A 922,746-nucleotide genomic window follows, 5' to 3' on the forward strand; every position below is an offset into this window, starting at 1 on the left:
ATTGCGAATCTGTACGCCGCCGGTCAGCACCAGGCTTTGGTTCGCCAGCACGCGATTAAGCAGATCTTTAGAGTCCACGTAGCCGATGATGTGGTCGATATCTTCGTTACAGACCAGGAATTTGGAGTGCGGGTGTTCCGCCACCTTGTTCTTCAGGCTCTGCTCGTCTTCGTGCAGATCGAACCAGATGATGTTTTCACGCGAGGTCATAGACGACGGAACGGTACGCGACTCCAGCTCGAAAACGTTCTCAATCAGCTCATGTTCCTGCTTACGCAGTACCCCGGCCAGCGCGCCGGCTTCTACCACGGCGTAAATGTCGTCGGAAGTAATATCGTCTTTACGCACCATCGGTATTTTGAACAGGCGGAAGATGTTGTTAGCCATGCCGTTGAACAGCCACACCAGCGGGCGGAAGACCAGCAGGCAGAAGCGCATCGGGTTGATGATACGCAAAGCAACGGCTTCTGGCGCAATCATACCGATGCGTTTCGGGGTCAGGTCAGCGAACAGAATGAACAGGCTGGTGACCAGGGTAAAGGAGATGATAAAGCTCAATTGCTCTGAAAGCTCAGCTGACATGTACTGGCTCAGCAGGCTGTGAAACGCCGGCGAGAATGCCGCATCACCGACGATACCACCAAGAATGGCGACGGCGTTGAGGCCGATCTGTACGACGGTAAAGAATGTGCCCGGGTTTTCCTGCATTTTGAGAACGCGTTGGGCGTTCACGTTGCCGTCATCGGCCAGCAGTTTGAGTTTGATCTTACGTGAAGCTGCCAGCGAGATCTCCGATATCGAAAAAAACGCACTGACAGCGATCAGACAAAGAATAACTAAAATACTATTTAACATAGTTTATCCAGCCGTTGAGGCCAGATCCTCGGAAGGGAAGTTGATAACTCTATAGTGGAATACATAAAAAACCGGTCCGAAGGCTCTGGACCGGCTATAACACAGGGTAGTATAGCGTAAGCGACTGTAAAGCCGCCAGAGCGTTAATTATTCACCTCAGTGATAAACGCTATTATGCCTGTGGGGGCAGACAGACGCCAATGCCTCCGATACCGCAGTAGCCGTACGGATTTTTGTGCAGGTACTGCTGATGATCGTCCTCGGCGTAGTAAAACGGCTTCGCCGGAGCAATTTCCGTGGTAATTGCGCGGGTGTCGTTGGCGTCGCGCATTGCGGCCTGGAAACGTGCCAGACTGGCCTTCGCCGCCTCATCCTGTTCTGGAGTCAGCGGATAGATGGCGGAGCGATACTGGGTGCCATGGTCATTGCCCTGCTGCATACCCTGGGCCGGATCGTGGTTCTCCCAGAAAACCTGCAGCAGCTGCGCGTAGCTGATGACCTGCGGATCGTACACAATGCGTACGGCTTCGGCATGGCCGGTGTCACCGGTACAGACTTCACGGTAGGTCGGGTTCGGCGTATAGCCGCCGGTATAGCCCGCCGCGGTGCTGTAGACGCCAGGCAACTGCCAGAACAGACGCTCAACGCCCCAGAAACAGCCCATCGCGAACAGGGCAACTTCCATCCCGTCCGGGACATTGGTCATGGAGTGGCCATTGACAGCGTGGAGTGTTGCCACTGGCATAGGGGTGTTGCGTCCTGGCAGCGCATCCGCCTGGGCGACAAGATGCGTTTTATCAAATAGACTCACGGTTGGCCTCTCAAAACATAAGTCGTGGTTAAGGTTGTAACGAAGCGTGTCTTTTTACACAATAAACATGCCCGATACGTCTAGATTTAAACATAAGAATTATTTGGTTTAGCGTTTCTTTTTCAACCCTAAGTTGTTGGGGTTTTATTAAGCCGTGGAACGGCGCTTTCGTTTCCTTCGGGGGGAAACAAGGATATTCAGGAGAAAACGTGCTACAAATCCGCCAGTTATGTATCACCAGCCTTTTGCTGGTCAGCGGGGTCGCTAGCGCCGCGAGCGTGCGTTTGCAGGTTGAGGGGTTATCCGGAGAGCTGGAAAAAAACGTCCGAGCTCAACTTTCTACGATCCAGAGCGACGAAGTGACGCCGGATCGCCGCTTTCGTGCGCGCGTCGATGATGCGATTCGCGAAGGGTTGAAGGCCCTGGGATACTACGAACCGACAATCGTTTTCGACCTCCGTCCGCCGCCGAAAAAAGGCCGGCAGGTGCTGATTGCCAAAGTCACGCCAGGTGAACCGGTACGTATTGGCGGCACGGAAGTCATCCTGCGAGGCGGTGCGCGCACCGACCGTGACTATCTGGATTTGTTAAAAAAGCGCCCGGCTATCGGCACCGTCCTGGATCATGGCGATTATGACAGCTTCAAGAGCTCGCTCACCCACGTTGCGCTGCGTAAGGGCTACTTTGACAGCGAATTCATCAAAAGCCAACTTGGGGTTTCTCTCGAGCGTCATCAGGCCTTCTGGGATATCGACTACAACAGCGGCGAGCGCTACCGCTTTGGTCCGGTCACTTTTGAAGGCTCGCAAATTCGCGATGAATATCTGCAAAACCTGGTACCGTTCAAGCAGGGCGACTACTACACCTCGCAGGATCTCGCCGAACTTAACCGCCGCCTGGCGGCAACCGGCTGGTTCAGCTCCGTCGTAGTGGCGCCGCAGTTTGAAAAGTCCCGCCAGACCAAAGTTCTGCCTTTGCAGGGCGTGGTCTCCCCGCGTAAAGAGAATACCGTGGAAACCGGGGTCGGCTACTCAACCGATGTCGGGCCGCGCGTCAAAGGGACGTGGAAAAAGCCGTGGATGAACTCCTACGGGCATAGCCTGACTTCCAGCCTCAGCCTCTCCGCCCCTGAACAGCAGCTTGATTTCAGCTATAAGGTGCCGCTGTTAAAAAGCCCGCTGGAGCAATACTACCTGATGCAGGGCGGTTTTAAGCGTACGGACCTCAATGATACGAAAGCCGACTCAACGACCCTTGCGGTATCACGTTTTTGGGAAATGTCGAGCGGCTGGCAGCGCGCGCTGAATCTGCGCTGGAGCCTTGACCACTTTACCCAGGCCAACGTCACTAACACCACGATGCTTATCTATCCCGGGGTGTCGGTAAACCGTACCCGCTCCCGGGGGGGGCTGATGCCGAGCTGGGGCGACTCCCAGCGCTATTCGCTGGACTACTCCAACACCATGTGGGGCTCGGATATTAACTTCATCGTCGCCCAGGCGCAGGATGTATGGATCCGCACGCTCTACGACCGCCATCGCTTTGTGGTGCGCGGCAACCTCGGCTGGATTGAAGCCGATGACTTCAACAAAGTCCCGCCGGATCTGCGTTTCTTCGCCGGTGGCGACCGCAGTATTCGCGGCTATAAATACAAATCGATCTCACCGAAGGATGACGATGGCAAACTGATGGGGGCCTCAAAGCTGGCGACAGGTTCGCTGGAGTATCAGTACAACGTCAGCGGTAAATGGTGGGGCGCAGTCTTCGTCGACAGCGGTGAAGCGGTGAGCGACATCCGCAAAAGCGATTTTAAAACCGGCGCCGGCGTCGGCGTGCGCTGGCAGTCGCCGGTTGGCCCGATCAAGCTGGATATTGCCGCGCCGGTCGGCGATAAAGACGAACACGGTTTACAGTTTTACATCGGTCTGGGGCCTGAATTATGAGTTTATGGAAGAAGATAAGCCTCGGGGTACTGATCTTTTTGGTTCTGCTACTGGGGACGGTCGCGTTCCTGGTCGGCACGACCAGCGGCCTGCATCTGGTACTGAAGGCGGCGGACCGCTGGGTCCCGGGTCTGGAAATCGGCAAGGTGACCGGCGGCTGGCGTGACCTGACGCTGCAAAACGTGCGCTTTGCCCAGCCGGGCGTCGCGGTTACGGCCGGTCAGTTCCATCTGGCGGTCAAGCTACAGTGCCTGTGGGATAGCAGCCTGTGCGTGAACGATATTTCGCTGCGCGATATCTACGTGGCGATCGACACCAGTAAGATGCCGCCTTCTGCGCCGGTAGAAGAAGAGGACACGGGGCCGCTGAATCTTTCGACGCCGTACCCTGTTACGCTGAGCCGCATCGCGCTGCAAAACGTGAACGTCAAAATTGATAATACCGCCGTTTCGGTGCGGGACTTCTCCACCGGCCTGAACTGGCAGGAGAAGAATCTGACCCTGACGCCAACCTCGCTGCAGGGGCTGCTTATCGCGTTGCCGAAAGTGGCGAAAGTGGCGCAGGAGCAGGTGGTTGAACCGAAGATAGACCATCCGAAGCCGGAAGAAAAACCGCTCGGCGAGACGATGAAAGCGTTGTTCTCCCAGCCGGTGCTGCCGGAGATGACCGACGTTCATCTGCCGTTAAACCTGAATATCCAGTCGTTCCGCGGCGAGCAGCTGCGCGTCACTGGCGATACCGACATGACCGTCTACAGCATGCTGCTGAAAGTCAGCAGCATCGACGGGCACATGAAGCTGGATACGCTGGATATCGATTCCGATCAGGGCAAGATCAATGCCGCAGGCACCGCGCAACTGCAGGATAACTGGCCGGTAGACATCACCCTCAACAGTACGCTGAACATCGATCCGCTGAAAGGCGAAAAGGTGAAGCTGACCGTCGGCGGCGAAATGCGTAAAAAGCTGCAGATCGGCGTGGATTTAGCCGGTTCCGTGGCGATGACGCTGCGTGCCGATGCCCAGCTGGCGGAAGCCGGACTGCCGCTGAATATGGAACTGAAGAGTAAACAGCTGTACTGGCCGTTCAGCGGCGAAAAACAGTTCCAGGCCGACGATGTACTGCTGAAATTTAATGGCAAGATGACCGACTACACCATGGCGTTCAGTACCGCGGTGAAGGGGCAATCGCTGCCGCCGGCGAAAATCACCCTCAATGCTAAAGGGAACGAACGGCAGGTGAACCTCGATAAGCTGACCGTTGCGGCGCTGGAGGGGAAAACCGAACTGAAAGCGCTGCTGGACTGGCAGCAGGCTATCAGCTGGCGCGGCGAGCTAACGCTCGACGGCATCAACACCGCCAAAGAGGTACCGGACTGGCCGTCGAAGCTAAACGGGATGATTAAAACTCAGGGTAGCCTGTACGGCGGGAGCTGGCAGATGTCGGTACCGGAGCTGAAAATCACCGGTAATGTTAAGCAGAACAAGGTCGATGTCAGCGGCTCACTGCAGGGTAACAGCTACATGCAGTGGAAAATCCCCGGTCTGCACCTGGCGTTGGGTAAGAACAGCGCCGAGGTGAAGGGAGAACTGGGGGTTAAAGACCTGAACCTGGACGCCACCATCGATGCCCCCAATCTGGACAATGCGTTGCCGGGGCTGGGCGGCACGGCGAAAGGGCTGTTGAAGGTGCGTGGCACCGTTGATGCGCCGCAGCTGCTGGCGGATATCACCGCGCGTGCGCTGCGCTGGCAGGAGCTGACCGTCGCTCAGGTCAACGTCAAGGGTGACGTGAAGTCCAGCGACCAGATCGGCGGCAATCTTGATGTGCGCGTCGACCGAATCAGCCAGCCGGGCGTCAATATCAGCCTGGTGCAGCTGAATGCCAAAGGGAACGAGAAGCAACACGATCTGCAGCTGAAAGTGCAGGGCGATCCGGTTTCCGGACAGCTGTCGCTGGCGGGGAGCTTCGATCGTAAAGAGGAGCGCTGGAAAGGGACGCTGAGCAATACCCGCTTCCAGACGCCGGTAGGGCCGGTTTCCCTGACGCGCAACATTGCGCTGGATTACCGTAATCGCGAACAAAAAATCAGTATCGGGCCACACTGCTGGACTAACCCGAACGCCGAGCTGTGCGTGCCGCAGATCATTGATGCCGGCGCCAGCGGACGGGCAGTGGTGAATCTGAACCGCTTTGATCTGGCGATGCTGAAGCCGTTTATGCCGGAGGCGACCCAGGCCAGCGGCGTATTCAGCGGCAATGCGGATGTCAGCTGGGACACCACCAAAGAGGGGCTGCCGCAGGGTAAAGTGACGCTGAACGGTCGCAATGTCAAAGTCACCCAGATGGTCAACGATGCGCCGCTGCCGGTGGCCTTCGATACGTTGAATCTGACGGCGGAGCTGCATAACAACCGTGCGCAGCTCGGTTGGCTGATTCGCCTGACCAACAACGGTCAGCTGGACGGGCAGGTGCAGATTACCGACCCGCAGGGGCGCCGCAACCTCGGCGGTAATGTGAATATCAACAACTTCTCGCTGGCGATGATTAACCCGATCTTCGCCCGCGGCGAGAAGGCGGAAGGGAAGCTCAATGCGAACCTGCGCCTCGGCGGCGATCTGCAAAGCCCGCAGCTGTTTGGCCAGATGCAGTTGGGCGGTATCGATATTGACGGTAACTTTATGCCGTTCGATATGCAGCCGAGCCAGCTGGTGATGAACTTCAACGGCACCCGCTCAACGCTGCAGGGCACCGTGAATACCAAACAGGGCCAAATCAGTCTGAGCGGTAACGCCGACTGGACCCAGATTGACAACTGGCGCGCGCAGGTGGCGGCCAAAGGCAGCCGGGTTCGTATTACCGTGCCGCCGATGGTAAGGCTGGATGTTTCGCCGGATGTGGTCTTTACCGCTACCCCGAGCTTGTTTAGCCTTGATGGCAGCGTTGACGTTCCGTGGGCGCGTATCGTCGTCAACGATGTGCCGGAAAGTGCCGTTGGGGTCTCGTCTGACGAAGTGATGCTGGATAAAAATCTGCAGCCGATTAAGCAGCAGAGCGCCGGTATTCCCATCAACAGCAACCTGACGATTCACGTTGGTAACAACGTTCGTCTGAGCGCCTTCGGTCTGAAAGCGCGTCTGACCGGCGATTTGAAAGTGGCTCAGGATAAACAGGGGCTGGGACTGAACGGGCAGATTAATATCCCGGAAGGTCGCTTCCATGCCTACGGTCAGGACCTGATCGTACGTAAAGGCGAGCTGCTGTTCTCCGGTCCGCCGGATCAGCCGTTGTTGAATATCGAAGCAATTCGCAACCCGGATGCGACAGAAGACGACGTGATCGCTGGCGTTCGCGTCACCGGCTCGGCCGATCAGCCGAAAGCGGAGATTTTCTCTGACCCGGTCATGTCGCAGCAAGAAGCGCTTTCTTACCTGCTGCGAGGGCAGGGTTTAAGCAGCGGACAGAGCGATAGTGCCGCAATGACGTCAATGCTTATTGGTATGGGGGTTGCACAAAGTGGTCAGGTTGTGGGTAAAATCGGCGAGACGTTTGGCGTAAGCAATCTGGCGCTGGATACCGAGGGAGTGGGCGACTCCTCCCAGGTGGTGGTCAGCGGCTATGTACTGCCAGGTCTGCAGGTAAAATATGGGGTAGGGATCTTTGATTCCCTGGCGACGTTGACGTTACGCTATCGCCTGATGCCTAAGCTATATATGGAAGCGGTGTCTGGCGTAGACCAGGCTCTCGATTTGCTCTATCAGTTTGAGTTTTAGCAATGCGAATATTTGTTTACGGCAGTTTACGACGCAAACAAGGCAACAGCCACTGGATGACCAACGCTCAGTGGCTGGGCGATCATAGTGTCAACGATTATCAGCTGTACAGCCTGGGCCACTATCCAGGCGCGGTGCCTGGCGAAGGCACAGTACATGGTGAAGTGTATCGTATTGACGCATCAACGCTGGCCGAACTGGACGCGCTGCGCACCAAGGGCGGTGAGTACGCACGTCACCTGATCCAGACGCCTTATGGCAGCGCATGGATGTATGTCTATCAGCGCCCCGTAGAGGGCTTTACGCTGATAGAGAACGGCAACTGGTTAGACAGAGACCAGTATTAACCACGGCAACGCCACCTTCGGGTGGCGTTGTTTTTTTATGTCTGCCATTCACCCGGCACAGGTCAATGGCAGACATAAAAAACCTTTGATCGGACGACCGGCGGTCAGGTCTGCGGCACTGGCAGCGTTTGTCCCCTGGTGGCGCGTTGCTGACCGGGGCTACGGCGGGTGCGGTATTTGGTTTTGCCGCCCGGAGCGATGCCTTTGAGCATTTGTAGCCCGGGTAAGGCGTGAGCCGCCACCCGGGAAATAGCTCTGCGCCAGAAACAAAAACACCGCCCTGAGGCGGTGTTTTCGACAATCTGAGTGCGGCGGAATTACTTCTTAGCGCGCTCGAAGGAAGCAATGATTTCAGCTTTAGCCGCTTCAGCATTGTCCCAACCGTCAACTTTCACCCATTTGCCTTTTTCCAGGTCTTTGTAGTGCTCGAAGAAGTGGGTGATCTGTGCTTTCAGCAGTTCCGGCAGGTCGTTCACATCTTTGATGTGATCGTACTCTTTGCTCAGCTTGGTGTGCGGTACGGCAACCAGTTTCGCATCTTCACCGGATTCGTCGGTCATCTTCAGTACGCCAACCGGACGGCAGCGGATCACAGAGCCTGGCTCCAGCGGGTACGGCGTCGGGACCAGTACGTCAACCGGGTCGCCGTCCAGAGACAGGGTGTGGTTGATATAGCCGTAGTTGCACGGATAGAACATCGCAGTGGACATGAAGCGATCAACGAACAGCGCGCCGCTCTCTTTGTCGACTTCGTATTTGATTGGGTCTGCGTTAGCCGGGATCTCGATCACGACGTAGATGTCTTCCGGCAGATCTTTACCCGCAGGTACGTTGAGTAAGCTCATGTCTGTTTCCTTTAAAATGTATGGCAAACAAGTGCCTGGTATTATAGCCAACTCACATCGAATGTCTTGGCTTCTTTTTATTTTGCCCACCGGTAATCAGTCTGAATTTCCCCCTGAAAAACAACCTGAAAATCCATAAACATAGCCGCATCCTGAATAAAACAATGTAACCGTTTACATTGCATCTGTTTGATTTCTCAACGTGCGTAAAATATCACCTTATACGTCGGCAGATGCGAGCTGCGGGAAGCCTTATCCGCTCTCAGCTGGATTAAATCACGGTAATTAACATTTAATTTACTTTTTCGAAGTGTGATGTAACGCATTCAGTTACATCACGAGTTGTCTATAGTTTGTCCGCAGATGACGATTTAACCCAAAGTAACCCGATGAGGACCTTTTTATGTGGAAGCGCTTACTTCTTGTCACAGCAGTTTCCGCAGCTATGTCGTCTATGGCAATGGCTGCCCCTCTGACCGTAGGATTTTCGCAGGTCGGATCTGAATCCGGCTGGCGTGCGGCCGAAACCAACGTTGCGAAGGAGGAGGCCGCCAAACGCGGAATCACTCTGAAGATTGCCGACGGCCAGCAAAAACAGGAAAACCAGATTAAAGCCGTCCGCTCCTTTATCGCCCAGGGCGTCGACGCCATCTTTATCGCGCCGGTGGTGGCGACCGGCTGGGAACCGGTGTTGAAAGAGGCCAAAGAGGCCAAAATTCCGGTATTCCTGCTCGACCGCTCGATTGATGTCAAAGACAAAGATCTCTACATGACTACCGTTACCGCCAATAACGTTCTTGAAGGTCAGCTGATTGGTGACTGGCTGGTGAAAACGGTCGACGGCAAGCCGTGTAACGTGGTTGAGCTGCAGGGCACCGTTGGCGCCAGCGTGGCTATCGATCGTAAGAAAGGGTTTGCCGACGTTATCGCGAAAACGCCAAACATCAAAATTATCCGCTCTCAGTCCGGCGACTTTACCCGCAGCAAAGGCAAAGAGGTGATGGAGAGCTTTATTAAAGCGGAAAATAACGGCAAGAACATCTGCATGGTTTTTGCCCATAACGATGACATGGTTATTGGTGCTATCCAGGCCATTAAAGAAGCCGGGCTGAAACCGGGTAAAGATATCCTCACCGGCTCAATTGACGGCGTGCCGGATATTTATAAAGCGATGATGGCAGGGGAAGCGAACGCCAGCGTCGAGCTGACGCCGAATATGGCCGGCCCCGCATTTGATGCGCTGGAGAAATATAAAAAGGACGGCACGCTGCCAGAGAAGTTGACCATCACCAAATCGACGCTTTATCTCCCGGATACGGCGAAAGAAGAGCTCGAGAAGAAGAAAAACATGGGCTACTGAGGACGTCGGGAGAAGCAATAACCAGGCGATGTGGCGCATCGCCTGAATGGCTCCCCGGCCAGTGCTGGCGGTCCATCGATCCACTCCTGTCGGTCGCCCGGTCAGCGTTGTGATCGGGAACCGTCTTTCATCCCCTGAAGGTGAGACTGAATATGAACGCCGAGGTAAGCCAGGAAATCCTTCGCACGGAAGGGCTTAGCAAGTTTTTCCCCGGCGTCAAAGCGCTGGATAACGTCAATTTTAGTCTGCGGCGCGGTGAAATCATGGCGCTGCTGGGCGAAAACGGGGCGGGTAAATCCACATTGATTAAAGCCCTCACCGGCGTGTACCACGCCGATCGCGGGGCGATCTGGCTGGAGGGGCAGGAAATATCGCCGAAGAATACCGCTCATGCCCAGCAACTGGGTATCGGCACGGTTTACCAGGAGGTTAACCTGCTGCCGAACATGTCGGTGGCGGATAATCTGTTTCTCGGGCGTGAACCCCGTCGTTTTGGCCTGCTGCGGCGCAAAGAGATGGAACAGCGCGCCACCGCGCTGATGGCCTCCTACGGTTTTTCCCTCGACGTCCGCGAACCGCTGAACCGCTTTTCGGTGGCGATGCAGCAGATCGTCGCGATTTGTCGGGCCATTGACCTGTCGGCCAGAGTGCTGATCCTCGATGAACCGACCGCCAGTCTGGACACTCAGGAAGTGGAGATGCTCTTCACTCTGATGCGCCAGCTGCGCGATGATGGCGTCAGTCTGATTTTCGTCACCCACTTCCTCGATCAGGTGTATGCCGTCAGCGACCGGATTACCGTTCTGCGCAACGGCGGTTTTGTTGGCTGCCGGGAAACCCGCGAATTGCCGCAGATCGAGCTGGTGAAGATGATGCTTGGCCGTGAGCTTGAGCACAATGCTCTGCATCGCGCGGGTCGTACTTTACTGAGCGACAAACCGGTCGCCGCCTTTGAGGGCTTTGGCAAGAAAGGGGTTATTGCGCCGTTTGACCTCCAGGTTCGTCCCGGCGAGATCGTCGGCCTGGCGGGGCTGCTCGGCTCGGGGCGCACGGAAACCGCCGAGGTCATTTTCGGCATCAAACCGGCAGACAGCGGCACCGCGTGGATCAAAGGTAAAGCGCAGGGGCTGCGTTCGCCGCACCAGGCGTCAAGCCTGGGCATCGGCTTCTGTCCTGAGGATCGTAAAACCGACGGGATTATCGCCGCGGCATCGGTGCGGGAAAATATCGTCCTGGCACTGCAGGCCCAGCGTGGCTGGCTGCGGCCGATTCCGCGACGCGAGCAAAATGACATTGCCGATCGCTTTATCCGCCAGCTCGGTATTCGCACCCCCAGCGCCGAACAGCCGATCGAATTTCTCTCCGGCGGCAATCAGCAGAAGGTGCTGCTTTCTCGTTGGCTGCTGACCAAACCGCAGTTCCTGATCCTCGATGAACCGACGCGCGGGATCGATGTTGGCGCCCATGCGGAGATCATCCGTCTGATTGAAACTCTTTGCGCCGATGGTCTGGCGCTGCTGGTGATCTCCTCGGAGCTGGAAGAGCTGGTGGGCTATGCCGATCGGGTGATTATCATGCGCGATCGTAAGCAGGTCGCGGAGATCCCGCTAGCCGAGCTTTCTGTCCCGGCGATCATGAACGCTATTGCGGCATAAGGAGTAACCCATGATGCCTCGATCAGTTCCCCAAACCGGCCAGCCAAAGCGGCGCTTCAGCTGGCCAAAAGGTATGCCGCAAATTATCGCCCTGATCCTCGTGCTGGTGGTGGATAGCTTCGTGGCGCCGCACTTCTTTCAGATTGTGTTACAGGACGGGCGTCTGTTCGGCAGTCCGATTGATATTCTCAACCGCGCGGCGCCGGTGGCGCTGCTGGCGATAGGCATGACGCTGGTGATTGCCACCGGCGGAATCGATCTGTCGGTTGGCGCGGTGATGGCGATTGCCGGCGCGACAGCGGCCTCGATGACCGTTGCCGGACACAGTCTGCCAGTGGTGCTGTTGGCCTCCCTGGCGGCGGGGGCGCTGGCGGGCTTATGGAACGGTATTCTGGTCGCGATCCTGAAGATCCAGCCTTTTGTGGCCACGCTGATTCTGATGGTAGCCGGACGCGGCGTCGCGCAGCTGATTACCTCCGGACAGATCGTGACCTTCGATTCACCGCACCTGGCCTGGCTCGGGAGCGGTTCGCTGCTGCTACTGCCGACGCCGGTGCTGATCGCGGCCGCGACGTTGCTGCTGTTTTGGCTGTTCACCCGTAAAACGGCGCTGGGGATGTTTATCGAAGCGGTGGGGATCAACATTCGGGCAGCGAAAAACGCCGGAGTGAATACCCGGATTGTGGTGATGCTGGCCTACGTGCTGAGCGGTATCTGTGCGGCGATTGCCGGGATCATCGTGGCGGCAGACATTCGCGGTGCCGATGCCAATAACGCCGGGCTGTGGCTGGAGCTGGATGCCATCCTGGCGGTGGTGATCGGCGGTGGATCGCTGATGGGCGGGCGCTTTAACCTGCTACTGTCGGTGGTCGGGGCCCTGATTATCCAGGGAATGAATACCGGGATCCTGCTGTCGGGCTTCCCGCCGGAGATGAATCAGGTGGTGAAGGCGGTGGTGGTTCTGTGCGTATTGATCGTCCAGTCGCCGCGCTTTATTGGCTTACTGAAAGGGGTACGCGGCCATGATAAAACGTAATTTACCGTTGATGATCACCCTGGCCGTCTTTGTGCTGGGCTATCTGTACTGCCTGACCCAGTTTCCCGGCTTTGCTTCGACGCGGGTTATCTGCAACATTCTGACTGACAACGCCTTTCTTGGCATCATTGCCGTCGGGATGACCTTCGTGATCCTCTCCGGCGGGATCGATCTTTCGGTCGGGTCGGTTATCGCCTTCACCGGCGTGTTTCTGGCGAAGGCGATAGGGGCCTGGGGCATTGAGCCGCTGCTGGCGTTCCCGCTGGTGCTGGCGATGGGCTGCGCGTTTGGCGCGCTGATGGGCTGGCTAATTGATGCGCTGAAAATCCCGGCGTTTATTATTACCCTCGCCGGGATGTTTTTTCTGCGTGGCGTCAGCTATCTGGTGTCCGAAGAGTCGATTCCTATCGATCATCCGCTGTATGACACCCTCTCCGGACTGGCGTGGACGATTCCCGGCGGCGGGCGTCTGAGCGCAATGGGGCTGCTGATGCTGCTGGTGGTGGTGGCGGGTATCTTGATGGCCCATCGCACCCGCTTTGGCAACCAGGTGTACGCCATCGGCGGCAGCGCGGTTTCGGCGAACCTGATGGGCATTTCGACCCGCAGTACGACCATTCGAATTTATATGCTCTCCACCGGGCTGGCGACGCTGGCGGGGATCGTGTTTTCTGTCTATACCCAGGCCGGGTATGCCCTCGCCGGCGTTGGCGTGGAGCTGGATGCGATTGCATCGGTGGTGATTGGCGGCACGCTGTTGAGCGGCGGCGTCGGGACGGTGCTGGGAACGCTGTTCGGGGTGGCGATTCAGGGGCTGATTCAGACCTACATTAACTTCGACGGCACCCTGAGCTCATGGTGGACAAAAATTGCCATCGGGATTTTGCTGTTTGTTTTTATCGCGTTGCAGCGAGGTCTGACGGTGTTGTGGGAAAACCGGCAGAACTCCCCGGTTACCCGGGTGAGCGGAGCGGCGCATCGTTAGCGGAAAATTCCCCTCCCGGGCGGGAGGGGAAGGGAAGCGTTATGCGTCCGGGAACTCTTTAATGAAGTTCTCGACGTCTTCAACCATATGGTTGTTGCCGACGAAGAAAGAACGACGCTGGTGCAGGCTGGTTGGGATGATATCGAGAATACGCTCTTTACCATCGCTGGCTTTACCGCCCGCCTGTTCCGCGAGGAACGCCATCGGGTTGCATTCGTACAGCAGGCGCAGCTTACCGTCCGGGTGGCTGGCGGTGCTCGGATACAGATAGATGCCGCCTTTCAGCAGGTTGCGGTGAAAATCCGCCACCAGCGAGCCGATATAGCGCGAGGTGTATGGGCGCTGGGTTGCGGTATCTTCTTCCTGGCAGAACTTGATGTACTTCTTCACCCCCATCGGGAACTTGATGTAGTTACCTTCGTTAATGGAGTAGGTGTTGCCTTTCTCCGGGAAGCGCATGCGCTCCTGAGAGAGGCAGAAAACGCCAAGAGAAGGATCGTAGGTGAAGGCATGTACGCCGCAGCCGGTTGTATAGACCAGCATGGTGGAAGAGCCGTAAACCACATAGCCTGCCGCGACTTGCTTGCTGCCCGGCTGCAGGAAATCTTCAACGGTGACCGGTGTTCCAACCGGAGTTATGCGACGGTAGATGGAGAAGATAGTCCCGACGGAGACGTTAACGTCGATGTTAGAGGAGCCATCCAGAGGGTCCATGAGCACCACGTACTTCGCGTGTTCACAGCCTTCAAAGACGACGATCTCATCTTCTTCTTCGGAGGCAATCCCTGCCACGATATCGCGCGCTCGCAGTGCAGCTTTCAATTTTTCATTGGCGAACAGGTCGAGTTTTTGCTGTACCTCACCCTGGACGTTTTCAGCACCGCTGGCACCCAGGATATCGACCAGACCGGCCTTGTTGATATCGCGGTGGATGATCTTGGCGCCTAACTTTATCGCCGACAACAAAGCAGTAAGCTCGCCGGTTGCGTGGGAGAACTCGTGTTGCTTTTCGACAATAAATTCACCTAACGTTTTCATAACCCGTTCCCTGCATGTTTATGTGAAGTAAAACGAACGCAACAATCTTAACAAAGAATAAAAAAAATACGCACAGGTGAATCGCGCCAGCAAAAAACGGATTCGCCTGAAATGCATTTCTATGATGCCGTACATATGGGTAAAATGTGCCCCAGATTAAAAAGGGAAACGACGAATGCGCATTCATATTTTAGGTATCTGTGGCACGTTTATGGGAGGACTGGCGATGCTGGCTCGTTCTCTCGGTCATGAGGTAACGGGGTCGGATGCTAACGTCTATCCGCCAATGAGTACCCTGCTGGAAAACCAGGGCATCGATTTAATTCAAGGCTATGATGCCAGCCAGCTGGAACCCCGGCCGGACCTGGTTATCATCGGTAATGCGATGACTCGCGGCAATCCGTGCGTCGAAGCGGTACTGGAAAATAACATTCCGTATATGTCCGGCCCGCAGTGGCTGCATGATTTCGTCCTGCGCGATCGCTGGGTTCTGGCGGTTGCCGGTACCCACGGGAAAACCACCACCGCGGGAATGGCGACATGGATCCTTGAAGCCTGCGGCTATAAGCCAGGCTTTGTGATCGGCGGCGTACCGGGTAACTTCGAGGTTTCCGCTCGCCTGGGCGACAGCCCGTTCTTCGTTATCGAAGCCGATGAGTACGACTGTGCCTTCTTCGATAAACGTTCCAAATTTGTCCACTACTGCCCGCGTACGCTGATCCTCAATAACCTTGAGTTCGATCATGCGGATATCTTTGACGACCTGAAAGCGATTCAGAAACAGTTCCATCATCTGGTACGTATTGTGCCGGGCAAAGGCAAAATTATCCTGCCGGAAAATGACATCAATCTGAAACAGACGATGGCGATGGGCTGCTGGAGCGAGCAGGAGCTGGTGGGTGAGCAGGGCCACTGGCAGGCGAAGAAGCTGAACGCCGATGCCTCGCAGTGGGAAGTCTGGCTGGACGGCGAGAAAGCCGGGGAAGTGAAATGGGATCTGGTCGGCGAACACAACATGCATAACGGCCTGATGGCGATTGCCGCGGCGCGTCATGTTGGCGTGCTGCCAGCCGATGCCGCCAACGCGCTGGGTGGTTTTATCAACGCCCGCCGCCGCCTTGAGCTGCGCGGCGAAGCCAACGGCGTGACCGTGTATGACGATTTCGCCCATCATCCGACGGCTATCCTGGCGACGCTGCAGGCGCTGCGCGGGAAAGTCGGCGGAACCGCGCGGATCCTCGCGGTACTGGAACCGCGCTCCAACACCATGAAAATGGGGGTGTGCAAAGACGATCTGGCGCCGTCCCTGGGCCGTGCCGACGAAGTGTTCCTGCTGCAGCCGCAGCACATTCCGTGGCAGGTTGCTGAAGTGGCGGACGCCTGCGTGCAGCCTGCGCACTGGAGCGCCGATGTCGATGTCCTGGCCGATATGGTGGTCAAAACCGCACACCCGGGCGATCATATCCTGGTGATGAGCAACGGCGGCTTTGGCGGTATTCACCAGAAGCTGCTCGATAAGTTGGCCAGCAAAGCCGCCGCAGCGGAATAACTGCGCGGCCTGTTCCGTTCTGCCCTCCGCACGAGGGCAGATCTCCTTTTGTGACTCTGGATTTGTCATGCTCACAGCGAAAAAAATCACCGCTATCGACTCGGTTTATTTTTCTGCCGTGGATGCGCTCTACGTCAAAGCGTTTCCGTGGCATGAACAGCGAGAACTGGGGGCAAAGCAGCAGGCGCTGCGCGATCCGCACTATGCGCTGGAAGCGTGGTTTGACGGGGACCTCTTTATTGGCCTGAGCGGTTGCTGGCAGTTTACCGGCTACAGCTATATTGAACATCTGGCGATCGACGATACGCTGCGCTCTCGCGGCTATGGTAAACGCCTGCTGGCCGGGATCCTTGAACGCGCGCCGTTGACCATTCTGGAAATCGATCCGTTAACCAGCGACATTGCCCATAAGCGGCTGCGTTTTTATGAAACGATGGGCTTTCGCGCCAGTTCATGGCCGCATACTCATCCTACCTATCATGCCGGCATCGCCGATCATGAATTGCTGGTGCTGGGCTACCCCCAGGCGGTTGATGAAGCGCAGTATCGGCGTTTTGCTGAGGATTTACGTCAGGTGGTGATGGCTCAGGCAGGTTGCCCGGGTCCGACGCGTTGGCCGCAACCCGGGGCAGGCTTAAGGCGCTAAATTACTCCTTCGCGATAGGCGTTTCGTCCTCTGTCACTTTAGTATCACCCTGAATTGCGGCAATTTTCTTCTCAACGTCGGCAACCTGTTCGCTGCTGTGCAGCAGTGTATAGGTCAGGTCAAACTGCGTGCTGGCTCCTGGCTGAAGCTGTTTCACGCGTTTCTGTTCGCGCTCAATGGTGACCGGATAGGCGTAGCTGGTGCCCGGCTCAATACCGGTGACATAGCCCTGTTTTTCCGTATCGGTATTTTTCCACAGCGTCAGCACCGGTAGCTGGCGGGTATCGAACTGGATGGATGCTCCTTTATCTCCCGCCTTGTTGACCACTGCGGCCAGGGTCTGGTGGTTGTCATCCGCCAGCGGTTGAATATTGAATACCATCTCGTCGAAACCTTTGGTCGGGCCGGCGTAGGTTTGCCAGGTTTTCAAACCCGCTTTGGCATAGTCGTTGAACGGACTGATGCTGGATATCGGCGCCAGGAAGCGGGCGCCCTCTTCGAGGATCGGTTTGCCAAAGTTGCTGTGATAGATAATTTGATAGTCATGCGGGTAATCCGCATGGTTGGTTAAGACATCATGCAGGCTGAAGCTGTTGCTACCGGGGACATAGCGCAACTCGGTCATGGTCTGCAAATCGGCTTTTTTGAAGGTGCTCTCTTTCACCAGCCCGCGAATACGGATCTCATACGGGGCGGTATCCGCCACTTCGACTTCCACCTGCGATGCCGGCGTATTCCCGGCTTTACCGTGCAGAGTATACATTTGCCCGTCAGCAGTGACCGGGTGGCCGGTCCACTCATAGCCGCAGCGCACCATCATCTCATTGAAACCTTCCAGCCAGCCCAGTCCATTTCGGCTTTCGAGGTTGATAAAGGCCGGGTTGACGATCTCTTTCACCGGTGAATCCCAGCCCATTCGCGTGCCGAAACCTTCGATTTTCAGCAGGTTCATGCCGCGGGTCGGGCTGAGGGCGATAGTCAGGCCATCTTTACTGCGGATAACGAGAATTTTACTGCCTTCTTGTTTGCCGCCGTGGAGGACTTTTTGCTCAATGCTGAAATCGCGATCTTTTATCTTCAGCTGATCGCTCGTTATCTGCCAGTTTCCTTTTTCAGTGCCGCTTTCAGCGCTTGTCAGCACCCATGTTTTCGCCGCTACCTGACCGGAAATAAGCATGGAAATGGCCGTCAAAATCAGAGTTTTTTTCATTTTTTATCCCTTTTGCTGAATCGATTGTGTTTCCGATGAAGGGAATCTAATTGCAAGTGGCTGATGAAAACGTGAAGTGCCTCACCTGGTGAGTAAATGCGCATTTTTAAACTTTTAAATGCGAGAAAGATCGCTTTTTATAAGCAACAGACAATTAATTAGACTTTAAATATGTGAAATTAAACACTATTAGCTTTAACGATTCAGCTTTTGGCTGGTAAAGACCGACCGACCGACCGACCGACTGACCGACTGACCGACTGACCGGCAGAGCAGAGCAGGGCAGAGCAAAGCAGGACGGGAATCGGCAATAAAGGTGGGGAGTGCGTAGAGAGCGGATATTCCCGGCGAGGCTATCGCTTGCCGGGCTACAGGTACAGCGTTATCCGGTAGCCCGGACAGGCGCAAAGCGCCGCCTCCGGGAAAATCTGGCGGGTAAACGCGGAGTTAGCTTTCGCCTTCAGCCAGTTCACGCAGATACTGGAAGATCAGGCGCGCGGATTTCGGCGGCTTGTTGCCTTCTTTCTCTTTTTTGGCGTTACGGATAAGCGAACGCAGCTGCTGACGATCGGCGTCAGGCCACAGGTTTAACACTTCCGGTACCGCATCATCGCCTTCTTCAATCAGACGATCGCGAATCATTTCCAGCTTATGAAACAGCGCAACCTGCTGGTTGTGACGGTTCTTCAGCTTGTCTAACGCCTGGCGAATCGGATCGACATCGCGGCTGCGCAGCATTTTACCAATCAGCTGCATCTGGCGGCGGCGACCTTCTTTCTTGATACGCTGGGCGAGTTCAATGGCGTCGCGCAGGTCGCTATCGAGCGGGATTTTATCCAGCGCGTTTTTTCCCAGCTCAACCATTTCGGCGCCAAGACGCTTCAGTTCTTCCGCGTCACGTTTAATTTCACTTTTACTGACCCAGATAATTTCATCGTCTTCATCTTCAACGTCATCACCGGGCACGTCGTCGAGCCAGTCATCGGGCTGCTTAGTCATCTCAGGCTCCTTAAAAAAAGAGGCTAATGTTACCAGTTAAGGCGCGCACTGAAAAACGGTTCTCTGTTAGACTTCACTTAACACCTTCCTACATTATGGCATTAGCGATGAAAGTCATCTCTCAAGTTGCACAACAGCGCAAGACGCTGGAAGAGGCCGTGACCACGGCGCTGGAACTGGCGGCAGGCAAATCAGACGGTGCGGAAGTCTCCGTCAGCAAAACCACTGGCATCAGCGTCAGCACCCGCTACGGCGAGGTGGAGAACGTAGAATTTAATAGCGATGGTGCGTTAGGCATCACCGTTTATCATCAGAACCGCAAGGGAAGCGCCTCTTCAACCGATCTGAGTCCGCAGGCGATTGCCCGCACGGTGCAGGCGGCGCTGGATATTGCCCGCTATACCTCCCCGGATCCGTTTGCCGGCGTGGCGGATAAAGAGCTGCTGGCCTTTGACGCCCCGGATCTTGACCTGTTCCATCCGGCGGAAGTGACCCCGGATCAGGCAATCGAACTGGCCGCCCGCGCGGAACAGGTCGCCCTGCAGGCGGATAAACGCATTACCAATACCGAAGGCGGCAGCTTCAATAGCCACTACGGCATTAAAGTGTTCGGCAACAGCCACGGCATGTTGCAGAGCTACTGCTCAACCCGCCATTCGCTCTCCAGCTGCGTTATCGCGGAAGAGAACGGCGATATGGAGCGCGATTACGCTTACACCATTGGCCGTGCGCTCGAGGATTTGCATACCCCGGAGTGGGTCGGTGACGAATGTGCCCGCCGCACCCTGTCGCGCCTGGCGCCGCGTAAACTCTCGACGATGAAAGCGCCGGTTATCTTTGCCAACGAAGTCGCCACCGGGCTGTTTGGTCACCTGGTCGGCGCTATCGCCGGCGGCGCGGTCTATCGCAAATCGACTTTCCTGCTCGACTCCCTCGGCCAGCAGATTTTGCCGGAGTGGCTGACGATTGAAGAGCATCCGCATCTGCTGAAAGGGCTGGCCTCGACGCCGTTCGACAGCGAAGGCGTGCGCACAGAACGTCGTGACATTATTAAAGACGGCGTGCTGACGCAGTGGCTGCTGACCAACTACTCGGCGCGCAAGCTGGGGATGAAGAGCACCGGGCACGCGGGCGGCATCCATAACTGGCGGATTAATGGCCGCGGTCTGAGTTTTGAAAAGTTGCTTAAAGAGATGGGCACCGGACTTGTCGTCACCGAATTGATGGGGCAGGGTGTCAGTGGCGTGACCGGCGATTATTCGCGCGGCGCTTCTGGCTTCTGGGTTGAGAATGGTGAAATTCAGTATCCGGTAAGCGAAATTACCATCGCAGGCAATTTGAAAGATATGTGGCGTAATATCGTGACCGTGGGTGACGATATCGAAACGCGCAGCAATATTCAGTGCGGTTCCGTGCTGTTGCCTGAGATGAAAATCGCCGGACAGTAATAGCGGATTATCCCCACTATTCAAGATGCAGTTTGCAGAATAACCTGTACAGAAGGGCGCTCCCTGCGGCGCCCGTTTGCTTAAATAATAAAAAAGGATGTGAGCAATGCGTAAAAAACTGTTAGCAATGCTGGCCGTCTCCGCCCTTACGATGGGGTCTGTTTCGGCGTTCGCCGCTGAACTGGGCGAAGATATGGACACTATCGCGCAAAACCTGCAGGTGGTGCAGAAGACCTCCGATGCGGGCGAACTGAAAGCGGCATTGACCAAGATGCGCGGTGCCGCCGTGGATGCGCAGAAAGCTACCCCGCAGAAGCTGGAAGGCAAAGCGGCGGACAGTGCGGAAATGAAAGACTATCGTCACGGTCTGGATATTCTGATTGGTCAGATTGACGGTGCGCTGAAGCTGGCGGAGGAAGGTAAAGTGAAAGAGGCGCAGGCTGCCGCTGAAGGGTTCAAAACAACCCGTAATACCTACCATCAGAAATACCGTTAAGCCCCGTTTCAGGAGGTATCAGCCGATGCCTCCTGCTCGTTTCCTGTCATAAAACCCCGTCGACATCACACTTTTCCTTTTTTCTTCTACGGTTATTCGACCTCTTCTTCCCGCTGGAACCACGATTGACCTGTGATGCACATCACGTAATTTCGCCGAAAATGCCACTTTCACGGCAATTATGTGCATTGGATCACGCAGCCCGTCCGCCTTTCCACTTCGAAGTGGAAAACAACTCGCTACAAACTCCTTTCCCCCGGCGCTAGTTTTATCCCCAGAGACATCAACGGGGTAACACAAGTGAATAACGGAGCGGTAATAAACGACGTAGGGGAACAGGCAAAGCAAACGGAGCAGCTGGCTGAGAAGATGCTGCCACGGGTTTATGCACTGTTAAGCCGTCGCAATATCATCCCCAACGCCGTCCAGGAGCAGATGCTGACTTCCCACGTGCGGGCAATGGCCCACCGGTCGATTAGCGGCGAGCCGCTGCCGGAAGTGGATGCCAGCCTGTTTGAAGAAATTTCAGAAGATTCAATGATGCTTGCCCGCGAAGTGGTCGCGGAATTCGGCAACCTGCCAGAAGAAGAGTCCTGGCTGCTGTCCGTCCACTTCGAAGTAGCAAAAGACAACCTGTAAGGAGTAACAAATGGAACAGATTACCGTAGTGATTGGCGACCGCCTGGGTAAAGGGCAAAAAGTGGCCGCTGGCGCGGAAAAAGCCGGTGCTCGTGCTGTTGTTGTACCGGGTGTTGCCGCTGATATGAAGCTGGGCGACATGATGAAAGCAGAAAACGCCACCTTCGGCATCTCCTTCTGCGGCAGCGGCGGCGCAGGCGCCATCACTGCGCAGAACAAGCACGGCTACAAGGCTAAATATGGCATGCGCTCCGTTGACGAAGGCGTGACCGCTATCAACGAAGGCTACAACGTTCTGGGTTTCGGCTTTATGGATAAAGAAGAGCTGGGCGAGCGCCTGGTGGAAGCCTGGAAAAAGAAATACGGCGCGTGAGCATGAAAGAGCAATTCACCACGACGGTGAGCGTGAAGGGGAAAGGCGAAAGCAAAACACGGGCCTTCTCCGACGCCCTGAACCATGTACAGGCCGCGGTGATGAAAACTTCACCGCATATCTTACTGCGTATTGAGCCACAGGATGTGAAGGTTGTTCGTGCGCATGAAGCGACGCGCAAAGAAGCGTTTCTGTTCTTCTTTTTGCGTCGTGAACGACGGACCTACAGCGTGGAGCTGGATGTCACCGTCAACGTGACCGCTATCAATGTCGATAAAGTGGATTTCGTCACGCAAACCTGAATTTCATCATAGGGTTAAACTATGTTCCTGATAATTTTAATAAAATCGCTCATTATCGGCGGCCTGGTCGGCGTCGGAGTGGGCGCCGGAGCGGCACGCATGTTTCATGCGCCTACCACCCAGGGGATGGGGGCGTTTCGTACTCTGGGCGAGCTGAATTCCTGCGAAGGCGATCCGGCTTCCCACTTCTCCTTTGGTCTGGGCTTCTTCTTTAACGCCTGGGCCTCTTCCGTTGCAGCAGGTTCATTCACCCAGGATGTCGATCACCGCATTATCCCGAACTGGGGCGCCGCGGCATTGATGTTGAAAAACCGTAACGTCGGCGAAACGCTGCACGATCCGAAGAAGATGGCGATTGCCTGCGGCATCATCGGCATGCTGGTGGTCTCCTTCTTAAACCTGACCGCCTCTTCCGTACCGGAAGCGCTGCAGGTCACCGCGGTGAAGGTGCTGGTCCCGGCGGCTAACCTGCTGGTTAACACCGTGATGCCGGTAATCTTCTGGCTGGCGGCCATCGACGCCGGTAAAAAATCGGGCTTTTGGGCCACTATTTTCGGCGGCGCGGCGCAGCTGATTATGGGTAACGCCGTGCCGGGTCTGGTACTGGGCATTCTGATCGGTAAGGGCGTTGAAGAGAGCGGCTGGAACCGCGTCACCAAAGTGATGATGTCCGCCATTATTGCGCTGTTTGTCCTGAGCGCCTTCTTCCGCGGCTTTGATATCAAGACGCTGGAATCCTTCCATCTGACCGTGCCGAACTGGCTGGATCTGATCCACAACTCGCTCAGCGGCAAATAACAGGAGCCTCGAAATGGAACAGAATAAAGGTTTTTGGTATGCCGACTGGTCGTTTCCGATCTTTGTTGGTCTGCTCTCCTCCGGTGTTTTCGCCGGGACCCATATGTACTACCTCTACGGCATCGGCGCGTTTAACGAAGTGGCCTTCGTGGCCATGCTGAAAGCGGGCATTGATACCGGGGCTTATGGCGCGGTGGCCGCGTTCGGCGCCAGCTTCCTCTTCGCCCGTATTATCGAAGGCTCGCTGGTGGGGATCCTCGATATCGGCGGCGCGATTCAGACCGGTATCGGCCTTGGCGTGCCGGCGCTGCTGCTCGGGGCCGGTTTTGTCTTCCCGGTGGCGAACTTTGCCGCTTCGCTGGCGACCGGCCTCGCGCTGGGGCTGGCGGTGGGTTACATCATCATTCTGGCGCGTAAGTTCACCATCAATCAGAGCGACTCCACCTACGGCGCCGACGTGATGATGGGGGCCGGTAACGCCTCCGGCCGCTTCCTCGGGCCGTTGATTATCCTCAGCGCCATGACCGCCTCGATTCCTATCGGTATCGGTTCTCTGGTTGGAGCACTGCTGTTTTACATCTGGCAGAAGCCGATCACCGGCGGCGCCATTCTCGGCGCGATGATTCTGGGATCCCTTTTCCCGATTGCTATTGGTTAAGTCCTGCGGGCGCTCAGGCGCCCGCTTTACCAGGAGAGACCCATGTTTGATTTACTCCTGCGCGGTGCGCGCCTCGTCGACGATACCCTGACCGATATCGCCATCCAGGACGGCAAAATTGCCGCGCTGGGCGAGATTAGCGCGTCAGCGCGTAAAACAGTGACGCTGGACGGGCGTTATTACGTGAGCGCCGGCTGGATTGATTCCCACGTTCACTGCTACCCGAAGTCACCGATTTATCATGACCAGCCGGACAGCATCGGTATCGCCACCGGCGTCACTACCGTGATTGATGCCGGCAGCACCGGTGCGGACGACATCGATGATTTTTATCAGCTAACCCGCGCAGCGGCCACCGACGTTTATGCGCTGCTCAATATCTCCCGCGTCGGGCTGATCGCCCAGAACGAACTGGCCAACATGGCCAACATTGACGCGGATGCGGTGAAGCAGGCGGTCACACGCCACCCGGATTTTATCGTCGGCCTGAAGGCGCGCATGAGCAGCAGCGTGGTTGGCGAGAACGGGATTACGCCGCTGGAGCGGGCGAAGACCATTCAGCAGGAAAACGGCGATCTGCCGCTGATGGTGCATATCGGCAATAATCCGCCGAACCTCGATGAAATCGCCGAACGGCTCAGCGCAGGCGACATCATTACCCACTGCTATAACGGCAAACCGAATCGCATTCTGACGCCGGAAGGCGAGCTGCGCGCCTCGATTACCCGCGCGCTACAGCGTGGCGTGCGCCTTGATGTTGGCCACGGTACCGCCAGCTTCAGCTTCGAAGTGGCGCGACGGGCCATCGCGCTGGGCATTCTGCCGCACAGCATCAGTTCCGATATTTACTGCCGCAACCGCATCGACGGGCCGGTTCGCTCGCTGGCGCTGGTGATGTCAAAGTTCCTCGCCATCGGCATGACGCTGCCGCAGGTCATTGACTGTGTCACCGTGAATGCCGCCCTGGGGCTGCGCCTGAAGAGCAAAGGGCAGCTGACCGTGGGCTATGATGCCGATTTAACGCTGTTTACCGTGCAGCATGCGCCGACGTTACTGGTCGACGCGGAAAAAGAGAGCCTGCAGGCTGACAATATTCTGGTGCCGCTTGCCGCGATTCGCGCGGGCAAGGGCTATCTGACCGAACAAGGGAGCGCGGAAAATGCCTTCGATTTTTGAAAAATACCACCTCAAGCAAGTCATCAATACCTCCGGCCGCATGACGGCGTTAGGGGTCTCCACTCCACGTCCGGAAGTGGTGGAGGCGGTGATGAGCGGCATGAATCACTACTTCGAAATCAAAGACCTGGTGAATAAAACCGGCGAATACATTGCGCAGCTGCTGGACGTGGAAGGGGCGACCGTCGTCTCCTGCGCCTCGGCGGGGATCGCCCAGTCGGTGGCGGCGGTGCTGGTAAAAGACAGCAGCTGGCTGCTGGAAAACCTGCACGTTACGCCGATTGAAAACAATGAGATCGTGCTGCCGAAAGGCCACAACGTTAACTTTGGCGCGCCGGTGGGCTCGATGGTCGCGCTGGGCGGTGGCAAGCTGGTGGAAGCGGGCTATGCCAACGAATGTTCCGCTGACCAGCTGGCAGCGGCGATCACTCCGCGTACGGCGGCGATTCTGTATATCAAATCCCACCACTGCGTGCAGAAAAGCATGCTCAGCGTCGAGCAGGCGGTGGTGGTGGCGCGTAAACATAACCTGCCGCTGATCGTCGATGCGGCGGCGGAAGAAGACCTGCAATGCTACTACCGTGCCGGTGCTGACCTGGTGATTTACAGCGGTGCGAAAGCGATTGAAGGGCCAACCAGCGGTCTGGTGGTGGGGAAAACTCAGTACGTTGAGTGGGTGAAACGCCAGTCGGCGGGGATTGGCCGGGCGATGAAGGTGGGTAAAGAGGGGATCCTCGGTCTGACCTGCGCGATTGAACACTATCTGCTGGCGCGTAAAGAGAGCGGCGATGAGATGGTCGCTAAAATGACGCCGTTCATTAACCAGCTCAATACCCTCAACGGCGTTACCGCCCGGGTGGTCTGGGACAGCGCCGGCCGCGACATCGCCCGTGCGGAAATCAAATTTGATGAAACCGTCACCGGTATCGCCACCGGCGAACTGGTCGACGCGCTGAAACAGGGCGAATACGCCATCTACTTCCGCGGCTACAAGGCCAACGAAGGCATTATTGAAGCCGATGTTCGCAGCGTGAACGCGCAACAGCTGGAGATTGTCTCTCGTCGCATCGCCGAGGTTCTGAACAAGGAGAAAAACGCATGAAACTGACCCCTAATTTTTACCGTGACCGCGTCTGCCTGAACGTCCTGGCGGGCAGCAAAGACAACGCCCGCGAAATCTATGAGGCGGCGGAAGGTCACGTCCTGGTTGGCGTGCTCTCCAAAAACTATCCGGACGTGGCGAGCGCGGTGGCGGATATGCGTGAATATGCTCAGCTCATCGATAACGCGCTCTCGGTAGGGCTGGGCGCGGGCGATCCGAATCAGTCGGCGATGGTCAGCGAAATCTCGCGTCAGGTACAGCCGCAGCACGTTAATCAGGTGTTCACCGGCGTCGGCGCCAGCCGTGCGCTGCTTGGGCAGAACCAGACCGTGGTCAACGGTCTGGTGTCGCCGACCGGCACGCCGGGGATGGTTAAGATCTCGACCGGCCCGCTGAGCAGCGGCGCAGCGGACGGAATTGTGCCGCTGGAAACCGCCATTGCCCTGCTGAAGGACATGGGCGGCAGTTCAATCAAATACTTCCCGATGGGCGGCCTGAAACACCGCGATGAGTTCGTTGCGGTGGCGCAGGCCTGCGCCCGCCATGATTTCTGGCTGGAGCCGACCGGCGGCATCGATCTGGACAACTACAGCGAAATCCTGCAGATCGCGCTGGACGCGGGGGTCAGCAAAATTATTCCGCACATTTATAGCTCGATTATTGATAAAGCCAGCGGCAATACCCGCCCGGCGGACGTTCGCCAGCTGCTGGAGATGACCAAAGCGCTCGTCAAATAGGTTTGCTGTCCCCGCCGCACGCGTTGCTCTGCGAGAGACGCGTGCGGAACCCCCCATCGAACCATCAAGGAGTCACTATGCCCACCGCTCGTCACCTGCTTGCTGCTTCACTTTCTCTGCTGGCCGCTACCGCCTGCGCGCAAACGCATTATGCCTGGGTCGGAACCTACAACCCGAATGGCGAAGGTCTCTACCGGTTTACCGTCGACGCTAAAACCGGCGCGCTGCGCGATAAGGCCCTGGTCAGCTCGTTGCCGAACGTGGCCCAACTCACCGTGTCGCGGGACGGTAAAACTCTGTATGCCGCCAGCGAAGTCGAAAAGGGGGTGGTGCAGGCGTGGCGGATTGAAGCCAACGGTGAGCTGACCGATCTCAATCAGGTCTCTTCTCTGGGGGCCGGGCCGGTCTATCTGTCGCTGACGCCGGACGGTCGTCATCTGCTAGTGGCGAACTATGTCAGCGGAACGGTGGCAGTGCTGCCGATCAAAGACGATGGCAGCCTCGGCGAGGCGGTCGATAGCCATCAGGATCAGGGCCCTGCCGGCGCAGAGCGGCCGGCCGCGGCGGTCGAGGGGAGCTTTGCCATCAGCGATCATAACGGCCCTCATGCCCATATGATCGCCGCCGATCCGAGCGGGAAATATGTTTATTCTACCGATCTGGGGCTGGATCGGATCTATCAGTACCGGATCGACAATAGCAGCGGCAAGCTCACGCCGAACGATCCGCCGTTTATCGCCGCCTCTTCTGCCGGCGCCGGGCCGCGTCATTTTGTCTTTACGCCGAAAGGGGACGGCCTGTGGCTGATTAATGAAGAATCCTCGACGCTGACGTTCTATCATATTGATAAGAAAAGCGGGCTGCTGCGCGAAGGCAAAACGGTTTCCGCACTGCCGAAGGGCTACAAAGGCACCAGCTTTGCCGCCGGACTGGTCCTCAGCGCCGATGGTAAACAGCTGTATGTCGCCAATCGCCTGCATAACAGCATCGCGCATTTTAGCGTGCTGGCCGACGGCAGCCTGAGCCATCAGGAGGATATCTGGACCCGCGGCGACTACCCGCGGACGTTGACGCTGGATAATCAGGGGCAGTGGCTGTACGTCATGAACCAGCGTAGCGATAATATCACCCGTTTTAGCGTGGCGCCGCAGAGCGGCAAGCTGACTTTTGCCCCGGACTACACTCCGGTAGGCAGTCCATCACAGATGGTGATATCCGCTCAACCTTGAGCCGTAAGATGAAGGAACTGACATGCGATTTCCCAACCACCGTTTAGCGCAACTGTTTACTTTGCTGCAAAACGAAACGCTGCCGCAGGATGAGCTGGCGCAGCGGCTGTCGGTTTCTACTCGTACCGTGCGCGCCGACATTACCGCGCTTAACGCGTTGTTAGTGGAGTATGGCGCGCAATTCATGCTCACTCGCGGCAGCGGCTATCAGCTGAAAATCGACGACCCGGCGCGCTACCAGACCCTGCAAGAGCATGCGCCGAAGCCGCAGCAGATCCCGCGTACGGCGGCGGATCGCATCAACTTTCTGCTGGTGCGCTTTTTGACCTCCGCGTTCTCCATCAAACTCGAAGATCTGGCGGACGAGTGGTTTGTCAGCCGGGCGACGTTACAAAGCGATATGGCCGAGGTCCGCGAGCGCTTTCAGCGCTATCAACTGACTCTCGAGACTCGCCCACGGCACGGTATGAGGCTGTTTGGCAGCGAAGTATCGATTCGCGCCTGCCTGACCGATCTGTTATGGCAACAGGCGCAGCAGGGGGGAATAAACCCGCTGATCGATGAGCAAGCGCTGAATACGGATGTGCAGGAACAGCTTGCGGACGTGCTGCAGGAGATCCTGACCCGGCACCACGTGCGCCTCACCGATGAAGGCGAGCGCTTTATCCGACTGTACAGCGCAGTGACGGTGCGTCGCGTCAGCCAGGGCTATCCGCTGGCGGAATTCAGCGCGGAGGATGTCGCGCAAAACGTGCGTGATGCCGCGCGGGATCTGGCAGCCGTACTGCAGCAGCTGGCGGGAAAGGCCCTCTCTCCGGCAGAAGAAGCGTGGCTGTGCGTCCATCTTGCCGCCCGTCAGGTTCAGGACGTCGATCCGGGCACCATCAGCGCCGACGATGGCGAAGCGCTGGTAAACTACATCCTGCGCTACATCAACAGCCAGTATAATTACAACCTGCTGGACGACGCTCAGCTACATGCCGATCTGCTGACCCACGTTAAGACCATGATCACCCGGGTTCGCTACCAGATCATGATCCCCAATCCTCTGCTCGATAATATTAAGCAGCACTACCCGATGGCGTGGGACATGACTCTCGCGGCGGTGACCAGCTGGGGGAAATACACGCCCTATGCCATCAGTGAAAACGAGATTGGTTTCCTGGTATTGCATATTGGCGTCGGACTGGAACGTCATTACAACATTGGCTATCAGCGGCAGCCGCGGGTGTTATTGGTATGCGATACCAGTAATGCGATGGTGCGGATGATCGAAGCCATTTTGCAGCGTAAATATCCGCAGTTAGAAATCGCCGCCACCCTGTCGCAGCGGGAGTATGAGCAGCTGGCGGCGGTCGCGGAAGATTTTGTTATCTCGACCGTGCGGATTGGTGAAAAAGATAAGCCGGTGGTGACCATTGCGCCATTCCCGACCGATTATCAGCTGGATCAAATCGGCAAGCTGGTGCTGGTGGACAGGACCCGTCCGTGGGTGCTGAATAAATATTTCGATGCGGCCCATTTCCAGGTGATCGATACGCCTGTCGATCGGCAGACGCTGTTTGCCGGGCTGTGCCAGCAGCTGCAGCAGGAAGGGTTTGTCGATGCCGGGTTCCATGACTCGGTTGTCGAACGCGAGGCCATCGTCAGCACGATGCTGGGCGACGGGATTGCGCTGCCTCACGCCCTTGGTCTGCTGGCGCAAAAAACCGTGGTCTATACCGTCATTGCGCCGAACGGTATCGCCTGGGGCGATGAAACTGCCCATATCATCTTCCTGCTGGCGATCAGCAAAAGCGAGTATGAAGAGGCGATGGCGATCTACGATATTTTTGTCACTTTCCTGCGCGAGCGAGCGATGACCCGGCTTGCCGAGACGCGCAGTTTCGATGAGTTCAAAGCGGTGGCGGTGGAGTGCGTCAGCCGTTTTTGAGCGTCACTATCTTAAGCGGTGGACGACCTGATTGCTACTGCCGCGCCAGATCAGCGCCGGATCTTTTAAATCCTCGACAAACTTGCCGTCGACCAGCACGTTAATCAGATCAACCACTTCCCGCTGTGCGTCGTTCAGCTCGTCGAGCTTATAACCGGTCCAGACCCAGATATCCTTGCCGGGACATTCGGCGAGGATGCGGCGCACCAGGGCGAGGATCTCCGGCACGTTCTGCGGATGCAGGGGATCGCCGCCGGAAAGGGAGATCCCCTGGCGTATGATCCGCGTGTCGTTGAGGTCGGCGATGATACGATCGGCCATCCCGGTGGTGAATGGCAACCCGGAGTTGAGCCGCCAGGTGCTCTTGTTATAACAGCCGGGGCATTCGTGGACGCAGCCTGAGACGAACAGGGTGCAGCGGGTGCCGGGGCCGTTGACGATGTCTACCGGATAGTATTGATGGTAATTCATTTTCGCTTCTCAATTGACGCCATTACTGCATTGGCTGCGCTCGCTTACCCGGGTCACTTACTGATGTAAGCTCCCCGGGATTCGCTTGCTTGCCGCCTTGTCCTGGCGCCAATTGCTGTGCGAAAAGCGTCGCATTGCCGGGCAATAATACTGTCGAAATTAACCGATTTGCCCGTTACCCAAATGCTTAACGCGGCGTTTAACCTCTTCCTGCTTGCCGGCGTTGAACGGACGAGCGTCCGGGCTGCCGAGATAGCCGCAGACCCGTCGGGTGACCGACACCCGGGCGGCATCGTGGTTGCCACATTTCGGGCAGGTAAAGCCTTTACTGGTACATTCGAACTCGCCGGTAAAGCCGCACTCATAGCACTCATCGATCGGCGTGTTGGTACCGTAATAGGGGACATGCTGGTAGCTGTAATCCCAGACATCTTCCAGCGCTTTCAGGTTGTGCTGGATATTCGGGTATTCGCCGTAGCAAATGAAGCCCCCGTTAGCCAGCGGCGGGTACGGCGCTTCGAAGTCGATTTTGTCGTACGGGTTAACCTTTTTCTCGACATCGAGGTGGAAGCTGTTGGTGTAGTAGCCCTTATCGGTCACGCCCTCAATGACGCCAAATTCGGCGGTATCAAGACGGCAGAAGCGATCGCAGAGGTTTTCGCTCGGCGTGCTGTACAGGCTGAAGCCGTAGCCGGTCTCTTCTTTCCAGCGGTCGACGGCGTCACGCAGACGTCGGACGATGGCGATGCCTTTTTCACGCAGCGCGTCGCTATCGTACATATGCTGATTACCCGACAGCGCGTTGATGGTTTCGTGGATGCCGATATAGCCCAGCGAAATGGAGGCGCGACCGTTTTTAAAGATCTCTGATACATCGTCGTCGGCCTTCAGGCGTACGCCGCAGGCGCCTTCCATGTACAATATCGGTGCCACGCGCGCTTTCACCCCTTCGAGGCGAGCAATACGCGTCATCAGCGCTTTGTAAGCCAGCTCCAGACGGTTATCCAGCAGCTTCCAGAACGTCGCTTCATCCCCTTTCGCTTCCAGCGCAATGCGCGGCAGGTTCAGGCTGATCACGCCGATATTGTTGCGGCCGTCGTGGATCTGCTCGCCATTTTCTTCATAGACGCCGAGGAAGCTGCGGCAGCCCATTGGCGTTTTAAACGAACCGGTGACTTTCACCACCTGATCGTAGTTGAGAATGTCCGGGTACATACGCTTGCTCGCGCACTCCAGCGCCAGCTGCTTGATGTCGTAGTTCGCGTCGCCGAACCTGTGGTTCAGGCCGTCGCGAATGGCGAACACCAGTTTCGGGAATACCGCAGTTTTGCGGTTTTTGCCCAGCCCGGCGATGCGGTTACGCAGGATAGACTGCTGAATCAGACGGGATTCCCAGCTGGTGCCGAGACCAAAGCCAAAGGTAACGAACGGCGTCTGCCCGTTGGCGGTATGCAGCGTATTGACTTCGTATTCCAGCGACTGGAAGGCGTCGTAGCACTCTTTCTCGGTGCGCGAGCGGGCATAGCCTTCCGCATCAGGGATCTGCCACTCTTCGGCGATTTTACGGTGCTTTTTGAAGCTTTCGGTGACGAACGGCGCCAGCACTTCATCGATGCGGTTAATGGTGGTGCCGCCATAAATGTGGCTGGCGACCTGGGCGATAATCTGCGCCGTTACCGCCGTGGCGGTGGAGATCGATTTTGGTGGTTCAATCTCCGCGTTGCCCATTTTAAACCCGTGCGTCAGCATACCTTTCAGATCGATCAGCATGCAGTTGAACATCGGGAAGAACGGCGAATAGTCGAGATCGTGGTAGTGAATCTCACCGCGCTCGTGGGCAAGCACCACATCGCGCGGCAGCAGGTGCTGACGGGCGTAATGTTTGGCGACGATACCGGCCAGCAGGTCGCGCTGGGTCGGGATGACTTTACTGTCTTTGTTGGCATTTTCGTTAAGCAGGGACGAGTTGGTTTGTTCAACCAGACCGCGAATTTCCTGGTTCAGGCGGCCGCGTTTTTCACGCTCGATATCGCGGTCGTGGCGATATTCGATATAGGCCCGGGCCAGCTGTTTCCACGGCCCTGACATCAGCTGGTTCTCAACGGCAGTCTGAATCTCGTTGATATCAACCTGGCTACGGCCCTGCATTTGCTGGCTAACGACTTCTGCGACGGTGGCGCAATAGTCTGCGTCATCGACTCCCGCTGCTTTAGCTGCACGCAGAATTGCTTCTTTAATGCGCTCAGATTTGAACGGCACTTTACAGCCATCACGTTTCATCACATGCGGTGTCATGATCACTCCATACTTTATAAAACAGGTTATCCACAGAGGCGGAAGTATCGCCGGCGTCGCGGGGGCTTTACCTGCCGCCGTTTTGCGTCGGTTCCGGCCCTTTTTATCCACATCCCACCACCGCCACAGAACGATGGGATGTGCTGACATAATAGACGATTAATACAAGATGTAGGGCCGGGATGCATTCTAAGTTCTATATGTAGTGATTTGCATCAAAGATGTTTGCGATTTTATTGACGCAGAACAAAGTAAAAAGACGAGAGTACGGATGGTGGGCGCTGGCAGTTATGTAAATTTATCTGACTATAAAATAAGCAAAAATTGGCCTGAAGGGGGAAGTATTCAGGCCGGAAATGCCATGCGTCAGGCCATCAGGGGGTCATGGCGCAGATCGACGCGCAGCAGCAGGGCATAGCGTGCCAGCTGCGGGCTATGGGCTCGCCTAAGTTTGCGAACCCGTAGCCCGGTATAGGCAGCGTTCCAGGGGTTACGCCTGCAGCCACCAGACTGCTTCAAACGGCCGCAGGGTTATGGCGGCAGGGCGATTTGCCGCTTCCGCGTAATTGCTCATCAATACCTGCCAGTCGCCGTCCACCTCCTCCGGCTGCCAGCTCTGGAACTCGCGGCTCAGGTTCGCCGCGACGATCAGCGTTTTCCCCTGCCACTGGCGGCGATAACACCACAGCGACGGATGCTCAGGCAGCAGGTCCAGGTAATCGCCCCAGGTCAGAACCGGCGTGGTTTTACGCAGCGCAATCAGCCGCTGGTAGGTGTAAAAGACCGAATCCGCATCCGCCAGCGCCGCCTCGACGTTAATCGTCCGATAGTTATCGCACAGCGCAATCCACGGTTCACCGGCGGTAAATCCGCCCTGGTCGCGAGCGTCCCACTGCATCGGCGTGCGGCTGTTGTCGCGCGATTTACTCGCCAGAATCGCCAGCAGCTCATCGGGCGCCTGCCCCTGCACCGAGCGCTCAATAAACATGTTGTGACTCTCGACGTCGCGATAATCGCCGATCTGCGAGAAGTGCGGATTGGTCATGCCAATCTCTTCGCCCTGATAAATATAGGGAGTGCCCTGCATGCCGTGCAGGACCATCGCCAGCATTTTCGCCGCCGGTACCCGGTATTCCCCTTCATCGCCAAAACGCGACACGATGCGCGGCTGATCGTGGTTACACCAGAACAGCGCATTCCACGCCCGGTTGTGCATGCCCTGCTGCCAGTGGCTGAACAGTGCTTTCAGCGCCACGTAGTCCGGGCGCGCAAGGGTCCATTTTTCGCCGCCGGGATAGTCCACCTTCAGATGGTGGAAGTTAAAGGTCATCGACAGCTCGCGGCCGTCCTGGGCGGCATATTGCTGGCAATGTTCCAGCGAGGTGGAGGACATCTCGCCGACCGTCATCAGGTTGCGCGGCGTAAAGATATCGCGGCTCATCTCCTGCAGGAACTCGTGGACCCGCGGACCGTCGGTATAAAAACGGCGGCCATCGCCCTGGGTATCCGACGGGAAGGTTTGATCTTTCGAAATCAGGTTGACCACATCGAGGCGCAGGCCGTCGACGCCGCGGTTGGCCCAGAACTCGCACACCTTTTTGAGTTCCGCACGGACCGCCGGGTTTTCCCAGTTGAGATCCGCCTGCTCTGCGGCGAACAGATGCAGGTAGTACTGTCCGCTCTCCGCGTGCCACTGCCAGGCGTTGCCGCCAAACTTCGAACGCCAGTTATTGGGCGGCGTTGTCGGTTCGCCATCGCGCCAGATATAAAACTGGCGGTACGGGCTCGCTTTATTCAACGACTCGCGGAACCAGGCGTGGGCGGTAGAGGTATGGTTGAAAACCATATCCAGCACGATACGGATCCCGCGGGCTTTCGCCTGAGCGACCAGTTCGTCGAAATCATCCAGCGTGCCGTAAGTGGGGTCGATGGCGGTATAGTTCGCGACATCGTAGCCGTTATCGACCTGCGGAGAGACGTAGAAAGGCGTCAGCCAGATGGCGTCCACGCCAAGTTTTTGCAGATAGTCGAGGCGCGAGGTGACCCCACGCAGATCGCCGGTACCGCTGCCGGTCGTGTCCTGGAAACTCTTCGGATAAATTTGATAAATAACGCCGTTTTGCCACCAGTGGGGGAGGGTATTCATATCGCTTTCCTGCTACAACGAAGGGGCGCCAGCGCGCCCCGGAAGAAAAAATCAGACAATCTGTAATGTGCCCTGACGGAACTTACGCTGATAAACGACGGTGGTGAGCACAATCGGCACCACTACCGCGATGACCATTGCTAAACCGTACACCTGCCAGTAAGTCGGTTGAATGGAGAGGATGCCCGGCAGCCCACCGACGCCGATCCCGTTCGCCATGACGCCATTCAGGCCGCACAGCAAGCCGGCAAGACCCGAGCCGATCATCGCGCAGAGCATCGGGAAGCGGTATTTCAGGTTGATCCCGTACATCGCCGGTTCGGTTACCCCGAGGTAGGCCGAGATAGCGGCCGGCACCGAGATCTCACGTTCGTTCTGTTTGCGGCTGGCGATAATAATCCCGACCACTGCCGAAGCCTGAGCGATGTTGGACAGCGCAATCAGCGGCCATACCGGTGTACCGCCCATGCTTTGAATCATCTGCATATCGATAGCCAGCGTGGTCTGATGGACCCCGGTAATGACCAATGGAGCGTAGAGGAAGCCGAACAGCGCGGCGCCAATCGGCGCGAAGCTACCGGTCATCAGGTGGCGCACGGCAAAGGCGACGCCATCGCCGATCATGCGGCCAAACGGACCGATAAAGGCGTGGGCGAGGAACACCGCCAGAATCAGGGAGCAGACCGGCACCACCACCAGATAGAGGTAGTCAGGCACGATGCGTTTCAGGCGTGTTTCGATAAAGCCGAGCGCCAGACCCGCCAGCAGCGCCGGGATGACCTGCGCCTGGTAGCCGACCTTCGCAATCGTAAACAGGCCGAAGTTCCATACTTCCGGCACCTGCTGGCCCAGCATATAAGCGTTCATTAGCTGTGGAGAGACCAGCGTGACGCCGAGCACGATGCCGAGGATCGGCGTGCCGCCCATTTTCTTCACCGCTGACCAGCAGATACCCACCGGCAGGTAGAAGAAGATGGCTTCGCCAATCAGCCACAGGAAGTCATAAATGGTTTTCAGCGACGGGTGCATTTGCGCCAGCGTTTGCCCGTTGCTCATCGGCAGATCGCCGATCACGTTACGGAAACCGAGGATCAGACCGCCGCTGATCAGCGCCGGCAGCAGCGGGAAGAAGATCTCGGCAAAATGCGAGATCAGCTGCTCGTGCCACTTCATATTTTGCCGCGCCGCCTGCTTGGCCTGTTCCTTATCGGCAGACGCTTTGCCTGTGGTCGCCAGCAGGGCTTTGTAGTAATCGCCGACTTCTGTGCCGATCACTACCTGGAACTGCCCGGCGTTGGTAAAGCAGCCTTTCACCATGCGAAGCTGCTCAATTTCTTTTGGTTTGGCGATGGCCGGATTGTTCAGCACAAAGCGTAGACGGGTAATACAGTGACTGACGGTCGCAATGTTATCGCGCCCGCCGACCAGTTCGATTAATTTATCGATGTCCTGCTGATTTACTTTGCTCATTATGAGGCCTCAAAACAGAGGGAAGAGATTGCGTAATGACCTGAGACGAATCCTAACCGCTCCGTTCAACTTTCAAAATGGGAACGTTCCCGAAACGCAGCAACGATCACATAAATCCAACAAACGAGCTTAAATCAGCGCGGCGGGAATGACGATTTGACGTGGTTCTGCCTGGCCGCCGATCTGGGCGATCAGCTGTTGGGCCGCCTGGCGACCGGCCTCGGCGTAACCGGGATTCACGGTCAGGATTTCCGGATGGAGGAACTTCATCAGCGGCGTACTGCCGACGCTGGCGACCTGCAGATGTCCAATACGTTGCTCTTGCAAATACTTGCTGGCGCCGAGGGCGAGGGTATCGGTCGCGCACAGCAGCGCGCTGGTATCGGGGGTCAGCACGCTGGCGACATTTTCATAGCCCTGTTTCATGGCCAGTCCCGGCAGGGCGGCAGACGGGGTCAACTGGTGCTGCTCGCAAAAATTGAGGTAGGCCTGATGGCGGCGCTGCCCGGTGGTGACGTCGCTATGCGGTACCCCGAGGAAGCTGATATGCCGATGGCCGCCATCGTACAGACGCTGCATCAGCATGTTCACCGCGCCGTTGTCGTCGTAGCAGACGGAGGCGAATCCCGGCGCGTCGCGGGCCAGCAGCACCATCGATTCCCGCCACGGCGTCAGCATCTCTTCGGTAATGCCGGTAAAGCCGAACAGCACCACGCCGTCGATATTGCGGCGGGCGAGGATCCCAAGGTGCTCGCCGACCAGCGCGGGAGAGAACTGGCTTTCCATCATAATCGGATCGTAACCCTGCTCGTAAAAGGCGGGCAGCATCGTCTGTACGGCAAGGTTTTCCGACAGCGAGTCAAGACGGGTGACGATAATCGCGACCACTTTATCGCTTTGGCCCCGCATCGCCCGCGCTGAGCGGGAGGGCGAGAAGCCGTGCTGCTGCATCACCGCCTCGACCCGTTCACGGGTGCGCTCATTGACGCCGCTTTCATTATTAAGCACGCGGGATACCGTCGATTTCCCGACGCCGCTTAAGCGCGCGATATCTTTGATGGTCAGCCGGTTTTGCATGCAGAGGTCTCGTCGTGGTCCGATAAAAGTGAGCCTAATGCTACTCAACCAAACCGCAATGAGCAAAGTCTGGTTTACGTCTTGTTTAGTTACGCGGGGTTATCATTAAGACAGTGGCTATAAATTGCCTGTTGTTCGCGGTACTCTCGCGCCGCTTTTACTCACTTACCGGAGATTATATGGACCCCGATCCCACTCCTCATCCTCGATGGAGTTATATCCTTTTCCGGTAAGCCTGCTTAGCACTGCTTTACCGGAAGCGTAAAGCAGTGACGTCCTTGATGTCCCTGCCATAAAAAAATAATACCGGACAGGTAAGGTTGTATCGTGCCTGTCTGTTTTGCCGCGTTCTTTTGTAAGAGCGTGGAGGGACTGTTTATGCTGAAAAATATCACCCGGCAGCTGTTTGCACAGCTCAGCCGCCATTTGCCGCGCCGACTGGTTCAGCGCGATCCGTTACCTGATGCCCGCAATCTGGCCACCGCGCCGATTCCGGATTCGCTGGGTAAGCACTGCCTGAACGTGGCGGCGATGGACGAAAATGAAATCTGGCGCGCCTTCGAAAGCCACCCGGAAGGGCTTAACGATGCCGAGGTGGCGCAGAAAATTGCCCGCCACGGCGATAACCAAATTCCGGCGCAAAAACCGGCGCCGTGGTGGGTGCACCTCTGGACCTGCTACCGCAACCCGTTCAACCTGCTGCTGACCGTGCTGGGTATCGTCTCGTATGCGACGGAAGACCTGTTTGCTGCCGGCGTGATTGCGCTGATGGTGGGGATCTCCACGCTGCTCAATTTCATTCAGGAAGCCCGCTCGACCAAAGCGGCGGATGCGCTGAAGGCGATGGTCAGCAACACCGCGACGGTGCTGCGGGTGGTCAACGAACAGGGCGAAAGCCGCTGGTGCGAACTGCCGATTGACCGTCTGGTGCCGGGCGATATCGTGAAGCTGTCGGCCGGGGATATGATCCCGGCGGACCTGCGTATTCTTCAGGCGCGGGATCTGTTCGTGGCCCAGGCATCGCTGACCGGTGAATCGCTGCCGGTGGAAAAAGTGGCCCGCAGCCGCGACCCGCAGCAGAGCAACCCGCTTGAGTGCGATACCCTGTGCTTTATGGGCACCAACGTGGTGAGCGGGTCGGCGCAGGCGATGGTCTTCGCCACCGGCGGCAACACCTGGTTTGGTCAGTTGGCCGGGCGGGTTAGCGAGCAGGAGAGCGAACCCAATGCTTTCCAGAAAGGTATCAGCCGCGTCAGCATGCTGTTGATCCGCTTTATGCTGGTGATGGCGCCGGTGGTGCTGCTGATTAACGGCTACACCAAAGGCGACTGGTGGGAAGCGGCGCTGTTTGCCCTTTCGGTGGCGGTAGGCCTGACGCCGGAGATGTTGCCGATGATTGTCACCTCGACCCTGGCGCGCGGGGCGGTGAAGCTGTCGAAACAGAAAGTCATTGTGAAGCACCTCGACGCGATTCAGAACTTTGGCGCGATGGACATCCTGTGCACGGATAAAACCGGCACCCTGACTCAGGATAAAATCGTGCTGGAAAACCATACTGATATTTCCGGTAAGGTCAGCGAGCGGGTTCTGCATTGCGCATGGCTGAACAGCCACTATCAGACCGGGTTGAAAAACCTGCTCGATAAGGCGGTGCTGGAAGGCGTGGATCTGGATGCGGCGCGCCAGCTTTCTGAACGCTGGCAGAAAGTCGATGAAATTCCGTTCGACTTTGAACGTCGCCGTATGTCGGTGGTGGTGAGTGAACAGGATGGCGTGCATCAGCTGATCTGCAAAGGCGCGCTACAGGAGATCCTGAACGTCTCGACTCAGGTGCGGCATAACGGTGAAATCGTGCCGCTGGACGACACCATGCTGCGCCGTATCAAACGCGTCACCGATACCCTGAATCGCCAGGGGCTGCGCGTGGTGGCGGTGGCGACCAAATATCTGCCCGCCCGCGAAGGCGACTATCAGCGCATTGACGAGTCCGATCTGATCCTTGAAGGCTACATCGCCTTCCTCGACCCGCCGAAAGAGACCACCGCCCCGGCGCTGAAAGCGCTGAAGGCCAGCGGGATTACCGTCAAAATTCTCACCGGCGATAGCGAGCTGGTGGCGGCGAAAGTGTGCCATGAAGTGGGTCTGGACGCCGGCGAGGTCGTCACCGGTAGCCAGATTGAAGGCATGAGCGATGACGAGCTGGCGGCGCTGGCCAAACGCACGACCCTGTTTGCCCGTCTTGCGCCGTTACATAAAGAGCGTATCGTCACGCTGCTTAAACGCGAAGGCCATGTGGTCGGCTTTATGGGCGACGGCATCAACGATGCGCCGGCGCTGCGCGCGGCGGATATCGGTATCTCCGTGGATGGCGCGGTGGATATTGCGCGTGAAGCGGCGGATATTATTCTGCTGGAAAAAAGCCTGATGGTGCTGGAAGAGGGGGTGATCGAAGGACGCCGTACTTTCGCCAACATGCTGAAGTACATCAAAATGACCGCCAGTTCGAACTTTGGTAACGTCTTCAGCGTGCTGGTGGCGAGCGCCTTTCTGCCGTTCCTGCCGATGCTGCCGTTGCACTTGCTGATCCAGAACCTGCTGTACGATGTATCCCAGGTGGCGATCCCGTTTGATAACGTCGACGACGAGCAGATTCAAAAACCGCAGCGCTGGAACCCCTCGGAACTGGGGCGCTTTATGGTCTTCTTTGGCCCGATAAGCTCGATTTTCGATATCCTGACCTTCTGCCTGATGTGGTGGGTGTTCCAGGCCAATGTGCCGGAAGCCCAGACGCTGTTCCAGTCGGGCTGGTTTATTGAAGGGCTGCTGTCGCAAACGCTGATTGTGCATATGATCCGTACGCGACGCATTCCGTTTGTTCAGAGCTGCGCCGCGTGGCCGCTGTTTGCCATGACGCTGGTGGTGATGCTGGTTGGTATCGCGCTGCCGTTCTCGCCGCTGGCAGGCTATCTGCAGCTGCAGGCCCTGCCGCTGAGCTACTTCCCGTGGCTGATTGCTATTCTGGCAGGCTACATGACGCTGACGCAGATGGTAAAAGGCTTCTACAGCCGTCGCTACGGCTGGCAATAACCCCTCTTTGTGCCGACCGTTCTCCCTCAAGGGAGGACGGTCTTTTTGGCATTTCTCTTAAATCTCAGAAAGTTGTGAACCCCGTCATCCCCTTTGCTTGACGCTCTTTTGCGCGCATGTTAACCCAATGTTTTGCTTTTTTTGGCCCGTCATCACAAGGAAAACTCATGCTTAACTCTGTGCGTTATGGCCTGCTGACCAGCGGATTATTATTTGGCGCGATGGCACATGCCGCTCCGGTCGGCGATCTGCCGCTGATGCCGTGGCCGGCTCACGTCGAACGCCCGCAGTCGCCGGGCGCGTTGGTGTTGAATCATCAGCTGACGCTGAACGTGACCGGCGACGTGCCCGGCGACGCCGTAGGCCGCTGGCGCGAGCGCATTGCCCGCCAGACCGGCTGGACGCTACAACCGCAAATGGCGCCGGTTAACACGCCGACAATTCACGTGGTGGTGGCCAAAAAAGTGCCGGCGATTCCTCGCCCTGACAGTGATGAAAGCTACCAGCTGAAGGTGACCGCCGAGGGCGTTACCCTCAAGGCGAATACCCGGTTTGGCGCGCTGCGCGGGATGGAAACGCTGCTCCAGCTGATGCACAACGGCACTGAAAATACGGCGATTCCTTACGTCACGATTGATGATGCGCCGCGCTTCCCGTGGCGCGGGCTGCTGCTGGATTCCGCTCGCCACTTCATACCGCTGGAGGCTATTAAACGCCAGATTGACGGTATGGCGGCGGCTAAACTGAACGTTTTCCACTGGCATCTGACCGACGACCAGGGCTGGCGCTTCGCTTCCACGCGGTATCCGAAACTGCAACAGAAGGCCAGCGACGGGCTGTTTTATACTCAGGCGCAGATGAAAGAGGTGGTGCGCTACGCGGCGGACCGTGGCATTCGCGTGGTGCCGGAAATCGATATGCCCGGCCACGCGTCCGCGATTGCGGTGGCCTACCCGGAGCTGATGAGCGCTCCGGGGCCCTACGACATGGAGCGTCATTGGGGCGTACTGAAACCCGTGCTCGATCCCAGCAAAGAGACCACCTACGCCTTTGCCGAGGCGATGATCGGCGAGCTGGCGGCTATTTTCCCGGACCCGTATCTGCATATCGGCGGCGATGAGGTTGACGACAGTCAGTGGAAAGCGAATCCGACTATCCAGGCGTTTATGCGCGAGAAGGGGCTGGCCGATAGCCACGCGCTGCAGGCGTACTTCAACCGCAGGCTGGAGGCGATCCTCGAAAAATACCATCGGCAGATGGTGGGCTGGGATGAAATTTATCACCCGGACCTGCCGAAAAGCATTCTGATTCAGTCCTGGCAGGGGCAGGATGCGCTGGGCGAGGTGGCAAAACAGGGCTATCGCGGGATCCTCTCCACCGGTTTCTATCTCGACCAGCCGCAGTACACCGCCTATCACTATCGCAATGAAATTGTGCCTCATGGGCTGAACGGCGTGGATACGATAAGTGATAACGACAGCGCGCAGAGCTGGAGCTTCTCGATGCCGCGGCTGAAGGGCAGCGCGGTTGAGGGGAGCTTTACACTGGTTAAAGGCGAGGGCGGCTGGCGCGGTTTTATTGATTTCAAAGGCAAATCTCGTCGTGCGGTGCAGGATATTGAATGGGGCGACGACGATCGGCTGACCTTTCGGGTCGACACCTGGATGGGGGAAACCCGACCGGTGCTGAGCGTGAACGACGATAAGCTGGGCGGCTATTTCCTGCTGGGCAACACCCGCTATCCGGTCAGCGGGAAAAAGCTGGAAGCGGTGCCCCAGGGCACGCCGCCGGTGGTCCCGGATACGGACCAGCAGAAAAACCTGCTCGGCGGTGAGGCGGCGCTGTGGGCGGAAAACGTGGCGGCGCCGGTGCTGGATATTAAACTCTGGCCGCGGGCCTTTGCGGTGGCGGAGCGGCTGTGGTCGGCGCAGGATGTCAACGACAGCGATAACATGTATCAGCGGCTCCAGGCGATGGACAGCTGGTCTACGGTGTCCGTTGGCCTGCAGCAACATACCCAGCAGCTGGTGCAGTTCACGCGCTTAGCCAACGGCAGCAGCACCCTGCCGCTGCAAATTCTCGCTCAGGCGCTGGAGCCGGCGCACTACTACACCCGCCAGCATCTGAAATTTCAGGCTAATCATTATCATCTGTTTGAGCCGCTGAACCGTCTGGCCGATGCGCTACCGGCGGAAAGCGCCACCGTGCGCAGCCTCGATCGTTGGGCGGCGCGCTTGATCAGCGATGCTGAAGACAGCGAAAGCGCGGATGCGCTGCGCCATATTTTTACCCTCTGGCAAAATAATATCGCCGATGCGCAGGCGCTGACGGAAAACAGCTATCAGCTGGCGGCGATAAAGCCGGTGGTGGCGCAGGTGGATAAGCTGGCGACGCTGGGGATACGGTTGACCGATCTGGTGGCGCGTCAGGGAACGCTGGATGATAAAGAGTATGCGTCGGTTCAGGCGCAGCTCGACGAGGCGGCGAAAACCCAGGATGAGCTGGTGATTGCGGCGGTGTATCCGCTGGAGAAACTGTTGCGGGCGACGAAGGTCGAGTAGTGAAACTCCCTCACCCGGCGCAGCGATAAAGGCGCATGGGTGAGGGGATGCGAGGCTTAGCGACGAATCGCGATCGCTTCGATCTCGATTTTCACATCTTTCGGCAGGCGAGCCACTTCCACACAGGAACGTGCCGGGAAGGTCGCATTATGCTCGCTGAAAAACGCTTCATAAGCGGCATTCACGGTGGCGAAGTCGTTGAGATCTTTAACGAATACGGTGGTTTTAACAATGTCGCCGACTTTCAGGCCTGCGGCTTCAACGATAGCTTTGACGTTGTCCAGAGACTGACGCGCCTGCGCGGCGACATCTTCCGGCACGCTACCGGTTTTCGGATCGACGGGGATCTGGCCGGAAGTGATGATCATGCTGCCCAGATCAACACCCTGAACATACGGGCCGATTGCTGCTGGTGCATTTTCCGTCGCGATAGTTTTAGACATGAGTTCTCCTGAATAACAGCATTATTAAATAGTGACGCAAAATCCTTCGAGTTGCATCGACGCGGCACGGGGCGAACCGCCCGCACGGCCGACAAAGAAGCAGCTTGAAGGATAGCGCGTAGGGAACCCGGCCATTATAGGGAGCCGGGTTGCCAATACCAACCTCAATTAGTTGGCCAGAACCACATAATGCGAAAACTCTTTTTCACAATATTTGCACTTCAACGCGATATCGTTTTCCCGCTTTTTCACTGCAAAGCTGGAGGAAACCGGCTCAGCGTGGCTGATACAGTTGCTGTTCGGGCAGACCAGCACGCTGTTAATCCGATCCGGCAGATTCGGGCGTGACTTACCGACCACTTCATAATCATCGATGCGGTTGACCGTGGCATGCGGGGCATACAGCGCCAGCTGGTTCACCTGCTCGTCGGTGAGGAAGGTATTCTCAATTTTTACCAGGTCCTTGCGGCCCATTTCACCTGACGGCAGGTTCAGGCCGATGGTGATACGCTGATCCGTTTCGGTCAGTTTGAACAACGTCAGCAGTTTAAAGCCCACCTGCGCAGGGATGTGGTCGATAACGGTGCCACGTTTAATGGCTTCTACCTGCAGTTTATTATCGTGTGTCATGGTCGTTTCCCCTTACAGAGCCAGCTCGCTATTCAGTACCAGTGCCAGTAACGCCTGGCGTGCGAAGATGCCGTTGCCGGCCTGCTGGAAGTACCAGGCGTGCGGCGTTTTATCGACATCGGTGGTGATTTCATCAATGCGCGGCAGCGGGTGCAGCACTTTCATATTGTGACGGGCGCCTTCGAGGTCGGCGGCGCGCAGGACAAACTGCGCCTTCACGTTGGCGTATTCCGACGGGTCAAGACGCTCTTTCTGGACGCGGGTCATGTACAGAATATCCAGCTCTCCCATCACTTCATCAATGGCGCTGTGCACGCTCCAGGCAATCCCTTTCTCATCCAGCATATCGAGGATGTACTGCGGCATCGCCAGCGCATCCGGGGCGATAAAGTAGAAGCGGTTGCCGTTAAATTTCGCCAGCGCCTGGGTCAGCGAATGGACGGTGCGGCCATATTTGAGGTCACCGACCATCGCGACGTTGAGGTTTTCCAGACGGCCCTGAGTTTCCTGGATGGTGAAGAGATCCAGCAGGGTCTGCGTCGGGTGCTGGTTAGCGCCATCGCCGGCGTTGAGGACCGGAATACCGCCGGAAAACTCGGTCGCCAGACGCGAAGCCCCTTCCTGCGGGTGACGCATCACGATGGCGTCGACGTAGGTGCTGATGACCGAAATGGTGTCGGCCAGGGTTTCGCCTTTTTTGCCCAGCGAGGTGTTGCTGCTGTCGGAGAAGCCCACCACGCTGGCGCCGAGGCGGTGCATCGAGGTTTCAAACGACAGACGGGTACGGGTGGAGGCTTCAAAGAAACAGCTGGCGATAACCTTATGCTTCAGCAGTTCCGGCTGTGGGTTCGCTTTCAGTTTTGCAGCGGTCGCCAGGACCAGTTCGAGGTCTTCTCGGCTGAGATCGTTTATGGAAATGATATGTTTTTGATATAGCGGGTTAGCCATGTTTATCTCCTGACGCCTGGGCAAAAAAAAAGCCCCTTAAATAAGGGGCTTCGAGAATTCATTGAGCAACGGAAAGAAAAACGCTACGCCAGCGCCTGTGTTCAGACGCGGTAAGACAGAATGTCGTACGCAGTAGACCATGCTTCCTCCCGGCAAATCGACCGGCATTATACGCAGCTCAAATTTCGGATCAAGCGATTAGTACACAAACAAGAAAACGATTGCTTCGATAAGGCTGCGCCAGCGCAAAAAACCGTAAAAAAGAGGTGGTATGGCAGTGTGAAGGGGCGTATAAAAACAAAAATGAAAAGCTGTTTTATCTTTGAGAGGTTCTATGATCGTTGGTCACATTCACCATCTGCAGGCCTGGCTGCCGGACGCGTTGCGTCAGGCGATTGAGCACGTTAAAGCCCACGTGAGCGAAGAGACGCCGCCCGGCAAATACGATATTGACGGTAGCAACGTGTTTTATATGATTTCGGAAGATACGACCGAACCTCTTGCCGCCCGCCGCGCGGAATACCATGCGCGCTATCTGGATATCCAGATTGTGCTGCGCGGCCAGGAGGCCATGACCTTCAGCACCCGCCCTGCCGCTGGCACCCCGGACATCGACTGGCTGGCGGAGAGAGATATTGCGTTTCTGTCGGCCGGCGAACAGGAGCAAACCGTCATTCTGAACGAGGGCGATTTTGTGGTCTTTTACCCGGGAGAAGTGCATAAGCCGCTGTGTGCCGTAGGCGAACCGGCCAAAGTGCGTAAGGCGGTAGTGAAGATCCTGATGGCGTAAAAAATCCCCGGGTGGCGCGACGCTTACCGGGGCTACGGGGAGGTAGCCCGGATAAGTCTGGTTGCCCGGATAAGCGTCGCGCAATCCGGGAACATCCCGCGAGAGAACGACTATTTACTCAGCGTCGCCACCATCACCGCTTTGATGGTGTGCATCCGGTTTTCCGCCTGATCGAAGACGATGCTTGCCGGCGACTCAAAGACCTCGTCAGTCACTTCCATGCCGCCATGCAGGCCGTATTCCGCCGCCATCTGTTGACCAAGGGTCGTTTGATCGTCATGGAACGCGGGCAGACAGTGCAGAAATTTCACCTGCGGATTACCGGTCAGCGCCATCATGTCGCTATTCACCTGATAAGCGCGCAGTAACGCAATGCGCTCCGCCCATTTCTCTTTGGCTTCGCCCATCGAGACCCACACGTCGGTGTAGATAAAGTCGGCCCCTTTCACACCCGCCGCGATATCTTCGGTCAGCGTGATGTTGCCGCCGTTTTTCTGCGCCAGCGCCCGGCATTCCGCCACCAGATTCTCTTCGGGCCAGCAGGCCTTCGGAGCCACCAGGCGCAGATCCAGGCCGGTCAAGGCCGCGGCTTCGAGCATGGAGTTGCCCATGTTGTTGCGGGCGTCGCCTGCATACACCAGGGTCATTTCGTTAAAGGCTTTCCCCGGCAGATGCTCCTGCATGGTCAAGAGATCCGCCAGCAGCTGGGTAGGATGAAACTCGTTGGTCAGGCCGTTCCATACCGGAACACCGGCATATTCGGCAAGGGTTTCGACCACTTCCTGACCATGGCCGCGGTACTGAATACCGTCATACATCCGGCCCAGCACGCGGGCGGTATCTTTAATGGATTCTTTATGGCCGATCTGGCTGCCGCTTGGCCCGAGATAAGTGACGCGGGCACCCTGATCAAATGCGGCAACTTCGAAAGAGCATCGTGTCCGGGTAGAGTCTTTTTCGAAGATGAGCGCGATGCTTTTTCCAGCCAGATGCTGGATTTCAATACCGTTTTTTTTATCGGTTTTTAGTCTGGCCGCCAGCTTCAGCAGGGCGGTGATTTCCGCAGGGGTAAAATCGAGTAACTTTAAAAAATGCTTCTGGTAAAACGCGGACATGATTCCCTCACATGGCTTAAGCCCCTTATTGAATTAAAATTCAATTTATATGTATGAATATTCATTTGCAACCCCGTGACACAAATCTTTCGCACAAAGGTGGAGGCAATCACGGCGGTATGTGACAATAGAAGTATCTGCCGCACATTATGAGGAACGAGCCATGGCAAACCCGGAACTACTGGAAGAACAGCGTGAAGAAACGCGTCTGATTATCGAAGAGCTGCTCGAAGACGGCAGCGATCCGGACGCGCTGTACACCATTGAACACCATCTCTCTGCCGACGACTTTGAAACGCTGGAGAAAGTGGCTGTCGAGGCCTTCAAGCTGGGTTACGAAGTGACCGAGCCGGAAGAGCTGGAAGTGGAAGAAGGCGAAGTGGTTATCTGCTGTGACATCCTGAGCGAAAGCGCCCTGAAGGTGGAGCTGATTGATGCCCAGGTTGAGCAACTGATGACGCTGGCGGAAAAATTCGGCGTCGAATATGACGGTTGGGGCACTTACTATGAAGACCCGAACGGTGAAGAGGGCGATGAAGAAGATGACGACGATCTCGTCGATGAAGACGATGACGGCGTTCGCCACTAAGTAAATCTGCACGTCATCCTTCAGGCCGCGTCTTTGCTGGCTACGCACAGGAACCCCGGCGACATCGTTCTCTATGTTGTCGGGGTTTTCGTCTCGTTATACCCTGAACAATAATTGTGTCTGTTTGGATGCGATAACGGCCGGCAGCCGTTACCGTATAGCAAGGAACCTCAATGGACTACCCGCAAATACTCGCCCCCGTACGTCACTTCCTGCACTGCCCAACGCCACAGGCGTGGATCGATGAAGCCCGTAAGCCGGAAAATCTCCCGCTGCTGCTGACTGATCATATGGTCTGCGAGCTAAAAGCGGCGCAAAACGCGCTGCTGCTGGTGCGTAAATATGTTGCTGATAAACAAGGGGCCGACGAGCTGCTGGCCTGCCTGAAGCCGTATGAGGACTTTACCTACCGCTGGGGGCCCGAGCCGGATTTCATCGCGCTGCATAAACGAATTAATAAAAGCGCCATGCCGCAAACCGACGATCCCTGGAGCCGTCAGCTGGTGGACAGCATGGTACTGCTGATTAAAGAAGAGCTGCACCATTTCTGGCAGGTGCGGGAAATGATGCAGGCCCACGACATCCCGTACGTCAAAATCACCGCCAGTAATTATGCCCGCGGGTTGCGCAGAGAGGTGCGCTCCCACGAACCGGTGATGCTGATCGATAAGCTGATTTGCGGCGCCTACATTGAAGCGCGCTCCTGCGAGCGCTTTGCCGCGCTGGCGCCGTGGCTGAATGACGATCTGCAAAAGTTCTATCTGTCGCTGCTGCGCTCCGAAGCGCGGCACTATCAGGACTATCTGGATTTGGCGCAGCAGATTGCCGAAGAGGATATCAGCGAACGTATTCACCAGCTTGGCGAGGCGGAGGCGGCGCTGATTAACGCCCCGGAGGCCGAATTCCGTTTCCACAGCGGCGTGCCGATGGTCGCGGCGTAAAGAGCCTTTCCCCGGAGGCGATGCGTTCCGCGCCTGTCCGGGCTACCAAACCGCCGGGTAACCTGAGGGGGAGAGCCGTCGCCCCGGTAACTATCGCGCGTCCGGGGAACCGCGGCTGACGGCGACGAGCCGTTACAGCGTTTTCAGCATCCGCACTTCGCAATCGACATGACCGGTGCAGCCAAGCGGCCCGTCGATATGTTCGAAGCCCAGGCGCTCATACAGCCCGACGGCTTCTTTCAGGAAGGCGGTGGTTTCCAGATAGCAGCGTTTGAAACCCTGCTCGCGGGCATAATCTAACGCCAGCAGCGCCAGCTTTTTCGCCAGCCCCTGGCCACGGGCAGAGGTCATAAAATACATTTTCTGTAATTCGCAGATATCCGGTTCGCTATGCGCCAGCGGGGCAATGCCGCCGCCGCCGACCACCTGACCCTCCTGTTCAACCACCCAATAGGCGGAGCCCGGCTGGCTGTAGAGCTCAAAAAGCTCATCGAGGTTAGGGTCGGCGACCGTATAGCCTTTATCGGCCGTCAGGCCGTATTCCGCAGAAACCTGGCGGATAACGTTGGCGATAGCTGCATTATCTTCAGCGGTGATGCGGCGCAGCGACGCCGTAATGGTCGCGCTCGTATTCATACGATGACTCATAGCAAAAAATGACGGATGGTGTTGTTAATAACATCGCGAGCGGGGGAAGCGCAAGCGGGTATCGCGGATAAAAACGCCCCTTGCCTGAGCCGGCAAGGGGCGGGAGGATTACAGCGCGGCGATGACCGCCTGCTGTTCGATCAGTTTGCTTTTCGCTTCGGCATAACCGTCCAGCTTCTCACGCTCTTTGGCGATCACCGCTTCCGGTGCGCGAGCGACAAAGCCTTCGTTGGCCAGTTTGCTTTCGATGCGGCTGATTTCACCGTCGATCTTCGCCACTTCTTTCGCCAGACGCGCCAGCTCATCTTCTTTGTTGATGAGACCCGCCATCGGGATCAGCAGCTCGGCGCCGTCGATGATTTTGGTGACGGAAACCGGACCTTTGTCATCGGCTGGCAGTACGGTAATGCTTTCCAGACGCGCCATGGACTGCAGGAAGCTCTGGTTGTCGGTCACGCGACGCTGAGCGTCAGCGCTGCAACCGCGCAGCAGCAGTTCGAGCGGTTTGCCCGGGGCGATGTTCATTTCCGCACGGATATTACGTACCGCGACGATCGCCTGCTTCAGCCATTCGGTATCGGCCAGCGCCGCTTCATCAACCTGCGCCGCATCGTAAGCCGGGAACGGCTGCAGCATGATGGTGTCCGCATCGATACCGACGATGGTTTTCACCCGCTGCCAGATGGTTTCAGTGATGAACGGAATGATCGGGTGCGCCAGACGCAGCAGACCTTCCAGCACGGTCACCAGGGTATGGCGCGTGCCGCGCAGCTCAGCTTCAGAGCCGCCGGTCATCACCGGTTTGGTCAGCTCCAGATACCAGTCGCAGAACTGGTTCCAGGTGAACTCATACAGGATGCCCGCGGCGATGTCGAAGCGGAAGTTATCCAGCGCTTCACGGTACGCTTTCACGGTCTGGTTGAATTCGGCAAGGATCCAACGGTCCGCCAGCGACAGCACTTTCTCGCCGCCGTTGAAGCCGCAGTCCTGACCTTCGGTATTCATCAGCACGAAGCGGCTGGCGTTCCACAGCTTGTTACAGAAGTTACGGTAACCTTCCAGACGCTTCATATCCCAGTTGATGTCGCGGCCGGTGGAGGCCAGCGCCGCCAGGGTGAAGCGCATGGCGTCGGTGCCGTGCGGCTCAATACCGTTCGGGAACTGTTTCTCGGTGCGTTTGGCGATTTTCTCCGCCAGCTGCGGCTGCATCATGTTGCCGGTGCGTTTCTCCAGCAGCTCTGGCAGGGAGATGCCGTCAACCATATCCAGCGGGTCAATGACGTTGCCCTTGGATTTGGACATCTTCTGCCCTTCGTCGTCACGAATCAGACCGGTCATGTAGACGGTATGGAACGGTACCTGCGGCTTGCCGTTTTCATCTTTGATGAAGTGCATGGTCATCATGATCATGCGGGCAATCCAGAAGAAGATGATGTCGAAACCGGAGACCATCACGCTGGTTGGGTGGAACTGACGCAGCGCGTCGGTGTTTTCCGGCCAGCCGAGGGTGGAGAAGGTCCACAGCGCGGAGGAGAACCAGGTATCCAGAACGTCTTCGTCCTGACGCAGCGCAACGTCGGCGGAGAGGTGATTCTCCTGACGCACTTCGTCTTCGGTACGGCCAACGTAAACGTTGCCTTCGTTGTCATACCACGCCGGGATACGGTGACCCCACCACAGCTGACGGGAGATACACCAGTCCTGAATATCGCGCATCCAGGAGAAGTACATGTTTTCGTACTGCTTCGGCACGAACTGAATGTCGCCGTTTTCAACCGCTTCTACGGCAGGCTTCGCCAGCACGTCGGCACGCACGTACCACTGGTCGGTCAGCATCGGCTCGATCACCACGCCGCCACGGTCGCCGTACGGCACGGTCAGATCGTGAGGTTTAATCTCTTCGAGCAGGCCGAGCGCATCGATAGCCGCCACAACGGCTTTACGTGCAGCGAAACGCTCCAGATTCTGGAATTCAGCCGGGATCTCTGCGGAGTAAACTGCGGACTCTTCGCCTTTGGTGTCGTACACCTGCGCGCTTTCGCGGATGTCGCCGTCAAAGGTCAGGATATTGATCATCGGCAGGGCGTGACGTTTCCCGACTTCATAGTCGTTAAAGTCGTGCGCCGGGGTGATTTTCACGCAGCCGGTGCCTTTTTCCATGTCGGCGTGTTCGTCGCCGACGATCGGAATGCGGCGGTCAACCAGCGGCAGAATCACGAATTTGCCGATCAGGTCTTTGTAACGCGGGTCTTCCGGGTTAACGGCCACGCCGGTGTCGCCCAGCAGGGTTTCCGGACGGGTGGTCGCGACAACCAGGTAATCTTTCCCGTCGGCGGTTTTCGCGCCGTCGGCCAGCGGGTAGCGGATGTGCCACATGGAGCCTTTAGACTCGCGGTTTTCCACCTCCAGATCGGAGATAGCGGTACGCAGTTTCGGGTCCCAGTTAACCAGGCGCTTGCCGCGGTAAATCAGGTCTTCTTTGTACAGACGAACAAAGACTTCTTTTACGGCATTGGAGAGGCCTTCATCCATGGTGAAGCGCTCGCGCTCCCAGTCCACGGAGTTGCCCAGGCGACGCATCTGACGGGTAATGGTACCGCCGGATTCCGCTTTCCACTGCCAGATTTTATCGATAAAGGCATCGCGACCGTAGTCGTGGCGAGTTTTCCCTTCTTCTGCGGCAATCTTACGCTCAACCACCATCTGGGTCGCGATACCCGCGTGGTCGGTACCGGCCTGCCACAGAGTATTTTTACCCTGCATGCGCTGGTAGCGAATCATGGTATCCATGATGGTTTGCTGGAAGGCATGACCCATATGCAAACTGCCGGTGACGTTCGGCGGCGGGATCATGATGCAGAAGCTCTCCTGGCTTTCATCACCATTCGGTTTGAAATAGCCCTGCTTTTCCCAATGCTCGTAGAGCGGCTGTTCGATATCTTGTGGGTTGTATGTCTTTTCCATTATTTCCAGGTTGCCGTATTCAGGTTGAAACCAGCCATGCGGTACGCTTTGTAGCGTTCGCGCGCCAGTTGTTTCAGAGAATCTTCGTAAGGGACAAAGTCTATCACTTCTGTGAAAGCGGTGGCAAAATCTGCAAAGTTTAGCCGCAGACTGATCAGAATATCCCGCGGGCTGCTGTTGCGCTTTTGCGGCCAGGCGATCTCCACCGGCGCTCCGCCTCTGGGACCTTCTCCCGCCAGATTATGCGGGACAAAGCTTTCCGGAGGGCGGGCCCACAGCGCTTCATCCAGACGGATGGCCTGCTGTTCGTCTTCACAGGCGATAAGCACGCGTTTGCCGCTACGCCAACGTTCTGCGGCAATGTCACACACCAGTTGTTCAACGGCGCTTAAACCGTCTTGTTGTGTGTCGTTGTCCAGAAGGTAGAACGTTGCGTTTTTCATATATGGGGCTTCTTGTGGTGACTTTAAATGCTTAAGCCGGGCGGCGCTGCGCTGACCCGGCCTACAAACGGCATCTTTGCGTAGGCCCGGCAAGCGTAGCGCCGCCGGGCATCAGACGGCAATTACTCTTCGCCGGTAAACCCGGCGCGATTGAGCAGGAACTGCGACAGCAGGGCGACCGGACGGCCGGTGGCGCCTTTCGCTTTCCCGGAACGCCAGGCGGTGCCGGCGATATCCAGGTGTGCCCAGTTGTACTTACGGGCAAAGCGCGACAGGAAGCAGCCGGCGGTGATCGCGCCGCCAGGACGCCCGCCGATGTTGGCCATATCCGCGAAGTTTGACTCCAGCTGATCCTGGAATTCGTCGCCCAGCGGTAAGCGCCATGCGCGGTCGCCCGCCAGTTCGGATGCGCCGATCAGCTCGTGAGCCAGCGGATTGTGGTTAGACATCAGGCCGGTGATGTGATGGCCCAGGGCAATCACGCAGGCGCCGGTCAGCGTGGCGACGTCAATCACCGCTTCCGGTTCGAAACGCTCAACATAGGTCAGCACATCGCACAGCACCAGACGGCCTTCGGCGTCGGTATTCAGCACTTCAACGGTTTGACCGGACATGGTGGTCAGGACGTCGCCCGGACGATAGGCGCGGCCGCCAGGCATGTTTTCACAGCCGGCGAGGACGCCGATCACGTTCAGCGGCAGCTGCAGTTCAGCAACCATGCGCATCACGCCGTAGACCGCCGCCGCGCCGCACATGTCGTACTTCATCTCGTCCATGCCTTCGGCAGGCTTGATGGAGATGCCGCCGGAGTCAAAGGTCAGCCCTTTGCCGACCAGAACGATCGGGCGCGCGTCTTCCGCCGGGTTGCCTTTGTATTCAATCACCGACATCAGCGACTCATTCTGCGAACCGTTGCCAACCGCCAGGTAAGAGTTCATACCCAGCTCTTTCATCTGCTGTTCGCCGATGACGCGGGTGATCACATTCTTACTGTAGGTATCGGCCAGCTGACGGGCCTGAGAGGCCAGATAGGCGGCGTTACAGATGTTGGGCGGCATATTGCCGAGATCTTTCGCCGCTTTGATACCGGCGGCAATGGCCAGTCCGTGCTGGATGGCGCGTTCGCCGCTGGTCAGCTCGCGACGGGTCGGGACGTTGAAGACCATTTTACGCAGCGGGCGACGCGGCTCGCTTTTGTTGGTTTTCAACTGATCGAAGCTGTACAGCGTCTCTTTGGCGGTCTCAACGGCCTGGCGAACTTTCCAGTAGTTGTTACGGCCTTTCACGTGCAGTTCGGTCAGGAAGCAGACGGCTTCCATTGAACCGGTATCATTCAAAGTATTAATGGTTTTCTGAATGACCTGCTTGTACTGACGCTCGTCCAGCTCACGCTCTTTGCCACAGCCAATCAGCAGAATACGTTCTGACAGAATGTTGGGCACATGGTGCAGCAGCAGCGTCTGGCCAGGCTTACCTTCCAGTTCACCGCGACGCAGCAGCGCGCTGATATAGCCGTCACTGATTTTATCGAGTTGTTCGGCAATCGGGGAGAGGCGACGCGGTTCAAAGACGCCGACTACGATACAGGCACTCCGCTGTTTCTCCGGGCTACCGCTTTTTACACTGAACTCCATGCACTACGCTCCTGAATCTTAAAGACAACGACGGTGGCTACGGATAGAATTGCAAGCTTTCGTAACTCATGTCCGCTGTTGCGGTGACTTCGTGTTAATCTTAACGTTATTACGGCTTTGGTTCGTCAGAAAAAAACCTGATACGCGGAACCAGTGAGTCATTTAATCTTAGCGATGATTTCGAAGACCAAAGAGAATAAATGACGTTTAAGCCATGAAACAAGCAATTTTCCTGCAATAAGACGGGTTTTTACGGGCGTATTTATAGTGATAATCATAAGATATCTGGTTCGTGAGACGCTGAAAAGCCAGTTGGCGATCCTGTTCATCCTGTTACTGATTTTCTTTTGCCAGAAACTGGTCAGGATCCTTGGCGCCGCGGTGGATGGCGATATCCCGACAAATCTGGTGCTCTCGCTGTTAGGGCTGGGCGTACCGGAAATGGCGCAGCTCATTCTGCCCCTGAGTTTATTCCTCGGGCTGCTGATGACGCTGGGCAAACTGTATACCGAAAGTGAAATCACGGTGATGCATGCCTGCGGCCTGAGTAAGGCCGTACTGGTGAAAGCGGCGATGATCCTCGCGCTGTTTACCGGCGCGGTGGCGGCGGTCAACGTGATGTGGGCCGGCCCCTGGTCGTCCCGCCATCAGGACGAAGTGCTGGCGGAAGCGAAAGCCAACCCCGGGATGGCGGCGCTGGCCCAGGGACAGTTTCAGCAGGCCAGCGACGGCAGCGCCGTGCTGTTTATTGAAAACGTCAACGGCAAGCGCTTCCATGATGTCTTCCTGGCGCAGCTGAAGCCGAAAGGTAACGCGCGACCTTCCGTCGTGGTGGCCGATTCCGGCGAACTGACGCAGAAGAAAGACGGTTCGCAGGTGGTGACCATGAATCAGGGTACCCGCTTTGAAGGTACGGCGATGCTACGCGATTTCCGCATCACCGATTTTAAAAATTACCAGGCCATTATTGGCCATCAGGCGGTGGCCTCGGACCCTGACGACACCGAACAGATGGGCATGCGCACGCTGTGGCGCACCGATACTGACCGCGCGCGCGCCGAGCTGCACTGGCGCTTCACGCTGGTGGCGACGGTGTTCATTATGGCGTTGATGGTGGTTCCGCTGAGCGTGGTGAACCCGCGTCAGGGCCGCGTGCTGTCGATGCTGCCGGCGATGCTGCTGTATCTGGTCTTCTTCCTGCTGCAAACCTCGATTAAGTCAAACGGCGGTAAAGGTAAAATCGACCCGATGATCTGGATGTGGGGGATTAACCTGCTCTATTTCGCGCTGGCCGTGCTGCTGAACCTGTGGGATACGGTGCCGATGCGCCGCTTCCGTGCCCGTTTTAACAAAGGAGCGGTGTGATGCAGGCGTTTGGCGTACTCGACCGTTATATCGGTAGGACGATTTTCAACACCATCATGATGACGCTGTTCATGCTGGTTTCGCTCTCAGGCATTATCAAGTTTGTCGACCAGTTGAAAAAAGCCGGCCAGGGCAGCTACGACGCGCTCGGTGCCGGGCTCTATACCCTCCTCAGCGTGCCAAAAGATGTGCAGATTTTCTTCCCGATGGCGGCGCTGCTTGGCGCCCTGCTTGGCCTGGGGATGCTGGCGCAGCGCAGCGAACTGGTGGTGATGCAGGCCTCCGGCTTCACCCGCTTACAGGTGGCGCTGGCGGTGATGAAAACCGCGATTCCGCTGGTGCTGCTGACCATGGCGATCGGTGAATGGGTGGCGCCGCAGGGCGAGCAGATGGCGCGTAATTATCGCGCCCAGCAGATGTACGGCGGTTCGCTGCTGTCGACCCAGCAGGGGCTGTGGGCGAAAGACGGCCATAACTTCGTTTATATCGAACGGGTGAAAGGCAACGATGAGCTGGGCGGCGTGAGTATTTACGCGTTTAACGACCAGCGCCGTTTGCAGACCGTGCGCTACGCCGCTTCGGCAAAATTTGATAACGAGACGAAAGTCTGGCGCCTGTCGCAGGTCGATGAGTCTGACCTGACCGATCCGAAACAGATCACCGGCTCGCAGATGGTCAGCGGCACCTGGAAAACCAGGCTGACGCCCGACAAGCTGGGCGTGGTGGCGCTGGACCCGGATGCGTTGTCGATCAGCGGCCTGCATAACTACGTGACCTATCTGAAATCCAGCGGACAGGACCCGGGACGCTACCAGCTCAACATGTGGAGCAAAATCTTCCAGCCGCTGTCGGTGGCGGTGATGATGCTGATGGCGCTGTCGTTTATCTTCGGCCCGCTGCGCAGCGTGGCGATGGGGGTAAGGGTGGTCACCGGGATCAGCTTTGGCTTTATCTTCTACGTGCTGGACCAGATTTTTGGCCCACTGACGCTGGTCTACGGCATCCCGCCGATTATCGGCGCGCTGCTGCCAAGCGCCAGCTTCTTCCTGATAAGCCTCTGGCTGATGATGAAAAGAAACTAGCCGCCGCGTCCCCCTCCCGCCTGCCGGGAGGGGGATGAGACTACCGTTTTCGCCCGCCGAGTAAACTCCCCAGCATGCCCCTGACTATCTGATTGGTCACCTGCCGAACCGCGCTTTTAGCGGCCGTTTGTACCAGACCATCATGTTTGCCGCCGCGTGGACCGGTGGTGCCGAACAAAATATCTTTCAGCCCGCCCAGCAGACCGTCGTCAGCGCTGCCCGTCTGGCCTTTTGCCGGCGGAGCCGCCTGTTGTTCTGGGGTTGCCTGTACCCCTTTTTGCAACATTTCAAATGCGGACTCGCGATCGACCTCTTCTTCATACTTGCCGTACAGCGCGGAGTGGTTAATCAGGCCATTACGCTCGTCGTCCGTCACCGGTCCCATGCGTGAGCAGGGGGCGATCACCATCGCGCGCTCGACCACCGACGGGCTGCCTTTTTCATCGAGGAAGGAGATCAGCGCTTCGCCGGTACCCAGCTCCTGGATAGCCTGTTCGGTGCTGAAAGCCGGGTTGGCGCGCATGGTCTGGGCCGCGGTTTTCACCGCTTTTTGATCTTTCGGCGTAAAGGCGCGCAGGGCGTGCTGAACCCGGTTGCCCAACTGGCCGAGAACCGCATCGGGTATATCCGACGGGTTCTGCGAGACGAAGTAAACCCCCACGGCTTTGGAGCGAATCAGGCGGATAACCTGCTCGATTTTATCCAGCAGCACCTGAGGCGCATCGTTAAACAGCAGATGCGCTTCATCGAAGAAAAAGACCAGCTTCGGCTTTTCCCGATCTCCGGCTTCCGGCAGGCGCTCGTAGAGCTCCGAGAGCATCCACAGCAGGCTGGCGGCGTAGAGTTTCGGCATCTGATACAGTTTTTCGGCGCTGAGGATATTAATCACCCCTTTGCCGTTCTCGTCGAGGCGCATCCAGTCCTCGATGTCGAGCATCGGCTCGCCGAAAAAGTGCTCCGCCCCTTGCTGCTCCAGGGTCAACAGGCCGCGCTGGATAGCGCCGACCGAGGCGCTGCTGATGTTGCCATACTGGTTTTGAAAAGCTTTGGCGTTGTCACCGATATACTGAGTGATGGCGCGCAGATCTTTAAAGTCGAGTAGCAGCAGGCCGCGATCGTCGGCGATGCGGAAGATAATATTCAGTACGCCGGACTGGACCTCGTTGAGATTCAATAATCGCGCCAGCAGCAGCGGCCCGAGATCGGACACCGTCGCCCGGACCGGGTGGCCTTTCTCGCCGAAAATATCCCACACCACCACCGGGTTAGCGTGGGGCTGCCAGTCGGTGACGCCGATTTTTTCCAGCCGCGCCTGCAGTTTCTCCGAGCTTTGGCCCGCTGCGGCAATCCCGGTCAGATCGCCTTTTACATCGGCCATAAACACCGGTACGCCGATTTCGGAAAAGGACTCCGCCAGTTTTTGCAGGGTGACGGTTTTACCGGTGCCGGTCGCACCGGTAATCAGGCCGTGGCGGTTGGCCATTCCCGGTAGCAAATGCAGCTGTTTTTCCCGCGTGCGGGCAATCAGCAGGGGTGCGCTCATGATCGATTCCTCCATTTATCCTGCGTCGATTATAGGCAAACTGGCCGCAAACCGACGTGAGAAATCGCTGCATTCGCCTGGCGTGGCGTTGATTTCTCTCAGGCGCAATGGCGTTGAATGAGCGCGATGCTCCGTTCCGTCTCGCGGCGGATATCCTCTTCGCTCCAGGATGCCAGCTCCGGCGCAAACGGTTCGAACGCATACACCCCCTGATAACCCCGGGCTTCGAGGTGTTTGATTTGCTCACAGGTATGCAGCCGATCTTTTTCCGTCAGCATGATACGTTCGTCGTCGGTCAGGTTTTCCCGTGGACGTGCATCTTCCACGCCGGAGAGGTGCACCAGACCGATGTCAGCGATATCCACCTGGCTAAACTCGGCATCCGCCTGCGGATAGAGATGGTGGTGGAAGGTATCAATCAGTAGCTTAAACGGGACTTTCGCATCGCGGATGAGCGTCTGCGTCTGCGCGGCAGAGCGCAGTGAGCTCTGCGGGAAACCCAGCGGTTCAACCAGGCCCCGCACGCCGTAAAACGAGAACAGCGGCGACAGATCGCGCAGCGCGCTCAGCGTTTCGCTGGCCGGTACTTCGCTGCCATCGTTGAGCGGACACAGGACCAGCGATTTAGCGCCAATGGCTCTGGCCTCCTGCAACAACGATTCGGCCAGGCCGCGAACCTGCTCCGTGCGGCGGTTAAATGGGTACACCGCATTGATGGTCAAAATCTCAATATGGTAGCGGTCGGCCAGCTCGCGCACCTGCTGATGGCTGAGATCGTCGGTCACTTTGCCTGCGGGCAAATCATTACGCAACTCGACCTTATTCAGCCCAAGACTGTTCACCAGACGGAAAAAGGCCTCGATACTCAGCGATGGGGCGATCTTGCGATTAAGACAGAAACGTTGCAGTGCGATAGCCATGTGGCTCTCCTGAATGACGATAGGTTGGGTTTATTCGATCGACTGTAAGTCAAAACATTTATTTCATAATTAGCAATGACTGAAATGGTGGATCTTTGAGCTGCTTCGCAAATAATCGTACTTTACCGCTCTAAGTTACATCGGGTACAGATGGCGTCGCAGCTGAATCTTATCGCAGGCGCTTTCTTGACGAAACTCGAGCGCCGGGGCCGGGAAATGCGACGGTCATCACCAAAATAGAATTTCATTCTACATCAACATTGAAATATAAGTTTCATTTTACTACGGTTATAGCACAGCAAAATCGGAAAGGGGCCGCAGCGTTGGCCTTCCCACATCATGAGGCGAGAAGATGACGATCACAGGAAACTTTATTGGCGGGAAAACCGTCACCAGCAGCAGCAATGAAACGATGCCGGTGTACGACCCGGCGACGGGCAAGGTGGTGCGCGAAGTCACTTTGTCGACCGCTCAGGAAGTCTCTGATGCCATTCAGGTTGCCCGTGATGCCTTTGAAAGCTGGTCGCGCACCACGCCGCTACGCCGCGCCCGCGTGCTGTTCAACTTTAAAATGCTGCTTGAGCAACATGCTGAGGAGCTGGCGGGAATCATCGTTAGCGAGCACGGTAAGGTCTGGTCAGATGCACTGGGTGAACTGACCCGTGGTCTGGAAGTGGTTGAATTTGCTTGCGGTATTCCGCATCTGATTAAAGGTGAATACTCATCTGACGTCGGCACCGGCGTGGACAGCTATTCGCTGATGCAGCCGCTGGGTGTGGTGGCGGGGATTACGCCGTTTAACTTCCCGGCGATGGTTCCGATGTGGATGTTCCCGCTGGCGCTGGCCTGCGGCAACAGCTTCATCCTCAAGCCGCCGGCGCTGGCCCCGACGGCCGCGGTACGCCTGGCTGAACTGCTGAAGGAAGCAGGCCTGCCGGATGGCGTCTTTAACGTTGTGCACTGCAGCAACGATGATGCCGAGCAGCTGTATACCGATCCGCGTATTGCGGCGGTCAGCTTCGTCGGCTCCTCCGGCGTTGCCGAATATATCTACAAAACCGCCAGCGCCCACGGCAAACGCGTGCAGGCCTTTGGCGCGGCGAAAAACCATGCGATTGTGATGCCGGACGCGGATCTGGATGCGACGGTAAATGCGATTATGGGCGGTGCGTTTGGTTCTGCGGGCGAGCGCTGCATGGCGTTGCCGGTCGTGGTCGCGGTGGGTGATGAAACGGCGGATAAGCTGATTGCGCGTCTGAAGCCGCTGGTGGAAGCGCTGAAAGTCGGGCCGGGATGCATGCGCGGCAAAGAAGAGAACGAAATGGGCCCGGTGGTTTCCGATACCCATCAGAAGAAAGTGCTGGGCTATATCGATAAAGGCGCCAGCGAAGGGGCGAAACTGGTCGTCGACGGGCGTAAGCTGCGCGTGTCAGGCTATGATGACGGGTACTATGTCGGCGGTACGCTGTTCGACCACGTGACGCCGGATATGACCATCTGGCGGGAAGAGATTTTTGGACCGGTACTGGGCATTGTCCGCGTGGCGGACTATCACAGCGCGCTGGAGCTGGTGAACAGCCACGAATTTGGCAACGGCAGCGCCGTCTTCACCAGCAATGGACACACTGCCCGTGAATTCGTGCATGATGTCCAGGCCGGAATGGTCGGGGTGAACGTGCCGGTTCCGGTACCAATGGCCTTCCACAGCTTCGGCGGCTGGAAACGCTCGGTATTTGGCGCCCTCAACGTCCATGGACCTGACGGCGTGCGCTTCTACACCCGGATGAAAACCGCCACCGTGCGTTGGCCGGAAGGGCAGCAAACCGTATCTGAATTCAGCATGCCGACATTAGGTTAATCGGCGAAGGAGAACGCCATGTCGTTACTGGCTAAATCACGAAAAGAGGGGCAGATCCAGCACATCACGCCGCAAAGCGCCGGCTGGCGCTATATCGGTTTTGATGTGTGGATGCTGAAAAAAGGGCAGAGCATTACGCTGGAAAGCGGCGAGCGCGAGCTGTGTCTGGTGCTGGTTGCCGGGCTGGCGTCGGTCAAAACGACGAAGGCCGACTTCCCCGGGCTGGGACAGCGAATGTCGCCGTTTGAACGTACGCCGCCGTGGGCGGTGTATGTCCCGACGCAGGACAAGGTGGAGGTGACGGCGGATTCTGACCTTGAACTGGCGGTGTGCAGCGCGCCAGGTAAAGGTACGCTGCCGGCGCGGGTGATTCGTCCGCAGGATGTGGGCGTTGAACATCGTGGCAAAGGGCGTAATCAGCGTCTGGTGCACAATATCCTGCCGGATAATGCGCAGGCCGACTGTCTGCTGGTGGTGGAGGTGTATACCGACGAAGGCGCCACCAGCTCCTGGCCGTCGCATAAACACGATACCGCGCAGCCGGGTAAAGAGACCCAGCTGGAAGAGACCTACTATCACCGTTTCGATCCGCCGCAGGGCTTCGCACTCCAGCGGGTATATACCGATGACCGCAGCCTGGATGCCTGCATGGCGCCTTACAACCACGATGTGGTGATGGTGCCGCGCGGCTATCACCCGGTCGCGGCGATTGCCGGGTATGACAGCTATTATCTGAACGTGATGGCCGGGCCGGAGCGCAAGTGGTTGTTTACCTGGGAAGAGGACCACGCGTGGATCAACAGTCCTGACTATCCTCGTCACGACTGACGGATCGTAAGCGTTAAAAGGGCCGCTAAGTTTTTGCTTAGCGGCCCTTTTTGTCTGCACCTGTTCCCCGGTGGTTGCCCGCAAGTATTCCCCGGTGGCGCTGCGCTGACCGGGGCTACGGGGGGATGGTCGCCCGGATAAGGCGCTGGCGCGGCAATCCGGGAGGTTTCCTGAAGGTCGGAGATATTCCCCCGGTGGCGCTGCGCTGACCGGGGCTACAGGGGCTGGTCGCCCGGATAAGGCGCTGGTACGGCAATCCGGGAGGTTTCCTGAAGGCCGGAGATATTCCCCCGGTGGCGCTGCGCTGACCGGGGCTACAGGGGGGGATGGTTGCCCGGGTAAGGCGCTGGCGCGGAATCCGGGAGGTTTCCTGATGGCCGGAGATATTCCCCCGGTGGCGCTGCGCTGACCGGGGCTACGGGGGGATGGTCGCCCGGATAAGGCGCTGGCGCGGCAATCCGGGAGGTTTCCTGAAGGCCGGAGATATACCCCCGGTGGCGCTGCGCTGACCGGGGCTACGGGGGATGGTTGCCCGGATAAGGCGCTGGCGCGGAATCCGGGAGAGGGGGCAGGGTCAGGCGAGGTTCTGCTGGGTTTGCGGTTCTTTGCTGCTGTTTAGCGCCAGTGACACGGCCAGCGTCTGAGCCAGGCACAGAGAGGCCACCTGGGAGCGGAAACCGTCAACCTGCGCTTCACGTACCACAAAGCAGACATCGCTGAAGGCCGCGAGCGGGCTGACCTGGCTGTCGGTAATCGCAATCTGTCGCGCCTTGCGCTGGGCGCCAAGTTCAACCAGCTCGACAACTTCACGCGCGTAGGGCGAGAAGCTTACGGCGACCACCACATCTTTCGGTCCCACCAGGCTCAGCTGCTCGGTGAACATTCCGCCGAGGCCATCGATCAGAAACGCTTTACGGTCAAGATGACGCAGCGCATAGGTCAAATAGGAGGCGACGCTAAACGAGCGGCGCAGGCCAATCACATAGATATTCTCCGCCTCCGCCAGCAGGGCGACCGCGCGCTCGAGATCATCGCCAGAGGTCTGCATCGCCAGCTGCTGCAGCGCCTGGGTATTCACCATGGTGAACATATTGAGAATTTCAGTCGGCGTTTCCGGCGGCGACGTTTCATCGTTGGTGGTCTGGCGGAACAGGCGCGCGCGTTCGGTATAGTTGGCGGTCTCTTCCATCAGATGCTGTCTGAACATCTGCTTCATTTCGTTAAAGCCGCTAAAGCCGAACGCATTAGCGAAACGGATCAACGTCGATGGCGGGACATCCGCCTGCTGGGCGATGGAGGCGACGGTATCGAAAGCGACGCTATTACTGTTATCCAGAATATAGCGTGCCACCTGTTTTAAGCGTTTGCTTAATGTATCGTAGCGACGCCGGATTTCATCCTGCAGGATGGTCAGTTGGGTCGGATTATTGGCCATAGATTGCGCTCTGAGAAAATGAAAGGAATATAACTTCCAGTGTACCAAATGAAGCGAATTTTTCATTTTTTGCGATGAAATACGCGATTCATTTCACGAAGAAACAGAAAAAAACCCGCACCGGGAGGCGCGGGCGAGTTTTATCGCGGTTAACCGCGGGCTTCACGCCAGTAGTCGATGAGCGTCAGGTAGTTGCGTTTCACCTCGCCAATCAGCGCCTCATCGCTCAGTTCGCCCGCCATCCAGCGCCGTGAAGGCTGGCCAAAAATGGTACGTCCGACGGCGAAGCCTTTGATGATCGGGTGGCCGGCGGCCTCGGCAAACCCGGCGCGCAGCCGATCTGACGGCGCATCGAGGCCAAGGAGCAGGATCCCGCGACACCAGGGATCTTCGCGCGCGATCAGACCCGCGATCTTTTCCCAGCTGGCGCTGGAGAGCGGCGGCAGCTTCCACCAGTCCGGCTGAATGCCGAGCTGGTAAAAATGTTCCAGCATCGTGTGGTAGTGACGCTCGTCTTTATCCGGGCCATTTTCCGGCTGGATCACTTCCAGCAGCAGCTCGTGTCCGGACTTGTTGCAGGCCTGCCAGACTTCCAGCAGCAGCGCATCCTGCTCAGCCCGCAGCGGTGCCGGATCTGCCGGATGATAGAAGACCAGGCATTTCACCACATGCTCCAGCGGCCAGTCGATCAGCTGGGAACCAATGTTGCCGTGTTCCAGACGCAGCGGGCGCGAACCCGGCAGCTCGATAGGGCGACCAATCCACCAGCCTTTACCGGTAATGGCATTCAGCGAGCTCTGACCGTAGGTGCCGTCGGCGAGAATCCCGCTGCGCTGTTCCAGCCCCGCCTCTTTGGCGGCCGCTTCGGCGGCTGCCAGCAGCAGCAGCTTGAGCCGGGGAATAGAGGCCGGATCGCATCCGGTTTCATGGGCCAGATCCGCCAACTGTTTACGATGATCAAAAGCGAAAATGCACAGCTCCGGCCACTGCTGACGGCGGCTGGTGACGCGGTGTAAATGGTTTAATCGCGCATCGATATCCGGACGTGGCACGGATTGCGCCCGCAGCAGATAATCATCCAGCTCGACTTTGGTCGGCATCGCCGGCGCGCAGCCGTGGCGCGAGACCACCAGCGCGCCGCAGGCGTTGGCGTAGCGACACGCCTGCTCCCAGCCTTCATCATTCAGCCAGCCGCGCAGCAGACCGGACATAAAGGCATCGCCCGCGCCCAGCACGTTGAGTACCTCAACCCGTACGCCCTGCTGGAGCGGAATGCTGTCCCAGCTATCGGGAATGTCGCCTTCCAGCACCACGCAGCCCATCGGGCCCCGTTTGCAGACCAGCGTCGCTTTGGTCGCATGGCGGACATTTTTCAGCGCGGTCAGCGTATCGGTACTGCCGCCGGCAATATGGAACTCCTCTTCTGTACCGACCACTAAATCGAACAGATGTAGCACTTCCTGAAGCTGACTGGTGACCGGACCGGATTCGATGAAACGCGTTTCACCGTCACCCAGCGAGGTCAATCCCCACAGCACCGGACGGTAATCGATATCCAGCGCGGTGCGCAGGCCGTGACGGCGGGCGTACTCCAGCGCTTTCAGTACCGCCGCGCGGGTGTTGGGATGAGAGAGGTGCGTGCCCGTTACCGCCAGCGCACGGGAAGAGGCGATGTACTCCTCGTTAATATCCTCAGGCACCAGCGCCATATCGGCACAATTATCACGGTAAAAAATGAGCGGGAAGGTCTCCTGATCTTTAATGCCCAGCATCACCAGCGCGGTGAGACGCTGTTTATCCGTGATCAGGTATTCGGTATCGACCCCGACCCGGCCGAGCGTTTCGCGTAGAAAACGGCCATTGTGCTCATCGCCGACGCGCGCCAGCATGGCTGATTTTAATCCCTGAATGGCGGTACCAAAGGCTACGTTGCCGGAAGAGCCGCCCAGATATTTAGAGAAACTGGCAACATCTTCTAGCCTTGCACCAATCTGCTGGGCATAGAGGTCGACAGCCACCCGGCCAATACAGATGACGTCGAGCCGCTTTACTGCTGCATTCATAGCTAGGTTTTCCTTTTACATATCTGCTGTACGGAAGGGTCGGAATGCCGACAAGGACTCCACACACAGCCTGAGGGTGAACGGATATCCCTAGTTTGAGAAATAAATATTTCATTTGCAAATGAGATCGAAATTAAAAAACCAAAAGTGTGAGGGATCTACCACTCTGCCGCGCCAGGCCCCATTCTGCAAAGGATCGAAGGCGCGGATGACGCCTGCTGTGACAGGGTTCGGTAAGAGAGTGCTTTATGCATGATTTTTAAAGGGATATTTAAGCGGCGGCGCGCCTTGAGCGGCCGAAGGCGGTGTGGCCGGCGTGGGTGAAACGGGTGAAACAGAGAGAGAGTTTGATCCCTCTCGCAAAATGAAATATTTTTTCTGTATTTCTATTTAATGAAAAAAATGTTTGCCTATAATCCAAAAGTATTCCAGTGGACGTTAACGATTTCCCGCGGCTGTGACAAGCGTGTAGTACGGGGAAAACGCGCTAACCCACACACAAATACTGAACAATAAGGATTGTGCAAGATGGGCAAACTGAGACTGACAATGGCACAGGCGCTGGTGAAGTTCCTTGATAACCAGTTTCTCGACGTGGATGGCGAAGAGCATAAATTCGTAAAAGGTATTTTCGCCATCTTTGGCCACGGCAACGTGCTGGGGCTGGGCCAGGCGCTGGAACAAGACAGCGGCGAAATGCGGGTCTTCCAGGGGCGTAACGAACAAGGTATGGCGCACGCCGCCACCGGTTTCGCCCGCCAGTCTCTGCGCCGCCAGATCATTGCCTGCACTTCTTCCGTCGGACCGGGGGCGGCCAATATGATTACCGCCGCCGCGACGGCCACCGCCAACCGTATTCCTCTGCTGCTGCTGCCCGGCGATGTGTTTGCTAGCCGTCAGCCGGATCCGGTGCTGCAGCAGGTTGAGCAAAGTTATGACCTCAGCATCAGCACCAACGACGCCTTCCGGGCCGTCAGCAAATACTGGGATCGCATTACGCGCCCGGAACAGCTGATGAGCGCCTGCATTAACGCGATGCGCGTCCTGACCGATCCGGCGGAAACCGGCGCCGTCACTCTCTGTCTGCCGCAGGATGTGCAGGGCGAAGCCTGGGATTACCCGGAGTCGTTCTTTGTTCGCCGCGTGCATCGTCTCGATCGCCGTCCGGCCAGCGCCGCCCAGCTGGCGGATGCGGTGGCGGCCATTAAGGCCAGCCGTAAACCGCTGATTATTTGCGGCGGCGGGGTGAAATATGCCGGTGCCGGGGAGGCCCTGTCCCGCTTCGCGGAACGCTACAGCATTCCGTTCGCAGAAACTCAGGCCGGGAAAGGGACGGTGGTCTCCTCCCATCCGCTGAACGTCGGCGGCGTCGGCGAAACCGGCTGCCTGGCCGCCAACCTGTTGGCGAAAGAAGCCGATTTGGTTATCGGTATCGGCACCCGCTTTAGCGATTTCACCACCTCATCAAAATGGTTGTTCCAGCACCCCGGCGTGCGCTTTCTGAATGTCAACGTCAGCAACTTCGATGCCTGGAAACTTGACGGTATTCCGCTGCTGGCCGATGCCCGCGAAGCCCTGACGTCACTGGACAGCGCGCTGGCCAGCGAAGGCTGGCAGGCGAACTGGGGCGCGCAGATTGACAGCGTCCAGAGCCGCCAGCTGAAAGAGACCCAGCGCGTCTATCAGGCCGTCTGGCAGGAAGAGGCTTTTGTCCCGGAAGTCGATGATGCTCTCGATCGCGAGTCGGTATATCGGGAATTTCGCCAGATCACCGACTCCACGCTGACCCAGAGCAGCGTGCTGGGGGTACTCAATGAAACGCTTGCGGCGGATGCGGTAATTGTGGCGGCAGCGGGCAGCTTGCCCGGGGATCTGCAGCGCGTCTGGCGCAACCGGGCCCCCAACACCTATCACGTAGAGTACGGCTACTCCTGCATGGGCTATGAAGTGAATGCCGCGCTGGGGGTGAAGCTGGCGCAGCCGCAAACCGAAGTCTATTCCCTGGTCGGAGACGGCTCTTTCATGATGCTGCACTCTGAGCTGGTGACCTCGTTGCAGGAGCGGGCGAAGATCAACGTGGTACTGCTCGACAATATGGCCAACGGCTGCATCAACAACCTGCAGATTGGCCACGGTATGGGCAGCTTCGGCACCGAGTTTCGCTATCGCTCAGCGGAGAACGGGCAGCTGCAGGGCGGCCTGGTGCCGGTCGATTTCGCCACTATTGCGGCGGGCTACGGTTGCAAAACCTGGCGTGTCACCACCCTGAATGAACTGCGTCAGGCGCTGGATGCCGCGCGTCGCGAGACGATCAGCACGCTGATTGATATTAAAGTGCTGCCGAAGACCATGGTGCATTCCTACGGCAGCTGGTGGAACGTCGGCGTCGCCCAAACGGCCTTGTCAGAACGTATTCGCAAAGTTGCTGAAATGATTAATGAAAAACGCGCCGAAGCGCGGGATTACTAGAACAGAACGCTCACCTTGAACCCTACAGAATCACGGAGAAAACCACTATGTCACTCAAATTAGGTGTCATCGGCGCTGGCGCCATCGGGAAAGAACATATCCGTCGTTGTACCCAGGTCTTACAGGGAGCCACCGTGGTGGCGGTGTCGGATATCAATGCGGAGAGCGCACGTGCGGCGGTAGCGCTGCCGGGCGTGCAGGCGGAAATCTACACCGACGGCCACGATGTTATCCAGTCCAGCGATGTCGACGCTATCCTTGTCACCTCGTGGGATCCGACGCACGAAGAGTATACCCTCGCGGCGATCGCCGCCGGCAAACCGGTGTTCTGCGAGAAGCCGCTGGCGATGAGCGCAGAAGGCTGCCGCCGCATAGTCGATGCGGAAATGAAAGCGGGCCGCCGCCTGGTGCAGGTGGGCTTTATGCGCCCTTACGATGAAGGCTACCTGGCGCTGAAAAAAGTCATTGATGATGGTGATATCGGCGCGCCGCTGATGCTGCGCTGCGCCCACCGTAACCAGTCGGTCGGTGAGAACTACACCACCGATATGGCGATCACCAACACCCTGATCCACGAGCTGGACGTGCTGCGCTGGCTGCTCAACGATGACTACTGTTCGGTACAGGTGCGCTTCCCGCGCTCTACTTCCCATACCCACGCGCGTCTGAAAGACCCACAGATCGTGTCGTTTGAAACCAAAAAAGGCACGTTGATCGACGTGGAAGTCTTCGTCAACTGCCAGTACGGCTACGACATCCAGTGCGAAGTGGTGGGCGAAACCGGTATTGCCCGCCTGCCTGAGCCGTCAGCAGTACAGATGCGCAAAGCCGCTAACCTGTCGACCGCCATCCTGACCGACTGGAAGGATCGCTTTATCAAAGCCTACGACGTGGAGCTGCAGGCCTTCATCAATGATGTTCAGGCAGGTCAGCTGCAGGGCCCATCGGCATGGGACGGCTATGCGGCATCCGTGGCTGCTGACGCCTGTATTAAAGCTCAGGGAACCAGCGAGCCGGTTGAGGTGACGCTGCCTGAGTGCCCGGCATTCTACAAACGCTAATCCGCCTCTCGCTTACGGAACTTCTTTGAACAGGTAACGACGATGAAAATTGCTTTCGACGTTGATGTGATTCGCGATCTCGGGATTACCCGGATGGTCCACCAGGTTGCGGAATGGGGTTACAAGTACATTGAGCAATCGCCCCATCCGCAGATTAACCCGTTCTACAAACATCCGCGCGCCGGTCGGGAAGTGATTGCCGAGTACAAACAGGCGCTGCGTGAGACCGGCGTGGAGATCTCCTCGTTTATCTGCGTTTACCGCTGGTCCGGCCCGGATGAACTGCGCCGTCAGGCGGCGGTAAAAAACTGGAAACGGCTGATCGAAGTGGCGGTAGAAATGGGTGTGCAGGTGATCAACACCGAGTTTTCCGGCGATCCGAATCAGCCGGAAATATGCGAAGAGATGTTCTATCGCTCGATGGATGAGCTGCTGCCCATTTTCGAGCGCGAAGGTATTCGCGTGGAGATTCAGGCGCATCCGTGGGACTTCTGCGAAGAGAACAACGAAACCGTCGATATCGTGAAGTCGTTCCGTAGCGAGAATGTGAAGTACGTATACAGCGTTCCGCACACTTTCTTTTATGACAAAGGGAAAGGTGAGGTCGAGAAAATGCTGCGCTATGCGGGAAGCGATCTCTCCCATGTGCTGATCGCCGATACCCGCAACCATACCAAGCACTGCCGCTATATCGTTAATCCGCCGGGCGTGGATGCCGCGGTCCACCAGCATGTGGGCGTTGGCGAGGGGGATGTGGATTTCGACGCGCTGTTCCGCACCCTGCGCGAAATGAAATTTGCCGAGCAGACCTTCAAGGTCGGCGGCGCGCCGATTGTGGCCGCCTCGCTATTTGGCTACCCGGAAAAAATGAAATACCAGGCAGTGGAAACCCGTGAACTCATCGAACGTGAATTGCTGCGTCGCTAAAGCGCGGCAACAGGAGCATTTTTATGAACAAAGATAATGTAAAACTGGCGATCGCCCCTATTGGCTGGACCAACGATGATATGCCTGAACTGGGCAGCGAAAATACCTTTCAGCAGATTGTCAGCGAAATGGCGCTGGCGGGGTTTAGCGGCAGCGAAGTGGGCAGCAAATACCCGCGCGATCCGGCGGTGCTGAAGCCGATGCTGGATATTCGCGGCATTCAGATCTGCAATGCCTGGTTCAGCACCTTTTTTGCCAACGGGCAGCGGGAAAAGACCATTGACGAGTTTGTGAATCACATGAATTTCCTGCACGCGATGGGGGCGAGAGTGATTGGCTGCTCCGAGCAAAGCGGCAGCATTCAGGGGCTGGAAAAACCGATTCTCGGCGAGGCAAAACCCTGCTTCAGCGAGGAAGAGTGGCAGCGCGTCGCCGAAGGCTACAACACGCTGGGGCGCCTGGCCGCTGAGAAGGGCATGCAGGTGTGTCTGCACCACCATATGGGGACCGGTATTCAGACCAGCGAAGAGATCGACAAATTTATGTCGCTGGTCGATGACAAAGTCTTTCTGCTGTACGACACCGGACACGCCTGGTATTCCGAAGGGGGCGAAGCGCCGATGCTGGCGATCCTCAAGAAATACCTGCCGCGTATCAACCACGTGCACCTGAAAGATGTCCGTCCTCCGGTGATTGAGCAGGTTCGTCGCGAAGGGCTGTCATTCCTTGATGGCGTGAAGAAAGGCACCTTCACCGTGCCTGGCGATGGCGTGATCGACTTCCGTCCGGTGTTCAAACTGCTGGACGACCATGGTTACAAAGGCTGGATGGTGGTTGAAGCCGAACAGGATCCGGCGCTGGCTAACCCCTTCGAATACGCCCTCAAAGCGCGTAAATACATTCGTGAAACGGCAGGAATCTAATCGTTGATCCACTTTCAGGCCACACAGCGCTGTGGCCTGTTTTTTTGCCCCATCAGCCAGCAATTTCTCAAGGCGTACAACGAAAAATTACCTCGTTGAGGCCCGGGACTCTGTGCATTCAGATAACAGCGAATGTTCTCTCAAACAAGACAGGATTGGTCAGCCAGGCTGTACCGTCTGCCTGTCGCGCTATTTAGCTGCAGGCTCGGCAATGCGATGTCTGACATCGGTGCTGGTCGGCTAATTCGCAAGGACTCTATGGATCTTCACCAGGCAACAGGTGATATCGGGATATCCCCGTGGTGCAACACGCAACCACCCATGGTGATGGAGGATTATCTCTACGTAAATATATAAACCCGCTGAAAGTGGCTACACAGGCGTCCTGATTTTGTTATTCACGACCGAAGCTGCAAATTCACGCTCTTTTTTCTTCCAGACTGAACATAATATTGTGTTTTTTCACTTTATACTGCAGCGCTCCACGTGAAATTCCCAGCATCCTTGCGGCTTTAGCCACGCACCCATGAGCTTCTTTTAAAGCCTCGATTAAGATCTGGTATTCATACTGCTCAAGTTTATCCGTCAATGTCCCTTCTTCGACGGTAAGGTTTTCACGATAGGTTTCGACCAGAGAAGCGCTTTGCGAGGATGCTTCGGCAGAAAAATGTGTAATGACATCGGTTTCATGATTAAAGAAAAGCTCAGTCAACGGACCCGGCGTTTTTTGAAGTAAGAGACTCCTCACAATGACGTTTTCCAGCATCCTGACGTTACCCGGCCAGTCGTAATCAAGTAGCTGCTTTTCAACCGATGCAAGGAAAGGATAAACATCCTTGTTGCTATTCGCCTGGTGTTTGGCCATAAAATGACGAGCCAGAGGAATAATTTCATCTTTCCTCTCTCTGAGGGGAGGGATAACCACCATACCAATTTCTAACCTGTAGAACAGATCGTCACGTAATCTCTTCTGTCTGATCATATCGAAAGGAGATTCATTCATTGCCGCGATAATGCGGATATCTGCTTTTAGTTCTTTACTACCTCCTACTTTCCAGAATGTCTTCTCCTGTAAAAAACGGAGTATTTTCCCCTGCACATCGACCGGCAACGCATTCAGCTCATCAAGAAACAGCGTGCCTCCATGAGCAAGCTCAAGATAGCCGCGAGTATTTTCTGCGCCAGTGAATCCCCCCTTCACCGTGCCAAAGAGAGTGCTCTCAATGAGCGTGACCGGCAATGCGCCGCAGTTCAGCGCTATAAAGGGTTTATGACGACGGGGGCTGTGATTGTGAACGAAATTCGCCAGTAACTCCTTCCCGGTTCCTGTTTCGCCAATCACCATAACCGGCACATGACTCGCCGCCAGTCGTGCTGCACGATCGAGAACCTGCTGCATCGCTTCTGAATCATGAATAATTTCGGGTTGCTCCCCCGCGTCCCGACTAAATAATTTTTCATTGAGCACAGACAAATGACGCTGCAACTTCCGAAAACGGGAAAGATCCTGGCCTGACTCGATGACACCCATTATCTTCCCGGAGGAGTTGAAGAGTGGCACCGTTGTATGCTGATAATCAATCAGTTTACCGCTGGGAGTATAATAACTTTTCTGGTGATTAATTGATTCCTCACCATATTGCAGCGCCCTGAGCATTTCATTGTCATCAGCATGAATGGAAGGAAAAGCCCTAAGCATGTGTCTGCCGAGAACATCCTTACGCTGACACTCATCCAGATCGGCATTTTCCTGGTTGTAATAAACATGTTCCCCTGCCACATTCAGGACCGAAAAAGGCTGGCCAAGGACATCAAAAAAACGCTCAAAAACTTTTATTGCCGCCTGTAATTCGTGATCAATATCAACTTTCACTTTTTTTCCTCCCGACTGATTAAAATCTGGCGCCCTGCTTAAATTTAAGCGAAGTGATGATTTTTGGCTATGGGTATTTTTTGCTAAATATGCATAAATTCAATAAGTTAAAAATGTAAAATAACTGGCATATGTATTGCTTTATTAACCTCAGCAGGATGAATGATAAACGACAACGCGTTAATAGCTACCCGATATGTACCGGGAAATTAATAAACCGTCAAATATAACAGGAAGCCTCTTATGGACTCACAAAGTAATAAGGGAAGAATGGGAATAACACAAATTTCATTATTTTGTATGTGTGCGGTTATTGTCCTTGAAACGCTTACTGCTTCGGCAGCAATAGGCCCCAGCGGTCTTTTCTGGTGGGGGATAACTTTAATATTTTTCATTGTCCCTTACTCATTGATCACTTCAGAGCTGGGTACGGCTTATCCTGCGGAAGGCGGTATATATGACTGGATCCGCAGGGCTTTTGGTGCACGTATGTCAACCAGAGCCGTTTATTTATACTGGTTGGCCGGTGGCCTTTGGATGCCGGCAGGGTATATTCTCTTCGCCGGTATGTTTGCTCGTGTTTTTATGCCGGAATTGTCCCTGATGTGGCAGGTGGCAATAGTTCTGGTGATGAGCTGGCTCACGATCGCTTTCATTAATTTTAAAACCAGCGTGGGTATCTGGCTGACAGTCTCCGGGGCAATTTTTAAAATTACCGTGATAATGATCCTTGGTATCGCCGGGTTTTATCATCTGTTTGTGCATGGGCCTGCCAACGAATTTTCGCTTCAGACGATGCTCCCTTCAGCATCTTCAGGTATCGGGTTCCTGGCCGTCATTGTTTATAACCTTGTCGGATTAGAGCTGGTTGCCTGTATGGGTAAAGAGCTTCGCAATCCTGTGAGAGATATGCCCCGGGCCATTCTTTTAGCTTCTCTGGCCATTGCTTTCCTTTACGTGTTCGGCTCCATGGGGATTCTGATGGCCATTCCCCTGGAAAATCTCAATCTTGTTTCCGGTATAGTCGATGCCCTTGGTCCGTTGCTTGGGGAAGGCAGTCCACTCATTATTCTGGTCTGTGTCTTTTTTATGCTTTCGATTGTTGGTAACCAGGTGACGTGGGCTATGGCGCCCAGTCGTGCTGCAGCCGAAGCCGCGAGAGAAGGTGAACTACCCGCTTTTATTGGTCGTTGGCACCCCAGGAACAATACACCTTACTGGGCTAATCGTATTTTGGGAATCGTTTCGACAGTTATAACTTTAGTTTACGCCTGGTTTGCCCAAGGGGATAATGCAAACATGTTCTGGTCAATTTTCTCTTTTTCCAGTGCCTGTATTATTATCAGCTACCTTTTATTTTTCGCCTCATTTATTAAGCTACGCATTTGTGATACATCCACGCCTAGACCATTTAAAGTACCGGGGGGATTGCCAGTTGCCATCGGCTGCTCGCTGTTGTGCATGGTGTTTATTTTTATGTGCGCCATGCTATTTATTTTCCCGGATTTACCCAAAGGCATTATTGAGTGGCACCATAGTGGCCCAATCCTGTCGGGAGTCATTATTGTCCTGGCTGTGGGGGACATTATTATTCGGCGCGCTGAAAAGTCCCATGAAAAACTAACGCAAGCCGTAAATTAATGTTTTGAGGATAGTAATAAATTAACCAGAGAATAAGTCCTTAACGTAAATAATCCTGATAAAGGAGTATGGTCTATGAAAAAGAGCGATGAGAACTGCAATATGTCTGGCTCGGGAGAGCGAAACAATCAATCATTCATTTTGATCCAGGAGGGAGCAGCATGTTCGAAGTAACCGAGGTGTCTATTGCCGAGCTGCGAAAAGCGCTTGAGTCAGGTCAAACCACAGCGGTCGAGCTGGTTAAGGCTTATCTTGCCCGAATAGATGCCTACAATGGCCCCGAGACGCAGACTAAATTGAATGCTGTGGTTGTACGTAACCCTGATGCGCTCGCGGAAGCAGAGGCCTCGGACGCGCGTCGTGCCCGTGGCGAACCCTTGGGTCCACTGGATGGCATACCTTATACCGCTAAGGACAGCTATTTAGTTAAGGGCCTTACCGCCGCTGCCGGTAGCCCGGCCTTTAAGGATTTAATTGCCCAGTACGATGCGTTTGCCGTCGAGCGCTTACGCACCGCAGGTGCCATCTGCCTGGGTAAAACCAACATGCCGCCAATGGCTAATGGCGGTATGCAGCGAGGTCACTACGGGCGCGCTGAAAGTCCGTATAACGCCGATTATCTTACCGCACCGTTCGCCTCCGGTTCTTCTAATGGTGCCGGTACGGGTACAGCGGCGAGTTTCTCCGCATTTGGCCTGGCTGAAGAAACCTGGTCGAGCGGCCGAGGCCCTGCTTCTAATAATGGTCTGTGTGCTTATACGCCGTCACGCGGCGTGATTTCTGTTCGCGGTAACTGGCCGTTGACGCCAACAATGGATGTGGTGGTACCTTACGCCCGTACGATGGTCGACCTGCTTGAAGTTCTGGATGTTGTTGTTGCCGACGATCCAATAACTCGTGGCGACCTGTGGCGGCTGCAGCCCTGGGTGAAAATACCCAAATCTTCGGAGGTTCGGCCTGCTTCCTACCTGGAGCTCAACGTCAAACCCGATACGCTTAAAGGCAAACGCTTCGGCGTGCCGCGGATGTTTATTAATAAAGATGAGTTGGCCGGTACGGGTGAAAATCCCGGTATTGGTGGGCCAACCGGTCAACGCATTCATACGCGCGCTTCGGTGATAGACCTTTGGGAAGCCGCGCGAAAAACACTGGAAGAGGCTGGCGCAGACGTTGTGGAAGTGGATTTCCCGCTGGTATCAAACTGCGAAGGTGACCGTCCCGGTGCGCCAACCGTATTTAATCGTGGGATCGTCTCGCCAGAGTTCCTCAATGATGAGCTCTGGGAACTGTCTGGCTGGGCTTTTGACGAATTCCTGCGCGCCAACGGTGACCCTGAACTTAACAAACTGGCGGATGCCAACGGTCCCCTTATATTCCCGCACGATCTGGGCACGCTCCCGAACCGCGAAGGCGATCTCGCGGCGGGCATGGAGGAGTATGTCAATATGGCCAAACGTGGCCTCAAAGCGTACAACCAAATCGCAAGCGTACCGGATGGTCTGCGCGGTCTGGAGAAAACGCGTAAGTTGGATCTGGAAGAGTGGATGGACGAGCTCAGACTTGATGCCGTACTGTTCCCGACCGTGGCTGACGTCGGACCGGCGGATGCGCATATCAACCCTGCTTCGGCCGATATCGCCTGGAGCAATGGCGTCTGGGTCGCTAACGGTAACCTCGCCATTCGTCACCTGGGTGTCCCGACCGTTACCGTCCCCATGGGGGTGATGGCCGATATAGGTATGCCTGTAGGTCTCACCTTCGCCGGTCGGGCTTATGACGACAATAATCTGCTCCGCTTTGGGTCGGCTTTTGAAGCAACCGGTAGTCAACGTCTGGTACCGCCGCGCACACCTCCTCTGCGTTAATCAGGCTGGGCTGCCGGATTTGTGGACTGTCTCTTGAGCAGAGGATCCGCTCAAGAGACAGGTGTAAGGGAAAGGTCGTGACGCCACGTCCGCACTTTATTGCTGGCGATAGGGAAATACGTGAGACAGATTTTAAATCCGTATTAACCATTTATGCATATTTATTCCGGGCGGCGGGGCAAACCCCTTGCCCGGGCTATGGTACGGCGCTGGTCAGTAGCCCCGGTAAGCGCAGCGCCAGCGGGGAGGTTCCCGGGCGGCGGGGTAAACCCCTTGCCCGGGCTACGGTACGGCGCTGGTCAGTAGCCCCGGTAAGCGCAGCGCCAGTGGGGAGGTTCCCGGGCGGCGGGGCAAACCCCTTGCCCGGGCGACGATACGGCGCTGGTCAGTAGCCCCGGTAAGCGCAGCGCCAGCGGGGAGGTTCCCGGGCGGTGGGGTAAACCCCTTGCCCGGGCTACGGTGCGGCACTGGTCAGTAGCCCCGGTAAGCGCAGCGCCACCGGGGAGCACGTTCCCGGGCGGTGGGGTAAACCCCTTGCCCGGGCGACGGTACGGCGCTGGTCAGTAGCCCCGGTAAGCGCAGCGCCAGCGGGGAGGTTCCCGGGCGGCGGGGCAAACCCCTTGCCCGGGCGACGGTACGGCGCCGGTCAGTAGTCCGGTAAGCGCAGCGCCAGCGGAGAGGTTCCCGGGCGGCGGGGTAGACCCCTTGCCCGGGCTACGGTGCGGCGCTGGTCAGTAGCCCCGGTAAGCGCAGCGCTAGCGGGGGAGCACGTTCCCGGGTGGCGGGGTAAACCCTTTGCCCGGGCGACGGTGCGGCGCTGGTCAGTAGCCCCGGTAAGCATAGCGCCACCGGGGAGAGGCGCCGGAGCGACAAGGGAGCTTACTTCACCTCAGCAAGGGCGGTTTTGTCGACGTAGGGCTTCATCAGCGCGTCGGCCTCTTTCTGCGCCGTCTGCACCGCCGCTTCCGGCGTCACTTTGGCGTCGTTAACCACCGCCGCCAGCTGGTTCTCCATCGCTTTACGCACGGCGACGGTCTCCCAGGTGGAGTACCACGGATGGGCGTACTTCAGCTGCTCCAGAGCAATTGCCGCGCGCGGATCCTGCTGCAGATAGGCCTTCATCTCCGGCGTATCGTAGGCGGCTTTGCGCGGCGAGAAGTAGCCAGTGAAGCGGCTCCATGCGCCGTTGACCTGCGGACTCACCAGATACGTCAGGAACTGATAGGCCACTTTCTTCTGCGCGTCGTTGATACCTTTAAAGCTCACCAGGCTGGCGCCGCCGATCGGTACCGCGCGCTGCTCTTTCGCCGGCAGCATCGCCACTCCGAGCTCAAAATCTTTGCTGTTCTCGCGCATAAAGCCCAACGCGCCGGTGCTGAGCATCGCCATCCCCACCTTACCGGAGAAGAAGCTGGCGCTGATCTGCTTCGAGTTGAGGACGCCGGAGGGCATCACTTTGTCTTTGTAGATCAGATCCTGCCAGAAGCGCAGCGCCCCGATGGTGGTCGGCGCGTTGTAGTAGACCTCGCCGGGATAGTCTTCGTTAAAGTATTTTCCGCCGTTGGCGCGTACCAGCGCCGAGAAGATCCAGCCGCCGTAGTCGTCGTTGGTCGACGGCAGCATGATCCCCCACTGACCTTTGCTCTCGTCGGTCAGCTTTTTGGCATCCGCCAGCAGTTCGGCCCAGGTCTGCGGCGGCTGTGTGATCCCGGCCTGCTCGAACATCGTTTTGTTGTAGTAGAGGATCGGCGTCGAGTTATGGAACGGGATCGCGTAAGTGGTGCCCATCACCTGGGCGTTCTTGTGCATCGCCGGCCAGAACTCGTTGACCAGGAACTCCCCCGCTTTTTGATCGCCATAGCGGAACAGCTCGTCCATCGGCAGGATCTCATCCTTTAGCGCCAGGTCGGTGGTGAAGTTGGCGGACATGATCACCAATGCCGGCGGCTGCCCGGCCTTCTGCGCCGATTCGGCTTTGATCTTGGTGGTGTCGTAGTTGCCGGTGAAGATCCCGCGCACTTCGACATCCTGCTGCGAATCGTTAAAGGCTTTGATGACGCGGGTCATCTCCATGGTCAGCTTGCCGTCTACCGGCGCCGGAAACATGAAATCGATCTTCTCTTTCGCCAGCGCCGTGCCGCAGAGGGCAAGCGAAAGCCCGACGGCTGTCAGGGTTTTAAGCATGGTCAATCTCCTGGAGTAAATTGTGCTGTTGCTCAGCATGAAAAAGATGAATATCCCCGGGCGAAAAGCCGAGGGTCAGCGTGTCGCCTTTCTCCGGCACCGCGCCGCGATGGCGGCGGCTAAAGCGCAGGGTGCCGATGGGGGTGCTGACGTGGAGCAGGTAATCGGCTCCCATCAGTTCTCGTTGCAGCATGGTGGCAGAGAGGCGCATGTGGCCCTCCTCCACGCGATCGCTGATATGTTCCGGACGAATGCCGAACCAGACCCGGGGCTCGTCGCGATAGCGCGACGGCAGCGGATGGCGCAGGTCGCCGAGCCGTACCTCGCCGTCGGCGCAGGGCAGCGACAGCAGGTTCATCGCCGGCGAGCCGATAAACCCGGCGACGAACAGGTTGGCCGGATGGGCGTAGAGGTACTCCGGCCGCCCGACCTGCTGGACGTGGCCGCCGTTCATCACCACGATGCGGTCGGCCATCGACATCGCCTCGGTCTGGTCATGGGTGACGTAGACGGTGCTGGTTTTCAGCTGCTGGTGAAGATCCATAATGCTGTCGCGCACTTCGCTGCGCAGGCGCGCGTCGAGGTTGGAGAGCGGCTCGTCCATCAGGAACAGCCGCGGGTTGCGCACGATGGCGCGGGCCATCGCCACCCGCTGGCGCTGGCCGCCGGAGAGCTTCGCCGGCTTGCGGTCCAGCAGCGTTTCCAGCTGCAGCATCTGCGCCACTTTATCGACCCGCGGCTGCCAGCTGGCCTTATCTTCTTTGCGCACCTTCATGCCGAAGGTGATGTTGTCCTGTACCGACAGGTGCGGGAACAGGGCGTAGTTCTGGAAGATCATCGCGAAGTTGCGCTCGCGCGGCGACAGGGCGGTGATGTTCTGGTCGTGCAGCCAGATTTCCCCCTCGCTCACCGGCTCCAGCCCGGCGAGCAGGCGCAGCAGGGTGCTTTTGCCGCAGCCGGAGGGGCCGACCAGCACCACAAACTCGCCTTCGTGAATATCGAGGGAGAGGGCGTCGAGGGCCGGTTTACCGTCAAAACGCTTACTGATGTTTTGCAAACTAAGCATGAGGATTAGCGCTCTTCCGTTGGGCAACTGATGTTTTCGTCATACAGCCACGGCCCGGCGTGGTGGCTCAGCGCGTGCTGGTAGCTGACCCACTGCTCGCCGACCTGGCGGTGCATCAGGCATGACGCCGGTGACAGGTCGTAGTACGGGCGGCGGTCCTCGTGGAAATAGGGCACCTGATGGACGGTGCCCGGCACGGTGGAGATGATCGCCTGGCGATACTGGGTCAGGGTCAGGCTGTGGTTATGGCCGCAGAAGATGCGCGTCAGGGAAGGGAAGCGCTCCACCAGCGCCAGCAGGCGATGGCCGTTTTCGCAGGCGATGGGATCCATCTGGGCGTTGCCCAGCGCCAGCGGCGGGTGGTGCATAAACACCGTCGCCGGCTTGTCGCCGCCGTCGAACAGCTGGGCCTCCAGCCATTTAATGGTTTCGTCCGTCAGCCAGCCGCTGGAGGTGCCGGCGCGGCTGGAGTCGATAAACAGCAGGCGGGTGGCGAAGTCGTCCACCGCGTAATGCATGTTCTGCGGGTCGCTGCCGAGCTGCGGGCACAGCGGGTGCAGGTATTCGAGAAACAGTTCTTTATCGTCGTGGTTGCCGGGGATCAGATACAGCGGATAGTTCAGGCTGCCGAGGATCTGGCGGGCAACTTCGTACTCCTGCGGGCGGCCGCAGTTGACGATATCGCCGCTGACCACCACCGCGTCCGGGCGCTCCGTCAGGGCGTTGAGCTGGGAGACCACGTCGGCGTTGGCGGCGTTGACGTCGATAAAGCCGTACAGCTTCTGCCCGTGGCTGCGGAAATGGGTATCGGAAATCTGGGCTAACAGCATAGATAACTCCTTATTTGATCCCGGAGAAGCCGAAGCTTCGCAGGAACTGTTTCTGGAAAAGGATGAACGCCAGCATCAGCGGCAGGCAGACCATCAGCGTCCCGGCGCCGATGGTGCCCCACTGGCCGCCGGATTCGGCGCCCATAGCGAAGGAGACCAGCCCCACGGTCAGCACCTGCTTATCGGGATCGTTGAGCATCATCAGCGGCCACAGATACTCGTTCCAGTGGTAGGTAATGCTGACGGTGGCGAAGGCCAGCACCGACGGCCAGGACATCGGCAGCAGCACGCGGAACAGCACCTGCCACCAGCGGCAGCCCTCCATCAGGGCGGCTTCTTCCAGCTCTTTGGGGATGGCGAGGAACGCCTGGCGCATCAGGAACACGCCGAACGCCGAGGTGAAGTAGGGCATCATCACCCCGGTGAGGGTGTTGAGCAGGCCGAAGGTCTTCAGGGTCAGCATGTTCGGCACCATCATCACCACCGGCATGATCATCAGCTGGACGAGGAACAGCAGGAACAGGGTCTGCTTGCCGCGGAACTGGTGGCAGGCGAAGACATAGCCGGCGGTGGTGATGGTCAACAGCTGCACGAAGAAGGTGCCGAAGGTGAAGATCAGGGTATTGGCGTACAGGCTTAGCCAGTCGGCGCTGGCCCAGGCGTCGCGGAAGTTATCCAGCGTCAGCGGCAGGCGCGGCAGCAGCGAGGCCATATCCTCGCCGAAGGTGGTGGCGCTGAAGGCGGTGGCCAGCATCCAGATAAACGGGCTGACCCACAGCAGGGCCAGGCAGCACATCAGCACGCTGAGGGTGAACGGCTGCGAGCGACGCAGGCGCAGCCACAGCGGGGATGAGGCGACCGGCGAACGAACAACCAGCGGCGAGGCTTCAGCGCTCATAGTGGGCTCCTTTCTCCAGCAGTTTGAGGTTAAGCAGCGAGAAGGCGAACAGCCCGCCCAGGGTCAGGAAGGTGGCGGCGGAGGCTTTGCCGAGGTCGTGGGTATCCCACGCCAGATTCTGGATGTAGTAGAGCAGCACGGTGGTGGCGTTGTCCGGCCCGCCGCGGGTCATCACCGCCACGTGGTCAATCTGGGTGATGGAGTAGATCAGCGCGGTGGTGATGACGAAGCTCAGGGTCGGGCGCAGCAGCGGCAGGGTGACCTTAAAGAACACCTGGCTGCGGGTGGCGCCTTCCATGATCGCCGCTTCGCGCGTTGAGGCCGGGATGCTCTGCAAGCCGGCGAGGAAGAACAGCATGTAGTAGCCGGCGAACTTCCATACGCCGATCAACGCCAGCGCCAGCAGGGCGCTGTTGCTGCGCCCCAGCCAGTTGTTGTTCATTGGTCCGAACAGCTTCGCCAGATAGTGGTCGAGCAGGCCGAGGCCGGGCATAAAGATAAACAGCCACAGCGCGGCGGCGCTGACCATCGGGATAATCATCGGGAAGAAGAAGGCGGTGCGCAGCCAGCGGTTAACACGGTGGTTTTCGCTCAGTGCCACCGCCAGCAGCAGGGCCAGCGTTACGCCGGGGACCACGGTCAGCAGGATATAGAGCAGGTTGTTGAGCAGCGACTGCCAGAAGACGTTATCGGCGAACAGACGGACGAAGTTATCCAGCCCGACGAACGGCGCGCCGTCGCTGGCCATGCGGGTGTCGAACAGGCTGTCGTACACCGAGCGGCCCAGCGGGAACCAGGTAAACAGCAGTAAAAACAGCAGGGAAGGCGACAGTATCAGCCAGGGGAGCCAGGTTTTTCTCATGGTGGCAGACGTCTCGTTCAGGCGTTTATGGAAGCCCGGATTGTGGGAACGAATGACTGCAAGGGGATGGCGGGGAGATGACCGTTTAATGAACCTTCAGCGGACGTCGGCCGAGGGAACAGGCCGGGCAGACGCGCCGCCCGGCGGAGAAGGGGGGGTTAGAAGTCGGCTTTCAGCACCACGCGATAGCGGGCTTTACCCTCGCGCACGTGTTTTAGCGCTTCGTTGATCTGCGACATCGGGAACAGCTCGGTGGTGGGGGCCACTTTGCTGCGCCCGGCAAACTTCATCAGCTTACGCAGCTCGGACGGATTGCCGGTGGCCGAACCGGAGATGCTGCGGTCGCCGCCAATCAGGGTAAAGGCGGGGACCTGCAGCGGCTTCATCACCGCACCGACGGTATGGAAGTTGCCGCCGTAGGCCAACGCTTCGAAGTACGGCTGCCATTCGAGATCTACCGCCACGGTGTTAATGATCAGGTCAAACTGACCAGCCAGCGCTTTTAAAGCTTCAGGATCGCGGCTGTTGACCACCCGATCGGCGCCCATCGCCAGCACTTCCTGCTCTTTCGCCGGGTTGGAGCTGAAGGCGGTGACTTCGGCACCCATGGCGCGCAGCAGTTTAATGGCGATATGGCCGAGGCCGCCGATACCAATGACGCCCACGCGGCTGGTGGCGGTGACGTGGTGCATCAGCAGCGGTTTAAAGACGGTGATCCCGCCGCACAGCATCGGGCCGGCGGATTCGATATCGATACTCTCCGGCAGGGGGATCACCCACTGCCAGTCGGCGCGCAGCTTGTCGGCGAAGCCGCCGCGGTTGATGATGGTTGGCACCGAGCCTTCGAGGCAGTTGATTTGGTTGCCGCTGATGCAGGCATCGCAGTGCCCGCAGCTGCGCGCCGTCCAGCCGATGCCCACCTTCTGGCCAACCTTCAGCCCTTTATCCTGCGCCGCGCTGCCCAGCGCCGCCACGCGGCCAATCACCTCATGGCCGGCAACCAGCGGATAGCTCGACATGCCCCATTCGTTGTCGATCATCGACAGGTCGGAGTGGCAGATGCCGCAGTATTCAACCTGCACTTCGACATCTTGCGGCAGGAGTTCGCCTGCGTCGTACTCCCACAGCGACAGATCGGCGCCCGCTTCTTTGGCGGCGTAGCTTTTAATTGTGCTCATCACGATTTCCTTGGTTTGGCGTAGATAAACAGAAAGTGTAGAGCATGGGGCGGAGCGACGCTTGGCAGAAGGAGGCAGGTAGACGGGGTAATCGAAGAGGGAAGGGGAAGGAGAGGTCGAGCGGGGGGAAACTTGTCGGGCAGGAGAGAAGGAAAATGTGACGTGAGACGGTCCTGAGCAGGCCGGGCGCTGTTTTTTTCGACACTTAGCGTGGCGGAGACACGCTGCTGCTTGCATGGCGGCTATCGACAGGTATAATCCACAACGTTTCCGTATCCCTTCAGTGCCGAAGTGGCGAAATCGGTAGACGCAGTTGATTCAAAATCAACCGTAGAAATACGTGCCGGTTCGAGTCCGGCCTTCGGCACCATCGGAACATCAATAGACGTCAACGGACGTCTTTTTTTGTGCCTGAAATCCAGTATCCGCAAGGCTTTCCTCGCTTTTTCACTCAACCTAAGTCAACCTGATTCAATCTACATCAACTTACTGATGCGGGTACAACTGCGGGTATATCCCGGTTCGATAATGTTTGTACCCATACAGAACCCTTGAAAGGATACTCATCATGGCTCTGAGTGATGTGAAGGTTCGTTCGGCAAAGCCGGAAGCAAAAGCCTATAAACTGACTGATGGTGATGGCATGGTTTTGCTGGTTCACCCTAACGGTTCCAAATATTGGCGTCTTCGTTATCGCTTCGGCGGCAAAGAGAAGATGCTGGCGCTGGGGAAATATCCCGAAGTCTCGCTGGCGGATGCCCGGGCACGCAGGGACGAAGCCCGTAAGCTGTTAGCTAATGGTGTCGATCCCATTAAGAACAAGAAAGCAGTTAAAGTAGAGCAGGAACAAGAGGCGATAACGTTTGAAGTGGTTGCCAGAGACTGGCATGCCAGCAACCAGAAATGGTCGGCATCGCATAGCGCTCGTGTATTGAAAAGCCTGGAAGATAATCTCTTCGCTGCTATCGGTAAGCGGAACATTGCTGAGTTGAAGACACGGGATCTTCTTGTACCCATCAAAGCGGTGGAATCTTCCGGACGACTCGAAGTTGCGGCTCGTTTACAGCAGCGTACTACCGCGATTATGCGCTTTGCTGTGCAGAGCGGCTTAATCGACTACAACCCCGCTCAAGAGATTGCCGGTGCGGTTGCTACGGCGAAAAGACAGCATCGCGCTGCACTAGAGCTTAATCGCATTCCTGAACTACTTCATCGCATTGATCACTACTCTGGCAGACCGTTAACTAGGTTGGCAGTGGAACTCACTTTACTGGTCTTCATTCGTTCGAGTGAACTGCGCTTTGCTCGCTGGCCAGAAGTCGATTTTGAAACGGCCATGTGGACGATTCCGGGCGAGCGTGAGCCACTGGAAGGAGTTAAGCATTCTCAGCGTGGTTCGAAGATGCGGACTCCACATCTTGTTCCCTTGTCGCGGCAGGCTCTAGCCATTCTGGAAAAGATCAAAAAAATGAGTGGGAATCGAGAGCTGATCTTCGTTGGCGATCACGATCCGCGTAAACCCATGAGTGAGAACACGGTGAACAAGGCTCTGCGAGTAATGGGCTATGACACGAAAACGGAAGTGTGCGGGCATGGTTTCAGGACGATGGCTTGTAGCTCATTGATTGAATCTGGTTTGTGGTCGAGAGATGCAGTGGAGCGTCAGATGAGTCACCAGGAACGTAACTCTGTGCGTGCGGCCTACATTCACAAGGCAGAGCATCTGGGGGAGAGGAGGCTGATGTTGCAATGGTGGGCTGATTATCTGGATGCGAATAGGATGAAGGGTGTTAGCCCGTTTGATTTTGCAAAATTGACAATGGACTAACATGCAGTAGTAGCTATGCGCATAGTACTTGGAATTCGATTGACTTACGTTATAGGAACTATGAAGCGACTATTATTTTGTGAGTTCTGTCAATGTTCCGATTGATTGCGATGATATAGGGTGGGATTGGGTCAATGTGGTGGTGAATGGAGGGATGGATCTAGCGTTAATGTAGAACAGGATATTGGGAGAAGCCTCGGGGGGGATTCAAAGATAATTTAGTGGTATACATGGTCAATGGATTGATATGTATATTAATATGTTTTTTTATACAGGGTGGTGAGACATATCTTAGCTCTCATTGCGGTAGCGTGGGTGATAATAATTTGGCAAGCAATTAATTTTTTTCAAAGTTATTTCTTGCTTGTTACAAATTTGATGGTTTTGATAAAAATAAATTTACTATTGATAACAATAGTAAAATCCTATCAGAAAATATTAAGAGGCATTATGGATAAGTTTCATAAAGTAGATCTGGCATTTGATTTTTTGGTTAGTAAAGAAAATAACCAAGAGTTATTTACAATTCAAGAATTAGCAGGTGCTACAGGATGGACAATACCAACTTGTAAAACTTACCCTGTAAAAAAATGGAATAGATACGTCTCCCGAGATGGAGAACATTACACCTCATCAGGTATCAAATATTTAAGTAAAGAGGACTTTAGAAATATTCATAGCCAAAAAAATGTTGAAACAGTGAAAAGTGAACGCAGTCTTAATCTAAAAAAGGCTAGAGAATTTGCGCTACTTGCTGTTGCAACCTATAATAATCCATTCACTGAATTTAAAACTCATGGATTTATTGTTAATATTACTATTGCTTTTACTGCTCTATTTCACGCTATTTATGCAAAGAAAGGTGTAAAATATTCCTATTTAAATGAAGATGGCACCACAAAAATTATTGATGGTGAAGAAAAAGCTTGGGAATTAAAAACATGTTGTGAAAATTATTGGCCGGGAGAATCTAAGCCGGAGAAAATAAATATTCAATTTTTGATTGGATTAAGAAATATAATTGAACACAGAGGATTACCCGAAATTGATACTTTAACATTTGGAGAGTGTCAGGCGGCCATTAACAACTTCGAGGATATTCTTGAAAAGGAGTTTGGTGATGATCATGCACTGATGGTAAATTTATCTCTTGCCATGCAACTTACAAGAATGTCACAGCAAGCCCAAGTTGATGCTCTAAAAAGATTACAATCAAAAAATTTTGGCGTTGTGAAAAAATTCATTGATGACTTTAAAAAAGATCTTTCGGATGAGATCATTGAAAGCCAACAATTCAGGCTCAGAGCACTATTGGTTCCTCTTGTCGGAAAAAAAAGCATCAAATTCAGATATAGCCATAGAATTTATCAATGTCAGTAACCTTTCTGAAGAGGAGTTAGAGAAATTAGATTCAGGTATAGCTTTCATAAAAGGTGTAGAGAATCAATTCAAACTTAAACCTAGTAAAGTAGTCGAAATGGTTCATAAAAAACATAAAGACTTCAATCTGAGTACTCATGCTAAATTCTGGAAATTTTATGACGTGAGACCGAACGGTATAGATAAGAGCTTTAAAGGTCAATATTGTGGGTATGTGGAGGGATTCGATGGATATTTATATAATCAGGAGTGGGTTAAAAAAATACTATCAACCTATGCTGATAATGAAGAATTCCAACGTGTTAAGAGAAGCTAGGTATCTTAATTAATATTTGAGATGATAGCCAGTGGTGATTATAATAAGCTTCTAAATAATTACCTCTTACTAAGATTGTTTTTGTCTAGGCATGATTATCCTAAAGTGATTTTTTATTAGTATTGGTTTATTTTCTCGAGTGACTAGCGCATTAATAGAGTGAAGCAGATATCCATAAAAAACCGATTGTAAGATAATAATTAAGTTGCATTGGTTTTATGGAATGCAATCTGATTGAAGTTTGGTTATAGCGTTTTTTAGGAATTACCCGCTGGTATGGTTGGTATGTGGTAAAGGAATAATTATAATATCCGCAGTAGCTTGATTGTTAATCAAGCTACTGCGGATAGACGTCGATTATGCTAGCCTTCGTAGATAATTTCTTTACCACCCAACTGGATTGTTTCCTGTAGTAGATTTCCGTTAGGGCTATAGAAAATTATCACAACTAGCTATCCTTAGAGGCTTCAACCATGAGGTCACCAACGGAACTTGCCACTATATAACGAGCCGGATTCTCATTAAGTCCTGTACTTTCCATAGCAAGAGCCTGGAAATGAGCCTTGCCACATAGGATCTTAGCACTTTCCTTATCACGCAAGTCGTCCGCAAAGAGGCTGCTTTTGGTTTCTACCACAAAATAGAGACGCTGCTCATTATCTTCCTCGACAAGTACAGCCCAATCTGGGTTATAACTACCTAGTGGAGTAGGAACTTTAAACCAGCCAGGCAATTTGGCATAAAGTTTAATTGCATCATTCTTCTCCAGCGCATCAGCAAAGTCCCGTTCTGTAGTTGAGTCGTAGACTACATGTTCATAAATCGACTTGTGAGTGTCCATTAACATATTCTGGAGATAACCAGTAAGTTCCTCTTTTTCGAATAGTTCCTGTGCGTAAACATGCTGTTCACCTAACATCCGATATTTAATGCCGTCCACTAAGGCTAGTCGTTTACAACGATTGATTATTTCAGCTGCTAATTCGATAAATTGCTGTGGATTACGCTTGAAGTCATCCAGACGCCCGCTTCCAGTCAAAATATTGATGATCGTACGACGGGTCAGCTGAGTACGATCCTGTAACTCCGTTAAAATATCTGGTAGTTCAAGATCTGCTTCATCTAATACAACCGTCGAGGCCCCTGCTTTCTCCGTAGCTTGAACTCCAGCCTTACCAATAGCAATATCAGCCTTTCGCCATTGCAAACGCGCTTTGGCGATGGCAGGCGCTTTTTGCAAGGCATTAATACAGTCGGTTATCAGCTTAGCGTTATCAAATTGTACACGATAGGTGGTTTTATACTTGATGCGATCCCACAGCGCTTTAAACTCATCGCTAAGATAGATAGCTTTACCATCCGCTCCTTTACGTAGAGGTACTGGTTCACGATCATCGGCATTTTTGATCTCAAGACGACCTGACACTTTGCGCAACACTTCTGCAATTTGTCCTCTTTGTGCTTCAAACTCGGCTGGTAAGGCTAAAGAACCTTCCTTTAGAGCTTGTTTCAAGGAGTCCTGAACTTTTCCTTTTGCATCAATATGTCCCGCCGCTTTCAGGTATTCCCATAACACTTTAGATTGCTCAAGCCCCATAGGGGAAGTTTGTCCATTAGGCGTAACAACAGCTATAAGAGCAAATTGGTGTTTCTCGACAATACCGAAACGTATGCCTGTTTCCGCCTCAATTTCTTTCTGAAGGTTTTCAGCAAACTGTTCATAGTTTTCGGTAGCTATAACAGTTAGAGTATTAACCTCAAAACCACGTACACGCTCCCCGTTCTGATTAACGCATAAACGTAGTCCACGACCAATAGTTTGACGACGTTCGCGCTCACTTTGGATGTCACGCAACGTGCAAATCTGAAAAACGTTTGGATTATCCCAGCCCTCTTTAAGAGCTGAGTGGGAAAAGATAAATTTAAGCGGTGTATCAAAGGAAAGTAGCTTTTCCTTTTCCTTCATGATCAGATTATATGCTCGCTCAGCATTCTCTCTATTGCCCGCATTGTTCTCTGCCGTATCGGTCCAGCGGCCTTTCTTATCTCGTGAAAAATAGCCGTTATGAACTTCTTCTGCGGTAGAATTCAAATCAATTTCGGAGAACAAACTCTGATAAGCAGGCAATTTGGCAGCACGGCGATATTCTTCTTCGAAAATTCGCGCATAATCGCCTTTTACTGGATTGCCGTCCGCATCATACTGGCGGTACTTTTCTACAGCATCGACAAAGAACAGACTCAATACTTTAATGCCTAACGGACGTAACCGTTTTTCCTTATCTAAATGTTCGCGAATTGTGCGTCGTATCATCTCGCGCTGCACAGCTAACGCATCTACATCACCATATGCTTGCCCTGGCTTCAAAAATATCTCACCGCTGGGATAGCGCAGCTCCATAAATTCTTCACCCTTTGCAGTATTGATTTCGCCGACACGAAAATCCGCATAAATTGGGCGCTTGGTGAGCTGTTCAAGATCGTCACCATCAGATACGGTATGTTCTTGCCTCCTCACACCACTGGCGGTATTGATGTCCAGCTCAATTCTGGCACTAATAGTTCCTCGTTTATTAGCAACTGAGATCAGGCGTACAAATGCTTTATTATGCGCATCTTCCACGGTTGCTGAGGCCACCTCAATCTGTTTGACCAGTTTGCGTTCATAGGCATCCACCGCATCAAGACGAAATACCATATGGTGTTTATTCACATGGGTGGCAGAGTAACGCAACGTACACAGTGGGTTCATGGCATCCAGAGCTTCTTTACCACGTCCTTCAAGACCCCCATCCACGCTTTGGGGCTCGTCAACAATGACAATAGGTCGAGTAGCCTTAATCAGATCAATTGGCTTTTCGCCACCTGTTTTTTCGTTCTCTTTGTAGAGATTATTAACATCTTTTTTGTTAATAGCCCCCACCGTGACCACCATGATCTGAACATTTGAACTGGTGGCAAAATTACGTACCGGACCAGGCTTACTGGAGTCATACAGAAAGTAATCAAAAGGAACACCTGCGTAGAGTCCTTTTATATGTTCTTCTGTCATTTGCAGAGTCTTATAGACTCCTTCCTTAATTGCCACCGAAGGGACTACTATTACGAACTTACTAAAACCGTATCGCTTGTTTAGCTCGAATATTGTACGCAGGTAAACGTAAGTCTTACCCGTCCCCGTCTCCATCTCAACCGTAAAGTCTCCGGAGGTTAATGTTTCTGATGGTGGCAATCCTTCACGAAATTGGACATCAACCAAATTCTGGCGTAGTTCATCGTCAAGTAGAGTCAGACGATTACCAACACCAAGATCAGATTCGGCCATTCCTAACGTTAACTGCTCAGGCTGTGTCACGCTAAACTGGTCTGAACTCAGCGACGGAGCTTTCATCGTCACAGTAAACTCTGTGCGGCAAACTTCTTGACCACGAAATAGATCGCATACAGACTCAATTGCCTGCATCTGATAGTCAAGATTAGGTTCAAAATGAAGTTTCATATTTTACCCTCACAAACTACGCACATTCTGGATGCCATGCTGTTCCAGGATAGCTGCGAGGTTAGTTTTCGCCACATCGTTGGTAAAAGCACCATCGCGGAATACACAGGTAGTATCACCAGCGGTTGTTAACTCCTTGCGCCAATCAACAATTCCTAGAGCAAGAGGTTCTATAAGATCGCTATTGATTTGCTCAGCTAGGCAGGCTATCAACACCCCACCTCCGATAGAGTACACCTCACGTTCAGCGATAATACGCTTCTCAATCGGCACACAAAGATCAAGGCCTAGTTTGAGTAATAACTCATAAAGGATATCAGCTTCACTGCGTCCTTCAATGAGATGATCTTCGAAATCAAGTAATGTGGCCTCAAGATTTTCTGGTTTGGGATTCCATGCTCGGATATTTGAGTGAGCAAGCTTGAATACACGAAAACCAACATCACCTTGCCATTCTGGATTATCTGCTTTGATCTTGGTCGCAGAACGCCGCAGGCGCTCTTTTGTTATATCAGAGATATATCGAAAAGAGTTATCCACCAATGGTTCCGGCAGCTGAATTAAAATAAAACGAACAGGATTTCCAGAGACACTCCTTGAATAGGATGCGTGTCCTGTTGTTCCACTGCCCGCAAAAAAATCAAGTATAAGGTCATTTGACGAATCACAGCATAAATCAATAATTCGCTGAAGCAATCTCACAGGCTTTGGAGAGTCGAAAACTTGGTTGCCATCAAATAAAGCCTTTAACTCTGTTGTTGCTTCCTGTGTATGGCCAACATCTTCGTAATCCCATACAGAACGAGGTACTACGTTGTCCATTTCTGAAAGAAAAAGCTTAACTCTCGGAAATGCAGCCAAACCATCAGCTCCCCAATAGAGTCTATTATCTTTCTGCTGAAGCGCCGTCACCTCTGGACCATACTTCCAAACAGCCGTCTCTTTAGGCCAAACATCTTCTCCGGTATTCGGATTTCGAATCGGGTAAAAAAGGTTAGGGCGTTCATCTTTAGATTTATTGCATGTATATGTCGCGGAATTCCATGGGCCACGAGGATCATTGTCCGGATTCTTATAGTTAGACAATTGTTGAGCATTTCTTGGTAACTTCTTGGGCCGCCAAACATCCTTATTTTTTGCATAGATGACGATTAGATCATGATCCGAACTAAACCACTTAGCATCATTTGCTGGTGACACACGTTTACGCCAAACTGCTGATAAAACAGCATTTTCCTCACCAAAAATCTCATTCATAATAAGAATAAGATTCTTCGCTTCATTCTCATCAATACTTATAAAAATAGCGCCATCTTCCCTGAGTAGATTTCTGGCAAGTTTTAACCTTGGATACATCATGTTCAACCATTCGGTATGAAACCTCCCACTTGATTCAGTATTGCTACTAATCTTCTGACCGCTTTCTACCTGCCCAGTTAATTCTAGATAATTATTAATATTGTCCTGGAAGTTATCCGGGTACACAAAATCCTTACCCGTGTTATAAGGCGGGTCGATATAAATTAATTTTACCTTACCGGAATAGCTTTTTTGCATGAGTTTCAGAACCTCGAGGTTATCACCTTCGATCATTAGGTTCTTAGTAGTATCCCAATCAACACTCTCTTCAGGGCATGGTAGTAAAGTGCCTGTACTTGGTGTCAGCGCCAATTGCCGGGCACGGCGTTTACCATGCCAGTTGAGACCATATTTCTCATCTGCATCTGTAACATTTTTGTCGCCCACTAATGCTCTAAGCACATCCACATTTACTGATACACCGTTAACCCCCTCGGTAATCAGCTCAGGGAACAAATTCTTCAGTTGTTCAATATTGTCAGCCACCAAATCAGTAGACTGAGCCTCTGGATCATTAATATCGATATTTTTCATAGACATAGAGTAATTCTCAGATAATTTTGTAATTTTAGGCTCAAGCATCCTCTGGCCTTCCCATCTGACGGTCAAAGGATTGACGAATCAATCCCATGACATAGGGAAGCTGCTCTAAACTGGATAATCCAATTTCCACATCGCCATTCCCCCACCGACCAAGGTTTGTAACGTCGGTACAGATCCCTTTTGGATCATCAATCTCGCTGAATGGCATATTTAGTGACAAGCGCAAGCGTTTAGCCTGAGGAACAACATCGACAAAGTTGGTCTCTGCTTTGTAGGCAATGTAGAGTTTGAGATATTCTTCGTGGATGCATGGATCCAACTCCAGAACTGCCTTGCGCAGGGCATCAAACAGCGTTCTCAGTGCCCCACTATTAAGATATGGGTGATCGTCTATACTGTAATGCGCGCCTGCATCGGTTATTGTTGGGCGATAAGCATCAAGTACACCACTCTTCAGGACTGGCGATCCCCAAACTTTTGTTGCTATTTTGGCCAGCTGCTCAGCTCGGGCTGTAATGGCATTTTCGTCCCACTTATCAATGTCACCGAGTCCTTCATTGATATTAAGAGCGCTGTATTTGAAACCAATTTTTTTGCCGTCGCTATTAATTACTTGATCACGTTTGTAAGCGAACGAAGCATCACTGTACTCACTGTTATAACCAGTCAAAGTGAGATTGCCCAAGGTGTGTAACCAAGTTTGCTGGATCTCTTGCCAGTTTGGACCAAGTTCTGCTCGCCATTCCGCTGACAGCTCTACATTTTGGGGTAAGATGTGCTCAATCGTGTAATCCTCTAGTACGATCCGCTCTTTTCGTCCGTGGTTTTCCAGGCGGCGCAACCAGTAATTTCGACTACGAAAATTATACAAGTCTCGTTGTTTAATCTCACGTTCGAACTCTTCATTCCCTGGGAAACGACGATACGATGGCAACAGTAAGAAAGCGGCCTGGACACTCTCAAGGTAGCGGTCCTTCTTCAATGTACGGCTCAGACCAGCAAAGGTTTTGTTGAGCGAGTTAGTGGGGATAGCACAGATCGCTCGGCGGAACACATAGCTTTCGACCAGACGGACAATGCTTACTAATTCATCAGCCCCCAGCCTTTCCATTTTATAATCGTGGTAAACATCCAGTAAAAATGGATAGGCTACATCGACCTTAAGCTCACGAAGATCATGAAAAGCTTGTTTTATCAGTGGATTTTTTTCTGCACCAAGCGCCATAGCACAGTAGTAATTTGCAAAGGCATGAATATCGGCAACCAGTACTGTAATATCAACCTGGCTGGAACGAGCAAAAGATTTGAAAGCGGTGTAAACATCTCGCACATTCGGGATATCACCTGTTTTCGCGGTGAGATAATGACGCATGAAGGGGTCAAAATGCGTCACGTAGGCCGCTTGGCCGAACGCCTTTTCCATTGGCCGCCAGTAGCTCTGATAGAGCTCAGCTTGAAGCTTCGGTTCTAAACTCATCAGAATATAGTTACGAATCAGGTCTGCCTGGCTTAGCTCAAGTCCGGTGGAATTCATGCTTTCGAAGATCAGCTGGGGGTTGTCTTGTGTACGATCCAGTGAGACTTCAACGATCAGAAGCTTAGCAAGTCCTTGACATATTACTTCCAACTCATCCTGATGCTTCTCTATCAACCCTTGAAAAAGCATGTAATTCTGCTCAATACGTGAACTTATTTCCAATGGCATCGGGGTAGATTTGAGAATGGCCAGCAGGGTATCTTTGTCGGTCTCTGACAATATGAGTTTATAGTGACGCTCGCCTTCTTCATCCGGATTAAGCAGATAGTAGTTGCGTAGCTTGCGCGCAGAAAAACTGTCGAGTAATTCAGAGAGTTGATTAGTTTCAAAATGCTTAGCTAAGGCTGCGATTAGCAAGGTACAGGTTGTAAGCCGTTGCTGCCCATCGATAACAAGTAGTGCCTCTTGAGTAGTCACGGTGGACAGGCCGCGCTCCACATAAACAATAGAGCCAATAAAATGGCCATTTATCCCATTATCACGCCCAGAGCGCATTAAATCCGCCCAGAGCTGTTGGCACTGGGCCTCCGTCCATGAATAATTACGTTGGTAGATAGGAATGACAAACTGTGGAGACTTGCGTAAAAATTTAAGCAAATTAGTTTCTGAGGCTTTCACTTCTTTTTCCTTAGAGATTAAGCACGATCCGTTGACGCTCTGCCAGCAGTGCTTGCAATTGGAGATTCAGCTCAACCTGGCGCGCCATTTGTTTTTCTTTTAGCGCCAATCCACGTAAACGGTTAATCTCGATTTCAAGCCTTTCGTAATCGTTCAATGCCTGCCGGCGCGCCTCAGCCTGCTCTTGTGTGGGTACAATACGATAGATCCCTGTCAAACGCGCAGCCAACAGTGTTTGTACGCAATCGAGCCACCCCTGGTAAAGACTATAGAGTGTGGCCTGAGGTTGGCGCGAGATTGACAAAGATTGCAAAAAAGCATGCCCTACTTCCGGAGATGTCAGACAGGCAGTCTCTGGAGCTTCAACCATGGTATGAAAAAATGAGGCATATACCAAGCCACCATCAAGTACTACTTTACCAAACTCGTTCTGAGCCCATCGTTTGTGGGCCAAAAATAGAGTCTGAATTTGACCTTCAACCAGTTGTAATAAAACAGGATAGGGAACAGCACGATGTAGCAGCTCAGCCAAACGGACACGGTTTGCTGGTTTCAAGACACCTCGTAAAGTCACAGATAAAATCGTAATCTCAAGATACTCACGCTTCGTATCCCGATAGTCTGGCACCCCTATTGTATTGGGCTTAAGTGCCGCCAACCACTGGATTTCAGCAATGTTATCAGTGATCAAACGCTTATCAGCTGCCGTAGCCGCAATATTTTCCAGCAATATTTTCTTGGGGACGCGTTGACCCACCTGACAGCTGTCAGGAAGCTCCAATGCCTGGATAACGGTTTGCGCGTCAAGACATGTCATATTGATCCACTCTCTGGCAAGATGACCATAAATGCTATCACTTCAAAATCATTACTCCCAGCAAACTCCCCCTTGATGGCGTGAGTTCCACCTGGAGTGAAAAGACTGGCAACAGCACGTTCTTCATTTTTACCCGCTATTGATGCAACCGCTGCGGTAAGAAGTTTTTGTGCGTGACTCATGTCTTCACCATATCTGGTTTTTTTATCAAAACTGGCACACGCTGTATCGTCGGGAACTTCACGCCCAAGCGCCAGACGTTTCAGGCTATCGAGGATGCGTTTAGCCTGTGAGTAAGGCAATAACACCGCACCATCATCTCCGATGTGAACCAAGTAGTGTGGTGCAAGAGGGTAATCTGAAGATGCTTGTTCAACGAGTGCTTTATGCCCTTTCTTCTCACAAGCCTGCAGACAAAAAATCATACCTGGTGGTATTTCCGGATCCAGGCTAGTGGTAACTGCGTATACACCTAGTGGTTGAGCCTCAAGCTTGTCAGGATAAGTCTTTAAATACTTTGCCAAATCAATACGGAAGTCGTTGAGTGTAAGATCAGTGATCGATACCCCAGTAGAAAGATCCTCCAAATCGATCACGGTATCCTGCAATTTGAGCAGTTGTTTACGTCGATACTCAAGATCATTCATAGAGTTACCGGATTGCTGCTCGATCAAATTCTCTTCACCTGTCGCAGAAATATCAAGCAGAACCATACGACCACTAACCCGCTGCTCCAGATTTATGTATTCCTCTAACTCCATGTTAGGCCAGAAGTTTACAAGCTGAATGCATTGATTTGGTGAGCCAATACGGTCAATACGGCCAAAACGCTGAATTATGCGGACCGGATTCCAGTGGATGTCATAGTTGATCAGCCAATCACAGTCCTGAAGGTTTTGTCCCTCAGAAATACAGTCTGTTGCTATAAGTAGATCAACTTCACCTTCAGCAGTAAGCTCCTCCGGACGCTCTTTAGCTCTTGGAGCAAACGCGGACAACACATCATTCATGCTCTTACGCAAGCCAGGCAAGGTGGTCTGTATACCTGAGCTACCAGTTACCAGTGCAGCATCAATCCCCAACTGCCCTTTCGCCCATTGGGCAAGCTGCTCATAAAGATAGTTTGCGGTGTCAGAGAACGCTGTAAATACAATGATTTTTCGATTACCGCTATTGATGGGATGTTGACATTTGTCTTCAATCATCTTGCGAAGAGCAGCCAGTTTAGCATCACGATCAACATCAACTTGTTTAGCAGCCGACAACAATGTAGCTAAACGATTACGATCCTCGATCAGATCTTGTCTCCAGCGAATCAGGTCTACATCACCAAGTAGTACTTTGACTTTCCGACCAACCAGAAGAGCTTCAAAAGCAGGATCATCAATATCAACATCAGTGATGTCTATTTCTTCAAGCTCTCCGGTATGCAATTCAATGCGAGCCAAAGTTGATTCCACATCCCTAAGTTGCCTTTGCACTGTCAGGGCGAATGACTTCACAGAACTTTCCATACGCTTTAGTACATTCACACGCAGTAAGTTGATTAAACTTTCTTCACGGTCTACCTGGCGAAAAAAACTTTCTCCGCCGCGAATCTGGGTGCTGTACTTTGCATCATATGCTGCTTGCTTGTGTGGCAAAACATAACGAAGCGGTGCATAACTAGCCAACGTAAGCCGACGGATTTCCAGATTAATGTCACGAATAGCACGGAACTCACCTGCAAGATCAACGTCCGCCTTAATATTTATTGGGGGTAAGCGCTCAGGAAAACGACCAGTCTCACTAATGCCGTAGTATTTCTCCACATGTCGTCGAGATCGCGCGATAGTTAAATGATCTAGCAATGTGAAATAATCAAAGCCTAACATTTCAATCAATTTGGACGGTGTTTTTTCAAGCTCATCCATTGTCAACCAACGGTTGAATTGAGCTTGAGCTTTGCGAGTAGTTGTCTCAATACTGGTTATGCCATGCTCCAACAAAGCGGTATCATCTCCTTCGGTCACAAAGGCAATCTGATTGCGCAAGTCTGAAAGACGATTATTAACCGGCGTAGCTGACAACATGAGAACTCGAGTCTTGACTCCTTCCTGAATGATTCTGCGCATCAAGCGGTTATATCGAGACTCCCTACCTTTATGGGTAATTTTATTGCGGAAATTGTGAGACTCATCAATCACCACTAAATCGTAGTTACCCCAGTTGATGTGAGACAAGTCGATATCACCAGAACTCCCTCTGTCGCGTGACAGATCTGTATGATTCAGAACATCATAGTTAAAGCGATCAGCTGCAAGAATGTTACGCTTGTCGTTAGTTTGGTATAAAGTCCAGTTGTCACGTAGCCGCTTTGGCGCTAACACTAAAACACGATCATTACGTAATTCGTGATATTTGATAATTGCCAGCGCTTCAAACGTTTTACCTAGACCAACACTATCCGCGATGATGCACCCACCAAAACGATTAAGTTTATCAATCGCCCCGACTACTCCATCACGCTGGAATTTGAAAAGTTTTTTCCATACCACTGTGTTTCGGATACCAGTTGCGGATTTAACGATCCGCTCCTCATCCATTTCCCCCTCACTATCACGAAATAGGCTGTGCAATATGAGCGAGTAAACAGTAGATGGATCACGGTGTTCACCTATGGACTTCAAAGCTGCAATCATTGCATCGCGATCATTATCATCAGATGCTGAAATACTATTTCCATCTCTATTTAAACTCAGCCATTGCATATCGAACCATTGGGATAATATAGCGGCTTCACTAGGTGATTCTGAAGCCTGAATTAAGCTCAGCGGGTTACCAGGCGTTAATCCAAGACCAGAGGTGCTAAATGCGAACGACCCCAAAACGACTTGCTCGGGCGTAGCATCAGGTTTGCGTATAACAACAGTACCTTGTGGCACCGGCCCAAGCGCCCGACGAAGCTCCACTTTTTCGCTTATCCATTTAGCACATTGGTTAGCTAACCATCGTGTCTGTAAGCAATTTCGCGCACTACGGTCACCTTCATCTCCTAGGTAGTCGAGTAGGTTTTCTGCTGAGGGTAAGATCAATTGAACCTGATCAATCACAGACAACTCTTCACGCATTTCAGCAAAAGCATATAAAGAGAAAGATGGGGTCACACACCCCAGTTGGTTACCAGATTTGAAATGAGGTCGAATCAAGTCAATAACACGATCTTTACCGGAGTTATGGATTAACTTCATAGCTACTCTCGCTCAATTGCCTATAGACACTTCGGCATGTAGTTCTACCCAAATAATGCTACAGAGTACCATCTTGTCTAGAGAACGTTAGTAAAAACAGAGAGTTTTGCATAAGGACATCAACTTTTACCTACAGCCAATCAACACCTAGTTTTTCGTCTTGAATCAATATGACTTTGCGAGCATGATCGCAATAACATCAGCCAGTTACCCGGTTCATTCCTATGATATCTCTCGAAGCGCTGCAATCGGCCATCTCCAACGTCTCTGTATGGCGTCAGGGTGACGTATGCGCGCCGCATAAGCCGTTGCTGCTGTTGTATATATTGTCGCAGTACAAAGCAGGCCACCCACGCCTGTTTAACTACGGCCTGGAGATCCACGAACCGCTCACTCGCCTGCTCAAAGAGTTTGGCCCCAAGCGACGCACTGACTATCCCAATATGCCCTTCTGGCGGCTCAGAACTGACGGCTTCTGGGAGATCGCCAACGCGGAAGGTTGTAAACCCCGTAGAGGCAACACCCAGCCGACAAAGAAAGAGCTGATTGATAACCAGGTAGCGGGCGGCTTTGATGAAGCGGCTTACCAGCAGTTGCTGGCGCATCCGGAGATGATCGACCAACTGGCCCAGCAGATCCTGATAGATCGCTTCCCCGAGAGTATTCAGCGGATCCTTGCCAACCAACTGGGTCTGGATTTTATCGATCGTTCGAAGAACCGCGATCCGCGCTTCAGAGATATCGTCCTCCGGGCTTACCACTCGCGATGTGCTTTCTGCGGTTACGACCTACGGCTGGATGGTGCGCTAGTTGGTATTGAAGCAGCCCATATCCACTGGAAAACCTATGGCGGGCCATGTGTAGTGAACAACGGTCTGGCACTGTGCTCACTGCACCACGATGCTTTTGATATGGGCGCGTTCGGGCTGGATGAAAACCTGACGATCCGTATCTCCGGCGGAGTCAGCCGTAGCCCTGTGGTGGACAACCTGTTCTGGCAACGAAACGGCCAGCCGTTGCATCTTCCTCATGACAAATCACTATGGCCTACCGAACAATACGTTGGCTGGCATCGTAAGCAGATCTTCAAAGCCTGAAAAGCATCACAATCCATAATGCTGTATTAGACCAAATCTTGATCAAGAAACACAACCAGGTGATAGAGCGATCCGGGCCATCTGAATATCAGCCACGCTCCCGAAGGATATCTGCATATCCCGCTAAATTTCACCATTTGCCACCGCCAGGCTCATACCCCAACATAAAATAAGATTATTTTAAATAAAATCATGTTTTTAATATGGATTGTCTACTAAGCAACCTGTACCTTAATCCACATATCACAGAAGGATATTGGGTGGTTTATGGCCTTACATGGAAAGTTTTTAATCAACGATGCGCATTACTCTCCGTTATCGTTTCCTGGGGTAGGAACATTTTTAGCGTTCTCTGGTGATGGTATTTATCGCAATCGGGGAGCTTGTGGCATGAAGCCAACAGTAGGCCCGGTTCCGGCAGGTAAATACTGGATTGTTGATCGTCCTGAAGGTGGACTCCGATCGCAAGTTAATGCAGGTGTTCGGGATCTTTACAACCATGTAGTGAATGGTGCGACGTTCAGGCATAACGAATGGTTTGCTCTGTGGCGGGATGATGGGGGAATCGACGATTACACATGGATTGAGGGGGTTAAACGAGGTAACTTCCGTTTGCATCCTGGCGCGCTATCAGAAGGTTGTATTACTCTGCCACATGATTCAGATTTTGCCATGTTGCGCAATGCATTACTGAGAACACAGCGGGTAGATGTTCCTTGTATGAGTAAACTCAAGGCATACGGCACAATTGAGGTGATCGCCAATGGCAAAACATGCCCTTAGCTTGTTCCTTAAGATAGTGCTGTTTTTAGTGGTCATGCTGCTTGTCGCTAAGGTGATTACTTACGACGGTTTAGTCAGTTCGATCGTCGGTCTTTTCGATTTCCACAGCGCCAGTCTTTTTACTCGTTTCATTCTGGGTGAACCCGATCTAGAAGTGTGGGAATCGTTACATTTTTATTTCGCTATTCTGATCAATATCCTGATCAGTGTTCCTGTCATGAGCGCGATGATCACCGCTTACAACGGCATGACGCGCAAAGTTAATTCAGCCAACCTCTTTGGTGACTGGATTTTATCCACCCTGCGACGTCTTGTTAAGGTATTCGCGTTCACGTTCCTGTTCTGGGCACTGTTCCGCTTCCTGCCTTACTCGTCTGTTTTTACTGACGGAGAAACATATCCGGCTTTCATTATTGCGACTGCCGTGGCTTTCAATCTGCTGCTAACGACGGCTTGCTATTGGTTCATCATGAATAACATCACCACCAAAAGGAGTTTGTAAAATGCCTGTTCCGGCTTACATGTGGCTTAAAGACGATGGCGGCGCAGATATTAAGGGATCTGTAGACGTCCAGGATCGTGAAGGGAGTATCGAAATTATTGGTTTTAGTCATGGTTTGAACATTCCGGTGGACAGTGCTAATGGCAAGATTACTGGCAAGCGATCGCACTCTCCGATGATGCTTGAAAAGGAGTTTGATAGTTCCAGTCCGTATCTATATAAAGCTGTCTCTACGGGTCAGACGCTGAAGAGCGCGGAGATTCGCTGGTATCGTATTAACTACGCAGGGCAGGAAGAGTGCTATTTTATTATGACCCTTGAGGGCGTGAAGATTACAGGTGTGAATCCCGGAATGCCAAACGCTAAAATGGCGGGTAACGCGCAGATCAATCACATGGAATCTATTGCTCTTATGTACGATAAAATTACATGGCGCTATGTCGATGGCAATGTGCAATATACCGATGACTGGAACGTGAGAACATAGTCCGATAGATCAAGGGGACATGACTATTTCTGCCTCTCAACGTACCATCTGAACAATAACCGCTCCTGACGCATCAGGAGCGATATTTATTAGCTTCGTACGCGTTTCCCCGCAATCACCCCAATAAACTCCCGGATCTGTTTCTGCTTCCTTGCCGACAGCTTCTCAACCCGACGCATCGCTTCTTCCAGTTCCGGTTCCGGCTCTACTGCCGTCAGCACGATACAGCCTGCCATTACCCGTACTTCCACCTTTGTACCCGTCGCGAACCCCGCGGCTTCCAGCCACTGACCCTTCATCGTTAACGCCGGAATACGACTATAATCCGGAAAACGGCTCACATAGCTCACGGTTAACTGACGCTTATTTTTTGGCGACACTTCTGCAACACATGAATCTGCAATACAATCGACTTCAGTCATAATTGCTATTCCCAACAAATAGTGATTGTGATGAGCGGTGCGGGTGTGTTGGCGCACATCCGCATCGCGCTAAATAACACCTGTAAATCTAACCAGTGAAAAAGACAAAGTCCAGCTGATAATAAAACATAATCGGCACCTTCTGACTTATATTAAGAACTGAAGAGGGATATTTAATCTTGATGTTTATGGCATATAAATCGAATGGATGAATGAATTTGTTTTCTTATAAGCCATTAAATGACTTAACGTCGAATAGTATTACCAACCATCAGAAACACGGTTATTGCATCCGGAAAATAAACTCACCAGCTTTAATACTGACGCTCATTCGCACAGCAGGACATCCTGCCATCGGCTAACGCCGGTAACCGGATCTATAAAGTAACAAGGGGAGGGGAACATCCTTGTTCCCGGAGCCCTTAAACCAGCAGCTCCGCCTTGCCGCTCATCAGGCTTTTATGCGCCGTCTCGCAAATCCGGCTGGCCTGTAGCCCGTCGTCTGCGCTGGCGGCATAGGGGGTATCGGTCTTCACCGCTTTAATAAAGTCATTAATTGGGTCAATACCAAACCCGCTGGCGACGCCGTCGCGGTAGGTAATGAAGTAGCTGTTCGGAGTCTTAACCGTTTGCTGGCCGAAGATCTCCAGCCCGCGGTTTTGTGAATCCGAGCGGATCCAGGCGTTATCGCACAGCACCGCCATGCGCCCGTCGTTGTCTTTCGGGAACGCGGCGGGCAGGACCCAGCTGTTTTCAATGACCCACGAACTTCCGTCCTCCATCAGCAGGGTGCTCTGCACGCTGTCCCAGGTGTCCAGCCCTTTGCTCGCCAGCAGGCGTTTCTGTCCGACCGCGTAAACCGATTTCACCTCCTGCCCGCTGATATAGCGCACCATGTCGAAGCAGTGCGAGCCGAGGAACCACACCGGCGAACTGTGCGCCGACCAGGCCAGCCATTCGCTGGGAACGGCGATCACATCATCCATATTGATATAGCCGCGCAGGATCCTGCCGCTTTCCGCCTTCTGCACCACCATGCGCACGCGGATCGCCGCCGGGTCCCAGCGCTTGTGAAAATCGACGCCGACGATTACCCCATGCTCCCTGGCGGCGGCAATAATCGCCTCGCAGTCGGCCACCGAGGTCGCCAGCGGTTTTTCAATCAACACATGCTTACCGTGGGTAATGGCCTGCAGAGCCGGTTCCTTATGGAAAGGATCGGACGTCGCCACGGAAATGACATCCACCTGCTGTTCATCCAGCAGGGCGGGCAGGCTGTCGTACCCGGCGATGCCCAGTTCATCCGCTGCGGCATGGCAACGCTCCGTGTTGTTGTCGCAGACCGCGACCAGCTCCACGTCCGGGTTATGCAGATAGGCGTTGATATGGTGCTTGCCATAGATCCCCGCGCCGACAACGGCCACTTTTAACTTGTTCATCATGACGTTCCTTATATGTCGGTTAAAACAGTCCCAGAGAGAAGGCCCAGCCAATCATCACCGCCAGCGGGCCGGTCAACTGGCGGGAAAGCAGGAAGGCCGGTACGCCGCTGGCGATGGTCTCCGGTTTGGCCTCCTGCATCGAGAGGCCGACGGGCACGAAGTCGCAGCCCACCTGCACGTTAATGGCGAACAGAGCGGGCAGGGCGAAAGCCGGCGAGATATTCCCCAGCCCAATTTGGGTGCCAATCATCACCCCCACCACCTGGGTAATCGCCGCGCCGGGCCCGAGAATCGGCGACAGAAAGGGGATGCCGCAGATCACCGACAGCAGCAGCAGTCCCCACAGCGAGTTCGCCATCGGCGTCAGGGCATGAGCGATCACGTTGCCCAACGACGTGGCCTGGACGATGGCGATCAGCACGGAGACAAAGGCCATAAACGGGATCACTGTTCGTACCGACACATCCACCGCCTCGCGGCTGGCGGCAAACAGCAGGGCGATGACGTGGCCGGTCTTATTGCCCAGCCTTTCCACCGCCATAATCAGCTGATTGCCGAAGGTGGCGGGCGGCGGCATCTGCGCGACCGGCGGGGCAGGCTCCACCACAATCGCCTGCGGCTCATCCGGCATCGCGTCCGCCGCCACGCGGGTGATCTGCCCTTCATGTACGTCCGAAACGTAGTTGCTGGCGTTAATAAACTGCGCCAGCGGTCCGGCCTGGCCGGTGGGCATCACGTTAATCGTCTTGATGCCTTTTTTCGGATACAGCCCGCAGCGTAGCGAACCGCCGCAGTTGATCACCACGCACAGCGTCTCTTCATCCGGCGGAACGGCCTGAAAGCCGTTGATCACCTCCGATTGCGTGAGTTCGCCCAGCCGACGGGCGACGGGATGGATCTCCCGCCCGGTTAGCGACACCACCTTCAGGCCACTGTCGATCGGCAGCCTCAGCCCGGTACCGAATCCTTCGGCGCCGGGAGCTACGTTGATCAGGTTCATTGCGCACTCTCCTTAACGATCACATCGCCTTGCAACACCGCAAGCGCAGGGACCTTGCCGGCAAGATGTACCGTGCCCTGATGACGAGGCGCGCTGGCGCTATCGAACACCAGCGTCAGGTGCCCGAGCTCCAGCAGCGCCTGCAGGGCGTGGCTGCCAACGGCGGTGATGCGGTAGTCCTCGCCTCCGAGCGTGAACCGATCGCCCGCCCGTAGCCGGGCATACTCGTGCTGAAAAACGGGCCGCAGGGCCAGGGTGTAATCCAGGCAGTCCGCCGGGCCGTCGGCGAGAAAGGTAATCAGCAGGTTATCCGCCAGGCCGTCCGCCACATGGGGGCCGACGCGTTCGATATGGGCCTGATAGATCATGCCGCACCTCCCGTCGCCTTATGGCGCAGGCGCAGGAACAGATATTCGGTGATCATGCCGCGCAGCAGGCCAATGATGATGGCGGCGGCGATATAGCGCAGCGCCAGTTCGGTCACCGGCAGGCCGAGGGTTTTGATCCCGGCGGCGACGCCCAACCAGATGAACAGCTCCGAGGGCACCACGTGGGGGAACAGGCTGGTCAGCGGGTGGGCGGTGGTGCCCAGCGCGTCTTCATACCCGGGTTTGCTCTTTTCCGGCAGCAGCTTGCCGAGCGTCAGCGCGCCGGGGCTGCTCATAAAGAACCAGCCGAGGATCGGCAGCAGGCCATAGGTCAGGATCCGCGAGCGACCAAACAGCGTCGCTACCCGTTCCATGCGCCGCTGGCCGACCAGCTTCATCAGAAAGTTGATGGCGAGCAGCAGGCAAATCAGCATCGGAATGATCCCGCTCATCATGTCGAGAAAGACCTTCCCGGCGAGCTGGAAAATATTGATAAAGCTTTCAGCAAGGGTAACCAGAAACATGGCGACCTCCTTGCGTAGGGCGGGTTGGCAGTGCGACAGCGGTGGTGATTTTCATAAGTAAAGTTCCCTGTGTTGGTTAAGGTTACAAACGAAATTCATTGTTTTTAGCGGGCTTATATTTGTCGCCTTCTGGAAACTGAAGGCGGTGGTCCGGGCTATGCCCCTGAGTCACGAAGCGGCCAGAATCCCAAGGTTCTCCCTGAGTAAATTAGCTAGCGGTTATTTCTCTTCGTCCATGGGCGCTGAGCTATCGTGATGCGTTCTGATTGCTCTTGAATAATTGATTATCCCGTTTTGGGATATTTATGGAAGCGAACGATATTCGATTTTGGGATATAGATCGAGAAAAATGACATGTCTTCTATTTATTCTGATGAATATCAATTGGTTATAAAAATATTACGCGCGGCAAGAAAGGAGAAGGGGTTAACTCAGGTAAAGCTGGCCCAGGCGCTGGGGCGCCCACAGTCATTTGTTGCCAAAATGGAGAGTGGTGAGAGGAGATTAGATGTCGTGGAATTCGCGCATATTGCTGCCTTGCTATCTATTGATCCGGTAAATGTATTAAATATGATTATATCAAAATACAAATAATAAGGTCTTAATCGCTTTTTTAGGCTTGAATTCATGCGGGCTACGAGGAATCTGCAAGCTCTCGCATTAGCTCATACGAAAGGGCGTCCATGCCCCCGATTTTATATTATCCTGCAAACTGGCAGCGGTACTTGATGTACCGGAAGTCTACTTCTACGCGGTAGATGACGATTTGGCGGAGTGCTGATGGATACAGTCGAAGAACTAAATGGAACATACTTCTATGCGGGAAAATTGAATCTTACCGCCGCTGAACTGTTTTTTTATGGTGTTTATTTTCAACACGGCTGATCAATTCGGCATTAAAGACATTGCCGCAGTCTGTGCACTGTATGCAGGTATAAACGATCAGACAACGCGCACTAAACCCGGTACAGCGATTCAAGGGACTTCACGCCTTTCGAAAGGGATTAGAAAAGCATTCGGGAAACGGTTCTTTCCGTTCGGTATTAAACTTCCTACATGGATCGGTGGTTATACGCCGTGGACGGTAAAACGCAGAATGGTCCGAAGTATCGGAGCGTGGGTAGGTCGAACTATCCCCTTAGTTGGCGAGGTCGTTCTTTTGGTTGATGTTTCACAAATTACCTACAATTCGATCAGAGAATATAACACCATAGCGAGAGGCAACGATAAGTTATGGTAGACCCTATTGAACAACGAGTAATTGAAATGATCACTATTCGTGGTGGTTGTTACATACTCAGGAAAAAGAAATATGACACGTACACGCCAGAATCAAGCATTCATTTTGATGTGCAGCTTGATCAGGATGATGTTGAAGAGTTAGTCGAAGAGTTTGAAACGGAATTTGGCGTTGATATGTCTACTTTCCATCTTGAGGCCTACTACCCCGAAGTTAAGTTTTCATGGAGTCTGTTCAAGAAACCTGATCCTGTAGATGTTCCTGATCTCACGATTGATATGTTTATTCAATCGGCTAAGGCCAGGAAATGGTTGTTCGACTAATGGTGAGGAGCTTAATAAATGGCTGTACCTGTTCACCTAATTTTAAAAGATGATGGCGGATCGCAGATCGTGGGGTCGTGTGATGTTCACGGAAGGGATGGCAGCATAGAACTACGAAGTTTACAGCACGGCGTAATTATCCCTACAGATCCCCTCACTGGTAAAGTCACTGGTTCCCGTCAACACTGTTCTTTTAACTTTACTAAAGAGATTGACAGTTCATCGCCGTATCTGTTTAAGGCTGTTGCTACAGGCCAGACGCTGAAAAGTGCTGAATTTAATTTCTACAGAATTAACTACAGTGGACCAGAGGAAATCTACTACATCATCACGTTAGAAAATGTGAGAGTGGTTCACTATAGCCCTGTTATGCACGACACGAGATCGGTAACGGGGACTGGTCACATGGAAGATATTTCCCTGAGTTATGAGAAAATCACGCACCTTTATAAAGACGGTAACATTCTTCACTCTGATTCGTGGAACGAGAAGTATGGCTGTCATTAACGATGCCGGACAAGAGGTGGAATACTGTACTATACGGATGTCGCTCTATGGCCTGATTATCATCAGGTCTGCAGTCTAAAAGAGAACCCCTTGTGCTGGACAAGAGAAACCGGGCCGTCGGCGTTTTATCCGTTCAGCGTACGGAATGACAGAGTGTGGATGCGTGGAATAGAGCGGCGAACAACCTTATAAATCACCTGACAGTAAAATAACAGCAACAGAAACCTACGTTATCGTTAAGATAACGTAGGCTCGTTATAATTTAATTAAACCGTGATTCGCTCGCCTGCCAGCTATACGTACCATCGGCCATTAACGCATCGCCCAGCTCCTGATAATGGAAATCATAAAACTCTGCGCTGGCGTCATAACCTGAGTAGTCTACAGCCGCAAGGCCCACGAACGCTCCGGTAAAGAACCCGCCATAGCTTTGCAACACGTAATCATCGGAAAGGATAGCTGCATCTAATTTAACGGGGATTTCAGTGAAGTTGACCCCATCAAAACTGTATTCATAGCTATACGTTTGTTTGCGAACTTTGGTACGGAACCAGACGAACTCGGTCCCTTCGGGGATCTTGATGGCATCATCTTTCAAACAGGATGTGTATTTCCCGCGGTTATTTTCACCGATCTCAATGACTGAGCCATTAATCTCATTCCAGGTGATGAACACAAAGCTCCAGTGGCGATCGTTGTAGTAATTCGTTAATCCTGCCATCTGTTGATAATTGACCGGATTAAATTTCACTTTAACCTGGGCATCAAAATAGAAGGCCTGCCAGCGTCGGGCAATCAGCGACAGGTTATGCGTATTCGCTAATGAACCTTGCCCGATTAACGTCAGCTTGCCATCGCCGGTGGTCCCCATTTTTTCTGTGAACGGAACGCGCAGCGTATTCCAGTTAGGATCGAGCGTTGCTGTTTTAAACGCATCGTACTGACTATGGTCTTTGGCACTTTCGGTGTAAATGGCATCGGTGGGTCCTTCGACAAAGGTTTTCCCGCCGTGGCCCCCTTCGATACGCGGCCAGCCGTCGGCATCCCAATACACTTTCTGGATCGCGGTTTCTCTGCCCAGAGTTGACCAGCCACGTGGATCATAGGCCGACTCACCTGGACGATTCCACGGACGGGCGCAGAGCGAGGCATAATACCATTCACCTTTGGGGGTGGAGACCAAAGCGCCATGCCCCTGCTTCTGGATGTAGCTGTCCGGGGTATCGACGTTCGTTAAGAACACTTCCCCTGGCTCGGTTTCAAAGCTGTTGGCCTCTAAGGTTCTGGAGCGTGCAACAACCTCCTGGTGGGTAAAGACGGTCCCCCCCTGCGCGGCGAAAAGATAATAATAGCCGTTCAGTTTGTAGAGGTGTGGCCCCTCGACCAGTGCAACGGCGGTGCCCCGATAAATAGTCCGCGCGGTTGCCGGTTTTAATTTCAGTGTCTTCGTATCAAGCTCAGTTAACGTGATGCCATCGAAGGGGTGATGGTACTCTCGATGGTCCCAGGTTTGCTGCACGATATATTTACGCCCGTCATCATCATGGAAAAGCGAGGCATCAAAACCGACGCCATTCAGTTTGATGGGATCTGTCCACGGACCCCGGATATCGGTCGCGGTGGTCAGATAGTTGGTCATGTCTTTGAAGGCGCCTTCGGTGATTTTCACGTCGGTATAGACTAACCAGAATTTGCCATCGGCATACGAGAGCGCCGGCGCCCAAATCCCACCTGATGAAGGGTTGCCTTTCATATCTAAAAGGGCGGTGGTAGACAAGGGACTGGGGAGCAGATTCCAGTGTTGCAGGTCCTTTGACTCATGTAAACGAACGCCAGGGAACCACTCAAATGTCGAGTTGGCGATATAGTAGGTGTCCCCTACACGGATAATACTGGGGTCCGCATTAAATCCGGGTAATACAGGGTTTTGAATAAGTGACATATCATTCTACCTTTTTAAAATATCCAAATTTATATTTCTGAATTCTTATTAATTTTTTAACTATACCCGGATCTCATCCAGCTGACGGTTGATCTCGGTGACATTTTTATCTGAGATAGGATAGAGCTGAATAATAATCATCGAAATAGCGGCTAACACGATGGGCATCCACACCGCGGTCATAATGATTCCGTCGATAGCATTGGCACTTTGTTGCGCGCCGGTTTCGCTAAAGCCATAGGCGGCCAGTAACCAAAGTGGAATCGCGCCGCCAATCGTGAAACCAATCTTGAAGAACAGTCCCATAATCGCGTTAATGATGGCGGCATTGCGTTTGCCTGATTTTAATTCGCCATAGGCAATCACTTCCGGAACAAGCGCCCACATGAAGCCGGTCGCCGAGGTTAAGCCCCATTGTTTAATGAAGGTTGCGACGTAAGCAAGCCACAGGGCATCGTGCATGCCTTCGCGTGACCACACGTAGGTCAGTAATTCACCCACAATAAACATGCCAAGGAAAAGATGGAAGAAGCCTTTTTTACCGAAGATTTTCTTCAGCCTGGACCAGAAGATAGGGAAGATGATGCCGGGAATTGAGGCGACAAGACCAATCGCTCCCATCCATTCAGAATGACCGACAACAAACTGATTGAAAAAGCCATTGACCGTGTTCATGAAGAACATGAAGGTAAAGGCTAACATGAAAAAGAATCCGAGAATGACCAGCGGCCGGTTATTTTTAAGTTCAAGGAATAAATCTGTCGCTTTTACGTTAGCCGTCTGTTCTGCCGTCGCGACCACACGTTCTTTGGTGAATTTATAGCAGAAGAAAAGTGCCGCTGCGCCAATTAACATATAGATTGAGTAAACGCCAAACCACGCATAGTTAGCTGACGGGTCGGTATAGTTACCCATATTCAGCTGAAGGCCAAAAAAACCCGTATCCTTGAGACTGCGATCTTTTGGTGAGGCCATCTGTACGAACATCGGGAACAAGGTATAAACAAGCAGGTTGGCGCTGTTTGCCAGCATCATGCGGGTACTGGTCAGTTTATCAATTGATTCAGGGTCTCTCGTCAATGATGCATTAAGCGAACCATAAGGAATATTCACCAATGAATAAACTAAATCCAGTGCCAGATAAATGATAAACGCAAAAGGAACCGAACCTCTTATTCCGGGAATAGGCGCAAAAAGCAACGCGGAAAGAATCACGAGGGGAATACCGGCTCTTAAAAGCCAGGGGCGATATTTCCCGGCGCTTGAACTTCTTTTGTCAACATAGGTGCCGACCATCGGATCCCAGAAAACATTAACGATGCGCACAAACAGAAATATAAACCCCGCCGTTGCGGTGCTGATGGTATTTACCGTCAACATGTGAAGAGCAAGAAAACCGCCTATCGTCCCAAAAACAAGGTTTTGTGCAAAATCACCCATCCCATAACCAATGCGTTCCCCACGAGTTAATTTGTGATATTCATCATGCCGACTTTGCATTATGTTCTTGCTCATTCTAATCAAGTCTCCGGTCTCTTTTGTGAATGTGAAACACTTTCTGACACAGATGGCCTCAGGGAATCCATTACGATTTTACATTAATTAATTATGTTTTTTTACTTCTGTGATCATCGAAACTCAGGCTCTCTCCAGAGCGCGTACCCAGCGTGCTGACGAGTCGCTGACAAGCAATATCTGCGGCAGGAAAATGTCCCCGAAAACACCTGGTTTTTTATTTTAGTGATTGCCATCCGAATCCCTCACGAAGTAAAGGGGGGGTATGGATATCAGTGTATTTAATATGTCGCGTTATTATTTGCGAGATGGTTCACATTTGCGCATTTTCTTAATTGCCGAATGAAATAACGTAATTGAGCCGCCTGCCAGGAAAATACAGGATAGGTCAAAATTATTTATTTTTCGCATTCCTGAATGACGGAGTTCATTATGCCAGTTTATTTCGACCAACTTGACCGCGTCCATTTTGCCGGTCCCAAAACAACAAATCCGCTGGCTTTTCGCCACTACAACCCGGATGAAATCGTGCTGGGAAAAAGAATGGCAGAACACCTGCGCTTTGCCGCCTGCTACTGGCACAACTTCTGCTGGAATGGCGCCGATATGTTTGGCAGCGGTTCTTTTGAACGACCCTGGCAACAGGCAGGCGATGCGCTTAGCCAGGCAAAATATAAAGCTGACGTCGCTTTTGAATTCTTCCATAAGCTCAATGTGCCGTATTACTGCTTCCACGATGTGGACGTCTCGCCAGAAGGCGCATCGTTGAAAGAGTATCTGAATAACTTCGCCAGAATGACCGAAGTGCTGGCGCAAAAACAGCAGGAAAGCGGGGTGAAATTGCTGTGGGGGACTGCTAACTGTTTTACCAACCCGCGCTACGCCGCCGGGGCGGCAACCAACCCCGATCCGGACGTCTTTGCCTGGGCGGCAGCCCAGGTCGTTGCCGCCATGAATGCCACCCACCAGTTGGGCGGCGAAAACTATGTGCTATGGGGCGGTCGCGAAGGTTACGAATCTCTGCTGAATACGGATTTGCGCCAGGAGCGTGAGCAAATTGGCCGCTTCCTGCAGATGGTGGTTGAGCACAAATACAAAACGGGTTTCCGTGGCACCCTGCTTATCGAACCTAAACCGCAGGAACCCACTAAGCATCAATATGATTACGATGTCGCGACGGTCTATGGCTTCCTCAAGCAATTTGGCCTGGAAAAAGAGATCAAGGTGAACATTGAGGCTAACCACGCCACGCTTGCCGGGCACTCTTTCCACCATGAAATCGCCAGCGCCATTGCTCTGGATATTTTCGGCTCTGTTGACGCCAACCGCGGTGACGCCCAGCTTGGCTGGGATACGGATCAGTTCCCGAACAGCGTAGAAGAAAACACGCTGGTCATGTACGAGATCCTTAAAGCCGGCGGCTTTACCACCGGTGGCCTGAACTTTGATGCCAAAGTCCGTCGTCAAAGCACCGACAAATATGACCTGTTCCATGGTCACATTGGCGCCATGGATGTGATGGCGCTGGCACTCAAAAAGGCCGCTCGCATGATTGAAGACGGTCAGCTGGAGCAACGCGTTGCAAAACGCTATGCCGGCTGGAGTCGTGAAGTGGGTCAGCAAATTCTGCAGGGGCAAATGTCGCTGGCGCAAACCGCCCGGTATGCCGAACAGCATAACCTTAATCCTCAGCATCAAAGCGGACATCAGGAATTACTCGAAAACCTGGTCAATGCCTATCTCTTCGAATGAATCCTGCTTGCATGCCCCCGCGGGGGCATTGATTACCGGTGTCATTCATCGTGACTGAAATTTATTTCGGCGCATTCGCGGTGAACCCGATGCGGTACTGATATATAGACGACTCCTGCGGACTGATAAATACGCTTTCTGCAACCCCGAAGAGCAGAAGAGACAGGGAATCAGCGGGCCACAGAAATAACGAGCAATTAAGTTAAAGAGAACCATCGATGAAACGGGCCTTTGGCGAAAACATCTGCCGGGGCAACACCTGTTGTGCACGACAAACCGAGAAGGAGAGCCAAAGACCGCTGTCATCGCAATCATCAACAATGCTGGTCGATGAATTATTCGAAGACATTATTCATCTGCACCGGTGCACATCAGCAAATATCACTCATGGAGACATTATCACCAGAATAGCGTAAAGCCTCTGCGACCGTAAAAATAACAATGATATTGTTCTTATGATAGCGACATATTCTGTCACCCAGAATGGGATTGTTATTATCTGAATACAATTAAACTATATTGAGATAGACATGAACATGATAAAAAAACTTCCATTAACTATGGCGGTTATCGCCGCGCTTTGCCCTTTTTCCTCTGTTATGGCCCAAGAATTTACTCAGGAACAAATTGACGCCATTGTGGCGAAAGCCGTCGATAAGGCGCTGGCGGACCGCCAGGCGAAAATGGACGCCGCCGCTGCAAAGAAGGTGGATCTGGAGACCAATCCGCAAACTGCCGCACAGTCGCCGGATATGGCGATTCCATTCGGTCTGAAGTTTAGCGGCTACGCCCGCTACGGCGCCCATTTCCAGACCGGCGATCAGAAATATATCGGTGTGGATGGGTCCTATAACGGTGCCTCGGCGATTGGTCGCCTGGGCAACGAAGGTAACGGCGGCGAATTCCAGATTACCAAAGCCTTTAAGAGCAGCCAGGGGGCAATCTGGGATATCAACGTGATGTTTGACCACTGGAGCGACGAAGTTAACCTGAAAAAAGCCTACGTTGGCGTCACCAATGTGCTGGCATCCAACCCCGGGGCCTACCTCTGGGCAGGACGTGACTTCCACCAACGTCCACAGCAGGGCATCAACGACTACTTCTGGATGAACCACGATGGCCAGGGCGCCGGGGTGAAAAACTTCGATATCGGCGGCGTGCAGTTCGATGTCGCGGCAGTTTCGCAGGTAGAGTCCTGTAGTCCGGAAGTCATGGCCGACGAGTCTAACCCATCGCGCATCACCTGTACCGGCGGCTCCGGCACCGGCGACGACGGCCACTATGCCCTGACCACCAAAACCCACAACATTAAGGCCGGGCCCATCGATGTCGAGGTCTATGCCAACTACGGTTTTGACTCCAAAGCGGTGGACAACGACGCGCAGATTGATGCCTGGCAGGGTGGCCTGCTGTTGAGCCACACCAACAGCGACGACAGCGGCGTAAACAAAGTTATCCTGCGCTATTCCGATAACGCCGATAACAGCGTTTACAACAAAACGGACGGGTTGACCACCGTCTACGCCAGCTTCGAGGGCAACTATAAGTTCACCCGGCAGGCGCAGGTCGAATACCTGTTGGCCTTCCATGACTATGACAACAGTAAGGACAACACTGACAACCGCAAGAACTACGGCGCCATCGTTCGTCCGATGTACTTCTGGAACGATGTGCACTCCACCTGGCTGGAAGCGGGCTACCAGCGCGTTGACTACGATCGGGGCGGGGATAACCACGGCTGGAAGCTGACGTTGTCGCAGAACATCGCGATTGGTATGGGGCCGGAGTTCCGTCCGATGCTGCGCTTCTACGTGACCGGCGGTCAGGTCGACAACCAACGCACGGCGAAAGTGAACGGCACCAGCGACGAACAGCTGGATTCCCTGAACGTGGGCGGCATGTTTGAGGCGTGGTTCTGATGTCACGGTAAGACGATATCCCTCTCGTGACCATGTTATCCACCAGAACTCTTAGCTTGTGATGAACGGCATCCCTGTCGGTTGGTCATCAGGCTGAGAGGATCTGGTGTGATAATGTGTCGAACATGCCCGAATGGCGGTATAGCCCGTTTCAGCTATACCGCCAGCTTTACTTCAGCGGGCGATTAATGCAAACACGCCCCAGCCAAAGTATTCCCGGGTCCAGGTGACGTGGCGTTTGGGGGCTATCGTCAGTTCGGTTCGAACCTCCGGGGCAAAGTCATCGTCAGGGTTTTCCTCCAGCCAGCGGCGCATAGTGAGCCACTTCGCGGCTTCGTAGCGATCCCAGCCTTCCTGGTCCGCCAGCACCATTTCCACCACGTCATAGCCGAGTTGGTCGAAACAGGCGACAAGGTCGGGAAGGGGAAGGAAATCGGCCACGGAGGAGACCCCGCAGGCCTGGGCTATCTCTTCCGTCGCGGGAATCTGACGCCAGTACGGTTCGCCAATAAGCATGATCCCGCCCGGTTTCAGACTCTGCGCCAGTAGTCCGACTGTCCCGGCAAACCCACCGGCAATCCATGTCGCGCCGACGCAGGCGGCCACATCGTATTTCTCTTCTGCAACATACCCTGCGGCATCGTTATGAATAAAATGAACCTTACTGCTGACGCCGAGCTCTTCCGCGCGCCGCCAGGCCTGCGCGGTGAACAGCGGGCTCATATCGATGCCAGTGCCGGTAATGCCATGATCGCGCGCCCAGGTGCAGAGCATCTCACCCGAGCCGCTGCCGAGATCGAGAATGTGGGTGTCCGGCTTCATGCGTAACACGCGACCCAGGGTGGCGTACTTTTCCGGGGTGAACGGATTATGGATGCGATGTTCACTTTCGCTAATTGTAAAAATACGTGGGATATCCATGAGTTAATACCTTTTATTGACTTGGGCAGGAGAGCGGGAGATGGCCTTCGGGGCCTCCGGCGCGAAATAAGGCTTGTCGCTGGCATCGCTCTCGTCGGTGATATGAAAAGTGAAGTGGTCTGTGGTCATCGCTCTCTCCTTAGCGGTTATCGGTCTGGGCGCGAACGTTGTTCAGCCCGGTGGTATTAATACGATAGGGTTGACCGTTGACGGATTTGATCAGCTTTTTGGTTTTGAGTTTTTTGAAAACGGCGAGCGTGCAGTCGGCGAGCAGAAGCCCTTCGCGGCTGTAGCATTCCACGGAAGTCACGCGGCCAGATGCATCGCGGACGTGCGCAATACGTCCACCTTTGGCGAGAACGTGTAAGGTACGTTGTTCCTGACGGGATAAATTCATGCTGGAAAACCTGTTTAATCATCATGTGCAAAACGTGCAAACACACAGCGGTGTCCGCATTCGATTTCGGCGCATTGATAATCAGTCCGGCCTGAAAAGGTCGGGGAGCTGATTATCGGATGATGACATTCTCCAGCATCAAAGCCTCGGGTTGAGTAGATAGGTATTTACGGGGTGAATGATAACACCTGTTTTTTATCAGGGAATAGCCCGGGTTAAAAAGTGTGATCCGGATAAACTCGCCTGACGCTCAGCGCTGATACCAGCCGGCTACCACTTCCGCCAGATCGTCTTCGACCGTATAGAAATAACAGGCCGGGATCTTCAGCACTTCTGCCAGCCGACAGGCCAGCGCGAAGTCGGGAGTGTGGATGCCGCGTTCATACTGGTTCATCCGCGCACTCGCCGTCGCCTCATCAATACCCGCGAGGATACCCAGTTTTTGTTGAGAAAGTCCCGTTCTGAGGCGTGCTTCTTTTAAACGGTGCGGCAGCATGATGATCCTGAAAGACTGGAAACAGAATCACGATTCTGGGAGCTGTTAGTTGAAAATGTACTAAGTATTACTTAGTGTGTTGGTGGTAATATGAACGGCTTCACTAACGCAAAGGAATGAATGAGATGAACAGAACTGATATGCATCCGGCTGATATCATTGCGCAATTAAAAAAGCGTAACCTGTCTCTGGCGGCGGTGTCACGCCAGGCGGGACTGAGCTCGTCAACGTTAGCCAACACGCTGTCTCGCCCCTGGCCTAAAGGGGAGTTTTTGATCGCGCAGGCGCTGGGTATCGACCCTGCGGAAATATGGCCGAGTCGCTACTTCGATCGGCAGGGCAATCCGATCGACAGGATGAAACGGATTCGTGTAAAGGGTGAATAATCCACGTGGGACGGCAGGAGCGGATGCCCATCCGCAGGGCAGTAGATCCGACTACCGGCTGGCGTTAATCACCGGCGGTATAGCGTGACCGTGGGGGAAGGGCGCGTCCTGGTTTCCGCAGCCATTTAAACCCGCCTCACGCCCATCTGTTCAGCAGGTTTTTACCCGTGTTTAGCCTGTCCGGCCTGCCCGCAGAGCCGGTTCATTTTCTCAGTTGTTCCTGTTTTCTCTCATGACATTGATGCCTGCGGCACAGGCATGACCCTTGATCGAAAAATACGAAAACGAATCCGTGAAATATCAGGCGTATTGCTATTGTGCGAAGCTGAGATGGCGATTGATGTTACCGGCTACTTTTAACAGACATATGGCCATCCGGGTGTTTAAGCGGTTAAAATAAAAAAACATAAACCTTGCTATAATAATTTCTCTATGTCTTAATAACGTCATCGGTTTGGAACACAGACCTTATGAAAGCAGTTTTAGTAAAGCAGTCCTCAGTTCAAGAGCTATCCACAGATACCCTTCTTCATGAGCCTCCTCCTAAGTGCCAAATAAGTAACTCTAAATACAGGCCATCATCGCCGCTCTTAGTGGCTCATTAATTAAGGAAGTATCTATGTCTAATAAAATGACTGGTTTAGTAAAATGGTTTAACGCAGATAAAGGTTTTGGCTTTATCACTCCGAACGACGGCAGCAAAGATGTATTCGTACATTTCTCTGCAATCCAGAGTGACAACTTCAAGACCCTTGATGAAGGCCAGCAGGTTTCTTTCACCATTGAAAATGGCGCGAAAGGCCCGGCAGCCGGCAACGTCACTCCGCTGTAAGCCGCGCTCATTATCAGCGACGTTTACAATAGCGATGAAGGCGATAGCCTGAGCAGATAAGCTCTGCTGATAATAAATGAACCCGCCCTGTGCGGGTTTTTTGTTGCATGCAGTTTGCCGAATTAACCTCCCTTCTTCGCTCAAAACGGGCGGCTCACCCCGTAAAAATAAAATAAGATGCAGATGCAAAATACCTGAAAAAATAAACGGCGCCGCTGCGCCGTCATGATGATATTGGTTAATCGCGCGTTTGTACCCAGAATGCGTGAATCAGGCCGGGGATATAACCCAGCAATGTCAGGACAATATTCAGAATAAATGCCCAGCCAAATCCTTTACCCAGTAATACGCCAAGTGGCGGCAAAATAATCGTTAAAACAATTCTCCAGAATCCCATACCTACTCCCTATAAAATCAACGTAGAAACCGGTGACGTTATCTTTAAGCATAGTAATTTTAACTGAGACTGCCAGTTTGCCTGCCGTGCTGACTTTGCGCACAGATCATCGATTATCCGCTTTCTGCCCATTTTCCTGATCAGGTCAACGATCGCCTGGGATACCTTCGCTAGTATCATTTCGGCTGACCAGGAAAACAAATAAGGAGAACTATCGTCATGTTTAATCTGACCCGGCTAATGAAAAAAACGATCTTGACCGGCGCCATGCTGATGGCGTCCACCTCATTGTGGGCGGCTGAGCACTGGATTGATGTCCGCACCGCAGACCAGTTCCAGGATACGCATGTTGAAGGGGCGGTGAATATTCCCCTGAAACAGCTGGATGCGCGCATCGGCGAAGTGGCAAAAGATAAGAATGACACGCTGCACCTGTACTGCAATACGGGGAACCAGTCCGGCAAAGCAGAAAAAATGCTGCAAGGCATGGGCTATAACAATGCCGTCAACGAAGGCGGGCTGAAGGATGTCGAGAAAACGCAGAAAATGGTGAAGTAATCCGCTTGCTCCAGCGCGAGAAGGTGCCTTAAATCCCTCTTTTTGCCCTGCTCCGGCTTCACCTGCGCGGCTCACGCGTCTGTCGTCGTCGAATGATAAAATCAGGAGCATGTCTGGCGGAGAATCCGCGGCGATGGATCGGCTGACCTTGATCGGGTCAGCCGGGCAGGGCTACCGCGCGGCAGCAGGCGTGATGCCGCTGCCGGCGGTATCTGTCAGTTCAGTACCGAGGTGGGTTCGCCCGCCTTTACTCGCTCGGGCGGGGTGTCACCCCAGAGCGTGTCGTAGCGATAACCCGTCAGGTCTTCAACCACATGGCGCGCTTCAGGCGTGACGTCCTGTTTAAGACCGTTCGCCTTCAGGCGCTCAATCTCATCGACAAAAATCTTGTGCGTACGTTTGTTCAGATGGAAGGTCAGCGCCTGCCACAGGGCAATCAGCAGCAGCACGGCGGTGCCGGCAAACAGCAGTGTCGCGATGGTATTAATCGCTTCCTGAGGCTGAGTCAGGCTCCCTTTCACGAAGCCGCCGCTTTGCAACAGCAGGCCCACGGCAAAGGTGGCGATTGCGACCGTCGTTTTACGCGAGAACGTCATCACCGCGGCAAACAGGCCTTCACGACGCTGGCGGGTAATCATTTCGTCAATATCGGGAATAAACGGGAAGACGTTCCACGGCGTAAATTCCAGCACGCAGCGGCCGACCTGATAGATACCTGCGATGATCACCAGCAGCATGACCTTGTTGTCGGTCGGGAACTGATACACCAGGAAGAAGCCGCCGAGGCACAGCAGCATCAGGCTATAGGCGAAGACATAGAGGCGAGAGGGACCATACTTAATGATCGCCACGCCCGCCGCCAGCGTAACCGGGAGCCCGACGATACTCATCGACAGCAGCGTGCCCGCCAGTGAGGATGAGACGTTCAGGCAGTAGACGCAGAAAAAGACGAACACGGTGTTGTAGACGTCCTTCGCCGTGAAGGAAAAGAGATAAATCGCCAGGTGCTTACGGAACGCCCGCACCTTCAGGGTGGAGGCATACTCCTTAAACAGGTTGCCAAAGGCGACAAGCTTCTCGGCCGCCGTGGTCGACTTGCGCTCTTTTTCCATTTCCGCCAGCATTTCCGGCGTCAGCTCGCGTTCCCAGGTCACTTTCCACGAGATAAAGACGCAGACCATAAACATCACGGCAAACACCACGCCGTTAACCAGATAGGCATCCGCATTGTTTTCACCCAGCGCGCCAATCAGCAGGCCGGGGATAAAGGTGGCGAGAAAGGTCCCGGATGCCGACAGGAACATACGGCATGTGGACAGTTTGGTCCGGCTATTAAAATCTTTGGTCATCTCGGAGGGCAGCGTTTCCCACGGGATAAGCACCATAGCGGCAATGATCTCAAAGGCCAGATACACCGCGAGATAGAACCAGTAGTTCATGCCGTTTAGCCACAGCAGGGTGTAAACCAGCATGAGCGGAGCGCCGATCAGCAGGAAAAACCGCCGCCGGCCAAATTTCTTACCCAAATAGTTTTTATAAAAATGGTCCGTGAAGCTGCCCATAAACAGGCTGACGATGGCATCCACGATACGCGCGATCGCAACAATCGACGCCGCTTCAATCGGCGACAGGCCGACAAAGGTGGTATAGAAGAAAAGCAGCCATGCGCCAATGACGGTAAATGCGCCGCCACCCATAATATCCGTCAGACCGTAGCCGATACTGACGGGGATGGTCACTTTTCTGTTCTTACGAGTCATGGTTTATCCCTGTATCTGACGGGTCAAAAACGAAAATAACGACGGGCGTTGTCCACGCAAATACCGCGGATCATGGCGTCGAGGATGGCGCGATCTTCCGGCACTTCACCTTTCTCTACCCAACCGCCAACCAGGTCACAAAGGATCCGGCGGAAATAATCATGTCGGGTGTAGGAGACGAAGCTGCGGGAATCGGTCAGCATGCCGATAAAGTTGGCCAACAGCCCCTGATCGGCCAGCGTATTGAGCTGGTTAACCATGCCGCGTCGGGTATCGTTAAACCACCATCCGGAGCCGAACTGCAGCGGTGATTTCATGCCATCCTCGCCGCTCTGGAAGTTGGCGAGGGTCGAGGCGACCACGTCGTTATAGCTGGCATTGAGGTTATAAAGAATGGTTTTCGGTAGACCGTCATTTTCCACCATGGCGTTAAGCAACGCGTTCAGGCTCTGCGCAAGGTGAGTTTGATCGCCAATAGAGTCAAAGCCGCAGTTGATGCCGACCTTGTTGAACATGGTCGCGTTATTGTTGCGAATAGCGCCAAAGTGAATCTGCATTGCCCAGTCGCGCTGCTTGTACATTTTGGCCAGCGCGACAAAAATCATACTTTCCCATGCCTGAAGCGCGTGCTCATCCAGCGTCTCTCCTGCCAGCCGACGCTGAAACAGCGCGGCCTGCCCGACTTCATCAAGCGGGCAAAAACGGATCGCCAGCGGACCGTGGTCCGATACGCGACAGCCCGTGCTGTGGAAAAAATCAATACGCGCTTCGAGAGCGGCCAGGAAACTATCCAGCGAGGTGATCGCCCGCTGGGTTTTCTGCGCCAGTCGGGAGACAAACGTCAGGAAGCGCTCGGGGCAGGTGTCGAACAGCTCATCAGGACGAAATGTGGGCAAAACGCGTGGGGAAAAGTCGCTTTTTGCTGCCAGCAGCCGATGGTATTCCAGATCGTCGAGCGGCCCGTCGGTCGTGCACAGCGCTTCCACGTTTGAACGGCGGATAAGCGCCTGCGGTAAAAAGTCGTCGTGGCGTAATTGCGTATTACACTGCGCCATAATATCGCGCCAGTTTTTGCTATTAAGCGTTTCGTCGATCGCAAAATAATGTTTCAGCTCAAGGTGGGTCCAGTGATAAAGAGGATTGCCAAAACTGGCTTCGACAGTTTGCGCCCAGGCTTCAAATTTTTCTTCGGCGGAAGCATTACCGGTAATTCTTTGTTCCGATATTCCATTAGCCCGCATTGCCCGCCATTTGTAATGATCGCCTTCCAGCCACAGCTGAGTAATATCCGTGAACGGTTTATTCTCCCAAATGGCTCTGGCATCAAGATGACAGTGGTAATCAATAATCGGTAACGCTTTTGCTATCTCAGAGTACAGCCGCTGACCTGGCGCGTTGTTTATCATAAAACTATTGTTTATCAGTGACATAAAAACTCCGTACACGATGTCGCTTTTACTACGCATCCCCAGTGTTAAGCCGGGGCCGGTGTATGACGAGAACATAATGGCGTTGAGGGTAAGCTTCCTTTTCATTGATTGTCTACTACCATACAAGATGTAATGGTAAAATTGTGACTTAACGCATGTATTTCGTCAGCGATATTCAGAGGCTGAAATAAAAGCCGGGAACAATTTAATGGTTAAAAATAAAGTCGTGTTATAGATGATGATAAATTTAAACTGAATTTGTTATTTTTTTACAAGATAAAAACAATTAACCGCAGCCAGGATAATGAAGATCGCGCTCAGCCCGCGACTCTTTTTTATCGCCTCGTCACTCTTTTTTAACGAGGTGGTTGATCAAACGATAATTACTGCATATGCTATCCAATACTAGTATGGTACATCTCGTAAAATGCATAGCAGCAACGATTAAGGCGGATAAAAAATGCAGATGACAATGCGCTGGTTTGGGCCACAGGAAGACAAAATCCCACTGGAATATATCCGGCAGGTGCCGGGTGTAGAAGGTGTTGTCGGGGCACTGTATGACGTTGCTCCCGGAGAAGTCTGGCCAGTCGAAAAAATTAAAGCTCTGGTTGACCAGGTCCATGCCGCGGGCCTGACAATGGAAGTGATTGAAAGCGTTAACATTCACGATGACATCAAAATAGGCACCCCGGCACGCGATCGCTACATTGAAAACTATAAACAGACGATCCGTAATCTGGCGGGCTTTGGCGTCAAGGTCATCTGTTATAACTTCATGCCGGTCTTCGACTGGATGAAGACCGACATGAACTACGTCCTGCCGGACGGTTCGCTGACGATGGCCTTCGAAAAAAGCGGCATCGATAAGAGTCTGGAAGAGGTCGTTAAAGAGGTTCTCGATAACGCCAACGGTTTTGCGTTACCGGGATGGGAGCCCGAGCGGCTGGCTAAAGTGCAGGAGCTGTTCGCTCGCTATCGCGGAGTCGATGATACTAAGCTGCGGGAAAATCTGTTTTATTTCCTCAGAGAAATTATCCCGGTGTGCGAGGAAGTGGGGGTGAAAATGGCGATTCACCCGGACGATCCGCCGTACTCTATTTTTGGCCTCCCGCGGGTGGTGAAAAATCGGGATGACCTGGCGAAGATTTGCGATGCCGTGGATTCACCGGCGAATGGCATCACGCTGTGCACCGGGTCGATTGCGGAAGATCCGGATAATAACGTCTATGAAATTCTTGCCGAATTCACGCGTCGTAAGCGGATCCATTTTGCCCACGTACGCAACATTAAGCTGATTAAAGATAAAGATTTCTACGAATCCGCTCATCCGTCGCAGTATGGCTCGCTGGATATGTATCGCGTCATGCAGGCCCTCCATGATAATGGCTTTGACGGCTATATCCGCCCGGATCACGGCCGGTTTATCTGGGGCGAAACCGGGCGTCCCGGATACGGTCTTTACGATCGCGCGCTGGGGGTAACCTATCTGCTGGGGCTGTGGGAGGCGCTGGAGAAGAAATCGCAATAAATCTGTTTGCCGGAGGCCTCAGCAGGCCCCCGGCAGCGTGTTTTGTGCCGTCGTCAAAACGGGCGTGTTGACCCCGGGGCGGCGCAGACATCGGTGTGAAATCGTTTCATCCGTTATTGCTGCGCGCCAAAGTGCTGTATCAGAAAATCAATTACGCTGCGCAGCTTGGCTGATGGGCGGGTATCCTGTTGATAAATAAGATACATCGGCGTTGGCTTATAGGACCACTCGGGTAGCACCGGCACCAGGCGTCCCTCGGCGATATCTTCCTTCAGCAGCGATTCCGGTTGCAGCACGATGCCGCAGCCGTTCAGTGCGGCAATCCTCAGCGCATGGCCCTGGTTAGACATAAACCGACCTTTCACTACCGCTTTAACGATCTCGCCATTGGGCCCCATCAGTTCCCAGCGATCCTGATGTATCCAGTAGGACATCCCCAGACAGCTAAAGTGACTCAGCTGATCCGGATGCGTCGGCGTCCCGTGCTGACGGAGGTAGTCGGGAGAGGCGGCAAGGATCCGTCGGTAGGCGTGCAGCGGCCGGGCAACGATATCCGTCTGGTGAATCTCACCAATATGAATACCTAACTCCGCATTCCCGCTACTCAAGTTTGGCGTTTGGTTATCCAGCGTCAGCATGACGTTGACCTCCGGGTTTTGCGCCATGTAGACGCTCAACGCCGGGACCAGTATCTGACAGCCGAAGCTGACCGGCGCCACCATATGGACCAGCCCTTTGGCTGTCGATTGCAGCTCCGTGGCGCTATTTTCGGCGAGAGAAAATTCTGCCAGCACTCGGCGACAGCGCTCATAGTAGAGCTGTCCGACCTCGGTTAACTGTTGGCGACGCGTGGTGCGGTGCAGCAAACGTGCGCCAAGCCGTTGCTCAATCGCCCGGATCTGTTTGGCCACCATCGTGGCCGATACGTCGCTGACATCGGCCGCTGAAGCAAAGCTGCCGCACTCGACAACCCTGACAAACATCTCCATTCCGGCAAGTTTATCCATGATTAACAACCTGTAGGTTCTGATTCACTCAACCTGACACCCATTTATTCGTCCTCACCTTTCGGCAAAGATTCACTCATCGACCCCAGACGGGGTCTCAAGCGGAGAGAAAAATATGCCTGTTTTACGTTTAGAATTACAGCCGGGCCGCACGCCTGAACAAAAGCGCGATTTTGCCCGTGAAGCGACCCGGGTCGCGGTTGAAACGCTGAAATGCAAACCGGAGAGCGTGGATGTGGTCATTGTCGAAATACCCAAAACGCACTGGGCTAAAGGAGGCGTATTGCCCACGGAATAGTGAGCGGGCCGCGCTTCTCGTCGCCAGCGCAGATTCACCGCGCCGCAGACCGTGGGGCGGTTATCGCCAGCCCCTTGCCGCCGCTCTTTTGAGCATGGCGCGCACCACCAGGCGGTGGAACGGGGCAATCAACGTGATATAAAGTTTCCCGGTTCGGTTATGGCAGCGCACCACGGAAGCCAGCACCACCTCTTTTTGATTGGTCGGCGTCTCGCGACGCTGACGATGCACCACGGCAATCCTGAAATCGAGATGGCTGTCATTGGCGCCGACGATCAGCTCGTTGGCCTCGACCGCGAGTACCGGGAAAAAATCGATATGCGGAGTGCCCTCTGCGACCAGTTTTGCGCGCATCTGAGCGGAGGACTGGATCCCGAAGGGCCTGACCATAAGATCCCGACAGGCCAGCAGCCATTTGAACCAGCGCGGCGGCCTCGCCAGTACCTGATGAGCCAGAGTATTGATATCAGCAGGCGCATCAGGAGGCAGGGTGATGGCGAAAGCATCCGCAAGCTCGGGGGAAGGGAAGAGGTTCACGATCCGGCTTTCATCGGGTAACGGCACGGTACGAATGGTTTGCAAGGCAATCCCTCGGCAGTCGGTGGGCAGAGTGGCGGGGCGCAGGCTACCACAGGAGGAGCCTGACGCGCCGTTGTTCTATTGTTTCACGAAAAGATACGCGATAACGGGTTCCCGGCAGTTTACCGACGTACGGCTATTTTACGAGCGCTGAGCGTGCTGTTTCGCCTGATTGCCGGTATCACCGCGTGCCGCGGCGAGATATCAGAACAGAGCAAACCGATACTCGATGATGACCTCGGAAGAGAGGGAGTTGGCCCGGATATAGCGTCCATCGTTCAGCACCGGCGTTTTTCCGTTCATGCGATAGGACCATCCTGGCCCGAACATCGCCCAGACGGTCAGGTTTTTTAGCTGCGGATGCGTTGGCACCCAGCGGCTAAAAGCGTTGATTTCGCCCGTGCGCACGTGGTTGCCCTTGTAGTTAAACTGCGCAATGTTGCCCGCCAGGCCTATCGCCAGCTCTGGCGTCAGGTTGTAGTCTGAAATATTCGCCAGCACCAGCTCCCCGTCACGCAGGTAGTCGCTGCCGGCGTAGGCCATCGAAATAAAGGTACCGCGTGAGTTTTTGCTCATATGCCGGGGGAAAAAGCCGATTTCGTGGGCTTTTTCGGCATCGGTATAGCCCAGTCCCCACCTGGTGCTCCAGTTGTCCGCCTGCCATTTGACATCAATCGCATAATGTCGGGCATCGCTGTCGAAATCGCGTTTATTGGCCGGCATCGCTTTATATTCATCCAGAGCGTGAGTGGCATAAATCTGCGTACCAATATTCAGCTGCTTCAGCGGTTTGAGTTGCGTGAACAGCACATGGCGGCGCAGGTAGTTATCGCTTTCACCATAGCCGTACTGTAAATTCAGCCGTTCGCTCTGCCACAGTAGATCGCCGCTGGCGATATGGTTGAGATACCGTCCGGTGTTGGTCTGGAAGCGTTTCTTATCCGGCGAGTTACGGTCCATCGAACTGTCGACATAGGCGCCGCGCAGGGTCACGTCACCGTAGTTGACGCCGCCGCTCCAGCCGAGATAGGTGGTGGGCGACAGCCGGGTAGAGGTGGAGATCACGCCAGTGTTTTTCATCATCTGCCAGCCCCAGCGGGCGTTCAGATTGAGATCGGCGAGTTGATATTTCAGCTTCATGTTGCGCTGACCAAACTTGGAAAAACCCTCGGCATTGCTCTTTTTATTACCGCTCCCGTTATTATAGAGCACGCCGCGCGAGTTAAAATAATCGCTGGCGCCCAGCTTGATAGCACCGTAATAAGTTGCATCGACGCCAATAATATCGGCGAAATAACCTGACTGGTAATCCACGGCAACACCCTGGCCCCAGGCGTTGTGCACTTTCTTGGGTTCTGTCTCCTCTACCTTAAGATATTTCCAGTAGTTTTTAAGCGATAGCGTCATATGTGACTGGCTAAAAAAAGGATCGGCAAATACCGTATCAATCATATCTGCTTGCGCAACGTCATTCGCTGACCAGACGTAGGCAGGAAGCGTCAGCAGCAGCATAGTAATAATATTGTTTTTCATTCTAAACCCCGAGGCGATATGCTGCGAGCCAGCCGGGGCTGGCGTCAGCAGTTATCTGCAATAATATAATTAAGCGATCAGTTATTGTTATTGAGGGCCTGCTTGCCGGCTTCGACATATTTCATTGTGCCGATTTCTGGAACCGAATATGTACCATTTTTATAGACAATTTTCACCACCGCGGCGTTGGCCAGCGGTTTATTTTTCGCCGTGTCGGCGGTGAGGTCGGAAATCATAATTTGCATCGCCGTGCCGGACGAAATGGCGAGGATATTTTTGTCGCCATGGGCCTCGGCATTTTCAACGAGGGTATGCACGCTGCCTGAGTACGGCTCTTCACCTGCTGATAATTTTCCGCCATGCCCAGCGGGTCGGCTGCGGCCAGTGCGTTCTGGCTTTCAGCCACCGGCAGAGCGCCTGCCTTCATTTTGCTGAACAGCGCGGCGCTGTCTTTTAACCCCAGCTGTTTGGCGCCAGCCGCGGCCATATCCTTGTTGAAGCCGCCTTCAAAGCTGCCAAAAAAGGCTTCGCGTAGGCCTGGCAGCTCGATCGGGTGATAATGGGCGATCCCGGCCTGCTTCAGAATCACCTCCAGGGTTTCCCGCTGTCGCCCGGCATCGCTGGAATAAAAGCGGTCGAACTTCACCCCTTTTAAACCTTCGCCGAGATAACGGGCGACGCGGATACCGTCTTCAGTCAGCGGAGAATCGGCCCATCCCTGCACGCGGTCGAAGGTATTTAATAGCGTTTTCCCGTGTCGGGCAAAATAGATATTAATGCTGCCATCGTCTTTCATTTCCGCTGCTGAACAGGTTGCGGCGCTGGCGAACATGATGATTGCGGTTAGCCATTTATTCATATTGTTCTCCTGTTTATTATGTGAAAGCCAAAAAAAAACCTACGTCAGTGACTCGGGATGGGCATATTTTATGATGCCGCCGGAGTATCTGACGTAGGTTTTGCCTGTGTTGGAAACAGTAACAATCCACTACCGTCGACCTTATCATGTTAGCGGTGGAAAAACAGGCGGAATTTGTTTTTATATTAATAAATGTGATCGTTCGCATGCCCTGTGGATTGTTACCAATAACATTTCAATCTCCGGAATATCGTTGAAAAGTGACATGGTAAATTCGTAAGAATCAGATGTTAATATTCAGGTTAAATATCATTTCGCAGCCTTTATTTTTAGCATAAATAGTCTGGCGTTATTGATCGTAGTCACATAATAAACCTGCTGCCTCTGGATTATCCTGTCGATACGGGGTATTTTCCCCTTGTCCTGGGATTGTAACGGAATAACGGCAAAACCTAAGAGAGCTGGCGCAAGTCAATTTGCGTGCAGCTCTCTTAGGTTTTTTTTTGCGCCAGACAAATATCTTGATACTGACTAAGGAGTTATCGTGAAAATCAACATCCTCGCCGCTGCGCTGCTCACCATACTGACCGCCTCGACTCAGGCGGCGGAAAAACCGCTCAGAATCCTGCTGGTTAACGACGATGGCTGCCAGTCGGTTGGCACCACGTCGTTGCAGGAAAAGCTGGCCGCCAAAGGGTATGACGTGTGGATGGTGGCGCCCGACACCAACCAGAGCGGCATCGGCTCAGCGATAACCTTCAAACCGGGTAAAACGTTCGATGTTAAGAAAGTGGCTGACAAGCGCTACTGCTTCCCGGGCACGCCGGCGGATGCCGTGGATTTTGGCCTGTGGGGTCTGATGAAAGAGGCGGCGCCGGACCTGGTCATTTCTGGGGTGAATGATGGTCCCAATACCGGCATGGCGCAGGTGAATTCGGGGACCGTCAGCGCTGCGGCCCGCGCGCTGCGCTACGGTTTCCCGGCGATCGCCGCCAGCATCGGCTATCGCTTCACGGAACAGGAGATGAAAAACAAATGGCCGAGCACGCATAAATACTGGCCTGATTCGGTGGATTACGTCGTGACCGTGGTGGATAAGCTGAACGCCACCCGCGAGCCGGGGACCGCCTTATTACCCAAAGGGTCGGGGCTGAGTATCAACTACCCGCCGCTGCCGGCAACGGAGATTAAAGGCGTCCATTACATCGACAATGAGCAGTTTCCTGTTCCGCAGATTAGCTATGAGCTGCAGGCCGACGGCACGGCGAAGCAGGGCATGAATCCGGCATCGCTGACGCCAACGACGGCGGACACCGACAGCGGCTGGTTGAATAAGGGCTATATCACCTACACCCTGTTTGACGGTTCGTGGAATGCGCCGCAGTTCCAGGCGCAGTATGAAAAACGGCTGGGCCGCTAATCGCGCGGTGAACAAGCGAAAGGAGCGACAATCGCCCCTTTCGCTGAGGTGGATCAGGATGCCACTTTCCGCGTCTGCCGGTGCCGGTACAGCCACATCAGCTTATACGCTGCCGGGATGATAAACAGCGACAGCAGCGGGGCGGTGATCATCCCGCCGATCATCGGGGCAGCGATGCGGCTCATCACCTCCGATCCCGCGCCGGTGCCCCATAAGATGGGCAGCAGGCCGGCGATAATCACCGCCACGGTCATCGCCTTTGGCCGCACGCGCAGCACCGCCCCCTGGTACAGCGCCTCGTCGAGCTTTTCGACGCTAAAGGTCTGCGGATTTTCCAGCGACGGGTGAGCTTCAATCGCATGACGCAGGTACATCAGCATCACCACGCCAAACTCCGCCGCCACCCCGGCCAGCGCAATAAACCCGGTGCCGGTGGCAACCGACAGATGGAACCCCATCCCGTACAGGAACCAGATACCGCCAACGAGGGCGAACGGTACGCTGGTAATGATCAGCAGTGCCTCGCCAAAGCGGCGGAACGCCAGGTAGAGCAGGACGAAGATGATCATCAGCGTCATCGGCACCATCAGCTTCAGCTTCTGATTGGCGCGTTCGAGCAACTCAAACTGTCCGGAGTACGAGACGCTGATCCCCGGTTTCATCTGCACCTGTTCGGCGATGGTTTTTTGCAGGTCGTGAACCACGGAGACCATGTCGCGATCGCGGGCGTCGATGTAGATCCAACTGGCCGGGCGGGCATTCTCGGTTTTCAGCATCGAAGGACCGGTCACCACCTTCACTTCGGCGACGTCGCCGAGGGTGATTTGCTGTTTCATCGGGGTCAGGACTGGCAGCTGGCGCAGGGCTTCCGGGCTGTCGCGATAGCTTTGCGGGTAGCGGATGTTGATCGGATAGCGCTCGACGCCTTCTACCGTTTCGCCCACCATGGCGCCGCCGATGGCCGACGACACAAACAGCTGAACGTCGCCTACGGTCATGCCATAGCGGGCCGCTTTTTCGCGGTTGATAGCGATATTAAGATAGCGCCCGCCCACCAGGCGTTCTGCCAGCGCCGAGGTGACGCCCGGTACGGTTCGGGCGACCACTTCGATCCGTTCTGCGACCTCGTCGATATCGGAGAGTACCGTGCCGGAAACCTTAATGCCGATCGGGCTTTTGATCCCGGTGGAGAGCATATCGATGCGGTTACGAATCGGCGGTACCCACAGATTGGCCAGTCCCGGCAGGCGCACGGTCTTATCCAGCTCCTCGATAATTTTCTCCATGGTCATCCCCGCCCGCCACTGCGCCTGCGGCTTGAGCTGAATGGTGGTTTCGACCATTTCCAGCGGCGCGGAGTCGGTGGCGGTTTCTGCCTTACCGGTCTTGCCAAACACGCGGGCCACTTCCGGCACGGTCATGATCAGCTTATCGGTCTTTTGCAGCATATCCGCCGCCTGCGCAGCTGAGATCCCCGGCAGCGTCGAGGGCATATACAGCAGATCGCCTTCGTTGATCTGCGGTAAGAACTCGCCGCCGACCCGACTAAGCGGCCAGATAATCGTCAGGATCGACAGCAGAGCGACCAGCAGGGTGGTTTTCGGCCAGTGCAGAACCTTCAGCAACAGCGGATGGTAAATGCGGATCAAAAAGCGGTTGAGCGGATTACTGGTTTCCGCCGGGATCTTGCCGCGGATCCAGAAGCCCATCAGGATCGGGATCACCACGATCGCCAGCAGCGCCGCGCCCGCCATCGACCAGGTTTTGGTAAAGGCGAGTGGGCCAAACAGCTTCCCCTCTTGCCCTTCGAGGGTAAAAATCGGGATAAACGACAGGGTGATAATCAGCAGGCTGATAAACAGCGCCGGGCCGACCTCCACCGAGGCATCGGTGATAATTTTCCAGCGCGTGTCGTTGGCCAGTTTCTGCCCCGGGTGGTGGTGCTCCCACTCTTCCAGCCGCTTATGGGCGTTTTCGATCATCACGATGGCGGCGTCAACCATCGCCCCTACGGCAATGGCGATACCGCCCAGCGACATGATATTGGCGTTCAGCCCCTGAAAATGCATGACGATAAAGGCGATACAGAGCCCAAGCGGCAGCGAGATAATCGCCACCAGAGCGGAGCGGATGTGCCACAGGAACAGCGCGCAGACCAGCGCCACGACGATAAACTCCTCCAGCAACTTATAGCTGAGGTTGTCGATCGCCCGGTCGATCAGCTGGCTGCGATCGTAGGTCGTCACGATTTCCACCCCTTCCGGCAGACTGCTTTTCAGGGTCTCGAGCTTGTGTTTAACGGCGGAAATCACTTCGCGGGCGTTTTTGCCGGATCGCAGGATCACCACGCCGCCGGCCACTTCGCCTTGGCCGTTCAGTTCGGCGATACCGCGGCGCATTTCCGGACCTGTTTGCACCCGCGCCACATCGCGTAGAAAGACCGGCACGCCGTTGTCGCCGGTTTTCAACACGATATTATTGAAGTCATCCAGCGTCTGCAGGTAGCCGCTGGCGCGCACCATATACTCAGCTTCCGACAGCTCGACGGACGAACCGCCCGCCTCCTGGTTGGAGGCGTCCAGCGCGGATTTCACCGCCGACAGGCTGATGCCATACTGGGTCAGTTTCTGCGGGTCGACAACAATCTGATACTCTTTGACCACGCCGCCGACCGATGCCACTTCCGAGACATTGGGGATGGTTTTCAGCTCGTATTTTAAAAACCAGTCCTGCAGCGAGCGCAGTTCGGCGAGATCGTGTTTACCGCTGCGATCGACCAGCGCATATTCGAAGATCCAGCCCACGCCGGTTGCATCCGGTCCCATTTCGGCGCTGACGCCTGCCGGCAGTTTACCCTGCACCTGGTTGAGATATTCCAGTACCCGGGAGCGCGCCCAGTAGGGGTCGGTACCATCCTCAAAAATGACGTACACATAGGAGTCGCCAAACTGCGAGAAGCCGCGTACCGTTTTGGCTCCCGGTACCGACAGCATGGTGGTGGTCAGCGGCCAGGTGACCTGATTTTCGACGATTTGCGGCGCCTGCCCCGGATAGCTGGTTTTAACGATAACCTGCACATCCGAGAGATCCGGCAGCGCATCGACCGGCGTATGGACTATCGTCCACGCGCCCCAGAGGCTGAGAAACAGCGCGCCCATCATCACCAGAAAGCGGTTGGCCACCGAGCGACGGATTATCCATTCAATCATTTGCCATCTCCTTAGTGGGCGTGCGCCGCGGGTGTCGGCAGCGCGGCAGGCGTCTGCGCGCGCATCCTGTCCAGAGCGCCGGAAATATTGGCTTCCGAATCGATCAGGAACAGGCCGCTGGAGACCACCTTTTCGCCTTCGCTGAGGCCGGCGCTGACCGCCGTGAGGCCGCCGGATTGCTGGAACACGTCGATACGTTTCGGGATAAAACGCCCGTCGTTGTCAACCGTGATCACCCGCTGCTCCGTGCCGGTATCGATCAGGGCTTTTGAGGGGATCAATAGCATCGGCTGGCTTTGGGTGTTCAGCCGGAGCCAGGCGTTCATTCCCGGTTTGAGCATCTCATCGGGGTTATCCACCTGCAGGCGTAGCTGTAGCGTGCGGGTCGTGGCATCTGCGCTGGGCAAAATCGTCCATTTGCTGATGGTAAAGGTTTTCCCCGGCCAGGCCGGAACGGAAATCGTAAACTGCGAGCTCTCTTTAAGCAGCCAGGCAATAGATTCCGGCACCGCGGCGCTTATCCACACCGGATCCATTCCCTGAATTTTCGCCACCACGTTATCTTTGGTGATGTTCATCCCGCTGCGTAAATCAAAGGCGGTAATGACGCCATCGATCGGCGCTTTGAGGGTGAAGCGGGTCTGAATTTTGCGCGTCGCTTTTAAGCGGCGAATATCCTCTTCCGGCATGCCGGCGAGGCGCAGACGCTCGAGGATCCCCTCCACCTGGGTGGCGGTTCCGCCGGTATCCCGCAGCAGCAGATATTCGCTCTGGGCTTCGACCCAGTCCGGAATGGTCAGATCGACCAGCGGCGTGCCCTGGCGAATTTTATCGCCGACGGTCAGGGGATAGACCTTCTCGATAAATCCCGCCGAGCGCGCCTGCACAATCACAAACTGGTATTCGTTAAAACTGACGCTCGCCGGCAGCAGCTGCTCGAAATGCAGCGGGCCACGGCGAACGGGTTCGGTTTTCAGCCCCAGATTTTGGGTCTGCGTGGGATCGATACGCACGCCGGGTGTGGAAGGGGTGGCTCCCCCTTCGTCGGCATACTTTGCCACCAGGTCCATATCCATAAACGGGGATTTTCCCGGTTTATCAAAGCGCGTATTAGGGTACATCGGGTCATACCAGAACAGCACTTTACGGGCCTCTTTTGTATCGGTCGCTGCCGCGCTGTTCGCGGCGGTTGGGGGTGAGAACCAGGCGTACAGGCTTGCGGAGATCATGCCGCCAATAAGCATACTGCCGATAATCAGCGCGCTGTTTTTGAGGGTTAACGAGGCCATATTTGTGTCCATTCCGGTGTTATTGGGAAACTATCTCCGTGGGCGTTACTGTGCGAGATGGATATCCTGTAATAAGGACAGATTGCCCTGCTGAATAAAGGTAAAGGCCACTTTGCTGCCGGCTTTAATGTCGTTGAGCGGCGTTTGCGGGGTAAAGGTGAAACGCATGGTCATCGGCGGCCAGTTCACCGCCGGAATCGCATCATGGGCGATGGTGACCTTTTTGCTTTCCATATCAATGGATTTAACCTCACCGGTGGCACTGATAGCCGGCGTTTGTTGCGCGGCGGGCGCGGGGTTCATCATTTCGCCATGCTGATGTTCGCTGGCCTGCGCGCCGAACATCACCGTAGAAAGAAGGCCGAAAATGAGGGTTTTAGTAAGGTGATTCATCATGCATGCTCCTGAAAGTAAATGAGGATTTATTCCACCCAGCCGCCACCGAGGGCGGTGAATAGCTTGATTTCGTTGACCTGACGGGCGTAGTTGAGGTCCAGCAGGGTTTGTTGCGTGGTGAACAGCGAACGCTCGGCATCCAGCACTTCGATATAGCTCACCGCGCCGTGCTGATAGAGCGCTCTGGCACGCTGCTGGGTCGTCTGCAGCGAAGCGAGGTAGCGTTGCTGAGCGCTGATTTGGTCAGCCAGGCTCTGGCGCAGGGCCAGCGCATCGGCGACCTCTTTGAAGGCGGCCTGAATTTTTTGCTCATAATTCACCACCGACTGCTGCTGGCGGATTTCTGCTAAATCGAGGTTGGCCTGATTGCGCCCGGCATTAAAAATCGGCAGTTCGATTTTGGGGACGAAATTCCACATCCCGCTGGCGGGGTTAAACAAGCGGGACAAATCCGCGCTGCTGCCGGACAGCGAGCTGGTTAAGGTTATCGACGGGAAAAAGGCCGCGCGCGCGGCGCCGATATTGGCGTTCGCGGCTCGTAAACCGTACTCGGCTTCTAAAATATCCGGGCGCTGCAGCAGGATCTGTGAGGAGAGCGCCGGCGGCAAGGCGACACCGTTGATATCAAGGAGGCTGCTGGCCGCGTCATCAGGCAGATGCTGGTAGCTGCCCAGCAGCAGCTGCAGGGCGTTGTTGGCCTGCGCCAGTTCGCCTTCACGTTTGGCAATATCGGCACGGGTACTTTCGATCACCCCGCGGGCCTGCTCCAGCGCCAGGACATTGGTGCTGCCGGTCAGCAGCTGTTTCTCGACAAAGGCGTAGGAACGCTGGTAGTTCTGCAATGTCTCCTTCGCCACCTGCAGCTGAGCCCAGGCCAGGCGCTGGTTGAAATAGCTCTGTGAGACGTTCGAGATTAATAAGATATGGACCGCCCGGCGGGCTTCCTCGCTGGCGAAATAGTTTTGCCTGTCCGCCTCGCTTAAGTTTTTCAGACGGCCGAAGAAATCGAGATCAAAGCTGAGGTTTAGCCCGGCCTGATAGTCGCTGGCGGTGGTGGTGTCACCTTTGAGTTTGCCGCTCCAGGTGGTGCTGGCTGCGCTATCAAGCTGCGGGTAGCGATCGGCGTCAGTGACGCCATATTGCGCTCTTGCCTCCTGAACTTTGAGCGTCGCCATGCGCAAATCCCGGTTGTTCAGCAGCGCTTCGCCAATCAGTGATTTCACCTGTGGGTCAACGAAAAACGTCCGCCAGCCGCTCTCCTGATAATTTGCCGGCATCGTGACCAGCTTGTTATGGCTGAGTGAGAACTGCTGCGGCACCGGCGAGGCCGGCTGCTGGTACTCCGGTGCTAAAGAGAGGCAGCCGGTCAGAACAAAAGTCATGCTGAGCATGATGAGCTTTAATTTACGCATAGGGCAGGACGTTTTCGGCGACGAATGAATGACGGGTACTGTACAAAACGGCCTCTGTTCGATGCGTGACAGGCAAATGACAAAGCTGTCATTTTCCTGAGAATTCATTGCTATCCGGTTTGGCTCCACTAAAATTGGAAACCCGCACAAAAGGCGCGTGAAGGAGCATGTCATGAAGATTTTGATCGTCGAAGATGAGAAAAAAACCGGGGAGTACCTGACTAAAGGGCTGACGGAGTCCGGTTTTGTCGTTGATCTGGCCGATAACGGTCTGAACGGCTATCACCTGGCGATGACCGGCGATTATGACCTGCTGATTCTCGATATCATGCTGCCTGATGTGAACGGCTGGGATATTGTCAGAATGCTGCGCGCCGCCAATAAAGGTGTGCCCGTTCTGCTGCTGACGGCTCTGGGCAGCGTTGAACATCGGGTAAAGGGGCTGGAGCTGGGCGCGGACGACTATCTGGTGAAGCCCTTTGCCTTTGCCGAGCTGCTGGCGCGAGTCAGAACTTTGCTGCGCCGCGGCGCATCGACCATGGTTGAAAGCCAGTTTCAGGCGGCGGATCTGTTCGTCGACCTGGTGAGCCGTAAAGTGACCCGCGGCGGAACGCGTATCACCCTGACCAGCAAAGAGTTCACGCTGCTGGAATTCTTTCTGCGCCACCAGGGAGAAGTGCTGCCCCGCTCGCTGATTGCGTCCCAGGTCTGGGATATGAACTTTGATAGCGATACCAATGCCATCGACGTGGCGGTCAAACGGCTGCGGGCCAAAATCGATAATGACTTTGAACCGAAGCTTATCCAGACCGTGCGTGGCGTGGGCTATATGCTTGAGGTACCGGATGTTGAGTAAGTGGTTTCCGCGGCCCTTTTCGCTGGCTTCGCGGCTGACTTTCTTTATCAGCCTGGCCACTATCGTGGCGTTCTTTGCCTTTACCTGGATAATGATCCATTCGGTGAAAGCGCACTTTGAGGAGCGCGATGTTCACGACTTAAAGCAACTCGCGACAACGCTTGAAACGGTGCTAAACCACGGCGACTATCCGCAGGCCCAGCGCCTGGACATCGTTAAAAACGTCATTGATGGCTACGCCAACGTCTTTATCTGTCTCGATGATGCCAATGGACAGACGCTTTTCCAGTCGCCGAATGGCCCGGATCTGAGCCAGATCATGAGCACCCCCGGGCTGGTGGCCCGCCTGCAGGACGGGAGAGTGATCTCTTGGAGCGACCCGCATCCGCGGACGATGACGCATGATAACCATCAGATGCAAAGCAGCGCCTGGCGGCTGATTATGCTGCCGCTCGGCAAATCGGCGGAGGGCAAACCGGCTTATTACCTGCTGATGGCGTTATCGATTGATTTCCATCTGCACTATATTAACCAACTGAAGGCGAAGCTGATTTCGGCAGCGTCGGTGATCAGCATTGTTATCATCTTTATTGTGCTGTTCGTGGTTTATCAAGGCCACAAACCGATCCGCCAGGTCAGCCGGCAGATTCAAAACATCACGTCCAAAGATCTCGACGTACGGTTAAATCCCGGGAGTGTTCCGGTGGAGCTGGAACGGCTGGTGATTTCGTTTAACCATATGTTGGAACGTATTGAAGATGTCTTCACCCGCCAGTCCAACTTTTCTGCCGATATTGCCCATGAGATCCGCACGCCGATTACCAACCTGGTGACGCAAACGGAAATCGCCCTCAGTCAGACTCGCAGCCAGAAAGAGCTGGAAGATGTGCTGTACTCCAGTCTGGAGGAGTTTTCGCGGATGTCGCGGATGGTGAGCGACATGCTGTTTCTGGCGCAGGCGGACAATAATCAGCTGATCCCCGAGCAGAAAACCCTGAACCTGGCCGATGAGGTCAACAAAGTGTTCGACTTCTTTGAAGCCTGGGCGGAGGAGAAAGAGGTAACGCTGCGTTTTACGGGAAATGGATGCTGGGTGAACGGCGACCCGCTGATGCTGCGGCGGGCAATCAGCAACCTGTTGTCGAACGCAATCCGTTACACGCCGGGGCAGCAGGCGGTGACGATTCAGGTCAGTGAAACCGCCGGGCAGGCGAAGCTGGTGGTGGAAAATCCGGGGACACCGATTGCGCCTGAGCACTTACCTCGGCTGTTCGACCGTTTTTATCGCGTCGATCCTTCCCGCCAGCGTAAAGGTGAGGGAAGCGGCATCGGCCTCGCGATCGTGAAGTCTATTGTCGCCGCGCATCACGGCAGCGTGGTGGTGGAGTCCGATAGTCGCTCAACGCGCTTTATCCTGACCTTGCCAAAACAGATGCCGTAAACGGCGAAAGCCTGGCAAAACCAGGCTTTCGGATAGACCCGTGCGGGGCAGCGGGATTACTCTTCGAAGTACCAGTAGCCCTGATTGATCAGGCGGACGAGTTCCGCCACAAATGCCGGATTCTGTAGCGCATCGCCCAGCTCGTCCTGACCCACGGTGGTGTACCGGCACAGAGCGTCCAGCGCATTCGCATCGGTTGTTTCCAGTTGCTCGCTGTTGACAAAGAAGCTGTCGCCGATATGCAGAACCCGTAGTCCGCTCAGGCGGCATAGCGTTTCACCCCCCGTCAGCGCATCCACAACGTCTTCTTCAGTATACGGCGGTTCGGCCGGGGCAATGTCCAGCTCATGGCGCGGGGTGGTCGCAAAGCGGCCGAACCACTGCTTAAAGTCTTCCGGCTGGTTAATCATGTCGATCATCATCGACCGCAAACGCTCGAGCTCATACTCTTCCACGCGGCCGGGATGCTCACGACAGGTGAGGTCCGGATCGCTGTAGTGCTCGCCGCCGAGATCGTTTTCCAGCGCGTAATCGGCAAAGCTGCTGATGAGATCGCGACCATTAGGGCCACGGAAGCCGACGGAGTAGTTCAGCGCGGTTTCGTGGGTAACGCCATCGTGCGGGAATCCAGGCGGGATATAGAGGATATCGCCAGGCGCCAGATCTTCATCAATGATTGGCGGGAAAGGATCGACATGCAGAAGCGCCGGGTGCGGACAGAACTGGCGCATTGGCAGCTTGTCGCCCACGCGCCAGCGACGGCTGCCCATTCCCTGAATAATAAAGACGTCATACTGGTCGATATGCGGGCCAACGCCGCCGCCGGGGACGGAGAAGGAGATCATCAGATCGTCAAGGCGCCAGTCCGGCAGAACGCGGAAGGGACGTACCAACTCGGCAGCCGGCATATGCCAGTGGTTTACCGCCTGTGCCAGCAGAGACCAGCCGCTCTCGCCCAGACCGTCAAAATGTTCAAACGGCCCGTTGCTGGCCTGCCAACGATCGTTAACCAGGCTCACCAGGCGACTGTCGACTTCAGGTTCCATGGCCAGACCGGCCAGCTCATCCGGCGTAATCGGATCGACGAAGTCCGGGAAAGCATTCTTTAATACCACCGGCTGCTTTTGCCAGTACTTCTCTAAAAACTCGGGCCAGTTGATGTTCAGTTGATAAGCCATAGATTCACACCAGTCATGTAGAAACGGGCCTGATTATAGAAAGGAGTTAGCCAGCGGCGCTTTGTCATGAGTCAATACAGCCGCTTAATTCGCCATCTACGACGGCGCAGGGTGAGAAAATTAAAGAAAGAGAGAAGGGAAAATGGCGATGACGAATATCGCGCGCGCTTTTTTATGCCGCAGGAGATTTGGCCCTGTTGCCGCTGTAAGCCGCGTGGTTACTGGGTTTATCCGTTTCACGGCAACGGGGGAGAATGCGGGAAAGTTCAAATAATGAGCGTTTGATAAGTTTTTTGTATTTTAAGGCTTGCCATGCAAACAAAACTCCCTATAATGCGCTCCCACTGACACGGCAAATGTGAACGAGTTCACAGATTAAGCCGGGTCGGCAGAGAAAAAATTCTGAAATTCAGGGTTGACTCTGAAAGAGGAAAACGTATTATACGGGACCTCGCGACAGAGCGCTCAGCGCCGTCGCACTGCTCTTTAACAATTTATCAGACAATCTGTGTGGGCACTCAAAGTGACATGGATTCTTAACGTCCTCGGACGAAAAATGAATACCAAGTCTCTGAGTGAACACGTAATTCATTACGAAGTTTAATTCACGAGCATCAAACTTAAATTGAAGAGTTTGATCATGGCTCAGATTGAACGCTGGCGGCAGGCCTAACACATGCAAGTCGAGCGGTAGCACAGAGAGCTTGCTCTCGGGTGACGAGCGGCGGACGGGTGAGTAATGTCTGGGAAACTGCCTGATGGAGGGGGATAACTACTGGAAACGGTAGCTAATACCGCATAACGTCGCAAGACCAAAGTGGGGGACCTTCGGGCCTCATGCCATCAGATGTGCCCAGATGGGATTAGCTAGTAGGTGGGGTAATGGCTCACCTAGGCGACGATCCCTAGCTGGTCTGAGAGGATGACCAGCCACACTGGAACTGAGACACGGTCCAGACTCCTACGGGAGGCAGCAGTGGGGAATATTGCACAATGGGCGCAAGCCTGATGCAGCCATGCCGCGTGTATGAAGAAGGCCTTCGGGTTGTAAAGTACTTTCAGCGAGGAGGAAGGCGTTAAGGTTAATAACCTTGGCGATTGACGTTACTCGCAGAAGAAGCACCGGCTAACTCCGTGCCAGCAGCCGCGGTAATACGGAGGGTGCAAGCGTTAATCGGAATTACTGGGCGTAAAGCGCACGCAGGCGGTTTGTTAAGTCAGATGTGAAATCCCCGGGCTCAACCTGGGAACTGCATTTGAAACTGGCAAGCTTGAGTCTTGTAGAGGGGGGTAGAATTCCAGGTGTAGCGGTGAAATGCGTAGAGATCTGGAGGAATACCGGTGGCGAAGGCGGCCCCCTGGACAAAGACTGACGCTCAGGTGCGAAAGCGTGGGGAGCAAACAGGATTAGATACCCTGGTAGTCCACGCTGTAAACGATGTCGACTTGGAGGTTGTTCCCTTGAGGAGTGGCTTCCGGAGCTAACGCGTTAAGTCGACCGCCTGGGGAGTACGGCCGCAAGGTTAAAACTCAAATGAATTGACGGGGGCCCGCACAAGCGGTGGAGCATGTGGTTTAATTCGATGCAACGCGAAGAACCTTACCTACTCTTGACATCCAGAGAACTTAGCAGAGATGCTTTGGTGCCTTCGGGAACTCTGAGACAGGTGCTGCATGGCTGTCGTCAGCTCGTGTTGTGAAATGTTGGGTTAAGTCCCGCAACGAGCGCAACCCTTATCCTTTGTTGCCAGCGATTCGGTCGGGAACTCAAAGGAGACTGCCAGTGATAAACTGGAGGAAGGTGGGGATGACGTCAAGTCATCATGGCCCTTACGAGTAGGGCTACACACGTGCTACAATGGCATATACAAAGAGAAGCGACCTCGCGAGAGCAAGCGGACCTCATAAAGTATGTCGTAGTCCGGATTGGAGTCTGCAACTCGACTCCATGAAGTCGGAATCGCTAGTAATCGTAGATCAGAATGCTACGGTGAATACGTTCCCGGGCCTTGTACACACCGCCCGTCACACCATGGGAGTGGGTTGCAAAAGAAGTAGGTAGCTTAACCTTCGGGAGGGCGCTTACCACTTTGTGATTCATGACTGGGGTGAAGTCGTAACAAGGTAACCGTAGGGGAACCTGCGGTTGGATCACCTCCTTACCTGAAAGAACCTGCCTTTGTAGTGTCCACACAGATTGTCTGATGAAAAGTAAATAGCAAGGCGTCTTGCGATTGAGACTTCAGTGTCCCCTTCGTCTAGAGGCCCAGGACACCGCCCTTTCACGGCGGTAACAGGGGTTCGAATCCCCTAGGGGACGCCACTTGCTGGTTCGTGAGTGAAAGTCACCGGCCTTAATATCTCAAAACTGATTCTCAGGAATCACGTTTGAGATATTTGCTCTTTAAAAATCTGGATCAAGCTGAAAATTGAAACGACGCACTGTTTCCTTTCTCCGTAATAAGAGAGGAAAAGCGGTGTGTTCGAGTCTCTCAAATTTTCGCAACGCGGACTGTTTTACGAAACAGTTTCGGGTTGTGAGGTTAAGCGACTAAGCGTACACGGTGGATGCCCTGGCAGTCAGAGGCGATGAAGGACGTGCTAATCTGCGATAAGCGTCGGTAAGGTGATATGAACCGTTATAACCGGCGATTTCCGAATGGGGAAACCCAGTGTGTTTCGACACACTATCGTTAAGTGAATACATAGCTTAACGAAGCGAACCGGGGGAACTGAAACATCTAAGTACCCCGAGGAAAAGAAATCAACCGAGATTCCCCCAGTAGCGGCGAGCGAACGGGGAGGAGCCCAGAGTCTGAATCAGCGCGTGTGTTAGTGGAACGGTCTGGAAAGTCCGGCGGTACAGGGTGATAGCCCCGTACACTAAAATGCACACGTTGTGAACTCGAAGAGTAGGGCGGGACACGTGGTATCCTGTCTGAATATGGGGGGACCATCCTCCAAGGCTAAATACTCCTGACTGACCGATAGTGAACCAGTACCGTGAGGGAAAGGCGAAAAGAACCCCGGCGAGGGGAGTGAAAAAGAACCTGAAATCGTGTACGTACAAGCAGTGGGAGCCTCTTTATGGGGTGACTGCGTACCTTTTGTATAATGGGTCAGCGACTTATATTCTGTAGCAAGGTTAACCGTATAGGGGAGCCGCAGGGAAACCGAGTCTTAACTGGGCGTTAAGTTGCAGGGTATAGACCCGAAACCCGGTGATCTAGCCATGGGCAGGTTGAAGGTTGGGTAACACTAACTGGAGGACCGAACCGACTAATGTTGAAAAATTAGCGGATGACTTGTGGCTGGGGGTGAAAGGCCAATCAAACCGGGAGATAGCTGGTTCTCCCCGAAAGCTATTTAGGTAGCGCCTCGTGAACTCATCTTCGGGGGTAGAGCACTGTTTCGGCTAGGGGGTCATCCCGACTTACCAACCCGATGCAAACTACGAATACCGAAGAATGTTATCACGGGAGACACACGGCGGGTGCTAACGTCCGTCGTGAAGAGGGAAACAACCCAGACCGCCAGCTAAGGTCCCAAAGTCATGGTTAAGTGGGAAACGATGTGGGAAGGCACAGACAGCCAGGATGTTGGCTTAGAAGCAGCCATCATTTAAAGAAAGCGTAATAGCTCACTGGTCGAGTCGGCCTGCGCGGAAGATGTAACGGGGCTAAACCATGCACCGAAGCTGCGGCAGCGACACTATGTGTTGTTGGGTAGGGGAGCGTTCTGTAAGCCGTTGAAGGTGGCCTGTGAGGGTTGCTGGAGGTATCAGAAGTGCGAATGCTGACATAAGTAACGATAAAGCGGGTGAAAAGCCCGCTCGCCGGAAGACCAAGGGTTCCTGTCCAACGTTAATCGGGGCAGGGTGAGTCGACCCCTAAGGCGAGGCCGAAAGGCGTAGTCGATGGGAAACAGGTTAATATTCCTGTACTCGGTGTTACTGCGAAGGGGGGACGGAGAAGGCTATGTTAGCCGGGCGACGGTTGTCCCGGTTTAAGCATGTAGGCGGGAAGTTTAGGTAAATCCGGACTTCTTTTAACGCTGAGGTGTGATGACGAGGCACTACGGTGCTGAAGTAACAAATGCCCTGCTTCCAGGAAAAGCCTCTAAGCATCAGGTAACAACGAATCGTACCCCAAACCGACACAGGTGGTCAGGTAGAGAATACCAAGGCGCTTGAGAGAACTCGGGTGAAGGAACTAGGCAAAATGGTGCCGTAACTTCGGGAGAAGGCACGCTGATGGTAGGTGAAGTGACTTGCTCATGGAGCTGAAATCAGTCGAAGATACCAGCTGGCTGCAACTGTTTATTAAAAACACAGCACTGTGCAAACACGAAAGTGGACGTATACGGTGTGACGCCTGCCCGGTGCCGGAAGGTTAATTGATGGGGTTATCCGTAAGGAGAAGCTCTTGATCGAAGCCCCGGTAAACGGCGGCCGTAACTATAACGGTCCTAAGGTAGCGAAATTCCTTGTCGGGTAAGTTCCGACCTGCACGAATGGCGTAATGATGGCCAGGCTGTCTCCACCCGAGACTCAGTGAAATTGAACTCGCTGTGAAGATGCAGTGTACCCGCGGCAAGACGGAAAGACCCCGTGAACCTTTACTATAGCTTGACACTGAACATTGAGCCTTGATGTGTAGGATAGGTGGGAGGCTTTGAAGTGTGGACGCCAGTCTGCATGGAGCCAACCTTGAAATACCACCCTTTAATGTTTGATGTTCTAACGTAGACCCGTGATCCGGGTTGCGGACAGTGTCTGGTGGGTAGTTTGACTGGGGCGGTCTCCTCCCAAAGAGTAACGGAGGAGCACGAAGGTTAGCTAATCCTGGTCGGACATCAGGAGGTTAGTGCAATGGCATAAGCTAGCTTGACTGCGAGCGTGACGGCGCGAGCAGGTGCGAAAGCAGGTCATAGTGATCCGGTGGTTCTGAATGGAAGGGCCATCGCTCAACGGATAAAAGGTACTCCGGGGATAACAGGCTGATACCGCCCAAGAGTTCATATCGACGGCGGTGTTTGGCACCTCGATGTCGGCTCATCACATCCTGGGGCTGAAGTAGGTCCCAAGGGTATGGCTGTTCGCCATTTAAAGTGGTACGCGAGCTGGGTTTAGAACGTCGTGAGACAGTTCGGTCCCTATCTGCCGTGGGCGCTGGAGAATTGAGGGGGGCTGCTCCTAGTACGAGAGGACCGGAGTGGACGCATCACTGGTGTTCGGGTTGTCATGCCAATGGCATTGCCCGGTAGCTAAATGCGGAAAAGATAAGTGCTGAAAGCATCTAAGCACGAAACTTGCCCCGAGATGAGTTCTCCCTGACTCCTTGAGAGTCCTGAAGGAACGTTGAAGACGACGACGTTGATAGGTCGGGTGTGTAAGCGTAGCGATACGTTGAGCTAACCGATACTAATGAACCGTGAGGCTTAACCTTACAACGCCGAAGCTGTTTTGGCGAAGAGAGAAGATTTTCAGCCTGATACAGATTAATCACTGCGCAGGAATGCGGGGTGATAACAGAATTTGCCTGGCGGCGATAGCGCGGTGGTCCCACCTGACCCCATGCCGAACTCAGAAGTGAAACGCCGTAGCGCCGATGGTAGTGTGGGGTCTCCCCATGTGAGAGTAGGGAACTGCCAGGCATTAAATAAAAGCGAAAGGCTCAGTCGAAAGACTGGGCCTTTTGTTTTATCTGTTGTTTGTCGGGAAACGCTCACCGGGAGCAGGACAACATCGCCGGCAACGCTGTTGAACCGCCGGAGGCCGGCCCCGGAGGGAGGAGCATCAGGATGATACGACGACTCATGCACCGCGGCCAGCCATCAGTTCAGTAAGAAGCCCGTCCTCACCGACGGGCTTTTTGCGTTTTTGGCGGTTGTCGGTACATATCGCTTTTCATATCTCGCGGTGCTGAATATATCCCGCTTCTTTTTATGACACTTTATTTATTAATAGAAAATATTATTTTCTGCGCTTATTAATGACGTAAAAACACAGAATAAAAAATCCAGATTTATATTTAAAAATATTTATTTGACTGATATTTTTTATTTTAATCATTATTTATCAGCATGTTAAAATAGTTGGTTTATATTTAACGACACGTGCTGTTGTAACTGGACTTTCGCAGGGAAATGTTTTAGTGTCATTAACAGTTTGTTAACTCGATCGAGTTCGTGTCACTGTAATATCGATATAATGTAGCGCGTACGATCTGTATTAATGCTATCCCGATGTCGCTGAGATACCCCTCCCCCCACGCAGTCTAATGGGTGTGGCATCAATGTTATCGAGCGGCACGATGAGAATATAAATGAAGATCCTTTTAAAATGGTCGCCTTTGCGCCGGTTCATCCGTTACCTGCAGGAACGCTTCACCTTTTTGGTTCTGTTGTGCTGGCCGGCGATTATCTGGGTTGCTTGCCGGGTGTGCGTCTGGGCCGTTGACAGCGTCATGCTGCTGATGGGGAAACCGGTAAGCGAATCCTTTACCGTCTACCTGCAGCCGCTGATGACGTTCAGCGCGTTAGTGCGTATTTCGCTGAGCTGGGTGGTTCTGCTGTTTATTCTGTTCAGCATGGCGATGGGCTTTACCTGGCTGCTACGTCGCGTGATCAACCGCAAGCACTAACTGGGTCCTTATCGCCGGTGGCCGCCACCTGACGGACGGCCACCGCGCGCCACTCACGCCATCGTACCAATCGTTTTACGAAAACGTAGCAGTGCGATAGTGAAGAACACGCCGCCGATGGCCATCAGGGTTAAAAACTGCGGCCAGACGATGGCAAAGTCAGCCCCCCGATACAGAATCGCCTGCGCCAGGCTGACAAAATGCGTGGTCGGCATGGTTAACATAATATCCTGCACCGCCTGCGGCATGCTTTCCCGCGGGGTCGAGCCGCCAGACAGCATCTGCAGCGGCAGCAGCACCAGAATCATCAGCAGCCCCAGCTGCGGCATCGAGCGAGCTATTGTTCCCATAAAGATACCGATGGACGTGGTGGCAAACAGGCTCAGGGCCACGCCCAGCATAAACAGCGGGATGGAACCTTCAATCGGCACCTGCAGCACTCCCTGGACCATGAGCAGCAGCGACAGCCCGGAAACCACCAGCACCACCAGCCCCATCGACCAGATTTTTGCCAGCATAATTTCGAATGGCGTTACCGGCATGACCAGCAGGTGTTCGATCGTACCGTGCTCGCGCTCGCGGATCAGCGCTGAGCCGGTCAACACGATGGCCAGCAGGGTGATGTTATTGATGATGGCCATGACCGCGCCAAAACGCTCCTGTTCGAGATTGGGGTTAAAGCGCATGCGCACCGCCAGCTCGACCGGTAGGGTATCGTTACCCCGATAGCGAGCTACGAAGCTGTTCACCTCCCCGCTAATAATATTCTGGATATAGCCATTGCCGGTAAACGCCTGGCTCATACGCGTGGCGTCGACGTTCACCTGAATTTCCGGCTGCCGTCCGGCGAGCACATCACGCTGAAAGTTGGGCGGGATATTAATGGCAAAGGTATAGTTCCCGGCATCCAGCCCGGCATCCATCTCATCTTCATTAATCAGCTCAGGCGGTAAAAACCACGGCCGATAAAAGCCGTTGATAATTCGCGAAGAGAGCTGCGATTTATCCATATCGGCAATCGCGACAGGCGCCAAATGCAGCGACCCCGGCATCACGGTCGCTGAGGAATAGACCGATACGGTAAAGGCGAACAGGATTAAGGTCAGCATCGCCTTATCGCCGAGCAGACTGCGCAGCTCCTTGATGCCGAGATGATAGATATTGCGTAATCCGCGCATCATCCCTCCTGTTTTTTCAGTAGCCACACGATGAGGCCGAGCACCAGCGGGATAGCTATCAGCAGCGGTATAAAGGACGCCCACAGATCGGTCAGATTCAGGGCTTTTGAAAATGTGCCGCGGGCAATGGTCAGGAAGTGGCTGGTCGGGTAAATCTGCCCAATCCAGCGACCTGGCCCCTCCAGCGAAGCGACCGGGTCAATCATCCCGGAAAACTGCGTGGCCGGTATCAGCGTAATAATGGCGGTGCCAAAGATGGCCGCAATCTGGCTTTTCATAAAGGTCGAGATCAGCAGCCCCAACCCGGTAGCGATGGTGACATACAGCAGCGCCGCCAGCGTCAGGGTCAGAAAACTCCCCTTATGCGCCACGCCAAACACCAGGACCGACAGCGCGCACAGCAGGAAGAAGTTAAACATGCCCAGCGCGATATACGGCAGCTGCTTGCCCAGAAGAAACTCGCTGCGGGTCGTCGGCGTGACGTACAGATTGATGATTGAACCCAGCTCTTTTTCACGTACCACGCTCAGCGCGCTGAGCATCGCCGGGATCATCATCAACAGCAGCGGGATCACCGCCGGAACAATGGCCGGTAGGCTTTTCACGTCCGGGTTATAGCGATAGCGCGTCTCGATGGATATCAGCGAGGTATCGCGACCGGGCGTCGCCTGCCGTCCGGCCATCTCCTGCAGCCAGGCCAGATGCATCGCCTGGACGTAGCCGCGCACTGTCTCAGCCCGGTTAGGCATAGCGCCGTCCACCCAGACGCCAATTTTTACCGGCGTGCCGCGGGCAATATCACGGCCGAAATCAGGCGGAATTTCAATGGCGACGGCCAGTTCGCCGTTGCGCATCCGTCTGTCCAGTTGGTCATAGCTCTGCAGCGGCGGTTGCTCAATGAAGTAGCGCGAACCGGCGATATTCTGCGACCAGCCCTGACTGCTGAAGGTCTGGTCGCGATCGAGGACCGCGAAGCGCAGATCTTCCACGTCCATGCTAATGCCGTATCCCATGATGAACATCAGAATCACGGTACCCAGCAGCGCCAGGGTCGAACGTACCGGATCGCGCCGCAGCTCCAGCGCTTCACGTCGGCTGTAGCTAAACAGTCGCCGCAGGCTGAACGCCTGGCGTGGGGCCGTCGTTCCGGCGGGAGCGCTAACCGGCGGGGCGGGCGGTATTTGTTCGACGGGCCGCTGGGCATCCTGCAGCCAGGCGATAAACGCCTCTTCAAGGTTTGCCGCCCCGCGCTGCGCAACCAGCGCCTGCGGCGTATCGCTGGCCAGTACCTTCCCGGCGTGCATCAGCGAAATGCGATCGCAGCGCTCGGCTTCATTCATAAAGTGGGTCGAGATAAAAATCGTCACTCGATCCTGGCGGGCGAGATCGACCATCAGCTGCCAGAACATATCCCTGGCGACCGGATCGACGCCGGAAGTCGGTTCATCCAGGATCAGCATTTCCGGACGATGGATCACCGCCACGGCCAGCGAAAGGCGCTGGCGAATACCTAACGGCAGAGAGGCGGGCAGCGCATCTTCGACCTCCGTTAACATAAAACGCTGGCTCATTTCCGCCACCCGAGTGGGGATGTCGGCATCCGGAATGTGAAATAAACGGGCGTGCAGTTCGAGGTTCTGCCTGACGGTCAGTTCGCTGTAGAGGGAGAAAGCCTGCGACATATAGCCGACGCGGCGCCGGGTTTCGATATCCCTGGGATTGACCGGCTGACCAAATAGCCAGGCTTCGCCTTCGCTGGCGGGCAGCAGGCCGGTCAGCATTTTCATGGTGGTTGATTTACCGCAACCGTTCGAACCGAGGAAACCAAAAATCTCGCCGCGCGCGATGCGGAAGTTCACATGGTCGACCGCCACGAAGTTACCGAAGCGCATGGTCAGGCCACGGGCTTCAATCGCGATGTCATTTTCCTGAGCGTTACGCGGCGCAATGATCACCTCTTTATGCGCCTTGCGCTGGGCTTCCGGCAGCAGGGCGATAAACGCCTGCTCCAGGGTCTGACTGCGGGTTTGCGCTTTAAGTTCTGCGGCACTACCGGTCGCCAGTACTTCCCCCGCGTTCATCGCTACCAGCCAGTCGAAGCGTTCCGCCTCTTCCATATAGGCCGTGGCGACCAGTACGCTCATCTCCGGCTGGCGTTGGCGGATGCTGTCAATCAGCGCCCAGAACTGGGCGCGAGAAAGTGGGTCAACGCCGGTCGTGGGTTCATCAAGGATCAACAGCTGCGGGTCATGGATCAGCGCGCAGCACAGGCCGAGCTTCTGCTTCATCCCGCCGGATAATTTCCCGGCAGGGCGATCGCGGAAAGGATCCAGTCCGGTGCTGCGCAGGAGTTCATCGATGCGGTTCTCGCGTTCGGCTTTGTCATGACCAAACAGGCGGGCAAAGAAATCAACGTTTTCATACACCGACAGGGTGTGATAGAGGTTTTTACCCAGCCCCTGCGGCATCCAGGCGATTTTGGGGCAAACATCCCGGCGGTGACGCGCATCGCGCATATCGCCGCCGAGCACCATCACGTTACCTTGCGCAATGACCCGCGCGCCGGAAATCAGCGACAGTAAGCTGGATTTGCCGACGCCGTCAGGGCCGATCAGGCCGACCATCTGACGAGCGGGGATGCTTAGCGTGATATCCCGCAGCGCGACGGTGGTGCCAAAGCGCTGGCCGACGTGTTCCAGCAGGGCGACCGGTGGGTGAGTATCCTGCTCAACGCCTCTCATTGCGGTAACCTCACCGTGAGCGTATCGGGCCACGCCCGCTGGCTATCCAGGCGGACATACGCCATGCCGGGCAGACCGGTTTTCACATACTCAAGATGCTGCTCCAGCAGCTCCGGCGGGATGCGGGCCTTCACGCGGAACATCAGCTTCAGGCGTTCATCGCTGGTTTCTACCGTCTTTGGCGTAAACTGCGCGACGCTGGCGACAAAGCTGATATGGGCAGGCACCACCAGGCCCGGCGCCGCGTCCAGCACGATGCGCGCTTCGCTGCCCAGCGCCAGCAGGCCTGCCTGCTCGGTAGGCAGGAAGAAGGTCATATAGACATCGGAGAGGTCGACCATATTCAGCACCCGGCCGCCGGCGGCCAGGACCTCGCCCGGTTCGGCGACGCGATACTGAATGCGGCCGTCGCGCGGCGCTTTGAGTTCGCTATCGTCAATATCGGCGAGGATGCGCCGTTCGGTTGCCTGAGCGGCATCAACGCGGGTCTGGGCCTGAATAATGCTGGTACGGGCGGCTTCAATTGCCGCTTTTGCCGCTGAGACCTGGGCTCTGGCGGATTCGAGCGCTGCCCGGGCGCTTTCCGCTGCCGCCTGATCATCGTCAAGCTGCTGGGCTGACACCGCGCCGCGCTGTGACAGCGCGCTGGAGCGCACGTGGCGTTTGGCGGTGGAGTTTAGCTCCGCCTGCCGCTGTTTCACCACCGCTTCCGTGGCGCGCATTTCGCTTTGGCGCTGATCCAGCAGCGCTTTGGCGGCGGCGACCGCGCTTTCCGCCTCTTTAATCTGGGCGGCCGCTTCGAGGCGCTGTTCGTTCAGCACCCGAATATCCATCCGCGCCAGCACCTCGCCCTTGTGCACAAACTGCCCCTCTTTGACCAGAATGGCGTCGATGCGTCCGGCGGTTTTGGTGGCGATATCCACCTCGGTGGCTTCTATTCTGCCGTTGCTGCCGGCAAAGCCCTGCGGAAGTCCCGGCGGACGCAATGCCCACCATATCAGGGCGGCGATAACCGCCAGCAGGCCGATAAGGCACCAGGCCCAGTGCTGTTTGATTTTGTCCATACGCTACTCGCTCTGTTCCATATTGCTGAGTGATGCGCGTTTCTTCTCTCCGTCGCACGGAGCGTTATCCCTTTGAAAGACAGAGGTGGGGAGGGGCAAGGCCGACCGGCGCGCACGTCCAGCTGCGCGACTACCCGGTGAAATAGATGTGCTATGAATGTGGTCATCATCAGCAATCCTGGCCTTAAATGAAACACGCATAAATATAGCTACTGTCTATGGGATACTAGCATTTACCGCGAGTATGTCCATACGATTAAAATGGGTTATTGCTGTCGCAGCGCCAATCGCCGCAAACGGTTGGACAGGCGAGCGGGAAGCCCGGTTGCTGAATTTTTAATCTGGTTGACCAGGGCGAACTGTTGTATGATTTGCGGCCTTGAAAATAGACTTATGTCGGCGAGTGCTTTATTTAATGAGCGATGAAAGCAAGAAATATATCTCAGTTATTTTTAAGGAGTGGTTGCCGTTGTATGACGGCCTGAAGCCGGAAGTGAAGGCGATTCTTAAAAATATTGCCGCTGAGCAGTCTGAGGCGCTGGCCGCTCGTTTTTATGACTTCATTTTTCAGGATCCCGATATCGCCCGCCACCTGACTTACGATCTGGTTCAGGAACGTCTTAGCCGTTCGCTGGCCGTGTGGGTCAACGACATTTTGACCAGCGAGAAAGAACAGCTGCAGGCGCTGGCAGAAAGGCAATACCATATTGGCAGTATTCATGCGCGCATCGGCATCCCCGCCGAGGCCGTACTGCGCGGCGCGCGCCAGCTCAAGGCCGGGCTGATTGAATATGTGCGGGATAACGATAAGATTGATCACCAGACCGGTCTTGCGACCATCCACTACGCGGTAATGGCGATTAATATGGCGATCGAGATGATGTGCCATGCCTACACCTTATCGCACTATCGGGCGACGAAAAATGAAGAAGCCTTTCGTCTGTATAGCCTGATGGATAATGTGCCAATGGAATATGGCAAACAGCAGGTTTCGCTCTCCGGCTGGGAAAATAGCGCGATTTTTAATATTGTCAGTGAAAATAAGAGCGATATTAACGGGACGTTATTATCTGAATCTGAGTTTGGCCTGTGGTTCCGTCATAAATGCGTGCGCTATTTTAACAAGAACGCGCAGATGGAAGAGATCGCCGACTTGATTACGCAGGTAGACAATTTAATCGCCGGCTGGAAATCCTCAGACAGCAGCGCAGAATATAAAAATACGCAAACTTTGCTCCAGAGCATCCACATCCATTGCCAGAAAATCAGCAGCCAGCTCGGGGTTATCTTCAGCAGTCTGTCGCAGATGCAGAACGGCAAAGACACTCTGACCAGCCTGCTAAACCGCCGTTATCTGCCGGTCGTCCTCAAGCATGAGGTCACGCTCGCTATGGAACATGAACTGCCGATGACGGTGGCGATTGTGGATATTGACCATTTTAAAGAGATTAATGATAACTGGGGCCATATGGTGGGCGACCGGGCAATCAAGCACGTTGCCGACCTGCTCAGCAATAACATCCGCTCCAGCGATTATATCTTTCGCTACGGCGGCGAAGAGTTTCTGCTGGTGCTGGTGGAAACCGGCGCGGCCGAGGCTTTTGCGCTCCTTGAGCGCTTACGTAAAAGCATTAGCCAGCTCCCGTTTAACGTCGGCGGCGAGACCAATATCGCGATTACCACCAGTGCGGGCTTTGCCGTGCATACCGGCCATCCGGATTATAACCGGCTGCTGCGCAACGCTGACAGCGCGCTGTACGTGGCCAAGCGCAGCGGGCGCGACTGCGTGAAGATGCACCAGGGTGAGCAGGACCCGCAGCATTAAGGCGTCGCGCCCCGGCGCTCAGAACAGAACCGGCAATCCTAATCCGCGCATCACCTCATGCAACGTTTGCTGCGTGAGACGATGCGCCCGCTCACTACCCTGACGCAGCAACTCCAGCAACATTCCTTTATCCGCAATATACGTTGCCCGGCGTTGGCGAATGGGCGCCAGCAGCGTCTGCAGACACTCCTCCAGCGCGTTTTTGCACTGTCGGTCACCCAGTCCGCCGCGTTGATAATGCGCCTTCATTTCAGCGACGAAGGCAGGGTCGGGATGGAAAGCATCGAGGTACGTAAAGACAACATTGCCTTCGATTTGGCCAGGATCGCTGACCCGCAGATGGGTCGGGTCGGTATACATTGCGCCGACCGCACGACGAATCTGCTCTTCGCTGGCCGAGAGCGTGAGCGTATTGCCCAGCGACTTTGACATCTTGGCGCCGCCGTCAATGCCGGGCAGACGGCTGACATCGCTGAGCAACGCCCGGCAGTGCTGCAGTACCGGCGTCGTGGTCAGGCTATTCATTTTATGGACGATCTCATTGGTCTGTTCGATCATCGGCAGCTGATCGTCGCCGACCGGCACCAGACCGGCCTTAAACGCGGTGATATCGGCCGCCTGGCTGATGGGGTAGGCCAGAAAACCGACCGGTAGTGAACGGGAGAATCCCTTCTGGGCGATTTCACTTTTGACCGTCGGGTTACGCTCGACGCGGGCGACGGTGACGATATTCATATACAGCGCGCTCAGCTCCGCCAGGGCGGGAAGCGCCGATTGCAGGCAAATCGTGGTCTTGTGCGGGTCGATACCTACCGCCAGATAATCGGCCATCACCTCAAAGATATTGCTGCTGATTTTCTGTGGGTCGCTGCCGTTATCGGTTAATCCCTGCAGATCGGCGATGAGGATAAACTGTTGATGATCGTGCTGAAGCTGCACGCGCTGACGTAGCGATCCCACGTAGTGGCCGAGATGCAGCTGGCCGGTGGGGCGATCGCCGGTAAGAATGGTCGGGTTGGTGTTCATCAGAGACTCCTTACGATGCTATTAAGCCGAAAGACGTCGCTGAGAAACGATAAAGCCGCCTTCCGGCGGCTTTAAAAATGGAAAAGTGAATCGTGCCGCCTGTTATGCAGGCAGCCACCAACGATATGGGCGGGCAATGACGACGATTCTGTTCATCAGACTATCCTGCCACGAAACGCGGCGGCAGTGAAAGCGGTTTTTTTTATTGCGGCAATAACGGTTTACAGAGTGCGGTTTTGCGCCCTCATGGAACTCAATGAAGGCGCAGGCGGGACTTACATGCTGGAGAAGACGTTCATGATGATGCCGCCGGAAATAATCAGCACCATGGCGAGGATCGCCGGCAGATCCGGTTTTTGTTTGTAGAGGATCATCGAGCAGATGGTGACGCCGACGATACCAAAGCCGCACCATAGCGAGTAGGCGACGCCCACCGGAATCGTGCTCATCGCGCGAGTGAGGGCGAAGTAGCACAGGCCGTAGGCGCAGACCACCAGTACCGATGGCGCCAGTTTGCTAAAGCCGTTGGTCTTTTTGATCATCGAGGTACCGGTGATTTCGGAGCCGATAGACAGCGCCAACCATAAAAATCCGAGATTAAACATATGCGATTCCTTTTGCGTTAGTTGGCGACTTTTTTGTCCAGAGATGAGGGTGAAGCAACCGGTTTAGCTGGCGTATCTTCGCTCTCTTCGCTACCCATTTTGGAAAACAGATTCATGATAACGATGCCGCTGGCGATAACGGCCATGCCGATAATCGCCGCGGTGTCCGGATGCTGACCGTAAAATGCCATCCCCAGCGTCGACACCACCAGAATTCCGGTACCGGACCAGGTGGCGTATGCCAGACCAACGGGAATATCTTTCACCGCGCGGGAAAGGGAGTAGTAGCAGGTGCAGTACAGCAGCACCAGCAGCCCGAGCAGCAGCATTTTGGTGCTCCCTTCGCTGCTACCGAACATTTTCAGGGTGGAAGTGGCCGAGGTTTCCGAAAGGATAACCAACAGCATCCATAGCCAACATTTTGTTTTTGAAGACATAATAAACTCCGGATCTATTTATTAAGGTAGGGTTCTTTTTTTCTGTTTTTCAAAAAATCGATAGCGGCATCGGTTAACTGCGCTTCGGGGGCGCAGGCCAGCGCCGGATTATTCACGATGTCTGTGACAGTGAGATAACGCCGCGTGCCGGCGGTGGGTACCTGAGCGAGCGCCTCTGTTCCTGCCGCCAGCTTCGCCAGTAGCTCATTCATGGTGCACAGCGTGACACCGCATGCCGTCAGCCTCGTCAACGTGGACTGCATATGTTCGGCGTAGGGCGTAGCGCTGTCTGCTCCGCGCAGCTGGTTTAACTCGCTGGCCGGATCGCAGTGATAGCGCAGCGCCAGTACCGGCAGGCCGGCAAGCAGAGCTGCATGCAACCGCCTGGCTTGTGGGTTTTGCAAGGTGCCGTTCACCAGATCGGCCGCCAGCGGATAGTCGAGAAACGGCACCACCACGGCCCGCCAGCTTGCCGACGGCAGCGCTTCCTGCCAGGTATCGCCCGGCAGCGTTTCACCGACCGCCTGCCATTGCGCGGCATCCGGCACTCCTTCGTCCAGCGCCAGCTGCAGACGCTGTCCGCATCCCGCCAGACGGCTGCGGATGGCCTGGCGATAGCCCGCGGCCGGGCCAACCATCACCAGTACCGGCGGCCGCAGGCGCTGAATAATGCGTTCCACCAGGTATTCCATCTGTTCGTCGGTCATGGCTGGCCTCCGTTAAGCGATGAGCGTGACCTGCGCGCCGTTTTTCAGTCCGGCGGCATTGGCTTCTTCGGTATCAATATGAAATTCCAGCGCGAAGTCCTCGCGCACCCGCACCACCACTTCGTCGAAGGTCAACTGGCGTTCGCCGTTGCTGCGAACGCTCACCTTCTGGCCATTGGCGACGTTCAACTGCCGCGCATCCTGCGGCGACATATGGATATGCCGCCAGGCGCAGATCACCTGAGAACGCAATTCGACGTGGCCTGCCGGGCCGATCAGCAGCGCGTTACCCGCGTTCTCCAGCTGGCCAGATTCGCGAACCGGCGCTTTGATGCCGAGGGTAAAGCAGTCGGCGCGGGAGATTTCCAGCTGAGTCACCGGGCGGGTTGGCCCGAGGACGCGAACCTGAGCGAGCGAGCCCTTCGGGCCGACGACGGTAACGCACTCCTGGGCGGCAAACTGCCCCGGCTGGCGCAGGGGTTTAAACGGCGTCAGCGCATAACCCTGGCCAAACAGCGCCTCGACATCCTGCTGAGACAGATGAACATGGCGGTTAGAGATACCGACCGGGATATCGGGCGCGGAGCGCGTCAGCCGGGCGGTGATTTTTTCATGTAGCAGGGTGTCGATCATGCCTTCTTCCCTTTCTTCATCGCGGCATTTTTATCTTCCGGCTCCCCCGGTGCTGGCGGGGAAGGCGGCGTCTGCGGCGCGACTTTTTCCATCGGTAGCGGTACTGCGTTTTTCTCGTCCACGTTTTTCATGTCAGCGTGGTCCGCGGGCGGTTTTGCCTCCGGGCGACCTTTCAGATGACTCAGCGCCGCCACCACGCTGGGTTCCGGACGGGCGATGACCAGCGACTTGACGTGCTGCGCAGCGCCCGCCACCTCAACGCCGCGCTCAATAGCGGTGTGGATGGCGCTGATCTCGCCTTCGAAGCAGACGCTGACCAGCCCCGATCCGATTTTGCGATAGCCAATGCAGGTCACGCCTGCGGCTTTACAAGCGGCGTCTACGGCCTGAATGGCGGTGACCAGCCCTCGCGTTTCAATTACGCCTAAACTTTTCATTGTCGGCTCCTGTTAATGGCGGACTAAGCGAATATCAAAATCAAACTGCGTGAAGAACGTCTCCAGCTGGTTCAGCTCTTCGGACGAATAAGACGGGTCCTGGGTAATGGGGTAGGGCATATCCAGGCGCTCGTATTTTTTGCGGCCCAGCTGGTGGTACGGCAGCATGTCGATACGGCGGATATTTCCGCGCTTCGCCAGTTTCTGCACATAATCAATAGCCCCGGTAATGGCATCGAATGAGTCGTTATATCCGCGAACCAACGGCATGCGAATAATCACGTTAGCGCCGGAGTCCACCAGCCATTCCAGATTGCGGCGAATACCTTCATTGCCGATGCCAAATAACGCTTTATGGTGTTCGCTGTTGATTTGCTTAATATCGAATAAGAAGGTGTCGGTTACCGGCGCCAGCTTTTGATAATTGGCCAGCGGGGTCGTACCCTGGGTTTCGATGGCGGTATTGAGCATCATCTTTTTGCATTCGCTGAACAGCGCCACGGCAAAATCGGTTTGCAGGCTCATTTCGCCGCCGCCGATGGTCACGCCGCCGCCGGAAGCGATGTAGAAGTCATAATCTTGCATGATGATGTCCATCAGCTCGCTGACGGTGACATCTTTACCCATAATATCCAGCGCGTTCTGGGTGCAAATCTCTTCGCATTTGCGGCAGCCAATACAGTCTTTATTACGGTCGACAAAATGCTTCATCTCGCCGTTTTCTTCTGCCCGGTAGTGAATGCCGGCCGGGCAGACATTGACGCAGTCGCCGCAGTTAATGCATTTGTCGTGCGAGAACATGACCTGGAACTGGCTATTCAGCCCCTCCGGGTTAGCGCACCATGGGCAGCGTATATTGCAGCCTTTGAAAAAAACCAGTGTGCGAATTCCATCGCCGTCGTAGATCGAATATTTCTGAATATTGAATATTCGCCCGGTTAATTCTTGTTTTGCGCTCACAGCTACCTCCAGTAAAACGATCGGGACATCCGTGTCCAAAAACGTCCGTGTCCTTATCAGAACTTCTCAATCACCGTACGGCTGATAATTTCGTCCTGTACCTCTTTGCACAGCTCAACGAAGTAGGCGCTGTAGCCGGCGACGCGGACGATCAGGTCGCGATATTTTTCGGGTTCCTGCTGGGCTTTTTTCAGCACTTCGTTATCGACATAGCTGAACTGCATCTGGCCGTTGCCGAGAATCGACGCCGTGCGTAGCAGGGTAATCAGGCCGTGACGACCTTCCGGAGTATCCAGCAGCCCCTGGAGGAACTTGAAGTTATGCACCATGCCGATGTTCATGGTCTCCACGTTCATCTTGCTGACTGACTTGATGATGGCGGTTGGACCCTGCTTATCCGCCCCCTGCGTCGGACTGATGCCGTCGGAAAGCGGCATCCATGCCAGGCGGCCGTTCGGCGTGGCGTTGGTCAGCTCGCCAATCGGCGTGTTGTTGGAGATAGAGAGGGTGCCGTGGCTCAGCGTGGAGTAGAGCATTTTGTACTTGCGGCACTCGCGCTCGGTCCACTCGGTAATATCCAGTGCGTACTGGTCAACGTAGTTATCGTCGTTACCGTATTTCGGCGCGTTCAGGCAGTCGCGGCGCAGGGCTTCAAAGCCTTCGAAATTCGCCAGCATCGCATCGCGCATCTGTTCGAGGGTGTATTTCTTATCTTCGAATACCAGCTTACGAATCGCCGCCATCGAATCGACGTAGGTCGCCAGACCGGAGAAGATCAGCCCCGGGCCGTGGTTGATCATCGCGCCGCCGGCGGCGACGTCTTTGCCGCTCTCCATGCAGCCTTCCACCAGCAGCGACATCAGCGGTTTCGGCGCCACGTCGCGGTGCACGCGCTGGCTGATCACTGTGCCAATGGCCGACAGACGGACGATATGGGCAATCTGCTGTTTCACCGCCGCGTCAAAGGCTTCGAAGGTGCGCAGTTCGCGCAGGTCGCCGGTATCCAGCCCCTGATAGCTATCAAACAGCACCATCCGGCCGCGGTTTAAGACGAACTCGATAGCGATAGGCCATTGGGTGTAACCGGTAGAGGTCCACTGATAGATACGGCCGGATTTCTGCGGTTCGACGCAGCCCATCAGGCAGTAGTCGCGCGCGTCTTCGAAATCGAAGCCTTTACGCAGCATCATTTTGATATGGGAGTCATCGAAGTGGCAGGCCGGGAAACCCATCCCCGCCTTGACGACGTCGACGATTTTTTCCATATATTTCTGCGGTGACTGGTTGTGGATACGGCAGGCCAGCGACGGCTGGTAAACCTTCACAAAGCGCACGGCGTCCATAATCAGGTAAGTCAGGTCGTTACAGGCATCGCCGCCGGAGCGCTTCTGTCCGCCAACGGTCAGGTTGATAAACGGCTGATAACCGGCGAAGTATTTCGCCCCCAGCTCGCTCGACATCCACATCAGCTCGGCGCATTTGATGATAAACGCCTGCAGCAGCTCCAGCGCAGCTTCGTGAGTCAGGCGGCCTTCGCGGATATCGGCTTCAAACATCGGGTAGCAGTACTGGTCTACGCGGCCCAGCGACAGCCCGGTCTGGTTCTCTTCAATTTCAAACAGCGACTCCACGGTCCAGATACTTTGCAGCGCTTCCTGCAGGGTCTTCGGCGGGTTCGCCGGGACGTTCTGGTTCACTTCGGCAATGGTCAACAGCTCGGCGCGGCGCTGGGCGTTTTGCTCAATAGCGGCCAGCTCACGGGCGCGCGCGGCGATGCGGTGAGCGTAGTTGATCACCCCTTCGCAGGTTTCAATCGCCGCCTTGTAGTAGTAGATGCGGTCGATATCTTCCGGGTTTTCCATGCTCAGGCTGGCAAGATGCGCCTCAGCGTCGGCTTTAATGCCGTTCATCCCTTTGGTGAACAGCAGCACGTCATAGCCCGGGCAGGTATCGCCGCCGCCGTTGATCTGATGGTAGGAGAGGTCGCTGACGAAGGTTTCGCCGCTGAACGCCCACACGCCCGCTTCGCGGTACTGGGCTTCACAGATCTCATCCAGCGAGCGACCTTCCCAGAACGGTACGATCTCTTCGCGGATGGTTTTCTTATCTGCTTCGCTGATCTCAAACGGATCCTGCGGACGGGTGCTCATGGTATCGAGCTCGTCGCGCACCCAGCGCCAGGCGATATCCGGCGAGAAGGCCCCCGCGCGCGGCTTGCCGCACGGATGGCCGACGATCAGCTCATCGTCCTGAATCAGAATCGGCGCGGTTTCGCAGGCGTGACGGAAAGCTTTGGCGCGCAGCAGAATGGTCGGCATACCCGGATTCGCTTTCACCACCTCGGTAAAGGCCAGCGCGCGGTAAATAGAGACGCTCGGGCGCACCGTCAGGTAGTGGTTACGCAGGCGCTGCATGCGCGGGGTCAGCCCTTCTGCTGTTGTGGTTTCGCTACAGGCGGCAAATGGCGCGGCGGAAACTTTTTGTACGCCGTGGAACAGGCGTACCGGCAGATTGAGCGCGCTCAGATTGCGTTGTGCGCAGAGGAACAGCGCGGACAGTTCGTTGATGATCGTGCTGGGGTCATCGAGGCTGGCGCCGTGGCGCAGGGCGTCGAACATCGGGTAGCCGTCGATGGCGCAGGCGGCGCGGACTTCGCTCAGCTGTGCCAGCTTGAACCACAGGCACTCAACGATTTCATAGGCCCGTTGCGGCGTCAGGGTGCCGTTGGCGATGTCGCGCTGATACCACGGCAGCAGCGCCTTATCGGCACCTTCCGGGTTCACCGCATAGCTGCCGTTGTCCAGCTGCAGCGCCAGCTGAAACAGATAAAATGCCTGGCAGGCCTCTTTGAAGTTACGTGCCGGGTGGGCCGGAACGTGATGCAGAATCGCCGCGCTCTCCAGCAGTTCGGCCTGGCGATACGGGTTGCTTTCCGCCGCCGCGAGCGTTTCGGCGCTGGTGGCCAGATTCTGCGCCAGGGCGAGGAGGGCGTCGCAGGCATAAATGGCGGCGCGGCAGCCGTTGACTTCATCCATACCGCTGCGGCTGACGGCGCTACCCAGGCTGCGGGTTTTCTCTTCCAGCTGGTGTTTAATCGCCAGCACGCCTTTTTCAATAATCAGCCGGTAATCCGGGGAGTCCAGGTCGCTGCTGAGATTCAGGAAACGGAATGCCGACGGACGCTGCGCGGCGCTTTCATCGTGAAAAATTGCCCCGTGCGGTTTGCGGGTCTGGTCGCCGACAATGAGCTCATCGGGGCTGATGCACAGCGGCAGCTGGCGCATCAACTCATAGAAACGACGCGCCGGCTTGACGGCGGCAGGAATGCCCGCGATATCGCCATCAAGGGCGTTCAACGTGGCGGCATGTTCGGTGCACAGGGTGCTTTTTTGTGAGAGTAAACGTTCAGCCAGCACGTGGACGCGCGGCGTTAAGCTGTAGTGTGCCATGTAGTATTCTCCAGATGTTCTGTTCCGCGGCTGATAGCAACCCTGCGGTGAGTACTGTGTCTGTGTTTCTGCCGGGGGGCGGCTGACGCCTGACCCGGCCTGACATTCGGCCCCTTGTCGGCCCGCGCAAGCGCAGCGCCGCCGGGCAATTACCGGCTGCCGCTCCAGGCCCGGCGATAAAGCTCGATCAACGCGTTGGCGTCCGGCGTGCGTGGATTGGTCGGTGTACAGCTGTCGCGTAGCGCCTGGCCAACCATCTCCGTCAGGCGTTGCTCAAACTCAGCACTGGCAATGCCGGTGTCACTAATGCCGGTCGGCATCGTCATCTCGTCTTTTAATGTCTGAATAGCGACCAGTAAGCTGGCGACGCCCTGGCGGGTATTGGCCGCAGGCAGATCCAGCAGATGGGCTAAGCGCGCATATTTGCGCGCGGCGTCGGTCGCGCACTGCCCGTGATAATCGGCGTTCCAGGCCGCTACCTCAGCCATTAACAGCGCGTTCGCACGGCCATGGGGGACGCGAAAAACGCCGCCCAGCGCATGGGCCAGACTGTGGGTAATGCCCAGCGAGGCGTTGGTAAACGCCATGCCCGCCATGCAGGAGGCGTTGTGCATCTTTTCGCGAGCCAGCAGGTTGTCGCCGCTGCGCCAGCAGGTGGGCAGATAGCGGAAAACCTGCTGCACCACTTTTTCAGCCAGCGCATCGGAAAAGTCGCTGGCGGCGCGGGAGACGTAGGCCTCCAGCGCGTGGCACAGAACGTCCATTCCGGTATCGGCGGTGATCGCCGGCGGGACCGAAGCCACCAGCGCCGGGTCGAGAATGGCGATATCCGGCAGCAGCGTCGGATCCACCAGCACCAGTTTTTCGGCATCGGCCTTGACGACCGAAAAGGCGGTCACTTCGGAACCGGTACCGCTGGTGGTCGGGATCGCCACGAAGCAGGGACGCTGGCGTCCGGCCTGCGGACGGGTCTGCGCCAGGGCGAAAATAACCGCTTTGGCCGCGTCAATGACCGACCCGCCGCCCAACGCCACCACCAGATCCGGATAGCTGGCATCCATCAACTTCATCCCGCGGACGATAGTGGCGATATCCGGATCCGCTACCACGTCATCCCAGACCTGGAAGGTGATGCCGCGCTGGCGCCAGGGGCCCGTCACGCGTTCGGCGAGACCAAATTTGACCATTGCCTTGTCGGTCACCAGCAGGACGTTGCGGGCGGGGAGCTCGTCCAGAACCACTAGCGCGTCCTGGCCAAAGCGGATCCGGGGTTTCAGCAAAAATTCACTCATTGGGTTATTCACTCCTTAAGCGTCCCGAAACACGTTCTCGACAATGGCAACCACCGACATGGCTTTGTAACGCTCGGCGTTGAGCGCGAAATACTCTTCAGCCAGAACGATGTCGTGCATGCCGGCGCCGACGCTATCGACGGCGACCCAGGTCTGGTCCTTCATGGGCTGCTGGTCATCGTCCAGTTTGACGATCAGCAGCAGGTTACTGCCGCGTAGCTCAGCGCATTTCTGCGTGGCGACGACATGTCCGACTACCTTTGCGAGAATCATTGTTTTTATCGCCTTATTTCAATGCGTTACTGGCCTAAGCGCTCAAGCACCTGGCGGATGATGCGTTCCACGTTCTGCTCGTTGATCTCGCCTTCCGCTTCGACGGCGGCGGCGACAGCAAAACGGTTATCTGCCCCTGCGCTGCCGGGGGGCGCGACGGGGGTCGCGGCGCCAGGAGAGGTGAAGCGCACGTCGTCGAGAATGCTGCGTTGCGGGTTAGCTGCCGGCGTGACGATGGTCGGCTGCGGTTCAGGGCGGCTGCCCGGGGCGCGCAGTTCATCGATGGAACGTACGCCGTAGCCGACCCGGCGGATGTTGAGCAGGTTCATCGGGCCGACGTTATCGGAGCTGGAACCGCCGCCAACGGCGCCGCAGCCGAGCGTCAGCGCCGGCGTGATATTGGTGGTTGCACCGATGCCCCCTAACGCCGCCGGGGTGTTAATCAAAATGCGGTTAACCGGTTTTTCGAGGCAGAACTGACGAATCACATCCTGATTGCGGGTATGGATTACCAGCGTATGGCCGAGGCCTTCGTTGGTCAGCAGTTCCATCACCCGGTGGCAGGCCGCTTTCCAGTCCTCTTCCACATACAGGCCGAGAACTGGACACAGTTTTTCGCGAGAGTAAGGGTTCTGGTGAGAGACGGTGGTCTGCTCGGCGATCAGCACTTTAGTGCTGGCCGGAACGCTGAAGCCAGCAAGCTGGCTGAGATACAGCGCAGTTTTACCCACCACTTTCGGGTTGATGGTGCCGTTCGGGCGCAGAAGCAGAGCCGCCATTTTGGCCGCTTCACCTTCATTCATGAAGTAGGCGCCCTGGGCTTCCAGCTCGCGGTGTACTTCGTCGTAAATGCAGCGTTCAACGATGATCGACTGCTCGGAGGCGCAGATCACGCCATTATCGAAGGTTTTGCTGGTGATAATATCTTTCACCGCGTGATGAATATCGGCGCTGCGCTCGATAAAGGCCGGTCCGTTTCCCGGGCCGCCGCTGATGGTCGGGGTGCCAGAAGCATAGGCCGCGCGCACCATGCCTTCGCCGCCGGTGGCCAGAATCAGCGAGACGTCTTTACTGTGCATCAGTTCTGAAGTGGCTTCGAGGGTCAGCTGGCTAATGGCATCAACGCTGCCTGCCGGCGCGCCTGCGGCTTCGGCGGCGCGCTTGACGATCTCAATCGCCTTCCAGCTACACTGACGCGCGCCCGGATGCGGGGAGAAGATAATCGCGTTGCCGGCTTTCAGGGCAATCAGCGTTTTGTAGATCACGGTAGAGGTTGGGTTTGTTGACGGGACCAGCGCACAAATCACGCCCAGCGGCACGCCCACGTCCATCACTTTTTTTAGCGGATCGTCATGAATGATGCCGACGGTCTTCATATCTTTGATGGCGTCGTAAACGCGCAGCGAAGCGAAACGGTTCTTCAGCACTTTATCCTGCCAGTTGCCAAATCCGGTCTCTTCCGCAGCCATTTTCGCCAGCGCTTCGGCGTGGTGCGCGGCTTCCTGGGCCACGTTTTTCACGATGGCGTCGATTTGTTGCTGCGAAAAGGTGGCCAGAATCGCCTGAGCCTTTTTGGCGCTGCGCACCAGTTCCCGCGCGTTCTGGCGGGACTGCAAATCGTTATCCAGTTCAATCATGAGTCTATCCTTCATCAGACTAAAAGAGTGGAGACGGGGCACGCCCTGTCAGGTCATGCTTTATGCTGCGACGCGATTTTTTCGATATCGTTATGCGGACGCGCAATGACGCGAGAGGTGACCACTTCACCGATGCGTTTTGCCGCCTCCACACCGGAATCAACGGCCGCATTGACCGCACCGACGTCGCCTTTTACCATCGCGGTGACCAGCCCGGAGCCGACGTTTTCATAGCCAATCAGCTCGACGTTGGCGGCTTTACACATCGCATCGGCGGCTTCAATACAGGCCACCAGACCTTTGGTTTCGATCAGACCAAGCGCTTCTTTCATCATGTTGTCTCCCGTTATTCCGTCACTTTGTAATGTGCGACGATCTTGTTGATGTCGTTATGCGGACGGGCGATAACCAGCGAGGTCACCACTTCCCCAATGCGCTGTGCCGATTCCACACCGGAATCCACCGCCGCTTTCACCGCGCCGACGTCACCTTTCACCATCGCGGTGACCAGCCCGGAACCGACGTTTTCATAGCCGATCAGCTCGACGTTGGCGGCTTTACACATCGCATCCGCCGCTTCGATACAAGCCACCAGACCTTTGGTTTCAATCAGACCTAATGCATCACCCATTTGCGTTCTCCTGGCCTTAAGCCTTGTGTTTAATGACGATTTTGTTGATGTCGTTATGCGGACGTGCAATCACCAGCGAGGTCACCACTTCTCCGATGCGTTGCGCCGATTCCACGCCGGAATCCACCGCCGCTTTTACCGCGCCGACATCGCCCTTCACCATGACGGTGACCAGGCCGGAGCCGATGTTTTCATAGCTAATCAGCTCGACGTTGGCGGATTTGCACATGGCATCCGCTGCTTCAATGCAGGCCACCAGGCCTTTGGTTTCAATAAGCCCCAATGCATCACCCATTGTGATCTCCTCCAGAACAGGTTTTGTGATTCGGGAAAACCGTCCGCGTAACGGCGTCAACACGCGGCAGCGGCGTTCGACGTCCACTATAGGGAAACGCAGAGGGAGTGAAATTTAAATCCGTGAAAGTTTTATTTTTAGATTTTTAATCTGTGATTTAGCCTTTTATAGCCGCTGATTTATCTGTTTGTGCTGATCGAGCGTGCGGGATTTGGCGTTGTCACGGGCGGTTTTTAGCGCGTTGAGACGCGCCGCGGGGAATGTTAATGGGGTGCTAATTTATTGCGGACGCGGGGTAATATTACCCTCCATTAAGTGTGGGTATGGTCATGTTTTTTACCGCCAGATAAATGCAAAAAGTGCGGTTTCGCGGCGAGGCAATACCGGGAAAGCAGGGGAGTGGGATTAATCGAACTGACTGCCGGATTTCAGGGTGCAGACATAGAGTGGAGAGTTGATGGAGCTCAGCAGAATTGCTTTCTCGTTGAGCTTCTGGGCGTTGAGAAACAGGCCATCATGGCTGTCGGACATTTCACGCATAAAGTAGGCAAAGATCACGTCCGGCGACTCATCGATTGACGAGGCGCTGGATTCCCACTTGCTGATGCGGTAGTGGCGTTCGGTAGATGAGATGCGTTGGCTGGTCCAGTTAAACTTGACGTAGCGCTGCAGATAGAGCCAGCCGGCCGCGGAGTCGGTATAGCCCTCGACGACCATCGAGCCCTTGCCGTTGGCGGTAAAATTAAAATGAATATTGCCGTTGACGTTCTCTTTCTCCATGTTCTCAAAACGCATGATGGCTTTGGTTGAGCAGCTCATCACCCCGTCTTTTTCAACGGGCAGCAGTTTCCAGGCGCTGACCCCGGTCGCGACGATAAATACCAGCGTAGAGAGGGCGAAAAAGGGGCGAGGAGCGAGTCTCATTGCGGCTTCCAGGAGTAGTAGAAATAGTTATCGCAGTAGCTGAACGGGTTGTCTTCATGCATGGCGCAGTGGGCGAGGAACACCCGGCCCAGCCCGTTGGTTTCCAGCCGGTCGCCATAAAAGAAGACCAGACGCTCGCCGGGTTTGCACTCGAGCTTCAGCCGCTGGCGTACCTCATCAAAATTCTTACCGTAGGCGCTGGCGGAGACCGAACGCAGCATCTCGTCACTGGCCAGCAGCTCGCACTGGCTGTGGGTCATCTGCGTCAGGGTGATGGGACGGGATTCACTGCCGCCGACGAAAGCAAACGCCAGCAACAGTAGCGCGATGGCCAGCAGACTGGCGCTGGCCATATACCAGCAGGTGCCCCGGGCATGCCGTGAGAGGGCGGGCGCTTCCTCGGCGCGGGCGAGGGGGGGCTCGCACTCCTGCACCGGCGCGACTTCTGCCGCGGGCGCGGGAGGTGCCTCCGGTATGTCGTCAATGATGGCGATGGTTAATTCGGGGTTGAGCTGCAGCATACCGCGCGACACCGTGACGATGATGTTCTCGATGTCGTAATGACGGAAGGTTTTGCGCAGCATGCTCAGATACTGGTTGAGGTTGCTATTGGATGATGTTAATCCGTTGTCATCCCAGACTTTTTTCAGTACCTCATCGCGGCTGATAACATCGGTATGGCGCAGGAAATAGTAGAGCAGCGCGCTGGCAGTGATAGACAGCTGGCTGTCCGGTTCGCTGCTTCCCGGTAGGGTGAGTGTGCCGTCCGTTGCATCATAAATGAGACGGGCATTGATGTTGTAGCGCATCGCGGCCTCAATCTAAGAGCCTACATGAGGCTATTTTATTTGTCAGTCTGGCCCAGGGAGCGTCTACATATTTCACGTATGCCCGGGTGCCCAGACGGCCTGCAACCATCCATAACGCCTGACGGGGCAGGCTTTTCCGGCATCACGCCGGAAGCGTCATCCGCGTCAGATCGTGCACCAGCGATCGGCGGTGGTCGGCGCCCATGGTGCGTCCTTCCGTCAGTTCCGACAGCCAGATACCGTCCGCCGCATAGCGCACCAGGGTGCCGGTATGGCTATTATCCAGCGCATCGCCCTGCGCCAGATGCCCCAGCATCCAGTCTCGCCAGCATTTTCTCAGCACCGGCTCATCCGGCATCGCCAGGGACAACACCATCAGCTGCCGGCTTTCGTCGGTATCCGTCAGGTCAGAGAGATAGTGCAGGTAGGCGCGGGTAAAACGGCCATAAGAGACATTATCGGCCGCCATCAACCCCGAGATGGCCTCTTCCATAATGGCCAGCAGACGGGCGAACAGCGCAAAAATGAGCGCCTGCTTGTTGGGGAAATGATGCAGCAACCCGCCTTTACTGACGCCTGCTTCACGGGCGACGGCATTCAGCGAGAGCGACGCGATGCCATCCCGGCCGGCAATCATTGCCGCCGACTCCAGCAGCTGCTGATGCCGGCGGGCAGGATCTTTTTTTCGGTGCTGGGCTTCCATATTCATGGCCCGAATCATACCGACCAGACGGTATGATTATTTTTGATAGCGATCAAGATGCGGGGCGGTGTCGCGCCGTGGATTGTCGTTATTGCGCGGGGGGTCACAATTCGTCATATGAATTCCGGTGATATCTGCGGTATCTCAGCAATCACCGGGAAGACATGACTTTGTCGTCTGATGCAGCGCAAATCCGCATTCGCCAGGCGCCAGCTCCGGGCGCAGCGTCAGGGAGGGGATCAGATAGTCGCCGTGGTTTTGCCGGCGGAACGGGATGGGGGGCGTTTCCGCCAGCGTATCCAGCCGCTGCCCCAGCTCGCGGCACTGCCGGGCAAAGCGCTGCTCGTCCGTTTTCTCCGTGCGATAGAACACCAGCGGCGGCAACACCGAAAAACCGGGGTAGAACAGCATTCCGTGCTGGATGGGGAACAGGATGTCGTCGATGGGGCCGTTGATACCGCGCGGGGCGTAATGCTCCGCCCAGCCGCCGGTGGTGACGATCAGCATCGCCCGTTTGCCCGCCAGCGTCCCTTCACCATAGCGGTCGCCCCAGTGGCGGTCGCTGTGCTCGCCGACGCCATAGGCAAAACCATAGGCGTAAACCCGGTCGATCCAGCCTTTCATAATGGCGGGCATCGAGAACCACCACAGCGGAAACTGAAAAATCACCGTATCCGCCCACAGCAGTTTCTCTTGCTCCGCAACGATATCTGCGCTTTGGGTTCCTTGTTCAAAAGCCTGCTTTGAATCGAGCGTCGAGCGCCAGAACTCGCCAACCGGCGGGGCACTGCTGTCGTCAGCATCAAAGCCCGCTTTCCAGCGCATGGCGTAGAGATCGGAGACCTGCACCTCGTGCCCGGCCTGCTGCAGATGTTGCACGGCAAAATCTTTTAAACCGCCATTCAGCGAGCGCGGTTCCGGATGGGCGTAAATCAGCAGTACTTTCATGGTAATCACCTCTGAGCGATGGAGAGCTGCAGAGTAAGCAAGCTGACACTATAGTAGAAATTAATTGCTTAAATCTCAGGTATAGCCGTGATTAATTTACATCGTTTGGATCTCAACCTGCTGCGCACCCTCGACGTGTTGCTGAGTGAGAATAACGTCACGCGGGCGGCGCAGCGGCTCAACCTGTCGCAGCCGTCGGTGAGCATTCAGCTGGCGCGCCTGCGGGAAATTTTTGCCGACCCGCTGCTGCTGCCCGGGCCGCGCGGGATGCTGCCGACCGCCCGCGCTGATGAACTGCGCGGACCGTTGCGCGATGCGCTCGCCGCACTCGAGCTGGCGGTGGCGCCTGCCAGCCATTTTGATCCGGCGACGGCGGCGCAAACCTGGCGCGTCGCGGCGACAGATTATATGGCCTCGGCGATTTTACTTCCGGCGCTGCACACGCTGCGTCGGGCCTCCCCAGGCAGCCGCCTGGCGGTCTTTGAGCTGCAGCCCTCGCGGCTGGTGTCGCAGGCAGAGCGTGACGAAGTGGATCTGTTTTTCCATACCCGTGACGGCGCGCCGGCGGAGCTGCATCAGCGAGTCTTGTTCAGTGAACGCTATGTGCTGGCGGGCAGAGTCGGGCATCCAGCGCTGCAATCGGCGCTCAGCCTGGCGCAGTTCTGCCAGCTGGAACAGGTGATTGTTTCGCCGGACGGCGGCGGTTTTCATGCCGCGACCGATATCGCGCTGGCTAATATTGGCCTGGCGCGACGGGTTGTCCTTTCGGTGCCACATTTCCTGTTTATGCTGGAGACGCTGCGCAACAGCGAGCTGGTGGCGGTGGTTCCGGAGCGTCTGGCGCGTGGGGTAAGTGGTCTGATGGTCGTCGAGCCGCCGCTGGCGGTGGCCGGGTTTGATATGCTGATGCTGTGGCACGAGCGCTGGCATCGCGACCCGGCCCATCAATGGCTGCGTCAGCAAATCGTGATGTCATTAGAGGATAAGTCATGTTAAGCGGATTGAATCACCTGACCCTGGCGGTCAGCCGCCTGGCGCCGAGCGTGGCGTTTTATCACCAGCTGCTGGGGATGACGCTGCATGCCCGCTGGGACGGCGGAGCCTATCTTGCCTGCGGCGATCTGTGGCTGTGCCTGTCCCTCGATCCGCAGCGGCGCATCACTCCGCCGGAGGAGAGCGATTATACCCACTACGCCTTTAGCATTGCCGAAGCTGACTTCTCCGGGTTTGCCGCCCGTCTGGAAGTGGCCGGGGTGACGATGTGGAAGGTGAACCGCAGCGAAGGGGCGTCTTATTACTTCCTCGATCCCGATGGCCACAAGCTGGAGCTGCACGTCGGCAGCCTCGCTCAGCGCCTGGCCGCCTGCCGCGAGCAGCCGTATAAAGGGATGGTTTTTTATGGCGAGGAGCCGCAGGCGAGCCGGAACCCGTAGCCCGGCTGAGCGCTGCGCCACCGCCTGAATCGCCCTGCGGTTGCTCCCCGGAGGCGGCGCCTGACGCGCCTTGTCCGGGCTACTGGCTCCATCGGCTGCAAACCCGTAGCCCCGGTAAGCGTAGCGCCACCGGGGGAAAAATCTTTACAAACTCTACTCTGAAAATGTGAGGTTTTTTCCAACACTGTCAGTATAATCTTCAGACAATTGTATATACTTTTTTGTATATACAATCAGGATGAATGTTATGCCAATGGAGTTTGAATGGGATGCAAACAAGGCAACAAGCAATCTAAAAAACATGGGATTCGCTTCGAGGAGGCGGTGTTAGTCTTTGACGACCCGCAACATCTTTCCCGACATGATCGCTATGAAAATGGTGAGTATCGCTGGCAAACCATCGGGCTCGTTCATGGAGTTATTGTTGTTCTTGTGGCGCATTCGGTCCGTTTTGAAAGTGGAACGGAGGTCATTCGTATTATCAGCGCCCGGAAGGCGGACAAGAAAGAGAGGAATCGTTATGAACATGGTTAAACATAAACGCGATAACCCGACAGCGCTTACCGCTCAGTGTGAAGACGAACTCAACGCGCTGGCGAAAAAATCAGATGATGACATTGATTACAGCGACATCCCCTCTTCGGACGATGAGCCGTGGTCAGAGGCGGTTCGCGGTAAATTTTATCGGCCGCTGAAAACGCAGGCCTCAGTGCGCATTGATGCCGATGTGATGAAGTGGCTTAAGCGCCCGGGAAAAGGCTATCAAACGCGGCTGAATGCGATTTTAAGAGAAGCCATGCTGCGCGAGCAGAATAAGAAATCGTAGCTATTCCCGGCGTTCGGCGTGCAATAGAGATTGCCCCACTGGGGGCGCTTGCCGCGTATTGTTGGGGCGACGAGTCAGCAGGCGACCGGGAACCCGTAGCCCCGGTAAGCAAAGCGCCACCGGGGGGCAAGCCAGTTCGCGACGGTGAAAAACTCACTCCATCGCCACCTTCACCGCATCTCCCAGCTTCACCATCACCTCCCGGTGCTTCTCGATCGGCGGCAGGGCGCAGTTGATCCTGACGCAATTGCGGTATTTCCCGGACGCCGAGAACAGCGAACCCGGCGCGACCTGGATTTTCAGGCGGCACAGCTGCTTTGCGACGCAGACCATATCGACGTGCTCGGGGAGCTCAACCCACAGCATATAGCCGCCCTTCGGTCGGGTGACGCAGATCCCGCAGGGGAAGTATTCCCGCAGCCAGCAGGTGTAGATCTCCATATTCCGCTGATAAATCTGCCGCATCCGCCGCACGTGGCGATGGTAGTGGCCTTCGCGGATAAAGTTACAGGCGGCCAGCTGGGTTGAAGGAACGTTGGTCCCGCTGGCGGCGTATTTCATCTGTAGCAGACGATCGTAGTAGCGGCCGGGCGCGATCCAACCGATACGCAGGCCTGGAGCGATAGTTTTGGTAAACGAGCTACACAGCATTACCCGGCCGTCGATATCCCACGAGTGAATGGTGCGCGGACGCGGGTAGTCGGTGGCCAGTTCGCCGTAAATATCATCTTCGAAAATGACGATATCGTGCCGCTGGGCGAGGGTCAGCACCGCGCGTTTGCGGGCGTCCGGCATGATAAAACCCTGCGGATTATTACAGTTAGGCACGAGGATAACGCCTTTGATCGGCCACTGCTCCAGCGCCAGCTCCAGCGCTTCAATACTGATCCCGCTGTCCGGATCGGTCGGGATCTCAATGGCTTTGATCCCCAGACCGCGCAGCAGCTGCATGGTGCCGTAATAGGTCGGCGACTCCACCGCGACGATGTCGCCAGGCTGGCACACCGACAGCAGGGCCAGCGACAGCGCGCTGTGACAACCGCTGGTGATCACCAGATCGTTGGCGGTGACGACGGAACCGCCGTCCAGCATCAGGCGGGCGATCTGCTCCCTCAGTTCTCGGCGCCCGGCCAGCTCGTCGTAGTTCAGCACCTCGTTGAGGTTATGCTGAATCACCCGGCTAAGCTCACGCCACAGCGGTTTCAGGCTCGGCTGAGTGACGTCCGGTGAGCCGCCGCCGAAGGGGATGATGGTTTTGTCGTTACGGGCGTCGAGCATGGTCAGCACCTGATCCCACTGGGTGATCTCCACCGGGCGCTGAACCGGGCGCGACATCGGCGGTACCGGCGGCTGGGCTTTACGCGGGGCGACAAAATAGCCGGAACGCGGCTGCGGGGTGATCAGCCGCTGCTGTTCCAGCGTCTGGTAGGCCTGCTGCACGGTACTGATGCTGACACCGTGCTCCTGACTCAGGCTGCGTACCGACGGCAGTTTTTCGCCGTCGCGATACAGCCCTTGCTCAATACGTTCTGCCAGCAGACTGGCCAGATGTTGGTAACGCGTCATGCTGTATCCCTTATTGCCGCCATACAGATAGATAAACCAGTACAGATGGATGAAAAAAAAGCCACGCAGATACCGTTTTAGCCAATCTGTATGTTAAAGAAAAGTATTTTGTGCATCTGTATTGTTGGGCTTCAGATCCGCGAAGATAAAGCCTCTGGCAAGGCGAGGAGGTAGAGGATGGAATTTCACGAGAACCGGGCAAAACAGCCGTTTATCGGCTTCGTATTACTGGGCCGCATGATAAGAAAATGGTGGTTACGGCAGCAAACGCGACGGGTTTTGCAGCGAATGAGCGATGAACAGCTCAAGGATGTCGGGCTGAGGCGAGATCAGCTCAATTAAAAAATGCGTTTTTTCCCGGATGATGGCGTAAACGCGCTATCCGGGCGACCAGTCCATAGCCCCGGTAAGCGCCGCGCGGCCGGGGTTTTCCCGGGGGGCGGTGCTGCACAGCTGTCCGGGCGACAAAACCGCACGATGCCATAGCCCCGGAAAGCGATAGCGCGAGCGGGGAAATGTCCGCCAGGATTATTACATTCACAATATTTATCAATTAATGCTTCTGCGCCCACTGTTTCTTGATACTTACCCTGATAAGTATTATTTTCTTCTCAGCTAACTGAGGAAAGAAACATGACCGAAGACGAACTGTTCGCCCGCCGCCCGATGGGGATGCGGATGGCGATGGTGGTCCGCCAGTGGCGCGCGACCATCGACTCTGCTATCACCAATACCGGCCTGACCCAGTCAAGCTGGACGGTGCTGATGCAGCTGCATCAGCTGGGGGACAACGTGTCGGTCAGCGAGCTGGCGGAGGTGCAGGGTATTGAACTGCCGCCGCTGATGCGCACCCTCACGCAGCTGGAAAATCAGGGCTATCTGGTGCGTTCAACATCGCCATATGACAAACGCATACGCCTGCTGACGCTGACGGCGGAAGGCCGGTCGATACTGGAAGATCTGAACCGTGTGATTGAGACCTATCAATCCCGCGTCACCCGGACCATTCCTGCGGCGGATCTCGCCACCTTCAGCGCTACCTTAAATCACATCGCCTGCAATTTGCGGACAATCCGCGAAGAAGATAACAAGATCTAAAAAACTATGATGACCCCTGAACAAAAATTTGCCCGCTGGGTAAGGGTAAGTATTGTCGCGTTCCTGACGATATTCGCCTGGTTTATCGTTGCCGATATCTGGATCCCGCTGACGCCGGACTCGACCGTCATGCGGGTCGTGACGCCCGTTTCACCGCGCGTCTCCGGCTATGTGTCGCAGGTCTATGTGCACAACAATAGCCAGGTGAAGAAAGGAGACCTGCTCTATGAGCTGGATCCGACGCCGTTTATCAACAAAGTCCAGGCCGCGCAGATAGCCTATGAACAAGCGAAGCTGAGCAATCAGCAGCTTGATGCCCAGCTTGCCGCCGCGCGCGCCAACCTGCGCACCGCACAGTTCACCGCCCGCAACGATAAAGTGACTCTGGATCGCTATCAGCGCCTGAGCACCATGCAGAACGTTTCGCAATCGGATCTCGATAAGGTGCGCACCACCTGGCAGACCAGCGAACAGTCGGTCAGCGCGCTGAATGCCAGTATCCAGAATCTGCTGATACAGCGCGGGGAGCGCGACGATAACCGTAACGTGACGCTGCAAAAATACCGCAACGCGCTGGAAGAGGCGCAGCTCAACCTTGGCTGGAGCAAAGTCTACGCCGAAACGGACGGGATGGTGAGCAACCTGCAGCTCAATCCGGGTCTGTATGCCACTGCCGCCACGCCGCTGCTGGCGCTGGTCAGCAACCATACCGATATTGTCGCTGATTTTCGTGAGAAGAGCCTGCGCCACACCGGGGTGAATACCGATGCCGCGGTGGTCTTCGATGCCCTGCCGGGGAAAGTCTTTCCGGCGCACGTGACCAGCAGCGACGCCGGGATTTTAGCCGGCCAGGAAGAGGTTAACGGCCAGCTATCGCAGCCGGAGCAGTCTACCCGCTGGGTGCGCGATGCCCAGCGGATGCGGATCCACGTCGCTCTTGATGAACCGCTGGACAAACCGCTGCCGACCGGCGCCCGTGCCACGGTTCAGCTCTATAACAGCGAGGGTCCGTTTGCCCGCACCTTTGCCGGCCTGCAGATCCATCTGGTGAGCCTGCTGCACTATGTCTATTAATACGCTGGCTCGCGTTTTTACCCCGCACGGTAATATCGTTTACACGGCGAATGACTTTCGTCAGACGCTGCGGATCGCCTTTGCCGGGATGATAGCGCTGAGTATCTCGACCTTCTACGATGTGCAGTACGGCGTCTTCTTTGTGGTCTATCCGCTGATGCTGCTGTCGCTGGTGCCGGTTTTTAATCGTCATGTCGCCAGGCAGTTTATCTTCAGTGCGGCGGTAAACTGCGTTGAAATGGTGCTGATCGTCGGCTATCTGTCGCAATGGCCGATTGTGATGACGCTGGTGGTTTTTGGCCTCTACGTGATGCGTTTTCGCTTCATGAGCCAGGGGCCGCTGTTTCTGCTGGGGTCGATGGGGGTGGTCTGTCAGAGCACGATGCTCAACTTTATGAGCTATCCCACCAGCAACTGGCACACGCTGCTGTTCTCTAATATGGAAGCCTGTGTGATGGCGGTGGCGCTCAGCGCGTTAATGAATTACCTGATTCCGGACGTCGAACCGCGTAAGCCGCCGCCGCGAATCGAGAAAGACGCCGCCAGGGTGCGCCATGAATCGCTGCTCTCCGGCACCGTCGCCACCCTGATTTTCGTGGTCTTCCAGATCTGCGATCTCAGTGACTCTCTTTCGGCGCTGATGGCGGGGATCCTGATCCTGTTCCCGATGCACTATCGCGGCGCGGTGATAAGCTCGGTGTGGCGTGTCGCGGGGGTGGTGTTGTCCTGCCTGTATATTCTGGTGGTGCAGCTGCTTATCTACGATTTCAGCAACCATATGGTATTGATGATGCCGCTGATTGGCCTGGGTCTGGCCTTTAGCGCCCGCCTGCACGTGATGGAAAAGGTTGGCGCCGGGGTGGGCTTCGCCAGCATCACCACCATCGGGATCATGTTCGGCCAGAACCTGCACCCGGACCAGGATCTGATCTTCAGCGATCTGTACCGTATTACCTCGGTGACCGCCTCGCTTATCGTTACGCTGACGCTGGTTTTCCTTGTGCACCGGATTCTGAACTGCTTTGCGCCGACGCGGTTCGTCATCACGGAATAGCTTCAGGCCGCCAACGCGCTCTGCTGGCGATCGGGGGATTGATAGGGATCCCATGGGCGATCGCTATGGCCACTGCGCGCGCGTTATGCCGGGTGGCGGCTGGCGCCTTACCCGGCCTGCAAACAAGACCGGGGCTGGGCGGTCCGCGATCGGCTGTAGGCCCGCGCAAGCGAAGCGCCGCCAGGCGATGATTGACGCCCTGGCAGGGATAGCCCTTATGCCTGCTGCGGAAAGTTAGCCAGCAGCTGGTAATCATCCCCGGCAACGCGAAATATGGCTTCCGTTTGGCCGGGGATAACCCACTTCTGTTCTTCTCCCGGCAGACAGTGCAGATAAATGCACAGCCCGCAGCCGCCGCGCAGCTGACGTGGAATGTCCTTGACCTGAAAGGGTAATCCCGCCGCCTGCAGGGCTTTGCGCATCCGTACCACCCCTACCGTCGAATGAAATAAAAACAGATATGCCGTCATCCTCGCCGCCTCAAGCGTTGGCCGATCAGCGCCGCGCCGATGGCGCCGGCAAACTGGGCGTCCGGGTGCCTGTGCACCGCCAGGCCGAGGTGACGCTCCAGCATCGCGGCGAACGTCGCGCAGTGGCTGACGCCGCCGGTAAACAGCAATGGCCCCTGCGCGGATAAGCGGCCGATAAAGTTCGCGCTGCGCCGGGCCATAGCGTTGATCACCCCGGCCAGAATCGCCTCCGGCGCGACCCCGGCTGAACGCAGGCTGATCACTTCCGATTCGGCGAATACCGTGCACATGCTGGTGATGGCGTGCGCTTCAACGCCTTCGGTAATGGCGTCCAGCTGCTCGACGCTGGCGCCGAGGGTTCGCGAAATCACCTCCAGAAAGCGACCGGTGCCGGCCGCGCATTTGTCATTCATCAGAAAGTCGCTGAGGTTGCCCTGCGCATCCAGCTGGATGACTTTGCTGTCCTGGCCGCCGATATCAATCACCGTGCGGGTTTCCGGCGCCAGCAGACGTGCGCCGAGCCCGTGACAGGAAATCTCCGTCACCTGTTTATCGGCAAAATCGACCAGTTGGCGACCATAGCCGGTGAGGGTTAAAAAGGGCGTTTCCGCGAGGCCTGCGCGCAGCGTCTCCCAGGCGTCATTGATGGCGTCGGCGGGGCGAAAGGGGGTCGGGCAGAGGAAACGGCGTGCAATGACGCCGTCTGCCAGCAGGATACCTTTTGTCGCGGTGGAGCCGGAGTCAATGCCTACCGTGTAGATCACGCGCGCTCCTTACAACATTTCGATAAATGCGGCGACGCGGGTACTGAGCTGGCCGAGGTCTGCCGTCGAATAGTCGGTTTCAATCGCGATATAGGGGATGTCGTGTCGCTGACGTACGTGGCGCTTAATCGCCAGCGATTCAACGGCATAGGTATGGCAGGCCTGCAGGATGACGTCGACCACGCCATCGGCCTGATACTCCTCGACCATCTGGCTTAGCAGCTGCAGGCGCCGATCGTTGGGCGAAATGCAGGAGCAGCCAATAGCGAGATATTTATCGGTTAAGGCGTCGTAGACGTCGCCGTCTTCCGCCACACAGTGCTCGGTAGCTTTCGCGCCGGTGCAGTTCTCATAACCCACTACCCAGCCGCCGTTGTCTTCGATGGCGCGGACCACTTTTTCCGCCGCACCGCCGATTGGGCAGCCGGTGATCAGAATACGCGGGCGGGCCTCCAGTCGTTGACCTTCGCGCCATTGCTGATGGATACGTTCTGCCATCGCGTTGAGTTCATCAATCAGCGCAGTTTTGTCGAAGCGGAAGGTCGCGCCGTAAACCACTTTCAGAATGTCGCCGCCGCTGAGCGCCGGTGGATTTAACTGCCCGAGGCGATAGAAATTGGCCAGCGCCCGGCGTTCGCGATTTTTCAACACGATGGCTTCGCGCAGCGCCGCCTCGCTGATTGGCGTAGCGAAACGCGTTTCAATCACCTGCTGCAGGCGCTTGATCTCCGCTTTCCACAGCGCCCGGGAGGCGGCGTCGCTGGCGCTGTTCGGTAGCTGCATCACGTGTACCGCCTTGAACTCGGCCATGTATTCGTACATCTTTTTTTTGCCATCGCAGGTGGTTTCGCCGACCACCAGGTCAGAGAAGTAAAAGTAGGGGCATTTATCGGTTTTGCCGAAGCCATAGCTGCTTTTAATCAGCGGGCAGAGGTTGCGCGGCAGGTCTTTCTCCGCCTCTTCAATGGTCTCATCGGAGGTGGAACACAGCGAGACGACGACAGCGCCCGCCGCCATGGCTATCTCCTGTGGCATAAAGGTACAGTAGGTGCCGACTAGCGGCACATTCTGTTCTTTAAGGTCCATGACGGTGAGAAAACCCTGCTGACGAGCTTCCGAGAATTGGTCGAAGATGGCGGGTAGATCGGTGATGAGCGACATGATTTTCCTTCCCCGTACACGGGAGATGATGAAAGAGTCGCCATTATAGCCCTGTTATTTATGTGTGTTTGTTGATCTTCCACGCATCCCGCGGCGTTAGTAGACCTTCTTCAAATCCATCTCTTCCTGAATGCGCTCGCTGTAAGCCACGTGGGTGCGGATCGCCTCCTCAATCCCGGCGTTATAGAACATAGGGCCGAGCTCTTTCGCGATAAAATCGACAAAGAACTCGGCGTCAAACTGCTCCAGTTCAAGGTCAAAATTCTGTTCGCAGTATGCGCATAGCTTTTCGCGAAGCAGATCGCGTTCGCCGGGAGTCAGGGTAATGTCAGCCATTTTTGCTCCTTAAATGGGCTCTGAATGCATCAAAAGGCAGAGGAGATAAGGTTAGCTGGGGATCCAGCTATCCCACGCGGGCACCGGGCCGAGTTCTGCCACCAGGAAATCGATAAACGATCGTACTTTAGGATTGCTGTATTTGCTGGGGAAATAGAGCGCATACAGCGCGTGCGTCTCGCAGGCGATCGTCCCATCGAGGATCAGCGGCGTGATCTCCTCTTTCTGAATATGATCGCCGATTAGATAGGTCGGCAGGTAGGCAACGCCCTGATCTTCCAGCACCGATTTTAACAGCACCAGGCTGCTGTTGGCCTGGATAGGCATGTGCAGCTTAAGCTGATGCGGGCGATCGTGCTCGTCGGTCACCTTCAGCACCGGCGTCAAGCCGGGATAAACCAGGCAATCATGATTCACCAGATCGCTGCGCCGCACCGGCATCCCTTTTTTAGCCAGATAGCCGGGTGACGCACAATAAGCCCAGCGAATCGAAACCAGTTTGCGCATGGCGTAGTTTTGCGGCGGTGCGGTGGAGATACGCAGAGCGATATCGAAGTCGGTTTCATTGAGGTTGACGAAATTATCGTTCAAATCAATATACAGATTCACATCCGGGTACTGCTGACGATATTTATCCACCAGGTTGACCAACCGGGAGTAGCCAAAGGCAATGGAGCAGGTAATTCGTAATTCACCCTGCGGATTATGATAATAGCCGGAAGTGGTATTTAACGTATCATCAAACTCTTTTAGTAACTTATTGGCGCGATTAAATAGATATTGCCCGGCGTCGGTCAAGGTAATACTGCGGGTGGTACGCTTAATTAATGTCGTGCCCAGCGTATCTTCCATTGCCGAGAGGCTTTTACTGACCGCAGAAGGCGAGACGTTAAGCTGTGCGGCGGCCTCGGATAATCCTCCGCAGTCGACAATTTTGATAAAAAACTCCAGATGCTTGAGTGAAATTGGCGTGCTCATTTTTTCCTTAAATTCACAAGTGATTTGCAAAAACGGTACGAATGAGCCGTTACATTCGTATCTGAAACATGCAACTATTGAATCACAGGAAACAACTTGCTGGCAAAATGAAAAAATAACAACTTAAGTGAGTTGCATCACAAAATAAAAGGAGGCACCGCAGAAAGTCATTAAATTGTGAATTTAATCTCATTTAATATAATTTTAATTAAAAGGTACCGGTTATGTGGTCACGACTCGAACCCTACAAATCCTCTATTATTTTATTAATTGCCCTGGTGATCGGCGGCCTGACAGGTATTTACGCCCCAGGACTGGCGGTTAAATTACAGCCGATAGGTCAGATATTCCTTAACCTGCTATTTATGATTATTGTCCCGCTGGTGGGCATCAGCGTGATGTCATCGATCGCCAGTATGACCGACCTGAAAAGGCTGGGACGCATTATGGCGATTATCTTCATTGTTTCGATTGCGATGGCCTTTATTCCCGCGGCCGGCATCGTCGCGCTCGCCTTATGGTACAACCCGGCGCAGGGGGTCACCATCGATCTGTCACAGTCGGTGCAGGCGGGCAGCGGGCAGATGGATTTTGTCAGCATGATCACCACCAGCGATTTTATCGGGCTGTTCTCGAAGTCCAATATTCTGGCGCTGATCGTGATGGCGATTATTGCCGGTGTGGCCATCGGGCAATCGGAACAGGCGGGTAAACGCATAGCCTCACTGCTGGAAGATGCCAATACCGTCATCATGAAGATCGTCTCGATCATTATGAAAGTCGCGCCGATAGGTCTGGGCTGCTATTTCGCCGCGACGATGGCCAGCCAGGACTCGGGGCTGCTGTTGACCTTTGCCCGGGCAATCGGCCTGTTTATGGTTGCCACGCTGGCCTATTTTATCTTCGGTTCGATTCTCTATTCATATATCGGCGGCGGCATGCCGGCGGTGAAAGCATTCTGGCGCAATGCGGTTGAACCGTCGGCGACCGCGCTCGGGACCTGCTCCTCATTAGGGACGCTGCCCGTCACCCTACGCGCCGGTAAAGCGATGGGCATTAACCCGGAAATCGTCGATGTCTCTATTCCGCTGCTGGTTAACCTGAATAAGGGCGGTGTGGCCATGATCGCCGCGCTGAAGATCGTCTTTATCTATTCGGTGCTGGGGATGGAGTTCACCAGCGAAACCTTCTTTCTGACCATGCTGATCGCCGTGCTCTCCGCCATTATCGTTGGCGGCGTACCGGGTGGCGCATTCCTCGGTGAAATTTTTATCGTCACCACGCTGGGGCTGCCGATGGAGGCGATCCCGATGCTGGTGGTACTGGGCACCATCACCGATGCCCCGGCTACCCTGATCAACGTGATTCATGATTTGAACGCCGCGCAGATTGTGGAACGCTTCGCCGGAAAAAAGCCGGCACCGGCTGAACTGAAATCCACGGCTGCCGCCGTATAAGCTTTCGCACGGATATAAGGATATTACAGGAGACGTTATGAAGAATTCACTCAAGCTCGACACGCAGTTAATTATCGCCGGACGCGATAAACGCTACACCCAGGGGGCGGTAAACCCGGTTATCCAGCGCGCTTCTTCGCTGGTCTTTGAGACGGTGAAAGATAAAAAATTTGCTACCGCCAATCGCGCCAACGGCGAGCTGTTCTACGGCCGTCGCGGGACCTACACTCATTTCGCGTTTCAGAAAGCGATGAGTGAACTGGAAGGTGGCGCGGGCTGCGCGCTCTATCCGTGCGGGGCAGCTGCGGTGACCAATGCGATTCTGGCGTTCGTGCAAAGCGGCGACCATATCCTGATGACCGGCGCGGCCTATGAGCCAACGCAGGACTTCTGCAATAAGATCCTCAGCAAATTCAACGTTGAAACCACCTATTACGATCCGCTGATCGGCGCCGGGATTGCCGGGTTGATCCGCCCGGAGACCAAAGTGGTCTTTCTGGAGTCCCCCAGCTCAATCACCATGGAAGTCCAGGATGTACCGGGAATGGTCAACGCGATCCGCGCGGTAAATCCGCAGATCGTTATCATGATCGACAACACCTGGGCGGCGGGCGTGCTGTTTAAGGCGTTGGACTACGGCGTGGATATCTCGATTCAGGCAGGCACCAAGTACACCATTGGCCATTCCGACGCCATGCTGGGTACGGCGGTCTCCAACGCCCGCTGCTGGGATCGTCTGCGCGAAAACTCCTATCTGATGGGGCAGACGCTGGATGCGGATACCGCCTATAACGGCAGCCGCGGGCTGCGCACGTTGGCGGTACGCCTCAGACAGCATCAAGAGAGCAGTATCCACATTGCTCGCTGGCTGTCGGCGAGGCCGGAAGTGGCGCGGGTGAATCATCCGGCTTTAGCAGAGTGTCCGGGCCATGAATATTTCCAGCGGGATTTCACCGGCAGCTCGGGCCTGTTCTCCTTCGTACTGAAAAAGCGCCTGACGGATGAGCAAATGTCGATGTTCCTCGACAACTTCTCGCTGTTCCATATGGCCTACTCGTGGGGCGGGTTCGAGTCGTTGATTCTGGCTAACCAGCCGGAAGAGCTGAACAGTATTCGTCCAGCTGGCGAGGTGGATTTCAGCGGGACGCTGGTCAGGGTACATATCGGGCTGGAGGATGTCGGCGATTTGATTGCCGATCTGGAGGCCGGGTTTACCCGCATCGGCTAAACACCGGGCCCCGCCAGCGTGCGGGGCCCTGTTTTGCGCTCGCTTAATGCACAAACAGCGCCGGGATCTGCGAGAATAACCACAGTACGAGGCCGATAGAGCCGCCGACCAGGGTGCCGTTGATGCGGATAAACTGCAGGTCTTTACCGATATTGAGTTCAATTTGCCGCGACATATCCCGCGCATCCCAGCTTTTGACCGTATCGCTGATATGACGAGTCAGGAAGGCGGCAAACTCTGGCGCCACTCGATGGGCCGCCTGCTCCAGGTGTTCGTTTAGCGACTCGCGCAGCGCGTCATCGTGGAGCAACGTTTCGCCAAACCACTGCCCGGCATCGGCAATCCGCTGTTGAATCCGCGAGTCGTCGCGGGTGACATCGTTTTTGATCCACGCCCGCAGGTCGGCCCATACCTCGCTGAGGTAGCGGTTAAAGGCCTCATCATTTTTCAGGTAGGCCTTGATGCCCTCCGCTTTTTCCGCCAGCAGCGGATCGGTTTTCAGGTTATCGATCAGTTTTAAGGTGGCGCGATCGAACGCCTGGCGGATCTGATGGCTGCGATCCTGGGTGACTTCGTCGAGCAGCGTATTCACCGCGTCGGTCACCATGTCGGCGCTGTGTTCGCCCAGCCATTCGGTGGGCAGAATTTTGGCCTTCAGTGGATGCTCGGTCTCCAGCCAGTGGACAATGCCACGGGCAATAAACGCGCGCGAGCTGTCGCGCTGCAGCAATGCAATGAGCTGGGTAATGAGCGAGTCCAGCAGCTTCTGATGGCGATTGTTGCGGGTTAATCCCTCCAGCATCATGGCGCTGGTCTGCGTCAGATCGACCTTATCAATCGCCTTATGTACCGCCCGGCGCAGCAGGCGCTGAATACGGGCGTCATCGGTCAGCTCCAGAAAACCGCTCATCACCTGCAGCAGATGGTGGCCCACCCGGCGGGCATTTTCCGGCTGGCTGAACCAGTTGCCGAGCATCAGGGCAGGTTCATAGCGACGGATGAGCGCCACCAGCGAGGGCGTATCGAGAAATTTTTCCTGCACAAAATAGCCAAGATTATCGGCGATCCTGTCCTTATTGCGGGGAATAATCGCCGTATGTCGGGAGATAAACGGCAGCGGGATACGACGAAACAGTGCCACCACCGCGAACCAGTCGGCCAGCGCTCCGACCATCGCCGCTTCGGAGATAGCCTTGAGCGCGCTGACCCACGGCGTCGGCGGCAGTAGCAGCGTGGTGATAAAAATGGCGACCGCAATCAGCAGTAGCGACAGCGCCAGCAGTTTGGCGCGTTTCAGTTCAGCAATTTTTTCCATAGGCTTAAGCATATAGCCTGACGGCGGACTCGTGCAAAAACTGCCACACAATCCAACAGCCAAAAGCCATCAGTACGCCGCCCGCCGCCCGCTCAACGCGCCAGACTACGGCGGAAAGGCGACGCTGCACCGCCGGGAGGGCGATCATCGTCACCAGCAAGATATCCCACAGCAGCACGATACTGGTCATCCAGACTCCGCTGACGACCTGCTGCACCAGCGTGACGTCCGGGCCCAACAACGAGGTCATCAGCGCCAGATAAAACAGGGCGTTTTTAGGATTGAGCAGTGAAGAACCCAGCCCCAGAAGAAGCTGTTTTACCAGCGACGGGCGTGAAGCCGAGGCGCTGTTGTGGACATCCAGCGTCGTCGGGCGGCTTCTCAGCAGCAGGCTGCCAATCCACAGCAAATATGCGGCGCCCAACAGCTCGACGACGGTAAACAGCAGCGGCGTCTGACGCAGTATCCCCCAGCCGATAATCGCCAGCACAATGTACAGCCCGTTTCCGGCGGCGATACCGACGCACAGGCCGACGCTGCCGCGCAGGCGATAGCGGATGGCGTAGCCCATCAGTAAAAAGAAATCTGGCCCCGGGCTAAGCAGGGCAACGAAGTGGGAGAGCGCCAGCGCGGGAAACGCGGGCGGGAAAAACGACGTCAACATGTCCATAGCGACCTCACAAAGAACCTGAGATCAGCCTATGGCAAGCGGGGCGCTAATTATTGTCTGATATTGATCGGCCTAGCGCGTACTGGCGCGGCGTAGCGGCGGTGTAGCTGACAAAGGTTTTGTGGAAATGGCTCTGGTCGGCAAATCCGGCCTGGTAGCCGACGTCGGCGATTTCATCTCCGGCGCGCAGGCGCGTTTTGGCAAATTCGATGCGTGCCATATTCATAAAGCTGGCGGGCGTCAGGCCAGTGTCCTGCTTAAAGGTGCGAATCAGCGTCTCTTTGCGCAGGGCGAACTCGTGGGCCAGCGCATCAAGGGTGGGCGGTTCCTGTAAATCGGCCGCCAGGCGACGGAAGAGCTGCGAACTGGTAGCGCGCAGCGGTAGTGGCGGGGCGGGGCATAGCGGGAGCGCCCGCAGCAGTTGTGCAACCTGTTCGGGGAGCGCTGCCGTTTTCTGCTGCTCCATTAGCACCACAATCTGCTGATATTGTGCGAAAAGCTCAGGATCGCGGATCACGGGATGCGGCGCGTGCACCTGCGCCTGACTCGGGAAAAGCGGCAGCCGTTGCCGGCACCACGTCATGTCGAGGTACAGCATATGGTAGCTGCGCGGCCGGCCATCGCGCGGGTTACAGCTGTGCGGCGCTTGAGCGGGGATAATGATCAGATCGCCGGGACGCAGCAGATATTCCCGGCCGTTGCACAAACAGCACGTTTCCCCTTCGATAATCGCCCCTACAGAGAGCTGCGGATGGCGGTGCCGTTTATAGGACTGGCGACTTTGCCGGGTGCTGCGCAGTTCCAGCCAGGGCAGCTGTTCGTCGCGCCAGAAGGTTTGCAGGATATCGCGCGTATGGCTCACGAAAGACTCCTTAGCGAAGGGGATAGGGGGTTTATAGCACGCCCGTCCGGGTCTGTCTGCGGGCGCGACGCTCGCGTCATCGGCGGCGATATCTCTCCAGAATCCTCCGTATATACCTAACTTTACCCGCGCGATTAGCCATCTCTACTACCCTTAATACCCTGAGTAGTTTTTATGACTACATAAATAGCGATAACAAGGAGACATACGATATGGCTTATCAGACGGTGAATCCTGCAAATAATCAGCTTATTAAACAGTACGCTGCGCACAGCGATGCGGACGTCGAAGCGGCGCTGCAGAAGGCGGATGCGCTCTACCATTCCGCCTGGTCGAAGGGGGATATCGACCGGCGCCTACCCGTTCTGCACAGGCTGGCGGATCTGATCGACAGCCGGGTTGACGAGCTGGCGAAAATCGCCAGCCAGGAGATGGGGAAATTGATTGCGCAAAGCCGCGGTGAGGTGAAGCTCTGTGCGCAAATCGCCCGCTACTATGCCGATAATGCGAAATCGTTTCTGGCTCCGGTGAAATATCCCTCCGACATCGGCGAGGCCTGGGTTGAACACCATCCTGTCGGCGTGCTGATGGCCGTGGAACCCTGGAACTTTCCTTACTACCAGCTGATGCGGGTACTGGCGCCAAACCTGGCGGCGGGGAACCCGGTTATCGCCAAACATGCGAGTATCGTTCCGCATTGTGCAGAGACCTTCGCCCATCTGGTGCGTGAGGCGGGAGCGCCCGAAGGGGCGTGGACCAACCTCTTTATCTCCCAGGAGCAGGTGGCGAAAATCATCGCCGACGATCGCGTCCAGGGGGCAGCGCTGACCGGTTCGGAAAAAGCCGGCAGCGTGGTGGCGTCCCAGGCGGCAAAATACATCAAAAAGGCGACCCTCGAACTGGGCGGCAATGATGTGTTTGTGGTACTGGATGATGCCAGTCTGGAGAAGGCGGTGAAGACTGGCGTACAGGCGCGACTCAACAACGCCGGCCAGGTGTGCACCGCGGCGAAACGTTTTATCCTGCACGAAAACATTGCCGACCAGTTCTTGAGCCAGTTCACTGAAGCCTTCCGCCAGGTGAAAATCGGCGATCCGCTGGACGAGAGTACGACGCTGGGCCCGCTCTCCTCGAAAGATGCGCTGCAAGCGCTGACCAGACAGGTGGATGAGGCGGTGAAAAACGGTGCCAGAGTGCATCTGGGCGGTAAACCGGCGCCGCGGGAAGGCAGCTTTTTCGAGCCAACCATTCTGACCGGCATTACCCGTGATAACCCGGCGTACTTTGAAGAGTTTTTCGGCCCGGTGGCGCAAATCTACGTGGTGAAGGACGACGACGAGGCGGTGAAGCTGGCGAACGATTCGCACTATGGTCTGGGGGGCGCCGTGTTCAGCCAGGATATCGAACGGGCGAAACGGATGGCGTCGCGGATCGAAACCGGGATGGTCTATATCAACTGGTTAACCGATACCGCGCCGGAGCTGCCGTTCGGCGGCGTGAAGCGCTCTGGCTTTGGCCGTGAGCTGTCCGATCTGGGGATTAAAGAGTTTGTGAATCAGAAGCTGGTGGTGATTCGCCGGTAATCGAACGTTGTGAGCCGTGAATAAAAAAACCTGCCGGATGGCAGGTTTTTTTACGCTTACCGGCGGGTCAGAAGGTGACCCCACCGCCAATATAGGCACCATCAATCAGGGTGTGGTTCGGACGACCGTCTTTGCCGTCAACGCTGACATGGCGGTAACCCACTTTCAGCGTCACCGGGGTAATGGGCGTCCAGCTCACGCCGCCGTTGGCTTCAACGTAGTTTTTCACGCTGTTATTCAGGCCTTCCGGCGCGGCATAACCTTCGCCGAAGACGTGGATGCTGTCGGTCAGCGCAACGTTAACGCCGCCGCCGATGGGGAACGCCACGCCGTTATCGCCTTTTTTCGGCCCAAGGTAGATGGCTTTCGCGCCGGCATTGAGCATCACCGGGCCAACTTCCAGGTTATAACCTGCGCCAACGCCGCCGGTCTGGGTACCGTCATCGGTATTTTTCAGCCAGTTGCTTTCGGCATAAAGGCCGGAGGAGGATTTACCCAGTTCCATATTAAGGTTGGTAAAGTTTTTACCCTGCTCGACGGTAAAGCCCATCGCCATTGCGGAGCCAGAAACCGCGGTTAGCGCAGAAAGGATAAGGATATTGAGCTTTTTCATAGTAGATGCCTCGTCGTAAAACTAATCTGCGGATACCCTATCAAACGATTTTTACAACTGCAAATATGACTATTTTCGATTTTTTATTCTGGGTTTGTTATTGAAATACATCTGCAGATGTTGTGAATTAGTTTCTTTGTCGCGGCGTCAATCATTAACGTTTTATCGTTTAGGGTCAGTTTAGCTGTTTGGCTAAACCTGAATTGAACAAACGGGGAAAATGAGTTGCAGAGAAAATAGTCTACCTCTGTGATTATTCTTGAAAGTATTTCAATTGTTACCAATAAAAATTTTAATTTACATTTTTGCTGATGAATTGAGCGGGCGGTCGTTCATATTCAACGCGGTATTGCTGAGTCGGGGGAAGATTATGCTCACCCCGTTTTCGATCAGCGTATTACCGTGTGATACGCAGAAAAGCGGAGCGACAGTTCTGTAATGTTTAATGAATTTAACTGATTTTTTTTGAATTAAAATAAAATCGTTGAGAACGAATATATCTTCTGGTGGGCATTTCTTGTCAATATAGCCTTCCGACGACCTTTTGCGGAATCCATAATGGCCAGGAGCGGCTATGTACTACAGAAATGAAGTCATCCGTTATTTGCAATCCAATAACATTCTCGCATTGAAACTTGATCATGCGCTGGCGGGCGTTGAAAACGCGGTGGCAGATCAGATTGCATTGACCGGTGCTGGCGCAAAACGCGCGTTGTATTACGCATCCTGCTTTACTGATGAATATCAGGAGGTTTGTCAGCGGCAAAAAAATGAAGATGGACGATTTACTCTCGCGGTCATTCACCTTTTTCAACATGACGATGTTGTTTATGAAATGTTCAAAGTATATTTTGAAGAAATATTTAAATATAAAACGTCCGATCAACTAGAGCATATCAAAAAAATGCTGATGGCGGTCAATATACACATTGCGGCGAGTTCTCTGACCGGTTATGGTTTCATATTAGCGGTCACCTCCTCAGTTACGGTCGGTATGAACCTAAACCTTGATATGCGAGTCTTAGCGGGACGTGCGACGGGGATGGCGATTACACTCTCTGGCATATATGGGATTGTCCAGAAGGCAGCAGATAGCGCTCATCGACTCCAGTTTACCTGGCCGGCCTATTACTCTGTACTCTACGCTCAGGGACTGGAGATGATGTATTTTCTGATAGAACCATTGTTTGAGCGAGTTGGGGCGCTTAAGGCACAATGGGCATCGGACAGTGACATTGCAGAAATTATTACCAGGATGATTCAATAATTGTGATGAATATTATTAAAAGGATTTTCTGTAGGATATTTAGGTCCTTGGTTTCGCTCCATGGGCCTGGATTGCTGACTTTGTTATTCGCAATGGCATTTATTTATTTTTTCCCCTCTGGTCCCCTCTGGCCTGTGGGGGTGTTCGCTATATTCATAATATATATATTTGCACGTTATGTGAAATGGTAAACGCCAGAGAAAACGGTTTATTACATTTGCTTATAAGGAAGTTATATATGTCTACTCCCGCACACCTGTGGCTTGAGGATGAAAACGGTTCGCCGATTGTTGGCGGCTGTTTAATGCCCCTGCGTGCAGGTTCTATCGAATTAAAATCATTCTCGCACGGCATCACCATTCCCGTTGATCCGCACTGGGGTAAACTTACCGGTACGCGCGTTCATCGTCCGATCGCCATAGTGAAAGAGTTCGACCAGACGACACCCGTTCTGTATCGCGCGGTGTGCGAAGGTCGTACCCTGAAAAAAGCGACGATCAGGATGTACCGTATTATGGAATCAGGCCTTGAAGCCGAGTATTTCAATATCGTCCTCGACAACGTCAAAATCACCACGATTGCACCGTACCTGTCACCCACCGGTCTGAGCAGCACGCACCTTGAAACACTCGAATTGCGTTATGAGGCCATCGTCTGGAAGCACACCGAAGGGAACATTATTTATCGTGATACCTGGAATGAATTCTGTACCGCCTGATGCCTTCATGCTGACCTCCTCCCTCCGGGAGAGGGAGAAGTCCGAACCGTTACTTGCGCAATCCGGCAAACGCCGCGCGAATCTCCTCTTCCGGCAAATTAATGCCGATAAACACCAGCGTGCTGTGGGGCGTTTCATCGCCCCACGGGCGATCCCAGTCGGCGCTGTATAAGCGCTGGACGCCCTGGAACAGCAGGCGATTTGGCTCGCCGTCAATCCATAACATCCCTTTGTAGCGCATCAACTGCTCGGCGAAAGAGAGCAGCAGGTTTTCCATCACCCGCGACACTTCACTGATATCGACCGGGTAATCCAGTTCGACCACGATAGACGCGACGTCGTTTTGCTTATCGGCGATAAAGTGAAAGCGCGGCGCGCTGTTCACCACCTTCTCTTCCAGCATAAAGCCGCTGGTATTAAACAGCTGGCTCAGGTCGATATCACCGTGGATCACGGTATAAACCGGCGCCCGGGCGTTAATCCTCGCCAGCCGTTCGCGCAGCCTGTCGCTGTCGCCCGCCACGTCCGTTTTTGTCAGCAGAATCCGATCGGCGTAGCCCACCTGCGACTGGGCGATGGTGAACTGGTTCATCTGCTGATCGGCATGGACCGCATCCACCAGCGCAATCACCCCGTCAAGCAGATAGCGTTCGCAGAGAACTTCATGAGAGAAGAAGGTCTGAATAATCGGGCCGGGGTCGGCCATGCCGGTGCACTCAATCACCAGCCGGTCAAAATCAATGTCGCCGCGATCGCGGCTGTCGAGCAGGTCGAGCAGTGCGTCTTCCAGCTCGTTGGAGCGGGTACAACAGATGCAGCCGTTGGTCAGGGTTTTGATCTGCGTGGCGCGGTCGCCAATCAGCTGATCGTCAACGGCAACTTCGCCAAATTCGTTTTCGATCACGGCGATTTTAAAGCCGTGCTGTTCGTTAAGAATATGGCGCAGCAGGGTGGTTTTACCCGCGCCAAGAAAACCGGTCAACAGGGTGACTGCAATCGGTGCCATGTTTGCCTCCATTAACAGCAGCGTACGCCGCCTTTGCCGTCGCCGCCGTAGCGGGCCTGCTGGCGTTCGCGGAAGAATTCGTTATAGGTCATGTAAGGCTTATCCGGGTGGTTGGCTTTCATATGTTCGACATAGTTGTCGTAGTCCGGAATGCCTATCAGCATTTTGGCTGCCTGACCCAGGTATTTTTTTGCTTCGCCTAAGTTACCAAACATAACTCATCCTGATAAGAAAAAGCCCGGTGGCGCTACGCAGACCGGGCCTACAGAACCTTGTAGGGCGGGTCAGCGTAGCGCCACCCGCCGTTTTTTTAATGATGTGACGAGGTTTTCACGCCGCCTTCCGGAACGGGCACGTACGGGGTCTCTTTGTCGGTGCGGACTTTGTTGTTACGCACGTTGAGCCACGTTTTGATGCCGTAGAAGATGATGCTGTATACCACCACCAGGAACAGAATACTCAGACCGGCGTTAGTGTAGTTGTTCACCACGATATGGTTCATGTTAGCAATCTGCTGCGCGGTCAGTTCGCCGCCGGAAGCAATCTTCTCTTTATACTGCTGAGCCATGAAGAAGAAGCCTTCCATCTGCGGGTTGGTGCTGAACAGTTTCAGACCCAGCGCCCAGGTGGTGCACAGCAGCAGCCATGCGGCCGGGATCACGGTAACCCAGATGTATTTGGTACGCTGCATTTTGACCAGTACCACGGTACCCAGCACCAGCGCCACGGCGGCCAGCATCTGGTTAGAGATACCGAACAGCGGCCACAGGCTCTTCACGCCGCCCAGCGGGTCGACCACGCCCTGATACAGCAGGTAGCCCCACAGCCCGACGCAGCCCGCGGTGCCGATAATGCCCGCCACCAGCGAGTCGGTTTTCTTGAGAAACGGCACGAAGTTGCCCAGCAGATCCTGCAGCATAAAGCGGCCTGCGCGGGTACCGGCATCCAGCGCGGTAAGGATAAACAGCGCTTCAAACAGAATACCGAAGTGGTACCAGAAGCCCATATCCGCCATCGGCATGATTTTGTGGAACACATGAGCGATACCCACGGCCAGAGTCGGCGCGCCGCCCGCGCGGTTCAGTACCGACGGCTCGCCGATATCTTTCGCCGTTTGCAGGATTTGCTCAGGTGAAATCACAAAGCCCCAGGAGCTGACGGTCGCCGCTGCGTGAGCGGTCACATCCTTCAGCTGTGCGGCAATCAACGCGGCGTTTTCACCGCCCATTTCGTGCAGGTTCGGCATGGTGATGCCCAGGCCTGCCGGCGGGGTGTTCATCGCGAAGTAGAGGCCCGGCTCAATGATCGACGCCGCAACCAGCGCCATCACCGCCACGAAGGACTCCATCAGCATCGCGCCGTAGCCGATAAAGCGGGCGTCGGTTTCATTAGCCAGCAGCTTCGGCGTGGTGCCGGAGGCGATCAGCGCATGGAAGCCAGACACTGCGCCGCAGGCGATAGTGATAAACAGGAACGGGAACAGCGCACCTTTCCACAGCGGACCGGTACCATCGATGTATTGGGTGACCGCCGGCATTTTCAGATCCGGGTTGAGGATCACGATGCCCAGCGCCAGGCCAACGATAACGCCGATTTTCAGGAAGGTCGCGAGGTAATCACGCGGCGCCAGAATCAGCCACACCGGCAGCAGCGCGGAGATAAACGCGTAGCCGATCAGGGTAAAGGTGATGGTGGTGTCTTTAAAGGTCAGCGCCGGGCCCCAGTACGGGTCGTGGGCAATGATGCCGCCGAAGTAAATGGACGCCACCAGCAGGACGATACCAATCACCGACACTTCACCCACGCGACCCGGGCGCAGGAAGCGCATATAGATCCCCATAAACAGGGCGATCGGAACGGTCGAGCAGACGGTAAAGACGCCCCACGGGCTTTCTGCCAGCGCTTTTACCACGATCAGCGCCAGCACCGCGAGGATGATGATCATAATCAGGAAGCAGCCGAACAGCGCAATGGAACCCGGAACCGGCCCCATCTCTTGCTTGATCATCTCACCCAGCGAGGCGCCGTTACGGCGCGAGGAGATAAACAGCACCATAAAGTCCTGTACCGCCCCGGCCAGCACCACCCCCGCCAACAGCCACAGGGTACCCGGCAGGTAGCCCATCTGCGCGGCGAGAACCGGGCCCACCAGAGGACCGGCGCCGGCGATAGCGGCAAAGTGGTGGCCGAACAGCACGTAGCGGTTGGTCGGGACGTAGTTCAGACCATCGTTGTTAATGACCGCCGGCGTAGAACGCGTAGGATCGAGCTTCATCACCTTTTGCGCGATATACAGGCTGTAATAACGGTAGGCGACGAGGTAGACGGAAACTGACGCCACCACGATCCACAGCGCACTGACGTGCTCACCGCGGCGCAGAGCGACGACTGAGAGGCAAAATGCCCCGATGATTCCAAGAATCACCCAGGGTATGTGCTTGAATAACTTTTTAGTATCCATAGTAAAACCTGGCGTTAATAAGATGAATAATGGGCCGAAGCCGTCTGGGTTTAAGTTAGGGGTTGAGGAGGTATTGGTTAGCTATGCTGGGGACGATCTTGCCAGAACTCCGCGCGCGTAAAGTTGGGTAAATCTGTGAGTGGTTCTATGTGGGGTTAAGCGGTTACCAGGCGGGATAAGCGGTTGGCCAGGAAATGAGCAGCGGGTAAACATGTGATTGAGATCACAAGATTTTTTCCACCTCTTTTTCCTCCCCGTAGGGGAGAGGAAAAAGAGAGGAGGACAGAGAAAGGGGGACAGAAAAGAGAATGTCAGAAGCGAAGGTAGCAGAACGTTATACCGCAACCTCCATTTCCATCATCACCGGATGGAAACGGCGCTTAAAGTAAATCAGCCCATGGCCTTCCTGGCTCAGGGTGATGTTCTTGATCTCGACCAGATAGACCAGGTGGCTACCGATGGTCTGCACCTGGCTTATCTCCCCTTCAAGGCTGGCCAGCGCCCCTTGCAGAACCGGCTGTCCCAGCGCTCCTTTTTGCCAGCAGGAGAGGCTAAAGCGTTCTTCCATGGCCATCCCGGTCATGCCGGCGAAATGGCGAGCCATCACTTCCTGCTCATGGTTCAGTACGTTAACGCACAGTTTGCCGTTCCCCTGGAATACCGGGTTCATCGCGCTGTTGGCATTGATGCACACCATCACCGACGGCGGCGTATCGGTTACCGAGCACACGGCTGTGGCGGTGATGCCGCAGCGGCCGGCGTCGCCCTCGGTGGTAATGACGTTGACCGCCGCCGACAGGCTGGACATGGCATCGCGAAAACGCAGACGTTGTTCATCTAATTGCATTGTGACCTCCCGCTGCCGAATTACTTCAGCAGCTTATCCAACATATTGATATCAGAGTTGTTGTGCAGGTGCGGCACCGTCCAGCCGTTCTGGTCGTACTCGGACAGGCAGCGGTCGACCATCGCCATCATTTTGTCCATGTTGCCGGAGCTTTGCGCCTGACGCAGACACTGCAGGCGGATTTCGTCCTGACTTCCGGAATAGTTGATTTCATACAGCTCGTGGCGGCCGCCGAATTCACTGCCGATCGCGTCCCACATCAGCTTGAGGATCTTGATACGTTCAACGTGGTCCATGCCGTTGGAGCCGCGAACGTATTTAGCCAGATACTGGTCGATCTGCGGGTTGTTCAAATCGCGTGCGCTGGATGGCAGATAGATCAGACCGCTGGTCACGTTACGTTCGATAATATTTTTGATCCTGGCGTAGGCCATCGGCGCCATGACGCGGTAGGTCTGCAGCGCGGCGTGATCCGGCAGCCAGGCGCCATTCACCCACGGCGTCGCTTCGGAGCACATGGAGTCGCTCAGCGCCCAGAACATATTGCGCCAGGCGACCACTTCGCCGAGATCGGCCTGTACGCCGCGGAACTCCATGGTGCCGGTACATTCCAGCGAGCGTTTGAGCAGGGCGGTGATAAAGTCGAGCTTGACCGCCAGGCGTACGCAGGCCTGCAGCGGATACATACGCGCAAAGCCGCCTTCCATCGTCCAGCGACGGCAGCGATCGAAATCGCGATAGATCAGCACGTTTTCCCACGGAATCAGCACCTTATCCATCACCAGGATCGCATCGTTTTCATCAAAGCGGCTGGAGAGTGGGTAGTCGTACGGCGATCCGGTGACCCCGGCAACCATCTCATAGGAGGCGCGGGAGATCAGTTTGACCCCTTCGGCATCCATTGGCGCGACGAACATCAGGGCGAAGTCCGGGTTTTCCCCCATCACCTGCGCAGAACCAAAACCGATCATGTTGTAGTGGGTCAGCGCCGAGTTGGTGGCGACCACTTTCGCGCCGCTGACGATGATCCCGGCATCGGTCTCTTTTTCCAGCTTGATGTAGACGTCTTTCACTTCATCGGCCGGTTTATGACGGTCAATCGGCGGGTTGACGATCGCGTGGTTAAAGTACAGGCCGGTTTCCTGAATGCGGGTGTACCAGTTGCGGGCGTTCTGTTCGAACTGGCCGTAGAAGGCCGGGTTCGCGCCCAGCGCGCAGCCGAAGGCGGCTTTGTAATCCGGTGTGCGGCCCATCCAGCCGTAGCTCAGGCGCGACCACTCGGCGATCGCATCGCGCTGCTGGCGCAGGTCATCGGCGCTTTTCGCCACGCGGAAGAATTTATGGGTATAGCCGCCGCTGCCGGTATCGGTGTTCCAGCACAGGGAGTCCTGCATTTCTGGTTTATGCAGCGCATCGTACAGCTGGCCGACGGAGGCGGCGGCGTTGCGGAAGGCCGGGTGCGTGGTGACGTCTTTGACGCGCTCGCCGTAGATGTAAATCTCGCGGCCATCCTGCAGGCTCTTCAGGTACTCTTCACCGGTTAACGGGCGTTTCGCGTCTGCGCGGAAATCTTCAGGTTTCATAGGGGCCTCTTCAGTATTTATCGGAATATCCCGTCCCTGCTTCGGGCTGCCTGTCTGGCGGCTGCCTGCGAATGAGTTCGGGTATAAATGTTAAATTTATGTTTTGTTTTTGTTGTTCAATTGAAGCGGTTATTGCGCCGTTCGTGAAGGGACGTTTGCGACAACGGCAGGTACTTTTCAGGGGGAGTGCGGTTCTGTGATCGAGAGGGTGTTTTCGCTGTAGAAGCCAGCCTTTTTCCCGGCGGTGCTACGCTGGTCGGGTGACGTTACGGGCGGTTTTTTGGGCCTACCCGCCCTACGGATCGTAGCCCGCCAGCGGGGAATTAAGACACCGGTACTTTTTGCGCACGGTAGCTGCTGGGCGAGCAGCCGACCTGGCGACTAAAAAAACGAGCGAAATAGGCGGGGTCTTTAAACCCCAGTTGCCAGGCTATCTCATTGACCGCGCTGTCGGAAAACAGCAGCAGCCGTTTGGCCTCGCGCAGCTGGCGATCGAAGATCAGCCGCTTCGGCGGTCGGTTGGCAAAGCGGCGGCAGATATCGGTCAGCCGTGATTCGGTAACGTGCAGCTCGTTGGCATACTCCGGTACCGCCCAGTGCTGGTGGTAGTGGCTGTCGATCATCTGGTTAAAGCGCTGAAACAGCTTCAGCTCGCCGCGCATCCCGCTGGCGGCATGGTCGTCGAGCCTGGCGTTACGCAACAGCAGCGTGAACACCGCCTGCGCCAGCAGCGCCAGGGTATGTTCGCGCCCCGGCAACTGGGCGGTCGATTCGCGTTTAATCAGCTGCCAGTAGTGCGCCAGCGCCGTCAGTTCATCGGGTTTATCCGCCAGCGACAGACACATACCCGGCAGCCCGAACGCTTCCCGCGTGCCGGGATAGAGGACCTCCAGCAGCGGCCAGATCAGATCTTCGCGCACGGTCAGCACGTGCCCGTCGCTGTCGGACTCGGTGATAAAAGCGTGCGGCACCGACGGCGGCGTCAGGACAAACAGCGGCGCCTGCACCGAGTAGCGGTGATCGTCGAGCTGCAGTTCAATCTGCCCGGTATCGAGAAAGTGCATCTGAAAGTACTGGTCGTGTCGATGCGCCTGCATGTCGCGGCCAAAAAAGGCCGCCATGCGAGCAAACGACTGATAGTGCACATCCTCGGTCCCCAGACTCTCATCGTAATCTTTGTTGATATCGATATTGGCGATTGAGGGCTGACACATGGGCACTCCTTAATGACTTTTCTGTGCGGCGAGTCCTGCCTCGGTGGCAGCGTCTTCCCGCGCACTCATCGGAATCCGGGTCAGTACCAACGCGCCGACGATCAGCAGTCCGGCGACAAACCACAGTCCGGAGCTAAAGCTGCCGGTGGCATCACGCAGAATACCGATCAGCAGCGGGCTGACGGCGGATCCGATGTTGCCGATAGCGTTGATGACCGCCAGCGCCACCGCCCGCGATTGCAGGCTGATCACCCGATCCGGGGTAGTCCAGAAAATCGCCATCGCGGTAAAAGAACCCACGGAGGCCATAATGATGCCGATCAGCTGGATCAGACCGTGGTGGGTGGCAGAGGCCAGCAACCATCCGGCAGCGGCGAACAGATAGGGCAGGATGGTATGCATCTTGCGCTCTTTACGCCGGTCGGATCGCCGGCTCCACCAGATCATCCCGAAAATCGTACAGAACTGCGGAATTGCCGCCAGCATGCCGATCACAATGTTGCTACTACCGGTATTGAAGCTTTGCAGGATCTGCGGAGTCCAGATATTGATAGCGCTCAGGGTATTGGTCAGACAGAAGTAGGCGAGCGTGTACATCAGCACCGCCGGCGTCAGCACTTCCCGCAGGGTAGAGCGTGCGGAAGTTGGGATAACGCTGGCGCTTTCGCGCTCGCGTTCAATCATCGTTTTCAGCGCCTGCTTCTCCTCCTTATCCAGCCAGCTGGCCTGATCCGGGGTATCGTTGAGGAAGAACCAGGTCACCACGCCGAGCACCACCGACGGCAGCCCCTCCAGCAGGAACAGCCACTGCCAGCCCTTCAGATTCCACAGGCCATCAAGCGCCAGAATATAGCCGGAGAGGATAGAGCCAAGCATCATGGTCACCGGCATCGCTATCATAAACAGGGCGTTGGCGCGGGCGCGGTGAAAGGCCGGGAACCACCAGGTCAGATAGACCAGGATCCCTGGCAAGAAGCCGGCTTCAGCGATACCGACCAGCATGCGCAGGATATACAGCGTATGCGGGTTGGTGGCAAACATCGTACAGGTTGACGCGATCCCCCACACCACCATGATCCCGGCGATCCAGCGGCGGGCGCCGACCTTCGCCAGCATGATATTGCTGGGGATCCCGCACATCACGTAGGTGACGTAAAACAGCGTCGCGGCCAGACCAAACATGGTGGAGGTCAGACCGAGATCTTTGCCCATCGTCAGCCCGGCGAAGCCGATATTAATGCGGTCCAGAAATGAGAAAACAAAAAGCACGAACAGGAAGGTGATAAGGCGGCGGAACAGCTTTTTGATCACCCGGTTTTCTACTTCAACGACTTTATTTTCATTATGTTGCAGGGTAGAGGTCGTCATGATGCGCTCCACATTATCCGTTCAGTAGACAGATTTATTGTTATCAGTTGTGGTGGTGATTGCGTCGGTAAACCGTGCTGCCAGCGCTTCTGCGCTGCGGGCCAGCAGGGTGGTGTCGACGCCGACGGCGACGAACAGCGCCCCCAGCTCGAGGTAGCGTTTCGCTAGCTGTTCATTGGCCATCAGAATGCCCGGGGCTTTACCCGCCTCGCGAATCAGGACGATGGCGCTTTCAATGGCCGCCTGCACCTCAGGATGCTGCGGATTACCGCCGAAGCCCATGTCCGCGCTCAGATCCGCCGGGCCGATAAACACACCGTCGACGCCTTCTACCGCGAGAATCTGCGGCAGATTTTTCAACGCCTCGCGGGTTTCAATCTGTACCAGCACGCACATGGCATCGTTGGCCTGATGGATATAGTCCGGAATGCGGTTCCAGCGGGAAGCACGCGCCAGGGCGCTGCCGACGCCGCGAATACCGGCCGGCGGATAGCGGGTGGCTTTCACCGCCAGCCGCGCTTCATCGGCGTTTTGTACCATCGGCACCAGCAGCGTCTGTGCGCCGATGTCCAGCAATTGCTTGATCTGCACCGGGTCATTCCACGACGGGCGAACCACCGGTTGGCTGGAGTAGGGGGCGATCGCCTGCAGTTGGGTCAGCACCGTTTGTACATTATTCGGCGCGTGTTCGCCGTCGATCAGCAGCCAGTCAAACCCGGCGCCGGCTAACAGTTCGGCGCTGTAGCTGCTGCACAGCCCCAGCCACAGGCCGATTTGTGGCCGCCCGGCCTGCAGCGCCTCTTTAAACGTGTTATTCATCATCTTCCCCTTACACAAAGCGGCAGCTGATTGCGCCCATGTTGCCGTAATCGACGTGGAAGGTGTCACCCTTGCGCGCCGGTACCGGGCGGGTAAACGAGCCGCCGAGGATGATCTGCCCGGCTTCCAGCTGGACATCGTATGGCGCCAGCTTATTCGCCAGCCAGGCGACGCCGTTTGCCGGATGGTTCAGCACCCCGGCGGCAACGCCGGTCTCTTCGATCACCCCGTTGCGATACAGCAGAGCGGAGATCCAACGCAGATCCAGCTCGTCGGGCTTAATCGGACGCCCGCCGAGAATCACCCCGGCGTTGGCGGCGTTATCGGAGATGGTGTCGAAGACTTTGCGCGGGCGCTGGGTCTGCGGATCGATGTTGTGGCAGCGGGCGTCGATCAGCTCCAGCGCCGGGATCACATAGTCGGTGGCGTTATAGACGTCGAACAGGGTGCAGTTCGGGCCACGCAGCGGTTTCGCCAGCACGAAAGCCAGCTCGACTTCAATCCGCGGCACGATAAAACGATCGGTTGGAATGTCGCTACCATCGTGAAAAAACATATCATCGAGCAGCGCGCCGTAGTCCGGCTCGCTAATTTGCGAACTGGCCTGCATCGCTTTTGAGGTCAGGCCGATCTTATGGCCTTTCAGCACCCGCCCTTCGGCGATCTTCATCTCGACCCACTCGCGCTGGACGGCGTAGGCGTCCTCAATGGTGATCGACGGATAATCCAGCGAGATCGCGCGGATCTGCTCACGTTGTTTTTCGGCCTGATTCAGTCGCTGGGCGATCAGGCTGCGGGTTTGTTTATCGAGCATAGTGGCTTCCTGTTACCTCGTTCGGTGTCGCGGTGTCTCGGTGTCACGGCGCCGGGTGGCGCTGCGCTGACCCGGCCTACGGTTGGTGCATTGTTCTGGCCGGCGGCGCTGCGCTGACCCGGCCTACGGTTGGTGCGTTGTTCTGGCCGGCGGCGCTAAGCTAACCTGGCCTACGGCTCGGCATCAGTTAGCCTTTTGTAGGCCCGGTAAGCGCAGCGCCACCGGGCGAAAAGGCGCGCTATTTGAACAAGGCGTGGACGTTGTTCTGTTTGTAGTTCAGCGTCGGGTGCAGTTCTTCAATCTCAAATGACAGCGCCAGATAGCGGCTCTCCATCAGAGCGGCGAAGTGACTTTTAATCAGCCCGAACAGCATTTCGCCGACCTCTTCACGGCTCTCCATACTGCGCCCGCTGCCGATTTTCAGCGTCATATGCACAAAGGCGTAATCCTGCCTGCCGTCGGCCATCTGCCAGGTGTCCAGCCAGATGGCGCGGCTGCGGATGCCACCAATCGGGAAGATGCCGGTGGCGGCCAACGCCTGATTAACCTGGGCGAACAGGCCGGGTAAATCAGCCTGCTCACGGATGTTGTCGGTACATTCAGCGATAAAATGCGGCATAGTGGCTCCTTACGCCTGGGCCGGAAGCGGGAACACGGCGTTCACCTGGCCGGTGCCGGAACTGGCGAACAGGTCGGTAATAAACTCCACCTTGCCGTCATATTTGTCCCAGCCGAGCACGCCGAGCAGCATCACCGTGTCGTGCATATTGCCCTCGCCGTAGCAGTAGTCGGCGTATTCCGGCAGCATGGTGCAGAACTCTTTAAACTTGCCTTCACGCCACAGCTTCACCACGCGCTCATCCATCTGATGGTCAAACTCGCGGGTGTAGCTGTTCATTCCCTCTTCGGCGCGCTGGTCGTCGATAAAGCGGTGCGACAGTGAGCCGCTGGCGAACACCGCCACGGTACCGTCATATTTTTCAATCGCCTTGACGATGGCTTCGCCCAGCTTGCGGCTGTCGGCAAAATCGTGAACGGTGCAGAACGCGGAAATCGACACCACTTTGAAATGCTTATCGCTGTTCATGTAGCGCATCGGCACCAGAGTGCCGTACTCCAGCTTCAGGCTGGGAATGTTGTGCGCTTTCGCCCGCACGCCCAGTTTGACCGCTTCGTCGGCAATCAGCTGACCCAGCTCCGGGTTGCCGTCGTAGTCGTAGGTCATGTCGCGGATAAAGTGCGGCAGTTCGTTGCTGGTATAGACGCCTTTGAAATGGTCGGCGCAGTTAATGTGGTAGGCGCTGTTGACCAGCCAGTGGGTATCGAAAACGATAATGGTATCGACGCCCATTTCACGGCAGCGCTTGCCAATTTCTTTATGGCCGTCGATGGCAGCCTGACGGCAACCATGATTTTTCCCCGGTAGTTCAGAGAGATACATTGATGGCACGTGAGTGATTTTGGCGGCTAACGCTAATTTGCCCATGCGGTGTTCTCCTTACATAACCTGAATAGTGTGAGCCGCAGCCAGCCTGGGCGCGGCTCGACGGATGACGGTTATACGCCCCATTTCGGGATCGGGTGGTCACCCATGGAAATACAGACGTTTTTCATTTCGGCGAACACTTCAAAGCTGTACTCGCCGCCTTCACGGCCGGTGCCGGAGGCTTTCACGCCGCCAAACGGCTGACGCAGGTCGCGGACGTTCTGGGTATTGACGAACACCATGCCGGCTTCGATGCCGCGCGCCAGACGCAGCACTTTGCTGATGTCCTGGGTCCAGATGTAGGACGCCAGGCCATATTCGATGTCGTTCGCCAGGCGCAGCCCTTCCGCTTCGTCTTTAAACGGCAGCAGGCAGGCTACCGGGCCAAAAATCTCCTCTTGCGCGACGCGCATCCGGTTATCCACGTCTGCCAGCACCGTCGGACGCAGGAAGTTGCCGCCTTGCAGATGCGCGGGCAGATCGGACGGCTTGTCCGGGCCGCCGGCCAGCAGGGTGGCGCCTTCTTCGATCCCGAGGCGAATATAGCCGGAGACTTTTTCCCAGTGCTGCTTGCTGATCAGCGCCCCGACCTGGGTATTCGGATCGGTCGGATCGCCCACGCGCAGGCGGTTGGCGCGTTCTGCAAAGCGTTTAACGAATTCCGGGTAAATGCTCTGCTGAATGAAGATGCGCGACCCGGCGGTGCAGCGTTCGCCGTTGATTGAGAAGATGGTGAACAGGGCGGCATCCAGCGCGCGCTCGATATCGGCATCTTCAAAAATCAGCACCGGGGATTTGCCGCCCAGCTCCATGGAATATTTCTTCAGACCGGCATTTTTCATGATGTTGCGCCCGGTGGCGGTACCGCCGGTAAACGACACCGCGCGGACGTCGTGATGACGCACCAGCGCATCGCCGGCGCTGGCGCCGTAGCCCTGCACCACGTTGAGTACGCCGGCCGGAATACCGGCTTCCAGCGCCAGTTCGCCCAGACGATCGGCGGTCAGCGGCGACAGCTCTGACATTTTCAGCACCGCGGTGTTGCCCAGCGCCAGACACGGCGCGACCTTCCAGGTGGCGGTCATAAACGGCACGTTCCACGGCGAGACCAGCGCACACACGCCGACCGGCTGCACGAGGGTGTAGTTGAGCATCTTGTCGTCAACCGGATAGGTCTTGCCGTTCATCTGCTGGCACACTTCGGCGAAAAACTCGAAGTTGTGCGAAGCGCGTGGGATCAGCACATTTTTGGTCTGATGGATCGGCAGGCCGGTATCGGCGGTCTCCATTGCCGCGATCTCCGGGACGTCGCGATCGATCAGATCGCCCAGCCGGCGCATCAGGCGCGCGCGCTCTTTCATCGGTAGGTTGGCCCATTTCGGGAACGCTTCTTTCGCGGCGGCAACGGCCTGATTCACTTCGGCTTCACCGCCGGAGGCGACTTCCGCCAGCACTTCGCCGGTGGCCGGGTTGGTGGTGTGGAAATACTCTGCGCCCGCGACGTTTTTGCCGTTGATCCAATGGTTAATTTTTTTCATGACAGCTTCTCCTCATACGCTTGCTGGCTGATGATGCGGTTGACCAGGCGGCCGACGCCTTCGACTTCGACGATCACTTCGTCACCCGGCACCACATCGGACAGCCCTTTCGGCGTGCCGGTGGCGATCATGTCGCCCGGTTGCAGGGTCATAAATTCGCTTAGGTAAGCGATCAGGAACGGAACGCTGAAGATCAGATCGGCCGTCGTACCCTGCTGGCGCAGCTCGCCGTTGACCCAGGTGCGCAGAGTCAGATTATGCGGATCCGGGATCGCCTCTTTCGCGACGATCCACGGCCCGATGGGCGTCAGCGTGTCGCGGCTTTTCACCCGCAGGTTCGGGCGGTAGTAGTTTTCCAGATAGTCGCGAATGGCGTAGTCATTGCAGACGGTGTAGCCGGCGACATAGTCCATGGCATCGGCTTCGGCGACGCGGCGCGCGGTTTTGCCTATCACCACCACCAGTTCGGCTTCGTAATGCATGTACTCCACGTTGTCCGGGCGTACCGACTCTTGTTGATGACCGATAAAGGTGTTCGGCGCTTTGATAAACACCAGCGGCTCCTCCGGCGGCTTAAACTCCAGCTCGCTGGCGTGGTCGGCATAGTTCAGACCCAGCGCGAACAGCGTTCCGTCGGCGGGAGGCAGCCAGCGAAAGTCGCCTGCTTTAAGCAGGGTGCCATCGGCGAGGCGAAGCTGGTCGCGTTCATCGATCTGTGCGTCGTAGCGGGTACCTTGCCATTCAATACGTGCCTGTTTCATGCCAGCTCTCCTTCTGCAACAACCGGGTTTTCCAGCGCCGGGAAACCTTCGGCGAGGATCCGCACGCGATCGCCGGGCTGCAGCGTGACGCGGGCGTGAGGGGTACCGATCAGGATGGCATCGCCGGGATTCAGGGTGGCAAACTCGCTCAGCGCGCTTAACAGTTCGGCGGCATTGCGCTGCAGATCGCCGGTGTTCCAGCTGTCGGCCTCGCGGCCGTTGATTTCAGTGATGATGGTCAGATTGTCCACGCTATGCACCGGGGCGAGGGTGCCGATGGGGCAGAAGCCATCGCGACATTTGGCCTTAATCGCCGGGCGGTAGAAGCTCTCTTCCGGCAGGCTGATGTCATTGGCCAGCGCATAGCCGGCGATAAAAGAGGCCGCGTCGGCGGCGGAAACCTTACGCGCGGTTTTGCCGACAATCAGCGCGACGGTGGCGCCGCTCTGCACGGTTTCACCCTGCGGATAGGGAATGGCCTCGTTCGCACCGATGACGGTATTGCGCGGTTTGATAAACCAGACCGCGGTCTTCGGCGGGGTTTTGTAAGGGGCCTGTTGGAACGCGTCGCGCCAGGCGTCAAGCTGGCTGCGATGGTTAAGCGCAACGGCGAAGATGGTACCTTTCATTCACCACTCCTCTGGTACTGATGTCGGATGCTAAGGGATATTCATTAATATGTTAATGATCATCTTTTATTCCTTGTGGCGGGGTTTGGCAAACAGAAGTGAATGTTTTGTGATCTGATTAACAATAAATTTACAGTGTAATTATTTATGTGTTATTAATCAGTTAGTTGTCGTTTTTTATTGTCTCGACTGGTACTTTTCAGGTGCAGAAACCGGTTGCGTCATGGCAGGATAGGCGCTAATTATTAACTTATTAATAAACTTAAGAGTGCGATGTCGAGGGTATGTGATGCATGATTCGTTAACCATTGCGTTGTTGCAGGCGCGGGAAGCGGCAATGGGCCATTTCCGACCGATCGTTAAACGCCATAATCTCACCGAGCAGCAGTGGCGTATTGTGCGCATCCTTGCGGAAAATCCGTCGATGGACTTTCACGATCTGGCGTTCCGCGCCTGCATCCTGCGCCCCAGCCTGACCGGTATTCTGACCCGTATGGAGCGTGACGGTCTGGTGCTGCGTCTCAAGCCGGTCAACGATCAGCGCAAGTTGTATATTTCGCTGACGCCGGCGGGCTACACGCTGTATGAAAGCGCGCAGGCGCAGGTGGAAGAGGCCTATCGCCTGATTGAAGCCCAGTTCACCAGTGAAAAGATGCAGCAGCTGACTGCGCTGCTGGAAGAGTTTATTGCGCTCGGCAACCGTCAGGGGGCCGGGCACAGTGATGAGGAAGAGTAGCTCAGCGCATTGTTCGGGTATCGGCCAGCGCGATAAGGGTTTCGGCTCTGGCGGGAGAGAGCGGCTCGCGCGGCTGCGCTAGCGGCCAGCCGTACAGCCAGCGGGCGGTGGTCGCGCAGGTTTTTCCCTGACAGGCGCCCATTCCGCAGCGGCGGGTCAGTTTTGCCTGGTGCCAGCTATCGGCATCGGCAACGTCGCCGCAGCGCACATCTTCGCAGCGGCACAGCAGGCTATCCGGCGTGGCGGCGTTTTTCAGGCTCTCTGGCAGGGTGAATGTGCGGTTGACCGCATGAGCAAATGCCTGCCAGCGCCCGCGACGGGCAAAGAGGGCCTGGGCGCAAGCCTCGGCGTCAGCTGCCGCAAAGCCGGCAATTTCACCTTCTGCCAGCGCCAGTTCGCTGCCGCCAAAACCGGTGCATTCGCCCGCGGCGTAGATGTTCGCGACGCTGGTCTGCTGCCAGCGATTCACCGCTATTGCCTCATCAGCCAGCGCGCAGCCGAAGAGCAGCGCGGTTTCAATATTGGCTACCAGGCCGTAACCGATAGCCAGCCGCTGGCAGGCGATTGTCCGTTCAATGCCGCGGGCATCGCGCAGCGTAATGGCTTCGAGCTGCGTCTCGCCGTGGGCGCGAATCACCTGGCTACTGCTCAGATAGCGTCGCGGGGCGAGGGTAGCCAGCTGGCGAAGTTTTTCCGGCCAGCGCCACAGGCTGCTGCCAAAACGCAGTAATGCGCTGAGCGGGGCCTGCTCAACAATCTGTCGTACTTCACCTCCGCTTTTTTTCACCGTCGCGGCCACCGCCAGCAGCAGCGGACCGCTGCCGGCAATCACCACTTTTTGCCCCCGGAGCGTCAGACCGTGTTTGATTTGCGCCTGTAACCCGCCGGCGCCGGTGACGCCGGGCAGCGTCCAGCCGGGGAAAGGCAGCGAGAGTTCCCGTGCGCCGCAGCAGAGGATCAGCTTTTGCCATTCGACAAGCCCGCTGTCGTCGGCGGTTTCGAACAGGACGCTATGCGCCGAGGGGCGGGCGATAAGCCGGGCACCGTTCAGCGAGGTGATGTTTTTCTCCGCAGCAACGGCTTCCCGGTAGCGGCGCGCCAGGGCAGGGAGCTGCACCTGCGGACCCTCGCGCCAGATCTGCCCGCCGGGGCGCGGATTATCGTCGAGGATAACGACCTGCTTACCGCAGGACGCGGCCGCCAGTGCGGCGGCGAGACCCGCCGGGCCGCAGCCGAGAATCAGAATGTCACAGCGCAGGGTTTGCATGGCAGCTCCTTTCAATCGTCATTCCGGGCTGGCACAGCGTCTGGCAGGCCAGCACCCGCCGTCCGTTGACGGTCACCCGGCACTCCTGGCAAATGCCCATGCCGCAAAAAGGGGCGCGGGGCTGTCCGCCGACGGCCACGCGTGTGGTGGGATTCGTCGTCAACGACAGCGCTGCCGCGACGCTGATTCCCACCGGAACGTCGCATGTTTCACCTTCAATCATCACCGGGATAGTCTGGCTCATGCGATAGCCTCTTTTTTCAGCAGGCGGGCCGGTAGCCACGCGTCGGGGGCTAACGGACAGCGCTCGCCCAATAACTGGGCGACGAGTAGCTCTGCGCTGGCGGGGGCGGTGGTGACGCCGAGCCCTTCATGACCCAGCGCCAGCCACAGGCCGGGACGCGACGGGTGGGGACCTATCAGGGGATTTCCGTCCTCTGACGCGGCGCGAAAACCGCTCCAGCAGCGGATAATATTCAGCCCGGCCAGGGCGGGCAGGAAGTGCCGGGCGCGGTCGAGCATCTGCGCCAGCAGCGGCAAATCCAGCTGGCGTTCTGAGTTATCAAACTGCCGCGAAGAGCCGATCAGCAGCTGTCCGGTGGGGCGCGGCTGGACGTTAAACGCCACCGAGGTGCCGCCGCCGTGGGCGCTGGCACCGTAGCCCAGTTCGACCAGCTGATGATGGAGTAACGGGCCGTAGCGGTCGCTGATCGCCAGCTGGCCTTTCTTTGCCCGCAGCCAGTTTTCCCCCAGCAGCCCATTGGCGCCGAGGCCGCAGGCGACAACGATAGCCGGCGCCCGCAGCTGTTTTCCGCAGGTCAACGTCACCGCCGGCTCGGCGATTTCCATGGCGCCTTCGGTGAGGCAGGTCAGGTTGTCTCCCGCGTCGGCGATAAACCAGCGCGCAACTTCAGGGGCGTAGACGATACCATCGCCGGGAACCCACAGTCCGCCCTGTAATCCTGCCCGCAGCAGCGGTTCTCGCTGCGTCAGCTGTGAAGGGGTCTGCATCTCGCTGGAGACCTGATATGCGGCCATCCGCCGCTGTTTTTCCCGGGCGATCTCCAGCTCCTGGGAGGTTTCCGCCAGCCACAGAGTGCCGCAGCCGCGCCAGGCGCAGCGCTCGGGCATTTGCGGCGTGAGGGTGCGCCAGCGTGCCAGTGACCAGGCGGAGAGAGCCAGTTCGGCGGGATCGTCATCCATACACACCAGATGCCCCATTCCGGCTGCGGTGGCGCCCGGCTGGCGATCGTCGAGCAGAATCACTTTTTGCCCGCGTTTCGCCAGCTGCCACGCGCAGGCGGCACCGACGATCCCGGCGCCGATCACGATGACGTCGCCGTGGTTCACGGCACGATCCCCCAGCAGAAGGGATCGTCCGGGTTGAGGATCAGCCGGGTATCGCCGCACACCCAGGCTGCGCCGCGGATCGTCGGAATGATACCGGCGTCGCTGCGCGTATAGCTGGCGGTAAACTGGCTGCCGATAATACTGGCCTGCTGCCAGAGTTCGCCGGGCAGCAGCTTGCCATCTTCGGCCAGACAGGCCAGTTTGGCGCTGGTTCCGGTGCCGCACGGCGAACGATCCCAGGCTTTCCCCGGGCACAGTACGAAGCTGCGGCTGTCGGCATCGGCATCATCGGCAAAGAGTTCGATATGGTCGATTTCGCCACCGTCATCGCCGCGGATCCCGGCGGCTTCCAGCCCTTCACGTACGGCCCACGCATACTCGGTGAGCTGCGGAATTTGGGCGGGTTCGAGGGTGAAAGGGTGATCGTTGATGAGGAAAAACCAGTTGCCGCCCCAGGCAATATCACCGCTGACGGTACCCACCGCGGTGTTGACGCTGAGCTGCTTTTTGCCGCGCCGGGCAGGAACATTTTCCACCGAGACGCTGCCGTCTTCATGTAGCGTCGCGCTGACGTTACCCACCGGCGTTTCAATCAGGTGGATGCCCGGCTTGATGCGACCAAGCCATGCCAGCGAGGCGATAAGCCCGATGGTGCCATGCCCGCACATGTTCAGAAAGCCGGCGTTGTTGAAGAAAATCACTCCGGCGGTTGCCTGCGGTGAGACCGGTTTGCACAGCAGCGCCCCCACCAGCACATCGTTGCCGCGCGGCTCCAGGATAACCGCCTGGCGCCAGCGATCGAATTCGCGGGCGAAGCGTTGGCGGCGCTCCGCCATGCTGCCGTTCCCGAGATCCGGAAAACCGTCCACGATCAGGCGGGTCGGTTCACCGCCGGTATGAGAATCAATGGCTCTGAGTTCAATGGGGTGACGTGGCACAGTCATGGCTATCTCCGGAGGTTAACGATTTGTTTCATCATGCTGGCGCAACAGACCGCCTCCGGCTTGAACGCTTTCATCAGAGAAAATGACGAAATCGGCACAGTAAACGGCAGCGCCTGTTTATGGATGGCATAGTTATTTCTTATTAATCATTTGCTTATTGCTGTGGTAAACCGAAGGTCGCGATCGCGCCAGCGGCGTACTCAGGGGAAAATATAAACCGGAGTCAGGATCGCAAAACGCGGTATTGCTGCTTGATGTGTTACCAGAAGGTGAATAAATATCCTCCCGTCACCCGCCATGAGGAAGCCTTATGTTCTGCGTTACTGCTGCTACTTCGGAGCACGCTCCGGTTGAGGATACGGATCTGGCCGTGGATGAGCTGAGCCAGATTTGCGAAGGGCTGGCGCGCCAGCGTCCGGAAAACATGCCGTCGTTGCTCAATGCGCTGGCGCTTATCGCGCCGCTGCTGAACGCGATTCCCAATGTGGTCTTTTTTATCAAAGATGCCCAGGCGCGCTACCTGCTGGCGAACCTGACGCTGGCCCGTCGCTGCGGCTTTAAAAGCGTCTCCTCGCTGTTAGGCAAAACCTCGGCCGACGTCTTTCCATCGGCGTTGGGGCAGGGCTATACCGAACAGGATTTGCGGGTGTTGAGAGAGGGGGTGACCCTGCGCGACCAGCTCGAAATGCACCTCTATAACGGACGTGAGCGCGGCTGGTGTCTGACGCAAAAGCTGGCGCTGCGCGATGTTCACGGCCAGGTGATCGGCATGGCGGGGATCTCGCACGATCTTCAGGAGGCGCATGCCCGACACCCGGCGTGGCAGCGGCTGGCGATCGTCGACGATCATATTCGTCGCCACTACCATCGACCGATCACCATGGAAGAGCTGACCGGGTTGAGCGGCATGTCCGTGGCGCAGATCGAACGCTATTGCAAACGGATCTTTCACCTCACGCCGCGGCAAATGATCCATAAGGTCCGCCTCGAAAAAGCCACCGAGCTGCTGGCGGGAGAGACGCCGATTACCGATATTGCGCTGCAGTGCGGCTATACCGATCACAGCGCCTTCAGCCGTCAGTTTAAAGCGATGACCGGCTCTACGCCGCGTGATTTTCGCCTGACGCTGGCGGGATAATCGCCGGCTCACACTTTTGTGCGACTGTGCTAATTTCGTCATCGTATTGGAAGAAAACCGACAAGCCGCCGGGTCCATGAAACGTCAATCTGTCAGTGAAAATTCACCATTCATTCACTTTGACTTAACAAAATGACGACAAGGAACCGAGCATGAGCAAAAAAGCGATTCACTGGAGCGGCGTATTTCCGGCAGTCAGCACGCAGTTTCGTCATGATTACTCCCTCGATTTAGACGCCACCCATGCGGTGATGAAAAACCTGGTCAGAGACGGTGTCTCCGGGCTGGTGGTGTGCGGCAGCGTCGGGGAAAATACCTCGCTGACAACCGAGGAAAAACTGCAGATTATTGAAGTGGCAAAGGATGCGGCGGGCGGCAAAATTCCGGTGATCGCCGGGGTCGCCGAGTTCACTACCGCGTTCGCGCAGAAGATGGCGAAAGAGGCCGAGCGCGTTGGCGTCGACGGGATTATGGTGATGCCGGCGCTGGTCTACTCCTCGAAGCCGCACGAAACCGCCGCTCACTTCCGCAGCGTGGCCACCGCCACCGACCTGCCGATTATGGTTTATAACAACCCGCCGATTTACAAGAACGACGTCACGCCAGATATCCTCGCCACCCTGACCGATTGCGACAATATCGTCTGCTTCAAAGACTCATCCGGGGACACCCGTCGTTTCGTCGATCTGCGTAACACCGTCGGCGACCGCTTCGTGCTGTTCGCCGGGCTGGATGACGTGGTGGTGGAGAGCATCGCCGTGGGAGCGGAAGGGTGGATTTCCGGAATGTCGAATGCTTTCCCGCGTGAGGGCGAAACCCTGTTCCGTCTTGCTGCACAGAAACGTTATGACGAAGCCATGGCGCTGTATCGCTGGTTTATGCCGCTGCTGCACCTGGATGCGCGCCCGGATCTGGTGCAGTGCATCAAGCTGTGCGAAGAGCTGCTGGGACGCGGCAGCGCCGTCACCCGTCCGCCGCGCCTGGCGCTGGAAGGGGAGACCCGTCAACAGGTGGTGAACATCGTGGAACAGGCGCTGGCGACGCGTCCTGTGCTGCCGGACGTGGGCCTGTGAGGCGGGGAGCGACGATGAGCGAAACAGAAATGACGGCGGGTCGGCAGTTTATCGCCGGGCGTCGCGTCGCCAGCGGCGAAGCCACGCTCCTCAGCCTGAAGGCTGCGGATGGCGATGCCACCGGCTACCGTTTTTATCCGGCCTCCCGGGAGGAGGCCGCACTGGCGGCGCAGGCGGCGGCGCAGGCTTTTGCCGCCTATTGCGAAACCTCGCCAGAGACGCGCGCGCGCTTTCTGGAGACCATTGCCGATGAACTGGACCGGCTGGGCGAGACCTTTTTTGCCATTGCCCATGCTGAGACCGCACTGCCGCTGGCGCGTTTACAGGGCGAACGGGCGCGCACCAGCGGTCAGCTGCGAATGTTTGCTGGTTTGCTGCGGCGCGGCGATGTTCTGGGGGCGCGCATTGATACGGCGCTGCCGACGCGTCAACCCTTACCGCGAGCGGATCTGCGCCAGTACCAGGTGGCGCTTGGCCCGGTTGCGGTATTCGGCGCCAGCAACTTTCCGCTGGCCTTCTCTACCGCCGGCGGCGATACCGCCTCGGCGCTGGCGGCCGGTTGCCCGGTGGTGGTTAAGGCTCATCCCGGGCATATGGCAACCGCAGAGCAGACGGCGCTGGCCATCGTGCGGGCGGTGGAGAAATGCGCCTTGCCCGGCGGGGTGTTCAACATGATTTTTGGTACCGATATCGGTGCCGAACTGGTGCGTCATCCGGCGATTCAGGCGGTGGGATTCACCGGCTCGCTGACGGGAGGAAAAGCGCTACTCCAGCTGGCGCAGCAGCGCCCGCAGCCAATCCCGCTGTTTGCGGAAATGTCGGCGATTAATCCGCTGATTATTCTGCCCCAGGCGCTCGCCGCGCGTGCGGCGTCGCTGGCCAAAGATCTGGTGGCGTCGTTTACCCTTGGCGGCGGGCAATTTTGTACCCGCCCGGGGCTGATTCTGGCGCTCAAGGGCGAAGGGCTGGCGCGCTTTAAAGCCGCGTTATGTGAACAGGTTCAGGCCGCGCCCGCTCAGGTTCTGCTCAACGCGCCGACCCTGCACCACTATCGCGCCGGTGTCGAGACGCTCGACGCCTGTCCGGGTGTGCAGCGGCTGGCCAGCGGTGAAGCGGCCGGCGGCCGGCGGGCGCAGGCGTTGTTGTACCTGGCGACGGCGGAGGCGTTCATGGCACCGGATAGCGTGCTGCAAACCGAGGTGTTTGGCCCGCTGTCGGTGCTGGTGGAAGTGGCGGACGAGGCGCAGATGATGGCGCTGGTGAGTACGCTGCAGGGGCAGTTGACGGCGACGCTGCATGCCGATGCGGACGATCGTCCCCTGGCGACGCGTCTGCTGCCGCTGCTCAGCGATAAAGCCGGGCGGGTGCTGTTTAACGGCTATCCCACCGGCGTGGAAGTGTGCGATGCGATGGTGCACGGCGGCCCCTGGCCGGCCACCACCGACGCGCGCGGCACATCGGTAGGGACCCGGGCGATCGAACGTTTTCTGCGGCCGGTTTGCCTGCAGAACGCCCCTGCCGCGTTGCTGCCGCCGGCCTTGCAGGATGCTAACCCTTTGAACCTGCTGCGCCTGGTGAACGGCCAGTGGACCCGGGAAGCGATTTCCCCCTCATGTTGACGGAAGGGCATCACGATGACTATTCACACTACGCATAACAGTCAAACCCGCGTTGCTGAGTCGGGTAAGTTTAAAAAGCAGTTGACCTTAACCGATCTGACGTTTATTGGCCTGGGGGCGATTTTCGGTTCCGGCTGGCTCTTTGCCGCCAGCCACGTCGCGTCGATTGCCGGGCCCGCCGGGATCGCCTCGTGGGTGATCGGCGGCTTTGCGGTTTTGCTGCTGGGTATCGTTTACTGCGAACTGGGGGCGGCGCTGCCGCGCGCCGGGGGGATTATTCGTTATCCGGTCTTTTCGCACGGTGAGCTGATGGGGTATCTGCTGGGTTTTATTACGCTGATTGCCTTCTCAAGCCTCATTTCTATCGAAATTGTCGCCGCCCGTCAGTATGCCGCCGCCTGGTTCCCGGCGTTGACCCAGCCGGGATCCAGCTCGCCGACCCTGCTGGGCTGGGTGGTGCAGTTCCTGCTGCTGTGCTTTTTCTTTGCTCTTAACTACTACAGCGTCAAAACCTTTGCCCGCTCGAATAACTTTATCAGCGTGCTCAAGTTCCTGGTGCCGCTGCTGGTGGTGATTACCCTGTTCACCTTCTTTAAGCCGGAAAACCTGCATACTCAGGGGATTGCGCCGTTCGGTATGTCCGGAGTAGAAGCGGCGATCAGCGCCGGCGGGATTATCTTTGCCTATCTGGGCCTGACGCCGATTATTTCCGTCGCCAGCGAGGTTCAGCATCCGCAGCGTACGATTCCGGTGGCGCTGATTCTGTCGGTGGTGCTGTCGACCATTATCTACGTGCTGCTGCAGCTGGCGTTTCTCGGCAGTATTCCGACGGAAATGTTAAGCGGCGGCTGGGCGGAAGTGAGTAAACAGTTCTCGCTGCCGTATCGCGATATCGCTATCACCCTCGGTATGGGCTGGCTGGCCTTTATGGTGATTAGCGATGCGATCATCTCCCCGAGCGGTACCGGCAATATTTACATGAACGCGACGCCGCGCGTTATCTACGGCTGGGCGAAAGCCGGAACCTTCTTTAAAGCCTTTACCCACATTGATAAAGAGTCCGGCATTCCGCGTCCGGCGCTGTGGTTGACCTTCGGTCTGTCCATCTTCTGGACGCTGCCGTTCCCCTCCTGGGAGCAGCTGATCAGCGTGGTCTCTGCCGCGCTGGTGTTGAGCTATGCGATCGCGCCGGTGACCGCCGCAGGGCTGCGCCGTAACGCGCCGGATCTGCCGCGTCCCTTCCGCGTGCGGGCGTTCGCGATTATTGGGCCGGTGTCGTTCATGATCTCCGCGCTGATCGTGTACTGGTCCGGCTGGACCACGCTCTCCTGGCTGCTGGGGCTGCAAATCGTCATGTTTGTGGTCTACATCCTGTGCAAAGGTAAAGTGCCGGTACATACCGTCAGCCTGGCGCAACAGGTGAAATCCTCGCTGTGGCTGATCGTCTTCTATGCGCTGATCATGCTTTTTTCCTGGCTGGGCAGTTTTGGTGGTACTAATGAGATACCTCACCCCTGGGATACGGTGCTGGTCGCGGTGATGTCGCTGGCAATTTATTACTGGGGCGCGCGCAGCTGTCTCCCCCAGGCTAATTTTAGCGGAGACGAAGAAGAGTAGAGGAGAAGGTCATGGAAACGGTAACCCTGTCGTTACCCGAAGCTTATGCGCTGGCGATGCGGGCGCTGAGCGCTAATGGATTCAACGAGGATCACGCGGCGGCGGTAGCGCGCAACGTCACCGGTGGGGAGCGCGATGGCTGCGCTTCCCACGGCCTGTGGCGGCTGTTGGGAATCGTTGACACCCTGCGTAAAGGTAAGGTCTCCCCGGATGCCGGGCCGCAGATTGACGACCGGGCGCCGGGGATTGTTCGCGTCGATGCTGGTGGCGCGTTTTCGCTGCTGGCGTTTGAGCGGGCGTTGCCGCTGCTGGTGGAGAAGGCGCGCCGCAGCGGTATCGCCGCGCTGGCCATCAACCGCTGCGTGCATTTTTCGGCGCTGTTTGCCGATATTGAACCGTTAACGGATGCCGGCCTGGTCGGACTGGCCTGTACGCCGGGCCATGCATGGGTGGCGCCTGCGGGCGGCAGCCTGCCGCTGTTTGGCACCAATCCCGTCGCCTTTGGCTGGCCGCGGGGAGATAAGCCGCCGTTTATTTTTGATATGGCCACCAGCGTGGCGGCGCGCGGCGAGATTCAGTTGCATCAACGTGCCGGGAAAGCGTTGCCGGAAGGATGGGGGATTGATAGCCAGGGTCAGCCGACCACGGACGCCGGAGAGGTGCTGGCCGGGGCGATGCTGACCTTTGGCGGCTACAAAGGCTCAGCGCTGGCGGCGATGGTCGAGCTGCTTGCCGGGCCGCTGATTGGCGATATGACCAGCGCGGAATCGCTGGCGTGGGACGGTGGCGCGGGCGGGCTACCCTATGGCGGAGAGCTGATTCTGGCGCTGGATCCGCAGCGGTTCCTCGGCGCGGAGGCTGATGCGCATCTGGCTCGCGCGGAGACGCTGTTTAACAGCATGCAGGCGCAAGGGGCGAGACTCCCGGGCGAACGGCGCTATCTCTGCCGTCAGGAGAGTGAACGCCAGGGCGTCACCATTAGCCGTTCGTTATTTGATGAGATTTCCGCGTTGAGCGAGTAGTTGAGCCGCCTGCGGATTTGTCGCGGCCCGGGCAACGGGAGGGCGGTGGTTTCCCCGGTGGCGCGATGCCTGGCGACGGGAAAATGGGTTTTCTGGCAGCCAGATAAGGCGTCAGCCGCTATCCGGGAACGTCATCAGAACAAGGTGTCCAGCTCCTCGGGCAGGGGGCTCGTCAGCCACCGGCCGCAGGGGGGGCCCTTGTCGAAGGTCAGACACGGATGGCGGTGCCAAACACCACCATGCCGCCGATTTGCATATCGCAGCCCTGACCGGAAACGGCTTACAGCGTCAGGCGCATGGCGCAGCGCGTTTCCGGCGGCAGACCGTGTTCCGTTTCCAGCTCCCTTTTCGCCGCCAGTCCCGCCGGCAGCCTTAGCTCGCTCAGCATTGAAAATCCCAGACGCGTGTAAAACGGCGCGTTCCACGGCACGTCGCGGAAGGTGGTGAGCGTGACCGCCGGATATGCCGCCTGCCGGGCGGTCTTAATGACCTGCTCCAGCATCATGCGGCCAATGCCTCGTCCCTGCCACGCCTGATGAACGGCGATCTCGACGATAAACAGCGCATCATCCAGCGGTTCGCTCAGCAGGAAGCCTATCGGTTGTTCATCGGCCACGGCCAGCAGGCTATGGTCAGTTTCAAGGAACAGCCGGTGGCGCTCGGGGCTTATTACTTCGCTTTCCGCCAGCCAGGCTAGCGCCGGGATCTGGCGAAAAGACTGGGCCGCCGAGCGCTCAATTGCGGGCAGGAGAGGTATGTCGCGCTCTTGAGTCAGGCGTAACGTCGCGGCGGCAGTTATAGTGTTAGTTTTCATCACCTCAGCATAGCAGCCTCCGGGAGAAATGTATGGAGCTTACCGCCGTTTCCGCTACCCAGTTCAGCGTTGCGCAACTCACGACGATCCTCAGCGACTGTTTTGAAGATTACCTGGTGCCGGTTTCGCTGCCGCTGGCGGTGTTCGTTCAGCGCTTCAGCTCTGAGGGGCTGAGCCTGCTTGATTCCTGCGTCTGGCTGGATGGCGAGACGCCGGCGGCAATCGCCATCGTGGCCCGGCGCGGCGATGAGGCGAGGCTGGCGGCCTTTGCGGTGCGTCCGGCCTGGCGTGGAAAAGGCATGGGCCGTCGGCTGATGACACCGCTCATGACCTCGCTACGCGAGCAGGGCGTGCGGCGGATGTGGCTGGAGGTGATCCGCGAAAACTATGCGGCGGTGGCGCTGTACCAGTCGTTAGGCTTTGTTGTACATCATGGGCTATGCGGATTTGTCAGTACCCGGGCAGAGGATGCCGCGGCAGCGGTGCTGGAAGAGGGCGATGTGCTCCCTCTGCTGCGCAGAGCCGGAGCGGAGATCAATGGTCGTCTGCCGTGGCTGATGGACCCGTTTACCTTCGCTACGCTGCCATGCCGGACGCTCACTCTGAATCAGCAGGCTTTTGCGGTGCTGGCAACCTTAACCTCCACGCCGCAGCTACAGTTTTTGTGGGTTGAGCCCTCCGTTCGCGGCCGCGGACTGGCGCATGAGATGCTGAGGGCGTTGGCCCGGCAGTTCCCCGGCCTGAGTACTTCGGTGATCATTCCCGAATCATTTACGCCGCTGTTTAGCGCGGCGGGGTATGCGACCCTGGCGCTAAAGCAGTATGAGATGTGCGTGGAGTTCAGCGGGTAACCGCCTGCCGAATGCTAGCGAATGCGCCCCGGTTCAGGTCATGAGCCGGGGCGGCAGAGTTAACCGTCGCTTTTTACCACTTTAAGATCCACCATGCCGATTCCCAGCTGACGCGGCGCGTGGCCAAGGATATTCCCTTCGTTGGTGGACTGCGGATCCGGCGGGACGATAATCAACGTATCGCTGCGCGACGGGTTGTCGAAATGTAGCGTGGTGGTGGAGACCTCGTTGGCCAGGGTGAGGATCTGTTCGCTGTTGCCCACGCGGACCGGGATCGGTTTATTGGCGTTCGGCCCGTAGGCTTTGGCGGTAATCACCAGATCGAATTTTTCCGGTAGCGGTTCTTTATATTCAATCTTCACTTCGCTGCCGAGCTGGGCGTTGGACCAGCGGCCCCACGATTCCGGGCGGGAAATTCCGCTGAACTGCCTGACCTCTTCCGGCGCGCCGGCAACGTTAAAGACAAAGCTGTCGGCTTTGTAACGAATATCGTTATCGACGATCTTCAGGGTATCGACGTTGCCTTTGTAGCGCTCCATATCGATAACGGTATCTTTAAACGCCGTTTTTCCCTGCCACCGGGGCTTATCAACATGCTGCACCTTCTGTTCGCCGCCGAGCTGGCCCTGGGAAACGCACCAGTCGGTGGAGAGTGCCAGTTCAGAGGACCACAGCTGGCCCATTTTGTAGCAGCGATCGATCCACACGAAGTTATCCCGTGGGGCAAAATCGGCCAGCTGGAAGCGCAGCGGGGCGGAATATTCGCTCTCCGGCAGCGGCTCAACGCGTTTATCGGATACCCGCAGCAGCAGGGGGAGGCGGAAATGGCTGCCGGAGAATGAGACGGTGTTCTTTTGGCTGTCGATGGTGAAGTCTTTCATCTCTTTCGGGAAGTTCCACAGGCGGATGATATCCGGTTTCCATGCCAGCACTTTCTCTTTCATATTCATGAAAATACCGGACAGCGATTGCCCGGACAGGCTGCTGCGGCCCAGACCGATAAAGTTATCGCCGCCAAGGATGTCCAGCACCGTGGCGCCGTTGTCCATGGTATTGCGCTTCACGGCCAGCGTCTCCTGCTGCGGCTGGTCGCCGCGCAGAACAAAGAACAGGTTGCTGCGATCCTGTTTGTTGAGATAGTCCCAGGCGGTGTTTTTCATCGCCAGATGATCGGAAGAGACCACGATGACCGTATTTTTGAAATACGGGGAGGCTTTGATTTTCTCAATCAACGCCGCGATATGCTCCTGACTACAGGTGACCGCGCTAAAGGAGAGGTTCTTTTTCCCGCCGATATCATAGCTTTTACGCTGGCAGGTGCGGGAGATAAAGCCGTCCGGATGGTGGGTGTCGACCGTCAGCGCAAAGAGCGAGAAGCGTTTACCGGATTGAGAAAGCTCTTCGAATTTTTTCCAGGTTTCATCCAGAACGGTGTCATCATAGAAGCCCCAGTCATTGCGGTAAGCGGGGTCGGCAACCGTGCTTTTCAGCTCTTCAGCGCCGTACAGGTAGTCAAAACCGTGGGATTTCAGGAACACATCTTTGCCGGCGAAACGCAGGTTGGCGCCCTGCACGAAATAGTTTTCATAGCCGGAGTTTTTCAGAATGTCGCCGAGGCAGATATTCTGCGGGAAGAAGCTGGAGACCGAGGCGGAGGCGTTGCCTTCAAACGGCGCAAACAGCGGAATGCCGCACTGGGAAGCCACCATGCCGGCGATGGTGTAATCGGTACCCGGAAGCTGGGTGGTGTTGCTGAAATCGAGTCCTTCGTTTTTTAGTTTGCCGAGTTCGGGCGTCAGGTCGGGAAAGGCGTCGTTATCAAAATAGGTGCGTTCGAGGCTTTCCCCGTAGATATAGACCAGGTTCAGCTTCGGGTTCGGAATGCTCTTCGCCGGCTCTTTGTAATAGGCGATAAAATCGGGATCGCCGTCGCGGGACTGCGATTTGACCAGTTCGCTGATTTGACGAAACGCCGGGCTGGCATCCACGGAGGCCAGCGCCAGCACCAGCGCCAGCAGGCTGTAGCCGAAGTGATGAGGATGATGGCGGCGACGGCGCAACACCCATCCCAGCGCGCTGAATACGGTCACCAGCGCCGCCACCAGCCCGACGCCGGGAAGAATATATTTACTGACGCCGGCCCCGGTCAGGCTGTTGGTCAACGTATAGAGGACCGCGTCGTTAATACCGTCCCCGGTGAAGTAGTCGCTGGCATAGAGGGTAATATTAAGAACCACAAACAGCCCCAGCACCGTTAACGTGGCGGCAAACCACCAGGTGTTACGACCGGCTTTTAAGGCATAAATCACCACCGAGGTGAGGAACAAGGCGATGGATAACAACTCTGACACAATTCATCCTCATTAGCGCCAGTTGACCGCTGGCAGGATAGACTATTTTCCACGCTACACTGTAATTGCAGTGCCATATGGCTGCAATTGTAGAGTCATGAAACTGTGCAGTAGTTCAGAATTGGTTTAGAAATGGTCATTTTTGATCGGGGTCACATCCCTCAACCACGGGATTGTGTGCTGAAGAATGACGAAAATCATGGCTGCGGCCGCGTTAACAGCGCTAAGGCAGTAAACGCGGCGTCAGTGAAAAAAATCAGGAGAGGAAGTTAACGCCCTGTTTTAAGACCAGATCGCAGGCTTTGGTTTTTACTTTCTCCGCCAGCGGGCTGCTGCCGAGCGTGTTGAGGTTCAGCTGCTGACCGCTATTATTGCTCAGAAGCCCCTGCAACCCTTCCAGATAGCTGGTGTCCTCTTTCTGTTTTTCCGGCGTGCTGAGGCCGAGTTTATCCAGAACCTGATTTTTGACGTTTTCCGTGTTGGTGACCGAGGCCAGTTTTTGTTTGGCACAGTAGGACATAATCCCGGCGGCATTGTTCATGCTGCTGGCGGTCAGGGACTGATTGCCGCCGTTCAGCAGGCTGGTCAGCGAGGACATCGACAGGGCGCCGCTTTCCTGAGAGCCGCTCTGGCTGCTAAGCTGGCTGGCGGCGCTGGAGAGGGAGTCCTGCCAGGAAGCCGCGTGGGCGCCGGCGGTAAAAAATACGCCGGCAATCAAGGTCGTGCGGAATAAGAGTTTTGCAGATTTCATCAGTGTACTCATCATGGTTACTTAAGCATTTCTGCAGTATAACCCCGGCAGGGTTCGGAAATATCTCAATACTCTTTGCCGGTGACCCGATGACGATAGCTGTCCCAGTTGAAGATGACCCACAGGCTGTTGCCAAGACGCATACGATCCATGACGCGCTCGCCGAGCAGCTTGTTCATCTCGTCCATGTTGCTGTTGGTCAGCATCCCGGTCGGGCGCTTTGAGGAGGATCGGCGATCGACGATCTGGTTGATGATCACTTTTTCGTAGCGCGACTCCGTCTGCATCCCGATCTCATCGATCACCAGCAGATCGACCTTGCTCAGATCGTTAAGGAGCTGTTCTTCGCTGGTTTCCCGATTGCCAAACGTCTCTTTCATCGCCGACATAATATCAGCGACGGTGATGATCAATACCGATTTCCCGCGTAGCAGCAACTCGTTGCAAATGGCGGCAGCCAGATGGTTTTTGCCGGTGCCGGGTTTGCCGGAAAAGATGAAACTGGCGATGTTGCCATCAAACTCTTCAACGTACTGGCGTGCCCTGGACAGCGCGTTCATCTGGCCTTCGCACTCGACCCGGTAGTTTTCAAACGAACAGTTCTGGTGCAGCGGACGGATGCCGGAGCGGTTAAACGTCCGCTGCATTTTCATGGCGCGGTTTTCGCGCTCCAGCGCTTCAGAACGCAGTTTGCCCTGCTCTTTTTGCCAGGCCAGCAGCTCTTCGCCGGTTTTAAACGCCGGTTCGACATGGGCTGGCATCATTTTTTGCAGACGCTTCATCAGGTCGCCAACGTTTTTCATGCTCATCCTCTGAAACCTCGTGGAATATGGCTATCCGGTTCGCTGACCGTATTCACATCGCGCCGCGGCTGGCCGCCGTTGCTGGCCCGGCCGATCTGTACGCTGCGCGCCAGCTTTTGCTGCCATTGCACATGATGAAAGACTTTGCCTTCCGCCTGCCAGTAGGCGACAAACGCCGCCAGCTCTTCCGGCGTCACCGGTTGGCTGAGGGCGATGCCCCAGAGCGCGGCCATGCGCTGGAAATCCGCGTCCGGCTGCCAGTCGGCATACATGGCGAATTTCCCCACGGGGATAGCGGTTGGCGCTGCGCTGGGTTCGTCGAAAAACTGCGTATCGAGCGCAACATCGCTGCCGGGGCGAGCCAGTTTTGCTTCCAGTTCCAACAGTTGCGCCAGGCGTTCCGGCGTGAGCGCGTAAAACGCTGGGGCATTGTTGGCAAAAACGGCAACCGCGCCGCTGGCCGATTTTGCGAGAACGGCCGCGTGGTCCTGAATAAAATCATCCAGGCCGCTAAAATCGGTGGTTAATATTCGCGAAGACATAACACTATCTCAATTCTGAACAACAATAGAGAGGGGTCATCGCCCCCGGATACCTGTCGTCTTTCAGGCGCTTTATTGCTGACTACGGGCGTTAATCCGACCCGCTGGCTTCAGGCAGCGTATCGGGATCGCCTCTGCTGTCGCAGTAAAGCAAACTGAAATCCATTGGCTATAGTAGCACAGCGTCGGGCCAAATCCCTGCTATACCCGTGGGCGCTTACGGTACAGCCAGAGACCCGGAATGGAAAGACCGATAGAGAGGGCGCCAACGATGGAGGAGGCCTTGAGGAAATTACTCAGCAGCATGATCATCATCTCTTCCGAGTAGCCAAAATGGCTGATTTTCACCGCCGAGATCATTGCCGTATAGGCGGAAATTCCGGGGAACATCGGGATCACGGCCGCGACGGTGAAAATTTTGGGATGCGCCAGGTACCAGCGGGACCATTGAATGCCGATGCTGCCAACCAGCAGAGCGGCGAGGAACGTTGCCCACTCAATATTGAACCCTGCGGTCATCATCACCATGCGCGAACCGTGGCCGATTGCTCCCAGCAGCGCACACCAGCGCAGCGCGCGCTGCGGTACGTTAAACACCATAGCAAACCCGGCGGCCGGAATGGCCGACAGCGCCATATCCTGAAGCAGCGTGAACAGATACGAAATTATGCCCATCCGCGTAGCCCCCACATGGTCATTGCCATCACCACGCCAATACAGGTGGCCAGCGTCAGCAGGCTGGCCAGCGCCCAGCGCGCCAGGCCGGTATTGATATGCCCTTTAAACATATCCGCAACGGCGTTAATCAGAGGGAAGCCGGGCACCAGCAGCAGCACGCTGGCGGCCATCGCCACCGTTGACGTGTTGGTAAAGGCGGGAAGGCGCAGCATCAACCCGGAGATGGTGGTGGCGACAAAGGCGGTGATACAGAAGTTTATCTGCGGATGCATCGAGCGATGGGTCAGGAGCTGGCGAATATACATGGCGATAGTGCTGGCGCAGAAGGTGACCAGCGCACCGTCCCAGCCGCCGTTGTTGAGCTTGCAGAAACAGGCGCAGGAGAGTCCCACCATCAGAACCACCAGCCAGCGCGGATAGCGCAGCGGCTTAATCTGCGTAAAGCGCTTCTCCACATCTTTATAATCCAGCAGCTTATGCTCGGCCATAATCACAATATGCTGCACTTCCGTCACTACGTGCATATTGATGCCGCGATCGACGTTTTTACGCGTAGAGGTCAGGCACTCGCCGTCTTTAATCGTCGTGAGCACAATTGCATTCGAGGAGATGGCGCTTTCAACGCTGTCCATACCGAGCGCCCGCCCCAGACGAGTCGAGAGCTCCTCAACCAGCGCGCTCTCTGCGCCATGCTGTAACAAGAAAAGTCCACACTGAATACATAGTCGCGTAATTGTGCGCTGAACTGCCCGATCTGCTTGCATAAGTACCCGCTGTCCGTCACATCCGATGCCGTCATGTCTGTTGATACTTTAACCTGAACTCGCGCTTTCTCTGAGGGGGAGCGGATCAAACAATGCGCAAAAAGTCTCCGCAGGCGGCCGAAATAGAATTTGAACTCCGCCACACTTCTTTAAAACTGTTGAAAAGTGCATTTTTTGCACGGATTTTTGCCTTCTTTTTCTCGCCCGGGTTATCAAAAATGCAGGAGGGAACTTTTATTAAACAAAAAACAAACAAATAATTAACCGCTGAGAGTGAGACAATCCTATGAAAACACAGGTCGCGATTATCGGGGCTGGCCCCTCCGGGCTGCTACTGGGGCAACTGTTGCATCGTGCCGGGATCGAAACCGTTATTCTCGAGCGGCAAACGCCGGAATATGTGCTGGGGCGTATCCGGGCGGGGATTCTGGAAAGCGGCACCGTCGGTCTACTGCGAGAGGCCGGAGTATCGCAGCGCATGGATGCAGAGGGGCTGGTGCATCATGGGGTTGAGTTTTTATTTGAGGGGCAGCGGGTACCGGTTGCGCTGACGGAGCTGACCGGTGGAAAAAGCGTGATGGTATACGGCCAGACCGAAGTGACCCGGGATTTAATGGCGGCTCGGGCTGACTGCGGCGCACCGATCATTTATGGCGTCAGCGAGGTGATGATTCAGGATGCGAAGAGCGATCGGCCGTCAGTCTCCTTCGTCAGCGGCGGGGAAATCTGCCGCCTGGAGTGTGATTTTATCGCCGGTTGCGATGGTTTTCACGGTGTCTCGCGACAAAGCATCCCGCGTGAGATTCTTAAAGAGTATGAAAGCGTCTGGCCGTTTGGCTGGCTGGGTCTGTTGTCAGACACGCCGCCGGTTAACCCGGAGCTGATTTATGCTCACCATGAACGGGGATTTGTTTTATGTAGTCAGCGCTCACTAACAAGAAGCCGCTACTATTTGCAGGTGCCGCTGAGCGACAAGGTTGACGCATGGTCGGACCAACGTTTCTGGGACGAGCTGAAGCGCCGCCTGCCGGATGAGCTGTCTGGCAAGTTAGTGACTGGTCACTCACTTGAGAAAAGTATTGCGCCGCTGCGCAGCTACGTGGTGGAGCCGATGCAGTACGGGCGGCTGTTCCTGGTGGGCGATGCGGCGCATATCGTGCCGCCGACCGGAGCAAAAGGGCTGAATCTGGCCGCTTCCGATGTGAACTATTTGTGGCGCATTCTGCGGGAGTATTATCACCGCGGCCGCACCGATCTGCTGGCGAGCTATTCTCGTTTTGCTCTTGATCGGGTGTGGAAAGGGGAGCGGTTCAGCTGGTTCATGACTCGCCTGCTGCATGATTTTCCGCAGCAAAGCGAGTTCGATAAAAAAATGCAGGCGGCAGACCGTCGCTATTACCTCGGATCGCGCGCCGGGTTGACCACCATAGCAGAAAACTATGTGGGTTTGCCCATGGAGCGAGTGGCGTAGGGAATCAACAGCTGGAGTTGTCATGCAGGACACCAATACCGTTCCCGTTTTTAAATTGTATGGCGAAGAGCGCGACTGGCCCACGCCCGATCTCCTGCACTGCGAGTCGATTGTGCAGCGCAGCAGCCTGTATGAGTGGCATATCCGCATGCATCAGCATGCGGAGATGGTGCAGTTGCTCTATTTACATAAAGGCAGGGCGGAGATCGAAATTGAAGGGACAACTACCGTGATGACCGAATCCTGTATTCAGGTGGTACCGGCGTTGTGCATTCATGGGTTTCGTTTTTCACCCGGCACTCAGGGTTATGTTCTGTCGCTGGCGCTGCCGCTGCTCAGCCATTTTGAACGCCAGTTTGGCCGTCAGCTTGATGTTCTCGCTCAGCCGCAGTGCGTGCCCGTAAAGCACTCCCGCGGGCATATCCGCGCGCTGTTTACGGCACTACGGGAAGAGTATTGCGAAGAGCTGGACGCCCGGGAAATGATGCTGCACTCGCTCTTAGGCGCGCTGCTGGTTTGGCTGAACCGGCAGTGCCTCCCGACGTCGGTCGCCGAAGGGAAAGCGGAACGAAAGCGCAGCGTCATGCGTCATTTCTCTCGCCTTATTGAAAGCCATTACCGGGAACATCTGCCGCTGGCAGAATATGCCCGCCAGGTTGGGCTGTCGGCGACGCACCTCAATTATTTGTGCCGTGAATTTCATGGCTGCAGTGCTCTGGGTGTTTTGCACCAAAGACTGATGCTGGAGGCGCGGCGTAATTTGCAATATACCACGATGACTGTGACTCAACTTTCTGATTACTTAGGGTTTTCAGATGCAACTTATTTTTCCCGTTTTTTTCGTCGCTATAGCGGCGTGTCGCCAAAAACATTCAGGAATGAAATTAAATAAACTCTGATGTGATAGGTTTGCGTAATTCTTTCTAAAGTCTGCTTTCATTTTTTCTAATTTATTGTTGCTCTTTATGTATGCTAATGTCGTTTATTGCGAAGGCCAGCAATGCAATTCCCCACTCTAACATTTGGTACAGAGCGTAGGGCCGAAACGTTCGCCAGGGGTGACACAGATTCACCTGGCAAAATAATATTATGGTTGCCAGGGGGCCATCTGTTTTATGCCAGACGTGAATCTTCTACAGAAAACGGAGGATTTATGTTACCAGGACATGATCAGTACGGCATCATCATCAGCAAACTTCCGGTTATGCAGTCCGGTTTAAAAACAATCACCAGTGAATGTCTCCCCGACTATATATTCAGCCGCTGCCGTTCGCCGGAGGAACTCACGCTAACCGAACTGGGTCGAACCCGGCTGGTCATTGTCGACCTGTCCGGCGATCCCGGACAGCCTCAGGAAGTTTGTGAATATTATTGTTTTTTAATGGCTCAGTATAAAGATATTCACTGGGTTTATATTATCGGGCGCGCCAGCGATCGCGAGGCTCAGATATTTTTAGCTCGCGATAACAGTACATTAGTTTCCGACACGGCGCCGGTGGCACGTTTAGGTGCAGCGATATGCACGGGAGGAGCGAGGCGCCCGGAGGAGTCGTCTGCCTCCAGTGCTAAAGCGACTTTTCTCAATACGCAAACCGATACGGTGTCGATGAGCCCGGAGATGGTAAGCACTTTGACTTTATCCGAGCGCAAGGTTTTACGGCTGCTGGCAAAGGGCTGGGAAATTAATCAAATAGCCTTCTTATTGAAAAAAAGTAATAAAACGATTAGCGCGCAAAAGAATAGCGCCATGCGCCGTTTATCCTTGAATGGCAATGCGCAGATGTATGCCTGGATTAATAGCGAACAAGGGATGAAAGAGTTAAATATATCCTCAGAATATGGAGAGTCGCAGGAATGGAGAAGCGTAACGAAGCGCAACGCATTGCTGTCATCGAACAGTGCGTGATGACCGAGACGGCGCTTCGTTTTATCTTAAACGATCGTTATAACGAAAATAGTGGCGTTCATTTTTTCAAAGATATTCAGTCATTGACGCAAACGATGAATATCAGGCATGTCACTGCGATTATTTTTTCACTTTCCGGTCATCGTCAACTGCGACTGGAAAGTTTACTTTTTTTTCAGGAGGCTGCTTATACCCATCCGAATATTCTGCGAATTATTCTGGCGAATAGCGGAGAAGAGCGTGACTTAATTACTCAACTGGTGCCATTTCACCTGCACGGCGTGTTAAATAAATCCTGCGGTCGTGAAACGTTGCAGGAGCAGCTATTTCAGCTACTTGAGCAGCAACTCGCCCCTCTTAACGAACCAGCCAGCCGCAAGGCGCTATACGGTCATCGCCTCAGTTCAATCGAGCAAACAATCCTTCGCTATATCGCCTGCGGCCATTCATTGTCAGAGATAGCGGTTCAGCTGGACCGGAATATCAAAACCATTCATGCCCACAAATACAATGCGATGGCCAGGCTGGGCATCAGCTCAGCTCTCGGTCTGCTGAGCGCAGCCGATATTCTGATCCATCTCCCGCCGCCGTGCGGCGGAGATGCTGCGGAGGCAGGGATAGCGTAGCTGTGCTTCAGGGATTCTACTGGCAAACATCAATCCAGGTGGCTTCGGTCAACTGCGCCATTCTGTCCGGTGAAATGCGTACTGCGCTATGGATAGCGCCTGCGGCCGGTAAGACTTCCGGGTACTGTTTTAGCGAAATATCGCAGTAGATCGCCAGCGGATTTTCCAGCCCGAAAGGGCACACGCCGCCCACCGGATGCCCGGTCAATATCACCACCTCGTCACTGCTGAGCATGCGCGCTTTCGCGCCAAATGCGTCCTTCAGTTTTTTATTATCCAGCCGGGCGTTGCCGCTGGCGACGACAAGGATGACCTGTTCTTTCACTTTTAATGAAAGGGTCTTGGCGATTTGCCCAGGTTCGACATGATGCGCGGCGGCTGCCTGGGCAACGGTGGCCGTACTTTGATTCAGTTCGATGATGTCGATATCGGGGGCATGTTCGGCAAAAAACTGCCGCACGGACTGCAGGCTCATTGGGATCTCCTGATTAATGACCGATTTAATCTGTCACAAGCCCGGGGGAGTGTAAATATTGTTGATTGAGAATCAGGAATTATTCCAATTTCTGGATCTTCTTCACAATCACCGTAACCGGTTACTGTAACCGGTTGCTGTTCTGCTCGCTCAGATGAATACTGGATGGGTAACTTCCCTGTATCACATATAACAAAGAGCCGTGTATGAATCGTGCTGACTTGAACAGTATAGAGAATGGAATGGCCGGCGTGGTTGTCCGTTCACAGAACAACTTTCATCACAACGGCAGAATAATCGTTGTTGGGCCAGTATCTAAAGCCTGTCAGGAGGGCTGCTATGTCTGCTAACCATGCTGCGTTTAATCTGATATTTCGCTTTGTAGAAAATTATATAAGCCCTGTCGCCGGGCGAATCTCGTCGCAGCGCCACGTGATGGCTATCCGTGACGGTTTTATCTCGGCGATGCCGTTTATGATTGTCGGGTCATTCCTGCTGGTCTTTGCCTACCCGCCGTTTTCGCCAGATACGACCTGGGGGTTTGCGCGCGCCTGGCTGGATTTGGCGAAAGAGTTTGAAGGGCGGATTCTGACGCCGTTCGATATGACGATGGGCATTATGTCTATCTACATTTGTGCCGCGATCTCTTATAACCTCGGCAAGCACTATGAGAAGACCAATCAGCTCGATCCCTTTATGTGCAGCATGTTGTCCATTATGGCTTTTCTGCTGGTGGCAGCGCCAAAAACGAACGGCACCCTGCCGGTCGACAGCCTCGGCGGCACGGGGATTTTTACGGCGATTCTGGTGGCCGTGTACTGCGTTGAAATGATGCGTTTCCTGAAGGCGCACAATATCGGTATTCGCCTGCCGGATCAGGTGCCGCCGATGATCAAAAACTCCTTTGATCTGCTCATTCCGGTACTGGTGGTGGTGCTGACGCTCTATCCGCTCAGCCTGTTTATTCAGCACCATTTTGACATGCTTATTCCGCAGGCCATCATGGCCATCTTTAAACCCCTGGTATCCGCAGCGGACTCGCTGCCGGCGATTTTACTGGCGGTGCTGATCGGCCATTTGCTGTGGTTCGCCGGGATCCACGGCGCGGCGATTGTCTCTGGCATGCTGCAAATGTTCTGGCTGACTAACCTCGGGATGAACCAGCAGGCGCTGGCTCAGGGCGCGCCGCTGCCGCATATCTTTATGGAGGCGTTCTGGACCTTCTTTATTGTTATCGGGGGGTCTGGCGCCACAATGGGACTGGTCTTCTGCTACCTGCGCAGTCGGTCGGCGCATTTGCGTTCAATCGGTCGACTGAGCGTCGTGCCAAGCCTGTTTAATATTAATGAGCCGGTTATTTTCGGCACCCCTATCGTCATGAACCCGGTCTTCTTTATTCCGTTCCTGCTGGCGCCGATGGTTAACGCCATATTGGCCTGGGCGGCGATGAAGCTGGATCTGATTGGGCGAGTGATTTCAGTTGTACCGTGGACGGCTCCGGCGCCAATTGGCGGCGCGTGGGCATTGGGCTGGGATTTCCGGGCGGCAATACTGGTGGTTATTCTGGCCTGCGTCTCGGCGATTATCTACTTCCCGTTCTTTAAGGTATATGAGAAACAGCTGCTGGCGCAGGAGGCTGAAGAAGCTCAGCGCATGGAAGAAGAGAGCCAACAGACAGCATAAGATAACCGGCGGGCGGTCCGCATGCCGCCCGCCGTGAATGGCATTATTTCAGCGTGCAGTCCCCGCACTGATGAACGTCTGGCAGACGATTACGTTGACAGCAGGTGCGGCGCACCAGCAATCCTTCGCGTAAAATCACCGTTCGCCACAGCGGATTGTCCTGGCCATCGGCAAACTGCTTTTCAAAGAAGCAGTGTTGACGCAGGGCTGTAACCTGCTCGTCACCCAGCAGCGCTTTCATTTCCCCCAGATACCAGTTGATCAGATAGCCGGTATTGCTCCAGATAAGCTTGCCATTGATATCTCCGGTTGCTTCCAGCGCCTGTACCACCGGCAGCAGGGCGTTGGTCACCAGCGTTTCCATACGCGTTTGCGGCGAATGGCTTCTGGCGGAGGAGTCTGCCTTGACATCGATCCAGAAGCAGGCCGCGCGGCCCGTTTCGTGAAATTCAACGCGAAAACGCTCCGGCGCGACGCTGATAGCGGTCTCTTCACTGAGCAGCGCCAGCATCAGCGGCGGCACCAGCAGGCCGATGTACCATTGCGCCCAAAGTGAGAGCAGCGGCTTTTGTTCACGCGGCATCGTCGGCTGGTTGCGATAGATATGATCGGACCAGGTGGCCAGCAGAGAGCTGAGTACCGTGGGCGCAGACCATTCAGCGAGCGTCAATGCGCATGGCGGGGCCTCTTCATCCAGGCGAAGAAAATCCAGCAGATGAGGACGAAGGGTGGTGATTTTTTCCCGAATCGCATTCGCCAACGCATCTTTGGCCGGCAGCAGCGGAGCCTGCCAGATGATGTCGATGTCATTGCGGAATGAAGCAGAACGGTAAACCATCAAATCGCCAGATATGAATCTAAATGAGAATGATTAGTGATACTAGTTAGTTGTCCGGGCGATGGCAAGATATTTGTCTGCGCCGCGTGCGCTGTACCATGCGGCGGCGGGGCGGGATCAGCTGGCGAGAATAATGTTGCGGCCCTGGCCTTTGGCTTCGTAGAGCGCCGTATCGGCTCTTTTCAGGGCGCCATCGATATCGGAATCCATGAGAGGCGTCATGCCAATACTGATGGTGACATTGGTGGCGACGCTTTCATTAAACATATGAGGAATTTTCAAATCGTAGACCTGCTGGCGGATACGCTCTGCGGCCAGAGAAGCCGCTTCCGTGGTGCTGTTTGTTAACAGCACCATAAACTCTTCACCACCAAAGCGCGCGACAATATCACGCGATCGTACGGCATTGCGAATCGCGGCGGAGACCTGAATCAATGCCTGATCGCCCATCATATGGCCATAGTGGTCGTTGTAGGCTTTAAAGTGGTCAATATCCAGCAGCAGTACATGATGGTCACTGTCACTCACCGCCAGAAGGGTATCCAGGCGATTCTGCAGGCCGCGCCGGTTATATAAGCCGGTGAGAGGGTCCAGCATACTCAGATCGTTCAGGGTGTTGCGTTCCTGCAGTAATTTATCCATCAGCCCCTGGGTAAAGGCATCGCTGCGTTTTTGAATGATGTTTTGCAACGTAATGCCGGCAATGGGGAGCGTGAGACAATACAACATACGTAACCACTGTTCACCTTCGGCAAGGAACAGACAGGCGATAAATGTGGGTAAAGAGTGCAGGGTAAAGGCAGTGATATTATTGGGGAATGCAATAGCGCCAATAAACAATATGCTTAATAGCGCAATGACCAGAAAGTTAAAATGAGGCGCTGGCAGTAACAATGCTTTTTCCGTTATATGCGAGGCCCACAGCACACCAAATATCAGAGAAATAAAAGGAATATTTATTTTGCGCTGTGAAAACTTCCAGTGCCATAGCGCCAGGGCGGCGCTGAGAATAACGATCAGGACGCAGGGAAGGGTAAAGCTGACAGGGGTATACAGCGGACTGACTAGCGAGAAAACCGCAGAAATAAAAGTCAGCAGCAAAAAGAGCCGTAAGGAATATTGATATTTTTTGTCATAATGTTTTTGCCAGGATTGTGCAGTCATATTGGGCGTGTCGTTATTAGTCATTAAATTTCAAAATGATGGCTGCCAAAAATGAACGATAAAAAGCACTGCACACAGTGCGGTTTTTGCGAAATAATCAAATATTTTAATACATTAGTACGGCGCGTTTAATTTATCACCTTCACCGATCTATGTCATCAGGCCGAACGTAAAGAACGAAATATCCTGACAGGCAAAACATGACAAATGATAAAGGCTATCATATGATATTGGTTATCATTATCGATTGGAAAGGTGAGAACATGTTGCAGCGAGCTTTGGGCAGTGGATGGGCAGTGCTGTTGCCTGGGATACTGGTTGCTGCACTGGGAGGGGCTGGTCTGTCGGTAGATGCCTGGCGTGGGCTGGTTACGGTCGGGCTATTGATGACGGCATTGATGATCTGGCACCGGCGCTTACGGCATTTCGTACTGTTACCGTCATGCGTGGCGTTAATCAGTGGAATCATGCTGATGGCGTTGAATTTGAAACTGATGGGGTAATACAGAGAAGGGTAAGAATATTGGTGCGAGGGGGGGGACTTGAACCCCCACGTCCGTAAGGACACTAACACCTGAAGCTAGCGCGTCTACCAATTCCGCCACCTTCGCACAGTATTCTTAATTTTTGATATCGCCTCGTTGGTGCGAGGGGGGGGACTTGAACCCCCACGTCCGTAAGAACACTAACACCTGAAGCTAGCGCGTCTACCAATTCCGCCACCTTCGCACAGTGCGAGCGATATCTGCGTGGTTTATGGTGCGAGGGGGGGGACTTGAACCCCCACGTCCGTAAGGACACTAACACCTGAAGCTAGCGCGTCTACCAATTCCGCCACCTTCGCATACCATCGACACTATGAAAGTATCGTTACCACGGAGGCGCATTCTAGTGGTTTTCAGCTATTCGTCAATAGTTAATTGTGTGGCCTGGATTGATTGTTGCAAAAATGGTCGAATTTGCGGAGGGAGAACCGGCGGCGGGGTTGCCCTGCCGCCGGAGAAGACAAAAAATTATTTTTTCGCCTGACGGGTCATGACGGTACGGTAAACCTTAAAGCGACCGGTTTGGGCAATCACTTCATGGAAGCCGAAGACTTCATCCAGCACATCCGGATACGGCAGGAAGGCGTTGGCGACAATACGCAGCTCCCCGCCGCTGTTCAGATGACGGACCGCGCCGCGAATCAGCGTTTGCGCAGCTTCCTGGCTGGTCTGCAGGCCATCATGGAACGGTGGGTTGGAGATAATCATGTCGAAGCGACCGTTCACTTCGGAGAACACATTGCTGGCGAACACGTCACCTTCAATGCCGTTGGCGGCGAGCGTTGCGCGGCTCGCTTCGACCGCTGGCGCGCTGACGTCGCAGAGCGTCAGGCGGACCTTCGGCGAGTGGCTGGCCAGTACGGTCGCCAGCACGCCTGCGCCGCAGCCAACATCGAGCACTTTACCTTTGGTGTGCGGCGTCAGCGTTGAGAGCAGCAGCTGGCTGCCAATGTCCAGTCCGTCACGGCTGAATACGCCTGGCAGCGTTTTAATGGTCAGATTTTCCAGCGCGTATTCGCCCCAGTACTGCTGCGGATCGAACGTCGGCTGTTTTTCCAGACGCCCGTGATACAGCCCGCAGCGACGTGCGCTGTCCACTTTCGTCAGGGGGACATATTCGGCCAGCATCTGTTCGGCGCTGCGAACGCCGCTGCGGTTTTCACCGACGACGAAAACGTCAATCCCGACCGGCAGCAACGACAGCAGGTTCATCAATTGAAACTGCGCTTCCGGTTTGTTCTTTGGCCAGTAGTAAATCAGCGTATCGCAATCGGCAACGTCGCTGGCTTCGGCTACCAGACTAAAACGTACGTTTTCGCCCATCTGGCCGTTCAGGGCTTGCCAGTGGTGAAACTGTTGGGTGTGGGCGCGGCTGGCCGCGGTGTCCAGACGTGCGGGCAGGTCATCCTGCAGGTCACCGGCAAACAGAACGCGTGCGGGTTCGAAATCATCACTGTGGCGCAGCAAGACTTCACTTGCCGGGGTAAAAGCAGACATGAAACACTCCTTCATTAAGACTGGCGCCGATTATACACGTTATCCAGAATGCTGCCTCTTTGTTGGCGCTGCTGGGGCCGCCTGCGCGCGGATAACGCGATACACCTCATCTCTGACCGAGCGACAGGCACGTCGTACGTAGTTTGTTGGCGCAGATAAGCGGGATTTGCTATATTGCGCGCTTAATTAACAGGAGTGTTTCGCTATGACTTCCCGACGAGAGTGGCAATTACAGCAGCTGGGTATCACCCGGTGGTCGCTGCGTCGCCCCGGGGTGTTACAGGGTGAAATCGCTATCTCGCTTCCTGGGCATATTCGTTTGGTGATGGTGGCGGAAAACCCGCCGTCGCTGACTGAACCGCTCGCCAGAGATATTCTGTGTGCTCTGGCGCTGTCGCCGGATCAGGTACTGCAGCTCACGCCGGATCGCGTGGCTATGTTGCCGCAGGATAGCCGCTGCAACAGCTGGCGGCTGGGTACTGACGCACCGTTACCGTTGGCGGGCGCGCAGCTTTCGACGCCCGCTTTTGATGAACTCCAGACCAGCGCGCCTGCCCGTATGGCACTCTGGCAACAAATCTGCGCTCATGAACACGATTTCTACCCTCAACACGGCTGATTTGCCCCGTGCATGGCAAATAGAACAACGCGCCCACGCTTTTCCGTGGAGCGAACAAACCTTTGCCAGTAATCAGGGCGAGCGTTATCTGAACCTTCAACTGACGGTTGATGGCGAGATGGCGGCCTTTGCGATTACGCAAATTATCCTCGATGAAGCGACGCTGTTTAACATCGCCGTCGACCCGGCTTTTCAGCGGCGCGGCCTTGGGCGAGCGCTGCTGGAGCAGGTGATTGATGAGGTTGAGAAACGCGGGGTCGTGACGCTGTGGCTGGAAGTGCGTGCGTCGAACGTAGCCGCTCTCGCACTGTACGAGAGCTTAGGTTTTAACGAGGCAACCATTCGTCGTGACTATTATCCCACGGCCGACGGGCGTGAGGATGCGATCATAATGGCGTTGCCAGTCAGTATGTAACAGCCTGTTCGCCAGGCTTTTTTAAGGGTAGGTCTGACGCTGCGATGCTCAGATCTGCTGTAACAAGACGCCTGTAGGGCGGGCAATGACAGGGTGATACGATGAAGTGGGACTGGATTTTCTTTGATGCCGACGAAACGCTGTTTACGTTTGATTCTTTTACCGGTCTGCAGCGAATGTTTCTCGACTATAGCGTGACCTTTAGCGCTGAAGATTTTCAGGACTATCAGGCCGTGAATAAACCACTGTGGGTGGATTATCAGAACGGTACGATCACTTCGCTGCAGCTGCAACATCAGCGTTTTAATAGCTGGGCGGAGCGCCTCAGCGTGCCGCCGGGCGAACTCAACGACGCCTTTATGAATGCGATGGCCGAGATCTGCTCGCCGCTGCCGGGGGCGATATCGCTGCTGAATGCCCTGCAGGGGAAGGTAAAAATGGGGATCATCACCAACGGGTTTACCTCGCTGCAGCAGATCCGTCTGGAACGCACCGGCTTACGCGATCACTTTGATTTATTGATTATTTCTGAAGAGGTCGGCGTGGCGAAGCCGGACGCGCGCATTTTCGAATACGCGCTGGCGCAGGCGGGTCATCCCGATCGTTCCCGCGTACTGATGGTCGGCGATACGGCAGAGTCCGATATCCGCGGCGGGGTGAATGCCGGCCTTGCCACCTGCTGGCTGAACGCTCATCAGCGTGAACTGCCTGCCGATCTTCACCCCGACTGGACGGTGACCTCTTTAAGCGACCTGGAGCAGCTCCTGTGTAAACACTGATTGCCTCCCCCCTATTGATGGGTAAAATAGCCGCAATTTTTCGTATTCCACATGCGTGGCCGGTTGCCGCGTTTACTAAGAAGAATCAATTATGACGTTGTCTCCTTATCTGCAAGAGGTGGCTAAACGCCGCACTTTTGCCATTATCTCTCACCCGGATGCCGGTAAAACGACCATCACCGAGAAGGTATTACTGTTCGGACAGGCGATTCAAACCGCCGGTACCGTGAAAGGCCGTGGTTCGAGCCAGCATGCAAAATCAGACTGGATGGAGATGGAAAAGCAGCGTGGTATCTCCATTACCACGTCGGTGATGCAGTTCCCGTATCACAACAGCCTGGTTAACCTGCTGGATACCCCGGGCCACGAAGACTTCTCCGAAGATACCTACCGTACCCTGACGGCGGTGGACTGCTGTCTGATGGTCATCGATGCGGCAAAAGGCGTTGAAGATCGTACCCGTAAGCTGATGGAAGTGACCCGGCTGCGCGATACGCCGATCCTGACGTTCATGAACAAACTCGACCGTGATATCCGCGATCCGATGGAGCTGCTGGATGAAGTGGAGAACGAGCTGCGTATTGCCTGCGCGCCGATCACCTGGCCGATTGGCTGCGGTAAGCTGTTTAAGGGCGTGTACCATCTCTACAAAGATGAGACCTATCTCTATCAGACCGGTAAGGGCCACACGATTCAGGAAGTGCGGATCGTAAAAGGGTTGAATAACCCGGATCTCGATCTGGCCGTCGGCGAAGATCTGGCGCAGCAGCTGCGTGATGAGCTGGAGCTGGTACAGGGCGCTTCAAACGAGTTTGATAAAGATCTGTTCCTCGCCGGTGAAATCACCCCGGTCTTCTTTGGTACGGCCTTAGGTAACTTCGGCGTGGATCATATGCTGGATGGCCTGGTTGAGTGGGCGCCGGCGCCGATGCCGCGCAAAACCGATACCCGTGAAGTGACGGCGGAAGAAGAGAAATTTACCGGTTTCGTCTTTAAAATTCAGGCCAACATGGATCCGAAACACCGTGACCGCGTGGCCTTTATGCGCGTGGTGTCCGGTAAGTATGAGAAGGGCATGAAGCTGCGTCAGGTCCGTACGGGCAAAGACGTGGTGATTTCCGATGCGCTGACCTTTATGGCCGGCGACCGTTCTCATGTGGAAGAGGCGTGGCCGGGCGATATTATCGGTCTGCACAACCACGGCACGATTCAGATCGGTGATACCTTCACCCAGGGCGAGATGATGAAGTTCACCGGTATCCCGAACTTCGCACCGGAGCTGTTCCGTCGTATTCGCCTGAAGGATCCGCTGAAGCAGAAGCAGCTGCTCAAAGGGCTGGTACAGCTTTCTGAAGAGGGCGCGGTACAGGTCTTCCGTCCGATCGCCAATAACGATCTTATTGTCGGCGCGGTCGGGGTGCTGCAGTTTGATGTGGTCGTGGCTCGTCTGAAGAGTGAATACAACGTGGAAGCGATCTACGAATCGGTGAACGTGGCGACCGCACGTTGGGTGGAATCCACCGACGTGAAAAAATTTGAGGAATTTAAGCGTAAAAACGAAATTCAGCTGGCCCTCGATGGCGGTGATAATCTGACATATATCGCGCCAACGATGGTTAACCTGAACCTGACGCAGGAACGCTATCCTGACGTTCTGTTCCGTAAAACTCGCGAGCACTAATCCCTTCCGGAGCGCGGCTCTCACCGCGCTCCACGCTATTTTGTTGTTGTTTCCTGCGTTATAGAAAGTTCTTAAAGATCCCGTCAGCGTGACTTTTTGTGCATATTTTCCGTCTCTTTCATGACCTTCTACTATATTTAATAAGTAATTTTTAAGATTCTGGCTTAATAAGCTACTTATTTTGCTTTAGCGATATAGAAATAACGAGGACAGAGAGATGACAAGACTAAAGGATGCCGGGACGTTGCTGGCTCTCTTCTTAGGCTCAGCCATGATAAGCGCCTCGGCATATGCAGAAAATCCGCCGGCGAACAGCGCACAATCGGTTGCCTCCAGCGCCGGTCAGGCCGTCGACAGCTCGCTGAACAAAGTTGGCGATTTTATGGATGACAGCACTATCACCGCCAGGGTGAAAGCGGCGCTGATTGACGATAAAAATATTCGCAGCAGCGATATCTCTGTGAAAACCGAGAATAAAGTGGTGACGCTGAGCGGCTCGGTTGACAGTGCGGAGCAAAAAGATCTGGCGGTGAACGCCGCGAAAACGGTCAAAGGCGTGACCACCGTGCATGACCAGTTGAACGTGGTCGCAGAGAAGTCTGCTAGCCTGAAGGGGTACGCAGGCGATACGGCCATTACCAGTCAAGTCAAAGCCAAACTGTTGGCGGATGACATTGTACCGTCGCGAAAGGTCACGGTTGAAACCCGTGCCGGGACCGTACATTTATCCGGAACCGTTGATTCTCGTCAGCAGGCGGATCGCGCGGCAGACATTGCCAAAGCCGTTTCGGGTGTAAAAAACGTAGAAAATAATCTTAGCGTTAAATAAACCCATTCATTTAATAACGTTATTTCTCGTTAACTATTCAACTCTTTGAATTGCGCGTTGAATGACATGCGGGAGGTAAACAAATGAATCCTCTGGCGCTTATTCAGGTCATTTTATCGAGGAACACGGGCATCGCCCGAGCACCAGCAATTCGACGTATGACGAGTTAAGAAAAAGAGCATGACAGGGTTGATTTATGCGCGGCCTGAGCGCGCAGAAAAGCGACCGTTATCCACTATGGTAAGGAGCACATTATGTTTCGATGGGGCATTATTTTTCTGGTCATTGCACTGATTGCCGCCGCGTTAGGATTTGGTAGCCTGGCGGGTACGGCTGCCTGGGCTGCAAAAATCGTCTTTGTCGTCGGTATTATTCTGTTCCTGGTTAGCCTGTTTACCGGGCGCCGGCGCCCATAGAAAGCGGTCTTTCCCTGCCGCGCAGGACGCGAAAGGCGTTTTAATGACATAGCGTTTTACATAAAGCCAGTCCTCAGGACTGGCTTTCGTGGTTTCAGGGGGGTAATAATTGCAGGACGGCGCGGCGGTGGACGCCAGGATTTCAGATCCCTTGCGGGCGGTGAACGTCGCCCGACGGGCCGGGAGCGCTGGGGGGAGACCCTGCCGGATTATTTTGGGCTGGTACAATAAAACATAACAGGAAAGCAGGGTGGGACATCGAATTCCCGTAACGCTTGGCAATATTGCGCCGCTGTCGGTCAAACCATTTCTTCCGGGCAAGCTTGGCCTGGTGTGCGAGGGTGGCGGTCAGCGAGGTATCTTTACCGCCGGGGTACTGGATGAGTTCATGCGCGCGGGATTCAACCCCTTTGACATTATGCTGGGGACATCCGCCGGGGCGCAGAACCTGTCGGCCTACATGTGCAACCAGCAGGGCTACGCCCGCAAGGTCATCACCCGTTACACCACGGCCCGGCAATTTTTCGATCCTATGCGTTTTGTCCGCGGCGGCAATCTTATCGACCTTGACTGGCTGGTGGAGACCACGGCGCAAAAAATGCCGCTGGCGATGAGCTATGCGGAAGAGCAGTTCGCTCTGGGGAAAGAGCTGTGGATGTGCGCCTGCCGGGGCGATGATTATACGCCAGACTATTTTGCCCCCACGCAGACCACGTGGCTCGATTTGATCCGCGCTTCCAGCGCGATCCCCGGCTTTTATCGCAGCGGCGTCATGCTGGATGGCATCAGCTATCTGGATGGCGGCGTCAGCGATGCGATTCCCGTACAGGAGGCGGCCCGACGCGGGGCGCAAACCATCGTGGTTATCCGTACGGTGCCTTCACAGATGTTCTATACCCCGCAGTGGTTTAAGCGAATGGAGCGTTGGCTGGGGGAAAGCAGCCTGCAGCCGTTTGTGAACCTGGTCCAGCATCACGAGGCCACCTATCGCACTACCCAACAGTTTATTGAGAAGCCGCCGGGTAAGCTGCGCATCCTGGAAATTTATCCGCAGAAACCGCTTAAAAGTATGGCGCTGGGAAGCCGTCTACCGGCGCTGCTGGAAGACTACAAGACCGGGCGGCAGTGCGGGCGTTATTTCCTGGCGACGGTCGGCAAACTGCTGGCAGACCGTCCACCGCTGGTGCGTCATTTGCCGCGAGTCACGCAGCCGGCCTCGGTTGTGGTGCCGGCGGCTTCCGTCGCCAACGATTCCCATCCGGCCACTTTCGTTACCGCCCCGCAGGCTAATGATGCCAGCTTTGATAACGAGGATCTGGCATGACGTGGACGTTTATCGATACGCATTGTCATTTTGATTTCCCGCCCTTCGCCGGCCATGCGGCCGAGAGTCTTGCCCGGGCGGCGCAAGCCGGGGTGACGCAGATAATTGTCCCGGCCATTGAAGCGGAAAATTTCCCCCGCGTATTAGCGCTGGCGGAGCAGCATGAAGCGATTTATGCCGCCGTAGGACTGCATCCCATTGCGATCGAACGGCATGATGAGCGCAGTCTTGAGCGGTTGGAAGAGTGCCTGCGCCAACGCCACCGAAAGGTGGTCGCCGTGGGGGAGACGGGGCTCGATCTGTATCGTGAAGATCCGCAGTTTGAGCGCCAGAAGAGCATGCTGGAAGCGCAGCTGCGGCTGGCGAAGCGGTACGATCTGCCGGTGATTCTCCACTCCCGCCGTACTCACGATACGCTGGCGATGCTGCTGAAAAAACATGCCTTGCCGAGAACCGGCGTGGTACATGGTTTCGCGGGAAGCCTGCAGCAAGCGGAACGTTTTGTTCAGTCAGGTTATAAAATTGGCGTCGGCGGGACCATAACCTACCCACGTGCCAGTAAAACGCGTGATGTGATGGCGCGTCTGCCGCTATCGGCACTGCTGCTGGAGACGGATGCGCCGGATATGCCGCTCAATGGTTTTCAGGGGCAGCCAAATCGACCCGAGCAGGTGGCCCGCGTCTTTGCCTCGTTATGTGAACTGCGGCAGGAACCTGCGGATGTCATTGCGAATGCGTTGTTAGACAATACGAAAGCGTTGTTCTGTAACCTGTGACGTAGGCGTAGCGCACTGTCAGTGATGACGCTCGTGAGTCCGCCGCGGCTAAGAGGTTGCGGCATCATCGCCGGCAATGGCGTACTGCCTCGCTGCCCGGATCCCCTCCCTTTCACACTCCCTGTAAATGTTATAATTCCATCATCGTCTGTTTTCAGTAACCTGCTTATTTTTCAATGATTATTGCCTGTTTTTCAATTTTTAGCACAATATGCATTCGCTTTTGTCGAGGTGGCTTGTGGTTTTATGTTATTATATTAACATTCCCTTGTGTCTGAGGATTTTGATTATGCTTAAAGTAAACCTGGCGTCTTTCAGCGTAATACCGCAGCCATAAAGGTGATCACTGTCACATTGCAGTAATGCAAATTCTCTATGAGTTTTCATTAACTGTGATGAATGTCGAAGTGTAACGGCGAGGTGATGTTACAATAGTAACAGACTCGCAAGGTGAACAAACTATTGAACCGGCAATAAGCCGTCGGAGTGTAAAATGACTGATTTATCTGCAAGCAGCCTGCGCGCGTTGAAACTGATGGACCTGACCACGCTGAATGACGATGACACCAATGAAAAGGTGATCGCTCTGTGCCATCAGGCAAAAACGCCGGTAGGGAACACAGCGGCTATCTGCATCTATCCGCGCTTTATCCCGATCGCGCGTAAAACGCTGAACGCGCAAGGCACCCCGGATATCCGTATCGCCACGGTCACAAACTTCCCGCATGGTAACGATGATATCGATATCGCGCTGGCGGAAACCCGTGCGGCCATCGCTTACGGCGCGGACGAAGTTGACGTGGTATTCCCGTACCGCGCGCTGATCGCGGGTAACGAGCAGGTTGGATTCGATCTGGTGAAGGCCTGTAAAGAGGCTTGCACGGCGGCCAACGTGCTGTTGAAAGTGATCATCGAAACCGGTGAGCTGAAAGAAGAAGCGTTAATTCGCAAAGCCTCTGAAATTTCTATTAAAGCCGGGGCGGATTTCATCAAAACCTCGACCGGTAAAGTTCCGGTAAACGCGACGCCGGAAAGCGCACGTATCATGCTGGAAGTGATCCGCGATATGGGTGTACAGAAAACCGTTGGCTTTAAGCCTGCGGGCGGCGTCCGCAGCGCTGAAGATGCGCAGCAGTTCCTGGCGATTGCCGATGAACTGTTTGGTGCCGACTGGGCGGATTCTCGCCACTATCGTTTCGGCGCCTCCAGCCTGCTGGCAAGCCTGCTGAAAGCGCTGGGTCACGGCGACGGTAAGAGCGCCAGCAGCTACTAAGGCGTAACGGCGACAAAACCGTAGCCCGGAGGAGGCGCAGCTGCGCCGACCCCGGGAGATTCCCGGCGTCGCGACGCTCGGCCGGGCTACAGGATCTTAGCGCGGGCGCAGACAACGCCGCCCGCCGAATTTGACCTTATTCCTCAGGGGGTTACCTTGTTTCTCGCACAAGAAATTATTCGTAAAAAACGTGATGGCCATGCGCTGAGCGATGACGAAATTCGCTTTTTCATCAACGGGATCCGCGATAACACCGTTTCTGAAGGGCAGATCGCGGCGCTGGCGATGACCATCTTTTTCCACGATATGTCTATGCCAGAACGCGTCTCGTTAACCATGGCAATGCGGGATTCAGGAACCGTTCTGGACTGGAAAAGCCTCAATCTGAATGGCCCGATTGTCGATAAACACTCCACCGGCGGCGTGGGCGATGTGACTTCGCTGATGCTTGGTCCGATGGTCGCCGCCTGCGGCGGCTATGTGCCGATGATCTCCGGGCGCGGCCTCGGTCATACCGGCGGCACCCTCGACAAACTGGAAGCCATTCCAGGTTTCGATATTTTCCCGGATGACGCCCGTTTCCGCGGCATTATTAAAGATGTTGGCGTCGCCATCATTGGGCAGACCAGTTCGCTGGCCCCTGCCGACAAACGTTTCTATGCCACCCGCGATATTACCGCGACGGTGGATTCCATCCCGCTCATCACCGCCTCGATTCTGGCGAAAAAACTGGCGGAAGGCCTGGATGCGCTGGTGATGGACGTCAAAGTAGGCAGCGGCGCCTTTATGCCGACCTACGAACTCTCCGCAGCGCTTGCCGAAGCGATCGTTGGCGTTTCCAACGGTGCCGGCGTGCGTACTACCGCGCTGCTGACCGATATGAACCAGGTGCTGGCATCCAGCGCCGGTAATGCCGTCGAAGTCCGTGAAGCGGTTCGCTTCCTGACCGGCGAATACCGCAATCCGCGTCTGTTTGATGTGACCATGGCGCTGTGCGTGGAAATGCTGATTTCCGGCAAGCTGGCCCAGGATGACGCCGACGCGCGGGCGAAACTGCAGGCGGTGCTGGACAACGGTAAAGCGGCGGAAGTCTTTGGCCGGATGGTTGCCGCGCAAAAAGGGCCGACTGATTTCGTCGAGAACTACGATAACTATCTGCCTACCGCCATGCTGAGCAAAGCGGTCTACGCTGATGGTGAAGGGTTTGTCGCTGAAATGGACACCCGTGCGCTGGGTATGGCGGTGGTGTCGATGGGCGGCGGTCGTCGCCAGGCGTCCGATCCGATTGACTATAGCGTCGGCTTTACCGACATGGCGCGCCTGGGTGACAGCGTTGACGGGCAGCGTCCGCTCGCGGTTATCCATGCCAAAGATGAAGCCAGCTGGCAGGATGCGGCGAAAGCCGTCAAAGCGGCAATTAAACTGGACGATAAGGCGCCGAAAGAAACCCCGACGGTCTATCGCCGAATCACCGAATAACGGTATACTGATCTGATCGCTTTTTTGCAGCGCAAAAGGTACGGAGAATAATATGAAACGTGCATTTATTATGGTGCTGGACTCTTTCGGCATCGGTGCGACTGAAGATGCCGCTCGCTTTGGCGACGTCGGCTCAGACACGATGGGCCACATTGCTGAAGCCTGCGCTAAGGGCGAGGCTGACCATGGCCGTAAAGGCCCACTCAATTTGCCTAATCTGACCCGTCTGGGGCTGGTCAAAGCTCACGAGGGCTCGACCGGTAAGATTGCTGCCGGGATGGACGCCAGTGCGGACGTCATTGGCGCATACGCCTGGGCACATGAGCTCTCTTCCGGTAAAGATACGCCGTCCGGCCACTGGGAAATCGCCGGTGTACCGGTTCTGTTCGAATGGGGCTACTTCAGTGACCATCAGAACAGCTTCCCGCAGGAGCTGCTGGATAAACTGGTTAAACGTGCAAACCTGCCGGGCTACCTCGGTAACTGTCACTCTTCCGGGACGGTGATTCTGGATGAGCTTGGCGAAGAACATATGAAAACCGGCAAGCCGATTTTCTATACCTCCGCTGACTCCGTGTTCCAGATTGCCTGCCACGAAGAGACCTTTGGTCTGGATAAACTCTACGAGCTGTGCGAAATCGCCCGTGAGGAGCTGACTGAAGGTGGCTACAACATTGGCCGCGTTATCGCGCGTCCGTTCGTGGGTGATAAACCGGGCCACTTCCAGCGTACCGGCAACCGTCACGATCTGGCCGTTGAACCGCCTGCGCCGACCGTGTTGCAAAAGCTGGTTGACGAGAAAGGCGGCCACGTGGTTTCCGTTGGGAAAATCGCCGACATCTATGCCAACTGCGGGATCACCAAAAAAGTGAAAGCGACCGGCCTGGATGCGCTGTTTGACGCGACCATCAAAGAGATGAAAGAAGCGGGTGATAAGACCATCGTCTTCACTAACTTCGTGGACTTCGACTCTTCCTGGGGGCATCGTCGCGATATCGCCGGTTATGCTGCGGGTCTGGAACTGTTCGACCGCCGTCTGCCGGAGCTGATGGAGCTGGTGGGTGAAGATGACATTCTGATCCTGACCGCTGACCACGGCTGTGACCCGAGCTGGCAGGGTACTGATCATACGCGTGAGCATATCCCGGTACTGGTCTACGGCCCGAAAGTTAAACCGGGCTCGTTGGGCCACCGTGAAACCTTCGCGGATATCGGCCAGACCCTGGCGAAATACTTTGGTACGTCCGACATGGAATATGGCAAGGCCATGTTCTAAGGTCATTGCCCGGTGGCGCTATGCTGACCGGGCCTGTGGTTTTGTAGGCCGGGTAAGGCGCCGCCGCCGCCCGGCAAAAACAACAATATAAAAGGAACTGAAGATGGCAACTCCTCATATTAATGCAGAAATGGGTGATTTCGCTGACGTCGTGTTGATGCCGGGCGACCCGCTGCGCGCGAAGCACATCGCGGAAACTTTCCTTGAAGACGTGCGCGAAGTGAACAACGTGCGCGGCATGCTGGGCTTCACCGGTACCTATAAAGGCCGCAAGATCTCCGTCATGGGCCACGGCATGGGGATCCCGTCCTGCTCCATCTACACCAAAGAGCTGATCACCGATTTCGGCGTGAAGAAGATTATTCGCGTGGGCTCCTGCGGCGCGGTACGTGCTGATGTCAAACTGCGTGATGTAGTGATTGGCATGGGCGCGTGCACCGACTCCAAAGTTAACCGTCTGCGCTTTAAAGATCATGATTTCGCCGCTATCGCTGACTTCGGCATGGTGCGTAACGCGGTTGATGCTGCAAAAGCGCTGGGCGTTGATGCCCGTGTCGGCAACATCTTCTCCGCAGACCTGTTCTATACCCCGGATCCGTCCATGTTCGATGTGATGGAAAAATACGGCATCCTGGGCGTGGAAATGGAAGCCGCCGGTATCTACGGCGTAGCGGCGGAGTTCGGGGCGAAAGCGCTGACTATCTGCACCGTTTCCGATCATATTCGTACGCATGAGCAAACGACCGCGGCCGAGCGTCAGACGACGTTCAACGATATGATCAAAATCGCGCTGGAATCCGTTCTGCTGGGCGATAAAGAGTAAAGGTTGTATTGCCCGGTGGCGCTGCGCTTACCGGGTCAATCAAACCGTGCGAAATCTGTCGGCCGGATAGGGCGTAAACGCTAGTCTCGCGCTGAGCGGTCAATCAAACCGTGCGGGATCTGTCGGCCGGATAGGGCGTAACCGCTAGTCTCGCGCTGAGCGGTCAATCAAACCGTGCGAAATCTGTAGGCCGGATAGGGCGTAGCCGCCATCCGGCTTTTTTATCAGCGCACCGCGCCGGCAATCCATGCCGACAGCTCCCGCAGCTCTTTCTCCTGCTCCGGGAAATCCACTAATAATGCTTCACACGCCTGCTGCAGCACGTCAGCACGATACGGGCAGCCCTGCAATCGCGTAGCCAGCGTTTCCAGCGGTGCCGGATTCAGGCTATCGGTAAAGACCTGCGCACGGGTGATATGGCCTTTCTCAACGTCAAAGTGCAGCTCAACCCCACCCCAGACGAAGCGCTCATCCAGCAGGTGCGAGAAGGCCGGCGCTTGGCCAAAATTCCATGCCCAGCTGCTCTGGCGGGCGAAGGTTTCGGCAAAGTTCGGCAGATCCGGCGTCTTATCGGGCGAAATCACTTCCGCGGCGACGCGCTCGCCGTAGTAGGCGAAAAAGGCCTCTTCAATCGCCGAGCAGACCTGCTGGTGCGTAATACCCGGCAGCAGCTCAACCAGATTGGCTACGCGGCCGCGTACCGAAGTGATACCTTTCGCCTGTAGCTTCTTTTTATCCGGGTTGAGATAGTTTGCCAGACGACTTAAATCGGCATTCAACAGCAGCGTTCCGTGGTGAAAACCGCGGTCAAGGGTTTCGCGGTAGGCCGAACCGGAGATTTTACGATCGCCTTCGGCAGTTTTGACCACCAGGTCATTGCGCCCGGATGCTTCAGCCGTGACGCCCAGCGCCTCCAGCGCAGCCAGTACAATCCGGGTGGAGACGGTTTTATCGTACTCGGGTTTACCTGCCATGAAGGTAAAGCAGGTGTTGCCGAGATCGTGGAATACCGCGCCGCCGCCGCTGCTGCGGCGGGCCAGGCGGACGTTATCCTCTTCCATCCGGCGGGTGTTGCACTCTTTCCACGGGTTTTGCGCCCGCCCAATGACCACCGTGTCGGCATTGCGCCACAGGAACAGCACGCGCTGGGTGGCGGGCATCTGGCGGAAAATACACTCTTCAACCGCGAGGTTGAACCAGGGATCCGTAGAATCTGAGAGCAGCAGGCGTAGCGTCGACATCAGCGATTTCCTTATTCTGATTCATCTTTGTCTTCGTCCTGCACCGGCTTATTGGCGGTGAGCAGGAAGGGCGATTGCTGCCAGCGGGTGCGCTTGCCCTGCAGCAGCGTGCGGGTCAGCACCACGCCGATAGCCAGTGACAGCAGCAGCATCAGACGTAAAATATTGGTGGTATTATCCACCTGTTTCGCCTCGGTGGCTAACGTATGGGTATCCAGCGTCAGGCGCAGGTAGCCCAGCGGCCCGTTTTTACCCTGAATCGGCTCTACGATCTGCTGATTGAAGTAACCGCCCGCTTTTTTGCCGTCCAGCGCCAGCCTGTCGCGCACGTTGACCCCTTCGCCCGAGCGAGCGACCAGATCGCCCTGGTCATCATAGACTCCGGCATCGAGGACCCGGCTCTGGCGGGTCAGCAGCTCCAGCAGCTCACCGATTCGTTTTTCATCAGGGGTCTCGCTGCGCATCATTGGCGCCAGATTCAGCGTAACCTGCTGCGCAAGGGTGCGAGCCAGTTCTTCTAACTGTGGATTACGTTGCTTTTGGCTGTTCTGGCTGAACCACGACGCTCCCTGCATCAGGGCAACGAGAAGCGCGAGGCAGATAAGAACAATGACGGCGCGATGCAGTCGGAATTTCAGTTTTGCGCGTACCATATTCCACCTTTAATATTTACAGCTTAATGTTGCCAGAAGCGCTGGTTACAAGGTAGCCTCATGCGTTATTTTCCTGGCCTGAATAAAGAAATGTGGAGCCGTAATGCCAAACAGTTTGACCTGGTGCGATCTGCCCGAAGATGTTTCCCTGTGGCCTGGATTACCGCTTTCGCTGAGCGGTGATGAGGTCATGCCGCTGGATTATCATGCCGGACGCAGCGGCTGGCTGCTCTACGGGCGCGGCCTTGATAAACGCCGGCTGACGGCCTGGCAGCGTGAGCTGGGAGCGGCGCTGGTTATCGTTGCCTCCTGGGTTGTCGAAGATTATCAGGTTATTCGTCTGGCGGGCTCTCTGACGCTGCGGGCAACCCGGCTGGCGCACGAAGCGGGGCTGGATGTCGCCCCGCTGGGGAAAATCCCGCATCTGCGCACGCCTGGGCTGCTGGTGATGGATATGGACTCCACGGCGATTCAAATCGAGTGCATTGACGAAATCGCCAAACTGGCCGGAACCGGCGAAATGGTGTCGGAAGTGACCGAACGGGCGATGCGCGGTGAGCTGGACTTCACCGCCAGCCTGCGTCAGCGGGTGGCGACGTTGAAAGATGCCGATGCCAATATTCTGCTGCAGGTACGTGAATCGCTACCGCTGATGCCGGGGCTGGCGCAGCTGGTGCTGAAGCTGGAGACGCTGGGCTGGAAAGTCGCGATTGCCTCCGGCGGATTCACCTTCTTCGCCGAATACCTGCGCGACAAGCTGCATCTTGACGCCGTGGTCGCTAATGAGCTGGAGATTATGGACGGCAAGCTGACCGGAAACGTCATTGGCGATATTGTCGATGCCAAATATAAAGCCGCCACGCTGCGAAAACTGGCGGAAAAATATGCAATCCCGCCGGCGCAGACCGTGGCGATCGGCGATGGCGCCAACGATCTTCCGATGATCAAAGCGGCGGGGCTGGGGATCGCGTATCATGCTAAGCCAAAAGTGAATGAGCAGGCGGAAGTGACGATCCGTCACGCTGACCTGATGGGAGTCTTCTGTATTCTCTCAGGCAGCATGAATCAAAAGTAAGAGGTAACACGTGGCGAAAGCTCCAAAACGCGCATTTGTCTGTAATGAATGTGGTGCGGATTACCCGCGCTGGCAGGGGCAGTGCAGCGCCTGTCATGCCTGGAATACCATCACCGAGGTGCGTATTGCCGCTTCGCCGCAGGTGGCGAGAAACGAGCGTCTGACGGGCTACGCCGGGAATGCCGGCGCGTCGAAGGTGCAAAAGCTGTCGGAGATCAGCCTTGAGGCGCTACCACGTTTCTCCACCGGTTTTAAAGAGTTTGACCGCGTGCTCGGCGGTGGCGTGGTGCCGGGCAGCGCCATTCTGATTGGCGGCAGTCCGGGGGCGGGTAAATCGACGCTGCTGCTGCAGACGCTGTGCCGCCTGTCGGAAAACATGAAAACGCTGTACGTCACCGGGGAAGAGTCGTTGCAGCAGGTGGCGATGCGCGCTCATCGCCTGGGGCTGCCGACCGCTAATCTCAACATGCTCTCCGAGACCAGCATTGAACAAATCTGCCAGATAGCCGATGACGAAAAGCCGCAGCTGATGGTTATCGACTCGATCCAGGTGATGCATATGGCTGACATTCAGTCGTCGCCTGGCAGCGTCGCCCAGGTACGCGAAACGGCGGCTTATCTGACCCGTTTTGCGAAAACGCGCGATGTCGCGATCATCATGGTCGGTCATGTGACCAAAGATGGCTCGCTGGCCGGGCCAAAGGTGCTGGAGCACTGTATTGACTGCTCGGTGCTGCTGGATGGCGATGCCGATTCTCGCTTTCGTACCCTGCGCAGCCATAAAAACCGCTTTGGCGCGGTGAATGAGCTGGGGGTGTTCGCGATGACCGAGCAGGGGCTGCGTGAAATCAGTAACCCTTCGGCGATTTTTCTCAGCCGCGGCGATGAAGTGACTTCCGGCAGCTCGGTGATGGTGGTCTGGGAAGGCACCCGTCCTCTGCTGGTGGAGATTCAGGCGCTGGTCGATCATTCAATGATGTCTAACCCGCGTCGCGTCGCGGTAGGGCTGGAGCAGAATCGCCTGGCGATTTTGCTGGCGGTACTGCACCGTCACGGCGGCCTGCAGATGGCCGATCAGGACGTTTTTGTTAACGTCGTCGGCGGGGTGAAGGTAGCGGAAACCAGCGCCGACCTGGCGCTGCTGCTGGCGATGGTTTCCAGTCTGCGCGATCGTCCGCTGCCGCACGATCTGGTGGTGTTTGGTGAAGTGGGGCTGTCCGGCGAAATCCGTCCGGTGCCCAGCGGCCAGGAGCGCATCTCCGAGGCGGCGAAACATGGTTTTCGTCGCGCCATCGTCCCGGCAGCCAACGTGCCGAAAAAAGCACCAGAAGGGATGCAAATCTTTGGTGTGAAAAAGCTTTCAGACGCGCTAAGCGTGTTTGACGACTTATAATTAAATACCCGCCGCCTGTTCGGCGGCAGAGGGCTGGCCGCGTGGGGCCGTATGAATGGCTGAGTTGCTTCCGTTCATCGGGCTTCGCCCGCCTGCTTCCCGTAACCAACAGGGTATTTCTTCAGTTTTGCTAAAGCAGGAGGCTCTTGTGTCATCTTTCGACTATCTCAAAACCGCGATTAAGCAAAAGGGCTGTACGCTGCAACAGGTCGCGGAAGCCAGCGGAATGACCAAAGGCTATTTGAGCCAGCTGCTGAATGCCAAAATCAAAAGCCCAAGCGCGCAGAAGCTGGAAGCCCTGCACCGTTTTCTTGGCCTGGAATTCCCGCGTCGGCAAAAGAGCGTCGGCGTGGTATTTGGTAAGTTCTATCCGCTGCACACCGGACATATCTATCTGATTCAGCGCGCCTGTAGCCAGGTGGATGAGCTGCATATCATCATGGGTTACGACGATACGCGCGATCGTCAGCTGTTTGAAGACAGCGCGATGTCGCAACAGCCGACGGTATCCGATCGTCTGCGCTGGCTGCTGCAAACCTTCAAATATCAGAAAAATATCCGTATTCATGCGTTTAATGAAGAGGGGATGGAACCTTATCCCCACGGCTGGGACGTCTGGAGCCGCGGGATCCGCGCATTTATGAGCGATAAAGGGATCCAGCCGAACTGGATCTACACCTCGGAAGAGGCGGATGCGCAGCAATATCTGCAGCATCTGGCGATCGAAACCGTGCTGATCGATCCGAAACGAACCTTTATGAGCATCAGCGGCGGACAGATCCGTGAAAACCCGTTCCGCTACTGGGAGTACATCCCGACGGAAGTGAAACCGTTCTTCGTGCGTACGGTGGCGATTCTTGGCGGCGAATCGAGCGGGAAATCGACGCTGGTCAATAAGCTCGCGAATATCTTTAACACCACCAGCGCCTGGGAGTATGGTCGCGATTACGTCTTCTCGCACCTCGGCGGCGATGAGATGGCGCTACAGTATTCCGACTATGACAAAATTGCGCTTGGCCACGCGCAGTATATTGATTTTGCGGTTAAATATGCCAATAAGGTGGCGTTTATCGACACCGATTTCGTCAGCACCCAGGCCTTTTGCCTGAAGTATGAAGGGCGTGAACATCCCTTCGTGCAGGCGCTGATCGATGAGTACCGTTTTGATCTGGTGATTCTGCTGGAGAACAATACCCCGTGGGTGGCCGATGGTTTACGTAGCCTCGGCAGTTCGGTGGATCGCAAGGAGTTCCAGACGCTGCTGGTGTCGCTGCTCAAAGAAAATGAGATCGACTTTGTGCATGTGAAAGAGTCGGATTACGACACGCGCTTTCTGCGCTGCGTTGATCTGGTCAAGCAGCTGATGGGGGAGCCGGGCTAACCACCGCCAGAGGAGTTCTGGCGCGCGCTGAGCATAAAAAAACGGGTGGCCTGGGCCACCCGTTTTTATTACTTCGCAATACGCTTGTACTTGATACGCTTTGGCTCCAGCGCATCGGCGCCGAGGGTGCGTTTCTTGTACTCTTCGTACTCGGTGAAGTTACCTTCGAAGAATTCGACTTTACCTTCATCCTGGTAATCCAGAATGTGGGTCGCGATACGGTCGAGGAACCAACGGTCATGCGAGATAACCATCGCACATCCCGGGAACTCCAGCAGGGCGTTTTCTAACGCGCGCAGGGTTTCGATATCCAGGTCGTTGGTCGGTTCATCGAGCAGCAGCACGTTACCGCCAACCTGCAGCAGCTTAGCGAGGTGCAGACGACCGCGCTCACCGCCGGAAAGTTCGCCCACGCGTTTACCCTGGTCGACGCCTTTAAAGTTAAAGCGACCGACGTAGGCGCGGCTAGGCATTTCGGTGTTGCCGATCTTCATGATATCCAGCCCGCCGGAGACTTCTTCCCAGACGGTTTTGCTGTTATCCATCGCGTCGCGGAACTGATCGACGGAAGCCAGCTTCACGGTTTCACCCAGGGTGATAGAACCGGCATCAGGCTGTTCCTGACCGGACATCATGCGGAACAGGGTCGATTTACCGGCGCCGTTAGGCCCGATAATCCCGACGATTGCCCCTTTCGGTACCGAGAAGGTCAGATCGTCAATCAGCACGCGGTCGCCGTAAGACTTACGCAGGTTGCTGACTTCAACCACTTTATCCCCCAGACGGGCTCCAGGCGGAATAAACAGTTCGTTGGTTTCGTTACGCTTCTGGTATTCAACGTTGTTAAGCTCTTCAAAGCGCGCCAGACGGGCTTTGCCCTTAGACTGACGGCCTTTCGCGCCCTGGCGTACCCACTCCAGCTCTTTCTCGATGGATTTGCGGCGCGCCGCTTCCTGAGAGGCTTCCTGCGCCAGACGCTGATCTTTCTGCTCCAGCCAGGAGGAGTAGTTGCCTTCCCACGGAATCCCTTCGCCGCGGTCCAGTTCGAGGATCCAGCCGGCCACGTTATCGAGGAAGTAACGGTCGTGGGTAATCGCCACGACGGTCCCTTCGAAGTCGTGCAGGAAACGTTCCAGCCAGGCCACGGATTCAGCATCCAGGTGGTTGGTCGGTTCGTCGAGCAGCAGCATGTCTGGTTTTTCCAGCAGCAGGCGGCACAGCGCTACGCGGCGGCGTTCACCACCGGACAGGTTGGCGATTTTCGCATCCCAGTCCGGCAGACGCAGGGCATCGGCCGCACGTTCCAGCTGCACGTTCAGGTTATGGCCGTCGTGAGCCTGAATGATCTCTTCAAACTTGCCCTGCTGCGCCGCGAGTTTATCGAAGTCGGCGTCTGGCTCAGCGTATTTGGCATACACCTCATCCAGGCCTTTCAGCGCGTTAACCACTTCGGCTACCGCTTCTTCTACCGACTCACGTACGGTCTGCTCCGGGTTCAGCTGCGGTTCCTGCGGCAGATAGCCAATTTTCAGGCCAGGCTGCGGGCGGGCTTCGCCTTCGATGTCGGTATCGATGCCGGCCATAATACGTAACAGGGTAGATTTACCGGCACCGTTCAGACCGAGAACGCCGATCTTCGCGCCAGGGAAGAAGCTCAGGGAGATATTTTTCAAAATATGACGTTTCGGCGGAACCACTTTGCCGACACGATGCATGGTATAAACGAATTGAGCCACGGTGGACTTCGCCTCTTTTATTTTGATGAATAGTTTTCAAAGGCGAAGTGTAGCCTTTTTCACGCGTTAAGCCCAGAGAGGCGATGGGATTCACAGAAGAGTAAAAAAATGTCCAGGACGTGGCACGTTTGGCGTTGTCTGGTTAGCATATCTATAGCGACACTGGGACATTTAAAAAGCGGCATGATGCTGCTCTGATGTAGTGAGATGTACTTTTAACAGAGGAAGAGCTTGTGGAAAAAGCCAAAACGATGGCATGGCGTCTTCTGGCGGCCAGCGTGAGTCTGCTGACGCTCAGCCAGTTGGCACATGCGGATTCACTGGATGAACAGCGCAGCCGCTACGCTCAAATTAAGCAGGCATGGGATAGCCGGCAGATGTCCGTTGTCGAACAGCTTATGCCTACGCTGACCACCTATCCGCTGTACCCCTATCTTCAATACCGGCAGATCACCGACGATCTGATGAACCAGCCGACGCTGGTGGTGAAAAACTTCATTGAAGCGAACCCGACGCTGCCGCCGGCGCGCACCCTGAAATCGCGCTTTGTTAACGAGCTGGCGCGGCGTACCGACTGGAGCGGACTGCTGGCGTTTAGCCCGGAAAAACCCGCCAGCACCGAAGCGCAATGTAATTACTACTATGCGAAGCTGAGCGTGGGCCAGGCGCAGGAAGCCTGGGACGGCGCGAAAACGCTGTGGCTGAGCGGTAAAAGCCAGCCTAATGCCTGCGATGCGCTGTTTAGCGCCTGGCGTTCTTCCGGCAAGCAGGATCCGTTGGCATATCTTGAGCGTATCCGCCTGGCGATGAAGGCGGGTAACACCGGCCTGGTCAGCGTGCTGGCGCAGCAGATGCCGCCTGAATACCAGACGATTTCGTCAGCGGTGGTGGCGCTGGCAAACGATCCGAATACCGTGATGACCTTCGCCCGCACCACCGGGGCGACGGACTTCACCCGCCAGATGGCGGCGGTGGCCTTCGCCAGCGTGGCGCGCCAGGATGTCGAAAACGCCCGGCTGATGATTCCGTCATTGGTGCAGGCACAGAAGCTGAATGAAGATCAAACCCAGGAGCTGCGGGATATCGTTGCCTGGCGCCTGATGGGCAACGATGTGACCGAAGAGCAGGCCGTCTGGCGCGATGACGCTATTATGCGCTCGCAATCCACTGCGCTAGTAGAGCGCCGGGTGCGAATGGCGCTGGGCGCCGGGGACCGCCACGGGTTGAATACCTGGCTGGCGCGCCTGCCGATGGAAGCGAAAGAGAAAGATGAGTGGCGCTATTGGCAGGCGGATCTGCTGCTGGAGCGCGGGCGTGACGACGAAGCAAAAGCGATTCTCCGTTCGTTGATGCAGCAGCGCGGGTTCTACCCGATGATTGCCGCTCAGCGTCTGGGAGAGGATTTCACCTTCCGGATCGATAAAGCGCCAGAGAATCTCGATCCTGCGCTGACCTCCGGGCCGGAAATGGCCCGGGTACGCGAGTTGATGTACTGGAATATGGACAACACCGCCCGCAGCGAATGGGCAAATCTGGTGACCAGCCGGACGAAAGATCAGCAGGCGCAGCTGGCGCGCTATGCATTCAACCAGCACTGGTGGGATCTCAGCGTTCAGGCGACTATCGCCGGGAAGCTGTGGGACCAGCTGGAAGAACGCTTCCCGCTGGCCTACAACGATCTCTTCGCGCGCTATATCAGCGGCAAAGCTATCCCGCAGAGCTATGCGATGGCGATTGCTCGCCAGGAGAGCGCGTGGAACCCGAAAGTCCGCTCTCCGGTTGGCGCCAGCGGCCTGATGCAAATCATGCCGGGTACGGCGACCCATACGGTGAGTATGTTCAGTATCCCTGGCTACAGCAGCCCGTCGCAGCTGCTGGATCCCGCGACCAATATCAATATCGGCACCAGCTATCTGCAGTATGTTTACCAGCAGTTTGGCAATAACCGCATCTATGCTTCCGCGGCCTACAACGCCGGTCCGGGGCGGGTTCGGACCTGGCAGGGCAATAGCGCCGGGCGAATCGATGCGGTGGCATTTATCGAGAGTATCCCGTTCTCGGAAACGCGGGGTTATGTGAAGAACGTGCTCTCCTACGATGCCTATTACCGTTACTTTATGGGGCAGAAAGCCCCCATGCTGAGCGATGCAGAGTGGCAGCAGCGTTACTGATACTCAGCGGATTGCGCGGGACAAAACGGGCTGAACGCCGCGCTGTGACGCGAAACCCATAGAGTATTGACCGGAGTATGTTATGCTTTGTACTCGTTAATGAGTACATTCGACAGGCGGCCTTGGTCGCCTGTCTCAACATGGCGGCGTAACATGACCCAACAATCCCCTTATTCAGCGGCTGTAGCCGAACAGCGTCATCAGGAATGGCTTCGCTTTGTGGCGTTACTCCAGCAGGCGTACGCCGACGATCTGCATCTGCCATTGCTGCAATTAATGCTGACGCCCGACGAGCGCGAGGCGCTGGGCACGCGCGTACGGATCATTGAAGAGTTGCTGCGTGGCGAGATGAGCCAGCGCGAGCTCAAAAGCGAGCTCGGCGCCGGGATTGCCACCATTACCCGTGGTTCTAACAGTCTGAAATCCGCGCCACCCGAGCTGCGACAGTGGCTGGAGCAGGCGCTGCTTAACGGTAAATAAGGTTATGGAACGGGCTTAATGCCAGTACTACCGCCTGGTGGTAGACGCTGCTGCGCGTGAGCTTCCCGGCGGTAAAGACGCCGATAGCCCCTTCTTTACGGCCAATTTCATCGATGCCGGTATGCTGTGACATCACCGGCCCTAGCGCTTCCCCGGCACGCACTTTTTCCAGAATCACCGCCGGCAGCGGCAGCGTCGCCGAGCGCGCTTCGCCGCGCTGATGATGATCCTCAATCACTACCCAGCTAAAAGTGCTGCCTTCGTCGATCCCAGCTTCAATGGCGACCCAGAAGTCGGCATTTGGCTGCACGGCGCGCGCATTGGCGACCCTGTTTCGTGCGCCAGCACGCGTTTCCTCGTTACCAAACGGCTGTTCCGGCACGCCACTCTCGACGGAGACGGACTCAATGTGGCAGGATCCTTCGCCGAAGATCTCGTTAAAAGCCTGTAGAATTGCCTGAATTTTGGCGGGATTAGTGGTAGCTGAGACAACATGGTGCATAATCAAACAACTCAGAATAAATTTACGTCATCGCAGTATACTCCAAATCGTTTTCGTTGCAGCGCGCGACGCCGGCAACCGAAATTGTGAAGAGCACAGAACGGAAAAATAGCATGTTACAGGTACACCTTGTTCGCCATGGCGAAACGCAGTGGAACGCCGAGCGGCGCATTCAGGGCCAGTCAGACAGCCCGTTAACCCCTCACGGCGAGCGCCAGGCCTGGCAGGTCGGCGAACGTGCCAGAACGCTGGGCATTACGCATATCATTGCCAGCGATTTGGGGCGCACGCGCCGGACGGCAGAGATTATCGCGGAAGCCTGCGGTTGCGATGTCATCCTTGATTCACGGCTGCGTGAGCTGGATATGGGGGTTCTTGAAAAACGTCATATCGACTCGCTGAGCGAGGAAGAAGAAGAGTGGCGTCGCCGGTTGGTTGATGGGACCCCGGACGGCCGTATCCCACAGGGGGAGTCGATGCTGGAGCTGAGCGAGCGTATGCACGCGGCACTGGCGTCCTGCCTGGAACTGCCTGCCGGAAGCCGGCCGCTGCTGGTGAGCCACGGTATTGCGCTGGGCTGTCTGGTCAGTACGATTCTGGGGCTGCCGGCACACGCGGAACGCCGCCTGCGTCTGCGTAACTGCTCAATTTCTCGCGTTGATTATCAGAAGAGTCTGTGGCTGGCATCGGGCTGGGTCGTGGAAACCGCGGGGGATGTGTCGCATCTTGACGCCCCCGCGATGGATGAACTACAGCGTTAACGACGAATCGGGATCAGGTATTCGCAACGCAGCTGAATCGGCGTTTCTTGATCCCGGCTTTCATCCTCAGGGAAGAAGCGTTCGATATCCAGACCTTTGCGGCGGGTAAGGTTCAGCATTGGCATGCAGGTGCCGTACACCGTCAGGATAAACTCCTGCAGTCCGCTTCCTAACCCTTCATAAGTGAACATCACATACTCGCCGCCTTCCAGAATGATCGGATGGGAGTTGTGCAGGTGGCCGTTGGCCATCTCCGGCGTCAGCGCAGTGGTGTAGAAGACCTCTTGCTCGTCATCTTTCTCGAGACTAGGACGCGGTTCGTGCAGACCGTACAGCGTGGGCGGAATCGACGGTGAATTGCCGAGGAAATCACGCCAGAACTGAACGCGCATCTGGTTACGGAAGTCGGAGATTTCCTCCAGCTTGCAGGTGTAGCTCTGAGTGATGCCAATCAGCTGGGTATTGCTCAGGGTGACGAACTCATGCTGCGGCATCGTGAATTCACCCAGGCGCAGCGGGGGACGCATCCCGTAAGAGCTCCAGTCAGGAGAGCGGCGGTACAGCGCCGGCGTTAACGAAAACTGCTTTTTAAACGCGCGGGTGAAGGTCTGCTGCGAGTCAAAACGATACTGTAGCGCAATGTCGAGAATCGGGCGGGCGGTCAGGCGCAGGGCGACCGCTGATTTTGATAAACGGCGAGCGCGAATATAGGCACCGATGGCTTGGCCGGTCACGTCTTTAAACATTCTTTGCAAATGCCACTTGGAATAACCGGCCTTGGCTGCCACATTATCTAGTGAGAGCGGTTGATCCAGGTGACCTTCCAGCCAGCTAAGGAGATCGCGAATAATCCCTGCTTGATCCATAAAATGTCCTCATCCTTAAACTCAGGTGCCTGCTACTAAGTAAGGTAGCGGATAATAGCATTTTTTGATGTTTTAGCATTCAGTGTTTTTTTTGCTTATAAATGCGATTTGTCAGCAGGTTTTTTAGCTGTTTTGGTAACGCTGTGATCTATAAACCTTTTCCGCTGAGTCTATAATCATCGCTCAGCAAAATTTTAAGAAAATGGTAACAATATGAAATACAAGAGGTTAGTTGCGGGGCTGCTTTTACTGGCGGGATGTCAGGTGGCACAGGCGGAACAAATTGGCTCCGTAGATACCGTATTCAAATTCTTTGGTCCTGATCATAAAATCGTCGTTGAGGCCTTCGACGATCCGGATGTGCAGAACGTGACGTGCTATATCAGCCGGGCGAAAACCGGCGGGATTAAGGGCGGTCTGGGTCTGGCGGAAGATACGTCAGATGCGGCGATTTCTTGCCAGCAGGTAGGGCCGATCGAACTGAACGATAAAATCAAAAACGGTAAGTCGCAGGGCGACGTGGTTTTCCAGAAACGTACTTCGCTGGTGTTTAAAAAGCTGCAGGTGGTCCGTTTTTACGATAGCAAACGTAATGCGCTGATCTACCTGAGCTATTCGGATAAAGTCGTTGACGGTTCACCGAAGAATGCGCTCAGCGCCGTGCCTATCATGCCGTGGAATAAATAACGCGGCGCATCGTAGCATCCGATTCGCACATAAAAAAAACGGCGCATTAAGCGCCGTTTTTACGTTGCGGGAGCAGGAAAACGAATGTTATTCCTGCAGGTCGCCGCAGAAGCGATAACCTTCGCCGTGAATCGTGGCGATGATTTCCGGAGTATCCGGAGTAGACTCGAAATGCTTACGAATGCGACGGATGGTCACGTCAACGGTACGGTCGTGCGGCTTAAGCTCACGGCCGGTCATTTTCTTCAGCAGTTCAGCACGTGACTGGATCTTGCCCGGGTTTTCGCAGAAGTGCAGCATCGCGCGGAATTCACTGCGCGGCAGCTTGTACTGCTCACCATTCGGGCTGACCAGCGAACGGCTATTGATATCCAGTTCCCAGCCGTTGAACTTGTAGCTTTCTACGCTGCGACGCTCTTCGCTCACGGTACCCAGATTCATGGTACGGGAGAGGAGGTTACGTGCGCGAATGGTCAGTTCACGAGGGTTGAACGGTTTAGTGATATAGTCATCAGCGCCGATTTCGAGGCCCAGAATCTTATCAACTTCGTTATCGCGGCCGGTCAGGAACATCAGCGCGACGTCAGCCTGTTCACGCAGTTCACGCGCTAACAGGAGACCATTTTTACCTGGCAGGTTGATATCCATAATCACCAGGTTGATATCATTTTCAGACAGGATCTGATGCATTTCCGCGCCATCGGTCGCTTCGAACACATCATAACCTTCTGCTTCGAAAATACTTTTTAACGTGTTGCGTGTTACCAACTCGTCTTCAACGATAAGAATGTGCGGGGTCTGCATGTTTGCTACCTAAATTGCCAACTAAATCGAAACAGGAAGTACCAAAGTCCCTGACCTGCCTGGTACATGTCGCAAATTAACATGCCCGGCGTAACATGACTAAAGTACGTAATTGCGTTCTTGATGCACTTTCCATCAACGTCAACAACATCATTAGCTTGGTCGTGGGTACTTTCCCTCTGGACCCGACGGTGTCAAAAACGGCTGTCATCCTAACCATTTTAACAGCAATATAACAGGCTAAGAGAGGCTGAACACCCCATAAAACTACGCTTCGTTGACATATATCAAATTCAATTGTAGCACGTTAACAGTCTTGTGAAATCATTGCATTGAAATGCTATTTATAGTCACAAATCTTACACTGCTCAAATGGTTGCGCTGGTAAATTGATAAACATGTTGAATCCAATGAACGTTCAGCGCGGTTGCGACAAATATCATTGGCAAACATATGGATAAATGCGTTCTGTTAACATACTCCGTCCCGTGGTTCGTTGGAAACAGTTTAGGCTTTTTTATGGGTAATAACGCGCAATTTTAGTGATTTTTGTTGCAAATTTGTAAATTTTCGCCGCGTAAAATGGGGATAATTTTCATTTTCGCCGCGTGAGAGAGTAGAAGAGAGCCAGCATGCACGTATCTATTGTATTAGTCGCCCCGGCCAGGGCAGAAAACGTTGGCGCGGCGGCACGCGCGATGAAAACGATGGGTTTTCGCGACCTGCGTATCGTTGACAGCGATGCCCACCTTCAGCCTGCGGCGCGTTGGGTTGCGCATGGTTCCGGAGATATTCTCGATAACATAAGCACTTATCCAACGCTGGAACAGGCGCTGCATGACGTTGACTTTACCGTGGCGACCACGGCCCGTAGCCGGGCGCGTTTCCATTACTACGCCACGCCGCAGCAGCTGCTGCCGCTGATGGCGGAGAAAGCCGGGTGGATGAACCATGCGGCGCTGGTCTTTGGTCGGGAAGATTCCGGACTTACTAACGAAGAGCTGGCTCTTGCCGATGTGCTGACAGGCGTGCCGATGGTGGCCGACTATCCTTCGCTTAACTTAGGGCAGTCGGTGATGGTCTATTGCTATCAATTGAGTACCCTGGTTCAGCAGGCGTCGGCCGTTTCTGCCAGCGTCGATGAAAATCAGTTGCAGGCATTGCGTCTGCGGGCGCTCGATTTATTGACCCGACTGGGCGTGGCTGAAGACCTCAAACTGACCGACTGGCTCCAACAGCGAATTGGGCTTTTAGAGCAGCGAGACACGGCAATGTTGCACCGATTACTGCATGACATTGAAAAAAACCTGCCAGAGTAAAGTTCTGATATAAGTTTTAAGTATGGTTATATCTGCCAGCATCAAGCGCGGTGTATCGCAAATTCAGGTGAATTGTCAGGTCATTGTGGCGCATTGACCCGCTGCAGTGAAACGGGTGAAATGTAAAAATTCGTTGACTTAAACCGGCAGATACTTTAACCAATATAGGCACAGGACACAGACAGATAAAAATTACAGAGTACACAACATCCATGAAACGCATCAGCATGATGACAACCATTATCACCATCACCATTACCACAGGTAACGGTGCGGGCTGACGCGTACAGGAAACACAGAAAAAAGCCCGCACCTGAACAGTGCGGGCTTTTTTTTCGACAAAAAATCTAGGGGTAACAACCATGCGCGTGTTGAAGTTCGGCGGTACATCAGTGGCAAATGCAGAACGTTTTCTGCGGGTTGCCGATATTCTGGAGAGCAATGCCAGGCAGGGGCAGGTAGCAACCGTCCTGTCTGCCCCGGCGAAAATTACCAACCATCTGGTCGCAATGATTGAAAAAACCATCGGCGGCCAGGACGCGCTCACCAATATCTCCGACGCTGAACGCATTTTTGCTGAACTGCTGCAGGGCCTCGCCGACGCGCAACCGGGGTTCCCGCTGGCACAGCTGAAAGCCTTTGTCGCGCAAGAGTTTGCCCAGATTAAACACGTGTTGCACGGTATCAGCCTGCTTGGTCAGTGCCCCGATAGCGTCAACGCCGCGCTGATTTGCCGCGGCGAGAAGCTGTCTATCGCCGTGATGGCGGGGCTGCTGGAAGCACGCGGTCACAAAGTTAGCGTGATTAACCCCGTCGAAAAACTGCTGGCCGTTGGCCATTACCTCGAATCCACTGTCGATATCGCTGAATCGACCCGCCGCATTACCGCCAGCCATATTCCATCCGACCATATGGTGCTGATGGCCGGGTTTACCGCCGGTAACGAAAAAGGGGAACTGGTGGTGCTGGGACGCAATGGCTCAGACTACTCTGCTGCCGTGCTGGCCGCCTGCCTGCGCGCCGACTGTTGTGAAATCTGGACCGACGTCGATGGGGTATATACCTGCGACCCGCGTCAGGTTCCCGATGCGCGTCTGCTGAAGTCGATGTCATATCAGGAAGCGATGGAGCTATCCTACTTCGGGGCGAAAGTTCTGCATCCGCGCACCATTGCTCCTATCGCTCAGTTCCAGATTCCCTGCCTGATCAAGAATACCGGTAATCCGCAGGCGCCAGGTACGCTGATCGGCGCCAGCCTTGATGAAGACGGTCTGCCGGTCAAAGGCATCTCCAACCTCAATAATATGGCGATGTTCAACGTCTCCGGCCCGGGGATGAAAGGCATGGTCGGTATGGCCGCTCGCGTGTTTGCCACCATGTCCCGCGCCGGAATTTCGGTTGTGCTGATTACCCAGTCGTCATCGGAATACAGCATCAGTTTCTGCGTACCGCAGAGCGACTGCGCGCGCGCAAAACGGGTAATGGAAGATGAGTTCTATCTGGAGCTGAAAGAGGGCCAGCTGGAGCCGCTATCGATCATGGATCGTCTGGCGATTATCTCCGTGGTGGGCGACGGTATGCGCACGCTGCGCGGCATCTCGGCGAAGTTCTTCGCCGCGCTGGCCCGCGCTAATATCAATATCGTGGCGATTGCCCAGGGCTCTTCTGAGCGTTCTATCTCCGTGGTGGTCAGCAATGATGATGCGACCACCGGGGTGCGCGTGACCCATCAGATGCTGTTCAACACCGATCAGGTCATTGAGGTCTTTGTTATCGGCGTCGGCGGTGTCGGCGGCGCGCTGATTGAACAGATCAAGCGTCAGCAGGGCTGGCTGAAGAACAAACATATCGACCTGCGCGTCTGCGGCGTGGCGAATTCACAGGCCCTGCTGACTAACGTGCACGGGTTGAATCTCGAGAACTGGCGCGCGGAACTGGCCGAAGCGAAAGAGTCGTTGAACCTGGGCCGTCTGATTCGCCTGGTCAAGGAGTACCATCTGCTGAACCCGGTTATCGTCGACTGTACCTCCAGCCAGGCGGTCGCCGATCAGTACGCCGATTTCCTGCGCGAAGGTTTCCACGTGGTGACGCCGAACAAAAAGGCCAATACCTCTTCGCTGGATTACTACCATCAGCTGCGCCATGCCGCCAGCAGTTCGCGACGTAAATTCCTCTACGACACCAACGTTGGCGCCGGTCTGCCGGTAATTGAAAATCTGCAAAACCTGCTGAACGCCGGCGATGAGCTGCTGCACTTCTCCGGTATTCTTTCCGGCTCCCTGTCGTTTATTTTCGGTAAGCTGGATGAGGGAATGAATCTCTCTGAGGCAACAACGCTGGCGCGCGAGATGGGCTATACCGAACCGGATCCGCGAGACGACCTTTCAGGCGTCGATGTTGCGCGCAAGCTGCTGATTCTGGCCCGTGAAACCGGCCGTGAGCTGGAGCTGTCTGACATTGTCGTCGAACCGGTACTGCCTGCACAATTTGATGCCAGCGGCGACGTTGAGAGCTTTATGGCGCGCTTGCCTTCGCTGGATAACGAGTTTGCCTCCCGGGTTGCCCAGGCACGTGATGAAGGTAAAGTCTTGCGTTACGTCGGTAACATCGAAGAGGATGGGACCTGTCGCGTGAAAATTGCCGCCGTTGACGGTAACGACCCGCTGTACAAAGTGAAAAATGGTGAAAACGCCCTGGCCTTTTACAGCCATTATTATCAGCCGCTGCCGCTGGTGCTGCGCGGCTATGGTGCAGGTAACGACGTCACGGCGGCCGGTGTGTTTGCTGACCTGTTGCGCACCCTGTCATGGAAGTTAGGAGTTTAAGATGGTCAAAGTATATGCCCCGGCTTCCAGTGCCAATATGAGCGTCGGGTTTGATGTGCTGGGCGCGGCGGTAACGCCGGTCGATGGCACCCTGCTGGGGGACAACGTTTCGGTCGAGGCGGCGGACAGCTTCAGCCTGCAAAACGTTGGCCGCTTTGCCAGCAAGCTGCCCTCCGTGCCGCAGGAGAACATTGTTTACCAGTGCTGGGAGCGTTTCTGCCAGGAGATCGGCAAAAAAGTTCCGGTGTCGATGGTGCTGGAAAAAAATATGCCGATTGGTTCCGGGCTCGGTTCCAGCGCCTGCTCTGTCGTCGCCGCGCTGGTGGCGATGAATGAATTCTGCGGTAAGCCGCTGAATGAGATGCGTATGCTGGCGCTGATGGGGGAGATGGAAGGGCGTATTTCCGGCAGTATCCACTATGACAACGTTGCGCCCTGCTACCTGGGCGGCATGCAGCTGATGATTGAAGAGAATGGCATCATCAGCCAGCAGGTTCCGGGTTTCGACGAATGGCTGTGGGTACTGGCTTATCCGGGAATTAAAGTTTCGACGGCGGAAGCGCGTGCCATCCTCCCGGCGCAGTATCGCCGCCAGGACTGTATCGCTCACGGTCGTCATCTGGCGGGCTTTATTCATGCCTGCTACACCCGCCAGCCGCAGCTGGCAGCGAAATTGATGAAAGATGTGATTGCCGAACCGTATCGCACCAAACTGCTGCCGGGCTTCAGCGAAGCGCATCAGGCGGCGATGGAGATCGGTGCGCAGGCGTGCGGCATCTCAGGCTCTGGCCCGACGCTGTTTGCGCTGTGCGATAAGCCGGAAACCGCGCAGCGCGTTGCGGACTGGCTGGGCACGCATTATCTGCAGAATCAGGAAGGCTTCGTTCATATTTGCCGGCTGGATACGGCGGGCGCACGAGTAGTGGGATAACCAATGAAACTCTATAATTTAAAAGATCATAACGAACAGGTCAGCTTTGCGCAGGCCGTGACGCAGGGGCTTGGCAAGCAACAGGGGCTGTTCTTTCCGCACGACCTGCCGGAATTTAGCCTGACTGAAATTGACGATATGCTGGAGATGGATTTGGCCTCCCGTAGCGCCAGAATTCTGTCGGCCTTTATTGGCGACGAGATCCCGCAGGAGATCCTCAAAGAGCGCATCGCTGCCGCTTTCACCTTCCCGGCTCCGGTCAGCAAGGTGCAGGATGATATCGGCTGTCTGGAGCTGTTCCACGGCCCGACGCTGGCGTTTAAGGATTTCGGCGGGCGCTTTATGGCGCAGATGCTGACTCATATCGCCGGCGACAAACCGGTGACGATTCTGACCGCCACCTCCGGGGATACCGGCGCGGCAGTGGCGCATGCGTTTTACGGCCTGCCGAATGTCAAAGTCGTTATTCTGTATCCGCGCGGCAAGATCAGCCCGCTGCAGGAAAAACTGTTCTGCACCCTGGGTGGCAACATTGAAACCGTGGCGATTGATGGCGACTTCGATGCCTGTCAGGCGCTGGTAAAACAGGCTTTTGACGATGAAGAACTGAAGGTCGCTCTGGGCCTGAACTCGGCGAATTCCATCAATATCAGCCGTCTGCTGGCGCAGATTTGCTATTACTTCGAAGCGGTCGCGCAGCTGCCGCAGGAAGCCCGCAACCAGCTGGTCATTTCCGTGCCGAGCGGGAACTTTGGCGATCTGACCGCCGGTCTGCTGGCGAAGTCTTTAGGTCTGCCGATTAAGCGCTTTATTGCCGCCACCAACGCCAATGATACCGTGCCGCGCTTCCTGCAGGACGGCAACTGGGCGCCGAAAGCGACCCAGGCGACGCTGTCTAACGCGATGGATGTCAGTCAGCCGAACAACTGGTCGCGCGTGGAAGAGCTGTTCCGTCGCAAAGTCTGGCGTCTGAACGAGCTGGGCTATGCAGCCGTGGACGATGAAACCACCAAACAGGCGATGCGCGAGCTGAAAGCCATTGGCTACACCTCAGAGCCGCACGCGGCCATCGCCTGGCGCGCGCTGCGCGACCAGCTGCAGCCGGGCGAATACGGTCTGTTCCTCGGTACCGCGCACCCGGCGAAGTTCAAGGAGAGCGTCGAGGAGATCCTTCAGCAGACGCTGCCGCTGCCGAAAGAGCTGGCCGATCGCGCTGACCTGCCGCTGCTGTCGCATAATCTGCCGGCGGATTTTGCCGCGCTGCGCCAGCTGATGATAGGCAAAGCATAACGGGACTTTTATCGCCGTATGATGTTCTCAGGCCGGGCCTCAACGCCCGGCTTTTTTATCGGCGAAAAAGGAGGAATTATGCAGAAAAAAGGCAGGGAAAATGGATGAATTACCAATAAATGCCGGGAGGCAAAGATTAGGATTGCGGAGAATAACCCGCGGTGTTGCTCAGGGGTAATCTTTGGTTATCGCCCCCGTGCGGGGACTGTTAATGAAGGGGAAACCTATGTCAACGCTGAAGTCTGTGATCCTTGCGCTTTCGATGTCGCTGGTGGCTCCTGCGGTGGTCCACGCATCGGAAATAACGCTGGTGCCGGCAGTCAAACTGCAAATTGGCGATCGCGACAATTACGGTAACTACTGGGACGGCGGTCATTGGCGCGACCACGAATGGTGGGGCCGTCATTACGACTGGCGCGATAACCACTGGCGCGCACATGATGAACATCGCCATGATCATCATGATGACCACGATCGTGGCCGCGGCCCGGATCGTGACTGGCGCCATCACTAAATCTTCCGTCCCGGTCGCCGCGAGGGCGGCCGGGAAGGGGATTAGCGTTCGTGACGTTTAAAGACCATCTCATCTTTCTTAGCGGAGGCTTCGGCGTCGAAGAAATAGCCTTCGCTGTTGAAACGGGTTAGCTGCTCAGGCTGGGTTAAACGGTTTTCAATGATATAGCGGCTCATTAACCCGCGCGCCTTTTTGGCATAGAAACTGATCACTTTAAACTGACCGTTTTTCTCATCGAGGAACACGGGCTTAATGATTCTACCCTGCAACTGTTTTGTCTTCACCGACCGGAAGTATTCGTCAGAAGCCAGGTTAATCACGATATCGTCGCCCTGGGCTTTCAGCGCCTGATTGAGTTTATCGGTAATCACTTCGCCCCAGAACTGGTAGAGATCTTTGCCTCTGCTATTTTCCAGCTTAATTCCCATTTCCAGGCGATAGGGCTGCATCAGATCCAGCGGGCGCAGCACGCCGTAGAGGCCGGAAAGCATACGCAAATGCCGTTGAGCAAAATCGAAATCGTCTTCGCTGAGGCTTTCCGCCTGCAGTCCGGTATAAACATCGCCTTTAAAAGCCAGAATCGCCTGGCGCGCGTTTTGCGGCGTGAAGTCCGGGTGCCAGTCATGAAAGCGGGTCGCATTCAGATCCGCCAGCTTATCGCTGATGCTCATCAGTTTGCCGATCTGCGGCGCCGATAGCCGGCGCGCGACGCCGATGAGCTCCTGGGAATATTCCAGCAGCTCAGGCTGGGTGTAGCGTGCTGTGGCCAGCGGGCTTTGGTAGTCGAGTGTTTTGGCAGGTGAAATAAGAATCAGCATATCCGGTCCTTGCAGGGGATTTTCCGTGACTTTAACAAAAAAACACCGCGGTGGGATCGATAGCTGCGATTGCCGCGCTATTCACGCGGCAGCTCATCCCAGGCACCTGGCGCCAGCTGCTGGTTAATTTCCGGGTAGCGCGTGGCGTCAAAGGTCGGCCGCACGCCCAGCCGTCGCTGGTTGAGATAATCACTGGCCAGGATCCGTACCGTAGGCGACAGCAGTAAAATAGCGGTCAGGTTAGTGATGGCCATCAGCGCCATGATGGTATCCGCCAGTTGCCAGACAACCGGCAAACCGACCAGCGCGCCGGTGATGACCATGACCAGGGTGAGGATCCGCAGCGCCCAGATATGACGAGGGCTGTTAATACGTAGAAATATCAGGTTATTTTCAGCATAGATGTAGTTTGCGACGATAGAACTGAAGGCAAAGAGCAGCACGACGATTGCCACGAATCCCGCCCCCCAGCCGCCGACCAGTGATGTCATGGCATGCTGGATACTCTGGATACCATTCACGGCATCTTCCGCCTCGTCCAGCGGCGCCAGCATGATGATGACGGCGCTGGCGGTGCAGATAACTATCGTATCGATGAGGACGCCAATCATTTGCACGATCCCCTGCGCAGCCGGATGCGGAGGCCAGGAAGCCGCTGCCGCCGCGGCGTTAGGCGTTGACCCCATCCCCGCTTCGTTCGAGAACATACCGCGCTGAAAGCCACTGGTGAGCGCCTGGCTGATGGTATAGCCCACTGCGCCGGCGGCGGCCTCCTGCCAGCCGAACGCACTGCGGAAAATGGACTCGAAAATGGCCGGCAGCGCCGTAATGTGCCAGAGGCCAATCAGCAGGCTGGTGGTCACCCAAAGCAGAGCCATCAGCGGCACAATCCACTGCAATAGCTTCGCCACGCCCCGCAAACCCCGTACGATAACCAGCAGGATCACCAGTGCCAGTACGCAGCCGGTAACGATAGCAGGAAGGTCAAAGGCATAGGTCATCGCATTCGCGATGGAGTTGGCCTGCACGGTGTTAAAAATAACCCCATAGGCCAGCAGGAGCAGGATAGAAAACACGATGCCCATCCAGCGCATTCCTAAACCCCGTGACATATACCAGGCCGGGCCGCCGCGAAATTGCCCGTGGGCATCGCGTTCTTTGTAGAGCTGGGCAAGAGAACATTCGGCAAAGCTGCTGGCCATGCCGAGCAGCGCAGAAACCCACATCCAGAAGACGGCGCCGGGTCCGCCGGCGGAGATAGCCAGCGCGACACCGACCAGGTTGCCGCTGCCCACGCGCGCTGCGAGGCTGGTGCACAGGGCCTGGAAAGAGGTTAACCCGCCGGGCTGAGGCTGGAGGCTTTTCTTTAGACTTTTCCCAAACTGGCGGACATAACGAAACTGAATGAATTTTGTTCGCCAGGTAAACCAGATGCCGGCGCCCAGTAACAGATAAATCATTACCGAGCCCCAGAGTATTTCATTGATAAAAGAGAAAAAATCAGGCATTAACCATCCTCTTGTCCATGCCGGAACGCTAGTGTAAGCGTTACCAATTCAAGTGACAATCCCTTAGCTTTCAGAGAATTAATTCATCCAGTTTATCACACTCTGCGCTCTTGCATGGTCCGCAGTTGCGCTGAACATGCAGCGTGTTATCATCTTGGCAGACCGGTTACATCCCCTTAACTGCTGTTTAAGAGAAACACTATCATGACGGATAAATTGACTTCTCTGCGTCAGTACACCACTGTCGTAGCTGATACCGGAGATATTGCGGCAATGAAGCTGTATCAGCCTCAGGATGCCACGACTAACCCTTCTTTGATTCTCGGTGCGGCTCAGATTCCTGAGTACCGTAAGCTGATTGATGACGCTGTCGAGTGGGCCCGCGGCCAGAGCAGCGATCGCGCTCAGCAGATTATCGATGCTTCCGATAAGCTGGCGGTGAACATTGGTCTCGAAATTCTTAAGCTGATTCCAGGCCGTATTTCGACCGAAGTTGACGCGCGCCTCTCCTATGACACCCAGGCATCTATCGCGAAAGCGAAGCGCATCATCAAACTGTACAACGATGCGGGCATCGGCAACGATCGCATTCTGATTAAACTGGCTTCGACCTGGCAGGGTATTTGCGCCGCCGAGCAGCTGGAAAAAGAAGGCATCAACTGTAACCTGACTCTGCTGTTCTCCTTCGCTCAGGCTCGCGCTTGTGCTGAGGCGGGTGTATTCCTGATCTCTCCGTTCGTTGGCCGTATTCTCGACTGGTACAAAGCGAACACCGATAAGAAAGAGTACGCGCCGGCTGAAGATCCGGGCGTCGTTTCCGTCAGTGAGATTTACGAGTACTACAAGCAGCACGGTTATGAAACTGTCGTAATGGGCGCAAGCTTCCGTAACGTCGGTGAAATCCTTGAGCTGGCTGGCTGCGATCGCCTGACTATCGCTCCGGCTCTGTTGAAAGAGCTGGCGGAAAGCGAAGGGGCTATCGAACGTAAACTGGCGTTCAGCGGCGAAGTGAAAGCACGTCCGGAACGCATCACCGAAGCCCAGTTCCTGTGGCAGCACAACCAGGATCCGATGGCGGTGGACAAGCTGGCGGAAGGTATCCGTAAGTTTGCTATCGACCAGGAAAAACTGGAAAAAATGATCGGCGACCTGCTGTAATCATTTGGGCGTGGCCGGGCTCCCGGTCACGCTACTTCTCCTGAACTCTGTCTGTATTTCCTTCCAGCGTGTATCATTCCGTCTAATTGTACAGTTTGAACGGAATAACGATGAATACCTTACGAATCGGCTTAGTTTCCATCTCCGATCGCGCCTCCAGCGGCGTCTATCAGGATAAAGGCATCCCGGCACTTGAAGAGTGGCTGGCGCGTGCGCTGACGACCCCCTTTGAGCTCGAGACCCGTCTGATCCCTGACGAACAGGTGATTATCGAACAAACGCTGTGTGAGCTGGTTGACGAGATGGCTTGCCATCTGGTGTTGACTACCGGCGGGACCGGTCCTGCCCGACGCGACGTGACGCCGGATGCCACCCTGGCCGTAGCTGACCGCGTTATGCCGGGGTTTGGTGAGCAAATGCGCCAGGTTAGCCTACACTTCGTTCCGACGGCTATCCTTTCTCGTCAGGTTGGCGTTATCCGCAAGCAGGCGCTGATTTTGAATCTGCCGGGCCAGCCGAAAGCCATTCAGGAAACCCTTGAAGGCGTTAAAGATGCGGACGGCAAGGTTCTGGTGCACGGGATCTTCGCAAGTGTACCTTATTGTGTACAGCTGCTGGAGGGGCCGTATGTGGAGACGAACGCGGAAGTTGTAGCGGCTTTTCGCCCAAAAAGCGCGAGACGCGAAACTTTATCCTGAATTTGATGCTTTCCTGACATAACCTGCATTGTCGGTGGTGTGCCGTTTTATTTACGATATAGTGTTTTTTACTTTACACATTCCGTGATGACACCTACACACCTCTGGATGAATTGCTCGTTATGTCACAACATACTCGACCTCTGAATCGACAAGATTATAAAACCCTGACGCTGGCCGCCCTTGGCGGCGCGCTGGAGTTTTATGATTTCATTATCTTTGTCTTCTTCGCCGCCGTCGTTGGCGAACTGTTCTTCCCGGCGGACATCCCGGAATGGCTGCGCCAGGTGCAGACCTTCGGCATCTTTGCCGCGGGCTACCTGGCGCGTCCACTGGGCGGCATTATCATGGCCCACTTCGGCGATCTGGTCGGGCGCAAGAAGATGTTCACCCTGAGCATTCTGCTGATGGCATTGCCGACGCTGGCGATTGGTCTGCTGCCGACCTACGCGTCGATAGGCATTGCCGCGCCGCTGCTGCTGTTGCTGATGCGCATTCTGCAGGGGGCGGCTATCGGAGGGGAGGTCCCCGGCGCCTGGGTTTTTGTCGCCGAACACGTGCCGGAAAAGCGCATTGGTATCGCCTGCGGCACCCTCACTGCCGGCCTGACGGTTGGCATTCTGCTGGGATCGGTGGTCGCGACGCTGATTAATACCAGCCTGACGCCACAGGGGATTCACGACGGCGGTTGGCGTATTCCCTTCCTGTTAGGCGGCGTATTTGGTCTGGTGGCCATGTATCTGCGTCGTTGGCTGCAGGAGACGCCGATATTTCTCGAAATGCAGCAGCGTAAGGCGTTAGCGCAGGAGCTGCCGGTCAAATCGGTGGTGCTGAAACACCAGAAAGCGGTGGTGGTCTCCATGCTGCTGACCTGGCTGTTATCCGCCGGCGTGGTGGTGGTGATCCTCATGTCACCGGTCTGGCTACAAAAGCACTACGGTTTTGCCCCGGCAACCACCCTGCAGGCCAACAGTATTGCCACCATTATGCTCTGCATCGGTTGTCTGCTGGCAGGGCTGGCGGCGGATCGTTTTGGCGCCAGTCGCACCTTCATCGTCGGCAGTTTGCTCCTGGCGGTCTCCAGCTGGGCGTTCTATCACCTTTCCGGCAGCAGTCCCGAGCAGCTGTTCCTGCTGTATGGCACGGTGGGATTGTGCGTTGGGGTTGTGGGCGCCGTGCCTTACGTCATGGTGCACGCTTTCCCGGCGGAGGTTCGCTTTACCGGCATTTCCTTCTCATATAACGTCTCTTACGCCATTTTTGGCGGCCTGACGCCGATTGCCGTGACCATGCTGATGGGGGTTTCGCCGATGGCACCTGCATGGTACGTGCTGGCACTTTCGCTGATGGGGCTGGGATTAGGGATCTGGCTGCGCCAGGGGATGGACCGTGAAGTGGCTGCCGCAGGAGGGGAGTTGCAGCGCCTGCCTTAACGTTCCGCGAGCAATACCCTCGCCCGTCGGGACGAGGGTATCTTTTATCAATGAGGTGCGCCGATCGGCAGTACGGTGCGACCAAACTGTTCGTTCAGTACTTCACCCATCGCCAGATAAATAGCGCTACCGCCGCAGACTAAACCAATCCAGCCCGCGATTTTTACCAGACCTTCATTATCTGCCAGGTGGCCGATTGCCAGCAGCGCAAACAGAACGGTCAGGCTGAGGAAAACGAATTGCAGCATTCGTGCGGCTTTCAGAGTACCGAAGAACATAAACAACGTGAAGACTCCCCACAGACCGAGGTACATGCCCAGGAAGTGCGCATCAGGCGCTTCTGCCAGGCCCATTTTCGGCATGAGAAGAATAGCGACCAACGTCAGCCAGAAGGCGCCGTAGGACGTAAAAGCAGTTAAACCAAAGGTATTACCTTTTTTAAATTCCAGCAGGCCTGCGAAAATCTGCGCAATACCGCCGTAAAAAATGCCCATCGCCAGGATAGCTACATCAAACGCGAACAGGCCGCTATTTGCCAGATTAAGCAGAATAGTGGTCATGCCGAAGCCCATAAGGCCCAGCGGTGCCGGATTAGCCAACTTAGTGTTGCCCATAATTCCTCAGAATAATGATTAGAAAGGGAAGCATTACCCCGCCACTCGGGGGCGGGGCGCGGCATCATAATGAGGCGCAGGGTAACTGTCTATGATCTGGCGGGGTATTTTTCGCCAATTTACGCTGGCGCGGATAAATGGCGATCGTTCGCTATCGGCAGGCGGGGACGGGGCGCCCGGCGGGACGCGGGTTATCGATAAAAGCCGCTTTTTTACCGGTTTATTCAGTCTGCCTTCTTTATTCCTCTCTTTACCCGGCAAGAAAGTGAAAAATTTTTTTGCTTGCCCCCTTGAGGAAGCGGTGGGCGACCCCATCTTGTAGTCAACCGCAGTGAATGAACCTGAAAAAAATGATGTCTGGGCAGTTGAAACCATAGGTTTCGCCCTTATTACAGGTTTACAACCACATGTTGATCGAATTTTTAGTGGAGACGTTTAGATGGGTAAAATTATTGGTATCGACCTGGGTACTACCAACTCTTGTGTAGCGATTATGGATGGCACTACTGCACGTGTGCTGGAGAACGCCGAAGGCGATCGCACCACGCCTTCTATCATTGCTTATACCCAGGATGGTGAAACTCTGGTTGGTCAGCCGGCTAAACGTCAGGCAGTGACAAACCCGCAAAACACCCTGTTTGCGATTAAACGCCTGATTGGTCGCCGCTTCCAGGACGAAGAAGTTCAGCGTGACGTATCCATCATGCCGTACAAAATCATCGGCGCCGACAACGGCGACGCATGGCTTGATGTGAAAGGTCAGAAAATGGCACCGCCGCAGATTTCTGCTGAAGTGCTGAAAAAAATGAAGAAAACGGCTGAAGATTACCTGGGTGAGCCGGTAACTGAAGCGGTTATCACCGTACCTGCATACTTCAACGATGCTCAGCGTCAGGCAACGAAAGATGCCGGCCGTATCGCAGGTCTGGAAGTCAAACGTATCATCAACGAACCAACCGCCGCTGCACTGGCTTACGGTCTGGATAAAGAAGTCGGCAACCGTACTATCGCGGTTTACGACCTCGGTGGTGGTACCTTCGATATCTCTATTATCGAAATCGACGAAGTTGACGGCGAAAAAACCTTCGAAGTTCTGGCAACCAACGGTGATACCCACCTGGGTGGTGAAGACTTCGACAGCCGTATGATCAACTACCTCGTTGATGAGTTTAAGAAAGATCAGGGCATTGACCTGCGTAACGATCCGCTGGCCATGCAGCGCCTGAAAGAAGCGGCTGAAAAAGCGAAAATCGAGCTTTCTTCCGCTCAGCAGACCGACGTGAACCTGCCGTACATCACTGCAGATGCCACCGGTCCGAAACACATGAACATCAAAGTGACGCGTGCGAAACTGGAAAGCCTGGTTGAAGACCTGGTTAACCGTTCTATCGAGCCGCTGAAAGTTGCTCTGCAGGACGCTGGTCTCTCCGTGTCTGACATCCAGGACGTTATCCTGGTCGGTGGTCAGACTCGTATGCCGATGGTGCAGAAGAAAGTGGCTGAGTTCTTTGGTAAAGAGCCGCGTAAAGACGTTAACCCGGATGAAGCTGTGGCGATCGGCGCTGCGGTTCAGGGTGGTGTACTGACCGGTGAAGTTAAAGACGTTCTGCTGCTGGACGTTACCCCGCTGTCGCTGGGTATCGAAACCATGGGCGGCGTGATGACTGCGCTGATCAACAAAAACACCACTATCCCGACCAAGCATAGCCAGGTGTTCTCTACTGCAGAAGACAACCAGTCTGCGGTAACCATCCACGTGATTCAGGGTGAGCGTAAACGCGCCTCCGATAACAAATCACTGGGTCAATTCAACCTGGATGGGATTAACCCGGCACCGCGCGGTATGCCGCAGATCGAAGTCACCTTCGACATCGATGCTGATGGTATCCTGCACGTGTCCGCGAAAGACAAAAACAGCGGTAAAGAGCAGAAAATCACCATTAAAGCCTCTTCTGGTCTGAACGAAGAAGAGATCGCCAAAATGGTTCGTGATGCGGAAGCGAACGCTGAATCTGACCGTAAGTTCGAAGAGCTGGTTCAGACCCGTAACCAGGGCGACCATCTGCTGCACAGCACGCGTAAGCAGGTTGAAGAAGCGGGCGACAAACTGCCGGCTGACGACAAAACTGCCATCGAGTCTGCGCTGACCGCGCTGGAAACTTCGCTGAAAGGTGAAGACAAAGCGGACATCGAAGCGAAAATGCAGGCGCTGGCTCAGGCTTCCCAGAAGCTGATGGAAATTGCTCAGCAGCAACACGCTCAGCAGCAGGCTGGCGGTGCTGAAGCTTCTGAAAGCAACGCGAAAGACGACGATGTCGTTGACGCCGAGTTTGAAGAAGTGAAAGACAAAAAATAATCGCCCTTTGAACGGGTAAAACACTGGCACGGGCGAAGAGGTTTCCTCTCCGCCCGTGCACGCATGTTAAGGGGCTGAAAAACACCAATGGCAAAGCAAGATTATTACGAGATTTTGGGCGTTTCCAAAACAGCGGAAGAGCGTGAAATCAAAAAGGCTTACAAGCGCCTGGCCATGAAATATCACCCGGACCGTAACCAGGGTGATAAAGAAGCCGAAGCGAAGTTTAAAGAAATTAAAGAAGCGTATGAAATCCTGACTGATGACCAGAAGCGTGCGGCCTACGATCAGTACGGCCACGCCGCCTTTGAACAAGGTGGCATGGGCGGCGGCGGCGGTGGTTTTGGCGGCGGTGCAGATTTCAGCGATATCTTTGGCGACGTGTTTGGCGATATCTTTGGCGGCGGTCGTGGCCGTCAGCGTGCGGCGCGTGGCGCTGACCTGCGCTACAACATGGAGCTGACGCTGGAAGAAGCCGTTCGCGGCGTGACTAAAGAGATTCGCATCCCGACGCTGGAAGAGTGTGACGTCTGCCACGGCAGCGGCGCGAAAGCCGGTAGCAAACCGCAAACCTGTCCAACCTGTCACGGTGCCGGTCAGGTGCAGATGCGTCAGGGCTTCTTCGCCGTTCAGCAAACCTGTCCGCATTGTCAGGGACGCGGTACGCTGATTAAAGATCCGTGCAACAAATGCCACGGTCACGGCCGGGTCGAGAAGACCAAAACCCTGTCGGTCAAAATCCCGGCGGGTGTGGATACCGGCGATCGTATTCGTCTTTCAGGCGAAGGCGAAGCGGGTGAGCACGGCGCTCCGGCGGGCGATCTGTACGTTCAGGTCCAGGTTAAGCAGCACGCTATCTTTGAGCGTGAAGGCAATAACCTGTACTGCGAAGTGCCGATCAACTTCACCATGGCTGCCCTCGGCGGCGAGATTGAAGTCCCGACGCTGGATGGCCGCGTCAATCTGAAAGTGCCTGGCGAAACGCAGACCGGTAAGCTCTTCCGCATGCGTGGCAAAGGGGTGAAATCCGTACGCGGTGGCGCGCAGGGCGATCTGCTGTGCCGCGTGGTGGTTGAAACGCCGGTAGGGCTGAATGAAAAACAGAAACAGCTGCTGAAGGATCTTCAGGAAAGTTTTGGCGGCCCAACGGGTGAAAAAAACAGCCCGCGCTCCAAAAGTTTCTTTGATGGCGTGAAGAAATTCTTCGACGACCTGACGCGCTAATCTACTGCGATTCTGAAAAGCCACTTTATTGTTAAAGTGGCTTTTTTGTTTCCAGCCCGCTATCTGTTAATGATGGCTGAATCCCTCCGGTCAGAGTCGCGCTTTGCCGTTTGCTTTATATCGTAAAAATCGAGCTATAACGCAATAATAATCTTATTTTTTCGAAGTGTTATGGCGACTAGAATAGTTTCATCGATGAATTAGCCTTATAGAGAGAGTAAAAGTGAAACATCTGCAGCGTTTTTTCAGTAGCGATGCTTCAGGGGGCGTTATCCTCATTTTCGCGGCCGCGTTGGCTATGCTGTTGGCTAATACTGGCGCAACCAGCGGTATTTACCACTCCTTTCTGGAAACACCCGTTCAGCTGCGTGTGGGCGCGTTGGAAATCAATAAGAACATGCTGCTGTGGATTAACGATGCGCTCATGGCCGTCTTCTTCTTGCTGATTGGCCTGGAAGTGAAGCGTGAGATGATTCAGGGGGCGCTGGCCAGCCGCCGTCAGGCCGTTTTCCCGGTCGTGGCGGCCTTAGGTGGGATGATTGTCCCGGCGCTGATCTACCTGGCGTTTAATGCTCAGGATCCGATTACCCGCGAGGGCTGGGCGATTCCGGCGGCGACCGATATCGCTTTTGCGCTGGGAGTGCTGGCGCTGTTGGGCAGTCGCGTACCGCCGGCGTTGAAAATCTTCCTGATGGCGCTGGCGATTATCGACGACCTGGGCGCCATTATCATCATTGCCCTGTTTTATACCAGCGACCTTTCCGTCCTGTCGCTGGGCGTGGCGGCAGGGGCGATTGCCGTGCTGGTCGCGCTCAATCTTTGCGGCGTCCGACGCACCGGTATCTATATCCTGGTCGGCGCGGTGCTATGGACTGCGGTCCTGAAGTCCGGGGTTCATGCGACGTTAGCCGGGGTGATCGTTGGCTTTATGATCCCGCTGAAGGAGCAGGGCGGTAAATCACCGGCTAAGCAGCTTGAGCATGTCCTGCATCCGTGGGTGGCTTACCTGATTCTGCCGCTTTTCGCCTTCGCTAACGCAGGCGTCTCGCTGCAAGGCGTAACGATTGAAGGACTGACGTCACTGCTGCCGCTGGGGATTATTGCCGGGCTGTTTATCGGCAAACCGCTGGGTATCAGCCTGTTCTGCTGGCTGGCGTTAAAACTGAAATGGGCATCGCTGCCGGAAGGGACGACCTGCAAGCAGATAGTGGCGGTCGGTATTCTGTGCGGGATTGGCTTCACGATGTCGATTTTCATCGCCAGTCTGGCCTTCAGCAGCGTTAATCCTGGCTTAATCAACTGGGCCAAGCTAGGCATCCTGATTGGATCAGTTCTGTCGGCCGTGACCGGGTATATGATACTACGCAGGCGTATTGCGGATACCACGACGGCTTAACATTCGATGGGGAGCCTGCAAGGGCTCCCCTGGCATTATCAGGGAGAGAAACATGTCGCATATTAATTACAACCACCTGTATTACTTCTGGCACGTTTACAAAGAAGGTTCTGTTGTCGGCGCCGCGGAGGCTTTGTTCCTGACGCCGCAGACCATTACCGGGCAAATCAAAGCGCTTGAAGAGCGTTTGCAGGGAAAATTGTTTAAACGCAAAGGGCGGGGGCTGGAGCCGAGTGAACTGGGCGAGCTGGTGTTCCGCTATGCAGACCGCATGTTCACGCTGAGTCAGGAGATGCTCGATATTGTGAACTACCGCAAAGAGTCTAACCTGCTGTTCGATGTCGGTGTTGCCGATGCTTTGTCGAAAAGGCTGGTGAGCGGGGTGCTGGATGCGGCGGTAGTGGATAATGAACAGATTCATCTGCGTTGCTTTGAGTCGACCCACGAAATGCTGCTTGAGCAGCTCAGCCAGCACAAGCTCGATATGATCATCTCAGACTGCCCCATCGATTCCACCCAGCAGGAAGGGCTGTTCTCTGTGCGTATCGGCGAGTGCAGCGTGAGCTTCTGGTGTATGAACCCGCCGCCGGAAAAACCGTTCCCCGCCTGTCTGGAGGAGCGTCGTCTGCTGATCCCCGGCCGGCGCTCGATGCTGGGACGCAAGCTTCTGAACTGGTTCAACTCGCAGGGGCTGAAGGTCGAGATTCTTGGTGAGTTTGATGATGCGGCGCTGATGAAGGCGTTCGGTGCGGCGCATAATGCGATTTTTGTCGCGCCGACGCTTTACGCGCATGACTTCTATCAGGATGAGACGATTATTGAGATCGGACGGATGGAGAATGTGATGGAGGAGTATCACGCCATTTTTGCCGAAAGAATGATTCAGCATCCGGCGGTGCAACGGATTTGCAATCGCGACTATTCGTCACTCTTCACGACGCCGCAGGCGTAACTGACAGGCATAAAAAAACCCGCTTTCGCGGGTTTTTTTACAAAGCGATAACAAGCAGGCGATTAAGCCAGTTTGTTGATCTGAGCGGTCAGGTTTGCTTTATGACGCGCAGCTTTGTTTTTGTGGATCAGACCTTTAGCAGCCTGACGGTCCACGATCGGTTGCATTTCGTTAAATGCTTTCAGTGCAGTAGCTTTGTCGCCAGCTTCGATAGCTGCGTATACTTTCTTGATGAAAGTACGCATCATAGAGCGACGGCTAGCGTTGTGCTTGCGGGCCTTTTCAGACTGAACGGCGCGCTTCTTAGCTGATTTGATATTAGCCAAGGTCCAACTCCCAAATGTGTTCTATATGGACAATTCAAAGGCCGAGGAATATGCCCGTTTAGCCTTCTTTTGTCAATGGATTTGTGCAAATAAGCGCCGCTTAAAACAACGACGCTTTATTACGTAGTGATGGCGCAAGATTCTACCAGCTTGTTGCTGGCGAATACAGCCTTTCCACCATAAAAATCGCTGGGCCCGGGTAGTTTTTGCCGCATTCCCGCGCTGAGTTGATGAATTCCCGGGATCTTTCGGTTAAGAGGTGCAATCGCTGGTTAACGTCGTCAGTTGTACAAGGTATACTCGGACGATTTTCACTGTTTTGAGCCAGACATGAAGCTGATACGCGGCATACATAATCTCAGTCAGGCACCGCACGGGTGCGTGCTGACCATTGGTAATTTTGACGGTGTACATCGCGGGCACCAGGCGCTGCTGCAGCGTTTGCGCGCCGAGGGCCGCCAGCGTGGTTTACCGGTGGTGGTGATGATTTTCGAACCACAGCCGCTGGAGCTGTTTGCCGCCGATAAGGCGCCAGCCCGTTTAACGCGTCTGCGGGAAAAGCTGAGCTATCTGGCTGAAAGCGGCGTCGACTATGTGCTGTGCGTGCGCTTTGACCGCCGCTTCGCCGCCCTGACCGCCCAGGATTTTATCAGCGAACTGCTGGTGCGCCGTTTAGGCGTGCAGTTCCTTGCTGTGGGTGATGATTTCCGCTTTGGCGCTGGTCGCCAGGGGGATTTCTTGTTATTACAGAAAGCCGGGGCGGAATACGGTTTTGACGTAACCAGCACCCAAACTTTCTGCGAGGGCGGTGTACGTATCAGCAGCACGGCGGTGCGCCAGGCGCTAGCGGATGACGACCTTGTGCAGGCGGAAAACCTGCTGGGCCATCCCTTTACGATCTCCGGACGCGTGGTCCACGGCGATGAGCTGGGGCGCACTATTGGTTTTCCGACGGCGAACTTACCGCTACGTCGTCAGGTTTCCCCGGTAAAAGGGGTCTATGCGGTGGAAGTGACAGGACTGGGCGACAAACCGCTGGTGGGCGTCGCCAACATTGGCACCCGTCCAACGGTTGCTGGCGTTCGCCAGCAGCTGGAAGTGCATTTGCTGGACGTTGTAATGGACCTTTATGGTCGCCATATAGATGTAATACTGCGTAAAAAAATACGTAACGAGCAGCGATTTGCGTCGCTTGATGAGCTGAAAGCGCAAATTGCACGTGATGAGTTAACGGCCCGCGAGTTCTTTGGGCTGGCCAGGCAGGCATAAGCCTGTTGGTGTTTATCAAACCGAAATACGGAACCGAGAATCTGATGAGTGACTATAAATCCACCCTGAATTTGCCGGAAACAGGGTTCCCGATGCGTGGCGATCTCGCCAAGCGCGAACCGGGAATGCTGGCGCGTTGGACCGATGATGACCTGTACGGCATCATCCGTGCAGCGAAAAAAGGCAAAAAAACCTTCATTCTGCATGATGGCCCTCCTTATGCGAATGGCAGCATTCATATTGGTCACTCGGTTAACAAGATTCTGAAAGACATTATCGTTAAGTCCAAAGGACTGACGGGCTATGACTCGCCTTACGTTCCAGGTTGGGACTGCCACGGTCTGCCGATCGAGCTGAAAGTGGAGCAGGAATATGGCAAGCCGGGTGAGAAATTCACCGCTGCTGAATTCCGCGCCAAGTGCCGCGAATATGCCGCTGAGCAGATCGACGGCCAGCGTAAAGACTTTATCCGCCTGGGCGTACTGGGCGACTGGTCGCGTCCGTACCTGACCATGGACTTCAAAACCGAAGCCAACATTATCCGTGCGCTGGGTAAAATCATCGGTAACGGCCACCTGCACAAAGGCGCGAAGCCGGTGCACTGGTGTGTCGACTGCCGTTCTGCGCTGGCTGAAGCGGAAGTCGAGTATTACGACAAAACGTCTCCTTCTATCGACGTAGCGTTCCACGCGGTAGACAAAGCCGCTGTGCTGGCGAAATTCGGCGTTGCCGATGTCACCGGCCCGGTATCACTGGTCATCTGGACCACCACCCCGTGGACCCTGCCAGCCAACCGCGCCATCTCCCTGTCGCCGGAATTCGACTATGCGTTGGTGCAGGTCGCAGGCCAGGCGCTGATCCTGGCGAAAGATCTGGTTGAAAGCGTGATGAAACGCGCGGGTATTGCGGATTACACCATCCTGGCGGCGGTGAAAGGTGATGAACTGGAACTGATGCGCTTTAAGCATCCGTTCCTCGACTTCGACGTACCGGCCATCCTCGGCGATCACGTCACTCTGGATGCGGGTACCGGTGCGGTCCATACCGCCGGCGGCCACGGTCCGGACGACTACACCATCAGCCAGAAATACGGCCTGGAAATTGCCAACCCGGTCGGCCCGGACGGTTCCTACCTGCCAGGGACCTATCCGGCGCTGGACGGTATTAACGTCTTTAAAGCCAACGACATCATCGTCGAAATGCTGCGCGAAAGCGGTGCGCTGCTGCACGTTGAGAAAATGCAGCACAGCTATCCGTGCTGCTGGCGTCACAAGTCGCCGATCATCTTCCGTGCGACCCCGCAGTGGTTCGTCAGCATGGATCAGAAAGGTCTGCGCGCGCAGTCGCTGAAAGAGATCAAAGGCGTGCAGTGGATCCCGGACTGGGGCCAGGCGCGTATCGAATCCATGGTCGCTAACCGTCCTGACTGGTGTATCTCCCGTCAGCGTACCTGGGGCGTGCCGATGTCTCTGTTTGTGCACAAAGAGACGCAGGAACTGCACCCGAATACCCTGGAACTGATGGAAGAAGTGGCGAAGCGCGTTGAAGTTGACGGCATTCAGGCGTGGTGGGATCTCGATTCCCGCGACATCCTGGGCGCTGACGCGGACAACTACGAGAAAGTGCCGGATACCCTGGACGTGTGGTTCGATTCCGGATCTACCCACTCCTCCGTTGTTGACGTACGCCCTGAATTCTCCGGTCACGCCGCCGATATGTACCTGGAAGGTTCTGACCAGCATCGCGGCTGGTTCATGTCCTCGCTGATGATCTCCACGGCGATGAAGGGCAAAGCGCCGTACCGCCAGGTGCTGACGCACGGTTTCACCGTAGATGGTCAGGGACGTAAAATGTCCAAATCCATCGGTAACACCGTCTCTCCGCAGGATGTGATGAATAAACTGGGCGCGGATATCCTGCGTCTGTGGGTCGCGTCTACCGATTACACCGGCGAAATGGCGGTCTCTGACGAGATCCTTAAACGTGCTGCCGACAGCTATCGTCGTATCCGTAACACCGCACGCTTCCTGCTGGCGAACCTTAACGGTTTCGATCCGGTCAAAGATATGGTGAAACCGGAAGAGATGGTGGTGCTCGATCGGTGGGCGGTAGGCTGCGCGCAAGCGGCGCAGGAAGATATCCTGAAGGCCTACGAATCGTATGATTTCCACGAAGTGGTGCAGCGCCTGATGCGCTTCTGCTCCATCGAAATGGGCTCGTTCTATCTCGACATCATCAAAGATCGCCAGTACACCGCGAAAGCGGACAGCGTGGCGCGTCGCAGCTGCCAGACCGCGCTGTTCCATATTGTGGAAGCGCTGGTTCGCTGGATGGCGCCGATCATGTCCTTCACCGCAGACGAAATCTGGGGCTACCTGCCGGGTTCCCGCGAGAAATACGTCTTCACCGGTGAGTGGTATGAAGGTCTGTTCGGCCTGGCCGATGACGAAGCGATGAACGACGACTTCTGGGACGACCTGCTGCAGGTACGTGGCGAAGTCAACAAGGTCATCGAGCAGGCGCGTGCCGACAAGCTGGTGGGCGGTTCTCTGGAAGCGGCGGTCACGCTGTATGCCGATGCCGATCTGGCCGCGAAGCTGAACGCGCTGGGCAGCGAATTACGATTTGTCCTGTTGACCTCCGGGGCGACGGTTGCCGATTATGCACAGGCGCCGGCGGATGCCTGGCAGAGTGAACTGCTGAAAGGTCTGAAAGTCGTGCTGAGTAAAGCCGAAGGCGAGAAATGCCCACGCTGCTGGCACTATACCAGCGATGTCGGCAAGGTGGCGGAACACGCGGAAATCTGCGGTCGCTGTGTCAGCAACGTCGCCGGTGACGGCGAAAAACGTAAGTTTGCCTGATGAGTAAATCTGTCTGTTCAACGGGGCTACGCTGGCTTTGGGTCGTTGTAGCCGTGCTGATTATTGACCTGGGCAGTAAATTCCTGATCCTCCAGAACTTTGCTCTGGGGGATACGGTATCGCTGTTCCCGTCGCTTAATCTGCATTATGCGCGTAACTATGGCGCGGCTTTTAGTTTCCTTGCCGATAGCGGCGGCTGGCAGCGCTGGTTCTTTGCCGGCATTGCCATCGGTATCTGCGTGATTCTGGCGGTATTGATGTATCGCTCAAAAGCCACGCAAAAGCTGAACAACATTGCCTACGCGCTGATTATTGGCGGCGCGCTGGGGAATTTGTTTGATCGGCTATGGCATGGTTTTGTCGTCGATATGATTGATTTCTACGTCGGGGACTGGCATTTCGCTACCTTCAACCTCGCCGATACCGCAATTTGTATCGGCGCGGCGCTGATTGTGCTGGAAGGCTTCCTGCCAAAACCTTCGGCGAAAGAGCCGGTGTAAATGTAAATGTCGGGTGGCGCTGCGCTTACCCGGCCTACAGAATTTGTGCCCTTCCGTAGGCCCGGTAAGCGTAGCGTCACCGGGCAAACAGGCGGGCCAAAACAAGCGAGCAATTTGCATGTCTAAATCCGTACAGAGCAACAGCGCGATCCTCGTTCACTTCACGCTGAAACTGGATGATGGCTCAACGGCTGAATCCACCCGCAATAACGGCAAACCTGCCCTGTTTCGCCTTGGCGACACCTCTCTGTCTGAAGGTCTTGAACAACAGCTTCTGGGTCTGAAAGAGGGTGAGAAAAAGGTATTTTCGCTGGAGCCCGATGCCGCGTTTGGCGTGCCAAGCCCGGATCTTATCCAGTATTTTTCCCGTCGTGAATTTATCGATGCGGGAGAGCCGGAAATTGGCGCGATTATGCTCTTTACCGCAATGGATGGCAGCGAAATGCCCGGCGTGATTCGTGAAGTGAACGGCGATTCGATCACCGTGGATTTCAACCACCCGCTGGCCGGGCGCACCGTCCATTTTGATATTGAAGTGCTGGAAATCGATCCGGCGCTGGAGGAGTGAAATGCAGATCCTGTTGGCTAACCCGCGCGGCTTCTGCGCCGGCGTTGACCGCGCTATCAGCATTGTCGAAAACGCGCTGACGCTCTACGGCGCGCCGATCTATGTGCGTCATGAAGTGGTGCATAACCGCTATGTGGTCGATAGCCTGCGCAAGCGCGGAGCCATTTTTATCGAACAGATTAGCGAAGTGCCTGATGGCGCGATCCTGATTTTCTCCGCGCACGGCGTGTCTCAGGCGGTGCGTAATGAAGCGAAAAACCGCGATCTGACGGTCTTTGACGCGACCTGTCCGCTGGTGACCAAAGTGCATATGGAAGTTGCCCGCGCCAGTCGTCGTGGCGAAGAGTCGATCCTGATTGGCCATGCCGGTCACCCGGAAGTCGAAGGGACGATGGGCCAGTACAGCAACCCGGAAGGGGGAATGTATCTGGTAGAATCGCCCGATGACGTCTGGAAGCTGGAGGTGAAAAACGACGCCCGGCTGTCGTTTATGACGCAGACCACCCTCTCGGTAGATGACACTTCGGATGTGATCGACGCGCTGCGCGAACGCTTCCCAAAAATCGTCGGGCCGCGCAAAGACGATATCTGTTACGCAACCACCAACCGTCAGGAAGCGGTGCGTGCGCTGGCGGAACAGGCCGATGTCGTGCTGGTGGTGGGGTCGAAAAACTCCTCTAACTCCAACCGTCTGGCGGAGCTCGCTCAGCGGATGGGGAAAGCAGCCTATCTGATTGACGACGCGACGGATATTCAGGAAGCGTGGGTCAAAGAGGCCGCGTGCGTTGGCGTGACCGCAGGCGCATCGGCCCCGGATATTCTGGTGCAGAACGTGATTGCGCGTCTGCAGGCGCTGGGCGGTGGAGAAGCCGTCCCGCTGGAAGGGCGTGAAGAGAATATCGTTTTCGAAGTACCGAAAGAGCTGCGGGTTGATGTCCGTGAAGTAGACTAAGTTCTTTCGCCAGCGAATGTGAGAAGATGCCAGACTTAACGTCTGGCATTTTTTTTGGGAGAAACGATGCGCTTACCGATCATTCTTGATACCGATCCCGGCATTGACGACGCGGCGGCGATCGCCGCTGCGCTGTTTGCCCCCGAGCTCGATCTGCAGCTGATGACGACGGTGGCGGGGAACGTGTCGGTGGAAAAAACCACCCGTAATGCCCTGCAGCTACTGCATTTCTGGCAGGCGAAGGTTCCGCTGGCTCAAGGGGCGTCGATGCCGCTTTTGCGCCCGCTGCGCGATGCGGCCTCCGTGCACGGTGAGTCCGGTATGGAAGGGTATGATTTTGTCGAGCATGACTGCCAGCCATTGCCGAAACCGGCCTTTCAGGCCATTCGCGACGCGCTGATGCATGCTCAGGAGCCCATTACGCTGGTGGCGATTGGTCCGTTGACCAATATTGCGCTGCTCCTGACGCAGTATCCGGAATGTCGCTTTAATATTCGCCGGCTGGTGATCATGGGCGGTTCTGCCGGGCGCGGTAACTTCACGCCCAATGCGGAGTTCAATATTGCTATCGACCCGGAAGCCGCGGCCAGCGTATTTCGCAGCGGTCTGGAGATCGTGATGTGCGGTCTCGACGTGACGAACCGGGCGATGCTGACGCCGGAGTACCTCGCCACGCTGCCCGCGCTGAACAACACCGGAAAGATGCTCCACGCGCTGTTCAGCCATTATCGCAGCGGCAGCATGAGCAGCGGGCTACGTATGCATGACCTGTGCGCCATTGCCTGGCTGGTGCGCCCCGAGCTGTTTACCCTACAACCGTGCTTTGTGGCGGTGGAAACGCAGGGGACCTGGACATCCGGTACCACCGTCGTCGATATCGAAGGGCGGCTCGGGCAGCCGGCGAACGCTCGCGTTGCGCTGGAGCTGGATGTGGGCGGTTTTCAGCGCTGGGTGGCGGAAGTGTTGGCCCTGGCGCCGTAAGCGGCCTGGCGACCGTCAATTTTCTCGCTCAGATAATCAATCATGGCCCGCATTCTGGCGGGCATATGTTTATTGCCCGACCACAGCAGCCACAGCTGTCCGCTATAGCTACTGATAAACTCCCATTCTGCCAGAACCTGCACGATATCGCCCCGGGCCAGCGCGTCGCGAGCGGTAAACAGCGGCAGGCTGCCGATACCTAAATGCTGCTTCACCGCATCAAGGCGTACGGCAGTATGGTTGGCGGCGTAGCGTCCGTGAGTCTGGATAGTTAATGAGATGGTCACTCCCTCCTTCCCAGTACTATGCTGAGGACAGGCTTTCATTCGGAGAACCATCATGGAAAACATTGCGCTTATTGGTATCGATCTGGGTAAGAACTCTTTCCATATTCATTGTCAGGATCATCGTGGGAAGGCCGTTTACCGTAAAAAATTCACCCGACCAAAGCTAATCGAATTTCTGGCGACATGCCCGGCAACAACCATCGCGATGGAAGCCTGTGGCGGTTCTCACTTTATGGCACGCAAGCTGGCAGAGTTAGGGCATTTTCCAAAGCTGATATCACCGCAATTTGTCCGCCCATTCGTTAAAAGCAACAAAAATGACTTCGTTGATGCTGAAGCTATCTGTGAAGCAGCATCACGTCCATCTATGCGTTTCGTGCAGCCCAGAACCGAATCTCAGCAGGCAATGCGAGCTCTGCATCGTGTCCGTGAATCCCTGGTTCAGGATAAGGTGAAAACAACTAATCAGATGCATGCTTTTCTGCTGGAATTTGGTATCAGCGTTCCGCGAGGTGCTGCCGTTATTAGTCGACTGAGTACCCTTCTTGAGGACAGTAGTTTGCCTCTTTATCTCAGCCAGTTACTGCTGAAATTACAACAGCATTATCACTATCTTGTTGAGCAGATTAAAGATCTGGAATCTCAGTTGAAACGAAAGTTGGACGAAGATGAGGTTGGACAGCGCTTGCTGAGTATTCCCTGCGTTGGAACGCTGACTGCCAGTACTATTTCAACTGAGATTGGCGACGGGAAGCAGTACGCCAGCAGCCGTGACTTTGCGGCGGCAACAGGGCTGGTACCCCGACAGTACAGCACGGGAGGTCGGACGACATTGTTAGGGATTAGCAAGCGGGGCAACAAAAAGATCCGAACTTTGTTGGTTCAGTGTGCCAGGGTATTCATACAAAAACTGGAACACCAGTCTGGCAAGTTGGCCGACTGGGTCAGGGAGTTGTTGTGTCGGAAAAGCAACTTTGTCGTCACCTGTGCTCTGGCAAACAAGCTGGCCAGAATAGCCTGGGCACTGACGGCGCGACAGCAAACTTACGAAGCATAAAGGCAGAAATACACCAGTTTAAACAATCATTCATCTGGTTTTGCGAATACTGATATTGATGATACTAACGGCCCACCGGCCTGTTGAGGAACCTGTAAAACGGAAAGGCTCATTGAAGCCGTATATTTTCTGGAGGTTCATCAGGCGCGGAACTCATCGAGGCGCGGGAATAAAATCCCATTCAGACGCCGGATAGATTCAAGCAAGCCAACTTGTCGTCAAAATCGGTGTTGCAAAAACGGGAGTGACCATAGATTCCGTTTTACCCGCCCGTCGGAATTTCCAGCGTGAGTCGGCCGGCGTTTCGCCGAGGCTGATGCAGCTGTGGGCGCGCAGCTCTGCCGGCGTTTGCGGCGTGCCGTGCTGCAGCAAATAGTCCGCTGTGGCGCAGATCACGTGGGTCACCGGCATCAGCGGCTTGCCGTGTAGCCCGGGAGAGGGGCTGTGGGTAATACGCAGCGCCAGATCAATACCATCATCAATCAGATCCAGATAGCGGTCCTCAAGCCGCAGACAGACGTCCACGCCGGGGTAGCGGGTGAGAAATTCCGTCATCAACGGGTGAATCACAAAACGCCCGACGGCTTTTGGCACGCTGAGGGTCAGTTTTCCCTGCGCCACCTCCTGCGTACTGCTGGCGGAGTCCATCGCCAGGCGCGCCGATTCCAGCATCTCCTGCGCGTGCGCATACACCGTTTTTCCGGCATCGCTCAGGCGTAATTTACGCGTGCTGCGGTGCAGCAGCTTACAGCCCAGTTCGTGTTCCAGTCGCGAGACGCTGCGACTGACCGCCGAAGGCGTTGCCCCGGAAAGGCGGGCGACGGCAGAAAAACTGCCCTGGTCGACAATTTGCACGAACAGGGCAAGGTCGGGGAGTAAATTGAGATTCATTTGTGCCCATAAAGCAAAAGTGCATTGATGGATGACGGGATTATCGTCATGCGTAATATCAATATACTGTCCTGACAGAGAAGAGGACAACCCCATGACTGAACGTCTTTATTACACCAGCGATGCGACCGAAGGCCGCGCGCGGGTACTGAGCTGCCTGGCCGAAGCCGACGGCCGCTATGCCATTGAGCTGGACCAGACCCTGTTTCACCCGCAGGGCGGCGGGCAACCGGCCGACCGCGGCTGGATTGACGGTATTGCCGTTGAAGGCGTGGTGGCGCGAGGCGACAGCGTCATGCACATTGTCGCACAACCGCTGCCGCCTGGAGAGGTGACGATTCGGGTGGATGACGCTGCCCGGCGTCTGCATTCGCGGCTGCACTCTGCGGGACATCTGATCGGCCTGGCGGGCGAAGGCGCCGGCTGGCATCCCATCAAAGCGCACCACTGGCCTGGAGAAGGGCGGATAACTTTCACCGCCACCGCGCCCGCCATCGTGCCGGAGGCCAGCGCGCTTCTGGCGACGATCGCGGGCTGGCAAGCGGAAAATCTGCCGCGGCATCTGGCTTATGAGGATGGGCTGCGGCAGGTCAAGTTTGGTCCATTACCGGCCTATCCCTGCGGCGGAACGCATGTTGCCAGCCTGTCTGAGCTGGGTGTGGTGACGATCACCCAGGTGAAAATCAAAAAAGGCCAGCTGATCGTAAGTTATACGCTGGAGTGAGCGGCGACGCTGCCGAACTTTTGTGTGATATCAGTTACAAAGTCGCCCGGCCCCTCTGAGGTTAATCGATTAATCTGCTAATCTGATCCTGTTGTTCTCCTCGGGCCGGAGACAAATATGAATCCTTCCTTTATTCAGCCACCGCAGGTGGTCTGGGCCAGCGGCGCACTTGCCGATGGCCCGTTGTTACGTAAATCAACGCGCATTGCGGATCTTGCGCGGGTATTCGCCGATGAGCGCGCGCGTCAGGGAATGGTGGGCGAGCTGGTCGTTTATGATGTGGAAATGCTTGATACCTCTTCAGCGGAAGGGGCGCTGTATACCGGCGTCACCCATCTTTATCCCGGGAAGGTGGGCAACGAGTATTTTATGACCCGCGGGCATTTCCATGCCCGTCGTGAACAAGGCGAAGTCTACTTTGGTCTGCGCGGGAGTGGTTTACTGCTGCTGCAAGATGAGCAAGGACAAGCGCGCTTTGAGCAGGTTTTTGCCGGGTCAGTACATATTATTCCGGGGTTTACCGCGCACCGGTTGATTAATACCGGTGGCGATACGCTTTCCGCGCTGGCGGTCTGGCCCGGCGTGGCGGGACACGATTACGCTGCGCTGGCAAACGGCTTTGCGCTGCGGGTCTTTGAAGAGAATCGGACTCTCCAGGTCAAGGCGGTGCAGAATGGCGAAATCTGACGGTTGTTACGGGCTGGATATGGCGATTCATCAGCGGCCTCTGGGTTTTAGCTACGGCAATGATGTCACCGGACCGATGCCGGAAATCCGTCGTCTCGATCAGATTCGCGCTTCGCTGCGCGATCCCCACTGTGAAGGGCCGGAGGAGGTGTATGCCATCGCCATGGATGTGGCGCGGATGCAGGATCGTGAAGAGCTGAAAAAACGGATGCTGCTGTTTGGCGTGGTGACCTATGCCGCCGGGCGACTGGGGGAAGAACCGATTCGCAGTCAGGGACATGTCCATCGCATCAGCCAGCACAGCGGCTGGTCGCCGCCGGAGCTGTATGAAATCTGGCAGGGGAAAGCCATCATCTACATGCAAGAGTACGTGGAGGACGACCCCGGACGCTGCTTTGCGGTCATCGCCGGGCCGGGAGAAAAGGTACTGGTACCGCCCGGCTGGGGGCATGCCACCATTTCGGCGAGCCAGGATGAACCCTTAACTTTTGGCGCATGGTGCGATCGCGAGTACGGTTTTGAATATGATGCCGTGCGCGCCCGAAAAGGGCTGGCCTGGTATCCGCTGCTGCAGGATGAACAGATTATCTGGTTGCATAATTCGCACTATATTCCCGGGCGGTTGCAGGCTATTACCCCCCGGCAGTATACGGAGTTTGGCATTACCTCCGCGCCAGTTTATCAGCAGTTTATTGACGATCCTGCCCGCTTCCAGTTTATCTCCCGTCCGGATAAGACGGCGGAACTATGGCGGAATTTCCATCCATAGCACAACCGGGGCATAGCCCCGGTTTTTTTGACGTTGGGCGGATCTTCACGCGATCCGCTGCGTTCGCCCCGCTCTGCGCGACGCGAGCGGGACGTTTTCACAACACCATCCGATATCAGCCGGCAAACAGACCGCTCACCACGCCGAGTGCGGCCAGTACCAGCAGCAGCACCATCGCTTTTACCGGTGAAACCCCGCGTTTGGCCATCAAATACCACGTCCCCAGCACCACCACCAGCGGCAGCAGCTGCGGGAAGATGCCATCCAGCATCTGCTGAACGTGAATATTGACCCCGTCTTTGGTGACGAATTCCAGCCCGGTTGCGAGTTTAACGTAGCTTGCCGCAACGCCGCCCATGACGAAAACACCCAGTAGCGACAAGGCTTCACGCAGGCGAGTAGACTGACTGCTGACCAGCATCTCTACCGATCCGGAACCCATTTTGTAGCCTTTGAGAAACAGAAACCACGAGCCGGGAATAATGATGCCCAGCCAGGCGACGGTATAGAACAGCGGCCCGAGAATGCTGCCGCCGGCCGCCAGCGCCATACCGATACTCAGCAAAATCGGGATAAGCATGCCGGGGATCATTGAATCACCGATCCCGGCGATCGGCCCCATCAGGCCGACTTTCAGGGTATTGATCGTTTCACCATCGATCGGTTCGCCGTTGGCTTTTTTCTCCTCCAGCCCCAGCGCCATACCATTGACGATCGCGCCGATCTGCGGCTCGGTGTTATAGAACGATGCGTGACGGCGCAGCATTTCGGTGCGCTGGGCGGCATCGGGATAGAGTTTTTTCGCCACCGGCAGCATGCTCAGGCAAAAGCCGAAGGATTCCAGGCGTTCAAAGCTCATTGAGGACAGGTTGTGCATCATCCACGCGCGCCAGCAGCGGCGCAGGTCTTTGCGGGTCAGGGTACGTTCTTCCATCAGAATTCATCCTCATCATCGACGACCGGTTTTGCGCCAGTGCTCTGCTGCGGCTCCGGTTTGTAGTTGTAATGGATTAGCGCCAGCAGCGAGCCCACGATCACCAGCGCGACCATATTGAGCTTTAAAAAGACGATGCAGACGAAACCGACGAGAAAATAGATCAGCATGGTGTAGTTTTTGATGATCTGTTTGAGCAGGATAGCGATCCCCACCGCAGGCAGAATGCCGCCCAGCACATTCATCGTCGACAGAATGATTTTGGGCAAACTGTCCATAAAACTACTGATGTACTGCGCACCGAAATAGACGGCGATAAAAGTCGGTACGAAGCGTAAAACGAAGTTCGTGGCCTGGGGCCAGATGGCGCTGTTGAGATAAATTCCGCGTTCGTCGCCACGATCCAGCGCAACATCGGCCCGATGGTTCCAGAAAGAGTTCAGCACCATCATGGCGTTAAACAGAATGGTCCCGGCGATACCGATGGTGGCCGCCAGCGCTACCGCCACTTCCGGCCCTTTTCCTGACAGGATCCCGAGGGCGATGGCCGGGTAAGCGACAAAGTTAAGGTCGGCCGGCATCGACCCACCCGGTGTCACCATGGCGATATAGACGGCCTGGACCGCCACGCCGATCATAATGCCGGTTTTCACATCGCCGAGAATAAGCCCGACCAGCATGCCGGAAACCAGCGGCCGGGTGATCAGATACCAGCCGCCGGTCAGCCCTAAAAGCCAGGGGCTACTGAGGGCGCCCAGATAGCAAAGAAAGCCTATCAATGTCGCTTCGATAATCATCATCCGCTCCTTATTTCAGCTTCTGCCGGGCGTCCTGCCAGCTGTAACAGCCGGCATCCGGGACCAGGCGGAACTCAACAAAATGTCCGTGCTGCACCAGCCAGTCAAAGGCGGCTATCTCCTCCGCGTTGACCGATTGATTCGGGCCAATGGTTCGGGTATCGGCGCGGGCGCTCATTGGACCAACGTTAATTTTGCCGTTGGCATTTTTCAGGCTGATACCGGCTTCTTCGATGCGCTGGAGCGTAACGGGGGATTTGCCAATCACGAAGTAACGCTTATCGCTGGCGATCACTTTGGGCAATTTTTCGATAGCTGTCGCGGTATCGAACAGCCAGACTTTGGTGTCCTGGACCGCGCCTTTCATCACTGATGAGAGCAGCGGATCGGCCGCGACGGCGTCGTCAATGGCGACGATACCATCGCAGGGCAGCTCTTTGGCCCAGCGTGTCACGAGCTGCCCATGAATAACGCGGTCGTCGATACGTACAAAAGAGATACTCATAGCGGTTTCCTTTAAAAATCATCGGACTGAACGGATATCGTCGGGGCAGCCATGACCAGTGTCGGTACGGTTAACGCCAGCAGCTGTGCGGCAGCATCGTGCACATCCGTTAAATGGTGAACCTCGTCGCTTTGCAGCAGCATCGGGAAATTGACCCCCGCCACGACGGCGACCGGGGGGATCGTCTGAGTGGAAAACGCGTGCTGGCAGGCGATGTTCCACGGCGTACCGCTTTGCATATCGCACAGCACCAGCACGCCATCGGCGTTTTGTCCGGCGCTGGCCAGCGTGCGGGCGAAATCCTGTCTGAAGCCTTCAATGCCAGCCTGCTCGTCGAGCGTCACGGCGAAAACATGTGGTAATTCGCCGTAAACCATGCGGCCGCTTGCAAGCAGGGCGTTCGCCAGCGGGCCGTGGGTGGCAACTATTACGTTGATCATGCGCTTATCCTCTTACCCAGGCTTTAATGGTGGCGAGCGGCTGTCCTGTGCCTTTGCCCGACGGTGAAATACGATACTCGCCCACTGCGGCGGGAATAATAAAGGTCTCGGCATAGTGGACGACGAAAGGCGCGAAGGCGCCGCTCGGGCTGTCAACGATGGCCTCATCACCTTCGACCAGGTTGAGAACGTTCACCCCGCCCTGAGTATGATGAGTCACCGGCGCGGTGAACCAGTGGCGGCGGGTTTCGATAAATTCACGCTCGTGCATCCCGGTCCGTTCTTCACGCCAGCCTTCGCCTTCGGCCACGGGTTCGACCTGGTTTACCAGGTTGTCGGCAACCCAGCGGGTGTCACGCTGCCAGTCGATAACCTGCTCCCCGTGCTCCAGATGGACGGGGCGCGGCAGGCCATCTAAACCTAAACGTCCCCAGTCCCACAGCTTGAAGGTAAAAATGTACGGCGTGGCGCTGATTTCGAGGACCATCGTGCCGCTGCCCGAGCAGTGAACCGTGCCGGCAGGGATCAGGAAGTGATCGTGCTTACGGGCCGGGATCTGGTTAACAAAGCGGGCATCGTCGAAGGTTTTTTCCCCGCGGGCCGCGGCCTTGAGATCGTCCAGCATCGCCTGCGGTTCGGTTCCGGTTTTGGTTCCCAGATAGACCACCGCGTGTGGTTCCGCTTCGAGAATGTAATAACTTTCATCCTGGGTGTAGTGCATACCAAACTGCTGCTGGATGTACTCGGTGACGGGATGAACCTGGAAGCTCAGGTTCTGGCCGCCGATGGTGTCGAGAAAATCAAAGCGGATGGGAAATTCAGCGCCAAACCGGGCGTGAACCTTCTCGCCAAGCAGCGCGCGAGGATGAAGTAAAACCAGGTTTTGTGAGGGGATCTCGATCCGCACCTGACCAAAGCGCAGAAACAGGCTGTTTTCCTCGGGCACGCAATCAAAACACCATGCGTAATTGGGCGCGGCGGGATCGAGATCGAATTGCTGTTTCATCCACTGGCCGCCCCAGATGCCGGGATCGAAGAACGGGGCGACGCGGAACGGACGGGTGGTGGTTTGCTGGAGGGCGGCGCGCAGCGCTTCGCCGCTGACCAGCGTCGGCGCCTCTTTTTGCGTGGTATCGAGCAGATAGTCGGCGCGTTTGAGCAGCGGCGTTTTGTGGCGATCGAAGACGCGCCATTCGATAAAAAAGGCGCGCTTATAGCGACGGAGGATGTCCTCGTCCTGGTTGTCCGCCCCCCAGTTCCCGAGGCCGTCATGGCGCATGCGCTGCTGAATTTCCCAGCGCGGCATATCGGCATAGACCAGCACATCGCCCGGATGAACGAGCGCGGCGCCGGGACCATAAATAACGATGAGGCCTTCGGTCACGGCATCGACCTGCTGGCGCAACTGATGTAACTTGTCGGCGTTAAAAAACTCTTCCAGATGATGACAGGAGAGGACCCCAAAAACACGGTCGTCGGTCAGGTTACGCGCCAGCAAATCGTGGAGCGCCTGTTCATCGCGGCGGGCGGATTCGACGTTCAGCACCCGCGTAGCGTTCAGCGACGGCAGCAGTCGCTGCTCCAGTTCGTCAAGCCGGACGCCGGGATAGCAGTCCACAACCAGCACGGTTCTGGAGGCGGCTGAAGCCCTGAGGCGAAGCGTCGCAGAGAGGGATTCCCAGCCCTGCCAGGCCTGGTCGTCATAACCCTGAACCGTCACTTCAGGGAATTTATCATAGGTCGTTTGCATTATCTGTCTCCGTATTGGCTAAATAAAGATTAATCGATTAACCTTATTTTGATAGTGTGGTTAACGCGATTAACCCGCCATAATGCGCAAGTAAAGCGACAAAATGGGCGTTATTGTGAGTCCTGTCACAAGGAAAAATGTAATTTTTAGGTTATTCGATTAACCTTCGGTAAACGAACGGGAGAGATCATGACAACAGTGACGCTGGCACAGGTGGCTGAACGGGCAGGAGTATCTACGGCCACCGTTTCGATGGTATTGCGTAACCGCGGGCGGATTTCGCAAGCTACGCGCGAACGAGTGCTGAAGGCGCTGGATGAAACTGGCTATGTCTACAATCAGACCGCCGCCAATCTGCGTAATCGCAGCAGCAACCAGGTTGGACTGCTGCTGCATGACATCACCAACCCGTTTTACGGTGAGATGACGGCAGGCTTAAGCCATGAAATGGAGCGGCATGATTTGCTGTTATTCCTGGCAAACAGCGAAGAGTCAGGCGAGCGGCAGCAAAAGTTTGTCGACTCGCTGATGCGCAATAGCGCCTGCGGCATGGTGCTGTGCGCGGCGCGGGAAACGCCGGCCTCATTTTTTGATGCGCTGAAAAGACGCAATATTCCCGCCATTATGGTGGTGCGCCCACTCAGCGATCCGGATTTTGATTTTGTCGGTACCGATAACTTTCTCGGCACGCAGATGGCCACGGCGCACTTGCTGAAAATGGGCCACCGACAGATTGCCTTTATCGGCGGCAGCCTGAGTTCTGGTACTCGGGCACAGCGTATTGGCGGATTCACCAGTACGCTCCTCGAGAGCGGGCTCTCGCCGCGGCCGGAGTGGATCGTCACGGCCCAGGCCAGCCAGATCGACGGCGCGAAAGTGGCCGAAGCGCTGCTGACCCGTTATCCGCAAATCACGGCCGCAGTTTGTTACCAGGACATTGTCGCGCTGGGCGTGATGCAGGCGCTGCGTAAAACCGGGCGTGAGCCGGGCCGTGATTTTGCGCTGGTGGGATTTGACGATATTACCGAAGCCGCGCTGGTTCAGCCGGCGTTGACGACCGTTTCGGTGGCGGCGAAGGAGATTGGCCGCAAAGCTGGCGAACTGCTGTATAGCCGCATTCAGGGCAATGATGAACCGCCGAAACGCATTATTTTGCCGCCGGCGCTGGTGGTCCGCGAATCCTGTGGTTTTCGGCACAGGGTTAACGCTCCGGGCGAGTGAGAAACGACGCCGGCGTATAGTTTTTACTGATATCGAACGCCGTTTGTCATAAATTTCTAATTATCGGTGTTTTACAGTAGCGGCTCATCGACGGGCTGGTTAATCTGGAAACAATTTACGTTAAGTTAACAAAAGAGAATAGCTATGCATGATGCACAAATCCGCGTGGCCATCGCAGGCGCGGGCGGCCGGATGGGACGCCAGTTAATTCAGGCCGTACAGCAGATGGACGGCGTGGCGCTGGGCGCGGCGCTGGAGCGCGAAGGTTCTTCCCTCCTTGGCAGCGATGCCGGTGAGCTGGCCGGTGCCGGTAAAGCCGGTGTCACGGTGCAAAGCAGTCTTGCGGCGGTCAAAGATGATTTTGATGTGCTAATCGATTTCACCCGCCCGGAAGGGACGTTAAACCACCTTGCTTTCTGTCGCGAACACGGCAAAGGGATGGTGATTGGTACCACCGGTTTTGATGAGGCCGGGAAACAGGCCATTCGCGATGCGGCGCAGGAGATTGCGATCGTTTTCGCGGCCAACTTCAGCGTTGGCGTCAACGTCCTGTTAAAGCTGCTGGAAAAAGCGGCGAAGGTGATGGGCGACTACACCGATATCGAAATTATTGAAGCGCACCACCGTCACAAAGTGGACGCACCGTCAGGCACCGCGCTGGCGATGGGCGAGGCGATTGCCGGCGCACTGAACAAAGATCTGAAGGATTGCGCGGTCTACAGCCGTGAAGGCCATACCGGCGAACGCGTCCCGGGGACCATTGGCTTTGCCACCGTGCGCGCCGGAGATATCGTCGGCGAGCATACCGCCATGTTTGCCGATATTGGTGAGCGTATTGAAATCAGCCACAAGGCATCCAGCCGGATGACTTTTGCTAATGGTGCCGTTCGTTCTGCATTGTGGTTAAAAGATAAGAAATCAGGCCTTTTCGACATGCGTGATGTGCTTGATCTCAATACTTTATAAGTTTTATTACCCATAGTGATGTGGTTATTGCATTCAATATGTAATTGATTGCAAAGGGCAATATTTTATTGCCCTTTTTATTTTTCATCATTTCATCAATTAAAATTGATGAAATAGCTATAATATTAAATTATCCCTCCATTTTTTGTTGTGTTATTGTAAATTTTGACCATCTGGTCTACTTTTTTGTTCCTGCGCGCGCTGTTTTGCAATCTTCCTGGTCCGCAAGCGTTTTCTCTGCATAGTTTGTTGATCTTTTTGCCTGCTAACGCAGTGCTGAGAGGTCAGTGACGTAAAAAGAGATAAAAAATATCGGCTTTAAGTTGACTTTTACCCGACATCTCTCCAGAATGCCGCCGTTTGCCAGAAATCCATAGGTAAGCAAATTTGCATTGATTCATGTCATGCACATGCATTAATATGCAAATAAAGTGAGTGAATATTCTCTGGAGGGTGTTTTGATTAAGTCAGCGCTATTGGTTCTGGAAGACGGAACCCAGTTTCACGGTCGGGCCATCGGGGCAACGGGCACGGCGGTTGGGGAAGTCGTTTTCAATACTTCAATGACCGGTTATCAAGAAATCCTCACTGATCCTTCCTATTCCCGCCAAATTGTCACTCTTACTTATCCCCATATTGGTAATGTCGGCACCAACGACAGCGATGAAGAATCTTCTCAGGTACATGCGCAGGGTCTGGTCATTCGCGACCTGCCGCTGATTGCCAGCAACTTCCGCAATACCGAAGACCTCTCTTCTTACCTCAAGCGCCATAACATCGTGGCGATTGCCGATATCGATACCCGTAAGCTGACGCGTTTGCTGCGTGAAAAAGGCGCACAGAACGGCTGCATCATCGTGGGTGATAACCTGGATGCGCAGCTGGCGCTGGAAAAAGCCAAAGCGTTCCCTGGCCTGAACGGCATGGACCTGGCGAAAGAAGTCACCACTTCAGAAACCTACAGCTGGACGCAAGGCAGCTGGACGCTGGCGGGCGACCTGCCGGAAGCGAAGGCGGAAAGCGAGCTGCCGTTCCACGTTGTGGCCTACGATTTTGGCGCTAAACGCAACATTCTGCGCATGCTGGTTGACCGCGGCTGCCGCCTGACGGTGGTGCCGGCGAAAACCTCCGCCGAAGAGGTGCTGAAGATGAATCCGGACGGTATCTTCCTGTCCAACGGCCCTGGCGACCCGGCGCCGTGCGATTACGCCATTACCGCGATTGAGAAATTCCTCGAGACCGATATTCCGGTATTCGGCATCTGCCTCGGCCATCAGCTGCTGGCGCTGGCGAGCGGTGCGAAGACCGTTAAGATGAAGTTCGGCCACCACGGCGGCAACCACCCGGTTAAAGATATCGATAATAATGTGGTGATGATTACCGCCCAGAACCACGGTTTTGCGGTCGACGAAGCCTCCATGCCGGCTAACCTGCGCGTGACCCACAAGTCGCTGTTCGACGGGACGCTGCAGGGCATCCACCGCACTGACAAACCGGCGTTTAGCTTCCAGGGCCACCCGGAAGCGAGCCCAGGCCCGCACGATGCCGCGCCGTTGTTCGACCATTTTATTGCATTAATTGAGCAGTACCGCCAGTCCGCGAAATAATCAGGAGAAAAGAGCCATGCCAAAACGTACAGACATAAAAAGCATCCTGATTCTTGGCGCTGGCCCGATCGTTATCGGCCAGGCTTGCGAATTTGACTACTCTGGCGCTCAGGCCTGTAAGGCCCTGCGCGAAGAAGGTTACCGTGTCATTCTGGTGAACTCCAACCCGGCCACCATCATGACCGACCCGGAAATGGCCGATGCGACCTATATTGAGCCGATTCACTGGGAAGTCGTGCGCAAAATTATCGAAAAAGAGCGTCCGGATGCGGTACTGCCGACCATGGGCGGTCAGACGGCGCTGAACTGCGCGCTGGAGCTGGAACGTCAGGGCGTGCTGGCCGAATTCGGCGTCACCATGATCGGCGCTACCGCTGACGCGATTGATAAAGCGGAAGACCGCCGTCGCTTCGATGTGGCAATGAAGAAAATCGGTCTGGATACCGCGCGTTCCGGCATTGCGCACACCATGGAAGAAGCGCTGGCGGTGGCCGCAGACGTGGGCTACCCATGCATCATCCGTCCGTCTTTCACCATGGGCGGCACCGGCGGCGGTATCGCTTACAACCGTGAAGAGTTCGAAGAAATTTGTGCCCGCGGGCTGGACCTCTCTCCGACCAACGAACTGCTGATTGATGAATCGCTGATCGGCTGGAAAGAGTACGAAATGGAAGTGGTGCGTGATAAGAACGATAACTGCATCATCGTCTGCTCGATCGAAAACTTCGACGCCATGGGGATCCACACAGGCGATTCCATTACCGTCGCGCCGGCGCAAACCCTGACCGATAAAGAATACCAGGTGATGCGTAATGCATCGATGGCGGTGCTGCGTGAAATTGGCGTGGAAACCGGGGGCTCTAACGTTCAGTTCTCCGTAAACCCGAAAGACGGCCGTCTGATTGTTATCGAAATGAACCCGCGCGTATCACGCTCCTCCGCGCTGGCATCGAAAGCGACCGGTTTTCCGATTGCCAAAGTGGCGGCCAAGCTGGCGGTCGGCTACACCCTCGATGAGCTGATGAACGACATCACCGGTGGCCGTACGCCGGCCTCGTTCGAACCGTCCATCGACTATGTCGTGACCAAGATTCCCCGCTTCAACTTCGAAAAATTCGTTGGCGCTAACGACCGTCTGACTACTCAGATGAAATCCGTGGGCGAAGTGATGGCGATTGGCCGCACCCAGCAGGAATCCCTGCAGAAAGCGCTGCGCGGCCTGGAAGTAGGGGCTACCGGTTTCGACCCGAAAGTCAGTCTCGACGACCCGGAAGCGCTGACCAAAATTCGCCGTGAGCTGAAAGATGCCGGCGCCGAGCGTATCTGGTACATCGCCGATGCGTTCCGCGCGGGGCTGTCCGTGGACGGCGTCTTCAACCTGACCAACATCGACCGCTGGTTCCTGGTACAAATTGAAGAGCTGGTCCGTCTGGAAGAGAAAGTGGCTGACCTTGGCATCACCGGTCTGACGCCTGACTTCCTGCGCCAGCTGAAGCGCAAAGGCTTTGCCGACGCGCGTCTGGCCAAACTGGCGGGCGTTCGTGAAGGCGAAATCCGCAAGCTGCGCGACCAGTACAACCTGCACCCGGTCTACAAGCGTGTGGATACCTGCGCGGCGGAATTCGCCACCGATACCGCCTATATGTACTCCACCTATGAAGACGAGTGTGAAGCGAACCCGTCCGTTGACCGCGATAAAATCATGGTCCTCGGCGGCGGCCCGAACCGTATCGGCCAGGGTATCGAATTTGACTACTGCTGCGTACATGCTTCGCTGGCGCTGCGCGAAGACGGTTACGAGACCATTATGGTTAACTGTAACCCGGAAACCGTCTCTACCGACTACGACACCTCCGACCGTCTGTACTTTGAGCCGGTGACGCTGGAAGACGTGCTGGAAATCGTCCGCATCGAGAAGCCGAAGGGCGTTATCGTCCAGTATGGCGGCCAGACGCCGCTGAAACTGGCGCGTGCGCTGGAAGCGGCTGGCGTACCGGTTATCGGTACCAGCCCGGATGCGATTGACCGTGCCGAAGACCGTGAACGTTTCCAGCAGGCGGTTGACCGTCTGAAGCTGAAACAGCCGGCGAACGCGACCGTAACGACCATTGAGATGGCCGTTGAGAAGGCGAAAGAGATTGGCTACCCGCTGGTGGTGCGCCCGTCCTACGTCCTGGGCGGGCGGGCGATGGAAATCGTCTACGACGAAGCCGACCTGAAGCGCTACTTCCAGACCGCGGTCAGCGTCTCGAACGACGCACCGGTTCTGCTGGATCGCTTCCTTGACGATGCGGTCGAGGTCGACGTTGATGCTATCTGCGACGGCGAAATGGTGCTGATTGGTGGCATCATGGAGCACATCGAACAGGCGGGCGTGCACTCCGGCGACTCCGCATGTTCTCTGCCGGCCTACACCCTGAGCAAGGAAATTCAGGATGTGATGCGTGAGCAGGTACAGAAGCTGGCCTTTGAACTGCAGGTCCGTGGCCTGATGAACGTCCAGTTCGCGGTGAAAAACAACGAAGTGTACCTGATTGAAGTGAACCCGCGTGCGGCGCGTACCGTCCCGTTCGTCTCGAAAGCCACCGGCGTCCCGCTGGCCAAAGTCGCGGCGCGCGTGATGGCTGGCCAGACTCTGGCACAGCAGGGCGTAACCAAAGAAATTATCCCGCCGTACTACTCGGTGAAAGAAGTGGTGCTGCCGTTCAACAAATTCCCTGGCGTTGACCCGCTGTTAGGGCCAGAAATGCGCTCTACCGGGGAAGTGATGGGCGTGGGCCGTACTTTTGCCGAAGCGTTCGCTAAAGCGCAGCTCGGCAGCAGCTCCACGATGAAAAAACAGGGGCGCGCGCTGCTCTCCGTTCGCGAAGGCGACAAAGAGCGTGTTGTTGACCTGGCGGCGAAACTGCTGAAGTTCGGCTTCGAACTGGATGCGACTCACGGTACCGCGATTGTGCTGGGTGAGGCGGGGATCAACCCACGTCTGGTGAACAAGGTGCATGAAGGTCGTCCGCACATTCAGGACCGTATCAAGAATGGCGAATACACCTACATCATCAACACCACCGAAGGTCGTCAGGCGATTGAAGACTCCAAGCTGATTCGCCGCAGCGCCCTGCAGTACAAAGTGCATTACGACACTACCCTGAACGGCGGTTTCGCCACGGCGATGGCGCTCAACGCTAACGCCATCGAGAAAGTGACCTCGGTTCAGGAAATGCACGCGCAAATTAAAAAGTAAGCCGCCTCGTTAATACCGGGTCGCGGAACAACAAGGGCTGACGAGAAATCGTCGGCCTTTTTTTATCCGCGCCATCTTCGGAGAGTTCTGCTTTTCACTGCCCGTCTGGTGAGGCTAACTATAGTTAGCATCATAACGATATCAATTGACGGAAAGACAGGAGGATACAATGCGGAACAAAATTCTGATGGCATCCGCGCTGGCGGCGACGGCAATGGTGTTTGTGGCGGGCTGTTCATCGAACCAGTCGCTGAAAACGACCGACGGTAAAACGATCGTCACTGATGGTAAGCCGCAGGTGGATGATGACACCGGTATGGTGTCATACAAAAATGCGGAAACCGGCCGGACTGAACAGATCAATCGCGATCAGGTGAAGTCGATGGACGAACTGGATAACTAAGGGTTATCCGGGGCCCCGCGAAGGATCTCGTGGGGCTGAGTACGGCGGGACAGCTACAGCAGAGCGTTATCTATCTTAACGATAATTTTGCGCAGCGGCGCGCCGGCATCCATCGCGCCCATCGGACGGTGCAGTTCGCCCGGAAACAAAATGGCCAGCTCTTCCGGGTACAGATGAATCAGTGTTTCGCTGCTGATTGCCTCACAAAAGCCAATATCGTGGGCCTCCTTGAACGGCCCGTCCGGCGCGATCGGCAGACCTTTGTTACCGGCACCGATTATCTCAACGCCCGCCAGGACAATATGAATATCAATATACTGACGATGAAATTCCGGGCGCTGCTCCGACAGCGGGCGCGTCTGGCCTTCGACCACGGTGAAAAACAGATTGTCTCCATCGACGGTATATTTTCCCGGCGGTAGGGAGTGCGGATCCTGCTGGGCGACGGCCTGTAAAGCTTTGCGGATCACCGGCGGATAGAACGCGTTTTTTGCGCCAGCGTTGAGGGTATCGATAATCATGCCGGGACTCCCTGTAGTGGGTGAGGGTCAAGTAAGGTGATGGATTGCGCGACGATAGTCGCCACGTCGGGGGCGATATCAACGGCGATGATATCGCGCTCGCTGGCGTCCGGCGTTTCCAGGGCGGCAAACTGGCTGCGCAGCAGCGCTTCCGGCATAAAGTGGCCTTTACGCTGCTGCATCCGCTGCAGAATGCACTCATAGTCGCCGGTCAGCCACAGAAAACGCAGGTTGTCGCTGCCTTCACGCAGACGGTCGCGATAGCGTTTTTTCAGCGCCGAGCAGACCAGCACGCCGGATTCATTCTTTTGCTCCAGGCTGAAAATCACGTCGGCAATCCGCTCCAGCCAGGGCAGGCGATCGTCATCATCAAGCGGCTGGCTGGCGGCCATTTTGACAATATTCTGCCGTGGATGCAGATCGTCGCCATCGATGAACTTCGCGCCAAGCGCCTGGGCCAGCGCCTGCCCGACGGTGGTTTTGCCGGTGCCTGAGACGCCCATCAAAATAATGCATTGCCCTGCCATAATGCGCTCCTTAATCAGACGGCAACCAGCATGCCGCCGTCGACAAACAACAGATGACCATTGACGAAATCGGATGCTCTGGAGGAGAGGAACACCGCCGCACCGACCAGCTCTTGCGGATCGCCCCAGCGGTTGGCAGGCGTGCGTTTACACAACCAGTCGGTAAAGGCGCGATCGTCCACCAGTGCCTGGGTCATGGCGGTTTTAAAGTAGCCCGGTGCGATACCGTTGACCTGAATGTTATAGCGCGCCAGCTCGACGCACATGCCGCGGGTCAGCATTTTGACCGCCCCTTTGGCGGCGGCATAAGGCGTAATGGTGTCGCGTCCCAGCTCGCTCTGCATGGAACAGATATTGACGATTTTTCCGCGCTGACGGCTGACCATGCGTTTAGCCACGGCCTGCGAAACCAGAAATACCGCGGTCTGGTTAACGGAAATAACATCATTCCACTCCTGGACCGGAAATTCGGTAAACGGATGGCGTCGCTGAATACCCGCATTATTGAATAACACATCAATAGCGCCGGTTTCTTCTTCGATTTTAGCAATCGCATTTTCGACCGCATCGGCATCGGTCACATTAAATACGGCCGAATGGGCAATCGCACCTTCATCACGTAATTTCATCACCGCATCATCTGCCCGGGACGCTGAAATATCGTTGATAATAATTTCTGCGCCATATTGTGCAAGGCCTTGCGCCATGACAAAACCAATGCCTTGTCCTGCGCCAGTAATTAAAATACGTTTGCCTTGTAAGCTGAAAAGATCTTTCATCTTGATATCCTGATTAACGGCTGAATATAAATGATGCTGGGCGTTTTAATTCCTGACTGGCAAAAAACAAACCGCAACAACCTGTGCTCTATATCACGGATTTTCGCCGCTTAAATCTGTGATGGAGATCACTCAAAATAGTGTTACGAAAAGGGGTTACGTTAAACGTGAAGCCGCGTGGAAATTACCGCTGCTCAAGGGGTTAACGGGGGAAGGGTTCGATTCTCTTTTTCTTCAGCGGCAGGCATAATGGCCTGATGCAGTGGATGTATTTGACGGGTCGATAGATGAAAGCACAACGCATTACGCTCAATGATATTGCAGCGCTGGCTGGCGTAACCAAAATGACCGTCAGCCGCTATTTACGTACGCCGGATAAAGTAAAACCGGAGACGGCGGAGCGTATCGCCAGCGTGATTGCGGAAATTGGTTACGAGCCCGATCCCGACAATCCGGCGATGACCAGCGTCGCCGTCCCGCGCATCGGCGTGCTGATTCCCTCTTTTCATAATCAAATCTTCGCCGACCTGCTGGCTGGCATCGAGTCGGTGACCGCGGCTCATGGCTATCAGACGCTGGTGGTCAATTACGATTACGACCGCCAGCGTGAAGAGGAGCAGATTGCCGCCGTACTGGCCTTTCATGTCAAAGGCTTGCTGCTGACTGAGTCGCTCCATACGCTGCGGGCGGACAAATACCTCAATGCGGCGAAAATCCCGATCGCGGAGGTGATGGGACTGGCGGAGAACCCGGGGCGAATCAATGTCGGGTTTGACAACTTCAAAGCCGGTTTTGACATGACCACGATGCTGCTGGCGAGCGGCAAGCGGCACATTATCTATTTTGGGTCGATGTCCGATGTCCGCGATGAGCAGCGCTACGCCGGCTATTGTCAGGCGATGGAGAATGCCGGACTGCCGACGGGGCGCATTGCCCCCAATAAGGTGTCGTCGGTGTCGATTGGCACCGGCATGATGAATCTGGCGCGGCAGATGTACGCCGCTATGGACGGGATTCTCTGCACTAATGATGACCTGGCGGTGGGCGTGTTACAGGAGTGCCTTGCATCGGGTATCGCGGTGCCGCAGGAGCTGGCGATCGCCGGTTTTCATGGTCTGGAGATTGGCCAGATCGTCACCCCGCGGCTGGCAAGCGTTCTGACTCCACGCTATGAAATGGGTAAGGTGGCCACTGAGATTTTAATTAAGAAAATCAAAGGACTGCCAACCATAGAGAAAGTCGATCTGCACTATCGCCTGTCGATGGGCGAAACCATTTAATCCTGCCTGAACGGCGGCGCAGCCCTGTTAGCAGAACGTTAACGCTTCGTCGCTTGTCCCCGCGTAAAACCGGGTTTTTGTCTTAGCGATCACGGACACCGTAACAGCAATTTTTAACACGATTCAGCGTGATGCAGATCGCAAAACGTTCGGCTAAAAAACCGTTTGATAGTGGCTACTGTCGTAATGAACCGTCAAACAGGTGATCTGATGAAGAGTACTATTACCCGCGCCATCCTCTTAGTGGCCCCCGTTATTGATGCCTTGCAGGAACAGCTGGCGGCCGACTTCCCGCTGCTGCGTCTGTACGAACAGGAGGATCCCATCGGTTTTCTGCGTGAGCAGGGAGAGAATATTGCAGCCGTTGTCACCCGAGGGGATATCGGAGTGCAGAACAGCGTCCTCGAACTGCTGCCGCACGTGGGTCTGATTGCCATTTTCGGTGTGGGCACCGATGCGGTGGATTTAGAGTATGTTTGCTCCCGGCAGATTCAGGTTTCCATCACTTCCGGCGTGCTGACTAACGACGTGGCGGACCTGGCAATGGGGCTGCTGCTGGCCGGTTCCCGCAATCTGTGTCAGGGCGATCGTTTCGTACGAGAAGGCCGCTGGGAGAAGGGGTGCATGCCGCTGGCCACCCAGGTGAGCGGTAAACGTATCGGCCTGCTGGGGATGGGCAATATTGGTCAGGCGATTGCCCGCCGCGCCCGCGGTTTCGATATGCAGGTGCTTTACCATGATCGTAAACCGGTTCCGGGGCTGGATTACCAGTGGTGCGCCGATCTGCATACCCTGGCCCATGAGAGTGATTTTCTGGTGCTTGCCGCCTCCGGCGGTGAAGCAAACCGCGGGCTGATCGATTTTTCAGTCTTCAACGTCATGCCGAAACATGCGTGGCTGATTAATATCGCTCGCGGTTCGCTGGTGGATGAAAAGGCGTTGATTCAGGCGTTACAAAACGGTGTTATCGCCGGCGCTGCCCTCGACGTTTTTGAAGATGAGCCTCATGTCCCGGCAGCATTGATCGCGCTGGATAATGTGGTGTTGCAACCGCACGTGGCCAGCGCCACCCATGAAACCCGACAGAAAATGAGCGAAGTGGTTTTTGCAAACGTCACCGCTTATTTCTCCGGTAACGTATTGCCGAATGCCATTAATTAATGTTCATCTCTTATTTCTGTGCCCGGCTCTAATTTAATGACAACAATAACCTCTGCATAGAGAGTACGAAATATGAATGATAAAATTCCCAGCACCCGCTGGCTGCGTATTATCACGCCGGTGTTGATTGCCTGTATTATTTCGTTTATGGATCGGGTGAATATTAGTTTTGCTTTGCCCGGTGGCATGGAAGCTGATTTAGGTATTACCAGTCAAATGGCCGGTGTGGCCAGCGGAATATTTTTTATTGGTTATTTATTTCTGCAAATACCCGGCGGGCGTATTGCGGTAAATGGCAGCGGTAAACGCTTTATTGCGTGGTCGCTGATGGCCTGGGCGGTGGTGTCGATTGCCACCGGTTTTGTGACCCATGAATATCAATTGCTGGTGCTGCGCTTTATTCTCGGCGTATCCGAAGGCGGGATGCTACCGGTGGTGCTGACGATGGTCAGCAACTGGTTCCCGGAAAAAGAGCTGGGGCGGGCCAATGCCTTCGTCATGATGTTTGCTCCGCTGGGCGGCATGCTGACCGCACCGGTCTCCGGGGCGATTATTGCCGCGCTCGACTGGCGCTGGCTGTTTATTATCGAAGGCCTGCTGTCCGTAGTGGTGCTGGCGGTGTGGTGGTTTATGATCAGCGACCGTCCGGAAGAGGCGCGCTGGCTGCCGGAGGCAGAGCGCCACTATCTGGTTACCACGCTGGCCGCAGAGCGGGCGGCAAAGCTGGCGGAAGATGCGGTCAGCAACGCACCGGTCAAAGATGTTTTCCGCAATAGCGGGCTGATGAAACTGGTTATCCTTAACTTCTTTTATCAGACCGGCGATTACGGTTACACCCTGTGGCTGCCGACTATTCTGAAGGGCCTGACCGGCGGCAGTATGGCCAGCGTCGGCTTCCTGGCGGTGCTGCCGTTTGTGGCCACGCTGGCGGGCATTTATGTGATTTCGCTGTTCAGCGATCGCAGCGGCAAACGTCGCCTGTGGGTACGCTTCTCGCTCTACAGCTTCGCTGCGGCGCTGGTGGCCTCGGTGGTACTGCGTGAGCACGTTGTGGCGGCCTATATTGCGCTGGTGATTTGCGGTTTCTTCCTTAAGTCGGCGACCAGCCCGTTCTGGTCGATGCCGGGGCGTATCGCGGCCGCGGAAGTCGCCGGTAGCGCACGGGGTGTGATTAACGGCCTGGGCAATCTCGGCGGCTTCTGCGGTCCTTATCTGGTTGGGGTGATGATCTATCTGTATGGCCAGAACGTGGCGGTCTGCGCGCTGGCAGGATCGCTCATCATCGCCGGGACCATGACCTTCCTGCTGCCGAAACGCTGCGATCTTGAGATCGGCGAGCCCGCTGCCGTCGTCAGCAAGCAGCCGCGAAATGCCTGAAGGGTATTGAGATAAAAGCAGGTTGTGATTGTAAGCACTTCGATTAACTGACTACACTCTTGCTGATTACAACGAGAGTTAACGCAGGCTAATCAATGATTCTGATAATTTATGCCCATCCCTATCCGCATCACTCGCATGCGAATAAGCGGATGCTTGAGCAGGCAAGGACGCTGGATGGCGTAGAAATACGCTCCCTCTATCAACTTTACCCCGATTTTAATATCGACGTCGCCGCCGAACAGGCGGCGCTGGCGCGAGCCGAGCTGATTATCTGGCAGCATCCGATGCAGTGGTACAGTGTGCCGCCGCTAATGAAACTGTGGATGGATAAAGTGTTGTCGCACGGCTGGGCCTACGGGCATAACGGCATCGCCCTGCGCGGTAAATCGCTGTTGTGGGCGGTGACCACCGGCGGCGGCGAGAGCCACTTTGATATCGGCGCATTTCCCGGGTTTGATGTGCTTTCCCAACCGCTCCAGGCGACTGGTCTGTACTGTGGAATGAAGTGGCTGCCACCTTTCGCCATGCACTGCACGTTTATCTGCGACGATGAAACCCTTCAGGCGCAGGCGCGCCGCTATCGACAACGCCTGATCGAATGGCAGGAGACGCATCATGGATAGCCATACGCTGATACAGGCGCTGATTTATCTGGGATCCGCCGCGCTGATTGTGCCGATCGCCGTGCGCCTTGGTTTGGGGTCGGTGCTCGGCTATCTGATTGCCGGCTGTATTATCGGGCCGTGGGGGCTGAGGCTGGTGACCGACGCCGAGGCGATTTTGCACTTTGCCGAAATCGGCGTGGTCCTGATGCTGTTTGTGATTGGTCTGGAACTCGACCCGCAGCGCCTGTGGAAGCTGCGCGCGTCGGTGTTTGGCGGCGGCGCCTTGCAGATGGTGGTGTGCGGCGCGCTGATTGGCCTGTTCTGCATGTTGCTGGGGATGCGCTGGCAGGTGGCGGAGCTAATCGGCATGACGCTGGCGCTGTCGTCGACGGCGATCGCCATGCAGGCGATGAACGAACGTAATCTGACGGTCTCACAGCTGGGGCGGAGCGCATTTGCCGTCCTGCTATTTCAGGATATCGCGGCGATCCCGCTGGTGGCGATGATCCCGCTGCTGGCCGCCAGCGGTGGCTCCACGACGCTGGCGGCATTTGCCCTGTCCGCGCTTAAGGTGGCTGGCGCGCTGGTCCTGGTGGTGGCGCTCGGCCGCTATGTGACCCGTCCGGTACTGCGCTTCGTGGCCCGTTCCGGTCTGCGCGAAGTGTTCAGCGCCGTAGCCCTGTTCCTGGTCTTCGGCTTTGGCCTGTTGCTGGAGGAGGTTGGACTGTCGATGGCGATGGGGGCCTTCCTCGCCGGCGTGTTGCTGGCGAGCTCGGAATATCGCCACGCGCTGGAAAGCGACATCGAGCCGTTTAAGGGGCTGCTGCTGGGGCTGTTCTTCATTGGCGTCGGGATGTCGATTGATTTCGGTACCCTGATGAGCCATCCGCTGCGCATTCTGGTTTTACTGGTCGGCTTCCTGATCATTAAAGGCGCGATGCTGTGGCTGATTGCGAAGCCGCTCGGGGTGCCGCGCGCCCAGCGCCGCTGGTTTGCGGTTCTGCTGGGGCAGGGGAGTGAGTTTGCCTTTGTGGTCTTCGGCGCGGCGCAGATGGCCGACGTACTGGATAGCGACTGGGCGAAAGCGTTGACGCTGGCGGTGGCGCTGTCAATGGCGGCAACGCCGATCCTGCTGGTGCTGTTGACCCGCCTGGAGAAATCATCCGGCGGCCAGGAACGCGAAGCGGATGAGATTGATGAAGAGCAGCCGCGGGTGATTATCGCCGGCTTCGGCCGTTACGGGCAGATCGCCGGTCGTGTGCTGCTCTCCGGCGGGGTGAAGATGGTGATCCTCGATCACGATCCTGACCACGTGGATACGCTGCGTAAATTTGATATGAAAGTGTTTTACGGCGATGCCACGCGCGTGGATATGCTGGAGTCTGCGGGGGCGGCAAAAGCCGAGGTGCTGATCAATGCGATTGACGATCCGCAGGTCAGTCTGCAGCTGGTTGAGCTGGCAAAAGAGCATTTCCCGCATCTGCAGATTATCTCCCGCGCCCGCGATGTGGATCACTATATCCAGCTGCGTCAGGCCGGCGTGGAGGCCCCGGAGCGTGAAACCTTCGAGGCGGCGCTGAAATCCGGGCGAACGGCGCTGGAGGCTCTGGGCCTCGGCGCTTATGAAGCGCGCGAGCGCGCCGACCTGTTTCGTCGCTTCAACCAGAAAATGGTGGAGGAGATGGTGGCGATGGCGGCGATGGCGGAAAACGACGCGGCTTCCCGCCTGGCGGTCTTTAAACGCACCAGCGACATGCTGACCACCATTATTAACGAGGATCGCAATCATCTGTCGTTGGTTCAGCGGCATGGCTGGCAGGGAACGGAAGAGGGGAGACACACCGGAGATATTGCCGATGAACCGGAGAGTAAACCTTCTGCCTGAGTCGTGAGGCTGCCGTTACGTTTTGTTTACAGTTAACATTTTGTTTTCAATTTAGATCCTCAGCAGGCGGCTCACGTAGCTTACGTGGGCCCGCCTGCAAATCCGAAAATTTTCTTATTCTTTACTCTCCGCGCAGTCGACGAAGTATTACGCTTTACGTATAGTGGCGGCAATTTTTTGCATTCGGGAAATTTTCAATGATCAGTCTGATTGCGGCGTTAGCGGTAGATCGCGTCATTGGTATGGAAAACGCCATGCCATGGGACCTGCCTGCCGATCTCGCCTGGTTTAAACGTAATACCTTAAACAAGCCGGTGGTGATGGGGCGTCTGACCTGGGAGTCTATTGGTCGCCCGCTGCCGGGGCGTAAGAATATCGTTATCAGCAGCCAGCCGGGCACCGACGATCGCGTGCAGTGGGTGAAGTCGGTTGATGAAGCGATCGCCGCCTGCGGCGACGTTGAAGAGATAATGGTGATCGGCGGCGGTCGTGTCTATGAGCAGTTCCTGCCGAAGGCCCGGAAGCTTTATCTGACGCACATTGATGCCGAAGTGGAAGGGGATACCCATTTCCCGGACTACGATCCGGACCAGTGGGAGTCGGTATTCAGCGAATTTCACGATGCCGATGCGCAGAACTCGCATAGCTACTGCTTCGAGATTCTCGAACGTCGCTGATGGCATTCCGGGCAGCGCGTAGCGTTGGCCGGGGCAACATGATGATATCCCGGATAGCGCTTACCGTTATCCGGGATTTTTTTCAGGAGGCGACCGCCTCGCCTTCGTCAGGCTCTTTCTGCCGGTTTGAGGGCTGAGTAAAGTACTGCTTGTCTTCCCAGCGCAGGCAGGTGAGATCCCCGCCCCAGCAGCAGCCGGTATCGAGGGCGTATATCCCCTCCGGCGTACCGCGGCCTTCCAGCGAAGCCCAATGACCAAACACAATGCTGTACTCGTTGCTCACCGGGCCGGGAATGGCAAACCACGGTTTTAACGGCGCAGGGGCGTTTTCCGGCGCTTCTTTGGCATACATATCCAGCTGCCCGTTCGGGAAACAGTAGCGCATACGGGTGAAGGCATTGGAGATAAAGCGCAGGCGGGCGAGACCGCTCAGCTCAGGGCTCCAGTTATTCGGCATATCGCCATACATCGCGTCGAGGAAGAACGGATAGGAGTCGCTGGCAAGCACGGCTTCAACATCGCGCGCGCACTGTTTTGCCGTTTCCAGATCCCATTGTGGCGTGATACCCGCATGGGCCATCACCAGCTTTTTCTCTTCATCAATCTGCATCAGCGGCTGACGGCGCAGCCAGTTGAGCAGCTCGTCGGCATCCGGGGCTTCGAGCAGCGATTTCAGGCGATCTTTGGGTTTGTTGCGGCTGATGCCGGCGAAGACGGCCAGCAGGTGCAGATCGTGATTGCCGAGGACAAGACGCACATTATCGCCAAGAGATTTAACGTAGCGCAAAACCTCCAGCGAACCCGGGCCGCGTGCGACTAAATCGCCCGTGAGCCACAGCGTATCGTTCCCTGGGGTAAACTCCACCTGCTTTAATAATGCGAGCAGTTCATCGTAGCAACCGTGAACGTCGCCAATAAGGTATGTAGACATTGTTTTAGTGAATGAGCGTTGGTACTGCGAGACGGAAAACAGGGATATCGATCGAGAACGGCGCGCCGTTCACATCGATCATTTCATAATGTCCCTGCATGGTGCCCAGCGGCGTTTCAATGACGGCTCCGCTGGTATACTGGAATTCACCGCCTGCGGGAATATGCGGCTGTTCGCCGACAACCCCTTCACCCTGCACTTCAGTCTCACGACCGTGGCCGTTGGTGATAAGCCAGTAGCGGCCAAGAAGCTGAACCTGAGTCCGCCCCAGATTGCGAATCGTGACGGTATAAGCGAAAACGTAGCGCTCTTCTTCCGGGGAAGACTGCGATTCGATATAGACGCTTTGCACCTGCACGCAAACTCGAGGCGAATTAATCATGGTTAGCTCTCCTTGGTGGGCGAGTTGTCAGATAGCCAGTTAGCCAGCTGACAGTATTGCGCCACGGAAATATTCTCTGCACGTTTTGCCGGGTCGATGCCCAGCTCGGTCAGTACCTCAACGCTGAACAGGTTGCCGAGGCTGTTACGAATCGTTTTACGACGCTGGTTGAAGGCCTCGGTAGTGATTCGGCTCAGCACGCGAACCTCTTTCACCGGGTGCGGCAGCGTGCGGTAAGGCACCAGACGCACAACGGCGGAATCCACTTTAGGCGGCGGCGTAAAGGCGCCCGGCGGCACTTCGAGTACCGGGATAATCTGGCAGTAATACTGCGCCATAACGCTCAGTCGACCATACGCCTTGCTGTTCGGTCCGGCAACCAGGCGATTGACGACCTCTTTTTGCAGCATAAAGTGCATGTCGGCGATGGCATCAGTATAGCTGAACAGATGGAACATCAGCGGCGTCGAGATGTTGTACGGCAGGTTGCCGAACACGCGCAGCGGCTGACCCATAGTCTGCGACAGCTCGCCGAAGTTCATGGTCATGGCATCTTGCTGATAAATGGTCAGCTTCGGCCCGAGGAACGGATGCGTCTGCAGACGAGCGGCCAGATCGCGATCCAGCTCGATAACGGTAAGTGCGTCCAGGCGTTCACCGACCGGCTCGGTCAGCGCCGCCAGGCCCGGACCGATCTCGACAATTGCCTGCCCTTTCTGGGGGTTAATGGCCGAGACAATGCTGTCGATCACGAACTGATCGTTGAGGAAGTTTTGCCCGAAGCGTTTACGGGCTAAGTGGCCCTGATGGACTCGATTATTCATTGCGTATTAACAATCATTTTGATGGCGAGATTAAGCGCCGTGATAAAACTGCCGACATCCGCTTTTCCCTGGCCCGCCAGTTCAAGCGCGGTACCGTGGTCAACAGAGGTGCGAATAAAAGGTAAACCGAGCGTAATGTTCACGCCACGGCCAAAGCCCTGGTATTTTAGCACGGGAAGGCCCTGATCGTGGTACATCGCGAGTACCGCATCGGCATTGTCGAGATATTTGGGCTGGAAAAGGGTATCTGCCGGCAGCGGGCCGCTCAGATTCATCCCCCGGGCGCGCATCTCTTCCAGCACGGGAATAATCGTATCGATCTCTTCCGTCCCCATATGTCCACCTTCGCCGGCGTGGGGGTTCAGACCGCAGACCAGCACGTGCGGCCGGGCGATACCGAATTTATGGCGCAGATCGTGGTCCAGAATCGTTATCACTTCACGGAGCAAATCCGGGGTGATCGCATCGCTGATCGCTTTCAGCGGCAGATGAGTGGTTGCCAGGGCGACGCGCAGTTCTTCCGTCGCCAGCATCATGACCACTTTGCTGGCGTGGGCGCGCTCTTCAAAGAACTCGGTATGGCCGGTAAAAGCGATCCCCGCGTCGTTGATATTGCCCTTATGGACCGGCCCGGTAATCAACGCCGCAAATTCGCCGCTCAGGCAGCCGTCGCAGGCGCGAGCCAACGTCTCAACCACATAGCTTCCGTTGCGCACGTTCAGCACGCCGGGTTCGACGGGGGCGTTCAGCGCGACCGGGAGGAGCGTCAGAGTGCCAGCGCGTTGTGCCGCTGCGGGAAGAGAAGGATCGTAGGGCAGGAGAGATAAAGGAAGACCGAGCTGTTGAGCTCGGTCGGATAACAGGGCGCCGTCGGCGCAAATCACCAGCTCTACCGGCCAGTCGCGCTGCGCAAGCTGTACGACAAGGTCGGGGCCGATACCGGCGGGTTCGCCGGGAGTGATAACAACTCGATTCATACACTTCATCCTTCAGGACGTCTTTCTGTTGGCAACGCCGTCGGGTCCGCTCACATCGTGAGTTATCCGGGCTCGACGGCTTGCCGCCTCAATACACCCTGAGTGCCGTTGTGTATGAGGCCGTGATATTAGTTGCTCAGAATTTTGACGTAAGCGCTGGCGCGTTGTTCCTGCATCCAGGTTGCCGCTTCTTCAGAGAACTTACGGTTCATCAGCATCCGGTACGCGCGGTCTTTCTGCGCGGCGTCGGTTCTGTCTACCTGACGGCTGTCCATCAGTTGAATCAGGTGCCAGCCGAAGGAGGAGTGAACCGGCGCGCTGGTCTGGCCTTTGTTCAGACGCATCAGCGCATCGCGGAACGCCGGATCGAAGATATCAGGCGTTGCCCAGCCTAAATCACCGCCCTGGTTTGCGGAACCCGGATCTTCAGAGAACTCTTTTGCTGCTTTAGCGAAGGTGGTTTTTCCGCTCTTAATATCCGCGGCGATCTGCTCCAGCTTAGCCCGCGCCTGATCGTCATTCATGATCGGCGACGGCTTCAACAAAATGTGACGCGCGTGAACTTCGGTGACGGAGATGTTCTTGCTGCCGCCGCGCATATCGTTCACTTTCAGGATATGGAAGCCGACGCCAGAGCGAATCGGGCCGACAATATCACCTTTCTTCGCGGTGCTCAGCGCCTGGGCGAAGATCCCCGGCAGTTCCTGAATACGACCCCAGCCCATCTGGCCGCCTTTCAGCGCCTGCTGGTCGGCAGAGTAGGTGATAGCCAGTTTGCCGAAGTCAGCGCCGCTGCGCGCCTGCTCAACGATCGCGTTAGCCTGTTCCTGCGCTTTCGCTACGTCGTCAGAGGTCGGGTTTTCTGTCAGCGGAATCAGGATGTGGCTAAGATTCAGCTCGGTGCTGGCATCGTTCTGATCGCCAATCTGTTTTGCCAGAGATTCGACTTCCTGCGGCAGCACGGTAATGCGACGACGGACTTCGTTGTTGCGCACTTCCGCAATCAGCATCTCTTTACGAATCTGGTTACGGTAGGTGTTGTAGTTGAGACCGTCATAGGCCAGACGGCTGCGCATCTGATCCATGGTCATGTTGTTCTGTTTCGCGATGTTGGCAATCGCCTGATCGACCTGATCGTCAGTGATTTTCATGCCCATCTTCTGGCCCATCTGCAGAACGATCTGGTCCATGATCAGTCTTTCGAGGATCTGATGACGTAAGGTCGCGTCATCCGGCAGCTGTTGACCGGCCTGGCCAGCATTGAGCTTAACCGATTGCAATAAGCCATCGACGTCGCTTTCAAGAACAACGCCATTATTGACGACAGCCGCTACTTTATCGACAACCTGTGGGGCAGCGAAACTGGTATTCGCGATCATGGCGATACCGAGAAGCAGCGTTTTCCAGTTCTTCATACTTTTTCCATTTCAATTAACCGCAAATGCGGATTACGTTTTAAACCAGCCACATCACAGGGAGTTCTGGTACGGTAAAATGTTCGAACGCAGCATCTGCTGAGTGCCGAGACCGTAGTTGGAGCTCAGGCCACGTAGCTCAATGTTGATGCCAAAGGTATTATCGTATTTGCTCTCGCCGTTGCCGTTACTATCCCAGCCGTTGATCTTGCGTTCATAGCCGAGACGAATCGCGTAGCAGCAGGAGTTATACTGGACCCCTAACATCTGGTCGGCGCTCTTTCTGGTATTGGTGTCAAAGTAGTATGCACCGACCACCGACCAGCGATCGACAACCGGCCAGCTGGCGGTCATGCCCACCTGAGAAATACCATTTTTGTACTGCTCAGCGGTGGAGTACGACGGCAGCGTGGCCTGAATGTATTCCGGGCTGGCATAACGATAGTTAAGCTGTATTAAACGGTTTTCATCGCGACGGTATTCCACGGTGCCGTTACCGGTAGCGACGTTATCCAGACGCGTATCGTACTGAATTCCCCCGCGTAAACCCCAGTTATCAGCGATGCGCCAGTAAGTATCGCCGGCCCATACCAGTGAACCCGTTGTGTCGTTGTTCTCCCAGTTGATGTTGTCATCACCGGTCCGGGACTCGGTGAAATAATAGATTTGACCAACGGAAATATTAAAACGTTCAACGGCGGCGGAATCATATACGCGCGAGGTCACGCCGGTAGTGAGCTGGTTCGCGGAAGCAATACGGTCCAGGCCGCTGTAGGTACGGTCGCGGAACAGGCCGCTGTAGTCTGACTGCAGCAGCGTGGAGTCATAGGAACCGATTTGGCTCTGATCGCGATACGGGATATACAGATACTGCATGCGCGGCTCCAGGGTTTGGGTGAACCCCTCCTGCAGATCGCGCTCGAAGACCATTTTACCGTCGACTTTAAACTGCGGCATGACGCGGTTAACAGACTCTTTTAAGTCCGCATTATTGGTGGAATTGTAATTGTCGAGGTTGCTTTGCTGGTAGTGGGTCGCCAGCAGTTTGGCTTCGGTATTAATACTGCCCCAGCCGTTAGACAGCGGCAGGTTGATGGTCGGCTCGAAGTGAACACGCGTGGCTTCCGGCATGTTGCCGTTGGTGTTGACGAAGTGCACCGCCTGACCATAGAGATGGGTATCGAACGGACCGACATCGTTCTGGTAATAGTTTACGTCCAGCTGCGGTTGAGCGGCGTAGGAGTTGCTCGACTCACGGTTGAAGACCTGGAACTGTTTCGTTGACACGGTGGCGTCGAAGTTCTGGTTGACGTAGCCCGCGCTGAATTTCTGCGTGGCGTAGCCGTCGGTACTGGAGCCGTATTTCGAGCTGAAATCGTTAAAGTAGTCCGGATCGCTGACTTTGGTGTAGTCGGCGTTAAGACGCCATACCTGGTCAATGACACCCGAATGATTCCAGTAGAACAACCAGCGGCGGCTGTTGCTGTCGCTGGAGTGATCGTCCTGGTAGACTTTATCGGACGGCAGGTAGTCAAATTCGAACAGACCCGCGCCCGCTTTGGTCAGATAGCGGAATTCGTTTTCCCACATCACGCCGCCACGCTTGCTCATGTAGTGCGGCGTCAGGGTGGCGTCGAAGTTTGGCGCGATATTCCAGTAGTACGGCAGTGAAAACTCTACGCCATTTTTGGTGCTGTATTTGGCGTTAGGAATCAGGAAGCCTGAACGACGTTTGTCGCCCACCGGCAGCTGCAGGTAGGGGCTATAAAAAACAGGGACCGAACCGAGTTTGAAACGGGCGTTCCAGATTTCTGCGACCTGCTCTTCGCGGTCGTGGATGACTTCGCTACCAACCACGCTCCAGGTGTCAGAACCCGGCAGACAGGAGGTAAAGCTGCCGTTTTCCAGAATGGTATAGCGATTTTCGCCGCGCTGTTTCATCAGGTCGGCGGTACCGCGGCCCTGGCGACCAACCATCTGGTAATCGCCCTGCCAGATATTCGTATCTTTGGTGTTCAGGTTTGACCAGCCTTTCGGGCCTTTCAGGATAACCTGATTATCGTCATAGTGAACGTTGCCGAGCGCGTCAACCGTGCGAACGGGTTGCGGCTGGCCAGCAGCCTGCTGCTGATGAAGCTGGACTTCATCCGCCTGGAGACGGCTATTACCCTGGTTAATATCAACATTACCGGTAAATACGGCATTATCAGGATAATTGCCCTTCGCATGATCGGCGTTGATCGTCACCGGCAGCTCGTTAGTTTGACCTTCAACGAGGGGACGATTATAGCTTGGTACGCCAAGCATACATTGCGTGGCGAGATCGGCGGCGAGGCCTTGTTGGCTATACAAGGCGCTGGCGATCATGGTGGCCAGGAGGCTGGGAATACGTTTTTTCATACGTTGTATTTGTTGTTCCGTCATCTTGTGGCAGCGGCTTGCAAACGGTCAGAGCCTAACGTACTCATCTTCATCGCGCTAGTGTTAATCCTGCCGGTTTGAATCCCGAGCGTTAGGCACCGTGTAGAATGACGAGTATGATAAAGCAAAATATAGGCTATGTCCCACAATTGACCTAAGCGTCAGCGCTTTGTAACGTGCGGTCATATATAGCTTAACTGGCGGCGTAAAGATTGGGGAGTCTATGCAGTATTTGGGAAAAATAATTGGGGTTGCGGTCGCGCTGATGATGGGCGCAGGCTTTTGGGGACTGGTGCTGGGCCTGCTGGTCGGCCATATATTTGACCGGGCGCGAAGCCGCCGTATCAATGTGTTTGCCAATCAGCAGGAGCGGCAGGCGCTGTTTTTCTCCACCACCTTTGAGGTGATGGGCCATTTAACCAAATCCAAAGGTCGCGTTACCGAAGCCGATATTCATGTCGCCAGCATCCTGATGGATCGCATGAATTTGCATGGCGAGTCGCGTACGGCGGCACAGCAGGCCTTTCGCGTGGGGAAATCCGATGATTATCCGCTGCGTGAAAAAATGCGCCAGCTGCGCAGCGTCTGTTTCGGGCGCTTCGATTTGATTCGGATGTTTCTGGAAATTCAGCTGCAGACGGCCTTCGCCGATGGCGAATTACATCCTAATGAACGTGAAGTTCTGTTTGTGATTGCCGATGAGCTGGGGATTTCCCGCGCGCAGTTCGAGCAGTTCCTGCGAATGATGCAGGGCGGCGCTCAGTTTGGCGGCGGTTCTCAGCAAGGCTCTTACGGCCAGGGCGGTGGAAATGCCGGCTGGCAGCAGGCGCAGCGCGGACCCACGCTGGAAGATGCATGCAACGTGCTGGGGGTGAAGCCTACCGATGATGCCGCGACGGTGAAGCGCGCCTATCGCAAGCTGATGAGTGAGCACCATCCGGATAAGCTGGTGGCAAAAGGGTTGCCGCCGGAAATGATGGAGATGGCGAAGCAGAAAGCACAGGATATTCAGAAGGCCTGGGAGCTGATCAAAGAGCAGCGCGGGTTCTGAGCCGCAGGCCTCTCCCTGGCGGGAGAGGCCTCATGATGCGCGCTGAGCGCGTCGGTACATCCGTCGCGGGTGACCAATCTTTCCGTACAACATCTCGACTTCGAGATAACCGATTTCCACACAGTGTTCCAGGTAACGGCGGGCGGTGGTTTTACTTAACCCGGCATCGTTTACCACCTCATCCACGGAAAAACTGTGCTCTTCCCGGCCGTTGAACAGATTCTGCACCAGCGCCAGCGTCTTCTCCTCGATCCCTTTACTGCCGCTATCGGCGCGATAGTTCTTCGCCTGCAGCTGGTACAGCGAATCAACGTTTTGTTGATCGACGATTTTCCATTCTCGCTGCTGATCGTAAAACTGCACAAAACGCTCCAGCGACTGGCTCAGGCGCTTCCAGGAGACGGGTTTAAGAATGTAGTCGAAGGCGCCGTTGCGAATCGCCTGGCTACAGGTTTCCATATCGCTGGCGGCGGTAATAAAAATCACCGAACAGTTGGCCTCTGCCAGAATCGGGTCGGTCATCAATGTGACCCCTTTACCGTCAGGTAAATAGTTATCGAGCAGTATCAGCTGCGGCGGTTGGCTATTTAGCATCTGCCGCGCCTGGGAGAGGGAGGCGGCCATGCCTGTCAGCCGCATACGCGGATGCTTCTGAATCAGCTCGGCATGCAGCCTCGCCAGTTCGCTTTCATCTTCGATGATCAACACATCGACCAGATCATGATGCATAGTTCGCCTCGTGTCGGGAATGAACAGGGCCGTCGGCGGGGATAAACAGGGTAAAGATCGCGCCGCGCGGTGAGTTATCGGCGACCTCAATGGTGCCGCCAGCCTGTGTCACATAATGTTCAATAAGATACAGGCCGATACCGTGATCGCCACGGGTTTTGGTGGTAATGCCGCGTTCAAAGATATGATCGCGGATAGCCGGGTCAATGCCGATGCCGCGGTCGGCAACTTCAATCATCAGCTCGCGGGCATTCAGTTGAATCAGCACTTCCACCGGTTCGTGCGGCAGCTCGGCGCGCTGGGTGGCTTCAATCGCGTTATCCAGCAGGTTGCCGATAATCGAAATCAGCTCCGATTCAATTAATGAAGGCAGCGGCCGGTCGAGCTGACAGGCGGGGTCAAAGCTGAGCGCCACCCCTTTTTCACGGGCGCGGGCCGCCTTACCCAGCAGCAGGCCGCAGAGCGTTGGCGAGCTGAAACGGGAAGAGATAAAGTCCAGCAGCTCCTGCGCGTGTTCTGACTGCGCCTGAATATAGCGAATCGCTTCGTCATAGTGACCCATATGCAGCAGGCCGGAGAGGGTGGTCATTCGGTTCAGCTGTTCATGGCGCATGATGCGCAGGTTATCAACATAGCGTTTAACCTGGCTTAGCTGGGCGCTGAGGGAGTTGATTTCATCACGATCGCGGAAAGTAATCACCCAGCCCTGCAGCGACTCCTCCAGCATGATACGCACCCGGCTGGCGAGTACGGTCAGCTGGTTGAAGCGACACAGCTCATCGTGAGTGTCGTTTTCCAGCATTTCACCGCTGGCGAAAAAGGGCTGCGGGGCGATGACGCTATCGATCGATTGACCGCGCAGCAGACGCGCGGGCTGGCTCAGTCCCAGCAGGCTGCGCGCGGCGTGGTTGATCACCTCGATACGCCGGTGGCGATCGATAACGATAACCCCCTCATAGATTGATTCCATCATCGCCTTTTGTTGACGCACCAGCAGGCCGATTTCTCGCGGTTCCAGCGAAAAAATCTGTTTTTTAATGCTGCGGGTAAAATACCAGGAAAAAATAAACAGCGCGATCAGCAGCAGCACGGCGGCGATGAAGATATTAATGACCTTTGTCAGCGTGATGCTATCGAGATAACTGGTCAGGTAGCCCACGGAGACGATGCCCACAACCCGGCCGGAGGGGTCGAAGATCGGCGCCTTGCTGCGCAGCGACACCCCGAGCCCTCCTTTACGGATAGTGGTGATACTTTTCCCTTCCAGCACCGCCTGGTTATCACCGCCCACCAGCCGGGTACCGACCCACTCCGGGTGGACGGAATGAAACAGATGTACGCCCTGCGCATTGCCAATGACAATAAAGCTCGCGTCGCTGCGGGCGGCGATTTTTTGCATAAATGACGTTAGCGACTGCGGGTCTTCCTCGATAACCTGCTGGCGTAAATCCGGCATCAGCGCGATCTCTTCAGCCTGTATTTTGGCGCGGGTACTCATTTCCTGATACAGCTGATGGCTGGCATCAATGTAGTAATAGACGCCCAGCAGCGCGAATAATACGGAGAAAAAGGCGACCAGCGAAATAAACAGCTTAAATTGAAAGGAAACCTTCATAAGTCGTGTGCAACGTCTCTACGGCGCCGGAACTGTCACATTGTCCTGGTGCCGACATGGGTTAGGCGGGAACGTGGTGAGCGTTACCGCAGGCGATGAGAAACCAGAATCATCTACTGACGATGATTTATCAAGACGCCACGGCAAGCCGCCCATTCCGCCAGATCGCCCGGCGGACGAGCAAGCCGGCGGTCACTCAATCCGCCGGAGCCCGCTGTGGTCAGTGGTGGCGAGGCGTTGCCGATCCGCTCTTTGTCCGATTCCGCACGGGCCTGGCGATAAAAACCATAAAAACCACGCTAATAAATCAGAGAGATATCACGCCCTGGAATAGAAACCATAAAAACCATAATGACCATTAAAACTTCATTTCTAATTCGTCACGCCTCACATTAAGTCTGCATCAGGCCCCCTAATCTCAAAAATGAATAATAACGAAAGGGCCAAACCTATGAGCACCACTGACAATGCATTCTCTGCGACCCTCGATCCCATCGACACCCCGAAAGCCACCTTGAAACAACGCTGGTGGCACGTGATGGATAATATGAAAGTCGGGATTATCCCGCTGCCTTTGTTCCTGCTGGCCGGTGGATTGATCGCCCTCGACTGTCTGGGCGGAAAGTTGCCGAGCGATATCGTGGTCATGGTCGCGACGCTGGCCTTTTTCGGTTTTGCCTGCGGTGAGTTTGGCAAGCGTCTGCCGATCCTCGGTAAACTGGGCGCGGCCGCGATCTGCGCCACCTTCATCCCTTCCGCGCTGGTACATTACGGTCTGCTGCCGGACGTGGTGGTGGAATCCACGACCAAATTCTACAAATCGACCAATATTCTTTATCTCTATATCTGCTGCATTATCGTCGGCAGCATTATGAGCATGAACCGCACGACCCTGATTCAGGGCTTTCTGCGTATCTTCTTCCCGATGCTGTGCGGTGAAATCGTTGGCATGCTGGTGGGCATCGGCGTCGGTACGGCTCTGGGGATGGAGCCGTTTCAGGTGTTCTTCTTTATCGTGCTGCCGATTATGGCCGGTGGCGTAGGAGAGGGGGCGATTCCATTGTCAATCGGCTATGCCGCCCTGATGCATATGGATCAGGGCGTGGCATTAGGCCGCGTGTTACCGATGGTGATGCTGGGCAGCCTGACGGCAATAGTGATTGCCGGTTGCCTGAACCAACTGGGCAAGCGCTTCCCGCACCTGACCGGTGAAGGCCAGCTGATGCCGAACCGCAGCAATGAAACGCATCGTGCAGACGACGTTGAGACATCCGGCGGCAAGGCCGACGTGACGACGCTGGCATCCGGCGCTCTTCTGGCGGTGCTGCTGTATATGCTGGGAATGCTGGGACAGAAAATGACCGGTTTACCGGCGCCGGTGGGTATGCTGTTTCTGGCGGTACTGCTCAAGCTGGTTAACGGCGTCTCGCCGCGCCTGCAGGAAGGGTCGCAGATGGTCTACAAATTCTTCCGCACCGCGGTGACCTACCCGATTCTGTTTGCCGTGGGCGTCGCCATTACGCCGTGGCAGGAGCTGGTGAACGCCTTTACGATAACGAATCTGCTGGTGATCGTCAGTACCGTCTCCGCGTTGGTGGCGACCGGGTTCCTGGTGGGTAAAAAGATTGGTATGCACCCGATTGATGTGGCGATTGTCTCCTGCTGCCAGAGTGGTCAGGGAGGCACCGGCGATGTGGCAATTCTGACCTCCGGCAACCGCATGAGCCTGATGCCGTTCGCCCAAATCGCCACCCGTATCGGCGGCGCGATTAATGTTTCATTGGGTCTGCTGTTCCTCAGTCATTTCCTTGCATGATTTAGCTCTGCGCTAACAGGAAAATCTGCAATTTTCCTCCACAGGACGAAGAAAATTTCTTTGTCCTGTGTCCTAAATTCTGTTCGTTTAGCGATACAATCAGCAGCGTAATCCGCTATCGCGACGGCGGCTTTGCCGCCGTCATTTTATCAAGTGAAGGAGAGGAATTAATGTCTGTGGATACTCCCGCCCGTGCGGGCGCCAGCGTAGAAACCGAGCTGGCGACGAAAGCGCAGCGTGCAGCCCGCCAGGCCGAGTGGCTCGGCCATTATCAACAACCGGTTATTGCGCTGACGCTGGTGACGCCGGGCGTGGTAAAAGACAGCATCCGCTATCGCAATATGATGGGCGTGGCGCTGCAGGCCTGCGACCAGCTGCTGTGGAAACGCCGCTGGAAAACGCTGGACCGTCAGGTGCTGTGGTTGCCAACCGGGCCGGAGGCGCTGTGGTGCGTTGAGCATCCTGCCAGCGAAGTCAATGCGCTATGCACGGAGCTGCTGCAGACGCATCCGCTTGGCCGCTTATGGAATATCGAGGTGATTTGTCCGCAACAAGGGCGCCAGGTACAGGATGAAGGCACTCGTCGTTGCCTGCTGTGCGATGACGCCGCTCAGACCTGTGAGAGCCTGCATCGCCATGATGCCGAAGAGGTTGTCGCTCGCGTTGAGCAGATGATCGATGGGTGGTTTGCCCGCGATTAACGGATGAAATCGTGAATATGTCGCCCGGATAAGCCGCTAAGGCATCATCCGGGGCCATATCCCGGTCGCACGCGGCTTCCAGGGCTTACGGGTTAGGCTGCGCCGGGAATACCGGCATTCAGAAATCGACGGGCGCGCGAAAGGTCATCGCGTTGCCGAAGGCCGGATGGGTAATGGTCAGCGTTTCGGCGTGCAGCAGCAGCCGCGGCGCCATCGCCAGCGCCTCTGGCGTCGCATAAAAGCGATCGCCAAGAATCGGATGGCCCAGCGCCAGCATATGCACGCGCAGCTGATGAGAACGACCGGTAATCGGCTTCAGGCGCACGCGGGCGCTGTTATCGTCCGCATACTCCAGCACGTGATACTCAGTTTGTGCCGCTTTGCCGGTTTCGTAACACACCTTCTGCTTTGGCCGGTTCGGCCAGTCGCAGATGAGCGGTAAATCCACCAGCCCTTCCGCTTTTTCCGGATGTCCCCACACGCGGGCGACGTACTGCTTCTTCGGCTCACGCTCGCGAAACTGACGCTTCAGCTCGCGTTCCGCCGCTTTGGTCAGTGCCACCACAATCACGCCGCTGGTGGCCATGTCGAGGCGGTGCACCGACTCGGCCTGCGGGAAGTCGCGCTGAACGCGCGTCATCACGCTGTCTTTATGCTCCTCCAGTCTCCCCGGGACGGACAACAAGCCGCTCGGCTTGTTGACCACCATGATGTGCTCATCCTGATAGAGGATAACCAGCCAGGGATCCTGTGGCGGATTGTAGTTTTCCATCGCCATATTCGCGTTCCGTTACTGGTGGGTGACCACGATTAAGCGCAGCGCATCGAGACGCCAGCCCGCCTGCGCCAGCGCGTCCATCACCTGCTGACGGTTGCTCTCAATCGCAGCAAGTTCATCGTCGCGGATGTTTGGGTTAACCGCTTTTAATGCTTCCAGACGAGAAAGTTCCGCCGACAGCTTGTCGTTGGCTTCATCGCGGGCCGCGTCGATCAGCGCCTGCGCGGCTTTGGCAACCTGCGCCTCGCCGAGCTGGAGGATCGCATGCACGTCCTGCTGCACGGCGTTGACCAGTTTGCTGCCGGTATGGCGGTTGACGGCGCTCAGCTGGCGGTTGAAGCTTTCAAACTCCACCTGACCGGCGAGGTTATTGCCGTTTTTATCCAGTAACATGCGCACCGGCGTCGCCGGCAGGAAGCGGTTAAGCTGCAGCTGCTTCGGCGCCTGAGCTTCCACCACGTAAATCAGCTCCAGCAGCAGTGTACCGACCGGCAGCGCTTTGTTCTTCAGCAGTGAGATAGTGCTGCTGCCGGTATCGCCGGAAAGGATCAGGTCCAGACCGTTGATAATCAGCGGGTGCTCCCAGGTGACGAACTGCGCATCTTCGCGGGACAGCGCGACATCACGTTCAAAGGTGATGGTGCAGCCGTCTTCCGGCAGACCCGGGAAGTCCGGAACCAGCATATGGTCGGATGGCGTCAGCACGATCAGGTTTTCGCCGCGATCGTCCTGGTTGATGCCGACAATATCAAACAGGTTCATGGCAAAGGCGATCAGGTTGGTATCGTCATCCTGCTCTTCAATGCTTTCGGCCAGCTTCTGCGCCTGTTCGCCGCCGTTGGAGTGAATCTCCAGCAGGCGATCGCGCCCCTGTTCCAGCTGCGCTTTCAGCGCATCGTGCTGCTGGCGGCAGGCTTTGATCAGCTCATCGAAGCCTTCGCTGGTTTCCGGTGCGGCAAGATAATTAATCAGTTCGTTGTGCACGCTGTCGTACACGGTGCGACCGGTCGGGCAGGTATGTTCAAACGCATCAAGCCCTTCGTGGTACCAGCGAACCAGTACGGACTGCGCGGTTCTTTCCAGATACGGAACGTGGATCTGAATATCGTGCGCCTGACCGATACGGTCGAGACGGCCAATACGCTGCTCCAGCAGATCCGGGTTGAACGGCAGATCGAACATCACCAGGTTGCTGGCAAACTGGAAGTTACGGCCTTCGGAGCCAATTTCAGAACACAGCAGCACCTGGGCGCCGGTATCTTCTTCGGCGAACCATGCGGCGGCACGGTCGCGCTCAATGATGGACATACCTTCATGGAAGACCGCTGCGCGGATCCCTTCGCGCTCGCGCAGAACCTGCTCCAGCTGAAGGGCGGTGGCCGCTTTCGCACAGATCACCAGCACTTTCTGCGAGCGGTGGCTGGTGAGATAGCCCATCAGCCACTCAACGCGCGGGTCGAAGTTCCACCATGTACCGGTATCACCTTCAAATTCTTGATAAATCTGCTCCGGGTAGAGCATGTCGCGCGCGCGCTCTTCCGCGGTTTTACGCGCCCCCATAATGCCGGAGACTTTAATCGCCGTCTGATACTGGGTGGGCAGCGGCAGACGAATAGTGTGCAGCTCGCGTTTCGGGAAGCCTTTGACGCCGTTACGGGTATTACGGAACAGTACGCGGCTGGTGCCGTGGCGATCCATCAGCATCGAGACCAGCTCCTGGCGAGCGGCCTGGGCGTCGTCGCGATCGCTGTTAGCGGCCTGCAGCAGCGGTTCGATATCCTGCTCGCCGATCAGATCGCCGAGGGTGTTCAGCTCGGTATCGCTCAGCTTGTTGCCAGCCAGCAGCAGGGCGACGGCATCGGCCACCGGGCGGTAATTCTGTTGTTCTTCAACGAACTGCTCGAAATCGTGGAAGCGGTTGGGATCCAGCAGGCGCAGACGGGCGAAGTGGCTTTCCATACCCAGCTGTTCCGGCGTAGCGGTCAGCAGCAGCACGCCCGGCACACGTTCGGCCAGCTGCTCGATTGCCTGATATTCGCGGCTCGGCGCCTCTTCGCTCCACACCAGGTGGTGCGCTTCATCGACGATCATCAGGTCCCATTCGGCATCGCACAGGTGCTCAAGACGCTGCTTGCTGCGGCGCACGAAATCCAGCGAGCAGATCACCAGCTGTTCGGTCTCGAACGGGTTATAGGCATCGTGCTGGGCTTCGGCATAACGCTCATCGTCAAACAGCGAGAAACGCAGGTTGAAGCGGCGCAGCATCTCGACCAGCCACTGATGCTGCAGGGTTTCCGGGACGATGATCAGCACGCGTTCGGCGGCGCCGGCAAGCAGCTGCTGATGCAGAATCATCCCGGCTTCGATGGTTTTACCCAGACCGACTTCATCGGCCAGCAGGACGCGCGGCGCGTGGCGACGGCCGACATCATGGGCGATATGCAGCTGGTGGGGAATCAGGCTGGTGCGCTGTCCGCGCAGGCCGCTCCACGGCATCCGATACTGCTCGCTCTGGTATTTGCGGGCGCGGTAGCGCAGCGCAAAACGGTCCATCCTGTCGATCTGACCGGCGAACAGGCGGTCCTGCGGTTTGCTGAACACCAGTTTGCTGTCGAGCAGCACTTCGCGCAGCGTGACGTTGGGTTCTTCGGTATCGAGACGGGTACCGGTGTAGGCCAGCAGGCCGTTTTCTTCATTAACTTCGTCAACCTGGAGCTGCCAGCCTTCATGGCTGGTGATGGTATCACCCGGGTTAAACATCACGCGGGTGATCGGGGAATCATTGCGCGCGTACAGACGGTTTTCGCCGATGGCGGGGAAAAGCAAGGTCACCATGCGCGCATCCAGCGCAACTACCGTCCCTAATCCCAGTTCGCTCTCTGTGTCGCTAATCCAGCGTTGACCAAGTGTAAAAGGCATATATGTTCAGCTCTTGTGTTCTTAAATTGCAGGCAATAGTTAATCTTCTCCAGGCAAGCCAGAGAGAGATCAAGATTGGGTCCAGGAATGGAAAGGGCGCTATATTACTGGATGGCAGCGCGTTCGTCACGTCCTCGTCGCCCTTCAATTTGCAGATATGGTGGCTGGAAATTGAAATGGCGAGGAAATCAAAATAGCCCCAGTTGCCCTGTTACTATTGTAGCAAAATCATCGTCGACAAAGGGAAGTATTCCTTCCGCGACCGGCTGAAGTTGCTTTGACAAATAGTGCTCATAATCGAGCGGCGACAGCTGATAATCCACCGGCTCCGGGCCGCTGGTGGTCCAGACATACTGGATGCTGCCGCGCTGCTGGTACTGCTGCGGCCTGCCCAACCTGACGTTTTGCTCATCGGCCAGCCGTGCGGCACGGACATGCGGCGGCACGTTGCGCTGGTATTCGGCCAGCGGGCGGCGCAGGCGCTTACGGTAGATCAAACGATCGTCGAGCTCACCGCTCATCAGCTTAGCAATGGTTTCCAGAATATAGTCGCGATAGGGCTGGTGGCGGAAAATGCGCAGATACAGCTCCTGCTGGAACTGCTGGGCCAGCGGCGTCCAGTCGGTGCGCACCGTCTCCAGTCCTTTGAAGACCATTCGCTGCGCCTCTCCCTCCTGAATCATTCCGGCGTAGCGTTTCTTACTGCCGGTATCGGCGCCGCGAATGGTCGGCATTAAAAAGCGGCTGAAGTGGGTTTCAAACTCCAGCTCGAGAGTGCTGGTGAGCTGGTCTTTACTCAGCTCAGCGGCCCACCAGTCGTTGACGAAAGCGACCAGCGAGCGGCCGATTTGCGTCGCCTCTTCTTCGCGATGAGGACGTTTAAGCCAGACGAAGGTGGAGTCGGTATCGCCGTAGATAACGTCATAGCCCTGCGACTCAATCAGCGCTTTGGTCTGGCGCATAATCGCATGCCCGCGCATGGTGATAGAAGAGGCCAGACGGGGATCGAAAAAACGACAGGCGCTGGTGCCGAGCACGCCATAGAAGGCGTTCATAATGATCTTCAGCGCCTGAGAAAGGGGTTTATTCTGGTGCCGTTTGGCATCATCGCGGCCGTGCCAGATTTGCCCGACAATCCCCGGCAGACAATGGCTCTGCCGCGAGAAACGGGCGCCGAGAAAACCCTCGGTGCTGTGCGCATTGTCCGGCTGCGCCATCCCTTCGATAAGCCCGACCGGGTCGATCAAAAAGGTGCGGATAATCGAAGGGTAGAGGCTTTTATAATCCAGAACCAGCACCGAATCATAGAGACCGGGGCGCGAGTCCATGACGTAACCGCCGGGACTGGCCTGCGGCGGCACTTCGCCCAGGTTAGGGGCGACGTAACCCAACCGGTGCATACGTGGAAAATAGAGATGGCTGAAGGCGGCAACGGAACCACCGTGGCGGTCGGCGGGCAGGCCGTTGACCGTGGCCCGCTCGAGCAGAAACGGCATGATCTCCGTTTTATGGAAGATACGCGTGACCAGCTCGCAGTCCTGCAGATTATAGGTCGCCAGCGCCGGTTTATCTTCGTTGAAGCGGCGGTCGATTTCGTCCATCCGATCCCAGGGATTATCTATCGCTTTCCCCTCGCCGAGCAGCTCACGCGCTACCGCCTCAAGGGAAAAAGAGGAGAAGTTCCAGAAGGCCGATTTCAATGCTTCGATACCGTCAATAATCAGCCGGCCGTTGGCCTGGGCAAAGAAGACGCCCTGCTTAAAGCCGTGTTCGCGCCACTCCAGTTCCGTATTCCCACGGCCGAGCATCAGCGGAATGCGATAGCGTTCGGCATGCTTTTGCAGGACCCGCAGGTCGAACTGGATAACGTTCCAGCCGATCAGGACATCCGGGTCGTGTTCGGCAAACCAGGCGTTGAGTTTTTCCAGCAGCTGCGGGCGGCTGGAGACGTACTCCAGCTGGAAATCGACGGCGGGAGAGGTCGCCGGTTCCGGCCCGAGCATGTAGACCACCCGTTGCCCGCAGCCTTCCAGCCCGATACAGTACAGCTCGCCGTGGCGGCTGGTTTCAATATCCAGCGACACCCACTTCAGCGGCGGCCGGTAGTGCGGGTTGGGCTTCATGCGGGCGTTGACCAACTGCGCCCCGCGCGCGTCGCCTTCGACCCAAACCGGAGCGGTAATAAAGCGCTCCATCAGGTAGCGTTCCGGCGGGCGGATATCGGCTTCATAGACGGTGATGCCGTTTTCACGCAGCTTCTTTTCCAGACGCATCAGCTGACGATGCGCGCGGCAATAGAGGCCAAAAACCGGCTGACGGTGGAAGTCTTTTAAGCTGAGCGGGGCAAGGCGTTGGCCGTTTTCGCCCTGTAGCAGGCGTTCTGCCTGGGCGCGTTGCGCCTCGGGAATAAACGCCACCGACTCCTGCGGCGGGAGGGTGATCTGAAGCGGGCCGTCGTCTGTCGCCAGCCAGAAGGACAGTTCGGTGCCCTGCGGGGTATCCCGCCAGTGACGGGTCAGTAAGAAACCTTCTCGTGGCTGGGTCACGCCGTGCTCTCATCAAATAAACCAGGCCTGATTATAGCCTGGTTCAACTGATAATGCTGGGGTTTTATACAGGTATGGCGCAACCGGGGAAATCCCGGATGGCGGCGCGGGACGCCTTATCCGGGCTACGGGGTAGAATGAGGTTACCCCGGTAAGCGCAGCGCGACCGGCGAGGCGAGGCTTACTGGCCGTAGTAGGCTTTGGCCCCGTGTTTGCGCAGGTAGTGCTTGTCCAGCAGCGTTTGCTGCATCGCGGGCAGCTGCGGCGCCAGCTGGCGGCAGAAAATCCCCATATAGGCGATCTCTTCCAGCACGATAGCGTTATGTACCGCATCTTCGGCGTTTTTCCCCCAGGCGAAGGGGCCGTGCGAATGCACCAGCACGCCGGGCATCTGCGCCGGATCAATGCCCTGTTCGCGGAACGTTTCGACGATGACGCGCCCGGTTTCCCACTCATATTCGCCGTTGATTTCCTCATCGGTCATCAGGCGGGTGCAGGGCACCGGGCCATAGAAATAATCGGCATGGGTGGTACCGGTCGCCGGAATCGCTTGCCCGGCCTGCGCCCAGATGGTGGCGTGGCGCGAATGGGTATGGACAATCCCGCCCAATGACGGGAAGGCCTGGTAGAGCAGGCGATGGGTCGGTGTATCTGAAGAGGGTTTCTTTTTCCCTTCGACCACCTCGCCGCTTTCGAGACTCACCACCACCATATCGTCGGCGCCCATTGCGCTGTAGTCGACGCCCGATGGCTTAATCACCAGCACGCCGCGCTCGCGATCGACGGCGCTAACGTTGCCCCAGGTGAGGGTGACGAGATTGTGTTTCGGCAGGGCCAGGTTAGCGTCAAGCACCTGCTGCTTTAAGGCTTCGAGCATTGCGTTCTCCTTGCCGATGGCGCTTCCCTGACCCGGCCTACCAAACCGCAGTTTGTAGGCCCGGCAAACGAAGTGCCGCCGGGCAATTGGCTGCCGTGGTTAACGTTTTGCAGCGTAATAAACTTCGTTCCAGCGCAGCGCGTCTTTAAAGGACGGCAGACGGGTTTCGTTATCGATTACCGCCAGTTCGATATCCTGTAGCTCGGCAAACTGGCGCATATCATCGAGCGTCAGCGCGTGGCTAAAGACGGTGTGATGCGCGCCACCGGCGATGATCCAGGCTTCAGACGCGGTGCGCAGATCCGGCTGGGCTTTCCACAGCGCGTTGGCAACCGGCAGCTTCGGCAGATCGTGCGGCGTCGGTACCGTTTCCACGGTGTTAACCAGCAGGCGGAAACGATCGCCAAGATCGATCAGGCTGGCGACGAGGGCCGGGCCGGTCTGCGTATTGAAGATCAGGCGCGCCGGATCGGCTTTACCGCCGATGCCCAGCGGCTGAACGTCGAGGATCGGTTTGTCTGCCGTGGCGATAGTCGGGCACACTTCCAGCATATGCGAGCCCAGCACCAGATCGTTGCCGTTATCGAAGTGGTAGGTGTAGTCCTCCATAAAGGAGGTGCCGCCCTGCAGACCGGTTGACATCACCTTCATGATGCGAAGCAGGGCGGCGGTTTTCCAGTCGCCTTCGCCGGCAAAGCCATAGCCCTGCTGCATCAGACGCTGTACGGCGAGGCCCGGGAGCTGCTTCAGGCCGTGCAAATCTTCAAAGGTGGTGGTGAAAGCATGGAAACCGCCCTGTTCAAGGAAGCGTTTCATCCCCAGCTCAATGCGCGCGGCATCGAGCACATTCTGCCGCTTATCACCGTGGATTTGCGCCGCCGGGGTCAGGCGATAGCTGCTTTCATACTCATCAACCAGCGCGCTGATCTCCCCCTCGCTGATGCTGTTGACCACCTGAACCAGATCGCCCACCGCCCAGGTATTGACCGAAAAACCGAATTTGATCTGGGCGGCAACTTTATCGCCATCGGTGACCGCGACTTCACGCATGTTGTCGCCGAAGCGGCAGACTTTCAGATGACGGGTATCCTGCTTAGAAACCGCCTGGCGCATCCAGGAGCCGATGCGCTGATGGGCGCTCTGGTCCTGCCAGTGGCCGGTGACTACGCTGTGCTGCTGGCGCATGCGCGCGCCGATGAAGCCGAACTCGCGGCCGCCGTGCGCGGTCTGGTTCAGGTTCATAAAGTCCATATCGATACTGTCCCACGGCAGCGACGCGTTGTATTGCGTGTGGAACTGTAGCAGCGGCTTATTGAGGATAGTCAGGCCGTTAATCCACATTTTGGCCGGAGAGAAGGTATGCAGCCACACCATCATGCCGGCACATTTATCATCATAGTTAGCGTCGCGGCAGATATGGGTAATCTCATCCGGCGTGGTGCCCAGCGGCTTTAACACCAGCTTGCACGGCAGCTTTGCTTCCGCATTCAGGCTGTTCACCACATGCTCGGCATGCTTCGTGACCTGACGCAGCGTTTCCGGGCCATACAAATGCTGGCTGCCAATCACGAACCATACTTCGTAGTTATCAAAAATCGTCATTTTGGTGTCCTTAATGGGTGAGAGCTGCCTGAGAAAGCGGGGCTTTGTCCGCCTTCGCAGCCGAAGGGAGATACTGTTGCTCGGCGCTGACCGACCACTGCTGGTAGCGCTGATAAAGTTGTTCAAAGCGTTGAGCCTGGGCAGGACGCGGCTGCAGGGTGCTTTCGACCTCGCTTGCCATGCTGTGCTGGGCGGTCGGGATATCCTGGTGTACGCCTGCGGCGACGGCAGCGAAGATAGCCGCGCCGAGCGCGCAGCACTGATCGGAGGCGACGATTTGCAGCGGCCGGTTCAGCACGTCACAGCAGGCCTGCATAATGACCGGGTTTTTCCGCGCAATACCGCCCAGCGCCATCACGTTGTTAACCGGGATACCCTGTTCGGTGAAGCACTCCATAATGGCGCGTGCGCCGAAGGCGGTGGCCGCCACCAGACCGCCAAAGAGCGCCGGCGCATCGGTGGCGAGATTCAGATCGGTAATGACCCCTTTCAGGCGCTGGTTGGCATTGGGGGTGCGACGGCCGTTAAACCAGTCCAGAACCACCGGCAGATGTTCCAGCGACGGGTTTTTGGCCCAGGCCTCGGTCAGCGATGGCAGCAGCTGTTTTTGCTGGGCAGCAATCTGTGTTTTCAGCTCCGGATGCTGCTGTGCCAGCTGTTCCAGCGGCCAGCCGAGAATACGGCCAAACCAGGCGTAGATATCGCCAAAGGCGGATTGTCCGGCCTCCATACCAATAAAGTCAGGGACGACGCTGCCATCGACCTGGCCGCAGATCCCCTTGACCGTGCGATTGCCCACGCTCTGTTTATCGGCGATCAGAATGTCGCAGGTGGAGGTGCCGATGACTTTGACCAGGGCGTTAGGCTGCGCGCCGGCGCCGACTGCGCCCATATGGCAGTCGAAGGCGCCGCCGGACAGAATGACGGTTTCCGGCAGGCCCAGGCGCTGCGCCCATTCGGCGCAGAGGGTGCCGACCGGTACATCGGCGGTCCAGGTGTCGCTAAACAGCGGCCAGCTCAGGTGCCGGTTGATAATCGGATCGAGTTCATCGAAGAAGCTGGCCGGCGGCAGTCCGCCCCAGCTTTCGTGCCACAGTGATTTGTGGCCGGCGCTGCAGCGGCCGCGACGAATACCCTGCGGGCGGGTGGTGCCGGAAAGCAGGGCGGGAATCCAGTCGCACAGCTCAATCCACGAAGCGGCTGCCTCGGCGACGGCGCTGTCCTGACGGGTGACGTGGAGTATTTTGGCCCAGAACCACTCGCTGGAGTAGATGCCGCCAATGTAGCGGGAGTAGTCCTCTTTACCCGGCTGATGGCACAGGCGAGTAATGGCTTCCGCCTCTTCGACCGCCGTGTGGTCCTTCCACAGCACGAACATGGCGTTGGGGTTATCGGCAAACTCTTCGCGCAGCGCCAGCACGTTGCCGTCGGCATCGATCGGCGCCGGCGTTGAGCCGGTGCTATCGACGCCGATACCCACGACCCCGGCACGCTGTTCGGCGCTTAACAATGCCAACACACTTTTCAGCGCGGCTTCCATCGATTCAATGTAGTCGCGCGGATGGTGGCGAAACCGGTTATTCGGGCCATCGCAAAACAGCCCCTCCTGCCAGCGCGGATACCACTCTACGCTGGTGGCCAGCTCCTCGCCGGTGGCGCATTCCACTGCCAGTGCGCGTACGGAATCACTACCAAAATCGAGGCCAATCGCAATTGCCATGCTGTTACTCCATGCAGAAAACCATTCATGGTGAAACAGTAGATATTCACGCCAAAAACCGTCAGGCCGTATTCGCTAATCTTATGGACTATTTTGCTATTGCATCGCAAAGTGTGACGCCGTGCAAATATTCAATGTGGACTTTTCTGCCGTATTTATAGACACTTCTGTTATGCGATAAAAGTGCTTTCATTGTGCGCTATCATCGATTTTTGCTGTGACGAGGCGGGTTTTGATCGAAATTTCAACCGCCGTCCCAGTACGGCAACCCGCGTTAGCAGTACAATGTTGAATATGGACAATTGGTTTCCATAATATATCCAGGAGAGCTGAGCCTATGGCTGAAACACAAAACGATCCGCTGCTGCCGGGCTACTCGTTTAATGCCCATCTGGTGACGGGGCTGACGCCGATTGATGCCGATGGCTATCTGGATTTCTTTATTGACCGTCCGCTCGGGATGAAGGGATATATTCTGAACCTGACGGTGCGCGGTGAAGGGGTGATTAACAATCACGATGAGCAGTTTATCTGCCGGCCGGGGGATATTTTGCTTTTTCCGCCGGGAGAAATTCATCACTATGGCCGCCATCCAGATGCCCGTGAATGGTATCACCAGTGGGTCTACTTCCGGCCGCGCGCCTACTGGCATGAATGGCTGAACTGGCCGACGATATTCGCCCAGACCGGCTTTTTCCGTCCTGATGAGCAGTGGCAGGCGCGTTTTTGCGAGCTGTTTGGCCAGATCGTTGAGGCGGGTCAGGGGGCCGGACGCTATTCAGAGCTGCTGGCGATCAATTTGCTCGAGCAGCTGCTGTTACGGCGCATGGAGGCGATTAATGAGTCTCTGCATCCGCCGCTGGACAATCGCGTGCGCGATGCCTGCCAGTACATCAGCGATCACCTCGCGGATAGCCATTTCGATATCGCCAGCGTCGCCCAGCATGTCTGCCTGTCGCCTTCGCGCCTGTCTCATCTGTTCCGCCAGCAGCTGGGGATCAGCGTGCTGGGGTGGCGGGAAGATCAGCGCATCAGCCAGGCGAAGCTGCTGCTCAGCACCACGCGTATGCCCATCGCCACGGTAGGGCGCAACGTCGGGTTTGAAGACCAGCTCTACTTTTCGCGGGTGTTTAAGAAATGCACCGGGGCCAGCCCCAGTGAATTCCGTGCCGGGTGTGAATAAAACGTAAAGAAAATGAAATGTTGCGCCGGATAATTGTCACAACCAGTAAACTATCCAGACAATTGATGACTTGACGAAGGCGCGACGGCTCCGGAGAATCCGTGCTTCGTTTTGATACCGGGCACATTATGCAAGCATTGCTGGAACATTTTATCACCCAGTCTACGGTCTATTCCCTGATAGCCGTGATGCTGGTCGCCTTCCTTGAATCACTGGCGCTGGTGGGGCTGATATTACCGGGAACGGTGATGATGGCCGGGCTGGGGGCGCTGATTGGCAGCGGAGACGTCAATTTCTGGCAGGCGTGGCTGGCGGGGATTATCGGGTGTTTACTCGGCGACTGGATCTCTTTCTGGCTCGGCTGGCGGTTTAAAAAACCGCTCCATCGCTGGTCTTTTATGAAGAAAAACAAGGCGCTGTTGGATAAAACGGAACATGCGTTGCATCAGCACAGCATGATCACGATTCTTATCGGCCGCTTTGTTGGCCCGACGCGGCCGCTGGTGCCGATGGTCGCCGGCATGCTCGATCTCCCGCTGGCGAAGTTTATTCTGCCCAATATTATTGGTTGCCTGCTGTGGCCGCCGCTGTACTTCTTGCCGGGTATTCTGGCCGGCGCGGCGATTGATATTCCCACCAATGAGCACAGCGGCAGCTTCAAGTGGCTGCTGTTGGCTGCCGCGCTGCTGGTTTGGCTGGCGGGCTGGCTGTGCTGGCGCTTGTGGCGCAGCGCGAAAATGCGCGATCGCCTGACGCGGCTCTTACCTCGCTCGCGTCTGCTGTGGCTGACGCCGGTGACGGTGGTTCTCGCCGGCGCAGCGCTAACCCTGGTGATTCGCCATCCTCTGATGCCTGTCTATCTCGATATTCTGCACAAGGTTATCGCGCGCTAATACCTAACAGGTGAGAGGCGCTGCTGTTGCCGCTGAGCAACGTTTCGGTCGCGCCGTCCCAGGCTATCCGCCCGTCGGCCACCACCAGCGAGCGCGGCGCGATGCGGGCGGCATCTTCCACGCTATGTGACACCATCAGCAGCGTCAGATGCTGACGCTGACAGACATCGCTCACCAGCGTCAGCATCTCCTGGCGCAGTGCGGGGTCGAGTGCAGAAAAAGGCTCGTCCAGCAGCAGGACCGGCTGTTCCCGGACCAGACAGCGCGCCAGCGCCACGCGTTGGCGCTGTCCGCCGGAGAGCTCGCCCGGTAATCTGTCCAGCAGTGAATCGATGCTCATTTGTCCGGCTATCGTCTGCAGGCTGGCGGTCTGCGCCGGGTTAAGCTTCAGCCCCGGATGCATCCCGAGAGCGATATTCTGGCGGACGGTAAGATGATGAAAGAGATTGTTTTCCTGAAACAGCATCGATACCGGACGCCGGGCCGGCGGCGTAGTGGTATGAGGCTGGTCGTTAATCAGAATCGTGCCGCTCACCGGGGGGAGAAAGCCGGCGATCAGATTGAGCAGCGTGCTTTTGCCCGCGCCGCTGGGGCCGAGCACGGCGAGGCGTTCACCCTGCTGGACGGAGAGCGTGAAGCGCATCGGCAGATGCTGGTAAAGCCAGGTCACATCATTCAGTTTTAACATCACGTCCCGGAAGTCTCTCAATCACGGTAAAGAGTAAAAAGCACAGCAGTAGCAGCAGCAGGGCAGTGACGGCGCCATCCTGGCTACGATAAGAGCCAATTTGCTGGTACAGATAGAACGGCAGCGTACGGAATTGTTCGTTACCGAACAGCGCCACGGCGCCGAAATCGCCGATGGACAGGACGCAGGCAAACGCCAGCGCCTGGGCCAGCGGACGCTTTAATGCGCGCAGCTCGATAACCCTCAAGCGGGTAAAACCGCTCATGCCCAGAGAGTGACAGAGCATACCGTAGCGGACGGCAATATCGCGCATCGGGTTTTCCAGCACCTTCAGGGCATAGGGGATAGCCATCAGCGCATTGGTGAAGATCACAATCCCGTCGGCGGAAGCCGGCAGTCCAATACTGTTATTGAGCAATAAAAAGAAGCCGGTCGCCAGCACGATTCCCGGCATTGCAAGGATCAGCATACCGCTGAGTTCCAGCGTCTGGCCCGCCAGCGGTCGCTTACGAAGACGCAATTCACGGCTGCTCCACAGCAGCATCATCGTTAACATGACGCTGAGCAGACCGGCGGAAACCGCGATGCGTAACGAAGTGCAGAATGCCTGCCACAACGCGGGCTGCGCCAGGACGCTGAGCAGGTTGTTATTCAGACCGTCGACCACGACCGCCAGCAGCGGGGGCAGCAGTAACAGTAGCGTGAGAACGATCAGCGCGGTATCGCTCAGGCGACTGTGCAGGCGATCGTCCGGATCGCGCCAGCCGTGAACTTGCGTGGTGCCGATAGCAACGGCCTTGCTCAGGCGCTGGGCGAGAAGCACCAGCCCAAGACAGCAGACCATCTGGATCAGCGCCAGCATCGCCGCACGGGCCGGGTCATAATCAAAGTTCAGCGCCTGGTAGATTGCCAGCTCAATCGTTGTGGCCCGTGGGCCGCCGCCGAGCGACAGCACGGTGGCAAAGCTGGCGAAGCAGAGCATAAAGATCAGTGCCGCGACCGGGGGAATTTGCCGCCGTAGCCAGGGCCACTCCACCAGACGGAAAAAGTGGTAGCCGCGCATGCCCAGCTGGGCGGCGATCTGGCGCTGCTCTCCGGGGATATTCTCCAGCGCCTGCAGCAGCAGCCGGGTTGCCATCGGCATATTGAAAAAAACGTGCGCCAGCAGGATGCCTTGCAGTCCATACGGCGAGAAATCCCACTGCCAGCCGACGGCGTTAAACAGTGTCGCCAGCCAGCCCTGACGGCCATAGACGCTGAGAATACCAAAGACGGCCACCAGTACCGGCAGAATCAGCGTCATGGCGCACAGGCGCAGCAGCAGCGTACGCCCCGGGAAGCGACGACGATAGAGAGCGCGGGCGAGAAAAATCGCCGGTACGACGGAGAAGAGCGCGGAGAGAAACGCCTGCCAGAAAGAGAAACGGATAACGTGCCACAGATAGCTGTCGCTGAAAATCGAACGCCACGACGCCTCCGGCGCACTGCCCCAGAGCGCGAGGAATGCGGCCAGTGCGACGGCGACCAGCAGCGCAGCGGCCGTCAGACCCGGCGCCAGCCAGCCGATATTTAGCGGCTGACGGCGCGTTGCCATGCATTAATCCAGTTTTGACGTTCTGCGGCGACCTGCTGCGGGGTATATTCCAGCGTGGTTTGCGGTTTCGGTAAGGTCTCAAAGCCCGCGGGTAGCGCAACCTGGGTGACCGGATACATCCAGTTGCCGGTCGGGATGGCATTCTGGAACGCCGGAGACACCATAAACTTGAGGAATTTCTCCGCCAGCTCCGGTTGTTTGCTGGCGGCGGTGCGCGCGGCGACTTCAACCTGCAGATAGTGGCCTTCGGCGAAACTGGCGGCCGCGTACTGGTCTTTTTTCTCTTCAATGATGTGGTAGGCCGGCGATGTGGTGTAGCTAAGAACCAGGTCGCTTTCCCCTTTAAGGAACAGACCGTAGGCCTCGCTCCAGCCTTTGGTGACGGTGACGGTTTTCGCCGCCAGTTTTTGCCAGGCTTCCGGCGACTGCTCGCCATACACTTTTTGCATCCACAGCAGCAGCCCCAGACCCGGGGTGCTGGTGCGGGGATCTTCGTAGATCACGCGCCATTTTTGATCGCTTTCCACCAGCTCTTTCAGGCTTTTCGGCGGGTTTTTCAGCTTGTTTTTGTCGTAGACAAAGGCGAAATAGCCGTAATCAAACGGCACAAAAGTGTCGTTATCCCAGCCGCCCGGGACCGTGACCGCGCTGGCCGGTACCTGGCTTTTGGCGAACAATTTGCTCTGCGTAGCCGCTTCCAGCAGGTTGTTATCCAGGCCGAGTACCACATCGGCTTTGCTATTCTTACCTTCCATCCGCAGACGATTAAGCAACGAAACGCCATCTTCCAGCGCCACGAACTTCAGTTCACAGTTGCAGTCGGCTTCAAAGGCTTTTTTCACTACCGGTCCAGGGCCCCAGTCTGCCGAAAAGGAGTCATAGGTGTAGACGGTGAGTACAGGTTTAGCAAACGCGGGAACGGCGACCAGCGCCAGCAGCGGGAGTAATTTTTTCAACACTTTGCACCTCATAAACAAGGGGGGGCAAAGGATTTTGAGTAGGCCTCAAATCCCTTCGCCGGCGTTATCCGGATCAGGTTCGACGGGTATTTTCTCAGCCTATACACTTCATTCTTCGCGCTGCCTCTGCGTTAGCATCGCGTGTTCACCCCAGTCACATAGTTTTCTATGCTGCTGGAGATTCACTTGCTTGCCGTCTTGATGCAACCCGAATGAGATTATGTACGTATATCAGCACCCCGTTGAGAACGGCGATAGTGTAATGATTTTGTGAACTGACGGAAAGCGCTTCAGCGCCTGCCGGGAGGGCTATCAGGGATCCGGCGGCGCAAACCATGCGGATTTGAAATCAAACCAGCCGAGCGTATTCATTCTTACGCCACGCATACTGCGCTGCCCCTGGATCATCAGCCAGTGGTGGATCAGCGGCACGATGGTTTGATTGGCCAGCAGCTGCTGGCTCCAGGTCGCCGGGTTGAGCTCGCCCGCGTGCCAGCGACGGGCATCCTGCTCCCAGTCGACAGGAATACAATGTCGTATCAGCGGGACCTCATACAGTAAGGCAAACAGAGAAAAATCAATCGGTAGGGTAAAGTTGGCGCTGTTTAACCAGATATCGCTGACCACCTCGCCACGGTGCCACTCTTCGTATTCCAGCTCCTGAATCTCCAGCGTGACCTGATGCTCCGCCAGCAGTGTTGCCATGATCCCGCCCATCACGCGGTGTTCGACGTGATCCCGATAGTAGGTGAGGGTGACAGACTCCAGCCCCGGCGGTTTTTCACAGGCATGACTGCGAGCGTGGTGCCAGCGGGGCAGCAGACCATAGGCCGGGAACCAGTTGCCCTGGTACTGTTCACCGGCGTGATACAGCAGATTGGCGGGCTGTAGCAGATAGCTGAGCCACTGGCGAACCGCGAGATTGCTGCCGAGGGGAGTGCGGGCATCAAACAGCAAATAGTAGCACCCTTCCTCCAGCCGGCTCTCAACCGCTTTCTCACTTTGCGTGGTCCCCTGTAGCGTCAGGCCGCCGTTGGGCTCTTCGCTAATCTCTGGCAGGACCCAGACGTTAACTTCATCAATTAACGCCCGGTAACCGAAATAATCGTCAAAAGCATGGATCTTCAGCTGGTTTTGATTGTTGCGCACCACCGCATAAGGCCCGGTACCTACCGGCATTGCCGAGAAATTCTCCATCGACTGCCATTCACGCGGCAAGACGACGGCCGACACCTGGCCGAGCAGCCACGGTAGCCAGCGATCGGGTTGCGTCAGATGTATATCCAGCGTCCAGGCGGTGGGGGAGGCAATACGTTCAATATGTGAGTAGAGCGGCAGATTGTTGCTGCGCTGCAACGAAGCAATGACATCCTCCATCTCCAGCTCTCTCCCGTGGTGAAAATGAATGCCGGGGCGGAGAAAAAAACGCCAGTGGGTGGGCGTAAGCTGCTGCCAGTGGTGCGCAATATCGGCTTCCAGTTCCCCGTTTTCCTCATTTACCCGCGTCAGGGCGCTAAAGATCTGCCTGGCGATATGGTTTTCCGAGCGGCGCAGCGCGCTGCCGGGGAGCAGGTTTTTCATCGGCCGGTAGTAGAGAACGCGCAGAATATGCCGCCCCTGTCGGAAGCTGCGGCCCAGATGCGAGACCAGCATCTGACGAACCGCGGCCTTATCGCCCACCAGCTGGACCAGCTGATCGATACGATCCTGTTCCAGCAGATCCTCGGCCCGCTGCTGCTGCAGCGCCAGGCCGGTATACAGGAAAGCCAGCTTTGAACGCTTGCCGCGCCCGGCTTCCGCTTCCCAGGTTAACCAGCCGCGTTCTTCCATCATATTCAACAGCGTACGCATATGGCGGCGCGAGCAGCAGAGCATCTCCGCCAGTTCGTTAAGGGTTGTCTCCTGCGATTTACCTTCGCAGCACTGCCATAAGCGGATGAACTGTTGTTGCAGACGAGCAGAAGACATAAAAGGGGAACTCCTGATGAAAACTCAGCAATTTATTAATCCCTATATTAGGCCAATAATGCATTCCGATGAAGCGAGGAGGTGAATATGATGAGGTCTACCGCGAAACAGTTCTACCAACGCTACTTTTCTGCGACGCAGGACGCGTCATGGCTGGCCCGCCTGATGGCAGGGAGACAGCAGAAGATTCTTGGCGAGCTGATGCAGTGGGGAGTTACGTCACAGACCTCTGATCATTGACTTGCCTACATCATGTGTGACTGAGTATTGGTGTGTACTTATCCTCTTTCAGACCCAGGCCAGTTGACTGAGCCATAACGTTTCGGTCGCCAGCCTGTCACTTGAAATAGATAGAGTATAAAATCACCCGCCAGCAGATGACTTCTGCTGGCTTTTTTCGTTTTCTTCGCGTGCTTTAAGGACATGACATGCTCTGGTTGATGACGATGGGACGGCGGCTTAACGGTGTATACGCGGCGTTTATGCTGGTCGCTTTTATGATGGGTATTGCGGGCGCGCTGCAGGCGCCAACCCTCAGCTTGTTCCTCAGCCGCGAGGTGGGCGCACAGCCTTTCTGGGTCGGCCTGTTTTATACCGTGAACGCGATCGCCGGTATTCTGGTGAGTCTGGCGCTGGCGAAACGTTCCGATAGCCGGGGGGATCGTCGGCGGTTGATCATGTTCTGCTGTCTGATGGCGGTGGGCAACGCGCTGCTGTTTGCGTTTAACCGTCACTACTTAACATTGATCACCTGCGGGGTGATGCTGGCGTCGATTGCCAATGCCGCGATGCCTCAATTGTTCGCCCTGGCGCGGGAATATGCCGATAGTTCGGCGCGGGAAGTGGTGATGTTCAGCTCGGTCATGCGTGCCCAGCTGTCGCTGGCGTGGGTGATCGGGCCGCCGCTGGCCTTCATGCTGGCGCTGAACTATGGCTTTACCACCATGTTCGCGATTGCGGCCGGTATTTTCGTGATTAGCCTGGCGTTAATTGCCGTTAAGCTGCCGTCGGTTGCCCGGGTGGAACAGCCCACGGAAGCGGCGGGCGTCGTAGTGCAGGCCGGCGGCTGGCAAGATAAAAACGTGCGTATGCTGTTTATCGCGTCGACGCTGATGTGGACCTGCAACACCATGTATATCATCGATATGCCGTTGTGGATCAGTAGCGATCTTGGCTTGCCGGATAGTCTGGCCGGGATCCTGATGGGGACGGCGGCCGGGCTGGAGATCCCGGCGATGATCCTGGCGGGGTATTACGTCAAGCGCTGGGGTAAACGTAAAATGATGGTCGCTGCGGTGGCTGCCGGCGTGCTGTTTTATCTTGGTCTGATCGTGTTTCACGATCGTAGCGCGCTGCTGGCGCTGCAGCTGTTTAACGCCATTTTTATCGGTATTGTCGCCGGGATTGGCATGCTGTGGTTCCAGGATCTGATGCCGGGGCGGGCCGGGGCGGCCACGACGCTGTTTACCAACAGTATTTCCACCGGGGTGATTCTCGCCGGCGTGCTGCAGGGAGCGTTGTCGCAAAACTACGGCCACGCCAGCGTGTACTGGGTCATTGCCGCCATCTCGCTGCTGACGCTGTTTTTGACCAGCAAAGTCAAAGATATTTAGCCAGACGCCGCACCGCAGACTGCTGTGATGCGGCGTGCTTTCAGGACAGAATATTCATCATTTCCCGCAGCTGACGCACGGCAATTTGTCCGGGCGCCGACGCCTGGCCCACGCTGCCAAACGTCATCGCTGAGCCGAACAGGCGCCCGGTGACCCGGCTGACGCCGCCCAGTTTGCCCATCGACATCGTGATTAACGGGCGAGTGGCGTACTGCTCTTTCATGACCAGCGTGGCGGACAGTAATGTCAGCACGTCTTGTGGCGACTGAGGCATGACCGCTATTTTCGGCAGATCGGCGCCCAGCTCCTGCATGCGGCGTAGCCGGGCGATGATCTCTTCCTGCGGCGGTGTTTTTTGGAAATCATGATTGCTCATAATCACTTTCACCCCGGCGGTATGAGCTTCGGCGATCAACGCCCGGATCGGCGCTTCATCATTGAAGAGCTCAATATCAATGATGTCCACCAGCCCGCTGGCGACGGCCAGGCGATTGAGGGCGAAGTACGCGTCATCGCCGAGCTCCGTTGCACCCCCCTCTTTGTGGCTACGGAACGTGAACAGCAGCGGTATATCGGCGAGCAGCCGGCGAATCTCCGTCAGCGCCAGCAGGACCTGCTGCTGGTCATGGACGCGGATAAAGTGGTCGACGCGCCATTCGATAAGATCGGCCCCGGCCTCCGCCAGCGTAAGGGCATGGGCTTTCAGCTCATCGAGCGTCTGGCCGATGAGCGGCACGCAGATTAACGTAGCGCCTTCCTGAAAGGTGATATTTTTAATGGTGACAGCTGTCGTCATGTGAGGGTCCATCGGTCAGGGCCGGGCGGGCGTATTTCGGGTCATCATCCGCGCGAAAAAAGCTAAAAAAATGCCCGGTCACAGGACCGGGCTCGGGTATCAACGGCGTGGTTAGTTCATAAAGGCCGGCAGTTTGTTTTCGTAGGCTGAAATCGCCTCTTCGTGCTGCAGCGTCAGGCCGATGCTATCAAGTCCGTTGAGCATACAGTGGCGGCGGAAGGCATCAATTTTAAAGCTGTAGGTTTTGTCACCCGCTTTCACCAATTCGGATTCCAGATCCACTTCGAACGTCATACCGGGGTTCGCCTGGACCAGCTTGAACATCTCGTCGACCTGTTCATCGCTCAGCGTCACCGGCAGCAGCTGGTTGTTAAAGCTGTTACCGTAAAAGATATCGGCGAAGCTGGGGGCGATAACCACTTTAAAACCGTAATCGGTTAATGCCCACGGCGCATGCTCACGGGAGGAGCCGCAGCCGAAGTTTTCCCGCGCCAGCAGGATCGATGCGCCTTTATACTCCGGGAAGTTCAGGACGAATTCCGGGTTGGGCTGTTGTCCCCGATCGTCAAGAAAACGCCAGTCGTTGAACAGATGCGCGCCAAAACCGGTGCGCGTCACTTTCTGCAGGAACTGCTTAGGAATGATCGCATCGGTATCGACGTTTGCGGCATCCAGCGGAACCACCAGGCCCGTATGTTGGGTGAATTTCTCTGCCATGATGGTCTCCTTATTTGATGTCGCGGATATCGGCGAAATGGCCGGTCACGGCTGCCGCTGCGGCCATAGCCGGGCTGACTAAGTGGGTACGTCCGCCGCGGCCCTGACGGCCTTCAAAGTTACGGTTGCTGGTTGATGCGCAGCGCTCGCCGGGATTCAGGCGATCGTTGTTCATGGCCAGGCACATGGAGCAGCCCGGCAGGCGCCATTCAAAACCGGCTTCGATAAAGATCTTATCCAGGCCTTCGGCTTCCGCCTGAGCTTTCACCGGGCCAGAACCCGGAACCACTAATGCCTGTACGCCCGGCGCGACCTTACGGCCTTTAGCGACTTCGGCCGCGGCACGCAAATCTTCAATACGCGAGTTGGTACAGGAGCCGATGAACACTTTATCGATCGCTACGTCGGTTAACGGGATACCCGGCTTCAGGCCCATATAGGCCAGCGCTTTTTCCGCGCTCGCCCGCTCGACCGGATCGGCGAAAGAGGCCGGGTCGGGAATCATCTCGGTGACGGAGATGACCTGGCCGGGGTTGGTGCCCCAGGTAACCTGCGGGGCAATCTCTTCAGCCTGCAGGGTCACGACGGTATCAAAGGTGGCGTCAGCGTCGGTTTTCAGGGTTTTCCAGTATTCAACGGCAGCGTCGAAGTCCTGGCCTTTTGGCGCATGCAAACGGCCCTTCACATAGTTAAACGTGGTTTCATCCGGCGCGACCAGACCGGCTTTCGCACCCATTTCGATGGCCATATTGCACAGCGTCATACGACCTTCCATGCTCAGATCGCGAATGGCTTCACCGCAGAACTCCACCACGTGGCCGGTGCCGCCGGCGCTACCGGTTTTGCCAATGATGGCCAGCACGATATCTTTGGCGGTGATGCCCGGCGCCGCTTTGCCATTAACTTCAATCTTCATGGTTTTGGCACGGCCCTGCTTCAGGGTCTGAGTCGCCAGGACGTGCTCAACTTCGGAGGTGCCGATACCGAAAGCCAGCGCGCCAAACGCGCCGTGAGTGGCGGTGTGGGAATCGCCGCAGACGATGGTCATCCCCGGCAGGGTGACGCCCTGTTCCGGCCCCATCACGTGGACGATACCCTGGTACGGGTGGTTCAGATCGTACAGCTCAACGCCGAACTCTTTGCAGTTTTTGATCAGCTCCTGCATCTGAATGCGCGCCATTTCACCGGACGCGTTGATATCTTTCGTCTGAGTGGAAACGTTATGGTCCATGGTAGCGAAGGTTTTCCCCGGCTGACGAACCTGACGGTTGTGCGCGCGCAGGCCGTCAAAGGCCTGTGGCGAGGTCACTTCATGCACCAGATGACGATCGATATACAGCAGCGGGGTTTCGTTTTGCGCCTCATAAACGACATGCGCATCAAACAACTTTTCGTATAAGGTCTTCGCCATGATTACACCCCTTCAGCGACATAGCGGGCAATGATATCGCCCATTTCATCGGTACTGACCGCTGCCGTTCCCCGCGCTAAATCGCCGGTACGCACGCCTTCTTCTAATGCACGGTTGATCGCATTTTCAATCGCGGTTGCCGCGTTATCGGCATCCAGGCTGTAGCGCAGCAGCAGCGCCAGAGAGAGGATCTGCGCGATAGGGTTAGCGATATTTTTACCAGCGATATCCGGGGCTGAGCCACCTGCCGGTTCATACAGACCAAAACCTTGTTCATTGAGGCTGGCCGACGGCAGCATACCCATTGAACCCGTGATCATGGCGCATTCGTCAGACAGGATGTCGCCGAACAGGTTGGAGCACAGCAGAACGTCGAACTGGGACGGGTCTTTAATCAGCTGCATGGTGGCGTTGTCGATGTACATATGCGCCAGCTCAACGTCCGGGTATTCTTTGGCGACTTCGCTGACTACTTCGCGCCACAGAATGGATGACTGCAGAACGTTCGCTTTATCGATAGAAGTCACTTTATTACGACGTTTGCGCGCGGACTGAAACGCGATATGCGCGATGCGCTCGATTTCAAAGCGATGATAGACCTCGGTATCAAACGCTTTTTCGTGTTGACCGCTGCCTTCGCGGCCTTTCGGCTGGCCGAAGTAGATGCCGCCGGTTAATTCGCGGACGCACAGAATGTCGAAGCCGTTTGCCGCGATATCCGCGCGCAGCGGGCAAAACTCTTCCAGCCCCTGGTACAGCTTCGCCGGACGCAGGTTGCTGAACAGTTTGAAATGTTTACGCAACGGCAGCAGCGCGCCGCGCTCCGGCTGACCGGCCGGCGGCAGATGTTCCCATTTCGGGCCGCCTACGGAGCCGAACAGAATCGCATCGGCCTGCTCACAGCCTTCTACGGTTGCCTGCGGCAGCGGGGTGCCCTGACGGTCGATAGCGATGCCGCCGACGTCATACTGACTGGTGGTAATGCGCATATCAAAACGGTGACGAACGGCTTCCAGTACTTTCATCGCCTGGTTCATGACTTCCGGGCCAATGCCATCACCTGGCAAAACAGCAATATGGTAATTCTTCGACATTACACGGTTTCCTTCTTGTTCTCGTTATTTTGAGCTTTGCGTTGCAATTCTTTTTCGACTTCTGCTGCGCGCCAGATATTGTTCAGCACGTGAACCATGGCTTTCGCGGAGGATTCAACGATATCCGTCGCCAGACCAACGCCGTGGAAGCGACGACCGTTGTAGGTCACGACGATATCTACCTGACCCAGCGCGTCTTTGCCCTGACCTTTGGCGTTCAGGTCATATTTGACCAGCTCAACGTCATAGCCGGTGATACGGTTGATTGCCTGATAAATAGCGTCGACCGGACCGTTGCCGTTAGCGGCTTCCGCTTTGGTCTCTTCACCGCAGACCAGTTTTACCGAGGCCGTGGCGATATCGCTGGAGCCTGACTGCACGCTGAAGTAATCCAGGCGGAAATGCTCCGGCTCTTCCTGCTGTTTGTTGATGAACGCCAGCGCTTCCAGATCGTAATCAAAGACCTGGCCTTTTTTGTCTGCCAGCTTCAGGAATGCGTCGTAGAGGTGATCCATGTTGTAGTCGGTATCTTTGTAGCCCATCTCTTCCATACGGTGTTTCACTGCCGCACGGCCGGAGCGGGAAGTCAGGTTCAGCTGCACCTGATTCAGACCGATGGATTCCGGGGTCATGATTTCGTAGTTTTCGCGGTTCTTCAGCACGCCGTCCTGGTGGATACCGGAGGAGTGGGCGAAGGCGCCGGTGCCGACGATGGCTTTGTTCGCCGGGATCGGCATGTTGCAAATCTGGCTGACCGTCTGGCTGGTACGCCAGATTTCATTGTGATTAATGCCGGTGCGGACATTCATAATGTCTTTGCGCACCTTGATGGCCATAATCACTTCTTCCAGCGAACAGTTGCCCGCGCGCTCACCGATGCCGTTCATGGCGCCTTCGACCTGACGCGCGCCGGCGTGGACTGCAGCGATGGCGTTGCCGACGGCCAGACCTAAGTCGTCATGGGTGTGCACGGAGATGATGGCTTTGTCGATATTAGGGACGCGATCGTACAGGCCGGTAATGATGTTAGAGAACTCGAACGGCATGGTGTAGCCGACGGTGTCCGGGATATTAATCGTCGTGGCGCCGGCGTTGATGGCGGCTTCTACCACGCGCGCCAGATCGGCGATCGGCGTACGGCCCGCATCTTCACAGGAGAATTCGACGTCGTCGGTATAATTTCGTGCGCGTTTAATCATATAGATTGCGCGCTCGATGACCTCATCCAGGGTGCTACGCAGCTTGGTGGCGATGTGCATCGGCGAGGTGGCGATAAAAGTGTGAATGCGGAACGCTTCAGCGACTTTTAAGGATTCTGCCGCCACATCAATGTCTTTCTCGACGCAGCGGGCCAGGGCGCAGACGCGGCTGTTTTTGATGGTACGCGCGATGGTTTGTACGGACTCGAAGTCGCCAGGAGATGAGACCGGGAAGCCGACTTCCATCACATCAACGCCCATCCGCTCCAGGGCCATCGCAATCTGCAGCTTCTCTTTCACGCTCAGGCTGGCCTGTAACGCTTGCTCCCCGTCACGTAAGGTCGTATCGAAAATAATGACTTGCTGGCTCATGGTTTAGATCCTTAATCGGTGTCCTGGGCGCCTTGCTGACGAGCATAAAAAAACCCGCGCAATGGCGCGGGTTTTATAGTCTTGCTGGAAGATGACTTAACGCTGAACGTCGCCCAACAGCCTACCGCGCATAGTGGATGCGTTTAGTAGTAGTAGGCCGGTGAAACGAGTGGTGCGAATCATTGCGTCATGCTCCAGATGAAATCGATATGCTTTTAGAGTTACTGGATACGCGTTTTGATGTCAACCCCTGATAAAGAAAAACACCTGTTTTCTGTCGGGAGGTATTAGCTAATTGTGCTGGCGATCGCGCATTTTTGCCGACGATAGTATCAGGAGGTGAAGTTGTCAGGAATGAAAGTAAACGGGCCACCGCGATTCTGTTTCATCCGGGAGGGGAAAAACGTGAATAAGTGGGAGTGTATATCGAAATGAAGTCGCCAGATTTATTGATTTTATGAACATTTTGTCTTGAGAGCATGTGAATCATCAATGATAACAGAGTATTCATTTAAAACAGACGGCGAAATAATGTGTTAATCATACTTAAATTAAAGTTAATTGCGGTGGGTGTTGTTTGTTTTTGCTAATTATGAGTACACTTTACATTATCAAGTAACGGATAGGGTTTAAGTGAGTTAGGAATTTTCCCGATAATTTAGCGGATCTGGCTTCACTTATAATTTTGATAAATTCCTAAAATGCGCGCCTGCTCTTTTGTAAATGACATATGTATGGTAAATGATATTTCCTCTATTGATTGCCGCATTTTTAAAAGGGAATTAAACGTGATGGTGGAGCTGGATATGATAATTGAAAACTCTGAGAGGACACTCCCCTCCGGTGAGGAGGTCACCAAACCTCAGCTTAGAACGGTCGATCTTAATCTGCTTACCGTTTTTGATGCGGTAATGCAGGAACAAAATATTACGCGGGCGGCGCATTCGCTGGGGATGTCTCAGCCCGCGGTGAGCAATGCCGTAGCACGATTGAAAGTGATGTTTAACGATGAGCTGTTCGTGCGTTATGGGCGGGGGATCCAGCCGACGGCGCGTGCATTTCAGCTATTTGGCTCAATACGCCAGGCGCTGCAGCTGGTGCAAAATGAGTTACCGGGGTCCGATTTTGAACCGATAAGCAGCGAGCGCATTTTTAATCTATGCATTTGTAGCCCGTTAGATAACTATCTTACTTCGGTTATATTTAACAAAGTTAACGAAGTTGCACCGAATATTCATTTAATTTTTAAAGCATCACTTAATCAAAACACCGAACATCAATTACGCTATCAGGAAATAGAGTTTGTGGTTGGCTATGAGGAGTTTCGCCGCCCCGAGTTTGCCTGTGTGCCGTTGTTTAAAGATGAAATGATATTAGTCGCCAGCTGTAAACACCCGCGTATTTCCGGACCGGTAACGGAAGCAGATATTTATCGCGAAGAACATGCGGTTGTGGCTTTGGATCGCTATGCTTCGTTTAGCCTGCCCTGGTACAGCTCTGTCAATAAGCAGACGCAAATTGCGTATCAAGGGAATGCGATGGTCAGCGTACTTAATGTGGTATCACAAACCCATATGGTAGCCATTGCCCCGCGCTGGCTGGCGAGTGAGTATGCAGAAAAGCTGAACCTGCAATTATTGCCACTATCGCTAAAAGTGAATAACCGTACCTGTTTTCTTTCCTGGCATGAGGCTGCCGGAAGAGATAAAGGTCATCAGTGGATGCAAGATCTGCTGGTGCGAATTTGCCAGCGCTAAATATAGCTGTGCCTGAGCGGGAGCGGTCGCTCTCGCTTTATGTGATCAAAACCACAAAATATAGAATTTTATCCTGTTTGCCGCTCTCCGCCTGCGCGTGCAGCAAGTGAAAAATGGATGAATTTCTGTCATCAGACAATTTGTCCGAGTAATTTCAGCGCTCGCATCTTATTTATGAAGCTTTCAACCACGTTTCATATCAAATTCTTATCTTTTATTCTTTTGGTGGCTCACATACGCCTGAGGTCGCTAATTGCCTGCCCGTTGGCGAGCAGTTATGGTAAGAGCACGCAGTCCATTCACCTCAATGGCCAGGAGCCGATTCCTGGCATTGTGCGAACGCGCGGAAATTGAATTCTGCTGTCGTTAGAAACAATAAGCCTGGAGGCAAACCATGGAGATGTTGTCAGGAGCCGAGATGGTCGTCCAATCGCTTGTCGATCAGGGCGTCAAGCAAGTATTCGGTTACCCCGGAGGCGCGGTCCTCGATATCTATGATGCATTACATACCCTGGGGGGTATCGACCATATTCTGGTGCGCCACGAGCAGGCGGCGGTGCATATGGCGGACGGCCTTGCCCGAGCGACCGGGGAAGTAGGGGTTGTGCTGGTGACTTCGGGTCCGGGCGCGACCAATGCCATTACCGGTATTGCAACGGCATACATGGATTCTGTTCCGCTGGTAATTCTCTCCGGGCAGGTCGCGACTTCCCTGATTGGTTATGACGCCTTCCAGGAGTGCGATATGGTCGGCATCTCCCGGCCGGTGGTGAAACACAGTTTTCTGGTCAAGCAGACGGAAGATATTCCCGGCGTGCTGAAAAAAGCGTTCTGGCTGGCTGCCAGCGGGCGTCCGGGTCCGGTGGTTGTTGATTTACCAAAAGATATCCTTAATCCGGCGAACAAGTTGCCGTACGCGTGGCCGGATACCGTCAGCATGCGTTCTTACAATCCGACGACCAGTGGTCATAAAGGGCAAATTAAACGCGCTCTGCAGACGCTGGTAGCGGCAAAACATCCGGTGGTCTACGTCGGCGGCGGGGCGATTAACGCTGGATGTGAAGAACAGCTGCGCACCCTGGTAGAAAAACTGAATCTGCCGGTTGCGTCATCGCTGATGGGGCTCGGTGCGTTTCCGGCCACCCATTCCCAGGCGTTAGGTATGCTGGGGATGCATGGGACGTATGAAGCCAACATGACGATGCATCACTCCGATGTCATCTTTGCCGTCGGCGTGCGTTTTGACGATCGCACAACCAACAATCTGGCGAAGTACTGCCCGAATGCGACGGTGCTGCATATCGATATCGATCCGACCTCTATTTCGAAAACGGTGCCGGCGGATGTGCCGATCGTCGGCGATGCGCGTCAGGTACTGGATCAAATGCTTGAACTGCTGGAGCAGGAAGAAGCGCAGCAGCCGCTGGATGAGATCCGCGACTGGTGGCAGCAGATCGAGCAGTGGCGCGCGCGCCACTGCCTGCAATACGATACGCAAAGCGGCAAGATCAAACCGCAGGCCGTCATCGAGACTATCTGGCGCCTGACCAACGGCGATGCCTACGTCACCTCCGATGTGGGTCAGCACCAGATGTTTGCCGCCCTTTACTATCCTTTCGACAAGCCAAGACGTTGGATTAACTCAGGTGGTCTCGGCACGATGGGCTTCGGTTTGCCTGCTGCTCTCGGCGTGAAGATGGCCTTGCCGGAAGAAACGGTTGTTTGCGTGACCGGCGATGGCAGTATCCAGATGAATATTCAGGAGCTTTCCACTGCGCTGCAGTATGAGCTGCCGGTGCTGGTGTTGAATCTGAACAACCGCTACCTCGGGATGGTGAAGCAGTGGCAGGATATGATCTATTCCGGTCGCCATTCACAATCTTATATGGAGTCGCTACCGGATTTCGTCCGGCTTGCGGAAGCCTATGGGCACGTAGGGATTCGCATCAGCGAACCGCAGGAGCTGGAGTCTAAGCTGGCCGAAGCGCTGGAACAGGTGCGTAATCATCGTCTGGTGTTCGTTGATGTGACGGTGGACGGCAGCGAGCATGTGTATCCCATGCAGATCCGCGGCGGCGGCATGGATGAGATGTGGTTGAGCAAAACGGAGAGAACCTGATTATGCGCCGGATATTATCTGTATTACTGGAAAACGAATCAGGCGCTTTATCACGCGTCATCGGCCTTTTCGCCCAGCGCGGGTATAACATTGAAAGCCTGACGGTGGCCCCCACCGACGATCCGACGCTTTCGAGAATGACTATCCAGACCGTTGGCGATGAGAAAGCGATCGAGCAAATTGAAAAACAGCTGCACAAGCTGGTGGATGTCCTGCGTGTCAGCGAGCTGGGGCAGAATTCGCACGTTGAGCGTGAAATCATGCTGGTGAAAGTCCAGGCGAGCGGTTTTGGCCGTGAAGAGGTGAAGCGCAATACGGAGATTTTCCGCGGGCAAATCATCGATGTCACGCCGTCACTGTATACCGTCCAGCTGGTCGGGACCAGCGATAAACTGGACGCCTTTATTGCTTCGTTACGCGACGTTGCGCGGATTGTCGAAGTGGCACGCTCCGGTGTGGTAGGACTCTCGCGCGGCGATAAAATCATGCGCTGAGTCCCTGAAACTGACGTAAAAATAGCCCGACACAATCTGTCGGGTTATTTTTTTGCGAAATCGGTGGGAACTGTAGACAAAACCGGTTGCTGCGCTAACTATTCTGCGTTTAGATGTTATGAAAATGAATCCATAGCTGAAGAAAGGTTATGTTCTGTACTCATTACCCAAGGGGCAATTGTGAAACTGGATGAAATCGCCCGGCTGGCCGGTGTCTCGCGTACCACCGCTAGCTATGTGATTAACGGTAAAGCGAAACAGTACCGCGTCAGCGACAAAACGGTCGAAAAGGTGATGGCCGTCGTTCGTGAGCACAACTACCATCCGAATGCGGTCGCTGCCGGCTTGCGTGCAGGACGCACGCGTTCTATTGGTCTGGTGATTCCCGATCTGGAAAATACCAGCTATACCCGTATTGCTAACTATCTTGAGCGTCAGGCGCGCCAGCGCGGCTATCAGCTGCTGATCGCCTGTTCGGAAGATCAGCCTGACAACGAGATGCGCTGCATTGAGCATCTGCTACAGCGCCAGGTGGATGCCATTATCGTCTCGACGTCATTACCTCCTGAGCACCCGTTCTATCAGCGCTGGGCCAACGATCCTTTCCCGATTGTCGCCCTGGATCGCGCGCTCGATCGCGAGCACTTCACCAGCGTTGTTGGCGCCGATCAGGATGATGCCGAAATGCTGGCCGCTGAACTGCGCAAATTCCCGGGGGAAAACGTCCTGTATCTTGGCGCGCTACCGGAGCTGTCGGTCAGTTTCCTGCGTGAACAGGGTTTCCGTACCGCGTGGCATGACGATCCGCGTGAAGTGCAGTATCTGTACGCCAACAGCTTTGAACGCGAAGCGGCAGGGCAGCTGTTTGAGAAATGGCTGGAAACGCATCCAATGCCGCAGGCGCTGTTCACAACCTCATTTCCGCTGTTGCAGGGGGTGATGGATGTGACGCTGCGTCGGGAAGGGAAGCTGCCGTCCGAACTGGCTATTGCGACCTTCGGCGACAATGAGCTGCTCGATTTCCTGCAGTGTCCGGTACTGGCCGTGGCCCAGCGCCACCGCGATGTGGCGGAACGCGTGCTGGAAATTGTCCTCGCCAGCCTTGATGAGCCGCGTAAGCCAAAACCGGGGTTAAGCCGTATCCGTCGTAATTTGTATCGCCGGGGAAGTTTGAACCGTCGCTGATGCGCCAGGTTTTCGATCGCCGCATCGGCGTGTGTTGAAAAGCCGGAAAAGAGTGGCACGACTCGCCAGACGAAAGTCGTCTGGCGATAATCCGTACAAATTACCATAAAAAAGTAAATTTGAATCGCTTTCAGACAAATCCCTAAACTTCTTTACGCATTATTTTGTTTTATTCTGGAGTCGCCGCTTTCCGGCGCCCGTTAGCTATAAAAAAAGTTAAATCAGTCTTTATTTGTATTATTTTGTTACATTCATTAAGTTAATCGCTGAATTAACACTCATTTTACGGCTCATCACCCGGCCATCTCCCTGCACCCCGCGACAAGAGTGCTTCTCTGACGATAACAGGCACTGTTAACGGACATCATAATCGCCTAAAATGCCGCTCGCGTCGCAAACTGACACTTTATATTTTCCCACCGAAGATATTTTGTTGCTTTTAACTGTTACGAATTTGTTGGTTGTTTTCTTACACGTATTCATAGCGTTAATTTGCCTCGTTTGTTGATGATTATTTCATCAGGCCTAATATCGGCTGCAAATAATGGGTTTTTGAGCTTCGTTGGTATTCGTGCTGGCTTGACAAGCTTTTCCTCCGCTCCGTAAACTCCTTCTGGTGGGAATTTGTGGGTTAAAGTGGCGAAAAGGGGTGAGGCTGGCATGTTCCGTGGGGCAACGTTAGTCAATCTCGACAGCAAAGGCCGTCTGGCCGTACCGACGCGTTACCGCGACGGGCTGATCGAAGACGCTTCCGGTCAACTGGTTTGTACCATTGACATTCATCACCCGTGCCTGCTGCTTTACCCCTTGCCTGAATGGGAAATCATCGAGCAAAAATTGTCGCGTTTATCGAGCATGAATCCCGTTGAGCGGCGCGTCCAGCGTCTGCTTTTGGGTCATGCCAGCGAATGTCAGATGGATAATGCCGGGCGTCTCCTGATTGCGCCGGTGTTACGGCAGCATGCCGGGCTGACAAAAGAAGTGATGCTGGTCGGACAGTTCAATAAGTTTGAACTGTGGGATGAAACGACCTGGTATCAACGGGTCAAGGAAGATATCGACGCTGAGCAGTCGTCTACCGACGCGTTGTCGGAGCGTCTGCAGGATTTGTCTCTATAACATGATGGAAAATTTTAAACACACTACGGTACTTCTGGATGAAGCGGTTAACGGCCTGAATATTCGTCCGGATGGTATCTACATTGATGGGACCTTTGGTCGCGGTGGACACTCGCGCCTGATCCTTTCCCAACTGGGAGCGGAAGGACGCTTGCTGGCTATCGATCGCGATCCGCAGGCTATCGCCGTGGCGAAGACCATCGATGACCCTCGCTTTTCCATCGTACATGGACCTTTCTCTGCGCTGGCTGATTATGTTAGTGAGCGCGGACTAACTGGCAAGATCGACGGTATTCTTCTCGATCTTGGTGTCTCTTCACCTCAGCTTGATGACGCAGAGCGTGGCTTCTCGTTTATGCGCGATGGTCCGCTGGATATGCGTATGGACCCCACACGCGGCCAGTCTGCCGCCGAGTGGCTTCAGACGGCGGACGAAGCGGATATCGCCTGGGTGATTAAAACCTTCGGCGAAGAGCGCTTCGGTAAGCGTATTGCGCGCGCCATCGTCGAGCGTAACCGTATCGAGCCCATGACCCGCACGAAAGAGCTGGCGGAAGTGGTGACGGCGGCGACGCCGGTGAAGGACAAATTCAAACATCCCGCGACCCGTACCTTCCAGGCGGTGCGCATCTGGGTGAACAGTGAACTGGAGGAGATAGAGCAGGCGCTAAAAAGCTCGCTCAGCGTGCTGGCCCCGGGCGGGCGGCTTTCGATCATCAGTTTCCACTCGCTGGAAGACCGTATTGTGAAGCGCTTCATGCGTGAGCAAAGCCGCGGTCCGCAGGTTCCGGCCGGGTTACCGATGACCGAAGAGCAGCTCAAAAAACTGGGTGGCCGTGAGTTGCGAGCACTAGGCAAGTTGATGCCGGGCGAAGAAGAGGTGGCAGAGAATCCACGGGCCCGTAGTTCAGTTCTGCGCATTGCAGAGAGGACGAACGCATGATCGGCAGAGTGACAGAAGCCTTAAGCAAAGTTAAAGGATCGTTAGGAAGCAACGAGCGCCATGCCTTGCCTGGCGTCATCGGGGACGATCTTCTGCGGTTTGGGAAGCTGCCACTCTGCCTGTTCATTTGCATCATCATTACGGCGATTACCGTGGTGACGACGGCTCACCATACCCGTCTGTTAACCGCGCAGCGTGAACAACTGGTTCTGGAACGTGACGCGCTGGATATTGAATGGCGAAACCTGATCCTCGAAGAGAACGCGCTCGGCGATCATAGTCGGGTTGAGCGGATCGCGACCGAGAAGTTGCAGATGCAACACGTCGATCCATCACAAGAAAATATCGTTGTACAAAAATAAGGATTATTGCGACGCATGAAAGCAGCGCCGAAAACGCTAAAACCAAAACGTCAGGAAGAACAGGCCAGCTTTATTAGCTGGCGTTTTGCGTTGCTGTGCGGGTGTATTTTAATCGCGCTGTGTTTCCTGCTGGGCCGCGTGGCCTGGCTACAGGTGATCAGCCCGGACATGCTGGTTCGTCAGGGTGATATGCGTTCTTTACGCGTGCAGGAAGTCTCCACCGCCCGCGGAATGATTACTGACCGCTCCGGCCGCCCGCTGGCGGTGAGTGTGCCGGTGAAGGCTATCTGGGCGGACCCGAAAGAGCTGCATGATGCCGGCGGTGTGACCCTCGATAACCGCTGGAAGGCATTGGCCGATGCGTTAAACATGCCGCTGGATCAGCTGGCATCGCGCATCAACACCAACCCGAGAATGCGTTTTATCTATCTGGCGCGTCAGGTCAACCCTGATATGGCGGATTACATCAAGAAGCTGAAGCTGCCAGGGATACACATGCGCGAAGAGTCGCGCCGTTACTATCCGTCAGGTGAAGTTACCGCTCACCTCATTGGCTTCACTAACGTGGATAGCCAGGGGATTGAAGGGGTCGAGAAGAGCTTTGATAAATGGCTGACCGGCCAACCCGGCGAACGTATCGTGCGTAAAGACCGCTATGGCCGCGTTATTGAAGATATCTCCTCTACCGACAGCCAGGCCGCGCACAATCTGGCGTTGAGTATCGATGAACGCCTGCAGGCGTTGGTTTACCGCGAACTGAATAATGCCGTGGCGTTTAACAAAGCGGAATCGGGGAGTGCGGTCCTGGTCGATGTCAGCACTGGCGAAGTGCTGGCGATGGCGAACAGCCCCTCCTATAACCCGAATAATTTCTCCGGTACGGCGAAAGACATCATGCGTAACCGCGCCATCACCGACGTGTTTGAACCGGGTTCGACGGTCAAACCAATGGTGGTGATGACGGCGCTGCAGCGCGGCATTGTGAACGAAAATACCGTGCTGAATACCATTCCTTACCGTATTAACGGCCACGAGATCAAAGACGTGGCGCGCTATAGCGAATTGACCCTGACCGGGGTATTACAGAAGTCGAGTAACGTCGGTGTCTCCAAACTGGCGTTAGCGATGCCGTCCTCAGCGTTAGTAGATACTTACTCACGTTTTGGGCTGGGAAAAGCGACCAATTTGGGGTTGGTCGGAGAACGCAGTGGCTTATATCCTCAAAAACAACGGTGGTCTGACATAGAGAGGGCCACCTTTTCTTTCGGCTACGGGCTAATGGTAACGCCGTTACAGTTAGCGCGAGTCTATGCCACGATCGGCAGCTATGGCATCTATCGCCCGCTGTCGATTACCAAAGTTGATCCACCGGTTCCCGGTGAGCGCGTGTTCCCGGAACCTCTCGTTCGTACCGTCGTGCATATGATGGAAAGCGTGGCGCTGCCCGGCGGTGGCGGCGTGAAGGCGGCCATTAAAGGCTACCGCATTGCGATCAAAACCGGTACGGCGAAGAAAGTGGGGCCAGATGGCCGCTACATCAACAAATATATTGCTTACACCGCAGGCGTTGCGCCCGCCAGCCACCCGCGTTTTGCGCTGGTGGTGGTGATCAACGACCCGCAGGCGGGTAAATACTACGGCGGCGCCGTTTCCGCTCCGGTCTTCGGTGCCATCATGGGCGGCGTACTGCGCACCATGAACATCGAGCCGGATGCATTGGCAACGGGCGAAAAAAGTGAATTTGTGATTAATCAAGGCGAGGGAACAGGTGGCAGATCGTAATTTGCGCGACCTTCTCGCTCCGTGGGTGCCAAATGCGCCGGAGCGAATTCTGCGAGAGATGACGCTGGACAGCCGGGTGGCTGCTTCCGGCGATCTCTTTGTCGCGGTATTAGGTCATCAGGCGGACGGGCGTCGTTATATCCCGCAGGCGATAGCGCAAGGTGTTGCTGCCATTATTGCAGAGGCCAAAGATGAGGCTGCTGACGGCGAAATCCGTGAAATGCACGGCGTGCCGGTCATTTATCTCAGCCAGCTCAACGAGCGCTTATCCGCGCTGGCCGGGCGTTTTTACCATCAGCCTTCCGGGCAAATGCGCCTGATTGGCGTCACCGGTACCAACGGTAAAACCACGACCACGCAACTGCTGGCGCAGTGGGCCAACTTGCTTGGTGAAACCAGTGCGGTGATGGGAACGGTCGGCAACGGTCTGCTGGACAAGGTTATTCCGACGGAAAATACCACCGGTTCTGCAGTCGATGTCCAGCACGTGCTTTCTGGCCTGGCAGGGCAGGGCGCTACCTTCGCGGCCATGGAAGTCTCTTCCCACGGTCTGGTTCAGCACCGCGTAGCGGCGCTGCAATTTGCCGCCTCGGTCTTTACTAACCTGAGCCGCGATCACCTGGATTATCACGGTGATATGGAACATTACGAAGCGGCAAAATGGCTGCTTTATTCCACCCATCATTGCGGACAGGCTATCGTCAACGCCGATGATGAAGTGGGCCGCCGCTGGCTGGCGAAGCTGCCGGACGCGGTTGCCGTCTCGATGGAAGATCACATTAACCCGAACTGTCACGGCCGCTGGCTGAAGGCTACGGCGGTGAACTACCACGATAGCGGGGCAACCATTCAGTTTGATTCCAGCTGGGGCAAGGGCGAAGTTGAAAGCCGTCTGATGGGCGCCTTTAACGTTAGCAACCTGCTGCTGGCGCTAGCCACACTGCTGGCGCTGGGCTATCCGCTGGCTGAGCTGCTGAAAACCGCGGCTCGACTGCAGCCGGTCTGCGGCCGTATGGAAGTGTTCAGCGCGCCGGGCAAACCGACCGTGGTGGTGGATTATGCCCATACTCCGGATGCGCTGGAAAAAGCGTTACAGGCGGCACGTCTGCATTGTAACGGCAAGCTGTGGTGCGTCTTCGGCTGCGGCGGTGACCGCGATAAGGGCAAACGCCCGCTGATGGGCGCCATCGCCGAAGAATTTGCCGATATTGTTGTCGTGACCGATGACAACCCGCGTACCGAAGAACCGCGCGCCATCATCAACGATATCCTCGCTGGTATGGTTGATGCCGGACATGCGAAGGTCAAAGAAGGCCGGGCTGAAGCGGTGACGAACGCCGTGATGCAGGCTGCCGAGGGGGATGTCGTACTGGTCGCGGGCAAAGGTCATGAGGATTACCAGATTGTTGGCAATCGCCGTCTTGACTACTCCGATCGCGTCACCGTCGCCCGTCTGCTGGGAGCGGTAGCATGATTCGCTTGATGTTAAGCCAGCTCGCCGACGTGACGCGTGGCGAACTGCAGGGTCGCGATCTGGCCATCGATGAGGTCACGTCGGATACCCGTAAGATCACGGCAGGCTGCCTGTTCGTTGCCTTAAAGGGCGAGCGTTTTGATGCTCACGATTTCGCGGAGCAGGCGAAACAAGCCGGCGCCGGCGCGCTGCTGGTCAGCCGTCAGCTGGAGTGTGATTTACCTCAGGTAGTGGTGAAAGATACCCGCCTGGCCTTTGGCGAGCTGGCGGCGTGGGTTCGCCAACAGGTGCCGACCCGCGTTGTGGCGCTGACCGGTTCTTCCGGGAAAACCTCGGTCAAAGAGATGACCGCAGCGATTCTCGGCCAGTGCGGCAATACGCTCTATACCGCCGGCAACCTGAATAACGATATCGGCGTGCCGATGACGCTGCTGCGTCTGACCAAAGAGCACCAGTATGCGGTTATCGAGCTTGGGGCGAACCACCAGGGCGAAATTGCCTGGACCGTCAGCCTGACGCGCCCGGAAGCCGCCCTGGTCAACAATCTGGCTGCCGCTCACCTTGAAGGCTTCGGTTCCCTCGCGGGCGTCGCGAAAGCGAAGGGCGAAATCTTTACCGGCCTGCCGGAAAACGGCATTGCCATCCTGAATGCGGACAATAACGACTGGCTGAACTGGCAAAGCGTGATTGGCGCACGCAAGGTATGGCGTTTCTCGCCGAATGCGGCCAACAGCGATTTTGCGGCTACCCAGATTCATGTTACCAGCCACGGGACAGAATTTACGCTGCAAACCCCGATGGGGAACGTGGATGTTCTGCTGCCGCTGCCGGGTCGCCACAATATCGCTAACGCGCTGGCGGCTGCCTCGTTGGCTATGGCGGTGGGCGCCGACTTAAATGCGGTGAAAGCCGGTCTGGCGCAGCTGAAAGCGGTGCCGGGACGGCTGTTCCCCATTACGCTCGCCGAAAATCAGCTGCTGCTTGATGATTCCTACAATGCCAACGTCGGTTCAATGACCGCCGCGGTGCAGGTGTTGTCCGAGATGCCGGGCTACCGGGTGCTGGTCGTCGGCGATATGGCCGAGCTGGGTACGGAAAGCGCAGCGTGCCATCGTCAGGTTGGCGAAGCGGCAAAAGCGGCAGGGCTTGACCGCGTACTCAGCACCGGCGTGCTGAGTGCAGAGATTAGCCGCGCCAGCGGCGTGGGCGAGCATCTCAGCGATAAAGCATCGCTGGTGGCTCGGCTCCGTGAGCTGACGGCGGAACACAAGATCATCACCATTTTAGTGAAGGGTTCACGTAGTGCCGCCATGGAAGAGGTAGTACGCGCATTACAGGAGAATGGAACATGTTAGTATGGCTGGCCGAACATCTGGTCAAATATTATTCCGGCTTTAACGTCTTTTCCTATCTGACGTTTCGCGCCATCGTCAGCCTGCTGACCGCGCTGTTCATCTCTTTGTGGATGGGCCCGCGCATGATCGCCCGTCTGCAAAAACTCTCCTTCGGTCAGGTCGTTCGTAGCGACGGCCCGGAATCGCACTTCAGCAAGAAAGGCACCCCAACCATGGGCGGGATCATGATCCTGACCGCCATTGTGGTCTCTGTCCTGCTGTGGGCCTATCCGTCCAACCCCTACGTATGGTGTGTTCTGACCGTGCTGATAGGCTACGGCATTATCGGTTTCGTCGATGACTACCGTAAGGTCGTGCGTAAAGACACCAAAGGGTTGATCGCCCGCTGGAAGTACTTCTGGATGTCGGTGATTGCGCTGGGCGTTGCGTTTGCGCTGTATATGGCCGGTAAAGATACGCCAGCGACCCAGCTGGTTGTACCGTTCTTTAAAGACATCATGCCTCAGCTGGGGCTGTTGTACATTCTGCTGGCCTACTTCGTGATTGTCGGTACCGGCAATGCGGTCAACCTGACCGATGGTCTTGATGGCCTGGCGATTATGCCGACCGTATTTGTGGCGGCGGGCTTCGCGCTGGTGGCGTGGGCAACGGGCAACATGAACTTTGCCAACTATCTGCATATCCCTTATCTGCGCCACGCCGGGGAACTGGTCATCGTCTGTACGGCGATCGTGGGCGCGGGTCTCGGTTTTCTGTGGTTCAACACCTACCCGGCACAGGTCTTTATGGGCGATGTCGGTTCCCTGGCCCTCGGCGGCGCGCTGGGCATCATTGCCGTGCTGCTGCGTCAGGAGTTCCTGCTGGTGATTATGGGTGGCGTATTCGTGGTGGAGACTCTGTCGGTTATTTTGCAGGTCGGTTCCTTCAAGCTGCGCGGTCAGCGCATCTTCCGTATGGCGCCGATTCACCACCACTATGAACTGAAGGGCTGGCCGGAGCCGCGCGTTATCGTGCGCTTCTGGATTATTTCGCTGATGCTGGTGCTGATTGGCCTGGCGACGCTGAAGGTACGTTAATCATGGCAGATTATCAGGGTAAAAAAGTCGTCATTATTGGCCTGGGAATGACCGGGCTGTCATGCGTGGACTTTTTCATAGCGCGCGGCGTGACGCCGCGCGTGATGGATACCCGCGTCGCGCCTTCCGGGCTGGAGAAGCTACCGGAAGAGGTAGAACGCTACGTGGGGGGCCTGAATGAAGACTGGCTGCTGGCAGCGGATCTGATTGTGGCAAGCCCTGGTATCGCGCTGGCGCATCCTGCGCTGAGCGCAGCGGCGGATGCTGGCGTGGAAATCGTCGGTGACATTGAGCTGTTCTGCCGCGAAGCGCAGGCACCGATTATCGCTATTACCGGTTCGAACGGGAAAAGCACCGTGACGACGCTGGTAGGCGAGATGGCAAAAGCGGCCGGCATGAATGTCGGCGTTGGCGGCAATATCGGCCTGCCGGCGCTGATGTTACTCGATGCGGACCGCGAACTGTACGTTCTGGAGCTCTCCAGCTTCCAGCTGGAAACCACCTCCAGTCTGCGGGCGGTGGCCGCAACGATCCTCAACGTGACCGAGGATCATATGGACCGTTACCCGCTGGGTCTGCAGCAGTATCGTGCGGCCAAACTGCGGGTGTATGAAAATGCGAAAACCTGCATTGTGAATGCCGATGATGGGCTGACGATGCCGGTACGCGGCGCCGATGAGCGTTGCATCAGCTTCGGCGTTGATGTCGGCGACTATCACCTTAACCGCCAGCAGGGAGAAACCTGGCTGCGAGTGAAAGGTGAGAAGATCCTGAACGTCAAAGAGATGCACATCACCGGGCAACACAACTACAGCAACGCGCTGGCTGCATTGGCTCTGGCTGATGCTGCCGGTCTGCCGCGGGCCAGCAGTCTCAAGGCGCTGACCACCTTTACCGGTCTGGCGCATCGTTTCCAGCTGGTGCTGGATCATAACGGCGTGCGTTGGATCAACGATTCCAAAGCCACCAACGTCGGCAGTACCGAAGCGGCGCTGAACGGGCTGCATCTGGACGGTACCCTGTATCTGCTGCTGGGTGGCGATGGGAAATCCGCTGATTTCACGCCGCTGAAGCGTTATCTGGCAGGCGACAATATCTGCCTGTACTGCTTCGGTCGCGATGGCGAGCAGCTGGCGGCACTGCGCCCGGAAGTGGCGACGCAAACCGGGACGATGGAAGAGGCGATGCGCCAGATTGCCCCGCTGCTAAAGTCGGGCGATATGGTGCTGTTATCGCCAGCCTGTGCCAGCCTCGATCAGTTTAAGAGTTTCGAACAACGGGGCGATGTCTTTGCCCGCCTGGCGAAGGAGTTAGGTTGATGCGTTTATCCCTCCCGCGCCTGAAAATGCCTCAGTGGAGACTGCCGCGCCTGCCGGGGATGTTTATCTTCGCCTGGCTGTTTGCGGCGTTGAAAGGCTGGGTGATGGGCTCGCGGCAGAAAGATAACGATAGCCTGGTTATGTATGACCGGATGCTGTTGTGGTTGACGCTTGGCCTGGCCGCCGTAGGTTTCATTATGGTGACCTCGGCTTCCATGCCGGTAGGGCAGCGGTTGGCCAACGATCCTTTTCTGTTCGCCAAGCGCGACGGGTTATACATTCTTCTGGCGCTGGGCCTGGCTCTCGTGACGCTGCGTCTGCCGATGGAGTTCTGGCAGCGGCACAGTACGGCAATGTTGATTGCCTCGATCGTCATGTTGCTGATCGTCCTGGTTGTCGGTAGCTCGGTAAACGGGGCATCGCGCTGGATTGCATTGGGTCCGCTGCGTATTCAGCCTGCGGAATTTACCAAGCTGTCGCTGTTTTGCTACATCGCCAACTACCTGGTGCGTAAAGGCGATGAGGTCCGGAATAACCTGCGCGGCTTCTTAAAGCCGATGGGCGTGATTTTCGTGCTGGCCATTCTGCTGCTGGCGCAGCCGGACCTCGGTACGGTAGTGGTGTTGTTCGTCACCACCCTGGCGATGCTGTTTCTCGGCGGTGCCAAGCTGTGGCAGTTCATTGCCATTATCGGCATGGGGATCTCGGCGGTGGTGCTGCTGATACTTGCCGAACCGTACCGTATTCGCCGCGTAACGTCTTTCTGGAACCCGTGGGAAGACCCGTTTGGCAGCGGTTACCAGCTGACTCAGTCGCTGATGGCTTTCGGCCGCGGCGAAATGTGGGGGCAGGGCTTAGGCAACTCGGTACAGAAACTGGAGTATTTACCGGAAGCGCATACCGATTTCATCTTCGCCATTATCGGCGAAGAACTCGGTTATATCGGTGTGGTACTGGCCCTATTAATGGTATTCTTCGTCGCCTTTCGCGCCATGTCGATTGGGCGTAAGGCGCTGGAGATTGATCATCGCTTTTCCGGCTTCCTGGCCTGCGCCATTGGAATCTGGTTTAGCTTCCAGGCGCTGGTTAACGTCGGGGCGGCGGCGGGCATGCTGCCCACGAAAGGCCTGACGCTGCCGCTTATCAGTTACGGCGGTTCCAGTTTGCTGATTATGTCGACGGCCATCATGTTGCTGTTGCGAATTGATTATGAAACGCGTCTGGAAAAAGCCCAGGCGTTTACACGGGGTGTTCGATGAGCGGTCAGGAAAAGCGGCTAATGGTGATGGCGGGCGGTACCGGTGGACATGTGTTCCCGGGGCTGGCGGTCGCGCACCATTTAATGGATCTGGGCTGGCAGGTTCGCTGGCTCGGTACCGCCGATCGTATGGAAGCGGATTTAGTGCCGAAGCACGGCATTGAAATTGATTTTATCCGTATATCCGGCCTGCGCGGTAAAGGGCTGAAAGCGCTGCTGTTAGCACCGGTGCGGATCTTCAACGCCTGGCGTCAGGCGCGGGCGATCATGAAGCGTTTCCAGCCGGATGTTGTGCTGGGGATGGGTGGTTACGTTTCCGGCCCTGGCGGTCTGGCGGCCTGGTCGCTGGGTATCCCGGTGGTGCTGCATGAACAGAATGGCATTGCGGGCCTGACAAACAAATGGCTGGCAAAGATCGCGAAGAAGGTGCTGCAGGCGTTCCCAGGTGCGTTTCCGCATGCTGACGTGGTGGGCAACCCGGTGCGTACTGATGTGCTTGCGCTGCCGTTACCGGAACAGCGTCTGGTCGGGCGCCAGGGGGCGATTCGCGTGCTGGTGGTGGGGGGCTCGCAGGGGGCTCGCGTGCTGAACCAGACGATGCCGCAGGTGGCGGGGAAACTGGGCGCGGCGGTCACTATCTGGCATCAAAGCGGGAAAGGCGGCCAGCAGACGGTGCAGCAGGCCTATGCGGATGCCGGGCAGCCGCAGCATAAAGTGACTGAATTTATTGATGACATGGCGGCGGCGTATGCCTGGGCCGATGTTGTTGTGTGTCGTTCCGGTGCCCTGACGGTAAGTGAAATTGCCGCAGCAGGTTTACCGGCGTTGTTTGTGCCGTTTCAGCACAAGGATCGTCAGCAGTACTGGAATGCACTGCCGCTGGAGAAAGCGGGTGCAGCGAAAATTCTCGAACAGCCTCAGTTCACCGTCGATGCCGTCGTGCAGACGCTGGCTGGCTGGGATCGGGAAACGCTGCTGGATATGGCGGAACGAGCGCGTAGAGCCTCGATTCCGGATGCTACCGAACGGGTAGCAGAAGAAGTGAGCGCTGCAGCACTGGCGCGCTAATCGCGGTGAATCTCACCGCCCGTATAAAGAAGTTGATGGCGTAAAGAATGAATACACAAGATCTGGCGAAACTGCGTTCCATAGTGCCCGAGATGCGTCGCGTCCGGCATATTCACTTTGTTGGCATCGGTGGTGCCGGTATGGGCGGTATTGCCGAAGTTCTGGCTAACGAAGGCTACCAGATTAGCGGTTCCGACCTGGCGCCGAATCCGGTAACGCAGCAGCTGTCGCAACTTGGCGCCACGATCTATTTCAATCATCGCCCGGAAAACGTTCGCGATGCGAGCGTGGTCGTCGTTTCCAGCGCAATCTCTGCGGAAAACCCGGAGATTGTTGCCGCGCATGAAGCGCGTATTCCGGTCATTCGTCGCGCGGAAATGCTGGCGGAGCTGATGCGTTTTCGTCATGGCATCGCGATTGCCGGCACCCACGGCAAGACCACGACCACGGCGATGGTCTCCAGTATTTATGCAGAAGCAGGTCTTGATCCCACCTTCGTCAACGGTGGACTGGTCAAAGCGGCAGGCGTTCACGCCCGCCTCGGGCATAGCCGCTATCTGATTGCGGAAGCGGATGAGAGCGATGCATCGTTCCTGCATTTGCAGCCGATGGTCGCCATTGTGACCAATATCGAAGCCGATCACATGGATACCTATCATGGCGACTTTGAGAATCTGAAGCAGACCTTTATTAACTTTCTGCACAACCTGCCGTTCTATGGCCGCGCGGTGATGTGCGTCGATGATCCGGTGATTCGTGAACTGCTGCCGCGCGTTGGCCGTCAGATAACCACCTACGGTTTTAGCGAAGATGCCGACGTGCGCGTAGAGGATTATCGTCAGGTTGGCGCCCAGGGCCACTTCCGCCTGGTTCGTCAGGATAAAGAGGTGCTGCAGGTGACCCTGAATGCGCCCGGTCGTCATAACGCGCTGAACGCGGCGGCGGCGGTTGCGGTCGCGACGGAAGAGGGCATTGATGACAGCGCGATCCTGCGGGCGCTGGAAAGTTTCCAGGGAACCGGCCGTCGCTTTGATTTTCTCGGTGAATATCCGCTGGCAGAGGTTAATGGCAAAAGCGGCAGCGCGATGCTGATCGATGACTATGGTCATCACCCGACAGAAGTGGATGCCACGATCAAAGCGGCGCGCGCCGGCTGGCCGGATAAAAATCTGGTGATGTTATTCCAGCCACACCGCTTCACCCGTACGCGCGATCTGTATGACGATTTCGCTAACGTGCTGACGCAGGTTGATGCGCTGCTGATGCTGGACGTTTATTCCGCCGGTGAAGCGCCGATTCCTGGCGCCGACAGCCGTTCGCTGTGCCGTACGATTCGCGGTCGCGGCAAGGTAGATCCGATTCTGCTTTCCGATCCGGCACAGGCAGCGCAGATGCTGGCATCGGTGCTGACCGGCAATGACCTGATCCTGGTGCAGGGCGCGGGAAACATTGGAAAAATCGCCCGCCACCTGGCTGAAATCAAACTCGTGCCGCAAAAAACGGAGGAGGAGCGCCATGGCTGATAAAATCGCGGTTCTTTTCGGCGGTACCTCTGCTGAGCGCGAAGTGTCGCTCAATTCAGGGACTGCGGTACTGGCAGGTCTGCGTGAAGCTGGCGTGGATGCGCACCCTGTCGATCCGCGCGACGTGGATGTTACCCAGCTGAAAGCGCTGGGCTTTAAGAAAGCGTTTATTGCGTTGCATGGTCGCGGTGGGGAAGATGGGACCTTGCAGGGGCTGCTGGAGCTGATTCAGTTGCCTTACACCGGCAGCGGCGTGATGGCGTCGGCGATCTCCATGGATAAAGTTCGCAGCAAATTGTTGTGGCAGGGCGCGGGATTACCGGTCGCTCCATGGGTTGCGCTGACGCGTGCGCAGTTCAATGCCGGCCTGTCTGCTGAAGTGGAACAGCAGATTGCCGCACTGGGTCTGCCACTGATTGTTAAACCGGCTTGCGAAGGTTCTAGCGTCGGCATGTCGAAAGTCAGCGAAAGTTGTGCATTACATAATGCATTGACGCTGGCTTTTCAGCATGATGAAGATGTTCTGATTGAGAAATGGCTTAGTGGGCCTGAATTCACCGTCGCTATCGTCGGTGAAGAAATTTTACCGTCAATTCGTATCCAGGTGGCTGGAACCTTCTATGATTATGAGGCGAAGTATCTCTCTGATGAGACGCAATATTTCTGCCCTGGTTGTGAAGATCCTGCCCGCGAGTCAGAAATTCAGGCCCTGGTCGTTAAAGCCTGGAATGTTCTCGGTTGTAAAGGTTGGGGACGTATTGACGTGATGCTGGACAGCGATGGCCAGTTTTATTTGCTGGAAGCAAATACATCCCCTGGCATGACCAGCCACAGCCTGGTGCCGATGGCGGCGCGTCAGGCCGGGATGAGCTTCTCGCAGCTTGTTGTTCGAATTCTGGACCTGGCGGGGTGATATGTCGCAGGCTGCGCTGAATACGCGGAACCACGAAGAAGAGGAAGCCTCTTCTTCGCGTCGGAGTAATGGAACTCGTCTGGCCGGGATTGTCTTCCTGCTGACGGTGCTATGTACCGTGTTGGTCAGCGGGTGGATGGTTCTGGGCTGGATGGAGGATGCACAGCGTTTGCCTCTGTCCAGGATGGTTGTTACCGGTGAGCGTCACTACACGCGTAATGATGATATCCGCCAGGCGATTCTGGCGCTGGGTTCCCCGGGGACCTTTATGACCCAGGATGTCAATATCATCCAGAGTCAGATTGAGCGTCTGCCGTGGATTAAGCAGGCGAGCGTCAGAAAGCAGTGGCCGGACGAATTGAAGATTCATCTGGTTGAATATGTGCCGATTGCGCGTTGGAATGATCAACATATGGTCGATGTAGAAGGCAATTCCTTCAGCGTCCCGGCGGATCGGACCAATAAGCAGAATTTACCGATGTTGTACGGCCCGGAAGGCAGTGAGAACGAAGTGTTGCAGGGGTACCGCGACATGGGGCAGGTACTGGCAAAGGATAAGTTCACGTTGAAAGTGGCGGCGATGACCGCACGTCGTTCCTGGCAGTTGACGCTGAATAACGATATTAAGCTCAACCTTGGCCGAGGCGATACCATGAAACGGCTTCAGCGCTTTATGGAACTCTACCCGGTTCTACAGCAGCAAGCGCAGACCGACGGCAAACGGATAAGCTACGTTGATTTGCGTTATGACTCGGGCGCGGCGGTGGGTTGGGTACCTGCTCCCGCAGAGGAAACTAATCAACAACAGAATCAGGCACAGGCAGAACAACAATGATCAAGGCGACGGACAGAAAACTGGTAGTTGGACTGGAGATTGGCACCGCGAAGGTTGCCGCTTTAGTAGGGGAAGTTCTGCCCGACGGCGTGGTCAATATCATTGGCGTGGGCAGTTGCCCATCGCGTGGTATGGATAAAGGCGGGGTTAACGACCTGGAATCCGTGGTGAAATGCGTTCAGCGCGCCATTGATCAGGCCGAACTGATGGCGGATTGCCAGATTTCGTCAGTGTATCTGGCGCTTTCAGGTAAACATATTAGCTGTCAAAATGAAATTGGCATGGTGCCGATTTCAGAAGAAGAAGTCACGTTGGACGACGTTGAGAACGTGGTGCATACCGCGAAATCGGTCCGCGTACGCGATGAGCATCGTGTCCTGCACGTTATCCCGCAGGAATACGCTATCGACTACCAGGAAGGGATTAAAAACCCGGTGGGTCTGTCTGGCGTACGTATGCAGGCAAAAGTCCATCTGATTACCTGCCATAACGATATGGCGAAAAATATTGTTAAAGCGGTGGAACGTTGCGGCCTGAAAGTGGACCAACTCATTTTCGCCGGTTTAGCGGCCAGTTATTCCGTGTTGACGGAAGATGAACGTGAGCTGGGTGTCTGCGTCGTGGACATCGGCGGTGGTACAATGGATATCGCCGTGTATACCGGCGGTGCGCTGCGCCATACCAAAGTGATCCCGTACGCGGGCAACGTGGTCACCAGCGACATCGCTTACGCTTTCGGAACGCCGCCGAGCGATGCCGAAGCGATTAAAGTTCGCCACGGTTGTGCGCTGGGTTCTATTGTCGGTAAAGACGAAAACGTCGAAGTACCGAGCGTGGGCGGGCGTCCGCCGCGCAGTCTGCAGCGCCAGACGCTGGCAGAGGTGATTGAGCCGCGTTATACCGAGCTGCTCAACCTGGTGAATGAAGAGATTCTGCAACTGCAAGAGCAGCTGCGCCAGCAAGGGGTGAAACACCATCTGGCGGCAGGGATTGTTTTAACGGGCGGCGCCGCGCAAATCGAAGGTCTTGCCGCCTGTGCTCAGCGCGTGTTCCATACGCAGGTTCGTATTGGCGCACCGCTGAATATTACCGGTTTAACGGATTATGCCCAGGAGCCGTATTATTCGACGGCGGTTGGGTTGCTGCACTACGGGAAGGAATCTCATCTCAGTGGTGAAGCAGAAGTAGAAAAACGCGTAACTGCATCAGTTGGCTCGTGGATTAAGCGACTTAATAGCTGGCTGCGAAAAGAGTTTTAATTTTTTAAGAGAACGCAGAAAATTAGCGTTCTCAGGCGACAGGCACAAAACGGAGAGAAACTATGTTTGAACCTATGGAACTGACCAACGACGCGGTGATTAAAGTCATCGGCGTCGGTGGCGGCGGTGGCAATGCCGTCGAGCACATGGTGCGCGAGCGCATCGAAGGTGTTGAATTCTTTGCGGTGAACACCGATGCGCAGGCACTGCGTAAAACGGCTGTTGGCCAGACAATTCAGATCGGTAGCGGTATTACCAAAGGTCTGGGTGCCGGTGCAAACCCGGAAGTCGGTCGCAATGCGGCTGATGAAGACCGTGAAGCGCTGCGTGCTGCTCTTGATGGTGCAGACATGGTGTTTATCGCGGCAGGTATGGGTGGCGGCACCGGTACCGGTGCAGCGCCAGTCGTCGCTGAAGTGGCGAAGGACCTGGGCATCCTGACCGTTGCGGTGGTCACTAAGCCGTTTAATTTTGAAGGCAAAAAGCGCATGGCGTTCGCCGAGCAGGGGATCACTGAGCTGTCCAAGCATGTGGATTCGCTGATCACCATTCCGAACGACAAGCTGCTGAAGGTTCTCGGCCGCGGCATCTCTCTGCTGGACGCTTTCGGCGCAGCAAACGACGTGCTGAAAGGCGCAGTGCAGGGTATCGCCGAACTGATTACCCGTCCGGGTCTGATGAACGTCGACTTTGCGGATGTGCGTACCGTAATGTCCGAAATGGGCTATGCGATGATGGGCTCCGGCGTGGCGAGCGGTGAAGACCGTGCGGAAGAAGCGGCTGAAATGGCTATCTCTTCTCCGCTGCTGGAAGATATCGATCTCTCCGGCGCGCGCGGCGTTCTGGTCAACATTACGGCCGGCTTCGACCTGCGTCTGGATGAGTTCGAAACCGTGGGTAACACTATCCGTGCTTTCGCTTCGGATAATGCGACCGTGGTTATCGGTACTTCCCTTGACCCGGATATGAACGACGAACTGCGTGTGACCGTTGTGGCCACCGGTATCGGTATGGACAAGCGTCCGGAAATTACCCTGGTGACCAACAAACAGGTTCAGCAGCCGGTCATGGATCGCTACCAGCAGCACGGTATGGCTCCGTTAACTCAAGAGCAGAAACCGGTTGCCAAGGTGGTGAACGACAATACACCGCAAACTGCGAAAGAGCCGGATTATCTGGATATCCCAGCGTTCCTGCGTAAGCAAGCGGATTAAGAATTGGCTGGAAGTTGGGCATCAGCGCTCTTTGTGCTAAACTGCCCACCCGAATGTATTGTACACTTCGGTTGGATAGGTAACTTGGCGAGATTATACGATGATCAAACAAAGGACTCTTAAACGTATCGTTCAGGCGACTGGCGTCGGTTTGCATACCGGCAAGAAAGTCACCCTGACGTTGCGCCCTGCGCCGGCAAATACCGGGGTCATCTATCGTCGCACCGACTTGAATCCACCGGTTGATTTTCCGGCTGATGCCAAATCTGTGCGTGATACCATGCTCTGTACTTGCCTAGTGAACGAGCATGACGTGCGGATTTCGACTGTCGAGCACTTGAATGCCGCACTGGCAGGCCTCGGCATTGACAACATCGTTGTTGAAGTCGATGCGCCGGAAATTCCAATTATGGATGGTAGCGCTGCCCCGTTCGTTTATCTGCTGCTGGACGCCGGCATCGATGAACTGAACTGTGCCAAGAAATTTGTACGCATCAAAGAGACCGTTCGGGTCGAAGATGGCGACAAATGGGCTGAATTCAAACCGTATAATGGTTTTTCGTTGGATTTTACCATCGATTTTAACCACCCGGCGATTGATGCAAGCAGCCAGCGCTATGCGATGAACTTCTCTGCTGATGCATTTATGCGCCAGATTAGTCGCGCTCGTACTTTTGGTTTTATGCGTGATATCGAATATCTGCAGTCCCGCGGCCTGTGCCTGGGCGGCAGCTTCGATTGTGCCATCGTTGTTGACGATTATCGCGTATTGAACGAAGACGGTCTTCGCTTTGAAGATGAGTTTGTGCGCCACAAAATGCTGGATGCGATCGGTGACCTGTTTATGTGTGGTCACAATATCATCGGTGCATTCACGGCGTTCAAATCAGGTCACGCGTTGAATAACAAACTGCTGCAGGCGGTTCTGGCAAAACAGGAAGCCTGGGAGTACGTGACTTTCGAAGACGAAGCAGAACTGCCGCTGGCATTCCGCGCACCGTCAATGGTTATGGCATAAGCCTGACCATTCAGTAAAACAGACTGGTAACCTGGTACTCTCTCCGACCAGGGAGCCAGTCTTTTTTCTTTTTTTGCCTTCCCCTGCTGGTTCTGCCCTGATTCTGCGGCGCTGTTCATTGTTCGTTCGCTGATTTATTGAACGTTTTTGCCTTGTCGCAACCGTCATTCCTGCTGCTGTCGTGCAGTATTAATGGTAGTATTTGGGCGCAAAAAATATTTCCTGGGGTTGCTTCAACTAAAGGTAACGTACGTGAGTGGATTGCTGACGCGCTGGCGACAGTTTGGCAGACGGTATTTCTGGCCGCATCTCCTGTTGGGGATGGTCGCGGCTAGCTTTGGCCTGCCTGCGCTGAGCAATAGCCACGAAACGGCCTCGCCGACGAAAACCACGGCCAGCAACCACAGCCCGAATAAAGTCAATTTCTCCCAGCTGGCGCTGCTTGACGCCAGCCGTCGACCGAATTTTACCGTCGATTACTGGCATCAGCATGCGATCCGCACGGTTATTCGTCATCTCTCATTTGCGATGGCGCCGCAAGCGCTGCCGGTTGCTGAAGAGCCTTCGCCATTCCAGGCGCAGCATCTGGCTTTACTTGACACGCTCAGCGCACTGCTGACGCAGGAGAGCAAACCGCCGGTGATCGTTCGCCAGGCGGCTTACACCCCGTCCCATTCTGCATTTTCTGTCTCGGCCTGGCTTAGCCAGGTGGCAGGGATTCGCGCAGGACCTCAACGTCTCAGCTGAACTAAAAACGGATGATTCTTTTTTGTGACTCCGCATCGCGGGGCGTTTGAGATTTTATTATGCTAATCAAATTATTAACTAAAGTTTTCGGTAGTCGTAACGATCGTACCCTGCGCCGTATGCGCAAAACCGTTGGCCTCATCAATGCCATGGAACCGGAGATGGAAAAGCTCTCCGATGACGAGCTGAAAGGCAAAACCGCTGAGTTTCGTGCTCGCCTTGAAAAGGGCGAAAGCCTGGAGAGCCTGATCCCGGAAGCCTTTGCCGTGGTTCGTGAAGCCAGTAAACGTGTATTCGGTATGCGCCACTTCGACGTCCAGCTGCTGGGCGGTATGGTGCTTAACCAGCGTTGCATCGCGGAAATGCGTACCGGTGAAGGTAAAACGTTGACCGCAACGCTGCCGGCCTACCTGAATGCATTGTCCGGTAAAGGCGTTCACGTGGTTACCGTCAACGACTATCTGGCACAGCGTGATGCTGAAAACAACCGTCCGCTGTTTGAATTCCTCGGTATGACCGTCGGGATCAACATGTCCGGTTTACCGGCGCCAGCCAAACGTGAAGCGTACGGTGCGGATATTACCTACGGTACCAACAACGAATACGGCTTTGACTACCTGCGCGACAATATGGCGTTCAGCCCGGAAGAGCGCGTTCAGCGTAAGCTGCACTATGCGCTGGTGGATGAGGTGGACTCGATTCTGATTGATGAAGCGCGTACCCCGCTGATCATTTCCGGTCCGGCAGAAGACAGCTCGGAAATGTACAAGCGCGTGAACAAAATCATCCCGCACCTGGTTCGTCAGGATAAAGAAGATTCCGACACCTTTACCGGTGAAGGCCACTTCTCCGTTGATGAAAAAGCGCGCCAGGTTAACTTGACCGAACGCGGTCTGGTGCTGATCGAAGAGCTGCTGGTGCAGGAAGGGATCATGGACGAAGGCGAATCGCTGTATTCGCCGTCCAATATTATGCTGATGCATCACGTGACGGCGGCGCTGCGCGCGCACGTGCTGTTCACCCGTGACGTTGACTATATCGTCAAAGATGGCGAAGTGATCATCGTCGACGAGCATACCGGTCGTACGATGCAGGGGCGTCGCTGGTCTGATGGTCTCCACCAGGCCGTTGAAGCGAAAGAAGGCGTGGATATCCAGAATGAAAACCAGACGCTGGCCTCCATCACCTTCCAGAACTATTTCCGTCTGTATGAGAAGCTGGCGGGGATGACAGGTACGGCAGATACCGAAGCCTTCGAGTTCAGCTCTATCTACAAGCTGGATACCGTAGTGGTGCCGACTAACCGCCCGATGATCCGTAAAGATATGGCGGATCTGGTCTATATGACCGAAGCGGAAAAAATTCAGGCGATCATCGAAGATATCAAAGAGCGCACTGCCGCAGGTCAGCCGGTTCTGGTCGGTACTATTTCGATTGAAAAATCAGAAGTGGTTTCCCATGAACTGACCAAGGCCGGTATCAAGCACAACGTGCTGAACGCGAAGTTCCACGCCAGCGAAGCGGATATCGTTGCCCAGGCGGGTTACCCGTCAGCGGTGACCATCGCCACCAACATGGCTGGTCGTGGTACGGATATTATGCTCGGCGGGAGCTGGCAAGCTGAAGTCGCTGCGCTGGAAGATCCGACACCGGAGCAAATCGCGCAGATTAAAGCCGACTGGCAGGTTCGTCACGATGCCGTTCTGGCGGCGGGCGGTCTGCACATTATTGGTACCGAGCGTCATGAATCCCGTCGTATCGATAACCAGCTGCGCGGCCGTTCTGGTCGTCAGGGTGATGCCGGTTCTTCTCGCTTCTACCTGTCGATGGAAGATGCCTTGATGCGTATCTTTGCCTCCGACCGTGTCTCCGGCATGATGCGCAAGCTGGGGATGAAACCAGGCGAAGCGATTGAGCACCCGTGGGTCACCAAGGCCATCGCTAACGCACAGCGTAAAGTCGAAAGCCGCAACTTTGATATTCGTAAGCAGCTGCTGGAATATGATGATGTTGCTAACGATCAGCGTCGCGCAATCTACAGTCAGCGTAACGAATTGCTGGACGTTTCTGATGTCAGCGAAACCATTAACAGCATCCGCGAAGATGTGTTCAAAGCGACCATCGATGCCCATATCCCGCCGCAGTCTCTGGAAGAGATGTGGGATGTTGAAGGTCTGCAGGAACGTCTGAAAAATGACTTCGACCTCGAGCTGCCGCTGAAAGAGTGGCTGGACAAAGAACCGGAGCTGCATGAAGAGACACTGCGCGAGCGTATTCTGCAGAGCGCAATTGAGACCTATCAGCGTAAAGAAGAAGTTGTTGGCGCCGAAATGATGCGTCATTTCGAGAAGGGCGTGATGCTGCAGACTCTGGACTCCCTGTGGAAAGAGCATCTCGCGGCGATGGATTACCTGCGTCAGGGTATTCATCTGCGCGGCTATGCGCAGAAAGATCCGAAGCAGGAGTACAAGCGTGAGTCCTTCTCCATGTTTGCCGCGATGCTGGAATCACTGAAGTATGAAGTGATCAGCACACTGAGTAAGGTTCAGGTGCGGATGCCGGAAGAGGTTGAGGCAATGGAGCAACAGCGCCGCGAGGAAGCCGAACGTCTGGCGCAGATGCAACAGCTTAGCCATCAGGATGACGATACTGCCGCCGCGGCTGCGCTGGCTGAGGAAACCGGCGAGCGGAAAGTGGGGCGTAACGATCCTTGCCCGTGTGGTTCCGGTAAAAAATATAAGCAGTGCCACGGCCGTCTGAACTAAGCTCAGAGCATGAAAATAAAGGCGCAGATATCTGCGCCTTTTTTATGGAATGATCACGATGAAACAACTGCAAATTTCCGTGGGTATTATCCGCAATCCGCAAGGGGAGATCTTTATCACCCAGCGAGCCGCCGATGCCCATATGGCCAATAAACTCGAGTTTCCCGGCGGTAAAATTGAAGCCGGAGAATCTGCGGAACAGGCGCTGGTGCGTGAACTGCAGGAAGAGGTGGGGATTACGGTAAGCTCATCCCGCCTGTTTGATAAGCTGGAGTATCAGTTCCCGGATCGCCACATTACCCTGTGGTTCTGGCTGGTGGAAGAGTGGTCAGGCGAGCCGTGGGGGAAAGAGGGGCAGCCCGGGCAGTGGATTGCGCAACGGGCATTAGTCCCTGAGGCGTTTCCGCCGGCGAATGAACCCATTATTACCAAATTAGTGCAGGCGGCTTCCTGAATCAGCGTTCCCGGACAAGGCGCGTTGTTGCCTTGTCCGGAAATCGGTCACGGTTGCTGTTCCTCGCTCCAGCCATCGCTATCGGACAGATCGCTCGCGCTGGGAATGCGTTTTTCTTCTGCAGCCCATTCACCCAGATCAATCAGCTGGCAGCGTTTAGAGCAAAAGGGCCGGTACAGGCTCTGTGCGTTCCAGACCACGGATTTACCGCAGGTGGGGCAATTGACGATCGTCTCTTCTGACATTATTTCTCCTTAACAACAGGCCAGTTCAAAATCAAAACGCTCAGGTACGACCCCGAGCTCGCTATCCAGCGGCAGGAAGCGGATAGCGAAACGGCTCTTATGGCCGGAGATTTGAGGATAGAGCTGGCTGGCAATATCCAGCCGCAGACGTAGCAGGTCGGCATCTTCGCCATTGTCCTGATAAAAGCCGTTGAGACTGGTCTGCTTACGGAATGGGGCGGCATTACGAATCAGATCGAGGATAAGCACCAGAGATTGCGTCAGCGGAGCAAGGCTGGCTATCCAGACTCCGACCTGTTCGTCACGGTATGCCTGCGGCATGTGCAGCCAGATATGCAGCGTGGGCAAATCAAAGCTGCAGCAGCCGCCGGGAATGCTCAGACGCTGGCGTACCAGCGCAATCAAACGGTCTTCACGCAGGAACTGTCCGATGCGCGGCGCGGACATCAGCGTGGCGCCGCACTGCTTCAACTGCTGACGCAAGGCGTCAATACGTTCGCCATCGACGCCGGGAATGTCTACCCATGACTGTAATTTCCGCTGCTGGCGCTCCAGCTCTTTTAGCAGGTCCGTCCTGACCTCTCCACGTTCCAGTACATCTAAAAGATCGCCCGCGTTGCGGAAAAAATGGAGTGCATCGGCGTAGCTGGCGATTGTCGGATGAACGGACAATTGCTGAGTCAAAAATTCAATACGCAGCCAGGTGCGCATTTTCTCGTTGAGTGGATGTTCAAACAGAACGGGGGTGTGCATTACGATTTTTCCTGTGAGGCGGCCTGCGATGCCAGCATTAGATACTTTTCGTGCAGGCGGGCAACATCCGATGCGACGGCATCCGGAGGGCCCATGTTTTCAATGACATCATCCGCAACGGCAAGGCGCTGTTCGCGCGTCGCCTGGGCGGCAAGAATATGTTCTGCATGTTCACGACTGACCCGATCGCGAAGCATCGTACGCGCGATCTGCGTCTCTTTTGGAACATCAACGACCAGCACGCGATCGGCATTTGCGGCCAGCCGGTTTTCTACCAGTAAGGGGACGACCCAGAGAAGATAAGGGGAGCTCGCGGCCAGCATCTGCCGGCGAGTTTCCTGCTGAATGAGCGGATGTAATAGCCCGTTAAGCCAGGTTTTATCCTCAGGGTGAGCAAAGATTTTTTCACGCAGAGCGCGGCGGTTCAACGTGCCGTCATCATTGAGCATCTGTGAACCAAAGTGAGTGGCGATGGCCTGAAGCGCGGTAGTTCCGGGTTCTACAACCTGGCGGGCGATAATGTCAGCGTCAATAACGTTAATCCCAAGCCGGGAAAATGCATCGGCCACGGTACTTTTGCCACTGCCAATGCCGCCTGTTAACGCTACCGTATACCTCATACGCTCCGATCCTGAACTGACCATATACACATTACTCTTCAGAGGCGCCCGTTTTGATAAGCACCACGACCCGGTGAACGCTATCCATCAAGGTGGCTACAGGCCAATAAAAGGCCATCACAGTATATACTGGATTGTTTTGTATATATAAATCAAATGGTTAAAAATGATACGCCGGGCGTCAATTATTGCGAGCGCGCCATTCACTGTTCACCAGGTAAATTTATACGATTGTAGCGTAAAAAAAGTGAAAATCGCAGTCTTGCGCAGCCATGATTCGTGCGTATGATAACGTCACTGGAGTTGTGCTCTCACAATAATGCAATTAACCCCAGGAATTCGTACATGCGTATCGAAGAAGATCTGAAGCTTGGTTTTAAAGACGTTCTTATCCGCCCAAAACGCTCTACCCTCAAAAGCCGTTCTGATGTTCAGCTGGAACGTGAATTCACTTTTAAACATTCTGGCCTGTCCTGGTCTGGCGTGCCGATCATTGCCGCTAACATGGATACCGTCGGGACGTTTGGCATGGCGAAAGCGCTGGCCTCTTTCGGTATTCTGACCGCAGTTCACAAGCACTATACCGTTGAACAATGGCAGGAGTTTGTCCAGTCGGTGTCCGCAGAGGTGCTGAAATACGTCATGGTGTCCACCGGGACCTCGGATGTCGATTTCGAAAAAACCCAGCAGATCCTTTCTCAGAATCCGCAGCTTAGCTTCGTCTGCATCGATGTGGCGAATGGTTATTCTGAACATTTTGTTCAGTTTGTCGCTAAAGCGCGTGCCGCCTGGCCGCAGAAAACCATTATTGCGGGTAACGTTGTTACGGGCGAAATGTGCGAAGAGCTGATTCTGTCCGGTGCTGATATTGTGAAAGTGGGCATCGGCCCGGGTTCCGTATGTACCACTCGCGTGAAGACCGGCGTCGGTTATCCGCAGCTGTCTGCCGTTATCGAGTGTGCTGACGCGGCGCATGGCCTGGGTGGCCAGATCGTCAGCGACGGCGGTTGCACGATGCCTGGTGACGTGGCGAAAGCCTTCGGCGGCGGTGCAGATTTTGTCATGCTGGGGGGAATGCTGGCCGGCCATGAAGAGAGCGGTGGTACCGTCGTTGAAGAAAACGGCGAGAAATTCATGCTGTTCTACGGCATGAGCTCCGAATCCGCCATGACGCGCCACGTTGGCGGCGTTGCGCAGTATCGCGCCGCGGAAGGCAAAACCGTTAAGTTGCCGCTGCGTGGACCGGTAGAGAACACGGCTCGTGATATCCTCGGTGGCCTGCGTTCTGCCTGCACCTATGTGGGTGCCTCTCGCCTGAAAGAGCTGACCAAGCGCACGACCTTCATTCGCGTGCAGGAACAAGAGAACCGCGTGTTCAACAGCCTGTAATGTCAGATGCTGGCGCGTTTCGCGCCAGCACTTATCCACCCATTCCGCTAATGGCGTCACCCAGATGAAAGATGGGTAAATACATCGCCACCACCAGCACACCGACAATTGTTCCGGTTATCAACAGCAGGGCCGGCTCCAGTAACGTTGCCAGGTTTTCAGCCTGATAATGCGTCTGCTCGCTATGATGACGGGCGAGATTTTCCAGCATCGTATCCAGCGATCCGGATGCTTCACCGGTACGGATCAACTGCAGGCATAGCGTGGTAAAACCGCCGCTTCGTTCAAGAGCCTGCCAGATGGGGACTCCGTGGCTAATGTGCAGATGCGCCTGCTGGATCCGCTGGCGCCATAGCGGGCAGTTCAGCGTATCCTCGACGCTTTCCAGACCTTGCAGAAAGCTAATACCTGCACTCTGGGTGAGTGCGAGTACGGTAAAGATCTGGCTAAGCCGCTGTCCGCGTTTTAGTTTTCCCACCACCGGAAGCGCGTGAAGCATTTTTTGTCGCTGTAGCAGCCAGTGCGGGCGGCGACAGGCTATCAGGTTAAGGACTGCGGGTAGCACAATCGGCAGGATCAGCATTGGCCAGCCATAGCTAAGGCTCTCGCTAGCGTGAATAACCAGGCGCGTCAGCAGCGGTAGCGGTGTGTTGAAGGTTTGGTAAATCGCCGCAAACTCTGGCAGGACGAAGCACAGCATCGCCACCACCACCATCAGGGCCAGGCCCAGAATAACGGCCGGGTAGCGCACCGCTTTTTTCACTTTGTCCGCCAGCTGCTGCTGTTCCTGCTGCTGACGCGCCAGCTGAAGACAACAAAAATCCAGTTTACCGGTGAGTTCGCCGGTACGAATCATCGCCAGACTAAGCGGTGCAAAAGCCTGAGGCCACTTTTCCAGCGCGGCAGAAAGCGAGACCCCTTGCGCCAGATCCTGAGCCAGTGTGCGCAACAGCGCCTGCCATTGCGCGCTCGGTTGCTGCTGCGCCAGCAGCTCGAGTCCTTCAGCTAAAGAAAGCCCGGCCTGAAGGAGCACCGCCAGTTGGCGAACAACCTGACTGCCATAGCGCGGATGCCAGAGCGTGTTTTTGATCGCACAGCGGCGAATGGCCAGTGGAATAATGCGTTCATGCTGAAGCGCCTGGAATACTTCCAGTCGGCCAGGGTTCCACTGTGTCCCCTGACAAAATTGGCCCTGCATATCCACGCCTTGCCAGCGCCAGAGACGGTTAGCGGTCATGAGGGATCCCCAGTACGCGGATGATTTCTTCAAGGTTGGTCAGCCCTTGCTCGACCGCCAGACAGCCGCTTTCAAACAACGTCATCATTCCCGCTTCGCGTGCCAGAGATTCGATTTCCAGAGCGCTCAGGCCACGGGCAATCGCTTGACGTAGCGGGGCATTCACCGGCAATAGCTCAAATAGTGCCTGGCGACCATAGTAGCCGTGATAGCAATGCTGACAGCCTACGGCCTGCCAGCGCGGGAGAGGTCGGGGCCACAGGCGGCGCGGTATATCCATCGTCTTCCCGGTTTCACGGCGGCAGTGTACGCACAGTTTACGCACCAGGCGTTGAGCGATAACCAGAGACAGTGCAGAAGAGAGCATCCAGCCGGCAACGCCCATTTGCTGTAGGCGGGTGAGGGTTTCACTGGTGGAGTTGGTGTGCAGCGTCGAGAGGACCAGATGCCCGGTTTGCGCCGCTTTAATCGCAATCTCTGCGGTCTCCGCATCGCGAATTTCCCCGACCATCACAATGTCAGGATCCTGGCGTAACAGCGCGCGCAGAACGCTTTGAAAGGTCAGCCCGGCGCGGGGGTTGATTTGTGTCTGGTTCATTCCGGCTATCGGCATCTCCAGCGGATCTTCCACGCTACAAATATTGACCGCATCGTGGTTTCTGGTTTGCAGCGCGCTATAAAGGGTAACGGTTTTACCGCTACCGGTTGGGCCGGTAACCAGCAGCAGTCCCTGCGGCTGGTCGAGGGCCGAGCGAAACGCATTAAGCTGGTCTGACGAAAGTCCCAGCGCCCCCAGCTCGAGTGCCTGCTCGACCTGATGCAGTAAACGCAGCACGATTTTCTCCCCGTGGCGACAGGGAAGCGTGGCAATACGGAAAGAGACCGGTCGACCGGCAAGGGACAGGGTAAACTGGCCATCCTGTGGCAGGCGATGCTCGGCGATGTCCAGGTTGCCGAGCACTTTGAGCCGCGCGGCAACCGGGGCTGCGCGTTCAGGAGGAAGGGGTGAAAGTGCATGGAGCACGCCATCCACACGCAGGCGAATGCGCAGGTGATTTTCTTCGGGTTCAAAATGAATGTCGGAAGCCCGCTGGCGTAGCGCTTGCTCAAGGATCTGCTGGACCTGCCCGATAACATCGGTCGCGGTATCGCTGTGGGCAGGGGGCGAGTCGTGGGCTGCCGCCTGCTGACGCTTATGCATCTGCTCCTGGCTCCAGCATTCGATATCGATTCGTTTCTGCGTAGCGAAACGCAGCGCCTCCATCAGTTCAGGCGTAGGAGCATCGACAACCGCGATAGCGATGGTTTGCTCATCGCTGTTCAACAGCAGCGCCTGATGGCGCTGGCAAAGGGAGATTAAGCGATCGGTTTTCATCGTGGCGGCCTCAGTTTATGCGGAACACATCTTCACAGGCCTGCTGGAGTGCGCTGTTGCTGGCTATGTTGCAGATGCGCTGCCAGCCGGTGATACCGCTTGCGTTGTCCCAGGACGGCGTCAGGGTGACGCTCAGTCCGTTCAGGCTTTCTTGTCCGTTCAGCGTGACAATACCTCTCGCGACGCTCATGGTGGCGACGTAGCGCGTGGTCGCTGGAGAAGGGATGCCGTTGGCGCCGGCGTCACAGCTTGTCAGCCCGCCGTGTTCGAGCGCGCATAGTTCAATGGCCGTGCGGTACGGGACAAAGGTTTGCAGCATGTCGGTCAGGGCCGCTTTGCGCAGGTAGTTCTGATAAGCCGGAATACCGATAGCGCTCAGAATGGCGATAATGCCGATGACCACCATCAGCTCGATCAGGGTAAATCCGCGTTGTCTGTCCATATATGCTCCTTGTGGTTAAGGAAGCACTGTGACGCGCTTGAGGGGCAGCGGCGAATGGCAAATGAAGAGGTGGGAAACAACCTTCCAGATTTTCTGGTGTTCTTGCACGCAGGAGAGTCAGAGATGCTTGCTGTCTCGCAAAAGAACGCCCCGGCGCATTGTCGGCCCCGGGGCGGGCGATCAGCGAAAACGCATGGAGAGGTCCAGGGCGTGTACGTGCTTGGTCAGGGCGCCCACGGAGATGTAATCAACGCCGGTTTCGGCAAATTCGCGGATGGTTTTAAACGTGACGTTGCCGGACACTTCCAGCGCCGCCTTGCCGTTGGTCCGCTTCACCGCTTCACGCATCAGGTCGGTAGTGAAATTATCGAGCATAATGATATCCGCGCCGGCTTTAAGCGCTTCGTCCAGTTCATCAAGCGATTCCACTTCCACTTCCACCGGAACGTCCGGGTGCAGCCAGAAAGCTTTTTCCACCGCCTGACGCACTGAGCCTGAGGCAATAATGTGGTTTTCTTTAATCAGGAAGGCGTCGAATAAACCCAGACGGTGGTTGGCGCCGCCGCCGCACAGTACGGCATATTTCAGTGCGGTGCGCAGGCCTGGCAGCGTTTTACGCGTGTCGAGCAGCTGGGTTTTGGTTCCTGCCAGCAGCTCCACGTAACGATGTACTTCGCTGGAGACCCCGGACAGGGTCTGCACGAAATTCAGCGCAGTACGTTCACCGGTCAGCAGCAGCCGGGAAGGCCCCTCCAGCTCAAACAGCGGCTGGTCCGCTTTGATGAGATCGCCATCTTCGACGTGCCAGGTGATGCTGACATCGTCGCCAGCCAGTTGAATGAAGACCTCTTCCACCCAGCGCTTACCGCAAAATACGCCGTCTTCGCGCGTAATAATGACCGCATGTGAGCGTGCGTCTTCCGGCAATAATTGGGCGCTAATATCGTTGTTGGCATTGACCTCGCCACCCAGATCTTCCCGCAGGGATTGGGCGACGGCATCGGTGATATCCAGGTTAATGCGTTCCAGCAGCGCGTCACGGCGGCGGTCGGGATTGTAGCGACGAGGCGACATGATAAAGCTCCAGATAGATAAGATTCAGCAGTGGGAAACATGCTAACCTGAACAGCGTTTCTACACCATACAGACTTCGCGCTTCGGGGCACCGCTGTATCGGCTATGTCTCTGCTTTTCAGCGATGATTTGTGGGTCGCTGGGCTGCAGGCTGAACGATTTTGTGTATGATAATCAGCATCCTTTGGGCCACGGGCGGCCCGGGAGCATGAGTTAGCGAAAGGAGATTCCGCATGCAGTTGAATGGGGGATGGCTGGTGGATGCGCGTCGGGTTCCTTCGCCGCACCATGATTGCCGCCCGGATGATGAAGCCCCTTCCTTACTGGTGGTGCATAATATTAGTCTGCCGCCGGGGGAATTTGGCGGCCCGTGGATCGATGCTTTATTCACCGGTACGCTCGATCCCAACGCTCATCCTTTCTTTGCGGAAATCGCGCACCTGCGCGTTTCAGCGCATTGTCTTATTCGTCGCGATGGCGAAATTGTGCAGTATGTTCCCTTTGATAAGCGCGCGTGGCACGCGGGGGTATCCAGCTATCACGGGCGTGAACGCTGCAATGATTTCTCTATCGGCATTGAGCTGGAAGGAACCGACACGCTGGCCTATACCGATGCGCAGTACCAGCAGCTGGTGGCGGTGACGCGGCAGCTAATCGCTTTGTACCCGGCCATCGCACACCATATGACTGGCCACAGCGATATTGCGCCAGTCCGAAAAACGGATCCCGGTCCGGCTTTTGACTGGGCAAAATTTCGCGGCCTGCTGGCCGCTTCGTCAGAAAAGGAGATGCCATGACGTTGTTTACTACGCTGCTGGTTCTCATCGCTGAGCGGCTGTTTAAGCTGGGTGAGCACTGGCAGCTCGATCACCGCCTGGAAGTGCTGTTTCGCCGGGTAAAACACTTTTCACTCCCTGCGACCCTGTTGATGACGGCGCTGGCCATGGCGGTGGTCTATCTTATTCAGCGCGTGCTGCACGGGGTGCTGTTTAACGTCCCGCTGCTGGTCTTCTGGATCTTGCTCGGCCTGCTGTGTATTGGCGCGGGCAGGGTACGGCTGCACTATCATGCGTATCTGAAAGCCGCATCACGCAACGATCGTCATGCCTGCGACGCAATGGCCAGCGAGCTGACGCTGATTCACGGCGTGCCGCCAGGCTGTGACGACCGCGAGTTTCTGAGCGAACTGCAAAATGCCCTGCTGTGGATTAACTACCGCTACTACCTGGCTCCGCTGTTCTGGTTTGTGGTTGGCGGGCCATGGGGACCCATTACGCTGATTGGCTACTGTGTGCTGCGCGCCTGGCAGACGTGGCTGGCACGTTATCAGACGCCGCGCCATCGCCTACAGTCGGGGATTGATGCCATTCTGCACGTGGTGGACTGGCTGCCGGTGCGTCTGGTCGGCGTGGTCTATGCGCTGGTGGGGCACGGTGAAAGGGCGTTGCCGGCCTGGTTTGCTTCTTTGGGCGATCGTCACTCGTCGCAGTACCAGGTTCTGACCCGACTGGCTCAGTTTTCGCTGGCGCGCGAACCGCATGTGGATAAGGTCGAGACGCCTAAAGCGGCGGTCTCAATGGCCAAAAAAACGTCGCTGGTGGTGGTCGTTATCATGGCGCTACTCACCATTTACGGTACCTTGATTTAAGCCCCGCCCGCCGCCGGGCGGGGGAGGGGATCAATACGTATCGGCAGGCGGGATGCCGAAGTCAGGCATCCCGTTTTCTTGCCAGCGAACCCGCTTGAGCCGCGTATGGCGATTCGGATCGTACAGCGGATCGCCTTCAATCCCGGTATAGTTCCGCGCATGGTAGACCAGCACATCTTCCCCTTCCGGCGTTTGCGTAAAACCGTTGTGGCCGGGGCCATACTGATGATTCTCATCGCTGGTGCGAAATACGGGCTCCGGCGATTTATGCCAGTTCTCCGGGCGCAGCGGGTCGGCCAGCAGGTCTATCCACAAGAGTCCCATGCAGTAGTTTTCATCGGTCGCGCTGGCGGAATAGCTGACAAACAGCTGCTCCCCGTGAACCAGAACCGCCGGGCCTTCATTGACCCGAAAACCACGACATTCCCAGTCAAACTCCGGTTTGCTCAGCATTACAGGCTCACCTTTTAGCGTCCACGGGTTTGCCAGCTCCGCCAGATAGAGGTTGGAATTGCCTGCAATATGTGGGGCTTTCTGCGCCCACAGATACCACCGCCTGCCCTGATGCTGAAAGGTGGTGGCATCCAGCGCAAAGGTATCGAAGGGCGTTTTTACCTGACCTTTTTCAACCCACTGGCCGCTGAGCGGGTCGCTGTCGGCACATTCGAGGACAAACATCCGGTGCTGGAACATCCCGAGTTGGTCCAGGTCGTGGGTGTGAGCGGCGGCAAAATAGATATACCATTTCCCGTCAATTTCATGCAGTTCCGGTGCCCAGATGAGCTGGCTCATCGGGCCGCTCTCCGGTTTACGCCAGACCACCACCGGCGGCGCTTCGCGCAGGCCTTCCAGCGTCGCCGCGCGACGAATCTCCAGCCGGTCATATTCCGGGACCGAGGCGATAAAATAGTAGTGATCCTGATGGCGCAGAATATAGGGGTCCGCGCGTTGTTCAATAAACGGATTAGGCCAGTTGCTCATCAAGCTTTCCTTATGTGTTCACTGGTTTTGAGATCCTGCCAGGTATTGAGTTCCTCATAGTTAGCGCGACGTTTTTCCAGGTCCGCCTGGATTTGGCACATAAACTCGCGGTTGACCTTCAGCATCCGTACGACGCCTGCGGTAATCAGGTAGCCAATACCCGGAATGATGCTGAACAGCAGCACGATACCGTTTACCGCCGAGGCGCTCTGCTCTTTAGCACCGGCATCGTAACCGTACCAGGAGAGCAGGAAACCGACCATCGCGCCCGCTACCGCCAGCCCGACTTTCAGGAAGAAAAGATTACCGGAGAAGCTGATCCCGGTGATGCGTTTGCCGGTTTTCCACTCGCCGTAATCATCGACGTCAGCCATCAGGGACCAGTGCAGCGGAGACGGGATCTGATGCAGGATGTTGAGCAGGAAGTAGAGCGCCATAATCATCATGGTGGCATGTGGGTCGAAGAAGTAGAACGCGCAGGAGAAAATCGCCAGGGCGATATTGGTCCAGAAGAAGACCTGCAGCTTACACCAGCGATCGGTCAGTACTTTTGCCAGCATACTGCCGATCATCATCCCGACGACGCCGAGGCTGATAAACAGCGTCGCAAAGTGGGTGCTTTGCTGCATGACCCAGGTCACGTAGTACATGGTGGCGGCCATGCGGATAAACCCGGGGCAGACGTTGCACAGCGTTAACAGCAGGATGCGAACCCACTGATCGTTTTTCCAGACGTCCTTAAAGTCTTGCTTCAGTTCATCATGGGTCTGCACCGCCGGGCGCACGCGTTCACGGACGGTGGCAAAGCAGAATAAAAACATACACATACCAATTGCAGCCAGTACGGTCATCGCCATCTGATAACCTTTGGCTTTATCAGCGCCACCGAACCAGTCGGCCATCGGCAGCAGCGTCAGCGACAGCAGCAGCGTGGCGATACCGACCATAACAAAACGATACGACTGGCAGGCGACGCGCTCCTGCGGATCGTTAGTAATCACGCTGCCTAACGAGCAGTAGGGAATGTTAATCGCGGTATAGGTCAGCGAGAGCAGGAAGTAGGTGACGAAGGCATAGATAACTTTGCTGTGATAGGTCCATTCCGGCGTGGTGAACATCAGGACGCTGAACAGCGCGTAGGGGAAGGCCATCCACAGCAGCCATGGACGGAAGCGGCCATATTTACTGCGCGTACGATCGGCCATGGCGCCCATGATTGGGTCGGTCACAGCATCGATGACGCGTACGGAGAGTAACAAAACGCCCACTAACGCTGGCGCGAGGCCAAAAATATCGGTGTAAAAGTAGTTAACAAACAGCATGATGGCGCCAAATATGATGTTGCATCCGGCATCGCCCATCCCATAGCCAATCTTTTCTCTCACTGAAAGTTTATTGCCTGCCATCTGGAGATCTCCCCGTTGCGGTATGGAGAGAATTATTTGCGCAATCACCGATAAATGCGTTGCAGTATCAGGTCGACGATATGGATAAAACGACTGTGGAAGGGAAAGTGTGAACCAGATAACAATGCTCTGTGCCCGCCATGACGGGACGGGCACAGAATAGGGAGATGTATTATTGTGCTTTTAGTGCGCTGGCGCTTTTCTGTTTAAACAGATAGCCGATACCCAGAATCGCAATCCATACCGGGATCAGGTAAACGGAAATCGCCATGCCCGGCGTCATCAGCATAATCACCAGCACCGCCACCATGAACAGCAGGCAGACCCAGTTGCCGACCGGGTAAAACAGCGCCGGGAAGCGTGAAACCACGCCCTGCTGCTGCTTAGCGCGACGGAACTTCATATGCGCCAGGCTAATCATCGCCCAGTTAATCACCAGCGCGGAGACCACCAGCGCCATGAGCAGGCCAAAGGCCGACTCCGGTGCGAAGTAGTTAATCAGGACGCACAGCGCGGTGACCACGGCAGAGACCAGAATGGTATTGACCGGCACGCCGCGCTTATCAACGCTCATCAGCGCTTTCGGGGCGTTCCCCTGCTGGGCCAGGCCGAACAACATGCGGCTGTTGCAGTATACGCAGCTGTTATACACGGACAGCGCAGCGGTCAGCACCACGACGTTCAGGGCGTTGGCCACAAAGGTATCACCCAGCTCGTGGAAGATCAGTACAAACGGACTGGTGTCTGCGGTGACGCGCGTCCACGGCAGCAGTGAAAGCAGAACGGCCAGCGAGCCCACATAGAAAATCAGGATACGGTAGATAACCTGGTTGGTGGCTTTTGGGATGCTCTGTTCCGGATTATCCGCTTCAGCAGCCGTGATCCCGACCAGCTCCAGACCACCAAATGAGAACATGATAATCGCCATCATCATCACCAGCCCGGTGAAGCCATGCGGCAGGAACCCGCCCTGGTCCCACAGGTTGCGTACGGTTGCCTGCGGGCCGCCGTTGCCGCTGAACAGCAGCCAGCCGCCAAACAGAATCATCGCCACAACGGCCACCACTTTAATAATGGCGAACCAGAACTCCATTTCACCAAACACTTTCACGTTGGTCAGGTTAATAGCATTGATGGCAATAAAGAACACCGCGGCGGACACCCAGGTTGGGATTTCGGGCCACCAGAACTGAATATATTTCCCGACGGCGGTCAACTCGGCCATGGCCACCAGAACGTACAGTACCCAGTAGTTCCAACCGGAAGCAAAGCCGGCAAAACCGCCCCAGTATTTATACGCAAAATGACTGAATGAACCTGCCACCGGCTCTTCTACGACCATCTCACCCAGCTGACGCATGATCAGGAAGGCGATAAAACCGGCGATCGCATAGCCCAGAATAATCCCGGGGCCGGCGGACTGAATAACGGATGCACTGCCCAGAAACAGGCCGGTGCCGATAGCGCCGCCCAGAGCAATAAGCTGAATATGGCGGTTTTTCAGGCCGCGCTTGAGCCGATCGCCATGCTGTTGACCTTCCATCATGAAACCTCGTGTGTGGTTATTATGTTTATACGCGTCGTCCTTCAGGCTACTGCTTCGTTGTCTGTCCCTGCCAGATAGCATAGCTATCTAAATTCAAGGGCGTTTTGGTCAGCTCTGTCCTGATTGATTCAGCTTACATATTGTTGTGTGGTGTAATTGCGAAATTCCGTTTTCGTATTGATTTCTTTACGGAAGGCGAAACATAAAAACACCAAAAGGCCTTTCGTCTCACCGAGAATAGTGATAAGCGCGGGTGAATGCACCTGCTTTATGAAGGGATGATGACGAAGCGAGCAAAAAGAAACCATTTGTAAATAGCAGGCCGGTGAAAGCAATTCGCCCGAGGTGGCTGAATATTCACTATTTATGAATAATTAATTGAGTTTTGCTGAGTTGAATCGGTTCAGATAGCCTAATTTTTCGTTTCATAAACGTTAACGCTACCTCTTATGGGGTAAACACATCATTTGTGTGAAGTTACAATTCTGAAATGTTATTTCTGTAAGGTTGTTAAAATGTGCGTGGTTTCCTGATTTCAATCAAAACCTGTATGGACAGAAGGTGAATACTTTGTTACTTTACCGCTACGAACTGCGAATTGGTAAGACCAATTGACTACGGGCTAATGGCAGAGACAGGGAATATGGCCTACAGCAAAATCCGCCAACCAAAACTATCTGATGTGATAGAGCAGCAGCTTGAGTTTTTAATCCTTGAGGGGACCTTACGCCCCGGTGAAAAACTCCCGCCTGAACGCGAACTGGCCAAACAGTTCGACGTTTCCCGCCCCTCGCTGCGTGAGGCGATTCAACGCCTCGAAGCCAAGGGCTTGTTGCTTCGTCGCCAGGGCGGTGGAACTTTTGTACAGAGCAGCCTGTGGCAGAGCTTCAGCGACCCGCTGGTCGAGCTACTGTCCGATCACCCTGAATCCCAATTTGATCTGCTGGAAACCCGCCACGCGCTGGAAGGCATCGCGGCTTATTACGCGGCGCTACGCAGCAATGATGCTGACCGCGAACGTATTCGCGAGCTGCATCAGGCTATCGAACGGGCTCAGCAGTCTGGCGACCTTGACGCCGAATCTGACGCCGTCGTCCAGTATCAAATTGCCGTCACCGAAGCGGCGCACAATGTCGTGCTGCTCCATCTGCTACGCTGCATGGAGCCGATGCTCGCGCAAAACGTTCGTCAGAACTTTGAATTGTTGTATGCCCGTCGGGAGATGCTTCCGCAGGTCAGCAATCATCGCACTCGTATTTTCGAGGCGATAATCGCCGGAGAGCCGGAGCAGGCGCGTGAAGCGTCGCATCGACACCTGGCGTTCATTGAAGAAATTTTGCTGGATCGTAGCCGTGAGGAGAGTCGTCGAGAACGCTCACTGCGTCGTTTACAGCAACGGAAAGATGAGAACTCCGGTTCTTAAGCGCCATTTTTAGAGCGCGGCAACTAAACGCAGAACCTGTCTTATTGCACTTTTAGTTGTTCAAAATAATTTTGGATGTATCGCGGCGGCAAGCGCGCGAATTCCCTGGAGCATAGTGAACTATGTGACAGGGATGAGGAAGCGCAGCCAACAAAGATACAGCCGGAAGTATGAAGAACAAAGAGTGCAATGGGACAGGTTCCAGATTAATCAACGATTAGATAGATAAGGAATACCCCCCATGTCAGAACGTTTACCAAATGACGTGGATCCGATCGAAACTCGCGACTGGCTACAGGCGATCGAATCGGTCATCCGTGAAGAAGGTGTTGAGCGTGCTCAGTATCTGATTGACCAACTCCTTTCTGAAGCCCGCAAAGGCGGGGTGAAGGTTGCTGCTGGCACATCTACAGGCAGTTACGTCAACACTATTGCCGTTGAAGACGAACCGGAATATCCGGGGAATCTGGATCTGGAACGTCGAATTCGTTCTGCGATTCGTTGGAACGCCATCATGACCGTTCTGCGCGCATCGAAAAAAGATCTGGAACTGGGTGGCCACATGGCTTCCTTCCAGTCCTCCGCAACGTTCTATGAAGTGTGCTTTAACCACTTCTTCCGTGCGCGCAACGAGCAGGATGGCGGCGACCTGGTTTACTTCCAGGGCCACATTTCTCCGGGCGTATACGCACGTGCGTTCCTCGAAGGCCGTCTGACCGAAGAGCAGATGAACAACTTCCGTCAGGAAGTTCACGGTAACGGTCTGTCCTCTTATCCGCACCCGAAACTGATGCCGGAATTCTGGCAGTTCCCGACCGTCTCCATGGGTCTGGGCCCAATCGGCGCTATCTATCAGGCGAAATTCCTCAAGTATCTGGAACACCGCGGTCTGAAAGACACCTCTAAACAAACCGTTTATGCCTTCCTGGGCGACGGCGAGATGGACGAGCCGGAATCTAAAGGCGCTATCACCATCGCGACCCGTGAAAAACTGGATAACCTGGTCTTCGTCATCAACTGCAACCTGCAGCGTCTGGACGGCCCGGTCACCGGTAACGGCAAAATCATTAACGAGCTGGAAGGTATCTTCGCCGGTGCCGGCTGGAACGTTATCAAGGTTATCTGGGGCGGTCGTTGGGATGAGCTGCTGCGTAAAGACACCAGCGGTAAGCTGATTCAGCTGATGAACGAAACCGTTGACGGTGACTACCAGACCTTCAAATCCAAAGATGGCGCGTACGTTCGCGAGCACTTCTTCGGTAAATATCCGGAAACCGCTGCGCTGGTTGCCGACTGGACTGACGAGCAGATCTGGGCTCTGAACCGCGGTGGTCACGATCCGAAGAAAGTCTTTGCTGCACTGAAAAAAGCGCAGGAGACCAAAGGCAAAGCGACCGTTATCCTGGCACATACCATTAAAGGGTATGGCATGGGCGATACCGCTGAAGGTAAAAACATCGCTCACCAGGTGAAGAAAATGAACATGGACGGCGTTCGCTATGTTCGCGATCGTTTCAATGTTCCGGTTGCCGATGCGGATATCGAAAAACTGCCGTACGTGACCTTCCCGGAAGGCTCCGAAGAGCATACCTATCTGCACGCTCAGCGTCAGAAACTGCACGGCTATCTGCCGAGCCGTCAGCCGAACTTCGATGAGAAGCTGGAGCTGCCGACCCTGGACGATTTTGCTCCGCTGCTGGAAGAGCAGAACAAAGAAATTTCTACCACTATCGCGTTCGTTCGTGCCCTGAACGTGATGTTGAAGAACAAGTCCATCAAAGACCGCCTCGTGCCGATCATCGCCGATGAAGCGCGTACCTTTGGTATGGAAGGCCTGTTCCGTCAGATTGGTATCTACAGCCCGAACGGCCAGCAGTACACCCCGCAGGACCGTGAGCAGGTTGCTTACTACAAAGAAGACGAAAAAGGTCAGATCCTGCAGGAAGGGATCAACGAACTGGGCGCAGGCGCATCCTGGCTGGCGGCGGCAACGTCTTACAGCACCAACAACCTGCCGATGATCCCGTTCTACATTTACTACTCCATGTTCGGCTTCCAGCGTATCGGCGACCTGTGCTGGCAGGCTGGCGATCAGCAGGCTCGCGGCTTCCTGGTCGGCGGGACTTCCGGTCGTACCACGCTGAACGGTGAAGGTCTGCAGCACGAAGATGGCCACAGCCATATTCAGTCTCTGACTATTCCGAACTGTATCTCTTACGATCCGTCTTACGCGTACGAAGTTGCGGTCATCATGCACGATGGTCTGGAGCGTATGTACGGTGAGAAACAAGAGAACGTTTACTACTACATCACCACGCTGAACGAAAACTACCACATGCCGGCGATGCCAGCAGGTGCCGAGGAAGGTATCCGTAAAGGTATCTATAAACTCGAAACCGTTGAAGGTAGCAAAGGTAAAGTTCAGCTGCTGGGCTCCGGTTCTATCCTGCGTCACGTTCGTGAAGCAGCGCAGATCCTGGCGAAAGACTACGGCGTGGGCTCTGACGTGTACTCCGTCACCTCCTTCACCGAACTGGCCCGTGATGGTCAGGACTGTGAGCGCTGGAACATGCTGCACCCGCTGGAAACTCCGCGCGTTCCGTACATCGCTCAGGTGATGAACGACGCTCCGGCTGTAGCATCAACCGACTATATGAAACTGTTCGCCGAGCAGGTCCGTACTTATGTACCGGCTGACGACTACCGCGTGCTGGGTACTGATGGCTTCGGACGTTCCGACAGCCGTGAGAACCTGCGTCACCACTTCGAAGTTGATGCTTCTTATGTGGTGGTAGCGGCACTGGGCGAACTGGCTAAACGTGGCGAAATCGATAAGAAAGTGGTGGCAGATGCCATCATCAAATTCAACATCGATGCAGAAAAAGTTAACCCGCGTCTGGCGTAAGAGGTAAAAGAATAATGGCTATCGAAATCAATGTACCGGACATCGGGGCTGATGAAGTTGAAATCACCGAGATCCTGGTCAAAGTAGGCGATAAAGTTGAAGCCGAACAGTCGCTGATCACTGTAGAAGGCGATAAAGCTTCTATGGAAGTCCCGTCTCCGCAGGCTGGCGTCGTAAAAGAGATCAAAGTCTCTGTCGGCGACAAAACTGAGACCGGCAAACTGATCATGATTTTCGATTCCGCCGACGGTGCAGCTGATGCTGCACCTGCCAAGGCAGAAGAGAAGAAAGAAGCGGCCCCGGTAGCAGCACCTGCTGCAGCGGCGGCAAAAGACGTTCACGTACCGGATATCGGCGGCGACGAAGTTGAAGTCACCGAGATCATGGTTAAAGTGGGCGATACCGTTGCGGCTGAACAGTCCCTGATCACCGTAGAAGGCGATAAAGCCTCTATGGAAGTTCCGGCGCCGTTCGCGGGTACCGTGAAAGAGATCAAAATCAACACCGGCGATAAAGTGTCTACCGGCTCGCTGATCATGGTCTTCGAAGTGGCTGGCGCAGCACCTGCTGCGGCCCCGGCACAGGCAGCCGCTCCGGCCGCTGCCGCGGCACCGGCAGCAGCAGCTGGCGCGAAAGACGTTCACGTACCGGACATCGGCGGTGATGAAGTCGAAGTCACCGAAGTGATGGTAAAAGTGGGCGACAAAGTTGCCGCTGAACAGTCCCTGATCACCGTAGAAGGCGACAAGGCTTCTATGGAAGTGCCGGCACCGTTTGCAGGCACCGTAAAAGAAATCAAAATCAGCACCGGCGACAAAGTCTCTACCGGTTCTCTGATTATGGTCTTTGAAGTGGAAGGCGCTGCGCCGGCTGCTGCTCCGGCACCGGCTGCCGCTCCGGCAGAGAAGGCTAAACCGGCCGCTGCTCCTGCGGCGAAAGCGGAAGGCAAATCTGAGTTTGCTGAAAACGACGCTTACGTTCATGCGACGCCGCTGATTCGTCGTCTGGCGCGCGAATTCGGCGTCAACCTGGCGAAAGTGAAAGGCTCCGGTCGTAAAGGCCGTATCCTGCGCGAAGACGTTCAGGCTTACGTGAAAGACGCGGTGAAACGCGCTGAAGCTGCGCCTGCCGCTGCCGCCGGTGGTGGTCTACCGGGCATGCTGCCGTGGCCGAAAGTGGACTTCAGCAAGTTTGGTGAAGTGGAAGAAGTTGAGCTGGGCCGTATCCAGAAAATCTCTGGTGCGAACCTGAGCCGTAACTGGGTAATGATCCCGCATGTTACGCACTTCGATAAAACTGATATCACCGATCTGGAAGCCTTCCGTAAGCAGCAGAATGCTGAAGCTGAGAAGCGCAAGCTGGACGTGAAATTCACCCCGGTTGTCTTCATCATGAAAGCGGTTGCCGCTGCGCTTGAGCAGATGCCACGCTTTAACAGCTCGCTGTCCGAAGATGCACAGCGTCTGACGCTGAAGAAATACATCAACATCGGGGTGGCGGTTGATACGCCGAATGGTCTGGTTGTTCCGGTCTTTAAAGATGTGAACAAGAAGAGCATTACCGAGCTGTCTCGTGAACTGACGGTTATCTCTAAGAAAGCGCGTGATGGTAAGCTGACTGCGGGCGAAATGCAGGGCGGTTGCTTCACCATCTCCAGCATCGGTGGCCTGGGGACAACCCACTTCGCGCCGATTGTCAACGCGCCGGAAGTGGCGATCCTCGGGGTGTCTAAATCCGCGATGGAACCGGTGTGGAATGGTAAAGAGTTTGTACCGCGTCTGATGATGCCTATCTCTCTGTCCTTCGACCACCGCGTGATCGATGGTGCTGATGGTGCGCGCTTTATCACCATCATCAACAACATGCTGAGCGATATTCGCCGCCTGGTGATGTAAGCGAAAAGCCGGCCTGACGGCCGGCTTTTTTCTGGTAATCTTGTCTTCGTTTCGGGGTTATCAGCAACAAAGGACAAAATCGTTTGCCGTTTGTTGTTTCAAAATTGTTAACAATTTTGTAAAATGCAGGCGGATAGAACGTCCCGGTGGACATGGGCGTAATTTACACAAAAAAATTCGAGTTGCGTCAAGGCGGCAAGGGAGTGAATCCCTGGAGCGTACAAGCAGTACGTAACCGGGGTGAGCGAGCGCAGCCAACGCAGAGGCGGCTTGAAGGATGAAGTGTATAACAATAGCGTCAGACCCGCCGGATACAAACTACAGAGGTCATGATGAGTACTGAAATTAAAACTCAGGTCGTGGTACTTGGGGCAGGTCCTGCAGGCTATTCTGCTGCCTTCCGTTGCGCTGATTTAGGTCTGGAGACCGTCATCGTAGAACGTTACAGCACCCTCGGCGGTGTTTGCCTGAACGTCGGCTGTATCCCTTCTAAAGCACTGCTGCACGTTGCTAAAGTTATCGAAGAAGCGAAAGCGCTGGCCGAGCACGGCATCGTTTTTGGCGAACCGAAAACCGACATTGACAAGATCCGCACCTGGAAAGAAAAAGTCATCACTCAGCTGACCGGTGGTCTGGCTGGCATGGCCAAAGGTCGTAAAGTGAAGGTGGTTAACGGTCTGGGTAAATTCACCGGCGCTAACACCCTGGAAGTGGAAGGTGAAAACGGTAAAACCGTGATTAACTTCGACAATGCGATCATCGCTGCAGGTTCCCGTCCGATTCAGCTGCCGTTCATTCCGCACGAAGATCCGCGCGTATGGGACTCCACCGATGCGCTGGAGCTGAAATCCGTACCGAAGCGTATGCTGGTTATGGGTGGCGGTATCATCGGTCTGGAAATGGGCACCGTGTACCATGCGCTGGGTTCAGAGATCGACGTGGTTGAAATGTTCGACCAGGTGATCCCGGCTGCCGACAAAGACGTGGTTAAAGTCTTCACCAAACGCATCAGCAAGAAATTCAACCTGATGCTGGAAACCAAAGTGACTGCCGTTGAAGCAAAAGAAGACGGTATCTATGTTTCCATGGAAGGCAAAAAAGCCCCGGCTGAAGCACAGCGTTATGACGCGGTGCTGGTTGCTATCGGTCGCGTACCGAACGGTAAAAACCTCGACGCAGGCAAAGCGGGCGTTGAAGTTGACGAACGCGGCTTTATCCGTGTTGACAAGCAGCTGCGTACCAACGTGCCGCACATCTTCGCTATCGGCGATATCGTCGGTCAGCCGATGCTGGCGCACAAAGGTGTTCACGAAGGTCACGTTGCCGCCGAAGTTATCTCCGGTCTGAAGCACTACTTCGACCCGAAAGTGATCCCGTCAATCGCCTACACCGAGCCAGAAGTTGCCTGGGTTGGCCTGACCGAGAAAGAAGCGAAAGAGAAAGGCATCAGCTATGAAACTGCCACCTTCCCGTGGGCAGCTTCTGGTCGTGCGATCGCTTCAGATTGCGCAGACGGTATGACCAAACTGATCTTCGACAAAGAGACCCACCGTGTTATCGGCGGCGCGATTGTCGGCACCAACGGCGGCGAGCTGCTGGGTGAAATCGGCCTGGCTATCGAAATGGGTTGTGATGCAGAAGACATCGCTCTGACCATCCACGCGCACCCGACTCTGCACGAGTCCGTTGGCCTGGCGGCAGAAGTGTTCGAAGGTAGCATTACCGACCTGCCGAACGCGAAAGCGAAGAAAAAGTAAGTTTTTCTTTCCGGCAAAATGTAAAAGCGGCTCTGAGAGCCGCTTTTTTTATGCCCGATGTTTAGAACTGTGTCTGCGTTAATAAATCGGCACATCTTATAGATACATTGAAAATAATTACGTCATAAACTTATAGGCAGTTAACTATCTGTGAGGTGTGTTATGAAACTCGTTTTAACAACTGCCCTGTTTGCTGCCACCCTGGCTTCTGCGGTGGCTTGCGCCGCAGATCCTTCCATTCCCTGGGCCGACAATAGCGGTGGCACGGAAAACACCCATATCGCCGCCATGGGTCAGAACCTGAATGCGCAGCATCAGGCGATCAGCAAAACTACGGAAGGCGTGTGGGCGGCGAACTCAGGCAGTATTCACAATGATGAGGCGGCCTTAAGCAGCAGCAAGCCAGCCTTCAGCGGCTATCCACAGCTGATGCCGCATCAGGGCTAAACATCGTCAGATGAGGAAACCTGCCCGGCGGCATACGGATGCGCCGGGCAGGGGGTTATTGCTCGATAGCCTGCCATTTTTCATCTGGCGTAAAGCGGGTAATCGCCTGAACTAACGTCTCCGTATCCTTACCTAAATTTGCCTGATAAACGCGATCGTTCTGGTCGATCATAAAGCTCATCACGCCGGTTTCACCCCATGCAACGGGCCACGCCAGCAGGGCGACCGTCTGCTTGTCACCGTCATGGATAATGCGGAAACGGTAGCCGTGATAGCCTTCGCCCGGTTCGACGGGGCTAAAGGCTGGCCCCAACGGGCTCGGCTCTTCACCGGGCTGAGTTGGCCAGTACAGACCGTCTTTTTTCCCCGTGCTACTGAACAGCTTTTTGGCGTAACGCTGGAAGTGCTGATAATACTCATTTTGCGCATCAACGTAGGCGTGCATCGCCTGGATTGCCGACAGCTCGTTACGGCCGATTTCTCGCGTCTGGATCTCATCTGCCGCCTGCGCCATATCGAAGTGCCAACCCTCGGCGCTTTTCAGCATCGGCAGCGGCAGCTGCCACTCTTCACGGCCTACGTTGAGGTGTGCCATATCCCCCTGTTCGACAATCTTATGGCCGACTTTCCAGTCGCGAAGAAAACGGGCGACGGCTTGCGGATCTGCCTCCCGCTGCGGCAGGTACTGACGCCAGTCCTCCCCCAGCAGGTCGTTGAGCGCGGGCTCATTTTGCGTCGAAATGGCCTCCGCCAGCGCGGTGGCGGCCTTCTCCGGGGTGGCAAAATACTGTTGGGCAAAAACGGGCAGGGCAAAAAGCGCCAGCCAGCCAGAAATCAGGACTTTTTTCATGACCGCTCCTTAGCGATGACGCAGTTCGCGATGTTGGCCCGTGCGCTGTTGCGCCGCCGCACGCTGGTTAGTGTTGAGGTGCGCTGTACTCCGGCTCTGCGCGCCCCGCTGGCGCTGGGCCTCCCATGATGGCGAGCGGCTGTCGTTGCCGCTGAACGCATTCGAACGAACATTCTGCACTCTCTGCTGGCGCTGCTGCGGCGGGCGCTGTTGAACCTGCGACTTCGCCGCGTCGCGATGCTGTTGCTGCTGCGTCGTCGGGTTCTGGAGGTGCGAGTTTGCTTTGTCCCGTCGCTGCTGTTGGGGCGCCGGATTTTGTTGCTTTTGCTTCGCCGCCGCGCGGTTTTCCGGGGTGTCATAGCCCCGGTAGTTGCTGCGCTGGGTGATTTTGTTGAGCTGCTGTGAGGCCGCCTGGCGTTGGGTATCCCTGTTGCCTGCCGCCGCCGTTACTCCGCCCGCGGTCAGACCTTTTGCCGCGCCGTTGTGAGTGCTGTGCTGGAACTGGTCGAGCGCCGCCTGACGCTGACTGGTCAGGTTCGCCGGAGTGTGCTGCGTGGCGCTCAGGCCGCCGGGAACGTTGGTCTGGTGGAAACGCTGCGCCACGTTATTGTTCGGGTACGGCACATTGTTGCGGAACGCCGGGTTGTGCTGCCAGCTAGCGTTGTTGCCGTCACAACGCTGCTTGTTGAAATGGTTGTAGTTATCGACGTCGATATTGATATTGTTGTTCCCGCCGCCATGGTAGCCGCCGTGATCCCAGTCATCGTCGTGATGATAGTCATCATCCCAGTCGATGCTGCTGAACAGCGCATAAGTGGTGGCTACCCCGAGGCTGAAACCGAGGCCGTTGACGAAGCTGTTGGTAAACTGTTCACCCGGCGTTGGCGGCAAATAGACCGGCGGGTACGCGGTGTTCGGCCAGGTGCCATAAACCGTATTGGGGTTGTAGGTTGGCACATACACCACCTTCGGATCGGTAGATTCAATCTTGATGATTTCTGTGGTGGGCGCAGGCTCGACCACCGTGGTGGTTTTCGTCGTTGACGTGGCGGTGGAAGTCGCCGGTGGCGGCGTCGCTTTGGTTGTGGTCACCTTCTGCTGCGGCGACGATTTTAGCGTCCCGGTTTGCTGGGCGATGGCACGCAGTTTCTGCACCGAATTCATCACGTCCTGCGGCTGTGCGAGAAACGCGTTACCCAGGTCCTGCACCCACTGCGGATTTTCACCCATCAGCGACAGCAGCGCCGGGAAGGCGACCAGCGATTTCACGCTGGGGTCCCACGGCTGGTTCGCCACGGCCTGCACGGCGGCGTCACCCTGCATCGTTGGGTTATCCTGCGACCACTGGACGGCCTGCAGGACGTTGCTCGGGTAGGTTGACGCCATTAACACCTGCGACAGCAGGTTATCCGGATAAAGGGCGACGGGGGCGACCCACCGATCGATTTGCGCCGCCGTGTAGGTGGCCGCGACCGGTTGCGCCGTCGGAGCGGCGGACTCAACGGCAGCGGCGGTGGGTTGGGTGGCAGGAGCGGGCGCGGGCGGCGTTTCTGCGGCGCGGCTTGTCACGTACAGGGCCCCGGAGGCGGCTAATAGCCCGGCACTGCACACCAGGGCAATCACGTGGGGTTTCAAAGGTCGTATCATGTTAGCTCCCGGCGCTATAGTTTGGCCCGTTTCCACTGAGTATCGCCGAAAATAGCGCTCGCGACGGAGTATAAGCCGGTCTATTTTTGATTTTTGATGATTGTTGGGATTTTGCTCAGTTATGTGTAACAGAATTAAATTTATATCCCGGGAAATGTACGTAAAGCCTGTAAAATCCTGCCCTTAACGATTCAGCTAAATTTTAATGTTGCTTTTTTGTAAACAGATTAACACCTCGCCAAAATCCTGCTATGCTGCCGACGCGGTATCGGGCATTTACCCTACAAACTGCTGTCTCACAGGAGCGTGAAGAGAATCGCCTACCGCATTTTACAATGAGAGCGAGGAGAACCGTCGTGCTAGAAGAATACCGTAAGCACGTAGCTGAGCGTGCAGCCGTTGGGATTGTTGCCAAACCCTTAGATGCAACCCAAATGGCCGCGCTGGTAGAACTGCTGAAGAGCCCGCCTGCGGGTGAAGAAGAATTCCTGTTAGACCTGTTAATCAACCGTGTACCGCCGGGCGTCGACGAAGCCGCCTATGTTAAAGCCGGATTCCTTGCCGCTATCGCCAAAGGCGAAGCGACCTCCCCACTGGTTACCCCTGAAAAAGCCGTTGAACTGCTGGGCACCATGCAGGGCGGTTACAACATTCACCCGCTGATTGATGCTCTGGACGATGCTAAACTGGCGCCGATCGCCGCCAAAGCGCTGTCCCATACCCTGCTGATGTTCGATAACTTCTACGACGTAGAAGAGAAAGCCAAAGCGGGTAACGAGTACGCTAAACAGGTCATGAAATCCTGGGCTGACGCCGAGTGGTTCCTGAATCGTCCGCAGCTGGCTGAGAAAATCACCGTCACCGTATTCAAGGTTACCGGCGAAACCAACACCGATGACCTGTCTCCGGCCCCCGATGCCTGGTCCCGTCCGGATATCCCGCTGCACGCGCTGGCGATGCTGAAAAACGCCCGCGAAGGTATCGAGCCGGATCAGCCGGGTTCCGTTGGCCCGATTAAGCAAATTGAAGCGCTTCAGCAAAAAGGTTTCCCGCTGGCCTACGTCGGTGACGTAGTTGGTACAGGCTCTTCGCGTAAATCCGCCACCAACTCGGTGCTGTGGTTTATGGGTGACGATATCCCGAACGTGCCGAACAAGCGCGGCGGCGGTCTCTGCCTGGGCGGCAAAATTGCACCTATCTTCTTCAATACCATGGAAGATGCCGGCGCGCTGCCAATTGAAGTGGACGTCAACAACCTGAATATGGGCGACGTGATTGACGTTTACCCGTTCAAAGGCGAAGTGCGTAACCACGAAACCAACGAACTGCTGGCAAGCTTCGAGCTGAAAACCGATGTGCTGGTTGATGAAGTCCGCGCCGGCGGCCGTATTCCGCTGATCATCGGTCGCGGCCTGACCACGAAAGCGCGTGAAGCGCTGGGTCTGCCGCACAGCGACGTATTCCGTCAGGCAAAAGACGTGGCGGAAAGCAGCCGCGGCTACTCGCTGGCGCAGAAAATGGTTGGCCGCGCCTGCGGCGTTGCCGGTGTTCGTCCGGGCGCTTACTGTGAACCGAAGATGACCTCCGTCGGTTCCCAGGATACCACCGGTCCGATGACGCGTGATGAACTGAAAGACCTGGCGTGCCTTGGTTTCTCCGCCGATCTGGTGATGCAGTCCTTCTGCCACACCGCGGCCTATCCGAAGCCGGTTGACGTCACCACGCACCATACGCTGCCAGACTTCATTATGAACCGTGGCGGTGTCTCTCTGCGTCCGGGCGATGGCGTTATCCACTCCTGGCTGAACCGTATGCTGCTGCCGGATACCGTCGGTACCGGTGGTGACTCTCATACCCGCTTCCCGATTGGTATCTCCTTCCCGGCAGGTTCTGGTCTGGTGGCCTTTGCCGCCGCGACCGGCGTCATGCCGCTGGATATGCCGGAATCGGTGCTGGTTCGCTTCAAAGGCAAGATGCAGCCGGGGATCACCCTGCGCGATCTGGTCCATGCGATCCCGCTGTACGCGATTAAGCAGGGGCTGCTGACCGTTGAGAAGAAAGGGAAGAAAAACATCTTCTCTGGACGCATTCTGGAAATTGAAGGTCTGCCGGATCTGAAAGTTGAGCAGGCGTTTGAGCTGACCGATGCGTCCGCAGAGCGTTCTGCTGCCGGCTGTACCATTAAGCTGAATCAGGAACCGATCGTCGAGTATCTGAACTCCAACATCGTCCTGCTGAAGTGGATGATCGCAGAAGGCTACGGCGATCGTCGTACGCTGGAGCGTCGCATCCAGGGGATGGAAAAATGGCTGGCGGATCCGCAGCTGCTGGAAGCCGATGCCGATGCCGAGTATGCCGCGGTGATCGATATCGATCTGGCGGATATCAAAGAGCCTATCCTGTGTGCTCCGAACGATCCGGACGATGCGCGTCTGCTGTCCGATGTGCAGGGTGAGAAGATTGACGAAGTCTTCATCGGTTCCTGCATGACCAACATTGGTCACTTCCGTGCGGCGGGTAAACTGCTGGACAGCCACAAAGGCCAGCTGCCGACTCGTCTGTGGGTGGCTCCGCCAACTCGTATGGATGCGGCGCAGCTGACTGAAGAAGGCTACTACAGCGTGTTTGGTAAGAGCGGCGCGCGCATTGAAATCCCTGGCTGTTCCCTGTGTATGGGTAACCAGGCGCGCGTGGCGGACGGTGCGACGGTGGTGTCCACTTCAACCCGTAACTTCCCGAACCGTTTAGGCACCGGCGCTAACGTCTATCTGGCCTCTGCGGAGCTGGCTGCGGTCGCTTCCCTGCTCGGCAAACTGCCGACGCCGGAAGAGTACCAGACCTTCGTCGCTCAGGTGGATAAGACTGCGGCGGATACCTATCGCTACCTGAACTTCAACCAGCTGGAACAGTACACTGATAAAGCTGACGGTGTGATTTTCCAGACCGCGGTATAAGCGAATCTTGCTGCTCAAAGCCACTCTTCGGAGTGGCTTTTTTTATTGCTGCGCTAAACGTACTCCGATAACCATCGGCATCTGGTAAAGGCGCAAGGGATTTGACGCCGACAGACCGGCAGCTGGCAAAGAATGGTGGAATAATGCCCGCCAGTTGGCGGCAAGACGACCGGTTAACCAACTGAGGCGCTTTTATTTACTGTTGCTCTATCTGGTCCACTTTTTTTCTGCCCGGGGGCTGCGATAATTACCCTATGGGTACAATGTAGCGGTGACGCATTGCCCTTGCAGAGGAAGACACTATGGATTACGAGTTTCTGCGCGATATTACCGGAGTGGTAAAGGTGCGAATGTCGATGGGCCACGAGGTGGTGGGGCACTGGTTTAACGAAGAGGTGAAAGATAACCTCGCCCTGCTGGATGAAGTGGAACAGGCCGCGCGCACCGTAAAAGGCAGCGAGCGTTCCTGGCAGCGTGCCGGACATGAATACACGCTATGGCTGGATGGCGAAGAGGTGATGATTCGCGCCAACCAGCTGGAGATTTCAGGTGATGAAATCGAGGAGGGGATGAGCTACTACGACGAAGAAAGCCTCTCTCTGTGCGGCGTTGAGGATTTTTTACAGGTAGTGGCCGCGTACCGCGAGTTTGTCAGCAAAGCGTAACCCCCTTCATGCATTCACGCCGGGAGCCGAACTCCCGGCTTTTTTTTGCCCTGAATGATTAATTGATTTTATTTAATCATTTTAAAACTGTGATCGCGCGTGTTTATCGTTTGTTGTTGATTAAATATAATCAATGTGATTTCATTTAATCATATTAATGACAGGCGGCACGACATGAACATCAAAAAAGCAATAGAGCGAGTACCCGGAGGCATGATGGTTGTGCCACTGGTCATCGGTGCGGTCATAAATACGTTTGCACCTCATGCGCTGGAGGTCGGCGGGTTTACAACCGCGCTCTTTAAGAACGGTGCAGCACCGCTGATTGGCGCATTTTTGCTGTGTATGGGGGCGGGGATTAGCATCAAAGCCGCTCCTCAGGCGTTGTTACAGGGGGGGACTATCACGCTGACCAAACTCCTTATCGCCATCGCGCTAGGGCTGGGGGTTGAACATCTTTTCGGCGCCGAGGGGATCTTCGGTTTGAGCGGCCTGGCGATTATTGCCGCCATGAGCAATTCCAACGGCGGGCTTTATGCGGCGCTGGTTGGGGAGTTTGGCAATGAACGTGATGTCGGCGCTATCTCTATTTTGTCACTGAACGATGGTCCTTTCTTCACCATGATCGCGCTGGGGGCGGCAGGTATGGCCAACATTCCGATCATGGCACTCGTTGCGGTACTGATTCCTCTGATTGTTGGCATGATCCTTGGCAACCTTGACGTGCACATGCGCGACTTCCTGACGAAAGGCGGACCGCTGCTCATTCCATTTTTTGCTTTTGCTCTGGGGGCTGGTATCAATCTGGAAATGTTGCTCCAGGGCGGGCTGGCGGGCATTCTCCTCGGCATTCTGACCACCTTTATTGGCGGATTTTTTAATATTCGCGCCGATCGGCTGGTCGGAGGAAGTGGTATCGCTGGCGCTGCAGCATCCAGCACGGCCGGTAACGCGGTGGCTACACCGCTGGCGATTGCCCAGGCCGATCCTTCGCTGGCATCCGTCGCTGCCGCGGCGGCCCCGCTCATAGCGGCCTCGGTTATCACGACCGCAATCCTGACGCCGATACTGACTTCCTGGGTGGCAAAAAGGCAGGTGCGTCAGCTTCCGGAGGAAAAGAACACATGAAAATGATCGTGATTGCCGATGATTTTACGGGATCGAATGATACCGGGGTACAGCTGGCGAAAAAAGGCGCACGAACGGAAGTGATGCTCAGTACCTCGCAGAAGCCTTCACGTCGCGCCGATGTGCTTATCATCAATACCGAGAGCCGGGCTGTTTCCGCAGAGCTGGCCGCAAAGGCCGTGCGTCGCGCACTCGCGCCGTGGTGTGAAACGATAGCCCCGCCGCTGGTGTACAAAAAAATTGATTCTACCTTTCGTGGTAACGTCGGGGCTGAAGTTGTGGCGGCGATGCAAGCCAGCGGTAGTCGCATGGCGGTGATTGCCGCGGCTATTCCTTCCGCCGGCCGCACTACGCAGAACGGCCTGTGTCTGGTCAACGGTGTTCCGCTTCTGGAGACCGAATTTGCCAGCGATCCGAAAACGCCAGTTACGTCGTCCCGAATTGCTGAACTGATCGCGCTGCAAAGCGGTATTCCTGTTTACGAAGTTCATCTGGATGAGGTCCGACACGGAGGACTCAGCGCCGTTTTGAGCGCCCTGGACGCCGAAGGCGAGTGCATGGTGGTCGTTGATGCCGTTGAGGATCGCGATCTGATGCTGATCGCTCAGGCTCTCGGGGAACAAGAACGGCTTCCGCTGATGGTCGGAGCGGCGGGCCTTGCAAATGCCTTGCCTGTCAGCTTCTTTATGCAAGAGCAGCAGACTCTGCCTGTGCTGGTGGTGGCAGGCTCAATGAGTGAGGCCACGCGCCGACAGGTGGATCGTGCGCTTTACGAAGGGAGAGCAGAGGTGGTGGATATCGACGCCTCCCGCCTGATCTCTTCCTCATATGCCCTGGAGATAGCCTCGGTGGCAGAGCAAGCCTGCGCCCAGCTCGGTCGCCAGCATCATACGATCTTGCGTACCAGTCGCAGCGCGGAAGATCGACATCTGATCGAGAGTTTGTGTGGTTCCGCCGCGATAAGTCGCCAGCAACTGGGGGAGATGCTAAGCCAACGGATCGGGGCGATCACATTGCAGATCCTCGGGCAGGCGCGAGTCGGCGGCCTGTTTCTGACTGGGGGCGACATCGCCACTGCGGTGGCCAACGCGTTGGGCGCGGAGGGATATCGGATTCAGAGTGAGGTTGCGCCCTGCATTCCTTGCGGGACATTTATCAACAGCGAACTGGATGATTTGCCGGTGATCACTAAGGCCGGGGGATTTGGATCGGACAGCACGCTGTGCGATGCGCTTTATTATATTGAGGAGATGTATAGTGGGCATTAAGACTATTGCTATCACGATGGGCGATCCCGCGGGGATTGGGCCAGAAATTATTGTTAAAGCCCTCGCGGAAGATTCACTGAACGGTACGCCTGTGGTGGTGGTCGGTTGTCTGCAAACCCTGAAGCGGTTGCAGGAAAAAGGTCTGGCAGCGGATGTCGAGTTTCGCGCTATCAACGAGGTGGCCGCTGCGCGCTTTACGCCCGGAGTAATCCATGTGATTGATGAGCCGCTGGCGGATCCACAGGCGCTGGTGCCGGGAAAAGTTCAGGCCCAGGCGGGCGATCTGGCCTATCGTTGTGTCAAGCGGGCGACGGCGCTGGCGTTGAAAGGTGACGTTCAGGCGATCGCCACGGCGCCTCTGAACAAAGAAGCATTGCATCTCGCCGGACATAACTATCCCGGGCATACCGAACTGCTGGCGACGCTGACCGAAAGCCGCGATTATGCCATGGTGCTGTTCACGGAGAAGCTGAAAGTTATCCATGTGTCGACGCATATCGCCCTACGCACATTCCTGGACACCCTGAATACGTCCCGCGTCGAAACCGTTATCGCGATTGCAGATACTTTTCTCAAGCGCGTCGGCTATGCGAAACCGCGCATTGCCGTCGCCGGAGTCAATCCTCATGCGGGTGAGAATGGCCTGTTTGGTGATGAAGAAAGCCGGTTTCTGGTGCCGGCCATTGCCAGCGCAAAGGCCAAAGGGATAGCGGTTTACGGCCCTTGCCCTCCGGATACGATTTTTCTTCAGGCCTATGAAGGGCAATACGATATGGTGGTCGCCATGTACCACGATCAGGGACATATTCCATTGAAATTATTAGGTTTCTATGATGGCGTTAATATTACTGCCGGGCTGCCGTTTATCCGGACGTCAGCCGATCACGGGACCGCTTTTGATATCGCCTGGACGGGAAAAGCAAAATCTGAGAGCATGGCTATATCGATAAAACTGGCAATGCAACTGGCGTAATTCCCTGTTATGAAAGGACAACACCGTCTGGATAAAATAGTGGCGTATCTGAAAAACCATACGCTGGTTACGGTAGAGCAACTGGTTGAGGCGGTGGATGCATCCCCGGCCACTATCCGACGTGACTTGATCAAACTGGATGAACAGGGCGTTATCAGTCGAAGCCATGGCGGCGTAGCGTTACGCCGCTTTGAACCTGTACAGCCCACTACGAATGAAAAGCAGCTGCGATCGCCTGCCGAAAAAAGAGCCATTGCGCGCTATGCTGCCTCTCTGGTACATCCTGGGGATGCGGTGGTTCTGGATGCCGGGACGACCATGCTGGAGCTGGCAAAGTGCTTAACCCATCTGCCGCTGCGGGTTATAACCGTCGACTTGCATATTGCCCTGTTTTTATCCGAATTCAGACAAATTGAAGTGACCATCGTCGGCGGACGAATTGATGACAGCAGTCAGTCTTGCATTGGTGAGTATGGCCGCAAAATGTTGCGTAGCGTTTTCCCGACTATTGCCTTTATGAGCTGTAACTCGTGGAGTGCGGAAACCGGAGTGACTACACCGACGGAAGAGAAGGCTGGATTGAAGCAGGAAATCATTGCCAACGCCCAGCGTAAAGTGTTGCTGGCCGACAGCAGCAAGTATGGCGCACATTCATTATTTACCGTGGCGCCGCTTGCCGATTTTAGCGAAGTGGTGACCGACGTTAATCTCTCGCAGGCGGTTCAGAACGCGCTCAAAGAGCAGAATGTTACCCTCAAACTGGTTCAGCCCGAGTAACGGCGCCCGCAGGCGCCGTCAGATGTTCAGATGGAAGGGATATTTCTGGCGTAGTAAATTTCCCGCATCTCTTTCCACAGGAGGTCGGTGATGGACTTGCGCTCTGCGGCGCTGAGATCTTCGGGTCTGGTGTGGAACATGTAGTGCTTCAGATCGAACTCTTTCAGCAGCATCTTGGTGTGGAAGATATTTTCCTGGTAGACATTGACGTCCACCATGTCATACAGCGCTTTCATGTCCTCGGACATAAAGTTCTGAATTGAATTGATTTCATGGTCAATGAAGTGCTTCATGCCATTGATATCACGGGTAAAACCGCGGACGCGATAATCAATAGTGACAATGTCAGATTCCAGCTGGTGGATAAGATAATTCAACGCGTTAAGCGGTGAGATAACCCCACAGGTGGAGACTTCGATGTCGGCACGGAAGGTGCACAGTCCGCCCTCCGGATGGCTTTCCGGGTAGGTATGCACGCAGATATGGCTTTTGTCGAGATGGGCGACGACGGCTTCCGGGAGCGGGCCCGGGTGTTCGGTCTGGTCGATAAGCTGTGGGTCAACGGGTTCTTCACTGACCAGAATCGTCACGCTGGCGCCCTGAGGTTCATAATCCTGGCGAGCAATGTTCAGAATGTTGGCGCCGATGATTGAGCAGGTCTCTGACAAAATCTCGGTCAGACGGTTGGCGTTATAGAGTTCATCGATATAGGCGATGTAGCCATCGCGCTCCTCTGCCGTTTTGACATAGCAGATATCGTAAATACAAAAACTCAGGCTCTTGGTCAGGTTGTTAAAGCCATGCAGCTTCAGTTTTTTCAATTTAGTTCACCCCCTTACTGAAGATCGCTGGCGGACAGCGCATCCTGTAAATATTGCGGTAGGGCAAATGCCGCCTTGTGAATAGCCGGATTATAGTAACGGCACTTCAGGTTCGCTTTGTGAAAACGCGCCTGGATAATTTCATTGGACAGGTCGCGCAGGGCATCATTATCGGTCGCCCACGCGAAGGTCATAATGCCGCCATAATAGGTCGGAATCGCGGCCTGGTAGAAGCTGACATCGCTGAAATAGTGGCCGAGCTTGCGGTGGCTATCGATCGCTTCATCCTGCTGCAGAAAGCAGACCCCGTTTTGGGCCACAAAAATGCCGCCGGGATTCAGGCAACGTTTGCAGCCTTCGTAAAAGGCCGAGGTGAACAGGCTCTCGCCGGGACCAATAGGGTCGGTGCAGTCGGAGATGATCACATCAAACGTTTGCGTCGTCTGGTTAACAAAATTGACGCCATCGTCAATCACCAGCGTAAAGCGCGGATCGTCATAGGCGCCGGCGTTGTGATTTGGCAGATACTGGCGGCAGAATGAGACCACGCCAGCGTCGATTTCGACCATGGTGATGGTTTCGATGGTGCTGTGACGAGAGACTTCTCGCAGCATCGCGCCGTCGCCGCCGCCGATAATCAGCACATGTTTCGCCTGGCCGTGGGCCATCAGCGGCACATGGGTCATCATCTCATGATAGATAAACTCATCGCGTTCGGTGGTTTGGACCACGCCGTCCAGCGCCATCACGCGGCCAAAGGCGGCGTTCTCAAAAATGATCAAATCCTGGTGATCGGTCTTTTCGTGATACAGCACATTATCAACCGCAAAATACTGACCAAAATGGTCGTGCAGCGTTTCATGCCACAGATTGTTATCAGCCACGGGCGGATTCCTCCATTGTGAACGTCCGGTTCACTCGAAAAAACGAGCGCAACATCATAGCCAACTATAGATGATGATGCACGGTGGATATTTCAGCAATTCGCATGGCGCAGGGCTGAATGGCAGGAATATTGCCGGGCTGCGGGATGGGGAGACCAGGCCACCTTGTACAGGCGGCGGGATGGCGTCCGGGCCGGCGGGTGGACTATTTAACGTAAGCGAGCAGGCTCAACGAATCGCGGGCCAGCGCTTTGCATTTTTTGGTCGTGGGGATTTTGATACCGCTGAGATCGCGGTAGCTGTCTTCACCGAGCGCCTTCATATTGAAGCTGTCGTAGTTGCTCAGATCCCATTGGTTCTGTTGAGCAAAAAAGACCAGCGCGCGACGAATTTGGGTATTCGGCAGATTCTGGTAACCGCAGTCGTTTTTCAGGAAGACAAATACCGCCGTTAAATCAGCCATATCTTCCGCTTCGGACTCGCTTAACGCATAGCTATTGGCGGACAGAGCAAGCAGGCTGCCGAGCACTATTGTTCTGAAAAGCGTCTTCATTTTCTCTACCATTGAATCACGGACGCTCAAAGTTAGCATACTTCTTTACACTACGTAGAGCTTTATTCTTACTCTTCTGCTTGACCTTCCTGTTGGTGGAAGGTTTAAGCTCAAAAGTTCACCAGCAGAATAAAAAGGATGTGAAAATGCAACGTCGTGAATTTATCAAATTAACCGCGGCGGCCGGCGTATTTAGCGCGCTGCCGCTCTGGAGCCGTTCGGTTTTCGCCGCCAGCCGTCCGGCCCTGCCGGTGCCCGATCTTCTGACCGCCGACGCACGTAATCGCATCACATTAACCATCCAGACCGGAAAAACGCAGTTTGGTCCGCATCAGGCGACCACCTGGGGTTACAACGGAAACCTGCTGGGGCCGGCGCTGAAGCTCAAAAAAGGGGAGGCGGTGACCGTGGATATTCACAACCGCCTGGCCGAAGAGACGACCGTACACTGGCATGGGCTGGAGGTGCCGGGTGAGGTCGACGGCGGTCCGCAGGGGATCATTGCGCCTGGCGCCTCCCGCAGCGTGAACTTTACCCCCAGCCAGCGGGCCGCGACTTGCTGGTTCCACCCGCACCAGCATGGAAAAACCGGTCGTCAGGTGGCGATGGGGCTGGCGGGACTGGTACTGATTTCTGATGAAGAAAGCGAGCAGCTGCTGTTGCCGAAGCAGTGGGGGATCGATGACGTACCGGTGATTGTGCAGGATAAGCGCTTTACCGCTGCCGGGGAGATCGATTATCAGCTCGACATCATGAGCGCGGCGGTCGGCTGGTTTGGCGATACCTTGCTGGCAAACGGGGCACTTTACCCGGAACACGCCGCGCCGCGCGGCTGGCTGCGTTTGCGTTTACTCAACGGTTGTAACGCCCGCTCGCTGAATTTCTCCACCAGCGATAACCGGCCGATGTACGTTATCGCCAGCGACGGTGGACTGCTTGCCGAGCCGGTGAAGGTGAATGAACTGCCGATGTTAATGGGCGAGCGCTTTGAAGTGCTGATCGATACCCGCGACGGTAAAGCTTTCGATCTGATCACGCTGCCGGTGAGCCAGATGGGGATGGCGATCGCGCCGTTCGATAAGCCGCAGCCGGTCTTGCGCATCCAGCCGCTGACTATCCAGGCCTCCGGCAAACTGCCGGATTCTTTGGTCAGTATGCCGGCGCTGCCGTCGCTGGAAGGGCTGACTCAGCGCACGCTCCAGCTGTCGATGGATCCGATGCTGGATATGATGGGAATGCAGGCGCTGATGCAAAAATATGGTAACCAGGCGATGTCCGGCATGAACCACGGCAGCATGATGGATCACGGCAATATGGGCCATTCCATGATGGGCAATATGAGCGACAAGGGTCAGATGAATCATGGCGATATGGGGAACATGAACCACGGCGGCATGGGGCAGATGAACCACGGCGCTGACGGTTTCGATTTCCATAATGCTAACCGGATCAATGGCAAAGCCTTTGATATGAATCTGCCGATGTTTGCCGCAGCAAAAGGGCAATATGAGCGCTGGGTGATTTCCGGCAAAGGCGACATGATGCTGCACCCGTTCCATATTCACGGTACCCAGTTCCGTATCCTGTCGGAGAATGGCGCTGCGCCTGCCGCGCATCGTTCAGGCTGGAAAGATACCGTACGGGTTGAGGGTGGCGTCAGTGAAGTGCTGGTGAAGTTCGATCACGAGGCGTCGAAAGAGCATGCCTATATGGCGCACTGCCACCTGCTGGAACATGAAGATACCGGCATGATGCTCGGCTTTACGGTCTAGTTTTCCCCTCGCCGGGGAGATTGTGCTCGCGTAAAAAAGGCCCGGTGTTCACCGGGCCTTCTGTTTTGTTACTGCGTTTTTACTCAGGGCTTATTTCGCTTCATCAGGCAGCGCATAGGCGACGATATAGTCGCCCATCTTCGTGCCAAACGAGCCGTGGCCGCCAGCGGCGATGACCACATACTGTTTGCCATTCACTTCATAGGTCATTGGCGTAGCCTGGCCGCCTGCCGGCAGACGGGCCTGCCACAGTTTTTCACCATTACTCATGTTGTATGCGCGCAGGTAGTTATCGGCGGTAGCGCCAATAAACAGCACGTTGCCCGCGGTGGAGATTGGGCCGCCCAGCATCGGCATACCCAGGTTAAACGGCAGCTGGATCGGCATCGGGAACGGCAGGCTATCCTGCGGCGTACCGATACGTTTTTTCCATACCACTTCGTTGGTTTTCAGATCCAGCGCGGAGATGTAACCCCAGGCCGGCTGTTTGCACGGCAGGCCAAACGGCGACAGGAAGGCGTTGAGGGTCACGCCGAACGGTACGCCATACTGCGGCTGGATACCGGATTCGGTACCGGAACCTTTCGCATCTTTCGGCGGTTCCATCGGGTTGCCCGGGCCGCGCGGGATCAGTTTCGATACGAACGGCAGCGCCATCGGGTTGGCAATCGCCACCTGACGGTTCGGGTCGACGGAAATCCCGCCCCACTCAAACATCCCCAGGTTACCCGGGAAGACCAGAGTGCCCTGCTCTGACGGCGGAGTGAAGATGCCTTCATAACGCAGCTGATGGAAGATAACGCGGCACACCAGCTGATCGAACATGGTGGCGCCCCACATATCCGCGCCGGTCAAATCTTTCTTCGGACGGAAGCTCAGGTCGGAGAATGGCTGAGTTTTAGAGACATAATCGCCTTTGGCTGCGCCCTGAGGAACCGGTTTTTCCGGTGCCGGGACGACCAGTTCGCCGTTACGACGGTCAAGGACGAAGATATTCCCGGTTTTGGCCGGTGCGTAGATGACCGGAACGGTTTTGCCGTTAACGTCGATATCCGCCAGCGTAGGCTGAGACGGCATATCCATGTCCCACAGATCGTGGTGAACGGTCTGATAGCTCCATACCAGTTTACCGGTGGTGGCGTTCAGCGCCACGATCGAGCTGGCGTAGCGTTCCTGTTCCGGCGTGCGGTTGCCGCCCCAGATATCCGGAGTGGTCACGCCCATCGGCAGGTACACGAGGTCCAGCTTCGCATCATAGGCCGCCGGCGCCCAGGAGTTAGGGGAGTTCAGCGTGAAGTGATGTTCATCGTCCGGAATGGCGTTCGGATCTTTCGCGCCCGGATCGAACACCCACAGCAGTTTACCGGTGTTGACATCAAAGCCACGAATGACGCCTGACGGCTCGCGGGTAGAGAAGTTATCGGTGACCGCACCGGCGATGATAATGGTGGTGTCGGTAATAATCGGCGGCGATGTCGGTTCATACATCCCCGGCGTGGTAACCGGCATATTGGTCTGCAGATTGAGAATCCCTTTGTTGGCAAAGGATTCGCACAGCTGGCCGTTGTCGGCATTAATGGCGAACAGGCGGCCATCGTTGACCGGCAGAATAATCCGGCGCGGGCAGTTGGCGACGACGTCAGCCGGCGCGTTATCCGCTTTCGCTTCGTGGTAAGAGACGCCGCGGCAGGTGACGTGCTGGAAGGACGGATCCGCATTCAGTTGTGGATCAAAGTGCCATTTTTCTTTCCCGGTAGCCGCATCAAGGGCGAACAGACGCTGGTGGGCGGTACACAGGTACAGCATATTGCCGACTTTAATCGGCGTCACTTCGTTGGTGATTTCACCCGGATCGTTCGGCTGCTTCAGGTCGCCGGTGCGGAACACCCAGGCTTCCTTCAGGTTTTTCACGTTATCGGCATTGATTTGCTTCAGCGGTGAATAACGTTGGCCTTCCTGGTTACGGCCGTACGCCGGCCAGTCGCCATCGGCTACCGCGGAGATCGGCGCCGCCGGCGTCGCATCGGCATTCAGGGTACCGTTCACTTCCTGCGGATCATGAAAACCGGCCCAGGTCAGGATACCGCCGCTGATCAGCAGGGCAACGACCAGACCGGCGACCGCGCCGCCCGATGGGATCGGCAGACGACGCCAGACAAAAGGCAAAATGAGCCAGATGCCGAAGAAGACCAGAATATCGCTACGCGGCGTCAGCGCCCAGAAGTCAAAGCCGACTTCCCAGACGCCCCAGATCATGGTGGCGAGCAGCAGTGCGGCATAGAGCCACAGCGCTGAACGTTTGCCGCGCCACAACATTACGGTGACGCCCAGCATGACCAGGCCCGCAATAGGGTAATACCAGGAGCCGCCAATGGCTGCCAGCCATACCCCACCAATAAGAAGATACAGGCCGCAGAACGCTGCAAAGAGAGCTGTCAGCGTCACGAGAAGCCGTGATTGTTGAGACTTTGTTTCTGCCATAGAAAGACACTCGTTGTTTGTTAATTTTTTAATTGCAATTAATTATAGGATTTAACAAGTGTGATCGGAATCACAAAATGGGCTTTATTATTCCCTGCATCGCATATTTCTTTTTACTGGTATACTGCATAGCTTGCCGGTCAATGTCGGTGCATTCGCAGCGGTGTTGATGATTTATCTTAAGAATCAAATGGTTAGTTTAATGAAACATACTGTAGAAGTGATGATCCCGGAAGCCGAGATCAAAGCGCGTATCGCCGAACTGGGTCGTCAAATCAACGAATGCTACAAAGACAGCGGCAGCGAAATGGTGCTGGTGGGGCTGCTGCGCGGCTCATTTATGTTTATGGCCGATCTGTGTCGTGAAGTGCAGGTGCCGCATGAAGTCGATTTTATGACCGCCTCCAGCTACGGCAGCGGCATGTCGACGACCCGTGACGTTAAAATCCTCAAAGATCTGGATGAAGACATTCGCGGTAAAGACGTCTTGATTGTGGAAGACATTATCGATTCCGGCAACACGCTGTCTAAAGTGCGTGAAATTCTCAGCCTGCGTGAGCCGAAATCTCTGGCGATTTGTACGCTGCTGGACAAGCCGAGCCGTCGTGAAGTGAACGTGCCGGTAGAGTTTGTTGGCTTTGCTATCCCGGATGAGTTCGTGGTCGGCTACGGGATTGATTACGCTCAGCGCTATCGCCATCTGCCGTACGTCGGCAAAGTGGTGCTGCTGGACGAGTAAGGTTTTATGCAACCCCGGACGATGGCGCACTGCGCTGCCGGGGTTTTCTGAAGCGGGCGGGTTACTTGTGGTTGATGTGTTTGCTCTTGAGGTTGGAAATTCCCTGACGGTAGCGCTGTTCAAGGGTTTCGCGGCTGACGGCAGTCACATCAAGATCGCGTAACAGCCCGTCATGGATACCGTAGGCCCAGCCGTGGATGGTGACCTTCTGCCCCCGCTTCCACGCCGACTGCATAATGGTCGAGTGGCCCAGGTTATAAACCTGCTCCATCACGTTCAGTTCACATAACGTATCCAGCCGGCGCTCTTCGGGCATTTCGCCCAGCAGCGAGCTGTGTTTGAACCAGATATCGCGAATATGCAGCAGCCAGTTGTCGATAAGCCCCAGCTCGGTGTTTTCGACCGCCGCCTGCACGCCGCCGCAGCCGTAGTGGCCGCAGATGATGATATGCTCGACTTCCAGCACGTCGACGGCATACTGCACCACGGAAAGACAGTTCAGGTCGGTATGAATCACCAGATTGGCTACGTTACGATGGACAAACAGTTCACCGGGCTCAAGGCCGGTTAAGCGTTCCGCAGGAACACGGCTATCAGAACATCCAATCCACAGAAAGCGTGGCTTCTGCGCTTGCGACAATGTCGCGAAAAAGCCGGGGTCTTCTTCCACCAGCATTTTTGACCATAGTGCATTATTGCTGATGAGTGTATCTATATCATTCATGGACGTTTACGGCCTGTAACCAAGTAAGTGCGTTGGGCTAATATAGGTTAACCTCACTTTATTTAAAACAACCCATCGCGTGTCATGACACGAGAAGAGATATTTAATGACCATTGCTCTGGAATTAAAACAGCTCACCAAGACCTACCCCGGTGGGGTTCAGGCGCTTCGGGGAATCGATCTGCAGGTGGAAGCAGGGGACTTTTATGCGCTGCTCGGCCCTAATGGGGCGGGGAAATCCACCACGATTGGCATTATCAGTTCGCTGGTGAATAAAACCTCCGGCGAGGTCAACGTCTTTGGCTACGACCTGCAAAAGGACGTGGTAAATGCCAAGCGTCAGCTCGGACTGGTGCCGCAGGAGTTCAACTTCAACCCGTTTGAAACCGTCCAGCAGATCGTCGTTCACCAGGCCGGCTACTACGGCGTTGAGCATAAAGAAGCGCTTCTGCGCAGCGAAAAGTACTTAAAACAGCTCGATCTGTGGGAAAAGCGCAACGAACGCGCACGGATGCTCTCCGGCGGGATGAAGCGACGCCTGATGATTGCCCGCGCGTTGATGCATGAACCCAAACTGTTGATCCTTGATGAACCTACTGCGGGGGTGGATATCGAACTTCGCCGCTCGATGTGGGGTTTTCTCAAGGATTTGAACGATAAAGGCACCACCATCATCCTGACCACTCACTACCTGGAAGAGGCGGAGATGCTGTGCCGCAATATCGGGATTATTCAACGGGGAGAGCTGGTGGAAAACACCTCAATGAAGGCGCTGCTTGCCAAGTTGAAATCAGAAACGTTCATCCTCGATCTGGCGCCGAAAAGCCCGCTGCCGACGCTGGAAGGTTATCAGTATCGGCTGGTGGATACCTCCACGCTGGAAGTCGAAGTGCTGCGCGAGCAGGGGATTAACAGCGTATTTGCCCAGCTGAGTGCTCAGGGTGTTCAGGTGTTAAGTATGCGTAACAAAGCCAACCGGCTGGAAGAGCTGTTTGTCACGCTGGTGCATGACAGAAAAGGAGAATCAGCATGATGCAGCTTTATTGGGTCGCGCTGAAAAGCATCTGGGCCAAGGAAATTCACCGCTTTATGCGTATCTGGATCCAGACGCTGGTACCGCCGGTGATCACCATGACCCTCTATTTTGTCATCTTTGGCAATTTGATCGGCTCGCGGATCGGTGAAATGCATGGCTTTACCTATATGCAGTTTATTGTGCCGGGTCTGATCATGATGGCGGTGATCACCAACGCCTACGCCAACGTGGCCTCCTCGTTCTTCAGCGCGAAATTTCAGCGCAATATCGAAGAGCTGCTGGTGGCACCGGTGCCGACGCACGTGGTTATCGCCGGCTATGTTGGCGGCGGGGTCGCGCGCGGGCTGTGCGTAGGGATTCTGGTTACCGCGATATCGTTATTCTTCGTGCCGTTCCAGGTGCATTCCTGGCTATTCGTTGGACTGACGCTGATTCTGACCGCAGTCCTCTTCTCGCTGGCGGGTTTGCTGAACGCGGTTTTTGCCAAGACCTTTGATGATATCAGCCTGATCCCCACCTTCGTGCTGACGCCGCTGACTTACCTCGGCGGGGTGTTTTACTCCCTGACCCTGCTGCCGCCATTCTGGCAGGCGCTGTCGCACCTCAACCCGATTGTTTACATGATCAGCGGCTTCCGCTACGGATTCCTCGGCATCAACGATGTTCCGCTGGTTACAACCTTTGGCGTACTGGTGGTCTTTATTGTTCTGTTCTATGCGCTGTGCTGGTATCTGATCCAGCGTGGACGCGGTCTGCGCAGCTAACCGCGCGTCGGCAAATAGCGTCTGGCCTGAAGACCAGGCGCTATTTGCTAATCTTGACTGCCATCACTCATCTGCCTCATCCCCTTTGTTACAGTGTTTCTCTGCTAAGGAGGCTGTCTATGTTGGGTTGGGTGATTACCTGTCATGATGAGAAAGCGGAGGAGCTGCTGGATCGTCTGGAAAAAAAGTTTGGCCCGCTGGCGCAATGCCGGGCGGTAAATTACTGGCGTAACCTTAGCAGCAATATGTTGAGCCGGATGATGTGCGATGCGCTGCACGCCACGGACAGCGGCGATGGCGTGATTTTTTTGACCGACCACACCGGGGCACCTCCCTATCGCGTGGCGGCCCTGATGAGCCATAAACATACCCATTGTGAAGTGATCTCTGGTATCAGCTATCCATTACTTGAGCGGATGTATCTTCTGCGCGACACCCTGAGCAGCGAAGCGTTTCGCGACGCGATCGTGAGCAGTGGAGGCCCGGTCGTCAGCAGCCTCTGGCACCAACAGCAAAAAAATCCGCCTTTCCGCCTGCGCCATGATGCGTTCGGCAATTAAGCATTGGTATTGATGCCGCTTTTGTTACAATGGCGGCTGATTTCTCTAGCGGTCCGACCTGCATGTTTGCCCGAATTGTTGCCCTGTTCCTTTTGCTGACATCGCTCAGCGCTTCAGCCAGCCTGCTTAGCCAGCAGGGCACCCCCGCCCGCTATATGCAGACGACGGAAGATGCGGTTATCTGGGCGCAGGTCGGGAATGACGTGGTGAGCGTGGGGAACATTCGGGGCGGGCAAATTATCGCCGTGGTGCCGACGTCCGCCGATTATTACGAATTCAGCTTCGGTTTCGGCACCGGCTTTATCGATAAAGGCCACCTCGAACCGGTGCAGGGCAAGCAGCGGGTTGAAGACAACCTCGGCGATTTGCATAAACCGTTGAGTAACCAGAACCTGCTCACCTGGAAAGATACGCCGGTGTACGATGCGCCTTCCGTCGGCAGCGCGCCGTTTGGCACCCTGGCGAATAATCTGCGCTATCCCATTATCAGCAAGCTGAAAGACCGTCTCAACCAGACCTGGTTTCAAATTCGCATGGGTAACCGGCTGGCATGGGTCAGTAGCCTGGATGCTCAGGAAGATCGCGGTATCCCGATGCTGACCTACCATCACATTCTGCGCGATGAAGAGAACACCCGTTTTCGCCACACCTCTACCACGACTTCGGTACGCGCCTTCAGCAACCAGATGACCTGGCTCCGCGATCGGGGCTACACCACGCTGACGATGTATCAGCTGGAAGGCTATCTGCGTAATAAAATCAATCTGCCGGCCCGCTCGGTGGTGATTACCTTTGACGATGGTCTGAAGTCGGTTAACCGCTACGCGTACCCGATACTGAAGCAGTATGGCTTTCACGCGACGGCATTTATTATCTCATCGCGTATCAAACGTCACCCGCAGAAGTGGGAGCCGAAATCGCTGCAGTTTATGAGCGTTTCCGAGCTCAAGCAGATTCAGGACGTTTTTGATATACAGTCCCATACGCACTTCCTGCACCGGGTTGATGCCCAGCATCATCCGATTCTGTTAAGCCGCAGCTACCATAATGTGCTGTTCGATTTTGAGCGTTCGCGACGCGCGCTGGCCCAGTTTAATCCGCACGTGCTGTATCTCTCTTATCCGTTTGGCGGCTATAACGCGACGGCGGTCAGGGCGGCGAACGACGCCGGTTTTCATATGGCGGTGACCACGGTGAGAGGCAAGGTGAAGCCGGGCGATAACCCGTTCTTACTGAAAAGACTCTATATTCTGCGGACCGATTCGCTGGAGACGATGTCACGGCTGATCAGCAACCAGCCGCAGGGATAAATGGTGGCTGGTCCGGGGCTGAAAACTCGTACGGTAGCGGAAAATGCAAGCGCAAAGTTCTGGCTGCACGTACTCACGGAGCGGCAAAATAGCGCTAAGAATAAGATTCCATTGCCGGTGATGTGATATCAGATACCCTACAGGTGAGTTTCTGAGCAGGCTCTTTATTATATCATGCCATTAATAATCTTATTTATTTTTAGAATTTATTCGATAGCATAAAATCCATCTTTTATTTATGGTTATTCGATCTAATCATAGAAAAAGGATGTGCAGAATGGCAATTCCGGCTTATTTATGGATGAAAGATGATGGCGGTGCTGATATCAAAGGCGCGGTTGATGTTCAGGATCGTGAGGGGAGTATTGAAGTTCTCGGTTTTAGTCATGGTTTACATCTTCCCACCGATAACAGCACCGGTAAGATTTCGGGGACACGTTTACATTCACCATTAATATTTCAAAAAGAGTTTGATTCATCAAGTCCATATATTTATAAAGCCGTAGCAAAGGGGCAAACGCTGAAAAGCGTAGAAGTTAAATGGTATAAAATTAACGACTGTGGACAGGAACAAGAATACTTTAATATGTTACTTGAGAACGTTAAGGTCATCTCTATTTGTCCAATGATGCATGATTGTAAAAATCCGGCAACTGAAAAATATAATCACCTGGAAGCAGTTTCATTACGTTATGAAAAAATTACATGGAAACATTGTGATGGCAATATTCTCTTTTCTGACGCATGGAATGAGCGATGATTCGATGTACTTTCTGTCTCAACGGAAATCAGCTAAGTAACCTGAGTTGCCCGGGAATCGGTTTTTTCCCTGCCTATTCGGGTACCGGAACATCACGTAACGATCCTGATGCGGTGGCTGTACCCTCTATTGGACCATTACCGACTGGCCTGTACTATATCGTTACGCGTGGTACCGGAGGAGTCGTTACGATGGTCAGCGATTCTTTAGCATCGTTTATTTCTGGTTCGGATCGTTCAATATGGTTTGCGCTGTATCGACATGATTCACAGATTGATGATCATACTTTTATTGGTCATGTTCGAAGAGGAAACTTCAGACTTCATCCTGCCGGTTATCAAGGTATAAGTGAAGGTTGTATTACTCTACCCCGTTTATCTGATTTCATGTTGTTACGTGCTGCGTTGCTTAATACGCCCACAATACAGGTAACAGCGTCATTAACTGCTTTCGGTACCGTACAGGTGTACTAATGAAACCAATACAATACGTACTATTATGGTTTGGACAAGCATTACTGTTTACCGTTGTGTTTGTCCTGTTATACGTGCTGATACCAGAAATAAAGATGTACAAATTGATTACAGAATTAACAGGATTTATGTCCGATTTTACGTGGGATAAGTATTACTTTCTGTCGCTTTGTATTGCTTCACTGTTCATCGTAGCAATAGTGGTTTATATAACGGCTGCGATTAAAAGACGTTTATAAATAAACGGTGCCCCGTCTGGGCGGCGCACCGTCAGCGATTGGCTATCAGGCAACCTGTACCGGAATGGCTTTTGCCTGGCGCTTCATTTCGTTGTCGCCTTCGAAATAGGCCACTCTCGGCTGCCAGCGGCGGGCTTCTTCATCAGGCATGGTGACGAAGCTGGCAATAATCAGAATATCACCCACGCTGGCGCAGTGCGCGGCAGCGCCATTCACCGAAATAATTCGCGAGCCACGTTCGGCGAAATGGCATGATAGACGATCTAACATGGGTGGGAGAAGTACAGAGGGGACATTTTAGACTTCATCCAGCAGGTTATAAGGGAGTTAGTGAAGGTTGTATTACTCTACCCCGACTATCTGATTTTATGTTGTTACGTGCTGCATTACTTAATACGCCCACAATACAGGTAACAGCGTCATTAACTGCCTTCGGGACCGTACAGGTGTACTAATGAAACCGATACAATACGCGCTATTATGGATTGGCGAAGCATTACTATATACAGTAGTGTTCGTACTGATGTTTTTATTTATGCCGGAAGTCAAAACCTACTATCTGATCAGACGCTATACAGAAGTTATACCTGGTGATATATGGGATAAGTATTACTTTCTGTCGCTTTGTATTGCTTCACTGTTCATCGTAGCAATAGTGGTTTATATAACGGCTGCGATTAAAAGACGTTTATCTTGAGTATTCTGTTATAAATAAACGGTGCCCCGTCTGGGCGGCGCACCGTCAGCGATTGGCTATCAGGCAACCTGTACCGGAATGGCTTTTGCCTGGCGCTTCATTTCGTTGTCGCCTTCGAAATAGGCCACTTTCGGCTGCCAGCGGCGGGCTTCTTCATCAGGCATGGTGACGAAGCTGGCAATAATCAGAATGTCACCCACGCTGGCGCAGTGCGCGGCAGCGCCATTCACCGAAATGATTCGCGAGCCACGTTCGGCGGCAATGGCATAGGTGGAGAAACGGTTGCCGTTAGTCACGTTCCAGATGTGGATCGCTTCGTTTTCAAGAATACCGGACGCATCCAGAAAATCCTGGTCAATGGCGCAGGAACCTTCATAGTGCAGGTCGGCCTGCGTGACTTTAACGCGGTGGAGTTTGCCCTGCAGCATATTACGAATCATGATGTCTACCTTTCTTCCCGTCCTGCTTCAGAGTGCAGGGGCGTGGCGGGCGAGCGACTTTCCCCTGATGGGGGACGGTAGTGCTCTTGCCTGCCGCCGGTCTGCAAGCGGATTAGTCAGGGTCTATACCTTAAATGATACGAAGCGGACATGACATCCGCTTTGAGTAAATGTCCGGCAATATTGCCAGATTTTTAACCCTTGTCTACTGACCCAGTTCGACGATTTTGTTATCGATCAACCGCGCCTGTCCCAGCCATGCGGCCATCAGGATCACCGCACGTTGACTGGTTTCCGTCAGCTCCAGCAGCGTATCCGCATCCCGGATCTGGATATCGTCGGCGCGGAAGCCTTTCTCGTTCAGCTCCTGCCCGGCAAGGGTAATGATTTCATCCAGGTTACGTTCACCGGCGGCAAGCTTATCGGCGACGGCGCTCAGCACTTTGTACAGGCCGGGCGCAATTTTACGCTGCTCTGCGGTGAGGTAGCCGTTGCGTGAGCTCAGCGCCAAACCATCTTTAGCACGAATAATCGGCACGCCGATTATCTCAATATCGTAACCCATGTCGGCGACCATTTTACGAATCAGCGCCAGCTGCTGGAAGTCCTTCTCGCCAAAGCAGGCGACATCCGGCTGGACCAGGTTAAACAGCTTGCTGACGATGGTCGATACGCCGCGGAAGTGGCCCGGACGACTGGCACCCTCAAGCATGGTCGACAGCCCCGGTACATCCACGCAGGTCTGGTTTTCGGTACCGTGCGGATAGATCTCTGCCGGCGCGGGGGCGAAAACAAAATCCACCTTACGTTTGTTCAGCTTTTCGCAATCATCCTGCAGCGTACGCGGATAGCGCGACAGATCGTCAGGACGATCGAACTGCATCGGGTTGACGAAAATACTGACCACCACGACATCGGCGCTGGCTTTTGCGGTATCCACCAGCTGCATATGACCGTCGTGCAGGTTGCCCATAGTGGGAACCAGCGCGATACGCTTACCTTCCTGGCGCAAACGGCGGATATGTTGGCGCAGCAGCGGCAGGGATTCAATAATCAGCACAACAAGACTCCTTAATGGAAACTGTGTTCTTCGCCCGGATAAACGCCGGACTCCACGTCGGCAATATACTGCCGCACTGCGGCGCGCATGTCGCCCGCTTCAGCGAGGAAATTTTTAGCGAACTTAGGGATATGGCCGCCGGTGATCCCGAAAGCGTCATGCATCACGAGGATCTGGCCGTCGGTGACGTTACCCGCACCAATGCCGATAACCGGAATGGTTAACGCCTCGGTGATACGTTGAGCCAGCTCGACCGGGACGCACTCAAGGACCAGCAGCTGTGCGCCAGCCGCTTCCAGTGCCAGCGCGTCGTCGAACAGCGCCTGCGCCGCGTCGCCGCGGCCCTGCACTTTATAGCCGCCGAAAATATTGACCGACTGTGGGGTCAGACCAAGGTGGCCGCAAACCGGCACCGCGCGTTCCGCCAGCATTTTCACCGTTTCCGCAAGCCAGGCGCCGCCTTCAAGCTTGACCATGTTGGCGCCCGCGCGCATCACAATGGCGGCGTTAGCGAAGGTCTGTTCCGGGGTGGCGTAGGCCATAAACGGCAGGTCAGCGAGCAGCAGGCAATGGGGGGCGCCGCGACGTACCGCCTGGGTGTGGTAGGCGATATCTTCCACGGTCACCGGCAAGGTCGAGTCGTGCCCTTGCACCGTCATACCCAGCGAGTCACCTACCAGCATCACGTTGATCCCTTCATCGGCAAACAGCTTCGCAAAGCTGTAGTCATAGGCGGTGATGGTGGCGAAGCGCTGCTTCTCCTGTTTGCATTTCTGCAGCAGGGCGATAGTGGTCGGTTTCATAACGTTTCCTGATGATGAAAGTCATATTAACCGGCATTCTAACAGCAGCATTCAGAGGGGCAATGGTTTTAGGCAACCGATAACGACGATCGCCGTAATGGCTAAAAATGGGGAAGGGGGAACTACCAGATCGCCGGCTTTTCGGCGCCGAGGTTTTCCAGCGCCTGGCGCAGAGTGGCGCCGTCGGGGAAATGAAGCGTCGGGGCAATCTCATACAGCGGCCACAGCATAAAGCCGCGGTTTTTCATATCGTAGTGCGGTACCGTCAGGCGCTCGCTGTTAATCACGGCATCGCCAAACAGCATGATATCGAGATCCAGCGTACGAGGGCCCCAGCGTTCGGCTTTGCGTTGACGGCCCTGCTGCAGCTCGATGCGCTGGGTATGATCCAGCAAGGCTTCAGCCTGCAGTTCCGTCTCCAGGGCGACGGCGGCATTGAGGTAGTCAGGCTGATCCTGCGGCCCCAGCGGCGGCGTGCGGTAAAAAGAGGAGACCGCAACCATCCGGCTGTCCGGAATGGCAGCCAGCGCCGTCACGGCAGCGTTGACCTGCTCCAGAGGAGAAGCCAGATTGCTGCCGATCGCGATGTAGACGCGGGTCATGCGCCACCCTGACGCGGGGTGCGTTTACGCGGGCGACGATGGCGGCGGCGCGGTGCGGGTTCGTCATCGAGCTCGTTAAGCATCTCTTTTTGATCTGGCGGCGCGGCAACCTGGAACTCGCCCCACCATTTGGTCAGACGCTGCAGTTCGCCATTTTTCTCGGCGCCGGCACGCAGCTCCAGCAGATCGTAGGCGGCGCGGAATTTCGGATGTTCCATCAGCTTCCAGGCGCGTTTGCCCTGGCGGCGGGACATGCGCAGCTGCAGCTGCCAGATATCGCGTACCAGAGTGGTAATACGCTTCGGAATGGCCAGCGTACGGCAGGCTTCATCCAGCACATCGTTCATCGCCAGCGCGAAAGCGTCGTTGTAGGCCAGACCGCTCTCCTGGGTGATTTTCTGCGCCATTTCCAGCAGCGGATACCAGAACATGACCGCAAACAGGAACGCCGGGTTAACGCGCATATCGTTATGGATGCGGTTATCGGTATTCTTCAGCACCTGGGTAATGATGTGTTCCATCGGGCTATCGCCGCGCTCGGTAAAGTAGCGGGTGATGGTCGGGAACAACGGCTGGAACAGGTTATATTCGCGCAGCAGCATGTAGGTATCATAGCCATAGCCCGCCTGCAGCAGCTTCAGCACTTCTTCGAACAGACGCGCCGGGGGAACGTCATGGAGCAGCGCGGCAAGACGCGGAATCGGCTCGGCGGTTTCCGCGCTGATGTTCATATTCAGCTTGGCGGCAAAGCGCACAGCGCGCAGCATGCGGACCGGATCTTCGCGGTAGCGGGTTTCCGGATCGCCAATCAGGCGAATCATGCCCTCCTGCAGATCTTTCATGCCGCCGACGTAGTCGCGCACGGTAAAATCGGCCACGCTGTAATACAGGCTGTTGATGGTGAAGTCGCGACGCTGGGCATCTTCTTCGATCGATCCGAAGATGTTGTCGCGCAGCAGCATCCCGTTCTGGCCGCGCTGTGAAGTCACACGATCGGTGGTGTGCCCTTCATGGTGGCCGCGGAAGGTGGCGACTTCGATGATTTCCGGCCCGAACATCACGTGCGCCAGGCGGAAACGACGACCCACCAGACGACAGTTGCGGAACAGTTTACGAACCTGATCCGGCGTCGCGCTGGTTGTCACGTCAAAATCTTTAGGTTTTTTACCAAGCAGAAGGTCACGTACGCCACCGCCGACGAGATAGGCTTCATAGCCCGCCTTGTTCAGTCGATAGAGCACCTTGAGGGCATTATCACTGATATCTTTGCGGGAAATTGCATGCTGTTCACGCGGGATAACCGTCATATGCGTTTGTTCAACGGCGGCTTCTGCGTCGCGCTCTTCACGGCTTAGCACCTTACGGCAAAAATTAGCGACTCGGGTAAAAATGTTGCACCTCGTAGTGTCAGACGGACTTCAGGACAAAAAATAGCGGCTAATCATAGCTCAGCGAGAGTCATTTGAGAATGCTGGATTTTTTGCAGGTCCCAGTTGGCTACCGCATTCTTCAGTAAATCCTCAATACTTAACGCTCGCCATTCCTGCTCAATATCCTGATTAAGAAACATTAACGCCCGCATAATTTCGGGACGCGGATCGCCCTCCGGCAGCGCCGGGGCGTGGTTTTGTTTGGAGAGTTTATTCCCCAGGGCATTCACCGCCAGCGGCAGATGGACATAGTCCGGAGCCTGCCAGCCAAAATGCTGATACAGCGAAATCTGGCGCACCGTCGGTTCGATAAGATCCGCCCCGCGGACGATTTCGCTGACTCCCTGGAAATGATCGTCCACGACCACCGCAAGATTATAGGCGAACAGACCGTCGCGGCGGTGGATAATGAAATCTTCCCGCGCCAGCGCCTCATCGGCGACGAGGGTACCGCGCAGACGGTCATAAAACGCGAGGACCGGCCGCGTCTGACGTAAGCGCAGGGCGGCGTCGTTGGCGCCGAGTCGTAAATCGCGGCAGTGGCCGTCATACACGCCGCCGACGGCGTGAATACGGGCCCGGGTACAGGTGCAGTAATAGCAAAGCCCCTGTTCATGCAGCCAGGCCAGCCGCTCGCGGTAGGCTTCGTGACGCTGCGACTGCCACAGCACTTCGCCGTCCCAGTGCAGGCCGTAGTGCTCCAGCTGGCGCAGAATCGTACTGGCGGCGCCGGGGACTTCACGCGGCGGATCGATATCTTCAATGCGTACGCGCCAGATACCGTTTTGCGCACGGGCCTGAAGATAGCTGCCGAGTGCGGCAATCAGAGAGCCGAAGTGGAGTTCGCCGGAAGGTGAGGGGGCAAAGCGGCCAATATAGTGTGAGTCATTCATGGGTGACTAATAAAACATGTAGGCGGGAGAGACTCCCGCCGGAGATACGATAGCGAAGCGGATTAGCCAGCCATCTGCTTTTCGCGAATTTCCGCCAGCGTTTTGCAGTCGATGCACAGGTCAGCGGTCGGACGCGCTTCCAGACGGCGAATGCCAATCTCAACGCCACAGGATTCGCAGAAGCCGAAATCCTCGTCTTCGACTTTCTTCAGCGTTTTCTCGATCTTTTTGATCAGTTTACGTTCGCGGTCGCGGTTACGCAGTTCCAGGCTGAATTCTTCTTCCTGAGCGGCACGGTCTACCGGATCCGGGAAGTTAGCTGCTTCATCCTGCATGTGCGATACGGTGCGATCCACTTCATCCCTGAGTTGATTACGCCATGCTTCAAGAATACGCCTGAAGTGCGCCAGCTGGGCTTCGTTCATATACTCTTCGCCCGGCTTCTCTTGATATGGCTCCACCCCAGCGATGGCGAGAATACTCAGGGACGATGTTTTACGGTTTTGCCCTTCTTGCATGTTGCTTCTCCTTAACACGCACTATCGATCCCCATGTTGGGGGAAAAATCAGGCCGCTATAAATAGCAGATGCTTTTCCGGATAGCAATTATCTAAACGTTACACTTGACAACCCTGTGAAGAAAAGCGTATTTGCGCTCGCGACCCGGACACAATTTAGCCGTTTATTTACCGGGGGTTAACACCGCGGTAATCGGCTTATTCAGAGTCATCATTTCAGTAGAAAGTTCCGCTTTATAAACGAGAATTTCTACCCCCTTGGTTTGCGCCTCAATCAACAGCTGTGCGTATCTGGCATCAATATGATGCGCGGGTGAGAAACGGTCGATCGCCGAATGGAGCACGGCGAACAAGATTACGGCCCGGTCGCCTGCCGCCGCCACGCTCATCAGCTCCCGAAGGTGCTTTTGACCGCGCTCGGTCACAGCATCGGGGAAATAACCGCTTTCATTTTCCGCCAACGTAACCGATTTCACTTCAATATAGCAGTTTTGTCGCTCTTCTGCCTGTAACATAATATCGATACGACTCTTTTCCTCGCCGTATTTTACTTCACTTTTCAGCGTGTTATATCCAGAAAGTTCGACAATGCTCCCTGCAAGTATCGCCTCTTTTGCCAGTATATTCGCGCGTAAAGTATTAACACAAATTATTGCGCCCCGCTGGGTTTGCGTTAATTCCCAGGTATGGGCGTATTTGCGTTTCGGGTTATCCGACGTGGAGTACCAGACGGTATCGCCGGGGGTCGCGCAGCCGGTCATCGCGCCGGTATTCGGGCAGTGTAGCGTAAGCTCCCGACCGTCGTGGGTGACCACATCCGCCAAAAACCGTTTGTAACGCTTAATCAGGATGGCGGATTGTAAAGGTGGAGTGAACTGCATCAGCTTTCCTTGTTAAAGGGATAACGTTCCAGCGCGGTATAGCGGGTGCGTCCGCGGGAAAAACGGGATTCATAAAGCACAAACTCACTGACGGCAAAAGTCCAGCTGAAGCCCGGCGGCGGAATGGGCACCGCGTGGCGGGCTTCGCGCAGCAGGGTGATATGCGGATGAAACGGCTGCGGGCTTTGATAGCAGCCGCTACGTGCCGCCTGGGCGCGCAGCATGTTAGCCAGCTGTAGCAGGCCGCGCGGAGGCCGGCGGGTGCCGAGCCACACCACGCGGGAACGCAGCCACTGGCCGGCATCGTCGAGCGTGAGCGTAAAACCGGGCTGGCGGATGCGCCCGGCCAGCGCCGCCAGCGCACGCTGCTTGTCCGCGCTGACTTCGCCGAGAAAGGCCAGCGTCAGGTGCAGGTTATCTGCGGCCACCGGCCGTCCGGCATCTTCCGGAAAGTTCGCCGCGCGCCAGTGAACGATTTGCCGCTGGGCTTCAGCAGGCAGCTCAAGGGCGAAAAACAGCCTTTTCGGCTCGGACATGATAGAGACTCGGTAATGAATTATCAGGATGCTACAATGCTTGCCCTCAAATGTTAACCTCCGGAGCCATTCGTGTCCCAATTGCCGGTTGCCGCCGTCCTCCCTGAACTTCTTTCTGCACTGCAGCAGGCGCCGCAGGTATTGCTCAATGCGCCAACCGGCGCCGGGAAATCGACCTGGCTGCCGCTGCAAATACTCGCCGATGGCCATATCGACGGGCGCATTATTCTGCTGGAGCCGCGGCGATTAGCCGCCCGCAACGTGGCACAACGTCTGGCGGAGCTGCTGGGTGAGAAACCGGGGGCGACCGTCGGCTACCGGATGCGCGCGGAAACCTGCATCGGACCGAATACGCGACTGGAGGTAGTGACTGAAGGCATTCTGACGCGGATGATCCAGCACGATCCCGAACTGAGCGGCGTCGGGCTGGTGATCCTCGATGAGTTCCACGAGCGCAGCCTGCAGGCGGATCTGGCGCTGGCGCTGCTGCTGGATGTCCAGCAGGGGCTACGGGAGGATCTTAAACTGCTGATTATGTCAGCGACGCTGGATAACGATCGTCTGCAGCGGCTGCTGCCTTCGGCGCCGACAATCTGCTCTGAAGGGCGTGCGTTCCCGGTGGAAAAACGCTTTCAGGCGCTTGCCGCGCATCAGCGTTTCGATGAAGCGGTCGCCATCGCCGCTGCGGAACTGCTGCGCCAGGAGCGCGGCTCGATGCTGCTGTTCCTCCCGGGCGTGGGGGAAATTCAGCGGGTGCAGGCGCAGCTGGCCGAACGGGTGGCCGACGATGTGGTGCTCTGTCCGCTGTACGGGGCGCTGCCGCTGAGCGAGCAGCGTAAAGCGATTCTCCCGGCCGCCGAAGGTCAGCGCAAAGTGGTGCTGGCGACCAATATCGCCGAGACCAGCTTAACCATCGAAGGCATCCGGCTGGTGGTCGATAGCGCCCAGGAGCGCGTCGCCCGCTTTGACGCCCGTACCGGCTTAACCCGACTGATTACGCAACGCATCAGCCAGGCGTCAATGACCCAACGCGCCGGTCGCGCCGGCCGTCTGGAGCCGGGGATTTGTCTGCATTTGATCGGCAAAGAACAGGCGGAACGCGCGGCGGCACAGAGCGATCCTGAGATACTGCACAGCGATCTCTCAGCGCTGCTGCTGGAGCTTTTACAGTGGGGATGCCGCGATCCGGCGCAGCTGCACTGGCTCGATTTACCGCCTGAGGTAAACCTGGCAGCGGCCCGACGCTTGCTGACGGCGCTATCGGCGCTGGAGGGCGACAGGTTATCGGCGCGCGGGCGCCAAATGGCCACCCTGGGTAATGACCCGCGTCTCGCGGCCATGTTGACGGCGGCAGCCGATCCGGATGATGCGGCGACCGCGGCGAAACTGGCGGCGATCCTCGAAGAGCCTCCGCGCGGCGGAAACAGCGATCTCGGCGCGGCGTTTGCCCGCCAGCAGCCGAACTGGCAGCAGCGGGCGCAGCAGCTTTTGAAGCGGCTGGGCAGCCGTGATGGTCAGCCCGATGCACAGCGCCTGGCGCTGCTGCTGGCGCCGGCATTTGTCGACCGGATCGCCCGTCGCCGCGGTCAGGAAGGGCGCTATCAGCTCGCCAACGGGATGGGGGCGATGCTGGACGCCGACGATGCGCTCGGGCGCCACGAATGGCTGATTGCGCCTCTGCTCCTGCAGGGAAGCGCCTCGCCGGACGCGCGGATCCTCCTGGCGCTGCCGCTGGATGTCAATGCGCTGCTGGCGCAGTGCCCCGGGTTGGCGCAGCGTTCCGATACCGTCGAATGGGATGAGGCGCAGGGGACGCTGAAGGCCTGGCGACGTACCTGTATCGGTCAACTGGTGTTAAAAACCCAGCCGCTGGCGAAACCCTCGGAAGAGGAGCTGCATCAGGCGATGCTCAACGGCATCCGCGATAAGGGCCTCGGCGTGCTTAACTGGACGCCGGAAGCCGAACAGCTGCGTCTGCGCCTGCTCTGCGCGGCACAATGGCTGCCAGAAGAGGCGTGGCCGGCCGTCGACGACGCCTCGCTACTGGACTCGCTTGAAGCCTGGCTGCTACCGCAGATGAGCGGAGTGCACTCGCTGCGCGCGCTGAAAGCGTTGGATGTACGCCAGGCGCTACAAAACTGGCTGCCGTGGTCATTGCGACAGAAGCTGGACAGCGAACTGCCAACCCATTACACGGTGCCGACCGGGAGCCGGATAGCGATCCGCTACCATGCCGATAATCCGCCTGCGCTGGCGGTACGTATGCAGGAGATGTTCGGCGAAGCCGCCACGCCGACGATAGCCCAGGGCCGGATCGCGCTGGTGCTGGAGCTGCTGTCGCCTGCGCAGCGTCCGCTGCAGATTACCCGCGACCTCAGCGCTTTCTGGCAGGGGACCTATCGCGAGGTGCAAAAAGAGATGAAGGGGCGTTATCCCAAACATGTCTGGCCGGACGACCCGGCCAATACCGCGCCGACGCGGCGCACCAAAAAGTATTCGTAGCCGGGCTTGTCGAGCTCTGGTTACAGCGTCTGAGTCCACAGAAACAGGCCGCTGCCCGCCAGCGCCAGCCAGGGGCCGAAGGCCAGCGGCTGATCCAGGGACTGGAGGGTGATCCGCCGTTGCAGCAAGGTCCAGATCAGGCCGCTGGCCGAGGCGCACAGCAGCGTCTGCGGCAGGATCTGCCAGCCTGACCATGCGCCGAGTGCCGCCAGCAACTTAAAATCTCCGTATCCGAGCGCCTCTTTGCCGGTCAACAGGCGAAACAGCCAGTAAACCGTCCACAGCGATAAATAGCCCGTCATGGCGCCGATCACCGCTTCGCTGAGCGGGACAAATGTGCCGTTGAGATTAAACAGCAGACCGGCCCACAGCAGCGGCAGAGTCAGCCGATCCGGCAGGAGCTGAGTCTGGCCGTCGATGATCGCCAGCACCAGCAGCGTGGAGAGCAGGATCAGCCCCCCCAACAGCGGTAACCCCGGCGTCAGCAGATATCCGGCCAGCACAAATAGCAGTCCGCTGGCCAGTTCCGTCAGCGGATAGCGCTGGGAAATGGGCGCCTGGCAGCAGCGGGCGCGTCCTTTGAGTGAGAGATAGCTGAGCAGAGGAATATTATCCCGCCAGATGAGAGGCCGCTGGCACTGGGGGCAGAAGGAGGCGGGAACGCACAGGTTGAATCGTGCGGACTCTTCCTGCCGCATCATCAGCGGCAAACGGTGGATAACCACGTTAAAAAAGCTGCCAAACGTCAGGCCGAAAATAAACAAAAATCCGCCCCATAACAGGGGGAACTGCAACGAAAATGCGCTAAGTAGCGTCATGATGTCTCCTGTGATTACCATTTCCCCTGCAGTTGCCAGGGGATGCGTCCCTGCTCATCCTGGCGCTGATGTTGGGCAACGAGCAGGGTGAGGAGGGCTGGGGTTGACTGACGTGTCTGCAGCTTGCCGTGAAAGGCGTAGCGACCATCGGGGCTCAGGGTGCCCTGGCCAGTGAGGCTGAGCTGATGAGAGTCCTGGCTGAGGGTGAGCGCCAGCGCCCCTGCGGGCGTGCAGCTAAATTTGCCGCTTACGCGGGCCAGCTCGAGGGAGCCGGCCGGGGAGCTTAGCTGCGCTTCCTGCCACTGCACGCGGCCGCCGGACACCTGCTGGCAGCCGGCCTGGTTAAAGCGACCTTCCGACAGGTTCAGGGCGATCTGGCCGCTGGCCTCGGCCGGCAGCGCCTGCGTGAGCCAGCGCCTGGCAAGGTTGGCGGGGATGATCAAAAGGCCGTTCTGCAAGCGGAGCGTGGTCATTCCATAGAGCGAGACGTGTCCGCGTAAGCCGTCGGGATCGTCGAGCGTGACCCGCCAGCCGGGAAGGCCGGAAGAGAAGGTCAGCGTCCAGCGAAGGTGGGCGAGGCGAACGCCGCGCCAGGCTAACTGCCGGGCCTCACCGTGCCAAACGGTTCCGCTGAGCTCGCCGACTCTGACGCCGTCCGGCAGGGCGAAAGTCAGCAGACGGGCCGGCGCGGTCAACAGCAGCCAGCACAGATACATTCCCGCGAGCAGCAGGCCGAACGCGACTTTACGGGGCATGCGGACGCTCCAGCACCAGGGTCGTCACCGTCACCCAACCGGGTTGCGTCGGTTGAGCGCTGACGGCCAGAGAAGAGGCGAAGATGCCCTGGCGGGCGAGGGCGTCCAGCCATGTCATCAGCGCCTGAAAAGTGCAGGCCGGCAAGGTCACGTTCACCCGGGCGCCCTGCGGCTGTAGCCGGACAATCGCCAGCTCCAGGCGGGTGGCTTCACGCATGATGGCGGCGGAGAGATCCTCCTTCGTCGCGGTCGCGGCCCCCGGTGTCTGGCGGGCTAGCTGCTGGAGCCGGGGCGTTTGCTGCTGCATCCAGCGCAGGGTTGCCTGCTCTCTGACGAGCGTTTGTTGCCAGCGGGCTTCCCGACTGAGCCACGGCTGCCAGAGCGCGTACCAGATGATGCCCACCGCCAGCAGCAGGCCCATGCCGATTAACAGGCGCTGTTCGCGACGGGTGCGCTGTTGCCATAACATAACCCAATCAGCCATCGTTGCCCTCCAGCGTCAGACGCCCTTCAATTCCGTCGGGGCGGGGTTTCATTTCTCCTGTCCGCACGCGAAAACCGGCCTGTGCGCGGGTGGTGAACTGCTCCAGCGCCCGTGAAGAAACCGCCGAAATATCGAGCTGAAGCGCATTGCGCGCGGCATCCCAGGTCAACGACCGCAGCTGAATCCCCGGGGTGTCGGAGACCATATTTTGCAAGCTGCGAATATGGGCGGCCAGCGGTGAGGCGGCGGTTGTCGCTTCCAGCTGGTGCAGGTGCTGCTGCATCTGCAGGCGTGGGTTGATAACGTTTTTATCGTTTTTGAACCACTGGCGATAAAACGCCCGGCTGGCCTCCTGGGCCGCATCCGCCTGGCGGCTCAGGGCAAGGTGGTCAAGCACGGCATTGGTGCTCCACAGCAGCACCAGCGCTGCCGCCGCGGCGAGCATCGGGCGCCAGCGCCGGCCGGCCGGCTGCCAGCGACGCTTTGGTGCAAAGGTCCCCTGACGTAAACAGATCTGCCGGGCTGCCGGGTTCGCCGCCGCCAGAGCGAGCACATCCTGCGGTGCGAACACGCGCCAGGGGGCGGGGATGGCAGGCGGTGGGGAATAGCAATCGATCGGCGGCAGCGTTTCCCAGGCCGCGAGTACTTCCGCAAGCCACGGGGTTTCTACCGCCATCCCGCACCAGGCGTCCTGGCGAATCAGCCATTGGTCATCGGCCTGTACCGCGCTCCAGCGATCGGGGAGGCAGGGCAGCGTCAATACATCCGGCGTCAGCGCGAGAATATGAAGCCGTAGTTCGTCGCAGCGGGCGAGCCAGGCGGCCATCTTCTGCCGCGCTATCGCCGCGACGGCACAGCGCTCACGCTGACGGTGGAGCAGGGCGAAGTGGGTCTCGTCGACGTCGGTGGCCAGCTGCTCTTCCAGTAAAAACGGCACCACCTGTTGTGGAGCTTTGCGCAGACCCGCCGGGAGCGTGACGTGGTGGAAGGCGCAGTCGCTGGCCGGGACCAGTACCCAGGCGGGATAGCGTTGCGCCAGTTCGGGGAGCGTAGCGTCAGCGCCGGTGGCGGACCACTCGCCGCAGGCTTCCCGTTGCGGGTCACCCGGGCAGACCAGTCGCCAGGCGACGGGACGCTCGGGGGCAGCAAGACGCACAATGAGCATCTCTCGCTGTGCGGTTTTATCGTGATTCATCGGCCACCCTATAGAGTCCATAATGCCGCTGGATAATACGGAAAGTACGACCTTCTTTTTGCAGGACACTCCGCTGCTGATAACGCGTGCTGCCCATCACCACGGTGAAGGCGGCCACAAACCGTTGACTGTGAACCGTCAGCCACGGGCGGGCGGCGGCGGTATCGCTTTGCTGTAAAGCTGGCAGGGCCAGGAAAGCGGCAACGCTGTTCCAGCCGCTGCGCGGGCGATCCTGCAGCAGCTGGCGCGCCTGCTGGAGATTGACGCCGGTAGGAAAGAGCGCCATCAGCAGCGGGGCCTGGTCTACCCTGAGCGTATTTACGTTGAGCTGCAGGGCGTCGTCCGGCAGGGCGCAAACAAAGGGCAGCAGGCGCAGATACAGCGCGGCGTCCATTCCGGCAATCAGCCGCAGTTCGCTGACGTCCTGGATCTTCTGATTCGCGGCGAGGTATCCCGACGAGCGCGCCATGTATACCTCATCTTCGCCGCCGTTGAGGCGCGGTTCCCGGTCGCCATCGATCCAGTCGCGCAGCGCGGCGGTGAGCTGAAGCGCCCGTAGCGGCTCTTCGCCGAGGTTTTCCAGCAGGCGGGTAAAGGCGCGCGCCGGCCAGGGGATCGCTTCGCTTTCCTCGCCGCTGCCGTGGTTGATAGCATTGAGGTTAAAGCAGGCCTGGCCATCGGTGATGGTCGCGTTAATCTCGCCGTCGTTGACCGTGAAGCGGCGTCCTTCCTGCGCCCAGTTTTGCGCCAGATGGGTTTGGTTCGGGGAGTCCAGCGCATCGCGCTGAAGCAGCGCGGCGGCCATGGTTTCCGCGCCTAGCGCATACCATTTCGCCTGCAGGTTATCGAGGGTGGTGGCGGTTTGCTGATAGAGGCGCGCCGTACGCTCGGTCATCGCGCTTGCCAGCACCATCATCAGGGCCAGGATCAGCAGTACCATCAGGAGCGCGACGCCGCGCTGTCGGTGGTTCATTGGCTGGCTCCGGGCGTTATCAGAAACAGGCGCGTGATATCCCCGTAGCCATCCAGCGTCAGGGTGACTTCGAGGCCCAGGGGCAGGCTTTGCGTGTTGTCCCAGCGCTCCTGCCAGCGGCCATTGGCATAGAAGCGTAGACGGAAGGCCTGGATGCCATCTTGCAGGACGTCCACCGTCGGTTCGACGCCGGTGAGCGGGTCCTGCTGATCATAGCTCAGCCGTTCCAGCTGCTGCTGGCGCAGACGGTAGCTGACGTTCTGGATCTCGGAACGCGGCAGCATCCCCAGCGGATTCGGCCAGCCGTTGCGGCTGAAGGCTATCGCCCAGTCATCGCTGTTGAGCTGAAAACGTCCGGCAAAAAAGAGGCTGGCGCTCTCGCGGCTGCGACGCGGGATAATCTGATTGAAGTCGGCGGCCATCTGGCTGAAGGTGCGTTGCAGCGCCTCAACGTGCAGCGTTTTTTCCCGGGTCAGGCTATCGGCGCGGAGGACGTTTTGCAGAACCGCCATCGCAGCGATGCTCAGCGCCGCCAGAATCGCCAGCGCCAGCAGCATCTCCACGAGAGTAAAACCGCGCATCGTGCGTATCATCATGGCTGAGTCACGTAGGTACGTAGCGAAGCGATCGGGGTCTTATCACGCTTATCGTGACGGACCTCGACATCCAGCGCGCGTAGCTGCGGGATCTCCGTTTCCACGCCTTGCCAGCGGATATACCAGCGGCTTCCCGCCGCCTGTACCTCGGTTTCCGAGCTGCTCAGCGCCGGCCAGCGGTTTTCCAGCTTCAGCTGCACCAGCTGGTTATCGGCGAGCCAGCCGGCGAGGGTTTTCTCTTCCATCCGCCCCATGTGGCGGGTCTGCTGGAGGGTCGCCTGCATGACGGAGAGCCCGGCCAGGGCGAAGACCACCAGGGCGACCATGACTTCGATGAGCGTCATTCCGGATTGTGCTTTCATCGTCCATCATCCTGTCGGGCTGAGCGGATTGCGCCGCGGGCATCGACGGCAATCCCTTCGGCGCTGCCGATCTGCAGCTGAAACGGCGTGACTTCGCCGCCGGGAAACAGCAGGACATCGGGCTGTTCGCCCGGCGTCCATTGGGCATCATGCGGGAAGCTCAGGGTCAGTTTTCCCGATGCGACCTGGCCTGCGGTGGCGACGCGGCCCGGCGGCAGCGGCAGCCAGCGATAACCGTACCAGCTCTCCTCCGTAGCGGGATTCGCCGCAGCGTCATCGCGCGGTTGCAGCAGCATAAACTGCCAGCGATCGGGGTGAATCGAGATGCCAAAGAACTGGCCGGTCTGGAGCCCGCGTTCGCGGATAAAGCGCAGCTGCGTCTGAAATCGCTCAAGAGTGTGCGCCGCGTCATCCTCGCGTGATGTCGGAAATGCCAGCATCACCATGCCCGCGCTGACGCCCATCAACAGCAAAATGAGCATCATTTCCAGTAACGTGAAGCCGCGCTGTCGCACTATTTTTTCCCGATATTCCAGTTGCCAATATCGTCATTGGTATCCGGCATCCCGTCAGGGCCAACGCTAAACACGTCGATCTGACCGTGCTGGCCGGGGCTGAGCAGCTGATAGTCGTTGCCCCACGGATCCTGAGGCAGACGGCGGATATAGCCGCCCTCCGGGTAGTTACGCGCCTGCGGCTCGGCGCCAGGCCGGCTGACCAGCGCCTGGAGACCCTGCTCGCTATTGGGGTAGCGACTGTTGTCCAGTTTGTACATATCCAGCGCCCCCTCCAGCGCCACCAGATCGCTGACCACCTTCTGGCGATCCGCTTTTTCTTTGTTGCCCATTAAGTTGGGCACCACCAGGCTGGCGAGAATGCCGAGGATGACAATCACCACCATAATTTCCAGTAACGTGAAGCCGCGCTGCCGTTGCATATTTTTCTCCATTAAGACAATTACATACTCATAAGGGTGTTGAGTTGCAGGATCGGTTGCAGGATCGCCAGAACGATAAACAGCACCATTCCAGCCATTGCCACCACCAGCAAAGGTTCAAACAGGCTGAGCGCCATCTGAATTTGCGCGCTCAGTTCGCGGTCCTGGTTGTCGGCGGCACGTTCGAGCATGCCGTTGAGTTCTCCGCTCTGTTCGCCGCTGGCCACCATGTAGCGCATCATCGGCGGGAAGAGGGCGGTCATTTCCAGGGCGCGATGCAGGCTAATGCCTTCGCGTACCGACTCCGTGGCCGCCTCCAGCTGGCGGCGTGCCCACGCGTTGCTCAGCACTTCCGCGCTGATGCGCATCGACAGCAGCAGCGGAACGGCGCTGGCGTTCAGAATGCTTAAGGTTCGGGCATAGCGGGCGCTGTTGATGCTGCGGGCGACCCGACCGATCAGCGGCAGGCGCAGCAGCTGTTTGTGCCACAGCAGGCGTCGCGCGGGCTGACGTAAGGCGTAGTGCAGCAGCAGGCCTCCGCCGATCAGCGCCAGCAACAGCCAGGGGCCGGCGGTGCGGACCAGATCGCTGAGGGCCATCAACAGGCGGGTTGAGAACGGCAGCGCCTGCTTCATATGGACAAACTGATCGACGACTTTGGGCACCACCGTGGAGAGCAAAATGGCGATCACGCTGATGGCGACCAGCGTCAGGACGATAGGGTAGATCATCGCCTGCAGCAGACGGGCGCGCAGCTGCTGGCGCTGTTCGGTATAGTCCGCCAGTCGGTTCAGGACGCTGTCAAGATGACCGGAAGTTTCCCCGGCGGCCACCATGGCGCAGTACAGCTGATCAAAACAGCCCGGATAACCGCGCATGGATTCCGCCAGCGAATGGCCTTCAAGCACCTTGCCGCGCACGCCCGCCATCAGGGTCCTGAGAGGGGCTTTTTCGCACTGCTGCGCCACGGCATCCAGCGCTTTCTCGAGCGGGATGGCGGCCGCCACCAGCGTGGCCAGCTGGCGGGTCAGCAAGGCCAGATCGCTGGCACTGGTGCGCCGCGTCAGCAGCGATCGAGGGGAGCCCGGCGTTGCCTGCGCGACGGCGTGAATCTCAAGGAGCAGCCAGCCTTTTTCCCGCAGCAGCTGGCGGGCGTGACGGGCGGAATCGGCCTGCTGCACGCCGCGCTGGGTTTTGCCATGCTCATCGAGCGCCTGATAGCGAAAGACAGCCATTTTAGTCTGCTTCTCCCGTGCGCTGTTCGGTCACTCTGACCACCTCTTCCCAACTGGTGATTCCGGCCAGCACCTTGTCCCGCCCGGCATCCCGCAGAGTGGTGTAGTCCGCCCCCAGCTGCTGAATCAGCGTTAATTCATTTTCTCCCCGGTGGATGGCCATGCGCACCCGATCGTCAACCCGCAGCAGTTCATGGATCCCGGTGCGTCCGCGATAGCCGGTAAAACTACACTCCGCGCAGCCGACCGCCCGCCACAGCGGCGTTCCGCGGGCGATGGCCATTTGGCCGGCGGTTTGCGCATCGGCCGGCTGCGACTGGCGGCAGTGCGGGCAAAGGCGGCGCACCAGACGCTGCGACATGACGGCCAGCAGCGACGTGGAGAGCAAAAACGGCTCGACGCCCATATCCTGCAGACGCGAAATGGCCCCCAGCGCGCTGTTGGTATGGAGCGTGGAGAGCACCAGATGTCCGGTCAACGAGGCCTGCACGGCGATCTGCGCCGTCTCGCCATCGCGAATTTCCCCCACCAGCACCACGTCCGGGTCCTGGCGCAAAATCGCGCGCAGCCCGCGGGCAAAGGTCATCTCCACTTTGGTGTTGACCTGAGTCTGGCCGATACCCTCCAGCTCATATTCGACCGGATCCTCAATGGTCATGATATTGCGCTCCCGGGCGTCGAGCCGGCTGAGGGCGGCGTACAGGGTGGTGCTTTTGCCTGAACCGGTGGGGCCGGTAACCAGAATGATGCCGTGCGGGCGAGCCATCAGATCGTCGACCTGCTGCAACAGCGCGGGAGGCATCCCCAGGGTGAGCAGATCGAGGTTGACGCTGTTTTTGTCCAGCAGACGCAAAACCACGCGCTCGCCGTAACTGGAAGGCAACGTTGAGACGCGAACATCAACGGCGCGCCCGCCAATGCGCAACGCCATGCGCCCGTCCTGCGGAATGCGTTTCTCCGCGATGTCGAGGCTTGCCATGACCTTAATGCGGGAGATCAGCAGGGCGGCGAGGCGGCGCTGCGGGCGCAGGATTTCGCGCAGGACGCCATCCACCCGAAAGCGAATTTGCAGATGACGTTCGTAGGTTTCGATATGAATATCCGAGGCTTTTTCTTTGATGGCCTCGGTGAGCATGGCGTTAATCAGGCGAATGATCGGCGCATCGTCCTCGCTGTCCAGCAGGTCGTCGGTATCTGGCAGCTCTTCGGCCAGGGTGTATAAATCCAGCTCGTTACCGATATCGGCCATCATGCGCCGGGCTTCCGCGGAGTCCCGCTGGTAGCTCAGCACCAACAGCTTTTCAAACTCTTCAGCGGAGAGATGTTCAACGGCGATCGGCCCATCCGCGACCCGCCGCGCCTCCAGCAACGCCTGAGCGGGCGTGCTGCGCAGGCAGTGGACCCGAGAGGCCGCGCCATCGCTGAGCAGCACGATATTGTGGGCGCGGGCGTAGACGAAGGGCAGCAGCGGGCGGGACTCGGTTGCTGGCGTCATGGCTTGCCTCCCAGGTTGAAGGCATCGATGGCGGCGCTTATCTGGCGAAAAGCAACGGTGTCCTGCTGCGGGTAGATATGCAGCCGATCGTCACTCAGCAACGCCTCGTTGTTCTCTTTGCCGCGCTGTTTAGTCTGGGCTTCGTTAAAAGCGTTGTACTGGCCCGAAGAGGCCTGACGGTAGCTATCGCGATCGCGAATGATCGTCGGGCGGATAAACAGCATCAGGTTCCGTTTGGAGACTTTCTTACTGCTAGAGCGGAATAGGGCGCCGATAACCGGAATATCCCCGAGCAGCGGGACTTTATCCGCCGTATCGGTGACGCTTTTGTCCAGCAGTCCGCCGACCACCACCGTTTCGCCGCTGCCCACCAGCACCGCATTATTCACCGTCCGGGTGTTGAAGGTAGCCCCTAGATCGGAGCTGGTGCTGGAGGCGGAGTCGGCGACGCTGGAGACCTCCTGTTCGATCTCCAGCAGCACCGAATCGCCTTCGTTGATCTGCGGTTTGACCTTGAGCTTGATACCGACGGTTTTACGTTCAACGGTGTTGAAGATGTTATCCCCGGAGGTGGTTTGCGAGCCGCTGAGCACCGGGACTTCCTGGCCGACGTTAAAGGTGGCTTCCATGTTGTCGAGAGTGACAATGCTGGGGGTCGCGAGAATATCGTTTTTGCTGCTGCTGGAGAGCGCGGTCAGCAGCATCGCCCAGTTGCCCTGGTAAAACCCGGCGGCGATGCCGTTAAACGAGCTTAACGCGCTGGCAAGCGAAGTGGTGACCGTGCCGTCTTTGTTGTATTGATTGGCGCCGGCAATCACCGTCGACATCGGCAGACCGCTGTTGTTGAACTGGGTCATCCCGGCATTTTTGTTGGCCCACTGGACGCCGAGATTGAGGCCGTCGGCGTCCTGGACTTCGGCAATAATCGCTTCCACCAGCACCTGCGGACGACGAATATCCAGCTGGGCGATCACCCGCTCAAGATCGTTCATCACGTCCGGCGCGGCGGTGACAATCAGGGCGTTGGTCTGACCGTGGGCCTTGATAATGATATTTTTATCCAGCGCGGCCACCGGTTTCGCGCTCTGTTTGTCGCTCTGCAGAGTGCTGCTGATGCCGGTTAACACTTCCACCAGATCGGCGGCTTTGGCGTACTTGAGGTAGATGACTTTGGTATTGCCCTGGACCGCCTGCTGGCGGTCGAGCTGTTTAATCATGGTGATGATGCGCTGCCGCGAATTCGGCTCGCCGCTCACCAGTACCGAATTGGTGCGCTCGTCAGCGACTACGTTCGCCACCATCGAACCGGGAAGCGCGGATTTACTGGTGTCTTTGTTTAGCTCGGTGACCAGTTTGACTACGTCGGCGGCGGAGGCCCAGGATAGCGGGACCGTCACTACGCTGCGATCGCCCGCGTTATCGACGCGTTCGACAATGGTCAGCAGGCGTTTGATCACCGCGGCGCGTCCGGTCATCAGCAGGACGTTAGAGGGTTCGTAGTGCACCACGCTGCCCGCGCCGGCGTTATCGTTGAGCTGGCGCAGCAGCGGTGCCAGATCGCGGGCAGCCACGTTGGTCAGCGGAACCACGCGGGTCACGACTTCATCCCCTTCACCGGGGGCGGCATCGCTGGCGACCGGGACCGCGGCGGTTTTGGCATCTTTCGAACGTACCACTTTAAGCACGCCGTTATTCATATTGATAACGGCAAATCCATAGACATCCAGTACGCTGAGGAAAAACTGATAATATTGCTCTTCGTTGAGCATATCGTAACTACGGACGGTAATGGTGCCGCGTACGCTGGGATCAATGATGACCGTTTTATTCAGGTTCTTGCTCACGGTATTAATAAATTCCTGAATATCGGTGCCCTTAAAGCTGGCGGAGAATTCTTCCGCGTGCAGCGGCCTGAATAGCAGCGAACTGAATATCATCAGAGTGGTGAAAATCAGGCGGAAAATCGTTGTCTTTGCCAATTATTCATCCCTCAATGCTAAATAGATATCTTGTCGCTGGCCTTCGCGTTCGACGGTTAGCGTTATTTCACTGAGCTCCGGGAGCTGTTTTAATGCCTGCTGAGCCTGTTGCCGATCGCGAAGATCAAGCCCGTTCAAGGCGACCGCCAGATCGTTTTCATGTAAACCCGATTCACGGAAAAGCGTGGGGTCTTTGCCGGGATTAAGTCGATATCCGCTGAGCTGCTCGTTAACCATGACCGGGGAAATATTGAGGTAATTAAGAATATTTTGCGGCTGCTGGCGAATCTTGCTGAGTGGTGAATTAAGCGCGGTGTCAGGGGCGCCTGCGGCTTTCATCGAGCCGTCATCCGCGAGTAAAATCGCTTCATTTCTGCCCCGGTAGTTGACAATAATGCGATCGCGCAGAATCGCGATAATCCGGGCTTCATTACCCGGTGTGCTGTCGCCGGTCATCAGGCTAACTTGTTGATTTCCTTTTGCCATGATGACAATCGAACGAGCCGCGTCGCTGCTGGCGAGCAGGCCGGTAATCCGCAGTTTAAGGGACGAGAGCGGGGCCTGGTCAAGGCTCTCGTCATGGGCCGATGATTGCGGCTTTTTTTCTGCGCGACCGAATAGCGTGAATACCGGTAATTCCGTTTTTGGCGCCGGGATGAGCGGGGAGATCTCCGGCGCGTCATTCACCTCAATAGCCGGAGAGTATGCAGGGAGTATCATTCGCCAGCTTAATTTTGCCAGCTGTTGGCCAATCAGTAATAAGGTGACGAGCATGGCAATATGCGGTGCGTAATGCATGTATTTTTTATTTATTAGTGTTAACTGCATCACAGAAATATATCTTTTTATTCCGTTGCTCATTTTATTTCCCTCGAGGCGATACAGTACCCCTACCTATATTGGTGGGTGGTTTTTTTATATTGCGAGCTTTTATTGCGAGAAAGCGGATTTGTCGTCGTGAATCATAATGAGTTTCGCTATCCGGGTCGTCATTCCCTTTTTATTTTTACTCCCCCGGCCACCTACGCCCCCCCATTAATTGTTAATGGATGATTGAACCGGAGAAAACAAAAATATCTAATTGCGATGCTTTACAGATAAACATCTTTTCTTACCTTTCATAAATTATTAAGCATATTAGGGACTATCGAATGCTCAGATATACCTGTAATGCCCTATTCCTTGGCTCGTTGATTTTACTTAGCGGCTGCGATAATAGTTCTTCATCTTCTTCCTCTGGTTCACCTGATAACCCTGGCAATCCTGATAACCAGGATGTCGTTGTTCGTTTACCCGATGTGGCGGTTCCTGGCGAAGCCGTGATGGCGACGGCGAATCAGGCCGTCATCCATCTGGTCGATATTGCCGGGATCACCGGTACCAGCCCGGCGGATTACAGCAGTAAGAACCTGTATCTCTGGAATAATGAAACCTGCGATGCATTAAGCGCGCCGGTAGCCGACTGGAATGACGTCAGCACTACGCCGGCCGGTAGCGATAAATACGGCCCGTACTGGGTCATTCCGCTGAATAAAGAGAGCGGTTGTATCAACGTCATCGTCAGAGATGGCACCAACAAGTTGATCGACAGCGACCTGCGCGTGTCGTTTGGCGACTTCACGGATCGCACGGTATCGGTGATCGCGGGTAACAGCGCGATCTATGACTCTCGTGCTGATGCCTTCCGTGCCGCGTTCGGCGTGGCGCTTGCCGAAGCTCACTGGGTTGATAAAACGACGCTGCTGTGGCCGGCTGGCGAAGACCAGCCAATCGTACGGTTGTACTACAGCCACAGCAGCAAAGTGGCGGCCGATAGCGAAGGAAAATTTACCGACCGTTACCTGAAGCTGACGCCAACCACCATCAGCCAGCAGGTCAGCATGCGTTTCCCGCAGCTTTCAGGCTATGCGGCGTTTAAACTGCCGGATGACGCCAAAACGGATGAGTTGCTGCAGGGGGAAACGGTAGCCATTGCCGCCGCCGAGGACGGGATCCTGATTTCCGCCACCCAGGTGCAGACGGCGGGCGTACTGGATGACACCTATGCGCCGGCGGCGGAAGCGCTGAACTACGGTGCGCAGGTGAGCGACGGCGGGGTCAATTTCCGTCTGTGGGCGCCCACCGCGCAGCAGGTCGATCTGGTGCTCTACAGCGCGGATAAAAAAGTGCTGGCCAGCCATCCGATGACCCGTGACAGCACATCGGGTTCCTGGACGTGGCAGGGCGGTAGCGACCTGAAAGGGGCATTCTATCGCTATGCGCTGACGGTTTACCATCCGCAGTCGCGCCAGGTTGAACAGTATGAAGTGACCGACCCCTACTCCCATAGCTTATCCACTAACTCGGAATACAGTCAGGTCGTTGACCTCAACGACAGCGATCTTAAGCCAGAAGGCTGGGATAGTCTGACGATGCCGCATGCCCAGAAAACCAAAGCCGATCTGGCGAAAATGACGATTCATGAATCGCACATTCGCGATCTCTCCGCCTGGGATCAAACCGTGCCGGCTGAACTGCGCGGTAAATACCTTGCGCTGACCGCCGGCGACAGCAATATGGTGCAGCATCTGAAGAAGCTCTCCGCTTCAGGCGTCACGCACGTTGAGCTGCTGCCGGTCTTCGATCTGGCGACGGTCAACGAGTTCAGCGATAAAGTTGCCGATATCCAGCAGTCGTTCAGCCACCTGTGCGAAGTTAACAGCGCGGTGAAGAGCAGCGAGTTTGCCGGGTATTGCACCAGCGGCTCCACCGTTGAAGAGGTGCTCAATCAGCTGAAGCAGAGCGATAGTCAGGACAATCCGCAGGTTCAGGCGCTGAACACCCTGGTGGCGCAGACCGACTCCTATAACTGGGGTTACGATCCGTTCCACTATACGGTGCCGGAAGGTTCGTACGCGACCAATCCGGAAGGCACGACGCGCATCAAAGAGTTTCGCACCATGATTCAGGCAATCAAGCAGGATCTGGGCATGAACGTCATTATGGATGTCGTGTACAACCATACCAATGCCGCGGGGCCGACTGACCGTACGTCGGTGCTGGATAAGATAGTCCCCTGGTACTATCAGCGTCTGAATGAAAGCACCGGCAGCGTTGAGTCGGCCACCTGTTGTTCGGATTCGGCGCCTGAGCATCGTATGTTTGCGAAGCTGATTGCCGATTCGCTGGCGGTGTGGACCACGGATTATAAAATCGATGGTTTCCGCTTCGATCTGATGGGCTATCACCCGAAAGCGCAAATTCTCTCGGCGTGGGATCGCATTAAGGCCCTGAACCCGGATATCTACTTCTTCGGCGAAGGCTGGGACTCTAACCAGAGCGATCGCTTTGAAATCGCCTCGCAGATCAACCTGAAAGGCACCGGCATCGGTACGTTCTCCGATCGTCTGCGTGACGCCGTGCGCGGCGGCGGCCCGTTCGATTCCGGCGATGCGCTGCGTGAAAACCAGGGGGTTGGCAGCGGCGCGGGCGTGTTGCCAAACGAGCTGACCACCCTGAACGACGACCAGGTTCATCACCTGGCCGATCTGACTCGTCTGGGGATGGCCGGTAACCTTGCCGACTTTATCCTGATCGATAAAGACGGTGCGGTGAAGAAAGGCAGCGAAATTGACTATAACGGCGCGCCTGGCGGCTATGCCGCTGACCCGACGGAAGTCGTCAACTATGTTTCGAAGCACGACAACCAGACGCTGTGGGACATGATTACCTACAAGGCCGCGCAGCAGGCTGACCTGAATACGCGCGTGCGGATGCAGGCAGTATCGCTGGCGACGGTGATGCTGGGGCAGGGGATTGCTTTCGACCAGCAGGGTTCTGAACTGCTGCGCTCGAAATCCTTTACCCGCGACTCCTACGATTCCGGCGACTGGTTTAACCGCGTGGATTATGCCATGCAGGACAATAACTTTAATGTCGGCATGCCGCGCATCAGCGATGACGGCAGCAACTATGACGTGATTTCTCGCGTTAAAGAGATGGTTGCCACGCCTGGCGAAGCGGAGCTGAAGCAGATGACCGCGTTCTACCGGGAGCTGACCGGGCTGCGTAAATCCTCCCCGCTGTTCACCTTAGGTGACGGCAGTGCGGTGATGAAGCGCGTGGATTTCCGTAATACCGGGCCGGATCAGCAGGCTGGTCTGCTGATCATGACTATCGATGATGGCGTGCAGGCAGGGGCGAGTCTCGATAGCCGGGTTGATGGACTGGTGGTAGCGATCAACGCCGCATCCGAGAGCCGGACCCTCAATGACTTCACCGGCGACAATCTGCAGCTGAGCACAATCCAGCAGGCAGCCGGTGACGGATCGTTGGCGAGCGGCGTGGAGATTGCGGCCAATGGCGCGATTACCCTGCCAGCCTGGTCCGTGGCGGTACTGGAAAAACCTCAGGGCGATGCCCAGGGGACAGGGCTGCCGGTGAGCAGTAAGTAACGCCGGGGCTTGTGCCGCTCTCTGCGAAGGGAGCCTGATAGCCCGGCAGACGTTGCCGGGCTATTGTTTTATGGGGAAAGGAGAGAGCGTGATCGTTTCTGATGACAAAGCGTGCCGTTTGCCCGCGTCCATTGCGCATGAGGGCGAATCGCCGGTGGTGATCGGACGCATGGTGCAGGTGCCGTATCCGATAGTGCCAGTCTATGCCGCACTGCTGATTGCCCTCGGCTGGTTTGCTGGCGAGCAGTGGCGCAATCCCCCTGTCACGTCAACGTTGGTTGTGCCGGTGGCGCATGCGGCACTGGTGCCAATGGCTTCCTCAGTGCAAAAAGAGGCGAAGCCGGTAGCCGCTGCGGAACCTGAGAAAGTGAAAGCGAAGCCCGAGGCTATCGTTGATGAAGATAATCTGCCCGCGCTGCGCTATAGCGCGCATGTTTACGCGTCGTCGGCGGAGAAACGCAGCATCGTTTTAAATGGTCAGTCCTGGAAAGAGGGGGAGTCGCCGCTGCCGAATCTGGTGATTGAGCAAATTCAGCAGGATGTCACGCTGTTCAGTTTTAACGGTAAGACATTTACCCTTGCCGCTCTCGACGACTGGCCGGGAGGCATTATTGAAGATAGCCCTCAAGGGGAATAAAGCGGTATGAAATAAAAAACAGTAGGGCTATTTCGTCATTTTATTGACTGCGTAAGCTATCAATAAATGGCGCCAGCTGGCGATTAAACTGGCTGCATTTTGTGGTTTCCGGCGTACTGTCCTGCTGCAGTTGCTGATACATTTGCGTGCTGCGCTGGCTGAGCGTGGCGTAATCAATATTACCCCATCCTCTCTTTTTACCGACATTCCATGCCGCGCGGTCGATAGCATCATCGGAAGGAAGATCGCTACGGCTGCATTTGTTTTTCAGATAACGCGCGCCGGCGGCGACGGAAGAGAGCTGTTCCAGCTGCGCTTCGTTGCTGATAGTGGGGCTGAGCGTAGACGAACGGTTCTGCTGGCAACCCGCGAGAACGGCAATCATGAGCAGCGGAAATATAATGGAAGTTCGCATAATATATTAAACAGATCGGGTTAACTGAAGGACAGTTTAACAAATATTTCCATGCTGTCATCAGGAAATATTATTATAGATATTTGTTAAGGCGCTCCCGTTTTTATCGTCAAATGGCTTAATGTTTCTCTTTACTTCTTACCAGAATATTTGTTGTCACACTCACAATATAATATTCAACCAGCGCTGAGGTTTTTGTTTTTTATCGCTGCAGAGGTCCTCAGGCAGACCGCTGCGACGATGAACGGCGAAGGATATTTTTTATGTTATTAAAAAACATAATATTTTCGCTTTTGTTACGTCGTGAGGGAGTAAAATGCTGGTTAAGCCTGTCCCGGTTTAGTGCTATCCTGTGTCACCTGGACTATTTGTGCTATGTCCCAAAATTCTCGTCAGGCGATGTGTGTAACATGATGATTTATATTATGAATTCTCCAGGAGTACATAAACATACATCATGACCGCGCCCTGTGACGCGAAGCGCTGTGATACCGAGGTAGTGGCCTGCGGGTTGAGACCTCCGGGCGTGAATTTGAGAGATATCTTCTTCCTCTTTCAAGAGGAAGTATTGAGAATCAGGCTTTTACGCCTGAAAGTTGCGGAGAAAAAGCATGGCGGGAGATGACCGCGAGCCTATCGGACGTAAGGGAAAGCCCTCGCGTCCGGCAAAACAAAAAGTGACTCGTCGTCGGGTCCGGGATGAGGACTACGACGATGATTACGACGATGATGATTATGAGGATGAAGAGCCGATGCCGAAGAAAGCAAAAGGCAAAGGTAACAAGCCTCGGCGTAAACGTACCTGGCTATGGCTACTGTTCAAGCTAGGGATCGTGGTCGCGGTGCTGGTTGCCGCTTACGGTGTCTACCTCGATCAGAAAATCCGTAGCCGTATCGACGGCAAAGTTTGGGAGCTTCCGGCGGCGGTCTATGGCCGCATGGTGAACCTCGAACCGGATATGCAGATCAGCAAAAATGAAATGGTTCGTCTGCTGAATGCCACGCAGTACCGCCAGGTCAGCGCAATGACGCGCCCGGGCGAGTACACCGTGCAGGCCAACAGCATTGAGATGATCCGTCGTCCGTTTGATTTCCCTGATAGTAAAGAAGGGCAGGTGCGCGCGCGTCTGACCTTTGACGGCGATCATCTGGAAACGATTGAGAATATGGAGAACAACCGCCAGTTCGGCTTCTTCCGTCTCGATCCGCGGCTGATCACCATGCTGCAGTCGGCAAATGGCGAACAGCGTCTGTTTGTGAAGCGCAGCGGCTTCCCGGATCTGCTGGTGGATACGCTGCTGGCGACCGAAGACCGTCACTTCTATGAACACGACGGGATTAGCCTGTACTCGATTGGTCGTGCGGTGCTGGCGAACCTGACGGCCGGGCGCACGGTGCAGGGGGCCAGTACTCTGACCCAGCAACTGGTGAAAAACCTGTTCCTTTCCAGCGAGCGTTCTTACTGGCGTAAAGCGAACGAAGCCTATATGGCGCTGATCGTTGATGCGCGTTACAGCAAGGATCGTATCCTTGAACTGTATATGAACGAGGTATACCTCGGTCAGAGCGGAGACAACGAAATTCGCGGCTTCCCGCTGGCGAGCCTCTATTACTTTGGCCGCCCGGTGGAAGAACTCAGCCTCGATCAGCAGGCGCTGCTGGTCGGGATGGTGAAAGGCGCATCGATTTACAACCCGTGGCGTAATCCGAAGCTGGCGCTGGAACGACGCAACCTGGTACTGCGTCTGCTGCAGCAGCAGAACGTGATCGATCAGGAGCTGTATGACATGCTGAGCGCGCGTCCGCTGGGCGTGCAGCCGCGCGGCGGCGTGATCTCTCCACAGCCGGCATTTATGCAGATGGTTCGTCAGGAGCTGCAGGCGAAACTGGGCGATAAGGTGAAAGATCTCTCCGGCGTGAAGATCTTTACTACCTTTGACTCCGTTGCGCAGGATGCGGCAGAGAAAGCGGCGACCGACGGCATTCCGGCCCTGAAGAAACAGCGTAAGCTACCGGATCTGGAAACCGCGATGGTGGTGGTTGACCGCTTTACGGGTGAAGTGCGGGCGATGGTCGGCGGTGCGGAGCCGCAGTTTGCCGGTTACAACCGCGCGATGCAGGCCCGCCGTTCAATCGGTTCTCTGGCCAAGCCGGCGACCTATCTGACGGCGCTGAGCTTGCCGAACCAGTATCGCCTGAACACGTCGATTGCCGATGCCCCGATCACCATCCGTCTGCCAAACGGTCAGACCTGGTCTCCGCAGAACGACGATCGTCGCTTTAGCGGTCAGGTGATGCTGGTGGATGCGTTGACGCGCTCGATGAACGTGCCGACCGTTAACCTCGGGATGGCGCTGGGCCTGCCGGCGATAACCGACACCTGGGTCAAACTGGGGGCGCCGAAAGATCAGCTGCACCCGGTACCGGCGATGATTCTCGGGGCGCTGAACCTGACGCCGATCGAAGTCGCGCAGGCGTTCCAGACCATCGCCAGCGGCGGTAACCGCGCGACGCTTTCGGCGCTGCGTTCGGTCATCGCCGAAGATGGTACCGTGCTGTATCAGAGCTATCCGCAGGCAGAGCGTGCGGTGCCGGCGCAGGCGGCGTACATGACGCTGTGGACCATGCAGCAGGTTGTGCAGCGTGGTACCGGTCGTCAGCTTGGCGCGAAGTATCCGGGCCTGCATCTGGCAGGGAAAACCGGGACCACCAACAATAACGTCGACACCTGGTTTGCCGGTATTGACGGCGGTCAGGTGACCATTACCTGGGTGGGTCGCGATAACAACCAGCCGACGAAACTCTACGGTGCCAGCGGCGCCATGTCTATTTACCAGCGCTATCTGGCTAACCAGACGCCGACGCCGCTGGTGTTGACGGCACCGGAAGACGTGGTGGATATGGGCGTGGACAGCAATGGCAACTTCGTATGTAGCGGGGGGATGCGTTCGCTTCCGGTCTGGACAACCACGCCGGATGCGCTGTGTCGCCAGGGCGAGCAGATGCAACAGCAGCAGCTGGAGCAGCAACAGCAGAACAATCCGTTCAATCAGTCCGGGCAGCAGCAACCGGCGCAGCAGCAACAGCAGCAGCAACAGCCCGCGAAGCAGGAAAAGAGCGATGGCGTAGCAGGCTGGATTAAGGATATGTTCGGCGGTAACTGATCGTCGTCACCAGGCCCCCTGATACAGATGTATCAGGGGGCTTTTTTATTTCTGCACATTACTTAACAGTCACTTAACCCCACAATAACTGCCTGGTTATTATTTCGTCCTTCAGTCTCCAGCGCGGGGCATACCACTTGCCTTGTATTCTGCGTTTCGCCTATTATGCAACGGTCATAATAATAATTCTCGTTTACGTTATCATTCACTTTCATCAGAGATATACCCATGGCGCGTCCAAAAACTGCTCAGCCAAATCACTCGCTGCGTAAAATCGCAGTCGTAGTAGCCACGGCGGTTAGCGGCATGTCTGTCTATGCGCAGGCAGCAGTTGAACCGAAAAAAGAAGAAACCATCACCGTTATCGCGGCACCGGCCACCCAAGAGAGTGCCTGGGGCCCGGCGCCCACGATCGCTGCGAAACATTCGGCAACGGCGACCAAAACCGATACTCCGATTGAAAAAACACCGCAGTCTGTCTCCGTCGTCACCCGCGCCGAGATGGACATGAAGCAGCCGACGACGGTAAAAGAGGCGCTGTCCTATACGCCGAGCGTCTTCTCCACCCGCGGCAGCTCTACCACCTATGACGTGGTGACCATTCGCGGCTTCACGACCTCCACAACGGTCAATACCAACCAGTATCTGGACGGCATGAAGCTGCAGGGGAATAACTATTCAGAAGTGTCGATGGACCCTTACTTCCTTGAGCGCGTGGAAGTGATGCGTGGACCAGCATCGGTGCTGTACGGCAACAGCAACCCTGGCGGTATCGTCAGCATGGTGAGCAAGCGTCCGACGACCGAACCGCTGAAAGAAATTCAGTTCAAAATGGGTACCGATAATCTGTGGCAGACCGGTTTTGACTTCAGTGATGCCATCGATGATAACGGCGTGTGGTCATATCGACTGACCGGTTTAGGCCGCAGTCAGGATGCGCAGCAGCAGATGGCGAAATCAACTCGCTACGCGGTCGCGCCCTCCTTCAGCTGGCGTCCGGATGATAAAACCGACTTCACTTTCCTCAGCAACTTCCAGAACGATCCGTATGCCGGTTACTACGGTTGGCTGCCTCGCGAAGGGACCGTGGTGCCGTATTACGACGCCAACGGCAACGCCCATAAGCTGCCGACTGATTACAACGAAGGCGAGCCGGATAACAAGATGTCCCGCCGTCAGCAGATGGTCGGCTACAGCTTCTCGCATCAGTTTGATGACACCTTCACCGTGCGCCAGAACCTGCGCTATGCCGACGTGAAGACGCTGTATCGCTCCGTTTACGGTAACGGCTATTCGGCTCCGGGCCAAATCAACCGCGCCTATGTGCGTTCTGATGAACATCTCAATACGTTCACCGTTGATACGCAGCTGCAGTCTGACTTTGCCACCGGCGCGGTCAACCATACGTTGCTGACCGGCGTTGATTATTCGCGCATGCGTAACGATGTGAATGCTGAATACGGTTCTGCCGATTCAATCAGCATGAGCAACCCGCAATACGGTGATGCGAACGTCAACGTGAACTTCCCCTACGCGGTGCTGAACCGCATGGAGCAGACCGGCCTGTATGCTCAGGACCAGATGGAGTGGGACAAATGGGTGATGACGCTGGGCGGCCGCTATGATTACGCCATGGCTTCAACCCTGACGCGCTCTTCTAACGATCTCGCGGAAAACCACGATCAGCAGTTTACCTGGCGTGGCGGTATTAACTATCTGTTCGATAACGGAATTTCTCCGTACTTCAGCTATAGCCAGTCCTTCGAACCGGTTTCCGGCTCTTCCCGCGAAGGCAAGCCGTTCGATCCTTCCCGCGGCGAGCAGTATGAAGCGGGCGTGAAATACGTCCCGAAAGATATGCCGGTGGTGGTGACCGCGGCAGTCTATCAGCTGACCAAAGACAAAAACCTGACCGCGGATCCCAACGATCCGTACGGAATTTATAGCGTTCAAACAGGTGAAATTCGCTCGCGCGGTTTTGAGCTGGAAGCAAAAGCGGCGGTCAATGCCAATATCAACCTGACGGCGGCCTATAGCTATACCGATGCGGAGTACACCGAAGACACCGTATTCAAAGGCAAACGTCCGGCGGAAGTTCCGCGCAACATGGCGTCGCTGTGGGCGGATTATACCTTCCACGAGAGCGCGCTGAGCGGTCTGACGGTTGGGGCCGGGGCGCGTTATATCGGCTCGACGGTGAGCTACTACAAAAATGATACGGACACCGGGAAGAAAAACGACTCCTTCAACGTGGCTGGCTATGCCTTGATGGATGCCACGGTGAAATACGATCTGGCGCGTTTTGGTCTGCCAGGATCGTCTGTGGGGATCAACGTGAACAACCTGTTCGATCGTGAGTACGTATCCAGCTGCTACAGCGAATACGCGTGCTACTGGGGCGCAGGACGTCAGGTTATTGCGACCGGAACCTTCCGCTTCTAATCACTTACCGGGCGCGGTTCGCCGCGCCGTTCATCAGGCCGCCGCTATGCAGGAAAACTCTCCGCACTCTGATACCACGTTTTCGTTGAATCGCGTTACCTTCCGCGTACCTGGCCGTACGCTGCTGCATCCTCTCTCCTTAACTTTCCCGGCGGGACAAGTGACGGGGCTGATTGGCCATAATGGCTCCGGCAAATCCACACTGCTGAAAATGCTCGGCCGTCATCAGCCGCCGTCGGAAGGCGATGTGCTGCTGGACGGGCAGCCGCTGGACAGCTGGAGCAGCAAAGCCTTTGCCCGTAAAGTGGCCTACCTGCCGCAGCAGTTACCGCCGGCGGAAGGGATGACGGTGCGTGAGCTGGTGGCAATCGGCCGCTATCCGTGGCACGGCGCGCTGGGGCGTTTTGGCGCCGCCGACCGCGAGAAAGTGGAAGAGGCGATTGCGCTGGTCGGTCTTAAGCCGCTGGCGCACCGGCTGGTTGACAGCCTGTCCGGCGGTGAACGGCAGCGGGCGTGGATTGCCATGCTGGTGGCGCAGGACAGCCGCTGTTTATTGCTGGATGAACCCACCTCGGCGCTGGATATCGCCCATCAGGTTGATGTCCTGGCACTGGTGCATCGTTTGAGTCAACAGCGCGGGTTAACGGTGATCGCCGTCCTGCACGATATCAACATGGCTGCCCGTTACTGTGATTATCTGGTCGCGTTACGCGGTGGTGAGATGATTGCTCAGGGAACGCCCGCGCAGCTGATGCGCAGCGAAACGCTGGAGCAAATTTACGGTATTCCGATGGGTATTCTGCCGCATCCGGCGGGTAGCGCGCCGGTAAGCTTTGTCTATTGATGGAAAAGACGCCTTTAATAACCCGTCGCCGTCTGCTGGCGGCGATGGCCCTGTCACCCCTGCTGTGGCAGATGCGCGGCGCCCAGGGCGCAACCCTCGATCCGCAGCGTATTGTGGCGCTGGAGTGGCTGCCGGCAGAACTCCTGCTGGCGCTTGGCGTGACGCCCTACGGCGTGGCCGATATCCCGAACTATAACCTGTGGGTTAATGAACCGGCGCTGCCCTCCTCGGTGATTGATGTCGGGCTGCGTACGGAGCCGAATCTCGAGCTGCTGACGCAGATGAAACCGTCGTTTATCGTCTGGTCGGCCGGATACGGGCCGTCGCCAGAGAAACTGGCGCGTATTGCCCCGGGGCGGGGATTCACCTTCAGCGACGGTAAACGACCGCTGCTGATGGCGCAGCAGTCACTCAACGAGATGGCCGAGCTGATTGGCCGCCAGCAGGCGGCGAAGCGCCATCTGGCGGAATTTGATGCGCTGATGGAGAACCTGCGCCCGCGTTTCGCCCGTCGAGGCGATCGTCCGCTGCTGATGATCACTTTGCTCGATCCCCGCCATGTCCTGGTTTTCGGCAATAATTGCCTGTTCCAGGAGGTGCTCGATCGCCTGGGGATTAAAAATGCCTGGCGCGGTGAAACCGCCTTCTGGGGCAGCGTCAGCGTCGGTATCGATCGGCTGGCCGCCTACAAAGAGACCGATGTTATCTGCTTTGATCATGGTAATCATGCCGAAATGAGCCAACTGATGAGTACGCCGCTCTGGCAGGCGATGCCGTTTGTCCGCGAAGGGCGCTTCCAGCGCGTGCCGGCGGTCTGGTTCTACGGCGCGACGCTGTCGGCGATGCATTTTGCCCGCGTACTGGCGGATGCTCAGGGAGGTGAGGCATGAGATCGCGACTGTCTCCTCTGGCGGCTCTGCTGCTGACGGTGCTGGCGATTGCCGCGTTTGCGCTCAGCTTCTTCAATCTCCAGGCGGCGCTGCCGCAGCACGAGTGGCGTCAGGCGCTGTGGCAGCCGGATATCGACAATATCGCGCAGATGTTGTTCCACTACAGCCTGCTGCCGAGACTGGCGGTGTCGCTGCTGGTTGGCGCGGGGCTCGGACTGGTGGGCGTGCTGTTCCAGCAGGTGCTGCGCAACCCGCTGGCGGAACCGACCACCCTCGGGGTCGCGACCGGCGCTCAGCTGGGGATGACGGTGACGACACTGTGGGCGATTCCCGGCGTTCTGGCTTCGCAGTTCGCCGCGCTGGCGGGGGCCTGTCTTGTCGGGGCGCTGGTTTTCGGCGTCTCGTGGGGAAAACGGCTGTCGCCGGTAACCCTGATTCTGGCCGGTCTGGTGGTCAGTCTGTACTGCGGAGCGCTGAACCAGCTGATGGTCATTTTCCATCACGATCAGCTGCAAAGTATGTTCCTGTGGAGCACCGGTACGCTGACGCAAACCGACTGGAGCGTGGTGCAACGGCTGTGGCCGCAGCTGCTCGGTGGCCTCATTTTAACGCTGCTGCTGCTGCGCCCCCTCACGCTGATGGGGCTGGATGATGGCGTGGCGCGTAATCTCGGACTGGCGCTCTCTCTGGCGCGCCTGGCCACGCTGACGCTGGCTATCGTGATCAGCGCGATGCTGGTGAATGCGGTGGGGATTATCGGTTTTATCGGCCTGTTTTCGCCGCTGCTGGCGAAAATGCTCGGCGCGCGTCGTCTGCTGTCGCGTCTGCTGCTGGCGGCGGTGATTGGCGCGCTCATTCTCTGGCTGTCTGACCAAATTATTCTGTGGCTGACCCGGGTGTGGCGGGAAGTGTCCACCGGTTCCGTAACGGCGCTGATCGGCGCGCCGCTGCTGCTGTGGCTGCTGCCGCGCTTGCGCAGCATCAGTGCGCCGGTGATGAATGCCGGCGATAAAGTGCTGGTGGAACGGCAAAACGTACGGGGATTTGCGTTTGGCGGCTTGCTGATTCTGCTGCTGGCGCTCCTCGTGGCGCTGGCCTTTGGGCGAGATGCCCAGAGCTGGCACTGGGCGAGCGGCACGCTGCTGGATCAACTGATGCCGTGGCGCTGGCCGCGGGTGCTCGCCGCGCTGTTCGCCGGGGTGATGCTGGCGGTCGCGGGTTGTATTATCCAGCGTCTGACCGGTAACCCGATGGCCAGCCCGGAAGTGCTGGGCATCAGCTCCGGCGCGGCTTTTGGTATTGTCCTGATGCTGTTTTTCGTTCCCGGCAACGCTTTCGGCTGGCTGCTGCCTGCCGGTAGCCTGGGGGCGGCGGCGACGCTGCTGGTGATCCTGGTTGCTGCCGGGCGCGGCGGTTTCTCACCGCACCGGATGCTGCTGGCGGGGATGGCGCTCAGCACCGCCTTCACTATGCTGTTGATGATGCTGCAGGCCAGCGGCGATCCGCGAATGGCGCAGATTCTGACGTGGATTTCCGGCTCGACCTACAGCGCCACGCCGGAGATGGTGGTGCGCAGCGGGATTGCGATGGTGCTGTTGCTGATTCTGGTGCCGCTGTGTCGGCGCTGGCTGATGATTCTGCCGCTGGGGGGGGAAGCCGCTCGCGCGGTAGGCATGGCGCTGACGCCGTCGCGGGTTGCTCTGCTGCTGCTGGCCGCCGGCCTGACGGCAGCCGCCACGCTGACTATTGGCCCGCTGAGTTTTGTTGGCCTGATGGCGCCGCATATTGCGCGCATGATGGGATTCCGCCGGACGATGCCGCAGATGGTGATGGCCGGGCTGATTGGTGGGTTGCTGCTGGTCTTTGCCGACTGGTGCGGGCGAATGATGATGTTTCCGTATCAGATCCCCGCAGGTCTGCTGTCGACCTTTATCGGCGCGCCGTACTTTATTTATCTGCTGAGGAAACAGAGCCGATAATTTTCCCCGCTGGCGTTTCGCTTAGCGGGGCGACACAAACACAGGCCGGGCAAGCTTGCGCCGCCCGGCATTGCATTACAGCTTCGCAAACGCCTTACGGGCGGCGGCGATGGTATCGTTGATATCATCAGGGGTGTGGGCTATCGACATAAAGCCGGCCTCAAACGCCGATGGCGCCAGATAGACGCCTTCTTCCAGCATCAGATGGAAGAAACGCTTAAAGCGTTCAACGTCGCACTTCAGCACATCCTGATAGCAGGTGACCGTCTCGGCATCGGTAAAGAAGAGGCCGAACATGCCGCCCACATTATTCACCACCAGCGGAATGCCCGCTTCGCGTGCGGCATCCAGCAGCCCTTGAGAGAGCTGATTGGTTAAATCCGTTAGCGTTTCGTGGACGCCCGGCTGCGCGACTTCGGTCAGGCAGGCAAAACCGGCCGCCATGGCTATCGGGTTACCAGACAAGGTTCCGGCCTGATACACCGGGCCGGTCGGGGCGAGGGCATCCATCACCTCGCGACGACCGCCAAATGCGCCGACCGGCATGCCGCCCCCGATGATTTTGCCCAGACAGGTCAGATCCGGGACTACGTCGTAGTATGACTGCGCGCCCGCCAGCGCCACCCGGAAGCCGGTCATCACTTCATCGATAATCAGCAGCGCGCCAAATTCGTCGCACAGCGCCCGCAGGCCCGGCAGGAACTCCGGCAGCGGTGGGATGCAGTTCATGTTGCCGGCTACCGGCTCGACGATGATGCAGGCAATCTCTTGCGGATACTGCTCAAACGCGGCGCGAACGGAAGTCAGATCGTTATAGGTACAGGTCAGGGTATGTTTAGCAAAATCAGCCGGTACGCCCGGTGAGTTCGGCTGGCCCAGCGTCAGCGCGCCGGAGCCCGCTTTCACCAGCAGACAGTCGGCATGGCCGTGATAGCACCCTTCAAATTTGATGATTTTGTCACGGCCGGTAAAGCCACGGGCCAGGCGAATGGCGCTCATGGTTGCTTCGGTACCGGAGTTCACCATCCGCACCATATCCATCGTGGGGACCAGTTCGGTCACCAGCTCCGCCATTTTGACTTCCATTTCCGTCGGCGCGCCAAAGCTCAGGCCGCGTTCCGCGGCTTCAATCACCGCGTTGCGAATGGCCGGATGGTTATGGCCCAGCACCATAGGTCCCCAGGAGCCGACATAATCGATATACGCTTTACCGTCGACATCGTACAGTCTGGCGCCGTCGGCGCGTTCGATAAACAGCGGTGTACCGCCCACGCCGCTAAAGGCACGGACCGGCGAGTTCACGCCGCCGGGGATGAGTTCACGTGCGGCGCTATAGAGTGTTTCAGATTTGCTCATTGCCATGATCCTGGTTCGTGATAAATGTTTTGCTGGTTATTCTAAGTTATTCCAGGATAGTTATGAAAGTTTTGCCCAATTGAAACAAAGCGCAGCCGGTGCATTTTTCCCGCGACGTAGGACGTTCAGAAGGCTAAAATGTCCCCTTCGTATTTGTATGACTATTGACGATAAGAGTATGAAAACAGAAGCCTCTACTTTTGAAGCAAAACAAATCGTGCGCTTGCGTCGTGGCGATGTGGTACGTCGATTAGTTCAACGTGACAAAACGCCGCTGGCGGTGCTGCTGATGGCCGCCGTGGTCGGCACGCTGGCAGGGTTGGTGGGGGTCGCCTTTGAAAAGAGCGTCAACTGGGTGCAGAACATGCGCATCGGTTCGCTGGTGCAGGTGGCGGATCACGGGTTCCTGATTTGGCCGCTGGCCTTTATTTTATCTGCGTTGCTGGCGATGGTGGGCTATTTTCTGGTGCGCCGTTTCGCGCCGGAGGCGGGGGGATCCGGCATACCGGAGATCGAAGGGGCGCTGGAAGAGCTGCGTCCGGTTCGCTGGTGGCGAGTGCTGCCGGTGAAATTTATCGGCGGGATGGGGACGCTGGGCGCCGGCATGGTGCTCGGTCGCGAAGGGCCAACGGTACAGCTGGGCGGCAACGTCGGACGAATGGTGCTGGATATCTTCCGCATGCGCAGCCCCGAAGCGCGCCACACGTTGCTGGCCACCGGGGCTGCGGCGGGGCTCTCTGCGGCATTTAACGCGCCGCTGGCGGGGATTTTATTCATTATCGAAGAGATGCGCCCGCAGTTTCGCTACAACCTGATTTCGATTAAAGCCGTCTTTACCGGCGTGATCATGTCGAGCATTGTGTTCCGTATCTTTAATGGCGAATCGGCGATTATTGAGGTCGGCAAGCTGAGCGATGCGCCGGTGAATACGCTGTGGCTGTACCTGATCCTGGGGATGATTTTTGGCTGCGTTGGCCCGCTGTTTAATAGCCTGGTGCTGCGCACCCAGGATATGTTCCAGCGTATTCATGGCGGCAATACGAAGAAGTGGGTGCTGATTGGCGGGTTAATCGGCGGGATGTGCGGCGTTCTCGGGCTGATTCAACCGGCGGCGGCGGGAGGCGGCTTTAACCTGATTCCGATTGCTGCGGCGGGCAACTTTTCCGTGGGACTGCTGCTGTTTATCTTTATTGCCCGCGTGATAACCACATTACTCTGTTTCTCCTCCGGGGCGCCCGGCGGCATTTTTGCGCCGATGCTGGCGCTGGGAACCTTGCTGGGAACCGCCTTCGGGATGGCTGTCACGCCGATGTTGCCGGCCTATCATCTGGATGCCGGGACCTTTGCGATTGCCGGAATGGGGGCCCTGCTGGCGGCGTCAATCCGCGCTCCGCTGACCGGGATTGTGCTGGTGCTGGAGATGACCGATAACTATCAGCTCATTTTGCCAATGATTATTACCTGTCTTGGCGCAACACTACTGGCGCAATTCCTTGGCGGTAAGCCTTTGTATTCCACGATCCTGGAGCGCACGCTGGCGAAGCAGGCCGCAGAACAGGCGGCAAAAGCGCAGCAGGTTGCCGGGGAGAATACTTGAACGATTTACCAGGGTATTAGATAATGGCTCATAAGGTCGGGTTATTCTTTAACCGGTCAGAAGTATCAATGGGAGCATAAAATGAGTGATGACGTAGCGTTGCCGCTGGAGTTTACTGAAGCTGCAGCCAAAAAAGTAAAATTCCTGATTGCAGATGAAGACAATCCAAACCTGAAACTGCGTGTGTATATCACCGGTGGTGGTTGCAGTGGTTTTCAGTACGGCTTCACCTTTGACGATCAGGTTAACGAAGGCGATATGACCATCGAAAAACAGGGCGTAGGCCTGGTGGTCGATCCGATGAGCCTGCAGTATCTGGTCGGCGGTGCCGTCGACTACACTGAAGGCCTGGAAGGCTCGCGTTTTATCGTGACCAACCCGAATGCGAAAAGCACCTGCGGCTGCGGGTCTTCATTCAGCGTCTGATTCCCGCACTGGATTCTCGCCCCGGTAGCTCTTCTCCGCCGGGGCAATTTCCCCGTTTAGCGCCCGTTATCGTCGAGAGCAAAAGTCGGCAGCTTCAGATGCCAACGGATAGCCGCAAGGCGAATCATCAGCGTGACGACCATCCCCATCATCGCCGAATTCTGCAGCGAAACATGAAAAGTGTCATAGGCCGTGGCGTGCACGATACCGCCGACAATACAGGCCGTGGCATAGATTTCCGTGCGCAAAATCATCGGAATTTCGCGCGCCAGTACGTCGCGAATGATCCCGCCGCCGACGCCGGTGACGACACCCATACAGATAGCGACCAGCGGGCCGCTGTGGGCCAGAAACGCTTTATTCACCCCGATGCCGACAAATACCGCCAGACCAACGGCATCAAGCACCGGCAATATCCATTTCGGCAGCCGGCGTGGCTGGCGCACCAGCAGAATGGTCATCATGCTGGTGACCATCGCCACCACCAGGTCGGTGGGGTCTTTTACCCAGAACACCGGGCCGTTGGCGAGCGCCATATCGCGAATGGTCCCACCGCCCACGGCGGTGACAACGCCGAGCACCAGCACGCCAAAGGGGTCCATCCGGAGTTTACCGGCCAGCAATACGCCCGAGATAGCAAATACGGCGGTGCCAATAATATCCAGCCAATAGACAAGCATCGTCAGTTCTCGTTAAGCGCCCGGTTCCTCAGGCTATTTTTACTCACCAAATTGCATCCGCACAGCCTCCGCCAACCGGACGTATGTCGGTTACACTGGCTTTCTCTGTAGCGGATGTCGTTATTGCCCTGCGCAAGCGGTGCTATTTGACCTGCCCGAGCGCCTCGCAGAGCTGTTTTGCGGCGAGGATAATACGCGGGCTTGCGCGTTCAAACCAGTCGCCATCTACTGCAATCAGGGAAATTTTTAACTGCTGATGCCAGTAGCGTTCAACTGCAGGGAGTCTGCTGACATCGCCAGGGATAACAATCGCCTGAGGCTGCCTCGCCAGGACCTGTTCACGACTCACCTGGGGCCAGGGAACCGGGCTGGAGGCAAAAATGTTGTCGCCGCCGCACAACGTCAGTACCTGGTCCTGAATCGATCCCCGACTGCTGGTAAAAAGAGGATTGGCGCCAAACTGCAGAAAGACGCGTTTTTTCGGCGTATGTGCGTAGCGGGCTTTGAGGGCATCATAGTCGTCCTGCATTCGCTGCGCGGATGCGCGAGCCTTTTCCGGCTGCGGACTCCACTGCGCCAGCTGTCGCAGCGTCGAAATGATCTCTTCAATCGTCGCGGTATTGACCCAGAGTACCTTGATCCCCAGCGCGCTCAGTTGATTAACCTGCCGTTCGGCATTGCCACCGCGCCATGCCAGAATCAGATCCGGCTTCAGCGCGACGATGCGTTCCAGGTTCATCCCTTGCCAGCTGGCGACCTGTTCGATACCGGCCGCTTCCGGTGGATAATCGGAATGGCTGCTGACGCCAACCGGCGTAATGCCGGCGGCAAAGGCCAGTTCGGTATTGGATGGTGACAGCGTGATAACCCGTGGCGCGGCGAAGAGCCACGCCGGGGTGAGCAGCAGCAGGGCGGCAAGCGCCCGTTTTAGCAACTTAGCCACGCGCCAGCGTCTGCACCAGCTTTTCCACCATCAGCGTGGACTGTTTGGCAGCAACGGCGAGGAACTCATCAAAGCTCAGATGAGACTGCTGATCCGCAACGTCGGAAATCGCGCGTACGACCACGAACGGCACGCCGAAGTTATGGCAAACATGGGCAATCGCCGTTGCTTCCATTTCAACCGCTACGGCCTGCGGGAAGTTGTGGCGGATTTTCGCCAGCCCGACCGAACCGTTGATGAAGGCGTCACCGCTGACGATCAGGCCGCGCACCGCGTGCAGATTCAGCGCTTCGATACAGCTTTGCGCAGCGGCAATCAGCTTATCGTCGGCTTTGAAGCCTGCCGGGCAGCCTGGCAGCTGGCCATACTCATAACCAAAGGCGGTGACATCGGCATCGTGGTAGCGTGTCTCGTCGGAGATGACGATGTCGCCGACTTTCAGCGTCGACGCCAGTCCACCTGCGGAGCCGGTGTTGATAATCACGTCCGGCTTGCAAATCTCCAGCAGCAGGGTTGCGCCCATCGCGGCCGCCACCTTGCCAATACCCGATTTCAGCAGAACGACCTCGGTGCCGTTCAGCTGGCCGGTATAAATTTCGCTTCCGCCAAGGGTCAACGTCTTACGGTTTTCGATTTTGTCGCGCAGAAGGGTAACTTCTTCTTCCATAGCGCCAATAATGCCGATTTTCATAGATTTACTCGCGATGTGTCAGGTTTAGTTGCATAGTCTATCATGCACTCAAAGGGAAACGTTATTGCTCGCGCGGGAGAGGCCATGGCAAAGATTGATTTTCGCAACAAGATTAACTGGCGTCGGCGCTACCGCTCGCCGCAGGGGGTCGAAACGGAACGTGAGATCCTGCGTATTTTTGAAAGCGACCGCGGGCGAATTATCAACTCGCCGGCAATCCGCCGTTTACAGCAAAAAACCCAGGTCTTCCCGCTGGAACGTAATGCCGCGGTGCGTACGCGTTTAACCCACTCCCTTGAAGTTCAGCAGGTGGGGCGCTATATCGCCAAAGAGATCCTCAGCCGCCTGAAAGAGCAGCGTCTGCTGGAAGCCTACGGGCTGGATGAGCTCAGCGGGCCGTTTGAGAGCGTGGTGGAGATGGCCTGTCTGATGCATGACATCGGCAATCCGCCGTTCGGCCATTTTGGCGAGGCGGCGATTAATGACTGGTTCCGTCAGCGGCTCGCGCCTGACGATGCGGCCGGTGCGCCGTTAGCGCAGGATAGCTGTACGGTGGCGGCGCTCCGTTTGCAGGAGGGCGCTGACGAACTGAATGGGCTGCGGAGCAAAGTTCGTCAGGATCTGTGCTGGTTTGAAGGCAACGCGCAGGGTATTCGCTTAGTGCATACCCTGATGCGGATGAACCTGACCTGGGCGCAGGTTGGCTGCATTCTAAAATATACGCGCCCGGCGTGGTGGCGGGGAGAACTTCCCTCCAGCCACAGTTATTTGATGAAGAAGCCTGGTTATTATTTAGCCGAAGAGGGCTATATTGCGAGGTTGCGTAAAGAACTGGATCTGGCTCCTTACAATCGTTTTCCTTTGACCTGGATTATGGAGGCGGCGGACGATATCTCATATTGTGTGGCCGATCTTGAGGATGCGGTAGAAAAACGTATTTTCAGCGTAGAGCAACTTTATCAGCTGCTTCACGAGGCGTGGGGGCAGCATGAAAAAGGATCTTTATTTTCGCAGGTGGTAGAAAATGCCTGGGACAAATCGCGCGCGAATTCTCTGAGTCGAAGTACGGAAGATCAGTTCTTTATGTATTTACGAGTCAATACGCTGAATAAACTGGTGCCCTATGCAGCACGCCGGTTTATCGATAATTTGCCGAAGATCTTTGCCGGTGATTTTAATCATGCGCTGCTTGAGGACGATAGCGACTGCAGTCAGCTGCTGGAGCTATATAAAAATGTCGCGATAAAACATGTGTTTAGTCATCCTGACGTGGAACAGCTGGAATTGCAGGGCTATCGGGTGATTAGCGGTCTTCTGGATATCTATGAGCCGCTGTTAAAATTATCGCTGGAGGAGTTCAGCTTATTAGTGGAGAAAGAGCGGGTGAGGAGCTTACCTATCGCCTCACGCTTGTTCCAGAAACTTTCGACGCGTCATCGGCTGGCCTATGTTGAAGCGGTAAATAAGATTTCGCGCGATGATGAAGAATTTCCTGTGATGGAATATTATTATCGCTGCCGTCTGATACAGGACTATATCAGTGGGATGACGGATTTGTATGCATGGGATGAATATCGGCGCTTGATGGCGGTGGAATAAGTACAGGTTTTGTAAAGACGGACAATAAATTTTTACTTTTTCCAGATGCTTAATTCCGGAACTTAGCGCGATAAAATGACTCTGATAGTCACATACATAGCAATTTGCGTTATCTAAAATCGAGATATGAGACATATGAAAAAAACCACGTTAGCAATGAGTGCACTGGCTCTGAGTTTAGGTCTGGCGTTATCCCCGCTCTCTGCGAGCGCGGCAGAAACGTCCTCTTCGGCCTCAAGTACACAGCAAATGCCAAGCCTGGCTCCAATGCTGGAAAAAGTGATGCCGTCGGTTGTCAGCATTAATGTTGAGGGTAGCACGACGGTCAACACGCCGCGGATGCCGCGTAACTTCCAGCAGTTCTTTGGTGATAATTCGCCGTTCTGCCAGGATGGTTCGCCGTTCCAGAGTTCTCCGTTCTGTCAGGGCGGTGGACAGGGCGGCGGGGCGCCGGGTGATGGCGGCCAGCAGCAGAAATTTATGGCGCTGGGCTCCGGGGTCATTATCGATGCGGCTAAAGGCTATGTCGTGACCAATAACCACGTTGTGGATAATGCGACCACGATTAAAGTACAGCTGAGCGACGGACGTAAGTTTGATGCCAAAGTTGTTGGCAAAGATCCGCGTTCCGACATTGCGCTAATCCAGATTCAGGATCCGAAAAACCTGACGGCGATTAAGCTGGCAGATTCCGATGCGCTGCGCGTCGGCGACTACACCGTGGCGATCGGTAACCCGTTTGGTCTGGGTGAAACCGTCACTTCGGGTATTGTCTCCGCGCTTGGCCGTAGCGGCCTGAACGTAGAAAACTACGAAAACTTTATCCAGACCGATGCGGCGATCAACCGCGGTAACTCCGGCGGTGCGCTGGTTAACCTGAACGGCGAACTGATCGGGATTAATACCGCGATCCTGGCGCCGGACGGCGGCAATATCGGTATCGGTTTTGCCATCCCGAGCAACATGGTCAAAAACCTGACCGAGCAGATGGTCAAGTATGGCCAGGTGAAACGCGGCGAGCTGGGTATTATGGGGACCGAGCTGAACTCTGAACTGGCGAAAGCCATGAAGGTCGATGCGCAGCGCGGTGCCTTCGTCAGCCAGGTGATGCCGGGTTCTGCGGCGGCGAAAGCAGGGATCAAAGCCGGTGACGTGATTACCTCGCTGAACGGTAAGCCTATCAGCAGCTTCGCCGCGCTGCGTGCGCAGGTGGGTACGATGCCTATCGGTAGCAAAGTCCAGCTGGGACTGGTACGCGACGGCAAAGCGGTCAATGCGACCGTCGAACTGCAGCAGAGCAACCAGACTCAGGTTGACTCCAGCACCATCTTCAATGGTATTGAAGGTGCGGAAATGAGCAACAAAGGTCAGGACAAAGGTGTGGTGGTCAATAATGTGAAAGCGGGGACTCCGGCGGCACAAATTGGCCTCAAGAAAGGCGACATCATCGTCGGCGCTAACCAGCAGCCGGTGAAAAATATCGCCGATCTGCGCAAAATCTTTGATGCCAAACCTTCGGTGCTGGCGTTGAATATCCAGCGTGGCGATAGCACTATCTATCTGCTGATGCAGTAATCGCTAACGGCTAAACCCGCCCCTTCTCCTCGCCGAGGGAAGGGGCTTTTTTTTTGCCCCGCTTTCCTTTCTGTGACTCCACCCGCAACTCCATACTTCTGTGCTTTGCTTTATGCATATGCACAATGCGACGTTCGGTTAACTCTTTTATGCTGACCCCCTGTTGACGGGAGGGTTACATGGCTGGCTGGCATCTTGATACCAACATGGCGCAGGATATCGTGGCGCGTACGATGCGCATCATTGATACCAATATCAATGTAATGGACGCCCGTGGGCGCATTATCGGTAGCGGCGATCGCGAGCGAATTGGGGAATTGCACGAAGGGGCGCTGCTGGTGCTTTCTCAGGGGCGGGTCGTGGATATTGACGATGCGGTTGCTCGTCATCTACACGGCGTGCGTCAGGGGATTAACCTGCCTTTGCGTCTGGAGGGGGAGATCGTCGGTGTGATTGGCCTCACCGGCGAACCCGAAACGCTGCGCAAATATGGCGAGCTGGTGTGCATGACCGCCGAGATGATGCTGGAGCAGTCGCGGTTGATGCATCTTCTGGCCCAGGATAGCCGCCTGCGTGAAGAGCTGGTGATGAACCTGATTCAGGCAGAAGAGAATACGCCCGCGTTAACCGAATGGGCGCAACGGCTGGGTATCGATCTGAACCAGCCCCGCGTGGTTGCTATGATTGAAGTGGATAGCGGCCAGCTTGGCGTGGACAGCGCTATGGCCGAGCTACAGCAGCTGCAGACCGCCCTGACCACGCCGGATCGCAATAATCTGGTGGCGATTGTCTCTCTGACCGAGATGGTGGTCCTCAAGCCCGCGCTGAATGCGTTTGGCCGCTGGGACGCGGAGGATCACTGCAAACGAATCGATCAGCTGATCGCCCGAATGAAAGAAAACGGCCAGCTGCGCTTTCGTGTGGCGCTGGGTAACTTTTTTACCGGCCCCGGCAGCATCGCCCGTTCGTACCGCACCGCGCGCACCACGATGATGGTCGGTAAGCAGCGGATGCCCGAGAGCCGCAGCTTTTTTTATCAGGATTTGATGCTGCCGGTGCTGCTCGATAGCCTGCGCGGCGGCTGGCAGGCCAATGAGCTCGCCCGTCCGCTGGTCCGGCTGAAGGCGATGGATAATAACGGTCTGCTGCGACGTACTCTACAAGCCTGGTTTCGCCATAACGTGCAGCCGCTGGCGACGTCAAAGGCGCTGTTTATTCATCGTAATACGCTGGAGTATCGCCTGAATCGTATCGCAGAACTGACGGGGCTGGACCTGGGGAATTTTGACGATCGTCTGCTGCTTTATATTGCGCTGCAGCTGGATGAACAGCGCTAGAAGAGAGCCCGGATAGCGACACAATGCCTTATCCGGGTTGTTGTTGGTCTCTCCCCGGAAAGCATCGCCGGCCAGGGAGCGAAAACCCACTTATTTATTGCGCGTCAGTTTTTCCAGATCGGCTTCAATTTCACTGATCTTATGAGTGACGACGCTTTCCAGATGACGCAGATCGTCAAGGATCTTACGTTTGAGGTCGACTTCGGTACGATCGCGCTGGCAGATCTGATCCAGCTCATCGATAACGTAGCGCAGATTCGGGCTAATTTCCTGAACCTCTTTATACCCCTGGCCTACGCCATCTGCGACAACGGTCTTACGCTGACGCGGGTATTTAAACTTGACGCTTTTGGCGAAGAACTCGCCTTTGTCTTTCTGAAAATAGATTTTCAGAATGTCGTTGTTGGCTTCCTGCCGCAGGCTATAGCGATCGATCTCATCAGGATTGGTAATGCCAAGACTTTTCAGATTATCGTACATAACGGTACCTTTGATATCATCATAACCTTTGAATAATTAACGAAAAGATCCATCTCCGCCAGCTTCAAATATAAAAAAAGCGGGATATCTCCCGCTTTTTATTCTGCTTAGTCGATGGTACGCAGCAGTTCGTTAATGCCGACCTTGCCGCGAGTTTTCGCATCCACTTTCTTCACGATAACGGCGCAGTACAGGCTGTACTTGCCATCTTTTGACGGCAGGTTGCCGGAAACCACCACTGAGCCCGCCGGAACGCGGCCGTAATGGACTTCGCCGGTTTCGCGATCGTAAATTTTGGTGCTCTGACCCAGGTACACGCCCATGGAGATCACGGAACCTTCTTCAACGATCACGCCTTCAACCACTTCAGAGCGTGCGCCGATGAAGCAGTTGTCTTCGATGATGGTTGGGTTAGCCTGCAGCGGCTCCAGGACGCCACCGATGCCGACGCCGCCGGACAGGTGCACGTTTTTACCGATCTGCGCGCAGGAACCCACGGTGGCCCAGGTATCTACCATGGAGCCTTCATCAACGTAGGCGCCAATGTTGACGTAGGACGGCATCAGCACGGTGTTGCGGGCAATAAATGCGCCCTGACGAACCGCCGCCGGCGGAACCACGCGGAAGCCTTCTTTCTGGAAACGCGCTTCATCATAGTCAGCGAATTTCATCGGCACTTTATCGAAGTAGCGGCTTTCCGCACCGTCGATAACCTGGTTATCGTTAATACGGAAAGAGAGCAGAACCGCCTTCTTCAGCCATTGATGGGTGACCCACTGGCCATCGATCTTTTCAGCGACACGCAGCGCGCCGGAATCAAGCAGAGAAATCACCTGGTTAACCGCTTCGCGGGTTACGGTATCCACATTTGCCGGCGTGATGTCGGCGCGACGCTCAAAAGCGGACTCAATAACATTCTGTAATTGCTGCATTGTTTTACTCTTTCTCTTTACACATTAAAAGTTCGTCACCCTTTATCGTTTGGATTGAGGGCCTCTGTCAACCGTTGTTGTACTTCTTGTTGTAGCGCATTATTAAGCCCACGCCGGTCCGCCGTCGCGATTATAAATAAATCTTCTACTCGCTCACCAATTGTCGTAATTCTCGCCCCGTGAAGCGAAATATTGAGGTCGGCGAACACCTGACCCACGCGAGCCAGCAGACCCGGCTGATCGAGTGCAATCAGCTCAAGAAACGATTTTCTGTCGGTGTGCGTCGGCAGGAAATTGACTTCGGTAACGACGGAGAAATGGCGAAGTTTCGCCGCCTGACGGCGCGGGGCCGGAGGCTGCCAGCTACGTTGGGTGATGGTCTGTTCCAGACCGTGACGGATCATTTCATGGCGATCGGCGGAAAGCGGACTGCCGTCCGGCTCCAGCACAATAAAGGTGTCCATCGCCATGCCGTCGCGGGTGGTAAAAATCTGGGCATCGTGGACGCTGAGGTTGCGGCGATCCAGTTCACCACAGACGGCGGCAAACAGATACGGGCGGTCCGGGCTCCAGATAAAAATTTCGGTCCCACCGCGCGTGGCCTGCGAGCTAAGCAGGATCATCGGTTTGCTCAGGTCATGTTTGAGCAAATTGCGGGCGTGCCAGGCGAGCTGGTTAGGCGTATGGCGCACGAAGTAGTTGGCGCGGCAGCGATTCCAGATTTGATGCAGCGCCTCTTCATTAATATTTTCCATCCGCAGCAGCGCCAGCGCCTGCAGCTGATGATGGCGTACTCGTTCACGCATATCCGGCGTACTTTGCATCCCGCGACGCAGCTGTTTTTCGGTGGCGAAATAGAGCTCGCGCAGCAGGCTCTGCTTCCAGCTGTTCCACAAGGTTTCGTTGGTCGCACAGATATCGGCGACGGTCAGGCATACCAGGTAGCGCAGGCGGTTTTCGGTCTGCACCTCTTCGGCAAACTGCTTGATGACTTCCGGATCCTGGATATCACGGCGCTGAGCGGTGACTGACATCAACAGATGATGGCGCACCAGCCAGGCCACCAGCTGGGTTTCCCGTGAGTTAAGTCCGTGCAGCTCGGCGAATTTCAGCACATCCTGGGCGCCGAGGACCGAATGATCGCCGCCGCGACCTTTGGCAATATCATGGAACAGGGCGGCAATCAGAATCAGCTCCGGGTGGGTCAGGCGAGGCCACAGTTCCACGCACAGCGGGTGGCGGCTGCGGGTCTCTTCTTTGGCGAAGCTTTCCAGCTTCAGCAGCACGCGGATCGTATGTTCATCAACCGTATAGGCATGAAAGAGGTCAAACTGCATCTGGCCCACAATATGCGACCACTGCGGCATATAGGCCCACAGTACGCTGTGACGGTGCATCGGCAACAGCCCCCGGCTGACCGCCCCCTGGTGGCGCAACATGCTGAGGAAAATCGCGCGCGCTTCCGGGATATAGCACAGCGGCTGCGTCAGGTGGCGCCGCGCGTGGCGCAGGTGGCGAAGGGTCGTCGAGTAGATGCCGGTGATGTTGCTGTTACGCACCATAATATAGAACATGCGCAGTATTGCCTGCGGTTCGCGGATAAACAGCGTGTCGTCGCGCAGGTCAATCAGCGTGCCGCGCAGCTGAAAATCATCATCGATGGGCCGCGGCTTTTCATCTTCGGTGAGAGCGAGGATTGCTTCATCAAACAGCTGGAGCAGCATGTGATTCAGTTCGCTGACCCGCCGGGTGACGCGGAAGAAATCCTTCATCATGTATTCGATAGGCTGATTACCTTCGCCTTCGTAGCGCAGCCGGCGGGCGACGCTGAGCTGGCGGTCGAATAACAGGCGGTTGTCGTAGCGGTTTAACTCGAGGTGCAGCGCAAAGCGAATCCGCCACAGCTGGTGCAGACATTCGTTAAGCTCGTTACGTTCGGCTTCGGTAAGAAAGCCGAAGCCAACCATTTCATCCAGCGAGGTGGCGCCGAAGTGGCGGCGGGCGACCCACTGCAGGGTGTGGATATCGCGCAGGCCGCCGGGGCTGCTTTTCACGTCCGGCTCGAGGTTATAGCTGGTGCCGTGGTAGCGCTGGTGGCGGATGTTCTGCTCTTCGACCTTGGCGGCAAAAAACTTCTCTGAGGGCCAGAAACCATCGCTGAAGATATGTTTCTGCAGTTCAAGAAACAGGGCCACATCGCCAATCAGCAGGCGAGATTCAATCAGGTTGGTCGCGACGCTAAGATCGGACAGTCCTTCCAGCAGGCACTCTTCCAGCGTGCGCACGCTGTGGCCAACCTCGAGCTTGATGTCCCACAGCAGGGTCAGCAGTTCGCCGACTTTCTGCGCCTGCTCGTCGGAGAGCTTCTTGCGGCTGAGAATCAGCAGGTCGACGTCGGAGAGCGGGTGCAGCTCGCCGCGGCCATATCCGCCGACAGCGACCAGCGCCAGGTCGCTGACCGGACCAAAGCCGTAATCAATCCACAGACGCTGGAGCAGCTGGTCGATAAATTCGGTTCGCGCTTCGATTAGCTGCCCGGCGGCGATACCGCTATCAAACGCTTCGCCCAGCCAGCGCTGGAAAATATCGAGATGTGCCTTGATGGCGGCACAGTTCAAATCACCTTGCGGCCAGCTACCCGGATTCTCAGGCTGACCGGAGAGGGTAGGGGAGACAGTGTCAGGTAAAGAGTTGCTCATCGCGTCACCATAAGAAAAAACTATCGCCCATAAAAAAGCCGGCGGGCGCCGGCTTTTCGTTATGCGTCGTGCGAGATTATCGCCGGGATGGTGTCATCCTTGCGTAATGTCAGAATCTCACAGCCGTTCTCTGTCACCACAATAGTATGCTCGTACTGCGCAGACAAGCTCCGGTCTTTGGTTTTCACCGTCCAGCCGTCTTTCATACTGCGGATCTCTTTCTTGCCGGCATTAACCATCGGTTCGATGGTAAAGGTCATGCCAGGCTTGAGCACCACATTGGTCTCAGGAGAGTCGTAATGCAGCACCTGCGGTTCTTCATGGAAACCGCGGCCGATACCGTGACCGCAATATTCACGCACCACCGAGAAACCTTCCGCTTCGACGAATTTCTGGATGGCTGCGCCGATCGCGCGCAGGTTGATTCCTGGCTTAACCATCTTCAGCGCCAGATACAGGCTTTCCTGGGTAATGCGGCACAGGCGCTCGCCGAGAATCGTCGGTTTGCCGACGATGAACATCTTAGAGGTGTCGCCGTGGAAATCATCCTTAATTACCGTGACATCAATGTTGACGATGTCGCCGTCTTTCAACAGTTTTTCGTCGTCAGGAATCCCGTGACAGACGACTTCGTTAATAGAGATGCACACGGATTTCGGGTAACCGTGGTAGCCGAGGCAGGCGGAGATCGCTTTCTGTTCGTTAACAATATAATCGTTACAGATGCGGTCCAGTTCGCCGGTGCTGACGCCCGGTTTAACGTAGGGTTCGATCATTTCCAGCACTTCAGCGGCCAGGCGGCCGGCGACGCGCATTTTTTCGATGTCTTCAGATGTTTTGATAGATATAGCCATGGATTGTGTCCAGCTGTGTCGGTTTTTTCGACAATAATAGAGTTATTCCTGTCAATGTTAACAGTCCGGGTGTCCTGGTGCCAAATTGAGAATCATTAACAGCACTCAGCGTCAACAACAGTTGGTTTCCGATCGGGTTTTGTGGTATAAAGCGCGCCGGACTTCCGTTCCATTTCGTACTACACAGGATGGACTGAAGCGACAAATCTCACTTTGTGTAAATAACACACACGTATCGACACATATTCCGGGGTGCCCTTTAGGGTCGGTAATATGGGATACGTGGAGGCATAACCCCAACTTTATCTATAGAGGTTTTAAACATGGCAACTGTTTCCATGCGCGACATGCTCAAGGCTGGTGTTCACTTTGGTCACCAGACCCGTTACTGGAACCCGAAAATGAAGCCTTTCATCTTCGGCGCGCGTAACAAAGTTCACATCATCAACCTTGAGAAAACTGTACCGATGTTCAACGAAGCTCTGGCTGAACTGAACAAGATCTCTGCTCGTAAAGGCAAGATTCTGATCGTTGGTACTAAACGCGCTGCAAGCGAAGCGGTAAAAGAAGCTGCTAACAGCTGCGACCAGTTCTTCGTGAACCATCGCTGGTTGGGCGGCATGCTGACTAACTGGAAAACCGTTCGTCAGTCCATCAAACGTCTGAAAGACCTGGAAACTCAGTCCCAGGACGGTACTTTCGAGAAGCTGACCAAGAAAGAAGCGCTGATGCGCACTCGTGAGCTGGACAAGCTGGAAAACAGCCTGGGCGGTATCAAAGACATGGGCGGCCTGCCGGACGCACTGTTTGTTATCGACGCTGACCACGAGCACATCGCTATCAAAGAAGCAAACAACCTGGGTATCCCGGTATTTGCTATCGTTGATACTAACTCCGATCCGGACGGCGTAGACTTCGTTATCCCGGGTAACGACGACGCAATCCGCGCTGTTAGCCTGTACCTGGGCGCTGTAGCTGCAACCGTGCGTGAAGGTCGTTCTCAGGATCTGGCTTCTCAGGCGGAAGAAAGCTTCGTAGAAGCTGAATAATAAGGTTTCACCCCTTATTAGTACCGTGTATGAATAGGGGCCCATTTTCGGCCCCTTTTTTCAATTTATACTGTTTGGCCCCCGGCCGGGCAGTTCACATCTCCCGAGGATTTAAGAATGGCTGAAATTACCGCATCCCTGGTAAAAGAGCTGCGTGAGCGTACTGGCGCAGGCATGATGGATTGCAAAAAAGCGCTGACCGAAGCAAACGGCGACATCGAGCTGGCAATCGAAAACATGCGTAAATCTGGCGCAATCAAAGCGGCGAAAAAAGCAGGTAACGTTGCTGCTGACGGCGTGATCATCACTAAGATCGACGGTACCTACGGCATCATTCTGGAAGTTAACTGCCAGACTGACTTCGTTGCTAAAGATGGTGGTTTCCAGGCATTTGCTAATAAAGTACTGGACGCTGCAGTCGCTGGCAAAATCACTGACGTTGAAGTTCTGAAAGCACAGTTCGAAGAAGAGCGTGTTGCGCTGGTTGCTAAAATCGGTGAGAACATCAATATCCGTCGCGTGGCTTCCCTGGAAGGCGACGTTCTGGGTTCATACCAGCACGGCGCACGTATCGGTGTTCTGGTTGCGGCTAAAGGCGCTGACCAGGAGCTGGTTAAACAGCTGGCAATGCACATCGCAGCAAGCAAGCCGGAATTCGTTAAGCCGGAAGACGTTTCTGCTGAAGTGGTTGAGAAAGAGTACCAGGTTCAGCTGGACATCGCGATGCAGTCTGGTAAGCCGAAAGAAATCGCAGAGAAAATGGTTGAAGGCCGCATGAAGAAATTCACCGGCGAAGTTTCTCTGACCGGCCAGCCTTTCGTTATGGACCCGAGCAAATCTGTTGCTCAGCTGCTGAAAGAGCACAATGCCGACGTTACTGGCTTCATCCGCTTTGAAGTGGGCGAAGGCATCGAGAAAGTTGAGACTGACTTTGCAGCAGAAGTTGCTGCGATGTCCAAGCAGTCTTAATTTTCAAAAGGAGCCGCCTGAGGGCGGCTTCTTTTTGTGCCCGTTTTGTAAATTCAGCGCATCGCTTATAGTGGCTGTGCTGAAAAGCGGCATACAATGTCGCCAGAATTAACTCATCTCACTCGTTGACAGTCTCAGGAAAGAAACATGGCTACCAATGCAAAACCCGTCTACAAACGTATTCTGCTTAAGTTAAGTGGCGAAGCTCTGCAGGGTTCGGAAGGCTTCGGTATTGATGCAAGCATACTTGACCGTATGGCTCAGGAAATCAAAGAACTGGTTGAACTGGGTATTCAGGTTGGCGTAGTGATTGGTGGCGGTAACCTGTTCCGTGGTGCTGGGCTGGCGAAAGCGGGGATGAACCGCGTTGTGGGCGACCACATGGGCATGCTGGCAACGGTGATGAACGGCCTTGCAATGCGTGACTCACTGCATCGCGCCTATGTGAACGCTCGCCTGATGTCAGCGATTCCGCTGAATGGCGTGTGTGATAACTACAGCTGGGCGGAAGCCATCAGCCTGCTGCGTAACAATCGCGTAGTGATTCTTTCTGCAGGTACCGGTAACCCGTTCTTCACCACCGACTCCGCTGCCTGCCTGCGTGGTATTGAAATCGAAGCCGATGTGGTACTGAAAGCCACCAAAGTCGACGGCGTGTTTACCGCTGACCCGGCCAAAGACCCGTCTGCCACCATGTACGATCAGCTGACTTACAGCGAAGTGCTCGATAAAGAACTGAAAGTCATGGATTTAGCCGCCTTTACCCTGGCGCGTGACCATAAATTGCCGATTCGCGTCTTCAACATGAATAAACCAGGCGCACTGCGTCGCGTGGTGATGGGCGAAAAAGAAGGCACATTGATTACGGAATAATTCCCGTCAGCGCCAAATCCGGGTAATATTCCGCCTTACTTTCGCGGGCTTATTGCCCGGTGATTTGCATTAAACCTGACTATACTTAGCTCACTTTTACGGTGAGCGACCGTCTGGTCTGTCTGAGACAAGTTTTCAAGGATTCGTAACGTGATTAGCGATATCAGAAAAGATGCTGAAGTACGCATGGAAAAATGCGTCGAAGCGTTCAAAACCCAAATCAGCAAAATACGCACGGGTCGTGCTTCTCCCAGCCTGCTGGATGGCATTGTCGTGGAATATTACGGCACGCCGACGCCTCTGCGTCAGCTGGCAAGCGTCACGGTAGAAGACTCCCGTACTCTGAAAATCAACGTATTCGATCGCTCGATGAGCCCGGCCGTTGAGAAAGCGATCATGGCTTCCGATCTCGGTCTGAACCCAAGCTCTGCGGGTACCGACATCCGCGTTCCGCTGCCGCCGCTGACCGAAGAACGTCGTAAAGATCTGACTAAGATCGTGCGTGCCGAAGCCGAACAGGCTCGCGTGTCTGTCCGTAACGTGCGTCGTGATGCTAACGACAAAGTTAAAGCGCTGCTGAAAGACAAAGAGATCAGCGAAGATGACGATCGCCGTTCTCAGGACGACGTGCAGAAAATGACTGACGCCGCCATTAAGAAAGTGGATGCGGCGCTGGCCGATAAAGAAGCGGAACTGATGCAGTTCTGATTCTCTGCCGATACGCTCGCCGCCCACTATTATTGATGGGCTGCGGACGTTAAGTCTGAAACGCCGTACAGAAGACCGAACGCTCAATTCCTGGGATTGTGTTAAAACGGTCGGCCCTGTAGCCTTTGGCACGCTTGCTGAAGGTGATAGACCGCCGACCTGCTCCCGGGTAATTGTGGCGTAAGGGCTTACTGGCGGCGTTTTTCTTTTTATCCTGTCTCAATTCTTCTGGACATCTCATGAAGCAATTAACCGTTCTCGGTTCGACCGGTTCAATTGGCTGCAGCACGCTGGATGTGGTGCGCCATAACCCCGATCGCTTTTCCATCGCTGCGCTGGTCGCAGGGAAAAATGTCGACCGCATGGTTGAACAATGTCTGGAATTTTCTCCCCGCTATGCGGTTATGGACGATGTACAAAGCGCCGGCGCGCTGCGCATCCGCCTGCGTGAAAGCGGTAGCCGCACTGAGGTATTAAGCGGCCAGCAGGCTGCCGCTGAAGTGGCTGCGCTGGACGACGTTGACCAGGTGATGGCGGCGATTGTTGGTGCAGCGGGACTGGTGCCTACGCTGGCCGCCATCCGTGCCGGCAAAACGGTGCTGCTGGCGAATAAAGAGTCGCTGGTCACCTGCGGACGCCTGTTTATGGATGCGGTACAGCAGTATGGTGCGCACCTGCTGCCCGTGGACAGCGAACATAACGCGATTTTTCAGAGTATGCCTGTAACCGTACAGCATAATCTTGGATACGCTGACTTAACGCAGAACGGCGTATTGTCGATTCTGCTGACCGGTTCCGGTGGTCCTTTCCGGGAAACGGCGATAGCGGAGCTGGCGGCGATGACGCCGGATCAGGCCTGCCGTCACCCCAACTGGTCAATGGGACGCAAAATCTCTGTCGATTCCGCCACGATGATGAACAAAGGGCTGGAATATATCGAAGCCCGCTGGCTGTTCAACGCTTCAGCCCGGCAGATGGAAGTGCTGATCCATCCGCAGTCCGTCATTCACTCGATGGTGCGTTATCTTGACGGCAGCGTCATTGCACAGCTCGGTGAACCGGATATGCGCACGCCTATCGCCCATACGATGGGCTGGCCAGACCGCCTGAATTCTGGCGTGCCGGCATTAGACTTCTGCCAGTTGAGCCAGCTGAGCTTTTCCGCGCCGGACTACGGGCGCTATCCGTGCCTCAAGCTGGCGATGGACGCATTTGACCAAGGTCAGGCGGCTACAACGGCATTGAATGCGGCAAACGAAATCTCAGTGGCAGCCTTCCTGGCCGGAGAGATTCGCTTTACCGATATTGCGGGAGTCAACCTGGCGGTGCTGGATCAACTGACGCTGGATGAGCCGCAAAGCATTGATGAAGTGCTGGTTATTGACGCTCAGGCCAGGGTCGTTGCGCAGAAGCAGATAAAACATCTGACAACGCGGGGCTGAACCTCACGACACGTTGTGATATTTGTGGGCGCTGGGCTTCGGTGATATAGTCTGCGCCACCCAATCGTTGCATTTTGTTGTAAAAGATTGTGGTGGCCGTGGAAAAACACGGCTTTTTTGCGTAAAGCTTTGGGTTGTTCTCTGCGATTAGCTGTAGCTTCGGCACTGGATAAAAATGCGTATACAGCGCTGACCGGTTGCTCGCGTTTAGTGGCTTGGCTAATCCTTATTATGGACTTAAAACGCGTTATGTTGTCTGCTAATCACACTGTCAGCGAAATATCGCCTGCGCATGGCTGTCGTCATGTCGCCATTATCATGGACGGCAACGGTCGTTGGGCGAAACAGCAAGGAAAAATTCGCGCATTCGGCCATAAAGCCGGGGCGAAGTCGGTTCGTCGCGCGGTCTCCTTCGCGGCGAACAATGGTATTGAAGCGTTGACGCTATATGCATTCAGCAGCGAGAACTGGAACCGCCCGGAGCAGGAAGTCAGTGCTCTGATGGAGCTGTTCGTTTGGGCGCTGGATAGCGAAGTGAAAAGCTTGCATCGGCATAACGTCCGCCTGCGGATCATCGGCGAGACGACGCGTTTTAATGCGCGCCTGCAGGAGCGTATCCGCAAAGCGGAAGCGCTGACGGAGAACAACACCGGCTTAACGCTGAATATTGCGGCGAACTACGGTGGGCGCTGGGATATTATTCAGGGTGTCCGCAATCTGGCCGAACAGGTTCAGAACGGGTTACTTCGGCCCGAACAGATCACGGAAGACATGCTGAGTCAGCAGGTCTGTATGCATGAACTGGCACCTGTAGATTTAGTTATTAGGACCGGGGGAGAGCATCGCATCAGTAATTTTTTGATTTGGCAAATTGCGTATGCCGAACTTTACTTTACCGATGTTCTTTGGCCCGATTTTGCAGAACAGGACTTTGAAGGTGCACTCCATGCCTTTGTTAATCGAGAGCGTCGTTTCGGCGGCACTGAGCCGGGTGGCAATCATGCCTGATGGGGGTCACTTTTGCTGAAGTATCGCCTGATATCGGCTTTCGTTTTAATCCCCGTAGTCATTGCGGCGCTTTTTCTGTTGCCGCCTGCGGGTTTTGCCATCGTCACGCTCGTGGTGTGTATGCTCGCTGCGTGGGAGTGGGGGCAATTTAGCGGTTTCACTTCAACTTCACAACGCATCTGGCTGGCGCTGCTGTGTGGCCTGCTACTGGCGTTGATGCTTTTCCTGATGCCGGAATATCACTACGACGTTCATCAACCGTTGGTTGAAGGATCGCTCTGGGCGTCGTTTGGTTGGTGGATTGTGGCGCTGTTGCTGGTGCTTTCTTACCCGGCGTCCGCGGCTTTCTGGCGCAACTCGAAGGTGCTGCGGCTGATCTTTGGTATTCTGACTATCGTCCCGTTCTTCTGGGGCATGCTGGCGCTGCGTGCCTGGCATTATGCGGATAACCATTACAGCGGCGCGCTGTGGCTGCTGTACGTGATGATTCTGGTCTGGGGCGCGGATTCTGGCGCCTATATGTTTGGCAAGATGTTCGGCAAGCATAAGCTGGCACCGAAAGTGTCTCCGGGTAAAACCTGGCAGGGGTTCTTCGGCGGTCTGGTGACGGCGGCGGTCATCTCCTGGGCCTACGGACAGTGGGCAAATCTGGATGTTACCCCAACGGTATTGCTGGTGTGTTCCGTTGTTGCGGCACTGGCATCGGTGCTGGGCGATCTGACAGAGAGTATGTTTAAGCGAGAGGCCGGCATTAAGGATAGCGGTCATCTGATTCCCGGACACGGTGGAATACTGGATCGTATCGATAGCCTGACGGCGGCGGTACCGGTGTTTGCTTGTCTGCTATTGTTGGTCTTCAGGACGATTTGACGGAAGGTTTTATGCTAAGCGTTCTCTGGAATTTGGCTGCCTTTATCATTGCGCTGGGCGTATTGATCACCGTGCATGAGTTTGGCCATTTCTGGGTGGCTCGTCGCTGCGGCGTTCGCGTTGAACGCTTTTCCATCGGCTTTGGTAAAGCGTTATGGCGACGTTTTGACAAGCAGGGAACGGAATTCGTCATCGCTCTTATTCCACTCGGCGGCTATGTCAAAATGCTCGACGAACGCGTCGAGCCGGTGGCGCCAGAGATGCGCCACTACGCTTTCAATAACAAAACCGTTGGCCAGCGTGCGGCCGTCATTGCCGCAGGCCCTGTCGCCAACTTCATTTTTGCCATCTTTGCCTACTGGCTGGTGTTTATCATCGGTGTTCCTGGCGTCCGTCCGGTTGTTGGTGAAATAGTACCCGACTCGATTGCCGCACACGCACAAATTGCAAAAGGAACGGAACTTAAAGCGATAGATGGCATCGAAACGCCTGATTGGGATGCAGTGCGTATGGCGCTGGTCTCGAAGATTGGCGACGAGCAAACAATAGTTACGGTCGCCCCTTTCGGGAGCAGTCAGCGCCAGGATAAAATCCTCGATCTGCGGCACTGGGCGTTTGAGCCGGATAAACAAGATCCGGTGACATCGCTGGGTATTCAGCCTCGCAGCGCGCAGATTGATACGGTGCTGGCTGAAGTACAATCTGGCTCGGCGGCGCAGAAGGCCGGTTTGCAAGCGGGCGACAGGATCGTTAAAGTCGATGGTCAACCGTTAACGCAGTGGATGACGTTTGTAAATCTAGTGCGTGATAATCCGGGTAAGGCGCTGATTCTGGACATCGAGCGACAGGGGAGTCCCTTGTCTGTTACGCTGACGCCAGATAGCCGAGCCGCAAAAGGTAAAGCCGAAGGGTTTGCAGGGGTAGTGCCTAAGGTCATCCCGCTGCCTGATGAATATAAGACAGTGCGTCAGTACGGGCCGTTTGCCGCCATTGCTGAAGCCACGGATAAAACCTGGCAACTGATGTCATTAACCGTCAGGATGCTGGGTAAATTGATAACCGGTGATGTCAAACTGAACAACCTCAGCGGGCCGATTTCTATCGCCCAGGGGGCTGGAATGTCAGCGGAGTTTGGATTGATTTACTATCTGATGTTCCTTGCGTTGATTAGCGTGAACCTCGGAATAATCAATCTGTTCCCGCTTCCCGTCCTGGACGGGGGGCACCTGCTATTTTTGGCGATTGAAAAGCTGAAGGGCGGGCCGGTATCCGAGCGAGTTCAAGACTTTAGTTATCGCATTGGCTCAATACTGCTGGTGTTGTTAATGGGGCTTGCACTTTTCAATGATTTCTCTCGGTTATAAGAGAGTTTGTTAGGAAGAACGCATAATAACGATGGCGATGAAAAAGTTGCTCATAGCGTCGCTGCTGTTTAGCAGCGCAACCGTATACGGTGCTGAAGGGTTCGTGGTGAAGGACATTCATTTCGAAGGCTTGCAGCGTGTCGCTGTTGGTGCGGCCCTCCTCAGTATGCCCGTGCGTCCTGGCGATACGGTGACCGATGATGATATCAGTAACACCATTCGTGCTTTGTTTGCCACTGGCAACTTTGAGGACGTCCGCGTCCTGCGCGATGGTGATACCCTGTTGGTGCAGGTGAAAGAGCGCCCAACGATTGCCAGCATCACTTTCTCCGGTAACAAATCGGTGAAGGATGACATGCTCAAGCAAAACCTTGAGGCATCCGGCGTTCGCGTTGGGGAGTCCCTTGACCGCACGACCCTCGCTGATATCGAGAAAGGGCTGGAAGATTTCTACTATAGCGTCGGTAAGTACAGCGCCAGCGTAAAAGCTGTCGTGACCCCGCTGCCGCGTAACCGCGTCGACCTGAAACTGGTATTCCAGGAAGGCGTCTCGGCGAAAATCCAGCAGATTAACATTGTCGGTAACCATGCGTTCAGTACCGATGAACTGATCTCAACATTCCAGCTGCGCGATGAAGTGCCGTGGTGGAACGTGGTCGGCGATCGTAAATACCAGAAGCAGAAGCTGGCCGGGGATCTCGAAACCCTGCGCAGTTACTATCTGGATCGCGGTTACGCACGTTTCAACATCGACTCCACCCAGGTGAGCCTGACGCCGGATAAAAAAGGCATCTACATCACCGTAAACATCACCGAAGGCGATCAGTACAAGCTGTCCGGTGTGCAGGTGACGGGCGATCTGGCGGGGCATTCGGCAGAAATCGAAGCGTTGACCAAAGTGGAGCCGGGCGAGCTGTATAACGGCGCCAAAGTGACCAAAATGGAGAATGATATTAAGAAACTCCTCGGTCGCTATGGCTACGCTTATCCGCGCGTCCAGTCTCAGCCGGAAATTAACGATAGCGATAAGACCGTGAAGCTGCACGTCAACGTCGATGCGGGCAACCGTTACTACGTACGTAAAATTCGCTTCGAGGGCAACGATACCTCCAAAGACTCCGTTCTGCGTCGCGAAATGCGTCAGATGGAAGGGGCATGGCTGGGTAGCGACCTGGTCGATCAGGGTAAGGATCGTCTGAATCGTCTCGGCTATTTCGAAACGGTTGATACCGATACGCAGCGCGTACCGGGCAGCCCGGATCAGGTCGACGTGGTCTATAAGGTCAAAGAACGTAACACCGGTAGCTTCAACTTTGGTATCGGCTACGGTACGGAAAGCGGTGTGAGCTTCCAGGCCGGCGTTCAGCAGGACAACTGGCTGGGTACCGGCTATTCCGTCGGAATTAACGGCACCAAAAACGATTACCAGACCTATACTGAACTGTCGGTCACTAACCCGTATTTCACCGTTGATGGCGTGAGTCTCGGTGGTCGTATTTTCTATAACGACTTCGACGCGAACGACGCGGATCTGTCTGACTATACCAACAAAAGCTATGGTACGGACGTTACGCTGGGCTTCCCGATCAACGAATACAATACGCTGCGCGCGGGCTTAGGGTATGTCCATAACTCCCTGTCCAATATGCAGCCGCAGGTGTCGATGTGGCGTTATCTGAACTCGATGGGTCAATATCCGGAAAATACCGATGATAAAAACTCATTCAGCGCCAACGACTTCACCTTCAACTACGGTTGGACCTATAACAAGCTCGACCGCGGCTTCTTCCCGACGGAAGGTTCGCGTGTCAACCTGAATGGTAAAGTGACCATTCCTGGTTCGGATAACGAATACTACAAAGCTACGCTGGATACGGCGACCTATGTACCGATCGACAACGATCATAAATGGGTGGTTCTGGGACGTACTCGCTTCGGCTATGGCGACGGTATTGGCAGCAAAGAGATGCCGTTCTACGAGAACTTCTACGCCGGTGGTTCAAGCACCGTGCGCGGGTTCCAGTCGAATACCATTGGTCCGAAAGCGGTTTATTTCCCGGCCAGCAATCGCCACGATGGCGATGATAACTATGACAGTAACTGTAAGAGCACTGAGTCTGCGCCGTGTAAATCGGATGATGCAGTCGGCGGTAACGCCATGGCCGTTGCCAGCCTGGAGCTGATTACACCGACGCCGTTTATCAGCGATAAATATGCTAACTCGGTCCGTACCTCCTTCTTCTGGGATATGGGTACCGTGTGGGATACTCACTGGGATTCGAGCGCTTATGCGGGTTATCCGGATTACGGTGATCCGAGCAACATCCGTATGTCCGCTGGTATTGCGGTGCAGTGGATGTCGCCGTTGGGGCCGTTGGTATTCTCCTACGCCCAACCGTTTAAAAAGTACGAAGGAGACAAGGCCGAGCAGTTCCAGTTTAACATTGGTAAAACCTGGTAATTGCGGGCAGCAATGGAATGTAAGTGCAGTATAGCGCTGACTTTAGGCGATAATCACGGTTATCGCCTGGCCACGCAAATAACGGTACCCCTGGGTACTCATGGGATGGTAAGGAGTTAATTGTGAAAAAGTGGTTATTAGCTGCAGGTCTGGGTTTAGCAATGGTAACTTCCGCTCAGGCGGCAGATAAAATTGCAATGGTTAACATGAACAGCCTGTTCCAACAGGTTGCCCAGAAAACAGGCGTTTCTAACACGCTGGAAAACGAGTTCAAAGGCCGCGCGAGCGAGCTGCAGCGTATGGAAGGCGATCTGCAGTCCAAAATGCAGCGTCTGCAGTCCATGAAACCGGGTGCCGATCGTACCAAGCTGGAAAAAGACGTCATGGCTCAGCGCCAGACCTTCTCTCAGAAGGCGCAGTCTTTTGAGCAGGATCGTGCACGTCGCTCCAACGAAGAGCGCGGCAAACTGGTTAACCGTATCCAGACTGCTGTGAAAAGCGTAGCGAGCAGCCAGAGCATCGACCTGGTTGTTGATTCTAATGCCGTTGCATACAACAGCAGCGATGTAAAAGACATCACCGCTGATGTGCTGAAACAGGTTAAATAAGTAATGCCTTCTATTCGACTGGCTGATCTAGCACAGCAGTTGGATGCAGAATTACACGGTGATGGCGATATCGTCATCACCGGCGTTGCGTCCATGCAGACTGCAAAAGCAGGTCATATTACGTTCATGGTCAACCCTAAGTACCGTGAACACCTGGCCGCTTGCCAGGCTTCTGCTGTTGTCATGACGCAGGATGATTTACCTTTTGCCCAAAGCGCCGCGCTGGTAGTGCGTAATCCCTACCTGACCTATGCGCGCATGGCTCAAATTCTGGATACCACGCCGCAGCCGGCGCAGGATATCGCCCCGAGTGCGGTGATTGATGCCACGGCGACGCTGGGTAAAAACGTCTCGATTGGCCCTAACGCCGTGATCGAATCTGATGTTGTGCTTGGTGACAATGTGGTGATTGGCGCCGGGTGCTTCGTTGGGAAAAAGACGAAAATTGGTGCTGGCTCCCGTTTGTGGGCCAACGTGACCGTTTACCACGAGATTGAGATCGGTGAGAATTGCCTGATTCAGTCCAGCACCGTTATCGGTGCCGATGGTTTCGGCTATGCCAACGATCGCGGCAACTGGGTGAAGATCCCGCAGCTGGGTCGCGTCATCATTGGCGATCGCGTGGAGATCGGCGCCTGTACGACCATTGACCGTGGTGCGCTGGATGATACCGTGATCGGCAATGGCGTTATCATTGATAACCAGTGTCAGATTGCGCATAACGTTGTGATTGGTGACAATACTGCCGTTGCAGGTGGCGTTATCATGGCAGGCAGCCTGAAAATTGGCCGTTACTGCATGATTGGCGGAGCCAGCGTGATTAACGGACATATGGAAATCTGCGACAAAGTCACCGTCACCGGGATGGGGATGGTCATGCGTCCTATCACCGAGCCTGGCGTCTATTCTTCAGGGATTCCGCTGCAACCGAATAAGGTGTGGCGTAAAACCGCGGCGCTGGTGATGAATATTGATGAGATAAACAAACGCCTCAAATCGATTGAGCGTAAGGTTAATCAGCAAGATTAGCGCATCCGTTGACACACAAAATCATGCAAAGCAGTATCCGGGCGGCAACCACCGCTGACCAGGATACTGCCTGAGAGATGTAGTGTAAAAATTTTCGGCCTGTTGCATTCATAAGATTGCCGCAGGCCGTGTTATTATTGCCTTTTAGTATATTTAGACAGGAAGAGTATTTTGACTACTGAAACTCATACTCTGCACATTGAAGAGATTCTGGAACTTCTCCCTCACCGCTACCCGTTCCTGCTGGTAGACCGTGTGCTGGATTTTGAAGAAGGTCGTTTTCTGCGCGCAGTAAAAAATGTTTCTGTTAACGAGCCGTTTTTCCAGGGGCACTTCCCTGGTAAACCGATTTTACCGGGCGTACTGATTCTGGAAGCGATGGCGCAGGCCACCGGCATTCTGGCATTCAAAAGCGTCGGCAAGCTCGAACCGGGTGAACTCTATTACTTCGCCGGGATTGATGAAGCGCGTTTCAAACGTCCGGTAGTACCAGGCGATCAGATGATTATGGAAGTCACTTTCGAGAAAACCCGTCGCGGCCTGACGCGTTTTAAAGGCGTCGCGCTGGTTGATGGTAAAGTGGTTTGCGAAGCAACGATGATGTGTGCGCGTAGCCGGGAGGCCTGATACGTGATTGATAAAACCGCCTTTGTTCATCCGACTGCCATCGTGGAAGAAGGCGCCGTTATCGGTGCTAACGCCCATATTGGCCCGTTTTGTATTGTTGGTGCTAACGTCGAAATTGGCGAAGGTACCGTACTGAAGTCTCATGTTGTTGTTAACGGCCATACCAAAATTGGTCGTGATAACGAGATCTATCAGTTCGCTTCCATCGGTGAAGTTAACCAGGACCTGAAATACGCTGGTGAACCGACGCGTGTGGAAATTGGCGACCGCAACCGCATCCGCGAAAGCGTCACCATCCATCGTGGCACAGTACAGGGTGGTGGATTAACGAAGGTGGGCAGCGATAACTTGCTGATGATCAACGCTCACGTCGCGCACGATTGTACGGTCGGGAACCGCTGTATTCTGGCCAACAATGCCACGCTCGCCGGCCATGTCTCGCTGGATGATTTCGTTATCATCGGCGGTATGACGGCAGTCCATCAGTTCTGCATCATCGGCGCACACGTCATGGTCGGCGGCTGCTCCGGCGTCGCGCAGGATGTCCCGCCGTTCGTGATTGCCCAGGGCAACCACGCAACGCCGTATGGCGTCAATATTGAAGGGCTGAAGCGCCGTGGCTTTAGCCGCGAAGCCATCACCGCGATTCGCAATGCGTACAAACTGCTGTACCGCAGCGGGAAAACGCTGGATGAAGCGAAGCCGGAAATCGCCGAGCTGGCGACTCAGTATCCTGAAGTTCAGCCATTTGTCGATTTCTTCGCCCGCTCCACGCGCGGTCTGATTCGTTAATGTCTGCACAGCGTCCCCTGACGATTGCCCTGGTCGCCGGAGAAACCTCCGGCGATATTCTTGGCGCAGGTCTCATCCGCGCCCTTAAAGCACGTATTCCCGATGCGCGCTTTGTCGGCGTGGCGGGGCCATTGATGCAGGCCGAAGGCTGTGAGGCCTGGTATGAGATGGAAGAGCTGGCGGTGATGGGCATTGTCGAAGTGCTTGGTCGCCTGCGTCGCCTGCTGCATATCCGCGCCGATCTCACCCGGCGATTTACCGAGCTTAAACCAGACGTATTCGTCGGTATTGATGCGCCTGACTTCAATATCACCCTCGAAGGTAATCTGAAGAAGCAGGGTATCAAAACTATCCATTACGTCAGCCCGTCGGTTTGGGCATGGCGGCAAAAACGCGTTTTCAAAATTGGCAGATCCACCGATCTGGTACTGGCATTTCTGCCTTTCGAAAAAGCGTTTTACGACAAATTTAACGTTCCTTGCCGCTTTATCGGCCATACCATGGCGGATGCCATGCCGTTGGATCCGGATAAAGACGCTGCGCGGGATCGCCTGGGCATTGCCCGGGATGCGCACTGCCTGGCGCTGCTGCCGGGGAGCCGCGGCGCTGAAGTAGAAATGCTCAGCGCAGACTTTCTGAAAACCGCGCAGATTCTGCGTAACGATTATCCCGACCTGCAGGTGCTGGTGCCGCTGGTGAATGCCAGAAGGCGGGAGCAGTTCGAACGAATTAAAGCGGAAACGGCGCCGGAGCTTACGGTGCATCTGCTGGATGGTCAGGCGCGCGATGCCATGATCGCCAGCGATGCGGCCCTGCTGGCTTCCGGAACCGCGGCGCTGGAGTGCATGCTGGCCAAGTGTCCGATGGTGGTTGGCTATCGTATGAAGCCGTTCACTTTCTGGCTGGCGAAACGCCTGGTGAAAACCGACTACGTTTCGTTGCCGAACCTGCTGGCCGGCCGCGAGCTGGTCAAAGAGCTGCTGCAGGATGAGTGCCAGCCTGCGTCGCTTGCGGATGCGCTGCGGCCGCTGCTGGCCGATGGTAAAACCAGCCATGAAATGCATGACACTTTCCGCGCGCTGCATCAACAAATTCGCTGCAATGCGGATGAGCAGGCGGCGGATGCGGTACTGGAGTTAGCAAAATGATTGAGTTTGTGTATCCGCATACTCACCTGGTCGCCGGCGTAGACGAAGTCGGTCGGGGACCTCTGGTCGGAGCGGTCGTGACCGCCGCGGTGATCCTTGACCCGGCACGGCCAATTGTCGGTCTGAATGACTCCAAAAAATTAAGCGAAAAGCGTCGTCTGGCGCTGTTCGATGAAATCAAAGAGAAAGCGTTAGCCTGGAGTTTCGGCCGTGCGGAACCGCACGAAATAGACGAGCTGAATATTCTGCATGCGACCATGCTGGCGATGCAGCGCGCCGTTGCTGCGCTGCCGGTGGTGCCGGAGTTTGTGCTGATTGATGGCAACCGCTGCCCGCCGCTACCTGTGCCTTCACTGGCGGTGGTCAAAGGCGATAGCCGGGTGGCAGAAATCAGCGCAGCGTCTATTCTGGCTAAAGTCGCGCGCGATGCGGAAATGGCTGAGCTGGACCTAGAATTTCCTCAATACGGCTTTGCGCAGCATAAAGGCTATCCTACCGCTTTCCATCTGGAAAAACTGATCGAACATGGCGCAACCGAGCATCATCGGCGTAGTTTTGGCCCGGTAAAACGCGCGCTGGGCCTTGCGTCCTGATTCTTGTGTCGAGAAATAAGTAAACCGGAATCTGAAGATGTCTGAACCACGTTTCGTCCACCTGCGGGTGCATAGCGACTATTCCATGATCGATGGGCTGGCAAAAACCGGGCCGCTGGTGAAAAAGGCGGCCTCGCTTGGCATGCCTGCGCTGGCGATCACCGATTTTACTAACCTGTGCGGACTGGTGAAGTTCTACGGAGCGGGACATGGCGCAGGTCTGAAGCCCATCGTCGGCGCGGATTTTCACGTCCAGAGCGAACTGATGGGCGATGAGTTCACCGAACTCACGGTTCTGGCGGCCAACAATGTGGGTTATCAAAACCTGACGCTGCTGATTTCACGTGCTTATCAACGCGGCTATGGCGCGCTGGGACCGTGGATTGACCGGGACTGGCTGGCCGAACATCAGGAAGGACTGATCCTGCTTTCCGGCGCGCGTAAAGGCGATGTTGGCGTCAGCCTGACGCGTGGCAATATGGCGCTGGTCGATCAATGCCTCTCTTTCTACCAGGAGCATTTCCCGGATCGCTACTATCTGGAGCTGATCCGCACCGGTCGCGCCGATGAAGAGGCCTATTTACACGCTGCCGTGCAGCTGGCTGAAGAGCGCGGTATACCGGTCGTGGCGACTAACGATGTGCGTTTCCTGGAAACCGGTGATTTCGATGCGCATGAGATCCGCGTCGCGATTCATGACGGCTTTACCCTGGACGATCCGAAGCGCCCGCGCAAATACTCGCCGCAGCAATATATGCGCAGCGAAGATGAAATGTGCGAGCTGTTCTCCGATATTCCGGAAGCGCTGGAAAATACCGTCGAAATCGCCAAGCGCTGCAACGTTACCGTACGTCTTGGCGAATACTTCCTGCCGCAGTTCCCGACCGGGGATATGACGACGGAAGATTATCTGGTTAAAAAATCAAAAGAGGGCCTGGAAGAGCGTCTGGCTTTCCTGTTCCCTGATCCTGAAGAGCGCGTTAAACGCCGACCTGAATACGATGAGCGACTGGATATCGAACTTCAGGTGATTAACCAGATGGGCTTCCCCGGTTACTTCCTGATCGTCATGGAGTTTATCCAGTGGTCCAAGGATAACGGCGTACCGGTAGGGCCGGGACGTGGTTCCGGCGCCGGGTCGTTAGTCGCCTACGCCTTAAAAATCACCGACCTGGATCCGCTGGAATTCGATCTGCTGTTCGAACGTTTCCTGAACCCTGAACGTGTATCGATGCCCGACTTTGACGTCGACTTCTGCATGGAGAAGCGCGATCAGGTTATCGAGCACGTGGCGGAGATGTACGGTCGCGATGCGGTATCGCAGATTATCACCTTCGGTACGATGGCGGCGAAAGCGGTTATTCGCGACGTGGGCCGCGTGCTTGGCCATCCGTACGGGTTCGTGGATCGGATCTCGAAACTGGTGCCCCCCGACCCGGGGATGACGCTGGCGAAAGCGTTTGAGGCCGAGCCGCAGCTGCCGGAGATCTACGAAGCTGACGAAGAGGTCAGAGCGCTGATCGACATGGCGCGTAAGCTGGAAGGCGTCACGCGTAACGCCGGTAAGCATGCGGGGGGCGTGGTTATCGCCCCGACCAAAATTACCGACTTCGCCCCGCTATATTGCGATGAAGCAGGTTTGCATCCGGTCACCCAGTTTGATAAGAACGACGTCGAATACGCCGGGCTGGTGAAGTTCGACTTCCTTGGCCTGCGTACGCTGACCATCATCAACTGGGCGCTGGAGATGATCAACAAGCGGCGGGCGAAGAACGGCGAGCCGCCGCTGGATATCGCGGCGATCCCGCTGGACGATAAGAAAAGCTTCGATATGCTGCAACGCTCGGAAACCACTGCGGTTTTCCAGCTTGAATCGCGCGGCATGAAAGACCTGATTAAACGCCTTCAGCCCGACTGCTTCGAAGATATGATCGCGCTGGTGGCCCTGTTCCGTCCGGGGCCGCTGCAATCGGGGATGGTAGATAACTTTATCGACCGTAAGCACGGCCGCGAAGAGATCTCTTACCCGGACGTACAGTGGCAGCATGAGTGTCTGAAACCGGTGCTTGAGCCGACGTATGGCATTATCCTGTATCAGGAACAGGTCATGCAGATTGCCCAGGAGCTCTCAGGCTATACCCTCGGCGGCGCGGATATGCTGCGTCGTGCGATGGGTAAGAAAAAGCCGGAAGAGATGGCCAAGCAGCGCGGCACCTTTGAGGAAGGGGCGAGGAAAAACGGCATTGACGGCGAGCTGGCGATCAAAATCTTTGACCTGGTGGAGAAATTCGCCGGTTACGGATTTAACAAATCGCACTCGGCGGCCTATGCGCTGGTCTCCTACCAGACGCTGTGGCTGAAAGCACACTATCCGGCCGAGTTTATGGCGGCGGTGATGACCGCGGATATGGATAACACCGAGAAAGTGGTGGGGCTGGTCGACGAGTGCTGGCGGATGGGCCTGAAAATCCTGCCGCCGGATATTAACTCCGGTCTGTACCATTTCCACGTGAATGACGACGGTGAAATCGTCTACGGTATCGGCGCGATTAAAGGGGTCGGCGAAGGGCCGATCGAAGCCATTATTGAAGCGCGTAACAACGGCGGTTATTTCCGCGAGTTGTTCGATCTTTGCGCCCGCACCGATACCAAAAAGCTGAACCGTCGGGTGCTGGAAAAACTGATTATGTCCGGGGCGTTTGACCGCCTCGGGCCGCATCGCGCGGCATTAATGAATTCGCTGGGCGATGCGCTGAAGGCCGCCGATCAGCATGCGAAAGCCGAGGCGATTGGCCAGGCGGATATGTTCGGGGTGCTGGCGGAAGAGCCGGAGCAAATCGAGCAATCCTATGCCAACTGCCAGCCGTGGCCGGAGCAGGTGGTGCTGGATGGTGAAAGGGAGACCCTGGGGCTGTACCTGACGGGTCATCCTATCAACCAGTATTTGAAAGAGATTGAGCGCTATGTTGGCGGCGTGAGACTCAAAGACATGCATCCGACCGATCGTGGTAAAGTCACCACGGCGGCGGGGCTCGTTATTGCTGCGCGGGTAATGGTCACCAAGCGCGGCAATCGTATCGGTATCTGTACGTTGGATGACCGTTCCGGGCGTCTGGAGGTGATGTTATTTACCGACGCGCTGGATAAATATCAGCAATTGCTGGAAAAAGACCGCATACTTATCGTCAGCGGACAGGTCAGCTTTGATGACTTCAGCGGGGGGCTTAAAATGACCGCCCGTGAAGTCATGGACATTGACGAAGCCCGGGAAAAATATGCTCGCGGGCTTGCTATCTCGCTGACGGACAGGCAAATTGATGACCAGCTTTTAAACCGACTCCGTCAGTCTCTGGAACCCCACCGTTCGGGAACCATTCCAGTACACCTCTATTATCAGAGGGCGGATGCGCGCGCGCGGCTGCGTTTTGGCGCAACATGGCGCGTCTCTCCGAGCGATCGTTTACTCAACGATCTGCGTGGCCTTATCGGCTCGGAGCAGGTGGAACTGGAGTTTGACTAATACAGGAATACTATGAGTCTGAATTTCCTTGATTTTGAACAGCCGATTGCAGAGCTGGAAGCGAAAATCGATTCCCTGACTGCGGTAAGCCGTCAGGATGAGAAACTCGATATTAACATCGACGAAGAAGTGCATCGTCTGCGCGAAAAAAGCGTTGAACTGACGCGTAAAATCTTCGCCGATCTGGGGGCATGGCAGGTTGCTCAACTGGCACGCCACCCACGTCGCCCGTACACCCTGGATTATGTTCGCCTGGCATTCGACGAATTTGACGAACTGGCTGGCGACCGCGCTTACGCTGACGATAAAGCCATTGTTGGCGGTATTGCGCGTCTGGACGGGCGTCCGGTGATGATTATCGGCCACCAGAAAGGGCGCGAAACGAAAGAGAAGATTCGCCGCAACTTCGGGATGCCGGCGCCGGAAGGCTATCGTAAGGCGCTGCGCCTGATGGAGATGGCTGAGCGTTTCAAAATGCCGATCATCACCTTTATCGACACCCCGGGTGCGTACCCGGGCGTGGGTGCGGAAGAGCGCGGCCAGTCTGAGGCGATTGCCCGTAACCTGCGCGAAATGTCGCGTCTGAGCGTTCCGGTCATCTGTACCGTTATCGGGGAAGGTGGTTCCGGCGGCGCGCTGGCGATCGGCGTTGGCGACAAGGTCAACATGCTGCAGTACAGCACCTATTCGGTCATTTCACCGGAAGGCTGTGCCTCCATTCTGTGGAAAAGCGCGGATAAAGCCCCGCTGGCGGCCGAAGCGATGGGGATCATTGCTCCACGTCTGAAAGAGCTGAAGCTGATTGACTCAATTATCCCGGAACCTCTGGGCGGCGCTCATCGCAACCCGGAAGCCATTGCGGCAAGCCTGAAGGCGCAGCTGCTGGCGGATCTGGCTGACCTCGACACCCTGAGTGAAGAGGAGCTGTTAAATCGTCGCTACCAGCGTCTGATGAGCTACGGCTACGCCTGATTATTTCTCGCGTCAATATTGCCTGGGGCCGGATTTTTCCGGCCCCTTTTTTATGTGCGATACGCCAGCGCGATTGCTATGATGCCTGACTCAGGTCAATTCCAGGAGGAAAGCGTGAATATCATCGCCATCATGGGGCCCCACGGCGTCTACCACAAAGACGAACCGATCAAAGAGCTGGAAGCGGCCCTGCAACGGCAAGGCTTTCAGACTATCTGGCCGCAAAACAGCGCCGACCTGCTGCAGTTTATCGAACATAATCCGCGGATCTGCGGAGTCATCTTTGACTGGGATGAGTACAACGCCGATCTGTGCAGCGATATCAATCAGCTGAATGAGTATCTCCCGCTATACGCCTTTATCAACGCGCATTCGACGATGGATGTCAGCAGTCAGGATCTGCGTATGACGCTGTGGTTCTTTGAATACGCGCTTGGCCTGGCAGAAGAGATCGCCACCCGAATCGCCCAGTACACGCGTGAATACCTGGATAACATTACGCCGCCGTTTACCAAAGCCCTGTTCAACTATGTGCAGGAGGGAAAATATACCTTCTGTACGCCGGGGCATATGGGGGGCAGCGCGTACCAGAAAAGCCCGGTTGGCTGCCTGTTTTATGACTTTTTCGGGGGCAATACGCTGAAAGCCGACGTGTCGATTTCGGTTACCGAGCTGGGGTCGCTGCTCGATCATACCGGGCCGCACCTGGAGGCTGAAGAGTATATCGCCCGCGCCTTTGGTGCCGAGCAGAGCTACATGGTGACGAACGGCACCTCGACGTCGAACAAAATTGTCGGCATGTATTCGGCGCCGGCGGGCAGCACGCTGCTGATTGACCGTAACTGCCATAAGTCACTGGCGCACCTGCTGATGATGAGCGATGTCGTTCCACTGTGGCTGAAACCGACGCGTAACGCGCTGGGTATTCTGGGCGGCATACCGAAACGGGAATTCACCCGCGACAGCATTCAGCAGAAGGTCGATACCACGAGCGGAGCCGGGTGGCCGGTACATGCGGTGATTACCAACTCCACCTACGACGGGCTGCTGTATAACACCACCTGGATCAAAGAGACGCTCGATGTGCCCTCGATCCATTTTGATTCGGCCTGGGTGCCTTACACTCATTTCCATCCGATCTACCAGGGGAAAAGCGGGATGAGCGGCGATCGCATTCCGGGTAAGGTGGTCTTCGAAACACAATCAACGCACAAAATGCTGGCCGCGCTGTCGCAGGCCTCGCTGATCCACATTAAAGGCAGCTACGACGAAGAGACCTTTAATGAAGCGTTTATGATGCACACCTCGACGTCGCCGAGCTATCCGATCGTGGCTTCGATAGAAACCGCGGCGGCCATGCTGCGCGGCAATTCTGGCAAGCGTTTGATCCAACGCTCCATTGAGCGAGCGCTGGATTTCCGCAAAGAGGTTCAGCGTCTGCGTGAAGAGACTGACGGCTGGTTCTTTGATATCTGGCAGCCGGAGGATATTGAGCAGGTGCAGTGCTGGCCGGTGGCAGGGGGGGAGAACTGGCACGGTTTCAAAGACGCTGACGATAATCATATGTTCCTCGACCCGGTGAAGGTGACGATCCTGACGCCGGGAATGGATGAACAGGGCAATATGGACGGTGAGGGGATCCCGGCGGCGCTGGTGGCGAAATTCCTCGATGAGCGCGGCGTGGTCGTGGAAAAAACGGGTCCCTATAACCTGCTGTTTCTGTTCAGCATCGGCATCGATAAAACCCGGGCGATGGGGCTGCTGCGCGGCTTAACCGAGTTTAAGCGCGCCTACGATCTCAACCTGCGAGTGAAGAACATGCTGCCGGATCTCTACGCGGAAGATCCCGATTTTTATCGCAATATGCGTATTCAGGATCTGGCGCAGGGGATCCATCGCCTGATCCGTCAGCACCAGCTTTCACAGCTGATGCTGAGCGCGTTTGACGTGCTGCCGGAAATGAAAATGACGCCGCATCAGGCCTGGCAGCGGCAAATCAAAGGTGAAGTCGAAACCATTGCGCTGGAAAATCTGGTTGGGCGCATTTCGGCTAATATGATTCTGCCGTACCCGCCGGGCGTACCGCTGTTGATGCCCGGAGAGATGATTACCGAAGAGAGCCGGGCGGTGCTCGATTTCCTGCTGATGCTCTGCTCGATTGGCCGCCATTATCCGGGCTTTGAAACGGATATCCACGGGGCGAAGCGCGGGGACGACGGCGTCTACCGGGTACGAGTCTTAAAAAATGACTCACTGCTTGCACCGCGCTAAGCGGCGCGAGTAACCTGGATGGCATTAACTGGAGGAGTAGACATGCTGGGTTTAAAACGGGTTCACCATATTGCTATCATCGCGACCAATTATGCGCGGAGCAAAGTCTTTTACTGCGATATTCTGGGCTTTACGTTGCAGAGTGAGTTTTATCGTGAAGAGCGCGACTCGTGGAAGGGCGATCTGGCATTGAACGGCGAGTATGTTATTGAACTGTTCTCTTTCCCGTTCCCTCCAGCTCGTCCGAGCCGTCCGGAAGCCTGTGGGCTGCGTCATCTGGCCTTTAGCGTGGATGATATTGACGCGGCGGTGGCTCATCTGGAAAAGCATGGCGTGGCCTGTGAGGGAATTCGCATCGATCCTTTTACCGGCAAACGCTTCACCTTTTTTAACGATCCCGACGGCCTGCCGCTGGAGATTTATCAGCAGTAACCCTTGCCAGAGCGCGCCCGGCCCGGTAACGTGCCGGGCTATCTCCCCAGCGACACTATCAAGATGATGACGCCCGATATTGCGCACACCCTACACCCCTATCGTCAGTTTTTGGTCGCCTTCAGCGGCGGTCTGGATTCGACGGTGCTTTTACATCAACTGGTCTGTTGGCGAGAACGGGACCCGACGCTGCAGCTGCGGGCCATCCATATTCACCATGGCCTGAGCGCGAATGCCGATAGCTGGGTTGCGCACTGCCAGCAGGTTTGTCAGCACTGGCAGGTTCCGCTGGTGGTCGAGCGCGTCACCCTGGCGGATGACGGCCTGGGCGTGGAGGCGCATGCGCGTCAGGCACGCTACCAGGCTTTCCGGGGGGCGCTGCGGCCGGGAGAAGCCCTGGTGACGGCTCAACACCTCGACGATCAGTGTGAAACCTTCCTGTTGGCGCTCAAACGCGGCAGCGGCCCAACCGGGCTGGCGGCGATGGCGGCATCCTCCGGGTTTGCCGCTACCCGGCTGCTGCGTCCTCTGCTGAATACCCGTCGTGAGACGCTGCACCAGTGGGCGCTGGCTCATCAGCTCAGCTGGATTGAGGACGAGAGTAATCAGGATGATACCTACGATCGTAACTTCCTCCGCCTGCGCGTTGTCCCGCAGCTTAACGCGCGCTGGCCCCACTTTAGTGAAGCGGTCGCGCGTAGCGCCAGCCTGTGCGGTGAACAGGAGCAGCTGCTGGATGAACTGCTGGCGGAAGATTTGGCAAAACTGGTGGCGGATGACGGTTCGTTAGCTATCGACGCGCTGGCGTCCATGAGCGCGCCGCGCCGCGCCGCGCTGCTGCGGCGCTGGCTGGCCAGGCACTCTGCGCCGATGCCCTCGCGCGAGATGACGGAGCGAATCTGGCGCGAAGTCGCGCTGGCGCGGGAGGATGCCTTTCCCTGTCTGCGTCTTGGCGATTTTTCCGTGCGCCGTTATCAGCAGCGGCTGTGGTGGGTCAGGTATCAACCCGGCCAGACGAATGCGCTGCTACCGTGGCCGGACTACCGACAACCGCTACGGCTGCCTGAAGGTCTTGGCGAACTGGCGCTGCAACCAGGCGGACCGTTACGTGCCCCGCGTGGTGAAGAGCCGGTGACGGTGCGCTTTCGCGCCAGCGGGAATCTGCATATTGTCGGTCGTCACGGTGGCCGCAAGCTGAAGAAAATCTGGCAGGAGCTGGGCGTGGCCCCCTGGCGCCGCGATACCACACCGCTACTGTTCTACGGTGAGACGCTGATTGCGGCGGCGGATTCGCTGTTCGTAACCTGCGAAGGGGAAGCGCGGGAAGGCGAAGGGGTAGAGATGATATGGAGGAAAACGGGCGGCTGAGCCACCCGTTTTTATTCAGGACTCACTGACCACCACGGTACCGATTTCCGGGTGGCTGAAGCTGGCGATTTTATCCAGGCGTAGTTCGCGAATGTTTCCGCTCAGTTCCACCACCAGATACTCGATATTTTTGCGCGAGATAAGATCGCTTGCCTTCGCTTGCAGCTGCTCACCATCTTTGAGCGTCAGGACAAGCACCAGATGATGCTGGCAGGCAAGTTCGAGGTTGTCATAATCATCACAGTTGATGGGTTGATAAGTATCATTCATTGACATAATCGCTCACCAGTAAGTTTGCTGCCGCACAGGCGGCTTTTTCCCTGACTGACTCCGAAAGGGCCTCATCCGCCGCAATTTCATTCAATACTTTCAACACGCAACCCAGCGCATCTGGAATATACCCTAGGTCTCCGCTGGCTATTTCCGCATACCGCTTGCGTATTAACTCACAATATTGGTCCACATGCCCTCCTGTCAGTATTCTGACTCAACCGTGGGATGCAAGTTTAAGCCTACGAAGATACACTCTGTTTAGCAAGGTGACTATACCATAGTCATTTAAGCAATATCAGCAGGATGAAAAGAGAGCCGCCGATTGCCGGCAGCCTTTTGTCGCCCGTTTCGCTACAATGTACGCCATTTATTTCAGGAGAGTATTCATGGCGCTGAAAGCGACAATTTATAAGGCTACGGTGAACGTTGCCGATCTCGATCGCAACCAGTTTCTGGATGCCAGCCTGACGCTGGCTCAGCATCCGTCGGAAACCCAGGAGCGCATGATGCTACGCCTGCTGGCGTGGATCAAATACGCCGACGAACGTCTGCAGTTTACCCGCGGCCTCTCGTCAGAGGATGAGGCAGAACTCTGGCTACTCAACGATCATCTCGGCGTTGACCTGTGGATTGAGCTTGGTTTGCCGGATGAGCGGCGGATTAAAAAAGCGTGTTCACGGGCGCAGGAGGTGGTGTTGTTTGCCTACAATAGCCGGGCAGCGGAAATCTGGTGGCAGCAGAACAAGAGCAAAATGGCGCAGTTTAGCAAACTGACGGTCTGGTATCTGGATGATGCGCAGCTCGCCAGGCTCAGCGCTTTTGCCGATCGTTCAATGGTGCTACAGGCCACTTTACAGGACGGCGGCATCTGGCTATCTGACGCTAAGAATAATCTGGAAATTCATTTAACGGCGTGGCAGCCGTCGGCATGATTACGATTAGCCGCAGCGTGGTTATTCCGGATGAAGAGATAACCTTGTCCGGGATACGCGCGCAGGGCGCGGGCGGTCAGCACGTGAATAAAGCGTCTACCGCCATCCATCTGCGCTTTGACATAAAAGCATCCAGTCTGCCTGATTATTATAAAGAACGATTACTGGCCGCCAGTCACCACTTAATTTCTGCCGAGGGTGTGGTTATCATTAAGGCTCAGGAATATCGCAGCCAGGAAATGAATCGCGAAGCGGCCATTTCCCGTCTGGTTGCGTTAATAAAAGAATTAACCGCAGTGCAAAAAAGTCGCCGTGAGACCCGGCCGACCCGGGCGTCAAAAGAGCGTCGTCTTGCCTCGAAGGCGCAAAAGTCCTCTGTCAAAGCGCTGCGGGGGAAAGTTCGTCAGTAGGCGGCATGGCGAACGGGTGGAATGGATTATAAGGAATTAACAGTGAAGAAAATCGTACTCTCCGTTGCCGTAGCGTGTTCGCTCTTTGCGCTATTTGGCTGCAACCATCGTTCGGATGTCGAGATGTTACAGCCGGCGCCGATGGAAGAACTGAAGCCGATGCAGCAAAGCTGGCGTGGCATTTTGCCCTGCGCCGATTGTGAAGGGATTGAAACCTCGCTGTTCCTCGAAAAGGATGGCAGCTGGGTTATGAACGAACGTTACCAGGGCGTCAGCCGTGAACCGTCATCGTTCGCCTCGTACGGGACCTGGGCGCGGACCGCCGATAAGCTGGTCCTGACCGACAGCAAAGGGGAGAAGTCCTACTATCGCGCGAAGGGGGAAACCCTGGAAATGCTCGATCGGGAAGGTAACCCCATTGAGTCAACGCTCAACTACACCCTGAAATCGGTCAAAGCCAGCCTGCCGACTACGCCGATGACCATGCGCGGGATGTATTTCTATATGGCGGATGCGGCCACCTTCACCGACTGCGCGACCGGTAAGCGGATCGCGGTGGCTAACAATGCCCAGCTTGAGCGCGATTATGCCGCCGCTCGCGGGACGCAAACGCGCCCGGTGCTGCTGGTGGTAGAAGGGCACTTTACGCTGGAAGCCAACCCCGATAGCGGGGAGATGGTGAAAACGCTGATGGCGGATAAAAATAGTAAATTCGTGCCGGGCAAAGAGTGTAACCAGTAAGTGTTTTCTCGCTTCGTGCCGGGCAAAGAGTGTAACCAGTAAGTCGTTTTCTCGCGAACGCGGCAAACAAACGCTGCGGAAAACGGAGCAGCGAACCTCGTTGCCAACATAAAAAAGGCCCCGCAGATGCGGGGCCTTTTTACGTTTAGCGGTGGGTTCAGCCTTTAATAGCGTTAACCAGGTAATTCACGATATCGCCGGTTTTGATCAGCTGCTTCTCGCCGTTGCGACGATATTTATATTCGATATCGTCATTGTCGAGGTTGCGATCGCCGAGCACGATGGTATGCGGAATACCAATCAGCTCCATGTCGGCAAACATCACGCCCGGACGCTCTTTACGGTCGTCCATCAGCACTTCGATACCCTGTGCGCGCAGCTCGCTATACAGCTTCTCAGCCAGCTCCTGCACGCGGTAGGATTTGTGCATGTTCATCGGCAGGATAGCGACCTGGAAAGGGGCGATCGCATCTGGCCAGATAATACCGCGGTCGTCATGGTTCTGCTCAATGGCAGCAGCCACCACGCGGGTTACCCCGATACCGTAGCAGCCCATAGTCAGCACCTGGTTACGGCCGTCTTCACCCTGCACCGAGGCGTTCATCGCCTGTGAGTACTTGGTCCCCAGCTGGAAGATGTGACCCACTTCGATGCCACGTTTAATCAGCAGCGTACCCTGGCCATCCGGGCTCGGATCGCCGGCGACAACGTTACGGATATCGGCAACTTCCGGGGTCGCCACATCGCGATCCCAGTTAATGCCGAAGTAGTGTTTACCATCGATGTTGGCGCCAGCAGCGAAATCGCTCATCGCCGCCACGGTACGGTCGATAACCACCGGAATCGGCATATTCACCGGCCCCAGAGAACCTGGACCTGCGTTAACGATGGCGCGAATTTCTGCTTCAGTAGCGAAGGTCAGCGGGCTGGCAACCTGCGCCAGTTTTTCTGCTTTCACTTCGTTCAGCTCGTGGTCGCCGCGCACCAGCAGGGCAACCAGCGGGTAGCTGCTGCCTTCAACTGCTTTAACCAGCAGGGTTTTGACGGTCTTCTCAACCGGCAGGTTGAACTGCTCGACCAGCTCGGCGATGGTTTTCGCATTCGGCGTATCGACCAGCGTCATCTCCTGAGTTGCTGCCGCGCGCGGTGCTTTCGGCGCAACTGCTTCAGCAAACTCAATGTTGGCCGCGAAGTCAGAGCTGTCAGAGAAGATCACGTCATCTTCGCCGCTCTGCGCCAGAACCTGGAACTCATGAGACGCGCTACCGCCGATTGAGCCGGTGTCAGCCTGTACCGCGCGGAAATCAAGACCCATGCGAGTGAAGATTTTGCTGTAGGCAGCATACATCGCATCGTAGGTCTCTTGCAGCGATTCCTGAGAGGTATGGAAAGAGTAGGCATCTTTCATCAGGAACTCGCGAGAGCGCATTACGCCAAAGCGCGGGCGAACTTCGTCACGGAACTTGGTCTGAATCTGGAAGAAGTTCAGCGGCAGCTGCTTGTAAGAGTTCAGCTCGTTACGGATCAGGTCGGTAATGACCTCTTCATGCGTTGGACCGAGAACAAACGGACGCTCGCCGCGGTCAACGAAACGCAGCAGTTCCGGACCGTACTGCTCCCAGCGACCGCTCTCCTGCCACAGGTCCGCTGGCTGAACTACCGGCATGGACACCTCGATGGCACCGGCGTTGTTCATCTCTTCACGCACGATGTTTTCGACTTTTTTCAGGACGCGCAGGCCGGTCGGCAGCCAGGTATACAACCCGGAGGCCAGCTTGCGGATCATCCCGGCGCGCAGCATCAACTGATGGCTGATGACTTCGGCGTCGGCAGGTGTCTCCTTTTGAGTGGAGAGCAGGTATTGGCTAGTACGCATGTTGTTACGGTTCCATTTGGACGATCGGAACAGGCTGGGGGACCAGCCTGAAACAAAAAAAGTGGTTTAGTTTACCAGTGTGGCAAAGATGCCAAAAGAGAGGAAAATAAAATTAGCGCGGTTCAAGGGAAAAGACTTCAAAACCGGACGGAATCACGCGCCAGCGTACGTTAAAATCGAGCAGCCAGACGGCATAAGTTTTTCCCGCTTCTTCCTCTTTACGATAGGCCGGCCGCGGATCCTGCGCCAGCACCTCGCAGATGAACGCTGTAAGGTGCGGATAGCGCTGTTCCAGGGCGAGGAGCTGCGCCTGCGTTTCAGGGGTAAAGCTGACCGCCATCTCCGCCTGCGGCGCCTGCTGGGCGTAGCTGGCGTTGGCATCCGGCAGCGCTTCGGCAAACGGCAGGTAAGGTTTGATATCGACGACCGGCGTACCGTCTACCAAATCCAGACTGCCAAGCTGAAGGATGACCTGATCTTGATGACAGCGAACGCCTTTCAGTTCAACCAGCGACATCCCGATGGGATTCGGGCGAAACGTTGAACGCGTGGCGAACACGCCCATACGCGCATTGCCGCCGAGGCGGGGAGGGCGCACGGTGGGGCGCCAGCCGCCTTCCATCGTCTGATGGAAAACAAACAGCACCCACAGATGACTGAATGCTTCCAGGCCGCGGACGGCATCAGCCTGGTTATAAGGCGGCAGCAGATGCAATTCGCCGCCGCCATGTTTGACCAGGCCTGGCTGGCGCGGGACGGCAAATTTTTCTTTATATGGCGAGCGGATAACGCCTATCTGCGCAAACTGAAAAGCACTCATTGCGCCGAGACGTTAAGCGCTGAACCCAGGCAAACGGCCTGGCGATAGCATCCTGGTGTGCCGCTGGTGACTTCACAGCTGTGCAGAAGGACCGCGTTAGCTTTCATTTTAGCTGCGTTGATTTGCAGACGCTTGCGGGCGGTCGGGATATTGGGCGGCGAGTCCTGATTGCTGGCCTGGCATGATTCGCCGGTCACTTCACCGAGATCGCGGAATGGCTTCCCGACCAGTGCGGAGGCATCGGTATAAATTCTTACCGGCGCCGGACGTACTGCTTTCGGTTTGGCAGGCTCCGTTTTGGCCGGTGCGGTTGCGGTGCTTTGTACAGGTTCGACGGGAGATCTGCTTAGCATAGAACAGCCGCTTAACATGAGTGCTAACAAACAGACCGGTAAAGCACGCATAGTATTTCCTCAATAAATGATCAAACAGGGCGCTATTGAATCAGGTGCTTGCATAAATGACAAGACGGGCATAAAGCCCGTCCTGCATGATATTACGGTGAAAAGAGATTACCAGCCTTTCACTGCGCCGCCGTTAAAGATTTTGTTAGCGGCTTCGTAAACTTCATCGCTCTGGTAAGCCTGAACAAATTTCTTAACATTCTCCGCATCTTTATTGTCTTCGCGAGCAACAATCAGGTTCACGTACGGAGAGTCCTTACCTTCTACGAAAATACCATCTTTGGCCGGGGTCAGGCCGATCTGGCTGGCGTAGGTAGTGTTGATGACCGCCAGCGCAATCTGTGCATCGTCGAGGGAACGCGGCAGCTGCGGTGCTTCCAGCTCAACAATCTTCAGGTTTTTCGGGTTCTCAATGATATCCAGCGAGGTTGGCAGCAGACCAACGCCTTCTTTCAGTTTGATCAGGCCCACCTGTTGCAGCAGCAGCAGGGAACGACCGAGGTTGGTCGGATCGTTAGGAATGGCAATCTGCGAGCCCGGCTGCAGCTCATCCAGTGATTTGATTTTTTTGGAATAACCGGCAATCGGATAGACAAAGGAGTTACCCACGGCCACCAGTTTGTAGCCACGGTCTTTAATTTGCTGATCGAGGTACGGTTTGTGCTGGAAGGCGTTAACGTCGATATCGCCTTTGCTCAACGCTTCGTTCGGCAGAACATAATCGTTGAAGGTCACCAGCTCAACGTCGAGACCGTATTTCTCTTTCGCCACTTTTTGTGCCACTTCGGCAACCTGCTGCTCGGCACCAACGATGACGCCGACTTTAATATGGTTCGGATCTTTTTCATCCTGACCACAACCCACCAGAGCCAGAGAACCAATTAATGCGCCGACTGCCGCAAAGGTTTTGAAATTAAAGGCCATGTTATTTCCTTTCTGTAAGAGTCTGTGTGTACACGAGTCATTGGGCCGCGCGGAGACGACCCGAATGAGGGGGTGTAGATAATGTTATTTGTGAGTTACAGCCCGGACGATACGATCGCCAGAGAATTGGATTAAATAAACCAGAATAACCAGTAATACCAGCACGGTATTCATTACCGTAGCGTTGTAGCCGATATAGCCGTACTGATAGCCAATCTGCCCCAGACCGCCGGCACCCACCGCTCCGCCCATCGCGGAATAGCCGACCAGCGTAATGAGGGTGATGGTTGCGGCATTTACCAGACCCGGCAGCGCTTCTGGCAGTAGCACCTTACGCACGATCTGCATCGGCGTGGCGCCCATCGCGCGGGATGCCTCGATAAGCCCGGTCGGAATTTCCAGCAGCGCGTTCTCCACCATACGGGCGATAAACGGCGCCGCGCCAACCGTCAGCGGCACAATGGCGGCCTGCAGCCCGATGGACGTACCGACAATCACGCGGGTGAAAGGAATCATCCACACCAGCAGGATAATGAAAGGGATGGAACGGAAAATGTTAACCAGCGCGGACAGCGTCCGGTACAGTTTGGCGTTGGCAATAATCTGTCCCGGGCGGGTGACGTACAGCAGCACACCCACCGGCAGGCCGATGACAAAACCGAAAAAGCCGGAGACGAAGGTCATGGCCAGCGTTTCCCATACGCCGCGCAACAGCAGCCAAATCATTGCCTCAGACATATCCCAGTACCTCTACTTTTACATGGTGTTCCTGCAACCAGGCGATGGCCGCCTGGGTATCTTCCTGCGTGCCGTGCATCTCGGTCAGCATAATGCCGAACTTCACGCCGCCGGCGTAATCCATCTGCGCGCTAATAATGTTGTTATTCACATTAAAGCGGCGGGCGGTTTCAGAGAGCAGCGGAGCGTCGACGGAATGACCGGTGAACTCCATGCGCAGCATAGGGACGCTATCGGGTAGCGCGGTCGGCTTCAGGCGAGCCTGGTAGTCGTCCGGAATATCCAGATGCAGTGTGGATTGAATAAACTGTTGGGCCAGCGGAGTTTTCGGGTGAGAGAAGACTTCACTCACCGTATCCTGCTCGATCAACTGACCATTGCTGATTACCGCGACGCAATCGCAGATACGTTTGACGACATCCATCTCGTGGGTAATCAGCAGAATAGTCAGCCCCAGGCGACGGTTGATATCTTTCAGCAGTTCCAGAATGGAGCGCGTGGTTGCCGGGTCCAGGGCGCTGGTGGCTTCGTCACACAGCAGCACCTTCGGGTTGCTTGCCAGCGCGCGAGCAATAGCCACACGCTGTTTCTGACCGCCGGAAAGGTTTGCCGGGTAGCTATCATGCTTATCGGCAAGACCGACCAGATCCAGCAGTTCGGTCACGCGGCGCTTAATTTCCGCCTGCGGGGTATTATCCAGCTCCAGAGGGAGCGCCACGTTGCCGAAGACGGTGCGCGAGGCCAGCAGGTTAAAGTGCTGGAAAATCATGCCAATCTGGCGACGTGCGCGGGTCAGCGCTTTTTCAGACAGCGCGGTCAGCTCCTGACCGTCAACCTGGACACTGCCTTCGGTCGGACGTTCCAGTAGGTTAACGCAGCGAATCAGCGTACTTTTACCGGCGCCGGATGCGCCGATCACGCCATAAATTTGTCCGGCAGGGACATGCAGGCTGACGTTGTTCAGAGCCTGTATGGTGCGATTCCCCTGCAGGAACACTTTGGTGATATTCGAAAGTTTAATCATCAGTTATTTATTATCGTTTAGCCGTTTGCCGTGGCATTTTCTTCTGCCGTGTCCAGGCGATGCCTGTCAATGAAATGGATGTTAAGGCATCCAGACGTCTAAATCAATCTGCCTCTGTATAATGAGCACTTTCTTGCCTCCAGAAACATGCGATACTAATCAGACTAGCCTTTATCAGGAGCAAACCGGTGGCAAAGTCAGTACCCGCAATTTTTCTCGACCGTGACGGCACGATTAATGTCGATCATGGCTATGTCCACGAAATCGACAACTTTGAATTTATCGATGGCGTCATTGACGCGATGCGTCAGCTAAAGGAGATGGGATTCGCCCTGGTGGTGGTCACCAATCAATCCGGTATCGCGCGCGGTAAGTTCACGGAAGCGCAGTTTGAAACGCTGACCGAATGGATGGACTGGTCTCTGGCCGATCGCGGTATCGATCTGGACGGTATCTATTACTGTCCGCACCACCCGCAGGGGACGGTTGAAGAGTTTCGTCAAACCTGTGATTGCCGTAAGCCGCATCCGGGAATGCTGATCTCGGCACGCGACTATCTTCATATCGATATGGCTGCTTCTTATATGGTTGGCGATAAAGTAGAAGATATGCAGGCCGCCGCCGCCGCATCTATTGGGACTAAAGTCCTGGTTCGTACCGGCAAGCCGGTCACACCGGAAGCGGAAAATGCCGCAGACTGGGTGCTGAATAGCCTGGCAGACCTGCCGGAAGCCATCAAAAAGCAGCAAAAATAGGCGTTAAGTACAAAAGATGAGCGGTTGAAATAAAAATGCATTTTTCCGCTTGTCATTCCCGTTCGGCTCCCTATAATGCGCCTCCATCGACACGGAACAACGGCAAACAAGCCGCCGGGTTGAAAGAGAAAACTTCTGAAAAATGAGGTTGACTCTGCAAGAGGAAAACGTATTATACGGGACCTCGCGACAGAGCGCTCAGCGCCGTCGCACTGCTCTTTAACAATTTATCAGACAATCTGTGTGGGCACTCAAAGTGACATGGATTCTTAACGTCCTCGGACGAAAAATGAATACCAAGTCTCTGAGTGAACACGTAATTCATTACGAAGTTTAATTCACGAGCATCAAACTTAAATTGAAGAGTTTGATCATGGCTCAGATTGAACGCTGGCGGCAGGCCTAACACATGCAAGTCGAGCGGTAGCACAGAGAGCTTGCTCTCGGGTGACGAGCGGCGGACGGGTGAGTAATGTCTGGGAAACTGCCTGATGGAGGGGGATAACTACTGGAAACGGTAGCTAATACCGCATAACGTCGCAAGACCAAAGTGGGGGACCTTCGGGCCTCATGCCATCAGATGTGCCCAGATGGGATTAGCTAGTAGGTGGGGTAATGGCTCACCTAGGCGACGATCCCTAGCTGGTCTGAGAGGATGACCAGCCACACTGGAACTGAGACACGGTCCAGACTCCTACGGGAGGCAGCAGTGGGGAATATTGCACAATGGGCGCAAGCCTGATGCAGCCATGCCGCGTGTATGAAGAAGGCCTTCGGGTTGTAAAGTACTTTCAGCGAGGAGGAAGGCGTTAAGGTTAATAACCTTAGCGATTGACGTTACTCGCAGAAGAAGCACCGGCTAACTCCGTGCCAGCAGCCGCGGTAATACGGAGGGTGCAAGCGTTAATCGGAATTACTGGGCGTAAAGCGCACGCAGGCGGTTTGTTAAGTCAGATGTGAAATCCCCGGGCTCAACCTGGGAACTGCATTTGAAACTGGCAAGCTTGAGTCTTGTAGAGGGGGGTAGAATTCCAGGTGTAGCGGTGAAATGCGTAGAGATCTGGAGGAATACCGGTGGCGAAGGCGGCCCCCTGGACAAAGACTGACGCTCAGGTGCGAAAGCGTGGGGAGCAAACAGGATTAGATACCCTGGTAGTCCACGCTGTAAACGATGTCGACTTGGAGGTTGTTCCCTTGAGGAGTGGCTTCCGGAGCTAACGCGTTAAGTCGACCGCCTGGGGAGTACGGCCGCAAGGTTAAAACTCAAATGAATTGACGGGGGCCCGCACAAGCGGTGGAGCATGTGGTTTAATTCGATGCAACGCGAAGAACCTTACCTACTCTTGACATCCAGAGAACTTAGCAGAGATGCTTTGGTGCCTTCGGGAACTCTGAGACAGGTGCTGCATGGCTGTCGTCAGCTCGTGTTGTGAAATGTTGGGTTAAGTCCCGCAACGAGCGCAACCCTTATCCTTTGTTGCCAGCGATTCGGTCGGGAACTCAAAGGAGACTGCCAGTGATAAACTGGAGGAAGGTGGGGATGACGTCAAGTCATCATGGCCCTTACGAGTAGGGCTACACACGTGCTACAATGGCATATACAAAGAGAAGCGACCTCGCGAGAGCAAGCGGACCTCATAAAGTATGTCGTAGTCCGGATTGGAGTCTGCAACTCGACTCCATGAAGTCGGAATCGCTAGTAATCGTAGATCAGAATGCTACGGTGAATACGTTCCCGGGCCTTGTACACACCGCCCGTCACACCATGGGAGTGGGTTGCAAAAGAAGTAGGTAGCTTAACCTTCGGGAGGGCGCTTACCACTTTGTGATTCATGACTGGGGTGAAGTCGTAACAAGGTAACCGTAGGGGAACCTGCGGTTGGATCACCTCCTTACCTGAAAGAACCTGCCTTTGTAGTGCTCACACAGATTGTCTGATGAAAAATAAGCAGTAAAAAATCTCTGCAGGCTTGTAGCTCAGGTGGTTAGAGCGCACCCCTGATAAGGGTGAGGTCGGTGGTTCAAGTCCACTCAGGCCTACCAAATTCATCCTGAATACTGCGTTGTGAAACGACTCGCATACTTCAGTATGCTTCGTCCTTCCACGCCTTGTCTCAGTATGAATTACCGGTACAAGAGATTAGCATTACGATGGGGCTATAGCTCAGCTGGGAGAGCGCCTGCCTTGCACGCAGGAGGTCTGCGGTTCGATCCCGCATAGCTCCACCATCCTTTACTGCTGCACAATAAGAAAACTTCAGAGTGTACCTGAAAAGGTATGCTGCGAAGTTTTGCTCTTTAAAAATCTGGATCAAGCTGAAAATTGAAACGACGCACTGTTTCCTTTCTCCGTAATAAGAGAGGAAAAGCGGTGTGTTCGAGTCTCTCAAATTTTCGCAACGCGGACTGTTTTACGAAACAGTTTCGGGTTGTGAGGTTAAGCGACTAAGCGTACACGGTGGATGCCCTGGCAGTCAGAGGCGATGAAGGACGTGCTAATCTGCGATAAGCGTCGGTAAGGTGATATGAACCGTTATAACCGGCGATTTCCGAATGGGGAAACCCAGTGTGTTTCGACACACTATCGTTAAGTGAATACATAGCTTAACGAAGCGAACCGGGGGAACTGAAACATCTAAGTACCCCGAGGAAAAGAAATCAACCGAGATTCCCCCAGTAGCGGCGAGCGAACGGGGAGGAGCCCAGAGTCTGAATCAGCGCGTGTGTTAGTGGAACGGTCTGGAAAGTCCGGCGGTACAGGGTGATAGCCCCGTACACTAAAATGCACACGTTGTGAACTCGAAGAGTAGGGCGGGACACGTGGTATCCTGTCTGAATATGGGGGGACCATCCTCCAAGGCTAAATACTCCTGACTGACCGATAGTGAACCAGTACCGTGAGGGAAAGGCGAAAAGAACCCCGGCGAGGGGAGTGAAAAAGAACCTGAAACCGTGTACGTACAAGCAGTGGGAGCCTCTTTATGGGGTGACTGCGTACCTTTTGTATAATGGGTCAGCGACTTATATTCTGTAGCAAGGTTAACCGTATAGGGGAGCCGCAGGGAAACCGAGTCTTAACTGGGCGTTAAGTTGCAGGGTATAGACCCGAAACCCGGTGATCTAGCCATGGGCAGGTTGAAGGTTGGGTAACACTAACTGGAGGACCGAACCGACTAATGTTGAAAAATTAGCGGATGACTTGTGGCTGGGGGTGAAAGGCCAATCAAACCGGGAGATAGCTGGTTCTCCCCGAAAGCTATTTAGGTAGCGCCTCGTGAACTCATCTTCGGGGGTAGAGCACTGTTTCGGCTAGGGGGTCATCCCGACTTACCAACCCGATGCAAACTACGAATACCGAAGAATGTTATCACGGGAGACACACGGCGGGTGCTAACGTCCGTCGTGAAGAGGGAAACAACCCAGACCGCCAGCTAAGGTCCCAAAGTCATGGTTAAGTGGGAAACGATGTGGGAAGGCACAGACAGCCAGGATGTTGGCTTAGAAGCAGCCATCATTTAAAGAAAGCGTAATAGCTCACTGGTCGAGTCGGCCTGCGCGGAAGATGTAACGGGGCTAAACCATGCACCGAAGCTGCGGCAGCGACGCTTATGCGTTGTTGGGTAGGGGAGCGTTCTGTAAGCCGTTGAAGGTGGCCTGTGAGGGTTGCTGGAGGTATCAGAAGTGCGAATGCTGACATAAGTAACGATAAAGCGGGTGAAAAGCCCGCTCGCCGGAAGACCAAGGGTTCCTGTCCAACGTTAATCGGGGCAGGGTGAGTCGACCCCTAAGGCGAGGCCGAAAGGCGTAGTCGATGGGAAACAGGTTAATATTCCTGTACTCGGTGTTACTGCGAAGGGGGGACGGAGAAGGCTATGTTAGCCGGGCGACGGTTGTCCCGGTTTAAGCATGTAGGCGGGAAGTTTAGGTAAATCCGGACTTCTTTTAACGCTGAGGTGTGATGACGAGGCACTACGGTGCTGAAGTAACAAATGCCCTGCTTCCAGGAAAAGCCTCTAAGCATCAGGTAACAACGAATCGTACCCCAAACCGACACAGGTGGTCAGGTAGAGAATACCAAGGCGCTTGAGAGAACTCGGGTGAAGGAACTAGGCAAAATGGTGCCGTAACTTCGGGAGAAGGCACGCTGATGGTAGGTGAAGTGACTTGCTCATGGAGCTGAAATCAGTCGAAGATACCAGCTGGCTGCAACTGTTTATTAAAAACACAGCACTGTGCAAACACGAAAGTGGACGTATACGGTGTGACGCCTGCCCGGTGCCGGAAGGTTAATTGATGGGGTTATCCGTAAGGAGAAGCTCTTGATCGAAGCCCCGGTAAACGGCGGCCGTAACTATAACGGTCCTAAGGTAGCGAAATTCCTTGTCGGGTAAGTTCCGACCTGCACGAATGGCGTAATGATGGCCAGGCTGTCTCCACCCGAGACTCAGTGAAATTGAACTCGCTGTGAAGATGCAGTGTACCCGCGGCAAGACGGAAAGACCCCGTGAACCTTTACTATAGCTTGACACTGAACATTGAGCCTTGATGTGTAGGATAGGTGGGAGGCTTTGAAGTGTGGACGCCAGTCTGCATGGAGCCAACCTTGAAATACCACCCTTTAATGTTTGATGTTCTAACGTAGACCCGTGATCCGGGTTGCGGACAGTGTCTGGTGGGTAGTTTGACTGGGGCGGTCTCCTCCCAAAGAGTAACGGAGGAGCACGAAGGTTAGCTAATCCTGGTCGGACATCAGGAGGTTAGTGCAATGGCATAAGCTAGCTTGACTGCGAGCGTGACGGCGCGAGCAGGTGCGAAAGCAGGTCATAGTGATCCGGTGGTTCTGAATGGAAGGGCCATCGCTCAACGGATAAAAGGTACTCCGGGGATAACAGGCTGATACCGCCCAAGAGTTCATATCGACGGCGGTGTTTGGCACCTCGATGTCGGCTCATCACATCCTGGGGCTGAAGTAGGTCCCAAGGGTATGGCTGTTCGCCATTTAAAGTGGTACGCGAGCTGGGTTTAGAACGTCGTGAGACAGTTCGGTCCCTATCTGCCGTGGGCGCTGGAGAATTGAGGGGGGCTGCTCCTAGTACGAGAGGACCGGAGTGGACGCATCACTGGTGTTCGGGTTGTCATGCCAATGGCATTGCCCGGTAGCTAAATGCGGAAAAGATAAGTGCTGAAAGCATCTAAGCACGAAACTTGCCCCGAGATGAGTTCTCCCTGACTCCTTGAGAGTCCTGAAGGAACGTTGAAGACGACGACGTTGATAGGTCGGGTGTGTAAGCGTAGCGATACGTTGAGCTAACCGATACTAATGAACCGTGAGGCTTAACCTTACAACGCCGAAGCTGTTTTGGCGAAGAGACGAGATTTTCAGCCTGATACAGATTAATCACTGCGCAGAAATGCGGGGTGGTAACAGAATTTGCCTGGCGGCGATAGCGCGGTGGTCCCACCTGACCCCATGCCGAACTCAGAAGTGAAACGCCGTAGCGCCGATGGTAGTGTGGGGTCTCCCCATGTGAGAGTAGGGAACTGCCAGGCATCAAATTACGCAGTAAGCTGATGTAAAAATCAGTAGTTGTAGAAAAATTCGGTGGAGCGGTAGTTCAGTCGGTTAGAATACCTGCCTGTCACGCAGGGGGTCGCGGGTTCGAGTCCCGTCCGTTCCGCCACTTATTAAAAGCCCTGAGCATTTGCTCAGGGCTTTTTCTTTTCCTGCTGTTCTATTTTTGCTTATTGAGCAAAAATCCTCTGCATTTATCGATCTTTTTCCCTTTCGTTACATCAACCATAATGACCTCAATCAGCCAACATTAAGAAATAACGAGGAATTTTATGGCAATCCCTGCATTTGGTCTTGGAACCTTCCGCCTGAAAGATGACGTGGTCATCGCATCAGTGAAAACGGCGCTGGAACTGGGATATCGTACGATTGATACCGCTCAGATTTATGATAACGAAGCCGCTGTTGGCCAGGCTATCGAAGAAAGCGCTGTGCCGCGTGATGAGCTGTTTATCACCACCAAAATCTGGATTGAAAACCTGAGCCCGGAAAAGCTTATCGCCAGTCTTGAAGAGAGTCTGCAGAAGCTGCGTACAGATTATGTCGATCTGACGCTGATCCACTGGCCGTCGCCGAATGATACCGTTGCCGTCGAAGCATTTATGCCTGCACTGCTGGAAGCGAAAAAGCAGGGTCTGACCCGTCAGATTGGCATCTCTAACTTCACGATTCCGCTAATGGAACGTGCGATTGCCGCCGTCGGTGCTGAAAATATCGCGACCAATCAGATTGAGCTCTCTCCGTACCTGCAAAACCGTAAAGTGGTGGAGTGGGCTACACAACACGGTATCCATATCACCTCTTACATGACGCTGGCTTATGGTAAGGCTCTGAAAGATGAAGTGATTGCCGGCATTGCGGCGAAACACAATGCGACGCCGGCACAGGTTATTCTGGCCTGGGCGATAGGTGAAGGCTACGCCGTAATCCCGTCGTCCACGAAGCGCGAAAATCTGGCAAGCAATTTGAAAGCTCAGGATCTGCAGCTGGATGCCGAGGATCGTCAGGCGATCGCCGCGCTGGATTGCAACGATCGTCTGGTTAGCCCGGAAGGCCTGGCGCCTGAGTGGGACTGATCGTCTGAATCAGCACGAGCGGCTGGCCGACTACGCGAAAAGAGCGGTCGGGAACGCGCGTATTACAGCTCCTGCGGGAGCTGTTTTACATGCTCGCTAAGAAAGTCGATAAATGCCCGGATGCGCGTGCTGACGGCTCTGTCACTGTAGTAAACCGCGCTGAACGGCATTTCAACCGGCAGGCGCTTCTCGGCCAGCAGTTCAACAAACTCCCCGCGCGCAATTTCCTGGTTGACCATATAATCGGACAGACAGGCAATACCATTCCCTGCCAGGCATAGCTGCTTAAGGGTTTCCCCGCTGTTCGATGAGATCTCACAATTCACTTCCAGCAGTTGACCATCGCAGCAGGAGACGGGCCAGGTATTCAACGAGACCGGTTCGGTAAAGCCCAGGCACAGGTGATCTTTCAGGTCAGCGACATTTTTCGGCGTACCGTGGCGAGCCAGATAGTCCGGGGAGGCGATAATTTTGCGGTAGCTGTTAAAAAGCGGCCGGGCGCGAAGGCTGGAATCTGTTAACGTACCGGCGCGGATCGCGACGTCGACTTTACGCTCAATCAGATTGATAAAGGTTTCTGATGACACCAGCGACAGGGTCATTTCCGGATAACGTTCGCGGAAAGGTTTCACCAGCGGCATCAGGAAATGCAGCATCACCGGCGTGGCGGCATCAACGCGTAACAATCCCCTCGGCGTCGTCCGTGTCTCCAGAAGTTCATTCTCCGCCGCCGCCATCTCCTGCAGGACAACCTGCATGCGACGAAAATAGCGCTCTCCTTCTTCGGTCAGATTGAGCTGACGGGTTGTACGGTTCAACAGGCTGACGCCAAGTTTTGATTCCAGTTTTTTTACCGCCCGACTGACGGCGGAATTAGCCTGCCCCAGCTGTTCAGCCGCCCGGCTAAAGCTCCCGCTTTCGACGACGGCGATAAAGATGGCTATCTCTTCTGAAGTGGCTCTCATTATTGCACCTGTAGCAAAATTCTATTGAGACTTTGATAGTTTTTGTTATTTAAACATCGCTTCATACTACGTGTCATCTTAATCCTGATGATACGGAGTAAATTATGCCACTGGCGCTACTTGCCTTAACAATCGGTGCCTTTGCTATTGGTACCACGGAATTTGTGATTGTGGGGCTGGTCCCCACGATTGCTGAACAACTGGCTATCTCGTTGCCTTCTGCCGGCCTGCTGGTTTCTATCTACGCTCTGGGGGTGGCCATCGGGGCGCCGGTGCTGACCGCATTGACCGGGCGTATGCCGCGTAAACAGCTGCTGCTGGCGCTGATGGTGCTCTTTACCGCCGGTAACCTGCTGGCCTGGCAGGCTCCCGGTTATGCGACGCTGGTCTTTGCGCGTCTGCTGACTGGCCTGGCACACGGTGTGTTCTTCTCGATTGGCTCCACTATCGCGACGAGCCTGGTGCCGAAAGAGAAAGCCGCTTCGGCCATCGCCATTATGTTTGGTGGCTTAACGGTCGCCCTGGTGACCGGTGTACCGATCGGTACCTTTATCGGCCAGCATTTTGGCTGGAGAGAAACCTTTCTCGCCGTTTCGATTCTCGGCGTCATTGCACTGGTGAGCAGTCTGATTTTGGTACCGAACAACATCCCAGGCCGCGCCAGCGCAAGCCTGCGCGATCAGATTAAGGTCCTCACCCATCCGCGTCTGTTGATGATTTATGCCATCACCGCATTGGGATATGGCGGCGTCTTCACCGCGTTTACTTTCCTGGCTCCCATGATGCAGGAGCTGGCCGGGTTTAGCCCATCAACGGTGAGCTGGATTCTGTTGGGCTATGGTATCTCGGTGGCCGTTGGCAACGTCTGGGGCGGAAAACTGGCCGATAAGCATGGGGCCGTTGCGGCACTGAAGTTAATCTTTGCCGCGTTGGTAGTTCTGCTGCTGGTATTCCAGTTTACCGCCAGCATCCAGTATGCTGCGCTGGCAACGGTGCTGGTGATGGGGATTTTTGCCTTCGGTAACGTGCCGGGGCTGCAGGTTTACGTCGTGCAAAAAGCCGAGCAGTATACGCCGGGTGCGGTTGACGTGGCCTCCGGCCTGAATATCGCCGCGTTCAACGTTGGCATAGCGTTAGGTTCCGTTATCGGTGGACAAACGGTGGAGCGCTATGGGCTGGCCGAGACGCCGTGGATAGGGGCCGTCATCGTCTTCGCTGCGCTGCTGCTGGTTGTGCGCAGTGGTCGTCTGGATAAGTACCGACCGGCAAAGACGGTGAATGTCGAAGGATAAAGGTTTCTCGCGAATTGCATTGAAAGTACCAGTGAAAGTCCCTATAACAGAAGAACCAGCCGCAGTCAGGCTGGTTTCCTGTTATCGAGGTTTGATGCCCAAATTGCGAAAGAATACTTATGCTATGCGCTACGTTGCCGGACAGCCCGCGGAGAGAATTTTGCCTCCGGGGTCATTCGTAAGCGTGGGCCAGGCATTTCCTGCCGGCGTGCCATTAAGCACAGATGAAAAGATCCGCGTCCTGGTGTGGAATATCTTTAAGCAGCAGCGGGCGGAGTGGAAGTCCGTTCTCAAGAACTTCGGTAAAGATGCCCATCTTGTGCTGTTACAGGAAGCGCAAACTACCCCTGAAATGGTTCGATTTGCGACGACTAATTACCTGGCCGCCGATCAGGTTCCGGCTCTGGTGTTGCCGCAGCACCCCTCTGGCGTCATGACGCTGGCTTCGGCGCATCCGGTGTACTGCTGCCCGCTGCGCGAGCGTGAGCCGATTCTGCGGCTGGCAAAGTCTGCGTTAGTGACCGTGTATCCGCTGCCGGATACGCGTTTACTGATGGTTGTGAATATTCACGCAGTTAATTTCAGCCTCGGTGTCGATGTCTACAGCAAGCAGCTGCTGCCGATTGGCGATCAAATAGCCCATCACAGTGGGCCGGTGATTATGGCCGGTGATTTCAATGCCTGGAGCCGTTCACGAATGAATGCGCTCTATCACTTTGCGCGAGAAATGTCGCTGCGTGAAGTCCGTTTCCCTGACGATCAGCGCCGTCGGGCGTTTGGTCGCCCGCTTGATTTTGTATTCTATCGTGGGTTAAGCGTACACGATGCTTCCGTGCTGGTGACGCGCGCCTCTGACCACAACCCGCTACTAGTCGAATTCAGTCCCGGCAAGCCTGATTAATTAAGGTATGTCAGGCCTGCCACCGGGCAGGTCTGCGCTCAGCACGATGCTGCCCTTAATGATTCACACAACCGAAGGACAACACAATGACAACACGCTCTCACCATGACAATGTCGAAAAGCAGTTCGGCTCACAGGCTAGCGCCTATCTGACCAGCGCCGTACACGCTTCCGGGCGCGATCTGCAGCGCCTGGCCGAACGGCTGGCCGATTTCCCACAGGCAAAGTTGCTGGATATGGGATGCGGGGCAGGGCACGCCAGCTTTACCGCCGCGGGGCAGGTGGCGCAGGTTACGGCTTATGATTTATCGAGCCAGATGCTGGAGGTGGTTGCTGAAGCCGCAAAAGATAAAGGTTTCGCCAATATTGTTACTCAACAGGGGTATGCGGAAACGCTGCCGTTTGCCGATGACAGCTTTGATGTGGTGATAAGCCGCTATTCTGCCCATCACTGGCATGATGTCGGCCAGGCGCTGCGTGAGGTTAAGCGCGTCCTGAAGCCGGGCGGCGTGATGATAATTATGGATGTGATGTCGCCCGGGCATCCTGTACGCGATATCTGGCTGCAAACCGTTGAAGCGCTGCGTGATACGTCTCATGTACGAAACTACTCGAGCGGAGAATGGCTGGCATTAGCGAATGAGGCCGGGCTGGCGGTTAATCAGCTGTTGACCGATCGCTTGCCGCTGGAATTTTCCTCATGGGTGGCCCGTATGCGCACGCCAGCACCGCTGGTGGAGGCCATCCGTTTATATCAGGAGAGCGCATCCGCAGAGGTCAAAGCCTATTTCGCTTTGCAGCAGGACGGCTCCTTTACCAGCGATACGATTATGTTTGAAGCGCATAAAGCGCTTTAAAACAAAAAACGCTTTAAAACAAAAAGGCACCGGGATCCGGTGCCTTTTCTACTAAGCAGATGTATCAGGAGTCTGGCCTGTCGCTGTTCTTCACGTACAGCGTCAGCTGGTCGCCAGGCTTCAGGTCATCAGTGCCGCTATTCCAGCGCATCACATCACGTGTATTCACGCCGTGACGTTTCGCGATGCTCGACAACGAATCACCTTTACGTACGCGATAGGTGATGCTATCGCTGTTGTTGGCAAGACGCTGCGCGCTGCTACCGGCGCCAATCACCAGGTTCTGACCCACTTTCAGCCCGGACCCGCGCAGGTTATTCCACTGCTGCAGATCTTTCGTCGATACGCCAAGACGCGATGCAATCCCGGAAACCGTATCGCCCGAACGCACCCTGTAGCTACGGCTGGTCAACGGCGTGTTGTCCGCCAGCAGCGTAGGTTGCACGGCTGCAATATCGCCAGAGGCCAGTGATTCACGCAGCTGAGCAGCGTGTTTCTGTGGCACCATAACGTACTTTGGCCCGCTGGCACCAAGGGTTGATCCTTTGACGCCGGCGTTGAAGGTTTTCAGCTTGCCGACAGGCATGCCTGCCATATCTGCGAGCTGGCTAATCTCAACCGGACTGTCGAGGCGAACACGCGCCAGCGCACGGCTTTCGTCTGCCGTCGGCAGCTTCACGCCATAACGTTTGCTGTTTTTGAGAATATCACTCAACGCCAGCATTTTTGGCACATACACCTTGGTTTCCCGCGGTAATGGCAGCGACCAGAAATCGGTGGGTTTACCACGCGAACGGTTCGCTTTCATTGCCTTCAGCACTCGACCTTCGCCGCTGTTGTACGCGGCGACCGTTAACAACCAGTCGCCGTCGAACATCTTGTTCAGACGCTGCATCATATCCAACGCCGCCGTGGTAGAGGCGACGACGTCACGACGCGCATCGTAGCTGCGGGTCTGTTTCAAACCATAATTGCGCCCGGTGCTCGGAATGATCTGCCAGATGCCTGCGGCATTGGCGCCAGACGTTGCGTGCGGGTCAAAAGCGCTCTCCACTATGGGTAGTAATACCAGTTCCATTGGCATGTTACGTTTCTTAACTTGCCCGGCTATCCAGTACATATACGGCTCTGCCCGTAAAGTTACATCGTGGAGATAGCTCTTATTACTTAAATACTTCTGTTTTTGTTCGCGAATCCGGGGATTTTCCGGTATTCCCATCTTTAGCTCGTCGCCTATGGAAGTCCACAGATCCTGGTCTTGCGCGTAGAAGGTTCCATCATCTAACCAGCGCGCTTGACTTGTGAACTTACCTGCTTCCCCTTGACCAGCTGCAGAAAGGCTCTGTGCGTGCTGTTGGACGTTGCCATCGTTTTTCGACGACTGGCACCCCACCAGCAGGACAGAGGCGAGTAAAATCGCTCGTGCCTTCATGTGTGTGTCAATAGTTGCTTAAAAGACGAGCAAGAATAACGGTGAAGGCGGCGAATGACAAGAATTAAATGTCAGAAGTCATCTTTCTTTGACCTTAACCAGGCAAATCTCTGCGCAGAGTGTTGCAAATTTGTTTCTTTGGATATTTCTTTAATTAAATCATTGTCATCCGTACGTAAGAAAATATTTATACGTCGCTCATTTTTCAGAGTTACGGGCAGTGTTTTTTGTTTTTTTGCACGTAACTCATTAACTTTATGGTAGTAATCATTTATATCCCTGTCATCAGGCAGGATACTCAATGCAAACTTCATATTCGCTAAAGTATACTCATGTGCGCAACAGATTAGAGTATCCTCAGGAAACGCGTTTATTTTCCTAAATGATTGATACATCTGATCTGCTGTTCCTTCGAAAAGCCTTCCACAGCCGCCGGAAAACATTGTATCGCCACAAAAAAGATAAGGTTCGCTGTAGAAACAGATGTGTCCTAAAGTGTGACCGGGGGTGGAAAAAATAGAAAATTCGTGACCCAAAATCATCACCCGATCGCCATCGGCCACAAGGTGAGTGGTGCCTTTATCCTGGGTTTCTGCCGGTCCGTAAACCACAAGACCCGGGAACTTTTCACGCAGTTGTTTTACGCCGCCAACATGATCGTGGTGGTGGTGGGTCAATAAAATGGCTTCGGGTTGCCAGTGATTGGCTTCGATGGCGGCCAGTACCGGTGCCGCTTCGCCGGGATCGACGATAAGACAGCGACCGTTCTCCTCACTAAGAACCCAGATGTAGTTGTCCTGAAATGCGGGAATGCTGATAAGATTCATAAATTACCTCTCAAAGCGTAGCGGAAGGTTGCGATGAAGCCGGCAAGGATACCTCAGACAATCACAGCGCCCGAGCACTGGTCCAGTATGCCCTGGGGCGAATACTATCGCGAATCGCTGGAACGGCAGATGAAACCGTGGCTGGCTAAATTATATGGCTTTCATTTACTTAAGATTGGCAATCTGAGCGCGGAAATCAACACGGAAGCCTGTGCTATCTCTCATCAGGTGAACGTGTCTTTGCAGGGCAACCCGATTCAGGTGAAAGCCGATCCGCTCCATCTTCCCTTTGCAGAAAAATCGGTTGATGCCTGCCTGCTGGCGCATACCTTGCCCTGGTGCAGCGATCCGCATCGTTTGCTGCGAGAGGCCGACCGGGTATTGATTGATGACGGCTGGATGATTTTGACCGGCTTTAACCCCGTCAGTCTGATGGGCCTGCGCAAGCTGGTGCCGGTATTACGTAAGACGACGCCCTACAACAGCCGGATGTTTACGCTCACGCGTCAGCTGGACTGGCTGGCGTTGTTGAATTTTGAGGTGCTGCATTATGGCCGGTATCAGGTGCTGCCCTGGTCCAGACATGGTGGCAAACTCCTCAGCACTCATCTGCCGGCACTGGGCAGTTTGCAGCTGATTGTTGCCCGGAAGCGGACGGTTCCGCTGACGTTAAACCCGATGAAGTCGGGAAAAGCAAAAACGCAGCTGCGCCAGACGGTTGGCGCCACGCGTCAGTGGCGCAACGGCCAGAGTTAGCTTTCTGGCTGGTAGCCGGTATCGCTCTGCGTCGGGCTGGAGGCAGCAGCGCGCGCCAGCTCATCACAGCGTTCATTTTCCGGGTGGCCGGCATGGCCTTTGACCCATTCCCATTTGATTTGATGCTGGCCGAGCGCGGCATCCAGGCGCTGCCAGAGATCGACATTTTTAACCGGTTTTTTATCAGCGGTTTTCCAGCCGCGTTTTTTCCAGTTATGGATCCACTGGGTGATCCCCTGGCGCACGTACTGGCTGTCGGTGCTGAGGATCACTTCGCACTGCTCCTTCAGCGCCTCGAGGGCGACAATTGCCGCCATCATCTCCATCCGGTTATTGGTGGTGAGGTGATAGCCCTGACTAAAGATTTTTTCTTTTCCGCGATAGCGTAAAATCGCCCCATAACCACCGGGCCCAGGATTTCCCAGGCATGAACCATCGGTGAAAATTTCTACCTGTTTAAGCATCTCTGGTAGACTTCCTGTAATTGAAATCGATAGATAAACGGCAAGTCTGACATAAATGACTGATATGAGCACTGCAATTACACGACAGATTGTTCTTGATACTGAAACCACCGGTATGAACCAGATCGGTGCGCACTATGAAGGACATAAGATCATCGAAATCGGTGCGGTAGAGGTAATAAACCGCCGCCTCACCGGGAACAACTTCCATGTTTATCTGAAACCGGACCGGCTGGTGGACCCGGAAGCGTTCGGCGTTCACGGGATCGCCGATGAATTCCTGATGGATAAACCGGTGTTTGCGGATGTGGCCGACGAGTTTATGGACTATATCCGCGGCGCGGAGCTGGTCATCCATAACGCCTCGTTTGATATCGGCTTTATGGATTATGAATTCAGCAAGCTGAATCGCGGCATTGCGAAAACGAATACTTTCTGCAAAGTCACCGATAGCCTCGCACTGGCGCGGAAAATGTTCCCCGGCAAGCGTAACAGCCTCGATGCGCTGTGCTCACGTTATGAAATAGACAACAGTAAGCGCACGCTGCACGGGGCATTACTCGATGCCCAGATTCTGGCCGATGTCTATCTGATGATGACCGGTGGTCAGACGACGATGGCATTTTCAATGGAAGGTGAGGGGCAGCAGCAGGCTGGTGAAATGGGAATACAGCGGGTTGTTCGCGCCGCCAGCAAATTACGCGTGGTTTATGCGACTGATGAAGAGATCGTGAGCCATGAATCCCGACTCGATCTGGTGCAAAAGAAAGGCGGAAGCTGCCTGTGGCGCGCCTGAGTCACTGGGATATGCTGTAAAAATCACCTGGTGGGCGATTTTTACAGCAAACGATTCAAAACTGAAGAAAAAGCGTTGACGGCGTTACGGGGAATCCGTAATATTCGCCTCGTTCCCAAGGGAACAGTAAGTGGAGCGGTAGTTCAGTCGGTTAGAATACCTGCCTGTCACGCAGGGGGTCGCGGGTTCGAGTCCCGTCCGTTCCGCCACTATTCAGAAAGCCTGAATCAGAAATGATTCAGGCTTTCGTCGTTTCACGCCCCGCCAAAACAAACTCATTGAGTTCATTTTATATATTTCAATTGCTTGCGAATATGATGCTGCATAACGGCCAGCATGCAGGCACCGGACAGGCCGATCATCAGCGCCCCGTTGACCGCCTCCAGCGGACCGAGCAGTTTCCATCTGGCGCTCATCACAACATCGCCATACCCCAACGTCGCGAAGTTCACCCCGGAGTGATACACCGCATCCAGCAGCGTCGGAAACTCGCCCAGCCAGACAAACAGTATTCCCCAGAGCAGAATCTGCAGCAAATTACCCATTAAAATGATGATGATGGTGCCGAACAGCGCCAGCACGCCGGCAAGTAGCCCCTCTTTGCCGTGAAAACGCTTGAGATAAAAGCGAATGCACCAGACGGACACCAGAGATTGCAGCAGCATATTACACAGGATAACGGGCATGCCCGTAATCAGCGGAAGCAACATGTTAATCTCCTGAATGAAGTTTTGTTGAGGGGGCGTCAAGGGGGCGCCAGCGCTCAAGAAGGGCGATGCAGGCCCAGCCATAAAGCGCGATGATGAGATATAACGCGCAGCGCATCGCGGCGGCTGTCCAGACATCTTTTCCTGAACTGCTGTCCTGAATCGCCGGGCCGAACAGAATGAGGGCGGTTATCCAGACATTGCTCCAGAAAGAGGGGGGAAACCGTCCCGGCACCAGACGAACCAGCCGCCGGGCCACCCACAGACTGACCAGGCTCAGCCAGAGCACCAGCATTAGCAGCGACGGCCAGAGGCTAAGACCGAACCACAGCCCCAGCGCCAGCAGCGCCCCCAGTAGCGTCGATAGCACCAGTTCTTTTCCCGACGTTTTCGTGGTGAGCGTCGTCGCCTGCTGCGCCAGCGTGACGGTTTTCATCACCGCCGGGATGTAGAACGTCGGGTGGCTCAGTGCCAGAAGCCAGACGGGGAGTACAATAATCACCGCCCGTAGCGCCCTGACATGGGGAGAACTCACCGCCGGCGATTCCCTGGGCTGGGGCGCCGGGCCCGGTGGCGGTGGGAATAACGCCACCGCCAACCCGTTGACCAACGTACCGGTAATAAAACCGATCCCCAGCATTTGCGCCAGCCCCATCGCCAGCGCCTGCTCAATCAGCCCGGCAATGGGAATCACCGCTATTGCCACCACCAGCAGCATCGACAGCGTGGCCTTCCCGGAAAGGCCCATTAATATCAACTGATACAGCAACAGCGCCGTGAGCAGCACGCCCGGTAAGGCGTAATAGGTCAGTAATGGCACCATCAGAATGCCACCCGTCATGGTGACTATCAGGAGAGAACCAATGACGAGACCTTTTTTCAGCGCCAAAGGTTTCCCCAGGCACAGCACAATCCAGGCCATGATGCATCCGAGGTGCGGCATCGGCAGCGCGCTGGCGTAGCAGACCAGCGCGGCCAGTCCGCTGCCACAGCTTATTCTCAGTACGGCACGGTCCACGTTATGCATCGCGCTGGTCCCCTAATAGAGCCAGGAGAACAGGCTCATGACACGGATATACAGGTAGCCTGCAACGTTCAGCAGGCTACTGCCGCTGGTATAAACCAGCACATCTGCCTGCCCGCCAACGCGAAGGCTGGTGGGCGGCGGGGTATCCTCTTTTGCAAAGGCGATTTTAACCGGGAAGCGCTGGGCCTGACGGAGCCAGTCACGGTTGTTATCCACGGTAGGGAGACCGCCGGCCGGCGGGGGTTGCGAGGCGTTGATACCATAGCCGATGCTGAGTACCCGGCCGGTAAAAATGTGTCCGGGCATGCTGTCGAGAAGAATCGCTACCTCATTACCCGGCCGGATACGACCGAGGTTATTTTCGGTCATGTCCGCGTTAATCCAGACATCGTTCAGGGCAATCAATGTCATCACCGGGGCGCCCGCGCCAACAAACTGGCCAGCTTCGGTGCGTAAATCGGTAATCAGCCCGCGGCTGCCGGCAATCACGGTGCTTTTACTGCGGTCCAGCTCGGCTTTGCGAACCGCGGCCCGGGCGCTTAACAGCTGAGAATTATCGTCACCGGCTGCACCGGCGGCTTCAATGGCACGCCGCACGTCGGCAGCGGCGGCGGCCATCTGACTACGGGCGGTTTCCCGGGTGGCCTGGGCTATTTCCAGGCGCCGGACGGAAATGGTGCCGGGATCTTCACGATAGAGCCGTTCCTGGCGCTCGGCATCTTTCGCCGCATTCTGGTAAGCGGTGGCGGCGGCCTGCAGGCCAGCCTTTGCCGCGACCACGCTTTCACCGTTGGCCTTCACGGAACTGAGTACCGTGGCATAGTCCGAACGTGCACGCGCCAGGGCGATATCATAAGGTTCCGGGTCCAGCTCAAACAGCGGTTCGCCCATAGCGACACGTTGATTGTCACGAACATATACCTTTTTTATTTGCCCGGTCACTTCCGCTGCGACCGGAATGACGAAGGCCTGTACCCTGGCCTGCGAGGTATAGGGCGTCACCCTGTCCGTGACTAAATAAAAGCCGATCAGCAGTACAATCACCACCACCAGGCCGATGGCCGTACGCCGGCTGGCCTGTCCAGGTGAAGAGGAGGGGGCATTCATAGCGAAGGTCCTTCTGAAGGAGATGTGGCGGAAGGAAGCGGGGTCTTCAGCAGCGGCAGCCAGCTATCACGCTGGCGCAGGTGCGTTTCCGTTGCGGCATCGACCAGCGGGCGTGTCCGTCCGCTTTCCCAGCCGCCCCCCAACGCTTTATACAGCGCGATCAGATCGCGCATCGCCGCGCCGCGGCTGCTGACCAGCCGTTCTTGTTGGTTGAACAGCGCCCGCTGCGAGTCAAGGACACGCTGAAAGTCAGCCATTCCTTCACGATACTGCGTGTTGGCTATTTCGAGGGAACGGCTGGCGGCTTTACCCGTTTGGCTCAGCAATACAATTTCATCTTTATCATTCGCGTAGGCGATAGCCGCATCGTCGACTTCACGCGCGGCCTGAAAGACGGTATCGCGATAGTGCTCGTGAAGCTGGAGAAAACGGGCATCCTGAACCAGAACCTGATTTCCGAGCCGGCCTTGATCCAGCAGATTCCAGCTGAATGTCGGGCCCGCCGCCCAGCTGAGCGTGCCATTGCTCTCCGTCCTGCCGCTAATCCCGACGCTGCCGATCAGCGAAATGGACGGGTAGAGCTCGCTCTCCGCTACGCCGATAAGCGCCGACTGTGCCGCCAGCTGTCGCTCAGCCGCCCTGACGTCGGGCCGTCGGCGCAGAAGGTTGGCAGGAAGTTCAGACACTAACGAGAGTTCGCCCAGCGGGATATCGCCGGTCTGGCTCGCCATTTCCGGCAGGGGGCCGGGCTTGCGTGCCAGCAGCGCGCTCAGGGCATTCTGGCTTTGTGCGAGGCTGGTTTCCAGTTGGGGGATCGTCGAAAGCGTGGAGAGGTATTGGGTTTTTGCCTGCTGAACGTCCAGCTCCGCGCTGTTGCCGCTGAGGAATAACCGCTCGGTGATCTGCAGGCTACGCTGCTGGATCTTCGCATTGCTGCGGGTTATTTGCAGGCGGGCTTCCAGCGTGCGGATATTGACGTACCACTGCGCCACCTGGGCCGCCATCAGCACTTGAATATCATCGTACTGCGCTAGCGTGGCGAAATAGCTGGCATCGGCGGACTCGACGCCGCGCTGAAACTTACCCCAGAAATCGATTTCCCATCCCAGATTGACCCCGGCGCTGTAACGGGTTCCTGAGCTGTAGTTTCCCGAACGCTGCTGGCCGGTGCGCAGCAGATCGCCGCTGCCGATCGTCGCCTGCGGTCCCAGTAAGCTCTCGGCGATCCCCAGCTGCGCCCGGGATTCCAGCAGACGCAGACCGGCGATTTTGACATCCGGATTTTTCCGCAGCGCTTCGTTAATCAGCGCGGTTAAGGTCGGGTCGTTGAGCTGCGTCCACCACCGTGCGTAATCGGCAGGCGTCGAGCGGGAAGCCATCCGCTGCGTGGCCGGCTGCCAGTGGGTCAGCTCCGGCGTTTTCGGCGGATGGTAGTCTGGCCCCAGCGTCGTGCATGCGGTGAGAACAAGGCAGGCGCCAGCGGTGAACAGCAGGCGCCTGGTACGGTGCTCATTGAGCATCTTTGTCGTCCGGAACGACAGGAGTCTGGCTATCGCCGACCTGCCCATCGTTGACCCAGGACATGAAAATACGATAGCCAATAGAGAGCAGGGTCGCGCCGATAAACATACCGAGAATACCGCTGGCCGCCATGCCGCCTAATGCACCAAGCAGCACGACTGGCATCGGGGCATCGACACCGCGTCCGAGCATCAGCGGTTTGAGTACGTTGTCTGCCATACCGGCCACAATCAGCAAGATCGTGTAGATGATATTCATCGCCGTTCCGTGGTCGCCGAGGCTCCACATCAGCGCAATGGCCGGCGCGGTCACCAGAATCACGGGAATCTGCGCGATCCCGAGGATCAGCGCCAGAACAAAGAAGATCCCCACTGCCGGAATGCCCGCCACGATCATAATGACGCCTACCAGCAGCGCCTGGATCAGCGCGACGCCGATCACGCCCTGCGCCACCGCACGGATCGTGCTGGTACACAGTTTCACCAAAGCGTGTCCTTTTTTCTCATCCGTCAGGCGTATGGCAATGCGTCGGGCGCTGTCCGCCCCGGCGGCGCCCCAGGTCATGATAATGCCCGCTACGATGAAGGAGAGGATAAAACCGAGCAATCCACCGCCCATGCTGGCAAGAATACTGAGGATATTTTTAGCGATATCTCCGATCTGCGAACGGTAGTTGCTAATCAACCCCGGCAAATCGTTGGACGCTTTTAACCACAGGAGGCTAATTTTTTCTCCAACGATGGGAAGGGTGGCGATATGCGCTGATGGCGGCGGAATGACGAAAGTGCGGCCGCTGAGCTTATCAATCATCACGCTGACGCTTTCACCCAGAGAGCTTATCATCAGCACCGTAGGGACCACGATCAGCACAATGCCGAGCAGGACTATCAGGGTTGAGGACCAGCCCTGTTTTCCTCCCAGCTTCGTCGCAAAATACTGGTGGAGAGGGTAAAGAGTGACGGCCAGGATAACGGCCCACAGCATCATATTAAGAAACGGAGAAAATACGGTATAGCAGAAAGAGGCTAATGCCAGAATAAGTCCAAAGCGAATGAACATATCCAAAAAACGGGCAACCAGTCTTTTTTCAACAACAAGCAGGGTATTATTTTCCATGATGGTTTGTTCTCACTGATAATGCGCGCACGACCTTACAGGTCGGGCAATAAAACCAGACCAGGACCGAGATGGAATCGCTTTAAAAAAAGCCTAAAGTTATTTGAAAATGAAGTTTGTGCTTGTTGAATTTTATCCACTTAATGAGTGTAGAACAGAAATAATCCGTCCAAAAAAATATTATTTTTCCGCTTATTCTGCGGGCTGGCGGGGGAAAAGGGAGGGGCGAGGTATAAAGCGGATTCCCCTCGATTAACGAGGGGAGAAGGCGATCAGTTCAGGGTGAAAGGATCCGCATCCTGCCAGGCCGGAAACTTCTCTCGATACTCTTTGAGCGCCGTCATCGACAGCTCTGCATCCAGGCGCGTTGCCTGATGGGGTTCTGCCGTTGCCAGAATCTCTCCCTGCGGGCTGATAATGCGGCTATCGCCGCGGTAATGATGGCCGTTACCATCGGTGCCGACGCGGTTACAGCCGGCAACATAGGCCAGATTCTCGATGGCGCGCGCCACCAGCAGAGACTGCCAGTGCAGTGAACGCGGGGCAGGCCAGTTGGCAACATAGAGCGCTAAATCGTAGTCGTTATGGTTACGTGACCATACCGGGAAGCGCAGGTCATAGCATACCAGCGGCAGAATTCGCCAGCCGCGCCACTCAAACACGACCCGTTCGTTGCCCGCCTCATAATGGTGATGTTCTTCGGCCATGCGGAACAGATGGCGTTTGTCGTAGAAGTGGGTTGTGCCATTGGGTTCTACCAGCAAGAAGCGGTTAACCGGCCCACGATCGGTTTGCAGCGCCGCGCTGCCGGCAATCAGGGCATTTGTTTGCACCGCTTTGCTCTGCATCCAGTCAATGACGTTTTCGGGTGACATCGACTGCTTTGCGGCCTCCATAGCGAATCCGGTCGTGAACATTTCCGGCAATACAATGACGTCACGTCCGGTGATGCCTTCCAGTTGACGATCGAAATGACGCAAGTTGGCGGGACCGTCCATCCACACCAGGGGTTGTTGCAACAACGTAATTTTCAAACCAGGCACAGTGTTGAACTCCATCATCATGAGAGCATCAGGGTAATTTTAACACCATATCAGTCTCTCGCTGCTCAGCGGAATATGTTGTTAAAAAAATGATAACGCAGACAGGTGAATGTCGGTCGACGGGTAAAAAAGAAAGGCGGGGAAATTCCCCGCCCTGGTCGTGATGTGGTGACGGTTATTGTTTTATGCGGCTTCAACCTTGCGGACTTTCTCCGGGAACTTTACCGGTTTGGTCGCCAGCTCATCGGCTGCGAAATCGTCAACGTTAATGCTGCGCAGACGGCTGGTTTCCGCACGGCTCAGAATATCGGCTTCATCCTGATTGATTAAACCTTTTGCCAGCGCGTTGCGGGCCAGTTCATCCAGACGGGTAAACGGCAGGTTTTTACCCAGCTCTTTGCAGATACGCTGATGAATCGGATCGGCGGCCATGACATCAAGCAGCGCCTCTTCCAGCAGACCGACCGGGTTATGTTCACTCGGGGTCAGATACTGGCCGCGGCCGATACGTGAACGCGTTGCGCTCGGTACCTGCAGGATTTTTGCCACCTTATGATCCAGCTTATCGGACGGCGCGTCGTAGTGACGGCCGGTCGGGAAGATAGCAATGCGCAGGGCGCCGGCGACAAAACGGTTCGGGAAGTTCTTCAGCAGATCGTCAATTGCCTGTTCTGCCTGATACAGCGCATCCTGGACGCCCCAATGGACCAGCGGGAGGTCTGCTTCATTGCGCCCTTCATCGTCATAGCGTTTCAGCACCGCGGAGGCGAGATAGAGCTGGCTCAGGACATCGCCGAGACGCGCGGAGATGCGCTCGCGACGCTTCAGGCTTCCGCCCAGCACCGCCATGGAGACGTCGGACAGCAGCGCAAGGTTCGCGCTCAGACGGTTCATGTGCTGGTAGTAGCGACGGGTGCCATCGCGGGTCGGCGTGCTGCTTGTCAGCCCGCGGGTCAGGCCCAGCCAGAAGCTGCGGACTTTGTTACTGCCGACGTGACCAATGTGTTTAAACAGCAGTTTGTCGAAAGCGTTAACATCATTGTTTTGCGCGGCGGCCATTTCATCCAGTACGTACGGATGGCAGCGAATCGCCCCTTGACCGAAGATCATCATGCTACGGGTCAGGATATTGGCCCCCTCCACGGTGATGGCAATGGGCGCGCCCTGGTAGGCACGGGCGAGGAAGTTACCTTCGCCCAGCATGATGCCTTTCCCGCCGGTGATATCCATGGCGTCAATAATTGAGCGCTGGCCGCGATGGGTACAGTGGTACTTGACGATAGCCGACAGCACCGCCGGTTTCTCTCCCAGCATAATGCCGTAGGTAATCAGCGAAGCGGCGGCATCCATCACATATGCGTTACCGGCAATACGCGCCAGAGGCTCTTCGATGCCTTCCATTTTACCGATGGAGATTTTGAACTGGCGGCGAATATGGGCATAGGCACCGGTCGCCATCGCCACGGATTTCAGTCCGCCGGTGGCGTTAGACGGTAGGGTGATGCCGCGTCCCACGGACAGACATTCCACCAGCATCCGCCAGCCCTGACCGGCCATCGACGGGCCGCCGATGATGTAATCGATCGGCACGAAAATGTCTTTCCCCTGGGTCGGACCATTCTGGAACGGCACGTTCAGCGGGAAGTGGCGACGGCCAATTTCGACACCCGGCGTGCTGGTCGGGATCAGTGCGCAGGTAATGCCCAGATCTTCTTCGCCGCCCAGCAGACGGTCAGGATCGGAGAGTTTAAAGGCCAGACCCAAGACGGTCGCGATAGGCGCGAGGGTGATATAACGTTTGTTCCAGGTCAGGCGCATGCCCAGTACCTGCTCACCTTGCCATTCGCCCATGCAGACGACGCCGCTGTCCGGGATGGCACCGGCGTCAGAGCCGGCTTCCGGACTGGTCAGCGCAAAGCACGGAATTTCCTGACCACGCGCCAGGCGCGGCAGATAGTGATTTTTCTGCTCTTCTGTACCGTAATGTTGCAGCAGTTCGCCCGGGCCTAAGGAGTTCGGTACGCCGACGGTAATCGCCAGGATACCGGAAACGCCGGAGAGTTTTTGCAACACCCGTGACTGAGCGTAAGCGGAGAATTCCAGGCCGCCGTACTCTTTCTTAATGATCATCGCAAAGAAACGATGCTCTTTCAGGTAGGCCCACAGCGCCGGCGGCAGATCGGCCATTTCATGGGTGATTTCAAAATCATTCGCCATGCGACAGGCTTCTTCTACCGGGCCATCGATGAACGCCTGTTCTTCGGCGGTCAGGCGCGGCTGCGGATAGTTGTGCAGCTTCTGCCAGTCTGGCGTCCCGCGAAACAGGTCGCCTTCCCACCAGGTTGTGCCCGCGTCGATGGCCTCTTTTTCGGTACGCGACATTGGCGGCATCACCTTACGGAATGCGCGGAATGCCGGCGCCGAGAAAATTGACTTGCGCATCGGCGCAAAGTTGAACGGCAGCAGGATAATCGCCAGCGGTACCAGCAGCCAGATATTCCACAGCCCGGCCACGCTAAGCGCGGCGGTCCAGGCGAGCAAAATCACGCTGCTCAGCAGGAGATTAATTCGGTGATAGAAGAGCGCACCGAGTAAAACAACGGTTGCAACAATACTCAAAATCATCATAGAGAAATGCTCCCTGTCTTGTAGGAGGTCTGACCACTTGTGATGATATGGTTGTAGTGGATGTTATTGGCTTTAGCAATGTGTTTACAAAATAATTACAACCTTGCTCACATTGTTGTACGTAAATGCGGCACGTAAAAGCAAAACCACGGCGGATAACGTCGGCTGCTGCTTCTCGCTTCGGCGCCTATCCGGTACACTGCCAGGGTTATTCCAACCATACTGAAGGATTATCCTCATGTACCAGGATCTTATTCGTAACGAACTGAACGAAGCGGCGGAAACGCTGGCTAACTTTCTGCAGGACGAAGCTAATATTCACGCGATTCAGCGTGCCGCGGTGCTGCTGGCTGATAGCTTTAAGGCCGGTGGTAAAGTCCTCTCCTGCGGTAACGGCGGTTCCCACTGCGATGCGATGCACTTTGCAGAAGAACTGACCGGGCGCTATCGTGAGAATCGCCCTGGCTATCCGGCGATTGCGATTTCAGACGTCAGCCACCTGTCCTGCGTCAGTAACGATTTTGGCTATGAGTATGTCTTCTCCCGCTACGTCGAGTCCGTGGGGCGCGCCGGCGATGTGCTGCTGGGTATCTCCACTTCCGGCAACTCCGGCAACGTGATTAAGGCGATTGAAGCTGCCCGTGCGCAGGGGATGAAAGTCATCACGCTGACCGGCAAAGACGGCGGTAAAATGGCCGGCTCCGCCGATGTTGAAATTCGCGTGCCGCATTTTGGTTATGCCGATCGTATTCAGGAAATTCACATTAAAGTGATTCATATTCTGATTATGCTGATCGAAAAAGAGATGGTTAAGGCCTGATGACATGGTGTCGGGCGGCACAGTGTTTGCCCGACCTGCGGGCTGAGTTGTCGGCCGGGTAAGCAGTGCACTACCCGGCACTGCCTGAAAGTGCGTAGAGGTGATGTATGTGCGAATTGCTCGGGATGAGCGCGAATGTGCCAACAGATATTTGTTTTAGCTTTACCGGGCTGGTTCAGCGCGGTGGCGGCACCGGCCCGCATAAAGATGGCTGGGGTATTACCTTTTATGAAGGTAAAGGCTGTCGCACATTCAAAGATCCGCAGCCCAGCTTCCAGTCGCCGATTGCCAAACTGGTTCAGGACTATCCCATCAAATCGTGCTCGGTTATCGCCCATATTCGCCAGGCTAACCGCGGTATCGTTGCGCTGGAAAACACCCATCCATTTACCCGCGAGCTGTGGGGACGCAACTGGACCTATGCTCATAACGGCCAGTTAGAGGGCTATGAGGCCCTGGATACGGGGAATCTCCAGCCGATCGGCGAGACCGACAGCGAAAAAGCCTTCTGCTGGCTGCTGCACTGCCTGACCGAGCGCTATTCGGGGACGCCGGACGACATGGTTGAAGTGTTCAGCTTTATCGCGACCCTGGCGGGCTCGCTGCGGGAAAAAGGCGTCTTCAATATGCTGTTGTCGGACGGACGTTACGTAATGGCGTTTTGTTCGACGAATCTGCACTGGATAACGCGGCGGGCGCCGTTTGGCGTGGCAACGTTACTGGATCAGGACGTAGAAATCGATTTTCAACGGGAGACCACGCCCAACGATGTGGTCACCGTTATCGCCACTCAGCCGCTGACCGGCAACGAGACCTGGCATAAAATCATGCCAGGCGAGTGGGCGTTATTTTGCCTCGGGGACCGTGTAGTTTGAAGCCAGCTGCGGCTGGATAACTTCATGACTGAGCGGCTTGCTGACGATATAGCGGCCATCGGCCACTGAGATAACCGGCGGCTTGTGGGTTTGCTGAAAATAGTCGTAGCCTGGCTTCAGCTGTTTCCAGAAATCCGCATAGTAGGAGTATTTGTGGCGTTCCATATTGGCGTTGGTCATGCGGAAAGGATAAATGCTGACCTGTACGCTGGACTGGCCGAACACTAGCGCGCCGGTCACAAACTGGAAAATCTCATCAATGCCGGTATCGGTCATCGCGTAGCAGCCGATGGATACGCAGGCACCGTGAATCATCAGGTATTTACCTTCATATCCATGAGCGCGATCGTAGGCGTTGGGGAAGCCGATATTAATGGCTTTATAGAAACGGCTGTCAGGCTTGAGCTGATTGCGCGTCACGCTATAAAACCCTTCCGGACTTTTGAAGTCGCCCTGACGCTGCTTCGGCCCCAGACCGCCGGAATAGTTACAGATCCGGTAGCTGTCGAGTAGCTGGTAGGTTTCGCCCATTTTGACGTAGAGATCGAGCGTGCGCTCTTCTTTGAAGATCTCAATGTAAACCGGGGAACCCATTAATTGTTGCTTGTATTCTTTGCTAACCGGCGTCGTCGAGCCGCTATTGCTGAGTAACCCAGCAAATGAAACGCACGGCAACAGAAGCATCGCAATAAATAATGCGATTTTGCGCATACTGCTTGTTCCTTGATAAATCAAAAACCACATTGCCAGGACGGCAAGAGATACCCGAAATCAGACTTTTCTGGATTTAGAGCGCTCACATTAGCATCACGGCATTTTTTCGCAAGCGCGGCCTTGCCGCGTTTACAATTTAGTTGTCCTTTATAGCGAATCCGACGTCAAAGCGCAGTCAGAACTTTGCGCAATAGATCTCATTTTATAGGTAGTTAATGGTGGTTTATCTACTGACGCCGCTCACGAAATGTTACACTTGCGCCGCTTAACGATCAGGGTAAGAAAGGATGCTTCTCTCCCGTCTTGTGAATCGCCAGGACTCAGCTTTTCCTTTTCTCTGATTTCCCATCAATGTTGCTGGCCTCGATCTGATATCGAGGTTTAGGTTACGGATACCTGCTAACGATATGATTAAAATCACGAAAGGGCTGAATCTGCCCATAGCTGGCATGCCATCACAGCAGAAAACTTCTCAGGTTGCCGTCAAACGCGTCGCGCTGTTGGGCGAGGAGTACGTTGGTATGCGCCCCTCAATGGCGGTGCGCGAAGGTGACCGGGTACAAAAAGGGCAGATCCTCTTCGAAGACAAAAAGAACCCCGGCGTCTGCTTTACCGCACCTGCGGCTGGGGTGATTAGCGCCATCCATCGCGGCGAACGTCGGGTTCTGCAATCCATTGTTATCGATGTCGACGGCGATGAGGCCGTCTCCTTCCCCCGCTATGCGCCGGGCGATCTGGCTGGATTGGCGCGGGAAACCGTGCAGCAGCAGCTGCTGACTTCCGGCCAATGGACGGCATTTCGCACCCGTCCGTTTAGTAAAACGCCGGCGCCGGGTAGCGTACCGGCGGCGATTTTCGTGACCGCTATCGATACCAACCCGCTGGCGGCAGATCCGCAACCGATTATTCTGGCTCGCCGTGAGGCCTTTGATGCGGGACTCACCGTGCTCACCAGCCTGACGGATGGCAAAGTTCATGTCTGCCAGGCCAGCGGCGGCAAGCTCGGTGGCCACCCGTCAGGTCAGGTGACCTTTAACCAGTTCGCCGGACCGCATCCGGCCGGGCTGGCAGGCACCCATATCCATTTCCTTGAGCCCGTCAGCCTGAAGAAGCAGGTCTGGTACCTTAACTATCAAGATGTTATCGCCATCGGTCGGCTGTTTCTCGACGGGGAACTTTACAGCGAACGCGTGATTGCGCTCGGGGGCCCGCAGGTCAAAGAGCCGCGGCTGATCGAGTCCTGCTGCGGCGCCAGTCTTGATGAACTGCTGGCCGGTGAGCTGCTGGAGGGGGAAAACCGGGTGATTTCCGGCTCGGTGTTGAGCGGCACCCACGCCAAGGGGCCGTATGCGTTCCTTGGCCGCTATCACCTGCAGGTGAGCGTCGTGAAGGAAGGGCGTGAGAAAGAGCTGTTTGGTTGGGTGATGCCGGGCAAAGACAAATTTTCGATTACCCGCACCACGCTCGGACATTTTCTCAAACACAAACTGTTCAGTTTCTCAACGGATACCAACGGCGGCGAGCGTGCGATGGTTCCCATCGGCAACTACGAGCGCGTGATGCCGCTGGATATTCTGCCGACACATCTGCTGCGGGATTTGCTGGCGGGAGACACCGACAGCGCGCAGGCGCTGGGCTGCCTGGAGCTGGATGAAGAAGATTTAGCGCTCTGCACCTACGTCTGCCCGGCAAAATATGAATACGGCCCGCTGCTGCGTGACGTCTTAACCCGCATTGAGCAGGAAGGATAAGTGATGGGTTTGAAAAATCTGCTGGAAAAAATTGAGCCGCATTTCACCCACGGCGGCAAACTGGAAAAGTACTACCCGTTGTATGAGGCGGCGGCGACCATTTTCTATACCCCGGGTCAGGTGACGAAAGGGGCCTCTCACGTCCGTGATGCCATCGACCTCAAGCGGATGATGATCCTGGTGTGGCTGGCGGTGTTCCCGGCGATGTTCTGGGGCATGTACAACGTTGGTCTGCAAACTATCCCGGCGCTACACAAACTCTACGGCGCGGAGCAGCTGCAGCAGGTGATCGCCAGCCACTGGCACTATAGCGTGGCGCAGTGGCTGGGGGTGAGCTTTGGCCCGGATGCGGGCTGGCTGAGCATGATGGGGCTGGGCGCAGTATTCTTCCTGCCCATTTATCTCACCGTGTTTATCGTCGGCGGCTTTTGGGAAGTGCTGTTCGCCATCGTGCGCAAACACGAAATCAACGAAGGCTTCTTTGTTACCTCCATTCTGTTCGCGCTGATTGTGCCGCCGACGCTGCCGTTGTGGCAGGCGGCGCTGGGCATCAGTTTTGGCGTGGTGATTGGCAAAGAGATCTTTGGCGGCACCGGCCGTAACTTCCTCAACCCGGCGCTGGCCGGGCGCGCATTCCTGTTCTTTGCCTATCCGGCGCAAATTTCCGGCGATCTGGTGTGGACGGCGGCGGACGGTTTCTCCGGCGCAACGCCGCTTTCTCAGTGGGCGAGCCGCGGCGGTGAAGCGCTGGTGAATGTCACCAGCGGCCAACCGGTAAGCTGGATGGATGCGTTCCTCGGCAATATTCCGGGCTCCATCGGCGAGGTCTCGACGCTGATGATTCTGATTGGCGGCGCCATCATCATTTTCGGTCGTGTCGCCTCCTGGCGCATTGTCGCCGGGGTGATGATTGGCATGATTGCCACGGCAACGCTGTTTAACGTTATTGGCTCTGATACCAACCCGATGTTCGCCATGCCGTGGTACTGGCATCTGGTGCTCGGCGGCTTTGCCTTCGGCATGATGTTTATGGCGACTGACCCGGTGTCGGCGTCGTTCACCGACAAAGGAAAGTGGGCATACGGTGCGCTGATTGGCGCGATGTGCGTACTGATCCGCGTGGTGAACCCGGCCTATCCGGAAGGGATGATGCTGGCCATTCTGTTTGCCAACCTCTTCGCGCCACTGTTCGATTACCTGGTGGTGCAGGCCAATATCAAGCGGAGGAAGTCGCGTGGCTGAGAAAAAAAGTAACGATAGCATCGGCAAAACGCTGCTGGTGGTGCTGGTGCTTTGCCTGGTCTGCTCGGTCATTGTTGCCGGTTCTGCGGTGGGGCTGAAGCCGCGCCAGCAGGAGCAAAAAGCGCTCGATAAACAGCGTAACATTCTCTCCGTCGCCGGGCTGATGCAGCCGGACATGAAGCAGGAGGAGATTGCCTCGGTGTTTGCCGAGCGTATCACTCCGCGGCTGCTGGATTTGAAAAGCGGCGCACTGCTGGAAAAAGATCCGGACTCCTTCAATCAGGGGCTGGCGCTGAAAGATCCTGAGCAAAGTACCGTGCTGGAGGCCAGCCAGGATCCGGCGGGCATCAAGCGTCGTACTAACGTGGTGGAAATCTACCTTGTGAAAGACGAGCAGAAAAAGGTTCAGGAAGTGGTGCTGCCGATTTACGGCAACGGCCTGTGGTCGATGATGTACGCCTTTGTGGCGCTTGATACCGATGGCCGTACCGTGAAAGGCATCACCTATTACGATCAGGGCGAAACGCCGGGCCTCGGCGGCGAAGTGGAAAACCCCGCCTGGCGTCAACAGTTCATCGGTAAAAAAGTGCTCGACGACAGCGGCATGCCTGCGCTGAAAGTGGTGAAAGGCGGCGCACGTCAGGGGGATGACTATGCGGTTGACGGCCTTTCCGGCGCAACGCTCACCTCCAACGGCGTGCAGCACAGTTTTGATTTCTGGATGGGGGAGCAGGGCTTTGGTCCGTTCCTCAAGCAGATTCGTGAAGGAGGCCTGAACAATGGCTGAGCTCGATGAGATGAAAGAAGTAAAACGGGTGCTGGTCGGGCCGTTGATCAGCAACAACCCCATTGCCTTGCAGGTGCTGGGCGTCTGTTCGGCGCTGGCGGTGACCACCAAACTGGAAACCGCATTCGTCATGACGATCGCGGTAACGCTGGTGACGGCGTTTTCCAGCATGTTTATCTCGATGATCCGCCACCATATTCCCAACAGCGTGCGCATTATCGTGCAGATGGCGATCATCGCCTCGCTGGTGATCGTGGTTGATCAGCTGCTGCGCGCCTACGCCTATGAAGTCTCCAAACAGCTGTCGGTGTTTGTCGGGCTTATCATCACCAACTGTATTGTGATGGGGCGTGCGGAAGCGTATGCCATGAAGTCGCCGCCGCTGGCGAGCTTTATGGACGGTATTGGTAACGGTCTGGGATACGGTGCCATTCTGATGATTGTCGGTTTCCTGCGTGAGCTTATCGGCAGCGGTAAACTGTTTGGCGTCACCGTGCTGCAAACCGTGCAGAACGGCGGCTGGTATCAGCCGAACGGCCTGTTCCTGCTCGCGCCGAGCGCGTTTTTCATCATCGGTCTGCTGATCTGGGCGCTGCGCAGCTGGAAACCGGAACAGCAGGAGAAGGAGTAACCGATTATGGCTCATTACCTCAGTCTTTTTGTCCGCGCGGTGTTTGTTGAAAACATGGCGCTGGCCTTCTTCCTCGGCATGTGTACGTTTCTTGCTGTGTCGAAGAAAGTCTCCACGGCGTTCGGTCTTGGCGTGGCGGTGACGGTGGTGCTCGGCATTTCCGTGCCGGTGAACAACCTGATTTACAACCTCGTACTGCGTGACGGTGCGCTGGTGGAAGGTGTCGATCTGAGCTTCCTCAACTTCATCACCTTTATCGGGGTGATCGCCGCGCTGGTGCAGATTCTGGAGATGATCCTCGATAAGTATTTCCCGTCGCTGTACAACGCGCTGGGGATCTTCCTGCCGCTGATTGCCGTGAACTGCGCCATTTTTGGCGGCGTCTCCTTTATGGTGCAGCGCGACTATAACTTCCCGGAATCCATCGTGTATGGCTTCGGCTCCGGCATCGGCTGGATGCTGGCGATAGTGGCGATGGCGGGCATCCGCGAAAAAATGAAATACGCAAATGTGCCCGCGGGTCTGCGCGGGTTAGGGATCACCTTTATTACCACAGGTCTGATGGCGCTGGGCTTTATGTCATTCTCCGGTGTGCAGCTATAAGGGCGGAAAGTATGGAAATTATTCTTGGCGTCGTGATGTTCACGCTGATCGTGCTGGTGCTGTCGGGGTTAATCCTGGCGGCGCGCTCGAAGCTGGTCAACGCCGGTGATGTGGTTATTGAAATCAATAATGAAGCGGATAAACAGATTCGCACGCCGGCGGGCGATAAGCTGCTGAATACGCTGTCCAGCAACGGGATCTTTATCTCTTCTGCCTGCGGAGGCGGCGGTTCCTGCGGCCAGTGCCGGGTGACGGTCAAGGAGGGGGGCGGAGATATCCTGCCTACCGAACTTTCCCATATCACCAAACGCGAGGCGAAAGAGGGCTGCCGTCTGGCCTGCCAGGTTGCCGTGAAGCAAAACATGAAGATCGCGCTGCCGGAAGAGATTTTTGGCGTCAAAAAATGGGAGTGTGAAGTTATCTCTAATGATAACAAAGCGACTTTCATTAAAGAGCTGAAGCTGGCCATCCCGGAAGGCGAAAGCGTGCCGTTCCGCGCGGGCGGCTATATTCAGATTGAATGTCCGTCGCATAAAGTGGCATATGCCGATTTTGACGTGCCGGACGAGTACCGCGCGGACTGGGATAAATTTAATCTGTTCCGCTATGTTTCCGACGTTAAAGAGCCGACGCTGCGCGCCTACTCGATGGCGAACTATCCGGATGAGAAGGGCATCATTATGCTCAACGTGCGTATCGCGACGCCGCCGCCGAAAGTGCCGGACGCGCCGCCGGGGATCATGTCTTCATATATCTGGTCGCTGAAAGCCGGTGATAAGGTGACGATTTCCGGGCCGTTTGGTGAGTTCTTCGCTAAAGAGACGGATGCAGAGATGGTCTTTATTGGCGGTGGCGCCGGCATGGCGCCAATGCGTTCGCATATTTTCGACCAGCTTAAACGGTTGCACAGCAAGCGCAAAATCAGCTTCTGGTACGGCGCGCGTTCGCTGCGTGAAATGTTCTATGACGATGAGTTTGAGCAGCTGGCGCGTGAAAATCCGAACTTTACCTTCCACGTGGCGCTTTCCGATCCGCTGCCGGAAGATAACTGGAACGGCCACACCGGCTTTATTCACAATGTGCTGTATGAAAACTACCTGCGCGATCATCCGGCGCCGGAGGACTGCGAGTTTTATATGTGTGGGCCGCCGGTGATGAATGCCGCAGTGATCAAGATGCTAAAAGATCTTGGCGTTGAGGATGACAACATCATGCTGGATGACTTTGGAGGTTAATGATGTTGACGGTGTTTGTGGCAACCTTCGTCATTTTCGCGCTGGTGATTCTGGGGATGTCTTTAGGATATCTGATAAAGCGCAAAAGTCTCCAGGGCAGCTGCGGCGGTATCTCATCGCTGGGGCTTGAGAAGGTCTGCGACTGCCCGGAGCCGTGCGATGCGCGTAAAAAGCGCATCGCGCGCGAAGCGCAGCGCCAGCAAAATCGGATCCTCTGATCTCTCCGTAGGCCCGGCAAGCTTGCGCCGCCGGCGCATTATGGCCTGATGGCGCAAGCTTATCAGGCCTACAAACCCCACTTCTCATTCCTTGTATTATTACTGTATACTTAACCAGTGATCGTTGAGGGCTGAGTATGCGCAAAATTATCCATGTCGATATGGACTGCTTTTTTGCCGCCGTGGAAATGCGGGATAATCCAGCCCTGCGTGATATTCCCATTGCCATTGGCGGTAGCCGGGTACAGCGGGGGGTGATCAGCACGGCCAACTATCCGGCGCGCCAATTTGGCGTGCGCAGCGCGATGCCGACCGCGATGGCCCTCAAGCTTTGCCCGCATTTAACCCTGTTACCCGGCCGCTTTGATGCCTATAAAGAGGCCTCGTCCCATATCCGGGAAATCTTCTCTCGCTACACGTCGTTGATTGAACCGCTGTCGTTGGATGAGGCGTATCTCGACGTCAGCGATAGCGTTCATTGCCAGGGCTCTGCCACGCTGATCGCGGAAGAGATTCGCCAGACCATTTTTCACGAGCTTCAACTGACCGCCTCCGCCGGTATCGCGCCGGTAAAATTTCTGGCGAAAATTGCTTCCGATATGAATAAACCCAACGGTCAGTTTGTGATTGCGCCGCATCAGGTCGCGGAGTTTGTCCGCACCCTGCCGCTGGCGAAGATCCCCGGCGTGGGGAAAGTCTCAGCCGCAAAGCTGGAAGGCATGGGGCTACGTACCTGCGAAGATGTGCAGAAAAGCGACCTGGCGATGCTGCTCCGCCGTTTTGGTAAGTTTGGTCGTATCCTGTGGGAGCGTAGCCAGGGAATCGATGAGCGGGAGATCAACAACACCCGACAGCGTAAATCGGTGGGCGTTGAACGTACGCTGGTGGAGGATATCCACGAGTGGTCTGCCTGTGAGAGCATCATTGAGAACCTCTATCAGGAGCTGGAACGGCGGGTGCTGAAGGTCAAGCCGGACCTTCTGATTGCTCGTCAGGGGGTAAAGCTGAAATTCAATGATTTCCAGCTGACCACTCAGGAACACGTCTGGCCGCGTCTGAATAAAGAGGATTTGCTTTCCACTGCCTATAAAGCCTGGCACGAGCGGCGGGGCGGTCGCGGAGTGCGGCTGGTCGGGCTGCATGTAACGCTGCTTGATCCTCAACTGGAGCGGCAGCTGGTACTGGGGTTATAACGATGCTGAAGATCAGACCTTATCGCGACGATGATTTTACTGCGCTGGGCGCCATTTTTCTGCGCGCGGTACAAGAGACCGCCAGCCATGATTATTCCCCCCGCCAGATAGCCGCCTGGGCGCAGATAGACGAGGCCCGCTGGCGACACAAAATGAGGGATTCTCGGGTGTGGGTCGCGGTCATTGACCCGCTTCCAGTAGGGTTTATCAGCGCCGTGGACCGCTATATCGATCTCCTGTTTGTGGCGCCGGAGTATGGCCGTCGAGGCATTGCCAGCGCTCTGCTCCAGGAACTGTTTGCGCAGATGCCGCATGGCTCCTTGACGGTCGACGCGAGCATTACGGCAAAACCGTTTTTTGCACGGCATGGTTTCAGGGGCGAGGAAGAACAGCAGGTGGCGGTGCGCGGCGAGACGTTTATTAATTATCGGATGGAGAAGATGAGACGGCCCGGATAAGGCGCCACGCGCCGTTATCCGGACCGTTTATTGCCGTAACTTACTTCGCCGGAATCGCTTTCAGCAGTTCCATCAGCAGCGTCCAGTATTGACCCACGCTTTCGATATGCACCTGCTCATCCGGAGAGTGCGGGCCGGTAATGGTTGGCCCGATGGAGACCATATCCATATTCGGGTACGGTTTTTTGAACAGACCGCATTCCAGGCCGGCGTGAATAATCTGGATGTTCGGCGTCTTGTTGAACAGACGCTGATAGGTTTCACGCACCAGATGCATCACCGGCGAGTTCGCGTCCGGCTGCCAGCCCGGGTATGCGCCTTTGGCTTCGGTTTTCGCGCCCGCCAGTTTACCCAGCGAATCCAGCATGCTGACTACGTAATCTTTGCCGCTGTCGATCAACGAACGAATCAGACAGTGGATCTGGACATTGTCATCGGTCATGGTTACGACGCCGACGTTCAAAGAGGTCTCTACAACGCCTTTTGCCACGTCGGAGTTACGAATAACACCGTTTGGCGTGGCGTTAAGCAGACGCACAAAGCCGTCACGGGATTGCGCCGTCAGGGCCGCTTTGTCATTGGCGGCGGCATCCAGCAGCAGCACCAGGTTCTTCTCTTTTGCCGCCAGTTCGTTTTTCAGGATGTCCTGATAGGTGGCGACCTGCGCTTTCAGAGCATCGACCTTGTCGGCCGCGACGGCGACGGTGGCGAACGCTTCACGCGGAATGGCGTTACGCAGGGTGCCGCCGTTGAAATCCACCAGACGCAGGTCCAGCTCTTGCGCATGACCTGCGAGGAAGCGGGCCAGCAGCTTGTTGGCATTCCCCAGGCCGACGTGAATTTCGCCGCCGGAGTGACCGCCTTTCAGCCCTTTTAAGGTCAGCTTAAAGCTCTGGAAACCTGCCGGAACCGCTTCGCGGGTTAAGGCCAGGTTTGAGGTAAAGTCGATACCGCCGGCGCAACCCATATAGATTTCGCCCTCTTCTTCAGAGTCGGTATTGATCAGAATATCGGCCTGCAGCCAGTTAGCCTGAAGACCAAATGCGCCGTCCATGCCGGCTTCTTCGGTCATGGTCAGCAGCACTTCCAGCGGGCCATGTACGACGTTGTCATCAGCCAGCACTGCCAGCGCAGAAGCCATACCGATGCCGTTATCCGCGCCCAGGGTGGTGCCGCGCGCTTTGACCCACTCGCCATCGATATACGGCTGAATCGGATCTTTGGTGAAGTCATGAACGGTGTCGTTGTTTTTCTGCGGCACCATATCAAGGTGCGCCTGCAGAACAACCGGTTTACGGTTTTCCATACCGGCCGTGGCGGCCTTACGAATCAGAATGTTGCCAACCTGATCGCGTTCTGCGTGTAAGCCTTTTTCTTTTGCCCAGCCCATGATGTGTTCAGCGAGTTGTTCTTCGTGATAGGACGGATGGGGAATGGAACAGATTTTGGCAAAAATATCCCATAGCGGCTGCGGGGATAATTGAGACAATTCAGACACGATGAGTCTCCTTACGATCGCCTGCAAAAGTCTTTTACAGGTCGAGGGTTAGCAATAAAAAATACAACAGGCGCAGGCTTGCGCGGTGGGGTTGAGAATACCACTTTCCACGCCGACTGGTAGTGTAAACAACGCAAAAAGCGCTGGGATGGCCGCTTAACACTGGTTTTTAGTGCGTCAGATCTCTATAATCTCGCGCAACCATTTTCCCCCTCGAACATCATTTAAGCCGTATAACACAGGCTGGGACACTTCACATGAGCGAAAAATACGTCGTCACCTGGGACATGTTGCAGATTCACGCCCGCAAACTGGCCAATCGTCTGATGCCTTCTGAACAATGGAAAGGCATTATTGCCGTAAGCCGCGGTGGTCTGGTACCGGGTGCATTACTGGCGCGTGAACTGGGTATTCGTCATGTTGATACCGTTTGCATTTCCAGCTACGACCACGATAACCAGCGCGAGCTGACCGTCCTGAAACGCGCTGAAGGGGATGGTGAAGGTTTCATCGTGATCGATGACCTGGTCGATACCGGCGGTACCGCCGTCGCTATTCGCGAAATGTACCCAAAAGCACACTTCGTTACCATTTTTGCTAAACCGGCTGGTCGTCCGCTGGTTGATGATTATGTTGTTGATATTCCGCAGGATACCTGGATTGAACAACCGTGGGACATGGGCGTGGTGTTCGTACCGCCGATCTCAGGTCGTTAATTTACAAGGTGAGTGCTATTTACCACGCCCGGTTATGCCGGGCGTGGTTTTTTTTGCCCGTATGCAGGTTACAATAGTCCGGAGTGGCAACACGATGGAGGCTGCACATGTCACAAGCTAACCTTAGCGAAACACTGTTTAAACCTCGATTCAAACATCCAGAGACGTCTACGCTGGTGCGTCGGTTTGCGTCGGGTTCGCAACAGCCGATCCACTCTGCGCTTGACGGGAGCAATGTCGATCACTGGTATCGCTTGATTAACCGTCTGATGTGGATCTGGCGTGGTGTGGCGCCACAGGAGATCCTGGATGTGCAGGCGCGCATTGTGATGAGCGATGCTGAGCGTACGGATCCGGAGCTTTATGACACCGTGGTGGGCTATCGTGGTGGCAACTGGATTTTCGAATGGGCCAAACAGGCAATGATCTGGCAGCAAAAGGCCGGGCAGGAAGCCGATCCGCTGAGCAGCGGGCGGCACTGGCTGCATGCGTCCAATCTCTATAGCATTGCCGCCTATCCGCATATTAAAGGTGACGAGCTGGCGGAACAGGCGCAGGCGCTGGCTAATCGGGCCTATGAAGAGGCCGCGCTTCGCCTGCCGGGCGAGCTGCGCGAGCTGGAGTTTCCTGTGCCCGGCGGCGCGCCGGTGACCGGCTTTTTACATATGCCGAAAAGCGAAGGTCCGTTCCCGGTGGTTCTGATGTGCGGCGGGCTGGATGCGCTGCAGACGGACTACTACAGCCTGTATGAGAACTACTTTGCGCCGCTGGGGATCGCTATGCTGACGCTGGATATGCCTTCGATAGGCTTCTCGTCAAAATGGAAACTGACCCAGGATACCAGCCTGCTGCATCAGCATGCGTTGCGGCACCTGACGAATGTTCCGTGGGTCGATCATACCCGGGTCGCAGCGTTCGGTTTCCGTTTTGGGGCGAATGTCGCCGTCCGTCTGGGCTATCTGGAGCCGCAGCGCTTAAAAGCCGTGGCCTGCCTTGGCCCGGTGGTGCATAACCTGCTGGTGGATCCGCTGCACCAGGGCCGGGTTCCGGAAATGTATCTCGACGTTCTGGCATCGCGGCTGGGCATGCACGATGCGTCTGATGAAGCATTGCGCATCGAGCTGAACCGCTACTCATTAAAAACCCAGGGGCTTCTGGGCCGTCGCTGTCCGACGCCGATGCTTTCCGGCTTCTGGAAAAACGATCCGTTCAGCCCGGAAGAGGAATCGCGCTTAATTACCTCGTCATCCGCCGATGGCAAGCTGCTTGAGATTCCATTTAAGCCCGTTTATCACAATTTCGATCGCGCATTGCGCCAGATTGCCCGCTGGATCAATCATAGATTTAGTTAATATATTGCTAAATTTTATTGATTTGGTAAAACAGTTGCATCACTAAAGGAGATCGCAATGACGTTACCGAGTGGACACCTCAAGAGTAAGCTGATTAAGAAATTCACGGCTCTTGGCCCTTATATTCGCGAAGAGCAGTGTGAAGACAATCGCTTCTTTTTCGATTGCCTGGCAGTTTGCGTCAATGTAAAACCCGCCCCGGAAAAACGAGAGTTCTGGGGATGGTGGATGGAGATGGAAGCACAGACATCACGCTTCACTTACAGCTATCAGTTTGGCCTGTTCGATAAAGAAGGGATCTGGCGACCGGTGGCTATCGACGATCCGGAAGTCAGCGAGAAACTTGAGAAAACGCTGCGTGATTTCCACGACCGGGCTAAGGCATTGCTGGCGACATTCAGTCTGAAGCTGGAACCCGCCGATGACTTTAGCGAGCCGCTCAGACTGCGGGCCTGATGTCCCACATCTGTCAGATTCAGTCTAAAAAAATCCACGCCAGAGCGCGTGGATTTTTTTATTCCTTTACCCACCCTCAAACTGCCTGATTTTTATTAATCGCTCGTATCATTGAGTCATGTCGGACTTATTTCCATAAACATCATGGTGGGATTGTTCTTAGAAGCGCGCTGTCCCGAGAAAATGTGCTCCGCGAGAATGCCTGAACAGGCTATCCGTGTTACCGTCACCACATGGATCTGTAAACTAAAGATATTTATGAAAATTATATTACTAATGAGTCTGGTAAGCCTGTTTCTTTCTCCGGCATTTGCGGGTACTGCAGTGAAATTGTCCTGCTCGTTACGCAAAAGCGTGACGATCTCAAAATTCCATTACAAGCTGTCGACGATGAAATGGGGCGATCACTTCCAGGTTGCTTCCGGAATCAGACAGGCGCAAACCACAGGCAATGTCCCGTTTCGCGTGACGCGTTTTCAAAATGGCGATGATCTGGTCTTTTTCCCGGACAGCGAGGCCTATTATTTCTTCTATTCCGGGATGGCGACACCTGACCGCTGTATTGTACAGGAGACCTATTCCTATCCGGTTGTTGAGCTACCGCGCTATAAGAAAAGCAAGTAACCGGCGGCGCAAACGGAGCCCGAAGGGGTACCCCATCGGGACTCCGTTGCCCGGAACGGACGTGGATTAAAGGCCAATACACATGTATTTGATTTCTAAATAGTCTTCAATACCATACTTCGAGCCCTCGCGACCCAGACCGGAAGCCTTCACGCCGCCAAACGGGGCGACTTCGTTGGAAATCAGCCCGGTGTTGATGCCCACAATCCCATACTCCAGCGCTTCGCCGACGCGGAAAACGCGGCTTAAATCACGGGCATAGAAGTAGGCGGCGAGGCCAAATTCGGTATCGTTGGCCTGGCGGATGACATCCGCTTCATCTGTGAAGCGGAACAGGGGAGCCAACGGGCCGAACGTCTCTTCTTTCGCTACTTTGGCACCGTCGGGAACATCGACCAGAATAGTCGGCTGAAAGAAGTTGCCGCCGAGGGAAGACACCTTCCCGCCGGTGATGACCCGGGCGCCTTTTCCGACGGCATCGGCAATATGCTCTTGCACTTTGGCAATCGCTTTCTCATCAATCAACGGTCCGGTTGTGACGCCCGGCTGTAGGCCATCGCCGAGGTGCAGCTGCTCCACCGCCTGCTGCAGTTTTTCGGCAAAGCGCGCATACACCCCGTCCTGCACGTACAGGCGATTGGCGCAGACGCAGGTCTGCCCGGCGTTACGAAACTTCGACGCCATGGCACCTTCTACCGCTTTATCCAGATCGGCATCATCAAACACGATAAACGGCGCGTTACCGCCTAGCTCAAGCGAAACTTTTTTGATGTCCTGAGCACACTGTGCCATCAGCTGGCGGCCGATTTCCGTGGAGCCGGTAAACGACAGCTTACGCACCAGCGGGTTGCCGGTCAGTTCATTACCCACCGCGCTGGCGGAACCGGTCACCACGTTAAATACGCCGTCAGGGATCCCGGCGCGTCTGGCCAGTTCGGCCAGCGCCAGCGCGGAAAAAGGGGTCTGGCTGGCGGGTTTGAGAACCATTGTGCAGCCGGCCGCTAACGCCGGGCCGGCTTTACGGGTGATCATCGCCGCCGGGAAATTCCACGGCGTGATCGCGGCGGTAACGCCAATCGGCTGTTTAATCACGATCAGGCGCTTATCGGCCTGATGACCGGGAATGGTATCGCCATAAATGCGTTTTCCCTCTTCGGCAAACCATTCGATAAATGAAGCGGCGTAGCTAATCTCGCCTTTTGCCTCTGCCAGCGGTTTGCCCTGCTCCAGGGTCATCAGCCGGGCCAGATCGTCCTGGTTTGCCATCATCAGATCGAACCAGCGGCGCAGGATCGCGGCGCGCTCTTTCGCCGTGAGCTGTCGCCAGGCGGGAAGGGCGCGATGGGCGGCCTGGATCGCGTCGTGCGTCTCTTCTACGCCCATTTTAGGTACTGAGCCCAGCACCTCTCCGTTCGCCGGGTTGGTCACCGTAATGACATCGCTGCTGAGGGCATCACGCCACTCACCATTGATAAATGCCTGCTGGCGGAACAAGGTTAGGTCATTCAGTTGCATGGTTATTTCCTGTCTCAGAACGTTAACGAGTGAATGGCGTACTCCAGCGTAGCGGAGAATCAAAAGCGGCGTTTGCGATGGCCTTCACGTTTAGCAACGGCTATGGTGCGAATCCGCGTTATGCCCGGTAAAGACTCTTTCGGCCCTCTTCTTGTACGCCAGCCAGGCACGCCTGTGTTTGTTTAGTGTAGTCGCCAGAGTCAGATGACAGCAGCGACTAAACAGTGACTAAACAGCGATGAGGGCGTTTTCACGATGTAAAACCTGAGCCTGAATTCGCGACGCCTGCCACAAAATTCACACATCATGCGCGATGACGGGGGGAAGCAACTTGCTTTTATCTGGCGAGGCGAATACGGTCTGTAACGTTACACTAAAACGTTACAGAAGAAATTTACCCTCCGGTTATGACTGAAGTCCCTGGCGATTTAGCGAGGCCCGAAGGTGCTACAGACACCTCAACGGTACGTGAAAGGATAACGATGATGAAAATGACACAGTTTTGTTCGGCCAGACGTATTTTAGCTTTTGCTTGTTTGAGCTCGGCCCTGATAGCGGGAAGTGCGGTGAGCACCTTAGCCCATGCGGCACTCAACTTCCGCGTTTATTCTTCTCTCCCCGCGGACGACTCCTCGGCGCACTACATCTGGTTCAGCCGTTTTCAGGAAAACATTAACAACAATGCGAAATTGAAAGGGCAAATTAAGCTCAACTATTTTGCCAACGGCATGTTGGGGAAAGAGGCCGATGCGACGCAGCAGGTTCGCATTGGCGCAATTAATATGATGATTTCCGGTACATCCATTTGGGCCACGCTGGTACCTGAAATGGGTGTCCTGGATCTGGGTTATTTATTTAAAGATTACAGTCAGGTAGGGAAAGCGCTGGATGGCAGCGCCGGGGAAAAACTCTCCGCCTTAATGATGGATAAAGCCAACGTGATGGTGCTCGGCTACGGCTTTAACTTAGGTGCGCGCAATATTTATACCAAAAAGGTGATTGAAAAGCCGGAGGATTTAAAAAACCTGAAAATTCGCGTGCTACCGGTGCCTAATTTTATCGCCACGTTAAACCATATGGGAGCAGTGGCGATCCCTATGCCGGGCGGTGAAGTCTATTCCAGCCTGCAAATGGGCGTTATTGACGGCGTAGAGCACGATGCCCCGACGATTTATGCGAGCAAATATTATGAAATCATCAAAAACGGCACCCTGACTCGCCACAGCTACAACCCGCTGATGATTGCGATGAATAAAAAGAGTTTCGAACAAATCCCGCCGGAACTGCGCGCGGACGTGCTGGCGGCGGCGAAAGAGGCGACGGACTATGAACGCATGCAAGCGGGTAAAAAAGAACAGGAAGCAATAAAGAACCTTGAAGCAAAAGGGGTGACGTTCCGCGAAACCGATCGCCAGTTCTTCTATCAGCAGGTGCAGCCCGTGTGGCAGTCGTTCCTCAAGCAGTATCCGGATATGAAGCCCATCGTTGATGAAATTACCGCGGCGGCAAAAGACCCGTCATGATCGGCGCCGCTTACCCGGCCGTGTCACGGCGGGGTTAAGCGGTGAGATTGGCAATCTTGTGGAGAAGATTCAACATGGCTGATATCTCTATTAAAGCAAAGGATGAGTGCTTCGTCCTTGCGCTATTGGGCAAGCTGAGCCGGTTTTTAACCACCTTAACCGCCTGGGCCGGAGCGCTGGTGCTGTTTATCAACGTGCTGGTGGTGTTCGCATCCGTTATCTGGCGCTATGCGCTGCACTCGCCCATTCATTGGGCCGAAGAGGTGGCCCGCGCGCTGATGATTGCGCTGGTGTTTTTCGGCGTGGCCACCTCGACGGCGAAAGGAGGCCATATTGGCGTCGATCTGTTCCTGCGTTTCCTGCCTGAACAGGTTCGGCCCTATGTCGTTCATGCCAGCCGCTGGATCCTGTTTCTGGTCTCGGTTGGGCTTGTCGTTTCCAGCTACGACCTGGTGCAGGCCGCGCGATTGCAAACCACGGAGACCGGTTTGCCGCAGACAATCTACGTCATTCCGGTGCTGATTGGTTCGCTGGTTATGATGGTGGCGGCGCTGGAGCTTGCCTTGCGGGAGCGCATTCGGGTTGTGCTGTTTAGCGGCCTTGGCATTGTGGTTCTGGCCGCCATTGGCTATATGAAACTCTCGCTGATGGCCGATCCCGCCAGCGCTGCAGCCGGGCTGATGCTGATCTGCTTTGTGCTCGGTATTCTCGCCGGCGTGCCGATTGCGTTTACCCTTGGTCTGTCGGCGATGGTGTTCTTTATCTGCGATCCGTCATTACCGTTTGTCTTTTTCTCCCAGCAGGTTGCGGCGGGGGTAGATCACTTCGTGCTGTTGGCCATTCCGTTCTTCCTGCTGGCCGGTGCCGCGATGGAGATCAACGGGATGTCAACGCGGCTCGTTGAACTTATCGTGCGTGGCATGGGGCGCTTTCGCGGCGGCCTCAACATGACCACCGTACTGTCGATGGCCTTCTTTTCCGGGATCTCCGGCTCCAAGCTGGCAGATGTTGCGGCGGTTGGCGGCGTGCTGATGCCGGCGGTGCGTCGGGCTAAACAGGATGGCGAAGAGGCCGCCGGGGTGTTCGCTGCCTCGGCCGTGATGGCCGAAACAATCCCACCTTGCGTGAATCTGATTGTTATGGGCTTTGTCGCGAACATCTCGATTGGCGCGCTGTTTATTGCTGGTCTGGTGCCCGCCGTCTGCCTGCTGGTACTGCTGATGATTGCCGCCAACCGGTTTGGCGGCAAAATCAACGTTAGCGAAGCGTATCCGGTATTACGGCCGCGCACGCAGCTCTACCTTGGCGCCGCCGTTGGGCTGGTGATGATTTTTATGATCGGCCGCGGCGTCATGATGGGGATCGCCACCTCGACAGAAATCTCCGCTTTTGCCGTGATTTACGCCATCGTCGTCGGTCGCCTTGCATTTCGTGAACTGACGTTCAAAGCAACGGTAAAAATGTTTATCGATATCGCCGCCATGTCCGGAGTGCTGTTGTTTATCGTCGCCTGCGCCACCAGCCTTTCTTATGCGCTCACGATACAGATGATCCCGCAGCAAATAGCGGAATTACTGGTCAGCATTGGGGTCGAGCAGGGAGCCTGGCTGTTTCTGCTATTAACCATCGTTATTCTGGTTATTTTTGGCGCCGTACTGGAAGGTGCTCCGGCGCTGATTATCTTTGCGCCGATACTGGTGCCGATCGCCGTTCAGCTGGGCTTCAGCCCGCTGCATTTCGGCATCATTATGATTATGGCAATGGGCTTTGGTCTCTTTTCACCGCCTATCGGACTTGGCCTTTATACCACTTGCGCCATTTGCGGCGTGGAGATGAAACACGTTATTCGGCCAATGGCAAAATATCTGGCGGTGGTCTTCGTCGGTATTATTATCGTGGCCATGGTCCCACCATTAACAACATGGTTGCCGGGGCTCGCTGGTTATTAATTGTGAATCCAGTAGTAAACCGCATTTTGTTATTTAAAGACGGTTAAAAGAGGCGTCCTGTCAATATCGACAGGGCGCAAGGTCAACATGTATCGCTAAGGTTCTGATATTTAACACGCCTGCAGGTGGGGATAACAACGTCCTGAATCTCTCGCTGATAAATATTATGCGCTGATGGCGGATTTATTCTGAAGAAAGGAGTATGCAATGGGGTCATTAACGGGAAAGAAAGTATTTATTACTGGCGCTGAGCAAGGTATTGGTAAAGAGACCGCGAGAAAACTGATTGAGGCCGGATGTGATATCTATATTCACTATTTCAGCGGTGAAGAAGGCCCCAGAGAATTAATCGCTATTGCCCAACAGCGGGGAGGCAAGGCCGCCTGCGGCTATGCGGATTTGACCAGCGAGGCGGATGCGGCACGCTGCGTTGCCGAGGCGGCGGCGTTCTTAGGCGGGATCGATATTCTGGTGAATAACGTTGGGGGAATTATTGCCCGAAAATGGCTCGGTGAAATTGACCCGCAGTTCTGGCGTACCGTCATTGATGTCAATATGACGACCATGCTCAATGTGACTCAGTCGGCGCTGCCGTGGTTAAAAGAGGCGACTGACGGCGCGAGTATCGTGAATCTCGCCTCGTTAGCCGGACGCTCCGGCGGGCACTCCGGATCGCTGGTCTATTCGATGGCTAAAGGCGCGGTGCTGACGTGGACCCGCTCCCTTGCCGCAGAGCTTGGTGAGTTTGGTATTCGGGTGAATGCCGTGGCGCCAGGGCTGATTCTGGGGACTCGTTTTCATAACCAGCATACCACTCAGGCCTCGGCCGATCGGACTATCGAAGATATTCCGCTGGGAAGAGCCGGTACGCCTGAAGATATCGCGCGCGCGATCTGCTTCCTGGCCTCGGAATACGATGGCTTTATCTCCGGGGCGACTCTGGATATTAACGGCGGTATTTATCGGGCATAAATCTCAGGGCGGGGTATATCCCGCCCATATTCAGAGAGCGTCGTCATGATCAAATCAGAAATTATTCATCCGGACTTACTCCAGGCGTTGGCCCAGTGTGGCCATAAAGCCAATATTCTTATCGCTGATGCTAATTATTCATTTTTAACCAACTCGTCGCCGCGGGCGCGGATTATTTATCTGAATTTTTCCCCGGGTTTAATTAGCAGCGTGGTCATCCTGCAAAAAATGCTCGGCTACATCAATATTGAAAAAGCGTTGCTGATGTCCTGCCCGGATGATTTTGATAATACGATTGCGCGTGAATATCGCAGTCTGCTTGCTGAGTCGACCGGAGTGGAATATGTGGCCCGGGAGGACTTTTACGCGCAGGCGAAATCGTCGGATACCCTGTTGGTTGTCGCCTCCGGCGAAACCCGCCGCTTTGCCAATATTCTGCTCACCGTCGGCCCGACGCTACTGTGACGTGGGAGAAGGAGAACGTGTTTTTCTCCCGTCACAGGCACAAAAACAGCGGCGCGAGAGTCAGACCTCGGGCGCATCGCGTACCGACTGACGGCACACCAGGGAAGGGGTAAACAGAAATTCCTGCGGCGGGAGAGACGGGTTGTCCGTCCGTTCAATCAGGCGTTGTACCATGACCTCCGCCATCTCACTCAGCGGAGGCATCACGGAACTCAATCTGGGGTAAACCAGGCCGGATAGCGGGATGTTGTCGATGCCGATGATGGAGATCTCTCCCGGCACGCTAATCCCGGCTTCGTGCAGGCCGGCCATCAGCCCAATGCCGAGCGCGTCATTAATTGCCACAATACCATCAGGACGGCGCGACTGGCGGCAGATTTTTTGCGCCAGCGAACGGCCCAGTTCGGTCATTTCCGCATCACCGTACGCCACCTGCGTTTTCTCCTCGACAATCATGCCTTCACGAAATAGCCCATGACGCTGCACCGCGCTGAGAAAGCCTTCGATTTTATGGGCGCGACTCGGGATCATACCGGCGACGGTGGCGAACGTCAGATGCCGACACCCACGCTCAATCAGATGCTCTGTGGCTAAACGCCCGGCTTCGACGTTATCCATGGATACGCTGTCGAGCGCCAGGCCGCCGGAACCGGCGCTGGCCGGCATACGACTGTCGTAGTTGACCATAATCATGCCCTGAGAGGCGGCGCGCACAAAATGCGTTTTTTCAATATCACCGGCGGCGACAATAATGCCGCGCACGCCGTGGGCGAACATATCTTCCAGAAAGGCTTCTTCTTCTTCAATCTGACGGTAGGTGTTGCCGATCAGCACACGATAGAAGCGCTTTTTTGCCGCCAGATCCACTTCACGGACCAGCGAGGCGAAGCTGGGGTTGACGATGGACGGAACCAGCAGGCCGATCATTTTGGCCTGGCCTGTTTTCAACTGCTGGGCGACGCGGTTAGGGAAGTAATTGAGCGTTTGCATGCTTTGCTGGATACGCGCCAGCGTCTCTTCGCGCATCTGGTCTGTACGGCCATTGAGCACGTTGGATACGGTGCTGACGGACACGCCAGCATGCTTTGCGACATCGCGAATGTTTGCCATACATCTCCTTTGCAGCGGTGGGCGAGGCGCGGAGGAGAACGATTCTCCGCGCCGTTTTATACGGGGTCGACAAGCCTGATCCTGCATCGCTTTCTGATGAGGAACATCAACAATAACGGTTTAGTGTAACGTTACAGTTGGTGCTGTCAATGCGCTTGCGAGCGGCAAGTGATGTAAGCCACGCGACAGCGGTCCAGGGCCTACGGGAAACCGCAGGCCCTTTCTTTAACCCGGTTCGACCCACGGTAGGGTATTTTTCCCGCCGGGATGGCTATCAACGCAGGCAGTGAGGTGTCGCGAAAGGAGACAAACGAGAGCGGGAGAGTCTCGTGACCATCGTGAGGCATCCTTACCAGCGATGGTAAACACTGTGGGTGTTATGACCCTTTGATATTAAAAGACTCATTGCTGGCTACAATGCATTACGCTGTACACGGCAGCGCGTTAAGCGCGACGTTAACTGCCGCTAACAATCGCGCTTCTGTGATGCCATCTCGCGCCTGAACGGAAAGACCATGTAAAAAGACGGCGAAATAGTCTCCCAGGCTGTCGGCATCGGTCGTATCCGGCAACTCGCCGTTATACACCGCCTGCCTTAGGCGGTCGATGATCTGTTGCGTGCGTTGCAGGCGATGCTGGGCCAGCCAGGTTTTGATCTGATCATTTTCCGCGCTGACACTCGCGGCAGAAGCGACGACCATACATCCTCGCGGCAATTCCGCCTGGCTGTACAGGTGCACGGCGTCCACTAGCATCTTTTTGATCGCCTCCTGCACGTTATTCTCAGCGGCGAAGGCCCGATCTGCAAACCCGCCTTCCTGGCTTTCATAATGGACTATGGCTTGTCGGAACAACTGTTCTTTTGAACCGAACGCTTTGTAAATGCGCGCGGAAGCGATGCCAAGTTCTGCCACTAAATCCGACATTGACGTACCTTCATAGCCCTGTCGCCAGAAGAGATTGCGCGCCTTCAAAAGTGCATGTTCGCGATCAAATTCGCGCGGTCTACCTGCCATTATGCTGCTCCATTTTGCCTGCCTTTCAGTCACACAGGATCGCTTAAACCTGCGCTATTACCAAAGAATTTATAAATTATTCTTGTGGTTCTCCGATTTTACTCCTATTGTTTGCCAATCGACAAACAATAGGAGTTTACGATGAAAACCATCAAAGGCCCAAGCCTGCATCTCGCCCAATTCAGTGATGGGATAGCCCCGTTCAACAGCTTGCCTGCGATTGCCCGATGGGCGTCGGAAACCGGCTTCAAAGCATTGCAAATTCCGGCATGGGATCGGCGTCTGTTTGATGTCGCCACCGCGGCGGAGAGCCAGGCCTACTGTGATGACCTCACCGGAATGCTGGCGGAACACGGCCTGGTTGTCAGTGAACTGACCAGCCATATTTTCGGTCAACTCATGGCGGTGCATCCGGCTTACGACGCCATGTGCGACAGTTTTGCGCCGTCGGATGTGCATGGTGATTCGCAAGCGCGCGGTGAATGGGCGCGGCAACAGCTGCTGTTGGCCGTCAAAGCCTCCGCACGGCTTGGTCTCAGCGAGCTGGGTACGTTCTCCGGCTCACTGGCCTGGCCCTATCTGTTTCCGTTTCCGCAGCGTCCGGCTGGGTTAATCGAAGCGGCTTTTGACGAGTTGGCCAGACGCTGGCTGCCGGTACTCAATGCCTGCGATGAACAGGGCATTAACCTGTGTTATGAAATCCACCCGTGCGAAGATCTGCATGATGGCGTGACGTTCGAAATGTTTCATCAGCGGGTAGGGAAACATCCTCGCTGCCAGGTACTTTTCGATCCCAGTCACATGGTGCTTCAGCAGCTTAATTATCTGGAGTTTATTGATATTTATAAAGATTTTATTGGCATGTTTCACGCTAAGGATGCTGAGTTTAATCCAGACGGTCGCCAGGGTATCTATGGTGGATACCAATCGTGGATAGACCGTGCAGGCCGTTTTCGCTCGTTGGGTGATGGTCAGGTTGATTTTAAAGGCATCTTCTCGAAGCTGGCACAATATGACTATTCCGGCTGGGCTACCCTGGAGTGGGAATGTTGCCTGAAACACCCGCAGGACGGCGCCCGGGAAGGCGCTGCGTTCATCCGCGACCACCTCATTAACGTCACTGATAAAGTGTTCGACGATTTCGCCGGGGCACAGGTTAATCCTCATCAGATCAATACATTACTCGGCATTCGCTAAGCCGTAATATCACAAGGAACCCCCCATGAAACCGCTATATGACGAGATCCTCGAACAGGATCCCGGGATGGAACACGTCTATACGAAGGTAAACGGACAACGCATTCATTGCGTTGTCGCAGGGAAAGGGCAGCCAGTCCTGCTGATCCCCGGATGGCCACAGACCTGGTATACCTGGCGCCATGTTATGCGCGCGCTGGCCGCGGCTGGTTTTCAGGCGATAGCCGTAGACCCGCCCGGCATCGGCGATTCGGACAAACCGCGAGACGGTTACGACACCGGGAGTATTGCCGTGATGCTGCATACGATGATGACGCAACTGGGGCATTCACGTTACCGTCTGGTGGGTCACGATGTCGGGATGTGGATTGGCTACGCTATGGCGAGCGATTTTCCGCAAGCAGTCGAACGCCTGGTGCTGACAGAAGCGGTGATCCCCGGTCTTGCTCCGCCACCGCCGATTTTTGTCACGCCGGAGGAGAACATTTTTCTTTGGCACTTCATGTTCAATCAGTTGGTTGATTTACCTGAAACCTTGACCCACGGGCGTGAATCACAGTATCTCAACTATATTTTCAACCGCTGGTCTCATCGCCGCGATCGGGTTGCCGCAGAGGTTTACATTGCCGCTTATTCGACTCCGGGTGGATTACGAGCAGGTTTTGAGTACTATCGGGCGATTCCGGAAACCATTCGACAGAACCAATTACGCGCGCAAACGCCATTAACTATGCCGGTACTGACAATAGGTGCTGAGCACGCGACGGGCGATGCGCCGCTGGCCACTCTACAAGGCAATGCGCATGACTTGCGCGGCGAGACGGTGGCCGACTGCGGACATTTTATTACCGAAGAGAGCCATGAGGTTTTTATCGCGCTGATCGTGCCATTTCTGTCTGAGGGGACTCGTTATGCCGCTTGATGAGCATATTGCCAACTTTTTGACCTCTTTGGCGGGAACACCAGCGCCCGTATCGCTGACCGATATGAGAGCGACGACAGAAACGGGTTTGCGCCAGCTGCAGGGAAAAGGGGAAATGAGCGGAGGTATTAAGGATTATGTCGTTGTCGCTGATGACGGCCATCGCATTACGCTTCGCGCCTATAAACCCGTAGCGGCAAATAACGGGAGCGCACAGCCAGCAATGCTCTTCGCCCACGGCGGCGGTTGGTGCCTGGGATCTCTGGCGCTGTACGATCAACCTTGCCAGGCATTGGCCAACGCGACAGGCCGGATAATACTGTCGGTTGATTACCGACTGGCGCCAGAATATCCGTTTCCTCGCCCCCTGGAAGATGTCTATCAGGCGCTATGCTGGGTTAATGAGCAGGCGCGTCGTCTGGGGATTGATGCCAGTCGGTTAGCGGTGGGCGGCGATAGCGCTGGAGGAAATATGGCTGCGGCGACGGCATTGTTGGCTCGGGACCGCGGTGGCCCTCATATCGAGCATCAGCTGTTGTTATATCCTGCGTTAAGTCGCGATATGGCGACGGAGAGCTACCGAGAGTTTGCCGAAGGCTACTTTTTAACCCACGATGCGATGGCGTTTTGCTGGGACAACTATCTTGGCCTGCGTCGTCATCCCTACGCCGAACCGCTGCATGCCGCTTCACTTAGCGGCTTACCTCCGGCTACCATTTTGAGCTGTGAATATGATCCGTTACGCGATGAGGCTGAAGAGTATGGGCAACGGCTGCAGAAAGCTGGCGTTAAGGTGCGCAGCGAGCGATTGCAGGGCATGGTCCATGCCTGTATCCATATGTCAGGTCTGACTCCGGCGGCAGGCCAGCTATTCGAGCTCGCCCGCGGTTAGCGGAAGACGTGCAGCCAAAAAAGCACATTGCAATGGCGCGGCGGGTGGTTTACAGCCGCTGATAATCCCCCTCTCAGGCATTTTTGCCCTGCCGATTTTCAGCCCGCATTAGCGGTAATCAGTGCCGGTTCAACCCCACAATGTTTGCAAATGGACCGGCATTTATCCGCTGCGACATGCTGCAATTGTACGTAGCATGTTGAGCCGCTCTGACGGTTTAATCCAACCGACTGGCTGTGCCTGCTTACGGGAAAATAGCCCGTAAAATGCCTGCATACTGGCGGAGGCATCTCGTGCCGACATTTGTTTATCTTTTCAACAGCATTGCGGACTTACCCGCGTAATGATCACGAAACCGCCGGCTCTTGCTGCCATTCGGTTCTATAAGCAAAGATAATCCCCGGCCATCTTCAGGTGTACAGGCTTTAGCCTCAGGCTTCGTGCGGCGAATCTGCATATCGTTAAAAACACATATACACATTCCGTATCGGATTCTACTGGATGGTTGCGGACAATGACGGACTAAAAATTAGTAAAATCTTTATAAATCATGGTATTTATGGATGAATACGGACGTTTTGGGAAGTTGAGATGGCGATAATAGGAATGAATAAAGCACATCAACTTGTTGATTTTAAATGTAAATTAAATGTCGAGAAATAAATCTATACACATCACTATACACATCTGTGAAGGCGTTCGTTTTTCAAACATCACAAAGATAGAAAAATACTTTTTTATAGAAAAACTGTTCACACTGTTCACTTTCATATTTTTTCATTAATTTTCATGATGATATGCAGTGAACGGTTGGTGAACAGTGAACACTTTACTGTTCACTGTTCCCGTTACAACTTCATAGAAATGATGGATAGAGAGGCAAGCATCAGTCTCCTGGGGGGATAATAACAGCTCATTTTTCACCCAGTCATCACAAAAACTGAGCTCATAACACGCAATATTTTTATCATCTAGTTGACACGATTATTCAGTACGATCAAAGCTAGATTCGCTATAGTAAAAAACAGATATATGAAGATCGAAACATCCATGAAACGAAGGAAGAAGTTCCTTAGTTATATTTGGCTTTATTGAGATACTTGCCGGGAACTTACTTTCTAATATAAATTAGAGTAAGGATTAGCTATGTTTATAAAATCTTTAGCCATTGAAAACTTTAAAGGCTATCAAGGCACACACAATATATCATTCAACACTCCAGATGGGATCACAGAAGGAAGTGGACTTAATATTTTTGTCGGGGAGAATAATTCAGGGAAATCTACAATTTTTGAAACTCTCGACTTTATAAAGGACAGTACAAAAAAAGATCCAGCATCACTAATAAACAAATCTAATCCTGCGGTAGTTCTGAGTGATTTCTCTATTGAAGTAACTTTCACAGGTAACATCAGCGCTTCAATTAATGCACATGTACAACCGAACAAAGTTCGCTCATTTTTGAGTGGTGTATACATAAATGGTGGGCAAGAGAATTTCAAAGTTAAACGTTCATGGGATGAAAACAGCCCAGAGGACATAAAAAAAATTAATTTCTGGGATGACAACAGCCAAAGCTTTTCAAATCCCGCAGGAATAGACGCTCCATTTAAAAAATTTTACGATAATAATTTCATATGGGCTGACACGAATCCCAGCGATGAATCTAAATTTGGGGCATCTACGATTTGCGGTTCACTTCTAAAAGAAATAGCTATTGGGCACACAACCACCCCAGAATATAAAAACTTCCAAAATAGCTATCATAATTTATTTAACAACCCCTCATCACAACTGAGGAATAAAATAGCTCAAATAGAAACTAAGATTCAAAGCATCTTCTCCACTCAATTTGGACCTGCTAATATTTCATTCTCATTTGAGGAGTTGCAAATAGAGAATTTCTTCAAAACAGCAAATATTGTTATTGATGATGGCGTTTCTGTTCCAATGAGTGAAAAAGGGCACGGTATGCAAAGAGCTGTGGCCCTATCTTTGCTTCAAGTTTATGCTGACTTAACATCTAACGTCACAAATGCTCCAGTTTCAAAACCATTTTATCTTTTCATAGATGAGCCTGAGATCTGTCTTCATCCTACGGGTCAAAAAAAATTACTGGATGCATTAATGTCCATATCAAAATCAAAGCAAGTTTTTGTCACTACACACTCTCCATTTATGCTTTCATCTTCAAAACTTAAAAACACTGGGCTTTTCATTTTCCAAAAAAACAACAATAGAAACATTATATCGAAAGCAACTACGTCACCGATGTTTCCATGGAGCCCATCATGGGGCGAAATTAGCTATAGAGCATATAACTTAGCTACGGTTGATTTGCATAATGAACTCTATGGATATTTACAAGAGAAAAATAGCCTGACTAACATTGCCGCTGTTGACCAGTGGCTTAACTCTAAAGGCGTGTTATCCAACAAGCAATGGACACAAGAAAAAAATGGTATTCCTCTTCAACCACGACCTGCAACACTACAGTCATTCATTCGAAATCATATACATCACCCTGAAAATGTAACAATGCAATCTAACCGATATACCGAAGCAGAATTAAAACAATCCATCGATGAGATGGTCAATCTCATTTAAACAGATAACCATGTTCTAAATCATTAATCCAAGCTATAGCCTCGACTTATATCGAGGCTATTTCACAGCCCTTCCCCCCATTCACCAGAGGTTGAAATTTAAACCCAAATTAAATACATTGACTACCTTACAGCGTAGTAATACTTGCTTTCACGGATGAAAACATCCTTAATACATAATAAAAGACCGATTCCACTGGTCTGTATTTTTATTTAATTGCGGGCTCATCACACTTTGGTAGCCAGTCAGCGTTGCTTTCTTCCCGTAGTGCCAGATTGGTCTGCATCCCCTGATTCGTTCGACGCTTGTCATAGTTCAGCCCGTACTCCTTGAGCATGGTCGGCAGCCCCTTACCGAACATGGTCAGGCTTAGCGTGTTCTTGTAGCCGTGCGCCTCCATGTAAATCAGATAGGCGTGATACAGGTAGAGGCGCGGCTGACGCGGAATAATATTGGCATTTCCCATGTACATCCCGTCTGGCTCCGGCAGTGCCTCCAGATAGCCACAAAAATCAAAGGTAGGGTCAGCATCCCTTTTAATGCTTAGCGCCTCGTCGGAGTTCTGCTGCGACTGGAGCAGCGTACGGGCGGTCATCGGATCGCTGAACTTCTGCATAAGCTGGCGCACGATGACGGCCAGCTCGCAGGCGATTTTGTCCTTCAGCTTTGGGTCGCGCTCTTCCGGAGCAATCTGTTCCGGGAAGTGCAGGATAACCCGACGACGTGATACCCCGCCGCTGCGGTCAGTGAAACGCATTGGGTTATTGTTCACAGCCAGAATTACCGCCGGAATATGCGTCGAGTACGCATCCTTGTATTTCGGGTCGACCGACACCGCATCGCCGCCAGTGATGGCCTTAAGCCCGGCCCCGTCACCGCTCCATTTTTCCTGGTCAGGCAAACGAATAAGCGAGAAGCCAATCAGCGCCGCACGTTCGCGTGGGGATTCCAGTGTTTCGATGGTCGCTGAGGTGGCGTTATCTTCTCCGGCGAGCATGGTCGCGATTTCGGCCAGAATACTCTTCCCGCTGCCGCCGGGGCCGGTCACTTCGAGAAAGAGCTGCCAGTCGTAGCGGTTCGCCAGCACCATAAATAGCGCGGCGAGAATAATGTCGCGCTTCTCCTCCCGATAACCGGCTGCACGGTCGAGCCAGCGCCAGAAATTTGACGCATGCGTTTCCAGCGTTTCGCCCTCTACCGGCGGGGTAAAATCGACATCACAGAGCGTGCGCAGCCAGTGCGACTTGCTGTGCGGGCTAAATATGCCCGAATCGGTATCGAGCACGCCATTACAAAAACCAATCAGCCGCCGTGCCGGGGAGCTCTGCTGCGGAATAATCAGTTTGAGAGTGTCGACGACTGAGCCGATTTTCCCGGACGAGAACGGGGCCCGGAGACGCTGGAACAGCCCAGCCACGTCGCGGGCAAAATCCGACGGCGGTATGATTTTCCAGATACCCGCTTCATAACGGGAAAGAAGCTGGCCGTTGGCATCGACGGCCAGCGCTTCGCCGTAATGCTCATGTATCCGCATCGCCTTTTCACTGGTACTCATGGCGGTAAATTCCGCCTCGCTCATGGTCGTGAACGGGCTGTCAGCCGGTGGCCGGATGGCGTCATAAATGGCCTTGCGCGTGGCATCCTCGCCGTGTTGCATAAACGCATCATTCCAGTCACCGAATACCAACGGCAGGGCAACAGCACCCTCACAGGCTTCTGCGGCCGCTAAGGCTTTTATCTGACCGTCGCCGTTAAGGTCGCGGTCGGCGGCGAGGACAATCTGACAGGCCGGATATTTCTGACAGGCAAGGCTCGCCAGAGAAAGGAGGTTCACAGAGGACAGCGCCACCATGACAGTTTCCCCGGTCAGGTGATGCACGGTGAGCGCGGTCGCATAGCCCTCCGCAATCCACAGGCGTTTTCCGGCCTGTTTCTGTCCTTCGATGATATGACATGCCCCTTTTACCGCTCCGCCTTTCAGGGTGCGTTTGAGACCATCAGCATTGATAAGCTGAAGGTTAACCAGTGCGCCGGTATCGTCATATAACGGCACCACCACATCACCGGCGCGGAACGTCACACCGCCGGTTTTGTGTGTGGTCGTCAGCGTCAGACATTCCCGACCGGGGAAGCCCTTGTGGGTGAGGTAGGCGTTGCCGGTGGCTGTGCGGGTTTTATCCATAAGCTGCCCGGCCAGCGTGGCCGCCGCCTTGCGGTCGGCACTGGTTTCAGCTTCTGCGGCCGCAATCACTTCGGGGGCAACCGGTGGCAGATTGCCGGTGACAGCATTCACCTTTTGAGCGGCCTCTGAGGCAGAAACGTCGAATACCTTCTCTACCAGTTTAAGCCCGTCACCCGCGCCGCACTGGTTACAGAACCACGTGCCGCGCCCCTCTTTGTCATCGAAGCGGAAGCGGTCAGAGCCGCCGCATACAGAGCAGGCCTGATGCCGGTTTTTAATCACCTTCACACCCAGCGCCGGGAGGATACGCGGCCAGTGGCCGCAAGCCTGTTTTACGGTTTCCGTTACGTTCATTTTCATTGTTATTTTCTCCCTCAGTGCAGTACAGGCGATGTGATGTGACGGGCGCAAAGTTCATCCATCACCGCGAGCCCGAGAAAGGACAGTGACGGCGCGGCTTTCAGTGGCCTGGCTTCCATTAAATCTTCCAGTAATGCACAGGCAATCTGACGGCCTTTTTCCTCGCCGTGCTGGCGCAGATAGAAGCCCTCCAGTTCGGCGGCAATGGCGCTTTCCAGTGCGTCGAGGGTGAGGTGCGGGTAACGGCACTGATGTTCGCACAGGGTCAGCCACGCACAGGCCACGGCGCGGCGATACAGTGCGGTACGTAATACGGGCGGTAATGGCTGTTTCATACGTTGCCCTCCCCGGTCAGCCAGCGCTGATTGCAGCGCTCGACCACGCCGTCGAGCTGGGCGGTCATGAGATAAATCACGGAGGTGAGCTGTAACTGCTGCACCGGGTCACGACGAACGGTCGCGCAATCCTGTTCCTGCATCAGATCACCGACGAGCTGGCCGACGTTTCGCATATGCTCAAGGCATTCGAGGTCACGGGCGGTAATGGTGGTATGTCTCATGCGCACACCTCCGCAACCGGCAGACGGCCAGCGAACGAGAGGACGTAATCACGAACGAGGGAAAGGCGTGCGGCGTGCTCATCACCGGCAACAGTGCGGAGCATAAAAATACGGGGTTTACGGTCGGCGCGACGAACGGCGGCAAACAAAAAGACAAACTGCGGGTGTGACGGGGTGAGGGTCGTAGCCATAGGGGCAACCTCCATTGAGTAGCGGTTAACGCTACCACCGGAGTTCTCACGCCCGGCTGCCGATTTTGCGACAGCGGGAAAACTATACCTGGAAACGGCGAAAAGAAGCAAGCCAGAAAAAGGGGCTGTTTGCTGAACGGTCATCATCATGCGTCATAGCCCCGGTTACGCTCGGCAATGCGATCTGCCATCCATGCGGTGATCTCAGAGTGCGCCCACGCCACGTTTTTTCCTCCGAGGCTGATTTGTTTCGGGAATGCCTCCCTACTGATGAGGTCATAAACAGTCGAACGAGACAGGCCGCATAAATGCATCACTTCGGGCAGACGAATAAAACGCTCATGAACGGCGTCAGAGGCCGGCATTAGAGGCGCGGCAGGAGCAGAAGACGGGGAAGAAAAAGCAGTGTGCATCGGGCTACCTCACAAAGTCCATACAGTGCCGGTCGTGTCCGTCCGGCTTCGGGTAGCTCTCTATTTTGTGAATATTTTCCCTCAGGGCAACAAGTCATTTTGCACCGCATACCACCGCAACAAATCGTTAACAAGTGAGTGGCAAACAGTGGCAAACGTTGGCCCTTCTTTGGCAAATGTTGGCAAACTGGTGGCCTATCCACGATTACTTTTATTTATAGATATTTAATTTTTAATCGCTAAAAAGTCTAAGCAGTGAAAAACAGATGAGTGAACAGTAGTGAACAGTCGGTGAACAGTTACACCCTCAACTGTTCACCACTTATCTTGCTGTATTACTTATCTTTTTATTTTCAGTGAACAGTAGTGAATAGTTAATAGTAAAAAAACAAACAGTGAGTAAGGCTTTCCTGAGACCTTTCTCTGGCCAGCCGGGTTTTAAGGTCTGTTTGTGCCATTTTTGCCACAACGGCAATGAATCGTGTTGTTGTGTCTGGCGCGGCAGAATCTCCTCAGATTGAAACGAAGAGGAGACCCGACATGACTCAGACCGCTGTTTTTCCCGACTACCTTAAAACCTCGATAGAACGCCTCGAAACGGCTAGAGAGGCACATCTTGCCAATGCCCGACGCATGGATGAAACCACGACGGCCATCAGCCAGGTGCAAACGCAAAAAAATGAACTGGAGCAGGAAAACGGCAATGATTCCGGTACATGGCGTGCCGCCTTTCGTGCCGGTGGTGCAGTCATTACCGACGAGCTGAAACAACGCCATATTGCTCGCGTGGCACGGCGAGAGCTGGCGCTGGAATGTGACAACATGGCTGAGGTGCTGTCTTTCGAGCTGGACAACCTTAAAGGAGACTGTGACCGCACGGCCAAAGCATACCGTCAGGCACATCACGGCGTCCTCAGTCAGTATGCCGAGCATGAACTCGAAGCTGCCCTGCGTGAAAGCTGCGGCGCGCTCGTCAGGGCAATGAAACTCAGCATACTGGTTAAAGAAAATCCGCTTGCCAACACCATCGGGCATCAGGGCTATGTCAAGCCAGAGCATGCCATTATGCAGCAGGTGAAAACGTGGCTTGAGCAGGCGGTGAAGGGCTGCAATATCCGTCTGACTGATGAACCTGTGCTGTTTAAAACAGGTCTGTCAGCCTCTTCGCTGCCGCATATGGAGCATGACGTTGCGACCACGCCCGGCCAGCGAAAAGTCTGGCAGGAAAAAATGCGGGAACGTGAAGCCGACCTGAAAGTACGAGGGTTACTGTCATGATGCGCTGTCCTTTCTGCCGCACGGCGGCCCACGTTCGCACCAGCCGCTATATGTCTGACAGCGTCAAAGAGAGTTACCTGCAGTGCCAGAATGTGCAATGCTCGGCGACATTCAAAACGCATGAGTCCATCTTTGAAGTGATACGTTCTCCGGTCGTCGATGAGAAACCCGCACCGGTGCCGACAGCACCCGCAGCTCCACGTCAGGTGAAAGGCTGTTACAGCTCACCGTTCCGCCATTAATCAGGAGAGACACCCCGTGACCACCCTGACCTTACAGCAGGCGTTTGAGACCTGTCAGACGAACAAGACCGCATGGCTGAACCGTAAAGCCGAACTGACCGCCGCAGTGCAGGAATATCAGGCATTATTGCTGGATGACAACGCATCAGGCTCCCGCAGATTACAGTCACTGCGTGACCTGATTGACGTAAAAAAATGGGAGGTTAATCAGGCCGCCGGTCGCTACATCTTCTCGCATGAGGAAGTGCAGCGCATCAGCATCCGTAACCGGCTGCACGATTTTATGCAGCAGAGCGGCGCAGAGCTGGCCGCCACACTGGCACCCGAGCTGATGGGGATTAAGAACCAGCCTGCAATGTTAAAAAGTCGTGCGCTTGACCGTTCATTAGCATACCTGCGTGAAGCTCTATCGGTCTGGCTGGCCGCAGGAAATGAAATTAATTATTCCACACAGGATAAAGACATTTTAACGGCCATCGGATACAGGCCTGACGCGCCTTCGCGAGATGATAATCGTGAAAAATTCACCCCAGCACAGAGCATGATTTATACCCGTCGACGCGCCGAACTGGCCGAGCAGTAACCTGTCAAAAAATCCCCATAATTCCCGCCATTTTTCCCGAATTAAGCCATGCATCCAAAGGGTGCATGGTTTTGCATGCGCTTTCCTGCGCCTGTACTCCCGACCAGCGCCAGTCACGGCGCGGCCTGAGGCCACCTTTGCACCTGCATTAAAAGCGGCCTCTTAAGCGGGCAGGCGTGGCGGGGAGAGCATTGCGCGCAGATTATGTTGCAACTAAAAATCAAGATTTCTCAGGTTAAACTTTATGTGCCCAAGCATGCGTTTAATTTCATCAGGTGTAGCATCGACTGGACAGTTATCCAAAAACTCACTAAAACTTATTATTGCTGCATCATCAAAAGATTCCCACTCAGCAAATTTATATGAAAAACGACATAAGTCACATGATATAAGTGTGTGTTTACCTTTATCTGGATTCAAAGGAAGATAAATTCTCTTACCCTGCAAAATTACCACCTCCATGTTCTCTGAATACTTATCAAAATGAGGATGGATAATTTTGAAATACTTCTTATCATTAGGATAAACTTTTGTACGAAATTTTGGATCAGACAACATTTCGTGATTATCCTTAGGATTATTACACTCTCGACATGCAATAGCTAGATTTTCCGGCTCAAGCAAATATTCTGGATACGATGCTTTTGGCAAGACATGCTCTATATCCCATGTGTAACCATGAGTCTCTTTCTTTTCCATTCTGCAATAAGCACATTTGTACCCCTGCTCTTTCAAATAGAACTCTCTTATTGTTTTCCTGACCTCAATAATATCACCTTTAGTAGCATTCCATATATTATGATCCTTTAGATCATAATCCTCTATCATTTTTTTATACTTCCCCTCCGGAATGATTTTTTTCATATCAACCAACCAAAGCATTCGCTTGTTTAATGAGATACATCACAGGATCTCTTTCATCAAGGTGCTCTCTAAGACTGTTTGCCAATGCTAAGTTTTTTAAATCAGAAGAATTTAACTTATCATTTTCTGACACTTTTGAGATAATTACCAACAATGTCCTAATCAGATATTCATTTTTAAAACCAGGTGACTGAAAGATTTCCGCCAATTGAAAATCTGCTGATTTCATAAAGGAATCATGTTGGAATAACTGTTTATCCTCTAGCGAAAGTATATAACCATTTCTATCCCTTAATCCAGATACTATCTGTGGGGAGTGAGTTGCTATTAAAAAATGACACCCACTAAATAATGAAAATACATCTTGAAGGAGTTTAATAAATTCTAACTGCCACTCGGGATGTAAACTAATTTCAGGTTCATCTATACAAACAAGGGAGTTATTTTGAATACTGCTCAAGATACCCAAGATGATAAGCAACATACATTGCTGACCGGAACTAAAAGTTGACAAACCTAATCTTTTTTTCTCTGTTAATCCATTGAAGGAAATTTCACTCACCTGAAGTATATCCCAGTCCAACAAGAAGTGAATGCTATCTAACTTAGAGAAACTCTCAAATTTAAGTTCATTGTAATTAAGCTGTACGGTTATTTTCTTTGCATCATGACCAAGATCAAGATCATTTAGTCTTCCCCTTACTTCATGAACAAATGAAACCCACATATTAGTATTGAATAATTTTTGATATCTTTCTGAAACGGCTAAGTTTTTTCTCATAGTCCTTTTTAGCATATCCTTAGCAAAATCCTCATACCTACGCTCTTTCATCAGCCCTGTATTAATATTTAAGGATAATGACACATTAATATCCGTTCCAAAACCTAAATATTTGAGGAGATAATCTAAACTTCTTACTCTATTTGTCTCTTCATTATTCTTATCCAATATTGTTAATAAAAAACTCTTAATGATTTCATTGAATGGATTACCTGGGTTTTTGACTCCATGATAAGAATAATTTCCAATAAAATTATTATTTTTACCTGCATGCATAATAGTTGGGAATCTATCAAATTTTCCGGTCGATATTGCAATTACTCTTTCCGGTCTATCAGAATACCATCCTGAAAATTTAACATGCGAATTTTCCTCTCTGAAAATTGAGGCATTTATAGCTTTACTTAGTAAACGACTTTTACCGCTCGAGTTTCTCCCTGTAATGACAGTGAATACATTCTCCAAGTCATTAATATCATGAATCATAGGAAGCCATTTACCATCTTGTAAAATATTTAAAATTCTAAATGTCATATCTTTCACCTAAAATAAAATCTGAGTACCATTGGAGCATAACATTTCTATTTTCTAAGTAATTAGCATGGTTATATGTGCCACGTATAGAGTTCTTATCAACATGGGCGAGTTGAATTTCAATCCAAACTGATTCAAATCCTTTCTCATGCAAAATAGTAGACAGCGTGTGCCTAAAACCATGCCCAGTGACTTTTCCGCCATAACCAATGCGTTTGATAACCTGATTTATACTCGCTTCACTCATAGGCTTGTTCGGATCGTTCCGCCCCGGAAAAACATAACGATAGTTCCCTGTCATTATCTTGAGTTCATTAAGTAAATCTAACGCTTGAGTCGACAATGGTACAAGATGCGGCCTGCGCATTTTCATCCTTTCAGCAGGAATTTCCCAAATAGCGTTACCCAGATCAAATTCTGACCACAATGCAGCTCGTAATTCGATGGTTCTCACGCCCGTAATCATCAGTAATTTCGTGGCTATCTGGACAAGCTTACTCCCGGTATAACCCTCTAAGGCACGCAGAAATTCGGGTATCTCATCAGCTTTTAGGAACGGGAAATGATTTGATTGGTGTACTTCGAGAGCGCTGGAGAGATCCGACGCAGGATTGTACTCCGCCCTACCCGTTGCAATTGCGTAGCGAAACACTTCGGAGCAACGCTGCCGCACTTTGCGCATTTTCTCCAACGCACCACGTTTCTCAATTTTACGCAGTACGTTCAGCAGCTCTAGCGGTTTAATCTCTCCCACAGGCCTTGTTCCAACATAAGGAAAAATGTCGTTCTTAAACGCTTCCATGATGTCTGATGCATATCCTGCCGACCATTTAGCAGATTTAAGTTGATGCCACTCTCTGGCTATCTTTTCGAAGGCGTTCTCTGACTCTGTTTGCAGAGCCAGCTTTTGCTCTTTTCGAATCTCACTAGGGTTCTTTCCTTCTGCCACAAGTTTTCGAGCTTCATCACGACGGGAACGAGCATCGGCAAGGGTGATCGTTGGGTAAACGCCAAGCGAGATCATCTTGGGTTTACCGGCATAGCGATAGCGGAATCGCCAGCTCTTGCTTCCATTAGGTTCTATAAGCAATGACAAGCCTTGCCCATCCCCAAGCGTATAGGGTTTATCTTCAGGCTTAGCGCGGCGAATCTGCATATCGTTTAAAGGCATGTGTATAGGAATCCAGGACCGAACAGGAACATATACACAATCCTATACACATTCTTTATCGGATTCTACTGGATGGTTGCGGACGATGATGGACTAAAAAGCGGTAAAATCATTATAAATCAGGGTGTTTATGGATGAGTACGGACGTTTGGGGAAGTTGAGATGGTGCCGATAATAGGAGTCGAACCTACGACCTTCGCATTACGAATGCGCTGCTCTACCAACTGAGCTATATCGGCCCTGAAGAGGACATCTTCACGAATGTGAATCACGGGGTAAAAGGTTAAAACTAAGTGGAGGGGGCGTCAATGCCCTCTTGTACCGAATGGCTATTTTTCCAGCGCCTGCATGGTATTAAGCATCAAATTGTCCACTTCTACGACGATCATTGACCTGAATTGTGCCGGGTATTGGCGCGAGCTGCTCTTTAGCTACACGCTTTCAAAACGCTATCACTGCAGCCTATAAGAGCCGTAAAAAATGCTAACGGTATGCAACTAAAGGTAATGGGCCAACCTTAGTAGTTGTCAGCTTTCCCCTAAATGATAAGATCAGTCGCGGTTAATAACAGGATGATGCAGTGAAAAAAATACTTTCTAATCCCGCATTGAAATATGTAATGGTGGGGTTATTGAATACAGCAATAACTGCGGTGGTGATATTTTTATTAATGTCTGCCGGGGTTGGAGTATATCTATCAAATGCCATGGGATATGTGGTAGGTATTCTCTTTAGTTTTGTGGTTAATTCGTTGTTTACCTTTTCAATAGCGCTGACCGGCAAACGGTTTATAAAGTTTCTGGCATCTTGTGCAATGTGCTGGGTAGCTAATATTATAACAGTTAAAATATTTTTATTAATATTCCCTGATTTGATTTATATATCTCAGTTATGTGGCATGATTGTTTACACAATTGCTGGTTTTTTAATTAATAAACTCTGGGTGATGAAATAATGAAACAACCAAAGTTGGCTATTGTTGTGCCATGTTATAACGAGGAAGAAGTATTCAGTCACTGCTTATCTGAATTACAAGCGGTTCTGGCGGAATTAGTCACGGCAACACTGATTTCAGCTGATAGCTATATTTTATTCGTTGATGATGGCAGCTGTGATTCAACGTGGCAGTTGATTGCTCAAGCATCGATGGATTACTCAACGGTTAAAGGGGTTAAGCTTTCAAGAAATCGTGGTCATCAGGTAGCCCTGGTTGCGGGTCTTGAGGCCGCCGAATCGGATATTACTGTGAGCATTGATGCAGATCTTCAGGATGATACTTCTGTTATTGCATTAATGGTTAAAGAGTACCTCAATGGTAATGAGATCGTATATGGTGTACGTAATGATCGGGCATCTGACTCTCCATTTAAAAGAAAAACCGCGGGTCTCTTTTATAGTTGTATGAAGTGGATGGGCGTTCAGCAGATTCCTCAGCATGCCGATTTCAGATTGTTAAGCGATCGCGCTAAAAAGGCGTTGCTGAGCTTTAAAGAGCAAAATTTATATTTACGCGGATTAGTGCCACTGATTGGTTATCGTTCCACTCAGGTTGCATATTCGAGAACAGTTCGTCTGGCTGGTGAGTCGAAGTATCCATTAAAAAAAATGCTTGCCCTGGCAATTGAAGGCATCACTTCTCTGACCATTACCCCATTAAGGATTATCGCTATCTCAGGGTTTGCGATCAGTATTCTTTCGGTGTTTGCAGCAATTTATGCGCTGTTTGAGAAATTCTCAGGAAATACCGTTGAAGGGTGGGCCTCAGTTATGATCGCTATTTTCTTCCTCGGCGGTGTACAGATGCTATCGTTAGGCATCATTGGTGAGTATGTCGGTAAGATATATATGGAGTCTAAAGGTCGTCCTAAATATTTTATCGAAAAAACAACGCAGCAGAAGGTTGATGATGAATAACGGAAAAATAATCAGTAGAATACAGTATGTGGTTTTCATCGCCATATTATCAGTACTTTGTTATTCCTTTGTGGCAAGTGAAAATCAGGCTTATACATGGGATTCCAGATTTTACTGGGTAGTATGGAATGAGTATACTGGCTTACTGCATGACTCATTTAGTCAATGGCTTGCTAGTATAAAATATTCAGTCTATTCAGCTGATTATAACCCTTTGCCAGTCATTGCACTGATCCCGTTTAACTATCTGCCGATAGGAAATCGGGAAGCTTACATATTGGGTGTGTATATTCTTTATTTTTTACCATTTGCTTATATTGCAATGCGTTTGTTTGCGACTGCTGCAGGTGTGGACAACAAATACCAGCCGTATATCTTTGTTTTTCTGGCAAGTTTTATTCCTTTTGTCACACCAACCTTGCGCGGCTATCCTGATATCATAGGAATGATTCCACTATCGCTGTGCTGCTTGATTTTGTTTAAAGTTAATATCTTAAAATACCAGGGAGCCCGTTTTGTATTACTTGCAATCGCAATGGGAGTATTACTATGGTTGCCCTTTGCATTCCGGCGATGGTATGCCTATAGCGTAGTTTCCTTGTTTGTTACGTTGCCTTTTTTGAATACATTTTTGTTTGGTGAAGCGGCCAGGTTTAGTAAGGAAAGAATATTTAAATACTTTATTTTCTTTACTCTTTCTGGGCTGGTAGTGATCTTTTTAGTCTGTGTTTTTCAGTTCGAACTGGCTGAGAGAATACTGACGACAAACTATTCTGATATTTATTCTGCATACAAGGCGACAGAGCAAGCAACGTTCTTTATAACCCTGAACTATGCTGGTTTATATTTGCTGCCATTAATTGTTTTGGGAGGCTTGTATATTGTTTTCGGAACCAGTTTTCGGCTTAAAGTTCTTTGTGCTTTTGCATTAGCTAATTTTATTATCACCTATATTATATTTACCCGAACACAGACACCAGGGATGCAGCATGGAATGCCATTCTGTTTTTGGTTGGCAATACTCGTGCTTTCGGCTTTAAAACTATTCTTTGACAGGTTAAACAAAGGACTGGCGATAACACTTACGATCGCATTCTCATTACTTACGGTTGCAGTCTTTATTAGCACATATTCAAAACCATTCGGTAAACCGGAATTAGTCAGCCGCTATCTTCCTGGCAAAGAGTATCCTCTCAGATTAGAAAACTTTGACCATTACCATGAGCTGATTGCCTTTATGAGTGCGCGTGTTGAGCCAGATGATAAGGTGGCTGTTTTTGCATCCAGCGGTTCACTTAATAATGATCTGTTTTCAGCCATATCACCGGCATCGTTTGTCAGCCATATCGCCAACGTCTCGCAGGTAGATTTGCGTGATAAGCTGGCTACTGAAGCCTTTAGTTCTCGTTATGCGATTGTGACCGATCCAGCTCAAACGCATCTTGGAATTCATGGACAACAGGTTATATATCTGCCAAATAATCTTATCCTGGAAGGTAAGGGAATTGGTGCCGCTTATAAAAGAGTCAGTCAGCCATTTATACTTAGCGGCGGTGTTCAGGCATACGTCTATGAAAAAATCAGACCGTATACAATCGATGAATACAGAAGCATGATTGATGAATTTTCCCGTTCCTACCCCTCATGGAAAGCGGAGTATGAAAATAATCTTACAGAGAGTTATCTAAGCGCGGCAGTGGAGAAAGGCGACACCTGGGGGCAGTTTAGTATGTATCGTGAAGGTCGAATCTACGCCCACCCAGGCGCAACAACACCGACTATTGTCAGGATGTTCGTCGGGGAATATGACACCTTACGTATTACGTCAGTCAATAAAAACTGCGGGAAAACTGACGGAGTGAAAGTGATTATCAAAGATGCGACGCATCGTGTAGAAAAGCATATTGCCACAGCAGAGAGCGTGGTTTTTGATATGCGCGACTTTCACAACAAAGATATTACCTTGATTATTGATAATAATGGTTCTTCTGCTTGTGATAGCCTGGATATTAACCAGTAAAGAAAAAATGGGGGCAATCGCCCCCATTTTACTACCGTTGCCGATTTGACTTAACCACGAATCGTATCGTTGCCGAAACCAATCCACTTGTAGGTGGTTAACGCTTCCAGGCCCATCGGGCCGCGCGCGTGCAGCTTCTGGGTGCTGACCGCCACTTCTGCGCCGAGGCCAAACTGGCCGCCGTCGGTAAAGCGGGTAGAGGCGTTAATGTATACCGCCGAGGAATCCACTTCGTTGATAAAGCGGTTGGCATTGCTCAGCGTACGGGTCAGGATGGCATCAGAATGCTGGGTACCGTGCTCGCGGATATGGGCGATGGCCTCGTCGAGGCCAGCGACCACTTTGACATTCAGATCCAGCGACAGATACTCATCGTTGTACTGCTCCGCCTTCACCGGCTCGACGTTTGCCGGGCCGTTTTGCAATACCGGCAGGGTGGCGGCGTCAGCATGCAGCGTCACGCCGCTTTCCGCCATCTGTTGGCTCAGGGCTGGCAGGAAACGGTCGGCAATATGCTGATTCACCAGCAAGGTTTCTACCGAGTTACAGGCGCTTGGGCGCTGAACTTTGGCATTGACGATAATCTTCAGCGCTTCAGCTATATCGGCCGAATCATCAATATAGATATGACACACGCCAATCCCGCCGGTGATCACCGGGATCGTGGACTGCTCGCGGCACAGCTTGTGCAGACCGGCGCCGCCGCGTGGGATCAGCATATCGATGTACTTATCCATCTTCAGCATCTCGCCAACCAGCGCGCGATCCGGATTCTCAATCGCCTGGACCGTCGCGGCCGGCAGCCCGCACTCCTCCAGCGCCCGCTGAATCACTTTCACCGTGGCGGCATTGGTGCGCCAGGTCTCTTTCCCGCCGCGCAGAATCGCGGCATTGCCGGTTTTCAGGCACAGGGAAGCAACATCGACGGTGACGTTAGGACGGGCTTCATAAATCACCCCCACCACGCCCAGCGGCACGCGGCGGCGTTCGATGCGCAGACCGCTGTCCAGCAGACCGCCGTCGATCACCTGGCCAACCGGATCGGCCAGATTGCACACCTGGCGAACATCGTTCGCAATGCCGCTTAGACGCGCCGGGTTAAGCGCCAGGCGGTCGAGCAGCGCCTCGCTTAAGCCATTGGCGCGCGCTTCCGTCAGGTCTTCGGCGTTGGCGCGCAGAATCTCTTCACTCTGCGCTTCGAGATAATCGGCGATCTTTTCCAGCACCTGATTCTTTTCACGGCTGGAGAGTTGCGCGAGTTTGTAAGAGGCCGCCTTGGCAGCAATGCCCATTTGTTCCAGCATTTTCAGCTCCTTAACGGATAATCATATCGTCACGATGGACGGCAACCGGGCCGTATTCATAGCCCAGAATGGCATCAATCTGCTGCGAGTGCTGGCCGGCAATCAGGCGCAGCGCATCGCTGTTATAGCGGCTGACGCCGTGGGCAATATCGCGACCTTCGCTATTGCGGATGCGGATAACTTCACCGCGGGAAAAGTTACCGGTGACGGTTTTGATGCCTTTTGGCAGCAGGGAGCTGCCGCGTTCCAGAATCGCCTGGGTGGCGCCGGCATCCACGCTAATTTCACCCGCCGGCGGGGCACCGAAGATCCAGCGTTTGCGGTTCTCCAGCGGCGATTCCTGCGCGTGGAAGCGGGTACCGACCGACACGCTCTCCATCACATCGGCAATCACACCGGGACGGTTGCCGGCGGCAATAATAGTGTCGATACCGGCACGACAGGCGACATCGGCGGCCTGCAGCTTGGTTCCCATACCGCCGGTGCCCAGGCCGGAAACGCTATCGCCGGCGATGGCGCGCAGGGCATCATCAATGCCGTAGACATCTTTGATCAGCTCTGCCTGCGGGTTATTGCGCGGGTCGGCGGTGAACAGACCCGGCTGGTCGGTCAGCAGCAGCAGCTTATCGGCGCCGGCAAGGATCGCCGCCAGCGCGGAGAGATTGTCGTTATCGCCGACTTTAATCTCGGCGGTCGCCACGGCGTCATTTTCGTTAATGACCGGCACGATGTTGTTATCGAGCAGCGCGCGCAGGGTATCGCGGGCGTTGAGGAAGCGCTCGCGATCTTCCATATCCGCACGGGTCAGCAGCATCTGGCCGACGTGAATACCATAAATGGAAAACAGCTGTTCCCACAGCTGGATCAGACGGCTCTGTCCGACCGCAGCCAGAAGCTGTTTCGACGCAATGGTCGCGGGCAGTTCCGGGTAGCCGAGGTGCTCACGCCCGGCGGCAATGGCCCCGGAGGTCACAATGACAATACGGTGGCCCATTGCGTGCAGCTGTGCGCATTGACGCACTAATTCGACGATATGGGCGCGGTTCAGGCGACGGGATCCGCCCGTTAAAACACTGGTGCCCAGTTTTACCACCAGCGTCTGGCTATCACTCATGATTCTCTGCCGTTCAAAAGGAATATCGATATCGAGCTGATGTTGTAACAGGACTCAGGCCGCTTGCCAACACCTGGCGTATTGGGCGAGCCACTTTATTGCGCGAGATCGGGCATTGTGGCGTAACACGATGACAAATTTATGACGGAAACATCTAAACACTCTTTTTTATAAAAAGTTCCACATTGTCATAAATTTTTAATATCGGAGCGTTAAAAAACCTCCTGTTTTTCACGGGGCCTTCGCCCGGAATTGATTAGCGCGTATAAATAAATCACCAGGACTGAATAATGAAAAAGAGCTCACTGGCATTAATGATGATGGGTCTTGTCGCTTCTTCAGCTACACAGGCAGCAGAAGTTTATAATAAAGACGGCAACAAACTGGACGTGTATGGCAAAGTCAAAGCGATGCACTACATCAGCGACTATGACAGTAAAGATGGCGACCAGACCTATGTTCGTTTCGGCATCAAAGGCGAGACCCAGATTAATGACCAGCTGACCGGCTACGGTCGTTGGGAATCTGAATTCTCCGGTAACAAAACGGAAAGCGACTCCACCCAGAAAACCCGTCTGGCCTTTGCCGGCCTGAAATTGAAAAACTACGGTTCTTTCGATTATGGTCGTAACCTCGGCGCCCTGTATGACGTTGAAGCCTGGACCGATATGTTCCCGGAATTCGGCGGCGACTCTTCCGCACAGACCGACAACTTCATGACCAAGCGTGCCAGCGGTCTGGCAACCTACCGCAATACCGATTTCTTCGGCGTGGTGGATGGCCTGGATATGACTCTGCAATATCAGGGCAAAAACGAAGGCCGCGAAGCGAAAAAACAGAACGGCGACGGCTTCGGCACCTCGTTAAGCTATGACTTCGGCGGCAGCGATTTTGCCATCAGCGCGGCCTATACCAGCTCTGACCGTACCAATGACCAGAACCTGCTGGCGCGCGGCGTGGGTAAAAAAGCGGAAGCCTGGGCGACCGGTCTGAAATATGACGCCAACAATATTTATCTGGCCACTATGTATTCTGAAACCCGCAAGATGACGCCAATCAGCGGTGGTTTTGCCAATAAAACGCAGAACTTTGAAGCCGTTGCTCAGTACCAGTTCGACTTCGGCCTGCGTCCGTCCCTGGGCTATGTGCTGTCAAAAGGCAAAGATATTGAAGGCGTTGGTAACGAGGACCTGGTGAACTACATCGACGTGGGTCTGACTTATTACTTCAACAAAAACATGAACGCCTTTGTTGATTATAAAATCAACCAGCTGAACAGCGATAATAAACTCGCTATCAATAATGACGACATCGTCGCTCTGGGTATGACTTACCAGTTCTAATCCGCGACCGCCGCAGGAGACTCCCGCGGCGGTTAGCAGGCTGAACAAAAAACCGCAGCGTTATTGCTGCGGTTTTTTATTGAAAAGGATTAATGATTTTTAGCCAGGTGCTGATGGTCGCTATTCATGGTGATCTGCGCGTTATATTCTTTCGGCAGGCGACGCGCCTGGTAGAAGACCGAGTTCCAGTAAGGGTTGTCCAGCGAGGAGCGCATGACGCCCTGGCTGCTGGAAGCGTGCAGGAAGTTGTGCTCGGTGTCATAGAAACCGACGTGCATCCCGCCACGAATACGGAAGAATACCAGATCCCCCGGACGGAGCTGCTGCTTGCTGACGCGGACGCCCATATGCAGGAGATCGCTCGTTGTTACGCGCTCCATGGGCAAATTGAAGCGGTCCTTGAGCGTTCGCCAGACGAAGCCGGAACAGTCGACGCCGCTTTGCTCGGTACCGCCCCATTCATAGGGGGTGCCGTGCCAGGTGTGCATTTGATCGTGCAGGGCGGCAACCACCGGAATCAGATCGTCAGATCCGCTATCGATCGGGGCGTATAGGTGTTTGGCGGCGGTTTTTGGCGGATGTTTAGATGAAGATGAGCATCCTGCCAAAATTAAAAAAGGCACCAATAATAAAGCGTGAGCAAGTTTAGGCGTCATATCGTTATTTTTCGTGAGGGGGAATGGGCCGTGGGTATTTATAGCGTATCCGCCATATTGTCAGAATGGTTAGCTGAAAAATTTACGAAACCTTACGTAGAGTAAACTTGTTACTTCACGTTTTTCATTGCTCCAGTTAAATATAAGAGAAAAATCTGTGGTGTCGCTTGTTAATAAATTATTTCACCATGAAACACTATTTCGCGATCGCATATAAGACGCATCTGATGTTAATGACTCTCTTCTCTTCGCGGAAGGTGAAAGATCCTCATCATCCGGCCATTGCGCGCCGGGGGCGGCGTCCAGTACTTTGTCCGCTCCAGGTCCCTGTGAGGCAAGCTTATGCATCTCGATTTTCGCCAGCTGCGCAACTTTGTCGCGTTGGTTGAATACGGTAGTTTTCACCGCGCCGCCGAGTCGGTATGCCTGTCGCAATCGGCCTTCAGCCGCAGTATTCAGTCGCTGGAGCTGAGCGTCGGCCATCCCTTATTCGACCGGCAGAATAAGCTGCCGACGCTGACGCGACACGGGCAAACGCTGCTGCCTTACGCCCGCCGTTTCCAGGAGCTAAACATTGAGCTGAGCAGCCTGCTGGGAGAAACGGACGATAGCGAAAATGGCGAAGTGGCGTTCGGTTGCGGCCCGGCGCCAGCGGCGCGCCTGATCCCGGCGGCCATCGGTGAGTTTCATCGCCGTCTACCGCAGGCGAGGGTGCGTTTTCAGGTCGATAACTGGTTTGCCCTGCATCACGCGCTGACGACCCAGCAGTTTCCCTTCGTGGTGGCCGACAGCTGGCATGCGGAGCTGGATCCGCAGCTGCGGGTCCAGCCGCTCAGCCCGCAGCGCTGTTTCTTCATCTGTCATGCCGACCATCCCCTGGCGCAGAGCGGGCCGGTGGCTATTGAGGAGATGCTGCGCTACCCCTTTGCCGCGCCCTATCTGCCTCCGGGGGTGCGAAAAGTGCTGGCAACGCTCAGCCAGCAGCAGGATTTCACCCCGGCGATTCAATGCGATCACGTCTACGCCTTGCTGTCGACGCTGGCGCACACTCAGGCGATAAGCTTTGCCAGCGAAGACGGCTTCGCCCTGTGCCAGCACAGCCATCGCCTGGTGAAGCTGGAGCTCAGCAACCTCCCGGAAGAGTGGCGGCTGATGCAGACCCGCTTTGCGGTGATCTCCCCGGTTCATGCCGCGCTTTCGCCGCTGGTCGCCAGGTTTATCGATATTATCCTGCATACCGACCGCCAGCATCAGATCCCGCTGCTGGCGCAGGAGGAGGGGGCTTAGCCGGCGTCCGCCGCCTGGCCCTGGCTATCATACTGCGGCCAGTGGTTTTCCAGCTGCAGAGTCTTCAGCGCCCGTTCGACAAACTGCCCGTCTGCCCACTGCGTCACCGCAAAGGCGTTGCGAATGAGGCGACCTGTTTTGGCCTGCTCGACGCTGCTGCTGAAGCTGTCGGCCAGGAAGGGGTCGATGCGCGGCGAAGTGCTGAAGTTGAGATCCTGCGGCTGCAGATCCTCAAGGAACAGCGCCTGCGGAATTTGGCTCTGCTGCGCCATCTCCGCCGACCAGGCCTCGCGATTCGCCGGGTTGCTGATTTCCGCCGCGTTTTTCACCAGCACGTCAATAACTTGCTGGGTAGCCTGCGGCCAGGCCTGAATAAAGTCCTGAGTTCCGAGAAAAGCCGCCTGGGTGGTATTCTGGCGACCGGAATCACCGCTTTTCACCACCACGTCAATCTTATCGCCGCGCAGCGCCAGCAGCGAGACGCCGCCCCACACCGCATCCACGCGACCGGCGGCCAACGCGGCTTTCCCGGCGCTCCAGTCCAGATTAATGACCTGCATATTGCGTTCGCTAAGTCCGACGGTCTGCAAAGCGCGATCGAAGGCCAGCTGGTCTGCGGTACCGCGATACACTGCCACGCGTTTCCCTTTCAGGTCCGCCAACTGTTTAATCGCCGATGCTCTGGTGACCGCGAGGTAGGATTCCGACCCGCGGCTGCCCAGCAGCAGACGGGTTGGCAGGCCGTTGGCTTTGCCGATAATCGCCGCCAGATCGCCGAGATAGACAAAATCGAGCTGCTGGTTGGCCAGCGCTTCATTCACCGCCGGGCCGGCGCCCTTAAAGAACTGCCACTGCACCTCCACGCCCTGTGGTTTAAACACCGCCTCCAGCTGATGACGGATAAACGCCATCCCGACCGGCCCTTCAATAAACGGTTTGCTGCCGGCACTTTGATCCGGCACGCCAATGCGAATGGTTCGCAGACTCTCGGCCTGCGCGCTGGCCATCAGCGTGACCACGGCGACCAGCGCCAGCGCCGTACGGGTAAAAATAGCTTTCATCATTGGTGGTGACTCCCTGAGTTTTTTCTCACCCTAAAGAGGCTCACCGCGTACTGTTAAATGCTTTTATTCGCAGAGCAAAGGCAAAAATAAGCTAAATCAGAGCCCGCCTGTCCGCCAGGCTGAGATGCATTTGTTGCATCGGGATTATTCAGCAAACGCAATGAAAACAGACGGTGAGGACGGTTTTATAGGGTGATGATTTCACTCAAAACGGACCGCTATGTCGCAGATGATCTTGAAAAGACGCAGGTACTCTTGGCCTGCTATCAGGCTAAACGGCTGGCCCCTGCTGCTGCCGGCGCTGATCGCGCTGCTGTGGCACATCGCCGCCGTAAAGCGCTGGATGCCGGAGCAGATCCTGCCCGCCCCGGCGGTCGTCGCCGATACCGCGCTGTCGCTTCTCAGCGGCGATCTGCTGGCGCAATGGGGGTTTAGCCTTCAGCACCTGGCCGTCGGGCTGCTGCTGGGCGTGGCGGCGGGTACCCTGCTGGGGGCGTTGTTTGGTCTCGTACCGGCCGCGGCTCAGCGGATAGAACCGCTATTTTATGCCTTCGCGCAGATCCCCACCCTGGGCTGGATCCCGCTGTTTATGGTGCTGTTTGGCATCGATAACGGCCTGAAGCTGGCGGTTATCGTCAAAACCACCCTTGTCCCGATGACCATCCATACGCAACTGGCGGTCACCAGCGTCTCGCCAGCGCTGGGGGAAGCGGCGCAGGTGATGAATTTTTCCCGCTGGCAGCGGCTGCGCTGGCTGGTGATTCCCGCGAGCCTGCCGGGCTGGTTTACCGGCCTGCGGCTGGCGTTATCTCAGGCCTGGGTGTCGCTGATTGTTGTCGAGCTGCTGGCCTCGTCTGAAGGAATCGGCTACCTGATGGTCTGGGGCCGCCAGCTGTTTCAGCTGGATATTGTCTTCGTCACCATCGCGGTGGTCGGGCTGAGCGGGCTGTTGATGGAGTGGGCGACCAACCGGGTCTATGCCCGTCTGGTCTTCTGGCCGCAGCCCGCTACCGGGCGGTTGGCCTGGAAGCCGCAGGCCAGCTGGCATGCATTCCAGCTGCCGCTGATCCTGCTGGCGCTGTGGCAACTGGCCAGCGGCTGGGGCTGGATCGACAGCACGTTATTCTCCTCGCCGCTGGCGGTGGCGCAGCGCTTTATGGCCGGAGCGGCCAGCGGCGAGCTGCCCGCCGCGATGCTGGCCAGTCTCGGACGGGCCTTTGCCGGCGGCGCGCTGGGGATCGCTATCGGGCTGCTATGCGGGTTGCTGCTGGCCCTGCGCCCGCGAGCCGGGCAGATATTGACCCCGACGCTGAACGTCCTGCGCCATATCGCGCTCTTTGCCTGGCTGCCGCTGCTGACCGCGTGGGTGGGCAACGATAACGGCGGCAAAATCGTATTTATCGCCCTGGCTTCTTTCTTCCCGATGTTTTTTAGCACCTTGCAGGCCGTCAGCCAGCGCGATCCGCAGCTTGATGAAGTGGCGAAGGTGCTGCGCTTTGGCCCGTTGACCCGCCTGCGGACGCTGATTTTACCGGGGGCGGCGCCGGGTATATTTGCCGGTCTGCGCCTGGCGTTGATTTATGCGTGGCTGGGCAACATCGGCGCGGAATATTTCATGTCCTCCGGGACCGGTATCGGCAGCCTGATGATCAACGCCCAGCAGCTGCTGGATATGCCGACCATTCTCTGCGGCATGGTGCTGATTGGTATCACCGGCGCCGCGCTGGATAAAGCCGGACGTTTACTGGAATCTCGCGCCACCCGCTGGCGCCAACGGGAGCAACGATGACCGACTCGACCCTGGTTTCTTTTCGCCATGTGCATAAATCCTGGCAACAGGTGACGGCACTGCAAAACTTCAGCCTCGATATCGCCGCCGGCGAGCTGGTGGTGCTGGTGGGTAGCAGCGGCTGCGGCAAGTCCACGCTGCTGCGGATGTTGATTGGCCTGGAGCCGGTGACGCAGGGGGAAATCCGCGTTAACGGCGAGCCGGTACGCGGCGTGGGCAAAGAGCGCGGCATTGTCTTTCAGGAGCCGCGGCTGTTTCCGTGGCTGACGGTGATCGACAACGTGATGCTGGGCCTCGCGGATGAAAAGCTGAGTCGTGGGGTGAAGCGCCAGCGCGCGCTGGCGATGCTGGAGCGCGTGCAGCTACAGGAGTTCGCCCATGCGCTGCCATCCCGGCTTTCCGGCGGGATGGCCCAGCGGGTAGCGATTGCCCGCGGGCTGATCGCCCGGCCGCAAATTCTGATGCTCGATGAGCCTTTCGGCGCGCTGGATGCCCTGACGCGCCATACCCTGCAGCAGGAGCTGCTGCATATTCATCGCCGCACGGGGACCACCACGCTGCTGGTGACTCACGATGTGGAAGAGGCGGTGGCGCTGGCCGACCGGGTGGTGGTGCTCTCTCCCCGTCCGGGACGGATTCGTGAGGTGGTGACGCTGGCGTTGCCCCATCCGCGACAGCGCGATGATGAGTCGTTCTCCGCCGCCTGCCGGCAGATTCGTACCTTGATTACTTGTGCCTGATTTGACTATTTAAGGAGTGACAACATGGGACATCCTTCCGTCTACCCGACCGGCGCCACGCTCTACGATCCGCAGCGCGCGTGGAGCGGCTATACCGTTTTTCAGGCCACCGAACGCGGGGCGATTCTGGTCGATATGAATGGCAACGTGGTCCGCGAATGGCCCGAACTGCACGGCTTTCCGAATAAGATCCTGCCCGGGGGGGCGATCCTGGGCCACAGCGGCGAACGCGATCCCCGCTACGGGATGCAGGATATGCTCGACCTGATTCAGGTGGACTGGGAAGGCAATATCACCTGGAAATTTGACCGCTATGAACAGGTGAGCGACCCGGGTCACGCGCCGCGCTGGATGGCGCGCGCGCACCATGATTATCAGCGTGCCGGGAATCCGGTGGGCTATTACGCCCCGGGGCTTGAGCCGCAGGTTGACGGCGGCAATACCTTAATTCTGGCCCACACCAACCTGGTGAATGAAGAGATTTCCGATAAGCTGCTGCTTGATGACACCATCATTGAGGTCGACTGGCAGGGCAATGTGGTGTGGGAATGGCGCTGCAGCGATCATTTCCACGAGCTGGGCTTTGACGAGGCGGCGCGCGCGGCGCTGCGCAATAACCCCAATATGCGCGCCAGCGGCGGCGGGATGGGCGACTGGATGCACATCAACTCCATGTCGGCGCTGGGACCAAACAAATGGTATGACGCCGGCGATGCGCGCTTCCATCCTGACAACATCATCTGGGATGCCCGCGAGTCCAATATCATCGCCATCATTGATAAACAGAGCGGTAAGATTGTCTGGCAGCTTGGCCCGGACTACAGCACGCCGCGGTTGAAGCATCTGGGGTGGATTATCGGCCAGCACCACGCGCATATGATCCCCCAGGGATTACCCGGGGCTGGCAATATTCTGATCTTTGATAACGGCGGCTGGGCCGGGTACGGCGCCCCCAATCCGGCGTCGGCGGACGGGGTGAAAAACGCCTGGCGCGACTATTCGCGGATCCTCGAGATCAACCCGGTGACGCTCGATATCGAATGGCGCTACTCGCCGTATGAGGCGGATCTCCCGCAGCCAACCGACTCGTATCGGTTCTATAGCCCGTATATCAGCAATATGCAGCGCCTGGAAAACGGCAATACCCTCATCAACGAAGGCTCCAACGGCCGCATTTTTGAAGTGACCCGCGATCATGAAATCGTCTGGGAGTATATTTCGCCATTCTGGGGCAAGACCTTGAATAACAACATGGTTTACCGCGCCTATCGTATTCCGTATGCCTGGATCCCGCAGCTGGCGCGGCCGTCCGAAGTGCCGATTGCGGCGGTTGACGTGCGGACTTTACGCCAGCCCGGCGCCGCAGCGGCAGGTCCGGCGCAGAGCGTGGTGCGCGTCGCCGGCGTGCAGCCCTACAGTAAGAGCGCCGATGCGCTGTGCGTGGCGACCGATAACGATACCCTACGCCGCAGTCCGAAACTGTTCCGGGTGGCGGAGAGCCGCTTCACGCCGCTAAACGCGGAAAGCGAGCTCTCCGGCGAGTCTGAATCTCCGCTGCTGTTGTTCGTCGGCGCTGAACGCTGCGTCCACTGCCGTAAGCTGTGGCAGCTGTTGGGTCATGCGAGTCTCGCGAACCACCTGGCGGCGCTGGAGACACGCTATCTCGATGCCGATCGCCATCAGCAACTGGCGACAGCGCTGGGGGTCCGTGGTTTACCTGCGCTGCTGATGGTGAAATCGGGTCAGCCGACGGCGCGGGCCCCGGCGGACCTTTCCGTGGAAAGCCTGCTGGACTGGCTGCAGAGCGCGGCTCTGTGACCCCGTCTGGATAGGGCGCGGCTGCGGCGTCAGACCGGGCCGCCGTTCATCTGGCGGGCAAACGCGGTGGGCGCCTGGCCGATCGTTTTACGAAACATGCTGGTAAAGGCCGCCGGATGTTCATATCCCAGGCTGAGCGCCACGTCGGTAATGGTTCTGCCTTCCCGCAGCGCCGTCAGGGCGTACATCACGCAGGCCTGCTGGCGCCAGTCGCGAAATGCCATGCCGGTCTGCTGGCGAAACAGGCGATGAAAAGTCCGGGCGCTTTTATTCAGCCTGGCGGCCCACTGTTCCGGCGTACTGTGAATATCCGGCTGGCGCAGAAAGTCGCTGCATAGCGCAACCAGCGGCGCACTTTGCGGAAGTGGGGTAAACATCGGCAGCGGAGAGGCGGCTTTCAGCTCATGCAAAACCAGTTCGATTAATGCGCCATCATGTCCGTCTTCGTAGTAAAGCAGCGGTAGCTGGCAGGCGCTCAGCAGCAGCTGATGTAACAGGGGAGAGACCTGCAACACCTCGCAGCGTTCTCCGGCACGCGGCGCCGCATCCGGTTCGATGTACAGGCTGTGGGTGCTGACCCCCGGCATCAGCACCCGGTGTGGGCGGGTGGCCGGGATCCACACGCCGCTGTAGGGGGGAACCAGCCACTGCCCGTCATCCGTCTCCACCTTCATCAGTCCGTTCATGGCATAGAGAAACTGCGCCCGGCGATGGCTGTGGCGCTCCAGCTGCGTATTCGCCGGGTAATCGCTGCCCAGCGCCAGCACCCGGCGCGGGAGGTCATCGACATCGTTCACCGCAATATTGCGCATGACACATCCTTCTGGCTGAAAATCGTAAGATGATGGCTTTTAATCGTAAGTCAGCCATGTCGCTATTCTATATCGTGATGACTCTGAACGGAGGAGAATCGAATGATAGGCTGGCTTTTTATCTGCGGTGTAGCGTGTGGCGTCACGACCTGGCTGTTTGGTTTTGGCGGCGGTTTTGTCACCGTACCGCTGATCTCGTTTCTGGTGACCGCAGTGTGGGGCGCGCAGAGCGATGTCGGCGGGCAGGCGATGCACATTGCGGTAGCCACCTCTGCGCTGGTGATGCTTTGTGCAGCGCTGCTGGCAACCTGGCGCCATCTTCGCGGTGGAACGCTGCGCTGGCGTCCTCTGCGGATGATGTTCGTGGGCATTGCCCTCGGCGGGATCGCCGGGGCGTTGCTGGCGCTCTCGGCGAACGGGCGGTGGCTTCGCTGGCTGTTCGTCGGCTATCTGCTGGTGACCATTCTCGACTGCTATTTTCGTCCGGGTTTTATGGCCCCTGGCGTCCGGCGTTCTGCGCCGGTTGCCGCGCGCGAGCTGACGACGGGCGGTGTGATTGGCCTGATTGCGTCGTTTCTTGGCGTCGGCGGAAGCGTCATGACCGTTCCGTTAATGCGTCGTCGTGGCGCGACGATGCCGGAAGCGGCGGCCACGGCCAATTTGCTGACGCTGCCGCTGTCGGCGAGCGCTACCGCCACGTGGGTGGCGATGAGCGGCGTGTCGCCCGCAGGGCTGCCGGCAGGATTTTTGGGCCATATCTGGCTGTCGGCCGCGGCGTTGCTGGTCGCCGGGAGCTGGCTGGGGCTGCGGTTAGCTGCCCGTTGGCTGACACGTCTGCCGGATCGCTGGCACGCGCGGATTTACCCGCTGTTGCTGATAGCGGTACTGCTGGTGATGATCTTGCAGGGATAGCCGAAGGGCGACATTTATGCCGCCACGGTGCGCGGCATATCGCCGCCGATCCGCTAATCTGACCCGTTTTTCCTCTCTTTTTGCTACCCTTTGTCCGGTGCGCAGGCGAGTCATTCTCCTGTCATCTTGGTTAAGCATGCTCTGGCGAGCCAATTTTGCTGATTAGGGAAAATGAACAATGTCCAAAAATCTGACGATTTTCGATCTGGATAATACCTTGATTAAGGGCGACAGCAGCACGGTATGGAGCCGGTTCCTGGTGCGGGAAGGGTGGGTGAGCGATCCGGCGTATCTGGCGCGGGAGGCGATGCTGATGGACGATTACGATCGCGGCGAAATGAATATCGCCGACTACGTTGCCTTAATCCAGGCGCCGCTCATCGGCGTGCCGAAGGCGGAGGTCGATGCGCTGGTGGCGCGCTGCGTGCAGCAGGATATTATGCCGCGCGTCTATCCGCAGGCGTGGGATCTGCTGCAAACCCTGCGGGCGCAAGGCGAACAGATGCTGGTGATTTCGGCCTCGGTTAGCCTGCTGGTGCAGGCGGTGGCCTCGGCGTTGGGGATTGAGCAGGCGTTAGGTATCGACGTGGAGATGGCCGACGGCGGCTATAGCGGAGTGATTGCCGGTACGCCAAGCTACCAGCAGGGAAAGGTCGTGCGGCTGGCGGCGTGGCAGAAAGCCTGGCCGCACGAGAGCGGCGAGGTGACCTTCTATACCGATTCGATAAATGATCTGCCGCTGTGTCTGCATGCTGACCATGTCCGGCTGGTTAACCCGTGTCCGCAGCTGGCGGCGGTGAATGCCAGCCACAACTGGCCGGTGCTGGAATGGCGGCTCTGAGCAGGTCCCCGCGACCGCAGAAGCCGTAGCCCCGGTAAACGCAGCGCGACCGGGGAACGGGTTACTCCGCTTTGAACAAGGGCACCACGTTGCCGCCAATATAGCGGCGGCGTAACCACGCCGAGAGCGTATCCATCGCCATGACCACGATCACCAGCAGCAGGGTGATAAACATCACCACGTCCCAGTTCCACAGGCGCATGTTTTCCGCATAAATCAGGCCGATACCGCCGGCGCCGACGAAGCCTAACACTGCGGCGGAGCGGGTATTCGACTCAATCTGATACAGGCTCAGCGCCAGAAACGTCGGGAAAGACTGGGTAAAAATGCCGAAGCGGTGCTTCTGCAAGCCGTTGGCGCCCACGGCGGTCAGCCCGCGCCCCGGTGAGCGGTCAACCGCTTCATGTCCTTCGGCATACAGCCGCCCAAGCAGTCCGGTATCCTGCATAATAATCGCCAGCACCCCGGCCAGCGGCCCGAGGCCCACGGCGCGGACAAAAATCAGCCCCCAGATGGCCATATCAATGCCGCGCAGCACGTCAAACAGACGGCGCATCAACAGAGCGATAAATCCGGGAATCAACCCGCGCATAATGTTACGTGCCGCGAGGAAAGAGAGCAGCAGCGCAATCACCGTGGCGGTCAGAGTCCCGACGAAGACAATCGCCAGAGTGATGCCGATTTGCGTGAAGTAGTAGGCAAACGGCCAGTTGAAAAAGTCGTGCCAGACGAACATCCGCAGCAGATAGCGGCTAATTTGCTGCAGGCCGCTGGTGAGCTGTTCGCCGCTGATGCCAAACTGGCTAAAAAACCAGACGTAGTAAAGTAAGCCCGCCAGCGTCAGCAGACCGACGAAGCGCAAATAGCGCCCCTGGGCTTGATACAGTTGTCGATGCTGGCGGCGGCTGGCGGCGACATCCGGTTGGCTTTGCCATAGATTCATTTTTTGCCCTCAAGAACCCACTGTCGCAGGCGGCCGGACAGCATATCCAGCAGCGACACCACGATGATGATCAGCAGCAGCGTGATGCTGACCTGATCGTAACGATCCAGCTTGATGTTGGTCATCAGTTCCTGACCGATCCCGCCGGCGCCCACCAGCCCAAGAATGGTTGACGAGCGAAAGTTAATCTCCAGACGCATAAAGCCGTAGGAGAGAAAAATCGGTTTGACCTGCGGCCACAGCGCGAAGCGAATGCGCTGGATCGGTGAAGCCCCGCAGGCCATCAGGCCGCGTACCGGTTTGTCCTGCGCGCTTTCCACCGCTTCGTAAAACAGCTTGGTCAGGCTGCCGATGGTATGCAGCATCAGGGCCAGAAATCCGGGAATGGCGCCGATGCCGAAGGCCATCACGAAAATCACCGCCCACGCCAGCTCCGGCATGGTGCGTAAAAATGCCACCACCACGCGGATGGCGAAACGCAGCGGCGGCGGTGACCAGGCGTTATTAGCGGCGAGGAACGCCAGCAGCGTCGCAATGACCACCGCAATCAGCGTGGAAGCCAGCGCCAGCTGTAATGTTTCCCAGATCAGCGGCAGTTGAATCGGCAGACGATAGCCCCAGTAGGCCAGCGAGCCTTTGGTGTGGACATCGGCGAACAGAGCGCTGACGTGGAGCGTCGGCAGCGTCTCAAACATGTAATCGAGAAAATTCGGCAGAGAGCGCCAGATAGTGAAGAGATTAAATTCCGCGGCGCTGCCGGCGGCGAAATAAAGCACCAGCAGAAGCACAGACCAGCTAAAGGTATCGCGCTTTTGTCGCGCTCGTACCTGCTGGTAATAACGTTCAAATTCGGTATTCGGTATATTCATACGTCGATGGGTCTTCAGTATGCCGCCGCCTCACGCGGGCCTACGCGGAGGCGGCGTTGGGGCGGGATTAACGGGCGCTGACCAGCTCGCGTTTCATATCGATAATCTGCTGGAAGTCAGCCACGCTGCCCGGGCCGATATGCTGAGTACCGCCCATGGCTTTCACAAAGCAGGCATGGTCGTCGGTATCCAGCTTTTTGATAGCGCTGATGACTTTGGCTTTAAAGTCAGCCGGCAGCGTGTTGCTGACCAGGATTGGCCCGTTGGGGATCAGCGGCGATTGCCAGATGATGCGGATCTGCTTCATCAGATCCGGGTGATCCATACGAATCAGGCGGTTGAAGGCACCGACGCTATAGCCGCTGTTGTAGTCGCCGACCATCGAAGTCCAGGTGACCGCCCCCGCGAACTGGCCGTTCAGCACGCCCAGGATGTCCTGCTCGTGACCGCCAGAGAAGGTCACGCTGGAGAAGAAGTTGTTGTATTTGTTATCTGAAGTGCCGCCGAATTTCTGTTTGAAGGCGTGGTTCGGGATCAGATAGCCGGAAGTGGAGTCCGGATCGGCGAAGCCGAAGGCTTTGCCTTTCAGATCGTCTAACGATTTATACGGGCTGTCGGCTTTGACAATCACCACCGAGTGGTAGCCGCGGGACTGATCTTTATCATCCACGGCGATACCGACAATATCCACCGCTTTCGGGTTATTGATATAAACCGAAGCGTAAGACGAAGGCGACATACTCAGCACGACGTCGACTTTACCGCCCAGCAGACCCTGAATAACGCCGGAATAGTCAGAGGAGTTGCGTAATTTGGTATCGACGTTCAGCTCTTTGTCGAGAAACTGTTTTACACACTGGTTATCACCAATTTGCTGAGTGGCGTTCTGGCCCCCCAGGATCCCCAGGTTTAATTCTTTTGGCTGCTCTGCAGCGCCTGCCTGCCATGCCATCATCATTCCCGCGACCGCGGCGGATATACGAACTGCACCAGTGATGTATTGTTTCATTATCTTGTCCGTGTGAGTGGAAATTAATGCAATTGGCTAATTTCATCCCCGTACAGCTGATGCAGAATATCCTGAGTCAGCTGTAAGGGATGGTCGTCAAAAATAATGTTGCCCTTCGCTACGCCAATAACCCGCGTGCAATACTCTTTCACCAGTTCCACCGAGTGCAGGTTCACCATCACGCTAATGCCCTGTTCGCTGATTTCGCGCAGTACGTTCATGATGCGCTGTGTGTTTTTCGGATCGAGAGAGGCGACCGGCTCATCGGCCAGCAAAATACCGGGGTTCTGCATTAGCGCGCGACAAATCGCCACGCGCTGCATCTGCCCGCCGGAGAGATTTTCGGCCCGCTGCAGGGCATGCGGCAGCATATTCATCCACTCCAGCAGCGAGATGGCGCGCGCCCGGTCGGCGTCAGGGAAGATCTTAAACAGGGATTTCAGCGTTGAAGTCTGGCTCAGTCGGCCCAGCAGCACGTTGGTTAACACGTCAAGACGCGGCACCAGGCAGAAGTCCTGGAAAATCATGCCGCACTTGCTGCGCCAGGCGTTCAGCGCGCGGCCTTTTAGCTTCGCCACATCGTGCGGCATGCCCACTTCCGGGTAACTGAGGATCTCACCACCGGTGGCGCTGTGGGTGCCGTTCAGCACATGCAGCAGGGTCGACTTACCGGCACCAGAACGGCCGATCACCCCCACCAGTTCGCCGGCATGGAGATCAAAACTGATGTTATCGAGTACGGTTTGCTGCGCACTGTAAGACTTATTCAGGTTGCGCACGCTTAAGACTTTCCGCTGCCGGGCGGTATTCGGCTGACCAAAATGCGGATAATCGGTGTCGGTTACCGCGGCAAGAGAACTATTCATAAGAGCGTCCAGATTCATCATTAAACTGGGCACTATTAATGGCGTTTTATGTGATCGTTAGATGACGGTAAGACGAAAAAACGGTGAATGGCGAGATTATTGCGCCGGCGATAGCGCGGGGGAAAAGCGATGGAAGCCGCATCTGGCGCAGCGCGCCAGATGCGCAAAAAGCCCTTTATTCGTCATTCAGCAACGGGCTGACCAGCGCTATGTGGGTTTTGATACCGATGGCCAGGGCATCTTCGTCGATGCGGAAATGCGGATTATGCACGTTCCAGATGGCCCCTTTTTCCTTGTTACCGCAGCCGATAAACAGGAAGGTACCGGGAACCTTTTCCTGATAGGAGGAGAAGTCTTCGCTGCCAAACAGCGCTCGATCCTCCAGCTTCAGGGTCCCCGCCGGGAAGTGGCGTTCGATGGCGGCGCGGGCGATGGCGTTGGTGCTGTCGTGGTTGTGACCGACGGCGTAACCCTGCTGCCAGCGAATGTCGCAGCTCGCGCCGTGGGCGGCGGCAATCCCGTCAATGATGCGCGACATCAGCTGCGGCACCGCTTCGCGGACCTGTTGGTTATGGGTACGCAGCGTGCCGGCCAGGCGGGCGCTGTCAGGGATGACGTTGTAGCTGTCACCGGCCTGGAAGGTGGCGATGGTTAATACCGGCGCCGTACCCGGGTCGATATTGCGCGCTACGATCTGCTGCAATGCCCCGACCATTTCCGCACCGATGGTAACCGGGTCGATACAGTGCTGCGGCATTGAGCCATGACCGCCTTTGCCACGAATGGTGATATCGAAGTTGTCGCTGGAGGCGACGTAGACGCCTTCTTTCAGCGTCAGGGTGCCGACCGGGCTGGTGGGGAAGACGTGCAGACCGAAAATATGCTCCACGTCGTCGACCACCCCCAGCTCCACCAGCTCCCGCGCGCCGCCCGGCGGTACTTCTTCCGCCGGCTGGAAAATAAATTTAATGCTGCCGTGCAGGTTATCGCGCCGCTGGCACAGCACTTTTGCCGCCCCCATCAGCATCGCCGTATGGGCGTCGTGGCCGCAGGCGTGCATCACGCCAGGCACGGTGGAGCAGAAACTCTCGCCGCTCTCCTCCTGCAGCGGCAGGGCATCAATGTCGGCGCGCAGCGCCCACGTCGGCCCCGGATGCGGGCCGCGTAGCACGGCAATCACGCTATTATCCAGCGGGCGGCTAATCTCCAGCCCGGCAAATGACGCCAGCTCGCGGGCGATGTAATCGGCGGTCGGCTTCTCCTGGAAAGAGAGGTCCGGGTGGGCGTGGATGTGGCGACGCCAGCGCAGCGCCTCTTCGGCGGCGGCGGAAATCAGCAGTTCGGTGGCGTGATTCATCAGATTCTCCTTCAATCAGCAACGGGCAGGCCGGCGACGGTTTTGCGTTTCATCAGCGGCAGCACCGCTAGCGCCGAGCAGACCATCGCCAGTGACAGAAACAGGAACGCGCTGGCATAGCTGTGGGTTTTCGCCACCAGATAGCCAATCACGATCGGCGAAACAAAGCCGCCAAGGGTGCCGCCGGTATTAATCAGGCCGATAGCCGAGCCCATGATGTTCTCCGGCAGCCGCTTCATCGGCAGGGTAAAAGCGGTAACGAACGTGGCCATTAAAAATATCTCGCCGACGAACAGCAGCAGGCTGGCGGTCAGCGCCGTCCCGGCATGAAAAATCGCGAAAATGGCGGCGGCGCTAAGCAGGGCACTGACGGCGATCACCAGCGGTTCACGATGAAGAAAATATTTCCCCACCAGCCAGCCGGTTCCCAGCGATGAAACCCAGATCCCGAGGCCGCCGGCGGCCACCACATAGCCTGAAGCTGATAGCGACATCCCCATACTTTGGACGAAGAATTTCGGCAGCCACGCCATCAGGCCGTAGCTGGGAATGTTGACGCAGAATATAGAGATAAACAGCAGGATAACCGTCGGGTTACGCCACAGCGCGCCGCCGGCGGCTGCCTTCTTCGCCGCAGCGGGAGCCGGCGGGCGGCGCGGTACCCGCCAGGCAATGAGGGCGGCAGTGACGCAAACCAGCGCTCCGAGGGCGGCAAAGGAGCGGTGCCAGCCCAGCAGCGACAGGGCGTTCACCGCGATAATCGGCCCGATAGTCATCGCCAGCCCGGCCGAGGAGAGGAGAACTGACTGGGCGAAGGTGCGGTTTTCGACGCTGAAATTACTGACGACCGCTTTTGCGCATGAGCAGGGGTAGCCGGAATGGCCCACCCCTGAGAGAAAGCGAAACAGCAGCAGCAGACCGAAGCTGAGGCCCAGCGCGCCGAAGCAGAGGGCGAAAATCCCCAGCGCCGACAGCGACAGTACCAGCATCGTTTTATAGCCAATCCGGTCGTTCAACCAGCCCGCCGGGACCTGGAACAGGGAGTAGGCGAGGAAAAAGATACCGGTGATGTAGCCCAGCTGTTCGGCGTTAAGGCCAAATTCTTTTTCGATCGGCAGCAGCGCGAAGCCGGTGACGGTTTTATCGATATAAACGAAGACGTAGCCAATAAACAGCAAGAAGATCATTTGAGACTGACTTTTCATTTTTGTTTCCGCCTTTTGTCTCATGAGTGTGTTGTGTGTGCGGGAGACCCCATCCGCATCCTGGGGCTTTACTGCAACGGCGGGAAGATATAATTTTTCTATAGGTGATGCTTTTTTCTGATAGGGGCTGGCGGTGAAATATCTCCCAAAAGTGAGCCATCTGCAGGCGCTAAGGCAGGTGGCGCGCAGCGGCAGCATCCGTTCGGCGGCACGAGAACTGGGCCAGTCGCAGCCGGCGCTCAGCCGGACATTGCGTGAGCTGGAGCAGACCCTCGGCACGCAACTTTTGCTGCGCAGCAAAGAGGGGATCACGCTCACCGAAGCGGGCAGCGCGTTTTCGCAGCGCGCGGAGTGGGTGCTGGAGGAGTTGCGCCGGGCGGCGGACGAGGTTGAACAAATTAATCAGGTGACCCACGGCCGCCTGACGATAGGCTTTTCATCGCTGATCGCGCTGACGGTGTTTCCGGCGGTGGCGGAGGGGTTTAAGCAGGCGTTGCCGCAGATGCTGCTGACGCTAAAAGAGGGGCAGCTCTCTTCCCTGTTGCCCGGGGTGCGCAGCGGCGAAATCGATCTGGCGATCGGTTCGGTGGACCCGATGCGGCCGCCGGAAGGGGTGATGATCGAGCCGCTGTTTACCGCGCCGTTCTGCGTGGTGGCGCGTAAAGGGCATCCGCTGGCGAATGAAAGCGATTTGATGGCCTTACGGCGGGCGAAATGGTTGCTGCCGGAGTCGCCGATGGGCTACTACCAGCAGCTGCAAAACGAGCTGATTCATTTTTATCGCCAGGTGGCGATCACCCCGCTGCGTACGGACTCGGTGATCACCGGCCTCAACATGGTGCTGGAATCGGATTATCTGACCATTGTCGCCCGGGCCATGAGTCACCCGCTCCAGCTCGGGGATAAGCTGGTGACCCTGCCGGTTTCCTCGCTGCCGGCGGCGCAGTATTGCGCCGTGTGGTCGCAGAAATCGGCATTGACCGCGAACGCGCAGCAGTTTCTTACCCGCCTGCGTAGCGCCTGTCAGCGTTACGCCTGGTAAAGCGGCGGTTTGCCAGCAGGCTCAGGCCGCAGCACAGCAGGTAATAGACCGCGCCGGTGAAAACGAAAATCGCCAGCGGGTAGATCTGCACCCGGTTGTTCACCTGGCCGGCGACGGTGGTGAGCTCCGGCACGTTGACGATAAACGCCAGCGAGGTGTCTTTCAGCAGGTTGATAAAAATCCCCACCAGCGACGGCTGCACGTTGCGCAGCGCCTGCGGCAGCAGGATGAAACGCAGCGCTTGCCCGGCAGAAAATCCCTGGGTTCGTGCCGCTTCAAACTGCCCGGCGGACAATGACTGCAGCCCCGCCAGCACCGAATGCATCACCGAGGCGGCGGTAAACCACGCCAGCGCCAGGGTGACCGTCACCGCCCCCGGCAGGTCGCTCCCGGTGAGCATCGGCAGCAGATACCACAGCCAAAAAATGACGAAAATAAGCGGAATACCGCGAATCAGCTCCGCCCACAGGAACAGCAGTCGGCGCACCAGCCCGCCATAACGCCAGGCGGCGCCTGCCAGCAGAATGCCGAGAGGAAGCGCCAGCGCCGCGGCGCCGATCGCCATCATCAGGGTCAACGCCACGCCGCCGGGAATGCCATCCGCCAGCCGTCCCCACAGCAGGTAATCGAGGTTATCGGCGATCACCGCCAGATTAGCGTTCATGCTGCGCGCTCCTGTGCTGGGTTTTGCCCGGGCCAAGACGCGCCAGCGCCATCCCCATCACCACCCCAAGCGCCAGATACAGCACCGTGCCGACGGCGAAGGCCTCCAGCGCGTGGGCGTTATAGCTTTCGATTTGTCGTACCTGGTAGGTCAGTTCGGCAAAGCCGATGCCGCTGGCCAGCGACGAGAGCTTCATCAGGTTCAGATACTGGCCGATGATCGGTTGCCAGGCGTTCGCCAGCCCCTGCGGCAGCAGAATATGACGCAGTTCGCCCCATGGCGTAAAACCTTGCGCAAGAGCGGCTTCGCGCTGACCGTGGCTGACGGCGCGCAGCCCGGAGGCGATCTCTTCTACCAGAAACGCCGAGGTAAACACCCCCAGTCCCCACATCGAGCAGAGAAACTCCGGGGTCAGCCACCAGACGTTACCCGGCAGAATGGACCACGCGTGGTCGTCATTGATGAAATCCCGCGCCGCCAGCGGCAGCAGGTTCCAGGCGGCGAAATACCAGAACAGCAGCTGTACCAGCAGCGGCGTATTGCGAAACAGCGAGACCCAGCAGGCCACCAGCCCGCGGCCCGCTTTACCGCCGCCTAAGCGCAGCGCCAGCAGCACAACGGCCAGCACGGTCGCCAGTATTATTCCGGCGACGCTGACCCACACGGTGGTCAGAAAGCCGGAGATGATCCACTGCAGCGGCTGCCCGCTCAGGACGCCGTGCCAGTCGAGAACCGGGTTCACTCGAGACTCTCCTGGTGCAGCGGATTGAGCACCTTTTGCAGAAAACGCCGCGTGCGGTCGTGCTGTGGCCGGGCGAAAAAGTCCGCCGGCGGCGCCACTTCGAGAATATCGCCGCCGTCGATAAACACCACCCGGTCGGCAATTTCGCGCGCGAACTGCATCTCATGCGTCACGACCACCATGGTAATGCCGCTGTGCGCCAGCTTCTTCATGACCAGCAACACTTCGCCGATCATTTCCGGATCGAGCGCCGAAGTGGGTTCATCGAAAAGAATAATTTGCGGCGACGAGGCGAGGGCGCGGGCAATGGCCACGCGCTGCTGCTGGCCGCCGGAGAGCTGGGACGGCATCTGGCGGGCTTTATCCTCCAGCCCGACCTGTTGCAGCAGCGCCAACGCGCGTTCATGCGCGGCGGTTTTTTCCCAGCCGTGCACGCGCTCCAGCGCCAGGGTGATATTTTCCTGCGCCGTCAGATGGGCATAGAGGTTGAACTGCTGGAAAACAAAACCCACGCGGCTGCGTAGCTGACGCAGCGCACTGTCCGTAAGATGGCGAGTGGGTTTGCCGTCGATCAGAATCTCGCCTGCGCTGAGGGATTCGAGCTGATTGATCAGGCGGATCAGCGTTGATTTCCCCGATCCTGACGGCCCGAGGATCGCCACTACTTCCCCGGGTTCGACCTGCAGATTGATGCCGTTGAGCACCTGATGGTCGCCGTAGCGTTTTGCCGCCTGGCGAAATTCTATACTGGCGCGCTGCAAATGCGAAAAATCCGCGGACGAAGCCGCGGAGCGTGAAAACAGACCCGATAACATATTATTTAGCTTCTATGGTAAACGCACGCGGCTGTGGAGTTTTGGTGGCAGGGCCAAACCAGACATCATAGATTTTGGCGGCCTGGCCCGATTTTTCCAGCTTGACCAGCTCGTCATTGACCGCTTTCAGCAGCGCCGGTTCGCCTTTCTTGACGCCAACGCCGATCTCCTCTTTGCTCAGCAAATCGGGGATGATTTTAAAGTTAGCTTTGTCCGGCGCCTCTGCCAGCAGGCCAGCGAGGATGGTACTGTCCTGGGTGATGGCCTGGACGTTGCCGTTACGCAGGGCGGTCAGCGCCAGCGGAATATCGTCATAGGAGAGCACGCGCGACTGCGGGAAACGCTGATGCAGCGCCTGTTCGCCGGTAGTGCCTTTGACCGCGCCGATCCGCGCTTTGCTGTAGCTGTCGAGCTGGTCCGCTGATTTTGCCGGGACGAGGAACTGCTGGCCGGTGACAAAATACGGTGTAGAAAAATCAATGACCTGTGCGCGTTCCGGGGTGATGGTGATATCGGCGACGATCAGGTCGGCCTTCCCGGATTGCAGCAGCGGAATCCGGTTGGCCGGGTTGGTGGCTACCAGCTCCAGTTTTACCCCAAGCGATTTTGCCAGCGCCTGGGCGAAATCGACATCATAACCCACCAGCTGGTGGGTTTTCGGGTCGACGGAACCAAACGGCGGGTTGGCGTCGAAGGTGGCGACTTTCACCACGCCGGCGGCTTTGATATCCGCCAGCTGGTCTGCCTGAGCCTGTGCGGTCAGCGCCAGAATGCCCAGCGCCAGCGCGATTTTCGTTTTTGCAATGCGCATGATTATTTCCCCTGAATCCCTGTTTTTGTTTTGTGCTTATCACGCTCCCACAAACCGACCGTCTCCGGCAAAGAAGAAAAAGTTCTTATCTATATCAAAAAAGAACTTAGAGAATGCATGGGTATTCCCCGACGTGACCGGCGGGGCAATATGCGCCTTCCGGGATTGAAAACCCGGAATTGATATTTCCAGGCTTGCGCCATCTGTGGTTGAAATACGGTCAGGCAAATCGCTTCCCGACGGAGGAAAAATGAAAGTAGCACTATGGCAACGATTAACGCGCTGGCTGGCTTTTTTATCTAACGGTGAAGCCGGGCAGCAGGATACCCAACGAATGATGGAGGCAATATTGCCAGTCGCCAGCCTTTACGGCGTGGATATCGGCAATGTTGAAACACGGTGGTTCCGTCATGATAAGACATACTGAGCGACGCTGGACGCGTGAAGCCTACTGGAACGAGGTGTGCTTTGTGTAGCGCGAGGCTGCTGGAGGTTGCGGCGAGCGGGATGCCATGCCGCAGCCTCCAGCGGCTTTAAATCTGTTGCATCCCCAGCGGTTTTACCCTGCCATGCAGCGCCGGGTTATCGCTCTCATCCTTAAGACGTACGCCGGTCAGACGACGTAAAAAAGCCTGCTCCAGCAGCCACGCCAGCTTAAAGGCGGCGGCATCATAGCTCAGCCCGTCCGGGCGAATATTCGAAATACAGTTACGCTCCGACTCCAGCCGTTGACGATGCGGTTGCCAGGTCAGATAGACGCCAAGGCTATCCGGTGAAGAGAGCCCCGGCCGCTCGCCGATTAATATCGCCACCGCCCTGGCCTTCAGCGTTTCGCCAATATCATCCCCTAACGCCACTCGGGACTGATGGGCAAGCACGACCGGCGCAAGGCTGATGCCCAGCGTGTGCAGATAGGGCAGCAGCGCGCGAATCAGCGGCAGAGCCTGACGATGCACGGCATACGAGGAGAGCCCGTCGCCAATCACCAGCAGCAGATCCGCCGGCCGCACGCCGCTGGCGGCGAGATCGGCGCGGCTGGCCTCATCCAGTCGGCGCCCGAGATCCGGACGGTTAAGGTAAATATGCCGATCGCCGGCGGCGCTGTGGACCGTGAGCGAGGAGAGCCCCATTGCCGCCAGCTCCGGTTCCAGCTGTTCGCTGTTAAACGGCCGGTGAATCGCGTCCCGGGCTCTGGCATGAGCCAGACCAAAGTTGAGCACTTCGCGCGTGGGCAGGCTGGCGCCGCTGCGCCCCAGCGCAATGCGCGCATCGGTAAATTCACGCAGCGGGTTCCAGGCGTCGGGGGGATTCATACCGGTTCTCCTTGCGGCAGGACGGACAGCAGCGGATGGCGGGCATCGGTCAGACGCAGGGTGCCATCCGGATCGATAATGCGCATTTTTGTCAGCCAGGCGGCAAACTCGGGGGCGTGTTTCAGGCCGAGCAGACGACGGGCGTACAGCGCATCGTGAAAGGAGGTGCTCTGATAGTTGAGCATAATATCGTCCGCGCCCGGCACGCCGATTAAGAAAGTCAGTCCGGCGGTACACAGCAGGGTCAGCAGCGTATCCATATCATCCTGATCCGCTTCGGCGTGGTTGGTGTAGCAGACGTCGCAGCCGATCGGCAGCCCCATCAGCTTGCCGCAGAAGTGATCCTCCAGACCGGCGCGGATGATCTGCTTACCGTCGTAGAGATACTCCGGGCCGATAAAACCGACCACCGTATTGACCAGCAGCGGATCAAAATGGCGGGCAACGGCATAGGCGCGCGCTTCGCAGGTCTGCTGATCGACGCCGTGATGGGCGTTGGCGGAAAGCGCGCTGCCCTGGCCGGTCTCGAAATACATCACGTTGTTGCCGAGGGTGCCGCGATTAAGGCTTAGCGCCGCCTCACGCGCTTCCTGCAGTAAGGCCAGATTAATACCAAAACCGCTGTTGGCCGCCTCGGTCCCTGCCACCGACTGGAACACCAGATCGACCGGCGCGCCGCGCTCAATCAGCTGCAGGGTGTTGGTGACGTGGGTCAGAATGCAGGACTGGGTGGGGATGGCGAAGCGCTGAATAATATCGTCGAGCATATGGTTGAGCTGCGCCAGCACCGGCAGGCTGTCGCTTGCCGGGTTAATGCCGATCACCGCATCGCCCGCGCCGTACAGCAGGCCGTCAAGCATACTGGCAGCAATGCCCTTCATGTCATCCGTCGGGTGATTAGGCTGCAGGCGCACGCTAAGATGTCCCGGTAGCCCGATCGTATTGCGAAAACGAGTTATGACCTGGCACTTGCTGGCGGCGAGGATCAGATCCTGATTGCGCATCAGTTTGCTCACCGCCGCCGCCATTTCCGGCGTTATCGCCCGCGCGACTCGTTGTAGGGTGGCGGTATCGGTGGCGTCATCCAGCAGCCAGTCGCGAAAATCCCCGACCGTCAGGTGGCGAATAGCGGCGAATCCACTGCTATCGTGGGTGTCGATAATCAGCCGGGTGACCTCATCCTGTTCATAGGGGATGAGAGGATTGGCCAGAATTTCGCTCAGCGGGACATCCGCCAGCGCGATTTTTGCCGCCATACGCTCCTCGGCGCTATCGGCGATCACGCCCGCCAGCGCATCGCCGGATCGCGCTGGCGACGCTTTCGCCATCAGCGTTTTCAGACTATCAAAGCGCCAGACCTGGCCCGATAGCGTGGTTTTATACATGCCGCCTCCTCAGGAGACAATGCGCAGCTGTGGGTCCGCCGGCGCGCGTTCGCGGGAGGAGGCGGTTTTGCGAAACCACAGATAGCCTCCCAGCATCATCGCTGCGAAAATCAGCGCCAGCAGCGGGTTGTACCAGACCATCGCCACCAGACAGAGTACCGCCATCGCCAGGGCGAACGCCGGTGCCCACGGGTAGAGCGGCGCGCGGAACGGACGAATCAAATTTGGCTCGCTGCGGCGCAGCTTAAACAGCGCCGCCATCGAGGTGATATACATAACAATAGCGCCAAATACCGACATGGTGACGATACAGGCGGTCAGCGGCATCCCGCTGATGGTAATCAGCGAGTCGGAGAAAATCGCGGCCACGCCAACCACGCCGCCGGCGAGGATCGCCAGATGCGGCGTGCGGGTTCGACGGTTGAGGGTGGCAAGACCGGCAGGGAGATAGCCCGCCCGCGCCAGCGAGTAGATCTGCCGGGAATAGCCCATGATGATGCCGTGAAACGAGGCCACCAGACCGAACAGACCCAGCCACACCAGCATATGCAGCCAGCCGCTGCTGGTGCCGACCACCATTTTCATCGCCTGCGGCAGCGGGTCGTTGATGTTGGCCAGAGTGCGCCAGTCGCCAACGCCGCCGGCAAACACCATCACGCCAATGGCCAGCACGGTGAGGGTCAGAATACCGCCGCCCAGCGCGCGTGGGATGGTACGCTGCGGATCTTTTGCCTCTTCGGCCGCCATCGATGCGCCTTCAATGGCCAGAAAGAACCAGATAGCAAAGGGGATCGCGGCAAACATGCCCGGCAGCGCCAGGCCGCTGAAACTCTCTGCGCCTGCCCAGCCGTTGGCGGTAAAGTGGCTCCATGAGAAGCCCGGCGCCACCACGCCCATAAACACCAGCAGTTCGAAAATCGCCAGCAGGGTGACGATCAGTTCGAAGGTGGCGGCAATGCCGACGCCGAGGATGTTCAGCGTCATAAAGATAACGTAGGCGCCGCAGGCGACCCATTTGGGGTCCAGCGCCGGGAACTGGACGTTAAGATAGGCGCCGATCGCCATGGCAATCGCCGGAGGGGCAAAGACAAACTCAATCAGGGTGGCGAAACCGGCAATAAAGCCACCGGTCGGACCGAATGCGCGGTAGGCGTAAGCGAATGGCCCGCCCGCATGCGGAATGGCGGTGGTCAGCTCGGTAAAGCTAAAGATAAAGGCGCAGTACATGGCGGCAATCGCCAGCGCCACAATCATAAAGCCCAGGGTCCCGGCCTGTGACCAGCCGTAGCTCCAGCCAAAATATTCACCGGAGATGACCAGCCCGACGGCGATCCCCCATAAACGGAAACTGCCGAGCGTTCTTTTTAATGTCGTGGTGTGCCCTGTCATATTCGCTGCCTCGCCAGATGAAGATACGCAGGACGCTGCAAAGAAGATGCCAGGACAGGGCTGGCGTCAGCGCTTCACCCGGCGGCACAAGATGAACAAAAATGGGGCAAGAGGCGGGGCAATCGCGCGACGGGATGGTGCAGCACGCTTTGCTTTTTCGCCATCGGCAGGGTATAACAGACCTTCTTTGGATGTTTAGATGTCCATACGTTTAGAAGGTAATATGCAAACAACACAACAACAAGGTGGGCAGTTAAAGCGCACCATGAAGACACGTCACCTGATTATGCTGTCGCTGGGTGGCGTCATTGGCACAGGGTTATTTTTTAATACCGGTTATATCATCTCCACCACCGGCGCCGCGGGTACGCTGCTGGCCTATCTGATTGGCGCGCTGGTGGTCTGGCTGGTGATGCAGTGTCTGGGCGAGCTGTCGGTGGCGATGCCGGAAACCGGCGCTTTTCACGTTTATGCCGCACGCTATCTCGGTCCGGCGACCGGTTATACCGTGGCGTGGCTCTACTGGCTGACCTGGACGGTGGCGCTGGGTTCAAGTTTTACCGCCGCCGGGTTTTGCATGCAGTACTGGTTTCCGCAGGTGCCGGTGTGGATCTGGTGCGTACTGTTTTGCGCGCTGATCTTTGGCCTTAACGTCATCTCCACACGCTTCTTCGCCGAAGGTGAATTCTGGTTTTCGCTGGTGAAAGTCGTCACCATCATTGCCTTTATTATTCTTGGCGGTGCCGCCATCTTTGGCTTTATTCCTATGCAGGATGGTTCACCGGCGCCGGGTCTGCACAACATCACCGCCGAAGGTTGGTTCCCCCACGGTGGATTGCCGATTCTGATGACCATGGTGGCGGTGAATTTCGCCTTCTCCGGTACTGAGCTTATCGGGATTGCCGCCGGTGAGACGCAAAACCCGCATCAGGTCATCCCGGTCGCTATCCGCACGACCATCGCGCGACTGATTATCTTTTTTATCGGCACCGTTTTTGTGCTGGCGGCGCTGATCCCGATGCAGCAGGCGGGGGTGGAAAAAAGCCCGTTTGTGCTGGTGTTCGAAAAGGTGGGGATCCCCTATGCGGCGGATATTTTTAACTTTGTGATCCTCACGGCCATTCTCTCGGCGGCGAACTCCGGGCTGTATGCTTCCGGGCGGATGCTGTGGTCGCTGTCGAATGAAAAGACGCTACCGGCCTGTTTTGCCAAAGTGAACAACAACGGCGTGCCGCTGATCGCCCTGTCGGTTAGTATGCTGGGCGGCGTACTGGCGCTGTTTTCCAGCGTGGTGGCGCCGGATACGGTCTTTGTCGCGCTGTCGGCTATCTCCGGCTTTGCGGTGGTGGCGGTCTGGCTAAGCATCTGCGCATCGCACTTTATGTTCCGTCGCCGCCACCTCCAGCAGGGGAAAGCGCTGAGCGAACTGCACTATCGCGCCCCGTGGTACCCGCTGGTGCCGGTGCTGGGCTTTATTTTGTGTCTGGTGGCCTGCGTTGGTCTTGCCTTTGACCCCAGCCAGAGAATTGCGCTGTGGTGCGGGATTCCGTTCGTCGCCCTGTGTTATGGTGCGTACTATCTGACTCGTTCACGGGCATTGACCCAGGAGCCTCAACATGTCGCAGAATAATCCGTTAACCGCCATCCTGGAGATCCAGCCCTTTATCTTGCTGGACGGCGCGATGGCGACGGAGCTGGAAGCGCGCGGTTGCAATCTCGCCGACAGCCTGTGGTCGGCGAAAGTGCTGGTCGACAACCCGGAACTTATCCGCGAAGTCCATCTGGATTACTTTCGCGCCGGCGCGCAGGTCGCTATTACCGCCAGCTATCAGGCTACCCCGGCGGGGTTTGCCGCCCGCGGGCTGGATGAAGCGCAGTCGAAGGCGCTGATCGGTAAAAGCGTTGAACTGGCGCGGAAGGCGCGGGAAGCGTATCTGGCGGAGAACCCGCAGGCGGGCACGCTGCTGGTTGCCGGTTCGGTCGGGCCGTACGGCGCGTTCCTGGCGGACGGTTCGGAGTATCGTGGCGATTATGTCCGGAGCCGCGAAGAGTTTCAGGCGTTCCACCGCCCGCGGGTGGAAGCGCTGCTCGACGCCGGGGCCGATCTGCTGGCCTGCGAAACCATGCCCAACTTTACCGAGATTAAGGCGCTGGTGGCGCTGTTGAGTACCTATCCTCGTGCGCGGGCGTGGTTCTCGTTTACCCTGCGCGATGCGCAGCATCTCAGCGACGGAACCCCGCTGCGGGAAGTGATTTCCATACTGGCGAACTACCCGCAGATTGTGGCGCTGGGAATTAACTGTATCGCGCTGGAAGACACCACCGCCGCGCTGGAGCATCTGCATAGCCTGACGGCGCTGCCGCTGGTGGTTTACCCTAACTCCGGTGAGCATTATGACCCGGTGACCAAAACCTGGCATCACCATGGTGAAGCCTGCGCCACCCTGGCGGGTTACTTGCCGCAGTGGCAGGCCGCAGGGGCGAAGCTGATTGGCGGCTGCTGCCGGACGACGCCGAAGGATATTGCGGAGTTGAACGCGCAGCGCTGAGTGGCTGCCGGGTGGCGCTGCGCTTACCCGGCCTACAAGGTATCCGACCTCCAGGTGCGGGGGCGCTGTGCTTACTCGATCTGCAAGCTACACGAACCGTAGGCCGGGTAAGGCGTAAGCCGCCACCCGGCATCAGTTACGCCGCATCGGCCAGCACAAGCATCCGCTACAGGTGGATTTTAAGGTTATCGGGTTGCAAAACCTTGGGCCGGGGGCGCTGCGCTTACCCGACCTGCAAGCTACACGAACCGTAGGCCGGGTAAGGCGCAAGCCGCCACCCGGCATCAGTTACGCCGCATCGGCCAGCACAAGCATCCGCTACAGGTGGATTTCAAGGTTATCGGGTTGCAAAACCTTGGGCCGGGGGCGCTGTGCTTACCCAGCCTGCAAGGTACACGAGCCGTAGTACACGAACCGTAGGCCGGGTAAGGCGTAAGCCGCCACCCGGCGTCAGTTACGCCGCATCGGCTAATACAAACATCCCGTATGGGTGGATTTCGAGGTAATACTGCTCGCCGACATCCGGCTGCAGCCGCGTCGCATTCACCTGCAGCAAGATTTCCTGCCCGTGCCACTCCACCGTCACCTCATACTGCGGCCCCATATAGGCCACGTGGCGGATGGTACAGCGCTGGCTCTCCTCGCCGCGATCGCTCAGGGTAATCGCCTCCGGACGTACGCCGACGCTGCCTTCGCCCTCGGCGGCGAAATGCAGCGGTCTCGGCAGCCGATAGCCATAAATATCGACAAAATCCTCGCTGAAGGCGGCCGGGAACAGGTTGGCGTCGCCCATAAAGCTCGCCATAAAGCGCGACGCGGGCTGGCGGTAAAGATCCTGCGGCGAGCCGATCTGCATGATATGGCCCTTGTTCATCACCAGCACGGTATCGGAAACCGCAAAGGCTTCGCTCTGATCGTGGGTCACGTACAGCGAGGTGATATCAAACTGCTTTTGCAGCTCGCGGATCTTATCGCGCATGCTGCGCCTGAGGTTGGCGTCGAGGTTGCTCAGCGGTTCGTCAAACAGCAGCACCTTCGGCTTGAGGATCAGGGCGCGCGCCAGCGCCACGCGCTGCTGCTGACCGCCGGAGATCTGATCGACATAGCGGTCTTCAAATCCTTCCAGATCCACCATCGCCAGCGCCTCTTTCACCCGCGCTTTCACGTCGCTGCGCGACACGCCAAGCATCTTCAGACCGTAGCCGACGTTATCCCCCAGCGACATGTGCGGAAACAGGGCGTAAGACTGAAACACCATGCAGATGTCGCGCTGCTGAATCGAGCGATGGGTAACGTCCTCGCCATCAATGAAAATCTGCCCTGCGCTCGGTTTTTCCAGCCCGGCCACCAGGCGCAGAATGGTCGTTTTGCCGCAGCCGGAAGGGCCGAGCAGCGTCACCATTTGCCCCTGCGGAATGGTGAGATTGATATTGTCGATAACCCTGTTGCTGCCGAATTGCTTGGTGACATTGCGCAGCTCAACAAAATTTTTCTGACTCATAGTGCGCTCCATTATGCCTGGTTTTTGGCTTTTGACCGGGAGATACGCGCTTCCCCGATCAGCCAGTCAAAGATGAAAATAATCGCCAGCATCACTACGATCAGAATCGAACCGTAGGCGATCGCCACGCCGTATTCGCCGTCTTCCACCCGGTTGAGGATATAGGCGGTCGCGACGCGGGTGTCCGGGGTCACGAGGAACACAATGGCGCTGACGGTGGTAATGGCGCGCACAAAGCTGTAGATCAGCGCCGAGAGGATCGCCGGGCGCAGCAGCGGCAGCAGAATATGCGTAATGGTGCGTAGGCTTCCGGCGCGCAGGCTGAGCGAGGCTTCATCCAGCGATTTGTCGATCTGGCCTAAACCGGCAATGCCTGCCCGAATGCCAACCGGCACGTTACGCATCACCATCGACATAATCACAATCGCCGCCGTTCCGGTGAGGTACACCGGCGCGCTGTTAAAGGCGAGAATATAGGAGACGCCCGCCACGGAGCCCGGCACCGCGAAGCACAGCATGGTGGTGAACTCGATGGTCTTTTTACCTTTAAACTGCTGGCGCACCACAACCCAGGCGATCAGCAGGCCGAAAGCGGCGGTAATCGGCGCGGCGATCCCGGCGTACAGCAGGGTGTCGAGCAGCGAAGGCCACGCCCCGTCGCTCATTCCCTGGCCGAACAACTTGATAAAATTATCCAGCGTCAGGGTGTAGTCCACGCCCCAGTTGACGGTAAAGCTGCCGTAGAAAATGCTGCCGTAGAGCAGGGCGTTGAAGGCTACCCACACCGCCAGAATGGCGATCACGCTCCACACCAGGGTCACCGGCAGCGGCTGCACGTCGCCGCGATAGGACTTACCGGAGACCGTGACGTAGGAGCGCTTGCCGATCCACATATACTGAATACAGAACACCAGCAGGGAGAACAGCAGCAGGAACGCGCCCAGCGTGCTCGCCGCCTGATAATCGAGCTGCGAACCGGTGATGTAGAAGTAGATCTGCGTTGCCAGCACGTCGAAGTTGCCGCCGAGCACCAGCGGGTTGCTGAAGTCGGCCAGCGACTGGACGATGACGATTAAAAACGCGTTCGCCAGCGCCGGTTTCAGCAGCGGGACGAAGACGCCGTTAAAGGTCTGCCAGCGGCTGGCGCGCAGGGTGTACGACGCCTCCTCCAGCGACGGATGGATAGTCTTAATCGCCCCGTCGAGGATCATAAACGCCATGGGAGTGAAGGCCAGCACCTGCGCCAGCCAGATGCCGGTAAACCCGTACAGCCAGTTGGTGTTGGTTAAGCCGAACCACTCCACCATAAACTCGGTGACATAGCCGGAACGGCCCATCATCAGGGTTACGCCGAGGCCGACGACGAACGGCGGGGTGACGATGGGCAGAATCGAGAAGATACGACCAATAACGGCGCTGCGCCTGGCGATGCGGGTGGTGTAAATCGCCAGTACCAGACCGAAGAAAGTGCAACCGATGCCTACCGCAATCGACAGGGCGATGGAGTTGAGGATCACCTGGACAATATGCGCCTGCGACAGCACGGTCATAAACGCCAGCGGGGCAAACTCGCCGGCGTCGTTGGTGAACATCGGGATGAAAATAGCGATGCTCGGCCAGACGATAAAGACGCCAATTAACGCCACGATGGTGACCAGCGAACCAATCACAAAGCGGTCGCCGCCCAGCCATTCAAGGCGGGTGAGCGCCAGCGTCATGATGGCGCCCAGCGCGGCAAACAGCACGATGGTGGCGTAGCCTAACCCACGACCTTCAACGGTGGCGCTGATGACGATAAACGCCATGCATAATAACGCCCAGCCCGCGTCGAGGTAGTGGCGGCTGCGCTGCTCCCGCGCGGCTTCCTGCCAGGGACGAATCAGCAGCAGGCTCGGCAACAGATACCAGAGCCAGCTGATATTGAACTGTGACCAGCCGTAGGCCGCGAGGATTTCATCGCTCGTGGACTCCAGCAGACCGTAATCCAGGCTCCAGCTCGGCAGCAGGGCGAACGCCAGCCAGCCGAATAAAACCCAAAGGAATATCGCATCCCGTTTTTTCACGGGATGGAGTGCAAGTGTGTGTGACATAGCGGTTCCGGTGTTGAGGAAGTTGAAGGCCGGGTCAGGCGAAGCCGCCGCCCGGCATTAACCGCAAGAGTGGGCTTATTTGCCCATCTTCACTTCGCTGACCCATTTATTGATCAGCGCTTTACGCACGTCCGTTGAGCCGTATTTATCCATGTCGTAGTTGATGAGCTTCAGGTCGTCGAGCTTCAGCGAGTTCGGCGAGGTTTCGGCGGTGGTGTTGGTCAGGATCTGATAAGACTTGCCTTTTTTCCACGCCAGCTCCTGGGCCTCTTTCGACAGCACCCAGTCGACAAACAGTTTGGCGTTGTCGAGGTTGCGCGCGCCCTTCAGAATGCTGACGCCGCCAATTTCATAGCCGGTGCCTTCGCAGGGGGAGATCAGCTCCAGCGGTGCGCCCTGTTCTTTTTCCAGCGAGTAGTCGTGCAGGAAGCCGATGCCAATGGCCGTTTCACCGCGGGCGGCGTTACGCGCCGGGGCGATACCGGATTTGGTGTACTGAGAGACGTTGGCGTTGAGCTGTTTCAGGTAATCAAAGGCCTGATCTTCTCCCCACAGCTGGGCGAAGGTCGCCAGCGCGGTATAGGCGGTGCCGGAGCTTTGCGGGTCGGCGATCTGGATTTCGCCTTTGTATTCCGGTTTGGTCAGATCCTTCCAGCATTTTGGCACCGGCAGATTTTTCTCTTTCAGGCGCTGGGTATTGACGCCGAAGCCGAGGATGCCGACGTACACCGCCGAAGAGTAGTTGCCTTTCAGCTTCGCCGGATCGCGGAACTGCTCCATCACCTGCGTAAGATTCGGCGACTTATAGGGTTGCAGCAGGCCCATTTCACCGGCCTGGGACTGCGGATCGAGGGTACCGCCGTACCAGACATCGGCCTGCGGGTTTTTCTTCTCGGCATCGACCTTCGCTAGCGTGCTGCCGGAACCGTTGCGAATAAACGAGGTTTTGACATCATATTTGTCGCCGAAGGCTTTGGTTTCGGCTTCACACATTTCGTTGGTGGCGCTGCAATAGACCACCAGTCGACCTTTGGCGTGCGCCGCGCCGCTTAGCGTCGCCAGCGCAATGCCGGAAGCAATCAGGGTAGTGACCAGCGTTTTTTTCATTATTTTATCCTTTGAGCAGCAGAGGTAGTCATGCTCGCCATCAGCAGCGGCATCAGTAATAAACCCATCAGTACCGCGGCGACCGAAAGCAAACTGAACATGCCCGGCCAGCCGTAGCGTTCAATGACCAGCGACAGAGGCCAGCCCGCCAGCGCTGCCCCCAGATAGGCGAACAGGCCGAGAAAACCCGTAATCGAACCCGCCGCCGCTTTGTGTCCGCACTCCACCGCGGCGAGGCCAATCAACATTTGCGGGCCAAAAACGAAGAAGCCCACCGTAAAGAAACAGACCGCCAGCAGCGCGTAGTGATGCACCGGGGCCAGCCAGAGGGCGGCGACGGAGACCATCAGTCCCAGCGTGAACAGCAAAATCATCGGCGCCCGCTGGCCGCTGAACAGCAGATCCGAGCCCCAACCGGCGAACAGCGCGCCAAGCAGTCCGCCCGCTTCAAACAACATGACCGTGGCATTGGCGCTGAGCAAATTGACGCCGTGGCTCTCCGTCAGCCAGATGTTGCCCCAGTCGTTGAGCGCAATGCGGATCAGGTAGACCAGCACGTAAGAGACGCCCAGCAGCCAGATCATTGAGTTCTGCAACATCGTGGTACGCAACATCTGCCATAGCCCCATCGGCGGGCTTTGCTGCTCCTGGCGCAGCTCCAGCGGATCCTGACGCCAGGCGCCAACTGACGGCAGTCCCTCTTCCTGAGGCGTCCCTTTCAGCTGCAGCGTTAACCAGATCCCCAACGCCATGCTGATAATCCCCGGTGTCAGCATCGCCGACTGCCAGCCCCACCAGTGGGCGGCAAAGGCGCTAATCAGAGGGATAATCGCCCCACCGATATTGATCGACATATTCCAGCACCCCCACCAGAAACCGCGTTCGTTGCGCGAATACCAGTGGGTCAGCAGGCGGGCGCAGGGGGGCCAGCCCCAGCCCTGGAAAAATCCGTTCAGCGACCAGACCGCCAGCAGCAGCGTCAGCGACTCGCCAAAGGCGAAGACCACGTTCAGCAGGCCGGTAGTGAACAGGCCAACGCCCATAAACCAGCGCTGCCCGTGGCAGTCGTGCCACAGCCCGGCGGTAAACTTCGACAGCCCATAGGTCAGGTAAAACAGCGACCCCAGCAGGCCGATATCGCCTTTATCCAGCCCCAGATCCGTTTGCAGCGCTGGCAGCACGTAGTTGACGCTTTTGCGCGTCAGGTAAAACGCGGCATAGCCGATCACCATGTACATCAGCAGCTGTGGACGCAGCGTCCGGTAATGTTGGTTGATGTCAGTTGCTGAGCGTGCGTACATAGCCGTCTCCGTTTTGCTGACTATATAACCGTCATACTTCAAGTTGCATGTGCGTTAGCTGCACTTACTCACCCCAGTCACTTACTTATGTAAGCTCCTGGGAATTAATGAGAGGCTCCTGCCTCTCACCGGAGGCCAGCCTTCGGCTGGTCAAATTCGTTCCCGACGAATTTGTCGCTCACTTGCTACCTCCTGCAACTCGAATTATTTAGGTTATAGAGAAGTGAACTTGAAAAGGGATGAGAGAAAGTCCGGAGTGGCTAAGACTTTTTCCTGGTTAGCAGGCCGTTTGTTGCAAATTTGTGGGCAGGTTAACAATTACCCACGTCCCGCGCTGCGATTCCAGCGTCAGCTCGCCGCCCAGGGCGCTGACCCGCTCGCGCATGCCCTGAATACCGAATCCGGTAATTTTGTCCGGGCTGATACCGATACCGTTATCCTTCACTTCCAGGCGCAGCCACTCACCCTGCTGAAACAGGGTAATGGCGACCTCGCTGGCATCGGCGTGTTTACAGACGTTATTGAGCAACTCCTGCAGCAACCGATAGAGGGTAAAACGCACCGTTTCGCTCGCCGGGGTGGCGGTAAGCTGATAGTCAAAATGGCAGCGGATACCGCGCTCGGCAAAGGCAAACTCATTGAGCAGATGGTGTAGCGCCTCTTTAAACGACAGTTCGTCCAGGGCCGGGGGGCGCAGCTGGCGCAGCAGCTGGCGGGTGGAGTGGTGAATACGCCGCGCGAGCTCGTTAATCTGGCTGGCGGCGGCCTGGGTTTGCGCCGGATCGCGCGCCCGTTTCACCAGCTGCGACTGGATCTGAATGGCGGTGATGTTCTGACCGATTTCGTCGTGCAGTTCGCGCGCCAGGCTTTTGCGGGTGTCTTCTTCGGTGTGGATCAGCTTTTCGGTCAGCGCCCGTCGCGCCGCCAGCTCCGTTTCCAGCCGCTGGCGATAGTGATGCAGGTTTTGCGCCAGGTGCTGCTGGCGGCTGATGGCAATGCCCAGCCCGATGCCGAGCAGCGCCTGAGTCGCCAGAAAAATTTCCAGCTCCACCAGATTGCTGAATCCGACGCCAACCTGGCGGGCGATGGTGATCATCATGCTGCCCAGCAGGCCGGAGAGGACGCCGCCCTGCCAGCCGAACTTCCACGCCATGACCACGTTGGGCAGAAACACCATAATTAACAGCAGGCGCTCGATTTCCGGCGACAGCACCATCTGGGTGCCGATGCCGATAATAAAGAACAGGCTGCACCAGATGATTAACGAAGTGCGCAAGGGCGGATTGTTGGTATCCAGCCCCAGCAGGTGGTAGCGGTGCTGCTGGCGCAGGAATTCAAAAATCAGATAGACAAACGGCGTCAGCAGCACGCCGCCGGTAAACGAGGCCAGACCGAGCATCATCGCCGGACTTTTGACAAACGACGAGAGCAGGGCAGTGTTGAGTAATGCGCTGGCGGTCACCGTGGCCAGCAGCAGCGTCAGCCGCTGCCAGTAGAGGGGAAAACGATGCCAGCACTGTTGGGCGAGAGCGGCAGGGAGCAGGCTAATCAACGGCGCGGCCAGCAGAATATAGCCGTTCAGCAGCTGTTCGCTGCGCAGCCAGAGCAGTATCAGCAGCGGGGGGATCACCAGCGCGGGCCAGTAGCGGCGCGAAAGCAGGATCAGCAGCGCCAGATAGACGCCGTGCGGCAGGAACAGCGCCGCCTGCTGGCCGTTATGGGTCAGATAAAAGCCGAGCGTCCACAGCATCAGCCAGCCGCTTCCCCAGGCCAGCACAATGAACAGCGAAATGACCCCGTGGCGAAGGCTGCGCGACATTAATGCCCTGCCAGCAGCTGGTGGTCGAGAGCGAAGTGCACCAGTTCGATCGTGCTTTGGCAGTGCAATTTGCCCAGCACGTTGGCGCGATGGACATGCACCGTTTTGTGGCTGAGATCGAGTTTGAAGGCAATTTCTTTTACGCTATCGCCTTTGACCAGTAAATCAAACACTTCACGTTCACGCGGGGTGAGTCCCTCCAGCACCCTCGCCGGTTGTTCCCCGCCGCGCAGCGCCCGCAGCGCATCGGCGCACAGGTAGTGTCCGCCCATGCCGACAGAGCGGACCGCCTGAACTAACTCTTCCGGGCCGCAGCGCTTGGTCAGATAGCCGCTGGCGCCTGCATCGAGCGCGCTCTGTACAAAAGTCGGGGTGTCATAAATGCTGAGAATAATGGCGCGAAACTGCGGTTTTTGCGTGCGCAGGCGCTTGAGCAGACTCAGCCCGTTTTCATCCGGCATAGCGATATCCATGACCGCCACGTTGACGTCGTCGCGTAATAACGCCGGCCAGGCTTCCGCCGCGCTGCTGAACTGGCCAACGATGTCGAGATCCTCTTCGAGACTGAGTAGCTGCGCAAAACCGGAACGCACCACCACATGGTCATCGACCAGCACTACACGAATCATGTTCATACTCTCTTAGCGAATCATGATTGTATGATGCCTGCCGCCGCTGCGCTGGCAATCACCGGGGTGCGGATATGTAACGAATGTAACGAAATCTTAATAATTTGCCGGGTGCTATAGACCGGATAAGGCGCTTGCGCCGTCATCCGGCTGGGAAGGCTATCCGTAATGAGTGAAATAGCTAACCATTGCCGTTTTTTTTCTAAAAACGCTTTGTTCTTAGCAAGAATTTTTAATTACTTCATCAAATGCATCGCGCCGGAAATACTGCACCCATAACAACAACGGGAAGCAGACACTATGGCACTATCATCGCGTATCACACTTATTACCGCACTGGCACTGGCGGCATTCCAGGCCCAGGCGGTCAACGTCACCGTGGCGTATCAGACTTCCGCAGAGCCGGCGAAAGTCGCCCAGGCGGACAACACCTTTGCCAAAGCGAGCGGCGCAACCGTTGACTGGCGAAAATTCGATAGTGGCTCGAGCATCGTGCGGGCGCTGGCTTCCGGCGATGTACAAATCGGCAACCTCGGTTCCAGTCCGCTGGCGGTTGCCGCCACGCAGCAGGTGCCGATTGAAGTGTTCCTGCTGGCGTCAAAGCTCGGAAACTCTGAAGCGCTGGTAGTGAAGAAGAGCATCAGCAAACCGCAGGACCTGATCGGTAAACGCATTGCGGTACCGTTTATCTCCACAACCCATTACAGCCTGCTGTCGGCGCTCAAACACTGGGGCATTAAGCCGGGACAGGTGCAGATTATCAACCTGCAGCCGCCGGCGATTATTGCCGCCTGGCAGCGCGGAGACATTGACGGCGCCTACGTCTGGGCTCCGGCGGTGAACGAACTGGAAAAAGAGGGCAAAGTGCTGACCGACTCATCCCAGGTGGGGGAGTGGGGCGCGCCGACGCTGGATGTCTGGGTGGTACGCAAAGATTTTGCCGAGAAACACCCTGAGATTGTGAAAGCCTTTGCCAAAAGCGCGATCGATGCCCAGCAACCGTACATTGCCAACCCGGATGCGTGGCTGAAGCAGGCGGATAATATCAGCAAGCTGTCGCGCCTGAGCGGCGTGCCGGATGCCGATGTTCCGGGGCTGGTAAAAGGCAATACCTATCTGACCGCCGCCCAGCAGGCTCAGGAGCTGAATGGTCCGGTGAATAAAGCGATCGTCGACACCGCCAGGTTCCTCAAAGAGCAGGGTAAAGTCCCGGCGGCCGGCACCGACTACAGCCAGTACGTAACCGACCGTTTTGTGAAGTAAAGGAGGCCACGATGCTGCAAATCTCGCATCTTTCCGCCGACTACGGCGGTAAACCGGCGCTGGCGGATATCAACCTGACGCTGGACAGCGGCGAACTGCTGGTGGTCCTGGGGCCCTCCGGCTGCGGTAAAACCACGCTGCTGAACCTGATTGCCGGATTCGTGCCTTATCAGCACGGCAGCATCACCCTCGAAGGCCAGCGGGTAGAAGGGCCGGGCGCCGAGCGCGGCGTGGTCTTTCAGCATGAAGGGCTGCTGCCCTGGCGCAATGTACAGGATAACGTCGCGCTGGGACTCCAGCTGGCGGGTGTGGATAAAGCCGCGCGCCGGGAAACCGCGGCGCGGATGCTGAAGAAAGTGGGACTCGAAGGGGCGGAAAAGCGCTTTATCTGGCAGCTCTCCGGCGGCCAGCGCCAGCGGGTCGGCATTGCCAGAGCGCTGGCGGCAAACCCGCAGCTACTGTTGCTGGATGAGCCGTTTGGCGCGCTGGATGCCTTCACCCGCGAGCAGATGCAAACCCTGCTGCTTAACCTGTGGCACGAGACCGGCAAGCAGGTACTGCTGATTACGCATGACATTGAAGAGGCCGTATTTATGGCCACCGAACTGGTGCTGCTATCGCCGGGGCCGGGCCGGGTGCTGGAGCGGCTGCCGCTGAATTTTGGTCGCCGCTTTATCGCCGGCGAGTCATGCCGCAGCATTAAATCTGACCCGCAGTTTATCGCACAGCGTGAATATGTCCTGAGCCGGGTATTTGAACAACGGGAGGCCTTCTCATGAGCGTGGTGATTAATGACAAACCACAGCCGCGGACGCTGAAGTGGCGCTGGCCGCTCTCCCGCCAGCTGACGCTGAGTTTCGTCACGCTGGCGGTGCTGCTGGTTGTCTGGTGGGGCGTGACGGCCCTGCAGCTGATTAGCCCGCTGTTTCTTCCGCCGCCGCAGCAGGTATTACAGAAACTGATCGCCATTGCCGGTCCGCAGGGCTTTATGGATGCTACGCTCTGGCAACATCTGGCGGCGAGCCTGACGCGGATCGCGATCGCCCTGGTCGCGGCGACGATCCTTGGCGTGCCGGTCGGGATCGCCATGGGCCTGAGCCCGACGATCCGCGGGATTCTCGATCCGCTGATCGAACTGTATCGACCGGTGCCGCCGCTGGCCTGGTTGCCGCTGGTGATCATTTGGTTCGGCATTGGCGAAACGCCAAAAATATTGCTGATTTATCTCGCGATTTTTGCGCCAGTGGTGATGTCGACGCTGGCGGGAGTGAAAAGCGCCCAGCAGGTACGGATTCGCGCCGCGCAGGCATTGGGCGCCAGCCGGGCGCAGGTGCTGTGGCTGGTGATTTTGCCCGGCGCATTACCGGAAATTCTCACCGGCCTGCGTATCGGGCTCGGGGTGGGCTGGTCAACGCTGGTGGCCGCTGAACTGATTGCCGCCACCCGCGGATTAGGTTTTATGGTGCAGTCCGCCGGTGAGTTTCTCGCCACCGATGTGGTGCTGGCCGGCATCGCGGTGATTGCGATCATCGCCTTTTTACTGGAACTGGGGCTGCGCGCGTTGCAGCGGCGCCTGACGCCCTGGCATGGAGAAGTACAATGAGCGAACGTTTAAGCATTACCCCGCTGGGCCCCTATATTGGCGCGCAGGTTTCCGGCGTCGATATTACCCGCCCGCTGAGCGACAACCAGTTTGAGCAGCTGTATCACGCGGTGCTGCGCCATCAGGTGGTGTTCCTGCGCGAGCAGAACATCACCCCCGAGCAGCAGAGGGATCTTGCCCTGCGCTTTGGCGACCTGCATATTCATCCGGTTTATCCCCATGCGCCGGGCGTTGATGAGATTATCGTTCTCGATACCCACGACGATAATCCGCCGGATAACGATAACTGGCACACCGATGTTACCTTTATTGCGACGCCGCCTGCCGGGGCGATCCTCGCGGCAAAAGAGCTGCCTTCAACCGGCGGCGATACTCTGTGGACCAGCGGCATTGCGGCGTATGAGGCGCTCTCTGAGCCTTTGCGCCAGCTGTTAAGCGGCCTGCGCGCGGAGCATGATTTCCGTAAATCGTTCCAGGAGTATAAATATCGCAAAAGCGAAGAGGAGCATCAGCGCTGGCTGGAGGCGGTCGCCAAAAATCCGCCGCTGCTACACCCGGTGGTGCGTACCCATCCGGTGACCGGCAAACAGGCGCTGTTTGTCAATGAGGGGTTCACCACCCGCATTGTCGACGTGACGGAAAAAGAGAGCGAGGCGCTGCTCGGCTTCCTGTTCGCCCACGTCACGAAGCCGGAGTTTCAGGTACGCTGGCGCTGGCAGCCGAACGACGTGGCGATTTGGGATAACCGCGTCACCCAGCACTACGCCAACGCCGATTACCTGCCGCAGCGGCGCATTATGCATCGGGCGACGATTCTCGGGGATAAGCCCTATTATCGGGCAGGATAATCAACATTAGCTTGTAGCCCGGCTAAGACGCAGCGCGCCGCAAGCCGGGAAAGGCTTTTATGCCGATTTTTGCGCGTCCAGATGTACCCCAATATAGCGCTGATAGCGGTTGGCCTTCAGATAGGTCAAATCCACCAGCACCAGACCATCCACGCAGTTGTTGAAATCCGGGTCGCTGCCGAAATCGATAAACTGCACGCCGCCCGGCTCGCAGACTTCCGAGTACTGCTTATACAGCGGCGGGATCGCGCAGCCGAGGTTGCCGAGCAGGGATTTCAACCGCGCCAGGTCGTCGTTGTAATCTTCCCCGCCAAACTGCGCCAGCACATCCGGCAGTGAGGCAGGATACGGGCGACGGGATTCCGCCAGCGGATGCGTCGCCGGGAACCACAGACGGTAGAATGCCACCAACAGATCGCGAGCCGCGGGCGGCAGGCCACCGGAAATGGAGACCGGGCCGAACAGATAGCGATAGTGCGGGTAGCGCGCCAGCCAGGCCCCGATGCCGCACCACAGATAATCCAGCCCGCGACGCCCCCAGTAGCGCGGCTGAATAAAGCTCCGACCCAGTTCAATCCCGTGGGTGAGGATATCCTCCATCCGCGCATCGTAGTGAAACAGGCTGTAGCTATAGATCCCTTCCAGGCCGCGTTTTTCCAGCTGCATGGCGGTAGGCATAAAGCGATAGGCACCGACGATTTCCAGGTCCTCTTCGTCCCACAGAATCAGGTGCAGGTAATCGTCATCATAGCCGTCGACATCGCGGCGTTTGCCGCTGCCTTCGCCGACCGCGCGAAAGGCAATCTCGCGCAGGCGACCCAGCTCGCGCAGCAGCGGCGCATCTTCCTTGCCGCCGCGCTGCCACAGATAGATGACTTTGCCATCTGCCGTGCGCCCGAGGCACTCCGCCTGGCTGAGTTCGCGCTTAAGCAGGGCGCGATCCTCGGGACGCGCAATTGCGCTTTCCGTTTTAAACCCCCCCGGCATCCCTTTGCCCAGTCGCTCAACGTGACGATAGACGCGATCCGTCAGTTCGCGCGTAGACGTTTGCGCGCTGTACCACGAGGACCAGGCAATTTGTTGGCCGATAGCGATCGGCAGGCTGCTGTTACGCCGGCGGAACATTTGCTGCATCAGCAGCAGCAGAGGAAGATTGTCGGAGAGCAGAGTGCTGGCGTAAAACAGCGCGCTGTTGTGCGCCCGGATCCATACCGGGAGCAGCGGGGCGCGGTACCTGGTTGCCAGTTTGATAAAGCCAGAGTGCCATTTTTTATCGCGGATCCCCCGGCGCGTCAGGCGCGAGACTTCTCCCGCCGGGAAAAAGATCAGTACGCCGCCGTTCTGCAACTGGTGATCCATCTGTTGCAGCGCGGTTTTGGCGGTACGGCCGTTGATATTATCAACGGGAATAAACAGCGAGCTCAGCGGTTCAAGATGGGTTAACAGGCGGTTAGTCACCACTTTGACATCGCGGCGCACGCGGGAAACGGCATAGAGTAGCGCAAGGCCGTCAAGCGTGCCGGTGGGGTGGTTAGCGACGATCACCAGCGGACCGTGTTCAGGGATTTGTTCCAGATCGTGCGCCGGAATTGCGCAGCGGATATTGAGATGTTCAAGCACCTGTTCGACCGTATCAAGCCCTTTCAGGTGGCGATGGCGAGCGGCAAATTGTTGAAACTCCTCCTCATGGAGTAATTTTTTGAGTAGTTTTTTTTGCCAGGGGGCAGGCCTCGCCTGAGGCCACAGGTCGTCGAGTACATTGTCGAGACTAAACATAGCGCTTCCTCCTCCGTCCTGCCCAGACAGTAGAAGGTGCAGATGTCGCTCAGATTACAGTTGAGTGAAGATTTGGGACTGGCGCAAGTCCATTGCCCCGGGCTGCGGCTGGCGCCTGGCCCGGGTTACCGGAGCCCCGGTAAGCGTAGCGCCACCGGGGGAATGACAGGGAATTAACGCAGGATTTTCTTTTCAGCCAGATCGAGGGCGAAGTAGCTGAAGATCAGATCGGCACCGGCGCGCTTAATGGCGCCCAGGCTTTCCAGCACCACTTTTTCTTCGTCGATAGCGCCGGCCTGAGCGGCAAATTTGATCATCGCGTATTCGCCGCTCACCTGGTAGGCGCCGAGGGGCAGATCGCTGCGCTCGCGGATATCGCGCAGAATATCAAGATAGGCGCCGGCCGGTTTGACCATCAGGCAATCTGCGCCCTGGGCTTCATCCAGCAAGGATTCGCGAATGGCTTCACGGCGGTTCATCGGGCTCATCTGATAGGTTTTACGATCGCCTTTCAGCGCGGTACCGGCCGCTTCGCGGAACGGGCCATAGAATGAAGAGGCAAACTTGGTGGAGTAGGACATGATGGCTGTCCGGGTAAAACCGGCGGCGTCCAGCGCCTGGCGAATCGCCTGCACCTGACCATCCATTGCCGCAGAGGGGGCAATAAAATCGGCGCCCGCCGCAGCGGCAACCACCGCCTGTTTGCCAAGGTTCACCAGGGTAGCGTCGTTGTCGACGCCGTGATCGCATAATACGCCGCAGTGGCCGTGTGAGGTGTATTCACAGAAGCAGGTATCGGACATGACAATCATCTCCGGTACGGCATCCTTACTGATGCGTGACATACGCGCCACCAGGCCGTTCTCATTCCAGGCATCGCTGCCGGTCGCGTCGGTGTGGTGCGAAATACCGAAGGTCATCACCGAGCGGATACCGGCGTTGGCGATACGCTCGATTTCCCGCGCCAGGTATTTTTCCGGAATGCGCATCACGCCAGGCATGGCCTCGATGGCTTTGTAATCGTCGATTTCTTCTTCAACAAAGATCGGCAACACCAGGTCGTTCAAACTCAGTGTTGTCTCTTCAAACATGGCGCGCAGCGCAGCGGATTGACGCAAACGGCGGGGGCGAGTGATTAAATCTGTCATGGTTTGCCTGATTTTGTGAAATGAAAGAGCGCAGTATACCTGAGTTTGCGTACGGGTGTTTTACGAAAGTGGCTCAAAAGTGGCCCGTGCAAGGGACGGCGATAATGAGAGTGTGAATCTAATAGGTGTGATGAATTAAACATACTAGCAGGTGATATTTTTATTTTTTTTGCATGTGTTAACTATTGATGAATTTATTGACTTTTGAAAAACATTGAATCTTATTCCGATTTATTCATTGGGTTTTTGTTTTGGGGTTTAAATATTAATTTGTTGTATGGTATGCCTGCTTCTTTTTAATTAACTGAAATTATTTGTTTTTCTTTTTTAAACTACCGGCTTGTATCATGAGATTATTGTCCGGTTTCGGACTTTAGGTGAAGAATAATTGAACCTTTCTCTGGTGATACCGCATAATCGTTGTCGCGAAGCATAATAATATTCTTCTATGCATTAATAATTGATGGATCAACGATATTACGTCCCCGAGGAGGGATGACAAATGCACCCTTGGAAAAAGAAATTTGTAGTTTCACAATTAGCATTAGCCTGCACTTTGGCAGTCACCTCTCAGGCAAGTGCTTCTACTGATATTTCTGGAACCACCTATACAACATTTAAACATTATAATGACGCAGCCTATGCTGACGGCGTTTACTATAATGGTTATGTCGGCTGGAATAATTACGCGACTGATAGTATTTATAATGGTGATATTTATCCGGTAATTAATAAAGCTGTCGTCAATGGCGTGATCTCTACTTACTATCTGGATGATGGGCTTGCAACCAACACCAATAGCAATAGTCTGACCATTAAAGACAGCACAATTCATGGGATGATCACCTCTGAGTGCATGACTACCGTTTGTGTAGATCGCGATGCTACCGGTTATGTTTATGACCGTCTGGCGCTGACCGTTGATAACTCAACCATTGATGATAACTATGAACATTATACCTATAACGGTACGCATGCTGATGGCACCGTAGATACCCATATTGTTGACGTTTATGACCTTGGGACAGCTATTACGCTGGATCAAGAGGTGGATCTGGTTATCAAAAATAACTCCCATGTCGCGGGTATTGATCTGACTCAGGGTTATGAGTGGAGAGATACTGACGATAATACTGTCAGCACGGGCGTCGACAGCAGCGAAGTATTTCATAACGCAATCAATGTGATGGACTCTACCGTGACGTCAGGTTCATGGTCAGATGAAGGCACCTCTGGTTGGTTCGGTAACAACAATAATGCCAGCACTTATAGCGGTACCGGTTTTAATGCCGATGATATTGCGATCTCTGCCATCGCAAATCCGCATGCGGATAACGCGATGCAGACGACCGTTAACCTCACAAATTCTACCCTCATGGGCGATATCCTGTTTTCCAGTAATTTTGACGAGAATTTCTTCCCGAATGGTGCGGACAGCTATCGTGATACCGATTCTGCGGTAGATACTAACGGTCGGGATGGTACTGACCGTATGGATGTCACGTTAAATAACGGCAGTAAGTGGGTAGGGGCAGCGATGTCCATGCATCAAGTAGATTCCGATGGCGATGGCGTTTATGACAGCTTTGCTGTGGGTACTGAAGCAACTGCAACGCTGCTTGATATTACCGCGAATAGCCTCTGGCCATGGTCGACTTATGGTATCAATAACAGCGACACGGCCTATGATGAAAACGGCCATGTCATTGGCAACGAAGTCTACCAGAGTGGTCTGTTTAATGTGACGTTGAACGGCGGCTCGCGCTGGGATACTACCAAAACTTCTCTGATTGATACCTTGAGCATCAACGGTGGTTCTGTCGTGAGCGTAGCGGATTCCACCCTGGTTTCTGACACGATCTCTCTGACCGGCGGTTCTGCGCTGAAAATCAATGAAGATGGCCATGTAGCGACCAACGCACTGACCATTGATAATAGTAACGTAACGATTGCCGATGATGTCTCCGCTGGCTGGGGCGTGGATGATTCCGCACTGTATGCCAACACAATCAATATCACTAACAATGGTATGTTGGATATGGGCAATAGCACGGCGTACGCGCTGCAGGCCGATACGCTGAATCTGACCAGTGCGACGGATACACACGGGAATGTGCATTCTGGTGTGCTGAAAGTACATAGCAATAACTTCGTGCTGAATGCCGATCTCACGAACGATCGTACTAATGACACCACCAGGTCTAATTACGGCTACGGCACAATCGCGATGAACTCTGATGGTCATCTGACCGTGAATGGTAATGGTGACGCCGACACGTCTTTCGACCAGTCCGAAGTGGATAACGCAGGCGACAACGTTGCGGCCGCAACCGGCAATTACAAGGTTCGTATTGATAATGCGGATGGTAAGGGTTCTATTGCTGATTACAAAGGTAAAGAGCTGGTTTATGTTAACGACAAAAACAGCACTGCCACCTTTTCTGCGGCTAACAAAGCCGATCTCGGTGCTTACACCTACCAGGCTAAGCAGGAAGGCAACACCGTTGTTATGGAGCAGAGCCGGCTGACCGACTATGCGAACATGGCGCTGAGCATCCCGTCTGCCAACAGCAATATCTGGAATCTGCAGCAGGATACCGTGGCGACTCGCCTGACCCAGTCGCGTCATGGTCTGACCGATAACGGGGGGGCCTGGGGAAGCTACTTTGGCGGTAGCTTCAACGGTGACAACGGCACTATCAGCTACGATCAGAATGTTAACGGCGTCATGGTGGGTCTTGATAGCAAAATTGACGGTAACGATGCTAAGTGGATCGTCGGTGCTGCGGCGGGCTTTGTGAAAGGCGATCTGAGCGATCGTAGCGGTCAGGTGGATCAGGACAGCCAGACGGCTTACCTCTACACTTCAGCTCATTTTGCAAACAACTTTTTTCTTGACGGTTCTGTTAACTACTCTCACTTCAACAACGAACTGTCGGCCAACATGAGTAACGGTCAGTACGTTGACGGCAGTACCTCTTCAGATGCCTGGGGCTTTGGTCTGAAGCTGGGCTATGACGCGAAGTTGGGTCATGCTGGCTATGTGACGCCGTATGGCAGCATATCTGGTTTATTCCAGTCTGGTGACGACTATCGCCTGAGCAATGGCATGAAAGTGGGTGGTCAGTCTTACGACAGTATGCGCTATGAGCTGGGCGTTGATGCGGGTTATACCTTTACCTACGGTAATGATCAGGCGCTGACGCCTTACTTCAAACTGGCCTATGTGTATGACGATGCCAGCAATCACGCTGACGTAAACGGTGATTCGATCAATAACGGTACCGAAGGTTCTGCGGTTCGTGTTGGGCTGGGTACGCAGTTCAGTTTTACCCGCAACTTCAGCGCCTACTCGGATGTTAGCTATCTCGGCGGTGGTGATGTGGATCAAGACTGGGCCGCTAACGTGGGCGTTAAATATACCTGGTAAGATTATTTACAGTGAGAAAAACATTGTAGATATTTAATCGAAGACTATGCCCGTCAAGGATTTGACGGGCATTATTGTCAGGAACGAATCAATGTTATCGCTGAGTAAACCGCTTGATGCATTTGGTCAGCTAGATCCATACTTGTCCAGATATGGCACTCACTTCGAGTTTTGTCGTGAAAAACAGATTATATTTGTTAATGATATACATTGCGCCGAAACGGTTGTCATTCTGGAGGGCGTGATTTCTCTGCGTAGAAACGAAAATATACTCATTGGCATCGCCCAGGCTCCTTTTATTATCGGGTTGGCTGATGGCGTGATGAAAAATGAGATCCGATATCAATTAATGACGGAAGGGAAATGTAAGGGTTACCACCTTCCTTCTTCACAAGCGCTTAAAATAGTTGAACAGAATAATTTGTGGCGCGACGCATTCTGTTGGTTGGTATGGCATAGTCGTATTATGGAACAACGCGATTTACAATTGATTGGTCATAATTCCTATGAACAAATTCGGGCGACGTTACTGTCGATGATTGACTGGGATGAAAAATTGCGTTTTCGTATTGGAGTGATGAATTATATTCATCAAAAAACGCGTATTTCACGCTCTGTCGTTGCCGAAGTACTTGCCGCCCTGCGCAAGGGCGGATATATCGAGATGGATAAAGGCAAACTGGTTAGCATCAACCATTTGCCTTCAGATTATTAATTCGGTCGCGAGAATAAATCAGGACTCCGGGATTGACGCCGGCTGTCCGCCGCTGAGTTCGCTGACCAGATCGTTAATACCGTTGCTCATATTACTAAAGCGGGTCAGCGATGAACGGGTGACCACCACAAAAGCGCCGATATTGGCCTGCGGGTTCATGGCCATATAGGTAATGAATCCGCCGCCGCCGCCGGTCTTTTGAATAATCCCCGGTTGGCCATTTTTCGGCTTCATATAGACCCAGCCAAGACCCAGGGCGTCAGCTTTGCCCGGCACATCCATACCGATAACCCGTGTTAGCTGGTTACGTTGATAAATTAACGTCTGCATACGGTCAGCCTGCTGCCCGCGGGTGTAGAAATCGGAGGAAAGGAACTGCTGCATCCAGCGCATCATATCGCCCGGCGTCGAGTAGACGCCGCCGCTGCCGATCGCTGCCAGCGTATTGTTGCACGGGCTGGCGCCTTTCTCGGCGACCATCAGACGGCGGCACTGATCCGGTGAGGGTGTAAAGGTGGTGTCTTTCATACCCAGCGGCCGGGTGATTTGCTCTTCAAATAGCTGCGGATAGGGTTTCCCGGCAGCCGTAGAGAGGGCGTCTGCCAGCAGATCAAACGCGAGGTTGGAGTAGGCGGCCTGCGACCCCGGGGCTGCTTTCAGCGATGCTGTCGACAACCACGACCAGCGATCCTGGCGCGTTGGCCAGACGAAGACCGGACGATGCGGCGCACCACCGGGCTGTTCGCGCGGCAGCGCGCTGGTATGGGTCGCCAGGTTGACCAACGTAATCGGCGTGCCCTGATACGTCGGCACCCGGGCACCCGGCGGCGCGTATTTACTGAGCGGGTCGTTGAGCTTCACGACGCCCTGATCGAGCATTTTTACCAGCATCTCGCTGGTCATCAGTTTACTCAGCGAAGCAATGCGGATAACCGAATCCAGCTGCGGATGCTCATTGTTGCCCGGACGCGTTTCGCCAAAGCTGCGAAACACGCGCTGGTTGCCATCAATAACAACCAGCGCCATGCCGGTGGCACCGCTACCGTAATAGATATGGTTGGCGTAACGATCGACTACATTGGCGGCAAATTCCGGGTCAACGATCGGTTGAGCTGCCTGGACCGATGTCCATGACGCCGCACACAGCGCAGCAAAAATAAGCAGACTACGTTTCAACTGGGGTATCCATAATGATAAGAGGAGATATAGGGCATATTTATACTACGAAGCGCGGCTGAACGAAGTGGAATAACGACAATATTTAGCAGAAAAACGTAACCGTGCGTAAAAAGGACTTTTTTATGCTTTCGGATATCCGCTTTCCCCGGTGGGCGCGTATGATGAGCGTTTGATGTATCGGGTGACGAGAGAGAAATATGGCGGCTCAACGAGTGGTGATGGTAGTAGATATGCAAAATGGCGTCTTTGCGACGCCGCGTATTGAGCGCGAACGCTGCGTCGCGCATATTAACCGTCTGATTCGCGCCGCGGATCGCGTGATTTTTATTCAGCATGCCGAGGACGGCGGTCTGGAAGAAGGGGGCGAAGGCTTTGCGCTGCTGGCGGAGCTGGAACCCCCCGCAGACGCCCTCTATGTCACGAAAACCGCCTGCGATGCGTTCTATAAAACATGTCTTGAGCAGGTACTGAGCGAGCAGCAAATCCACCAGTTCGTGATTTGCGGCTGCGCGACCGATTACTGTGTCGATACCACCATCAAAAATGGTGCCAGCCGCGGCTATGCCATCACCGTGGCTGAGGATGCGCACACCACGGCGAACCGTCCGGCTGCGCAGGCCGCAACGCTGATTGACCACTACAACGATGTCTGGCGTACGCTAACCGTACCCGGAAATCCTGTCCGCGTGAAATCCGTAGAAACAATTCTGGCCGAATGGCAGACGAACTAAGCTGCTGATATTTGGTCTCATCATCCGACCGCCCTCCCCAGGCTGCTACAGTGATGCGGCGGGCGTCTTCGTGGTACACAGCATAGCCAGAACGATAAAGAAGTTAGCAGGAGTAGATGATGTTTAAATCTTTTTTCCCCAAACCGGGGCCGTTTTTTCTTTCTGCCTTTGTCTGGTCGCTGCTTGCAGTGATCTTTTGGCAGGCGGGCGGTGGCGACTGGCTGCTGCGTTTAACCGGGGCATCACAAAATGTTGCCATCAGCGCTGCGCGATTCTGGTCGCTGAACTATCTGGTGTTTTATGCCTACTACGTTTTCTGCGTGGGCGTTTTTGCGCTGTTTTGGTTTACCTACAGCCCGCACCGCTGGCAATACTGGTCAATTCTCGGCACCTCTTTGATCATCTTCGTCACCTGGTTTCTGGTGGAAGTTGGGGTGGCGATCAACGCCTGGTATGCGCCGTTCTACGATCTGATCCAGACCGCGCTGGCCACGCCGCACAAAGTCAGTATTAACCAGTTCTATCAGGAAATTGGCGTGTTCCTTGGCATTGCGGTGATCGCGGTGATTATTGGCGTGATGAACAACTTCTTCGTCAGCCACTACGTTTTCCGCTGGCGTACGGCGATGAACGAACACTATATGGCCCACTGGCATCACCTGCGCCACATCGAAGGTGCCGCTCAGCGTGTGCAGGAAGATACCATGCGCTTTGCCTCCACCCTTGAGGATATGGGCGTGAGTTTTATCAACGCCGTCATGACGCTGATTGCCTTCCTGCCGGTGCTGGTTACGTTGTCTGAACACGTGCCGGATCTGCCGATTGTGGGCCATCTGCCGTATGGCCTGGTGATTGCAGCGGTGGTGTGGTCCCTGATGGGGACCGGTTTGCTGGCGGTCGTGGGGATCAAACTGCCGGGGCTGGAATTTAAAAACCAGCGCGTGGAAGCGGCATATCGTAAAGAGCTGGTGTATGGCGAAGATGATGAATCCCGCGCCACGCCGCCGACGGTGCGCGAGCTGTTTAGCGCCGTTCGTCGCAACTATTTCCGCCTCTATTTCCACTACATGTATTTCAACATCGCCCGCATTCTTTATCTGCAGGTGGATAACGTTTTCGGTTTGTTCCTGCTGTTTCCGTCGATCGTTGCCGGTACGATTACGCTGGGCCTGATGACGCAGATTACCAACGTGTTCGGCCAGGTACGCGGCTCGTTCCAGTATCTGATTAGCTCGTGGACGACGCTGGTGGAACTGATGTCCATCTACAAACGTCTGCGTAGTTTTGAACGCGAACTTGATGGTAAAGAGCTGCAGCCCGTTACCCAGACGCTAAACTGATTACCGATCCCTACCCATAGCAGAGGCAGACTGAAGGATGATACAGAGACAAGGAAAGTGCAGGGCAGCCGCGGTACCACGTCGAGTTTCCTGCGCCCTGACGCTGCTGGCTGGGGGGGTTCTGAGCGCCTGTACCAGCAACACGGCGCCGGTACTCAAAGAGGGCGAAAAGCCCGTTGACGTTGCCGCCGTGGTCAGGCAAAAAATGCCCGCCAGCGTGAAGGACAGGGACGAATGGGCGCAGGCGATTGCCAAAACCTTCGAAAGTCAGAAGCTGGCGCCGACGGAAGAGAACGTCTGTTCGGTGCTGGCGGTCGCGCAGCAGGAGTCCAACTATCAATCCGATCCGGTGGTGCCGGGGCTGAGCAAAATCGCCTGGCAAGAGATAGACCGCCGGGCCGAGAAGATGCATATCCCGGTTTTCCTTGTGCATACGGCGCTGAAAATTCCGTCACCCAACGGCAAAAGCTACAGCGAGCGGCTGGACAACGTGAAAACGGAAAAGCAGCTTAGCGCCGTGTTTGACGATTTTATCGGCATGGTGCCTATGGGGCAGAAGTTATTCGGTTCACTCAACCCGGTGCATACCGGTGGCCCGATGCAGGTGAGCATTGCTTTTGCCGAACAGCATACCGATGGCTATCCGTGGAAAATCAACGGCACCGTGCGCCAGGAGGTGTTCAGCCTGCGCGGCGGCCTGTGGTTTGGTACCTGGCACCTGCTCAACTATCCGGCAAACTACAGCGTGCCGCTGTACCGTTTTGCTGACTTTAACGCGGGCTGGTACGCCAGCCGCAATGCTGCGTTTCAGAATGCCGTCAGTAAAGCGAGCGGCGTGAAGCTGGCGCTGGACGGTGATTTAATTCGTTATGATAGCGATGATGCAGGGACGACGGAGCTGGCGGTACGCCGTTTAGCCGGGAAGCTGGCGATGAGCGATGATGACATCCACCGACAGTTGAAAAAAGGCGACAGCCTGGCGTTTGAAAAAACCGAACTGTACCAGCAGGTTTTCCGTCTGGCGGATAAGAAAGCAGGCAAAGCGCTGCCGCGAGAGATACTGCCGGGGATTCAGCTTGAGAGCCCTAAAATTACGCGCAATCTGACCACAGCCTGGTTTGCGAAACGCGTTGATGAGCGGCGGGCCAGCTGTATGGCGCGCCGCTAGCGATTATCGCTCCAGCGCAGGATAAGCCCCAGCGTTCCGATCAACAGGCCGCCGAACAGGAAGGGGATCAGACCAAACAGGGTCCCCACCGCCAGCCCAATCTTAATTCGCGGCGAGCTGTTGTCCTGGATTTGCATCAGGTGCTCGAAAACGCCGGGGGCATGTACCAGCATACTTAACATCTGCGCGCCGGCCCAGAAACAGAACAGCACAAACAGGGCATAGGCAATATTGCTGCGGGTGATGGCGCTTCTTTTTTTAGCGGCAATAAGTGATTTTGAAAAGGCGAACTCAGCCATCTTACCCTCCGAACTTGACTGACCTGCTGGTTTTGCATCGCGGCATAGCGATTATTCTGGCAGCGGGAAGGGTTTCTCAATATCAGATTGCTGGTAATTTACGACCAGGAATATTCCTGTTTTCTGTCCGGCGCGGGGGCGGATCATTGTGCAGAACTTAGAGCGATATCCCAATGTGTGATAATTCTCCCCGGGGCTACAGACCGCGGATTCCGGCTGTGCGAAGATGCTTTTTTTGTTGTCGGAGGGGCTATGAAACTCACTGAAAAAATCCGCCGTGACTGGCATTACTACGCGTTTGCGCTGGGATTAATTTTTATTCTGAACGGCGTGGTGGGGCTGCTGGGCTTTGAAACGCAAGGCTGGCAATCCTATGCCGTCGGGCTGGTGACCTGGGTGATTAGCTTCTGGATTGCCGGAAAGATTATCCGCCGCCGTCAGACCGGGGTGGAGGAAGCCTAGGCCGCACGCGTTCTCCGTGGCGGGAAGATGGGCTGGGCTTGAGGCGCTGCGCCTCAGATAGCCCGGGTAAGGCGCCACGCGCCGTCACCCGGGGAAAGAGCATCAGTTCATGGATGTCTTCAGCGCGCGGTCTGCCGCATGGCGCTCCAGCGCCAGTTCAATCAGGCGGCTGATCAGGCTGGTGTAGTCCAGGCCGCTGGCCTGCCACAGCTTCGGATACATACTGATGTTGGTAAAGCCTGGCAGCGTATTGATTTCGTTAATGATAACCTCGTTGTCTTCCGTCAGGAAAACATCAACGCGCGCCATGCCGCTGCAGCCCAGCGTCTGGTAGGCCTGAATGGCAACATCGCGGATTTTATCGTTGATATCGCTGGCAATGGCCGCAGGAACCACCACTTTCGCCCCCTGATCGTCGATGTACTTGGTATCGTAGGCGTAGAATTCGCTGTTCAGGACGATTTCGCCGCAGGTACTGGCCTGAGGATGATCGTTCCCCAGCACCGCACACTCAATTTCCCGTCCTTTAATCCCTTGTTCCACCACCACTTTATGATCGAATTCAAAGGCCAGCGCGACCGCCTGCTGGTACTGCTCTTCGGTGTTGACTTTGCTGACGCCTACCGAAGACCCCTGGTTGGCCGGTTTGACAAACAGCGGCAGGCCGAGTTTGTCTTTCACCTGCGTAAAGCTGAACTGCTGGCGATTGGCGCGGGTCAGGGTGATGAACGGGGCAATCGCCAGTCCGGCATCACGCAGCAGGCGCTTGGTGACGTCTTTGTCCATGCAGGCGGCGGACCCGAGGACGTCGGAGCCGACGAAGGGCAGGTTAGCCATGCGCAGCATCCCCTGCAGCGAGCCGTCTTCCCCGAGGGTACCGTGGACAATCGGGAAAATCACATCGATGGCGGCCAGCGGTTGGCCGCTGTCGGCGTCGATCAGCTGCTGCGCGTCACGGCCGGGAATTTGCGCCAGCGTGACGTCGGAAGGACGCAGGGCAATACGGGCAGGATCCTGCGGGTTTAACAGATAGTTTCCGGCATCGTTGATATGCCAGAGTCCCTGTTTATCAATGCCGAGCAGAACGACATCAAAGCGTGTTTTATCAATTGCTTCAACGATATTTTTCGCCGATTGCAGCGACACTTCATGTTCTGCCGACTTACCGCCAAAAACGATCCCAACCCTCATCTTAGCCATTTCAACTTCCATCCTGATGACAACAAAGCACATAACATAGCATGTGCAATGCGCGCATGGCTGCCAGAATGTTGCTCCCGGAAAGCGGCAGGCTAAAAGCTGTTCGATTGCCATCCAGTGCACCCTGCAGGTCAGCAGAACGCGCTGAAGGGGCGGCGGTTGGTCCTGATAATCTTCGATAAAAAATTTAATCGAGCGATAAAACACTAAACTCGGGCTCAGCGCATCTCTGGTAATACGTCGATGAGTGGAAATTGCTAAGCTAGGTAATAATTCACAAAAAATTAATGAATACGTGTAGTTATGGAATCCTGGAAGGTCAATCTCATCTCCGTCTGGTTTGGTTGCTTTTTCACCGGCCTGGCGATCAGTCAAATTCTGCCTTTTTTGCCGCTTTATGTTTCCCAGCTCGGCGTGACGTCTCACGAGGCTTTATCGATGTGGTCGGGGCTGACGTTCAGCGTCACCTTCCTGGTGTCGGCTATTGTCTCCCCCATGTGGGGCAGTCTGGCCGATCGGAAAGGGCGCAAGCTGATGCTGCTGCGCGCCTCCCTGGGTATGGCGATTGCCATTCTGCTTCAGGCCTTCGCCACCAACGTCTGGCAGCTGTTTATCCTGCGTGCGGTGATGGGGTTGACCTCAGGCTATATTCCGAACGCGATGGCGCTGGTGGCCTCTCAGGTGCCACGGGAACGCAGCGGCTGGGCGCTCAGTACGCTATCGACGGCGCAAATCAGCGGAGTTATCGGCGGGCCGCTGCTGGGCGGCTTTCTGGCCGACCATGTTGGGCTGCGGGCGGTCTTTTTTATCACCGCGATTCTGCTGACGGTCAGTTTTCTCGTCACGCTATTTCTGATTAAAGAGGGTGTCCGGCCGCAGACCAGCAAGGCCGATCGCTTAAGCGGCAGGGAAGTGCTGGCGTCGCTACCTTATCCGGGACTGGTGATTAGCCTGTTTTTCACAACCCTGGTCATTCAACTGTGCAATGGCTCTATTGGTCCGATACTGGCGTTGTTTATCAAGTCAATGGCGCCGGACAGCAACAATATCGCCTTTCTCGCCGGGATGATTGCCGCCGTGCCCGGGGTTTCCGCGCTGATCTCCGCGCCGCGTTTAGGCAAACTTGGCGATCGCATCGGAACCTCGCGCATCTTGCTGGCCACCTTGTGCTGCGCGGTGGTAATGTTTTTCGCCATGTCGTTCGTCACCACCCCGCTGCAGCTGGGCGTCTTGCGTTTCCTGCTGGGCTTTGCCGATGGCGCAATGCTGCCGGCGGTACAGACTCTGCTGCTCAAATACAGCAGCGATAAGGTGACCGGGCGTATTTTCGGTTATAACCAGTCGTTTATGTACCTGGGAAATGTGGTCGGGCCGCTGATCGGCGCTTCGGTATCGGCAATGGCCGGTTTTCGCTGGGTCTTTATTGCCACCGCCGTTATCGTGCTGATTAACCTTTGGCAGCTGGCCGTGATGCTGCAACGCAGTCGCCGTACCGCCGCCTAGTGCCTGTCTCCCGGCATTTACGCCTGCGCGTAAATGCCGCGTTCAGATCTCTCCCTTCCGCCCATCGCCGGCAAATGTCGCACTGATCACAAATTGATCATTTCTCTTCTTTTCCCTCTTTAAAATACAACTGTTACGCGTATACAGTTACGCATAACAGCACATGGAAAAGAGTTTTTATGAAAAATTTATTTGATTTATCCGGCAAGCGCGCGCTGATCACCGGCTCCGCCAGAGGTATTGGCTATCTGCTGGCGGAAGGCCTGGCGGAGTATGGGGCCGAGATTATTATCAACGACCGCACGCAGCAGAAAGCGGACGCTGCGGCACAGGCGCTGTGTGCGCAGGGCTATCGTGCGACGGGCGTGGCTTTTGATGTCACCCGCAGCGCCGAGGTTGAGCAGGCCGTTGCGCGGATTGAGGCGCAGATCGGGGCGATTGATATTTTGATTAACAACGCCGGGATCCAGCGTCGTTATCCCTTCACCGAATTTCCTGAGGATGAGTGGGACCAGGTTATTGAGGTTAACCAGAAAGGGGTTTTCCTTGTTTCTCAGCAGGTGGCTAAATATATGATGAGGCGCCGTTCCGGGAAAATAATTAATATTTGTTCAATGCAGAGTGAATTAGGTCGTAAGACTATTACACCGTATGCCGCATCGAAAGGGGCGGTCAAAATGCTGACGCGTGGAATGTGTGTCGAGTTGGCCGAATATAATATTCAGGTTAATGGTATTGCGCCGGGTTATTTTGCCACAGAAATGACCGCGGCATTAGTTAACGATCGGGATTTTTCTGCCTGGCTCTATCAAAGAACCCCCGCCGCGCGCTGGGGAAAACCGGAAGAATTAATTGGCGCCGCGGTCTATCTGGCCTCCCCGGCGGCTAATTTTGTGAATGGACATCTGTTGTTTGTTGATGGCGGGATGCTTGCCGCCGTGTGAGTCGTGCGTCGCCTTTTAGCGGCCGCACTCCGGCCGCCAGAAAGCTGATGAAGATATAAAATAATGAACCCCGTTTGATTATGCACTTTATCTGAGGATGGCATATGCAAATGCTCGCGAAATTACCAGCGCGTCGCTGGTGGTATTTAATGCCGGTAATTTTTATTACCTATAGTCTGGCGTATCTCGATCGTGCGAATTATGGTTTCGCCGCCGCTGCCGGTATTGAAAGTGATTTAGGAATTACCAAAGGAACGGCATCGCTTATTGGTGCTCTCTTCTTCCTGGGCTATTTCTTTTTCCAGGTTCCCGGTGCCATGTACGCCGTAAAACGCAGCGTGCGAAAAATGATTTTCTTCAGCCTGGTATTATGGGGCTTTTGCGCGGCGGCCACCGGGTTTGTCAGCAATATTCCGATGTTAATGGTTATTCGCTTTACGCTCGGGATCGTCGAGGCGGCGGTGATGCCGGCGATGCTGATTTATATCAGCAACTGGTTTACCAAAACCGAGCGTTCACGCGCCAATACCTTCCTGATTCTTGGCAACCCGGTGACGGTATTGTGGATGTCGATTGTCTCCGGCTACCTGATTCAGTCCTGGGGCTGGCGGGAAATGTTTATTATCGAAGGCATTCCGGCGGTGCTATGGGCTATCTGCTGGTGGATTCTGGTGCGAGATAAACCGTCGGAGGTCTCCTGGCTGAATGCGCAGGAGAAACAGGTTCTGCAACAGGCGATGGATAGCGAACAGAGCCATATCAAACCGGTGCGCAACTATGGCGAGGCGCTGCGTTCACGCAACGTGATCATGCTGTGCGCTGTCCATGCGCTGTGGAGTATCGGGGTTTATGGTTTCATGATGTGGATGCCGTCGATTCTGAAAAATGCCGCGCAGATGGATATCGTCGCCGTCGGCTGGCTGGCGGCGGTTCCCTATCTGGCGGCGATTTGTCTGATGCTGACGGTCTCCTGGCTGTCGGATAAATTCCAGAATCGTAAACTGTTCATCTGGCCGCTGTTGCTGATTGCCGCCGTGGCGTTCTTCGGTTCCTGGATGATCGGCAATCAGTCTTTCTGGTTCTCCTACGGGCTGCTGGTTCTCGCCGCCGCCTGCATGTATGCGCCATATGGCCCCTTCTTCGCGCTGATCCCGGAGCTGCTGCCGCGCAACGTATCGGGGGTGTCGATGGGGTTAATTAATAGCTTCGGCGCGCTCGGTGCTTTCCTTGGCGCCTGGCTGGTGGGCTACCTCAATGGCATCATGGGCGGGCCTGGCGCGTCGTACACCTTTATGGCCATCGCGCTGCTGGCATCGGTGGTGCTGATGTACAACGTGCGGGCCAACGACGATCGAACTTCTGCGCTGATGACGACAAAAAAGCTTGCGGGTTAACAGAATCGAAGCGGCTGTGGTAAGGTTCTCTGCGAGCATATGAGTCGTTTGTCGCAGAGAACCCGATGAAAAACAACCGGATGACATTACAGGATATCGCGAACCTGGCCGGACTTAATAAAATGACGGTCAGCCGTTATTTACGAGACCCGGGCCAGGTATCGCAGCGTAGCCGTGAATTGATCGCTAAGGTCATGGAAGAGAACAACTATATTCCTAACCGGGCGCCGGAAATCCTGCTCAATGCTCGCAGTAAAACCATCGGCGTGCTGATTCCCTCCTTTCGCAACCAGATATTCGCCGATGTGCTCGCCGGTATTGAATCCGTCACTTCCGCCCACCAGTATCAGACCCTGATCGCCAATTACGGCTACGATCCGCAGCGTGAAGAGCGCGAAGTGCTCAATTTGCTCTCCTACAATATCGATGGGCTGATTCTAACCGGTAAGCAGCACACTGACCGCATGATCCAGTATGTCCGCGCTAGCGGCATCCCGGTAGCGGAGCTGATGGACATCGGCGGGCAGCCGCTCGATATCCAGGTGGGGTTTGATAACGAGAAAGCCGGCTGGGATATGGCTCATGCGTTTCTCGAAAGCGGCAAACGAAAAATCGCCTTTTTTGGTTCGATGGACGATCCCCGCGATCTGAGTCGTTTCCGTGGGACTGAACAGGCGGTGGCGGCCTGTGGCCTGAAGGCGTATCACATCACGCCGCGTACCATCTCCTCGGTGGCGCTGGGCCGTCAGATGTTCCTGCAAATGCAGCAATCGCACCCGGATATTGACGCGATTTTTTGTACCAATGACGATCTGGCAGTCGGCGTGCTGCTGGAGTGTCAGGCGCAGGGGATTGCGGTGCCGCAGGAGATAGCGATTGCTGGCTTCCACGGGCTGGAAATTGGTCGCGCGCGGCTGCAAAAAATCGCCAGCGTCATTACTCCTCGTTATGACATCGGTAAAACGGCGAGTGAAATCCTGATTGCCCGTCTGGCGGGGAAAGATGCGCCAGATAGCGTGAATTTGGCCTATCAGATATATTATGGCGATACGTTATAATTATTACCGGAATAGCAATATTCTTTTTTATTATTATCTATTGAATTTAGTTATGAAAAGTATTGTTCTCACCTTGAGTTTATTCCTGGTGGCGATCGTCGAATGAGCAAAACGTTTCGCTTATTATATTGCGAGACAAACAATCATTTTTAAAAAATAATACTGGTATCCGAAGGCGAATGTATGACATAACTAGCAAATAATGGAACCCGCATAAGGATACAGTGCTGTGAAGAATCTTATTGCTGAACTACTGGTAAACCTGGCGCAAAAGGAGGAAGAAGCAAAGGAACTGACGGTGCAGGTTGAGGCGCTGGAAGTTGTCGTGACGGCGCTGCTCCGCCATATGGCGCAGGATGCGCAGCAGGCATTAATTAACGATATTGAGCACGCTATTGAGCAGGCAAGCCCCGGTCCGCTGGTGGACGATCGCGATGCTCAGCTGTTGCAGCAATATATAAAAAAGCTGTTGCGGCATCCGCGTAGTTAGTTCTTTTGACAGGACATGGATGCTGTCATTTTACTGTCATCTCGCTTTTATAAAGTCTCCCTCGTTTTGTTTTTTAAGTATTTTTACATGGAGACGACAAAAGTGAAATTAAATGCCCTCGTTATTGCCCTGTTACCTCTGCTGGGCTCCCCGGTTATTCATGCAGAAACCACGGCTGCCCCGGTTCTGGAAAATCGTGCCGCTCAGGGCGATATCACGACGCCCGGCGGCGCGCGCCGTTTAAGCGGCGATCAAACTGCCGCGCTGCAGGCCTCGTTAATCAACAAACCCGCAAAAAATATTATTTTGCTGATTGGCGACGGGATGGGCGATTCTGAAATTACGGCGGCGCGCAATTATGCCGAAGGCGCCGGCGGTTTCTTTAAGGGCATTGATGCGCTGCCGCTGACCGGTCAGTACACGCATTATTCTCTGGATAAGAAAACCGGCAAACCGGATTACGTCACCGATTCCGCCGCGTCCGCTACCGCCTGGACGACCGGCGTAAAAAGCTATAACGGCGCGCTGGGGGTCGATATTCATGAAAAAGATCATCAGACCATCCTCGAGCTGGCGAAGGCCGCAGGGTTTGCCACTGGCAACGTCTCCACGGCAGAACTGCAGGATGCCACGCCAGCGGCGCTGGTTGCACATGTGACTTCGCGTAAATGCTACGGCCCGAGCGTCACCAGCGAAAAATGTCCCGGCAACGCGCTGGAAAAGGGCGGTAAAGGCTCAATTACCGAGCAGCTGCTGAATGCCCGCGCGGACGTGACCTTAGGCGGCGGGGCAAAAACGTTCGCCGAAACCGCGACGGCCGGCGAATGGCAGGGCAAAACGCTGCATGAACAGGCCATTGCCCGCGGCTACCAGATTGTCACCGATGCCAGCTCGCTGGCCGCGGTCAGCGAAGCCAACCAGGGCAAACCGCTGCTGGGCCTTTTCGCCGACGGCAACATGCCGGTACGCTGGGAAGGGCCGAAAGCCTCTTACCACGGGAATATTGATAAGCCGGCGATAACCTGCACTCCGAACAGCAAACGTGACGCTTCCGTTCCGACGCTGGCGCAGATGACCGAGAAAGCGATCGGTCTTCTGAGCAGCAACGAGAAAGGATTCTTCCTGCAGGTTGAGGGCGCCTCTATCGATAAACAGGATCATGCGGCGAACCCGTGCGGTCAGATTGGCGAAACCGTCGACCTTGATGAAGCGGTACAAAAAGCGCTGGAGTTTGCCAAAAAAGAGGGTAACACGCTGGTCGTTGTCACCGCTGACCACGCGCACTCCAGCCAGATTATTCCGGCCGATTCCAAAGCTCCGGGCCTGACTCAGGCGCTGACGACCAAAGACGGCTCGGTGATGGTCATGAGCTACGGCAACTCGGAAGAGGAGTCGATGGAACATACCGGCACGCAGCTGCGCATTGCCGCCTACGGTCCGCATGCCGCAAACGTGGTGGGGTTAACCGATCAGACCGATCTGTTCTACACCATGAAAGCCGCGCTGGGTCTGAAATAAGCCGCTGCCGATGGCGAATTGTGGTCATCGGCTGGTTTTTTTCCCATCAGCGACCAGACTTACAGAGATTGACTGACAAAAGGATGGTGTGATGAAAATAACATTGTTGGTAACCCTGCTTTTTGGTCTTATCTTTGTGACGGCGGTGAATGCCGCGGAAAAAACGCCCACGCCCCAGCAGCAAAAAATGACGACCTGCAACAAAGAGGCCTCGTCGAAAACGCTGAAAGGGGACGAGCGTAAAGCGTTTATGAGTCAGTGCCTCAAGAAAGATGCGCCGGCGCCGGAAAGTAAGGGGCTGACGCCTCAGCAGCAAAAAATGCGCGAGTGCAACGCTCAGGCGACCCAGCAGTCTCTGAAAGGGGACGATCGTAATAAGTTTATGAGCGCCTGCCTGAAGAAACAGGGATAAGCGTGCCTCTGTCGAAGCAGACGGCGTAAAAACGGGTGAGGAGACTCCTCACCCGATATCAACATGAGGCGGGGATCAGGAGCGGCTGAGCTTCTCTGATTTTTCCATGCATTTGACCATGGCCTCGATGACCGCAGAGCGGAACCCTTTCTCTTCCAGTACCCGCACGGCTTCGATGGTGGTGCCGCCTGGCGAGCAGACCATATCTTTCAGCGTCCCCGGATGTTCCCCGCTTTCCAGAACCATCTTTGCCGACCCCATCACCGCCTGAGCGGCAAATTTGTAGGCCTGAGCGCGTGGCATACCGCCGAGAACGGCAGCGTCCGCCATCGCTTCAATAAACATGAAGACGTAGGCCGGCGCGGAACCGCTCACGCCCACCACCGGGTGGATCATCGGCTCAGCGATAATTTCAGCCTGGCCGAAGCAGCGGAAAATCGTCAGCGTTTCGGCGACCTCTTCGCTGGTCACCAGCGCGTTAGGCGTCACTGAGGTCATCCCGGCGTTAACCAGCGACGGGGTGTTCGGCATCGCGCGGACGATCTTGCGATCGTGGCCCAGCGCCCGTGCCAGCTGATCGAGGGTGACGCCAGCGGCAATTGAGATAACCAGCGAGTCTTTATTCAGGCTGGAGGCGACTTCGCTGAGCACTTTAATCATGATCCCCGGCTTGACCGCGCCGAAAATGATATCGGCGACCTGAGCGACTTCCTGTGCGCTCTGCGCGGCATTGATGCCGTACTGGTCGTGCAGGGCCGCCACTTTGTCCGGCGACGGGGTGTAGACCCAAATTTGCCCAGGCTGCACCTGTCCGCTGGCGATCAGACCGCCCAGAATGGCCTTACCCATATTCCCGCAGCCGATAAAGCCAATTTTCTTCTCCATCACCGTTCCCCTTTGCTTATTTTGTCGTGAGTTCTCTAGCTTATCACTCCAGCGCTTCCCCGGGGGACAAAAGCAGGTGACAATGATGGCTCCCTTTTTCGTCGACAGGAGCCGGAATGGCTATTTGGGTTGATGCGGACGCGTGTCCGAACGTCATTAAAGAGATTTTATTCCGCGCCGCCGAGCGTACGCAGACCTCGCTGACGCTGGTTGCCAACCAGCCGCTGCGGGTGCCGCCATCGCGGGTGATCCGCACGCTGCGCGTGCCGCAGGGGTTTGATGTGGCCGATAACGAAATTGTCCGCCTCTGTGAACCGGGCGACCTGGTGATTACCGCCGATATTCCGCTGGCGGCGGAAGTTCTGGCCAAGGGCGCTGCAGCCTTAAATCCGCGCGGCGAGCGCTACAGCGATGCGACCATTCGCGAACGTCTGACGATGCGTGATTTTATGGAAACGATGCGGGCCAGCGGCGTACAAACCGGCGGCCCGGATAGTTTGTCGCAGCGCGATCGGCAACAATTCGCCGCCGCGCTGGAGAAGTGGCTGTCAGAGACAAAACGCCCGCAGGGTTAAACCCAGCTGTCGTCATCGCCGCCGAAATCGTCGTCGTTACCCATACCCGCGTCGAAGTCAGAGTTCCAGGTGTTGTTATCCGCGAGGAACTGATTATCGTCCTGACGGAACGGATCGTCCGCGGCGGACAGTTCCTGCGTCTGGTTAAGGTCAGGCTGCGGTTTTTCTTCAATAATATTGACGATTTCCTGCGGATGCGAGCCGCTGAACATATTGGTCAGCATGTTGCCCAGCACCACGCCGCCTGCCACACCTGCCGCCGTTTGTAGCGCGCCGGCCATAAAGCCGCCGCTGCTGCGCGCCGCCTGCGGCGCATAGTTTTGCTGCGGCATTTGCGGCGCATACTGCGGTTGCGCGCTGGCCTGAGGGCGGCCATATTGTTCGGCCCCAGGAATGGGGTCGGAGCCGCGGCTCTGACCGCCGCCAAACAAGCCGGAGAGGAACCCGCCGCTGCTCGGTTTTGCCGCCTGTAGTTGCGTCACCTGGCTTTCCAGCGCCTGGATACGATCGTTGAGCTGCTTGATGGCGGCTTCCTGGATCAGTATCGTTTGCGCCATGTAATAGGGCGCGGCGGGCTGCTCTTTCATGTGTTGCGCAATCCGCTCCTCGGCGCTGGCATCGCGCGAAGCGCTCTGCGTCCCGGCCTCTTTCAGGCGGGAAAACAGTCCATCAATAAGGCGTTGTTCTTCAGATTGCATGGTACTTTCCTCTGTCATACTGGTCGTTTAGCGTCAGAGTGCGACTGAACGCGCCATGTTGTAAATATGTTGATGCGTAAAGCTATGCATAAATGTGTTACCGTTTACGCCAGCCAGCGGCTGAAAAATAACCTTTTTGAATAAGTAAATCTGGAATAACACTTAATGCAATGATAGGTTTACGCGATAAATCCTTTTGCCATCTGTGGTGAACAGGTTTTGTTAGAGCGATGTAACGTTTGTTTTACGATCATTGCCGGCGATTTTGCCGGTGCCATTGCTTACTCTTCGTATTCATTTTCCCGCGATATGCGGAACCAGGGGGTCTTCGGTAATGACATTGCCAATCTTTCTCATCGGGCCGCGCGGCTGCGGTAAAACGACAATCGGCCATGCGCTGGCGCGGGCGCGTCATTACCAGTTCACCGATACCGATCATGCGCTGCAGGAGCGCGAGCAGCGTACGGTCGCGACTATTGTTGAGCAGGAGGGCTGGGCGCGTTTTCGTGAGCTGGAATCAGAGGCGCTGAAAGCGGCCACGCGGCCGGAAACGGTGGTTGCGACCGGCGGCGGCATTATTCTGGCTGAAGTTAACCGCCAGTTCATGCGCGAAAACGGCGTGGTGATTTACCTGCAGGTGCCGGTTTCGGCGCTGATCGCCCGCCTTGAAGCGTATCCGAAAACCGAGCAGCGGCCGACGCTGACCGGCAAACCGGTACGCGATGAAGTCGGCGAAGTGCTGGCGCAGCGGGAAGCGCTGTATCGCGCAACCGCGCATCATATTATCGATGCCACCGCGACGCCGGATGACGTCGTCGGACAAATTCTGGCGACGTTGCAGAATGTCTCTGCGCCGCAAGAGGCTCAATGCGCCGAGACCGCAAGGGAGTAGGGGGAGCCGGCCGCGCGGCGAGTTAAGACTTTACTGACGGTAAACGATGCAGGGGCCCCTATACTTAATAGCTCTGATCGCCGAAGAAGGAAGAGCTATGCCAACCCAACCTCCATATCCGAGAGAAGCGCGTATCGTTGCCGTTGCGAAAGGGCCCGCAGGTCAGGGGGAGACCTGGTATCAGCTGCGTGCCGATTTCCCGACGCCCGATTCACTGATCAGTGAACACCCCACCGAGCAGGAAGCGCTGGACGCGAAACAGCGCTACGAAGACCCGGATAAATCATAATCTCGCCCGCCCGGAATTCTCTTTACGCAGAGTAATACCGGGCCTCCATCACATTTTTAATTCATCAGCCCTGCTGATGATTCCCTAAGGTACGGATTTTTCAGGCACGCGCCTGAGGTCACATCAATCTTTACATTCAACGGCGGCGGTAAGCTGCTACGCTTCTGGACGGTTGATTTTTAGTCAACAGGGGGGCGAAGTGGTGTGCAGTAAGCCTGTGCTGAAGCAGTGGTAGTGAAAAGGTACGTGATATGAGTACAACGATGGCAATTTTAACCGTTGGCGTGGTACCGGTGGCTGAAGTTTTGCCGCTTTTAACCGAACATATCAGGGAAGAGCAGATCACTCATATTAGCCTGTTAGGCAAAATGACGCGTGAAGACGTTATGGAAGATTATGCTGTTGATTCCGGCGATGAATGCCTGCTGACGTTATTGAATGACAACCAGCCGGCCGAGGTTTCGCGCCAGAAGGTCGAGCGTGATTTAAAGCATATTATCGCGATGCTCGACAGGCAAGAATATGATGTCATTCTGTTTTTGAGTTCCGAAATGCTCAGCGGCCTCACGGCGCGCAATGCCATTTTACTGGAGCCGCAGCGGATTATTCCGCCGCTGGTGGCGTCGATTGTTGACGGTCATCAGGTCGGGGTTATCGTTCCCGTTGAGGAGGTGCTGCCCATGCAGCGGCAAAAGTGGCTTTCGTTAGATAACGCGCCTTACTATGCGTTAGCCAACCCGATAAGCGGCAGCGATAGTGATTTATTGAGCGCCGGACGGGCGCTGCTGGAGCAGGGCGCCGATGTGCTGGTGCTGGACTGCCTGGGTTACCACCAGCATCATCGCGACGTATTGCAAAAAGCGCTGGATGTGCCGGTTCTGCTGTCAAATGTGCTGGTTTCCCGGTTGGCTGCAGAACTATTAGTTTAACATGGTCCGATAGATTAATTTTGCGTGACAGGGGCAAGGAGCGCCCCCTATATTGAGGCTTCAACAAAAGATCATAAGGGCTTGTTTATGCTTCAAAGCAATGAATACTTCGACGGAAAAGTGAAATCGATTGGCTTCACCAGCAGCAGCACCGGTCGCGCGAGCGTCGGGGTGATGGCAGAAGGGGAATATACCTTTGGTACCGCGCAGCCGGAAGAGATGACGGTGGTGAGCGGTGCGCTGAATGTGCTGCTGCCGGGGGAAACCGAGTGGAAAGTGTATGCCGCCGGTGAAGTGTTCAATGTCCCAGGCAACAGCGAGTTTCATCTGCAGGTGGCTGAGCCAACCTCTTATCTGTGCCGCTATCTGTGATTCATCGCCTTCCTGCTGCGGCAGGAAGGCATGTTGCCCGCTTTGTCGGGCGCACCCGGCGCTGATTAGCGCTGTGCTTCTCCGCCCAGAGCTTCCACCAGATTCTGAATCAATGCCGCCAGTTCGCCGGTCATCAGAATAAAGTCGGCGTCAAAACGCTGAGCGAAATCTTCCCGGTCAATATCTTCATTCTGGTCACGCAGTTCGTCGCAGAATTTCAGACGTTTGATTGAACCATCATCGCACATCAGGAACTGAATACGCTGCTGCCAGTCGAGCGCCAGTTTGGTGACGACTTTCCCGGCTTCAATATGCACGGCGATTTCATCGCTGACCAGATCCTGTTTCTTCGCCCGAATGACGCCGCCGTCTTCAAGCATGGCTTTCAGTTCGGCTTCATCCAGCAGCTGGAAACCTTGAGCAACGGTCCCGGAGCGGACCCATTCGGTCAACGTCAGCTCGATCGGGTTTTCCAGCGCCAGCGGAACGACCGGCAGAGAACCTAAGGTTTTACGCAGCAGCGCCAGCGTATCTTCCGCTTTCTTGGCGCTGGCGCAGTCGACCATGATCAGCCCGTTGACGGTGTCGATCCACATCATTGTCTGGCTGAAACGGCTGAAGGCGCGCGGCAGCAGCGAGTGCAGCACTTCGTCTTTCAGCGAATCTTTCTCGGTTTTTTTCAGCTTACGGCCCTGATCGGCTTCCAGCTTGAGGATCTTCGCCTCCAGCGCCTGTTTGATCACCGGTGACGGCAGGATCTTCTCTTCTTTGCGTGCGCAGATCACGATCTGGCCATTTGCGGTATGCGTCAGCGCATCGCTGTGCGAACCCATCGGCGATACCCAGCCGGTCTTCGCCATATCCTGGCTACCACAAGGGGTAAATGTCAGCCCGGCCAGCTGTTTTTCCATCTCCTCGGCACGCAATGAAATCTCGCGGCTGAGACGGTAAACCATTAAATTTTTGAACCACAGCATGATAATTTCCACGGCGTTGTCGTTAAATCCAGCGGGCATGATAGCGAATTGTCGCTATGCTTGCATTGTTAATCGGGGAGAGGAGCTTACAGTGCGTATTGGTATTGATCTGGGCGGCACAAAAACAGAAGTCATTGCTCTGAGTGACCAGGGAGAGCAGTTATTTCGCCACCGTTTGCCGACTCCACGAGAGGATTACCGGCAAACGATAGAGAATATCGCGACGCTGGTCGGGATGGCGGAGCAGGCCACCGGGCAGCGCGGCAGCGTTGGCGTCGGGATCCCGGGGTCGATTTCACCCTATACAGGGGTAGTGAAAAATGCCAATTCTACCTGGCTCAACGGTCAGCCGTTTGATAACGATCTGAGCCAGCGCTTAAATCGCGAAGTACGCCTGGCGAATGATGCCAACTGCCTGGCGGTTTCCGAAGCGGTAGATGGCGCCGCCGCCGGGGCGCAGACCGTGTTTGCGGTGATTATCGGCACCGGATGCGGCGCGGGAGTGGCGATAAATGGCCGTTCCCACATTGGCGGCAACGGTACCGCCGGGGAGTGGGGGCATAACCCGCTACCGTGGATGGATGAGGATGAACTGCGCTATCGCGCCGAAGTGCCGTGCTATTGCGGTAAGCAGGGATGTATCGAAACCTTTATCTCCGGTACCGGTTTTGCCACGGATTACCAGCGTCTGAGCGGCCAGTCGCTAACGGGCAATGCGATTATGCAGCGGGTTGGCGAGCAGGATCCGTTGGCCGAACAGGCGCTGAAGCGTTACGAGATGCGTCTGGCGAAGTCGCTGGCCCACGTGGTCAATATCCTCGATCCGGATGTGATAGTCCTCGGCGGCGGCATGAGCAACGTTGAACGCCTCTACCAGACGGTGCCTGAGCTGGTGAAACCATGGGTATTCGGCGGGGAGTGCGAGACGCCGATTCGAAAAGCCGTACACGGCGACTCCAGCGGCGTGCGCGGCGCGGCCTGGCTGTGGCCGCTGTAAAGCAGCGTGACCCCGTTGCCCTGCTCGGCAGGTGCAACGGGGGGAATTACAGAACGGGGATCTCGTCGAGGCGATAATAAATCGGCAGCCCCCTTTTTTTCCCTTCCTCGACATCAAGATCGGCACCCCGGGACTCCCCCGGTATACGCAAAATCGCGTCGCAGCGGCTAATCAAACGATGCGCGACGGGATATAAAAACTCTTCGCTGATCGGATCGCCTGTTTCTTTTGAACCTGCGGCTTTGGCAATAGGTAAAGCGAGCCACTCGCCAATAACAGGAATATGCCCTTTACGATAAATACTCAGCGCAACCTGTGCCATGGCGTCCAGGTTGGCAGCAATCAGTTCCGGGTGATTATTGGTACCGCTGCGGACGGGGCCCGCAACCAGAATAAGACAACTTTTCATCTCTAAGACCTTCTTAATATATGAGCGGGAAGACGGGAAACCCGATGGATATCCGGAAAGGCGCTTTTACCTGGCGCGTACCTGTCGGGTATGTTGACCTTCGCGTTTGTGCACGAATGACGGTGTTAATCGATTTTTCCGCTTTTTGGTGCCTGAAACGTCATGTCTATGCCTGTTTATTCTCATTAAGGAAAGATAAATGAAATTAACATGCATATTCGTGCATTATCAAGATAATTCGTGAAGTGGCGGCAGGAATAATGCGCCGGGGGAAATACGACCTTTCCCCTAAGGGAAAGGTCTTCAGCGGAGGAATCGCCGGGGGTTACTCGACGGAAAACATTTTATCCAGCCGGCTGTAGCCAAGGCCGTTGATTTTCTTAACTTTGATCTGCACCGGAATCCGCTCTTTCATTGCTTCAACGTGGCTTATCACGCCGATCACCTTACCGCTGGCATTCAGGGCGTCGAGCGCATCCAGCGCAGTATCGAGCGTTTCGCTATCGAGCGTGCCGAACCCTTCATCAAGAAACAGCGAATCGATGCGCGTTTTGTGGCTCACCAGATCGGACAGCGCCAGCGCCAGCGCCAGGCTGACAAGGAAGCTTTCACCGCCGGAGAGGGTTCGGGTATCGCGTACCGCATCCGCCTGCCAGGTATCAACCACTTCCAGCTCCAGTGCTTCGCTGGCCTTGCGCTGAAGCTGGTAGCGCCCGTGCAGGCGATTGAGCTGATGGTTCGCCAGCCAGACCAGGTTATCCAGCGTTAGCCCCTGGGCGAATTTACGGAACTTATCGCCCTCTTTAGAACCGATCAGCGCATTAAGCCATGCCCAGTCCTCGAGCTGCTGCCCGGCCAGCGCGATCTCCTGATGCAATGTCTGCTGGCGTTGCTGGTTCCCGGCGTTCTGTTTCAGCTGTTGGCGGATCTCTCCCTGGCGGGCGCTGTTTTCCCGCAGCTGCGGCGCCAGCTGGAGCAGACGGGCCTGGACCTGCTCCAGCGGTTGGGTGAGGTCGACGTCTGCCGGCGGTTGCTGCTGATGCCGGGCAAGCGCATCGCGGGCGCGCAGCGCCAGGGCGTTATTTTGCTGTACCGCATTTTCCAGCGTCTGTTTAAGCCGCTCCAGCCGCTGGCGCGTCTCTTCGTCGAGCATGGCAGCGAGAAAGGCCTGCTGGTCGGCAAACGGGCTGCTGGAGAGTGCGGCAGCGAACCGGGTTTGCGTCTCCCGCAGCGCTTCCTGCTGCTGGCTCTCCTGCTGGCTCAGCGTCCGCCACTGGCTTTGCAATGCCAAACAGTCGTCGTGCACCTGACGCCAGCCCGTCAGCGGCGCCGGATCGGCTATCTCGTCCGTTGGCGGAAGGGACTCCGGCTCTGTCTGCGGAAGCGTATCCAGCAGCGGCGTCAGCTGTTGAAGCTGCTCCTGAAGCGCAACAAATTGGTTCTGTTTTTCCTGCCACAGGCGGCTCTCTGCTTCCCGCTGCGCCAGCCACTCCGCCGTCCGATCGGCCTGCGGAACGCTGAGCGCGAAGGGCGAGAGTTCCGCCTCCAGCTGCGCGCGCCGTTGTTCCTGCTCCTGCTGGAGCTGCCTGAGCTGTTGCTCGCCCGCCTGCTGCTGGGCCTGCCAGGCCAGTCGCTGCTGGTGCTGATACAGCTGCTGTTCGCTCTCCTGCTGGGCCGCCAGCCAGCCGGGAATATCATCCTGCGGCTGCAGTTCGCAATGGAGTCCGCTGATGGTTGTCTGCCATTGCGAGGTGAGCGCTTGCTCCTGCTGGAGGAGTGAGTCCAGCTCTTCTTTCTCTTTAACCTGTTGTTTAAGCAGTGCCTCAAGCTGACCGCGTAGCTGGGCGCCTTCTTCCGTCAGCTGTTTGACTTCACGCTCCAGACTATCCCGGCGGGCCTGATTCACGCCGGGTTCCAGCGCCCGGTATTGCGCGACCGCCGGGTGTTCGCTGGAACCGCACAGTGGACAAGGGCTCCCGGGCTGCAGGCGAGCGCGCTCTTCCTCCAGCCCGACAATGCGCGCTTCCAGCTCACAAATAGCCTTCACATCGCTGAATTGCTGATGTTTTTCTTTGTATGCCAGCCGGCGCTGGGCCAGGGTTGTTTCCAGCTTTTCCTGCTCCTCGCGGCGGGCCTGCTCCGCGGTTTGCAACTGCTGCTGACGCTGACGAAGCGGCAACAGTCGACTGTGCAGCGTCGAAAGCTGCTGGCGCAGCGGGCGAGCGGCGGCGTGCTGCGCCAGGCTGGCGGTAACCTGGTCGGCATCCAGCGTCAGCGCCGCAGGCGGCAGCTCCGAAAGCTTGCGAGTGGTTTCCGCCAGGCTCTGCTGCACGGCGTTCTGCTGTTGGGCATCGCGCGCCTGCTGCTGGAAGACGGCCCGCCAGCCCGCCAGCGAGTTTCCCCACTGGCGATAGCTATCGTGTTCTTTAAGCCACAGGTTGAGGGCGTGATGGGCATCCTGTAAGCGCGTCATCTGCCGGCTGGCGGCAAGGCGAATCCCGGCGCGCAGCCGCAGCCTGTCCTGTAAGCGAGTATTCACTTCCTCCACCTGGCGGTGGGTTTGCGCCAGCTCGGCGCTTTGCTCCTGCTGCCGGGTCCACAGCGGACGCAGCTGCTCTGCCGGCTGCGCGTTGAGCAGCGCAGCGAGCTGCGGCTGGGCCTGCTCCAGCGCCTGCTGCGCCTCCTGTAGCCGGATCTGCGACTGCGAGGCTTCCGCGCTGAGCTCCTGCTGGCGCAGCAGCCACTGCTGCGTCGCCTGCAGGCGGGTTTGCTCAGCGAGCTGTAGACGCTCTTCATCAGTAAGTGCTTGCAAACTTTGCTGTAATGCCTGCTGTTGCTCATCGCTCAGCAGCAGAACGCCGGACGCCTGGGCCTGAAGTTTCTCCAGTTCATTGCGGGCAAGTTTATGCTTTTCAAACACCTGTGCTGAAATTTGACCGTAGATTTCGGTGCCGGTCAGCTCTTCCAGCAGCTCAGCGCGTTCTTTCGGTTTGGCATTGAGGAACGCGGCGAACTGGCCTTGCGAAAGCAGCATTGAGCGGGTAAAGCGACCGTAATCCAGTCCGGTGAGCGAAGCGGTAAGTTCGAGCTTATCTTTGACTTTATCGGCGAGGATCTGCCCATCGTCGCAGCGCGCCAGCTCAACGCGCGGGGCCTGCAGGTTGCCCTCCGGCTGATTGCGGGCGCGGTTCTGGCTCCAGAAGGCGCGATAGGCGGTCCCTTTGACCTCAAATTCCACTTCCGCCAGACATTCGGCGGTATCGCGGGTCATCAGATCGTTTTGCGATTGCGAGACGCTGCTCAGACGCGGCGTTTCGTGATACAGCGCGAGGCAGATAGCGTCCAGCAGAGTGGTTTTCCCGGCGCCGGTGGGGCCGGTGATGGCAAACAGCCCGTTGCTGGCGAACGGTTCTGCGGTGAAGTCGATTTTCCATTCGCCTTTTAACGAGTTGATATTTTTCAGGCGCAAACTCAGAATTTTCACAGGTGCTCCTCACCATTCAGACTATGCAGCGTTTCGTTGAACAGCTGCGTCAGGCGCAGCTGCTGCGCCTCTTCCAGCGTTTCCTGCGCCAGGCGGCGTTCAAACACCTCCTCGACCTGCAGTTCGCTCAGCGTCTCCCGCCGCTCGCCCGCCAGGATGCGTTCACGTTGGGCGCGGCTGCGGCGAACCAGCAGCACTTCCACCGGCAGATCTTCGGTCTGAGCCTGAATTTTGCGCTGAATATCATGGAGATATTCGTCACTGGTAATTTCAATATCCAGCCAGACGACCGGCTCCTGAGGGGCGTCCCGCCACTGGGTGAGCTGTTCGCTGATGCTGGAGAAATCGCCTTTCAGCACCGCCAGCGGCTGCGTCACCGGCACCGTCAGAGGAAGCACCTCCGTCAGTTGCCCGTCGGTGAAGGTCACCAGATTGACGCTTTTGCTTTTTCCTGTCTCATCAAAGCTGAGGGCGATGGGGGAGCCGCTGTAGCGAATATGTTCGCTGCCGCCAATCTTTTGCGCCCGGTGAATATGGCCGAGGGCAATATAATCAACGGGGGGAAAATGGCTGGCGGGAAATGCCTCCAGCGTGCCGATGTAGATATCGCGCACCGCATCGCTTTTGCTGGCGCCGACGGTGGTCAGGTGGCCGCTGGCGACGATCGGCAGCGGTCGATCGCCGCGCAGGGCGCAGGCCGCTTCGTACTGCTGCTGATAATAGTCGCTGATGGCGTTCAACAGCAGCTGCTGTTTTTCGCCGCTGGAGTGTCCGGCCTGGCTGGTGACCAGCTCGCGCGGGCGCAGGAAGGGGACCGGGCAAAATATGGCGCCGGGGGTGCCGTCGCGCTGCGGCAGAATAAAGGGGGCATGGCCGGCGCTGGCCACCACCGTGGTTTTCAGAAAGGCCAGAATATCGCGGGATTCATTCAGCGTCGCCACCGAATCGTGGTTGCCCGCCAGTACCACCAGCTGGCAGCCGGTCTGTTGAAGCTGAACCACAAAGCGGTTATACAGCTCGCGAGCGTAGCTTGGCGGCGAGCCGGTATCAAAGATGTCGCCGGCGACAATAATGGCATCGACCTCGTGCGCCTGCGCGCTGGTCAGCAGCCAGTCGAGAAAGGCCGAGTGTTCGGCGGCGCGGCTCTTGCTGTAAAAATTCTGGCCAAGGTGCCAGTCAGAGGTGTGGATGATGCGCATAAGTATTCCCTGGCGAAAAAGCATGGGCGCATTATATACCTGTCATCCGGCAGGTTGCCCCTTTAACGCCTGCAGGATCGATTGTTACTCCTTGTCATTATTCAAAATCCGCTATCATATGACGGTCATTTTCTTCATAAATCTGTCACAAAACTGACGCATAATGGCGCCGCACTCTATACTGATGGCTAAAAAATACAGGGTAAATAATGGCGAGAAGAATTCTGGTCGTTGAAGATGAAGCTCCGATCCGCGAAATGGTCTGCTTTGTTCTTGAGCAAAACGGCTTTCAGCCCGTCGAGGCGGAAGATTATGACAGTGCGGTGAATCAACTCAATGAACCCTGGCCTGATTTGATTCTCCTCGACTGGATGCTGCCGGGCGGATCGGGTCTCCAGTTTATCAAGCTGCTCAAGCGTGAGGCGATGACCCGCGATATCCCGGTCGTCATGCTCACCGCCCGCGGTGAAGAAGAGGATCGTGTACGTGGTCTGGAAACCGGCGCCGATGATTACATCACTAAGCCTTTTTCACCGAAAGAGCTGGTGGCGCGAATCAAAGCGGTGATGCGCCGTATTTCGCCGATGGCTGTGGAAGAAGTGATTGAAATGCAAGGGCTTAGCCTTGACCCTTCTTCCCATCGCGTGATGACCGGAGAAAGTCCGCTGGACATGGGGCCGACGGAGTTTAAATTGCTACACTTCTTTATGACTCACCCGGAACGCGTCTACAGCCGTGAACAGCTGCTGAATCACGTCTGGGGGACGAACGTGTATGTAGAAGACAGAACGGTGGATGTGCATATTCGCCGTCTGCGTAAAGCGCTGGAACATAGCGGCCATGACCGGATGGTACAAACGGTCCGCGGCACGGGATATCGTTTCTCCGCCCGTTTCTGAATCTCGACAGGAGTGTGAACCGTGCTGGAACGGCTGTCATGGAAAAGGCTGGCGCTTGAGCTTTTCTTATGTTGTATCCCGGCCCTGATTCTTGGGGCGGTGGTGGGTTATCTGCCGTGGTTTTTGCTGGCGGCAGTAACCGGACTTCTCATCTGGCATTTCTGGAATTTATTACGTCTTTCATGGTGGCTATGGGTCGACCGTAGCATGACGCCACCGCCGGGAAGCGGCAGCTGGGAACCGCTGCTCTACGGCCTTCACCAGATGCAGATGCGCAATAAAAAGCGCCGACGCGAACTGGGCAGTCTGATCAAACGCTTTCGTAGCGGGGCGGAGTCGTTGCCCGATGCGGTGGTGCTGACGACGGAGGAGGGGGCCATCTTCTGGTGTAATGGTCTGGCTCAGCAGATCCTCAATCTGCGCTGGCCGGACGACAGTGGACAAAATATTCTTAACCTCCTGCGCTACCCTGAATTTGCTCACTACCTCAAAAACAGGGATTTCTCAAAGCCGCTCAATCTGGTCCTCAATACTGCTCGTCATCTGGAGATCCGCGTCATGCCCTACAGCGACAAACAGTGGCTGATGGTGGCGCGCGATGTGACGCAGATGCACCAGCTGGAAGGCGCGCGGCGCAACTTTTTTGCCAACGTCAGCCATGAGCTTCGCACGCCGTTAACGGTACTGCAGGGCTATCTGGAGATGATGCAGGAGCAGGTGCTGGAAGGGATGACGCGCGAAAAAGCGCTGCATACGATGCGCGAGCAAACCCAGCGCATGGAGGGGTTAGTCAAGCAGCTGCTGACGCTGTCGCGGATTGAAGCGGCGCCGACGCTGGCCATGAATGACAAAATCGACGTGCCGATGATGCTGCGGGTGGTGGAGCGAGAAGCCCAGACGCTCAGCCAGCAGAAGCAGACGCTCCACTTCCACGTCGATGAGACGCTGCTGGTGCTGGGCAACGAAGAGCAGCTGCGAAGCGCGATGTCCAATCTGGTGTATAACGCGATTAACCATACGCCAGCGGGGACGGAGATTACCGTCAGCTGGCAACGGGCGCCGCATGGCGCGTTGTTCAGCGTCGAGGATAACGGTCCGGGGATTGCGCCCGAGCACATTCCGCGTCTGACCGAGCGCTTCTATCGCGTGGATAAGGCGCGTTCGCGGCAAACCGGCGGCAGCGGTCTTGGGCTGGCGATTGTCAAACATGCGGTAAATCATCACGACAGTCGCCTGGAAATTGAGAGTACGGTAGGCAAAGGGACGCGTTTTAGTTTCTTACTCCCGGAACGTTTAATTGCCAAAAAAAGCGCCTGAACGCGCCCTTGTCAACATGACTTGCCAATGACCAGCTTCGGCTGGTCATTTTCGTTTGCAGTCACTTTTTAGCCGCGTAATTAATGAACGCCTGCTGCTTTTTTGTTCGCATGATTAGCCGGAGGTTTTCCTTAGATATGGTCAATAATCCCGCTCATAAAAATAGACTTAGCATAATCATCTGCTTTTGCGATCCCGCCTTGCATTAAAACGTTATAAGCGTTTAAATTGCCCCCCATGCAGTCGCAGACAGACTGTTTTTGCGTGGTAATTCAAAAAACAATTCTTTCCCACGCGTGTTCGGGAGCATATCCCGCTGATTTTTCCGGCAACCACCGCTGTATCCTCCCTCAGGGGAAGACACGGTATTTTCCGTTTGTTAACAACACCACATCCACAGGCAGTAATGAATTTATGACCCATCAGTTAAAATCTCGCGACATTATCGCGTTGGGCTTTATGACCTTCGCGTTGTTCGTTGGCGCAGGCAACATTATCTTCCCTCCGATGGTGGGTTTACAGGCTGGTGAACACGTCTGGACCGCCGCTATTGGCTTTCTGATTACCGCCGTGGGTTTACCGGTGCTGACGGTTGTGGCGCTGGCGAAAGTCGGCGGCGGCGTGGAAAGCCTGAGTACGCCGATTGGCAAAGTGGCCGGCATCCTGCTGGCGGTGGTCTGTTACCTGGCCGTTGGCCCGCTGTTTGCGACGCCGCGTACCGCAACGGTCTCTTTTGAAGTCGGGATTGCCCCGCTGACCGGCGACGGCGCGATGCCGCTGATGATTTACAGCGTGATCTATTTTGCGCTGGTGATCCTGGTTTCGCTCTATCCGGGCAAACTGCTGGATACGGTGGGGAATTTCCTTGCACCGCTGAAAATTATTGCGCTGATCATTTTGTCCGTTGCGGCAATTATCTGGCCGGCTGGCTCGATCAGCAATGCGCTGGAAGCTTACCGCACCGCGCCGTTCTCTAACGGCTTCGTTAACGGCTATCTGACCATGGATACGCTGGGTGCAATGGTGTTCGGTATCGTCATTGTTAACGCCGCGCGCTCTCGCGGCGTAACGGAAGCGCGCCTGCTGACCCGCTACACCGTCTGGGCCGGACTGATGGCCGGCGTGGGGCTGACGCTGCTGTATCTGGCGCTGTTCCGCCTCGGGTCTGATAGCGCGACACTGGTGGATCAATCCGCTAACGGCGCGGCGATTCTGCATGCCTATGTCCAGCACACCTTCGGTGGCGCGGGGAGCTTTATGCTGGCGGCGCTGATTTTCATCGCTTGTCTGGTGACCGCGGTGGGCTTGACCTGCGCCTGTGCGGAGTTCTTCGCGCAGTACCTGCCATTATCCTATCGCGCGCTGGTATTTATCCTCGGCATTTTCTCGATGGCGGTCTCCAACCTGGGGCTGAGCCATCTGATTCAGATTTCGATTCCGGTGCTGACGGCTATCTATCCGCCATGTATCGCCCTGGTGGTCTTAAGCTTTACCCGCAACTGGTGGCATAATTCGTCCCGCGTCATTGCGCCGGCCATGTTTATCAGCCTGATGTTTGGTATCATTGACGGCATTAAATCGTCGGCGTTCGCGGAGATGTTACCGGCCTGGACCTCGCGTCTGCCGCTGGCTGAGCAGGGGCTTGCCTGGCTGATGCCTACCGCCGTGATGGTGGTTCTGGCGGTGATCTGGGACCGTGCGGCAGGACGTCAGGTGACCTCCAGCGCGCATTAACCGACGGTTTTAATCAGTGTTAAGCCACGGGACTTTGGGTCCCGTGGTTTTTTGTTTTTCAGGTAATCCTCTTTTGCGGCCTGCTCCGGCGAAGGTCTGAAGAGAAAAACGGCATGGAATACGATGGAAAGTAGTAACAAACTTAAGCGCGGGCTAAGTACCCGGCATATCCGCTTTATGGCGCTGGGATCCGCAATTGGTACTGGCCTGTTCTATGGTTCAGCTGACGCCATTAAAATGGCGGGCCCGAGCGTCCTGCTGGCCTATATTATCGGCGGCGCGGCCGCGTACATCATTATGCGTGCGCTGGGAGAGATGTCGGTACATAACCCTGCCGCCAGCTCATTTTCCCGCTATGCGCAGGATTATCTCGGTCCGCTGGCGGGCTATATCACCGGCTGGACCTACTGCTTTGAAATTCTGATTGTCGCGATTGCCGACGTGACGGCTTTCGGGATTTATATGGGCGTCTGGTTTCCGACGGTACCGCACTGGATATGGGTGCTCAGCGTGGTGCTGATTATCTGCGCCGTCAATCTGATGAGCGTTAAGGTCTTCGGCGAGCTGGAGTTCTGGTTCTCGTTCTTTAAAGTTGCCACCATCATCATCATGATTCTTGCCGGTTTCGGCATCATTATCTGGGGGATCGGCAACGGCGGACAGCCTACCGGCATCCATAATCTGTGGAGCAACGGCGGCTTCTTCAGCAACGGCTGGCTGGGAATGGTGATGTCGCTGCAGATGGTGATGTTCGCCTACGGCGGGATAGAGATCATCGGCATCACCGCCGGTGAAGCGAAAGACCCGGAGAAATCCATTCCGCGCGCGATTAACTCGGTCCCGATGCGCATTCTGGTGTTCTATGTCGGCACGCTGTTCGTGATTATGTCCATTTATCCGTGGAATCAGGTGGGCACTGACGGCAGCCCGTTCGTTCTGACCTTCCAGCATATGGGCATTGCGTTTGCCGCCAGCATCCTTAACTTTGTGGTGCTGACCGCCTCGCTGTCGGCGATTAACAGCGACGTCTTCGGCGTCGGACGTATGCTGCACGGCATGGCCGAGCAGGGCAGCGCGCCGAAGATTTTCGCCAGGACTTCGCGTCGCGGGATCCCGTGGGTGACGGTGATGGTGATGACCGTTGCGCTGCTGTTTGCGGTCTATCTTAACTACATCATGCCGGAAAACGTCTTCCTGGTGATTGCGTCACTGGCCACCTTCGCCACCGTCTGGGTGTGGATCATGATCCTGCTGTCGCAGATTGCCTTCCGCCGTCGCCTGTCGCCGGAAGAGGCGAAAGCGCTGAAGTTTAAGGTACCGGGTGGCGTCGCCACGACTGCCGTGGGTCTGGTGTTCCTCGTCTTTATTATTGCGCTGATTGGCTACCATCCGGACACCCGTATCTCGCTGTACGTCGGTTTCGCCTGGATTGTGCTGCTGCTGGCTGGCTGGCAGTGGAAAACTCGCCGCGACCGCCAGCTGGCGCAGGCACAGTAACGCTTCCCCCGCGCCTGTCCGATTTGGCAGGCGCGCTCTCCACCCCCATTATCCTCCCCCAATAATTCCTGTGATGATGAGTCATCCGCCTGTGGGCTGTGGCAAGGTGTGCCCATTCTACAGAGAGAGGAATGACGATGTTGAAGGCATGGCACCTGCCTGTGGCTCCGTTTATCAAGGAGCAGCAGGAACGACTCTTTATCACTTTATGGCTCAGCGGCGACGATCTGCCGCAGCGGGTGACGTTGCGTGCGGAAGAAGATAATGAAGAGCTCTCGCTGCCAATGCACCGACTGCGCCAGGAACCGCATCCGGGCGTTGTTGCGTGGCGGGGCGAAATCAATCTTGCCAGCGGCCAGCCGCGTCGGCGCTACAGTTTTAAGCTACTGTGGGCGGATCGTCAGCGCTGGTTCACGCCGCAGGGCTTTAACCGTTTTCCGCCGGCGAGGCTGGAGCAGTTCGCCGTCGATCTGCCGGATAGCGGCCCGCAGTGGGTGGCCGATCAGGTCTTTTATCAAATTTTCCCTGACCGTTTTGCGCGCAGCGAGACGCGAGAAGCGGAACAGGATCGGGTCTATCATCATCACGCCGCCGGGCGCGACATTGTCCGGAAATCGTGGGATGAGCCGTTAACCGGCGAAGCGGGCGGCTCCACCTTTTATGGCGGCGATCTTGACGGCATCAGCGAGAAACTGCCGTATCTCAAGCAGCTTGGCGTGACTGCGCTCTATCTGAACCCGGTATTTGTCGCCCCCAGCGTGCATAAATACGATACCGAAGATTATCGCCGCGTCGATCCGCAATTCGGCGGCGACGGCGCGCTGCTGCGTCTGCGCCACAACACGCAGCGCGAAGGGATGCGTCTGATTCTTGACGGTGTGTTTAACCATACCGGCGATTCGCACGCCTGGTTCGACCGCCACCAGCGCGGCAGCAGCGGGGCGTGTCACCATGCCGATTCGCCGTGGCGCGACTGGTTTACCATCTCTCCCGAAGGGGAAGCGCATAGCTGGCTGGGCTACGCCAGCCTGCCTAAGCTGGATTATCAGTCCGCAAGCCTGGTGAATGAAATCTACGCCGGAGAAGACAGTATTGTCCGCCACTGGCTGAAAGCGCCGTGGAGCATGGACGGCTGGCGGCTGGACGTGGTGCATATGCTGGGTGAAGGCGGCGGGGCGCACAACAACCTGCGCCATATTGCCGGTATTACCGCGGCGGCGAAGCAGACGCAGCCCGAATCCTTTGTCTTTGGCGAGCATTTTGGTGACGCCCGCCAGTGGCTCCAGGCGGATGCTGAAGATGCCGCCATGAACTACCGCGGTTTTACCTTCCCGCTGTGGGGATTCCTCGCCAATACCGATATCTCTTACGATCCGCAGAAGATTGACGCGCAGACCTGCGTCGCCTGGATGGATAACTATCGCGCCGGGCTGTCGCATCAGCAGCAGCTGCGGATGTTTAACCAGCTGGACAGTCACGATACCGCGCGATTTAAGTCGCTGCTGGGCAGAGATGTCGCACGCCTGCCGCTGGCGGTCGTGTGGCTGTTTTGCTGGCCGGGCGTACCCTGCATCTACTACGGCGATGAAGTGGGCGTCGATGGCAACAACGATCCCTTCTGTCGTAAACCCTTCCCGTGGGATCCCGCCCTGCAGGATACCGTGCTGCTGGGGCTGTATAAGCGGATGGCGAAGCTGCGCAAAGCCAATAAGGCACTGCGATACGGCGGCTGCCAGGTCATTTATGCCGAAGAGAACGTGGTGGTATTTGCTCGTGTGTATAAGCAGCTGCGCGTGCTGGTGGCCATCAACCGCGGCGAAGCCTGCGAAGTGGTTGTCGAGGATTCGCCGCTGCTGGACGTTGGCGCATGGCAGGTGCAAGAGGGCGCCGGTACGTTGCATGATGGCGTGCTGAGCCTGCCTGCTATTTCCGCCAGCGTCTGGTTCAGCCGTCAGGAGTAGAGCTGGTTCAGGAACGGGTCGCGAAGAATCGCCTCCCGCCACCAGCGCTGGGCGAGGCCGTCGTTATCGCTGCGCCAGGCGATATAGGTGAGATCTTTCTCGCGGCAGGAGAGAACCGGCTTTTCTATCAGCTCCCCGTTCTCCAGCCACGGCTGTGCGATATGGCGAGGTAAAAAACCGCAGCCCAGCCCGGCGCGCAGCAGCGCCACCTTGCTGGCAAAATCGTCGACGCGAATTTGCGGCTGTTCAGCGAGGAGGTTGCTGTTGAGCGGATGGCAATAGCGGGCGCTGTCGCTAATCACCACCGCGCGATGCAGGCTCAGCTGCTTGTTGTTGAGCGGCTGCGTCGCTTCGGCGAGCGGGTGAGCGGGGGCGACAACGAAGACATTATCCAGCGCGCCGACCATTTTCCACGACCATTCGGCGGAGGTGGGCGGTTCGTTGATGGCGCCGAGAATAATATCTGCGCCGTTGCGGGTCAGCTCTTCCCAGGAGCCGGCCAGCGTATGGTGGGTAAAGTTGAGCCGGGTTTGCGGGTTTTGCGCATAAAAAGCGTCGATCAGCGGCAGCAGACGTTCAAAAGGGAAAGAGGCATCGAGCGCGATATCCAGATCCCGCTCCCAGCCGGCTTCCAGCTGGACGGCCTGTTTTTCCAGATCTTTTGCGGCGTTGAGCAGCAAACGACCCTTTTCCAGCACCATTCGGCCGGTATCGGTAAATTTCGCCCGATGACCGCTGCGATCCAGCAGAGTGATATCCAGATCGCTTTCCAGCTTCTGGATCATATAGCTCAAGGCGGCAGGGGTCTTATACAACGACTCTGCGGCGGTGGCGAAAGACCCGTGGGTATCTAACGCGTCCAGAATCAGCAGAACATCAAGGTTTAAGCGCATCCATTACTTACCGGTTAACAAGGGTGACTCAGTTTTACCGAAGCCGGATGGTCAATGCCAGTGAATAATTTAGAACCCTTTCGCGTAAATTTTTGATAAGCATTGCTAACCAGACAGCCAGATTTTTATATTTTTACCCCATTGTCTTCCTCTCTTTCCGCCTTCATACGTCTGAAATTTATCGCCCGTAGCTTATACATTTAGTAATAGCACGGAGAATTTCTTTAATAACTCGTTAGAAATAACTGACTATACTCAGCATGCTTTATCCTTCACGATTCAGACCCACAGTAACTTGTTTTATATCTCTTTAACTTATTGATTAAGAAGGTATGTCATGTCTATTCGGGAACTGATCGATCCAACCAACTCTGCCCTAATCTTTATTGACCATCAGCCGCAGATGTCGTTTGGCGTTGCCAATATTGACCGTCAGACGCTGAAAAACAACACCGTTGCCCTGGCGAAAGCCGGCAAAATTTTTAATGTTCCGGTTATTTATACTTCCGTTGAGACCAAAAGTTTTAGCGGCTATATCTGGCCAGAATTACTGGCGGTCCATCCGCAGGTTAAACCGATTGAACGTACGTCGATGAACTCCTGGGAAGATGCTGCTTTTGTTAAGGCGGTCAAAGCCACCGGACGCAAAAAATTGATTATTTCTGCGCTGTGGACCGAAGTGTGCCTGACCTTCCCGGCGCTGATGGCTTTGGAAGAGGGGTTTGAAGTCTACGTGGTTACCGACACCTCCGGCGGCACCTCCGTTGACGCCCATGAACGGTCAATTGATCGCATGGTGCAGGCCGGCGCTGTTCCGGTCACCTGGCAGCAGGTTTTGCTGGAATACCAGCGCGACTGGTCACGCAAAGAGACGTATGACGCGGTCATGGATCTGGTTCGCGAACACAGCGGCGCTTACGGGATGGGCGTGGATTATGCCTATACCATGGTACACGGCGCGCCGGAACGTAAAGCCTGAATACACTTCGTCCTTCAGGCTGTCTCTGTGTGGCCTTCGTTTGCCCGCCCCGGTCGCTGGCTTATGTCAGTGACCGGGGGCGTACAAGCTTGCCGCCTCGACGCAGCATGAATGATTTTGTGTATTGTCATTGATGGAGAAGGGGGGGAAATCCCGCCCTTCTCCGCAGCAAGGAGCCCGGTCATGACGCAACAGAAATCGGTGACCCTGGTAATAAGCCATACGCTCGACCCTGAACACGGGGAACGCTATGAGCAATGGTTAGGTAAAATTATGCCTGTCGCGGCAGAGTTTCCCGGCCATCTGGGCGCTAACGTGATTCGCCCGACCGCCGGGCAGAATTTATGGAGCGTCATTATTCGTTTTGACACCATTGAACACCTCTATGCCTGGACGCAGTCAGAAACGCGTCGCGAACTGGTCGCGGAAATTGCGCCGCTGCTCAATGAAGGCGATCGCACGGAAGTGCGGACCGAGCCGGCCTTCTGGTTCACTCCACCAGCGGCGAACGTACGCCAGCCGCTGCGCTGGAAGCAGTTTCTGATTACGCTGCTGGTGATCTTTCCCAGCACTAACCTGGTGCCCTGGCTGACCGGGATGTTCCTTCCCTCATTGCGGGGAAGCCTGCTGCTGCATTTGATAAATGATGCCTGTGTGGTCGCGCTGGTGGTCTGGTTCTGGATGCCCATCGTGACCCGTCTGTTTGCTGGCTGGTTAAAGAAAAACTGAGTCAGCCTCCTGAAGGAGAGCGTTATGTCGCAAACTGCCACACTGATCCTTACCAACGGCCGAATTCATACACTCGACCGCACTAATCCGTTGACCGAGGCGATCGCCATCGCCAACGGCAAGATCCTCGCCACCGGTAGCAGCGATCGGATCATGAGTTTTGCTGCGCAAGGGACACAGATAGTTGATCTACAAGGTCATACGGTGATCCCCGGTCTGAACGATTCCCACCTGCACCTGATCCGCGGCGGGCTGAATTATAATCTCGAGTTGCGCTGGGAGGGGGTTCCGTCGCTGGCCGACGCGCTGCGCATGCTGAAAGATCAGGCCGATCGCACGCCGTCTCCGCAGTGGGTGCGCGTTGTCGGCGGCTGGAGTGAATTTCAGTTCGCCGAACGGCGTATGCCCACCCTCGAGGAGTTGAACGAGGCGGCGCCGGATACGCCGGTATTTGTCCTCCATCTCTACGATCGCGCGCTGCTGAACCGTGCGGCGCTGAAGGCCGTGGGTTACACCAAAGAGACGCCGGATCCGGCCGGCGGTGAAATCGTGCGCGACAGCCACGGTAACCCCACCGGGATGCTGATCGCCAAACCTAACGCGATGATTCTCTATGCGACCCTGGCGAAAGGGCCGAAGTTGCCGCTGGAGCTGCAGGTCAATTCGACGCGTCAGTTTATGCGTGAGCTGAACCGGCTTGGCCTCACCAGCGCGATCGATGCCGGGGGCGGTTTCCAGAACTATCCGGAAGATTATGAAATTATTGAACAGCTGCATGCGCAAGAGCAGATGACCGTGCGTATTGCCTATAACCTGTTTACCCAGCGGCCAAAACAGGAGCTGGATGATTTCGAACGCTGGACCGATATGCTGAAACCGGGGCAGGGGACCGACTTTTTCCGTGCCAACGGCGCCGGCGAAATGCTGGTCTTCTCGGCGGCGGATTTTGAAGATTTCCTGCAGCCGCGTCCGGATCTGCCGCAAGGGATGGAAGACGAGCTGGAGCGGGTGGTACGCCATCTGGTGGAGCACCGCTGGCCGTTCCGCCTGCATGCGACCTATGATGAATCCATCAGCCGGATGCTGGATGTTTTTGAGAAGGTGAATCGCGATATTCCGTTTAACGGCCTGCACTGGTTCTTTGACCATGCGGAGACCATTACCGAGCGGAATATTGAACGCGTGAAGGCGCTCGGCGGCGGTATCGCGGTGCAGCACCGAATGGCTTTTCAGGGCGAATATTTTGTCGATCGCTATGGCAAAGATGCGGTCAAGCATACGCCGCCGGTGGCGAAAATGCTGGAGCTGGACGTGCCGGTGGGGCTGGGGACCGATGCGACGCGTGTCGCAAGCTACAACCCGTGGACCGCGCTCTACTGGCTGGTCTCCGGGCGTACCGTGGGCGGCATGGCGATGTATGACGAGAGTAACCGTCTGCCGCGCGAGGTGGCGCTGGAACTGTGGACCGCGGGCAGCGCCTGGTTCTCCAGTGAACAGGGCAAAAAAGGGCGTATTGAGAAAGATCAGCTGGCCGATCTGGTGGTGCTGTCCAAAGACTATTTCAGCGTGCCGGAAGAGGAGATCAAAGGCATTGAGTCGGTGCTGACGGTGGTCGATGGCAAAGTGGTTTATGCCGCAGGGCATTTCTCCCCGCTGGCGCCGCCGCCGATTCCTGTTCTGCCGGAGTGGTCTCCGGTGGTTAAGGTGCCGGGCCACTATCGTTCCGCTCCGCCTGCGGCGGCGAAAATCGGGGCGATAGTACAGATGCACCAGTGCTGCGGCAGCTGCGGCGTGCACGGTCATCAGCATGATATTGCCCGTAAGTCGTCGGTGCCGGTGTCGGACGAACAGGCGTTCTGGGGCGTGATGGGCTGTTCCTGCTTCGCGTTTTAGCCTCTTCCAGGTTTACGCGCTCCTCAGGCCAGATCGCCGGGGGAGCGCGTAGCGCAACCATCTGCTTGAGCATCAATGATAATGCCGGACTTAGCCTCGGTTCTGAGAGCCAAATAGCTGGATCCGGCGGGCAACCATCTCGCGTACGGGCAGCAAGCCTTGCTGGATAACTTTGCGCGGATCGTTAATATCGTGGCCGTTATCGGCGGCAAACAGCGCTTTCACGGCCTCACACCAGGCGTACATATTCTCGGTGTTGACGTTAATTTTTGCCGTACCGCAGGCAATCGCTTTGCGTATATCGTCGTCAGCAATGCCGGTCCCGCCGTGAAGTACCAGCGGCACCTTGACCAGCTCTGATATGGCTTTCATTTCGGCAAAGCCGAGTTTAGCCTTCCCTTTATAAAGCCCGTGCGTAGAACCGAGCGCGGCGGCGAGGCAGTCTACCTGCGTTTCGCTGACCAGGGTAAAACACTCCTGCGGATCGGCATAGATAACCTCAGAATTCACGATGCCATCTTCACTGCCGGCAATGGTTCCCAGCTCGGCTTCGACGGAGATGCCTCTGCTGTGCGCCAGGTCGACCAGATGGCGGGTGATCGCCAGGTTTTCCGCAAACGGCAAATGGGAGCCATCAAACATAATTGAGCTAAAGCCAGCTTCAATGGCCGCTTCACAGGCCTCGCGCGTGGTCCCGTGATCGAGATGCAAGGCGACCGGAATATCAATCTGTAGATAGTCCATCGCATTCACCACGATGTCGTGAATGCATTTCAGGCCCAGCATATGTTTTACCGTGCCGCCGGAGACGCCTAAAATAATGGGTGAGCGGAGCTGTTGCCCGGTGCTTAATACGGCGCCAACCCATTCCAGATTATTAATATTGAACTGCCCTACGGCATAACCGTCCCGTAGGGCATGCTGAAGCATGTCCTTCATAGAAACTAACATAATCACCTCGGAATTAATTATTCATCAAAATACTGCGTTAAGTTTCTTTCGTAGCTGTTTAATGCGTTATGAACAACGGCAAGATCCGGCATGGATTCACGAACACCTTTTTTCTCAATAGAGATTGCTGCGGTCAGGCTGGCAAAAAGAATAATATTATCGATATGCCATGAATAATGAACGCCGTAAGTGAAAGCACCATGAAAAACATCGCCGGCGCCGGTCGTATCGACGGCCTGACATTGCCAGGCGGGAACAATATGCAGCATCCCGCTCTTTAAAAAGGCACAGCCTTTTTCTCCAAGAGTAATAAAAGCCTCGCCCCGGCAGATTTTATTCAGTTCGAGAAGCGCTGTTTTTAGCTCTTTCTCTGTGCTCAGCGCACGGTAGCTCATATAGTCTCTGGCGAAATGTTCGCTGACGACGAAATAATCTGTCCAGGCCGCCAGTTTGATATTACTGGCGCGTAACGAACCGCCATCCATGACCACGCGGGCCGCGGGGAGTTTTTTAATTAAATACTCGCTGATTTCGGCTTCGTGACCATCAATTAACAGAGTAACCGGCTCTTCTGAAGCAATAAGGCGCTGTGCGAGATCGTCAAGTTTCAGTTTTTGATCGTAGGTCAGTGAAGGTGGCGTTTGCATTTTTCGGGTAATAATGGTTCGCGAGCCCGTTAAACGGTTAACCAGCACCGACGCCAGCGGGGTGATCATCTCATCGGAAAAGACGATGTGGCTGGTATCGACTCCGGCCTGAGCAAATTCATCGACGATACGCTGACCGTAAATATCCGCATTTAGATGACCGATGTAATAGACATCCTCGCCCCATAATCCCAGCAGCCATGCGGCATTTGCCGCCGGACCGCCGCCGCTTTCAATAAAGTCGTGGCAGAAGTTTTTGGTGTTTTCCTGCGGCCACTCATTCAGAAAGAAGAACTGATCAAAACATGAAAAACCTATGGACAATATAGCCATAACTACTCCTGATAATGTCGTCAGCTGCGGGAAGAATGCTTCCCGCAGGGAAAAATGAAACCCTATTCATTTTTCTTATTCGCCGTGAGCGCTTCGTAGCTGAGCGTATCTCCTACCACGCGCACTGAGCGGAAGCAGAAAGGCACCAGCAGCGCGATGAGCAGGGCGAGGCAAATCAAATAGATGGTTATCTGGCCAAACTGGGTAAACGCATTACCGATAATGATGCCCCATACCGCGAAATCGAAATCGGCAAAGGTACTGTTCTCAAAGCCCAGGCTGCCTAAAGCCGGTAGCAACATCGCCGGCAGGAAGGCGAGGAAGATGCCGCCAATGAACGAGGCAATGACGCAGCCCCGCTTGCCGCCCAGCTTGTCGGCGAAAACGCCCGAGGTCCCGCCGCAGAAGAAATGCGGCACCATACCGGGAATGATCAGCGCCATGCCGAAGGCGCCCAGCAGCAGCATCCCGACCAGACCGCCGATAAAGGAGCTGATAAAACCGACGACCACCGCCGTTGGGCTAAACGTAAAGAACACCGCGCAGTCAACGGCCGGAATCGAATCGGGAATCAGCTTCTGGCTAATCCCCTGGAATGCCGGTACCAGATCGCCAAGGATCAGACGCACGCCGTTGTAGACGATGGCGACGCCGACGGCAAACTGCAGGCCGGTCAGGATAGAGAAGATCAGCATGTTCTGGTCAGTGATTGTCCGCAGGTATTCGGTGCCGGCCACGGCGCTACAGACAAAGTAGATAACGAACATCACGATCCCGGTAGTGACCGTGGTATCACGCAAAAAGCCCCATTTCTCAGAGATTTCGGTATCGGCGAAAGAGTTCGCCGGGTTGCCGGTTTTGCTGGCGATCCATGCGGAGATGTAATACCCCAGCGAGCCAAAGTGCCCCATCGCAATGCCGCCATCTTCGGTGACCTGCTTGGTATAGCGTTGGCCAATTGCCGGAGAGATCGCCGACCAGGAGCCGAGTAAGAATCCGCCAATCAATACCAGCATCCAGCCGCGGAATTCTGCCGCCTGCAGTACCGCCGAGAACAGACAGGCGAGGAAGAAAGAGTGGTGACCGGTAAGGAAGATATATTTATACTTAGTGCAGCGGGCAATCAGCAGGTTAAAAATAAAACCTAACAGCAATATACTCATGGTTTCCACACCCAGTACCTTCTGGGCGACGGAAACAATAGCCTCGTTGTTAGGAATAACGCCGCGAATATTAAATCCGGCTTCGATAATTCCGCCGAGCGGATTGAGGTTGGCAACGATAACCCCAGCGCCGGCGCTGAGCATTAAATAACCGAGGATGGGCTTTAAGGTACCGGTGAGAAGTTTATTTCCGGGGGAGCGCAGTGCCACTAAACCGACAAATGCGATAATCCCCATCAGAAATGCGGGTTGGCTGAATATTTCTGATAAGAATGTGAGTATAGCCTGCATGATCGTGTCCTTAATAATGATTAAGAATGAGTCGCAGCAATTTTTGTCAGAGCGTCGGTAATATCTTCAGCAATTTTTGCTTTATGTACATAGCTGCGAATGATGGCGACCTGACAATGTGCAGGGAACTGATTGGCTAATTCTTTGATGGTGATATAGAGATCGGCTTTCTCTCCTACGGCATTGGCAAAATCAACGGAGGCGACGTCAGCTTTGATCCCTAATTCATCACATATTTTTTTGACATTGCTTGCGGCCATTAATGAACTGCCAATCCCGTTACCACAAACTGTTCTGATAACTAACATAATGACGACTCCATTTTATTGTGGATGAAATTGAATACGGCATTGATGTCATGCTCTTCGCGAAGGAACGACACAATATCTGATTCAATCAGTGCGGCGATTATCTGGATCATTTTTATATGGTTATCGGCATCGGCGCCGGCGATACCGATAATGACGCTCACCGGGTCAAACTCCTCGTGACCAAAGTGAAGCGGCTGGCGGGTGGTGATTAAAGAAAAACCGGTGCGGATGGCCCCCTTTTCGGGGCGTGCGTGGGGCATCGCCAGCCCGCTATCAATAACAATGGCGGGACCAAAATCCTTATAGACGTCGAGCATCGCGGTGATGTATTCGGGGCGACAAATTTGCTGGCGGGCCAGCAGCGTCCCGGATAATTCGATAGCCTGACTGGCGCTGGTAATGTTCTGATCAAGTGCGATTAACCGGCGATCAAAAATGATTTCCATAATCCAATCCTTAACGCATTTATTTTCTGAGTTAAATCATGACGAAATAGAACGCAGGAAATCATGGTTCAGGTCACATTTGAATTTTTAAACCTTGAAGTTGATCACAGTGGAATGATCTTTGCGTTATTTTTTAAGGGAAAATAACATTTATTATTATGTTAATTATCAATTGGTTATAATTGGAGTATGGAATTTTAAAAAAATATCAGGCGGGACAGAACAAAAATAAGAGAGAATTATTTTTTAGAAGTGCTTTGCGTATCACAAATATCATGGCAGTTTTTTACCAAAGCTTGAGTTTGATAACAAAAAAGCCGTCTGGAAAGCATGAGGGGGCGGCGACTGCGCGCGCGAGCGCAACATGTGCTGCGGCAGAAGATAAAAAAGGCCCGCATGCGCGAGCCTTTTTCTGAACATGGGCCGATTACAGGCTGGACACGTTCTCGGTCAGGTATTTAGCAACGCCTTCCGGAGAAGCCGCCATACCTTCTTTTCCTTTTTCCCACTGTGCCGGGCAAACTTCACCGTGCTCTTCGTGGAACTGCAGCGCGTCAACCATACGCAGCATTTCGTCGATGTTACGACCCAGCGGCAGATCGTTTACTACCTGGTGGCGAACGACGCCGTTAGCGTCGATCAGGAAGGAGCCGCGCAGCGCCACGCCTTCGTCCGGGTGTTCGATACCGTAAGCTTTCTGGATTTCACGTTTGATATCAGCAACCATCGCGTATTTAACCGGACCGATACCGCCCTGGTCTACCGGGGTGTTACGCCATGCGTTGTGAACGAATTCAGAGTCGAAGGAGACGCCAACAACTTCTACGCCGCGTTTCTGGAATTCTTCGTAACGTTTGTCAAAAGCGATCAGCTCAGACGGGCAAACGAAGGTGAAGTCCATCGGCCAGAAGAACAGGACGGTCGCTTTACCGTTGGTGTGTTGTTTGAAGTTGAATTTCTCAACGATTTCGCCGTTACCTAAAACAGCTGCTGCGGTAAAATCCGGAGCCTGACGAGTGACCAGAACCATATGATTCTCCTGTTAATAATAAGGTTAATTGGAACGCAACGCGGGCAAGTATAGGGACTGGTTCATGCGAACTCAACGTGACGTTGACAATCAATGAGATAGGTTTTACCTATCAATTTATATCGGAAAACGTTGTTCAGGATAGCCTTTCTGTGAGAAAGCGCAATCTTTATAGTTCGCGCCTGGCGGCCTGCGCCATCATTCGCGGATAAAAAGTCCAGAACTGCTGCTCGAGTTTATCGTAGTGCGTATCCAGATCCTGCCAGGAGTCGCGCAGGGCATCAAGGCGCGGACGACGGCTGGCCATGCCGTTGAGGACGCTCTGAATAAAGTCCATATCTTCATAGCGTTCAAGCCAGCGCTCCGACCACAAATAGGCATTGAGATTCACGAAACGCGGCGGCGAATCGGGTAACACCGGCGTTACCTGTGCCTGGGCATAGCGGACAAACTCATTGAGCGGCATATCGGGTGAAATGCGCGCCCAGTGATGCGACAGGAAGTGATCCCACATCACATCCAGCGTAATGGGCGCCACGCGGCGGGTCTGCGGGCGAAACCAGTCGCGCGCTGCTTTTACTTCCGGCAGATTATCGGTCATGACATCGATGCGCCGGTGCATAAAAATGCCGTCGACAATGTCGGCCGGGAAGTCCGACTGGGGATTGCCGCGAACAAAATCGGCCAGAAGATTGCCGGGCAGGGAACTGTCGGCGAGATGGGCTAAGTGCAGGTGTGCAAGAAAATTCATAGACCTTTTATCCTTCAAACTGCCTCTTTGTTGGCTTCAGCTACCCGGCTCATCTTTGAGCCTCGCCCTCGCGGGCCGCCACTCCGCGGCGTTCAAATCTGTTCCTGACAGATTTATCACTCACCCGGCCATAGACACCTGTCTGCTCCCGGGGACGCATTCAGCTGCCGCGTCGATGCATCTTGAATGGTTTTGTGTATAGATTATGTTATTCATCCAGAGGGGTAAAGGTTGCAGGGAGGACGCCCCGGCACTAGACTACCCGCCTCTTTATTTAGTCTGAGCCACCGTCATGCGCGTTACCGATTTTTCCTTTGAACTACCCGAATCCCTGATCGCCCACTACCCGCAGCCGGAGCGCAGTCGCTGTCGCCTGCTGTCGTTAGACGGTCCGACGGGAGCGCTGACGCATGGGACTTTCACTGATTTACTCGACAAACTTAACCCGGGCGATCTGCTGGTCTTTAACAATACCCGCGTGATCCCGGCGCGCCTGTTTGGCCGAAAAGCCAGCGGCGGCAAGATTGAAGTGCTGGTCGAGCGCATGCTTGATGACAAACGTATTCTGGCACATATTCGCGCATCTAAAGCGCCGAAGCCGGGAGCGGAGCTGCTGCTGGGCGATGATGAAAGCATCAACGCCACGATGGTGGCACGTCACGACGCGCTGTTTGAAGTCGAATTTAACGACGAACGCCCGGTACTGGATATCCTCAACAGCATCGGCCATATGCCGCTGCCGCCGTATATCGATCGTCCGGACGAAGACGCCGACCGCGAACTGTATCAAACCGTATACAGCACCAGGCCGGGGGCTGTGGCCGCGCCGACCGCTGGCCTGCACTTTGACGATATGATGCTGGAGAAGCTGCGCGAGAAAGGGATTGAAATGGCGTTTGTGACGCTGCACGTTGGCGCGGGGACTTTCCAGCCGGTGCGCGTAGAGACCATTGAAGATCACATCATGCACTCCGAGTACGCCGAAGTGCCGCAGGAGGTCGTTGATGCGGTGCTGGCGGCGAAAGCGCGCGGCAACCGGGTCATCGCGGTGGGCACCACCTCCGTACGTTCGCTGGAGAGCGCGGCGCAGGCGGCGAAAAACGACCTGATTGAGCCGTTTTTCGGCGACACGCAGATTTTTATCTATCAGGGGTATCAGTACAAAGCGGTTGATGCGCTGGTGACCAACTTCCATCTCCCTGAATCGACTCTGATTATGCTGGTTTCAGCCTTTGCTGGCTATCAGCACACCATGAATGCCTATAAGGCTGCGGTAGAACAAAAATATCGCTTTTTTAGCTACGGGGACGCGATGTTTATCACGTACAATCCGCAGGCTATTTTTGAGCGTGTCGGGGAATAACTCCGCGACATGAGTGTTTAACGTCAGACTGTTTTTCTGACGCAGGAGTTAAAATGAAATTTGAACTGGATACGACCGACGGACGCGCCCGCCGCGGCCGCCTGGTGTTTGATCGCGGCGTGGTTGAAACGCCAGCCTTTATGCCCGTTGGTACCTACGGCACCGTAAAAGGGATGACGCCGGAAGAAGTTGAAGCCACCGGCGCGCAAATTATCCTCGGCAACACGTTCCACCTGTGGTTACGTCCGGGCCAGGAAATCATGAAGCTGCACGGTGACCTGCATGATTTTATGCAGTGGAAAGGACCCATCCTGACCGATTCCGGCGGCTTCCAGGTGTTCAGCCTGGGCGATATCCGCAAAATTACCGAGCAGGGCGTCCACTTCCGCAACCCAATTAATGGCGACCCCATTTTCCTCGATCCGGAAAAATCGATGGAGATTCAGTACGATCTCGGTTCCGATATCGTGATGATCTTCGACGAATGTACGCCGTATCCGGCGGACTGGGATTACGCTAAGCGCTCGATGGAAATGTCTCTGCGCTGGGCGCAGCGCAGCCGCGACCGTTTTGACTCTCTTGGCAATAAAAATGCGCTGTTTGGCATTATCCAGGGCAGCGTTTACGAAGATTTACGTGATATCTCCGTTAAAGGTCTGGTAGATATCGGCTTTGATGGCTACGCTGTCGGCGGTTTGGCTGTCGGTGAGCCGAAGGAAGACATGCACCGTATCCTGGAGCACGTTTGCCCGCAGATCCCGGCCGACAAACCGCGCTATCTGATGGGCGTCGGCAAGCCAGAAGATCTGGTTGAAGGGGTGCGTCGCGGTATCGACATGTTCGACTGCGTCATGCCCACGCGCAACGCGCGCAACGGCCACCTGTTCGTCACCGATGGCGTGGTGAAGATTCGTAATGCGAAGCATAAAAGCGACACCGCGCCGCTGGATGCCGAGTGTGATTGCTATACATGTCGCAATTATTCACGCGCTTACTTGCATCATCTCGATCGTTGCAACGAAATATTGGGCGCGCGCCTCAATACCATTCATAACCTTCGCTACTATCAGCGTTTAATGGCTGGTTTACGTAAGGCTATCGAAGAGGGTAAATTAGAGAGCTTCGTGACCGATTTTTACCAACGTCAGGGGCGACCTGTTCCTCCTTTGAACGTTGATTAATTTTAATAATGAGGGAATTTGAATGAGCTTTTTTATTTCTGATGCGGTAGCAGCAACCGGTGGCGCGGCGCAGGGTAGCCCGATGTCTCTGATTCTGATGCTGGTGGTGTTCGGTCTGATTTTCTATTTCATGATCCTGCGCCCACAGCAGAAGCGCACCAAAGAACATAAAAACCTGATGAACTCTATCGCCAAGGGCGATGAAGTGCTGACGAATGGCGGCCTGGTTGGTCGCGTCACGAAAGTTGCTGAAAGCGGATACATTGCTATCGCGCTGAACGACACCACTGAAGTGGTTATCAAACGTGACTTCGTAGCTGCCGTTCTGCCGAAAGGCACCATGAAGGCACTGTAATCCACTTTTCCCTAAGGGAACTGCCGTGTTAAACCGTTATCCTTTGTGGAAGTACATCATGCTGGTCGTCGTTATTATCGTCGGCCTGATGTATGCGCTCCCCAACCTGTATGGTGAGGATCCGGCCGTTCAAATCACTGGCGCGCGCGGTGTCGCCGCCAGTGAGCAAACGCTGATCCAGGTCCAGAAAACGTTACAAGAAGAAAAAATTACCGCTAAGTCTGTGGCACTGGAAGAGGGCGCAATCCTTGCGCGCTTCGACACCACCGATGTCCAGCTGCGCGCACGTGAAGTGCTGGTGGACGTGTTAGGTGATAAATACGTCGTGGCGCTGAACTTAGCTCCGGCGACTCCTCGCTGGTTAGCGGCTATCCATGCCGAGCCGATGAAGCTGGGTCTTGACCTGCGCGGCGGCGTACACTTCCTGATGGAAGTGGATATGGACACCGCGCTGGGAAAACTGCAGGAACAAAATATCGACAGCCTGCGCAGCGAGCTGCGTGAAAAAGGCATCCCTTACTCCACCGTGCGTAAGGAAGACAATTATGGTCTGAGCATCGCTTTTCGCGATAGCGCCGCACGCGATCAGGCCATCTCCTGGCTGAGCCCGCGTCACCGCGATCTGGTTATCTCCACGCAGGGCGCTACCGGCCTGAAAGCGGTGATGACCGATGAGCGTCTGAAAGAAGCCCGCGAATACGCCGTGCAGCAGAACATCAACATTCTGCGTAACCGTGTTAACCAACTGGGTGTTGCCGAGCCGCTGGTACAGCGTCAGGGCGCCGACCGTATCGTGGTTGAACTGCCGGGTATTCAGGATACCGCTCGGGCGAAAGAAATTCTTGGCGCCACGGCGACGCTGGAGTTCCGTCTGGTTAACAGCAACGTTGACAGTGCCGCCGCCGCTTCCGGCCGTGTCCCTGGCGACTCTGAAGTGAAAGATACCCGTGAAGGCCGGCCGGTTGTGCTGTACAAGCGCGTGATTCTGACCGGTGACCATATCACCGACTCCACTTCCAGCATGGACGAGTTCAACCAGCCGCAGGTTAACATCTCGCTGGACAGCGCAGGTGGTAACATCATGTCTAACTTCACCAAGGACAACATCGGTAAACCGATGGCGACCCTGTTCGTGGAGTATAAAGACAGCGGTAAGAAAGATGCTAACGGTCGTGCCATTCTGGTGAAAGAGGAAGAGGTGATTAACATCGCCAACATCCAGTCTCGCCTGGGTAACAGCTTCCGTATTACCGGTATCAGCAACCCAAATGAAGCGCGTCAGCTCTCTCTGCTGCTGCGTGCGGGTGCGCTGATTGCGCCGATTCAGATCGTTGAAGAACGTACCATCGGCCCGACTCTGGGTATGCAGAACATCAAACAGGGTCTGGAAGCGTGTCTGGCCGGTCTGGTGGTCTCTATCCTGTTCATGATTTTCTTCTATAAGAAATTCGGTCTGATCGCGACCTCTGCGCTGGTGGCTAACCTGGTCCTGATCGTCGGTATCATGTCCCTGCTTCCTGGGGCCACGCTGAGTATGCCGGGGATTGCGGGTATTGTGTTAACCCTGGCGGTAGCGGTCGATGCTAACGTACTGATCAACGAACGTATTAAAGAAGAGTTGAGCAACGGACGTTCCGTTCAGCAGGCGATTGATGAAGGTTACCGGGGCGCATTCAGCTCGATCTTCGATGCGAACATTACGACGTTGATCAAAGTTATCATCCTGTACGCGGTCGGTACCGGTGCAATTAAAGGGTTTGCGATTACCACCGGTATCGGTGTGGCAACCTCGATGTTTACCGCTATCGTCGGCACCCGTGCCATCGTGAACCTGCTGTACGGCGGCAAGCGCGTTAAAAAGCTGTCTATCTGAGGAGTGCGTTGTGGCACAGGAATATACTGTTGAACAATTGAACCACGGCCGTAAAGTCTATGACTTTATGCGCTGGGACTACTGGGCTTTCGGCATTTCAGGTTTTCTGCTGATTGCTGCCATTGTCGTGATGGGCGTGCGCGGATTTAACTGGGGTCTGGATTTCACCGGCGGTACGGTAATCGAAATTACCCTCGAAAAACCGGCCGAACTGGATCAGATGCGCCAGGCGCTGCAGAAGGCGGGTTTTGAAGAGCCGCAGGTGCAGAACTTCGGCAGCAGCCGCGACATCATGGTACGTATGCCGCCGGTACATGATGCCAACATCAGTCAGGAGCTGGGCAGCAAGGTCGTTAGCGTGATTAACGAATCGACCAGCCAGTCGGCGACGGTTAAGCGAATTGAGTTCGTGGGGCCGAGCGTCGGGGCTGACCTGGCGCAAAGCGGCGCGTTGGCGCTGCTGGCGGCGTTAATCTGTATCCTGGTGTACGTTGGTTTCCGTTTCGAGTGGCGTCTTGCCGCCGGGGTAGTTATCGCCCTGGCGCACGACGTGGTCATTACGATGGGCATCCTCTCGCTGTTCCATATCGAGATTGACCTGACCATCGTTGCCTCGCTGATGTCGGTTATCGGCTACTCGCTGAACGACAGCATCGTGGTATCTGACCGTATCCGTGAAAACTTCCGTAAGATCCGCCGCGGTACGCCGTATGAGATCTTCAACGTGTCGTTGACCCAGACGCTGCATCGTACCTTGATCACCTCCGGAACCACATTGGTGGTGATCCTGATGCTGTATCTCTTTGGTGGCCCGGTACTGGAAGGCTTCTCGCTGACCATGCTGATCGGTGTCTCCATCGGTACGGCCTCATCTATCTACGTTGCGTCCGCACTGGCGCTGAAGCTGGGCATGAAGCGTGAGCATATGCTGCAGCAGAAGGTCGAAAAAGAAGGGGCGGATCAGCCGTCAATTCTGCCGTAAATCCGGCGCGTTCAGATAAAGCAATCCCGGTCGCAAGGCCGGGATTTTTTTATTACAGCCCGGCCAAATTTCGCTACTCTCCACTCTTAGCGCTTAATGAGATGGAGATTCCCCATGCCCGCCATAGTCCTTTCTGCCGTCGCCCAGCCCACCGTCTGGCACGATGTGCCTTCCGTGACGCTCAGTGATGAAACCCTACGCCAGCGTAAAGCCAGGGTGCTTGCGCAAATGCACCAGCATGGCTACGACACGCTGATCGTGTATGCCGATAAAGAGCACGGCGGAAACTTCGAATATCTCACCGGCTTTATCCCTCGTTTTGAAGAAGCCTTGCTGGTATTGCATCGCGAAGGGGAGGCGGTGCTGGTGCTGGGTAATGAAAACCTCAAGCTGGCGGCCTTTGCCCGGCTGGAAAACCGGGTGGTCCATGCGCCGTGGTTCTCGTTGCCGAATCAGCCAATGAGCAATGAAAAGAGTCTGCCTCAGCTGCTGCAGGATGCCGGTATACGCAGCGGGAGAACGCTGGGCCTGGTAGGCTGGAAGCTGTTTACCGGCAGCGCTGACGACCGCTCACAGATGTTCGATCTGCCTGCTTTCATCGTTGACGCGATTCGGCAGGCTGCGGGGCGGCAGGCGGCTGTGGCCAATGCCACGGCAATATTTATCGCGCCAGATGGCGGTGTGAGAACGGTAAATTCTGCTAATGAGCTGGCGCACTATGAATATGGCGCCAATCTGGCGTCGACGGCGATCCTCACGGCTTTGAATGCCATCGCGCCGGGAAAAACGGAAAAACAGATCGGCGCGCTGCTGGCAGCAGAAGGCCAGCCCAACAGTGTGGTAATGATTGCCGCTACCGGCGATCGCTTCGCCGATGCCCGTCTCTATCCTGGCGATAAGGCTATCCGTCGCGGCGATAAGTTTTCGCTCACCACCGGGTTTAAAGGCGGCTTAAGCAGCCGGGCAGCCTACGTGGTCGGCGATGAAACGGAGCTGGCGCCGGAGGTGGCGGACTACCTCGATGTGGTGGCGAAGCCCTATTTCCGGGCGGTGGTCAGCTGGCTGGAGAATCTGCGTATCGGTATGCGCGGCGGTGAGATGTATGCGCTGATCGAGCGGGTGTTACCGCAAGCAGAGTATCACTGGCATTTGAACCCCGGCCATCTGGTCGCCGACGAAGAGTGGCTGTGTTCTCCCATAGGGCCGGACTCCCAGGCCTGTATCCGTAGCGGCATGATGCTGCAAATCGATATCATCCCCTCACGGGCGGGCTATGCCGGGGCCAGTATTGAAGATACCGTAGCGGTTGCGGATGAGGCGCTACGTGAGGAGCTGGCGGAGAACTGGCCGGCGCTCTGGCAGCGCATCGTCACCCGGCGGGCCTATATCCGCCAGCAGCTGGGGATTGTCCTGCCGGAGGAGGTCCTGCCGCTCTCGAATACCGTTGGCTATTTACGTCCCTGGCTGCTTGATAACGCACGGGCATTGGTTTGCACAACGCCCTCCGCGTAAAACACTCCTGACAGTATGCTGTCAGGAGCCTTGTCATACACTCCTCCTGAACCCAAACAATGGACAGGAGGATGTATGCATAATGTAATTAACTGGTTTGAAATTCCGGTCGTCGATATGGATCGTGCCATCGCGTTTTATGAGCCGGTCATGCAGGTGGCGCTTCGCCGGGAGAGCATGGATGTTGCCGAACTCGCTGTTTTCCCACACCAGGATCCGGCCACCGGCGGGGCGCTGGCAAAATTTGATGGCATCACACCGTCGCTGGATGGCGCTATCATCTATTTGCATACCCACGATCTTGCCGCCACGCTTGACCGGGTAGCCTCTGCTGGCGGGCGATGCGTTTTTGGCCCGCTGGCGCTGCCGCATGATATCGGGACTATCGCCCTGTTTACCGACAGTGAAGGGAACCGCGTCGGCCTGCACCAGCCGGCTTAATCTTCAGAGCTTATGTGAAAAGAAAATGACCCGACGCGCCGACCGTTTATTTCAAATCGTGCAGATTCTGCGAGGCAGGCGGCTGACAACGGCCGCCCTGCTGGCGGAGCGGCTCGGCGTATCGGAGCGGACCATCTACCGTGATATTCGCGATTTATCGCTTTCGGGCGTTCCGGTTGAGGGCGAGGCGGGCAGCGGATACCGGCTGATGTCGGGGTTTGATCTGCCGCCGCTGATGCTGACAAATCGTGAGTCGGAGGCGCTGATGGTGGCTATCCGTTTGCTGAAAACCTGGGGCGGCGATTCGCTGTCGCGGGAGCTGGAGTCGGCGCAGGAAAAAGTGCTGGCGATTCTGCCGGAGGAGAGCCGTCGCAAGGCGGAGCAGACGCGGATTTTTGCCCCGGATTTCGGCAATCAGCACTATTCCCGACGCGATTTCGATGTCATGCATCAGGCCATATCCACGCAGCGGGTGCTGGCGCTGCACTACCGTGACGAAGCGGGGAAGTTGACGCAGCGGGAAGTGATGCCGCTGGGGCTGTTTTTCTGGGGGGAGCGCTGGATGCTGGTTGCCTGGTGCGAGCTGCGCGATGATTACCGCTGCTTCCGCCTTGACCGCTGTCTGGATATCATCCCGACGGAGCGGCGCTTTCATGAGTGTGCCGATCGCTCATTGAGCGATTTTTTACGCAAGGTGAAATGTTAAGCGAAATGTCTCCCGTCTGGCTGGCGCTAAACCGGCTTTCGGGAGAAGAAACGGACCCGACGGCATAGCCGCCGGGTCGGGGATCAGGCTGGATTAGAAGTTGTAGCCGACAACAAAGTAACCGCCCCAGCCGGTAGAGCGTACGTTGAAGTCGCCATCGCCGAAGTTCAGCTTCGCATCATCGGCCCACTGACCGCCGTTATGCCAGTAACGAGCCACAACGGAGTAGTGCCAGTGCGCGTAGTTCAGCGCCAGGATGTGGCTGGAGGCGATGGAGTTGCTGGTGCGCGCGTGCTTGCCGTTCATGTCATAGAAGTTGTCATCGCCCAGATCGGAACCCCAGTCAAAGTTGGTGAAGCCGATGTAGCTCAGCGAGCCGCCCCAAAGGTCGGTCAGCGGGACAAAGTATTTCACTTTGAAACGGTAGCCATCCCATTCGTTTTCGTTGGATGCGCCATAGTTCTGCCACTGATATTTCGCATACACGTTCAGAGACAGGCTCATCGGCAGACCGGTATCGATATCGGTACCCAGACCCATATACCAGGTGCTCTGCTCCTGAGAATCGTTACGACCCATATCGTAGATATAGTTGTTGGCGAAATACCACTCTTTGAACGGGCCGAAGCTGAGATCGGTGTTGGTCAGCTTATCGATAGAGAAACGCGGTTCGATTTCCATAAATAGCGGGGAACCGTTGTTCCAGATACCTTTTGCCGTGCTGTTGCCGCCAAAGAATACCGGTGCATCGATATAGCCATAGAAATCAAACCAGTCTTTTTTAGCAAACGCTTCGTATTCCAGATAGGTATCGTTACGGATTTGCGGTCCAAAACGGGTGTGGTAGCTCCCCACCACGTTTACACTCTGGTGCCACCAATCAGACAGGTACTGCGGTTTATCGTTTTCTGCCGCGCCAGCAGTGAACGATGTGGACAGCGCCAGTACGGCGCCTGCTGCCAGTAATGTTTTTTTCATAATGATGCCACTGTTTAAATTAAGCCAAAAGGCGTTAAGAACGTTGCCGAAGCGTTGCTAAATATTTCGTATTTCTGTGGGGGTCTATTATAGAAATCATTGCTCACAAAAATACGTGTTGTTTCACATAACGTAAACATACGTAATCGATTGCGTTCACGATTCTATGCATTTCCTGACAGAATGCCACTGAAATTCATCCAAACAGTCAATTTTTACTGAACTGTTTAGAAAAATTGTAAATGGATTTTTGGCTGGGGGGGCGGGTGTCGGCGACACCCGGTGAAGACGATTATTGCGCGGTTGCGGGCTGGATATCGTGAATGCGCAGGAAGCCGAGCTGCTCCGGCGTGATGCCGTTCAGACGTAGCGGAATATCAACGTCACTCGGCGCCAGGATGCTGGCGGGGGCGCTAATCAGCCGATCGTGTACGTTAATTTCCTGATAATTCTGCGTGGTGCCGGTGATTTGCCCCCAGGCAACGGTGGCGCTAAACGCCGGCAGCGGGTCGTTTGACTCCCCCTGGATACGCAGTGTCAGGCGGGTACCGTCGGCGTCGGCGGCGATGTCACGCAGCGACATACGCAATGTGCCGATTTGGCTTTCGAGGCGCGCCGGGGTATTGGCGCCGGGCAAAAGATAAACGCCGCTGCTGGATTTCGCATTCAGCGCGTTTTGCTGAGTAATTTTCACCGTCTGCTGATTAAGCTGAGTCATCTCTTTGCTCAACGTGCTTACGCTTTCATGCATTTGACGGACTTCACTTTGCTGCGCGCAGGCGCTGAGTGTGAACAGAGTGGTCAGCATTGCCAGCTTCAAATAACGTCTTGTCATGGTCATGGATTCCGTTTTCAGGGGATACTTCATGGTAGAACGTCTCCGTCCACGAGCCATAGATCCTTTGTCTCAAAAGCTCTTTCTTTGTTGTCGGGGCACTTCGCGGTAAACTACCTGTCAGTTTAACTTCCTGTCAGGACGCGCTATGCATTGCCCTTTCTGTTTCGCCGTAGATACCAAAGTGATCGACTCTCGTCTGGTGGGTGAGGGCTCTTCTGTGCGTCGTCGTCGGCAGTGCCTGGTTTGTAACGAACGTTTCACCACGTTCGAGGTGGCAGAGCTGGTGATGCCGCGTGTGGTCAAGAGCAACGATGTGCGGGAACCCTTCAATGAAGATAAGCTGCGCAGCGGAATGCTGAAAGCGCTGGAAAAACGGCCGGTCAGCGCTGATGATGTGGAAATGGCGCTCAATCATATCAAAACCCATTTACGCGGCACCGGCGAGCGCGAAGTCCCGAGCAAAATGATCGGCAACCTGGTGATGGAGCAGCTGAAAAAGCTCGATAAAGTTGCCTATATCCGCTTTGCTTCCGTCTATCGCAGTTTTGAAGATATCAAAGAGTTCGGCGAAGAGATCGCCCGCTTACAGGACTAAGCCATGCATGACGAAATGTACATGGCGCGAGCGCTTAAGCTGGCGCAGCGCGGGCGCTTTACGACCCATCCCAATCCGAATGTCGGCTGTGTGATCGTCAAGGACGGTGAGATTGTCGGCGAAGGTTTTCACTATCGCGCCGGCGAGCCGCATGCGGAAGTGCATGCGCTGCGCATGGCTGGCGAAAAAGCCCGGGGCGCTACTGCCTATGTGACGCTGGAACCCTGCAGTCATCACGGCCGAACGCCGCCGTGCTGCGACGCGCTGATTGCCGCGGGCGTTTCCCGCGTCGTGGCCGCCATGCAGGACCCCAACCCGCAGGTGGCGGGGCGCGGCCTGTATCGCCTGCAGCAGGAAGGGATTGACGTCAGCCACGGCCTGATGATGGGCGAAGCCGAAGCGCTGAACAAAGGCTTTCTTAAGCGGATGCGCACCGGTTTCCCTTACATACAGCTAAAAATGGGCGCTTCTCTGGATGGTCGCACCGCGATGGCCAGCGGCGAAAGCCAGTGGATTACCTCGCCGCAGGCGCGACGCGACGTGCAGCGTCTGCGTGCGCAAAGCCATGCGATCCTGACCAGCAGCGCGACCGTCCTGGCAGACGATCCGGCATTAACCGTACGCTGGGAAGAGCTCGATGCCGATATTCGCGCCCGCTACCCGCAGGAAAACCTGCGCCAGCCGCTGCGTATTGTGATCGATAGCCATAATCGCGTTACCCCTGAGCACCGCATCGTGCAGCAGGCGGGAGAGACGCTGTTTGCCCGCACTCAGGCCGATGACCGCAGCTGGCCGGAAAGCGTGCGAACGCTGATGGTGCCGGAACATAACGGCCATCTCGATCTGGTGTTACTGATGATGCAGCTTGGCAAACAGCAGGTTAACAGCATTTGGGTGGAAGCGGGGCCGACGCTCGCCGGCGCATTGTTGCAGGCCGGGCTGGTGGACGAGCTTATCGTCTATATTGCGCCTAAACTGTTAGGCAGCGACGCACGCGGGCTGTGCGTGCTACCGGGGCTTGAGAAACTGGCCGCAGCCCCCCATTTCAAATTCAACGAGATACGCCAGGTAGGCCCCGATCTTTGCCTGCATTTAGTGGGCGCATGATCTTCCCTTTCGCAAGGGAAAACAGCATCGCTACGCGAAATCATTCAAGATGCGTCGAGGCGGCCAATCCGGGAATCCCCGCCGGCTTACAGCCGTAAGTGACCGGGGGCGACGGGCTCCGCCAACGCGGAGGCAGTTTGAAGGATGAAGTGTATAAATTATTATGATAGAATCCGCCCCCCTTGCGGGGCTATATGAACCCGAAGGAAGAGTATGAACATTATTGAAGCTAACGTTGCTACCCCGGACGCTCGCGTCGCCATCACCATTGCGCGTTTCAACAACTTTATCAATGACAGCCTGCTGGAAGGTGCTATTGACGCACTCAAGCGCATCGGTCAGGTAAAAGATGAAAATATTACCGTTGTTTGGGTTCCAGGCGCGTATGAGCTGCCGCTGGCGGCTGGCGTGCTGGCTAAAACCGGTAAATATGACGCAGTGATTGCTCTGGGTACGGTGATTCGTGGTGGTACCGCGCACTTTGAATATGTGGCTGGCGGAGCAAGCAATGGCCTCGCACATGTCGCGCAGGACAGCGAAATCCCGGTAGCCTTTGGTGTTCTGACGACAGAAAGCATTGAACAAGCCATCGAACGCGCTGGTACCAAAGCCGGTAACAAAGGCGCAGAAGCTGCGCTGACCGCGCTGGAAATGATTAACGTATTGAAAGCCATCAAGGCCTGAATTTTTTTGTAAGGGGAATTCCGTGAAACCTGCTGCTCGTCGCCGCGCCCGTGAGTGTGCCGTCCAGGCGCTTTACTCCTGGCAGTTGTCCCAGAACGACATCGCTGATGTTGAATACCAGTTCCTGGCGGAACAGGATGTCAAAGATGTCGACGTTCTGTATTTCCGCGAACTGCTGTCCGGAGTGGCGACTAACAGCGCATACCTCGACGGCCTGATGAAGCCGTACCTGTCCCGCCTGCTTGAAGAGCTGGGTCAGGTGGAGAAAGCGGTACTGCGTATCGCCTTGTTCGAGCTGTCTAAACGTGACGATGTTCCGTACAAAGTTGCGATTAACGAAGCTATCGAACTGGCGAAAACCTTCGGCGCCGAAGATAGCCATAAGTTTGTTAACGGCGTGCTGGACAAAGCAGCCCCGGCAATTCGTCCCAACAAAAAGTAAACTCCAGGCCGGGTCTCGCGGGATGTCATCCACGCAAGGTCCGGCCTTATTCTTTTCTTTTGCTGAGGCATAACGTATGGCATGCGGCGAATTTTCCCTGATTGCCCGTTATTTTGATCGCGTAAAAAGCATGCGTCTCGATGTGGAAACCGGCATCGGCGACGACTGCGCTCTCCTGAACATTCCCGAGAAAAAAACGCTGGCAATCAGCACCGACACCCTGGTGGCGGGCAACCATTTTTTACCTGATATCGATCCTGCCGATCTGGCTTACAAGGCGCTGGCGGTCAATCTGAGCGATCTCGCGGCGATGGGCGCCGAACCGGCGTGGTTGACGCTGGCGTTAACGCTACCGGAAGCGGATGAAGCGTGGCTGGCAGCGTTCAGCGATAGCCTGTTCATGCAGCTCAACTATTACGATATGCAGCTGATCGGCGGTGATACTACCCGCGGTCCGCTGTCGATGACCCTGGGTATTCACGGTTTTGTCCCGCCAGGACGCGCTCTGAAGCGTTCCGGTGCGAAGCCTGGCGACTGGATATACGTCACCGGCACCCCCGGCGACAGCGCCGCAGGATTGGCCATTTTGCAGGATCGTCTGGTGGTGGAGTCAGCGGCTGACGCCGACTACCTGCTGGCGCGCCATTTGCGCCCGATGCCGCGCGTGTTACAAGGACAGGCGCTGCGCGATCTGGCCAGCTCGGCCATCGATCTGTCCGACGGTCTTATCTCCGATCTGGGGCACATTCTGAAGGCCAGCGGCTGCGGCGCGCGGATCGATCTTGACGCGATGCCGTTATCCGATGCGCTGCTGCGCCATGCGGAGAGGGAGCAGGCGTTGCGCTGGGCGCTCTCTGGCGGTGAAGACTACGAACTGTGCTTTACCGTGCCTGAACTTAACCGCGGCGCGCTTGATGTGGCTATCGGCCAGCTTGGGGCGCGCTTTACCTGCATTGGACAGATTAGCGCCGAGGCGGACGGTTTGCAGCTGATGCAATCCGGTAAACCGGTCCAGCTGGATTTACAGGGGTACGATCACTTTGGTGCGTAGTAAAGATATCGCAAAAAGCCGCCTCAATATGCTGAATCCCTGGCATTTGCTGGCGACCGGTTTTGGCAGCGGGTTAAGTCCCGTGGTGCCTGGCACAATGGGTTCGCTGGCGGCGATTCCGTTCTGGTATCTGATGACCTTTCTCCCCTGGCAGCTTTATTCGCTGGTGGTGATGATGGGCATCTGTATCGGGGTCTATATCTGCCATCGCACGGCGAAAGATATGGGCACGCACGACCACGGGAGCATCGTCTGGGACGAGTTTGTCGGGATGTGGATCACCTTGATGGCGCTGCCGACGCTTGACTGGCAATGGGTCGCCGCCGGGTTTGTTATCTTCCGTATTTTTGATATGTGGAAACCGTGGCCGATTCGCTGGTTTGACCGCAATATCCACGGCGGGATGGGGATCATGGTCGATGATATTGTCGCCGGGGTAATCTCCGCCGGCGTGCTGTATCTGATAGGCCACCACTGGCCGATTGGTCTTTTCTGAGCTCACTCCCCGGGGTGAGTTTGCCCGGGCCTGTGGCCCGGGCGGCTCGCTTATTTAAAACCCACAATCGGATGCGGCTTGTACGGCGCCTCCAGCTTTTCTACCTGTTCGGGCGTCAGCGTTAAATCCACCGCCCCCAGCAGCTCGTCGAGCTGCTCCTGTCTGGAGGCTCCGACGATTGGCGCGGCGACGCCGGGCTTGCTCAGCAGCCAGGCCAGCGCCACCTGGGCGCGGTTGGCTCCGAGTTCTTCCGCCACTTCAGCAAGATTCTGTGCAATCTGCGCATCGTTTTCATCGCTGGCGCTGTAGAGCGATTGACCAAACTCATCAGAGACCAGCCGGGCCGTGGTTTCGCCCCACGGACGGGTTAGGCGACCCCGCGCCAGCGGGCTCCAGGGGATGACCGATACGCCAGCACGATGGCACAGCGGCAGCATCTCGTTCTCTTCTTCACGATAGATCAGGTTGTAATGATCCTGCATAGTGACAAAGCGCGCCCAGCCGTTGCTCTCCTGAAGCTGTAGCGCCTGCGCAAACTGGCGGGCGTGCATCGATGAGGCGCCAATATAACGTGCTTTCCCGGCCTTAACGACCTCATTCAGCGCTTCCAGGGTCTCTTCAATCGGCGTGCTGTAATCCCAGCGATGGATCTGCAGCAGATCGACATATTCCATACCTAAACGGCGCAGGCTGTCGTCGATAGAGCGCAGGATTTGCGCACGCGAGAGGCCCTCCGGCAGATCCCCGACCTGGTGATATACCTTCGTGGCCACCACCACTTCGTCGCGGCGGGCGAAATCGCGTAGCGCGCGACCGACAATCTCTTCGCTGCTGCCGTCTGAGTAGCTGTTTGCGGTATCAAAAAAGTTGATGCCGCCTTCCAGCGCACGTTGAATGAGCGGTCGGCTGCTCTCTTCAGGCAGGGTCCAGGCGTGCTTGCCCCGATCCGGCTCGCCAAAGGTCATACAGCCGAGACAAAGCCGGGAGACCCGCAGGTGGGTTGCTTCAGGTGTGATGTAGTGCATGAACGGCTCCTGCTATCAACAAAAAGGGTATCCTTTAAGCATAGCAGGCGCCGTTAGCGGAGAGGATTCAGACCAGCCAGGCGGTGATTTTGGCTTCGATACCGGCGGCATCAAGGCCGAGGTCGGCGCGCACTTCTTCCTGGGTTCCCTGGGGAATAAAGAAGTCCGGCAGGCCGATATTCAGCACCGGAACCACACGGCGATGGGCCATCAGCAGCTCATTCACGCCGCTACCCGCGCCGCCCATAATGGCATTCTCTTCCACGGTTACCAGCACATCGTGGTCGGCGGCAAGCTGCAAAATAAGCGCATCATCAAGGGGTTTGACAAAACGCATATCGACCAGCGTGGCGTTGAGCTTGTCTGCCACCTGCGCCGCTTCCGGCAGCAGAGTGCCGAAGTTGAGTATCGCCACCTTTTCGCCCGTGCGTTTCACCACGCCTTTGCCGATCGGCAGTGAAGCCAGCGGCTCCAGCGTGGCGCCGGTGCCGGTGCCGCGCGGGTAGCGAACCGCGCTCGGCCCTTCATTGTAGTGATAGCCGGTGTAGAGCATCTGACGGCACTCGTTTTCGTCGCTCGGCGTCATGATCACCATATCCGGGATACAGCGCAGGAAGGAGAGATCGAATGCACCCTGGTGCGTTTGTCCGTCGGCGCCGACGATTCCCGCGCGGTCGATGGCAAACAGAACCGGCAGCTTCTGGATAGCGACATCGTGGATCAGCTGATCGTAGGCGCGCTGCAGGAAGGTAGAGTAGATAGCCACCACCGGCTTGTAGTCGCCGATCGCCAGGCCGGCGGCAAACGTCACCGCGTGCTGTTCCGCAATCGCCACATCGAAATACTGGTCAGGGTATTTTCTGGAAAACTCGACCATGCCCGAGCCTTCGCGCATAGCCGGCGTAACGGCCATCAGCTTGCTGTCTTTCGCCGCGGTTTCGCACAGCCAGTCGCCAAAAATTTTCGAGTAGGAGGGCAGGCCGCCGCTGCTTTTCGGCAGGACTCCGCTGGTATGGTCAAATTTCGGCACCGCGTGGAAGGTAATCGGGTCTTTTTCCGCCGGCTCATAGCCGCGACCTTTTTTGGTCATAATATGCAGGAACTGCGGCCCTTTCAGGTCGCGCATATTTTTCAGCGTATTGACCAGACCGAGTACATCGTGACCGTCCACCGGGCCGATGTAGTTAAAGCCCAGCTCTTCAAACAGAGTTCCGGGAACGACCATTCCTTTGAGATGTTCTTCGGTACGTTTGAGCAGCTCTTTAATCGGCGGCACGCCGGAGAAGACCTTTTTACCGCCTTCGCGCAGCGTAGAGTACAGTTTTCCGGAGAGCAGCTGCGCCAGATGATTATTCAGCGCGCCGACATTTTCGGAGATCGACATTTCGTTGTCGTTCAGCACCACCAGCAGATCGGGTTTGATATCGCCCGCGTGGTTCATCGCCTCAAACGCCATACCTGCGGTAATGGCACCGTCGCCAATGACGCAGACCGCACGCCGCTGTTTGTCTTCTTTCGCCGCGGCAATCGCCACTCCGATACCCGCAGAAATGGAGGTTGATGAGTGGCCGACGCTCAGGACGTCATATTCGCTTTCGCCGCGCCACGGGAACGGATGCAGCCCGCCTTTCTGACGAATGGTGCCGATTTTATCGCGGCGCCCGGTCAGAATTTTATGCGGGTAGGCCTGGTGGCCCACGTCCCAAATTAAACGGTCAAAAGGCGTGTTATAGACGTAGTGAAGCGCCACGGTCAGTTCGACCGTGCCGAGGCCGGAGGCAAAATGCCCGCTGGAACGGCTGACGCTGTCCAGCAGGTAGCGCCGGAGTTCGTCGCACAGTTTCGGCAGGCTGTCTTTCGGCAACAAACGCAACTCCTGGGTGGAATCCACCAGTGCCAGGGTCGGGTATTTGGCAATATCAAAACTCATCAGAGACTCTTATTGTTTATTTATCGCGCTGAATTATGTAATTCGCGAGCGCTTCCAGTGCCGTAGTATCCAGAGATTGCGCGGCCAGCTCACTCAGCGACTGACGGGCGTCTTCAATCAGGTCATGCGCTTTTTTACGCGCTTGTTCAAGTCCCAGAAGCGCAGGATAGGTACTTTTGCCTAGCTGCTGGTCAGCTCCCTGACGTTTGCCAAGGGTCGCAGTATCCCCTACCACGTCAAGAATGTCATCCTGGACCTGGAAGGCGAGACCGATATTTTGCGCAAAGCGATCGAGCGCCGGCAGGGCCGCGCGGCCGCGTTCACCTGCGCTCAGCGCGCCCATGCGCACCGCGGCGCAGATCAGCGCGCCGGTTTTGTGGCGATGAATCCGCTCCAGCGCCTGCAGGTCAACCTGATGACCTTCGGCTTCCAGATCCAGCGCCTGTCCGCCGCACATTCCGGCGACGCCGCTGGCGTGAGCCAGCGTCGAAACCATCGCCAGACGATCGCTGTCCGGCACTTCAGGCATCGGCGCATCACTCAGTATAGAAAATGCCAGCGTTTGTAGGGCATCTCCGGCAAGAATTGCGTTCGCTTCGCCAAATTTAATGTGGCAGGTCGGCAGACCGCGGCGCAGATCGTCGTCGTCCATAGCGGGCAGATCGTCATGCATCAGAGAGTAAGCATGGATGCATTCGACGGCGGCGGCCGGCGCGTCCAGCGTTGTCCGGCTGACGCCGAACATTTCGCCGGTGGCATAGACGAGGAACGGACGCAGGCGTTTTCCGCCTAATAGTGCGCCGTACTGCATGGCTTCAACCAGTGGAGTGTTCTGAAAAGGCAGCGGAGCGAGGAAACGGCGTAGCGCGTCGTTGGCCTGCTCAACGCAAGCGTGTAATTGTTGCGAGAAGTCCATTTATTCAGCATCCGGTGTCAACGGCGTCAGCGGGCTATCCTCGCTGTCGGCCAGCAGAATCTGGACGCGCTGTTCGGCCTGCTGCAATCGGGCCTGCCCCTGACGCGCCAGCTGTACGCCGCGCTCAAATTCGCTGAGCGCCTCTTCTAACGGCAGCGCGCCGCTTTCCAGACGATTAACAATCTGCTCCAGCTCGCCCAGGGCGGTTTCAAAGCTGGCCGGGGCCTCATTTTTCTTTGGCATAGTGAATATAGACTCTTGTAATGTCGCGACACCAATATGGTAACGAAGTCACGTGGTTAAGCAAATATACACCTCATCCTTTCGCGGAATCGTTGCCGAAAGCGCGCAAACGGGTGGCTGGCAAGTGGGTTATGCCCCCGTCGCGCGGGAGCATCCTGAATGATTTTATGTAAAACGCGCAATGCGAGGCGCAATGTACTCAATGGTGATATACTGCGCTCCCTGGATGCAGGCACCGCGGTGCACTGCAGTACAACTTTTGCTTAAAGCCCCGTCGGGCTTGCCAACGAACTATTGTCGCCATGAAGTTTATCATTAAATTGTTCCCGGAAATCACCATCAAAAGCCAATCCGTGAGATTGCGCTTCATTAAGATCTTAACCGGGAACATTCGTAACGTTCTCAAAAACTATGATGAGACGCTTGCTGTCGTTCGTCATTGGGATCATATCGAAGTTCGCGCGAAAGACGAAAATCAGCGTCCGATTATTCGCGATGCGCTGACCCGAATCCCGGGTATCCACCATATTCTGGAAGTCGAAGACGTCCCGTTTACCTCACTGCACGATATTTTTGAGAAAACGTTGCCGCTGTGGCGTGAAGCGCTGGAAGGCAAAACCTTCTGCGTGCGCGTAAAACGTCGCGGCAAGCATGAGTTTACCTCTATCGAAGTGGAACGCTACGTCGGCGGTGGCCTGAACCAGCATATCGAAACGGCGCGCGTGAAGCTGACTGACCCGGATATTACGGTCAATCTGGAAATTGAAAACGATCGTCTGCTGCTGGTAAAAGGGCGCTACGAAGGGATCGGTGGTTTCCCGATCGGCACTCAGGAAGATGTGCTGTCGCTGATTTCCGGCGGCTTCGACTCCGGCGTATCCAGCTACATGCTGATGCGTCGCGGTTGTCGCGTGCACTACTGCTTCTTTAATCTTGGCGGCGCGGCGCATGAAATTGGCGTTCGTCAGGTGGCGCACTACCTGTGGAACCGCTTCGGCAGCTCGCACCGCGTTCGTTTCGTGGCGATTAACTTCGAACCGGTCGTGGGGGAGATCCTCGAGAAAGTCGACGATGGCCAGATGGGCGTGGTGCTGAAGCGCATGATGATCCGTGCGGCGTCGAAAGTAGCCGAGCGCTATGGCGTGCAGGCGCTGGTGACCGGCGAAGCGCTGGGCCAGGTGTCCAGCCAGACTCTGACCAACCTGCGTCTGATTGACAATGTCTCCGACACCCTGATTCTGCGTCCGCTGATTTCGCACGATAAAGAGCACATCATCGACCTGGCCCGTGAAATCGGTACCGAAGATTTTGCCCGCACCATGCCGGAGTATTGCGGCGTGATTTCGAAGAGCCCGACCGTGAAAGCGGTGAAGGCGAAGATTGAAGCAGAAGAAGAGAACTTCGACTTTAGCATCCTCGATAAAGTGGTGGCGGAAGCGAATAACGTGGATATTCGCGATATCGCCCAGCAGACTCAGCAGGAAGTGGTGGAAGTTGAAACCGTGACCGGCTTTAGCCCGAACGACGTCATTCTGGATATTCGTTCTGTAGACGAACAGGATGAAAAGCCGCTGAAGGTTGAAGGCGTTGACGTTGTGTCATTACCGTTCTACAAGCTGAGCACCCAGTTCGGCAATCTCGACCAGAGCAAAACCTGGCTGCTGTGGTGCGAACGCGGCGTGATGAGCCGCCTGCAGGCGCTGTACCTGCGTGAGCAGGGCTTTGAGAATGTGAAGGTTTACCGCCCGTAAACCGCGAACAATCACGGTCATCCCGGATAGCGGCGCTCCTGCCTTATCCGGGCGACCGTTTCGCCAAATCAGGCTTCGTAGTAGTTATAAATTCCCGCCGCCATCACCAGCTGTGACGCAACCTCATGGGCTTTTTCACGCCCGACCAGCAGGTCGATCATTTTGAGCGCAAAATCAATGGATGTTCCTGGCCCCTGGCTGGTGAGCAGGTTGACCCGCGGGTCCCAGACCACGCGCTTGTCCTGCCACTGCTCTTCAGGGATACCCTCCTTGAGGGCCGGAAAACCGGTCATATTGCCGATTGGGAAAAGGTTATGCGGCACCAGTACGGTCGCCGCCGCCGCGCAGATGGCGGCGACAATGCGTCCGGAAAGATGAAACTGGCGGACCGTTTCCACCAGCAGCGGGCTGTCGCGGAAATACTCCGCGCCTTTTATCCCACCGGGAAGGACGATAATGTCATAATCGCCGTCGGCGACCTCTACCAGCGGCGCATCCGCCAGCAGCTTGACGCCTCGCGAGCAGACGATAGTCAGGCCGCCATCGCTGGCGACGCTGGCCGTGGTGACCTGCACGCCGCCGCGGACCAGTAAATCCATTGTGGTGACCGCTTCGGTCTCTTCGCTACCAGGGGCGAGGCAAATCAGTGCCGACGCGCTCATATTCATTCTCCTTACGCTTTACCAGTTCAAACAAACGGGCGTTTTCCGGTACGGCAAGGCCGTGAGCGCGGGCGCGCTTCAGTAGAAAACCGGTGATATAGTCGATTTCCGTACGACGCTGCGCGCGGATATCCTGCAACATCGAAGAGATATTTTCTGCCGTACTTTCAATTACCTGATGGACATAAAATAACAGGTTTTCCGGTGAAGTATGAATACCTTCGCGCTCCATGACCGCAGCGACCTCCCGGCAGATGACCTCAACTTCCTGCGGATAGTCGCGCAAATCGCCGTTGTGGCACTCTTTCAGCGCCGTCAGCGGGTTAATCACGCAGTTAACCGCCAGCTTGCTCCACGTTGCCGGGCGGATATTATTGTGCCAGGCGACGTCCGGCAGGACGCTTTGCAGGGTATCGGCAAGGTCGCTGTAATCCTGCGGATAGTCTTTCGCCGGGCCGATATGCGTCGTGCCGTTGGCGACGTGCACAATGACGTTGCCGTCGCGGCGTGCGGCCTGGGTTGTCGAGCCCAGCAGCAGCGGCTGCTGCACGCCTTTCAGTTCATCGACGGTCCCCATCCCGTTATGGATAAGCAGGATCGGCGACGAGGCGGGGAGAGTTTGCGCCAGATTTTTTACCGCGTTGGAGACCTGCCAGGCTTTTAGCGTCACCAGCAGCAGGTCGCTGCTGGCGAGAAAGTCAGGATCGTTGGCGGTTAACGACTCATTAAAAATCGTCCCGTCAGTCTCGATCAGATTGACGCTACAAAAGGGTTGTGGGACGCGTAACCAGCCCTGGACATCGTGTCCGTGTTTGCATAACGCGGTTAGCCATAGCTGCCCCAGCGCACCGCATCCGAGTACGGTTACTTTCATTCTTCCTCCTCACCTGCGACTACCCCAGGCATTTATAGCTAAAGTATATACTCGTTGCGCTGCCGGCTGCAGCCCACACCTCGGTGGCCTGGCGTGCATTGAGCATCGGAACATCGGCTATGCTTGCGGGATAACCAGTTGAGTTATGTCGCGTTGCGGGTATTATGCAACGCAAAAGAAACAGAAGGAGAGGAAAAGATGCCATCTTTCGATATTGTCTCTGAAGTCGATCTTCAGGAAGTTCGAAACGCCGTAGAGAATGCGACCCGTGAAGTGGAGTCGCGTTTTGATTTTCGTAACGTTGAAGCGAGCTTCGAACTGAACGAAAAAAACGAGACCATCAAGGTCCTCAGCGAATCTGATTTCCAGATTAACCAGCTGCTGGATATTCTGCGTGCGAAGCTGTTAAAACGCGGCATTGAAGGCAGTTCTATCGAAGTGCCGGACGAGTTCGTACACAGCGGGAAAACCTGGTTTGTCGATGCGAAGCTGAAGCAGGGGATTGAGAGCGCGACGCAGAAAAAAATCGTCAAGCTGATCAAAGACAGCAAGCTGAAGGTGCAGGCGCAAATTCAGGGCGAAGAGATTCGCGTCACCGGTAAAGCGCGCGACGATCTGCAGGCGGTGATGGCGCTGGTGCGCGGTGGCGACCTGGGACAGCCGTTCCAGTTCAAAAACTTCCGCGACTAAGTCGGGGCTGCTGGCGTATCATCTGCAAAGGTCGGCCAATAAAAAAGCGGGGATTTCCCCGCTTTTTTTATACCCCTTTGATGGCCTGCTCAATTTCGAAGCGGTTGGTCACCTTGCTGTCGATTTTGATATACACCGACCGTTCGTCGGGCACCACCAGAACCTGTTTTACCCCATCGGTGCTCTGCAGACGCTCCTGCAGCGCGCTATCGGCCACCACATCACCGGGAATTTCAACCCGCAGGCTGCTGACGTACGGCGGTTCGCTCATCGTCCCGGCAACCAGCAGCCACAGCATCGCCAGCAGCGCGCCAAGCAAGAATACGGTTTGCGAATCAAAGAAGCCGTCTACCCAGCCTCCCAGCGCGCCGCCAATCGCCACGCCAAGGAACTGGCTGGTCGAATAGATGCCCATCGCGGTACCTTTATAGCCCGCCGGCGACTCTTTACTGATTAAAGAGGGGAGCAGGGCTTCCAGCAGGTTAAAGGCGAGGAAGAACAGCTGAACGCCGGCGACCAGTTCCCAGAAATAGCCGCCTGCGCCCCACAGGACGATTTCGGCCACCAGCAGCAGCGCGACGCAGAACAGGAACACGTGTTTCATCTTGCGCTTCACTTCGGCATAGATGATAAACGGCACCACCGAAACAAACGAAATCAGCATGGTGACCAGGTAAATTTTCCAGTGCTCGGCGGCGGGGAAACCGGCGGCTTCCAGCTGCCCAGGCAGGGCAACAAAGGTGGACATCAGCATGATATGCAGGCACATAATGCCGAAGTTGAGCTTCAGTAGTTTCGGCTCAGCAAGCACTTTGCTAAAGCAGCCTTTGACCATCCCTGATTCACGGTTCAGCACGTGATTATGGCTGTTGGGCACCACCCACAGCGTCAGCAGGATGCCGATCGTCGCGAGGATGGCGATCATCCAGAACAGCGCATGCAGGCCGAGCTGGTGAGTAATAATCGGCCCCAGCACCATGGCGATGGCAAAAGTAACGCCAAAACTGACGCCGATAAAGGCCATCGCCTTCGTACGGTTCTGTTCGCGGGTTAAATCGGAGAGGAGCGCCATGACCGCTGCGGCAATGGCGCCGGAACCCTGCAGCGCGCGCCCAAGAATGATGCCCCAGATGGAGTCGCTGAGCGCGGCGATGACGCTACCGATAACGAAGATTAACAGTCCGCCGACAATCAGCGGTTTACGACCAATACGGTCGGAAAGCAGGCCGAAGGGAATCTGGAATACGGCCTGTGCCAGACCATAGATACCAATAGCCAGGCCAATCAGCGCTTCGCTGGCGCCCTGTAACGCCATGCCATAGGTGGTCAAAACCGGCAGAACCATAAACATGCCGAGCATACGCAGCGAGAATACGGTCCCCAGACCCCAGGTCGCGCGCAGTTCACCTGGCGTCATTTTATTGTCGTTCATTACCACCTCAATCTAAAAACTGCGACTAGTGTAGTGGTGGCAGGCAGAAGCGTAAATAAATGTTTGTTTAACAGATATTACCGCTGTGTTGCATGATGAGGTAAACGCGGGGAAAACAAAGAAACCAGTGGAGAAGGCCCCACTGGTTGATGGCATTTATTGTAAATTAAAGTCAACCCATTGGCTGCCGGCGTCGGCGGATTTCACGCATTGCTCCACCCAGTAGACGCCGTGCAGACCTGCTTCAACGTCCGGGTACCAGAAGCTCTCCAGAAACGCGCGATCGCCCCGATCCATCGCATCGATGGCTATCGCATAGCGCCGGTAGAGGTTTGCCCACGCTTCAAACAGTCCCTCCGGGTGGCCGCCGCCGATACGATCGTCTGCCAGGGCCGCGGCGCTGAGATAGGGCATGCCGCGCTCAAGTACCCGCGCCGGCTCACCTTGTACCTCGTAGCTGAGCTGGTTAGGATGCTCATCCCACCACTCGATGCTGGCTTTCTCACCGACGATCCGCACCTTCTGCGAGTGCATGGCGCCGCTATTGACCGCGCTGGTCCACATTGAGCCGACGGCGCCGTTATCGTATTCCATCAGCACAAACGCGTTATCTTCCAGCGGTGCGCGCGATGCAACGAAACTCTGGCGGGAACACATCAGACGGCGAATGTTGAGGTGCGGTGCCATCGTTTCGGCCACAAAGAGCGGATGCGTTGCCAGGTCGCCCAGCACGTAGCTTGGCCCGGCATACTTCGGCGTAACGCGCCAGCGGGTTGACTCCGCCTGCAGCTCGACGGCTTCATTATGAAAACCGTGGGCAAACTGCATATTGATAATTCGAATCTGTCCGAGCAGCCCGTCGGCAATCATCTGGCGCGCCTGCTGAATCATCTGATACCCGGCATAGCCGTAGGTGACGCCGACGATTTTGTTATGCTTGATGCTCAGCTCCCGCAGCTCCTGGGCTTCCGCGGCGGTAAAGCAAAGTGGTTTTTCGCAGATAACGTGCAGGCCGGCTTCCAGCGCCGCTTTGGTAATGGCGAAGTGGGTATTGTTCGGCGTGGTTACCGACACCACTTCAATACCGTCAGGGCGCAGCGCCTCTTCGCGGAACAGCGTTTGATAATCGGCATAGCAGCGCCCCGGCGCGATCCCGAGCTGTTCACCAAACTGACGTCCGCGTTCGGCATCAATATCAAAAGCGCCGGCCAGCAAGGTAAAGACATTGTCACGCAGCGCGGCTGAGCGGTGGCTGTAGCCGATCTGGCTGGTGGATCCGCCGCCGACCATTCCCCAGCGCAGGGAGCGAGACAGGGGTTTCATGCCGTTTAACATGGTGTTCTCCTTGATACAAAGTACGGATGTCTGATGAAAATCGCTCCCTGCTCCAGGAAGCGGGACAGGACCCTGGCGCCACGCCTGACGATGAAACTGTCGCCTGAGGAGTGACAAGGTAAATTTAAAAATGTTTATTTCATTTTCTATATTATATGAAATTAAATTTTTATTTATGAGAGAGGGATCGAAAAATTATCAAGATTATCCTCACCGTCGAGTGTGCCTCTGAAAAGTGACGATTTGGCTAAAAAGCGTATTAAATGAGATGATTAACCCTATTTTTATTGGTGTTTCTGGCCAGGGATGTGTGATAGTGCGGGTGAAACCGCTGAGCTAACGAGCGATGTAATTTCATTTTGTGTTTAAATGAAACTTATTTTTCTTTTTCTTCCGTAGTAAAGACAGCAGGAAAGTCGGCGCAATGCGGTATTGCGCCGACATCTGTTTATGCGGATCCGGTCGTCTGGCCTGCCGCCCGCTGAATGGCGGCAACGATCTCCAGTGAGCGCAGCGCATCGGCAGCATCGATCAGCGGTTTCTCCTCGCCCGTGATGACCTGCAAAAAGTGGTCAAGCTGCAGCATGAAGGGATCGATAGCCTCGACGTGAAGCCTGTCACTCAGCAGCGGGTGGAGCCAGCCGCGCGCTTCGCCATAGCGCCACCGCTGCATCTGCGGGATCGCCAGCGCGCCGCCGGTACCGGAAATCAGATAGCAGTTTTCCGGCGCATGGGCGTAGATCGCATTTTCTCCTGAGTTCATCTCCCAGCTCCACGGGCCTACGCCGCAATCGGTGAGTACCGCGCTACCTAATGCCCCGCTGGCGAACCGCAGGTTTACCACCGCGCTGTCTTCATTGGCGAAGCGGCGTACGGCATGGGAGGTAAAGGCCTGCGCCTGGTCGATTTCGCCAAACAGATAGCGCATCAGGTCAATATCATGGACCAGATTGACCAGCAGCGGTCCCGCGCCGGGCTCGCGTCGCCAGGCAATGTCAAAATACTCATCCGGCTTTTGCAGTACCCAGTGCGCGGAGACGGTGACGATTTGCCCGAGTTCGCCGCTGTCGATCACTGTCTTCGCCGCAGCGATCAGCGCGTTATGCCGCCGGTGGTGCCCTACCAGCACCGCAACCTGATGGCGAGCAGCGGCATCGACCAGTTCCCTGGCGCGTTGCGGCGAGTCGGCGACGGGCTTTTCGACCAGCACCGGGATCCCGCGTTCGATGCAGGCCAGAGCACAGGGCAGGTGCAGAATATTGGGCGTGGCGTTAATCACCCCCTGCGGCTGGACCGCGTCCAGCAGGGCTTCAACGCTGTCAAACCCTGGGATATCCAGCGATTGCGCCAGCGCCTGCGCCTGGGGTGAAGGATCGGCCAGCGCGACCAGCTCAGCCCGTGGGTTAGCGCGAATTACCGCAATATGTTTGCGTCCGATGGCGCCCGCGCCAATGACGGCAAGACGTATTTTGCTCACGACAGACTCCTCAGCGTGGGGGAAGGGGCAGGGGAGGCCGTTTCGGCATCGCTGGCAAACAGCCCCTTCACTACCAGACCGACGACGGTTAATGCCGCCGGGATCCCAAGGATTAAAAAGACGTTTTCGAAGCTAAGATTCAGCGCCATCATTTCCGCGCCGGCAAAGGCGCTGAGGATGGCGCCCATTCGGCCGACGCCGTGCATCCAGCTGGAGCCGGTCGCGCGCGCCTGGGTCGGATAATAGCGGGCGGAGAGCGCATTCATGCCGGTATTCGCGCCGTTCAGGCAAGCGCCGCTGACGAAGGCCAGCAGGCACAACAGCGCAAAACTGGCGGCGGCATAGCCCATGGCCATCGTAAACAGGCCGCCGATGGCATAAATCAGCCCCAGCGCCCGATGGGGATTGATGCGATCCATTAGCCAGCCAGCGAACAGAGAGCCTACGGTGCCGCCGGCCTGATAAATCGCCGTCATCACCGCCGCCTGACTGACGGTCAGCCCAACCTCTTTGACCAGCGTCGGCAGCCAGCTGCCGAGGATATAAACCAGAAACAGGCCCATAAAATAGACCAGCCATAACATCAGCGAGCCGAGGCGGTAGTGGCGCGAGAGGACAAGGCGCATGGCGTTGGCGTTGACGGGCTGCGCCGGGAGCGTGAATTCAGCGTTATCCGCGATTTGCCCCGGATAGAGGCGTTGTAATATCGCCCGGATACGTGCCGCCGGCGCGCGTTTAACCACCAGAAAGCGCACCGACTCCGGCAGCAGCCAGATAAGTAACGGCGCGAACAGCAGCGGAAGAATCCCGCCGAGCGCCATCAGCGAATGCCAGCCAAAACGCGGGATTAGCCATGAGGCAGAAAAGCCGCCTGCCGCTGCGCCAAAGGTAAAGCCGCAAAAAATCACCGTAATCAGAAATGAGCGCTGGCGCTCGGGGGCATACTCCGATACCAGCGTGCCGATATTGGGCATCGCCGCACCGAGCCCCAGTCCGGTCATAAAACGGAAAAAAATCATCTGTTCGATGTTCTGCGAGAAGGCGGTGACGATGGTCCAGAAGCCAAAGAAAAAGACGCTGTTGACGATGATTTTCTTTCGCCCCAGCCAGTCGGCTAGCGGGCCTGAGAGGATCGCCCCCAGCGCCAGGCCAATCAGCGCCGCGCTGATGACGAAGCCGAGCTCGTAGTTGGTTACCCCCCATTCATGCTTCAGCGTCGGGGCGATAAACCCCATAATCGCAATATCAAAACCGTCGAGGGCAATCACGCAAAAGCCTAAGAAAACCACCAGTTTCTGGAAACGGCTAAGCGGATTACCGTTGATTAACTCTCTGACATCCAGGCGTTGGATCTGAGTCATAGGGTTTTCCTTATGCGCAGGGGCGCAGGTAAGACTGCGCGGCATTGAACAGCAACTGCGCGCGGTTGAGGGCGGGCAGAGCGCCCTGGGCGCCGCTTAACGGGACTTCCAGCGATACCGGCAGCGTTGTCGGCAGCGCTGACATCAGACCATGCAGATCCAGCCCGCCTTCGCCCGGTACTTTCCGCGCGGCGCGGGCCTGGTGGATCAGTTCCTGTTCGTTATCGGGAATCTGCGCCGGGGCGTCGCACAGCTGCATATAGTTGAGGCACTCTGGCGGCAGGTCGGCGAGGCTGGAGAGCGACTCTCCCGCGCGCCAGAAGTGGATGGCGTCGATCAGAATCCCGATGTCCGCCCGCCCGCTGGCGGAAATCAGCCGCCTGGCGTCAGCGATAGTGCGTAGCTGGGTCCACGGCATCGGCTCCAGATTCAGGGTTAAGCCATACCCCCGGCCGGCTTCGGCGAGCGCGGCAAGATTTTCAGCGCTGCGGGTCAGGTGGTTATCGTTGCCGGCCACCAGCACCTGACGGGCGCCCAGGCGCGCGGCGGTTTCCAGAAAGCTTTCCAGGCGGGCATTAAGCGAAAAGTCGCTCGTCAGACGGACGATTTCGACATCTGATACGCGAATACCGGTCTCCATCAGCGCAGAGAGGGTTGCGCGAATGGTCGCGGTATCGCCGAGCATATTGTAGTCAGGATCGGTCGGCGTGGCAGGGAGCAGACGCAGGCCGACATGAGTAAAGCCGGTTTGTGCCGCGATCCGCACCTGTTCCGGTGGCGGAACGTCGAGCACGGTGAGCGCGGCGAGGGACAGGGTTCGCATGTTCATAAAAGACTCCGGTACAGTTGCAGGTGATTGTTGTTATGTGTACTGCCGTCCCTGGTAAGATGTCGGTTACGATGCTGTTTTTGTTATATTGGCGGCCAGTGTTTTTCCCACCAGATAGCCAAAGGTCATGGCCGGACCGAGCGTAATACCGCCGCTGGGGTAGTACCCCTGCATCACGCTCGACATATCATTGCCAATGGCGTAGAGGCCAGCGATCGGCTGCTGGCGCGCATCCAGCACTCGCGCCTGTTCATCGGTTTTCAGTCCGCTAAAAGAGCCCAGCGACCCCGGTAAAATACGCACCGCATAAAAGGGCGCGTGGCGCAGCGGGCCCAGCGTTGGGTGATGAGGATGCCTGGCATCCCCCTGAGCCCGGTTATAGGCCGAGACGCCGCGCTGAAATTCCGGGTCCTCTCCTTGCGCGGCGTAGTCGTTAAAACGGGCCACCGTCTCTACCAGCTGCCTGCCATCGATGGCACACTGTTCCGCCAGCGCCTCCAGCGTGGGTGCCGAGCGGAGATAGCCCGTGCGCAGCCATGCCGCGGGTGAAAACGGAAAGGGGCGGGCGTGGCCCAGGCCATAGCGGCGCAGCGTCCGGCTATCGGCCAGCAGCCACGCTGCCGGCTGCTCTCCCTCAGGCGTTGCGGCCAGCAGTGCGGCAATAAAGTCGTGGTAGGAGTCGGCTTCATTAGTAAAACGCTTTCCGTTGGGCAATACGGCGATAAACCCCGGCTTCGCGCGTTCAACCAGGTGCGGGAAGACCAGCTGCAGGCCGCTCGCGAGAGTGACGCGGGAGACCGGCGCCCAGGCCATGGCGTGTTTGAGCGAGGCGTCGAACTGACCGCCGACCGATTCCCCGAGCCGGATCCCGTCCCCCTGATTACCCGGCGGCGCGGCGGAGAAGTGGCCATAGCCGTCCGCCGCGTGGGGAACCTGCTGCGCCAGGCGTTGGCGATCGTGCGGAAAGCCGCCGCAGGCGAGGATTACGGCGCCGGCGTGAACCTCAATATCGCCATCATCGCTGCGCAGTATCGCGCCGCTGACCCCACTCGATGATGTCAGCAGGCGAGCAACAGGAGCATTCAATTGAATACTGACGCCAGCGTCGAGCGCCGAACGCAGCAGGCGGCCCATCAACGCGTTACCGTTAACCAGATACTGCCCGCGGCCTGCTCGCAGTCGTTGCCAGCCGTGGCGCAGCAGACGCCGGGTGGCATACAACGCCGATCGCGGGGAGCGGGTTGCGTTAAAAAAGTGCGCCATGTCGCTACCGCCGGCGATGCCCATGCCGGCCAGGCTGATGGTTTCCAGCGGCGGGCGCAGACGATGTAACCAGTCGCCAAGCAAGCGTCCGTCAAACGGTTGTGCCGTCACCGAACGTCCCCCCTGGGCATAGCCCGGCGACATATGAAAATCCGGCATCTTACTGCCGGAGAGAAATTGCACCGCCGTATGGCGGCGGAAGAAGTCGATCATCTCCGGGCCCTGCTGCAGGAAGGTGAGCAGGCGGGCATCGGCGGGCTGGCCGCCCATTTCGTGCCGCAGATAGGTTAGCGGCGCGTCCTCTTGCTCCTGAATGCCCTCTTCGCAGGCGAGCGGATTGCGCGGTATCCACAGCCAGCCGCCTGACCAGGCGCTGGTGCCGCCGATGACCGGCTCTTTCTCGGCCAGCAGGACGCTGGCGCCCTTGAGGGCGGCGGTCACCGCGGCGGAAAGCCCCGCCGCGCCGGAACCGACGACCAGCACATCCACCTTTTTATGCCCGCTCATCTCCGTCCCCTTATTGCAGTGGTGAAAAATCAACAGGACGCAGCAGGACCGACTCCAGCCGCTCAACGGCCGCCAGTTCGCGGTTTTTACGCGAGAAGGTCAGCCAGCGTTGGTCTTGCGCCATGCGCGCCCGACGTACCAGGCGATCGTCGAGGCTTTCGTAAGCCCAGATATGCACCACCTGATTCACCACGCCGATTTCGGTGAAGAAAAAGCCGATCAGCTTACCGAGATGCTCGGTCTGGACGGCGTAAGCATCGCTTTTGTACAGCGCCAGCCAGTCGGCCATTTTCAGCGGATTAATGGTGTAGGTGCGTTTTTCATAGATCATGGTGTTTCTCCTGTTGATGGGGTCGGTTGTTGTGCCATATGGCGGGCAGAGAGATAGCCGAAGGTCAGCGCCGGGCCGAGCGTAATGCCGGGACCGGGGTAGGTGCCCGCCATCATGGAATCCATATCGTTACCAACGGCATAAAGGCCTCTGATCGGCTGACGTTGTTGATTAAGGACCTGGGCGTTTTCGCTGGTGACCAGGCCGCGCGACGTGCCTAAATCACCGGTGTAGAGGGTGATGGCATAAAACGGCGCCTTCAGCAGCGGAGCATTGCAGGCGTTCGGTTGATGGCGCGGATCGCCCATCGCGCGGTTATAGCTGTTGCCGCCTTTGGCGAATTGCGGATCTTCTCCCTGCGCGGCGTCGCGGTTGTAGCGGGCCACCGTCCCGGCGAGCGCTTGTGCGTCAAGCCCTAGCTGTTGAGCAAGCCGGGCGAGGGAGTCCGCTTTGTGCAGGTAGCCGGCCTCGATCAGCGCATCGTTGTTCACCGGCGCGGGCCGCGCAAGACCGAGGCCGTAGCGTTTCATCGCCAGGGCATCGCAGATCAGAAAACAGGGGGCGTTTTCGGGCTGGCTTTGCATGGCGCTGGCGAAGTGGTGGTAAGAGTTTGATTCGTTGACGAAACGTTCCGCCTTTTGGTTCACGGCGATAACGCCCGGCTTGGCCCGGTCGGTGACCAGGTGCGGGAAGCGTTCTTCGCGCCCGTCGGCGTGGCGCAGTACCGAGACCGGCGCCCAGAAAAAATTGGACGACAGGTCGGCTCCTTCACAGGCGTTGAGTGCGCTGGCAAGACGGAATGCGGCGCCATCATTGCCGGCCGGCGACATGGAGTAATGCTCGCGGGTATGCGGCCGGTAGCGTGCCGCCAGCTCTCCTGCGGCAAAGCCGCCGGCGGCCAGCACGACGCCGCAGCGCGCCTGTAAGGTCTCTTGTTGGCCATCACATTCAATATTGACGCCGGTGACCGCGCCCTGGTGCTCAACCAGAGAAAGGACGTTGACGTTCAGCCGGAGCGTCATGCCTTTGCGCAGCGCTACGGTGGCCATGCGGGCAATTAAGGCGTTGCCCATCGCCAGCCGGGTGCCGCGCGGGTGACTGATGCGGTCGCGCGCGTAGCGCAGCAGCAGCTTCGCGCAGTGCGATAACGAGCGCAGCGAGCGGCGCATCTCCAGAAAATGCTGGATATCCACGCGGTTGACCATCATGCCGCCAAATAACAGCATCCCCGGCGGGGGAGAGCGCAGGTCGCGAAAGCGGTCGCCGAGCTGGCGTCCGTCGTACTCCACGACCTCCAGCGCGCGTCCGCAATCAACGGCGCCCGGCTCATCAGGATAATAGTCCGGTGACAGGGGGCGCAGACTGTACTTCACCGCGCCCTCTTTTTCGAGGAACGCCAGCGCTTCGCGTCCGGAAGCGACAAACGCATCGACAATGTCCGGACGATAGTTCTGTTCACCGATGATCGTTTTCAGGTAGGTTTTGATCGCGTCCGCCGCACCGCTTTTTCCCTGTGCACGCGCCTGATCGGTATCGTTGATCCATACCGCTCCGCCGGAAATCGCCGAGGTGCCGCCAAACTGCGGCGCTTTTTCCAGCATCAGCACCGACAGCCCTTTGCAACAGGCCGTGACCGCGGCGGCAAACCCGCCGGCGCCGCTGCCGATGACAATCACATCCCAGCTTTTCATGCCGCGGCCCCCTGTTCCTGGGGGATGGCTCCGATGAATTGCCCCATGAGTTTCATCTGCGCCAGCGCCATTTCGGGGCCGGTTTGTATTACGCAGCCGCGCGCCTGTGCGAAAGCCAGCAGCGGCGTGAGCGCCGGGGCGGTAACGACATCGGCGACGTGGGTTGCCGCGTCGAGAGTCTCCAGTAAGTGTGGCGGTAGCGGCAGAGGATCGAAATTCGCCATTCCCGCCGGAGAACCGTTCACCAGCAAATGCATGCCACTCAGGGTGTCGGGCAGAGGAGTGAGGATAACCTCAGGGAAATGGGTAGCGAGACGGTTATGCAGCAGCTGTAACGTGGCCGGATTCTGGTCGTGTAGCGCCAGCTGGCGAATGCCGGCTTCACACAGTCCCCAGGCGATGGCGCTGCCGACGCCGCCGCAGCCGGAGAGCAGCGCCGTCTTTCCTTCAGCCTGAAAACCGTGGGCCGCCGCGGCAAGAGAGAAGCCGACGCCATCCAGCATATCGCCCTGCAGACGGCCATCCGCCAGTTTGCGAATGACATTCACCGCGTTGAGATGGCGGGCGCGCGGCGTTAATTCGTCAACCAGCGTGGCGGCGCGCTGTTTGTGCGGCACGGTGACCAGTACGCCGCTCATGTTCAGCCATCCGCGTAACGCCAGCAAATAATCCGCCACCGCTTCCGGGGCGATATCGACCGGGATCATCACGCTGTCCATCTGCTGCTCGGCGAAGTAGCGGTTGAAGTTCTCCGGTGATTTAACCTGCGTAATCGGATGGCCGATAACGGCAACGACCTGCGTGAATCCACTGACCATTTCAAACCTCATTTGTTAAATGAATGTTGTGAAAGTATTTCAGCGGAACCTGAGAGCAACAACGCAGAATTCGGACGTATTGGTTGTTAATCGCACCACCACTGCGATAATCGCAGTGAATCGATGGCAATGTTGCAGAAATGTGAGCTGATATGCAAAACACAATACATCCGCGCGATTTGATAGTCGGTCTGCAAAAAGGACTGGCCTTGATCCAGCTTTTCTCCAAAGATTTTCCCCGACTCAGCGTGCCTCAGGCGGCGAAAATGAGCGGCCTGACGCAGAGCGCCGCGCGTCGTTTTCTGCTGACGTTGCTGCACGAGCGCTATGTACAGACCGACGGGCGCTATTACTGGCTGACGCCAAAAGCGCTGCGCCTGGGGCAGGCCTATGTTGATTCGGCACAGTTTCCGCGCATGGTCCGTCCCATCGTTGAGTACATTGCCAGCCGGACGGAAGAGCATGCGTCGGTCGGGGTGATTGATGAAGATGAACTGGTGTATATCGCGCGCAGCAAACATACGCCGTTTAACTCGACCTCGGTGAGGTTAGGGGAGCGGGTGCCAATATTCTGCACCGCCGGCGGGCGACTCTGGCTGGCTTCGCTGCCGGAAGACGAGTGCGAGGTGATTCTGCGACGTATCAAGCGTGAACAGCGCACGCCGTATACGGTGACGGACGTGGCGATGCTGATGGAAAAAATTGCTCTGGTGCGGCGCCAGGGGTTTGCCACTATCGAGCAGGAGTTTGAAATTGGGATGCTGGTGCTGGCGGTACCTCTGTCTGACAGGGAAGGGATGTACTGGGGCGCGCTGAGCCTGACCTCTCACCAGTCGCGGACGTCGCTGGATGCGTTGTGTCGCGACCATCTGGATCTGCTCTATAGCGCGCAGGCGATGCTGGTGGGGTAACTCCGGGCAATAAAAAACCCCGCCGGAGCGGGGTTTGTCAGAGCGACAATCTTATCTGACGTAGGCCAGCAGATTGTGTGAATCCGGCACCATAAAGTCGACGGACATCATCACCGACAGTGCGGTAATGGCGACGATGGAAAAGACGAACAGCTTACGCGCCCAGACTTTGTCATCCGCCACTTTGTAACCGCGCAGCGCCATCCCCAGCCACCAGACGCTCACCGCGGCGGCAACGACCAGGTATTTATACCCGGCGTAGCCACCCAGTGACAGCATCAGCGTGGCGACAGCAAAGGCCACGATGTACAGCGTAATGTGGTTCTTCGCCACGGAAATGCCTTTCACCACCGGCAGAACCGGAATGTTCGCCGCCTGATAATCCTTGAAGCGGAAAATCGCGATGGCGTAGGAGTGAGGCATCTGCCACAGGCTGAAGATAGCCAGCAGAATCGCCGCGCCGCTATCGAAATTACCGGTCACCGCGCAGTAGCCAATCACCGGCGGCGCAGCGCCGGAGAGAGAACCAATCAGCGTACCGTAGACGGAGTGACGTTTCATGTACAGGCTGTAGACGCCGACATAAACCACGAACCCCATCACCCCCAGCCAGCAGGCCAGAGGGTTAGCGCCAAACCACAGGAGCATGAAGCCAGCAATACCCAGCAAGGTGGCGTATACCAGCGAAACTTGTGGCGAGATCAGCCCTTTGACCAGCACCCGGTTTTTCGTCCGTTCCATCTTACGATCGATGTCACGGTCGATGTAGTTGTTGAATACACAACCCGAGGCGACCACCAGGGACACCCCAAGGAGCGTCCATGCAAACAGCGGATAGTCGATGTGGCCCTTGGAGGCCAACAGGAAACCGCCGATCACGGAGATCAGGTTGCCAAAAATGATGCCAGGTTTCGTTACTTGCAGGTATTGCTTAAACATACTTGCCGCTCTTAGTGCATCATCATGTTGTAGTTCAGGTTCCACATAATCCAGATGGAGCCAACAACAACGATAGCAATGATGATTACGGTGAAGATAAACGCGGTCAGGTTCCAACCTTCGTCAGACTTGCTGTTCATGTGCAGGAAGTACACCAGGTGTACCAGAATCTGCACAACAGCGGTGACCAGGATAGTTCCCAGAATAGCCGCATGCGATGCGGAGCCACTCATAACCATAGCAAACGGGATAACCGTCAGAATGATCGACAGGACGAACCCTGTCATGTAGCTCTTTACGCTGCCGTGAGAAGCGCCGTTATGATCGCTAGAATGACTCATTACATTGCCCCCATCAGATAAACAACCGAGAACACGCAGATCCACACAACGTCCAGGAAGTGCCAGAACAGGCTCAGGCACATGATACGGGTGCGGTTCGTGTTGGTCAGGCCACGACGTGAAACCTGAACCATCAGCACCGCCATCCAGATCAGGCCGGAGGTGACGTGCAGACCGTGGGTTCCGACCAGCGCGAAGAACGCTGACAGGAAGCCGCTGCGATCCGGGCCCATACCTTCAACAATCAGATGATGGAATTCATAGAGTTCCATCGCGATGAACCCTGCCCCGAAGAGGAAGGTCAGCGCCAGCCAGGAAACAACCTGGCTCTTATTGTTCTTGTACATGGCGATAGCCGCCATGCCGTAGGTGATGGAGCTGAACAGCAGCAGCGCGGTTTCAACCAGAACGAACGGCAGTTCAAAAATATCTTTACCGGTCGGTCCGCCAGCCGTGCCGTTCACCAGAACGGCATAGGTAGCAAACAGGGTGGCGAAGATAATGCAGTCGCTCATCAGGTAGATCCAGAAGCCGAATACCTTCATCGGCCCTGTATCGTGGTGCCCGTGTTCATGCGCGTGGGCGTTATGCGCAAGAGTATCAGTTGCCATTTTTCAGCCCTGCTTTGTTAATCTCATCGAAATGCTGATTTTCCAGTTTTTCGACTACTGCAACCGGCACGTAGTAATCCACGTCCTCGTCAAAGCTCTTAATAATCCAGGTCACCAGGATACCGACGAAGCTTGCAATCGCCATCCACCAGATGTGCCAGATCATCGCGAAACCAAACACCGTTGCGAAAGCAGCAATAACGATGCCTGCGCCGCTGTTTTTCGGCATATGAATCTCTTCATAGCCAGCCGGTTTCTTATACGCTTCGCCTTTTTCTTTCATTTCCCAGAACGCGTCACGCTCGTGAACGACAGGAACGATAGCGAAGTTGTAGAACGGAGGCGGAGAAGAGGTTGCCCACTCCAGAGTACGGCCGCCCCACGGGTCACCGGTCAGGTCGCGGTTCTGATCGCGATCGCGGATAGACACGTAGAACTGAATCAGCTGGCAGAGGATACCGCAGGCAATCAGCGCCGCACCGCATGCCGCAACAACCAGCATCGGGTGGAACTGCGGGTCAATCTGCTGGCTCAGGCGACGCGTCATACCCATGAAGCCCAGTACGTACAGCGGCATAAATGCGACGAAGAAGCCGATGATCCAGAACCAGAAAGCGCGTTTGCCCCAGGTTTCGTTCAGCGTGAAGCCAAAGGCTTTCGGCCACCAGTAGGTCAGGCCAGCAAAGCAACCGAATACCACACCGCCGATAATAACGTTATGGAAGTGGGCAATCAGGAACAGACTGTTGTGCAGCACGAAGTCCGCGCCCGGTACCGCCAGCAGAACGCCGGTCATACCACCAACAGAGAAGGTCACGATGAAGCCGATAGTCCACAGCATGGCTGAGTTGAAGACGATACGGCCCTGGTACATGGTGAACAGCCAGTTGAAGATCTTAACCCCGGTCGGGATTGCGATAATCATGGTAGTAATACCGAAGAAGGCGTTGACGTTCGCGCCGGCACCCATGGTGAAGAAGTGGTGCAGCCAAACGATGAACGACAGAACGGTAATACACACTGTTGCCCATACCAGCGAGGTGTAGCCAAACAGACGCTTACGCGAGAAGGTTGCGGCGATCTCGGAGAAGACACCGAATACCGGCAGCACCAGGATATACACTTCCGGGTGGCCCCAGGCCCAAATCAGGTTGATGTACATCATCATGTTGCCACCCATCTCGTTGGTAAAGAAATGGGTGCCCAGGTAGCGGTCCAGGGTCAGCAGCGCGACGGTGACGGTCAGGATTGGGAAGGAGGCGATAATCAGGATGTTGGCGCACAGAGATGCCCAGCTAAATACTGGCATCTTGAACATCGTCATGCCAGGGGCACGCATCTTGATAATGGTCACGAAGAAGTTAATACCGGTTAACGTCGTACCAATACCGGATAGCTGGAGAGCCCAGATCCAGTAATCGACCCCAACGCCCGGACTGTACTCGATTCCCGACAGCGGCGGATAGGCCAGCCAACCGGTCTGTGCGAATTCACCGACGCCCAGAGACAAGTTAACCAGAATTACGCCGACAACGGTGAACCAGAAGCTCAGGTTGTTGAGGAACGGGAAGGCAACGTCGCGCGCACCGATCTGCAGCGGAACCACGAGGTTCATCAGACCGATAACAAACGGCATCGCTACGAAGAAGATCATGATAACGCCGTGGGCGGTAAAGATCTGATCGTAGTGGTGAGGCGGCAGGAACCCTGCTTCCCCGGCCGAGGCCAGCACCTGCTGGCTACGCATCATAACGGCGTCAGCGAAGCCACGCAGCAACATCACGATTGCTACGATGACATACATGATACCAAGTCTTTTGTGGTCGACCGAAGTCAGCCACTCATTCCAAAGGTAGGACCACTTACCGAAGTAAGTGATTGCCGCCAGAAGCGCCAGTCCCCCGATGATAATCGCAGCCACCGTAACCACAATAATGGGTTCGTGGTAGGGCACTGCATCCAGTGTAAGTTTTCCGAACATCGTTTTCTTCCTCGGCCCCTTAGTGAGCGGTTTCCGCGTGGCTCATGTCCATGCCTTCCATCCCTTCGTGCGCTGCGTGCTCGCCTTCAGGCTGGGACATATCCATGCTCTTGCCATGAGACATAAATTTGTTCACAACATCTTTAAACAAATCCGGTTTCACGTCAGAGAAGTATTCCACTTTGTTGTATTCGCTAGGCGCAGCCAGTTTGTCGAAAGCCGCCATGGAGTCCATGGTGTTCGATGACTGTTTCGCTTTCGCTACCCACTGATCGAAGGTTGCACGATCCGGCGTGGCGATAGCTTTGAACTTCATACCAGAGAAGCCCGGGCCGCTATAGCTTGCGGAGATACCGTCATAAGTGCCAGTTTCATTCGCGATGAGGTGCAGCTGAGTCTGCATCCCGGCCATTGCGTAAATCTGGCTGCCTAAACGTGGGATAAAGAACGAGTTCATCACGGAGTTAGAGGTCACTTTGAAGTGTACCGGTACGTTCGCCGGGAAGGCGATTTCGTTGACGGTAGCAATACCCTGTTCCGGATAGATGAAGAACCATTTCCAGTCCATCGAAACAACTTCGATGACGATCGGTTTCTCTTCGTGAGCAAGCGGTTTGCTTGGCTCAAGTGCGTGAGTGGTTTTCCAGGTCAGAACGGCCAGGAACAGGATGATCAGAATAGGAACCGTCCAGACCACAGCTTCAACTTTGTTGGAGTGTGACCAGTTCGGGCTATACTTCGCATCTTTATTACTCGCACGATACTTCCAGGCAAATCCTACTGCCATTAAGACGGCGGGAATAACGACAATCATCATCAGGCCAAAGGCCGTCAGTATCAGAGAACGTTGCTCCAGTCCAATCTGTCCTTTTGGGTCAAGGAGTGCAGAATCACAACCACTGAGTAATACAGTACCTGCGATTAATGACATCCATCCCAAACTTTTATTGTATTTCCTAAGTCTCATTGAACGACCTCAATTCCACGGAATCTGGTGGCGCTTAAAGTGTACGGGCATTTTACGGGAAGGTTGCATTACTGTAAACATGATTGGGGCTGTGTCAGTTCTGTGTTAGCGGGTTCTGCTCGCTTTGTCACATATGTAACCGAGTGTGACGCTGATGCTTGCAAAGCACGCTATATGCAGGATCTATAACGAAAGAGATAAGAATGGATGGGCTTATGGGGGAATGAGTATAAACACTCGAAAAATAACACAACTAATTAACAATTAATTATCAAATAACAGACATTGCTCGGCGGCGATATTAAATCGCTTTTGCTGAATCGGTTAAATTATTTAATGTTTTGAATAAAAGTTGTCAATAACTTCCCAAAATGTAAAGCGCACAAAACAACAAATGAAAAATGAACAATATAAAATCGTTAATAAGCCGTTATAATTACGTTCAGTGATTACAACGGCTAATAACCCCGCGAGTATGCGTTAAATCAGCGCTCTCTTCCGTAACGCCAGATAATCAAGCAGACTTCCGAGCAAAACGCCGGCGATGGCGGTGATGGCCGCAATTTCCAGCAGCGCGGGCAGGAAGGAAAACGAGGTGAAGTCGAGGGCATTAAGTATCAGCAACAGCAGCCATATGCCCAGCATCAGCGAACCCACGGCCAGAATCAGCAGCGCCAGCGTATAGGTCTGTGGATAGTCCGTGCGCGGAATAAAGCTTCCGGTGCGTTGCGTGTACTCCAGGGTTTGCCGGCAGAGCAGCAGGAGCACAATCCCCGGGACGGCGGCAAAGACGGAGAACAGATAAAACGTAGGCCAACCGTGAGCTTCGACGAACCAGCCGGCAATCGGCCCGACGTACACGCGACCAACTGCCGAGAGCGCGGACAGCAAAGCAAACTGGGTGGCGGAAAACGATTTATTACACAGGGTCATTAACAGGGCGACAAATGCCGCCGTGCCCATACCGCCGCACAGGTTCTCGAAAAAGACCGCCGTCGCCATGGAGTAAAGATGTTTATCGGTAATCGACAGCAGCCAGTAGCCGGCATTGGATACGCCCTGTAGCACGCCGAAAATCAGCAGGGCGCGAAACAGGGTGAGGCGCTGCATTAATACGCCGCCGTAGAGTGCGCCAACAATCGTCGCGAAAAGTCCCAGCGTTTTATTGACCATTCCGACCTCGCCGGCATCAAAACCGACGCCACGAATCAAAAACGTGGTGGTCAGACTCATCGCAAAGGCATCGCCGAGCTTATAAAGGACGATGAGCAGCAGGATCAGCCAGGCGTTGTTGCGTCCGAAGAAATCGCGCAGCGGTTCGGCGACCGCCTGTTCGAGGCTTTTCGGTACCGGAATCACGTCGCTCGGTTCTGGCGCCAGCAGGGTGGCGATAATGCAGGGAATCAGCAGCACGGCCATCAGCCAGTACATTCCCTGCCAGCCGAGCCAGCGATCGGCCAGCCACAGCGCCAGACCGCCGGAGACCAGCATCCCCAGGCGATAGCCCAGCACGCTGATGGCCGCGCCTGCGCCACGCTCCTCTGCCGGCAGCACATCGGTTTTCCAGGCGTCGAAGACGATATCCTGCGATGCGGAGCAGAAGGCGATAACTACCGCTAATGCCGCCATCCAGCGGAGCTGGGTGGAGGGCTCAAGGAACCCCATGGCGGCGATGGCGATCAGCAGCAGAAACTGGGTGGTCAGCAGCCAGCCGCGGCGCCGGCCAAGAAACGGCGGCGTGTAGCGGTCCATTAACGGCGACCAGAGAAACTTAAAGACGTAAGCCTGACCAACCAGCGAGAAGAAGCCGATCGTTTTCAGATCGATATTTTCAACGGTCATCCACGCCTGGAGCGTGCCGGAGGTCAGCGCGAGAGGCAGGCCGGAAGCAAACCCAAGGATCAGCAAAATAGCTGATTTAGGCTGCTGGAAAATGCGTAAGTAGTGGTTGGACATGGCTTATGGCGCAAACCCGGCGCGAGGCCGGGTTTGCGAACGATCAACGCGCGTTTTGCTTGATGAAATCATGAATGCTGGTGTCCTGCGCCATATCGGCGATGGTATCGGTCAGGACGCTGTTCACTGCATTGGCGATATTCTGGTTAGAAGCCTGGAAGGCGCCTTCAACAGAGTAGCTTGCGCGATAGTTTTTGGTCATTTTGGTGCCGTTCGCGGCGGTGGCGATAATCGCGATATCTGCTTTCGTGGCGATGTTGTAGCGCACGTTGCCCTGTGAAACGTCGGCATACAGTTTGTTGACGATGATCTGCAGATCGACCGCGCCGTTCGGCCCAATCATATAACCGCGCGCGGTCATTTGTTTTTCCAGCACTTCCTGCAGCAGGAAGCGCAGATCGCGAGAGGCGGTCAGCGTAACCTGTTGGTTATCGCGGGTGACCTTTGCCAGCGCCTGATCCGGACGCTGATCCGCACCGTTAATGCTGACGGTGACGCCCATCAGACTTGGGTCCTGCTGCGGCAGGCTCATTTTCGGCGATACATCAATGGTGGTCGGAGGCGTCGCGCATCCTGCCAGCATAAACATCGCGACCAGCGGGAAAAGAATTTTCTTAAACATGTTCAGGGTCTCAGCGCATGGTGTTGTTATACCCGTCATACTTCAGGCAACGGTTGCGTTAGCGGCTCTTGTTCGCCCTCGTCACTCGCTTCAGCAAGCGCCTGAGGACTCTCCCGTTTGTAGCCTTTCCGTCGCGCAAATTTATTTCGGGTCATTGAGGAAAATTACCGCCATCATAACATCGCCAACGGCGAGGGGAAGTGGCAACGCATGTAAATTCATCGCGTTGTACATTTTATCGCCGCCTCCCATTTTTATCGCGATCCAGGCGGACGTTCTGGGGGAGAGAGTAAGTAAACTTGATACTTTTGAATGAAAATATCAGAACAATGCTAATTTTTTGTTGTTTTCCCCTAATGGAAGCGGTAAAAGCGGCTAACATTTAAAAGGAATGGCGGCATCTCAGCGTTGTCGGAGGAGAAAATTCATGATGATACGTGAACAGATCGAAGCAAAACTTAGGGCAGCGTTCGACCCCGTGTATCTCGAAGTCGTGGATGAAAGTTATCGCCACAATGTCCCGGCTGGCTCTGAAAGTCATTTTAAAGTGGTGTTGGTGAGCGATCGTTTCACCGGCGAGCGTTTTCTGAACCGTCACCGTATGATCTACGGTACGCTGACTGAGGAGCTGTCGAGCACCGTGCATGCGCTGGCGCTGCATACCTATACGATTAAAGAGTGGGAAGGGCTTCAGGACACGGTATTTGCATCTCCTCCTTGTCGCGGTGCGGGAAGTATCGCCTAGAAATCGTATTTGCAACCGCGGGAACTTTTCCAGTATGTTGCGTGAAGATTTATTAAAAAACGGCCTACGGGCCGTTTTGTTTTGTCTGAAAATGTGTGCAGTGGGCGCTTTTAAAGGCAAATTTGCGCGGGAAATGTGAAAAATGCCGCAGCAGTGGGCGACAACCGTTCTCGACTCACAAAAGTGATGCCGCTATAATGCCGCGTCTTATATGAATGTCTTCGGGATGATTCTGGCGACAGGGAATGTGTTTCTGATTGAAGAGGGCATCCCGGTTCTGCGAAGCAACGTACACGCGCTTCCAGAGTTGACCGAGCACTGTGATTTTTTTGAGGTAACAAGATGCAAGTTTCAGTTGAAACCACTCAGGGCCTTGGGCGCCGTGTAACGATTACTATCGCCGCTGACAGCATCGAGAATGCTGTCAAAAGCGAGCTGGTCAACGTGGCGAAAAAAGTTCGCATTGACGGCTTCCGTAAAGGGAAAGTGCCGATGAATGTTGTTGCTCAGCGTTATGGCGCATCCGTTCGCCAGGACGTGCTGGGCGACCTGATGAGCCGTCATTTCGTTGACGCGATCATCAAAGAGAAAATCAATCCAGCCGGCGCACCGAACTACGTTCCGGGCGAATACAAGTTGGGTGAAGACTTCACCTACGCGGTAGAGTTCGAAGTTTATCCGGAAGTTGCTCTGCAGGGTCTGGAAACTATCGAAGTTGAAAAACCGGTTGTTGAAGTGACCGAAGCTGACGTCGACACCATGCTGGACACTCTGCGTAAGCAGCAGGCTAACTGGAAAGACAAAGATGGCGCTGTTGATGCAGAAGACCGTGTAACCATCGACTTCACCGGTTCTGTTGACGGCGAAGAGTTCGAAGGCGGCAAAGCGTCTGACTTCGTACTGGCGATGGGCCAGGGTCGTATGATCCCAGGCTTTGAAGACGGTATTAAAGGCCACAAAGCGGGCGAAGAGTTCACTATCGATGTGACCTTCCCGGAAGAATACCACGCAGAAAACCTGAAAGGTAAAGCGGCTAAGTTCGTTATCAACCTGAAGAAAGTTGAAGAGCGCGAGCTGCCGGAACTGACTGCTGAATTCATCAAACGTTTCGGCGTTGAAGATGGTTCTGTCGAAGGTCTGCGCGCTGAAGTGCGTAAAAACATGGATCGCGAGCTGAAAGGCGCCGTGCGTAACCGCGTGAAGTCTCAGGCTATCGAAGGTCTGGTTAAAGCGAACGACATCGACGTGCCGGCTGCCCTGATCGACAGCGAAATCGACGTTCTGCGTCGTCAGGCTGCTCAGCGTTTCGGTGGCAATGAGAAGCAGGCTCTGGAACTGCCGCGCGAACTGTTCGAAGAGCAGGCTAAACGCCGCGTAGTTGTCGGTCTGCTGCTGGGCGAAGTCATTCGCACCAACGAGCTGAAAGCTGACGAAGAGCGTGTTAAAGGCCTGATCGAAGAGATGGCTTCCGCTTACGAAGATCCGAAAGAAGTTGTTGAGTTCTACAGCAAAAACAACGAACTGATGGACAACATGCGTAACGTCGCGCTGGAAGAGCAGGCTGTTGAAGCCGTTCTGGCAAAAGCGAAAGTGTCTGAAAAAGCCACTACCTTCAATGAACTGATGAACCAGCAGGCGTAATTTCGCCCCGCGGTTTAAAGTTCAGGTAAAACCCGTTGCCGAGAGGCGGCGGGTTTTTTTTTATCGCAGCAATAGCTTCAGGATGAGTGCGAAAACGCGATATCAATGATAGCGTTACGACAAAAGCTTGTTATGCTTGAATTATGGTTGCATCGTCCCCACTACGAGGAGACGAAACTGCACGCGTGAAATCATGCATAATGACGAAGCGTATCTGTCGGGAGTGGTTCAGGTTGCTGGCGTAAGGCCGATATTCAGGTAATTTGAACGATGACGGACAGAAGACTCTGGCTGATAATCCGTCCATAAGGTTACAATCAGTGCGGCAGGTTTATTCAAAATTAATCCAGGAGACGGAAATGTCATACAGTGGCGAACGAGATAACTTTGCACCCCATATGGCCCTGGTGCCGATGGTCATTGAACAGACCTCGCGCGGTGAACGTTCTTTTGATATCTACTCCCGTCTGCTCAAGGAACGCGTCATCTTTCTGACCGGCCAGGTGGAAGACCACATGGCGAATCTGATCGTGGCGCAGATGCTTTTTCTGGAAGCAGAGAACCCGGAAAAAGACATTTATCTGTACATTAACTCTCCGGGCGGGGTGATCACCGCCGGGATGTCGATTTACGACACCATGCAGTTCATCAAGCCTGACGTGAGCACCATTTGTATGGGCCAGGCGGCTTCGATGGGCGCGTTCCTGCTGACCGCAGGGGCAAAAGGCAAGCGTTTCTGCCTGCCGAATTCCCGTGTGATGATCCACCAGCCGCTGGGCGGCTATCAGGGTCAGGCGACGGATATCGAAATTCACGCCCGCGAGATCCTGAAAGTGAAAGGGCGGATGAATGAACTGATGGCACACCATACGGGTCAATCCCTTGCGCAGATTGAGAACGACACCGAGCGTGACCGTTTCTTGTCAGCCTCCGAAGCGGTGGAATACGGCCTGGTCGATTCCATTTTGACCCATCGTAATTGATGCCCCTGGCGCAAGGGGGCCGCTATACTTGTCTGGAGTAGGGCGGCACAACGCTTATCAGCGACTTGCGCCTGAGAATGGCATTTGCGTCGTCGTGTGCGGCACAAAGAACTTAATAAGAGGTTTGGACTCATGACAGATAAACGCAAAGATGGTTCGGGCAAACTGTTGTATTGCTCTTTTTGCGGCAAAAGCCAGCATGAAGTGCGTAAGCTGATCGCCGGGCCATCCGTGTATATCTGCGACGAATGCGTTGATTTATGTAACGACATCATTCGCGAAGAGATTAAAGAAGTCGCGCCGCATCGTGAACGCAGTGCGCTGCCGACTCCGCACGAAATCCGCCACCACCTGGACGATTACGTTATCGGTCAGGAGCCGGCGAAAAAAGTGCTGGCCGTTGCGGTATACAACCACTACAAACGCCTGCGCAATGGTGATACCAGCAACGGTGTTGAGCTGGGTAAAAGTAACATTCTGCTGATCGGGCCGACAGGTTCCGGTAAAACGCTGCTGGCGGAAACGCTGGCGCGTCTGCTGGATGTGCCGTTCACCATGGCTGACGCCACCACCCTGACCGAAGCGGGTTATGTCGGTGAAGACGTCGAAAACATCATTCAGAAGCTGTTGCAGAAATGCGACTACGACGTACAAAAAGCGCAGCGCGGAATCGTGTACATCGATGAAATCGACAAAATTTCCCGTAAATCGGATAACCCGTCGATTACCCGCGATGTCTCAGGTGAAGGCGTGCAGCAGGCGCTGCTGAAGCTTATCGAAGGGACCGTTGCCGCGGTACCACCGCAGGGCGGGCGTAAACATCCGCAGCAGGAGTTCTTGCAGGTTGATACCTCCAAGATTCTGTTTATCTGTGGCGGCGCGTTTGCCGGTCTGGATAAGGTCATTTCCCATCGTGTTGAAACCGGTTCAGGTATTGGTTTCGGCGCGACGGTAAAAGCCAAATCTGACAAAGCGAGCGAAGGCGAGCTGCTGTCTCAGGTTGAGCCGGAAGATCTGATCAAATTTGGTCTGATTCCAGAGTTCATCGGTCGTCTGCCGGTTGTCGCAACGCTGAATGAGCTGAGCGAAGAAGCACTGATTCAGATCCTGAAAGAGCCGAAAAATGCCCTGACCAAACAGTATCAGGCATTGTTCAACCTGGAAGGCGCTGAACTGGAGTTCCGCGATGAAGCGCTGGACGCGATCGCCAAAAAAGCGATGGCGCGTAAAACCGGCGCTCGTGGTCTGCGCTCCATTGTTGAAGCCGCGCTGCTCGATACCATGTACGATCTTCCATCAATGGAAGACGTGGAAAAGGTGGTCATCGATGCTTCTGTTATCGACGGCCAAAGCAAACCGTTGCTGATCTATGGCAAACCGGAAGCGCAGCAGGCGTCTGGTGAATAATTAGCCAACTTGCTCAAGCAGTTAACAAAAAGGGGGGATTTTATCTCCCCTTTTATTTTTCCTGCATTCCCGCCGTTGAATGTGTGGAATACATCCCCATATACTGGATTACATATTAACGGCGTCGCGATGACGAGTCGTGCCGCTGGCTACCTGGCGGACTTTAAACTAAGAGAGAGCTCTATGAATCCTGAGCGTTCTGAACGCATTGAAATCCCCGTATTGCCGTTGCGCGATGTGGTGGTTTATCCGCACATGGTCATACCCCTGTTTGTAGGGCGGGAAAAATCTATCCGTTGTCTTGAAGCGGCTATGGACCATGATAAAAAAATCATGCTGGTTGCGCAGAAAGAAGCTTCGACGGATGAGCCGGGTGTAAATGATCTTTTCACCGTCGGGACCGTGGCGTCAATTTTACAGATGCTGAAGCTGCCTGATGGCACCGTCAAAGTGCTGGTTGAAGGCCTGCAGCGCGCGCGTATTTCTGCACTGTCTGATAACGGCGAGCATTTTTCAGCGAAAGCGGAGTACCTGGAATCGCCGGCGATCGACGAACGTGAGCAGGAAGTGCTGGTGCGCACCGCGATCGGTCAGTTTGAAGGCTACATCAAGCTGAACAAGAAAATCCCACCGGAAGTGCTGACGTCGCTCAACAGCATCGACGATCCTGCGCGTCTGGCTGATACCATTGCTGCGCACATGCCGCTGAAGCTGGCAGATAAGCAGTCCGTCCTCGAGATGTCCGACATTAACGAACGTCTGGAATATCTGATGGCGATGATGGAATCGGAAATCGATCTGCTGCAGGTTGAGAAGCGTATTCGCAACCGCGTGAAAAAGCAGATGGAAAAGTCTCAGCGTGAGTACTATCTGAATGAGCAGATGAAGGCCATCCAGAAAGAGCTTGGCGAGATGGATGACGCGCCGGACGAGAACGAAGCGCTGAAGCGCAAGATCGACGCGGCAAAAATGCCGAAAGAGGCGAAAGAAAAAACCGAAGCGGAACTGCAAAAGCTGAAGATGATGTCGCCGATGTCGGCAGAAGCGACCGTCGTACGCGGCTACATCGACTGGATGGTGCAGGTGCCGTGGAGCGCGCGCAGCAAGGTCAAAAAAGATCTGCGTCAGGCTCAGGAGATCCTCGATACCGACCATTACGGCCTGGAGCGCGTGAAGGATCGTATCCTTGAGTATCTCGCAGTGCAGAGCCGTGTCAACAAGCTGAAAGGGCCGATTCTGTGCCTGGTTGGACCGCCGGGGGTGGGTAAAACCTCGCTGGGTCAGTCCATCGCTAAAGCGACCGGACGTAAGTACGTGCGTATGGCGCTGGGCGGCGTGCGTGATGAAGCGGAAATCCGCGGTCACCGCCGTACCTATATTGGCTCAATGCCGGGCAAACTGATCCAGAAAATGGCGAAAGTGGGCGTCAAAAACCCGCTGTTCCTGCTTGATGAGATCGACAAAATGTCCTCCGACATGCGCGGCGATCCGGCTTCAGCGCTGCTGGAAGTGCTGGATCCTGAACAGAACGTGGCGTTTAACGACCACTATCTGGAAGTGGACTACGATCTGAGCGATGTCATGTTTGTGGCGACCTCTAACTCCATGAACATTCCGGCGCCGCTGCTGGATCGTATGGAAGTGATTCGTCTTTCCGGTTATACCGAAGACGAAAAACTGAACATCGCCAAACGTCACCTGCTGTCTAAGCAGATTGAGCGTAATGCGCTGAAGAAAGGCGAGCTGACCGTAGAGGACAGCGCGATCGTCGGGATTATTCGCTATTACACCCGTGAAGCGGGCGTGCGTGGGCTGGAGCGTGAAATTTCCAAGCTGTGCCGTAAGGCGGTTAAACAGCTGCTGCTGGATAAATCACTGAAGCACATCACGATTAATGGCGATAACCTGCATGATTTCCTTGGCGTGCAGCGCTATGACTACGGTCGTGCGGATAGCGAAAACCGCGTCGGCCAGGTCACCGGTCTGGCATGGACGGAAGTGGGCGGCGATCTGCTGACCATCGAAACCGCCTGTGTGCCGGGCAAAGGCAAGCTGACCTATACCGGTTCGCTGGGCGAAGTGATGCAGGAGTCTATTCAGGCTGCGCTGACCGTGGTACGTTCGCGTGCGGATAAGCTGGGGATTAATTCGGATTTCTACGAAAAACGTGATATTCACGTTCACGTTCCGGAAGGGGCGACGCCGAAAGACGGTCCGAGCGCCGGTATCGCGATGTGTACCGCGCTGGTCTCCTGTCTGACGGGGAATCCGGTACGCGCTGACGTCGCGATGACGGGGGAAATTACCCTGCGTGGTCAGGTGCTGCCAATCGGCGGTCTGAAGGAAAAACTGCTGGCGGCACATCGCGGCGGCATTAAGACTGTTCTGATTCCTGATGAAAATAAACGTGACCTTGAAGAAATTCCAGATAACGTTATTGCCGATTTAGATATCCATCCGGTGAAACGAATCGAAGAAGTTCTGACACTTGCGTTGCAGAACGAACCATTCGGCATGCAGGTCGTCACGGCAAAATAGTGATTTCGCGCAAATAGCGCTAAGAAAAGTGGGGCTGGGAAGTAAATTCGTACTTGCCAGCCTTTTTTTGTGTAGCTAACTTAGATCGCTGGCAGGGGGTCATCTACAACTCTGTTGTAAGGGCATGACAGTCCTGATATAACTGCTGCGCGGTCGCACCACGAAGGATTCTGGTGCGATATAAATTATAAAGAGAGGAAGAGAACAGTGAATAAATCTCAACTGATTGACAAAATTGCTGCGGGTGCGGACATTTCTAAAGCTGCAGCCGGACGTGCGTTAGATGCTTTAATTGCTTCTGTTACTGAATCTCTGCAGGCTGGGGATGACGTTGCGCTGGTCGGGTTTGGTACCTTTGCTGTGAAAGAGCGCGCTGCCCGTACTGGTCGCAACCCGCAAACAGGTAAAGAAATTACCATCGCTGCTGCCAAAGTACCGGGTTTCCGTGCCGGTAAAGCGCTGAAAGACGCGGTAAACTGATCGGCTTCCCATCAGGGAATGTGACGAAGTACAAGGGCGCATCGCGAGATGTGCCTTTTTTATTTGCCCGGAACCCGACTTTATGTGTGTTTGTACGCACTTGTGGGCTGACAATCACCCCATTTTCTTGTCAAAATAGGTCCTCACGCGCGGCAGCCATCACGTGCTATGCTGCGCGAGCTAAAGTCATCTACAGCGGAGCGTTGTTACACCATGATGGACAACCTACGCACGGCCGCCAATAGCGTCGTGCTCAAGATTATTTTCGGTATCATCATTATCTCGTTCATTTTGACCGGGGTGAGTGGTTACCTGATTGGCGGCAGTAACAATTATGCCGCGAAAGTTAACGACCAGGAAATTGGTCGCTCACAGTTTGAAAATGCCGTTGCCAGCGAACGTAACCGTATGCAGCAGCAGCTTGGCGATCAGTTCTCTGAACTGGCGGCCAACGAAAACTACATGAAAACCATGCGTCAGCAGGTGCTGAACCGTCTGATTGACGAGTCGCTGCTTGACCAGTACGCCCGCGAACTTGGACTGAGCGTCAGCGATGCTCAAGTCAAACAGGCTATCTTCCAGACTCAGGCTTTCCAGACTGACGGCAAATTTGATAACGAACGTTTTAGCGGTATCGTGAATCAAATGGGCATGACCACCGATCAGTACGCGCAGGCGCTGCGCAACCAGCTGACGACTCAGCAGCTGATTAATGCGATTGCCGGTACCGACTTTATGCTGTCCGGTGAATCCGATCAGCTGGCTGCGCTGGTATCCCAGCAACGCGTAGTGCGTGAAGCCACCATCGATGTCAACGCACTGGCGGCGAAGCAGGCGGTGACCGATGAGGAAGTCAACGCTTACTACCAGCAAAACCAGGCCCGTTTCATGGCGCCGGAGCAGTTCCGCGTGAGCTACATCAAAATGGATGCAGCAGGCATGCAGGAGAACGCTTCTGAAGAAGAAATCCAGTCCTGGTATGATCAGCATCAGGATCAGTTCACGCAGCCGCAGCGTAACCGCTACAGCGTGATTCAGACCAAGACCGAAGCCGATGCCCAGACCGTTGTGGATGAGCTGAAGAAAGGGACCGATTTCTCCACCCTGGCGAAAGAAAAATCTACCGACATTATCTCCGCCCGCAACGGTGGCGATATGGGCTGGATGGACGATGCCGCAACGGTACCAGAGCTGAAAAATGCCGGTCTGAAAGAAAAAGGCCAGCTTTCTGGCGTGATCAAATCTTCCGTTGGTTTCCTGGTTGTCCGTCTTGATGATGTTCAGCCGGCGAAGGTTAAACCGCTGGCCGAAGTTCGCGATGATATCGCGGCGAAAGTGAAGCAGGAAAAAGCGCTGGATGCTTACTACGCGCTGCAGCAGAAAGTGAGCGATGCAGCCAGCAATGATAACGAATCGCTGGCCAGCGCCGCACAGGCTGCGGATGTGAAAGTCAGCGAAACCGGCTGGTTTGGGCGTGACAATCTGCCAGAAGAGCTGAACTTTAAACCGGTCTCCGATGCTATCTTCAACGGCGGGCTGGTGGGCGAGAACGGTACGCCGGGCAGCAACTCCGATATCATCACCGTCGATGGCGATCGCGCATTTGTTCTGCGTATCAGCGAGCACAAAGCGGAAGCCGTGAAGCCACTGGCGGACGTGAAAGCACAGGTTATCGATATCGTAAAACATACCAAAGCTGAACAGCAGGCGAAGCTGGATGCAGACAAGCTGCTGGCCGCGCTCAAAGATGGCAAAGGTGACGAGGCGATGAAAGCCGCGGGTTTAAGCTTCGGCCCGGCGCAGACGCTGGCACGTACCGGTCAGGATCCCTTGAGCCAGGCGGCGTTTGCTCTGCCGCTGCCGCAGCAGGGTAAACCTGTCTACGGTATGGGGAGCGATATCAAAGGCAACGTGGTGCTGCTGGCGCTGGATGAAGTGAAAGCCGGCGACATGCCGGAAGCGCAGAAAAAAGCCATGGTTCAAGGCATCACGCAGAACAATGCTCAGATTGCTTTCGAAGCGCTGATGAGCAACCTGCGTAAGTCCGCGAAAATTAAACTCGGCGATGCTATCGACCAGCAGCAATAATTTCGTGACGCTTCGCAAAAATCAGTAACCTGATGTAATCCTCAAAGGCCGCTTTCGCGGCCTTTTCCATTTCTGCGGTTTGTCTTTTGTACTCCTTTTCCACTCTCGCTATTGTGACCTTGCTGTCTACAAACAAGGAGATAACAGCATGAAACGTGGATTGAAAACGCTTATTGCCGCCGCCGTACTGGTTTGTGCGGCAGGACATCAGGGTGTACTTGCCGCCCCTTCCAGCGGGAAGACGTCGGCGACGGCAAAAGAGAGCGTACAGACGCCGCAGGCGAAAGCGCCTGATGTGTTAAATACGACTGAGAATGATGGCATCAGGGTAAGTATCAATAGCGCCAGCGCAGAAGAGCTGTCAAAGGCTCTGAATGGCGTCGGTCTGAAGAAAGCGCAGGCTATCGTAAGCTATCGCGAAGAGTACGGGCCATTTAAAACCGTTGACGATCTTAAGCAGGTCCCGGGGATGGGTCACTCGCTGGTGGAGAGAAACCTGTCACATCTGAAGCTGTAAATTTTCAGTACAAGTTTGCACAGTCGTTATTATTTGCCAGAATGAAGAGGTCACTTAAGTGGTGTGACCTCTGACCTCAATACAACAATGCAAGATAAGGCATGTGCGCTATGCAGACACAAATCAAAGTTCGCGGCTATCATCTCGACGTCTATCAGCACGTCAATAATGCGCGTTATCTGGAGTTTCTCGAAGAGGCGCGTTGGGACGGCCTGGAAAGCAGCCCGGCTTTTCACTGGATGACCGCACGCAACATCGCTTTTGTGGTGGTAAATATCAATATCAACTATCGACGCCCGGCGGTACTAGGCGATGTGCTTACCGTCACCAGCAAACTGGAACAGCTGAACGGAAAAAGCGGAACGTTAAGCCAGGTGGTAACCCTTAACCCTAACGGCGAGGCGGTAGCCGATGCGCTAATCACCTTTGTCTGCATCGATCTGAAAACGCAGAAGGCGCTGCCGCTGGAGGGTGAACTGCGCGAGAAACTGGTTCAGCTGGAGCCTTGCTGACGGGCCAGTCGGAGGAGTATGTCCCGGATGCGCTGCCGCGCATCTGTCTCAGCTAACGGTCATAGAGAAAATGCCGGGTGGCGGCTGACGCCTTACCCGGCCTACGGTTCGTTGCGGACTGGTTACTGGAGTTGCGCTGACCGGCTAAGGGCTTGATGCTATGCGCAGATCTTGCAGGCCCGGTAAGGCCTCAGCCGCTACCGGGAAGCCACCGGTTACTGTAGTCCGGTTTTGTGTTTCATCACTGCCATAATACCCGGCCGATCGGCCTCGTACTGGCTTAGCCCGTTGGCGCGCAGGTTACAAGCCGCACACTGTCCGCAGCCGTCGCCTTTAATGCCGTTATAGCAGGTCAGGGTTTCATGGCGCACCAGTGCTAACTGGCCCCAGTAATCGGCTAAAGCCCATGTCTCGGCTTTGTTAAGCCACATCAGCGGCGTCTCGAAGCGAATATCTTTTGCCATTCCGAGGCTGACGGCATGGTGCAGTGCTTTCACGAACTCGTCACGGCAGTCCGGGTAGCCGGAAAAATCGGTTTCGCACACGCCGGTAATGATCGCTTCCGCCTTAACCTGGTAGGCGTAAATCGCCGTCAGGGTTAAAAACAGGATATTACGCCCGGGAACGAAGGTATTCGGGATACCGCTGGCTTCCGGCTCATAGTCCGGCACCGGGATGTTATCGCGGGTCAGGCTGCTGACGGCAAGCTCGTTAAGCAACGTCACGTCGAGCACCTTATGGGCAACGGCGCCCAGCTTTAACGCCAGAGAGCGAGCGACGTCAATTTCCGCGCGGTGGCGTTGGCCATAATCAAAAGTGACGCAGTGCACTTCATCGTACTGTTGCAGAGCCTGCACCAGGCAGGTCGTTGAATCTTGTCCTCCGCTGAAGACAACTACGGCGCGTTTCATGGCAATTCCTGACAATCAAAGTGAAAGCGATATGGTAGCGCCTGATGGGCGCGGCGACCAGCTTCATCACGGCGGCGATGCCGGTAGCCAGGCGCTGGCGAAATCAAACCAGCCTCGGGCGTTAAGCTGCAGGCCGTTTACGCCCGGTGGGGCGCTGATGCGATAATTGTAATTAAATAGCGGCGTCATGATGGCATCGTCCATCAGGATATTGAAGACATTGCGCAACGCTTCGTTGCGGCTGCGTTCTTCAGGCTGCGCCTGGACGGCATCGAGGGTGGCCTGCAGATGAGCATACTGTGCCCCGGTCAATAAATGAGGCCACATCGTATCGCAGCGCAGCCACTGTTCCAGCGTGTATTCCGGGGCTTCGCCGATCAGCCGATCGCCCATGACCAAATCCGCCTGCGCCAGCTCCTGGCAACCGTGCCAGTTTTTGGCGTCGTGAAAAATGAGTTTCAGTTCACAGCCGAGAGCGGCAAGCCGTAGGCGAAGCTGTTCTGCCATCGTGTGCAGTTCGACCGGCAGGTGATACAGCAGCGTAAGCTGTTCAGGCAGAGGAACATCCTGATTCTCTGGCCCCAGGGGAATGGTCCAGCCGGGCAATACCTCGTTGCTGGGGGTAATCAAATCTTCATCAAGCGGAAGTGTCTTCAGCAGTGAAGAGCGGTGAATAAGCGATACCAGACGTTGCGCCTGAGCTTTGCTGAGGCGAGGGCTTTGCCGCAGCGCCAGGTAGCAAAACCCGAGGCTGATGCTATTGCTGACCTGACGTAGATTTGCCAGCTTATCCGGATCGCCAATGGTAATCTGCACCGGGTGGCGGCAGCTGGTGCCCAGATTGTGCTCAAACAGCTGGGGGGCTATCCAGTACTCCACCGCCTGGATCAGCGGATGGTTCAGATGATAGCGCGGATGATTCTCCAGCCGCACCAGCTCCGGGCTGAACAGTTTCAGACGGAACGGCCCGCTACCGACCGTTGGTTCATCGGGGTGCGCCAGTACGCTGCCGTCGCTGGCGAGGCGGAACGGTAGCCAGTAATCCGGGCGATGCAGCGTAATCGTCAGACACTGCGCATGGGTGACATCGATCCGGTTAATGTTGGCAAACAGGGTGCGCAGGGCGGGCAGCTCCAGCAACATCAGCAGCCGCCGCTGAAGCTGTGGCGTTTCTATCGGATCGCCATTATGCCAGAACAGCGTTGAGCGGATATAAAACTGCCAACGCAGGCCGTCCGGCGATACCTGCCAGTGATGGGCTAAATCACCGACTGGAGCGCTGCTTTGCGCCCCGAAGCGCGTCAGACCGGAAAAAATTTGCCCGGCAAGATGTTGTTCGGCGCGGCCGGGTAAAAAACCCGGCTGCAGCGCCTCAAGCGGGCGATAGTAGGGAATGCGCAAAGTCGGCGTATTGTTTTGCCACTGACCGCCAAGAAAAGGTGAAAGCAGCGCCTTCAGCTCTTCCGTCGCCAGCTGAGCCAGCTCAAGTGCGTTTTTCTGCTGGCCTTGACTCAGCGCCAGCTCCATCATCTCATTACGTAAGGCTTCCGGCGCGGTGTGAAAAACCAGCGTGCCGCGTTTTCCGCGCCCGGGAGTCGCCTGCCAGCTCAACCAGCCGGCCTCCTGAGCCTGACGAAGCAGCGTTCGAATATGGCGCTCGCTGCAAAAACAGCGTTCTGCCAGCTCGCTCACGGTCACCTGCTGTGGCGCGCCGGAGGAGGGGAGCCACAGGCGCTGGTACTGGTTCAGCCTGTTCAGTAATCTCATATACACTTCATCCTTCAACCTGCCTCTGCGTTGGCTACGCTTGCTCACCCCGGTCACTTACTGGAGTAAGCTTCCGGGGATTCGCGCACTTGCCGCCTTGATGCAGGCTGAATGATGTTGTGTATATTCACCCCACCTGACAAGGCTGCCCCTGTGCTGCTCGCGCTTGCTTACCCCGGCTACTTACTGGAGTAAGCTCCCGGGGATTCGCGCACTTGCCGCCTTGATGCAGGCTGAATGATGTTGTGTATATTCACCCCACCTGACAAGGCTGCCTCTGTGCCGCTTGCGCTTGCTCGCCCCGGCTACTTACTGGAGTAAGCTCCCGGGGATTCGCGCACTTGCCGCCTTGATGCAGGCTGAATGATGTTGTGTATATTCACCCCACCTGACAAGGCTGCCTCTGTGCTGTTTGCGCTTGCTCGCCCCGGCTACTTACTGGAGTAAGCGCCCGGGGATTCGCGCACTTGCCGCCTTGATGCAGGCTGAATGATGTTGTGTATATTCACCCCACCTGACAAGGCTGCCCCTGTGCCGCTTGCGCTTGCTCGCCCCGGCTACTTACTGGAGTAAGCGCCCGGGGATTTGCGCACTTGCCGCCTTGATGCAGGCTGAATGATGTTGTGTATATTCACCCCACCTGACAAGGCTGCCCCTGTGCCGCTTGCGCTTGCTCGCCAGTTACCCGAGCGGCCCTTCGGGGCCTGCGCGAGCGCGGTTTATAAACCCGGAACAATAAAATTTATCTATTCACTATTACTTCCGTATATCTCAGGCAATACTGGAACTCAAGTAAAACTCACCGTGCTTTTGGGAGCTCACATGGCAAGACTCGCTGCTTTTGATATGGACGGCACGCTGCTGCTGCCGGACCATCGTCTGGGAACCTCAACGCTCTCAGCGCTGAAGCGCCTGCGCGATCGTGACATCACCCTGACCTTTGCCACGGGACGCCATGCGCTGGAAATGCGCCACGTCATCGGTGAGTTCTCGCTGGATGCCTACTTAATTACCGGCAACGGTACGCGGATTCATGCGCTGGATGGAGAAGAGTTGCATCGCAGCGATCTCGATCCTGGCGTCGCCGAAGCGGTGCTCCACCGTCGCTGGGACACGGCGGCCAGCATGCACGTCTTTAATGACGGTGGCTGGTTTACCGGGCAGGAGATGCCCGAATTGCTGAAAGCGCATATTTTCAGCGGCTTTCGCTATCAGATCACCGATCCCCGGCGGATGGCGACGGATAACGTCACCAAAGTCTGCTTCTGCGGCGATCACGACGATCTCCAGCGGCTCAACGTTCAGCTGGCTGAAGCACTCGGGGATCGCGCGCATATTTGTTTTTCAGCGTTCGACTGCCTGGAAGTGCTGCCGAATGGTTGTAATAAAGGCGCTGCGCTGGCGGTACTTAGCCAGCATCTGGGCCTGTCGATGCAGGATTGTATGGCGTTTGGCGACGCCATGAACGACCGCGAAATGCTCGGTAGCGTCGGGCGCGGGGTCATTATGGGTAACGCTATGCCGCAGCTCAAAGCGGAGCTGCCGCATTTGCCGGTTATTGGAGACTGCCGCCATGAAGCGGTCTCCCATTTTTTAACTCATTGGCTGGATAATCCCGATCTTCCTTATTCCCCCGAATAAACAGACCTTTCCAGCAAGCCAGGCACCACGGTGTCTGGCTTTTTTTATTGTGTGTTCACCATCGCCGCGATTTTTGCCTGCCACGGAGTGATATCGCCGATCTGACTCGCGACCCACTGCGGGTTGTAATAGCTTTCCAGATAGCGTTCGCCGCTATCGCACAGCAGTGTGACGATAGAACCGGTACGCCCCTCAGCGCGCATACGCACGGCAAGCTCAAGCACGCCCCACATATTGGTGCCGGTGGAGGCGCCGACTTTGCGACCAAGCAGCGTTTCCAGCCACAGGGCGGTGGCGACGCTGGCCGCGTCCGGCACCCGCATCATCTCATCGACGACGTCAGGAATAAATGATGGCTCGACGCGCGGACGACCGATACCTTCTATTTTGCTTCCTACCGGGCTGCGCAGGCCGGCATCGCGGCTCTGCCAGTAGTCGAGGAACACCGAGTTTTGCGGATCGACGACCAGCAGCTGAGTATCATAGCCCTGACAGCGGATATAGCGGCCAATCGTGGCCGATGTCCCGCCGGTCCCTGCGCTCATCACGATGTATGAGGGCTGCGGATGCGGTTCATGGGTCATCTGCCGGAAGATGCTGTCGGCAATATTGTTATTGCCGCGCCAGTCCGTTGCTCGTTCAGCGAAGGTAAACTGATCCATATAATGGCCGTTCAGTTCGCGAGCCAGTCTCTCGGAGGCGGCATAGATTTCGCACGCGCTCTCGACGAAGTGACAGCGACCGCCATAAAACTCAATCTGCTCAATTTTACGTTTTGCCGTACAGGAAGGCATGACGGCGATAAACGGCAGACCGAGCAGACGCGCAAAGTAGGCTTCAGAAACCGCCGTCGAGCCGGAAGAGGCTTCGATAATCGTCGTCCCTTCTTTAATCCAGCCGTTACACAGGCCGTAAAGGAACAGCGAGCGCGCCAGGCGGTGTTTCAGGCTGCCGGTAGGATGGGTACTCTCATCCTTCAGGTAGATCTGAATACCCGGGAACCCGGGCAGCGCCAGGCGAATAAGGTGCGTGTCGGCGGAACGCTGATAATCGGCGTTGATTTCACTGATTGCGTGTTTTACCCAGGCGCTATTCATCGTCATTTCCTGTTTGTCATTTTGTGCCCAGCTTAGCGGAAGCGTGAGGAAAAATTGTTGCTATTTAGCCTTTCAATTACAATGAATGGAGAAAATTTTTCTCCAGAGGTGCCCTGTGTTAGATAAAATTGACCGTAAGCTGCTTTCTTTGCTGCAAACTGACTGCACCCTCTCTTTGCAGGCGCTGGCTGATGCCGTTAATCTGACCACCACACCCTGCTGGAAACGGCTGAAGCGGCTGGAAGATGAGGGGATCCTGCTCGGGCGCGTGGCGCTGCTGGATGCCGAAAAGCTTGGGCTCGGTCTGACGGCATTTGTGCTGATTAAGACCCAGCATCACAGCAGCGACTGGTACTGCCGCTTCGTCAGCGAAGTCACGCAGATGGCGGAAGTCCTCGGCTTCTGGCGTATGGCGGGAGAGTATGATTACCTGCTGCGAGTGCAGGTGGCGGATATGAAACGCTACGATGATTTTTATAAACGGTTGGTGAACAGCGTACCCGGGCTGTCTGATGTCACTTCGAGTTTCGCGATGGAACAGATAAAATACACCACTGCCTTACCTATTGATTAACGGCGTTTGCCGCGACGATTTATACACTCAGGATTTAACTGCTTGCGATTATTTGCTCAACTTAGCTGGTACTTCCGTCGGGAGTGGCGCCGTTATCTCGGTGCGATTGCCCTGCTGGCCATTATCGCCGTTTTACAGCTGATTCCGCCAAAGGTGGTGGGAATCGTGGTTGACGGCGTCACCAGACAACATTACACCGCGGAGAGGGTGTGGATGTGGATCGGCGCGTTAGTCCTGATCGCGGTGATGGTCTATCTGCTGCGCTACGTCTGGCGCGTGCTGCTTTTTGGCGCCTCTTATCAGCTGGCGGTGGAGCTACGGGAGGACTTTTATCGTCAGCTCAGCCGTCAGCATCCGGCCTTTTACCTGCGCCACCGCACCGGCGACCTGATCGCGCGCGCCACCAACGATGTTGATCGGGTGGTCTTTGCCGCGGGGGAAGGGGTGCTGACGCTGGTGGACTCTATGGTAATGGGCTGTGCGGTGTTGATCGTGATGTCAACGCAAATCAGCTGGCAGCTCACTCTGCTGGCGCTGTTGCCGATGCCGGTGATGGCCCTGGTTATCAAGCGTAACGGTGATGCGCTCCATGAACGCTTCCGCGTCGCGCAGGCGGCATTCTCCAGCCTGAACGATCGTACTCAGGAGAGCCTGACCAGCATTCGCATGATTAAGGCCTTTGGCCTGGAGGACCGGCAATCGGCGCAGTTTGCTGCCGATGCGGCGGATACCGGCAGGAAAAACATGCGTGTGGCGCGCATTGATGCGCGCTTTGATCCGACTATCTATATTGCGATTGGCACGGCTAACCTGCTGGCGATCGGCGGAGGGAGCTGGATGGTGCTGCAGGGCAGTATGACCCTTGGCCAACTGACCAGCTTTGTGATGTATCTCGGTTTGATGATTTGGCCGATGCTGGCGCTGGCATGGATGTTTAACATCGTAGAACGCGGCAGCGCGGCCTACAGTCGGATCCGCACGATGCTTGAAGAGGCGCCGACCGTCAACGATGGTCATGAGCTGGCCCCGGAAGGGCGCGGTGCGCTTAGTGTCGCCGTACGCGAATTTATCTATCCGCAGGCGAATAAGGCCTCGCTGGAGAAGGTCAACTTCGTGCTCCAGCCTGGGCAAATGCTGGGCATTTGCGGGCCAACCGGCGCAGGGAAAAGTACGATTCTGGCGCTGATTCAGCGCCACTTTGACGTCACGCAAGGGGATATTCGCTTCCATGATATTCCGCTGACGCGGCTGCAGCTCGATAGCTGGCGCGCCCGGCTGGCGGTCGTGAACCAGACGCCGTTCCTGTTTTCCGACACCGTCGCCAACAACATTGCGCTCGGCAGGCCCGATGCGACGCCGGAGCAAATTGAGCATGTTGCGCGGCTGGCCAGCGTACACGACGATATTCTGCGCCTGCCGCAGGGATATGAAACGGAAGTCGGCGAACGCGGCGTGATGCTGTCCGGCGGGCAAAAACAGCGCATTTCCATCGCCCGCGCGCTGTTGCTGGAAGCGGAGATTCTGATTCTTGACGATGCGCTGTCGGCGGTGGATGGCCGGACCGAGCATCAGATATTGCATAATCTGCGGCAGTGGGGAGAGGGGCGAACGGTTATTATCAGCGCCCATCGCCTGTCGGCACTGACTGAGGCCAGCGAGATTCTGGTGATGCAGCATGGTCATATTGTCCAGCGCGGTCGTCACGATGGACTGGTGGCGCAGCCCGGCTGGTATCGCGATATGTATCGCTATCAACAGCTGGAAGCGGCGCTGGACGATGCGCCGCAGGATCAAGAGGAGGCCGCTGATGCGTAGTTTTTCCGAGCTCTGGCCGACTTTAAAACGGCTGCTGGCCTACGGTTCCCCGTGGCGTAAACCGCTGATTATTGCGGTGGTGATGATGTGGATTGCTGCGGCCGCCGAGGTCAGTGGTCCACTGCTGATCAGCTACTTTATCGATAATATGGTGGCGAAGAACTCCGTGCCGCTGAAGCTGGTCTGCGGTCTTGCCGCGGCCTATCTCGGCCTGCAGATCCTCGCAGCGACTCTGCACTATAACCAGTCGCTGCTGTTTAATCGCGCCGCCGTTGGCGTGGTGCAGCAGCTGCGCAGTGATGTGATGGATGCTGCGCTGCGCCAGCCGCTGAGCGAATTTGATACCCAGCCGGTCGGACAGCTCATCTCTCGCGTCACCAACGATACGGAAGTGATCCGCGATCTGTACGTCACGGTGGTGGCGACGGTACTGCGTAGCGCGGCGCTGATTGGCGCTATGCTGGTGGCGATGTTCAGCCTTGACTGGCGCATGGCGCTGGTGGCGCTGACGATTTTCCCGGCGGTGTTGATCGTGATGATGATTTATCAACGCTACAGCACGCCGATCGTACGTCGGGTGCGGGCCTGGCTGGCGGATATCAACGACGGCTTTAATGAAGTCATCAACGGCATGGGCGTTATCCAGCAGTTCCGCCAGCAGGCGCGTTTCGGCGAGCGGATGCGCGAAGCCAGCTATGCGCACTATCTGGCGCGGATGCAAACGCTGCGCCTCGATGGTTTCCTGTTGCGCCCGCTGCTGAGTCTGTTCTCAACCCTGGTGCTCTGCGGGCTGCTGATGTTGTTCGGATTTAGCTCGGCGGGCACAATTGAAGTCGGGGTGCTGTACGCCTTTATCAGCTACCTGGGGCGCCTGAATGAGCCGCTGATCGAGCTGACGACCCAGCAGTCGATGCTTCAGCAGGCGGTCGTCGCCGGCGAGCGCGTTTTCGAATTGATGGATCGCCCGCGTCAGGCGTGGGGGCAGGACAGTGCGCCGCTGCGCAGCGGCACGGTATCGATTGAGAATCTTTCTTTTGCTTATCGCGGCGATCGTCTGGTGCTGCAGGACATTAACCTGGATATTCCGTCCCGTGGTTTTGTGGCGCTGGTCGGTCATACCGGCAGCGGTAAAAGCACCCTGGCCAGCCTGATGATGGGCTACTACCCGCTGAGCAAAGGGGAAATTCGTATCGACGGTCGTCCGCTCGCTTCACTGAGCCACAGCGCCTTGCGCCAGGGCGTCGCCATGGTGCAGCAGGATCCGGTGGTGCTGGCGGATACCTTTTATGCCAACGTCACGCTCGGTCGCGATATCAGCGAGGCGCAGGTCTGGGAGGCGCTGGAGTCGGTGCAGTTGGCAGAACTGGCGCGCGGGATGAGCGAGGGGATTTATACGCAGCTGGGCGAGCAGGGGAATAATCTCTCGGTGGGACAGAAGCAGCTGCTGGCGCTGGCGCGGGTGCTGGTGGATACCCCGCAGATTTTGATTCTCGATGAAGCGACGGCGAATATCGATTCCGGCACCGAACAGGCGATTCAGCAAGCGCTGGCCAAAGTTCGTCAGCACACCACGCTGGTGGTGATTGCGCATCGTCTGTCGACGATTGTTGAGGCCGACACCATTCTGGTGCTCCACCGTGGTCAGGCCGTCGAGCGTGGCAATCATCAGCAGTTGCTGGCAGCAAAAGGGCGCTACTGGCAAATGTATCAGCTGCAGCTGGCTGGTGAAGAGCTGGCTGCCAGCGCGCAGGAAGAGTCGCTTATTGCCTGATGCACTATAAGCAAGCAGTCGTGCTGGCGCGGTTTAGCATGGTGCAAAAATGCAACGCCTGATGCACTGAAATGGTGCATTTTGGGCGGTGGTCGGCGCTTTTCCGCTATCTTCTGCCGCCGTTCTTCTGTTTTCTTCGTTAAAAGGGCCGCTATGCGGCCCTTTTTCATTTCTGGCATAGCCCTTGCTTTATTCCCTGTGTGTTAGCTGCTGCCATTACGAATTCAGAGCGGAGGGGACTTATGAAGCTGGTTACCGTGGTAATCAAACCATTCAAACTGGAAGATGTGCGTGAAGCGTTATCTTCCATCGGCATTCAGGGCCTGACGGTCACTGAGGTAAAAGGGTTTGGCCGTCAGAAAGGCCACGCCGAGCTGTACCGTGGTGCCGAATACAGCGTCAATTTTCTGCCAAAGGTGAAGATTGATGTCGCGATTGCCGACGATCAGCTTGATGAGGTCGTTGATGTGATTAGTAAAGCGGCCTACACCGGAAAAATTGGCGATGGCAAAATTTTTGTCGCCGAGTTGCAACGCGTTATTCGCATCCGCACCGGCGAAGCCGACGAAGCGGCACTGTAACGTCCAGACCACACAGTGATGGGGATCGAGAAAATGAAAATAGCAACAATGAAAACGGGTCTGGGTTCGCTGGCACTGCTTCCGGGGCTGGCGATGGCCGCACCGGCAGTGGCAGATAAAGCCGACAACGCCTTTATGATGATTTGCACCGCGCTGGTGCTGTTTATGACCATTCCGGGCATTGCGCTGTTCTATGGTGGCCTGATTCGCGGTAAAAACGTGCTCTCTATGCTGACCCAGGTCATCGTCACCTTTGGGCTGGTATGCGTGCTGTGGGTGGTTTATGGCTACACCCTGGCGTTTGGTACCGGCGGCAGCTTCTTCGGCAGCTTCGACTGGGTATTATTGAAAAACATTGAGCTGAAAGCGCTGATGGGAACCTTCTATCAGTACATCCACGTCGCTTTCCAGGGCTCCTTCGCCTGCATCACCGTTGGCCTGATCGTGGGCGCGCTGGCTGAACGTATTCGGTTCTCCGCGGTGCTGATTTTCGTCGTCGTCTGGATGACGCTCTCCTATGTGCCGATTGCACACATGGTATGGGGCGGTGGTCTGCTGGCGACGCACGGCGCGCTGGATTTTGCCGGCGGTACCGTGGTGCATATCAACGCCGCCGTGGCCGGTCTGGTTGGCGCCTATATGATGGGCAAACGCGTTGGCTTTGGCAAAGAAGCGTTCAAACCGCATAACCTGCCGATGGTCTTCACCGGTACGGCAATTCTGTATGTTGGCTGGTTTGGCTTTAACGCCGGTTCCGCGAGTGCGGCGAACGAAATTGCCGCGCTGGCTTTCGTCAACACCGTTGTGGCGACCGCCGCGGCTATTCTGGCCTGGACCTTCGGCGAATGGGCGACCCGCGGTAAACCTTCTCTGTTAGGTGCCTGTTCCGGGGCGATTGCCGGTCTGGTTGGCGTTACCCCGGCATGTGGTTACATCGGCGTAGGCGGCTCACTGATTGTGGGTATCGCCTCCGGTCTGGCGGGTCTGTGGGGCGTAACGGTTCTCAAACGCTGGTTGCGTGTTGATGACCCGTGCGATGTGTTCGGCGTACACGGTGTCTGCGGTATCGTGGGCTGTATCCTGACCGGTATCTTTGCCGCAACCTCTCTGGGCGGCGTTGGCTACGCGGAAGGCGTCACCATGGGCCATCAGCTGCTGGTGCAGCTGGAAAGTATCGGTATCACTATCGTCTGGTCCGGCATTGTGGCCTTCATCGGTTATAAAGTGGCGGATATGACCGTAGGTCTGCGTGTTCCGGAAGAGCAGGAGCGCGAAGGTCTGGACGTCAACAGCCACGGCGAAAACGCCTACAACGCCTGATAAATTGAGTCACTCCAGTAGCAGCAAAGCCTCCCGACGGGAGGCTTTTTTTCGTCAGGAGGGACAACATCAGATGTTACCCGTCGCGCATAACTCCTTACGCGTTACGGTTGCGCATGACCCCTTCCTGCACCGTTGACGCCACAAGCGTGCCATCCTGAGTATAAAACTCACCGCGAACGAAGCCCCGGGCGCTGGAGGCAGAAGTGCTCTCAACGCTGTACAGCAGCCAGTCATTAATGTTGAACGGGCGATGGAACCACATCGAGTGGTCGATCGTCGCCACCTGCATCCCCGGTTCCAGGAACCCGACGCCGTGTGGCTGGAGCGCCACCGGCAGGAAATTGAAATCGGAAGCGTAGCCCAGCAGGTACTGATGGATGCGAATATCCTCCGGCACCGCGCCGTTGGCGCGGATCCACACCTGACGGGTCGGTTCTGCAACGTGGCCCTTCAGCGGGTTGTGAAACTCAACCGGGCGGATTTCCAGCGGTTTGTCGCTGAGGAACTTATCTCTGGCCTGCGGCGGCAGCAGGTGCGCCAGCTTGCGCGTGATGTCGGTTTCGGAAGGCAGAGCATCCGGCGCAGGGGCGGTCGGCATCGATTTCTGGTGCTCATAGCCGGGCTCTGGCGCCTGGAAAGAGGCGGTCATATAAAAAATGGGTTTCCCGTTTTGAATGGCCGCCACCCGACGGGCGCTGAAGCTGTTGCCATCGCGCAGTACTTCGACGTCATAAATAATCGGTTTCTGGCTATCGCCAGGGCGCAGGAAATAGCTGTGGAATGAATGGATCAGACGCTCGGCAGGCACGGTTTCTTTCGCCGCGTACAGCGCCTGACCGACGACCTGGCCGCCAAAAACCTGACGTAAGCCCAGATCTTCACTCTGCCCGCGGAATAACCCTTCTTCAATTTTTTCCAGATTCAATAATGCCAGCAGATTGGTTAGTGCCTGACTCATATTTACCCTCAATCAATGATAACTGCCTTGCGCAGTGCGTATTGAGGCCAAGTATAACCTGGAATCGCAAGTGGTCCGATGGGTGTAATAATCTGAATAAAGGGTCATTTGCAGGAAGAGAACTGAGATCTGTGCCACACTTATCCACGATGCCAATGTTACTGCTCGCCAGTCGGCAGGACATACTCCTGCAAGTAAAGGGATGAAAAGGAGAACATAATGAAATTTGCCTATATGTTAAGTGCTTTAGCCGTTGCAACCGCTTTGACCGCCTGCGCGAATAATCACAGCGCCACGACAGCCAATAAGGCGGCTGCCCCCGATCCATATGGCATTGCGTCACTGACTTCTTCGCAGCAGCAGCCTAATGTATCAGGGACTATCTCGATCCGGCAGAGAGTCGCCCTACCGCCGGATGCGGTACTGACAGTCACCTTATCGGATGCGTCGCTGGCCGATGCACCGGCGCATGTCCTGGCGCAGAAAACGGTTCGCACCGAAGGCCAGCAGCCGCCGTATAACTTTGTCCTGCCGTACAACCCGGCGGATATCAAACCGAATGCCCGCATTTTGCTGAGCTCGGCCATTACGGTTAACGGTCAGATGATGTTTATCACCGATACCGTGCAGACGGTGGTGAATGGGGGAGGGAACCGGGCCGACCTGATTCTGGTGCCGGTACAGCAGACGGCCGTACCGGTCGCCAGCAGCGATGCCCCTGCCGCGCAGTAACCCATCTATGCCCCTGCCGAGGGGCATTTTTTTTATCTTCAGTAAATCCAGCGATAGTGCTGCAGATCGATATGGCCGCTGCCGGACACCTGAACACCTTCAGCCAGCAGCGCCTGGCGCTGGCGCTGCAAATCCGGGCCAGTAAGGGAAATGTCGCCGTGGCGGTTGACCACCCGGTGCCAGGGAAGCGTGGAGCCTTCAGGCAGGCGCTTGAGGACCCCACCAACCTGGCGTGCCGCACGGGGTGAACCCGCCAGCCGTGCTATATCGCCATAGGTGGCGACGTAACCTTGCGGAATTGAGGCCACAATTTGCCAGACCCGCCGGGGAAAAGTGTCGTGAGAATCCATCGTGCGTCCTGTAAACCGGAAAGGCTCAGAATAAGCGCTGACCGAGTGGCTGTACAGCGTCGGGGCTATCCAGGTTTCACGACCGTGGAAGCGAGCGTCGCAAGCGGAGGCGACGCAGCGTTGCCGGTCTTGCCAGGGGTGTACAGGAAGCTTTTCGCCCGGCGCTGCACAATAAACCAGCATCCGGTTGGGGTTAGCTTGCAATTCGTCGGTCCAGTAGGGATAATGCGGCTGCGCGTTGGATAACGACGCTCTCAATGGGGGCTCTGTTGGTTCTCCCGCAACGCTACTCTGTTTACCAGGTCAGATCCGGAAGGAAGCAGCCAGAGCAGACGACGTGTGTGCCGGGATGTAGCTGGCAGGGCCCCCACCCAATTCTGGGGATCCCTGTTTCTTTCTTTGTTTTTCTCGTGCTCCTGCACACAGCAAAAAAACCGCTTTCGCATCCTGGATGTTGGACTGCTTTTCCCTGATTATTCTGCTCCCGAATCGTGCCAGCACGAAGAATAGCGGATAGTTTAAGGATCATAGTGCCTGCCAGTATCGCCTCTAAAAATACCCCCGGTTTATGCTTTAAAAATATATGTCATAAATTTGAAATAATAGTGAAATAGTAATGTCATTTTCATGTCACAAATAACTGGCAGATTATCTCTGGGCATTTATTGCCTGTTCGGCAGCTGAAAATATATGTCTGGATCAGTTTGTTAACTTCGTGTATTAATTATGATAAATTTATTGCACGGGAAGCATGACGATGACTACAGTAGTTTTGAACGTAAAAATTGATGCGGAGTTAAAAGAAAAGCTGCGTCATTATGCGGAAGTAAATAACGAGAATCTGGGTACTGCAACGGAGAAACTGCTGCTTCTGGCATTTCAAATGGCAGATTCAGCAGGTGAGGCGGGGGTTTCGGAAGAGGATATCGATAGCCAGCATACCGAAGAAGAAGCTTCTCCATTAACCCCTAAAGAAATCAAAGCATTAAGAAAAATTCTGAAGAAGAAAAAATGAAACAACAACTCTCTACAGCCAGCAACTATAGCGAAGCCTGCGACTTGTTACGTTCAGGGTATGTTAAGCATGTTCGCCTCAACTGGAATATCGGTAGTGATGAGTTCTTTCGCATTGCCTCCGACTGGTGTGATACCGGGGCGAAAATAAAAAAAGATGAAGATGGTTTTATTATCTCGTTAAAAAGTTTTCCCATCCCACGCCAGCATTAATGAAATTTATTCATTGATGTCATCGGGCTGACATATAGCAATGACATCATGAAGTGCAATTTATAAAAAACATCTCATATGCGTCATGGATGATGGTTTTTGACGGGCTGAATCCAGCCCGTCGATATTTTATTATATTATTTTACGCATTCGCGTATTTTCATTCTGCTGCGTAAGACCCGCCCAGACTGGCTGCAGGGTCGTAAAGGCGTTGCGCAACTCCTCATCGTCCAGGGTGAAAGGTAAACGCAAGTAGCGGTCAAAGGCGCCAGCCAGGCCGAAGCGCGTTCCGGTACCAATATGAATCCCGATACTCTCCGCTCTTGCTGAGAAGAGCGTCGCCAGCATGCCCGGTAATTCCACCCAAAATGACAGTCCGCCTTCAGGCGATGTGAAGCGCCAGTGGGGAAAGTATTCCGTCATGAGCGCACCACACATATCACGGCGTGCGGCCAGCATTGCTCGACGCGCCGGGAGCCAGGCCCGATCATTTTCGAACAGCCAGCTGCAGGCCAGCTGTTCAAGCAGCGGAGTGCCCAGGTCGAGTGAATCCCGGGCCTGGACTAACGAGGCGATGGTGCGTGAGGAAGCGCGGATCCAGCCGATACGTAATCCCCCCCAGAAGCTTTTTCCGGCCGAGCCAATTGTTATCACCGGTGCCTCGGCGTTGAAGGCCGCCAGCGGCGGCGGCGGCGGGGCGTTGTACCATAAATCCACCATTGTCTCATCGACCACCAGCGTCGTACGCGTTTGCGCTGCCATATCGGCCACTCGCTGGCGGGTCGCGCTATCCATACAACGGCCGGTAGGATTGTGGAAATCAGGCATCAGCCAGGCCAGCCGCGGTGCGGTTTGCGCAATGGTTGCCGCCAGTCCGTCGCAGTCCCAGCCGTGCTGCGGCAGGGCGACGCCGACCGGCCGACAGGAGGCGCCCTGAATGGCGCTGATCGCCATGGGATAGGACGGCGCGTCAATCACCACGCGGTCGCCAGGCCCGGTTAGCAGGCGAAGCACCAGCGAAAATGCGCTCAACGCGCCGTTCACAATCATCACTTCCTCGCTGCGGGTTGGAAGACCTCGTTCGCAGTAGCGGCGGGCTATCGCCTCCCGCAATACCGGCAGCCCGTGCTGGTCGTAACCGGTATGGGACAGATGTTGCGGCAGCATCGTCAGGGCCTGATGATAGGCCTGGTGTATCTCTGGTCCGGCGCTCAGGGCGGCGGTGGCCAGATTGACCGATGATGGACGGAAGTCCGCTGTTGTCACCGTGTCCGCTCGTTCCGGCAGCGCGATACGCGAACCGCTTCCCTGACGACTGTAAAGATAACCCTCTTCACGCAGCTGGCCGAGCGCGCTGGCGATGGTGGTGCGGCTGACGTTCAGGGCCGCGGCCAGCTCCCGTTCGCCCGGGAGCCGCGTTTCCAGCGTCAGGCGACCATCAAGAATCAGCAGACGCAGGGCGTCCGCCAGCTGGCGCCAGAGCGGCGTTCGGGTCGAAGACTCTTGCCAGTGGCCCAGCAGGCGTACCAGCGATTGCGTACCGAAGCGACGAGAAACCATAGCGATCCACTTTTAAAAAACTGGCCATTAATTATCAATCCATTTTTGCTGATGATGGCGAGGTCCGCAATCATCCAGAGGTAAAAAATGTTACGTCGATTAGTGCAGCTCTATATCGGTCTTGTTCTGTACGGCGTGTCGACCGCGTTGTTTGTTCATGCCAATCTGGGTGCCGATCCGTGGGATGTTTTTCATCTCGGCGTCGGTAAGCAGTTTGGCCTCGATTTTGGCACGGTGATTATTCTGACCGGGGCCGCGGTGCTGCTGTTGTGGATCCCGCTGCGTCAAATGCCGGGTCTGGGAACGGTCAGCAATGTGATTGTGCTGGGGCTGGCGGCAAACGCGACGCTGGCCGTCCTGCCGCCAATGGAGTCGCTGGTGCTGCGCAGCCTGATGCTGATCGGCGCCATCGTACTGAATGCTCTGGCCACGGGGATGTATATTGGCGCCGGTTTTGGCCCCGGACCGCGTGATGGACTGATGACCGGTTTGCATGCCCGTACCGGGTGGTCTTTGCGGGGGATCCGCACCGTCATTGAACTATCGGTGCTGGCGATCGGCTGGGCGCTGGGTGGTACCGTTGGCGTCGGTACCGTGCTTTATGCGCTGACGATTGGGCCGCTTATCCAGCTGTGTTTACCCTGGTTTCGCCAGCCGACGGTGCGCAAAACGGTCACCGCTACCGGTGAGGCGGTCTCCTGATTTTATCCCGTAATAAGGGATGAGGGCTAAACTTAGCCTTACAGATGCGGTCGGGTTCGCCGGTCGCGCTGTTCACTTCGGAGATCATACTCATGAAGTACGTTGATGGTTTTGTCGTTGCCGTGCCCGCGAAAAATAAGGAGGCCTATCGCGAGCTGGCAGCAAAGGCCGCACCGCTGTTTAAAGAGTTTGGTGCGCTACGGGTGGTGGAGTGCTGGGCGGACGATGTGCCGGACGGTAAGCTCACCGATTTTCGCATGGCGGTGAAAGCCGGGAGCGACGAAGAGGTCGTGTTCAGCTGGATAGAATATCCGTCAAAAGAGGTGCGCGATGCGGCGAATGCCACCATGATGGCCGACCCAAGGATGAAAGCGTTAGGCGATAGCATGCCGTTTGATGGTAAGCGAATGATTTTCGGCGGCTTCCTGCCGTTACTGGATGAATAATCTGCCCCGCCGTCCCTTTCCTGTGGAAGGGGGCGGCAGTGGCGTGGTCAGGATACTTTGGTAAACAGGTGGCGATAATCGCGCACGTCGCCGTCGGTACGAAACAGACCGCCGCCGCTATAGTGCAGTGTCTGTGGCCACCTGGGCTGCGGTTTTACGTTTGCCGCCACCACTTCAAAAATAAAGAAGTTATAGCTGTCCACCAGCGCAGCGTCGAAGAGCCGGCATTCAAAACTGGCGTGGCATTCGGCAATTGACGGCGCGGACACCTGTTCACTGGCTTCCGCGGTGAGACGGAAGGCAGCAAACTTGTCTACCGTGTCACCGTCACAGTTCCCGATTCTGGCGACCGTCTCCGCCATGGCGGCGTCAGGCAGGTTGATAACGCACTCCCCGCTGCGGCGAATCATGTCGAAACTGATGTTGCCGGCGGAAATCATGCACCCTACCAGCGAGGGGGAAAACTCCAGCACCGTATACCAGCCAAGGGTCATGATATTATTTCGATCCTGCCAGCGGCTGCTGATTAAGACGACCGCGCCGGGTTCCAGCCAGTGGCGCACATCGTGTAAAGGCCAGGGATGTTTTTGCATCAGGGAGCTCTCCCTTCATGGATTTACCTTAAGCGTAGCGCATGCGCTTTAAGGTTATTTTCCGCCCACAGAATAAACTGCTCTTTCGGTAATGCCGGACTGTACAGCCAGCCCTGGGCGTAGAGCACATCGTGGCGACACAGCCAGTCGCGCTGTTCTGCTGTTTCGACGCCTTCGGCAATGGTGGCCAGATGGAGCGCTTTTGCCATTTTGATGATATGCGGCGTCAGCGGCTTATATTCGAGGGTATCGACGAAGGATTTGTCAATTTTCAGGGTATCGACATCCAGTTTTTGCAGGTAGCTGAGGCTGGAATAACCGGTCCCGAAGTCATCGATCGAAATGCTGTGTCCCGCCTGACGATAGCGGGCGATCACCGGCAGAGTGGTTTCGGGATCGACGAAACCGCGCTCCGTCAGCTCAAGCGTAATTTGCGCAGGCGCGATCTCCCACTGCTGTAGCCGATCGGCCAGAAGCGCTGGCAGAGTAGGTGAGCGCAGATCGTCGACCGACAGATTAATCGAAATGTGGAGTTCCGGATGCGTGTGCAGCCACGGGCCGAGCTCGGCGAAAATTTTCCGCACAATATCTTCAGTTAAATGGGTAATGAGCCCGGTCTCTTCGGCAAGCGGAATAAAAATATCCGGCGATAAAAAGCTGCCGTCGGGCTGCTGCCAGCGCGCCAGGGCTTCGGCGCCGACGATTTTGCCCTCCTTCAACGAGACGATGGGCTGGTAATGGACCCGAATCGCGTCGGAGTGCAGCGCATCCAGCATCCCATAGCGTGGAGAGCGTAAGGTGCGCAGTAGTCGCAGTAGCAAAAATGAGGTCAGCAGACTGATAAACAGGCCGAGGGGAAGCCACAGCACCAGCTGGTGGCGGAATTTTTCCTGCAGCGGTAGCGTGGATGACCAGGTGGCGATAGCCAGCCCCAGTTCTGGAATACGATGGAGGCGATAAACCGTGTTGTCGACGGTGAGCGTCTGGCCATCCAGGTGCTTGATTTGCTCCCAGACCACCGGGTTGAGAGGCTCGCTGCTGGTAATCACCTGCTTGTCTTTGGTGCCAAACAGAATCGCATGAATATTTTCCTGGCCGGGCGAAATGATATCGATAAATGAGGCGGGATCGATCATCACGACATGATTCTTACTGCCTAGCGCCGTCATTTTGCGCTTCAGGCCGAGATCGTTGACTGAAGTGAGCCAGGCCCGATAACCGTCGGTGGTGATGTGATCGGGGTCAGGAAAGGAGACTGGGGGACTGCGATCTTCAAGAGAAGAACATTGCGGCACCGAACCTTTGAGCCAAAGCACCTCCTGCACATAGCGGTGGGTATAGGCGATTCGGCGCATCGCGAGCAGATGCTGTGGGCTGCAGGCGGCTGCGCTGTGGGCATCGGCTTCCTGCAGCGCTTCTCGTGCCTGGCTCGCCACCTGCTGGATGCGCATCAGCACGCGGGAAGAGTAGTTATCCAGCTCGGAATAAAACAGTATTTTTGCCTGGTTGGTCGCCAGCCAGATGCTTAAGGCTATCGGCACAATGACGGCGAGTATCAATACCCCGGTTACCAGACTCACCAGATTCCTGGTCGTCATGCGCATATCCTTATGTTATTGGGGGTTTGATCAGTATATCCGATAGCGGAGAAAGGTCGCAGACGAGCGACAATTATTATTGGATTTAAAAAATGCCCGAATCACGACATGGCGCGGATATCGGGCTAACAGTGGATGATCCGCAGCGGTCGAGGCAATGAGCGGCGCGGATTAAAACGAGGGCTGGAGCTGGCATGCCGATAGCTTGCGTTATCAGCATCCAGGTTCAGTTTACAGCGTAATCATGACAGCCAGATGTTTTTTAATGAGCATCTGGCGCAGTAATATCGGCGCTGATCCGCAGATCGTTTTCATCGAAAACCATACAGAAGCGGTCGTCAAAGGCGACGTCGATTTTCTGCCACGGGCGGAAGTGCACATCGCCGGGCAGCAGAATTTTCACGTTGTCATGGCCATAGCACTGGCCGAACAAGTAGGTGTTGTTCCCCAGGCGTTCAACCACTTCACACTGAAACTCCACTACCGTACCGCTGCGAACGTCGGTCGACAGGTGTTCCGGGCGAATCCCCAGCGTCACCGCGTCACCGGGTTGCAGCGGCGAGGTGGTGATATTCAGCGTCAGGCTATGCTGCTGCGCCATCTGTACGGTGAGCTGACCCGGCTGCCAGGCGCTGACCGTGGCGGGCAGGAAGTTCATTTTCGGAGAGCCGATAAAACCGGCGACGAACCGGTTGACCGGGTTGTAGTACAGCGACATCGGCGATCCCATCTGCTCGACTTTCCCGTAGTTCATCACCACGATTTTATCGGCCAGGGTCATCGCCTCCACCTGATCGTGGGTGACATACACCATGGTGGTTTTCAGCTCATGGTGCAGTTTGGCGATGTGCAGACGCATCTCGACGCGCAGCTCCGCATCCAGGTTCGAGAGCGGCTCATCAAACATAAACACCCGCGGGTTACGTACGATGGCGCGGCCGATTGCCACACGCTGACGCTGGCCGCCGGAGAGCTGTTTTGGTTTGCGATCCAGCAGATGGGTCAGCTGTAGCGTTTTGGCCACCATTTCGACCTGACGACGAATTTCGTCCTTCGGCACTTTATTGACCTTCAGGCCATAGCCCATATTTTCCGCCACCGTCATGTGCGGATAGAGCGCATAGGACTGGAAAACCATGGCCACGCCGCGATGGGCGGGCACCACATCATTCATCACCTCATCGCCGATCAGCACCTCGCCATCGCTGACCTCCTCAAGTCCGGCAATCATCCGCAGCAGGGTCGATTTCCCGCAGCCGGATGGCCCGACAAAGACCGCAAATTCACCGTCTTCGATATCAAGATTGACCTGGTGCAGCGTCACGGTAGTACCAAACCGTTTGGTGACATTCCTCAGTCGTATATTGGACATCAACATTCCCCGGGGTTAGTAATCGTTATTTGCCGTTGGGATTAGGGTTGTAGCGGTTTTTTGTATTACGTGTAACAACCAGGCTCAACAATGCTCAACAGCGCTGAAATCATGGAATGACTATAACTTCCCGTATTTTTGAGCCCTACATCGATGTTTCATTTCTGCAATCACGATCACACAACTGGTAGTCTGGTGTAGTTTTATACGCCTTCAAAGCGTAGCGTATAACAAATCAGGAAAAACTGGATTTAGCGTTGTAAGTCGCCATTTATCAGTTGGTTCATACACAGTGATAAATGAAGTTATCAAATAAAAACCAATAAATTGTTATACCTTCACATGAGGTTGATAATGAAAAAGAACATCCTTGCTGCACTTATCCTCACGACTCTGGCTGCCGGGCAGCTTGTCAGCCTGCAGGCCCATGCCGCCGGTCAGCTGAACGTCTGGGAAGACATCAAAAAATCCGACGGGATTAAAGCGGCGATCGGCGATTTTGAAAAACAGTACGACGTTAAGGTCAACGTGCAGGAGATGCCCTATGCACAACAGCTGGAAAAGCTGCGCCTTGATGGCCCTGCCGGCATTGGCCCGGATGTGCTGGTGATCCCCAATGACCAGCTCGGGGGAGCGGTAGTGCAGGGGCTGCTGTCGCCGCTGACGCTGGATCAGGCGAAGCAGGAGGTATTCACCCCGGCGTCAATTAATGCCTTCCGGATGGATAACGTGCTGTATGGCGTGCCGAAAGCGGTGGAAACCCTGGTGCTGATTTACAACAAAGCGCTGATCGACAAACCGCTGAATAGCCTGCAGGCGTGGTTCGACTATTCGAAAGCGCAGCGGGCGGAGAACAAATATGGCCTGCTGGCCAAGTTCGATCAGATCTATTACAGCTGGGGCGCGATTGGTCCGATGGGCGGCTATATCTTTGGCAAAAACGAGAAGGGCGGTTTTAATCCGCAGGACGTCGGTTTGAATAAACCCGGCGCGGTCGAAGCCGTTACCTTCCTGAAAAAATTCTATAGCGACAAGGTCTTCCCGGCGGGGATCCTCGGAGATAACGGGCTGAATGCCATCGATTCGTTATTCACGGAGAAGAAAGCGGCGGCGGTGATCAACGGTCCATGGGCGTTCCAGCCGTACGAAGCGGCGGGGATTAACTACGGCGTCGCGCCGCTGCCGATGCTGCCAGACGGCAAACCGATGAGCTCGTTCCTTGGCGTAAAAGGTTACGTGGTGTCGACCTGGAGCAAAGACAAAGCGCTGGCGCAGCAGTTTATTGAGTTTATCAACCAGCCTCAGTACGTGAAGGCGCGCTATGTGGCAACCGGCGAGATCCCGGCGCTGAAAGCCATGATTGACGATCCGCTTATCAAGAATGACGAGAAAGCCAGCGCGGTGGCGGTGCAATCCGCTCGCGCCACGGCGATGCCGGGGATCCCGGAAATGGGCGAAGTGTGGGGGCCGGCGAACGCGGCGCTGGAGCTCAGCCTGACCGGCAAACAGCCGCCGCAGGCGGCGCTCGATAATGCAGAGAAACAGATCAAGATGCAGATCGAGGCTATGCAGGCCAGCAACCAGTAATCGCGATGTCCGTCATTGTAAGGTAACAGGCGCGTTGGCCGCTGACCTGTTACCCGGATTATCAGGGCATAGATGTAAAAAAGCGGGAGGAGGACCTCCCGTTTTCAGAAGGAGTGGTGTGTGATTATCAATCCCAGCGAAAATATTGCCGAGTCGCGCGGCGCAGGTCGTCATGCGTGGTGCGGCCTGCTGCTGGCTGTCGTGCCGGGTTTTGGCCAGTTTTATCATCGCCAGTGGCTGAAGGGGCTTGTCTTCCTGGTTCTGCTGAGCAGTTTCATGGGCGTTTTTTATGACTTCCTGCAAGAAGGACTGTGGGGGCTCTACACCCTGGGTGAGGAAGTCCCGCGGGATAACTCCATTTTCCTGTTGGCGGAAGGGATCATCAGCGTGCTGATCGTCGCTTTTGGCCTGCTCATTTACTCTCTTTCGCTGCGCGATGCCTGGGTTAACGGCAAAAAGCGCGATGAAGGCGTGGCGCTGAACAGCGTGCGCAAACAGTATCAGATGCTGTTGAACCAGGGGTTTCCCTATCTGATGATCAGCCCCGGCTTTATTCTGCTGGTGTTCGTCGTCATCTTCCCGATTCTCTTTGGCTTTGCCATCGCGTTCACCAACTACAACCTCTACCACACGCCGCCGGCGAAGCTGGTGGATTGGGTGGGTTTTAAAAACTTTATCAATATTTTCACGCTCTCTATCTGGCGCTCGACCTTCTTTGACGTGCTGCAGTGGACGGTGGTGTGGACGCTGCTGGCGACGACCCTGCAATGCACCGTCGGTGTGCTGCTGGCAATCCTGGTGAACCAGAAAGATCTGCGCTTTAAGCCGATGATTCGCACCATTTTTATCCTGCCGTGGGCGGTTCCGGGCTTTGTCACTATCCTGGTGTTTGCGGGGATGTTTAACGACTCGTTTGGGGTGATCAACAACGCGATTCTGTCGTTCTTCGGCATTGGCCCGAAGGCGTGGCTGACCGATCCGTTCTGGACGAAAACTGCGCTGATCATGATGCAAACCTGGCTGGGCTTCCCGTTTGTCTTCGCCATGACCACCGGCGTGCTGCAGGCGATTCCTGACGACCTTTATGAAGCCGCGACCATGGACGGAGCCAGCGCGTTTACCCGCCTGCGGACCATTACGCTGCCGCTGGTGCTGTACTCGATCGCGCCGATCATTATCACCCAGTACACCTTCAACTTTAACAACTTCAACATCATTTACCTGTTCAACAACGGCGGGCCAGCGGTCGCCGGTTCGAACGCCGGCGGGACGGATATTCTGGTGTCGTGGATCTACAAACTGACGATGTCGTCTTCGCAATATGCCATTGCGGCGACCATTACTATCCTGCTGTCGATTTTTGTCGTCGGCCTGGCACTGTGGCAGTTCCGCGCCACCAAATCCTTCAAAAACGACGACATGGCGTAAGGGAAGCAACATGGCTAAATCACCCAGTATTAAACGCGAAAAGTGGATTCGCCTGTCACTCACCTGGCTGATTGTTATCCTGGTCTCGGTGGTGATTATCTATCCGCTGGTCTGGACCGTCGGCGCGTCGCTGAATGCCGGAAACAGCCTGCTCAGCACCTCGATTATTCCGGAGAACCTGTCATTCCAGCACTATGCCGACTTGTTCAACGGCAATGTGAACTACCTGACCTGGTACTGGAACTCGATGAAAATCAGCTTCATGACCATGGTGCTGACTTTAATCAGCGTCAGTTTTACCGCCTACGCCTTTTCCCGCTTTCGCTTTAAAGGGCGGCAGAACGGGCTGATGTTGTTCCTGCTGCTGCAGATGATCCCGCAGTTTTCTGCGCTGATTGCGATCTTCGTACTCTCGCAGCTGCTGGGGCTGATCAACAGCCATCTGGCGCTGGTGTTGATCTACGTTGGCGGCATGATCCCGATGAATACCTGGCTGATGAAGGGCTATCTCGACGCGATCCCGAAAGATCTGGATGAGTCGGCAAGAATGGACGGCGCCAGCAGCTTCCGTATCTTCTTCGAGATAATCATGCCGCTGTCAAAACCGATTCTCGCGGTGGTGGCGCTGTTTTCATTTACCGGTCCGCTGGGCGATTTTATTTTGTCGAGCACCATCCTGCGTACGCCGGACAAATACACGCTGCCGATCGGCCTGTACAACCTGGTCGCGCAAAAAATGGGCGCCAGCTATACCACCTACGCGGCAGGCGCGGTGCTGATTGCCGTTCCGGTCGCGATTCTCTACCTGGCATTACAAAAATACTTTGTTTCCGGCCTGACCTCTGGCAGTACAAAAGGATAACCCCATGAAAAGATTAACACCCGCGTTGCTTGCTGTTTGTCTGGCATGCAGTTTTTCCCCTTCTGCTCTGGCTGCCGAGGCGCTGCAAACGCGCGCATTTCGCGCGATGCCTGCGGATTTTATTAAAGGCGCAGATATCTCCACGCTGCTGGATGCGGAAAAGCACGGGGCAAAGTTTTATAACCACAACAACCAGCTGCAGGATCCGATCGCCATTTTGAAAGCCGATGGCGTGAACTATGTCCGCCTGCGCCTGTGGGTTGACCCGAAAGATGCGCAGGGTCAGGGCTACGGCGGCGGTGATAACGATCTGGCGGCAACGCTGGCGCTGGCGAAGCGGGCAAAAGCGCAGGGCATGAAGCTACTGCTGGATTTCCACTACAGCGATTTCTGGACTGATCCGGGTAAACAATTCAAGCCGAAGGCCTGGGAAAAAATGGATTATCCGCAGCTGAAAACGACTATCCACGACTACACCCGTGACACCATCGCCCGCTTTAAGCAGGAAGGCGTTCTGCCGGATATGGTGCAGATTGGCAATGAGATAAATGGGGGCATGCTGTGGCCGGAAGGCAAAAGCTGGGGGCAGGGCGGCGGCGAATTTGACCGTCTGGCGGGTCTGCTGAATGCGGCCATCGACGGTCTGAAAGAGAATCTGAAGAATGGCGAACAGGTGAAAATCATGCTTCATCTGGCTGAAGGTACGAAGAACGATACCTTCCGCTGGTGGTTTGATGAAATCAGCAAGCGCAACGTACCGTACGACATCATCGGCCTGTCGATGTACACCTACTGGAACGGCCCGATCGGTGCGCTGAAAGCGAATATGGATGATATCAGCCGGCGCTATAACAAAGATGTGATAGTCGTGGAGGCCGCCTATGCCTATACCCTGGAAAATTGCGATAGCGCAGAAAACAGTTTCCAGGCCAAAGAAGAAAAAGAGGGCGGATATCCGGCCACGGTACAGGGACAATATAATTATATTCACGATTTAATGCAGGCCGTTGCCGATGTTCCCGACCAGCGCGGGAAAGGTATTTTTTATTGGGAACCGACCTGGATTGCCGTGCCGGGAAATACCTGGGCCACGCCAGCGGGCATGAAATATATCCACGATGAATGGAAACAGGGTAATGCCCGGGAAAATCAGGCGTTGTTTGATTGCCAGGGAAAAGTATTACCTTCAGCGAAAGTCTTTAATTAATCGTTAAGTTTTACACTTCAGGATGTTTATTATGAATAAATTTGCGCCTTTGAGTCCGAAGGTCGATGCATTATTGCATGGCGCTGACTATAACCCGGAGCAGTGGGAGAATTATCCCGGTATTATCGATCAAGATATTGCCATGATGCAGCAGGCTAAATGCAATGTCATGTCGGTGGGGATTTTCAGCTGGGCCAAACTTGAACCTCAGGAAGGCGTATTTGAATTTGGCTGGCTGGACAGCATTCTGGATAAGCTGTTTGCCGCCGGTATTCACGTGTTTCTGGCTACGCCAAGCGGCGCGCGCCCGGCCTGGCTGTCGCAGGCCTATCCGCAGGTGCTGCGGGTGGGACGCGACCGGGTACCGGCGCTGCACGGCGGACGGCATAACCACTGTATGACGTCACCGGTTTATCGGGAGAAGGTTTTTAAAATCAACAGCCTGCTTGCGGAACGCTACGCACAGCATCCGGCGGTGCTCGGCTGGCATATTTCCAATGAATATGGCGGAGATTGCCATTGTGAACGCTGTCAGGCGCGGTTTCGCGACTGGCTGAGAGCGCGCTACCAGACGCTGGAAAACCTCAATCACGCCTGGTGGAGCACCTTCTGGAGCCACACCTACAGCGACTGGTCGCAGATTGAATCACCGGCACCGCAGGGGGAAGTGTCCATTCACGGGCTGAACCTCGACTGGCGTCGCTTTAACACGGCGCAGGTCACCGACTTCTGCCGCCATGAGATTGCCCCGCTGAAGGCGGCGAATGCTGACCTGCCGGTGACAACCAACTTCATGGAGTATTTCTACGATTACGACTACTGGCAGCTGGCGCAGGCGCTGGATTTCATCTCCTGGGATAGCTATCCGATGTGGCATCGCGACAAAGATGAAACCACGCTGGCCTGCTATACCGCGATGTACCATGACATGATGCGCAGCCTGAAAGGCGGCAAGCCGTTTGTGTTGATGGAATCAACGCCGAGCGCCACCAACTGGCAGCCGACCAGTAAATTGAAAAAGCCGGGGATGCATATTCTCTCCTCAATGCAGGCTGTCGCCCACGGCGCAGACTCAGTTCAGTATTTCCAGTGGCGTAAGAGCCGTGGCTCGGTGGAGAAATTCCACGGTGCGGTCATTGACCACGTCGGTCATCTGGATACCCGCGTCGGCCGCGAAGTGAGCCGGCTGGGTGAGATGCTCAGTCGCCTGCCTGGCGTGGTTGGCTGTCGTACCGATGCCAAAGTGGCAATTATCTTTGACCAGCAAAACCGCTGGGCGCTGGATGATGCGCAGGGCCCGCGCAATCTCGGTATGGAGTATGAAAATACCGTTAATGAACACTACCGGCCATTCTGGGAGCAGGGTATTGCGGTCGATATCATCGATGCCGATGGTGACCTGAGCGCCTACCAGCTGGTTATCGCCCCGATGCTGTATATGGTTCGCGACGGCTTTGCCGGGCGTGCCGAAGCGTTTGTCGCCGGCGGAGGCCATCTGGTGACTACCTACTGGACGGGAATCGTTAATGAGTCCGATCTTTGTCATCTTGGCGGTTTCCCTGGGCCTCTGCGCAACCTGCTGGGCATTTGGGCGGAGGAGATTGATTGTCTGAATGACGGCGAGCGCAATCTGGTTCAGGGGCTGGCAGGCAATGAAGGCGGGTTACAGGGGCCGTATCAGGTACGCCATCTGTGCGAGCTGATTCATGCCGAAAGCGCCCGACCGCTGGCAACCTATCGTGATGATTTCTACGCCGGCCGCCCGGCGGTTACGGTGAATCATTTTGGCAAGGGGAAGGCCTGGCATGTCGCCTCACGCAACGACCTGGCTTTCCAGCGCGATCTCTTCGCGGTCATCAGCCGGGAGCTGGCCTTACCGCGGGCGATAGAGAGTGAGCTTCCCCCGGGCGTGGTCGCCACGGCACGCACCGACGGCGAAACGACCTATGTTTTCTTGCAGAACTACAGCGCGCAGCAGCACAGCGTAAACCTGCCGCAGGGTTATCAGGACAGTCTATCCGGTGCGGCCATTAGCGCGCCGTTGACCTTAACGGCGTGGGACTGCCGTATTCTCAGTCGCAAAGCCTAATCACTGCGTTATCTGAGCCTGCTCCTGCGAGCAGGCTTTTTTTTACCTTGATATTATCAGGAGTGCATGATGGTCAGTTTAAAATCCTTTCTGCATTATTTCGCCCAGCCTCGCCAACCGGTGCCGTTAAGTGATGTTGAAAAGCAACAGCTACAGGATCTCATTCAGGCGTTTGGTGGGGAGGGGAATATTGTTTATGTCGACGCCTGTATTACGCGTTTGCGGGTCACGGTTAATAATCTGGCGATTGTCGATTCTCAGGCGTTACAGCAGCAAGGGGCGCTGGGCGTAATTATTCTCGGGCAACAGGTTCACGCTATTTTCGGCAAGCAGTCTGACACCCTGCGTCAACTATTAGATGAGCATTTTACTAGCCGGAAATAAAAGTAATAAATAAAAAGGGATAACTCCATATAGAGTTATCCCGAAAACAAGACAAAGACAACAGTGGCAATAATCATTACCGGAGGGTAATTACGACCTTACAGCTGGAGATAAAACACGTTCAGATAACAAAAATACTTTTACCACCAGGCTTCGACCTGAACACCGAAGTTCCACGTATTGCTGGCGGTTTGATCTTCAAACGGTTTGCCATTCTCGGAATCATTGAGATAGGAGGCAAAAATACGTAATTCCGGGCGTGACATAAAGTCCGGGCCATCGGCCAGACCCAGCGCAATGGTGTATTTCTCGCCGGCTTGTTTGTAGTCGGTATTGTTCTTATAGCTGTCTTTCTGGTAGAAACCGCCGACTTCGCCAATCAAACGGACATACTCGGTGAACTGATACTGTCCGCGTGCGACCAGAGAGAGTAAGCGCGTTTTGTTGGTATAGTCGGTGATGTCGTCGGCGGAGCCCCAGGTCAGCACATGGTTAATCGAGAATTTGTCGGTAATCGGAATCAGACCGGTGTTGATCACGCGATAGCCGGTGGCATCGTTGACATAGTTCCACATGTCGTACCAACCGCCGCCCTGGGAGACCATGTTCTGCGCCAGCCCTTTATTTGCATACTGCAGAACCAGCTTGTTGTAGCCGCCCAGCATATCCTGGCTGATTTCACCGGTCAGCATCACGCCGTTATCGGCATCGTACAGCCCACCGTAGCTATCCTGTTTTTTGGTGGTGTTAGGCATTGCGTAGTCGATACCAAATTCGGTCCAGGCGCCTGACCACGGTTTCCAGCCCGCATAGCGCAGATCGACATAGTTGATATTGACGTTGCTGTCGCCATCGACGCGGTAATCGACGTCGTTTGCGTCACCGCGGATCCAGGCAAGTGAAACGGCGCCTGGGCCTAAGCTATAGTTTTCGATCCCGGCGCCGGAACCGGAGATGTTCCAGTATTTGGTATCAATGATGTGCAGATCGTGGCGCTGGTAGTAGCGCTTGCCGCCCCAAATTACCGCGTTAGGATCGCCGGGGATCAGGCCTTTAATTTGCAGGTTCAGCTGACGCAGGCCAAACTGCGCGTCGTCATTGAGGGTGGTTTCGTTATCGTTAGAACCGTCAGAGACCATGCTGACCATGCTATCGAGATAGAAGCTGACGTCATCCTTCTTATACACCTCAGAACCCAACTCCAGCTCGCCATAGGTATCGGATTCGTTACCCAGACGACCAATTTTGTTTTTTTGCCATTCGGCCAGACTGCCATCCCCGGAGACCCCAACCCCGGCACGCATATAACCATGAAAATCAATTCCAGGAACAGAGGCGGAAGCCGCGAGCACGGATGGTGAAATCAGCGCGGCGGCCAACGCAACAGAGACTGTGCGCAGCGTAGTGTTCATGTCTATCCTCTTATTGTTTTGTATTACGTTCACATTAACGATGTCATGAAATGCCTAAACGTAATTTCAGGCAATTTAATGATCGTGATAGTGTGATTAACTGCAAATAAAATGGCGCAATTTGTTACGGTTAGTGAGTCCATTCACAATTTGATGTATTGTGAGCGTAATACTTTTATTGTCATTTTTTAGCATGGTAACGTTGCAGGGCGCGTTTTTTTAAATGGCCCCTGTTACAATCCAGGGATAACAACATAAGGAACCGGACCATGAAGTCGAAAAGCGCAACCTTAGAAGATGTCGCGCGTCATGCAGGCGTCTCCTATCAGACCGTGTCCAGGGTGCTCAATAAATCTGCTAATGTATCCGAGGCCACGCGTCGTAAGGTGGAGAAATCCATTGAGCTGTTGCGGTATGTCCCTAACCGCCTGGCTCAACAGCTGGTGGGCAAGCAAAGTCGGACCGTCGGTCTGGTGACGATTTCACTGTCGTTGCACGCGCCTTCTCAGGTCGCCGCAGCGGTAAAACGCTATGCGAATGTGGAAGGTTATCAGGTGTTAATTTCTATGATTGATGAGAGCGTCAATCAAAGTATTCAGGAATCCATCAATGAGCTGAAGTCCCAGCTGGTTGATAAGGTGATCATCAACGTGCCTCTGGAGACCGAACAGGCCCAGAAAATCGCGGCTGACAACGATGATATCGTTTGTCTCTTTCTCGATGTCGATCCCTACAGCTCCGTGTTTAACGTTTCGTTTAATCCGGCTGACGGCACCCGCGCGAGCGTCAAATATCTGTATGAAATGGGCCATCGGGAGATTGCGCTGCTGGCCGGGCCGGAAAGCTCCGTCTCGGCAAAATTGCGCCTGAAGAGCTGGATAGAGACGCTGGCAGGGTACGGGCTACAGCCGGTGACGGTGATTCGCGGTAACTGGGACGCGCAGAGCGGCTATGCGGGCGCGCTGCAGATGCTGCGTGAGACGCCGAAATTTACGGCGGTGCTGGTGGGGAATGACCAGATGGCGCTGGGGGTACTGAGCGCGTTTCACCAGCATCAGGTGCCGATTCCCGGTGAGAAGTCGGTAATTGGCTGCGATGATACGTATGAAAGCTCATTCTTCTACCCGGCGCTGACGACCGTGTCGCTGGATCTGGATTTACAGGGGAAAGAGGCCGTACGCCGTATTCTTGATAGCGGCGATAGCGAAACCTCGCATACCTCTTCAATCCTGCCAGCCCGGCTGGTAGTGCGTCATTCCACCGGGCCAAAAACGGAGCAGGGGAAAGACCTACAGGCCATTGCAGAACAGCTGCGTGCACTTGCTCATCAACTGAATCCTTAATCTCTCACGGGCGGTTTGCGCCGCTCGATTTTTCATCCCCGAGCTTCTCATGGTTGATCTTTGTCTTTTTGCGGCGTAACCTTATTGTTATGTTATAACATATCTATTGAGGTTATCATGAAAGACAATATCCATCCGCATTATCGTACCGTTGTGTTCCATGACACCAGCGTGAATGAATATTTTAAAGTGGGCTCGACAATCAAGACCGAGCGCGTGATTGAACTGGATGGGGTGACCTATCCTTATGTCACCCTCGATGTGTCGTCCAAATCGCACCCGTATTACACCGGTAAGCAGAAAGCCCTCAACAGCGAAGGCAGCACTGCACGTTTCCGCCAGCGCTTCGGCGGCTTTATTGATGCTAAAAGGAACTAAGAATGCAGGTACTCAACTCGTTGCGCAGTGCGAAACAGCGCCACCCTGACTGTCAGATTGTGAAACGCAAAGGGCGGCTGTACGTTATCTGCAAAAGCAATCCTCGCTTTAAAGCCGTACAGGGACGCAAGAAGAGACGCTAAACTGCCGATGCGCGGAAGCTCTCCAGCGTGGCACGCTGCTGACCATCGGGGCTAAAGTTCCCGGTGGCCAGCCATCGCTGCAGCGCCTTATCAATCAGCGGCCACTCGCTGTCGATTATCGAAAACCAGTCGGTATCGCGGTTGTGGCCCTTTATTACTAACGCCTGACGAAACCGCCCCTCAAAGTGAAATCCCAATCGTTGCGCCGCCCGGCGCGAAGGTTCGTTCAGGCTATTACATTTCCACTCATAGCGGCGATAGCCGAGCGTGTCGAAGACATAGCGCATGAGAAGCCACTGGGCTTCCGTCGCCATTGCGGTCCGACTGAGCAGCGGCGAGAAGTGCACGTGTCCGACTTCGATCACGCCATTTTGGGCATCGATACGCATCAGTGCCAGGGAGCCGACGGGCTGTTGGGTCCGTTCATCCACTACGGCGAAATGGAGAGGATCGCTGAGCTTTTCCACGCTGGCTATCCAGGCGCTGAACGTCTCCACGCAGCTGTCCGGTTCGCGCAATAACCACGTCCAGCTCCGGGTATCCGGGGCCAGCTGATGTGCGGCAAAGAGCGCGCAGGCGTGGGCGGAAGTCAGTGGCTCCAGGCGGCAGTCACGTCCCTGTAGGATTTGACGTTGCGGAAAGGGGCGCGGCTGCCAGTCGGGCAGGGCCTGGCCAACGGGTTGTCCGAACGAATTATGTTGATGCATGGAGGCTCCTTATCTGGGGGGAATGCAGTGAGACTAAAGTTTTACTGGTTCCATAAAAAGAGCCATCGGAGTATGTTTTTATGGTGCCACGAGGAGCCGCGATGAATATTCCTGATGATGCCTTCTTCACACTACTGGAACACACCTTGTCCCGGCGAGGTCATGAAACCCTTCAGCGCACGCTGTATCGCACGCTGCGCGAGGCGATTTTGCAAGGGGCGCTGGCAGGCGGTAGCCGGCTGCCGGGTTCACGGGCTATCGCCACGCGGCTCAATCTGTCGCGTAATACGATCAACGGGGCGCTGGAGCAACTGGCCATGGAAGGCTACCTGCAGCGCAGTCGTCAGGGAACGCATGTGGCGACGCTGATCGCCTCCGGTGAGCGAGAGGGGCTACCGCTGACCATTGCGCTGCCGGAGCGGCTGCTCGCACTACCTCCCGGCACCCGTCGCGATTCGCCGACGCTGGCATTCACTCCCGGCACGCCGGCGATTAACTATTTTCCTTTACCGCTCTGGCGGCGGCTGCTCGACAAGGTGCTGCGTGATGAGGGCAGCGCGCTGCTGGGTTACGGAGAGGCGGCGGGAGAACTCGCGCTGCGGGAAGCGATTGTCCGCCATCTGGCGTTATCTCGCGGGATCCGCTGCGACGCCCGGCAAATCGTGATCACCGAAGGCGCGCTCGAAGGGGTCAACCTGTGTACCCATCTGCTGAGCGTGGCGGGTGACACCGCATGGGTTGAAGAGCCAGGATATCCCGGCGCGAAGAGCGTATTTATGAAAGCCGGGTTACAGATAAAAGGGATGCCGGTTGACGGTGAAGGGATGCGTCCGGACTTGGACAATAACCCGCCGCCACGGCTGATTTTTACCTCTCCTTCGCATCAGTATCCCTGTGGCGCGGTGATGAGCGCAGGCAGGCGTCTGGCGCTGCTGGAATATGCCCGCCAGCATGATGCATGGATCGTTGAAGATGATTACGACAGCGAGTTTCGCTACAGCGGTGAACCTGTTCCGGCCATGTCAGGGATGATGAAGCAGGCGCCGGTGGTCTATATCGGCACCTTCAGCAAGACGCTGTTTCCGGCGCTGCGCATTGGTTTCGTGGTGATGCCTCCCGCCCTGGCGCAAGCCGCTCAGGGATTCGTGGGATCGCTGCTGCGCGGGGGGCACCGGACTGAGCAGCGAGCGCTGGCGTTGTTTATCGAAGAGGGGCATTACGCGCGTCATCTGGCGGCGATGCGGCGTTTGTATTGCCGGCGGCAGCAGCAGCTCCACGAGGTGCTGGCGGCGGAGCTGACGCAACCTTTTGCTATTCTCGGTGGCGAGGGCGGACTGCACCTGACGGTGGCCATTGACGGGATAGACGATGGGGCGGTGGTGGAGCAGGCGCGACAGTATCAACAAGCACCGGCGGCATTAAGCCGCTTTTACCTTGATACTCGACGCGCGCGAAGCGGGCTGGTGCTGGGATATGGCAATACGTCCGCTTCGCATTTTGGCCCTGCAGTGCGGACGTTGAATCGTCTTATTGAGCGGTATCGACGCGGGTGAGGCTGAAGATATCGTAGAACGAGAGTTCACCTTTGGTCGCCACCATTTTTTGTAGCTGGGTTTTCTGCTCGCCGGCCACGCGGGGGGACTGCATAATGCGCTCGATCAGCTGCTGAGGGACGTATCGCGTGTTGTACCACTCCCCGTTGTAGCAAACGCGAAAATCCAGGACATCGATATCTTCGTAGCGGTAGCGCGGGTAGACGTCAAAAAAGAAGAAGCCGTTTAACAGGGCGAACAGAACCACCAGTAGCCAAACCGAATCGGCCAGCGTTTCCGATGTCAGCATGACCACGAACGTCGCCAGGAACGCGGCGTACATTGCTACGAACAGCCACGGATGATTGCGAATAAAACTGATACTAAAGCGCGGACGGTTGTCGCGCTTCTCTTTCACATTGAGCTCATCAATCGTGTTGGTCAGCAGTTGCTGTATTTCTGTCATCTTGGTCCCCGAATTCTGCTAAGGCTCAGCCTGAAGGCTATTTTATGTTGCGGGAATCTCTCGGGAAAGTAACAGATCAGTTGCAGAAAAGCATAACAGTTACGCTTTTTCCGCTGTCAGCATCTTAATGATTTGTGCCGGGTTGCCACCGACCACAGCATTGGCCGGAACATCTTTCACGACTACGGCACCGGATGCAATGACGGCATTATCGCCGATCGTTAGCCCGGGATTAATGACCGCCCGACCGCCAATCCACACATTGTGGCCGATAGTAACGGGTTTACCGTATTCTTTGCCGCTGTTGCGTTCGGCGGCATCTAATGGATGTGTGGCGGTATAGATATGGACGCCGGGCGCCAGCATGCAATTATCACCGATGTGAATCGGACAGACATCAAGCATCACGCAATCAAAGTTTGCGTAGAAATTGGTGCCGAGGAAAATATTGTAACCATAATCACAGCGGAAAGTGGGTTCAATATAAGCATCGCTTGCCCGGCCAAACAGTTCCGTCAGACATATTTTCCGCCATTCGCGCTCGTCCGGAGCCGAATGGTTATAGCGATGCAGCAATTGCCTGGCGCGCAGGCGGTCTGCCCGTAGCGTGGCATCACCGGCCTGATACAGTTCACCGGCGATCATTTTACGTTTCTCTTCACTCATGATGCTTTCCTGATTAAGGTAGGTAGGCGTCACAGTATAAAAAAGAAACCGGTTTCACGAGCGCACTTTGGTGACTTATGCGAGTAATATCACAATTATACCCAAGGCAGGGGAGGACCCGGTTAACCGTCTGACTGACAGGTGAAATGAATTAGCGAATGAACTTCCACACCGATGTCGGGATTTTGTCGTAGAGTTTATTCATGGTCAATTCAGCAAGACGGTGATCGGCCGCTGAGTAAAATACAGCCAGTTCGTTATCTGAAAGTTCATATTTGTTTTTTTCAATTACGCGTTCCAGCGTATCAATTGTCTGACAGCGACGTAAGCGCATCAAATAGTCTGTTTTGGTTAATGGTTCACCAGACATAACTTCACCTTTTGATTGTAATAATACTAACAAGAAAGACTTGCCGGATTTTCCCGGCTGGCGTTGACAAAACATCGGAATAACCGATTTCCCGATTTGCGCCATTTCTGTAGATCGGCCGTGTTAATGCCATAACTGCTGAACAACATAAAAGTGTCATCCAGGTATTCGTCCAGCTGAGCGATCAGTTTATTATCCTCAGCATACTTAATTTTATAATTAAGCGCGAACGTGGCTATGTGTTCGATCAATTCATTAAGTTGAAGATTGATAGCCGACGTCGGGTCATTCACCCACCCGTGGTTACTCTCTTCCAGGTTTGCAAGGCAGTCATGATACAGGGTTTCGCAAAGAAATCGAAGCTGCGCGATATCATGTCTTTTTGGCGAGTATTCGTCCATAACGCATCCCCTTTTTAGTGGTTTAAACGACGACTAACAAGCACCGTTGTGGGATGAACACGACTAACAGACCTGACACATACATTGTAATCCTGTTGTTTTAACTATAATCCACTCTCAAAAAGATTTCACCGTGCTATTACGAAAAATTACAATTATCGCCGTTAATTTATCTTAAAAATATCTGAACTTATTATGCCAGGGCAATCAATGTGGTGACTCTACGAAAGCAAAGCTTATGGATCATTGATTTAGCATGCTCTTTTCTATGGCACCAGATCTCAAACCCGGATAACACCAGGGTTAAGAATATTCTTAGTTAAGATAAGGGTAAACCGGGAAAAGAATAATCTGATAAAAACAAAGTAAAAGCTTATCGCCAGAAATTGTATATCAGGATGCAAAGTAAACCGTAGCAATGCGTGCGTTTCAATATACGCTATCCGGAAAATTTCCTCAACGAATCCTGAAGCGGGCAGGGGCGCAGACGAAAAAAAGGGCCGCTAACGCGGCCCTCAGTGGAGAGATTAATGATGCTCAGTCGGATGGCTGTGCTCAATGTCTTCCGATTTCTTGCCGAAGCGGCGGCGAACCACCACAAAGAAGACCGGAACAAAGAAGATAGCCAGAACCGTTGCCGTCACCATCCCGCCCATGACGCCGGTACCTACGGCGTTCTGCGCGCCGGAACCTGCGCCGGAACTAATGACCAGCGGCATAACCCCGAGGATAAACGCCAGTGAGGTCATCAGGATTGGACGCAGACGCATACGTACTGCTTCCAGGGTCGCTTCAATCAGACCCTTGCCCTCTTTATCCATCAGGTCTTTGGCGAATTCTACGATAAGTATCGCGTTCTTCGCCGACAGGCCGATGGTGGTCAGCAGGCCGACCTGGAAGTAAACGTCGTTCGTCAGACCACGGAACGTTGCCGCCAGCAGTGCGCCGATAACCCCCAGTGGGACAACCAGCATAACGGAGAACGGTATCGACCAACTTTCATACAGCGCCGCCAGACACAGGAATACCACGATCAGCGAGATGGCATACAGCGCTGGCGCCTGGTTACCGGACAGACGTTCCTGATAGGACATACCGGTCCAGTCATAGCCAATCCCCGTAGGCAGTTTTTTGGCCAGCTCTTCCATCATCGTCATCGCTTCACCGGTACTTCTGCCCGGAGCCGCCTGACCGAGGATCTCCATCGACGGCAGACCGTTATAGCGTTCCAGACGCGGCGAACCATACTCCCAGTGTGAGGTGGAGAAGGCTGAGAACGGCACCATCTGTCCATCGCTACCGCGAACATACCAGTTGCCAATATCTTCCGGCAGCATACGGTATTTCGCTTCGGACATGACGTAGACTTTCTTCACGCGACCGCGGTCGATGAAGTCATTGACGTAGCTACCGCCCCAGGCTGCGCCCAGCGTGGTATTGATGTCGCTGATAGAAACGCCTAACGCCTGCGCTTTCTCCTGGTCGATATCCACCTTGAACTGCGGCGTATCTTCCAGGCCGTTCGGACGAACGCCGACCAGCAGGTCAGGGTGCTTCGCCACTTCACCAAACAGCTGGTTACGTGCCTGCGTCAGTTTTTCATGACCCAGACCGCCCTGGTCGATCAGCTGGAAGTCAAAGCCGGTTGCGGTACCCAGTTCGACGATAGCCGGCAGGTTAAAGGCGAAGACCATCGCATCTTTAATCTGCGAGAAACGGGCCATCGCACGACCGGTAATCGCTTCAACCTTGTTCTCGCTGCCCGGACGTTCGCTCCAGTCTTTCAGAGAAACGAATGCAATACCGGTGTTCTGACCACGACCCGCGAAGCCAAAGCCGTTAACGGCGAACACGGATTCGACGTTGGCTTTCTCTTTGGTGAGGTAGTAGTCCGTCATCTCATCCAGCACTTTCTGCGTACGTTCCTGGGTAGCACCGGCAGGAAGCTGCGCCATGCTCAGGAATACGCCCTGATCTTCATCGGGCAGGAACGAGCTCGGCAGACGGACAAACAGCCAGGCCATTCCGACGACGATGATCAGATACAGCACCAGGTAACGACCGGTACTACGCAGAATGTTACCTACGCTATCGGTGTAATGGTGCGTGCTCTTATCGAACATGCGGTTAAACCAGCCAAAGAAGCCTTTGTGCTCGCCATGACCGCCTTTAGCGATAGGTTTCAGCATCGTGGCGCACAGCGCCGGGGTCAGGATTAATGCAACCAGCACCGACAGCGCCATCGCCGAAACGATGGTTATGGAGAACTGACGATAAATCGCACCCGTTGAACCCCCGAAGAAGGCCATCGGGATAAATACCGCAGAAAGCACCATCGCGATACCGACCAGTGCGCCCTGAATCTGGCCCATGGATTTACGGGTCGCTTCCTTCGGCGGCAGACCTTCTTCCGCCATGACACGCTCGACGTTTTCCACCACCACGATGGCGTCATCGACGAGCAGGCCTATCGCCAGCACCATACCAAACATGGTCAGGGTGTTTATCGAGAAGCCAAAAATGGCAAGGATGGCGAATGTACCCAGCAAGACTACCGGTACCGCGATGGTTGGAATCAACGTGGCGCGGAAGTTCTGCAGGAACAGATACATCACCAGGAAGACCAGGATGATCGCTTCGACCAGCGTTTTAACCACTTCATGAATCGAGATTTTCACGAACGGCGTGGTGTCATACGGGTAAACAATCTTCAGGCCTGACGGGAAGTATGGCTCCATTTTCGCCAGCTCGGCGCGAATGGCGTTAGCCGTATCCAGGGCGTTGGCGCCGGTTGCCAGTTTGATACCCAGACCGGAAGCCGGCTGGTTATTAAACTTCGCGACGATGTCATAGTTTTCACCGCCAAGCTCAACTTTCGCCACGTCACGCAGACGAACCTGCGAACCGTCCTGGTTCACTTTCAGCAGAATATTGCTGAATTCGTCAGCGGATTTCAGACGGGTCTGCGCGATGATAGAGGCGTTCAGCTGCTGGCCTTTCACCGGCGGCGTACCGCCTAACTGACCGGCTGCTACCTGGGCGTTCTGGGCTTTAATCGCGCTGATCACATCGACCGGCGTCAGCTGGTAGTTGTTCAGTTTGTTCGGATCCATCCAGATACGCATCGCGTACTGGGAACCAAACAGCTGAACGTCACCCACGCCGGACGTACGGCTGATCGCATCTTTCATGTTGGCGCCAACGTAGTCGGAGATATCCTCCTGCGTCATGGTGCCGTTGGTGTTGATAACGCCGACAACCATCAGGAAGCTGCTGGAGGATTTCTCCACGCTCACGCCCTGTTGCTGTACTTCCTGCGGCAGCAGCGGCATGGCGAGCTGCAGTTTGTTCTGCACCTGTACCTGCGCGATGTCCGCATCCGTACCAGACTGGAAGGTCAGGGTAATCTGTACCGTACCGGTTGAGTCACTGTTGGAGGACATGTACATCAGGTTATCGATACCGTTCATGTTCTGTTCGATAACCTGCGTCACGGTATCCTGCACCGTTTTTGCATCAGCGCCAGGGTAGGTTGCGGTGATCGAGACCGCCGGTGGCGCAATCGTTGGATATTGCGCGACAGGCAGCTTCAGGATCGACAATCCCCCGGCAAGCATGATGATTATGGCGATCACCCATGCGAATATGGGGCGATCGATAAAGAAATTAGGCATGTCTTAACGGCTCCTGTTTAAGTTAAGACTTGGTTTGTTCTGACTGAGCGTTGCTGGCAACTTGCTGTTGATCGTCAGAGGCTACTTCCTGCGCTTTAACCTGCACGCCTGGTTTGACTTTTTGTAGTCCGGAGACAATTACGCGATCGCCGGATTTCACTCCGCTGGTGACCAGCCACTTATCACCAATCGCCTGCGTTGCCGTGACCTGACGAACTTCGACCTTATCGCCTTCACCGACAACCATCACGCTGGCATCACCACGCGGCGTGCGGGTTACGCCCTGCTGTGGAACCAGCAGTGCATCCGGGTTAGTCCCTTCCTGCAGACGCGCGCGGACGAACATCCCAGGTAACAGGGTGTGATCCGGGTTCGGGAAGATGGCGCGTAAAGTGATAGAGCCGGTGGTCTGGTCAACGGTGACATCAGAGAATTCCAGCGTACCGCCCTGCGGATACTTCAGCCCATCGTTGGTAACCAGTTCGACTTTGGCTTTGCCGTTTTCTTGTTTCAGCGTTCCGTTTGCCAGCTCTTGTTTCAGACGCAGGAAATCGTTACTCGACTGGGTCACATCAACATAGATAGGGTCCAGCTGCTGAACGGTTGCCAGCGCAGTAGCCTGACCATTCTGCACCAGTGCACCTTCGGTCACGGCGGATTTACCAATTCGCCCGCTGATAGGTGAAGTCACTTTGGTATAAGCCAGGTTAATACGCGCCGTTTCCACAGCGGCTTTCGCGGCCACAACCGCAGCGTTGCTCTGCTGCGCGTCGGCGACGGCAGTATCATAATCCTGTTGACTGATGTATTTGGTGCCGAGCAGTTTCTGATAACGTTTAACCGTCAGCTGCGCGATATTAGCCGCTGCCTGTGCTTTGGCTAAGTCGCCTTTTGCGCTTTCATAGCTGGCCTGGTAAGTTGCCGGATCGATCTGATAAAGGGACACGCCAGCCTGGATGTCACTACCTTCCGTAAAGTTACGTTTCAGAATAATGCCACTTACCTGAGGACGGACTTCTGCAACACGGTAGGCGCTGGTGCGGCCCGGTAGCTCAGTGGTGATTTGCAGAGGTGCGGATTTGAGCGTCACAATACCGACTTCCGGCATATGCTGGGCTCCTTGCTGAGCCGGTTTGTCGTCACATCCTGTTAGCGCTAAGCTGCCTGAGAGCATCAGAACGACCGCCAGAGGCGTTAACCCTCTGTTTTTGTTCATATGTAAACCTCGAGTGTCCAATTTCAAATTGTTCAGTGGCTCAAACGACCACAAACCCACTACTGTGTTTCTATTATGGTCATGCTATGGTACATACATTCATAAATGTATGTAAACGCAACCTCTATAAACTCATCGACCTATGGCACGAAAAACCAAACAACAGGCACTTGAAACCCGGCAACACATTCTGGATGTTGCTCTGCGTTTGTTTTCGCAGCAAGGCGTATCATCTACCTCGTTGGCAGCAATTGCAAAAGCTGCCGGGGTAACGAGGGGGGCTATCTACTGGCATTTCAAGAATAAATCAGATTTATTTAATGAAATATGGGTGTTGTCGGACGCAAGTATTAGCGATCTTGAAGTTGAGTATCGGGCAAAATTCCCCAACGATCCACTGTCAGTTGTCAGGGAGATCTTAGTTCATATTCTTGAAGCCACGGTGACAGAAGAGCGGCGGCGGCTAATGATGGAAATTATCTTCCATAAATGTGAGTTTGTCGGTGAGATGGCGGTGGTTCAGAAAGCGCAGCGCAGCTTGTGTCTTGAGAGCTACGAACGTATTGAACACACGCTAAAGGAGTGCATTGCGGCCAACATGCTGCCGGCCAATTTGTTAACCCGCCGGGCGGCGGTTTTAATGCGCAGCTATCTCTCCGGTCTGATGGAAAACTGGCTCTTTGCGCCGGATTCATTCGATCTTGAAAAAGAAGCGCGCGACTATGTTGCCATTCTTCTCGAAATGTATCAGTTTTGCCCTACGCTCCGGGCGCCCTCAGAGGTCAAGAATTAACGCTCCCGGCAAAATAAAAAAGGTGAGTGTTTGCTGATAGTCGCCGCTATTCGTGCGATGGCAGAAGTGCTATTCTGCGGTCTGCGACGACCCCCGGTATTCTCCGGCTATTGCAACCACTCATGTTAACACTATGCTGCATACTATCCGTTGGCGAAATGCCACTTCCGCTTTTGTAATTGTACTGTTGTTATTTATCGGCTGTCTCAGCGTGAACCAAGCTCTGGCTGCCGATGTCCCTGACCGATCTGATATTCAGAATCAACTTAATACGCTAAATAAGCAAAAGGAACTGACGCCACAGGACAAGCTGGTTCAGCAAGACCTGGTGCAGACCCTTGAAGCACTCGATAAAATCGAGCGGATTAAGTCGGAAACGACTCAGCTGCGGCAACAGGTTGAGCAGGCGCCAGCCAAGATGCGTCAGGCGGTCGATAGCCTGAACGCGTTAAGCGAGGTGTCTGATGATGAGGCGACGCGGAAAACGCTCAGCACGCTCTCTTTGCGGCAGCTGGAATCTCGTCTCTCCCAGACGCTGGACGATCTGCAAACCGCGCAAAACGATCTGGCGACCTACAACAGCCAACTGGTCTCCCTGCAAACCCAGCCGGAACGCGTGCAAAATGCGATGTATGCGGCTTCCCAGCAGCTACAGCAGATACGCAACCGCCTGAACGGCACCACCACCACGGGTGACGAAGCCCTGCGTCCGAGCCAGCAGAGCCTGCTGCTGGCGCAGCAGGCTCTGCTTAACGCGCAAATTGAGCAGCAGCGCAAGAGCCTCGAAGGCAACACCGTGTTGCAGGATACGCTGCAAAAGCAACGTGATTACGTCAGCGCCAACAGCAATCGTCTCGAACATCAGCTGCAGCTGCTGCAGGAAGCGGTTAACAGCAAGCGCCTGACGCTAACCGAAAAAACCGCTCAGGAAGCGGTCACGCCGGATGAGACGGCGCGTATCCAGTCCAACCCGCTGGTCAAACAAGAGCTGGATATTAACCATCAGCTGAGTCAGAAGCTCATTGCGGCGACCGAGAACGGCAATCAGCTGGTGCAGCGCAATATCAAAGTGAAAAACTGGCTCGATCGGGCGCTGCAATCTGAACGTGATATCAAAGAGCAGATTTCAGTCCTCAAAGGGAGCCTGTTACTGTCACGCATCCTTTACCAGCAGCAGCAGACGCTACCGTCGGCGGACGAGCTGGAGGATATGACCAACCGTATTGCCGATCTGCGTCTTGAACAGTTTGAGGTCAACCAGCAACGTGATGCGCTGTTCCAGAGCGATGCGTTCGTCGCCAAACTGGAAGAAGGTCACAGTAATGAAGTGACCCCTGACGTCCATAATGCCCTGCTGGACGTCGTGGATATGCGCCGCGAACTGCTCGACCAGTTTAACAAGCAGCTCGGCAATCAACTGATGATGGCGATTAACCTGCAGATCAACCAGCAGCAGTTAATGAGCGTCTCAAGCAACCTGAAAGCCATCCTGACCCAGCAGATTTTCTGGGTGAATAGCAACAAACCGATGGACTGGGACTGGATTAAATCCTTCCCGGAAGCGTTGAAAGGGCAGTTTAAGGCGATGAAAATCACCGTAAACTGGGAGAAAGCGTGGCCGGCGGTGTTTGTTGCTTTCCTTGCCGGTCTGCCGCTGCTGCTGATTGCGGGCCTGATTCGCTGGCGCCTGCAGTGGTTACGTAATTACCAGGCCCGGCTGGCTTCGCAGGTCGGCCAGTTGCGTAACGACACGCAGCTCCATACGCCCAAAGCGATTCTGATTGACCTGATCCGCGCACTGCCCGTCGTGCTGCTGATTCTGGCGGTAGGGCTGATTCTGCTGACGATGCAGCTGAACATCAGCGAACTGCTGTGGGCATACAGTAAAAAACTGGCGCTGTTCTGGCTGGTGTTTGGTCTGTGCTGGAAGGTGCTGGAAAAAGACGGTGTGGCGGTAAGCCACTTTAATATGCCACCGCAGCTGACCAGCCACTGGCGTCGGCAAATTGTGCGCGTCAGCCTGGCGCTGCTGCCGCTGAATTTCTGGTCGGTGGTCTCTGAACTGTCGCCGCTGAATCTGATGGATGACGTGCTGGGGCAGTTCGTTATCTTCCTCAATCTGCTGCTGATCGCGGTACTGGTGTGGCCGATGTGTCGCGAGAGCTGGCGTGATAAAGAGTCGCACAGCCTGCGCCTTCTCACCGTCACCGTTCTCTCGATTGTGCCTGTCGCGCTGATGGTACTGACGGCCACCGGCTACTTCTATACCACCCTGCGTCTGGCCGGTCGCTGGATTGAAACCGTCTACCTGGTGATGCTGTGGAATCTGCTGTACCAGACCGTTTTGCGCGGCCTGAGCGTTGCCGCACGACGTATCGCCTGGCGGCGTGCGCTGGCCCGTCGCCAGCATATGGTCAAAGAGGGGGCTGAAGGGGCTGAACCGCAGGAAGAGCCGACAATTGCGCTGGAGCAGGTCAACCAACAAACGTTGCGTATTACCATGCTGGTGATGGTCGCCTTGTTTGGCGTTGTGTTCTGGGCGATTTGGTCCGATCTCATCACCGTATTCGCCTATCTCGACAGTATTACCTTGTGGCACTACAACGGCACCGAAGCAGGAGCCAGCGTGGTGAGAAGCGTGACGATGGGAAGCCTGCTGTTTGCGATCGTCGCGTCCATGGTCGCCTGGGCGTTGATCCGCAACCTACCGGGTCTGCTGGAAGTGCTGATCCTCTCTCGGCTCAACATGCGCCAGGGGACCTCCTACGCCATTACCTCGATCCTCAACTACGCGATTATCGCCATCGGTGCGATGACGGTATTTGGCGCGCTGGGCGTCTCGTGGGACAAGCTGCAGTGGCTGGCGGCCGCGTTGTCGGTTGGTCTGGGCTTTGGTTTACAGGAGATTTTCGGTAACTTCGTTTCCGGCCTGATTATCCTCTTCGAACGCCCGGTGCGCATCGGCGATACGGTGACGATCGGCACCTTCTCCGGTACCGTCAGCAAGATCCGCATTCGCGCCACGACCATTACCGACTTTGACCGTAAAGAGGTGATCATCCCGAACAAAGCGTTTGTGACCGAGCGTTTGATCAACTGGTCGCTGTCCGATACCGTAACCCGTGTGGTGATCCGCATCGGCGTGGCGTACGGCTCCGATCTGGATAAGGTCAAGGAAGTTCTGCTGCAGGCGGCACATGAGCATCCGAAAGTGATGCAGGAGCCTGCGCCATCGGTCTTCTTTACCACCTTCGGCGCCAGCACGTTGGATCATGAGCTGCGTTTATATGTGCGCGAACTGCGCGATCGCAGCTATACCGTCGATGAACTGAACCGCGCGATCGACCGCCTGTGCCGTGAAAACGACATCAACATCGCCTTCAACCAGTTGGAAGTCCATCTGCGTAACGAAAAAGGGGATGAAGTGACGGAGCTCAAGCGTGAGGTCAAAGGAGACGATCCGTCTCCGGCTATCGGGTAAGACTCAGCGGGGGCGGCCAGTGCGCCGCCCCGTTTCTGACGCGCCGTCGGTTAGCGTTTATCCGCTTCACCTGATGTCTGCCCGGTGCGATTGAGTTTGTTTTCATAGTCACGTTTAATGATCTCCAGCGCCCCCAGCACGGTTTGCGCTGACACCTGGTTCTCTTCCAGCAGCATAATCAAATCAACGGCCAGCTTGACCTCATCCGGGGCGTTTTCCAGCGACATAGTGACTCCTTCTTAGCGTGTTAAGCGTGCCAGCACGCCTTCTATTTTTTCCAGCGCATCGCGACAGCGTGCTAAACGCGCAGCGCAGGCATCGACCTCTTTCGCCAACCGCTGCTGCTCCTCAAGCGTCGTCGCCTGCGCCAGCTGACGCTGGCGATCGTTGCGCATCGCCAGCAGTCGTCGTTCGTACTCCTGATGCTGAAGCCGCCGCCGCTGCCAGCGGTTTATTCCGGGCGAGGCGCTGTCCCAGCTACGCAGTGGCCAGGTTGCCGCCTCCCGGCTGAGGGCGGCAACTTGCGCCACCAGCCGCTCCGCCAGCCAGGCGACCTGCGGAAGCTGCTGCTGCTCAACGGCCTGCCGCAGTTCAGTAAAGTGCTGCTGCGCCTCCTCGAGACAGTCCTGCATCAGCGTGCTGCGAGTACGGAACAGCTGGCGATCGAAGCGGGCGCTGAGCGTAGCATGATGCGCCAGCGGCGCAACCTGCGCGGCCAGTTGGGCCAACTGATTTTCCAGCGTGTGTAAAAGCCGGGCTGTTTTCAAATAACTCCTCCCTACGCTGATAGACAACTGTGCTACAGTAGCCATATCTGCTTGATAACGATTCGCATTATGCCACGTATCATTTTAATCATCATAGGCTGGCTGGCGGTAGCGCTGGGGACGCTGGGCGTCTTTTTGCCTTTATTGCCGACCACCCCGTTTATTTTGCTGGCGGCCTGGTGTTTTGCCCGCTCTTCACCGCGTTTTCACCACTGGCTGCTGTATCGTTCCTGGTTCGGCGGTTATCTTCGTCACTGGCAGCAATATCGTGCGATGCCGCCTGGTGCCAAGCCGCGGGCGATTGTGATGATTGTGCTGACCTTCGCCGTGTCGCTGTGGCTGGTTAAGCTTACGTGGGTTCGCATCATGCTGCTGGTGATTCTGGCCTGCCTGTTGATATTTATGTGGCGTATTCCGGTTGTTGACGCGACGCAACAAAAGCACTGATGCACCATAATGAGTGTTGCAATTGTCGCTTACAGACAGTAAATTCGAGCGTTTTCGAGCGCGGGCACGCCTGGTCAAAGGTTAATCAAATGTTTCTTTGACCCGTTTGGCCTGCCCGTGAGTAACACCGTTTTTATCAGGCATAAACTTATGACCGCAACTGCACAGCAGCTTGAATATCTAAAGAACAGCATCCAAAGCATTCAGGACTATCCGAAACCGGGTATTCTTTTCCGCGATGTCACCAGCATGCTCGAAGACCCGAAAGCCTATGCGTTGTGCATTGAGCTACTGGCCGAGCGTTATAAAAACGCCGGCATAACTAAAGTGGTGGGCACCGAGGCGCGTGGTTTCCTGTTTGGCGCTCCGGTGGCGCTGGCGCTGGGCGTGGGTTTTGTGCCGGTACGTAAACCGCGCAAGCTGCCGCGTGAAACCATTGCGGAGAGCTACGAGCTGGAATACGGTACCGATCAGCTGGAAATTCACGTCGATGCGATCACCGCAGGCGATAAAGTTCTCGTCGTCGACGATCTGTTGGCGACCGGCGGCACCATCGATGCAACCGTGAAGCTGATTCGCCGTCTGGGCGGCGAAGTGCACGACGCCGCCTTTGTGATCAATCTGTTTGATCTGGGCGGCGAGCAGCGCCTGGAAAAACTGGGAATCAACTGCTATAGCCTGGTCCCGTTCCCGGGTCACTAAGCAAATCCCGCCACATAGCCTCGCTGATTGAGCGGGGCTGTGATAGCATGACCCCCTCGTGATTTCACCTTCCAGCGTTTCAGAGCCAGCCCATGAGTTATCAGGTCTTAGCCCGTAAATGGCGCCCACAAACCTTTGCTGACGTCGTCGGCCAGGAACATGTGCTGACCGCACTGGCGAACGGCTTATCGTTAGGGCGCATTCATCACGCTTATCTCTTTTCCGGCACCCGCGGCGTGGGGAAAACCTCCATCGCGCGTTTGCTCGCAAAAGGGTTGAACTGTGAAACCGGTATTACCGCCACGCCGTGCGGCGTGTGTGATAACTGCCGCGAAATAGAGCAGGGGCGCTTTGTCGATCTGATTGAGATTGACGCCGCTTCCCGTACCAAAGTCGAAGACACCCGCGACCTGCTGGATAACGTCCAGTATGCGCCGGCCCGTGGCCGCTTTAAGGTCTATCTGATCGATGAAGTCCACATGCTGTCGCGCCACAGCTTCAACGCGTTGTTAAAAACGCTGGAGGAGCCGCCTGCGCACGTCAAATTCCTGCTGGCGACCACCGATCCGCAGAAGCTGCCGGTGACGATCCTGTCGCGCTGTCTGCAGTTCCATCTTAAGGCGCTGGATGTCGAACAGATCCGCCATCAGCTTGAGCATATTCTCGGCGAAGAGCAGATTACCTTTGAGTCCCGCGCGCTGCAGCTGCTGTCGCGCGCGGCGGACGGCAGCCTGCGCGATGCCTTAAGCCTGACCGATCAGGCGATTGCCAGCGGCGATGGTCGTCTGACGGCGGAGTCGGTCAGTACCATGCTCGGCACGCTCGACGACGATCAGGCGCTGTCATTGATTGAGGCGCTGGTGGCGGCCGATGGCGAACGCGTCATGGCGGGCGTTAACGAAGCGGCCTCCCGCGGTGTTGAGTGGGAAGCGCTGCTGGTTGAAATGCAGAGTCTGCTGCACCGGATTGCGATGGTCCAGCTCTCTCCTTCGGCGCTGGGCGCCGATATGGCCGCGGTGGAGCTGCGTATGCGTGAACTCGCGCGCACCGTGCCGCCCACCGATATACAATTGTACTATCAGACGCTCCTGATTGGCCGCAAAGAGCTGCCGTATGCGCCGGATCGGCGCATGGGGGTGGAAATGACGCTGCTGCGTGCGCTGGCATTCCATCCGCAAGCGCCGCTGCCGGAACCGGAGGTGAAGCCGCTACCGGCAACGCTGGCCGCGCCTGTGCAGGCGGCGCCGGTATCTGCTCCGCCGGTACAGCCGCCGCCGCAGAATCTACCGCAAACCACCAGTCAGGTTCTGGCGGCACGCAGCCAGCTGCAGCGTAGCCAGGGAGCACCCACCCCAAAAAAGAGTGAACCGGCAGCCGCATCCCGCGCGCGGCCGGTGAATAACGCTGCGCTGGAGCGACTGAGTTCAATAACCGAGCGCGTGCAGGCTCGTCCGGCCGTTGCTGCGGTGCAGGAAAAGGCTCCGGCCAAAAAAGAAGCCTATCGCTGGAAAGCGACGACAATTGTCGAAACGGTGAAAGAAGAGGTCGCGACGCCAAAGGCGCTGAAGAAAGCGCTGGAGCATGAAAAAACGCCGGAGCTGGCGGCAAAACTGGCGCTGGAAGCGGTCGAACGCGACGGCTGGGCGGCAGAGGTTAATCAACTGGCGGTGCCGAAGCTGGTCGAGCAGGTGGCGCTGAATGCGTGGAAAGAGCAGGACGGTAATCGTATCTGTCTGCATCTGCGTCCGAGCCAGCGGCATCTCAATTCCGCCGGCGCGCAGCAAAAGTTGGCCGAAGCGCTCGGCGTGTTGTACGGTTCACCGGTTGAATTGACCATCGTGGAAGACGATAATCCTGCGATGCGCACGCCGCTGGAGTGGCGGCAGGCAATTTATGAAGAGAAGCTCGCGCAAGCGCGCGAAGCGATTATTGCGGATAACAACATTCAGACGCTGCGCCGGTTCTTCGATGCGGATCTGGATGAAGAGAGTATTCGCCCCATTTGATTGCAAGTTTGACTTGCGGTCAGCATCCTTAACGATGACTTACTGAGAGAGAAGCCTATGTTTGGTGGAAAAGGCGGCCTGGGTAACCTGATGAAGCAGGCCCAGCAGATGCAAGACAAAATGCAGAAAATGCAGGAAGAGATCGCGCAGCTGGAAGTGACCGGTGAATCCGGCGCAGGTCTGGTGAAAGTGACCATCAACGGTGCGCATAACTGCCGTCGCGTGGAGATTGATCCGAGCCTTCTGGAAGACGACAAAGATATGCTGGAAGATCTCGTCGCTGCGGCGTTCAACGATGCGGCGCGCCGTATTGAAGAGACCCAGAAAGAGAAGATGGCTTCCGTCTCCTCCGGCATGCAGCTGCCGCCTGGCTTTAAGATGCCATTCTGATGCAAACCAGCCCGCTGTTAACTCAGCTTATGGAAGCATTGCGCTGTCTGCCGGGCGTTGGCCCGAAGTCAGCGCAGCGCATGGCGTTTACGCTACTTCAGCGCGATCGTAGCGGCGGGATGCGTCTGGCGCAGTCATTGACGCGCGCGATGTCGGAAATCGGCCACTGTGCCGATTGCCGCACCTTCACCGAGCAGGAGGTGTGCAATATTTGCAGCAATCCGCGCCGCCGTGAAAATGGCCAGATCTGCGTGGTGGAAAGCCCCGCGGACATCTACGCCATTGAGCAGACCGGGCAGTTTTCCGGGCGCTACTTTGTCCTGATGGGCCATCTGTCGCCGCTTGATGGCATCGGACCGGATGATATCGGGCTCGATCGTCTGGAGCAGCGTCTGCGCGACGAATCAATGCAGGAAGTGATCCTCGCCACCAACCCGACGGTGGAAGGAGAAGCGACCGCTAACTACATAGCCGAACTCTGCGCGCAGTATGGCGTAGAAGCCAGCCGTATCGCCCACGGCGTACCGGTAGGCGGCGAGCTGGAGATGGTTGACGGCACCACGCTGTCGCACTCCCTTGCCGGTCGACACAAGATTCGTTTTTAACCAAACGGAGGCGCTTTTTGGGGCCTCCGCTTGAAAATTTCCCCTTCAGTCCCCATCTCCCCTTCAACGGTTTTTTTACCATTAACAATGGCATTGTTGAGGTTGATTTAGATGAAAGGACAAGAAACTCGTGGTTTTCAGTCAGAGGTTAAACAGCTTCTGCACCTGATGATCCATTCTCTTTATTCCAATAAAGAAATTTTCCTGCGTGAACTGATTTCCAACGCCTCCGATGCGGCCGACAAGCTGCGTTTCCGCGCGCTGTCCCAGCCGGACCTGTATGAAGGCGATGGCGAGCTGCGCGTGCGCGTCTCTTTTGACAAAGACAACCGCACGCTGACCATCGCCGATAATGGTATCGGGATGAACCGTGAGGAAGTGATCGACCATCTCGGAACGATTGCCAAATCCGGGACAAAATCTTTCCTCGAATCAATGGGCTCCGATCAGGCAAAAGACAGCCAGCTGATTGGTCAGTTTGGTGTCGGCTTCTACTCAGCGTTTATCGTGGCTGATAAAGTCACCGTGCGTACCCGCGCGGCGGGTGATAGCGCGGAAAACGGCGTGTTCTGGGAATCTGCCGGCGAAGGCGACTACACCGTTGCTGATATCACCAAAGCCGACCGCGGCACTGAAATTACCCTGCACCTGCGCGAAGGTGAAGATGATTTCCTCAACGACTGGCGCGTGCGTTCGATCATCAGCAAATATTCCGATCATATCGCGCTGCCGGTAGAGATTGAAAAGCGCGAAGAGGTTGACGGCGAAACGGTGATCTCCTGGGAGAAAATCAACAAGGCCCAGGCGCTGTGGACCCGTAATAAGTCGGAAATCAAAGACGACGAATATAACGAATTCTATAAACACATTGCCCACGACTACAGCGACCCGCTGACCTGGAGCCACAACCGCGTGGAAGGCAAGCAGGAGTACACCAGCCTGCTGTACATCCCGTCGCAGGCGCCGTGGGATATGTGGAACCGCGATCACAAGCATGGCCTGAAGCTGTACGTGCAGCGCGTCTTCATCATGGATGAAGCCGAGCAGTTCATGCCGAACTACCTGCGCTTTGTCCGCGGCCTCGTCGACTCCAACGATCTGCCGCTGAACGTGTCGCGTGAAATTCTGCAGGACAGCAGCGTGACCCGCAACCTGCGCACCGCGCTGAGCAAACGCGCGCTGCAGATGCTGGAAAAACTGGCCAAAGACGACGCGGAAAAATATCAGACCTTCTGGCAACAGTTTGGCCTGGTGCTGAAAGAAGGCCCGGCGGAAGACAGCGCGAATCAGCAGACGATTGCTAAGCTGCTGCGTTTCGCTTCTACCCATACCGATTCCGCCGCGCAGACCGTGTCGCTGGAAGAGTATGTCTCCCGCATGAAAGAAGGGCAGGAGAAGATCTACTACATCACCGCGGACAGCTACGCCGCGGCGAAGAGCAGCCCGCACCTCGAGCTGCTGCGTAAGAAAGGCATCGAAGTTCTGCTGCTCTCTGACCGCATCGACGAGTGGATGATGAGCTACCTGACCGAGTTCGACGGCAAGGCGTTCCAGTCGGTGGCGAAAGCCGACGAATCGCTGGATAAGCTGGCGGATGACGTCGATGAAAGCACCAAAGAGGCCGAAAAGGCGCTGGAACCGTTCGTTGAGCGCGTGAAAACGCTGCTGGGCGAGCGGGTGAAAGAGGTTCGTCTGACGCACCGTCTGACCGATACGCCGGCTATCGTCACCACCGACGCGGACGAAATGAGCACCCAGATGGCGAAGCTGTTTGCCGCTGCGGGTCAGTCAGCACCGGAAGTGAAGTACATTTTCGAACTGAACCCGGCTCACCCGCTGGTGAAACGCACGGCGGATACGCAGGATGAGGCCCGGTTTGGCGAATGGGTTGAGCTGCTGCTCGATCAGGCCCTGCTGGCCGAACGCGGTACCCTGGAAGATCCTAACCAGTTTATTCGCCGCATGAACCAGCTGCTGGCTTCCTGATCGCTTCGTTGTTTGTCCACCCCGGCCCGCGCGTACGGTGCGCGGGCCGGGGTGGACGCCGCCTCTGATGGCGTAAAATCCGCCTTTCAAGCAAAATAAACCCTCCATTAACCGTTTCAGCCGCTCCGCCTTCCTTGAGCCATCTGCGTTCTGGTGGTATGGTTTAGCGTTTTTGAAAAATTGAATCGACTTTTGAGGGGATTTTCGTAATGCGTATTATTCTGCTTGGCGCTCCGGGCGCGGGTAAAGGAACTCAGGCTCAGTTCATCATGGAGAAATACGGAATTCCGCAAATCTCTACCGGTGACATGCTGCGCGCTGCGGTGAAATCTGGCTCCGAGCTGGGCAAACAGGCAAAAGACATTATGGACGCCGGCAAGCTGGTGACCGACGAACTGGTGATTGCGCTGGTTAAAGAGCGTATCACCCAGGAAGATTGCCGTAACGGTTTCCTGCTCGACGGCTTCCCGCGCACCATTCCGCAAGCTGACGCCATGAAAGAAGCGGGCATCGCCGTTGATTACGTTCTGGAATTTGCTGTACCGGACGAACTGATCGTTGACCGTATCATTGGCCGTCGCGTACACGCGGCTTCCGGTCGCGTTTACCACATCAAATTCAACCCGCCGAAGGTTGAAGGCAAAGACGACGTGACCGGTGAAGAGCTGACCACCCGTAAAGATGACCAGGAAGAGACCGTACGTAAGCGTCTGGTGGAATACCATCAGATGACGGCGCCGCTGATCGGTTACTATCAGAAAGAAGCTGAAGCGGGCAACACCCGGTACGCGAAGGTTGACGGTACGAAAGCCGTTTCCGACGTGCGCGTTGAGCTGGAAAAAATCCTCGGTTAATCCCGTTGGTTCTCATCCTGCCGCGGCGGGATGAGAACATCTCTCATTCTACCTTTTTCTCTGATTGGTTCCGTTTAGCGCCATTTCAGCTACAATTGTCAGCGATTCAAATGGTTAAGAGGCGGTAATGCATCAGACGAAAACAGGTATCTTGTTAGCCAACTTAGGCACTCCCGATGCGCCCACGCCCGATGCGGTGAAGCGCTATCTGCGACAATTTCTCAGCGACAAGCGGGTGGTTGATACGCCCCGTCTGCTGTGGTGGCCGCTTCTGCGCGGCGTGATACTGCCCCTGCGCGCGCCGCGGGTCGCGAAACTTTATCAGTCCGTGTGGATGGACGAGGGCTCGCCGCTGATGGTTTACAGCCGTCGACAGCAGCAGGCTCTGGCCGCGCGCCTCCCTGATACGCCGGTTGCTTTAGGCATGAGCTACGGCTCGCCTGCGCTGGAAAGCGCGGTGGATGAACTGCTGGCCCAGGATGTTGGCCACATCGTCGTGTTGCCGCTGTATCCGCAATACTCCTGCTCCACCGTGGCGGCAGTATGGGATGAGCTGGCGAGAATTCTGGCGAAAAAGCGGGCCATCCCCGGTATCTCCTTTATTCGTGATTATGCCGATGATGCCAGCTATATCGATGCGCTGGCTGCCAGCGTTCGCGCATCGTTTGCCGTGCACGGCGAACCGGATGTGCTGCTGCTTTCTTATCACGGCATACCGCAGCGCTTTGCCCAGGAAGGCGATGATTACCCGCAGCGCTGCCGCGATACCACCCGCGAGCTGGTCTCCGCGCTGGGACTTTCGCCGGATCGTGCGATGATGACCTTCCAGTCGCGCTTTGGCCGTGAGCCGTGGCTGACTCCCTACACCGACGAGACATTGAAAATGTTGGGCGAGAAGGGGGTGAAGCATATTCAGGTGATCTGCCCGGGCTTTGCTGCGGATTGTCTGGAAACGCTGGAGGAGATTGCGGTGCAGAACCGGGAAGTCTTCCTCGAGGCCGGCGGGCAGAAATATGAATATATCCCGGCGCTAAATGCGGACAGTGCGCATATCGAAATGATGGTGAACCTGACGGCGCCGTATCGCTAATCGCGTGCGGCAGGGGGAATATGCTATTATTCCCCGCTTGTTCACTGCCATTAAATCGCCACTATGAAATTTCCCGGTAAACGCAAATCCAAACACTACTTTCCCGTTAATGCCCGCGATCCGCTGTTGCAACAAACGCAGCCGGAAAATGAATCCAACGTCGCGTGGGTGGTCGGCATCGATCAAACGTTGGTTGATATCGAAGCCAAAGTAGATGAAGCGTTTATCGTGCGCTACGGCCTCAGCGCCGGCCATTCTCTGGTCATCGAAGATGATGTCGCTGAAACGCTCTACCAGGAGCTGGTACGGAATAATTTAATTACCCACCAGTTTGCCGGCGGAACGATTGGCAATACCATGCACAATTATTCGGTGTTGGCCGATGACCGCTCGGTATTACTGGGGGTCATGTGCAGCAATATCGAAATCGGCGGCTACGCCTATCGCTATCTGTGCAACACCTCCAGCCGTACTGACCTGAACTATCTGCAAGGGGTGGACGGGGCCATTGGCCGCTGTTTTACCCTGATTAGCGACGCGGGCGAACGAACCTTTGCCATCAGTCCGGGCCACATGAATAAGCTGCGTCCGGAAAGCATTCCGGAAGAGGTGATTGCCGGTGCCTCTGCGCTGGTGCTGACTTCGTATCTGGTGCGCTGCAAGCCTGGCGAGCCGATGCCGGATGCGACGATGAAAGCCATCGAGTATGCCAAAAAGCATGATGTACCGGTGGTGCTGACGCTGGGAACGAAGTACGTCATTGCCGATAATCCGGAATGGTGGCAGCAGTTCCTCAAGGAGAACGTCTCTATTCTGGCGATGAATGAAGAAGAAGCCGAAGCGCTGACCGGACTGTCCGATCCGCTGTTGGCTTCGGATAAGGCGCTGGAGTGGGTGGACCTGGTACTGTGTACCGCCGGGCCAGCGGGGCTGTATATGGCCAGCTTTACGGAAGAGGAAGCCAAACGTAAAACTCAGCATCCGCTGCTGCCGGGGGCGATTGCCGAATTCAACCAGTATGAGTTCAGCCGGGCGATGCGTCACCAGGATTGCGTTAACCCGCTACGGATTTACTCGCATATCGCGCCGTACATGGGTGGGCCTGAGAAAATCATGAATACCAACGGCGCCGGTGACGGGGCGCTGGCGGCGTTGCTGCACGATATCACCGCCAATAACTATCACCGGAATAACGTGCCGAACTCCAGTAAACACAAGTGCAAGTGGCTGACCTACTCGTCGCTGGCGCAGGTGTGCAAATATGCGAACCGCGTCAGCTATCAGGTGCTGAACCAGCATTCGCCGCGTTTAACCCGCGGCCTGCCGGAACGAGAAGATAGTCTGGAAGAGGCATACTGGGAGCGTTAAGCCCGTTTCCCCTCTTGCGCCGCGTGAGGGGGGAGAGCGCAACAGTTGCAAGGCCTGGCTGAGCGCCTCTCGCTATCCGAGAGGCGCCATGGTAGGGGATTATCCGGTAACCACTTCACCCGCCGGCGGCGTCTCCAGTAGCAGCAACATCGCGCGGGCGATTTCTCGCTCGCCCATCACCACCTGGTTTGCGCCGCGTTCGGTAATGTAATCCACTTCATCATCATAATGCGCCCGGGCGATAATCTCGATATTCGGGCATTTCTCGCGGGCGGCAGCGACGATTTCCCCGGCCTCATAGCCGTTAGGAATGGTCAGCAGCAGCCAGCGGGCGCAGTCCAGATGCGCCAGATTCATGATCTCTTCATTCGCCGCATTGCCCAGCACCGCACGAATACCGCGCGCGCGCAGCTCATCGACGCGGGTGCGCGACGTTTCGATAACCACCAGCGGAATACCCTGGGCCATCAGTTTTTCGCCCAGCAGGCTTCCGACGCGGCCAAAGCCTACCAGCAGCGCGTGGTTGCAAATATCGACCGGAATTTGCTTCTCTTCTTCGAGCACTTCTTCGAAGGTCTGCTCATCCAGCGTTTCGGTTTTATCGAGGTATTTTTCCAGCAGCGCAAAGAGCACCGGGTTAAGCATGATAGAGATAATCGCCCCGGCCAGTACCAGATTTTGTCCGGCCTGCGGCAGCAGGTTCAGCGCCATGCCAAGCCCGGCGAGAATAAAGGCGAACTCACCGATTTGCGCGAGGCTGGCGGCGATGGTCAGCGCGGTGCGCGGCGAGTGGCCGAACATCCGTACGAGGAAAAAGGCGACCACCGACTTGCCGAAGATAATGATCGCCAGCGTCGCCATCACCGCCAGCGGTTGCTCCAGCAGGATCATCGGATCAAACAGCATTCCCACGGAGACAAAGAACAGCACGGCGAACGCATCGCGCAGCGGCAGCGTGTCGTGCGCGGCGCGGTGGCTGAGTTCGGATTCGTTCAGGACCATACCGGCGAAAAATGCGCCAAGCGCAAAGGAGACGTCGAACAGCTCAACCGCACCGAAGGCGATCCCGAGAGCGAGGGCCAGAACCGACAGGGTAAACAGTTCGCGGGAGCCGGTGGCGGCGCTGCGGGACATAATCCACGGTACCAGACGACGACCTACCAGCATCATAATGGCGATAAAGGCAATCACTTTCCCGATGGTGATCCCCATATCGACGGCCAGCGACGCCAGGCCAACATCGCCTTTCTCCGCCATACCGGCGACGGCCGGCAGCAGAACCAGCGTCAGAACCATTACTAAATCTTCGACGATGAGCCAGCCGATGGCGATCTGCCCTCGCTGGCTATCAATAAGCTGCCGTTCTTCCAACGCGCGCAGCAGCACCACGGTACTGGCGGTAGAGAGACACAGGCCAAATACGATGCCGGTCATCAGCGACCAGCCCAACACGGCAGAAAGCGCCATACCCAGCAGCGTTGCCACGGCTATCTGGGCAATCGCGCCGGGAATGGCGATCGACTTTACCGCCATCAAATCCTTCAGGGAGAAGTGCAGCCCGACGCCAAACATCAGCAATATGACGCCGAGTTCAGCCAGCTCCGGCGCCAGTTTGGTATCGGCAACGAAGCCTGGTGTAAAGGGGCCGGATAACACGCCTGCTAACAGGTAGCCCACCAGTGGCGAAATGCGCAGCTTATTGGCAATCATGCCGAAGATAAAAGCGAGTACGAGCCCACCGACAATGGTGGTGATAAGCGGTGTTGCGTGGTGCATTCCGTCTCCTTGTATGTGGTGAGCCAATCCATTTTCAGTATTAAACACGCGATCCTTCAGGCTGCCTCTGCGTTAGCTTCGCGCATTCACCGAATCATCCCTGCGTCAGAGATTCACGCGCGCTACCTTGCGGCAACCCGGAGGTAGGTGTCTAAACCTAAAAAACCGAGTAATAGTTTATGACAGTTTTAGCCGTTTTGTTTATGAATAATTGTTGAATTATGCAGAAAAATGGAATTAACCCGCAAAAAGGCACAGATCGGAAAACTACGGCAGCTAATGAGCGGGAGTGCTCACAGGATAAGGGATTACGGCGGCCAAAGTTTCACTTTAGCCGCCATATAATCAGGATTTTTGGCGGTTGTCAGGAAGGAATATCGTCAATATGCCGAGAAGTGGCAGGAAAGCACAGATTTTATAAACCAGCTCGATACTGGTGTGGTCCGCTAACAGCCCCAGAACGGCGGCTCCGAGGCCACCCATACCAAATGCGAAACCGAAAAACAGACCAGAAACCATGCCGATACGTCCCGGTAACAGCTCCTGGGCGTAGACCAGGATTGCCGAAAATGCCGATGCGAGGATAAATCCAATGATCATGGTCAAAATCCCCGTCCACTCCAGCGTCGCGTAGGGTAAAACAAGGGTAAAGGGAGCCACGCCGAGGATCGAGCCCCAAATTACATATTTACGCCCAATTTTATCGCCTACTGGCCCGCCAATCACCGTTCCTGCGGCAACGGCAAACAGGAAAATAAACAGATGAACCTGCGCATTCTGGATCGATAATCCGAATTTATGCATCAAATAAAAGGTGTAATAGCTGCTGATGCTCGCCATATAGAAATATTTCGAGAAAATCAGCATCAGCAGGATGCCGACGGCAAGAATCACTTTGTTTTTCGGCAGCGGACTGGCGACGACGGTCTTCGGTTTACCTTTATTCATCCGATGCTGTGCGGCATACCAACGGCTGATTTGCGACAGCACGACGATGGCCAACAGCGCGGCCAGGACGAACCACGCGACGTTACCTTTGCCGTATGGCGCGATAATCACCGCCGCCAGCAGCGGACCCAGAGAACTGCCAAAGTTACCGCCGACCTGGAATAGCGACTGAGCCAGTCCATGACGGCCGCCGGAGGCCATCCGCGCCACGCGCGACGATTCCGGATGGAATACCGAAGAACCGGTACCCACCAGCGCGGCGGCAAGCAGCACCATGCTAAAACTTCCGGCCAGCGCCAGCAGCACCAGGCCGCTGAGGGTGAAGCACATGCCGATCGGCAGCGACCATGGCATCGGGTATTTGTCGGTCCAGTAGCCGACCACCGGCTGAAGCAGCGAAGAGGCCAGCTGGAAGGTCAGGGTAATCATCCCGATTTGCACGAAGGTCAGGGAGAACTCCGACTGAAGCAGCGGGTAAATCGCCAGAATCAGCGACTGGATCATATCGTTCAGTAAATGGGAAAGGCTGATGGCGCCCAGAATACCAAACGAGGTGCGTGCTTTTTGCGGCGCAGCAGCGGGGCCGGATAAGGGTTGAACGGTCTGATTCGTCGCCATAGGTTCACTTTGAGAGCGTTATTGTGGATGCAGGTAGAATTATTATCTGACTAACATACCTGCCCCTAAGGTTTGAAGGAAGTCTCAATTCGGAAAACATATTTGTCTGTCGACGTAACTCGCTATACTTTCGGCACTTGTTTATTAAGTCAGGGAGAGAAATATGCATTTTTTAAAACGGGCGCTAGCGCTGGGGCTATTTACCGCGCTGTCTTTGGGAAGCTTATCCGCACAGGCTTATGAGCAGGATAAAACCTATAAAATCACTATCCTGCATACCAACGATCACCACGGGCATTTCTGGCGTAATGATTACGGTGAATATGGTCTGGCGGCGCAAAAGACGCTGGTCGACGGGATCCGCAAAGAGGTCGCCGCTGAGGGCGGAAGCGTTCTGCTGTTGTCCGGCGGCGATATAAATACCGGTGTGCCGGAGTCGGATTTGCAGGACGCAGAGCCAGATTTTCGCGGCATGAACCTGATTGGTTATGATGCGATGGCAGTGGGCAACCATGAGTTTGATAATCCGCTCAGCGTACTGCGCCAGCAGGAGAAGTGGTCTAAGTTTCCGTTCCTCTCCGCCAATATCTACCAAAAAAGCACCGGCGAGCGCCTGTTTAAACCCTGGGCGCTGTTTAAACGCGGGGGGTTAAAAATCGCGGTTATTGGCCTGACCACCGATGACACGGCCAGGATAGGTAACCCGGAATATTTCACCGACATTGAATTTCGCAAACCGGCGGACGAGGCCAAACTGGTTATCCAGGAGCTGCAGCTGAATGAAAAACCGGATGTGATTCTGGCGACCACCCATATGGGCCATTACGACAACGGAAATCATGGTTCTAACGCCCCGGGTGATGTCGAAATGGCGCGCAGTCTGCCGGCAGGATCGCTGGCGATGATCGTCGGCGGTCATTCGCAGGATCCGGTCTGTATGGCTTCGGAGAATAAAAAACAGATCGATTATGTACCGGGCACGCCGTGCGCGCCGGACAGACAGAATGGGATCTGGATCGTTCAGGCGCACGAGTGGGGGAAATATGTCGGTCGTGCGGATTTTGAGTTCCGCAACGGCGAGATGAAGCTGGTGCACTATCAGCTGATCCCGGTCAATCTGAAGAAGAAGGTGACCTATGATAACGGCCAGAGCGAACGCGTGCTCTATACGCCGCAAATCCCGGAAAACCCGCAGATGCTGTCGCTGCTGACGCCATTCCAGAATAAAGGCAAAGCGCAGCTTCAGGTCAAAATTGGCAGCGTGAATGGGCATCTTGAAGGCGATCGCAGCAAGGTACGTTTCGTGCAGACCAATATGGGACGCCTGCTGCTGGCGGCGCAAATGGCGCGTAGCAATGCCGATTTTGCCGTGATGAGCGGCGGCGGTATTCGTGACTCCATCGAAGCCGGGGATATTACCTATAAAGATGTCATGAAGGTGCAGCCGTTCGGTAACGTGCTGGTGTATGTCGATATGAGCGGCAAGGAAGTGACGGAATATCTGACCGCCGTGGCGCAGATGAAACCTGACTCCGGCGCCTATCCGCAGTTCGCCAACGTCAGCTTCGTGGCGAAAGACGGCAAGCTGAATGATCTGAAAATCAAAGGCGAACCGGTCGATCCGACGAAGACCTACCGGATGGCAACGTTGAGCTTTAACGGGACCGGCGGTGACGGCTATCCGCATATCGACACCAAACCGGGTTATGTGAATACCGGTTTTATCGATGCCGAAGTGCTGAAAGAGTATATCCAGAAAAACTCACCGCTGGATGCGGCCGCCTATGAGCCGAAAGGCGAGGTGAGCTGGCAGTAACGCGTGAGGATAACCCCGGTTGCGCTGCGCTGACCGGGCTACGGATTCGCCACGATCTGGGGGATGAGTAGCCTGGTCAGGCGCGACGCGCCGCCTTCGGGATAGCCCCGTTTTACAGGTCCCTGTACGCTGAGGCGCGATTAATCGCGGCGGGCGATATCGGCGAATTTGGCGTCGAGAATCTTCGCTAAATCGCTGGCCGCCAGTTCAATGTCCAGCCCGCGCTTGCCGCCAGAAATATAAATGGCGTTAAACGCCTGGGCCGGGGCATCAATCAGCGTCGGTAGCCGTTTCTTCTGTCCGAGCGGGCTGATGCCGCCGACCAGATAGCCGGTCGTACGCTGGGCGACCATGGGATCCGCCATGTCCACCTTCTTCGCGCCCAGCGCTTTGGCCACTTTTTTCAAATCCAGCTGCCCGGCCACCGGCGTCACCGCCACGGCCAGATGTTTCATATCCCCGTTGACCGCGACCAGCAGCGTCTTATAAACCTGGTCTGCGTTCAGCCCCAGCTTGCGTACCACTTCATCGCCGAAGTTGGTTTCATTGGGGTCGTGATCGTAGCTGTGGATCTTAAAAGCAATTTTGTTTTTTTCGAGTAACTTAACGGCGGGAGTCATACTTATCCTTCTTACCAACCGATCTCAGGTGCTGTCAGCATACGCCCGTTGAATGTGTAAAAAATAGTACCATCTTGCGCAATAGTATTGGCAGTGATGGTCACTTTGAGCGACAATCGAACGATCCGGAATGCAAATTCCGGGATAATAATAATGATGAAATTCCTCTTTGACGGGCCAATAGAAATATTGGCCATTTTTTTACGTCAGCATATCAGGCAGATTCCCTTCACCGTATAAATGCAGCGCCCCGACGGCGACAACATAGCGCCCCGGCGGCAGCGCCAGCAGCGTCTCGCGCCACGCCTGATTGCGCTGATGCATGAGCACATCGTACAGCGACTGGCTGAAGGTTGTCGGCAACGTGGTGACGCCTTTGGCGGGCGGCTGCTCCAGCCACCAGCCGATCATCACCTGCAAAAGACGGGCGTTGGTGCGCCAGTGGGTCAACGTATCCTCCAGCAGCGCCAGTCCGCCGTCCGGAAGGTCGCGCAGCAGCGCTATCTGGCTGTCGGTGCCTTCAAGCTCCATCACCCGCACCTTGCTCTCACGCGCGGCCATCAGCAGCTGGTAGTCAATGCCGTAATCCGCACGCAGCCCCAGCTTCTGAGCCTGCGTTGCCTGTAACACCATCGCCACCTGCCAGAGCGGCTGGCTGTCAAACGGCGCCGTCGACAGCCCGAGTTCCGCGGCCCGACTCTCCAGCTCGACGAGCTGCTGCGGGGTTAAACGCTCGGCCAGCGGCGGGCAGGCGGGGAGGTCAGCAAAGGGCGTTTCGTTGCCGGTGATATCCGCCTCCACGATGAGGGCGTCGGCCTGACGAATTTTTTTCAGTAGCCTGGCGGGAGGAGGGGACATGTCGCGGGTGCCCATATGAATACTGCCGACCAGATGCAAATAGCGCTCTCCGGGAAGGGTAATATCCAGTGCGGGCCAGGAATAAGACGCGCCGACGGCGGCACGCCACAGCATTTTTATTCGGTTTAACAGGCCCATACGCGCTCCGTAGTGTGAAGTCTTCATGCTAGCGCGTATGGGTCATAACATCTAGTCTTTCGGTTTAAAGCGCAGCAGCCGGTTGGCGTTGCTGACCACGGTAATGGAAGAGAGCGCCATAGCGGCACCGGCTACCACCGGGTTAAGCAGAGTTCCGGTCAGCGGCCATAAGATTCCGGCGGCGATGGGGATCCCCAGCGAGTTGTACACAAAGGCGCCCAGCAGGTTCTGCTTCATGTTGCGCAGCGTGGCTTTGGAAATCGCCAGCGCATCCGCGACGCCGTTCAGACTATGGCGCATCAGGGTGATGGCCGCCGTCTCAATGGCAACATCGCTCCCGCCGCCCATCGCAATCCCGACGTCGGCCTGGGCCAGCGCCGGCGCGTCGTTGATGCCGTCACCGACCATCGCCACCTGATGCCCCTGGCTTTGCAGACGCTTGATAGCGTCAGCTTTGCCGTCCGGCAGCACGCCGGCGATCACTTCGTCGATGCCTGCCTCTTTGGCAATCGCGTTAGCGGTCGTGGGGTTATCCCCGGTCAGCATCACCAGACGATAACCCTGGCGGTGCAGGCGAGCCAGCGCAGCGACGCTATCGCTACGCAGCGGGTCGCGAATAGCGAACAGTGCGGCGACCTGGCCATCGATCGCCAGCAGCACCGGCGTTGTCCCTTGTGATGCCTGGGCGGCAATCTCGCTTTCTACGGCGGCGGTGGCAATCTTTTGCTCATTAAGCAGCGCCTGGTTACCGAGCAGCAGGGTACGGCCTTCTGCCTCGCCGCTGACGCCGAGTCCGCGCAGGGTGCGGAAGTTGTTGACGACCGGCAGCTGACTATCGGCGGCTTTCTCGATGATCGCCCGCGCCAGCGGGTGGCTGGAGCCTTGCTCCAGTGCCGCCGCAAGACGTAGCGCGGTGGGCTCATCAACCTCGGCAAAGGTTTTTACCGCCACCACCTGCGGTTTACCTTCGGTCAGGGTGCCCGTTTTATCAAAAACGATGGTATCGAGCTGGCTGGCGCGCTGCAGCGCATCGGCATCGCGAACCAGCACGCCATATTCCGCCGCGCGACCCACGCCGGAGATAATCGACATCGGCGTCGCCAGGCCCAGCGCACAAGGGCAGGCGATAATCAGCACCGTAGTGGCGATCACCAGGGTATAGACAATTTGCGGTGCCGGCCCGAAGAAGTACCAGATTGCCGCACTGAACAGGGCGATAACCACCACGGCCGGCACGAATACGGCGGAGATTTTATCCGCCAGCTGGCCGATTTCCGGTTTGCTGCTTTGCGCCTGGCGCACCATGCGGATGATACGGGCAAGCGTTGTCTGGCTGCCGACGGCGCTGGCGGTAAACAGAACGCTGCCGTCCTGGACCACGGTACCGGCATGCAGCGTGTCGCCATCCGTTTTTTGTTGTGGAATCGGTTCGCCGGTCAGCATTGCCTCATCCAGCCAGGCTTCGCCCTGGCTTATCACGCCGTCAACCGGAACCCGGTCGCCGGTGGTCAGACGCAGGGTCATCCCCGGCTGAACGTCGGCCAGCGGCACGCTTTTTTCACCCTCTTCGCTGACAACCCGCGCCGACGGTGGCGTCAGGTCGAGCAGTTTTTCCAGCGCTTTTGAGGAGCGCTGACGGGCGCGGGCTTCCAGCATATGACCGAGGTTAATTAAGCCGATAATCATTGCGCTGGCTTCATAGTAGAGATGGCGAGCCTCCATCGGGAACCACTGCGGCCACAGGTTGACGCTCATGGAATAGAGCCAAGCTACGCCGGTTCCCAGCGCCACCAGCGTATCCATGGTGGCCGTCGCGTTTTTCAGGCTTTTCCATGCGCTGCGATAGAAATGGCCGCCGGCGAAGACCATCACCGCCAGGGTGACAAGCCCGATAACCAGCCACAGGGAACGGTTATCATCGCTGACCATCATATTGTCACCGATCATTCCCCAGACCATGACCGGCACCCCCACCAGCAGGGCAACAATCGCCTGCCAACGGAAGCGTTTCATGGTGGCGATAGCGGTTTCCTGCTGGCGTTCGCGGCGTTGCTGGTCATCTTCGATCGCTTCGGCGCCGTAGCCTGCCTTCTCCACCGCCTGGACTAATTCTGCGGCGGACGCGCTGCCCATAACCAGCGCAGTGCGTTCCGCGAGGTTTACCCGTGCCTGCGTGACGCCCGGTACGCTTTGCAGCGCGTTTTGTACCCGGGAAACACAGCTGGCGCAGCTCATGCCGCTTAACAGCAGCTGTTGGCTTTCATCATCAGCCGTCGCTGCCGGAAGCTCAGAAGAGACCGCTGTCAGCGCTTCCGACGGGATTGATGACTCCGCCAGCGGTTTAGCCTTTGGGTGGCTTAACTCTGCGCCGTAACCGGCCTGCTTGATGGTTTCGATAAGCGCTTCTGCACTGGCGCTACCGGTCACGTGCGCTTCGGTGACGGTGACTTCCGCCAGCTCAACGTCCGGGCGCTGTTCGAGACTTTCTTTTACGCGTTTGACGCAGTGACCGCAGGACAAACCGTCCAGGGCCAGGTCGATGGTTTGAGACATAACACACTCCTTTATGACAGGGATGACTGACTGTGATAAAGGTTAAACCTTCCAGCAAGGGGAAGGTCAAGGTGTTTATTTTTCGCGGCGTTTTTAGTGTTCCAGCGCAATCGCGCAGACATGTTCCAGAGAAGAAAGGCTGCTGTACAGTTCGGGTAAGGTCATTTTTTTCCTCACCACCAGCTTAAGGTTGACCTCTATTTTTCCCTTTTTTAAATCACGGATCGTGATGGTTTCGATAATATTTTTTTGCTGCGTAATACCCGTTATTAGCGTTTCTAAGCCGGATTTTTCATCAAGGATAATGCGGATTTTTACTTTGCCGGGTGACTGATTTTTAGTTTGTAAAAAAATGACGAAATAACTGAGCTTGATCGCCAGCAGGAATAATCCGGTGGCGAGAAGAGCATGGAGATAAAAACCGGCGCCGCTGGTAATGCCTACCCCTGCGGAAGCCCATACTATTGCCGCTGTCGTCAGCCCGGAAATCGCATCATCATGGCGGTGGAGGATCACCCCCGCGCCGAGAAATCCGACGCCGCTGATGATCTGCGCCGCCAGGCGCATCGGATCGCTGCGGATGTTGGCGGAGATCTCAGCGTAATACTCCGCCGACTGGATCGAGACAATCGTCAGGACGCAGCTGGCTACGGAAATAATCACGCAGGTTTTAAAGCCAACCGGCTTACCTTTTGATTCTCTCTCCAGACCGATGATTCCGCCGAGAATAAAAGCCACGCCAATTTTGCATAGCGTAATGAAAGCAGATTCTCCCTCGCCAGATAAGATGAGCGCCAACGTATTCATTTTTCCTCCGCAAAACCCTGCCCGCGCAGCGCGTGCTGTTCCTCTTGCCTGTGCCGGAATGCTAGGCGCGGTAACGGTGAATATAGTGTTCGAGCAGCGCCAGAAGATGGTTATTATCGATACTTTCGAGGATGCGTACTGTCGCGCCTTGCGGCTCGGGAATCCCCACCTCCAGGCGCAGGCCGTCACGCCCGTAGCGGCAGGTCATACCGCGAGTGATGCCTTCCAGGGAGACGTCGAGGTAATCTTCTGTCGTCGTCGCCATTGTCGGATCAAGTAACCAGGCAACGGTTAACACATCATGGATCCAACATCCGGGCAGGTTGCGGGTCTGCATTGAGTAGGCGATCCACGGGCGAACAGTCTGGGCCAGATAACGACTAAGCCCGTTATTTACCGAAGTCAGACGATCCAGATCGCGATGAAGCATCTGCGTTTTCGTGGTGACATCCATCGGCACCAGCGTGACAGGCGCACCGCTGGTGAGTACGGCGTGTGCCGCTTCAGGATCCAAACCAAAATTGGTGTCCTTTATATAGCCCGCAACGTTGAACACCCCGCCCATGATCACGATGTTTTTAACCGTACCAACGATGTCGGGATAGAGCTGTAGCGCTATCGCCACATTGGTGAGTGGTCCGGTGGCAATCAGCGTTATCTCGCCGGGATGGTTGCAGATCAGCTCGCCGATGGCCTGTGGTGCCAGAGGCTGCACGGCCTGGCACGTTGGCGGGGCAGGGACGTCCGACCATAGCTGGCGTAAGCCAGCGCGATCGACGCCATGATCGAGTTTTTCGCGCCACGGCAGCGGGTCTTCTCTGAGGGCGCGGGCGGCGCCGCGGTAGACCGAAACCGGGATATCTAGCTGTCGGACGAGCTCTTTGGCGACGGCATAGCCGGTTTCTACCGGCGTATTGCCTGCCACGGTGGTGATCATTTCCAGGGTGATTTGCGGTGCGGCAATCGCCAACGCCAGCGCCAGGCCATCATCGATATTGGCACCCGGAACGCCGTTCCCCGGGTCGCAGTCGATAATCACGCGCATGGATTCATTTTCATCTTGTCTCAGGTTGTACTTCATGTCCCTGGCAGCCACACGACTCTCCCACTCGTAAATAAAACTCAAATTCAACGCGGCGAACCTTACCGTCCCAGTTTTTCAGCATGTCGATCGCCGCCCGGGCCATTTTGTCGACGGGCTGGCGGACGGCCGTTAAGGAAGGGACGTTGTAAGCCGATTCTTGTGTGGCGTTAAAGCAGACCAGCGCCACATCCTGGGGCACACGCAGCCCGTGCTCTGCCAGCGCGCGTAAGCAGCCGATCGCCTGTTGTTCATTGGTGGCGAACAGCGCGCGCGGAGGCTTACCCTGCAGCATACGTTTTGTCGCCTCATAGCCTCCTGCCCGCGTATAGTTGGTCGAAAAAATCCAGCCAGGAGTGACCGCCAGCGACGCTTCTTCCAGCGCTAACTGCCATCCCCGAATACGATCCTGGGTGTTGAGCATTTCACGCGGGCCACAGATAATGCCGATATCGCGGTAGCCGTGATCGATAAGATGTTTCGTCACCTGCCAGGCCGCCAGCTGTTCATCCACCTGAATAACGCTGACGTTTAATCCGGCATCGACGCGATCCAACATCACGCAGGGCGTGCCGCTCTCTTCAATCAACTCAATATACGGGTGCCGGTCAACGCTGGTATAAATCAGGCCGTCAACCTGGCGATTGAGCATGTTGTTGATCAGTTCACGCTCCCGTCCGCTGTTATCACCCGCATCCCCCAGCAGGAGGACCTTGCCGTCAGCAAACGCTTCGCGCTGCAGGGCGTGCGCCATGGAGGCAATAAACGGGTTTGAGATATCCGGGGCCACAAGCCCGTAAGTTTGCGTACTCCCCGAGGCCAGAGCGCGGGCGATACCATTGGGCCGGTAACCGGTTTTCTTGATCGCCTGCAACACGCGCTGCCGGGTCGCCTCGGCAACGGGACGTGGACCGTTATTAATAACGTAACTCACGACAGCGACAGATGTTCCCGCCTCCTTTGCGACATCGGAACGTGTTACGCGTTGTGAATGTGATTGGGTCACGAGGCACCTACCTGGTTGAGTTCAGAGCATTCTCTTTTCCGCACAGCATAAGGTGTTGTCCCCCAAAAATCTTGGGTAAAGAACGCGCATCCAGCGTTCTCCGTGCTCAAATTGCGTCCTCAGGTAAATTGAGATCGCGTCCGCGCGTCTCCGGAGCGAAAAAGGTGGTCACCAGACCGATGGCGGCCATCAGCGAGAAATAGACTGCGATAGGCCACCAGTGCCCGTAAAACGAGAGCAGCGCCGAGGCCACCAGCGGCGCGGTACCGCCCGACATAATTGAGCCCAGCTCTTTGGCGAAGGCCATTTTGGTATAGCGATTAGTCACGCCAAAAAGCTCAACGCCCCAGGCCGCCTGGACACCGAAAATACCCAGCGAAGCGAGCCCCATACCGGTAATGATGGTGGGGATAACAATCCACGGCTCACGGGAGTCGAGCAGCATAAAGGCCGGGAAGGCGTAGAGGATCAGTAACAGACAGAACCAACGATAGATGATGCGCCGACCGAAGCGATCGGAAAGCCAGCCCGCCAGCGGAATAATGGCGAATCCCAGAATCGACGCGATAAACACGGCCACCGTCGGGACCGATTTATCGACCATCAGAACCCTGGCGACATAGCCAATGATAAAACCCTGGGCGAGGTAGGATGGGCCATTTTCGCCGATGCGTAAGCCGACCATTGTCCAGAACGCACGGGTGCGTCGCCAGAAGCTACGGGTGTCCTGCTGTTTCATGGCCTGGCCGCGGCGCAGCGATTTTTCACGTTCGGCCTTGAGCAGCGCTTTTTGTCGTTCAAAGACCGGAGTTTCACGGATATGGCGACGAATGAACAGCGCCGTCGCGGCGATGAGAATGCTGCTGAGGAAAGGGATGCGCCATCCCCAACTGAGCAACGCATCTTTGTCCATTTGTAAGACAACGAGCCAGACCAGAGAGGCGAGTAAAGTGCCGCTGTTGGAGCCGAGAGCGATAATGGAAGAGACCAGCCCGCGGCGCTTCACGGGGGCGTATTCACCGAGCATCACGGTGCCGCCTGAGAGTTCTGCTCCGGCCCCCAGCCCTTGAGTAAATCGCAGAATAACCAGGCACACCGGCGCCCATACGCCAATCTGGGCGTAGCCGGGAATTAAGCCGATTAGCATGGTTGAGAATCCCATCAGGCCGATGGTGATCACCATGACAATTTTGCGTCCGTGCCGGTCGCCTATCCAGCCAAACAGCAGCGCGCCGATGGGCCGGGCAATAAAACCAACGGAATAGGCGGCAAAGCTGGAGAGAAGCGCCATGACTGGGGTGGCCTGTGGAAAAAAGACATCGCCAAAGATAATACCGGCGGCGAGTCCGTAGAGCGCAAAATCGGCATATTCCATCGTGGTGCCTAACCAGCAGGAAAACGTCGCTCGCCAGAATTCGCGGCGCCCTTCGGGGGTTTCCATGCGCTCCTGGGCAGCCTGCTGGCCGTCAGTCAGGGGAACAGAGGATGAATGCGTGTTCATAAGAACTCCTTGAAGTGAGCTGTCGACAAAAGCCGCAGGTTTTAACTCTTCATGTTCTACTCGCGTAGATATTATATTTCTTCGGCAGATTAATAGATCTACCCGCGTAGAATTGAAAGATGAAAGAGTCAGGATTGCGAAAGCGATCACTTATAACAGGCAATTGTTACAGAAAATGATGCCCCGGACGCGCTACTCTGAAAGGAAGAAGGCTTCCTGAGGCGTCGCCCGGTAGGCGATGGCGGGAAGTGAGTTATAATGATGCTCTGTAGGCGCCAATCGACGGAGGACACGTGAATATCAGCGATGTGGCAAAAAAAACCGGCTTAACCAGTAAAGCGATTCGCTTTTATGAAGAGAAGGGACTGGTCACGCCGCCGCTGCGCAGTGAAAACGGCTATCGCAGCTACAGTCAACGGCACCTGGATGAACTGACCTTACTGCGCCAGGCGCGGCAGGTCGGGTTTAATCTTGAGGAGTGCCGCGAACTGATCTTTCTGTTTAACGATCCGTCGCGGCACAGTGCGGACGTTAAGCGCAGAACGCTGGATAAAGTTGCGGATATTGAGCGCCATATCAGCGAGTTGCAAAATATGCGCAGGCATCTGCTGGCGCTGGCGGAAGCCTGTCCCGGCGATGACGGCGCCGATTGTCCAATTATCGACAACCTTTCCGGCTGCTGCCACCGCAAGGCGCAGGCTTAGCGGCGTGGCGCGGTGGCCCGCACGCGCAGCGTAATACCTTCGACGGCCAGTACCTCTACGTGGCTGCCTGCGGCAAGGTCCTCATCGGCCACCACCGGCCACGAGCTGTCGCCAACCCGTACGTGACCATGGCCGTTGATCAGCGGGCTTTCCAGCATGAAGACGCGGCCGACCAGCTGCTTGCCGCGCTGGTTGAGCTGCGCGTCGGCCGGTTTCTGGCGCGCGACCTGCCTGCGCAGCCAGTGTGACCACAGCCAGGCGGCCAGCAAGGTCATCGCGGCGAACAGCGTGCCCTGCCACTCCCAGCCGAAGGGCAGCCCCCAGGAGAGGAGTCCGGTGACTACGCCGGCGATGCCGCTCCACAGCAGATAGCCGTTGCCGCCCAGCATTTCAGCGGCCAGCAGGAGTCCGCCGAGGCTCAGCCAGAAAATATGCGGATGGGCGAGAATGAGCGCGATCATGATTTTTTCCGTTCGCCAGAACCTTCTTTGATAAGCTCGCTGATACCGGCGATAGAGCCCATCAGGCTGCTGGCATCGAGCGGCATCATCACCACTTTGCTGTTATTGGCGGAACCAATTTTCTGCAGCGCATCGGTGTATTTCTGGGCCACAAAGTAGTTAATCGCCTGAATATCGCCGGAGGCGATAGCGGACGAGACCATCTGCGTCGCGCGGGCTTCCGCTTCCGCAGAACGTTCGCGGGCCTCGGCCTGTAAGAATGCCGACTGGCGTTCCCCTTCCGCTTTCAGGATCTGCGACTGCTTTTCCCCTTCGGCTTTGAGAATTTCGGCCTGGCGTATCCCTTCGGCTTCAAGAATATAGGCGCGTTTGGTTCGTTCGGCTTTCATCTGGGCGTTCATCGAGGCAATCAGTTCAGCCGGCGGGCGCACGTCGCGAATTTCGACGCGGGTAATTTTGACGCCCCACGGGTTCGTCGCTTCGTCGACAATATGCAGCAGGCGGGTGTTAATGCTGTCGCGCTGGGAGAGCATTTCGTCAAGTTCCATCGAGCCAAGAACGGTACGAATGTTGGTCATCGTCAGGTTGACGATCGCCTGCTGTAAATTGCTGACCTCATAAGCCGCTTTTGGCGCATCAATGACCTGAATAAAGCACACGGCATCAATAGTAACGTTGGCGTTATCGCGTGAAATAACCTCCTGGGAGGGAATATCAAGCACCTGCTCCATCATATTAATCTTACGGCCAATCCGATCCATAAATGGCACCACCAGGCTTAAACCCGGTTGCAGCGTCATGGTGTAGCGGCCGAAACGCTCAACGGTCCACTGGAAGCCCTGGGGGACAATTTTAACGCCCGCCATGACGATAACCAGCGCGACGAAAATGAGTACGGGGATAAAGATCAGCATCAAAAAACCTCCTGTTTTATTGCCTGATGAGGCGCCAGAAAAAATGACGCAGGTTTAAATTGAGTATATCTTTCTCCTCACCCAGGCGAAAGGAAACTGGAGTAAACTAGCAGGGTTGTGGGAAAAAAGTGGAACAATAATGAAGGAAAATAACGCTATTTTGCGTCTTGCGAATGTTGGCTTTCAGGTCGACGGGACGGTCATTCTTAATAATATAAATCTCCAGCTGCGGGCCGGAGAATTTAAGCTGATTACCGGGCCTTCCGGCTGTGGAAAAAGCACCTTGCTGAAAATTATCGCCTCGCTGCTGAGTCCTACCTCCGGGCAGATTTTTTTTGCCGATCGGGATATTACGGCGCTCTCGCCGGAAACCTACCGCCAGCAGGTCTCCTACTGCGCGCAGACCCCGGCGCTGTTTGGTGACTCGGTTTATGATAATCTGATTTTTCCCTGGCAGATTCGCCATCAGCAGCCGGATCCTGCGGCGCTGGTCGCTGATTTACAACGCTTTGGTCTTGCGGAAAATACGCTGGAAAAATCAATCAATGAGCTTTCTGGGGGAGAAAAGCAGCGGGTTTCGCTGATCCGTAATTTGCAATTTTTGCCCCAGGTATTGTTGCTTGATGAAATTACCAGCGCGCTGGATGAAAGTAATAAACACAACGTCAACGATATTATTCATCGTTATGTGACGGAAAAAAATATTGCGGTGCTGTGGGTCACCCACGATCGCAATGAAATTGCCCATGCTGATGAGGTGATCACGTTGCAGCCCGCCGGCGGCAGCGCTCAGGAGGTGTCTCATGAACGGGCATAATATTACCAACGAATCGCTGGCGCTTTCGATGGTGCTGGTGCTGGTGGCGATTATTGTGAGCTACCGGGAAAAACTGGCGCTGGAAAAAGATATCGTCTGGAGTATCTGTCGGGCGGTGGTGCAGCTGATTATTGTCGGCTACGTCCTGAAATATATCTTCAACGTCAATCACGCGCTGCTGACGCTGCTGATGGTGCTGTTTATTTGCTTTAACGCGGCATGGAACGCGCAAAAGCGCAGCAAATATATTGATAAGGCCTTCCTGTCGTCATTTATTGCCATTACGACCGGCGCCGGACTGACGCTGGCGGTGCTGGTCTTCTCCGGCTCCATTGCTTTTGTGCCGATGCAGGTGATTCCGATCGCCGGGATGGTGGCCGGGAACGCGATGGTGGCGGTCGGGCTGTGCTACAACAATATGGGACAGCGCTTCAACAGCGAGCAGCAGCAAATTCAGGAGAAGCTCAGCCTGGGCGCCACGCCGAAAATGGCGGCTGCCGGGTTAATTCGCGACAGTATTCGCGCATCGCTGATCCCGACTATCGATTCGGCTAAAACGGTGGGGCTGGTGAGTTTGCCCGGCATGATGTCAGGGCTGATTTTTGCCGGCATTGATCCGGTGAAGGCCATTAAATACCAGATTATGGTGACGTTTATGCTGCTCTCTACCGCCAGTCTGTCGACGATCATCGCCGGCTATCTGACCTACCGCAAGTTCTTTAACGCCCGCCATCAGCTGGTGGTGACGCAGTTGAAAAAGCACTCATAAACGTAACGACTCCCCGGATGGCGGCACGACAGTGCCGCCCGTAGCCCCGGTAAGCGCAGTGCGACCGGGGGGCGTTTCGGAGAACAGGTGCGGCGTTTTCGCCCCGTAGCCCCGGTAAGCGCAGCGCGACCGGGGGCGTTTCGGAGAACAGGTGCGGCGTTTTCGCCCCGTAGCCCCGGTAAGCGTAGCGCGACCGGGGGGATTGACGTGGATAAGGGGATTAGTACAGCAGCGAATAGAGCTGACGGCGGTACTTCGCCGCCAGGGCATCGCCGGTACCCAGTGCGGCAAGGATCTCCTGCAACATCTTGCGTACCTGGCCGTCTCCGGCGCCTAAATCCTTCTGCAAATGGCTGAACAGCAGCGCCAGCGCTTCTTCATTGCGGCCAACCTGATGCAGCTGCAGCGCGAGCTGAGCGGCCAGCGCGGCATCTTCAGGATGCTGTTCAACCTGCTGCTGCAGCTGTTGAATTTCCGGCGTATCGGCCGCCTGTTTCAGCAGCTCAATCTGCGCGACCAGCCCCTGATAGCGGGTATCCTGATCCTGCATAGGAACGGTTTTCAGCACCGCTTCGGCTTCGTCGGAACGCTGCAGCGCGATCAGCGTCTCCGCCAGCAGGAGGCCAATCTGGCTGTCCTGGTTCGACATCTGCCACGCGTCTTTCAGCAGCGGCAGAGCCTCAAGATATTTTTCTTCCTGCATCAGCGCCAGCGCCTGCTGAGCTTTGAGCTCCTCTTCGCGGGGCAGCACTTTATCCAGCAGCGCACGGATGGCTGACTCCGGCTGCGGGCCTTCGAAGCCGTCTACCGGCTGGCCGTTCTGGAACAGATAAACCGTCGGGATTGAGCGCAGGCCAAACTGTGAGGCAAGCATCTGCTCAGCATCGCAGTCCACTTTCGCCAGCGTAAACTGCCCGTTGTATTGCGCAGCCAGTCCTTCCAGAACCGGCGTCAGCTGCTCGCAGTGCTGGCTGCGCGCTGACCAGAAATAAAACAGCACCGGCGCAGTAACGGATTGCTCCAGCGTCTGGTGCAGGTTAGCTTCGGTAATATTGATAACATTCTGTACTGACATGAGCGCATCTCTTTAGTCGATTTTGGGTATACATGGGGGCGACAGCCGGAGCTTCAACTTAGCCCTGGATAATTTTGTCCATCAGTCGCGTCGGCAGCAGGCGTTTGAGCAGCGCCACGGCGTGGGTGACAAGCGTCACCGGATAGCGTAATTGCGGTTTGTCGCTGGTAAAAGCATGGCGCACTTTTTCCACCACCGCTTCCGGGCCGAGGGTAAAGCGTGCGGCGATACCCGGATTCTCCACCGGCTTATCGCGCTGGGTTTGGTTGACGTTGGTGGTAAAACGGGTGTTGATGGGACCGGGCTCAATCAGGCTGACCTTAATGCCGCTATAGCGCAGCTCCATACGCAGCGCATCGGACCAGGCTTCCAGCGCATATTTGCTGGCCGCGTAGGCGCCGCGACCGGGGCTGGAGATGATCCCCATGACCGATGAGGTCATGACGATACGCCCTTCGCCGTGCGGCTCCATTGCCGGCAGAAGTAACATCGTCAGCTGGTGTGCGCCAAAAAAGTTGGCGGAAAACTGCGCCTCCATCTGTTGACGGCTAATGGTGGCGAGCGGGCCATAGACGCCGTATCCGGCGTTATTAAACAGCCCGTACAGGCGATTATTGGTCAGGGCGATGACCTCCGCAGCGGCGCGTTCAACGCTTTGCGGATCGTCGAGGTCCAGCAAAATACCGGTCAGCCCGAGCTCCTGCATCCGCGTCACGTCGTCCGCTTTACGGCAGGCGGCCAGGACGTTAAAGCCCTGGCGTTTTAAATCGAGGGCGCTTTCAAGACCAATACCGCTGGAACAGCCTGTAACTAAAACCGATTTTTGCATAACTTTACCTGCAAGCGACGCCTGAAGATCAGGAGTCATGATTAACTAAGGGAGCCAGCCGGGTTGCCATCCAGTCGGCAATAAAAGGCTGGGCATCGCGATTGGGGTGGATGCCATCATCCTGCATCCACTGGGGTTTCAGATAGACCTCTTCCATAAAAAAGGGCAGCAGAGGAATATCAAACTCTTTGGCCAGGGCCGGATACAGGGCGCTAAAGGCTTCATTATAACGACGGCCATAGTTGGCGGGCAGGCGAATTTGCATCAGCAACGGCTGAGCGTTGGCGGCTTTGATATCCTGAATCACCGTCCGCAGAGTTTGTTCGGTTTGCTGGGGCGGGAAGCCGCGTAGCCCGTCGTTGCCTCCCAGTTCGACCAGCACCCAGCGCGGCTGATGCTGCTTGAGCAGCGCCGGGAGTCTTGCCAGCCCTTGCTGCGAGGTGTCGCCGCTGATGCTGGCGTTGATGACCGGCGTGGTGGTCTGCCACTTATCGTTGAGTAGCGCAGGCCAGGCGGCGCTGGCGGCCATGCGATAACCGGCGCTCAGGCTATCGCCAAGAACTAATAGCTTGTCTGCGGCCATGGCGCGGCAGGCAAAAAAAATCAGAAACAGGAAAGGCAAATGCCAGCGGAAAACATACTTGAAGTTCATCATCTTAAGAAGTCCGTCGGTCAGGGAGAGCATCAGCTTTCCATCCTTACCGGAGTTGAGCTGGTTGTCAAACCGGCGCAGACCATCGCCCTGATTGGCGAGTCGGGGTCGGGGAAATCGACCCTGCTGGCGATACTTGCCGGGCTGGATGACGGCAGCAGCGGTGAGGTCTCCTTACTCGGCCAGCCGCTGCATACGATGGATGAAGAGGCAAGGGCGCGGCTGCGGGCCAAACATGTCGGCTTTGTCTTTCAGTCATTTATGCTGATTCCAACGCTTAATGCTCTGGAAAACGTCGAGCTTCCGGCGCTGCTTCGCGGTGAGACCGATAACCAAAGCCGTGGCAGCGCCCGGGCATTGCTGGAGCAACTGGGGCTGGGTAAACGTCTTCATCATCTGCCGGCGCAGCTTTCCGGCGGTGAGCAGCAGCGGGTGGCGCTCGCCCGCGCGTTTAACGGTCGGCCTGAGCTGCTGTTTGCCGATGAGCCTACCGGCAATCTTGACCGCCATACCGGCGACAAAATTGCCGATCTGCTGTTTTCCCTTAATCGAGAGCATGGTACCACCCTGATCCTGGTGACCCACGATCCGCTGCTGGCGGCGCGCTGCGATCGGCGGCTGCGCCTGGTGGACGGCCTGTTGCGGGAGGAAGCATGATTGCCCGCTGGTTCTGGCGCGAATGGCGCTCGCCCTCGCTGTTGATAGTCTGGCTGGCACTGAGCCTGGCGGTGGCCTGCGTGCTGGCGCTGGGGTCGATCGGCGATCGGATGGAAAAGGGTCTCAGCCAACAGAGTCGCGAATTTATGGCCGGGGACCGGACGCTGCGCAGCTCGCGTGAGGTGCCTGCCGAGTGGATTGACGAGGCGCGCAGGCTCGGACTCACCGTCGGAGAGCAGCTGAGCTTCGCCACCATGACCTTTGCCGGCGATACGCCGCAGCTGGCGGATGTGAAGGCGGTGGATGATACCTATCCGCTTTACGGTAAGCTGGAGACGCAGCCGCCGGGCCTGAAACCGCAGGCCGGAAGCGTGCTGCTGGCCCCGCGCCTGATGGCGCTGCTGAACTTAAAAATCGGCGATACTCTTGATGTCGGCGATGCCACGCTGCGTATTGCTGGCGAGGTGCTACAAGAGCCGGATGCCGGCTTCAACCCTTTCCAGATGGCGCCGCGGCTGATGATGAACACCGCCGATGTGGCGAAAACCGGCGCGGTACAGCCCGGCAGCCGTGTCTCCTGGCGCTATAAGTACGCCGGAACCCCGCAGCAGCTGGCGGACTATGAAAAGTGGCTCCTGCCGAAGCTGGGGCCTGAACATCGCTGGATCGGCCTGGAGCAGGACGACAGCGCCTTAGGCAAATCACTGGAACGCTCGCAGCAGTTTTTACTGCTGTCTGCGCTGTTGACTCTGTTGCTGGCGGTGGCCGCGGTGGCGGTGGCGATGAGCCATTACTGCCGCAGCCGCTACGATCTGGTGGCGATCCTGAAAACTCTTGGCGCCGGACGCGCGCAGCTGCGTAAGCTTATTGTCGGCCAGTGGCTGATGCTGCTGGCGCTGGCGGCGGTGACCGGCGGCGCGATGGGGGCGGGGCTCGAGCAGATTCTGCTGTTGATGCTAAAACCGGTGCTACCGGTGGCTTTACCGCCGGCCAGCGGCTGGCCGTGGCTGTGGGCGATCGGCGCGATGGTGGTGATTTCGCTGCTGGTGGGGTTACGACCTTATCGCCTGCTGCTGGCAACGCTGCCGCTGCGGGTACTGCGTCAGGATGTCGTTGCCAACGTCTGGCCGCTGAAATTGTATATTCCGCTGGTGTGTGCGGTGGTGGTGATTCTGCTGGCCTGGCTGATGGGCGGAAGCCCGCTGCTATGGGCGGTACTGGCCGGTGCCGTGGTACTGGCGCTGCTGTGCGGCGTGTTGGGCTGGGGGCTGCTGTGGATGTTGAAACGGTTGACCTTGAAAGCGCTGCCGTTGCGTCTGGCGGTGAACCGTCTGCTGCGCCAGCCGTGGTCAACCCTGAGTCAGCTGGCGGCATTTTCGCTGTCGTTTATGTTGCTGGCGCTGCTGCTGGTGCTGCGCGGCGATCTGCTGGATCGCTGGCAGCAGCAGCTGCCGCCGGAAAGCCCCAATTACTTCTTAATCAACATTGCCCCGGAGCAGGTCGCTGCGGTGAAAACGTTCCTCGCCGGGCATCATGTTACGGCGACCGAGTTTTACCCGATTGTGCGTGCCCGCCTGACGCAGATTAACGGTCAGGCGGCGGAGAACAATAAAGACGAAGCGTTGAACCGTGAGCTGAATCTGACCTGGCGCAGCGAGCGGCCGGATCATAATCCGCTGGTGGCCGGAAGCTGGCCGCCGAAAGCCGGGGAGGTCTCGATTGAAGAGGGGCTGGCGCAGCGGCTGGGCGTCAAGCCTGGCGATAGCGTGACGTTTACCGGGGATACTCAGGACTTTAGCGCGAAAGTGTCCAGCGTGCGTAAAGTTGACTGGGAGAGCCTGCGGCCAAACTTCTTCTTTATCTTCCCGCCGGGGGCGCTCGACGGGCAGCCGCAAAGCTGGCTGACCAGCTTCCGCTGGGATAACGGCAATACGCTGTTGACGCAGCTTAATCGCGAATTCCCCACCGTCAGCCTGCTGGATATTGGCGCGATTCTTCGTCAGGTGGGCCAGGTATTGACACAGGTCAGTCGGGCGCTGGAGGTGATGGTGGTGCTGGTGACCGCGTGCGGCATTTTACTGCTGCTGGCGCAGGTTCAGGTCGGTATGCGCCAGCGCTATCAGGAGCTGGTGGTCTGGCGCACGCTGGGGGCCGGAAAGTCGCTGTTGCGTACCACGCTGTGGGCGGAGTTTGCGTTGCTGGGCGTGGTTTCCGGCGTAGTGGCGGCCATCGGCGCGGAGGTGGCGCTGGCGATGCTGCAAACCAAAGTCTTTGATTTTCCGTGGACGCCGGACTGGCGACTGTGGGTGATGTTGCCGCTGTGTGGTGCGCTCCTGCTGTCGTTATGCGGTGGCTGGCTAGGGTTGCGTTTATTAAAAGGCAAAGCCTTGTTTCGCCAGTTCAGTCAGTGACTGGATGGAGACGTCATCGGGCAAGCGTCTGGTGACGCTGCGCTTGCCCGGACCTAAGGGAAAACGCAGCCTGCTGATATACAGGAACACAGGCCGGGTAAGGCGTCAGGCCGCCACCCGGCAAAAATACGAGCTCCGTCGCGAAATGAACGCTACTGCAGATGACCGTGGTTCAGTGCGGTGAGCGGTTCATTGACGTCGAAAACTTTGCCGATAACCTCATTAACGCCGAGCGATTTCAGGCGCGCGGTATGTTTATTGAGGTAAGCGAGGGCGGTCTCTTCATCCTCGAAAAGATAGATCCCGCCCGCCTCATGGTTCTTTTCGCTTTCCGTCCAGACCTTCCAGATAAACCCCGGCTCCTGATTGATCGACTCGGCCAGCTCCACGAGCTGGCGGGACATCTCGCTGCCGAAGGGGCCGTTAAAGGCAAAGTGCAGCTGCAGTAGTTTTTTCGACATAATTCCTCCATGGATAATGTTTGAGCGTCAGTACTTCATTTTAATGACAGAACGATGAAATGATAATCGCTGATTTTTTAAGCGCACAAAATGATAACTCACTGATTTTTAAGAGCACTAAACATTAAAAACCCAACAACACGTCATGCCAAATCACGGTTAATATTCAGCTGGAAACTATAAGGTTGCTTATTACTCAAGGAAAAAGCATGGCACATAAAATAAAAACGCTGGCGATGACGATCGGCGCAGCACTGGCGTTAACCTCTTTCGCATCCCAGGCTGAGATTACGTTACTGAAACAGGACCCGCAGGCCGGAGATCCGCTGAGCCGCCTGAACTTTACCGTCGGCGGGAGTATTCGTCCGCAGTTCAACATGATGTCCGGCGACGGCGATAAAGGGTCTTATAAACGTAATGGTTTTGATGGCGGGACCCGTTTCCGCTTCGCCGCTGATTATTATCTGTTTGATGATATCAGCTGGATCAGCTATTACGAGCTGGGGGTCAATATTCCGGCATTGTTTGACTGGGATAACCACTATGCGGAAGGCGCCAATAATACGACCCGCCGTATGTTGTACACCGGGCTGAAGAGCGACACCTGGGGGACATTAACCTACGGTCAGCAAAACAGTATTTACTACGATGTGGTTGGGGCGAAAACCGATATCTGGGATTACGACATGATCGCCCAGGCGCCGGGTAACGGCATCAACGGCGACTACGATGGTTCGTACCGTTCCCGTAATATGCTGAAATATAAGAAAACGGCGGGTGACGTTGACCTCTATGCCTCTTATTTGTTTGAAGATAATGAATATCTGCCGGGTAATGGCCTGCGCTATAAGCGTAAAGGCGGCGGTTCCGTGGGCGTGGATTATCACATCACCAGGGACCTGACCTGGGGGACCGCGTGGAACTACACCCGTGCCGAGATGCGCGACCCGTCAACAGCAGACAACAAAACCTATGATCAGAATATCCTCGGTACGGCGCTGAGCTGGAAGCCGGATAACTGGACCTTCTCCTTCGGTGGCGGTTGGTATCAGAACTTTATGACCACCAAAAAAACCGATGTTTACGACTATTTCGCCGGGGATGCCTGGGGGATTGAGTACTTCGCCGGTTATACCTTCCCGATTGGTCAGTACGCGGTGAAAACGATTCAGCCATACTTTATGGGCGACCGCCTGGAGTACGTCAACGGCCGTAACTATCAGCGAATTGATAACGGACTGGGGATCAGCTTCCAGCTGGATTACGGTTTCCGCGTTGATTATGAGCACGTCTTTACGTCCAGCACCGACAACCTGGGAGATATGAACCTGGTGCGTCTGCGCTACGACTTCTAAGCGGCTGCGGCTCCCCGGTGGCGCTGCGCTTACCGGGGCTACAGGCATATTCCCCGGTGGCGCTGCGCTTACCGGGGCTGCAGGCTTACCGCCATCGGCGGACCTTTAGCCCGGCTAAGGCGTTTTCGCCGCAAGCCGGGCAGTAGGGCGTTTGATTACTTCGCCAGCCAGGAGGCGACGTCATTCCAGCTGCCGCGAAAGATAATTTTTTCCGCTTTTTTACTCAGCTGATAGCGATACATCGGGTCGTAGTACTCTTTCAGCAGCGGCACCAGCCAGGTAAAATGGGCATCGGTCGTGGCGCCTCGCTGCTGCGAAGCCAGCGCCTCATCAAGCAGGGTCGTGAGCTGGGCAAAACGCTGTAGCCCCAGGCGACGGCGAATGGCAAACAGACCGTGATGCAGATACTCGCTGTACTCCTGCCAGCCTTTCTCCTCACCGAAAGCATCAATAAAATCACGGTGCATACGGTCAAAATACTCTTCCCGCAGGCGCTCCAGGCGGATCTCAAACGGGTCTTCCACTACCGCCAGCGGCGACTGCGCCATGCGCTCACGCATGCATTCCGGCAGGTGGTTTGCGCCGATCATATGTCCTTCATCTTCCAGCACCCAGCGGCGATGCTGCCCGGCTGTTTTCAACATCGCCACCGCCAGATGGTTTTCAAATGTTGCCTGGGCGTGCTGTTCATGCAGCGTGCGGCCGAACGATGAGCCGCGATGGTGGGCGAGCCCCTCCAGATCGATACCGTCGGGTCGGGAGCAGACCAACTGTGTCTTGCCGTTGCCGGTACAGCCGCCGATCAGCACGATAGGGCGCTGCACCAGCTCTTCGGTGAGCCGGATGGCGGCCTGGCGCAGCGCCTTATAGCCGCCGACGATCAGGGGGTAATCCACGCCCGCTTCCTTCAGCCACTGCTGGACGATATGCGAACGCTGACCGCCGCGGGCGCAGCACAGATAGCCCTGCGGATAACGTAAGCAGGCGTCGCGCCATGCGGCGAGACGCTTTTCCCGCACCTCGCCGCTGACTAACTGATGGCCCAGCGCTAAGGCCGCGTCTGCGCCGTGGCGTTTATAGCAGGTGCCGACGGCGGCGCGCTCGGCGTCGTCCATCAGCGGCAGGTTCAGTGCCGCGGGAAGTGCGCTTTGGCGGAATTCGATCGGGGCGCGGACGTCAATGATTGGCGTGTCCGCTGTGAGAATAGTGCGGTAATCGGTCCCATTTTTCATGGGTCATCCTTCTGAAGTCAAACTGAAAGCGTCTTTAAATAAGAAAATCTTTAAAGCAAGGAGGGGATTCTACGCGCCTGAATGTCTGCCGGGGAAGGGCGAAGATCAATTCCCCGGCAAATAGCCGTTTTCATTCGGGCGAACGGGCGGCGGATGCGCTGCTCGCCCGAAGGGGTCAGGAGGATTACGCCAGCTGGGATTGCGCCCAGAAGATACCGCTGGCGTACTCCGGCGGCAGGATAGGTTTTAACGCTTCCAGCGTGGCGCTCAGGCGGTCGGTATCGCTGTCGGTCAGGTTAAGGTGACCCACTTTGCGCCCCGGACGCACCTCTTTGTCGTACCAGTGCAGATGCACCAGCGGCAGCTTCAGCCAGTCGTAGTTCAGATCGGTACCGATCAGGTTGATCATCACCGAAGGGCTGTTCACGACCGGCGGCGGCAGCGGCAGGCCGGTAATCGCCCGCAGATGCAGTTCGAACTGGCTGATCGAGGCCCCGTTCTGGGTCCAGTGACCGCTGTTGTGCACGCGTGGCGCCAGCTCGTTAATCAGCAGGCCGTCCGCGGTGACAAAACACTCCATCGCCATCACGCCCACGTAGTTCAGCGCGTTCATAATGGCGGTAAGCATGCTTTCCGCCTGGTCCTGCTGGCGGGCATTGGCCTGCGGGAAGGCGACGCTGGTACGCAGAATGCCCTCCTGATGCAGGTTGCGGGTCAGCGGGTAGAACACCGTGCTGCCATCCTGCGCGCGGGCGCCAACCAGCGACACTTCGGCGGAAAAGTTGATGCCTTGCTCAACAATGCATTGGCCATAGTTTTCATCCGGCAGCTGCGCAATGTCGTTTTCGCGCAGTCGCCATTGGCCGCGACCGTCGTAACCGCCCACGCGACGCTTAACGATAGCCAGTTCGCCCAGACGTGCGAATACCGCCGGCCACTCGCTTTTATCTGCCAGCAGCTGCCACGGCGCGGTGGCGAGCTCCAGCTTATCAAACAGCTGTTTTTGCGTCAGACGGTCGGCAATGATCGGGAACACATCGCGGTTAACAAACGCCGGGTGGCGCGCCAGTTCACGCGTGAGCGCCGTTTCCGGCCAACGTTCGATTTCGGCAGTGATCACGCTTTGCTGAAACGGCACCGCTTCAGGATCGGCTTCCAGACCGACTGGCCAGACGGCGATACCCAGCGGTTCACCGGCCTGGCGCAACATCCGGCCTAGCTGGCCGTTGCCAAGGATGCAAACCTGCTTCATGCCGCACCCCGCGGATCCGGATTCTCCAGCACCTCATCGGTCTGGGCCTGACGCCAGGCGCTCAGGCGCTGATGCAGTTCAGCGTCGTGCACCGCCAGAATCTGCGCCGCCAGCAGAGCCGCGTTGGCGGCACCGGCTTTGCCGATGGCCAGCGTACCGACCGGAATTCCGCGCGGCATCTGAACAATAGAGTAGAGACTGTCTACGCCGCTTAACGCCGCGCTTTGGACCGGCACACCGAGCACCGGCACCAGGGTTTTCGCCGCAATCATGCCCGGCAGATGCGCCGCGCCGCCCGCACCGGCAATAATCACCTGATAACCGTTGCTTTCCGCGCCTTCGGCAAAGCTAAACAGCTTATCGGGCGTCCGGTGTGCGGAGACCACTTCAACATGGTACGGAACGTTCAGGGCATCAAGGATTTCTGCGGTAAACTGCATGGTAGCCCAGTCGCTTTTGGACCCCATCACGATGGCGATACGCGCCGTATTATTGCGGGAAGACATGCGTCTTAAAACTCCTGTGGGTGTGCTTCACACTGCTTTAGAGGCCACAGAGAATAACATGATCTTTCGGTAAGGAAAACGGTTGCGTCACCGGTGATGGGGTGAAAATGGGCTGGAAATTAAAACGGGAATGAGATCAGTTCAACGTCGTCTTTGCTGACTTTGACCATCGACCCTTCGCTGTGCCAGGCGCCGAGGACCACGCGAAACGCCGGTTTGCCGTTGGCCTCTAGCGGGTGGACGGCAGGACGATGCGTGTGACCGTGAATCAGCCACTGTACCTGATGCCTCTCCAGCGCTTCGACCACCGCCTGCGGATTGACATCCATTATTTCCAGCGACTTGCTGCTGTTGGCCGCTTTACTGTCGGCGCGCATTCTGGCGGCGATGCGGCGGCGAATAAACAGCGGCAGGGCAAGGAACAGACGCTGAATCCACGGCGTATGGACTTTGGCACGAAAAGCCAGATAGCCCGGATCGTCGGTGCAGAGCGTATCGCCGTGCATAATCAGGACCCGACGGCCGTACAGGTCGAGCACTTTTTCTTCCGCCAGCAGCGTCATCCCGCAGGCGCGTGCGAAGTGCTGGCCAACGAGAAAGTCGCGGTTGCCGTGAACAAAATAGCAGGGCACGCCTGATTGAGTTAATGCGTTGATTGCCGAGGCGATTTGCTGATGTAGCGGGTTCGGATCGTCATCGCCAATCCAGGCTTCAAACAGATCGCCAAGGATATACAGCGCGTCCGCCTCACGGGCTTCGCCGGCTAAAAAGCGTAGAAAACCGGCGGTGATCGCCGGTTCTTCTGTTTGCAGATGCAAATCCGCAATAAAAAGTGTCGCCACGAATTACTCGCTGACGGTGACGCTTTTGATCACAACATCTTCTTTCGGCACATCCTGATGCATGCCGCTGCGGCCGGTAGCGACCGCTTTGATTTTGTCGACCACGTCCATGCCTTCAACCACTTCGGCAAATACGCAGTAGCCCCAACCCTGCAGGTTTTCACCAGAGAAGTTCAGGAAGTCGTTATCGACAACGTTAATGAAGAACTGCGCGGTGGCGGAGTGAGGTGCCTGAGTACGGGCCATGGCCAGAGTACCGCGGGTGTTTTTCAGGCCGTTGTTGGCTTCGTTCTGTATCGGGGATTTGGTGGTTTTCTGCTCCATGCCTGGCTCAAAGCCGCCGCCCTGGATCATGAAACCGTTGATAACACGGTGGAAAATGGTGTTGTTGTAGAAACCTTCGCGGCAGTAATCCAGGAAGTTTTTAACTGTTTCCGGCGCTTTGTCGTCAAAGGTTTTGATGACGATATCGCCATGATTAGTGTGGAAAGTAACCATTTTTGCATCCTGTTCCGATGATTGTGGTGCTTAAACCCAAAGTTGGGCGTGACATAGGGGGCTGTTATAGCATAACCGCCGGGTTCGATCACCTTGCATTGTGTGCTGCTTCGGGGTTGAATTAAGGTTAGAATACGCGACTTATATCCACACACGTCTACACGGAATCTTCGATGTTAAAAATTTTTAATACACTGACGCGCCAAAAAGAAGAGTTTAAACCTATCCATGCCGGGGAAGTGGGCATGTACGTGTGTGGAATTACCGTTTACGATCTCTGTCATATCGGCCATGGCCGTACTTTCGTCTCTTTTGACGTGGTTGCCCGCTACCTGCGTTTTCTCGGCTATAAGCTGAAGTACGTGCGCAACATTACCGATATCGACGATAAAATCATTAAGCGTGCTAATGAGAATGGCGAAAGCTTTGTCGCGCTGGTCGATCGCATGATTGCCGAAATGCACAATGATTTCGATGCGCTGAATATTCTGCGTCCGGATATGGAGCCTCGCGCCACCCATCATATTCCCGAGATCATTGAAATCACCGAACAACTGATCGCACGTGGCCATGCGTACGTAGCGGACAACGGTGATGTGATGTTCTCGGTACCGACCGATCCGAATTACGGGCAGCTGTCGCGCCAGGATCTGGATCAGCTGCAGGCTGGCGCGCGCGTTGATGTCGTTGACGTCAAGCGTAACCCGATGGACTTCGTGCTGTGGAAAATGTCGAAAGAGGGCGAGCCGAGCTGGCCGTCGCCGTGGGGCAACGGTCGTCCTGGCTGGCACATTGAATGTTCGGCGATGAACTGCAAACAGCTGGGCAACCATTTTGATATTCACGGCGGCGGTTCGGATCTGATGTTCCCGCATCATGAAAACGAAATTGCCCAGTCCACCTGTGCCCATGACGGGGAATACGTTAACTACTGGATGCACTCCGGGATGGTGATGGTTGACCGCGAGAAAATGTCAAAATCGCTGGGCAATTTCTTTACCGTGCGCGACGTGCTGAAGTACTACGATGCGGAGACCATTCGCTACTTCCTGATGTCCGGCCACTATCGTAGCCAGCTGAACTACAGCGAAGAAAACCTCAAGCAGGCGCGTTCTGCGCTGGAGCGTCTGTATACCGCGCTGCGCGGAACCGACAAATCGGCAGAGCCGGCCGGCGGCGACGCCTTCGAAGCGCGCTTTATTGAAGCGATGGATGACGATTTCAACACCCCGGAAGCCTATTCCGTGCTGTTCGATATGGCGCGTGAAGTGAACCGCCTGAAGACGGAAGATGTCGCCGCGGCTAACGCCATGGCCGCCCATATGCGCAAGCTCTCCGGAGTGCTGGGGCTGCTGGAGCAGGAGCCGGATGTCTTCCTGCAAAGCGGCGCGCAGGCTGACGACGGTGAAGTTGCGGAAATCGAGCTGCTGATTCAGCAGCGTCTGGATGCGCGTAAAGCGAAAGACTGGGCCGCTGCGGATGCGGCGCGTGATCGTCTCAATGAGATGGGGATCGTGCTGGAGGACGGCCCGCAGGGCACTACCTGGCGCCGGAAGTAAGCGATAATAAAACGCCCGGCTTGCCGGGCGTTTTATTATCAGTCTTAACCCACCTCCTGTTGGAGGTGGCGATCATTCATTTAGCAGGATCAGGCAGTAACGGTGACGCTCTGCCCTTCAAAACTCACCGTCTGACCGGCGACGATTTTGCAGCGTTTGCGGGTTTCTACCGCGCCGTCAACCTTCACCAGACCATCAGCAATCGCGATTTTTGCCTGCGCGCCGCTCTCACTCCAGCCTTCCAGCTTCAGCAGATCGCACAGTTCAACGTGTGGGTGTTTGCCCAGAGAAAAATTCGCCATCTCAGGCCTCCTGAATGTCGTGATATTCTTCGCACGCCTGTAGCGTGTTTTGAATCAGTGTAGCAACGGTCATCGGGCCAACGCCGCCCGGGACTGGCGTAATGTATGACGCGCGTTCCGCGGCATCTTCGAAGACCACGTCTCCGACCACTTTGCCGCTTTCCAGACGGTTAATACCGACATCCACAACGATGGCGCCTTCTTTGATCCACTCGCCCGGGATAAAGCCCGGTTTACCGACCGCAACAATCAGCAGGTCGGCATTTTCGACATGCTGACGCAGATTCCGCGTAAAGCGGTGGGTTACGGTAGTGGTGCAGCCCGCCAGCAGCAGCTCCATGCTCATCGGACGGCCCACGATGTTCGATGCACCGATAACCACGGCATTCAGGCCGTAGGTGTCGATATTGTAACGCTCAAGCAGAGTGACGATTCCGCGCGGCGTACACGGGCGCAGTCGCGGGGCGCGCTGGCACAGACGGCCGACGTTGTAAGGGTGGAAACCGTCAACATCTTTGTCCGGGGCGATACGCTCCAGCACTTTCACGTTATCAATTCCGGCAGGCAGCGGCAGCTGTACCAGAATACCGTCGATAGTGGTATCGGCATTCAGCGTATCAATAAGCTCCAGTAATTCCGCTTCGCTGGTGGTTTCCGGGAGATCGTATGAGCGGGAGACAAATCCCACCTCTTCACACGCTTTGCGCTTGCTGCCGACATAAATCTGCGACGCCGGGTTGCTGCCGACCAGTACGACGGCTAACCCTGGGGCGCGTTTTCCGGCCGCAGTGCGGGCCTTCACTTTTTCCGCAACCTCAGAGCGTACCTGCTGCGCAATCGTTTTACCGTCAATAATTTTTGCTGCCATCAGAGAGAGGATTCCATCTGTATCGTAACGAAAGGGGGATGCGGATATTTTGTCAGAAGCCAGCCTCGCTGTCAGTCCTCGTTTGAGTTTTTATCCCTCTTTGACAAAACTTGTGGCTAAAAACACTGCGGTTTGAAGGGATATTGGGGGCATTTATGGGGAATTGGGACGCGTTATTGTCGTCGATGATAGATAAGTGCTGAAAACAGGTGTCGGGCGATCTTTGCGCAACCTTTGTCGCATATGTAGGCAAGTTAGTTATGCCGCAGCAGTTTCATGGCAAAATGCATTGACTCACTGAGCGTGGACCGTATAATTCCAGGCGGTTTCACCCCATGAAGCATCCGCATTTCAGTGCGCCCTTAGCTCAGCTGGATAGAGCAACGGCCTTCTAAGCCGTAGGTCACAGGTTCGAACCCTGTAGGGCGTACCATTCAAAATCAAGCAATAATCAACTTTCTCCAGTCGCTGATACTCCTTCGTGGGACATATTTGGGACATTTTCTGCAAAATCGAGTCAATTTGTCGCGCATACTCAGTTAAATGGTTAGCTGCAAAGTGGGCATATCTGCATACCATCTTTATGCACTCCCATTTCCCGCACAACAGAAAGCGGAACGCCGGACTGAATTAACCAACAGGCGGCCACCCGCTCGACCCGACAATCTGGTTAGAGGAAAGTGAATTGATAAAGGACTACCTGATTGTGGCCTACCTGACGACAATTGCTGGCTGGCCAGTCACGCTGACATTAACTGGACTCTCTGCAGGAGTGGCACTCTATACGAGACGCAGGGTGCTGGGCGTTGTTCTCATCGTTTTGTGCATGCTGGTGGCCATCGCAGCGTGGCAGTTTGAACGTTACATGTAGAATCATCCCCCACTGATAAAATGCCCATATCTTATTTACAGGCAGAAACGGCGTGTTCTGGCTATGTATGTCAGGAGTGGCGTGTTATCGTTTTTAGTCCTGAGTGAAACTGGCAAAGAGACGACGATAGCCCGAGGTGAGGCATTAGGCCTGGCACAGGCTTTTAATGCGCGGGCAGGTCAATAACGCCTGTTGTGAGTGTTGAGGTAAAGCTCGTAGTTGACCTACCATTTTTAATGGAACATTACAGGCAATTGCGAAAGATCAATATTGACTAACATTTCAGTGAATATCCTGGAGGTTCCTCTAACGCTCGAGAGAGCTAAATGAATATAAAATCAGTCACGACTGTCGTACTCGCTGCCGTCTTCGTTTTTGTATCAGAGATGGCCATCGCCAAATCTAACCAGCTAACTGATGACCAGGTTAAGCAAAGAATTATCGACGACTCTATCGCATCCTATCCCGGCACCTGCGCCTGTCCATTTAATACGGCACGCAACGGAAGCTCATGCGGCCGCCGCAGCGCCTGGAGCAAAGCCGGTGGGGCTTCACCCATCTGCTACAAGAAAGAGATCTCGAAGGCGATGATCAAAGAATGGCATCAGCAGAATCTGTAAGCCTCGACAGCTTAACGGTGAGATTTTGCTTTTGAAACATCGCGTATGTTGGTTCAACATCAGGCGGTGTTGGTTCGATTTTTTGCTAACTATTTAAATAAAATAACGGATTTTACGTTTTGAGGAAACTGAACCAACATATTTTTTCTGCATATAAAAAATTCTCCCGTACGTAAATTTGAGTGCAATTTGGGGCCAATGAAGATTACCGGTATATGAGAACCCTCCAGAATAAAAATTGCATGATAAAGAGTCAGGGGCAGGCCATAGGAAAATATATGGGGAGGCATTGGGGGAGAGGTATAATTTTATTAATTTATGAGTCGATTTCAGTAAGCGAACGCAGAATGGTCGTTATTAAAAATGGCGACCGCGGTCGCCATAATGATTAATAACAGGTACCGCCAGCATGATGTGAACCTGTTCCGCCATGCGGATGGGTACCTTTCGGACAGGCGATTGCAGAAACCGACATGACGCCAAACGCGGCAACCAGAATTATTACTATGATTTTTTTCATTTTTTAAACCTTGCCTGAAACGGTAATGCGATGGTTATTGCAGGTTCGCTCTGCGGCGATTAAATATTATATCCGGCCTGAATCCGTTCTGATGCGGGGATTAATATTAACTTTTTAATGCGTCTATTGCATTCATCAAATAGGTATAAAAACCGCTCACGTTATCCATTTTTGCTCACCATCAGGGGCTGCGTTTCGCCACGCAGATGACAAAATTGTCATTCGGCTGGCGCCTTTTTGTCGCGCGGCGGTGAGTAGACTGGTATGACTGTTTTTCTGACGGCATAGAGCCATGAACGTATTATGCATCAGACCCTTTCCGGTCATCCTTCTGCTGGCAGGCCCCCTTGCGCTGTATCTGTTTTTTTTCCGCCAGAATGCCGTATCAGCCTCCCCGAAAAACGCGCCGCCGCCGTTAGTGAGTTTGTCTTCGTCGCAGCTCACCTCGCTGCCGCTGAGTCTGACGACGCAAGGGCATGTGGTCTCGCTTAATCAGGTTGATATCCAATCGCAAATTACCGGAACGGTTAAGCGCGTGGCGTTTCAGGAAGGGGCATTTGTCCGGCAGGGACAGCTGCTGTTTACTCTCGAGGATTCCACGCAACAGGCAACTCTGCATCGGGACCAGGCGTCCCGGGCGCAGGCGCAATCGCAGCTGGATAAAGCGCAGCGGGATCTGGCGCGTGGCCGTGCGTTGAAGGCGCAGAACGACATTTCAGCCTCCGACTGGGAGACTTTGCTCAGTACCCGGCAACAATATGTGGCCCAGGCGCAGGCGGCGCAGGAAGATATTCTTAGTGCCGAAGCGCAGCTGGGCTATACGCGGATTTATGCTCCGGTGAGCGGCAAAACAGGCGCGCTCAATGTGCATCCCGGTAGTCTGGTGCAGCCGGGCAGCAGTCTACCGCTGGTTACCGTTCATCAATTTGACCCGGTGGGGATCTCGTTTACGCTTGCGGAAAACGATCTCAATGCCGTGGTGGGCGGGCTGGTGTTTTCGCAATTTATTACCCTGTTTATTACCCCGGTGCTGTATCTTCTCTTTGAGAAAACTGGGCGGAAAAGTGCGGCCCTGGCGCCGCAGACGGAGGCACAATGAGACTACTGCTGGTCGAAGATCAAACGATGGCGGCGGACTATATCGCCAGGGGGCTGCGGGAGAACGACTTTGTGGTCGATGTCGCGCACGATGGCGTGGACGGTTTACACTTTTTGCTGACTAACGACTACGATCTGGCGATTCTCGACGTGATGCTGCCGGGGATGAACGGCTGGAAAATCCTGGAGCTGGCCCGACAGGCAGGAAAGCTGACGCCGGTGATGTTTCTCACCGCCCGTGATGACGTTGAAGACCGGGTATGTGGCCTGGAGCTGGGGGCGGAAGATTACCTGATTAAGCCTTTCTCTTTCAGCGAACTGCTGGCGAGAGTGCGGGTAATTATGCGCCGTGGCGCACCTCATGCCGCCAGCAGCGAGGAGGCTGTGCTGCAGATAAGCGATCTGCAACTCGATTTTCTCAAGCACCGGGCGTCGCGTAATGGTAAACGTATTGAGTTGACGCAAAAGGAGTTTCTGCTGCTGAGTCTGCTGATGCGCCGCCGTGGCGAAGTGCTGTCGCGTACCGTGCTGGCCGAACAGGTCTGGGATATGAATTTTGACCCGGAGACCAACGTGATTGATGTTGCAGTCCGCCGCCTGCGTAGCAAAATCGACGACGGGTATGAGGTGAAGCTGCTGCATACCATCCGTGGCGCGGGATACGTACTGGAAGAGAGGAATGATGCTGATTCCGCGTAATTTTCCGATAACGCTGCGACTGACGCTCTACTTCTCCCTTGCCATGGGGCTGGTATTGTACAGCGTGACCGGCCTGCTGTACTCGACGATGCGTAACCAGCTCGGGCAGAAGGATATCGACGAGCTACGCAGTACGCTGCGTTTTCAACAGGAGATAGCAACCACCATCAGCGAGCGCCAGGGGCCGAAGGATCTCTGGCAGCAGGAGCTATTCGAGTTCATCGCTCGTCAGGAACGGCTGTCGCTACGTATTATCAGCCCGGACGGTAAGGTCTGGGCGCAGTCGAAAAATATGCACGTACCGCAGCAGGATTTTCCGGCCCCGTCCAGTGAGTTCCACTACAGCGAGTGGAAATATTCCCGCCACGACGTCAGTGAAAAATATCTGATCGTCTCAACGGAATTTATCCTCAAAGATAATCAACCGTGGCGAGTCCAGGCGGCGCTGAATGTATCAAAAAACAATGAGATCATTGAAGACTACTGGCAACGAATGCAGATTGTCGCGGCGCTGGCGGTGGTTCTCTTTTCTGCTCTTGGCTACTGGCTGGCGCGAAGGGGGTTACTGCCGCTGCGCACCATGAGCCGGGAGATTGAGCATATCCACGCCGGGGAGTTACACACTCGCCTGTCGACCCAGCGCTGGCCGTCGGAACTGAATGTGCTGTCGGCATCCTTCGACGGCATGATGACCCGTCTTGAAGCCTCTTTTACGCAGTTGACCCGTTTTTCATCGGATATAGCCCATGAGCTGCGTGGTCCCATCAACAATCTGATTTCCGCCGCCAGCGTAACGCAAAGCAAAGCTCGCAGCGCGGAAGAGTACCGGGACACGCTGGCGGCCATTGTGGAAGAGGGCGAGCGCCTGTCGCGAATGATTTCATCGATGCTGTTCCTCGCCCGGGCCGATAACAGCCGTGAGCCGCTGCATCTTGAACGCCTCACCAGTGCGACGGAGTTTGCGCGTCAGATAAACCTCTATGATGTGCTGGCGGAGGAGAAGAACATCACCCTGATCAGCGAAGGGGAAGTGGATTTTTACGCTGACCCGATTCATCTGCAGCGTGCGCTGTCGAACCTGTTGTCCAATGCGCTACGCCACACGCCCTCCGGCGGTAAAATTGTGCTGCGCGCCGGGCGGGAAAATGGTCAGATTGTGCTCAGCGTCGAAGATAATGGCGAAGGCATCAGCCCCGAACATTTGCCGCATATTTTCGACCGTTTTTACCGACTGGATGACGCCCGTAGCAACGCTGAGAACACCGGTCTGGGGTTGGCGCTGGTCAAAACCATTGCGGAGCTGCACGGCGGCAGGATAGTCGTGACGAGCACACCGCACAGGGGCAGCTGTTTTTCATTGCTCCTGCCTGAGCGCAACGAAAGCCCCCTCAAGCGAACAAAATTGTAATCCGGGCGTTGAGCCAGAGTCATCCACGGTAGCGGATAATCCATTATCCGCTACCGTCAGGTGATAATCATGCATAACAATCCATTTTCTCATTCTGCCGGAGCCGCGTTGACGCGCGGTTCTTCTTACCTGCGCCAGTTTATTGCCGACCCGAGGACGACCGGGGCGCTGCTGCCTTCATCGGCCGCGCTCTGTCGCGCGATGATGAACCAGGTTGACTGGGGCGTCAGCCTGTCGATTGCCGAGCTGGGCGCGGCTAACGGTGTGTTAACAAAAGGGATCCTGTCGCGGATGCGCCGCGATGCGATGCTCGATGCCTACGAAATTAATCCGGGATTCGTCGGCCAGCTACAGGCCATTGACGATCGCCGTCTTAACGTGGTGGCAGCATCGGCGGAAAGGCTGATCAATCCCTACGATATCGTCTTTTCCTGCCTGCCGCTGCTCTCGCTTCCGCTGCGTATCAGGATGCGCATTCTGAATCAGATCCGCCAACAGATGTCGGCGCACGGACTGTTTATCCAGTTTCAGTACAGCCCATTGTCTGAAACGTTGCTTTCCCGCTATTTCCGCTGGCAGCGCATTGTGGTGATGCGCAATCTGCCGCCCGCATTGGTGTATGTCTGCACGCTACGTTAACGCTGGTCTGTGCCAGTAGAAGATAGGTAATAAGAGGGGATATATGAATACGTCGACAATATCGCCGCCGTGGCTGAATAAAGTGCCTGAGGTCACGCTGGTCTTCTGGTTAATTAAAATGATGTCGACCACGGTCGGGGAAACCGCTGCCGATTATCTCAATATGGATTTGGGATTTGGTCTGCTGAATACTTCGTGGGTGGTCGGCGGGCTGTTGCTCGTCACTCTGGTTTTTCAACTGCGGGAAACTCGCTATCAGCCGGTGATCTATTGGCTGACGGTGGTGTTTATCAGCATTTTCGGGACCCTGGTGACCGACAATTTAAGCGATGCTTTACATGTACCGCTAGCCTATAGCTCGCTCTTTTTCGCCCTGGCGCTGCTGGTGACTTTTGTTCTGTGGTACGCGCGCGAAAAGACCCTGTCCATTCACCATATCGATAACCGGGTCAGAGAGCGGTTCTACTGGTTGGCTATTTTGTTTACTTTTGCGCTGGGGACAGCCGTAGGGGATGGTCTGGCTGAAGGGCTGAACATGGGCTATTACAGCGCAGCGGCCTTCTTTGGCGGCTGGATTTTAATCATTGCGACGGCACGCTTTGTTTTCCGTGCCAATGCGGTGTTCTGCTTCTGGGCGGCATATATCCTGACCCGTCCCTTCGGTGCCGCCTGCGGTGATCTGTTGTCACAGCCGGTAGAGAACGGCGGTTTTGGCTTTGGCGCCAACGTCGTCAGCCTGATCTTCGGGGCCGTTATTGTTGTACTGGTAGGCTGCCTGTCGATTATTGAACGACACAAGCCGGCGCCAGATTCCGTGCGCAGCGATGAGGAGTCGCCGAGATGAAGAGAAAAGGAGTCTATCTGCTGTGGCTTATGGCTTCGCTGCTGAGTATCGGGCCCGCGATGTCCGATGCGCGGGTCCATAAAGTGGCCAGCATATGGGTGCTTTCGCCAATGGCCTGGGAGGCATCCCGGAACTTACCGCCCGGAGAGTGACTCACGTCCCGCCGTCAAAGTCGACGGCGGTCTTCTCCGACGCCTGCATTAGCTGACGTACAGCGCTATCAGCGCCACCGTTGCCGGAAGTGCCTGCACATACAGTATTTTTCGGCTGGCGGTTGCGGCGCCGAACAGCCCGGCGATCACCACGCAGATCAGAAAGAACGCTTTAAACTCAAATCCGCTCTCTGGACTCCAGAGTCCCCACAGCAAACCCGCGGCCAAAAAACCGTTATACAGGCCCTGATTGGCTGCCATCACCCGGGTCTCGCGGGCAAAACTGGCGCTAAGGCCGAATGCCTTGCGCCCGGTCGGGCTCTCCCACAAAAACATCTCCAGGATCAGAATGTAGATATGGATGGCGGCAACGACAAAAATAAGCGTATTGGCTAACACGGTAGTCCTTATTCAGGTTAGAGCACAGGAAGTCCGGGTAAAACCCGCTTTTATCGCGTGTTTAACCGTTTATATCAAAGAATAGCCGCATCACCCTGGCTATGTTGGAAATTCGGCCTGAAGAATGTCTTCAGGGTGATCATGCGTTGGCTGTTGAGGGGAATTTACAGGATGGGAACGAAACCGTTAATACTTTCTTTGGATGGACAAGAGGCCATCCCTCTGAATACGGTGTCCGGGACGCTGGGTCACCTCGGTATTGATCTCCGCGCGCTCGCGAATTCAGGAATATGCAGTTTTGACCCTGGCTTCAGCAATACCGCCGGCTGTGAGTCGGCCATTTCCTATATCGATACTGAAAATAGCGTCCTGCTGCACCGTGGCTACCCGGTAGACCAGCTGGCCAGGCAGTGTGAATTCCTGGAGGTGGCGTACATTATGCTGCACGGCGAGGCGCCCGATGAGGAGAGTTATCAGGTCTTCCGGGAAAAAATTACCCGTCACACCCTGGTGCACGAACAGATGGCGAAAATGTGCAGCGGATTTCGTCGCGACTCCCATCCGATGGCGCTGATGTGTGCCATGGTGGGCGCACTGGCCGCGTTCTATCACGATGTGCTGGATGTCGAAAACCCCGAGCATCGTGCGCTGGCCGCCACCCGCTTGCTTTCCAAAATGCCCACCCTCGCGGCGATGAGCTATAAGTTTTCTATCGAGCAACCTGCGGTCTACCCAAGAAACGATCTCTCTTATGCCGGGAATTTCCTGCATATGCTGTTTGCGATTCCAGCGGAAAAGTACCAGGTGAATCCGGTTATTGAGCAAGCCTTGAACCAGATTATGGTGCTCCATGCCGATCACGGGCAGTGTGCATCAACCACGACGGTTCGTGCGGCCGGCTCCTCCGGGGCTAATCTCTTCGCCTGCGTGGCGGCCGGTCTGGCGTCGATGTGGGGGCCGATGCACGGCGGCGCCAACGAGGCCAGCATGCAAATGCTGGGGGATATTGAGAGCGTCGAACAGGTCCCGGCGTTTATCAGTAAGGTGAAAAGGGATCCTCTGGCTTTCCGCCGACTGGGCTTTGGCAACTCGCGCTACAAATATCTCGATCCTCGGGCGGCCATTCTGCGCGAAACCTGCCATAAGGTGCTGGCGGAGCTGGGAATGTCGGACCGACTGCTTCAGGTGGCAATGGCTCTGGAAGAGGTGGCGCTCAACGATTCCTACTTTGTTGAGAATGGACTTTCGCCGAGCGTCGATTTCTATACCGCCGTGATCCTGAAAGCGATGGGTCTACCTTCGTCGATGTTTGTCGTCATGACCGCGGTGGGGCGTACGCTGGGTTGGGTCGCACACTGGAACGAAATGCATGAGTCGCCGCTGAATATTTACCGTCCACGCCAGATTTACACCGGAGAAGCCGCGCGGGATTACGTTTCGCGTCGCGGGATAAAATAAACGCATGCCCGGTCCGGTGATGAAAGGCGTTGCCGGACTTTCCACATGCGGGGCAGGACAGGGAGCGGTTGGCCAGAGATGCGTCGTTATGCTATCTGCAATGCAGCCGGTAGCGATGCAACAGGATGTCTGAGGAAGAGATAGCGTCGAGGTGCTGGCCTTTAGCGGAAGATTAAATTGCGATGAAGTTTATATATCCGTGTTATCCGGGTTATTTGAAACGGCAATCCATAACAGCGACAGGGAAAATAAAGCCAGCGCGGCGACGGAACCGATAATTCCGAGATAAATAAATAGTGTCATAAACATAGTGTGACCTTCGGTGTAGTTAATCAGTGTTGGTTATATTTTTTTAAAATCAATCGATAAGCTCTCTTCCAGAGCATCAATCGCAATCTGCAAGAGGGGGCCTTCATCGGACCAGTTCTTCCTGGCTCCCGGACTTTTCAGCAGCGCCAGCAGTCCGGCTGCACCCACAGGCGCACCGCTGCTGATAATTTCAAGCACAGCGTCCCCGATAATCGCTCTGACCGTCGGTAGCTGGGATGGATGGCAAAAAAAAGTGTTTGCCGCTTTCATGTTGAAACCTCGAAGGACGCGTTCGGCGCGAGTTGCTAACTCTGTTGTTGGCTCAGGCAAATGACTCTGCATATCATTGTGGGCCAACTACGACGATGCACCTTTTTACAGGTGAAAGATACAAATTAATTCTCTTCAGAGAATATTTAAAAAAAACTTAAGTTATTGAAAGGGATAGCGAGCCCGATAGCGGTGCAGCCGCCGTGGCCATTATAATTTTCCGTTTACGCGTTGATTATCCGACAAAACGTCGATTGCGGTTTGCAGGGCAATTTTATCATCGCGGCTCTTTTGCGTGCGCTGAAGCACCTGCAGATACTCACGTAGCGTTCTGGCGTTGATCGGGCGGCCAAGCTTTCCGACTTCAAGCACGGCATTGCCCAGAATGATTTTAACGGGCGGGAGCTGGGCTGGGTACCAGTCAAGGGTGTCTTCCGATCTCATAGCAAAAATCTCCGGGAGAGACAGAATACCACAAAATAAGTGTAACATGGGGCGCCAGCAGGAATAAGCTACTGATAAAGTTGTCAGTTATAGTCAGTATTTGCATAGTTTTACGGGCAAAAAAATACTGTTAAAAAGCTGTAAAAAATAATGCTTGCCAATTGCTGATTTACATGCGTTAATGGTTTCAACGGTTTGAGTCTTAAAAATTATCTGCAACAGTTCCTGGAATTTTCTCATCGCATTTATCATCTGATATCTCCTTTTGGGTATTTTTCTCTTCGATAAGTTTTTTTGCAGACCAGATATGCCCAAGGGCAAATTAAAAAAACGAACAACATATCTTAGACAATCACTAAAATAAGTCATGATTAAGCTGGTGAAAAACCTCAGATTAATCATACAGAGAACGGTCGCAAAGAAAGCGTATTCTTGGCCTGCTGTTCAGCACGGTGATTTCTGCACTATCCTTGAAAACCACAGATGAGTTTTCACCAGAGTATAACCTCTAGTCCCTGCGGTAGTGAATGTTGTCACACATCAAGGTTAACATTATGATTGAATACATTCATTTCAGATGCCCATGTTGTCATGGGTCACAATACAGAACATCGAATTACGATGTGACGGAAAAAAATCCCTTTGGCGCAAAATGTATCTTTTGTAAAACATCAATGATTACATTTGATAATATTGCTCCTTACATTTCCAGCGGCACGGCGACAATGGCGTGTCGGAAATAACGAAAGGGCCCCGGACGGGGCCTTTTCTTTTTCATCACACAATGCATGGCATAGTCATCATTATGCTTTCAGCCAGGTGGTAGACTCATGAAGAAAGTTATTGTTTTTTTCAATGCATTACCGGCAGTTGTCGCGAAAATAGTGCCGGGGGTAACAACAATATTACGTGAGTATCCTAACGGTGAACAAAAACAGCTGCAGATCATGTCTGCTGAATTTCCTTCCTTGACCGGCGATCATCGCATTGTGCATGTTGCCTCCGATCGTGATTTAACATCGGCCGAGATTCAAAACGCGGCGGTAAAACTGTTGTCATAGCGCAGCGATGAGCGGTCGGCTGCGGCAGGATGAGTCAACCTCTATGCCGCGCCGACAGGGGCGACAGCATCATTTAATGGGTGAATGTCCGGTGAGCACCTATAATTTAAAGGCGTGTGTTGCTATTTGAGGTAAAGATGTATGATTACGCACCCGGAAGTTCGGCGCTGGGCATCGGTGATGCTGACCTCCGCTTTACGCGGAGAGATGTCCCAGGAAGAAATATTGAAACAGGTTCATATGATTTGTGAGAATCATGGTTCAGCGTGCCTGGAAGATGTTATTGATGAAATTTTAATTGAAGCGGGCCGTATTGGCTCAGGGCATAGCGACGGCACGTTTTATCGACATTGAACCTGAACACTAAAAGGCTATCGTGAAAGATCCTTTTTCATCGGAGATGGTCAGCTCTTTTCTTTCCGCCGCCCATACCATCTCCTGATTCTTAGAGCTAAAATAAGACCCGCGCATAATTTTTTCTTCGCCAAAATCAAATGTGATCTCAACAGGATGAACGGTGATGTCAATCATATAAAGATGGCCATCGACGTAACCTTTTACGCTGGCCGTGACCTGTTTCCCAATCCCGATATCGGTACGACAATTTTGAGCGTGAATTGTTGAGTTTTCAGTCATTTCTTATCTCTTGTTTATCTGTAATCATTCGATATGAATGAACATTACCATATCTCATTCATCATATAAGAGGTAATTTAAGACTTATACTATTTATCTTATTTTTATCGGGATTTCTGCATTTAATAGGGCGATCGTGCTGTTTTTAGTGAAAACACCTGAAGCTGCGCATCATGATACCTCATACCGAGTCTGCCGCAAGCGGGACGCCTTCCGGAAAATAAGTAAAACCTCCTTTATATTGATGCAGTTAATAATATCTGACGATCGAGTAACACCATCGCGAGGGATGAACAGAAAATCGGCAATGAGGCATCCTGATTTAAGCATGACGCGATGTCATCACGTAAATAGCGGATTAAACCGCGATAAATTCCTCACCCTGGTCATTTCCCCGCGCGCCCTGATGTTGTGTGTTTTTTAATCAGTTAGTGGTATGATAGACCACATTCATTCAGCGGGTAAAGGTCTATGTCATTCTTCGACAACGCAGTGAAGCGCTTGAGTTCCACCTCTGATACCACGGTAACCTGCCCGCAATGCGGGCATAAATCACGGCAGCCGGTGAACAAAATTAAAAAAGGGGTAACATTATTGTGTCCGCGCTGCAAGTCTCTGTTTATCTTCACTAAATAATGTTTTCACCTCTTCCGCCACGCCCCGGTGGGGTCATCGCGGGAGAGGTGGTTGCCGCCTGGGCTTCAACCTCGGTACGGGCTTGCGCCAGTCGCAATATGGCCGGGGGACTCAGGCATGCGAGAGCGTCGGGAACATCAGCTTACGCTCCTTAAAGATATTTTCTTTTGCCGTATAGATGAAAAGAAAATCATCAATTTCAATTTTTTCATATTCACCTGCCCGGTCTTCCCTGGGAGTAAAGCCTAAAATAACCTGCCGGGTATGTTGCGCCGCAAGTTCATTCACGATGCTGGTCATCGAACTCGCGCTGTCACAGAAAATATCAAAACAGAGCAATGCATGATCGTTTTGCATGGCGATCGCCACGGCATTATTTTTCTCCGAGTAATAGACGAAGTGCTTCATAAACGCCGAGCAGTAGAACATCAACAGGCCGAAGTTATTGTGTGCCGAAAGGCGGGAGAACGGGTTGGCTTTCTGATAATAGTATTTGAGGATATTCACATCGCTCTCTTTATCCATATCCAGCTTGCGAAAATCCCCGGCAACGGGCGTAACCGGCAGGGCGTACTGGTATTCGTCGGTTTGTTCAAAGCCGAATTTAGGATAGAAATCAACGGTTGTGGAGTTAGCGAAGAGAAAAATACCGTCGGCCTGCTCCTGCCAGTCAGTCAGAATATGGTTAATCAGCTGGCTGGCCAGGCCCTTTTCACGATGATCGGTGGCGGTCATCACGGTCCCAATCTGGATATAGCGCCTGGGTTCTCCCTGCCACATGAGATCGATAATGTTAGCCGACGCATTGGCAATCACTTTATTATGATCAACAAACGCATAAGGAATATAGGACTCGGTCCAGTAGCCTTTCTTGTACCACTCTTTAAAAGAGAGATCGAAGGTCTTAATTGCCAAATTAATGAAGCTGTTTCTTAACACATCATCATGGACAACCTGCTTGACTAATTTGTATTTCATTGGTCTGTATTCCTTTTTATAAGTTCTGAGACCTGACACGGCGACGACCAGTTTAATATCAAAAATATTGGCTCACTTATAGCGTTGAGTATGAACTTTTCCCGATGTTTGTACAGTTTGTCCCTTCAGTGGTTTCTCAGGACGTTGGCTCGGTCACAGTACGCTGGGCAGGAAGGGGGAAGAAGCCGACGAATGCGTGGACAGGTGAGCGCCGATCCTTGACCGTCATCATTTTCGCAGGCGCATTTCCCGATAAAAGTTTCACTGGTAAAACTTATTAGCCCTGAGATTTAATTTCTATTAACTCTCACGCATTCCACTTTGTGCAAGCTTGACAACATATTTTCTCATTGCTAATAGTTAAGCCACATCTTAAATAATAAACAAAGTTTAATATATGAAACTCAGCGTCGGGAGTTATGATAACAGCACAACCGTAGATAATGAGGCGGAAATTCTGGCTGACTTTCAGCGACGAAGTCAGCAAGCTTACCAGTGCGGCGAAAATATGATGACTTTTTCTTATGGTGAACATCCACGGGAAGGTATTGACTGGTTTATTTCTGCCGCCAGAAAAATGGGCACGATAATATTTATTCATGGCGGGTACTGGCAATCCTGTAATAAAGAGGATTTTGCCTTTATTACTGCCGGGCCGCTGGCCCGTGGGTTTGATGTGATGTTGCTGGAATATACGTTAGCGCCGCAGGCGACGTTAACGACGATCCATCGCCAGATTGGGGCGGCGCTGGACGCCATTGGTCGCCGGCCGGGTCTGTGTAGCCCGGTTTATCTGTGTGGGCACTCCGCAGGCGGCCATCTGGCGGCCTGCTGGCAGGCGCATCCGCGTGTCGATGCGGTACTGGCAATCAGCGGGATTTATGAGCTTGAGCCTTTGCTGAATACAGTGGTCAACCGGTCACTGCAGCTGACGCCCCAGGAGGTGAATGACCTCAGTCCGCTGCGTCATTTACCGACGAAGATCCCCCCTCTGACGCTGTTTTACGGCACCGCCGAGCGAGCCGAGCTCATCGCGCAAAGTGAAAACTACGCTCAGCGGTTGCGCCAGCGGGGGAGGCCGGTTGACGCAATAGCCCTGCCGGGGGCTAACCACTACACCATTCTTGACGCGCTGTTTGCCACCGATGGCGCACTTTTCAGCCAGCTTTATCACTACGAGAATCCTTTATGCGAGACGTAATTCATACCGGCCTTCCGGATATCGGTCAGCCGTTCTCCTGGGCGACACGCGGCGGCGGGATGCTCTTTACCGCACATGGACCGGTTCGGGCCGATGGCACTATTGAAACCGGCCCGGCGGAACAGCAGATCGCCCTGACTTTCGATAATCTCACCCAGGCGCTACAGGCGGCAGGGAGCCACAGCGATAATGTTCTCCAGGTTATTATTTATCTGACTGACGTCAACGATGTTGCACGCCTTGATGATATTTACCGGCGCTACTTCAATGCCCCTTATCCAAATCGTTCGACGGTGATCGTTGATAAATTAGTTGTGCCGGGAATGAAAATAGAAATTACCGTCAGCGCTACGGCCTGAAAATAAAAAAATAAATGTTCACCTGCCAGTCATATTTATTATGGCTAAGGATACCTATGTTCGCAGAAATTAAACAGTCGACTCCCGACCCTATTATGTCATTAATGGAAGCCTATTTGCAGGACCGCAATCCGCGGAAGGTGAATTTAGGCATCGGCTTATATTATGACGAGCGAGGAAAAGTTCCGCTGATGCGGGCCGTCGAGCAGGCAGAGCGGCGCCTGCTGGCGCAGCAGCAGCCGCACGGCTATCCGCCGATTGAAGGCAGCGCAAGCTTTGCCAGCCAGATACAGACCTTGCTGCTGGGGCCTGCCGCCCCGGAATCTGTGCTGGCGACGGTACAAACCGTTGGCGGTTCAGGGGCGTTGAAGCTGGCGGCAGATTTTCTCGTTCACTTTTTACAGCGTAAAGAGATTTGGGTCTCTGATCCAACCTGGGCCAACCATCAGGCGATTTTTTCCGGCGCAGGGCTGCAGGTGAACAGCTATCCCTATTTTGACAATCTCCGCGGCGAGTTGCGCTTTGCCGACATGCTGACGGTCCTGCAGACGCTACCCGCCGGCACGGCGGTGCTGCTGCATCCATGCTGCCATAACCCGACCGGCACCGATCTGAGCCAGAGCCAGTGGCAGACGCTTCTGGGCGTGGTTCAGGCGCAGGGTCTGCTGCCATTTTTCGATATCGCCTATCAGGGGTTTGGCGCCGGGCTGGAGGAGGACTGCTATGCGCTGAGGCTGGCGCTGGCAAGCGATCTGGATTTTATCGTCGCCAACTCTTTTTCGAAAAATATCGCCTTATACGGCCAGCGGGTAGGGGGATTAACCGTGCGCTGCGCCAACGCGCAGACCGCCGCTAACGTTCAGGGGGCCTTAAAGACATTAATACGCCGTAGCTATTCCTGTCCGCCGACCCACGGCAGCCGGATAGTCGACATGGTGCTAGCCGATGCGCAGCTCCGTCAGCTCTGGCAGGAAGAGCTGGCGGCCATGCGCCAGAGGATCCAGCAGATGCGCCAGCGTCTGTCCGCCGGCCTGGAGCAGGGCGGCTCTCAGCTGGATTACCGGCGCATCCGCGATCAGCGCGGGATGTTCAGCTATACCGGCCTGGACGAACGGCAGGTGAGCGAGCTGCGCCAGCGCTATGCCATTTATCTGGTGGCGCCGGGACGGATGTGTCTGCCCGGTCTCAATGGTGACAACATTGATTATGTCACCGCCGCTATTCTCGATGTGACCACCGCCGGTCGCTAAGGCAGGAACTAATGAAAGATCGCAAGCGTTTTGATGAGATTGCACAGCGCCAGGGCGGGTTGAAGAAACAGCTTACCGCCGGGCAAATGTCGATGTTGGCGATCGGCGGCGCGATTGGTACCGGACTGTTTCTGGGGAGCGCCTACGCCATTCAGATGGCGGGACCGTCGGTGCTGCTGAGCTATCTGACCGGAGGCGTGATTGCGCTGCTGCTAATGGGCTGCCTTGCGGAGATGACCTCAGAGCATCCGACTCCCGGCTCATTCGGCGACTATGCCGAGTTTTATCTCAGTCCGCTGTGCGGCTTCCTGGTGCGCTACTCCTACTGGTCCTGCGTGGTGCTGGCGGTGGGTACCGAGGTGACCGCCATTGGAATGTATATGCAGTTCTGGTTCCCGCATACGCCGGTGTGGCCCTGGGTGCTGCTGTTCTCCGCCGTGGTGATGGTGATTAACGTTATTGGCGTGAAATGGTTCGGGCAGGTGGAGTATGCGCTATCGACGATCAAGGTTCTGGCAATCGTGGCTTTTATCGTCATCGGTCTGGGGATCCTGGCCTTCTCCGCCAACCCAACCTACGGCCTGCATAATTTTATCGATGGCGGTGGGTTTATGCCGTTTGGGGTCCGCGGCATGTGGTTTGCGACAATTGTTTCTATCTTCAGCTATCTGAGCATTGAAATGATCGCCGTGGCGGCAGGAGAGGCGAAAAACCCGGTGGTGGCGGTGAAGTCGGCGTTTAAAGGGACCATCCTGCGCCTGTTTATTTTCTATATGCTGTCGATTGCGCTGATGCTGGCGATTGTGCCGTGGCGTCAGTCCGGCACCAGCGAAAGCCCCTTCCTGGTGGCGATGAACGTGATTCACTTGCCGTATGCCGGCGGTATTTTTAACTTTATTGTCCTGATTGCGGCACTCTCGGCCATGAACAGTCAGCTGTATATTACCACGCGGATGATGTTCTCGCTGTCGCGTGCCGGGCAGGCGCCGGCCGCGTTCGGTCGGATCAGCGCTCGCGGGATCCCGGTGAATGCGTTGGCAATCTCCTGCGTCGGCATTATGGTCTCTATTGTCCTGAGCGTGCTCTACCCGCAGCAGGCGTTTGCCGCGATGATGTCTATTTCGGTCTACGGAGCCTGTTTCACCTGGCTGATGATCTTTATCACGCACCTGTTTTTCCGCCGCCAGCATAGGCAAACGGTGCTGAAATTTCGCTTGTGGGGTTATCCCTGGAGTACGCTGCTGGGGGCTGCTCTGATGCTGGCGCTGCTGATTTCCACCGCGTTTACCGATTTCTTCCGCATGACGCTATGGTTTGGCATTCCGTTTACGCTGCTGCTGATCGGACTCTATTTTTATAGCCGCCGTTCCCGGCCGATCTTATCGACGATTCCTACGCCGGAAGCCGATCGGGCGCCATAAGCTAACCGCTCGCCTCTGCCCACAGGCGAGCGGTTATTCGTTACGCTTTCCCCCAGTCGCAGATAATAACGTGGTGACGACTACGACAGTCAGGGAGCGAACTCGACTGGCCGGCGTCGTCACCTTTCGTCTCTTTTGGCGGCGGCGAAAAATATCCCGCGCAGGAGGTCAGCAGTAACACGACAGTAAGAATAAGAAGTCTGGACACAGAAAAACCTGGCAGAGTGGGGAAAGTGCCCGTTTTTATCATTAAGAATATGATCGGGGTGGAGCTATTTTGTTTAATTATGGATAATGGCGTAGCGAGAAAATAAACATAATTCCTGTCAGTTTATTCTCAACAAAATATTCCCTGAGTCAGCCATAATGATGCCAGCAACGCTTGCAGTGGTTGTTCCGGTATTGAGTTTTTCCGGTTTATGATAACGGGTCAGCAAGCGGATATATTAACGCAAGAAGGAATGCCTCGATGGCCGATAAACACTGGTCAATCACCGAACGCCTGCACCAGACGGTAACCAACCCGAATGTGATCATTCGCGGCAGCCACAGCTACTATAGCGACTGTTGGGATCGCGGGTTTGAACGTTGCGTGGTGCGCTACCTGCACGGCGATCCCGTCAGCGAAGGGTGGGAGCCCTTAGGTCATGTCGATAAGCTCTTTATTGGCAATTTTGTCTGTATCGCGCCAGAAGCGGTGATCCTGATGGGCGGCAACAGTACCCACCGGATGGACTGGATCAGCCTCTATCCGTTTGTGTCATGCGTGAACGAGGCCTACCAGCATCGTGGCGATACCGTGCTCGGAGATGGCTGCTGGATTGGTATGCGGGCGATGATCATGCCGGGCGTCACAATTGGCGAAGGCGCCGTGGTGGCGGCGGGGGCGGTGGTCACCAAAGACGTTCCGCCGTATAGCGTCGTCGGTGGAAATCCGGCTACCTTTATTAAGTATCGTTTTCCCGAACCCGATGTGGAGCGACTGCTGAAGCTGAATCTCTATGAATTAGAGGAAGAGACGCTGTTGAGCCTGCAGCCGCTGCTCTCCAGCCCGGACATTAGCGCACTGGAGCAGGCGGTGGCGCAGCATCGACAGGGGCGCGCTTAATCCACCAGAACGCAGGCGCTCGTCCCAGCCGGGGCCGCGGAGCTACTGCGCGGCGACGGCGGGATAGTGCGGATAACCGGCTTTACCGCCGCCGAAGAATGCCTCTGACTGCGCCCGCGCAAGCGGATGTTTCCCGGAATAGTTCGGCGTCCTGCGGAAAATCAGTCGCTGCGCGGGCCGGAATACTGCTCTGTCTGTGCGGCGATGTGGCTTGTGCCGGCGCATGAGCGGGTCATTGGGGCGTCATCATCCGCTTGTTCCTGGGCCATGTCGGTAGAGAACAGGGGGGTATAGCATCCTGAATCGCCTGGCCGTGCGGGCGCTTATCGAGGCGATAGAGCAGAACAGGCCTTCACTTTTTCTGCAGAAATGATTCAGATGTTAATAAACTATGACCGGTTTTGTTTAGAAATAAAAACTGGCTAAGTGAAATAAGTGCAGAATGATATAACGCGATCAAGGTAATGACCCCTATCATAAATAGGGAGGGGAAATGTGTTATCATCGCGCCTTTCCCTTTTCGTTTTGGGCTCTTTTTTATGCAACAACCTGTTGTTCGCGTGGGAGAATGGCTGGTTACACCTTCTGTTAACCAAATCAGCCGGAAGGGGCGTCAGCTTACTCTGGAACCGCGCTTAATCGATCTATTGGTCTTCTTTGCCCGTCACCCTGGTGAAGTGCTCAGCAGGGACGAGCTTATTGATAATGTCTGGACACGTAACGTGGTCACCAGCCACGTCGTCACGCAGAGTATTTCCGAGCTACGTAAGTCGTTGAAAGATGGCAACGATAATAGCCTCGAATATATTGCGACGGTACCCAAGCGCGGTTATAAGCTTACGGTGCCGGTCATCTGGTGTACGGAAGAAGGGGAAGAGCCCGCGATGGCGATCCCCCCAGCGGTCTCCGCTGCGACGCCTGAACTGATGCCCGACCCGACGCGCTCTGCCGGCGAGGTTGAGCCAGACCAGACGCTGGCCGTGAAACCGGAGAAGCGCCGACGCATTACTACCTTCTGGGTATGGATCCTGTTCCTGCTGGCGCTGGGTTCCTGCGTGGCGCTGGTTGCGCTGTCATCGATCGAGTCGCGGCCACCGGTGAATAAAGCGCGCTTGCTGCTGAACCCGCGCGATATCGATATCCATCTGCTGAAAGGTAATTCCTGCACCAACTGGGCATCGCAGCACTCGTATGCGGTGGGCCTGGGCAGCCTGGTGACGACGTCGCTCAACACCTTCTCGACCTTTATGGTGCATGATAAAACCAACTACAACATTAATGAGCCAAGCAGTTCAGGTAAAACGCTGACGATTGAGTTCGTCAACCAGCGCCACTATCGCGCGCAGCAGTGCTTTATGTCCGTGCAGATGGTGGATAACGCCGACGGTTCAACGATGATGGACAAACGTTATTTCATCACCAGCGACAACCAGCTGGCGATTCAAAACGATCTGCTGAGCAGCTTATCGGAGGCCTTAAAGCAGCCGTGGTCGGAACGCATGCAGACGATGCTGAAACAGTATCAGCCGTCGCACAGCACGGCGCTGACGCATTTCTACGAGTCGCATCAGTTATTAATGAACGGTGATGTCGACTCCTTAGGTAAGGCCAGCGCGCTGCTCGATGAGGTGATTAAAGACTCGCCTGAGTTTTCTTACGCCTATGCGGAAAAAACGCTGGTGGATGTATTACGTCATTCGCAGCAGCCGTTAAATAAAGAGCAGCTCAACGCGCTGTACGCTGAAATCACCCGGGTCGGTGATATGCCGGGAATCAAAGATACGGCGGTATTTTACCAAATTAAAACAGTGGATTTGTTGGGCCAGGGTAAAGTCGATGAGGCGTATAACGCGATTAATACCGGGATCGACCTCGAGATGTCGTGGATGAATTACGTGCTGCTGGGTAAAGTCTACGAGATGAAAGGGCAGAACCGGGAAGCTGCGGATGCTTATCTGACGGCATTTAATTTGCGCCCGGGCGAGAACACCTTTTACTGGATTGAAAATGCAGTATTCCAGACCTCGGTCACCCGGGTGGTCCCTTACCTCGATAATTTCCTCTCTTCAGAATAAGTAAACCCTCACCATACTCAGGATATTGAGTATGGTGAGGTTAAATTTATGTTTCTCATGAGCGCCCTGGTTGTTATATGTATTTAACGCCGGAATGGCGAAATACAACACAAATTCAACACGCCATCTTTCTTGCAAGTAACTGTAACTAAACGATGTTTATCTTTTTATGATATCAACATGTCATCCTGATATGTTAATTGAAAAAGGTCAAAATATCATTTGTCTGATGTTTGTTGTTATTTCACTTTATCTTTAGGACTTATCTTCTTTGAATCAGTAATCTTGTTGGCAGTTGGTCGGGTCAATTAAAGGTTCTATATCATGATCTGTACCTCCCAAATAAACTTAGGAGAAAAGCAAACATGAGTTCTGCCAAGAAGATAGGGCTATTTGCCTGTACCGGCGTCGTCGCTGGTAATATGATGGGGAGCGGTATTGCATTATTACCTGCGAACCTCGCCAGCATCGGTGGTATTGCTATCTGGGGATGGGTTATTTCTATTATTGGTGCGATGTCTCTGGCTTATGTTTATGCCCGACTGGCAACCAAGAACCCACAGCAGGGTGGCCCAATTGCGTATGCCGGGGAAATATCTCCCGCATTCGGTTTCCAGACCGGCGTCCTTTATTATCATGCCAACTGGATTGGTAACCTGGCCATCGGTATTACCGCCGTTTCTTATTTGTCTACTTTCTTCCCGATTCTGAATAACCCGATTCCAGCCGGTATCGCGTGTATTGCGATCGTCTGGATATTCACCTTCGTGAATATGCTCGGCGGTACCTGGGTAAGCCGTCTGACCACCATTGGCCTGGTGCTGGTATTAATTCCGGTGGTGATGACCGCGGTTATCGGCTGGCACTGGTTTGATGCAGCGACCTATCAGGCAAACTGGAACACGTCCAGCACGCCAGACAGCCATGCGGTAATCAAAAGTATTCTGCTCTGCCTGTGGGCATTCGTCGGCGTTGAGTCTGCCGCCGTCAGTACCGGGATGGTGAAAAACCCGAAACGTACCGTTCCGCTGGCAACCATGCTGGGAACCGCGATGGCCGGCGTGGTCTATATCGCCGCAACTCAGGTTATCGCCGGTATGTATCCTGCGGCTCAGATGGCTGCCTCCGGCGCGCCGTTCGCTATCAGCGCCTCAACCATTCTTGGCGGCTGGGCTGCGCCGGTAGTCTCTGCTTTCACCGCATTTGCCTGCCTGACTTCTCTGGGTTCCTGGATGATGCTGGTTGGTCAGGCCGGGGTTCGCGCCGCCAACGATGGCAACTTCCCGAAAGTGTATGGTGAAGTGGATAACAACGGTATTCCGAAAAAAGGCCTGCTGCTGGCGGCGGTGAAAATGACCGCGCTGATGGTGCTGATTACCCTGATGAACTCCAGCGGCGGTAAAGCGTCTGACCTGTTCGGTGAACTGACCGGTATCGCCGTCCTGCTGACCATGCTGCCTTACTTCTACTCCTGCGTTGACCTGATTCGCTTCGAAGGCATTAACATTCGCAACCTTGTCAGCCTGATTTGCTCCGTCCTGGGCTGTGCGTTCTGCTTCATCGCCCTGATGGGGGCAAGCTCCTTCGAACTGGCCGGTACCTTTATCGTCAGCCTGATTATCCTGATGTTCTACGGTCGCAAAATGCATCAGCGTCAGCACGAAAACGACACCACTGACAGCTCTGCCGCCAGCGCGCATTAATCCGTAACCCCTTTTCCTGGAGCTCCTTCCTGCACCTGTCACCACGTGACGGGAGGGGCTCTCCATATCTGGAGATTCGACTATGAACGTTATCGCAATCATGAATCACATGGGCGTCTACTTTAAAGAAGAGCCTATCCGTGAACTGCATCGCGCCCTTGAACGCCTGGACTTCCGTATTGTCTATCCGAACGACCGCGAAGATTTACTGAAACTGATCGAAAACAATGCCCGTCTGTGCGGCGTGATCTTCGACTGGGATAAATACAATCTTGAACTGTGCGAAGAGATCAGCAAGCTGAACGAATATATGCCGCTGTACGCTTTCGCTAACACCTACTCCACGCTGGACGTCAGCCTGAACGATCTGCGCATGCAGGTGCGTTTCTTCGAATATGCGCTGGGTGCGGCCGACGACATCGCCGATAAAATCAAACAGAACACCGATGAATACATCGATACCATTCTGCCGCCGCTGACCAAAGCGCTGTTCAAATATGTGCGTGAAGGTAAATACACCTTCTGTACTCCAGGCCATATGGGCGGTACCGCCTTCCAGAAAAGCCCGGTCGGCAGTATCTTCTATGATTTCTTTGGTTCAAACACCATGAAATCCGATATCTCGATTTCGGTTTCTGAACTGGGTTCCCTGCTGGACCACAGCGGCCCGCATAAAGAAGCGGAAGAGTATATTGCGCGCGTCTTTAACGCCGAACGCAGCTACATGGTGACCAACGGCACCTCAACGGCGAACAAAATCGTCGGTATGTACTCTGCGCCTGCTGGCAGCACCGTGCTGATTGACCGTAACTGTCACAAATCGCTGACTCACCTGATGATGATGAGCGACATTACGCCGATTTACTTCCGTCCGACCCGTAACGCCTACGGCATCCTCGGCGGTATTCCACAGAGCGAATTCCAGCACGCCACTATCGCCAAACGCGTCAAAGAGACGCCGAACGCAACCTGGCCGGTGCACGCGGTTATCACCAACTCCACCTACGATGGTCTGCTGTATAACACCGACTTCATCAAGAAAACGCTGGATGTGAAATCTATCCACTTTGACTCCGCGTGGGTGCCTTACACCAACTTCTCGCCAATCTATGCCGGTAAATGCGGGATGAGCGGTGGCCGTGTGGAAGGGAAAGTGATTTATGAAACCCAGTCCACGCACAAACTGCTGGCGGCGTTCTCTCAGGCTTCGATGATTCACGTTAAAGGCGATGTTAACGAAGAGACCTTTAACGAAGCCTACATGATGCACACCACTACCTCTCCGCACTACGGCGTGGTTGCTTCGACGGAAACTGCCGCGGCGATGATGAAAGGTAATGCCGGTAAGCGTCTGATCGATGGCTCTATCGAACGTTCTATTAAGTTCCGTAAAGAGATCAAACGTCTGAAAGGCGAATCCGAAGGCTGGTTCTTCGACGTCTGGCAGCCGGAACATATCGATGGCCCAGAATGCTGGCCGCTGCGTTCCGATAGCGCATGGCACGGTTTCAAAAACATCGATAACGAACACATGTACCTCGACCCGATCAAAGTCACCCTGCTGACTCCGGGGATGAAGAAAGACGGTACCATGGATGAGTTCGGTATTCCGGCCAGCATCGTGGCGAAATACCTCGACGAACACGGCATCGTGGTGGAGAAAACCGGTCCGTACAACCTGCTGTTCCTGTTCAGCATCGGTATCGACAAAACCAAAGCACTGAGCCTGCTGCGCGCGCTGACCGACTTTAAACGTGCTTTCGACCTGAATCTGCGCGTGAAAAACATGCTGCCGTCGCTGTATCGTGAAGATCCGGAGTTCTATGAAAACATGCGTGTTCAGGAACTGGCGCAGAATATTCACAAACTGATTGCGCATCACAACCTGCCGGATCTGATGTTCCGCGCTTTCGAAGTGCTGCCGACCATGATGATCACGCCGTACGCCGCGTTCCAGAAAGAGCTGCACGGTCAGACTGAAGAGGTCTATCTCGAAGAGATGGTGGGCCGCGTCAACGCCAACATGATCCTGCCGTATCCTCCGGGAGTTCCGCTGGTCATGCCGGGTGAAATGATCACCGAAGAGAGCCGGCCGGTGCTGGAGTTCCTGCAGATGCTGTGCGAAATCGGCGCTCACTACCCGGGCTTCGAAACCGATATCCACGGCGCATATCGTCAGGCGGATGGTCGCTACACCGTTAAAGTGCTGAAAGAAGAAAACAACAAGTAATTGAAGCTCCAGGGGAAGTGGCGTGCCACTTCCCTTTTTCACGCTGCAGGAGACCTCATGAAAACACCCTCACAACCGCGCGCGATCTATTACATCGTAGCGATCCAAATCTGGGAATATTTCAGCTTTTACGGCATGCGTGCCTTACTCATCCTCTACCTCACCCATCAGCTTGGCTTTGATGACAGCCACGCCATCAGTCTGTTCAGCGCTTACGCTTCCCTGGTGTACGTTACCCCCATTCTCGGCGGCTGGCTTGCCGACCGCCTGCTCGGCAATCGCACGGCGGTCATTGCCGGCGCGCTGTTGATGACGCTCGGCCACGTCGTGCTGGGCGTTGAATCTGATGCAACCTGGAGTCTGTACCTCGCGCTGGCGATCATTATCTGCGGCTACGGCCTGTTCAAATCCAACATCAGCTGCCTGCTGGGCGAGCTCTACGCCGTTGACGACCATCGCCGCGACGGCGGTTTCTCGCTGCTGTACGCCGCCGGGAACGTCGGCTCGATCGCGGCGCCCATCGCCTGCGGGCTGGCGGCGCAGTGGTATGGCTGGCATATCGGTTTTGCGCTGGCGGGGATCGGCATGTTTATCGGGCTGCTGATTTTCCTCAGCGGCCATCGCCACTTCAGCCACACCCGCGGCGTCGACAAACAGGCGCTGTGCGCGGTGAAATTTGTGCTGCCGACCTGGGGCTGGCTGGTGGTTATGCTCTGCGTGGCGCCGGTGTTCTTCACGCTACTGCTGGAAAACAACTGGTCGGGCTATCTGCTGGCTATTGTCTGCGTCTTCGCCGCCCAAATGGTGGCGCGCATTATGGTGAACTCCCCGCAGCACCGTCGCGCGCTGTGGCAAATCGTACTGCTGATGCTGACCGGCACGCTGTTCTGGGTTCTGGCGCAGCAGGGCGGCAGCTCTATCAGCCTGTTTATCGATCGCTTTGTTAACCGTCGGCTGTTCACCATTGAGGTGCCGACGGCTCTCTTCCAGTCGGTGAATGCCGTCGCCGTGATGGCGGCAGGCGTGGCGCTGGCCTGGCTGATGCGTCCGGAAGGCAGCACGCGATCGGTGCTTCGCGTCTGGCTGAAATTTGCTTTTGGCCTGGTGCTGATGGGCTGCGGCTTTATTGTGCTGGCCCTGAACGCACGTCATGGCGCCGTCGATGGACAGGCCTCGATGGGGCTGATGGTCGGCGGACTGGCGCTGATGGGCTTTGCCGAGCTGTTTATCGACCCGGTGGCGATGGCGCAGATCACTCGCCTGAATATGCCGGGCGTGACCGGGGTGCTGACCGGGATTTATATGCTGGCGACCGGAGCGGTGGCCAACTGGCTGGCGGGTATCGTCGCGCAGCAGACCACCGAGTCGCAGATCAGCGAAACGGCAATCGCCGCGTATCAGCATTTCTTCTCCCAGATGGGGGAGTGGACGCTGGGCTGCGTAACGGTGATTGTCATCCTGGCCTTCGCTGCCGCCTGCAGCGTCGGCAAGCGCCGCGCCGCAACCGGTGAACTCCCCGGAGGGGGCGCGTAGCGCCCGTCCGGCTCGGTACGAATCCATCGTCCCGGTCAGCGCAGCGCGACCGGGGAATTTCCCGGAGCTGGCGTCAGTCTGCTCCTTGCATCGTTTAGCTGTCAGGAGGAGGATATTCTGGATAGATGGCAAGCCATCAATGAAAAAAACTTTAGTTTGGCTATTACTGAGTGAGATCAGCCTTAAGTAAGGTCAGGTTAGTTAAGATTCTATCGTTCGGTCTTTGGCGATAACGTCAACGATCGGCCGCGCACTGGTGTAGAGACCCGCACTGACCAGGCTGCGCTGGATAGTGGCCTGGCGCAATTTACCGAAGCAAGTTTGAAAGCAGGGTTATGAGGAACCAACATGTCTGAACAACAAGCACAAAGTGCCGATGAGGCAATTGACCTTAATAATGAACTGAAAGCCCGTCGTGAAAAGCTGGCTCAGCTTCGTGAGCAGGGGATCCCGTTCCCGAATGATTTTCGTCGTGACCATACCTCTGACCAATTGCACACTGAATTCGATGACAAGGATAATGAAACACTCAGCTCCTTGAACGTTGAAGTCTCTGTTGCTGGTCGTATGATGACCCGTCGCATCATGGGGAAAGCCTCTTTCGTCACTCTGCAGGACGTCGGCGGCCGTATTCAGCTGTACGTCGCGCGCGACGATCTGCCGGAAGGCGTCTACAACGAACAGTTTAAAAAGTGGGACCTTGGCGACATTATTGCCGCCCGCGGTAAGCTGTTTAAAACCCAAACCGGCGAGCTTTCTATCCACTGCACTGAGCTGCGTCTGCTGACCAAAGCGCTGCGCCCGCTGCCGGACAAATTCCACGGTCTGCAGGATCAGGAAGTCCGTTACCGTCAGCGCTACCTGGATCTGATCGCCAATGACGAATCCCGACGCACGTTTAAAGTCCGTTCGCAGATCCTCGCGACGATGCGCCAGTTCATGGTGGGCCGCGGCTTTATGGAAGTCGAAACCCCGATGATGCAGGTGATCCCCGGCGGCGCGTCTGCCCGTCCGTTCATCACCCATCACAACGCGCTGGATATGGATATGTACCTGCGTATCGCGCCGGAGCTGTATCTGAAGCGTCTGGTTGTGGGCGGCTTCGAACGTGTGTTCGAAATTAACCGTAACTTCCGTAATGAAGGCATCTCCGTACGTCATAACCCAGAGTTCACCATGATGGAACTCTATATGGCGTATGCGGATTACAAGGATCTGATCGAACTGACCGAATCCCTGTTCCGCACCCTGGCGCAGACCGTGTTGGGTAAAACGGAAGTTCCATATGGCGACCAGATCTTCGACTTCGGCAAACCGTTTGAAAAGCTGACCATGCGTGAGGCTATCAAGAAATACCGTCCGCAGACTGAGATGGCGGATCTCGATAACTTCGACGCAGCGAAAGCCCTTGCGGAGTCCATCGGCATTCACGTTGAGAAGAGCTGGGGCCTGGGTCGTATCGTCACGGAAATCTTTGATGAAGTGGCGGAAGCGCACCTGATTCAGCCGACCTTTATCACCGAATATCCGGCGGAAGTCTCTCCGCTGGCGCGCCGTAATGACGTGAATCCGGAAATTACCGACCGCTTTGAGTTCTTTATCGGCGGCCGTGAAATCGGTAACGGCTTCAGCGAGCTGAACGACGCGGAAGACCAGGCGCAGCGCTTCCAGGACCAGGTGAATGCGAAAGCCGCCGGGGATGACGAAGCGATGTTCTACGACGAAGACTACGTCACCGCGCTGGAATATGGTCTGCCGCCGACCGCCGGTCTGGGTATTGGGATTGACCGGATGGTGATGCTGTTTACCAACAGCCACACCATTCGCGACGTGATCTTGTTCCCGGCGATGCGTCCGCAGAAATAACCGCGCTTCGTCAAATGCAAAACCCCGGCTTGTCGGGGTTTTGCATTTATTTGCCGGGTGGCGGCTGCGCCTTACCCGGCCTACTGACCGTATTCGTCCTACCGACCGTATTCGGCTTACCGATCGCATTTGGCCTACCGACCACATTCGGCCTGTAGGCCCGTGCAAGCGTAGCGCCGCCGGGCGAAAGCACTGCGCCTTACCCGGCCTACTGACCGTATTCGTCCTGCCGCCCACATTCGGCCTATTGCCTGCATTCAGCCTACCGACCGTATTCGGCTTACCGATCGCATTTGGCCTACCGACCACATTTGGCCAGTAGGCCCGTGCAAGCGTAGCGCCGCCGGGCGAAAGCACGGCGCCTTACCCGGCCGACTGACCGTATTCGTCCTGCCGCCCACATTCGGCCTGTAGGCCCGTGCAAGCGTAGCGCCGCCGGGCGAAAGCACGGCTCCTTACCCGGCCTGCTGACCGTATTCGTCCTGCCGCCCACATTCGGCCTATTGCCCACATTCAGCCTACCGACCGTATTCGGCTTACCGACCACATTTGGCCTGTAGGCCCGTGCAAGCGTAGCGCCGCCGGGCGAAAGCGCCGCTTTGCCGGGGGGATTATCTCATGCTCAGGCGCCGACGCTGCCCCACACCATCTTGCCTTTGTGGAAGGTCGCGGTACGCGGTGAAATGCGTGCCACCGCTTCGGCGGAGCAGGAGGCATCGACCAGCACAAAGCTGGCCTCATCCTGCTCTTTCGGCCAGACGCGCTGGCCTTTATCGTTGAGCGGCAGTACGTTGCCGGTGGCAATTGCCAGCGAACGCGAAAGGGTCTGTTCGTTGGGGCGGATATAGAGCTGGGCGTAGAGATTGGCTTTTTCCAGCATGTCGCCCAGGCCATATGGCGACCAATGGTCAATCACACTGTCGGTGCCGGTCATTACAAATACCCCTTGATCCCGCAGCTGCTGCAGCGGCATGTGCAAGGTACCGATCGGCACGGTGGAGGCGATGGTGATTTGCTGGGCCGCCATGCGGCTGGCAATGGCATCAACCTGCTGTTCGTTCAATGTCGCCAGCGCAAAAGCGTGGCTGATAGTCAGCTTGCCTTTTAGCGCCGGGGTTTTCTCTACGGTTTTCACCATATAGTTTATCGCCGCGACGCCCGCTGGGCTGGTTTCGTGCAGGTGAATATCGACCCCTTTGTTATAATCCAGCGCTATCTGAAACAGGGTATCGAGGGATTTCTCCATCGCTCCATCAACGTTAGTCGGGTCGAGACCACCGACGTAGTGCGCGCCGGCCTGCATCGCTTCACGTACCAGCGGTTCTGATTTTGAGAGCAGGAGTCCGTGCTGCGGAAAAGCGACAATCTCGCACGCGAAACCCGGCTGGCGGTGCGCCAGGACCGCCTGCAGATTTTCGAGGTTTTTCAACCCGGAGGTGGGTTCGATATTGCAGTGACTGCGGGCTATCGTTGACCCTTTTGACTGGAGCAGGTCGATCAGTTTTTCGGCATGCTGGCGGGTATACGGCTGGAGCTCAGGCAGCAGCTTCTGCTCAAGCTTAATCATGTCCTGAATCGTGGTGCCCGCCGGACGGTTGAGTGAACGCCACGGGCCGCCGTAAAAGGTTTTATCCAGATGGATATGCATATCGCGCATCGCCGGGAGCATCAGCTTACCGCCGGCATCATAGCGGGGCAGGGAGGCATCAGGGTGGCTCTGATTGTTGTGTAGCGCGATGATTTTACCGTCGGCAATCTCGAGGGTTTGCCGCTCGGTGCGAGTGTGTACCACGACGCCATTTTCATACTCAAAGCCGCTTTCCAGCAGGACATTATCGAGATAGTAGTGCGTGTCGTCGGGGCTGATGACCTTGTGGTTGTCGCAGGACGTCGTGGATATCGAGCGCTCGCCGGCGTAAACGACGGGAGCGGCGGCGGCAAACAGGGCGGCGGCGGTGACCATTTTTCCGCTCTGGCTGAGAAATTCGCGACGGCTATTGTCTTGATTCATGGATCTTCCTTTTTCTTTGTTCTTTATTTGCTCAGTCGTGCACAAGATGGGTGCCGGTCTCCCCGCGTAGCGCTGCGGGTAAGCACTCTGGGGTGGTGATAATCACCCGCTTGCCGCCGTGCTTTAAAAACGCGAGGCTGGCGACAATTTTGGGCAACATGCTGCCGGCCGGAAAGTGGCCTTCCTGCATATAGCGGGTCATGTCGCTGATATTGACCGTCCCCAGCGCCTGCTGCTGAGGCTGTCCAAAGTGAATGCACACTTTTTCAACGCCAGTGGTGATGGCCAGAATATCGGCGTGAATCTCCCGTGCCAGCAGCGCGGTTGAGAGATCCTTATCAATCACCGCATCAACGCTCTGATAATCCCCCTGCGCGCTGCGGACTACCGGGATGCCGCCGCCGCCAGCGCCGATCACCACAAACCCTTGCCGGGTCAGCGCTTTAATAGCTTCGGCTTCCACGATGCGCTTTGGCTCCGGCGAGGCGACCACCCGCCGATAGCCACGCCCGGCATCTTCGACAAAGTGCCAGTCCGGATGCCTCTGCCGGAGATCATCGCGCTGGGCTTCGCTAAAAAATGCGCCAATCGGTTTCGTCGGGTGGGTAAAGCCGGGGTCATTTTTATCTACTTCGACCTGAGTAACGACGGTCACCGCTTTTTGTTCGCCGCGGTGGGCCAGACGGTTATTTAACGCCTGCTGAATCAGATAGCCGATTCCACCCTGGGTATCGGCAACGCAGTTGGCCAGCGGCGTCAACGGCAGACCTTCGCACTCATGAGCGATTTCAGCGCGGCGTAAATCCAGCCCGACCTGCGGCCCGTTGCCGTGGGTCAGGACAAGATTGTAGTCCGACGCCAGCATGGCCAGCACCGTATCCGCCACGGCCTTCACCGCTTCAGCCTGATGTTCAATTGACTGGCTGGCGTTATCTTTGATGATACTGTTGCCGCCAATGGCAACGACCACAAGTTCTTTCATCGTGTAGGTTCCCGGTACAGAAGGTAATGGAGTTATTGTTATCCGATTTATTGCACGGGCAGCCCGGCCAGGGCGCTTTCGCCGCAGGCCGGGGATTTTGTTAAGCGCCGTAACGTTCGACCCAGCGCAAAATCGCCTTTTCAAAGCAGGCAAACGGCGGGTGGACGATGCCGGCGCCGATCATACCGATGCCTGCATCTTTGTGGGCGATGGCGGTATTGATCACCGGCAGGATACCGCTGCTGCCGACGCGGGTAATATCGATAGCGGTCGGTACCCCCATAAACCCGAGCAGCGGGATAGTGACGTTCGGGTTTTCACCGAGGGTGATTTCCCGCATCTGGCGGGAGAAATCGATGGCCTCGTCCACCGTTCCGCCAACCAGTGCGACGATGGCCGGCGCCGTTGCCATAGCGAACCCGCCAATGCCGTAAGTTTCGGTAATCGCGCTATCGCCGATATCGAGACCGGAATCCTCCGGCTTATAACCGGCAAACATCGGGCCAATAACCTGCTGTGCCGGGCCGGTGAACCACTCTCCCGGCAAGCCGCTGACTCGCAGGCCGAACTCGACGCCATTACGCGCCATGGTGGTAACAACGGTGCTGTACTCAATGCCATGGGCGGCATCCATCGCGGCTTTACACATTGCCATCCACGTCGGGCCGGAGAAATAGTCGCTGCTGGCGACGAACTCAAAGACTTCACGCTGTTGTTCGACCGGATAGCCGGCCTGAATAATGCCCGGCGTCAGCGCCTGGATCAGTAGTGTGGTACCGGCATTGTTGCGGTTGTGGCACTCATCGCCCATATGCAGGGCCTGCGCCAGCATCAGGCGCAGATCGATTTCGCCAATCACCTTCATGGCGTCGCGCAGCATCGGTCCCTGGACGTCACGCATCCAGTTCAGACGGTCGATAACGCTCTGGTCGTTCGCCCCCATGCGCAGGATCTTCGCCATCTGCTCGCTCATGTTGGTATAAGCGATGTTGCCGTAGGTTTTGTTCTCGACAATATGCATAAACATGGAGGCGGAGGTGACGCCGGCCATGGACCCGACGCAGTCATGCTCGTGGCATGGTGAGAAGGTGATTTCACCAGAAGCGGCCAGTTCGGCGGCATCAGCAAGATCTTTTGCCAGCCCTTCAAATACCAGCGCGCCGGTGACCGCACCTTTCATCGCCCCGCACATCTTTTCCCACGTGACCGGCGGCCCGGCGTGGAGAATGGTTTTTGCCGTCATTCCAGGCACCACGTTGATGGCCTGGTCGAAGCCCGTCAGCACCGGATGCGACTGGATAATGCGTTCCAGCGCCTGCTGGTTGGCGGCGGCGATTTTTTCCGCCAGCGCTGAATCGGCAAGCGCGTCGAGGGCATTGACCACCCGCATATTGCCCTGGCCTGGCGGCGTCCAGTCGAGCTGAGTCACCGCCGTATGCTGTTTTTTCAGATCATCGCTGAACATCGCGATCCCGACGTTAATAACGTTCAGCGGCTGGCTGAATAGTGACTGATTCATCAGGCGTTCTCCCCTTTGCAGATAAGTTCACGTGCCAGCAGGCCGGTCTCGGTACTGCTGTTGGCCAGAATGACGCCTGCCTCGCTAAGCATCAGGCGCTGTTGTTCCCGTGATGGCGTATCGATATCGGTGCCTAAAACGTAAGCGAGGATCGTCAGCTGACGGCCATCGGCGGCGGCAATGGCTTTTGCCTCTTTGATCGCCTCGATCGTCGAACCGACCGGATCGTCGTGCGAGCCAAAGCCCAGCACGAAGTCCATCACGATCACCGCAACCTCAGGATCGCGCGCTTCCTGCAGCAGGCGGCTGATGCGGTTGGTGGGGTCGATCATCGGGTGTGGCTTACCATTGGTGAAGTCGTCATCGCCGAAATCGAGGAAGGTGTGCTTGATGCTGTGGTTGATATCGCTCAGGCGATAAGCCGGATCCGGCTGAATGTTGCTGTAAACTTCGGCGTGTTTTTCCAGGACGGCGAACATGGTTTCGTCGCACAGAGTACCGCCGCAGAACAGGCCGCGAATGTATTTCTGCTGCGGTGCGAGCTGCGCACGCACGTCAGCAATCAATGCCGGGTTCAGCGGGGGTAAATCGAGATTTTCTTGCTTAACGCCGCTCAGCAGTACCGCCTTCAGCGCCGCTGCTCTGGTGCCGCGGGCAAACTGCAGACCTTGCTCGTCGGCCGCTGGTTCGGCGCGGCCCAGGAAGCACACGACCACCGGTTTACGGCAGGCGCGGGCGCGCTCCAGCACTTTTTTCGCCACTGTCGGGGCAGGCGGCTTGGAGACGAGGGCGATAATTTCCGTTTGCGGATCCGCTTCCAGCATCTGAAGGGCATCGAGCATCATCATGCCGCCGATTTTTTCACTCAGGTCGCGACCGCCGGTACCGATAAGCTGCGATACGCCGCCGCCGAACTCGTGAATACGCACGCTCAGCTCCTGGCTACCGGTGCCAGAGGCGCCGATAATACCAATGTTGCCGCGACGTACCGCATTCGCGAAGCACAGACCGGTGCCGTTAATGATGGCGGTCCCGCAGTCTGGCCCCATCAGCAGCAGACCTTTCTCGTGGGCCAGCTGTTTCAGCGCCAGTTCGTCCTCGAGAGAGACGTTATCGGAAAACAGCATCACGTTGAGGCCGCTTTGTAACGCCTGTCGTGCTTCGCGGGCGGCGAACAGACCGTTGACTGAGATAACCGCCATATTGCTGTCCGGAAGATGCTTTTTAGCGCTGGCGAGGGTGGCATAGCGCGCTTCGTGCTGGCCGCTTTCCGCTTTTTTGCTAAATAGCGCTTCGATCTCGGCCAGAATTTGCTCGTTATCGGCGCCGTCTTTGCCATTTATGACGATCATCAGGTCGCCGTTTTTCGCCGCTTCCAGCTGCGGCGTCAGCAGTCCCAGGTTATGCAGAACCCCTTTGTTCATTTCGGTCGCCATCGCTACAAATGCCTGCTCTACGCCGTCGATCTTATTGGCGCGGGTGGATATCGACATTAATGAAACGGAATCAAAATAGGTATTCTTCTTCACGACTATTTTAACTGACATAATTCCCTCCATACGTTTGGCTCAGCGCGCAGGCATCCGCCATGCCCAATAGCATGTCGCTGCCGGAACTTGAGCCAATATTTTTAATATCGGCAATTGCCTCAATAGAAAAGATTGTGGGTTGATTAATTATGATATTTATCAACCCGGCGATACTTTCGCGATAGCGCTGATTAATCGCTGCCTCCAGCGTAATCGCGCTGAGCGGCGTGGTGTTATGCCTGGCACATTGCAGCGCCGCTAAAAATTCATTCCGGTATTGATTGGCCGGGTGTCCATGAATAAATAAAATAACGCTAAGTCCTACCAGGTAATCATCCGCCGAGGGCGTCAGGCCAATACCCAGGCCGAGCATATTAGCAATGGCGGCACTGATGTTTTTATTTTGCCGAAGCGCATTAAATAATATTTCCCGTCGATGCTGTAATTCTCGCCCCATCGCTTTATAAAACGGATTGTCACCGCGATAAAGAAATAACGTGTCGTCCTCATGCAGTTGCTCAATGATAATGTTTTGCCATCGTCGCCAGGCTATCCGGGTAAATGCTGCCGCGCTTAATACGGCCCCTGGCATTTGCCAGCGCTCACAGCGGTGGATGTCTATCCATTTATCATGGCCAATGTAAATCCCTGAATCGGTGAACCGGACGCTTTCCCCTGGCCGGAACAGGTTGTCAAAGTAGGTGAGTGCTAACCTACAGCTGTTGGGCGCGTTGTCATATGCGGCGCACAGCAGCGTCAGGAGCCCTGGCTTATCGGGGATCAGCAGGTTGACCGCACGCGAGAAGACCTGCTCGACCCGTCCGCCGCCGCGTTGAGTGAGAAAGCTCTCATCCGCAGTTAGCGCTTGCACACACCGCCGTGAGGTGGTGTCGATGGCAATTCTCCTTCTTCAGGCACCGGCGGCGACCAGCAGGTGGGCGATTTCAGCAAAGCCCTTATCCCATGCCAGTTCCAGCGGCGATTTGCCATATTTATCGGTCATATGTGGATTGGCGCCGTGGTTCAGCAGCAGCTTAACGATCGCTTGCTGCGTTGCGCCGCCGTCGTTTAAGACAATCGCTTCCAGCAGCGGTGTCCAGCCGACAAAGTTGGTGTGGTTGACGTTAATATCGGTTTCGGTCAGCAGAATTTTAACGATCTCAAGATGGCCTTTTTCGCAGGCCGGCGTCAGACCGACGCCGCCGAAACGGCTTAAACGCGCAAGGTCAGGTTTAGCTGGCAAAATTAAGCGCAGCAGCTCGACGTCATTATTCAGGCAGCTCAGTAAGAACGGGTTAAAACAGGTCTGGTCCTGCTTATCAATATCGACACCAGCGGCAATGAGTACAGAAACGCAGGCATAATGTTTATTCAGGCTGGCCAGAGTAATAGCGGTTCGCCCCTGGCGATTGCTGACATTAATATCGACGCCGCGCGCTAAACAGGCTTTTAATTGTTCGACGTCACCTTGCTCCGCGGCCAAAAGATATTCAGCACTAATATTTTCCGTGGTCATCATCTTGCTCCTGTTGTTGCGGCTGAAACTATTTGATGGCTTGAGCATAGCAACCAAAAATAGATAAAAGAACCCGCTTAAATTTTATTCGCGATAACCCCACTGATTGTTGAATATTTTTTAATAATGGATGCAGACTGTGCGGCAGAGCAATGTTTGTTTCTTGCAGGCGATTTCCCGTAATTCAAGAAGGGATTATTTCTATATAGTTCCCGAACGAAACCCATTTCCACGACCAATATCACGAGGGGGAAGAGATGAACGGACTCACCGCAACGGGGATTACTGTCGGCCTTTGTGCCGGGATCTGGCAGCTGATCTCCTCGCAGGTTGGGCTTGATCCGAGCTGGGGATTGCTGGGCACGATCGGCTTTGTCGCCTTTTGCAGTTTTTATGCGGCAGGCGGCGGTAAAGAGGGGTTTGTGAAGAGTCTTTTTGTTAACTACACCGGCGTCGTCTGGGCATTTCTGGCGGCAATGGCTGCGGGTGGACTTACTGCGGCCACCGGAATGTCATCCTTCTGGGCCAGCGTTATCACCACGGTGCCGTTCTCCGCGGTGATTGTCTGGCAAGGGCGCTTTTCCCTCACCGCGTTTATTCCCGGCGGTTTTCTTGGCATGACGCTGTTTTTCGCCTCCGGGATGAACTGGCCGGTGACGCTGCTGGGTTTTTTGGCCGGCAACGGCGTAGGGCTGATTTCCGAATATACCGGTCGAAAACTGAGCGAGGCAACCTCAAAAAGCCCGCGTTGAACCATGGCGCCGCGGAGAATTTCGCGGCCCGCGCGGGCGGACCCTGCGCATGGTGTTAAAAGATATTCAAAAATGATTGCCCGATGACAGGGACAGGAAATAGAGTCGATTGCAGGGTAGGGCTAATGGGCGGTTGACGAAAGCAGGAGCGGGCGAATGAACTCAATTTTTACTGAAGAAAATCTGCTGGCGTTTACCACGGCGGCGCGCTTTGGTAGTTTCAGCAAAGCTGCAGACGAGCTGGGGCTAACGACATCAGCCATCAGCTACACCATCAAGCGCATGGAAACGGGGCTGGACGTGGTGCTGTTTACCCGCAATACCCGTAGCATCGAGCTGACGGAGTCCGGCTACTATCTTTTCCGTAAGGCCACGGATTTACTCAATGATTTCCACGCCATCAAGCGCAGCATCGATACCATCGCCCAGGGCATTGAGGCCCGGGTCCGTATCTGCATCAACCAGCTGCTTTATACGCCGCGACATACGGCGCGTCTGTTGCAGGTGCTCAAAAAACAGTTTCCAACCTGCCAAATTACCGTTACCACGGAGGTGTATAACGGCGTCTGGGATTCGATGATTAATCAGCAGGCTAATATCGCGATTGGCGCACCGGATACGCTGCTCGACGGTGGCGGCATTGACTACACTGAAATTGGCGCCATTCGTTGGGTCTTCGCCATTGCTCCGGATCATCCGCTGGCGTTTATGCCGGAACCGATAGCAGAAAGCCAGCTACGGCTTTACCCCAATATTATGGTGGAGGACACCGCCAGCACGATTAATAAGAAAGTGGGTTGGTTACTGCACGGGCAGGAGGCGATTCTGGTGCCGGACTTTAATACCAAATGCCAGTGCCAGATCCTCGGTGAAGGCATTGGTTTTCTGCCGGATTATATGGTTCGTGAGGCCATGGCGGAAAACCGGCTGATTACCCGCCAGATTCATAACCCTCGCCAGGATTCAGGAATGCTGCTGGCGACCCAGCACGCGGCCAGTGGACAGGTGACGCAGTGGATAAAAAAAGAGTTTCGCCCCGGTGGGATATTAACCGCTATCTATAGTGATTTACTGCACCGCGAGATGACGGTGAAATCGTTTCAATCTATTTCCTGAAATTTTTCTGGAATACCTTATGTGCTATAACACCAGATATAAAAACATAAGGTGTTAATTAAATGAAAAATTTAAAGTTAATTGTTGGTAGCTTGATCTGTGCAGGTTGTTTACTGGCACCATTATCTGTCATGGCGGGTTATAAGATAAACACGATCCCGGTTCATTTCGATAAAGGCACCAGCGGAACCACCATTACAAATGCCCTGAGCGGCGCCGATGTGAAAGATTACACGCTGGTGGCAAAAGCGGGTCAGCTAATGCACGTCACCCTGAAGAGCAAATGGCCTCATCCTTATTTCAACGTGATCAACCCCGCGAACGAAACCATTTTTAATGGCTCGATGACAGAAGGTGCTTTTGAGCAGCGCCTGGCAACCAACGGAAAATATACCGTCCGCGTGTATCAGATGGGCGGCGCGCGCGATGAAGGAAAAACCAGTGCCTATGAGCTGGCTTTGAAAGTCACGGACTAGCTTTTGCCTGTATAGAGCCGCCGTTCTCACGTTATGCTGCGGCCACGTGAGGGGCGGCCTTTGTCACTATTTTGCGTTTTGGTGGCCGGGGCCGAGTGCAATGACCCGGTTTCAACCATCTCCCCATCAACACCCCTCATCCGATCGTGCTGGATGTGATTTTGGTCATCCACCCGCCATGCTGCCCCGTGCCCGCAATATATTTCATCCTCTGCGGGCGGGCCTTTAGCGCCTCTTTTATCGCCCCCGTCATGCCGCGACCATGGGCAATAACAAGCGCTCGCGCGATCTCAGACGTCGGAAAATGCCGCTGACGTTTCAAATCCCCCTCTTTTTAAGGCGGAAAATCTTCTCTGGCGGATTGCCAGCGTCAGGCCGGTGACTTGTCTGCAAACTGCTGAGCGCCTCTCATTTTTTGCGCGTTTATGCCGCAATGTTAGAGATCTGTCAAAGTTCTGTTACCAGGTGGTTTTAAAATTTTCATTTCAGTTATTTAATTATAAAAGTTTCATATGAGTTGTTAATGAAACAAAACGTCTGAAATTGACCGGGTGATAAATCGTATGATTTATGAACTGCCGTTTTAATAATTCACTAAAAAACCACTGGATTAGGTGGTTTTGCTAAACATGTGCAAAAACAGCGCGGTCAGAAGCGAGACTTTTGGCCGGCGATCCGGCAGCTAGCAGCAAGACGCATTTACGAAATGAATTTTTCATTTCATCTCAATGAACTGGCATATCACTGAACCCCAAGGAACAACTATGAACATCAAGAAAACGATTGTTGCCTCTTTGTTAGTCTGTATGTTGCCCGCTGCGGTGATGGCAAAAGATCTCTCCGTCGGCGTTTCCATGGCGCTTTTCGACGACAACTTCCTGACTATCCTGCGTACCGCCATGCAAAAAGAGATGCAAAAAGAGGGGGTGAAATCGCAGGTTGAGGATGCCAAGGGTGATGTCGCGCAGCAGCTGCAGCAGGTGCAAAACTTTATTGGTCAGGGCGTCGATGCCATCATCGTCAACCCGGTCGATACCAATGCCGTGAAGCCGATTATCGATCAGGCGACCAAAGCCGGTATTCCGCTGGTCTTCGTGAACCGCCGCCCGCAGATTACGCTGACCGACAAAATGGCCTACGTTGGTTCGGATTCGGTACTGGCCGGCCGTCTGCAGATGGAAGCGCTGGCGAAGGCGATGAACGGCAAAGGCAACGTGGCGATTCTGCTGGGTGACCTGGCGAACGAGTCAACCCGCGATCGCACCAAAGGCGTGGAAGAAGTCGTCGCGAAATACCCGGATATCAAGATCGTCCAGAAGCAGACGGCGAAATTCATGCGTAACGATGCCGTGGATGTGGTGAGTAACTGGATGACCAGCGGGGAAGATATTCAGGCGATCGCCTCCAATAACGATGAAATGGCGATTGGCGCGCTGCAGGCGCTGGGAAGCAACCCGAAGCACATTCTGATTGCCGGTGTCGATGGGACCCCTGACGCTCTGCAGATGCTGAAAAACGGCAAGATGATCGCCACCATTTTCCAGGATGCTAAAGGGCAGGGGGAAGGGGCGGTGGATGCGGCCGTCAAACTGGCTAACGGGGAAAAAGTCGAAAAAGTCATCGATGTCCCTTACCAGCTGATTACCAAAGAGAATATGTCTGAATTTGTCAGCCGTAATCAAAAATAATCATTTCTGGCTCAGCGGTACGGAGGGGGATGTATGAACGCTTTTGCACTTGAAGCCGAAGGTATCAGTAAGTTCTTTCCTGGCGTGAAGGCGCTCGATAATGTCTCATTACGCGTGCGCCCGGGGACGGTGCACGCCCTGATGGGGGAAAATGGCGCGGGAAAGTCGACGTTAATGAAGTGCCTTATCGGGATTTACCGTCCCGATAAGGGCGCGATCCGGGTGAAGGGCGAACCGGTGCAGTTCCAGGATACGATGGATGCGCTGCGCGCGGGGATCTCCATGATCCATCAGGAGCTGAACCTGGTGCCGCATATGACGGTGGCAGAAAATATCTGGCTGGGGCGCGAGCCGATGAAATACGGCTTTGTCGACCATCGACAGTTGGCCCGCCAGACTCAGACACTGCTCAATAAACTGAATATCCGTTTATCCGCCGACCGCCTGGTGGGCGATCTTAGCATTGCCGCCCAGCAAATGGTGGAAATAGCCAAAGCGGTATCGTGGAACGCGGATATTGTCATTATGGATGAACCCACCTCGGCGCTGACGGAAAGTGAAGTGGCTCACCTGTTCACCATCATTCGCGATTTACGCGAGCAGGGTAAAGCCATTATTTATATCAGCCACAAGATGGATGAGATTTTCGCGATTACCGATGAAATTAGCGTCTTTCGCGACGGGACCTGGGTGGGCAGTCGGCAGACGGGCGAATTTACTCGTCAGTCGCTTATTACCCAGATGGTGGGCCGCGAATTAACTCAGCTGTTCCCGAAATTCAATAATACGATTGGCGAAGAGGTATTGACGGTCCGCAATCTGTCGCGCAAAGGCTATTTCGAGGAGGTGAATTTCAGCGTCCGTCGCGGTGAAATTCTCGGCGTTGCGGGCCTGGTCGGCGCCGGGCGCAGCGAAGTGATGGAGAGCCTGTTTGGGATGGAGCGCTTTGACAGTGGCGAAGTCCTGATTGACGGCCAGCCGGTGACGATCGACTCGCCTTCCGTGGCCATCGAAAAAGGGATGGCGCTGCTGACCGAAGACCGCAAAAAGTCCGGACTGTTCCTCGTGCTTTCGGTGATGGAAAACATGAGCATCGTCAATATGCCGGAATATATCGGCAAGAGCGGGTTTGTCAAACATATGAAGATGGCGGAAGACTGTATGGAACAGATCCGGCGTCTGAATATTAAAACCCCGACCATGGATCAGATTATTAATAACCTGAGCGGCGGTAATCAGCAAAAGGTCTTAATTGCCCGCTGGCTTTTAGCGCAGCCCAAAATATTAATTCTTGATGAACCAACTCGCGGGATTGACGTGGGGGCGAAGGCTGAAATTTATCATCTGATTAGCGAACTGGCGAACCGTGGCGTCGCAGTGATTATGGTCTCTTCTGAACTGCCGGAAATTCTGGGCATGAGCGATCGCGTTATGGTCATGCACGAAGGACGTATTACCGGCATCCTCGACAAAGACGAGGCCGATCAGGAAACCATTTTGTCGTTGGCATCCCACTGAGGTGTAGAGAATGAGCAATATGAAACTGACCGCAACAGCTGCAAATGAGCGATCCTCTTTCTTCGGTAATTTACGGCATAAATTACCGAAAGATACCGGTATCTTTATTGTTATGGTGGTCATCGCCCTGACATTTGAAATTGCCGGCTGGTTTGTCCGCGACCAGTCTTTCCTGATGAACACTAACCGCCTGGTGTTGATTGTCCTGCAGGTCGCCATTATCGGGATTATCGCCGTCGGCGTCACGCAGGTCATTATCACCACCGGGATTGACCTCTCCTCCGGATCGGTCATTGCCCTTGCCGCGGTGGTAGCGGCAAGCCTGGCGCAAACCTCGGATAGCCTGTCGCCGATGTTCCCGTCGCTGGTTAACCTGCCGGCGGTCATTCCCATTTGCGCCGGAATTGGCGTCGGGCTGATCTGCGGATTAACCAACGGCTTTTTGGTCACCCGTACCGGGATCCCGCCGTTTATCGCCACCCTCGGGATGATGGTCTCCGCCCGCGGCCTGGCGCAATATTACACCCAGGGAAATCCCATCAGCTTCTTGTCCGACAGCTTTACGTCGATTGGTCAGGGGGCGATGCCGGTGATTATTTTCTTCGTGATTGCCGCTCTGTTTCACATTGCGCTGAAACACACTCGCTACGGGAAATATGTTTACGCCATCGGCGGCAACATGACCTCGGCAAAAGTGTCCGGCATCAATGTGAATAAGTATCTGGTTATCGTCTACACCATCGCCGGCGCGCTGTCGGGGCTGGCCGGGGTTGTGCTGGCGGCGCGCGTCAGCAGCGGGCAGTCCAGTATGGGGATGTCCTACGAACTGGACGCTATCGCAGCGGCCGTTATCGGCGGCAGCAGCCTGATGGGCGGCGTCGGCCGCATCACCGGCACCCTGATTGGTGCGATGATCCTCGGCTTAATCAAAAGCGGCTTCACCTTCGTCGGCGTCGATGCTTACGTTCAGGATATTATCAAAGGGATTATTATTGTTGCGGCGGTGACGATAGACATGCGCCGTAACCGTAAGAAGCACTAAGCGAATGAAGAGATAACCCTGAAGCGATATCAGGGTTATCTCTTCGCGCTGTTAAACGACAGGCATGATGAAAATGGCAAGGTACGCTGGCGCCGGTGAACTCAGGAGAGACCGCGAATCAATCCTTCCCGGTTGGCTTGCGGTATCGGCGTGTGTGTGGCCAGCGGAATCAGCACCTGCGGACCGAGTCGGCCCGCAGCATCGCGCAACTCGCCCAACGCCAGCGCGCGCAGAATGGGCCCCAGCGCACTGGGCTGCAGCAGCAGAAACTCATTGGTGCGCTTGAACAGCGCTTTATGATAGAAATCCGTTGCCACCACCATATCGTGAATCGCCTGGTCGGCGAGCTTCGGGTCGCTCAGCACCTCGGTACGAAAGCCGTTGGCAACGCGCCGGGAATGATCCAGCTGCTGCATCATTTCGCTCATCAGCGCCGGAGAGAGTAGGTTTTTCGGGATCTTCTGCATGTCACGATCGGTGATGTCGCGATGAGCGACCAGCACCTGCCAGCGCGACTCTTTATCCTCAGGTGAACTTAATATCAGCTCGTTAACGAAGGCGCGCTCACCGGCCAGGTCATTAGAGACCTGTAGTACCCGGTAGAAAATATCGAACTGGATAACATTGTTATACGCGCTTTTCCACGTTTCCCATGAGCCGGAAAGCAGCCAGAAGGAGAGAATGGTGGTTAAAAAAATCGTCGCCAGCGCGGATCCCCAGATATAGCGGAGAATATTAGACGATGCTGAGGATCTCTTTTTCGTTTTCACACGTCCCCTGGCGTCAGCAGTAAAAAGAAGCGATTCGAAAATCATTGAGTGGAATTGAACTGAAATATAACGGAATTCGATGCCGTTATGTCCGCATATTTGCCTGCTGTATGCGATCTGTTGGCTGATTTTAGCAGATAATCCAGAAGAAAATGGCTTTTTGTCCGCGCGGTTAAATAGTGTAAGATATTGTTTTAATTTGTTTATTCCTGTTGTTCCCTCTTTTCCGGGAGGGGGCAGGCAGACCGTTACGGCGGTGAGCGGTCGTTCTGGCGCCGCGCGGCGCCAGAACGACCGACAGAAGGGCGCTTACTTTTCTCCGGCGGCGAGCAGTACGCTATGCAGCAGCACGTTCGCCCCTTTTTCTGCCCAGGTGGGCAGAATATTCTCCGCCTCGTTATGGCTAATTCCCTTCTCGCAGGGGATGAAAATCATGCTGGCGGGCGCGACTTTGCTGATATAGCAGGTATCATGCCCGGCGCCGGAGACCATGCGTCTGGCGCTGTAGCCGAGCGTCTGAACCGCCCGCTTGCTGCGCGTCAGACACTGCGCGTCGAAAGCGATCGGGGCGTAGTCAAAAATCCGTTCAACTTCGGCCGGGACGCCGCGCCCGGCCAGTTCGGCCGCGGCGCGATGCAATGCCTGCTCCATCGCCTCCAGCGCGCTGCTCTGCGGATGGCGGAATTCCACGCTGCATTCGACGCGACCCGGCACCACGTTGCGCGATCCCGGTATCACCTGCACCATGCCGATGGTCGCCCGTCCGTCGGGATGATGAGCGATGCCGATTTGCTCCACCGCCAGCGCCAGTTCGGCGAAAGCGGTCAACGCATCGCGACGGCTGCCCATCGGCGTGGTGCCTGCGTGGGCGGAAAAACCCTCCAGCGCGACGTTGAACCAGCGCTGGCCCATTGCCGCGTGGACGAGGCCGATATCAATCCCTTCTTCTTCCAGAATCGGCCCCTGTTCGATATGGACCTCATAACAGGCATGAACCGGGAATGCGGCCGTCGGACGATCGCCGCGGTAGCCGATGGCCTCCAGCGCCGCGCCGACGCTGATGCCGTCGCGATCTTCGCGGGTCAGCGCGAAAGCTTCGCTGAACTGCCCGGCCCACACGCCGGATGCCAGCATCGCCGGGGCGAAGCGCGCCCCCTCTTCATTGGTCCAGTTGACCAGCACGATATCGCGCTCGGTCTCAATGCCGCGTTCATTCAGCGTGCGTAGCGCCTCCAGCCCGGCGAGCACGCCGTAAATCCCGTCATAGCGGCCGCCGAGCGGCTGAGAATCGACGTGCGAACCGGTCAATACCGGGGCCAGCTGCGGATTTTTTCCGGCGCGGCGGATAAACATATTGCCCATGCTATCGACTTCGCAGGGAAAACCGGCTTCCTGCGCCCACTGGCGCAGCAGGTCGCGCGCCTGGCGGTCCTCGTCGCTCAGCGTCAGGCGGGTGACACCGCCGGCCGGCGTTGCCCCTATCCTCGCCATCTCGTTAAGAGTTGACCACAGACGTTCAGCGTTGATGGCTATCATGACTTGTCCTTCTTCACGCGATAGCGGAAGTCGCAGCACTTTCCGCCCTCCATAATAGTGGTGGTGCGGGTCAGCTCTACCTCCGGCGCGTAGCCGACGATAAACTTGTCGTCGCGGGCGCAGGAGAGCAGGTGGCCAATTTCGCCGAGGCCCATTTCGTGGTACATCTCGGCGTAGCGGCAGCGGTTGACGTTGTAGTTATACTGCTGGTCATCGGCGTCCAGCACCTTGACCTCGAGGGCGTTATCTTTTTCCCACAGGTATTGCAGGGCGACGAAGCTCTGGATGTTCGCGCCGTCCGGCTCCTTGCTGGCAAAGGCTTTTCCCGCCTCAATCGCAGCGTTTTCAATGGCTTCGCCGATGACCGCCTGGGCGCGAGCTTTACCTATTTCGCGCACCAGGATGTCATAAATCGGCTTAATAATTTCGGCTTCAATTTTGCGGCGGGCGAGAATGCCCAGCTCATTATTATCACTCATCACATTGCCTCACTGCGTTACTTCGTTGTTGCGCCGCCGAGTACGGTTTGCGGCTGCCATTTGCCGTCGACGACTTTGTAAACGGTAAAGGTTGGCGATTTCAGGTTGCCCTCTTTATCAAAGGCGATTTGTCCGGTGACGCCGGCGTAGTTAATGGCGCGCAGGGCGGGCAGATAGTCGGCCGGATCGACGGAGTCAGCTTTTTCCATCGCCGCCACCAGCACGCGGGTAGCGTCATAGGCGAACGGGGCATGCAGCTCGATATGGGTGTGATAGCGCGCCTGGTAGGCCTGCTCAAAGGCTTTACCGCCCGGCATCTGTTCGACCGGCAGTCCCGGCTCCAGCGCCACCACGCCGTTACCCTCTTTCTGCGCCAGCTGCAGGAAGGTCTGGCTGACAAAACCGCCTGCGCCCATCAGGGTGGCGTTCATGCCCAGCTGTTTGATGCGCCGCGCCAGCGGGGCGGCCTGGCTATCGACGCCGCCGAAGAAAATCAGATCGGCGTTTTTACTGCGGATCGCGGTCAGCACGGCGCTGAAGTCGACGGTTTTATCATCGACGTACTGGCGGTCGACGATTTTGATCCCCTGTGCGTCCAGCGACTTAATAAACTCGTCCGCCAGCCCCTGACCAAAGGCGGTACGGTCATCGATAACCGCGATGCGTTTCGCTTTCAGGGTTTGTACCGCATACTGTCCGGCAAACTGGCCGCCGTCATCGTCGTGGCCCATCACGCGGAAGCTGGTGTCGAAGCCCTGTCTGGTATAGGCGTGCCCGGTGGCGACCGGCGCGACCTGGGCGATGCCCGCATCGTGGTAAACCCGTGCTGCGGGAATGCTGGTGCCGGTGTTCCAGTGGCCGACGACGCCGGCGACGCCGCTATCCACCAGACGCTGAGCGACGGCAACGGCGGTACGCGGGTCGGACTGGTCGTCTTCCGATTGCAGCTTAAAGGTTACCGCCTTGCCGCCGATGGTCGGGTGCTGCTTGTTGATATCGTCAATCGCCAGCTGCGCGCCGTTTTCGAGGTCCTTGCCGATACGCGCAGAAGGGCCGGTCAGCGGACCCGCCAGGCCGATAATCACGGTTTCGCTGGCTGCAGACCATGCGGCGGATGAGGCAAAGCCGCTGAGCACAATAGCGGCGCTGAGGGCACTGATTTTGACTGTTTTCATTGTTTTTCCCTGATGCTGGTTAGTGTTAAGCGGGCACTTCGCCCAAATAAATCTGTGCGATACGGTCGTCGGCCAGCAGCGCCTGCGAGGCGCCACGTTCCACAATACTGCCGCTGTCCATCACCCACGCGCTGTCGGTGGCCTCCAGCGCCAGGCGCGCGTTCTGCTCAATCAGCAGCAGCGCCACGCCGCGCTGACGGAGCGTGGCGATCACGCGAAAAACGTTCTCGACCATTAGCGGCGCCAGGCCCATCGAGGGCTCGTCGAGGATCAGCAGGCGCGGCTGGCTGAGGAGGGCGCGGTTCAGCGCCAGCAGCTGCTGTTCGCCGCCGGAGAGCAGCCCGGCCAGCTGATGCTGCCGTTCCGCCAGGCGCGGGAAGTTGGCGAAGATTTCCGCCATCTCCTGCCGGACCGCCGCGCTATCGCGACGCAGCCAGGCGCCCATCTGCAGGTTTTCCAGTACCGTCATGCGGGTAAAGATGCCGCGGCCTTCCGGTACCATCACCAGCCCTTCGCGCAGCAGCGACTCCGCTTTGCGTCGACGTACCGCTTTACCGTTGAAAAGAATCTCGCCGCTAAAGGGTTCCAGCCCGGTAATGGCGCGGACGGTGGAGCTTTTGCCTGCGCCGTTGGCGCCGATCAAAGTCGCCTGCTCACCCGCTTGCACGCTGAATGAGACGTCGCGTACCGCCTGGATGCCGCCGTAGTGCACGCTGAGGCCGGTCACGGTTAACAGATCAGACATGGGTGTTTCCTCCCAGCCAGGCGGCGATCACCGCCGGATCGCGGCGTACGGTTTCCGGCGTGCCGCTGGTTAATGTTTTGCCGTAATCCAGCACCATCAGGCGATCGCAGATCCCCATCACCAGCTTGACGTCGTGCTCAATCATCAGCAGCGTCTTGCCATCATCGCGAATGCGCAGCAGCAGTTCGCCAAGGGCCATCTTCTCGGCGGCGTTCATCCCGGCCGCCGGTTCATCCAGCGCCAGCAGGCGCGGATCGGTAGCCAGCGCGCGGGCAATCTCCAGCCGCCGCTGGTGGCCGTACGCGAGGTCGCAGGCGCGGTAGTGGGCGAACTGCGCAATGCCGGTATAGTCCAGCCAGTGCCACGCCAGCTCGCAGGTCTGCGCCTCTTCGGCGCGGGCGCGTTTATGCCGGGTAAGCGCGGCCCACAGACCGTTGCGGGTGCGTACGTGGCGGCCGACCATCACGTTCTCCAGCACCGACATGTCATTAAACAGCCGCACGTTCTGGAAGGTACGGGCGATGCCGGCGGCGGTGACCTTCTCGATATTTTTCGGGAAATAGGGCTGGCCGGCGATAGCGAACTCGCCGCTGTCCGCCGGGTAAAGCCCGGTAATCAGGTTAAAGCAGGTGGTTTTCCCCGCGCCGTTAGGGCCGATCAGGCCATAGATTTCACCTTCGTTAATGGTCAGCGAGACGTTATCGACCGCCGTCAGGCCGCCAAAGCGCTTTGACATGTGGCGTACGCTTAACAGGCTCATGCTTTGACTCCCTGATGACGTGCGGGCCAGATACCCTGAGGGCGCAGCAGCATGACCAGCACCAGCGCCAGGCCGTAGAACAGCTGGCGCAGCACTTCCGGGTCAATCAGCACTTCGCCAAACAGCGCCTGCTGCAGCGGCGCCGCCTGGCTGCGCAGCAGCTCCGGCAGCGCGGTCAGCAGCACCGCGCCGAGGATCACCCCGGGGATATGGCCCATGCCACCGAGCACCACCATCGCCAGTACCGCAATTGACTCCTGTAGCGTGAAGGATTCCGGCGAAACGAAGCCCTGAAATGCGCCGAACAGCGCCCCCGCCACGCCGCCGAATGAAGCGCCGATAGCGAAAGCCAGCAGTTTGTAGTTACGCAGGTTGATGCCCATTGCGCGGGCGACGTCTTCGTCCTCGCGGATGGCGTGCCAGGCCCGGCCAATGCGTGAATGTTGTAGCCGCAGGCAGACGAAAATAATCGCCACAATCACCAGCATCAGCAGGTAGTACCACAGCCACAGCGCCGGGACTTTAAAACCAAACCAGTGATAGACGCCGCTAAATTTCAGCCCGAACAGATTCAGCGAATCGACCCCGGAAATGCCTTTTGCGCCGTTGGTGATGTTGACCGGACGGTCGAGGTTACGCATCAGGATGCGGATAATTTCGCCGAACCCGAGAGTGACAATCGCCAGATAGTCGCCGCGCAGCTTCAGCGTTGGCGCGCCCAGTACGATACCGCAGCCCGCCGCCACCAGCGCGGCGAGCGGAATAATCACCAGCCATGAGGTGTGCAGGCCATCCGGGAACCAGCTATTTAAAATCGGGAATACCTCCAGCAGATGCGGTGAGGCCAAAAGCGCCGCCAGATACGCGCCGACGGCGTAAAAAGCGATAAAGCCCATATCCAGCAGACCGGTGTAGCCGACCACGATATTCAGCCCCAGCGCCAGCATGATGTAGAGCAGGGCGAAGTCGATGACCCGCACCCAGTAGTTGCCGCCGAGCTGGCTGGCGACCATCGGCGCTACCAGCAGTGCGCAGACGAACAGCGTCATCCCGGACCAGAAGCGGCGGGAGACGACGGGCGTATCGAGTTGTGCTGTTGTCATCATGTTTCTCCTAGGCCCGGTGCGCGACGCGTTCGCCGAGCAAACCGGCCGGGCGGAAGACCAGCACCAGAATCAGTACCATAAAGGCGAAGATATCCTGGTAGTTGCTGCCAAAGACGCCGTGGGTCAGGTCGCCGAGATAGCCGGCCCCCAGGGATTCGATCAGGCCCAGTAGCAGGCCGCCGACCATCGCGCCGCGAATATTACCGATGCCGCCGAGCACCGCGGCGGTAAAAGCCTTAATGCCGGGCAGAAAGCCCATAGAGAAGCCGGCGCTGCCGTAGTTGCTGGCCATCATCACGCCAGCCAGCGCGGCGAATACGCCGCCGATGGCGAAAGTCAGGATGATAATCGCGTTGGGGTTAACCCCCATCAGCGTGGCGATGCGTGGATTTTCCGCTACCGCGCGCATACCGCGACCTAAGCGGGTGTACTCCACCAGCAGCCACAGGCCGAGCATCACCGCGAGGGCCAGCGCGACGGTGACGATACCGGTGACGGTAACGAGAGCCGGAGGATGCGCTGCGCTGCCGTGGGTCACGGCGATCGGATCCATGGGCAGGATCTGCGGGAACATCAGCGGATTGCGCGACCAGACGATCATCGCCACGGTTTGCAGCAGTACCGAGACGCCGATCCCGGAGATCAGCGGCGCCAGGCGCGGGGCGTTGCGCAGGCGGCGGTAGGCAAAGCGCTCGATCGCCATCGCCAGCAGGGCGCACACCGCCATGGCCAGCAGCAGCGCCAGCCCCAGCTGCGCCAGCGGCGGCAGATTGGGGAAATGGGCATTCAGCGCGTTCATCCCGGAAAGGGTGGTTAACGCGCCGACCATCAGAATATCGCCGTGGGCAAAGTTAATAATGCGCAGAATGCCATACACCATGGTGTAGCCGAGCGCGATCAGGGCGTAGATGCTGCCGAGCATGACCCCGTTGATTATTTGTTGTATGAGTGTGTCCAACTGGTTCTTCCGACAAGATGCTCAAATAATAGCTACCATCCAACAAATGAATTAAATTGTAAAATACGCATATATTCTTTCTTATGATAAATGCGTTTTTAACTATCTTTATGATTTTTAATATAATTAAATAAAGCATCGAGTCGTGAAATACGCTAAGAAAATCAACATATGAAAAAAACAGAACAGTCAGAGGGGCCGGTTAGCTGGTCGGAGAGTACGTTAGCCAACGATCCGCCGCTGCGGGCGGTGCGCGCCTTCGAGGCGATCGCACGCCTCGGCAGCGTGACCCTGGCGGCGCAGGAGCTGGCGATTTCACCCTCGGCGGTCAGCCACCAGCTGAAGGTGCTGGAAGGCTATTTGCAGATCCCGCTTACCGAACGCCAGGGGCGGCGGCTGACTCTCAGCCAGCAGGGGCGGGAGTATTATCGCTCGATCCGCGCGGCGTTTAACGTGCTGCGGCAGGCGACCGAACATCTGGTCGATCAGGTGCAAACCCAGCAGGTGACGATCAGCCTGATCCCGCTGTTTGGTATGGGCTGGTTTATTCCCCGTCTGCCGTCGTTCATGCACGCCAATCCGCATACCGAAATCAACGTGGTTTACGCCAACCACCGCAACTACCTTAGCGATGCTTCCGATATGTCGATCCGCTTTGGCAACGGTCACTGGGTGGGCTATCAAAGCGAAAAGCTGATTTCCGGCAAAATGGTGCCGGTATGCAGCCAGGCTTTTTTGCGCCTGCACGGGCATATTGATACCCCGGAGCAGCTGTTGCAGATGCCGCTGTTGCACGACGAGGAGCGCACGACATGGAACCAGTGGTTTGTGCAGCAGGGGGTTAAACGCCCGCCGCGCTCGACGGGGCCGCTGTTTGAAGATGGCCTGCTGACCCTGGCGGGGGTACAGGCCGGGCTGGGCTGTGCGCTGATGCGCGAGCCGCTGATCGCTCCCTATCTGAAGAGCGGCGAGCTGGTGAAAATCTTCGCTGCGGCAATAGATGATGGCCGGGATTACTATCTCTGCGTGCGTCAGGATAGCGAGATGACCCCCAACGGCAAGCTCTTACAGAGCTGGCTGCGTCAGCAGGCCCTCGGGTGATCTTCACTTAAGAATTTACTTAATCCAGCTCACACTTTTGCCCGGTCGCCGTTGTCATTGAGCAGGGACGCTTAGATAATCCGCCGAAATAACCCATTTTTATGATGGCGTGCTACTGCGAAAGCAGGCAAGACCAAAATAGAAATGCTCTCCCGCCAAGGGGAGCGTCTCTGTTTTGGTCTTTTTTTTTGCCCCAACACCAGGGAACACTATGAACTATAACCAAACAGCAGACAAAATCCTCCACGCGGTGGGCGGTGCGGAGAATATCCGCATGCTCACCCATTGCGCGACCCGGCTACGCATGGAGTTCAACGACCGCGCCAGGGTTAACGATGCGCAGATTGGCACCATCCCCGGCGTGATCAGCGTGGTGGAGAAGGGCGGCCAGTTCCAGATTGTTATCGGCAATGAGGTGCAGCAGGTTTATCGCCTGCTCCATAAGGCCCTGCCGGAGAAGAAAAGCCCGACCAGCGGCGACAAAAACGCCAGGCCGACCGGCATCGTCGCGCGGGTTATCAGCGTCATTTCGACCACCTTCACCCCGGTGATCCCGGCGATTACCGGCGCGGGGATGATTAAAGCGCTGTTGGCCATTCTCAAGCTCACGGGGGTGATTAGCGAAACCAGCTCGACGTATCAGCTGCTGAATATTATTGCCGATGCCGCCTTCTTCTTCCTGCCGGTACTGCTGGCCTACGGCGCGTCGCTGAAGTTTGAATGCAATCCGATTCTGGCGATGACCCTCGCCGGCGTGCTGCTGCATCCGGGCATCGGCCAGATGCTGGCGGCCGGTAAAGCGGTCGATTTTGTCGGTATCAACGTCCTGCTTTCCGATTATGCCGGTTCGGTGCTGCCGATCATTCTGACCGTGTGGCTGATGTCGTGGGTGGAGCGTTTTGCCGAAAAAGTGTCGCCATCGATTATCAAATTCTTCGTTAAGCCGATGCTGATTCTGCTGATTACCGCGCCGCTGGCGCTGGTGGTGGTCGGCCCGGCGGGCATTTTGCTTAACGACCTGGTCGCCGCCGGGGCGGGCGCTATCGACCGCCACGCCAGCTGGTTGATCCCGATGCTGATGGGCACCCTGCAGCCCTTCCTGATTATTACCGGTACCGCGTGGGCGATGACGCCGATCGCCACCGGTCAGCTGAGTAAAAGCGGTTACGAGATGATTAACGGCCCGGGGATGCTGGCCTCAAACGTGGCGATGGGCGCGGCGACGCTGTGCGTGGCGCTGAAAACCAAAAATAGCAACCTGCGCCAGCTGGCCTCTTCATCGGGCTTTACCGCGCTGCTGGGGATCACCGAACCGGCGCTGTACGGGGTGCTGCTCAAGTTCCGCCGGGTGCTGATTGCCGCGATGATCGGCGGCGGCTGCGCTGGGGTCTATGCCGGGGTGAGCGGGCTGGTGCGCTACGCCTTTGTCTCGCCAGGTCTTGCGGCGCTGCCGGCGTTTATCGGCGAAAACCCGATGAACATCGTCCATGCGCTGGTGACCTGCGCGATTTCCATCGTGGTGACCTTTACCCTGACTTGGTTTATCGCCTTCAAAGATGTTCCTGAGGAACAAGAAGAGGTGGGCGAGGCGCCGCAGCCTGCGGTCAGCGCCAAAAGCGAGGGGGAAACTGAAGTATTAAGCCCGCTGCGCGGTCAGGTGGTGGCGCTCAGTGAAGTGAACGATGACGTTTTCTCCGGCGGTCTGCTGGGCGAGGGGCTGGCGATTCGTCCCGAGGAAGGAGTCCTGCGCGCGCCGTTTAGCGGCACGGTGATGATGTTTCTGCCTTCCTGCCACGCTGTTGGTCTGCAGAGCGACAGCGGTCTGGAGCTGCTGATCCATATCGGTATTGATACCGTTAATCTTAACGGCCAGCACTTTAGCTCGACGCTGAAGGTCGGCGATAGAGTAGAGTCGGGGCAGGCGCTGATCCGCTTTGATATTCCCGCCATCGAACAGGCCGGGTATGACCTGATTACGCCGGTGATTGTGGTCAACGGCGATGAACAGCACGCTCTGCGCCTCACCGCCGCCGCGCAGGTGGATTACGGCGAACCGCTGATGGTGCAATCCGCTAAGGAGGCGCAGGCATGATCTATCAACAGCAGGCCCGGTTCCCGGACGGTTTTCTGTGGGGCGCGTCCACCTCGGCCTATCAGGTTGAGGGCGCGTGGAATGAAGACGGTAAAGGACCGTCGGTAGTCGACATGCTCAGCCATCCGCCGGGAACGGCGGACTTCCGCATCGCCAGCGACCATTATCATCGCGTGGAAGAGGACGTCGCGCTGATGGCGCAAATGGGGCTGAAGGCCTACCGCTTTTCGCTGGCCTGGTCGCGGGTGATACCTGACGGCGACGGCCCGGTGAATCCGGGCGGGCTGGCCTTTTATCACCGCCTGATCGACGCCCTGACCCGCCACGGGATCACTCCCATCGTGACGCTCTACCACTTCGACCTGCCGTGGGCGCTGGAGCTCAAAGGCGGCTGGCTGAACCGCAAAACCGGGGAGGCGTTCGTGCGCTATGCCCGGCTGCTGTTCAGCGAGTTTGCCGCCAAAGTTCCGCTCTGGCTGACCATTAACGAACAGAACACCATGATCCTCCATCCCGGGGCGATTGGCGTGCCCGCCGATCGTGAACTGCCGGATAAGAAGGCGCTGTACCAGCAGAATCATCATATGATGCTGGCCCAGGCGCAGATCTTCGCCCTGTGCCACCGCGAGTTCCCCGGGCTGCGCATCGGCCCGGCGATAAACACCACGTCGATGTACGCCGAAAGCTGTAAACCGGAGGATGCCATCGCCGCGCATAACTGGGAGACGCTGCGCTGCTGGAGCTTTCTGGATGTGGCGGTGCATGGCCGCTACAACGCCCTGGCGTGGGCCTACATGCAGGACCGCGGCCTCGCGCCGGAACTGCAGCCAGAAGATGCGCTGATTTTGCAGCAGGGGCGGCCGGACTTTATCGCCATTAACTACTACTCCACCGCTACCATTGCCGCCAGTCGGGGCGATGGCGCAGACGTTGCGCCCCGCGCGGGTGACCAGCAAATTATGCTGGGCGAAGAGGGGGTTTATCGCCCGGCGGAAAACCCGTGGGTCGGCAAAACCCCCTACGGCTGGGTCGTCGACCCGGTGGGGCTGCGCCTGACGCTGCGCAAAGTGTGCGAGCGCTACGGCCTGCCAATTCTGATTAGCGAAAACGGCATGGGCGCGCCGGATAAGCTCGAGCATGACGGGACGGTGAATGACGATTACCGCATCGCCTTCTTACAGGCGCATATTGAGCAAATGCGGCTGGCGATTGCCGACGGCGTCGAGCTGATGGGCTACTGCCCGTGGGCGGCAATTGACGTGGTCAGCACCCATCAGGGATACGCCAAGCGCTACGGTTTTATTTATGTCGATCGCGGTGAGGATGACCTGAAGAGCCTGCAAAGGATCCGCAAACGCAGCTTCTGGTGGTATAAGGATGTCATCGCGCAAAACGGCAACCACGATGAGTCGCAGAGATGATTGTTCAGAAGGTGCTCAATAATAGCCTGGTGCTCTCTATGGATGACGATAGCAGGGAGGTTATCGTCATGGGGAAAGGCATTGGCTTCAACAGCCGACCCGGGGATGAGATTGCCCCGGAGAAGATCGAGAAGCTATTCGTGACCCAGGCGCTCGGCGCGCGCAGCGGCTATCTCGAGGCGCTCTCCGCCATCCCGGACGAGGTCATCGAAATGGCGGCGATGATTATTTCCCGCGCCAATATGCAGCTTGCCAGCAAGGTTCGCGAGCAGATTTTCTTGACCCTCGCCGACCACCTGACCTTCGCCATCGAGCGCAGCCGCAAAGGGATCGCCATTCAAAACCGTCTGCTGCCGGAAGTGAGGCGTTTCTATCCGCAGCAGTTCCGCGTCGCCAGCGAAGCGGTGACGATTATTCGCCAGCAGTACGGGATTGAACTGCCGGAAGAGGAGGCCGGGAATATCGCGTTTCATCTGGTTAACGGCCAGAGCGAGGGCGACGACGTGGCGCAGACCATGCAGTCGGTGAAGATGCTGAAGGATATTTTTAATCTCGTGCAGTACCACTTTAAGCAGCAGATAGACACCGGATCGATTAACTACTCGCGCTTTCTGATCCATATGCAGTTTTTCCTCCAGCGTTTACAGGAGGGGGAGCTGGACGGCGCGCGGGACAGTTTTCTGCTGGTGCAGGTGATTAAGGAGTATCCGGACGCTTACCGCTGCGCGCTGCGGATCCGCGATTACGTTAAGGCCCAGCTCGATATCACCCTCGGCGGCAACGAGCTGCTGTGGCTTACCGTGCATCTGGTGCGGATTAGCGGCCTCGATGCGTAAGTGTGTTCTATGCATAGGGCGCATTACCTTTTTGTCCTTACGACGATAGTCGTCGCCGATGGCTGACAACATGCGCTTTTCCGGAATCGCCCGGCGGCGCGTGGCTTGCGCGGGCCTACGGAAAACGCATAGCCTGCGGATATTAGGGGTTTTGTAGGCCGGGTAAGGCGCTAGCCGCCACCCGGCAAAAATGCGAGCACGGTGTCTAAAACGGGTTGGTCATCAGTCTCAGACGACGAAAGTCGTCGCCGATGGCTGACAACATGCGCTTTTCCGGAATCGCCCGGCGGCGCGTGGCTTGCGCGGGCCTACGGAAAACGCATAGCCTGCGGATATTAGGGGTTTTGTAGGCCGGGTAAGGCGCTAGCCGCCACCCGGCAAAAATGCGAGCACGGTGTCTAAAACGGGTTGGTCATCAGTCTCAGACGACGAAAGTCGTCGCCGATGGCTGACAACATGCGCTTTTCCGGAATCGCCCGGCGGCGCGTGGCTTGCGTGGGCCTACGGAAAACGCATAGCCTGCGGATATTAGGGGTTTTGTAGGCCGGGTAAGGCGCTAGCCGCCACCCGGCAAAAATGCGAGCACGATGTTTAAAACGGGTTGGTCATCAGTCTCAGACGGCGAAAGTCGTCACCGATGGATGACAACATGCGCTTTTCCGGAACCGCCCGGCGGCGCGTGGCTTGCGCGGGCCTACGGAAAACGCATAGCCTGTGGATATTAGGGGTTTTGTAGGCCGGGTAAGGCGCTAGCCGCTACCCGGCAAAAATGCGAGCACGGTGTCTAAAACGGGTTGGTCATCAGTCTCAGACGACGAAAGTCGTCGCTTCGACACATCCGATGCCGCGTCATTTCAACGATGCCGAATCTGCAGCGTCGCGGGCAGGTAGCGCCGTAGCGGCTCAGGCGTGTTGCCGTCGATCAGCTGGCTTATCAGATCGTAGCAGTGCCAGGCCAACTGACGGTTATCCTGCTGGACGGTGTCGATACGCAGCGACAGCGAATCGTAGAGATAGTGATCGTCAAAGCTCGCCAGATGAATATCGCAATCCAGTAAATGGTGCTGACTCATATAGCGCAGCACCCCTTCCAGCAGACCGCAGGCGGCGGTGAACAGCGCCTTTGGCGGCCGCCCGAGACGCGCGCAGAGGGCGGCGAACATCTCGTAGCCGGAGCTCGGATGATAGTTGCCGTTAATCACCCACTCGGGACGCAGTTCGACACCGGCGTTTGCCAGCCCCTGAGTAAATCCTGCCAGACGATCGCGGGAGGGCGACAGACGCGGCTGCCCGCCGAGAAACCAGAACTCGTCGCGATGCTGAGGCGCGATGCGGGAAATCAGATCCGCCGTCGGGCTGATGGAGTCGGTCATCACCAGCGGCAGCGTGCTGTCGCTGGGACAGCGGTCAAACAGCACCACCGGCAGCTGTTCGCTGAGCTTGAGGTAATCGGCGTCGTTGTGCATACAGGAGGCGACGATCAGCCCGTCAACCTGGCGGGCAATCATATTATTGACCACCATGGTTTCCTGGCCGGGGTTTTCGTCGGTACAGGAGATCAGCAGTTGAACGCCCGCCTCGCGGCAGAGCATTTCCAGCTCATGAGAGAAGACGGCAAATCCGTAGTTGGTGATTTCAGGCACCACCAGACCGATGGTGTGGCTGCGGTTATCGCGCAGCGAGCGGGCGTGAATACTGGGCTGATAATGTTGTTCGCGCGCAATCGCCAGCACGCGCTCGCGGGTATCCTGCGCCACGCGTAGCTCTTTGCCACGACCGTTCAGCACCAGGCTGGCGGTGGCTTTCGAGACACCCGCCAGCTCGGCGATATCTTTAATGGTAACGCGTTTGGTTTTCATCACGACAACATGCGCCTGAATTTAAAACGCTTATTCTACCATGCATGGCTCCAGCGACCAGTAGCAGAATGTTACCGGCGTCGCGCCGCTGAAAATCAGCTGTGCCGGATAGTCCGGGAAGAGGCGGCTGCTCATTACCCCTTCGCCGTCGTTAATGAAAATCTCCACGCTCGACCGGTCGACGAAGATCCGCAGCGAGCGAACCTCGCCGCGCCAGTAGCGATAGAGCATGTCGTCGCTGGCGAGGCTGCGCCGCGCCAGACGAAGGCCGCGGGTATCGCGCTCGAGGGTCAACGCGCCGCCGAAATCGAGGCTAAACGCGTCGTCACCGGCGGTATCGAGGGCTATCTCCAGCGGCGCCAGCGGCAGAACGTTGCCCTGCCAGCCGCTGACTTCGCCGCGCAGGGCGCTCAGTTCGCGCAGCGGGCGCTGATAGAGTTTGCCGTCCACCCACTCCAGTTCGCGCAGGCAGGTCATTTGGTGGATCCAGCCGTTGGCCCGCGTCGGCTGGCGCATCTCCTCGCCGTCCGGGACGCCCATCCAGCCAACCAGCAGCCGGCGGCCGTCGGTTGTCTGCATGGTTTGCGGGGCGTAGAACTCAAACCCGGCATCCAGCTCGTGCAACTCGCCGTGCGTGAAGGCGGCGCTGGCGTAGTCGAAGCCGCCGGCCATCCACACCGCCGGATAAGTGTTGAGGTAGCGCTCTTTCTCGCGGGTAATCCCCTGCGGGCAGCAAATCAGAATATGCTGGTCGCCAAGCGGGAACAGGTCCGGACACTCCCACATGTAACCGGCATCGTGCAGTCCGTTGATACCGGCGCCGGCGATTTCGCCTTCGTTGGTCCATTGAGAGAGGTCCGCAGAGCTGAACAGCAGCACCTTGCCGCATTTTTGCCGATCCTGTGCGCCTAAAACCATGTACCAGCGGTCTTCATGCCGCCACACTTTCGGGTCGCGCACGTGGCCGGTATAGCCCTCCGGCAGCGGCAGGACCGGGCCGGTTTTGCTGAAGGTGCCGTCGGCATTTTCCGTCGCCAGGCACTGCCAGGCGGTCCGGCTGCCGTCTGCAAACTTGACGTTGCCGGTGTAGCACAGAGTCAGCGTCCCGTTGTTATCCACCGCGCTGCCGGAGTAGCAGCCGTTGCGGTCATACTCTTCGTCCGGCATCAGCGCAATCGGTTCATGCTGCCAGTGCAGCAGATCGGCCGAGCTCCAGTGCGCCCAGCACTTGAAGGTATGATCGCAGGCGAGCGGATTCCACTGATAGAACAGGTGGTAGCGCCCGGCAAATTCGATAAAGCCGTTGGGGTCGTTCATCAGCCCGGTGACCGGCGCATGGTGCCAGCGGGGATAGTGGCTATCGGCCAGCGCACGCGGCTGGCCCTGCATTACGGCCTGCAAAATCGCAGGCAGGCGTGATGGAAGTGACATTATTCCGCGTCCGTTTTGTATTTCAGCAGCAGGGAGACGACAAAGGCAACGCCGAAGGCGATGACCATCCCGATAATGTAGTTCAGCAGTGAACTGGCCTGCACGATTGCCATACCTGGAATGGCCGTCAGGCCGACCGCAGTCATGTAGACATGCATGGAGACCACCCACGCGCCGCCCGCCGCGCCGCCGATCAGCGCTGCAATAAACGGTTTCACAAAGCGTAAGTTGATACCAAAAATCGCCGCTTCGGTGATGCCCAGCATGGCGGAAAACGCTGATGGCAGGGTAATGGCTTTGATTTTGGCATCTTTGGTTTTAAACCACACCGCCAGACAGGCTCCGCCCTGAGCGACGTTGGCCATCGCCCAAATCGGCAGCAGGAAGTTGACGCCGATGGACGGGTTACCCAGCAGTCCGGCTTCGATAGCGTGGAAGCTGTGGTGAATACCGGTAATCACGATAACCGAATAGAGACCACCAAACAGCAGTCCGGCCAGCCAGCCGGCGTGGGTAATCAGCGTGCTGAGCACGAATGAAATGCCGTCGCCCAGCGCGCGGCCCGCCGGACCGATAATCAGCAGGGCGATAAAACCGGAAATAATCACCGTCAGGAACGGGGTCAGGATCAGGTCCAGCGCGTCGGGGATGACGCGGCGCAGCTGCTTCTCAACAATGCTCATAAACCACACCGCCAGCAGCACCGGGAACACCGTACCCTGATAGCCGATCATCGCAATCTCAAGGCCGAAGAAGTTCATGGTATGGAAACCGGCGGCCACGCCCCAGGCGTTGGTGAGCGCCGGGTGGGTCAGAATGCCGCCGAGCGTCGCGCCGAGGTAAGGGTTGCCGCCAAATTCGCGGGCGGCGGTAAAGCCAATCAGGATCGGCAGAATAATAAACGCCGCGGAGCTGCACATATCCAGGATAATGTAGATAGCGTTGCTCGGGTCGACCCAGCCGTAGGTTTTTACCATGCCGAGCAGGCCCATCAGCAGACCGGAGGCAACGATAGCCGGAATAATCGGTACGAAGATATTCGACAGCAGGCGGGCAATACGTTGGAACGGATTAAGCTTTTTCGCCGCGATATTGGCGGCTTCCGACTTGCTGGATTCGCCGACGCCAGCGGCCTGAATAAAAGCGGCGTACACTTTGTTCACCACCCCGGTGCCAAAAATAATCTGCATCTGTCCGGCGTTGCGAAAACATCCTTTTACGCCTTCAATTTTGCCGATAGCCTGCTGGTCGGCGAGCGCATCATCGACCAGCACCAGACGCAGGCGCGTGGCGCAGTGTGCGGCGCTGGCGATGTTTTCCTTGCCTCCCAGAAGTGGAAGCAGCGAGCGGGAAATCTGTTCAAAATCCATAGTACCCTCTGAATGCGTAATAATTTTCGTGTTGTGGTCCCGGGTTTACGGGGGCGCAGTCTCTGCGTCGTTATTGTGTCCGGGACGAGGGCCGGCATGCCGCCGCCCCGGTTTTTCTGGCATCAGGCGTTAACCGTCAGAACCAGGTTTCCATTTGCATACCGAACGACCATTCGCCGCCGGATTTAAAACCGCTGCTGCCTAACGCATCATCGCTGGCGTAATTATCCAGTTTTTTGCTCCAGTCCATCCACGAGGTGTAGAGACGGATCTCCGGGCGGCTGAAGAAATCGCCGATGCTACCGACCTTAAAGGTGGGGGCGAAGGTGAGTTTATAGAAACTACCGTTCACCGCATGGCGGTCGTTGTAGCCTTCGGGTTTGAGATCCATGTACTGGTAGGTACCTTCGTAAGCCAGGGCGAAGTTTTGAGTGATCTCCTGAATCAGACGCAGGTTGAGCGTCGCCCACTGGTAGCTGTCGCCATCGACATAGCGATCTTTACTGCTCTGCGCCAGTACCGCCGGGGCGATAAACCAGTTCTCGCTGAGCGGCGTGGTGCCGTAGCTGGCGAAGCGCCAGGTATTTGCTCCCGGGCGCAATCCGCCGTCGGAACCGACGCCTTTCACTTCGGCCCCTAGCCCGTGGCCATAGAGCAGGGCGGTTTTGCTGAGCCCTTCACGCAGGCCGTAAAAGCTGTCGTTGTGCAAACCGAGCAGCGTATGCACCCCGGTATTCGCCGCATCGCCTTTGACCAGATTACCGTTGGTATCTTTACGCTCGTCATTATCTTTCGCCCGCATCCCGCTGACCATCACCTGCACCGGGCCGATGAAGTTGTTCATGCTGAGGATGTAGTTCTGCACGCTATTGCTCGAATCATCAATATCGCCGAAGTTGCGTCCGTATAATGAGAAGTTACTCCGCAGGCTGTCGTTCCACTTCACGTCATAGATACCGCCGCCGGTCCCGGCGAGGAATACCACGTCGGAGTCGACCCAGTGAATATCAAAGTTGTCGCGGTCGAAACGTTTCCCGGCCCACAGGGTTGAACCTTTGAAGGGACCCTCGAAGGTGGGCAGATTGCCCAGCTCAACGAAGGCCTGGCGCACGTTCAAATCGCTGCTGCTTGCCGTCCAGTCGTTGTAGGTGGTTTGACCGTCGGCCACCATCACCTTGAAGCGCGTTGTTGCCCCGTTATCCAGGGTCTGCTTATGTTCGAGATTCATTTCGACATAGGTGTCGGCCTGGTTCCCCAGACGGCCGATGGCTCCGCCGGTTTCCCCCGCCGGTGTCATATAGGCGCCGGATTTGGTACTGGCGGCGGAGTCATTCATTATGACGCCGGAACGGGCGTAGCCGTGGAACTCAAACCCGCTTTTTTCGTCGGCTTTTTTCTCCAGGTTAGCGGTGCGTTGAACGACCTGCTGGGTCGTGTCCTGCGTTTTTTGCTGCTGCGTGGTGAGCTGCTGGACTTTTTTCTCCGCCGACTCGGCGCGGTTTTCCGCGGTTTGAGCCCTGTTTTCCGCATCCTGCAGGCGTTTTTCCAGGGCGATCAAACGGGCTTCGATACTGCTGAGGTCCGTTTGCGCATGAGCTGAGGCCGCGCCGGTTAGCAAAGTAATAACAACCGCGAGTGTGCTTTTTTTATACATGTAGGTCGCATCCCAAACGTAAAATTGACATTATTGTGTTTTTTGCTAAACCGGTTTAGGCGCTATGTTAAACATGACCTTTAACATCTGGGAATATAAATTGCTAAACCGATTTAATAAATGTGATGGATGCAACAAAGTGGGCTGCGAGGGCAGCCCGAAAGGATCAAAATGAGGGGTTAAGATCGTGCAGGTAGGGCAGGGCGGTCATCGCCCCTTTGGCGGTAGTGGCCAGCGCCCCGCAGGTTTGCGCCTGCATGATGGCCGGTTCCAGCGCCGCGGGATCCGTTGGCATTCCCTTAGCGGCAAGGCTGGCAAGCAGTCCGGCGACAAACGCATCGCCTGCGCCGGTGGTATCGACGCTGACCACCGGCTGTGCGGAGAAGTGGGTGCACTGCTGCTGAAAAGCGGCGAGCACCCCGGCTTTACCCTGAGTGACCAGCAGTAGCTCAGGCTGATAGCGCTGGGTCAGGGCGGTTACCCCTTCGGCTAAATCCTCTTTTCCGGCGATCAACGCCAGCTCTTCTTCGGACAGTTTTACCACGTTCGCCAGACGCAGGGCGCGATCGAGGCAGGCGTGCAGCAGCTCCGGGTCCTGCCAGAGATCCGCGCGGATATTGGGGTCAAAGCTGACCCGACCGCCGGCTAATTTTATTCTCTCCATCGCCGCGAAGGTGGTGCTGCGGCTGGGTTCGGCGCTGAGCGCAATGGAGCAGACGTGCAGCCATTCGTTGGCGGCGAAGGGCGGAAGGTCTTCCGGCTGTAAAAACAGGTCCGCGCTGGGGCGAACCATAAAGGTAAAGGTTCTTTCTCCCTCGCCGTCGAGATCGACCACCACGGTAGAGGTCCGGTGCTGCGGATCGCTGCGCATGTAGCGGGTATCCACCTGTTCCTCGCGCAGAGTGTGCTGCATAAAGCGGCCAAAAGGATCGTCGCCGACGCGGCCGATAAACCCGCTGTTGCCACCCAGGCGGGCGATACCTACCGCCACATTGGCCGGCGCGCCGCCGGGACACTGCAACAGGCGACCGCCGCTTTCCGGCAGCAGATCCACTACCGCATCCCCAAGCACCCATACTTTTGCATTCATACTGTTTCCACCTCAATGCTAAACTTAATTAAACCGGTTTAGCTTATTTAAGCATAGCACGCTGATGAACGAAACGCTGCAATAGATAAAGTGAGAAGCAGGGCAAAAAAACGGCGCGGCCGGCGCGCTGTTTTTGTCCGTCGGTAAGCGGGACGTGGTTCCTTCACCCCCGATGCCTGGCTGGCGCCGCAGGCAGATGGCCTCCGTCTCGCTCTCTGGCGGTAGCAGGCGTCTGAGGAACGGTTGGTCTGAAAATGGGGATAAACGCCCGGATCTGGTTTTAAGAACTATCCCTAAAGTCATGAGCGGAATGTTATGCCATGCTGTTGATGACTCATAACATTAAGCACGTTAGAGAGGAAATGATGAAAAAAGCAATGATTGCGTTATCTGCGATTCTGGTAGCAGCCCCTGTTTTTGCTGCGACAACACACGCAACTGATGATACCGTCGCGGCGGCCCATGAAGGGGCGAACACGGCGAAAGAAAAACTGCACCAGGCCCAGAACGAGGGCGAAGAGCAGAAGCTGAAATCCGAACACGCGGCGCAAGGTAAAAGCGACAGCGTAGGCAGTCAGGTGAGCGAAGGCGCTCAAAAAACCTGGAATAAGACCAAAGAAGGAACGGAGAAGGGTTGGGATAAGACCAAAGAAGGGACGGAAAAAGGCTGGAATAAGACTAAAGCCGCCACCGAAAAAGGCTGGGATAAAACCAAGCAGGGTGCGGAAGAGCTGAAAAATAAAGTCACCGAATAATCCCGGTAGCGTTGCATAAAATAAGGTCGCGAAAGCGGCCTTTTTTTTGCGCCCCATCTGCGGCGATGGATATGACGCTGCGGTGATGCCCCTCGCGGTTATGACGCGAAACGAGAATGCCAGGAATTGTCCTGGATATCCTGATACTCACTTTTTCTCCACATTCCGACGGTAAAAAGGAGGCATATCAGGAGGTGTACGATGAAAAAAATGATTTCTCTGGCCGTTATGTTGTCCTGCGCATTAAGCTCATTAGCCTGGGCCGACGGCCCGAACGGCAACGGTAACCCAGGCCAACAGCAGGTGTGGCAAAACGGTTCTGGTCACGGTAGTCCGGACGGTAATCGCCAGCAGGGACCGGGTAATAATGGTCCTCAGGGCAACGGCGACAGCCATCGCCAGGGCGCGGATAATCGCGGCCCGGAACGTAACAACCCCGGCGACAATCGCGGCAATAATCATGCGCAAGGAAAGTCGCATCAGGAACGCCATGAACAAGACCACTTTGCGTGGAACGGGCATGACTTCCGTAAGGGGCAGCCTGCGCCGGAGCGTTACCGCGGTAATGATTATCGGGTCAGCAACTGGAACGATCGCGGCCTGCCGCCGCCTCCGCAGGGGCAGCACTGGTCGTATATTAACGGCAACTATGTCCTGATTGCGGCGGCCACCGGCATCATTACGTCTATTCTGGTGAACGGCGTCCTTTCACATTAATGTCGCATCGATGCTGCGGAGGCGAATCGGCCCACGGCAAACCCTCTCCCGCTCAGGGAGAGGGGATTACCGCCGGGTGACCTGTTTATTCCGTGAGGTCTATCTTTTATTCAGCTCCTCATCCGGCCAGTACTTATAGCCATTGAGCATCGCCTGAGCGGCGAGCCCTTTCTCGGTAATTTCATAAACGTTCACTTTCGACGGCAGCGAAGAGGTATCTTTGGCAACGCCGCTTGCTGAGGCAGCGACCGGCGCGACACCTTTATCATCATATTTCGCCGCGGCATTAGCGTCTGCGCCAACCATATAGCCCTGGGTAATAAAGGTATGAAGTGCCGCTTTATCGTGGAACACCAGTACGGTACGCTGCTGCTTCACGCCCATCCCCAGCCCCGCGCCGCCCTGGGCCATTTTCATATAGGTATCTTTGCCGGTGCGCAGATCTCTAACCACGCCGTAGCCGCTGCCAAATCCTAATACCAGAATTTTGCTGCTGTTGCTGGCAAATACGGCATAGCCATCGGCGTGCTGGATATCGCTACGGGCTTCCGGGTAGAGCGAATAGAGTTTGCTCAGCGTTTCGCTGCGTATTTTTTGGATACTGGCGCGCTGCTGGCTGGCGGTATCACCCTGGGCGCTACAGCCGGCCAGCGCCAGCGCTGACGCCAGGAAAAGAGCCTGATATTTCATGTTTGAGTTCTACGCTATTCTGCGTCCATCTTATGGCGCGCGTTTATTTTTCCGTTGGTTCCAGAGGAGACGTCGCGAATCATCTTCAGGGATGCCCGGGTGATTGCGCTGCGTGCGCTACTGGCGAGCTTGCTGCCCACAACATGGCGCCGCCTGAGGAAATCTGCAGGTATTTAATAAGCTGATTTAAGCGTGGCGATCGTAGAATAAAAACGCGGTAATAATCCAATAGTTAAAAGTTTATATTTAAATTTTGCCTTATTTTTGGTCTTAATCACTATTTAAATAAGGTTTATTAGCAGAGTAGTGCTGGCCTTTTTTACATTCTGTTGAACGTCCCACTCTTTTTCACATTACCGGTAACCTTCTGAATAATCATTAGTAAACGAGATGAAGCGCACGCCGGAAATCAGAAATCTTGCTTGCATTAAACGCTTATCCAGATAAGTTATTGAGTCTGAGTTTATTCTTCATACTTCACGTTTTGGGGTTCTGGTCCCCCACTTTTCGACAACCGTTTACCTGAAGCCTGAATGAAGCAGAATATCTATTTTTTATTTCCCGGAGACCGGCATGAGCAATTTTGTGATTCCAGAAATTAAAGCAGCTGAAGAAGAAATGATTGCGATCCGGCATTATTTACACGCCCATCCGGAATTAAGTCTGGAAGAGTTTAATACCAGCGAACTGGTAGCGGAAAAACTGGCGGAGTGGGGTTATGCGGTGACCCGCGAGCTGGGGAAAACCGGGCTGGTGGGATCGCTAACGAAAGGGCATTCAGCGCGCACGATTGGGCTGCGCGCCGATATGGACGCCCTGCCTATTTTTGAAACCACGGAATTACCCTGGGCCAGCACCGTTGCGGGGAAAATGCACGCCTGCGGCCACGACGGTCACACCACTATTCTGCTGGCGGCGGCAAAATATATTGCCTCGCCGGCCTGCCAGTTTAACGGCACGGTGCATGTGATTTTCCAGCCAGCGGAAGAGGCGATTGGCGGCGCAGACCTGATGATAAAAGACGGGCTGTTTGAGCGCTTCCCCTGCGATTGCGTGTTTGCGCTGCACAATATGCCGGGGCTGCCGGTCGGCAAGCTGGGCTTCTACGCCGGCAACTTTATGGCGTCGGCGGATACCGTCAAGATAACCATTCACGGCTACGGCGGCCACGGCGCCCACCCGGAGCGCGCGGTCGATCCCATTCTCGCCGGCTCGGCGCTGGTGATGGCCCTGCAAAGTATTGTCGCTCGTAACGTGCCGCCGGGGGAAACCGCCGTTGTCACCGTCGGCACCTTCCAGTCGGGCATCGCCTCCAACGTGATCCCGGAAAGCGCGGTGATGGAACTGACCGTGCGGGCGATGAAGCAGGAAGTACGCGACCTGCTGATTAAACGGATTCACGACATCACCGAATTTACCGCCAAAAGCTACGGCGCTACCAGCGAGATTGAGGTCTACGACTCCTACCCGGTGCTGACCAATAGCGTGGAGGAGACCGCATTCGCCAAAGCATTAGCGACGGAAGTCTTTGGCAACGAACAGGTGCTGGAATCCATTTCACCGATGAACGCCAGCGAGGATTTTGCCTTTATGCTGCAGGCGCGTCCGGGCTGCTATTTCCTGCTGGGTAACGGCGAGAAGGGCGATAAAGGCGGCTGCATGGTGCATAACCCTGGCTATGACTTTAACGATGACATTATTACCACCGGGGCGTCGTTTTTCGCCCGGTTAGTTGAAACACACTGCCGTTGATCTCTGGAGCTCGTAAATAATGAAAAAATCACTACTGCTGTGGGTCGCGCTGATGGCGTCCGCATCGACGCTGGCCGCAGAACAAAAAGAAATTCGTTTTGGCGTCGATCCCACTTTTGCGCCGTTTGAATGGAAAGACCCGCAGGGCAAGCTGGCGGGGTTCGATATTGATTTAGGCAACGCCATCTGCCAGCAGCTGCAGGCGAAATGCGTGTGGGTGGAAAGCAATTTCGACGGCATTATTCCGGCGCTGAAGGCGCGTAAATTCGATGCGATTCTCTCCGGCATGTATATGACCGAGAAACGCAAAGAGCAGATTGGCTTTAGCGACAAGCTGTATAACGGCCCGGTGTTCCTCGTGGCGCGCAAAAATACGCTGACCGGCAATACGCCGGAGCAGCTCAAAGGCAAAACGATCGGCGTGGAGCAGGGCTCGGCGCAGGAGACGTACGTCAATCAGCACTGGCGTCCGGCGGGAATTAATATCGTGGCCTATCAGGGCGCTGACAGCGTGGTGCGGGATCTGGAATCCGGGCGTATTGATGGCGCGGTGCTCTCCGGAATGATGGCGGACTACAGCTTCCTGCAGCAGCCGCAGGGTAAAGATTTCGCCTTTGTCGGCGGAAGTTTGCAGGATAATAAGCTGTTCGGCGCCGGCGCGGCGATTGGCCTGCGTAAAGAGGATGACGCGCTGCGTCAGGAAATTAACCGCGCGATCGCGCAGATTCTCGCCGACGGAACCTATAAAAAACTGTCGGGTAAATATTTTAGCTTTGACGTCTATTCCGGGACATAATGTTGTGATGCGTCCGGCGGGCACGGATGGGCCCGCCGCAAGATTCCTTTTCTGACTCTCCACTCATGGTTCTTTCCCGCCCCTTGCGGCCTGGCGAAGGATGCAGAATATAAGCGATAAGGAGTGAACGGCATGAATACACGTCCATTGGGTAAAACCGGATTTTCCATCGCGCCGCTGGTCTTCGGCGGCAACGTGTTTGGCTGGACCTGCGATGAAAAAACCAGTTTTGCCATTCTTGATGCTTTTGTCGACCACGGCTTTGACGCCATTGATACCGCCGATGTCTACTCCCGCTGGGCGGATGGCAATCAGGGCGGTGAGTCGGAAACCCTGATTGGCCGCTGGCTACAGGCGCGTCCGGGGATGCGTGATAAGGTAAAAATCTTCACCAAAGTGGGCTCTGATTTAGGGTTACCCGGGCAAAAAGGGTTGAAGAAAGCCTGGATCCAGCAGGCCGTGGAAAACTCGCTGCGCCGTCTGAACACCGATTATATCGATCTCTATTTCGCCCACTGGCCGGACCCGGAAACCCCCATTGCCGAGACGCTGAGCGCTTTTCACGCGCTGCAGCAGGCGGGGAAAATCCGCGCGACGGGGGCTTCTAACCTGGATGCCCAGCAGCTTTCCTCGGCGCTGGAAGTGGCGCGGAAAGAGGGGCTGCCGGCCTGGCAGGTGCTGCAACCGGAATACAACCTCTATCACCGCTCCGCTTTTGAGGGGGCGCTGTGCGACCTGTGCATCAGCCGGGAAATAGGCGTCGTCACCTACTACAGCCTCGCCTCCGGTTTCCTGACCGGTAAATACCGTCAACCGTCCGATCTGGCGCAAAGCCAGCGCGGCAGCGGCATCGGGAAATACCTTAATCCGCGCGGAATGCGCATAATCGATACCCTGGAAGAGGTTGCCGCTCAGCACCATGCGAAACCTGGCGAAGTGGCGCTGGCCTGGCTGATGGGCCGGGAAGGGGTGACCGCGCCGATTGCCAGCGCCACCAGCGTGGCCCAGGTCGAGAGCTTTGCTCGTGCCGCTCAGCTGACGCTGAATGCCGCCCAGCTGGCGCGGCTGGAGATTGCCAGCGCCTGACGGCAGCGTAACGCCGGAGCCGTCGGGCTCCGGCGTTACGCTCAGGACGAAGGGTTCGTCACATTCAGAATCTGCGCGCTGGCCCCGACCGGGAAATTGCTCAGCGCGGCAAAATCACTTCCCTGATAGCCGAGAATCTTGCCGTCGGTGCGCATCTGCTGCAGATCGATAAGGATCACGCCCAGCGTCGGAATGATTTTCTCGCGCCAGACGAACAGCGTCAGATCGTCGGCCACCTGCACATAGTGACAGCGATCGACATCCGCCAGACCTTTCTCGACACCGTCCAGACACTGCCAGGCATAGAAGTTATCGTTGAGATAAATATGCTCGTAGCGTTCGGTCGGGCTGTAGGTGTACTGGTTACGCATCCCCACCAGCGCGCGGGTGAAGGTCGGCAGCGGCCCCGGCTCGCGGTTCAGACGGGCAAAATGGAAGTGGACTTCGACTGCCGTCAGCGGCAGACCCTGCTCGACGCGGCTGAACGCATCGAGGCGTGCGGCCTGCTCCGTCGGCAGCTGACCGTAGACCAGGGTGGCGTTATTTTGCGCCAGGTTGCACACCGCGCTGATGCTGGCGTTCTCCTTGCCGGGATCGAGAAAATCGATAAACAGCACATCGGGGCGAATGGCGGTCACGCGCCCGGAAACGGGCTGGCCGTCCCACAGCAGGGTGTGGGTATCGGCCATCGTCAACTGATGACGGGCGCCATCGGCCAAATAAAAGGTCAGGGACTTGCCGTCAGGCAAAGAGGCGACCGGCAGGACGTTGCCGTGAGGCGCAAAGCCGTCCGCGAGCGCGCCGACCTGAATAAATACGGCTTCTGAAGTCATGTGAGATCCTTGTTGTGTAAGAACGTTAAGCAAACGCCAGCGTCGGGACATCAACCGCACTGGCGCCGCCGTCGGCAACCAGCGTCGCACCGCTGATAATCGACGCATGCGGGGAACAGAGGAACTGGCAGGCGAGCGCAATCTCCTGCGCGCTGGCCGGGCGGCGCAGCGGGACGTCGCGACACACCTGCTGATAGGCCTGCTCAAGGCTGATACCCTGCGCGTCCATCAGCGGCTGCATCTCCTCATCGGCCATCGGCGTGGTCACCCAGCCGGGGCAAATGGCGTTGGCGCGTACCCCTTGTGGGCCATAGTCCCGCGCGACCGAACGCATCAGGCCAATCACTGCATGCTTGGCGGTGACGTAACCGCAGGCCTGCGGCCCGGCGGCGAGGGAGGCGATTGAGGCGACAAACAGCACGTTGCCGCGCCGGGCAATCAGCGATGGCAGGCAGGCGCGGACGCTGGCAAACGCGCTGTTGAGATTGCTTTCCAGCGCCGCACGCCACTGCCGGTCGCTGGTCTCCACGACGGCGCTGTTGCCCATGCCGCCCGCGCTACAGATTAAAACGTCGATATGGCCCGCGCGTTCGAGAATCGTCGGCAGCAGATGAGCCTGCCACTCATCGCCGTTGGCGGCATCGCCAGCCAGCGCCACGGCGCCGGTCTCTTCCGCCAGCGCTTGCAAAGGAGTGAGACGGCGACCGGTAATGAACACCGTCTCGCCCGCCGCCGCCATCAGTCGTGCACAGGCGGCGCCAATCCCGGTGCCGCCGCCGGTAATCACTACCACTCTACTCATTGTTTCTCTCCCGGAACGCCTGCTTTGTACCTTAGAAAGGGGATGCGCTCCCGGCTATCGCCCGAAAGAACGAGCGCCGGATGAATCAATCGTGCTGCGGCGCCGGTATCGCCTGCGGCGCGGCAACGGGTTTCATGGTCTGCGGATCCACCGCGAGGTAGCGGCCGGTTTTCGCGTCGATGCCGACATAGTCGATGGCTTTGCCATCGGCGTGAACCACCATGGTGCGTCCGGCAAACGCCGCGTAATCCTGACTCATGGTCTGCACCCGCTGTGGATATTGCGTGGCGAGATCATGGGTTTCCAGCGGGTCCTGCTTAAGATTGAACAGTCCCCACGGCGCGTCCCCCGCCTGCGGGAAGGTTTTTACCAGCCGCCGCAGCTTCCAGTCGCCGTCAATCCAGGCCGCCTGGTTATGCAGCTCGACGCCGTAGCGGGAGCGCGGCGGCTGTAAGGTTTCGCCGGTCAGATAGCGTTTAAAGCTGACGCCGACCATCGGCAGGACCGGTTTTTTCGCCAGCGCTTTGGTGGCATCGATACCGGCGAACTCATAGAGGGTGGGCGCGACGTCATACACCGCCATGGTGGTGGCGTCGATTTTGCCGCTATGGACAATTCCGGGCCCGGCAATCATAAAGTCGGTATTGATGCCGCCCTGGCCGCTGGTGGTTTTATGGTAGCGCGCGTACGGGGCGTTGCTGACGTTCGCCCAGTGCGGGCCGTAGGAGACGAACGAACCTTTGCGGCCAATATTCTCGTAGCGATTGTCGAACTGCTGCCAGAACGTGGGTTCGGATTCGTAGTAAAAGCCTTCTGCCGGGTTGGCGCCGTTATCGGTTAAAAAGATCAGCAGGGTATTTTTATCACGCCCGGTTTGCTTCAACGTTTCCATCACCGTACCGATCTGCGCATCCATGTTGGCGATCATCGCGGCGTATACCTGCATCACTTTCGCGGTGTATTTTTGCTGCTCCGGCGTCAACGCCGCCCACTCTTTATCGAGATCCAACCCAGGGAGCGGCGTGTCGTCATGGAGGATCCCTGACGCCTTCAGGCGGGCAATTCGCTGGCGATAAACCTCGCCATAACCTTGCTCGTACTGACCTTTAAAACGGGCAATCCATTCATCCGGCGCCTGCAGCGGGTCGTGGGGGGCGGTAAAGGCCAGCCAGGCAAAAACCGGCTGTTGCGGCGGTGTTTCTTTGATCCACTGGTTCATCTGGGCGGCGTAGGCCTCGCTGGAGTAAAAGTCGGCGGGGAGCGAAACCCGCTGGCCGTCGCGGATGTAGTAGGTGTGGAAGGCTTCGACGGTACCCAGCGGTATCGCATCGTCAAAATGGCTGGTGCCGCCGCCCATAAAGGCGAACGAGTGGCGAAAGCCGCGATCCTTTGGCGTGGCCCCGGGCACAAAGCCGAGGTGCCATTTCCCGGTCATCAGCGTGTTATAGCCGGCATCTTTAAATCGTTCGGCCATAGTGGTGACGCGATCGGTGAGGCGCAGTTCATACCCCTCTTTGCCAAGGGTACTGTCATACCACCACATTCCGCCCATGCCGGCCTGCTGGTTAGTATTCCCGGTCAACAGCATCGAACGGGCAGGGGCTGACATCGGCGACGTGTAGTACTGGCTCATGCGCACGCCCTGCTCGGCCATCGCCTGCAGGTTAGGCGTCGGGATTTCGCCGCCGAAGGGGCTGATATCGGAATACCCCATATCGTCGGCGATAATCACGATGATGTTGGGGCGCTCGGTTTGCGCGCTGTGCGCTGCGCCGGAGAGGATCATGCTCAGCGCGGCGGCCACTGTTTTTTTATTCACTACCGGGTCTCCTGTTCAGGCTCGGGGATGCATCGCGCCCGAAGATGAAGGCGGCGCGACCATGGAAAAATATCGGTTAGCGCGTCGCCCGGCTGTCGATAAAGCGGGCGCGCCAGGCGCGCAGCCCCTTCAGATCGCGGGAGTAGGGGCGCAGCGGAGCAAGAATTTCGCTAAAAAAATGGAAGTAGCCAGCGCACAGCCGGTTGTAGCCCGCGTCGTTAAGATGGGCCGGACAGCCGCCCTGGCAGACGATTTTTACCGCGCACTGCTGGCACTCCCGGCGTCGGCTTTTTTCGCGGCCGAAGGGCAGACGGGTCGCGCTATCCACCGCCTGAGCCAGCGGACGGTCGTCGAGCTGGCCGAGATGATGCCGGTCGTTAATCAGGTGATCGCAGGCGTAGAGCCGGCCGTCGGGCTCCATCACCAGGTTGCTGCCGCAGCGGGCGGCATGGACGCAGGTGGCGCTGGTGTGGGTAAAATATTGCCCCCACGCCTGCTCAATATTCATCACAAAAACCCGCCCGATATCGCCGCGTTTACGCCACTGGCGCCAGATAGCGACCATAAAGCGCCCCCAGTTATCGGCGCTGAGCCGATAGCCCTGCGCCAGGGCATCGCCCTCGCTCATCAGCGGCTGAAACTGCAGGTAGCGGGCGCCAAGGCTCACGACGTGGTCGTAAACAGAAGCGGCGTGCCGGGTCATCTCGTCGTGGACCACCACCAGTAAATTAAATTCCACCTGATGCCGGTGCAGCAGGGCGATGCCGCGCAGCGCCGCCGGGTAGCTGGCCTGGCCGCGTTTATCCGGACGGTGGTGGTTTTGCAGCGTTTCACTGCCTTCCAGACTGACGCCGACCGTGAAATGATGTTCACGGAACAGGCGGCACCACGCATCGTTGATGAGCGTGGCGTTGGTTTGCAGGCTGTTGCTGATGGTGACGCCCGCGGGGGCATAGCGCTGCTGCAGCGCCAGCGCCTTCTGATAAAAGCGCAGTCCGGCCAGCAGCGGTTCGCCGCCTTGCCAGACGAAATTAATCTCCCGGGCGCCGGCGGGCTGGGCGGCAATATAGCGGCGGATAAACGACTCCAGCGTCGCATCGTCCATTTTCCGCACCGGGGTCTCGCCCTGCGGGTAATAACAGTAGCGGCAGGCGAGGTTGCAGGCCGGGCCAATGGGTTTGATCAAAAGATGAAAGGGCACCGTTGCCCGGGGCTCCATAGCCAGCGGAATTTGCTGCTGGCGTAATGCGGCGATATTCAGCATCGTTTTGATCCTGTCCGGTGAGGTTATTTTATTGGCCATTCTGGCGCGAGGCCGTACTCGGTCCCCGGTTATTTCTTTCTGCCTGCGGCCCTGTTTGGGCAGCAGAAAAACCTGCGCTTCCCTGCAAAGTTAAGCGCCTGATGAAAATGACCTGAGTGATATTTATCAGGTATAGAGGAGTCGTTTAAAAAGACACTCGTTCTAAAGGACGAGATTGGCGCTGAAAAGCGTGAGAATGTGAACCGTGCGACGCCCGCGAATAAAGTTAATAACTTTTGTTTATGTTTTAATGTTATGTCGATAACCCAACGATATGTGGAATAATAATACCTTAAATAACAATGCATTAAATAAATTTTTGCAACCAATATCACATTGTTAATATGTTAATGATTGTGTTACTTAAATGTGAAATGTATGCTTCCTGTATCGTTGGTCATCCGCGTTTCACGCACTTTCACCTCGACGGGAGGGGATCATGTCTGCTTTATTAAAAGCCAGTCGTAATGATGCGATAATTGCCCGTTGTTTACAGACTATTTCACAGTTAATTCCACTGTCGTCGGCGGTGTTTTATCGGGTTAATCATCGTTTAAAACCAGAACACTATATTTTGCATAATATTTCTGCGAATACGCACCAGCAATATCTGGAGTGTTTTCAGCCGTTAGATCCGCTGCTGCCGTCCCGCTTTAGCCATCAGGCGATTACCATGGCGGCGATGACGCCAGGCGTCTGTGACCGTAACCGTCATTACTATCATGAGTTTATGTTGCCGAATAATGTTCGCGACATGACGGAGGTCTTTATTCGCCGCGACCGACGGATTATTGCCGGCATCTCCTTAATGCGCGACGTCGCTTTCTCCAGCGAAGAGCGTCTGCGCGCCTAGGCGGTGCTGCCGCTGGTGGAGCTGGCAATCCACGATTGTCTCCGGGAAGAGGATGACCTGCCGGCGATGCTGACGGCGAAAGAGCGTGAAATTGTGGGCATGGTCCGTGAAGGGGCCAGTAATAAGCTAATTGCCCGTCAGCTGGATATTTCTCTCTCCACGGTGAAAACCCACTTACGCAATATTTTTGCCAAGACCGAAGTGGTCAATCGTACCGAGCTCGTTTCCCGAACCTGGATGCCATCCGCTCAGCGCACGCTGCATCTGTAATCTGACTCATCGCATCCCGCGCGCGCCGCCGACCGCGGCGTTTTCCTGATGCCTGACGGTATCACTCCCTGGACTGCTGCCCGGGGGGAGACTTTTTTGACTGGAGCATGCACCACGATGTCGAGTATGCCTGTTGCTGAAAAGCCTTTATCCCAGCCGTCAGGGCTGGTTTTTACCGCCCGCCTGCTGGCGGCCATCGTCATTTTCGCTGCCGTTGCGCCGGGGATTCTGATGACCGCGCCAGCGGTCGCGGCGCAGCTGGCCAGCGAATGGCAGCTGACGCCGGCGGAGATTGGCTATCTTTTCTCCGCTGAACTCGGCGCCATGAGCCTGGCGACGCTGCCGGCATGGTGGTGGATGAGTCGTCTGAACTGGCGCCGCGTGGCCCTGTGCGCCTGCGCGGTATTTCTCGTCGCCAATCTTGTTTCGGCGGCGGTCAGTCAGTACGAAACGCTGCTGATCGCCCGCTTCATCGCCTCGCTGGCGGGGGGCACCCTGATGATTCTGTGTATCAGCTGTGCGGCCGGGACGGCCAATCCTTCCCGGGTGTATGCCTTCTGGGTACTGGGACAGCTGCTGCTGGGAATGGTGGGACTGCTGGTGTTACCCGCGCTGTTTGCCAGCTTTGGCCTGAAGGTGGTGTACCTGATCCTCGCCGCTATCATGCTCTGCTGCCTGCCGCTGGTCCCGGCTTTTCCCCAACGTTTTCAGCCGATGTCCGCCTCCCGCCTGCGGCCGTCGGTCGCCCCGCTGCGTAAGCTATTAGCCGTGCTGGCGGTGCTGACGTTTTATATCAGCCTCAGCGCGGTGTGGACCTTTATCGGCACCATCGGCAGCGCGGCGGGATTGACCGCCGCGCAAATTGGTATGGTGCTGGCGGCCGCGACGGTATTCGGCATTATCGGCGCGGGCGGGGCGGCTTTGCGCGGCACGCGGCGTCCGGACCGGATAGCGGTCTGGCTGGGCTACGGTCTGCTGATCCTCAGCATAGTGCTGCTGGTCAGCCATCCGCTGCTAGTGCGCTTCGCGCTGGCCGCGCTGCTGTTCAAATTCACCTGGACCTTTGTTCTGCCTTTTATTCTCGCGCGCGTTGCCGGGCTGGATAACAACGGTCGCCTGATGAACAGCATCAATCTGGTGATTGGCGGCGGAATGGCGGCCGGTCCGGCGCTGGCCGGGGCGCTGTTACAACGTTTTTCCAGCGCCGATGCGCTGCTTGCGGCGGCAGGCGGCTGCGCGCTGATCTCAGCAGGATTAATTCTGGCGGCATCGTCCGCCGGAAAGAGTGAGCCAACGGGAGGATAGAGTGAAAAGAAAAACCGGTTTCTTCTTTGATGAACGTTGTTTCTGGCACAGTACCGGCCTGCATGCGGTGACGCTACCGGTCGGTGGCTGGGTACAGCCTCCGGCAGGGGGGGGCCATGCGGAATCGCCGGAAACCAAACGTCGGATGAAAAACCTGATGGATGTCGCGGGGCTGACTTCGCAGCTTCAGCTACGCGGCGGCGCGGCCGCCAGCGAGGAGGATCTGCGCCGCATTCACCCGGCCCATTATCTGGAGCGCTTTAAGGCGATCAGCGATAGCGGCGGCGGTCTGCTGGGCAAAGAGGCGCCGCTGGGACCGGGCAGCTATGAAATCGCCTGCCTTTCTGCCGGACTGGCCTGTGCCGCGGTAGAGGCGGTGCTGAGCGGCGAGCTGGATAATGCCTACTCTCTGTCGCGGCCGCCGGGTCACCACTGCCTGCCGGATCAATCGATGGGCTTCTGTTTTCTTGCCAACATTCCCATTGCCGTGGAGCGGGCGAAGGCGCGGTTCGGGCTGGGTAAAGTGGCGATCCTCGACTGGGATGTGCACCACGGTAACGGTACGCAACATATCTATCTGCATCGTGACGATGTGCTGACTATCTCGCTGCACCAGGACGGCTGTTTTCCGCCAGGCTATGCCGGAGAGGAAGATCGCGGCACCGGCGCCGGCGAAGGTTACAACATCAATGTTCCGCTGATGGCCGGCGCGGGGGACGACGGCTGGCGCTATGCGCTGGAAACGATCGTTCTGCCGGCGCTGGCGCGCTTTGAACCGGAGCTGATTATCGTCGCCTGCGGTTACGATGCCAACGCGATGGATCCGCTGGCGCGAATGCTGCTCCACAGCGATAGTTTCCGCGCCATGACCGAACGGGTGCAGGAGGCCGCCGATCGCCTGTGCGGCGGTAAGCTGGTGCTGGTTCATGAAGGGGGCTATGCCGAATCCTATGTACCGTTCTGCGGGCTGGCGGTGATGGAGGCGTTGAGCGGCGTGAAAACCGAGGTTGAGGATCCGCTGCTGGCGTTTATTCAGCAACAGCAACCGCGTGAAGCCTTTACCCGCTTTCAGCGCCAGGCGATTGATGAACTGGCGCTCCGGTTTGGGCTGAAGTAATGTCCGTTCGCTTCTCCGCTATGAAGGCGGAGAAGCGCTCTCCTGTGCGGTGCTCTTTTTCACTGTCTCTTTGATGTCACTTCTCTGTCGCCGTCTGCGCCATCCACTGACCGATCGCCTGATGCAGCATATTCATAACGCTCAACAGCAGCATCCGCTGGTGTTTTTCGAGGCGCAGATAGCGGCGCAGCGGCGGCATTTTGCAGACCACTTCGCTGGCGGCCCACGGCTCAATGCAGCAGCGCCAGCGCTGGTTATCGATGGTTAAGGAGAAGCGGCGGTAGTCCAGTTCGCTCAATGTCTGCTGTAAACGCGGAAAACGGTTGAGGTAATGAGCGAGGTCGGCGGCCGGTTTTGCCGCCCGAAAGGTCACCGGCTGGCGTTTAAGCCAGCCGGATTGATGGGCGCGAATTCTCCCCTGAGCGGGCCGGGTGACCGGCCCCTCGACGACAAATTCGCAGCTGTGAATGCTGGCCATAAACAGCCGTTTCTGGCGAACGCTGAAGGTGACATCGGTGGTGGCGTTCAGGTGCAGCACCGCGCTGCGCTCGCTGAGCTTTTCGCTATCCCAGCCGGCCAGATCGCGCTGCACCGCATTCATCAGCGGCGTACTAAATGAGGGGACGGAGGGCATCTGGCGTCATCTCCCCTTGGTTCTGTTTCTCATAGTTGCCAATCGCGCGTTCCACCACCTCTTCAACCGGCACCGGACGGAACGGGTTGACCCGCTGGACGCACACCGTCCAGAAAAGGGCATAGGCGGCGGTCAGGCCGAGCATGATGCCGAATGGCACCAGCACTTCGCGGCTGTCCATCCCCGGCGGGGTGATATTGATGATGGCGATAATAATCCCGACGCTGGAGATAATCTGCGGCAGCGGGAACCATGGCGAGCGGTAGGCGCGGGGCAGATCCGGACGACGAATACGCAGCAGTACCACCGAGAGGGTCACCAGCAGATAGGCGACGCCCCAGGCGCAGACGGCGGCGAGGATCAGCGGCACGATACGATCGATATTGCCGTTCAGATACCAGGCGTGCAGGCAGGGAATCGCCACGCCAATGGCAATGGCGATAACCGGCGTCTTGAAGCGAGGGTGCAGCCAGGTCAGGAAGCGCGGGAGCGCGCCATCCAGCGCCATGCCGTAGATAATCCGCGGTACGGCGGCCATCAGAGTATTAATGGTTGCGCAGCCCGCCAGCAGCAGGCCGACGCCCAGCCAGTACTGTCCCGCGTGACCCATCACCCGTTCAGCGAAGGCCGGAATAGCCATCGGCGTATCCAGCAGATGGACGTTGTTGGCCGCGTCCAGCATCACGTTCTCGACCTGACGGTTAATGGCCGCGCCATAGATAAACATGCAGCTTGCGACGCCCAGCAGGCCGAGCGCCATCGCGCGAGGAATGGTCCGGTGCGCTTGTTTAATTTCCGGGGCCATGGGGGTCACCAGTTCACAGCCGACGAACATAAACATCGCCATGCCGATATAGCCGAACAGACCTGAAAGATCGCTGACATTCAGCGGCGTGCCGAACCAGCCGGAGAGATGGGTCACCGGCGCCATAAAAATCCCGCACAGGCCGAAGATGGTCAGCGTGCTCCACATCCCGAAGGTCAGTACGACTTCGACCTTTCCGAAGATCTCGACGCCAATGGCGTTCAGCAGGCCGAACACCACCACCATCCCGACGCCGACCATCCAGGTATTCTGGTGGGCGGCCATCTGGCTGCTGATGGACTCAAAGTTCACCAGCGCCATCACCCCGGCCAGGATGGTTTCCGCGGTGCCGGCAAAAATATGCACGATCAGATAGGCGCACAGCGCGCCGGTAATGGCGAAAAAGCGCCCCATCCCGCAGGCGATATAGTCATATACCGAGCCGGTAGTGGGGATCAGCGTCGCCGCTTCGGCAAAGGTGGTGACCTGTGCCTGCATCATGATAAACGCCAGCAGTACCGCCAGCGCGAAGGTATCGCCGCCCATGCCAAAACCGCTGGTCACGGTCAGGATCACCGGGCTGGCCATAATCAGTCCGACGGAGCTGGCGAGGGTAGTTGGAAAGCCGACGACGCCGCGTTCGAGATGGCCGGCGAGTCTTTTACTGAACATAGTCAACCTCTGCACAAGATAGGTAAGGGCAGGGAGTGGCTGGAAGTGAATAGCCATTCCGGATAGTCATAATTTAGGTTGGCATCCGGCTCAATGAATATCGTCCTGAAGGTGGAGAACGGCGGTTGAATCTGTGACCAGGTGCATGAATACAATCCCCGCCGCCGGGCACCGGGGATTGTCTGCGTGGGTTAGCGGCTTTCGACGTTCGCCAGGTAGTGTTTGACGAAGCGTGGGGTGAGGATTTTCCACTCCACTTCGGTGCCCTGCTTGACGAACCAACTGTCGCCCGGCGCGAAGCGCTGCGGCTCGCCGCCCGACACGGTCAGCTCAACTTCGCCTTCCAGCACGGTGGCGTGTTCGGTAAACGGGTAGGTCATGGTGAAACTCCCCTGCGTGGATGAAAACAGACCGCAGGTAAAGGCGTCCTGCGGTTCGCCGTAAACCATAGCCCCCGCCACCTGCGGATCGCCTTCGGTCGGCGTTGCCCCCAGCAGGCTGACGCTGCCGATAGGCTGCAGTTCAGGAACCGGTTGATCGAGTTTAAATGCTTGCATGATGTTCTCCTGGTTAACTCCGGCCTTTCCAGTAACCGGCGGTTTGATGCATGAGTTTTCCGGCGCTGACCAGCAGCAGACGCAGGCTGTCACGACCGTGGATTGTTGCGTGAGGAATACTGCTCATCAGGCGGTAACGATCTGAGCCGCCGTTAATTCCTTCGGCGAGAATTTTGCACACGATATGCGAGGGGGTGACGCCAAACCCGGAATAACCCTGAACGTAGAAAACGTTATTGTGGTCGCGCAGAGTACCGATTTGCGGGAACAGGTTCGCGCTACAGGCCATCGGGCCGCCCCAGGCGAAGTCGATTTTGACATCCTTAAGATAGGGGAACACTTCCGCCAGCAGCGTACGATTCCAGGCGGCAAAATCGTTCGGCGTATATTCAAGGTAGCGCGTGGCGCTGCCGAACAGCAGGCGGTTTTCCCGCGTAATACGGTAGTAGTTGATGACCGGGCGAATATCGCTGAAGGCGCCGCGCAGCGGGCTGATGCGTTCGATCAGCTCATCGGAAAGGGGTTCCGTTGAGACCTGATAAGAGTAGGTGACCAGCGTCTTGTTATAGATCTCCGGCTCCAGATTATTGAGGAAGCTGTCGCAGGCCCACAGCAGTTTAGCCGCCTTCACGCTGCCCATCGCCGTGCGAACCCGCACCTCTTTGCCATAATTCACCTCAACGACCGGAGAGGATTCGAAAATTTTCACCCCTAATGAATGCGCCGCTTTTGCCGAGCCCAGCAGCATATTCAGGGAGTGGATCTGTCCGCCGCCCATATGCTTGAGCGCGCCGCAGTAGACGTCGGAGCCGACAATTTGCTGCACATCGCTGCCGGTATAGAGCGCGATATCCTCATCCGGAGTGGCGGCCTTAAACTCTTTTTCCCACTGGCGCAGGGTCTTCAACTGACGCTGGTTATAGGCCAGATAACCGTAGCCCGGAACAAAGTCGGCATCGATATTGTATTTCTTAATCCGTTCGCGAATGATGCCTGCGCCAAGGTTCGAGATTTTAAACAGCGTCTCCAGCCCCTCTTTGCCCACGTGTTTTTTCACCGCTTCGATATCGTGACCAATGCCGGCCATGACCTGGCCGCCGTTGCGACCGGTGCCGCCGTAGCCTAAATGACGGGCTTCGAGTACGACCACGTTGGTGATGCCCTGTTCGGCCAGTTCCAGCGCAGTGTTGATACCGGAAAAGCCGCCGCCGATGATCACCACGTCGGCGGCAATATCATCCTGCAGCGCCGGAAAATGCAGCTGATATTTTTTGGTGGCGCCGTAGTAGTTCAGCGCATCGATTTTGATATTCATAGCGTTACCCTGTCTGTCTCGCCTGGCTAAGACCCCCATCACAGCACGGCGGCGGGGCGCTGAATATCGTCCGAAAGAATGACGTTCTTTAGAACGATAGGCAGCCTGTTTCCGGCGTGATGTGATGAGGAACATTTCCTGAAAAAACGGATGCCACCGATGAGCGACGTGACCTTACTTGCTGAAGTAGCAGCTTTTTTACGCCAACCGCACGGGCAGTTTATTGCCGGAGAGGCTGTGCCCGGCAACGGACCGACGCTGGCGGTGATAAACCCCGCCACTGGCAAAGCGATTGCCGGGGTGACGGCGGCGGATGTCGGGCAGGCGGATTTGGCGATGGCCAGCGCCAGCCAGGCGTTTGATGGCTGGCGCGCGATGCCGACACTGCAGCGCGGCACGCTGCTGCTCAGGCTGGCCGATCTTCTGGCCAGCCACCGTGAGGAGCTGGCGCAGCTGGAGAGCCTGTGCTCCGGGAAAACCATCGGCCTGGCGCGAATGCTTGAGCTGGATCAGTCGGTGGCGTTCCTGCGCTACTTTGCCGGCTGGGCGGGCAAGGTCACCGGCGAAACGCTGGATGTCTCGCTCCCGTCGATGGCGGGAGAGCAGTACACGGCCTTTACCCGTCGTCAGCCGGTTGGCGTGGTGGTCGGGATCGTGCCGTGGAACTTTTCGATAATGATCGCCATCTGGAAGCTGGCGGCGGCGCTGGTGTGCGGCTGTACCATCGTGATTAAGCCGAGCGAGTATACGCCGCTGACGCTGCTGCGGGTTGCTGAGCTGGCGAAAGAGGCGGGGATCCCGGACGGGGTGATTAACGTGGTGAACGGCGCGGGCGGTGAAATCGCCCAGCGCCTGATTGCCCACCCGGCCTGCGCGAAGGTCAGCTTCACCGGTTCGGTGGCGACCGGCGAGAAAGTCCAGCAGGCGGCGACCGGCGCCGGAAAACGCGTCACCCTCGAACTGGGGGGCAAAAACGCCGCGCTGTTTCTCGACGATCTCACCCCCGAGGCGATGACGGACGGCATTATTGAAGCGGGCTATCTGAATCAGGGGCAAATTTGCGCCGCCGCCGAGCGTTTTTATCTGCCGCAGGGCAAGCTGGATGCGGTGCTGGAAATACTGAAGCAGCGCCTGTCTGCGCTGCGCCCCGGCTCACCGCTGGATGAGCAGACGCTGATGGGGCCGCTGGCCAATCGGGCGCAGTTTGAGAAAGTGCTGCAGCTGATTGAGAAAGCGCGGGAAGAGGGCGACACCATTGTCTGCGGCGGCGAAGCGCTGCCCGGCGACGGCTATTTTGTCTTACCGACGGCGGTGAAGGTCCGGAGCGAAAACAGCACGCTGATGCAGGAAGAGACCTTCGGTCCGGTATGCAGTTTTATTGGCTACCAAAGCGAAGAGGAGGCGCTGTCCCGCATTAACGCTTCGCCGTTTGGCCTGGCCGCCAGCGTCTGGTCGGAGAATATCCGCAAGGCGCTGCGCTATTCCGACGCGATTAACGCCGGAATTGTCTGGGTGAATATGCACACATTCCTCGACCCGGCGGTGCCGTTTGGCGGCATGAAAGGGTCGGGGATTGGCCGCGAGTTCGGCAGCGCCTTTATCGATGATTACACCGAACTAAAATCGGTGATGGTGCGCTATTAATCTGCCGTCACCGGCCGCTATTGTTCTGCGATGAGCGTATATCGGGCCGTGCGATTGGCAGGCGGCGGCCCGCTTCTTCCCCTTACCCCGCACGGTCAGCGCGCGGGGTCTGTTGTTCTCTCCCCCCGCTCGTGAGAGACGCTCCCCCACATAAGAATGCCTTGTTTTCAGCAGATTATCGCTTTTGCGCGGGTAGGTCGTGATTAGACTTGCACGCTATAAGATAATGAGTATAGTTCTCATTCTTCTTTTTGTTTGCGGGCTAAGAATGGACTAACCTGCGCCAGTGAGTCGCTCACAAGGAAACAGCGAAGGCGTAGGGTGGGGTTCAGACTTGCTATGCCGGAACAACATAATATCGGCGCAGAGCTACCACCGGTTTATTGATTTTGTTAAGGATTTCAATGATGAAATACACCATTCCGGTATTAGCTCTGGTCATTTCTGCCGTCTTAAGCGGCTGCGCCACCCCCCCTTCCACGAGGGTAACCCCGCCGGTCGCCGAGAAAAACGCCGTTACCGTCATACAGCCGCTCAAACGTGAACTGGCTGAGGGGCTGTACGAAATGGCGCTCAGCCCGCAGGGCGATGCGTTGTACGTGGCCAGCGCCGAAGGGTTTAAAGATGTGCAGGGCGGCGCTGTCTACAGGCTTGACCCGAAAACGCTGAAAACCATCGGCCTGAGCCATACCGACCTGAAAAACTTTGCCGTACAGATGACGCCGGACGGCAAAACGCTGTTCGTTACTCATTCGCTGGACGGCGGCATCAGCGCCATCGACACCGCGACCGGGAAGGTCAAAAAACGCCTGCTGTTTAGCGAGCGTAATGAGAAAGGGATGCCCTACGGCGCGCGCCAGATCCTGCTGCTGGACAATACCCTGTACGTCGGCGCCGTCGCCGACCCGGCGCAAATCTGGGTCGTTGACGCGACCACGCTGAAGCTGAAAACGCGGATTAAAAATACCGGCAAGTGGATGACTGGCCTGCACTATTCCACGCAAACCGGCCGCCTGTACGCCGCCAACGGCAGCGGCGAGATCCTGGTGATTAATCCGCGCAGCAACCGGATTGAACAACGCTGGAAACCGCTGGGCGACAAACCGGCTCTGCTGCTGAACATCGCCGAAGACAGCGAGACCGGGCGCCTGTTTGTGACCGATAACTCGAAGGCGAAAACCACCCTGGTGCTGGATATTCACAGCGGCAAAGTGATTAAGCAGCTGGAGGTGGGTGACTCTTTGGCGGTGCTGTTCAACCCGAAACGCAATGAAATTTATATCTCCCAGCGTGAATCCGGCAAGGTTATCAGCCTCGATGGCACCACTTATGCGCTGAAAAAACAGTGGGATATCCCTGCGAATCCAAACAGCCTGCTGCTCGATGCCGAGGGGCAGACGCTGTTTGTGACCGTTAAACAACCGTTCAACAAAGATCACTCCACCAAAGGTCCGGACAGCGTTGTCCGCATCGACCTGAACGCGCAATAAAAAATTCTGGCCCGGCAGCGGGCCATTTGTTTCATTTATCTTCATCACGGACTCATTATGCACATCACGTCTTCCCCATTCCCGCTGCGCAAAACGCTGCTGGCGTTAACCATTGGCACCATTACCCATAGCGCTGCGGCAGCAGACAACACCGCGGATAGCCCCAAAAACGAAGAGGTTATGCTCGTTCAGGCGACCGAAGGCAGCGATTTTAAAGCCGGCGGCGACCTGGTGGTACCGGCCTTCCTTGACGGACAAATTGCCCACGGCGGCCGTATTGGTATGCTTGGCGAACAAAAAGCGATGGACGTGCCGTTTAACGTTATCGGCTATACCTCGAAACTGATTCAGGATCAGCAGGCGCAAACTATCGCCGACGTGGTCAGTAATGACGCCGGCGTTCAGGCGGTGCAGGGCTACGGTAACTTTGCCGAAACCTATCGCATTCGCGGGTTTAAGCTGGATGGCGATGATATGACCATGGGCGGTCTGGCGGGCGTGGTGCCGCGTCAGGTGATGGATACCCAGATGCTGGAGCGCGTTGAAGTCTTCAAAGGGGCTAACGGTCTGCTCAATGGCGTCGCCAGCAGCGGCGTCGGCGGGATGATCAACCTCGAACCGAAACGTGCGGATGATATACCGACCACCCGCGTTGGCGTGGACTATACCGCCGATTCTCAGGTCGGCGGCAGCCTCGACCTTGGTCGTCGCTTTGGCGAGGATAATCAGTTTGGCGCCCGGGTGAACCTGGTTCACCGCGAAGGTGAGGGGGCGGTTGATAATGACAAGCGCCGCACGACGCTGGCGTCGCTGGGGCTGGATTATCGCGGCGACCGTTTCCGCTCCTCTCTTGATTTCGGCTATCAGAAAAAGACGTTCCATGGCGGAACGATGGGAATCAATATCAGCGGCATCGATTTTGTTCCTGCGCTGCCGGGTAACAGCAAAAACTACAGCCAGAAGTGGGGCTATAGCGATATCGAAAGCGAATTCGGTATGGCCAAAGCCGAGTATGACCTGACCAACAGCTGGACGCTGTACAGCGCCCTCGGCGGCCAGCACTCGCATGAAACCGGCACCTACAGCGCGCCGAAGCTGGTTGACGAGAACGGCGATGCGACCGTCGGGCGTCTGGATACCAACCGCATCATCGACTCGATCAGCGGAATGGGCGGTGTGCGGGGTAATTTCAACACCGGTGTTATCTCTCATCAGGTCAACGTCGGCTATGCCGCCCAGGTCAGAACCGATGCCACCGCGTGGCGTATGTCGGCGAAAAACCCGACCACCAATATCTATGACAACCATGATGTGGCGATGCCGAATAACGCTTATTTTGGCGGCAACTACTTCGACCCGCTCACCACCTCACGCAGCCGTACCCAGGGCTGGCTGCTGAGCGACACGCTAGGTTTCTTTGATAACAGCCTTCTGCTTACCGCCGCCGCGCGTCATCAGAAAGTGGTGGTGCGTAACTACAGTAATCAAACCGGTCTGGAAGATACCTCTTCCCGCTATACCCAGAGCCGCTGGACGCCGACGGTCGGCCTGGTCTACAAGCCGTGGGAGACGCTGTCGCTGTATGCCAACCACACCGAGGCGCTGCAGCCGGGGAGCGTGGCGCCGAATACCGCGACAAATGCCGGGCAGAGTACCGGGATCGCTCATTCGAAACAGGATGAGGTGGGGGTGAAAATTGATTATGGCACCCTGGGGGGGTCGCTGGCGCTGTTTGAAATTAAAAAGCCTAACGCCATCTCCGATGCTAACGGCTACTACGGTCTGGATGGCGAGCAGCGTAACCGCGGTGCCGAACTGAACGTCTTCGGCGAGCCGACGCTGGGCCTGCGCCTGAACGGCAGCGTGCAGTGGCTGGATCCGAAGCAAACCAAAACGGCGCAGGGTATCAACGAGGGTAAAGATGCCATCGGCGTTTCTCGCTTCTACGCGGTGTTAGGTGCGGAGTATGATATCAAGCCGGTTGACGGGCTGACGGCCACCGCGCGGGTGAACCACACCGGTTCACAGTATGCCGACGCGGCGAACAGCAAAAAGCTCGACAGCTATACGACCCTCGATTTGGGCGTACGCTACCGTCTGGCGCTGAATCAGAATCAAAACCAGATGGTCCTGCGTGCCGGGGTGGATAACGTGACCAATGAGAACTACTGGTCAGGTATTGATGATACCGGCACCTATCTGTTCCAGGGGCAGCCTCGTACCGTTAAGGTATCGATGAGCTACGATTTCTGATGGTAAAATCCGGGGCGGGCCAACGCCGCTCGCCCCTTCTGTTTATCCCTTTTTCGCCGCCCGTCGCCATCCATTGCCGCGCAATCAACGCATCTGCAGCTTGAAGTCGGGCGAGCAGAAGTGTTAAAAGGTGCCCCTTCATAAAAACTCACAGGGGAAAGACGTGAAAGACGCGTCAACGCAGTCAGATGCCACAGCGGAGAGCGGCCCGACGCTTCATCGCGGTTTACAGAACCGACATATTCAGCTCATTGCCCTCGGCGGCGCTATCGGTACCGGTCTGTTTCTCGGTATCGGACCGGCGATTCAGATGGCCGGCCCGGCGGTCCTGATCGGCTATGCCGTCGCCGGGATCGTCGCTTTTCTGATCATGCGCCAGCTTGGCGAAATGGTGGTCGAAGAGCCCGTCTCCGGCTCCTTTGCCCACTTCGCATATAAATACTGGGGTCCGTTTGCCGGTTTTCTCTCCGGCTGGAACTACTGGGTGATGTTTGTGCTGGTGGGGATGGCTGAGCTCACCGCCGCCGGTATCTATATGCAGTACTGGCTTCCGGATGTGCCGACCTGGGTCTGGGCGGCGGCCTTCTTTGTCATCATCAATGCCGTTAACCTCGTTAACGTTCGCCTGTATGGCGAGGCGGAGTTCTGGTTTGCCTTAATTAAAGTGCTGGCGATTATCGGCATGATTGGCTTTGGCCTGTGGATGCTGTTTGGCGGCCACGGCGGCAGCAAAGCCGGATTTGATAACCTGTGGCGCCACGGTGGTTTCTTCGCCACCGGCTGGCATGGCCTGGTGATGTCCCTGGCGGTGATTATGTTCTCTTTCGGCGGTCTGGAGCTGATTGGTATTACCGCCGCCGAAGCGCAAAATCCGCAAAAGAGCATTCCGAAAGCGGTCAACCAGGTGGTGTACCGTATTCTGCTGTTTTATATCGGTTCGCTGGTGGTGCTGCTGGCGCTCTATCCGTGGGTGGAAATTAAGTCCGACAGCAGTCCGTTTGTGATGATTTTTCATAATCTTGACAGTAATGTCGTAGCCTCTGCGCTGAATTTCGTCATTCTGGTGGCATCGCTGTCGGTCTACAACAGCGGCGTTTACTCCAACAGCCGCATGCTGTTCGGTCTGTCGGTCCAGGGCAATGCGCCGAAGTTTCTGGCCCGCGTCAGCAAACGCGGCGTGCCGGTCAATTCGCTGATCCTCTCCGGGGTCATTACCTCGCTGGTGGTGCTGCTGAACTATCTGCTGCCGCAGAAAGCGCTGGGTCTGCTGATGGCGCTGGTGGTGGCAACGCTGCTGCTGAACTGGATAATGATCTGCATGGCGCACCTCAAGTTCCGCGCGGCCCAGCGTCGAAAAGGGCGGGAGCCGAAGTTCAAAGCGCTGCTGGCGCCGGGCGGCAACTACCTCTGTATTGCCTTCCTCGCGCTGATTCTGGTGCTGATGTGCACCATCGACGGCATGCGCCTGTCGGCCATTCTGCTGCCGGTATGGATCCTGTTCCTGTTTATGGTCTTTAAGCTGCTGCGCCGTCCGGCGTAATGCCTCCTTGCCCCGGCGTTCGCCGGGGCGATCTGCCTATTATTGTGATCGTCTTCGCGCTTAGCGTATTTTGCGCAGGATCTTCTTTTTGTAATCGATTACTTTCCATCTGGTGACGTTTTGTAATCGATTACTTTTTGAGGGCGGACAAAATGGTATCAACGACGGAAGGGCGTGAAAGCGTTGGCGTACAGCACCGGTTTCTGGTGCCGCGCCTGGCGTTAATGATGTTTATGCAGTTCTTTATCTGGGGAAGCTGGTCGGTGACCCTGGGGCTGGTGATGACGCGCTACGATATGGCGCTGCTGATTGGCGATGCGTTCTCTGCCGGGCCTATCGCCTCGATTTTATCGCCGTTTGTGCTGGGGATGCTGGTCGATCGCTTCTTTGCTTCGCAGAAAGTGATGGCGGTGATGCATCTGGCGGGGGCCGCGATCCTGTGGTTCGTTCCCCAGGCGCTGGTCGCGCACAATGGCGCGCTGCTTATCGGCCTGCTGTTTGGCTATACGCTGTGCTATATGCCGACGCTGGCGCTGACCAACAATATTGCTTTCCACAGCCTGAATAATGTCGATAAAACCTTCCCGGTGGTCCGCGTCTTTGGCACCATCGGCTGGATTATTGCCGGGATTTGTATTGGCGTGAGCGGAATTTCCGATACCACGGCTATCTTTAATCTGGCGGCGCTGTGTTCGGTCTTACTGGCCCTCTACAGCCTGACTTTGCCACATACGCCGGCAGCGGCGAAAGGCATTCCGCTGAAGTTTCGCGACCTGCTCTGCGCCGATGCGTTTGCGCTGCTCAAGACGCGCCATTTCTTTATTTTCTCACTCTGCGCCACGCTGATCTCGATTCCGCTGGGTACCTACTATGCTTACACCGCCTCCTATCTGGCGGATGCCGGCGTGGCGGATGTCAGCACCGCGATGTCATTTGGGCAGATGTCGGAAATCGCGTTTATGCTGGTGATCCCGCTGCTGTTTCGCCGCCTCGGGGTCAAGTACATGCTGCTGGTCGGGATGGCGGCGTGGTTTGTGCGCTATGCCTTCTTTGCCCTTGGGGTGAGTGAAGAGGGGCGCTTCCTGCTCTATCTCGGCATCCTGCTGCACGGCGTGTGCTACGACTTCTTTTTTGTTGTCGGCTTTATCTATACCGACCGCGTGGCGGGGGAGAAGGTCAAAGGTCAGGCGCAAAGCATGATCGTCATGTTCACCTACGGCATCGGGATGCTGCTGGGATCGCAAATTTCCGGCGCGCTGTATAACCAGCTGGTGGCCGGGCAGAGCGTGCCGCAGGCGTGGGTCACCTTCTGGTGGATCCCGGCGGTGGCCGCGGCGGTTATTGCGCTGATTTTCCTTTTCTCTTTCCAGTACCGTGAGAAAGAACAGCATTAACTATCAGGAGGGGGTATGAAAACGATGAAGGGACCGGGGATTTTTCTGGCACAGTTTATCGGCGCCCAGGCGCCGTTTAACACCCTGGACGGGATCGCCGCCTGGGCCGCCGGACTGGGCTATCAGGCGCTACAGATCCCGTGTAATCATCCGGCTATTTTTGATGTTGAACGGGCGGCGACGAGCCAGACCTACTGCGATGACATTCGCGGGCGGCTGGCGGAACATGGCCTGACCATCAGCGAGCTCTCAACCCATCTGGAAGGGCAACTGGTGGCGGTTCATCCGGCCTATGACCAAGCGTTCGACGCCTTTGCTCCCGCCGCGCTGCGCGGAAATCCGCAGGCGCGCCAGCAGTGGGCGGTGGAAAAAGTGCGCCAGGCGGCGGTGGCATCGGCGCGCTTAGGCCTGCAGGCCCATGCGACATTTTCCGGATCGCTGGCGTGGCCGCTGTTTTACCCCTGGCCGCCGCATAATCCGTCACGGATTGATGAGGCGTTTGATGAACTGGCGCGGCGCTGGCGTCCGCTCCTCGATCTCTACGATGAGCAGGGGATTGACCTTTGCTATGAAATTCATCCGGGTGAGGACCTGCACGATGGCGTGACCTTTGAACGCTTTCTGCAGCGGGTAGATAACCATCCGCGCTGCAATATGCTCTACGATCCCAGCCATTTGCACCTCCAGCAGATGGACTACCTGGCGTATATCGATATCTACCATTCGCGGATCAAAGCCTTTCATGTCAAAGATGCCGAGTTTCGTCGCGACGGCCGCAGCGGGGTATACGGGGGATATCAGCCCTGGCTGCAGCGGGCGGGGCGCTTTCGCTCGCCCGGGGATGGGCAAATTGATTTCAAGAGCATTTTCAGCAAGCTGACCGAATACGACTTTGACGGCTGGGCGGTGCTGGAGTGGGAGTGCTGCCTGAAGGAGGCGGAGGCCGGCGCGCGCGAGGGCAGCGAATTTATCCGCCGCCATATTATTCCCGTCTCCGAACGGGCGTTTGATGATTTTGCCAGCGGTCGCGAGGGGCAAGCATGATTCAGGTTGGCATTATTGGGACAGGATTTATTGGTCCGGCGCATATTGAAGCGCTGCGCCGGGTCGGCGACATCGAGGTGGTGGCGCTGTGCGACAGCAATCTGGCGCAGGCGCAGCAAAAAGCGCGGCAGCTCAATGTAGCGCAGGCTTATGGTCAGGTTGAGGCGCTGCTGGCACATCCCGGCTTACAGGTGGTACATAACTGCACGCCGAACCACCTGCATGCGGAGATTAACCGCCAGGCGCTGCGCGCCGGGCTGCATCTGTTCTCGGAAAAACCGCTGTGCATGCTTCCGGATGAGGCGCGTGAACTGGTCGCGCTGGCGGAGAAGGCGGGGGTGGTGCACGGCGTAAGCTTTGTTTATCGCCAGTTCGCGATGGTCCAGCAGGCCGCCAGCATGATGCGTGCCGGGCAGGTCGGGCGGCTGTTTTCGGCGCACGGCAGCTATCTGCAGGACTGGATGGTGCAGCAAAGTGACTACAACTGGCGGGTGGAATCGGCGCTGGGCGGCGCCTCGCGGGCGGTGGCGGATATCGGCTCCCATTGGTGCGACACGGTGCAGTTTATGACCGGCAGGCGCATCACCGAGGTCATGGCGGATCTTTCTATCGTCTGGCCGACGCGCCACGCGGCCGTTTCCGGCGAGTCCACCTTCAGCCAGACGGGTGAATCTCAGCGTTTTGAGGTGCGCGAGGTGGATACGGAAGATATGGGGTCCGTGCTGTTTCGCTTTGATGACGGTAGCAAAGGCTGTTTTACCGTTTCGCAGGTCAGCGCCGGGAGAAAGAACCGCCTGGCGGTTGAAATTAACGGCAGCCGCTGTTCGCTGGCGTGGGATCAGGAACTTCCGCAGCGGCTGTGGATTGGCCAGCGCGCGCAGCCAAATCAGCTGCTCAGCGATGATCCGAGCCTGATGCAGCCGGACGTCGCCGCCAGCGCCCACTTCCCCGGCGGGCATAATGAGGGGTGGCCGGACGCTTTCAAGAATATGATGTTGAGCTTCTATCAGGCGGTACGCGCCGGGAAGATGCCGGCCGCCGACGAGCGGCGTTTCGCCTCATTTTATGAAGGGGCGGATGTGATGTATATCGTTGAGGCGATTTTGCAAAGCCATCGGCAGCAGCGCTGGGTCAGCGTCAGGCGATAGCCGGCAGGTTGTGCGCCACGTCGGTGGCGCGCAATGGCTTATTTCACGCCAAGATACCCGTCCAGATAGGCGGCGGAAAGCTCGTTGCCGAACAGCACCGCGTCCTTATTCTCCATGTCATTATTCCAGCTATCGCTGGCATTACCGGTAAAGGTGTGTTGTGACCTGGTACCCTTCGCGACCTGTTGCTTAATGGCATCGGCGTTGCGTCGGGCATCGCTTTCGCTGACGCCGGCGGTCCGGTCCTGTTTGCCGCGGTTATACATCCCGGTGAAGGTCGGCAGATTTAAGCGGTAATTTTCCTGACGATTTACGGCAAAATTACCGCCGACAAAATCAGAACGATGGGCGACAAAATAGTACGCGTGGCGCTCCGGCGATGATTTTGAGGCGGTGCAGCCGGTGAGGGCGGCGAGAGATCCGCCGAGGACAAGCAGTGCGACTTGAATCTTCATTGATGACATCATCCCTAACGTATTGATAATAAGCTTTTATAATTTTCGGCGCCCGAGCGCGGTGTTTGTTTTACCCGTAAAATCATCGCGCTTAACGCCCGGGGAAAATAGCCCTGATAATTAATAGTTTTCCATGGCGATATGCAGGGGCATCAGCGGGCTTGCGCGCGCTCCCGCTGCACACCGACGGCCCGTTTATGGTAGCCTGCGCATTATTCCCTTATCCCAGGAAGTGCCGCCTTTATGTCAATTCAGAAAATCGCCCGTCTGGCGGGTGTCTCAGTGGCAACCGTATCGCGGGTGCTGAATAACAGCGATACCGTCAAACCGAAGAACCGCGAACGCGTGCTGCAGGCGATTAAAGAGAGCAACTATCAGCCTAACCTGCTGGCCCGCCAGCTGCGGACGGCACGGAGCTACATGATTCTGGTGATGGTGTCGAATATTGCGAACCCGTTTTGTGCGGAAGTGGTGAAGGGCATCGAAGAGGAGGCGGAACAGCACGGCTACCGTATATTACTGTGTAATTCCGGGTCCGATCTGGCGCGCTCGACTTCCGGGCTGCGGCTGCTGTCGGGGAAAGTGGTCGACGGGATTATTACGATGAACGCGCTCTCCAGCCTACCGGAACTGACGATGATGATCGGCGATGCGCCGTGGGTGCAGTGCGCCGAGTATGCCGATGCCGGCAGTATCTCCTGCGTTGGCATAAACGACATCGATGCGGCGCAGGGGGCGGTGTCGCGGCTGGCGGAGAGCGGTTATCGGCGCATTGCCCTGATTAACCACGATCTGAGCTATCGCTATGCCCGCCTGCGCGAGCGCGGCTATAAAAACGTGCTCCATGTGCGTGAGCTCGCCTGGCAGCAGGTGGCCTATGCCAGCGACCTCAGCGCTGCCGCCGGTAAAGCGGCAATGGAAACGCTGCTGGCCTCCAAAGAGCGGCCGGATGCGGTATTTGCCGTCGCCGACTCGCTGGCGGCAGGCGCCCTGCGCGCGATTGCGCAGGCCGGACTGCGGGTTCCGGACGATATTGCGGTCATGGGGTTTGATGGCACGGAGCTGGCGGAGATGGTCTCGCCGCAGCTGACCACCGTGGAACAGCCGTCGCGCGACATTGGCCGCACGGCGGTGACCCTGCTGCTGAAGAAAATCGACAACCCGGATGCCACCGCCGAACGGGTGATGATGGACTGGCGCATCATTGCCCGCGCCAGTGCCTGAGTATTACCCGTGATGTGCTGCCGCCAGCGAACGAATATCGTTGCCGGTCGGTGACTGGTGAATACGCAGCCCGAATTCGTCAACCACGGCGAAAATATGGTCGAAAATATCAGCCTGGATGCTTTCATATTCTGCCCATACTACGGTGCTGGTGAAGCAGTAGATCTCAATCGGCAGGCCGTTGGCGTCCGGCGCCAGCTGGCGCACCATCATCGTCATGTCTTTGCGCAGTCGCGGGTGGTTGCGCAGATACTCCTGTAAATAGGCGCGAAAGGTGCCGATATTGGTCATCTTGCGCAGGTTCAGCACCGAATGGTCGGCGGCATTTTGTTGGTTCCACTCGCTAATTTCCTGATAACGCGAGTCCATATAGGGTTTAAGCAGCCGGGCCTGAATTAAGCGCTGCTGCTCCTGCTCATCGAGAAAATGGATACTGGTGGTATCAATATTCAGGCTGCGTTTAATGCGGCGCCCGCCGGAGGCGGACATCCCGCTCCAGTTTTTAAAGGAGTCGGATACCAGCGACCAGGTGGGGATCGTGGTGATGGTATTGTCCCAGTTGCGCACTTTCACCGTGGTAAGGCCAATATCAATGACCGCGCCGTCGGCGCCGTATTTCGGCATTTCCAGCCAGTCACCGAGCTTCAGCATGTCGTTGGCGGAAAGCTGAATGCCGGCAACCAGGCCAAGGATCGGGTCTTTAAATACCAGCATCAGTACCGCGGCCATGGCGCCGAGGCCGCTGATCAATATCGCCGGCGACTGGCCTATCAGTAATGAGATAACCAGGATGCCAATAATAATCGCGCTGACCAGCTTAATGCCCTGGAATATCCCCTTCAGCGGCAGCTGGGATGCGGTGGCGAATTTCTGCGATAAATTGAAGACCACATCGAGCAGCGAAAAGAAAGACAGCAGGGCATAGATCATGACCCACAGCTGGGCGCAGGTGGTTAATATATTGGCGGCTTCACTGCCTTTTTGCAGCCACAAAACCGCCTGCACATTGACGATAATCCCTTGCAGGGTAAAGGCCAACCGGTGAAACAGTTTGTTCTGGGTGATGATTTGCAGCCACAAATGGCTGCTGGCCTGCGCGCGTTTTTCGAAGGCGCGCAGCACGCCTTTATGCAAAATAAAATGAACGACAATGGCCGTCAGTAAAATAATGCCGAAGATAATAATGAGCGAAGTGGTGGGGGTAATTTCGATGCCTAATGCGGCAATGTGTGAGATTAATTCCTGCATAACGTCTCCTGTACATCCAGCGGTAATGATGACCGCTGGATGTATATTATGCAAATCAGGCGTCATGCCATTTTGAATTATGAGGCGGTCGCCACCGGACGAATATTGAGATGATGGCGCAGCCACAGGGCAATCGCGCCTAAGAGCAGCATCATTGCCACCTCCACGGCCAGGAAATCGATCAGCGCCTGCGGATAGGTGCCGCCGCCTCGGGCGAGGGTTAAAAACAGCGAGCCGAGAATTGCCGGACCTAATCCCAGCGTCGCCTGTTGCAGGGTGCTGAGAATGGCGCTCCCGGCACCGGCATCGCTGGCGCTGATATCGCGCATGCCAATGCGATAGAAACTGTTAACGATCAGCGCCTGGCCGTAGCCGATAAGCGCGGTAGAGGGCACCATCGCCAGCGACGAGGTTTGCGCGCCGAAGTGACCGAAGGTGGCCATCAGCAGCAGCAGGCCGGCTATCTGCACCGCCAGCCCAATCAGCAGAATGCGTCCCATGCTGAAGCGGGCAATTAGCCTCGGCGCGTACAGCGCGGAGACAAAATAGGCCACGCCGAGGGCAATAAAGCTGTTGCCTGACTGCCATGGCGCCATGCCGAGACCGGCCTGCATGGTCAGCGCCATGCAGAACATGAAGCCGGACCAGGCGCTGAAGAACAGCAGGGCGATAGCCATGCCAAAGCGAATACTGGTGAGCTTCAGCAGCCGGGGCGGCAGCAGAGGCTGTTCGCCGCGCTGCTGCTTACGCAACGCGCTGGTCCGCATCCAGGCCAGCAGCGGCAGTATGGCCACCAGCAAAAGCTGGAGCGTCCACGGCCAGTGAAGTTCCGGACCCAGCGCCATCGGAAACAGCAGGCAGCAGAGGATCAGCGCCAGGCTGAAGGTGCCCTGCCAGTCGATAGCCGAATGGGCTTCGCGGCGGGTTTCCGGGACATAACGGCGGCTAAACGCCAGCACCAGCAGGCAGATCGGGACATTGATAAAGAACGCGTTGCGCCAGCCCAGGCCGGCGATATCCGCCGAGACCAGCCAGCCGCCGCCCATCTGCCCGACGATAAAAGCAATCCCGCCAATCCCGCCATACAGACTGATCGCGCGCGCATGGGCGCTGCCTTTCAACGTCACATGCAGGGTGGTGAGGATTTGCGGCACGATCAGCGCCGCGCCTGCGCCTTGCAGCGTGCGGGCCGCCAGCAGTCCGCCGATGGAGTTGGCCATGCCGCACAGCAAAGAGGCGAGGCCAAAAAGCGCGACCCCCCACATAAACAGACGGCGGCGGCCGTAGTTATCGCCCAGCTTGCTGCCCATCGCCAGGCACACCGCAAAAGAGACACCATAGAGGGCGACGATCAGCTCCAGCTGGGTGGCGCTGGCATCCAGTGAATGAGTAATGGAGTCCAGCGCCACGTTGGTAATTGAGGTGTCGATCAGCGGCAGCATCTGGCCGGTCAACAGAAGCAGTAAACCGGCGCGGCCGGGTGAAACAGCAGACGAATTCATCGGATCTCTCCATTGCGTCATTCAGCGGATAGCCGTAGCATTACCGATAAATTAAACGGGTACCAGTTCCTGTCTATACTGGTATTGGTACTACCATGCTGGAGTCAATATGACGGGAATGCCGCAACGTGAAACGGTGCCGATAGCGCCCGACGATAGCCGTAAGCAGCTGGGCGCCTTTCTGCGCTCCCGGCGTGAAAGCCTTGACCCGCAGCGTCTCGGCCTGCCGCGAGTGGGCCGGCGGCGCACGCCGGGGCTGCGTCGGGAAGAGGTCGCGATGCTGGCCGATGTCGGCGTGACCTGGTACACCTGGCTGGAGCAGGGACGGGAGGTCAATCCGTCGGAATCGGTGCTGATGGGCGTCGCGAACGCGCTGCAGTGCAGCCCGCTGGAGACGCGCCATCTGTTCGTGCTCGCCGGGCTAACGCCGCCGGAAACGACGCAGGTGAGCATATGCGAGGGGATTGCTCCGGGGACCCGGCGAATGCTCGATAGCCTGATGCCGCAGCCGGCCAGTATCCAGAAACCCAATTTCGATATTGTGGCGTGGAACGACAGTTTTTGTCGGCTGATGGGCGTCGATTTTGCCGCGCTCCCCGAAGAAAACCGTAACTGTATTTATCTCTATCTCACCCACGACACCTGGCGTAGCCGCATCGAGAACCGCGATGTGCTACCGACGTTTGTCTCCTATTTCCGCGCGGCCATGGCCGAACACCGGGGCGACCCGCTGTGGGAAAATAAGCTGGCGCGCTTTTTTGCCGCCTCCGCCGAGTTTGAAACGCTGTGGCATCAGCGCTATGACGTTCGCGGCGTGGAAAATCAGGTGAAGAATTTCAACCATCCTCAGCTCGGGCGCTTTAGTCTGCAGCAGATGTACTGGTATTCCGCCCCGCGTAATGGCTCACGGCTGCTGGTGTACCTGCCGATGGACGAAGCCGGCGAGCAGGCGCTGGCGTGGCTGGATAAACAGGATTCTCTCTACTCATAACGACAGGGAACGCAGATGAACGTGACCAGGAAACAACAGCGGGTGATTCAGCGCGCGCTGGACGAATGGCAGGCCGCGGGGGCGTTGAGTCACGCGGAAAACCAGCGGCTGGCGGCCACCTTGCGCGTGAGCGCCTTTGACTGGCAGCGCCTGAGCCGCTACGCCTTCTGGACGGCGCTGGGCTGCCTGCTGATCGCGCTGGGCAGCGTGCTTGCCGATAGCGAACTGATCGCCTGGCTGGTGAGCCTGTTCAGCGACTCGGCGCTGGCGCGGATTGCGCTGCCTGCGGCGGTGGCGCTGGTTTGCTACCTGTGGGGATTCCGCCGCCAGCGGCGGGCCGCCTACTGGCACTACAGTACCGAGGCGATTCTGTTTGTCGGCGTGGTGTTTACCGCGCTGGCGCTGTGGCAGCTCGGCGAGCGGCTGGATGACGGCAGCGGCCATATTGCGCCACTGTTTCTGGTCGGCTGCGCTATCTATGGCGCTATCGGCCTGGCGGCCCGTTCCGGGCTGGTGTGGCTGTTCTTCCTGCTGGCGCTGGGCAACTGGTTCGGCGCGGAAACCGGCTACGTGTCGGGGTGGGGGGCCTATTGGCTGGGCATGAACTATCCGATTCGTTTTGTGCTGTTTGGCGGCGTGCTGCTGGCGCTCTGTTTTATGCTGCAAAAGTGGCTGCTTCAGCGCCGGCTGTTTACCGTCAGTAAGGCCATGGGCCTGACTTATCTGTTTATTGCGCTGTGGATTCTGTCGATTTTTGGCTATCGGGATCTCGACGCCTGGTACAGTATTTCACCGCTGCAGCAGCTGCCGTGGACGCTGCTATTCGGCGTCGCGGCGGGCATCTGTATTTATATCAGTCTGAAAACGGATGATGGAATGCTGCGTGGTTTTGGCCTGACCTTCCTGGCTATCAATCTCTATACGCGTTTCTTCGAGTTTTTCTGGGACGGGATGCACAAGGTGGTGTTCTTCCTGATTCTGGCCGTTTCGCTGGCGGTGATTGGTCGTTATGCCGAACGAATCTGGCACGCCGGCGAGCGGCGTGCGCGGGAAGATTAAATCTCGGTGATGGTCGTTGCCTGCGGCAGGCGCGATTTCGGCAGCCCGGCGTTGAAATCTTCTACGCTGTGGTGGCCGACCGGAACAACCACCAGGCTGGTATAGCCCTGCGCTTTCAGGTCGAACTCCGCATCGAGGATCGTGAAATCGACGCCTTCGATCGGCACCGCATCCAGCCCCATCGCTGCGACACCGAGCAGGAAGTTGCCGACGTTGAGGTAAACCTGCTTCGCCATCCAGTGGTTATCGTCATGCAGATCTTTGCGGTGCATATCGGCAAAGAAAAGGCGGCCTTTGTGGTTAGCGGCTTTGGCTTCCGGGGTGGCGAAGCGTCCGTCGGCCTCTTCCTGGTCCACCACGCGCTCCAGCCAGGCGTCGTCCATGGCTGTTTTGGCACAGAAAACCACGACATGAGAAGCATCAAGAATTTTACGTTCGTTGAAAACATAGGTGCCGCTGGCGGCTTTCGCCACGCGGGCTTTCCCTTCATCCGTGCTGGCAACGATAAAGTGCCACGGCTGAGAGTTGGTGCTCGACGGGCTGTATTGCAGCAACGTTTTCAGCTTTTCGGCTTCTTCAGCAGTCAGTTTTTTTGTGGCATCGAAGGCTTTCGTGGAGTGGCGCTTTAAGGCAACGGAGACGATATCCATAACTCTTCCTCACGGTTTATGCTCAAGATAATTCGAGTTTACAGCCCCTTACGGGGCGTTTAGTGGGAGAAGAGTACAGCGAAGGCGGGGAAATGATAAGAGACAAAAATGCGATAACACTTATCGCGCTAGCCTGAAAATCCCGCCGGACGTAGCCGCAACCGATCTTTTTTTGCCAGTTTATTCACCACCTGATTCCAGGAATCATCGATAAGTTCGGCCAGCAGACTCTCGCTGATATCCTCGCCAGGAACCACGGTAATCCAGTGTTTTTTGTTCATGTGATATCCCGGCTCAATACTGCGGTAAATCTCCCGATTGAGCAGGGATTTTTGCGGATCGGCTTTCAGATTCACCAGCGCCCGACCGCGAATGGTCATGGTGAGCATAAAAATGCGCCCGCCAACTTTGAACACATCATACTCGGGGCCGAACGGCCAGCAGTGTTCGGTAAACGGGTAGGCAAGCGCAATCCGGTGGGCGCTGGCGTGCAGCGAAGCGCGGTCCATCAGGCGTCGTTCTCGTGAAGCGCCTGCCACATGGTCTCAAAACCGAGGGCGATCAGATCGGGGGCGCGCTGCGGATCGTGGCTGGCAAATTCGATAGTGGTTTCCGCCAGCGACAGAAACAGGGCGTCGCCAAAGGCGCTGTAGGCATCGCTCAGAAAGACCGGCTTGACCGACAGCTGGCACATTTCGTTGAGCTCGGGGAACATCTCTCTTACGCGGGTTCGGGTTTCATCGGTGATGCGTTCGCTGAGCGCCATCCGGCGAATCGCCTTGTGCTCCATCGGGTGGCGAATACTCCAGTCGATATAGCCGTCCCAGATATTGCGGGCGTTCTCTTTCGGCCGTTTTTCGTTTGGCGTCAGTCCGGAAACCATCGCTTTAACTAAACCTGATTTGATAGAGAGGTACAGTTCGTTGAGTAACTCATCCTTGGTGGCGAAATAGCGGAACAGCGTCCCCTCGGCAACTCCGGCGCTACGGGCAATGGCCGACGTTGAGGCGGCGACACCCGACTGGGCAAAGGCGGCCGTTGCGGCCTCCAGCAACGCTTGTTTTTTATCTTCACTCTTAGGACGAGCCACTACATTTTACCTCACGCGAAATCAAACCCCGATCTAAACATGCCATGTCAGGGCACTGCAACGGTGGATGTTAAAAAATTGAAAATCGTCTTGACGACTTTCATATTCATCTTAATAATGAGTGCTTACTCACTCATAATCAAGTTATATCACTAAACTCTCATAATAGGGAGTTTCATCTGGTCAGGTTATGAACCGTGTCACTTTCAGCGTGGTCGCCATTATGTTATTAGCCTCAGCAACCGCTTTGCCGTTTGTCTTAAATGCCGGGTTTGGCCGGGCGCCGCAGGGTGCGCAGCTCAGTCTGGTGGAACAGTCGCCGCACTATCGCGATGGCCAGTTTCATAATCAGCTCCCCACGCCGGGCTTCACCGGGCAGAAAAATATGCTGGCCGCCTGGTGGGAGTTTCTGGTGACTAAACGCGAAAATGCCCGTCCCGCGCAGCCGCTGCCGCTGGTCAATACCGATCTCGCCAGCCTGCCTCTCGGGCAGGATACGATGGTGTGGCTCGGCCACTCCTCCTGGTATTTGCAACTGGCGGGGAAACGCATCCTGATCGACCCGGTCTTCAGCGACTATGCCGCGCCGTTCTCATTTATTAATAAAGCTTTCCCGGGTGACTATCCGTGGCGTGCAGAGCGTATGCCGGAGATAGACCTGCTGATTATTTCGCACGATCACTACGACCATCTGGATTACGCCACCATCAAAGCGCTGATGCCAAAAATCAAGCGCGTGGTGACGCCGCTCGGCGTGGGATCGCATCTGCGCTACTGGGGCATGGAGAGCGCCATCATCAGCGAAGCGGACTGGAATCAGGCGGTGCAGATCAGCGACGAACTGACCGTGCATGTCCTGCCGGCCCGTCATTTCTCCGGTCGGGGGCTGAAGCGTAATCAGACGCTGTGGGCCAGCTTTATGTTCGTCACGCCGCAGCAGAAGATTTACTACAGCGGCGATAGCGGTTACGGCCCGCACTTCAAAGCCATCGGCGAACAGTTTGGCGCCGTGGATCTGGCGATTATGGAGAACGGTCAGTACGACCAGGACTGGAAATACATTCACATGATGCCTGACGAGACCGCCCAGGCCGCCGACGATCTCCGTACGCGCGCGGTGTTGCCGGGACATGCGGGGCGCTTCGTGCTGGCGAAACACAGCTGGGACGATCCCTATAAGCGGCTGGCTGCGGCCAGCGAGCAACGACCGTGGCGGTTGTTAACGCCGATGCTTGGCGAGCCGGTTTGGGTTGCCGATAAGACGCAATCATTTAATCGCTGGTGGCGATAAATACGGGTTTGATTCAAGAGGAGAGGACTTATGACTATTTCCGCTCAGGTGATTGAGACTATCGTTGGGTGGATTGATGACAATTTGCATCAGCCGCTGCGTATTGATGATATTGCTCGCCACTCTGGTTATTCGAAATGGCATCTGCAACGACTCTTTTTGCAGTACAAAGGGGAGAGTCTGGGGCGCTATATCCGCGAACGTAAACTGCGGCTGGCGGCGCGCGATCTGCGCGATACCGATCAGCGGGTTTATGATATTTGCCTGAAATACGGCTTTGATTCTCAGCAGACGTTTACCCGCATTTTCACCCGCACCTTTCATCAGCCGCCGGGTGCCTACCGTAAAGAGAATCACAATCGCGCCCACTGAGGCGCGTCCGTCGGGGAAACCGGCGGACGCGTTTTTGGCTTTCTACCAGGCGTAGTTTACCGTCATCGTAACCGTACGACCCACGCCATAGAAACAGGCGCTATCGCCGGCGCACGAGGCAACATATTTGGTGTCGGCAATATTGTTGATGTTGAACTGCGCTTTCGCCCCTTTCAGGCTCGAGCTCAATTCGCCTAACTCATAGCTGACCATCGCGTCATACAGATCCACCGCCGGTACCTTGAAGGTGTTTTTCGCATCGCCGTAGCTGGTGCCGATATAACGCACGCCAACCCCAGCGGTCAGGCTTTTTAGCGCGCCATTGGGCAGGGTGTAGCTGGTGAACGCCGAGGCCATATGGGTCGGAATACGCGCCGGGGTTTTCCCTTCGGTGCCGGCGACGGTGGTATTCACGGTTTCCGCATCGGTCCAGGTGTATGAAGCAATCAGGTTGAGGTTATCAAAGAAGGTGGCGTGCGCTTCGGCTTCCACTCCCTTCGAGCGGACCTTGCCGCTGTTCTCATACCATCCCGCCGCGCTGTTCCAGGTCGCGACGTTGCTTTGGGTCAGGTTGTACATCGCCAGAGTCATCAACGCCGTCGGTGTAGGCTGATATTTCACGCCCACTTCCAGCTGTTTCCCTTCGCTGGGATCGAACGGAGCGACGCCCGGCGCCCGGTTGGTTTGCAGGTTGGGCTCGAAGGAGGTGCTGTAGCTGATATAGGGCGACAGGCCAAAGTCAAAGGCGTACAGCAGACCGGTACGCCAGGTAAACTTGCTGTCGTTTTTCTGGCTGCGACTGCTGTCGGTAAAGTCGGTGGTACGCACTTCCGCCCAGTCATAGCGGCCGGAAAGCAGCAGCTCCCAGTTTTCCAGGCTCAGCTGATCCTGCAGGTAGAGGCCAACCTGATCGAGATTCTGCTGTTCATCGCTGGCGGTACGGAAGGTGCTTTCATCGACCTTTACACCATAGACTGGGGCACGCCAGTCGAGATCGTACTGCGAACCGCCGGCGCGACCGAGGTACTGCTTATCCTTGCTGGTTTTGTAGTCCAGGCCGCTGAGAACGGTGTGCGCCAGTTGACCGGTCGCGAACTGCGCCTCAAGCTGGTTATCAATACCGAACTCATCGGTTTGCCGCTCCTCATGCTGGGCGCGGCGCGAGAGCACGGAGCTATTGGCTTCACTGCTGGAATAGACCAGATAGCGATATTTCTGCTTTATCGTCCCATAGCGCGCGTTCTGCCGTAGGGTCAGCATATCGTTGAGCTGATGTTCAAATTCATAACCGATTAGCGTCTGTTCGCGCCAGGATTGATTGTAGCTGGGGTCGCTGACGTTAAAGTCGCGCGGAATATAGCTGCCATCGACGTTGTTGACGGTGCCGTAGCGCGGCAGAAAGTTGCGATAACCGGCGTCGGGATCTTTTTGATAGCTGGTCAGCAACGTGAAGCGAGTGGCATCGTTGGGATACCACGTCAGCGCCGGCGCAATGGCGACGCGCGTCTCTTTATAATCCTCGACCTGGCTGTTCTGGCTGCGGGCGATACCGTTGAGGCGATAGAGCAGGTGGCCGTCGTCGCTTAACGGCCCGCCGAGATCAAACGCGCCTTCCGCCAGATTGTCGTTGCCGGTACGGAACTGGATTTCATGCACCGGCTGGCTGGTGGGACGCTTGCTGGTCATGCTGATAAGCCCGCCGGGGTTGACCTGGCCAAACAGCACCGAGGCCGGGCCGCGTACCAGCTCGACGCGCTCCAGCAGCCACGGATCCATCGTGCCGGTTTGCGACGAAGCGGTGGCGCCATAGCTCAGGCCGTCGAGATACTTCGGTACATAGCTGAAGCCGCGCACGAAGACTTCGTCATTGCGGTTGGACGACCCGCGATACTCGGTGAACACCCCGGCGCTATAGCGCAGAGCCTGTGACACCGACGTCACGTCCAGCGCCGCCATCTGATCGCGGGTGATGACCGAGACCGACTGCGGGGTTTTCACCAGCCCGGCGGCGGTTTTCGTGGCGGAAAGGGTTTTCGTCGCCACGATACCTTTGACCGGAGCCGTGGGATCTTCGCTACTGCTGGCGGTGACCACCAGCGTCTCCTCCGCCAGCGCCTGCCCGGCGAGTGTTGCCACGGCAAGACCCGTGACCCAGAGTTTAGTTATCTTATTATATTTAAACATTTTTTTTCGCTATGTCCTTGGTTGAAATTGCCATAATCATCCCTTTCCCCCATCAGAAAAATCTAATGGCCTGAACGAGCGGAATTGATGTTATTGCAAATCATTACCATTTGCATTAGCGTTAGTAACAAATTTTTACAGGGATAAATCGGGCGATGAAAATGGCATGGGGTGGTCTGCTGATCGGTATGAGTGCGCTACCGGCGGTGGCAATGAACTGCGAATCTTCTTCGCGGCAGGGAGAGCTGCAGGGAAAATTCGATGCCAGCGGCGAAGTCTGTTTTGATCTGCCGACGCTAGGGGAAAACTACGTCTCGGCGACGATTTCCGGGGTAACGGATGCCCGCCTGCTGGATGAAAATAACCGTCGGCTGCGCACGCTGCTGGCGGGAGGGCCGCCGGATGGCGAGCAAACGCTGCTGTTCTCCCTGCCGGTGAACCGCGCTTCTGCGCTGGTGCTCCACGGCGAAGAAGGCGCCCGCTGGCGTTTCCGCTGGCGGATGAAGGAGACCACCGCGCTGGCGAAAACCCAGGCACTGGATCCCGTCAGTCCTCGTTTGCAGCAGCTGATGCAGGAACTGGCGGCGGGCGGTTCTACGGCGCGTTTCTGGCAGGAGCGCGAACAGGAAGGGACGCCGATGGTCGAACCGGTGGATGCCGGACACCAGCGCGTCACCTTCCTGTGGCGCGGGGCGAGAAAAAACGTCTTCCTGCTGGGATCCCCGGCGGGCGATCACGATCCGCTGTTTCGGCTTGGCCATTCCGATGTCTGGTTTCGCAGCTACGTGGTACCGGCAGATACGCTGATGCAATATAAGCTGGCGCCGGATGTCCCGCAGGTCGACGGCGTCGGACACGAGCAGCGGCGTGCGATTCTGGTCAGCGCTCAGGCCGATCCGCTGAACCCGCACAGCGTCAACCGCGCCAGCGATCGCTGGAACCGCTATTCGCTGCTGGCGCTCAATCCGGCGCGCTACTGCACGCCGCAGCGGATGGCGCAGCCGCTGCGCTATGGCACCTTGACCCGCCATCAGCTGCGCAGCGATTTTTTGCATAATACCCGGGAAGTGATGATCTACCGCCCGCGCCTGCCGCAGCCCGCGCGCTGGACGCTGATGTTGTTTGATGGCAAAACCTACCAGGATGAATACCGCTTTGCCAACGTGCTGGACAGCCTGATCGCCAGCCATGCGTTGCCGCCGATCAACGTGGTATTTATTGATAGTCTCGATCACGCGCGGCGGGCGAAAGAGCTGCCGCCCAATCCCTTCTTTGCCGATTTTATGGCCCATGAGCTGCTGCCCTGGCTGCGACAACAGGGGCTGGATGCCATCCGCCAAAAAACCGTTGTCGCCGGCTCCAGCTACGGTGGCCTGGCCGCATCGTGGGTCGCGCTGCGCTATCCGCGGCTGTTTGCCAATGTTCTCAGCCTGTCGGGCTCTTACTGGTGGGCGCCCAAAGGCGAGGAAGCCGGCTGGCTGACGCGCCAGTATCAGCAGTCGCCGCGCTATCCGCTACGTTTCTGGCTCCAGGCGGGCCGGTTTGAAACCTCGGGAGCTGATGGCGGAATCTACAGCAATACCCTCGCATTTGAACAGGCGCTACGCGATAAAGGCTATCGCGTTAGCTTCCATCCTTCATCAAGCGGCCATGATTATGCCGCCTGGTGCGAGGCGCTGGTGGTGGGAATGCGTGACTTTACCGGGTTAGCGCTCAAGGGAAAACCAGCGGCGCCAGACCCAGCGCAACACCACATATTCTACCGTGCCCAGCGCTAAGAACCACAGGCAAAAGAGCAGGGTATAAAACTGGTTGAGATCCATCAGATGGAAGGTATCGACCAGTTTTTGCGCCAGCGTTAACCCAAGGGATGGCGCTGGCAGCAGTAAACAAGAGATCAGGGCCAACAATAAAATGCCTGCGGCGGCGATCAGCGTTTCGAGCGGATGTTTCATTACTTGTTAATCATCAGTTAAAAAACATATTGTCAGGTAAAATGACATTTAACGCAATATACTTTCCTGAGTGATTGTTTTACGCCATTATGCGTAGCACTAATATTATGCTTTTTATTCCTTCTGTTAATATTGTTGGTATTATTTGTAATTAAATTAATGGCATTTTAATGTCAATTAATGTCACTGCTAAAGCATGTACTTTACAAAACTATAGGTGCTATATCCCACCAGCGTGGCAATAATGATAGCCAGCAGAATGTACAGCGCCAGGCGGCGTCCGCGGTAGATTCCAAACATAATTGACCTCGTTTAATATATGTTTATTAATATTCTGTAATAGTTGTTTGAAGAATTAACTTATCACGGATTTTAAATTTTGCGAGGGGTTGTAAATTGTCCTGGATCAACTTTTATCGCGCTATATAAAATCATATTTATTCATTGGCCAGAAATGATTTCAGGCTTTCCGAATAACGGAATTTATAAGGAAAATTTAATTTGACCAAAATCTATCACCCCCATAATTCGCCTCCTGCGGGAGACACTGCACCGCAGCCAGCCTACCGGCAGACCGTTGAACAGGTACTGGCGCAGAAAAACAGTCGCGCCGAGGGATTGCGCTCCGCCGAGGCTGCGGAGCGCCTGGCCTCCTTTGGCCCTAACGCGCTGCCGGAAAAGAAAAGCAAGCCGGCCTGGCTGCGTTTCCTGGCCCACTTTAACGACGTGCTGATTTTCGTCCTGCTGGCCGCGGCGGCGCTGACGGCGGTGATGGGGCACTGGGTCGATACCCTGGTTATCCTCGGCGTCACGGTCATTAACGCCCTGATCGGCCACGTGCAGGAGAGCAACGCCGAGAAATCCCTGCAGGGGATCCGCAATATGCTCTCCAGCAACGCCCGGGTGCAGCGCAATGGTAAACACGAAACCCTGCCCACTCGCGACCTGGTGCCGGGAGATATCGTTATTCTGCGGGCGGGTGACCGCGTTCCGGCGGATATGCGCCTTATCGAAACCCATAACCTGCGCGTAGAAGAGGCGATCCTGACCGGCGAATCAACGGTGGTGGATAAAATCACCGATGCGCTACAAGGCGAGCTGCCGCTGGGCGACCGGACCAACATGGTGTTTTCCGGTACCACCATCAGCGCCGGCGGTGGCGTCGGCGTCGTGACGGCGACCGGGCAGGATACGGAGCTTGGGCACATCAACCAGATGATGGCCGGTATCGAGAAGCATCGCACGCCGCTGCTGGTGCAGATGGATAAGCTGGGTAAAGCCATTTTCGTCATTATCCTCGCCATGATGGCGGCGCTGTTCGTCTTCAGCCTGGCCCTGCGTGATATCCCCATGGGGGAGCTGCTGCTCTCCCTGATTAGCCTGGCCGTCGCGGCGGTCCCGGAAGGTCTGCCGGCGATTATCTCGATCATTCTCTCCCTCGGGGTGCAGGCGATGGCGCGCAAACACGCCATTATTCGCAAGCTCCCGACGGTAGAAACGCTGGGCGCGATGACCGTGGTCTGTTCGGATAAAACCGGAACGCTGACCATGAATGAAATGACGGTCAAAGCGATTATCACGGCCGACTGCTGCTACCGGGTTGAGGGGGACAGCTATGAGCCACAGGGCAATATCTATCTGGAAGGCAGCGATGAGCCGGTACAGGTTCATGCCGGAAGCGTGCTGGAAACGTATCTGCGCACCATTGACCTGTGCAACGATAGCCAACTGGTGCAGGATGCGCGCGGCCTGTGGGGCATCACCGGCGGACCGACCGAAGGGGCGTTAAAAGTGCTGGCGGCGAAGGCAAAGCTGCCGTCGGTTGCGACGCAGCTGATTGCCAAAATTCCGTTTGATTCACAGTATAAGTACATGGCGACGCAGCAGAGAATCGACACCGCTGAGCGCGTGCTGATCACCGGCGCCCCGGATGTGATTTTCGCGATGTGCCGCGAGCAGATGACCAGGCAGGGCACGGCGCCGTTCGATCGCCAGTACTGGGAGGATGAGATCTCTCGCTTCGCCAGCCAGGGGCTGCGCATGGTTGCCGCCGCCTGTAAACCGGCGCGGGCCGGCAGCACGACGCTGACCCACGACGATCTGCGCGAGGGCCTGGTGTTCCTCGGCATCGCCGGGATGATGGATCCGCCACGTCCGGAGGCCATTGATGCGATTCACGCCTGCCAGACCGCAGGGATCCGCGTGAAAATGATCACCGGCGATCACCCGCAGACGGCAATGAGCATCGGCCAGATGCTGGGGATCACCAACAGCCATCAGGCGATGACCGGCTATCAGCTGGAGCACATGGATGATGGCGAACTGGCGAAAGCCGCCGTGGAGTACGACATTTTTGCCCGTACCAGTCCGGAGCATAAGCTGCGGTTGGTCAAAGCGCTGCAGGATACCGGTGAAGTCGTCGGCATGACCGGTGACGGCGTAAACGATGCCCCGGCGCTGCGTCAGGCCGACGTCGGTATTGCGATGGGGATCAAAGGCACTGAAGTCACCAAAGAGGCGGCCGACATGGTGCTGACGGACGACAACTTCGCCACCATTGCCAGCTCGGTGAAAGAGGGACGTCGCGTCTACGACAACCTGAAGAAAACGATTCTGTTTATTATGCCCACTAACCTGGCGCAGGGGCTGCTGATTATCATTGCTCTGCTGGCGGGGAACATTATTCCGCTGACGCCGGTGTTGATTTTGTGGATGAACATGGCGACCTCCGCCACGCTCTCTTTCGGTCTCGCTTTCGAAGCCGCGGAGCGCAACGTCATGAACCGTCCGCCGCGGAAAACCGGCCAGCACGTCATGGATGGCTTTGCCATCTGGCGCGTCGCCTTCGTCGGAACCATGATTGCCGTCGCCGCCTTTATTCTTGAAGCCTGGCTGGCGCCGCGCGGCCATAGCGCCGAGTTTATCCGCACCGTGCTGTTACAGATGCTGGTGACCGCGCAGTGGGTGTACATGATTAACTGCCGCCGTAGCGAGGGCTTCTCATTAAATACCGGCCTGCTGCGCAACAAAGGCATCTGGCTGGTCAGCGGCGTGCTGCTGCTCCTGCAGCTGGCGATTATCTACCTGCCGTTTATGCAGACGATGTTTGGCACCGAGTCGCTGCCGCTGCGCTACTGGTTTATCACCCTGGCGATTGCCATCGTGATGTTCCTGGTGGTGGAAGTCGAGAAGCGTCTGACCCGCCCGTTACGTAAAACCGCCTGATCCGCCCGGCGTCCCTCTCCGTTCAGGGGAGGGACGCCGCACCGCCAGCAAGGAATCCTGATGAGAAACATTTTGCGCCTGGTCTTCCTGACCTTTGGCCTGGCAGGCTGCGCCCTGACGGCCACCGCCGCGCCCGCCATCCCGGTACGCGCGACCGTCGTTCAGCTGCTGCCGCATGTGGCTGAACGTCCGCTTCCCGGCCGTATTGAAGCGATTCATGACGTGGAGATCCGCGCGCGCACGGAGGGAACCATTGTGCAGCGCCACTTTCAGGACGGGCAGTACGTCAGGAAAGGCGATCGGCTGTTCACCCTCGATGATGCCCAACCCCGGGCTGCGCTGGCGCTGGCCGAGGCCGAGCTGAAAAGCGCGCAGGCTTCGCTGCGTCAGGCCCAGCAGCTGCTGACCCGCTATCAACAGCTGAAAAACAATCACTCCATCAGCCGCAACGATGTCGATAACGCCCGGATGCAGCGCGATGTGGCCGCCGCCGCCGTGGAGCAGGCGAAGGCGCGCGTCACCACGCAGCAAATTACGCTGGAGTATACGCGCATCGACTCCCCGGTCAGCGGACGCATTGGCCACAGCCGCTTTCACGTCGGCAGCCTGGTGGGGCCGACCAGCGGCATGCTGGTGGATATCGTCCAGCTCGACCCGATTCGCGTCTCTTTCGCCTTAGATGAAGCCGCCTTTTACAGTAAAGCCGGGCAGCATGCCGATATCGGCGCGCTGAAACAGGCGTGGCTGGCGCAGATTGAACCCGACGGCAGGCGGGAAGACGGGGTGTTGACCTCGGTCGATAACCGGATTGATACCCGCACCGCCAGCGTAGTGCTGCGCGCCGAATTCGCCAATCCGCAGCATCGCCTGCTGCCGGGCGGCAACGTGCCGGTCATTCTTCGCCCGCGACAGGCGCAGGAGAGTCTGATGATCCCGGTTGCCGCCGTCCAGCAGGATGCGCAGGGGTTTTATAGCTGGGTGGTGACGGAACATAACACCGTTGCGCTGCGCCGTTTGATATCGGGCGGCCAGCAGGGGCAGCAGTTTGTTGTGGCGAACGGTCTGCAAGCGGGCGAGCGCGTGGTGACCGACGGCGCGCAGCGTCTGCATGACGGCGCAGCCGTTCAGTTGCTGAAATAAGGAAGGAGAAGGGATGCTGACGTTTTTTATTCGTCGCCCGCGTTTTGCGATGGTGATTGCGCTGCTGCTGACCTTTATCGGCGCGGTATCGCTGAAGCTGATTCCGGTGGAGCAATATCCGCAGATTACGCCGCCGGTGGTCAACGTCAGCGCCAGCTGGCCGGGGGCCAGCGCGGCGGACGTCGCCGAGGCTATCGCTGCGCCGCTGGAGACCCAGCTCAACGGCGTTGACCATATGTTGTATATGGAGTCCACCAGTTCCGATGACGGTAGCTACAGCTTGAGCCTGACCTTTGCGGCAGGCACCGATGCCGATTTGGCGGCGATTGACGTGCAAAACCGGGTATCGCAGGCGGTGGCGCAACTCCCCGTCGATGCACAGCAGAACGGCGTACAGGTGCGCAAGCGGGCGAGCAACCTGCTGATGGGCGTCAGCCTGTACTCGCCGCTGGAGACGCTCTCTCCGCTGTTCGTCAGCAACTACGCCAGCACCCAGGTGCGCGAGGCGCTGGCCCGTCTGCCGGGCGTCGGCGAAGTGCAGATGTTCGGCGCCCGTGATTACAGCATGCGCGTCTGGCTGCGCCCCGATCGCATGAACGCGCTGAATGTGACGACCGACGATATCGCTCAGGCGCTGCGGGAGCAGAACGTGCAGGGGGCGGCGGGGCAGGTAGGCACGCCGCCGGTGTTCAACGGTCAGCAGCAGACGCTGACCATCAACGGCATCGGCCGCTTGAGCGATGCGGAAAGCTTCAGCCAGATAGCGATCCGCAGCGGGGAACACGGTCAGCTGGTTCGCCTCGCCGAAGTGGCCACTATTGAACTGGGGGCGCGCAGCTACAGTTCCGGCGCGCAGCTGAACGGCAAAGACTCCGCCTATCTCGGTATCTATCCGACGCCAACCGCCAACGCCCTGCAGGTCGCCAATGCGGTGCGCGCCGAACTGACCCGCCTGCACAGCCGCTTTCCGGCGGATCTGACCTGGGAGGTGAAGTTCGATACGACGCGCTTTGTGGCGGCGACGATTAAAGAGATTGGCGTTTCGCTGGCGCTGACCCTGCTGGCGGTGGTGGCGGTGGTATCGCTGTTTCTGCAAAGCTGGCGGGCCACGCTGATTGTCACTTTGGCGATCCCGGTGTCGCTGATTGGCAGCTTTGCCGTGCTTTATCTGCTGGGCTATAGCGCCAATACGCTGAGTTTATTCGCCATTATTCTCGCCCTGACCATGGTGGTCGATGATGCCATCGTGGTGGTCGAGAGCGTAGAAACCCATCTCGCCGAAGGCGTGGGGCGCGCGGAGGCGACCGCGCTGGCGCTACGGCAAATCGCCGGGCCGGTGATCGCCACAACGCTGGTGCTGCTGGCGGTGTTTGTTCCGGTGGCGCTCCTGCCGGGGATTGTCGGTGAGCTGTATCGCCAGTTTGCCGTCACGCTGTCGACGGCGGTGACGGTGTCGAGCATCGTCGCGCTCACCCTGACGCCTGCGCTGTGCGCGCTGCTGCTGCGCCCGCGTCCCGCGCAGCCTGCCGCCATCTGGCGGGCTTTTAACTGCGCCCTGGCGACGCTGCGTGACGGCTACGGTGCGCTGGTCGAATGGATGAACCGTCGTCTGTGGCTGGCGCTGGTGGCGACGCTCGCCGCCGCCGGTCTGGTGGCCTTCAGCTTTAGCCAGATGCCGAAAGGCTTTCTGCCGCAGGAGGATCAGGGCTATTTCTTTGCCAGCGTACAGCTGCCGGAGGCGGCGTCGCTGGAGCGTACCGAAGCGGTAATGGCCCAGGCGCGCGAGCTGCTGCTGGCTAATTCTGCGGTTGAGGATGTGATTCAGGTGTCCGGCTTTAATATTCTCAACGGTACCAGCGCCTCCAACGGCGGCTTTATCTCGGTGATGCTGAAAGAGTGGCATCAGCGGCCGCCGCTGAATGAGGTGATGGGCAAATTGCAGGGGCAGCTGATGGGCCTGCCGGAGGCGACCATTATGGCCTTTGCGCCGCCCACGTTGCCGGGACTGGGCAATGCGTCCGGGTTCAATTTACGCATCCTGGCACAGGCCGGGCAATCCTCAGCCGAGCTGGAGCAGGTAACGCGTCAGGTGCTGCGGATGGCGAACCAGCATCCGCAGCTGAGCCAGGTGTTTACCACCTGGAGTAGCAACGTGCCGCAGCTGACGCTCAAGGTCGACCGTGACCAGGCGTCGCGGCTGGATGTGCCGGTATCGCGGATCTTCAATAGTCTGCAAACGGCGTTTGGCGGGACGCGCGCCGGAGATTTCAGCATCAACAATCGCGTCTACCCGGTGGTGGTGCAAAACGAGATGCAGTGGCGCGAGCGGGCGGAACAGATCGGCGAGCTGTACGTGCGAAGTCATCACGGCGAGCGGATTCGACTGAGTAATCTGGTGACCGTGACCCCCACCGTCGGCGCGCCGTTTATTCAGCAGTACAACCAGTTCCCGTCGGTGTCGGTGAGCGGCTCCGCGGCGCAGGGCGTCAGCAGCCGCACGGCGATGGCGGTGATGGAGCACATTCTGCTGACGAATTTGCCGCAGGGGTATGATTACGCGTGGAGCGGCATCTCCTGGCAGGAGCAGCAGACCGGCAACCAGGCCATCTGGATAGTCCTGGCGGCGGTGGCGATGGCGTGGTTGTTCCTCGTCGCCCAGTATGAAAGCTGGACGCTGCCGGCCAGCGTGATGCTGTCGGTGCTGTTCGCTATCGCCGGGGCGCTGCTGTGGCTATGGATAGCCGGCTATGCCAACGATGTGTATGTGCAGATAGGGCTGGTGTTGTTAATCGCGCTGGCGGCGAAAAACGCGATATTAATCGTCGAGTTTGCCCGGGCCAGACGGGAAGAGGGGATGTCGGTTGTGGATGCTGCCCGCGAGGGGGCCACCCGGCGTTTTCGGGCGGTGTTGATGACCGCCGTCTCCTTTATTATCGGTATTATGCCGATGATGCTGGCCACCGGCGCCGGGGCGCAGAGTCGCCGGATTATCGGCACCACGGTGTTCAGCGGCATGCTGGTGGCGACGGCGATCGGGATTGTGTTTATTCCGTCGCTGTTCGTGCTGTTCCAGCGTTTACGCGAGTGGGGCCATCGCCGGATGTAGGCGCTCCGTGGCTGGCGTTGTGCGGTCCGGAGTCAGACGTTGACGCCGCGGCCCGGGGCTCTGACCGGGCCGGGTTCATTTACTGTTTCGTCTCCACCGCAATCATGGTGACGAACGGGTGATACTGCCACGGTATGCTGCCGCCTTGTCGGTACATCTTTGAAATGGTGCCGTCGAGATAGAGCATCTGCCGCACGTTGAGCTTTGACTGCGCGTAGCAGGCGAAATCGTAGAAGTTGGTTTCGCGATCGCTGAGCATAAAAATCACCTGGCCCTGCCGGGTGATACCGACGCCATTGCGCAGCTTGCGTGAGCCGGCAGACGGCTTCAGGCGCCAGTTTATTGTGCCGTTTTCAATCAGCATTGGGCCGGACTGTACGGCGTAATCAATACCCGGCGTCGGCTTAAATTTGTCGATACTGACGATCCTCGCCCGCTCGCCTTGCAGATAAAACACCCCGCCGGGGCGGATAAAAAAGTTGCCGCCGCCGGAAGCGCGATTAAGCGGAACCTTCTGCACCCCCTTTTCGATATACAGCCCCAGCGGCGCGTAGCTCCTGGCGTAAATACCGCCGTTCATCGCCATCTGCACGCGCCCATCCTGATTGATATCCGCCAGCAGCGCCCGCAGCGATCCGAAGGCCTCGCCATCCGTTTTTTTCCAGTACATCGCGATGCGCTCGCGCTGCGGATTGACGCTATAGCTTTGTAGCGTCAGCGACGGGTCGGTGAGGGTGCATTTTCCGCTGGCCAACGCGGAGAGGGGAAGCAGCAGCGCTGGCAGCAGCGGCAGGAGGCGAAAAGTCATGAGAACGTTCCAGGTATGCCGCAGGAAGAGGCGGGGCGGCGAAATCAATATTGGCCGCAGTATACCTTTTTGCCGGACTATGCCGCCCAGATTTCGCAGTGCTTTTGCACCAGACCGAGCAGCGAGCCGCCGCCGGCGACAAACTCACGCATCTGCCGGGCTTCGCTCTTCTCCTGCTGCAGCTGGCGCCCGATCGCCTCAAGGGCGCTGGCGGCATTGAGGCGATCGGCGTAGGGCATGAGGCGGGGGATCAGCTGTAAAATCTCCTCGCGAAGCTGGCGCTGCTCGCCGCTGTGCACATCGGTATTAATGCCCTCCAGCCCGTAGCGACAGGCCTGGTAGCGGTTAAAAGGGTACAGCAGATAGTCATCGGGGTGCGGTTTAAACGGCCTCTCCGTCAGCAGCCAGCAGGCGAGAGTCTGGATGAATCCGGCGGCATTGATGGCCTGCGCGAGAGTGAGCGGGGTATCCATCACCCGTACTTCGACGGTGCCAAAACGGGGGCTGGGGCGAATATCCCAGTGCAGATCCTTCATACTGTCGATCATGCTGGTATAGCTGAGACGCCGGAACAGGCGGGTAAACTCCTGCCAGCTGTTGACCCACGGCATCGGCCCGTTGTCAGGATACGCGGCGAACAGATTCAGACGCGAACAGGCAAAACCGCTGTCGGCACCGTCGAGCCACGGCGAGGCCGCATTCAGCGCAATACAATGCGGAACGAAGCGCGACAGCCCATGCAAAAGATAAATCGCATCATCGCCGTTCTGGCAGCCAACATGGACGTGCTGGCCGAATATCGTGGCCTGCTGCGCCAGATAGCCGAAGTGCTCCACGGTTTTCAGATAGCGCGGATTATCGCTGATTTGCTGGCGCTGCCAGGTCTGGAAAGGGTGGGTGCCGCCGCCGCAGATTTGCAGATGGTGCCGGGCGGCCGCGCGTAAAACCGCTTGCTGGATGGTGCCCAGCTGCGTCGCGGCCTGGTGGATATCGCGACAAACTCCGGTGGCGATTTCCAGCATGCTTTCGGTGATGTCATGTTTAGCCTCACCGACGCTCAGTCCGCTCTTCACGTCGTCGATAAGCAGCGAGGAGTCCTGGCTCAGGTCGTAGCCAGGCGGATTGACCACCTGAAGCTCCAGTTCAATCCCGAGGGTGAAGGGGGCGGAGCGGTGAAAGTCGGGTAGCGGCATGGTGACTCCCTGATTAGCGCGATAAACGAAGTATAGATGGCTTCGCTGCGGGCTGATAACCGCGCGGAAATGATGAATTTATTTTATAAAACGTGAGGCTAAGTGATTATCCGGCTTCGCCCGTGCGGCAATAAACAGGCTGGTGCAATTGTGCAACCTCTTTCACTCTGGTGGTGCGTAAAGATAAGAGTTGTTTATTTTTTCAATTAAAATCATTTGGATATAATAGGTTGCTCTTATTTTATAAGCGCTTTCATACTTATTTTTCGCACTGATAAACTGGTATGCATCTTGCCTGTTAAATAACGACTTTTATTTAACAGGGACAATGTGATGCTAAATAACACCGTACTTTTGCGCAAACGTCATCTTGCCGTTGCTGTCAGCGGCGCGCTGGCGCTCTTTGCCTCCCTGCAGTCCAGTGCCTCTACTCTGCGGATCGCCATGACCGCCGCCGATATCCCCCTGACGCTTGGGCAGCCCGATCAAGGATATGAAGGCAACCGCTTCACCGGTATCCCGCTGTACGATGCCCTGGTCGAGTGGGATCTTTCGCAGGGCGAAAAGCCCAGTGGCCTGGTTCCGGGCCTGGCGACGGAGTGGCACGTTGACCCGCAGAATCAAAGTCGCTGGATTTTTACCCTGCGACCCGGCGTGAAGTTTCATGATGGCAGCGAGGTGAACGCCGACGCTATCGTCTGGAACGTCGATAAGGTGCTGAACAAAGCTGCGCCGCAATATGCGCCGGGGCAGATTGGCAACACGCTGTCCCGTATGCCGACGCTGATCGGCGCGGAAAAAATCGATCAATATACGGTCGCGCTGACCACCTCCGAGCCGGATGCACTGCTGCCGTACAACATCACCAACCTGTTTATTGTCTCGCCGACGGCCTGGCAAAAACAGTATGACGCGGTGCCGGCCAGCATCGGCGATGCGGCGGCCCGCAGCAAGCAGGCGTGGACGGCGTTCGCTGCTCAGGCGGTGGGCAGCGGTCCCTTTAAAATGGAAAAACTGGTTCCGCGCCAGCAGCTGATTCTCGATAAAAACCCGGATTACTGGAATAAAGCGCGCATTCCGCGGGTCGATAAAGTGGTGCTGATCCCGCTGCCGGAGGCCAATGCTCGTACCGCCGCGCTGCTGTCAAAACAGGTGGACTGGATTGAAGCCCCGGCGCCGGATTCGGTCGATCAGATTAAAGCCCAGGGGTTTAAAATCTACGCCAACACCCAGCCGCACCTGTGGCCGTGGCAGTTCTCCTTTGCAGAAGGCTCGCCGTGGAAAGATATTCGCGTGCGCAAAGCCGCCAACCTGTGTCTTAACCGCGCCGAACTCAAAAGCTATCTCGGCGGCTACATGACCGAAGCGACCGGTGTCTATGAAGCCGACAGTCCGTGGCACGGCAAACCCACTTTCCAGATCAAATACGACCCGGACAGCGCCCGCAAACTGATGACCGAGGCCGGATTTAGCGCCGCAAAACCGCTGCACGTCACGGTGGCGACTTCCGCTTCCGGCTCCGGGCAGATGCAGCCGCTGCCGATGAATGAATATATCCAGCAGAGCCTGAAAAGCTGCTTCTTCAATGTCGATATCAAAGTGACGGAATGGAACACCCTGTTTACCAACTGGCGTCTGGGGGCAAAAGATCCCTCGGCGAAGGGGATCGATGCGATCAACGTCAGCGCCGCGGTCAACGATCCTTACTTCGGCCTGATCCGCTTCTCGACCGCCAAAGCTTTCCCGCCGGTCGCCACCAACTGGGGCTACTTCTCGACGCCGGAGACGGAAAAGCTGGCGACGGCGGTGAAGCACGCCTTTACCCCTGCGGAGATGGATAAAGCCGCCGGAGAGCTGCACGCGGCGCTGGTGGATCAGGTGCCGTTCCTGTTTGTCGCCCATGACGTCGGGCCGCGCGCCATATCGCCTGCGGTGACCGGGGTGGTCCAGCCACAAAGCTGGTTTATCGATCTCAGCCTGGTGAGTAAGAAAGAGTAACCGCACAGGGGGAACAGATGATCAATACGCTGCTATACCGCATTCTGCTGGCCATTCCGACGATGCTCGGCGTGGCGCTGATCTGTTTTATGCTGGTGCAGATCGCCCCGGGCGACCCGCTGGTCTCGGTGATGCCGCCGGATGCCTCCGAGGCGCTGCGCCAGACATTAATGCAGGCCTATGGCTTTGATAAACCGCTGCCGCTGCAGTTCGTGCACTGGCTATGGCGGGCGCTGCATGGGGATTTAGGCATGTCGGTGGCGACGGGCCGGCCGGTGCTGGGCGAAGTGCTGACGGCGGTCAGCTATTCGCTGCGTCTGGCGCTGCTGGCAACCATTATCGGCTTTGTGCTGGGCAGCCTGTTTGGTTTTGTCGCCGGCTATTTTCGTAACAGCATCGTTGACCGCCTGGCGTCACTGCTGTCGGTTTTCGGCGTCAGCGTGCCGCATTACTGGCTGGGAATGCTGCTGGTCATCGTCTTCAGCGTCAAATTCTCCCTGCTGCCGGCCACCGGCGGCGGACCGATTGGCGAGATTGGCTGGCAGTGGGACCGGGAGCATCTGCAGTTCATGCTGCTGCCGGCGATTACGCTGTCGGTGATCCCGACCGGGATTATCGCCCGCACCGTGCGTTCGCAGGTGGCGGACATTCTTAGTCAGGAGTTTATCGTCGGCCTGCGTGCCCGCGGGCTGAACGAATCGCGCATCTTCCTCCACGTGGTGAAAAACGCCGCGCCGACCGCGCTGGCGGTGATGGGGCTGCAGGTGGGGTATTTGATGGGCGGCTCGATTCTCGTTGAAACGGTCTTCTCCTGGCCGGGGACCGGTCTGCTGCTGAATACGGCGATTTTCCAGCGCGACCTGCCGTTGCTACAGGGAACTATCTGGGTGCTGGCGCTGTTTTTTGTGCTGCTCAATCTGCTGGTGGATATTCTGCAAACCACCCTCGATCCGCGAATTAAGAGGAGCTGACTATGGTGGATACCGCGACGACGAAAATGGCGCCGGTTTCTCCGGTTCTGGCTGCCCGGCAGGGCTACTGGCGCGGCGTGTTTCGCCGCCTGCTGCGCGATCCTGGCGGCCTGATCGTCGGCGCCATCATTTTGCTGCTGCTGGCGCTGGCGCTGTTTGGCCCGTGGCTGATAGTCAAAGACCCTTATCAGACCTCGATGTTTTTACGCCTTAAACCTATCGGCAGCGACGGCTTTGTACTGGGTTCTGATGAACTCGGCCGCGATATGCTGTCGCGCCTGATTCTCGGCGCCCGGCTGTCGCTGTTTATGGGCATTGTTCCGGTGGTGTTCGCCTTTTTCATCGGCGGCGCCATCGGCATTATCGCCGGCTATACGGGGGGGAAAACCAATACCCTGATTATGCGCACCGTCGACGTGTTTTACGCTTTCCCTTCAGTGCTGCTGGCGATTGCGCTCTCCGGCGCGCTGGGGGCGGGGATTGGCAATGCGCTGCTGTCGCTGACGCTGGTGTTCGTGCCGCAGGTGGCGCGGATTGCGGAAAGCGTCACCGCCCAGGTCCGCCATATGGACTATATCGAGGCCGCCCGCGCTACCGGGGCCAGCGCCTTTACCATTATTCGCGTCCAGGTCCTCGGCAACGTGCTGGGGCCGATTTTTGTCTTCTCCACCGGCCTGATTTCGGTGTGCATGATCCTCGCCTCCGGCCTCTCTTTTCTTGGCCTGGGCGTGCGGCCGCCGGAGCCAGAATGGGGATTGATGCTCAACACCTTACGCACGGCCATCTACACCCAGCCGTGGGTGGCGGCCCTGCCGGGACTGATGATTTTTATCACCTCCATTTCGTTCAACATCCTCGCTGACCGCCTGCGCACGGCGATGGCGATTAAGGAGTAACGATGCAACCTTTTATCAATATCGACCTTGGCGGCCCGGCTCAGCCGCTGCTGAAGGTCAATCAGCTGTTGAAGTATTTTCGTGCCGGTGGCGCAAAAAGCCGTGAAGTGGTGCAGGCGGTGGATAACGTCAGCTTTACGGTGATGAAAGGTGAAACGCTGGGCGTGGTAGGGGAGTCCGGCTGCGGCAAATCGACGACGGCGCGCCTGCTGATGCAGCTGCTTAATCAGGACAGCGGCGAGCTTATCTTTGATGGCCTGACGGTGGGCTCCTCGCGCCTGCCGATGAAAGAGTATCGTCGTCAGGTACAGATGGTGTTTCAGGATAGCTATGCTTCGCTCAATCCGCGTATGACGATGGAGGAGAGTATCGCTTTCGGCCAGCGCGTACACGGAGTGAGCGCCAAAGATGCCAGCGAATATGCGCGCTATCTGCTGGCCCACGTTGGCCTCGAACCCGAACGTTTTGCTCACCGCTATCCACATGCGCTCTCCGGCGGCCAGCGTCAGCGCGTCAACATCGCCCGCGCTCTGGCAATGAAGCCGCGGCTGGTGATTCTCGACGAGGCGGTGTCGGCGCTGGATAAATCGGTAGAGGCGCAGGTTCTGCAGCTGTTGCAGGAGCTCAAGCGCACCCTTGAGCTGACCTATGTGTTTATCAGCCACGATCTGCACGTGGTGCGCTGGTTGTCGGATCGCATTCTGGTGATGTATCTCGGCGAGGTGGTGGAAATTGGGCCGGCGGAACAGTTGTTTACCCGCTCTGCTCATCCTTATACCCGCGCATTGCTCAGCTCGATGCCATCGATGGACCCGCAAAACCGCACCCTGACCTCGCCACTGAACGGCGATCCGCCGAGCCCGATATCACCGCCTGCCGGCTGTCGGTTTCATACCCGCTGTCCGCACGCCAGAGCGGTGTGCTCCGAGGTGAAACCGAAGCTCGAAAGCGTCGGCGAGGGGCATCAAAGCGCCTGCCTGATGGCCCAGCCGTCGTCGCCCTGGCATCAGAACATCGCCATTCAGGAGGTGAGTCATGTCGCATGAGGCTTTTGTCCATATTCGCGATCTGCGGGTGGAATTTCGCCGCGATGGCCAGACGGTGAATGCGGTTAACGGCGTCTCTTTTGATGTCCATAAAGGCGAAGTGATGGCGCTGATCGGTGAGTCGGGGTCCGGTAAAAGCGTCACGTTGAGGGCGCTGATGCGCCTGCATCCGCCAACAAGCAGCGTGCTCTCGGGGACGCTACGCGTCGGCGATGAGGAGGTGCTGAAGATGAGCGCTTCCCGGCTGCGGGCCTATCGCGGCGCCCGCTGCGCGATGATTTTCCAGGAGCCGCTGTTGGCGTTTGACCCGGTGTATACCGTCGGTCAGCAGATCGTCGAAGGACTGCGTCGCCATGAAGGGCTATCGCGTCAGGCGGCAAAAGAACGGGCGCTGGAAGCGCTGCGCCAGGTGCGGATCCCCAGCCCGGAACGGCGGCTGGACGCCTATCCGCATGAGATGTCCGGCGGGATGCGTCAGCGGGCGATGATTGCCCTGGCGCTGTCGTGTAATCCCCAGCTGCTGCTGGCGGATGAACCGACGACCGCGCTGGACGCCACGGTGCAGATCCAGATTCTGATCCTGCTGCGCGAACAGCAAAAGCAGCGCGACCTGGCGATTATCTTTGTGACTCATGATATTGGCGCCGCGGTGGAGATAGCCGACCGGGTGGCGGTGATGTACGCCGGGCGGATCGTCGAAGAGGCCTCGATGACGGATATTTTGTCCCGTCCTCGCCATCCCTATACCCAGGTGCTGCTGGGCAGCCGTCCCAAAGACGGCTTGAAAAAAGGCGACGCGCTGCACTGCATTCCCGGTTCGCCGCCGGATCTTTCCCGCTTGCCGCCGGGCTGCGCGTTCGCCGACCGTTGCCCGCATGCGAGAGCCGTTTGTACGCAAACTCAACCCGTGACCGAACAGGTTGGCCAGCGTCATGTGGTGAGTTGTCATCGCTGGCGAGAACTGACGACGGCCGTCGAAAAGCCGGCGCTGTATGCCTGAACGATCGGTCGAATAAAAGAGGTGATACGCATGCAGGATGATAATCACGCATTTATGCCTTACCCGCCGCAGCCGGTACCTCACGCGC

Annotated in this window: 826 protein-coding genes, 11 tRNA genes, 6 rRNA genes, 1 other RNA gene, 12 pseudogenes and 2 other annotated features (2 of these 858 cut by a window edge); of the genes and pseudogenes, 452 read left to right on the forward strand and 404 right to left on the reverse strand. The window is 56.0% G+C overall.

All coding sequences use genetic code 11. The annotated features are described in order from the left end of the window. Positions 1-855: the 5' portion of a hemolysin family protein gene (locus MC50_RS10885; RefSeq protein ID WP_032689805.1), read on the reverse strand. It extends 489 nt beyond the left edge of the window; the window shows 855 of its 1,344 coding nt (coding positions 1-855); its start codon is at positions 853-855; the stop codon falls past the left edge of the window. A 172-nt stretch (positions 856-1,027) separates the two neighbouring features. Further along, the gene (gene msrA, locus MC50_RS10890; protein ID WP_032689804.1) at positions 1,028-1,666 is read right to left on the reverse strand and encodes a peptide-methionine (S)-S-oxide reductase MsrA; all 639 of its coding nucleotides are present in this window, start codon (positions 1,664-1,666) and stop codon (positions 1,028-1,030) included. Between the two features lie 209 nt (positions 1,667-1,875). Here msrA and tamA point away from each other — a divergent pair, with 209 nt between their 5' ends. The 3 genes from tamA to MC50_RS10905 are packed head-to-tail and all read left to right on the forward strand — an operon-like array spanning position 1,876 to position 7,729. Beyond that, a complete protein-coding gene (gene tamA, locus MC50_RS10895) occupies positions 1,876-3,609 on the forward strand; it encodes an autotransporter assembly complex protein TamA (RefSeq protein WP_102990861.1) in 1,734 nt (577 codons plus the stop codon). Continuing rightward, on the forward strand, positions 3,606-7,382 hold the full coding sequence (gene tamB, locus MC50_RS10900; protein ID WP_047663835.1) for an autotransporter assembly complex protein TamB: 3,777 nt from the start codon (positions 3,606-3,608) through the stop codon (positions 7,380-7,382). Before tamA ends, tamB begins: the two co-directional genes overlap by 4 nt. Positions 7,383-7,384: 2 nt before the next feature. Further along, positions 7,385-7,729: a gamma-glutamylcyclotransferase family protein gene (locus tag MC50_RS10905; RefSeq protein ID WP_004857174.1), complete on the forward strand. Its 345-nt coding sequence runs from the start codon at positions 7,385-7,387 to the stop codon at positions 7,727-7,729. Between the two features lie 317 nt (positions 7,730-8,046). Here the strand turns inward: MC50_RS10905 and ppa are convergent, their stop codons facing one another. Then, the gene (gene ppa / locus MC50_RS10910; protein WP_004857176.1) at positions 8,047-8,574 is read right to left on the reverse strand and encodes an inorganic diphosphatase; all 528 of its coding nucleotides are present in this window, start codon (positions 8,572-8,574) and stop codon (positions 8,047-8,049) included. Between the two features lie 403 nt (positions 8,575-8,977). On the opposite strand from ppa, the gene ytfQ reads away from it, so the two are divergent. From ytfQ to yjfF, 4 genes are all read left to right on the forward strand, one after another. Continuing rightward, positions 8,978-9,934: a galactofuranose ABC transporter, galactofuranose-binding protein YtfQ gene (gene ytfQ, locus MC50_RS10915; RefSeq protein ID WP_004857179.1), complete on the forward strand. Its 957-nt coding sequence runs from the start codon at positions 8,978-8,980 to the stop codon at positions 9,932-9,934. A gap of 152 nt (positions 9,935-10,086) precedes the next feature. Beyond that, positions 10,087-11,589: a galactofuranose ABC transporter, ATP-binding protein YtfR gene (gene ytfR / locus MC50_RS10920; RefSeq protein ID WP_047663837.1), complete on the forward strand. Its 1,503-nt coding sequence runs from the start codon at positions 10,087-10,089 to the stop codon at positions 11,587-11,589. Between the two features lie 10 nt (positions 11,590-11,599). Continuing rightward, positions 11,600-12,625, forward strand: a complete 1,026-nt coding sequence (gene ytfT, locus MC50_RS10925; protein ID WP_004857188.1) for a galactofuranose ABC transporter, ATP-binding protein YtfT — start codon at positions 11,600-11,602, stop codon at positions 12,623-12,625. Next, positions 12,612-13,610: a galactofuranose ABC transporter, permease protein YjfF gene (yjfF, locus tag MC50_RS10930; protein WP_047663838.1), complete on the forward strand. Its 999-nt coding sequence runs from the start codon at positions 12,612-12,614 to the stop codon at positions 13,608-13,610. Before ytfT ends, yjfF begins: the two co-directional genes overlap by 14 nt. A 39-nt stretch (positions 13,611-13,649) precedes the next feature. Here the strand turns inward: yjfF and fbp are convergent, their stop codons facing one another. After that, a complete protein-coding gene (gene fbp, locus MC50_RS10935) occupies positions 13,650-14,648 on the reverse strand; it encodes a class 1 fructose-bisphosphatase (RefSeq protein WP_032689798.1) in 999 nt (332 codons plus the stop codon). A gap of 175 nt (positions 14,649-14,823) precedes the next feature. Between fbp and mpl the strand changes: the two genes are divergently transcribed. Together mpl and MC50_RS10945 are read left to right on the forward strand one after the other, a co-directional pair. Then, a complete protein-coding gene (gene mpl / locus MC50_RS10940) occupies positions 14,824-16,197 on the forward strand; it encodes a UDP-N-acetylmuramate:L-alanyl-gamma-D-glutamyl-meso-diaminopimelate ligase (RefSeq protein ID WP_032689797.1) in 1,374 nt (457 codons plus the stop codon). A gap of 67 nt (positions 16,198-16,264) precedes the next feature. Then, complete coding sequence (locus tag MC50_RS10945; RefSeq protein ID WP_052135778.1) at positions 16,265-16,843, forward strand: GNAT family N-acetyltransferase; 579 nt, start codon at positions 16,265-16,267, stop codon at positions 16,841-16,843. 1 nt (position 16,844) lies between these two features. Here MC50_RS10945 and MC50_RS10950 read toward each other — a convergent pair whose 3' ends face one another. Together MC50_RS10950 and yjgA are read right to left on the reverse strand one after the other, a co-directional pair. Further along, positions 16,845-18,053: an aldose 1-epimerase family protein gene (locus MC50_RS10950; RefSeq protein WP_047663840.1), complete on the reverse strand. Its 1,209-nt coding sequence runs from the start codon at positions 18,051-18,053 to the stop codon at positions 16,845-16,847. Between the two features lie 447 nt (positions 18,054-18,500). Further along, positions 18,501-19,052: a ribosome biogenesis factor YjgA gene (gene yjgA / locus MC50_RS10955; protein ID WP_004857200.1), complete on the reverse strand. Its 552-nt coding sequence runs from the start codon at positions 19,050-19,052 to the stop codon at positions 18,501-18,503. Positions 19,053-19,147: 95 nt separating this feature from the next. On the opposite strand from yjgA, the gene pmbA reads away from it, so the two are divergent. The 12 genes from pmbA (at position 19,148) to MC50_RS11015 (ending at position 29,943) form a co-directional block, all read left to right on the forward strand. Then, a complete protein-coding gene (gene pmbA / locus MC50_RS10960) occupies positions 19,148-20,500 on the forward strand; it encodes a metalloprotease PmbA (RefSeq protein ID WP_004857202.1) in 1,353 nt (450 codons plus the stop codon). Positions 20,501-20,606: 106 nt separating this feature from the next. Further along, positions 20,607-20,996 carry a cytochrome b562 gene (cybC, locus tag MC50_RS10965; protein ID WP_032689794.1) on the forward strand — a complete coding sequence of 130 codons (390 nt, stop codon included), beginning with the start codon at positions 20,607-20,609 and terminating at the stop codon, positions 20,994-20,996. 300 nt (positions 20,997-21,296) lie between these two features. Further along, complete coding sequence (locus MC50_RS10970) at positions 21,297-21,635, forward strand: hypothetical protein (RefSeq protein WP_015585305.1); 339 nt, start codon at positions 21,297-21,299, stop codon at positions 21,633-21,635. Between the two features lie 10 nt (positions 21,636-21,645). Next, positions 21,646-22,008: an SFCGS family glycine-rich protein gene (locus MC50_RS10975; protein WP_004098072.1), complete on the forward strand. Its 363-nt coding sequence runs from the start codon at positions 21,646-21,648 to the stop codon at positions 22,006-22,008. Positions 22,009-22,010: 2 nt separating this feature from the next. After that, positions 22,011-22,310, forward strand: a complete 300-nt coding sequence (locus MC50_RS10980; RefSeq protein WP_047663842.1) for a DUF4312 family protein — start codon at positions 22,011-22,013, stop codon at positions 22,308-22,310. Positions 22,311-22,331: 21 nt separating this feature from the next. Beyond that, a complete protein-coding gene (locus tag MC50_RS10985; RefSeq protein WP_047663844.1) occupies positions 22,332-23,108 on the forward strand; it encodes a DUF4311 domain-containing protein in 777 nt (258 codons plus the stop codon). A 13-nt stretch (positions 23,109-23,121) separates the two neighbouring features. Further along, positions 23,122-23,766: a DUF4310 family protein gene (locus tag MC50_RS10990; RefSeq protein WP_032689791.1), complete on the forward strand. Its 645-nt coding sequence runs from the start codon at positions 23,122-23,124 to the stop codon at positions 23,764-23,766. A gap of 42 nt (positions 23,767-23,808) precedes the next feature. Next, the gene (locus MC50_RS10995) at positions 23,809-24,942 is read left to right on the forward strand and encodes an amidohydrolase/deacetylase family metallohydrolase (protein WP_032697172.1); all 1,134 of its coding nucleotides are present in this window, start codon (positions 23,809-23,811) and stop codon (positions 24,940-24,942) included. Then, a complete protein-coding gene (locus tag MC50_RS11000; RefSeq protein WP_032698311.1) occupies positions 24,926-26,044 on the forward strand; it encodes a DgaE family pyridoxal phosphate-dependent ammonia lyase in 1,119 nt (372 codons plus the stop codon). Before MC50_RS10995 ends, MC50_RS11000 begins: the two co-directional genes overlap by 17 nt. After that, positions 26,041-26,781, forward strand: a complete 741-nt coding sequence (gene dagF, locus MC50_RS11005; RefSeq protein WP_032697173.1) for a 2-dehydro-3-deoxy-phosphogluconate aldolase — start codon at positions 26,041-26,043, stop codon at positions 26,779-26,781. Before MC50_RS11000 ends, dagF begins: the two co-directional genes overlap by 4 nt. A 77-nt stretch (positions 26,782-26,858) precedes the next feature. Next, the gene (locus MC50_RS11010; protein ID WP_032698310.1) at positions 26,859-28,010 is read left to right on the forward strand and encodes a lactonase family protein; all 1,152 of its coding nucleotides are present in this window, start codon (positions 26,859-26,861) and stop codon (positions 28,008-28,010) included. Positions 28,011-28,032: 22 nt separating this feature from the next. Beyond that, positions 28,033-29,943 carry a BglG family transcription antiterminator gene (locus MC50_RS11015; RefSeq protein WP_032689784.1) on the forward strand — a complete coding sequence of 637 codons (1,911 nt, stop codon included), beginning with the start codon at positions 28,033-28,035 and terminating at the stop codon, positions 29,941-29,943. Positions 29,944-29,949: 6 nt separating this feature from the next. Here the strand turns inward: MC50_RS11015 and nrdG are convergent, their stop codons facing one another. From nrdG to treR, 5 genes are all read right to left on the reverse strand, one after another. After that, the gene (nrdG, locus tag MC50_RS11020; protein ID WP_032689783.1) at positions 29,950-30,414 is read right to left on the reverse strand and encodes an anaerobic ribonucleoside-triphosphate reductase-activating protein; all 465 of its coding nucleotides are present in this window, start codon (positions 30,412-30,414) and stop codon (positions 29,950-29,952) included. 159 nt (positions 30,415-30,573) lie between these two features. Then, positions 30,574-32,709, reverse strand: a complete 2,136-nt coding sequence (gene nrdD / locus MC50_RS11025) for an anaerobic ribonucleoside-triphosphate reductase (RefSeq protein ID WP_032698309.1) — start codon at positions 32,707-32,709, stop codon at positions 30,574-30,576. 490 nt (positions 32,710-33,199) lie between these two features. Beyond that, entirely contained in the window at positions 33,200-34,855 is a 1,656-nt protein-coding gene (treC, locus tag MC50_RS11030) for an alpha,alpha-phosphotrehalase (RefSeq protein WP_047663847.1), read from the reverse strand. 51 nt (positions 34,856-34,906) lie between these two features. Next, the gene (gene treB / locus MC50_RS11035; protein ID WP_032689779.1) at positions 34,907-36,325 is read right to left on the reverse strand and encodes a PTS trehalose transporter subunit IIBC; all 1,419 of its coding nucleotides are present in this window, start codon (positions 36,323-36,325) and stop codon (positions 34,907-34,909) included. Positions 36,326-36,454: 129 nt separating this feature from the next. After that, positions 36,455-37,402 (reverse strand): trehalose operon repressor TreR, encoded by a 948-nt coding sequence (treR, locus tag MC50_RS11040; protein WP_032697178.1) that lies wholly within the window; start codon positions 37,400-37,402, stop codon positions 36,455-36,457. Between the two features lie 179 nt (positions 37,403-37,581). Here treR and mgtL point away from each other — a divergent pair, with 179 nt between their 5' ends. The 3 genes from mgtL (at position 37,582) to MC50_RS11055 (ending at position 43,050) form a co-directional block, all read left to right on the forward strand. Then, positions 37,582-37,635, forward strand: coding sequence for a mgtA regulatory leader peptide MgtL (gene mgtL, locus MC50_RS29225; protein ID WP_155417144.1), 54 nt, complete (start codon positions 37,582-37,584; stop codon positions 37,633-37,635). 145 nt (positions 37,636-37,780) lie between these two features. After that, on the forward strand, positions 37,781-40,489 hold the full coding sequence (mgtA, locus tag MC50_RS11050; protein ID WP_047663849.1) for a magnesium-translocating P-type ATPase: 2,709 nt from the start codon (positions 37,781-37,783) through the stop codon (positions 40,487-40,489). A 167-nt stretch (positions 40,490-40,656) separates the two neighbouring features. Next, a complete protein-coding gene (locus MC50_RS11055; RefSeq protein ID WP_047663851.1) occupies positions 40,657-43,050 on the forward strand; it encodes a beta-N-acetylhexosaminidase in 2,394 nt (797 codons plus the stop codon). Between the two features lie 56 nt (positions 43,051-43,106). Here the strand turns inward: MC50_RS11055 and ridA are convergent, their stop codons facing one another. The 5 genes from ridA to MC50_RS11075 all read right to left on the reverse strand — a co-directional run bounded on the left by ridA (position 43,107) and on the right by MC50_RS11075 (position 45,212). Continuing rightward, positions 43,107-43,493: a 2-iminobutanoate/2-iminopropanoate deaminase gene (ridA, locus tag MC50_RS11060; protein WP_032689775.1), complete on the reverse strand. Its 387-nt coding sequence runs from the start codon at positions 43,491-43,493 to the stop codon at positions 43,107-43,109. 168 nt (positions 43,494-43,661) lie between these two features. Next, positions 43,662-44,123: an aspartate carbamoyltransferase regulatory subunit gene (gene pyrI, locus MC50_RS11065; protein WP_004857283.1), complete on the reverse strand. Its 462-nt coding sequence runs from the start codon at positions 44,121-44,123 to the stop codon at positions 43,662-43,664. 12 nt (positions 44,124-44,135) lie between these two features. After that, positions 44,136-45,071 carry an aspartate carbamoyltransferase gene (gene pyrB / locus MC50_RS11070; RefSeq protein WP_032689773.1) on the reverse strand — a complete coding sequence of 312 codons (936 nt, stop codon included), beginning with the start codon at positions 45,069-45,071 and terminating at the stop codon, positions 44,136-44,138. Between the two features lie 2 nt (positions 45,072-45,073). Then, positions 45,074-45,133, reverse strand: a complete 60-nt coding sequence (locus tag MC50_RS29230) for a pyrBI operon leader peptide (protein ID WP_112150686.1) — start codon at positions 45,131-45,133, stop codon at positions 45,074-45,076. Then, positions 45,108-45,212, reverse strand: coding sequence for a pyrBI operon leader peptide (locus tag MC50_RS11075; protein ID WP_015585298.1), 105 nt, complete (start codon positions 45,210-45,212; stop codon positions 45,108-45,110). Before MC50_RS11075 ends, MC50_RS29230 begins: the two co-directional genes overlap by 26 nt. A 193-nt stretch (positions 45,213-45,405) precedes the next feature. On the opposite strand from MC50_RS11075, the gene MC50_RS11080 reads away from it, so the two are divergent. Continuing rightward, positions 45,406-45,861, forward strand: a complete 456-nt coding sequence (locus tag MC50_RS11080) for a YhcH/YjgK/YiaL family protein (protein ID WP_032689772.1) — start codon at positions 45,406-45,408, stop codon at positions 45,859-45,861. 110 nt (positions 45,862-45,971) lie between these two features. On the opposite strand, the gene argF is transcribed toward MC50_RS11080, so the two are convergent. Both argF and argL read right to left on the reverse strand, forming a co-directional pair. After that, complete coding sequence (argF, locus tag MC50_RS11085) at positions 45,972-46,976, reverse strand: ornithine carbamoyltransferase (protein ID WP_047663854.1); 1,005 nt, start codon at positions 46,974-46,976, stop codon at positions 45,972-45,974. Then, positions 46,946-47,041 carry a putative translational regulatory protein ArgL gene (gene argL / locus MC50_RS29235; protein WP_371033352.1) on the reverse strand — a complete coding sequence of 32 codons (96 nt, stop codon included), beginning with the start codon at positions 47,039-47,041 and terminating at the stop codon, positions 46,946-46,948. Before argL ends, argF begins: the two co-directional genes overlap by 31 nt. A 98-nt stretch (positions 47,042-47,139) precedes the next feature. On the opposite strand from argL, the gene rraB reads away from it, so the two are divergent. Continuing rightward, the gene (gene rraB / locus MC50_RS11090; RefSeq protein WP_004857292.1) at positions 47,140-47,565 is read left to right on the forward strand and encodes a ribonuclease E inhibitor RraB; all 426 of its coding nucleotides are present in this window, start codon (positions 47,140-47,142) and stop codon (positions 47,563-47,565) included. A 173-nt stretch (positions 47,566-47,738) separates the two neighbouring features. Continuing rightward, positions 47,739-48,506: a tRNA isopentenyl-2-thiomethyl-A-37 hydroxylase MiaE gene (gene miaE / locus MC50_RS11095; protein ID WP_032689770.1), complete on the forward strand. Its 768-nt coding sequence runs from the start codon at positions 47,739-47,741 to the stop codon at positions 48,504-48,506. A gap of 132 nt (positions 48,507-48,638) precedes the next feature. Here miaE and MC50_RS11100 read toward each other — a convergent pair whose 3' ends face one another. The 4 genes from MC50_RS11100 to pepA form a co-directional block, all read right to left on the reverse strand. Then, entirely contained in the window at positions 48,639-49,142 is a 504-nt protein-coding gene (locus tag MC50_RS11100; protein WP_032689769.1) for a GNAT family N-acetyltransferase, read from the reverse strand. A 120-nt stretch (positions 49,143-49,262) separates the two neighbouring features. Further along, positions 49,263-52,118 (reverse strand): valine--tRNA ligase, encoded by a 2,856-nt coding sequence (locus MC50_RS11105; protein ID WP_047663855.1) that lies wholly within the window; start codon positions 52,116-52,118, stop codon positions 49,263-49,265. Further along, positions 52,118-52,561: a DNA polymerase III subunit chi gene (gene holC, locus MC50_RS11110; protein WP_004857306.1), complete on the reverse strand. Its 444-nt coding sequence runs from the start codon at positions 52,559-52,561 to the stop codon at positions 52,118-52,120. Before holC ends, MC50_RS11105 begins: the two co-directional genes overlap by 1 nt. A gap of 122 nt (positions 52,562-52,683) precedes the next feature. Beyond that, a complete protein-coding gene (gene pepA / locus MC50_RS11115; protein ID WP_004857309.1) occupies positions 52,684-54,195 on the reverse strand; it encodes a leucyl aminopeptidase in 1,512 nt (503 codons plus the stop codon). A 267-nt stretch (positions 54,196-54,462) separates the two neighbouring features. On the opposite strand from pepA, the gene lptF reads away from it, so the two are divergent. Together lptF and lptG are read left to right on the forward strand one after the other, a co-directional pair. Continuing rightward, entirely contained in the window at positions 54,463-55,560 is a 1,098-nt protein-coding gene (gene lptF, locus MC50_RS11125; RefSeq protein ID WP_032697183.1) for an LPS export ABC transporter permease LptF, read from the forward strand. Further along, a complete protein-coding gene (lptG, locus tag MC50_RS11130; protein ID WP_032689765.1) occupies positions 55,560-56,642 on the forward strand; it encodes an LPS export ABC transporter permease LptG in 1,083 nt (360 codons plus the stop codon). The genes lptF and lptG overlap by 1 nt, the downstream gene beginning before the upstream one ends. Before the next feature lie 40 nt (positions 56,643-56,682). Here the strand turns inward: lptG and MC50_RS11135 are convergent, their stop codons facing one another. Further along, positions 56,683-58,185 (reverse strand): helicase HerA-like C-terminal domain-containing protein, encoded by a 1,503-nt coding sequence (locus tag MC50_RS11135; protein ID WP_047663858.1) that lies wholly within the window; start codon positions 58,183-58,185, stop codon positions 56,683-56,685. A 98-nt stretch (positions 58,186-58,283) separates the two neighbouring features. Then, the gene (locus tag MC50_RS11140) at positions 58,284-59,105 is read right to left on the reverse strand and encodes a TIM barrel protein (RefSeq protein WP_032697184.1); all 822 of its coding nucleotides are present in this window, start codon (positions 59,103-59,105) and stop codon (positions 58,284-58,286) included. Between the two features lie 352 nt (positions 59,106-59,457). On the opposite strand from MC50_RS11140, the gene MC50_RS11145 reads away from it, so the two are divergent. Together MC50_RS11145 and iolB are read left to right on the forward strand one after the other, a co-directional pair. Further along, complete coding sequence (locus MC50_RS11145) at positions 59,458-60,963, forward strand: CoA-acylating methylmalonate-semialdehyde dehydrogenase (RefSeq protein WP_032689762.1); 1,506 nt, start codon at positions 59,458-59,460, stop codon at positions 60,961-60,963. A gap of 18 nt (positions 60,964-60,981) precedes the next feature. Then, on the forward strand, positions 60,982-61,791 hold the full coding sequence (iolB, locus tag MC50_RS11150) for a 5-deoxy-glucuronate isomerase (RefSeq protein WP_032689761.1): 810 nt from the start codon (positions 60,982-60,984) through the stop codon (positions 61,789-61,791). 574 nt (positions 61,792-62,365) lie between these two features. On the opposite strand, the gene MC50_RS11155 is transcribed toward iolB, so the two are convergent. Next, on the reverse strand, positions 62,366-63,226 hold the full coding sequence (locus tag MC50_RS11155) for a MurR/RpiR family transcriptional regulator (RefSeq protein WP_032689755.1): 861 nt from the start codon (positions 63,224-63,226) through the stop codon (positions 62,366-62,368). A 149-nt stretch (positions 63,227-63,375) separates the two neighbouring features. After that, the gene (locus tag MC50_RS11160; protein ID WP_032697185.1) at positions 63,376-65,289 is read right to left on the reverse strand and encodes a bifunctional 5-dehydro-2-deoxygluconokinase/5-dehydro-2-deoxyphosphogluconate aldolase; all 1,914 of its coding nucleotides are present in this window, start codon (positions 65,287-65,289) and stop codon (positions 63,376-63,378) included. Between the two features lie 528 nt (positions 65,290-65,817). Here MC50_RS11160 and iolD point away from each other — a divergent pair. Genes iolD through iolE form a run of 4 tightly spaced genes read left to right on the forward strand, consistent with a single transcriptional unit; the run spans position 65,818 to position 70,669 of the window. After that, the gene (gene iolD, locus MC50_RS11165; protein WP_047663862.1) at positions 65,818-67,758 is read left to right on the forward strand and encodes a 3D-(3,5/4)-trihydroxycyclohexane-1,2-dione acylhydrolase (decyclizing); all 1,941 of its coding nucleotides are present in this window, start codon (positions 65,818-65,820) and stop codon (positions 67,756-67,758) included. Positions 67,759-67,805: 47 nt separating this feature from the next. Continuing rightward, complete coding sequence (locus tag MC50_RS11170) at positions 67,806-68,819, forward strand: Gfo/Idh/MocA family protein (RefSeq protein ID WP_032697187.1); 1,014 nt, start codon at positions 67,806-67,808, stop codon at positions 68,817-68,819. A 42-nt stretch (positions 68,820-68,861) separates the two neighbouring features. After that, positions 68,862-69,746: a sugar phosphate isomerase/epimerase family protein gene (locus MC50_RS11175; protein ID WP_032689751.1), complete on the forward strand. Its 885-nt coding sequence runs from the start codon at positions 68,862-68,864 to the stop codon at positions 69,744-69,746. Positions 69,747-69,769: 23 nt separating this feature from the next. After that, the gene (gene iolE / locus MC50_RS11180) at positions 69,770-70,669 is read left to right on the forward strand and encodes a myo-inosose-2 dehydratase (protein ID WP_032689750.1); all 900 of its coding nucleotides are present in this window, start codon (positions 69,770-69,772) and stop codon (positions 70,667-70,669) included. Between the two features lie 418 nt (positions 70,670-71,087). Here iolE and MC50_RS11190 read toward each other — a convergent pair whose 3' ends face one another. Continuing rightward, positions 71,088-72,542 carry a sigma-54 interaction domain-containing protein gene (locus MC50_RS11190; protein ID WP_052135779.1) on the reverse strand — a complete coding sequence of 485 codons (1,455 nt, stop codon included), beginning with the start codon at positions 72,540-72,542 and terminating at the stop codon, positions 71,088-71,090. Positions 72,543-72,785: 243 nt separating this feature from the next. Here MC50_RS11190 and MC50_RS11195 point away from each other — a divergent pair, with 243 nt between their 5' ends. Then, positions 72,786-74,183, forward strand: coding sequence for an APC family permease (locus MC50_RS11195; RefSeq protein WP_032697188.1), 1,398 nt, complete (start codon positions 72,786-72,788; stop codon positions 74,181-74,183). A gap of 161 nt (positions 74,184-74,344) precedes the next feature. Beyond that, positions 74,345-76,048, forward strand: a complete 1,704-nt coding sequence (locus MC50_RS11200; protein WP_047663868.1) for an amidase — start codon at positions 74,345-74,347, stop codon at positions 76,046-76,048. Positions 76,049-76,927: 879 nt separating this feature from the next. Here MC50_RS11200 and MC50_RS11205 read toward each other — a convergent pair. From MC50_RS11205 to ahr, 6 genes are all read right to left on the reverse strand, one after another. Further along, a complete protein-coding gene (locus tag MC50_RS11205; protein ID WP_047663870.1) occupies positions 76,928-78,232 on the reverse strand; it encodes an ABC transporter substrate-binding protein in 1,305 nt (434 codons plus the stop codon). Next, positions 78,225-79,298, reverse strand: coding sequence for an ABC transporter ATP-binding protein (locus MC50_RS11210; RefSeq protein WP_047663872.1), 1,074 nt, complete (start codon positions 79,296-79,298; stop codon positions 78,225-78,227). The genes MC50_RS11205 and MC50_RS11210 overlap by 8 nt, the downstream gene beginning before the upstream one ends. Before the next feature lie 5 nt (positions 79,299-79,303). After that, positions 79,304-80,128, reverse strand: a complete 825-nt coding sequence (locus tag MC50_RS11215; RefSeq protein WP_047663874.1) for a phosphodiesterase — start codon at positions 80,126-80,128, stop codon at positions 79,304-79,306. Positions 80,129-80,138: 10 nt separating this feature from the next. Further along, entirely contained in the window at positions 80,139-81,026 is an 888-nt protein-coding gene (locus MC50_RS11220) for a carbohydrate ABC transporter permease (protein ID WP_032689739.1), read from the reverse strand. Beyond that, complete coding sequence (locus tag MC50_RS11225) at positions 81,016-81,888, reverse strand: carbohydrate ABC transporter permease (protein ID WP_047663876.1); 873 nt, start codon at positions 81,886-81,888, stop codon at positions 81,016-81,018. Before MC50_RS11225 ends, MC50_RS11220 begins: the two co-directional genes overlap by 11 nt. Positions 81,889-82,046: 158 nt before the next feature. Then, on the reverse strand, positions 82,047-83,066 hold the full coding sequence (gene ahr / locus MC50_RS11235; RefSeq protein ID WP_032689737.1) for an NADPH-dependent aldehyde reductase Ahr: 1,020 nt from the start codon (positions 83,064-83,066) through the stop codon (positions 82,047-82,049). A 285-nt stretch (positions 83,067-83,351) separates the two neighbouring features. On the opposite strand from ahr, the gene MC50_RS11240 reads away from it, so the two are divergent. The 3 genes from MC50_RS11240 to MC50_RS11250 all read left to right on the forward strand — a co-directional run bounded on the left by MC50_RS11240 (position 83,352) and on the right by MC50_RS11250 (position 86,274). Beyond that, positions 83,352-83,436, forward strand: a tRNA-Leu gene (locus MC50_RS11240). A 198-nt stretch (positions 83,437-83,634) separates the two neighbouring features. Continuing rightward, on the forward strand, positions 83,635-84,894 hold the full coding sequence (locus tag MC50_RS11245; RefSeq protein ID WP_047663878.1) for a tyrosine-type recombinase/integrase: 1,260 nt from the start codon (positions 83,635-83,637) through the stop codon (positions 84,892-84,894). Between the two features lie 450 nt (positions 84,895-85,344). Beyond that, complete coding sequence (locus MC50_RS11250; protein WP_223306652.1) at positions 85,345-86,274, forward strand: DUF3644 domain-containing protein; 930 nt, start codon at positions 85,345-85,347, stop codon at positions 86,272-86,274. 764 nt (positions 86,275-87,038) lie between these two features. Here MC50_RS11250 and MC50_RS11255 read toward each other — a convergent pair. Genes MC50_RS11255 through MC50_RS11275 form a run of 5 tightly spaced genes read right to left on the reverse strand, consistent with a single transcriptional unit; the run spans position 87,039 to position 98,193 of the window. Then, on the reverse strand, positions 87,039-90,089 hold the full coding sequence (locus MC50_RS11255) for a type III restriction-modification system endonuclease (RefSeq protein WP_047663880.1): 3,051 nt from the start codon (positions 90,087-90,089) through the stop codon (positions 87,039-87,041). Positions 90,090-90,098: 9 nt separating this feature from the next. Beyond that, a complete protein-coding gene (locus MC50_RS11260) occupies positions 90,099-91,982 on the reverse strand; it encodes a site-specific DNA-methyltransferase (protein ID WP_047665444.1) in 1,884 nt (627 codons plus the stop codon). Between the two features lie 40 nt (positions 91,983-92,022). Beyond that, a complete protein-coding gene (locus MC50_RS11265; protein ID WP_047663882.1) occupies positions 92,023-94,146 on the reverse strand; it encodes a GmrSD restriction endonuclease domain-containing protein in 2,124 nt (707 codons plus the stop codon). Positions 94,147-94,156: 10 nt separating this feature from the next. Then, complete coding sequence (locus tag MC50_RS11270; RefSeq protein WP_047663884.1) at positions 94,157-94,963, reverse strand: DUF4391 domain-containing protein; 807 nt, start codon at positions 94,961-94,963, stop codon at positions 94,157-94,159. Further along, a complete protein-coding gene (locus MC50_RS11275; RefSeq protein ID WP_047663885.1) occupies positions 94,960-98,193 on the reverse strand; it encodes a helicase-related protein in 3,234 nt (1,077 codons plus the stop codon). The genes MC50_RS11270 and MC50_RS11275 overlap by 4 nt, the downstream gene beginning before the upstream one ends. 224 nt (positions 98,194-98,417) lie before the next feature. Between MC50_RS11275 and MC50_RS11280 the strand changes: the two genes are divergently transcribed. The 4 genes from MC50_RS11280 (at position 98,418) to MC50_RS11295 (ending at position 101,062) form a co-directional block, all read left to right on the forward strand. Further along, positions 98,418-99,290 carry a phosphorothioated DNA-binding restriction endonuclease gene (locus tag MC50_RS11280; protein ID WP_102990860.1) on the forward strand — a complete coding sequence of 291 codons (873 nt, stop codon included), beginning with the start codon at positions 98,418-98,420 and terminating at the stop codon, positions 99,288-99,290. A gap of 267 nt (positions 99,291-99,557) precedes the next feature. After that, positions 99,558-100,073, forward strand: coding sequence for a DUF2778 domain-containing protein (locus MC50_RS11285; protein WP_072067823.1), 516 nt, complete (start codon positions 99,558-99,560; stop codon positions 100,071-100,073). Beyond that, positions 100,054-100,575, forward strand: coding sequence for a hypothetical protein (locus MC50_RS11290; protein WP_046853181.1), 522 nt, complete (start codon positions 100,054-100,056; stop codon positions 100,573-100,575). Before MC50_RS11285 ends, MC50_RS11290 begins: the two co-directional genes overlap by 20 nt. Before the next feature lies 1 nt (position 100,576). Beyond that, positions 100,577-101,062, forward strand: a complete 486-nt coding sequence (locus tag MC50_RS11295; protein WP_015585275.1) for an Hcp family type VI secretion system effector — start codon at positions 100,577-100,579, stop codon at positions 101,060-101,062. An 89-nt stretch (positions 101,063-101,151) separates the two neighbouring features. Here the strand turns inward: MC50_RS11295 and symE are convergent, their stop codons facing one another. The 5 genes from symE to srlA all read right to left on the reverse strand — a co-directional run bounded on the left by symE (position 101,152) and on the right by srlA (position 104,818). Beyond that, positions 101,152-101,484 (reverse strand): endoribonuclease SymE, encoded by a 333-nt coding sequence (gene symE, locus MC50_RS11300; protein WP_047663888.1) that lies wholly within the window; start codon positions 101,482-101,484, stop codon positions 101,152-101,154. A 422-nt stretch (positions 101,485-101,906) separates the two neighbouring features. Then, positions 101,907-102,923 (reverse strand): Gfo/Idh/MocA family protein, encoded by a 1,017-nt coding sequence (locus tag MC50_RS11305; protein ID WP_047663891.1) that lies wholly within the window; start codon positions 102,921-102,923, stop codon positions 101,907-101,909. 22 nt (positions 102,924-102,945) lie between these two features. Continuing rightward, positions 102,946-103,926, reverse strand: a complete 981-nt coding sequence (gene srlE, locus MC50_RS11310; protein ID WP_047663894.1) for a PTS glucitol/sorbitol transporter subunit IIB — start codon at positions 103,924-103,926, stop codon at positions 102,946-102,948. Then, on the reverse strand, positions 103,923-104,294 hold the full coding sequence (locus tag MC50_RS11315; RefSeq protein ID WP_047663897.1) for a PTS glucitol/sorbitol transporter subunit IIA: 372 nt from the start codon (positions 104,292-104,294) through the stop codon (positions 103,923-103,925). The genes srlE and MC50_RS11315 overlap by 4 nt, the downstream gene beginning before the upstream one ends. Beyond that, entirely contained in the window at positions 104,291-104,818 is a 528-nt protein-coding gene (gene srlA, locus MC50_RS11320) for a PTS glucitol/sorbitol transporter subunit IIC (RefSeq protein ID WP_047663899.1), read from the reverse strand. The genes MC50_RS11315 and srlA overlap by 4 nt, the downstream gene beginning before the upstream one ends. A gap of 354 nt (positions 104,819-105,172) precedes the next feature. On the opposite strand from srlA, the gene MC50_RS11325 reads away from it, so the two are divergent. From MC50_RS11325 to MC50_RS11345, 5 genes and pseudogenes are all read left to right on the forward strand, one after another. Next, positions 105,173-105,412 carry a helix-turn-helix domain-containing protein gene (locus MC50_RS11325; protein ID WP_047663901.1) on the forward strand — a complete coding sequence of 80 codons (240 nt, stop codon included), beginning with the start codon at positions 105,173-105,175 and terminating at the stop codon, positions 105,410-105,412. 44 nt (positions 105,413-105,456) lie between these two features. Then, positions 105,457-105,593, forward strand: a pseudogene (locus tag MC50_RS11330) (transcriptional regulator); the annotation flags it as partial. 5 nt (positions 105,594-105,598) lie between these two features. Further along, a pseudogene (locus MC50_RS11335) lies at positions 105,599-106,058 on the forward strand (STM2901 family protein). Further along, positions 106,052-106,381, forward strand: a complete 330-nt coding sequence (locus MC50_RS11340; RefSeq protein WP_047663904.1) for a DUF1493 family protein — start codon at positions 106,052-106,054, stop codon at positions 106,379-106,381. Before MC50_RS11335 ends, MC50_RS11340 begins: the two are co-directional and overlap by 7 nt. Before the next feature lie 18 nt (positions 106,382-106,399). Further along, on the forward strand, positions 106,400-106,888 hold the full coding sequence (locus tag MC50_RS11345) for an Hcp family type VI secretion system effector (protein WP_047663907.1): 489 nt from the start codon (positions 106,400-106,402) through the stop codon (positions 106,886-106,888). A gap of 262 nt (positions 106,889-107,150) precedes the next feature. On the opposite strand, the gene MC50_RS11350 is transcribed toward MC50_RS11345, so the two are convergent. Next, on the reverse strand, positions 107,151-108,830 hold the full coding sequence (locus MC50_RS11350; protein ID WP_047663909.1) for a glycoside hydrolase family 43 protein: 1,680 nt from the start codon (positions 108,828-108,830) through the stop codon (positions 107,151-107,153). Positions 108,831-108,890: 60 nt separating this feature from the next. Then, a complete protein-coding gene (locus MC50_RS11355) occupies positions 108,891-110,330 on the reverse strand; it encodes an MFS transporter (protein WP_160873654.1) in 1,440 nt (479 codons plus the stop codon). A 447-nt stretch (positions 110,331-110,777) separates the two neighbouring features. On the opposite strand from MC50_RS11355, the gene xylA reads away from it, so the two are divergent. Further along, positions 110,778-112,097, forward strand: a complete 1,320-nt coding sequence (xylA, locus tag MC50_RS11360) for a xylose isomerase (protein ID WP_047665446.1) — start codon at positions 110,778-110,780, stop codon at positions 112,095-112,097. Between the two features lie 530 nt (positions 112,098-112,627). After that, complete coding sequence (locus MC50_RS11365; protein WP_032697986.1) at positions 112,628-114,016, forward strand: carbohydrate porin; 1,389 nt, start codon at positions 112,628-112,630, stop codon at positions 114,014-114,016. A 174-nt stretch (positions 114,017-114,190) separates the two neighbouring features. Here MC50_RS11365 and MC50_RS11370 read toward each other — a convergent pair. From MC50_RS11370 to MC50_RS11385, 4 genes and pseudogenes are all read right to left on the reverse strand, one after another. Further along, positions 114,191-114,937 (reverse strand): annotated as a pseudogene (locus MC50_RS11370) (SAM-dependent methyltransferase); the annotation flags it as partial. 3 nt (positions 114,938-114,940) lie between these two features. Continuing rightward, positions 114,941-115,066, reverse strand: coding sequence for a hypothetical protein (locus MC50_RS29075; RefSeq protein WP_264755717.1), 126 nt, complete (start codon positions 115,064-115,066; stop codon positions 114,941-114,943). A gap of 10 nt (positions 115,067-115,076) precedes the next feature. After that, positions 115,077-115,334: a YjhX family toxin gene (locus MC50_RS11375; protein WP_032689681.1), complete on the reverse strand. Its 258-nt coding sequence runs from the start codon at positions 115,332-115,334 to the stop codon at positions 115,077-115,079. A 250-nt stretch (positions 115,335-115,584) separates the two neighbouring features. Next, the gene (locus MC50_RS11385; RefSeq protein ID WP_032689680.1) at positions 115,585-115,830 is read right to left on the reverse strand and encodes a helix-turn-helix transcriptional regulator; all 246 of its coding nucleotides are present in this window, start codon (positions 115,828-115,830) and stop codon (positions 115,585-115,587) included. A gap of 125 nt (positions 115,831-115,955) precedes the next feature. On the opposite strand from MC50_RS11385, the gene MC50_RS11390 reads away from it, so the two are divergent. Both MC50_RS11390 and cspE read left to right on the forward strand, forming a co-directional pair. After that, complete coding sequence (locus MC50_RS11390) at positions 115,956-116,216, forward strand: helix-turn-helix domain-containing protein (protein ID WP_032689679.1); 261 nt, start codon at positions 115,956-115,958, stop codon at positions 116,214-116,216. 619 nt (positions 116,217-116,835) lie between these two features. Next, the gene (cspE, locus tag MC50_RS11395) at positions 116,836-117,048 is read left to right on the forward strand and encodes a transcription antiterminator/RNA stability regulator CspE (RefSeq protein WP_007720208.1); all 213 of its coding nucleotides are present in this window, start codon (positions 116,836-116,838) and stop codon (positions 117,046-117,048) included. Between the two features lie 238 nt (positions 117,049-117,286). Here cspE and MC50_RS11400 read toward each other — a convergent pair whose 3' ends face one another. After that, the gene (locus tag MC50_RS11400) at positions 117,287-117,445 is read right to left on the reverse strand and encodes a YqaE/Pmp3 family membrane protein (RefSeq protein ID WP_015585265.1); all 159 of its coding nucleotides are present in this window, start codon (positions 117,443-117,445) and stop codon (positions 117,287-117,289) included. Between the two features lie 219 nt (positions 117,446-117,664). Between MC50_RS11400 and pspE the strand changes: the two genes are divergently transcribed. Next, complete coding sequence (gene pspE / locus MC50_RS11405) at positions 117,665-118,003, forward strand: thiosulfate sulfurtransferase PspE (protein WP_047663915.1); 339 nt, start codon at positions 117,665-117,667, stop codon at positions 118,001-118,003. A gap of 215 nt (positions 118,004-118,218) precedes the next feature. On the opposite strand, the gene MC50_RS11410 is transcribed toward pspE, so the two are convergent. Both MC50_RS11410 and uxaC read right to left on the reverse strand, forming a co-directional pair. After that, positions 118,219-119,763, reverse strand: a complete 1,545-nt coding sequence (locus MC50_RS11410) for an MFS transporter (protein ID WP_032689675.1) — start codon at positions 119,761-119,763, stop codon at positions 118,219-118,221. A 23-nt stretch (positions 119,764-119,786) separates the two neighbouring features. Continuing rightward, the gene (uxaC, locus tag MC50_RS11415) at positions 119,787-121,193 is read right to left on the reverse strand and encodes a glucuronate isomerase (RefSeq protein WP_047663917.1); all 1,407 of its coding nucleotides are present in this window, start codon (positions 121,191-121,193) and stop codon (positions 119,787-119,789) included. 460 nt (positions 121,194-121,653) lie between these two features. Here uxaC and uxuA point away from each other — a divergent pair, with 460 nt between their 5' ends. Then, the gene (gene uxuA, locus MC50_RS11420) at positions 121,654-122,724 is read left to right on the forward strand and encodes a mannonate dehydratase (protein WP_032689673.1); all 1,071 of its coding nucleotides are present in this window, start codon (positions 121,654-121,656) and stop codon (positions 122,722-122,724) included. A gap of 113 nt (positions 122,725-122,837) precedes the next feature. Here uxuA and MC50_RS11425 read toward each other — a convergent pair whose 3' ends face one another. After that, complete coding sequence (locus tag MC50_RS11425) at positions 122,838-123,731, reverse strand: LysR family transcriptional regulator (protein WP_047663920.1); 894 nt, start codon at positions 123,729-123,731, stop codon at positions 122,838-122,840. Between the two features lie 115 nt (positions 123,732-123,846). Between MC50_RS11425 and MC50_RS11430 the strand changes: the two genes are divergently transcribed. Next, complete coding sequence (locus MC50_RS11430) at positions 123,847-124,029, forward strand: 4-oxalocrotonate tautomerase (RefSeq protein WP_032689671.1); 183 nt, start codon at positions 123,847-123,849, stop codon at positions 124,027-124,029. Positions 124,030-124,089: 60 nt separating this feature from the next. Here MC50_RS11430 and MC50_RS11435 read toward each other — a convergent pair whose 3' ends face one another. From MC50_RS11435 to MC50_RS11445, 3 genes and pseudogenes are all read right to left on the reverse strand, one after another. After that, positions 124,090-124,611 (reverse strand): DUF2867 domain-containing protein, encoded by a 522-nt coding sequence (locus MC50_RS11435; RefSeq protein WP_047663923.1) that lies wholly within the window; start codon positions 124,609-124,611, stop codon positions 124,090-124,092. Between the two features lie 201 nt (positions 124,612-124,812). Then, positions 124,813-126,141 carry an OprD family outer membrane porin gene (locus MC50_RS11440; protein WP_047663925.1) on the reverse strand — a complete coding sequence of 443 codons (1,329 nt, stop codon included), beginning with the start codon at positions 126,139-126,141 and terminating at the stop codon, positions 124,813-124,815. Positions 126,142-126,218: 77 nt separating this feature from the next. Next, a pseudogene (locus MC50_RS11445) lies at positions 126,219-127,000 on the reverse strand (histidine phosphatase family protein). 544 nt (positions 127,001-127,544) lie between these two features. On the opposite strand from MC50_RS11445, the gene surE reads away from it, so the two are divergent. Then, complete coding sequence (gene surE / locus MC50_RS11450) at positions 127,545-128,420, forward strand: 5'/3'-nucleotidase SurE (protein ID WP_032697974.1); 876 nt, start codon at positions 127,545-127,547, stop codon at positions 128,418-128,420. 53 nt (positions 128,421-128,473) lie between these two features. Here the strand turns inward: surE and MC50_RS11455 are convergent, their stop codons facing one another. From MC50_RS11455 to MC50_RS11470, 4 genes are read right to left on the reverse strand one after another with little or no spacing between them, the layout of a single operon-like run. Next, a complete protein-coding gene (locus MC50_RS11455; protein WP_047663927.1) occupies positions 128,474-131,629 on the reverse strand; it encodes a CusA/CzcA family heavy metal efflux RND transporter in 3,156 nt (1,051 codons plus the stop codon). A gap of 11 nt (positions 131,630-131,640) precedes the next feature. Continuing rightward, positions 131,641-132,918, reverse strand: a complete 1,278-nt coding sequence (locus MC50_RS11460; RefSeq protein WP_047663929.1) for an efflux RND transporter periplasmic adaptor subunit — start codon at positions 132,916-132,918, stop codon at positions 131,641-131,643. A gap of 45 nt (positions 132,919-132,963) precedes the next feature. Continuing rightward, positions 132,964-133,311, reverse strand: a complete 348-nt coding sequence (gene cusF, locus MC50_RS11465; protein ID WP_032698007.1) for a cation efflux system protein CusF — start codon at positions 133,309-133,311, stop codon at positions 132,964-132,966. Positions 133,312-133,340: 29 nt separating this feature from the next. Continuing rightward, the gene (locus MC50_RS11470; protein WP_047663931.1) at positions 133,341-134,726 is read right to left on the reverse strand and encodes an efflux transporter outer membrane subunit; all 1,386 of its coding nucleotides are present in this window, start codon (positions 134,724-134,726) and stop codon (positions 133,341-133,343) included. A gap of 172 nt (positions 134,727-134,898) precedes the next feature. Between MC50_RS11470 and MC50_RS11475 the strand changes: the two genes are divergently transcribed. Beyond that, positions 134,899-135,582 (forward strand): copper/silver response regulator transcription factor, encoded by a 684-nt coding sequence (locus tag MC50_RS11475; protein WP_032689664.1) that lies wholly within the window; start codon positions 134,899-134,901, stop codon positions 135,580-135,582. Continuing rightward, positions 135,572-137,023 (forward strand): Cu(+)/Ag(+) sensor histidine kinase, encoded by a 1,452-nt coding sequence (locus MC50_RS11480; RefSeq protein ID WP_032697971.1) that lies wholly within the window; start codon positions 135,572-135,574, stop codon positions 137,021-137,023. Before MC50_RS11475 ends, MC50_RS11480 begins: the two co-directional genes overlap by 11 nt. 56 nt (positions 137,024-137,079) lie before the next feature. Here the strand turns inward: MC50_RS11480 and MC50_RS11485 are convergent, their stop codons facing one another. Beyond that, entirely contained in the window at positions 137,080-138,201 is a 1,122-nt protein-coding gene (locus MC50_RS11485; protein ID WP_032689662.1) for a ribosomal protein uL16 3-hydroxylase, read from the reverse strand. Between the two features lie 622 nt (positions 138,202-138,823). Between MC50_RS11485 and MC50_RS11495 the strand changes: the two genes are divergently transcribed. The 5 genes from MC50_RS11495 to MC50_RS11515 all read left to right on the forward strand — a co-directional run bounded on the left by MC50_RS11495 (position 138,824) and on the right by MC50_RS11515 (position 144,845). After that, positions 138,824-140,363: ribosomal RNA gene (locus MC50_RS11495) — 16S ribosomal RNA — on the forward strand. A gap of 85 nt (positions 140,364-140,448) precedes the next feature. Beyond that, positions 140,449-140,524, forward strand: a tRNA-Glu gene (locus tag MC50_RS11500). Positions 140,525-140,742: 218 nt separating this feature from the next. Further along, positions 140,743-143,648, forward strand: a 23S ribosomal RNA gene (locus MC50_RS11505). A 92-nt stretch (positions 143,649-143,740) separates the two neighbouring features. Continuing rightward, positions 143,741-143,856 (forward strand): 5S ribosomal RNA (gene rrf / locus MC50_RS11510). The 16S, 23S and 5S rRNA genes sit together here with 1 tRNA gene alongside, the layout of an rRNA operon. Positions 143,857-144,527: 671 nt before the next feature. Then, complete coding sequence (locus MC50_RS11515; protein ID WP_032689658.1) at positions 144,528-144,845, forward strand: hypothetical protein; 318 nt, start codon at positions 144,528-144,530, stop codon at positions 144,843-144,845. A gap of 53 nt (positions 144,846-144,898) precedes the next feature. Here MC50_RS11515 and MC50_RS11520 read toward each other — a convergent pair whose 3' ends face one another. The 3 genes from MC50_RS11520 to MC50_RS11530 are packed head-to-tail and all read right to left on the reverse strand — an operon-like array spanning position 144,899 to position 149,828. Further along, on the reverse strand, positions 144,899-146,023 hold the full coding sequence (locus MC50_RS11520; protein WP_032689657.1) for an ABC transporter permease: 1,125 nt from the start codon (positions 146,021-146,023) through the stop codon (positions 144,899-144,901). Then, positions 146,023-148,764: a ribosome-associated ATPase/putative transporter RbbA gene (rbbA, locus tag MC50_RS11525; protein ID WP_047663934.1), complete on the reverse strand. Its 2,742-nt coding sequence runs from the start codon at positions 148,762-148,764 to the stop codon at positions 146,023-146,025. The genes MC50_RS11520 and rbbA overlap by 1 nt, the downstream gene beginning before the upstream one ends. Further along, positions 148,761-149,828, reverse strand: coding sequence for an HlyD family secretion protein (locus tag MC50_RS11530; RefSeq protein WP_032697892.1), 1,068 nt, complete (start codon positions 149,826-149,828; stop codon positions 148,761-148,763). The genes rbbA and MC50_RS11530 overlap by 4 nt, the downstream gene beginning before the upstream one ends. A gap of 415 nt (positions 149,829-150,243) precedes the next feature. On the opposite strand from MC50_RS11530, the gene MC50_RS11535 reads away from it, so the two are divergent. Then, complete coding sequence (locus MC50_RS11535; RefSeq protein WP_047663936.1) at positions 150,244-151,653, forward strand: diguanylate cyclase; 1,410 nt, start codon at positions 150,244-150,246, stop codon at positions 151,651-151,653. An 18-nt stretch (positions 151,654-151,671) separates the two neighbouring features. On the opposite strand, the gene trpS is transcribed toward MC50_RS11535, so the two are convergent. The 18 genes from trpS to MC50_RS11625 all read right to left on the reverse strand — a co-directional run bounded on the left by trpS (position 151,672) and on the right by MC50_RS11625 (position 167,419). Beyond that, positions 151,672-152,679 carry a tryptophan--tRNA ligase gene (gene trpS / locus MC50_RS11540; RefSeq protein ID WP_047663939.1) on the reverse strand — a complete coding sequence of 336 codons (1,008 nt, stop codon included), beginning with the start codon at positions 152,677-152,679 and terminating at the stop codon, positions 151,672-151,674. Between the two features lie 275 nt (positions 152,680-152,954). Then, positions 152,955-153,284, reverse strand: a complete 330-nt coding sequence (locus MC50_RS11545; RefSeq protein WP_004857466.1) for a DMT family transporter — start codon at positions 153,282-153,284, stop codon at positions 152,955-152,957. Positions 153,285-153,301: 17 nt separating this feature from the next. After that, positions 153,302-153,721, reverse strand: a complete 420-nt coding sequence (locus MC50_RS11550) for a DMT family transporter (protein ID WP_032689651.1) — start codon at positions 153,719-153,721, stop codon at positions 153,302-153,304. Positions 153,722-153,735: 14 nt separating this feature from the next. Beyond that, entirely contained in the window at positions 153,736-154,428 is a 693-nt protein-coding gene (locus MC50_RS11555) for a hypothetical protein (protein WP_032697895.1), read from the reverse strand. A 12-nt stretch (positions 154,429-154,440) separates the two neighbouring features. Next, complete coding sequence (locus MC50_RS11560) at positions 154,441-155,061, reverse strand: phosphate propanoyltransferase (protein WP_032689648.1); 621 nt, start codon at positions 155,059-155,061, stop codon at positions 154,441-154,443. Beyond that, positions 155,058-155,498, reverse strand: coding sequence for a BMC domain-containing protein (locus MC50_RS11565; RefSeq protein ID WP_047663940.1), 441 nt, complete (start codon positions 155,496-155,498; stop codon positions 155,058-155,060). The genes MC50_RS11560 and MC50_RS11565 overlap by 4 nt, the downstream gene beginning before the upstream one ends. A 12-nt stretch (positions 155,499-155,510) precedes the next feature. Then, on the reverse strand, positions 155,511-156,458 hold the full coding sequence (cutD, locus tag MC50_RS11570; protein ID WP_004857478.1) for a choline TMA-lyase-activating enzyme: 948 nt from the start codon (positions 156,456-156,458) through the stop codon (positions 155,511-155,513). Positions 156,459-156,514: 56 nt separating this feature from the next. After that, positions 156,515-159,907, reverse strand: coding sequence for a choline trimethylamine-lyase (cutC, locus tag MC50_RS11575; RefSeq protein WP_032689645.1), 3,393 nt, complete (start codon positions 159,905-159,907; stop codon positions 156,515-156,517). 149 nt (positions 159,908-160,056) lie between these two features. After that, on the reverse strand, positions 160,057-161,199 hold the full coding sequence (locus MC50_RS11580; protein WP_047663942.1) for a 1-propanol dehydrogenase PduQ: 1,143 nt from the start codon (positions 161,197-161,199) through the stop codon (positions 160,057-160,059). Between the two features lie 15 nt (positions 161,200-161,214). Beyond that, a complete protein-coding gene (locus MC50_RS11585) occupies positions 161,215-161,472 on the reverse strand; it encodes a EutN/CcmL family microcompartment protein (RefSeq protein WP_004857483.1) in 258 nt (85 codons plus the stop codon). 26 nt (positions 161,473-161,498) lie between these two features. Further along, entirely contained in the window at positions 161,499-163,109 is a 1,611-nt protein-coding gene (locus MC50_RS11590; protein ID WP_053090486.1) for an acetaldehyde dehydrogenase (acetylating), read from the reverse strand. Between the two features lie 53 nt (positions 163,110-163,162). Next, complete coding sequence (locus MC50_RS11595) at positions 163,163-163,441, reverse strand: BMC domain-containing protein (RefSeq protein WP_015585230.1); 279 nt, start codon at positions 163,439-163,441, stop codon at positions 163,163-163,165. A 14-nt stretch (positions 163,442-163,455) separates the two neighbouring features. Next, positions 163,456-163,740, reverse strand: a complete 285-nt coding sequence (locus MC50_RS11600) for a BMC domain-containing protein (RefSeq protein ID WP_004857488.1) — start codon at positions 163,738-163,740, stop codon at positions 163,456-163,458. Between the two features lie 16 nt (positions 163,741-163,756). Further along, complete coding sequence (locus tag MC50_RS11605) at positions 163,757-164,035, reverse strand: BMC domain-containing protein (RefSeq protein ID WP_010634659.1); 279 nt, start codon at positions 164,033-164,035, stop codon at positions 163,757-163,759. Between the two features lie 405 nt (positions 164,036-164,440). After that, positions 164,441-164,959, reverse strand: coding sequence for a FidL-like protein (locus tag MC50_RS11610; RefSeq protein WP_032689643.1), 519 nt, complete (start codon positions 164,957-164,959; stop codon positions 164,441-164,443). After that, the gene (locus tag MC50_RS11615; RefSeq protein ID WP_094898375.1) at positions 164,956-165,768 is read right to left on the reverse strand and encodes a winged helix-turn-helix domain-containing protein; all 813 of its coding nucleotides are present in this window, start codon (positions 165,766-165,768) and stop codon (positions 164,956-164,958) included. Before MC50_RS11615 ends, MC50_RS11610 begins: the two co-directional genes overlap by 4 nt. Before the next feature lie 142 nt (positions 165,769-165,910). Further along, positions 165,911-166,489: a TetR/AcrR family transcriptional regulator gene (locus tag MC50_RS11620; RefSeq protein ID WP_047663944.1), complete on the reverse strand. Its 579-nt coding sequence runs from the start codon at positions 166,487-166,489 to the stop codon at positions 165,911-165,913. Positions 166,490-166,615: 126 nt separating this feature from the next. Continuing rightward, positions 166,616-167,419, reverse strand: a complete 804-nt coding sequence (locus MC50_RS11625; RefSeq protein WP_032697902.1) for an NAD(P)H-dependent oxidoreductase — start codon at positions 167,417-167,419, stop codon at positions 166,616-166,618. Positions 167,420-167,506: 87 nt separating this feature from the next. Here MC50_RS11625 and MC50_RS11630 point away from each other — a divergent pair, with 87 nt between their 5' ends. From MC50_RS11630 to MC50_RS11645, 4 genes and pseudogenes are all read left to right on the forward strand, one after another. Continuing rightward, positions 167,507-168,415 (forward strand): LysR family transcriptional regulator, encoded by a 909-nt coding sequence (locus MC50_RS11630; RefSeq protein ID WP_047663947.1) that lies wholly within the window; start codon positions 167,507-167,509, stop codon positions 168,413-168,415. Continuing rightward, the gene (locus MC50_RS11635; RefSeq protein WP_047663948.1) at positions 168,409-168,852 is read left to right on the forward strand and encodes a FosA family fosfomycin resistance glutathione transferase; all 444 of its coding nucleotides are present in this window, start codon (positions 168,409-168,411) and stop codon (positions 168,850-168,852) included. Before MC50_RS11630 ends, MC50_RS11635 begins: the two co-directional genes overlap by 7 nt. Positions 168,853-169,099: 247 nt before the next feature. Next, a pseudogene (locus MC50_RS11640) lies at positions 169,100-169,386 on the forward strand (BrnT family toxin). Beyond that, positions 169,373-169,678 (forward strand): BrnA antitoxin family protein, encoded by a 306-nt coding sequence (locus tag MC50_RS11645; protein WP_047663949.1) that lies wholly within the window; start codon positions 169,373-169,375, stop codon positions 169,676-169,678. Before MC50_RS11640 ends, MC50_RS11645 begins: the two are co-directional and overlap by 14 nt. 153 nt (positions 169,679-169,831) lie before the next feature. On the opposite strand, the gene MC50_RS11650 is transcribed toward MC50_RS11645, so the two are convergent. Beyond that, positions 169,832-171,244, reverse strand: coding sequence for an aminotransferase-like domain-containing protein (locus tag MC50_RS11650; RefSeq protein WP_032697905.1), 1,413 nt, complete (start codon positions 171,242-171,244; stop codon positions 169,832-169,834). Positions 171,245-171,421: 177 nt separating this feature from the next. Here MC50_RS11650 and MC50_RS11655 point away from each other — a divergent pair, with 177 nt between their 5' ends. From MC50_RS11655 to MC50_RS11670, 4 genes are all read left to right on the forward strand, one after another. Then, complete coding sequence (locus MC50_RS11655) at positions 171,422-171,586, forward strand: DUF1127 domain-containing protein (RefSeq protein ID WP_064497381.1); 165 nt, start codon at positions 171,422-171,424, stop codon at positions 171,584-171,586. 291 nt (positions 171,587-171,877) lie between these two features. Continuing rightward, entirely contained in the window at positions 171,878-172,342 is a 465-nt protein-coding gene (locus tag MC50_RS11660; protein WP_047663950.1) for a MarR family winged helix-turn-helix transcriptional regulator, read from the forward strand. A 6-nt stretch (positions 172,343-172,348) separates the two neighbouring features. Beyond that, a complete protein-coding gene (locus MC50_RS11665; RefSeq protein WP_032689633.1) occupies positions 172,349-173,416 on the forward strand; it encodes an HlyD family secretion protein in 1,068 nt (355 codons plus the stop codon). Further along, the gene (locus MC50_RS11670) at positions 173,406-174,470 is read left to right on the forward strand and encodes a DUF2955 domain-containing protein (protein WP_032689632.1); all 1,065 of its coding nucleotides are present in this window, start codon (positions 173,406-173,408) and stop codon (positions 174,468-174,470) included. The genes MC50_RS11665 and MC50_RS11670 overlap by 11 nt, the downstream gene beginning before the upstream one ends. Before the next feature lie 215 nt (positions 174,471-174,685). Here MC50_RS11670 and MC50_RS11675 read toward each other — a convergent pair whose 3' ends face one another. The 5 genes from MC50_RS11675 to MC50_RS11695 all read right to left on the reverse strand — a co-directional run bounded on the left by MC50_RS11675 (position 174,686) and on the right by MC50_RS11695 (position 178,179). Continuing rightward, complete coding sequence (locus MC50_RS11675; protein ID WP_032697907.1) at positions 174,686-174,940, reverse strand: DUF3343 domain-containing protein; 255 nt, start codon at positions 174,938-174,940, stop codon at positions 174,686-174,688. Continuing rightward, entirely contained in the window at positions 174,937-175,704 is a 768-nt protein-coding gene (yjiL, locus tag MC50_RS11680; protein WP_046853134.1) for a putative 2-hydroxyacyl-CoA dehydratase activator YjiL, read from the reverse strand. The genes MC50_RS11675 and yjiL overlap by 4 nt, the downstream gene beginning before the upstream one ends. A gap of 9 nt (positions 175,705-175,713) precedes the next feature. Next, positions 175,714-176,865, reverse strand: coding sequence for a double-cubane-cluster-containing anaerobic reductase (locus MC50_RS11685; RefSeq protein WP_032689629.1), 1,152 nt, complete (start codon positions 176,863-176,865; stop codon positions 175,714-175,716). Between the two features lie 96 nt (positions 176,866-176,961). Next, a complete protein-coding gene (locus MC50_RS11690; RefSeq protein ID WP_032689628.1) occupies positions 176,962-177,201 on the reverse strand; it encodes a DUF2164 domain-containing protein in 240 nt (79 codons plus the stop codon). A gap of 51 nt (positions 177,202-177,252) precedes the next feature. Continuing rightward, positions 177,253-178,179, reverse strand: coding sequence for a LysR family transcriptional regulator (locus tag MC50_RS11695; RefSeq protein ID WP_032697909.1), 927 nt, complete (start codon positions 178,177-178,179; stop codon positions 177,253-177,255). Between the two features lie 224 nt (positions 178,180-178,403). Between MC50_RS11695 and MC50_RS11700 the strand changes: the two genes are divergently transcribed. Together MC50_RS11700 and metC are read left to right on the forward strand one after the other, a co-directional pair. Continuing rightward, the gene (locus MC50_RS11700) at positions 178,404-179,636 is read left to right on the forward strand and encodes a dicarboxylate/amino acid:cation symporter (RefSeq protein ID WP_047663951.1); all 1,233 of its coding nucleotides are present in this window, start codon (positions 178,404-178,406) and stop codon (positions 179,634-179,636) included. A gap of 37 nt (positions 179,637-179,673) precedes the next feature. Then, positions 179,674-180,864, forward strand: coding sequence for a cystathionine beta-lyase (metC, locus tag MC50_RS11705; protein ID WP_032689625.1), 1,191 nt, complete (start codon positions 179,674-179,676; stop codon positions 180,862-180,864). A gap of 43 nt (positions 180,865-180,907) precedes the next feature. Here the strand turns inward: metC and MC50_RS11710 are convergent, their stop codons facing one another. The 3 genes from MC50_RS11710 to MC50_RS11720 are packed head-to-tail and all read right to left on the reverse strand — an operon-like array spanning position 180,908 to position 183,711. Beyond that, on the reverse strand, positions 180,908-182,191 hold the full coding sequence (locus tag MC50_RS11710; protein ID WP_074398969.1) for a DUF445 domain-containing protein: 1,284 nt from the start codon (positions 182,189-182,191) through the stop codon (positions 180,908-180,910). Beyond that, positions 182,184-182,849, reverse strand: a complete 666-nt coding sequence (locus MC50_RS11715) for a LysE family translocator (RefSeq protein ID WP_047663954.1) — start codon at positions 182,847-182,849, stop codon at positions 182,184-182,186. The genes MC50_RS11710 and MC50_RS11715 overlap by 8 nt, the downstream gene beginning before the upstream one ends. A gap of 46 nt (positions 182,850-182,895) precedes the next feature. After that, on the reverse strand, positions 182,896-183,711 hold the full coding sequence (locus tag MC50_RS11720; RefSeq protein WP_032698231.1) for an AraC family transcriptional regulator: 816 nt from the start codon (positions 183,709-183,711) through the stop codon (positions 182,896-182,898). Positions 183,712-183,923: 212 nt separating this feature from the next. Here MC50_RS11720 and MC50_RS11725 point away from each other — a divergent pair, with 212 nt between their 5' ends. Next, positions 183,924-185,294, forward strand: coding sequence for an NAD-dependent succinate-semialdehyde dehydrogenase (locus tag MC50_RS11725; protein ID WP_102990859.1), 1,371 nt, complete (start codon positions 183,924-183,926; stop codon positions 185,292-185,294). Between the two features lie 67 nt (positions 185,295-185,361). On the opposite strand, the gene MC50_RS11730 is transcribed toward MC50_RS11725, so the two are convergent. Then, positions 185,362-185,907: a YfaZ family outer membrane protein gene (locus MC50_RS11730; protein WP_032689621.1), complete on the reverse strand. Its 546-nt coding sequence runs from the start codon at positions 185,905-185,907 to the stop codon at positions 185,362-185,364. A 574-nt stretch (positions 185,908-186,481) separates the two neighbouring features. Here MC50_RS11730 and MC50_RS11735 point away from each other — a divergent pair. Further along, the gene (locus MC50_RS11735) at positions 186,482-187,174 is read left to right on the forward strand and encodes a hypothetical protein (protein WP_047663956.1); all 693 of its coding nucleotides are present in this window, start codon (positions 186,482-186,484) and stop codon (positions 187,172-187,174) included. Between the two features lie 238 nt (positions 187,175-187,412). Beyond that, positions 187,413-187,892, forward strand: a complete 480-nt coding sequence (locus MC50_RS11745; protein ID WP_032689619.1) for an Hcp family type VI secretion system effector — start codon at positions 187,413-187,415, stop codon at positions 187,890-187,892. A 49-nt stretch (positions 187,893-187,941) separates the two neighbouring features. Here the strand turns inward: MC50_RS11745 and yjiA are convergent, their stop codons facing one another. The 13 genes and pseudogenes from yjiA to MC50_RS29240 form a co-directional block, all read right to left on the reverse strand. Next, positions 187,942-188,898, reverse strand: coding sequence for a GTPase (gene yjiA, locus MC50_RS11750; RefSeq protein WP_046853130.1), 957 nt, complete (start codon positions 188,896-188,898; stop codon positions 187,942-187,944). A gap of 11 nt (positions 188,899-188,909) precedes the next feature. Beyond that, a complete protein-coding gene (locus tag MC50_RS11755) occupies positions 188,910-189,113 on the reverse strand; it encodes a YbdD/YjiX family protein (RefSeq protein WP_004857555.1) in 204 nt (67 codons plus the stop codon). Between the two features lie 95 nt (positions 189,114-189,208). Beyond that, the gene (btsT, locus tag MC50_RS11760; RefSeq protein ID WP_032689618.1) at positions 189,209-191,359 is read right to left on the reverse strand and encodes a pyruvate/proton symporter BtsT; all 2,151 of its coding nucleotides are present in this window, start codon (positions 191,357-191,359) and stop codon (positions 189,209-189,211) included. A 334-nt stretch (positions 191,360-191,693) separates the two neighbouring features. Beyond that, positions 191,694-192,206 (reverse strand): 4-hydroxyphenylacetate 3-monooxygenase reductase subunit, encoded by a 513-nt coding sequence (locus MC50_RS11765; RefSeq protein ID WP_032689617.1) that lies wholly within the window; start codon positions 192,204-192,206, stop codon positions 191,694-191,696. 20 nt (positions 192,207-192,226) lie between these two features. Continuing rightward, complete coding sequence (hpaB, locus tag MC50_RS11770) at positions 192,227-193,789, reverse strand: 4-hydroxyphenylacetate 3-monooxygenase, oxygenase component (protein ID WP_032689616.1); 1,563 nt, start codon at positions 193,787-193,789, stop codon at positions 192,227-192,229. Between the two features lie 323 nt (positions 193,790-194,112). After that, on the reverse strand, positions 194,113-195,003 hold the full coding sequence (gene hpaA / locus MC50_RS11775; RefSeq protein ID WP_047663958.1) for a 4-hydroxyphenylacetate catabolism regulatory protein HpaA: 891 nt from the start codon (positions 195,001-195,003) through the stop codon (positions 194,113-194,115). A 9-nt stretch (positions 195,004-195,012) separates the two neighbouring features. Continuing rightward, positions 195,013-196,371: a 4-hydroxyphenylacetate permease gene (gene hpaX, locus MC50_RS11780; protein WP_032689614.1), complete on the reverse strand. Its 1,359-nt coding sequence runs from the start codon at positions 196,369-196,371 to the stop codon at positions 195,013-195,015. 21 nt (positions 196,372-196,392) lie between these two features. Further along, positions 196,393-197,190 carry a 4-hydroxy-2-oxoheptanedioate aldolase gene (hpaI, locus tag MC50_RS11785; RefSeq protein ID WP_032698223.1) on the reverse strand — a complete coding sequence of 266 codons (798 nt, stop codon included), beginning with the start codon at positions 197,188-197,190 and terminating at the stop codon, positions 196,393-196,395. 10 nt (positions 197,191-197,200) lie between these two features. Then, positions 197,201-198,004, reverse strand: a complete 804-nt coding sequence (gene hpaH, locus MC50_RS11790; RefSeq protein ID WP_032689612.1) for a 2-oxo-hept-4-ene-1,7-dioate hydratase — start codon at positions 198,002-198,004, stop codon at positions 197,201-197,203. A gap of 238 nt (positions 198,005-198,242) precedes the next feature. Continuing rightward, positions 198,243-198,623 carry a 5-carboxymethyl-2-hydroxymuconate Delta-isomerase gene (locus MC50_RS11795; protein ID WP_032689611.1) on the reverse strand — a complete coding sequence of 127 codons (381 nt, stop codon included), beginning with the start codon at positions 198,621-198,623 and terminating at the stop codon, positions 198,243-198,245. Between the two features lie 9 nt (positions 198,624-198,632). Continuing rightward, positions 198,633-199,490 carry a 3,4-dihydroxyphenylacetate 2,3-dioxygenase gene (gene hpaD, locus MC50_RS11800; protein WP_032689610.1) on the reverse strand — a complete coding sequence of 286 codons (858 nt, stop codon included), beginning with the start codon at positions 199,488-199,490 and terminating at the stop codon, positions 198,633-198,635. Between the two features lie 71 nt (positions 199,491-199,561). After that, entirely contained in the window at positions 199,562-201,028 is a 1,467-nt protein-coding gene (gene hpaE, locus MC50_RS11805) for a 5-carboxymethyl-2-hydroxymuconate semialdehyde dehydrogenase (RefSeq protein WP_032698218.1), read from the reverse strand. Then, positions 201,025-202,418: pseudogene (locus MC50_RS29240) on the reverse strand (fumarylacetoacetate hydrolase family protein). Before MC50_RS29240 ends, hpaE begins: the two are co-directional and overlap by 4 nt. A gap of 289 nt (positions 202,419-202,707) precedes the next feature. Between MC50_RS29240 and hpaR the strand changes: the two are divergent. After that, entirely contained in the window at positions 202,708-203,154 is a 447-nt protein-coding gene (gene hpaR, locus MC50_RS11825) for a homoprotocatechuate degradation operon regulator HpaR (protein ID WP_032689606.1), read from the forward strand. 1 nt (position 203,155) lies between these two features. Here hpaR and MC50_RS11830 read toward each other — a convergent pair whose 3' ends face one another. Genes MC50_RS11830 through MC50_RS11845 form a run of 4 tightly spaced genes read right to left on the reverse strand, consistent with a single transcriptional unit; the run spans position 203,156 to position 206,715 of the window. Then, on the reverse strand, positions 203,156-204,421 hold the full coding sequence (locus MC50_RS11830; protein ID WP_047663960.1) for an FAD-dependent oxidoreductase: 1,266 nt from the start codon (positions 204,419-204,421) through the stop codon (positions 203,156-203,158). After that, on the reverse strand, positions 204,402-204,665 hold the full coding sequence (locus MC50_RS11835) for a 2Fe-2S iron-sulfur cluster-binding protein (RefSeq protein ID WP_047663964.1): 264 nt from the start codon (positions 204,663-204,665) through the stop codon (positions 204,402-204,404). Before MC50_RS11835 ends, MC50_RS11830 begins: the two co-directional genes overlap by 20 nt. Beyond that, positions 204,662-205,771 carry an NAD(P)/FAD-dependent oxidoreductase gene (locus MC50_RS11840; protein ID WP_032698214.1) on the reverse strand — a complete coding sequence of 370 codons (1,110 nt, stop codon included), beginning with the start codon at positions 205,769-205,771 and terminating at the stop codon, positions 204,662-204,664. The genes MC50_RS11835 and MC50_RS11840 overlap by 4 nt, the downstream gene beginning before the upstream one ends. Further along, the gene (locus MC50_RS11845; protein WP_047663967.1) at positions 205,768-206,715 is read right to left on the reverse strand and encodes a 4-hydroxyproline epimerase; all 948 of its coding nucleotides are present in this window, start codon (positions 206,713-206,715) and stop codon (positions 205,768-205,770) included. The genes MC50_RS11840 and MC50_RS11845 overlap by 4 nt, the downstream gene beginning before the upstream one ends. Before the next feature lie 310 nt (positions 206,716-207,025). Between MC50_RS11845 and MC50_RS11850 the strand changes: the two genes are divergently transcribed. The 5 genes from MC50_RS11850 (at position 207,026) to MC50_RS11870 (ending at position 213,184) form a co-directional block, all read left to right on the forward strand. Then, the gene (locus tag MC50_RS11850) at positions 207,026-207,853 is read left to right on the forward strand and encodes an AraC family transcriptional regulator (protein WP_047663968.1); all 828 of its coding nucleotides are present in this window, start codon (positions 207,026-207,028) and stop codon (positions 207,851-207,853) included. Between the two features lie 152 nt (positions 207,854-208,005). After that, complete coding sequence (locus tag MC50_RS11855; RefSeq protein ID WP_032689600.1) at positions 208,006-208,926, forward strand: dihydrodipicolinate synthase family protein; 921 nt, start codon at positions 208,006-208,008, stop codon at positions 208,924-208,926. Between the two features lie 14 nt (positions 208,927-208,940). Beyond that, on the forward strand, positions 208,941-210,545 hold the full coding sequence (locus tag MC50_RS11860) for an aldehyde dehydrogenase (NADP(+)) (RefSeq protein WP_047663971.1): 1,605 nt from the start codon (positions 208,941-208,943) through the stop codon (positions 210,543-210,545). Positions 210,546-210,560: 15 nt separating this feature from the next. Further along, positions 210,561-212,162 (forward strand): APC family permease, encoded by a 1,602-nt coding sequence (locus MC50_RS11865; protein WP_046853121.1) that lies wholly within the window; start codon positions 210,561-210,563, stop codon positions 212,160-212,162. A gap of 11 nt (positions 212,163-212,173) precedes the next feature. Next, positions 212,174-213,184 (forward strand): Ldh family oxidoreductase, encoded by a 1,011-nt coding sequence (locus MC50_RS11870; RefSeq protein ID WP_032698211.1) that lies wholly within the window; start codon positions 212,174-212,176, stop codon positions 213,182-213,184. Between the two features lie 280 nt (positions 213,185-213,464). Here MC50_RS11870 and MC50_RS11875 read toward each other — a convergent pair whose 3' ends face one another. After that, positions 213,465-213,998 (reverse strand): GNAT family N-acetyltransferase, encoded by a 534-nt coding sequence (locus MC50_RS11875; protein ID WP_032689598.1) that lies wholly within the window; start codon positions 213,996-213,998, stop codon positions 213,465-213,467. 32 nt (positions 213,999-214,030) lie between these two features. On the opposite strand from MC50_RS11875, the gene MC50_RS11880 reads away from it, so the two are divergent. Then, positions 214,031-214,849 carry a GNAT family N-acetyltransferase gene (locus MC50_RS11880; RefSeq protein WP_032689597.1) on the forward strand — a complete coding sequence of 273 codons (819 nt, stop codon included), beginning with the start codon at positions 214,031-214,033 and terminating at the stop codon, positions 214,847-214,849. A gap of 59 nt (positions 214,850-214,908) precedes the next feature. On the opposite strand, the gene opgB is transcribed toward MC50_RS11880, so the two are convergent. From opgB to MC50_RS11910, 6 genes are all read right to left on the reverse strand, one after another. Next, complete coding sequence (gene opgB / locus MC50_RS11885; protein ID WP_032698210.1) at positions 214,909-217,200, reverse strand: phosphatidylglycerol--membrane-oligosaccharide glycerophosphotransferase; 2,292 nt, start codon at positions 217,198-217,200, stop codon at positions 214,909-214,911. A gap of 256 nt (positions 217,201-217,456) precedes the next feature. Then, positions 217,457-217,951 (reverse strand): DUF2501 domain-containing protein, encoded by a 495-nt coding sequence (locus MC50_RS11890; protein WP_032689595.1) that lies wholly within the window; start codon positions 217,949-217,951, stop codon positions 217,457-217,459. 65 nt (positions 217,952-218,016) lie between these two features. Further along, entirely contained in the window at positions 218,017-218,754 is a 738-nt protein-coding gene (dnaC, locus tag MC50_RS11895) for a DNA replication protein DnaC (protein WP_015585195.1), read from the reverse strand. A 2-nt stretch (positions 218,755-218,756) separates the two neighbouring features. Continuing rightward, positions 218,757-219,296, reverse strand: a complete 540-nt coding sequence (dnaT, locus tag MC50_RS11900) for a primosomal protein DnaT (RefSeq protein WP_032697935.1) — start codon at positions 219,294-219,296, stop codon at positions 218,757-218,759. A 201-nt stretch (positions 219,297-219,497) separates the two neighbouring features. Then, positions 219,498-219,971 (reverse strand): threonine/serine exporter, encoded by a 474-nt coding sequence (locus tag MC50_RS11905; RefSeq protein WP_032689593.1) that lies wholly within the window; start codon positions 219,969-219,971, stop codon positions 219,498-219,500. Next, a complete protein-coding gene (locus tag MC50_RS11910) occupies positions 219,962-220,738 on the reverse strand; it encodes a threonine/serine exporter family protein (RefSeq protein WP_032689592.1) in 777 nt (258 codons plus the stop codon). Before MC50_RS11910 ends, MC50_RS11905 begins: the two co-directional genes overlap by 10 nt. Before the next feature lie 286 nt (positions 220,739-221,024). Here MC50_RS11910 and pobA point away from each other — a divergent pair, with 286 nt between their 5' ends. The 4 genes from pobA to bglJ all read left to right on the forward strand — a co-directional run bounded on the left by pobA (position 221,025) and on the right by bglJ (position 224,741). After that, on the forward strand, positions 221,025-222,209 hold the full coding sequence (gene pobA / locus MC50_RS11915; RefSeq protein WP_047663973.1) for a 4-hydroxybenzoate 3-monooxygenase: 1,185 nt from the start codon (positions 221,025-221,027) through the stop codon (positions 222,207-222,209). 22 nt (positions 222,210-222,231) lie between these two features. After that, entirely contained in the window at positions 222,232-223,101 is an 870-nt protein-coding gene (locus MC50_RS11920; RefSeq protein ID WP_032689590.1) for a helix-turn-helix domain-containing protein, read from the forward strand. Positions 223,102-223,362: 261 nt separating this feature from the next. Further along, positions 223,363-224,115, forward strand: a complete 753-nt coding sequence (locus tag MC50_RS11925) for a helix-turn-helix domain-containing protein (protein ID WP_047663975.1) — start codon at positions 223,363-223,365, stop codon at positions 224,113-224,115. Continuing rightward, positions 224,064-224,741, forward strand: coding sequence for a DNA-binding transcriptional activator BglJ (bglJ, locus tag MC50_RS11930; protein ID WP_047663978.1), 678 nt, complete (start codon positions 224,064-224,066; stop codon positions 224,739-224,741). The genes MC50_RS11925 and bglJ overlap by 52 nt, the downstream gene beginning before the upstream one ends. Before the next feature lie 16 nt (positions 224,742-224,757). On the opposite strand, the gene MC50_RS11935 is transcribed toward bglJ, so the two are convergent. Then, complete coding sequence (locus MC50_RS11935; protein ID WP_032689587.1) at positions 224,758-225,216, reverse strand: YbaK/EbsC family protein; 459 nt, start codon at positions 225,214-225,216, stop codon at positions 224,758-224,760. A 339-nt stretch (positions 225,217-225,555) separates the two neighbouring features. On the opposite strand from MC50_RS11935, the gene MC50_RS11940 reads away from it, so the two are divergent. After that, positions 225,556-226,899 (forward strand): PTS sugar transporter subunit IIC, encoded by a 1,344-nt coding sequence (locus MC50_RS11940; RefSeq protein ID WP_032689586.1) that lies wholly within the window; start codon positions 225,556-225,558, stop codon positions 226,897-226,899. A 43-nt stretch (positions 226,900-226,942) separates the two neighbouring features. On the opposite strand, the gene fhuF is transcribed toward MC50_RS11940, so the two are convergent. Together fhuF and MC50_RS11950 are read right to left on the reverse strand one after the other, a co-directional pair. Continuing rightward, positions 226,943-227,737, reverse strand: coding sequence for a siderophore-iron reductase FhuF (gene fhuF, locus MC50_RS11945; RefSeq protein ID WP_032698207.1), 795 nt, complete (start codon positions 227,735-227,737; stop codon positions 226,943-226,945). A gap of 117 nt (positions 227,738-227,854) precedes the next feature. Next, the gene (locus tag MC50_RS11950) at positions 227,855-228,901 is read right to left on the reverse strand and encodes a GGDEF domain-containing protein (protein WP_032689584.1); all 1,047 of its coding nucleotides are present in this window, start codon (positions 228,899-228,901) and stop codon (positions 227,855-227,857) included. Between the two features lie 263 nt (positions 228,902-229,164). On the opposite strand from MC50_RS11950, the gene MC50_RS11955 reads away from it, so the two are divergent. Next, positions 229,165-229,404 carry a DUF1435 domain-containing protein gene (locus MC50_RS11955; RefSeq protein ID WP_032689583.1) on the forward strand — a complete coding sequence of 80 codons (240 nt, stop codon included), beginning with the start codon at positions 229,165-229,167 and terminating at the stop codon, positions 229,402-229,404. A gap of 21 nt (positions 229,405-229,425) precedes the next feature. Here MC50_RS11955 and MC50_RS11960 read toward each other — a convergent pair. The 4 genes from MC50_RS11960 to rsmC form a co-directional block, all read right to left on the reverse strand. Beyond that, a tRNA-Leu gene (locus tag MC50_RS11960) sits at positions 229,426-229,512 on the reverse strand. 31 nt (positions 229,513-229,543) lie between these two features. Next, positions 229,544-229,630, reverse strand: a tRNA-Leu gene (locus MC50_RS11965). 28 nt (positions 229,631-229,658) lie between these two features. Beyond that, positions 229,659-229,745: transfer RNA gene (locus MC50_RS11970), tRNA-Leu, on the reverse strand. Between the two features lie 169 nt (positions 229,746-229,914). Further along, positions 229,915-230,943 (reverse strand): 16S rRNA (guanine(1207)-N(2))-methyltransferase RsmC, encoded by a 1,029-nt coding sequence (gene rsmC / locus MC50_RS11975; protein ID WP_032697940.1) that lies wholly within the window; start codon positions 230,941-230,943, stop codon positions 229,915-229,917. Positions 230,944-231,148: 205 nt separating this feature from the next. On the opposite strand from rsmC, the gene MC50_RS11980 reads away from it, so the two are divergent. The 12 genes from MC50_RS11980 (at position 231,149) to deoD (ending at position 242,633) form a co-directional block, all read left to right on the forward strand. Then, positions 231,149-231,562, forward strand: coding sequence for a DNA polymerase III subunit psi (locus MC50_RS11980; RefSeq protein WP_047663981.1), 414 nt, complete (start codon positions 231,149-231,151; stop codon positions 231,560-231,562). Beyond that, the gene (rimI, locus tag MC50_RS11985; RefSeq protein WP_032689581.1) at positions 231,531-231,977 is read left to right on the forward strand and encodes a ribosomal protein S18-alanine N-acetyltransferase; all 447 of its coding nucleotides are present in this window, start codon (positions 231,531-231,533) and stop codon (positions 231,975-231,977) included. The genes MC50_RS11980 and rimI overlap by 32 nt, the downstream gene beginning before the upstream one ends. 101 nt (positions 231,978-232,078) lie before the next feature. Then, the gene (gene yjjG, locus MC50_RS11990) at positions 232,079-232,756 is read left to right on the forward strand and encodes a pyrimidine 5'-nucleotidase (RefSeq protein WP_032689580.1); all 678 of its coding nucleotides are present in this window, start codon (positions 232,079-232,081) and stop codon (positions 232,754-232,756) included. Positions 232,757-232,847: 91 nt separating this feature from the next. Then, the gene (prfC, locus tag MC50_RS11995; RefSeq protein ID WP_004857644.1) at positions 232,848-234,437 is read left to right on the forward strand and encodes a peptide chain release factor 3; all 1,590 of its coding nucleotides are present in this window, start codon (positions 232,848-232,850) and stop codon (positions 234,435-234,437) included. Positions 234,438-234,654: 217 nt separating this feature from the next. Further along, positions 234,655-235,266 carry a molecular chaperone OsmY gene (osmY, locus tag MC50_RS12000; RefSeq protein WP_032689579.1) on the forward strand — a complete coding sequence of 204 codons (612 nt, stop codon included), beginning with the start codon at positions 234,655-234,657 and terminating at the stop codon, positions 235,264-235,266. 254 nt (positions 235,267-235,520) lie between these two features. Further along, positions 235,521-235,682, forward strand: coding sequence for a DUF1328 domain-containing protein (locus tag MC50_RS12005; RefSeq protein ID WP_004857650.1), 162 nt, complete (start codon positions 235,521-235,523; stop codon positions 235,680-235,682). Positions 235,683-235,932: 250 nt separating this feature from the next. Then, complete coding sequence (locus tag MC50_RS12010; RefSeq protein WP_032689578.1) at positions 235,933-237,006, forward strand: patatin-like phospholipase family protein; 1,074 nt, start codon at positions 235,933-235,935, stop codon at positions 237,004-237,006. Further along, positions 237,003-237,782: a TatD family hydrolase gene (locus MC50_RS12015; protein ID WP_032698204.1), complete on the forward strand. Its 780-nt coding sequence runs from the start codon at positions 237,003-237,005 to the stop codon at positions 237,780-237,782. The genes MC50_RS12010 and MC50_RS12015 overlap by 4 nt, the downstream gene beginning before the upstream one ends. Positions 237,783-238,275: 493 nt before the next feature. Beyond that, a complete protein-coding gene (deoC, locus tag MC50_RS12020) occupies positions 238,276-239,055 on the forward strand; it encodes a deoxyribose-phosphate aldolase (RefSeq protein WP_047663983.1) in 780 nt (259 codons plus the stop codon). A 156-nt stretch (positions 239,056-239,211) separates the two neighbouring features. Next, positions 239,212-240,534, forward strand: a complete 1,323-nt coding sequence (gene deoA / locus MC50_RS12025) for a thymidine phosphorylase (protein WP_032689576.1) — start codon at positions 239,212-239,214, stop codon at positions 240,532-240,534. A 52-nt stretch (positions 240,535-240,586) separates the two neighbouring features. After that, positions 240,587-241,810, forward strand: coding sequence for a phosphopentomutase (deoB, locus tag MC50_RS12030; RefSeq protein WP_004857660.1), 1,224 nt, complete (start codon positions 240,587-240,589; stop codon positions 241,808-241,810). Positions 241,811-241,913: 103 nt separating this feature from the next. Then, complete coding sequence (gene deoD / locus MC50_RS12035; RefSeq protein ID WP_004857662.1) at positions 241,914-242,633, forward strand: purine-nucleoside phosphorylase; 720 nt, start codon at positions 241,914-241,916, stop codon at positions 242,631-242,633. A gap of 224 nt (positions 242,634-242,857) precedes the next feature. Here deoD and lplA read toward each other — a convergent pair whose 3' ends face one another. Further along, positions 242,858-243,874 (reverse strand): lipoate--protein ligase LplA, encoded by a 1,017-nt coding sequence (lplA, locus tag MC50_RS12040; RefSeq protein ID WP_032689563.1) that lies wholly within the window; start codon positions 243,872-243,874, stop codon positions 242,858-242,860. An 11-nt stretch (positions 243,875-243,885) separates the two neighbouring features. Beyond that, positions 243,886-244,527, reverse strand: a complete 642-nt coding sequence (locus MC50_RS12045; RefSeq protein ID WP_032689562.1) for a YtjB family periplasmic protein — start codon at positions 244,525-244,527, stop codon at positions 243,886-243,888. Positions 244,528-244,630: 103 nt separating this feature from the next. On the opposite strand from MC50_RS12045, the gene serB reads away from it, so the two are divergent. From serB to nadR, 3 genes are all read left to right on the forward strand, one after another. Then, on the forward strand, positions 244,631-245,602 hold the full coding sequence (gene serB / locus MC50_RS12055) for a phosphoserine phosphatase (RefSeq protein WP_004857669.1): 972 nt from the start codon (positions 244,631-244,633) through the stop codon (positions 245,600-245,602). A gap of 10 nt (positions 245,603-245,612) precedes the next feature. Further along, positions 245,613-246,995: a DNA repair protein RadA gene (gene radA / locus MC50_RS12060; RefSeq protein WP_047663985.1), complete on the forward strand. Its 1,383-nt coding sequence runs from the start codon at positions 245,613-245,615 to the stop codon at positions 246,993-246,995. Between the two features lie 148 nt (positions 246,996-247,143). Beyond that, positions 247,144-248,376, forward strand: a complete 1,233-nt coding sequence (nadR, locus tag MC50_RS12065; RefSeq protein WP_032689559.1) for a multifunctional transcriptional regulator/nicotinamide-nucleotide adenylyltransferase/ribosylnicotinamide kinase NadR — start codon at positions 247,144-247,146, stop codon at positions 248,374-248,376. Positions 248,377-248,444: 68 nt separating this feature from the next. Here nadR and ettA read toward each other — a convergent pair whose 3' ends face one another. Beyond that, the gene (gene ettA / locus MC50_RS12070) at positions 248,445-250,112 is read right to left on the reverse strand and encodes an energy-dependent translational throttle protein EttA (protein ID WP_032689558.1); all 1,668 of its coding nucleotides are present in this window, start codon (positions 250,110-250,112) and stop codon (positions 248,445-248,447) included. Between the two features lie 233 nt (positions 250,113-250,345). Between ettA and sltY the strand changes: the two genes are divergently transcribed. Together sltY and trpR are read left to right on the forward strand one after the other, a co-directional pair. Further along, a complete protein-coding gene (gene sltY / locus MC50_RS12075) occupies positions 250,346-252,283 on the forward strand; it encodes a murein transglycosylase (protein ID WP_047663988.1) in 1,938 nt (645 codons plus the stop codon). 153 nt (positions 252,284-252,436) lie between these two features. After that, on the forward strand, positions 252,437-252,763 hold the full coding sequence (trpR, locus tag MC50_RS12080) for a trp operon repressor (protein ID WP_015585187.1): 327 nt from the start codon (positions 252,437-252,439) through the stop codon (positions 252,761-252,763). Here the strand turns inward: trpR and yjjX are convergent. Next, complete coding sequence (gene yjjX, locus MC50_RS12085) at positions 252,750-253,265, reverse strand: inosine/xanthosine triphosphatase (RefSeq protein ID WP_032689554.1); 516 nt, start codon at positions 253,263-253,265, stop codon at positions 252,750-252,752. The genes trpR and yjjX overlap by 14 nt on opposite strands. A 113-nt stretch (positions 253,266-253,378) precedes the next feature. On the opposite strand from yjjX, the gene gpmB reads away from it, so the two are divergent. Continuing rightward, entirely contained in the window at positions 253,379-254,026 is a 648-nt protein-coding gene (gene gpmB / locus MC50_RS12090; protein WP_046853115.1) for a 2,3-diphosphoglycerate-dependent phosphoglycerate mutase GpmB, read from the forward strand. Here gpmB and robA read toward each other — a convergent pair. Then, complete coding sequence (gene robA / locus MC50_RS12095; protein ID WP_004857685.1) at positions 254,023-254,892, reverse strand: MDR efflux pump AcrAB transcriptional activator RobA; 870 nt, start codon at positions 254,890-254,892, stop codon at positions 254,023-254,025. The genes gpmB and robA overlap by 4 nt on opposite strands. Positions 254,893-255,105: 213 nt before the next feature. Between robA and creA the strand changes: the two genes are divergently transcribed. Further along, entirely contained in the window at positions 255,106-255,579 is a 474-nt protein-coding gene (creA, locus tag MC50_RS12100; RefSeq protein WP_004857687.1) for a protein CreA, read from the forward strand. An 87-nt stretch (positions 255,580-255,666) separates the two neighbouring features. Here the strand turns inward: creA and arcA are convergent, their stop codons facing one another. Next, positions 255,667-256,383 carry a two-component system response regulator ArcA gene (gene arcA, locus MC50_RS12105; protein WP_002887843.1) on the reverse strand — a complete coding sequence of 239 codons (717 nt, stop codon included), beginning with the start codon at positions 256,381-256,383 and terminating at the stop codon, positions 255,667-255,669. A 95-nt stretch (positions 256,384-256,478) separates the two neighbouring features. Between arcA and yjjY the strand changes: the two genes are divergently transcribed. The 7 genes from yjjY (at position 256,479) to MC50_RS12145 (ending at position 263,262) form a co-directional block, all read left to right on the forward strand. Continuing rightward, a complete protein-coding gene (yjjY, locus tag MC50_RS12110; RefSeq protein WP_049268126.1) occupies positions 256,479-256,619 on the forward strand; it encodes a YjjY family protein in 141 nt (46 codons plus the stop codon). 396 nt (positions 256,620-257,015) lie between these two features. Continuing rightward, positions 257,016-257,702, forward strand: coding sequence for a tRNA/rRNA methyltransferase (locus MC50_RS12120; protein WP_032689552.1), 687 nt, complete (start codon positions 257,016-257,018; stop codon positions 257,700-257,702). A gap of 212 nt (positions 257,703-257,914) precedes the next feature. Then, on the forward strand, positions 257,915-257,983 hold the full coding sequence (gene thrL, locus MC50_RS12125; RefSeq protein WP_071824685.1) for a thr operon leader peptide: 69 nt from the start codon (positions 257,915-257,917) through the stop codon (positions 257,981-257,983). Continuing rightward, positions 257,922-258,039: a sequence feature (Thr leader region), on the forward strand. Its footprint overlaps the gene before it by 62 nt. A 25-nt stretch (positions 258,040-258,064) precedes the next feature. Then, positions 258,065-260,527 carry a bifunctional aspartate kinase/homoserine dehydrogenase I gene (gene thrA, locus MC50_RS12130; RefSeq protein ID WP_032689551.1) on the forward strand — a complete coding sequence of 821 codons (2,463 nt, stop codon included), beginning with the start codon at positions 258,065-258,067 and terminating at the stop codon, positions 260,525-260,527. A gap of 1 nt (position 260,528) precedes the next feature. Continuing rightward, positions 260,529-261,458 carry a homoserine kinase gene (thrB, locus tag MC50_RS12135; protein WP_047663997.1) on the forward strand — a complete coding sequence of 310 codons (930 nt, stop codon included), beginning with the start codon at positions 260,529-260,531 and terminating at the stop codon, positions 261,456-261,458. A gap of 3 nt (positions 261,459-261,461) precedes the next feature. Then, complete coding sequence (thrC, locus tag MC50_RS12140; protein ID WP_047663999.1) at positions 261,462-262,748, forward strand: threonine synthase; 1,287 nt, start codon at positions 261,462-261,464, stop codon at positions 262,746-262,748. Between the two features lie 226 nt (positions 262,749-262,974). Beyond that, the gene (locus MC50_RS12145; RefSeq protein ID WP_032697231.1) at positions 262,975-263,262 is read left to right on the forward strand and encodes a DUF2502 domain-containing protein; all 288 of its coding nucleotides are present in this window, start codon (positions 262,975-262,977) and stop codon (positions 263,260-263,262) included. Positions 263,263-263,303: 41 nt separating this feature from the next. Here the strand turns inward: MC50_RS12145 and yaaA are convergent, their stop codons facing one another. Together yaaA and MC50_RS12155 are read right to left on the reverse strand one after the other, a co-directional pair. Next, positions 263,304-264,080: a peroxide stress protein YaaA gene (yaaA, locus tag MC50_RS12150; protein WP_032698197.1), complete on the reverse strand. Its 777-nt coding sequence runs from the start codon at positions 264,078-264,080 to the stop codon at positions 263,304-263,306. A 77-nt stretch (positions 264,081-264,157) separates the two neighbouring features. Next, entirely contained in the window at positions 264,158-265,588 is a 1,431-nt protein-coding gene (locus MC50_RS12155; RefSeq protein ID WP_032698195.1) for an alanine/glycine:cation symporter family protein, read from the reverse strand. 204 nt (positions 265,589-265,792) lie between these two features. Here MC50_RS12155 and tal point away from each other — a divergent pair, with 204 nt between their 5' ends. The 3 genes from tal (at position 265,793) to MC50_RS12170 (ending at position 268,877) form a co-directional block, all read left to right on the forward strand. Beyond that, positions 265,793-266,746, forward strand: a complete 954-nt coding sequence (gene tal, locus MC50_RS12160) for a transaldolase (RefSeq protein ID WP_004857701.1) — start codon at positions 265,793-265,795, stop codon at positions 266,744-266,746. A gap of 110 nt (positions 266,747-266,856) precedes the next feature. Continuing rightward, a complete protein-coding gene (mog, locus tag MC50_RS12165) occupies positions 266,857-267,444 on the forward strand; it encodes a molybdopterin adenylyltransferase (RefSeq protein WP_032689545.1) in 588 nt (195 codons plus the stop codon). A gap of 122 nt (positions 267,445-267,566) precedes the next feature. After that, positions 267,567-268,877 carry an MFS transporter gene (locus MC50_RS12170; protein WP_047664003.1) on the forward strand — a complete coding sequence of 437 codons (1,311 nt, stop codon included), beginning with the start codon at positions 267,567-267,569 and terminating at the stop codon, positions 268,875-268,877. Between the two features lie 47 nt (positions 268,878-268,924). On the opposite strand, the gene satP is transcribed toward MC50_RS12170, so the two are convergent. Beyond that, positions 268,925-269,491, reverse strand: a complete 567-nt coding sequence (gene satP / locus MC50_RS12175; protein ID WP_004857706.1) for an acetate uptake transporter — start codon at positions 269,489-269,491, stop codon at positions 268,925-268,927. A 439-nt stretch (positions 269,492-269,930) separates the two neighbouring features. On the opposite strand from satP, the gene dnaK reads away from it, so the two are divergent. From dnaK to nhaR, 4 genes are all read left to right on the forward strand, one after another. Beyond that, positions 269,931-271,847: a molecular chaperone DnaK gene (gene dnaK / locus MC50_RS12185; protein ID WP_004857708.1), complete on the forward strand. Its 1,917-nt coding sequence runs from the start codon at positions 269,931-269,933 to the stop codon at positions 271,845-271,847. An 87-nt stretch (positions 271,848-271,934) separates the two neighbouring features. After that, positions 271,935-273,071 carry a molecular chaperone DnaJ gene (gene dnaJ, locus MC50_RS12190; protein WP_032697234.1) on the forward strand — a complete coding sequence of 379 codons (1,137 nt, stop codon included), beginning with the start codon at positions 271,935-271,937 and terminating at the stop codon, positions 273,069-273,071. Positions 273,072-273,294: 223 nt separating this feature from the next. Continuing rightward, complete coding sequence (nhaA, locus tag MC50_RS12195) at positions 273,295-274,467, forward strand: Na+/H+ antiporter NhaA (protein WP_032697235.1); 1,173 nt, start codon at positions 273,295-273,297, stop codon at positions 274,465-274,467. Between the two features lie 52 nt (positions 274,468-274,519). Continuing rightward, complete coding sequence (gene nhaR / locus MC50_RS12200; protein WP_032689541.1) at positions 274,520-275,419, forward strand: transcriptional activator NhaR; 900 nt, start codon at positions 274,520-274,522, stop codon at positions 275,417-275,419. 62 nt (positions 275,420-275,481) lie between these two features. On the opposite strand, the gene rpsT is transcribed toward nhaR, so the two are convergent. Next, positions 275,482-275,745 (reverse strand): 30S ribosomal protein S20, encoded by a 264-nt coding sequence (gene rpsT, locus MC50_RS12205; protein ID WP_003018940.1) that lies wholly within the window; start codon positions 275,743-275,745, stop codon positions 275,482-275,484. Positions 275,746-275,864: 119 nt separating this feature from the next. Here rpsT and MC50_RS28830 point away from each other — a divergent pair. From MC50_RS28830 to rihC, 7 genes and pseudogenes are all read left to right on the forward strand, one after another. Then, positions 275,865-276,068, forward strand: a pseudogene (locus MC50_RS28830) (DUF2575 domain-containing protein); the annotation flags it as partial. 7 nt (positions 276,069-276,075) lie between these two features. Then, a complete protein-coding gene (gene ribF, locus MC50_RS12215) occupies positions 276,076-277,014 on the forward strand; it encodes a bifunctional riboflavin kinase/FAD synthetase (RefSeq protein ID WP_004857719.1) in 939 nt (312 codons plus the stop codon). Between the two features lie 44 nt (positions 277,015-277,058). Next, the gene (ileS, locus tag MC50_RS12220; protein ID WP_032689575.1) at positions 277,059-279,875 is read left to right on the forward strand and encodes an isoleucine--tRNA ligase; all 2,817 of its coding nucleotides are present in this window, start codon (positions 277,059-277,061) and stop codon (positions 279,873-279,875) included. Next, positions 279,875-280,375 (forward strand): signal peptidase II, encoded by a 501-nt coding sequence (gene lspA, locus MC50_RS12225; protein WP_032689540.1) that lies wholly within the window; start codon positions 279,875-279,877, stop codon positions 280,373-280,375. The genes ileS and lspA overlap by 1 nt, the downstream gene beginning before the upstream one ends. Before the next feature lie 118 nt (positions 280,376-280,493). Next, positions 280,494-280,943: an FKBP-type peptidyl-prolyl cis-trans isomerase gene (fkpB, locus tag MC50_RS12230; protein WP_032689539.1), complete on the forward strand. Its 450-nt coding sequence runs from the start codon at positions 280,494-280,496 to the stop codon at positions 280,941-280,943. 1 nt (position 280,944) lies between these two features. Continuing rightward, the gene (gene ispH, locus MC50_RS12235) at positions 280,945-281,895 is read left to right on the forward strand and encodes a 4-hydroxy-3-methylbut-2-enyl diphosphate reductase (RefSeq protein ID WP_032689538.1); all 951 of its coding nucleotides are present in this window, start codon (positions 280,945-280,947) and stop codon (positions 281,893-281,895) included. A gap of 66 nt (positions 281,896-281,961) precedes the next feature. Continuing rightward, positions 281,962-282,876, forward strand: coding sequence for a ribonucleoside hydrolase RihC (gene rihC, locus MC50_RS12240; RefSeq protein ID WP_032689537.1), 915 nt, complete (start codon positions 281,962-281,964; stop codon positions 282,874-282,876). Here the strand turns inward: rihC and MC50_RS12245 are convergent. Then, positions 282,837-283,148: pseudogene (locus MC50_RS12245) on the reverse strand (LysR substrate-binding domain-containing protein); the annotation flags it as partial. The gene rihC and the pseudogene MC50_RS12245 overlap by 40 nt on opposite strands. A 67-nt stretch (positions 283,149-283,215) precedes the next feature. Between MC50_RS12245 and MC50_RS12250 the strand changes: the two are divergent. After that, complete coding sequence (locus MC50_RS12250) at positions 283,216-284,220, forward strand: IS110-like element IS5075 family transposase (RefSeq protein WP_000427614.1); 1,005 nt, start codon at positions 283,216-283,218, stop codon at positions 284,218-284,220. 243 nt (positions 284,221-284,463) lie between these two features. On the opposite strand, the pseudogene MC50_RS12255 reads toward MC50_RS12250, so the two are convergent. After that, a pseudogene (locus MC50_RS12255) lies at positions 284,464-285,111 on the reverse strand (LysR family transcriptional regulator); the annotation flags it as partial. 94 nt (positions 285,112-285,205) lie between these two features. Between MC50_RS12255 and MC50_RS12260 the strand changes: the two are divergent. From MC50_RS12260 to MC50_RS12270, 3 genes are all read left to right on the forward strand, one after another. Next, the gene (locus MC50_RS12260; RefSeq protein WP_046853112.1) at positions 285,206-285,835 is read left to right on the forward strand and encodes a serine-tRNA(Ala) deacylase AlaX; all 630 of its coding nucleotides are present in this window, start codon (positions 285,206-285,208) and stop codon (positions 285,833-285,835) included. A gap of 117 nt (positions 285,836-285,952) precedes the next feature. Continuing rightward, positions 285,953-286,522 carry a glucose-6-phosphate isomerase family protein gene (locus MC50_RS12265; RefSeq protein WP_032689535.1) on the forward strand — a complete coding sequence of 190 codons (570 nt, stop codon included), beginning with the start codon at positions 285,953-285,955 and terminating at the stop codon, positions 286,520-286,522. Continuing rightward, complete coding sequence (locus MC50_RS12270; RefSeq protein WP_032689534.1) at positions 286,509-287,291, forward strand: glucose-6-phosphate isomerase family protein; 783 nt, start codon at positions 286,509-286,511, stop codon at positions 287,289-287,291. Before MC50_RS12265 ends, MC50_RS12270 begins: the two co-directional genes overlap by 14 nt. A gap of 115 nt (positions 287,292-287,406) precedes the next feature. Here the strand turns inward: MC50_RS12270 and MC50_RS12275 are convergent, their stop codons facing one another. Genes MC50_RS12275 through MC50_RS12295 form a run of 5 tightly spaced genes read right to left on the reverse strand, consistent with a single transcriptional unit; the run spans position 287,407 to position 291,717 of the window. Further along, positions 287,407-288,225, reverse strand: coding sequence for a PTS system mannose/fructose/sorbose family transporter subunit IID (locus tag MC50_RS12275; protein ID WP_032697237.1), 819 nt, complete (start codon positions 288,223-288,225; stop codon positions 287,407-287,409). After that, the gene (locus MC50_RS12280; RefSeq protein WP_004857742.1) at positions 288,225-289,022 is read right to left on the reverse strand and encodes a PTS mannose/fructose/sorbose/N-acetylgalactosamine transporter subunit IIC; all 798 of its coding nucleotides are present in this window, start codon (positions 289,020-289,022) and stop codon (positions 288,225-288,227) included. Before MC50_RS12280 ends, MC50_RS12275 begins: the two co-directional genes overlap by 1 nt. Positions 289,023-289,032: 10 nt before the next feature. Further along, positions 289,033-289,527, reverse strand: a complete 495-nt coding sequence (locus tag MC50_RS12285) for a PTS system mannose/fructose/N-acetylgalactosamine-transporter subunit IIB (RefSeq protein WP_047664010.1) — start codon at positions 289,525-289,527, stop codon at positions 289,033-289,035. An 11-nt stretch (positions 289,528-289,538) separates the two neighbouring features. Beyond that, a complete protein-coding gene (locus MC50_RS12290; RefSeq protein WP_032689529.1) occupies positions 289,539-289,967 on the reverse strand; it encodes a PTS sugar transporter subunit IIA in 429 nt (142 codons plus the stop codon). Positions 289,968-289,971: 4 nt separating this feature from the next. Then, positions 289,972-291,717, reverse strand: coding sequence for a class I mannose-6-phosphate isomerase (locus tag MC50_RS12295; protein WP_047664014.1), 1,746 nt, complete (start codon positions 291,715-291,717; stop codon positions 289,972-289,974). A 189-nt stretch (positions 291,718-291,906) separates the two neighbouring features. Here MC50_RS12295 and MC50_RS12300 point away from each other — a divergent pair, with 189 nt between their 5' ends. The 5 genes from MC50_RS12300 (at position 291,907) to MC50_RS12320 (ending at position 299,155) form a co-directional block, all read left to right on the forward strand. Then, positions 291,907-292,938 (forward strand): LacI family DNA-binding transcriptional regulator, encoded by a 1,032-nt coding sequence (locus MC50_RS12300; protein WP_032689526.1) that lies wholly within the window; start codon positions 291,907-291,909, stop codon positions 292,936-292,938. 144 nt (positions 292,939-293,082) lie between these two features. Continuing rightward, positions 293,083-293,904: a 4-hydroxy-tetrahydrodipicolinate reductase gene (dapB, locus tag MC50_RS12305; RefSeq protein ID WP_046853110.1), complete on the forward strand. Its 822-nt coding sequence runs from the start codon at positions 293,083-293,085 to the stop codon at positions 293,902-293,904. A gap of 458 nt (positions 293,905-294,362) precedes the next feature. Further along, positions 294,363-295,511 carry a glutamine-hydrolyzing carbamoyl-phosphate synthase small subunit gene (gene carA, locus MC50_RS12310; protein WP_032689524.1) on the forward strand — a complete coding sequence of 383 codons (1,149 nt, stop codon included), beginning with the start codon at positions 294,363-294,365 and terminating at the stop codon, positions 295,509-295,511. 16 nt (positions 295,512-295,527) lie between these two features. Continuing rightward, on the forward strand, positions 295,528-298,752 hold the full coding sequence (gene carB / locus MC50_RS12315; protein ID WP_032689523.1) for a carbamoyl-phosphate synthase large subunit: 3,225 nt from the start codon (positions 295,528-295,530) through the stop codon (positions 298,750-298,752). 169 nt (positions 298,753-298,921) lie between these two features. Beyond that, complete coding sequence (locus tag MC50_RS12320) at positions 298,922-299,155, forward strand: YgdI/YgdR family lipoprotein (RefSeq protein WP_032689522.1); 234 nt, start codon at positions 298,922-298,924, stop codon at positions 299,153-299,155. A gap of 53 nt (positions 299,156-299,208) precedes the next feature. On the opposite strand, the gene MC50_RS12325 is transcribed toward MC50_RS12320, so the two are convergent. Genes MC50_RS12325 through idnO (MC50_RS12335) form a run of 3 tightly spaced genes read right to left on the reverse strand, consistent with a single transcriptional unit; the run spans position 299,209 to position 300,982 of the window. Further along, a complete protein-coding gene (locus MC50_RS12325) occupies positions 299,209-299,676 on the reverse strand; it encodes a YhcH/YjgK/YiaL family protein (RefSeq protein WP_047664018.1) in 468 nt (155 codons plus the stop codon). Beyond that, complete coding sequence (locus MC50_RS12330) at positions 299,673-300,203, reverse strand: gluconokinase (RefSeq protein ID WP_047664020.1); 531 nt, start codon at positions 300,201-300,203, stop codon at positions 299,673-299,675. Before MC50_RS12330 ends, MC50_RS12325 begins: the two co-directional genes overlap by 4 nt. Before the next feature lie 14 nt (positions 300,204-300,217). Continuing rightward, on the reverse strand, positions 300,218-300,982 hold the full coding sequence (idnO, locus tag MC50_RS12335; protein ID WP_032689519.1) for a gluconate 5-dehydrogenase: 765 nt from the start codon (positions 300,980-300,982) through the stop codon (positions 300,218-300,220). 287 nt (positions 300,983-301,269) lie between these two features. Here idnO (MC50_RS12335) and MC50_RS12340 point away from each other — a divergent pair, with 287 nt between their 5' ends. The 6 genes from MC50_RS12340 to folA all read left to right on the forward strand — a co-directional run bounded on the left by MC50_RS12340 (position 301,270) and on the right by folA (position 307,970). Further along, positions 301,270-302,262, forward strand: a complete 993-nt coding sequence (locus MC50_RS12340) for a LacI family DNA-binding transcriptional regulator (protein ID WP_032689518.1) — start codon at positions 301,270-301,272, stop codon at positions 302,260-302,262. A 210-nt stretch (positions 302,263-302,472) separates the two neighbouring features. Continuing rightward, entirely contained in the window at positions 302,473-303,423 is a 951-nt protein-coding gene (locus MC50_RS12345; RefSeq protein WP_080748444.1) for a 2-hydroxyacid dehydrogenase, read from the forward strand. A 72-nt stretch (positions 303,424-303,495) separates the two neighbouring features. Further along, positions 303,496-304,800, forward strand: coding sequence for an MFS transporter (locus MC50_RS12350; RefSeq protein WP_032689516.1), 1,305 nt, complete (start codon positions 303,496-303,498; stop codon positions 304,798-304,800). 95 nt (positions 304,801-304,895) lie between these two features. Beyond that, positions 304,896-305,426: a glutathione-regulated potassium-efflux system oxidoreductase KefF gene (gene kefF / locus MC50_RS12355; protein WP_032697241.1), complete on the forward strand. Its 531-nt coding sequence runs from the start codon at positions 304,896-304,898 to the stop codon at positions 305,424-305,426. Further along, a complete protein-coding gene (gene kefC / locus MC50_RS12360; protein WP_047664026.1) occupies positions 305,419-307,293 on the forward strand; it encodes a glutathione-regulated potassium-efflux system protein KefC in 1,875 nt (624 codons plus the stop codon). The genes kefF and kefC overlap by 8 nt, the downstream gene beginning before the upstream one ends. A 197-nt stretch (positions 307,294-307,490) precedes the next feature. Next, positions 307,491-307,970: a type 3 dihydrofolate reductase gene (gene folA, locus MC50_RS12370; protein ID WP_004857778.1), complete on the forward strand. Its 480-nt coding sequence runs from the start codon at positions 307,491-307,493 to the stop codon at positions 307,968-307,970. A gap of 82 nt (positions 307,971-308,052) precedes the next feature. Here the strand turns inward: folA and apaH are convergent, their stop codons facing one another. The 6 genes from apaH to lptD all read right to left on the reverse strand — a co-directional run bounded on the left by apaH (position 308,053) and on the right by lptD (position 314,899). Beyond that, complete coding sequence (apaH, locus tag MC50_RS12375) at positions 308,053-308,901, reverse strand: bis(5'-nucleosyl)-tetraphosphatase (symmetrical) ApaH (RefSeq protein WP_032689513.1); 849 nt, start codon at positions 308,899-308,901, stop codon at positions 308,053-308,055. 4 nt (positions 308,902-308,905) lie between these two features. Further along, on the reverse strand, positions 308,906-309,283 hold the full coding sequence (apaG, locus tag MC50_RS12380; RefSeq protein ID WP_004857782.1) for a Co2+/Mg2+ efflux protein ApaG: 378 nt from the start codon (positions 309,281-309,283) through the stop codon (positions 308,906-308,908). A 2-nt stretch (positions 309,284-309,285) separates the two neighbouring features. Continuing rightward, positions 309,286-310,107, reverse strand: a complete 822-nt coding sequence (gene rsmA / locus MC50_RS12385; RefSeq protein ID WP_004857784.1) for a 16S rRNA (adenine(1518)-N(6)/adenine(1519)-N(6))-dimethyltransferase RsmA — start codon at positions 310,105-310,107, stop codon at positions 309,286-309,288. Then, positions 310,104-311,093, reverse strand: a complete 990-nt coding sequence (gene pdxA, locus MC50_RS12390; protein ID WP_015585173.1) for a 4-hydroxythreonine-4-phosphate dehydrogenase PdxA — start codon at positions 311,091-311,093, stop codon at positions 310,104-310,106. The genes rsmA and pdxA overlap by 4 nt, the downstream gene beginning before the upstream one ends. 119 nt (positions 311,094-311,212) lie before the next feature. Further along, entirely contained in the window at positions 311,213-312,499 is a 1,287-nt protein-coding gene (surA, locus tag MC50_RS12395; RefSeq protein WP_032689512.1) for a peptidylprolyl isomerase SurA, read from the reverse strand. Positions 312,500-312,553: 54 nt separating this feature from the next. Continuing rightward, on the reverse strand, positions 312,554-314,899 hold the full coding sequence (gene lptD, locus MC50_RS12400; RefSeq protein WP_015585172.1) for an LPS assembly protein LptD: 2,346 nt from the start codon (positions 314,897-314,899) through the stop codon (positions 312,554-312,556). Positions 314,900-315,143: 244 nt separating this feature from the next. On the opposite strand from lptD, the gene djlA reads away from it, so the two are divergent. Beyond that, positions 315,144-315,971 carry a co-chaperone DjlA gene (gene djlA, locus MC50_RS12405; protein WP_032698180.1) on the forward strand — a complete coding sequence of 276 codons (828 nt, stop codon included), beginning with the start codon at positions 315,144-315,146 and terminating at the stop codon, positions 315,969-315,971. Positions 315,972-316,001: 30 nt separating this feature from the next. On the opposite strand, the gene MC50_RS12410 is transcribed toward djlA, so the two are convergent. Together MC50_RS12410 and MC50_RS12415 are read right to left on the reverse strand one after the other, a co-directional pair. Next, on the reverse strand, positions 316,002-316,700 hold the full coding sequence (locus MC50_RS12410) for a response regulator (protein ID WP_032689511.1): 699 nt from the start codon (positions 316,698-316,700) through the stop codon (positions 316,002-316,004). Next, positions 316,690-318,315, reverse strand: coding sequence for an ATP-binding protein (locus MC50_RS12415; protein ID WP_032697242.1), 1,626 nt, complete (start codon positions 318,313-318,315; stop codon positions 316,690-316,692). The genes MC50_RS12410 and MC50_RS12415 overlap by 11 nt, the downstream gene beginning before the upstream one ends. A gap of 451 nt (positions 318,316-318,766) precedes the next feature. Between MC50_RS12415 and MC50_RS12420 the strand changes: the two genes are divergently transcribed. After that, positions 318,767-320,131, forward strand: a complete 1,365-nt coding sequence (locus MC50_RS12420) for a 2-hydroxycarboxylate transporter family protein (protein ID WP_032689508.1) — start codon at positions 318,767-318,769, stop codon at positions 320,129-320,131. Positions 320,132-320,301: 170 nt separating this feature from the next. Further along, positions 320,302-320,832, forward strand: coding sequence for a citrate lyase holo-[acyl-carrier protein] synthase (gene citX, locus MC50_RS12430; protein WP_032697244.1), 531 nt, complete (start codon positions 320,302-320,304; stop codon positions 320,830-320,832). A gap of 118 nt (positions 320,833-320,950) precedes the next feature. Here the strand turns inward: citX and rluA are convergent, their stop codons facing one another. The 6 genes from rluA to araB all read right to left on the reverse strand — a co-directional run bounded on the left by rluA (position 320,951) and on the right by araB (position 331,274). Further along, positions 320,951-321,610 (reverse strand): bifunctional tRNA pseudouridine(32) synthase/23S rRNA pseudouridine(746) synthase RluA, encoded by a 660-nt coding sequence (gene rluA / locus MC50_RS12435; protein ID WP_032689506.1) that lies wholly within the window; start codon positions 321,608-321,610, stop codon positions 320,951-320,953. Positions 321,611-321,622: 12 nt separating this feature from the next. Then, positions 321,623-324,529 carry an RNA polymerase-associated protein RapA gene (rapA, locus tag MC50_RS12440; RefSeq protein ID WP_047664029.1) on the reverse strand — a complete coding sequence of 969 codons (2,907 nt, stop codon included), beginning with the start codon at positions 324,527-324,529 and terminating at the stop codon, positions 321,623-321,625. 188 nt (positions 324,530-324,717) lie between these two features. Continuing rightward, positions 324,718-327,075 (reverse strand): DNA polymerase II, encoded by a 2,358-nt coding sequence (gene polB, locus MC50_RS12445; protein ID WP_032689503.1) that lies wholly within the window; start codon positions 327,073-327,075, stop codon positions 324,718-324,720. 181 nt (positions 327,076-327,256) lie between these two features. After that, a complete protein-coding gene (araD, locus tag MC50_RS12450; RefSeq protein WP_032689502.1) occupies positions 327,257-327,952 on the reverse strand; it encodes an L-ribulose-5-phosphate 4-epimerase in 696 nt (231 codons plus the stop codon). A gap of 99 nt (positions 327,953-328,051) precedes the next feature. Continuing rightward, entirely contained in the window at positions 328,052-329,554 is a 1,503-nt protein-coding gene (gene araA, locus MC50_RS12455; RefSeq protein ID WP_032697249.1) for an L-arabinose isomerase, read from the reverse strand. Positions 329,555-329,564: 10 nt separating this feature from the next. Beyond that, positions 329,565-331,274 carry a ribulokinase gene (gene araB / locus MC50_RS12460; protein ID WP_047664031.1) on the reverse strand — a complete coding sequence of 570 codons (1,710 nt, stop codon included), beginning with the start codon at positions 331,272-331,274 and terminating at the stop codon, positions 329,565-329,567. Between the two features lie 337 nt (positions 331,275-331,611). Here araB and araC point away from each other — a divergent pair, with 337 nt between their 5' ends. Continuing rightward, positions 331,612-332,457, forward strand: coding sequence for an arabinose operon transcriptional regulator AraC (gene araC / locus MC50_RS12465; RefSeq protein WP_004857813.1), 846 nt, complete (start codon positions 331,612-331,614; stop codon positions 332,455-332,457). 128 nt (positions 332,458-332,585) lie between these two features. Beyond that, a complete protein-coding gene (locus MC50_RS12470) occupies positions 332,586-333,350 on the forward strand; it encodes a DedA family protein (RefSeq protein ID WP_032689573.1) in 765 nt (254 codons plus the stop codon). Here MC50_RS12470 and thiQ read toward each other — a convergent pair. The 4 genes from thiQ to sgrR all read right to left on the reverse strand — a co-directional run bounded on the left by thiQ (position 333,337) and on the right by sgrR (position 338,559). Further along, on the reverse strand, positions 333,337-334,038 hold the full coding sequence (gene thiQ, locus MC50_RS12475) for a thiamine ABC transporter ATP-binding protein ThiQ (RefSeq protein ID WP_047664033.1): 702 nt from the start codon (positions 334,036-334,038) through the stop codon (positions 333,337-333,339). The genes MC50_RS12470 and thiQ overlap by 14 nt on opposite strands. Then, entirely contained in the window at positions 334,022-335,632 is a 1,611-nt protein-coding gene (thiP, locus tag MC50_RS12480) for a thiamine/thiamine pyrophosphate ABC transporter permease ThiP (protein WP_032697250.1), read from the reverse strand. Before thiP ends, thiQ begins: the two co-directional genes overlap by 17 nt. Beyond that, a complete protein-coding gene (gene thiB, locus MC50_RS12485; RefSeq protein WP_047664035.1) occupies positions 335,608-336,591 on the reverse strand; it encodes a thiamine ABC transporter substrate binding subunit in 984 nt (327 codons plus the stop codon). The genes thiP and thiB overlap by 25 nt, the downstream gene beginning before the upstream one ends. A gap of 312 nt (positions 336,592-336,903) precedes the next feature. Then, positions 336,904-338,559, reverse strand: a complete 1,656-nt coding sequence (gene sgrR / locus MC50_RS12490) for an HTH-type transcriptional regulator SgrR (protein WP_046853103.1) — start codon at positions 338,557-338,559, stop codon at positions 336,904-336,906. Between the two features lie 87 nt (positions 338,560-338,646). Between sgrR and sgrT the strand changes: the two genes are divergently transcribed. Together sgrT and MC50_RS12500 are read left to right on the forward strand one after the other, a co-directional pair. Continuing rightward, the gene (gene sgrT / locus MC50_RS12495) at positions 338,647-338,799 is read left to right on the forward strand and encodes a glucose uptake inhibitor SgrT (RefSeq protein WP_004857824.1); all 153 of its coding nucleotides are present in this window, start codon (positions 338,647-338,649) and stop codon (positions 338,797-338,799) included. Between the two features lie 188 nt (positions 338,800-338,987). Beyond that, positions 338,988-340,172, forward strand: a complete 1,185-nt coding sequence (locus tag MC50_RS12500; RefSeq protein ID WP_032697252.1) for a sugar efflux transporter — start codon at positions 338,988-338,990, stop codon at positions 340,170-340,172. A 40-nt stretch (positions 340,173-340,212) separates the two neighbouring features. On the opposite strand, the gene aroD is transcribed toward MC50_RS12500, so the two are convergent. From aroD to leuL, 6 genes are all read right to left on the reverse strand, one after another. Then, complete coding sequence (aroD, locus tag MC50_RS12505; RefSeq protein WP_047664038.1) at positions 340,213-340,968, reverse strand: type I 3-dehydroquinate dehydratase; 756 nt, start codon at positions 340,966-340,968, stop codon at positions 340,213-340,215. Positions 340,969-341,079: 111 nt separating this feature from the next. Then, the gene (gene leuD, locus MC50_RS12510) at positions 341,080-341,685 is read right to left on the reverse strand and encodes a 3-isopropylmalate dehydratase small subunit (RefSeq protein WP_032689493.1); all 606 of its coding nucleotides are present in this window, start codon (positions 341,683-341,685) and stop codon (positions 341,080-341,082) included. Between the two features lie 10 nt (positions 341,686-341,695). Then, positions 341,696-343,096: a 3-isopropylmalate dehydratase large subunit gene (leuC, locus tag MC50_RS12515; RefSeq protein WP_032689492.1), complete on the reverse strand. Its 1,401-nt coding sequence runs from the start codon at positions 343,094-343,096 to the stop codon at positions 341,696-341,698. Positions 343,097-343,098: 2 nt separating this feature from the next. Beyond that, positions 343,099-344,190, reverse strand: coding sequence for a 3-isopropylmalate dehydrogenase (gene leuB, locus MC50_RS12520; RefSeq protein WP_032689491.1), 1,092 nt, complete (start codon positions 344,188-344,190; stop codon positions 343,099-343,101). Beyond that, positions 344,190-345,761, reverse strand: a complete 1,572-nt coding sequence (gene leuA / locus MC50_RS12525; RefSeq protein WP_032697254.1) for a 2-isopropylmalate synthase — start codon at positions 345,759-345,761, stop codon at positions 344,190-344,192. Before leuA ends, leuB begins: the two co-directional genes overlap by 1 nt. 96 nt (positions 345,762-345,857) lie before the next feature. Next, positions 345,858-345,944, reverse strand: a complete 87-nt coding sequence (gene leuL / locus MC50_RS12530; RefSeq protein WP_049267590.1) for a leu operon leader peptide — start codon at positions 345,942-345,944, stop codon at positions 345,858-345,860. A gap of 605 nt (positions 345,945-346,549) precedes the next feature. On the opposite strand from leuL, the gene leuO reads away from it, so the two are divergent. From leuO to mutT, 23 genes are all read left to right on the forward strand, one after another. After that, complete coding sequence (gene leuO / locus MC50_RS12535) at positions 346,550-347,518, forward strand: transcriptional regulator LeuO (protein ID WP_099973374.1); 969 nt, start codon at positions 346,550-346,552, stop codon at positions 347,516-347,518. 394 nt (positions 347,519-347,912) lie between these two features. Then, the gene (gene ilvI, locus MC50_RS12540; RefSeq protein ID WP_032689489.1) at positions 347,913-349,637 is read left to right on the forward strand and encodes an acetolactate synthase 3 large subunit; all 1,725 of its coding nucleotides are present in this window, start codon (positions 347,913-347,915) and stop codon (positions 349,635-349,637) included. A gap of 2 nt (positions 349,638-349,639) precedes the next feature. Further along, entirely contained in the window at positions 349,640-350,131 is a 492-nt protein-coding gene (ilvN, locus tag MC50_RS12545; protein WP_004857843.1) for an acetolactate synthase small subunit, read from the forward strand. 180 nt (positions 350,132-350,311) lie between these two features. Beyond that, positions 350,312-351,316, forward strand: a complete 1,005-nt coding sequence (cra, locus tag MC50_RS12550; RefSeq protein WP_032689488.1) for a catabolite repressor/activator — start codon at positions 350,312-350,314, stop codon at positions 351,314-351,316. Between the two features lie 660 nt (positions 351,317-351,976). Beyond that, complete coding sequence (gene mraZ / locus MC50_RS12560; RefSeq protein WP_004857850.1) at positions 351,977-352,435, forward strand: division/cell wall cluster transcriptional repressor MraZ; 459 nt, start codon at positions 351,977-351,979, stop codon at positions 352,433-352,435. Between the two features lies 1 nt (position 352,436). Further along, complete coding sequence (gene rsmH, locus MC50_RS12565) at positions 352,437-353,378, forward strand: 16S rRNA (cytosine(1402)-N(4))-methyltransferase RsmH (RefSeq protein ID WP_004857852.1); 942 nt, start codon at positions 352,437-352,439, stop codon at positions 353,376-353,378. Continuing rightward, positions 353,375-353,740, forward strand: coding sequence for a cell division protein FtsL (gene ftsL / locus MC50_RS12570; protein ID WP_004857854.1), 366 nt, complete (start codon positions 353,375-353,377; stop codon positions 353,738-353,740). The genes rsmH and ftsL overlap by 4 nt, the downstream gene beginning before the upstream one ends. Before the next feature lie 15 nt (positions 353,741-353,755). Next, positions 353,756-355,522 carry a peptidoglycan glycosyltransferase FtsI gene (locus MC50_RS12575; RefSeq protein ID WP_032689487.1) on the forward strand — a complete coding sequence of 589 codons (1,767 nt, stop codon included), beginning with the start codon at positions 353,756-353,758 and terminating at the stop codon, positions 355,520-355,522. After that, positions 355,509-356,996 (forward strand): UDP-N-acetylmuramoyl-L-alanyl-D-glutamate--2,6-diaminopimelate ligase, encoded by a 1,488-nt coding sequence (gene murE / locus MC50_RS12580; RefSeq protein ID WP_072000033.1) that lies wholly within the window; start codon positions 355,509-355,511, stop codon positions 356,994-356,996. The genes MC50_RS12575 and murE overlap by 14 nt, the downstream gene beginning before the upstream one ends. Beyond that, complete coding sequence (gene murF / locus MC50_RS12585; protein ID WP_032689485.1) at positions 356,993-358,351, forward strand: UDP-N-acetylmuramoyl-tripeptide--D-alanyl-D-alanine ligase; 1,359 nt, start codon at positions 356,993-356,995, stop codon at positions 358,349-358,351. The genes murE and murF overlap by 4 nt, the downstream gene beginning before the upstream one ends. Next, positions 358,345-359,427: a phospho-N-acetylmuramoyl-pentapeptide-transferase gene (mraY, locus tag MC50_RS12590; RefSeq protein WP_004857865.1), complete on the forward strand. Its 1,083-nt coding sequence runs from the start codon at positions 358,345-358,347 to the stop codon at positions 359,425-359,427. The genes murF and mraY overlap by 7 nt, the downstream gene beginning before the upstream one ends. Before the next feature lie 2 nt (positions 359,428-359,429). Beyond that, positions 359,430-360,746, forward strand: a complete 1,317-nt coding sequence (murD, locus tag MC50_RS12595) for a UDP-N-acetylmuramoyl-L-alanine--D-glutamate ligase (RefSeq protein ID WP_032698164.1) — start codon at positions 359,430-359,432, stop codon at positions 360,744-360,746. Next, a complete protein-coding gene (ftsW, locus tag MC50_RS12600) occupies positions 360,746-362,005 on the forward strand; it encodes a cell division protein FtsW (protein WP_004857870.1) in 1,260 nt (419 codons plus the stop codon). Before murD ends, ftsW begins: the two co-directional genes overlap by 1 nt. Next, positions 362,002-363,072, forward strand: a complete 1,071-nt coding sequence (gene murG / locus MC50_RS12605) for an undecaprenyldiphospho-muramoylpentapeptide beta-N-acetylglucosaminyltransferase (protein ID WP_032689483.1) — start codon at positions 362,002-362,004, stop codon at positions 363,070-363,072. Before ftsW ends, murG begins: the two co-directional genes overlap by 4 nt. Before the next feature lie 47 nt (positions 363,073-363,119). Continuing rightward, complete coding sequence (gene murC, locus MC50_RS12610; protein WP_032689482.1) at positions 363,120-364,595, forward strand: UDP-N-acetylmuramate--L-alanine ligase; 1,476 nt, start codon at positions 363,120-363,122, stop codon at positions 364,593-364,595. Then, on the forward strand, positions 364,588-365,508 hold the full coding sequence (locus MC50_RS12615) for a D-alanine--D-alanine ligase (protein WP_032689481.1): 921 nt from the start codon (positions 364,588-364,590) through the stop codon (positions 365,506-365,508). The genes murC and MC50_RS12615 overlap by 8 nt, the downstream gene beginning before the upstream one ends. A 1-nt stretch (position 365,509) precedes the next feature. Beyond that, positions 365,510-366,343, forward strand: a complete 834-nt coding sequence (ftsQ, locus tag MC50_RS12620; RefSeq protein WP_004857878.1) for a cell division protein FtsQ — start codon at positions 365,510-365,512, stop codon at positions 366,341-366,343. After that, complete coding sequence (gene ftsA / locus MC50_RS12625) at positions 366,340-367,602, forward strand: cell division protein FtsA (protein ID WP_004857881.1); 1,263 nt, start codon at positions 366,340-366,342, stop codon at positions 367,600-367,602. The genes ftsQ and ftsA overlap by 4 nt, the downstream gene beginning before the upstream one ends. Positions 367,603-367,664: 62 nt before the next feature. Then, positions 367,665-368,816: a cell division protein FtsZ gene (ftsZ, locus tag MC50_RS12630; protein WP_004857884.1), complete on the forward strand. Its 1,152-nt coding sequence runs from the start codon at positions 367,665-367,667 to the stop codon at positions 368,814-368,816. 100 nt (positions 368,817-368,916) lie between these two features. Then, positions 368,917-369,834: a UDP-3-O-acyl-N-acetylglucosamine deacetylase gene (gene lpxC, locus MC50_RS12635; protein ID WP_004857886.1), complete on the forward strand. Its 918-nt coding sequence runs from the start codon at positions 368,917-368,919 to the stop codon at positions 369,832-369,834. Positions 369,835-370,086: 252 nt separating this feature from the next. Further along, positions 370,087-370,581: a secA translation cis-regulator SecM gene (gene secM, locus MC50_RS12640; RefSeq protein WP_032698160.1), complete on the forward strand. Its 495-nt coding sequence runs from the start codon at positions 370,087-370,089 to the stop codon at positions 370,579-370,581. Between the two features lie 59 nt (positions 370,582-370,640). After that, entirely contained in the window at positions 370,641-373,346 is a 2,706-nt protein-coding gene (gene secA, locus MC50_RS12645; protein ID WP_032689479.1) for a preprotein translocase subunit SecA, read from the forward strand. 58 nt (positions 373,347-373,404) lie between these two features. After that, positions 373,405-373,800 (forward strand): 8-oxo-dGTP diphosphatase MutT, encoded by a 396-nt coding sequence (mutT, locus tag MC50_RS12650; protein WP_032689478.1) that lies wholly within the window; start codon positions 373,405-373,407, stop codon positions 373,798-373,800. A 47-nt stretch (positions 373,801-373,847) separates the two neighbouring features. Here mutT and yacG read toward each other — a convergent pair whose 3' ends face one another. The 3 genes from yacG to coaE are packed head-to-tail and all read right to left on the reverse strand — an operon-like array spanning position 373,848 to position 375,418. Beyond that, positions 373,848-374,045 (reverse strand): DNA gyrase inhibitor YacG, encoded by a 198-nt coding sequence (yacG, locus tag MC50_RS12655; RefSeq protein ID WP_032689477.1) that lies wholly within the window; start codon positions 374,043-374,045, stop codon positions 373,848-373,850. A 9-nt stretch (positions 374,046-374,054) separates the two neighbouring features. Then, the gene (gene zapD, locus MC50_RS12660; RefSeq protein ID WP_032689476.1) at positions 374,055-374,798 is read right to left on the reverse strand and encodes a cell division protein ZapD; all 744 of its coding nucleotides are present in this window, start codon (positions 374,796-374,798) and stop codon (positions 374,055-374,057) included. Then, the gene (gene coaE / locus MC50_RS12665) at positions 374,798-375,418 is read right to left on the reverse strand and encodes a dephospho-CoA kinase (RefSeq protein ID WP_032698157.1); all 621 of its coding nucleotides are present in this window, start codon (positions 375,416-375,418) and stop codon (positions 374,798-374,800) included. The genes zapD and coaE overlap by 1 nt, the downstream gene beginning before the upstream one ends. Positions 375,419-375,763: 345 nt before the next feature. Here coaE and MC50_RS12670 point away from each other — a divergent pair, with 345 nt between their 5' ends. Next, positions 375,764-376,807 (forward strand): GMP reductase, encoded by a 1,044-nt coding sequence (locus MC50_RS12670; RefSeq protein ID WP_032689473.1) that lies wholly within the window; start codon positions 375,764-375,766, stop codon positions 376,805-376,807. Positions 376,808-376,838: 31 nt separating this feature from the next. Here the strand turns inward: MC50_RS12670 and hofC are convergent, their stop codons facing one another. The 4 genes from hofC to nadC all read right to left on the reverse strand — a co-directional run bounded on the left by hofC (position 376,839) and on the right by nadC (position 380,935). Next, positions 376,839-378,044, reverse strand: coding sequence for a protein transport protein HofC (gene hofC, locus MC50_RS12675; protein ID WP_047664040.1), 1,206 nt, complete (start codon positions 378,042-378,044; stop codon positions 376,839-376,841). Next, positions 378,034-379,419, reverse strand: a complete 1,386-nt coding sequence (gspE, locus tag MC50_RS12680; RefSeq protein WP_032689471.1) for a type II secretion system protein GspE — start codon at positions 379,417-379,419, stop codon at positions 378,034-378,036. The genes hofC and gspE (MC50_RS12680) overlap by 11 nt, the downstream gene beginning before the upstream one ends. A 10-nt stretch (positions 379,420-379,429) precedes the next feature. Then, the gene (ppdD, locus tag MC50_RS12685; RefSeq protein ID WP_032689470.1) at positions 379,430-379,861 is read right to left on the reverse strand and encodes a prepilin peptidase-dependent pilin; all 432 of its coding nucleotides are present in this window, start codon (positions 379,859-379,861) and stop codon (positions 379,430-379,432) included. Positions 379,862-380,041: 180 nt separating this feature from the next. Continuing rightward, positions 380,042-380,935: a carboxylating nicotinate-nucleotide diphosphorylase gene (nadC, locus tag MC50_RS12690; protein WP_004857908.1), complete on the reverse strand. Its 894-nt coding sequence runs from the start codon at positions 380,933-380,935 to the stop codon at positions 380,042-380,044. Between the two features lie 233 nt (positions 380,936-381,168). Here nadC and ampD point away from each other — a divergent pair, with 233 nt between their 5' ends. Beyond that, positions 381,169-381,732 carry a 1,6-anhydro-N-acetylmuramyl-L-alanine amidase AmpD gene (gene ampD, locus MC50_RS12695; RefSeq protein WP_032698151.1) on the forward strand — a complete coding sequence of 188 codons (564 nt, stop codon included), beginning with the start codon at positions 381,169-381,171 and terminating at the stop codon, positions 381,730-381,732. Continuing rightward, complete coding sequence (ampE, locus tag MC50_RS12700) at positions 381,729-382,583, forward strand: beta-lactamase regulator AmpE (RefSeq protein WP_032689468.1); 855 nt, start codon at positions 381,729-381,731, stop codon at positions 382,581-382,583. The genes ampD and ampE overlap by 4 nt, the downstream gene beginning before the upstream one ends. A 30-nt stretch (positions 382,584-382,613) precedes the next feature. Here ampE and MC50_RS12705 read toward each other — a convergent pair whose 3' ends face one another. The 3 genes from MC50_RS12705 to aroP form a co-directional block, all read right to left on the reverse strand. Continuing rightward, a complete protein-coding gene (locus tag MC50_RS12705) occupies positions 382,614-383,564 on the reverse strand; it encodes a glycoside hydrolase family 43 protein (RefSeq protein WP_032689467.1) in 951 nt (316 codons plus the stop codon). After that, positions 383,564-384,970, reverse strand: coding sequence for a glycoside-pentoside-hexuronide (GPH):cation symporter (locus MC50_RS12710; RefSeq protein WP_032697264.1), 1,407 nt, complete (start codon positions 384,968-384,970; stop codon positions 383,564-383,566). Before MC50_RS12710 ends, MC50_RS12705 begins: the two co-directional genes overlap by 1 nt. Before the next feature lie 172 nt (positions 384,971-385,142). Beyond that, positions 385,143-386,516, reverse strand: a complete 1,374-nt coding sequence (aroP, locus tag MC50_RS12715) for an aromatic amino acid transporter AroP (protein WP_162180053.1) — start codon at positions 386,514-386,516, stop codon at positions 385,143-385,145. 643 nt (positions 386,517-387,159) lie between these two features. On the opposite strand from aroP, the gene pdhR reads away from it, so the two are divergent. The 5 genes from pdhR to MC50_RS12750 all read left to right on the forward strand — a co-directional run bounded on the left by pdhR (position 387,160) and on the right by MC50_RS12750 (position 394,943). Continuing rightward, complete coding sequence (gene pdhR, locus MC50_RS12725) at positions 387,160-387,939, forward strand: pyruvate dehydrogenase complex transcriptional repressor PdhR (protein ID WP_004857919.1); 780 nt, start codon at positions 387,160-387,162, stop codon at positions 387,937-387,939. Positions 387,940-388,180: 241 nt separating this feature from the next. After that, positions 388,181-390,844, forward strand: coding sequence for a pyruvate dehydrogenase (acetyl-transferring), homodimeric type (gene aceE / locus MC50_RS12730; RefSeq protein ID WP_047664042.1), 2,664 nt, complete (start codon positions 388,181-388,183; stop codon positions 390,842-390,844). Between the two features lie 14 nt (positions 390,845-390,858). Beyond that, positions 390,859-392,739 carry a pyruvate dehydrogenase complex dihydrolipoyllysine-residue acetyltransferase gene (gene aceF, locus MC50_RS12735; RefSeq protein WP_047664044.1) on the forward strand — a complete coding sequence of 627 codons (1,881 nt, stop codon included), beginning with the start codon at positions 390,859-390,861 and terminating at the stop codon, positions 392,737-392,739. A 332-nt stretch (positions 392,740-393,071) separates the two neighbouring features. Further along, positions 393,072-394,496, forward strand: coding sequence for a dihydrolipoyl dehydrogenase (gene lpdA, locus MC50_RS12745; RefSeq protein WP_004857924.1), 1,425 nt, complete (start codon positions 393,072-393,074; stop codon positions 394,494-394,496). Positions 394,497-394,658: 162 nt separating this feature from the next. Next, complete coding sequence (locus MC50_RS12750) at positions 394,659-394,943, forward strand: hypothetical protein (RefSeq protein ID WP_032689462.1); 285 nt, start codon at positions 394,659-394,661, stop codon at positions 394,941-394,943. A gap of 55 nt (positions 394,944-394,998) precedes the next feature. On the opposite strand, the gene MC50_RS12755 is transcribed toward MC50_RS12750, so the two are convergent. Next, positions 394,999-395,793, reverse strand: a complete 795-nt coding sequence (locus MC50_RS12755) for a DUF2950 family protein (protein ID WP_032697266.1) — start codon at positions 395,791-395,793, stop codon at positions 394,999-395,001. A gap of 9 nt (positions 395,794-395,802) precedes the next feature. After that, positions 395,803-397,440, reverse strand: a complete 1,638-nt coding sequence (locus MC50_RS12760) for a DUF3300 domain-containing protein (protein ID WP_047664046.1) — start codon at positions 397,438-397,440, stop codon at positions 395,803-395,805. A 356-nt stretch (positions 397,441-397,796) separates the two neighbouring features. Here MC50_RS12760 and acnB point away from each other — a divergent pair, with 356 nt between their 5' ends. The 6 genes from acnB to MC50_RS12790 all read left to right on the forward strand — a co-directional run bounded on the left by acnB (position 397,797) and on the right by MC50_RS12790 (position 405,205). Continuing rightward, positions 397,797-400,394 (forward strand): bifunctional aconitate hydratase 2/2-methylisocitrate dehydratase, encoded by a 2,598-nt coding sequence (acnB, locus tag MC50_RS12765; protein WP_049267581.1) that lies wholly within the window; start codon positions 397,797-397,799, stop codon positions 400,392-400,394. Between the two features lie 302 nt (positions 400,395-400,696). After that, positions 400,697-401,059 carry a protein YacL gene (yacL, locus tag MC50_RS12770; protein ID WP_004857933.1) on the forward strand — a complete coding sequence of 121 codons (363 nt, stop codon included), beginning with the start codon at positions 400,697-400,699 and terminating at the stop codon, positions 401,057-401,059. 174 nt (positions 401,060-401,233) lie between these two features. Beyond that, the gene (locus MC50_RS12775) at positions 401,234-402,187 is read left to right on the forward strand and encodes a 2-keto-3-deoxygluconate permease 1 (protein ID WP_032689458.1); all 954 of its coding nucleotides are present in this window, start codon (positions 401,234-401,236) and stop codon (positions 402,185-402,187) included. Further along, positions 402,184-403,455, forward strand: a complete 1,272-nt coding sequence (gene dtnK, locus MC50_RS12780) for a D-threonate kinase (RefSeq protein ID WP_047664049.1) — start codon at positions 402,184-402,186, stop codon at positions 403,453-403,455. The genes MC50_RS12775 and dtnK overlap by 4 nt, the downstream gene beginning before the upstream one ends. Next, entirely contained in the window at positions 403,445-404,428 is a 984-nt protein-coding gene (locus MC50_RS12785) for a D-threonate 4-phosphate dehydrogenase (protein WP_102047539.1), read from the forward strand. Before dtnK ends, MC50_RS12785 begins: the two co-directional genes overlap by 11 nt. A 9-nt stretch (positions 404,429-404,437) precedes the next feature. Further along, on the forward strand, positions 404,438-405,205 hold the full coding sequence (locus MC50_RS12790; RefSeq protein WP_046853089.1) for a DeoR/GlpR family DNA-binding transcription regulator: 768 nt from the start codon (positions 404,438-404,440) through the stop codon (positions 405,203-405,205). A 26-nt stretch (positions 405,206-405,231) separates the two neighbouring features. Here MC50_RS12790 and speD read toward each other — a convergent pair whose 3' ends face one another. The 3 genes from speD to MC50_RS12805 all read right to left on the reverse strand — a co-directional run bounded on the left by speD (position 405,232) and on the right by MC50_RS12805 (position 407,463). Further along, complete coding sequence (gene speD, locus MC50_RS12795) at positions 405,232-406,026, reverse strand: adenosylmethionine decarboxylase (RefSeq protein ID WP_032689455.1); 795 nt, start codon at positions 406,024-406,026, stop codon at positions 405,232-405,234. Between the two features lie 14 nt (positions 406,027-406,040). Then, complete coding sequence (gene speE / locus MC50_RS12800; RefSeq protein WP_047664050.1) at positions 406,041-406,910, reverse strand: polyamine aminopropyltransferase; 870 nt, start codon at positions 406,908-406,910, stop codon at positions 406,041-406,043. A gap of 205 nt (positions 406,911-407,115) precedes the next feature. Continuing rightward, positions 407,116-407,463 (reverse strand): YacC family pilotin-like protein, encoded by a 348-nt coding sequence (locus MC50_RS12805; protein ID WP_015585138.1) that lies wholly within the window; start codon positions 407,461-407,463, stop codon positions 407,116-407,118. A 146-nt stretch (positions 407,464-407,609) separates the two neighbouring features. On the opposite strand from MC50_RS12805, the gene cueO reads away from it, so the two are divergent. After that, entirely contained in the window at positions 407,610-409,235 is a 1,626-nt protein-coding gene (gene cueO / locus MC50_RS12810; RefSeq protein WP_046853088.1) for a multicopper oxidase CueO, read from the forward strand. A 90-nt stretch (positions 409,236-409,325) separates the two neighbouring features. Here the strand turns inward: cueO and MC50_RS12815 are convergent, their stop codons facing one another. Further along, positions 409,326-411,716, reverse strand: a complete 2,391-nt coding sequence (locus tag MC50_RS12815) for a glucose/quinate/shikimate family membrane-bound PQQ-dependent dehydrogenase (protein WP_032689452.1) — start codon at positions 411,714-411,716, stop codon at positions 409,326-409,328. A 202-nt stretch (positions 411,717-411,918) separates the two neighbouring features. On the opposite strand from MC50_RS12815, the gene hpt reads away from it, so the two are divergent. Then, complete coding sequence (gene hpt / locus MC50_RS12820; RefSeq protein WP_015585135.1) at positions 411,919-412,455, forward strand: hypoxanthine phosphoribosyltransferase; 537 nt, start codon at positions 411,919-411,921, stop codon at positions 412,453-412,455. Positions 412,456-412,516: 61 nt separating this feature from the next. On the opposite strand, the gene can is transcribed toward hpt, so the two are convergent. Further along, positions 412,517-413,179 (reverse strand): carbonate dehydratase, encoded by a 663-nt coding sequence (gene can / locus MC50_RS12825; RefSeq protein ID WP_032689451.1) that lies wholly within the window; start codon positions 413,177-413,179, stop codon positions 412,517-412,519. Positions 413,180-413,285: 106 nt separating this feature from the next. Between can and MC50_RS12830 the strand changes: the two genes are divergently transcribed. The 6 genes from MC50_RS12830 to MC50_RS12855 all read left to right on the forward strand — a co-directional run bounded on the left by MC50_RS12830 (position 413,286) and on the right by MC50_RS12855 (position 418,082). Beyond that, positions 413,286-414,212 (forward strand): ABC transporter ATP-binding protein, encoded by a 927-nt coding sequence (locus MC50_RS12830; RefSeq protein ID WP_004857993.1) that lies wholly within the window; start codon positions 413,286-413,288, stop codon positions 414,210-414,212. Beyond that, the gene (locus MC50_RS12835; RefSeq protein ID WP_032689450.1) at positions 414,209-414,979 is read left to right on the forward strand and encodes an ABC transporter permease; all 771 of its coding nucleotides are present in this window, start codon (positions 414,209-414,211) and stop codon (positions 414,977-414,979) included. Before MC50_RS12830 ends, MC50_RS12835 begins: the two co-directional genes overlap by 4 nt. A gap of 119 nt (positions 414,980-415,098) precedes the next feature. Next, positions 415,099-415,539: a PTS sugar transporter subunit IIA gene (locus MC50_RS12840; protein WP_032697273.1), complete on the forward strand. Its 441-nt coding sequence runs from the start codon at positions 415,099-415,101 to the stop codon at positions 415,537-415,539. 62 nt (positions 415,540-415,601) lie between these two features. Then, a complete protein-coding gene (locus tag MC50_RS12845; protein WP_032689569.1) occupies positions 415,602-416,849 on the forward strand; it encodes a polysaccharide deacetylase family protein in 1,248 nt (415 codons plus the stop codon). A gap of 277 nt (positions 416,850-417,126) precedes the next feature. Then, positions 417,127-417,609: an Hcp family type VI secretion system effector gene (locus MC50_RS12850; protein ID WP_032697274.1), complete on the forward strand. Its 483-nt coding sequence runs from the start codon at positions 417,127-417,129 to the stop codon at positions 417,607-417,609. Then, entirely contained in the window at positions 417,606-418,082 is a 477-nt protein-coding gene (locus MC50_RS12855; protein ID WP_072024998.1) for a DUF2778 domain-containing protein, read from the forward strand. Before MC50_RS12850 ends, MC50_RS12855 begins: the two co-directional genes overlap by 4 nt. Positions 418,083-418,366: 284 nt before the next feature. On the opposite strand, the pseudogene MC50_RS12865 reads toward MC50_RS12855, so the two are convergent. Further along, positions 418,367-418,564 (reverse strand): annotated as a pseudogene (locus MC50_RS12865) (aspartate 1-decarboxylase); the annotation flags it as partial. 8 nt (positions 418,565-418,572) lie between these two features. Here MC50_RS12865 and MC50_RS12870 point away from each other — a divergent pair. Next, a complete protein-coding gene (locus MC50_RS12870) occupies positions 418,573-418,776 on the forward strand; it encodes a tlde1 domain-containing protein (protein WP_077272455.1) in 204 nt (67 codons plus the stop codon). Beyond that, positions 418,776-419,018, forward strand: coding sequence for a hypothetical protein (locus MC50_RS12875; protein ID WP_047664052.1), 243 nt, complete (start codon positions 418,776-418,778; stop codon positions 419,016-419,018). Before MC50_RS12870 ends, MC50_RS12875 begins: the two co-directional genes overlap by 1 nt. 59 nt (positions 419,019-419,077) lie before the next feature. Here the strand turns inward: MC50_RS12875 and panD are convergent, their stop codons facing one another. From panD to thpR, 9 genes are all read right to left on the reverse strand, one after another. After that, entirely contained in the window at positions 419,078-419,458 is a 381-nt protein-coding gene (gene panD / locus MC50_RS12880) for an aspartate 1-decarboxylase (protein ID WP_004858002.1), read from the reverse strand. A 205-nt stretch (positions 419,459-419,663) separates the two neighbouring features. Next, positions 419,664-420,518, reverse strand: coding sequence for a pantoate--beta-alanine ligase (panC, locus tag MC50_RS12885; RefSeq protein WP_047664053.1), 855 nt, complete (start codon positions 420,516-420,518; stop codon positions 419,664-419,666). An 11-nt stretch (positions 420,519-420,529) separates the two neighbouring features. Then, the gene (gene panB, locus MC50_RS12890; RefSeq protein ID WP_004858008.1) at positions 420,530-421,321 is read right to left on the reverse strand and encodes a 3-methyl-2-oxobutanoate hydroxymethyltransferase; all 792 of its coding nucleotides are present in this window, start codon (positions 421,319-421,321) and stop codon (positions 420,530-420,532) included. 122 nt (positions 421,322-421,443) lie between these two features. Then, a complete protein-coding gene (folK, locus tag MC50_RS12895) occupies positions 421,444-421,923 on the reverse strand; it encodes a 2-amino-4-hydroxy-6-hydroxymethyldihydropteridine diphosphokinase (protein ID WP_047664055.1) in 480 nt (159 codons plus the stop codon). Further along, complete coding sequence (pcnB, locus tag MC50_RS12900) at positions 421,920-423,314, reverse strand: polynucleotide adenylyltransferase PcnB (protein ID WP_071824645.1); 1,395 nt, start codon at positions 423,312-423,314, stop codon at positions 421,920-421,922. The genes folK and pcnB overlap by 4 nt, the downstream gene beginning before the upstream one ends. Before the next feature lie 50 nt (positions 423,315-423,364). Beyond that, a complete protein-coding gene (gene gluQRS, locus MC50_RS12905; RefSeq protein ID WP_047664057.1) occupies positions 423,365-424,246 on the reverse strand; it encodes a tRNA glutamyl-Q(34) synthetase GluQRS in 882 nt (293 codons plus the stop codon). A gap of 62 nt (positions 424,247-424,308) precedes the next feature. Continuing rightward, positions 424,309-424,764, reverse strand: coding sequence for an RNA polymerase-binding protein DksA (gene dksA, locus MC50_RS12910; protein ID WP_032689443.1), 456 nt, complete (start codon positions 424,762-424,764; stop codon positions 424,309-424,311). A 164-nt stretch (positions 424,765-424,928) separates the two neighbouring features. Further along, a complete protein-coding gene (gene sfsA, locus MC50_RS12915; protein WP_047664060.1) occupies positions 424,929-425,645 on the reverse strand; it encodes a DNA/RNA nuclease SfsA in 717 nt (238 codons plus the stop codon). Then, on the reverse strand, positions 425,645-426,181 hold the full coding sequence (thpR, locus tag MC50_RS12920) for an RNA 2',3'-cyclic phosphodiesterase (RefSeq protein WP_032689441.1): 537 nt from the start codon (positions 426,179-426,181) through the stop codon (positions 425,645-425,647). The genes sfsA and thpR overlap by 1 nt, the downstream gene beginning before the upstream one ends. Before the next feature lie 72 nt (positions 426,182-426,253). On the opposite strand from thpR, the gene hrpB reads away from it, so the two are divergent. Beyond that, complete coding sequence (gene hrpB, locus MC50_RS12925; RefSeq protein WP_047664061.1) at positions 426,254-428,683, forward strand: ATP-dependent helicase HrpB; 2,430 nt, start codon at positions 426,254-426,256, stop codon at positions 428,681-428,683. Positions 428,684-428,703: 20 nt separating this feature from the next. On the opposite strand, the gene MC50_RS12930 is transcribed toward hrpB, so the two are convergent. From MC50_RS12930 to gspC, 13 genes are read right to left on the reverse strand one after another with little or no spacing between them, the layout of a single operon-like run. After that, a complete protein-coding gene (locus MC50_RS12930) occupies positions 428,704-429,501 on the reverse strand; it encodes a prepilin peptidase (protein ID WP_032689439.1) in 798 nt (265 codons plus the stop codon). 14 nt (positions 429,502-429,515) lie between these two features. Beyond that, positions 429,516-430,256 (reverse strand): type II secretion system protein N, encoded by a 741-nt coding sequence (locus tag MC50_RS12935; RefSeq protein ID WP_047664063.1) that lies wholly within the window; start codon positions 430,254-430,256, stop codon positions 429,516-429,518. After that, a complete protein-coding gene (gene gspM / locus MC50_RS12940) occupies positions 430,246-430,740 on the reverse strand; it encodes a type II secretion system protein GspM (protein WP_032698127.1) in 495 nt (164 codons plus the stop codon). The genes MC50_RS12935 and gspM overlap by 11 nt, the downstream gene beginning before the upstream one ends. Further along, positions 430,733-431,935, reverse strand: a complete 1,203-nt coding sequence (gene gspL / locus MC50_RS12945) for a type II secretion system protein GspL (RefSeq protein WP_047664065.1) — start codon at positions 431,933-431,935, stop codon at positions 430,733-430,735. Before gspL ends, gspM begins: the two co-directional genes overlap by 8 nt. Continuing rightward, on the reverse strand, positions 431,922-432,908 hold the full coding sequence (gene gspK / locus MC50_RS12950; protein ID WP_047664067.1) for a type II secretion system minor pseudopilin GspK: 987 nt from the start codon (positions 432,906-432,908) through the stop codon (positions 431,922-431,924). The genes gspL and gspK overlap by 14 nt, the downstream gene beginning before the upstream one ends. Further along, positions 432,905-433,501 carry a type II secretion system minor pseudopilin GspJ gene (gene gspJ / locus MC50_RS12955; protein ID WP_032697303.1) on the reverse strand — a complete coding sequence of 199 codons (597 nt, stop codon included), beginning with the start codon at positions 433,499-433,501 and terminating at the stop codon, positions 432,905-432,907. The genes gspK and gspJ overlap by 4 nt, the downstream gene beginning before the upstream one ends. Beyond that, positions 433,501-433,866 carry a type II secretion system minor pseudopilin GspI gene (gspI, locus tag MC50_RS12960; protein WP_032689434.1) on the reverse strand — a complete coding sequence of 122 codons (366 nt, stop codon included), beginning with the start codon at positions 433,864-433,866 and terminating at the stop codon, positions 433,501-433,503. Before gspI ends, gspJ begins: the two co-directional genes overlap by 1 nt. Further along, positions 433,863-434,381, reverse strand: a complete 519-nt coding sequence (gene gspH / locus MC50_RS12965) for a type II secretion system minor pseudopilin GspH (protein ID WP_032689433.1) — start codon at positions 434,379-434,381, stop codon at positions 433,863-433,865. Before gspH ends, gspI begins: the two co-directional genes overlap by 4 nt. After that, positions 434,381-434,803, reverse strand: a complete 423-nt coding sequence (gspG, locus tag MC50_RS12970; RefSeq protein ID WP_032689432.1) for a type II secretion system major pseudopilin GspG — start codon at positions 434,801-434,803, stop codon at positions 434,381-434,383. Before gspG ends, gspH begins: the two co-directional genes overlap by 1 nt. Positions 434,804-434,823: 20 nt before the next feature. After that, complete coding sequence (gspF, locus tag MC50_RS12975; RefSeq protein WP_047664070.1) at positions 434,824-436,038, reverse strand: type II secretion system inner membrane protein GspF; 1,215 nt, start codon at positions 436,036-436,038, stop codon at positions 434,824-434,826. 1 nt (position 436,039) lies between these two features. Next, positions 436,040-437,533, reverse strand: coding sequence for a type II secretion system ATPase GspE (gene gspE / locus MC50_RS12980; RefSeq protein ID WP_047664071.1), 1,494 nt, complete (start codon positions 437,531-437,533; stop codon positions 436,040-436,042). Beyond that, complete coding sequence (gene pulD, locus MC50_RS12985) at positions 437,530-439,470, reverse strand: GspD family T2SS secretin variant PulD (protein WP_046853156.1); 1,941 nt, start codon at positions 439,468-439,470, stop codon at positions 437,530-437,532. Before pulD ends, gspE (MC50_RS12980) begins: the two co-directional genes overlap by 4 nt. Before the next feature lie 42 nt (positions 439,471-439,512). Further along, positions 439,513-440,373 carry a type II secretion system protein GspC gene (gene gspC / locus MC50_RS12990; protein ID WP_032697287.1) on the reverse strand — a complete coding sequence of 287 codons (861 nt, stop codon included), beginning with the start codon at positions 440,371-440,373 and terminating at the stop codon, positions 439,513-439,515. A gap of 290 nt (positions 440,374-440,663) precedes the next feature. Between gspC and pulA the strand changes: the two genes are divergently transcribed. Then, positions 440,664-443,945 carry a pullulanase-type alpha-1,6-glucosidase gene (pulA, locus tag MC50_RS12995; protein WP_032689428.1) on the forward strand — a complete coding sequence of 1,094 codons (3,282 nt, stop codon included), beginning with the start codon at positions 440,664-440,666 and terminating at the stop codon, positions 443,943-443,945. Positions 443,946-444,033: 88 nt separating this feature from the next. Next, entirely contained in the window at positions 444,034-444,582 is a 549-nt protein-coding gene (gene gspB, locus MC50_RS13000; RefSeq protein WP_047664074.1) for a type II secretion system assembly factor GspB, read from the forward strand. A 40-nt stretch (positions 444,583-444,622) separates the two neighbouring features. Here the strand turns inward: gspB and gspS are convergent, their stop codons facing one another. Beyond that, positions 444,623-444,997: a type II secretion system pilot lipoprotein GspS gene (gspS, locus tag MC50_RS13005; RefSeq protein ID WP_032697290.1), complete on the reverse strand. Its 375-nt coding sequence runs from the start codon at positions 444,995-444,997 to the stop codon at positions 444,623-444,625. A gap of 611 nt (positions 444,998-445,608) precedes the next feature. Between gspS and mrcB the strand changes: the two genes are divergently transcribed. The 5 genes from mrcB (at position 445,609) to fhuB (ending at position 454,316) form a co-directional block, all read left to right on the forward strand. Continuing rightward, entirely contained in the window at positions 445,609-448,161 is a 2,553-nt protein-coding gene (mrcB, locus tag MC50_RS13015) for a bifunctional glycosyl transferase/transpeptidase (RefSeq protein WP_032689425.1), read from the forward strand. 228 nt (positions 448,162-448,389) lie between these two features. Continuing rightward, the gene (gene fhuA, locus MC50_RS13020; protein WP_047664075.1) at positions 448,390-450,603 is read left to right on the forward strand and encodes a ferrichrome porin FhuA; all 2,214 of its coding nucleotides are present in this window, start codon (positions 448,390-448,392) and stop codon (positions 450,601-450,603) included. Positions 450,604-450,649: 46 nt separating this feature from the next. Next, complete coding sequence (fhuC, locus tag MC50_RS13025; protein ID WP_032689423.1) at positions 450,650-451,447, forward strand: Fe3+-hydroxamate ABC transporter ATP-binding protein FhuC; 798 nt, start codon at positions 450,650-450,652, stop codon at positions 451,445-451,447. Continuing rightward, positions 451,447-452,337: a Fe(3+)-hydroxamate ABC transporter substrate-binding protein FhuD gene (fhuD, locus tag MC50_RS13030; protein WP_047664077.1), complete on the forward strand. Its 891-nt coding sequence runs from the start codon at positions 451,447-451,449 to the stop codon at positions 452,335-452,337. The genes fhuC and fhuD overlap by 1 nt, the downstream gene beginning before the upstream one ends. Continuing rightward, positions 452,334-454,316, forward strand: a complete 1,983-nt coding sequence (gene fhuB, locus MC50_RS13035; protein ID WP_085397082.1) for a Fe(3+)-hydroxamate ABC transporter permease FhuB — start codon at positions 452,334-452,336, stop codon at positions 454,314-454,316. The genes fhuD and fhuB overlap by 4 nt, the downstream gene beginning before the upstream one ends. A gap of 75 nt (positions 454,317-454,391) precedes the next feature. Here fhuB and hemL read toward each other — a convergent pair whose 3' ends face one another. Beyond that, the gene (gene hemL, locus MC50_RS13040; protein ID WP_032689420.1) at positions 454,392-455,672 is read right to left on the reverse strand and encodes a glutamate-1-semialdehyde 2,1-aminomutase; all 1,281 of its coding nucleotides are present in this window, start codon (positions 455,670-455,672) and stop codon (positions 454,392-454,394) included. Positions 455,673-455,850: 178 nt separating this feature from the next. Here hemL and clcA point away from each other — a divergent pair, with 178 nt between their 5' ends. Both clcA and erpA read left to right on the forward strand, forming a co-directional pair. Next, a complete protein-coding gene (gene clcA / locus MC50_RS13045) occupies positions 455,851-457,269 on the forward strand; it encodes a H(+)/Cl(-) exchange transporter ClcA (protein ID WP_049267597.1) in 1,419 nt (472 codons plus the stop codon). 81 nt (positions 457,270-457,350) lie between these two features. Beyond that, positions 457,351-457,695: an iron-sulfur cluster insertion protein ErpA gene (erpA, locus tag MC50_RS13050; protein WP_004858085.1), complete on the forward strand. Its 345-nt coding sequence runs from the start codon at positions 457,351-457,353 to the stop codon at positions 457,693-457,695. 56 nt (positions 457,696-457,751) lie between these two features. On the opposite strand, the gene MC50_RS13055 is transcribed toward erpA, so the two are convergent. The 3 genes from MC50_RS13055 to mtnN form a co-directional block, all read right to left on the reverse strand. After that, a complete protein-coding gene (locus MC50_RS13055; protein WP_032689418.1) occupies positions 457,752-458,375 on the reverse strand; it encodes a TRIC cation channel family protein in 624 nt (207 codons plus the stop codon). Positions 458,376-458,517: 142 nt separating this feature from the next. Beyond that, entirely contained in the window at positions 458,518-459,318 is an 801-nt protein-coding gene (btuF, locus tag MC50_RS13060; protein WP_032697293.1) for a vitamin B12 ABC transporter substrate-binding protein BtuF, read from the reverse strand. Next, on the reverse strand, positions 459,311-460,009 hold the full coding sequence (gene mtnN / locus MC50_RS13065; RefSeq protein ID WP_032689416.1) for a 5'-methylthioadenosine/S-adenosylhomocysteine nucleosidase: 699 nt from the start codon (positions 460,007-460,009) through the stop codon (positions 459,311-459,313). Before mtnN ends, btuF begins: the two co-directional genes overlap by 8 nt. Positions 460,010-460,093: 84 nt before the next feature. Here mtnN and dgt point away from each other — a divergent pair, with 84 nt between their 5' ends. From dgt to MC50_RS13080, 3 genes are all read left to right on the forward strand, one after another. Then, entirely contained in the window at positions 460,094-461,608 is a 1,515-nt protein-coding gene (dgt, locus tag MC50_RS13070; protein ID WP_032689415.1) for a dGTPase, read from the forward strand. Positions 461,609-461,743: 135 nt separating this feature from the next. After that, entirely contained in the window at positions 461,744-463,183 is a 1,440-nt protein-coding gene (gene degP / locus MC50_RS13075; RefSeq protein WP_004858096.1) for a serine endoprotease DegP, read from the forward strand. A 179-nt stretch (positions 463,184-463,362) separates the two neighbouring features. Beyond that, the gene (locus MC50_RS13080; RefSeq protein WP_032689414.1) at positions 463,363-464,520 is read left to right on the forward strand and encodes a CdaR family transcriptional regulator; all 1,158 of its coding nucleotides are present in this window, start codon (positions 463,363-463,365) and stop codon (positions 464,518-464,520) included. Positions 464,521-464,610: 90 nt separating this feature from the next. Here MC50_RS13080 and MC50_RS13085 read toward each other — a convergent pair whose 3' ends face one another. The 4 genes from MC50_RS13085 to map form a co-directional block, all read right to left on the reverse strand. After that, a complete protein-coding gene (locus MC50_RS13085) occupies positions 464,611-465,000 on the reverse strand; it encodes a DUF3461 family protein (RefSeq protein ID WP_004858100.1) in 390 nt (129 codons plus the stop codon). A 107-nt stretch (positions 465,001-465,107) separates the two neighbouring features. Further along, complete coding sequence (gene dapD, locus MC50_RS13090) at positions 465,108-465,932, reverse strand: 2,3,4,5-tetrahydropyridine-2,6-dicarboxylate N-succinyltransferase (protein ID WP_004858103.1); 825 nt, start codon at positions 465,930-465,932, stop codon at positions 465,108-465,110. Between the two features lie 35 nt (positions 465,933-465,967). Continuing rightward, the gene (gene glnD / locus MC50_RS13095; protein ID WP_032698105.1) at positions 465,968-468,631 is read right to left on the reverse strand and encodes a bifunctional uridylyltransferase/uridylyl-removing protein GlnD; all 2,664 of its coding nucleotides are present in this window, start codon (positions 468,629-468,631) and stop codon (positions 465,968-465,970) included. A gap of 59 nt (positions 468,632-468,690) precedes the next feature. Continuing rightward, positions 468,691-469,485 (reverse strand): type I methionyl aminopeptidase, encoded by a 795-nt coding sequence (gene map, locus MC50_RS13100; protein ID WP_032689412.1) that lies wholly within the window; start codon positions 469,483-469,485, stop codon positions 468,691-468,693. A 323-nt stretch (positions 469,486-469,808) separates the two neighbouring features. On the opposite strand from map, the gene rpsB reads away from it, so the two are divergent. The 20 genes from rpsB to tilS all read left to right on the forward strand — a co-directional run bounded on the left by rpsB (position 469,809) and on the right by tilS (position 493,589). After that, the gene (gene rpsB / locus MC50_RS13110; RefSeq protein WP_032689411.1) at positions 469,809-470,534 is read left to right on the forward strand and encodes a 30S ribosomal protein S2; all 726 of its coding nucleotides are present in this window, start codon (positions 469,809-469,811) and stop codon (positions 470,532-470,534) included. A gap of 117 nt (positions 470,535-470,651) precedes the next feature. Continuing rightward, positions 470,652-471,503, forward strand: a complete 852-nt coding sequence (gene tsf / locus MC50_RS13115) for a translation elongation factor Ts (protein ID WP_015585106.1) — start codon at positions 470,652-470,654, stop codon at positions 471,501-471,503. 147 nt (positions 471,504-471,650) lie between these two features. Then, complete coding sequence (gene pyrH, locus MC50_RS13120) at positions 471,651-472,376, forward strand: UMP kinase (RefSeq protein WP_004858112.1); 726 nt, start codon at positions 471,651-471,653, stop codon at positions 472,374-472,376. Positions 472,377-472,526: 150 nt separating this feature from the next. Beyond that, positions 472,527-473,084, forward strand: coding sequence for a ribosome recycling factor (frr, locus tag MC50_RS13125; RefSeq protein ID WP_004858114.1), 558 nt, complete (start codon positions 472,527-472,529; stop codon positions 473,082-473,084). Between the two features lie 239 nt (positions 473,085-473,323). Beyond that, positions 473,324-474,526 carry a 1-deoxy-D-xylulose-5-phosphate reductoisomerase gene (ispC, locus tag MC50_RS13130; protein WP_047664081.1) on the forward strand — a complete coding sequence of 401 codons (1,203 nt, stop codon included), beginning with the start codon at positions 473,324-473,326 and terminating at the stop codon, positions 474,524-474,526. A 249-nt stretch (positions 474,527-474,775) separates the two neighbouring features. Beyond that, positions 474,776-475,534, forward strand: coding sequence for a (2E,6E)-farnesyl-diphosphate-specific ditrans,polycis-undecaprenyl-diphosphate synthase (gene ispU / locus MC50_RS13140; RefSeq protein ID WP_004858119.1), 759 nt, complete (start codon positions 474,776-474,778; stop codon positions 475,532-475,534). Between the two features lie 12 nt (positions 475,535-475,546). Further along, complete coding sequence (cdsA, locus tag MC50_RS13145; RefSeq protein ID WP_032697297.1) at positions 475,547-476,404, forward strand: phosphatidate cytidylyltransferase; 858 nt, start codon at positions 475,547-475,549, stop codon at positions 476,402-476,404. An 11-nt stretch (positions 476,405-476,415) separates the two neighbouring features. Further along, the gene (gene rseP / locus MC50_RS13150) at positions 476,416-477,768 is read left to right on the forward strand and encodes a sigma E protease regulator RseP (RefSeq protein ID WP_032689408.1); all 1,353 of its coding nucleotides are present in this window, start codon (positions 476,416-476,418) and stop codon (positions 477,766-477,768) included. 31 nt (positions 477,769-477,799) lie between these two features. After that, on the forward strand, positions 477,800-480,229 hold the full coding sequence (gene bamA / locus MC50_RS13155) for an outer membrane protein assembly factor BamA (RefSeq protein ID WP_032689407.1): 2,430 nt from the start codon (positions 477,800-477,802) through the stop codon (positions 480,227-480,229). A gap of 122 nt (positions 480,230-480,351) precedes the next feature. Then, positions 480,352-480,837: a molecular chaperone Skp gene (gene skp / locus MC50_RS13160; RefSeq protein WP_004858127.1), complete on the forward strand. Its 486-nt coding sequence runs from the start codon at positions 480,352-480,354 to the stop codon at positions 480,835-480,837. Between the two features lie 3 nt (positions 480,838-480,840). Then, positions 480,841-481,866 (forward strand): UDP-3-O-(3-hydroxymyristoyl)glucosamine N-acyltransferase, encoded by a 1,026-nt coding sequence (lpxD, locus tag MC50_RS13165; RefSeq protein WP_004858130.1) that lies wholly within the window; start codon positions 480,841-480,843, stop codon positions 481,864-481,866. A 171-nt stretch (positions 481,867-482,037) separates the two neighbouring features. Then, a complete protein-coding gene (fabZ, locus tag MC50_RS13170; RefSeq protein ID WP_004858132.1) occupies positions 482,038-482,493 on the forward strand; it encodes a 3-hydroxyacyl-ACP dehydratase FabZ in 456 nt (151 codons plus the stop codon). A 3-nt stretch (positions 482,494-482,496) separates the two neighbouring features. Next, on the forward strand, positions 482,497-483,285 hold the full coding sequence (gene lpxA, locus MC50_RS13175; protein WP_032689406.1) for an acyl-ACP--UDP-N-acetylglucosamine O-acyltransferase: 789 nt from the start codon (positions 482,497-482,499) through the stop codon (positions 483,283-483,285). Then, positions 483,285-484,433 carry a lipid-A-disaccharide synthase gene (lpxB, locus tag MC50_RS13180; RefSeq protein ID WP_032689405.1) on the forward strand — a complete coding sequence of 383 codons (1,149 nt, stop codon included), beginning with the start codon at positions 483,285-483,287 and terminating at the stop codon, positions 484,431-484,433. Before lpxA ends, lpxB begins: the two co-directional genes overlap by 1 nt. Further along, complete coding sequence (rnhB, locus tag MC50_RS13185) at positions 484,430-485,026, forward strand: ribonuclease HII (protein ID WP_032689404.1); 597 nt, start codon at positions 484,430-484,432, stop codon at positions 485,024-485,026. The genes lpxB and rnhB overlap by 4 nt, the downstream gene beginning before the upstream one ends. A 37-nt stretch (positions 485,027-485,063) precedes the next feature. After that, positions 485,064-488,546, forward strand: coding sequence for a DNA polymerase III subunit alpha (dnaE, locus tag MC50_RS13190; RefSeq protein ID WP_032697298.1), 3,483 nt, complete (start codon positions 485,064-485,066; stop codon positions 488,544-488,546). Positions 488,547-488,558: 12 nt separating this feature from the next. Then, positions 488,559-489,518, forward strand: a complete 960-nt coding sequence (gene accA, locus MC50_RS13195) for an acetyl-CoA carboxylase carboxyl transferase subunit alpha (protein WP_015585101.1) — start codon at positions 488,559-488,561, stop codon at positions 489,516-489,518. A gap of 114 nt (positions 489,519-489,632) precedes the next feature. Then, positions 489,633-491,789 carry a lysine decarboxylase LdcC gene (locus MC50_RS13200; protein ID WP_032697299.1) on the forward strand — a complete coding sequence of 719 codons (2,157 nt, stop codon included), beginning with the start codon at positions 489,633-489,635 and terminating at the stop codon, positions 491,787-491,789. Positions 491,790-491,831: 42 nt separating this feature from the next. After that, positions 491,832-492,221, forward strand: a complete 390-nt coding sequence (locus MC50_RS13205) for a VOC family protein (RefSeq protein WP_047664083.1) — start codon at positions 491,832-491,834, stop codon at positions 492,219-492,221. 66 nt (positions 492,222-492,287) lie between these two features. Then, on the forward strand, positions 492,288-493,589 hold the full coding sequence (tilS, locus tag MC50_RS13210; protein WP_032697304.1) for a tRNA lysidine(34) synthetase TilS: 1,302 nt from the start codon (positions 492,288-492,290) through the stop codon (positions 493,587-493,589). A 15-nt stretch (positions 493,590-493,604) separates the two neighbouring features. Here tilS and rof read toward each other — a convergent pair whose 3' ends face one another. Together rof and MC50_RS13220 are read right to left on the reverse strand one after the other, a co-directional pair. After that, positions 493,605-493,865: a Rho-binding antiterminator gene (gene rof, locus MC50_RS13215; RefSeq protein WP_004858152.1), complete on the reverse strand. Its 261-nt coding sequence runs from the start codon at positions 493,863-493,865 to the stop codon at positions 493,605-493,607. Beyond that, positions 493,852-494,052 (reverse strand): YaeP family protein, encoded by a 201-nt coding sequence (locus MC50_RS13220; RefSeq protein WP_004858155.1) that lies wholly within the window; start codon positions 494,050-494,052, stop codon positions 493,852-493,854. Before MC50_RS13220 ends, rof begins: the two co-directional genes overlap by 14 nt. A gap of 196 nt (positions 494,053-494,248) precedes the next feature. Between MC50_RS13220 and MC50_RS13225 the strand changes: the two genes are divergently transcribed. The 3 genes from MC50_RS13225 to nlpE are packed head-to-tail and all read left to right on the forward strand — an operon-like array spanning position 494,249 to position 495,945. Next, positions 494,249-494,794: a YaeQ family protein gene (locus tag MC50_RS13225; protein WP_032689401.1), complete on the forward strand. Its 546-nt coding sequence runs from the start codon at positions 494,249-494,251 to the stop codon at positions 494,792-494,794. Beyond that, entirely contained in the window at positions 494,791-495,204 is a 414-nt protein-coding gene (gene arfB, locus MC50_RS13230) for an alternative ribosome rescue aminoacyl-tRNA hydrolase ArfB (RefSeq protein ID WP_032689400.1), read from the forward strand. The genes MC50_RS13225 and arfB overlap by 4 nt, the downstream gene beginning before the upstream one ends. A 42-nt stretch (positions 495,205-495,246) precedes the next feature. Then, positions 495,247-495,945, forward strand: coding sequence for an envelope stress response activation lipoprotein NlpE (nlpE, locus tag MC50_RS13235; protein ID WP_085397085.1), 699 nt, complete (start codon positions 495,247-495,249; stop codon positions 495,943-495,945). Positions 495,946-496,102: 157 nt separating this feature from the next. On the opposite strand, the gene proS is transcribed toward nlpE, so the two are convergent. From proS to metN, 6 genes are all read right to left on the reverse strand, one after another. Further along, positions 496,103-497,821 carry a proline--tRNA ligase gene (gene proS, locus MC50_RS13240; RefSeq protein ID WP_004858164.1) on the reverse strand — a complete coding sequence of 573 codons (1,719 nt, stop codon included), beginning with the start codon at positions 497,819-497,821 and terminating at the stop codon, positions 496,103-496,105. 112 nt (positions 497,822-497,933) lie between these two features. Next, positions 497,934-498,641: a tRNA (N6-threonylcarbamoyladenosine(37)-N6)-methyltransferase TrmO gene (gene tsaA / locus MC50_RS13245; RefSeq protein WP_032689397.1), complete on the reverse strand. Its 708-nt coding sequence runs from the start codon at positions 498,639-498,641 to the stop codon at positions 497,934-497,936. Continuing rightward, positions 498,638-499,045, reverse strand: a complete 408-nt coding sequence (gene rcsF / locus MC50_RS13250; RefSeq protein ID WP_004858168.1) for an Rcs stress response system protein RcsF — start codon at positions 499,043-499,045, stop codon at positions 498,638-498,640. Before rcsF ends, tsaA begins: the two co-directional genes overlap by 4 nt. 108 nt (positions 499,046-499,153) lie before the next feature. Beyond that, positions 499,154-499,969, reverse strand: a complete 816-nt coding sequence (locus MC50_RS13255) for a MetQ/NlpA family lipoprotein (protein WP_004858169.1) — start codon at positions 499,967-499,969, stop codon at positions 499,154-499,156. Positions 499,970-500,053: 84 nt separating this feature from the next. Beyond that, complete coding sequence (locus MC50_RS13260) at positions 500,054-500,707, reverse strand: methionine ABC transporter permease MetI (RefSeq protein WP_032689396.1); 654 nt, start codon at positions 500,705-500,707, stop codon at positions 500,054-500,056. After that, positions 500,700-501,731 carry a methionine ABC transporter ATP-binding protein MetN gene (gene metN, locus MC50_RS13265; protein WP_032689395.1) on the reverse strand — a complete coding sequence of 344 codons (1,032 nt, stop codon included), beginning with the start codon at positions 501,729-501,731 and terminating at the stop codon, positions 500,700-500,702. Before metN ends, MC50_RS13260 begins: the two co-directional genes overlap by 8 nt. A 188-nt stretch (positions 501,732-501,919) precedes the next feature. Here metN and gmhB point away from each other — a divergent pair, with 188 nt between their 5' ends. The 8 genes from gmhB to dkgB all read left to right on the forward strand — a co-directional run bounded on the left by gmhB (position 501,920) and on the right by dkgB (position 509,134). Then, complete coding sequence (gene gmhB / locus MC50_RS13270) at positions 501,920-502,486, forward strand: D-glycero-beta-D-manno-heptose 1,7-bisphosphate 7-phosphatase (protein WP_004858176.1); 567 nt, start codon at positions 501,920-501,922, stop codon at positions 502,484-502,486. A 355-nt stretch (positions 502,487-502,841) separates the two neighbouring features. Further along, a 16S ribosomal RNA gene (locus MC50_RS13275) occupies positions 502,842-504,381 on the forward strand. 71 nt (positions 504,382-504,452) lie between these two features. Then, a tRNA-Ile gene (locus tag MC50_RS13280) sits at positions 504,453-504,529 on the forward strand. Positions 504,530-504,639: 110 nt separating this feature from the next. Further along, positions 504,640-504,715 (forward strand) — tRNA-Ala (locus tag MC50_RS13285). Between the two features lie 206 nt (positions 504,716-504,921). Beyond that, positions 504,922-507,828 (forward strand): 23S ribosomal RNA (locus MC50_RS13290). Positions 507,829-507,920: 92 nt separating this feature from the next. Next, positions 507,921-508,036, forward strand: a 5S ribosomal RNA gene (gene rrf / locus MC50_RS13295). Between the two features lie 54 nt (positions 508,037-508,090). Further along, positions 508,091-508,167: transfer RNA gene (locus tag MC50_RS13300), tRNA-Asp, on the forward strand. Between the two features lie 163 nt (positions 508,168-508,330). After that, the gene (gene dkgB, locus MC50_RS13305; protein WP_032689388.1) at positions 508,331-509,134 is read left to right on the forward strand and encodes a 2,5-didehydrogluconate reductase DkgB; all 804 of its coding nucleotides are present in this window, start codon (positions 508,331-508,333) and stop codon (positions 509,132-509,134) included. A gap of 62 nt (positions 509,135-509,196) precedes the next feature. Here the strand turns inward: dkgB and yafC are convergent, their stop codons facing one another. Continuing rightward, on the reverse strand, positions 509,197-510,099 hold the full coding sequence (gene yafC / locus MC50_RS13310; protein ID WP_032689387.1) for a DNA-binding transcriptional regulator YafC: 903 nt from the start codon (positions 510,097-510,099) through the stop codon (positions 509,197-509,199). Between the two features lie 104 nt (positions 510,100-510,203). On the opposite strand from yafC, the gene MC50_RS13315 reads away from it, so the two are divergent. The 3 genes from MC50_RS13315 (at position 510,204) to MC50_RS13325 (ending at position 513,149) form a co-directional block, all read left to right on the forward strand. Continuing rightward, positions 510,204-511,391, forward strand: a complete 1,188-nt coding sequence (locus tag MC50_RS13315) for an MFS transporter (protein WP_032700764.1) — start codon at positions 510,204-510,206, stop codon at positions 511,389-511,391. Between the two features lie 103 nt (positions 511,392-511,494). Then, positions 511,495-512,292: an endonuclease/exonuclease/phosphatase family protein gene (locus MC50_RS13320; RefSeq protein ID WP_072025016.1), complete on the forward strand. Its 798-nt coding sequence runs from the start codon at positions 511,495-511,497 to the stop codon at positions 512,290-512,292. An 86-nt stretch (positions 512,293-512,378) separates the two neighbouring features. After that, positions 512,379-513,149 carry a class I SAM-dependent methyltransferase gene (locus MC50_RS13325; protein ID WP_032689384.1) on the forward strand — a complete coding sequence of 257 codons (771 nt, stop codon included), beginning with the start codon at positions 512,379-512,381 and terminating at the stop codon, positions 513,147-513,149. Positions 513,150-513,213: 64 nt separating this feature from the next. Here MC50_RS13325 and mltD read toward each other — a convergent pair whose 3' ends face one another. After that, entirely contained in the window at positions 513,214-514,581 is a 1,368-nt protein-coding gene (gene mltD / locus MC50_RS13330) for a murein transglycosylase D (protein ID WP_032689383.1), read from the reverse strand. 71 nt (positions 514,582-514,652) lie between these two features. Continuing rightward, complete coding sequence (gene gloB, locus MC50_RS13335; RefSeq protein WP_032696615.1) at positions 514,653-515,408, reverse strand: hydroxyacylglutathione hydrolase; 756 nt, start codon at positions 515,406-515,408, stop codon at positions 514,653-514,655. A 33-nt stretch (positions 515,409-515,441) separates the two neighbouring features. On the opposite strand from gloB, the gene MC50_RS13340 reads away from it, so the two are divergent. Next, positions 515,442-516,164: a class I SAM-dependent methyltransferase gene (locus MC50_RS13340; RefSeq protein ID WP_032689381.1), complete on the forward strand. Its 723-nt coding sequence runs from the start codon at positions 515,442-515,444 to the stop codon at positions 516,162-516,164. Here MC50_RS13340 and rnhA read toward each other — a convergent pair. Continuing rightward, positions 516,161-516,739 (reverse strand): ribonuclease HI, encoded by a 579-nt coding sequence (gene rnhA, locus MC50_RS13345; protein ID WP_160873233.1) that lies wholly within the window; start codon positions 516,737-516,739, stop codon positions 516,161-516,163. The two genes, MC50_RS13340 and rnhA, sit on opposite strands and share 4 nt — an antisense overlap. Here rnhA and dnaQ point away from each other — a divergent pair. Together dnaQ and MC50_RS13355 are read left to right on the forward strand one after the other, a co-directional pair. After that, entirely contained in the window at positions 516,693-517,424 is a 732-nt protein-coding gene (dnaQ, locus tag MC50_RS13350; RefSeq protein WP_047665456.1) for a DNA polymerase III subunit epsilon, read from the forward strand. The two genes, rnhA and dnaQ, sit on opposite strands and share 47 nt — an antisense overlap. 132 nt (positions 517,425-517,556) lie before the next feature. Beyond that, a tRNA-Asp gene (locus MC50_RS13355) sits at positions 517,557-517,633 on the forward strand. Positions 517,634-517,708: 75 nt separating this feature from the next. On the opposite strand, the gene MC50_RS13360 is transcribed toward MC50_RS13355, so the two are convergent. From MC50_RS13360 to fadE, 7 genes are all read right to left on the reverse strand, one after another. Beyond that, positions 517,709-518,134, reverse strand: coding sequence for an ion channel (locus MC50_RS13360; RefSeq protein ID WP_032689379.1), 426 nt, complete (start codon positions 518,132-518,134; stop codon positions 517,709-517,711). Position 518,135: 1 nt separating this feature from the next. Further along, a complete protein-coding gene (locus MC50_RS13365; RefSeq protein ID WP_047664089.1) occupies positions 518,136-519,158 on the reverse strand; it encodes a DUF2955 domain-containing protein in 1,023 nt (340 codons plus the stop codon). A gap of 12 nt (positions 519,159-519,170) precedes the next feature. Continuing rightward, positions 519,171-520,265 (reverse strand): HlyD family secretion protein, encoded by a 1,095-nt coding sequence (locus MC50_RS13370; protein ID WP_032696613.1) that lies wholly within the window; start codon positions 520,263-520,265, stop codon positions 519,171-519,173. Then, entirely contained in the window at positions 520,262-521,785 is a 1,524-nt protein-coding gene (locus tag MC50_RS13375; protein WP_046853063.1) for an efflux transporter outer membrane subunit, read from the reverse strand. Before MC50_RS13375 ends, MC50_RS13370 begins: the two co-directional genes overlap by 4 nt. Next, positions 521,775-522,902: an AI-2E family transporter gene (locus MC50_RS13380; protein ID WP_047664092.1), complete on the reverse strand. Its 1,128-nt coding sequence runs from the start codon at positions 522,900-522,902 to the stop codon at positions 521,775-521,777. Before MC50_RS13380 ends, MC50_RS13375 begins: the two co-directional genes overlap by 11 nt. 272 nt (positions 522,903-523,174) lie before the next feature. After that, positions 523,175-523,945, reverse strand: coding sequence for an amidohydrolase (locus tag MC50_RS13385; protein ID WP_032689394.1), 771 nt, complete (start codon positions 523,943-523,945; stop codon positions 523,175-523,177). A 183-nt stretch (positions 523,946-524,128) separates the two neighbouring features. Further along, positions 524,129-526,573, reverse strand: coding sequence for an acyl-CoA dehydrogenase FadE (fadE, locus tag MC50_RS13390; protein WP_047664095.1), 2,445 nt, complete (start codon positions 526,571-526,573; stop codon positions 524,129-524,131). 238 nt (positions 526,574-526,811) lie between these two features. On the opposite strand from fadE, the gene lpcA reads away from it, so the two are divergent. Beyond that, positions 526,812-527,393: a D-sedoheptulose 7-phosphate isomerase gene (gene lpcA / locus MC50_RS13395; protein ID WP_004099149.1), complete on the forward strand. Its 582-nt coding sequence runs from the start codon at positions 526,812-526,814 to the stop codon at positions 527,391-527,393. Positions 527,394-527,500: 107 nt separating this feature from the next. Beyond that, a complete protein-coding gene (locus MC50_RS13400; RefSeq protein WP_032689375.1) occupies positions 527,501-528,268 on the forward strand; it encodes a class II glutamine amidotransferase in 768 nt (255 codons plus the stop codon). Here the strand turns inward: MC50_RS13400 and dpaA are convergent. Next, a complete protein-coding gene (gene dpaA / locus MC50_RS13405) occupies positions 528,239-528,979 on the reverse strand; it encodes a peptidoglycan meso-diaminopimelic acid protein amidase (protein ID WP_015585090.1) in 741 nt (246 codons plus the stop codon). The two genes, MC50_RS13400 and dpaA, sit on opposite strands and share 30 nt — an antisense overlap. A 410-nt stretch (positions 528,980-529,389) precedes the next feature. Here dpaA and MC50_RS13415 point away from each other — a divergent pair, with 410 nt between their 5' ends. The 9 genes from MC50_RS13415 to MC50_RS13455 all read left to right on the forward strand — a co-directional run bounded on the left by MC50_RS13415 (position 529,390) and on the right by MC50_RS13455 (position 537,100). Next, positions 529,390-530,733 (forward strand): Na(+)-translocating NADH-quinone reductase subunit A, encoded by a 1,344-nt coding sequence (locus tag MC50_RS13415; protein ID WP_032696608.1) that lies wholly within the window; start codon positions 529,390-529,392, stop codon positions 530,731-530,733. Positions 530,734-530,736: 3 nt separating this feature from the next. Continuing rightward, positions 530,737-531,975: an NADH:ubiquinone reductase (Na(+)-transporting) subunit B gene (locus MC50_RS13420; protein WP_032689393.1), complete on the forward strand. Its 1,239-nt coding sequence runs from the start codon at positions 530,737-530,739 to the stop codon at positions 531,973-531,975. Continuing rightward, positions 531,968-532,762: a Na(+)-translocating NADH-quinone reductase subunit C gene (locus MC50_RS13425; RefSeq protein ID WP_032689373.1), complete on the forward strand. Its 795-nt coding sequence runs from the start codon at positions 531,968-531,970 to the stop codon at positions 532,760-532,762. The genes MC50_RS13420 and MC50_RS13425 overlap by 8 nt, the downstream gene beginning before the upstream one ends. Continuing rightward, entirely contained in the window at positions 532,755-533,393 is a 639-nt protein-coding gene (locus tag MC50_RS13430; protein ID WP_004858245.1) for an NADH:ubiquinone reductase (Na(+)-transporting) subunit D, read from the forward strand. Before MC50_RS13425 ends, MC50_RS13430 begins: the two co-directional genes overlap by 8 nt. A 6-nt stretch (positions 533,394-533,399) precedes the next feature. Further along, positions 533,400-533,996, forward strand: coding sequence for an NADH:ubiquinone reductase (Na(+)-transporting) subunit E (gene nqrE / locus MC50_RS13435; protein WP_032689372.1), 597 nt, complete (start codon positions 533,400-533,402; stop codon positions 533,994-533,996). Between the two features lie 11 nt (positions 533,997-534,007). Then, the gene (gene nqrF, locus MC50_RS13440) at positions 534,008-535,231 is read left to right on the forward strand and encodes an NADH:ubiquinone reductase (Na(+)-transporting) subunit F (RefSeq protein WP_032696606.1); all 1,224 of its coding nucleotides are present in this window, start codon (positions 534,008-534,010) and stop codon (positions 535,229-535,231) included. A gap of 2 nt (positions 535,232-535,233) precedes the next feature. Beyond that, a complete protein-coding gene (gene nqrM / locus MC50_RS13445) occupies positions 535,234-535,449 on the forward strand; it encodes a (Na+)-NQR maturation NqrM (RefSeq protein ID WP_032689392.1) in 216 nt (71 codons plus the stop codon). A gap of 137 nt (positions 535,450-535,586) precedes the next feature. Beyond that, on the forward strand, positions 535,587-536,642 hold the full coding sequence (dinB, locus tag MC50_RS13450) for a DNA polymerase IV (RefSeq protein WP_032696605.1): 1,056 nt from the start codon (positions 535,587-535,589) through the stop codon (positions 536,640-536,642). A 2-nt stretch (positions 536,643-536,644) separates the two neighbouring features. Then, a complete protein-coding gene (locus MC50_RS13455; protein ID WP_047664099.1) occupies positions 536,645-537,100 on the forward strand; it encodes a GNAT family N-acetyltransferase in 456 nt (151 codons plus the stop codon). A 40-nt stretch (positions 537,101-537,140) separates the two neighbouring features. On the opposite strand, the gene pepD is transcribed toward MC50_RS13455, so the two are convergent. Continuing rightward, positions 537,141-538,598 (reverse strand): cytosol nonspecific dipeptidase, encoded by a 1,458-nt coding sequence (gene pepD / locus MC50_RS13460; RefSeq protein WP_047664101.1) that lies wholly within the window; start codon positions 538,596-538,598, stop codon positions 537,141-537,143. Between the two features lie 257 nt (positions 538,599-538,855). Here pepD and gpt point away from each other — a divergent pair, with 257 nt between their 5' ends. The 4 genes from gpt to MC50_RS28835 all read left to right on the forward strand — a co-directional run bounded on the left by gpt (position 538,856) and on the right by MC50_RS28835 (position 541,746). Next, positions 538,856-539,314, forward strand: coding sequence for a xanthine phosphoribosyltransferase (gpt, locus tag MC50_RS13465; protein ID WP_004858267.1), 459 nt, complete (start codon positions 538,856-538,858; stop codon positions 539,312-539,314). Positions 539,315-539,421: 107 nt separating this feature from the next. Further along, positions 539,422-540,666 (forward strand): esterase FrsA, encoded by a 1,245-nt coding sequence (gene frsA / locus MC50_RS13470; protein WP_032689368.1) that lies wholly within the window; start codon positions 539,422-539,424, stop codon positions 540,664-540,666. A 57-nt stretch (positions 540,667-540,723) separates the two neighbouring features. Further along, a complete protein-coding gene (gene crl / locus MC50_RS13475) occupies positions 540,724-541,122 on the forward strand; it encodes a sigma factor-binding protein Crl (RefSeq protein WP_047664104.1) in 399 nt (132 codons plus the stop codon). Between the two features lie 258 nt (positions 541,123-541,380). Next, a complete protein-coding gene (locus MC50_RS28835) occupies positions 541,381-541,746 on the forward strand; it encodes a hypothetical protein (protein ID WP_032689355.1) in 366 nt (121 codons plus the stop codon). Between the two features lie 66 nt (positions 541,747-541,812). On the opposite strand, the gene gabD is transcribed toward MC50_RS28835, so the two are convergent. Continuing rightward, positions 541,813-543,261: an NADP-dependent succinate-semialdehyde dehydrogenase gene (gene gabD / locus MC50_RS13490; RefSeq protein ID WP_047664107.1), complete on the reverse strand. Its 1,449-nt coding sequence runs from the start codon at positions 543,259-543,261 to the stop codon at positions 541,813-541,815. 566 nt (positions 543,262-543,827) lie between these two features. On the opposite strand from gabD, the gene MC50_RS13495 reads away from it, so the two are divergent. The 4 genes from MC50_RS13495 to MC50_RS13510 all read left to right on the forward strand — a co-directional run bounded on the left by MC50_RS13495 (position 543,828) and on the right by MC50_RS13510 (position 548,170). After that, the gene (locus tag MC50_RS13495) at positions 543,828-544,784 is read left to right on the forward strand and encodes a TRAP transporter substrate-binding protein (protein WP_223306609.1); all 957 of its coding nucleotides are present in this window, start codon (positions 543,828-543,830) and stop codon (positions 544,782-544,784) included. Positions 544,785-544,858: 74 nt separating this feature from the next. After that, on the forward strand, positions 544,859-546,733 hold the full coding sequence (locus MC50_RS13500) for a TRAP transporter large permease (protein ID WP_032689352.1): 1,875 nt from the start codon (positions 544,859-544,861) through the stop codon (positions 546,731-546,733). A gap of 207 nt (positions 546,734-546,940) precedes the next feature. Beyond that, positions 546,941-547,705, forward strand: coding sequence for an SDR family NAD(P)-dependent oxidoreductase (locus MC50_RS13505; protein WP_032700740.1), 765 nt, complete (start codon positions 546,941-546,943; stop codon positions 547,703-547,705). 45 nt (positions 547,706-547,750) lie between these two features. Beyond that, entirely contained in the window at positions 547,751-548,170 is a 420-nt protein-coding gene (locus MC50_RS13510) for an RbsD/FucU family protein (protein WP_032689350.1), read from the forward strand. Between the two features lie 60 nt (positions 548,171-548,230). On the opposite strand, the gene MC50_RS13515 is transcribed toward MC50_RS13510, so the two are convergent. After that, the gene (locus MC50_RS13515) at positions 548,231-549,280 is read right to left on the reverse strand and encodes a LacI family DNA-binding transcriptional regulator (RefSeq protein ID WP_047664111.1); all 1,050 of its coding nucleotides are present in this window, start codon (positions 549,278-549,280) and stop codon (positions 548,231-548,233) included. A 422-nt stretch (positions 549,281-549,702) separates the two neighbouring features. Beyond that, positions 549,703-550,296 (reverse strand): TetR/AcrR family transcriptional regulator, encoded by a 594-nt coding sequence (locus MC50_RS13520; protein ID WP_032689348.1) that lies wholly within the window; start codon positions 550,294-550,296, stop codon positions 549,703-549,705. Positions 550,297-550,437: 141 nt separating this feature from the next. Between MC50_RS13520 and MC50_RS13525 the strand changes: the two genes are divergently transcribed. The 3 genes from MC50_RS13525 to MC50_RS13535 are packed head-to-tail and all read left to right on the forward strand — an operon-like array spanning position 550,438 to position 553,307. Next, entirely contained in the window at positions 550,438-551,493 is a 1,056-nt protein-coding gene (locus MC50_RS13525; RefSeq protein WP_047664114.1) for a sugar phosphate isomerase/epimerase family protein, read from the forward strand. A 25-nt stretch (positions 551,494-551,518) separates the two neighbouring features. Then, positions 551,519-552,415 carry an alpha/beta fold hydrolase gene (locus MC50_RS13530; RefSeq protein ID WP_047664116.1) on the forward strand — a complete coding sequence of 299 codons (897 nt, stop codon included), beginning with the start codon at positions 551,519-551,521 and terminating at the stop codon, positions 552,413-552,415. Then, positions 552,405-553,307 carry an alpha/beta hydrolase gene (locus MC50_RS13535; RefSeq protein WP_032689345.1) on the forward strand — a complete coding sequence of 301 codons (903 nt, stop codon included), beginning with the start codon at positions 552,405-552,407 and terminating at the stop codon, positions 553,305-553,307. Before MC50_RS13530 ends, MC50_RS13535 begins: the two co-directional genes overlap by 11 nt. Positions 553,308-553,626: 319 nt before the next feature. On the opposite strand, the pseudogene MC50_RS13545 reads toward MC50_RS13535, so the two are convergent. Beyond that, positions 553,627-553,788 (reverse strand): annotated as a pseudogene (locus tag MC50_RS13545) (Arm DNA-binding domain-containing protein); the annotation flags it as partial. A 665-nt stretch (positions 553,789-554,453) separates the two neighbouring features. Between MC50_RS13545 and MC50_RS13550 the strand changes: the two are divergent. Beyond that, a complete protein-coding gene (locus tag MC50_RS13550) occupies positions 554,454-555,914 on the forward strand; it encodes an ATP-dependent nuclease (RefSeq protein WP_047664118.1) in 1,461 nt (486 codons plus the stop codon). 208 nt (positions 555,915-556,122) lie between these two features. On the opposite strand, the gene MC50_RS13555 is transcribed toward MC50_RS13550, so the two are convergent. The 5 genes from MC50_RS13555 to MC50_RS13575 are packed head-to-tail and all read right to left on the reverse strand — an operon-like array spanning position 556,123 to position 559,619. Further along, a complete protein-coding gene (locus MC50_RS13555) occupies positions 556,123-558,456 on the reverse strand; it encodes a primase-helicase zinc-binding domain-containing protein (RefSeq protein WP_047664121.1) in 2,334 nt (777 codons plus the stop codon). A gap of 14 nt (positions 558,457-558,470) precedes the next feature. Then, positions 558,471-558,791: a DUF5375 domain-containing protein gene (locus MC50_RS13560; RefSeq protein WP_047664124.1), complete on the reverse strand. Its 321-nt coding sequence runs from the start codon at positions 558,789-558,791 to the stop codon at positions 558,471-558,473. After that, positions 558,788-559,015, reverse strand: coding sequence for a hypothetical protein (locus MC50_RS13565; RefSeq protein WP_032421909.1), 228 nt, complete (start codon positions 559,013-559,015; stop codon positions 558,788-558,790). The genes MC50_RS13560 and MC50_RS13565 overlap by 4 nt, the downstream gene beginning before the upstream one ends. Beyond that, positions 559,012-559,356, reverse strand: coding sequence for a host cell division inhibitor Icd-like protein (locus MC50_RS13570; RefSeq protein WP_047664127.1), 345 nt, complete (start codon positions 559,354-559,356; stop codon positions 559,012-559,014). The genes MC50_RS13565 and MC50_RS13570 overlap by 4 nt, the downstream gene beginning before the upstream one ends. Then, positions 559,353-559,619, reverse strand: coding sequence for a helix-turn-helix transcriptional regulator (locus tag MC50_RS13575; RefSeq protein WP_047664129.1), 267 nt, complete (start codon positions 559,617-559,619; stop codon positions 559,353-559,355). Before MC50_RS13575 ends, MC50_RS13570 begins: the two co-directional genes overlap by 4 nt. Before the next feature lie 540 nt (positions 559,620-560,159). On the opposite strand from MC50_RS13575, the gene MC50_RS13580 reads away from it, so the two are divergent. Genes MC50_RS13580 through MC50_RS13590 form a run of 3 tightly spaced genes read left to right on the forward strand, consistent with a single transcriptional unit; the run spans position 560,160 to position 561,722 of the window. Further along, positions 560,160-560,897 carry a hypothetical protein gene (locus MC50_RS13580; RefSeq protein WP_047664130.1) on the forward strand — a complete coding sequence of 246 codons (738 nt, stop codon included), beginning with the start codon at positions 560,160-560,162 and terminating at the stop codon, positions 560,895-560,897. Continuing rightward, positions 560,894-561,139 carry an ogr/Delta-like zinc finger family protein gene (locus tag MC50_RS13585; protein ID WP_047664132.1) on the forward strand — a complete coding sequence of 82 codons (246 nt, stop codon included), beginning with the start codon at positions 560,894-560,896 and terminating at the stop codon, positions 561,137-561,139. The genes MC50_RS13580 and MC50_RS13585 overlap by 4 nt, the downstream gene beginning before the upstream one ends. Before the next feature lie 16 nt (positions 561,140-561,155). Next, the gene (locus tag MC50_RS13590) at positions 561,156-561,722 is read left to right on the forward strand and encodes a phage polarity suppression protein (RefSeq protein ID WP_047664135.1); all 567 of its coding nucleotides are present in this window, start codon (positions 561,156-561,158) and stop codon (positions 561,720-561,722) included. Positions 561,723-561,935: 213 nt separating this feature from the next. Here the strand turns inward: MC50_RS13590 and MC50_RS13595 are convergent, their stop codons facing one another. The 4 genes from MC50_RS13595 to MC50_RS13610 form a co-directional block, all read right to left on the reverse strand. Continuing rightward, complete coding sequence (locus MC50_RS13595; protein WP_190306305.1) at positions 561,936-562,586, reverse strand: HNH endonuclease; 651 nt, start codon at positions 562,584-562,586, stop codon at positions 561,936-561,938. Between the two features lies 1 nt (position 562,587). Further along, positions 562,588-563,901: an ATP-binding protein gene (locus tag MC50_RS13600; RefSeq protein WP_080748445.1), complete on the reverse strand. Its 1,314-nt coding sequence runs from the start codon at positions 563,899-563,901 to the stop codon at positions 562,588-562,590. Continuing rightward, positions 563,891-565,072 carry a tyrosine-type recombinase/integrase gene (locus MC50_RS13605; protein WP_047664137.1) on the reverse strand — a complete coding sequence of 394 codons (1,182 nt, stop codon included), beginning with the start codon at positions 565,070-565,072 and terminating at the stop codon, positions 563,891-563,893. Before MC50_RS13605 ends, MC50_RS13600 begins: the two co-directional genes overlap by 11 nt. Positions 565,073-565,235: 163 nt before the next feature. Further along, a tRNA-Thr gene (locus MC50_RS13610) sits at positions 565,236-565,311 on the reverse strand. A gap of 341 nt (positions 565,312-565,652) precedes the next feature. Between MC50_RS13610 and MC50_RS13615 the strand changes: the two genes are divergently transcribed. The 3 genes from MC50_RS13615 to MC50_RS13625 are packed head-to-tail and all read left to right on the forward strand — an operon-like array spanning position 565,653 to position 569,006. Beyond that, positions 565,653-566,027: a GtrA family protein gene (locus tag MC50_RS13615; RefSeq protein ID WP_032700724.1), complete on the forward strand. Its 375-nt coding sequence runs from the start codon at positions 565,653-565,655 to the stop codon at positions 566,025-566,027. Then, positions 566,027-566,986 carry a glycosyltransferase family 2 protein gene (locus tag MC50_RS13620; protein ID WP_032700723.1) on the forward strand — a complete coding sequence of 320 codons (960 nt, stop codon included), beginning with the start codon at positions 566,027-566,029 and terminating at the stop codon, positions 566,984-566,986. The genes MC50_RS13615 and MC50_RS13620 overlap by 1 nt, the downstream gene beginning before the upstream one ends. Continuing rightward, entirely contained in the window at positions 566,976-569,006 is a 2,031-nt protein-coding gene (locus tag MC50_RS13625) for a hypothetical protein (RefSeq protein ID WP_223306610.1), read from the forward strand. Before MC50_RS13620 ends, MC50_RS13625 begins: the two co-directional genes overlap by 11 nt. Positions 569,007-569,056: 50 nt before the next feature. On the opposite strand, the gene proA is transcribed toward MC50_RS13625, so the two are convergent. Together proA and proB are read right to left on the reverse strand one after the other, a co-directional pair. Then, complete coding sequence (gene proA / locus MC50_RS13630) at positions 569,057-570,310, reverse strand: glutamate-5-semialdehyde dehydrogenase (RefSeq protein WP_032700722.1); 1,254 nt, start codon at positions 570,308-570,310, stop codon at positions 569,057-569,059. A gap of 10 nt (positions 570,311-570,320) precedes the next feature. Beyond that, positions 570,321-571,424 carry a glutamate 5-kinase gene (gene proB, locus MC50_RS13635; RefSeq protein ID WP_004858334.1) on the reverse strand — a complete coding sequence of 368 codons (1,104 nt, stop codon included), beginning with the start codon at positions 571,422-571,424 and terminating at the stop codon, positions 570,321-570,323. 290 nt (positions 571,425-571,714) lie between these two features. Here proB and phoE point away from each other — a divergent pair, with 290 nt between their 5' ends. After that, on the forward strand, positions 571,715-572,767 hold the full coding sequence (phoE, locus tag MC50_RS13640; RefSeq protein ID WP_032689340.1) for a phosphoporin PhoE: 1,053 nt from the start codon (positions 571,715-571,717) through the stop codon (positions 572,765-572,767). Between the two features lie 89 nt (positions 572,768-572,856). On the opposite strand, the gene MC50_RS13645 is transcribed toward phoE, so the two are convergent. Then, on the reverse strand, positions 572,857-573,423 hold the full coding sequence (locus MC50_RS13645; RefSeq protein WP_047664142.1) for a C40 family peptidase: 567 nt from the start codon (positions 573,421-573,423) through the stop codon (positions 572,857-572,859). Positions 573,424-573,765: 342 nt separating this feature from the next. Between MC50_RS13645 and MC50_RS13650 the strand changes: the two genes are divergently transcribed. Beyond that, positions 573,766-574,710: a LysR family transcriptional regulator gene (locus MC50_RS13650; protein ID WP_047664145.1), complete on the forward strand. Its 945-nt coding sequence runs from the start codon at positions 573,766-573,768 to the stop codon at positions 574,708-574,710. On the opposite strand, the gene MC50_RS13655 is transcribed toward MC50_RS13650, so the two are convergent. After that, the gene (locus tag MC50_RS13655) at positions 574,707-575,774 is read right to left on the reverse strand and encodes an ABC transporter substrate-binding protein (protein ID WP_047664147.1); all 1,068 of its coding nucleotides are present in this window, start codon (positions 575,772-575,774) and stop codon (positions 574,707-574,709) included. The genes MC50_RS13650 and MC50_RS13655 overlap by 4 nt on opposite strands. A 220-nt stretch (positions 575,775-575,994) precedes the next feature. Here MC50_RS13655 and MC50_RS13660 point away from each other — a divergent pair, with 220 nt between their 5' ends. The 3 genes from MC50_RS13660 to MC50_RS13670 are packed head-to-tail and all read left to right on the forward strand — an operon-like array spanning position 575,995 to position 580,121. Then, entirely contained in the window at positions 575,995-577,563 is a 1,569-nt protein-coding gene (locus MC50_RS13660) for an ABC transporter permease (RefSeq protein ID WP_047664150.1), read from the forward strand. Next, the gene (locus MC50_RS13665) at positions 577,560-578,303 is read left to right on the forward strand and encodes an ABC transporter ATP-binding protein (protein WP_032689335.1); all 744 of its coding nucleotides are present in this window, start codon (positions 577,560-577,562) and stop codon (positions 578,301-578,303) included. The genes MC50_RS13660 and MC50_RS13665 overlap by 4 nt, the downstream gene beginning before the upstream one ends. 24 nt (positions 578,304-578,327) lie before the next feature. Next, positions 578,328-580,121: an aryl-sulfate sulfotransferase gene (locus MC50_RS13670; protein WP_047664153.1), complete on the forward strand. Its 1,794-nt coding sequence runs from the start codon at positions 578,328-578,330 to the stop codon at positions 580,119-580,121. A gap of 29 nt (positions 580,122-580,150) precedes the next feature. On the opposite strand, the gene MC50_RS13675 is transcribed toward MC50_RS13670, so the two are convergent. Further along, positions 580,151-580,933, reverse strand: coding sequence for an AraC family transcriptional regulator (locus MC50_RS13675; RefSeq protein ID WP_047664156.1), 783 nt, complete (start codon positions 580,931-580,933; stop codon positions 580,151-580,153). A gap of 102 nt (positions 580,934-581,035) precedes the next feature. On the opposite strand from MC50_RS13675, the gene MC50_RS13680 reads away from it, so the two are divergent. Beyond that, positions 581,036-581,845: a sulfite exporter TauE/SafE family protein gene (locus MC50_RS13680; protein ID WP_032689332.1), complete on the forward strand. Its 810-nt coding sequence runs from the start codon at positions 581,036-581,038 to the stop codon at positions 581,843-581,845. Positions 581,846-582,023: 178 nt separating this feature from the next. Then, positions 582,024-582,686, forward strand: coding sequence for an HAD family hydrolase (locus MC50_RS13685; RefSeq protein ID WP_032696588.1), 663 nt, complete (start codon positions 582,024-582,026; stop codon positions 582,684-582,686). Between the two features lie 61 nt (positions 582,687-582,747). On the opposite strand, the gene phnE (MC50_RS13690) is transcribed toward MC50_RS13685, so the two are convergent. The 6 genes from phnE (MC50_RS13690) to MC50_RS13715 all read right to left on the reverse strand — a co-directional run bounded on the left by phnE (MC50_RS13690) (position 582,748) and on the right by MC50_RS13715 (position 588,935). Further along, entirely contained in the window at positions 582,748-583,629 is an 882-nt protein-coding gene (gene phnE / locus MC50_RS13690) for a phosphonate ABC transporter, permease protein PhnE (protein ID WP_032696587.1), read from the reverse strand. Beyond that, positions 583,626-584,498, reverse strand: coding sequence for a phosphonate ABC transporter, permease protein PhnE (gene phnE, locus MC50_RS13695; protein ID WP_046853051.1), 873 nt, complete (start codon positions 584,496-584,498; stop codon positions 583,626-583,628). Before phnE (MC50_RS13695) ends, phnE (MC50_RS13690) begins: the two co-directional genes overlap by 4 nt. Positions 584,499-584,565: 67 nt before the next feature. After that, positions 584,566-585,507, reverse strand: coding sequence for a phosphonate ABC transporter substrate-binding protein (gene phnD / locus MC50_RS13700; protein WP_046853050.1), 942 nt, complete (start codon positions 585,505-585,507; stop codon positions 584,566-584,568). A 23-nt stretch (positions 585,508-585,530) separates the two neighbouring features. Next, on the reverse strand, positions 585,531-586,373 hold the full coding sequence (gene phnC / locus MC50_RS13705) for a phosphonate ABC transporter ATP-binding protein (RefSeq protein ID WP_032689391.1): 843 nt from the start codon (positions 586,371-586,373) through the stop codon (positions 585,531-585,533). Between the two features lie 175 nt (positions 586,374-586,548). Beyond that, a complete protein-coding gene (locus tag MC50_RS13710; RefSeq protein WP_046853049.1) occupies positions 586,549-587,730 on the reverse strand; it encodes an amidohydrolase in 1,182 nt (393 codons plus the stop codon). 11 nt (positions 587,731-587,741) lie between these two features. Continuing rightward, positions 587,742-588,935, reverse strand: a complete 1,194-nt coding sequence (locus MC50_RS13715; protein WP_032700716.1) for an MFS transporter — start codon at positions 588,933-588,935, stop codon at positions 587,742-587,744. A 133-nt stretch (positions 588,936-589,068) separates the two neighbouring features. Here MC50_RS13715 and MC50_RS13720 point away from each other — a divergent pair, with 133 nt between their 5' ends. Next, a complete protein-coding gene (locus MC50_RS13720) occupies positions 589,069-589,977 on the forward strand; it encodes a LysR substrate-binding domain-containing protein (RefSeq protein ID WP_032689327.1) in 909 nt (302 codons plus the stop codon). On the opposite strand, the gene MC50_RS13725 is transcribed toward MC50_RS13720, so the two are convergent. The 4 genes from MC50_RS13725 to MC50_RS13740 are packed head-to-tail and all read right to left on the reverse strand — an operon-like array spanning position 589,937 to position 593,009. Further along, complete coding sequence (locus MC50_RS13725) at positions 589,937-590,641, reverse strand: amino acid ABC transporter permease (protein ID WP_032689326.1); 705 nt, start codon at positions 590,639-590,641, stop codon at positions 589,937-589,939. The two genes, MC50_RS13720 and MC50_RS13725, sit on opposite strands and share 41 nt — an antisense overlap. Then, entirely contained in the window at positions 590,631-591,383 is a 753-nt protein-coding gene (locus tag MC50_RS13730) for an amino acid ABC transporter permease (protein ID WP_032689325.1), read from the reverse strand. The genes MC50_RS13725 and MC50_RS13730 overlap by 11 nt, the downstream gene beginning before the upstream one ends. Then, entirely contained in the window at positions 591,380-592,198 is an 819-nt protein-coding gene (locus MC50_RS13735; RefSeq protein ID WP_032696583.1) for an amino acid ABC transporter ATP-binding protein, read from the reverse strand. The genes MC50_RS13730 and MC50_RS13735 overlap by 4 nt, the downstream gene beginning before the upstream one ends. Position 592,199: 1 nt before the next feature. Continuing rightward, positions 592,200-593,009 (reverse strand): ABC transporter substrate-binding protein, encoded by an 810-nt coding sequence (locus MC50_RS13740; RefSeq protein ID WP_032696582.1) that lies wholly within the window; start codon positions 593,007-593,009, stop codon positions 592,200-592,202. Between the two features lie 250 nt (positions 593,010-593,259). Here MC50_RS13740 and MC50_RS13745 point away from each other — a divergent pair, with 250 nt between their 5' ends. Continuing rightward, positions 593,260-593,436: a hypothetical protein gene (locus MC50_RS13745; protein WP_015585065.1), complete on the forward strand. Its 177-nt coding sequence runs from the start codon at positions 593,260-593,262 to the stop codon at positions 593,434-593,436. Between the two features lie 106 nt (positions 593,437-593,542). On the opposite strand, the gene eutC is transcribed toward MC50_RS13745, so the two are convergent. The 3 genes from eutC to eat are packed head-to-tail and all read right to left on the reverse strand — an operon-like array spanning position 593,543 to position 597,096. Further along, entirely contained in the window at positions 593,543-594,322 is a 780-nt protein-coding gene (eutC, locus tag MC50_RS13750; RefSeq protein ID WP_032696581.1) for an ethanolamine ammonia-lyase subunit EutC, read from the reverse strand. After that, positions 594,319-595,707: an ethanolamine ammonia-lyase subunit EutB gene (locus MC50_RS13755; RefSeq protein ID WP_046853045.1), complete on the reverse strand. Its 1,389-nt coding sequence runs from the start codon at positions 595,705-595,707 to the stop codon at positions 594,319-594,321. Before MC50_RS13755 ends, eutC begins: the two co-directional genes overlap by 4 nt. 9 nt (positions 595,708-595,716) lie before the next feature. Beyond that, positions 595,717-597,096, reverse strand: coding sequence for an ethanolamine permease (gene eat, locus MC50_RS13760; protein WP_032689316.1), 1,380 nt, complete (start codon positions 597,094-597,096; stop codon positions 595,717-595,719). Positions 597,097-597,319: 223 nt separating this feature from the next. Here eat and mmuP point away from each other — a divergent pair, with 223 nt between their 5' ends. Then, positions 597,320-598,726: an S-methylmethionine permease gene (gene mmuP, locus MC50_RS13765; RefSeq protein ID WP_032689315.1), complete on the forward strand. Its 1,407-nt coding sequence runs from the start codon at positions 597,320-597,322 to the stop codon at positions 598,724-598,726. Then, a complete protein-coding gene (gene mmuM, locus MC50_RS13770; protein ID WP_047664161.1) occupies positions 598,713-599,645 on the forward strand; it encodes a homocysteine S-methyltransferase in 933 nt (310 codons plus the stop codon). The genes mmuP and mmuM overlap by 14 nt, the downstream gene beginning before the upstream one ends. Positions 599,646-600,099: 454 nt before the next feature. On the opposite strand, the gene fbpC is transcribed toward mmuM, so the two are convergent. The 6 genes from fbpC to MC50_RS13800 all read right to left on the reverse strand — a co-directional run bounded on the left by fbpC (position 600,100) and on the right by MC50_RS13800 (position 608,092). Then, positions 600,100-601,146: a ferric ABC transporter ATP-binding protein gene (gene fbpC / locus MC50_RS13775; RefSeq protein WP_032689313.1), complete on the reverse strand. Its 1,047-nt coding sequence runs from the start codon at positions 601,144-601,146 to the stop codon at positions 600,100-600,102. Positions 601,147-601,157: 11 nt separating this feature from the next. Then, positions 601,158-603,236: an ABC transporter permease gene (locus MC50_RS13780; RefSeq protein WP_047664163.1), complete on the reverse strand. Its 2,079-nt coding sequence runs from the start codon at positions 603,234-603,236 to the stop codon at positions 601,158-601,160. 75 nt (positions 603,237-603,311) lie between these two features. Continuing rightward, positions 603,312-604,343 (reverse strand): ABC transporter substrate-binding protein, encoded by a 1,032-nt coding sequence (locus MC50_RS13785; protein ID WP_032696577.1) that lies wholly within the window; start codon positions 604,341-604,343, stop codon positions 603,312-603,314. Beyond that, entirely contained in the window at positions 604,343-605,644 is a 1,302-nt protein-coding gene (uhpC, locus tag MC50_RS13790; protein WP_032689310.1) for an MFS transporter family glucose-6-phosphate receptor UhpC, read from the reverse strand. Before uhpC ends, MC50_RS13785 begins: the two co-directional genes overlap by 1 nt. Before the next feature lie 277 nt (positions 605,645-605,921). Further along, on the reverse strand, positions 605,922-607,463 hold the full coding sequence (locus MC50_RS13795) for an MASE1 domain-containing sensor histidine kinase (RefSeq protein ID WP_032689309.1): 1,542 nt from the start codon (positions 607,461-607,463) through the stop codon (positions 605,922-605,924). After that, positions 607,463-608,092 carry a response regulator transcription factor gene (locus MC50_RS13800; protein WP_032696630.1) on the reverse strand — a complete coding sequence of 210 codons (630 nt, stop codon included), beginning with the start codon at positions 608,090-608,092 and terminating at the stop codon, positions 607,463-607,465. The genes MC50_RS13795 and MC50_RS13800 overlap by 1 nt, the downstream gene beginning before the upstream one ends. A gap of 300 nt (positions 608,093-608,392) precedes the next feature. Between MC50_RS13800 and tauA the strand changes: the two genes are divergently transcribed. From tauA to tauD, 4 genes are read left to right on the forward strand one after another with little or no spacing between them, the layout of a single operon-like run. Beyond that, positions 608,393-609,355, forward strand: coding sequence for a taurine ABC transporter substrate-binding protein (tauA, locus tag MC50_RS13805; protein ID WP_032689308.1), 963 nt, complete (start codon positions 608,393-608,395; stop codon positions 609,353-609,355). Between the two features lie 11 nt (positions 609,356-609,366). Next, positions 609,367-610,134 (forward strand): taurine ABC transporter ATP-binding subunit, encoded by a 768-nt coding sequence (tauB, locus tag MC50_RS13810; RefSeq protein ID WP_032689307.1) that lies wholly within the window; start codon positions 609,367-609,369, stop codon positions 610,132-610,134. Next, entirely contained in the window at positions 610,131-610,958 is an 828-nt protein-coding gene (gene tauC, locus MC50_RS13815) for a taurine ABC transporter permease TauC (RefSeq protein ID WP_032689306.1), read from the forward strand. The genes tauB and tauC overlap by 4 nt, the downstream gene beginning before the upstream one ends. Then, positions 610,955-611,806 carry a taurine dioxygenase gene (tauD, locus tag MC50_RS13820; protein ID WP_032696575.1) on the forward strand — a complete coding sequence of 284 codons (852 nt, stop codon included), beginning with the start codon at positions 610,955-610,957 and terminating at the stop codon, positions 611,804-611,806. The genes tauC and tauD overlap by 4 nt, the downstream gene beginning before the upstream one ends. A 57-nt stretch (positions 611,807-611,863) precedes the next feature. Here tauD and MC50_RS13825 read toward each other — a convergent pair whose 3' ends face one another. Together MC50_RS13825 and hemB are read right to left on the reverse strand one after the other, a co-directional pair. Next, the gene (locus MC50_RS13825) at positions 611,864-613,582 is read right to left on the reverse strand and encodes a lysophospholipid acyltransferase family protein (protein ID WP_047664166.1); all 1,719 of its coding nucleotides are present in this window, start codon (positions 613,580-613,582) and stop codon (positions 611,864-611,866) included. 173 nt (positions 613,583-613,755) lie between these two features. Next, entirely contained in the window at positions 613,756-614,730 is a 975-nt protein-coding gene (gene hemB, locus MC50_RS13830; protein ID WP_004858446.1) for a porphobilinogen synthase, read from the reverse strand. A gap of 502 nt (positions 614,731-615,232) precedes the next feature. Between hemB and ehaB the strand changes: the two genes are divergently transcribed. Together ehaB and iprA are read left to right on the forward strand one after the other, a co-directional pair. Next, the gene (ehaB, locus tag MC50_RS13835; RefSeq protein WP_047664169.1) at positions 615,233-618,160 is read left to right on the forward strand and encodes an autotransporter adhesin EhaB; all 2,928 of its coding nucleotides are present in this window, start codon (positions 615,233-615,235) and stop codon (positions 618,158-618,160) included. Positions 618,161-618,251: 91 nt separating this feature from the next. Continuing rightward, positions 618,252-618,875, forward strand: a complete 624-nt coding sequence (iprA, locus tag MC50_RS13840; protein WP_047664171.1) for a hydrogen peroxide resistance inhibitor IprA — start codon at positions 618,252-618,254, stop codon at positions 618,873-618,875. Positions 618,876-618,893: 18 nt separating this feature from the next. Here iprA and ampH read toward each other — a convergent pair whose 3' ends face one another. Next, positions 618,894-620,051: a D-alanyl-D-alanine-carboxypeptidase/endopeptidase AmpH gene (gene ampH / locus MC50_RS13845; protein WP_047664173.1), complete on the reverse strand. Its 1,158-nt coding sequence runs from the start codon at positions 620,049-620,051 to the stop codon at positions 618,894-618,896. A gap of 200 nt (positions 620,052-620,251) precedes the next feature. Between ampH and MC50_RS13850 the strand changes: the two genes are divergently transcribed. From MC50_RS13850 to MC50_RS13860, 3 genes are all read left to right on the forward strand, one after another. Beyond that, positions 620,252-620,785: a cysteine hydrolase family protein gene (locus MC50_RS13850; protein ID WP_046853038.1), complete on the forward strand. Its 534-nt coding sequence runs from the start codon at positions 620,252-620,254 to the stop codon at positions 620,783-620,785. A 119-nt stretch (positions 620,786-620,904) separates the two neighbouring features. Continuing rightward, entirely contained in the window at positions 620,905-622,125 is a 1,221-nt protein-coding gene (gene sbmA / locus MC50_RS13855; RefSeq protein ID WP_032689300.1) for a peptide antibiotic transporter SbmA, read from the forward strand. Between the two features lie 37 nt (positions 622,126-622,162). Beyond that, positions 622,163-623,293 carry a DUF1615 domain-containing protein gene (locus MC50_RS13860; RefSeq protein ID WP_032689299.1) on the forward strand — a complete coding sequence of 377 codons (1,131 nt, stop codon included), beginning with the start codon at positions 622,163-622,165 and terminating at the stop codon, positions 623,291-623,293. On the opposite strand, the gene MC50_RS13865 is transcribed toward MC50_RS13860, so the two are convergent. After that, positions 623,290-623,592, reverse strand: coding sequence for a DUF2755 family protein (locus tag MC50_RS13865; RefSeq protein ID WP_032696570.1), 303 nt, complete (start codon positions 623,590-623,592; stop codon positions 623,290-623,292). The two genes, MC50_RS13860 and MC50_RS13865, sit on opposite strands and share 4 nt — an antisense overlap. A gap of 252 nt (positions 623,593-623,844) precedes the next feature. On the opposite strand from MC50_RS13865, the gene MC50_RS13870 reads away from it, so the two are divergent. After that, positions 623,845-624,054: a DUF2754 family protein gene (locus MC50_RS13870; protein WP_004858472.1), complete on the forward strand. Its 210-nt coding sequence runs from the start codon at positions 623,845-623,847 to the stop codon at positions 624,052-624,054. Between the two features lie 102 nt (positions 624,055-624,156). Here the strand turns inward: MC50_RS13870 and ddlA are convergent, their stop codons facing one another. Then, positions 624,157-625,254, reverse strand: coding sequence for a D-alanine--D-alanine ligase (gene ddlA, locus MC50_RS13875; protein ID WP_032689298.1), 1,098 nt, complete (start codon positions 625,252-625,254; stop codon positions 624,157-624,159). A gap of 303 nt (positions 625,255-625,557) precedes the next feature. Here ddlA and MC50_RS13880 point away from each other — a divergent pair, with 303 nt between their 5' ends. From MC50_RS13880 to psiF, 7 genes are all read left to right on the forward strand, one after another. Continuing rightward, entirely contained in the window at positions 625,558-626,757 is a 1,200-nt protein-coding gene (locus MC50_RS13880; RefSeq protein WP_004858477.1) for a multidrug efflux MFS transporter, read from the forward strand. A 179-nt stretch (positions 626,758-626,936) separates the two neighbouring features. Then, entirely contained in the window at positions 626,937-627,701 is a 765-nt protein-coding gene (gene idnO / locus MC50_RS13885) for a gluconate 5-dehydrogenase (RefSeq protein WP_047664174.1), read from the forward strand. A gap of 104 nt (positions 627,702-627,805) precedes the next feature. Then, positions 627,806-629,095, forward strand: coding sequence for an MFS transporter (locus MC50_RS13890; RefSeq protein WP_032689295.1), 1,290 nt, complete (start codon positions 627,806-627,808; stop codon positions 629,093-629,095). A gap of 65 nt (positions 629,096-629,160) precedes the next feature. Next, the gene (gene idnR, locus MC50_RS13895) at positions 629,161-630,153 is read left to right on the forward strand and encodes a DNA-binding transcriptional regulator IdnR (RefSeq protein ID WP_032689294.1); all 993 of its coding nucleotides are present in this window, start codon (positions 629,161-629,163) and stop codon (positions 630,151-630,153) included. A gap of 229 nt (positions 630,154-630,382) precedes the next feature. Next, positions 630,383-630,643 (forward strand): anti-adapter protein IraP, encoded by a 261-nt coding sequence (gene iraP, locus MC50_RS13900; protein ID WP_004858488.1) that lies wholly within the window; start codon positions 630,383-630,385, stop codon positions 630,641-630,643. An 87-nt stretch (positions 630,644-630,730) separates the two neighbouring features. After that, positions 630,731-632,161: an alkaline phosphatase gene (phoA, locus tag MC50_RS13905; protein WP_032689323.1), complete on the forward strand. Its 1,431-nt coding sequence runs from the start codon at positions 630,731-630,733 to the stop codon at positions 632,159-632,161. Between the two features lie 91 nt (positions 632,162-632,252). After that, entirely contained in the window at positions 632,253-632,573 is a 321-nt protein-coding gene (gene psiF / locus MC50_RS13910; protein WP_032689293.1) for a phosphate starvation-inducible protein PsiF, read from the forward strand. Between the two features lie 75 nt (positions 632,574-632,648). Here the strand turns inward: psiF and proC are convergent, their stop codons facing one another. Further along, positions 632,649-633,458, reverse strand: a complete 810-nt coding sequence (proC, locus tag MC50_RS13915; protein WP_032689292.1) for a pyrroline-5-carboxylate reductase — start codon at positions 633,456-633,458, stop codon at positions 632,649-632,651. 116 nt (positions 633,459-633,574) lie between these two features. Between proC and MC50_RS13920 the strand changes: the two genes are divergently transcribed. Further along, entirely contained in the window at positions 633,575-634,033 is a 459-nt protein-coding gene (locus tag MC50_RS13920) for a YaiI/YqxD family protein (RefSeq protein WP_032689291.1), read from the forward strand. Here MC50_RS13920 and MC50_RS13925 read toward each other — a convergent pair. Further along, positions 634,030-634,731, reverse strand: a complete 702-nt coding sequence (locus tag MC50_RS13925; protein ID WP_047664176.1) for a DUF2076 domain-containing protein — start codon at positions 634,729-634,731, stop codon at positions 634,030-634,032. The two genes, MC50_RS13920 and MC50_RS13925, sit on opposite strands and share 4 nt — an antisense overlap. Before the next feature lie 334 nt (positions 634,732-635,065). On the opposite strand from MC50_RS13925, the gene aroL reads away from it, so the two are divergent. From aroL to ppnP, 4 genes are all read left to right on the forward strand, one after another. Continuing rightward, positions 635,066-635,623: a shikimate kinase AroL gene (gene aroL / locus MC50_RS13930; protein ID WP_032689289.1), complete on the forward strand. Its 558-nt coding sequence runs from the start codon at positions 635,066-635,068 to the stop codon at positions 635,621-635,623. Positions 635,624-635,720: 97 nt separating this feature from the next. Then, positions 635,721-635,912, forward strand: coding sequence for a YaiA family protein (locus MC50_RS13935; RefSeq protein ID WP_004858514.1), 192 nt, complete (start codon positions 635,721-635,723; stop codon positions 635,910-635,912). A gap of 251 nt (positions 635,913-636,163) precedes the next feature. Next, positions 636,164-636,841 carry an AroM family protein gene (locus MC50_RS13940; RefSeq protein ID WP_099001304.1) on the forward strand — a complete coding sequence of 226 codons (678 nt, stop codon included), beginning with the start codon at positions 636,164-636,166 and terminating at the stop codon, positions 636,839-636,841. Positions 636,842-636,928: 87 nt separating this feature from the next. Next, complete coding sequence (gene ppnP, locus MC50_RS13945) at positions 636,929-637,213, forward strand: pyrimidine/purine nucleoside phosphorylase (protein WP_002890284.1); 285 nt, start codon at positions 636,929-636,931, stop codon at positions 637,211-637,213. Between the two features lie 65 nt (positions 637,214-637,278). On the opposite strand, the gene rdgC is transcribed toward ppnP, so the two are convergent. Then, on the reverse strand, positions 637,279-638,190 hold the full coding sequence (gene rdgC, locus MC50_RS13950; protein WP_032689287.1) for a recombination-associated protein RdgC: 912 nt from the start codon (positions 638,188-638,190) through the stop codon (positions 637,279-637,281). Between the two features lie 91 nt (positions 638,191-638,281). On the opposite strand from rdgC, the gene mak reads away from it, so the two are divergent. Further along, positions 638,282-639,187: a fructokinase gene (gene mak / locus MC50_RS13955; RefSeq protein ID WP_032689286.1), complete on the forward strand. Its 906-nt coding sequence runs from the start codon at positions 638,282-638,284 to the stop codon at positions 639,185-639,187. A gap of 46 nt (positions 639,188-639,233) precedes the next feature. Here mak and MC50_RS13960 read toward each other — a convergent pair whose 3' ends face one another. The 3 genes from MC50_RS13960 to sbcD all read right to left on the reverse strand — a co-directional run bounded on the left by MC50_RS13960 (position 639,234) and on the right by sbcD (position 644,279). Further along, positions 639,234-639,596 carry an NUDIX hydrolase gene (locus tag MC50_RS13960; protein WP_032689285.1) on the reverse strand — a complete coding sequence of 121 codons (363 nt, stop codon included), beginning with the start codon at positions 639,594-639,596 and terminating at the stop codon, positions 639,234-639,236. 325 nt (positions 639,597-639,921) lie between these two features. Next, on the reverse strand, positions 639,922-643,080 hold the full coding sequence (gene sbcC, locus MC50_RS13965) for an exonuclease subunit SbcC (protein ID WP_047664179.1): 3,159 nt from the start codon (positions 643,078-643,080) through the stop codon (positions 639,922-639,924). Continuing rightward, positions 643,077-644,279, reverse strand: a complete 1,203-nt coding sequence (sbcD, locus tag MC50_RS13970) for an exonuclease subunit SbcD (protein WP_047664180.1) — start codon at positions 644,277-644,279, stop codon at positions 643,077-643,079. Before sbcD ends, sbcC begins: the two co-directional genes overlap by 4 nt. Positions 644,280-644,488: 209 nt before the next feature. On the opposite strand from sbcD, the gene phoB reads away from it, so the two are divergent. The 5 genes from phoB to malZ all read left to right on the forward strand — a co-directional run bounded on the left by phoB (position 644,489) and on the right by malZ (position 651,687). Next, positions 644,489-645,178, forward strand: a complete 690-nt coding sequence (gene phoB, locus MC50_RS13975) for a phosphate response regulator transcription factor PhoB (RefSeq protein WP_004204861.1) — start codon at positions 644,489-644,491, stop codon at positions 645,176-645,178. Between the two features lie 21 nt (positions 645,179-645,199). Further along, positions 645,200-646,495: a phosphate regulon sensor histidine kinase PhoR gene (phoR, locus tag MC50_RS13980; protein WP_032696562.1), complete on the forward strand. Its 1,296-nt coding sequence runs from the start codon at positions 645,200-645,202 to the stop codon at positions 646,493-646,495. Between the two features lie 414 nt (positions 646,496-646,909). Next, entirely contained in the window at positions 646,910-648,229 is a 1,320-nt protein-coding gene (gene brnQ / locus MC50_RS13985; protein ID WP_032689281.1) for a branched-chain amino acid transporter carrier protein BrnQ, read from the forward strand. 123 nt (positions 648,230-648,352) lie between these two features. Next, positions 648,353-649,726 (forward strand): proline-specific permease ProY, encoded by a 1,374-nt coding sequence (proY, locus tag MC50_RS13990; protein ID WP_032689280.1) that lies wholly within the window; start codon positions 648,353-648,355, stop codon positions 649,724-649,726. A 137-nt stretch (positions 649,727-649,863) separates the two neighbouring features. Beyond that, a complete protein-coding gene (gene malZ, locus MC50_RS13995; RefSeq protein ID WP_047664183.1) occupies positions 649,864-651,687 on the forward strand; it encodes a maltodextrin glucosidase in 1,824 nt (607 codons plus the stop codon). Here the strand turns inward: malZ and MC50_RS14000 are convergent. Beyond that, complete coding sequence (locus tag MC50_RS14000) at positions 651,678-652,580, reverse strand: LysR substrate-binding domain-containing protein (protein ID WP_032696560.1); 903 nt, start codon at positions 652,578-652,580, stop codon at positions 651,678-651,680. The two genes, malZ and MC50_RS14000, sit on opposite strands and share 10 nt — an antisense overlap. Before the next feature lie 337 nt (positions 652,581-652,917). Here MC50_RS14000 and MC50_RS14005 point away from each other — a divergent pair, with 337 nt between their 5' ends. The 3 genes from MC50_RS14005 to MC50_RS14015 all read left to right on the forward strand — a co-directional run bounded on the left by MC50_RS14005 (position 652,918) and on the right by MC50_RS14015 (position 656,181). After that, complete coding sequence (locus tag MC50_RS14005) at positions 652,918-653,559, forward strand: hydrolase (RefSeq protein ID WP_032689277.1); 642 nt, start codon at positions 652,918-652,920, stop codon at positions 653,557-653,559. Positions 653,560-653,742: 183 nt separating this feature from the next. Beyond that, positions 653,743-654,288, forward strand: coding sequence for an antibiotic biosynthesis monooxygenase (locus tag MC50_RS14010; protein ID WP_032689276.1), 546 nt, complete (start codon positions 653,743-653,745; stop codon positions 654,286-654,288). Between the two features lie 24 nt (positions 654,289-654,312). Beyond that, entirely contained in the window at positions 654,313-656,181 is a 1,869-nt protein-coding gene (locus MC50_RS14015; protein ID WP_032696559.1) for an amidohydrolase, read from the forward strand. A gap of 90 nt (positions 656,182-656,271) precedes the next feature. Here the strand turns inward: MC50_RS14015 and fba are convergent, their stop codons facing one another. From fba to acpH, 7 genes are all read right to left on the reverse strand, one after another. Then, complete coding sequence (gene fba / locus MC50_RS14020) at positions 656,272-657,132, reverse strand: class II fructose-1,6-bisphosphate aldolase (protein WP_032689274.1); 861 nt, start codon at positions 657,130-657,132, stop codon at positions 656,272-656,274. Positions 657,133-657,149: 17 nt separating this feature from the next. Continuing rightward, a complete protein-coding gene (locus tag MC50_RS14025; protein WP_004858562.1) occupies positions 657,150-658,112 on the reverse strand; it encodes a carbohydrate kinase family protein in 963 nt (320 codons plus the stop codon). A 62-nt stretch (positions 658,113-658,174) separates the two neighbouring features. Continuing rightward, entirely contained in the window at positions 658,175-659,566 is a 1,392-nt protein-coding gene (locus MC50_RS14030; RefSeq protein WP_004858563.1) for a PTS ascorbate transporter subunit IIC, read from the reverse strand. A gap of 20 nt (positions 659,567-659,586) precedes the next feature. After that, positions 659,587-659,874, reverse strand: a complete 288-nt coding sequence (locus MC50_RS14035) for a PTS sugar transporter subunit IIB (RefSeq protein WP_004858566.1) — start codon at positions 659,872-659,874, stop codon at positions 659,587-659,589. Continuing rightward, positions 659,868-660,323 carry a PTS sugar transporter subunit IIA gene (locus tag MC50_RS14040; RefSeq protein ID WP_032696557.1) on the reverse strand — a complete coding sequence of 152 codons (456 nt, stop codon included), beginning with the start codon at positions 660,321-660,323 and terminating at the stop codon, positions 659,868-659,870. Before MC50_RS14040 ends, MC50_RS14035 begins: the two co-directional genes overlap by 7 nt. A 427-nt stretch (positions 660,324-660,750) precedes the next feature. Then, positions 660,751-661,353, reverse strand: a complete 603-nt coding sequence (locus MC50_RS14045; RefSeq protein ID WP_004858569.1) for a peroxiredoxin — start codon at positions 661,351-661,353, stop codon at positions 660,751-660,753. 169 nt (positions 661,354-661,522) lie between these two features. After that, positions 661,523-662,104: an ACP phosphodiesterase gene (gene acpH, locus MC50_RS14050; protein WP_032689271.1), complete on the reverse strand. Its 582-nt coding sequence runs from the start codon at positions 662,102-662,104 to the stop codon at positions 661,523-661,525. A 292-nt stretch (positions 662,105-662,396) separates the two neighbouring features. On the opposite strand from acpH, the gene queA reads away from it, so the two are divergent. The 8 genes from queA (at position 662,397) to MC50_RS14090 (ending at position 670,517) form a co-directional block, all read left to right on the forward strand. Beyond that, a complete protein-coding gene (queA, locus tag MC50_RS14055) occupies positions 662,397-663,467 on the forward strand; it encodes a tRNA preQ1(34) S-adenosylmethionine ribosyltransferase-isomerase QueA (protein ID WP_032689270.1) in 1,071 nt (356 codons plus the stop codon). A 53-nt stretch (positions 663,468-663,520) separates the two neighbouring features. Then, positions 663,521-664,648 (forward strand): tRNA guanosine(34) transglycosylase Tgt, encoded by a 1,128-nt coding sequence (gene tgt / locus MC50_RS14060; protein WP_032689269.1) that lies wholly within the window; start codon positions 663,521-663,523, stop codon positions 664,646-664,648. A gap of 22 nt (positions 664,649-664,670) precedes the next feature. Next, on the forward strand, positions 664,671-665,003 hold the full coding sequence (gene yajC, locus MC50_RS14065; RefSeq protein WP_004099423.1) for a preprotein translocase subunit YajC: 333 nt from the start codon (positions 664,671-664,673) through the stop codon (positions 665,001-665,003). Positions 665,004-665,028: 25 nt separating this feature from the next. Then, positions 665,029-666,876, forward strand: coding sequence for a protein translocase subunit SecD (gene secD / locus MC50_RS14070; RefSeq protein WP_015585040.1), 1,848 nt, complete (start codon positions 665,029-665,031; stop codon positions 666,874-666,876). A 10-nt stretch (positions 666,877-666,886) separates the two neighbouring features. Beyond that, positions 666,887-667,858, forward strand: coding sequence for a protein translocase subunit SecF (secF, locus tag MC50_RS14075; RefSeq protein ID WP_032689268.1), 972 nt, complete (start codon positions 666,887-666,889; stop codon positions 667,856-667,858). A gap of 114 nt (positions 667,859-667,972) precedes the next feature. Further along, complete coding sequence (locus tag MC50_RS14080) at positions 667,973-669,370, forward strand: M24 family metallopeptidase (RefSeq protein WP_047664186.1); 1,398 nt, start codon at positions 667,973-667,975, stop codon at positions 669,368-669,370. Between the two features lie 75 nt (positions 669,371-669,445). Next, entirely contained in the window at positions 669,446-669,811 is a 366-nt protein-coding gene (locus tag MC50_RS14085) for a VOC family protein (protein WP_032689266.1), read from the forward strand. A gap of 25 nt (positions 669,812-669,836) precedes the next feature. Continuing rightward, on the forward strand, positions 669,837-670,517 hold the full coding sequence (locus MC50_RS14090; protein ID WP_047664189.1) for a helix-turn-helix transcriptional regulator: 681 nt from the start codon (positions 669,837-669,839) through the stop codon (positions 670,515-670,517). A 93-nt stretch (positions 670,518-670,610) separates the two neighbouring features. Here the strand turns inward: MC50_RS14090 and MC50_RS14095 are convergent, their stop codons facing one another. Next, on the reverse strand, positions 670,611-671,495 hold the full coding sequence (locus tag MC50_RS14095) for a nucleoside-specific channel-forming protein Tsx (RefSeq protein ID WP_032689264.1): 885 nt from the start codon (positions 671,493-671,495) through the stop codon (positions 670,611-670,613). Between the two features lie 292 nt (positions 671,496-671,787). Then, positions 671,788-672,330, reverse strand: a complete 543-nt coding sequence (locus tag MC50_RS14100; RefSeq protein ID WP_047665467.1) for a SadB/YajI family lipoprotein — start codon at positions 672,328-672,330, stop codon at positions 671,788-671,790. A 148-nt stretch (positions 672,331-672,478) separates the two neighbouring features. Between MC50_RS14100 and nrdR the strand changes: the two genes are divergently transcribed. The 6 genes from nrdR to pgpA all read left to right on the forward strand — a co-directional run bounded on the left by nrdR (position 672,479) and on the right by pgpA (position 676,708). Further along, the gene (nrdR, locus tag MC50_RS14105; protein ID WP_004858609.1) at positions 672,479-672,928 is read left to right on the forward strand and encodes a transcriptional regulator NrdR; all 450 of its coding nucleotides are present in this window, start codon (positions 672,479-672,481) and stop codon (positions 672,926-672,928) included. 3 nt (positions 672,929-672,931) lie between these two features. Next, positions 672,932-674,035 carry a bifunctional diaminohydroxyphosphoribosylaminopyrimidine deaminase/5-amino-6-(5-phosphoribosylamino)uracil reductase RibD gene (gene ribD, locus MC50_RS14110; RefSeq protein WP_032689263.1) on the forward strand — a complete coding sequence of 368 codons (1,104 nt, stop codon included), beginning with the start codon at positions 672,932-672,934 and terminating at the stop codon, positions 674,033-674,035. 213 nt (positions 674,036-674,248) lie between these two features. Next, the gene (gene ribH / locus MC50_RS14115; protein ID WP_004858618.1) at positions 674,249-674,719 is read left to right on the forward strand and encodes a 6,7-dimethyl-8-ribityllumazine synthase; all 471 of its coding nucleotides are present in this window, start codon (positions 674,249-674,251) and stop codon (positions 674,717-674,719) included. 22 nt (positions 674,720-674,741) lie between these two features. Continuing rightward, the gene (gene nusB / locus MC50_RS14120) at positions 674,742-675,161 is read left to right on the forward strand and encodes a transcription antitermination factor NusB (RefSeq protein WP_004858621.1); all 420 of its coding nucleotides are present in this window, start codon (positions 674,742-674,744) and stop codon (positions 675,159-675,161) included. Positions 675,162-675,237: 76 nt separating this feature from the next. Beyond that, positions 675,238-676,212 carry a thiamine-phosphate kinase gene (gene thiL / locus MC50_RS14125; protein WP_032689262.1) on the forward strand — a complete coding sequence of 325 codons (975 nt, stop codon included), beginning with the start codon at positions 675,238-675,240 and terminating at the stop codon, positions 676,210-676,212. A gap of 28 nt (positions 676,213-676,240) precedes the next feature. Beyond that, positions 676,241-676,708 carry a phosphatidylglycerophosphatase A gene (pgpA, locus tag MC50_RS14130; RefSeq protein WP_050496812.1) on the forward strand — a complete coding sequence of 156 codons (468 nt, stop codon included), beginning with the start codon at positions 676,241-676,243 and terminating at the stop codon, positions 676,706-676,708. A gap of 50 nt (positions 676,709-676,758) precedes the next feature. Here pgpA and MC50_RS14135 read toward each other — a convergent pair whose 3' ends face one another. The 4 genes from MC50_RS14135 to xseB form a co-directional block, all read right to left on the reverse strand. Then, entirely contained in the window at positions 676,759-677,733 is a 975-nt protein-coding gene (locus tag MC50_RS14135; protein WP_046853029.1) for an aldo/keto reductase, read from the reverse strand. Between the two features lie 67 nt (positions 677,734-677,800). Continuing rightward, complete coding sequence (gene dxs, locus MC50_RS14140; RefSeq protein ID WP_032689259.1) at positions 677,801-679,663, reverse strand: 1-deoxy-D-xylulose-5-phosphate synthase; 1,863 nt, start codon at positions 679,661-679,663, stop codon at positions 677,801-677,803. 16 nt (positions 679,664-679,679) lie between these two features. After that, complete coding sequence (ispA, locus tag MC50_RS14145) at positions 679,680-680,579, reverse strand: (2E,6E)-farnesyl diphosphate synthase (RefSeq protein ID WP_032689258.1); 900 nt, start codon at positions 680,577-680,579, stop codon at positions 679,680-679,682. Next, positions 680,580-680,822: an exodeoxyribonuclease VII small subunit gene (gene xseB, locus MC50_RS14150; protein WP_032689257.1), complete on the reverse strand. Its 243-nt coding sequence runs from the start codon at positions 680,820-680,822 to the stop codon at positions 680,580-680,582. It abuts the gene before it with no gap. Between the two features lie 302 nt (positions 680,823-681,124). Between xseB and thiI the strand changes: the two genes are divergently transcribed. Then, positions 681,125-682,573, forward strand: coding sequence for a tRNA uracil 4-sulfurtransferase ThiI (gene thiI / locus MC50_RS14155; RefSeq protein WP_032689256.1), 1,449 nt, complete (start codon positions 681,125-681,127; stop codon positions 682,571-682,573). A 68-nt stretch (positions 682,574-682,641) separates the two neighbouring features. On the opposite strand, the gene yajL is transcribed toward thiI, so the two are convergent. Continuing rightward, positions 682,642-683,235 (reverse strand): protein deglycase YajL, encoded by a 594-nt coding sequence (yajL, locus tag MC50_RS14160; RefSeq protein ID WP_047664192.1) that lies wholly within the window; start codon positions 683,233-683,235, stop codon positions 682,642-682,644. Continuing rightward, on the reverse strand, positions 683,198-684,109 hold the full coding sequence (panE, locus tag MC50_RS14165) for a 2-dehydropantoate 2-reductase (protein WP_032696550.1): 912 nt from the start codon (positions 684,107-684,109) through the stop codon (positions 683,198-683,200). Before panE ends, yajL begins: the two co-directional genes overlap by 38 nt. A 198-nt stretch (positions 684,110-684,307) precedes the next feature. On the opposite strand from panE, the gene MC50_RS14170 reads away from it, so the two are divergent. Continuing rightward, on the forward strand, positions 684,308-684,799 hold the full coding sequence (locus MC50_RS14170; RefSeq protein WP_004858653.1) for a YajQ family cyclic di-GMP-binding protein: 492 nt from the start codon (positions 684,308-684,310) through the stop codon (positions 684,797-684,799). A gap of 67 nt (positions 684,800-684,866) precedes the next feature. Here MC50_RS14170 and MC50_RS14175 read toward each other — a convergent pair whose 3' ends face one another. The 9 genes from MC50_RS14175 to MC50_RS14215 form a co-directional block, all read right to left on the reverse strand. Beyond that, on the reverse strand, positions 684,867-686,231 hold the full coding sequence (locus MC50_RS14175) for an MFS transporter (protein ID WP_032696549.1): 1,365 nt from the start codon (positions 686,229-686,231) through the stop codon (positions 684,867-684,869). A 156-nt stretch (positions 686,232-686,387) separates the two neighbouring features. After that, positions 686,388-687,566: a Gfo/Idh/MocA family protein gene (locus MC50_RS14180; protein WP_032696548.1), complete on the reverse strand. Its 1,179-nt coding sequence runs from the start codon at positions 687,564-687,566 to the stop codon at positions 686,388-686,390. Between the two features lie 448 nt (positions 687,567-688,014). Continuing rightward, positions 688,015-689,043, reverse strand: a complete 1,029-nt coding sequence (locus tag MC50_RS14185; RefSeq protein ID WP_047664195.1) for a Gfo/Idh/MocA family protein — start codon at positions 689,041-689,043, stop codon at positions 688,015-688,017. Beyond that, on the reverse strand, positions 689,040-690,404 hold the full coding sequence (locus MC50_RS14190) for an MFS transporter (RefSeq protein ID WP_032696546.1): 1,365 nt from the start codon (positions 690,402-690,404) through the stop codon (positions 689,040-689,042). Before MC50_RS14190 ends, MC50_RS14185 begins: the two co-directional genes overlap by 4 nt. Before the next feature lie 10 nt (positions 690,405-690,414). Further along, the gene (locus MC50_RS14195; RefSeq protein WP_047664197.1) at positions 690,415-691,233 is read right to left on the reverse strand and encodes a sugar phosphate isomerase/epimerase family protein; all 819 of its coding nucleotides are present in this window, start codon (positions 691,231-691,233) and stop codon (positions 690,415-690,417) included. Between the two features lie 66 nt (positions 691,234-691,299). Next, positions 691,300-693,003: an FAD-dependent oxidoreductase gene (locus tag MC50_RS14200; RefSeq protein ID WP_047664200.1), complete on the reverse strand. Its 1,704-nt coding sequence runs from the start codon at positions 693,001-693,003 to the stop codon at positions 691,300-691,302. 10 nt (positions 693,004-693,013) lie between these two features. Continuing rightward, complete coding sequence (locus tag MC50_RS14205) at positions 693,014-693,334, reverse strand: NIPSNAP family protein (RefSeq protein ID WP_032689247.1); 321 nt, start codon at positions 693,332-693,334, stop codon at positions 693,014-693,016. Further along, positions 693,331-695,025, reverse strand: coding sequence for an FAD-dependent oxidoreductase (locus tag MC50_RS14210; protein WP_047664201.1), 1,695 nt, complete (start codon positions 695,023-695,025; stop codon positions 693,331-693,333). Before MC50_RS14210 ends, MC50_RS14205 begins: the two co-directional genes overlap by 4 nt. Continuing rightward, positions 695,022-695,843: a shikimate dehydrogenase family protein gene (locus MC50_RS14215; protein ID WP_047664204.1), complete on the reverse strand. Its 822-nt coding sequence runs from the start codon at positions 695,841-695,843 to the stop codon at positions 695,022-695,024. Before MC50_RS14215 ends, MC50_RS14210 begins: the two co-directional genes overlap by 4 nt. A 152-nt stretch (positions 695,844-695,995) precedes the next feature. Between MC50_RS14215 and MC50_RS14220 the strand changes: the two genes are divergently transcribed. After that, entirely contained in the window at positions 695,996-696,754 is a 759-nt protein-coding gene (locus MC50_RS14220) for an IclR family transcriptional regulator domain-containing protein (RefSeq protein WP_032689245.1), read from the forward strand. A 51-nt stretch (positions 696,755-696,805) separates the two neighbouring features. Here MC50_RS14220 and cyoE read toward each other — a convergent pair whose 3' ends face one another. From cyoE to MC50_RS14255, 7 genes are all read right to left on the reverse strand, one after another. Next, positions 696,806-697,693, reverse strand: a complete 888-nt coding sequence (gene cyoE / locus MC50_RS14225; RefSeq protein ID WP_004858694.1) for a heme o synthase — start codon at positions 697,691-697,693, stop codon at positions 696,806-696,808. A gap of 11 nt (positions 697,694-697,704) precedes the next feature. Beyond that, the gene (locus tag MC50_RS14230; protein WP_004858696.1) at positions 697,705-698,034 is read right to left on the reverse strand and encodes a cytochrome o ubiquinol oxidase subunit IV; all 330 of its coding nucleotides are present in this window, start codon (positions 698,032-698,034) and stop codon (positions 697,705-697,707) included. Beyond that, positions 698,034-698,645: a cytochrome o ubiquinol oxidase subunit III gene (locus MC50_RS14235; protein ID WP_004129790.1), complete on the reverse strand. Its 612-nt coding sequence runs from the start codon at positions 698,643-698,645 to the stop codon at positions 698,034-698,036. Before MC50_RS14235 ends, MC50_RS14230 begins: the two co-directional genes overlap by 1 nt. After that, positions 698,635-700,626 (reverse strand): cytochrome o ubiquinol oxidase subunit I, encoded by a 1,992-nt coding sequence (cyoB, locus tag MC50_RS14240; protein WP_032689244.1) that lies wholly within the window; start codon positions 700,624-700,626, stop codon positions 698,635-698,637. The genes MC50_RS14235 and cyoB overlap by 11 nt, the downstream gene beginning before the upstream one ends. Positions 700,627-700,645: 19 nt before the next feature. Next, entirely contained in the window at positions 700,646-701,593 is a 948-nt protein-coding gene (gene cyoA / locus MC50_RS14245) for a cytochrome o ubiquinol oxidase subunit II (RefSeq protein ID WP_004858705.1), read from the reverse strand. Between the two features lie 480 nt (positions 701,594-702,073). Further along, positions 702,074-703,549: a muropeptide MFS transporter AmpG gene (gene ampG / locus MC50_RS14250; protein ID WP_032689243.1), complete on the reverse strand. Its 1,476-nt coding sequence runs from the start codon at positions 703,547-703,549 to the stop codon at positions 702,074-702,076. A gap of 43 nt (positions 703,550-703,592) precedes the next feature. Then, entirely contained in the window at positions 703,593-704,171 is a 579-nt protein-coding gene (locus tag MC50_RS14255; protein ID WP_004858708.1) for a lipoprotein, read from the reverse strand. A gap of 427 nt (positions 704,172-704,598) precedes the next feature. Between MC50_RS14255 and bolA the strand changes: the two genes are divergently transcribed. The 9 genes from bolA to MC50_RS14310 all read left to right on the forward strand — a co-directional run bounded on the left by bolA (position 704,599) and on the right by MC50_RS14310 (position 715,082). Then, on the forward strand, positions 704,599-704,916 hold the full coding sequence (gene bolA / locus MC50_RS14260) for a transcriptional regulator BolA (RefSeq protein WP_015585028.1): 318 nt from the start codon (positions 704,599-704,601) through the stop codon (positions 704,914-704,916). A gap of 342 nt (positions 704,917-705,258) precedes the next feature. Beyond that, positions 705,259-706,557, forward strand: coding sequence for a trigger factor (tig, locus tag MC50_RS14270; RefSeq protein ID WP_032696539.1), 1,299 nt, complete (start codon positions 705,259-705,261; stop codon positions 706,555-706,557). A gap of 359 nt (positions 706,558-706,916) precedes the next feature. Continuing rightward, positions 706,917-707,540 (forward strand): ATP-dependent Clp endopeptidase proteolytic subunit ClpP, encoded by a 624-nt coding sequence (gene clpP / locus MC50_RS14275; protein WP_004858713.1) that lies wholly within the window; start codon positions 706,917-706,919, stop codon positions 707,538-707,540. A gap of 132 nt (positions 707,541-707,672) precedes the next feature. Further along, positions 707,673-708,947, forward strand: coding sequence for an ATP-dependent protease ATP-binding subunit ClpX (gene clpX / locus MC50_RS14280; RefSeq protein ID WP_004858716.1), 1,275 nt, complete (start codon positions 707,673-707,675; stop codon positions 708,945-708,947). Between the two features lie 183 nt (positions 708,948-709,130). Then, positions 709,131-711,485 carry an endopeptidase La gene (gene lon / locus MC50_RS14285; protein ID WP_004858717.1) on the forward strand — a complete coding sequence of 785 codons (2,355 nt, stop codon included), beginning with the start codon at positions 709,131-709,133 and terminating at the stop codon, positions 711,483-711,485. A 207-nt stretch (positions 711,486-711,692) separates the two neighbouring features. Beyond that, on the forward strand, positions 711,693-711,965 hold the full coding sequence (gene hupB, locus MC50_RS14290; protein ID WP_002444653.1) for a nucleoid-associated protein HU-beta: 273 nt from the start codon (positions 711,693-711,695) through the stop codon (positions 711,963-711,965). Between the two features lie 213 nt (positions 711,966-712,178). Next, entirely contained in the window at positions 712,179-714,053 is a 1,875-nt protein-coding gene (ppiD, locus tag MC50_RS14295; RefSeq protein ID WP_047664210.1) for a peptidylprolyl isomerase, read from the forward strand. 148 nt (positions 714,054-714,201) lie between these two features. Next, positions 714,202-714,570, forward strand: coding sequence for a helix-hairpin-helix domain-containing protein (locus tag MC50_RS14305; RefSeq protein WP_047664211.1), 369 nt, complete (start codon positions 714,202-714,204; stop codon positions 714,568-714,570). Positions 714,571-714,680: 110 nt separating this feature from the next. Next, positions 714,681-715,082, forward strand: coding sequence for a YbgC/FadM family acyl-CoA thioesterase (locus tag MC50_RS14310; protein WP_047664213.1), 402 nt, complete (start codon positions 714,681-714,683; stop codon positions 715,080-715,082). Positions 715,083-715,297: 215 nt separating this feature from the next. On the opposite strand, the gene queC is transcribed toward MC50_RS14310, so the two are convergent. Both queC and MC50_RS14320 read right to left on the reverse strand, forming a co-directional pair. After that, the gene (queC, locus tag MC50_RS14315; protein ID WP_032689231.1) at positions 715,298-715,993 is read right to left on the reverse strand and encodes a 7-cyano-7-deazaguanine synthase QueC; all 696 of its coding nucleotides are present in this window, start codon (positions 715,991-715,993) and stop codon (positions 715,298-715,300) included. A gap of 66 nt (positions 715,994-716,059) precedes the next feature. Beyond that, a complete protein-coding gene (locus tag MC50_RS14320; protein WP_047664215.1) occupies positions 716,060-717,760 on the reverse strand; it encodes an SgrR family transcriptional regulator in 1,701 nt (566 codons plus the stop codon). 822 nt (positions 717,761-718,582) lie between these two features. On the opposite strand from MC50_RS14320, the gene cof reads away from it, so the two are divergent. Further along, on the forward strand, positions 718,583-719,401 hold the full coding sequence (gene cof / locus MC50_RS14335; RefSeq protein ID WP_047664216.1) for an HMP-PP phosphatase: 819 nt from the start codon (positions 718,583-718,585) through the stop codon (positions 719,399-719,401). Between the two features lie 44 nt (positions 719,402-719,445). Here cof and MC50_RS14340 read toward each other — a convergent pair whose 3' ends face one another. Continuing rightward, entirely contained in the window at positions 719,446-720,498 is a 1,053-nt protein-coding gene (locus MC50_RS14340) for a PLP-dependent cysteine synthase family protein (protein WP_047664219.1), read from the reverse strand. 115 nt (positions 720,499-720,613) lie between these two features. Between MC50_RS14340 and MC50_RS14345 the strand changes: the two genes are divergently transcribed. The 5 genes from MC50_RS14345 to amtB all read left to right on the forward strand — a co-directional run bounded on the left by MC50_RS14345 (position 720,614) and on the right by amtB (position 726,559). Then, complete coding sequence (locus MC50_RS14345; RefSeq protein ID WP_004858739.1) at positions 720,614-721,072, forward strand: Lrp/AsnC family transcriptional regulator; 459 nt, start codon at positions 720,614-720,616, stop codon at positions 721,070-721,072. A gap of 42 nt (positions 721,073-721,114) precedes the next feature. Continuing rightward, the gene (locus MC50_RS14350) at positions 721,115-722,887 is read left to right on the forward strand and encodes a SmdA family multidrug ABC transporter permease/ATP-binding protein (RefSeq protein ID WP_047664221.1); all 1,773 of its coding nucleotides are present in this window, start codon (positions 721,115-721,117) and stop codon (positions 722,885-722,887) included. Continuing rightward, positions 722,880-724,658, forward strand: a complete 1,779-nt coding sequence (locus MC50_RS14355; protein WP_004858742.1) for a SmdB family multidrug efflux ABC transporter permease/ATP-binding protein — start codon at positions 722,880-722,882, stop codon at positions 724,656-724,658. The genes MC50_RS14350 and MC50_RS14355 overlap by 8 nt, the downstream gene beginning before the upstream one ends. A 242-nt stretch (positions 724,659-724,900) precedes the next feature. Then, positions 724,901-725,239 (forward strand): P-II family nitrogen regulator, encoded by a 339-nt coding sequence (gene glnK, locus MC50_RS14360; RefSeq protein WP_004858743.1) that lies wholly within the window; start codon positions 724,901-724,903, stop codon positions 725,237-725,239. Positions 725,240-725,272: 33 nt separating this feature from the next. After that, positions 725,273-726,559 carry an ammonium transporter AmtB gene (amtB, locus tag MC50_RS14365; protein WP_032689240.1) on the forward strand — a complete coding sequence of 429 codons (1,287 nt, stop codon included), beginning with the start codon at positions 725,273-725,275 and terminating at the stop codon, positions 726,557-726,559. 97 nt (positions 726,560-726,656) lie between these two features. On the opposite strand, the gene tesB is transcribed toward amtB, so the two are convergent. Further along, positions 726,657-727,520: an acyl-CoA thioesterase II gene (tesB, locus tag MC50_RS14370; protein ID WP_047664223.1), complete on the reverse strand. Its 864-nt coding sequence runs from the start codon at positions 727,518-727,520 to the stop codon at positions 726,657-726,659. A 219-nt stretch (positions 727,521-727,739) separates the two neighbouring features. Here tesB and MC50_RS14375 point away from each other — a divergent pair, with 219 nt between their 5' ends. After that, positions 727,740-728,252, forward strand: coding sequence for a YbaY family lipoprotein (locus MC50_RS14375; RefSeq protein ID WP_032689225.1), 513 nt, complete (start codon positions 727,740-727,742; stop codon positions 728,250-728,252). Between the two features lie 38 nt (positions 728,253-728,290). On the opposite strand, the gene MC50_RS14380 is transcribed toward MC50_RS14375, so the two are convergent. After that, positions 728,291-728,602 (reverse strand): MGMT family protein, encoded by a 312-nt coding sequence (locus MC50_RS14380; protein WP_032689224.1) that lies wholly within the window; start codon positions 728,600-728,602, stop codon positions 728,291-728,293. Between the two features lie 267 nt (positions 728,603-728,869). Here MC50_RS14380 and ffs point away from each other — a divergent pair. From ffs to MC50_RS14395, 3 genes are all read left to right on the forward strand, one after another. Further along, positions 728,870-728,966: signal recognition particle sRNA small type (gene ffs, locus MC50_RS14385), an RNA gene on the forward strand. Between the two features lie 393 nt (positions 728,967-729,359). Then, entirely contained in the window at positions 729,360-729,617 is a 258-nt protein-coding gene (locus MC50_RS14390) for a hypothetical protein (protein WP_032696529.1), read from the forward strand. After that, entirely contained in the window at positions 729,614-729,829 is a 216-nt protein-coding gene (locus MC50_RS14395) for a hypothetical protein (protein WP_004858752.1), read from the forward strand. Before MC50_RS14390 ends, MC50_RS14395 begins: the two co-directional genes overlap by 4 nt. A 132-nt stretch (positions 729,830-729,961) precedes the next feature. Here MC50_RS14395 and yczR read toward each other — a convergent pair whose 3' ends face one another. Further along, on the reverse strand, positions 729,962-731,389 hold the full coding sequence (gene yczR / locus MC50_RS14400; protein ID WP_032696527.1) for a MocR-like transcription factor YczR: 1,428 nt from the start codon (positions 731,387-731,389) through the stop codon (positions 729,962-729,964). Positions 731,390-731,476: 87 nt separating this feature from the next. Between yczR and yczE the strand changes: the two genes are divergently transcribed. Both yczE and MC50_RS14410 read left to right on the forward strand, forming a co-directional pair. After that, positions 731,477-732,091 (forward strand): membrane protein YczE, encoded by a 615-nt coding sequence (gene yczE, locus MC50_RS14405; protein WP_032689218.1) that lies wholly within the window; start codon positions 731,477-731,479, stop codon positions 732,089-732,091. Positions 732,092-732,183: 92 nt separating this feature from the next. Next, entirely contained in the window at positions 732,184-732,537 is a 354-nt protein-coding gene (locus MC50_RS14410; RefSeq protein WP_032689238.1) for a DUF1428 domain-containing protein, read from the forward strand. A gap of 47 nt (positions 732,538-732,584) precedes the next feature. On the opposite strand, the gene MC50_RS14415 is transcribed toward MC50_RS14410, so the two are convergent. From MC50_RS14415 to MC50_RS14425, 3 genes are all read right to left on the reverse strand, one after another. Further along, positions 732,585-733,130 carry a flavin reductase family protein gene (locus MC50_RS14415; RefSeq protein ID WP_047664226.1) on the reverse strand — a complete coding sequence of 182 codons (546 nt, stop codon included), beginning with the start codon at positions 733,128-733,130 and terminating at the stop codon, positions 732,585-732,587. 23 nt (positions 733,131-733,153) lie between these two features. Beyond that, positions 733,154-734,728 carry an EAL domain-containing protein gene (locus MC50_RS14420; RefSeq protein WP_032689216.1) on the reverse strand — a complete coding sequence of 525 codons (1,575 nt, stop codon included), beginning with the start codon at positions 734,726-734,728 and terminating at the stop codon, positions 733,154-733,156. A 262-nt stretch (positions 734,729-734,990) separates the two neighbouring features. After that, positions 734,991-736,100 (reverse strand): ABC transporter ATP-binding protein, encoded by a 1,110-nt coding sequence (locus MC50_RS14425; protein WP_032689215.1) that lies wholly within the window; start codon positions 736,098-736,100, stop codon positions 734,991-734,993. Between the two features lie 354 nt (positions 736,101-736,454). On the opposite strand from MC50_RS14425, the gene MC50_RS14430 reads away from it, so the two are divergent. The 6 genes from MC50_RS14430 to MC50_RS14455 all read left to right on the forward strand — a co-directional run bounded on the left by MC50_RS14430 (position 736,455) and on the right by MC50_RS14455 (position 743,657). Continuing rightward, positions 736,455-737,687: an extracellular solute-binding protein gene (locus MC50_RS14430; RefSeq protein WP_047664227.1), complete on the forward strand. Its 1,233-nt coding sequence runs from the start codon at positions 736,455-736,457 to the stop codon at positions 737,685-737,687. Between the two features lie 120 nt (positions 737,688-737,807). Next, positions 737,808-739,115 (forward strand): carbohydrate ABC transporter permease, encoded by a 1,308-nt coding sequence (locus MC50_RS14435; protein ID WP_032689213.1) that lies wholly within the window; start codon positions 737,808-737,810, stop codon positions 739,113-739,115. A 10-nt stretch (positions 739,116-739,125) separates the two neighbouring features. Continuing rightward, entirely contained in the window at positions 739,126-739,977 is an 852-nt protein-coding gene (locus MC50_RS14440; RefSeq protein ID WP_004858771.1) for a sugar ABC transporter permease, read from the forward strand. A 4-nt stretch (positions 739,978-739,981) separates the two neighbouring features. After that, on the forward strand, positions 739,982-741,184 hold the full coding sequence (locus tag MC50_RS14445) for a glycoside hydrolase family 53 protein (protein WP_032696525.1): 1,203 nt from the start codon (positions 739,982-739,984) through the stop codon (positions 741,182-741,184). Positions 741,185-741,215: 31 nt separating this feature from the next. Then, on the forward strand, positions 741,216-743,273 hold the full coding sequence (locus MC50_RS14450) for a beta-galactosidase (protein WP_047664230.1): 2,058 nt from the start codon (positions 741,216-741,218) through the stop codon (positions 743,271-743,273). A 69-nt stretch (positions 743,274-743,342) separates the two neighbouring features. Further along, positions 743,343-743,657, forward strand: coding sequence for a glucose PTS transporter subunit EIIB (locus MC50_RS14455; protein ID WP_047664233.1), 315 nt, complete (start codon positions 743,343-743,345; stop codon positions 743,655-743,657). Between the two features lie 140 nt (positions 743,658-743,797). Here MC50_RS14455 and MC50_RS14460 read toward each other — a convergent pair whose 3' ends face one another. Next, positions 743,798-745,069, reverse strand: a complete 1,272-nt coding sequence (locus MC50_RS14460) for a maltoporin (protein WP_032689210.1) — start codon at positions 745,067-745,069, stop codon at positions 743,798-743,800. A gap of 269 nt (positions 745,070-745,338) precedes the next feature. On the opposite strand from MC50_RS14460, the gene MC50_RS14465 reads away from it, so the two are divergent. The 3 genes from MC50_RS14465 (at position 745,339) to ykgO (ending at position 746,933) form a co-directional block, all read left to right on the forward strand. Beyond that, complete coding sequence (locus MC50_RS14465) at positions 745,339-746,412, forward strand: LacI family DNA-binding transcriptional regulator (protein ID WP_047664234.1); 1,074 nt, start codon at positions 745,339-745,341, stop codon at positions 746,410-746,412. A 117-nt stretch (positions 746,413-746,529) separates the two neighbouring features. Then, the gene (locus tag MC50_RS14470; RefSeq protein ID WP_032689208.1) at positions 746,530-746,790 is read left to right on the forward strand and encodes a type B 50S ribosomal protein L31; all 261 of its coding nucleotides are present in this window, start codon (positions 746,530-746,532) and stop codon (positions 746,788-746,790) included. A gap of 2 nt (positions 746,791-746,792) precedes the next feature. After that, positions 746,793-746,933, forward strand: a complete 141-nt coding sequence (ykgO, locus tag MC50_RS14475; protein WP_003859006.1) for a type B 50S ribosomal protein L36 — start codon at positions 746,793-746,795, stop codon at positions 746,931-746,933. Here ykgO and MC50_RS14480 read toward each other — a convergent pair. Then, positions 746,930-747,640, reverse strand: coding sequence for a GNAT family N-acetyltransferase (locus MC50_RS14480; RefSeq protein ID WP_047664237.1), 711 nt, complete (start codon positions 747,638-747,640; stop codon positions 746,930-746,932). The genes ykgO and MC50_RS14480 overlap by 4 nt on opposite strands. Positions 747,641-747,741: 101 nt before the next feature. Here MC50_RS14480 and pdxR point away from each other — a divergent pair, with 101 nt between their 5' ends. Further along, complete coding sequence (gene pdxR / locus MC50_RS14485; protein WP_047664238.1) at positions 747,742-749,193, forward strand: MocR-like pyridoxine biosynthesis transcription factor PdxR; 1,452 nt, start codon at positions 747,742-747,744, stop codon at positions 749,191-749,193. Here pdxR and MC50_RS14490 read toward each other — a convergent pair. Further along, the gene (locus MC50_RS14490) at positions 749,168-749,638 is read right to left on the reverse strand and encodes a YlaC family protein (protein ID WP_004858780.1); all 471 of its coding nucleotides are present in this window, start codon (positions 749,636-749,638) and stop codon (positions 749,168-749,170) included. The genes pdxR and MC50_RS14490 overlap by 26 nt on opposite strands. Here MC50_RS14490 and MC50_RS28840 point away from each other — a divergent pair. Further along, positions 749,632-749,766, forward strand: a complete 135-nt coding sequence (locus MC50_RS28840) for a hypothetical protein (protein WP_223306663.1) — start codon at positions 749,632-749,634, stop codon at positions 749,764-749,766. The two genes, MC50_RS14490 and MC50_RS28840, sit on opposite strands and share 7 nt — an antisense overlap. On the opposite strand, the gene maa is transcribed toward MC50_RS28840, so the two are convergent. From maa to acrA, 5 genes are all read right to left on the reverse strand, one after another. Beyond that, positions 749,738-750,304, reverse strand: coding sequence for a maltose O-acetyltransferase (maa, locus tag MC50_RS14495; protein WP_032689205.1), 567 nt, complete (start codon positions 750,302-750,304; stop codon positions 749,738-749,740). The two genes, MC50_RS28840 and maa, sit on opposite strands and share 29 nt — an antisense overlap. A 151-nt stretch (positions 750,305-750,455) precedes the next feature. Next, a complete protein-coding gene (locus MC50_RS14500) occupies positions 750,456-750,674 on the reverse strand; it encodes an HHA domain-containing protein (RefSeq protein WP_004858783.1) in 219 nt (72 codons plus the stop codon). 26 nt (positions 750,675-750,700) lie between these two features. Then, the gene (gene tomB / locus MC50_RS14505) at positions 750,701-751,075 is read right to left on the reverse strand and encodes an Hha toxicity modulator TomB (RefSeq protein WP_004858785.1); all 375 of its coding nucleotides are present in this window, start codon (positions 751,073-751,075) and stop codon (positions 750,701-750,703) included. Positions 751,076-751,602: 527 nt separating this feature from the next. After that, complete coding sequence (gene acrB, locus MC50_RS14510) at positions 751,603-754,749, reverse strand: multidrug efflux RND transporter permease subunit AcrB (protein WP_032689204.1); 3,147 nt, start codon at positions 754,747-754,749, stop codon at positions 751,603-751,605. Between the two features lie 22 nt (positions 754,750-754,771). Beyond that, positions 754,772-755,965: a multidrug efflux RND transporter periplasmic adaptor subunit AcrA gene (gene acrA / locus MC50_RS14515; protein ID WP_032689203.1), complete on the reverse strand. Its 1,194-nt coding sequence runs from the start codon at positions 755,963-755,965 to the stop codon at positions 754,772-754,774. Between the two features lie 142 nt (positions 755,966-756,107). Here acrA and acrR point away from each other — a divergent pair, with 142 nt between their 5' ends. Both acrR and mscK read left to right on the forward strand, forming a co-directional pair. After that, positions 756,108-756,758: a multidrug efflux transporter transcriptional repressor AcrR gene (gene acrR, locus MC50_RS14520; protein WP_047664240.1), complete on the forward strand. Its 651-nt coding sequence runs from the start codon at positions 756,108-756,110 to the stop codon at positions 756,756-756,758. A gap of 133 nt (positions 756,759-756,891) precedes the next feature. Then, a complete protein-coding gene (gene mscK, locus MC50_RS14525; RefSeq protein ID WP_032696520.1) occupies positions 756,892-760,239 on the forward strand; it encodes a mechanosensitive channel MscK in 3,348 nt (1,115 codons plus the stop codon). A gap of 50 nt (positions 760,240-760,289) precedes the next feature. Here the strand turns inward: mscK and rsmS are convergent, their stop codons facing one another. Together rsmS and priC are read right to left on the reverse strand one after the other, a co-directional pair. Next, positions 760,290-760,466 (reverse strand): pleiotropic regulatory protein RsmS, encoded by a 177-nt coding sequence (rsmS, locus tag MC50_RS14530; RefSeq protein WP_049264627.1) that lies wholly within the window; start codon positions 760,464-760,466, stop codon positions 760,290-760,292. Between the two features lie 12 nt (positions 760,467-760,478). Continuing rightward, positions 760,479-761,006 (reverse strand): primosomal replication protein N'', encoded by a 528-nt coding sequence (gene priC / locus MC50_RS14535; RefSeq protein WP_032689200.1) that lies wholly within the window; start codon positions 761,004-761,006, stop codon positions 760,479-760,481. A 69-nt stretch (positions 761,007-761,075) separates the two neighbouring features. On the opposite strand from priC, the gene MC50_RS14540 reads away from it, so the two are divergent. The 9 genes from MC50_RS14540 (at position 761,076) to MC50_RS14580 (ending at position 770,454) form a co-directional block, all read left to right on the forward strand. Further along, on the forward strand, positions 761,076-761,453 hold the full coding sequence (locus tag MC50_RS14540; RefSeq protein ID WP_032689199.1) for a DUF454 family protein: 378 nt from the start codon (positions 761,076-761,078) through the stop codon (positions 761,451-761,453). Between the two features lie 150 nt (positions 761,454-761,603). Beyond that, a complete protein-coding gene (apt, locus tag MC50_RS14545; RefSeq protein WP_032689198.1) occupies positions 761,604-762,155 on the forward strand; it encodes an adenine phosphoribosyltransferase in 552 nt (183 codons plus the stop codon). 92 nt (positions 762,156-762,247) lie between these two features. Then, positions 762,248-764,161: a DNA polymerase III subunit gamma/tau gene (gene dnaX, locus MC50_RS14550; RefSeq protein ID WP_032689197.1), complete on the forward strand. Its 1,914-nt coding sequence runs from the start codon at positions 762,248-762,250 to the stop codon at positions 764,159-764,161. After that, positions 763,491-763,555, forward strand: a sequence feature (DnaX frameshifting element). (Overlaps the previous gene by 65 nt.) Positions 764,162-764,218: 57 nt before the next feature. Continuing rightward, positions 764,219-764,551, forward strand: coding sequence for a YbaB/EbfC family nucleoid-associated protein (locus tag MC50_RS14555; protein ID WP_004858807.1), 333 nt, complete (start codon positions 764,219-764,221; stop codon positions 764,549-764,551). Next, a complete protein-coding gene (gene recR, locus MC50_RS14560; protein WP_004858810.1) occupies positions 764,551-765,156 on the forward strand; it encodes a recombination mediator RecR in 606 nt (201 codons plus the stop codon). Before MC50_RS14555 ends, recR begins: the two co-directional genes overlap by 1 nt. A 111-nt stretch (positions 765,157-765,267) precedes the next feature. After that, on the forward strand, positions 765,268-767,142 hold the full coding sequence (gene htpG / locus MC50_RS14565; protein ID WP_032700678.1) for a molecular chaperone HtpG: 1,875 nt from the start codon (positions 765,268-765,270) through the stop codon (positions 767,140-767,142). Between the two features lie 209 nt (positions 767,143-767,351). Then, positions 767,352-767,996 (forward strand): adenylate kinase, encoded by a 645-nt coding sequence (adk, locus tag MC50_RS14570; RefSeq protein ID WP_032689196.1) that lies wholly within the window; start codon positions 767,352-767,354, stop codon positions 767,994-767,996. 127 nt (positions 767,997-768,123) lie between these two features. After that, positions 768,124-769,086 carry a ferrochelatase gene (hemH, locus tag MC50_RS14575; RefSeq protein WP_032696517.1) on the forward strand — a complete coding sequence of 321 codons (963 nt, stop codon included), beginning with the start codon at positions 768,124-768,126 and terminating at the stop codon, positions 769,084-769,086. A gap of 63 nt (positions 769,087-769,149) precedes the next feature. Beyond that, the gene (locus tag MC50_RS14580; protein WP_032689194.1) at positions 769,150-770,454 is read left to right on the forward strand and encodes an inosine/guanosine kinase; all 1,305 of its coding nucleotides are present in this window, start codon (positions 769,150-769,152) and stop codon (positions 770,452-770,454) included. Between the two features lie 99 nt (positions 770,455-770,553). Here MC50_RS14580 and ybaL read toward each other — a convergent pair whose 3' ends face one another. Further along, entirely contained in the window at positions 770,554-772,230 is a 1,677-nt protein-coding gene (gene ybaL / locus MC50_RS14585) for a YbaL family putative K(+) efflux transporter (protein WP_032689193.1), read from the reverse strand. Positions 772,231-772,575: 345 nt separating this feature from the next. Further along, positions 772,576-773,796 (reverse strand): MFS transporter, encoded by a 1,221-nt coding sequence (locus MC50_RS14590; RefSeq protein WP_047664242.1) that lies wholly within the window; start codon positions 773,794-773,796, stop codon positions 772,576-772,578. 163 nt (positions 773,797-773,959) lie between these two features. Here MC50_RS14590 and ushA point away from each other — a divergent pair, with 163 nt between their 5' ends. Next, positions 773,960-775,612 carry a bifunctional UDP-sugar hydrolase/5'-nucleotidase UshA gene (gene ushA, locus MC50_RS14595; RefSeq protein ID WP_032700676.1) on the forward strand — a complete coding sequence of 551 codons (1,653 nt, stop codon included), beginning with the start codon at positions 773,960-773,962 and terminating at the stop codon, positions 775,610-775,612. Positions 775,613-775,752: 140 nt separating this feature from the next. Here ushA and ybaK read toward each other — a convergent pair whose 3' ends face one another. The 7 genes from ybaK to MC50_RS14635 form a co-directional block, all read right to left on the reverse strand. Next, the gene (ybaK, locus tag MC50_RS14600) at positions 775,753-776,232 is read right to left on the reverse strand and encodes a Cys-tRNA(Pro)/Cys-tRNA(Cys) deacylase YbaK (RefSeq protein WP_004858826.1); all 480 of its coding nucleotides are present in this window, start codon (positions 776,230-776,232) and stop codon (positions 775,753-775,755) included. 201 nt (positions 776,233-776,433) lie between these two features. After that, positions 776,434-777,228 carry a TraB/GumN family protein gene (locus MC50_RS14610; RefSeq protein WP_032696515.1) on the reverse strand — a complete coding sequence of 265 codons (795 nt, stop codon included), beginning with the start codon at positions 777,226-777,228 and terminating at the stop codon, positions 776,434-776,436. A gap of 51 nt (positions 777,229-777,279) precedes the next feature. Then, entirely contained in the window at positions 777,280-779,781 is a 2,502-nt protein-coding gene (copA, locus tag MC50_RS14615; protein WP_032700675.1) for a copper-exporting P-type ATPase CopA, read from the reverse strand. Positions 779,782-779,874: 93 nt separating this feature from the next. Then, positions 779,875-780,588, reverse strand: coding sequence for an MgtC/SapB family protein (locus MC50_RS14620; protein WP_032689187.1), 714 nt, complete (start codon positions 780,586-780,588; stop codon positions 779,875-779,877). A gap of 61 nt (positions 780,589-780,649) precedes the next feature. Next, positions 780,650-781,669, reverse strand: coding sequence for a nucleoside hydrolase (locus MC50_RS14625; protein WP_047664245.1), 1,020 nt, complete (start codon positions 781,667-781,669; stop codon positions 780,650-780,652). Beyond that, positions 781,644-782,675: a LacI family DNA-binding transcriptional regulator gene (locus MC50_RS14630; protein WP_032696511.1), complete on the reverse strand. Its 1,032-nt coding sequence runs from the start codon at positions 782,673-782,675 to the stop codon at positions 781,644-781,646. The genes MC50_RS14625 and MC50_RS14630 overlap by 26 nt, the downstream gene beginning before the upstream one ends. Before the next feature lie 106 nt (positions 782,676-782,781). Further along, positions 782,782-784,176, reverse strand: coding sequence for an MFS transporter (locus MC50_RS14635; protein WP_032696510.1), 1,395 nt, complete (start codon positions 784,174-784,176; stop codon positions 782,782-782,784). 293 nt (positions 784,177-784,469) lie between these two features. On the opposite strand from MC50_RS14635, the gene cueR reads away from it, so the two are divergent. Then, positions 784,470-784,880: a Cu(I)-responsive transcriptional regulator gene (gene cueR / locus MC50_RS14640; protein WP_032689183.1), complete on the forward strand. Its 411-nt coding sequence runs from the start codon at positions 784,470-784,472 to the stop codon at positions 784,878-784,880. Here the strand turns inward: cueR and MC50_RS14645 are convergent. Both MC50_RS14645 and MC50_RS14650 read right to left on the reverse strand, forming a co-directional pair. Beyond that, a complete protein-coding gene (locus tag MC50_RS14645; RefSeq protein ID WP_032689182.1) occupies positions 784,877-785,341 on the reverse strand; it encodes an NfeD family protein in 465 nt (154 codons plus the stop codon). The two genes, cueR and MC50_RS14645, sit on opposite strands and share 4 nt — an antisense overlap. Then, the gene (locus tag MC50_RS14650; RefSeq protein ID WP_032689181.1) at positions 785,338-786,255 is read right to left on the reverse strand and encodes an SPFH domain-containing protein; all 918 of its coding nucleotides are present in this window, start codon (positions 786,253-786,255) and stop codon (positions 785,338-785,340) included. The genes MC50_RS14645 and MC50_RS14650 overlap by 4 nt, the downstream gene beginning before the upstream one ends. 139 nt (positions 786,256-786,394) lie before the next feature. Here MC50_RS14650 and fetA point away from each other — a divergent pair, with 139 nt between their 5' ends. Both fetA and fetB read left to right on the forward strand, forming a co-directional pair. Then, positions 786,395-787,072 carry an iron efflux ABC transporter ATP-binding subunit FetA gene (gene fetA, locus MC50_RS14655; RefSeq protein ID WP_047664249.1) on the forward strand — a complete coding sequence of 226 codons (678 nt, stop codon included), beginning with the start codon at positions 786,395-786,397 and terminating at the stop codon, positions 787,070-787,072. After that, positions 787,059-787,841 (forward strand): iron efflux ABC transporter permease subunit FetB, encoded by a 783-nt coding sequence (gene fetB, locus MC50_RS14660; protein WP_032689179.1) that lies wholly within the window; start codon positions 787,059-787,061, stop codon positions 787,839-787,841. The genes fetA and fetB overlap by 14 nt, the downstream gene beginning before the upstream one ends. A 220-nt stretch (positions 787,842-788,061) precedes the next feature. Here fetB and MC50_RS14665 read toward each other — a convergent pair whose 3' ends face one another. Genes MC50_RS14665 through tesA form a run of 3 tightly spaced genes read right to left on the reverse strand, consistent with a single transcriptional unit; the run spans position 788,062 to position 790,397 of the window. Then, on the reverse strand, positions 788,062-788,916 hold the full coding sequence (locus tag MC50_RS14665; protein WP_032689178.1) for a co-chaperone YbbN: 855 nt from the start codon (positions 788,914-788,916) through the stop codon (positions 788,062-788,064). 58 nt (positions 788,917-788,974) lie between these two features. Continuing rightward, positions 788,975-789,784: an SDR family oxidoreductase gene (locus tag MC50_RS14670; protein ID WP_166673303.1), complete on the reverse strand. Its 810-nt coding sequence runs from the start codon at positions 789,782-789,784 to the stop codon at positions 788,975-788,977. After that, positions 789,774-790,397, reverse strand: a complete 624-nt coding sequence (tesA, locus tag MC50_RS14675) for a multifunctional acyl-CoA thioesterase I/protease I/lysophospholipase L1 (RefSeq protein ID WP_032689237.1) — start codon at positions 790,395-790,397, stop codon at positions 789,774-789,776. The genes MC50_RS14670 and tesA overlap by 11 nt, the downstream gene beginning before the upstream one ends. Between tesA and ybbA the strand changes: the two genes are divergently transcribed. Both ybbA and ybbP read left to right on the forward strand, forming a co-directional pair. Then, entirely contained in the window at positions 790,368-791,054 is a 687-nt protein-coding gene (gene ybbA, locus MC50_RS14680) for a putative ABC transporter ATP-binding protein YbbA (RefSeq protein ID WP_032689236.1), read from the forward strand. The genes tesA and ybbA overlap by 30 nt on opposite strands. Continuing rightward, complete coding sequence (gene ybbP, locus MC50_RS14685; RefSeq protein ID WP_032689176.1) at positions 791,051-793,465, forward strand: putative ABC transporter permease subunit YbbP; 2,415 nt, start codon at positions 791,051-791,053, stop codon at positions 793,463-793,465. The genes ybbA and ybbP overlap by 4 nt, the downstream gene beginning before the upstream one ends. Positions 793,466-793,617: 152 nt before the next feature. Here the strand turns inward: ybbP and MC50_RS14690 are convergent, their stop codons facing one another. Then, positions 793,618-793,926, reverse strand: a complete 309-nt coding sequence (locus tag MC50_RS14690; RefSeq protein ID WP_032689175.1) for a monooxygenase — start codon at positions 793,924-793,926, stop codon at positions 793,618-793,620. A gap of 209 nt (positions 793,927-794,135) precedes the next feature. Here MC50_RS14690 and MC50_RS14695 point away from each other — a divergent pair, with 209 nt between their 5' ends. Next, complete coding sequence (locus tag MC50_RS14695) at positions 794,136-795,281, forward strand: porin (protein ID WP_032689174.1); 1,146 nt, start codon at positions 794,136-794,138, stop codon at positions 795,279-795,281. Between the two features lie 155 nt (positions 795,282-795,436). Here MC50_RS14695 and mnmH read toward each other — a convergent pair whose 3' ends face one another. The 5 genes from mnmH to ppiB all read right to left on the reverse strand — a co-directional run bounded on the left by mnmH (position 795,437) and on the right by ppiB (position 799,611). After that, a complete protein-coding gene (gene mnmH, locus MC50_RS14700; protein ID WP_047664255.1) occupies positions 795,437-796,513 on the reverse strand; it encodes a tRNA 2-selenouridine(34) synthase MnmH in 1,077 nt (358 codons plus the stop codon). 184 nt (positions 796,514-796,697) lie between these two features. Beyond that, the gene (gene purK, locus MC50_RS14705) at positions 796,698-797,765 is read right to left on the reverse strand and encodes a 5-(carboxyamino)imidazole ribonucleotide synthase (protein ID WP_032689161.1); all 1,068 of its coding nucleotides are present in this window, start codon (positions 797,763-797,765) and stop codon (positions 796,698-796,700) included. Next, positions 797,762-798,271 carry a 5-(carboxyamino)imidazole ribonucleotide mutase gene (gene purE, locus MC50_RS14710; protein ID WP_032689159.1) on the reverse strand — a complete coding sequence of 170 codons (510 nt, stop codon included), beginning with the start codon at positions 798,269-798,271 and terminating at the stop codon, positions 797,762-797,764. Before purE ends, purK begins: the two co-directional genes overlap by 4 nt. Positions 798,272-798,390: 119 nt before the next feature. Then, complete coding sequence (gene lpxH, locus MC50_RS14720; protein WP_047664258.1) at positions 798,391-799,113, reverse strand: UDP-2,3-diacylglucosamine diphosphatase; 723 nt, start codon at positions 799,111-799,113, stop codon at positions 798,391-798,393. A gap of 3 nt (positions 799,114-799,116) precedes the next feature. Beyond that, positions 799,117-799,611 carry a peptidylprolyl isomerase B gene (gene ppiB, locus MC50_RS14725; RefSeq protein WP_004858873.1) on the reverse strand — a complete coding sequence of 165 codons (495 nt, stop codon included), beginning with the start codon at positions 799,609-799,611 and terminating at the stop codon, positions 799,117-799,119. A gap of 173 nt (positions 799,612-799,784) precedes the next feature. On the opposite strand from ppiB, the gene cysS reads away from it, so the two are divergent. Then, entirely contained in the window at positions 799,785-801,170 is a 1,386-nt protein-coding gene (gene cysS, locus MC50_RS14730) for a cysteine--tRNA ligase (RefSeq protein WP_047664260.1), read from the forward strand. Between the two features lie 89 nt (positions 801,171-801,259). On the opposite strand, the gene ybcJ is transcribed toward cysS, so the two are convergent. Together ybcJ and folD are read right to left on the reverse strand one after the other, a co-directional pair. Continuing rightward, entirely contained in the window at positions 801,260-801,472 is a 213-nt protein-coding gene (gene ybcJ, locus MC50_RS14735; RefSeq protein WP_004858878.1) for a ribosome-associated protein YbcJ, read from the reverse strand. Between the two features lies 1 nt (position 801,473). Beyond that, positions 801,474-802,340: a bifunctional methylenetetrahydrofolate dehydrogenase/methenyltetrahydrofolate cyclohydrolase FolD gene (gene folD, locus MC50_RS14740; RefSeq protein ID WP_004858880.1), complete on the reverse strand. Its 867-nt coding sequence runs from the start codon at positions 802,338-802,340 to the stop codon at positions 801,474-801,476. A gap of 356 nt (positions 802,341-802,696) precedes the next feature. On the opposite strand from folD, the gene MC50_RS14745 reads away from it, so the two are divergent. Both MC50_RS14745 and MC50_RS14755 read left to right on the forward strand, forming a co-directional pair. Then, positions 802,697-802,773: transfer RNA gene (locus MC50_RS14745), tRNA-Arg, on the forward strand. Positions 802,774-803,537: 764 nt separating this feature from the next. After that, positions 803,538-803,831 (forward strand): hypothetical protein, encoded by a 294-nt coding sequence (locus tag MC50_RS14755; RefSeq protein ID WP_032689152.1) that lies wholly within the window; start codon positions 803,538-803,540, stop codon positions 803,829-803,831. A 388-nt stretch (positions 803,832-804,219) separates the two neighbouring features. Here MC50_RS14755 and MC50_RS29080 read toward each other — a convergent pair whose 3' ends face one another. After that, positions 804,220-804,351: a hypothetical protein gene (locus tag MC50_RS29080; protein ID WP_255415993.1), complete on the reverse strand. Its 132-nt coding sequence runs from the start codon at positions 804,349-804,351 to the stop codon at positions 804,220-804,222. Positions 804,352-804,643: 292 nt separating this feature from the next. On the opposite strand from MC50_RS29080, the gene MC50_RS14760 reads away from it, so the two are divergent. The 6 genes from MC50_RS14760 (at position 804,644) to MC50_RS28660 (ending at position 809,191) form a co-directional block, all read left to right on the forward strand. Next, positions 804,644-805,450, forward strand: coding sequence for an efflux RND transporter periplasmic adaptor subunit (locus MC50_RS14760; protein WP_223306612.1), 807 nt, complete (start codon positions 804,644-804,646; stop codon positions 805,448-805,450). Then, positions 805,447-806,148 carry a heavy metal response regulator transcription factor gene (locus tag MC50_RS14765; RefSeq protein ID WP_032689151.1) on the forward strand — a complete coding sequence of 234 codons (702 nt, stop codon included), beginning with the start codon at positions 805,447-805,449 and terminating at the stop codon, positions 806,146-806,148. The genes MC50_RS14760 and MC50_RS14765 overlap by 4 nt, the downstream gene beginning before the upstream one ends. Beyond that, complete coding sequence (locus MC50_RS14770; protein WP_223306613.1) at positions 806,129-807,556, forward strand: heavy metal sensor histidine kinase; 1,428 nt, start codon at positions 806,129-806,131, stop codon at positions 807,554-807,556. The genes MC50_RS14765 and MC50_RS14770 overlap by 20 nt, the downstream gene beginning before the upstream one ends. 69 nt (positions 807,557-807,625) lie before the next feature. Further along, positions 807,626-808,195, forward strand: a complete 570-nt coding sequence (locus tag MC50_RS14775; protein ID WP_052135784.1) for a class I SAM-dependent methyltransferase — start codon at positions 807,626-807,628, stop codon at positions 808,193-808,195. 43 nt (positions 808,196-808,238) lie between these two features. Continuing rightward, a complete protein-coding gene (locus tag MC50_RS14780; protein WP_032689149.1) occupies positions 808,239-809,039 on the forward strand; it encodes a COG4705 family protein in 801 nt (266 codons plus the stop codon). After that, positions 809,036-809,191 (forward strand): hypothetical protein, encoded by a 156-nt coding sequence (locus tag MC50_RS28660; RefSeq protein WP_190306306.1) that lies wholly within the window; start codon positions 809,036-809,038, stop codon positions 809,189-809,191. Before MC50_RS14780 ends, MC50_RS28660 begins: the two co-directional genes overlap by 4 nt. 48 nt (positions 809,192-809,239) lie before the next feature. Here MC50_RS28660 and MC50_RS14785 read toward each other — a convergent pair whose 3' ends face one another. Continuing rightward, positions 809,240-809,590, reverse strand: coding sequence for a DUF1304 domain-containing protein (locus MC50_RS14785; protein WP_032689148.1), 351 nt, complete (start codon positions 809,588-809,590; stop codon positions 809,240-809,242). 171 nt (positions 809,591-809,761) lie between these two features. Here MC50_RS14785 and MC50_RS14790 point away from each other — a divergent pair, with 171 nt between their 5' ends. Further along, positions 809,762-811,048, forward strand: coding sequence for a citrate synthase (locus MC50_RS14790; RefSeq protein WP_032689146.1), 1,287 nt, complete (start codon positions 809,762-809,764; stop codon positions 811,046-811,048). Between the two features lie 189 nt (positions 811,049-811,237). Here MC50_RS14790 and MC50_RS29120 read toward each other — a convergent pair whose 3' ends face one another. The 3 genes from MC50_RS29120 to MC50_RS14800 all read right to left on the reverse strand — a co-directional run bounded on the left by MC50_RS29120 (position 811,238) and on the right by MC50_RS14800 (position 812,071). Further along, on the reverse strand, positions 811,238-811,357 hold the full coding sequence (locus tag MC50_RS29120; RefSeq protein ID WP_004858893.1) for a YnaM/YnfT family protein: 120 nt from the start codon (positions 811,355-811,357) through the stop codon (positions 811,238-811,240). 33 nt (positions 811,358-811,390) lie between these two features. Continuing rightward, positions 811,391-811,627 (reverse strand): hypothetical protein, encoded by a 237-nt coding sequence (locus tag MC50_RS14795; RefSeq protein ID WP_032689145.1) that lies wholly within the window; start codon positions 811,625-811,627, stop codon positions 811,391-811,393. A 210-nt stretch (positions 811,628-811,837) separates the two neighbouring features. Beyond that, positions 811,838-812,071 carry a hypothetical protein gene (locus MC50_RS14800; RefSeq protein ID WP_032689144.1) on the reverse strand — a complete coding sequence of 78 codons (234 nt, stop codon included), beginning with the start codon at positions 812,069-812,071 and terminating at the stop codon, positions 811,838-811,840. A gap of 554 nt (positions 812,072-812,625) precedes the next feature. Between MC50_RS14800 and ymcF the strand changes: the two genes are divergently transcribed. From ymcF to MC50_RS14815, 3 genes are all read left to right on the forward strand, one after another. Beyond that, positions 812,626-812,814, forward strand: coding sequence for a cold shock small protein YmcF (gene ymcF, locus MC50_RS28845; RefSeq protein ID WP_072000024.1), 189 nt, complete (start codon positions 812,626-812,628; stop codon positions 812,812-812,814). Between the two features lie 87 nt (positions 812,815-812,901). After that, positions 812,902-813,132: a hypothetical protein gene (locus tag MC50_RS14810; protein WP_032689141.1), complete on the forward strand. Its 231-nt coding sequence runs from the start codon at positions 812,902-812,904 to the stop codon at positions 813,130-813,132. A gap of 141 nt (positions 813,133-813,273) precedes the next feature. Next, positions 813,274-813,486, forward strand: coding sequence for a hypothetical protein (locus MC50_RS14815; RefSeq protein WP_004858906.1), 213 nt, complete (start codon positions 813,274-813,276; stop codon positions 813,484-813,486). 9 nt (positions 813,487-813,495) lie between these two features. Here MC50_RS14815 and MC50_RS14820 read toward each other — a convergent pair whose 3' ends face one another. Continuing rightward, a complete protein-coding gene (locus MC50_RS14820) occupies positions 813,496-813,768 on the reverse strand; it encodes a hypothetical protein (RefSeq protein ID WP_004858909.1) in 273 nt (90 codons plus the stop codon). Positions 813,769-814,239: 471 nt separating this feature from the next. On the opposite strand from MC50_RS14820, the gene MC50_RS28850 reads away from it, so the two are divergent. Further along, on the forward strand, positions 814,240-814,404 hold the full coding sequence (locus tag MC50_RS28850) for a YnfU family zinc-binding protein (RefSeq protein WP_223306614.1): 165 nt from the start codon (positions 814,240-814,242) through the stop codon (positions 814,402-814,404). Positions 814,405-814,515: 111 nt separating this feature from the next. On the opposite strand, the gene MC50_RS14825 is transcribed toward MC50_RS28850, so the two are convergent. Then, positions 814,516-815,382, reverse strand: coding sequence for a GNAT family N-acetyltransferase (locus tag MC50_RS14825; protein ID WP_032689137.1), 867 nt, complete (start codon positions 815,380-815,382; stop codon positions 814,516-814,518). Between the two features lie 397 nt (positions 815,383-815,779). Here MC50_RS14825 and MC50_RS14830 point away from each other — a divergent pair, with 397 nt between their 5' ends. From MC50_RS14830 to MC50_RS14845, 4 genes are read left to right on the forward strand one after another with little or no spacing between them, the layout of a single operon-like run. Then, complete coding sequence (locus tag MC50_RS14830; protein ID WP_047664263.1) at positions 815,780-816,583, forward strand: alpha/beta hydrolase; 804 nt, start codon at positions 815,780-815,782, stop codon at positions 816,581-816,583. Further along, positions 816,571-816,942, forward strand: coding sequence for a RidA family protein (locus MC50_RS14835; RefSeq protein WP_032689134.1), 372 nt, complete (start codon positions 816,571-816,573; stop codon positions 816,940-816,942). Before MC50_RS14830 ends, MC50_RS14835 begins: the two co-directional genes overlap by 13 nt. A gap of 56 nt (positions 816,943-816,998) precedes the next feature. Then, a complete protein-coding gene (locus MC50_RS14840; protein WP_047664265.1) occupies positions 816,999-818,192 on the forward strand; it encodes an amino acid aminotransferase in 1,194 nt (397 codons plus the stop codon). Between the two features lie 11 nt (positions 818,193-818,203). Further along, positions 818,204-819,613, forward strand: coding sequence for an amino acid permease (locus tag MC50_RS14845; protein ID WP_032696496.1), 1,410 nt, complete (start codon positions 818,204-818,206; stop codon positions 819,611-819,613). Between the two features lie 40 nt (positions 819,614-819,653). On the opposite strand, the gene MC50_RS28665 is transcribed toward MC50_RS14845, so the two are convergent. Then, entirely contained in the window at positions 819,654-819,821 is a 168-nt protein-coding gene (locus MC50_RS28665; protein WP_155274645.1) for a hypothetical protein, read from the reverse strand. Between the two features lie 261 nt (positions 819,822-820,082). Here MC50_RS28665 and MC50_RS14850 point away from each other — a divergent pair, with 261 nt between their 5' ends. The 6 genes from MC50_RS14850 (at position 820,083) to lysS (ending at position 830,128) form a co-directional block, all read left to right on the forward strand. Continuing rightward, complete coding sequence (locus MC50_RS14850) at positions 820,083-820,721, forward strand: CatB-related O-acetyltransferase (RefSeq protein ID WP_032689128.1); 639 nt, start codon at positions 820,083-820,085, stop codon at positions 820,719-820,721. 539 nt (positions 820,722-821,260) lie between these two features. Then, positions 821,261-822,796, forward strand: a complete 1,536-nt coding sequence (gene cadC, locus MC50_RS14860) for a lysine decarboxylation/transport transcriptional activator CadC (protein ID WP_032700642.1) — start codon at positions 821,261-821,263, stop codon at positions 822,794-822,796. A 365-nt stretch (positions 822,797-823,161) separates the two neighbouring features. Then, positions 823,162-824,499, forward strand: coding sequence for a cadaverine/lysine antiporter (cadB, locus tag MC50_RS14870; RefSeq protein ID WP_004858934.1), 1,338 nt, complete (start codon positions 823,162-823,164; stop codon positions 824,497-824,499). An 82-nt stretch (positions 824,500-824,581) separates the two neighbouring features. Next, positions 824,582-826,729, forward strand: a complete 2,148-nt coding sequence (cadA, locus tag MC50_RS14875) for a lysine decarboxylase CadA (protein ID WP_004858936.1) — start codon at positions 824,582-824,584, stop codon at positions 826,727-826,729. 57 nt (positions 826,730-826,786) lie between these two features. After that, positions 826,787-828,262 (forward strand): dipeptide permease DtpD, encoded by a 1,476-nt coding sequence (gene dtpD / locus MC50_RS14880; protein ID WP_032689124.1) that lies wholly within the window; start codon positions 826,787-826,789, stop codon positions 828,260-828,262. 348 nt (positions 828,263-828,610) lie between these two features. Then, positions 828,611-830,128: a lysine--tRNA ligase gene (lysS, locus tag MC50_RS14885; RefSeq protein WP_032696493.1), complete on the forward strand. Its 1,518-nt coding sequence runs from the start codon at positions 828,611-828,613 to the stop codon at positions 830,126-830,128. Between the two features lie 622 nt (positions 830,129-830,750). On the opposite strand, the gene MC50_RS14890 is transcribed toward lysS, so the two are convergent. The 6 genes from MC50_RS14890 to MC50_RS14915 form a co-directional block, all read right to left on the reverse strand. Continuing rightward, positions 830,751-832,139 (reverse strand): amidohydrolase family protein, encoded by a 1,389-nt coding sequence (locus MC50_RS14890; protein ID WP_047664267.1) that lies wholly within the window; start codon positions 832,137-832,139, stop codon positions 830,751-830,753. 31 nt (positions 832,140-832,170) lie between these two features. Continuing rightward, complete coding sequence (locus tag MC50_RS14895; protein WP_032696491.1) at positions 832,171-833,121, reverse strand: carbamate kinase family protein; 951 nt, start codon at positions 833,119-833,121, stop codon at positions 832,171-832,173. Between the two features lie 100 nt (positions 833,122-833,221). Beyond that, positions 833,222-834,640 carry a YlbE family protein gene (locus tag MC50_RS14900; protein WP_047664270.1) on the reverse strand — a complete coding sequence of 473 codons (1,419 nt, stop codon included), beginning with the start codon at positions 834,638-834,640 and terminating at the stop codon, positions 833,222-833,224. Next, entirely contained in the window at positions 834,640-836,187 is a 1,548-nt protein-coding gene (gene fdrA / locus MC50_RS14905) for an acyl-CoA synthetase FdrA (protein WP_047664272.1), read from the reverse strand. The genes MC50_RS14900 and fdrA overlap by 1 nt, the downstream gene beginning before the upstream one ends. Then, positions 836,177-837,040 (reverse strand): DUF2877 domain-containing protein, encoded by an 864-nt coding sequence (locus tag MC50_RS14910; protein ID WP_032689117.1) that lies wholly within the window; start codon positions 837,038-837,040, stop codon positions 836,177-836,179. The genes fdrA and MC50_RS14910 overlap by 11 nt, the downstream gene beginning before the upstream one ends. Positions 837,041-837,079: 39 nt before the next feature. Further along, positions 837,080-837,685, reverse strand: coding sequence for an ankyrin repeat domain-containing protein (locus MC50_RS14915; protein ID WP_032700633.1), 606 nt, complete (start codon positions 837,683-837,685; stop codon positions 837,080-837,082). 257 nt (positions 837,686-837,942) lie between these two features. On the opposite strand from MC50_RS14915, the gene MC50_RS14920 reads away from it, so the two are divergent. The 6 genes from MC50_RS14920 (at position 837,943) to MC50_RS14945 (ending at position 844,277) form a co-directional block, all read left to right on the forward strand. Then, entirely contained in the window at positions 837,943-838,437 is a 495-nt protein-coding gene (locus MC50_RS14920) for a DUF1097 domain-containing protein (RefSeq protein WP_032689114.1), read from the forward strand. 156 nt (positions 838,438-838,593) lie between these two features. Then, positions 838,594-839,553: a LysR substrate-binding domain-containing protein gene (locus MC50_RS14925; protein ID WP_032696486.1), complete on the forward strand. Its 960-nt coding sequence runs from the start codon at positions 838,594-838,596 to the stop codon at positions 839,551-839,553. 62 nt (positions 839,554-839,615) lie between these two features. Continuing rightward, positions 839,616-840,029: a DNA breaking-rejoining protein gene (locus MC50_RS14930; RefSeq protein ID WP_032689111.1), complete on the forward strand. Its 414-nt coding sequence runs from the start codon at positions 839,616-839,618 to the stop codon at positions 840,027-840,029. Positions 840,030-840,793: 764 nt separating this feature from the next. Next, positions 840,794-841,717 (forward strand): sugar ABC transporter substrate-binding protein, encoded by a 924-nt coding sequence (locus tag MC50_RS14935; RefSeq protein ID WP_004858977.1) that lies wholly within the window; start codon positions 840,794-840,796, stop codon positions 841,715-841,717. Positions 841,718-841,750: 33 nt separating this feature from the next. Then, positions 841,751-843,235, forward strand: a complete 1,485-nt coding sequence (locus MC50_RS14940) for a sugar ABC transporter ATP-binding protein (protein WP_032689108.1) — start codon at positions 841,751-841,753, stop codon at positions 843,233-843,235. Between the two features lie 19 nt (positions 843,236-843,254). Continuing rightward, positions 843,255-844,277, forward strand: coding sequence for an ABC transporter permease (locus tag MC50_RS14945; RefSeq protein WP_172619965.1), 1,023 nt, complete (start codon positions 843,255-843,257; stop codon positions 844,275-844,277). Between the two features lie 101 nt (positions 844,278-844,378). Here the strand turns inward: MC50_RS14945 and MC50_RS14950 are convergent, their stop codons facing one another. The 8 genes from MC50_RS14950 to MC50_RS14985 all read right to left on the reverse strand — a co-directional run bounded on the left by MC50_RS14950 (position 844,379) and on the right by MC50_RS14985 (position 851,770). Further along, on the reverse strand, positions 844,379-845,047 hold the full coding sequence (locus MC50_RS14950; RefSeq protein ID WP_047665476.1) for a hypothetical protein: 669 nt from the start codon (positions 845,045-845,047) through the stop codon (positions 844,379-844,381). A 309-nt stretch (positions 845,048-845,356) separates the two neighbouring features. Next, positions 845,357-846,583, reverse strand: coding sequence for a Zn-dependent hydrolase (locus tag MC50_RS14955; RefSeq protein ID WP_047664275.1), 1,227 nt, complete (start codon positions 846,581-846,583; stop codon positions 845,357-845,359). Next, positions 846,580-847,062 carry an L-2-amino-thiazoline-4-carboxylic acid hydrolase gene (locus MC50_RS14960; RefSeq protein ID WP_032689103.1) on the reverse strand — a complete coding sequence of 161 codons (483 nt, stop codon included), beginning with the start codon at positions 847,060-847,062 and terminating at the stop codon, positions 846,580-846,582. Before MC50_RS14960 ends, MC50_RS14955 begins: the two co-directional genes overlap by 4 nt. 17 nt (positions 847,063-847,079) lie before the next feature. Continuing rightward, complete coding sequence (locus tag MC50_RS14965) at positions 847,080-848,237, reverse strand: branched-chain amino acid ABC transporter substrate-binding protein (RefSeq protein WP_032689101.1); 1,158 nt, start codon at positions 848,235-848,237, stop codon at positions 847,080-847,082. Between the two features lie 25 nt (positions 848,238-848,262). Then, a complete protein-coding gene (locus MC50_RS14970) occupies positions 848,263-848,982 on the reverse strand; it encodes an ABC transporter ATP-binding protein (RefSeq protein ID WP_032700631.1) in 720 nt (239 codons plus the stop codon). Next, a complete protein-coding gene (locus MC50_RS14975) occupies positions 848,975-849,742 on the reverse strand; it encodes an ABC transporter ATP-binding protein (RefSeq protein WP_047664278.1) in 768 nt (255 codons plus the stop codon). Before MC50_RS14975 ends, MC50_RS14970 begins: the two co-directional genes overlap by 8 nt. Continuing rightward, a complete protein-coding gene (locus MC50_RS14980) occupies positions 849,739-850,845 on the reverse strand; it encodes a branched-chain amino acid ABC transporter permease (protein WP_032696481.1) in 1,107 nt (368 codons plus the stop codon). Before MC50_RS14980 ends, MC50_RS14975 begins: the two co-directional genes overlap by 4 nt. 10 nt (positions 850,846-850,855) lie before the next feature. Continuing rightward, a complete protein-coding gene (locus MC50_RS14985; protein ID WP_223306665.1) occupies positions 850,856-851,770 on the reverse strand; it encodes a branched-chain amino acid ABC transporter permease in 915 nt (304 codons plus the stop codon). Positions 851,771-851,977: 207 nt separating this feature from the next. Here MC50_RS14985 and MC50_RS14990 point away from each other — a divergent pair, with 207 nt between their 5' ends. From MC50_RS14990 to licT, 4 genes are all read left to right on the forward strand, one after another. After that, positions 851,978-852,907, forward strand: coding sequence for a LysR substrate-binding domain-containing protein (locus MC50_RS14990; RefSeq protein ID WP_032689091.1), 930 nt, complete (start codon positions 851,978-851,980; stop codon positions 852,905-852,907). Between the two features lie 211 nt (positions 852,908-853,118). After that, a complete protein-coding gene (locus MC50_RS14995; RefSeq protein WP_032696480.1) occupies positions 853,119-854,999 on the forward strand; it encodes a beta-glucoside-specific PTS transporter subunit IIABC in 1,881 nt (626 codons plus the stop codon). Further along, entirely contained in the window at positions 854,996-856,420 is a 1,425-nt protein-coding gene (locus MC50_RS15000; RefSeq protein ID WP_032696479.1) for a glycoside hydrolase family 1 protein, read from the forward strand. Before MC50_RS14995 ends, MC50_RS15000 begins: the two co-directional genes overlap by 4 nt. Further along, positions 856,417-857,256, forward strand: coding sequence for a BglG family transcription antiterminator LicT (licT, locus tag MC50_RS15005; RefSeq protein WP_047664281.1), 840 nt, complete (start codon positions 856,417-856,419; stop codon positions 857,254-857,256). Before MC50_RS15000 ends, licT begins: the two co-directional genes overlap by 4 nt. A gap of 854 nt (positions 857,257-858,110) precedes the next feature. On the opposite strand, the gene MC50_RS15010 is transcribed toward licT, so the two are convergent. The 5 genes from MC50_RS15010 to MC50_RS15030 form a co-directional block, all read right to left on the reverse strand. Continuing rightward, complete coding sequence (locus tag MC50_RS15010; protein ID WP_032696477.1) at positions 858,111-859,115, reverse strand: LacI family DNA-binding transcriptional regulator; 1,005 nt, start codon at positions 859,113-859,115, stop codon at positions 858,111-858,113. Positions 859,116-859,145: 30 nt separating this feature from the next. Beyond that, entirely contained in the window at positions 859,146-860,546 is a 1,401-nt protein-coding gene (locus tag MC50_RS15015) for a sucrose-6-phosphate hydrolase (protein WP_047664283.1), read from the reverse strand. After that, positions 860,546-861,916, reverse strand: coding sequence for a sucrose-specific PTS transporter subunit IIBC (locus MC50_RS15020; RefSeq protein WP_032689082.1), 1,371 nt, complete (start codon positions 861,914-861,916; stop codon positions 860,546-860,548). The genes MC50_RS15015 and MC50_RS15020 overlap by 1 nt, the downstream gene beginning before the upstream one ends. A 136-nt stretch (positions 861,917-862,052) precedes the next feature. Further along, positions 862,053-863,570, reverse strand: coding sequence for a carbohydrate porin (locus tag MC50_RS15025; RefSeq protein ID WP_032696475.1), 1,518 nt, complete (start codon positions 863,568-863,570; stop codon positions 862,053-862,055). A gap of 166 nt (positions 863,571-863,736) precedes the next feature. Further along, on the reverse strand, positions 863,737-864,660 hold the full coding sequence (locus MC50_RS15030) for an aminoimidazole riboside kinase (RefSeq protein WP_032689080.1): 924 nt from the start codon (positions 864,658-864,660) through the stop codon (positions 863,737-863,739). Between the two features lie 365 nt (positions 864,661-865,025). Between MC50_RS15030 and MC50_RS15035 the strand changes: the two genes are divergently transcribed. Then, complete coding sequence (locus tag MC50_RS15035; protein WP_032689078.1) at positions 865,026-865,415, forward strand: hypothetical protein; 390 nt, start codon at positions 865,026-865,028, stop codon at positions 865,413-865,415. Positions 865,416-865,616: 201 nt separating this feature from the next. Next, the gene (locus tag MC50_RS15040; RefSeq protein ID WP_032689077.1) at positions 865,617-866,132 is read left to right on the forward strand and encodes an RcnB family protein; all 516 of its coding nucleotides are present in this window, start codon (positions 865,617-865,619) and stop codon (positions 866,130-866,132) included. A gap of 99 nt (positions 866,133-866,231) precedes the next feature. On the opposite strand, the gene MC50_RS15045 is transcribed toward MC50_RS15040, so the two are convergent. Continuing rightward, positions 866,232-866,822 carry a lipid-binding SYLF domain-containing protein gene (locus MC50_RS15045; protein ID WP_032689076.1) on the reverse strand — a complete coding sequence of 197 codons (591 nt, stop codon included), beginning with the start codon at positions 866,820-866,822 and terminating at the stop codon, positions 866,232-866,234. A 573-nt stretch (positions 866,823-867,395) separates the two neighbouring features. On the opposite strand from MC50_RS15045, the gene MC50_RS15050 reads away from it, so the two are divergent. From MC50_RS15050 to MC50_RS15060, 3 genes are all read left to right on the forward strand, one after another. Then, complete coding sequence (locus MC50_RS15050) at positions 867,396-868,574, forward strand: M20 aminoacylase family protein (protein ID WP_032689075.1); 1,179 nt, start codon at positions 867,396-867,398, stop codon at positions 868,572-868,574. 19 nt (positions 868,575-868,593) lie between these two features. Next, positions 868,594-869,370 carry an ABC transporter substrate-binding protein gene (locus MC50_RS15055; protein ID WP_032689073.1) on the forward strand — a complete coding sequence of 259 codons (777 nt, stop codon included), beginning with the start codon at positions 868,594-868,596 and terminating at the stop codon, positions 869,368-869,370. Positions 869,371-869,502: 132 nt separating this feature from the next. After that, positions 869,503-870,456, forward strand: coding sequence for an aldo/keto reductase (locus MC50_RS15060; protein ID WP_032689070.1), 954 nt, complete (start codon positions 869,503-869,505; stop codon positions 870,454-870,456). A gap of 41 nt (positions 870,457-870,497) precedes the next feature. On the opposite strand, the gene MC50_RS15065 is transcribed toward MC50_RS15060, so the two are convergent. From MC50_RS15065 to MC50_RS15080, 4 genes are all read right to left on the reverse strand, one after another. Continuing rightward, positions 870,498-871,289, reverse strand: coding sequence for a MoaF C-terminal domain-containing protein (locus MC50_RS15065; RefSeq protein ID WP_047664286.1), 792 nt, complete (start codon positions 871,287-871,289; stop codon positions 870,498-870,500). A gap of 25 nt (positions 871,290-871,314) precedes the next feature. Beyond that, on the reverse strand, positions 871,315-872,091 hold the full coding sequence (locus MC50_RS15070; protein ID WP_047664287.1) for an SDR family NAD(P)-dependent oxidoreductase: 777 nt from the start codon (positions 872,089-872,091) through the stop codon (positions 871,315-871,317). Between the two features lie 85 nt (positions 872,092-872,176). Beyond that, positions 872,177-873,910: an arylsulfatase gene (locus MC50_RS15075; protein WP_102990858.1), complete on the reverse strand. Its 1,734-nt coding sequence runs from the start codon at positions 873,908-873,910 to the stop codon at positions 872,177-872,179. A gap of 76 nt (positions 873,911-873,986) precedes the next feature. Continuing rightward, positions 873,987-875,174, reverse strand: a complete 1,188-nt coding sequence (locus MC50_RS15080; protein ID WP_047664290.1) for an anaerobic sulfatase maturase — start codon at positions 875,172-875,174, stop codon at positions 873,987-873,989. Between the two features lie 478 nt (positions 875,175-875,652). On the opposite strand from MC50_RS15080, the pseudogene MC50_RS15085 reads away from it, so the two are divergent. From MC50_RS15085 to MC50_RS15095, 3 genes and pseudogenes are all read left to right on the forward strand, one after another. Beyond that, a pseudogene (locus MC50_RS15085) lies at positions 875,653-876,336 on the forward strand (response regulator transcription factor). A 117-nt stretch (positions 876,337-876,453) separates the two neighbouring features. Continuing rightward, positions 876,454-877,641: an MFS transporter gene (locus tag MC50_RS15090; RefSeq protein WP_046852989.1), complete on the forward strand. Its 1,188-nt coding sequence runs from the start codon at positions 876,454-876,456 to the stop codon at positions 877,639-877,641. Position 877,642: 1 nt separating this feature from the next. Then, on the forward strand, positions 877,643-878,758 hold the full coding sequence (locus tag MC50_RS15095) for a class II histone deacetylase (protein WP_047664292.1): 1,116 nt from the start codon (positions 877,643-877,645) through the stop codon (positions 878,756-878,758). Positions 878,759-878,834: 76 nt separating this feature from the next. On the opposite strand, the gene MC50_RS15100 is transcribed toward MC50_RS15095, so the two are convergent. The 4 genes from MC50_RS15100 to MC50_RS15115 all read right to left on the reverse strand — a co-directional run bounded on the left by MC50_RS15100 (position 878,835) and on the right by MC50_RS15115 (position 882,741). After that, positions 878,835-879,392 carry a DUF3156 family protein gene (locus MC50_RS15100; protein ID WP_047664295.1) on the reverse strand — a complete coding sequence of 186 codons (558 nt, stop codon included), beginning with the start codon at positions 879,390-879,392 and terminating at the stop codon, positions 878,835-878,837. Beyond that, positions 879,370-880,869, reverse strand: a complete 1,500-nt coding sequence (locus MC50_RS15105) for an APC family permease (RefSeq protein WP_032689055.1) — start codon at positions 880,867-880,869, stop codon at positions 879,370-879,372. Before MC50_RS15105 ends, MC50_RS15100 begins: the two co-directional genes overlap by 23 nt. A gap of 191 nt (positions 880,870-881,060) precedes the next feature. Further along, positions 881,061-881,426 (reverse strand): cupin domain-containing protein, encoded by a 366-nt coding sequence (locus tag MC50_RS15110; protein WP_032689054.1) that lies wholly within the window; start codon positions 881,424-881,426, stop codon positions 881,061-881,063. A gap of 13 nt (positions 881,427-881,439) precedes the next feature. After that, positions 881,440-882,741, reverse strand: coding sequence for an NAD(P)/FAD-dependent oxidoreductase (locus MC50_RS15115; RefSeq protein WP_032689053.1), 1,302 nt, complete (start codon positions 882,739-882,741; stop codon positions 881,440-881,442). Positions 882,742-882,891: 150 nt separating this feature from the next. On the opposite strand from MC50_RS15115, the gene MC50_RS15120 reads away from it, so the two are divergent. From MC50_RS15120 to MC50_RS15150, 7 genes are all read left to right on the forward strand, one after another. Then, a complete protein-coding gene (locus MC50_RS15120) occupies positions 882,892-884,385 on the forward strand; it encodes an aldehyde dehydrogenase family protein (RefSeq protein WP_165457298.1) in 1,494 nt (497 codons plus the stop codon). Between the two features lie 407 nt (positions 884,386-884,792). Continuing rightward, positions 884,793-885,875 carry a YncE family protein gene (locus MC50_RS15125; RefSeq protein ID WP_032689050.1) on the forward strand — a complete coding sequence of 361 codons (1,083 nt, stop codon included), beginning with the start codon at positions 884,793-884,795 and terminating at the stop codon, positions 885,873-885,875. A 57-nt stretch (positions 885,876-885,932) separates the two neighbouring features. Then, complete coding sequence (locus MC50_RS15130; protein WP_047664302.1) at positions 885,933-888,128, forward strand: TonB-dependent receptor; 2,196 nt, start codon at positions 885,933-885,935, stop codon at positions 888,126-888,128. A gap of 163 nt (positions 888,129-888,291) precedes the next feature. Next, on the forward strand, positions 888,292-889,668 hold the full coding sequence (gene pheP, locus MC50_RS15135; RefSeq protein WP_032689048.1) for a phenylalanine transporter: 1,377 nt from the start codon (positions 888,292-888,294) through the stop codon (positions 889,666-889,668). Between the two features lie 152 nt (positions 889,669-889,820). Continuing rightward, positions 889,821-891,062 carry an MFS transporter gene (locus MC50_RS15140; protein ID WP_032696461.1) on the forward strand — a complete coding sequence of 414 codons (1,242 nt, stop codon included), beginning with the start codon at positions 889,821-889,823 and terminating at the stop codon, positions 891,060-891,062. A gap of 15 nt (positions 891,063-891,077) precedes the next feature. Further along, positions 891,078-892,106: a sugar phosphate isomerase/epimerase family protein gene (locus tag MC50_RS15145; RefSeq protein WP_032689045.1), complete on the forward strand. Its 1,029-nt coding sequence runs from the start codon at positions 891,078-891,080 to the stop codon at positions 892,104-892,106. After that, positions 892,103-893,254, forward strand: a complete 1,152-nt coding sequence (locus MC50_RS15150; protein WP_032689044.1) for a Gfo/Idh/MocA family protein — start codon at positions 892,103-892,105, stop codon at positions 893,252-893,254. Before MC50_RS15145 ends, MC50_RS15150 begins: the two co-directional genes overlap by 4 nt. 38 nt (positions 893,255-893,292) lie before the next feature. Here MC50_RS15150 and MC50_RS15155 read toward each other — a convergent pair whose 3' ends face one another. Continuing rightward, positions 893,293-893,709 carry an Exc2 family lipoprotein gene (locus MC50_RS15155; RefSeq protein ID WP_032689043.1) on the reverse strand — a complete coding sequence of 139 codons (417 nt, stop codon included), beginning with the start codon at positions 893,707-893,709 and terminating at the stop codon, positions 893,293-893,295. 243 nt (positions 893,710-893,952) lie between these two features. On the opposite strand from MC50_RS15155, the gene MC50_RS15160 reads away from it, so the two are divergent. Further along, positions 893,953-894,933 (forward strand): LacI family DNA-binding transcriptional regulator, encoded by a 981-nt coding sequence (locus MC50_RS15160; RefSeq protein ID WP_032689042.1) that lies wholly within the window; start codon positions 893,953-893,955, stop codon positions 894,931-894,933. Between the two features lie 3 nt (positions 894,934-894,936). Here the strand turns inward: MC50_RS15160 and MC50_RS15165 are convergent, their stop codons facing one another. Next, entirely contained in the window at positions 894,937-896,181 is a 1,245-nt protein-coding gene (locus MC50_RS15165) for a mechanosensitive ion channel family protein (RefSeq protein ID WP_032689040.1), read from the reverse strand. A 77-nt stretch (positions 896,182-896,258) separates the two neighbouring features. Next, a complete protein-coding gene (locus MC50_RS15170; RefSeq protein ID WP_032696459.1) occupies positions 896,259-897,683 on the reverse strand; it encodes an MFS transporter in 1,425 nt (474 codons plus the stop codon). A 109-nt stretch (positions 897,684-897,792) separates the two neighbouring features. On the opposite strand from MC50_RS15170, the gene MC50_RS15175 reads away from it, so the two are divergent. Together MC50_RS15175 and MC50_RS15180 are read left to right on the forward strand one after the other, a co-directional pair. Beyond that, positions 897,793-898,674 (forward strand): helix-turn-helix transcriptional regulator, encoded by an 882-nt coding sequence (locus tag MC50_RS15175; RefSeq protein ID WP_032689038.1) that lies wholly within the window; start codon positions 897,793-897,795, stop codon positions 898,672-898,674. Positions 898,675-898,689: 15 nt separating this feature from the next. After that, the gene (locus MC50_RS15180) at positions 898,690-899,733 is read left to right on the forward strand and encodes a hypothetical protein (RefSeq protein WP_047664305.1); all 1,044 of its coding nucleotides are present in this window, start codon (positions 898,690-898,692) and stop codon (positions 899,731-899,733) included. Here MC50_RS15180 and nfsB read toward each other — a convergent pair. The 3 genes from nfsB to MC50_RS15195 form a co-directional block, all read right to left on the reverse strand. After that, positions 899,730-900,383 (reverse strand): oxygen-insensitive NAD(P)H nitroreductase, encoded by a 654-nt coding sequence (gene nfsB / locus MC50_RS15185; RefSeq protein ID WP_032689034.1) that lies wholly within the window; start codon positions 900,381-900,383, stop codon positions 899,730-899,732. The genes MC50_RS15180 and nfsB overlap by 4 nt on opposite strands. Positions 900,384-900,511: 128 nt before the next feature. After that, positions 900,512-900,892, reverse strand: a complete 381-nt coding sequence (locus MC50_RS15190) for an MmcQ/YjbR family DNA-binding protein (RefSeq protein ID WP_032689032.1) — start codon at positions 900,890-900,892, stop codon at positions 900,512-900,514. Further along, positions 900,892-901,473 carry a TetR/AcrR family transcriptional regulator gene (locus tag MC50_RS15195; RefSeq protein ID WP_047664308.1) on the reverse strand — a complete coding sequence of 194 codons (582 nt, stop codon included), beginning with the start codon at positions 901,471-901,473 and terminating at the stop codon, positions 900,892-900,894. The genes MC50_RS15190 and MC50_RS15195 overlap by 1 nt, the downstream gene beginning before the upstream one ends. Positions 901,474-901,663: 190 nt before the next feature. On the opposite strand from MC50_RS15195, the gene MC50_RS15200 reads away from it, so the two are divergent. After that, positions 901,664-902,764, forward strand: a complete 1,101-nt coding sequence (locus MC50_RS15200) for an MBL fold metallo-hydrolase (RefSeq protein WP_032689029.1) — start codon at positions 901,664-901,666, stop codon at positions 902,762-902,764. Between the two features lie 30 nt (positions 902,765-902,794). Next, positions 902,795-903,136: a RamA family antibiotic efflux transcriptional regulator gene (locus MC50_RS15205; RefSeq protein ID WP_004859189.1), complete on the forward strand. Its 342-nt coding sequence runs from the start codon at positions 902,795-902,797 to the stop codon at positions 903,134-903,136. Positions 903,137-903,178: 42 nt separating this feature from the next. Here the strand turns inward: MC50_RS15205 and MC50_RS15210 are convergent, their stop codons facing one another. Then, positions 903,179-905,320 carry a TonB-dependent siderophore receptor gene (locus MC50_RS15210; protein WP_032689164.1) on the reverse strand — a complete coding sequence of 714 codons (2,142 nt, stop codon included), beginning with the start codon at positions 905,318-905,320 and terminating at the stop codon, positions 903,179-903,181. A 155-nt stretch (positions 905,321-905,475) separates the two neighbouring features. Between MC50_RS15210 and MC50_RS15215 the strand changes: the two genes are divergently transcribed. Beyond that, positions 905,476-907,098 (forward strand): alpha/beta hydrolase-fold protein, encoded by a 1,623-nt coding sequence (locus MC50_RS15215; protein WP_047664311.1) that lies wholly within the window; start codon positions 905,476-905,478, stop codon positions 907,096-907,098. Here the strand turns inward: MC50_RS15215 and MC50_RS15220 are convergent. Further along, on the reverse strand, positions 907,027-907,275 hold the full coding sequence (locus tag MC50_RS15220) for a DUF1158 domain-containing protein (protein ID WP_032689025.1): 249 nt from the start codon (positions 907,273-907,275) through the stop codon (positions 907,027-907,029). The genes MC50_RS15215 and MC50_RS15220 overlap by 72 nt on opposite strands. A 501-nt stretch (positions 907,276-907,776) precedes the next feature. Between MC50_RS15220 and MC50_RS15225 the strand changes: the two genes are divergently transcribed. Genes MC50_RS15225 through MC50_RS15235 form a run of 3 tightly spaced genes read left to right on the forward strand, consistent with a single transcriptional unit; the run spans position 907,777 to position 914,746 of the window. Then, the gene (locus tag MC50_RS15225; protein ID WP_046852980.1) at positions 907,777-910,500 is read left to right on the forward strand and encodes a cation-transporting P-type ATPase; all 2,724 of its coding nucleotides are present in this window, start codon (positions 907,777-907,779) and stop codon (positions 910,498-910,500) included. A gap of 60 nt (positions 910,501-910,560) precedes the next feature. Continuing rightward, positions 910,561-911,640, forward strand: a complete 1,080-nt coding sequence (locus MC50_RS15230; RefSeq protein ID WP_032700612.1) for an efflux RND transporter periplasmic adaptor subunit — start codon at positions 910,561-910,563, stop codon at positions 911,638-911,640. Positions 911,641-911,653: 13 nt separating this feature from the next. After that, positions 911,654-914,746 (forward strand): efflux RND transporter permease subunit, encoded by a 3,093-nt coding sequence (locus MC50_RS15235; RefSeq protein ID WP_047664314.1) that lies wholly within the window; start codon positions 911,654-911,656, stop codon positions 914,744-914,746. A gap of 79 nt (positions 914,747-914,825) precedes the next feature. On the opposite strand, the gene MC50_RS15240 is transcribed toward MC50_RS15235, so the two are convergent. Both MC50_RS15240 and MC50_RS15245 read right to left on the reverse strand, forming a co-directional pair. Further along, positions 914,826-915,554 carry a phosphodiester glycosidase family protein gene (locus tag MC50_RS15240; RefSeq protein ID WP_032696451.1) on the reverse strand — a complete coding sequence of 243 codons (729 nt, stop codon included), beginning with the start codon at positions 915,552-915,554 and terminating at the stop codon, positions 914,826-914,828. Between the two features lie 77 nt (positions 915,555-915,631). Next, positions 915,632-916,747 (reverse strand): YbdK family carboxylate-amine ligase, encoded by a 1,116-nt coding sequence (locus tag MC50_RS15245; RefSeq protein ID WP_047664317.1) that lies wholly within the window; start codon positions 916,745-916,747, stop codon positions 915,632-915,634. 333 nt (positions 916,748-917,080) lie between these two features. Here MC50_RS15245 and MC50_RS15250 point away from each other — a divergent pair, with 333 nt between their 5' ends. The 6 genes in view from MC50_RS15250 to MC50_RS15275 are tightly spaced (at most 30 nt apart) and all read left to right on the forward strand, a layout consistent with a single transcriptional unit that may run on beyond the window. Continuing rightward, complete coding sequence (locus tag MC50_RS15250) at positions 917,081-918,745, forward strand: ABC transporter substrate-binding protein (protein ID WP_032696449.1); 1,665 nt, start codon at positions 917,081-917,083, stop codon at positions 918,743-918,745. Positions 918,746-918,762: 17 nt separating this feature from the next. Continuing rightward, the gene (locus MC50_RS15255; protein WP_004859222.1) at positions 918,763-919,716 is read left to right on the forward strand and encodes an ABC transporter permease; all 954 of its coding nucleotides are present in this window, start codon (positions 918,763-918,765) and stop codon (positions 919,714-919,716) included. 2 nt (positions 919,717-919,718) lie between these two features. Further along, positions 919,719-920,612, forward strand: a complete 894-nt coding sequence (locus MC50_RS15260) for an ABC transporter permease (RefSeq protein ID WP_032689017.1) — start codon at positions 919,719-919,721, stop codon at positions 920,610-920,612. Positions 920,613-920,614: 2 nt separating this feature from the next. Further along, the gene (locus tag MC50_RS15265; RefSeq protein WP_032689015.1) at positions 920,615-921,658 is read left to right on the forward strand and encodes an ABC transporter ATP-binding protein; all 1,044 of its coding nucleotides are present in this window, start codon (positions 920,615-920,617) and stop codon (positions 921,656-921,658) included. Next, positions 921,648-922,658 carry an ABC transporter ATP-binding protein gene (locus MC50_RS15270; RefSeq protein WP_032689013.1) on the forward strand — a complete coding sequence of 337 codons (1,011 nt, stop codon included), beginning with the start codon at positions 921,648-921,650 and terminating at the stop codon, positions 922,656-922,658. Before MC50_RS15265 ends, MC50_RS15270 begins: the two co-directional genes overlap by 11 nt. Positions 922,659-922,688: 30 nt before the next feature. Beyond that, a protein-coding gene (locus MC50_RS15275) for an amidase (RefSeq protein WP_032696448.1) crosses the window boundary here: on the forward strand, positions 922,689-922,746 show its start. Its footprint extends 1,127 nt past the window's final position; the window shows 58 of its 1,185 coding nt (coding positions 1-58); it begins with the start codon at positions 922,689-922,691; its stop codon lies off the right edge, out of view.

It is taken from the genome of Klebsiella planticola (genome assembly GCF_000783935.2).
Taxonomy (GTDB): Bacteria; Pseudomonadota; Gammaproteobacteria; order Enterobacterales; family Enterobacteriaceae; genus Klebsiella; species Klebsiella planticola.

Coding starts and splice junctions, on each gene's coding strand:
- ftsQ (WP_004857878.1), top strand. CDS start 365,510: ATGTCGCAGGCTGCGCTGAATACGCGGAACCACGAAGAAGAGGAAGCC.
- MC50_RS12760 (WP_047664046.1), bottom strand. CDS start 397,440: ATGATACGACCTTTGAAACCCCACGTGATTGCCCTGGTGTGCAGTGCC.
- cusF (WP_032698007.1), bottom strand. CDS start 133,311: ATGAATCACCTTACTAAAACCCTCATTTTCGGCCTTCTTTCTACGGTG.
- htpG (WP_032700678.1), top strand. CDS start 765,268: ATGAAAGGACAAGAAACTCGTGGTTTTCAGTCAGAGGTTAAACAGCTT.
- nrdD (WP_032698309.1), bottom strand. CDS start 32,709: ATGACACCGCATGTGATGAAACGTGATGGCTGTAAAGTGCCGTTCAAA.
- pepA (WP_004857309.1), bottom strand. CDS start 54,195: ATGGAGTTCAGTGTAAAAAGCGGTAGCCCGGAGAAACAGCGGAGTGCC.
- MC50_RS11545 (WP_004857466.1), bottom strand. CDS start 153,284: ATGTTTAATCTCGGATTTTTATGGTTGGCGCTGTCTATCGGCTCCGAA.
- MC50_RS11880 (WP_032689597.1), top strand. CDS start 214,031: ATGGAGCTTACCGCCGTTTCCGCTACCCAGTTCAGCGTTGCGCAACTC.
- MC50_RS11345 (WP_047663907.1), top strand. CDS start 106,400: ATGGCTGTACCTGTTCACCTAATTTTAAAAGATGATGGCGGATCGCAG.
- MC50_RS14465 (WP_047664234.1), top strand. CDS start 745,339: ATGAAGTCGAAAAGCGCAACCTTAGAAGATGTCGCGCGTCATGCAGGC.
- MC50_RS15070 (WP_047664287.1), bottom strand. CDS start 872,091: ATGAGTAGAGTGGTAGTGATTACCGGCGGCGGCACCGGGATTGGCGCC.
- MC50_RS11925 (WP_047663975.1), top strand. CDS start 223,363: ATGTTACCAGGACATGATCAGTACGGCATCATCATCAGCAAACTTCCG.
- rpsB (WP_032689411.1), top strand. CDS start 469,809: ATGGCAACTGTTTCCATGCGCGACATGCTCAAGGCTGGTGTTCACTTT.
- pmbA (WP_004857202.1), top strand. CDS start 19,148: ATGGCATTAGCGATGAAAGTCATCTCTCAAGTTGCACAACAGCGCAAG.
- MC50_RS13850 (WP_046853038.1), top strand. CDS start 620,252: ATGGCGGCTCAACGAGTGGTGATGGTAGTAGATATGCAAAATGGCGTC.
- fkpB (WP_032689539.1), top strand. CDS start 280,494: ATGTCTAAATCCGTACAGAGCAACAGCGCGATCCTCGTTCACTTCACG.
- kefF (WP_032697241.1), top strand. CDS start 304,896: ATGATTCTGATAATTTATGCCCATCCCTATCCGCATCACTCGCATGCG.
- acpH (WP_032689271.1), bottom strand. CDS start 662,104: ATGAATTTTCTTGCACACCTGCACTTAGCCCATCTCGCCGACAGTTCC.
- MC50_RS11860 (WP_047663971.1), top strand. CDS start 208,941: ATGAGCGAAACAGAAATGACGGCGGGTCGGCAGTTTATCGCCGGGCGT.
- degP (WP_004858096.1), top strand. CDS start 461,744: ATGAAAAAAACCACGTTAGCAATGAGTGCACTGGCTCTGAGTTTAGGT.
- MC50_RS11620 (WP_047663944.1), bottom strand. CDS start 166,489: ATGATTCGGGCCATGAATATGGAAGCCCAGCACCGAAAAAAAGATCCT.
- rsmA (WP_004857784.1), bottom strand. CDS start 310,107: ATGAATAATCGAGTCCATCAGGGCCACTTAGCCCGTAAACGCTTCGGG.
- MC50_RS14080 (WP_047664186.1), top strand. CDS start 667,973: ATGCCCGCCATAGTCCTTTCTGCCGTCGCCCAGCCCACCGTCTGGCAC.
- MC50_RS14455 (WP_047664233.1), top strand. CDS start 743,343: ATGGTCAGTTTAAAATCCTTTCTGCATTATTTCGCCCAGCCTCGCCAA.
- maa (WP_032689205.1), bottom strand. CDS start 750,304: ATGAGTGAAGAGAAACGTAAAATGATCGCCGGTGAACTGTATCAGGCC.
- robA (WP_004857685.1), bottom strand. CDS start 254,892: ATGGATCAAGCAGGGATTATTCGCGATCTCCTTAGCTGGCTGGAAGGT.
- ridA (WP_032689775.1), bottom strand. CDS start 43,493: ATGTCTAAAACTATCGCGACGGAAAATGCACCAGCAGCAATCGGCCCG.
- eat (WP_032689316.1), bottom strand. CDS start 597,096: ATGACAGGGCACACCACGACATTAAAAAGAACGCTCGGCAGTTTCCGT.
- ispH (WP_032689538.1), top strand. CDS start 280,945: ATGCAGATCCTGTTGGCTAACCCGCGCGGCTTCTGCGCCGGCGTTGAC.
- MC50_RS13660 (WP_047664150.1), top strand. CDS start 575,995: ATGTCGCAGATGATCTTGAAAAGACGCAGGTACTCTTGGCCTGCTATC.
- MC50_RS13565 (WP_032421909.1), bottom strand. CDS start 559,015: ATGAGACATACCACCATTACCGCCCGTGACCTCGAATGCCTTGAGCAT.
- MC50_RS14815 (WP_004858906.1), top strand. CDS start 813,274: ATGATTACGCACCCGGAAGTTCGGCGCTGGGCATCGGTGATGCTGACC.
- MC50_RS13865 (WP_032696570.1), bottom strand. CDS start 623,592: ATGGCTGAGTTCGCCTTTTCAAAATCACTTATTGCCGCTAAAAAAAGA.
- MC50_RS14090 (WP_047664189.1), top strand. CDS start 669,837: ATGACCCGACGCGCCGACCGTTTATTTCAAATCGTGCAGATTCTGCGA.
- psiF (WP_032689293.1), top strand. CDS start 632,253: ATGAAAATAACATTGTTGGTAACCCTGCTTTTTGGTCTTATCTTTGTG.
- ampG (WP_032689243.1), bottom strand. CDS start 703,549: ATGTCCAACCACTACTTACGCATTTTCCAGCAGCCTAAATCAGCTATT.
- fhuC (WP_032689423.1), top strand. CDS start 450,650: ATGCAGGAAAACTCTCCGCACTCTGATACCACGTTTTCGTTGAATCGC.
- fhuB (WP_085397082.1), top strand. CDS start 452,334: ATGAGATCGCGACTGTCTCCTCTGGCGGCTCTGCTGCTGACGGTGCTG.
- MC50_RS15010 (WP_032696477.1), bottom strand. CDS start 859,115: ATGAAAACCAAACGCGTTACCATTAAAGATATCGCCGAGCTGGCGGGT.
- rapA (WP_047664029.1), bottom strand. CDS start 324,529: ATGCCTTTTACACTTGGTCAACGCTGGATTAGCGACACAGAGAGCGAA.
- uxaC (WP_047663917.1), bottom strand. CDS start 121,193: ATGTCACTGATAAACAATAGTTTTATGATAAACAACGCGCCAGGTCAG.
- folA (WP_004857778.1), top strand. CDS start 307,491: ATGATCAGTCTGATTGCGGCGTTAGCGGTAGATCGCGTCATTGGTATG.
- ilvN (WP_004857843.1), top strand. CDS start 349,640: ATGCGCCGGATATTATCTGTATTACTGGAAAACGAATCAGGCGCTTTA.
- fetA (WP_047664249.1), top strand. CDS start 786,395: ATGAAGGAAAATAACGCTATTTTGCGTCTTGCGAATGTTGGCTTTCAG.
- MC50_RS12855 (WP_072024998.1), top strand. CDS start 417,606: ATGATTCGATGTACTTTCTGTCTCAACGGAAATCAGCTAAGTAACCTG.
- nadC (WP_004857908.1), bottom strand. CDS start 380,935: ATGTCGCCTCGTCGCTACAATCCCGACCGCCGCCGTGACGCGCTGCTG.
- queC (WP_032689231.1), bottom strand. CDS start 715,993: ATGAAACGCGCCGTAGTTGTCTTCAGCGGAGGACAAGATTCAACGACC.
- MC50_RS11710 (WP_074398969.1), bottom strand. CDS start 182,191: ATGCTTAAGCCTATGGAAAAAATTGCTGAACTGAAACGCGCCAAACTG.
- MC50_RS10985 (WP_047663844.1), top strand. CDS start 22,332: ATGTTCCTGATAATTTTAATAAAATCGCTCATTATCGGCGGCCTGGTC.
- MC50_RS13505 (WP_032700740.1), top strand. CDS start 546,941: ATGGGGTCATTAACGGGAAAGAAAGTATTTATTACTGGCGCTGAGCAA.
- MC50_RS11830 (WP_047663960.1), bottom strand. CDS start 204,421: ATGCAAACCCTGCGCTGTGACATTCTGATTCTCGGCTGCGGCCCGGCG.
- MC50_RS15020 (WP_032689082.1), bottom strand. CDS start 861,916: ATGGATTTTGAACAGATTTCCCGCTCGCTGCTTCCACTTCTGGGAGGC.
- fbp (WP_032689798.1), bottom strand. CDS start 14,648: ATGAAAACGTTAGGTGAATTTATTGTCGAAAAGCAACACGAGTTCTCC.
- pyrH (WP_004858112.1), top strand. CDS start 471,651: ATGGCTACCAATGCAAAACCCGTCTACAAACGTATTCTGCTTAAGTTA.
- rnhB (WP_032689404.1), top strand. CDS start 484,430: ATGATTGAGTTTGTGTATCCGCATACTCACCTGGTCGCCGGCGTAGAC.
- MC50_RS11835 (WP_047663964.1), bottom strand. CDS start 204,665: ATGAGCCAGACTATCCCGGTGATGATTGAAGGTGAAACATGCGACGTT.
- pdxR (WP_047664238.1), top strand. CDS start 747,742: ATGAATATTCCTGATGATGCCTTCTTCACACTACTGGAACACACCTTG.
- secA (WP_032689479.1), top strand. CDS start 370,641: ATGCTAATCAAATTATTAACTAAAGTTTTCGGTAGTCGTAACGATCGT.
- phoA (WP_032689323.1), top strand. CDS start 630,731: ATGGAGACGACAAAAGTGAAATTAAATGCCCTCGTTATTGCCCTGTTA.
- MC50_RS14045 (WP_004858569.1), bottom strand. CDS start 661,353: ATGGTTCTGGTCACTCGTCAGGCTCCGGATTTTACCGCAGCAGCTGTT.
- dkgB (WP_032689388.1), top strand. CDS start 508,331: ATGGCAATCCCTGCATTTGGTCTTGGAACCTTCCGCCTGAAAGATGAC.
- MC50_RS12705 (WP_032689467.1), bottom strand. CDS start 383,564: ATGAGCAACTGGCCTAATCCGTTTATTGAACAACGCGCGGACCCCTAT.
- panD (WP_004858002.1), bottom strand. CDS start 419,458: ATGATTCGTAATATGCTGCAGGGCAAACTCCACCGCGTTAAAGTCACG.
- accA (WP_015585101.1), top strand. CDS start 488,559: ATGAGTCTGAATTTCCTTGATTTTGAACAGCCGATTGCAGAGCTGGAA.
- MC50_RS14915 (WP_032700633.1), bottom strand. CDS start 837,685: ATGACCACGGAAAATATTAGTGCTGAATATCTTTTGGCCGCGGAGCAA.
- surA (WP_032689512.1), bottom strand. CDS start 312,499: ATGAAGAACTGGAAAACGCTGCTTCTCGGTATCGCCATGATCGCGAAT.
- MC50_RS15120 (WP_165457298.1), top strand. CDS start 882,892: ATGCCACCGATGAGCGACGTGACCTTACTTGCTGAAGTAGCAGCTTTT.
- MC50_RS12710 (WP_032697264.1), bottom strand. CDS start 384,970: ATGGCAGGCAATAAACTTTCAGTGAGAGAAAAGATTGGCTATGGGATG.
- thrA (WP_032689551.1), top strand. CDS start 258,065: ATGCGCGTGTTGAAGTTCGGCGGTACATCAGTGGCAAATGCAGAACGT.
- yjjG (WP_032689580.1), top strand. CDS start 232,079: ATGAAGTGGGACTGGATTTTCTTTGATGCCGACGAAACGCTGTTTACG.
- MC50_RS11135 (WP_047663858.1), bottom strand. CDS start 58,185: ATGAGCGCACCCCTGCTGATTGCCCGCACGCGGGAAAAACAGCTGCAT.
- hpt (WP_015585135.1), top strand. CDS start 411,919: ATGAAACATACTGTAGAAGTGATGATCCCGGAAGCCGAGATCAAAGCG.
- MC50_RS14620 (WP_032689187.1), bottom strand. CDS start 780,588: ATGAATACGTTGGCGCTCATCTTATCTGGCGAGGGAGAATCTGCTTTC.
- MC50_RS12420 (WP_032689508.1), top strand. CDS start 318,767: ATGAGCACCACTGACAATGCATTCTCTGCGACCCTCGATCCCATCGAC.
- MC50_RS15235 (WP_047664314.1), top strand. CDS start 911,654: ATGCTGACGTTTTTTATTCGTCGCCCGCGTTTTGCGATGGTGATTGCG.
- MC50_RS12155 (WP_032698195.1), bottom strand. CDS start 265,588: ATGCCTGATTTTTTCTCTTTTATCAATGAAATACTCTGGGGCTCGGTA.
- MC50_RS14850 (WP_032689128.1), top strand. CDS start 820,083: ATGGCCGATAAACACTGGTCAATCACCGAACGCCTGCACCAGACGGTA.
- MC50_RS14010 (WP_032689276.1), top strand. CDS start 653,743: ATGACGCAACAGAAATCGGTGACCCTGGTAATAAGCCATACGCTCGAC.
- hemB (WP_004858446.1), bottom strand. CDS start 614,730: ATGACAGATTTAATCACTCGCCCCCGCCGTTTGCGTCAATCCGCTGCG.
- MC50_RS14645 (WP_032689182.1), bottom strand. CDS start 785,341: ATGATCGCGCTCATTCTCGCCCATCCGCATATTTTCTGGCTGAGCCTC.
- MC50_RS13740 (WP_032696582.1), bottom strand. CDS start 593,009: ATGCGCATTGCAAAAACGAAAATCGCGCTGGCGCTGGGCATTCTGGCG.
- MC50_RS11365 (WP_032697986.1), top strand. CDS start 112,628: ATGAACATGATAAAAAAACTTCCATTAACTATGGCGGTTATCGCCGCG.
- gspC (WP_032697287.1), bottom strand. CDS start 440,373: ATGAGCAACGGAATAAAAAGATATATTTCTGTGATGCAGTTAACACTA.
- brnQ (WP_032689281.1), top strand. CDS start 646,910: ATGACCCATCAGTTAAAATCTCGCGACATTATCGCGTTGGGCTTTATG.
- MC50_RS14940 (WP_032689108.1), top strand. CDS start 841,751: ATGAACGCTTTTGCACTTGAAGCCGAAGGTATCAGTAAGTTCTTTCCT.
- ushA (WP_032700676.1), top strand. CDS start 773,960: ATGCATTTTTTAAAACGGGCGCTAGCGCTGGGGCTATTTACCGCGCTG.
- MC50_RS11935 (WP_032689587.1), bottom strand. CDS start 225,216: ATGAGCCTGCAGTCCGTGCGGCAGTTTTTTGCCGAACATGCCCCCGAT.
- MC50_RS14040 (WP_032696557.1), bottom strand. CDS start 660,323: ATGGAAATCATTTTTGATCGCCGGTTAATCGCACTTGATCAGAACATT.
- MC50_RS12870 (WP_077272455.1), top strand. CDS start 418,573: ATGATAGACGATCTAACATGGGTGGGAGAAGTACAGAGGGGACATTTT.
- MC50_RS13500 (WP_032689352.1), top strand. CDS start 544,859: ATGGCTGATATCTCTATTAAAGCAAAGGATGAGTGCTTCGTCCTTGCG.
- ilvI (WP_032689489.1), top strand. CDS start 347,913: ATGGAGATGTTGTCAGGAGCCGAGATGGTCGTCCAATCGCTTGTCGAT.
- MC50_RS11460 (WP_047663929.1), bottom strand. CDS start 132,918: ATGGCCTCGTTAACCCTCAAAAACAGCGCGCTGATTATCGGCAGTATG.
- MC50_RS13555 (WP_047664121.1), bottom strand. CDS start 558,456: ATGAAAATGAACGTAACGGAAACCGTAAAACAGGCTTGCGGCCACTGG.
- MC50_RS14540 (WP_032689199.1), top strand. CDS start 761,076: ATGCCACGTATCATTTTAATCATCATAGGCTGGCTGGCGGTAGCGCTG.
- MC50_RS11950 (WP_032689584.1), bottom strand. CDS start 228,901: ATGACTGCACAATCCTGGCAAAAACATTATGACAAAAAATATCAATAT.
- MC50_RS12815 (WP_032689452.1), bottom strand. CDS start 411,716: ATGGCAGAAACAAAGTCTCAACAATCACGGCTTCTCGTGACGCTGACA.
- sbcD (WP_047664180.1), bottom strand. CDS start 644,279: ATGCGCATCATCCACACCTCTGACTGGCACCTTGGCCAGAATTTTTAC.
- dagF (WP_032697173.1), top strand. CDS start 26,041: ATGAAACTGACCCCTAATTTTTACCGTGACCGCGTCTGCCTGAACGTC.
- MC50_RS14985 (WP_223306665.1), bottom strand. CDS start 851,770: ATGCTCGGCAGCATCTACGCCCTGATCGCGCTCGGCTACACCATGGTG.
- ftsA (WP_004857881.1), top strand. CDS start 366,340: ATGATCAAGGCGACGGACAGAAAACTGGTAGTTGGACTGGAGATTGGC.
- ybcJ (WP_004858878.1), bottom strand. CDS start 801,472: ATGGCGAATTTTTCTCTGGGCAAACACCCACACGTTGAACTGTGCGAT.
- ftsL (WP_004857854.1), top strand. CDS start 353,375: ATGATCGGCAGAGTGACAGAAGCCTTAAGCAAAGTTAAAGGATCGTTA.
- dnaJ (WP_032697234.1), top strand. CDS start 271,935: ATGGCAAAGCAAGATTATTACGAGATTTTGGGCGTTTCCAAAACAGCG.
- MC50_RS14390 (WP_032696529.1), top strand. CDS start 729,360: ATGACTACAGTAGTTTTGAACGTAAAAATTGATGCGGAGTTAAAAGAA.
- malZ (WP_047664183.1), top strand. CDS start 649,864: ATGTTGAAGGCATGGCACCTGCCTGTGGCTCCGTTTATCAAGGAGCAG.
- MC50_RS11285 (WP_072067823.1), top strand. CDS start 99,558: ATGGCCTTACATGGAAAGTTTTTAATCAACGATGCGCATTACTCTCCG.
- MC50_RS14650 (WP_032689181.1), bottom strand. CDS start 786,255: ATGCTGATCTTTATCCCCGTACTCATTTTCGTCGCGCTGGTTATCGTC.
- MC50_RS13415 (WP_032696608.1), top strand. CDS start 529,390: ATGATTAAAATCACGAAAGGGCTGAATCTGCCCATAGCTGGCATGCCA.
- MC50_RS11515 (WP_032689658.1), top strand. CDS start 144,528: ATGAAGATCCTTTTAAAATGGTCGCCTTTGCGCCGGTTCATCCGTTAC.
- acrB (WP_032689204.1), bottom strand. CDS start 754,749: ATGCCTAATTTCTTTATCGATCGCCCCATATTCGCATGGGTGATCGCC.
- MC50_RS11155 (WP_032689755.1), bottom strand. CDS start 63,226: ATGGCCAATAATCCGACCCAACTGACCATCCTGCAGGATGAAATCCGG.
- MC50_RS14970 (WP_032700631.1), bottom strand. CDS start 848,982: ATGTCTGATCTGTTAACCGTGACCGGCCTCAGCGTGCACTACGGCGGC.
- MC50_RS11645 (WP_047663949.1), top strand. CDS start 169,373: ATGAACATGGTTAAACATAAACGCGATAACCCGACAGCGCTTACCGCT.
- MC50_RS13575 (WP_047664129.1), bottom strand. CDS start 559,619: ATGCACACTGCTTTTTCTTCCCCGTCTTCTGCTCCTGCCGCGCCTCTA.
- MC50_RS11305 (WP_047663891.1), bottom strand. CDS start 102,923: ATGAACAAGTTAAAAGTGGCCGTTGTCGGCGCGGGGATCTATGGCAAG.
- MC50_RS14500 (WP_004858783.1), bottom strand. CDS start 750,674: ATGTCTGGTGAACCATTAACCAAAACAGACTATTTGATGCGCTTACGT.
- MC50_RS14625 (WP_047664245.1), bottom strand. CDS start 781,669: ATGAAGTACAACCTGAGACAAGATGAAAATGAATCCATGCGCGTGATT.
- MC50_RS14845 (WP_032696496.1), top strand. CDS start 818,204: ATGAAAGATCGCAAGCGTTTTGATGAGATTGCACAGCGCCAGGGCGGG.
- MC50_RS14460 (WP_032689210.1), bottom strand. CDS start 745,069: ATGAACACTACGCTGCGCACAGTCTCTGTTGCGTTGGCCGCCGCGCTG.
- MC50_RS28850 (WP_223306614.1), top strand. CDS start 814,240: ATGTCATTCTTCGACAACGCAGTGAAGCGCTTGAGTTCCACCTCTGAT.
- srlE (WP_047663894.1), bottom strand. CDS start 103,926: ATGAACCTGATCAACGTAGCTCCCGGCGCCGAAGGATTCGGTACCGGG.
- MC50_RS14975 (WP_047664278.1), bottom strand. CDS start 849,742: ATGAGCCTGTTAAGCGTACGCCACATGTCAAAGCGCTTTGGCGGCCTG.
- araC (WP_004857813.1), top strand. CDS start 331,612: ATGGCTGAAACACAAAACGATCCGCTGCTGCCGGGCTACTCGTTTAAT.
- lpdA (WP_004857924.1), top strand. CDS start 393,072: ATGAGTACTGAAATTAAAACTCAGGTCGTGGTACTTGGGGCAGGTCCT.
- hofC (WP_047664040.1), bottom strand. CDS start 378,044: ATGACCGCTAACCGTCTCTGGCGCTGGCAAGGCGTGGATATGCAGGGC.
- MC50_RS29120 (WP_004858893.1), bottom strand. CDS start 811,357: ATGTTTATGACACTATTTATTTATCTCGGAATTATCGGTTCCGTCGCC.
- phnD (WP_046853050.1), bottom strand. CDS start 585,507: ATGAAACAATACATCACTGGTGCAGTTCGTATATCCGCCGCGGTCGCG.
- MC50_RS11650 (WP_032697905.1), bottom strand. CDS start 171,244: ATGACGCGTTACCAACATCTGGCCAGTCTGCTGGCAGAACGTATTGAG.
- phoE (WP_032689340.1), top strand. CDS start 571,715: ATGAAAAAGAGCTCACTGGCATTAATGATGATGGGTCTTGTCGCTTCT.
- mtnN (WP_032689416.1), bottom strand. CDS start 460,009: ATGAAAATCGGCATTATTGGCGCTATGGAAGAAGAAGTTACCCTTCTG.
- lpxC (WP_004857886.1), top strand. CDS start 368,917: ATGATCAAACAAAGGACTCTTAAACGTATCGTTCAGGCGACTGGCGTC.
- MC50_RS15140 (WP_032696461.1), top strand. CDS start 889,821: ATGGTATCAACGACGGAAGGGCGTGAAAGCGTTGGCGTACAGCACCGG.
- MC50_RS15230 (WP_032700612.1), top strand. CDS start 910,561: ATGAGAAACATTTTGCGCCTGGTCTTCCTGACCTTTGGCCTGGCAGGC.
- MC50_RS13935 (WP_004858514.1), top strand. CDS start 635,721: ATGCCAACCCAACCTCCATATCCGAGAGAAGCGCGTATCGTTGCCGTT.
- lptD (WP_015585172.1), bottom strand. CDS start 314,899: ATGAAAAAACGTATTCCCAGCCTCCTGGCCACCATGATCGCCAGCGCC.
- MC50_RS14945 (WP_172619965.1), top strand. CDS start 843,255: ATGAAACTGACCGCAACAGCTGCAAATGAGCGATCCTCTTTCTTCGGT.
- MC50_RS13400 (WP_032689375.1), top strand. CDS start 527,501: ATGTGCGAATTGCTCGGGATGAGCGCGAATGTGCCAACAGATATTTGT.
- MC50_RS14490 (WP_004858780.1), bottom strand. CDS start 749,638: ATGACAGAAATACAGCAACTGCTGACCAACACGATTGATGAGCTCAAT.
- rihC (WP_032689537.1), top strand. CDS start 281,962: ATGCGCTTACCGATCATTCTTGATACCGATCCCGGCATTGACGACGCG.
- MC50_RS14890 (WP_047664267.1), bottom strand. CDS start 832,139: ATGAATCAAGACAATAGCCGTCGCGAATTTCTCAGCCAGAGCGGAAAA.
- sgrR (WP_046853103.1), bottom strand. CDS start 338,559: ATGTCTTCTGCTCGTCTGCAACAACAGTTCATCCGCTTATGGCAGTGC.
- MC50_RS14555 (WP_004858807.1), top strand. CDS start 764,219: ATGTTTGGTGGAAAAGGCGGCCTGGGTAACCTGATGAAGCAGGCCCAG.
- cybC (WP_032689794.1), top strand. CDS start 20,607: ATGCGTAAAAAACTGTTAGCAATGCTGGCCGTCTCCGCCCTTACGATG.
- MC50_RS11425 (WP_047663920.1), bottom strand. CDS start 123,731: ATGGATAAACTTGCCGGAATGGAGATGTTTGTCAGGGTTGTCGAGTGC.
- MC50_RS15045 (WP_032689076.1), bottom strand. CDS start 866,822: ATGAAATATCAGGCTCTTTTCCTGGCGTCAGCGCTGGCGCTGGCCGGC.
- rbbA (WP_047663934.1), bottom strand. CDS start 148,764: ATGAGAGGCGTTGAGCAGGATACTCACCCACCGGTCGCCCTGCTGGAA.
- MC50_RS28660 (WP_190306306.1), top strand. CDS start 809,036: ATGAAGAGAAAAGGAGTCTATCTGCTGTGGCTTATGGCTTCGCTGCTG.
- cadC (WP_032700642.1), top strand. CDS start 821,261: ATGCAACAACCTGTTGTTCGCGTGGGAGAATGGCTGGTTACACCTTCT.
- MC50_RS14375 (WP_032689225.1), top strand. CDS start 727,740: ATGAAATTTGCCTATATGTTAAGTGCTTTAGCCGTTGCAACCGCTTTG.
- MC50_RS13675 (WP_047664156.1), bottom strand. CDS start 580,933: ATGCGCAATATTGCGGTGAACGATGTCGATGACCTCCCGCGCCGGGTG.
- dtpD (WP_032689124.1), top strand. CDS start 826,787: ATGAAAACACCCTCACAACCGCGCGCGATCTATTACATCGTAGCGATC.
- MC50_RS15270 (WP_032689013.1), top strand. CDS start 921,648: ATGTCGCATGAGGCTTTTGTCCATATTCGCGATCTGCGGGTGGAATTT.
- MC50_RS14440 (WP_004858771.1), top strand. CDS start 739,126: ATGGCTAAATCACCCAGTATTAAACGCGAAAAGTGGATTCGCCTGTCA.
- MC50_RS11845 (WP_047663967.1), bottom strand. CDS start 206,715: ATGACTGTGCCACGTCACCCCATTGAACTCAGAGCCATTGATTCTCAT.
- rsmH (WP_004857852.1), top strand. CDS start 352,437: ATGATGGAAAATTTTAAACACACTACGGTACTTCTGGATGAAGCGGTT.
- ribH (WP_004858618.1), top strand. CDS start 674,249: ATGAACATTATTGAAGCTAACGTTGCTACCCCGGACGCTCGCGTCGCC.
- dksA (WP_032689443.1), bottom strand. CDS start 424,764: ATGCAAGAAGGGCAAAACCGTAAAACATCGTCCCTGAGTATTCTCGCC.
- ppa (WP_004857176.1), bottom strand. CDS start 8,574: ATGAGCTTACTCAACGTACCTGCGGGTAAAGATCTGCCGGAAGACATC.
- MC50_RS13255 (WP_004858169.1), bottom strand. CDS start 499,969: ATGGCCTTTAATTTCAAAACCTTTGCGGCAGTCGGCGCATTAATTGGT.
- MC50_RS11520 (WP_032689657.1), bottom strand. CDS start 146,023: ATGCGCGGATTACGCAATATCTATCATCTCGGCATCAAGGAGCTGCGC.
- MC50_RS12755 (WP_032697266.1), bottom strand. CDS start 395,793: ATGAAAAAAGTCCTGATTTCTGGCTGGCTGGCGCTTTTTGCCCTGCCC.
- tal (WP_004857701.1), top strand. CDS start 265,793: ATGACGGATAAATTGACTTCTCTGCGTCAGTACACCACTGTCGTAGCT.
- MC50_RS11560 (WP_032689648.1), bottom strand. CDS start 155,061: ATGATCGACACCCTGCTACATGAAAAAATCACCGCCCGGCTGACGCGC.
- MC50_RS12260 (WP_046853112.1), top strand. CDS start 285,206: ATGACTGAACGTCTTTATTACACCAGCGATGCGACCGAAGGCCGCGCG.
- MC50_RS12845 (WP_032689569.1), top strand. CDS start 415,602: ATGTTTGCCCGAATTGTTGCCCTGTTCCTTTTGCTGACATCGCTCAGC.
- MC50_RS11215 (WP_047663874.1), bottom strand. CDS start 80,128: ATGCTGTTAGCCCAGATTTCCGATACCCATTTCCGCAGCCACGGGCAG.
- tig (WP_032696539.1), top strand. CDS start 705,259: ATGCAAGTTTCAGTTGAAACCACTCAGGGCCTTGGGCGCCGTGTAACG.
- MC50_RS12500 (WP_032697252.1), top strand. CDS start 338,988: ATGCTCTGGTTGATGACGATGGGACGGCGGCTTAACGGTGTATACGCG.
- yajC (WP_004099423.1), top strand. CDS start 664,671: ATGAGCTTTTTTATTTCTGATGCGGTAGCAGCAACCGGTGGCGCGGCG.
- yczR (WP_032696527.1), bottom strand. CDS start 731,389: ATGGTTTCTCGTCGCTTCGGTACGCAATCGCTGGTACGCCTGCTGGGC.
- MC50_RS13360 (WP_032689379.1), bottom strand. CDS start 518,134: ATGTTGCTTCCGCTGATTACGGGCATGCCCGTTATCCTGTGTAATATG.
- hemL (WP_032689420.1), bottom strand. CDS start 455,672: ATGAGCAAATCTGAAACACTCTATAGCGCCGCACGTGAACTCATCCCC.
- dnaT (WP_032697935.1), bottom strand. CDS start 219,296: ATGTCTTCGCGAATATTAACCACCGATTTTAGCGGCCTGGATGATTTT.
- gspM (WP_032698127.1), bottom strand. CDS start 430,740: ATGGCTGATTGGGTTATGTTATGGCAACAGCGCACCCGTCGCGAACAG.
- MC50_RS10995 (WP_032697172.1), top strand. CDS start 23,809: ATGTTTGATTTACTCCTGCGCGGTGCGCGCCTCGTCGACGATACCCTG.
- MC50_RS13430 (WP_004858245.1), top strand. CDS start 532,755: ATGGCTGAGCTCGATGAGATGAAAGAAGTAAAACGGGTGCTGGTCGGG.
- fba (WP_032689274.1), bottom strand. CDS start 657,132: ATGTTAGTTTCTATGAAGGACATGCTTCAGCATGCCCTACGGGACGGT.
- idnR (WP_032689294.1), top strand. CDS start 629,161: ATGAAAAACAACCGGATGACATTACAGGATATCGCGAACCTGGCCGGA.
- MC50_RS13525 (WP_047664114.1), top strand. CDS start 550,438: ATGAAAACCATCAAAGGCCCAAGCCTGCATCTCGCCCAATTCAGTGAT.
- ispC (WP_047664081.1), top strand. CDS start 473,324: ATGAAGCAATTAACCGTTCTCGGTTCGACCGGTTCAATTGGCTGCAGC.
- aroL (WP_032689289.1), top strand. CDS start 635,066: ATGACATTGCCAATCTTTCTCATCGGGCCGCGCGGCTGCGGTAAAACG.
- MC50_RS12470 (WP_032689573.1), top strand. CDS start 332,586: ATGCAAGCATTGCTGGAACATTTTATCACCCAGTCTACGGTCTATTCC.
- murG (WP_032689483.1), top strand. CDS start 362,002: ATGAGCGGTCAGGAAAAGCGGCTAATGGTGATGGCGGGCGGTACCGGT.
- MC50_RS14960 (WP_032689103.1), bottom strand. CDS start 847,062: ATGAGTGATAATAATGAGCTGGGCATTCTCGCCCGCCGCAAAATTGAA.
- MC50_RS14955 (WP_047664275.1), bottom strand. CDS start 846,583: ATGATAGCCATCAACGCTGAACGTCTGTGGTCAACTCTTAACGAGATG.
- MC50_RS15245 (WP_047664317.1), bottom strand. CDS start 916,747: ATGCCGCTACCCGACTTTCACCGCTCCGCCCCCTTCACCCTCGGGATT.
- gspG (WP_032689432.1), bottom strand. CDS start 434,803: ATGCAACGGCAGCGCGGCTTCACGTTACTGGAAATTATGGTGGTGATT.
- MC50_RS11955 (WP_032689583.1), top strand. CDS start 229,165: ATGTTGCAGCGAGCTTTGGGCAGTGGATGGGCAGTGCTGTTGCCTGGG.
- rraB (WP_004857292.1), top strand. CDS start 47,140: ATGGCAAACCCGGAACTACTGGAAGAACAGCGTGAAGAAACGCGTCTG.
- MC50_RS29080 (WP_255415993.1), bottom strand. CDS start 804,351: ATGAAAAAAATCATAGTAATAATTCTGGTTGCCGCGTTTGGCGTCATG.
- MC50_RS11850 (WP_047663968.1), top strand. CDS start 207,026: ATGTTCTGCGTTACTGCTGCTACTTCGGAGCACGCTCCGGTTGAGGAT.
- MC50_RS11255 (WP_047663880.1), bottom strand. CDS start 90,089: ATGAAACTTCATTTTGAACCTAATCTTGACTATCAGATGCAGGCAATT.
- fhuF (WP_032698207.1), bottom strand. CDS start 227,737: ATGGTTTACCGTTCTGCTTCATTCCGCAATGACATCGACATCATCTGG.
- dpaA (WP_015585090.1), bottom strand. CDS start 528,979: ATGCGCAAAATCGCATTATTTATTGCGATGCTTCTGTTGCCGTGCGTT.
- MC50_RS14995 (WP_032696480.1), top strand. CDS start 853,119: ATGAACTATAACCAAACAGCAGACAAAATCCTCCACGCGGTGGGCGGT.
- MC50_RS10945 (WP_052135778.1), top strand. CDS start 16,265: ATGCTCACAGCGAAAAAAATCACCGCTATCGACTCGGTTTATTTTTCT.
- pyrB (WP_032689773.1), bottom strand. CDS start 45,071: ATGGCTAACCCGCTATATCAAAAACATATCATTTCCATAAACGATCTC.
- MC50_RS14005 (WP_032689277.1), top strand. CDS start 652,918: ATGTCTATTCGGGAACTGATCGATCCAACCAACTCTGCCCTAATCTTT.
- pulD (WP_046853156.1), bottom strand. CDS start 439,470: ATGATATTCAGTTCGCTGCTATTCAGGCCGCTGCACGCGGAAGAATTC.
- fetB (WP_032689179.1), top strand. CDS start 787,059: ATGAACGGGCATAATATTACCAACGAATCGCTGGCGCTTTCGATGGTG.
- dxs (WP_032689259.1), bottom strand. CDS start 679,663: ATGAGTTTTGATATTGCCAAATACCCGACCCTGGCACTGGTGGATTCC.
- MC50_RS11635 (WP_047663948.1), top strand. CDS start 168,409: ATGTTAAGCGGATTGAATCACCTGACCCTGGCGGTCAGCCGCCTGGCG.
- MC50_RS15090 (WP_046852989.1), top strand. CDS start 876,454: ATGTCGAGTATGCCTGTTGCTGAAAAGCCTTTATCCCAGCCGTCAGGG.
- MC50_RS11615 (WP_094898375.1), bottom strand. CDS start 165,768: ATGCGCTACAACATCAATGCCCGTCTCATTTATGATGCAACGGACGGC.
- thiI (WP_032689256.1), top strand. CDS start 681,125: ATGAAGTTTATCATTAAATTGTTCCCGGAAATCACCATCAAAAGCCAA.
- miaE (WP_032689770.1), top strand. CDS start 47,739: ATGGACTACCCGCAAATACTCGCCCCCGTACGTCACTTCCTGCACTGC.
- MC50_RS13890 (WP_032689295.1), top strand. CDS start 627,806: ATGCAAATGCTCGCGAAATTACCAGCGCGTCGCTGGTGGTATTTAATG.
- MC50_RS14180 (WP_032696548.1), bottom strand. CDS start 687,566: ATGTTAAACGGCATGAAACCCCTGTCTCGCTCCCTGCGCTGGGGAATG.
- ddlA (WP_032689298.1), bottom strand. CDS start 625,254: ATGGCTAAGATGAGGGTTGGGATCGTTTTTGGCGGTAAGTCGGCAGAA.
- MC50_RS14355 (WP_004858742.1), top strand. CDS start 722,880: ATGCGTAGTTTTTCCGAGCTCTGGCCGACTTTAAAACGGCTGCTGGCC.
- MC50_RS13530 (WP_047664116.1), top strand. CDS start 551,519: ATGAAACCGCTATATGACGAGATCCTCGAACAGGATCCCGGGATGGAA.
- ytfQ (WP_004857179.1), top strand. CDS start 8,978: ATGTGGAAGCGCTTACTTCTTGTCACAGCAGTTTCCGCAGCTATGTCG.
- glnD (WP_032698105.1), bottom strand. CDS start 468,631: ATGAGCAACTCTTTACCTGACACTGTCTCCCCTACCCTCTCCGGTCAG.
- thrB (WP_047663997.1), top strand. CDS start 260,529: ATGGTCAAAGTATATGCCCCGGCTTCCAGTGCCAATATGAGCGTCGGG.
- leuA (WP_032697254.1), bottom strand. CDS start 345,761: ATGAGCCAGCAAGTCATTATTTTCGATACGACCTTACGTGACGGGGAG.
- lspA (WP_032689540.1), top strand. CDS start 279,875: ATGAGTAAATCTGTCTGTTCAACGGGGCTACGCTGGCTTTGGGTCGTT.
- ispU (WP_004858119.1), top strand. CDS start 474,776: ATGTTGTCTGCTAATCACACTGTCAGCGAAATATCGCCTGCGCATGGC.
- MC50_RS14015 (WP_032696559.1), top strand. CDS start 654,313: ATGTCGCAAACTGCCACACTGATCCTTACCAACGGCCGAATTCATACA.
- MC50_RS11665 (WP_032689633.1), top strand. CDS start 172,349: ATGATGACCCCTGAACAAAAATTTGCCCGCTGGGTAAGGGTAAGTATT.
- MC50_RS11290 (WP_046853181.1), top strand. CDS start 100,054: ATGGCAAAACATGCCCTTAGCTTGTTCCTTAAGATAGTGCTGTTTTTA.
- MC50_RS13605 (WP_047664137.1), bottom strand. CDS start 565,072: ATGCCTTTAAACGATATGCAGATTCGCCGCGCTAAGCCTGAAGATAAA.
- MC50_RS11280 (WP_102990860.1), top strand. CDS start 98,418: ATGATATCTCTCGAAGCGCTGCAATCGGCCATCTCCAACGTCTCTGTA.
- bolA (WP_015585028.1), top strand. CDS start 704,599: ATGATGATACGTGAACAGATCGAAGCAAAACTTAGGGCAGCGTTCGAC.
- hpaB (WP_032689616.1), bottom strand. CDS start 193,789: ATGAAACCTGAAGATTTCCGCGCAGACGCGAAACGCCCGTTAACCGGT.
- leuL (WP_049267590.1), bottom strand. CDS start 345,944: ATGATTCGCACCACTCGTTTCACCGGCCTACTACTACTAAACGCATCC.
- MC50_RS13670 (WP_047664153.1), top strand. CDS start 578,328: ATGGGACATCCTTCCGTCTACCCGACCGGCGCCACGCTCTACGATCCG.
- rof (WP_004858152.1), bottom strand. CDS start 493,865: ATGTCAATGAATGATACTTATCAACCCATCAACTGTGATGATTATGAC.
- MC50_RS10990 (WP_032689791.1), top strand. CDS start 23,122: ATGGAACAGAATAAAGGTTTTTGGTATGCCGACTGGTCGTTTCCGATC.
- MC50_RS14775 (WP_052135784.1), top strand. CDS start 807,626: ATGCATAACAATCCATTTTCTCATTCTGCCGGAGCCGCGTTGACGCGC.
- MC50_RS12850 (WP_032697274.1), top strand. CDS start 417,127: ATGGCAATTCCGGCTTATTTATGGATGAAAGATGATGGCGGTGCTGAT.
- MC50_RS12170 (WP_047664003.1), top strand. CDS start 267,567: ATGTCACAACATACTCGACCTCTGAATCGACAAGATTATAAAACCCTG.
- MC50_RS10905 (WP_004857174.1), top strand. CDS start 7,385: ATGCGAATATTTGTTTACGGCAGTTTACGACGCAAACAAGGCAACAGC.
- MC50_RS13580 (WP_047664130.1), top strand. CDS start 560,160: ATGACTCAGACCGCTGTTTTTCCCGACTACCTTAAAACCTCGATAGAA.
- MC50_RS15025 (WP_032696475.1), bottom strand. CDS start 863,570: ATGTATAAAAAAAGCACACTCGCGGTTGTTATTACTTTGCTAACCGGC.
- tsf (WP_015585106.1), top strand. CDS start 470,652: ATGGCTGAAATTACCGCATCCCTGGTAAAAGAGCTGCGTGAGCGTACT.
- metC (WP_032689625.1), top strand. CDS start 179,674: ATGAAGAATTCACTCAAGCTCGACACGCAGTTAATTATCGCCGGACGC.
- amtB (WP_032689240.1), top strand. CDS start 725,273: ATGAAAATAGCAACAATGAAAACGGGTCTGGGTTCGCTGGCACTGCTT.
- ytfR (WP_047663837.1), top strand. CDS start 10,087: ATGAACGCCGAGGTAAGCCAGGAAATCCTTCGCACGGAAGGGCTTAGC.
- MC50_RS14235 (WP_004129790.1), bottom strand. CDS start 698,645: ATGGCAACTGATACTCTTGCGCATAACGCCCACGCGCATGAACACGGG.
- MC50_RS13375 (WP_046853063.1), bottom strand. CDS start 521,785: ATGCTCAATGAGCACCGTACCAGGCGCCTGCTGTTCACCGCTGGCGCC.
- MC50_RS14100 (WP_047665467.1), bottom strand. CDS start 672,330: ATGACAAGACGTTATTTGAAGCTGGCAATGCTGACCACTCTGTTCACA.
- arfB (WP_032689400.1), top strand. CDS start 494,791: ATGATTACGATTAGCCGCAGCGTGGTTATTCCGGATGAAGAGATAACC.
- MC50_RS15115 (WP_032689053.1), bottom strand. CDS start 882,741: ATGAATATCAAAATCGATGCGCTGAACTACTACGGCGCCACCAAAAAA.
- MC50_RS13715 (WP_032700716.1), bottom strand. CDS start 588,935: ATGAAAAGTCAGTCTCAAATGATCTTCTTGCTGTTTATTGGCTACGTC.
- satP (WP_004857706.1), bottom strand. CDS start 269,491: ATGGGCAACACTAAGTTGGCTAATCCGGCACCGCTGGGCCTTATGGGC.
- MC50_RS12840 (WP_032697273.1), top strand. CDS start 415,099: ATGTTGGGTTGGGTGATTACCTGTCATGATGAGAAAGCGGAGGAGCTG.
- MC50_RS12415 (WP_032697242.1), bottom strand. CDS start 318,315: ATGAAGGTTTCCTTTCAATTTAAGCTGTTTATTTCGCTGGTCGCCTTT.
- bamA (WP_032689407.1), top strand. CDS start 477,800: ATGGCGATGAAAAAGTTGCTCATAGCGTCGCTGCTGTTTAGCAGCGCA.
- nrdR (WP_004858609.1), top strand. CDS start 672,479: ATGCATTGCCCTTTCTGTTTCGCCGTAGATACCAAAGTGATCGACTCT.
- MC50_RS15130 (WP_047664302.1), top strand. CDS start 885,933: ATGCACATCACGTCTTCCCCATTCCCGCTGCGCAAAACGCTGCTGGCG.
- MC50_RS11220 (WP_032689739.1), bottom strand. CDS start 81,026: ATGAGCGCTGAAGCCTCGCCGCTGGTTGTTCGTTCGCCGGTCGCCTCA.
- aceE (WP_047664042.1), top strand. CDS start 388,181: ATGTCAGAACGTTTACCAAATGACGTGGATCCGATCGAAACTCGCGAC.
- creA (WP_004857687.1), top strand. CDS start 255,106: ATGAAATACAAGAGGTTAGTTGCGGGGCTGCTTTTACTGGCGGGATGT.
- MC50_RS11595 (WP_015585230.1), bottom strand. CDS start 163,441: ATGAAAGAAGCGCTTGGTCTGATCGAAACCAAAGGTCTGGTGGCCTGT.
- MC50_RS14980 (WP_032696481.1), bottom strand. CDS start 850,845: ATGACAACAGCACAACTCGATACGCCCGTCGTCTCCCGCCGCTTCTGG.
- MC50_RS14770 (WP_223306613.1), top strand. CDS start 806,129: ATGATGCTGATTCCGCGTAATTTTCCGATAACGCTGCGACTGACGCTC.
- ymcF (WP_072000024.1), top strand. CDS start 812,626: ATGATTGAATACATTCATTTCAGATGCCCATGTTGTCATGGGTCACAA.
- MC50_RS14425 (WP_032689215.1), bottom strand. CDS start 736,100: ATGTCCAATATACGACTGAGGAATGTCACCAAACGGTTTGGTACTACC.
- MC50_RS11195 (WP_032697188.1), top strand. CDS start 72,786: ATGGACTCACAAAGTAATAAGGGAAGAATGGGAATAACACAAATTTCA.
- MC50_RS15205 (WP_004859189.1), top strand. CDS start 902,795: ATGACTATTTCCGCTCAGGTGATTGAGACTATCGTTGGGTGGATTGAT.
- MC50_RS14920 (WP_032689114.1), top strand. CDS start 837,943: ATGAACGGACTCACCGCAACGGGGATTACTGTCGGCCTTTGTGCCGGG.
- ispA (WP_032689258.1), bottom strand. CDS start 680,579: ATGGACTTCTCGCAACAATTACACGCTTGCGTTGAGCAGGCCAACGAC.
- MC50_RS13260 (WP_032689396.1), bottom strand. CDS start 500,707: ATGTCTGAGGCAATGATTTGGCTGCTGTTGCGCGGCGTATGGGAAACG.
- MC50_RS11485 (WP_032689662.1), bottom strand. CDS start 138,201: ATGGCTTATCAACTGAACATCAACTGGCCCGAGTTTTTAGAGAAGTAC.
- MC50_RS14000 (WP_032696560.1), bottom strand. CDS start 652,580: ATGCGCTTAAACCTTGATGTTCTGCTGATTCTGGACGCGTTAGATACC.
- MC50_RS11455 (WP_047663927.1), bottom strand. CDS start 131,629: ATGATTGAATGGATAATCCGTCGCTCGGTGGCCAACCGCTTTCTGGTG.
- MC50_RS11270 (WP_047663884.1), bottom strand. CDS start 94,963: ATGACATGTCTTGACGCGCAAACCGTTATCCAGGCATTGGAGCTTCCT.
- mmuM (WP_047664161.1), top strand. CDS start 598,713: ATGTCGCAGAATAATCCGTTAACCGCCATCCTGGAGATCCAGCCCTTT.
- gloB (WP_032696615.1), bottom strand. CDS start 515,408: ATGAATCTTATCAGCATTCCCGCATTTCAGGACAACTACATCTGGGTT.
- dapB (WP_046853110.1), top strand. CDS start 293,083: ATGCATGATGCACAAATCCGCGTGGCCATCGCAGGCGCGGGCGGCCGG.
- MC50_RS14840 (WP_047664265.1), top strand. CDS start 816,999: ATGTTCGCAGAAATTAAACAGTCGACTCCCGACCCTATTATGTCATTA.
- dnaQ (WP_047665456.1), top strand. CDS start 516,693: ATGAGCACTGCAATTACACGACAGATTGTTCTTGATACTGAAACCACC.
- sbmA (WP_032689300.1), top strand. CDS start 620,905: ATGTTTAAATCTTTTTTCCCCAAACCGGGGCCGTTTTTTCTTTCTGCC.
- treR (WP_032697178.1), bottom strand. CDS start 37,402: ATGCAAAACCGGCTGACCATCAAAGATATCGCGCGCTTAAGCGGCGTC.
- yjjY (WP_049268126.1), top strand. CDS start 256,479: ATGACTAAAGTACGTAATTGCGTTCTTGATGCACTTTCCATCAACGTC.
- can (WP_032689451.1), bottom strand. CDS start 413,179: ATGAATGATATAGATACACTCATCAGCAATAATGCACTATGGTCAAAA.
- MC50_RS14800 (WP_032689144.1), bottom strand. CDS start 812,071: ATGAGATCGGAAGACACCCTTGACTGGTACCCAGCCCAGCTCCCGCCC.
- uhpC (WP_032689310.1), bottom strand. CDS start 605,644: ATGTACGCACGCTCAGCAACTGACATCAACCAACATTACCGGACGCTG.
- MC50_RS11470 (WP_047663931.1), bottom strand. CDS start 134,726: ATGCGTAAATTAAAGCTCATCATGCTCAGCATGACTTTTGTTCTGACC.
- MC50_RS14310 (WP_047664213.1), top strand. CDS start 714,681: ATGCAGACACAAATCAAAGTTCGCGGCTATCATCTCGACGTCTATCAG.
- ampE (WP_032689468.1), top strand. CDS start 381,729: ATGACGTTGTTTACTACGCTGCTGGTTCTCATCGCTGAGCGGCTGTTT.
- yacG (WP_032689477.1), bottom strand. CDS start 374,045: ATGTCAGAAGAGACGATCGTCAATTGCCCCACCTGCGGTAAATCCGTG.
- lplA (WP_032689563.1), bottom strand. CDS start 243,874: ATGTCGACGCTACGCCTGCTGCTCTCAGATTCTACGGATCCCTGGTTC.
- srlA (WP_047663899.1), bottom strand. CDS start 104,818: ATGTTTCTGGTTACCCTTGCTGAAAGCTTTATCAATATTTTCCAGCTC.
- MC50_RS12790 (WP_046853089.1), top strand. CDS start 404,438: ATGAAAGGACAACACCGTCTGGATAAAATAGTGGCGTATCTGAAAAAC.
- MC50_RS15200 (WP_032689029.1), top strand. CDS start 901,664: ATGAACCGTGTCACTTTCAGCGTGGTCGCCATTATGTTATTAGCCTCA.
- dnaC (WP_015585195.1), bottom strand. CDS start 218,754: ATGAAAAACGTTGGCGACCTGATGAAGCGTCTGCAAAAAATGATGCCA.
- MC50_RS15170 (WP_032696459.1), bottom strand. CDS start 897,683: ATGAATTCGTCTGCTGTTTCACCCGGCCGCGCCGGTTTACTGCTTCTG.
- clcA (WP_049267597.1), top strand. CDS start 455,851: ATGAAAACAGAAGCCTCTACTTTTGAAGCAAAACAAATCGTGCGCTTG.
- MC50_RS13940 (WP_099001304.1), top strand. CDS start 636,164: ATGAGTACAACGATGGCAATTTTAACCGTTGGCGTGGTACCGGTGGCT.
- nfsB (WP_032689034.1), bottom strand. CDS start 900,383: ATGGATATCGTCTCCGTTGCCTTAAAGCGCCACTCCACGAAAGCCTTC.
- iolE (WP_032689750.1), top strand. CDS start 69,770: ATGAACAAAGATAATGTAAAACTGGCGATCGCCCCTATTGGCTGGACC.
- djlA (WP_032698180.1), top strand. CDS start 315,144: ATGCAGTATTTGGGAAAAATAATTGGGGTTGCGGTCGCGCTGATGATG.
- ybaL (WP_032689193.1), bottom strand. CDS start 772,230: ATGCACCACGCAACACCGCTTATCACCACCATTGTCGGTGGGCTCGTA.
- iprA (WP_047664171.1), top strand. CDS start 618,252: ATGTTATCGCTGAGTAAACCGCTTGATGCATTTGGTCAGCTAGATCCA.
- trpS (WP_047663939.1), bottom strand. CDS start 152,679: ATGAACACCAACCCGACCATTCTTACCGGCGATCGCCCCACCGGCCAG.
- ileS (WP_032689575.1), top strand. CDS start 277,059: ATGAGTGACTATAAATCCACCCTGAATTTGCCGGAAACAGGGTTCCCG.
- queA (WP_032689270.1), top strand. CDS start 662,397: ATGCGCGTTACCGATTTTTCCTTTGAACTACCCGAATCCCTGATCGCC.
- purK (WP_032689161.1), bottom strand. CDS start 797,765: ATGAAGCAGGTTTGCATCCTTGGCAACGGCCAGCTAGGCCGGATGTTG.
- cadA (WP_004858936.1), top strand. CDS start 824,582: ATGAACGTTATCGCAATCATGAATCACATGGGCGTCTACTTTAAAGAA.
- hpaE (WP_032698218.1), bottom strand. CDS start 201,028: ATGAAAAAAATTAACCATTGGATCAACGGCAAAAACGTCGCGGGCGCA.
- MC50_RS11940 (WP_032689586.1), top strand. CDS start 225,556: ATGTCTGCTAACCATGCTGCGTTTAATCTGATATTTCGCTTTGTAGAA.
- MC50_RS13055 (WP_032689418.1), bottom strand. CDS start 458,375: ATGCTTGTCTATTGGCTGGATATTATTGGCACCGCCGTATTTGCTATC.
- MC50_RS15050 (WP_032689075.1), top strand. CDS start 867,396: ATGAGCAATTTTGTGATTCCAGAAATTAAAGCAGCTGAAGAAGAAATG.
- MC50_RS12805 (WP_015585138.1), bottom strand. CDS start 407,463: ATGAAGACGCTTTTCAGAACAATAGTGCTCGGCAGCCTGCTTGCTCTG.
- MC50_RS14025 (WP_004858562.1), bottom strand. CDS start 658,112: ATGGCTATATTGTCCATAGGTTTTTCATGTTTTGATCAGTTCTTCTTT.
- MC50_RS14930 (WP_032689111.1), top strand. CDS start 839,616: ATGAAAAATTTAAAGTTAATTGTTGGTAGCTTGATCTGTGCAGGTTGT.
- MC50_RS12350 (WP_032689516.1), top strand. CDS start 303,496: ATGAATGATAAAATTCCCAGCACCCGCTGGCTGCGTATTATCACGCCG.
- yacL (WP_004857933.1), top strand. CDS start 400,697: ATGGATTACGAGTTTCTGCGCGATATTACCGGAGTGGTAAAGGTGCGA.
- MC50_RS11140 (WP_032697184.1), bottom strand. CDS start 59,105: ATGGCTATCGCACTGCAACGTTTCTGTCTTAATCGCAAGATCGCCCCA.
- MC50_RS15165 (WP_032689040.1), bottom strand. CDS start 896,181: ATGCAGGAATTAATCTCACACATTGCCGCATTAGGCATCGAAATTACC.
- MC50_RS11535 (WP_047663936.1), top strand. CDS start 150,244: ATGAGCGATGAAAGCAAGAAATATATCTCAGTTATTTTTAAGGAGTGG.
- yjgA (WP_004857200.1), bottom strand. CDS start 19,052: ATGACTAAGCAGCCCGATGACTGGCTCGACGACGTGCCCGGTGATGAC.
- dtnK (WP_047664049.1), top strand. CDS start 402,184: ATGAAAATGATCGTGATTGCCGATGATTTTACGGGATCGAATGATACC.
- cyoA (WP_004858705.1), bottom strand. CDS start 701,593: ATGAGACTTAGGAAATACAATAAAAGTTTGGGATGGATGTCATTAATC.
- MC50_RS11355 (WP_160873654.1), bottom strand. CDS start 110,330: ATGCAAAGTCGGCATGATGAATATCACAAATTAACTCGTGGGGAACGC.
- MC50_RS15160 (WP_032689042.1), top strand. CDS start 893,953: ATGTCAATTCAGAAAATCGCCCGTCTGGCGGGTGTCTCAGTGGCAACC.
- araA (WP_032697249.1), bottom strand. CDS start 329,554: ATGACGATTTTTGATAACTACGAAGTATGGTTCGTGATTGGCAGCCAG.
- mnmH (WP_047664255.1), bottom strand. CDS start 796,513: ATGAAAAATGGGACCGATTACCGCACTATTCTCACAGCGGACACGCCA.
- rdgC (WP_032689287.1), bottom strand. CDS start 638,190: ATGCTGTGGTTCAAAAATTTAATGGTTTACCGTCTCAGCCGCGAGATT.
- MC50_RS15065 (WP_047664286.1), bottom strand. CDS start 871,289: ATGACTTCAGAAGCCGTATTTATTCAGGTCGGCGCGCTCGCGGACGGC.
- aroP (WP_162180053.1), bottom strand. CDS start 386,516: ATGATGGAAGGTCAACAGCATGGCGATCGGCTCAAGCGCGGCCTGAAA.
- MC50_RS14760 (WP_223306612.1), top strand. CDS start 804,644: ATGAACGTATTATGCATCAGACCCTTTCCGGTCATCCTTCTGCTGGCA.
- proB (WP_004858334.1), bottom strand. CDS start 571,424: ATGAGTGATAGCCAGACGCTGGTGGTAAAACTGGGCACCAGTGTTTTA.
- MC50_RS13960 (WP_032689285.1), bottom strand. CDS start 639,596: ATGAAAAGTTGTCTTATTCTGGTTGCGGGCCCCGTCCGCAGCGGTACC.
- MC50_RS13340 (WP_032689381.1), top strand. CDS start 515,442: ATGAAGCCGGCAAGGATACCTCAGACAATCACAGCGCCCGAGCACTGG.
- gspE (WP_047664071.1), bottom strand. CDS start 437,533: ATGACGCCAGCAACCGAGTCCCGCCCGCTGCTGCCCTTCGTCTACGCC.
- MC50_RS14410 (WP_032689238.1), top strand. CDS start 732,184: ATGAAGTACGTTGATGGTTTTGTCGTTGCCGTGCCCGCGAAAAATAAG.
- MC50_RS14835 (WP_032689134.1), top strand. CDS start 816,571: ATGCGAGACGTAATTCATACCGGCCTTCCGGATATCGGTCAGCCGTTC.
- MC50_RS11715 (WP_047663954.1), bottom strand. CDS start 182,849: ATGGACATGTTGACGTCGTTTTTCCCGCCCGCGTTTCCCGCGCTGGCG.
- ppnP (WP_002890284.1), top strand. CDS start 636,929: ATGCTTCAAAGCAATGAATACTTCGACGGAAAAGTGAAATCGATTGGC.
- MC50_RS15215 (WP_047664311.1), top strand. CDS start 905,476: ATGAAAATGGCATGGGGTGGTCTGCTGATCGGTATGAGTGCGCTACCG.
- MC50_RS14430 (WP_047664227.1), top strand. CDS start 736,455: ATGAAAAAGAACATCCTTGCTGCACTTATCCTCACGACTCTGGCTGCC.
- MC50_RS11430 (WP_032689671.1), top strand. CDS start 123,847: ATGCCTGTTTTACGTTTAGAATTACAGCCGGGCCGCACGCCTGAACAA.
- ftsW (WP_004857870.1), top strand. CDS start 360,746: ATGCGTTTATCCCTCCCGCGCCTGAAAATGCCTCAGTGGAGACTGCCG.
- MC50_RS11870 (WP_032698211.1), top strand. CDS start 212,174: ATGGAAACGGTAACCCTGTCGTTACCCGAAGCTTATGCGCTGGCGATG.
- MC50_RS11980 (WP_047663981.1), top strand. CDS start 231,149: ATGACTTCCCGACGAGAGTGGCAATTACAGCAGCTGGGTATCACCCGG.
- murD (WP_032698164.1), top strand. CDS start 359,430: ATGGCAGATTATCAGGGTAAAAAAGTCGTCATTATTGGCCTGGGAATG.
- MC50_RS10950 (WP_047663840.1), bottom strand. CDS start 18,053: ATGAAAAAAACTCTGATTTTGACGGCCATTTCCATGCTTATTTCCGGT.
- yafC (WP_032689387.1), bottom strand. CDS start 510,099: ATGAGAGCCACTTCAGAAGAGATAGCCATCTTTATCGCCGTCGTCGAA.
- dnaX (WP_032689197.1), top strand. CDS start 762,248: ATGAGTTATCAGGTCTTAGCCCGTAAATGGCGCCCACAAACCTTTGCT.
- MC50_RS12145 (WP_032697231.1), top strand. CDS start 262,975: ATGTCAACGCTGAAGTCTGTGATCCTTGCGCTTTCGATGTCGCTGGTG.
- MC50_RS14755 (WP_032689152.1), top strand. CDS start 803,538: ATGAATATAAAATCAGTCACGACTGTCGTACTCGCTGCCGTCTTCGTT.
- MC50_RS11755 (WP_004857555.1), bottom strand. CDS start 189,113: ATGTTTGGTAACTTAGGCGAAGCAAAAAAATACCTGGGTCAGGCAGCC.
- MC50_RS12045 (WP_032689562.1), bottom strand. CDS start 244,527: ATGGTACGCGCAAAACTGAAATTCCGACTGCATCGCGCCGTCATTGTT.
- MC50_RS13785 (WP_032696577.1), bottom strand. CDS start 604,343: ATGAAAAAAACGCTGGTCACTACCCTGATTGCTTCCGGCATTGCGCTG.
- folD (WP_004858880.1), bottom strand. CDS start 802,340: ATGGCAGCAAAAATTATTGACGGTAAAACGATTGCGCAGCAGGTACGC.
- MC50_RS11340 (WP_047663904.1), top strand. CDS start 106,052: ATGGTAGACCCTATTGAACAACGAGTAATTGAAATGATCACTATTCGT.
- MC50_RS11625 (WP_032697902.1), bottom strand. CDS start 167,419: ATGAAAGTACTGCTGATTTACGCCCATCCGGAACCGCGCTCGCTGAAT.
- gspS (WP_032697290.1), bottom strand. CDS start 444,997: ATGCGAACTTCCATTATATTTCCGCTGCTCATGATTGCCGTTCTCGCG.
- deoD (WP_004857662.1), top strand. CDS start 241,914: ATGGCAACTCCTCATATTAATGCAGAAATGGGTGATTTCGCTGACGTC.
- hpaH (WP_032689612.1), bottom strand. CDS start 198,004: ATGCTCGATAAACAAACCCGCAGCCTGATCGCCCAGCGACTGAATCAG.
- MC50_RS28835 (WP_032689355.1), top strand. CDS start 541,381: ATGAAAATTATATTACTAATGAGTCTGGTAAGCCTGTTTCTTTCTCCG.
- MC50_RS11145 (WP_032689762.1), top strand. CDS start 59,458: ATGACGATCACAGGAAACTTTATTGGCGGGAAAACCGTCACCAGCAGC.
- MC50_RS13795 (WP_032689309.1), bottom strand. CDS start 607,463: ATGTCGCGCAGCCTTCGCCACGGGGTCATTTCGCTGTTCATTGTGCTG.
- glnK (WP_004858743.1), top strand. CDS start 724,901: ATGAAGCTGGTTACCGTGGTAATCAAACCATTCAAACTGGAAGATGTG.
- MC50_RS11200 (WP_047663868.1), top strand. CDS start 74,345: ATGTTCGAAGTAACCGAGGTGTCTATTGCCGAGCTGCGAAAAGCGCTT.
- tauC (WP_032689306.1), top strand. CDS start 610,131: ATGAGCGTGGTGATTAATGACAAACCACAGCCGCGGACGCTGAAGTGG.
- MC50_RS15255 (WP_004859222.1), top strand. CDS start 918,763: ATGATCAATACGCTGCTATACCGCATTCTGCTGGCCATTCCGACGATG.
- xylA (WP_047665446.1), top strand. CDS start 110,778: ATGCCAGTTTATTTCGACCAACTTGACCGCGTCCATTTTGCCGGTCCC.
- ftsZ (WP_004857884.1), top strand. CDS start 367,665: ATGTTTGAACCTATGGAACTGACCAACGACGCGGTGATTAAAGTCATC.
- MC50_RS13735 (WP_032696583.1), bottom strand. CDS start 592,198: ATGTTATCGGGTCTGTTTTCACGCTCCGCGGCTTCGTCCGCGGATTTT.
- gpmB (WP_046853115.1), top strand. CDS start 253,379: ATGTTACAGGTACACCTTGTTCGCCATGGCGAAACGCAGTGGAACGCC.
- MC50_RS13205 (WP_047664083.1), top strand. CDS start 491,832: ATGCTGGGTTTAAAACGGGTTCACCATATTGCTATCATCGCGACCAAT.
- MC50_RS12285 (WP_047664010.1), bottom strand. CDS start 289,527: ATGAGTATCTCTTTTGTACGTATCGACGACCGCGTTATTCATGGGCAG.
- MC50_RS13825 (WP_047664166.1), bottom strand. CDS start 613,582: ATGTTTAGTCTCGACAATGTACTCGACGACCTGTGGCCTCAGGCGAGG.
- MC50_RS13665 (WP_032689335.1), top strand. CDS start 577,560: ATGACCGACTCGACCCTGGTTTCTTTTCGCCATGTGCATAAATCCTGG.
- ampD (WP_032698151.1), top strand. CDS start 381,169: ATGCAGTTGAATGGGGGATGGCTGGTGGATGCGCGTCGGGTTCCTTCG.
- apt (WP_032689198.1), top strand. CDS start 761,604: ATGACCGCAACTGCACAGCAGCTTGAATATCTAAAGAACAGCATCCAA.
- araB (WP_047664031.1), bottom strand. CDS start 331,274: ATGGCAATTGCGATTGGCCTCGATTTTGGTAGTGATTCCGTACGCGCA.
- MC50_RS15125 (WP_032689050.1), top strand. CDS start 884,793: ATGAAATACACCATTCCGGTATTAGCTCTGGTCATTTCTGCCGTCTTA.
- MC50_RS14255 (WP_004858708.1), bottom strand. CDS start 704,171: ATGTTTAAGAAAATTCTTTTCCCGCTGGTCGCGATGTTTATGCTGGCA.
- phoB (WP_004204861.1), top strand. CDS start 644,489: ATGGCGAGAAGAATTCTGGTCGTTGAAGATGAAGCTCCGATCCGCGAA.
- MC50_RS14480 (WP_047664237.1), bottom strand. CDS start 747,640: ATGCATCAACATAATTCGTTCGGACAACCCGTTGGCCAGGCCCTGCCC.
- lon (WP_004858717.1), top strand. CDS start 709,131: ATGAATCCTGAGCGTTCTGAACGCATTGAAATCCCCGTATTGCCGTTG.
- MC50_RS12250 (WP_000427614.1), top strand. CDS start 283,216: ATGGAAAACATTGCGCTTATTGGTATCGATCTGGGTAAGAACTCTTTC.
- lysS (WP_032696493.1), top strand. CDS start 828,611: ATGTCTGAACAACAAGCACAAAGTGCCGATGAGGCAATTGACCTTAAT.
- tesA (WP_032689237.1), bottom strand. CDS start 790,397: ATGAACTTCAAGTATGTTTTCCGCTGGCATTTGCCTTTCCTGTTTCTG.
- MC50_RS14690 (WP_032689175.1), bottom strand. CDS start 793,926: ATGTCGAAAAAACTACTGCAGCTGCACTTTGCCTTTAACGGCCCCTTC.
- cyoE (WP_004858694.1), bottom strand. CDS start 697,693: ATGTTTAAGCAATACCTGCAAGTAACGAAACCTGGCATCATTTTTGGC.
- crl (WP_047664104.1), top strand. CDS start 540,724: ATGACGTTACCGAGTGGACACCTCAAGAGTAAGCTGATTAAGAAATTC.
- panB (WP_004858008.1), bottom strand. CDS start 421,321: ATGAAACCGACCACTATCGCCCTGCTGCAGAAATGCAAACAGGAGAAG.
- coaE (WP_032698157.1), bottom strand. CDS start 375,418: ATGAGGTATACGGTAGCGTTAACAGGCGGCATTGGCAGTGGCAAAAGT.
- MC50_RS11580 (WP_047663942.1), bottom strand. CDS start 161,199: ATGAGTGAATTTTTGCTGAAACCCCGGATCCGCTTTGGCCAGGACGCG.
- fhuA (WP_047664075.1), top strand. CDS start 448,390: ATGGCGCGTCCAAAAACTGCTCAGCCAAATCACTCGCTGCGTAAAATC.
- argL (WP_371033352.1), bottom strand. CDS start 47,041: ATGAATATTCATACATATAAATTGAATTTTAATTCAATAAGGGGCTTA.
- MC50_RS12875 (WP_047664052.1), top strand. CDS start 418,776: ATGAAACCGATACAATACGCGCTATTATGGATTGGCGAAGCATTACTA.
- mog (WP_032689545.1), top strand. CDS start 266,857: ATGAATACCTTACGAATCGGCTTAGTTTCCATCTCCGATCGCGCCTCC.
- clpP (WP_004858713.1), top strand. CDS start 706,917: ATGTCATACAGTGGCGAACGAGATAACTTTGCACCCCATATGGCCCTG.
- gspK (WP_047664067.1), bottom strand. CDS start 432,908: ATGAACCACCGACAGCGCGGCGTCGCGCTCCTGATGGTACTGCTGATC.
- copA (WP_032700675.1), bottom strand. CDS start 779,781: ATGTCTCAAACCATCGACCTGGCCCTGGACGGTTTGTCCTGCGGTCAC.
- MC50_RS11685 (WP_032689629.1), bottom strand. CDS start 176,865: ATGTCGCTCATCACCGATCTACCCGCCATCTTCGACCAATTCTCGGAA.
- MC50_RS13800 (WP_032696630.1), bottom strand. CDS start 608,092: ATGATTCGTGTAGTGCTGGTCGATGACCATGTGGTGGTGCGTTCCGGT.
- MC50_RS14895 (WP_032696491.1), bottom strand. CDS start 833,121: ATGAAAGAACTTGTGGTCGTTGCCATTGGCGGCAACAGTATCATCAAA.
- MC50_RS13620 (WP_032700723.1), top strand. CDS start 566,027: ATGAAACAACCAAAGTTGGCTATTGTTGTGCCATGTTATAACGAGGAA.
- acrR (WP_047664240.1), top strand. CDS start 756,108: ATGGCACGAAAAACCAAACAACAGGCACTTGAAACCCGGCAACACATT.
- MC50_RS13080 (WP_032689414.1), top strand. CDS start 463,363: ATGGCTGGCTGGCATCTTGATACCAACATGGCGCAGGATATCGTGGCG.
- MC50_RS13535 (WP_032689345.1), top strand. CDS start 552,405: ATGCCGCTTGATGAGCATATTGCCAACTTTTTGACCTCTTTGGCGGGA.
- MC50_RS13755 (WP_046853045.1), bottom strand. CDS start 595,707: ATGTATAAAACCACGCTATCGGGCCAGGTCTGGCGCTTTGATAGTCTG.
- MC50_RS11855 (WP_032689600.1), top strand. CDS start 208,006: ATGAGCAAAAAAGCGATTCACTGGAGCGGCGTATTTCCGGCAGTCAGC.
- MC50_RS12290 (WP_032689529.1), bottom strand. CDS start 289,967: ATGATCAACGTAATAGTTGCCACCCACGGCCCGCTGGCGAACGCCCTG.
- MC50_RS11390 (WP_032689679.1), top strand. CDS start 115,956: ATGAACAGAACTGATATGCATCCGGCTGATATCATTGCGCAATTAAAA.
- nrdG (WP_032689783.1), bottom strand. CDS start 30,414: ATGAATTACCATCAATACTATCCGGTAGACATCGTCAACGGCCCCGGC.
- MC50_RS12265 (WP_032689535.1), top strand. CDS start 285,953: ATGAATCCTTCCTTTATTCAGCCACCGCAGGTGGTCTGGGCCAGCGGC.
- MC50_RS11245 (WP_047663878.1), top strand. CDS start 83,635: ATGGCTCTGAGTGATGTGAAGGTTCGTTCGGCAAAGCCGGAAGCAAAA.
- rsmS (WP_049264627.1), bottom strand. CDS start 760,466: ATGTCGCTGGAAAACGCCCCGGATGAGGTCAAGCTGGCCGTTGATTTG.
- MC50_RS11530 (WP_032697892.1), bottom strand. CDS start 149,828: ATGGACAAAATCAAACAGCACTGGGCCTGGTGCCTTATCGGCCTGCTG.
- tauD (WP_032696575.1), top strand. CDS start 610,955: ATGAGCGAACGTTTAAGCATTACCCCGCTGGGCCCCTATATTGGCGCG.
- fadE (WP_047664095.1), bottom strand. CDS start 526,573: ATGATGATTTTGAGTATTGTTGCAACCGTTGTTTTACTCGGTGCGCTC.
- MC50_RS14445 (WP_032696525.1), top strand. CDS start 739,982: ATGAAAAGATTAACACCCGCGTTGCTTGCTGTTTGTCTGGCATGCAGT.
- gpt (WP_004858267.1), top strand. CDS start 538,856: ATGAGCGAAAAATACGTCGTCACCTGGGACATGTTGCAGATTCACGCC.
- MC50_RS13595 (WP_190306305.1), bottom strand. CDS start 562,586: ATGAAAAAAATCATTCCGGAGGGGAAGTATAAAAAAATGATAGAGGAT.
- hpaR (WP_032689606.1), top strand. CDS start 202,708: ATGCATGATTCGTTAACCATTGCGTTGTTGCAGGCGCGGGAAGCGGCA.
- MC50_RS14395 (WP_004858752.1), top strand. CDS start 729,614: ATGAAACAACAACTCTCTACAGCCAGCAACTATAGCGAAGCCTGCGAC.
- rcsF (WP_004858168.1), bottom strand. CDS start 499,045: ATGCGTGCTTTACCGGTCTGTTTGTTAGCACTCATGTTAAGCGGCTGT.
- MC50_RS15155 (WP_032689043.1), bottom strand. CDS start 893,709: ATGAAGATTCAAGTCGCACTGCTTGTCCTCGGCGGATCTCTCGCCGCC.
- nqrE (WP_032689372.1), top strand. CDS start 533,400: ATGGCTCATTACCTCAGTCTTTTTGTCCGCGCGGTGTTTGTTGAAAAC.
- MC50_RS11910 (WP_032689592.1), bottom strand. CDS start 220,738: ATGCAAGCAGATCGGGCAGTTCAGCGCACAATTACGCGACTATGTATT.
- MC50_RS11315 (WP_047663897.1), bottom strand. CDS start 104,294: ATGATCTATCAGGCCCATATCGAACGCGTCGGCCCCCATGTGGCGGAC.
- rsmC (WP_032697940.1), bottom strand. CDS start 230,943: ATGTCTGCTTTTACCCCGGCAAGTGAAGTCTTGCTGCGCCACAGTGAT.
- MC50_RS14030 (WP_004858563.1), bottom strand. CDS start 659,566: ATGCAGGCTATACTCACATTCTTATCAGAAATATTCAGCCAACCCGCA.
- MC50_RS13655 (WP_047664147.1), bottom strand. CDS start 575,774: ATGATGAAAGCTATTTTTACCCGTACGGCGCTGGCGCTGGTCGCCGTG.
- kefC (WP_047664026.1), top strand. CDS start 305,419: ATGGATAGCCATACGCTGATACAGGCGCTGATTTATCTGGGATCCGCC.
- proA (WP_032700722.1), bottom strand. CDS start 570,310: ATGCTGGAACAAATGGGCATTGCTGCCAAGGCGGCCTCTTACAAACTC.
- MC50_RS11075 (WP_015585298.1), bottom strand. CDS start 45,212: ATGGTCTACTGCGTACGACATTCTGTCTTACCGCGTCTGAACACAGGC.
- MC50_RS15210 (WP_032689164.1), bottom strand. CDS start 905,320: ATGTTTAAATATAATAAGATAACTAAACTCTGGGTCACGGGTCTTGCC.
- araD (WP_032689502.1), bottom strand. CDS start 327,952: ATGCTCGAAGCCTTAAAGCAGCAGGTGCTTGACGCTAACCTGGCCCTG.
- MC50_RS14230 (WP_004858696.1), bottom strand. CDS start 698,034: ATGAGTCATTCTAGCGATCATAACGGCGCTTCTCACGGCAGCGTAAAG.
- erpA (WP_004858085.1), top strand. CDS start 457,351: ATGAGTGATGACGTAGCGTTGCCGCTGGAGTTTACTGAAGCTGCAGCC.
- MC50_RS15015 (WP_047664283.1), bottom strand. CDS start 860,546: ATGTCACTTCCATCACGCCTGCCTGCGATTTTGCAGGCCGTAATGCAG.
- MC50_RS12410 (WP_032689511.1), bottom strand. CDS start 316,700: ATGCATCATGATCTGGTCGATGTGTTGATCATCGAAGATGAAAGCGAA.
- MC50_RS13860 (WP_032689299.1), top strand. CDS start 622,163: ATGATACAGAGACAAGGAAAGTGCAGGGCAGCCGCGGTACCACGTCGA.
- MC50_RS15030 (WP_032689080.1), bottom strand. CDS start 864,660: ATGAATGCAAAAGTATGGGTGCTTGGGGATGCGGTAGTGGATCTGCTG.
- apaH (WP_032689513.1), bottom strand. CDS start 308,901: ATGTCTACATACCTTATTGGCGACGTTCACGGTTGCTACGATGAACTG.
- MC50_RS14795 (WP_032689145.1), bottom strand. CDS start 811,627: ATGAAAGCGGCAAACACTTTTTTTTGCCATCCATCCCAGCTACCGACG.
- ribD (WP_032689263.1), top strand. CDS start 672,932: ATGCATGACGAAATGTACATGGCGCGAGCGCTTAAGCTGGCGCAGCGC.
- cueO (WP_046853088.1), top strand. CDS start 407,610: ATGCAACGTCGTGAATTTATCAAATTAACCGCGGCGGCCGGCGTATTT.
- nhaR (WP_032689541.1), top strand. CDS start 274,520: ATGTCGCATATTAATTACAACCACCTGTATTACTTCTGGCACGTTTAC.
- MC50_RS11655 (WP_064497381.1), top strand. CDS start 171,422: ATGGAATTTCACGAGAACCGGGCAAAACAGCCGTTTATCGGCTTCGTA.
- MC50_RS11670 (WP_032689632.1), top strand. CDS start 173,406: ATGTCTATTAATACGCTGGCTCGCGTTTTTACCCCGCACGGTAATATC.
- MC50_RS11555 (WP_032697895.1), bottom strand. CDS start 154,428: ATGACCGACGAACAGATGGAATACCTGGTGGAACGCATTATTCAGCGC.
- MC50_RS11400 (WP_015585265.1), bottom strand. CDS start 117,445: ATGGGATTCTGGAGAATTGTTTTAACGATTATTTTGCCGCCACTTGGC.
- MC50_RS11920 (WP_032689590.1), top strand. CDS start 222,232: ATGCAGGACACCAATACCGTTCCCGTTTTTAAATTGTATGGCGAAGAG.
- MC50_RS15250 (WP_032696449.1), top strand. CDS start 917,081: ATGCTAAATAACACCGTACTTTTGCGCAAACGTCATCTTGCCGTTGCT.
- ybbP (WP_032689176.1), top strand. CDS start 791,051: ATGATTGCCCGCTGGTTCTGGCGCGAATGGCGCTCGCCCTCGCTGTTG.
- lptG (WP_032689765.1), top strand. CDS start 55,560: ATGCAGGCGTTTGGCGTACTCGACCGTTATATCGGTAGGACGATTTTC.
- MC50_RS11605 (WP_010634659.1), bottom strand. CDS start 164,035: ATGGGTGATGCATTGGGGCTTATTGAAACCAAAGGCCTGGTGGCCTGC.
- apaG (WP_004857782.1), bottom strand. CDS start 309,283: ATGATTAATTCGCCTCGAGTTTGCGTGCAGGTGCAAAGCGTCTATATC.
- panE (WP_032696550.1), bottom strand. CDS start 684,109: ATGAAAGTAACCGTACTCGGATGCGGTGCGCTGGGGCAGCTATGGCTA.
- hpaA (WP_047663958.1), bottom strand. CDS start 195,003: ATGTGTCAGCCCTCAATCGCCAATATCGATATCAACAAAGATTACGAT.
- dgt (WP_032689415.1), top strand. CDS start 460,094: ATGGCAAAGATTGATTTTCGCAACAAGATTAACTGGCGTCGGCGCTAC.
- MC50_RS13455 (WP_047664099.1), top strand. CDS start 536,645: ATGCTGAAGATCAGACCTTATCGCGACGATGATTTTACTGCGCTGGGC.
- MC50_RS13325 (WP_032689384.1), top strand. CDS start 512,379: ATGACAACACGCTCTCACCATGACAATGTCGAAAAGCAGTTCGGCTCA.
- ahr (WP_032689737.1), bottom strand. CDS start 83,066: ATGAGCACAATTAAAAGCTACGCCGCCAAAGAAGCGGGCGCCGATCTG.
- tesB (WP_047664223.1), bottom strand. CDS start 727,520: ATGAGTCAGGCACTAACCAATCTGCTGGCATTATTGAATCTGGAAAAA.
- yjjX (WP_032689554.1), bottom strand. CDS start 253,265: ATGCACCATGTTGTCTCAGCTACCACTAATCCCGCCAAAATTCAGGCA.
- MC50_RS14135 (WP_046853029.1), bottom strand. CDS start 677,733: ATGCACTACATCACACCTGAAGCAACCCACCTGCGGGTCTCCCGGCTT.
- MC50_RS11565 (WP_047663940.1), bottom strand. CDS start 155,498: ATGAAAAGTTTAGGCGTAATTGAAACGCGAGGGCTGGTCACCGCCATT.
- MC50_RS13680 (WP_032689332.1), top strand. CDS start 581,036: ATGATAGGCTGGCTTTTTATCTGCGGTGTAGCGTGTGGCGTCACGACC.
- uxuA (WP_032689673.1), top strand. CDS start 121,654: ATGCAGATGACAATGCGCTGGTTTGGGCCACAGGAAGACAAAATCCCA.
- gspE (WP_032689471.1), bottom strand. CDS start 379,419: ATGAAAACCGATCGCTTAATCTCCCTTTGCCAGCGCCATCAGGCGCTG.
- mpl (WP_032689797.1), top strand. CDS start 14,824: ATGCGCATTCATATTTTAGGTATCTGTGGCACGTTTATGGGAGGACTG.
- MC50_RS14170 (WP_004858653.1), top strand. CDS start 684,308: ATGCCATCTTTCGATATTGTCTCTGAAGTCGATCTTCAGGAAGTTCGA.
- sgrT (WP_004857824.1), top strand. CDS start 338,647: ATGATGAGGTCTACCGCGAAACAGTTCTACCAACGCTACTTTTCTGCG.
- nqrF (WP_032696606.1), top strand. CDS start 534,008: ATGGAAATTATTCTTGGCGTCGTGATGTTCACGCTGATCGTGCTGGTG.
- MC50_RS13870 (WP_004858472.1), top strand. CDS start 623,845: ATGAAACTCACTGAAAAAATCCGCCGTGACTGGCATTACTACGCGTTT.
- MC50_RS11675 (WP_032697907.1), bottom strand. CDS start 174,940: ATGACGGCATATCTGTTTTTATTTCATTCGACGGTAGGGGTGGTACGG.
- MC50_RS12775 (WP_032689458.1), top strand. CDS start 401,234: ATGAACATCAAAAAAGCAATAGAGCGAGTACCCGGAGGCATGATGGTT.
- MC50_RS11765 (WP_032689617.1), bottom strand. CDS start 192,206: ATGCAATTAGATGAACAACGTCTGCGTTTTCGCGATGCCATGTCCAGC.
- leuD (WP_032689493.1), bottom strand. CDS start 341,685: ATGGCAGAGAAATTCACCCAACATACGGGCCTGGTGGTTCCGCTGGAT.
- MC50_RS14820 (WP_004858909.1), bottom strand. CDS start 813,768: ATGACTGAAAACTCAACAATTCACGCTCAAAATTGTCGTACCGATATC.
- MC50_RS11600 (WP_004857488.1), bottom strand. CDS start 163,740: ATGGGTGATGCATTAGGTCTGATTGAAACCAAAGGTCTGGTGGCTTGT.
- MC50_RS14200 (WP_047664200.1), bottom strand. CDS start 693,003: ATGAGCGGGCATAAAAAGGTGGATGTGCTGGTCGTCGGTTCCGGCGCG.
- fhuD (WP_047664077.1), top strand. CDS start 451,447: ATGGAAAAGACGCCTTTAATAACCCGTCGCCGTCTGCTGGCGGCGATG.
- adk (WP_032689196.1), top strand. CDS start 767,352: ATGCGTATTATTCTGCTTGGCGCTCCGGGCGCGGGTAAAGGAACTCAG.
- MC50_RS14610 (WP_032696515.1), bottom strand. CDS start 777,228: ATGGGCCTGTTAAACCGAATAAAAATGCTGTGGCGTGCCGCCGTCGGC.
- MC50_RS13725 (WP_032689326.1), bottom strand. CDS start 590,641: ATGAACGCTAATCTGGCGGTGATCGCCGATAACCTCGATTACCTGCTG.
- dinB (WP_032696605.1), top strand. CDS start 535,587: ATGCGCAAAATTATCCATGTCGATATGGACTGCTTTTTTGCCGCCGTG.
- MC50_RS12275 (WP_032697237.1), bottom strand. CDS start 288,225: ATGGAAGAACGTACCCTGACCCGCAAAGACCTGCGCCGCTGCTGGCGC.
- ppiD (WP_047664210.1), top strand. CDS start 712,179: ATGATGGACAACCTACGCACGGCCGCCAATAGCGTCGTGCTCAAGATT.
- MC50_RS14810 (WP_032689141.1), top strand. CDS start 812,902: ATGAAGAAAGTTATTGTTTTTTTCAATGCATTACCGGCAGTTGTCGCG.
- MC50_RS13560 (WP_047664124.1), bottom strand. CDS start 558,791: ATGAAACAGCCATTACCGCCCGTATTACGTACCGCACTGTATCGCCGC.
- MC50_RS13510 (WP_032689350.1), top strand. CDS start 547,751: ATGATCAAATCAGAAATTATTCATCCGGACTTACTCCAGGCGTTGGCC.
- treB (WP_032689779.1), bottom strand. CDS start 36,325: ATGAGCAAAGTAAATCAGCAGGACATCGATAAATTAATCGAACTGGTC.
- MC50_RS13625 (WP_223306610.1), top strand. CDS start 566,976: ATGATGAATAACGGAAAAATAATCAGTAGAATACAGTATGTGGTTTTC.
- MC50_RS11260 (WP_047665444.1), bottom strand. CDS start 91,982: ATGAAAAATATCGATATTAATGATCCAGAGGCTCAGTCTACTGATTTG.
- rimI (WP_032689581.1), top strand. CDS start 231,531: ATGAACACGATTTCTACCCTCAACACGGCTGATTTGCCCCGTGCATGG.
- MC50_RS13600 (WP_080748445.1), bottom strand. CDS start 563,901: ATGACATTTAGAATTTTAAATATTTTACAAGATGGTAAATGGCTTCCT.
- phnE (WP_032696587.1), bottom strand. CDS start 583,629: ATGAATCTATGGCAAAGCCAACCGGATGTCGCCGCCAGCCGCCGCCAG.
- gluQRS (WP_047664057.1), bottom strand. CDS start 424,246: ATGAATGACTCACACTATATTGGCCGCTTTGCCCCCTCACCTTCCGGC.
- thrC (WP_047663999.1), top strand. CDS start 261,462: ATGAAACTCTATAATTTAAAAGATCATAACGAACAGGTCAGCTTTGCG.
- pulA (WP_032689428.1), top strand. CDS start 440,664: ATGCTCAGATATACCTGTAATGCCCTATTCCTTGGCTCGTTGATTTTA.
- pyrI (WP_004857283.1), bottom strand. CDS start 44,123: ATGACACACGATAATAAACTGCAGGTAGAAGCCATTAAACGTGGCACC.
- yaaA (WP_032698197.1), bottom strand. CDS start 264,080: ATGCTGATTCTTATTTCACCTGCCAAAACACTCGACTACCAAAGCCCG.
- MC50_RS12005 (WP_004857650.1), top strand. CDS start 235,521: ATGTTTCGATGGGGCATTATTTTTCTGGTCATTGCACTGATTGCCGCC.
- nqrM (WP_032689392.1), top strand. CDS start 535,234: ATGTTGACGGTGTTTGTGGCAACCTTCGTCATTTTCGCGCTGGTGATT.
- MC50_RS14305 (WP_047664211.1), top strand. CDS start 714,202: ATGAAACGTGGATTGAAAACGCTTATTGCCGCCGCCGTACTGGTTTGT.
- idnO (WP_047664174.1), top strand. CDS start 626,937: ATGAAAAATTTATTTGATTTATCCGGCAAGCGCGCGCTGATCACCGGC.
- MC50_RS12835 (WP_032689450.1), top strand. CDS start 414,209: ATGATGCAGCTTTATTGGGTCGCGCTGAAAAGCATCTGGGCCAAGGAA.
- MC50_RS11375 (WP_032689681.1), bottom strand. CDS start 115,334: ATGAATTTATCCCGTCAGGAACAACGTACCTTACACGTTCTCGCCAAA.
- purE (WP_032689159.1), bottom strand. CDS start 798,271: ATGTCTTCCCGCAATAATACGGCGCGTATCGCCATCGTGATGGGGTCC.
- argF (WP_047663854.1), bottom strand. CDS start 46,976: ATGTCCGCGTTTTACCAGAAGCATTTTTTAAAGTTACTCGATTTTACC.
- MC50_RS14670 (WP_166673303.1), bottom strand. CDS start 789,784: ATGACTCCTGATCTTCAGGCGTCGCTTGCAGGTAAAGTTATGCAAAAA.
- symE (WP_047663888.1), bottom strand. CDS start 101,484: ATGACTGAAGTCGATTGTATTGCAGATTCATGTGTTGCAGAAGTGTCG.
- MC50_RS11295 (WP_015585275.1), top strand. CDS start 100,577: ATGCCTGTTCCGGCTTACATGTGGCTTAAAGACGATGGCGGCGCAGAT.
- MC50_RS11695 (WP_032697909.1), bottom strand. CDS start 178,179: ATGAGCACGCCAATTTCACTCAAGCATCTGGAGTTTTTTATCAAAATT.
- MC50_RS13570 (WP_047664127.1), bottom strand. CDS start 559,356: ATGATGATGACCGTTCAGCAAACAGCCCCTTTTTCTGGCTTGCTTCTT.
- idnO (WP_032689519.1), bottom strand. CDS start 300,982: ATGAAAGATCTTTTCAGCTTACAAGGCAAACGTATTTTAATTACTGGC.
- proC (WP_032689292.1), bottom strand. CDS start 633,458: ATGGAGAAGAAAATTGGCTTTATCGGCTGCGGGAATATGGGTAAGGCC.
- MC50_RS11250 (WP_223306652.1), top strand. CDS start 85,345: ATGGATAAGTTTCATAAAGTAGATCTGGCATTTGATTTTTTGGTTAGT.
- carB (WP_032689523.1), top strand. CDS start 295,528: ATGCCAAAACGTACAGACATAAAAAGCATCCTGATTCTTGGCGCTGGC.
- sfsA (WP_047664060.1), bottom strand. CDS start 425,645: ATGCAGTTCACTCCACCTTTACAATCCGCCATCCTGATTAAGCGTTAC.
- MC50_RS14340 (WP_047664219.1), bottom strand. CDS start 720,498: ATGAATAGCGCCTGGGTAAAACACGCAATCAGTGAAATCAACGCCGAT.
- ribF (WP_004857719.1), top strand. CDS start 276,076: ATGAAGCTGATACGCGGCATACATAATCTCAGTCAGGCACCGCACGGG.
- MC50_RS13365 (WP_047664089.1), bottom strand. CDS start 519,158: ATGCATAACGTGGACCGTGCCGTACTGAGAATAAGCTGTGGCAGCGGA.
- deoB (WP_004857660.1), top strand. CDS start 240,587: ATGAAACGTGCATTTATTATGGTGCTGGACTCTTTCGGCATCGGTGCG.
- MC50_RS12935 (WP_047664063.1), bottom strand. CDS start 430,256: ATGCCCCGTAAAGTCGCGTTCGGCCTGCTGCTCGCGGGAATGTATCTG.
- fdrA (WP_047664272.1), bottom strand. CDS start 836,187: ATGTCAGTTAAAATAGTCGTGAAGAAGAATACCTATTTTGATTCCGTT.
- tgt (WP_032689269.1), top strand. CDS start 663,521: ATGAAATTTGAACTGGATACGACCGACGGACGCGCCCGCCGCGGCCGC.
- MC50_RS13315 (WP_032700764.1), top strand. CDS start 510,204: ATGCCACTGGCGCTACTTGCCTTAACAATCGGTGCCTTTGCTATTGGT.
- MC50_RS11475 (WP_032689664.1), top strand. CDS start 134,899: ATGAAGATTTTGATCGTCGAAGATGAGAAAAAAACCGGGGAGTACCTG.
- hpaI (WP_032698223.1), bottom strand. CDS start 197,190: ATGAATAACACGTTTAAAGAGGCGCTGCAGGCCGGGCGGCCACAAATC.
- MC50_RS14780 (WP_032689149.1), top strand. CDS start 808,239: ATGAATACGTCGACAATATCGCCGCCGTGGCTGAATAAAGTGCCTGAG.
- MC50_RS14580 (WP_032689194.1), top strand. CDS start 769,150: ATGAAATTTCCCGGTAAACGCAAATCCAAACACTACTTTCCCGTTAAT.
- MC50_RS11275 (WP_047663885.1), bottom strand. CDS start 98,193: ATGAAGTTAATCCATAACTCCGGTAAAGATCGTGTTATTGACTTGATT.
- MC50_RS11410 (WP_032689675.1), bottom strand. CDS start 119,763: ATGACTCGTAAGAACAGAAAAGTGACCATCCCCGTCAGTATCGGCTAC.
- MC50_RS14590 (WP_047664242.1), bottom strand. CDS start 773,796: ATGGCGACGAATCAGACCGTTCAACCCTTATCCGGCCCCGCTGCTGCG.
- MC50_RS13685 (WP_032696588.1), top strand. CDS start 582,024: ATGTCCAAAAATCTGACGATTTTCGATCTGGATAATACCTTGATTAAG.
- gspF (WP_047664070.1), bottom strand. CDS start 436,038: ATGGCTGTCTTTCGCTATCAGGCGCTCGATGAGCATGGCAAAACCCAG.
- MC50_RS11160 (WP_032697185.1), bottom strand. CDS start 65,289: ATGAATGCAGCAGTAAAGCGGCTCGACGTCATCTGTATTGGCCGGGTG.
- trpR (WP_015585187.1), top strand. CDS start 252,437: ATGACCCAACAATCCCCTTATTCAGCGGCTGTAGCCGAACAGCGTCAT.
- MC50_RS12615 (WP_032689481.1), top strand. CDS start 364,588: ATGGCTGATAAAATCGCGGTTCTTTTCGGCGGTACCTCTGCTGAGCGC.
- MC50_RS14085 (WP_032689266.1), top strand. CDS start 669,446: ATGCATAATGTAATTAACTGGTTTGAAATTCCGGTCGTCGATATGGAT.
- thiL (WP_032689262.1), top strand. CDS start 675,238: ATGGCATGCGGCGAATTTTCCCTGATTGCCCGTTATTTTGATCGCGTA.
- MC50_RS14195 (WP_047664197.1), bottom strand. CDS start 691,233: ATGAACATGCGAACCCTGTCCCTCGCCGCGCTCACCGTGCTCGACGTT.
- MC50_RS12340 (WP_032689518.1), top strand. CDS start 301,270: ATGAAAGCACAACGCATTACGCTCAATGATATTGCAGCGCTGGCTGGC.
- MC50_RS14990 (WP_032689091.1), top strand. CDS start 851,978: ATGAAAAAAACAGAACAGTCAGAGGGGCCGGTTAGCTGGTCGGAGAGT.
- MC50_RS11105 (WP_047663855.1), bottom strand. CDS start 52,118: ATGGAAAAGACATACAACCCACAAGATATCGAACAGCCGCTCTACGAG.
- phnC (WP_032689391.1), bottom strand. CDS start 586,373: ATGAATAGTTCTCTTGCCGCGGTAACCGACACCGATTATCCGCATTTT.
- arcA (WP_002887843.1), bottom strand. CDS start 256,383: ATGCAGACCCCGCACATTCTTATCGTTGAAGACGAGTTGGTAACACGC.
- MC50_RS14665 (WP_032689178.1), bottom strand. CDS start 788,916: ATGTCAGTACAGAATGTTATCAATATTACCGAAGCTAACCTGCACCAG.
- MC50_RS12575 (WP_032689487.1), top strand. CDS start 353,756: ATGAAAGCAGCGCCGAAAACGCTAAAACCAAAACGTCAGGAAGAACAG.
- MC50_RS15260 (WP_032689017.1), top strand. CDS start 919,719: ATGGTGGATACCGCGACGACGAAAATGGCGCCGGTTTCTCCGGTTCTG.
- MC50_RS15040 (WP_032689077.1), top strand. CDS start 865,617: ATGAAAAAAATGATTTCTCTGGCCGTTATGTTGTCCTGCGCATTAAGC.
- MC50_RS14695 (WP_032689174.1), top strand. CDS start 794,136: ATGGCACATAAAATAAAAACGCTGGCGATGACGATCGGCGCAGCACTG.
- MC50_RS11480 (WP_032697971.1), top strand. CDS start 135,572: ATGTTGAGTAAGTGGTTTCCGCGGCCCTTTTCGCTGGCTTCGCGGCTG.
- MC50_RS13650 (WP_047664145.1), top strand. CDS start 573,766: ATGCATCTCGATTTTCGCCAGCTGCGCAACTTTGTCGCGTTGGTTGAA.
- thiQ (WP_047664033.1), bottom strand. CDS start 334,038: ATGTTAAAACTGAATGATGTGACCTGGCTTTACCAGCATCTGCCGATG.
- MC50_RS11385 (WP_032689680.1), bottom strand. CDS start 115,830: ATGCTGCCGCACCGTTTAAAAGAAGCACGCCTCAGAACGGGACTTTCT.
- MC50_RS11325 (WP_047663901.1), top strand. CDS start 105,173: ATGTCTTCTATTTATTCTGATGAATATCAATTGGTTATAAAAATATTA.
- frsA (WP_032689368.1), top strand. CDS start 539,422: ATGTCACAAGCTAACCTTAGCGAAACACTGTTTAAACCTCGATTCAAA.
- MC50_RS14830 (WP_047664263.1), top strand. CDS start 815,780: ATGAAACTCAGCGTCGGGAGTTATGATAACAGCACAACCGTAGATAAT.
- MC50_RS11170 (WP_032697187.1), top strand. CDS start 67,806: ATGTCACTCAAATTAGGTGTCATCGGCGCTGGCGCCATCGGGAAAGAA.
- MC50_RS11055 (WP_047663851.1), top strand. CDS start 40,657: ATGCTTAACTCTGTGCGTTATGGCCTGCTGACCAGCGGATTATTATTT.
- ytfT (WP_004857188.1), top strand. CDS start 11,600: ATGATGCCTCGATCAGTTCCCCAAACCGGCCAGCCAAAGCGGCGCTTC.
- rseP (WP_032689408.1), top strand. CDS start 476,416: ATGCTAAGCGTTCTCTGGAATTTGGCTGCCTTTATCATTGCGCTGGGC.
- eutC (WP_032696581.1), bottom strand. CDS start 594,322: ATGAATCCCCCCGACGCCTGGAACCCGCTGCGTGAATTTACCGATGCG.
- ppiB (WP_004858873.1), bottom strand. CDS start 799,611: ATGGTTACTTTCCACACTAATCATGGCGATATCGTCATCAAAACCTTT.
- lpxB (WP_032689405.1), top strand. CDS start 483,285: ATGTCTGCACAGCGTCCCCTGACGATTGCCCTGGTCGCCGGAGAAACC.
- MC50_RS14765 (WP_032689151.1), top strand. CDS start 805,447: ATGAGACTACTGCTGGTCGAAGATCAAACGATGGCGGCGGACTATATC.
- map (WP_032689412.1), bottom strand. CDS start 469,485: ATGGCTATATCTATCAAAACATCTGAAGACATCGAAAAAATGCGCGTC.
- MC50_RS13925 (WP_047664176.1), bottom strand. CDS start 634,731: ATGCAATCTGAAGAACAACGCCTTATTGATGGACTGTTTTCCCGCCTG.
- MC50_RS11700 (WP_047663951.1), top strand. CDS start 178,404: ATGTGGTCACGACTCGAACCCTACAAATCCTCTATTATTTTATTAATT.
- MC50_RS11745 (WP_032689619.1), top strand. CDS start 187,413: ATGTCTACTCCCGCACACCTGTGGCTTGAGGATGAAAACGGTTCGCCG.
- MC50_RS15035 (WP_032689078.1), top strand. CDS start 865,026: ATGAAAAAAGCAATGATTGCGTTATCTGCGATTCTGGTAGCAGCCCCT.
- MC50_RS13370 (WP_032696613.1), bottom strand. CDS start 520,265: ATGAATGCCCCCTCCTCTTCACCTGGACAGGCCAGCCGGCGTACGGCC.
- aroD (WP_047664038.1), bottom strand. CDS start 340,968: ATGACGACAGCTGTCACCATTAAAAATATCACCTTTCAGGAAGGCGCT.
- MC50_RS15100 (WP_047664295.1), bottom strand. CDS start 879,392: ATGCCCTCCGTCCCCTCATTTAGTACGCCGCTGATGAATGCGGTGCAG.
- MC50_RS14415 (WP_047664226.1), bottom strand. CDS start 733,130: ATGCAAAAACATCCCTGGCCTTTACACGATGTGCGCCACTGGCTGGAA.
- yjfF (WP_047663838.1), top strand. CDS start 12,612: ATGATAAAACGTAATTTACCGTTGATGATCACCCTGGCCGTCTTTGTG.
- MC50_RS14825 (WP_032689137.1), bottom strand. CDS start 815,382: ATGAAATACAAATTAGTCAAGCAGGTTGTCCATGATGATGTGTTAAGA.
- MC50_RS12930 (WP_032689439.1), bottom strand. CDS start 429,501: ATGACGCTACTTAGCGCATTTTCGTTGCAGTTCCCCCTGTTATGGGGC.
- MC50_RS15150 (WP_032689044.1), top strand. CDS start 892,103: ATGATTCAGGTTGGCATTATTGGGACAGGATTTATTGGTCCGGCGCAT.
- bglJ (WP_047663978.1), top strand. CDS start 224,064: ATGGAGAAGCGTAACGAAGCGCAACGCATTGCTGTCATCGAACAGTGC.
- MC50_RS12015 (WP_032698204.1), top strand. CDS start 237,003: ATGACGTGGACGTTTATCGATACGCATTGTCATTTTGATTTCCCGCCC.
- leuC (WP_032689492.1), bottom strand. CDS start 343,096: ATGGCGAAGACCTTATACGAAAAGTTGTTTGATGCGCATGTCGTTTAT.
- xseB (WP_032689257.1), bottom strand. CDS start 680,822: ATGCCAAAGAAAAATGAGGCCCCGGCCAGCTTTGAAACCGCCCTGGGC.
- MC50_RS13780 (WP_047664163.1), bottom strand. CDS start 603,236: ATGTCACACACACTTGCACTCCATCCCGTGAAAAAACGGGATGCGATA.
- MC50_RS15105 (WP_032689055.1), bottom strand. CDS start 880,869: ATGTTCAGTAAAAGACTCGCCGGCCATCTCGAACGCGGCGTCGTCGGC.
- ykgO (WP_003859006.1), top strand. CDS start 746,793: ATGCAGGTACTCAACTCGTTGCGCAGTGCGAAACAGCGCCACCCTGAC.
- MC50_RS15055 (WP_032689073.1), top strand. CDS start 868,594: ATGAAAAAATCACTACTGCTGTGGGTCGCGCTGATGGCGTCCGCATCG.
- proS (WP_004858164.1), bottom strand. CDS start 497,821: ATGCGTACTAGCCAATACCTGCTCTCCACTCAAAAGGAGACACCTGCC.
- MC50_RS14965 (WP_032689101.1), bottom strand. CDS start 848,237: ATGAAAACAGTCAAAATCAGTGCCCTCAGCGCCGCTATTGTGCTCAGC.
- MC50_RS11440 (WP_047663925.1), bottom strand. CDS start 126,141: ATGAAAAACAATATTATTACTATGCTGCTGCTGACGCTTCCTGCCTAC.
- MC50_RS12830 (WP_004857993.1), top strand. CDS start 413,286: ATGACCATTGCTCTGGAATTAAAACAGCTCACCAAGACCTACCCCGGT.
- leuB (WP_032689491.1), bottom strand. CDS start 344,190: ATGTCGAAGAATTACCATATTGCTGTTTTGCCAGGTGATGGCATTGGC.
- yczE (WP_032689218.1), top strand. CDS start 731,477: ATGTTACGTCGATTAGTGCAGCTCTATATCGGTCTTGTTCTGTACGGC.
- yajL (WP_047664192.1), bottom strand. CDS start 683,235: ATGAGCGCGTCGGCACTGATTTGCCTCGCCCCTGGTAGCGAAGAGACC.
- MC50_RS15060 (WP_032689070.1), top strand. CDS start 869,503: ATGAATACACGTCCATTGGGTAAAACCGGATTTTCCATCGCGCCGCTG.
- MC50_RS11175 (WP_032689751.1), top strand. CDS start 68,862: ATGAAAATTGCTTTCGACGTTGATGTGATTCGCGATCTCGGGATTACC.
- rluA (WP_032689506.1), bottom strand. CDS start 321,610: ATGGCGATGGAAAACTACAATCCGCCACAGGATCCCTGGCTGGTTATC.
- dnaK (WP_004857708.1), top strand. CDS start 269,931: ATGGGTAAAATTATTGGTATCGACCTGGGTACTACCAACTCTTGTGTA.
- MC50_RS15000 (WP_032696479.1), top strand. CDS start 854,996: ATGATCTATCAACAGCAGGCCCGGTTCCCGGACGGTTTTCTGTGGGGC.
- MC50_RS11205 (WP_047663870.1), bottom strand. CDS start 78,232: ATGCTTAAAACCCTGACAGCCGTCGGGCTTTCGCTTGCCCTCTGCGGC.
- MC50_RS12320 (WP_032689522.1), top strand. CDS start 298,922: ATGCGGAACAAAATTCTGATGGCATCCGCGCTGGCGGCGACGGCAATG.
- MC50_RS12670 (WP_032689473.1), top strand. CDS start 375,764: ATGCGTATCGAAGAAGATCTGAAGCTTGGTTTTAAAGACGTTCTTATC.
- MC50_RS11585 (WP_004857483.1), bottom strand. CDS start 161,472: ATGATTCTCGCAAAGGTAGTCGGACATGTCGTCGCCACGCAGAAATGC.
- tauA (WP_032689308.1), top strand. CDS start 608,393: ATGGCACTATCATCGCGTATCACACTTATTACCGCACTGGCACTGGCG.
- MC50_RS11735 (WP_047663956.1), top strand. CDS start 186,482: ATGTACTACAGAAATGAAGTCATCCGTTATTTGCAATCCAATAACATT.
- MC50_RS11010 (WP_032698310.1), top strand. CDS start 26,859: ATGCCCACCGCTCGTCACCTGCTTGCTGCTTCACTTTCTCTGCTGGCC.
- phnE (WP_046853051.1), bottom strand. CDS start 584,498: ATGAATATACCGAATACCGAATTTGAACGTTATTACCAGCAGGTACGA.
- MC50_RS14790 (WP_032689146.1), top strand. CDS start 809,762: ATGGGAACGAAACCGTTAATACTTTCTTTGGATGGACAAGAGGCCATC.
- MC50_RS13420 (WP_032689393.1), top strand. CDS start 530,737: ATGGGTTTGAAAAATCTGCTGGAAAAAATTGAGCCGCATTTCACCCAC.
- dapD (WP_004858103.1), bottom strand. CDS start 465,932: ATGCAGCAATTACAGAATGTTATTGAGTCCGCTTTTGAGCGTCGCGCC.
- MC50_RS13225 (WP_032689401.1), top strand. CDS start 494,249: ATGGCGCTGAAAGCGACAATTTATAAGGCTACGGTGAACGTTGCCGAT.
- ybbA (WP_032689236.1), top strand. CDS start 790,368: ATGCCAGCGGAAAACATACTTGAAGTTCATCATCTTAAGAAGTCCGTC.
- MC50_RS11890 (WP_032689595.1), bottom strand. CDS start 217,951: ATGAAATCTGCAAAACTCTTATTCCGCACGACCTTGATTGCCGGCGTA.
- MC50_RS12270 (WP_032689534.1), top strand. CDS start 286,509: ATGGCGAAATCTGACGGTTGTTACGGGCTGGATATGGCGATTCATCAG.
- ehaB (WP_047664169.1), top strand. CDS start 615,233: ATGCACCCTTGGAAAAAGAAATTTGTAGTTTCACAATTAGCATTAGCC.
- MC50_RS11730 (WP_032689621.1), bottom strand. CDS start 185,907: ATGAAAAAGCTCAATATCCTTATCCTTTCTGCGCTAACCGCGGTTTCT.
- MC50_RS14205 (WP_032689247.1), bottom strand. CDS start 693,334: ATGATCTATGAAAAACGCACCTACACCATTAATCCGCTGAAAATGGCC.
- pobA (WP_047663973.1), top strand. CDS start 221,025: ATGAAAACACAGGTCGCGATTATCGGGGCTGGCCCCTCCGGGCTGCTA.
- MC50_RS13585 (WP_047664132.1), top strand. CDS start 560,894: ATGATGCGCTGTCCTTTCTGCCGCACGGCGGCCCACGTTCGCACCAGC.
- MC50_RS13380 (WP_047664092.1), bottom strand. CDS start 522,902: ATGGAAAATAATACCCTGCTTGTTGTTGAAAAAAGACTGGTTGCCCGT.
- MC50_RS14900 (WP_047664270.1), bottom strand. CDS start 834,640: ATGAATCAGTCACTATTCAGCCAGCCGCTGAACGTTATTAACGTCGGG.
- MC50_RS13550 (WP_047664118.1), top strand. CDS start 554,454: ATGTTTATAAAATCTTTAGCCATTGAAAACTTTAAAGGCTATCAAGGC.
- dnaE (WP_032697298.1), top strand. CDS start 485,064: ATGTCTGAACCACGTTTCGTCCACCTGCGGGTGCATAGCGACTATTCC.
- murC (WP_032689482.1), top strand. CDS start 363,120: ATGAATACACAAGATCTGGCGAAACTGCGTTCCATAGTGCCCGAGATG.
- MC50_RS11015 (WP_032689784.1), top strand. CDS start 28,033: ATGCGATTTCCCAACCACCGTTTAGCGCAACTGTTTACTTTGCTGCAA.
- mgtA (WP_047663849.1), top strand. CDS start 37,781: ATGCTGAAAAATATCACCCGGCAGCTGTTTGCACAGCTCAGCCGCCAT.
- gabD (WP_047664107.1), bottom strand. CDS start 543,261: ATGCAACTGAATGACCTAACCTTGTTCCGCCAGCAGGCATTTATCAAT.
- MC50_RS14935 (WP_004858977.1), top strand. CDS start 840,794: ATGAACATCAAGAAAACGATTGTTGCCTCTTTGTTAGTCTGTATGTTG.
- MC50_RS15190 (WP_032689032.1), bottom strand. CDS start 900,892: ATGGACCGCGCTTCGCTGCACGCCAGCGCCCACCGGATTGCGCTTGCC.
- MC50_RS13515 (WP_047664111.1), bottom strand. CDS start 549,280: ATGGCAAACATTCGCGATGTCGCAAAGCATGCTGGCGTGTCCGTCAGC.
- holC (WP_004857306.1), bottom strand. CDS start 52,561: ATGAAAAACGCAACGTTCTACCTTCTGGACAACGACACACAACAAGAC.
- MC50_RS13520 (WP_032689348.1), bottom strand. CDS start 550,296: ATGGCAGGTAGACCGCGCGAATTTGATCGCGAACATGCACTTTTGAAG.
- MC50_RS11725 (WP_102990859.1), top strand. CDS start 183,924: ATGGCTTATCAGACGGTGAATCCTGCAAATAATCAGCTTATTAAACAG.
- MC50_RS12345 (WP_080748444.1), top strand. CDS start 302,473: ATGAAGAGTACTATTACCCGCGCCATCCTCTTAGTGGCCCCCGTTATT.
- MC50_RS11100 (WP_032689769.1), bottom strand. CDS start 49,142: ATGAATACGAGCGCGACCATTACGGCGTCGCTGCGCCGCATCACCGCT.
- recR (WP_004858810.1), top strand. CDS start 764,551: ATGCAAACCAGCCCGCTGTTAACTCAGCTTATGGAAGCATTGCGCTGT.
- MC50_RS14320 (WP_047664215.1), bottom strand. CDS start 717,760: ATGAGATTACTGAACAGGCTGAACCAGTACCAGCGCCTGTGGCTCCCC.
- btsT (WP_032689618.1), bottom strand. CDS start 191,359: ATGGATACTAAAAAGTTATTCAAGCACATACCCTGGGTGATTCTTGGA.
- MC50_RS14190 (WP_032696546.1), bottom strand. CDS start 690,404: ATGACTCAGATCCAACGCCTGGATGTCAGAGAGTTAATCAACGGTAAT.
- iolD (WP_047663862.1), top strand. CDS start 65,818: ATGGGCAAACTGAGACTGACAATGGCACAGGCGCTGGTGAAGTTCCTT.
- proY (WP_032689280.1), top strand. CDS start 648,353: ATGGAAAGTAGTAACAAACTTAAGCGCGGGCTAAGTACCCGGCATATC.
- cysS (WP_047664260.1), top strand. CDS start 799,785: ATGTTAAAAATTTTTAATACACTGACGCGCCAAAAAGAAGAGTTTAAA.
- MC50_RS13920 (WP_032689291.1), top strand. CDS start 633,575: ATGGCTATTTGGGTTGATGCGGACGCGTGTCCGAACGTCATTAAAGAG.
- MC50_RS13645 (WP_047664142.1), bottom strand. CDS start 573,423: ATGACGCCTAAACTTGCTCACGCTTTATTATTGGTGCCTTTTTTAATT.
- MC50_RS10980 (WP_047663842.1), top strand. CDS start 22,011: ATGAAAGAGCAATTCACCACGACGGTGAGCGTGAAGGGGAAAGGCGAA.
- serB (WP_004857669.1), top strand. CDS start 244,631: ATGCCAAACAGTTTGACCTGGTGCGATCTGCCCGAAGATGTTTCCCTG.
- thpR (WP_032689441.1), bottom strand. CDS start 426,181: ATGTCCGAGCCGAAAAGGCTGTTTTTCGCCCTTGAGCTGCCTGCTGAA.
- MC50_RS11550 (WP_032689651.1), bottom strand. CDS start 153,721: ATGTCTTCAAAAACAAAATGTTGGCTATGGATGCTGTTGGTTATCCTT.
- hpaD (WP_032689610.1), bottom strand. CDS start 199,490: ATGGGCAAATTAGCGTTAGCCGCCAAAATCACTCACGTGCCATCAATG.
- MC50_RS14035 (WP_004858566.1), bottom strand. CDS start 659,874: ATGTTAGTTATCAGAACAGTTTGTGGTAACGGGATTGGCAGTTCATTA.
- MC50_RS14220 (WP_032689245.1), top strand. CDS start 695,996: ATGCAAAACACAATACATCCGCGCGATTTGATAGTCGGTCTGCAAAAA.
- MC50_RS15145 (WP_032689045.1), top strand. CDS start 891,078: ATGAAAACGATGAAGGGACCGGGGATTTTTCTGGCACAGTTTATCGGC.
- gspL (WP_047664065.1), bottom strand. CDS start 431,935: ATGAATCACGATAAAACCGCACAGCGAGAGATGCTCATTGTGCGTCTT.
- tomB (WP_004858785.1), bottom strand. CDS start 751,075: ATGGACGAATACTCGCCAAAAAGACATGATATCGCGCAGCTTCGATTT.
- MC50_RS15240 (WP_032696451.1), bottom strand. CDS start 915,554: ATGACTTTTCGCCTCCTGCCGCTGCTGCCAGCGCTGCTGCTTCCCCTC.
- MC50_RS29075 (WP_264755717.1), bottom strand. CDS start 115,066: ATGACCACAGACCACTTCACTTTTCATATCACCGACGAGAGCGATGCC.
- thiP (WP_032697250.1), bottom strand. CDS start 335,632: ATGGCAACGCGCCGTCAGCCGCTAAATATCGGCTGGCTGGCGCCGGGT.
- MC50_RS12750 (WP_032689462.1), top strand. CDS start 394,659: ATGAAACTCGTTTTAACAACTGCCCTGTTTGCTGCCACCCTGGCTTCT.
- MC50_RS11905 (WP_032689593.1), bottom strand. CDS start 219,971: ATGGGCATAATTTCGTATCTGTTCACGCTGCTTCAGGATATGGCGCTG.
- pgpA (WP_050496812.1), top strand. CDS start 676,241: ATGCTGAATCCCTGGCATTTGCTGGCGACCGGTTTTGGCAGCGGGTTA.
- MC50_RS14925 (WP_032696486.1), top strand. CDS start 838,594: ATGAACTCAATTTTTACTGAAGAAAATCTGCTGGCGTTTACCACGGCG.
- cof (WP_047664216.1), top strand. CDS start 718,583: ATGGCAAGACTCGCTGCTTTTGATATGGACGGCACGCTGCTGCTGCCG.
- mscK (WP_032696520.1), top strand. CDS start 756,892: ATGCTGCATACTATCCGTTGGCGAAATGCCACTTCCGCTTTTGTAATT.
- MC50_RS15110 (WP_032689054.1), bottom strand. CDS start 881,426: ATGCAAGCATTTAAACTCGATCAACCGGTTCCTGAACTGCAGCCTATC.
- clpX (WP_004858716.1), top strand. CDS start 707,673: ATGACAGATAAACGCAAAGATGGTTCGGGCAAACTGTTGTATTGCTCT.
- folK (WP_047664055.1), bottom strand. CDS start 421,923: ATGACCCGCGTCTACATCGCGATCGGCAGCAATCTGGCTTCTCCTCTG.
- lpxD (WP_004858130.1), top strand. CDS start 480,841: ATGCCTTCTATTCGACTGGCTGATCTAGCACAGCAGTTGGATGCAGAA.
- MC50_RS13710 (WP_046853049.1), bottom strand. CDS start 587,730: ATGAATCACGCCACCGAACTGCTGATTTCCGCCGCCGCCGAAGAGGCG.
- MC50_RS14175 (WP_032696549.1), bottom strand. CDS start 686,231: ATGAACGACAATAAAATGACGCCAGGTGAACTGCGCGCGACCTGGGGT.
- hpaX (WP_032689614.1), bottom strand. CDS start 196,371: ATGACGACCTCTACCCTGCAACATAATGAAAATAAAGTCGTTGAAGTA.
- MC50_RS12280 (WP_004857742.1), bottom strand. CDS start 289,022: ATGATTATCGAAGCGACATTGATAGGCTTTCTTTGCTATCTGGGCGCC.
- MC50_RS14215 (WP_047664204.1), bottom strand. CDS start 695,843: ATGGTCAGTGGATTCACGCAGGTCGTTGCCGTTATCGGCCATCCGATT.
- MC50_RS15080 (WP_047664290.1), bottom strand. CDS start 875,174: ATGCTGAATATCGCCGCATTACGCCAGCAGCAAATTCCGCTGGCTATG.
- MC50_RS14095 (WP_032689264.1), bottom strand. CDS start 671,495: ATGAAAAAAACATTACTGGCAGCAGGCGCCGTACTGGCGCTGTCCACA.
- cadB (WP_004858934.1), top strand. CDS start 823,162: ATGAGTTCTGCCAAGAAGATAGGGCTATTTGCCTGTACCGGCGTCGTC.
- licT (WP_047664281.1), top strand. CDS start 856,417: ATGATTGTTCAGAAGGTGCTCAATAATAGCCTGGTGCTCTCTATGGAT.
- MC50_RS11660 (WP_047663950.1), top strand. CDS start 171,878: ATGACCGAAGACGAACTGTTCGCCCGCCGCCCGATGGGGATGCGGATG.
- cutC (WP_032689645.1), bottom strand. CDS start 159,907: ATGGCACACTACAGCTTAACGCCGCGCGTCCACGTGCTGGCTGAACGT.
- MC50_RS13745 (WP_015585065.1), top strand. CDS start 593,260: ATGAAAGTAGCACTATGGCAACGATTAACGCGCTGGCTGGCTTTTTTA.
- pspE (WP_047663915.1), top strand. CDS start 117,665: ATGTTTAATCTGACCCGGCTAATGAAAAAAACGATCTTGACCGGCGCC.
- MC50_RS12325 (WP_047664018.1), bottom strand. CDS start 299,676: ATGATTATCGATACCCTCAACGCTGGCGCAAAAAACGCGTTCTATCCG.
- MC50_RS12300 (WP_032689526.1), top strand. CDS start 291,907: ATGACAACAGTGACGCTGGCACAGGTGGCTGAACGGGCAGGAGTATCT.
- MC50_RS14420 (WP_032689216.1), bottom strand. CDS start 734,728: ATGACGACCAGGAATCTGGTGAGTCTGGTAACCGGGGTATTGATACTC.
- ppdD (WP_032689470.1), bottom strand. CDS start 379,861: ATGGACAGACAACGCGGATTTACCCTGATCGAGCTGATGGTGGTCATC.
- pdxA (WP_015585173.1), bottom strand. CDS start 311,093: ATGAAGTGTATGAATCGAGTTGTTATCACTCCCGGCGAACCCGCCGGT.
- MC50_RS12295 (WP_047664014.1), bottom strand. CDS start 291,717: ATGCAAACGACCTATGATAAATTCCCTGAAGTGACGGTTCAGGGTTAT.
- MC50_RS15265 (WP_032689015.1), top strand. CDS start 920,615: ATGCAACCTTTTATCAATATCGACCTTGGCGGCCCGGCTCAGCCGCTG.
- deoC (WP_047663983.1), top strand. CDS start 238,276: ATGACTGATTTATCTGCAAGCAGCCTGCGCGCGTTGAAACTGATGGAC.
- mraY (WP_004857865.1), top strand. CDS start 358,345: ATGTTAGTATGGCTGGCCGAACATCTGGTCAAATATTATTCCGGCTTT.
- mmuP (WP_032689315.1), top strand. CDS start 597,320: ATGCAAACAACACAACAACAAGGTGGGCAGTTAAAGCGCACCATGAAG.
- MC50_RS14210 (WP_047664201.1), bottom strand. CDS start 695,025: ATGAAAAGCTGGGATGTGATTGTCATCGGCAGCGGCGCCGGCGGGTTT.
- MC50_RS12330 (WP_047664020.1), bottom strand. CDS start 300,203: ATGGCAGGGCAATGCATTATTTTGATGGGCGTCTCAGGCACCGGCAAA.
- MC50_RS11000 (WP_032698311.1), top strand. CDS start 24,926: ATGCCTTCGATTTTTGAAAAATACCACCTCAAGCAAGTCATCAATACC.
- osmY (WP_032689579.1), top strand. CDS start 234,655: ATGACAAGACTAAAGGATGCCGGGACGTTGCTGGCTCTCTTCTTAGGC.
- cspE (WP_007720208.1), top strand. CDS start 116,836: ATGTCTAATAAAATGACTGGTTTAGTAAAATGGTTTAACGCAGATAAA.
- MC50_RS11690 (WP_032689628.1), bottom strand. CDS start 177,201: ATGGCTGACATTACCCTGACTCCCGGCGAACGCGATCTGCTTCGCGAA.
- MC50_RS14635 (WP_032696510.1), bottom strand. CDS start 784,176: ATGAACACGCATTCATCCTCTGTTCCCCTGACTGACGGCCAGCAGGCT.
- MC50_RS14380 (WP_032689224.1), bottom strand. CDS start 728,602: ATGGATTCTCACGACACTTTTCCCCGGCGGGTCTGGCAAATTGTGGCC.
- MC50_RS11610 (WP_032689643.1), bottom strand. CDS start 164,959: ATGAGACTCGCTCCTCGCCCCTTTTTCGCCCTCTCTACGCTGGTATTT.
- hemH (WP_032696517.1), top strand. CDS start 768,124: ATGCATCAGACGAAAACAGGTATCTTGTTAGCCAACTTAGGCACTCCC.
- MC50_RS11795 (WP_032689611.1), bottom strand. CDS start 198,623: ATGCCGCATTTTATCGCTGAATGTACCGACAACATCCGTGAGCAGGCT.
- mraZ (WP_004857850.1), top strand. CDS start 351,977: ATGTTCCGTGGGGCAACGTTAGTCAATCTCGACAGCAAAGGCCGTCTG.
- tauB (WP_032689307.1), top strand. CDS start 609,367: ATGCTGCAAATCTCGCATCTTTCCGCCGACTACGGCGGTAAACCGGCG.
- MC50_RS11225 (WP_047663876.1), bottom strand. CDS start 81,888: ATGAGAAAAACCTGGCTCCCCTGGCTGATACTGTCGCCTTCCCTGCTG.
- yjiA (WP_046853130.1), bottom strand. CDS start 188,898: ATGGCACCGATTGCAGTCACCCTGTTGACCGGTTTTCTTGGCGCGGGT.
- MC50_RS11590 (WP_053090486.1), bottom strand. CDS start 163,109: ATGATTGAACTGGATAACGATTTGCAGTCCCGCCAGAACGCGCGGGAA.
- pdhR (WP_004857919.1), top strand. CDS start 387,160: ATGGCCTACAGCAAAATCCGCCAACCAAAACTATCTGATGTGATAGAG.
- MC50_RS14450 (WP_047664230.1), top strand. CDS start 741,216: ATGAATAAATTTGCGCCTTTGAGTCCGAAGGTCGATGCATTATTGCAT.
- MC50_RS14470 (WP_032689208.1), top strand. CDS start 746,530: ATGAAAGACAATATCCATCCGCATTATCGTACCGTTGTGTTCCATGAC.
- MC50_RS15175 (WP_032689038.1), top strand. CDS start 897,793: ATGACGGGAATGCCGCAACGTGAAACGGTGCCGATAGCGCCCGACGAT.
- MC50_RS15220 (WP_032689025.1), bottom strand. CDS start 907,275: ATGAAACATCCGCTCGAAACGCTGATCGCCGCCGCAGGCATTTTATTG.
- citX (WP_032697244.1), top strand. CDS start 320,302: ATGTCTGTGGATACTCCCGCCCGTGCGGGCGCCAGCGTAGAAACCGAG.
- gspJ (WP_032697303.1), bottom strand. CDS start 433,501: ATGATACGCACGATGCGCGGTTTTACTCTCGTGGAGATGCTGCTGGCG.
- murF (WP_032689485.1), top strand. CDS start 356,993: ATGATTCGCTTGATGTTAAGCCAGCTCGCCGACGTGACGCGTGGCGAA.
- metN (WP_032689395.1), bottom strand. CDS start 501,731: ATGATTAAACTTTCGAATATCACCAAAGTGTTCCTGCAGGGGAATCGC.
- iolB (WP_032689761.1), top strand. CDS start 60,982: ATGTCGTTACTGGCTAAATCACGAAAAGAGGGGCAGATCCAGCACATC.
- gspI (WP_032689434.1), bottom strand. CDS start 433,866: ATGAAAGCACAATCCGGAATGACGCTCATCGAAGTCATGGTCGCCCTG.
- cyoB (WP_032689244.1), bottom strand. CDS start 700,626: ATGTTCGGAAAACTTACACTGGATGCAGTGCCCTACCACGAACCCATT.
- MC50_RS11210 (WP_047663872.1), bottom strand. CDS start 79,298: ATGCTTAGTTTGCAAAACATCAGTAAGCGTTTTGACGGTAAACCGGCC.
- acrA (WP_032689203.1), bottom strand. CDS start 755,965: ATGAACAAAAACAGAGGGTTAACGCCTCTGGCGGTCGTTCTGATGCTC.
- ybaK (WP_004858826.1), bottom strand. CDS start 776,232: ATGACTCCCGCCGTTAAGTTACTCGAAAAAAACAAAATTGCTTTTAAG.
- MC50_RS10975 (WP_004098072.1), top strand. CDS start 21,646: ATGGAACAGATTACCGTAGTGATTGGCGACCGCCTGGGTAAAGGGCAA.
- MC50_RS15180 (WP_047664305.1), top strand. CDS start 898,690: ATGAACGTGACCAGGAAACAACAGCGGGTGATTCAGCGCGCGCTGGAC.
- lpcA (WP_004099149.1), top strand. CDS start 526,812: ATGTACCAGGATCTTATTCGTAACGAACTGAACGAAGCGGCGGAAACG.
- mutT (WP_032689478.1), top strand. CDS start 373,405: ATGAAACAACTGCAAATTTCCGTGGGTATTATCCGCAATCCGCAAGGG.
- zapD (WP_032689476.1), bottom strand. CDS start 374,798: ATGCACACCCCCGTTCTGTTTGAACATCCACTCAACGAGAAAATGCGC.
- MC50_RS11865 (WP_046853121.1), top strand. CDS start 210,561: ATGACTATTCACACTACGCATAACAGTCAAACCCGCGTTGCTGAGTCG.
- mltD (WP_032689383.1), bottom strand. CDS start 514,581: ATGAAGGCACGAGCGATTTTACTCGCCTCTGTCCTGCTGGTGGGGTGC.
- mrcB (WP_032689425.1), top strand. CDS start 445,609: ATGGCGGGAGATGACCGCGAGCCTATCGGACGTAAGGGAAAGCCCTCG.
- tamB (WP_047663835.1), top strand. CDS start 3,606: ATGAGTTTATGGAAGAAGATAAGCCTCGGGGTACTGATCTTTTTGGTT.
- MC50_RS11080 (WP_032689772.1), top strand. CDS start 45,406: ATGATCGTTGGTCACATTCACCATCTGCAGGCCTGGCTGCCGGACGCG.
- fbpC (WP_032689313.1), bottom strand. CDS start 601,146: ATGAGTCAGAAAAATTTTGTTGAGCTGCGCAATGTCACCAAGCAATTC.
- MC50_RS11875 (WP_032689598.1), bottom strand. CDS start 213,998: ATGAAAACTAACACTATAACTGCCGCCGCGACGTTACGCCTGACTCAA.
- tilS (WP_032697304.1), top strand. CDS start 492,288: ATGACGCCCGATATTGCGCACACCCTACACCCCTATCGTCAGTTTTTG.
- MC50_RS13880 (WP_004858477.1), top strand. CDS start 625,558: ATGGAATCCTGGAAGGTCAATCTCATCTCCGTCTGGTTTGGTTGCTTT.
- MC50_RS11350 (WP_047663909.1), bottom strand. CDS start 108,830: ATGTCACTTATTCAAAACCCTGTATTACCCGGATTTAATGCGGACCCC.
- treC (WP_047663847.1), bottom strand. CDS start 34,855: ATGAATACCCTCCCCCACTGGTGGCAAAACGGCGTTATTTATCAAATT.
- MC50_RS12120 (WP_032689552.1), top strand. CDS start 257,016: ATGCACGTATCTATTGTATTAGTCGCCCCGGCCAGGGCAGAAAACGTT.
- MC50_RS13085 (WP_004858100.1), bottom strand. CDS start 465,000: ATGTACGATAATCTGAAAAGTCTTGGCATTACCAATCCTGATGAGATC.
- aceF (WP_047664044.1), top strand. CDS start 390,859: ATGGCTATCGAAATCAATGTACCGGACATCGGGGCTGATGAAGTTGAA.
- prfC (WP_004857644.1), top strand. CDS start 232,848: ATGACGTTGTCTCCTTATCTGCAAGAGGTGGCTAAACGCCGCACTTTT.
- tsaA (WP_032689397.1), bottom strand. CDS start 498,641: ATGAGTGCTTTTCAGTTTGCGCAGATAGGCGTTATCCGCTCGCCATAT.